The organism is Anaerobacillus sp. 63XJN7_4_ISO-PGPR-S23-413 (assembly GCF_056173725.1).
On record NZ_CM149688.1, the window covers coordinates 858,451 to 1,781,196 of the forward strand.

General features: G+C 40.2%; 977 protein-coding genes, 1 tRNA gene, 1 other RNA gene, 10 pseudogenes, 4 riboswitches and 3 other annotated features (2 of these 996 cut by a window edge). Of the genes and pseudogenes, 720 read left to right on the forward strand and 269 right to left on the reverse strand.

From position 1 onward, the window contains the following. Window positions 1–633 carry the 3' portion of a Type 1 glutamine amidotransferase-like domain-containing protein gene (locus AC0VYO_RS04705; protein ID WP_475368506.1) on the forward strand. Its footprint begins 66 nt before the window's first position, so only the last 633 of its 699 coding nucleotides appear in the window; the start codon falls outside the window, past its left edge; its stop codon occupies window positions 631–633. An 85-nt stretch (window positions 634–718) separates the two neighbouring features. On the opposite strand, the gene AC0VYO_RS04710 is transcribed toward AC0VYO_RS04705, so the two are convergent. Further along, a complete protein-coding gene (locus tag AC0VYO_RS04710) occupies window positions 719–1,540 on the reverse strand; it encodes an STAS domain-containing protein (protein WP_430243673.1) in 822 nt (273 codons plus the stop codon). A 145-nt stretch (window positions 1,541–1,685) separates the two neighbouring features. On the opposite strand from AC0VYO_RS04710, the gene AC0VYO_RS04715 reads away from it, so the two are divergent. Beyond that, entirely contained in the window at window positions 1,686–1,994 is a 309-nt protein-coding gene (locus AC0VYO_RS04715) for a winged helix-turn-helix transcriptional regulator (protein ID WP_475368507.1), read from the forward strand. A 41-nt stretch (window positions 1,995–2,035) separates the two neighbouring features. On the opposite strand, the gene AC0VYO_RS04720 is transcribed toward AC0VYO_RS04715, so the two are convergent. Further along, window positions 2,036–3,610: a peptide chain release factor 3 gene (locus AC0VYO_RS04720; protein WP_430243669.1), complete on the reverse strand. Its 1,575-nt coding sequence runs from the start codon at window positions 3,608–3,610 to the stop codon at window positions 2,036–2,038. 145 nt (window positions 3,611–3,755) lie between these two features. On the opposite strand from AC0VYO_RS04720, the gene AC0VYO_RS04725 reads away from it, so the two are divergent. Continuing rightward, window positions 3,756–4,178, forward strand: a complete 423-nt coding sequence (locus AC0VYO_RS04725) for a flavoprotein (protein WP_475368508.1) — start codon at window positions 3,756–3,758, stop codon at window positions 4,176–4,178. A gap of 217 nt (window positions 4,179–4,395) precedes the next feature. Then, window positions 4,396–5,601, forward strand: coding sequence for an MFS transporter (locus AC0VYO_RS04730; protein WP_430243666.1), 1,206 nt, complete (start codon window positions 4,396–4,398; stop codon window positions 5,599–5,601). Between the two features lie 180 nt (window positions 5,602–5,781). On the opposite strand, the gene AC0VYO_RS04735 is transcribed toward AC0VYO_RS04730, so the two are convergent. Further along, window positions 5,782–6,309 (reverse strand): DUF2202 domain-containing protein, encoded by a 528-nt coding sequence (locus AC0VYO_RS04735; protein WP_475368509.1) that lies wholly within the window; start codon window positions 6,307–6,309, stop codon window positions 5,782–5,784. A gap of 143 nt (window positions 6,310–6,452) precedes the next feature. On the opposite strand from AC0VYO_RS04735, the gene AC0VYO_RS04740 reads away from it, so the two are divergent. Beyond that, the gene (locus tag AC0VYO_RS04740) at window positions 6,453–7,118 is read left to right on the forward strand and encodes a type 1 glutamine amidotransferase domain-containing protein (protein WP_475368510.1); all 666 of its coding nucleotides are present in this window, start codon (window positions 6,453–6,455) and stop codon (window positions 7,116–7,118) included. A 76-nt stretch (window positions 7,119–7,194) separates the two neighbouring features. Here AC0VYO_RS04740 and AC0VYO_RS04745 read toward each other — a convergent pair whose 3' ends face one another. Further along, window positions 7,195–7,482 (reverse strand): hypothetical protein, encoded by a 288-nt coding sequence (locus tag AC0VYO_RS04745; RefSeq protein WP_194220463.1) that lies wholly within the window; start codon window positions 7,480–7,482, stop codon window positions 7,195–7,197. 142 nt (window positions 7,483–7,624) lie between these two features. Here AC0VYO_RS04745 and AC0VYO_RS04750 point away from each other — a divergent pair, with 142 nt between their 5' ends. Beyond that, the gene (locus AC0VYO_RS04750) at window positions 7,625–7,879 is read left to right on the forward strand and encodes a DUF6007 family protein (RefSeq protein ID WP_475366708.1); all 255 of its coding nucleotides are present in this window, start codon (window positions 7,625–7,627) and stop codon (window positions 7,877–7,879) included. A 44-nt stretch (window positions 7,880–7,923) separates the two neighbouring features. Here AC0VYO_RS04750 and AC0VYO_RS04755 read toward each other — a convergent pair whose 3' ends face one another. Next, window positions 7,924–8,394 carry a nucleoside deaminase gene (locus AC0VYO_RS04755; protein ID WP_430243655.1) on the reverse strand — a complete coding sequence of 157 codons (471 nt, stop codon included), beginning with the start codon at window positions 8,392–8,394 and terminating at the stop codon, window positions 7,924–7,926. Between the two features lie 173 nt (window positions 8,395–8,567). Between AC0VYO_RS04755 and AC0VYO_RS04760 the strand changes: the two genes are divergently transcribed. The 4 genes from AC0VYO_RS04760 to AC0VYO_RS04775 all read left to right on the forward strand — a co-directional run bounded on the left by AC0VYO_RS04760 (window position 8,568) and on the right by AC0VYO_RS04775 (window position 10,941). Continuing rightward, window positions 8,568–9,572, forward strand: a complete 1,005-nt coding sequence (locus tag AC0VYO_RS04760; protein WP_475366710.1) for an SDR family oxidoreductase — start codon at window positions 8,568–8,570, stop codon at window positions 9,570–9,572. Window positions 9,573–9,740: 168 nt separating this feature from the next. Then, window positions 9,741–10,073 (forward strand): potassium channel family protein, encoded by a 333-nt coding sequence (locus AC0VYO_RS04765; protein WP_194220467.1) that lies wholly within the window; start codon window positions 9,741–9,743, stop codon window positions 10,071–10,073. A 243-nt stretch (window positions 10,074–10,316) separates the two neighbouring features. Next, entirely contained in the window at window positions 10,317–10,586 is a 270-nt protein-coding gene (gene rpsN, locus AC0VYO_RS04770) for a 30S ribosomal protein S14 (RefSeq protein WP_404682878.1), read from the forward strand. A gap of 43 nt (window positions 10,587–10,629) precedes the next feature. Beyond that, a complete protein-coding gene (locus tag AC0VYO_RS04775) occupies window positions 10,630–10,941 on the forward strand; it encodes a hypothetical protein (RefSeq protein WP_475368511.1) in 312 nt (103 codons plus the stop codon). A 49-nt stretch (window positions 10,942–10,990) separates the two neighbouring features. On the opposite strand, the gene AC0VYO_RS04780 is transcribed toward AC0VYO_RS04775, so the two are convergent. Beyond that, complete coding sequence (locus AC0VYO_RS04780) at window positions 10,991–12,340, reverse strand: dipeptidase (RefSeq protein WP_475366711.1); 1,350 nt, start codon at window positions 12,338–12,340, stop codon at window positions 10,991–10,993. A gap of 399 nt (window positions 12,341–12,739) precedes the next feature. Here AC0VYO_RS04780 and AC0VYO_RS04785 point away from each other — a divergent pair, with 399 nt between their 5' ends. The 9 genes from AC0VYO_RS04785 to AC0VYO_RS04825 all read left to right on the forward strand — a co-directional run bounded on the left by AC0VYO_RS04785 (window position 12,740) and on the right by AC0VYO_RS04825 (window position 24,684). After that, window positions 12,740–14,050 carry a glycoside hydrolase family 68 protein gene (locus AC0VYO_RS04785; protein WP_430243647.1) on the forward strand — a complete coding sequence of 437 codons (1,311 nt, stop codon included), beginning with the start codon at window positions 12,740–12,742 and terminating at the stop codon, window positions 14,048–14,050. A gap of 34 nt (window positions 14,051–14,084) precedes the next feature. Next, a complete protein-coding gene (locus tag AC0VYO_RS04790; protein ID WP_475366712.1) occupies window positions 14,085–15,413 on the forward strand; it encodes a glycoside hydrolase family 68 protein in 1,329 nt (442 codons plus the stop codon). 97 nt (window positions 15,414–15,510) lie between these two features. Then, on the forward strand, window positions 15,511–17,091 hold the full coding sequence (locus AC0VYO_RS04795) for a glycoside hydrolase family 32 protein (protein WP_475368512.1): 1,581 nt from the start codon (window positions 15,511–15,513) through the stop codon (window positions 17,089–17,091). 225 nt (window positions 17,092–17,316) lie between these two features. Further along, window positions 17,317–19,353: a ferritin family protein gene (locus tag AC0VYO_RS04800; protein ID WP_475368513.1), complete on the forward strand. Its 2,037-nt coding sequence runs from the start codon at window positions 17,317–17,319 to the stop codon at window positions 19,351–19,353. A gap of 102 nt (window positions 19,354–19,455) precedes the next feature. Continuing rightward, the gene (locus AC0VYO_RS04805; protein ID WP_303530210.1) at window positions 19,456–20,328 is read left to right on the forward strand and encodes an SMP-30/gluconolactonase/LRE family protein; all 873 of its coding nucleotides are present in this window, start codon (window positions 19,456–19,458) and stop codon (window positions 20,326–20,328) included. A gap of 87 nt (window positions 20,329–20,415) precedes the next feature. After that, a complete protein-coding gene (locus AC0VYO_RS04810; RefSeq protein WP_475368514.1) occupies window positions 20,416–22,416 on the forward strand; it encodes a penicillin-binding transpeptidase domain-containing protein in 2,001 nt (666 codons plus the stop codon). Window positions 22,417–22,676: 260 nt separating this feature from the next. Then, on the forward strand, window positions 22,677–23,201 hold the full coding sequence (locus tag AC0VYO_RS04815) for a DinB family protein (protein ID WP_475366716.1): 525 nt from the start codon (window positions 22,677–22,679) through the stop codon (window positions 23,199–23,201). A gap of 30 nt (window positions 23,202–23,231) precedes the next feature. After that, on the forward strand, window positions 23,232–24,128 hold the full coding sequence (locus AC0VYO_RS04820; RefSeq protein ID WP_475369041.1) for an alpha/beta fold hydrolase: 897 nt from the start codon (window positions 23,232–23,234) through the stop codon (window positions 24,126–24,128). Window positions 24,129–24,132: 4 nt separating this feature from the next. Next, on the forward strand, window positions 24,133–24,684 hold the full coding sequence (locus AC0VYO_RS04825; RefSeq protein WP_475366718.1) for a GNAT family N-acetyltransferase: 552 nt from the start codon (window positions 24,133–24,135) through the stop codon (window positions 24,682–24,684). A gap of 45 nt (window positions 24,685–24,729) precedes the next feature. Here the strand turns inward: AC0VYO_RS04825 and AC0VYO_RS04830 are convergent, their stop codons facing one another. Continuing rightward, entirely contained in the window at window positions 24,730–24,888 is a 159-nt protein-coding gene (locus AC0VYO_RS04830; protein ID WP_404682866.1) for a Fur-regulated basic protein FbpA, read from the reverse strand. 142 nt (window positions 24,889–25,030) lie between these two features. On the opposite strand from AC0VYO_RS04830, the gene AC0VYO_RS04835 reads away from it, so the two are divergent. Both AC0VYO_RS04835 and AC0VYO_RS04840 read left to right on the forward strand, forming a co-directional pair. Continuing rightward, window positions 25,031–25,771, forward strand: a complete 741-nt coding sequence (locus tag AC0VYO_RS04835) for an alpha/beta hydrolase (RefSeq protein ID WP_475368515.1) — start codon at window positions 25,031–25,033, stop codon at window positions 25,769–25,771. A gap of 13 nt (window positions 25,772–25,784) precedes the next feature. Further along, window positions 25,785–26,282 carry an N-acetyltransferase family protein gene (locus tag AC0VYO_RS04840; RefSeq protein WP_475368516.1) on the forward strand — a complete coding sequence of 166 codons (498 nt, stop codon included), beginning with the start codon at window positions 25,785–25,787 and terminating at the stop codon, window positions 26,280–26,282. A 13-nt stretch (window positions 26,283–26,295) separates the two neighbouring features. On the opposite strand, the gene AC0VYO_RS04845 is transcribed toward AC0VYO_RS04840, so the two are convergent. Next, on the reverse strand, window positions 26,296–26,625 hold the full coding sequence (locus tag AC0VYO_RS04845; protein WP_430243632.1) for a YciI family protein: 330 nt from the start codon (window positions 26,623–26,625) through the stop codon (window positions 26,296–26,298). Window positions 26,626–27,006: 381 nt separating this feature from the next. Between AC0VYO_RS04845 and AC0VYO_RS04850 the strand changes: the two genes are divergently transcribed. Next, window positions 27,007–28,596, forward strand: a complete 1,590-nt coding sequence (locus AC0VYO_RS04850; RefSeq protein WP_475368517.1) for a solute:sodium symporter family transporter — start codon at window positions 27,007–27,009, stop codon at window positions 28,594–28,596. A 65-nt stretch (window positions 28,597–28,661) separates the two neighbouring features. Next, entirely contained in the window at window positions 28,662–28,913 is a 252-nt protein-coding gene (locus AC0VYO_RS04855; RefSeq protein ID WP_430243630.1) for a hypothetical protein, read from the forward strand. A 30-nt stretch (window positions 28,914–28,943) separates the two neighbouring features. Here the strand turns inward: AC0VYO_RS04855 and AC0VYO_RS04860 are convergent, their stop codons facing one another. Further along, window positions 28,944–29,816: a helix-turn-helix domain-containing protein gene (locus AC0VYO_RS04860; protein ID WP_475368518.1), complete on the reverse strand. Its 873-nt coding sequence runs from the start codon at window positions 29,814–29,816 to the stop codon at window positions 28,944–28,946. 230 nt (window positions 29,817–30,046) lie between these two features. On the opposite strand from AC0VYO_RS04860, the gene AC0VYO_RS04865 reads away from it, so the two are divergent. From AC0VYO_RS04865 to AC0VYO_RS04985, 25 genes are all read left to right on the forward strand, one after another. Further along, on the forward strand, window positions 30,047–32,302 hold the full coding sequence (locus tag AC0VYO_RS04865; protein ID WP_475368519.1) for an alpha-galactosidase: 2,256 nt from the start codon (window positions 30,047–30,049) through the stop codon (window positions 32,300–32,302). Next, window positions 32,299–33,465 carry a galactokinase gene (locus AC0VYO_RS04870; RefSeq protein WP_475368520.1) on the forward strand — a complete coding sequence of 389 codons (1,167 nt, stop codon included), beginning with the start codon at window positions 32,299–32,301 and terminating at the stop codon, window positions 33,463–33,465. Before AC0VYO_RS04865 ends, AC0VYO_RS04870 begins: the two co-directional genes overlap by 4 nt. Beyond that, the gene (gene galT / locus AC0VYO_RS04875; RefSeq protein ID WP_475368521.1) at window positions 33,462–34,994 is read left to right on the forward strand and encodes a UDP-glucose--hexose-1-phosphate uridylyltransferase; all 1,533 of its coding nucleotides are present in this window, start codon (window positions 33,462–33,464) and stop codon (window positions 34,992–34,994) included. Before AC0VYO_RS04870 ends, galT begins: the two co-directional genes overlap by 4 nt. A 172-nt stretch (window positions 34,995–35,166) precedes the next feature. After that, on the forward strand, window positions 35,167–36,576 hold the full coding sequence (locus AC0VYO_RS04880) for a sodium:solute symporter family protein (RefSeq protein WP_475368522.1): 1,410 nt from the start codon (window positions 35,167–35,169) through the stop codon (window positions 36,574–36,576). After that, window positions 36,576–38,261 (forward strand): sensor histidine kinase, encoded by a 1,686-nt coding sequence (locus tag AC0VYO_RS04885; protein ID WP_475368523.1) that lies wholly within the window; start codon window positions 36,576–36,578, stop codon window positions 38,259–38,261. The genes AC0VYO_RS04880 and AC0VYO_RS04885 overlap by 1 nt, the downstream gene beginning before the upstream one ends. Then, window positions 38,262–39,638 carry a sigma-54-dependent transcriptional regulator gene (locus tag AC0VYO_RS04890; RefSeq protein WP_475368524.1) on the forward strand — a complete coding sequence of 459 codons (1,377 nt, stop codon included), beginning with the start codon at window positions 38,262–38,264 and terminating at the stop codon, window positions 39,636–39,638. A 138-nt stretch (window positions 39,639–39,776) separates the two neighbouring features. Continuing rightward, complete coding sequence (locus tag AC0VYO_RS04895) at window positions 39,777–41,006, forward strand: NRAMP family divalent metal transporter (protein WP_430243618.1); 1,230 nt, start codon at window positions 39,777–39,779, stop codon at window positions 41,004–41,006. 18 nt (window positions 41,007–41,024) lie between these two features. Next, on the forward strand, window positions 41,025–41,771 hold the full coding sequence (gene pxpB / locus AC0VYO_RS04900) for a 5-oxoprolinase subunit PxpB (protein WP_430243616.1): 747 nt from the start codon (window positions 41,025–41,027) through the stop codon (window positions 41,769–41,771). Beyond that, a complete protein-coding gene (locus tag AC0VYO_RS04905) occupies window positions 41,758–42,531 on the forward strand; it encodes a LamB/YcsF family protein (RefSeq protein WP_475368525.1) in 774 nt (257 codons plus the stop codon). The genes pxpB and AC0VYO_RS04905 overlap by 14 nt, the downstream gene beginning before the upstream one ends. Beyond that, window positions 42,524–43,474 (forward strand): 5-oxoprolinase subunit C family protein, encoded by a 951-nt coding sequence (locus tag AC0VYO_RS04910; RefSeq protein ID WP_475368526.1) that lies wholly within the window; start codon window positions 42,524–42,526, stop codon window positions 43,472–43,474. Before AC0VYO_RS04905 ends, AC0VYO_RS04910 begins: the two co-directional genes overlap by 8 nt. Before the next feature lie 13 nt (window positions 43,475–43,487). Beyond that, complete coding sequence (accB, locus tag AC0VYO_RS04915) at window positions 43,488–43,961, forward strand: acetyl-CoA carboxylase biotin carboxyl carrier protein (RefSeq protein ID WP_430243610.1); 474 nt, start codon at window positions 43,488–43,490, stop codon at window positions 43,959–43,961. Between the two features lie 10 nt (window positions 43,962–43,971). Continuing rightward, window positions 43,972–45,318 (forward strand): acetyl-CoA carboxylase biotin carboxylase subunit, encoded by a 1,347-nt coding sequence (gene accC, locus AC0VYO_RS04920; RefSeq protein WP_475368527.1) that lies wholly within the window; start codon window positions 43,972–43,974, stop codon window positions 45,316–45,318. A gap of 13 nt (window positions 45,319–45,331) precedes the next feature. Then, window positions 45,332–46,087, forward strand: coding sequence for a putative hydro-lyase (locus AC0VYO_RS04925; protein WP_475368528.1), 756 nt, complete (start codon window positions 45,332–45,334; stop codon window positions 46,085–46,087). A 172-nt stretch (window positions 46,088–46,259) separates the two neighbouring features. Continuing rightward, window positions 46,260–46,454 carry a hypothetical protein gene (locus tag AC0VYO_RS04930; protein WP_475368529.1) on the forward strand — a complete coding sequence of 65 codons (195 nt, stop codon included), beginning with the start codon at window positions 46,260–46,262 and terminating at the stop codon, window positions 46,452–46,454. 180 nt (window positions 46,455–46,634) lie between these two features. After that, window positions 46,635–46,880: a hypothetical protein gene (locus AC0VYO_RS04935; RefSeq protein WP_475368530.1), complete on the forward strand. Its 246-nt coding sequence runs from the start codon at window positions 46,635–46,637 to the stop codon at window positions 46,878–46,880. A gap of 112 nt (window positions 46,881–46,992) precedes the next feature. Continuing rightward, window positions 46,993–47,373: a hypothetical protein gene (locus AC0VYO_RS04940; RefSeq protein WP_475368531.1), complete on the forward strand. Its 381-nt coding sequence runs from the start codon at window positions 46,993–46,995 to the stop codon at window positions 47,371–47,373. A gap of 38 nt (window positions 47,374–47,411) precedes the next feature. Beyond that, on the forward strand, window positions 47,412–47,906 hold the full coding sequence (locus AC0VYO_RS04945; protein ID WP_475368532.1) for a GNAT family N-acetyltransferase: 495 nt from the start codon (window positions 47,412–47,414) through the stop codon (window positions 47,904–47,906). 351 nt (window positions 47,907–48,257) lie between these two features. Continuing rightward, window positions 48,258–50,318 (forward strand): BglG family transcription antiterminator, encoded by a 2,061-nt coding sequence (locus AC0VYO_RS04950; protein ID WP_475368533.1) that lies wholly within the window; start codon window positions 48,258–48,260, stop codon window positions 50,316–50,318. Between the two features lie 35 nt (window positions 50,319–50,353). Then, window positions 50,354–50,845: a PTS sugar transporter subunit IIA gene (locus tag AC0VYO_RS04955; protein WP_475368534.1), complete on the forward strand. Its 492-nt coding sequence runs from the start codon at window positions 50,354–50,356 to the stop codon at window positions 50,843–50,845. After that, window positions 50,842–51,126, forward strand: a complete 285-nt coding sequence (locus AC0VYO_RS04960) for a PTS sugar transporter subunit IIB (protein ID WP_475368535.1) — start codon at window positions 50,842–50,844, stop codon at window positions 51,124–51,126. Before AC0VYO_RS04955 ends, AC0VYO_RS04960 begins: the two co-directional genes overlap by 4 nt. Before the next feature lie 65 nt (window positions 51,127–51,191). Continuing rightward, the gene (locus AC0VYO_RS04965; protein ID WP_303530168.1) at window positions 51,192–51,476 is read left to right on the forward strand and encodes a PTS sugar transporter subunit IIB; all 285 of its coding nucleotides are present in this window, start codon (window positions 51,192–51,194) and stop codon (window positions 51,474–51,476) included. A gap of 76 nt (window positions 51,477–51,552) precedes the next feature. Beyond that, complete coding sequence (locus tag AC0VYO_RS04970) at window positions 51,553–52,812, forward strand: galactitol-specific PTS transporter subunit IIC (RefSeq protein WP_303530167.1); 1,260 nt, start codon at window positions 51,553–51,555, stop codon at window positions 52,810–52,812. A 47-nt stretch (window positions 52,813–52,859) separates the two neighbouring features. Continuing rightward, window positions 52,860–53,891 carry a zinc-binding dehydrogenase gene (locus AC0VYO_RS04975; protein WP_475368536.1) on the forward strand — a complete coding sequence of 344 codons (1,032 nt, stop codon included), beginning with the start codon at window positions 52,860–52,862 and terminating at the stop codon, window positions 53,889–53,891. Between the two features lie 69 nt (window positions 53,892–53,960). Continuing rightward, window positions 53,961–54,110 carry a hypothetical protein gene (locus tag AC0VYO_RS04980; RefSeq protein WP_475368537.1) on the forward strand — a complete coding sequence of 50 codons (150 nt, stop codon included), beginning with the start codon at window positions 53,961–53,963 and terminating at the stop codon, window positions 54,108–54,110. Between the two features lie 40 nt (window positions 54,111–54,150). Beyond that, entirely contained in the window at window positions 54,151–55,209 is a 1,059-nt protein-coding gene (locus AC0VYO_RS04985; protein WP_475368538.1) for a galactitol-1-phosphate 5-dehydrogenase, read from the forward strand. A 223-nt stretch (window positions 55,210–55,432) separates the two neighbouring features. Here AC0VYO_RS04985 and dacB read toward each other — a convergent pair whose 3' ends face one another. Beyond that, on the reverse strand, window positions 55,433–56,920 hold the full coding sequence (gene dacB, locus AC0VYO_RS04990; RefSeq protein WP_475368539.1) for a D-alanyl-D-alanine carboxypeptidase/D-alanyl-D-alanine endopeptidase: 1,488 nt from the start codon (window positions 56,918–56,920) through the stop codon (window positions 55,433–55,435). 270 nt (window positions 56,921–57,190) lie between these two features. Continuing rightward, window positions 57,191–58,174, reverse strand: a complete 984-nt coding sequence (gene guaC, locus AC0VYO_RS04995) for a GMP reductase (RefSeq protein ID WP_430243601.1) — start codon at window positions 58,172–58,174, stop codon at window positions 57,191–57,193. A 249-nt stretch (window positions 58,175–58,423) separates the two neighbouring features. Between guaC and AC0VYO_RS05000 the strand changes: the two genes are divergently transcribed. The 9 genes from AC0VYO_RS05000 (at window position 58,424) to AC0VYO_RS05040 (ending at window position 64,426) form a co-directional block, all read left to right on the forward strand. Next, window positions 58,424–58,855 (forward strand): VOC family protein, encoded by a 432-nt coding sequence (locus AC0VYO_RS05000; RefSeq protein ID WP_475366738.1) that lies wholly within the window; start codon window positions 58,424–58,426, stop codon window positions 58,853–58,855. A gap of 209 nt (window positions 58,856–59,064) precedes the next feature. Then, window positions 59,065–59,463 (forward strand): VOC family protein, encoded by a 399-nt coding sequence (locus tag AC0VYO_RS05005; RefSeq protein WP_475366739.1) that lies wholly within the window; start codon window positions 59,065–59,067, stop codon window positions 59,461–59,463. A 128-nt stretch (window positions 59,464–59,591) separates the two neighbouring features. After that, window positions 59,592–60,164: a DUF4825 domain-containing protein gene (locus AC0VYO_RS05010; protein WP_475368540.1), complete on the forward strand. Its 573-nt coding sequence runs from the start codon at window positions 59,592–59,594 to the stop codon at window positions 60,162–60,164. Window positions 60,165–60,193: 29 nt separating this feature from the next. After that, a complete protein-coding gene (locus AC0VYO_RS05015) occupies window positions 60,194–60,379 on the forward strand; it encodes a hypothetical protein (RefSeq protein WP_475368541.1) in 186 nt (61 codons plus the stop codon). A gap of 22 nt (window positions 60,380–60,401) precedes the next feature. Continuing rightward, window positions 60,402–60,695, forward strand: coding sequence for a TIGR04104 family putative zinc finger protein (locus AC0VYO_RS05020; protein WP_430243594.1), 294 nt, complete (start codon window positions 60,402–60,404; stop codon window positions 60,693–60,695). Between the two features lie 251 nt (window positions 60,696–60,946). Next, complete coding sequence (locus AC0VYO_RS05025; RefSeq protein WP_475366330.1) at window positions 60,947–61,111, forward strand: hypothetical protein; 165 nt, start codon at window positions 60,947–60,949, stop codon at window positions 61,109–61,111. A gap of 382 nt (window positions 61,112–61,493) precedes the next feature. Then, window positions 61,494–62,069, forward strand: a complete 576-nt coding sequence (locus AC0VYO_RS05030) for a histidine phosphatase family protein (protein ID WP_303536498.1) — start codon at window positions 61,494–61,496, stop codon at window positions 62,067–62,069. 410 nt (window positions 62,070–62,479) lie between these two features. Further along, window positions 62,480–63,313: a DUF6843 domain-containing protein gene (locus AC0VYO_RS05035; RefSeq protein ID WP_475366334.1), complete on the forward strand. Its 834-nt coding sequence runs from the start codon at window positions 62,480–62,482 to the stop codon at window positions 63,311–63,313. Window positions 63,314–64,237: 924 nt separating this feature from the next. Then, entirely contained in the window at window positions 64,238–64,426 is a 189-nt protein-coding gene (locus tag AC0VYO_RS05040) for a hypothetical protein (RefSeq protein WP_475366749.1), read from the forward strand. Window positions 64,427–64,598: 172 nt separating this feature from the next. Here AC0VYO_RS05040 and AC0VYO_RS05045 read toward each other — a convergent pair whose 3' ends face one another. Together AC0VYO_RS05045 and AC0VYO_RS05050 are read right to left on the reverse strand one after the other, a co-directional pair. Then, window positions 64,599–65,198 carry an ATPase gene (locus AC0VYO_RS05045; RefSeq protein ID WP_430243582.1) on the reverse strand — a complete coding sequence of 200 codons (600 nt, stop codon included), beginning with the start codon at window positions 65,196–65,198 and terminating at the stop codon, window positions 64,599–64,601. Then, entirely contained in the window at window positions 65,195–65,398 is a 204-nt protein-coding gene (locus AC0VYO_RS05050) for a hypothetical protein (protein ID WP_475366750.1), read from the reverse strand. The genes AC0VYO_RS05045 and AC0VYO_RS05050 overlap by 4 nt, the downstream gene beginning before the upstream one ends. A gap of 1,421 nt (window positions 65,399–66,819) precedes the next feature. On the opposite strand from AC0VYO_RS05050, the gene AC0VYO_RS05055 reads away from it, so the two are divergent. The 5 genes from AC0VYO_RS05055 (at window position 66,820) to AC0VYO_RS05075 (ending at window position 69,812) form a co-directional block, all read left to right on the forward strand. Next, window positions 66,820–67,218, forward strand: coding sequence for a disulfide bond formation protein DsbD (locus AC0VYO_RS05055; RefSeq protein ID WP_430243580.1), 399 nt, complete (start codon window positions 66,820–66,822; stop codon window positions 67,216–67,218). 130 nt (window positions 67,219–67,348) lie between these two features. After that, complete coding sequence (locus AC0VYO_RS05060) at window positions 67,349–67,870, forward strand: DUF4269 domain-containing protein (protein WP_475368542.1); 522 nt, start codon at window positions 67,349–67,351, stop codon at window positions 67,868–67,870. Between the two features lie 104 nt (window positions 67,871–67,974). Then, window positions 67,975–68,175: a DUF3953 domain-containing protein gene (locus AC0VYO_RS05065; protein WP_475368543.1), complete on the forward strand. Its 201-nt coding sequence runs from the start codon at window positions 67,975–67,977 to the stop codon at window positions 68,173–68,175. A 328-nt stretch (window positions 68,176–68,503) separates the two neighbouring features. Beyond that, on the forward strand, window positions 68,504–69,421 hold the full coding sequence (locus AC0VYO_RS05070; protein ID WP_475366757.1) for a DMT family transporter: 918 nt from the start codon (window positions 68,504–68,506) through the stop codon (window positions 69,419–69,421). Window positions 69,422–69,677: 256 nt separating this feature from the next. Further along, window positions 69,678–69,812, forward strand: a complete 135-nt coding sequence (locus AC0VYO_RS05075) for a hypothetical protein (RefSeq protein WP_475369086.1) — start codon at window positions 69,678–69,680, stop codon at window positions 69,810–69,812. A 151-nt stretch (window positions 69,813–69,963) separates the two neighbouring features. Here AC0VYO_RS05075 and ald read toward each other — a convergent pair whose 3' ends face one another. Together ald and AC0VYO_RS05085 are read right to left on the reverse strand one after the other, a co-directional pair. Then, window positions 69,964–71,088 carry an alanine dehydrogenase gene (gene ald / locus AC0VYO_RS05080; protein ID WP_430243572.1) on the reverse strand — a complete coding sequence of 375 codons (1,125 nt, stop codon included), beginning with the start codon at window positions 71,086–71,088 and terminating at the stop codon, window positions 69,964–69,966. Between the two features lie 123 nt (window positions 71,089–71,211). Continuing rightward, window positions 71,212–72,444, reverse strand: coding sequence for a PucR family transcriptional regulator (locus AC0VYO_RS05085; RefSeq protein ID WP_475366758.1), 1,233 nt, complete (start codon window positions 72,442–72,444; stop codon window positions 71,212–71,214). A gap of 297 nt (window positions 72,445–72,741) precedes the next feature. On the opposite strand from AC0VYO_RS05085, the gene ppsA reads away from it, so the two are divergent. From ppsA to AC0VYO_RS05105, 4 genes are all read left to right on the forward strand, one after another. Then, complete coding sequence (ppsA, locus tag AC0VYO_RS05090; RefSeq protein ID WP_475366759.1) at window positions 72,742–75,108, forward strand: phosphoenolpyruvate synthase; 2,367 nt, start codon at window positions 72,742–72,744, stop codon at window positions 75,106–75,108. Between the two features lie 45 nt (window positions 75,109–75,153). Then, window positions 75,154–75,404 (forward strand) — a binding site (T-box leader). Between the two features lie 66 nt (window positions 75,405–75,470). Beyond that, entirely contained in the window at window positions 75,471–76,694 is a 1,224-nt protein-coding gene (locus AC0VYO_RS05095; protein WP_475368544.1) for an MFS transporter, read from the forward strand. Window positions 76,695–77,008: 314 nt separating this feature from the next. Beyond that, window positions 77,009–77,572: a copper resistance CopC family protein gene (locus tag AC0VYO_RS05100; protein WP_475368545.1), complete on the forward strand. Its 564-nt coding sequence runs from the start codon at window positions 77,009–77,011 to the stop codon at window positions 77,570–77,572. Window positions 77,573–77,575: 3 nt separating this feature from the next. Then, entirely contained in the window at window positions 77,576–78,679 is a 1,104-nt protein-coding gene (locus tag AC0VYO_RS05105; protein WP_475368546.1) for a copper resistance D family protein, read from the forward strand. Between the two features lie 169 nt (window positions 78,680–78,848). On the opposite strand, the gene AC0VYO_RS05110 is transcribed toward AC0VYO_RS05105, so the two are convergent. Together AC0VYO_RS05110 and AC0VYO_RS05115 are read right to left on the reverse strand one after the other, a co-directional pair. Continuing rightward, window positions 78,849–79,361: a DUF3189 family protein gene (locus AC0VYO_RS05110; protein WP_283152812.1), complete on the reverse strand. Its 513-nt coding sequence runs from the start codon at window positions 79,359–79,361 to the stop codon at window positions 78,849–78,851. A gap of 129 nt (window positions 79,362–79,490) precedes the next feature. Continuing rightward, window positions 79,491–80,948 (reverse strand): MDR family MFS transporter, encoded by a 1,458-nt coding sequence (locus tag AC0VYO_RS05115; protein ID WP_475368547.1) that lies wholly within the window; start codon window positions 80,946–80,948, stop codon window positions 79,491–79,493. Window positions 80,949–81,456: 508 nt separating this feature from the next. Here AC0VYO_RS05115 and AC0VYO_RS05120 point away from each other — a divergent pair. The 5 genes from AC0VYO_RS05120 (at window position 81,457) to AC0VYO_RS05140 (ending at window position 85,909) form a co-directional block, all read left to right on the forward strand. Continuing rightward, window positions 81,457–81,972 (forward strand): GrpB family protein, encoded by a 516-nt coding sequence (locus AC0VYO_RS05120; RefSeq protein ID WP_475368548.1) that lies wholly within the window; start codon window positions 81,457–81,459, stop codon window positions 81,970–81,972. Window positions 81,973–82,159: 187 nt separating this feature from the next. Next, window positions 82,160–83,110: an ABC transporter permease gene (locus AC0VYO_RS05125; RefSeq protein ID WP_430245675.1), complete on the forward strand. Its 951-nt coding sequence runs from the start codon at window positions 82,160–82,162 to the stop codon at window positions 83,108–83,110. Beyond that, window positions 83,103–84,050, forward strand: a complete 948-nt coding sequence (locus tag AC0VYO_RS05130) for an iron chelate uptake ABC transporter family permease subunit (protein WP_475368549.1) — start codon at window positions 83,103–83,105, stop codon at window positions 84,048–84,050. Before AC0VYO_RS05125 ends, AC0VYO_RS05130 begins: the two co-directional genes overlap by 8 nt. Next, window positions 84,047–84,805 (forward strand): iron ABC transporter ATP-binding protein, encoded by a 759-nt coding sequence (locus AC0VYO_RS05135; protein ID WP_475368550.1) that lies wholly within the window; start codon window positions 84,047–84,049, stop codon window positions 84,803–84,805. Before AC0VYO_RS05130 ends, AC0VYO_RS05135 begins: the two co-directional genes overlap by 4 nt. A 144-nt stretch (window positions 84,806–84,949) precedes the next feature. Beyond that, on the forward strand, window positions 84,950–85,909 hold the full coding sequence (locus tag AC0VYO_RS05140) for a siderophore ABC transporter substrate-binding protein (RefSeq protein ID WP_475368551.1): 960 nt from the start codon (window positions 84,950–84,952) through the stop codon (window positions 85,907–85,909). Between the two features lie 40 nt (window positions 85,910–85,949). Here AC0VYO_RS05140 and AC0VYO_RS05145 read toward each other — a convergent pair whose 3' ends face one another. Both AC0VYO_RS05145 and AC0VYO_RS05150 read right to left on the reverse strand, forming a co-directional pair. Then, complete coding sequence (locus tag AC0VYO_RS05145; protein ID WP_475368552.1) at window positions 85,950–87,458, reverse strand: PGAP1-like alpha/beta domain-containing protein; 1,509 nt, start codon at window positions 87,456–87,458, stop codon at window positions 85,950–85,952. 262 nt (window positions 87,459–87,720) lie between these two features. After that, on the reverse strand, window positions 87,721–89,532 hold the full coding sequence (locus tag AC0VYO_RS05150; protein WP_475368553.1) for an LTA synthase family protein: 1,812 nt from the start codon (window positions 89,530–89,532) through the stop codon (window positions 87,721–87,723). Between the two features lie 219 nt (window positions 89,533–89,751). On the opposite strand from AC0VYO_RS05150, the gene AC0VYO_RS05155 reads away from it, so the two are divergent. Beyond that, the gene (locus AC0VYO_RS05155) at window positions 89,752–90,198 is read left to right on the forward strand and encodes a DUF4385 domain-containing protein (protein WP_475368554.1); all 447 of its coding nucleotides are present in this window, start codon (window positions 89,752–89,754) and stop codon (window positions 90,196–90,198) included. A gap of 227 nt (window positions 90,199–90,425) precedes the next feature. On the opposite strand, the gene AC0VYO_RS05160 is transcribed toward AC0VYO_RS05155, so the two are convergent. Next, window positions 90,426–91,151 carry a Bax inhibitor-1/YccA family protein gene (locus AC0VYO_RS05160; RefSeq protein WP_475367459.1) on the reverse strand — a complete coding sequence of 242 codons (726 nt, stop codon included), beginning with the start codon at window positions 91,149–91,151 and terminating at the stop codon, window positions 90,426–90,428. Window positions 91,152–91,232: 81 nt separating this feature from the next. Next, window positions 91,233–91,679 (reverse strand): GNAT family N-acetyltransferase, encoded by a 447-nt coding sequence (locus tag AC0VYO_RS05165; RefSeq protein ID WP_475369042.1) that lies wholly within the window; start codon window positions 91,677–91,679, stop codon window positions 91,233–91,235. 203 nt (window positions 91,680–91,882) lie between these two features. Here AC0VYO_RS05165 and AC0VYO_RS05170 point away from each other — a divergent pair, with 203 nt between their 5' ends. Then, a complete protein-coding gene (locus AC0VYO_RS05170) occupies window positions 91,883–92,332 on the forward strand; it encodes a CBO0543 family protein (protein WP_475366770.1) in 450 nt (149 codons plus the stop codon). Between the two features lie 64 nt (window positions 92,333–92,396). On the opposite strand, the gene AC0VYO_RS05175 is transcribed toward AC0VYO_RS05170, so the two are convergent. Next, a complete protein-coding gene (locus AC0VYO_RS05175) occupies window positions 92,397–93,596 on the reverse strand; it encodes a cytochrome P450 family protein (RefSeq protein WP_475368555.1) in 1,200 nt (399 codons plus the stop codon). A gap of 480 nt (window positions 93,597–94,076) precedes the next feature. Here AC0VYO_RS05175 and AC0VYO_RS05180 point away from each other — a divergent pair, with 480 nt between their 5' ends. The 3 genes from AC0VYO_RS05180 to AC0VYO_RS05190 all read left to right on the forward strand — a co-directional run bounded on the left by AC0VYO_RS05180 (window position 94,077) and on the right by AC0VYO_RS05190 (window position 96,337). Continuing rightward, the gene (locus AC0VYO_RS05180; RefSeq protein WP_475366772.1) at window positions 94,077–94,277 is read left to right on the forward strand and encodes a hypothetical protein; all 201 of its coding nucleotides are present in this window, start codon (window positions 94,077–94,079) and stop codon (window positions 94,275–94,277) included. A 143-nt stretch (window positions 94,278–94,420) separates the two neighbouring features. Beyond that, window positions 94,421–94,942: a GNAT family N-acetyltransferase gene (locus tag AC0VYO_RS05185; RefSeq protein WP_430245693.1), complete on the forward strand. Its 522-nt coding sequence runs from the start codon at window positions 94,421–94,423 to the stop codon at window positions 94,940–94,942. A gap of 99 nt (window positions 94,943–95,041) precedes the next feature. Continuing rightward, entirely contained in the window at window positions 95,042–96,337 is a 1,296-nt protein-coding gene (locus AC0VYO_RS05190; RefSeq protein WP_475366773.1) for an ATP-binding protein, read from the forward strand. A gap of 21 nt (window positions 96,338–96,358) precedes the next feature. Here AC0VYO_RS05190 and AC0VYO_RS05195 read toward each other — a convergent pair whose 3' ends face one another. After that, entirely contained in the window at window positions 96,359–97,192 is an 834-nt protein-coding gene (locus AC0VYO_RS05195; protein WP_475368556.1) for a DUF2935 domain-containing protein, read from the reverse strand. 176 nt (window positions 97,193–97,368) lie between these two features. Here AC0VYO_RS05195 and AC0VYO_RS05200 point away from each other — a divergent pair, with 176 nt between their 5' ends. The 5 genes from AC0VYO_RS05200 to AC0VYO_RS05220 all read left to right on the forward strand — a co-directional run bounded on the left by AC0VYO_RS05200 (window position 97,369) and on the right by AC0VYO_RS05220 (window position 100,266). Then, on the forward strand, window positions 97,369–97,572 hold the full coding sequence (locus AC0VYO_RS05200) for a PspC domain-containing protein (protein ID WP_430245699.1): 204 nt from the start codon (window positions 97,369–97,371) through the stop codon (window positions 97,570–97,572). A 41-nt stretch (window positions 97,573–97,613) separates the two neighbouring features. Further along, window positions 97,614–97,820, forward strand: coding sequence for a hypothetical protein (locus tag AC0VYO_RS05205; protein WP_371018103.1), 207 nt, complete (start codon window positions 97,614–97,616; stop codon window positions 97,818–97,820). Between the two features lie 193 nt (window positions 97,821–98,013). After that, on the forward strand, window positions 98,014–98,862 hold the full coding sequence (locus AC0VYO_RS05210; RefSeq protein WP_475368557.1) for a MerR family transcriptional regulator: 849 nt from the start codon (window positions 98,014–98,016) through the stop codon (window positions 98,860–98,862). A gap of 129 nt (window positions 98,863–98,991) precedes the next feature. Further along, entirely contained in the window at window positions 98,992–99,699 is a 708-nt protein-coding gene (locus AC0VYO_RS05215; protein WP_430245703.1) for an MBL fold metallo-hydrolase, read from the forward strand. Continuing rightward, window positions 99,700–100,266 (forward strand): TetR/AcrR family transcriptional regulator, encoded by a 567-nt coding sequence (locus AC0VYO_RS05220; RefSeq protein WP_475368558.1) that lies wholly within the window; start codon window positions 99,700–99,702, stop codon window positions 100,264–100,266. A 64-nt stretch (window positions 100,267–100,330) separates the two neighbouring features. Here the strand turns inward: AC0VYO_RS05220 and AC0VYO_RS05225 are convergent, their stop codons facing one another. After that, window positions 100,331–101,170, reverse strand: a complete 840-nt coding sequence (locus tag AC0VYO_RS05225; RefSeq protein WP_475366778.1) for an STAS domain-containing protein — start codon at window positions 101,168–101,170, stop codon at window positions 100,331–100,333. A gap of 930 nt (window positions 101,171–102,100) precedes the next feature. Here AC0VYO_RS05225 and AC0VYO_RS05230 point away from each other — a divergent pair. Next, window positions 102,101–102,880, forward strand: coding sequence for an SDR family oxidoreductase (locus AC0VYO_RS05230; RefSeq protein ID WP_475368559.1), 780 nt, complete (start codon window positions 102,101–102,103; stop codon window positions 102,878–102,880). 52 nt (window positions 102,881–102,932) lie between these two features. Here AC0VYO_RS05230 and AC0VYO_RS05235 read toward each other — a convergent pair whose 3' ends face one another. Continuing rightward, the gene (locus AC0VYO_RS05235) at window positions 102,933–103,892 is read right to left on the reverse strand and encodes a sodium:calcium antiporter (protein WP_475368560.1); all 960 of its coding nucleotides are present in this window, start codon (window positions 103,890–103,892) and stop codon (window positions 102,933–102,935) included. A gap of 243 nt (window positions 103,893–104,135) precedes the next feature. On the opposite strand from AC0VYO_RS05235, the gene AC0VYO_RS05240 reads away from it, so the two are divergent. The 4 genes from AC0VYO_RS05240 to AC0VYO_RS05255 all read left to right on the forward strand — a co-directional run bounded on the left by AC0VYO_RS05240 (window position 104,136) and on the right by AC0VYO_RS05255 (window position 105,240). Next, window positions 104,136–104,423, forward strand: coding sequence for a DUF3784 domain-containing protein (locus AC0VYO_RS05240; protein ID WP_475368561.1), 288 nt, complete (start codon window positions 104,136–104,138; stop codon window positions 104,421–104,423). 108 nt (window positions 104,424–104,531) lie between these two features. Further along, complete coding sequence (locus AC0VYO_RS05245; protein WP_430245714.1) at window positions 104,532–104,810, forward strand: hypothetical protein; 279 nt, start codon at window positions 104,532–104,534, stop codon at window positions 104,808–104,810. Next, on the forward strand, window positions 104,807–104,998 hold the full coding sequence (locus AC0VYO_RS05250; RefSeq protein ID WP_475366780.1) for a hypothetical protein: 192 nt from the start codon (window positions 104,807–104,809) through the stop codon (window positions 104,996–104,998). The genes AC0VYO_RS05245 and AC0VYO_RS05250 overlap by 4 nt, the downstream gene beginning before the upstream one ends. After that, complete coding sequence (locus AC0VYO_RS05255; RefSeq protein ID WP_427392234.1) at window positions 104,995–105,240, forward strand: hypothetical protein; 246 nt, start codon at window positions 104,995–104,997, stop codon at window positions 105,238–105,240. Before AC0VYO_RS05250 ends, AC0VYO_RS05255 begins: the two co-directional genes overlap by 4 nt. A gap of 45 nt (window positions 105,241–105,285) precedes the next feature. Here AC0VYO_RS05255 and AC0VYO_RS05260 read toward each other — a convergent pair whose 3' ends face one another. Beyond that, complete coding sequence (locus AC0VYO_RS05260) at window positions 105,286–106,161, reverse strand: LysR family transcriptional regulator (protein WP_475366781.1); 876 nt, start codon at window positions 106,159–106,161, stop codon at window positions 105,286–105,288. A gap of 117 nt (window positions 106,162–106,278) precedes the next feature. Here AC0VYO_RS05260 and AC0VYO_RS05265 point away from each other — a divergent pair, with 117 nt between their 5' ends. Beyond that, a complete protein-coding gene (locus tag AC0VYO_RS05265) occupies window positions 106,279–106,812 on the forward strand; it encodes a flavodoxin family protein (protein ID WP_475366782.1) in 534 nt (177 codons plus the stop codon). A gap of 54 nt (window positions 106,813–106,866) precedes the next feature. Here the strand turns inward: AC0VYO_RS05265 and AC0VYO_RS05270 are convergent, their stop codons facing one another. Together AC0VYO_RS05270 and AC0VYO_RS05275 are read right to left on the reverse strand one after the other, a co-directional pair. Then, on the reverse strand, window positions 106,867–107,307 hold the full coding sequence (locus AC0VYO_RS05270; protein ID WP_475368562.1) for a hypothetical protein: 441 nt from the start codon (window positions 107,305–107,307) through the stop codon (window positions 106,867–106,869). Between the two features lie 134 nt (window positions 107,308–107,441). Continuing rightward, on the reverse strand, window positions 107,442–108,734 hold the full coding sequence (locus AC0VYO_RS05275) for an NCS2 family permease (RefSeq protein WP_430245720.1): 1,293 nt from the start codon (window positions 108,732–108,734) through the stop codon (window positions 107,442–107,444). A gap of 65 nt (window positions 108,735–108,799) precedes the next feature. Next, window positions 108,800–108,900, reverse strand: a riboswitch (purine riboswitch). Window positions 108,901–109,100: 200 nt separating this feature from the next. Here AC0VYO_RS05275 and AC0VYO_RS05280 point away from each other — a divergent pair. Continuing rightward, complete coding sequence (locus AC0VYO_RS05280; RefSeq protein ID WP_475368563.1) at window positions 109,101–109,271, forward strand: aspartyl-phosphate phosphatase Spo0E family protein; 171 nt, start codon at window positions 109,101–109,103, stop codon at window positions 109,269–109,271. A 64-nt stretch (window positions 109,272–109,335) separates the two neighbouring features. Here AC0VYO_RS05280 and glnA read toward each other — a convergent pair whose 3' ends face one another. After that, on the reverse strand, window positions 109,336–110,658 hold the full coding sequence (glnA, locus tag AC0VYO_RS05285; protein ID WP_430245722.1) for a type I glutamate--ammonia ligase: 1,323 nt from the start codon (window positions 110,656–110,658) through the stop codon (window positions 109,336–109,338). A gap of 335 nt (window positions 110,659–110,993) precedes the next feature. On the opposite strand from glnA, the gene AC0VYO_RS05290 reads away from it, so the two are divergent. The 9 genes from AC0VYO_RS05290 to AC0VYO_RS05330 all read left to right on the forward strand — a co-directional run bounded on the left by AC0VYO_RS05290 (window position 110,994) and on the right by AC0VYO_RS05330 (window position 119,365). Further along, a complete protein-coding gene (locus tag AC0VYO_RS05290; RefSeq protein ID WP_475368564.1) occupies window positions 110,994–111,956 on the forward strand; it encodes an iron-hydroxamate ABC transporter substrate-binding protein in 963 nt (320 codons plus the stop codon). 60 nt (window positions 111,957–112,016) lie between these two features. Continuing rightward, a complete protein-coding gene (locus AC0VYO_RS05295) occupies window positions 112,017–113,066 on the forward strand; it encodes a FecCD family ABC transporter permease (RefSeq protein WP_430245726.1) in 1,050 nt (349 codons plus the stop codon). After that, a complete protein-coding gene (locus AC0VYO_RS05300) occupies window positions 113,066–114,100 on the forward strand; it encodes a FecCD family ABC transporter permease (RefSeq protein WP_475366784.1) in 1,035 nt (344 codons plus the stop codon). The genes AC0VYO_RS05295 and AC0VYO_RS05300 overlap by 1 nt, the downstream gene beginning before the upstream one ends. A 12-nt stretch (window positions 114,101–114,112) precedes the next feature. Further along, the gene (locus tag AC0VYO_RS05305) at window positions 114,113–115,114 is read left to right on the forward strand and encodes an NAD(P)/FAD-dependent oxidoreductase (protein ID WP_475368565.1); all 1,002 of its coding nucleotides are present in this window, start codon (window positions 114,113–114,115) and stop codon (window positions 115,112–115,114) included. 15 nt (window positions 115,115–115,129) lie between these two features. Next, window positions 115,130–115,939, forward strand: a complete 810-nt coding sequence (locus AC0VYO_RS05310; RefSeq protein ID WP_430245729.1) for an ABC transporter ATP-binding protein — start codon at window positions 115,130–115,132, stop codon at window positions 115,937–115,939. A gap of 172 nt (window positions 115,940–116,111) precedes the next feature. Continuing rightward, complete coding sequence (locus tag AC0VYO_RS05315) at window positions 116,112–116,528, forward strand: GNAT family N-acetyltransferase (RefSeq protein ID WP_475369043.1); 417 nt, start codon at window positions 116,112–116,114, stop codon at window positions 116,526–116,528. 74 nt (window positions 116,529–116,602) lie between these two features. Beyond that, entirely contained in the window at window positions 116,603–117,568 is a 966-nt protein-coding gene (locus tag AC0VYO_RS05320) for an aldo/keto reductase (RefSeq protein ID WP_430245735.1), read from the forward strand. Between the two features lie 119 nt (window positions 117,569–117,687). Next, the gene (locus AC0VYO_RS05325) at window positions 117,688–118,185 is read left to right on the forward strand and encodes an SdpI family protein (protein WP_475366788.1); all 498 of its coding nucleotides are present in this window, start codon (window positions 117,688–117,690) and stop codon (window positions 118,183–118,185) included. Window positions 118,186–118,420: 235 nt separating this feature from the next. Further along, entirely contained in the window at window positions 118,421–119,365 is a 945-nt protein-coding gene (locus AC0VYO_RS05330) for a ribose-phosphate diphosphokinase (RefSeq protein WP_194220564.1), read from the forward strand. Window positions 119,366–119,556: 191 nt separating this feature from the next. Here the strand turns inward: AC0VYO_RS05330 and AC0VYO_RS05335 are convergent, their stop codons facing one another. Beyond that, complete coding sequence (locus AC0VYO_RS05335; protein ID WP_475366789.1) at window positions 119,557–120,207, reverse strand: class D sortase; 651 nt, start codon at window positions 120,205–120,207, stop codon at window positions 119,557–119,559. Window positions 120,208–120,268: 61 nt separating this feature from the next. Then, window positions 120,269–120,682, reverse strand: a complete 414-nt coding sequence (locus tag AC0VYO_RS05340; protein WP_303530082.1) for an excalibur calcium-binding domain-containing protein — start codon at window positions 120,680–120,682, stop codon at window positions 120,269–120,271. Window positions 120,683–120,951: 269 nt separating this feature from the next. Between AC0VYO_RS05340 and AC0VYO_RS05345 the strand changes: the two genes are divergently transcribed. Next, complete coding sequence (locus tag AC0VYO_RS05345; RefSeq protein WP_475368566.1) at window positions 120,952–121,500, forward strand: FixH family protein; 549 nt, start codon at window positions 120,952–120,954, stop codon at window positions 121,498–121,500. Window positions 121,501–121,586: 86 nt separating this feature from the next. Here AC0VYO_RS05345 and AC0VYO_RS05350 read toward each other — a convergent pair whose 3' ends face one another. Next, the gene (locus AC0VYO_RS05350; RefSeq protein ID WP_371018191.1) at window positions 121,587–122,345 is read right to left on the reverse strand and encodes a Cof-type HAD-IIB family hydrolase; all 759 of its coding nucleotides are present in this window, start codon (window positions 122,343–122,345) and stop codon (window positions 121,587–121,589) included. 365 nt (window positions 122,346–122,710) lie between these two features. Between AC0VYO_RS05350 and AC0VYO_RS05355 the strand changes: the two genes are divergently transcribed. The 11 genes from AC0VYO_RS05355 to AC0VYO_RS05405 all read left to right on the forward strand — a co-directional run bounded on the left by AC0VYO_RS05355 (window position 122,711) and on the right by AC0VYO_RS05405 (window position 133,567). Beyond that, on the forward strand, window positions 122,711–124,138 hold the full coding sequence (locus AC0VYO_RS05355; RefSeq protein ID WP_430244659.1) for a sodium/glutamate symporter: 1,428 nt from the start codon (window positions 122,711–122,713) through the stop codon (window positions 124,136–124,138). 213 nt (window positions 124,139–124,351) lie between these two features. Further along, entirely contained in the window at window positions 124,352–125,377 is a 1,026-nt protein-coding gene (locus tag AC0VYO_RS05360) for a pyridoxal-phosphate dependent enzyme (protein ID WP_475368567.1), read from the forward strand. Continuing rightward, the gene (locus AC0VYO_RS05365) at window positions 125,367–127,052 is read left to right on the forward strand and encodes a PucR family transcriptional regulator (RefSeq protein WP_475368568.1); all 1,686 of its coding nucleotides are present in this window, start codon (window positions 125,367–125,369) and stop codon (window positions 127,050–127,052) included. The genes AC0VYO_RS05360 and AC0VYO_RS05365 overlap by 11 nt, the downstream gene beginning before the upstream one ends. Further along, window positions 127,049–127,531, forward strand: coding sequence for a hypothetical protein (locus AC0VYO_RS05370; RefSeq protein WP_430244650.1), 483 nt, complete (start codon window positions 127,049–127,051; stop codon window positions 127,529–127,531). Before AC0VYO_RS05365 ends, AC0VYO_RS05370 begins: the two co-directional genes overlap by 4 nt. 49 nt (window positions 127,532–127,580) lie before the next feature. Next, window positions 127,581–127,946 (forward strand): nuclear transport factor 2 family protein, encoded by a 366-nt coding sequence (locus tag AC0VYO_RS05375; RefSeq protein ID WP_475366793.1) that lies wholly within the window; start codon window positions 127,581–127,583, stop codon window positions 127,944–127,946. A 198-nt stretch (window positions 127,947–128,144) separates the two neighbouring features. After that, window positions 128,145–129,347: a M24 family metallopeptidase gene (locus tag AC0VYO_RS05380; RefSeq protein WP_430244643.1), complete on the forward strand. Its 1,203-nt coding sequence runs from the start codon at window positions 128,145–128,147 to the stop codon at window positions 129,345–129,347. Between the two features lie 10 nt (window positions 129,348–129,357). Beyond that, window positions 129,358–130,329, forward strand: coding sequence for a cyclodeaminase (locus AC0VYO_RS05385; RefSeq protein ID WP_475366794.1), 972 nt, complete (start codon window positions 129,358–129,360; stop codon window positions 130,327–130,329). A 13-nt stretch (window positions 130,330–130,342) separates the two neighbouring features. Next, entirely contained in the window at window positions 130,343–131,545 is a 1,203-nt protein-coding gene (locus AC0VYO_RS05390) for a cystathionine gamma-synthase family protein (RefSeq protein WP_430244637.1), read from the forward strand. A 24-nt stretch (window positions 131,546–131,569) separates the two neighbouring features. Continuing rightward, window positions 131,570–132,763, forward strand: coding sequence for a M20 metallopeptidase family protein (locus AC0VYO_RS05395; protein WP_475368569.1), 1,194 nt, complete (start codon window positions 131,570–131,572; stop codon window positions 132,761–132,763). A 379-nt stretch (window positions 132,764–133,142) separates the two neighbouring features. Beyond that, complete coding sequence (locus AC0VYO_RS05400; RefSeq protein WP_427392031.1) at window positions 133,143–133,340, forward strand: IDEAL domain-containing protein; 198 nt, start codon at window positions 133,143–133,145, stop codon at window positions 133,338–133,340. Between the two features lie 71 nt (window positions 133,341–133,411). Continuing rightward, window positions 133,412–133,567 (forward strand): hypothetical protein, encoded by a 156-nt coding sequence (locus AC0VYO_RS05405; RefSeq protein WP_194220587.1) that lies wholly within the window; start codon window positions 133,412–133,414, stop codon window positions 133,565–133,567. A gap of 162 nt (window positions 133,568–133,729) precedes the next feature. On the opposite strand, the gene AC0VYO_RS05410 is transcribed toward AC0VYO_RS05405, so the two are convergent. Together AC0VYO_RS05410 and AC0VYO_RS05415 are read right to left on the reverse strand one after the other, a co-directional pair. Next, the gene (locus AC0VYO_RS05410) at window positions 133,730–134,407 is read right to left on the reverse strand and encodes a DUF4352 domain-containing protein (RefSeq protein ID WP_475366796.1); all 678 of its coding nucleotides are present in this window, start codon (window positions 134,405–134,407) and stop codon (window positions 133,730–133,732) included. 65 nt (window positions 134,408–134,472) lie between these two features. Next, complete coding sequence (locus AC0VYO_RS05415) at window positions 134,473–135,924, reverse strand: alkaline phosphatase (protein WP_475368570.1); 1,452 nt, start codon at window positions 135,922–135,924, stop codon at window positions 134,473–134,475. Between the two features lie 286 nt (window positions 135,925–136,210). On the opposite strand from AC0VYO_RS05415, the gene AC0VYO_RS05420 reads away from it, so the two are divergent. The 4 genes from AC0VYO_RS05420 to AC0VYO_RS05435 all read left to right on the forward strand — a co-directional run bounded on the left by AC0VYO_RS05420 (window position 136,211) and on the right by AC0VYO_RS05435 (window position 140,449). Then, window positions 136,211–137,107: an acetamidase/formamidase family protein gene (locus tag AC0VYO_RS05420; RefSeq protein ID WP_475366798.1), complete on the forward strand. Its 897-nt coding sequence runs from the start codon at window positions 136,211–136,213 to the stop codon at window positions 137,105–137,107. A 44-nt stretch (window positions 137,108–137,151) separates the two neighbouring features. Beyond that, on the forward strand, window positions 137,152–137,727 hold the full coding sequence (locus AC0VYO_RS05425) for a hypothetical protein (protein WP_475368571.1): 576 nt from the start codon (window positions 137,152–137,154) through the stop codon (window positions 137,725–137,727). Window positions 137,728–137,884: 157 nt separating this feature from the next. Then, window positions 137,885–138,868, forward strand: coding sequence for a Gfo/Idh/MocA family protein (locus tag AC0VYO_RS05430; protein WP_475368572.1), 984 nt, complete (start codon window positions 137,885–137,887; stop codon window positions 138,866–138,868). Window positions 138,869–139,069: 201 nt separating this feature from the next. Continuing rightward, window positions 139,070–140,449 (forward strand): Glu/Leu/Phe/Val family dehydrogenase, encoded by a 1,380-nt coding sequence (locus tag AC0VYO_RS05435; protein ID WP_475366801.1) that lies wholly within the window; start codon window positions 139,070–139,072, stop codon window positions 140,447–140,449. A gap of 59 nt (window positions 140,450–140,508) precedes the next feature. On the opposite strand, the gene AC0VYO_RS05440 is transcribed toward AC0VYO_RS05435, so the two are convergent. Next, a complete protein-coding gene (locus AC0VYO_RS05440) occupies window positions 140,509–141,915 on the reverse strand; it encodes an amino acid permease (protein WP_475368573.1) in 1,407 nt (468 codons plus the stop codon). Between the two features lie 146 nt (window positions 141,916–142,061). On the opposite strand from AC0VYO_RS05440, the gene AC0VYO_RS05445 reads away from it, so the two are divergent. Together AC0VYO_RS05445 and AC0VYO_RS05450 are read left to right on the forward strand one after the other, a co-directional pair. Continuing rightward, on the forward strand, window positions 142,062–143,102 hold the full coding sequence (locus tag AC0VYO_RS05445) for a zinc-binding dehydrogenase (RefSeq protein ID WP_475366803.1): 1,041 nt from the start codon (window positions 142,062–142,064) through the stop codon (window positions 143,100–143,102). A 184-nt stretch (window positions 143,103–143,286) separates the two neighbouring features. Beyond that, window positions 143,287–143,574, forward strand: a complete 288-nt coding sequence (locus tag AC0VYO_RS05450) for a DUF4306 domain-containing protein (protein WP_475368574.1) — start codon at window positions 143,287–143,289, stop codon at window positions 143,572–143,574. 58 nt (window positions 143,575–143,632) lie between these two features. Here the strand turns inward: AC0VYO_RS05450 and AC0VYO_RS05455 are convergent. Then, window positions 143,633–143,863: pseudogene (locus tag AC0VYO_RS05455) on the reverse strand (hypothetical protein); the annotation flags it as partial. 273 nt (window positions 143,864–144,136) lie between these two features. Between AC0VYO_RS05455 and AC0VYO_RS05460 the strand changes: the two are divergent. Continuing rightward, on the forward strand, window positions 144,137–145,426 hold the full coding sequence (locus AC0VYO_RS05460; protein ID WP_194220599.1) for a GntP family permease: 1,290 nt from the start codon (window positions 144,137–144,139) through the stop codon (window positions 145,424–145,426). 75 nt (window positions 145,427–145,501) lie between these two features. Here the strand turns inward: AC0VYO_RS05460 and AC0VYO_RS05465 are convergent, their stop codons facing one another. From AC0VYO_RS05465 to AC0VYO_RS05485, 5 genes and pseudogenes are all read right to left on the reverse strand, one after another. Then, window positions 145,502–146,278: a 3-hydroxybutyrate dehydrogenase gene (locus tag AC0VYO_RS05465; RefSeq protein ID WP_430244605.1), complete on the reverse strand. Its 777-nt coding sequence runs from the start codon at window positions 146,276–146,278 to the stop codon at window positions 145,502–145,504. A gap of 156 nt (window positions 146,279–146,434) precedes the next feature. Continuing rightward, window positions 146,435–147,964, reverse strand: a complete 1,530-nt coding sequence (locus AC0VYO_RS05470) for a BCCT family transporter (protein WP_475366806.1) — start codon at window positions 147,962–147,964, stop codon at window positions 146,435–146,437. 267 nt (window positions 147,965–148,231) lie between these two features. After that, window positions 148,232–148,660, reverse strand: coding sequence for a hypothetical protein (locus tag AC0VYO_RS05475; protein WP_430244599.1), 429 nt, complete (start codon window positions 148,658–148,660; stop codon window positions 148,232–148,234). Window positions 148,661–148,975: 315 nt separating this feature from the next. Beyond that, on the reverse strand, window positions 148,976–149,413 hold the full coding sequence (locus AC0VYO_RS05480; RefSeq protein WP_475369044.1) for an NUDIX hydrolase: 438 nt from the start codon (window positions 149,411–149,413) through the stop codon (window positions 148,976–148,978). Window positions 149,414–149,485: 72 nt separating this feature from the next. After that, window positions 149,486–149,716: pseudogene (locus AC0VYO_RS05485) on the reverse strand (NIPSNAP family protein); the annotation flags it as partial. A gap of 286 nt (window positions 149,717–150,002) precedes the next feature. Here AC0VYO_RS05485 and AC0VYO_RS05490 point away from each other — a divergent pair. The 3 genes from AC0VYO_RS05490 (at window position 150,003) to AC0VYO_RS05500 (ending at window position 152,529) form a co-directional block, all read left to right on the forward strand. Continuing rightward, window positions 150,003–150,914 carry an ABC transporter ATP-binding protein gene (locus AC0VYO_RS05490; RefSeq protein ID WP_475366808.1) on the forward strand — a complete coding sequence of 304 codons (912 nt, stop codon included), beginning with the start codon at window positions 150,003–150,005 and terminating at the stop codon, window positions 150,912–150,914. Between the two features lie 18 nt (window positions 150,915–150,932). Beyond that, the gene (locus tag AC0VYO_RS05495; RefSeq protein ID WP_430244593.1) at window positions 150,933–151,670 is read left to right on the forward strand and encodes an ABC transporter permease; all 738 of its coding nucleotides are present in this window, start codon (window positions 150,933–150,935) and stop codon (window positions 151,668–151,670) included. A 115-nt stretch (window positions 151,671–151,785) separates the two neighbouring features. After that, window positions 151,786–152,529, forward strand: a complete 744-nt coding sequence (locus AC0VYO_RS05500) for an SDR family NAD(P)-dependent oxidoreductase (RefSeq protein WP_430244590.1) — start codon at window positions 151,786–151,788, stop codon at window positions 152,527–152,529. A 34-nt stretch (window positions 152,530–152,563) separates the two neighbouring features. Here AC0VYO_RS05500 and AC0VYO_RS05505 read toward each other — a convergent pair whose 3' ends face one another. Then, on the reverse strand, window positions 152,564–152,959 hold the full coding sequence (locus tag AC0VYO_RS05505) for a MerR family transcriptional regulator (RefSeq protein WP_430244587.1): 396 nt from the start codon (window positions 152,957–152,959) through the stop codon (window positions 152,564–152,566). 111 nt (window positions 152,960–153,070) lie between these two features. Here AC0VYO_RS05505 and AC0VYO_RS05510 point away from each other — a divergent pair, with 111 nt between their 5' ends. After that, on the forward strand, window positions 153,071–153,808 hold the full coding sequence (locus AC0VYO_RS05510) for an SDR family oxidoreductase (protein ID WP_475366809.1): 738 nt from the start codon (window positions 153,071–153,073) through the stop codon (window positions 153,806–153,808). A 437-nt stretch (window positions 153,809–154,245) separates the two neighbouring features. Next, complete coding sequence (locus tag AC0VYO_RS05515; protein ID WP_475366810.1) at window positions 154,246–154,725, forward strand: site-2 protease family protein; 480 nt, start codon at window positions 154,246–154,248, stop codon at window positions 154,723–154,725. A gap of 59 nt (window positions 154,726–154,784) precedes the next feature. Here the strand turns inward: AC0VYO_RS05515 and AC0VYO_RS05520 are convergent, their stop codons facing one another. From AC0VYO_RS05520 to AC0VYO_RS05530, 3 genes are all read right to left on the reverse strand, one after another. Continuing rightward, complete coding sequence (locus AC0VYO_RS05520) at window positions 154,785–155,135, reverse strand: glyoxalase superfamily protein (protein WP_475368575.1); 351 nt, start codon at window positions 155,133–155,135, stop codon at window positions 154,785–154,787. Between the two features lie 270 nt (window positions 155,136–155,405). Beyond that, window positions 155,406–156,851, reverse strand: a complete 1,446-nt coding sequence (locus tag AC0VYO_RS05525) for an alanine/glycine:cation symporter family protein (RefSeq protein WP_475368576.1) — start codon at window positions 156,849–156,851, stop codon at window positions 155,406–155,408. A 253-nt stretch (window positions 156,852–157,104) separates the two neighbouring features. Next, the gene (locus tag AC0VYO_RS05530; RefSeq protein WP_475366812.1) at window positions 157,105–158,571 is read right to left on the reverse strand and encodes a flavin monoamine oxidase family protein; all 1,467 of its coding nucleotides are present in this window, start codon (window positions 158,569–158,571) and stop codon (window positions 157,105–157,107) included. A 215-nt stretch (window positions 158,572–158,786) separates the two neighbouring features. Between AC0VYO_RS05530 and AC0VYO_RS05535 the strand changes: the two genes are divergently transcribed. The 6 genes from AC0VYO_RS05535 to AC0VYO_RS05560 all read left to right on the forward strand — a co-directional run bounded on the left by AC0VYO_RS05535 (window position 158,787) and on the right by AC0VYO_RS05560 (window position 162,890). Continuing rightward, window positions 158,787–160,601 carry a sulfatase-like hydrolase/transferase gene (locus AC0VYO_RS05535; protein WP_475368577.1) on the forward strand — a complete coding sequence of 605 codons (1,815 nt, stop codon included), beginning with the start codon at window positions 158,787–158,789 and terminating at the stop codon, window positions 160,599–160,601. A gap of 206 nt (window positions 160,602–160,807) precedes the next feature. Then, window positions 160,808–161,647, forward strand: coding sequence for an aldo/keto reductase (locus AC0VYO_RS05540; protein ID WP_430244567.1), 840 nt, complete (start codon window positions 160,808–160,810; stop codon window positions 161,645–161,647). Between the two features lie 198 nt (window positions 161,648–161,845). Continuing rightward, the gene (locus AC0VYO_RS05545) at window positions 161,846–162,064 is read left to right on the forward strand and encodes a DUF1659 domain-containing protein (RefSeq protein ID WP_194220615.1); all 219 of its coding nucleotides are present in this window, start codon (window positions 161,846–161,848) and stop codon (window positions 162,062–162,064) included. A 38-nt stretch (window positions 162,065–162,102) separates the two neighbouring features. Further along, complete coding sequence (locus AC0VYO_RS05550; RefSeq protein WP_194220616.1) at window positions 162,103–162,321, forward strand: DUF2922 domain-containing protein; 219 nt, start codon at window positions 162,103–162,105, stop codon at window positions 162,319–162,321. 70 nt (window positions 162,322–162,391) lie between these two features. Next, a complete protein-coding gene (locus tag AC0VYO_RS05555; protein ID WP_226616646.1) occupies window positions 162,392–162,553 on the forward strand; it encodes a YvrJ family protein in 162 nt (53 codons plus the stop codon). 151 nt (window positions 162,554–162,704) lie between these two features. Further along, a complete protein-coding gene (locus AC0VYO_RS05560) occupies window positions 162,705–162,890 on the forward strand; it encodes a hypothetical protein (protein WP_475368578.1) in 186 nt (61 codons plus the stop codon). A gap of 856 nt (window positions 162,891–163,746) precedes the next feature. Here AC0VYO_RS05560 and AC0VYO_RS05565 read toward each other — a convergent pair. Next, window positions 163,747–163,902, reverse strand: a complete 156-nt coding sequence (locus AC0VYO_RS05565) for a hypothetical protein (RefSeq protein WP_475368579.1) — start codon at window positions 163,900–163,902, stop codon at window positions 163,747–163,749. Window positions 163,903–164,637: 735 nt separating this feature from the next. Between AC0VYO_RS05565 and AC0VYO_RS05570 the strand changes: the two genes are divergently transcribed. Then, window positions 164,638–165,549 carry a zinc-dependent metalloprotease gene (locus tag AC0VYO_RS05570; protein WP_430244563.1) on the forward strand — a complete coding sequence of 304 codons (912 nt, stop codon included), beginning with the start codon at window positions 164,638–164,640 and terminating at the stop codon, window positions 165,547–165,549. Window positions 165,550–165,659: 110 nt separating this feature from the next. On the opposite strand, the gene AC0VYO_RS05575 is transcribed toward AC0VYO_RS05570, so the two are convergent. Beyond that, entirely contained in the window at window positions 165,660–166,559 is a 900-nt protein-coding gene (locus AC0VYO_RS05575) for an ArsR/SmtB family transcription factor (protein ID WP_430244560.1), read from the reverse strand. Between the two features lie 147 nt (window positions 166,560–166,706). Between AC0VYO_RS05575 and AC0VYO_RS05580 the strand changes: the two genes are divergently transcribed. From AC0VYO_RS05580 to secD, 3 genes are all read left to right on the forward strand, one after another. Continuing rightward, a complete protein-coding gene (locus AC0VYO_RS05580) occupies window positions 166,707–167,633 on the forward strand; it encodes an alpha/beta hydrolase (RefSeq protein WP_475368580.1) in 927 nt (308 codons plus the stop codon). Window positions 167,634–167,752: 119 nt separating this feature from the next. Further along, the gene (locus AC0VYO_RS05585) at window positions 167,753–167,959 is read left to right on the forward strand and encodes a hypothetical protein (protein ID WP_194220621.1); all 207 of its coding nucleotides are present in this window, start codon (window positions 167,753–167,755) and stop codon (window positions 167,957–167,959) included. Between the two features lie 104 nt (window positions 167,960–168,063). Further along, window positions 168,064–169,320, forward strand: a complete 1,257-nt coding sequence (gene secD, locus AC0VYO_RS05590) for a protein translocase subunit SecD (RefSeq protein ID WP_475368581.1) — start codon at window positions 168,064–168,066, stop codon at window positions 169,318–169,320. A gap of 124 nt (window positions 169,321–169,444) precedes the next feature. Here secD and AC0VYO_RS05595 read toward each other — a convergent pair whose 3' ends face one another. Further along, a complete protein-coding gene (locus AC0VYO_RS05595) occupies window positions 169,445–169,810 on the reverse strand; it encodes a PepSY domain-containing protein (RefSeq protein WP_475368582.1) in 366 nt (121 codons plus the stop codon). A 182-nt stretch (window positions 169,811–169,992) separates the two neighbouring features. Here AC0VYO_RS05595 and AC0VYO_RS05600 point away from each other — a divergent pair, with 182 nt between their 5' ends. From AC0VYO_RS05600 to AC0VYO_RS05670, 15 genes are all read left to right on the forward strand, one after another. Then, window positions 169,993–170,682, forward strand: a complete 690-nt coding sequence (locus AC0VYO_RS05600; protein WP_475368583.1) for a response regulator transcription factor — start codon at window positions 169,993–169,995, stop codon at window positions 170,680–170,682. A gap of 22 nt (window positions 170,683–170,704) precedes the next feature. After that, window positions 170,705–172,069, forward strand: a complete 1,365-nt coding sequence (locus tag AC0VYO_RS05605) for a sensor histidine kinase (RefSeq protein ID WP_475368584.1) — start codon at window positions 170,705–170,707, stop codon at window positions 172,067–172,069. 528 nt (window positions 172,070–172,597) lie between these two features. Continuing rightward, entirely contained in the window at window positions 172,598–173,113 is a 516-nt protein-coding gene (locus AC0VYO_RS05610) for a DinB family protein (protein WP_430244550.1), read from the forward strand. Window positions 173,114–173,221: 108 nt separating this feature from the next. After that, window positions 173,222–173,446: a hypothetical protein gene (locus AC0VYO_RS05615; RefSeq protein WP_430244547.1), complete on the forward strand. Its 225-nt coding sequence runs from the start codon at window positions 173,222–173,224 to the stop codon at window positions 173,444–173,446. Between the two features lie 34 nt (window positions 173,447–173,480). Next, complete coding sequence (locus AC0VYO_RS05620) at window positions 173,481–173,648, forward strand: hypothetical protein (RefSeq protein WP_475366820.1); 168 nt, start codon at window positions 173,481–173,483, stop codon at window positions 173,646–173,648. 14 nt (window positions 173,649–173,662) lie between these two features. Next, the gene (locus AC0VYO_RS05625; RefSeq protein ID WP_475366821.1) at window positions 173,663–174,037 is read left to right on the forward strand and encodes a hypothetical protein; all 375 of its coding nucleotides are present in this window, start codon (window positions 173,663–173,665) and stop codon (window positions 174,035–174,037) included. Continuing rightward, entirely contained in the window at window positions 174,034–174,366 is a 333-nt protein-coding gene (locus AC0VYO_RS05630) for a hypothetical protein (protein WP_430244535.1), read from the forward strand. The genes AC0VYO_RS05625 and AC0VYO_RS05630 overlap by 4 nt, the downstream gene beginning before the upstream one ends. Before the next feature lie 39 nt (window positions 174,367–174,405). Further along, window positions 174,406–174,621, forward strand: coding sequence for a hypothetical protein (locus tag AC0VYO_RS05635; protein WP_475368585.1), 216 nt, complete (start codon window positions 174,406–174,408; stop codon window positions 174,619–174,621). Between the two features lie 23 nt (window positions 174,622–174,644). Next, window positions 174,645–174,818 carry a hypothetical protein gene (locus tag AC0VYO_RS05640; RefSeq protein ID WP_194220631.1) on the forward strand — a complete coding sequence of 58 codons (174 nt, stop codon included), beginning with the start codon at window positions 174,645–174,647 and terminating at the stop codon, window positions 174,816–174,818. Between the two features lie 21 nt (window positions 174,819–174,839). Then, window positions 174,840–175,130, forward strand: coding sequence for a hypothetical protein (locus tag AC0VYO_RS05645; protein WP_475368586.1), 291 nt, complete (start codon window positions 174,840–174,842; stop codon window positions 175,128–175,130). A gap of 141 nt (window positions 175,131–175,271) precedes the next feature. Further along, window positions 175,272–176,129, forward strand: coding sequence for an SDR family oxidoreductase (locus AC0VYO_RS05650; protein ID WP_475368587.1), 858 nt, complete (start codon window positions 175,272–175,274; stop codon window positions 176,127–176,129). A gap of 298 nt (window positions 176,130–176,427) precedes the next feature. Next, on the forward strand, window positions 176,428–178,137 hold the full coding sequence (locus tag AC0VYO_RS05655; RefSeq protein WP_475368588.1) for an ABC transporter ATP-binding protein: 1,710 nt from the start codon (window positions 176,428–176,430) through the stop codon (window positions 178,135–178,137). Between the two features lie 141 nt (window positions 178,138–178,278). After that, a complete protein-coding gene (locus tag AC0VYO_RS05660) occupies window positions 178,279–179,490 on the forward strand; it encodes a Bcr/CflA family efflux MFS transporter (RefSeq protein ID WP_475368589.1) in 1,212 nt (403 codons plus the stop codon). A gap of 89 nt (window positions 179,491–179,579) precedes the next feature. After that, window positions 179,580–180,059 carry an RrF2 family transcriptional regulator gene (locus AC0VYO_RS05665; protein ID WP_475366825.1) on the forward strand — a complete coding sequence of 160 codons (480 nt, stop codon included), beginning with the start codon at window positions 179,580–179,582 and terminating at the stop codon, window positions 180,057–180,059. Window positions 180,060–180,075: 16 nt separating this feature from the next. After that, window positions 180,076–180,462, forward strand: coding sequence for a nuclear transport factor 2 family protein (locus AC0VYO_RS05670; RefSeq protein ID WP_475366826.1), 387 nt, complete (start codon window positions 180,076–180,078; stop codon window positions 180,460–180,462). Between the two features lie 131 nt (window positions 180,463–180,593). On the opposite strand, the gene AC0VYO_RS05675 is transcribed toward AC0VYO_RS05670, so the two are convergent. Beyond that, window positions 180,594–181,832: an acyltransferase family protein gene (locus tag AC0VYO_RS05675; protein WP_475368590.1), complete on the reverse strand. Its 1,239-nt coding sequence runs from the start codon at window positions 181,830–181,832 to the stop codon at window positions 180,594–180,596. A gap of 171 nt (window positions 181,833–182,003) precedes the next feature. On the opposite strand from AC0VYO_RS05675, the gene AC0VYO_RS05680 reads away from it, so the two are divergent. After that, window positions 182,004–182,351 (forward strand): hypothetical protein, encoded by a 348-nt coding sequence (locus AC0VYO_RS05680; protein WP_475368591.1) that lies wholly within the window; start codon window positions 182,004–182,006, stop codon window positions 182,349–182,351. A 101-nt stretch (window positions 182,352–182,452) separates the two neighbouring features. On the opposite strand, the gene AC0VYO_RS05685 is transcribed toward AC0VYO_RS05680, so the two are convergent. Next, window positions 182,453–182,866 carry a carbonic anhydrase gene (locus AC0VYO_RS05685; RefSeq protein WP_475368592.1) on the reverse strand — a complete coding sequence of 138 codons (414 nt, stop codon included), beginning with the start codon at window positions 182,864–182,866 and terminating at the stop codon, window positions 182,453–182,455. A gap of 390 nt (window positions 182,867–183,256) precedes the next feature. On the opposite strand from AC0VYO_RS05685, the gene AC0VYO_RS05690 reads away from it, so the two are divergent. From AC0VYO_RS05690 to AC0VYO_RS05760, 15 genes are all read left to right on the forward strand, one after another. Then, window positions 183,257–186,448 (forward strand): DEAD/DEAH box helicase, encoded by a 3,192-nt coding sequence (locus AC0VYO_RS05690; RefSeq protein ID WP_475368593.1) that lies wholly within the window; start codon window positions 183,257–183,259, stop codon window positions 186,446–186,448. Between the two features lie 162 nt (window positions 186,449–186,610). Further along, window positions 186,611–187,462: a dimethylarginine dimethylaminohydrolase family protein gene (locus tag AC0VYO_RS05695; RefSeq protein ID WP_475368594.1), complete on the forward strand. Its 852-nt coding sequence runs from the start codon at window positions 186,611–186,613 to the stop codon at window positions 187,460–187,462. A gap of 60 nt (window positions 187,463–187,522) precedes the next feature. Continuing rightward, window positions 187,523–188,257, forward strand: coding sequence for a YqcI/YcgG family protein (locus AC0VYO_RS05700; protein ID WP_475368595.1), 735 nt, complete (start codon window positions 187,523–187,525; stop codon window positions 188,255–188,257). A gap of 242 nt (window positions 188,258–188,499) precedes the next feature. Beyond that, the gene (locus AC0VYO_RS05705; RefSeq protein WP_475368596.1) at window positions 188,500–188,667 is read left to right on the forward strand and encodes a hypothetical protein; all 168 of its coding nucleotides are present in this window, start codon (window positions 188,500–188,502) and stop codon (window positions 188,665–188,667) included. A 142-nt stretch (window positions 188,668–188,809) separates the two neighbouring features. Continuing rightward, on the forward strand, window positions 188,810–189,379 hold the full coding sequence (locus AC0VYO_RS05710; RefSeq protein ID WP_430244505.1) for a GNAT family N-acetyltransferase: 570 nt from the start codon (window positions 188,810–188,812) through the stop codon (window positions 189,377–189,379). An 89-nt stretch (window positions 189,380–189,468) separates the two neighbouring features. Continuing rightward, window positions 189,469–189,813 (forward strand): DUF4181 domain-containing protein, encoded by a 345-nt coding sequence (locus AC0VYO_RS05715; RefSeq protein WP_475369045.1) that lies wholly within the window; start codon window positions 189,469–189,471, stop codon window positions 189,811–189,813. 48 nt (window positions 189,814–189,861) lie between these two features. Further along, entirely contained in the window at window positions 189,862–190,272 is a 411-nt protein-coding gene (locus AC0VYO_RS05720) for a hypothetical protein (protein WP_430244502.1), read from the forward strand. 391 nt (window positions 190,273–190,663) lie between these two features. Then, window positions 190,664–190,852, forward strand: coding sequence for a hypothetical protein (locus AC0VYO_RS05725; RefSeq protein ID WP_430244500.1), 189 nt, complete (start codon window positions 190,664–190,666; stop codon window positions 190,850–190,852). A 79-nt stretch (window positions 190,853–190,931) separates the two neighbouring features. After that, complete coding sequence (locus AC0VYO_RS05730; RefSeq protein WP_475368597.1) at window positions 190,932–191,135, forward strand: hypothetical protein; 204 nt, start codon at window positions 190,932–190,934, stop codon at window positions 191,133–191,135. Window positions 191,136–191,437: 302 nt separating this feature from the next. Further along, on the forward strand, window positions 191,438–191,908 hold the full coding sequence (locus tag AC0VYO_RS05735) for a hypothetical protein (protein WP_430244496.1): 471 nt from the start codon (window positions 191,438–191,440) through the stop codon (window positions 191,906–191,908). 65 nt (window positions 191,909–191,973) lie between these two features. Then, on the forward strand, window positions 191,974–192,402 hold the full coding sequence (locus AC0VYO_RS05740; RefSeq protein ID WP_475368598.1) for an HIT family protein: 429 nt from the start codon (window positions 191,974–191,976) through the stop codon (window positions 192,400–192,402). A gap of 120 nt (window positions 192,403–192,522) precedes the next feature. Beyond that, entirely contained in the window at window positions 192,523–193,035 is a 513-nt protein-coding gene (locus AC0VYO_RS05745; protein ID WP_475368599.1) for a GNAT family N-acetyltransferase, read from the forward strand. A gap of 40 nt (window positions 193,036–193,075) precedes the next feature. After that, window positions 193,076–193,630: a hypothetical protein gene (locus tag AC0VYO_RS05750; protein WP_475368600.1), complete on the forward strand. Its 555-nt coding sequence runs from the start codon at window positions 193,076–193,078 to the stop codon at window positions 193,628–193,630. A gap of 113 nt (window positions 193,631–193,743) precedes the next feature. Further along, window positions 193,744–194,376 (forward strand): VC0807 family protein, encoded by a 633-nt coding sequence (locus AC0VYO_RS05755; protein ID WP_475368601.1) that lies wholly within the window; start codon window positions 193,744–193,746, stop codon window positions 194,374–194,376. Window positions 194,377–194,436: 60 nt separating this feature from the next. Continuing rightward, entirely contained in the window at window positions 194,437–194,985 is a 549-nt protein-coding gene (locus AC0VYO_RS05760) for a 2'-5' RNA ligase family protein (protein ID WP_475368602.1), read from the forward strand. A gap of 64 nt (window positions 194,986–195,049) precedes the next feature. Here AC0VYO_RS05760 and AC0VYO_RS05765 read toward each other — a convergent pair whose 3' ends face one another. Then, entirely contained in the window at window positions 195,050–196,123 is a 1,074-nt protein-coding gene (locus AC0VYO_RS05765) for an AbrB family transcriptional regulator (RefSeq protein WP_475368603.1), read from the reverse strand. 223 nt (window positions 196,124–196,346) lie between these two features. On the opposite strand from AC0VYO_RS05765, the gene AC0VYO_RS05770 reads away from it, so the two are divergent. Together AC0VYO_RS05770 and AC0VYO_RS05775 are read left to right on the forward strand one after the other, a co-directional pair. Further along, a complete protein-coding gene (locus AC0VYO_RS05770; RefSeq protein ID WP_475366844.1) occupies window positions 196,347–196,838 on the forward strand; it encodes a DUF2798 domain-containing protein in 492 nt (163 codons plus the stop codon). Window positions 196,839–197,155: 317 nt separating this feature from the next. Next, the gene (locus AC0VYO_RS05775) at window positions 197,156–197,980 is read left to right on the forward strand and encodes an STAS domain-containing protein (protein ID WP_475366845.1); all 825 of its coding nucleotides are present in this window, start codon (window positions 197,156–197,158) and stop codon (window positions 197,978–197,980) included. A 605-nt stretch (window positions 197,981–198,585) separates the two neighbouring features. Here the strand turns inward: AC0VYO_RS05775 and AC0VYO_RS05780 are convergent. The 3 genes from AC0VYO_RS05780 to AC0VYO_RS05790 all read right to left on the reverse strand — a co-directional run bounded on the left by AC0VYO_RS05780 (window position 198,586) and on the right by AC0VYO_RS05790 (window position 200,503). Further along, entirely contained in the window at window positions 198,586–199,428 is an 843-nt protein-coding gene (locus AC0VYO_RS05780; protein WP_475368604.1) for an aldo/keto reductase, read from the reverse strand. 207 nt (window positions 199,429–199,635) lie between these two features. Beyond that, the gene (gene sda / locus AC0VYO_RS05785; RefSeq protein WP_430244475.1) at window positions 199,636–199,803 is read right to left on the reverse strand and encodes a sporulation histidine kinase inhibitor Sda; all 168 of its coding nucleotides are present in this window, start codon (window positions 199,801–199,803) and stop codon (window positions 199,636–199,638) included. A 58-nt stretch (window positions 199,804–199,861) separates the two neighbouring features. Continuing rightward, on the reverse strand, window positions 199,862–200,503 hold the full coding sequence (locus AC0VYO_RS05790; RefSeq protein WP_430244473.1) for an HD-GYP domain-containing protein: 642 nt from the start codon (window positions 200,501–200,503) through the stop codon (window positions 199,862–199,864). 11 nt (window positions 200,504–200,514) lie between these two features. Beyond that, a riboswitch (cyclic di-GMP riboswitch) is annotated at window positions 200,515–200,598 on the reverse strand. Window positions 200,599–200,733: 135 nt separating this feature from the next. Between AC0VYO_RS05790 and AC0VYO_RS05795 the strand changes: the two genes are divergently transcribed. Further along, window positions 200,734–202,266: an FAD-dependent oxidoreductase gene (locus AC0VYO_RS05795; RefSeq protein ID WP_475368605.1), complete on the forward strand. Its 1,533-nt coding sequence runs from the start codon at window positions 200,734–200,736 to the stop codon at window positions 202,264–202,266. Between the two features lie 25 nt (window positions 202,267–202,291). Here AC0VYO_RS05795 and AC0VYO_RS05800 read toward each other — a convergent pair whose 3' ends face one another. Continuing rightward, window positions 202,292–202,855, reverse strand: a complete 564-nt coding sequence (locus AC0VYO_RS05800; RefSeq protein WP_475368606.1) for a CBO0543 family protein — start codon at window positions 202,853–202,855, stop codon at window positions 202,292–202,294. A gap of 213 nt (window positions 202,856–203,068) precedes the next feature. On the opposite strand from AC0VYO_RS05800, the gene AC0VYO_RS05805 reads away from it, so the two are divergent. Beyond that, complete coding sequence (locus AC0VYO_RS05805) at window positions 203,069–203,488, forward strand: VOC family protein (RefSeq protein ID WP_475368607.1); 420 nt, start codon at window positions 203,069–203,071, stop codon at window positions 203,486–203,488. Window positions 203,489–203,546: 58 nt separating this feature from the next. Here AC0VYO_RS05805 and AC0VYO_RS05810 read toward each other — a convergent pair whose 3' ends face one another. After that, on the reverse strand, window positions 203,547–204,077 hold the full coding sequence (locus AC0VYO_RS05810; RefSeq protein ID WP_427391942.1) for a YceI family protein: 531 nt from the start codon (window positions 204,075–204,077) through the stop codon (window positions 203,547–203,549). 276 nt (window positions 204,078–204,353) lie between these two features. Between AC0VYO_RS05810 and AC0VYO_RS05815 the strand changes: the two genes are divergently transcribed. The 6 genes from AC0VYO_RS05815 (at window position 204,354) to AC0VYO_RS05840 (ending at window position 209,878) form a co-directional block, all read left to right on the forward strand. Next, on the forward strand, window positions 204,354–204,947 hold the full coding sequence (locus AC0VYO_RS05815) for a superoxide dismutase family protein (RefSeq protein ID WP_475368608.1): 594 nt from the start codon (window positions 204,354–204,356) through the stop codon (window positions 204,945–204,947). Between the two features lie 489 nt (window positions 204,948–205,436). After that, window positions 205,437–206,090, forward strand: a complete 654-nt coding sequence (locus tag AC0VYO_RS05820; protein WP_475368609.1) for an ABC transporter permease — start codon at window positions 205,437–205,439, stop codon at window positions 206,088–206,090. 16 nt (window positions 206,091–206,106) lie between these two features. Beyond that, entirely contained in the window at window positions 206,107–207,099 is a 993-nt protein-coding gene (locus tag AC0VYO_RS05825; protein WP_475368610.1) for an ABC transporter ATP-binding protein, read from the forward strand. Window positions 207,100–207,103: 4 nt separating this feature from the next. Next, window positions 207,104–207,841 carry an ABC transporter permease gene (locus AC0VYO_RS05830; protein WP_430244460.1) on the forward strand — a complete coding sequence of 246 codons (738 nt, stop codon included), beginning with the start codon at window positions 207,104–207,106 and terminating at the stop codon, window positions 207,839–207,841. A 17-nt stretch (window positions 207,842–207,858) separates the two neighbouring features. Next, window positions 207,859–208,770: an ABC transporter substrate-binding protein gene (locus tag AC0VYO_RS05835; protein ID WP_430244458.1), complete on the forward strand. Its 912-nt coding sequence runs from the start codon at window positions 207,859–207,861 to the stop codon at window positions 208,768–208,770. 235 nt (window positions 208,771–209,005) lie between these two features. Next, window positions 209,006–209,878, forward strand: coding sequence for a DMT family transporter (locus tag AC0VYO_RS05840; RefSeq protein WP_475368611.1), 873 nt, complete (start codon window positions 209,006–209,008; stop codon window positions 209,876–209,878). A gap of 141 nt (window positions 209,879–210,019) precedes the next feature. On the opposite strand, the gene AC0VYO_RS05845 is transcribed toward AC0VYO_RS05840, so the two are convergent. Then, window positions 210,020–210,769 (reverse strand): SDR family NAD(P)-dependent oxidoreductase, encoded by a 750-nt coding sequence (locus tag AC0VYO_RS05845; protein ID WP_475366852.1) that lies wholly within the window; start codon window positions 210,767–210,769, stop codon window positions 210,020–210,022. A 114-nt stretch (window positions 210,770–210,883) separates the two neighbouring features. Next, window positions 210,884–211,462: a DNA-3-methyladenine glycosylase gene (locus AC0VYO_RS05850; protein WP_475368612.1), complete on the reverse strand. Its 579-nt coding sequence runs from the start codon at window positions 211,460–211,462 to the stop codon at window positions 210,884–210,886. Between the two features lie 206 nt (window positions 211,463–211,668). On the opposite strand from AC0VYO_RS05850, the gene AC0VYO_RS05855 reads away from it, so the two are divergent. Continuing rightward, entirely contained in the window at window positions 211,669–212,436 is a 768-nt protein-coding gene (locus AC0VYO_RS05855; RefSeq protein ID WP_475368613.1) for an SDR family NAD(P)-dependent oxidoreductase, read from the forward strand. Window positions 212,437–212,530: 94 nt separating this feature from the next. Here AC0VYO_RS05855 and AC0VYO_RS05860 read toward each other — a convergent pair whose 3' ends face one another. Next, the gene (locus tag AC0VYO_RS05860) at window positions 212,531–213,106 is read right to left on the reverse strand and encodes a DUF2087 domain-containing protein (RefSeq protein WP_475368614.1); all 576 of its coding nucleotides are present in this window, start codon (window positions 213,104–213,106) and stop codon (window positions 212,531–212,533) included. 529 nt (window positions 213,107–213,635) lie between these two features. On the opposite strand from AC0VYO_RS05860, the gene AC0VYO_RS05865 reads away from it, so the two are divergent. Next, complete coding sequence (locus AC0VYO_RS05865) at window positions 213,636–215,243, forward strand: M4 family metallopeptidase (protein ID WP_475366856.1); 1,608 nt, start codon at window positions 213,636–213,638, stop codon at window positions 215,241–215,243. A gap of 56 nt (window positions 215,244–215,299) precedes the next feature. Here the strand turns inward: AC0VYO_RS05865 and AC0VYO_RS05870 are convergent, their stop codons facing one another. After that, entirely contained in the window at window positions 215,300–216,094 is a 795-nt protein-coding gene (locus AC0VYO_RS05870; protein ID WP_475368615.1) for a hypothetical protein, read from the reverse strand. A 489-nt stretch (window positions 216,095–216,583) separates the two neighbouring features. Here AC0VYO_RS05870 and AC0VYO_RS05875 point away from each other — a divergent pair, with 489 nt between their 5' ends. From AC0VYO_RS05875 to AC0VYO_RS05905, 7 genes are all read left to right on the forward strand, one after another. Then, window positions 216,584–216,727, forward strand: a complete 144-nt coding sequence (locus AC0VYO_RS05875) for a DUF3953 domain-containing protein (RefSeq protein ID WP_475367464.1) — start codon at window positions 216,584–216,586, stop codon at window positions 216,725–216,727. 96 nt (window positions 216,728–216,823) lie between these two features. Then, window positions 216,824–217,201 (forward strand): iron chaperone, encoded by a 378-nt coding sequence (locus AC0VYO_RS05880; RefSeq protein ID WP_475366858.1) that lies wholly within the window; start codon window positions 216,824–216,826, stop codon window positions 217,199–217,201. 129 nt (window positions 217,202–217,330) lie between these two features. Continuing rightward, window positions 217,331–218,056: a tubby C-terminal domain-like protein gene (locus tag AC0VYO_RS05885; RefSeq protein WP_475366859.1), complete on the forward strand. Its 726-nt coding sequence runs from the start codon at window positions 217,331–217,333 to the stop codon at window positions 218,054–218,056. A gap of 34 nt (window positions 218,057–218,090) precedes the next feature. Next, a complete protein-coding gene (locus AC0VYO_RS05890) occupies window positions 218,091–218,351 on the forward strand; it encodes a hypothetical protein (protein ID WP_475366860.1) in 261 nt (86 codons plus the stop codon). 35 nt (window positions 218,352–218,386) lie between these two features. Next, window positions 218,387–218,656: a hypothetical protein gene (locus AC0VYO_RS05895; RefSeq protein ID WP_475367465.1), complete on the forward strand. Its 270-nt coding sequence runs from the start codon at window positions 218,387–218,389 to the stop codon at window positions 218,654–218,656. Window positions 218,657–218,803: 147 nt separating this feature from the next. Then, the gene (locus AC0VYO_RS05900; protein WP_475368616.1) at window positions 218,804–219,016 is read left to right on the forward strand and encodes a helix-turn-helix transcriptional regulator; all 213 of its coding nucleotides are present in this window, start codon (window positions 218,804–218,806) and stop codon (window positions 219,014–219,016) included. 5 nt (window positions 219,017–219,021) lie between these two features. Continuing rightward, window positions 219,022–219,348 carry a hypothetical protein gene (locus AC0VYO_RS05905; RefSeq protein ID WP_475368617.1) on the forward strand — a complete coding sequence of 109 codons (327 nt, stop codon included), beginning with the start codon at window positions 219,022–219,024 and terminating at the stop codon, window positions 219,346–219,348. Between the two features lie 453 nt (window positions 219,349–219,801). Here AC0VYO_RS05905 and AC0VYO_RS05910 read toward each other — a convergent pair whose 3' ends face one another. The 4 genes from AC0VYO_RS05910 to AC0VYO_RS05925 form a co-directional block, all read right to left on the reverse strand. Continuing rightward, entirely contained in the window at window positions 219,802–220,794 is a 993-nt protein-coding gene (locus tag AC0VYO_RS05910; RefSeq protein WP_475368618.1) for a Gfo/Idh/MocA family protein, read from the reverse strand. Window positions 220,795–220,892: 98 nt separating this feature from the next. Then, a complete protein-coding gene (locus AC0VYO_RS05915; protein ID WP_475368619.1) occupies window positions 220,893–222,428 on the reverse strand; it encodes a multicopper oxidase family protein in 1,536 nt (511 codons plus the stop codon). Window positions 222,429–222,582: 154 nt separating this feature from the next. Beyond that, a complete protein-coding gene (locus AC0VYO_RS05920; RefSeq protein WP_475368620.1) occupies window positions 222,583–223,143 on the reverse strand; it encodes a 2'-5' RNA ligase family protein in 561 nt (186 codons plus the stop codon). A 194-nt stretch (window positions 223,144–223,337) separates the two neighbouring features. After that, on the reverse strand, window positions 223,338–223,640 hold the full coding sequence (locus AC0VYO_RS05925; RefSeq protein ID WP_475366865.1) for a hypothetical protein: 303 nt from the start codon (window positions 223,638–223,640) through the stop codon (window positions 223,338–223,340). A gap of 178 nt (window positions 223,641–223,818) precedes the next feature. On the opposite strand from AC0VYO_RS05925, the gene AC0VYO_RS05930 reads away from it, so the two are divergent. After that, window positions 223,819–224,997, forward strand: coding sequence for a hypothetical protein (locus AC0VYO_RS05930; RefSeq protein ID WP_475368621.1), 1,179 nt, complete (start codon window positions 223,819–223,821; stop codon window positions 224,995–224,997). A 144-nt stretch (window positions 224,998–225,141) separates the two neighbouring features. On the opposite strand, the gene AC0VYO_RS05935 is transcribed toward AC0VYO_RS05930, so the two are convergent. After that, window positions 225,142–225,333 (reverse strand): hypothetical protein, encoded by a 192-nt coding sequence (locus tag AC0VYO_RS05935; RefSeq protein ID WP_475368622.1) that lies wholly within the window; start codon window positions 225,331–225,333, stop codon window positions 225,142–225,144. Window positions 225,334–225,686: 353 nt separating this feature from the next. Between AC0VYO_RS05935 and AC0VYO_RS05940 the strand changes: the two genes are divergently transcribed. The 13 genes and pseudogenes from AC0VYO_RS05940 to AC0VYO_RS06000 all read left to right on the forward strand — a co-directional run bounded on the left by AC0VYO_RS05940 (window position 225,687) and on the right by AC0VYO_RS06000 (window position 236,199). Further along, window positions 225,687–227,510 (forward strand): solute:sodium symporter family transporter, encoded by a 1,824-nt coding sequence (locus AC0VYO_RS05940; protein WP_475368623.1) that lies wholly within the window; start codon window positions 225,687–225,689, stop codon window positions 227,508–227,510. Between the two features lie 367 nt (window positions 227,511–227,877). After that, on the forward strand, window positions 227,878–228,435 hold the full coding sequence (locus AC0VYO_RS05945) for a hypothetical protein (RefSeq protein ID WP_475368624.1): 558 nt from the start codon (window positions 227,878–227,880) through the stop codon (window positions 228,433–228,435). Between the two features lie 240 nt (window positions 228,436–228,675). Further along, window positions 228,676–228,939 (forward strand): hypothetical protein, encoded by a 264-nt coding sequence (locus tag AC0VYO_RS05950; protein WP_430245144.1) that lies wholly within the window; start codon window positions 228,676–228,678, stop codon window positions 228,937–228,939. Window positions 228,940–229,138: 199 nt separating this feature from the next. Beyond that, window positions 229,139–229,264 (forward strand): DUF3953 domain-containing protein, encoded by a 126-nt coding sequence (locus tag AC0VYO_RS05955; protein WP_475367466.1) that lies wholly within the window; start codon window positions 229,139–229,141, stop codon window positions 229,262–229,264. Between the two features lie 729 nt (window positions 229,265–229,993). Then, entirely contained in the window at window positions 229,994–230,224 is a 231-nt protein-coding gene (locus AC0VYO_RS05960; protein WP_283152820.1) for a PF20097 family protein, read from the forward strand. A gap of 388 nt (window positions 230,225–230,612) precedes the next feature. Then, the gene (locus tag AC0VYO_RS05965; RefSeq protein ID WP_430245140.1) at window positions 230,613–230,957 is read left to right on the forward strand and encodes a hypothetical protein; all 345 of its coding nucleotides are present in this window, start codon (window positions 230,613–230,615) and stop codon (window positions 230,955–230,957) included. Window positions 230,958–231,405: 448 nt separating this feature from the next. Beyond that, window positions 231,406–231,711 carry a hypothetical protein gene (locus AC0VYO_RS05970; RefSeq protein WP_475368625.1) on the forward strand — a complete coding sequence of 102 codons (306 nt, stop codon included), beginning with the start codon at window positions 231,406–231,408 and terminating at the stop codon, window positions 231,709–231,711. 290 nt (window positions 231,712–232,001) lie between these two features. After that, window positions 232,002–233,125, forward strand: a pseudogene (locus AC0VYO_RS05975) (IS3 family transposase). 44 nt (window positions 233,126–233,169) lie between these two features. Then, on the forward strand, window positions 233,170–233,583 hold the full coding sequence (locus AC0VYO_RS05980) for a hypothetical protein (protein WP_475368626.1): 414 nt from the start codon (window positions 233,170–233,172) through the stop codon (window positions 233,581–233,583). 168 nt (window positions 233,584–233,751) lie between these two features. Continuing rightward, window positions 233,752–233,943 carry a hypothetical protein gene (locus AC0VYO_RS05985; RefSeq protein ID WP_475368627.1) on the forward strand — a complete coding sequence of 64 codons (192 nt, stop codon included), beginning with the start codon at window positions 233,752–233,754 and terminating at the stop codon, window positions 233,941–233,943. Between the two features lie 227 nt (window positions 233,944–234,170). Further along, window positions 234,171–234,842 carry a 5'-methylthioadenosine/S-adenosylhomocysteine nucleosidase family protein gene (locus tag AC0VYO_RS05990; RefSeq protein ID WP_475368628.1) on the forward strand — a complete coding sequence of 224 codons (672 nt, stop codon included), beginning with the start codon at window positions 234,171–234,173 and terminating at the stop codon, window positions 234,840–234,842. 552 nt (window positions 234,843–235,394) lie between these two features. Beyond that, window positions 235,395–235,574 carry a hypothetical protein gene (locus AC0VYO_RS05995; RefSeq protein ID WP_475368629.1) on the forward strand — a complete coding sequence of 60 codons (180 nt, stop codon included), beginning with the start codon at window positions 235,395–235,397 and terminating at the stop codon, window positions 235,572–235,574. A 370-nt stretch (window positions 235,575–235,944) separates the two neighbouring features. Next, window positions 235,945–236,199, forward strand: a complete 255-nt coding sequence (locus tag AC0VYO_RS06000) for a hypothetical protein (protein ID WP_475368630.1) — start codon at window positions 235,945–235,947, stop codon at window positions 236,197–236,199. 580 nt (window positions 236,200–236,779) lie between these two features. Here AC0VYO_RS06000 and AC0VYO_RS06005 read toward each other — a convergent pair. From AC0VYO_RS06005 to AC0VYO_RS06030, 6 genes are all read right to left on the reverse strand, one after another. Next, on the reverse strand, window positions 236,780–237,775 hold the full coding sequence (locus tag AC0VYO_RS06005; protein WP_475368631.1) for a hypothetical protein: 996 nt from the start codon (window positions 237,773–237,775) through the stop codon (window positions 236,780–236,782). Further along, window positions 237,772–238,722 (reverse strand): ABC transporter permease subunit, encoded by a 951-nt coding sequence (locus tag AC0VYO_RS06010; protein WP_475368632.1) that lies wholly within the window; start codon window positions 238,720–238,722, stop codon window positions 237,772–237,774. The genes AC0VYO_RS06005 and AC0VYO_RS06010 overlap by 4 nt, the downstream gene beginning before the upstream one ends. A gap of 13 nt (window positions 238,723–238,735) precedes the next feature. Then, a complete protein-coding gene (locus AC0VYO_RS06015; RefSeq protein ID WP_430245124.1) occupies window positions 238,736–239,302 on the reverse strand; it encodes a TlpA family protein disulfide reductase in 567 nt (188 codons plus the stop codon). A gap of 1 nt (window position 239,303) precedes the next feature. Next, entirely contained in the window at window positions 239,304–239,882 is a 579-nt protein-coding gene (locus AC0VYO_RS06020) for a MauE/DoxX family redox-associated membrane protein (protein WP_475368633.1), read from the reverse strand. 15 nt (window positions 239,883–239,897) lie between these two features. Then, entirely contained in the window at window positions 239,898–241,685 is a 1,788-nt protein-coding gene (locus AC0VYO_RS06025) for an ABC transporter ATP-binding protein (RefSeq protein ID WP_475368634.1), read from the reverse strand. A 225-nt stretch (window positions 241,686–241,910) separates the two neighbouring features. Continuing rightward, window positions 241,911–242,444, reverse strand: a complete 534-nt coding sequence (locus AC0VYO_RS06030) for a hypothetical protein (RefSeq protein ID WP_430245118.1) — start codon at window positions 242,442–242,444, stop codon at window positions 241,911–241,913. Between the two features lie 381 nt (window positions 242,445–242,825). On the opposite strand from AC0VYO_RS06030, the gene AC0VYO_RS06035 reads away from it, so the two are divergent. The 11 genes from AC0VYO_RS06035 (at window position 242,826) to AC0VYO_RS06085 (ending at window position 251,603) form a co-directional block, all read left to right on the forward strand. Beyond that, window positions 242,826–244,025, forward strand: coding sequence for an iron-containing alcohol dehydrogenase (locus tag AC0VYO_RS06035; protein WP_475368635.1), 1,200 nt, complete (start codon window positions 242,826–242,828; stop codon window positions 244,023–244,025). A gap of 24 nt (window positions 244,026–244,049) precedes the next feature. Then, a complete protein-coding gene (locus AC0VYO_RS06040) occupies window positions 244,050–245,507 on the forward strand; it encodes a CoA-acylating methylmalonate-semialdehyde dehydrogenase (protein ID WP_475366880.1) in 1,458 nt (485 codons plus the stop codon). A 164-nt stretch (window positions 245,508–245,671) separates the two neighbouring features. Next, window positions 245,672–245,827, forward strand: coding sequence for a hypothetical protein (locus AC0VYO_RS06045; protein ID WP_194220706.1), 156 nt, complete (start codon window positions 245,672–245,674; stop codon window positions 245,825–245,827). A gap of 42 nt (window positions 245,828–245,869) precedes the next feature. Then, window positions 245,870–246,181 (forward strand): hypothetical protein, encoded by a 312-nt coding sequence (locus tag AC0VYO_RS06050; protein ID WP_475366881.1) that lies wholly within the window; start codon window positions 245,870–245,872, stop codon window positions 246,179–246,181. Window positions 246,182–246,294: 113 nt separating this feature from the next. Beyond that, the gene (locus tag AC0VYO_RS06055) at window positions 246,295–246,462 is read left to right on the forward strand and encodes a hypothetical protein (RefSeq protein ID WP_283152685.1); all 168 of its coding nucleotides are present in this window, start codon (window positions 246,295–246,297) and stop codon (window positions 246,460–246,462) included. A gap of 217 nt (window positions 246,463–246,679) precedes the next feature. Next, on the forward strand, window positions 246,680–247,324 hold the full coding sequence (locus AC0VYO_RS06060) for a hypothetical protein (protein ID WP_475366882.1): 645 nt from the start codon (window positions 246,680–246,682) through the stop codon (window positions 247,322–247,324). A gap of 123 nt (window positions 247,325–247,447) precedes the next feature. Beyond that, entirely contained in the window at window positions 247,448–247,843 is a 396-nt protein-coding gene (locus tag AC0VYO_RS06065) for a VOC family protein (RefSeq protein ID WP_475368636.1), read from the forward strand. A 466-nt stretch (window positions 247,844–248,309) separates the two neighbouring features. After that, window positions 248,310–248,846, forward strand: coding sequence for a small multi-drug export protein (locus tag AC0VYO_RS06070; protein WP_475366883.1), 537 nt, complete (start codon window positions 248,310–248,312; stop codon window positions 248,844–248,846). A 239-nt stretch (window positions 248,847–249,085) separates the two neighbouring features. After that, entirely contained in the window at window positions 249,086–249,526 is a 441-nt protein-coding gene (locus AC0VYO_RS06075) for an NUDIX domain-containing protein (RefSeq protein WP_475368637.1), read from the forward strand. 421 nt (window positions 249,527–249,947) lie between these two features. Beyond that, window positions 249,948–250,457: an RNA polymerase sigma factor gene (locus AC0VYO_RS06080; RefSeq protein WP_475368638.1), complete on the forward strand. Its 510-nt coding sequence runs from the start codon at window positions 249,948–249,950 to the stop codon at window positions 250,455–250,457. Window positions 250,458–250,469: 12 nt separating this feature from the next. After that, window positions 250,470–251,603, forward strand: a complete 1,134-nt coding sequence (locus AC0VYO_RS06085; RefSeq protein ID WP_475368639.1) for a DUF4179 domain-containing protein — start codon at window positions 250,470–250,472, stop codon at window positions 251,601–251,603. Window positions 251,604–251,791: 188 nt separating this feature from the next. On the opposite strand, the gene AC0VYO_RS06090 is transcribed toward AC0VYO_RS06085, so the two are convergent. Beyond that, window positions 251,792–253,122 (reverse strand): IS3 family transposase gene (locus AC0VYO_RS06090; RefSeq protein ID WP_475368640.1). Its coding sequence is split into 2 segments (ribosomal slippage): window positions 251,792–252,711 and window positions 252,711–253,122, totalling 1,332 coding nucleotides; the frame shifts between segments, so codons are not numbered across the junction. A gap of 578 nt (window positions 253,123–253,700) precedes the next feature. Between AC0VYO_RS06090 and AC0VYO_RS06095 the strand changes: the two genes are divergently transcribed. The 5 genes from AC0VYO_RS06095 (at window position 253,701) to AC0VYO_RS06115 (ending at window position 256,194) form a co-directional block, all read left to right on the forward strand. Continuing rightward, the gene (locus tag AC0VYO_RS06095) at window positions 253,701–254,396 is read left to right on the forward strand and encodes a hypothetical protein (RefSeq protein ID WP_475366885.1); all 696 of its coding nucleotides are present in this window, start codon (window positions 253,701–253,703) and stop codon (window positions 254,394–254,396) included. 397 nt (window positions 254,397–254,793) lie between these two features. After that, a complete protein-coding gene (locus AC0VYO_RS06100) occupies window positions 254,794–255,036 on the forward strand; it encodes an aspartyl-phosphate phosphatase Spo0E family protein (RefSeq protein ID WP_194220715.1) in 243 nt (80 codons plus the stop codon). A gap of 189 nt (window positions 255,037–255,225) precedes the next feature. After that, the gene (locus tag AC0VYO_RS06105; protein WP_430245098.1) at window positions 255,226–255,558 is read left to right on the forward strand and encodes a hypothetical protein; all 333 of its coding nucleotides are present in this window, start codon (window positions 255,226–255,228) and stop codon (window positions 255,556–255,558) included. Window positions 255,559–255,620: 62 nt separating this feature from the next. Next, window positions 255,621–255,806: a hypothetical protein gene (locus AC0VYO_RS06110; protein ID WP_430245096.1), complete on the forward strand. Its 186-nt coding sequence runs from the start codon at window positions 255,621–255,623 to the stop codon at window positions 255,804–255,806. A gap of 82 nt (window positions 255,807–255,888) precedes the next feature. Then, window positions 255,889–256,194: a hypothetical protein gene (locus AC0VYO_RS06115; protein ID WP_475367469.1), complete on the forward strand. Its 306-nt coding sequence runs from the start codon at window positions 255,889–255,891 to the stop codon at window positions 256,192–256,194. A gap of 218 nt (window positions 256,195–256,412) precedes the next feature. Here AC0VYO_RS06115 and ltaE read toward each other — a convergent pair whose 3' ends face one another. The 3 genes from ltaE to AC0VYO_RS06130 all read right to left on the reverse strand — a co-directional run bounded on the left by ltaE (window position 256,413) and on the right by AC0VYO_RS06130 (window position 259,539). Then, window positions 256,413–257,435, reverse strand: a complete 1,023-nt coding sequence (gene ltaE / locus AC0VYO_RS06120; protein WP_475368641.1) for a low-specificity L-threonine aldolase — start codon at window positions 257,433–257,435, stop codon at window positions 256,413–256,415. Between the two features lie 109 nt (window positions 257,436–257,544). Then, window positions 257,545–258,726, reverse strand: coding sequence for a macrolide family glycosyltransferase (locus tag AC0VYO_RS06125; RefSeq protein WP_475366887.1), 1,182 nt, complete (start codon window positions 258,724–258,726; stop codon window positions 257,545–257,547). Window positions 258,727–258,945: 219 nt separating this feature from the next. Next, on the reverse strand, window positions 258,946–259,539 hold the full coding sequence (locus tag AC0VYO_RS06130) for a cupin domain-containing protein (RefSeq protein WP_475366888.1): 594 nt from the start codon (window positions 259,537–259,539) through the stop codon (window positions 258,946–258,948). A gap of 186 nt (window positions 259,540–259,725) precedes the next feature. Here AC0VYO_RS06130 and AC0VYO_RS06135 point away from each other — a divergent pair, with 186 nt between their 5' ends. The 13 genes from AC0VYO_RS06135 (at window position 259,726) to AC0VYO_RS06195 (ending at window position 275,617) form a co-directional block, all read left to right on the forward strand. Continuing rightward, window positions 259,726–260,817, forward strand: coding sequence for a YheC/YheD family endospore coat-associated protein (locus AC0VYO_RS06135; protein WP_475368642.1), 1,092 nt, complete (start codon window positions 259,726–259,728; stop codon window positions 260,815–260,817). A gap of 269 nt (window positions 260,818–261,086) precedes the next feature. Then, on the forward strand, window positions 261,087–261,485 hold the full coding sequence (locus AC0VYO_RS06140; protein WP_475366890.1) for a hypothetical protein: 399 nt from the start codon (window positions 261,087–261,089) through the stop codon (window positions 261,483–261,485). Between the two features lie 197 nt (window positions 261,486–261,682). After that, on the forward strand, window positions 261,683–261,820 hold the full coding sequence (locus AC0VYO_RS06145; RefSeq protein ID WP_475368643.1) for a hypothetical protein: 138 nt from the start codon (window positions 261,683–261,685) through the stop codon (window positions 261,818–261,820). Between the two features lie 88 nt (window positions 261,821–261,908). Beyond that, window positions 261,909–262,094 (forward strand): hypothetical protein, encoded by a 186-nt coding sequence (locus AC0VYO_RS06150; protein ID WP_475366891.1) that lies wholly within the window; start codon window positions 261,909–261,911, stop codon window positions 262,092–262,094. Between the two features lie 158 nt (window positions 262,095–262,252). Continuing rightward, complete coding sequence (locus tag AC0VYO_RS06155) at window positions 262,253–262,687, forward strand: hypothetical protein (protein WP_475368644.1); 435 nt, start codon at window positions 262,253–262,255, stop codon at window positions 262,685–262,687. A 682-nt stretch (window positions 262,688–263,369) separates the two neighbouring features. Beyond that, complete coding sequence (locus AC0VYO_RS06160; RefSeq protein ID WP_475368645.1) at window positions 263,370–264,242, forward strand: HAD family hydrolase; 873 nt, start codon at window positions 263,370–263,372, stop codon at window positions 264,240–264,242. Window positions 264,243–264,804: 562 nt separating this feature from the next. Further along, a complete protein-coding gene (locus AC0VYO_RS06165) occupies window positions 264,805–268,578 on the forward strand; it encodes a GH32 C-terminal domain-containing protein (protein ID WP_475368646.1) in 3,774 nt (1,257 codons plus the stop codon). A gap of 239 nt (window positions 268,579–268,817) precedes the next feature. Beyond that, on the forward strand, window positions 268,818–269,432 hold the full coding sequence (locus AC0VYO_RS06170; protein WP_475368647.1) for a YesL family protein: 615 nt from the start codon (window positions 268,818–268,820) through the stop codon (window positions 269,430–269,432). Window positions 269,433–269,477: 45 nt separating this feature from the next. Next, window positions 269,478–270,479: a LacI family DNA-binding transcriptional regulator gene (locus AC0VYO_RS06175; protein WP_475368648.1), complete on the forward strand. Its 1,002-nt coding sequence runs from the start codon at window positions 269,478–269,480 to the stop codon at window positions 270,477–270,479. 263 nt (window positions 270,480–270,742) lie between these two features. Next, a complete protein-coding gene (locus AC0VYO_RS06180) occupies window positions 270,743–271,627 on the forward strand; it encodes an ABC transporter permease (RefSeq protein WP_475367470.1) in 885 nt (294 codons plus the stop codon). A gap of 26 nt (window positions 271,628–271,653) precedes the next feature. Beyond that, complete coding sequence (locus AC0VYO_RS06185) at window positions 271,654–272,541, forward strand: carbohydrate ABC transporter permease (protein ID WP_475368649.1); 888 nt, start codon at window positions 271,654–271,656, stop codon at window positions 272,539–272,541. A 19-nt stretch (window positions 272,542–272,560) separates the two neighbouring features. Beyond that, the gene (locus tag AC0VYO_RS06190; protein WP_475368650.1) at window positions 272,561–274,165 is read left to right on the forward strand and encodes an extracellular solute-binding protein; all 1,605 of its coding nucleotides are present in this window, start codon (window positions 272,561–272,563) and stop codon (window positions 274,163–274,165) included. Beyond that, window positions 274,166–275,617 carry a glycoside hydrolase family 32 protein gene (locus tag AC0VYO_RS06195; RefSeq protein ID WP_475366899.1) on the forward strand — a complete coding sequence of 484 codons (1,452 nt, stop codon included), beginning with the start codon at window positions 274,166–274,168 and terminating at the stop codon, window positions 275,615–275,617. Window positions 275,618–275,859: 242 nt separating this feature from the next. On the opposite strand, the gene AC0VYO_RS06200 is transcribed toward AC0VYO_RS06195, so the two are convergent. Then, on the reverse strand, window positions 275,860–277,254 hold the full coding sequence (locus AC0VYO_RS06200) for a Mur ligase family protein (RefSeq protein WP_475366900.1): 1,395 nt from the start codon (window positions 277,252–277,254) through the stop codon (window positions 275,860–275,862). A 192-nt stretch (window positions 277,255–277,446) separates the two neighbouring features. On the opposite strand from AC0VYO_RS06200, the gene AC0VYO_RS06205 reads away from it, so the two are divergent. Further along, window positions 277,447–278,784 carry a YheC/YheD family endospore coat-associated protein gene (locus tag AC0VYO_RS06205; protein ID WP_475366901.1) on the forward strand — a complete coding sequence of 446 codons (1,338 nt, stop codon included), beginning with the start codon at window positions 277,447–277,449 and terminating at the stop codon, window positions 278,782–278,784. Between the two features lie 165 nt (window positions 278,785–278,949). Here the strand turns inward: AC0VYO_RS06205 and AC0VYO_RS06210 are convergent, their stop codons facing one another. After that, window positions 278,950–279,192, reverse strand: a complete 243-nt coding sequence (locus AC0VYO_RS06210; RefSeq protein ID WP_430245072.1) for a hypothetical protein — start codon at window positions 279,190–279,192, stop codon at window positions 278,950–278,952. A 342-nt stretch (window positions 279,193–279,534) separates the two neighbouring features. Between AC0VYO_RS06210 and AC0VYO_RS06215 the strand changes: the two genes are divergently transcribed. After that, window positions 279,535–279,990, forward strand: a complete 456-nt coding sequence (locus AC0VYO_RS06215) for a GNAT family N-acetyltransferase (protein ID WP_430245070.1) — start codon at window positions 279,535–279,537, stop codon at window positions 279,988–279,990. Window positions 279,991–280,121: 131 nt separating this feature from the next. Here AC0VYO_RS06215 and AC0VYO_RS06220 read toward each other — a convergent pair. Continuing rightward, a pseudogene (locus AC0VYO_RS06220) lies at window positions 280,122–280,244 on the reverse strand (transcriptional regulator); the annotation flags it as partial. A gap of 339 nt (window positions 280,245–280,583) precedes the next feature. Here AC0VYO_RS06220 and aspA point away from each other — a divergent pair. After that, window positions 280,584–282,014 carry an aspartate ammonia-lyase gene (aspA, locus tag AC0VYO_RS06225; protein WP_194220727.1) on the forward strand — a complete coding sequence of 477 codons (1,431 nt, stop codon included), beginning with the start codon at window positions 280,584–280,586 and terminating at the stop codon, window positions 282,012–282,014. A gap of 285 nt (window positions 282,015–282,299) precedes the next feature. Here the strand turns inward: aspA and AC0VYO_RS06230 are convergent, their stop codons facing one another. The 8 genes from AC0VYO_RS06230 to AC0VYO_RS06265 form a co-directional block, all read right to left on the reverse strand. Beyond that, the gene (locus AC0VYO_RS06230) at window positions 282,300–282,623 is read right to left on the reverse strand and encodes a DUF1433 domain-containing protein (protein ID WP_475368651.1); all 324 of its coding nucleotides are present in this window, start codon (window positions 282,621–282,623) and stop codon (window positions 282,300–282,302) included. A gap of 21 nt (window positions 282,624–282,644) precedes the next feature. Beyond that, window positions 282,645–282,968 carry a hypothetical protein gene (locus AC0VYO_RS06235; protein ID WP_475368652.1) on the reverse strand — a complete coding sequence of 108 codons (324 nt, stop codon included), beginning with the start codon at window positions 282,966–282,968 and terminating at the stop codon, window positions 282,645–282,647. 189 nt (window positions 282,969–283,157) lie between these two features. Next, entirely contained in the window at window positions 283,158–283,334 is a 177-nt protein-coding gene (locus tag AC0VYO_RS06240) for a hypothetical protein (protein ID WP_475368653.1), read from the reverse strand. A 48-nt stretch (window positions 283,335–283,382) separates the two neighbouring features. Continuing rightward, window positions 283,383–283,655: a hypothetical protein gene (locus tag AC0VYO_RS06245; RefSeq protein WP_475368654.1), complete on the reverse strand. Its 273-nt coding sequence runs from the start codon at window positions 283,653–283,655 to the stop codon at window positions 283,383–283,385. A gap of 112 nt (window positions 283,656–283,767) precedes the next feature. Beyond that, window positions 283,768–284,112: a DUF1433 domain-containing protein gene (locus tag AC0VYO_RS06250; RefSeq protein WP_475368655.1), complete on the reverse strand. Its 345-nt coding sequence runs from the start codon at window positions 284,110–284,112 to the stop codon at window positions 283,768–283,770. Between the two features lie 35 nt (window positions 284,113–284,147). Further along, window positions 284,148–284,486 (reverse strand): DUF1433 domain-containing protein, encoded by a 339-nt coding sequence (locus AC0VYO_RS06255; RefSeq protein ID WP_475366906.1) that lies wholly within the window; start codon window positions 284,484–284,486, stop codon window positions 284,148–284,150. Between the two features lie 207 nt (window positions 284,487–284,693). Continuing rightward, complete coding sequence (locus tag AC0VYO_RS06260) at window positions 284,694–285,038, reverse strand: DUF1433 domain-containing protein (RefSeq protein WP_475366907.1); 345 nt, start codon at window positions 285,036–285,038, stop codon at window positions 284,694–284,696. Between the two features lie 224 nt (window positions 285,039–285,262). Further along, the gene (locus tag AC0VYO_RS06265) at window positions 285,263–285,622 is read right to left on the reverse strand and encodes a DUF1433 domain-containing protein (protein WP_475368656.1); all 360 of its coding nucleotides are present in this window, start codon (window positions 285,620–285,622) and stop codon (window positions 285,263–285,265) included. A 196-nt stretch (window positions 285,623–285,818) separates the two neighbouring features. Here AC0VYO_RS06265 and AC0VYO_RS06270 point away from each other — a divergent pair, with 196 nt between their 5' ends. Next, window positions 285,819–285,995 carry a hypothetical protein gene (locus tag AC0VYO_RS06270; RefSeq protein WP_194220742.1) on the forward strand — a complete coding sequence of 59 codons (177 nt, stop codon included), beginning with the start codon at window positions 285,819–285,821 and terminating at the stop codon, window positions 285,993–285,995. A gap of 94 nt (window positions 285,996–286,089) precedes the next feature. Here AC0VYO_RS06270 and AC0VYO_RS06275 read toward each other — a convergent pair whose 3' ends face one another. The 3 genes from AC0VYO_RS06275 to AC0VYO_RS06285 form a co-directional block, all read right to left on the reverse strand. After that, window positions 286,090–286,242, reverse strand: coding sequence for a hypothetical protein (locus AC0VYO_RS06275; protein ID WP_475366909.1), 153 nt, complete (start codon window positions 286,240–286,242; stop codon window positions 286,090–286,092). Between the two features lie 246 nt (window positions 286,243–286,488). Next, window positions 286,489–286,812: a hypothetical protein gene (locus AC0VYO_RS06280; RefSeq protein ID WP_475366910.1), complete on the reverse strand. Its 324-nt coding sequence runs from the start codon at window positions 286,810–286,812 to the stop codon at window positions 286,489–286,491. Between the two features lie 178 nt (window positions 286,813–286,990). Next, window positions 286,991–287,335, reverse strand: coding sequence for a hypothetical protein (locus tag AC0VYO_RS06285; RefSeq protein WP_475366911.1), 345 nt, complete (start codon window positions 287,333–287,335; stop codon window positions 286,991–286,993). Window positions 287,336–287,478: 143 nt separating this feature from the next. Between AC0VYO_RS06285 and AC0VYO_RS06290 the strand changes: the two genes are divergently transcribed. From AC0VYO_RS06290 to AC0VYO_RS06330, 9 genes are all read left to right on the forward strand, one after another. After that, the gene (locus AC0VYO_RS06290) at window positions 287,479–288,000 is read left to right on the forward strand and encodes a DinB family protein (protein ID WP_475366912.1); all 522 of its coding nucleotides are present in this window, start codon (window positions 287,479–287,481) and stop codon (window positions 287,998–288,000) included. Between the two features lie 158 nt (window positions 288,001–288,158). Further along, the gene (gene sigY / locus AC0VYO_RS06295; RefSeq protein WP_475366913.1) at window positions 288,159–288,695 is read left to right on the forward strand and encodes an RNA polymerase sigma factor SigY; all 537 of its coding nucleotides are present in this window, start codon (window positions 288,159–288,161) and stop codon (window positions 288,693–288,695) included. After that, window positions 288,692–289,024: a YxlC family protein gene (locus AC0VYO_RS06300; RefSeq protein ID WP_475366914.1), complete on the forward strand. Its 333-nt coding sequence runs from the start codon at window positions 288,692–288,694 to the stop codon at window positions 289,022–289,024. Before sigY ends, AC0VYO_RS06300 begins: the two co-directional genes overlap by 4 nt. Next, on the forward strand, window positions 289,011–289,220 hold the full coding sequence (locus AC0VYO_RS06305; protein WP_159781743.1) for a transcriptional regulator: 210 nt from the start codon (window positions 289,011–289,013) through the stop codon (window positions 289,218–289,220). Before AC0VYO_RS06300 ends, AC0VYO_RS06305 begins: the two co-directional genes overlap by 14 nt. 4 nt (window positions 289,221–289,224) lie before the next feature. Beyond that, window positions 289,225–289,425: a PLD nuclease N-terminal domain-containing protein gene (locus AC0VYO_RS06310; RefSeq protein WP_194220751.1), complete on the forward strand. Its 201-nt coding sequence runs from the start codon at window positions 289,225–289,227 to the stop codon at window positions 289,423–289,425. Window positions 289,426–289,437: 12 nt separating this feature from the next. Continuing rightward, a complete protein-coding gene (locus AC0VYO_RS06315) occupies window positions 289,438–290,331 on the forward strand; it encodes an ABC transporter ATP-binding protein (RefSeq protein WP_475366915.1) in 894 nt (297 codons plus the stop codon). Further along, complete coding sequence (locus AC0VYO_RS06320; RefSeq protein ID WP_475366916.1) at window positions 290,328–291,104, forward strand: ABC transporter permease; 777 nt, start codon at window positions 290,328–290,330, stop codon at window positions 291,102–291,104. The genes AC0VYO_RS06315 and AC0VYO_RS06320 overlap by 4 nt, the downstream gene beginning before the upstream one ends. Window positions 291,105–291,203: 99 nt before the next feature. Continuing rightward, window positions 291,204–291,719 carry a CBO0543 family protein gene (locus AC0VYO_RS06325; RefSeq protein WP_475366917.1) on the forward strand — a complete coding sequence of 172 codons (516 nt, stop codon included), beginning with the start codon at window positions 291,204–291,206 and terminating at the stop codon, window positions 291,717–291,719. A 1,359-nt stretch (window positions 291,720–293,078) separates the two neighbouring features. Continuing rightward, a complete protein-coding gene (locus tag AC0VYO_RS06330; RefSeq protein WP_475368657.1) occupies window positions 293,079–295,238 on the forward strand; it encodes a hypothetical protein in 2,160 nt (719 codons plus the stop codon). 932 nt (window positions 295,239–296,170) lie between these two features. Here the strand turns inward: AC0VYO_RS06330 and AC0VYO_RS06335 are convergent. After that, window positions 296,171–296,476 (reverse strand): annotated as a pseudogene (locus tag AC0VYO_RS06335) (DDE-type integrase/transposase/recombinase); the annotation flags it as partial. 242 nt (window positions 296,477–296,718) lie between these two features. On the opposite strand from AC0VYO_RS06335, the pseudogene AC0VYO_RS06340 reads away from it, so the two are divergent. The 6 genes and pseudogenes from AC0VYO_RS06340 to AC0VYO_RS06365 all read left to right on the forward strand — a co-directional run. Further along, window positions 296,719–297,228, forward strand: a pseudogene (locus tag AC0VYO_RS06340) (Mu transposase domain-containing protein); the annotation flags it as partial. After that, the gene (gene istB, locus AC0VYO_RS06345) at window positions 297,225–297,980 is read left to right on the forward strand and encodes an IS21-like element helper ATPase IstB (RefSeq protein ID WP_206889188.1); all 756 of its coding nucleotides are present in this window, start codon (window positions 297,225–297,227) and stop codon (window positions 297,978–297,980) included. The pseudogene AC0VYO_RS06340 and the gene istB, both read left to right, overlap by 4 nt. 813 nt (window positions 297,981–298,793) lie before the next feature. Then, window positions 298,794–299,030, forward strand: a complete 237-nt coding sequence (locus tag AC0VYO_RS06350; RefSeq protein WP_475368658.1) for a hypothetical protein — start codon at window positions 298,794–298,796, stop codon at window positions 299,028–299,030. Between the two features lie 18 nt (window positions 299,031–299,048). After that, entirely contained in the window at window positions 299,049–300,839 is a 1,791-nt protein-coding gene (locus tag AC0VYO_RS06355; protein ID WP_475368659.1) for a hypothetical protein, read from the forward strand. Further along, entirely contained in the window at window positions 300,829–301,692 is an 864-nt protein-coding gene (locus tag AC0VYO_RS06360) for a hypothetical protein (protein WP_475368660.1), read from the forward strand. The genes AC0VYO_RS06355 and AC0VYO_RS06360 overlap by 11 nt, the downstream gene beginning before the upstream one ends. Window positions 301,693–301,708: 16 nt before the next feature. Beyond that, on the forward strand, window positions 301,709–302,467 hold the full coding sequence (locus tag AC0VYO_RS06365; protein WP_475368661.1) for a DUF6339 family protein: 759 nt from the start codon (window positions 301,709–301,711) through the stop codon (window positions 302,465–302,467). Window positions 302,468–302,531: 64 nt separating this feature from the next. Here AC0VYO_RS06365 and AC0VYO_RS06370 read toward each other — a convergent pair whose 3' ends face one another. Next, on the reverse strand, window positions 302,532–303,713 hold the full coding sequence (locus tag AC0VYO_RS06370) for a DNA cytosine methyltransferase (RefSeq protein WP_475368662.1): 1,182 nt from the start codon (window positions 303,711–303,713) through the stop codon (window positions 302,532–302,534). Window positions 303,714–304,012: 299 nt separating this feature from the next. On the opposite strand from AC0VYO_RS06370, the gene AC0VYO_RS06375 reads away from it, so the two are divergent. Beyond that, window positions 304,013–304,945, forward strand: a complete 933-nt coding sequence (locus AC0VYO_RS06375) for a restriction endonuclease PLD domain-containing protein (protein WP_475368663.1) — start codon at window positions 304,013–304,015, stop codon at window positions 304,943–304,945. Window positions 304,946–305,482: 537 nt separating this feature from the next. Here the strand turns inward: AC0VYO_RS06375 and AC0VYO_RS06380 are convergent. Continuing rightward, window positions 305,483–306,662, reverse strand: a pseudogene (locus AC0VYO_RS06380) (IS256 family transposase). Between the two features lie 323 nt (window positions 306,663–306,985). Here AC0VYO_RS06380 and AC0VYO_RS06385 point away from each other — a divergent pair. Together AC0VYO_RS06385 and AC0VYO_RS06390 are read left to right on the forward strand one after the other, a co-directional pair. Continuing rightward, window positions 306,986–308,266, forward strand: coding sequence for a restriction endonuclease (locus AC0VYO_RS06385; protein WP_475368664.1), 1,281 nt, complete (start codon window positions 306,986–306,988; stop codon window positions 308,264–308,266). Between the two features lie 396 nt (window positions 308,267–308,662). Next, window positions 308,663–309,046, forward strand: coding sequence for a hypothetical protein (locus tag AC0VYO_RS06390; protein WP_475368665.1), 384 nt, complete (start codon window positions 308,663–308,665; stop codon window positions 309,044–309,046). Between the two features lie 403 nt (window positions 309,047–309,449). On the opposite strand, the gene AC0VYO_RS06395 is transcribed toward AC0VYO_RS06390, so the two are convergent. After that, window positions 309,450–310,178, reverse strand: coding sequence for a DUF5655 domain-containing protein (locus tag AC0VYO_RS06395; RefSeq protein ID WP_475368666.1), 729 nt, complete (start codon window positions 310,176–310,178; stop codon window positions 309,450–309,452). Continuing rightward, complete coding sequence (locus AC0VYO_RS06400) at window positions 310,088–310,360, reverse strand: hypothetical protein (RefSeq protein WP_475368667.1); 273 nt, start codon at window positions 310,358–310,360, stop codon at window positions 310,088–310,090. Before AC0VYO_RS06400 ends, AC0VYO_RS06395 begins: the two co-directional genes overlap by 91 nt. Before the next feature lie 150 nt (window positions 310,361–310,510). On the opposite strand from AC0VYO_RS06400, the gene AC0VYO_RS06405 reads away from it, so the two are divergent. From AC0VYO_RS06405 to AC0VYO_RS06440, 8 genes are all read left to right on the forward strand, one after another. Beyond that, the gene (locus AC0VYO_RS06405; protein ID WP_475368668.1) at window positions 310,511–311,389 is read left to right on the forward strand and encodes a phosphorothioated DNA-binding restriction endonuclease; all 879 of its coding nucleotides are present in this window, start codon (window positions 310,511–310,513) and stop codon (window positions 311,387–311,389) included. A 150-nt stretch (window positions 311,390–311,539) separates the two neighbouring features. Further along, window positions 311,540–312,718: an IS256 family transposase gene (locus AC0VYO_RS06410; RefSeq protein WP_475368669.1), complete on the forward strand. Its 1,179-nt coding sequence runs from the start codon at window positions 311,540–311,542 to the stop codon at window positions 312,716–312,718. 225 nt (window positions 312,719–312,943) lie between these two features. Continuing rightward, complete coding sequence (locus AC0VYO_RS06415) at window positions 312,944–313,267, forward strand: nucleoside triphosphate pyrophosphohydrolase (RefSeq protein WP_475368670.1); 324 nt, start codon at window positions 312,944–312,946, stop codon at window positions 313,265–313,267. Between the two features lie 228 nt (window positions 313,268–313,495). Continuing rightward, on the forward strand, window positions 313,496–314,641 hold the full coding sequence (locus AC0VYO_RS06420) for a YHYH domain-containing protein (RefSeq protein ID WP_475368671.1): 1,146 nt from the start codon (window positions 313,496–313,498) through the stop codon (window positions 314,639–314,641). After that, complete coding sequence (locus tag AC0VYO_RS06425) at window positions 314,631–315,254, forward strand: hypothetical protein (RefSeq protein WP_475368672.1); 624 nt, start codon at window positions 314,631–314,633, stop codon at window positions 315,252–315,254. The genes AC0VYO_RS06420 and AC0VYO_RS06425 overlap by 11 nt, the downstream gene beginning before the upstream one ends. Window positions 315,255–315,451: 197 nt before the next feature. Next, a complete protein-coding gene (locus AC0VYO_RS06430) occupies window positions 315,452–316,237 on the forward strand; it encodes an NERD domain-containing protein (protein ID WP_475368673.1) in 786 nt (261 codons plus the stop codon). 194 nt (window positions 316,238–316,431) lie between these two features. Beyond that, window positions 316,432–317,355 carry a DNA/RNA non-specific endonuclease gene (locus AC0VYO_RS06435; protein ID WP_475368674.1) on the forward strand — a complete coding sequence of 308 codons (924 nt, stop codon included), beginning with the start codon at window positions 316,432–316,434 and terminating at the stop codon, window positions 317,353–317,355. Window positions 317,356–317,589: 234 nt separating this feature from the next. After that, window positions 317,590–318,186, forward strand: a complete 597-nt coding sequence (locus AC0VYO_RS06440; protein WP_475368675.1) for a flavin reductase family protein — start codon at window positions 317,590–317,592, stop codon at window positions 318,184–318,186. Window positions 318,187–318,300: 114 nt separating this feature from the next. On the opposite strand, the gene AC0VYO_RS06445 is transcribed toward AC0VYO_RS06440, so the two are convergent. Next, entirely contained in the window at window positions 318,301–319,737 is a 1,437-nt protein-coding gene (locus tag AC0VYO_RS06445; protein ID WP_475368676.1) for a glycoside hydrolase family 1 protein, read from the reverse strand. A 203-nt stretch (window positions 319,738–319,940) separates the two neighbouring features. Between AC0VYO_RS06445 and AC0VYO_RS06450 the strand changes: the two genes are divergently transcribed. The 8 genes from AC0VYO_RS06450 to AC0VYO_RS06485 all read left to right on the forward strand — a co-directional run bounded on the left by AC0VYO_RS06450 (window position 319,941) and on the right by AC0VYO_RS06485 (window position 326,116). Then, complete coding sequence (locus tag AC0VYO_RS06450; protein ID WP_475368677.1) at window positions 319,941–320,663, forward strand: MurR/RpiR family transcriptional regulator; 723 nt, start codon at window positions 319,941–319,943, stop codon at window positions 320,661–320,663. A 160-nt stretch (window positions 320,664–320,823) separates the two neighbouring features. Beyond that, window positions 320,824–321,225: a DUF6141 family protein gene (locus AC0VYO_RS06455; protein WP_475368678.1), complete on the forward strand. Its 402-nt coding sequence runs from the start codon at window positions 320,824–320,826 to the stop codon at window positions 321,223–321,225. 249 nt (window positions 321,226–321,474) lie between these two features. Next, entirely contained in the window at window positions 321,475–321,789 is a 315-nt protein-coding gene (locus tag AC0VYO_RS06460; protein ID WP_475368679.1) for a hypothetical protein, read from the forward strand. After that, window positions 321,786–323,489, forward strand: coding sequence for an HNH/ENDO VII family nuclease (locus AC0VYO_RS06465; protein ID WP_475368680.1), 1,704 nt, complete (start codon window positions 321,786–321,788; stop codon window positions 323,487–323,489). The genes AC0VYO_RS06460 and AC0VYO_RS06465 overlap by 4 nt, the downstream gene beginning before the upstream one ends. 13 nt (window positions 323,490–323,502) lie before the next feature. After that, entirely contained in the window at window positions 323,503–323,925 is a 423-nt protein-coding gene (locus tag AC0VYO_RS06470; RefSeq protein ID WP_475368681.1) for an SMI1/KNR4 family protein, read from the forward strand. 293 nt (window positions 323,926–324,218) lie between these two features. Continuing rightward, window positions 324,219–324,956, forward strand: a complete 738-nt coding sequence (locus tag AC0VYO_RS06475; RefSeq protein WP_475368682.1) for a globin family protein — start codon at window positions 324,219–324,221, stop codon at window positions 324,954–324,956. A 12-nt stretch (window positions 324,957–324,968) separates the two neighbouring features. Continuing rightward, entirely contained in the window at window positions 324,969–325,640 is a 672-nt protein-coding gene (locus AC0VYO_RS06480) for an HNH/ENDO VII family nuclease (RefSeq protein WP_475368683.1), read from the forward strand. A 2-nt stretch (window positions 325,641–325,642) separates the two neighbouring features. Beyond that, the gene (locus AC0VYO_RS06485; RefSeq protein ID WP_430244964.1) at window positions 325,643–326,116 is read left to right on the forward strand and encodes an SMI1/KNR4 family protein; all 474 of its coding nucleotides are present in this window, start codon (window positions 325,643–325,645) and stop codon (window positions 326,114–326,116) included. Window positions 326,117–326,338: 222 nt separating this feature from the next. Here AC0VYO_RS06485 and AC0VYO_RS06490 read toward each other — a convergent pair whose 3' ends face one another. Together AC0VYO_RS06490 and AC0VYO_RS06495 are read right to left on the reverse strand one after the other, a co-directional pair. After that, entirely contained in the window at window positions 326,339–326,422 is an 84-nt protein-coding gene (locus AC0VYO_RS06490; protein WP_194222236.1) for a YjcZ family sporulation protein, read from the reverse strand. A gap of 175 nt (window positions 326,423–326,597) precedes the next feature. Then, window positions 326,598–327,182 (reverse strand): helix-turn-helix domain-containing protein, encoded by a 585-nt coding sequence (locus AC0VYO_RS06495; protein WP_475368684.1) that lies wholly within the window; start codon window positions 327,180–327,182, stop codon window positions 326,598–326,600. Between the two features lie 487 nt (window positions 327,183–327,669). Between AC0VYO_RS06495 and AC0VYO_RS06500 the strand changes: the two genes are divergently transcribed. Both AC0VYO_RS06500 and AC0VYO_RS06505 read left to right on the forward strand, forming a co-directional pair. Then, window positions 327,670–328,302, forward strand: coding sequence for an HNH endonuclease family protein (locus AC0VYO_RS06500; RefSeq protein ID WP_194220786.1), 633 nt, complete (start codon window positions 327,670–327,672; stop codon window positions 328,300–328,302). Between the two features lie 53 nt (window positions 328,303–328,355). Beyond that, window positions 328,356–328,598, forward strand: coding sequence for a hypothetical protein (locus AC0VYO_RS06505; protein ID WP_371019008.1), 243 nt, complete (start codon window positions 328,356–328,358; stop codon window positions 328,596–328,598). 55 nt (window positions 328,599–328,653) lie between these two features. Here the strand turns inward: AC0VYO_RS06505 and AC0VYO_RS06510 are convergent, their stop codons facing one another. From AC0VYO_RS06510 to AC0VYO_RS06520, 3 genes are read right to left on the reverse strand one after another with little or no spacing between them, the layout of a single operon-like run. After that, window positions 328,654–330,216: a SagB family peptide dehydrogenase gene (locus AC0VYO_RS06510; protein WP_475368685.1), complete on the reverse strand. Its 1,563-nt coding sequence runs from the start codon at window positions 330,214–330,216 to the stop codon at window positions 328,654–328,656. 19 nt (window positions 330,217–330,235) lie between these two features. Continuing rightward, window positions 330,236–332,182: a TOMM precursor leader peptide-binding protein gene (locus tag AC0VYO_RS06515; RefSeq protein ID WP_475366937.1), complete on the reverse strand. Its 1,947-nt coding sequence runs from the start codon at window positions 332,180–332,182 to the stop codon at window positions 330,236–330,238. Further along, entirely contained in the window at window positions 332,172–334,103 is a 1,932-nt protein-coding gene (locus AC0VYO_RS06520) for a putative thiazole-containing bacteriocin maturation protein (RefSeq protein ID WP_475366938.1), read from the reverse strand. The genes AC0VYO_RS06515 and AC0VYO_RS06520 overlap by 11 nt, the downstream gene beginning before the upstream one ends. Window positions 334,104–334,511: 408 nt before the next feature. On the opposite strand from AC0VYO_RS06520, the gene AC0VYO_RS06525 reads away from it, so the two are divergent. The 5 genes from AC0VYO_RS06525 (at window position 334,512) to AC0VYO_RS06545 (ending at window position 337,616) form a co-directional block, all read left to right on the forward strand. Continuing rightward, window positions 334,512–334,751 carry a hypothetical protein gene (locus AC0VYO_RS06525; protein WP_475366939.1) on the forward strand — a complete coding sequence of 80 codons (240 nt, stop codon included), beginning with the start codon at window positions 334,512–334,514 and terminating at the stop codon, window positions 334,749–334,751. Between the two features lie 4 nt (window positions 334,752–334,755). After that, window positions 334,756–335,049 (forward strand): hypothetical protein, encoded by a 294-nt coding sequence (locus AC0VYO_RS06530; protein ID WP_475368686.1) that lies wholly within the window; start codon window positions 334,756–334,758, stop codon window positions 335,047–335,049. Window positions 335,050–335,459: 410 nt separating this feature from the next. After that, complete coding sequence (gene hmpA, locus AC0VYO_RS06535; protein WP_475366941.1) at window positions 335,460–336,680, forward strand: NO-inducible flavohemoprotein; 1,221 nt, start codon at window positions 335,460–335,462, stop codon at window positions 336,678–336,680. Window positions 336,681–336,749: 69 nt separating this feature from the next. Next, on the forward strand, window positions 336,750–336,908 hold the full coding sequence (locus tag AC0VYO_RS06540) for a hypothetical protein (RefSeq protein ID WP_194220805.1): 159 nt from the start codon (window positions 336,750–336,752) through the stop codon (window positions 336,906–336,908). A gap of 153 nt (window positions 336,909–337,061) precedes the next feature. Next, window positions 337,062–337,616, forward strand: coding sequence for a DUF488 domain-containing protein (locus AC0VYO_RS06545; protein WP_475366942.1), 555 nt, complete (start codon window positions 337,062–337,064; stop codon window positions 337,614–337,616). Between the two features lie 3 nt (window positions 337,617–337,619). Here AC0VYO_RS06545 and AC0VYO_RS06550 read toward each other — a convergent pair whose 3' ends face one another. After that, window positions 337,620–338,687 (reverse strand): hypothetical protein, encoded by a 1,068-nt coding sequence (locus tag AC0VYO_RS06550; protein ID WP_475368687.1) that lies wholly within the window; start codon window positions 338,685–338,687, stop codon window positions 337,620–337,622. A gap of 307 nt (window positions 338,688–338,994) precedes the next feature. Between AC0VYO_RS06550 and AC0VYO_RS06555 the strand changes: the two genes are divergently transcribed. The 4 genes from AC0VYO_RS06555 (at window position 338,995) to AC0VYO_RS06570 (ending at window position 341,368) form a co-directional block, all read left to right on the forward strand. Next, complete coding sequence (locus tag AC0VYO_RS06555) at window positions 338,995–339,462, forward strand: GNAT family N-acetyltransferase (RefSeq protein WP_475368688.1); 468 nt, start codon at window positions 338,995–338,997, stop codon at window positions 339,460–339,462. 121 nt (window positions 339,463–339,583) lie between these two features. After that, the gene (locus AC0VYO_RS06560; RefSeq protein ID WP_475368689.1) at window positions 339,584–339,931 is read left to right on the forward strand and encodes a hypothetical protein; all 348 of its coding nucleotides are present in this window, start codon (window positions 339,584–339,586) and stop codon (window positions 339,929–339,931) included. A gap of 55 nt (window positions 339,932–339,986) precedes the next feature. Next, a complete protein-coding gene (locus AC0VYO_RS06565; RefSeq protein WP_475368690.1) occupies window positions 339,987–340,610 on the forward strand; it encodes an HAD family hydrolase in 624 nt (207 codons plus the stop codon). A gap of 386 nt (window positions 340,611–340,996) precedes the next feature. Further along, window positions 340,997–341,368, forward strand: a complete 372-nt coding sequence (locus tag AC0VYO_RS06570) for a DUF948 domain-containing protein (RefSeq protein ID WP_475366947.1) — start codon at window positions 340,997–340,999, stop codon at window positions 341,366–341,368. Window positions 341,369–341,689: 321 nt separating this feature from the next. Here the strand turns inward: AC0VYO_RS06570 and AC0VYO_RS06575 are convergent, their stop codons facing one another. Next, window positions 341,690–342,007, reverse strand: coding sequence for a heterocycloanthracin/sonorensin family bacteriocin (locus AC0VYO_RS06575; RefSeq protein ID WP_475368691.1), 318 nt, complete (start codon window positions 342,005–342,007; stop codon window positions 341,690–341,692). Between the two features lie 408 nt (window positions 342,008–342,415). Here AC0VYO_RS06575 and AC0VYO_RS06580 point away from each other — a divergent pair, with 408 nt between their 5' ends. From AC0VYO_RS06580 to AC0VYO_RS06630, 11 genes are all read left to right on the forward strand, one after another. Further along, window positions 342,416–342,943, forward strand: coding sequence for a DUF6773 family protein (locus tag AC0VYO_RS06580; protein ID WP_430241170.1), 528 nt, complete (start codon window positions 342,416–342,418; stop codon window positions 342,941–342,943). Between the two features lie 6 nt (window positions 342,944–342,949). Then, entirely contained in the window at window positions 342,950–343,150 is a 201-nt protein-coding gene (locus AC0VYO_RS06585; protein WP_194220828.1) for a helix-turn-helix transcriptional regulator, read from the forward strand. 360 nt (window positions 343,151–343,510) lie between these two features. Next, a complete protein-coding gene (locus AC0VYO_RS06590; protein ID WP_475366949.1) occupies window positions 343,511–344,107 on the forward strand; it encodes a DJ-1/PfpI family protein in 597 nt (198 codons plus the stop codon). Window positions 344,108–344,156: 49 nt separating this feature from the next. Then, complete coding sequence (locus AC0VYO_RS06595) at window positions 344,157–344,612, forward strand: GNAT family N-acetyltransferase (protein WP_430241176.1); 456 nt, start codon at window positions 344,157–344,159, stop codon at window positions 344,610–344,612. Window positions 344,613–344,958: 346 nt separating this feature from the next. Then, window positions 344,959–346,311: a DUF2254 domain-containing protein gene (locus AC0VYO_RS06600; protein WP_475368692.1), complete on the forward strand. Its 1,353-nt coding sequence runs from the start codon at window positions 344,959–344,961 to the stop codon at window positions 346,309–346,311. Window positions 346,312–346,571: 260 nt separating this feature from the next. Then, the gene (locus tag AC0VYO_RS06605) at window positions 346,572–348,371 is read left to right on the forward strand and encodes a GAF domain-containing protein (protein ID WP_475368693.1); all 1,800 of its coding nucleotides are present in this window, start codon (window positions 346,572–346,574) and stop codon (window positions 348,369–348,371) included. Window positions 348,372–348,511: 140 nt separating this feature from the next. Beyond that, on the forward strand, window positions 348,512–349,804 hold the full coding sequence (locus tag AC0VYO_RS06610; protein ID WP_475368694.1) for an allantoate amidohydrolase: 1,293 nt from the start codon (window positions 348,512–348,514) through the stop codon (window positions 349,802–349,804). Window positions 349,805–349,816: 12 nt separating this feature from the next. Then, the gene (locus AC0VYO_RS06615; RefSeq protein WP_283152590.1) at window positions 349,817–350,845 is read left to right on the forward strand and encodes a TRAP transporter substrate-binding protein; all 1,029 of its coding nucleotides are present in this window, start codon (window positions 349,817–349,819) and stop codon (window positions 350,843–350,845) included. A gap of 55 nt (window positions 350,846–350,900) precedes the next feature. Next, a complete protein-coding gene (locus AC0VYO_RS06620) occupies window positions 350,901–351,437 on the forward strand; it encodes a TRAP transporter small permease (RefSeq protein ID WP_371018483.1) in 537 nt (178 codons plus the stop codon). Next, window positions 351,415–352,686 (forward strand): TRAP transporter large permease, encoded by a 1,272-nt coding sequence (locus AC0VYO_RS06625; protein ID WP_475368695.1) that lies wholly within the window; start codon window positions 351,415–351,417, stop codon window positions 352,684–352,686. Before AC0VYO_RS06620 ends, AC0VYO_RS06625 begins: the two co-directional genes overlap by 23 nt. A gap of 135 nt (window positions 352,687–352,821) precedes the next feature. Beyond that, on the forward strand, window positions 352,822–353,544 hold the full coding sequence (locus tag AC0VYO_RS06630) for a DUF421 domain-containing protein (RefSeq protein ID WP_475368696.1): 723 nt from the start codon (window positions 352,822–352,824) through the stop codon (window positions 353,542–353,544). A 77-nt stretch (window positions 353,545–353,621) separates the two neighbouring features. Here the strand turns inward: AC0VYO_RS06630 and AC0VYO_RS06635 are convergent, their stop codons facing one another. Continuing rightward, on the reverse strand, window positions 353,622–353,759 hold the full coding sequence (locus AC0VYO_RS06635; protein WP_475368697.1) for a hypothetical protein: 138 nt from the start codon (window positions 353,757–353,759) through the stop codon (window positions 353,622–353,624). Between the two features lie 177 nt (window positions 353,760–353,936). On the opposite strand from AC0VYO_RS06635, the gene AC0VYO_RS06640 reads away from it, so the two are divergent. From AC0VYO_RS06640 to kduD, 18 genes are all read left to right on the forward strand, one after another. Beyond that, window positions 353,937–354,674: a copper homeostasis protein CutC gene (locus tag AC0VYO_RS06640; RefSeq protein WP_475368698.1), complete on the forward strand. Its 738-nt coding sequence runs from the start codon at window positions 353,937–353,939 to the stop codon at window positions 354,672–354,674. Window positions 354,675–354,710: 36 nt separating this feature from the next. Beyond that, window positions 354,711–355,154 (forward strand): hypothetical protein, encoded by a 444-nt coding sequence (locus AC0VYO_RS06645; protein ID WP_475368699.1) that lies wholly within the window; start codon window positions 354,711–354,713, stop codon window positions 355,152–355,154. A gap of 31 nt (window positions 355,155–355,185) precedes the next feature. Continuing rightward, window positions 355,186–355,416 (forward strand): hypothetical protein, encoded by a 231-nt coding sequence (locus tag AC0VYO_RS06650; protein WP_475368700.1) that lies wholly within the window; start codon window positions 355,186–355,188, stop codon window positions 355,414–355,416. A 280-nt stretch (window positions 355,417–355,696) separates the two neighbouring features. Further along, a complete protein-coding gene (locus AC0VYO_RS06655) occupies window positions 355,697–356,989 on the forward strand; it encodes an ABC transporter substrate-binding protein (protein WP_475368701.1) in 1,293 nt (430 codons plus the stop codon). 83 nt (window positions 356,990–357,072) lie between these two features. Continuing rightward, window positions 357,073–358,011 (forward strand): carbohydrate ABC transporter permease, encoded by a 939-nt coding sequence (locus AC0VYO_RS06660; RefSeq protein ID WP_226612502.1) that lies wholly within the window; start codon window positions 357,073–357,075, stop codon window positions 358,009–358,011. Continuing rightward, window positions 358,011–358,853, forward strand: coding sequence for a carbohydrate ABC transporter permease (locus AC0VYO_RS06665; protein ID WP_475368702.1), 843 nt, complete (start codon window positions 358,011–358,013; stop codon window positions 358,851–358,853). The genes AC0VYO_RS06660 and AC0VYO_RS06665 overlap by 1 nt, the downstream gene beginning before the upstream one ends. A gap of 88 nt (window positions 358,854–358,941) precedes the next feature. Then, window positions 358,942–359,958, forward strand: a complete 1,017-nt coding sequence (locus tag AC0VYO_RS06670; protein ID WP_430241189.1) for a LacI family DNA-binding transcriptional regulator — start codon at window positions 358,942–358,944, stop codon at window positions 359,956–359,958. Window positions 359,959–359,994: 36 nt separating this feature from the next. After that, a complete protein-coding gene (locus tag AC0VYO_RS06675; RefSeq protein WP_475366956.1) occupies window positions 359,995–361,341 on the forward strand; it encodes a GH1 family beta-glucosidase in 1,347 nt (448 codons plus the stop codon). A gap of 135 nt (window positions 361,342–361,476) precedes the next feature. After that, window positions 361,477–362,271, forward strand: a complete 795-nt coding sequence (locus AC0VYO_RS06680; protein WP_475368703.1) for a hypothetical protein — start codon at window positions 361,477–361,479, stop codon at window positions 362,269–362,271. Between the two features lie 605 nt (window positions 362,272–362,876). Beyond that, the gene (locus AC0VYO_RS06685; protein WP_322098425.1) at window positions 362,877–363,926 is read left to right on the forward strand and encodes a TRAP transporter substrate-binding protein; all 1,050 of its coding nucleotides are present in this window, start codon (window positions 362,877–362,879) and stop codon (window positions 363,924–363,926) included. 96 nt (window positions 363,927–364,022) lie between these two features. Further along, window positions 364,023–364,562, forward strand: a complete 540-nt coding sequence (locus AC0VYO_RS06690) for a TRAP transporter small permease (protein ID WP_475368704.1) — start codon at window positions 364,023–364,025, stop codon at window positions 364,560–364,562. Continuing rightward, the gene (locus AC0VYO_RS06695) at window positions 364,559–365,839 is read left to right on the forward strand and encodes a TRAP transporter large permease (protein WP_475368705.1); all 1,281 of its coding nucleotides are present in this window, start codon (window positions 364,559–364,561) and stop codon (window positions 365,837–365,839) included. Before AC0VYO_RS06690 ends, AC0VYO_RS06695 begins: the two co-directional genes overlap by 4 nt. Window positions 365,840–365,938: 99 nt before the next feature. After that, complete coding sequence (locus tag AC0VYO_RS06700) at window positions 365,939–366,907, forward strand: sugar kinase (protein ID WP_475368706.1); 969 nt, start codon at window positions 365,939–365,941, stop codon at window positions 366,905–366,907. Window positions 366,908–366,924: 17 nt separating this feature from the next. Beyond that, window positions 366,925–367,581, forward strand: a complete 657-nt coding sequence (locus AC0VYO_RS06705; RefSeq protein WP_475368707.1) for a bifunctional 4-hydroxy-2-oxoglutarate aldolase/2-dehydro-3-deoxy-phosphogluconate aldolase — start codon at window positions 366,925–366,927, stop codon at window positions 367,579–367,581. Then, on the forward strand, window positions 367,578–368,726 hold the full coding sequence (gene dgoD, locus AC0VYO_RS06710; RefSeq protein WP_475368708.1) for a galactonate dehydratase: 1,149 nt from the start codon (window positions 367,578–367,580) through the stop codon (window positions 368,724–368,726). The genes AC0VYO_RS06705 and dgoD overlap by 4 nt, the downstream gene beginning before the upstream one ends. A gap of 6 nt (window positions 368,727–368,732) precedes the next feature. After that, window positions 368,733–369,629 carry an AEC family transporter gene (locus tag AC0VYO_RS06715; RefSeq protein ID WP_194220866.1) on the forward strand — a complete coding sequence of 299 codons (897 nt, stop codon included), beginning with the start codon at window positions 368,733–368,735 and terminating at the stop codon, window positions 369,627–369,629. 73 nt (window positions 369,630–369,702) lie between these two features. Further along, a complete protein-coding gene (locus AC0VYO_RS06720; protein ID WP_404682725.1) occupies window positions 369,703–369,969 on the forward strand; it encodes an HPr family phosphocarrier protein in 267 nt (88 codons plus the stop codon). A 94-nt stretch (window positions 369,970–370,063) separates the two neighbouring features. After that, window positions 370,064–370,825: a 2-dehydro-3-deoxy-D-gluconate 5-dehydrogenase KduD gene (kduD, locus tag AC0VYO_RS06725; protein WP_475368709.1), complete on the forward strand. Its 762-nt coding sequence runs from the start codon at window positions 370,064–370,066 to the stop codon at window positions 370,823–370,825. A gap of 141 nt (window positions 370,826–370,966) precedes the next feature. Here kduD and AC0VYO_RS06730 read toward each other — a convergent pair whose 3' ends face one another. After that, window positions 370,967–371,524 carry a GNAT family N-acetyltransferase gene (locus AC0VYO_RS06730; protein WP_475368710.1) on the reverse strand — a complete coding sequence of 186 codons (558 nt, stop codon included), beginning with the start codon at window positions 371,522–371,524 and terminating at the stop codon, window positions 370,967–370,969. A 201-nt stretch (window positions 371,525–371,725) separates the two neighbouring features. Between AC0VYO_RS06730 and AC0VYO_RS06735 the strand changes: the two genes are divergently transcribed. Both AC0VYO_RS06735 and AC0VYO_RS06740 read left to right on the forward strand, forming a co-directional pair. After that, a complete protein-coding gene (locus tag AC0VYO_RS06735) occupies window positions 371,726–372,502 on the forward strand; it encodes a DUF2628 domain-containing protein (protein ID WP_475368711.1) in 777 nt (258 codons plus the stop codon). Between the two features lie 127 nt (window positions 372,503–372,629). After that, window positions 372,630–372,902 (forward strand): hypothetical protein, encoded by a 273-nt coding sequence (locus AC0VYO_RS06740; protein WP_475368712.1) that lies wholly within the window; start codon window positions 372,630–372,632, stop codon window positions 372,900–372,902. 62 nt (window positions 372,903–372,964) lie between these two features. On the opposite strand, the gene AC0VYO_RS06745 is transcribed toward AC0VYO_RS06740, so the two are convergent. The 7 genes from AC0VYO_RS06745 to AC0VYO_RS06775 form a co-directional block, all read right to left on the reverse strand. Then, window positions 372,965–373,582, reverse strand: a complete 618-nt coding sequence (locus AC0VYO_RS06745) for a sterol desaturase family protein (protein WP_475368713.1) — start codon at window positions 373,580–373,582, stop codon at window positions 372,965–372,967. 1 nt (window position 373,583) lies between these two features. Beyond that, window positions 373,584–374,270, reverse strand: a complete 687-nt coding sequence (locus tag AC0VYO_RS06750; protein ID WP_475368714.1) for a GntR family transcriptional regulator — start codon at window positions 374,268–374,270, stop codon at window positions 373,584–373,586. Between the two features lie 193 nt (window positions 374,271–374,463). Beyond that, a complete protein-coding gene (locus AC0VYO_RS06755; protein ID WP_475368715.1) occupies window positions 374,464–375,273 on the reverse strand; it encodes a hypothetical protein in 810 nt (269 codons plus the stop codon). A gap of 428 nt (window positions 375,274–375,701) precedes the next feature. Next, window positions 375,702–376,046, reverse strand: a complete 345-nt coding sequence (locus tag AC0VYO_RS06760; RefSeq protein ID WP_283152571.1) for a hypothetical protein — start codon at window positions 376,044–376,046, stop codon at window positions 375,702–375,704. Between the two features lie 26 nt (window positions 376,047–376,072). Next, window positions 376,073–377,593: a T7SS effector LXG polymorphic toxin gene (locus tag AC0VYO_RS06765; protein ID WP_475368716.1), complete on the reverse strand. Its 1,521-nt coding sequence runs from the start codon at window positions 377,591–377,593 to the stop codon at window positions 376,073–376,075. 15 nt (window positions 377,594–377,608) lie between these two features. After that, entirely contained in the window at window positions 377,609–377,887 is a 279-nt protein-coding gene (locus tag AC0VYO_RS06770; protein WP_283152569.1) for a DUF5344 family protein, read from the reverse strand. Further along, window positions 377,884–378,252: a YwqH-like family protein gene (locus AC0VYO_RS06775; RefSeq protein WP_475368717.1), complete on the reverse strand. Its 369-nt coding sequence runs from the start codon at window positions 378,250–378,252 to the stop codon at window positions 377,884–377,886. The genes AC0VYO_RS06770 and AC0VYO_RS06775 overlap by 4 nt, the downstream gene beginning before the upstream one ends. Window positions 378,253–378,674: 422 nt before the next feature. On the opposite strand from AC0VYO_RS06775, the gene AC0VYO_RS06780 reads away from it, so the two are divergent. The 6 genes from AC0VYO_RS06780 (at window position 378,675) to AC0VYO_RS06805 (ending at window position 381,967) form a co-directional block, all read left to right on the forward strand. After that, window positions 378,675–378,941, forward strand: a complete 267-nt coding sequence (locus tag AC0VYO_RS06780; RefSeq protein ID WP_194220877.1) for a hypothetical protein — start codon at window positions 378,675–378,677, stop codon at window positions 378,939–378,941. Between the two features lie 421 nt (window positions 378,942–379,362). Beyond that, the gene (locus AC0VYO_RS06785) at window positions 379,363–379,890 is read left to right on the forward strand and encodes a competence protein ComK (RefSeq protein WP_475368718.1); all 528 of its coding nucleotides are present in this window, start codon (window positions 379,363–379,365) and stop codon (window positions 379,888–379,890) included. A 39-nt stretch (window positions 379,891–379,929) separates the two neighbouring features. Further along, complete coding sequence (locus AC0VYO_RS06790) at window positions 379,930–380,220, forward strand: hypothetical protein (RefSeq protein ID WP_475368719.1); 291 nt, start codon at window positions 379,930–379,932, stop codon at window positions 380,218–380,220. A 99-nt stretch (window positions 380,221–380,319) separates the two neighbouring features. After that, window positions 380,320–380,517 carry a hypothetical protein gene (locus AC0VYO_RS06795; RefSeq protein WP_430241217.1) on the forward strand — a complete coding sequence of 66 codons (198 nt, stop codon included), beginning with the start codon at window positions 380,320–380,322 and terminating at the stop codon, window positions 380,515–380,517. Window positions 380,518–380,773: 256 nt separating this feature from the next. Continuing rightward, entirely contained in the window at window positions 380,774–381,604 is an 831-nt protein-coding gene (locus tag AC0VYO_RS06800; protein ID WP_475368720.1) for a DUF2785 domain-containing protein, read from the forward strand. 174 nt (window positions 381,605–381,778) lie between these two features. Next, complete coding sequence (locus AC0VYO_RS06805; RefSeq protein WP_475368721.1) at window positions 381,779–381,967, forward strand: hypothetical protein; 189 nt, start codon at window positions 381,779–381,781, stop codon at window positions 381,965–381,967. 86 nt (window positions 381,968–382,053) lie between these two features. Here AC0VYO_RS06805 and AC0VYO_RS06810 read toward each other — a convergent pair. Next, a pseudogene (locus tag AC0VYO_RS06810) lies at window positions 382,054–384,530 on the reverse strand (heavy metal translocating P-type ATPase). A gap of 71 nt (window positions 384,531–384,601) precedes the next feature. Continuing rightward, a complete protein-coding gene (locus tag AC0VYO_RS06815) occupies window positions 384,602–384,922 on the reverse strand; it encodes an ArsR/SmtB family transcription factor (RefSeq protein WP_226612139.1) in 321 nt (106 codons plus the stop codon). A 248-nt stretch (window positions 384,923–385,170) separates the two neighbouring features. Here AC0VYO_RS06815 and AC0VYO_RS06820 point away from each other — a divergent pair, with 248 nt between their 5' ends. After that, window positions 385,171–386,253, forward strand: coding sequence for a hypothetical protein (locus AC0VYO_RS06820; protein WP_475368722.1), 1,083 nt, complete (start codon window positions 385,171–385,173; stop codon window positions 386,251–386,253). Between the two features lie 205 nt (window positions 386,254–386,458). Here the strand turns inward: AC0VYO_RS06820 and AC0VYO_RS06825 are convergent, their stop codons facing one another. Both AC0VYO_RS06825 and AC0VYO_RS06830 read right to left on the reverse strand, forming a co-directional pair. After that, window positions 386,459–386,992, reverse strand: coding sequence for a hypothetical protein (locus AC0VYO_RS06825; protein ID WP_475368723.1), 534 nt, complete (start codon window positions 386,990–386,992; stop codon window positions 386,459–386,461). 186 nt (window positions 386,993–387,178) lie between these two features. Then, window positions 387,179–387,529, reverse strand: coding sequence for a hypothetical protein (locus tag AC0VYO_RS06830; protein ID WP_430241231.1), 351 nt, complete (start codon window positions 387,527–387,529; stop codon window positions 387,179–387,181). A gap of 125 nt (window positions 387,530–387,654) precedes the next feature. Between AC0VYO_RS06830 and AC0VYO_RS06835 the strand changes: the two genes are divergently transcribed. The 5 genes from AC0VYO_RS06835 (at window position 387,655) to AC0VYO_RS06855 (ending at window position 389,574) form a co-directional block, all read left to right on the forward strand. Then, on the forward strand, window positions 387,655–388,044 hold the full coding sequence (locus AC0VYO_RS06835) for a GNAT family N-acetyltransferase (protein ID WP_475368724.1): 390 nt from the start codon (window positions 387,655–387,657) through the stop codon (window positions 388,042–388,044). A gap of 112 nt (window positions 388,045–388,156) precedes the next feature. After that, window positions 388,157–388,339, forward strand: a complete 183-nt coding sequence (locus AC0VYO_RS06840; RefSeq protein WP_194220888.1) for a hypothetical protein — start codon at window positions 388,157–388,159, stop codon at window positions 388,337–388,339. Between the two features lie 29 nt (window positions 388,340–388,368). Further along, the gene (locus tag AC0VYO_RS06845) at window positions 388,369–388,593 is read left to right on the forward strand and encodes a hypothetical protein (RefSeq protein ID WP_475366978.1); all 225 of its coding nucleotides are present in this window, start codon (window positions 388,369–388,371) and stop codon (window positions 388,591–388,593) included. Window positions 388,594–388,631: 38 nt separating this feature from the next. Next, window positions 388,632–388,985 (forward strand): SHOCT domain-containing protein, encoded by a 354-nt coding sequence (locus tag AC0VYO_RS06850; RefSeq protein ID WP_430241237.1) that lies wholly within the window; start codon window positions 388,632–388,634, stop codon window positions 388,983–388,985. A 67-nt stretch (window positions 388,986–389,052) separates the two neighbouring features. Continuing rightward, window positions 389,053–389,574, forward strand: a complete 522-nt coding sequence (locus AC0VYO_RS06855; RefSeq protein WP_430241239.1) for a GNAT family N-acetyltransferase — start codon at window positions 389,053–389,055, stop codon at window positions 389,572–389,574. A gap of 76 nt (window positions 389,575–389,650) precedes the next feature. On the opposite strand, the gene AC0VYO_RS06860 is transcribed toward AC0VYO_RS06855, so the two are convergent. Beyond that, window positions 389,651–389,947, reverse strand: coding sequence for a DMT family transporter (locus tag AC0VYO_RS06860; RefSeq protein WP_475366979.1), 297 nt, complete (start codon window positions 389,945–389,947; stop codon window positions 389,651–389,653). Beyond that, window positions 389,944–390,294, reverse strand: coding sequence for a DMT family transporter (locus AC0VYO_RS06865; RefSeq protein WP_475366980.1), 351 nt, complete (start codon window positions 390,292–390,294; stop codon window positions 389,944–389,946). Before AC0VYO_RS06865 ends, AC0VYO_RS06860 begins: the two co-directional genes overlap by 4 nt. A gap of 141 nt (window positions 390,295–390,435) precedes the next feature. On the opposite strand from AC0VYO_RS06865, the gene AC0VYO_RS06870 reads away from it, so the two are divergent. After that, complete coding sequence (locus AC0VYO_RS06870; protein ID WP_475368725.1) at window positions 390,436–391,266, forward strand: LysR family transcriptional regulator; 831 nt, start codon at window positions 390,436–390,438, stop codon at window positions 391,264–391,266. Here AC0VYO_RS06870 and AC0VYO_RS06875 read toward each other — a convergent pair. After that, window positions 391,263–393,428, reverse strand: a complete 2,166-nt coding sequence (locus AC0VYO_RS06875) for a PAS domain S-box protein (protein WP_475366982.1) — start codon at window positions 393,426–393,428, stop codon at window positions 391,263–391,265. The two genes, AC0VYO_RS06870 and AC0VYO_RS06875, sit on opposite strands and share 4 nt — an antisense overlap. Window positions 393,429–393,591: 163 nt before the next feature. Between AC0VYO_RS06875 and AC0VYO_RS06880 the strand changes: the two genes are divergently transcribed. From AC0VYO_RS06880 to AC0VYO_RS06895, 4 genes are all read left to right on the forward strand, one after another. Further along, window positions 393,592–393,966 carry a PadR family transcriptional regulator gene (locus AC0VYO_RS06880; RefSeq protein ID WP_475368726.1) on the forward strand — a complete coding sequence of 125 codons (375 nt, stop codon included), beginning with the start codon at window positions 393,592–393,594 and terminating at the stop codon, window positions 393,964–393,966. After that, window positions 393,953–394,906 carry a hypothetical protein gene (locus tag AC0VYO_RS06885; RefSeq protein ID WP_475366983.1) on the forward strand — a complete coding sequence of 318 codons (954 nt, stop codon included), beginning with the start codon at window positions 393,953–393,955 and terminating at the stop codon, window positions 394,904–394,906. Before AC0VYO_RS06880 ends, AC0VYO_RS06885 begins: the two co-directional genes overlap by 14 nt. Before the next feature lie 309 nt (window positions 394,907–395,215). Then, window positions 395,216–396,547: a GntP family permease gene (locus tag AC0VYO_RS06890; protein ID WP_194220898.1), complete on the forward strand. Its 1,332-nt coding sequence runs from the start codon at window positions 395,216–395,218 to the stop codon at window positions 396,545–396,547. 124 nt (window positions 396,548–396,671) lie between these two features. Beyond that, the gene (locus tag AC0VYO_RS06895) at window positions 396,672–397,214 is read left to right on the forward strand and encodes a CBO0543 family protein (protein WP_475366984.1); all 543 of its coding nucleotides are present in this window, start codon (window positions 396,672–396,674) and stop codon (window positions 397,212–397,214) included. Window positions 397,215–397,260: 46 nt separating this feature from the next. Here AC0VYO_RS06895 and AC0VYO_RS06900 read toward each other — a convergent pair whose 3' ends face one another. Further along, window positions 397,261–398,181: a cation diffusion facilitator family transporter gene (locus tag AC0VYO_RS06900; protein WP_475366985.1), complete on the reverse strand. Its 921-nt coding sequence runs from the start codon at window positions 398,179–398,181 to the stop codon at window positions 397,261–397,263. Between the two features lie 219 nt (window positions 398,182–398,400). On the opposite strand from AC0VYO_RS06900, the gene AC0VYO_RS06905 reads away from it, so the two are divergent. From AC0VYO_RS06905 to AC0VYO_RS06970, 14 genes are all read left to right on the forward strand, one after another. Then, the gene (locus AC0VYO_RS06905) at window positions 398,401–398,895 is read left to right on the forward strand and encodes a CBO0543 family protein (RefSeq protein WP_475366986.1); all 495 of its coding nucleotides are present in this window, start codon (window positions 398,401–398,403) and stop codon (window positions 398,893–398,895) included. 186 nt (window positions 398,896–399,081) lie between these two features. Next, window positions 399,082–399,729, forward strand: a complete 648-nt coding sequence (locus tag AC0VYO_RS06910; RefSeq protein ID WP_475368727.1) for a pentapeptide repeat-containing protein — start codon at window positions 399,082–399,084, stop codon at window positions 399,727–399,729. Between the two features lie 174 nt (window positions 399,730–399,903). Then, window positions 399,904–400,374: an N-acetyltransferase family protein gene (locus tag AC0VYO_RS06915; RefSeq protein WP_475366988.1), complete on the forward strand. Its 471-nt coding sequence runs from the start codon at window positions 399,904–399,906 to the stop codon at window positions 400,372–400,374. Window positions 400,375–400,741: 367 nt separating this feature from the next. Then, window positions 400,742–401,161 (forward strand): cytidine deaminase, encoded by a 420-nt coding sequence (locus AC0VYO_RS06920; RefSeq protein ID WP_475368728.1) that lies wholly within the window; start codon window positions 400,742–400,744, stop codon window positions 401,159–401,161. Window positions 401,162–401,339: 178 nt separating this feature from the next. Continuing rightward, a complete protein-coding gene (locus AC0VYO_RS06925) occupies window positions 401,340–401,537 on the forward strand; it encodes a DUF2197 domain-containing protein (RefSeq protein WP_475368729.1) in 198 nt (65 codons plus the stop codon). A gap of 24 nt (window positions 401,538–401,561) precedes the next feature. Beyond that, window positions 401,562–402,020 (forward strand): DUF4871 domain-containing protein, encoded by a 459-nt coding sequence (locus AC0VYO_RS06930; protein ID WP_475368730.1) that lies wholly within the window; start codon window positions 401,562–401,564, stop codon window positions 402,018–402,020. After that, window positions 402,021–402,617 carry a nucleotidyltransferase family protein gene (locus AC0VYO_RS06935; protein ID WP_475368731.1) on the forward strand — a complete coding sequence of 199 codons (597 nt, stop codon included), beginning with the start codon at window positions 402,021–402,023 and terminating at the stop codon, window positions 402,615–402,617. Window positions 402,618–402,683: 66 nt separating this feature from the next. Next, the gene (locus AC0VYO_RS06940) at window positions 402,684–402,893 is read left to right on the forward strand and encodes a hypothetical protein (protein ID WP_475368732.1); all 210 of its coding nucleotides are present in this window, start codon (window positions 402,684–402,686) and stop codon (window positions 402,891–402,893) included. Between the two features lie 88 nt (window positions 402,894–402,981). Further along, window positions 402,982–403,497, forward strand: a complete 516-nt coding sequence (locus AC0VYO_RS06945; protein WP_475368733.1) for a nucleoside/nucleotide kinase family protein — start codon at window positions 402,982–402,984, stop codon at window positions 403,495–403,497. After that, entirely contained in the window at window positions 403,494–403,814 is a 321-nt protein-coding gene (locus AC0VYO_RS06950; protein ID WP_475368734.1) for a hypothetical protein, read from the forward strand. Before AC0VYO_RS06945 ends, AC0VYO_RS06950 begins: the two co-directional genes overlap by 4 nt. Further along, a complete protein-coding gene (locus tag AC0VYO_RS06955) occupies window positions 403,811–403,936 on the forward strand; it encodes a hypothetical protein (protein WP_475368735.1) in 126 nt (41 codons plus the stop codon). The genes AC0VYO_RS06950 and AC0VYO_RS06955 overlap by 4 nt, the downstream gene beginning before the upstream one ends. Further along, entirely contained in the window at window positions 403,936–404,559 is a 624-nt protein-coding gene (locus AC0VYO_RS06960) for a hypothetical protein (protein ID WP_475368736.1), read from the forward strand. Before AC0VYO_RS06955 ends, AC0VYO_RS06960 begins: the two co-directional genes overlap by 1 nt. Before the next feature lie 415 nt (window positions 404,560–404,974). After that, window positions 404,975–405,304: a PadR family transcriptional regulator gene (locus AC0VYO_RS06965; RefSeq protein WP_430241274.1), complete on the forward strand. Its 330-nt coding sequence runs from the start codon at window positions 404,975–404,977 to the stop codon at window positions 405,302–405,304. Window positions 405,305–405,309: 5 nt separating this feature from the next. Further along, window positions 405,310–405,855 (forward strand): DUF2812 domain-containing protein, encoded by a 546-nt coding sequence (locus AC0VYO_RS06970; protein ID WP_475366995.1) that lies wholly within the window; start codon window positions 405,310–405,312, stop codon window positions 405,853–405,855. A 104-nt stretch (window positions 405,856–405,959) separates the two neighbouring features. Here AC0VYO_RS06970 and mprF read toward each other — a convergent pair whose 3' ends face one another. Both mprF and AC0VYO_RS06980 read right to left on the reverse strand, forming a co-directional pair. Beyond that, window positions 405,960–408,491, reverse strand: coding sequence for a bifunctional lysylphosphatidylglycerol flippase/synthetase MprF (mprF, locus tag AC0VYO_RS06975; RefSeq protein ID WP_475368737.1), 2,532 nt, complete (start codon window positions 408,489–408,491; stop codon window positions 405,960–405,962). Between the two features lie 197 nt (window positions 408,492–408,688). Beyond that, window positions 408,689–411,751 (reverse strand): efflux RND transporter permease subunit, encoded by a 3,063-nt coding sequence (locus AC0VYO_RS06980; protein ID WP_475368738.1) that lies wholly within the window; start codon window positions 411,749–411,751, stop codon window positions 408,689–408,691. A gap of 305 nt (window positions 411,752–412,056) precedes the next feature. On the opposite strand from AC0VYO_RS06980, the gene AC0VYO_RS06985 reads away from it, so the two are divergent. From AC0VYO_RS06985 to AC0VYO_RS07020, 8 genes are all read left to right on the forward strand, one after another. Continuing rightward, window positions 412,057–412,938, forward strand: coding sequence for a TetR/AcrR family transcriptional regulator (locus tag AC0VYO_RS06985; protein ID WP_475368739.1), 882 nt, complete (start codon window positions 412,057–412,059; stop codon window positions 412,936–412,938). 75 nt (window positions 412,939–413,013) lie between these two features. Continuing rightward, window positions 413,014–413,304, forward strand: coding sequence for a hypothetical protein (locus AC0VYO_RS06990; RefSeq protein WP_303529388.1), 291 nt, complete (start codon window positions 413,014–413,016; stop codon window positions 413,302–413,304). Window positions 413,305–413,511: 207 nt separating this feature from the next. Beyond that, window positions 413,512–415,302, forward strand: coding sequence for a M3 family oligoendopeptidase (locus AC0VYO_RS06995; protein WP_475368740.1), 1,791 nt, complete (start codon window positions 413,512–413,514; stop codon window positions 415,300–415,302). Window positions 415,303–415,637: 335 nt separating this feature from the next. Beyond that, window positions 415,638–416,450, forward strand: a complete 813-nt coding sequence (locus AC0VYO_RS07000) for an alpha/beta fold hydrolase (protein ID WP_283152530.1) — start codon at window positions 415,638–415,640, stop codon at window positions 416,448–416,450. Window positions 416,451–416,553: 103 nt separating this feature from the next. Further along, window positions 416,554–416,934, forward strand: a complete 381-nt coding sequence (locus tag AC0VYO_RS07005; RefSeq protein WP_475368741.1) for a hypothetical protein — start codon at window positions 416,554–416,556, stop codon at window positions 416,932–416,934. A gap of 636 nt (window positions 416,935–417,570) precedes the next feature. Beyond that, a complete protein-coding gene (locus tag AC0VYO_RS07010; protein WP_475369046.1) occupies window positions 417,571–419,967 on the forward strand; it encodes an immune inhibitor A domain-containing protein in 2,397 nt (798 codons plus the stop codon). 141 nt (window positions 419,968–420,108) lie between these two features. After that, entirely contained in the window at window positions 420,109–420,453 is a 345-nt protein-coding gene (locus tag AC0VYO_RS07015; protein ID WP_371018440.1) for a MerR family transcriptional regulator, read from the forward strand. Further along, on the forward strand, window positions 420,446–420,901 hold the full coding sequence (locus tag AC0VYO_RS07020) for an SRPBCC family protein (RefSeq protein ID WP_475368742.1): 456 nt from the start codon (window positions 420,446–420,448) through the stop codon (window positions 420,899–420,901). Before AC0VYO_RS07015 ends, AC0VYO_RS07020 begins: the two co-directional genes overlap by 8 nt. Before the next feature lie 180 nt (window positions 420,902–421,081). Here AC0VYO_RS07020 and AC0VYO_RS07025 read toward each other — a convergent pair whose 3' ends face one another. After that, window positions 421,082–421,987 carry a TetR/AcrR family transcriptional regulator gene (locus tag AC0VYO_RS07025; RefSeq protein ID WP_475368743.1) on the reverse strand — a complete coding sequence of 302 codons (906 nt, stop codon included), beginning with the start codon at window positions 421,985–421,987 and terminating at the stop codon, window positions 421,082–421,084. A gap of 209 nt (window positions 421,988–422,196) precedes the next feature. On the opposite strand from AC0VYO_RS07025, the gene AC0VYO_RS07030 reads away from it, so the two are divergent. Then, complete coding sequence (locus AC0VYO_RS07030) at window positions 422,197–423,705, forward strand: DHA2 family efflux MFS transporter permease subunit (protein ID WP_194220921.1); 1,509 nt, start codon at window positions 422,197–422,199, stop codon at window positions 423,703–423,705. Between the two features lie 119 nt (window positions 423,706–423,824). Here AC0VYO_RS07030 and AC0VYO_RS07035 read toward each other — a convergent pair whose 3' ends face one another. Next, window positions 423,825–425,399 carry an IS1182 family transposase gene (locus tag AC0VYO_RS07035; protein ID WP_475367971.1) on the reverse strand — a complete coding sequence of 525 codons (1,575 nt, stop codon included), beginning with the start codon at window positions 425,397–425,399 and terminating at the stop codon, window positions 423,825–423,827. A gap of 170 nt (window positions 425,400–425,569) precedes the next feature. Next, a complete protein-coding gene (locus AC0VYO_RS07040; RefSeq protein ID WP_475368744.1) occupies window positions 425,570–426,148 on the reverse strand; it encodes a CGNR zinc finger domain-containing protein in 579 nt (192 codons plus the stop codon). 112 nt (window positions 426,149–426,260) lie between these two features. Between AC0VYO_RS07040 and trxA the strand changes: the two genes are divergently transcribed. Then, complete coding sequence (gene trxA / locus AC0VYO_RS07045) at window positions 426,261–426,575, forward strand: thioredoxin (RefSeq protein WP_194220923.1); 315 nt, start codon at window positions 426,261–426,263, stop codon at window positions 426,573–426,575. 80 nt (window positions 426,576–426,655) lie between these two features. On the opposite strand, the gene AC0VYO_RS07050 is transcribed toward trxA, so the two are convergent. From AC0VYO_RS07050 to AC0VYO_RS07060, 3 genes are read right to left on the reverse strand one after another with little or no spacing between them, the layout of a single operon-like run. Then, window positions 426,656–427,801, reverse strand: a complete 1,146-nt coding sequence (locus AC0VYO_RS07050; RefSeq protein WP_475368745.1) for a Ger(x)C family spore germination protein — start codon at window positions 427,799–427,801, stop codon at window positions 426,656–426,658. Next, window positions 427,798–428,886: a GerAB/ArcD/ProY family transporter gene (locus tag AC0VYO_RS07055; protein ID WP_475368746.1), complete on the reverse strand. Its 1,089-nt coding sequence runs from the start codon at window positions 428,884–428,886 to the stop codon at window positions 427,798–427,800. The genes AC0VYO_RS07050 and AC0VYO_RS07055 overlap by 4 nt, the downstream gene beginning before the upstream one ends. Continuing rightward, a complete protein-coding gene (locus AC0VYO_RS07060; RefSeq protein ID WP_475368747.1) occupies window positions 428,876–430,282 on the reverse strand; it encodes a spore germination protein in 1,407 nt (468 codons plus the stop codon). The genes AC0VYO_RS07055 and AC0VYO_RS07060 overlap by 11 nt, the downstream gene beginning before the upstream one ends. A gap of 109 nt (window positions 430,283–430,391) precedes the next feature. Between AC0VYO_RS07060 and AC0VYO_RS07065 the strand changes: the two genes are divergently transcribed. The 3 genes from AC0VYO_RS07065 (at window position 430,392) to AC0VYO_RS07075 (ending at window position 432,977) form a co-directional block, all read left to right on the forward strand. Then, entirely contained in the window at window positions 430,392–431,744 is a 1,353-nt protein-coding gene (locus AC0VYO_RS07065) for an NAD(P)/FAD-dependent oxidoreductase (protein WP_475368748.1), read from the forward strand. A 41-nt stretch (window positions 431,745–431,785) separates the two neighbouring features. After that, the gene (locus AC0VYO_RS07070; protein ID WP_475368749.1) at window positions 431,786–432,103 is read left to right on the forward strand and encodes a Rieske 2Fe-2S domain-containing protein; all 318 of its coding nucleotides are present in this window, start codon (window positions 431,786–431,788) and stop codon (window positions 432,101–432,103) included. A 79-nt stretch (window positions 432,104–432,182) separates the two neighbouring features. Continuing rightward, the gene (locus tag AC0VYO_RS07075; protein ID WP_475368750.1) at window positions 432,183–432,977 is read left to right on the forward strand and encodes a uroporphyrinogen-III synthase; all 795 of its coding nucleotides are present in this window, start codon (window positions 432,183–432,185) and stop codon (window positions 432,975–432,977) included. Window positions 432,978–433,029: 52 nt separating this feature from the next. Here the strand turns inward: AC0VYO_RS07075 and AC0VYO_RS07080 are convergent, their stop codons facing one another. The 3 genes from AC0VYO_RS07080 to AC0VYO_RS07090 all read right to left on the reverse strand — a co-directional run bounded on the left by AC0VYO_RS07080 (window position 433,030) and on the right by AC0VYO_RS07090 (window position 434,517). Then, window positions 433,030–433,335 carry a DUF3243 domain-containing protein gene (locus AC0VYO_RS07080; protein ID WP_226612230.1) on the reverse strand — a complete coding sequence of 102 codons (306 nt, stop codon included), beginning with the start codon at window positions 433,333–433,335 and terminating at the stop codon, window positions 433,030–433,032. 381 nt (window positions 433,336–433,716) lie between these two features. Beyond that, window positions 433,717–433,923 (reverse strand): helix-turn-helix domain-containing protein, encoded by a 207-nt coding sequence (locus tag AC0VYO_RS07085; protein ID WP_194220932.1) that lies wholly within the window; start codon window positions 433,921–433,923, stop codon window positions 433,717–433,719. 21 nt (window positions 433,924–433,944) lie between these two features. Continuing rightward, the gene (locus AC0VYO_RS07090) at window positions 433,945–434,517 is read right to left on the reverse strand and encodes a hypothetical protein (protein ID WP_475367014.1); all 573 of its coding nucleotides are present in this window, start codon (window positions 434,515–434,517) and stop codon (window positions 433,945–433,947) included. A 209-nt stretch (window positions 434,518–434,726) separates the two neighbouring features. Here AC0VYO_RS07090 and AC0VYO_RS07095 point away from each other — a divergent pair, with 209 nt between their 5' ends. The 9 genes from AC0VYO_RS07095 to AC0VYO_RS07135 all read left to right on the forward strand — a co-directional run bounded on the left by AC0VYO_RS07095 (window position 434,727) and on the right by AC0VYO_RS07135 (window position 444,710). Further along, window positions 434,727–435,917, forward strand: a complete 1,191-nt coding sequence (locus AC0VYO_RS07095; protein ID WP_475367015.1) for a DUF418 domain-containing protein — start codon at window positions 434,727–434,729, stop codon at window positions 435,915–435,917. A 12-nt stretch (window positions 435,918–435,929) separates the two neighbouring features. After that, complete coding sequence (locus AC0VYO_RS07100) at window positions 435,930–436,427, forward strand: PH domain-containing protein (protein WP_475367016.1); 498 nt, start codon at window positions 435,930–435,932, stop codon at window positions 436,425–436,427. Continuing rightward, window positions 436,424–437,920 carry a PH domain-containing protein gene (locus AC0VYO_RS07105; RefSeq protein WP_475368751.1) on the forward strand — a complete coding sequence of 499 codons (1,497 nt, stop codon included), beginning with the start codon at window positions 436,424–436,426 and terminating at the stop codon, window positions 437,918–437,920. The genes AC0VYO_RS07100 and AC0VYO_RS07105 overlap by 4 nt, the downstream gene beginning before the upstream one ends. Window positions 437,921–438,135: 215 nt before the next feature. Further along, window positions 438,136–439,053 carry an aldo/keto reductase gene (locus tag AC0VYO_RS07110; protein ID WP_475368752.1) on the forward strand — a complete coding sequence of 306 codons (918 nt, stop codon included), beginning with the start codon at window positions 438,136–438,138 and terminating at the stop codon, window positions 439,051–439,053. Window positions 439,054–439,148: 95 nt separating this feature from the next. Next, a complete protein-coding gene (locus AC0VYO_RS07115) occupies window positions 439,149–439,616 on the forward strand; it encodes a DUF2691 family protein (RefSeq protein WP_475367019.1) in 468 nt (155 codons plus the stop codon). A gap of 249 nt (window positions 439,617–439,865) precedes the next feature. Then, window positions 439,866–441,221 (forward strand): arsenic transporter, encoded by a 1,356-nt coding sequence (locus AC0VYO_RS07120; RefSeq protein ID WP_475367020.1) that lies wholly within the window; start codon window positions 439,866–439,868, stop codon window positions 441,219–441,221. A 25-nt stretch (window positions 441,222–441,246) separates the two neighbouring features. Next, on the forward strand, window positions 441,247–441,909 hold the full coding sequence (locus tag AC0VYO_RS07125) for a DUF2642 domain-containing protein (protein WP_475367021.1): 663 nt from the start codon (window positions 441,247–441,249) through the stop codon (window positions 441,907–441,909). Window positions 441,910–442,118: 209 nt separating this feature from the next. Beyond that, on the forward strand, window positions 442,119–443,627 hold the full coding sequence (locus AC0VYO_RS07130) for a M1 family metallopeptidase (RefSeq protein ID WP_475368753.1): 1,509 nt from the start codon (window positions 442,119–442,121) through the stop codon (window positions 443,625–443,627). A gap of 141 nt (window positions 443,628–443,768) precedes the next feature. After that, window positions 443,769–444,710 carry an ornithine cyclodeaminase family protein gene (locus AC0VYO_RS07135; RefSeq protein WP_475368754.1) on the forward strand — a complete coding sequence of 314 codons (942 nt, stop codon included), beginning with the start codon at window positions 443,769–443,771 and terminating at the stop codon, window positions 444,708–444,710. A gap of 49 nt (window positions 444,711–444,759) precedes the next feature. On the opposite strand, the gene AC0VYO_RS07140 is transcribed toward AC0VYO_RS07135, so the two are convergent. Next, the gene (locus AC0VYO_RS07140; RefSeq protein ID WP_475368755.1) at window positions 444,760–445,101 is read right to left on the reverse strand and encodes a DUF192 domain-containing protein; all 342 of its coding nucleotides are present in this window, start codon (window positions 445,099–445,101) and stop codon (window positions 444,760–444,762) included. Between the two features lie 417 nt (window positions 445,102–445,518). Here AC0VYO_RS07140 and AC0VYO_RS07145 point away from each other — a divergent pair, with 417 nt between their 5' ends. The 15 genes from AC0VYO_RS07145 (at window position 445,519) to AC0VYO_RS07215 (ending at window position 460,137) form a co-directional block, all read left to right on the forward strand. Further along, a complete protein-coding gene (locus AC0VYO_RS07145; protein ID WP_194220944.1) occupies window positions 445,519–445,680 on the forward strand; it encodes a Flp family type IVb pilin in 162 nt (53 codons plus the stop codon). Between the two features lie 60 nt (window positions 445,681–445,740). Next, window positions 445,741–446,241: an A24 family peptidase gene (locus tag AC0VYO_RS07150; RefSeq protein WP_475367024.1), complete on the forward strand. Its 501-nt coding sequence runs from the start codon at window positions 445,741–445,743 to the stop codon at window positions 446,239–446,241. Beyond that, on the forward strand, window positions 446,238–446,612 hold the full coding sequence (locus AC0VYO_RS07155; RefSeq protein WP_194220946.1) for a TadE/TadG family type IV pilus assembly protein: 375 nt from the start codon (window positions 446,238–446,240) through the stop codon (window positions 446,610–446,612). The genes AC0VYO_RS07150 and AC0VYO_RS07155 overlap by 4 nt, the downstream gene beginning before the upstream one ends. Then, window positions 446,612–447,508, forward strand: a complete 897-nt coding sequence (locus AC0VYO_RS07160; protein WP_475367025.1) for a pilus assembly protein TadG-related protein — start codon at window positions 446,612–446,614, stop codon at window positions 447,506–447,508. Before AC0VYO_RS07155 ends, AC0VYO_RS07160 begins: the two co-directional genes overlap by 1 nt. Window positions 447,509–447,534: 26 nt before the next feature. Then, window positions 447,535–448,098 (forward strand): Flp pilus assembly protein CpaB, encoded by a 564-nt coding sequence (cpaB, locus tag AC0VYO_RS07165; protein WP_475368756.1) that lies wholly within the window; start codon window positions 447,535–447,537, stop codon window positions 448,096–448,098. Beyond that, window positions 448,095–449,276: a CpaE/TadZ family protein gene (locus tag AC0VYO_RS07170; protein ID WP_475368757.1), complete on the forward strand. Its 1,182-nt coding sequence runs from the start codon at window positions 448,095–448,097 to the stop codon at window positions 449,274–449,276. The genes cpaB and AC0VYO_RS07170 overlap by 4 nt, the downstream gene beginning before the upstream one ends. A gap of 13 nt (window positions 449,277–449,289) precedes the next feature. Continuing rightward, window positions 449,290–450,621, forward strand: a complete 1,332-nt coding sequence (locus tag AC0VYO_RS07175; protein ID WP_430241329.1) for a TadA family conjugal transfer-associated ATPase — start codon at window positions 449,290–449,292, stop codon at window positions 450,619–450,621. Between the two features lies 1 nt (window position 450,622). Next, entirely contained in the window at window positions 450,623–451,582 is a 960-nt protein-coding gene (locus AC0VYO_RS07180) for a type II secretion system F family protein (RefSeq protein ID WP_475367028.1), read from the forward strand. A 3-nt stretch (window positions 451,583–451,585) separates the two neighbouring features. Beyond that, entirely contained in the window at window positions 451,586–452,512 is a 927-nt protein-coding gene (locus AC0VYO_RS07185; RefSeq protein WP_430241332.1) for a type II secretion system F family protein, read from the forward strand. Window positions 452,513–452,692: 180 nt separating this feature from the next. Beyond that, window positions 452,693–453,547 carry an MBL fold metallo-hydrolase gene (locus AC0VYO_RS07190; protein WP_475367029.1) on the forward strand — a complete coding sequence of 285 codons (855 nt, stop codon included), beginning with the start codon at window positions 452,693–452,695 and terminating at the stop codon, window positions 453,545–453,547. A gap of 46 nt (window positions 453,548–453,593) precedes the next feature. Beyond that, on the forward strand, window positions 453,594–454,412 hold the full coding sequence (locus AC0VYO_RS07195; RefSeq protein WP_475367030.1) for an ABC transporter ATP-binding protein: 819 nt from the start codon (window positions 453,594–453,596) through the stop codon (window positions 454,410–454,412). A gap of 55 nt (window positions 454,413–454,467) precedes the next feature. Beyond that, entirely contained in the window at window positions 454,468–454,845 is a 378-nt protein-coding gene (locus tag AC0VYO_RS07200; protein ID WP_475367031.1) for a hypothetical protein, read from the forward strand. 159 nt (window positions 454,846–455,004) lie between these two features. Further along, window positions 455,005–455,116: riboswitch (SAM riboswitch) on the forward strand. A gap of 163 nt (window positions 455,117–455,279) precedes the next feature. Continuing rightward, window positions 455,280–457,103 (forward strand): assimilatory sulfite reductase (NADPH) flavoprotein subunit, encoded by a 1,824-nt coding sequence (locus tag AC0VYO_RS07205; RefSeq protein WP_475368758.1) that lies wholly within the window; start codon window positions 455,280–455,282, stop codon window positions 457,101–457,103. A gap of 24 nt (window positions 457,104–457,127) precedes the next feature. Further along, window positions 457,128–458,837, forward strand: coding sequence for an assimilatory sulfite reductase (NADPH) hemoprotein subunit (cysI, locus tag AC0VYO_RS07210; RefSeq protein WP_475368759.1), 1,710 nt, complete (start codon window positions 457,128–457,130; stop codon window positions 458,835–458,837). A gap of 85 nt (window positions 458,838–458,922) precedes the next feature. Further along, the gene (locus AC0VYO_RS07215; protein ID WP_475368760.1) at window positions 458,923–460,137 is read left to right on the forward strand and encodes a threonine synthase; all 1,215 of its coding nucleotides are present in this window, start codon (window positions 458,923–458,925) and stop codon (window positions 460,135–460,137) included. A gap of 63 nt (window positions 460,138–460,200) precedes the next feature. Here AC0VYO_RS07215 and AC0VYO_RS07220 read toward each other — a convergent pair whose 3' ends face one another. Further along, the gene (locus AC0VYO_RS07220) at window positions 460,201–460,758 is read right to left on the reverse strand and encodes an MEDS domain-containing protein (RefSeq protein ID WP_404682635.1); all 558 of its coding nucleotides are present in this window, start codon (window positions 460,756–460,758) and stop codon (window positions 460,201–460,203) included. Window positions 460,759–460,931: 173 nt separating this feature from the next. Continuing rightward, the gene (locus AC0VYO_RS07225) at window positions 460,932–461,411 is read right to left on the reverse strand and encodes a site-2 protease family protein (RefSeq protein ID WP_283152497.1); all 480 of its coding nucleotides are present in this window, start codon (window positions 461,409–461,411) and stop codon (window positions 460,932–460,934) included. A 269-nt stretch (window positions 461,412–461,680) separates the two neighbouring features. Between AC0VYO_RS07225 and AC0VYO_RS07230 the strand changes: the two genes are divergently transcribed. Further along, a complete protein-coding gene (locus AC0VYO_RS07230; RefSeq protein WP_475367035.1) occupies window positions 461,681–462,103 on the forward strand; it encodes a DUF1801 domain-containing protein in 423 nt (140 codons plus the stop codon). A gap of 141 nt (window positions 462,104–462,244) precedes the next feature. On the opposite strand, the gene AC0VYO_RS07235 is transcribed toward AC0VYO_RS07230, so the two are convergent. Beyond that, window positions 462,245–463,501 carry a hypothetical protein gene (locus AC0VYO_RS07235; protein WP_430241347.1) on the reverse strand — a complete coding sequence of 419 codons (1,257 nt, stop codon included), beginning with the start codon at window positions 463,499–463,501 and terminating at the stop codon, window positions 462,245–462,247. Window positions 463,502–463,821: 320 nt separating this feature from the next. On the opposite strand from AC0VYO_RS07235, the gene AC0VYO_RS07240 reads away from it, so the two are divergent. From AC0VYO_RS07240 to AC0VYO_RS07290, 11 genes are all read left to right on the forward strand, one after another. Beyond that, a complete protein-coding gene (locus AC0VYO_RS07240; RefSeq protein ID WP_475368761.1) occupies window positions 463,822–465,963 on the forward strand; it encodes a sensor histidine kinase in 2,142 nt (713 codons plus the stop codon). Between the two features lie 15 nt (window positions 465,964–465,978). Next, window positions 465,979–467,310 (forward strand): sigma-54-dependent transcriptional regulator, encoded by a 1,332-nt coding sequence (locus tag AC0VYO_RS07245; RefSeq protein ID WP_430241350.1) that lies wholly within the window; start codon window positions 465,979–465,981, stop codon window positions 467,308–467,310. Then, complete coding sequence (locus AC0VYO_RS07250) at window positions 467,307–468,236, forward strand: ABC transporter substrate-binding protein (RefSeq protein WP_475368762.1); 930 nt, start codon at window positions 467,307–467,309, stop codon at window positions 468,234–468,236. Before AC0VYO_RS07245 ends, AC0VYO_RS07250 begins: the two co-directional genes overlap by 4 nt. A 571-nt stretch (window positions 468,237–468,807) precedes the next feature. Continuing rightward, window positions 468,808–470,130, forward strand: a complete 1,323-nt coding sequence (locus AC0VYO_RS07255; RefSeq protein ID WP_475368763.1) for a lyase family protein — start codon at window positions 468,808–468,810, stop codon at window positions 470,128–470,130. Beyond that, entirely contained in the window at window positions 470,084–471,652 is a 1,569-nt protein-coding gene (locus tag AC0VYO_RS07260; protein ID WP_475368764.1) for an aldehyde dehydrogenase family protein, read from the forward strand. The genes AC0VYO_RS07255 and AC0VYO_RS07260 overlap by 47 nt, the downstream gene beginning before the upstream one ends. 18 nt (window positions 471,653–471,670) lie before the next feature. Continuing rightward, complete coding sequence (locus AC0VYO_RS07265) at window positions 471,671–472,825, forward strand: Zn-dependent alcohol dehydrogenase (RefSeq protein ID WP_475368765.1); 1,155 nt, start codon at window positions 471,671–471,673, stop codon at window positions 472,823–472,825. A gap of 135 nt (window positions 472,826–472,960) precedes the next feature. After that, window positions 472,961–474,529 (forward strand): BCCT family transporter, encoded by a 1,569-nt coding sequence (locus AC0VYO_RS07270; RefSeq protein WP_475368766.1) that lies wholly within the window; start codon window positions 472,961–472,963, stop codon window positions 474,527–474,529. Between the two features lie 103 nt (window positions 474,530–474,632). Further along, entirely contained in the window at window positions 474,633–474,860 is a 228-nt protein-coding gene (locus tag AC0VYO_RS07275; protein WP_430241361.1) for a hypothetical protein, read from the forward strand. Between the two features lie 161 nt (window positions 474,861–475,021). After that, the gene (locus tag AC0VYO_RS07280) at window positions 475,022–476,221 is read left to right on the forward strand and encodes an alanyl-tRNA editing protein (RefSeq protein ID WP_475368767.1); all 1,200 of its coding nucleotides are present in this window, start codon (window positions 475,022–475,024) and stop codon (window positions 476,219–476,221) included. 185 nt (window positions 476,222–476,406) lie between these two features. After that, a complete protein-coding gene (locus AC0VYO_RS07285; RefSeq protein ID WP_430241381.1) occupies window positions 476,407–476,733 on the forward strand; it encodes a PadR family transcriptional regulator in 327 nt (108 codons plus the stop codon). Between the two features lie 4 nt (window positions 476,734–476,737). Continuing rightward, window positions 476,738–477,484, forward strand: coding sequence for an HAAS domain-containing protein (locus AC0VYO_RS07290; RefSeq protein WP_475368768.1), 747 nt, complete (start codon window positions 476,738–476,740; stop codon window positions 477,482–477,484). Window positions 477,485–477,573: 89 nt separating this feature from the next. Here AC0VYO_RS07290 and AC0VYO_RS07295 read toward each other — a convergent pair whose 3' ends face one another. After that, complete coding sequence (locus AC0VYO_RS07295; protein WP_475368769.1) at window positions 477,574–478,563, reverse strand: DMT family transporter; 990 nt, start codon at window positions 478,561–478,563, stop codon at window positions 477,574–477,576. 165 nt (window positions 478,564–478,728) lie between these two features. On the opposite strand from AC0VYO_RS07295, the gene AC0VYO_RS07300 reads away from it, so the two are divergent. Continuing rightward, entirely contained in the window at window positions 478,729–479,256 is a 528-nt protein-coding gene (locus AC0VYO_RS07300) for a helix-turn-helix domain-containing protein (protein WP_475369047.1), read from the forward strand. A 38-nt stretch (window positions 479,257–479,294) separates the two neighbouring features. Here AC0VYO_RS07300 and AC0VYO_RS07305 read toward each other — a convergent pair whose 3' ends face one another. Next, window positions 479,295–480,746 carry a SulP family inorganic anion transporter gene (locus AC0VYO_RS07305; RefSeq protein WP_283152483.1) on the reverse strand — a complete coding sequence of 484 codons (1,452 nt, stop codon included), beginning with the start codon at window positions 480,744–480,746 and terminating at the stop codon, window positions 479,295–479,297. 356 nt (window positions 480,747–481,102) lie between these two features. Between AC0VYO_RS07305 and AC0VYO_RS07310 the strand changes: the two genes are divergently transcribed. Beyond that, window positions 481,103–481,300: a helix-turn-helix domain-containing protein gene (locus AC0VYO_RS07310; protein WP_098442909.1), complete on the forward strand. Its 198-nt coding sequence runs from the start codon at window positions 481,103–481,105 to the stop codon at window positions 481,298–481,300. Between the two features lie 66 nt (window positions 481,301–481,366). Here the strand turns inward: AC0VYO_RS07310 and AC0VYO_RS07315 are convergent, their stop codons facing one another. After that, the gene (locus AC0VYO_RS07315) at window positions 481,367–482,707 is read right to left on the reverse strand and encodes a sugar porter family MFS transporter (protein WP_475368770.1); all 1,341 of its coding nucleotides are present in this window, start codon (window positions 482,705–482,707) and stop codon (window positions 481,367–481,369) included. A 194-nt stretch (window positions 482,708–482,901) separates the two neighbouring features. Here AC0VYO_RS07315 and AC0VYO_RS07320 point away from each other — a divergent pair, with 194 nt between their 5' ends. From AC0VYO_RS07320 to AC0VYO_RS07330, 3 genes are all read left to right on the forward strand, one after another. Next, window positions 482,902–483,522, forward strand: coding sequence for a TetR/AcrR family transcriptional regulator (locus tag AC0VYO_RS07320; RefSeq protein ID WP_194220975.1), 621 nt, complete (start codon window positions 482,902–482,904; stop codon window positions 483,520–483,522). Window positions 483,523–483,566: 44 nt separating this feature from the next. Next, window positions 483,567–485,009, forward strand: a complete 1,443-nt coding sequence (locus AC0VYO_RS07325; protein WP_475368771.1) for a DHA2 family efflux MFS transporter permease subunit — start codon at window positions 483,567–483,569, stop codon at window positions 485,007–485,009. 196 nt (window positions 485,010–485,205) lie between these two features. Beyond that, the gene (locus tag AC0VYO_RS07330) at window positions 485,206–485,370 is read left to right on the forward strand and encodes a glycine zipper domain-containing protein (protein WP_430241371.1); all 165 of its coding nucleotides are present in this window, start codon (window positions 485,206–485,208) and stop codon (window positions 485,368–485,370) included. Between the two features lie 49 nt (window positions 485,371–485,419). On the opposite strand, the gene AC0VYO_RS07335 is transcribed toward AC0VYO_RS07330, so the two are convergent. Then, window positions 485,420–486,163, reverse strand: coding sequence for a MerR family transcriptional regulator (locus tag AC0VYO_RS07335; RefSeq protein WP_475367042.1), 744 nt, complete (start codon window positions 486,161–486,163; stop codon window positions 485,420–485,422). Window positions 486,164–486,426: 263 nt separating this feature from the next. Between AC0VYO_RS07335 and AC0VYO_RS07340 the strand changes: the two genes are divergently transcribed. The 4 genes from AC0VYO_RS07340 (at window position 486,427) to AC0VYO_RS07355 (ending at window position 489,668) form a co-directional block, all read left to right on the forward strand. Further along, window positions 486,427–487,332 (forward strand): alpha/beta fold hydrolase, encoded by a 906-nt coding sequence (locus tag AC0VYO_RS07340; RefSeq protein ID WP_475368772.1) that lies wholly within the window; start codon window positions 486,427–486,429, stop codon window positions 487,330–487,332. Window positions 487,333–487,366: 34 nt separating this feature from the next. Then, window positions 487,367–487,924, forward strand: a complete 558-nt coding sequence (locus AC0VYO_RS07345) for a maltose acetyltransferase domain-containing protein (RefSeq protein ID WP_475367044.1) — start codon at window positions 487,367–487,369, stop codon at window positions 487,922–487,924. A 310-nt stretch (window positions 487,925–488,234) separates the two neighbouring features. Then, complete coding sequence (locus AC0VYO_RS07350) at window positions 488,235–489,359, forward strand: histidine kinase N-terminal domain-containing protein (RefSeq protein ID WP_475368773.1); 1,125 nt, start codon at window positions 488,235–488,237, stop codon at window positions 489,357–489,359. A 78-nt stretch (window positions 489,360–489,437) separates the two neighbouring features. Continuing rightward, window positions 489,438–489,668: a hypothetical protein gene (locus tag AC0VYO_RS07355; RefSeq protein WP_475368774.1), complete on the forward strand. Its 231-nt coding sequence runs from the start codon at window positions 489,438–489,440 to the stop codon at window positions 489,666–489,668. Window positions 489,669–490,066: 398 nt separating this feature from the next. Here the strand turns inward: AC0VYO_RS07355 and AC0VYO_RS07360 are convergent, their stop codons facing one another. Further along, complete coding sequence (locus AC0VYO_RS07360; RefSeq protein ID WP_194220982.1) at window positions 490,067–490,243, reverse strand: hypothetical protein; 177 nt, start codon at window positions 490,241–490,243, stop codon at window positions 490,067–490,069. 381 nt (window positions 490,244–490,624) lie between these two features. Here AC0VYO_RS07360 and AC0VYO_RS07365 point away from each other — a divergent pair, with 381 nt between their 5' ends. The 4 genes from AC0VYO_RS07365 to asnB (AC0VYO_RS07380) all read left to right on the forward strand — a co-directional run bounded on the left by AC0VYO_RS07365 (window position 490,625) and on the right by asnB (AC0VYO_RS07380) (window position 494,965). After that, entirely contained in the window at window positions 490,625–491,107 is a 483-nt protein-coding gene (locus AC0VYO_RS07365) for a DinB family protein (RefSeq protein ID WP_475368775.1), read from the forward strand. Between the two features lie 165 nt (window positions 491,108–491,272). Beyond that, a complete protein-coding gene (locus AC0VYO_RS07370; protein ID WP_475368776.1) occupies window positions 491,273–491,878 on the forward strand; it encodes a peroxiredoxin in 606 nt (201 codons plus the stop codon). A 190-nt stretch (window positions 491,879–492,068) separates the two neighbouring features. Continuing rightward, entirely contained in the window at window positions 492,069–492,629 is a 561-nt protein-coding gene (locus tag AC0VYO_RS07375) for a class I SAM-dependent methyltransferase (protein ID WP_475367049.1), read from the forward strand. A 428-nt stretch (window positions 492,630–493,057) separates the two neighbouring features. Next, window positions 493,058–494,965: an asparagine synthase (glutamine-hydrolyzing) gene (gene asnB / locus AC0VYO_RS07380; RefSeq protein ID WP_475369048.1), complete on the forward strand. Its 1,908-nt coding sequence runs from the start codon at window positions 493,058–493,060 to the stop codon at window positions 494,963–494,965. 56 nt (window positions 494,966–495,021) lie between these two features. On the opposite strand, the gene AC0VYO_RS07385 is transcribed toward asnB (AC0VYO_RS07380), so the two are convergent. Continuing rightward, the gene (locus tag AC0VYO_RS07385; RefSeq protein WP_283152468.1) at window positions 495,022–496,407 is read right to left on the reverse strand and encodes a DUF2254 domain-containing protein; all 1,386 of its coding nucleotides are present in this window, start codon (window positions 496,405–496,407) and stop codon (window positions 495,022–495,024) included. 223 nt (window positions 496,408–496,630) lie between these two features. Here AC0VYO_RS07385 and AC0VYO_RS07390 point away from each other — a divergent pair, with 223 nt between their 5' ends. The 5 genes from AC0VYO_RS07390 (at window position 496,631) to ssrS (ending at window position 499,276) form a co-directional block, all read left to right on the forward strand. Beyond that, a complete protein-coding gene (locus tag AC0VYO_RS07390; RefSeq protein ID WP_475367050.1) occupies window positions 496,631–497,095 on the forward strand; it encodes a CBO0543 family protein in 465 nt (154 codons plus the stop codon). 69 nt (window positions 497,096–497,164) lie between these two features. Beyond that, window positions 497,165–497,503, forward strand: a complete 339-nt coding sequence (locus AC0VYO_RS07395; RefSeq protein WP_475368777.1) for a DUF3889 domain-containing protein — start codon at window positions 497,165–497,167, stop codon at window positions 497,501–497,503. A 131-nt stretch (window positions 497,504–497,634) separates the two neighbouring features. Then, window positions 497,635–497,934, forward strand: a complete 300-nt coding sequence (locus AC0VYO_RS07400; protein WP_475368778.1) for a hypothetical protein — start codon at window positions 497,635–497,637, stop codon at window positions 497,932–497,934. A gap of 129 nt (window positions 497,935–498,063) precedes the next feature. Then, window positions 498,064–498,978, forward strand: coding sequence for an AEC family transporter (locus AC0VYO_RS07405; RefSeq protein ID WP_430242398.1), 915 nt, complete (start codon window positions 498,064–498,066; stop codon window positions 498,976–498,978). Window positions 498,979–499,092: 114 nt separating this feature from the next. Next, a non-coding RNA gene (gene ssrS, locus AC0VYO_RS07410) (6S RNA) lies at window positions 499,093–499,276 on the forward strand. Between the two features lie 149 nt (window positions 499,277–499,425). Here the strand turns inward: ssrS and splB are convergent. Beyond that, entirely contained in the window at window positions 499,426–500,454 is a 1,029-nt protein-coding gene (splB, locus tag AC0VYO_RS07415) for a spore photoproduct lyase (RefSeq protein ID WP_475367054.1), read from the reverse strand. Between the two features lie 11 nt (window positions 500,455–500,465). Beyond that, the gene (locus AC0VYO_RS07420) at window positions 500,466–500,726 is read right to left on the reverse strand and encodes a transcriptional regulator SplA domain-containing protein (RefSeq protein ID WP_475368779.1); all 261 of its coding nucleotides are present in this window, start codon (window positions 500,724–500,726) and stop codon (window positions 500,466–500,468) included. A gap of 161 nt (window positions 500,727–500,887) precedes the next feature. Between AC0VYO_RS07420 and AC0VYO_RS07425 the strand changes: the two genes are divergently transcribed. Further along, window positions 500,888–501,073 (forward strand): hypothetical protein, encoded by a 186-nt coding sequence (locus tag AC0VYO_RS07425; RefSeq protein WP_475368780.1) that lies wholly within the window; start codon window positions 500,888–500,890, stop codon window positions 501,071–501,073. A gap of 89 nt (window positions 501,074–501,162) precedes the next feature. Here AC0VYO_RS07425 and AC0VYO_RS07430 read toward each other — a convergent pair whose 3' ends face one another. From AC0VYO_RS07430 to AC0VYO_RS07440, 3 genes are read right to left on the reverse strand one after another with little or no spacing between them, the layout of a single operon-like run. Continuing rightward, window positions 501,163–501,408, reverse strand: coding sequence for a hypothetical protein (locus AC0VYO_RS07430; protein WP_475368781.1), 246 nt, complete (start codon window positions 501,406–501,408; stop codon window positions 501,163–501,165). After that, window positions 501,401–502,594 carry a Ger(x)C family spore germination protein gene (locus AC0VYO_RS07435; RefSeq protein ID WP_475368782.1) on the reverse strand — a complete coding sequence of 398 codons (1,194 nt, stop codon included), beginning with the start codon at window positions 502,592–502,594 and terminating at the stop codon, window positions 501,401–501,403. The genes AC0VYO_RS07430 and AC0VYO_RS07435 overlap by 8 nt, the downstream gene beginning before the upstream one ends. Before the next feature lie 30 nt (window positions 502,595–502,624). After that, a complete protein-coding gene (locus AC0VYO_RS07440) occupies window positions 502,625–504,205 on the reverse strand; it encodes a spore germination protein (protein WP_475368783.1) in 1,581 nt (526 codons plus the stop codon). A 254-nt stretch (window positions 504,206–504,459) separates the two neighbouring features. Between AC0VYO_RS07440 and AC0VYO_RS07445 the strand changes: the two genes are divergently transcribed. The 9 genes from AC0VYO_RS07445 (at window position 504,460) to AC0VYO_RS07485 (ending at window position 512,110) form a co-directional block, all read left to right on the forward strand. Further along, window positions 504,460–504,951 carry a CBO0543 family protein gene (locus AC0VYO_RS07445; protein WP_475368784.1) on the forward strand — a complete coding sequence of 164 codons (492 nt, stop codon included), beginning with the start codon at window positions 504,460–504,462 and terminating at the stop codon, window positions 504,949–504,951. Between the two features lie 57 nt (window positions 504,952–505,008). Beyond that, window positions 505,009–506,094, forward strand: coding sequence for a GerAB/ArcD/ProY family transporter (locus tag AC0VYO_RS07450; RefSeq protein ID WP_475368785.1), 1,086 nt, complete (start codon window positions 505,009–505,011; stop codon window positions 506,092–506,094). Between the two features lie 394 nt (window positions 506,095–506,488). Then, on the forward strand, window positions 506,489–507,052 hold the full coding sequence (locus AC0VYO_RS07455) for an HD domain-containing protein (RefSeq protein WP_475368786.1): 564 nt from the start codon (window positions 506,489–506,491) through the stop codon (window positions 507,050–507,052). A gap of 26 nt (window positions 507,053–507,078) precedes the next feature. Further along, window positions 507,079–507,624: a phosphoglycerate mutase family protein gene (locus AC0VYO_RS07460; RefSeq protein WP_475368787.1), complete on the forward strand. Its 546-nt coding sequence runs from the start codon at window positions 507,079–507,081 to the stop codon at window positions 507,622–507,624. Window positions 507,625–508,024: 400 nt separating this feature from the next. After that, entirely contained in the window at window positions 508,025–508,270 is a 246-nt protein-coding gene (locus AC0VYO_RS07465) for a biotin/lipoyl attachment domain-containing protein (RefSeq protein WP_226612333.1), read from the forward strand. 265 nt (window positions 508,271–508,535) lie between these two features. Then, window positions 508,536–509,726: a dicarboxylate/amino acid:cation symporter gene (locus tag AC0VYO_RS07470; RefSeq protein WP_475367061.1), complete on the forward strand. Its 1,191-nt coding sequence runs from the start codon at window positions 508,536–508,538 to the stop codon at window positions 509,724–509,726. A 150-nt stretch (window positions 509,727–509,876) separates the two neighbouring features. Continuing rightward, on the forward strand, window positions 509,877–510,629 hold the full coding sequence (locus AC0VYO_RS07475; protein ID WP_475367062.1) for a class I SAM-dependent methyltransferase: 753 nt from the start codon (window positions 509,877–509,879) through the stop codon (window positions 510,627–510,629). Window positions 510,630–510,793: 164 nt separating this feature from the next. Beyond that, window positions 510,794–511,216: a hypothetical protein gene (locus AC0VYO_RS07480; RefSeq protein WP_475368788.1), complete on the forward strand. Its 423-nt coding sequence runs from the start codon at window positions 510,794–510,796 to the stop codon at window positions 511,214–511,216. Window positions 511,217–511,342: 126 nt separating this feature from the next. After that, complete coding sequence (locus AC0VYO_RS07485) at window positions 511,343–512,110, forward strand: TIM barrel protein (protein WP_430242380.1); 768 nt, start codon at window positions 511,343–511,345, stop codon at window positions 512,108–512,110. Window positions 512,111–512,175: 65 nt separating this feature from the next. On the opposite strand, the gene AC0VYO_RS07490 is transcribed toward AC0VYO_RS07485, so the two are convergent. After that, window positions 512,176–512,859, reverse strand: a complete 684-nt coding sequence (locus AC0VYO_RS07490; RefSeq protein ID WP_430242379.1) for a bacteriorhodopsin — start codon at window positions 512,857–512,859, stop codon at window positions 512,176–512,178. Between the two features lie 191 nt (window positions 512,860–513,050). Between AC0VYO_RS07490 and AC0VYO_RS07495 the strand changes: the two genes are divergently transcribed. Then, window positions 513,051–513,677 (forward strand): 3'-5' exonuclease, encoded by a 627-nt coding sequence (locus AC0VYO_RS07495; protein ID WP_475367065.1) that lies wholly within the window; start codon window positions 513,051–513,053, stop codon window positions 513,675–513,677. 47 nt (window positions 513,678–513,724) lie between these two features. Here the strand turns inward: AC0VYO_RS07495 and AC0VYO_RS07500 are convergent, their stop codons facing one another. Together AC0VYO_RS07500 and AC0VYO_RS07505 are read right to left on the reverse strand one after the other, a co-directional pair. Further along, window positions 513,725–514,354 (reverse strand): redox-sensing transcriptional repressor Rex, encoded by a 630-nt coding sequence (locus AC0VYO_RS07500; RefSeq protein WP_430242375.1) that lies wholly within the window; start codon window positions 514,352–514,354, stop codon window positions 513,725–513,727. Between the two features lie 168 nt (window positions 514,355–514,522). Further along, window positions 514,523–515,185, reverse strand: coding sequence for a peroxiredoxin (locus AC0VYO_RS07505; protein WP_475367066.1), 663 nt, complete (start codon window positions 515,183–515,185; stop codon window positions 514,523–514,525). 167 nt (window positions 515,186–515,352) lie between these two features. On the opposite strand from AC0VYO_RS07505, the gene AC0VYO_RS07510 reads away from it, so the two are divergent. The 3 genes from AC0VYO_RS07510 (at window position 515,353) to AC0VYO_RS07520 (ending at window position 516,916) form a co-directional block, all read left to right on the forward strand. After that, a complete protein-coding gene (locus AC0VYO_RS07510; protein ID WP_475367067.1) occupies window positions 515,353–516,204 on the forward strand; it encodes an MBL fold metallo-hydrolase in 852 nt (283 codons plus the stop codon). 68 nt (window positions 516,205–516,272) lie between these two features. After that, on the forward strand, window positions 516,273–516,527 hold the full coding sequence (locus AC0VYO_RS07515) for a hypothetical protein (RefSeq protein ID WP_430242369.1): 255 nt from the start codon (window positions 516,273–516,275) through the stop codon (window positions 516,525–516,527). A gap of 182 nt (window positions 516,528–516,709) precedes the next feature. Continuing rightward, a complete protein-coding gene (locus AC0VYO_RS07520; protein WP_194221010.1) occupies window positions 516,710–516,916 on the forward strand; it encodes a hypothetical protein in 207 nt (68 codons plus the stop codon). An 84-nt stretch (window positions 516,917–517,000) separates the two neighbouring features. Here the strand turns inward: AC0VYO_RS07520 and thiM are convergent, their stop codons facing one another. The 4 genes from thiM to AC0VYO_RS07540 form a co-directional block, all read right to left on the reverse strand. Then, the gene (gene thiM, locus AC0VYO_RS07525) at window positions 517,001–517,804 is read right to left on the reverse strand and encodes a hydroxyethylthiazole kinase (protein ID WP_475367069.1); all 804 of its coding nucleotides are present in this window, start codon (window positions 517,802–517,804) and stop codon (window positions 517,001–517,003) included. 106 nt (window positions 517,805–517,910) lie between these two features. Beyond that, window positions 517,911–518,153 carry a hypothetical protein gene (locus AC0VYO_RS07530; protein WP_475367070.1) on the reverse strand — a complete coding sequence of 81 codons (243 nt, stop codon included), beginning with the start codon at window positions 518,151–518,153 and terminating at the stop codon, window positions 517,911–517,913. Next, window positions 518,146–519,789 (reverse strand): ABC1 kinase family protein, encoded by a 1,644-nt coding sequence (locus AC0VYO_RS07535; protein ID WP_475367071.1) that lies wholly within the window; start codon window positions 519,787–519,789, stop codon window positions 518,146–518,148. Before AC0VYO_RS07535 ends, AC0VYO_RS07530 begins: the two co-directional genes overlap by 8 nt. Before the next feature lie 214 nt (window positions 519,790–520,003). Beyond that, a complete protein-coding gene (locus tag AC0VYO_RS07540; protein WP_475368789.1) occupies window positions 520,004–520,228 on the reverse strand; it encodes a hypothetical protein in 225 nt (74 codons plus the stop codon). Window positions 520,229–520,482: 254 nt separating this feature from the next. On the opposite strand from AC0VYO_RS07540, the gene AC0VYO_RS07545 reads away from it, so the two are divergent. The 4 genes from AC0VYO_RS07545 to AC0VYO_RS07560 all read left to right on the forward strand — a co-directional run bounded on the left by AC0VYO_RS07545 (window position 520,483) and on the right by AC0VYO_RS07560 (window position 524,401). Beyond that, on the forward strand, window positions 520,483–521,370 hold the full coding sequence (locus tag AC0VYO_RS07545; protein WP_475367072.1) for a diacylglycerol/lipid kinase family protein: 888 nt from the start codon (window positions 520,483–520,485) through the stop codon (window positions 521,368–521,370). A 138-nt stretch (window positions 521,371–521,508) separates the two neighbouring features. After that, window positions 521,509–522,453, forward strand: coding sequence for a nucleoside hydrolase (locus tag AC0VYO_RS07550; RefSeq protein ID WP_475367073.1), 945 nt, complete (start codon window positions 521,509–521,511; stop codon window positions 522,451–522,453). 226 nt (window positions 522,454–522,679) lie between these two features. After that, complete coding sequence (locus AC0VYO_RS07555; RefSeq protein ID WP_475367074.1) at window positions 522,680–523,288, forward strand: serine/threonine protein kinase; 609 nt, start codon at window positions 522,680–522,682, stop codon at window positions 523,286–523,288. Between the two features lie 9 nt (window positions 523,289–523,297). Beyond that, window positions 523,298–524,401: an AI-2E family transporter gene (locus AC0VYO_RS07560; protein ID WP_475367075.1), complete on the forward strand. Its 1,104-nt coding sequence runs from the start codon at window positions 523,298–523,300 to the stop codon at window positions 524,399–524,401. A gap of 43 nt (window positions 524,402–524,444) precedes the next feature. Here AC0VYO_RS07560 and AC0VYO_RS07565 read toward each other — a convergent pair whose 3' ends face one another. After that, window positions 524,445–525,239: a peptidoglycan-binding protein gene (locus tag AC0VYO_RS07565; RefSeq protein WP_430242351.1), complete on the reverse strand. Its 795-nt coding sequence runs from the start codon at window positions 525,237–525,239 to the stop codon at window positions 524,445–524,447. Window positions 525,240–525,491: 252 nt separating this feature from the next. Here AC0VYO_RS07565 and AC0VYO_RS07570 point away from each other — a divergent pair, with 252 nt between their 5' ends. The 4 genes from AC0VYO_RS07570 (at window position 525,492) to AC0VYO_RS07585 (ending at window position 527,923) form a co-directional block, all read left to right on the forward strand. Beyond that, window positions 525,492–525,755 carry a hypothetical protein gene (locus AC0VYO_RS07570; RefSeq protein ID WP_475367076.1) on the forward strand — a complete coding sequence of 88 codons (264 nt, stop codon included), beginning with the start codon at window positions 525,492–525,494 and terminating at the stop codon, window positions 525,753–525,755. Between the two features lie 111 nt (window positions 525,756–525,866). Then, window positions 525,867–526,529 carry a type 1 glutamine amidotransferase domain-containing protein gene (locus AC0VYO_RS07575; RefSeq protein WP_475367077.1) on the forward strand — a complete coding sequence of 221 codons (663 nt, stop codon included), beginning with the start codon at window positions 525,867–525,869 and terminating at the stop codon, window positions 526,527–526,529. 156 nt (window positions 526,530–526,685) lie between these two features. Continuing rightward, window positions 526,686–526,964: a hypothetical protein gene (locus AC0VYO_RS07580; protein ID WP_226612359.1), complete on the forward strand. Its 279-nt coding sequence runs from the start codon at window positions 526,686–526,688 to the stop codon at window positions 526,962–526,964. A gap of 89 nt (window positions 526,965–527,053) precedes the next feature. Then, window positions 527,054–527,923, forward strand: coding sequence for an aldo/keto reductase (locus AC0VYO_RS07585; protein ID WP_475367078.1), 870 nt, complete (start codon window positions 527,054–527,056; stop codon window positions 527,921–527,923). Between the two features lie 34 nt (window positions 527,924–527,957). Here the strand turns inward: AC0VYO_RS07585 and AC0VYO_RS07590 are convergent, their stop codons facing one another. Beyond that, entirely contained in the window at window positions 527,958–528,458 is a 501-nt protein-coding gene (locus AC0VYO_RS07590) for a cupin domain-containing protein (protein WP_475368790.1), read from the reverse strand. Between the two features lie 242 nt (window positions 528,459–528,700). On the opposite strand from AC0VYO_RS07590, the gene AC0VYO_RS07595 reads away from it, so the two are divergent. The 5 genes from AC0VYO_RS07595 (at window position 528,701) to AC0VYO_RS07615 (ending at window position 533,793) form a co-directional block, all read left to right on the forward strand. Beyond that, on the forward strand, window positions 528,701–529,198 hold the full coding sequence (locus AC0VYO_RS07595; protein ID WP_475367080.1) for a PTS sugar transporter subunit IIA: 498 nt from the start codon (window positions 528,701–528,703) through the stop codon (window positions 529,196–529,198). An 80-nt stretch (window positions 529,199–529,278) separates the two neighbouring features. Continuing rightward, window positions 529,279–530,682, forward strand: coding sequence for a PTS system trehalose-specific EIIBC component (gene treP, locus AC0VYO_RS07600; RefSeq protein ID WP_194221023.1), 1,404 nt, complete (start codon window positions 529,279–529,281; stop codon window positions 530,680–530,682). A gap of 92 nt (window positions 530,683–530,774) precedes the next feature. Then, entirely contained in the window at window positions 530,775–532,466 is a 1,692-nt protein-coding gene (treC, locus tag AC0VYO_RS07605; RefSeq protein WP_475368791.1) for an alpha,alpha-phosphotrehalase, read from the forward strand. Window positions 532,467–532,470: 4 nt separating this feature from the next. Then, window positions 532,471–533,190 (forward strand): trehalose operon repressor, encoded by a 720-nt coding sequence (gene treR / locus AC0VYO_RS07610; protein WP_303535999.1) that lies wholly within the window; start codon window positions 532,471–532,473, stop codon window positions 533,188–533,190. Between the two features lie 111 nt (window positions 533,191–533,301). Next, window positions 533,302–533,793 carry a GNAT family N-acetyltransferase gene (locus tag AC0VYO_RS07615; RefSeq protein ID WP_475368792.1) on the forward strand — a complete coding sequence of 164 codons (492 nt, stop codon included), beginning with the start codon at window positions 533,302–533,304 and terminating at the stop codon, window positions 533,791–533,793. Between the two features lie 33 nt (window positions 533,794–533,826). On the opposite strand, the gene AC0VYO_RS07620 is transcribed toward AC0VYO_RS07615, so the two are convergent. Continuing rightward, window positions 533,827–533,967, reverse strand: a complete 141-nt coding sequence (locus AC0VYO_RS07620; RefSeq protein ID WP_475368793.1) for a hypothetical protein — start codon at window positions 533,965–533,967, stop codon at window positions 533,827–533,829. A gap of 170 nt (window positions 533,968–534,137) precedes the next feature. Between AC0VYO_RS07620 and AC0VYO_RS07625 the strand changes: the two genes are divergently transcribed. Both AC0VYO_RS07625 and AC0VYO_RS07630 read left to right on the forward strand, forming a co-directional pair. Beyond that, window positions 534,138–535,232, forward strand: coding sequence for an NAD(P)H-dependent flavin oxidoreductase (locus AC0VYO_RS07625; protein ID WP_475368794.1), 1,095 nt, complete (start codon window positions 534,138–534,140; stop codon window positions 535,230–535,232). A 263-nt stretch (window positions 535,233–535,495) separates the two neighbouring features. After that, window positions 535,496–536,497: a zinc-dependent alcohol dehydrogenase family protein gene (locus tag AC0VYO_RS07630; protein ID WP_475368795.1), complete on the forward strand. Its 1,002-nt coding sequence runs from the start codon at window positions 535,496–535,498 to the stop codon at window positions 536,495–536,497. Window positions 536,498–536,628: 131 nt separating this feature from the next. Here AC0VYO_RS07630 and AC0VYO_RS07635 read toward each other — a convergent pair whose 3' ends face one another. Further along, window positions 536,629–537,480 carry a glycine betaine ABC transporter substrate-binding protein gene (locus AC0VYO_RS07635; RefSeq protein WP_475368796.1) on the reverse strand — a complete coding sequence of 284 codons (852 nt, stop codon included), beginning with the start codon at window positions 537,478–537,480 and terminating at the stop codon, window positions 536,629–536,631. Window positions 537,481–537,612: 132 nt separating this feature from the next. On the opposite strand from AC0VYO_RS07635, the gene AC0VYO_RS07640 reads away from it, so the two are divergent. Continuing rightward, the gene (locus tag AC0VYO_RS07640) at window positions 537,613–537,807 is read left to right on the forward strand and encodes a hypothetical protein (protein WP_194221031.1); all 195 of its coding nucleotides are present in this window, start codon (window positions 537,613–537,615) and stop codon (window positions 537,805–537,807) included. Between the two features lie 83 nt (window positions 537,808–537,890). Here the strand turns inward: AC0VYO_RS07640 and AC0VYO_RS07645 are convergent, their stop codons facing one another. Next, entirely contained in the window at window positions 537,891–538,529 is a 639-nt protein-coding gene (locus tag AC0VYO_RS07645) for a LysE family translocator (RefSeq protein WP_475367086.1), read from the reverse strand. Between the two features lie 338 nt (window positions 538,530–538,867). On the opposite strand from AC0VYO_RS07645, the gene AC0VYO_RS07650 reads away from it, so the two are divergent. From AC0VYO_RS07650 to AC0VYO_RS07715, 14 genes are all read left to right on the forward strand, one after another. Then, window positions 538,868–542,110: a DEAD/DEAH box helicase gene (locus AC0VYO_RS07650; RefSeq protein ID WP_475369049.1), complete on the forward strand. Its 3,243-nt coding sequence runs from the start codon at window positions 538,868–538,870 to the stop codon at window positions 542,108–542,110. Window positions 542,111–542,190: 80 nt separating this feature from the next. Further along, the gene (locus tag AC0VYO_RS07655) at window positions 542,191–542,478 is read left to right on the forward strand and encodes an HNH endonuclease (protein WP_430242314.1); all 288 of its coding nucleotides are present in this window, start codon (window positions 542,191–542,193) and stop codon (window positions 542,476–542,478) included. A 194-nt stretch (window positions 542,479–542,672) separates the two neighbouring features. Next, the gene (locus AC0VYO_RS07660; RefSeq protein ID WP_475367088.1) at window positions 542,673–544,244 is read left to right on the forward strand and encodes a glycine betaine uptake BCCT transporter; all 1,572 of its coding nucleotides are present in this window, start codon (window positions 542,673–542,675) and stop codon (window positions 544,242–544,244) included. Between the two features lie 215 nt (window positions 544,245–544,459). Next, window positions 544,460–545,284: an STAS domain-containing protein gene (locus tag AC0VYO_RS07665; RefSeq protein ID WP_475368797.1), complete on the forward strand. Its 825-nt coding sequence runs from the start codon at window positions 544,460–544,462 to the stop codon at window positions 545,282–545,284. 187 nt (window positions 545,285–545,471) lie between these two features. Further along, window positions 545,472–546,185, forward strand: a complete 714-nt coding sequence (locus AC0VYO_RS07670; protein WP_475369050.1) for an NAD-dependent deacylase — start codon at window positions 545,472–545,474, stop codon at window positions 546,183–546,185. Window positions 546,186–546,304: 119 nt separating this feature from the next. Beyond that, window positions 546,305–546,769 (forward strand): GNAT family N-acetyltransferase, encoded by a 465-nt coding sequence (locus tag AC0VYO_RS07675; RefSeq protein WP_430242308.1) that lies wholly within the window; start codon window positions 546,305–546,307, stop codon window positions 546,767–546,769. A gap of 47 nt (window positions 546,770–546,816) precedes the next feature. Further along, window positions 546,817–547,413, forward strand: a complete 597-nt coding sequence (locus tag AC0VYO_RS07680; RefSeq protein WP_430242306.1) for an LOG family protein — start codon at window positions 546,817–546,819, stop codon at window positions 547,411–547,413. A gap of 179 nt (window positions 547,414–547,592) precedes the next feature. After that, complete coding sequence (locus AC0VYO_RS07685; protein WP_475368798.1) at window positions 547,593–549,155, forward strand: fatty acid--CoA ligase; 1,563 nt, start codon at window positions 547,593–547,595, stop codon at window positions 549,153–549,155. Between the two features lie 249 nt (window positions 549,156–549,404). Beyond that, a complete protein-coding gene (locus AC0VYO_RS07690; protein ID WP_475367092.1) occupies window positions 549,405–550,649 on the forward strand; it encodes a DHH family phosphoesterase in 1,245 nt (414 codons plus the stop codon). Window positions 550,650–550,991: 342 nt separating this feature from the next. Next, entirely contained in the window at window positions 550,992–551,195 is a 204-nt protein-coding gene (locus AC0VYO_RS07695; RefSeq protein ID WP_430242300.1) for a hypothetical protein, read from the forward strand. A 240-nt stretch (window positions 551,196–551,435) separates the two neighbouring features. Further along, complete coding sequence (gene yknW / locus AC0VYO_RS07700; RefSeq protein WP_475367093.1) at window positions 551,436–552,116, forward strand: YknW family membrane protein; 681 nt, start codon at window positions 551,436–551,438, stop codon at window positions 552,114–552,116. Window positions 552,117–552,119: 3 nt separating this feature from the next. Continuing rightward, window positions 552,120–553,238: an efflux RND transporter periplasmic adaptor subunit gene (locus AC0VYO_RS07705; RefSeq protein WP_475368799.1), complete on the forward strand. Its 1,119-nt coding sequence runs from the start codon at window positions 552,120–552,122 to the stop codon at window positions 553,236–553,238. Further along, a complete protein-coding gene (locus AC0VYO_RS07710) occupies window positions 553,235–553,927 on the forward strand; it encodes an ABC transporter ATP-binding protein (RefSeq protein WP_430242295.1) in 693 nt (230 codons plus the stop codon). Before AC0VYO_RS07705 ends, AC0VYO_RS07710 begins: the two co-directional genes overlap by 4 nt. Beyond that, complete coding sequence (locus AC0VYO_RS07715) at window positions 553,924–555,111, forward strand: ABC transporter permease (RefSeq protein ID WP_475367095.1); 1,188 nt, start codon at window positions 553,924–553,926, stop codon at window positions 555,109–555,111. The genes AC0VYO_RS07710 and AC0VYO_RS07715 overlap by 4 nt, the downstream gene beginning before the upstream one ends. 38 nt (window positions 555,112–555,149) lie before the next feature. Here the strand turns inward: AC0VYO_RS07715 and recQ are convergent, their stop codons facing one another. Continuing rightward, entirely contained in the window at window positions 555,150–557,240 is a 2,091-nt protein-coding gene (recQ, locus tag AC0VYO_RS07720; RefSeq protein WP_430242289.1) for a DNA helicase RecQ, read from the reverse strand. Window positions 557,241–557,498: 258 nt separating this feature from the next. Between recQ and AC0VYO_RS07725 the strand changes: the two genes are divergently transcribed. The 3 genes from AC0VYO_RS07725 to AC0VYO_RS07735 all read left to right on the forward strand — a co-directional run bounded on the left by AC0VYO_RS07725 (window position 557,499) and on the right by AC0VYO_RS07735 (window position 558,773). Further along, on the forward strand, window positions 557,499–558,197 hold the full coding sequence (locus AC0VYO_RS07725) for a DUF421 domain-containing protein (RefSeq protein ID WP_475367096.1): 699 nt from the start codon (window positions 557,499–557,501) through the stop codon (window positions 558,195–558,197). 4 nt (window positions 558,198–558,201) lie between these two features. Further along, window positions 558,202–558,393, forward strand: coding sequence for a Fur-regulated basic protein FbpA (gene fbpA / locus AC0VYO_RS07730; RefSeq protein WP_475368800.1), 192 nt, complete (start codon window positions 558,202–558,204; stop codon window positions 558,391–558,393). A 257-nt stretch (window positions 558,394–558,650) separates the two neighbouring features. Continuing rightward, a complete protein-coding gene (locus AC0VYO_RS07735) occupies window positions 558,651–558,773 on the forward strand; it encodes a Spo0E family sporulation regulatory protein-aspartic acid phosphatase (protein WP_430242421.1) in 123 nt (40 codons plus the stop codon). On the opposite strand, the gene AC0VYO_RS07740 is transcribed toward AC0VYO_RS07735, so the two are convergent. Next, complete coding sequence (locus AC0VYO_RS07740; protein WP_194222344.1) at window positions 558,726–558,893, reverse strand: hypothetical protein; 168 nt, start codon at window positions 558,891–558,893, stop codon at window positions 558,726–558,728. The genes AC0VYO_RS07735 and AC0VYO_RS07740 overlap by 48 nt on opposite strands. A gap of 337 nt (window positions 558,894–559,230) precedes the next feature. Between AC0VYO_RS07740 and AC0VYO_RS07745 the strand changes: the two genes are divergently transcribed. Beyond that, entirely contained in the window at window positions 559,231–559,473 is a 243-nt protein-coding gene (locus AC0VYO_RS07745) for a type B 50S ribosomal protein L31 (RefSeq protein ID WP_048310190.1), read from the forward strand. A gap of 84 nt (window positions 559,474–559,557) precedes the next feature. Here the strand turns inward: AC0VYO_RS07745 and AC0VYO_RS07750 are convergent, their stop codons facing one another. Together AC0VYO_RS07750 and AC0VYO_RS07755 are read right to left on the reverse strand one after the other, a co-directional pair. Continuing rightward, the gene (locus tag AC0VYO_RS07750) at window positions 559,558–560,040 is read right to left on the reverse strand and encodes a sigma-70 family RNA polymerase sigma factor (RefSeq protein ID WP_475367098.1); all 483 of its coding nucleotides are present in this window, start codon (window positions 560,038–560,040) and stop codon (window positions 559,558–559,560) included. A 398-nt stretch (window positions 560,041–560,438) separates the two neighbouring features. Next, window positions 560,439–561,323 carry a TetR/AcrR family transcriptional regulator gene (locus tag AC0VYO_RS07755; protein ID WP_194221049.1) on the reverse strand — a complete coding sequence of 295 codons (885 nt, stop codon included), beginning with the start codon at window positions 561,321–561,323 and terminating at the stop codon, window positions 560,439–560,441. Between the two features lie 223 nt (window positions 561,324–561,546). Between AC0VYO_RS07755 and AC0VYO_RS07760 the strand changes: the two genes are divergently transcribed. Then, window positions 561,547–564,711 carry an efflux RND transporter permease subunit gene (locus AC0VYO_RS07760; protein ID WP_475367099.1) on the forward strand — a complete coding sequence of 1,055 codons (3,165 nt, stop codon included), beginning with the start codon at window positions 561,547–561,549 and terminating at the stop codon, window positions 564,709–564,711. Window positions 564,712–564,874: 163 nt separating this feature from the next. Beyond that, window positions 564,875–565,708: an STAS domain-containing protein gene (locus AC0VYO_RS07765; RefSeq protein ID WP_475368801.1), complete on the forward strand. Its 834-nt coding sequence runs from the start codon at window positions 564,875–564,877 to the stop codon at window positions 565,706–565,708. Here AC0VYO_RS07765 and AC0VYO_RS07770 read toward each other — a convergent pair. Both AC0VYO_RS07770 and AC0VYO_RS07775 read right to left on the reverse strand, forming a co-directional pair. Continuing rightward, a complete protein-coding gene (locus AC0VYO_RS07770) occupies window positions 565,703–566,038 on the reverse strand; it encodes a hypothetical protein (protein WP_475368802.1) in 336 nt (111 codons plus the stop codon). The genes AC0VYO_RS07765 and AC0VYO_RS07770 overlap by 6 nt on opposite strands. Window positions 566,039–566,337: 299 nt before the next feature. Further along, complete coding sequence (locus AC0VYO_RS07775) at window positions 566,338–567,006, reverse strand: haloacid dehalogenase type II (protein WP_475368803.1); 669 nt, start codon at window positions 567,004–567,006, stop codon at window positions 566,338–566,340. 167 nt (window positions 567,007–567,173) lie between these two features. Between AC0VYO_RS07775 and lepB the strand changes: the two genes are divergently transcribed. Both lepB and AC0VYO_RS07785 read left to right on the forward strand, forming a co-directional pair. Continuing rightward, the gene (lepB, locus tag AC0VYO_RS07780) at window positions 567,174–567,728 is read left to right on the forward strand and encodes a signal peptidase I (protein WP_404682535.1); all 555 of its coding nucleotides are present in this window, start codon (window positions 567,174–567,176) and stop codon (window positions 567,726–567,728) included. 308 nt (window positions 567,729–568,036) lie between these two features. Continuing rightward, the gene (locus tag AC0VYO_RS07785) at window positions 568,037–568,831 is read left to right on the forward strand and encodes a CAP domain-containing protein (RefSeq protein WP_475368804.1); all 795 of its coding nucleotides are present in this window, start codon (window positions 568,037–568,039) and stop codon (window positions 568,829–568,831) included. Window positions 568,832–568,864: 33 nt separating this feature from the next. On the opposite strand, the gene AC0VYO_RS07790 is transcribed toward AC0VYO_RS07785, so the two are convergent. From AC0VYO_RS07790 to AC0VYO_RS07805, 4 genes are all read right to left on the reverse strand, one after another. Continuing rightward, complete coding sequence (locus tag AC0VYO_RS07790; RefSeq protein WP_475368805.1) at window positions 568,865–569,539, reverse strand: DNA alkylation repair protein; 675 nt, start codon at window positions 569,537–569,539, stop codon at window positions 568,865–568,867. A gap of 313 nt (window positions 569,540–569,852) precedes the next feature. After that, window positions 569,853–570,698 carry an STAS domain-containing protein gene (locus AC0VYO_RS07795; protein WP_475368806.1) on the reverse strand — a complete coding sequence of 282 codons (846 nt, stop codon included), beginning with the start codon at window positions 570,696–570,698 and terminating at the stop codon, window positions 569,853–569,855. A gap of 208 nt (window positions 570,699–570,906) precedes the next feature. After that, window positions 570,907–571,935 carry an SEC-C metal-binding domain-containing protein gene (locus AC0VYO_RS07800; RefSeq protein WP_475368807.1) on the reverse strand — a complete coding sequence of 343 codons (1,029 nt, stop codon included), beginning with the start codon at window positions 571,933–571,935 and terminating at the stop codon, window positions 570,907–570,909. A gap of 130 nt (window positions 571,936–572,065) precedes the next feature. Further along, on the reverse strand, window positions 572,066–573,715 hold the full coding sequence (locus tag AC0VYO_RS07805) for a PAS domain S-box protein (protein WP_475368808.1): 1,650 nt from the start codon (window positions 573,713–573,715) through the stop codon (window positions 572,066–572,068). 259 nt (window positions 573,716–573,974) lie between these two features. Here AC0VYO_RS07805 and AC0VYO_RS07810 point away from each other — a divergent pair, with 259 nt between their 5' ends. Together AC0VYO_RS07810 and AC0VYO_RS07815 are read left to right on the forward strand one after the other, a co-directional pair. Continuing rightward, the gene (locus AC0VYO_RS07810) at window positions 573,975–575,009 is read left to right on the forward strand and encodes an LCP family protein (RefSeq protein ID WP_475368809.1); all 1,035 of its coding nucleotides are present in this window, start codon (window positions 573,975–573,977) and stop codon (window positions 575,007–575,009) included. A gap of 137 nt (window positions 575,010–575,146) precedes the next feature. Next, window positions 575,147–576,004 carry a YihY/virulence factor BrkB family protein gene (locus AC0VYO_RS07815; RefSeq protein WP_475368810.1) on the forward strand — a complete coding sequence of 286 codons (858 nt, stop codon included), beginning with the start codon at window positions 575,147–575,149 and terminating at the stop codon, window positions 576,002–576,004. Here the strand turns inward: AC0VYO_RS07815 and AC0VYO_RS07820 are convergent. The 5 genes from AC0VYO_RS07820 to AC0VYO_RS07840 form a co-directional block, all read right to left on the reverse strand. Further along, a complete protein-coding gene (locus tag AC0VYO_RS07820; protein WP_475367108.1) occupies window positions 576,001–576,801 on the reverse strand; it encodes a sensor histidine kinase in 801 nt (266 codons plus the stop codon). The genes AC0VYO_RS07815 and AC0VYO_RS07820 overlap by 4 nt on opposite strands. 167 nt (window positions 576,802–576,968) lie before the next feature. After that, window positions 576,969–577,175 carry a heavy-metal-associated domain-containing protein gene (locus tag AC0VYO_RS07825; RefSeq protein ID WP_194221061.1) on the reverse strand — a complete coding sequence of 69 codons (207 nt, stop codon included), beginning with the start codon at window positions 577,173–577,175 and terminating at the stop codon, window positions 576,969–576,971. Between the two features lie 60 nt (window positions 577,176–577,235). Continuing rightward, window positions 577,236–577,355: a DUF6254 family protein gene (locus AC0VYO_RS07830; RefSeq protein ID WP_226612411.1), complete on the reverse strand. Its 120-nt coding sequence runs from the start codon at window positions 577,353–577,355 to the stop codon at window positions 577,236–577,238. Window positions 577,356–577,413: 58 nt separating this feature from the next. Next, window positions 577,414–578,259, reverse strand: a complete 846-nt coding sequence (locus tag AC0VYO_RS07835; RefSeq protein ID WP_475368811.1) for a polysaccharide deacetylase family protein — start codon at window positions 578,257–578,259, stop codon at window positions 577,414–577,416. 100 nt (window positions 578,260–578,359) lie between these two features. Beyond that, window positions 578,360–579,634: an NCS2 family permease gene (locus AC0VYO_RS07840; protein ID WP_475368812.1), complete on the reverse strand. Its 1,275-nt coding sequence runs from the start codon at window positions 579,632–579,634 to the stop codon at window positions 578,360–578,362. A 185-nt stretch (window positions 579,635–579,819) separates the two neighbouring features. On the opposite strand from AC0VYO_RS07840, the gene AC0VYO_RS07845 reads away from it, so the two are divergent. Then, window positions 579,820–581,118, forward strand: a complete 1,299-nt coding sequence (locus tag AC0VYO_RS07845) for a purine/pyrimidine permease (RefSeq protein WP_475368813.1) — start codon at window positions 579,820–579,822, stop codon at window positions 581,116–581,118. Between the two features lie 64 nt (window positions 581,119–581,182). After that, window positions 581,183–581,617: a universal stress protein gene (locus AC0VYO_RS07850; protein WP_430242255.1), complete on the forward strand. Its 435-nt coding sequence runs from the start codon at window positions 581,183–581,185 to the stop codon at window positions 581,615–581,617. A 30-nt stretch (window positions 581,618–581,647) separates the two neighbouring features. Here the strand turns inward: AC0VYO_RS07850 and rpiA are convergent, their stop codons facing one another. Next, entirely contained in the window at window positions 581,648–582,313 is a 666-nt protein-coding gene (rpiA, locus tag AC0VYO_RS07855; RefSeq protein WP_430242253.1) for a ribose-5-phosphate isomerase RpiA, read from the reverse strand. A gap of 346 nt (window positions 582,314–582,659) precedes the next feature. Between rpiA and gndA the strand changes: the two genes are divergently transcribed. Continuing rightward, entirely contained in the window at window positions 582,660–584,072 is a 1,413-nt protein-coding gene (gene gndA / locus AC0VYO_RS07860; RefSeq protein WP_194221066.1) for an NADP-dependent phosphogluconate dehydrogenase, read from the forward strand. A gap of 57 nt (window positions 584,073–584,129) precedes the next feature. On the opposite strand, the gene AC0VYO_RS07865 is transcribed toward gndA, so the two are convergent. From AC0VYO_RS07865 to zwf, 3 genes are all read right to left on the reverse strand, one after another. Beyond that, entirely contained in the window at window positions 584,130–584,705 is a 576-nt protein-coding gene (locus tag AC0VYO_RS07865) for a hypothetical protein (protein ID WP_475367112.1), read from the reverse strand. A gap of 84 nt (window positions 584,706–584,789) precedes the next feature. After that, a complete protein-coding gene (locus tag AC0VYO_RS07870) occupies window positions 584,790–585,413 on the reverse strand; it encodes a cyclase family protein (protein WP_194221068.1) in 624 nt (207 codons plus the stop codon). A 174-nt stretch (window positions 585,414–585,587) separates the two neighbouring features. Beyond that, window positions 585,588–587,081, reverse strand: a complete 1,494-nt coding sequence (gene zwf / locus AC0VYO_RS07875) for a glucose-6-phosphate dehydrogenase (protein WP_194221069.1) — start codon at window positions 587,079–587,081, stop codon at window positions 585,588–585,590. A 395-nt stretch (window positions 587,082–587,476) separates the two neighbouring features. Here zwf and AC0VYO_RS07880 point away from each other — a divergent pair, with 395 nt between their 5' ends. The 6 genes from AC0VYO_RS07880 (at window position 587,477) to AC0VYO_RS07905 (ending at window position 593,510) form a co-directional block, all read left to right on the forward strand. Next, entirely contained in the window at window positions 587,477–588,091 is a 615-nt protein-coding gene (locus AC0VYO_RS07880; protein ID WP_475367113.1) for a hypothetical protein, read from the forward strand. Between the two features lie 121 nt (window positions 588,092–588,212). Next, a complete protein-coding gene (locus AC0VYO_RS07885; protein ID WP_475368814.1) occupies window positions 588,213–588,743 on the forward strand; it encodes a DUF420 domain-containing protein in 531 nt (176 codons plus the stop codon). A 228-nt stretch (window positions 588,744–588,971) separates the two neighbouring features. Then, entirely contained in the window at window positions 588,972–589,682 is a 711-nt protein-coding gene (deoD, locus tag AC0VYO_RS07890; protein WP_430242248.1) for a purine-nucleoside phosphorylase, read from the forward strand. Window positions 589,683–589,831: 149 nt separating this feature from the next. Continuing rightward, entirely contained in the window at window positions 589,832–591,304 is a 1,473-nt protein-coding gene (locus AC0VYO_RS07895; protein ID WP_475368815.1) for a spore germination protein, read from the forward strand. A 27-nt stretch (window positions 591,305–591,331) separates the two neighbouring features. Continuing rightward, window positions 591,332–592,420 (forward strand): GerAB/ArcD/ProY family transporter, encoded by a 1,089-nt coding sequence (locus AC0VYO_RS07900; RefSeq protein WP_475367116.1) that lies wholly within the window; start codon window positions 591,332–591,334, stop codon window positions 592,418–592,420. Further along, window positions 592,410–593,510, forward strand: coding sequence for a Ger(x)C family spore germination protein (locus tag AC0VYO_RS07905; protein ID WP_475368816.1), 1,101 nt, complete (start codon window positions 592,410–592,412; stop codon window positions 593,508–593,510). Before AC0VYO_RS07900 ends, AC0VYO_RS07905 begins: the two co-directional genes overlap by 11 nt. On the opposite strand, the gene AC0VYO_RS07910 is transcribed toward AC0VYO_RS07905, so the two are convergent. After that, window positions 593,511–594,128: an NAD(P)-dependent oxidoreductase gene (locus tag AC0VYO_RS07910; protein ID WP_475368817.1), complete on the reverse strand. Its 618-nt coding sequence runs from the start codon at window positions 594,126–594,128 to the stop codon at window positions 593,511–593,513. 262 nt (window positions 594,129–594,390) lie between these two features. On the opposite strand from AC0VYO_RS07910, the gene AC0VYO_RS07915 reads away from it, so the two are divergent. Together AC0VYO_RS07915 and AC0VYO_RS07920 are read left to right on the forward strand one after the other, a co-directional pair. Then, window positions 594,391–595,596, forward strand: coding sequence for a M20 family metallopeptidase (locus tag AC0VYO_RS07915; protein ID WP_430242240.1), 1,206 nt, complete (start codon window positions 594,391–594,393; stop codon window positions 595,594–595,596). A gap of 19 nt (window positions 595,597–595,615) precedes the next feature. Continuing rightward, window positions 595,616–597,463, forward strand: a complete 1,848-nt coding sequence (locus AC0VYO_RS07920; RefSeq protein WP_475368818.1) for a helix-turn-helix domain-containing protein — start codon at window positions 595,616–595,618, stop codon at window positions 597,461–597,463. Here the strand turns inward: AC0VYO_RS07920 and AC0VYO_RS07925 are convergent, their stop codons facing one another. Next, the gene (locus AC0VYO_RS07925; RefSeq protein ID WP_194221078.1) at window positions 597,464–597,748 is read right to left on the reverse strand and encodes a hypothetical protein; all 285 of its coding nucleotides are present in this window, start codon (window positions 597,746–597,748) and stop codon (window positions 597,464–597,466) included. Between the two features lie 244 nt (window positions 597,749–597,992). On the opposite strand from AC0VYO_RS07925, the gene AC0VYO_RS07930 reads away from it, so the two are divergent. After that, complete coding sequence (locus tag AC0VYO_RS07930) at window positions 597,993–599,810, forward strand: ATP-binding protein (RefSeq protein WP_475368819.1); 1,818 nt, start codon at window positions 597,993–597,995, stop codon at window positions 599,808–599,810. Between the two features lie 80 nt (window positions 599,811–599,890). Here the strand turns inward: AC0VYO_RS07930 and AC0VYO_RS07935 are convergent, their stop codons facing one another. Then, window positions 599,891–600,118, reverse strand: coding sequence for a helix-turn-helix domain-containing protein (locus AC0VYO_RS07935; RefSeq protein ID WP_475368820.1), 228 nt, complete (start codon window positions 600,116–600,118; stop codon window positions 599,891–599,893). Next, window positions 600,093–600,581: a universal stress protein gene (locus AC0VYO_RS07940; RefSeq protein ID WP_430242229.1), complete on the reverse strand. Its 489-nt coding sequence runs from the start codon at window positions 600,579–600,581 to the stop codon at window positions 600,093–600,095. The genes AC0VYO_RS07935 and AC0VYO_RS07940 overlap by 26 nt, the downstream gene beginning before the upstream one ends. A 395-nt stretch (window positions 600,582–600,976) precedes the next feature. Here AC0VYO_RS07940 and AC0VYO_RS07945 point away from each other — a divergent pair, with 395 nt between their 5' ends. The 11 genes from AC0VYO_RS07945 (at window position 600,977) to aceA (ending at window position 611,362) form a co-directional block, all read left to right on the forward strand. After that, complete coding sequence (locus AC0VYO_RS07945; protein WP_475368821.1) at window positions 600,977–601,906, forward strand: metal ABC transporter solute-binding protein, Zn/Mn family; 930 nt, start codon at window positions 600,977–600,979, stop codon at window positions 601,904–601,906. A 20-nt stretch (window positions 601,907–601,926) separates the two neighbouring features. Then, window positions 601,927–602,682 (forward strand): metal ABC transporter ATP-binding protein, encoded by a 756-nt coding sequence (locus tag AC0VYO_RS07950; RefSeq protein WP_430242224.1) that lies wholly within the window; start codon window positions 601,927–601,929, stop codon window positions 602,680–602,682. Between the two features lie 12 nt (window positions 602,683–602,694). Continuing rightward, entirely contained in the window at window positions 602,695–604,062 is a 1,368-nt protein-coding gene (locus tag AC0VYO_RS07955; protein WP_475368822.1) for a metal ABC transporter permease, read from the forward strand. Next, on the forward strand, window positions 604,059–604,943 hold the full coding sequence (locus AC0VYO_RS07960) for a metal ABC transporter permease (protein ID WP_475368823.1): 885 nt from the start codon (window positions 604,059–604,061) through the stop codon (window positions 604,941–604,943). Before AC0VYO_RS07955 ends, AC0VYO_RS07960 begins: the two co-directional genes overlap by 4 nt. A 388-nt stretch (window positions 604,944–605,331) precedes the next feature. Beyond that, entirely contained in the window at window positions 605,332–606,171 is an 840-nt protein-coding gene (locus AC0VYO_RS07965; RefSeq protein WP_475367124.1) for a DUF1206 domain-containing protein, read from the forward strand. Window positions 606,172–606,191: 20 nt separating this feature from the next. After that, a complete protein-coding gene (locus AC0VYO_RS07970) occupies window positions 606,192–606,521 on the forward strand; it encodes a thioredoxin family protein (protein ID WP_430242216.1) in 330 nt (109 codons plus the stop codon). A gap of 128 nt (window positions 606,522–606,649) precedes the next feature. Beyond that, window positions 606,650–608,038 carry a M48 family metallopeptidase gene (locus AC0VYO_RS07975; protein WP_475368824.1) on the forward strand — a complete coding sequence of 463 codons (1,389 nt, stop codon included), beginning with the start codon at window positions 606,650–606,652 and terminating at the stop codon, window positions 608,036–608,038. A 67-nt stretch (window positions 608,039–608,105) separates the two neighbouring features. Then, window positions 608,106–608,603 carry a DinB family protein gene (locus AC0VYO_RS07980; protein ID WP_475368825.1) on the forward strand — a complete coding sequence of 166 codons (498 nt, stop codon included), beginning with the start codon at window positions 608,106–608,108 and terminating at the stop codon, window positions 608,601–608,603. Window positions 608,604–608,826: 223 nt separating this feature from the next. After that, entirely contained in the window at window positions 608,827–608,976 is a 150-nt protein-coding gene (locus AC0VYO_RS07985) for a hypothetical protein (RefSeq protein WP_475368826.1), read from the forward strand. Beyond that, the gene (locus AC0VYO_RS07990) at window positions 608,966–610,036 is read left to right on the forward strand and encodes an aldolase/citrate lyase/malate synthase family protein (protein ID WP_475368827.1); all 1,071 of its coding nucleotides are present in this window, start codon (window positions 608,966–608,968) and stop codon (window positions 610,034–610,036) included. Before AC0VYO_RS07985 ends, AC0VYO_RS07990 begins: the two co-directional genes overlap by 11 nt. Window positions 610,037–610,081: 45 nt before the next feature. After that, window positions 610,082–611,362, forward strand: a complete 1,281-nt coding sequence (gene aceA / locus AC0VYO_RS07995; protein WP_475368828.1) for an isocitrate lyase — start codon at window positions 610,082–610,084, stop codon at window positions 611,360–611,362. A gap of 978 nt (window positions 611,363–612,340) precedes the next feature. Here aceA and AC0VYO_RS08000 read toward each other — a convergent pair. Together AC0VYO_RS08000 and AC0VYO_RS08005 are read right to left on the reverse strand one after the other, a co-directional pair. Next, the gene (locus tag AC0VYO_RS08000) at window positions 612,341–612,529 is read right to left on the reverse strand and encodes a hypothetical protein (RefSeq protein WP_475367130.1); all 189 of its coding nucleotides are present in this window, start codon (window positions 612,527–612,529) and stop codon (window positions 612,341–612,343) included. Between the two features lie 75 nt (window positions 612,530–612,604). Beyond that, window positions 612,605–613,078, reverse strand: coding sequence for a glycine/sarcosine/betaine reductase selenoprotein B family protein (locus tag AC0VYO_RS08005; RefSeq protein WP_194221092.1), 474 nt, complete (start codon window positions 613,076–613,078; stop codon window positions 612,605–612,607). A 176-nt stretch (window positions 613,079–613,254) separates the two neighbouring features. Here AC0VYO_RS08005 and AC0VYO_RS08010 point away from each other — a divergent pair, with 176 nt between their 5' ends. Together AC0VYO_RS08010 and AC0VYO_RS08015 are read left to right on the forward strand one after the other, a co-directional pair. Further along, a complete protein-coding gene (locus AC0VYO_RS08010; RefSeq protein ID WP_430242204.1) occupies window positions 613,255–613,458 on the forward strand; it encodes a YuzI family membrane protein in 204 nt (67 codons plus the stop codon). A gap of 110 nt (window positions 613,459–613,568) precedes the next feature. After that, complete coding sequence (locus tag AC0VYO_RS08015; RefSeq protein ID WP_475368829.1) at window positions 613,569–613,931, forward strand: hypothetical protein; 363 nt, start codon at window positions 613,569–613,571, stop codon at window positions 613,929–613,931. A gap of 69 nt (window positions 613,932–614,000) precedes the next feature. Here the strand turns inward: AC0VYO_RS08015 and AC0VYO_RS08020 are convergent, their stop codons facing one another. Beyond that, entirely contained in the window at window positions 614,001–614,792 is a 792-nt protein-coding gene (locus AC0VYO_RS08020) for a superoxide dismutase (protein ID WP_475367475.1), read from the reverse strand. A 180-nt stretch (window positions 614,793–614,972) separates the two neighbouring features. Between AC0VYO_RS08020 and AC0VYO_RS08025 the strand changes: the two genes are divergently transcribed. Both AC0VYO_RS08025 and adhP read left to right on the forward strand, forming a co-directional pair. Further along, a complete protein-coding gene (locus tag AC0VYO_RS08025; RefSeq protein ID WP_475367131.1) occupies window positions 614,973–617,660 on the forward strand; it encodes a transglycosylase domain-containing protein in 2,688 nt (895 codons plus the stop codon). Between the two features lie 107 nt (window positions 617,661–617,767). Beyond that, window positions 617,768–618,781 carry an alcohol dehydrogenase AdhP gene (adhP, locus tag AC0VYO_RS08030; protein WP_475367132.1) on the forward strand — a complete coding sequence of 338 codons (1,014 nt, stop codon included), beginning with the start codon at window positions 617,768–617,770 and terminating at the stop codon, window positions 618,779–618,781. A 26-nt stretch (window positions 618,782–618,807) separates the two neighbouring features. Here the strand turns inward: adhP and AC0VYO_RS08035 are convergent, their stop codons facing one another. The 6 genes from AC0VYO_RS08035 to AC0VYO_RS08060 form a co-directional block, all read right to left on the reverse strand. Continuing rightward, window positions 618,808–619,020, reverse strand: coding sequence for a spore germination protein GerPB (locus AC0VYO_RS08035; protein WP_194221097.1), 213 nt, complete (start codon window positions 619,018–619,020; stop codon window positions 618,808–618,810). A gap of 14 nt (window positions 619,021–619,034) precedes the next feature. Further along, window positions 619,035–619,250 carry a spore germination protein gene (locus AC0VYO_RS08040; RefSeq protein ID WP_194221098.1) on the reverse strand — a complete coding sequence of 72 codons (216 nt, stop codon included), beginning with the start codon at window positions 619,248–619,250 and terminating at the stop codon, window positions 619,035–619,037. Between the two features lie 62 nt (window positions 619,251–619,312). Next, window positions 619,313–619,702: a spore germination protein GerPE gene (locus tag AC0VYO_RS08045; protein ID WP_430242199.1), complete on the reverse strand. Its 390-nt coding sequence runs from the start codon at window positions 619,700–619,702 to the stop codon at window positions 619,313–619,315. Between the two features lie 12 nt (window positions 619,703–619,714). Continuing rightward, entirely contained in the window at window positions 619,715–619,894 is a 180-nt protein-coding gene (locus tag AC0VYO_RS08050) for a spore gernimation protein GerPD (protein ID WP_194221100.1), read from the reverse strand. Then, entirely contained in the window at window positions 619,891–620,499 is a 609-nt protein-coding gene (gerPC, locus tag AC0VYO_RS08055) for a spore germination protein GerPC (protein ID WP_430242197.1), read from the reverse strand. Before gerPC ends, AC0VYO_RS08050 begins: the two co-directional genes overlap by 4 nt. 161 nt (window positions 620,500–620,660) lie before the next feature. Beyond that, on the reverse strand, window positions 620,661–620,882 hold the full coding sequence (locus tag AC0VYO_RS08060; RefSeq protein ID WP_194221102.1) for a spore germination protein: 222 nt from the start codon (window positions 620,880–620,882) through the stop codon (window positions 620,661–620,663). A gap of 288 nt (window positions 620,883–621,170) precedes the next feature. Between AC0VYO_RS08060 and AC0VYO_RS08065 the strand changes: the two genes are divergently transcribed. From AC0VYO_RS08065 to AC0VYO_RS08150, 18 genes are all read left to right on the forward strand, one after another. Continuing rightward, window positions 621,171–621,836 carry a DUF4397 domain-containing protein gene (locus AC0VYO_RS08065; RefSeq protein ID WP_430242195.1) on the forward strand — a complete coding sequence of 222 codons (666 nt, stop codon included), beginning with the start codon at window positions 621,171–621,173 and terminating at the stop codon, window positions 621,834–621,836. A 127-nt stretch (window positions 621,837–621,963) separates the two neighbouring features. Then, a complete protein-coding gene (locus tag AC0VYO_RS08070) occupies window positions 621,964–622,203 on the forward strand; it encodes a hypothetical protein (protein ID WP_475368830.1) in 240 nt (79 codons plus the stop codon). Window positions 622,204–622,258: 55 nt separating this feature from the next. Next, window positions 622,259–622,465, forward strand: a complete 207-nt coding sequence (locus AC0VYO_RS08075; protein WP_475368831.1) for a DUF2188 domain-containing protein — start codon at window positions 622,259–622,261, stop codon at window positions 622,463–622,465. A gap of 85 nt (window positions 622,466–622,550) precedes the next feature. Next, the gene (locus tag AC0VYO_RS08080; RefSeq protein ID WP_430242190.1) at window positions 622,551–623,033 is read left to right on the forward strand and encodes a ribonuclease H-like YkuK family protein; all 483 of its coding nucleotides are present in this window, start codon (window positions 622,551–622,553) and stop codon (window positions 623,031–623,033) included. Between the two features lie 96 nt (window positions 623,034–623,129). Continuing rightward, a complete protein-coding gene (locus AC0VYO_RS08085) occupies window positions 623,130–623,951 on the forward strand; it encodes a DUF6612 family protein (RefSeq protein ID WP_475368832.1) in 822 nt (273 codons plus the stop codon). Window positions 623,952–624,103: 152 nt separating this feature from the next. Further along, a complete protein-coding gene (gene moaA, locus AC0VYO_RS08090) occupies window positions 624,104–625,123 on the forward strand; it encodes a GTP 3',8-cyclase MoaA (RefSeq protein WP_475367134.1) in 1,020 nt (339 codons plus the stop codon). 2 nt (window positions 625,124–625,125) lie between these two features. Next, window positions 625,126–625,920: a formate dehydrogenase accessory sulfurtransferase FdhD gene (gene fdhD, locus AC0VYO_RS08095; protein WP_475368833.1), complete on the forward strand. Its 795-nt coding sequence runs from the start codon at window positions 625,126–625,128 to the stop codon at window positions 625,918–625,920. Window positions 625,921–626,004: 84 nt separating this feature from the next. Beyond that, window positions 626,005–626,277: a hypothetical protein gene (locus AC0VYO_RS08100; protein ID WP_226612478.1), complete on the forward strand. Its 273-nt coding sequence runs from the start codon at window positions 626,005–626,007 to the stop codon at window positions 626,275–626,277. A 134-nt stretch (window positions 626,278–626,411) separates the two neighbouring features. After that, complete coding sequence (locus AC0VYO_RS08105; protein ID WP_430242181.1) at window positions 626,412–628,253, forward strand: LTA synthase family protein; 1,842 nt, start codon at window positions 626,412–626,414, stop codon at window positions 628,251–628,253. 71 nt (window positions 628,254–628,324) lie between these two features. Beyond that, window positions 628,325–628,579, forward strand: a complete 255-nt coding sequence (locus AC0VYO_RS08110; protein WP_194221112.1) for a hypothetical protein — start codon at window positions 628,325–628,327, stop codon at window positions 628,577–628,579. A gap of 175 nt (window positions 628,580–628,754) precedes the next feature. Further along, the gene (locus AC0VYO_RS08115; protein ID WP_475367136.1) at window positions 628,755–629,615 is read left to right on the forward strand and encodes a transporter substrate-binding domain-containing protein; all 861 of its coding nucleotides are present in this window, start codon (window positions 628,755–628,757) and stop codon (window positions 629,613–629,615) included. Window positions 629,616–629,631: 16 nt separating this feature from the next. Continuing rightward, window positions 629,632–630,309, forward strand: a complete 678-nt coding sequence (locus AC0VYO_RS08120) for an amino acid ABC transporter permease (RefSeq protein WP_430242177.1) — start codon at window positions 629,632–629,634, stop codon at window positions 630,307–630,309. Between the two features lie 217 nt (window positions 630,310–630,526). Next, window positions 630,527–631,249: a SurA N-terminal domain-containing protein gene (locus AC0VYO_RS08125; RefSeq protein WP_475367137.1), complete on the forward strand. Its 723-nt coding sequence runs from the start codon at window positions 630,527–630,529 to the stop codon at window positions 631,247–631,249. A 128-nt stretch (window positions 631,250–631,377) separates the two neighbouring features. Then, window positions 631,378–632,013: an HD domain-containing protein gene (locus AC0VYO_RS08130; protein WP_475367138.1), complete on the forward strand. Its 636-nt coding sequence runs from the start codon at window positions 631,378–631,380 to the stop codon at window positions 632,011–632,013. A gap of 19 nt (window positions 632,014–632,032) precedes the next feature. Then, the gene (locus AC0VYO_RS08135; protein ID WP_475368834.1) at window positions 632,033–632,503 is read left to right on the forward strand and encodes a GNAT family N-acetyltransferase; all 471 of its coding nucleotides are present in this window, start codon (window positions 632,033–632,035) and stop codon (window positions 632,501–632,503) included. 239 nt (window positions 632,504–632,742) lie between these two features. Next, on the forward strand, window positions 632,743–632,898 hold the full coding sequence (locus AC0VYO_RS08140; RefSeq protein WP_194221118.1) for an aspartyl-phosphate phosphatase Spo0E family protein: 156 nt from the start codon (window positions 632,743–632,745) through the stop codon (window positions 632,896–632,898). 52 nt (window positions 632,899–632,950) lie between these two features. Next, the gene (locus AC0VYO_RS08145; RefSeq protein WP_194221119.1) at window positions 632,951–633,190 is read left to right on the forward strand and encodes a hypothetical protein; all 240 of its coding nucleotides are present in this window, start codon (window positions 632,951–632,953) and stop codon (window positions 633,188–633,190) included. Between the two features lie 102 nt (window positions 633,191–633,292). Beyond that, a complete protein-coding gene (locus tag AC0VYO_RS08150) occupies window positions 633,293–633,433 on the forward strand; it encodes a hypothetical protein (protein ID WP_404682473.1) in 141 nt (46 codons plus the stop codon). 133 nt (window positions 633,434–633,566) lie between these two features. Here the strand turns inward: AC0VYO_RS08150 and AC0VYO_RS08155 are convergent, their stop codons facing one another. Both AC0VYO_RS08155 and AC0VYO_RS08160 read right to left on the reverse strand, forming a co-directional pair. Continuing rightward, window positions 633,567–634,325: a DUF3891 family protein gene (locus tag AC0VYO_RS08155; RefSeq protein ID WP_475368835.1), complete on the reverse strand. Its 759-nt coding sequence runs from the start codon at window positions 634,323–634,325 to the stop codon at window positions 633,567–633,569. Window positions 634,326–634,662: 337 nt separating this feature from the next. Then, entirely contained in the window at window positions 634,663–635,112 is a 450-nt protein-coding gene (locus AC0VYO_RS08160; protein WP_475368836.1) for a protease complex subunit PrcB family protein, read from the reverse strand. Between the two features lie 170 nt (window positions 635,113–635,282). On the opposite strand from AC0VYO_RS08160, the gene AC0VYO_RS08165 reads away from it, so the two are divergent. The 5 genes from AC0VYO_RS08165 to AC0VYO_RS08185 all read left to right on the forward strand — a co-directional run bounded on the left by AC0VYO_RS08165 (window position 635,283) and on the right by AC0VYO_RS08185 (window position 639,237). After that, window positions 635,283–635,501: a hypothetical protein gene (locus AC0VYO_RS08165; protein WP_430242166.1), complete on the forward strand. Its 219-nt coding sequence runs from the start codon at window positions 635,283–635,285 to the stop codon at window positions 635,499–635,501. A gap of 225 nt (window positions 635,502–635,726) precedes the next feature. Next, window positions 635,727–636,248, forward strand: a complete 522-nt coding sequence (locus AC0VYO_RS08170) for a hypothetical protein (RefSeq protein WP_475368837.1) — start codon at window positions 635,727–635,729, stop codon at window positions 636,246–636,248. A 124-nt stretch (window positions 636,249–636,372) separates the two neighbouring features. After that, window positions 636,373–637,773: a hypothetical protein gene (locus AC0VYO_RS08175; protein ID WP_475367142.1), complete on the forward strand. Its 1,401-nt coding sequence runs from the start codon at window positions 636,373–636,375 to the stop codon at window positions 637,771–637,773. Between the two features lie 280 nt (window positions 637,774–638,053). Further along, complete coding sequence (locus AC0VYO_RS08180) at window positions 638,054–638,509, forward strand: pyridoxamine 5'-phosphate oxidase family protein (RefSeq protein ID WP_430242162.1); 456 nt, start codon at window positions 638,054–638,056, stop codon at window positions 638,507–638,509. Between the two features lie 101 nt (window positions 638,510–638,610). Continuing rightward, window positions 638,611–639,237: a TVP38/TMEM64 family protein gene (locus tag AC0VYO_RS08185; protein WP_475368838.1), complete on the forward strand. Its 627-nt coding sequence runs from the start codon at window positions 638,611–638,613 to the stop codon at window positions 639,235–639,237. Between the two features lie 740 nt (window positions 639,238–639,977). Here the strand turns inward: AC0VYO_RS08185 and AC0VYO_RS08190 are convergent. The 4 genes from AC0VYO_RS08190 to AC0VYO_RS08205 form a co-directional block, all read right to left on the reverse strand. Further along, window positions 639,978–640,547, reverse strand: a complete 570-nt coding sequence (locus AC0VYO_RS08190) for a manganese catalase family protein (RefSeq protein ID WP_194221127.1) — start codon at window positions 640,545–640,547, stop codon at window positions 639,978–639,980. A gap of 20 nt (window positions 640,548–640,567) precedes the next feature. Beyond that, window positions 640,568–640,831, reverse strand: a complete 264-nt coding sequence (locus tag AC0VYO_RS08195; RefSeq protein WP_194221128.1) for a spore coat protein CotJB — start codon at window positions 640,829–640,831, stop codon at window positions 640,568–640,570. 3 nt (window positions 640,832–640,834) lie between these two features. Beyond that, window positions 640,835–641,050 (reverse strand): spore coat associated protein CotJA, encoded by a 216-nt coding sequence (locus tag AC0VYO_RS08200; protein WP_194221129.1) that lies wholly within the window; start codon window positions 641,048–641,050, stop codon window positions 640,835–640,837. A gap of 111 nt (window positions 641,051–641,161) precedes the next feature. After that, window positions 641,162–641,356: a hypothetical protein gene (locus tag AC0VYO_RS08205; protein ID WP_194221130.1), complete on the reverse strand. Its 195-nt coding sequence runs from the start codon at window positions 641,354–641,356 to the stop codon at window positions 641,162–641,164. Between the two features lie 189 nt (window positions 641,357–641,545). On the opposite strand from AC0VYO_RS08205, the gene addB reads away from it, so the two are divergent. The 8 genes from addB (at window position 641,546) to AC0VYO_RS08245 (ending at window position 657,881) form a co-directional block, all read left to right on the forward strand. Next, a complete protein-coding gene (addB, locus tag AC0VYO_RS08210) occupies window positions 641,546–645,046 on the forward strand; it encodes a helicase-exonuclease AddAB subunit AddB (RefSeq protein WP_475368839.1) in 3,501 nt (1,166 codons plus the stop codon). Then, window positions 645,030–648,752: a helicase-exonuclease AddAB subunit AddA gene (addA, locus tag AC0VYO_RS08215; protein ID WP_475368840.1), complete on the forward strand. Its 3,723-nt coding sequence runs from the start codon at window positions 645,030–645,032 to the stop codon at window positions 648,750–648,752. Before addB ends, addA begins: the two co-directional genes overlap by 17 nt. A 77-nt stretch (window positions 648,753–648,829) precedes the next feature. Next, complete coding sequence (locus tag AC0VYO_RS08220) at window positions 648,830–649,990, forward strand: exonuclease SbcCD subunit D (protein ID WP_475368841.1); 1,161 nt, start codon at window positions 648,830–648,832, stop codon at window positions 649,988–649,990. Window positions 649,991–650,004: 14 nt separating this feature from the next. Continuing rightward, window positions 650,005–653,355, forward strand: coding sequence for an AAA family ATPase (locus AC0VYO_RS08225; protein WP_475368842.1), 3,351 nt, complete (start codon window positions 650,005–650,007; stop codon window positions 653,353–653,355). 122 nt (window positions 653,356–653,477) lie between these two features. Then, entirely contained in the window at window positions 653,478–654,128 is a 651-nt protein-coding gene (locus AC0VYO_RS08230) for a hypothetical protein (RefSeq protein ID WP_430242151.1), read from the forward strand. A 23-nt stretch (window positions 654,129–654,151) separates the two neighbouring features. Continuing rightward, the gene (locus tag AC0VYO_RS08235; protein WP_430242149.1) at window positions 654,152–655,300 is read left to right on the forward strand and encodes an efflux RND transporter periplasmic adaptor subunit; all 1,149 of its coding nucleotides are present in this window, start codon (window positions 654,152–654,154) and stop codon (window positions 655,298–655,300) included. Between the two features lie 214 nt (window positions 655,301–655,514). After that, complete coding sequence (locus tag AC0VYO_RS08240) at window positions 655,515–656,387, forward strand: fumarylacetoacetate hydrolase family protein (protein WP_475368843.1); 873 nt, start codon at window positions 655,515–655,517, stop codon at window positions 656,385–656,387. A 69-nt stretch (window positions 656,388–656,456) separates the two neighbouring features. Continuing rightward, window positions 656,457–657,881, forward strand: a complete 1,425-nt coding sequence (locus tag AC0VYO_RS08245; RefSeq protein ID WP_475368844.1) for an NAD-dependent succinate-semialdehyde dehydrogenase — start codon at window positions 656,457–656,459, stop codon at window positions 657,879–657,881. Between the two features lie 46 nt (window positions 657,882–657,927). Here the strand turns inward: AC0VYO_RS08245 and AC0VYO_RS08250 are convergent, their stop codons facing one another. Next, the gene (locus AC0VYO_RS08250; RefSeq protein ID WP_226612546.1) at window positions 657,928–659,124 is read right to left on the reverse strand and encodes an ornithine--oxo-acid transaminase; all 1,197 of its coding nucleotides are present in this window, start codon (window positions 659,122–659,124) and stop codon (window positions 657,928–657,930) included. A 172-nt stretch (window positions 659,125–659,296) separates the two neighbouring features. Here AC0VYO_RS08250 and AC0VYO_RS08255 point away from each other — a divergent pair, with 172 nt between their 5' ends. The 5 genes from AC0VYO_RS08255 (at window position 659,297) to asnB (AC0VYO_RS08275) (ending at window position 667,112) form a co-directional block, all read left to right on the forward strand. Beyond that, window positions 659,297–659,647 (forward strand): DUF1516 family protein, encoded by a 351-nt coding sequence (locus AC0VYO_RS08255; protein ID WP_430242141.1) that lies wholly within the window; start codon window positions 659,297–659,299, stop codon window positions 659,645–659,647. 190 nt (window positions 659,648–659,837) lie between these two features. Beyond that, window positions 659,838–662,699: an EAL domain-containing protein gene (locus AC0VYO_RS08260; RefSeq protein WP_475368845.1), complete on the forward strand. Its 2,862-nt coding sequence runs from the start codon at window positions 659,838–659,840 to the stop codon at window positions 662,697–662,699. Between the two features lie 123 nt (window positions 662,700–662,822). Then, window positions 662,823–664,154, forward strand: coding sequence for an FAD-dependent oxidoreductase (locus AC0VYO_RS08265; RefSeq protein ID WP_475367153.1), 1,332 nt, complete (start codon window positions 662,823–662,825; stop codon window positions 664,152–664,154). Between the two features lie 16 nt (window positions 664,155–664,170). Beyond that, a complete protein-coding gene (locus AC0VYO_RS08270) occupies window positions 664,171–665,166 on the forward strand; it encodes a class I SAM-dependent methyltransferase (RefSeq protein WP_475367154.1) in 996 nt (331 codons plus the stop codon). Window positions 665,167–665,270: 104 nt separating this feature from the next. Beyond that, a complete protein-coding gene (gene asnB, locus AC0VYO_RS08275; protein WP_475368846.1) occupies window positions 665,271–667,112 on the forward strand; it encodes an asparagine synthase (glutamine-hydrolyzing) in 1,842 nt (613 codons plus the stop codon). A gap of 535 nt (window positions 667,113–667,647) precedes the next feature. Here asnB (AC0VYO_RS08275) and AC0VYO_RS08280 read toward each other — a convergent pair. The 3 genes from AC0VYO_RS08280 to AC0VYO_RS08290 all read right to left on the reverse strand — a co-directional run bounded on the left by AC0VYO_RS08280 (window position 667,648) and on the right by AC0VYO_RS08290 (window position 671,389). Beyond that, on the reverse strand, window positions 667,648–669,048 hold the full coding sequence (locus AC0VYO_RS08280; protein ID WP_475368847.1) for an ammonium transporter: 1,401 nt from the start codon (window positions 669,046–669,048) through the stop codon (window positions 667,648–667,650). 22 nt (window positions 669,049–669,070) lie between these two features. After that, window positions 669,071–669,412 (reverse strand): P-II family nitrogen regulator, encoded by a 342-nt coding sequence (locus AC0VYO_RS08285; RefSeq protein ID WP_194221146.1) that lies wholly within the window; start codon window positions 669,410–669,412, stop codon window positions 669,071–669,073. Between the two features lie 243 nt (window positions 669,413–669,655). Beyond that, on the reverse strand, window positions 669,656–671,389 hold the full coding sequence (locus AC0VYO_RS08290) for an alpha-glycosidase (protein WP_475368848.1): 1,734 nt from the start codon (window positions 671,387–671,389) through the stop codon (window positions 669,656–669,658). 295 nt (window positions 671,390–671,684) lie between these two features. On the opposite strand from AC0VYO_RS08290, the gene AC0VYO_RS08295 reads away from it, so the two are divergent. The 5 genes from AC0VYO_RS08295 to AC0VYO_RS08315 all read left to right on the forward strand — a co-directional run bounded on the left by AC0VYO_RS08295 (window position 671,685) and on the right by AC0VYO_RS08315 (window position 677,127). After that, window positions 671,685–672,968: an extracellular solute-binding protein gene (locus tag AC0VYO_RS08295; RefSeq protein WP_430246613.1), complete on the forward strand. Its 1,284-nt coding sequence runs from the start codon at window positions 671,685–671,687 to the stop codon at window positions 672,966–672,968. A 95-nt stretch (window positions 672,969–673,063) separates the two neighbouring features. Then, on the forward strand, window positions 673,064–674,347 hold the full coding sequence (locus AC0VYO_RS08300; RefSeq protein WP_194222272.1) for a carbohydrate ABC transporter permease: 1,284 nt from the start codon (window positions 673,064–673,066) through the stop codon (window positions 674,345–674,347). A 1-nt stretch (window position 674,348) separates the two neighbouring features. Next, window positions 674,349–675,191 carry a sugar ABC transporter permease gene (locus tag AC0VYO_RS08305; RefSeq protein WP_226612558.1) on the forward strand — a complete coding sequence of 281 codons (843 nt, stop codon included), beginning with the start codon at window positions 674,349–674,351 and terminating at the stop codon, window positions 675,189–675,191. Between the two features lie 228 nt (window positions 675,192–675,419). Further along, a complete protein-coding gene (locus AC0VYO_RS08310; protein ID WP_475367159.1) occupies window positions 675,420–676,460 on the forward strand; it encodes a LacI family DNA-binding transcriptional regulator in 1,041 nt (346 codons plus the stop codon). Window positions 676,461–676,599: 139 nt separating this feature from the next. Continuing rightward, the gene (locus AC0VYO_RS08315; protein ID WP_475367160.1) at window positions 676,600–677,127 is read left to right on the forward strand and encodes a BclA C-terminal domain-containing protein; all 528 of its coding nucleotides are present in this window, start codon (window positions 676,600–676,602) and stop codon (window positions 677,125–677,127) included. Between the two features lie 59 nt (window positions 677,128–677,186). Here the strand turns inward: AC0VYO_RS08315 and AC0VYO_RS08320 are convergent, their stop codons facing one another. The 3 genes and pseudogenes from AC0VYO_RS08320 to AC0VYO_RS08330 form a co-directional block, all read right to left on the reverse strand. Beyond that, window positions 677,187–678,188 (reverse strand): DUF11 domain-containing protein, encoded by a 1,002-nt coding sequence (locus AC0VYO_RS08320; protein WP_475369051.1) that lies wholly within the window; start codon window positions 678,186–678,188, stop codon window positions 677,187–677,189. Further along, window positions 678,183–678,605: pseudogene (locus AC0VYO_RS08325) on the reverse strand (hypothetical protein); the annotation flags it as partial. The gene AC0VYO_RS08320 and the pseudogene AC0VYO_RS08325, both read right to left, overlap by 6 nt. A gap of 163 nt (window positions 678,606–678,768) precedes the next feature. Beyond that, window positions 678,769–679,638, reverse strand: a complete 870-nt coding sequence (locus AC0VYO_RS08330; protein WP_475367162.1) for an SDR family oxidoreductase — start codon at window positions 679,636–679,638, stop codon at window positions 678,769–678,771. A 142-nt stretch (window positions 679,639–679,780) separates the two neighbouring features. On the opposite strand from AC0VYO_RS08330, the gene AC0VYO_RS08335 reads away from it, so the two are divergent. The 5 genes from AC0VYO_RS08335 to AC0VYO_RS08355 all read left to right on the forward strand — a co-directional run bounded on the left by AC0VYO_RS08335 (window position 679,781) and on the right by AC0VYO_RS08355 (window position 684,757). Continuing rightward, on the forward strand, window positions 679,781–680,944 hold the full coding sequence (locus AC0VYO_RS08335; RefSeq protein ID WP_475367163.1) for a histidine kinase N-terminal domain-containing protein: 1,164 nt from the start codon (window positions 679,781–679,783) through the stop codon (window positions 680,942–680,944). 39 nt (window positions 680,945–680,983) lie between these two features. Beyond that, window positions 680,984–681,086, forward strand: a riboswitch (TPP riboswitch). A 168-nt stretch (window positions 681,087–681,254) separates the two neighbouring features. Beyond that, window positions 681,255–681,947 (forward strand): thiaminase II, encoded by a 693-nt coding sequence (gene tenA, locus AC0VYO_RS08340; RefSeq protein ID WP_430246618.1) that lies wholly within the window; start codon window positions 681,255–681,257, stop codon window positions 681,945–681,947. Beyond that, window positions 681,944–682,522, forward strand: coding sequence for an ECF transporter S component (locus tag AC0VYO_RS08345; RefSeq protein WP_194221156.1), 579 nt, complete (start codon window positions 681,944–681,946; stop codon window positions 682,520–682,522). Before tenA ends, AC0VYO_RS08345 begins: the two co-directional genes overlap by 4 nt. Before the next feature lie 11 nt (window positions 682,523–682,533). Next, window positions 682,534–683,985 carry an ABC transporter ATP-binding protein gene (locus AC0VYO_RS08350; RefSeq protein WP_475368849.1) on the forward strand — a complete coding sequence of 484 codons (1,452 nt, stop codon included), beginning with the start codon at window positions 682,534–682,536 and terminating at the stop codon, window positions 683,983–683,985. Beyond that, window positions 683,963–684,757, forward strand: coding sequence for an energy-coupling factor transporter transmembrane component T family protein (locus AC0VYO_RS08355; RefSeq protein WP_430246621.1), 795 nt, complete (start codon window positions 683,963–683,965; stop codon window positions 684,755–684,757). Before AC0VYO_RS08350 ends, AC0VYO_RS08355 begins: the two co-directional genes overlap by 23 nt. 41 nt (window positions 684,758–684,798) lie before the next feature. Here the strand turns inward: AC0VYO_RS08355 and AC0VYO_RS08360 are convergent, their stop codons facing one another. Both AC0VYO_RS08360 and AC0VYO_RS08365 read right to left on the reverse strand, forming a co-directional pair. Continuing rightward, the gene (locus AC0VYO_RS08360) at window positions 684,799–684,930 is read right to left on the reverse strand and encodes a DUF3941 domain-containing protein (protein WP_226612574.1); all 132 of its coding nucleotides are present in this window, start codon (window positions 684,928–684,930) and stop codon (window positions 684,799–684,801) included. 80 nt (window positions 684,931–685,010) lie between these two features. Beyond that, a complete protein-coding gene (locus AC0VYO_RS08365; protein WP_430246622.1) occupies window positions 685,011–685,865 on the reverse strand; it encodes a DegV family protein in 855 nt (284 codons plus the stop codon). A 281-nt stretch (window positions 685,866–686,146) separates the two neighbouring features. Between AC0VYO_RS08365 and AC0VYO_RS08370 the strand changes: the two genes are divergently transcribed. Beyond that, window positions 686,147–686,995, forward strand: coding sequence for a YitT family protein (locus AC0VYO_RS08370; RefSeq protein ID WP_194221161.1), 849 nt, complete (start codon window positions 686,147–686,149; stop codon window positions 686,993–686,995). A gap of 383 nt (window positions 686,996–687,378) precedes the next feature. Here AC0VYO_RS08370 and AC0VYO_RS08375 read toward each other — a convergent pair whose 3' ends face one another. Together AC0VYO_RS08375 and AC0VYO_RS08380 are read right to left on the reverse strand one after the other, a co-directional pair. Further along, window positions 687,379–687,639, reverse strand: coding sequence for a NifU N-terminal domain-containing protein (locus AC0VYO_RS08375; protein ID WP_430246623.1), 261 nt, complete (start codon window positions 687,637–687,639; stop codon window positions 687,379–687,381). A gap of 67 nt (window positions 687,640–687,706) precedes the next feature. Further along, complete coding sequence (locus tag AC0VYO_RS08380) at window positions 687,707–688,165, reverse strand: N-acetyltransferase family protein (RefSeq protein ID WP_475368850.1); 459 nt, start codon at window positions 688,163–688,165, stop codon at window positions 687,707–687,709. A 150-nt stretch (window positions 688,166–688,315) separates the two neighbouring features. On the opposite strand from AC0VYO_RS08380, the gene AC0VYO_RS08385 reads away from it, so the two are divergent. Together AC0VYO_RS08385 and AC0VYO_RS08390 are read left to right on the forward strand one after the other, a co-directional pair. Then, on the forward strand, window positions 688,316–688,975 hold the full coding sequence (locus AC0VYO_RS08385) for a Dph6-related ATP pyrophosphatase (protein ID WP_475368851.1): 660 nt from the start codon (window positions 688,316–688,318) through the stop codon (window positions 688,973–688,975). A 27-nt stretch (window positions 688,976–689,002) separates the two neighbouring features. Beyond that, window positions 689,003–689,584, forward strand: a complete 582-nt coding sequence (locus AC0VYO_RS08390) for an SGNH/GDSL hydrolase family protein (RefSeq protein WP_194221165.1) — start codon at window positions 689,003–689,005, stop codon at window positions 689,582–689,584. A 78-nt stretch (window positions 689,585–689,662) separates the two neighbouring features. On the opposite strand, the gene AC0VYO_RS08395 is transcribed toward AC0VYO_RS08390, so the two are convergent. From AC0VYO_RS08395 to AC0VYO_RS08405, 3 genes are all read right to left on the reverse strand, one after another. After that, window positions 689,663–689,878 (reverse strand): DUF3813 domain-containing protein, encoded by a 216-nt coding sequence (locus tag AC0VYO_RS08395; RefSeq protein WP_194221166.1) that lies wholly within the window; start codon window positions 689,876–689,878, stop codon window positions 689,663–689,665. A 2-nt stretch (window positions 689,879–689,880) separates the two neighbouring features. After that, the gene (locus tag AC0VYO_RS08400; protein WP_194221167.1) at window positions 689,881–690,024 is read right to left on the reverse strand and encodes a hypothetical protein; all 144 of its coding nucleotides are present in this window, start codon (window positions 690,022–690,024) and stop codon (window positions 689,881–689,883) included. A gap of 91 nt (window positions 690,025–690,115) precedes the next feature. Then, window positions 690,116–690,955 carry a Cof-type HAD-IIB family hydrolase gene (locus AC0VYO_RS08405; protein ID WP_475367169.1) on the reverse strand — a complete coding sequence of 280 codons (840 nt, stop codon included), beginning with the start codon at window positions 690,953–690,955 and terminating at the stop codon, window positions 690,116–690,118. 182 nt (window positions 690,956–691,137) lie between these two features. Between AC0VYO_RS08405 and AC0VYO_RS08410 the strand changes: the two genes are divergently transcribed. The 3 genes from AC0VYO_RS08410 (at window position 691,138) to AC0VYO_RS08420 (ending at window position 692,754) form a co-directional block, all read left to right on the forward strand. Then, on the forward strand, window positions 691,138–691,455 hold the full coding sequence (locus tag AC0VYO_RS08410) for a hypothetical protein (RefSeq protein WP_475368852.1): 318 nt from the start codon (window positions 691,138–691,140) through the stop codon (window positions 691,453–691,455). Between the two features lie 129 nt (window positions 691,456–691,584). Then, entirely contained in the window at window positions 691,585–692,352 is a 768-nt protein-coding gene (locus tag AC0VYO_RS08415; protein ID WP_475368853.1) for a prolyl oligopeptidase family serine peptidase, read from the forward strand. Window positions 692,353–692,433: 81 nt separating this feature from the next. Further along, window positions 692,434–692,754 (forward strand): metal-sulfur cluster assembly factor, encoded by a 321-nt coding sequence (locus AC0VYO_RS08420; protein WP_194221171.1) that lies wholly within the window; start codon window positions 692,434–692,436, stop codon window positions 692,752–692,754. 95 nt (window positions 692,755–692,849) lie between these two features. Here the strand turns inward: AC0VYO_RS08420 and AC0VYO_RS08425 are convergent, their stop codons facing one another. After that, complete coding sequence (locus tag AC0VYO_RS08425; RefSeq protein WP_475368854.1) at window positions 692,850–694,523, reverse strand: LysM peptidoglycan-binding domain-containing protein; 1,674 nt, start codon at window positions 694,521–694,523, stop codon at window positions 692,850–692,852. 136 nt (window positions 694,524–694,659) lie between these two features. Between AC0VYO_RS08425 and AC0VYO_RS08430 the strand changes: the two genes are divergently transcribed. From AC0VYO_RS08430 to moaD, 4 genes are read left to right on the forward strand one after another with little or no spacing between them, the layout of a single operon-like run. Next, window positions 694,660–695,916 carry a molybdopterin molybdotransferase MoeA gene (locus tag AC0VYO_RS08430; RefSeq protein ID WP_475369052.1) on the forward strand — a complete coding sequence of 419 codons (1,257 nt, stop codon included), beginning with the start codon at window positions 694,660–694,662 and terminating at the stop codon, window positions 695,914–695,916. Beyond that, a complete protein-coding gene (gene mobB, locus AC0VYO_RS08435; protein ID WP_475368855.1) occupies window positions 695,916–696,416 on the forward strand; it encodes a molybdopterin-guanine dinucleotide biosynthesis protein B in 501 nt (166 codons plus the stop codon). Before AC0VYO_RS08430 ends, mobB begins: the two co-directional genes overlap by 1 nt. Window positions 696,417–696,418: 2 nt before the next feature. Next, window positions 696,419–696,859, forward strand: a complete 441-nt coding sequence (locus tag AC0VYO_RS08440; protein ID WP_430246926.1) for a molybdenum cofactor biosynthesis protein MoaE — start codon at window positions 696,419–696,421, stop codon at window positions 696,857–696,859. A 17-nt stretch (window positions 696,860–696,876) separates the two neighbouring features. Next, complete coding sequence (moaD, locus tag AC0VYO_RS08445) at window positions 696,877–697,110, forward strand: molybdopterin converting factor subunit 1 (RefSeq protein WP_226612591.1); 234 nt, start codon at window positions 696,877–696,879, stop codon at window positions 697,108–697,110. A gap of 879 nt (window positions 697,111–697,989) precedes the next feature. Here moaD and AC0VYO_RS08450 read toward each other — a convergent pair. Beyond that, complete coding sequence (locus AC0VYO_RS08450; protein WP_430242133.1) at window positions 697,990–698,679, reverse strand: Crp/Fnr family transcriptional regulator; 690 nt, start codon at window positions 698,677–698,679, stop codon at window positions 697,990–697,992. A gap of 121 nt (window positions 698,680–698,800) precedes the next feature. After that, complete coding sequence (locus AC0VYO_RS08455) at window positions 698,801–699,595, reverse strand: undecaprenyl-diphosphate phosphatase (protein ID WP_430242131.1); 795 nt, start codon at window positions 699,593–699,595, stop codon at window positions 698,801–698,803. 172 nt (window positions 699,596–699,767) lie between these two features. Between AC0VYO_RS08455 and AC0VYO_RS08460 the strand changes: the two genes are divergently transcribed. Continuing rightward, complete coding sequence (locus AC0VYO_RS08460; protein ID WP_194221177.1) at window positions 699,768–699,956, forward strand: YjzC family protein; 189 nt, start codon at window positions 699,768–699,770, stop codon at window positions 699,954–699,956. Between the two features lie 59 nt (window positions 699,957–700,015). On the opposite strand, the gene AC0VYO_RS08465 is transcribed toward AC0VYO_RS08460, so the two are convergent. Together AC0VYO_RS08465 and AC0VYO_RS08470 are read right to left on the reverse strand one after the other, a co-directional pair. Then, complete coding sequence (locus tag AC0VYO_RS08465) at window positions 700,016–700,195, reverse strand: YjzD family protein (protein WP_430242129.1); 180 nt, start codon at window positions 700,193–700,195, stop codon at window positions 700,016–700,018. A 75-nt stretch (window positions 700,196–700,270) separates the two neighbouring features. Next, the gene (locus AC0VYO_RS08470) at window positions 700,271–700,732 is read right to left on the reverse strand and encodes a TspO/MBR family protein (RefSeq protein WP_430242127.1); all 462 of its coding nucleotides are present in this window, start codon (window positions 700,730–700,732) and stop codon (window positions 700,271–700,273) included. 212 nt (window positions 700,733–700,944) lie between these two features. Here AC0VYO_RS08470 and AC0VYO_RS08475 point away from each other — a divergent pair, with 212 nt between their 5' ends. Further along, window positions 700,945–701,667 carry a hypothetical protein gene (locus AC0VYO_RS08475; RefSeq protein WP_430242124.1) on the forward strand — a complete coding sequence of 241 codons (723 nt, stop codon included), beginning with the start codon at window positions 700,945–700,947 and terminating at the stop codon, window positions 701,665–701,667. Window position 701,668: 1 nt separating this feature from the next. Here the strand turns inward: AC0VYO_RS08475 and AC0VYO_RS08480 are convergent, their stop codons facing one another. Further along, on the reverse strand, window positions 701,669–702,859 hold the full coding sequence (locus tag AC0VYO_RS08480; RefSeq protein ID WP_475368856.1) for an NAD(P)/FAD-dependent oxidoreductase: 1,191 nt from the start codon (window positions 702,857–702,859) through the stop codon (window positions 701,669–701,671). A 109-nt stretch (window positions 702,860–702,968) separates the two neighbouring features. On the opposite strand from AC0VYO_RS08480, the gene AC0VYO_RS08485 reads away from it, so the two are divergent. The 4 genes from AC0VYO_RS08485 to AC0VYO_RS08500 are packed head-to-tail and all read left to right on the forward strand — an operon-like array spanning window position 702,969 to window position 704,834. Continuing rightward, complete coding sequence (locus AC0VYO_RS08485; RefSeq protein WP_475368857.1) at window positions 702,969–703,886, forward strand: NAD-dependent epimerase/dehydratase family protein; 918 nt, start codon at window positions 702,969–702,971, stop codon at window positions 703,884–703,886. Between the two features lie 16 nt (window positions 703,887–703,902). Continuing rightward, window positions 703,903–704,457 carry a DinB family protein gene (locus AC0VYO_RS08490; RefSeq protein WP_283152356.1) on the forward strand — a complete coding sequence of 185 codons (555 nt, stop codon included), beginning with the start codon at window positions 703,903–703,905 and terminating at the stop codon, window positions 704,455–704,457. 44 nt (window positions 704,458–704,501) lie between these two features. Continuing rightward, on the forward strand, window positions 704,502–704,678 hold the full coding sequence (locus AC0VYO_RS08495) for a ComZ family protein (protein ID WP_194221184.1): 177 nt from the start codon (window positions 704,502–704,504) through the stop codon (window positions 704,676–704,678). Between the two features lie 12 nt (window positions 704,679–704,690). Continuing rightward, a complete protein-coding gene (locus AC0VYO_RS08500; protein ID WP_159782169.1) occupies window positions 704,691–704,834 on the forward strand; it encodes a hypothetical protein in 144 nt (47 codons plus the stop codon). 31 nt (window positions 704,835–704,865) lie between these two features. Here AC0VYO_RS08500 and AC0VYO_RS08505 read toward each other — a convergent pair whose 3' ends face one another. Beyond that, window positions 704,866–705,228, reverse strand: a complete 363-nt coding sequence (locus tag AC0VYO_RS08505; protein ID WP_475368858.1) for a YppG family protein — start codon at window positions 705,226–705,228, stop codon at window positions 704,866–704,868. A 178-nt stretch (window positions 705,229–705,406) separates the two neighbouring features. Here AC0VYO_RS08505 and AC0VYO_RS08510 point away from each other — a divergent pair, with 178 nt between their 5' ends. From AC0VYO_RS08510 to AC0VYO_RS08520, 3 genes are all read left to right on the forward strand, one after another. Further along, the gene (locus AC0VYO_RS08510) at window positions 705,407–706,345 is read left to right on the forward strand and encodes a beta-ketoacyl-ACP synthase III (protein WP_283152355.1); all 939 of its coding nucleotides are present in this window, start codon (window positions 705,407–705,409) and stop codon (window positions 706,343–706,345) included. Between the two features lie 31 nt (window positions 706,346–706,376). Next, window positions 706,377–707,615, forward strand: a complete 1,239-nt coding sequence (gene fabF / locus AC0VYO_RS08515) for a beta-ketoacyl-ACP synthase II (RefSeq protein ID WP_475367179.1) — start codon at window positions 706,377–706,379, stop codon at window positions 707,613–707,615. 977 nt (window positions 707,616–708,592) lie between these two features. Then, window positions 708,593–709,339 carry a YjbA family protein gene (locus AC0VYO_RS08520; protein ID WP_194221188.1) on the forward strand — a complete coding sequence of 249 codons (747 nt, stop codon included), beginning with the start codon at window positions 708,593–708,595 and terminating at the stop codon, window positions 709,337–709,339. A gap of 95 nt (window positions 709,340–709,434) precedes the next feature. On the opposite strand, the gene trpS is transcribed toward AC0VYO_RS08520, so the two are convergent. Further along, entirely contained in the window at window positions 709,435–710,424 is a 990-nt protein-coding gene (trpS, locus tag AC0VYO_RS08525; protein ID WP_475368859.1) for a tryptophan--tRNA ligase, read from the reverse strand. A 60-nt stretch (window positions 710,425–710,484) separates the two neighbouring features. Further along, window positions 710,485–710,711: a binding site (T-box leader), on the reverse strand. A gap of 53 nt (window positions 710,712–710,764) precedes the next feature. After that, complete coding sequence (locus AC0VYO_RS08530) at window positions 710,765–711,136, reverse strand: DUF3899 domain-containing protein (RefSeq protein WP_475368860.1); 372 nt, start codon at window positions 711,134–711,136, stop codon at window positions 710,765–710,767. 462 nt (window positions 711,137–711,598) lie between these two features. Here AC0VYO_RS08530 and AC0VYO_RS08535 point away from each other — a divergent pair, with 462 nt between their 5' ends. From AC0VYO_RS08535 to AC0VYO_RS08560, 6 genes are all read left to right on the forward strand, one after another. Further along, on the forward strand, window positions 711,599–713,284 hold the full coding sequence (locus AC0VYO_RS08535; protein WP_475368861.1) for a peptide ABC transporter substrate-binding protein: 1,686 nt from the start codon (window positions 711,599–711,601) through the stop codon (window positions 713,282–713,284). Between the two features lie 176 nt (window positions 713,285–713,460). Beyond that, window positions 713,461–714,390, forward strand: a complete 930-nt coding sequence (gene opp3b, locus AC0VYO_RS08540) for an oligopeptide ABC transporter permease (RefSeq protein ID WP_430242108.1) — start codon at window positions 713,461–713,463, stop codon at window positions 714,388–714,390. Between the two features lie 5 nt (window positions 714,391–714,395). Beyond that, window positions 714,396–715,418, forward strand: coding sequence for an oligopeptide ABC transporter permease (gene opp3C, locus AC0VYO_RS08545; protein WP_226613129.1), 1,023 nt, complete (start codon window positions 714,396–714,398; stop codon window positions 715,416–715,418). Between the two features lie 11 nt (window positions 715,419–715,429). Beyond that, a complete protein-coding gene (locus AC0VYO_RS08550) occupies window positions 715,430–716,500 on the forward strand; it encodes an ABC transporter ATP-binding protein (protein ID WP_194221193.1) in 1,071 nt (356 codons plus the stop codon). Beyond that, a complete protein-coding gene (locus AC0VYO_RS08555) occupies window positions 716,493–717,425 on the forward strand; it encodes an ABC transporter ATP-binding protein (RefSeq protein ID WP_226612610.1) in 933 nt (310 codons plus the stop codon). The genes AC0VYO_RS08550 and AC0VYO_RS08555 overlap by 8 nt, the downstream gene beginning before the upstream one ends. A gap of 306 nt (window positions 717,426–717,731) precedes the next feature. Continuing rightward, complete coding sequence (locus AC0VYO_RS08560; RefSeq protein ID WP_475368862.1) at window positions 717,732–718,130, forward strand: hypothetical protein; 399 nt, start codon at window positions 717,732–717,734, stop codon at window positions 718,128–718,130. Here the strand turns inward: AC0VYO_RS08560 and AC0VYO_RS08565 are convergent. Further along, window positions 718,127–718,663 carry an HD domain-containing protein gene (locus tag AC0VYO_RS08565; RefSeq protein WP_430242103.1) on the reverse strand — a complete coding sequence of 179 codons (537 nt, stop codon included), beginning with the start codon at window positions 718,661–718,663 and terminating at the stop codon, window positions 718,127–718,129. The two genes, AC0VYO_RS08560 and AC0VYO_RS08565, sit on opposite strands and share 4 nt — an antisense overlap. A 178-nt stretch (window positions 718,664–718,841) precedes the next feature. On the opposite strand from AC0VYO_RS08565, the gene AC0VYO_RS08570 reads away from it, so the two are divergent. Next, window positions 718,842–720,050, forward strand: a complete 1,209-nt coding sequence (locus tag AC0VYO_RS08570; RefSeq protein ID WP_430242101.1) for a putative glycoside hydrolase — start codon at window positions 718,842–718,844, stop codon at window positions 720,048–720,050. 83 nt (window positions 720,051–720,133) lie between these two features. On the opposite strand, the gene AC0VYO_RS08575 is transcribed toward AC0VYO_RS08570, so the two are convergent. Continuing rightward, on the reverse strand, window positions 720,134–720,313 hold the full coding sequence (locus AC0VYO_RS08575) for a hypothetical protein (RefSeq protein ID WP_226612615.1): 180 nt from the start codon (window positions 720,311–720,313) through the stop codon (window positions 720,134–720,136). Window positions 720,314–720,469: 156 nt separating this feature from the next. Between AC0VYO_RS08575 and AC0VYO_RS08580 the strand changes: the two genes are divergently transcribed. Next, window positions 720,470–721,033: a GNAT family N-acetyltransferase gene (locus AC0VYO_RS08580; RefSeq protein WP_194221199.1), complete on the forward strand. Its 564-nt coding sequence runs from the start codon at window positions 720,470–720,472 to the stop codon at window positions 721,031–721,033. 33 nt (window positions 721,034–721,066) lie between these two features. Continuing rightward, entirely contained in the window at window positions 721,067–721,195 is a 129-nt protein-coding gene (locus AC0VYO_RS08585; protein WP_255462008.1) for a hypothetical protein, read from the forward strand. A 49-nt stretch (window positions 721,196–721,244) separates the two neighbouring features. Here AC0VYO_RS08585 and AC0VYO_RS08590 read toward each other — a convergent pair whose 3' ends face one another. Together AC0VYO_RS08590 and AC0VYO_RS08595 are read right to left on the reverse strand one after the other, a co-directional pair. Continuing rightward, on the reverse strand, window positions 721,245–724,310 hold the full coding sequence (locus AC0VYO_RS08590) for an efflux RND transporter permease subunit (RefSeq protein ID WP_475368863.1): 3,066 nt from the start codon (window positions 724,308–724,310) through the stop codon (window positions 721,245–721,247). An 11-nt stretch (window positions 724,311–724,321) separates the two neighbouring features. Beyond that, entirely contained in the window at window positions 724,322–725,524 is a 1,203-nt protein-coding gene (locus tag AC0VYO_RS08595) for an efflux RND transporter periplasmic adaptor subunit (protein WP_475368864.1), read from the reverse strand. Window positions 725,525–725,811: 287 nt separating this feature from the next. On the opposite strand from AC0VYO_RS08595, the gene spxA reads away from it, so the two are divergent. Then, window positions 725,812–726,207 carry a transcriptional regulator SpxA gene (gene spxA / locus AC0VYO_RS08600; protein WP_098443134.1) on the forward strand — a complete coding sequence of 132 codons (396 nt, stop codon included), beginning with the start codon at window positions 725,812–725,814 and terminating at the stop codon, window positions 726,205–726,207. Between the two features lie 111 nt (window positions 726,208–726,318). Here spxA and AC0VYO_RS08605 read toward each other — a convergent pair whose 3' ends face one another. Then, window positions 726,319–726,978, reverse strand: coding sequence for a TerC family protein (locus AC0VYO_RS08605; RefSeq protein ID WP_475368865.1), 660 nt, complete (start codon window positions 726,976–726,978; stop codon window positions 726,319–726,321). A gap of 287 nt (window positions 726,979–727,265) precedes the next feature. Here AC0VYO_RS08605 and mecA point away from each other — a divergent pair, with 287 nt between their 5' ends. The 4 genes and pseudogenes from mecA to pepF all read left to right on the forward strand — a co-directional run bounded on the left by mecA (window position 727,266) and on the right by pepF (window position 731,223). Continuing rightward, on the forward strand, window positions 727,266–727,949 hold the full coding sequence (mecA, locus tag AC0VYO_RS08610; RefSeq protein WP_194222276.1) for an adaptor protein MecA: 684 nt from the start codon (window positions 727,266–727,268) through the stop codon (window positions 727,947–727,949). Between the two features lie 176 nt (window positions 727,950–728,125). Further along, window positions 728,126–728,305 (forward strand): annotated as a pseudogene (locus AC0VYO_RS08615) (competence protein CoiA family protein); the annotation flags it as partial. Between the two features lie 9 nt (window positions 728,306–728,314). Further along, the gene (locus AC0VYO_RS08620) at window positions 728,315–729,307 is read left to right on the forward strand and encodes a competence protein CoiA family protein (RefSeq protein WP_475369053.1); all 993 of its coding nucleotides are present in this window, start codon (window positions 728,315–728,317) and stop codon (window positions 729,305–729,307) included. Window positions 729,308–729,399: 92 nt separating this feature from the next. Continuing rightward, entirely contained in the window at window positions 729,400–731,223 is a 1,824-nt protein-coding gene (gene pepF, locus AC0VYO_RS08625; protein WP_430242092.1) for an oligoendopeptidase F, read from the forward strand. 54 nt (window positions 731,224–731,277) lie between these two features. On the opposite strand, the gene AC0VYO_RS08630 is transcribed toward pepF, so the two are convergent. The 4 genes from AC0VYO_RS08630 to AC0VYO_RS08645 form a co-directional block, all read right to left on the reverse strand. Next, window positions 731,278–731,457 (reverse strand): hypothetical protein, encoded by a 180-nt coding sequence (locus AC0VYO_RS08630; RefSeq protein ID WP_194221205.1) that lies wholly within the window; start codon window positions 731,455–731,457, stop codon window positions 731,278–731,280. A gap of 133 nt (window positions 731,458–731,590) precedes the next feature. Then, window positions 731,591–732,415, reverse strand: a complete 825-nt coding sequence (locus tag AC0VYO_RS08635; protein ID WP_475369054.1) for a ClpXP adapter SpxH family protein — start codon at window positions 732,413–732,415, stop codon at window positions 731,591–731,593. A 92-nt stretch (window positions 732,416–732,507) separates the two neighbouring features. Then, the gene (locus AC0VYO_RS08640; protein ID WP_475368866.1) at window positions 732,508–732,903 is read right to left on the reverse strand and encodes a globin domain-containing protein; all 396 of its coding nucleotides are present in this window, start codon (window positions 732,901–732,903) and stop codon (window positions 732,508–732,510) included. Between the two features lie 116 nt (window positions 732,904–733,019). Beyond that, the gene (locus AC0VYO_RS08645; RefSeq protein WP_475368867.1) at window positions 733,020–733,595 is read right to left on the reverse strand and encodes a CYTH domain-containing protein; all 576 of its coding nucleotides are present in this window, start codon (window positions 733,593–733,595) and stop codon (window positions 733,020–733,022) included. A gap of 140 nt (window positions 733,596–733,735) precedes the next feature. Between AC0VYO_RS08645 and AC0VYO_RS08650 the strand changes: the two genes are divergently transcribed. The 4 genes from AC0VYO_RS08650 to AC0VYO_RS08665 all read left to right on the forward strand — a co-directional run bounded on the left by AC0VYO_RS08650 (window position 733,736) and on the right by AC0VYO_RS08665 (window position 736,596). Then, window positions 733,736–734,116, forward strand: coding sequence for a UPF0738 family protein (locus tag AC0VYO_RS08650; RefSeq protein WP_475368868.1), 381 nt, complete (start codon window positions 733,736–733,738; stop codon window positions 734,114–734,116). A gap of 26 nt (window positions 734,117–734,142) precedes the next feature. Next, the gene (gene yjbM, locus AC0VYO_RS08655; protein WP_194221210.1) at window positions 734,143–734,778 is read left to right on the forward strand and encodes a GTP diphosphokinase; all 636 of its coding nucleotides are present in this window, start codon (window positions 734,143–734,145) and stop codon (window positions 734,776–734,778) included. Between the two features lie 26 nt (window positions 734,779–734,804). Then, window positions 734,805–735,605, forward strand: coding sequence for an NAD kinase (locus AC0VYO_RS08660; protein ID WP_194222277.1), 801 nt, complete (start codon window positions 734,805–734,807; stop codon window positions 735,603–735,605). A 115-nt stretch (window positions 735,606–735,720) separates the two neighbouring features. Further along, window positions 735,721–736,596 carry an RluA family pseudouridine synthase gene (locus tag AC0VYO_RS08665; protein WP_475368869.1) on the forward strand — a complete coding sequence of 292 codons (876 nt, stop codon included), beginning with the start codon at window positions 735,721–735,723 and terminating at the stop codon, window positions 736,594–736,596. Here the strand turns inward: AC0VYO_RS08665 and prpE are convergent. Both prpE and AC0VYO_RS08675 read right to left on the reverse strand, forming a co-directional pair. Further along, the gene (gene prpE, locus AC0VYO_RS08670) at window positions 736,580–737,314 is read right to left on the reverse strand and encodes a bis(5'-nucleosyl)-tetraphosphatase PrpE (RefSeq protein WP_475368870.1); all 735 of its coding nucleotides are present in this window, start codon (window positions 737,312–737,314) and stop codon (window positions 736,580–736,582) included. The genes AC0VYO_RS08665 and prpE overlap by 17 nt on opposite strands. 96 nt (window positions 737,315–737,410) lie before the next feature. Continuing rightward, window positions 737,411–738,595 carry an FtsW/RodA/SpoVE family cell cycle protein gene (locus AC0VYO_RS08675; RefSeq protein ID WP_283152336.1) on the reverse strand — a complete coding sequence of 395 codons (1,185 nt, stop codon included), beginning with the start codon at window positions 738,593–738,595 and terminating at the stop codon, window positions 737,411–737,413. Between the two features lie 272 nt (window positions 738,596–738,867). Between AC0VYO_RS08675 and mgtE the strand changes: the two genes are divergently transcribed. The 4 genes from mgtE to fabI all read left to right on the forward strand — a co-directional run bounded on the left by mgtE (window position 738,868) and on the right by fabI (window position 743,253). After that, a complete protein-coding gene (gene mgtE / locus AC0VYO_RS08680) occupies window positions 738,868–740,229 on the forward strand; it encodes a magnesium transporter (protein ID WP_226612629.1) in 1,362 nt (453 codons plus the stop codon). A gap of 39 nt (window positions 740,230–740,268) precedes the next feature. Next, window positions 740,269–742,116 (forward strand): monovalent cation:proton antiporter family protein, encoded by a 1,848-nt coding sequence (locus AC0VYO_RS08685; protein ID WP_194221214.1) that lies wholly within the window; start codon window positions 740,269–740,271, stop codon window positions 742,114–742,116. A gap of 100 nt (window positions 742,117–742,216) precedes the next feature. Then, window positions 742,217–742,414, forward strand: a complete 198-nt coding sequence (locus tag AC0VYO_RS08690) for a hypothetical protein (RefSeq protein ID WP_475369087.1) — start codon at window positions 742,217–742,219, stop codon at window positions 742,412–742,414. A 62-nt stretch (window positions 742,415–742,476) separates the two neighbouring features. Continuing rightward, the gene (gene fabI / locus AC0VYO_RS08695; protein ID WP_194221216.1) at window positions 742,477–743,253 is read left to right on the forward strand and encodes an enoyl-ACP reductase FabI; all 777 of its coding nucleotides are present in this window, start codon (window positions 742,477–742,479) and stop codon (window positions 743,251–743,253) included. Window positions 743,254–743,286: 33 nt separating this feature from the next. Here fabI and AC0VYO_RS08700 read toward each other — a convergent pair whose 3' ends face one another. After that, a complete protein-coding gene (locus tag AC0VYO_RS08700; RefSeq protein ID WP_430242082.1) occupies window positions 743,287–743,820 on the reverse strand; it encodes a hypothetical protein in 534 nt (177 codons plus the stop codon). Between the two features lie 246 nt (window positions 743,821–744,066). On the opposite strand from AC0VYO_RS08700, the gene AC0VYO_RS08705 reads away from it, so the two are divergent. Next, on the forward strand, window positions 744,067–744,288 hold the full coding sequence (locus AC0VYO_RS08705) for a hypothetical protein (RefSeq protein ID WP_303534855.1): 222 nt from the start codon (window positions 744,067–744,069) through the stop codon (window positions 744,286–744,288). A gap of 59 nt (window positions 744,289–744,347) precedes the next feature. Next, window positions 744,348–745,259, forward strand: a complete 912-nt coding sequence (locus tag AC0VYO_RS08710; RefSeq protein WP_475367193.1) for a glycosyltransferase — start codon at window positions 744,348–744,350, stop codon at window positions 745,257–745,259. Window positions 745,260–745,271: 12 nt separating this feature from the next. Here AC0VYO_RS08710 and AC0VYO_RS08715 read toward each other — a convergent pair whose 3' ends face one another. Further along, window positions 745,272–746,336, reverse strand: coding sequence for a glycosyltransferase family 4 protein (locus tag AC0VYO_RS08715; protein ID WP_430242076.1), 1,065 nt, complete (start codon window positions 746,334–746,336; stop codon window positions 745,272–745,274). A gap of 90 nt (window positions 746,337–746,426) precedes the next feature. Continuing rightward, window positions 746,427–746,843, reverse strand: coding sequence for a hypothetical protein (locus tag AC0VYO_RS08720; RefSeq protein WP_430242074.1), 417 nt, complete (start codon window positions 746,841–746,843; stop codon window positions 746,427–746,429). 193 nt (window positions 746,844–747,036) lie between these two features. Between AC0VYO_RS08720 and wecB the strand changes: the two genes are divergently transcribed. The 6 genes from wecB to AC0VYO_RS08750 are packed head-to-tail and all read left to right on the forward strand — an operon-like array spanning window position 747,037 to window position 752,558. Further along, window positions 747,037–748,131: a non-hydrolyzing UDP-N-acetylglucosamine 2-epimerase gene (gene wecB, locus AC0VYO_RS08725; RefSeq protein WP_475367194.1), complete on the forward strand. Its 1,095-nt coding sequence runs from the start codon at window positions 747,037–747,039 to the stop codon at window positions 748,129–748,131. Next, window positions 748,121–749,107 carry a polysaccharide biosynthesis protein gene (locus tag AC0VYO_RS08730; RefSeq protein WP_475367195.1) on the forward strand — a complete coding sequence of 329 codons (987 nt, stop codon included), beginning with the start codon at window positions 748,121–748,123 and terminating at the stop codon, window positions 749,105–749,107. The genes wecB and AC0VYO_RS08730 overlap by 11 nt, the downstream gene beginning before the upstream one ends. Beyond that, window positions 749,107–749,934 carry a dTDP-4-dehydrorhamnose reductase family protein gene (locus tag AC0VYO_RS08735; RefSeq protein ID WP_475368871.1) on the forward strand — a complete coding sequence of 276 codons (828 nt, stop codon included), beginning with the start codon at window positions 749,107–749,109 and terminating at the stop codon, window positions 749,932–749,934. The genes AC0VYO_RS08730 and AC0VYO_RS08735 overlap by 1 nt, the downstream gene beginning before the upstream one ends. After that, window positions 749,927–750,787, forward strand: coding sequence for an NAD-dependent epimerase/dehydratase family protein (locus tag AC0VYO_RS08740; protein ID WP_475368872.1), 861 nt, complete (start codon window positions 749,927–749,929; stop codon window positions 750,785–750,787). Before AC0VYO_RS08735 ends, AC0VYO_RS08740 begins: the two co-directional genes overlap by 8 nt. Before the next feature lie 17 nt (window positions 750,788–750,804). Continuing rightward, window positions 750,805–751,521 (forward strand): glycosyltransferase family 2 protein, encoded by a 717-nt coding sequence (locus tag AC0VYO_RS08745; protein ID WP_430242065.1) that lies wholly within the window; start codon window positions 750,805–750,807, stop codon window positions 751,519–751,521. Next, window positions 751,518–752,558: a glycosyltransferase family 4 protein gene (locus AC0VYO_RS08750; protein WP_475367198.1), complete on the forward strand. Its 1,041-nt coding sequence runs from the start codon at window positions 751,518–751,520 to the stop codon at window positions 752,556–752,558. Before AC0VYO_RS08745 ends, AC0VYO_RS08750 begins: the two co-directional genes overlap by 4 nt. 9 nt (window positions 752,559–752,567) lie before the next feature. On the opposite strand, the gene AC0VYO_RS08755 is transcribed toward AC0VYO_RS08750, so the two are convergent. Both AC0VYO_RS08755 and AC0VYO_RS08760 read right to left on the reverse strand, forming a co-directional pair. Next, window positions 752,568–752,699 (reverse strand): hypothetical protein, encoded by a 132-nt coding sequence (locus tag AC0VYO_RS08755; protein ID WP_475368873.1) that lies wholly within the window; start codon window positions 752,697–752,699, stop codon window positions 752,568–752,570. Window positions 752,700–752,773: 74 nt separating this feature from the next. Further along, on the reverse strand, window positions 752,774–753,592 hold the full coding sequence (locus AC0VYO_RS08760; RefSeq protein WP_475368874.1) for a hypothetical protein: 819 nt from the start codon (window positions 753,590–753,592) through the stop codon (window positions 752,774–752,776). A 105-nt stretch (window positions 753,593–753,697) separates the two neighbouring features. Here AC0VYO_RS08760 and AC0VYO_RS08765 point away from each other — a divergent pair, with 105 nt between their 5' ends. From AC0VYO_RS08765 to AC0VYO_RS08775, 3 genes are all read left to right on the forward strand, one after another. Next, on the forward strand, window positions 753,698–754,873 hold the full coding sequence (locus tag AC0VYO_RS08765) for a BMQ_0737 family morphogenetic spore coat protein (protein WP_430242058.1): 1,176 nt from the start codon (window positions 753,698–753,700) through the stop codon (window positions 754,871–754,873). A gap of 102 nt (window positions 754,874–754,975) precedes the next feature. After that, a complete protein-coding gene (locus AC0VYO_RS08770; RefSeq protein WP_475368875.1) occupies window positions 754,976–755,875 on the forward strand; it encodes a hypothetical protein in 900 nt (299 codons plus the stop codon). Between the two features lie 80 nt (window positions 755,876–755,955). Next, window positions 755,956–756,192 carry a hypothetical protein gene (locus tag AC0VYO_RS08775; protein WP_475368876.1) on the forward strand — a complete coding sequence of 79 codons (237 nt, stop codon included), beginning with the start codon at window positions 755,956–755,958 and terminating at the stop codon, window positions 756,190–756,192. A 23-nt stretch (window positions 756,193–756,215) separates the two neighbouring features. On the opposite strand, the gene AC0VYO_RS08780 is transcribed toward AC0VYO_RS08775, so the two are convergent. The 4 genes from AC0VYO_RS08780 to AC0VYO_RS08795 all read right to left on the reverse strand — a co-directional run bounded on the left by AC0VYO_RS08780 (window position 756,216) and on the right by AC0VYO_RS08795 (window position 758,827). Beyond that, window positions 756,216–756,896 (reverse strand): DUF421 domain-containing protein, encoded by a 681-nt coding sequence (locus AC0VYO_RS08780; protein WP_475368877.1) that lies wholly within the window; start codon window positions 756,894–756,896, stop codon window positions 756,216–756,218. A gap of 162 nt (window positions 756,897–757,058) precedes the next feature. Further along, window positions 757,059–757,481, reverse strand: a complete 423-nt coding sequence (locus tag AC0VYO_RS08785; RefSeq protein WP_475368878.1) for a GNAT family N-acetyltransferase — start codon at window positions 757,479–757,481, stop codon at window positions 757,059–757,061. Beyond that, on the reverse strand, window positions 757,481–757,996 hold the full coding sequence (locus AC0VYO_RS08790) for a YjcG family protein (protein WP_194221238.1): 516 nt from the start codon (window positions 757,994–757,996) through the stop codon (window positions 757,481–757,483). The genes AC0VYO_RS08785 and AC0VYO_RS08790 overlap by 1 nt, the downstream gene beginning before the upstream one ends. A 108-nt stretch (window positions 757,997–758,104) precedes the next feature. After that, window positions 758,105–758,827: an alpha/beta hydrolase gene (locus AC0VYO_RS08795; RefSeq protein ID WP_371017504.1), complete on the reverse strand. Its 723-nt coding sequence runs from the start codon at window positions 758,825–758,827 to the stop codon at window positions 758,105–758,107. A gap of 117 nt (window positions 758,828–758,944) precedes the next feature. Between AC0VYO_RS08795 and AC0VYO_RS08800 the strand changes: the two genes are divergently transcribed. Next, window positions 758,945–759,499 (forward strand): phosphatidylglycerophosphatase A family protein, encoded by a 555-nt coding sequence (locus tag AC0VYO_RS08800; RefSeq protein WP_194221240.1) that lies wholly within the window; start codon window positions 758,945–758,947, stop codon window positions 759,497–759,499. A 99-nt stretch (window positions 759,500–759,598) separates the two neighbouring features. Further along, a tRNA-Val gene (locus AC0VYO_RS08805) sits at window positions 759,599–759,674 on the forward strand. 96 nt (window positions 759,675–759,770) lie between these two features. Here the strand turns inward: AC0VYO_RS08805 and AC0VYO_RS08810 are convergent. Both AC0VYO_RS08810 and AC0VYO_RS08815 read right to left on the reverse strand, forming a co-directional pair. Then, window positions 759,771–760,064, reverse strand: coding sequence for a DUF3892 domain-containing protein (locus AC0VYO_RS08810; protein ID WP_430241993.1), 294 nt, complete (start codon window positions 760,062–760,064; stop codon window positions 759,771–759,773). A 15-nt stretch (window positions 760,065–760,079) separates the two neighbouring features. Next, a complete protein-coding gene (locus AC0VYO_RS08815; protein WP_475368879.1) occupies window positions 760,080–760,898 on the reverse strand; it encodes a hypothetical protein in 819 nt (272 codons plus the stop codon). A gap of 140 nt (window positions 760,899–761,038) precedes the next feature. Between AC0VYO_RS08815 and AC0VYO_RS08820 the strand changes: the two genes are divergently transcribed. From AC0VYO_RS08820 to AC0VYO_RS08830, 3 genes are all read left to right on the forward strand, one after another. Next, complete coding sequence (locus AC0VYO_RS08820) at window positions 761,039–761,857, forward strand: VanW family protein (protein WP_475368880.1); 819 nt, start codon at window positions 761,039–761,041, stop codon at window positions 761,855–761,857. Between the two features lie 133 nt (window positions 761,858–761,990). Continuing rightward, entirely contained in the window at window positions 761,991–763,871 is a 1,881-nt protein-coding gene (locus AC0VYO_RS08825; protein ID WP_430241987.1) for a PAS domain S-box protein, read from the forward strand. 1 nt (window position 763,872) lies between these two features. Next, window positions 763,873–764,244, forward strand: a complete 372-nt coding sequence (locus AC0VYO_RS08830) for a VOC family protein (RefSeq protein ID WP_430242411.1) — start codon at window positions 763,873–763,875, stop codon at window positions 764,242–764,244. Window positions 764,245–764,280: 36 nt separating this feature from the next. Here the strand turns inward: AC0VYO_RS08830 and AC0VYO_RS08835 are convergent, their stop codons facing one another. Next, window positions 764,281–764,430, reverse strand: coding sequence for a hypothetical protein (locus AC0VYO_RS08835; protein ID WP_226612666.1), 150 nt, complete (start codon window positions 764,428–764,430; stop codon window positions 764,281–764,283). 172 nt (window positions 764,431–764,602) lie between these two features. Between AC0VYO_RS08835 and AC0VYO_RS08840 the strand changes: the two genes are divergently transcribed. From AC0VYO_RS08840 to AC0VYO_RS08860, 5 genes are all read left to right on the forward strand, one after another. Continuing rightward, the gene (locus AC0VYO_RS08840) at window positions 764,603–764,761 is read left to right on the forward strand and encodes a hypothetical protein (RefSeq protein WP_430241985.1); all 159 of its coding nucleotides are present in this window, start codon (window positions 764,603–764,605) and stop codon (window positions 764,759–764,761) included. A gap of 131 nt (window positions 764,762–764,892) precedes the next feature. Continuing rightward, window positions 764,893–765,966: a magnesium/cobalt transporter CorA gene (gene corA, locus AC0VYO_RS08845; protein ID WP_226612668.1), complete on the forward strand. Its 1,074-nt coding sequence runs from the start codon at window positions 764,893–764,895 to the stop codon at window positions 765,964–765,966. An 11-nt stretch (window positions 765,967–765,977) separates the two neighbouring features. After that, complete coding sequence (locus AC0VYO_RS08850) at window positions 765,978–766,709, forward strand: SDR family NAD(P)-dependent oxidoreductase (RefSeq protein ID WP_475368881.1); 732 nt, start codon at window positions 765,978–765,980, stop codon at window positions 766,707–766,709. Between the two features lie 98 nt (window positions 766,710–766,807). Beyond that, complete coding sequence (cbpB, locus tag AC0VYO_RS08855) at window positions 766,808–767,263, forward strand: cyclic-di-AMP-binding protein CbpB (protein WP_430241979.1); 456 nt, start codon at window positions 766,808–766,810, stop codon at window positions 767,261–767,263. Window positions 767,264–767,314: 51 nt separating this feature from the next. Continuing rightward, on the forward strand, window positions 767,315–768,841 hold the full coding sequence (locus tag AC0VYO_RS08860) for an MDR family MFS transporter (RefSeq protein WP_475368882.1): 1,527 nt from the start codon (window positions 767,315–767,317) through the stop codon (window positions 768,839–768,841). Here the strand turns inward: AC0VYO_RS08860 and AC0VYO_RS08865 are convergent. Both AC0VYO_RS08865 and AC0VYO_RS08870 read right to left on the reverse strand, forming a co-directional pair. Beyond that, window positions 768,836–769,216, reverse strand: coding sequence for a VOC family protein (locus AC0VYO_RS08865; protein ID WP_475368883.1), 381 nt, complete (start codon window positions 769,214–769,216; stop codon window positions 768,836–768,838). The genes AC0VYO_RS08860 and AC0VYO_RS08865 overlap by 6 nt on opposite strands. An 11-nt stretch (window positions 769,217–769,227) precedes the next feature. Next, window positions 769,228–769,968, reverse strand: a complete 741-nt coding sequence (locus AC0VYO_RS08870; protein ID WP_475368884.1) for a sulfite exporter TauE/SafE family protein — start codon at window positions 769,966–769,968, stop codon at window positions 769,228–769,230. Between the two features lie 136 nt (window positions 769,969–770,104). Here AC0VYO_RS08870 and AC0VYO_RS08875 point away from each other — a divergent pair, with 136 nt between their 5' ends. The 4 genes from AC0VYO_RS08875 (at window position 770,105) to AC0VYO_RS08890 (ending at window position 773,298) form a co-directional block, all read left to right on the forward strand. Next, the gene (locus AC0VYO_RS08875; protein ID WP_430241969.1) at window positions 770,105–770,962 is read left to right on the forward strand and encodes a LysR family transcriptional regulator; all 858 of its coding nucleotides are present in this window, start codon (window positions 770,105–770,107) and stop codon (window positions 770,960–770,962) included. Window positions 770,963–771,058: 96 nt separating this feature from the next. Continuing rightward, the gene (dapD, locus tag AC0VYO_RS08880; RefSeq protein WP_194221255.1) at window positions 771,059–771,778 is read left to right on the forward strand and encodes a 2,3,4,5-tetrahydropyridine-2,6-dicarboxylate N-acetyltransferase; all 720 of its coding nucleotides are present in this window, start codon (window positions 771,059–771,061) and stop codon (window positions 771,776–771,778) included. 5 nt (window positions 771,779–771,783) lie between these two features. Then, window positions 771,784–772,899: an N-acetyldiaminopimelate deacetylase gene (locus AC0VYO_RS08885; protein ID WP_430241966.1), complete on the forward strand. Its 1,116-nt coding sequence runs from the start codon at window positions 771,784–771,786 to the stop codon at window positions 772,897–772,899. 156 nt (window positions 772,900–773,055) lie between these two features. After that, the gene (locus AC0VYO_RS08890; RefSeq protein WP_430241964.1) at window positions 773,056–773,298 is read left to right on the forward strand and encodes a YkuS family protein; all 243 of its coding nucleotides are present in this window, start codon (window positions 773,056–773,058) and stop codon (window positions 773,296–773,298) included. 37 nt (window positions 773,299–773,335) lie between these two features. On the opposite strand, the gene AC0VYO_RS08895 is transcribed toward AC0VYO_RS08890, so the two are convergent. After that, window positions 773,336–773,545 carry a ChaB family protein gene (locus AC0VYO_RS08895; RefSeq protein WP_194221258.1) on the reverse strand — a complete coding sequence of 70 codons (210 nt, stop codon included), beginning with the start codon at window positions 773,543–773,545 and terminating at the stop codon, window positions 773,336–773,338. Between the two features lie 63 nt (window positions 773,546–773,608). Continuing rightward, entirely contained in the window at window positions 773,609–774,406 is a 798-nt protein-coding gene (locus AC0VYO_RS08900; protein WP_370314489.1) for a mechanosensitive ion channel family protein, read from the reverse strand. 331 nt (window positions 774,407–774,737) lie between these two features. Here AC0VYO_RS08900 and AC0VYO_RS08905 point away from each other — a divergent pair, with 331 nt between their 5' ends. The 6 genes from AC0VYO_RS08905 (at window position 774,738) to AC0VYO_RS08930 (ending at window position 782,579) form a co-directional block, all read left to right on the forward strand. Beyond that, a complete protein-coding gene (locus tag AC0VYO_RS08905) occupies window positions 774,738–775,283 on the forward strand; it encodes a peroxiredoxin (RefSeq protein ID WP_098443217.1) in 546 nt (181 codons plus the stop codon). 294 nt (window positions 775,284–775,577) lie between these two features. Continuing rightward, entirely contained in the window at window positions 775,578–777,332 is a 1,755-nt protein-coding gene (locus AC0VYO_RS08910; protein WP_430241961.1) for an ABC transporter ATP-binding protein, read from the forward strand. 14 nt (window positions 777,333–777,346) lie between these two features. Then, window positions 777,347–779,149: an ABC transporter ATP-binding protein gene (locus AC0VYO_RS08915; RefSeq protein ID WP_430241959.1), complete on the forward strand. Its 1,803-nt coding sequence runs from the start codon at window positions 777,347–777,349 to the stop codon at window positions 779,147–779,149. Window positions 779,150–779,422: 273 nt separating this feature from the next. Continuing rightward, the gene (locus AC0VYO_RS08920; RefSeq protein WP_475368885.1) at window positions 779,423–780,757 is read left to right on the forward strand and encodes a cytochrome ubiquinol oxidase subunit I; all 1,335 of its coding nucleotides are present in this window, start codon (window positions 779,423–779,425) and stop codon (window positions 780,755–780,757) included. 26 nt (window positions 780,758–780,783) lie between these two features. Beyond that, the gene (locus AC0VYO_RS08925) at window positions 780,784–781,809 is read left to right on the forward strand and encodes a cytochrome d ubiquinol oxidase subunit II (RefSeq protein ID WP_194221262.1); all 1,026 of its coding nucleotides are present in this window, start codon (window positions 780,784–780,786) and stop codon (window positions 781,807–781,809) included. Window positions 781,810–781,913: 104 nt separating this feature from the next. Then, complete coding sequence (locus AC0VYO_RS08930; RefSeq protein WP_194221263.1) at window positions 781,914–782,579, forward strand: potassium channel family protein; 666 nt, start codon at window positions 781,914–781,916, stop codon at window positions 782,577–782,579. 51 nt (window positions 782,580–782,630) lie between these two features. Here the strand turns inward: AC0VYO_RS08930 and rnjA are convergent, their stop codons facing one another. After that, window positions 782,631–784,298: a ribonuclease J1 gene (gene rnjA, locus AC0VYO_RS08935; protein ID WP_194221264.1), complete on the reverse strand. Its 1,668-nt coding sequence runs from the start codon at window positions 784,296–784,298 to the stop codon at window positions 782,631–782,633. 3 nt (window positions 784,299–784,301) lie between these two features. Beyond that, window positions 784,302–784,511 (reverse strand): DNA-dependent RNA polymerase subunit epsilon, encoded by a 210-nt coding sequence (locus AC0VYO_RS08940; protein WP_194221265.1) that lies wholly within the window; start codon window positions 784,509–784,511, stop codon window positions 784,302–784,304. A gap of 430 nt (window positions 784,512–784,941) precedes the next feature. Here AC0VYO_RS08940 and AC0VYO_RS08945 point away from each other — a divergent pair, with 430 nt between their 5' ends. After that, entirely contained in the window at window positions 784,942–785,847 is a 906-nt protein-coding gene (locus AC0VYO_RS08945) for a DMT family transporter (RefSeq protein ID WP_475368886.1), read from the forward strand. Between the two features lie 57 nt (window positions 785,848–785,904). Continuing rightward, window positions 785,905–786,681, forward strand: a complete 777-nt coding sequence (locus AC0VYO_RS08950) for a Cof-type HAD-IIB family hydrolase (RefSeq protein WP_475367212.1) — start codon at window positions 785,905–785,907, stop codon at window positions 786,679–786,681. A gap of 48 nt (window positions 786,682–786,729) precedes the next feature. On the opposite strand, the gene def (AC0VYO_RS08955) is transcribed toward AC0VYO_RS08950, so the two are convergent. After that, a complete protein-coding gene (gene def, locus AC0VYO_RS08955; RefSeq protein WP_475368887.1) occupies window positions 786,730–787,272 on the reverse strand; it encodes a peptide deformylase in 543 nt (180 codons plus the stop codon). Window positions 787,273–787,692: 420 nt separating this feature from the next. Between def (AC0VYO_RS08955) and AC0VYO_RS08960 the strand changes: the two genes are divergently transcribed. The 6 genes from AC0VYO_RS08960 to AC0VYO_RS08985 all read left to right on the forward strand — a co-directional run bounded on the left by AC0VYO_RS08960 (window position 787,693) and on the right by AC0VYO_RS08985 (window position 794,310). Further along, a complete protein-coding gene (locus tag AC0VYO_RS08960) occupies window positions 787,693–788,364 on the forward strand; it encodes a YkyA family protein (RefSeq protein WP_475367213.1) in 672 nt (223 codons plus the stop codon). Window positions 788,365–788,901: 537 nt separating this feature from the next. Next, entirely contained in the window at window positions 788,902–789,984 is a 1,083-nt protein-coding gene (gene pdhA, locus AC0VYO_RS08965; RefSeq protein WP_194221270.1) for a pyruvate dehydrogenase (acetyl-transferring) E1 component subunit alpha, read from the forward strand. A 3-nt stretch (window positions 789,985–789,987) separates the two neighbouring features. Further along, window positions 789,988–790,965, forward strand: a complete 978-nt coding sequence (locus AC0VYO_RS08970; RefSeq protein ID WP_159782242.1) for an alpha-ketoacid dehydrogenase subunit beta — start codon at window positions 789,988–789,990, stop codon at window positions 790,963–790,965. A gap of 99 nt (window positions 790,966–791,064) precedes the next feature. Continuing rightward, window positions 791,065–792,378, forward strand: coding sequence for a dihydrolipoamide acetyltransferase family protein (locus AC0VYO_RS08975; RefSeq protein ID WP_475368888.1), 1,314 nt, complete (start codon window positions 791,065–791,067; stop codon window positions 792,376–792,378). 4 nt (window positions 792,379–792,382) lie between these two features. After that, a complete protein-coding gene (lpdA, locus tag AC0VYO_RS08980) occupies window positions 792,383–793,792 on the forward strand; it encodes a dihydrolipoyl dehydrogenase (protein ID WP_475368889.1) in 1,410 nt (469 codons plus the stop codon). Between the two features lie 284 nt (window positions 793,793–794,076). Further along, the gene (locus AC0VYO_RS08985; RefSeq protein WP_194221273.1) at window positions 794,077–794,310 is read left to right on the forward strand and encodes a hypothetical protein; all 234 of its coding nucleotides are present in this window, start codon (window positions 794,077–794,079) and stop codon (window positions 794,308–794,310) included. A gap of 121 nt (window positions 794,311–794,431) precedes the next feature. Here AC0VYO_RS08985 and AC0VYO_RS08990 read toward each other — a convergent pair whose 3' ends face one another. Further along, window positions 794,432–795,946, reverse strand: a complete 1,515-nt coding sequence (locus AC0VYO_RS08990; protein WP_430247067.1) for a glycine betaine uptake BCCT transporter — start codon at window positions 795,944–795,946, stop codon at window positions 794,432–794,434. 355 nt (window positions 795,947–796,301) lie between these two features. On the opposite strand from AC0VYO_RS08990, the gene AC0VYO_RS08995 reads away from it, so the two are divergent. Then, window positions 796,302–797,177 (forward strand): polysaccharide deacetylase family protein, encoded by an 876-nt coding sequence (locus AC0VYO_RS08995; RefSeq protein ID WP_283152304.1) that lies wholly within the window; start codon window positions 796,302–796,304, stop codon window positions 797,175–797,177. A gap of 16 nt (window positions 797,178–797,193) precedes the next feature. On the opposite strand, the gene AC0VYO_RS09000 is transcribed toward AC0VYO_RS08995, so the two are convergent. After that, on the reverse strand, window positions 797,194–797,574 hold the full coding sequence (locus AC0VYO_RS09000; RefSeq protein ID WP_194221276.1) for a DUF1885 family protein: 381 nt from the start codon (window positions 797,572–797,574) through the stop codon (window positions 797,194–797,196). A gap of 199 nt (window positions 797,575–797,773) precedes the next feature. Between AC0VYO_RS09000 and AC0VYO_RS09005 the strand changes: the two genes are divergently transcribed. Beyond that, a complete protein-coding gene (locus tag AC0VYO_RS09005) occupies window positions 797,774–797,887 on the forward strand; it encodes a GapA-binding peptide SR1P (RefSeq protein WP_098443236.1) in 114 nt (37 codons plus the stop codon). A 39-nt stretch (window positions 797,888–797,926) separates the two neighbouring features. On the opposite strand, the gene AC0VYO_RS09010 is transcribed toward AC0VYO_RS09005, so the two are convergent. Continuing rightward, entirely contained in the window at window positions 797,927–799,402 is a 1,476-nt protein-coding gene (locus tag AC0VYO_RS09010) for an aminotransferase class I/II-fold pyridoxal phosphate-dependent enzyme (protein WP_475367216.1), read from the reverse strand. 388 nt (window positions 799,403–799,790) lie between these two features. Between AC0VYO_RS09010 and AC0VYO_RS09015 the strand changes: the two genes are divergently transcribed. Together AC0VYO_RS09015 and AC0VYO_RS09020 are read left to right on the forward strand one after the other, a co-directional pair. Next, the gene (locus tag AC0VYO_RS09015) at window positions 799,791–800,744 is read left to right on the forward strand and encodes an NAD(P)H-dependent flavin oxidoreductase (protein ID WP_475367217.1); all 954 of its coding nucleotides are present in this window, start codon (window positions 799,791–799,793) and stop codon (window positions 800,742–800,744) included. Window positions 800,745–800,764: 20 nt separating this feature from the next. Beyond that, entirely contained in the window at window positions 800,765–801,037 is a 273-nt protein-coding gene (locus AC0VYO_RS09020) for a UPF0223 family protein (RefSeq protein ID WP_475367218.1), read from the forward strand. Window positions 801,038–801,060: 23 nt separating this feature from the next. Here AC0VYO_RS09020 and AC0VYO_RS09025 read toward each other — a convergent pair whose 3' ends face one another. Further along, window positions 801,061–801,690, reverse strand: coding sequence for a YktB family protein (locus tag AC0VYO_RS09025; RefSeq protein WP_475367219.1), 630 nt, complete (start codon window positions 801,688–801,690; stop codon window positions 801,061–801,063). A gap of 262 nt (window positions 801,691–801,952) precedes the next feature. On the opposite strand from AC0VYO_RS09025, the gene AC0VYO_RS09030 reads away from it, so the two are divergent. The 3 genes from AC0VYO_RS09030 to AC0VYO_RS09040 all read left to right on the forward strand — a co-directional run bounded on the left by AC0VYO_RS09030 (window position 801,953) and on the right by AC0VYO_RS09040 (window position 803,530). Continuing rightward, window positions 801,953–802,141: a hypothetical protein gene (locus tag AC0VYO_RS09030; RefSeq protein WP_194221280.1), complete on the forward strand. Its 189-nt coding sequence runs from the start codon at window positions 801,953–801,955 to the stop codon at window positions 802,139–802,141. Between the two features lie 91 nt (window positions 802,142–802,232). Further along, entirely contained in the window at window positions 802,233–803,075 is an 843-nt protein-coding gene (locus AC0VYO_RS09035; protein WP_430247074.1) for an inositol monophosphatase family protein, read from the forward strand. Continuing rightward, complete coding sequence (locus AC0VYO_RS09040; RefSeq protein ID WP_475367220.1) at window positions 803,072–803,530, forward strand: hypothetical protein; 459 nt, start codon at window positions 803,072–803,074, stop codon at window positions 803,528–803,530. Before AC0VYO_RS09035 ends, AC0VYO_RS09040 begins: the two co-directional genes overlap by 4 nt. A gap of 53 nt (window positions 803,531–803,583) precedes the next feature. Here AC0VYO_RS09040 and AC0VYO_RS09045 read toward each other — a convergent pair whose 3' ends face one another. After that, window positions 803,584–803,757, reverse strand: coding sequence for a DUF5325 family protein (locus AC0VYO_RS09045; RefSeq protein ID WP_194221283.1), 174 nt, complete (start codon window positions 803,755–803,757; stop codon window positions 803,584–803,586). 151 nt (window positions 803,758–803,908) lie between these two features. On the opposite strand from AC0VYO_RS09045, the gene typA reads away from it, so the two are divergent. The 3 genes from typA (at window position 803,909) to AC0VYO_RS09060 (ending at window position 806,596) form a co-directional block, all read left to right on the forward strand. Continuing rightward, on the forward strand, window positions 803,909–805,741 hold the full coding sequence (gene typA, locus AC0VYO_RS09050; protein WP_194221284.1) for a translational GTPase TypA: 1,833 nt from the start codon (window positions 803,909–803,911) through the stop codon (window positions 805,739–805,741). A 239-nt stretch (window positions 805,742–805,980) separates the two neighbouring features. Further along, a complete protein-coding gene (locus tag AC0VYO_RS09055; protein ID WP_194221285.1) occupies window positions 805,981–806,301 on the forward strand; it encodes a YlaH-like family protein in 321 nt (106 codons plus the stop codon). 22 nt (window positions 806,302–806,323) lie between these two features. Continuing rightward, entirely contained in the window at window positions 806,324–806,596 is a 273-nt protein-coding gene (locus AC0VYO_RS09060) for a hypothetical protein (RefSeq protein ID WP_430247077.1), read from the forward strand. 44 nt (window positions 806,597–806,640) lie between these two features. Here AC0VYO_RS09060 and AC0VYO_RS09065 read toward each other — a convergent pair whose 3' ends face one another. Together AC0VYO_RS09065 and AC0VYO_RS09070 are read right to left on the reverse strand one after the other, a co-directional pair. Further along, window positions 806,641–807,078, reverse strand: a complete 438-nt coding sequence (locus AC0VYO_RS09065; protein WP_430247078.1) for a hypothetical protein — start codon at window positions 807,076–807,078, stop codon at window positions 806,641–806,643. Next, window positions 807,068–807,268: a YlaI family protein gene (locus AC0VYO_RS09070; protein WP_194221287.1), complete on the reverse strand. Its 201-nt coding sequence runs from the start codon at window positions 807,266–807,268 to the stop codon at window positions 807,068–807,070. The genes AC0VYO_RS09065 and AC0VYO_RS09070 overlap by 11 nt, the downstream gene beginning before the upstream one ends. Before the next feature lie 100 nt (window positions 807,269–807,368). Here AC0VYO_RS09070 and AC0VYO_RS09075 point away from each other — a divergent pair, with 100 nt between their 5' ends. Continuing rightward, a complete protein-coding gene (locus tag AC0VYO_RS09075) occupies window positions 807,369–807,836 on the forward strand; it encodes a pyridoxamine 5'-phosphate oxidase family protein (protein ID WP_430247079.1) in 468 nt (155 codons plus the stop codon). A 56-nt stretch (window positions 807,837–807,892) separates the two neighbouring features. Here AC0VYO_RS09075 and AC0VYO_RS09080 read toward each other — a convergent pair whose 3' ends face one another. After that, window positions 807,893–808,483, reverse strand: a complete 591-nt coding sequence (locus tag AC0VYO_RS09080) for a YhcN/YlaJ family sporulation lipoprotein (RefSeq protein WP_430247080.1) — start codon at window positions 808,481–808,483, stop codon at window positions 807,893–807,895. Window positions 808,484–808,655: 172 nt separating this feature from the next. Between AC0VYO_RS09080 and AC0VYO_RS09085 the strand changes: the two genes are divergently transcribed. Beyond that, window positions 808,656–809,984: a PhoH family protein gene (locus tag AC0VYO_RS09085; RefSeq protein WP_430247081.1), complete on the forward strand. Its 1,329-nt coding sequence runs from the start codon at window positions 808,656–808,658 to the stop codon at window positions 809,982–809,984. Here the strand turns inward: AC0VYO_RS09085 and AC0VYO_RS09090 are convergent. Beyond that, a complete protein-coding gene (locus AC0VYO_RS09090) occupies window positions 809,981–810,475 on the reverse strand; it encodes a peptidyl-prolyl cis-trans isomerase (RefSeq protein WP_475367223.1) in 495 nt (164 codons plus the stop codon). The genes AC0VYO_RS09085 and AC0VYO_RS09090 overlap by 4 nt on opposite strands. 118 nt (window positions 810,476–810,593) lie before the next feature. On the opposite strand from AC0VYO_RS09090, the gene glsA reads away from it, so the two are divergent. The 5 genes from glsA (at window position 810,594) to pyc (ending at window position 817,540) form a co-directional block, all read left to right on the forward strand. After that, the gene (glsA, locus tag AC0VYO_RS09095; protein ID WP_430247083.1) at window positions 810,594–811,523 is read left to right on the forward strand and encodes a glutaminase A; all 930 of its coding nucleotides are present in this window, start codon (window positions 810,594–810,596) and stop codon (window positions 811,521–811,523) included. A 105-nt stretch (window positions 811,524–811,628) separates the two neighbouring features. Then, a complete protein-coding gene (locus AC0VYO_RS09100; RefSeq protein ID WP_098445722.1) occupies window positions 811,629–811,898 on the forward strand; it encodes an Fpa/YlaN family protein in 270 nt (89 codons plus the stop codon). 183 nt (window positions 811,899–812,081) lie between these two features. After that, a complete protein-coding gene (locus AC0VYO_RS09105) occupies window positions 812,082–812,516 on the forward strand; it encodes a site-2 protease family protein (protein WP_475368890.1) in 435 nt (144 codons plus the stop codon). Between the two features lie 405 nt (window positions 812,517–812,921). Next, window positions 812,922–814,082 carry a putative lipid II flippase FtsW gene (ftsW, locus tag AC0VYO_RS09110; RefSeq protein ID WP_430247085.1) on the forward strand — a complete coding sequence of 387 codons (1,161 nt, stop codon included), beginning with the start codon at window positions 812,922–812,924 and terminating at the stop codon, window positions 814,080–814,082. Between the two features lie 17 nt (window positions 814,083–814,099). Next, the gene (gene pyc / locus AC0VYO_RS09115; RefSeq protein WP_430247086.1) at window positions 814,100–817,540 is read left to right on the forward strand and encodes a pyruvate carboxylase; all 3,441 of its coding nucleotides are present in this window, start codon (window positions 814,100–814,102) and stop codon (window positions 817,538–817,540) included. 33 nt (window positions 817,541–817,573) lie between these two features. Here the strand turns inward: pyc and AC0VYO_RS09120 are convergent, their stop codons facing one another. Continuing rightward, window positions 817,574–818,467, reverse strand: a complete 894-nt coding sequence (locus tag AC0VYO_RS09120; protein ID WP_430247087.1) for a COX15/CtaA family protein — start codon at window positions 818,465–818,467, stop codon at window positions 817,574–817,576. A 386-nt stretch (window positions 818,468–818,853) separates the two neighbouring features. Here AC0VYO_RS09120 and cyoE point away from each other — a divergent pair, with 386 nt between their 5' ends. The 5 genes from cyoE (at window position 818,854) to AC0VYO_RS09145 (ending at window position 823,757) form a co-directional block, all read left to right on the forward strand. Beyond that, on the forward strand, window positions 818,854–819,795 hold the full coding sequence (gene cyoE / locus AC0VYO_RS09125) for a heme o synthase (RefSeq protein WP_194221298.1): 942 nt from the start codon (window positions 818,854–818,856) through the stop codon (window positions 819,793–819,795). A 108-nt stretch (window positions 819,796–819,903) separates the two neighbouring features. Then, window positions 819,904–820,929, forward strand: a complete 1,026-nt coding sequence (gene coxB / locus AC0VYO_RS09130; protein WP_194221299.1) for a cytochrome c oxidase subunit II — start codon at window positions 819,904–819,906, stop codon at window positions 820,927–820,929. Window positions 820,930–820,955: 26 nt separating this feature from the next. After that, window positions 820,956–822,794, forward strand: a complete 1,839-nt coding sequence (gene ctaD, locus AC0VYO_RS09135; protein ID WP_430247088.1) for a cytochrome c oxidase subunit I — start codon at window positions 820,956–820,958, stop codon at window positions 822,792–822,794. Next, window positions 822,791–823,408 carry a cytochrome c oxidase subunit 3 gene (locus AC0VYO_RS09140; protein WP_475368891.1) on the forward strand — a complete coding sequence of 206 codons (618 nt, stop codon included), beginning with the start codon at window positions 822,791–822,793 and terminating at the stop codon, window positions 823,406–823,408. The genes ctaD and AC0VYO_RS09140 overlap by 4 nt, the downstream gene beginning before the upstream one ends. A 4-nt stretch (window positions 823,409–823,412) precedes the next feature. Beyond that, entirely contained in the window at window positions 823,413–823,757 is a 345-nt protein-coding gene (locus tag AC0VYO_RS09145; protein WP_194221302.1) for a cytochrome C oxidase subunit IV family protein, read from the forward strand. A gap of 47 nt (window positions 823,758–823,804) precedes the next feature. Here the strand turns inward: AC0VYO_RS09145 and ytvI are convergent, their stop codons facing one another. Then, the gene (gene ytvI / locus AC0VYO_RS09150) at window positions 823,805–824,863 is read right to left on the reverse strand and encodes a sporulation integral membrane protein YtvI (protein WP_430247091.1); all 1,059 of its coding nucleotides are present in this window, start codon (window positions 824,861–824,863) and stop codon (window positions 823,805–823,807) included. 157 nt (window positions 824,864–825,020) lie between these two features. On the opposite strand from ytvI, the gene AC0VYO_RS09155 reads away from it, so the two are divergent. Further along, window positions 825,021–825,386: an Asp23/Gls24 family envelope stress response protein gene (locus tag AC0VYO_RS09155; protein WP_475368892.1), complete on the forward strand. Its 366-nt coding sequence runs from the start codon at window positions 825,021–825,023 to the stop codon at window positions 825,384–825,386. Between the two features lie 42 nt (window positions 825,387–825,428). Here AC0VYO_RS09155 and safA read toward each other — a convergent pair whose 3' ends face one another. Beyond that, complete coding sequence (gene safA / locus AC0VYO_RS09160) at window positions 825,429–826,058, reverse strand: SafA/ExsA family spore coat assembly protein (protein WP_475368893.1); 630 nt, start codon at window positions 826,056–826,058, stop codon at window positions 825,429–825,431. A gap of 218 nt (window positions 826,059–826,276) precedes the next feature. On the opposite strand from safA, the gene AC0VYO_RS09165 reads away from it, so the two are divergent. Both AC0VYO_RS09165 and AC0VYO_RS09170 read left to right on the forward strand, forming a co-directional pair. Further along, complete coding sequence (locus AC0VYO_RS09165) at window positions 826,277–827,008, forward strand: YugN family protein (protein ID WP_430247094.1); 732 nt, start codon at window positions 826,277–826,279, stop codon at window positions 827,006–827,008. 130 nt (window positions 827,009–827,138) lie between these two features. Next, window positions 827,139–828,221, forward strand: a complete 1,083-nt coding sequence (locus tag AC0VYO_RS09170; protein ID WP_475367227.1) for a CAP domain-containing protein — start codon at window positions 827,139–827,141, stop codon at window positions 828,219–828,221. On the opposite strand, the gene AC0VYO_RS09175 is transcribed toward AC0VYO_RS09170, so the two are convergent. Beyond that, window positions 828,208–828,702, reverse strand: coding sequence for a PaaI family thioesterase (locus AC0VYO_RS09175; protein WP_475368894.1), 495 nt, complete (start codon window positions 828,700–828,702; stop codon window positions 828,208–828,210). The two genes, AC0VYO_RS09170 and AC0VYO_RS09175, sit on opposite strands and share 14 nt — an antisense overlap. A 146-nt stretch (window positions 828,703–828,848) precedes the next feature. On the opposite strand from AC0VYO_RS09175, the gene ylbD reads away from it, so the two are divergent. The 3 genes from ylbD to AC0VYO_RS09190 all read left to right on the forward strand — a co-directional run bounded on the left by ylbD (window position 828,849) and on the right by AC0VYO_RS09190 (window position 829,984). Then, complete coding sequence (gene ylbD / locus AC0VYO_RS09180; protein ID WP_226612721.1) at window positions 828,849–829,238, forward strand: YlbD family protein; 390 nt, start codon at window positions 828,849–828,851, stop codon at window positions 829,236–829,238. Between the two features lie 11 nt (window positions 829,239–829,249). Further along, window positions 829,250–829,483, forward strand: coding sequence for a YlbE-like family protein (locus AC0VYO_RS09185; RefSeq protein WP_226612723.1), 234 nt, complete (start codon window positions 829,250–829,252; stop codon window positions 829,481–829,483). A 108-nt stretch (window positions 829,484–829,591) separates the two neighbouring features. Then, a complete protein-coding gene (locus tag AC0VYO_RS09190; protein ID WP_475368895.1) occupies window positions 829,592–829,984 on the forward strand; it encodes a hypothetical protein in 393 nt (130 codons plus the stop codon). Between the two features lie 23 nt (window positions 829,985–830,007). On the opposite strand, the gene AC0VYO_RS09195 is transcribed toward AC0VYO_RS09190, so the two are convergent. Beyond that, window positions 830,008–830,811, reverse strand: a complete 804-nt coding sequence (locus tag AC0VYO_RS09195) for an ATP-grasp domain-containing protein (RefSeq protein ID WP_430247098.1) — start codon at window positions 830,809–830,811, stop codon at window positions 830,008–830,010. Between the two features lie 297 nt (window positions 830,812–831,108). On the opposite strand from AC0VYO_RS09195, the gene AC0VYO_RS09200 reads away from it, so the two are divergent. After that, window positions 831,109–831,549 carry a YlbF/YmcA family competence regulator gene (locus tag AC0VYO_RS09200; RefSeq protein WP_475367230.1) on the forward strand — a complete coding sequence of 147 codons (441 nt, stop codon included), beginning with the start codon at window positions 831,109–831,111 and terminating at the stop codon, window positions 831,547–831,549. Between the two features lie 22 nt (window positions 831,550–831,571). Here the strand turns inward: AC0VYO_RS09200 and AC0VYO_RS09205 are convergent, their stop codons facing one another. Beyond that, window positions 831,572–831,892 carry a hypothetical protein gene (locus tag AC0VYO_RS09205; protein WP_475368896.1) on the reverse strand — a complete coding sequence of 107 codons (321 nt, stop codon included), beginning with the start codon at window positions 831,890–831,892 and terminating at the stop codon, window positions 831,572–831,574. A 115-nt stretch (window positions 831,893–832,007) separates the two neighbouring features. Between AC0VYO_RS09205 and AC0VYO_RS09210 the strand changes: the two genes are divergently transcribed. After that, window positions 832,008–832,283, forward strand: coding sequence for a YlbG family protein (locus AC0VYO_RS09210; protein ID WP_098443273.1), 276 nt, complete (start codon window positions 832,008–832,010; stop codon window positions 832,281–832,283). Between the two features lie 240 nt (window positions 832,284–832,523). After that, complete coding sequence (locus tag AC0VYO_RS09215; protein ID WP_430247099.1) at window positions 832,524–833,753, forward strand: MFS transporter; 1,230 nt, start codon at window positions 832,524–832,526, stop codon at window positions 833,751–833,753. A gap of 44 nt (window positions 833,754–833,797) precedes the next feature. Here the strand turns inward: AC0VYO_RS09215 and AC0VYO_RS09220 are convergent, their stop codons facing one another. Further along, entirely contained in the window at window positions 833,798–834,184 is a 387-nt protein-coding gene (locus AC0VYO_RS09220) for a DUF7147 family protein (protein ID WP_475367231.1), read from the reverse strand. Between the two features lie 114 nt (window positions 834,185–834,298). On the opposite strand from AC0VYO_RS09220, the gene AC0VYO_RS09225 reads away from it, so the two are divergent. From AC0VYO_RS09225 to coaD, 3 genes are all read left to right on the forward strand, one after another. Beyond that, the gene (locus AC0VYO_RS09225) at window positions 834,299–834,619 is read left to right on the forward strand and encodes a hypothetical protein (protein ID WP_430247101.1); all 321 of its coding nucleotides are present in this window, start codon (window positions 834,299–834,301) and stop codon (window positions 834,617–834,619) included. 293 nt (window positions 834,620–834,912) lie between these two features. Then, window positions 834,913–835,500, forward strand: a complete 588-nt coding sequence (rsmD, locus tag AC0VYO_RS09230; RefSeq protein ID WP_276511842.1) for a 16S rRNA (guanine(966)-N(2))-methyltransferase RsmD — start codon at window positions 834,913–834,915, stop codon at window positions 835,498–835,500. 2 nt (window positions 835,501–835,502) lie between these two features. Continuing rightward, window positions 835,503–835,997, forward strand: a complete 495-nt coding sequence (gene coaD, locus AC0VYO_RS09235; RefSeq protein ID WP_194221319.1) for a pantetheine-phosphate adenylyltransferase — start codon at window positions 835,503–835,505, stop codon at window positions 835,995–835,997. A 14-nt stretch (window positions 835,998–836,011) separates the two neighbouring features. Here the strand turns inward: coaD and ylbJ are convergent, their stop codons facing one another. Then, window positions 836,012–837,241 (reverse strand): sporulation integral membrane protein YlbJ, encoded by a 1,230-nt coding sequence (gene ylbJ / locus AC0VYO_RS09240; RefSeq protein ID WP_475368897.1) that lies wholly within the window; start codon window positions 837,239–837,241, stop codon window positions 836,012–836,014. Between the two features lie 137 nt (window positions 837,242–837,378). On the opposite strand from ylbJ, the gene AC0VYO_RS09245 reads away from it, so the two are divergent. Both AC0VYO_RS09245 and AC0VYO_RS09250 read left to right on the forward strand, forming a co-directional pair. Next, window positions 837,379–838,167, forward strand: coding sequence for a patatin-like phospholipase family protein (locus AC0VYO_RS09245; RefSeq protein WP_194221321.1), 789 nt, complete (start codon window positions 837,379–837,381; stop codon window positions 838,165–838,167). Further along, complete coding sequence (locus AC0VYO_RS09250) at window positions 838,164–839,192, forward strand: SepM family pheromone-processing serine protease (protein WP_475367233.1); 1,029 nt, start codon at window positions 838,164–838,166, stop codon at window positions 839,190–839,192. The genes AC0VYO_RS09245 and AC0VYO_RS09250 overlap by 4 nt, the downstream gene beginning before the upstream one ends. Before the next feature lie 56 nt (window positions 839,193–839,248). Here AC0VYO_RS09250 and AC0VYO_RS09255 read toward each other — a convergent pair whose 3' ends face one another. Continuing rightward, complete coding sequence (locus AC0VYO_RS09255; RefSeq protein ID WP_475367234.1) at window positions 839,249–840,466, reverse strand: nucleotidyltransferase; 1,218 nt, start codon at window positions 840,464–840,466, stop codon at window positions 839,249–839,251. Window positions 840,467–840,652: 186 nt separating this feature from the next. Between AC0VYO_RS09255 and AC0VYO_RS09260 the strand changes: the two genes are divergently transcribed. From AC0VYO_RS09260 to AC0VYO_RS09275, 4 genes are all read left to right on the forward strand, one after another. Then, on the forward strand, window positions 840,653–841,189 hold the full coding sequence (locus AC0VYO_RS09260) for a YceD family protein (protein WP_430247105.1): 537 nt from the start codon (window positions 840,653–840,655) through the stop codon (window positions 841,187–841,189). A 46-nt stretch (window positions 841,190–841,235) separates the two neighbouring features. Then, window positions 841,236–841,409 (forward strand): 50S ribosomal protein L32, encoded by a 174-nt coding sequence (rpmF, locus tag AC0VYO_RS09265; RefSeq protein WP_048309912.1) that lies wholly within the window; start codon window positions 841,236–841,238, stop codon window positions 841,407–841,409. Between the two features lie 134 nt (window positions 841,410–841,543). Continuing rightward, entirely contained in the window at window positions 841,544–842,314 is a 771-nt protein-coding gene (locus AC0VYO_RS09270; RefSeq protein WP_475367235.1) for an enoyl-CoA hydratase/isomerase family protein, read from the forward strand. A gap of 191 nt (window positions 842,315–842,505) precedes the next feature. Further along, window positions 842,506–843,069: an RsfA family transcriptional regulator gene (locus AC0VYO_RS09275; RefSeq protein WP_475367236.1), complete on the forward strand. Its 564-nt coding sequence runs from the start codon at window positions 842,506–842,508 to the stop codon at window positions 843,067–843,069. A gap of 29 nt (window positions 843,070–843,098) precedes the next feature. Here AC0VYO_RS09275 and AC0VYO_RS09280 read toward each other — a convergent pair whose 3' ends face one another. Beyond that, window positions 843,099–843,572 (reverse strand): N-acetyltransferase, encoded by a 474-nt coding sequence (locus tag AC0VYO_RS09280; RefSeq protein ID WP_475367237.1) that lies wholly within the window; start codon window positions 843,570–843,572, stop codon window positions 843,099–843,101. Window positions 843,573–843,802: 230 nt separating this feature from the next. On the opposite strand from AC0VYO_RS09280, the gene AC0VYO_RS09285 reads away from it, so the two are divergent. The 46 genes from AC0VYO_RS09285 (at window position 843,803) to AC0VYO_RS09510 (ending at window position 894,827) form a co-directional block, all read left to right on the forward strand. Beyond that, window positions 843,803–845,140, forward strand: a complete 1,338-nt coding sequence (locus AC0VYO_RS09285; protein ID WP_475367238.1) for an acetyl-CoA carboxylase biotin carboxylase subunit — start codon at window positions 843,803–843,805, stop codon at window positions 845,138–845,140. Window positions 845,141–845,164: 24 nt separating this feature from the next. Then, a complete protein-coding gene (locus AC0VYO_RS09290; RefSeq protein WP_475367239.1) occupies window positions 845,165–845,377 on the forward strand; it encodes a biotin/lipoyl-binding carrier protein in 213 nt (70 codons plus the stop codon). 53 nt (window positions 845,378–845,430) lie between these two features. After that, window positions 845,431–846,963, forward strand: coding sequence for an acyl-CoA carboxylase subunit beta (locus tag AC0VYO_RS09295; RefSeq protein WP_475367240.1), 1,533 nt, complete (start codon window positions 845,431–845,433; stop codon window positions 846,961–846,963). A 115-nt stretch (window positions 846,964–847,078) separates the two neighbouring features. Next, window positions 847,079–847,960 (forward strand): 2-dehydropantoate 2-reductase, encoded by an 882-nt coding sequence (locus tag AC0VYO_RS09300; protein ID WP_475367241.1) that lies wholly within the window; start codon window positions 847,079–847,081, stop codon window positions 847,958–847,960. Between the two features lie 18 nt (window positions 847,961–847,978). Beyond that, the gene (locus tag AC0VYO_RS09305) at window positions 847,979–848,362 is read left to right on the forward strand and encodes a DUF3397 domain-containing protein (RefSeq protein ID WP_194221332.1); all 384 of its coding nucleotides are present in this window, start codon (window positions 847,979–847,981) and stop codon (window positions 848,360–848,362) included. Window positions 848,363–848,464: 102 nt separating this feature from the next. Then, window positions 848,465–850,087, forward strand: a complete 1,623-nt coding sequence (gene bshC, locus AC0VYO_RS09310) for a bacillithiol biosynthesis cysteine-adding enzyme BshC (RefSeq protein WP_475368898.1) — start codon at window positions 848,465–848,467, stop codon at window positions 850,085–850,087. A 261-nt stretch (window positions 850,088–850,348) separates the two neighbouring features. Beyond that, complete coding sequence (gene mraZ, locus AC0VYO_RS09315) at window positions 850,349–850,780, forward strand: division/cell wall cluster transcriptional repressor MraZ (RefSeq protein ID WP_194222283.1); 432 nt, start codon at window positions 850,349–850,351, stop codon at window positions 850,778–850,780. Between the two features lie 34 nt (window positions 850,781–850,814). Then, window positions 850,815–851,744 carry a 16S rRNA (cytosine(1402)-N(4))-methyltransferase RsmH gene (rsmH, locus tag AC0VYO_RS09320; RefSeq protein WP_475368899.1) on the forward strand — a complete coding sequence of 310 codons (930 nt, stop codon included), beginning with the start codon at window positions 850,815–850,817 and terminating at the stop codon, window positions 851,742–851,744. 35 nt (window positions 851,745–851,779) lie between these two features. After that, window positions 851,780–852,148, forward strand: coding sequence for a cell division protein FtsL (gene ftsL, locus AC0VYO_RS09325; RefSeq protein WP_404682299.1), 369 nt, complete (start codon window positions 851,780–851,782; stop codon window positions 852,146–852,148). Window positions 852,149–852,168: 20 nt separating this feature from the next. After that, window positions 852,169–854,376: a penicillin-binding protein gene (locus tag AC0VYO_RS09330; protein WP_475368900.1), complete on the forward strand. Its 2,208-nt coding sequence runs from the start codon at window positions 852,169–852,171 to the stop codon at window positions 854,374–854,376. Window positions 854,377–854,438: 62 nt separating this feature from the next. Next, window positions 854,439–856,358, forward strand: a complete 1,920-nt coding sequence (locus AC0VYO_RS09335; RefSeq protein ID WP_475368901.1) for a stage V sporulation protein D — start codon at window positions 854,439–854,441, stop codon at window positions 856,356–856,358. Between the two features lie 97 nt (window positions 856,359–856,455). After that, window positions 856,456–857,919, forward strand: a complete 1,464-nt coding sequence (locus tag AC0VYO_RS09340; RefSeq protein ID WP_475368902.1) for a UDP-N-acetylmuramoyl-L-alanyl-D-glutamate--2,6-diaminopimelate ligase — start codon at window positions 856,456–856,458, stop codon at window positions 857,917–857,919. After that, window positions 857,916–859,274, forward strand: coding sequence for a UDP-N-acetylmuramoyl-tripeptide--D-alanyl-D-alanine ligase (locus AC0VYO_RS09345; RefSeq protein ID WP_475368903.1), 1,359 nt, complete (start codon window positions 857,916–857,918; stop codon window positions 859,272–859,274). The genes AC0VYO_RS09340 and AC0VYO_RS09345 overlap by 4 nt, the downstream gene beginning before the upstream one ends. 12 nt (window positions 859,275–859,286) lie before the next feature. After that, window positions 859,287–860,261, forward strand: a complete 975-nt coding sequence (gene mraY, locus AC0VYO_RS09350; protein ID WP_194221340.1) for a phospho-N-acetylmuramoyl-pentapeptide-transferase — start codon at window positions 859,287–859,289, stop codon at window positions 860,259–860,261. Next, a complete protein-coding gene (murD, locus tag AC0VYO_RS09355) occupies window positions 860,261–861,601 on the forward strand; it encodes a UDP-N-acetylmuramoyl-L-alanine--D-glutamate ligase (RefSeq protein ID WP_475368904.1) in 1,341 nt (446 codons plus the stop codon). The genes mraY and murD overlap by 1 nt, the downstream gene beginning before the upstream one ends. 67 nt (window positions 861,602–861,668) lie before the next feature. Beyond that, a complete protein-coding gene (gene spoVE, locus AC0VYO_RS09360; RefSeq protein ID WP_194221342.1) occupies window positions 861,669–862,769 on the forward strand; it encodes a stage V sporulation protein E in 1,101 nt (366 codons plus the stop codon). Window positions 862,770–863,145: 376 nt separating this feature from the next. Continuing rightward, window positions 863,146–863,928 carry a cell division protein FtsQ/DivIB gene (locus tag AC0VYO_RS09365; RefSeq protein WP_475368905.1) on the forward strand — a complete coding sequence of 261 codons (783 nt, stop codon included), beginning with the start codon at window positions 863,146–863,148 and terminating at the stop codon, window positions 863,926–863,928. A 479-nt stretch (window positions 863,929–864,407) separates the two neighbouring features. Beyond that, window positions 864,408–865,688 (forward strand): cell division protein FtsA, encoded by a 1,281-nt coding sequence (gene ftsA / locus AC0VYO_RS09370; RefSeq protein ID WP_194221344.1) that lies wholly within the window; start codon window positions 864,408–864,410, stop codon window positions 865,686–865,688. A 30-nt stretch (window positions 865,689–865,718) separates the two neighbouring features. Then, complete coding sequence (gene ftsZ / locus AC0VYO_RS09375) at window positions 865,719–866,861, forward strand: cell division protein FtsZ (RefSeq protein ID WP_194221345.1); 1,143 nt, start codon at window positions 865,719–865,721, stop codon at window positions 866,859–866,861. Between the two features lie 738 nt (window positions 866,862–867,599). Further along, entirely contained in the window at window positions 867,600–868,892 is a 1,293-nt protein-coding gene (locus tag AC0VYO_RS09380; protein ID WP_430242808.1) for a homoserine dehydrogenase, read from the forward strand. Continuing rightward, the gene (thrC, locus tag AC0VYO_RS09385) at window positions 868,892–869,947 is read left to right on the forward strand and encodes a threonine synthase (protein WP_430242805.1); all 1,056 of its coding nucleotides are present in this window, start codon (window positions 868,892–868,894) and stop codon (window positions 869,945–869,947) included. Before AC0VYO_RS09380 ends, thrC begins: the two co-directional genes overlap by 1 nt. Next, a complete protein-coding gene (gene thrB / locus AC0VYO_RS09390) occupies window positions 869,932–870,867 on the forward strand; it encodes a homoserine kinase (RefSeq protein WP_475368906.1) in 936 nt (311 codons plus the stop codon). The genes thrC and thrB overlap by 16 nt, the downstream gene beginning before the upstream one ends. A 175-nt stretch (window positions 870,868–871,042) precedes the next feature. Next, the gene (gene spoIIGA, locus AC0VYO_RS09395; protein WP_430242800.1) at window positions 871,043–871,960 is read left to right on the forward strand and encodes a sigma-E processing peptidase SpoIIGA; all 918 of its coding nucleotides are present in this window, start codon (window positions 871,043–871,045) and stop codon (window positions 871,958–871,960) included. 34 nt (window positions 871,961–871,994) lie between these two features. Next, window positions 871,995–872,714 (forward strand): RNA polymerase sporulation sigma factor SigE, encoded by a 720-nt coding sequence (gene sigE / locus AC0VYO_RS09400; RefSeq protein ID WP_194221350.1) that lies wholly within the window; start codon window positions 871,995–871,997, stop codon window positions 872,712–872,714. Window positions 872,715–872,797: 83 nt separating this feature from the next. After that, window positions 872,798–873,577: an RNA polymerase sporulation sigma factor SigG gene (gene sigG, locus AC0VYO_RS09405; protein ID WP_194221351.1), complete on the forward strand. Its 780-nt coding sequence runs from the start codon at window positions 872,798–872,800 to the stop codon at window positions 873,575–873,577. Between the two features lie 70 nt (window positions 873,578–873,647). Further along, window positions 873,648–873,917, forward strand: a complete 270-nt coding sequence (locus tag AC0VYO_RS09410; protein WP_098443312.1) for a YlmC/YmxH family sporulation protein — start codon at window positions 873,648–873,650, stop codon at window positions 873,915–873,917. Window positions 873,918–874,010: 93 nt separating this feature from the next. After that, on the forward strand, window positions 874,011–874,838 hold the full coding sequence (gene pgeF / locus AC0VYO_RS09415; protein WP_430242797.1) for a peptidoglycan editing factor PgeF: 828 nt from the start codon (window positions 874,011–874,013) through the stop codon (window positions 874,836–874,838). 7 nt (window positions 874,839–874,845) lie between these two features. Next, window positions 874,846–875,523, forward strand: a complete 678-nt coding sequence (locus tag AC0VYO_RS09420; protein WP_430242794.1) for a YggS family pyridoxal phosphate-dependent enzyme — start codon at window positions 874,846–874,848, stop codon at window positions 875,521–875,523. Window positions 875,524–875,550: 27 nt separating this feature from the next. Beyond that, on the forward strand, window positions 875,551–875,985 hold the full coding sequence (locus AC0VYO_RS09425) for a cell division protein SepF (RefSeq protein ID WP_194221354.1): 435 nt from the start codon (window positions 875,551–875,553) through the stop codon (window positions 875,983–875,985). A gap of 19 nt (window positions 875,986–876,004) precedes the next feature. Next, entirely contained in the window at window positions 876,005–876,268 is a 264-nt protein-coding gene (locus AC0VYO_RS09430) for a YggT family protein (RefSeq protein ID WP_194221355.1), read from the forward strand. Beyond that, window positions 876,268–877,041, forward strand: coding sequence for a YlmH family RNA-binding protein (locus AC0VYO_RS09435; RefSeq protein WP_475368907.1), 774 nt, complete (start codon window positions 876,268–876,270; stop codon window positions 877,039–877,041). Before AC0VYO_RS09430 ends, AC0VYO_RS09435 begins: the two co-directional genes overlap by 1 nt. Before the next feature lie 91 nt (window positions 877,042–877,132). Beyond that, window positions 877,133–877,645 (forward strand): DivIVA domain-containing protein, encoded by a 513-nt coding sequence (locus AC0VYO_RS09440; RefSeq protein ID WP_475367250.1) that lies wholly within the window; start codon window positions 877,133–877,135, stop codon window positions 877,643–877,645. 74 nt (window positions 877,646–877,719) lie between these two features. Further along, window positions 877,720–877,929 (forward strand) — a binding site (T-box leader). A 109-nt stretch (window positions 877,930–878,038) separates the two neighbouring features. Next, a complete protein-coding gene (gene ileS, locus AC0VYO_RS09445) occupies window positions 878,039–880,795 on the forward strand; it encodes an isoleucine--tRNA ligase (protein WP_303531210.1) in 2,757 nt (918 codons plus the stop codon). Window positions 880,796–880,929: 134 nt separating this feature from the next. Further along, entirely contained in the window at window positions 880,930–881,391 is a 462-nt protein-coding gene (lspA, locus tag AC0VYO_RS09450) for a signal peptidase II (protein ID WP_283152264.1), read from the forward strand. Beyond that, window positions 881,391–882,305, forward strand: a complete 915-nt coding sequence (locus AC0VYO_RS09455; RefSeq protein WP_194221360.1) for an RluA family pseudouridine synthase — start codon at window positions 881,391–881,393, stop codon at window positions 882,303–882,305. Before lspA ends, AC0VYO_RS09455 begins: the two co-directional genes overlap by 1 nt. 192 nt (window positions 882,306–882,497) lie before the next feature. After that, window positions 882,498–883,040 carry a bifunctional pyr operon transcriptional regulator/uracil phosphoribosyltransferase PyrR gene (pyrR, locus tag AC0VYO_RS09460; RefSeq protein ID WP_194221361.1) on the forward strand — a complete coding sequence of 181 codons (543 nt, stop codon included), beginning with the start codon at window positions 882,498–882,500 and terminating at the stop codon, window positions 883,038–883,040. 163 nt (window positions 883,041–883,203) lie between these two features. Further along, window positions 883,204–884,520 (forward strand): solute carrier family 23 protein, encoded by a 1,317-nt coding sequence (locus AC0VYO_RS09465; RefSeq protein WP_430242781.1) that lies wholly within the window; start codon window positions 883,204–883,206, stop codon window positions 884,518–884,520. A gap of 142 nt (window positions 884,521–884,662) precedes the next feature. Beyond that, window positions 884,663–885,559, forward strand: a complete 897-nt coding sequence (locus tag AC0VYO_RS09470; protein WP_475367252.1) for an aspartate carbamoyltransferase catalytic subunit — start codon at window positions 884,663–884,665, stop codon at window positions 885,557–885,559. Further along, window positions 885,559–886,839: a dihydroorotase gene (locus tag AC0VYO_RS09475; RefSeq protein ID WP_475368908.1), complete on the forward strand. Its 1,281-nt coding sequence runs from the start codon at window positions 885,559–885,561 to the stop codon at window positions 886,837–886,839. The genes AC0VYO_RS09470 and AC0VYO_RS09475 overlap by 1 nt, the downstream gene beginning before the upstream one ends. Further along, on the forward strand, window positions 886,839–887,927 hold the full coding sequence (locus AC0VYO_RS09480; RefSeq protein WP_475369055.1) for a carbamoyl phosphate synthase small subunit: 1,089 nt from the start codon (window positions 886,839–886,841) through the stop codon (window positions 887,925–887,927). Before AC0VYO_RS09475 ends, AC0VYO_RS09480 begins: the two co-directional genes overlap by 1 nt. Next, window positions 887,920–891,129, forward strand: a complete 3,210-nt coding sequence (gene carB, locus AC0VYO_RS09485) for a carbamoyl-phosphate synthase large subunit (RefSeq protein WP_475367254.1) — start codon at window positions 887,920–887,922, stop codon at window positions 891,127–891,129. Before AC0VYO_RS09480 ends, carB begins: the two co-directional genes overlap by 8 nt. After that, on the forward strand, window positions 891,126–891,893 hold the full coding sequence (locus AC0VYO_RS09490; RefSeq protein WP_475368909.1) for a dihydroorotate dehydrogenase electron transfer subunit: 768 nt from the start codon (window positions 891,126–891,128) through the stop codon (window positions 891,891–891,893). Before carB ends, AC0VYO_RS09490 begins: the two co-directional genes overlap by 4 nt. Then, window positions 891,890–892,831, forward strand: a complete 942-nt coding sequence (locus AC0VYO_RS09495; RefSeq protein WP_475368910.1) for a dihydroorotate dehydrogenase — start codon at window positions 891,890–891,892, stop codon at window positions 892,829–892,831. Before AC0VYO_RS09490 ends, AC0VYO_RS09495 begins: the two co-directional genes overlap by 4 nt. Beyond that, window positions 892,804–893,529: an orotidine-5'-phosphate decarboxylase gene (gene pyrF, locus AC0VYO_RS09500; RefSeq protein WP_283152256.1), complete on the forward strand. Its 726-nt coding sequence runs from the start codon at window positions 892,804–892,806 to the stop codon at window positions 893,527–893,529. The genes AC0VYO_RS09495 and pyrF overlap by 28 nt, the downstream gene beginning before the upstream one ends. Then, a complete protein-coding gene (pyrE, locus tag AC0VYO_RS09505; protein WP_475368911.1) occupies window positions 893,513–894,160 on the forward strand; it encodes an orotate phosphoribosyltransferase in 648 nt (215 codons plus the stop codon). Before pyrF ends, pyrE begins: the two co-directional genes overlap by 17 nt. A gap of 10 nt (window positions 894,161–894,170) precedes the next feature. Beyond that, on the forward strand, window positions 894,171–894,827 hold the full coding sequence (locus AC0VYO_RS09510; protein ID WP_475368912.1) for a class I SAM-dependent methyltransferase: 657 nt from the start codon (window positions 894,171–894,173) through the stop codon (window positions 894,825–894,827). A gap of 42 nt (window positions 894,828–894,869) precedes the next feature. Here the strand turns inward: AC0VYO_RS09510 and AC0VYO_RS09515 are convergent, their stop codons facing one another. After that, a complete protein-coding gene (locus tag AC0VYO_RS09515) occupies window positions 894,870–896,567 on the reverse strand; it encodes an Rqc2 family fibronectin-binding protein (RefSeq protein ID WP_430242760.1) in 1,698 nt (565 codons plus the stop codon). A gap of 115 nt (window positions 896,568–896,682) precedes the next feature. Here AC0VYO_RS09515 and AC0VYO_RS09520 point away from each other — a divergent pair, with 115 nt between their 5' ends. From AC0VYO_RS09520 to spoVM, 17 genes are all read left to right on the forward strand, one after another. Then, on the forward strand, window positions 896,683–899,367 hold the full coding sequence (locus AC0VYO_RS09520) for a calcium-translocating P-type ATPase, SERCA-type (protein ID WP_475368913.1): 2,685 nt from the start codon (window positions 896,683–896,685) through the stop codon (window positions 899,365–899,367). A 106-nt stretch (window positions 899,368–899,473) separates the two neighbouring features. Next, complete coding sequence (locus tag AC0VYO_RS09525; RefSeq protein WP_475367263.1) at window positions 899,474–900,349, forward strand: YicC/YloC family endoribonuclease; 876 nt, start codon at window positions 899,474–899,476, stop codon at window positions 900,347–900,349. Between the two features lie 69 nt (window positions 900,350–900,418). Continuing rightward, entirely contained in the window at window positions 900,419–900,679 is a 261-nt protein-coding gene (gene remA / locus AC0VYO_RS09530; RefSeq protein WP_159782328.1) for an extracellular matrix/biofilm regulator RemA, read from the forward strand. 22 nt (window positions 900,680–900,701) lie between these two features. Further along, a complete protein-coding gene (gmk, locus tag AC0VYO_RS09535) occupies window positions 900,702–901,313 on the forward strand; it encodes a guanylate kinase (protein WP_194221376.1) in 612 nt (203 codons plus the stop codon). 2 nt (window positions 901,314–901,315) lie between these two features. Beyond that, window positions 901,316–901,522, forward strand: coding sequence for a DNA-directed RNA polymerase subunit omega (gene rpoZ / locus AC0VYO_RS09540; RefSeq protein ID WP_202407214.1), 207 nt, complete (start codon window positions 901,316–901,318; stop codon window positions 901,520–901,522). Window positions 901,523–901,658: 136 nt separating this feature from the next. Beyond that, on the forward strand, window positions 901,659–902,867 hold the full coding sequence (gene coaBC / locus AC0VYO_RS09545; protein WP_475367264.1) for a bifunctional phosphopantothenoylcysteine decarboxylase/phosphopantothenate--cysteine ligase CoaBC: 1,209 nt from the start codon (window positions 901,659–901,661) through the stop codon (window positions 902,865–902,867). After that, window positions 902,864–905,266, forward strand: a complete 2,403-nt coding sequence (priA, locus tag AC0VYO_RS09550) for a primosomal protein N' (RefSeq protein WP_475367265.1) — start codon at window positions 902,864–902,866, stop codon at window positions 905,264–905,266. Before coaBC ends, priA begins: the two co-directional genes overlap by 4 nt. Before the next feature lie 21 nt (window positions 905,267–905,287). Then, window positions 905,288–905,764, forward strand: a complete 477-nt coding sequence (def, locus tag AC0VYO_RS09555; protein ID WP_226612799.1) for a peptide deformylase — start codon at window positions 905,288–905,290, stop codon at window positions 905,762–905,764. A gap of 2 nt (window positions 905,765–905,766) precedes the next feature. After that, window positions 905,767–906,705, forward strand: a complete 939-nt coding sequence (gene fmt, locus AC0VYO_RS09560) for a methionyl-tRNA formyltransferase (protein ID WP_475367266.1) — start codon at window positions 905,767–905,769, stop codon at window positions 906,703–906,705. Window position 906,706: 1 nt separating this feature from the next. Continuing rightward, complete coding sequence (rsmB, locus tag AC0VYO_RS09565) at window positions 906,707–908,041, forward strand: 16S rRNA (cytosine(967)-C(5))-methyltransferase RsmB (RefSeq protein ID WP_475367267.1); 1,335 nt, start codon at window positions 906,707–906,709, stop codon at window positions 908,039–908,041. A gap of 77 nt (window positions 908,042–908,118) precedes the next feature. Further along, window positions 908,119–908,877 (forward strand): Stp1/IreP family PP2C-type Ser/Thr phosphatase, encoded by a 759-nt coding sequence (locus tag AC0VYO_RS09570; RefSeq protein WP_430242744.1) that lies wholly within the window; start codon window positions 908,119–908,121, stop codon window positions 908,875–908,877. Then, window positions 908,871–910,949 (forward strand): Stk1 family PASTA domain-containing Ser/Thr kinase, encoded by a 2,079-nt coding sequence (gene pknB / locus AC0VYO_RS09575; RefSeq protein ID WP_475367268.1) that lies wholly within the window; start codon window positions 908,871–908,873, stop codon window positions 910,947–910,949. Before AC0VYO_RS09570 ends, pknB begins: the two co-directional genes overlap by 7 nt. A 10-nt stretch (window positions 910,950–910,959) precedes the next feature. Beyond that, the gene (gene rsgA, locus AC0VYO_RS09580) at window positions 910,960–911,847 is read left to right on the forward strand and encodes a ribosome small subunit-dependent GTPase A (RefSeq protein ID WP_430242739.1); all 888 of its coding nucleotides are present in this window, start codon (window positions 910,960–910,962) and stop codon (window positions 911,845–911,847) included. Between the two features lie 2 nt (window positions 911,848–911,849). After that, entirely contained in the window at window positions 911,850–912,497 is a 648-nt protein-coding gene (rpe, locus tag AC0VYO_RS09585; RefSeq protein ID WP_226612806.1) for a ribulose-phosphate 3-epimerase, read from the forward strand. Between the two features lie 74 nt (window positions 912,498–912,571). Further along, on the forward strand, window positions 912,572–913,123 hold the full coding sequence (thiT, locus tag AC0VYO_RS09590; protein ID WP_226612808.1) for an energy-coupled thiamine transporter ThiT: 552 nt from the start codon (window positions 912,572–912,574) through the stop codon (window positions 913,121–913,123). Continuing rightward, the gene (locus tag AC0VYO_RS09595) at window positions 913,120–913,776 is read left to right on the forward strand and encodes a thiamine diphosphokinase (RefSeq protein WP_430242733.1); all 657 of its coding nucleotides are present in this window, start codon (window positions 913,120–913,122) and stop codon (window positions 913,774–913,776) included. Before thiT ends, AC0VYO_RS09595 begins: the two co-directional genes overlap by 4 nt. A gap of 98 nt (window positions 913,777–913,874) precedes the next feature. Then, entirely contained in the window at window positions 913,875–913,958 is an 84-nt protein-coding gene (spoVM, locus tag AC0VYO_RS09600; RefSeq protein ID WP_048309835.1) for a stage V sporulation protein SpoVM, read from the forward strand. 47 nt (window positions 913,959–914,005) lie between these two features. Here the strand turns inward: spoVM and rpmB are convergent, their stop codons facing one another. Next, complete coding sequence (gene rpmB / locus AC0VYO_RS09605) at window positions 914,006–914,191, reverse strand: 50S ribosomal protein L28 (protein ID WP_098443343.1); 186 nt, start codon at window positions 914,189–914,191, stop codon at window positions 914,006–914,008. A 396-nt stretch (window positions 914,192–914,587) separates the two neighbouring features. On the opposite strand from rpmB, the gene AC0VYO_RS09610 reads away from it, so the two are divergent. The 8 genes from AC0VYO_RS09610 to fabD form a co-directional block, all read left to right on the forward strand. Next, window positions 914,588–914,953, forward strand: a complete 366-nt coding sequence (locus AC0VYO_RS09610) for an Asp23/Gls24 family envelope stress response protein (protein WP_194221387.1) — start codon at window positions 914,588–914,590, stop codon at window positions 914,951–914,953. 22 nt (window positions 914,954–914,975) lie between these two features. Further along, window positions 914,976–916,652, forward strand: a complete 1,677-nt coding sequence (locus AC0VYO_RS09615; protein ID WP_475367269.1) for a DAK2 domain-containing protein — start codon at window positions 914,976–914,978, stop codon at window positions 916,650–916,652. A gap of 107 nt (window positions 916,653–916,759) precedes the next feature. Continuing rightward, window positions 916,760–917,422, forward strand: coding sequence for an L-serine ammonia-lyase, iron-sulfur-dependent subunit beta (gene sdaAB / locus AC0VYO_RS09620; protein WP_194221389.1), 663 nt, complete (start codon window positions 916,760–916,762; stop codon window positions 917,420–917,422). A 20-nt stretch (window positions 917,423–917,442) separates the two neighbouring features. Next, entirely contained in the window at window positions 917,443–918,330 is an 888-nt protein-coding gene (gene sdaAA, locus AC0VYO_RS09625) for an L-serine ammonia-lyase, iron-sulfur-dependent, subunit alpha (protein ID WP_194221390.1), read from the forward strand. 10 nt (window positions 918,331–918,340) lie between these two features. Continuing rightward, entirely contained in the window at window positions 918,341–920,371 is a 2,031-nt protein-coding gene (recG, locus tag AC0VYO_RS09630; protein WP_475367270.1) for an ATP-dependent DNA helicase RecG, read from the forward strand. 122 nt (window positions 920,372–920,493) lie between these two features. Next, entirely contained in the window at window positions 920,494–921,051 is a 558-nt protein-coding gene (gene fapR / locus AC0VYO_RS09635) for a transcription factor FapR (protein WP_430242724.1), read from the forward strand. Between the two features lie 17 nt (window positions 921,052–921,068). Continuing rightward, a complete protein-coding gene (gene plsX, locus AC0VYO_RS09640; RefSeq protein WP_430242722.1) occupies window positions 921,069–922,064 on the forward strand; it encodes a phosphate acyltransferase PlsX in 996 nt (331 codons plus the stop codon). A gap of 2 nt (window positions 922,065–922,066) precedes the next feature. After that, window positions 922,067–922,746, forward strand: the 5' portion of a protein-coding gene (gene fabD, locus AC0VYO_RS09645) for an ACP S-malonyltransferase (RefSeq protein WP_430242719.1). 262 nt of this gene lie beyond the right edge of the window; the window shows 680 of its 942 coding nt (coding positions 1–680); its start codon is at window positions 922,067–922,069; its stop codon lies beyond the right edge, outside the window.

The window sequence follows — 922,746 nt, forward strand, 5'->3', positions numbered from 1 at the left end:
GCATACATTCTTAATCAAGCAAAGTGTACGAAACCTAAGATATGTTTTATACCAACAGCAAGCGGTGATGCGGAAGGATACATAGCGAAATTCTATGCCTTCTTTGAAAATCAGCTCTGTATTCCTTCTCATTTGTCTCTATTTAATCCGGGTGCAAATATTGAAAAATTTCTATTAAATCAAGACATAATATACGTTGGTGGTGGAAATACCAAAAACCTAATGGTGCTCTGGAAAGAATGGGGCTTAGATCATACATTGAAGAAAGCCTGGGAGGAAGGCGTCATTTTAGCTGGAATTAGTGCAGGGGCAATCTGTTGGTTTGAAGAAGGACTCACGGATTCTTATGGAGATAAGCTCGAGTCACTGAAGTGTCTTGGGTTTTTAAAGGGGAGTTGCTGTCCCCACTTTGATGGAGAAGAAGAACGAAAACCTGCCTATCATCAAATGATTAATAATGCGCAAATGCAACCAGGAATCGCCCTTGATGATGGAGTAGCCGCTCATTTTATTGACCAATCACTTAAAGTAGCTGTCAGTTCAAGAAAAGAAGCGAGTGCATATAAGGTTAATAAAAATGAGTCAACTGAAGAAAAGATTGAAACCATATACCTTGGTGCAGACGGACAATGATAAAACAAGGAAATGATTCTCAGAAAAGCCCCATCTCTTTGCGTGAGATGGGGCTTTTCTGAATTCTTTTTTTACAGTCGGGAGCTTAACCCTCCAACATTCCTAAAGACTTTAATGCACCTTCTAGGTTCTGCTTGATTGTAAGAGATTGCAAATCAAGTCCAAGTGATACTACACCTATAGCGACATCAGAACTTACACCTGTCACAATAATTTCAACACCCATCACTTCAAGAGAATCAACGATTTTAAAGAGATGCTGGGTCATCATCGTATCTAGTGTGGCTACGCCTGATAAATCAAGAATCAGAGAGCGGATTTTCTTCGCACTTGATTCCATTAACGTGCGTTCAAGAATGAGATTCGCGCGTTTTTCATCTATTTCACCAATGATCGGACAAATGGCTACTTTAGAAGAGATTTTAATGATTGGGACAGTTAGTGCATCGTCTTGAATATACTGTTTCTGAAGGCTACGAGTTTTCTTATCAAGGTAGCTTTCGGTAAAAAGGTTAATGGAATGATCAATCAAGGGATCTATTAATTTCGATATAGTAATAACGTCAGACACTGTTAAAGAAAATGTATGTTGGTGATCTTCCATATAAGTCAGTAACGACTTTTTCATCGCTGTAATGCTCATTAAGATCGTATCTAAATAAGCAGGGAAGTTTTCTTCCTCTTCAAATCTTTGGAGATCTTCAGAGGGATAAGAAATTTCTCCTGCTTCAATGGACTCACCTAGTGAAACTAGAATTTGTTCAGTGAAAGTATATGACTCACCTGGTAGGCTCTGTACTTGAGTGTTCATATCAATTAAATGTCTAGTGTTGGCTGTGATATCATCTATGTTTTGTAGAATAGATTGTCCTAGGCGATGGATAGAGTGAGAAAATTGTTCGGACATAGAAACTCCCTTCTAGCATTACGGTCTACTTGTGGTAAAATAAATTTAATATATGCTTATCTTACTACAATGCACTGTTTTGTGAAGAAGTATATTACTATATACCTGGAGGTGCAGCTTAAATTTGAACAGGTCTGTAGAAGATATGAAAACGACACTTGATGTTGTCTGTGGGAAGTGGAAAGCCGTTTTGCTGCTAGAATTAGTGGAGAAGCCTCTTAGATTTAGTGAGATCAAAAAGGTGATTCCGCGCATACCTCATCAAACGCTTATTAAACATTTGAAAGAGCTTGAAATGGATGGGCTACTTAATCGTAAAGAATCAAAAGATGTCCCTCCCAAGGTAGAGTACTCTTTGACATCATATGGGTATGAGCTTGAACCACTGCTTCACGAAATGGAGAAGTGGGGAAAGATTCATCGCACTCGTTCAGAAGAAACGATTGCAAACTAAAAGGAGCGTGCAGATGCACGCTCCTTTTTGGATATTATGGTTTATCTTGATTCTCTTAATGGAATATCGGGATTTTTATCCTGGAACCATCTTAGAGCAAAGTCGTTTTGGAACAGAAGAACCGGGCGCTTTAGCTGATCATAGACAAGCATATTACGAATGCTATCTACCTTGTCTTCCGGATTATCTGTTTCAATCCAACGTGCATGCTGGTGAGGCATTGTATCGAATTGAATATCAACATTGTACTCACCTTTCATGCGGTATTCAAAAATCTCAAATTGGAGACGTCCGACAACGCCAATAACAATTTCGTCCCAGTGTGCGGTCCGATAAACTTGAATGGCACCTTCTTCAGAAAGCTGTTGCACACCTTTGTAGAAGTGCTTTTGCTTCATCGCTTTTTGTGCCCGTACTTTCGCGAAATGCTCAGGTGGGAATGTTGGTAAAGCTCCGAACGAATAAACGTTTTTAGAGCCTACGAGCGTGTCGCCAATTTGATATGTTCCTGAATCATAAAGACCGACAATATCTCCAGGGTACGCTTTTTCAACATTACCTCGGGAGGAGGCAAAGAAAAGTTGGCCTTGAGAGAGCTTCAAACTTTTACCTGTGCGCTCAAGCCATGCTTCCATTCCTTTTTCAAAAGTACCCGATACAATTCGTAAAAACGCAACGCGGTCACGGTGAGCAGGGTTCATGTTCGCCTGGATTTTAAAGATAAAGCCTGAGAATGTTTCTTCATCGGGCTTTACTTCGCCTTCAGAGCTCTCGCGAGGAGCTGGGGAAGGAGCAAGATCAAGAAAGTGATTTAAGAATGTTGGAACACCGAAGCTTGAAATCGCACTTCCGAAGAAAACTGGTGTCTGCTTCCCTGATTGCAATGCTTCTTCACTATAAGTTGCACCTGCTTCATCAAGTAGCATGACGTCTTCTTGAAGTTGATTAACAAGATCTTCGCCAGCTTTTTCTTTAAGGACGGGATCATCTAAATCTGAGATTTGGATCGCCTGTTTATTGTCGCCTTCTGTATCGTAGAATTCAACGGCTTTCTGATGACGATCGTAAACGCCCTGGAACGATTGACCAATACCGATTGGCCAGTTCATAGGGTAAGATTCGATGCCAAGAACTTCTTCAATTTCTTCAAGTAGCTCTAAAGGCTCACGGCCCTGACGATCCATTTTGTTTATGAACGTGAAAATTGGAATACCATGCTCACTAACAACTTTAAAAAGTTTCTTTGTTTGAGACTCAACACCTTTTGCAGCATCGATAATCATTACAACGCTGTCAACGGCTAGAAGCGTACGATACGTATCTTCACTGAAGTCTTCGTGTCCTGGTGTATCCAGAATATTAATCGTGTGTCCCTTGTAGTTAAAGTTCATAACACTCGATGTAACAGATATACCACGCTGTTTCTCGATTTCCATCCAGTCAGACGTCGCGTACTTGGATGATTTTCGTGATTTAACTGTTCCTGTTGAACGGATCTGACCGCCAAGGAACAAAAGTTTTTCAGTCAAAGTCGTTTTACCAGCATCGGGGTGAGAGATGATCGCAAAGGTCCGTCTCTTCTTTATTTCTTCTTGTAATTCTTTATGGTTACTCATTATGTCAATTAGTCCTTTCAATATCACTTCTTATGTAATATAACATATTCTTACGGTTGTTCCTATTGCGTGAAGGGTACGAAAATAGTGAGAAAGGATTCGATGAAAATAGATCGAAATGAATAGCGAAAGGGGAATGAGCGATATGAGTGGATTTGAAGGATTTTTAGATGATTTCCTATCAAGCTGGCGGAACTCTTCGTTAGATGAAATAAAGTATAAAATAAGCGATACGTATGAGGCGAGAGAAATCTCAAGCCAATCTGAGCTATATGATTTTGGGTATGAGGAGTCGATTCAAGGCTGGGATCAAGCTTTTTCGGCTTTTCAAAAAGACAGAACGAAGTGGGTACTAAAGAAGCTCGCTGTCACTCCAATTCGACGAAATGAAATGCTTGCGATTATTTTTGCTTCTATTGAGGTAGATGGCAAACAAAGTGAAACTGGGAGTGTCTTTTTTGATACTTTTCGAAAAGGGGTACAAGGGAATTGGAAGCTTGTGAGAAGTTACATTGAAGCTGGGGTTCCGATTGAACACATCGCAGCGTTTCAGACGGAAGAAAAATAGTTAATACATTTGAAGCTCCTGATAAACGGATCCGTTTATCAGGAGCTTTTTTGTGTAGAGAGCTTGTTATGACTCATTAGGCACTTGCAGGTACCTATATTACACCAAAGTGCGTACTTACATAAAGACTTGGAAGGTTGCATAATCAGTTGTACAGCTGAGAGAAAAGACGTCTTTCTACTCGGCACTTAAAAAATTTCAAGGAGGAATTCGCTTTATGAGTTCTCAAACACATACAATGTCACACTCGAAAGAAAAATCTAGTGGTACTCTAGCCCTTTTAGCGCTCGCGATTAGTGCATTTGGAATTGGAACAACCGAATTTGTTCCTGTTGGCCTTCTTTCTTCTATTGCAGATGACTTATCGATTTCGATTACACTTGCTGGCTTATTGATTTCAGGTTACGCCATTGGAGTAGCAATTGGTGCTCCCGTTCTAACTGCTTTAACTGGAAAAATAAATCGGAAGACACTCCTCATGTCATTAATGGTCGTTTTTATCATTGGTAACCTTGTAGCGGGAATATCCACATCCTTCGGTTTACTACTCGTTGCACGGTTTATTACAGCATTTTCACACGGGATTTTCTTCTCAATCGGTTCAACGATTGCAGCAGATCTCGTTCCAGAAAATAAGCGGGCAAGTGCGATTGCCTTTATGTTTACAGGATTAACCGTTGCAACCGTAACCGGTGTTCCGCTTGGTACATTCATTGGCCAAGCGTTTGGGTGGAGAGCAACGTTCCTTGGTGTCGCTCTTCTTGGTGTGATTGGGATTATCGCAAGTGCGATTCTCGTACCGAAGGATTTAAAAGAAGCACCGCCAGCGAAATTTAGTGAACAGGTGAAGATCTTAACGAATGGAAAATTACTCTTAGCATTTGCGATTACAGCACTAGGTTACGGTGGTACGTTCGTTGCCTTTACGTATTTAGCTCCGCTACTTGAAGATGTAACAGGACTTAGCGCGAAATTTGTTAGTGTGATTTTACTAGTTTATGGTGTTGCCGTAGCGATTGGAAATGTCATTGGTGGGAAAGCGTCGGATAAGAACCCATTAAAAGCACTGTTTTGGATGTTCGTGATGCAAGCAATCATTCTCTTTATCATGACATTTGCCCTTCCATTTAAAGTGGCTGGAATAATTTCGATTTTCTTCATGGGTTTGTTTGCCTTTATGAATGTTCCTGGTTTGCAAGTACTTGTAGTGAATCTTGCTGAAAAATATGTACCATCTGCCGTTAACGTGGCATCCGCGCTTAATATCGCTGCGTTTAACGTTGGTATAGCGATTGGCTCATTTGTAGGTGGCATCATCGTTGATTCCATTGGTCTGATTCACACTCCGTGGATTGGCGGCATTATGGTTGTCGGAGCGGTTGCGCTTACGGGATGGCTACGAGCTATGGAGAGAAAAGCATAGGGGAATGATGTAGAAAGTTCTTTAGTATTCAAACCTATCTATTTAGCGTCTAAAAAATTTAAGTCAATCTTCATCCAATTTCCGCATTTCGTATTACATTAGTTTGCTAGTGAAGGAACAATTGAATGATTGCTGAACAAAGCGATCCCTACCACGAATATAGTGGTAGGGATCGTTTATTCATTCATACTGACTTAAGCCTTTTTTAAACGCAGCAAGATGATTTTTTGAGGCATCACCAAGCCTTGTCATAACGGTTTTGACATCCTGCGGCAGGTCGGGTAGATCCGCTAATTTCTCATACATGGCTATGTTGTCAACTTCTCCTTGAACGCCAGATTCGAACGCTTTTTTTAACGTTTTGGGGGTGGTTGTATACTGGCTAGCATTATTTTCGGGCGCGGTTATGTTATACCTTGTAAATAAGGGGAGAAGAGCTGTAATGTGCCTTTGCTCAGCCATTTTAATTTGAGAGAAAGGTCTTATGTCACCGAATTCTTTGATGATAGCATCATATCTTGCCTGTGCCAGATACTCATCCTGAATCGCATACGTTAAGGCTTCCTTCAATGTAATGGAAGAGTCTTGTAGTGCTCCTTTTGCACCGTAGTCTTCTGGAAGAGCTTCTGCATTCGCTTCAATAAGATTGAAGTTGAAGAAAATGAAGCTGATGATCGCAATAATCGCTACTTTTTTCAATTTGCTCACCTTGCCTTTTTGTTGATTAACCTTCCTACAAAAGAGGAGTTTTATGTAATTTTTAATTGGTGAAGTCATTTTGTTTGATTTCCCTTAAAGAACAGCATATGATCTTAACTGTAAAGTGTTAAATTACAGTAGGAGGAACAGTCGTGAGCAAACGTATATTAATGGTTGTTACAACCGCAGATACAATGAAAGAAGGACATAAGACAGGTCTCTGGTTATCAGAGTTTGGGGAAGCGTATATCGAATTTGAAAAGCTTGGCTATCAAATCACAGTAGCTAGTCCGCTAGGCGGAAAAGCGCCTGTTGATGATCGCAGTCTTGAAGGTGGAGAAACGCCTCAAGAAATTCTCGATACTGCCAAATACCTTGAAGATACAGTGAAGCTCGAGAAAATCATTGGCGCGTCTACTTTTGATGCGATCTTTATGCCTGGTGGGCACGGAACAATGTTTGACCTTCCGGAAAACGATAAGCTTCAGCACTTGATTCGTGAGTTCTATGAATCAAACAAAATTGTTGCTTCTGTCTGCCATGGTCCCGCTGGACTCGTTGGCGTAACTCTTTCAGATGGTAAGCCACTTGTTTCAGGTAAAACGATTACGGCGTTTACAGACGATGAAGAAAGAGAAACAACGCTTGATCAATTCATGCCTTTCTTACTGGAAACTCGTCTTCGCGAACTTGGTGCTGACTTTGTTACAGAAGATAACTGGTCAGATCACATGCAAATAGACGGTAATTTAATTACTGGTCAAAATCCGCAATCAACTACTAGTGTTGCGAAAGAAGTAGTCGAGAAACTTAGCTAATGATTAAGATCCCTAGGAGATAGATAATATAAACGAAAAGGACTCCGAGTTTCGGAGTCCTTTTCGTTTATATTTTTTACTCTTTATCTTTGTCTTTTTTCTTACCGAAAACCTTTTTAGTAGCACCTTTAAATACATTAGAGGCCGTATCAACTGACTTACCAACGACTTTGTTCCCTGTTTTACTCACATTTTTAACAAAGTCTGTTGAAGCGTCAGCGGCTTTCCCTACAAGACCGCCTTCTCCGCTAACTGACTTGACAATATCGTTCGCTGTGTCAGCGGATTTATTCACAAGATCACTTGCGGTTTTTGATGTCTTCTTCACAATATTATCTTCTTTCGTTGAATTTCTCTCAGACATCTCAATCCCCTCCTTCGCGAATTTTGATACAACACTATGCTATGAACGGAATGGTATAAATATGATTTTCAAGTAAAACGTCATTTGAATTTGGAATTTTCTCCACCTAACTGCGAAAAGAGGAGGTATTCGTTAGGAAGAAGTGGAAGAATTATTGAACGACCATTTCTATAAGGAAGTGAAAGGATATATGAATCATCAGTTGGATGTACGTGGGTTATTAAAGGGCATTGCCATATGGGAAGTAGTATTGTTTCTTCCGGCTATTTTGTTGTTTTCTTATCTGCCTGATGATCGACTGATCGACATCTTTATTAACGTATTTATTTTCTTTGGTTGTACAATTGGTCTGTTTACGATATCAAGGTATGTTCAGCGGTTTGTGAAGAGAGGATAATAAATTACTAAAAAGGAGGATGCGCATAGTGCACATCCTTCTTTTTAGTAGTCTATTCGATTCTTATGCTTTTCCCAGCTTTGAAAAGGTTCGTTCTTCTCATCCATTTCAATATGGTGAAACGGAATGGTTCTTTGTTCAGGTTTTTTCTCAATTTCGTTATAAATCACGGCATCATCAAAACCAGCGTCAGCAGCTTCATTTCTCGATGCAGCAAAATATACACGGTCTGGGCGAGACCAGTAGATTGCTCCAAGGCACATCGGGCAGGGCTCACAGCTTGCGTAAACAACACAGCCTTCAAGCTGATGCGTCCCGAGTTTTTGACAGGCGTTTCGTATTGCGACAACTTCTGCATGGGCAGTAGGATCATGATCCGTTGTCACTTGATTGAATCCTTCGCCTATAACAACGCCATTTTTGACGACGATTGCACCAAATGGCCCGCCGTTATGTTCAGTTACGCTTATAGATGCTAGCTGGATTGCATGTGTTAACCAATCTTTCTCCGTCATTTCATCACACTCCTGTACACTAATAATTAGACATATTCCACAGCATTCCCTATCTGATCAAATAAATTTCCATACAGGAGATTGGAATGTTAAGGCGAAGTGTTTTCTTAACGACTAAAGAGCGAGGGGGGAATTTTTGATTAATGTTATAACAAAATAAGGAGGGAATGAGAATGGAGCTATTAATCCTTGGTGGAACACGTTTTATTGGAAAATATGTAACAGAGAGAGCTTTAGAGAATGGACATACGGTTACGCTATTTAATAGAGGGACTAATAAGCAGCAATTTTCAGAGGTTGAAACGATTATCGGAGATCGTGATGGAGATTTATCCAGTCTAGCGGGAAGAAAGTGGGATGCCGTAATTGATACGTCAGGGTTTATTCCGAGAACAGTGAATAAATCGACGAAGCTTTTACAGGATAGGGTTAACCATTATACATATATATCGAGTGTTTCAGCTTATCAAGATTTCGGAGAAAAGCCATGTACAGAAAGTTCGCCTCTTCAGGAAATCTCAGATACGGAAGCGGAACGTATAACGGCAGGAACAGCTGGACCGATTTACAACGAGCATTATGGTGCACTAAAAGCGAAGTGTGAAGCTGTTGCAGAAAAGAATTTGAGTGGCCGGGTTCTTCATATTCGACCTGGACTCGTCGTAGGGCCGTATGATTATTCAGATCGCTTTACTTACTGGGTTAAGCGAATTCACGAGGGTGGTGAAGTTCTAGCGCCAGGAAACCCTGAGCGTCCGGTACAATTCATAGATGTGCGAGACCTTGCTGATTGGGTATTGCGAATGACGGAACAAAGGGTCGCGGGCGCGTACAATGTGACCGGGAGAGAAAGAATGAATACAATGGGGGAAGTGCTTGCGTCATGTAAAAAGGTGAGCGGAAGTAATGCGGTTTTTCGTTGGGTAAACGAAGAGTTTCTTCTTGAAAATGAAATAGCGCCGTGGACTGAATTACCGCTCTGGCTTCCTGAATCAATGAGCGCAGCTGAGACGAATATTGATCGGGCGCTTCGTGAGGGACTGAGCCTTCGTCCTCTTGAAGAAACGATTCACGATGTTTTAAACTGGCTACCCATTCGAAATGATGAGAACCCATTCAAAGCTGGACTTACAAGAGAGAAGGAGAAAGCCCTTTTACGTATGGCAGAATCACGATGAGTTTTCCCCTCCGAAAATGAGGCGATCTTAACCGAGTGAGTTAAAAGGACAGAGCCTGGCGGCGATCCGTCAGGTTTTTGTTGTTATGCTAGAATAATCTATTGGATGTAGTTGAACGATGTGAGGGAAGAATACTCGGTTTCATCAACGAAACAGAAGGAGGTCAAGATGATATCATTTCTTCTTACTTTAAAGAGGATGTTGTCAGCATTATGGAAAGCGATAAAGGATAAAGAATTTCAAGTTCTTTTCTTTCTTACAACGATTACACTCGTCTCAGGAACAATTTTCTATCACACTGTCGAAAGCTGGTCCGTGTTAGATTCGCTTTACTTTAGTGTTGTTACGCTAACAACTGTAGGGTTTGGGGATTTTAGTCCACAAACCGATTTTGGGAAAATTTTCACGATCATTTATTTATTCACAGGAGTTGGTCTAATTCTTGGATTTATTAATAAGCTTGCTTTACATATGGGAAGAAGTAAAAGGAAACAAGATTAATAGATAGTGATGATAAAGGGAGGGCTCAACTGGAAATGAAGTTGGGCTTTTTTTATCATTCATTAGGACGCACTCAATGCGGAGTTTGATTCCTTGCGTTATAACGAATACAAGCATATAATACAAAACGTAATGTTTACGATTTGTAAAAAGCGAGCTATTGGTATAGGTTGTGGATAATTGCTCTATGCACGGTGCCAAAACGAATAGCATAAATTAGAATAGATGAAGGGATGAATTAGGTTGGCTAAGAAATCGAAAGTAGTAAAAGAACAAAAGCGGCAGGAGCTCGTCATGAAGTATGCTGAGCTACGAAATGAATTGAAGGCAAAAGGAGATTTTGAAGCGTTACGAAAGCTCCCACGTGATTCATCACCAACACGCTTGAATAATCGGTGTGAAGTAACTGGTCGTCCGAAGGGGTATTTAAGGAAATTTAAAATGTCTAGAATTGCGTTTCGTGAATATGCTCATAAGGGGCAGATTCCTGGGGTGAAGAAGTCAAGCTGGTAAAAGGGTAGGGGAAGATATGGAGTGCAATGAACATTTGTTGAAGATGCTCGTTCGTGATATCGTGGCGAAGCTCCCTGAGAAGGAGAAAGCCCTCTATCAGTTCATCGATGAACTGGAAGTTAGGTTAATACAATCAGCGGCTACACCGGATCAATACCTTAACCTTCTGAAAAAGTATTCCCCATATCATGAAGCAGCTAATGAGTTTGGTATCTCAGCTTATAAGGCGAGAACAATGATGCATCGGATTGAATGGAAGATTGCCGCAAGATTGGATGAAAAGCTTCAGCGTATGAAATGGTTGGAGCAACCTTCAAGTGGAAAAAGAGTCATAAAAGGTTATCTTACGTTCTAAATGAAGAGAGGCAGCTCGCAATCGAGCCGCCTCTCTTTTTCATTAGGAACTACAGTGATTTGAAGTAGGTACAAACCGTTTCAATTCCTTTTGTGAAATTATCAATGTGAAAATGTTCATTTGGAGCATGCAAGTTTTCTGATGGTAAGCCGAAGCCCATAAGGACGACGGGTGCTTCGAGAACGCGAGCGAACACTTCTACGATTGGTATTGATCCCCCTTCTTTAGGGAAGAGAGCGCGCTCGCCGTATACTTCTTCATAAGCATCGGCCGCTTTTTGAATCATAGGATCATTCGAATCAAGCGAGACTGGGCGTGCTTGAATAAATTGATTAACGGTCATCGTAGTACCTGCAGGTTGATGCTCGAGCAGGTGTTTTTCAATTAATTCGTAGATGTGCTGAGGATCCTGCTTCCCAACGAGACGACAGCTAATTTTACCAGTTGCTTCTGATGGAACAATCGTCTTAATTCCATCACCCTGGTAGCCACCTGAAATGCCGTTCAATTCGAGCGTCGGACGAATGCCTGTCCGTTCCTTGAAGGAGAATCCTTTCTCACCAAATAAGGAAGTTAGTCCGAGCTCTTGCTTCATCGCTTCATCATCAGATGGAATACGAGCAATCTCTTCTCTTAATTCTTCTGTTAGTTCTGGTACCCCTTCGTAAAATCCTTCAACAGCAATGGATCCATCTTCGCTATGAAGACTATCGAGTAGCCGAACAAGGGAATGAACCGCGTTTGGAACGCCGCCACCATAAACTCCTGAATGCAAATCAGTATTCGCTGTTTTCACCTTCACCTCCATCGCAAGGGCGCCGCGTAGAGACGTACAAATGGCAGGTAATCCTTCTTTAATAAAAGAAGTATCTGAAATCACAACCGCGTCAGCAGCGAGCTTATCAGTGTTTTCTTCAATAAAAGGTCCAAGATGTGGACTTGCGATTTCTTCCTCACCTTCTATACAGAACTTCACATTGACGGGTAGCTTGCCATCTTCTTGCATCAGCAGTTCCATCGCTTTGATATGAATAAACAGCTGCCCTTTGTCATCCGTTGCACCGCGGGCATATATCTTATTATCACGAATAACGGGTTCAAATGGCGGTGTTTCCCAAAGTTCGAGTGGGTCAGCAGGCTGTACATCATAATGGCCATAGATAAGAATTGTCGGTTGATCTTCCGCATAAAGCCAGTCGGCGTAAACGATCGGATGGCCGTCTGTTTCGATGACTTCAATGTTTTCCATGCCAGCTTTTTCTAAAGAATTTGCGACCCACTCAGCCCCTTTTTGAACGTCTGACTCATGGGTGGGAACGGCTGAAATACTTTGGATTTTTAGAAATTCTTCTAGTTCGTTAAGAAACGCATTTTTATGTTGTTCGATGGCTTTTTGCATATAGGTTTTCCTCCTCTATTATGTTGTCCTTATTATAGTCGAGTGTGGCTTATTTTTACATTGAAGCGTATTATAATGATGGATAAAAAAGGTAAACTGATAACAGTGCTTTGAATTTAAGATTAAAATTATTACATTCACATTAATCAGTTGTCATATTGAGTGAGTCTAAATACCTCCATGTGGAATCGATTCCTGATACGAAAGAACTATTTATTTTTGGTTTGGAAACCTTTTCAATACACGATTGCAAACCGCTTTCTTTTCTGTGAGAGTAGGGTTTACGTATCAAAAGTTGTGTATGAAATGTGACTTTTCGAGCTTGTTGACGTGTTCACATATTTTCCATACAGTTATGGCGAACGAAACAATCAACTAAAATTTTGAGGAGTGTGGCAGATGGGGAACGTGAAAAAGTCTTCTGTTTTTAAGGGGATTGCACTATCGACAATTATGCTAGTAAGTGGATTTGCAGGTACACCATTAACAACGAATGCAGCTGAAAATGAAGCTGAAACAGCTGTATGGTCACGTCAAGATGCGCAGGATTATGACTTATCAAAAGATAACACTGCACCTAACATTGACAATGTAGATGAAGTCGCTCCAGACTATTGGGTTTGGGATACATGGCCGCTACGTAACCGTGATGGATCAATTGCTCAGATAAACGGTTACCAGGTTGTTTTTGCACTTACAGCATCTAGAGAATATACATGGGGTGGCCGACATGACGAAGCTCAAATTCGCTACTTCTACTCGAAGAACGGGAAAGATTGGAAGATGGGCGGACTTGCTTATGATTCAGAAGATGCACTAGGTGCTCGCCAATGGGCAGGATCAGCTATGATGGATGACGATGGAAAGGTACACCTTTTCTATACAGCAACTGGACGTAAAGGCGAAGAACAAACAACATTTGAACAGCGTCTTGCGAAAACTACGTTTGATATCGAAGCAGATAAGAAATCAAAATCTGTTGAACTAAGCAACTTTGGCGAACACGAAATTCTTGCTGAAGCAGACGGTGAGTACTATGAAACGCAAGAACAAAAAACTGGTAATATCATTTATTCATTCCGTGACCCATGGTTCTTCCAGGACCCTAAGACAGGAAAAGAATACTTAATCTTTGAAGGAAATACAGCTGGAGACGACAAGTCACTTGATCCAGAAAACATTGGCGATGCTGATTTCCGTTCTTCTCACGATGTACCAGCTGGCGCTGAAGATTACAACGGGAACGTTGGGATTGCTGAAGCACAGAATGAAGATCTAACAGACTTTGAATTGCTTCCACCACTACTTGAAGCAAACGGTGTTAACCAGCAGCTTGAACGTCCTCACCTTCTTGTTAAAGGCGGAGACTACTACCTCTTCACAATCACACATAAATTTACGTTTGCTCCTGGATTAACTGGTCCTGATGGTCTTTATGGCTTTACGAATGATTCTCTTCGAGGAGACTACGAGCCGCTTAACGGCAACGGTCTTGTTGTAGCAAACCCTGAAGATGATCCTTTCATGACATACTCTCATGCAGTTATGCCGAACGGTACAGTTATTAGCTTTGTAAATGAGTATCGTGATGAAAATGGTGAGCTTCAATATGGCGGTACATTTGCACCAACGCTTAAACTTTCGATCCATGGTAACGAAACAAAAGTAAACGGCGCACTTAAGCCAGGGCAAATCATGCCATCACACTAAAACTGGGAAACCAGACTAAAGGAGACTTACAAACATGAATAAGTTTTCAAAAACAGTAGCGACTTCCGTACTCGGATTCGCTACCCTGTTTTCAAGCTTTGCTCCGGCAACAGGCTTTGCGGCTGAGAGCGAAACGTCGAACTGGACAAGAGAAGATGCAGCAAAGATTGTGCAAAACAAGGATAATACAGCACCTGAAATTAATACAAAAGATCTTGAGCAGATTGCGCCAGATTATCATATCTGGGATACGTGGCCTCTTCGAAAAAAGGATGGCTCCATCGCAACTGTGAACGGATATAAAGTGATCTTCTCACTGACAGCACCAAGTGATGTATTGCCTGGTAAGCGTCATGATATCGCTGAAATCCGCTATTTCGTTTCAAAGAATGGTAAGGACTGGGAGCTTGGTGGAACTGTTTTCAATGAAGAACAGGCACTAGGTTCACGTCAATGGGCAGGTTCTGCCATGATTGAAGACGGCGAAATCAATTTCTTCTATACGGCAACTGGTCGTAAAGGCGAAGAGCAATTGACTTATGAACAGCGTCTTGTAAAAGCTTCTGCTGATGTGGATGCATCGAAAAAAGGAGTCGAATTTACAAACTGGTCTGATCATGAAGTGATTCTTGAGCCAGATGGCGAATACTACCAGACAATGGAACAAAGTAAGCAGGGCGACATCGCTTATGCATTCCGTGATCCATGGTTCTTCGAAGATCCTAAAACAGGCGAAGATTATATTTTGTTTGAAGGAAATTCCGGAGGCACGCCTGCAGAGCGCTCGGTTGAACAAGAACACATTGGTTCTGAAGACTTCGCTACTGTAGACGAAGTACCAGAAGTATCAAAGCTCTTTAACGGTAGCATTGGTATCGCAAAAGCAGAGAACGATGACTACACTGAGTTTGAAATCATGCCTCCGTTGATGGAAGCGAACAGCCTGAATCAGGAACTTGAGCGTCCGCATATCGTGACAAAAGGGAATAAATATTACCTTTTCACTGATACGCACAAGAACAAATTCGCTCCTGGAACGAATGGTCCAGATGGTCTCTATGGCTTCGTATCAAACTCTCTAACAGCGGACTATGAACCTCTTAACGGTAGTGGTCTTGTTGTAGCGAATCCAGAGAATGAACCATATCAAACGTACTCATGGATGGTAATGCCGAATGGCACAGTGGTTAGCTTTGCGAACTTCTATGACCTAAATGGCTTAACGATCGATGAACTTGGAGCGCAATCAGAGCAGTACCAATTTGACCACTTTGGTGGCACACTAGCACCATCTCTTAAACTTTCCATTCATAATGATGAAACGAAGATTGTGAAAGAAATGGATGCTGGCGTATTTAAATAATCTTTTATGGTAACTGTCGGGGGACACACTTCGGCAGTTACTTTTTTATTCAGAGATATCCTATTCGTAAACTCGATGGACAGGAGAGCTTGATACGATGAGAAAATGGTTGCTAGCTGTCGGAGCTATCTTAGTAATCGGCATAATTATACTCATAATGAGCTGGAATGAAAACAATGAATCTTCCAGGCAAGACGAAGTAAAAGAAGCGGGGATCCTAGAAGACTACAATCAATCGTATCGACCCCAATTTCACTATACGCCGATGCAAAACTGGATGAATGATCCAAATGGAATGGTCTTTTTTGAAGGACAATACAATTTATTTTATCAACATAATCCTTCTGGAAATGAATTTGGCAACATGGGCTGGGGCCATGCGGTTAGTGAGGACCTTTATAACTGGGAAGAGAAGCCAATGGCGCTAGAGGCGGATGATCAGGGAATGATTTTCTCGGGTGGTGCGGTCTATGACGAGAACAATACGAGCGGTCTTTTTAAAGAAGGAAAAGGGGGTCTCGTAGCGTTCTATACAATCGCTGGTGAAGAACAAACTCAGGCGCTTGCTTATAGTGAAGATGGTGGCGAAACATGGAAAAAGTACGGTGGTAACCCAATACTTCCGAATCCAGGAATCAAAGATTTTCGAGATCCAAAAGTGATCTGGCACGAGGAGTCTGAAAAGTGGATCATGCTTCTCGCTGCTGGAGATAAAGTTATCTTTTACGGTTCGGATAATTTGATCGATTGGCAGCAGCTTAGTGAATTTGGTGTCGATCAGGGAGCGCAGGGTGGCGTTTGGGAAACACCAGAGTTATTTAAACTACCTGTCGATGAGGATTCGGAGAATGAAAAATGGGTGCTACAGGTGGATATGAATCCAGGCAGCATCGCCGGCGGATCCGGTGGACAGTATTTTATCGGTGATTTTGATGGAGAGACGTTCACGAGAGAAGGCGCAAAAGAAGACATTAACTGGGTCGATTATGGCACTGATTTCTATGCGGCTCAAGCCTTCAGCAATCATGAAGGTAATCCGATTTGGATGGCGTGGATGAGCAATTGGAAGTATGCGACTGATTTGCCAACGGATCCGTGGAAAGGGGCGATGTCTTTACCACGTCAGGTTTCTTTGAAAGAAGTGAACGGAGAAACGCGTCTTATCCAAGAGCCTGCGGGTGAGATTGAGTCAAATCGTTCTAAGAAGTTAGTGGATTTATCGGATAAAGAAGTGGAAGGTCGAATGCCGCTTGATGATTTTAAAGCAGATACGTATGAGGTGATCGCTGAATTTGATTTAGACACGTCAGGTGAATTCGGCTTCCGCGTTCGAAAGGGAGATGAAGAGGAAACGATTGTAGGTTATGACTCCAAGAATAATCTCGCGTTTGTTGATCGGCAAAATAGTGGCGATACAGGATTTCATGAACAGTTTCCTGGTGTGTATCGAGCTCCGCTTGAACCAACGGAAGATGGCAAAGTGAAGCTCCATCTTTTTGTTGATCGCTCTTCCGTTGAATTGTTTGTGAACGATGGAAAGCGTGTTATGACAAATCGGATCTTCCCATCTGAGGAAAGTGATGGTTTTGAGATCTATGCGATGAATGGCAAAGTGACACTTGATTCTTTAGAAGTGTATAAGCTTGATTCTTCGTGGAAAACGGGTGGGGAAGAGTAAAGGTTACATGTTGAGAGCGGTCATCTGCGATAAAGATGACCGCTTTTTCGTATTGGAGACTTCTTGTTGAGAGGTGAATCTCGTTATTTCCGCGAATTCTGGAATATATCCGCGATATTTTATTTTATTCCGCGAAAAACGTGATTTTTCCGCGATATTCTTAATTATTCCGCGAAATGCTCGATAATCGAAAATAAATTGGTCCATAGAAGGGGTTTCCTTTTCTTGGATTGGGGTACAAATAGCTATCTTGTAAATAATGGGGGATGTATGGAAATGGAATCATCATTTTCAAATTCAGAACAGCAAAAGTTTGTCAGTACTCTTCAGTCATTCAAGGAAAACCGTCAGAATCCAGTTGTGTTAGAAGAACTATTATCAGACGCTGCCGTTCTCATTGACCAGAATAATCTCGAATCCCTTTATCAACTCGCTAGTGACTATGATAAGGCGGGCGTTTTTGAAGGTGGACCATGGGAAGAACCTCGTAAATTACAACCGCCTCTTGTAGGGGGATCTTTTAAAATAGACGGAAACTATTCGATTTTTGAAGTACTAAGTGAGCTTCGTATGCTTGCGATTGCGAAAGAGGAATATACTCATCCAGATGTTTCGAGCGAACAGGCTCGCACTTTTCTAAACAAAGTCATGGCGCTAAATCTCCAAATGATTTTCCCAGCTGAGACGGAGGAAGCAAGAATCAATCAAGGTCAAGAACAAAAGAGGGGCATGAACCTTTTTCAATTTTTAGCTGAAAAGATGTCGCTCGGATCGCTGTCGGCTACGTTTGTGGATGAAATTGATCGACTAACCGCACAGCGCCCGATCATGGTAAAGCGAATTAAAGAAATGATCGGTTACGCTGAAAATCTCTTGTCTTCAGAGGACTTAAGCACAGAAGGACGCGCGAGCATTCAGCGCTATCTCGATAGCGTGCATGCTCCGACGGAACTGAGTCAATCCTATCCGGACTTTATGGACTATCGCGATCAATTCAATGCGTTATCTGAAATGGAGAAAGAGTTAGAAGCGGAACGGTTCGCTGATGTCATGCGTGATACAGGTCTCGTTTCTCCCATTCACGCACAGCTTGCTCGTACCCTTGCTGAGGAGGACGCTTCTCATCTACTCGTCCTCACGCTTGGATTAACTGAAAAAGGTGAAGCTAATTTAAATGAGCATTTTTCTTTAGTAAAAGAGCTCATTTTACTATCCATCTATCCTGTCACAGCTCAGTCCCTCTATGGACTTGCGCGCATGCTTGAGCGTGGGGTTTTATCTTCTCCTCCGGTAATCCCAGGGCTTGAAAGGATCATTGAAATCGATATGCTAGCAGAAGTAGAAAAGGATTTAATGGCTTCACGGAATCATCCTGATGATGTGACGCCTGTAGGGATTTTACTTTCAGGTCTACTGAGTGTGCTAGGGCAACCGCTTGGCATTGGTCAGGGGATGAATCCTACATGTCAATCTGCGCGAGGAATCAGCCTTTGGTCACAGCATGACCCTGGATTCCTTCTAGAACTTGTCGCAAGAGCGTGTCGTGATGGTGAGGTTGATATTTCGTTTGAAGGGGCTGAAATCAATTCTTCTCTCATCTTAGGAGGTCTAGCTCCGGATCTTCACAAAGAACTTGATGCCGTTTCACTTATACTCGTTCCGCATCTTGATCGCGTTTACGATGAAATGATGAAGCGCAGTGCCCTTCGTGGGGAAGATGGTCATAAATTTGTGAATCCAGAATTTTACGGTCAGTGGATATCCAAAGAGTTTTCTTCTGTTATCAATCCAGTTACTGGTGGCGTGTCAGATTATGAGCAGTTTGCTCGGCTTTTTTACGCGACGCATCATCCAGACTACAACGCAGGACATCAGCTCATTTATCCAAACCCGGTCGGAATTTTCGTTACGACGGCTAATGCGGACTTACTCGGGTTGCATGCCATTTCGATTCAACGTATTGCTGCGGATTCATCCGGACAAATGAGAGTTTATTTCTATAATCCGAACAATGATAGCGGTCAAGATTGGGGGCAGGGCATTAAGTCAACGGTTCGGAATCACGGCGAAGAGGAAGGGGAAGCGAGCCTTCCATTTGATCAATTCCTTTCACGTGTTTATGCCTATCACTATAACCCAAACGAGATGGGCGATTTAGCGGTCGTTCCAGATGAATTGATTGATCGGGTGACAACTCTCGCAAAAGAAAGCTGGGGACAGAAATATCAGTGGGCAGATTTAACGAATCCGTTTTTAATTTAAAAGGTTGATGGGTTCCCTTCTTCTTCATAGAAGGTGGACCCTTTTCTTATTAAGGGGTAGAGTAGAGAGAATAGATGATTCACTAATTAGGAGGTACATAATATGGAAGCAAAACTAGTGATTGATGCACGCGCGATACTTGGAGAAGGTCCTTGCTGGGATGATCAAAGCCAGCTTCTCTATTGGGTGGATATTGAAGGGAAGAAGGTTCACGCCTACAATCCAATGACCGCAGGCAATATTGAGACGCAACAGGAGCAAATGGTTGGCACAATTGCTCCGCGAGAATCAGGCGGACTTGTGATGGCGATGGCCGGTGGCTTTTATGCGATGAACCTTTCTACGGAGAGCGTTGAAGCAATCACCGATCCAGAAAGTCATTTACCAGATAACCGATTTAATGATGGCAAGTGTGATCCTGCAGGCAGGTTTTGGGCAGGTACGATGCACTTAGAAGGGTTAAAAGGAGAAGGAGCGCTTTATTGCCTTGATGAAAACCTTGAGGTGACGAAGAAAGTTGATCATGTGAGTACATCAAATGGTTTGGCATGGTCACCTGATACGCGCTACATGTACTTTATTGATACCCCAACGAAAAAAGTTGTCCGCTATGATTATGATTTTTCTACAGGTGATATTCGTAATCCCGTTGAGGTGATCACCATTCCAGACGGAGAAGGCATGCCGGATGGGATGACGAGCGATGAAGAAGGGAATCTATGGATTGCCCACTGGGGTGGGTCCAAGGTAACGAGATGGAATCCTGATACCGGTGAGCGACTGCTAGAAGTAAGCGTCCCTGCACTGAATGTAACATCATGTGTATTTGGTGGAAAAGAGCGGAATGAGCTCTACATTACTACCGCTAGAACAAATACGAGTGAAGAAGAGCTAAAGCAGTTTCCGTATGCAGGCGGAGTGTTTCGAGTGAAAACAAATGTGATAGGCAGTCGAACCTACTCGTTTAAAGGTTAATCCTTTTCCCTTCCTTCTTGTTTAAAAGTCTTCTATAATAGTAGGAAAATAATAGAAAATGAATAAAAAAAGAAGGGGAGGCTGAGTGTGAAACTAAAATCACTCATCGCAATGGGGCTTTTTTTATTGCTGCTTGCGGGTTGTTCGGATCAACCATCAGCGGTTGATGCGTTCGATACATATGTTAAGGACTGGAATAAACAAGAATTTAGCAGCATGTATAAGAAGTTATCACCTGCTATGCAAAAGGAAATATCAGAAGAAGACTTTGTTGATCGCTACAAATCTATTTATGGCGATGTAGAAGTCGAGGATTTGAAAGTTACTTTTAAGAAACCGGAAGAAGAGCCTGAGCCAAATGATGAAGGAGAAGTGACGTTTCCTTTTTCAGTGTCGATGCAGACACTAGCTGGCGAAGTTTCGTTTGATAACGAAGCAACGCTAGTCCTGACTGAAGGAGACGACGCTGATTCTTACGGTGTGAACTGGAATCCTTCGTTTATTTTTAAAGAATTGAAGGAAGGTGATGAGGTCGCCATTCGTTCTTCAGTTCCGGTTCGTGGTGAATTGACCGATCGGAATGGAGAGGGCTTAGCGATCAATGGTACGGTTAAGCAAATTGGCGTTGTGCCGCAGGCCATTGAATCTGATCAAGAAAAGATTGTGAATGAGCTTAGTGATGCGTTGAAGGTGAGCGTAGCGGATATTGAGAAAGAGCTTAATCAGGGGTGGGTGCAGTCTGATCCAACACAATTCGTTCCGCTAAAAAGCGTGATGGAATCAGAGGAAGAGTTACTTGCTGAAGCAAGTGAGATTACAGGCGTTCAGATAAACAATACGACTGAAAGAATCTATCCTTTTGGTGAAAGTGCTGCACATTTAACAGGCTATATTCGTCAGATGCAGAAAGAAGATCTAGAGAAGTATGCAGGAAAAGGGTATTCCAGCTATGAAAGCATTGGAAAGGCTGGCCTCGAGCAAGTGTATGAAGACGAGCTTCATGGTGTAACGGGCTGGTCGATTGAAGTAAAGGGAGCGGATCCTGAGAAAGTGATTGCCAGTAAGGAAAAGGTTGATGGCGAGAACATTCAAGTTACGATCGATGGCACTGTCCAACAGAAGTTGTTTGAAGAGCTTGGAAAAGAACCGGGAACTGCGGTAGCGCTCCATCCAACAACAGGTGAGACGCTTGCATTAACAAGCTCCCCTGCCTATAATCCAAATGATTTTACACTTGGGTTTGACGAAGGCGAGTATGCGAAGTTAGCTGATAATAAGGATCTTCCTTTTTCAGCGAAGTTTAATAAAACGTATTCACCAGGCTCGACGATTAAGCCGCTTACTGCCTCGATCGCACTACGAGATGGGGATTTAGATCCGAATGCAGTTGAGAAAATTGATGGTTTGAAGTGGCAGCCAGACTCAAGCTGGGGTGGATATAAAGTGACGCGCGTGAAGCCTGCAGATCCGGAAGTAAACCTTGCAGAAGCGCTTATGCATTCGGACAATATTTATTTTGCACGTAAAGCGCTGGATCTTGGCGCAGATAAGTTCCAGAAAGGATTGGAGTCGTTCCAGGTTGGTCAGGAAGTTGAGCTTCCTTTCCCAACTGAAAACTCTTCGATCTCGAACGGTGGGCTCGATGATAATGACATTCTTTTAGCTGACTCTGCCTATGGACAGGGGGAGCTACAGATTTCTCCTTATCAGTTAGCGATGACCTATACGACGTTTGCGAATGATGGCGTGATGCTGAAACCGACGCTTCGAACGGGAGAAGACGAGTCAGCGGAGGAGTATGAAGTGATTTCTCCTGAAATCGCCTCGATTGTGAGCGATGATCTTGGGAAGGTGGTTTCTGATCCTGAGGGTACCGCTTATGATCCAGTGGTTAAAGGCATTTCGCTCGCTGGTAAGACAGGAACGGCTGAGTTAAAAGCGGCAGGCGAAGAAGAAGGCCCAGAAAATGGACTGTTTGTTGCGTATAATACGGACAAGAACGACTTACTTGTCGCGATGATGGTCGAAGGTGCCTCAAGTCACGATATTACAGGCAAAGTAAAAGACGTTTTCGCTGAAATGCAGTGATGTTGGATGGACTTTGGCTGGCTGATCGCCGTTTATTGGCCAAATTCCTGATATATTGGCTAAACTGAGATTTTATTGTCCAAAACGCGAATATATTGTCCAAAATCAACTTTTATTGGCCAAACATACTAAAGCCTCGATTCTCACACAGAATCGAGGTTTTTTTCTGGAAAAGTAAGGAATCTTAAAAGGAATTCTCGGCACTCTCATGGAAAGTAATAAGGATAAGCTAGATTCAATCGAAAGGGGGGTGTCGAACGATGCAGCATAATGATCTTTGTATGATAGATCGATTAGAAGGGTTCACGCCTGAGGTTAGTAGATTGGTTTCGATGATGAATTACGCTAGATATACGACGGAAGAGACGATAAAAGGATTAACTACCGAACAGCTCGATTTTCACCTTGATGAAAAGAGCAATTCAATCGGCATGCTGCTACAGCACATGGCTTCGGTTGAAAAGGCGTTTCAAATTATGACATTTCAAGAGCGAGAGTTAAATGACGAGGAATGGGAGGAGTTTGGGACAGGGATTGAGCTTGGAGAAAAGGCAAGATCAGTCATTCGAGGGCGCGATCTGGATGATTATTGGAGTGAGCTCAGTCTTGTGCGTGCTCATACGCTGGATCACCTGCGAAAGAAGGACGACAAATGGCTCGAAAAAGTCACACCGTTTGGTTGGGATGAAAAGGCTAACCATTATTTCAAATGGTTTCACGTGATGGAAGATGAAATTAGTCATCGCGGGCAAATACTCTTAATTAAAAGAAGAATAAAGAGTTAGAGGTGAAACAAAGTGCATAATGGAACACTGATGACAATACGAGACAAAGCATTATATGTAGAAGTGCATGGTTCAAAAAATAACCCGCCTCTTCTTTATCTACACGGAGGACCAGGAGAGAGCTGCTTTGATTTCTCTTACCATCAGACGGATCGACTGAAAGAGAATTTCAGAGTGATTGCGATTGATCAGCGTGGCGTTTGCCGTTCAGAAGCGGTGATTAATGATGAAGAATTTGGCTTGATGGATTTAATCGAAGACTGCGAAGCGATTAGGAAGCAATTTGAATTAGAATCGTGGTCAGTGCTCGGTCATTCGTTTGGTGGCTATCTTGGTGTCCTCTACGCCAGTCTTTATCCTGAATCAATTGATCATTTACTGCTTGAATGTCCGACGTTTGATTTTACGTTAACATCGAGAAGCTTGTTGAAAAAAACGAGTGCGCTCTTAGACAAATATGGGGAGCATCAGAAAGCAAAAGAGAGCTTAGAAATCGCCAAGGATTCTGATATTAAGAATCGAGAGCTTGCAGAGGTTTATGGAACATACAGTGATTACCTTGAAGAGAATCGAATGGAAATATACATTTACAATTCGAACGAGCCTACAGACTATAGCTATTATAGTGAGGCGAAATGGGATGAGCTTTATGATAAATCAGAAGTTCACTATAACCTGTTAAGAGAAGAAGGAGAAATCTTTCATTCACTCATTCCACATCTATCAAAGCTTACGATGCCAACTCTCTTATTAACAGGAGAGCACGATCCTGTGACATCTGAAGAACAGATCGACGCTTTCAAGAAGTATGTCGAAAATGGGGCAATCTATCATTTTGCAAACAGCGGCCATACTCCCCATGATGAGGAAGCCGATCACTTTGCTCACGTTATAACTCAATACATAGGTGATAAAAGAGGAGAATAGACACATGTTTACATATCAAATTAATGACGATCTTTACCTAAGAATGTATTCGCTAGAAGATGCAGAAGCACTTTATCATTTAATCGATGAATCAAGAGATTACTTGAAAGAATGGTTAGCGTGGGTTGATTACAATACAGATATTGAGGCTTCCCGAGAGTTTATTCAAAGTACGCTAAAAGGCGTTAGTGAAACAGGAGGATATCCGAAAACGCTCGGCATGTTTTATAAAGGTGAGCTTGCTGGAACGATTGGGTTTAATGAAGTGAATCGAACTCATCAGTACGCGACAATTGGATACTGGCTAAGCGAAAAGTTTCAGAAGAAAGGCATCGTAACGGAGGCGTGCCGTGGGATTATTAATCTAGGATTTAATGAAATCGGGCTCAATCGGATTGAGATTCGTGCGGCCTCAGGAAATAAGAAAAGCCAGGCGGTTCCAGAACGACTAGGTTTTACGAAAGAAGCGGTGGTACGGGAGGCGGAGCTCGTTAATGGACAATTCTATGATCACATTGTGTACGGAATGCTAGCGAGAGAGTGGTTAACAAAATAAAAAGAGGCATAAAAAAACTCCAGGGGAGAGAATCCTCTGGAGAAATTAAGGTAGATCAACTTTCCTCATTAAATACTCTAGTTCTTCCATTGTGCACTCATAGAGCTGTTTATCTTTTAATTTATAAATTCCACGGTCTAATAGACGTTGAATGAAGGACTGTTTTTGTTTAGGATCTTGCTCGGCAGTGCTTAGGTGTGACACGTTTCATTCCTCCTGTTAAGTATATCCAGGTAATATGTTCCACTTTGGGTCCATGCTCAAACCTTAATGAGCACATTTCTAAAAAAAGGATAAAGCGCTTTCGTGACGAATGCTAGATGATAACGATTAGGGGGGATACGATATGGCGAAATATGACGTACTACAAGGGGCAGAGCCTTTTTACTTTGAAGGGAATCACATTGGTGTACTTGTTCTCCACGGTTTTACAGGTTCGACGCAAAGCATGCGTTATCTTGGGGAGCAATTGGCTTCAGAAGGGTATACGGTTTGTGGTCCGAGGTTGAAAGGTCACGGTACTCACTATGAAGACATGGAGCAGAGTACATATGAAGAATGGATCCAGTCTGTTGAAGATGGTTATCAATGGTTAAACGAACGATGTGAGGAAATCTTTATTACAGGCCTGTCGATGGGCGGCACGCTAACGCTTTATTTAGCTGAAAAACATCCTGAAGTGAAAGGGATCATGCCGATTAATGCTGCGATCGATTTACCAGGTCTTGAACAAATGAGAGGAAAAACAGAGCCGCGTTTCCTTGATGCAATTGGATCAGATATTAAAGCGGAAGGTGTCGATGAGCTCGCATACGAGAAAACGCCTACGAAGTCGATTCAAGAGATTCTTGCTTTAACCGAGATTACACGAAAGAGGCTTGAAACAATATCGGCGCCGGCCTTAATTTTTAAATCACTAGAAGATCATGTCGTGCCGCCAGAGAATTCGACGATGATTTATAATGAAATAGCTTCATCGAGTAAAGAAGTAATCGAACTAAAAGATAGTTATCACGTAGCGACGCTCGATCATGATAAAGAGCTAATTGCAGAGAAGTGTAAAGCATTTGTGAAAGCTCTTCTATAAAGGAGGTTTTAAGATGGAAGTCAGACAGCTAACAGCGGATGACGCTGAAGCTTATTGGGAACTTCGGTTAGAAGCGTTAAAGAAAAATCCAGAAGCATTTGCCTCAAGCTATGAAGAGGCGATTCAAAAAGATGATCCGATTAAAAGTACAGCGAGAAACATGGAATCTGGTGCCACTTTTGGAGCTTTTGATCAAGAAAAACTAATTGGTGTGATCACTTTTGTCAGAGGCAGAGGCATCAAGGTTCGTCATAAAGCTGATTTATTTGCTGTTTACGTGACGCCAGAATATCGTGGCAAAGGGGCAGGGAGAGCACTTCTATCCCGCGTGATGGATTATGCGAAAAGTCAGGATGCTCTCATTAAATTAAGCGTTTCAGTTGTATCTACGAATGAACGGGCTAAACATCTGTACAAAAGCTATGGCTTTAAAACCGTTTACATTGAAGAGAAGGCCCTTTATGTTCAGGGAAGGTTTCTAAACGAAGAACATATGGTGCAATACTTTTAAGAACTAGCAGACGTCACGATGACGTCTGCTTTGTTGTGAAATCTTCATTATAAAGAGCAACGCTGTAGGGAAAGAGCTCAGCTGTCATCATTCCATCTCGAACAGCGGGATCACTTTTCATAAGCGCTTCTGCTTCTTTTTCAGAAGAAACCTGAATGACAACAATTCCAAAAGAAGAAGGGTCGTTGTTTAACGTTCTGCCAGCCATAATGAGCATATTATTCTTCAACAGCTGCTGAAGGGCATGGAAGTGCTCTGATACAATACTGTTCTCTTTGTCAGTCCAGTTGCTTTCTTCTAGTAGTTCGGGAATGAGCGTTAGCTTGTATAGAAATTGTTTCATTTGTAACCTCCATAACTGGCAAATCAGAGGCACAAGGCTCTTCTGATTAAAAAGTCACCATGTATAGTTTGTTTCTCCATTAAAGAAAGAAATCCTCTATTTTGGGGAAGGTTGTGCTCGCAATTACTAGAAATATGAACAGAAAAATAGCTAGAAACGCTTCATAGCTTAAATTTTTTAAGTCGAACCACTGTTTCCTCTTTCAGAGCAGTGGTTTTTTTGTGCTTCGGTAACGAAATAAAGCAAAAAAGTGCATAACTTTCTGTTTTTTTTACCGTTGAAACGCTTACAGAACACAGTATAGAATATTAAACAGACATTAAAACGCATACATAACTGTGCGGATTATTTTGATTCCGCTTACAAAAAGGAGAGGCAGCAATGAGTTTATTTACAGTCGGTTCATTTCTATTTTTTACTGGTATGGTAGCCGTGATCTCCTACCTAGTGACAAGAAAGGAAGATTTAGCAACACAGGATGGATATTTTCTAGGAGGAAGAAGTCTAGGCGCATGGGTCATTGCAGGTTCATTGATGCTGACGAATCTTTCAACTGAACAATTAATAGGTTTGAATGCTCAAGGGTATTCAGACACTATTGCGGTTATGGGGTGGGAAGTTGGTTCAGCAATCTCACTTGTGATCGTCGCTTTCTTCTTATTGCCACGGTATCTTAAAGGTGGTATTACGACGATTCCGGATTTCCTAGAGGAACGGTATGATTTTGGGACTAAGCAAATTGTTACCATTCTCTTTCTTTTTGGATATGTTTTCAATTTGCTCCCACCTATTCTTTATTCAGGGGCGGTGGCGCTAAATGGACTTTTCAATATTCCGGAAGTTTTAGGTCTTGGTCGAATGGCAAGTCTTTATGTAACCGTTTTTGCAATCGGAATTATTGGTGCGATTTATGCGATCTTCGGTGGTCTTAAAGCCGTTGCTGTATCAGATACGATTAATGGTATTGGTCTTTTAATCGGCGGGTTAATGATCCCGATTATCGGACTGTATGTGCTTGGAGATGGTTCGGTTCTTGGAGGATTTAGCACGATTGTTGAGGACTCTCCTGAGAAATTAAATTCGGTTGGTGATAAAAACAGTCCAGTTCCGTTTGGGACGATGTTTACGGGGATGCTTCTTGTTAATCTATTTTATTGGGGCACGGCTCAGCACATTATGCAGCGAGCGATTGCAGCTAAGAATTTGAAGGAAGGTCAAAAGGGCGTCTTGATTGCTGCTTTCTTAAAGCTACTTGGACCTGTGTTTCTTATTTTACCTGGAATTATTGCCTTTAATATGTTTGGACCGGGTCTTGAACCTACGGATGCATATCCAATGCTAGTGAATGAAGTATTACCAAAGCCGCTTGTTGGCTTCTTCGCAGCAGTGTTGTTCGGTGCAATTTTATCATCTTTTAACTCGGCTCTAAATTCATCGGTGACGCTCATTGCTCTTAACATTTATAAACCTTATTTTAATCCGAAAGCGCCGGACAATATAGTTGTACGAATAGGAAAATTCGTTGGAATTATTCTCGCTATTTTTGCAATGTGTATCGCTCCAATGATTGATAAAGTTCCTCAAGGATTCTTTCAATATTTACAAATCGTAAACGGTTTCTATAACGTGCCGATCTTTACGATTCTCATTGTTGGGTATTTAACGAAACGTGTCCCTTCGATCGCAGCGAAGGTTTCTCTGTTTGTTTTCATAGCGGTCTATGCGACAACTCAACTTATTTGGGATACAGGAATTCACTTCTTGCATATTCTTGGTATTTTGTTTGTGGCTTGTACGATTCTGATGCTCGTGATTGGAAAAATTGCGCCACGTGATAAGGACTTTGTACTTGAAGAGAATGCGCAGGTAGAAATGTCTCCATGGAAGCTTCTGTATCCTGTAGGTATTGCAGCGACAGTAGCGATGATTATTATTTATACGTTGCTTTCACCAATTGGCATCATTTCGTAATGTTCCATTGGATTTCCATTTGATATAATAGGAACAATGTCAAATGGAATGAAGGATGATGTGGGATGAGTAAGGCGAATGAGCCAATCGAATCGCTATATCACAGCGTTTACGAATCATTAGAAAAGCTACAAAAGGAAGTAACTGAGCAAGAAGAGAAGCTGGATCTTGTGGACCCAGCTGATATAGAGAAGCTTGATCGCACACAGTTTGCACTGCAATTGTCCAAGGATGTTCTTGAGAATTTCGTAGCTTCAGGGAAAAGCATGACCATTAATTATGACAAACGCTCGATTACAATTGAAGTAGCGAAATAGAACAGGACCGCGCTTAGGCGGTCCTGTTTTTCATTTCTGTAACGAGACATTTGTGTTCGTTCGGTATTTTCCTGGTGAAGTGCCTGTCACTTTTTTGAACACTTTATTAAAGTAATTGGCATTTTTGTATCCAATGAGAATAGCGATATCCTCTGAAGAATATTTGGTATTCAATAGGAGCTCTTTTGCTTTTTTAATGCGAATATCTGTTAAATACTGTATAGGCGTTTGGTTCGTATATTCCTTGAACTGCCTAGTGAAATGATAACGAGACATGCCGGATGAAGCCGCCATTTCATCTGGGCCTATTTCTTCATTATAATGATTCATTGCATACATCGAAGATTCCACGATTGCCTCAGGCCACTCAGACAGTCGCTTTTCTAGGTTTGAACAGTACGTATAAAGCATCATTGTGAATTGATAAGCCTTACCGGAAGCTTGATGAGCATTAGAAATCTGTCGGTTTGAAGCCATACTTAATAGATTAAGTAAGTAGTGAACCGGCTCCGAATTTGGTTGGAAATGGATAATGTGTCCAATTTGATTTTGAATTTCATCCCAATACTTTTTCACGACATCTCCGTAGAGTGTAAGGTATATAAACTCCCAGCGATTACTATCTTCAGGTAAATAGTAGCGGTAATCACCTGGAATATTTACGATAAATCCCTGACCAGGTGTTAATTCATGACTATGTCCATCAATGTCGATGCAGCCCTTACCAGAGATCGTATATTGAAATATGTATTTTCCTGTATCGCGTCGATTTGTCCCGTCCCAATCGTAGAGAGAAGTGGTTTGTTCATCCCATCCGAGTGACCAGATTTGGGCGATGTTCTGAAGTGTAGGATCTGAAAAACGATAGCCGTAAGATCCGTATTGTAATGATTTTTCTTCCATATGATCCCTCCTTAACAAGCAAAATAGTACTATTTATATAACGAGAACGTACAGGTGAATCATACTCTAAATAGCATTTTAGCTTATATAGGAAAATAAGTCTAAGCAATAAAAGGCATTATTTTTAAATTTATTTACCATTGATCAGATATAGGGATTTTTTTAAACTAGATGTGGATACGAAAACGAGGATGTGAAAACGTTTTCGATTAGAAGACGGAGGTACGTTTATGCCAGTAATGATTAATGATCAAACACTTCAGTTTCACTTACAAGGAAAAGAAGTCAGCTATGTATTTCATGTTATGAAAAATGGGCAGCTCGGACAGCTGTATTTTGGGAAAAAAATCCGAAATCGATCAGATTTCAGCCATTTATCTAAACGAGAATCTAGAGTGACATCCTCTTACATTTACGATGATGACTCAACCTTTTCACTAGATTTAATAAAACAGGAATATCCAGGGTATGGAACGTCAGACTATCGAGAGCCTGCTTTTCAAATCGAACATCCAGATGGAAGTCGCATTTCAGATTTCACCTATCAATCATATGAACTAGTAAAAGGAAAGCCTCGTTTATCAGGTTTGCCCGCTACATATGTTGAGGACGAAGAGGAGGCAGATACGTTAGTGATTCATTTGTACGATAAAGTGATGAATCTTTCTCTTTCGCTGATGTATTCTATTTACCATGGAAGAAATGTCATCACTCGCTCAGCGTTGTTTACAAATCATGGAGAAGAGCCTCACGTAATCAAACGAGCACATAGTGCCTCAGTTGATTTTCCAGATGCGGATTATGAAATGATTCAGCTATCAGGTTCGTGGTCGAGAGAGCGTCATATGTCCGAGCGGAAGCTTAGCCCTGGTATTCAAAGCATTCAAAGTACGCGTGGAACAAGCAGTGCACAGCACAATCCGTTTCTTGCATTAAAAAGACCAATGACAACGGAACATACTGGAGAAGTCTACGGATTTAGCTTCGTCTATAGTGGGAACTTCCAGGCGCAGGTCGAGGTAGATCATTACGAGACGGCAAGAATGACAATGGGGATTAATCCATTTGATTTCTCATGGACGTTAGGAAGTGGCACTAGTTTTCAAACACCTGAAGTGGTGATGGCTTATTCCAAACATGGGTTAAATGAACTTAGTCAAACCTATCATGATCTCTATCAATCTCGTCTTGCACGTGGGAAGTGGCGGGATGCGGAACGTCCTGTTTTACTAAACAATTGGGAAGCGACGTATTTCGATTTCGATGAGAATAAACTACTTAGCATTGCTGAAAAAGCGAAGGAAACAGGGGTCGAACTGTTTGTATTAGATGATGGATGGTTTGGTAAGCGAAATGACGATCGGACCTCTCTTGGTGATTGGTTTGTGGATTCTAAGAAGCTTCCTGAAGGATTATCAAATCTTGCTTCAAAGATGAATGATATGGGGCTACTGTTTGGACTCTGGTTTGAACCTGAAATGGTATCAAAAGAAAGTGAACTCTATCAGAAACATCCAGATTGGGTCATTCAAGTGCCGGGACGCATAAAGTCTATTGGGCGGCACCAGCTTGTACTTGATTTTGCGAATCAGGAAGTGGTGGATTACATCTATGAACAGATGGCTACGATTTTAAATGAAGCGAACATTGACTATGTGAAGTGGGATATGAATCGCTACATGACGGAGATCGGTTCGCTATCGCTTCTGAAAAATCAGCAGGCGGAAGTACCACACCGCTATATTTTAGGTGTTTATGAGCTGTATGAACGTTTAATCGAAGCTTTTCCACACGTCCTGTTTGAATCATGTGCAAGCGGAGGGGCAAGATTTGATCCCGGTATGCTTTATTACGCCCCACAGGCGTGGACGAGTGATGACACAGATGCAATGGAGCGACTTAGCATTCAATATGGAACATCGTTGGTTTATCCGCTGAGCAGTATGGGAGCGCATGTATCAGCTGTGCCGAATCATCAGGTGAAACGAATTACGTCGCTTGAGACAAGAGCGAATGTCGCTTACTTTGGCGCGTTTGGGTATGAGCTCGACGTGACGAAGATGAATAAAGATGAGTTGAATAAAATGAACGAGCAAATCCGCTGGTATAAAGAGAACCGCCAACTCCTTCAATACGGAACATTCTATCGATTAAAAAGTCCGTTTGAACAGAAAGGAAATGTCACAAGTTGGATGAGTGTATCAGGCGATCGAACGAAAGCTATCGTTGGTTATTATCAAGTACTTGCGGAGCCTAACCCGTCATTTAAACGTTTGTACTTAAAGGGGCTTGCTGCAGAGAAAGAATACGAAGTAAGCGGCTATGAAGGAACTTACTTTGGGGATGAATTAATGAGCGCTGGAATTCAATTATCAAGCGGTTATGATGGATCACAAACAGGTGGTTTGGAAGAATCAGGAGATTTTTCTTCTCACGTATTTGTATTAGTCGAGACGGATCAGAATAATAGAGGTGGAGAAGTATGAAGCAACTTGAACAGGAATTTATTAAACAATTCGGAGCGGAAGAAGAGCGGGCTCTCTTTTTTGCTCCTGGGAGAGTGAATTTAATTGGCGAGCATACGGATTATAACGGGGGACACGTCTTTCCATGTGCCTTAAGCGTTGGTACGTATGCCGTTGCAAGAAAACGTGAGGATCAGAAGGTCAGGTTTTATTCCATGAACTTTCCAAGTCATGGAATCATAGAATCTTCATTGGACTCGCTCGTTTATAACGACGAGGATGATTGGGCGAATTATCCGAAGGGAGTCATCGCTCTTTTTCAACAGGACTATTCGATTCCGCATGGCATCGATATTGCCTATTACGGCAATATTCCAAATGGAGCCGGTCTATCATCTTCTGCATCAATCGAGCTAGCCACGTCTGTCGTACTGAGGGATCTTTTTCATGTTCCAATTGAAATGGTTGAAATGGTAAAGCTTTCTCAAAAAGCAGAGAATGAGTTTGTTGGAGTCAATTGTGGAATTATGGATCAGTTTGCAATTGGTATGGGGAAAAAGGATCATGCAGTTCTTCTGAATTGTGACACGCTTACGTATAAGCACACCCCGATCCGTCTAGAAGATCATTCATTGGTTATTGCGAATACGAATAAGCGTAGAGGACTAGCCGATTCCAAATACAATGAACGCCGATTGCAGTGTGAACAGGCTCTCAAAGCTTTGCAAGAAGAGCTTGACGTTAACTCGCTAGGTGATGTGACAGAAGAGCAATTCGAAGCTTATAAGCACTTGATTCTAGATACTAAAACTCGTAAGCGTGCGCGTCATGCGGTTTATGAGAATCGTCGCACGATGAAAGCTGTTGATTTTCTGAACGAAGGCGATGTTGAGGCGTTTGGAAAGCTCATGAATGAATCGCATGTCTCATTACGTGATGATTACGAAGTAACAGGGAATGAATTAGATGCGATGGTGGAAGCTTCTTGGAAAGAAGGGGTCGTTGGGTCACGAATGACAGGCGCTGGTTTTGGAGGCTGTACGATCAGTATTGTGGAGAAGGAAAAGGTCGAGGCCTTCATTAAAAACGTTGGTGAAAGCTACAAACATCAAACGGATCTTGAAGGAGACTTCTATGTTGTTGAAATCGGTGACGGCGCTCACAAGGTGGTGGAAGGAATATGAGGCATCAAAAGAGACCGAATATTTATTTAGAGGTTGAGCGCCTTCTACAATACGGTTTGCAAAAACAGCTGATCGAAAGTATGGATGCCGATTACGCTCGAAACGCTCTTCTACACCTTTTTGAATTAAATGGAATTGAATCGTTTCCGCATCCACACGAAGAGCAGCTCGACACACCAACATCTATCCTTGAGAACATGCTTGATTATGCAGTGATGACAGGTTTAATAAAAGAAGACACCGTTACCGAGCGTGATCTGTTCGATCCTAAAATTATGAATACAATCGTTCCACGACCGTCAGAGACCATACGTCAGTTTTATGAAGATTACGGGTACAGTCCAATCAAAGCGACAGATACTTTCTATCAGCTTTCGAAGGATTCGCAATACATTCGAACGAACAGAATTGCGAAGAATGTGCATTGGTATAGTAAGACAGAGTATGGTGACCTTGAAATCACGATAAACTTATCAAAGCCTGAGAAAGATCCTAAAGCGATCGCAGCAGCAAAAGCCAATCCATCTTCAGCCTATCCGAAATGCTTGCTTTGCAAAGAAAATGTCGGGTATGCCGGAAGACTTGATCATCCAGCGCGCGATCAGCATCGAATCATTCCAGTGAACCTTGAGGGAGAAAATTGGTACATTCAGTATTCTCCTTACGTTTATTACAATGAGCATGCAATCATTTTATCTGAGTACCATCGTCCGATGACGATCTCTAAAGAAGGTTTTGATCGCTTGCTTCATTTTACTGAGCAGTTCCCTCATTACTTTATCGGTTCCAATGCGGACCTTCCGATTGTCGGTGGATCGATCTTAAGTCACGATCATTTCCAAGGAGGGCATCATGAATTCCCGATGGCGAAAGCGGAGATTCAGGAAAAAGTTCACATTAACGGCTATCGGGATGTGACGATCGGGATTGTAAACTGGCCGATGTCCGTGCTTCGCTTGCGAGGAAAGAATCGGAAGCGTCTAACGGAGCTTGCGAATACAATTCTAACGTCGTGGAGAGGATATACTGATCATGATGTCGCTTTAGTACATGAAACAGATGGAGAACCTCATAATACGATCACCCCAATCGCAAGAATGCGCGGAGATCAATTTGAGTTAGATCTTGTGTTACGAAATAATCGAACGAGCGCGAAACACCCAATGGGGATTTTTCATCCACATGAAGAAGTGCATCATATTAAGAAAGAAAACATTGGCTTGATTGAAGTCATGGGTCTTGCGGTTCTGCCCGGGCGTCTTATAGAAGAAATGGAAAAGCTCGCTTCTTATATAGAAGATCAACACCTTGATCGCGCATTACATGATGAAGTGGTAGCGAAGCATGTACCCTGGGCTAAAAAGGTGATGAAGAAACATGGATCTCTATCGAAGGATCAGTTACGTGACACGCTTAGACATGAAATTGGTTTAACCTTCTCGACTGTTCTAGAACATGCGGGAGTATTTAAACAAGATGAAGCAGGTCAGCAAGCGTTTAGACGTTTCATAAACCAGGTGACTAACTAAATAGATCAAAAAAGTCGTTACCAAAAGGTAGCGGCCTTTTTGTAGTTCGAACCCCATCATTCCTTCGTTTCTGGTGTCTCAACGTTATGTTGTATATAATGAAACCTGAAACGAATGAGCTATTTTACGCTAAGGCATCCATAGATTTACAACGTTTGAAGGGAGGAGCCAAATGGATGAATTACTTTATCTAGGTGTTTTCCTCATCTACACCATTGCTATTCTTATCTTTGGGAAACACGGTTTCGATAAAACGGATGAGCTGAAAGGGTATTTTCTAGCGGGAAGAAATCTGCCTTTGTTTCCGAGTATTGCGTCCTTTTGCGCGACATGGTTTAGTGCAGCATCGCTTCTTGGTCTACCAGGTTTGATTTATGAAGGGGGTATGTCCGTTATTTGGACAACGGCAATCGCCTGGTTGCTTGGATTAATCGGCTTGTTTTTTATTTCAACAAAACTCTATACATATAACGTTGTAACGGTTCCAGAGTTTTTCTTAGTACGTTATGATTCAAAGCTACTGCAAGTTTGGGTTGGAATTATTCTTAGTGTTAGTTATCTCTTATACGTTGTGATCCAAATCCGAGGGTTTGGTATTGTGGTTAGTCAAATGCTTGAAGTGCCTTATACGGTAAGTGTGTTTTTGATCTATATTTTTGTTCTGTACACGACGTTTGGTGGTCTTCATTCTGTTGCCCGTACGGATATTTTTCATTTCTGTTTAATACTGTTTGGAACGATGCTAGGAGCTCTATTTATTGTGGGTGAAATAGGAGGGCTATCTGAATTGATGACGGGCCTATCAGCGATTGCGGATCGAAGGGATGATTCTTATTTGGCTCTGTTTCCTGAGGGGGGCTTATCGTTCTGGGCGCTAGTGAGTGCGTTCTTATCACTCGGCATTGGTGTTGCGGCAAATCCTCAATACGCCGTGCGGATCCTTTCGTCTCGATCAAAAGAAGTGGCGTTAAAGATGGTCATCTCGAGTACGGTCTTTTTAGTTCTTATCTATTTTTCTATTTTTGTCATTGGGATAGGTTCAAGAGTATTGGATCCTAACGTCTCGTTTAGTAGTACAGATGAAATTTATCCTTTTATTATTACGTATTTACTCCAAACGCCTTTGAAGGGGATTTTGCTTATTAGCGTTGTCGCTGCTGCCATTTCTACGGCTAATTCTCAGCTTCTTATTATGGCGACGAGCTTTGTGTATGATATCACGCTTCCGATCCGCAGGAAAAAAGCGATTGATCTAAAGGTGATTTCATGGACGCGCTGGATGATTTTTATATTTGCGACGTTTTCGCTCATTATTGCATTCACTCCGCCGGAGGGAATCGTTCCATTTAGCGGACATATATGGGGGATCATTGCCGTTTCGTTGTTTTTCCCTTTATACGGGGGGCTGTACACGAAAGTGGCTAAACGAAATGCCCTTCGTTCATCTTTCGGAGGCTTAATCACCTATCTTATTGCCTTTCTTCTTATTCCGCAGGAGGTTCAGGCAACTTATCATCCCGTTCTACCGTCCCTTGCGATAGCAGGATTTTTCTTCTTTTGGAAAGGGGGGAGATCTTCCTAATGCGTCATTCTATTGAACGTAAAATATTAGTCCCTTTCTTAATTATCGTTCTGCTACCGATCTTTATCATTGGTGCTGTCTCGATGTGGTCGAGCTATCAGTCTGAGAAACAATTAAAACAGGCAACAGCTCAAGAGCAGTTGATTAGTCTTAATCGCTATGCGGATAAGCTCAATGAACGTGTTCAGAACGGAGATATGAGTGAAGAAGATGCGAAGTCATTGATCAAAATCATGATTAATGAAACGAAAGGTTTGTATGTAGAAGAAGAAGATGGCACCCTATCTTCAGAGGGGGAAGTCGTTCAACCGAATGAAATAGATTGGTACAACGGAGAAGCTAGGTCCAATTTATGGACAGAAAATACCGTGCTAACAGAGCAGCTAGAGCAGTGGAACTGGACACTTTATCATCCGCTGACATTCTCTTTCTATTCCGGATCACTCCCGAATATTCAAAAATATACGCTGTTAATTAGCATTTTTACAGGTGTCATTGCCGTTCAGTTTACAATTATTCTTTCGTATCACCTTTCAAAACCAATCAAAAACCTTGCTGCTTTTTGCAAAAGGATTGCTCTTGGTGAGAGAGAGGACGATCTTCATATGAAAGAGAATCGTAAAGATGAAATTGGCGTGCTTTCAACCTCTTTAAAAGAAATGGTGCAAACACTTGATGAAAGAAACGTCCAAATTGAGAAAATAAAGAAGTTGAATGAAACGATTTTGGATAGTGTTCACGTAGGCATCGTTCTTGTAATAGAAGGAGCTAGCTCTGTCTACAATGAAGCGGCTCAGACGATGATGAAGGAAGACCCTCTTTTAAGAGAGCGGTTTGAGAAATTAACGATTCACGAAACGAAAAAAAGAAGTGAAGAAATTTGGAATCATAAACGACATGAAGAGAAAGTGTTTTATGCGGTGAGTTATAAAGTCTTAAACACAACAGAAAAGCAGCGGTCCATTATTACGTTTGAAGACATTACACATAGAAGAAAATTAGAGCAGCGCGTGGAGCGAATGTCTCGCCTTGCTTCATTAGGTGAAATGGCGTCCGGAATTGCTCATGAAATTCGGAATCCACTAGCTGGCATTAAAACGACGACAGAGCTATTAACACGAAGACTTGAGTTGTCAGATAATCAGCTTGCGTTGACAGAGAACATGATGTTAGACATTGATCGTGTGAATAAAATCATCACCAATATTCTCCAATTCTCAAGACCAATGGATACGAATCCTTCTGTCATTCATGTAGATGATGTCTTTCATTCACTCGTCTTACTGATGAAGACAATGGCGAGCGAAAAGAATGTCGCGCTAGAGATTGAACGAAACGAAGATGAAATCATCGTAGACCGCGATCACCTTCGTCAAATTCTATTGAATTTAATTCTAAATGGGATCAACGCTATGCCTGATGGCGGCAAACTGATGCTTTCAAGTTACAAGAGCGGAGCGAATGTAACGATAACGGTGTCAGATAATGGCATAGGTATGGAAGATTCTGTGATGGAGAAGATCTTTGATCCATTCTTTACTACCCGTTCTGAAGGAACAGGGCTTGGTTTGTCGATCGTCCATCAGCTAGTCGTTCAGAATAACGGGGAAATGGATGTAAGAAGTACCCTTGGAAAAGGCACGACGTTCTTTATCACATTTCCAACGAGGAAGGGGGAAGTTTAGATGGCTGTGAAAGTAGGGATTATTGACGACGAAACAACGCTTCGTCTTACACTCCAGATGTTTCTTGAAGATGAAGGTTATGAAGTGCGAGTCGCCTCAACGCTTGAAGATGGCTGGAAGCTAGTGGATGAATTTAGTCCTCAAGTGCTGCTATTAGATATTCGCTTACCTGATGGGAATGGTCTTGATTCCCTGCACAAGTGGAAAGAGCATTACCCCGAAATGGCTGTGATGATGCTTACGGCGTATGGTGATGCAAAGACGGCCGTTCGTGCGATCAAAGAAGGAGCTTTTGATTATTTAACAAAGCCATTTGAGCTCGAAGAACTGAAAATCACCCTGGAAAAATGGATGAAGCAGCACCATCTTGAAAAAGAAGTAGAGCGATATAGAGAAGAGGAGAGAAGAACCAAGCTCGTTCGAATGATCGGCGAAAGTGACCAAATGAATGAGTTGAAAGACAAAATTTCTCTTATTGCAGAAAGCAATGATACGACCGTGCTCGTTAGAGGAGAGACTGGGACGGGCAAGGAGCTTGTGGCAAGGAGCATTCATCAACAAAGTCATCGTCATGAAGGACCGTTTGTTGCGGTGAACTGTGCGAGTATACCTTCAGATCTGATTGAAATGGAACTTTTCGGTCGGGAAAAAAATAGTGCACTTGATCAGACTCAACCGAAGATCGGGTTAATGGAATGGGCAGATGGGGGAACTCTATTTCTTGATGAAATCGGTGATTTATCACTCGATATTCAAGTGAAGCTTCTGCGCTTTTTGGAGGATAAGAAGATTAAGCGAATTGGAAGTGTACACGATATTGAAATGGATGTGCGTGTGATTGCTGCAACGAACCGTTCCCTTGAAAAGATGATACAGGAGAAGGAGTTCAGGTCAGATCTTTATTATCGATTGAACGTCGTACCGGTGAAGCTACCTCCCTTACGTGAACGTGAGAATGATATCGTCATGCTAACAGATTATTTCCTAAATGAATTTTGTCAGCAAATGAGGAAAGAAAAGCCAATGCTTCGAGCCGATGCGAAAAAGCGACTGTTGAACTATGATTGGCCGGGGAATGTTAGAGAGCTCAAAAACACGATCGAGCGCATTGCCATTTTACACCGAGAAGATGAGCTTGCCGCTCATCATTTTGATTTCTTAAACCCAGTTGAAGGACAAGTAGAAGGATCGAAATCAATTGAAGAGGTCGTCTTCGATAAGGAATTTTCATTAGAAGATCATATTGAATCAATCGAAAAGAAATATATTGAGAAAGCGATTCAAGATGCGAAGTGGAATATTACGCAGGCAAGTAAGCTACTAGGCATTAGTCGGTATGCCCTGCAGCGTCGAATTGATAAATACGATATAACATGAGCGAAATCGCCCGATATGGGCGGTTTTTTTGTGCGGAATCTTATAAAATTATCTGAAAATTACGTGATATCGTAGAGATAAGAGAAAAAACGCATCGATTCATGTAACGGATGAATCATATAAAAAAGGGGGAATTTGATGGCTTCGAAAAATAAAGACCCATTATCAATAGAGAATGGCCCAACGAAAAGTAAATGGGGTGTCATTCTTGGTGCTGCTTTCTTAATGGGCTCGTCAGCTATTGGACCAGGTTTTCTAACCCAGACGGCTGTCTTTACGGAACAGCTTCTTGCGAGTTTCGGGTTTGTTATTCTTATATCCATTATTCTAGACATTGGGGTTCAAGCAAATATTTGGAGAATCATCGCTGTTTCTAAGAAAAAAGGACAGGACATCGCAAATATGGTTGTTCCTGGACTTGGCTATTTCCTTGCCTTCGCCGTAGCGCTTGGTGGACTTGCCTTTAATATCGGTAACGTCGGTGGTGCTGGACTTGGAATGAATGTTCTATTTGGCATTGATCCACGTATCGGTGCAGCCATTACAGGTGTGATTACGATTGGGATTTTCCTATCGAAGGAAGCTGGCGTTGCGATGGATAAAATCGCACGAATCCTCGGTGGGCTTATGATTTTACTAACATTGTACGTAGCGTTCCAAAGTAATCCACCGGTCGGAGATGCGATTACACATACATTTGCGCCAGACAAAATTGATGTGTTTGCGATTATTACATTAGTCGGTGGAACAGTTGGCGGATACATTACGTTTGCAGGGGGACATCGCCTGCTTGATGCGGGGATTTCAGGTAAAGAAAACCTCCACCAGGTAACGAAAAGTTCCGTTTCAGGAATTTTAATTGCGTCGATCATGCGCGTCTTTCTATTTCTTGCGGTGTTAGGTGTTGTTGCAACAGGATTTAAACTAGATCCAGCCAACCCGCCTGCGTCTGTGTTCCAACAAGCAGCAGGGGCCATTGGTTATAAAATGTTTGGTATCGTTCTTTGGGCAGCAGGGATTACGTCAGTCGTTGGCGCGGCTTATACATCTGTATCGTTTCTAAGAACGCTATCGAAGAAAGTGGATCGTCATCATTCAGGAGTAACGATTGGATTTATTGCCGTATCGACGATCATTTTCACCTTCATCGGAAAGCCGGTTCTGTTACTGATCCTTGCTGGAGCTTTTAACGGATTGATTTTACCTGTTGCTCTTGGAACACTCCTTGTAGCTGCTTATAAGAAATCGATCGTAGGGGATTACAAACATCCGCTATGGCTAACGATCTTTGGTGGGTTCGTCTTTCTTATTACAGCCTACTTAGCCATCGTTACGCTTATTGATAAAGTGCCACAGCTTTTTTCTTAATTGTTAGGAGGAACATGTGTGAAACTTGATTATTTTCCGCTTGGTGATACGGGCATTCAGCTTGTATTTGGCACCGAGATATCAGAAGAAACGAATCAGAAAATAAGAATGTTTGCGGACGAACTTGCGCAGCACCCTATTAATGGAGTGGAAGAATGGGTGCCAGCTTATACAACGTTAACGATCTATTATCTTCCAAGCAAAATTTCTTACAGTACACTGAAAGAAAAGCTTGAGGAAATGAACGAACAACAACATGGAAGAGAAGCAGAATCTGCTTCTCTTGTTTATATCATCCCAACCTATTATGGGGATGAAGTAGGATCCGATTTAGAGTTTGTAGCGGAGCATAACGGATTAAGTAAAGAAGAAGTGATTTCAATTCACGCTGATAAAGATTACCTCATTTACATGATGGGCTTTGTCCCTGGATTTCCTTATCTAGGAGGAATGTCTGAAGAAATCGCAACGCCAAGACGTGAAAATCCACGTGCTGAAATAGAGCCTGGATCTGTTGGTATTGCTGGAGCTCAAACGGGCGTCTATCCGCTAGAATCACCAGGTGGCTGGCAGCTTATTGGACAAACGCCGGTTAAGCTGTATGACCCGACAAGTGAGTCACCGATCTTATTAGAATCAGGTCATTACTTACGTTTTGTTTCTGTTAGTAAAACAGAATTTCTAGAAATCAAAGAAGCGATTAAGCGTGGAGACTATGTTGTTGAAACCGAAGAGAAGAAGGTGGGATATCATGAAGTCAGTTGATTTAAATAGTGATTTAGGAGAAAGCTTTGGGGCGTACAAAATCGGTAATGATGAGAATGTTATTCCTTTTATTTCATCAGCCAATATCGCGTGCGGTTATCATGCGGGAGATCATAATGTCATGATGAAAACAGTCGAGTTAGCCAAGTCTCTAGGGGTATCCATTGGTGCACATCCGGGATTTCCTGATCTTGGAGGGTTTGGCAGGCGAGATATGAACATGTCACCTGATGAGGTATATAACCTCGTCGCATATCAAGTTGGTGCCATTCAGGGTGTTGCGAATGTCCATCAAACCACTGTTTATCATGTGAAGCCTCACGGTGCGCTTTATAACAAAGCATCGAAAGACTCTGCTGTTGCCAAAGCGATTGCAAACGCTATCTATGCCGTTAACCCGAACCTCGTTTTATACGGATTAGCAGGAAGCGAATTAGTGAAGGCAGGAAGAGCATGCGGGTTAACCGTTGCGGAAGAAGTTTTCGCTGATCGTACGTATCAACAAGATGGTACGTTGACTCCAAGAACGGAGCCGAATGCGATGATTCATGATGCGGACGAAGCTGTGGAACGAGTCATTCGCATGATAACGGAAGGGAAAGTAACCGCCGTCAATGGCAGCGATATTAGCATTCAAGCTGATACGATTTGCGTGCACGGAGATGAGCCTGAGGCGCTGCTTTTTGTTCAAAAATTGAGAGAACGTATCGAGGGAAATGGAATAGAGATCAAGCGTGTTGGAGTGAATGCCAGTGTCTAACTCACTATTTAAAGTAAAAAAATCAGGTCTTTTATCCACCATTCAGGACGAGGGGAGAAAAGGGTATCAGCAGTATGGCATTGTTGTATCAGGAGCCATGGATCCTTTTTCAATGAATATCGCTAATTTTCTTGTTGGTAACAAAGGGAATGAAGCGGTTCTTGAAGTAACAGTTATGGGACCTGTATTAGAAATATTAAATCAGGCTGTTATAGCGATCTGTGGCGGTAACCTTTCCCCAAAAGTGAACGGTGAAGAGGTTCAAATGTGGAAGAGCTTCGAAGTAAAAGAAGGAGATCGGCTTGAATTTGGGCAGCCGCTTTCAGGAGCAAGGTCATATATCAGCGTAGCAGGCGGCTACGATGTTCCATTCGTTATGGGCAGTAAATCAACCTACTTAAAAGCAGGGATTGGCGGTATTGAAGGACGAGCTCTTGAAAAAGGTGACGTGCTTTGTCGTGCGGAAGAAATCAAGGGAGTTAGCGGACGTGCCCTTCATCCTGAAGAAATTCCTGACTACCATAGAGAGCTCGATATACGCGTTGTCATGGGACCTCATGCTTTTACTGAAAAAGGGACCGATACCTTTCTATCTACCCCTTATGAAGTGACGCCGCAATCAGATCGAATGGGCTTTCGCTTGAAAGGTGAGAAAATCGAGCACGCGGGTTCAGCCGATATTATTTCTGAAGCCATTCCGCTTGGCGGGATTCAAGTGCCTGCTAGTGGCGATCCAATTATTCTTATGTCTGATCGTCAAACAACCGGCGGTTATACACGAATCGCCACTGTTATCTCAAGTGACATTCCATATCTTGCTCAAGCGATGCCAGGTAGCACGATTCGTTTTCGTGAAGTTACTGTAGAAGAAGCGCAAAAAGCTTATGAAGAGAATGATCGTTTTATGCGTACGTTAAGTAAAGTGTCTAATCCCCGTCGATAAAGGAGAATACAACATGTTAAGTTCAAAAGAAATTATTGAAATGATTAAATATGTGGATGGTTCAACTGTAGATGAGGTTCATTATGAGCATGATAGCTTCGTAGTAAAAGTGAAAAACCAGAATCCTTACGGAGAAGGGCAAGTTAAAAGAGAAGAGGAGTCTGCTCCTGTCACGCCGACGGCCGTAGAGGAGCGAGGTCAGGGTAATGTTATCCCGAGTCCAGACGAGGAAGAGATCTCAGAAAGCACTCATACTGTTACTTCACCAATGGTAGGGATGTTCTACTCCTCACCTTCACCTGATGAACCCGCCTTTATTCAAGTAGGGGATACTGTTCAGGAAGAAACCGTTGTTTGTGTACTAGAAGCGATGAAGATGTTCAATGACGTGCAAGCAGATGTGAATGGAGAAATCATCGAAATTCTTGTCGAGAATGGTGACCTTGTTGAATTTGGTCAACCGCTATTCTTAGTAAAGCCAGAATAGGAGGGATCAGATGGGTATTCAGAAAGTACTAATCGCAAATCGAGGCGAGATCGCTGTTCGCATTATTCGCGCCTGCCACGAGCTAAATCTTACTGCTGTAGCGGTATATTCAGATGCGGATCGGGACGCGCTTCATGTTCAATTAGCAGATGAGAGCTACTGTATTGGACCAACATCATCAAGTGAAAGCTACTTAAATGTTGGGAATATCATGACGGTTGCCGTAAATAGCGGCGTAGATGCTATTCATCCGGGATATGGTTTTCTTGCAGAAAATGCTAGTTTTGCAGAGATCTGCGAAGACTGTGACATTGCGTTTATTGGCCCTAGTAAAGAGGCCATCAATCGCATGGGAACGAAAGATGTTGCACGAGCAACGATGGAAGACGCGGGCGTTCCAGTTGTTCCTGGCTCGGACGGCATTATTGAAACGAAAGAAGAAGCGCTTGAGCTTGCGAATGAAATGGGCTACCCCATTATTATTAAAGCAACAGCAGGCGGTGGGGGCAAAGGAATTCGCGTCGTACATGAGGAAGAAGAACTGATTAAAGCGATTAACATGACGCAGCAGGAAGCAGAGAAAGCGTTTGGTAATCCGGGTGTCTATATTGAAAAGTTCATTGAGGATTTTCGCCATATCGAAATTCAAATTATCGCGGATTTGTATGGTAATGTGATTCATCTCGGTGAGCGAGACTGCTCGATTCAAAGACGTATGCAGAAGCTCGTTGAAGAAACGCCATCACCAGCTTTAGATCAATCGATTCGTGAAGCGATGGGAGATGCAGCTGTTCGGGCAGCTAAAGCTGTGAACTACGCTGGGGCAGGAACGGTCGAGTTTATTTATGACGTTAATGGAAACTACTATTTTATGGAGATGAACACTAGAATTCAAGTGGAGCATCCCGTAACAGAGATGGTCACTGGCGTTGATTTGATTAAAGAACAAATTAAAGTGGCCGATGGTGAAAGACTCTCCCTCACACAGGATGAAGTGAGTTTGGAGGGATGGTCAATCGAATGTCGTATCAATGCGGAAGATCCTAAGAACGGATTTATGCCATCACCTGGGAAAGTAGAAACGTATTTACCTCCAGGCGGTTTTGGCGTGAGAGTTGATTCAGCCGTTTATCCAGGTTACGTGATTCCACCGTTCTATGATTCGATGGTGGCGAAGCTTATTACATACGGTGCTACTCGTGAGGAAGCGATGCAGCGGATGAAGCGGGCACTCAGTGAATTTATGATCAAAGGTGTGAAAACAACGATTCCCTTTCATCAAAAATTACTAAGGCATGAGAAGTTCGTTGAAGGTGATTTTAATACAAAGTTTCTTGAGATTTATAAAGAGCTATAAAGGAGATGACGTGTTGGAAACCCCTCATACACAGCGACAGCAGTATCATGAGAATCTAGATAGTGGAACGACCTCAGGTAAATGTGATGGCTACTTACAGGCAAATATGATTACGCTTCCGGCTGAGTATGCGTTCGAGTTTCTTTTATTTTGTCAGCGCAACCCAAAGCCATGCCCTGTCGTGGATGTTCTTGAGGCAGGTCAGGTTACACCTCGTATTGCTGATGCCGACATTCGAACAGATCTGCCCAAGTATCGCATTTATAAAAATGGCGAGCTAGAAAGGGAAGTACTTGATTTAAAAGACGTCTGGCAAGATGATTTCGTTACATTTCTGTTAGGGTGTAGCTTTACGTTTGAGCGAGCGCTCGTTGAAAAAGGGATCAGCTTGTTGCATCAGGAAATGAACCGCGTTGTTCCGATGTATCAAACGACGATTCCTTGTGAAGACGCGGGTCGCTTCAATGGGGAGATGGTTGTAAGCATGAGAGCGATTAAGAAAGAAGAGCTCGATGAAACGATATGCATCACATCGAAGTTTCCGCTTGCGCACGGAGCGCCGATTCATGTGGGCCATCCATCAGAAATAGACATTGAAAACATAGAGAATCCGGATTACGGGGAATTTACCCCTTTTGACGAAGAAGAGCGAATCCCAGTTTTCTGGGCGTGTGGCGTTACACCTCAATATGTTGGGTTAAACGTGAAGCCTGAGATTATGATCACGCATGCGCCAGGACACATGCTCATTACCGATCAAAAAGAATAGTTGGCAGTATTTTGATGAAAAAAGTTCGGTTCGATAGCACAGTAAATAAGTTGTGCTAACGATCGAACTTTTTTAGATTGTCTTCGTTATGAGAGATTAGGTCATTTAGATCATATGATAAAATAAAAGAGATCGATTGAACGTTTCGCCAAAAGTGGGAGGGGTGTGAATCATGACAATTGTTAGCTTCTTACTTATTGGTTGGATCTTAAGCTGGTTTAAATTTGAACAGCTGTTTATTCAAGCTTTTCAAGAGCTTTTTAATAAAACGATTACGAAAGCAAGCTACTACTTTATTTTTTTCTGTATCGGATTGATCGGAGATATTGTGCTGGTATTGAATGGGAGTTTTCTTGAAATGATGTAGTTTTAGATAAAGGGGAAAGCACGAAATGGTGAGAAGATCAATTGGGAATATAGCTGGGTTATACAATCTATTAATAGCACTCGGAGCCATTTCGACAGGCGTTTATATGTTAGCTGGCATGGGCTTTTTTTTAGTTATCCACCGGAATGGCAGGGGATTCTTCCTTTTTAAAATTGAGGAGTGCTCGCCCTTATTACGATCGTATTGTTTGGGTATGGCAATGTTACGGCATCGATATCCAGCTTTACTAGGAAGCATAGTAAATCCGATCAATTCTCTCTTCTGATGGGATCAGCACTGTTTTTCTGTATCGTGTTGCAAGTGATTATGCTCGGGGAATGGTACTTAGCCTCCATTGAGCTATTGCTTCTAAATCTGATCGGAAAGATGCTAGGTTCTTTTGTCTTTCGATTTTCAAAAGAATAAATCTTAGTAAAAAGTCACTTCCAAAATAGGAATGGCTTTTTTTACTTTATAACATTACGAATGACAAAATAACGTAAAAGTGAAAAAATGGAAAGAGGAGGTGTTAACTATAATGACAAAAGCTAATCGGCTTTCTGTTGTGATGTTTTGTCTCATTTTGATCAGTATAGGGACAGTGATGATCTTTATTTATTGGCGAGATGGATACGCGTATTCAAGCGAAATGGTGCTCGGGTGTTTAGGTGTCTTTTTTCTTTCTATTTTGTACTTTGTAGTTTTAACTATTTGGAAAATGAGACTGCTAAACAAGTACGAATTAAAAGAGAGGGCAGGCACATTTCTCAAATGGTTTTCGGGTCTAAGCGTTATGAATCTATTGTTCTCATATTTTACTTCATCGGAGATAACCGGATATGAATTTTTCACCTCATTTGGACTAGCGATGGGCATCGCATTTAGTGATGTGATGTTTCTCAAAAAGAAATCTTATTAGATAAACATTGAAATTCATTTGAAAAAGGAGAATACATAATGAATGTTGCCCTTCGATTGGTTAATAAAGAAGATCTTCCGTTGATTCAAAAGTACATCTCCTCTAAAGCTATTGCTAGGATGACAAATGTTCCTGATCCCTACCCTCCGAATGGCGCAGAAGAGTGGTTTGCGATCGTATCAGAAGAACATAAAGCAGGAAAGCATTACCCATTCGCCATCGTCGTTGATGGTGAATTCGCTGGAAGTATTTCAGTCAGACGTGAAAGGGAGGGCGTCGGTGCGATCGATTATTGGGTGGCACCACCTTTTTGGAAGCGGGGCATTGGTACAAAAGCAGCTGAGCATGCAATTGAGTTTGGGAAAAAGGAACTTGGCTTGACGATGTTTGAAACGGTTTGTCTTGTTGAGAATAGAGGATCCGCTCGAGTGCTTGAAAAGGTTGGATTTCAGGAAGGGAAGGAATTTGAAATTCAAATTGGAGAAAAGCATGAGGGGGAAATGGCGAGGACGTACCACTTAATTTCATTATGATCTAGTATATAAATAGAGACAGTGTGATAATCTTATCAATTTTAGTAGGCTATGGAAGAAAACCTTAAATATAGGTCAAGGAACTCCTAGAGGAGTTCCTTTTTTTGCATTTATTTTGATTGTAAATAAAGAAAAACAAACGAACAATCCGACTAACAACTTAATAGCAGCACTTGGAAATAAATTATATAATTATCATTTATTATCAATTTATAGGATGTTATCAATGATCATAATATTACCGTTTTTAAATCACGACGTTGTACATAAACTGTCCGACAATTTGGGATGAAAGCGTAATCATTACGTGTGTGATGGGTGCTACAATAAATATTGAAAGGGGGGCTACAGTTGTCAAGTAGTGATAGAAGCAAGCTGATTTTGGAGGAATTAATTAGTAATCCAAGGATCACTAGTATGGCTTTAGAGAAGAAATATAACTTAACTCGTAGACAGCTTGGTTACAGCGTTAACAAAGTGAATGAATGGCTGATGACTAAGGACCTTCCGGTAATCGAACGAACAAGACAGGGGCACTTCATCATTGATCAAGAGGTTTTTACGACTCTTACCGGTGATGAGAAAGAACCTTCTATAACAACCGCAGTCCTACCAGAGAAGCAACGAGTGTATCTCATTATATTGATGCTGTTAAGTTACGAGGAAGAGCTTTCACTGAATCATTTTACAAGCGAACTAGCGGTAAGTAAGAATACGGTTTTAAGTGATATGAAGCAGGTTCAATCTTTTCTAGATGACTATCATTTGATTATTCGATATTCCAGGAAAAGCGGTTACGTGTTGGAAGGGAAAGAGTTTCAAATTCGTAAGCTACTCATTAATGTTACTTATATGTTGCTTCAATATCACGGGGGAACTGTGATTTTGAAGAATTTAGCTCAGATTGAAGAAAGTGAAGTAGATGAGTTTATGAAACGAATTGAGAAGATTGAGAGTACATTGAACTTGAAATTTACGGATGAAAAGATCGGTACGATGCCATATGTTTTCATTTTGATTCTAAAACGAATTCAACATGGTCGGATACTCCAATCATTTTCAATCAAATATGAAAATTTATCTAATACAAAGGAATATCAGGCTACAGAAGAAATATTCCGTCATTCCAATGATGAAATACCAGTGGAAGAAAGATTGTTTTGTACACTGCACTTATTAACATCGAATGTATATTGGTCTGAATATCTAACCGAAGCTGATACGATTCCAGACTTAGTACCTGCAATCGATACGATGCTCCAGCTTTTTGAGAAGAGTACTTGCATTTATTTTCAAAACAAGGAGCAATTGCTAAATAACTTATTACAGCATATTAAACCAGCCTATTATCGCATCAAATACCACCTTACTGACACCATAGAGGTTCATAAATCCTTGAGTAACGAATTCAAGGAATTACATCATTTGATAAAACGGTGTATTGGGCCACTCGAAAAATTAATAGGTAGTAAAGCCCCTGAGAATGAAACTGCGTATATCACAATGTTAATTGGCGGATGGATGAGAAAACAGGGCGATAGCATTGAGAAGAAAACAAAAGCAATTGTCGTATGTCCACAAGGTGTCTCTGTATCAGGACTTATGTTTAATGAGTTAAGAGAGTTATTTCCGGAATTTGTATTTCTTGATTCATTATCAGTACGAGGGTTTCAAGAGTACGATCTAGATTACGATGTTGTCTTCTCACCGACATTTCTTGAAACAGAAAAGAAGTTGTTTGTCTCAAAAGCTTTTCTAGGCCGCGATGAGAAATATCGTTTACGAAAGCAAGTCATGTTAGAACTATATGGTTACATTCCAAACGATATAAACGTGAACCATCTAATCGATATTATTAGAAATCATACGGTGATAAATAATGAAGAAGAGCTTACCCGAGATCTACAATCGTATATCAACCGCGAGGAAGAATCCTCAGTGAAACACACTGTGAAAAAGCTGGATAGTCATTTACATGAACTCATCCTCCCCGAGTATATTACAAAGAGAAAATCAGTTGGTTCATGGGAAGAAGCGATTCGAATTAGCTCAGAGCCTTTGATGCGGAAAGGTCATATTGAACCTAAATACGTAGAGGCGATGCTTCATCGGACAAGTGAGGATCCATATATCGTTATTGGCTCAAACGTTGCAATCCCCCATGCAGCTCCTGATGAAGGTGTGAACGAAGTTGGAATGAGTTTATTGAAATTAGAAAATGGAGTAGCTTTTACTTCGGAATACAAAATCAACCTGGTTGTTGTCATCGCAGCCGTAGACAAGCAGAAACATATCCATGCGTTGATGCAACTTATGAAGCTTGCTGGTTCTGAAGTTGATCGAAATCGAGTGATTCACTCTGATTCAGTTGAGGAGATTCATGAAATAATCAAAAGCTATTCTAAAGATTAGAACGTTGTATCTGAATAAGTTAATGAGGTGAAGAGATGAGTGAGTTATTTTTTGATGAATCTGTCATTCTTCTGGATCTAGAATGTTCAGCAAAAGAAGAAGTCCTAACCACAATGGGCCAGAACCTAGTGAACAAAAATCTCGTGAAGGAAAGCTTTATTGATGCCATTATCGCAAGAGAAATTGAATTTGCTACTGGATTACCAACAGCTGGTATATCAGTTGCGATTCCCCATACAGACGTCCATCACGTTAATCAAAAGACGATTAGTATGGGTGTATTGAATGAAACAGTAGATTTTGGAGTGATGGGGGATGACAGTGAAACCACTCCTGTGAAATTAGTATTCATGCTTGCAATGGATGAAACTCATTCACAACTTTCATTGTTGCAACAGTTAATGCAGGTATTTCAGAGTGAAGAGACGTTACAGTATCTGGTGACGGAGAAGGATAAGACAACAATTAAACAGATAATAAAAACGAAAATAGTATTTGAATCCCTTGTAGGAGATGAGAAAGAATGAAAAAGAAACAAGTGTTAGTAGCATGTGGAGCAGGTATTGCGACATCAACAATCGTGAATGGAGCTATTGAAGAAATGGCAAAAGAGCATCAGCTAAAAGTGGATCTTGTTCAGATCAAAATCACTGAAGTGGGTGGTTACGTAGACACGGCAGATTTGCTTGTCACAACTGCCATGACGAAGAAAGAATATTCGTTCCCAGTCATCAATGCACGTTCTTTTCTAACTGGAATCGGAACGGATGACACGAAACAGAAAATTCTTGAAGAGCTCAAAAAATAATTAGAAACAAATAGAGTTTGTTACTTAGGATTATTAATTTCTATTTTAAAGGGAGATGAGAAAGAATGAAAAAGAAACAAGTATTAGTAGCATGTGGAGCAGGTATTGCGACATCAACAATCGTGAATGGAGCTATTGAAGAAATGGCAAAAGAGCATCAGCTAAAAGTGGATCTTGTTCAGATCAAAATCACTGAAGTGGGTGGTTACGTAGATACGGCAGATTTGCTTGTGACAACGGCTATGACGAAGAAAGAATATCCGTTTCCAGTCATTAATGCCCGGTCATTCCTAACTGGAATCGGAACGGATGACACGAAACAGAAAATTCTTGAAGAGCTTAAGAGGTAGAGTGGAAGTAAAATGAATTCACTTCATTTATTAGAAGATAATTAGATTAGTTTCATAATGTTGGGAGGCAAATTTGATGGAAGGATTCGTCAATATCGTACAAGGCTTTTTAGATTTAGGTGCAACCGTTATCTTGCCAGTAGCTATCTTCTTACTAGGTTTATTATTCGGCCAGAAACCGGGTAAAGCGTTTCGGTCAGGCTTAACGATCGGTGTAGCTTTTGTTGGGATCTTTTTAGTAGTCGATTTGCTTGTGAATAATTTGGGACCTGCAGCGCAGGGGATGGTAGATCGATTAGGGGTCGAACTAAACGTGATTGATGTCGGTTGGCCAGCGTCCTCATCTATTGCCTGGGCATCAGGTGTTGCGGCATTTATTATCCCGCTCGGTTTACTGGTGAACGTGATCATGCTAGTGACGAAAACAACTAAGACGATGAATGTGGATATTTGGAACTTCTGGCACTATACCTTCATGGCTGCAATGGTATATGCCATCTCAGGTAGTATCATCCAAAGTCTACTTGCTGCAGTCATATTCCAAGTTATCGCACTTAAAGTTGCGGACTGGACAGCACCTATGGTTAGTGAATTCTTTGAACTACCAGGAGTGTCGATCGCGACAGGAAGTACAATTTCTTATGCACCAGGTATATTTTTAGTGAAACTATTACAAAGAACCCCAGTCGTGAAAAACTGGAATGCAGATCCGGATACGATCCAAAAACGCTTTGGTATTTTCGGAGAGTCAATCTTTATTGGACTTTTTCTAGGTGCCGTTATTGGTATTCTTGCAGGTTATAGCGTTGGTGATGTGATTGAAATCGGCATGGCAATGGCGGCCGTTATGGTCTTGATGCCTCGTATGGTAAAGATCTTAATGGAAGGACTAATGCCAGTTTCTGAATCCGCAAGAGAATGGTTATCGAAACGATTTGGTGACAGAGAAATACATATCGGTCTTGACGCTGCAGTAGCGCTAGGGCATCCAGCCGTTATTTCTACAGCTCTTATTCTAGTACCGGTTACTGTTGCTTTAGCTGTTATTCTCCCTGGTAACTCTCTATTACCTTTTGGGGACTTAGCTACGATTCCGTTCGTAGTGGCATTTATTGTCGGCGCTGCAAGAGGAAATATTGTTCATTCCGTTATCGTAGGTACGATTATGATCGGAATTTCGCTCTATATAGCAACAGACGTCGCTCCGATGTTTACCCAAATGGCGATCAATGCTGATTTTAATATGCCTGAAGGCTCTACCAAAATCTCTAGTATCGACCAGGGTGGTAACTTAGTCAACTGGCTTATCTATAAAGTGTTTAGCTTGTTTAATTAATTCTATGATCTCGAATTAAAATGCTAGATTGACCAGGAGGAATGTATATGAAAGCTCTAGTGAAAACAGCACCTGGATTTGGGAATTTAGACATTCAAGAAAAAGAAGAACCCGCTGTAGCGAAAGATTTAGTGAAAATTGAAGTGAAATACGCTGGAATCTGTGGATCAGATATTCACACTTATGAAGGGCATTATAAGGTTCGGTTCCCTGTTACGCTTGGACATGAGTTTTCTGGAGAAGTGATTGAAGTAGGACCAAATGTTACAGAATACAACGTTGGAGATCGAGTTACTTCCGAAACTACTTTTTATATTTGTGGTGAATGTGAGTATTGTAAGTCTGGTGACTATAACTTATGCAATTATCGTAAGGGGTTAGGAACCCAGCAAGATGGTGGGTTTGCTAACTATTTAATTGCACACAAAGATAGTGTCCATATTCTCCCTGATAATGTTGATTATAGGTCAGCAGCTATGACCGAACCCCTCGCATGTACGCATCATGCTGTGACAAAAACGAATATCATTAACGGGGATATAGTCGTTGTAATGGGGCCAGGACCGATTGGTTTGTTTACGGCCCAGGTGGCAAAAAGTAGAGGAGCAACCGTATTAATTACGGGCCTTACGAACGACAAAGTCCGTTTGGAGAAAGCGAAAGAACTAGGCATCGATTATGTAGTGAATATCCAAGAAGACAACATTCGAGAACTGGTTAATAGCCTTACAGATGGGTACGGTGCAGATGTCGTATTTGAATGTTCTGGAGCTGTTCCAGCAGCCAAACAGGGGTTGGATCTTTTGAGGAAGAAGGGACAATATGCACAAGTTGGTATTTTCGCTAACCCTGAAGTTCAATTTGATCTTGAAAAAATCATTCAAAAGGAAATTCGCGTGATCGGAAGTAGAAGCCAGAATTCAGCTGACTGGGAGCCGTCTCTAGAGTTAATTAATAACGGAAGCGTCAAAGCGAACTCTTTAGTCACACACGAATTTGATATTACTCAATGGGAAGAAGCTTATAAAGTGATTAAAAGTGGAGAAGCAATTAAAGTGTTATTGACTCCAGTCGGCTAATCATACAGAGGTAATAAACTGAAATTTTAGTTTATTGAGCGCGGGCTCACCAAGAAATGAGGGATAGGAATGACGGAAGCACTATTGGACTTTATGCTCGGACCATTTAGTATTGTCGGAGATTTCTACTTTGAACATCAAGTGACTTTTAATACAGTCATTGTTTGTTTGGCTTTCTATAAATTAAGCAGGCGAAGATCTAGAAATGAATCAGCATAAACGATTGATTAATAATAAAAAAATAGAGAGAAGGGTAAAGATGAAATCTCTCAACTTGTATAATGAGCAAGATATTCGATTTGAAAACCTGTCTGAACCGATCATCGAGAATGAAGAAGACGTTATTATTAAGGTGAAAGCAGTTGGTATATGTGGCTCGGACATTTCCAGGTATAGGAAACTAGGGCCGTATGTACCTGGTATGACTTTTGGTCATGAGTTTGCAGGAGAAGTTTCGAAGGTTGGCTCGGAGGTTAGTCACGTTCAACTAGGAGATCGAGTTGTCGGGTGTCCGACCTTCTATTGCGGAGAATGTGAAAACTGCCAAAAAGGTGATTTATCCCGATGCGCTAAGTTAACTGTGATTGGCGCACGCCATCCTGGTGCTTATGCGGAGTTCGTAAAATTACCTAAATCGCATGTTCTGTCTATACCAGATAACGTTGATTACGATACAGCAGCACTAGTTGAGCCTTCTTCGGTCGTAGCTCATGGTTTCTATCGTTCGAGTATCAAGCCTGGTGCTGATGTCGCTGTTATGGGATGCGGAAGTATTGGATTATTAGCTGTTCAATGGGCAAAAATCTTCGGTGCAAAAAAAGTCTATGCAATTGACATCGACATGGCTAAGCTCAAAATTGCAAAAGAATTAGGCGCAGATGTCGTTATTAATTCATTGGAAAAGCCTGCTCATGAACAGCTCATGGCATACACGAATGGTATTGGCGTTGATTTAGCTATCGAATCAGCAGGTTCTCCAGTTACCTCTTCTCAGGTATTTGCATTACCAAAAAAAGGTGGAGAAGTTGTGTTCATGGGTATTCCTTATGCAGATATCAAAATAGAGCGTTTTTATTTTGAAAAGATAGTTCGAAATGAATTAAGAGTTCTAGGATCCTGGAATGCTATTTCCTCACCATTCCCAGGAGAAGAATGGCGTTCTTCGATTCACTATATGAGTACGGGTGGAATTAATGTAAAACCAATGATTTCACACAGGTTAGCTCTTGAAGATGGCCCAGAAACCTTTGATAACATTATTAACAGAAAAGACGCCTATGTGAAGGTTCTCTTTTATCCTGACAAGGAAAGAAAATAATGAAGTCTATTTTCTAAAATAAAATGGATGACAATTCCCTCGAATGGATAGAGGGAATTGTCATCCATTTTTAATTTCGAACAATGCAATATGCAATGCTGAGTTATTTCAGATATTTTTAATGATTGGTATGTGGTTATCGATCATTCCATAAACCCTGGGGACATCATGTGTTTCAATTTTCTTTTTTGGCATTTCAAAACTGAACGCTTTCTAGTGAATCTTATTCTTTTCCTTCAGTAGAGTACTCTGCTAGCACTATAGCGATTTCGTCTTCAATGTCCTTGATGTCATCTTCTTCAACAAATTGATTCAGTAAAATGGAAAAGACGAGGCCGTTCCCTTGTTCCACATATCCTGAAAGGGAAGAGACGCCGGTTAAGGATCCGGTTTTGGCATGGACGATTTGTTCTGCAGCTGTGTCTCTCATGCGATATCGTAGCGTACCGCCCTCAGATCGATCTGAATCGCCTGCAATTGGAAGAGAACGATAAAAGGGGTCAAACCAGCTTTCGGTTTGGATGTTAAATAGAAATTTGGAAAGTTGATTTGGTTTAACTAATGTAACGTGAGAGATACCTGAACCGTCTCGCAGACGCATATCGTCGGTGTTAAGGCCTTGCTTTTGAAGAAAGTCTGTCACTACTTCCAATCCAGCTTCCCAACTGCCTTCATCTTTCTTCACTTTCCCCATCTCTTTCACTAATATTTCAGCATGACCGTTATTGCTTAGCTTCATAAATGGAATAAGAAGCTCCGATAATGACATGGATTTCTTTTCAATGAGAAGAGTCGCATCTTCAGGTGTTTTGCTTTGTTGGATGTCACCCTTGAATTTAATTCCAGCTTCTTTTAGTGATTGGTTCATTAAGCTCAGTGCATATTGCGGGGGATCCCATACCGCAATCCATTCACGCTTACGTGAGGCATCTTCAGAAATTTCACCTTCTACTAAAATTGTATTCGATCCATGTTCTCGTGAAATAGTTAATTCGGCATCATTGTCCGCTTTGACTGTTATGGCACGGTTTTCAACTGTTAGGACATCGGAAGAAGGTGAAAGTTGAACATCAGCTTGATCGCCAGGTTGTTTTCCTGGATAAACTTCAACAATGATCGTACCCGCGTCGTAATCTTCGTTTGGTGAAGCTGTTAATGCTGAAACTTTGGCTCCATAATAGTTGTCTTCATCCGACCAAACCAAGTCCTGTGAGAGAGCTTCTTCGTCATACCAGCTGTTATCGCCAATGAGATCGCCTTGTATCTTATGTACACCTTTTTCTTTTAAAGATTGTGCAAGTTCATCAAAGTCTTCTTTAAGAAGGGTAGGGTCTCCTTTTCCTTTTAGATAAATGTTTCCTTTAAGGTTATTTTTTTTGAGTTCTCCATCAGTGAGCAGTTCAGTGCTAAACCGGTAGTCTGGACCAAGTGTTTCAAGTGCAGCTCCGGCGGTGAATAATTTCATATTAGAGGCAGGAGTGAGCCGGGTTTCGCCATAGTTCTCATAGATTAACTCACCTGTATTAGCCGCTCGGACGCTTATCCCTGCGATTGCGCCATCTAGAAGTTTATTTGATAGGATATCATTTAACTGTGTTGAGAGAGTACTGTTTGTTTTGTCTGCACTTGCATCTTGATGAGAAGTGAGAGGGGGGAAGATAAGGAGGAATAGCAGCGATATGATTAAGCAACTTTTCAGTGTTTGTTTCAATTCATCATCTCCTCGTTGTTTAGTATGATCAAATATGGTTTCAACTAAAATACATTGTAGAAGGAACTCTACTTAATTTTGTTCACCTCCGTTTAATTAACTAAATGGTCGTTACAATTTAAACCTTTCGTGTAACACATTCAAATCCCCTTTCATTTCAACAAAGTTGAATCTTTTTACACATGCCCTAGCTGAGAAAAATAGTGAAATAAGCCTATAATCATGAAAACACAAAAAAGCAGTTGCATATTAGCAACTGCCCCCACTTCATTAATATACTTTATCTCCATTAAAAATGGAGTTCTTCACTACGACATAATCTACCGTACGAATTGATTCTAGCTTGTCTCCGCCTGAATAAGAAATCGCCGATTGAAGATCCTGCTCCATCTCTGTAAGCGTGTCTTGAAGATCTCCTTTATGCTCAACGAACATTTTCTTACCTTCAACGTTTTTCTTCTCGCCTTTTTGAAATTCAGAGGCAGAACCGAAGTATTCTTTGTATAGCTTGCCATCTCGTTCGAACGTTTCACCAGGTGATTCTTCGTGTCCTGCAAAGAGAGAACCGATCATCACCATCGAAGCACCAAAACGAACGGATTTAGCGATATCGCCATGCGTACGAATACCGCCATCTGCAATGATTGGTTTTGTTGCTGCTTTTGCACACCAGCGTAGAGCTGCGAGCTGCCAGCCACCAGTACCAAAGCCGGTTTTAATCTTCGTAATGCACACCTTACCAGGTCCGATGCCGACTTTCGTAGCGTCAGCACCTGCGTGCTCTAACTCTCTGACAGCTTCAGGCGTGCCAACATTTCCAGCAATCACAAAGCTTTCTGGGAGGTGCTTCTTAATATGACCGATCATTTCAATGACCGCATTTGAATGCCCGTGGGCGATATCAATCGTAATATAGTCAGGTGCTAGGCCCTGCTCTTTAAGCTGTTCAATAAACGTGTATTCTTCCTCTTTGACGCCCACGCTAATAGAGGTGATGAGCTCACGAGCGTTCATATCACGAATAAAAGCGATACGCTTTTCCGGTTCAAAACGGTGCATCACATAGAAATATCCTTTTTCAGCCAGAGTAACGGCAATTGTTTCATCAATAATCGTCTGCATGTTTGCAGGTACGACCGGTAATTTAAATGTATGCTTGCCAAGCTTAATGGAAGTATCACATTCTGATCGACTGTTTACGACACACTTAGCGGGAATTAGTTGAATATCTTCATAATCGAATACGTTTTCCATGAGATTCACTCCTAAAAACGAATAATACGTTTTAATTTAATTTAAATGTTCGTCCATTTGATAATTTACAGGAATTCATTGTAATTGTCAAAGATTTTCTTGAAATCCTTTACATATGAGGAGGAAAAGAAAGGGATTCGAACGAAGAATATGGAAAATTAGAAGAGGAATCAAAAGAAATACGTCTAGTGGAACAGTATAGTAAAAAGTGTTTTCTAGAAAGAGTGAGCATAAAAAGGAGTTGGTCTTATGATACGAGTTGGCAGTATTTTTATACCAGTCACGGATCTTGAAAAATCAGTGAAATGGTATGAAAAGCATCTAGGTATTCATAAAATTCAAGAGTGGGGAGAAGGATTGGCTGAAGGTGTCGGCTTCTATTTTCCAAATGATTCGACTCAGCTTGCGTTAGTGAAAGTGGAGAACGTTCAGCCAACTGAATTTCACATCAAAGCAGAACGTCGGAATAGCTATTTCAATTTTCTTGTTGATGATATTGAAGCTTTTTATGAGAAGCTCAATAAGAGCGGTGTTAAAACGAATGAGCTTGAACAATTCGGGGGCATGACATGTTTTGATTTCTTTGACCTCGATGATAATTCTTTTAGCGTAGTTAGTGAAGTGGTAGATTCCCCGTTTCATGCTGATCAAGTCAAAAAGATGCAGGGTATGAAACGATGAAGGAAAATGAAAAAAGTTGCCCTGAGTGTGGCGAAAAAGAAACGAGAACAGGAGAATTTACTGGGTACGGCTCATTATTTAAGAAAAAAGGATTTGCGAAAAGTTCTCCGGTTGATGCTTGTTTCTGTGTTAATTGCGGTACAATCCTTTCTCTTAAGGTGAGGAACCCAAAGAAGTTTATTTAGTAAAGCTTTTAAGGAGGAGTAAAGATGGCGACTGATTTGTGGATGAACCTTCCTGTGCAAAATGTAGAAAAGTCGAAAGCTTTTTTTACAAAGATCGGATTTGCTGCTCAGGCCATTGGAGAAGGTGTTCAAGTAGCGATCGGTGATCAAGGAACGAAGGTTATGCTGTTTCCTGCTTCAAAATTTGAAACGTTTACCCATCACAGAGTAGCGGATTCTATGAAAGCGACGGAAGTGCTTTTTTCAATTGGAGCGGAAGATCGAGAAGAAGTAGATGCAATGATAAAGAACGTGGAAAAGGCAGGGGGAGCAATCTATGCCAAACCCGGCTTAACAGATGGATGGCTCTATGGAGCAGGGTTCATTGATTTAGATGGTCATCGATGGAATGTGTTGTATATGGACATGGAGAAAATGCCGTAATCAAATGTGCGGGCTTTAAAGGTAACTCTCATCACAGTAGAGTTACCTTTTTGGTTAATTATTGAAACTTCCAAGTAGTTTCCATCGTAAATAAAGTAGGATAAAAGAATATCAGTAAGGAGAATAAGATGTACTTTAAACAGACGAAATGGTTGTCGATCATACTCGTTTTTCTGTTAGTGACTGGATGCTCCAGTGGAAATGCGTCGTCGGATAAACAGAGTGTGAAAACGATTGGTGGAATCGATCAGGTGGAATTGCTGAAATTTAGCGGGACATATGTTGGGGACAATTCAGCTGTTCTAGCCATTCTAGCGCAACTTCCGGGAAGCGGAACAGTTAATAAATTTGATTTATCTGATCAAAAGATAAGCGTGACATATGACGAGGAGCGAGCAAGTTCTGAATTAGACTTCAATTCTACCTGGTTTGATGGAGCAAACAGCGCTCAGAGGATTTTCCATTATAACGCGATTTACTTAACGATCTTAGTGCCGAACGCCAAAGAATATGAATTTCGAGTGCAAGATGAGAGCTTCCGTATAACGAGAGATGAAATGGTAGCCACATTAACGAGCAAATTTGGTGAATTTCCAAGCGAGGAGCAGCTTATGGAGGAAACATTCGCCGAGGAATATGTGAAAAAGCATGAAGAAGAATTAGAGAAAATGGCAAATAACTATGAGGACTATTTTAATTGATTAGTGATGTAAAAGTAGGTGTTAAATAAATGAAGAAAGTTCGTTACATCATGGTCCTTCCGCTAGCATTTATCCTATTGATAATTGGATTGGCGTCTTATAATAACAACCGAGCTATGGATATGGCGGTTGAAGGATGTAAAGAAGTAGGAGGAAAAGTCAATTTAGAAAAAGATCTTTTGGGCATAAATTGGCGTTTTTCTTGTGAGAAATAAAAGAAAGAAGGGAGAAGAGATCATGCCAACTTGTCAGACTTGTGGCTATACATGGAAATGGAAGGAAGCATTAAGATTAATTTATCGCGCAAAGGCCAGGTGTCCAAACTGTGACGCAAACCAATATCTATCTGCAAAATCGAGAAAACGATCGAGTTATACATCAATGCTAGTCGTTATTCCTCTTGCGATTACTTCAATTTATAGGCTTTCGTTATGGTTCTATTTGAGTTTTTCATTTGCTTTACTAGTACTCATTCTTCTTCTTTCTCCTTTGTATTACCAGTTAAGTAACGAAGAGGAACCACTTTGGTGAATGAGAGGAAGTCAATTGGATTTTCATCAGTTGATGATGCTGCTCACGAAGGTAGATGGAATGTAGTAGGTATAAAAAGGGCATTTAAGAGAGGGTACATATATTAATCAATAAAGGATTAGTTGGTTGTTGTAGTCTTCAAGATAAGGGCAGGTTTCTTGAAGACTTGAATTCGAGATAATAGAGGTTATTGGAACTAAAACCATACTTTTTCGTATAGGGAATTAGCTATATTTAGGAGGGATGGTTTCTTGGATCTTATTTTATTAGGAGTAGTGGCTGTTATTGGCGGAGTTGTTGCAGTTATAGGTACTTTAATCATTATAGGAAGAAGGTTAATACAACCGAATCAGGAATTAAAGGAAAAGGTTCAAAACCTTGAAAGCGAACTGAAAAACCTGAAAGATAAAGAGTAGTGTTCAGTATTCAATGTAATCGGAGCGATTACTGCACATTTATTGAAAGGATGTTGTGATATTTTCAAGTCAGAGCTTACTAACAAAGTAATAGACTTAGTAGTATGGATACTTCTTTATTGTTTTGTTATTAGTCAAGTGGATATATTTTTGAATTCATTTACAACTGGTTTATTTATTATCGCTACTGTAGTGGGGCTGTTTAAAGTAATACGTAATATAAGAGGAATAATAAAAGTAACTAGGAATAACAAAAGCAGAGTCAATAATAAATAAGAATTCATTTAAATCGATAATCTTTTATGCAGAATAATAGAAGATAACCAATCTTCTGCTATCTCGGAGCGATTAAAGAGTAAATAATAAGTTTAGGGAGGGAATTATGGAACTAATATTTGTACGACATGGTCAAGGACAGCATACACTAGATACACCTAATAGTTTACATATGAAAAATCCTTCTCTAACAAAAGAAGGAAAAGAGCAAGCATATTTATTAAGAGATACTTTTCATCTGAAAAGTGAAGACACGCTCATTATAAGTCCTACTCAAAGAACGCTAGAAACTGCTCAAATATGGATAGGAAGTGCGAAAGTTAAAGCAATTGTTAGTCCCCTGGTTTCTCCAAGAATGTTTCCACAAAAACAAGAATGGCGAACGCTTCCTTGTGACATAATGATGAAACGGGAAAACATTGAAAAGGTATTTCCTGAATTTAATTTAGATCACCAGGTTTCTGAAGAGCTTTGGAAAGATGGTATAAATGCTTTACCAGAGAAAGAGTTTCGGATTATTGGAGAAGAATTCTTGAGAGGGTGCAAGCAAGAAGAGAAAGGGAATATTTATGTCGTGTCACACGATGGAACGATCACATCCTATCGCCAGTTAATCTCAAAACGATTACTTACTAGAGATGACTTTCCCAAGGATGCTGGTTGGATAAGGATTCAGTATTAAACAAACTCGGAGCGATTTTTGAATAAGTGGGGAAACCAGTTTTGGACGGGTTTCCCTTTTTAGCTCCAGTATCAACAACCGCTAATGGACCGCAACCTTGCACCCTGTTTTCATATACAATAGTGAATATCAAAATGAGAAAACTTTTTAAACTTTCCAAAACTGATCGTTCCTGTAACTTTTTGTGACAGATTCTCTTAATCATTCCTTTGCTACGAAGCATTTCAGTCTTTTAATCGGATCAGACCTTTTTCTACAAGAGTATTAGAAATAACCCTATTTGTGATAAAATGCTAATGTGAATTAATTCACATTAGCATTTTATTAAATGGTTAACAAGGGAGGAGAAACCAATTAAAAATAAACTTCTGTCCGCTGTATTTACTACGTTATTTATGGGGTTATTGTGGATGCTAAGTGGGTTTATTGGTTCAAGTGAACCATTTGGGATTGATGATTTCATGTTTATAGTGGTCATTATGGCTTATACAGCCTTTGGTACTTTAATATTTGGAATTCCCGTATCTCTTTTATCTGATTGGGTTTCGAACAAATTATCATCCTATCGCTTTATCGTCGCTGCATTTATTCATCTTTCTTTAGCGGTTGCTACATATTTTGTAATTGAGGATTTATCAGTTGTTGCTGTTGGAGCTGCGGTCTTTTTCTTTACAGCGGAAGAATGGCAGAATCGCAAACTTAGAAAGTTTCAAACGAAATCTTTTATTAGCAACACCTTGTTCGTCCTAGTGTTGTTTGCAGGGGTATGGGGTTTTTATCAACTCGATTTAGAACAAAAGACTGATATGCAGTATCTCATTCCTAAGGGGTATGAAGGCGTTATTGTCGTCAAATATAACCAAGAAGAGGAACCTCGTCTGGTAAAAGAAAAGGGTAAAAAAGTAATTCAAGTCTCTAAAGAAGAATTAGAATATACAAGTGTAGAAGATCGTATAGAATACGGTGTAGCAAAGACATCTTCTGATGAGCCTAAAGGTATGATAAATGATGAGTTTTATTACGTTACTAGTGATGGCAAAAGAACAAGGATTGATGATTCTTGTATTTATCGGAGTCGCTCAGGTAGTATTCATTTTGATGGAAAAGAAGGTCAAAGCTATGAAGTTCATCACGTAACAAACACAAACTGTGGAGACCAATTTAGTATTACGGGTAACCCGCTCTATAGTGATCAAGAATATGAAGTCATCGAACATTTATTTTCCGATTTCTACAAGTATTAGCTTTTTCGTTTCGAAGCCCTAATCACTCCCAGTTCTCTCTCTTGAGTCTTGTGCGTAAGGTATGAATACTATAATCCCCATACAATAGCAGATATGAAAGACTTTTTAGCAAGTATAGACGCATCGCCAGCGTTTTTCCGGTCTTTATAACACATAACTAATATAACTGCTGCAGAGTAAAAACTCTCCATAAGATTTACGCATATTTAGAATAACAGTACTAGAGGGACAAAAGATTCTTGAAGATGTAACCAAAGATACGTAAGGATTCCACCGAATTTAATTAACGAAAAGAAACCATATATATTACGAATCCATAAAAAGGTTTAGAAATGCTATCTCTATATCAATTTTTGTGGTCATCCTGTTACCTTAATAATAACGACTAAAGAACTCTTGAGTGATCTTCAACAATCTCGGAGCGATTCCCACATAACAATAGAAATTTCACGAAGCTTCTTTGAAGGAGAATCGCGAAAGGAATAATGAACTAGATATGCTAAATTGATGGGAGTTGTGTTATGAAAAAGACGACGTTTTTCTTTCTGATCGTTATTGGAATTGCTATCTTCGTAACAACGTATTTTGCATCAGCGATAGTTGGTAGTTACATAATAAATGATCCACACATAGAAGATCATTTATTTTTCACCGAAGTTCCTTTAGACACCAGTAACATCTCAGATGTTGATAAGATTTTGTACTCTTTTAAGATTTCAGTGTACCCATATTTAAGCGCTTTCTCTCTGATCTTTCTAGTTTTCATTACAATTCATTTTATAAGAACCAAGAATAGAGAAAATATCTTACATTAATGAAATCATTGTTTCTTCTAGAAAATCGGAGCGATAGCTACACAGTGGTTATCGCTTAGCAATCTGGTGCAAGATTTGACGAAACGTTATTCTATTAAGGGGTGAGGTTATGGGGATTTGGTATTTCTTAATATTATTTGTAGGAATATTTTTAGTTGTTAAGGGGCTACTTGGGAATAAAAGAAATGGCTTGGTATTGATAGGGGTCATAAGTATTGCGTTCTCAATATTTATGTTTCAACCAGGAAGTGATGAAATCATTTCAGAACTACTTAATTTTTTTGGAATAGATATATGAGTAAGCTCATACTAGGTATTTTCACTAACGGTTGCTAAAGCAAAAGAAAGAACAGTAATCGAGTATTGGAAGTAAAATGACAATCTTCCACAAACTCGGAGCGATTGTTTAGTTTGTGTTCATTCCTTAGTTACATTAAAAAGCTTCTTCTATGAACCAATAGAAGAAGCTTTCACCTTAGAGTATTAAATTTCTGTTTTATAGGGTCTGCCCAGTCAGGTATCTCATCAGTTTCGAAGGTTAATTGGTTATTAGATATTTCTAAAATCAATTCTCCATCTGATTTGCTGTTATCGATAACGACGAGGTTGTTAATGAGTGACAAGTGTTGAAGCAGGTTTTCTTTGGAAGTGATATCTCTTTTCAGGATGTCCTTTGTTGGGATATGATGGCCACCATTCCTCACTCGTAATGCGACTCGCTCAATGTTTTGCGTGACGTGGCTTAATCCAACATAAAACATTGTAATTTCAAATCCTTTTTCCTTGGCTTTGGTCATTTGGTGAATCGCATTTTTTCCAGCGAGCGTCGTTTCAATTGAAAAACTCTTTTCTTCTTCAATGCACTCGTAAATCAGTCTTACGGCTGCTTTACCTGCTGCTAATTGTTTCGTCTCAGGTGATTGTGGATCCAATCTACGCGCAATGGAATCAGGATCAATATTAATGTCTATGCCTAACTTATCAATTAGAAGGTTACGTAGCGTGCTTTTTCCACTCCCATTGTTACCAGCAAAAACATACATCATGGGAGGGAGCTTTGGCTTTGTCATTCAATATCACCATTTGGTTTTTGGTCAAACTTTACAACGGTTCCATCAGGATACTCTTTCACAAGGCCATTTTCTGTATCATAAACGATATAGGTGTTATTTACCTTGGCATCAATTTTTGCACGATCACCAGTCATTTTTGCCCATTTACCTACCCAAGCAAACTTTCTTCCTTGTGATTCACTTTCACGTTCTAACACATAAACCACCACCTTTATTTTGTAATTTAATTATATCAGATGAAATGAATATTTTCATAAGGCTCCACAATAGCTGACTACTGAGGTGCCAGAAATGGAACGACAATCACTTGAGGAAGAAATGTCTTTGAAATAACAGTTATTAAACAATCTCGGAGCGAGATTCTTTAACAAAGAATTGGCTCTCTTTTTTTGTTTAGAGTATTTATATAGAAGGATCAGTTATCAAATAATAGACAGGTTGAAACAAAGTAGGACCTTCTTTCGTAAATGTATTGGAAACGAAATGAAAATATTGAAGTCTGTGTATCAAATCTTAGTGTGAAAAATAGAGGTGGTGAAAGTGTTAAGTTATTTTAAGTTCTTCTTATTCATGATTGTTGGCCTATCAATATGGAATGTGTTGTTCTTATCACATAAGCAGACAGTTGTAAGTATAATTGGCATCTCTTTTTTTGCAACATTTTTTAAATGGTTATATGAGTGGGCTTTTGAAAAATCTTAAAATCAAGATCTTTTTAATCATCATTTAGTGGAGCTTATGAAAATGGTTCGAGGTTTCAAAGAAGACTTATTTTAAGTACCGAAGATATCTTGAAGTCTAGTCTTCCATTTAATCGGAGCGATTCTGTAATATCATATCAGCGCAAATGTTAAATAATGATCTTGATTAATCGGGCGTAATTCCGTACTAAGGAATTACGTCTTTTTCTTTAAAGAAAAGGTTGAGTAAGTGAGTGGATTTTGAAATAATTGGAACAATGTTAATCTGGAAAGGGAGGTAATACCTTGGAAATAAGACTTGAGTCAATCGCTGGCGTGTTAAACGATTTGAATGGAACATTAAGTGTAACTAATATTTTGCTAGGAATAATAACGGTTATTCTTGCATCACAATTGGTTATCAATGTACGGAAAAATAGAAGAAGATAACCAAAGGATATGCTAGTGTTTATTATTTAATTGAGTATTCAGCTATATCGGAGCTTATCATTAATAAGATAGGCTTCTTTTAACTAGAATTAAAGATTGAGTCATGTGGATTCATTTGAAATAATTGGTATTATAAATTCGGCCATATTATTGAAGAAATTCACTTTACCATCGGTAGAATGGTTGCAATTAAAAGTGAAAATTTGTAATGGAGGTATCAAAAGTGAAAGTTGAAGTTCTTATATTTGTAATAAGCATACTGTTAATGCCTTATTTTTTGTTCGAACTCTTTAATGACATTAGTAATCAAGCAGGAATTATATCTTTAATTTCCTCAATTTTTATGTTGATATTGTTAATTTTCTCTGCAAGCCTTATCGTGAGGCATTGGAAAGAGGAAAAAAAGACGACAATGTAATTCTAAAGGAAAATAAAAAGTTATTAAGCTAACGGGGGCCTTTCTGAAAATTTTTTGGGGGAGTGTTTTAGTGAGTAAAAAAACCTTTAACATAATTGGGTGGATTCTGCTTTTGGCAATGGGTGCTTCGTGGATAGGGTTTGGCTATTCAAGTTGGTACTTATTATTAACGCCAATGGCGTATATTTCTTTTTCAGTTAATAATGGCAACATAAAAAAATTAGGAAAGATAAAACAAATGTCCTTATTACAAATAATTCTAAGCTTGTTTGCATTTATTGTGTCAGTGGTTATTGTATTTAGTCTTATCCAATTGGCTAATTACTTGATAAACGATATATTACACTTAACTGGAGGGGTAAGGACTCTCAGTGTGATTATTGCTGTGATTCTTTCATTATACCCTGTTAAGTTTACTTTTGGCAGTGTTGTTTATAAAGTAACAAGTAACTTTAATGCTACAAGATAAGGAGATGTTTGTGAGTCTTGAAGGACAGAGGCTACTCTGCAATCTCGGAGCAAATCTGGAATACATCATGTCATTCTCAAATTAGATAACCTTAAGTTGGAAGGTGGTACTCATTCAATTATTTGAAGCAATGAAATTTGGTAGTGATAAACAGAAAAAAGCTTATATAGCAATTGAAAAACTGGGTATTATGTATGAATTAAGAACCTACCATCCAGTCTTGTGCGGAACCATCCCAATTGGAATCGATGTAGAGGACTCTGATCTAGACATTATTATGGATGTAAATAAACTAGATGAATTCGAAAGTCAGCTAAAAACTCTTTATGGGAATAAAGAAAAATTCAAGGTGAAGCGAACAACCATTAGGTTTAAAGAGGTTGTAAAAGCGAATTTTGTTTTCAATAATTTTGAATTCGAGTTATTCGGGCAAAATGAGCCTGTACATAATCAGAACGCATATCTTCATATGATAATTGAATATAAGTTGATGCAAAAAATTCCTGAACTTAAATCCAAAGTGTTAGGACTCAGAAAACAAGGTCACAAAACTGAACCAGCATTTTGTGAGATCCTCGGAATTACTGAAGATCCATATTATGGTCTCATACGCTATGGAATTGAAGAGGGGATTATATCCAAAATGAATTGAATTACTTTATTCAATAAACTCGGAGTTATCTTTAAATAGGTATTTAGTTTGACTTTCTGAAGAAAAGGTCAGGGGGAATACTGGTGAAAATAATTAGAATAATTTTGGCGACTGTTTTAGTTGCCTTTTGTAGCTATGGCTTGGTAACTGGAACAACTGGAATCATGTTGCCTTATTTATTGCTATTAATGGGTGGAATGTTTCTTCTCATGGGAGTTATTGAATTTCAAAAACGAAAGCCAGTCGCATTCACATCATTTCTTGTTGCTGGATTTAGTTTTTTTGTTGGGATTTATACTATATAAGTAATCTAGCAAAAAACAGAGTGAGATTTTGTGGGAAATCTAACTGATTGCTTCGAAATCAAGTCTTCAAGTAAATCTGAGCTTATCTGTAATAGATAGGCTCCTTTTAACTGTAAATAAAGATTGAGATATGGGGAATTTTTTTGAAATGATTAGTATGGAAATTTGTGCGGCATTCTAGAAAACTTGGATTTGAGATAATTTGCGTAGATTTGTTTAATTGTTTGATGTCTGGACCTTAATTTATACTTACTTAAATCCAGATATGGTTTTGAAGGGGAATTAGTCCTGTGTTAGTATAAATGGATTATAGATAGGAGGGATGTTGATGGAAAGTAAATCGGCATGGCTACTGATTGCAATCGGAGCTTCACTATGGGGAGTAATAGGGATTTTCGTAACGTACCTTTATGAGATAGGATTTACGCCGCTTGAAGTCGTAGCAATGCGAGTGTTAACGGCTTCCATCTTCATGGTCCCTTATGTTTTTATAAAGAATCGTCATCTGTTCAAAATAAAGGTGGGGGACTCCGGGTATTTCATAGGTACCGGTATTATTAGTATTGTTCTTTTTAATTGGTGTTTGTTCAGTTCTATGAAAGAGTCTTCTATTTCGATTGCATTCATCTTACTTTATACAGCACCGGCGTTTGTTACGATTCTATCTCGAATTCTCTTCAAAGAATCACTGACCGCTCGCAAGGTCACTGCCCTAATGATTACGTTGATAGGGTGTTCCCTTGTAATTGGAATCTTTTCTAGCTCCACCGCATCCATTTCGCTATATGGATTAATCGTTGGACTAGGATCAGGATTTTTCTATGCCCTTTACAGCATATTCGGAAAAGCAGCACTTTCGAAATATGACTCACTAACCGTTACGGTGTACACGTTTCTTTTCGCTTCATTCGCAATTGTCCCTTTCAGTGGATTAGGTTCGAGAGTTTCTACTTTGACCGATCTAAAAGTGGTAGGACTCGTAATCGGACTTGGCTTTCTTTCTACGATGCTCCCATTCATTTTCTACACGAAAGGTCTTCAATATGTGGAATCAAGCCGTGCCTCGATTATAGCAACGATTGAGCCAGTCGTCGCGTCTGTCATCGGGTTCTTCATTTTCAACGAAACCTTATCGACGTGGCAATATATCGGAATGATCATGGTGATCAGCTCTGTGATCATCGTGCAGGAATCAAAGAACCAAAAAATAAATCGCCCACAGCAATATAACCGTATCGAAGCGTGATTCATTTGACGGTGCCTGTCACGACTCGTTACCAAATGCAGTAAAGCCTATTTGGTGCGTTAGTTGAAAATCTTGAGGATATCTCGAGATCAAGTCTTCAGTAATTTCGGAGCAAGTTTTTAAGAACTAGAAGTACATTTTTTGTGAAATAAGTGTTCAAAATAAAGATTACTGCTGTAAAATAAGGTGTATTATATTGTTGAATAGATTCTCTTGTAAGAGAAGAAAAGTGGTGAGCAAAGTGGGAAGATATCAATTGGATAACAAAAGTAAGGTAGCTGTGACAAAGTTTCATGAGAAACAGCCGTCTGCTAAATTTGATAAAAAGAGTCATCTTGAAAAAATACGTGCGGAGTATTTAAAAAAGAAGCAAAAACAGACAGATAAATAATGTTGTGGAAAACAGAGGGAGATTAAATTCGTCCTATGTTTTTCTTATGACAAGTTATATTTCGATATTTTTTGCAAAGTTGGAGCTTTAATTGAATGAAAAAAAGGGGAACTCCATTCTCATTGGAGTTCCCCTTTTACAATTTAACGGTTTAAGCATGCGTGCCAAGCAAAGCATCGTTTGCTGAAACATAGTCATAACCAAGGTCACGTGCAACGGCTTCGTAAGTAATCGCTCCGTTTGCTACGTTCAATCCTTTTTCAAGTGCCGGGTTGCTTTGGATCGCAGCCGTTACGCCTTTATTTGCGATTTGGATCGCGTAAGGAATCGTTACGTTTGTTAGTGCGATCGTTGATGTTCTTGGAACTGCACCAGGCATGTTCGCTACGGCATAATGAACAACGCCGTGCTTTTCGTAAGTTGGGTTATCGTGCGTAGTAATGTGATCAACTGTTTCAATGATTCCGCCCTGGTCAATCGCAACATCGACAAGAACAGATCCAGGTGTCATGCTTTTCACCATTTCTTCGGTTACAAGCTTCGGAGCTTTTGCTCCTGGAATGAGTACGGCTCCAACAACAAGGTCCGCTTCTTTAACAGCTTGTGCGATGTTGAGTGGATTAGACATAAGCGTATTAATCGCATTTCCGAAAATATCATCAAGCTGACGAAGGCGCTCAGCGCTTAAGTCAAGAATCGTCACATCTGCGCCAAGACCCATCGCGATTTTCGCTGCGTTTGTACCTACAACGCCACCGCCGATAATGGTTACCTTGCCACGCTTCACTCCTGGAACGCCGCCAAGCAAAATGCCTTTTCCGCCTTTAGGCTTTTCAAGAATTTGTGCACCGATTTGAGAAGCCATGCGTCCTGCCACTTCACTCATTGGTGTTAGAAGTGGTAATGTTCCACGATCGACAACTGTTTCGTACGCGATCGCTGTTACGCCGCTATCTTTAAGAGCTTTCGTTAGTTCAGGCTCAGCTGCTAAATGTAGATAAGTGAAGAGAATGAGTCCTTCACGGAAATAAGTATATTCAGAAGGAAGTGGTTCTTTTACTTTCATCACCATTTCTTGATTCCAAACAACGGCTACATCTGTCGCAATTGTGGCGCCAGCTTCTCGATAGTCGATATCCTCGAAACCGCTTCCAATTCCTGCTTCAGTTTCAACTGTTACGTGATGACCAGCCTTTGTTAGTGCGATGACGCCTGCTGGAGTAATCGCTACACGATTTTCATTATTTTTAATTTCCTTTGGAATACCAATATACATCATTTCATCCCCTTAGCCTTAATTAATGATCAATTACCTACGATTATAGACGCCCTATTTGGATTTCACATTGTGTAAATAAAAGAAAATAAAAGGGGGTGTTTGTGTAATTACACAAACACCCTATAATTTCATTTGTTCTATTTTTAAATCGAGATAGATTGTGACTTTTTGGTTAGCGTCTTTTAAATCAAGATTTGCTACATCAGTGATGCGTTTTAACCGATAGTTTAACGTATTCGTATGAACATGGAGAACCTGAGCCGCGGCCTTCACGTTGCTATCGTGCTGCAAATATACTTCTAGCGTTTCAAGTAGCTGTGTGTGATTAATGGCATCGTACTGCTTGAGCTTCTCAATATAATTGTTTTGATAATGCTTGCGCTCTTTATAGAGAAGATCAATAAATTGATAGATCCCAAGATTTTGATAGCTATAAATTGACATCACTTCACGCTTGAATCGTTCTTTAATGGATAACACATGAAGTGCTTCACGGTAGCTATCTTTAATCGAAAGAGGACTTTGGTAAAGCGTACCAGCTCCGCCTTTTAGTGTATCAACACCAAGGCGATTACTAATTTTCTCAACAAACACCTGTACAAATTCTGATAGCTGCTCGGCCGTGTTTTTTTGATCAGTTGGTCGAACGAGCAGAATGAGCTGATTCTGATCCAACGTACTATAGATTAATTCGATTTGGTGAGAAGCCTGAATGTAATAGTTCATATGGCGTTCGAGCGATTGTTGAATTTCATCATTAAACTCAAAGACTACGATCGCCATTTCACCCTTTATCTTAATTTGGTAGGTGGAGGCTTGATCTAGTATATTTGCTTCTTTCGTATAATGTCCCGTAAGCAGTTTCCAGAAAAACTCGCGATGACCTTCTTCTGAATGTCGCTTCTTTATTTCAAGTTTAAGAATTTGATTTTTAACGACTTTAGCCGCTTTTTTTAGAAGCGCTAATTCTTCTTGCTTTACTTCCCAATTAAGTTGAGCCCAAATAAAGCCGAGAAGCTCTTCGTTTTTTCGAACCGATATCGCCACTCTTTGTCCTAGCCCTACTTCTGGGATCGCCGGGATAATAACCGGATCATCACTCTCAAATAGCTGAGGGATAATGCCTTTTTTCCATAGGCTTTTGATCACATCTTCTGGAACTTTTCGTTTCATGATAGTAGCAATACGAGCAGGGTCCACATTTTCATCGTGTGAACTATACGCTAGAATGCGATGATCTGAATCTTCAATCGTGACGGGGCAGCCAAGGTTTTCTCGAATGCAGTCAGCTAAATCTTCTAACGAACGGAATGGCCCCTGAAAAGGGTTATGACGTTCTTGATCGGTATGCATTTTCTACCACTCCTTTCTTATGACTCGTAAACGATGTCCTTACATTCATTACTTCTGATTAAGAGTATACAAGAAAATGAACACCTTTGTGGGATTTCACAAAGAGAAGTTAAGAAATTGTTAGGATTCACAAAGGAAAGTGGGCACGTATCATGGCCGAGGTGAGAAAAAATGACGAAAATAATAACCTATCAACCTATAAGTTCATCATTATTAAACTTTTAAAATAAATGGTATGACATAATTAAATTAATGTGTTATTCTAATAATCGAATCTAGTAGGGAGGCGTTGGATAAATGGTGGAGCAAAGTGCGATTCGATGGTTTCATGAAATAAGAAAGGAAGATATTGCTCTTGTCGGTGGTAAGGGAGCAAATCTTGGAGAGCTTACGCAGAGTGGTGTACACGTACCGCCTGGTTTTTGTGTAACAGCTGAAGCGTATGCCACGTTTATCTCTGAACGAGAACTTGATCAGTCGATTCTTCAAAAAATGAAGACGCTTGATTATGAAAATAATGATCAGCTTAATGAGGTGAGTGCTGAGATCAGGGAATGGATCCTACAGACAGATATGCTTGAATCTCTTGAAGTAGAGATCCGAAATGCTTATGCAGCGTTTAGTGAGGATCTTAACGTAACGGACCCGTTCGTTGCCGTTCGAAGCTCGGCAACGGCTGAAGATCTTCCGGAAGCCTCTTTTGCAGGTCAGCAAGATACATATCTTGAGATTTCTGGGATTACAGCACTTCTTTATCACATCAAGAAATGCTGGGCGTCGCTCTGGACATCACGAGCTATTTACTATCGCGAAAAACAGCAGTTCAACCATTTCGATGTCTCTCTTTGTGCGGTCGTACAACTAATGGTGAATAGTGAAAAATCAGGTGTTATTTTTACAGCGAATCCAATTACGGGTGAACGAGAGCAGATGATGATTAATGCGAGCTGGGGACTTGGCGAAGCGGTTGTCTCAGGGATGGTTTCACCAGATGAGTACATCGTCGATAAGAGAACGTTTAAATTAATCGAAAAGCACGTAGCCGAAAAGAAAGTGCTTGTCGTAAAGAAAGCCAACGCAATCGGAACGGATACGGTTGCCGTGAAAGAATATTTAAGTGAGAAGCACGTCAATCAACAATGCTTAACGCAAGCTGAAATCGCTCAGCTTTCACGTGACGCTGTTCGAATTGAAGAACTTTATCAAACGCCTCAGGATATTGAGTGGGGCCTTGATTGCCAAACAAATGAACTTTACATTCTGCAAGCTCGTCCAATAACAACACTAAAAGAGGAGGAAACAAAAGTGGTTGAAAAGGTTGAAACGCCAAAGAAGATGCTCGTTCGAGGATTAGCTGCCTCACCTGGTTCTGCAAGCGGAAAGGTTCGTAAAATCAAAGATATTAGTGAAGTTTCTCTTGTAGAAGAAGGCGACATTCTAGTGACCATTATGACGAATCCAGATATGATTCCTGCTATGAAAAAAGCGGCAGCGCTCGTTACAGATGAAGGCGGACGGACGTGTCACGCCGCTATTGTTTCACGTGAATTCGGAATCCCGTGTATTGTTGGATCTTCGATTGCAACAGATGTGTTAATGGATGGAATGGAAGTAACGGTTGATGCGACGCGTGGAGTTGTATATGAAGGAATTCTAAATGACGCTGATCCAGCGAGTAAGAAAGAATCGGCTACTGAAGCGACGAACACCAACGAAGGGTTTAACGAAGCACTTCTTCATCAGCTTGCACCGATTACAGGAACAAAGATTTATATGAATCTCGGTGAGCCTGATCTAATCAATAAATACAAACACTTGCCGTTTGACGGCATTGGGTTAATGCGAACGGAATTTATTTTTTCAAATATCGGTATTCACCCGATGCATTTGCTTAAAACCGGACAAGAAGAGATGTTTATTGAAAAAATGAGCGAAGGAATCACGAAGGTGGCGCAGGATATTTACCCGAAGCCGATGGTTGTCCGTCTAAGCGACTTCCGCTCGAATGAATTTCGTGGCCTCATCGGGGGAGATGAAGTGGAACCAGTTGAAGCAAACCCGATGATCGGCTGGCGAGGTGTTTCACGCTATATTTCTCCTCAGTATGAAGAAGGATTCCGTTTGGAGTGTCGAGCGATTAAAAAAGTTCGTGATGAGTACGGCCTAATCAACGTTTGGACAATGCTTCCATTTGTTCGGACAACGTGGGAAGTGGAGAAAGTGAAGAAGATTATGGCAGAAGAAGGACTAGTTCAAAATCAGGAATTCAAGATTTGGATTATGGCGGAAGTGCCGTCTGTCATTTTTGAAGCGGAGGAATTCGCGCAGCTTGTGGATGGCTTCAGCATCGGAAGCAATGATTTAACACAGCTTATTCTTGGATCGGACCGTGACTCTGGCATTCTGAACAGCATGGGTTATTTCGATGAGAGAAATCCTTCCGTAAAACGAGCGATTAAACAGCTGATCCACGGAGCTCATAAGTATGGTAAAACCGTTTCTATTTGTGGACAGGGGCCGTCGACTTACCCTGAATTCACAGAGTTCCTCATTCAAGAAGGAATTGATAGCGTGAGCATTAATCCAGATACGGTGGCAGCGACAAGAAGATCAGTTGCGTCTGTTGAGCAGCGTATGATTTTAAATAAAATAAGAGGCTTGTAAATAAGCATTTACAAGGTGTAGCCGTACTGGTATTATATAACAAAATCAAGTGCGATGATGAGAAGAGTAGATGATGCGACCTTACACAGAGAGCTCCGGTAGCTGAAAAGGAGTGAAGGTAACATGATTGAACCAAACCTCTGAGCTGTACATCGGAACCGAACGTGGGGATGGTGTAACGGGAGCTCCCGTTAACGAGCTATGGTATAAGCAGCTTCTGCCGTACCTGATAAGAGTCATGTGGCGACACATGACTGAACCGGGGTGGCACCGCGATAAGCAATCTCGCCCCCGGGACTATACGTCCTGGGGGTGAGATTTTTTTATTGGTTAAAACTTATCGCGATTGGAGCTGACAAGTTATGAAGCGTCTTAGTACTATTCGGAAGAACGATCTATTGTTGCTTACAACAATGGGAGTGTCAAATATCGGAGGATGGGTGTACCATATTGCTCTCAATCTCATCATCTTAAATCAAACAGGGTCAGCTCTTGCTGTGACAGGGCTATACTTACTGAAGCCATTCGCAACTTTATTCACAAATCCATGGGCTGGAAGTCTAATTGATCGCGTGAACAAACGTTGGCTTATGATTGGGGTGAATGTCACTCAGGCATTAGTGATGCTTATTCTCCCGCTACTATCAAGCTTATGGATGATTTATGCTCTTGTATTTCTGATCAACATGGGTAGCTCGATTTTTCATCCAACATCAATGACTTACATGACGAAGCTTCTTCCTAAAGAAAGGCGAATCCATTTCAATTCTCTTCGAAGCCTGGTCGATTCAGGTGCATTTGTAATTGGGCCAGCGATTGCTGGTGTGCTATTTATTATCGGAACGCCAACCAATGCCATTTACCTTAATGCAGTTGCATTATTTCTTGCTGGCATGTTGTTTCTCTTGCTACCTGATATAGAAGCTGAAACTAGGATGAACATATCTGGTGTGATTTCATTTCAAATGATTAAAGAAGATTGGCGTGTTGTCTACATGTTTAGTCGAAGCGCTATTTTTGTGATTCTCATTTATTTTCTAGTGAGTGCGGTTGGCGTGATGAGTTGGGGAGTCGATTCACTTGAAGCGAGCTTCGCAACAGAAGTTCTTCATCTGACAAATACCGAATATGGTTTTCTCGTAAGTATCGCTGGAATCGGAGTTCTTTTGGGAGCCATTCTTAATACCGTTATTGCAGAAAAAAGAGATCCCCTGTCGTTAATAGGAGGCGGGGCCATTGTGCTTTCCATTGGGTATCTGATATTTGCTTTATCGTCATCCTTTCAGTTAGCTGCGATCGGTTGCTTTGTTCTTTCCTTTTCTCTTTCGTTCATGAATACTGGCTTTTACACTTTTTATCAAAACAATATTCCCGTTGATGTCATGGGGAGGATTGGCAGTTTGTTCAGCTGGCTTGAGGCGGTTTTTGTTATCGTCGTGATGATTGGCTGTGGCATCGCTGCAGAACTTATATCTATACGTTTTAGCGTTATAGTAGGTTCAAGTGTGATGCTAACCTTTGCATTACTTCTTTTAGGAGTTGTTTTGAATACGAGGTCGGTGAAAGTACACAGGATGGCTAAATAGTAGCCATCCTTTTCAATCAATTCAGGTGTTAAATAACGATCGAAAGGACAAAAGTCAAGGCAGAACACCTGTCTTGAATGAAAAGTAAATATTGCTTCTATTCTCACTGAGAAAGTTCATGGAATATCCAAAACTGTTTTTTTGTAAGCATTGTATTCACCTTTAGCGTTTCTCATAATGAAACTATACTGTTGAAGAATGTGATGAGTAGTGAAAGATTCACATATTTTATTCAGGTGTGTTTTCCGATTCCTTTTTCATATAGGAAACGGAGAATCATTCTGCCAGCAGAAATAACTAATGGAGGAACGATAATGAAAAAAATATTAGTTTTAACAATTGCGTGTTTACTCACATTTGGGAATATGACTTACGCCCATACTGGATTGGAAAGTTCTAACCCTGAAGATGGAAGTACAATTACAGAGGAGTTAGACATAGTAACCCTCACTTTCGAAACAGAAATTGAGGAAACAAGCTCTTTTGAATTACAAAATGCGAGTGGTGAAACCGTAGCAGTTGATAACATCACAGTTGAAAACAACACAATGACTGGAACTTTTGATCAGCCAATTGAAAACGGAGAATATGAAGTGCCATGGAAAATTATTGGAGTTGATGGTCATCCAATTGAAGGAACGTTTTCTTTTTCTGTAGACGCACCTGAATCGGAAGTGAAGGAAGATGAGTCATCATCTGAAGAAACAACGAAAGATTTAGAAACTGATGAGACGGAAGAACAAAGGAATAAAGAAGAAGAGACTAAGGCAGATACCGCTGAAGAAGAAAATTCTAGTGGTACAGTAATCGGCATCGTTATTGGTGTCCTGGTTGTTGTGCTTATTGGTAGCGTATTGTTAATGAGGAGGAAAAAATAATCAATGTTTTTCCTAACAGTAATCAGTGAAGCACTGCTTTATATTAGCTTTGCGTTACTGATTGCGGATTATCTTTTCTTATTTATTTCTCACGATAAAAAGCCGGTTATTCATGTTCCTAAAAAAATTCGCCTATTGGCTGCAGGAGGAATTGCGCTTTTTTCCTTCATGCCGATTTTGGATTTACTTCTTTATTTATATGATGACTATGGAATAGGGCAAGCTCTGTCGTCAGTATTATTCACATTTAAAGTAGGTCAGGCTTGGACTTTTACGGTTCTGCTGTCGATTATGTTAAGCTTATTTATTCTCTTCGTTGATGATGGGCAGGAGAAGAGATATCCATTCATTGGTATGGTTCTTCTTCTGTTTCTCATTCTAGCACTAGGGTGGGCGAGCCATTCAAGCTCTCTTCATCCAGTTAAAGGTTTCATTATTCACACGATACACTTTACGGCTGTTATTACCTGGGTAGGAGTACTTTTTGTCATAAGCTGGCTTTCAAAAAACGCGGCAAACTGGACGCAATTTCTGAGATGGTTTCATCCAACCGCTATTATCTGTTTCATAGTAGTAGGGATCACAGGGCTATTGTTAATGCAGTTCGTTATTCCATTACAAGATTATCCTGATGCATGGATGGTTTCTTACGGACAAAGCTTGTTAATCAAACACTTGCTCATTGTTCCACTACTCGGATACGCCTTTCTGAATGGTGTTATCATGAAGAAAAAGCTTAAAGAGAATAAATCGTTTGATCCAAGACCGTGGACAAAAGTAGAATCCGTTATGGTGTTACTGATTTTTGCCGCTACGGGTGCGATGAGCCACTCTTCACCTCCAAACAATCTGGCTTCTCTCATTCGTCTTGAAGGCGTATCACCGCTGTTTACGCTATTCACAAACGGATTAGTTCGACCTGGTGTCTCTATTGAATTAGTCGTTAACGTGAATACGCTATTGCTTGGCGCTTTAGCCGTAGTGTTTATAGTGGTGATGATTGCTGCATTTATGAAAAAGATGGCACCAATTTTTTCATTTCTAATGAGCGTGTTGTTTATCATATCAGCTTATTTAGCTTTGCTACAAAGCGTTCAAATGATGTAAATACGAACCCCCGAGAGCCTTGCTCTCGGGGGTTCGTATTTAATTTATCTATTAGCTATAATGGCTCTAGTTTTTAGATTTCCTTCTTTAACTACAACTTAGAAAACACCTAGACTGAAAAATGCGCGTTGATCCAAACGATGGTTCAACGGGCTACAAGTAAAACTATTTAAATCTTAAAATGCTGATTCTCGAGTAGGAGCACTTTTTCCGTCGTTTGGTGAGCTTGTTTTTTCGTATGCTCAACGAGATCATAAATGAGCGGACTGCACTTTTTAGCCCCTTTGATGAGAAGCGGTACTCCGAGAGTATCGATGCCAAGCCCTCGAGAAAGACCTCCTCCTATTGACATAACAAACGGGACGGTTGGTGACGTGTTTGAGAGGATAATCTGATCATCTACTTGAAAATGGTCAAATAGCATTAAAGTCATATCATATAAAGCGGGCACGATCAGTTTCGACGATTTTTTACCAATTGTGTAGACTTTATGGCCATCTGAATCCCGACCGTGGAAAAGGAGTCGTCCGGCGTCCTTTTTCGTTAATTTGTTAAAAAAGGGCACGGCAAGAACTTCTTCACTTGTTAAAGGAAGAGAAGAGGGCTTTAAAAGATGTAAATGAAAGGCAGCAGCTATTGATGTGGTGTGTGTCCCACCGTAGTCATGATAAATGTAAATCATATGCTCATCCCTGTAATTGAATTTACTAACAAGTATTACCTGATTAGCGGGAAACAATCCTGTGATCAACCTTTCAATTATAAAAACCGCTCAGTCAAATGACTGAACGGTTGAATGAAAAATGTTCGTTTAAGCATTAACAGACTTAGGCTGATTCCGGTTGTTTGCAACTGGAGCCTCATTCGATTGCTCGTATTCTTGTTGAGGCGCGGTCTTTTTCACAAAAAACGAAAGCACAAGCGCCACAATCGTGAGAGCAAGAATGACGAGAAATGCGATATTTACGCCATAAATATCTGGTCGTGAGATAGACGGCTGCTGCTGAGCCGTTTGAGCGGTCGTTGTCATGACCGTCACTAAAATCGCCGTTCCGACTGAAGCCGCAATCTGTCGCATTGTATTATTCATGGCAGCCCCATGTGGAATAAGGTGTTTCGGCATTTGATTCAATCCAGCCGTTGTGACCGGCATCATGACCATCGATAAACCAAACATACGAATCGCATACATTACTGTTAAGAACGTAATGGTTGTCGATGTATCGAGAAATGAGAAGCCGAGCGTTGCGCCAGTTACAATTGTTAAACCAACAATTGCAAGGAGACGCGCACCGATTTTATCAAAAATCCGTCCTGTAATCGGGGACATAAATGCTGTAATAACGGCCCCAGGAAGTAGGACAAGTCCGGACTCAAATGCGGTAAAGTCTCTCATGTTTTGCATATATAGTGGGATCAACGTTTCTGAACCAATTAATCCAAGAAACATCATCATCCCGATGATCGTCGTAATGGTGAAAATCTTATCTTTAAACACTCGAAACTCGAGCATCGGCTGTGAAAGACGTAGCTGTCTTAATATGAAAATCGTCAGCGTGACGACACCAACGATAAGAACGACGATCGTTCTCATGCTGCCCCAGCCTATGTTCCCTGCACTCGTGAACGCATAAAGCAATCCGCCGAAACCGATCGATGAAAGAATAATGGAGATCGGATCGACTTTTGGAAACGTGAGCTCTGTCACATTTTTCATAACGAAATAGGCAACTGCAATAATCATAATAGCGAGTGGCAGCATTGACCAAAAGAGTATGCGCCATGAATAGGCAGCTGTAATCCAACCGGACAACGCGGGACCGATGGCGGGTGCAAATGAAATCACGAGCCCGATGTAACCCATCGCAGCGCCGCGTTTGTTCACTGGAAAAATCATCAGAAAGACGGTTTGCATAAGGGGCATCATAACCCCAGCACCGGCGGATTGAATAACACGCCCAATTAACAACATGCCAAAGTTCGGCGCGAATCCGCCAATAACCGTTCCCACTGAGAAAATACTCATCGCGGAAATAAAAAGCTGTCTCGTTGTAAATCGTTCAAGAAGAAAAGCACTGATCGGGATCATGATTCCATTCACTAGCATAAAGACTGTCGTCAGCCATTGTGCTGTATTCGCGGTAATGTTCATTTCCTCCATGATCGGTGGAATCGCCGTAATCATAAGAGTTTGGTTTAAAATTGTAATAAACGCTCCAGCTAGCAGAAGCGTCGCAATTAACACTTTATTATAAGGTTTAGTGGTCACGATAGGACTCCTCTCGCAATTTCTTATCATCTTCATTAGTAGTAGTTAAGTAGTTTTTCCCTCAATCAATTATCAAATTATACTCTCATCATCGTCTCGTTACAAACGTCTTGATTGTAAAAATTTAATTAAGGAGGAGGGGTGGTTATTCCATATAATGGTATAATTAGGTGTAATGATTCTAGTTAGCGAATAAACTTGGATTTTGTCCAATATATTTCGATTTTGGCCAATAAAACCGCAATTTGGCCAATAAATCTTGAATTTAGCCAATAAACCTGTCGCGGGCAAGCTCTCGCATGTTTTTTGGAGGTTCCTCCCTCTCCGATCTAGAAGTCTACAGGAGTGGCTTATGCTTATGGAAGAGAGTTGCGGACCATCTTCCATGATTTCGAGCCCATTGAGATTAAGAGAGCGTATCCTTCTAGTGGAACTTTTAGCGTAGAAGGTCTGTGGGCAGCGTTATTTAGAATACGAGATTAAATTAAAACTAATTGAGGTGACCACAATGAGGAAAGTAGAAGTTCAGGAGTTTAATGAAATTTGGCGTGAGTTGTTTTTGTTAGAAGCTCAGAAGCTTGAACGCGTATATGGCGATAATATGATTGAGGTTCATCATATTGGCAGTACGGCAGTTGAAGGGTTGAAGGCGAAGCCAGTGATCGATATCATGCCAGTTGTAAAAGATCTTAGTCTAGTGGATCAAAAAAATGAGTATATGAAAGAAGTTGGATATGAAGCGCTAGGTGAAAATGGGCTGACTGGCCGCCGTTTCTTTCGGAAGGGTGGAGATCAGCGCTCTCATCATGTGCATCTATATGAATTAGGAAATCCGGACATTGATCGCCACCTGGCATTTCGAGACTACTTAATGGAACATCGGAGTGATCGCCTGAAATATGGACAGACAAAGGCTGAGCTAGCAATGCGTTATCCTGAGGATATGGAAGCTTATATCGATGGTAAGAATACACTTGTAAAAGATATAGAAGAGAAAGCACTCGATTGGTATGTATCAAAATAGATAGGTTATTGAAAGAAAGAGAGAAAGCGAGCTAGAAAATTGGCTGCTATTCTCTCTTTTTTATGTCTATTTATTTCTAATGAAAAGACAGAAATAGGTTGCATGACGAAGTGATAATGATTATCATTATAAATTAGGTGCGTGTGGTAAGAGCGATTTAACCAAATCTAGTAAAGGGAAGAGTGAGATGAAGAAGAGATACTTAATTAGTTTATTTATTTTATTATCCTTTGTATCCCTGTTTATTGGGGTGAAAAGCATGTCACCTCTCGAGGTGTTTAATTTTACGGATGAGCAGAGTCAGGTGTTCTGGATTAGTCGGGTTCCGCGTCTTGTTAGTATTATTATTGCCGGGGCAAGCATGAGTATTTGTGGACTTATTATGCAGCAGCTTAGTCGTAATAAGTTTGTCTCTCCAACAACGGCAGGTACGATGGATGCTGCTAGACTTGGGATTCTCGTTTCCCTTATCTTATTTTCCTCCGCTAGCTTAATGCAAAAAATGATGATTTCGTTTCTGTTCGCTTTAGCGGGTACGTTCCTTTTTATGAAGGTGCTCGATCGAGTGAAATATAAGGATGCGATCTTCATTCCACTAGTAGGGTTGATGTTTGGGAATGTTCTCGGGTCAATTACTACGTTTTTCGCGTATAAGTATGATTTAATGCAGAGCATCGGTTCATGGCTGCAGGGAGATTTCTCAGTCGTATTAAAAGGTCAGTATGAACTATTATACATAAGCGTTCCAGGACTTATCATCGCCTACATTTACGCCAATCGATTTACGATTGCTGGAATGGGTGAAGACTTCTCGGTTAATCTTGGCTTAAAGTATAAACAGATTGTTAACATCGGACTCGTTATCGTTGCTTTGGTGACAACCGTTGTCATGTTAACAGTAGGAGCCATTCCATTTCTCGGTTTGATTATCCCTAATATCGTCTCGATCATGATGGGGGATAATCTGAAAGCGAATCTGTTTCCAACTGCCATGATGGGCGCAGTATTTGTGTTAATCTGTGATATTCTTGGGCGATTGATTATTTATCCATATGAGATATCGATTGGTTTGATGGTTGGTGTAATCGGAAGTATTCTATTCATTTACTTGTTGTTAAGGAGAAGAGCTTATGTCTAAACGTATGAAAAACAGTCTCCTTTTTGTGCTCAGTCTCCTGCTCATTAGCGCGTTTCTATTGATCGACCTGGGAGGAAATGTAGGCTATATTTTGCCGAGGCGTGCAATCAAAATTGTGGCTATTATTGTAACAGGAAGTGCCATTGCATTCTCTACGGTTATCTTTCAAACAATCACAAATAATCGAATTCTAACACCTAGCATTATTGGGCTTGATTCTCTCTATATGCTCATTCAAACCGTCATTGTCTTCTTGTTTGGATCAATGAACATTTTAATCTTAAATAAAAATATTAATTTTCTTTTGTCAGTTGTCTTAATGATGGTGTTTGCAAGTCTATTATTTAAGCTCCTATTTCGAAAAGAAGGACAGAATATCTACTTCCTGCTTTTAATTGGATTAATCTTCGGTACCCTATTTGGAAGTCTCTCATCGTTCATGGAAATGTTGATCGATCCGAATGAATTTCAGGTTGTACAGGATCGGATGTTTGCGAGCTTCAATAATGTGAACACAGATGTCTTACTTGTATCGATTGCTGCTTTCGTCATTGTATTGGTTTATGCCTGGAAATACATAAAGTACTTGGACGTGCTATCACTAGGGCGTGATCATGCCGTGAATCTAGGCGTCGATTATGATCACATCGTGAAACGATTGTTAATTGTCATTTCGATTCTTGTATCGATTTCCACCGCACTAGTTGGCCCAATTACGTTTCTCGGACTACTCGTAGTCAATGTAGCACATGAGTTTCTTAAGACGTATCGACATAGCTATCTCATATCAGGATCAATTTTTATGAGCGTGATTGCTTTAGTCGGAGGCCAGCTTATCGTCGAACGCGTTTTTACGTTCTCAACATCGATCAGCGTCATTATTAATTTTATTGGCGGCGTGTACTTTATTTATCTTCTACTGAAGGAGAGAAAATCATGATAGAAATCAAAAATGTCTCAAAATCATATGGTAAGAAAAAAGTTGTTCAGAACGTCTCACTCACTGTTCAAAAAGGGACGATCACTTCCTTCATCGGTCCAAACGGAGCAGGAAAAAGTACGCTAATCTCAATGGTGAGTCGCTTGCTTTCATGTGATGAAGGAGAAGTTTACATCGATGGGAGTAACGTTACAAAAACGAAAAGCAATGAGCTTGCAAAGAAAATCTCGATATTGAAACAATCTAATGAGCTAAACATTCGGTTAAAAGTCCGTGAATTGGTTTCATTTGGTCGTTTTCCTTATTCACAGGGACGACTAACGAAAGAGGACTGGGCGTATGTAGATGAAGCGATTCGCTATATGGAGTTGGAAGAAATCCAAGATCAATTTATTGATCATTTAAGCGGTGGTCAGAAGCAGCGGGCTTTTATTGCCATGGTTATTGCACAGAATACGGAATACATCATTCTTGATGAGCCGTTAAATAATCTTGATATGAAGCATTCTGTTCAAATTATGAAGGTGTTAAGACGCCTGGCTGATGAATTGGGAAAAACCGTCTTAATTGTGATTCACGATATTAACTTTGCATCGGTTTACTCAGACCAAATCGTTGCGCTTAAAAATGGATCGCTAATAAGAGAAGGGCGAACCGAAGAGATGATTACCACAGAAGTACTGCAAGAAATTTATGATATGCATATTCCTATTGAACATTATGGTGATCACCGTATTGGAATTTATTTCTCATAAAATTCAAAATCTATATTGACAAATGATACTGATAATCATTATCATTAAGTTAAATGATTCTGGTCATTCTTTTTTATTGTAAATGATTGAGAATTGATATCAATTCTATCAACACTTCAAAAAAGAGATAAGGGGAGAAGAATAATGAGGAAATGGATTTTGATTTTAGCTCTATCAGCTCTAGCACTGATCGTATCTGCATGCGGTACGAATAATTCTGAAGCAACAGAAGCAAATGCAGAAGCGAAGGGATCATCAGAAACAGAAGAAGTAACCGTGAAGCACGACCTTGGAGAAACAACGGTTCAAAAAAATCCAGAGAATGTTGTTGTCTTTGATTTTGGTACACTAGATACTCTCGATAAACTGGGTGTAGAGGTAGCGGGTGTTCCACAAGCTAATATTCCATCTTACCTTTCAAAATATGAATCAGATACATACGAAAACGCTGGCGGTTTGAAGGAACCAGATTTTGAACAAATCGCAGAAATGAACCCAGGGTTAATTATCATTTCAGGCAGACAGTCGGATGCCTATGAAGAATTAAGTAAGATTGCACCAACGATTTATATGGGAGTCGATACAACAGACTATATCCCTTCATTCAAAAAGAATGTCACAACGCTTGGTGAGATTTTTGGGAAAGAAGTAGAAGCGGAAGAAGAATTAGCGAAAATCGATGAAGAAATTTCATCTGTTCAGGAGCTTACATCTTCTTTAGATGAGAAAGGATTAATAACACTCGTGACTGGTGGTAAGGTAAGTGCTTACGGAGCTGGGTCAAGGTTTGGACTCATTCATGATGTGTTAGGGTTACCTGAAGCGGATGGTGATCTTGAAGCATCGACGCATGGCCAAAGCATTTCATTTGAATATATCGCAGAAAAAAATCCAGCTTACCTCTTCGTTGTTGATCGTGACGCTGTTGTAGATGGAGCAGAAACATCGGCGAAAGAAGTAATAGAAAATGAACTTGTGAAAAATACAGACGCTTATAAAAATGATCACATTGTTTATTTAGATTCAAACTACTGGTACTTATCTGGTGGCGGACTGGAGTCAGTGACAGAAATGATTAGCGAGGTTAAAAAAGGAATCGAGTAACATGAAAGCCCCCTTCGAACGTTCGAAGGGGGTTTTTTGATTAAGGCTGATACACCTTACCATCCGCATCAATGTAAACCGTATGAAGAATGGTTCGCTCAAATGAAGCGCCTTTTTTAGTATCACCGTTCACATCAAGCATGATGTGATAAACGCCTTCACCAGCATTTTTAATAGGAAAGGACTTTTGAGCACTCAATTTTTCCTGTGACACTTTCTTTTGTTTCGTTTTTCCATTTTTACTATATTGAATCACAATATCTCCTTCGATTGAATCTTTCACTACATTGTTTTCGTCGATATTAAGCTTCACTACTTTTGCAGAGCTTTTCAGTTGGAGCTCTTGATTTAGTTCACTTTCATAAGCAACTTGCATCACGTAACTTTCTTTCTTTGATTGCTTTACTTTTAGTTTCCATGTGCCAGATTTAGGGAGGTCTACCTTCAGTTGGTGATGAAACGCTCCTTCAAACATCGCCTCATCTTGAGATGTTTCTGTCACCGCATACGTTTTCTGATCAGGCCCTTGAAGAGTGATCACCGAATCCTCGTTTTGACTCATCCAATCGAGCGTAATGCTTTTCGTATCTTCTTCTACATCAAACTTTTCCACTTGCGTTCCCTTAAATTCACCGCCCCGAATGAGGACATTAGCTTGATCAGAAGCAGCCGTTTCATTGATAGAAGTGCGCGGGGCAAAGGCAGGGATCGACTGTGTTAAGTAAGGTTCAAATAAGTTAAGCGTAGCGCTCCCAGTTCGAATGGACGAGTGATCCCAATTCCCGATGCGAATCTCATTTCCATAGGGAAGTCTCGAACTGTTCACCGTAACGGCGCCATCATTTGAGCCATATTGTCGTAAATACAAACCGCCCCAATAGAGCGCGCCACCGAAACTCCCCCAACTAGTGCCCCCAAACGTGTAGTAAGGTGTGGATGAAATGTTCGGTTTTGCATCAGTAACGGATCGGAAATAGCTCATATAGCCGGTCTGTAGTGAATAGGTGGCGTCATTTCGATTTCCGATAATTGCAGCTAACCACCCGGCCCAGCTGCTGTGGGCAAGATCAGCTAGCTGTGAACCTTTGTGTGGGGTGGAGAGCGTAATGACTTTATCAACATATTGCTGCGCATTTGCATGAACGATGGCAGCCTGTGCATCAACCCCACCTTTACTGTGGGTAACAAGAATCACTTTCTTCCCAAAGTACGCGTTGATCTCTGCTAGTTTGCTAGCAAGCAGCTGCCCGTTGTCCCACATGTTTTTCGTAGGGTATAAATCAATGAAAGCCGTTTGGTAGTTCTTGCTGTATGTAAGTTCATCCATATCGTTTTGATCAATCCAGGTGTTTGACGAGCTGTTCAATCCGTGTACAAATACGAGTGGAAGAGAGCCAGGCTTGACGGTCGTGGGTTCATCTCCAATGTACCATTCGCCGGGTGTACCAGTTGCATCACCTTTTCCTATAATGCCGGCTTGTGCGTCGTGAGCGAAAGGGGGAGCGAGCAAGAAGATCATCACCAATAGTGACACCAACCATTTCTTCATAAAACCCTCCTATTTGAAATGAGTCTTATACTACTTCAACTATAAGAATATTCAGTTTATTAAACAAGGAGCGTTTTCACTAACTTACTTAGTTGGAGTATAGGTCAATAGAACGGCAATCGCTGTTCATTCGACGAGTTTCTATGAAGTTCTTACAAGTGTTTCCTCTCTCATTGAAAAGCTGTGTCAAAGGTACTATAACAACGTTCCATAAAAAAACGATCCAGACCTTTAAGTGTCTGAACCGTCAATTCTTTCGTTTCTACTCATTATCTTTTTCAAGACCATTCTTTTCAATAATATTATCAGAAAGGCGGAGTTCCTCTGTTACCTTTTCAATTTGATCATCACATTTCCTAAGCGATACTTTTTCTTCCGTAGAAACGTTATAGCACGTTCCGTTTCCAGCATCTTTTGTTAAATCAGCTTCGTAATAATAATCACGATATCGGAAAGACCCATCTCGAAATGCAGTGAGGTTGGGCTGATCATCAAGAAGAGAATTTCCCATCATATACGGCATTTCCATATTTAACATGTCGACAATTGTTGGGGCGATATCGATTTGCCCGCCGTTTTCTTTGATCACCTGGCCACTACCTTCATTCGGTTTCTTAATGAAAAGGGGTACTTGACGATCGAGTTCAAAAGCGTCTACGGCGCTTTCAACATTGGCTTCCTTTCTCATCTCGCTGCCTTCGTTCGTCAGTCCGCTATCATGGTCACCATAGAAGATCACGAGGGAGTCTTCCCACATCCCTTTCTGCTTTAACTCATCAACCATTAACCCAACGGCCTGATCGACATAATAAACAGTTTGATAGTACCGTTTTAACATCGGATCCTCATATCCCGATAAATCCAACTCTCTTTCTTCTTCCGGAATTTCATATGGCGTGTGGCTCGTTAATGCCACCATGAACGCAAAGTATGGTTCTTTTAACGTTTCCATATGTTCAATAGAGGTGGTCAGAAAGTTTTTATCATTTAAAGCCATGCCGATTTTTTTCTGATTAGGGTAATCTTTGTTGCTGAAGAATTGATTAAATCCGATATTCTCATACACTTTGTCGCGATTCCAAAATCCTTTGTCATACGCATGCATAGCTGCTGTGTCATAGCCATTTTCTTTCAGTAGCTCCGGTAATGATCCAAATTCATTTTCTGGAAAACGTGTATAAACGGATCCCGACTTCAAGGGATAGAGGGACGTATTAGTTATAAATTCAGCATCAGAAGTCCTTCCTTCATGTGTTTGATGATAAAACGAAGAGAAGTACAGCGTTTCTTCTTTTAGCTGATTTAAGTTGGGGGTCAGTTCTTTCCCGTTGATTTTCTGCCCAATGAGCGATCCTTGAAACGATTCCAATTGAACCAAAAGGATATTAGGTTTCTTAACGGAACCATCTTTGTTTTCTGCAGCGTTTTTCTCTAACATTCTTTGTTGCGTTGCGGTTAGATCCTCTTCAGAGTTAAGCACCGCCATTACACCTCTCCAAAGATCAACACCGTGATAGCCCCAGAAACCAAGGTGATAGTAGTCCCGCATATCTGAGACGGATTGATTTGGCGACTGATCTTCTTTAACAGCGCTAAAAATTAACGGTGTCGCAAACAGAACGACTCCGATTAGAAATGTGGCACTTGCTGTTACTCTTCGTTTTTTCTTCGTTACTTCAAATGGTTTCTTTCTCGTGAAAAAGAGTACCAATAGAAAGATCACAACATCAGCGAAAAGGAAAAAGTCTTGAAAGCGAATCAGCGCCATAAAACCACCGCCGACATCACTCATTTGAAGCATTTGTGAAAAGAGTGAGACGGACAGCATATCTTCAAAGTATCGGTAGTACCAGAGATCGGATATAAGAAGAAGACTATGTAAAAACAGGAGCGTCAGCCATATCCAACGGCGTTTCTTCCATTGAATGAGAAGTGTCCAGCTAGATAAAAGTAACATGCCGGCAAGATTCATAAGGAGAAAATCCAATGGAAAAGCTGTATTTGTATAGAAGCTAAATAGTACAAATTTTAGAACGGCGAGAAATAAATAGAAAGCATAGCCGAAAAATATCATGGGATCCTCCTAACGTCTGTCATCATTGTCGACTAATCTTTACCCAAAAATGCATGAGGAGGAACGTTAGAATGTGCTATAAGTGTATTTTTTCCATCGAGTGTAAGGAGCATGCGTCTTTTGAGGAGATTTTGAATCTGAATGTAGAGCTTTAATATGCCCTGGCTTGTTTACCCTCTGCCTCATACTGGGAATACCCTTCAAAAAGGAGTGGTACCGATGGCATTTGACTATGATCTTGATTTTGACAATATTAATTTTCGAGAGCAGCCTGAAAAATACCGCGTTGGACGCGGTGAACAGGGGGTTCTGATGATAGAACCTTATAAAAGTGAGATCCTTCCACACTGGCGCTTTAAAACGCCTGATATTGCGAAGAAGTCTTCTGAAAAAATCTATCAAATGTTTCGAGACTACCAGGAAAATGATGATTTCGTAGGGATGGATATGGCGCGCAAATTTATTCAGATGGGCTATACAAGAGCTCGTCGCTATGCGAATTATAAAGGCGGCAAGAAATACGACAGCGACGGTGACGTGAACGAGCGAGATATAGACGACGAGAAAGCAGAATCAGCAAGGATTTTTGAAGAAAAGTGGAAAATCGTGCGTACAGATGAAGCTTATTTAGAGAAGAAGAAGGAACATCAGAAGAAGTACGGCTGATCCGCGCGATTGCAGTGGTTTCGCGGAATTAATTTAAATATCGCGGAAAAACCGGTGTAATTCGCGGAATTAATGAGAAAAGCGCGGAATAAATTTGATTTTCGCGGAAATCTCCACTTATAGGGGGCTTTATTATGATCTCACTACTTATTAAGTATTGATAGAGGTAATTGCTGAATGCAATGATAATAAGAAAGCCACGTCCTCAGGACGTGGCTTTTTGGTCGTTATCGTCTTAATTTCTGTAGTAAATGAAGAATCTCAATATATAACCATACGAGCGTAACCATTAGCCCGAATGCGCCATACCATTCCAGGTGCTTTGGTGCACCGCGGTTTGCGCCGTTTTCGATAAAATCAAAATCAAGTACGAGGTTGAGCGCAGCGATGGCAACAATGAATAAACTAATGCCAATTCCAACGACGCCGTTTGAGTGTAAATAAGGAACGTTGGCGTTTAAGAAGAGATTCAGTCCAAGGTCAATCATATATACAACAAAGATCGCGAGCGTTGCGGATACGATCATTAACCGGAAGTTCTTTGTAACCTTTATAATGCGAGCAGCATAAAGGAAAAGCAGAACGCCCATGACTGAGAAAGTTAAAGCTGCGGCTTGAATAACGATTCCGGGATATCTGGCTTCAAGAATCGCGGATAAACCACCAATCGCAAACCCTTCAAGCGTGGCGTAGATTGGACCAGTGATCGGTGCGGCACGATGAAAGAATGCTGTAATTAGTGCAAAGATCAGTCCACCGATCGCACCAATGACCATCATTGTATACACATCTTCTCCTTGAGCATAGCGGTACCAGGTATAGATGGATGAACCGAGTAAAAAGAGGAATAAGAAGAAAGTCTTCGCTACCGTTCCTCCAATTGTCATCGCTTCACCTTGATCACGTGTTTTGTTAAAGGTATTATTTTTTAAAACGGGATTTCCGCTTCGCATCATGTATACTTCATCCTTTTCGTAAGAGTAGATTCATTCTAATAGATATGTTCCCAATTTTAATTCTAATCTAACTTACGATTAAAGAGCTGAGAAAGTTTCAGGTAGTATTTTCCTCATGAGAATGTGAGGGATGCCATCTTCCATAAAAACATCTGACTTTGTTTCGTAACCAAGCTTATGATAAAAGCCCTCTGCCTGTACCTGGCCATGTAGCTTTACATTCGTAATGCTTTTCTTGATGGCAAGTTCTTCAAGTTTATGTAGGATTAAATTACCAATCCCAAGCTTGCGGTGTGACTGTAAAATACAAATACGTTCAAATTTCCCCACGCCGTCAACGATGCGCCATCTAGCCGTGCCCACTGCTTTTTCTTCATCAAGAACGAGAATATGTTCGGCTGTATCGAGTGAATCAAATTCGTCATACTCTTCATCCTCTGGCGTTCCTTGTTCGTCGATAAAAACTTCTTTACGTATCTTAAAGGCTTCCTTTAATGCTTCTTCTGTTTCTATTCTTACTGCAATCATTCGTTAATAGCCTCCTCATTCCAACCTATTGTATAGATTGAGTATAATCATTTTCTACGATATCTGTAAATGAAGACGATATGTTGATTTCTTGATTTTTGCTCAAACCGATCGATGATTTGAACCGGGTAGAGCAAACTATAAGAATATGTATAAATCTAAGCAGTTTCGTGCATTCCTTATATGAGGAGTGATCGAAAATGCTATTTAACATTGTTGCTGCGTTTGTAATTCCCTGGATCGCTGGAATTTATCTTGTGAGAAAAGATTTTACGCTTTTTCTTCTGATTGCCCCTTTTGCAGCCTTTGTAGCGATTATTTTTGATGTGCTTGGAATACATTTTGATTTCTGGCGCATTGACCCTGAATATGAAATGGAAACCATTGCAGCGATGCCGATGTATTTTGGTGTTTATCCGATTCTAGCAGGCTTTTTGTTTCTAACTATTAAACGAACTTCCTTTCATCCTCTCGTCATTATCCTACTTTTTTCTCTGATCACCACGATCATTGAGGGGATTGGCGTATGGATCAATCTCGTTCACTATTCTAATGGGTGGACGATCTACTGGACATATGTTTCATACTTGCTTGCCTATCTCGTATGCTATGGATACTTTTTATTATTAAAAAGGCACGTGCCGATATAATGAAACCAAAAGCCCTTCCTACAAAATAGGAGGGGTTTTTGATTTAAGCTAGAGGTTACAACAATTAGAGCTGAACTTTAAGTTCTTCTAGTCCACGTAATAAGAACATATTGCGCCATTTTGCATCCTCAGGCGCTCCTGCTAATTGAATCGAAGGGAAAGCAGAAAGTAATTTTTGATAAGCAATCTTTCCTTCTAACCTTGCTAGTGGAGCACCAAGGCAGAAGTGGATGCCATAGCCAAATGCAATGTGATGATTTGGTTTACGCGTAATATCAAACTTATTCGGATTGTCGAATTTCTTCTCATCGCGGTTAGCAGATGAGATGGAGGCGAGGATCATATCTCCTTTTTTTAATGGAACGCCTTTGAATTCAAAATCTTCTTCTGCCCAGCGAGCGGTCGAGAAATCGACGGGACTATAATAACGAAGCGCTTCTTCAATGGCGCTCTCTGTTAAAGAAAAGTCACTTTGCAACAGTTCAAGCTGATCTGGATGTTCGAAGAGAGCGAGCATCCCGTTGCCAATTAAGTTAACAGTCGTTTCATGACCGGCAATAATGAGTAGAAAAACCATTGAATAGAGCTCATCCGAACTTAACTTTTCTCCATCTTCTTCATGTTTAATAAGGTTTGAAATCAAGTCATCTTGTGGATCAGCTTTTCTTTTGTTAAAGAGAATTGTAAGATATTCGGTAAACTCCTGAACATCCTTCATGAATTCGCCTTCCATATTGTCGGAAGCGGAGACGATGGAGTTGGACCATTTTCTGAACTTATCTCGATCTTCTGTTGGTACACCAAGCAATTCAGAGATGACGATAATTGGTAGAGGAAAAGCAAAATCATCAATTAGGTCCACGATATCATTCTTTTGCTTCATTTCTTCAATTAATTGATCAGCAATGGCTTCTATACGGGGGGCTAGTTGTTTAATCGCTTTAGGGTTAAAACCAGGCTGAACAAGTTTACGTAACCGCGTGTGATCGGGTGGATCAACATCTAGCATCATATGATGAAAAATCTTCGTTTCCATTGGCTCGTCTTCCATACGAGCGCTTTTTGAGAAGAGTTTTGATTGGTCTTTAATAAAGGAAGGACGTTTTAGCAGCTCAAGAACATCATCATAAGATGTGACGATCCACGTATTGTTACCATTGGAGTTTCCAATGGACGTAATCGGCTCATTTTGGCGCAAGTTTTCGTAGAAAGCATATGCCCCTTTTTTAAAGTTGGATTGATAGACAGATTCAACGGATTGCATACAATGTTCCTCCTTTATTGTGTTAAACCATTAGACTGACTGGTCAGTCAATATGGTTAGTATAGATGAAAAACTAAGAATTCTCAATAAACAGTAAGAAGTGTCACACGATCCTCAGATTTCATAGAGAAGACGTTTTCATTATGGCGAATTAGGAACAAGTAGAACCAGGAACTGGTTGAGGGATAAAACCAGTCTTACAATTTACCTATATTGTGAAACAATGACCATTAGATTTGAATTGAGAACTATGGAAAAAGAAACATTTGTAGGATTGCTCATTTCCTTTCAAAATGAACCTATAAAAGGAAGTAAACCTAAAGAAAACCAATTATTATGTCGACTACAAAAGTTTCTAATCAAAAATTGTAAAAATTCAGTTTTTCTTATTGGAACAAAGGCGTAAGAGTGGTAGGTTAAAGGATAAGGGAGTGATGCTCCTCTCTTCTCTCATCCAAGAGAGGAAGTGGCCGAAGCTCGATGAGTCAACAGCTATTAAGCAAGTATACAAAGATTATGTATCAAGCAATGGTAGCCATTCAATTCATTAGGCAGCATCAGAAAAAGACATGTGACATAAGACAAATCTCCATATTAACCGGCTTTTCAGAAGAGGCCATATTGGAGGCGATGGAGTTTGGGGATCTTGATCAGCAAAATCGGCACGAGGAAGCTCTTTAACAAACGATCAGGATGAGGAAGAGAATGAGCGTCCTCCTATTATGGGAATGAATGTTTTATTTCATCACAGTATAAGATAATGATAAAAAGAGTTACAATCAAGTTTTGATTGTAACTTTTTTACTGCCATAGAGGTGAGTTATATGACAGCACAAGTTCTTTCCACGAATCGACTGATCTTAAGAAAAATGAGGGAGAAGGATGTTGATTACCTTTTAGAGATTTTTTCTGATAAGGAAGCAATGAGGTACTATCCTGCATGTAAAAGTAGAGAAGATACGATGAAATGGGTGGAATGGACGCTGCATCAATACAGTGTTTATGGTTTTGGCATGTGGATCGTTGAAGAGAAAAGAAGTGGTTGTTTTCTTGGGCAATGTGGGCTTGTACTTCAAAAAATGGACGGCTGTGTTGAAGTTGAGATCGGTTATCTTTTTGCTAGAAGGAATTGGGGAAATGGTTATGCAACGGAAGCCGCGATGGCTTGTAAGAAATATGGTTTTGAGCAAATAGGTCTTTCGAAGCTAATTTCATTAATTGATCCTGAGAACAAAGCTTCTATCAAAGTGGCGAAACGGATTGGGATGTCCTATGAGAAAACGATTCGTAAATGGGATAAAAAGCTTGATCTATATGCCTGTATTCCGAAAGTGGAAGAAAGGTGAGTCATCTATAACAAAGAAAATGCTTCATTATCAATAGAAAAGAATAAGATTACACATTTTGTAAAGAGGAATTAGAAGGAAAGATAAAGAATATTTACTATGACAACCTTACTAATCATTAGAAAAGTGGTGGCAATGACGATGATCCTAACTGCAAAGAGCTTCCTACTAAACTTATTACTCGTTTTTGCACCGTTAAGTATTATTCAGATTCTTTATCTACTGAAGCAAACTTCCTTTTTAAAACGATCATCAGGTTGGTTGCTTGCGATATTTCCCCTCCTTTCCGTTATTCTCTGTATGATGTATCCCATTGTGATTAACGAAAATTTTATATTAGATTTTAGAAGGATCCCTTTTATTCTTGGTGCTTTGTATGGCGGGAAATGGGTGTCGCTTATCTATTTATTCGTTTTATTAAGCTATCGTTTTATGCTTGGAGGTAGCGGTTTTTATCCTACATTGCTTTCATTTTCACTCGTTGCGATATTCACTTCACTAGTATCAAAACACTTTCTTAAATTGGACCTCAAATGGAAGTTAGCGGTTGCTGCTGGGTTAGATGCCTGTCTTGGGAGTATATCAACTGGAGTGTCGCTTGTTTTTTTTGAGTCGCAAATAAACATAGAAACTTGGATATTATTCAATTTCGTTAGTTTAACTGGTGTCGTTCTAGCAACGCTTATTTATGAAGTATTTATGAACCAATTTAAATTGCTTCATTCGGTAATGGAAAGCCAGAAGTTAGAGGTGGCGAGTCACCTTGCCGCAAGCATCTCACACGAAGTGCGCAACCCCTTAACCGTTAGTCGCGGTTTTCTCCAAATGATCAACAGTGACTTAGAAGATAAGAAAACGAAGGGGTACATGGAGCTTGCTATTGATGAGCTTGATCGAGCAACAGAAATTATTAATGATTATTTAACCTTCGCCAAACCTTTTCCAGAAAAGGTAGAGAAAATAAATGTAAAAAGTGAACTTGAGCAAAGCCTTAGCGTCATTCAGCCTCTTGCTACAATGTCGGATGTGACCATTAACTCAAAAATTGATATATCCCCCACTTATATTCAATCAGAAAAGCGTAAATTTCAGCAGTGTCTGCTAAATATTTTAAAAAATGCCATTGAAGCGATGCCGGATGGAGGAGAATTAACTGTTGATGCTTTACATAAAGGTTTTGAATTAAAAGTTAGCATATCTGACACTGGCATTGGTATGTCGGAAGAGCAGGTAGTAAGAATGGGGGAGCCTTTTTTCACTACTAAAGAAAAAGGGACAGGGTTAGGGATGATGGTCTCGCATAGCATTATGAAGGCCATGAACGGGGAGATCATTTATGAAAGCTCCCCTAATAAAGGGACAACCGTTATCCTTCTTTTTAAAATAGAAAAATGAAGGGGCATAATTGATGAGTCTTCATTCTTTTGGTGGCAAATAGGAAGGTTTCGTTAATGAACAAGAAGGCGCTGGAATCGATGGAGCATAGTGGCTAAGATGAGCTAGGAAATAACAGCTTTCAGGAAAATGATGTTCAAGAAATCGTAATGTCGTATTGTTTAGAACTTCATCGATTTTATAAAGAGACATCACTTCTTCAACAAGAGCGTTTAAATCTTGAATCGAATGAGCGACTTCATCTGCAAATCGTTGCTGAGCTCGAAAGCCAGTTGGTGTAAATCGAAGAAAACCGCGCATGGCTCTGTTTTTTGAGATATACACACGAAATTGGTTTTGAATAGTTTGGGCTTTCGTGATGAATTCGACTTCAATCGGATCGAGAATATCAATTAATAGCGAGGCGTGGCCAACTTGATCAGTTAACCATAAGTCCATTAAGTCGAGAAGAGAAAGAGGGGGCGGCACCTTTCCTTCGATGTAGAAAGTAAGCAGACGCAAATATTCTTCATTCTCATCTAGCGTTCCATTAAAGTAAGATGGACTTAGGTTAATGTTGATTTCGTTCCGAATTCTAAGCCGTTGTATCGTGCCTTCGAAATTGAAATAGGCCCTTGCCAGGTGATAAGCTTTACGTGAAAAGGAAATCATAGCGTCAGAGCTTGCAGGTTCGTCACGCTTAAGAGGTGTGAGTTGCTCGCGAAGCTCTTCGAAGGCCATAGCAAACTGATTCGCTTCATTCACAAATTTATGTTCCGACGGTGATAAGTAATCACGTACAAAGATCGCGTGATCAGCAAGAATTTCAATCCAGAAATGATGTTCTTGCCATGGAGTAAGTGGTGTCTGGACCAAGTGGGGTGCCTCCTTTGGGCGTAGTCTTTTAGTTTAAAGTATGAAGCATAGCTCAGGTTATACCAATGAACGCTCTTTCTGATTCATCATTTAACGAATGATTTTGTTGTAATTGAAACTAATTCGCTTTGAATACGTAAAGAATAGTAAGAAACAAAATGAATGGAGAGTGCCGTATGAAGAAAATCTACAAATCAACGACGAATAAAAAATTAGCGGGTGTTTTAGGCGGATTAAGTGAGGTTATGAATGTAGACGCTAATATATTAAGGATTGCTTACATCGCACTAACGCTCTTAACATCTGGAATCTTTGTACTAGTTTACTTTGGAGCTGCTCTTATGCTCCCTTCAGATCAGGATGTTAAGTTTAAAGATTAACAAGAAGGATGCTTACGTTAGTATTGCTGTTGGAGGTTTAAATGAAGAAAAACGGTTTTTATTACATCGTGGGGATGATTAGTTCTTTCTTGATATTCTGTTCTGGACTCTTTTCCTTGTTTGGATGGATCGACTTAGTCTCAATCTTTCTTTCTGTGATTTTTGCAGTGATGGGGTTCCTCGGGGTTCTTACAAATAGTATGCAGCTGAAGATGGCTTTGAAGGAAAGCTATACAAATCAGCAATAAGGAAAATTGGTTTTGTAATAACGATCATATTTCCTTCATTGTGTAAGATAAGAAAAAGGGCTTAGCGATTATGCTAAGCCTTTTTTAAGTTGAAGATTGCTTGTGAAATGAACATAATGAAGAGAATGAATGATAACTAATTCTGGTTCATTTAATTCATCACAACACGTTGACGATTAGGAGGGAATGGAGCATGGATCATAAGTTTACAATTGGCCAGATGTCAAAACTCCATGATATTCCTGTAAAAACACTTAGATATTACGATGAAATTGGGCTTTTCAAGCCATTTCAAGTCGATAATCAGACAGGTTATCGCTATTATTGTTTAGAACAATTTAAAAAATTGGACATGATTTGGTATTTGAAAAAGATGGGCATTCCGTTAAAAGAAATAAAGAAAAAAGTAGAGCATAGCACCGTTGATGAATTTATTGAAATACTATCTGAATATGAACGAATTAACGATGAGAAAATCAATGAATTAGTAAAGATGAAGAAGCATTTGAAAACGAAGATATTGGATTTAAAGCAATCGAGGGATATTCATTTCATTGGTGAACCGCAAATTCGTACACTCCCTCATCGCTATCTATTAGCCATTCAGGGGCAGTTCCATACGCTAGATGATATTGAAAGCGTGCTACGCGGTTTAAAGAAGGAAATTGATCATGTTACTCCGATTATGGTTGGGAAAGTAGGGTTTATTCTATCAGTGGATCATATGAAAACACGAGAAACGATGGAGTATGACGGATTGTTTATTTTAATTGAAGATGATAGTGAAATAGATCAACAAAAGATTATGACACTTGAAGAGGGGGAGTATGCGAGTGTTTATATGAGAGAAGGGAGAGAGAAAGATAATGCTTATTATCATACCCTATTGAACTTCGTATCTGAACAGGGTTATGAGCCAGATGGACCTTTTTTCATTCGACAAATTGTTGACTCGTTTATCTCACATAAAGAGAATGAACGTTTGCGAGAGATTCAAATAAAAGTACGAGCTGTAGGAGAGAAGAAGTCCTTCCTAAAATAGAAGACACCTCTTATTTTTTTCTTTTGTCCACCTATCCTTAATATATATGTTCGGAAAATATAGCTTGTATAACTAATGGTGTTAGTTATACTTAAACTAACACCATTAGTTTAAGGGGGAGAATAAGACATGAGAATAATAAAGGAACAAACCGTCTATCAGCTTTCTTTCATGGCCAATTGGTTCCCTGTTAATTGTTATTTCGTTGAAGAAGAGGAGAGCTTAACGTTAATCGATGCAGCCCTTTCTTTTAGTAAAAACGCTATTCTAAAGGCGGCCGCTCAAATTGGGAAGCCGATCAACCGCATCATTATTACACATGCACATACGGATCATATGGGAGCACTTGATGGGTTAAAGGCAAGTCTTCCTCATGCGGAAATTCTTCTTCCTCAAAGAGAGTTAAAATTGTTAAACGGTGATTCATCACTCGAGCCTGGTGAAGGAGATCTTCCAGTGAAGGGTGGCGTACCTAGAAACAGTAAGACGCAGCCAGATGTTCTTCTTAAAGAAGGAGATATGGTTGGCTCACTGATCGCGATTGAGGCTCCGGGACACACGCCTGGCATGATGGCTTTTATAGATAAACGAAATCAAATACTAATAGCCGCAGATGCGCTCCAAACGAAGGGAGGCATAGCGATAGCTGGTGATTTGCGCTGGCGGTTTCCATTTCCTGCTCTGGCTACGTGGGACAAGGAGCGTGCGATTGCCACAGTGGAAAAGCTAGCTTCGTTTAACCCATCCGTTATTGGTGTGGGGCATGGAGATTTTCTATATGAACCAGAAGCGTTGAAAAACGCTATCCTTCAAGCAAAAAAGCGGGTGAAGGGATAAGTGAAAATCACAAAGGATATCGTGATTCAAGAAGCACTCGCCATTGCAGAGCGAGAAAATTATTCAAAGGTAACGATGGCAACCATTGCCCGTCGTCTATCGATAAAACCTCCTTCACTTTATAACCATTTCGATGGCTTAGATGACATCAAAAATGGTATGGCTGTTTCAGCGTTGAACCAGTTCTTCAATTGGTTGTCAGAGAAGACTGAACACCAGACGGAAGGGAGAGAAACCATTCTAGCCTTAACAGAGGCGTACATAACCTTTGCACTTCAGCACCCAGGTTTGTATGAAGCTACGTTAATGGCGGCGAATCCTCTTCAGTCTGATGTCCAAGAAGCTGGAGAAGCGATTGTCACCTTAACGATGGAGGCGTTTGAGCCATATCACTTGTCAGAAATGGAAAGAATCCATATCGTCCGAGGGCTTCGGAGCTTTCTACATGGCATGGTTGATTTGTATCGTAAAGGCGGTTTTCAGCGACCCATTGCGTTGGAAGAATCTTACCGGATAATTGTTGAGACCTATTTGAGTGGATTAGTAAATCAGAGAACAATAGAATGAGAAAGCATCATAAAAGGAGAAGACCGTGAGGCGGCTTTCTCCTTTTTAGTATGATTTAATTGTTTTAAGAAGGTGTTGCCTCAGCTGAAATGGCCTGCGCCAGGTTTGAAGTGATGCGAATTTCACCGAAGTCGATGCCTAGTTGAACGGCTGTTTGAGCAATTTCGGGACGAATACCAGATAGTGTAGCAGTAACACCAATTAATTTAAGCCCAGTAATCAGCTGGAAAATTTGTTGAGCTACCCGTGTATCGACGAGATACACGCCAGATAAGTCTATGAAAAGGTGATCGACTCGTTTACTTGTACACCCTTCAAGCGTGTTCTCGAAAATGGCCGATGCTCGATCGGAGTCAATGTCACCGACTAGCGGCAGGAGAGCTTTTCCGTTAGGCAGGTCAATCAAGGGGGAGCTTAGTTCATTAATCGTTTGTTGTTGTTCTTCAATACGGGCGTTCAAATGATTTGATTTTTCTTCAACGACGCGGGTCATGAGCACATCAATGGCTTCAATCACAGCATACTTCCAGATATCAATACTTTTCTGTGAGACAAGATCTTCTGCTTCTTTTATATACAGATCAATGAAGTCCATATATTGCTCGCGTACGCGCAGAAATTCCCTCATAATCAGATGAGTGGGAGTGTTCAAATGTTCAGGATCACGTCCAATTTCTCGTACCCAGTCTTCGAATTCCTCAAAGAATTCGTCTTTCTTCATAATGAAGATTTTGCACAAATGTAGGTGGAATTCAAAATTCTGAGCTTTAAGTCCTTTAATGACTTCTGGATCAGTAGAAGAATAAACACCAGTTCCACTTTTATCAAGTGATGCATACCAATCTTCTGTTAATTGTTCTGCTTTATTTAATAAAAATTGATAAAGTTCTTTGTTTCTTTGCATGAATAAGTGCTCCTCTCGATCCTTTATAATTATTTCGATTATTTGGAAGGTAAAGTCGTTGTGCTCACTCTATCTGTAGCAAAATGAGAAATTTCCTTCTTTGTATTCATTATACCAAGCTTTCACCTAATCAACGATTGGATTTACTTATCTAGTTTAAACTATTTCTTAGATTGTCTCAGGAAATAGAAAGATACTCTCTTATAATAGAACATAAAAGGAGTACCTTTTGATGAAGCTCTGTTTTTATTTAATAGTAATTGTTGAATTATGAGACGCTAGAACGATGAGTATTGGTAAGCTTGAGGCAAAGTTTGGTTATGGCTATGGAGAGGTGTTTTTCATTACTAAGTAGTCTAGGCGAGGTCCAAATCTGAGTGAAAAGCTTCGTGATTATTTCTTCGTGATCAGATCGAGGAGTGTCACTATTGCATAGGATGCGAGAGACGTGGTGAATATATGTATCATACAATTCATTCAATGAACTTCTGTCTTTGGAAATAAGCTTTTGAATGAGTTGATTTTGGCTCTGCATGTTTTAGCTCCTTAAAATAATAGTCATAATTTTGTAATTCCACTGCAACAATTATTTCAAACTCTAAATTCTTGAATTCGAGATATATAATGTGCGATTTATGTTTAATAGAGAGTTTATTTTACGGAATTTTCTTGAAATGACTAACAACTATTTGATATAGTGAATGCGGAGATGTATGGAGAGGGGATCATGAACATGTGTGGACAAATCCTGTAATGGTTTAGATTTATTGATAATCCTATTTAAGTAGGGATAGGTATGTCAATGGAACCTATACAGGGGACACCGCGTTCATGATTGATAAATGATCAGGACAGGGCCTTAGGCTGCTGTCCTTTTTCGAATCATCTCCTTTCACATTGGTCAGGTGTTCCTCATAAGGAGGAAATTAAATGAATAACCAAAGGAATCGCATTGCCATTGTTACAGGCGTTAGCCGTCCGAACGGGATTGGTGCTAGCATATGTCGTGAGCTTGCTAGGAAGGGCCATGATATTTTCTTTACTCATTATTTGAAGTATGACGTTAGCACAGGTTATAAGGATGCTACCGAGACGTTCCCAGTCATCTTTAAAAAAGAGCTGCAGGAAATGGGCGTTATAGCTGAAGAAATGGAACTGGATTTAAGTGAGCCTAATGCATCAGAGGACCTTATAGCACAAGTGAAGAAAATGACCGGAGAGCTAGCGATTCTAGTGAACAATGCGACCCATTGTGTAGAAGTGGATCATGATGAATTATCAGCGGAAATCATTGATCAGCACTGTGCTGTTAACGTAAGAGGAACGTGCATGCTGGCTGTTACTTTTGCGAAGCAGTTAAAGAAGCAACAAGCGGAAGGCAGAATCATTAACTTTGTTTCTGGGCAGGACAAAAGCCCACAGCCTGGTAATCTTGCCTATATTACGACAAAAGGAGCGATCTCAGCTTTCACGACATCGCTCTCAACTGAGCTTGCTCCTTACAACATCACGGTTAATGCCATTGATCCTGGACCAACTGATTCAGGGTGGATGGATGATGAACTCCAAACTTTTCTAAAGCCGAAGTTTCCGACAGGACGTATCGGCACGCCTGATGATGCGGCGAGACTGGTTGGTTTTCTAGCGAGTCATGAAACAAGGTGGATTACAGGACAAATTATTCATTCAGATGGCGGCTTTCGAGACTAACGTTTTTGAGATTATCAAAAAGCGTGCTGACAACAAGTCAGCACGCTTTTCATTAGAACAATACATAGGATACAACAACATATAATAACGCCATTACAAGCGAAGGAGCAGCATAGCGCCACTGACTTCGGAGTGTTTGTGGACGTAGAAGCAAGTACATAATCACGATCGTCATTAACAAACCAAGTCCTGCAATGAAGATGTGAGACAGATCAACTGCAGCTAGAATCGGTCCTTTTCGATAGAGAACATCAGTTAGGGCTAATAGCTGAATGTTAAAGAGATTGCTTCCAAGAATCGAGCCAATCGCCATATTGTAGTTTGCTAGTTTGAAAGCAGCAAGCACTGTGACAAGTTCTGGTAAAGAGGTTGAAGCAGCAATGAGAAAGCTACCGACAAAGCTTGCATTCATACCCGTTGCCTCAGCTAGTCTGTCTCCAGCAATCGATAAAATACTTCCTGATACGAATACAATGAGTGCTGCGACGATAAAGCCAATGACGGCAGTGCGAAGAGAGTAATCTTTTGTAGGGACGTCATCTTGCTCCCCATCGTCGCTTGAAATGTATCTCATTGATAAGACATACAATAATACAATGACAATCATTTCAACCCCGACACCAAATATGGAAATCGTTCCTGGAATTAACAGAGAGACGATTAAAATGACGAGGAAAAGGAGACCGACGAGGGCAGATGGGACATTTGCCTTCGTGTTTACCTTCTGAAACAATCTTCGTGGTCTATAAATTAAGTCTACTACAGCTAAAATTAAAAGGTTAAAAACGTTACTTCCAAGCATGTTACCGACTGCGATATCAGGATTATCGATATACACAGCTGTTAAACTTGTTGTTAATTCTGGAAGTGACGTGGCTCCCGCAATTAAGAATGTCCCTACAACAGCTCCACTTAATGAAGACTTCTTACTAATAACATCACCGAACTGATTCAGGTAAATAGCGGCACCGACAACTACGGCAGCTGCAAGAAGAAAGATAAGAATGATCATGTGTAACTCCTCTCCGCCAGCGCATACAAAAAACCCTGGCACAACAAAATTGTACCAAGGTCTTGCGTACTAAATAGCTTAGCCCGATGAACCAGGTATCGTAATACCGTATTGATGATTCATCAGCCGTTACCGGTCGCTACTCCCCTTGTTACTTTAACTATAGCTCGGTTTAAATTTAAAGTCAACGAGAAGGATTGAACATTGTGTGAGTTTAATAGTAAAAGAAGGGAGGCAGTTTGGATGAATCTAAATTTGTTAGTGATTGGTATTTTAATTCTGATTGTTTCTTATTTGGTAGGCGTAATGAAACAAACGTGGTTATTAGCTGGATTTAATGAAAAAGCGATTCGTGATAAAGCTAGGTTAGGAAGGGTGGTTGGTGGGGGATTTTTACTCCCTTTAGGGGTGATACTTATTCTTCATAGTTTCATTGTTTATCCATATGATCAATGGGTTCTTGCCTTTGCTATGATTAGTTTATTACTGATCGTTTCTGTGTATATCAATCAAAAATTAGTTGAGAAATAGCGGTTAATAGAGAATGGAACTTCTCTCTTCTCCAAAAAATGAATGAAACTTCTTTCTCATCTCAGTCGTAAAAGAAGAAAGCGATTTATTGAGAGAGGAGGTAGAGAGATGATCGAAGTAATCGTAACGATTATTTTCTCAATCGTCTTTTTAATAGGGATCTATGTACAAGTAACGAGAAGAAAACGGATGGGTTTAACGGGCTTTAAATCAGCTATTTCCCCGAGTTGTTTCTTGATCAGTGCTGCGCTCAATCCTTTAGGCTACTGGTTTGGTTTCCTCGGATTATATAGTTTACTAGGATCAATGCTTTTTCTATTAATAGGAGCTTACTTTGTAAAAGAGATGCAGATGCCAAAAGCACATGAAAGAAGGGAGAACGTATGAAGGGGAAGGCTATACTATTTACAGCATTACTTATGTGCATTACGATGATGAGTTTGCTATCCATTTACTACATACATAAACCTTCCGATGGTATTGCCATTGAAGTAATGATCTCTATGGCTGTTGGTGGAACGTTCATACTACTACAGTGTAAGGGGAGAAGTCGTAGTGGGGAGGACAAAGAATGAAGTTGCTAAGAGTTTTCTTGTTGGTTGTTATCATTGGCGCTGCTAGCAGCATCGCTTGGCTCGGTTTTTCTGGTGGGAACGAAAACCTGTTTCGATTAGTCATCAGCATCACCGTATTCGCATCTCTTTGTTTCTTTTATATAGAAGAAACAAAGAAAAAGCAGCGAAGAGTGACGCTGATTTTCATAGGACTTAGTCTTTTTTCAGTAGTAGCTGGAATTGTTCAATTAATGAATAGCTAACAAGCGCAATAGGTCAACAGAGTCCCTAATGGATTCTGTTGTTGTCTACTTCTCCATCAGATCGATAAATTGTTGCAGCGGTGGTGAAATCCATTTTCGTTTTTTGTATACAATCTGCGTGTAGAGAGTGATGTCATTCGAATGAAATGGAAGCACGGCAACAAGCCCATTTTGAATTTCTCGTTCAACCGCTATTCTTGGTAGAAGCGCAATTCCGAGTTGATCCGCGACACATTGCTTAATGGCTTCAAGACTACTGAATGAAATGATCGACTTCGCTTGTACGTTTGCATCTTTTAGCCATTTTTCTAGAAGAACTCGATAGGCGCAGCCTTCTTCGGTCAGAATGAGCGTTTCCTCCTCTAATTTCTTTAAATCCAATTCATCAAGTTTTGTGAAGTGATGTTGGGGAGGGGCAATTATGACCATTTCTTCCTGACGAATGGGGATCGTTTTTAGATCAGGATGATGTTGTAATTGGTCTAACAAAATAGTGATATCGTACGTGCCATCTACTGTGCCACCAATTAAATTTTGACACTGACCCGATTCAAGTCGGATGCGTAATTCAGGATGCTTTTCTTTGAGCGCTTTAATATAAGGCGTAATATAATACGCCGCAAGTGTTTCGCCAGTTCCAATGCGAATGGTCCCTTTTAAATTGGCATCCGTTCGAAGATGAGCTTCTGCTTCATCTGCAAGCTTGATGATTTCCTTCACGTAATCATGAAGCTGTTCTCCTGATGGCGTTAATCTCATTTTCCTTCCAACACGCTCAAACAGTTTCACGTGATAAAAGTCTTCAAGCTTCTTGATTTGCGTCGTTACACTGGACTGAGCATAACCGAGTTCTTCTGCTGTTTGTGTGTAGCTTCCTGATCGAACGACTTCATTAAAAGTATAAAAGTAATTTAAATCCATCAGACCCTCCATTAATAATTTCGATAGTTAGTATCAATTATTATAGATAACGTTGATGTTTGTTGCAATGATATACTTCTAATGAATAGACGCTTCACTGTAAAAGGAGAGTGTAGTATGAAGATTTTGGCACTATTAGGGAGTACTCGTGAAAATGGTAACTCAGAGTACCTGACAAAAAGAATGCTCGAAGGTACGAACCATACGATCGTTTCTCTTGCAGATAAACACATCAATTCCATTGTCGATGAGAGACATTCAGAAGAAGGGTTCTCACCAGTAGAGGATGATTATGAGGAGTTGCTTGAACTAGTGTTAACGCATGATGTTCTCGTTTTCTCAACACCTCTATACTGGTATGGGATGAGCGGTCCAATGAAGAATTTCTTTGATCGCTGGTCGCAATATTTACGTGATGAACAATTAAATTTAAAAGAAGAGCTAACAAAGAAAAAAGCATATGTGATCGTAACAGGCGGAAGCAGTGCGAAAATGAAAGGACTTCCTCTTATTCAGCAATTTAGCTATATCTTTGAGTTCGTGAAAATGGAGTTCGTCGATTACGTCATCGGTAGCGGTGTGAAGCCGGGGGAAGTAAAGGAAGATCAGTTAGCGCTGGATAAGATAGCGAAGTGGAGAAGTGAGTTTTAGAGAAAGCACGGAAAAGGACGAGATCACTGAGATCTCGTCCTTTTCCGTGTTTTTTTATTGTCCGTTTTGAAACTGCTGATCGAGTTCCCTTAATTTATCGTACGACTCGACTAGGTCATCAGGAACCAATTTCCGCCCAAAATCCCAGGCATTTCGTTCGATTTCAGCAAGAAACTTTTGCTGCTCCTCTTCTTCCTCATACATTAAAATCCTGAGGTCATGTCTGTGCTTCTTAAAATCTAAGTAGTACCCGATCTCATGATATAAAAGGATTTTCGCGATATTTTCTTCGGTTTCTTTTAGTTTGAAATTTACTTTGGCTTGATAGCCGTTCAATTGTAAGTAGTTAAACTTAATTGTATTCGTCGATACGTTATAGCTCATAGGAGCGTTTAGCTCATTGTTAAATTCATAGTTGATTGGTAATTGGTGAAATGCCAATGTGTCTTTAACCAATTCTTCAATATCCCATATATATAGCATGTTTTTAATCACTACCTTTTTTGTAAAGCTTTTCTCGTTAATGCCTTATTTTAAACTATCCACCGCAATACTACCACTATTTTTTCAAGTTGAAACAGTGTGGATTAAAAAAAGGGACATTTCAGCTGAAATGTCCCTTTGTAACGTTATAGAAAGATAAAGTAAAGAATGAACAAAGCACCGAGTGTATACATGATCGGATGAACCTGCTTCCATTCTTTTTTCGCGATCATTGCAAATGGATAAAGAATGAAACCGAGGGCGATCCCTGTTGCCACGCTAAACGTGAGTGGCATCATGATGATGGTGACAAAAGCAGGGATCACTACTTCTAATCTGCTCCAATCAATTTGCTTCACTTCTGTTGCCATAAGGGCACCAACGATAATTAAGGCTGGGGCCGTTACTTCAGGTGTTATCACGCCAAGAATGGGTGAGAAGAAGAGAGCAATAAAGAAGCAAATCGATATTACGACAGATGTGAATCCAGTTCGGCCACCAACGGCAACGCCAGCAGATGATTCTACGAATGAGGCAGTCGTTGATGTACCGAAGATCGCTCCAACAACTCCAGATGTAGAATCAGCAAGTAGCGCGCGTCCCGCATTCGGAATTTCGTTGTTTTTCATAAGTCCGGCCTGACTTGCCACGGCGATAAGAGCACCCGCCGTGTCGAAGAAGGCAACGAATAAGAATGTGAAAATAACTGCTAGAATTTCAGGCGAGAAAATATCTCCTAAATGTTGAAAGACAACACCGAAAGTTGGTTCAAGGCTTGGCACCTGTCCAACAACCGAGCCTGGTACCTGCACAAGACCAATAATCATTCCAATAATCGTAGTGATGACAATTCCGTAAAAAATACCACCGCGAATGCCGCGTATTAACATCATTAAGGTAATAACAAACCCAAAAGCAGCTAAAGCCGTCGTAGGATTTGTAAGCTGTCCGATCGAAATAAACGTTTCTTCGTTTCCAACGACGATCCCTGCATTCTTAAGTCCAACAAAAGCGATAAAGAAACCAATTCCAGCTGCAATGGCGTGCTTTAAGTCTTTTGGTATGACGTTAATAATTTTCTCTCGTATTTTAAGTAAGCTAAGAATCATAAAGATAATCCCGGCTATAAAGACGCCTGTGAGTGCAATTTCCCAATCAATTCCCATCCCAATTACAACGGAGAAGGTGAAGAAAGAGTTTAATCCCATACTCGGAGCAATGCCGACAGGGAAGTTTGCGAGTAGGCCAATTAGTAAGGACCCGACGATTGCAGATAGAGCAGTTGCTGTGAAGAGTGCGCCTTTATCAATGCCTGCTTCACTAAGGATAATGGGGTTAACAACTAATATATATGCCATGGATAGAAACGTTGTAACCCCAGCTAACGTTTCTTTTCGGTAATTCGTTTCCCGCTCAGTGAACTGGAAGAAGTTTTTCATGATGGACCCTCCTGATCAATAAAAAAACTCTGGCCAGCAACCAGAGTCAAATCACAAGGAATATGAATGTATTCATTATTCCTTGTAGACAAGCCATTTTCGGTAGCTGGTAGAAACGTTCAGGCCGTATTCCTGAACTTATACAAGGTTTATTTAGATGAAATTTATAACGAGAATCATAACAATGAAAAAAAGGAGGGTCAATCATTTTAATGAATGTTCCAGTATTCAATGTTTTCACACTTGTATTACAAATGTGTTAATGATTAGCGAAATGTTAAAAATTATGTAATTTGTAAGAATATGAAACAGTCAAGCTTTTTTTGTGGTAATGTAATAAAAAGACAAATGATAAGGGAGAGCGCTATGTTGCTACAAAGCCTTGAAGATGAAATTCATACGCTGCGAATGGTGCTTTATGATCTAGGACAAGAATCTGACGATTATTCAAGTGGGAAAATACTTCTCTTAAGTAAACGATTAGATGAGAAAATAGTGAAGTATCAAAAGCTGAAAAAATACACACGCAACCATTAAGCTTACATCATATAACAAAAAACAAGCTACCTCATCGAGAGGTAGCTTGTTTTTTGTTTACTTATTACTTATTCATGTAGCGGTCAACTTCCCACTGACTTACGTTAAGGGAGTATTCGATCCACTCTTTTTGTTTCTCTTCAATATATACTTTTGAAGTATGATCTCCTAATGCTTCCATAACTACCTTATCTTCACGAAGTGACTTGATTGCTTCTTTCAAGTTAGTTGGAAGTGTTGGAACGTCATCTGTGCTTACTTCATACAGGTTACGCGTTTCTGGTGCGCCAGCATCAAGATCATGACGAATACCTTCAAGTCCAGCATGGATAACAGCAGCTAGCGTTAGGTAAGGGTTAGCTGTTGGATCTGGGTTACGAATTTCAAAACGAGTACCCATGCCACGAGTTGTTGGTACGCGAATCATACAGCTTCGGTTAGAGTGAGACCATGCCACACTTACTGGTGCTTCATAACCAGGAACGAGACGCTTGTATGAGTTAACGTTTGGGTTCGTAATGGCAGCAAGACCATTTGCATGTGAAAGAATACCAGCCATAAATTGCTTCATTGTTTTAGAAATGCCCTCTGGATCGTTCTCATCATAAAATGCGCTTTCGCCTTCAGTGAAGAGGGAAAGGTGACAGTGCATACCAGAGCCGTTCTCACCTGCGATTGGCTTCGGCATGAAAGTAGCATGATAATCGTGACTTGTCGCAACATCTTTTACAACGTTTTTGAACGTCTGGATGTTATCAGCTGCTTTAATGACGCTATCGAAACGGAAGTTGATTTCATGCTGTCCCTGAGCTACTTCGTGGTGGGAAGCTTCCATTTCAAATCCAAATTTCTTAAGTGTACGGACGATGTCACGACGTACCTGGTCACCTTTATCTTTTGGTGAAGCATCAAAATAACCTGCGCGGTCATTCATCTTACGAATTGGATAACCGTCTTTATCTAGCTTGAAAAGGAAAAATTCTGGTTCAGGGCCAACGTTTACTGTATAACCCATATCCTCAGCTTCCTTCATCGCTCTTTTCAAAATGTAGCGTGGGTCCCCTTCGAAAGGTTCGCCGTCTGGTGTATGAATATCACAGATAAAGCGAGCGATACAATCCTGATCAACAGCGTCCGGTAGGACTTTGAATGTTTCAAGGTCAGGGAAGAGATACATATCACTTTCCTGAATATCAGAAAAACCTGCAATGGAAGAGCTGTCAAACATTGCTTCATTATTCATAACGCTTTCCAGTTCTTCAATTGGAAGTTCAACGTTTTTTGTTTCACCAAGCATGTCCGTAAATTCAAGACGAATAAATTCGACTTTCTTTTCTTTTGCTTCCTTCATGATGTCCTGTTGAATACTATTCTTTGTTAGTGTCATGGATTAAATAACCTCACCTTTAATTTTTTTGTTAGTGTCCATTCTAATGATATTTACAGATAATTGTGTTTTTATGTAAGGATTCCTAACATAAAAGTTAAAACACAACAATTTATTTGAATATGTCAGTAATAATAACCTTAGATAAGAGGGGATAAACCACTTTTTTTCTCACAAAAATTTCATAAAGAGACAGAAAGCGTATACAAAACCTTCTATGAAGCCATTTTGAAGAATTAAAATTGTTCGTTGATATCTAGACACATCTATTGAGAAGTGTTATCATTCTAAATGATAATGAATCTCAATATCACCAAAGGGGAGAGATACATATAATGAAAGTTACAAAAAAGAGGGTTACTTTTATCTTGATGCTTGCGCTCGTTCTTATGTTAGCAGCGTGTGGGAACGAGAATGAGAAAAGCGAATCAAGTGAAGGTGAGAAAACCAATGAGATGAAAACTTTTACGTTGCCTGATGGGCAAGAATTTGATATTCCAGCTAATCCTGAACGAATTGTTGCAACCGATTACGTTGGCTATTTCCTGGCGCTTGGAATTACTCCAGTAGGAGCTCCAGATCAATTTGTTCTTGATAATCCTTATTTTACAGAAGAACAAATTGCGGATATTGAAGATATTGGTACGCCGCCATCTGTTGAGAAAGTAACGTCGCTTGACCCGGATTTAATCGTTGTGACGGACCAAGAACAATACGATCTCCTTTCTAAAATTGCCCCAACTGTCCTAGTTCCATTCGGAGCATATGATTCACTAGATGAAGAAGTAACGGCTATGGGAGAAATCGCTGGTAAAGAAGACGCAGCGAAAGAGTGGATTGAACAGTTTGATGAAAAGGCAGCCGCAGCGCGTGAAGAACTAGACGGTGTGATTGGGGAAGACGAGACGGTTGGCATATACGAAGTACAAACAAAAGATTTCTATGTTTTTGGAGATAACTTTGGTCGTGGTGGTCAGGTCATCTACGACGCTCTTGAGTTAAAAGCACCTGAGAAGATTCAAAAAGAAGTGATTGAAGGAGACAACTGGAAACAGATTTCACTAGAGGTATTGCCTGAATATGCAGCGGATCATATGTTTTATACCGAGTATGCCGCTGAGGATAATCAAGATGTACTAAAGGAAACGAAGGAAAGTGCTCTTTGGCAGAACCTCGATGCTGTGAAGAATGGTCATCTCTATGAAATGAACTTTGAAGAAATGTATTACTATGATCCAATTGCAGTAGAAGGTCAGCTAGACCAAATCGTGAAAACATTTAAAGAAAACAATGAATAATGAAGAAATCCTGGTGCCTGGCACCGGGGTTCTTTACTACATAAAGCAAGGAGTTATCACATGTCAAAGAAAGTTGAGCCGACTGCAAAAATAGAAGATCAGCTAGCTGTTCAGTCGCGACCTGTTACGGCTATGCTTATTTTAGTTGCTGGTAGTGCGGCCCTCATTCTGAGTCTTGGACTATCAATCGCGCTTGGAGCAGCGGATATAAAGTTAATGACAGTGTGGCAGGCGATTTTTCAATTTGATCCAACCTCAACAGAACATTCGATCATTCGGGAATTTCGAATGCCGCGTTCAGTTGCAGACATATTAATTGGAGCAAGTTTTGCCGTTGCTGGTGCTATCATGCAAGGGGTAACGCGAAATCCTCTTGCTGACTCAGGGTTACTTGGTTTAAATGCAGGAGCAACTTTAATGATTGCGCTTAGCTTTGCCTTTTTCCCGGGTTTATCTTATAACAATTTGATGCTGTTTTCCTTTATTGGTGCTGGTATTGGGGCTGGACTAGTGTTTGGTATCGGTTCCTTATCAAGAAATGGTCTCTCGCCTGTCCGGCTTGTGCTTGCAGGGGCTGCTGTGAGTGCTCTCTTTACTGCCGTGAGTGAAGGAGTCGCCATTCATTTTCAGCTATCACAGGACCTTGCCTTTTGGTTTGCCGGAGGAACAGCTGGTTTGAAGTGGCCACAAATTCAGATTCTATTGCCGTGGATCATTGTAGCCCTCATAGTGGCGCTGTTTCTTTCCAAATCGATTTCGTTACTTAGTCTTGGAGAAGATGTTGCTGTTGGTCTAGGGCAACGTACGAAATTAATAAAAGCGCTAGCAGCAGTTGTTGTACTAGTGTTAGCAGGTGCTGCCGTGTCAGCTGTTGGTCCAATAGGGTTCGTGGGCCTAGTAATACCACATATAGCAAGATTTCTTGTTGGTGTTGATTATCGCTGGATTGTCCCATGCTCAGCCGTTCTTGGAGGACTCTTGATGATTGTTGCCGATATGGGAGCAAGAATGGTTAATGCGCCATACGAAACGCCAATCGGAGCGATATTTGCTCTTATCGGTGTTCCTTTCTTCCTCTTTGTAGCGAGACGTGAAGGGAGGGAGTTATAGTGGATCTAGATTCTTTATTTGACGCACAGCGGAAACGGAATCGCCGCCGGTATTTCATTATGGCGACTTTTCTCTTATTGATCGTTATCACCTTTTTAATTAGCTTGAATACAGGATTAACGAAATTAAGTCCTCTTGAAGTATTGAACACGCTAGTTGGAAATGGAACAGAGCAACAATCGTTGATTCTATTTGAATTTCGCTTACCCAGAATTGTGATTGCTGTTCTCGTCGGTGCTGGTCTTGCCATTTCAGGCTGTATCCTCCAAGGCATCTCCCGAAACGCCCTTGCAGATCCGGGGATCCTTGGAATCAATAGCGGAGCAGCCTTAATGGTCGTGATTTTCATTTCTTTCTTCCCAAAAACAACGGATGCACCCATTCTACTCATGCCGTTTCTTGCATTAATTGGTGGATGTGCAACGGCCATCATCATTTATGCCCTTTCTTATAGTAAAAGAGAAGGATTGATGCCCCAGCGGTTAATTCTAAATGGAATTGCCATCGCCGCGGGTATTGGTGCCCTTATTACAATCTTAACGCTGCGAATGGATCCATTCGATTACCAATTCATTGCCATTTGGCTTGCCGGTAAGATCTGGGGAACGACGTGGGTTCATGTTCTAACGTTACTGCCGTGGATTATCGTTTTATTTACGTTCATATTCTATAAAGCGAGGACGCTAGATGGATTAACTTTTGGTGAGAAGCTTGCGACCGGAATGGGTGTGAAAGTAGAGAAAGAGCGTTTCTTGCTCCTAGGTGCTTCTGTTGCCCTTGCATCTGCTTGCGTGTCAGTTAGTGGCGGAATTGGTTTCGTTGGTCTTGTTGGCCCACATCTTGCTCGACAGTTAGTCGGCAATGATCACCGATTCCTATTGCCGTTGTCGGCTCTTGCTGGTGGACTTGTCCTTTTAGTAGCTGATACGATTGGTCGAACGATTCTCGCACCATCTGAGATTCATGCCGGTATTATGGTTGCGATTATAGGAGCTCCATACTTTTTATATTTACTTGCTAGAGCAAAAGCTTAGGAGGCGAACGATGTGAAGAATGAAATATATGACGTGACGATCATTGGCGGAGGACCTATTGGCTTATTTACAGCTTTTTATAGCGGTATGCGCGAGCTTAAGACGAAAGTCATTGAATACCTTCCGCAAGTTGGTGGGAAAGTGACCTACTTCTATCCAGAGAAAATTCTACGAGATATTGGAGCAATTCCTGGCGTCTCCGGAGCTGATTTGATTAAGCAGCTTGAAGAACAGGCGAGCATATTTGATCCAACAATGGTGTTTGGGGAACGAGTAGACGATCTTGAGCGAGCAGAGGACGGAACCTATATCTTAACGAGTCATAATGGAGAAAAGCATTACACACGGACCGTTATTTTAGCGATAGGACATGGGACGCTTGGAGTGAAAAAGCTTCCAGTTGATGGCGCGGAGCATTTTGAAGGGAAGAACCTTTATTATGCCGTGGATCGTGTGGAAAGCTTCAGAGGTAAGCACGTTCTGATTTCTGGAGGAGGCGATTCGGCGATCGACTGGGCGAATCGGCTTGAACCAATTGCAGATAAAGTAACGATTGTTCATCGCAGAGAGGCTTTTAGTGGTCACGAAAGTAGTATCACAGAGATGAACAACTCGGAAACGCACATCAAATGTTCGTGCTACGTATCTGACGTGATTGGTAAGGAGCGTATTGATCAGGTTGTTCTTACTCATGTCGACACAGGTGAAAAAGAAGTAGTTGAAATCGATGCCCTCCTTGTTAATCATGGATTTAATCTCGACTTAGGCGGCATTCAAAATTGGGGAATGACGATGAACGAAGGAAAAGTCGTTACGGATGCAAAAATGGAAACGAGTATACCAGGTGTTTTCGCAGTAGGAGATATCGTCACATATCCCCATCGTTTAACGCTCATAGCAGGCGGTCTTGCGGAAGGACCTAAGGCGTTAAATAGCGCGAAAGCCTTTCTTGATCCTGAGGCTGAAACGATGGCGATGTATTCTACACACCATAAAGATTTTGTAGAAGTATAAGCGGAGGGAGTGAGTGTGGTGATTCAAACAGAAGATCTTAAAATCGGTTATCAGGAAAACATCATTGTAGATCAGCTGAATTTATCCATACCTGAAGGAGAGATTACGGCTCTTGTTGGAGCGAATGGATCAGGAAAGTCGACCATTCTCAAAACGCTATCTCGATTAATGAAGCCAAAAAGTGGAACGGTTTACCTTGATGGACGTGCCATTCATGAGCAGAAAACGCGCGACCTTGCGAAGGAGTTAGCGATCCTTCCTCAAAACCCCACGGCACCAGAAGGGCTAACGGTTCTAGAACTTGTCACATACGGGCGCTTTCCACATCAGAAAGGACTAAAAGCTCTTACGATAGAAGATAAAGAAAAAATTGCCTGGGCGATCGAAATGACGGGCATCGGAGAGTTTGCCAACCGTCCGATTGACCAGCTTTCTGGTGGTCAGCGCCAGCGCGCCTGGATTGCGATGGCGCTCGCTCAGGATACGAAGATTCTTTTTCTAGATGAGCCAACCACTTTTCTCGATATGGCCCACCAGCTTGAAGTGCTTGAGCTTCTTCAAAAGTTAAATATTCAAGAAAACCGGACGATTGTCATGGTCGTTCATGATCTAAATCATGCCAGCCGCTACGCTGGTCATATGGTGGCGATCAAAAAAGGGAAAGTGAAGAAAACGGGCACTCCGCTTGAAGTGATGAAATCTGATGTATTAGAAGATGTGTTTGGTGTTCGAAGTGATATCATTTACGATCCTCGTTCTGGCCAACCGCTTTGTTTACCTTATGGATTATGTAACGAACTAAGTTATGCTGCTGTGAATGAATGAGCCTGTCCTATTATGGGGCAGGTTTTTTTGATGAGAGACGGAAGGTTATTCTGATAAGAAGGATCAGTTTCTTGTCTGGCGAATGCCTATAGTCATGGAGTTGGGCTGGGGAATACTTTGGTTTCATTATCCATTATTTTTATTCACCGGAGGGATATTCTTGATTAAAGAAATGAAAACGAAGGAACAGTGGCTTGATGTCTATCAGATTATGAAGGAGCTTAGGTCGCATTTGGATGAGAAAGAGTATCTCGCTTTAGTGGAAGAAGCTCAACGTAAGGATATGTACCGACTTTTCGCTCTTTACGAAGGAAAAGAAATCGTCGCGGTGACTGGATTCAAGCCGATGATTACACTTTACTACGGACGGTTTGTTTGGGTATGTGATCTTGTCACTAGTGAACAACATCGTTCGAAAGGGCACGGTGAAAAGCTGCTATCGTTTGTTGAAGAGTGGGCAATTGAAAGTGGGTATGGTGCAGTGGCTCTTTCTTCAGGCATTGCTAAAAAAGAGGCTCATCGCTTTTATCAAGAAAAGATGTCGTATGATCAGGTAAGCTATGTGTTTAAAAAGGTATTGAAGTCATAAACTCAGATCTTAGTAGATTTGTTTCACTGAATGCTATACTTGGTTATAAGACTAATGAAGGATGTGGCAAAGACGTGAGAAGACTAGGACAGACAAATTATGAGATTTCTCCGATCGGCCTCGGAACGTGGCAATTTAGTCAAGGGAGCGGCTTAATTGGAAGCTATTTCTCTACGATTTCTGAAGCCGATATGGACGCAATTGTGAAAATGAGCTTAGACGGCGGGATTAACTGGTTCGATACAGCGGAAGCTTACGGAAAGGGAAAGTCAGAAGAAGCCCTTGCTGGAGCGTTAAATCGTCTTGAAATAAAAGAAGAAGATGCGCTCATCGCGACTAAATGGTGGCCGCTTTTGCGTACAGCAGGATCGATTACAGGAACGATTCAAAAACGAAAAGACGCATTAAAGGGTCGGCGTATTGACCTTTATCAAGTGCACCAACCGTTTTCCTTCTCCTCGCCAGAAAAGGAGATGAATCAAATGGCCTCGCTCGTGAAAGAGGGTCATATTGGCGCTGTTGGTGTAAGTAACTTCAATCGCGATAAAATGGATCGTGCGATTCAAGAGTTGAACCGTCACGAAGCAAGCCTTGCTTCTAACCAGATGAAGTATAGCTTACTCGATAGAAGAATTGAGACAAACGGTGTACTCGATCTTGCGAAGCAGCACGGAGTAACAATCATTGCCTATTCTCCACTTGAACAGGGGATTTTAACTGGAAAATTCCATGATCATCCCGACTTAGCAGCAAACCTTTCTGGACCGAGAAAGCATATGTCTCAGTTCAAACCACAGGGATTAGCTAGAACGCTGCCACTTATTAATGTGTTAAAAGAGATTGGGAATGCTTATGGCGTGGGAGCAGGACAGGTGGCATTAAACTGGCTTGTTCATTTCCATGGAGACACGGTTGTAGCCATCCCAGGAGCTTCGAAATTAAAGCATGCAGAAGATAATGTGAAAGTGTTAGGATTTAAGCTGACACAAGACGAGATGAAGAAAATTGATGAAGAGTCAAGAAAAGTTGCGAAGATGTAATGGAAAGTATGTGTTCTAGCCCGCTCACTTTTATTTTGAGAGCGGGCTATATTTTTAGCATGCTTGTTCTGAAACTAGAGTTACCCTAGTAACGTAAGTAATGAAAAGGGGGGAGTTAAATGACTGATCGTCCGATAATTAAAATTGAAAAGTCGATACTTCAGAAACTGTTTGATATAGCTGGATTGGTTTTCTTATGTCTTTCTCTTGGTTATCTTTTGTTAAATTGGTCAGGTCTCCCATCAGAAGTTCCCATTCATTTTGATGTAGCGGGTCAAGCAGATCATTGGGGAAGTAAACTGGTGCTGTTCTTTCTACCTATTTTTGGCATTTTACTGTGGGGTGGATTATCTATGTTAGAGCGCTATCCGCACGTATTTAATTATGTAGTTCACATTACAAAAGGCAATGCTGAGCTACAGTATCGAACGGCAGTTGCTCTTATTCATTTTTTAAAGAACACAATCGCTCTCATGTTTTCAGTTATAACAATCGAAACCATATCAATGGCAAATGGTTCACAGGTTGGCTTAACACCATGGATTCTTCCTGTATTCCTCACGCTTATATTTGGCTCAATTATCATATGTATCATTCAATCAATTAGGTGGAGGTAAAGGGGAAAGTTCCCATCTGATTTGGAGTGAACGAAATGAAGCGTATACATATGAAGAAGAGCAATAATTATGTGGTTTATAATAGAAATTCCAAAAAAAATCTGCAGAAATTGAGCTTCCGTGTATGGTATAGTGGAGGAGAAGTTTAAACTAAATACATATGTAAATGCTTCATACACAGTTGTATTGTGAATGGAACATTCGTGGGATAAACGAAAGATAAAGGAGCTACGCTATGCTACGCCATGAAGAAGATGTGAAAGTGTTCGCTTTGAACTCAAATCCGGAGTTGGCTCAAGAAATTGTAGAGACACTTGGGGTTAAAGTTGGAAATTGTTCCGTTAAACGCTTTAGTGACGGTGAAATCCACATGAACGTTGAGGAAAGCATCCGTGGTTGCGATACATACCTTGTACAATCGATCGCAGGCTCAGGAAACGACTATTTGATGGAGCTCTTGATTATGATTGATGCATTAAAACGAGCATCAGCTAAAACCATTAATGTTGTGCTACCGTATTATGGATATGCAAGACAGGATCGAAAGACGGGACCAAGACAGCCGATCACAGCAAAATTGATTGCCAATATGCTAGAACGTTCGGGCGCAACGCGCGTGTTAACAATTGATTTGCATGCCAATCAAATTGAAGGATTTTTCAATATCCCAGTTGACCAAGTTTCTGGTATTCCAATCCTTGCTGAATATTTTGAGAACAAAAATTTAGAAAATGTTGTTGTTGTGGCACCCGACAATAGCAGTGCGCTTCGTGCACGTAAATTAGGGTCAATGCTAGACGCGCCAATCGCTTTGATTGATCGTCGCTCTTATGACACAGGAGAACCATCCACTGTGAATGTTATTGGTGATGTTCAAGGGAAAACAGCGATTATTATTGATGATATGATTGATACTGGTAGAAACGTTACGTTTACGTCACGCATTCTTGAAGAGAACGGTGTGAAAGACGTCTACGCGACATTTACCCACGCTGTTCTTTCTGGTCACGCAACGGAAGAAATTGCTGAATCGAACATTAAAGAAGTGGTTGTAACGAATACCATCTCTCTTCCAGATTCAGAAGATCTTGATAAAATTAAAGTCCTATCGATTGCTCCGCTACTTGCTGAAGCGATTCGAATCGTTCAGGAAAAGCTTTCGATTAGTCAAATACGCTAACATGATGAAGGGAACTGATGACTCAGTTCTCTTTTTTTATATGGAATTGTTAATGAATGTTGTTGATTGTGGTCATCAGAGAGCTGAAAGGCGAGTGAAACTATAATTTCACTCGAATGAGCCAAAATCGAGGTATCAACAATATAAGCTAACATAGCTATTTTGTTGCGGCATTTCGAATAAGGGGTAACTCAGGATTGCGAGTCACTCCCGTCATCGACTTGTATTAAACTTGCCTGAATGATGTAACGATCTGGTGCGGAGCCGAGGTAATCAAACGGATAGCACGTGGTGAGTGTGAGAGTGGGGGAATTCTTATCCACAATAACGCTACGATCATGCTCGTCTGTAATCCACGTTTTGCGGATTTGATATTCATATGTTGTATCGTCTAATGTGAGGTAAAGACGATCACCTTTTTTTAGTTGATCAAGGCCGTCAAAAACGGTATCGCGGTGTCCTGCAAGTGCAGTGTGGCCTGCTTGACTTGGTAAAGTTGTGAAATCTGTGTCATACATACCAACTCCCTGTTTCAACGTTTGTTCATCGGTTCCCCAATAGATCGGGTAGAGATATCCTAATTGAGGGATTGTTAATTCACCGATTTTTTCCCCTGTTTTCGCATGAAATGCTTCACTTGATGGTGTAGCATCACTTGTCTGAATCACTTCTCGATTAACTGTCTTTTGATAACCAGTTTCCTCCCAATTCCTTGAAATGGCCTGAGCTTTTTCAGGTTGAAAGGTTGTGACACTCTTCTGACTCCACCATTCATATCCGCTCCAGCCGGTTAAAATCAGACCGATTAAAATGAGTAGAATACTGAGCTTGTTTACCACCATTGATCACCTTCTTTAGAAATCGAGATAGGCGTTCGCCTATCTCGATGGGATGGTATGTGCATTAAGAGTGGACGCGTCTTTTTAATAGTAGAAGAGAGCCGAATGCTGCGATAGCAAGTCCAAGCAACATATAAACAGGATAGCTAGTTGCTGTATCGGCCATTTCAGCGCCTTCGCTGTCAGCTGCTTCTGAGCTTTCTTCACTAGTCATTTCTTCATCGGAAGATTCGCCGCCTGATGTTGCTTCTTCATCAGATGAAGTAGATCCACTATAGGAATGAGTTTCACAAGCTTCTCCATCATTGTCACGGTCAAGGCCGCTTGGGTCCGCATCAGGGTCATTGCTTTCATAATAATTTTGCGCTTCTTCTTGAGAAGAGAAGTCATCACAATTCTTATCATCCGCTGCATACCCTACGTTCGTAAATCCAAATACCAATAAGAAAGTTGCTAACAAAGAAACGAGTTTTTTCATCTTCTTCCTCCCCGGATTAAGTATTTTTTTGCCATCCCTTGTTATATGGTAACAGTTTCCAGTGGATAGTTCATGTAATATGTCAGAATAAATAGAATAAAGAGAATATTTTACTACGGTTAGAAAATGAGTTTCAATAATGAGGGAATACCTGGGGAATTTAATTCTTCCAGTGATTAAGTGATCTATGCTGATCTTTTTTCCGTTAGCTTTGTATAAAGAGAAACTTCTCTAGGCAGGGAAATTAGGCCGAAAAGGAGATGGATCGAGTGAAGAGACTATCACTTACTATAGGGATTACCTGTTTGTTAGCGCTAGGCGCATGTTCAGGAGCTGGGGATGAGGCTGGCGGAGGAAATGACGCCACTAATTCTAGTGAAGAGGCGAGCCAATCTAGTATGAACAGTGAAGAGGCTGGTAGTATGTCGAAGAATGAGGAGACTGAGTCTTCAGAAGAAGAACAAATGGATGAGTCTTCCTTTAAGGTTATGATCTCTGAAGAGAAGACAGATGAGCACGAAGGTCATGGTGCACACGTTAGCATCTCTCTTGAGAATGATGAGATGAATCCAGGTGTTCTGATGACAACAATTACTGAAGAGGAAGAGCTCCTTACAGAAGCTAATGTGCGTTTTGAATACTGGAAAGAAGGAGGGGAAAAGCATACCTACACAGAAACAGAAGAGAACGGTGAAGGTATGTATGAGGGGACATCAGAAATCTCCGATCCAGGAACGTACAAGCTGAAAGTTCATGTTGAGAAGGGGGAAGAGCTTCATACACATAAACCTTATGTGCTTGAAGTCACGGAGAAATAAGTGTGGAACGGAAAAGGCGCAGTGGAGAAAATCCACTGCGCTTTTTTCGACATTTATTGAGTTTATTCGGGCGGTGACAGGCACCATTATCCCTTCAATACTTGATCTATAGCGTAAGCAACGCCGTGCTCAGTATAGTCTTTAGTCACCCAGTTTGCGGCTTCTTTGACGCGGTCTTGAGCGTTACCCATTGCGACACCAAAGCCAGCTTCGCGTATCATCGCAATGTCATTCATGCTATCGCCAACGGCCATGACATTCTCCATTGAAAGGTCAAGCCAGTCGCAAACTTTCATGAGTGCTGCAGCTTTATTAACGCCAGATGGATTGATTTCAAGGTTTGTTGGGCTTGAATTCGTTACTTCAAACGCCTCATTCGCTGTGACTTCATCAGTAATGATTTTGCGAATATCATCGTCTTTAATATCAAAGCCAAATTTCAACCATGTGTAGTCATTGATTTCTCGGTCAAACGGCTTTTGTGTATTAAATACGCCTTCTGTTGTAGATGACCAGAAATACACATCATGCTTCACTTTTAGTTCCCACAAACGTTCAACAAGTTCATAATCCAGGTGAGAGCTATCAACTAGGTTTAGTTCTTTATCAAAAATCTGTCCGCCGTTTACTGTAACTAAGTAAGCGGAGTGTCCAAGTTGTTCTGCGATATCTCGGCAGAAAGGCAGTGAGCGTCCCGTGCTTAACACGACGTGAATGCCTTTCTCTTTCGCGCGCTGAACAGCCGCTTCATTTTCTTCTGACACGTCTCCGTCATGATTGACAAGAGTGCCATCCATATCTAATGCAATTAGTTTGATTTCTTTTTCCATCTCTACCACTCCTATTTTTCGCTATCTCTATTTTAATACACTTTTTTGTCGAACTGTAGTCGTGATCCCTAAGACCTGATATTGCATTTAACGATTATAACATGATTGTGCCTAAGAGGTTAGAAAGCAGGGATATTAAAGCTTTATCTCATTTGTTAGGAGGGTGCGTAGCCATAATCTCGTTTTTTAATCTGAAAATAGATGAAAAATTTTAAATTTTTACAACGTATTTCTACAAAAAAACCTATAACTAATTTCCAAAAATAAGTTTTATCGTTTCTTTTTCGAGGAACTGAAAAAGTGGACTGTTCGTATCACCAATTTGGTGAAGCAGCTGCCTCATTAGCTGAGGAATCATAAAAACCAAAGAGGTGAAAGAAATGAATCCTGAACAAATTGGATTCGCGTTGTTGTATATCGGTGTTTTTCTTCTAATAGGGAAGATCATTCGTTTGAAAGTAAAGGTCTTACAGAACTTATTCCTACCTTCCTCCATTATCGGTGGATTTATCGCATTGCTTCTCGGGCCACAAGTGCTTGGGAAAATTATGCTGAACTTCGTTTCTGAAGATCATTTTCTCGCAAATGGAATTATGACGGGCACAATTATAGAAGTATGGTCAGCATTACCAGGTTTAATGATTAATGTTGTCTTTGCATCACTATTTCTTGGAGCAACAATGCCAAAGCTCCGAGATATTTGGACATTCGGTGGTCCACAACTAGCATTCGGTTGGGCGATTGGCTGGGGACAATATGTGATCGGTTTACTCGTCGCCATTCTAATCTTAACCCCATTCTTCGATATACCGGCTATGGCTGGGGCGCTGATTGAAGTAGCGTTCGAAGGTGGTCACGGTACGGCTGCAGGTATGGCAAGTACATTTGAAGAGCTCGGATTTGAAGAAGCATTTGACCTCGCTATCGGTCTTGCGACGGTAGGTGTGCTTTCAGGTGTTATCTTCGGTATTATTCTAATTAACTGGGCCGTTCGTAGAGGTAAAACCAAAGTGATCAAAGACGTGAATGGCTTCTCTGATCTACGTAAGCAGGGCATTATGGAGTATCAAAATCGTGAACCAGCGGGTAAAATGACGACTCGCCCTGAATCAATTGAACCTCTATCGTTTCACTTATCAATTGTGATGCTTGCGATTCTGATCGGTTGGTTAATTCTTCAGGGGTTAATTGGTCTAGAAAGTATTACGATTACAAATTGGACAGGCTCAAGCTTCATGAAGTATATACCTCTATTCCCGATCGCGATGTTCGGTGGTATTATTCTTCAAGTCTTCTTCAGCAAGAAAGATAAATACAATCTTGTTGATCGTCGTATGATCAATCGTATTCAAGGACTTGCGCTTGATGTGTTAATCATCACAGCCATCGCAACAGTTTCCCTTGATGTCATTGGTGAGTATCTCGTGCCATTCTTAATATTGGCTGTAGCAGGAATTTCATGGAACTTATTTGGTTTCCTTACCCTTGCTCCAAAAATCATTCCAGACTACTGGTTTGAACGAGGTATCGGTGATTTCGGTCAATCAATGGGTGTTACAGCAACAGGATTGCTACTAATGCGCATCGTTGACCCTGATAATGAATCTCCAGCATTTGAAGCATTTGGTTACAAGCAGCTCGTCTATGAGCCGTTCCTTGGCGGTGGGCTAGTAACGGCGCTATCTGTACCATTCATCGTTCAATTTGGTGCGGTAGCTGGCCTGATTTTCTCGATCATTATGGTGATCGTAGGGATCTTATCAGGTATCTTCTATTTTGGTAAAGGAAAGCATATTAAGAATAAATAAAAGTAAGCGCCATTCCTATTTTTGGGAATGGCGTTTTTTTCGTGAGAAAAGTGAGGAACAGTTGGGATCGTGTGAACCTTATGAAACGATCTCCCTTTTGAGAAATGAAGTTCTAGTAAATTAGAAACTTTTCCCTAATTGCGATATAATTAACAGAATATATCGAATTTGCAACATATCATTTAAACTCTCCCAAAGGAGGCATCATTGCATATGGTCACTTCCCATAATCGCCTTCAACCAATAACCGTAACCCCACCTTCGCTCCAAGATATTTGGATCGCTAAGAAGCGCATTGCATCATTTATTAAAACAACCCCTCTCGTTCAATCAGAAAGACTTTCAAGTATAAGTGATACAGCGGCTTATCTTAAATTAGAGAACCTTCAGGAAACGGGTTCGTTTAAATTGCGGGGAGCAGCCAATAAGATTCTGAGTTTGTCAGAGGAAGAACGGAAGAAAGGTGTTACGACGTTCTCTACCGGTAATCACGGATTAGCGGTGGCTTATGTAGCAAGGCTGCTTGGAGTGAAGGCACATATTTGCATTTCGAATCGCGTTCCTATAAATAAAGTGAAGAAGCTTAGTGAGATGGGAGCGGAAGTTCGACAAGCTGGTCAAAATCAAGATGATGCTGAGGCGTTTAGCTATGAACTGCGAGATCGGGAAGGGATGACGGTTATTAAACCATTCGATGATCCTGAAGTCATCGCTGGACAAGGCACGATTGCACTTGAACTACTTGAAGAACTTCCGAACCTCGATACGTGCGTGATCCCTTTGTCAGGAGGAGGCCTTCTATCAGGAATTGCACTCGGATTGAAAGCGACGAATCCGAACATTCAGATAATCGGAGTTTCAATGAAGCGTGCAGCTGTGATGTACGAAAGTATTTGCGCGAATCGTCCCGTGATTATACCTGAAGAAAGAACGCTAGCTGATAGTTTACTAGGTGGGATAGGGACGGATAATCGATACACGTTCACGATGGTGAAGAATTACGTGGATGATATCGTGTTGCTTTCAGAAGAAGAGATTGCGCGTGGCATGTCCTTTCTATTCCGACACCATCAGATTGGAGTTGAAGGAGCTGCAGCAACAGCTGTTTCAGTCCTTTTACATAAAAAAACGAGAAAAATAGGGTTGAGAACAGCGGCGCTTGTAAGCGGGAGTAATGTGGATGTTGACCGTTTGCTTGAGATCATTTCCGCACACAAGGATGATGAAGATGGCTGTTAATCTTTGGGAAATCACAACGTTACCAATGCTTGCGGATGCAAGAGTCCTTTCTGGAAAGTCTCATCTCGAACAAAAACAAGTCGAGTGGGTCTCAGTAATTGAAACACCTGTTGAAAATTTTGTGCGTCAGCATGAGTTCGTTCTTTCCACTGGCGTGGGTCTTGGCAACGATTCAGATGCTTTGCTTCGTTTTGTCCAGGATGTTTATGAATCAGGCGCTTCAGCCCTTGCCCTTGCAACAGGTCGACATTTATATGATATTCCAAAACGAGTGATTTCCTTCGCAGAACAGAGGGGTTTTGTTCTTGTTGAAATGACCTGGGAAATTCGGTTTTCCGATGTGATTCATTCTTGTATGGAGAAAATTAATCACTATCAGCAGGAAGAGCTGAAGCGATCAGAAGAGGTACAGCAACGTCTCTTAGAAATGGTTCTTCAAGGCGGGAGCTTTTCAGATATAGCTCGTTATGTTCATAAACATCTCGGCTCTCCTGTCCTGATCACTGACCCTTTAGGAAGAGTGAAAGGCAAAGCAGGGTGTACCACTGAACATGTTATTCATTGGCAACGCCACTGTGAGTGCCATGTGACCGTTGTTCATGATGGAAATCTTCATCCTCTTCATAAAAAAATGGAGAAAATCGTCATTGGTGATACTCCTGGACTGTTGATGAGAATTCAGTCTGCAGGTAAGGAACAGGGTCAAATGGTGATATTTTCCGTTAATCATCAGAACAATTTGGATACGAATCTTCTTGAGCATGCCACAACTGCTGCGGCCCTTTCTTTTCTAAAAGATAGCGCGATTGAAGAGACGGAAATACGATTAAAGGATGATTTTATTCTTAGTTTAGCAAATGGAGAATTTGTATCGAAAGAGCGTCTTCTTTCAAGAGGAAAACTCCTCGGATATAACCTCACGCTACCCTATGTTTGTGTTGTAGGGGAACTTGATAATCTTGAGGAGCTATTCAGAAAAAATCAAGATGGATTTGCTTCTTACCAACACTGGTTTGAAAGTATGATCTATTATGTGAGCGAGGAAATTCTTCTTGCTGGAGAAACGATTCAGAAGAGAGTTCTGACAACCGTTCAAGAATCGAAGCTACTTATCTTTCTAGAAACGACCCCTGGAACGAATGAACTTGTGAATCAATACCTCGACTTATTGGAGAGGAGGTTGAGCCGATTGCTTCCGGGGGTCTTGCTTACTTGGGGGATCGGGCAGCATGGTGATGGCATGATTGTTTTCGAAGACAGCTACAGTAAAGCATGCGTAGCTCTAGAACTTGGAAGAAAACAAAAAGGCGCGGGCAGTCGAATTGATTATGAAGATACGAAAATCAATCGTTTGTTGCAACGTCTCTCGTATGATAAGGATGTGCAGGAGGTTACGATGTCAACGATCACCCCGCTCGTTGATTACGATGAGAAGCGAAAGATGGATCTTATCGGTACGTTCACTGCCTATCATTTAAATAATGGGAACGTAAGTCAAACCGCTCGAAAGCTCAATCTTCATAGGCAGTCTCTTCTGTATCGACTAAGAAAAATTGAATCGTTGACAAGGCTATCTTTAGTGAATCCTGATGACGTGTTTTTACTTGATTTAAGCATCAAAATTTGGTCGGTTGGGTTAAGAGATTCCGACGTTTTAAAGGAGGGACGCTTTTGACTTCAACGGAATTAAGTCATGATCATTTGAAGCTGAATGAATTAAGCTATATTAAGATAAATGCGCTTCTCCTACTAGCTATTCTTCCGTTATCAATTATTGGATACTTTCTAGCGGTATCGAACGAATCGTTGTTTTTTGTTTACGAATGGTCCCTTGTCGTCCTACTTTCTTGTACTTTCCTATTGTCGATTGTTACTGCATTGGTGTACAAAAGTTCCTTACTATGGCTATCATTCTCTTTTTTAGCTTTCATTCTTCAGTTTGCAGTGTTCTGTCTGTTTATAGGCCCTTATACATTTTATCCGCTGTTCTTTGCTTACTATGCAATGGCTACTATTTCGTTTATTGTTTCGATTATCACTTTTAAAAAAGGTCTACCTTATAGGTTTATTACGGTGATTTTCATGATTGTAACGGTCATTATGACATTTTATATGATTCTATTGCACAGTCTATGGGGAGTGAACTGGATTTAGGAGCTGTCTTATTTGAACATACTTTAAACGTAATGGAGGCGAATGAGTGATGGCGACTGCGAAAGGCAAATTACTTCAGGAGTTTAACGAAGCATTTATACGAGGGAATAAGGAAATTGTTTTAAATAGTGTGACAGATGATATTAAGTGGAATATGGTAGGCGAAGATGAAATTAGTGGAATAGATGCATTCGAGAGAGCGTTTCAGGAGATGCCTCGAGAAGGAAAGATTGAATTAACCATTAAGACGATTATTACGCATGGCATCACTGCCGCTGTCGAAGGAACAATTCATACAACGAATGACTTAGAAGAGAAGAAAGTCTATGCTTTCTGTGAAACCTATCGATTTAATAAGTTCAAGGATGGAAGAATTAAAGAAATAACAACTTATATTATTGAAGTAAAATCGTAATGTTCAGAAGGTGGTACCCGGGTGGGGGTACTGCCTTTTTTGTTTACAAGAGAACTCTCATGATTAAAATTGTCTAAACCGAAAAGGTAAACTTCATACAATTTAGCGGATGTCTTAAAAACCTCCTGTTAGGTATGATGAATGTAATTAATTAACTAAATATTCAGAAATAAAATAGCGGGAGGGGGAATGATCTCGATGCAATCATTTGAGATGAGTGAATTTCAGGAGCGGATTCAGCGCACGAAGAGACGGATGGAAGCGGAAGGGCTTGAAGTGTTGTTGATCACTGATCCAGCAAATATGAATTATCTCTCTGGTTATGACGGTTGGTCCTTCTATGTTGATCAGATGGTCGTTGTCATCATTGATGAAGAGCATCCGCTCTGGATCGGCAGAAAAATGGATGCGAATGGTGCGAAAGCGACGACGTGGCTCTATCGTGAGAACATCATTTCCTATACGGATGACTATGTTCATTCAGACGTCAAGCATCCAATGGATTTTGTAGCAGATATTCTGCGACAAATTGGTCAGGGAAATCGCGTCATTGGTGTGGAGATGGGGGCTTATTATTTCTCGGCCCTTGCGTTCGAACATCTAAAAAAAGGACTACCGAATGCGGTTTGGAAAAACGCGACGCTGCTCGTCAATCATGTGAGGATGATCAAGTCAGATCAGGAAATTGCGTATATTCGCAATGCGGCAAGACTTGTTGAAGGTGGCATGACAAAGGCGATTCAGTCCATTGCAGAAGGGGTTCGTGAATGTGATGTGGTTGGCGATATTTATCAAAGTTTGATTCGTGGTACGCCTGAGTTCGGCGGTGATTATCCTGCTATTGTGCCCATGCTCCCTTCTGGTGAAAACACATGTACACCGCATCTAACTTGGTCTGATAAAAAGTACCGAGATAAAGATCTCGTTATTATTGAGCTGGCTGGCTGTTATAAACGATACCACTGTCCAATGGCTCGAACGGTATCGATCGGTCCTCAGGAAGATCGAGTGAACGACATCGCAAGTGTTGTCGTTGAAGGATTGAATGAAGCTCTTGCATTTGCGAAGCCAGGCGTCACGTGCGAGGAATTGGAGGAAGTTTGGCGCAGAACAATTGCGAAGTACGGTGTTATCAAGGATTCGCGGATTGGGTATTCCATGGGGTTGAATTATCCGCCAGATTGGGGTGAACATACGGCGAGCATCAGACAGGGGGATCGAACAGTATTGAAGCCGAATATGGCTTTTCATATGATTCCAGGAATCTGGTATGACGATTTTGGTATTGAAATTAGTGAGTCTTTTTACGTCACTAATTCAGGCATTGAGGTGCTGGCAAACATGCCGCGAAAACTAATTACCGCAACAAATCTTTTTGCGATGGATAATGATGCGGTGTAGGAGTGATGTGATGATTCTTTTAACAGAGGAAGAGATTCGAAAGCATGTTGGTCTGAATGCGGAGACCATTCAAGTAGTGGAGGATGCGTTCACGAGTCTTGCTACAAAGCGAGTAGAGATGCCTCCGATTATGCGGATCGATATTCCTTCTTACAACGGAGAAGTTGATGTGAAATCAGCTTATGTGGAAGGACTAGATTATTTCGCGATCAAAGTATCAACGGGTTTTTTTGATAATGACAAACGAGGATTACCTAGTGGAAATGGTCTTATGATGCTTTTTGACTCACAAACAGGAAAGCCTGAGGCGCTCCTTCTCGATAATGGATATTTAACGGATATTCGAACTGCAGCCGCAGGGGCAGTGGCGGCGAAGCATCTTTCAAGAGAAGACGCACGAACGGCAGGAGTTATTGGATCAGGAAGTCAGGCGCGCTATCAGCTTGAGACGATTTCACGCGTACGTCCAATTGAAAGACTACTAGTGTATGGGCGGAAGGAAGAGAACGTTGCGCGCTATATGAAAGACATGGAGGCTGGGCTTGGGATAAAGGTTGAGGCAGCGAGCGCGGAAGACGTTGTACGGAATAGCGATATTGTGGTGACAACCACCCCTGCGACAACCCCGATTATCAAAGAGGAATGGCTGCACAGCGGCCTTCATATTACCGCGATGGGATCAGATGCCGAAGCGAAGCAGGAGCTTGAAGCGGGAGTTCTAGAAAGGGCGGACCTTCTTGTATGTGATGTGAAAAATCAGTCTCGTATACTAGGAGAAATTCACCATGCGGTTAATAAGGAACAAATGATGAAGAAGGCAATTGAAATTGGTGAGATTACGGCGGGGCGTATGAAAGGCAGAGTGACTAACGAGCAAGTAACGGTATGCGATTTAACTGGAACGGGTGTCCAGGACACAGCGATCGCTCTGTATACGTACAACTTGCTTAAGGAAAAGAAAGCATGGGCATCCATTCACTAGTTAGAAAAAGGAGATGATGAAGATGAAGAAAACAAACAATGGGACAAAAGCGGTATGGGCAGGGGAAAAGGATTATCTTGTACATGGGGCCACTCAGGTTCCGGTCGTTCTTAGTGTAGCTTATGGGTATGACGATATGGACGAATGGTATGAAGTTGCGGTTGGAAACAAGAAGGGACATATTTACGGACGAAATACGAATCCAACTGTTCAGGCTTTTGAAGACAAAGTGAAAGCTCTTGAAGGGGCTGAGTCAGCTACTAGTTTCTCGACGGGGATGGCCGCCATCAGCAACACTCTCTCGACTTTTCTTTTGCCTGGCGACCGTATCGTATCCATTAAGGATACATATGGAGGTACGAATAAAATCTTCACCGAGTTTCTGCCAAGGTTGAACATCGAAGTCGTGTTATGTGAAACAGGAGATCACGAGATGATTGAGGAGGAAGTAGCAAAGGGATGTAAGATTCTCTATCTCGAGACACCAACAAATCCAACGGTAAAAATTACGGACATCAAGCGCATGGCGAAAGCAGGTCACGATGTTGGTGCACTTGTCGTGGTAGATAATACGTTCGCTACGCCAATTAATCAAAATCCGCTCGAGCTCGGTGTTGATCTTGTGCTTCATAGCGCAACGAAGTTTCTCGGTGGCCATGCCGATGCACTTGGAGGCGTTATTTGTGGAAGAAAAGAACTGATCGAGAAAATCTACCACTACCGAGAAATCAATGGAGCGACAATGGATCCGATGGCCGCATATCTCCTTTTAAGAGGTATGAAAACATTGCATCTAAGGGTGAAGAAACAGTGTGAAAACGCGATGAAGGTTGCGAGATATCTCCAAACTCAGGAGCTTGTAGAAGCCGTTTTTTACCCGGGGCTTGAAACGCACCCAGGCCATGAGATTGCGAAGAAACAGATGAAGGATTTCGGAGGAATGTTCAGCTTCTCTGTGAAAGGCGGCGTTGAAACGATGCGTCAGTTACTTCCAAAATTAAAATATGCCAACCGAGCGGCGAATCTCGGGGCGGTGGAAACGACAGTAGGACCTTCTCGTACAACGAGCCATGTTGAATGTACGCCAGAAGAGCGGGCACTTATGGGCATTCCAGAAGGTCTCGTCAGATATTCAGCGGGAATTGAGGATGTTGAGGATTTGATTGCTGATCTTGAACAGGCGTTCCAATCCGTATCCAGCGAGGCGAAGGTGTAGACAGAAGGCAAAGGAGGGACGGTCATGGCGCCGAAGCATACGGAAATGGAGCGAGCGGAGGCGATGAAGGAGGAGTTAGTAAGGTTTCGGCGAACGCTTCATGCGCATCCTGAACTGAGCTTTCAAGAGAAGCAAACGGCTGAATTCGTTGCTACAACTTTACGGGAAATCGGTGTGCCTCACATTCACGCGTGTGGGGGGCATGGAGTAGTTGGAACAATTAGTGGAGGAACAGGACCAACCATTGCCATTAGAGCTGACATGGATGCCCTCCCTATTCACGAATCAGGTACTCACGCCTATTGTTCGAAGCACGATGGCGTGATGCACGCCTGTGGTCATGATGCTCACACGGCGATGTTACTTGGCGTTGCGAAGCTGCTAGTTGAGGATCTGCGTAATGGAAGTCTTCATGGTACGGTGAAGCTCATTTTCCAACCTGCTGAAGAAGCAACGGATGAGAGCGGCCTTTCAGGTGCTTCTTATATGATTTTGGATGGGGTGTTAGACGACGTGGAAGCAGCTGTTGCGCTTCATGTATGTCCATGGCAGCCGGTAGGTGTTATTCAAGTAAATGATGGAGATAGCATGGCGAATGTCGACATATTTGAAGGAGTGATAACTGGCTCAGGGGGGCACGGAGGGTATCCTCATTTGGGATCGGATCCGATCTGGATGTTATGTTCTGTGCTTCCAGCGCTCTATAGCATTGTGAATCGTCGCATTTCGCCCCTTGAGACAGCAGTGGCAAGCATTGGTGAGATTCACGCTGGCAGTGCTAGCAACGTTATTCCAGATGAAGTGAGGATAGTTGGAACATTTCGGTCTTATTCTTCAGAAGCGAGAGAGAAATTAACCATAGAGCTTGAAAAAGCATTTAAGATAGCGGAGGCACTTGGCGGGACATATGAGTTTCATGTTGAGCATGGCGAGCCTGCTCTCAGAAATTCACCGCGCGTGAATCGCATCATTGAAAAGGTTGTGACTGAGTTAGATCCAGAAATGGAAATTGCGCATGGACCATTTGGCCTGGGCGGTGAAGATTTTGCCTATATGGCAGAGCGAGTGCCGGCAGCGATGTTTTTCCTTGGTAGTGCAATAAGAGACGGGATTAGTAGGGAGCTTCATACACCTATATTTGATATTGATGAACGCTGTCTTCCGATTGGAACAGCGATTCTAACGAAAACAGCGCACGAAATGCTTCAATCAATCTAAACGGAGGTGTCACAAGTGGCGCATCGCATCGCCTTCATAGGCTTTGGGGGAGTTGGTCAGGGGCTCGCCGACATTATTTTGAATTAAGGTCGATTATCAGGGTTTTATAGTAGAGCGCTATTTATTTCCCTTAGAAGGCACCATAAGGAAAAGGAGCGCTCTCTGATCGAAACGACTTCTGCACAAATTGCTGCTTCCAAGCAGGAAGATGATCACTAAGACTTTCTAAGCTCTAGTCTAGTAAAATAGTACAAAATTCGACTTCATTTATTAGAATCTTCTAAACTATTGTTTAAATTTCGTAAAAATCGGTTAAACTGTAATTAATCGCATAGAAAACGTTAACACGTTTCTATAAATATGAATGGAGGATTGGATGATGGAGAATCGAAACGTCTACCAAAATCAGATTTCGGAAAAGAGACAGGAAATGGTCGAACAGCTCATCGCACACATCAATGCTTCCAGTATCGAACAAAAACAGGACATTCTAAAGAAAGAAATTGACCAGGCCCTTGATTCTCGTGACCGCGAGTCATTCATGCAGCTAACCGATCGCCTTAATTCACTCACATAATGAAAAAGTTGGTATATATTCCAAACCGCTTGCTTATAATCTAGTAATCAAACACTCTGGAGGAGATGTGGATGCTAGATTTGGCAGCGGTTTTTTATGTTGTGATGGACTGGATGACCGAAAACAAAGGGTACAAACTTCAATCAGTCTTTCTCTTCGGTGGGCTAGGTCTATCTTTTGTAACTTATTTCTTATGGTACTTAAAAAAGGGATATAAAACGGTATGAAGTAGGAAGATGAACTGAATCTGATAGGGAACTTAACAGCTTATTTCCGCGGAAATTGAAATAATTCCGCGATAATCGGTTTTTTTCCGCGAAAACATCACTTAATTCCGCGAAACGCTCTTTTTATCCGCGAAATATAAAAAGACACCCCGTAGGGCATCTTTAAAAAGGAATCGTGATCTCCTTACTATTCGTGATCGTTTCTTTCTGGTCATCGAATACGTTGCTCGTGTGAATCGTAAGCGACTGGAGATTCTCAACGTCAGTTTCGTTCAATACGAAACCGAGCTGACCGATCCGTTCTTCACCCGGAGCAAAATCTCCGTAAAGACTCTCCAAGTAAAAATCATCGTCGTATCCTTTTTTCTCTCCATCACTCGTTTCAAGTAAGGAAACAGGAGCGAAGTTAACCGTTTCATCCGATGTGTTTTTCATATTGACCCGAACCTTCACATAGTTGAATTTCTCTTCATTCGTAGAATATCCGTGGAAGAAATCAATCAAGTCAGGGGAGGGCTCGTATTTCATTACTTTAACATCTGAAATAGTTAACTCAACATCACCAATTTCTGTTTTCTCGTTATAATCAGAAACAGCTTTTAACTTAATGGAACCGTCTGCATCCTGGAATGTTTGACCAACTTCTGTTAGCGAGCTGTCATCAGGCGCCTGAGGGCTGTCGATTACAATAGTATTCTCTTTTTGTTCACTCTTCGTTTCAGACTTTTCGGTAGTTGTAGAATTCTCTGTTTGTGATTCCGCACCCTTTTCAGTATTGTTCGCTGCACACCCTCCGAGAAAAAGGGATGCTGATAAAAGCGCAACAAGTACATAATTCACTTGAACCAAACTCCTTCATCAGTAAGAAAAGTCCCGATGCATTTAAAGCAACGGGAGTTTCTTCCTTATTTGTCTTTCTTGTGGTGATCGTTGTCATGGTCACGATCGTCATCTTCATCATGATCGTCGTCTTTCTCGTGATCGCCTTTCTGTTTCGCATTTAGAAGATCCATCACCAATTGCCCTGTTTCACTATTGTCGTGAAGACCTGCGAACTTTTCAGATTGTGGACCGTAAGCATAGACGTTCACGTCAACACCAGTATGTCCGCCAGTTGTCCAGCCAGTACCTGAACGGAGATCAAAGATTTTTTCAATGGCATTGTCAATTTCTACAACGTCATTCGTTTCAGTGGCTTTTTTGACAGAAGTGATTTCTTCAGATGTTAAGTCAAGATCGATGTTTTCGGTAAGTGTTTTCTCAACATCAGCGCCATCAGCGATCTGTGCTGCCATGTAGTCAGGTGTCTTTTTCGCTGCTTTTAGTGGGGCAGGATCCCATTTGTATTCACCGTCACGTCCCATTGCGAAGCCACCAGTAGAGTGGTCAGCCGTTGTAACGACGAGCGTATGCTTGTCCTTTTTCGCAAATTCAATCGCTGCTGCGTAAGCTTTCTCGAAGTCTTCCATTTCACTCATCGCTGCCACAGCGTCGTTATCATGACCAGCCCAGTCAATTTGACTACCTTCTACCATAAGGAAGAAGCCATCCTTATCTTCACTTAAGCGGTTAAGCGCGGCATCAGTCATTTCTTCAAGAGATGGTGTATCTTCTGTACGGTCGATCGCTTTATCCATTCCTTTTGGAGCGAAAAGGCCAAGGATTTGTTCGTTATGATCTTGATTAAGCTCATCCTTCGATGTTACATAGCTGTAGCCATCTTCTTGAAATTCTTCTGTTAGGTTGCGATCTGAGCGCTCGAAGTAAGATGTTCCTCCGCCAAGTAGTACATCTACTTTATGCTCACCGTTAATCATCTCATCATAATAATCGTCAGCGATGTCGTTGTAGTTATTGCGATCTTCATCATGCGCACCGAACGATGCTGGCGTTGCATGGTTAATTTGAGAAGTAGAGACAAGACCAGTTGCTTTCTTATTTTCCTTAGCTTCTTCTAGAACGGTCTTTACTTCGTTTTTGTCCACGTCAACTGATATCGCGCCGTTATAAGTTTTTACCCCTGCAGCCATTGCCGTTCCTGCTGCAGCAGAGTCCGTTACGCTTTCTTCAGGATCCCATGAATACGTTTCTTGAGCGCCTACTAGATACTCATCAAAAGCTGTTTTTTCCATATAAGGTGTTGTTTTATCATCCATAAATGAGCGGTAAGCCGTTGTATAGCCCGGCCCCATACCGTCACCGATTAAGAAAATGACATTCTCGATTTCATTCTTATTTTTTTTGATGTTATCGGATTTCGCTTCTGTATCTGTAGATACACCAGCATATCCTGCAACGGCTAATGATGAAATCACAGCGAATGGAATGAGTTTCTTTTTAACATTTTTAGTAAACATGTGTAGGTTCCCCCTGAATCATTTTTTCTCACAGCCCATAGTCTACGTGATAGATTTGAAGTGAATGTTAATAGATTGTAAGGATGCTATTAAGAAAATCGGGATTAAATAACTAGTCGTAATAAGATAGTGACCTGCGAATGACCGAATAAACTTGCGGTTTCGAGACTATTTTCACAGAACTAGTTATTTGAAGAGTACTTAGGAGTTAAGCGAATAAAGTAGTCAAGGACGGTTTCAAACTGTTAAAATTATCTTAATAATGAAACAGTTGGAGGAATGCTAAATGGATTTACTTATGAACGATTCTGTTATTTATGATTTTAATAAGTCTCATAAGCCAGTAAAAGTTGTTCCATCAGGCGCGACGATAGAAATTGTAACGTATGACTGTTTTGAAAATCAGCTTCAAACCGAAGAAGATGAGATTAGCGGGATTGATTGGAACCGAGTGAATCCAGCGACTGGGCCAATCTATGTGAATGAAGCAAAACCTGGAGATGTGTTAAAAGTGACGATTGAAAAGCTCGAGATTGGAGATCAGGGTGTTATGGTCGTTGGACCGGAGCTTGGTATTATGGGGCACCGTTTGAAAGAGATGGAGTCTAAGATTATTCCTATTCAAGATGGCGTAGCCCACTTCAATGGCCTTATGATTCCGCTCAATCCGATGATCGGAGTGATTGGAGTTGCGCCTGAAGGAGAAGGCATTTCATGCGGCACCCCTGGGGCTCACGGTGGAAACATGGATAACAAGATGGTAACAGTAGGAGCCGTGCTGTATTTCCCAGTATTTGCGGAAGGAGCACTGTTTGGATTAGGTGATTTCCACGCGGCAATGGGGGATGGAGAAGTCAGTGTATCGGGCATTGAAGTGCCTGGAAGAGCGACCGTTAAGCTTGAAGTGTTAGAGGGAGAGCCACTGGTTCAACCAATGTTAGAAAACAAAGAGGTTGTGACACAGATTGCCTCGGCCGAAACGCTTGATGATGCCGTGAAGCTTGCGACAGAGCTAATGGTTGAGAGGGTTGCTGAAAAAACAGGCATGTCCATTGGGGAAGCAACAATGCTGATGAGTGCCGTTGGTCAAGTGGAAGTCTGTCAGGTAGTGGATCCATTAATGACAGCTAGGTTCGCTGTACCGAAATGGCTAGAGAAGCAGCTTGGGGTGCGCTTGATTTGATTCGACAGCATTCGAGGGGATTCGGGTGGTGCCTGTCACTCGTAATGTCACGTAAAATGAAGCTTGCGATCTTATCTCTCATTGGCGCTCTTGTGCTTTTCTTCGCTATCATCACCTGGTTTTACCCTTATTCTTCTCTTAGTTTGCATCGATCAATCTCCTACAGCCCGGATCCTTATCTTGTAGAAGATTATACCGAGAAGATGAATGGATTAAGCAAGAAGTATGCTGAAGGCTCAGGGGATGATCTAACAATGGATCGTCTTCAATATATTTTGCAGATGTATGACCAAGAATGGCTTTTAAGCGAGAAGGCGGTCGTCATGACGAAAGAGGATCTTGATAATATAGCATTTGATGTCAAGCAAGCTCGAAATGTATTAATCGAGTTGTCTTTTGAAGAGACGTATTCTGCTGATGTCGAGAAACAATTGCGTCTTTCCATTGAGAACTGTCTTGCGATTGAAGAAAGTGTAGAAGAGCTGAAAGATACGAATTTCTTAACTCGAGAATTGCTACAAATTCAATACGGTAATCTTCATGGTACGTTTGATAGTAGCTTGAGGACACTGGAAACGATGTATGATAGGTATGAAAGGGAAATAGAACAAAGCGAATAAACAAACGCAATGCTTATGCAGCATTGCGTTTGTTTGATTCATTTCCATTGAAACGATGCACGGACAGCGTTAAACTAAATCTAATTACATAATGTGACACATTTCGGCGTAAGGCGGGCGGTGCCTGTCACCTGTCGAACAAAATAGGAGGAATACGATGGTACGTTTTGGTGTGGTTGGCACGAATAAGATTACGGATAATTTTCTCGCGGGGGCAAATGAGCTTAGCGAATTTAAGCTAACGGCAGTTTACTCTAGAACAGAAGAGAAGGCGCAGGCGTTTGCTGAGAAGCATGGGGCAGAAGCGACGTTTACGAGTCTCGAGGAGATGGCTAACAGCGATGTGATCGACGCGGTCTATATCGCGAGTCCGAATTCGCTTCATGCAGAGCAGTCGGTTATTTTCATGAATGCTGGGAAGCACGTGCTTTGTGAGAAGCCGATGGCGTCAAATAAGCGCGAGGTTACACAGATGGTTGAGGCTGCTTCTCGGAACGGGGTTCTTCTAATGGAAGCAATGAAGTCCACTGTTATGCCAAATATGCAAATGGTGCGAAAGAACTTGCATAAGATTGGACAGGTACGCCGATTTGTGGCGAATTACGGTCAGTATTCATCTCGCTATGATGCTTATAAAGAAGGAACGGTGTTAAATGCTTTTAACCCGAAATTCTCCAATGGTTCACTGATGGATATCGGCGTGTATGGTGTGTACCCCATTGTCTCAATGTTAGGAATGCCACAGTCGATTAAAGCAGAAGGCGTTATGCTTGAGTCTGGTGTTGATGGAGAAGGTAGTATTTTGCTTAGTTATGAAGACAAAGAAGCGGTGATCATGTATTCCAAAATCACAGATTCTCATCTTCCATCCGAAATTCAAGGAGAGAATGGTAGCATTCTAATCGATAAAATAGGTTCACCTCTTGATGTGAAAATCCACTATCGAGATGGATCAATTGAAGATCTTACACAGACCCAGTCTCATACGATGATGTATGAAGCGAAGGAGTTTATTGAGCTCATTCAGTCTGGTCAACTGGAGTCTTCGATTAATTCACACGAAAATTCTCTTTGGTCAGTGGAAGTCATGGATGAAGCACGTAAGCAAATCGGCGTCGTCTTTCCGGCTGATCAACGTTAAAAGAATCAGATCTTTAAATTCCAAGCCTGGCATGAGCGTTTTCCGCCTCATGCCAGGCTTTTTTTTATCAAGCGTTGCTAGGTAGTACGGTGGATTTTTTGATTGTGTTAAAAAAATTAGTAAGCCTTTTCATCCAGCCCGTTTGAACTAGTTTCAAAAGGGTACGATATTAATAGACTAGAAAATAATGGAGGGATGAAATTGGCTAGTAAATATGGAGAAGTTGTTCAAGAATCATTAAATGCACTACTCGAAGATGAATCGTTTTTACCAAATTTCAAGGACGAAGATCGTGAGAATGCGTTCAAGTCGCTTGAATCGATTCTCTCTACACCGAACCAAATTCAAAAATCATTTCTTCGCGTTCCTCTTGAGAACGGCAAGATTTTACGAATTCCCGCTTTCCGCGTACAGCATAATAATGCTGTCGGCCCGTATAAAGGTGGTATTCGATTCCATGAAACAGTTGAAGAGGATGAAGTGATTAACCTCGCGACGCTGATGACGCTTAAGAATGCGCTTCACGATGTACCATTTGGTGGAGGAAAAGGCGGCGTAGTGATCAATCCTCGTGAATTCTCTGAAAAAGAATTACATACGATTTCGAAAACGTACGTTCAAAATTTTTGCGATATATTAGGTCCGGATAAAGATATCCCTGCGCCAGATGTGGGAACAGGTGAACGAGAAATGGACTGGATGATGGGCGAATACAAAAACATTCATCAAGGTCGTCCTTATCGCGGAAGCTTTACTGGAAAAAGTCAGGTGAACGGTGGGTCGCTTGGTCGAAGAGAAGCGACTGGAAAAGGGGTTTACTATACGCTTCGTTACATGCTTCATAATTTTGTGAAGGAGAATGAAGAGTGGTTTAAGAAAAATGAGAACCGATTTGCGAAGACGGCGCTTGAGCATTCGAAACGCCCTCTCACGATTGGTATTCAAGGGTTCGGTAACGTTGGGTCTGTTGCGGCACTTGAATCCTACAGCTGTAACTATTTAGATACTAAAGTTGTAGCGGTAAGTGATCGTAACGTTACGCTTTATAATGAAGATGGACTTGATGTGAAGGCGCTTATTGAGTTCACTTCTAATCATGATGGAGATTTGCCGACAACGGATGAAGCGTTGAGCCAAAATAATATTAAAGCTGACATTCAAGATCGGGAGGATGTGCTTTATCTTGATACAGATATTCTGATTTTAGCTGCACTTGAAGACCAAATCCATGAAGACAACGTCGATAAAGTGAAAGCGCGTATGATCGTAGAAGGAGCGAATGGTCCGATTACCCTTGGCGCCGACCGAAAGCTTAGTGAAGATGGTGTGCTCGTTATTCCAGATATCCTGGCGAATGCCGGCGGTGTTATCGTATCGTATTTTGAATGGCTACAAGGAAGAGAAACACAGTTCTACAGTGAGGAAGAAGTATTCTCGCTTCTCTTTAAGAAAATGAAGGAAACGATGGACGAAATTTATCCGCAGTTCTTTAGTGATCCATTTGCCCTTAGACAGAATTGTTATATTCACACCGTGATGAAGCTTTCGAATATTCTTTATCGTCATGGGAAGCTCTATTAATTTAGGAAGAGAGCCCTCTGTTATTTTCGACGGAGGGCTTTTTTTGTTTTGTGATGCCTTCATTCGCGAGTAGATCGTGTCTTCTTTCTCACAAAAAAATACGAAATGAAAATAATCGCCATTATCCCAATGCTAATAAATAGTCCAATCCGTTCACTTTCTTGAAAAGCAGCCCCTGCTATAACGATGAAAATGAGAACAATGCCGAGGACGGAGGTGAAGGGCGCTCCAATCATTTTAAAGTATCTTTTCTTCGTTGGTGTTTCAATGTAATGACGGCGGTTTTTGATTTGGGAAGAGAGGATGACCACCCAGTTTAGAATCAACATAATCCCTGCTGCTGTTGTTAAGTATTCATACACTTTATCGGGTAACACGTAAGATACGAAAATCATGATGCCGAGTGCGATAGCATTCAAGGCCAATGCCCGTGTGGCAACGCCCTTTTTCGTGTGTTGATCAAGTAATTTAGGAGCATCTCCAGCGTGACTAAGAGAGACAAGCACCTTCGTAATGGAAAATAAGGCTCCAACCATTGTGGAAAAAGCAGCGGTGATTAAAATGATCGTAAATATCGATCCGATAAAAGGAATTTGAAACTGCGAAAGGGCGGTGACGAATGGGCTTTCCTCTTCGCTAATCACCGTCCATGAAACCATATAGAGAATAAAGAAAATCGATAACAGATAGAGAACGGTCAAAATCACAACGGTAGCGAGTCCTGCTTTGGGTGTTTCATCTTTATGTTTAAGCTCACTCGACATTAACCCTACGACCGCAATCCCTCCAAACGAGAAGAGAACGAAGATCATCGCAGACCATGTACCCATTAAGCCGTTTGGAAAAAGGGAGATCATCTTCACTGTGTCGGTTTGAACAGAGGACGCTGGCGCAACTACATCAAATAAAAAGAGTAAGCTAAAGCCAATAAATCCGATGAGTGTGGCTAGTTTTACTACAGCAAACAGTGATTCTAGTGTACTGAAATTGTTCACCCCTAAGAGATTAATCCCTATCCCAAGTGCTGTATAGAGGATCATCAATAGCCAGAGCGGTGAAGAAGGGAACCAATACTGGGTGAAAAGCCCTAGCGCTGTAATTTCACTCGCCATAATGAGCAAGCCTGACACCCAGTACATCCATCCGCTCATGAATCCCATTGAATGACCGAAAGCCATTTGAGCATAATTTCTAAAAGAACCCGTCTCTTTGTCATGGACAGACATCTCAGCGAGTGCGCTAAACACGAGAAAGGCGATAACACCGGCAATTAAGTAGTCGATCAGAACAGAAGGACCTGCTCGTTCAATGGATAGACCGGTACCAAGAAAAAAACCAGCTCCGATAATAGAGCCTATTCCAATAAGCGTTAGTTGCCACCAGTGAAGCTGATGGTCATCGCCTTTGTTCGCTTTCTTTTCCTGAGCACGCTGAACGGTTTGCTGAACAATATGTTCATTTCTCATACGGACTACCTTCTTTCTCAATCAAATGAATCACCCTATTACTACTATCTTGAGAAAGAAACTGATAAAATATCCAACAAGACATAATGTGACAAATATCGGGTGGTGACAGGCACCGCCCTCTGCTGAATGGAGGAAATAAATGAATGAAAGCAGTTCAAGTAATGGGGTACGGTGATGTGGATCAACTAGAGGTGGTGGAGCAAGCGATACCTGAGCCAAAAGCGGATGAGGTGCTCGTTAAGGTGAAAGCATGCGCCATCAATAACACGGAAATTTGGATGAGAGAAGGAGCTTATGGAACAGGTAAGAAATCTGGATGGCGTCCAGAAGGAGTTCAGTTTCCAAGAACGCCAGGGTCTGATATTACCGGAACAATCATAAAAGCCGGCAATGAACATAACGAGAAGATGATCGGAAAAGATGTTGTGCTTTTTCCATTTACCTCTAGTGGAGAAGAAGGATTGGAGCATATTTCTGAAGATATGTCATTCATTGGCTCTGAATACGACGGTGGCTATGCTGAATACGTCGTTTGGCCGGCGGAATTATGCTTTGATATGCCTCTTCCAGACTTTACAGAAAGCGCTGTTTTCTCTGTAAGTGGAATGACGGCCTGGCACATGGTTGAACAAATTCAAGCCAAGCCAGGTGAAACGATCATGGTAACTGGGGCGAACGGTGGCGTTGGATCGCTCAATGTTCAAATCGCTTCTCGCGTATTCGGAGCTAAGGTGATTGCGATCGTTGGCGACCTTGCCCTAGAAGATCAGCTTAAAGAACTCGGTGCCACTCATGTGCTTTCCTATAAATCGAAGCAGCTCGCTGAAGAAATCATCGAAGCAAACGGTGGTCCGATTGATTCGGTATTAGACGTAGTAGGAGACGCTCTGTTTGCAACGTCGCTTCAAGTATTAAAGAAAGGCGGCAAGTTTTGTACATCAGGATCAGCTGGTGGCCAGAAGACAGAACTTGATTTTAGAACAATGTACTTAAAGCACATTACTCTTTACGGCTCTGTTCTTGGGAAGAGAGACGAATTCAAACGCATGCTTGAAGCGATAGCGGAAGGTAAAATCAAACCCGTTATAGATCGAACTTTTCCGTTAGAAAAGGCGAGAGATGCGCAGGTATATTTTAAAAAGGCGGGTAAATTAGGCAAGATTGTTCTACTTCCAGAAGAATAGAGCGTTTGAAACACCTATTTCCAATTTGGAAATAGGTGTTTTCTTGAATTGAAGGGAAACGCTTTGTACGAGCACACCAATTTCAGGAAAATACAGGAATATTCACCTTAGTCATCGAATAAATACAGTATAAAATCATAGAGGTGATGGTGTGAAAAAAAGGGGTTTCTTAAAACTTTACTCGATGCTTTGTCTCGTTACTGTCTTTGGGTATTCGTACTGGGCTACCTCCTGGACGGCAAGTCAATTATCGACTCTGTCAGATTGGAAAAGCCATCTCATTTTCACGCCAGGCACAGTCGTCGCTTCGAAAGATATTTATGAAATTGACATGTTTCTCTATGCTTTTAAAGTGGCTCCACTCATGACTGGGGTTTGTCTGCTGTCGTTCTGTTTGATCGTCGGCCTACTAGTTTACTTTGTGAAAAAGCAGCTTTCTTATGTAGAGAGAAAGAATATAGCGAGTTCATAACGGATGAATAGGTAAAAGCATGCCTGCGATGGGCATGCTTTTTGATTCGCCGAGTTCTCTAAACCCATCCCATTCCTCTTACTAATTGAGCAACAGCAAATGTAACGCCTAGCGCAATAACGGTTGGAATGATGAAGGCAACAAACGTCCATTTGTAGCTTTTTGTTTCTTTATAAATGTTAATCAACGTTGTGCCACATGGATAGTGAAGCAAGGAAAATAACATCATGTTAAGAGCCGTTAACCAAGTCCAGCCTTGATCAAGAAAAATGTTCTTTAAGTCGGCCAAATTATCAACTTCTAGCATCGATCCAGTGTCAATGGTTATTACTAAAGAAAGCGGGAATGTTTCGATATTTTTTACTTTTTTGAATTTCGTTGAATAGGAGATAAAAGTGATAAATAGCGTTTTACATTGAAAATTAACGGGTAACATCATTCGAGTGAATTCGAGTAAATGCGGGTGGTGACAGGCACGCGCAAGTCGGCTTATGTCGATTTAGATTTGCCTGGATTGGACATAGTAAAACAGACAGAAGATTTTTGAGGAGGCAAATCAGCTATGATTAGTATTCTTGTAGGGCTCGCTCTTTTGATGCTCTTAGCTTACCTCGGATGGTCGATTATTTGGATCGCCCCGTTGGTATCAGGTATTGTAGCAATTTTGAGCGGTATGAACATTCTCGAAGCCTACACTGGAACATACATGCAGGGCTTCGTTGATTTTGCGAAAGCATATTTCCCGATTTTCTTATTTGGTGCCATTTTTGGGAAATTAATGGAGGACACAGGAGCAGCACAGTCTGTTGCTTATAAAATTTCAAACTTGATTGGTGAGAAACGTGCGATTCTCGGTATGCTTATCTCAGCAGCCATTCTTACATACGGAGGCGTAAGTCTTTTCGTTGTTGTATTCGCCGTTTACCCACTAGCCGTAGCGATGTTCCGTCAGGCAAACGTCTCACGTAAATTACTTCCATCTACATTCGTTCTTGGGGCATTTACGTTTACGATGACAGCACTCCCAGGAACGCCGCAGATCCAAAACATTATCCCAATTAATACGTTCAAAACGTCTACAATGGCCGCGCCTATTCTTGGGATTGTAGCTGGCTTAATTATGGCAGTTGGCGGTTATTTCTATCTGAAGTTCCGCGAGAAACAACTCACGAAAAATGGTGAGGAATTTACAGAGCCTAAGGGCTCGAACGAAGTAAAAAGCATTAACGAAGATGAGCTTCCAAACTGGATTCTTTCCGTTATTCCGTTAATTGCTGTAGTTGTAACATTAAACGCTTTTGAAAACTTAAGTATTCTCGTTGCGTTAGGTATCGGAATTCTACTCATCATGCTCTTTAATATTAAAAATTACAAGCAATTTATAAAAGCGATCAACGGAGGCGCATCTGGTTCCGTTATGGCGACGATTAATACAAGTGCTGCTGTTGGTTTCGGCTCTGTCGTGACAGCATCACCTGGGTTTGAAGCAGTGAAAGACCTCATTTTCGCTATTCCGCTTAGTCCGTATTTCTCAGAGGCCTTTGCAGTACAGCTCCTGGCCATGATTACTGGATCAGCTTCTGGTGGTATGGGAATCGCACTTGAAGCCCTCGGGCCGGAATATTACGATATTGCGATTAATAACAATCTTAGCTTAGAAGCTTTCCACCGGATCACGGCAGTAGCTTCAGGAGCGTCGATTCTCCCGCATAACGGTGCACTGTTAACATTGTTCACTGTTACAGGACTAACGCATAAAGACTCTTACAAAGACGTATTTGTCGTTGGGTTGATCATCCCGATGATAGCGACCATTGCAATTATCTTCCTTGCAATGATGGGTGTTAACTAATTGTCTCAAATGTAAAAAGTGAAAACCCCCGGTTCTCCTTATCAAAAAAGGAAACCGGGGGTTTTTTGCGATATTTTATTGTGCTGTATATCCACCATCAATAACAGCTGCTTGACCTGTAATGCTCTTCGCTTTTTCACTCACTAGAAAAATCGAATAGTCGGCTACTTCTTGAACTTGAATTAACCGCTTCTGAGGGACGAGTGGATAAATCACTTGCTCAAGAGCTTTCTCTTTCTCGATGTTACGAGTTTTGGCAAGATCCTCAAGCTGATTCTGAACGAGTGGTGTATCAACGTACCCAGGACAGATCGCATTAACAGTAACCCCATAATCAGCGCCTTCAAGGGCTGCAACCTTCGTTAACCCTATCACGCCGTGCTTCGCGCTATTGTAGCCAGCTTTACCAGCAAAACCAATTAGCCCATTAATCGAAGCCATATTAAGAATGCGGCCATATCCCTGTTCCTTCATAATAGGGAAGGCATGCTTGATACCGTAAAAAGGTCCTTTGAGCATAATATCAAGAATTAAGCTATATTTCTCACTAGGGAATTCTTCGATAGGGGCAACATGCTGGATGCCAGCATTGTTCACGAGAATATCGATGCGACCAAACTTCTTAACTGTTTCATCAATCGCATTCTTCACATCTTCTTCCTTCGCAACGTTAGCTACGACACCTTCAACGGTAAACCCTTGAGACGTTAAACTTTCAACGGACTCTTTAAGCGTGTCCTCGTTAATATCATTTAACATCACTTTCGCTCCGGCCTTCGCAAACTCTGTTGCAATCTCTAGTCCAATACCTTGACCAGAACCAGTAATTAACGCACATTTACCTTCAAGCATAGTCATATCCTCCTTAAATATCATAACTCAGCTCTTAGGATACCCAATTTCACCGCATATATTTCGACTTTATTCGAGCTAAAGCGGGCGGTGACAGGCACCACAACACCAAAAAGGCGCACTATCGTAAGATAGTGCGCCTTCTAAATTCTTCTCTTATTTTATGATGTTCTGATCTCTCGCCATTTCTCTGGCTACTTTAGGAGCGAGCCAAACCATCGGCAGGAGAATGAGAGAGACGGGAACAGCTGTTACAACAATGAAATTCTGTAGCTGTGTAATACCGCTGTCTCCAGTAATGAGTAGGATAACGGCAACAGTTCCCATAAGAATAGCCCAGAATACGCGAAGCCATCTTTGTGGATCGCCTTCGCCTGTAACGGCCATCGCAATCGTATAAGACATAGAATCACTTGTTGTGACAACGAAAAGAATCGTTAGAATCAAGAACAGTGGTGAAACAATGCTTGCAAGTGGGAATTGTTCTGTAATGGCGAACATCGCCGCTGGGTTACCAGCAGCATTCAATGCTTCTGAAATGGAACCTGGGTTAGAAATTTCAAAGAAAATCCCTGATCCGCCAAGTACCGTGAACCAGAACGTTGAAATAACTGGTGCAAAAATAGAAACGGCAATAATGATGTCACGGATCGTACGTCCTCTTGAAATACGACTCACAAGAATGGCCATCATTGGACCGTATCCGATAAACCAGCCCCAGAAGAAGACTGTCCAGAATGAAAGCCAGCCAGTATCAGCACGGAATGTGCTCATTGTGACAAATTGATCGACATAAACACCAAATCCAGAGATAAAGTGGTTAAAGATAAAGCCACCAGGTCCGAAAATGACGATAAACACCATTAATCCAATAGCGAGTCGAACGTTAAAGCTACTTAAATATTGAATTCCTTTGTAAAGTCCAGTTACCGCTGAGATCGTGGAAACCACGACAACCGCTAAAATAATCGAGAACTGCGTGCTGAACTGATTCGGAATTCCGAAGATTTCTTGCAATCCATAGCTTGCTTGTAATCCCAAGAATCCAATTGGTCCAATCGTTCCTGCTGCAACTGCGATAACAGAAAACGCATCAATAAGCGTTCCAAACCAGCTGTGGCGAAGTCTTTCACCAAAAATAGGATAGAGAAGCGTACGTGGCTTCATCGGCATCCCTTTATGATAGTGACCATACATCATAACAACAGCACTGATCGTTCCAAGGATTGCCCATGCGAGAAAGCCCCAATGCATGAAGCTTTGTGCAAGTGCCGTATCAATCGCGCCCTGTGTACCTGCTTCAATGCCTTTCCCATCTTGAGAAGGGGGAACAGTTAAGAAGTGATACATCGGCTCAGCCGCTGCCCAGAACACACCGCCACCCGCAAGTAGCGTCGCCATAATAATGGATAACCATTTATAGAGGCTTAGTTCAGGCTTGTCCATACCGCCAAGTTTTATCTTTCCATATTTTGAGAAAGCCAATCCAATACCTACGAAGAACGTCGCTAGCATTAATACTTGCCAAAAACCTCCGAAAAATCTCGCAGACCAGGCAAAGCTTGAGCTAACAATGTTTTCTACCAATGAAATATCAAAAAGTGCAAGAATAACGAAGAGAATTAACACTCCACCGCTTATTCCAAAGACGGGCCAATCAATACGCCCATTTTCTTTATTGTTCATAGAAGACTCCTTTAATCGCTTTTTAAACACAATTACTTACTCTATCACTACCGTTAGTATGGTGTAAAGAGAGAAGTTTTAATCTGATTAGTTACTTTAATAATGTAAGGTGAATTTTCAGGTAATCGATTCCATTAACCCCCTTTTCTGTAAAATAAAATCGAATTCAGTCGAAATTGTGTTTTCAATTCATAAATACCCCATGGAAATAAAATAAAACCGGAAAGAAACAGCTATTTCTTCCGGTTTTACAACTCCTATTTTCAGTTATTTAGACCAATGACCATCCTTCAATCGATATCCGTAATTTTTCATTTTAAAATAGTAGACGCCGAGCACCACCACAAAGCTAAAGAAAAAGTTAATGAGCGTTATAATTAGAGCAGTGATGAGGCTATCATCATAGCGAACATAGTTTCCGACGAAAAAAAGAATAAAGAGAGGAATGCCGACAAACCATGGGTGTTTCTTCATATTGAATTTGCGATCAGTTGGTGTAAGAAAGTTTTCGTCAGATTGTTTAATGACTCGCCTTGATATGTAAGCGATAAGAATCAGTAGAGCGAGGGCAATGGGAAACCCAATGTTAAAACCCAAATAATAAAAGGCAAGAAATCCGCCACCGAAAAGAACCCCAAACAGTGAGAACATAACGAGAAACTCTTTAAAAGGTGATAACACTTTTTTCTTCAGCATTTTCAGCCCTCCAAATAGATTAATTTATGATCGTTAGTGACGTAACCATCTCCAAAGAAATATGCAGACGTTGAAAGTTAGAATACCAAGAAAAAGGGAGATGTTTTTTGAGGAGAAAATCGGTTCATTGTTCAAAACAGTCAAGATGGGAATGAAGAGCATCCCAATTAACAGCAATTCTAAAACTTTACGCCAAGAGGATTGCATCATCTATCATCCTTTTCATATGTAAATAAATACCTTTTAAAACGAGAAAGTAAACCAATTTTGCCCATATAAAAACCGCCTCTCGATTAAGTGGCGGTTTAGTGATTATTAAAAAGCGACACAAAAAGGATGCTGCGCTTCATTTAAACAGTATTCAATTCGCTGTCTAAAGTTTTTCCACGTTACCATTTCGAGCGCTGTAGAAATGGGAAAGAAGCCAACTTCAAGACTTTCGGGTGTTGTTGTGAGTTCGCCGCCAACAAACCTGGCTAAGAACATATTATTTGAGATCGAGGATTTCACATTTTGGAACACACCACAGAATTTAACGACTTCAATATCTGCGCCGGATTCTTCCTTCGCTTCTCGCACAGCCGCATCGATCAGGGATTCTCCTTCTTCAACCTGACCTCCAGGCATCTCCCATCCTCTACGCGGGCCTTTGATTAAAAGCATTTCATTCTCTTCATTTAAAATAACAGAAGCTGCGGACACGATATGTTTTGGCGGGTGATACGTATAAGGTTCAGCTGTTGAAGTTAGCATTTCCTCTCGGCTATTGAGGTAAAGTTCTCCTAATTCGGATCTTCGTTCTTGTGCTTTTGTATGTAAAGAGCTTTGTCTAATGCTACGTTCGATCTCCTCATAATGCTCGATGCTATCATACTGCCATGTGGCTGTAATTTCATTTTCGCTTTCATTAACCCATCGCCCAATGAGCTTTGCACCGTGCTTCAGTTGATTAGGGTAGAGGTAAGTATGAAAAAACTCATTGAACTCGTTAAGCTTTTCGGGTTGTATAGCATACGTTTTTCTTCTGTAAATCAATGGAATGACCCCTCGTTTCATATAAAATAGTTAATGTCATTATTTTACTGTTCACTATATTATTTCAAATAGTAGCTATTTTCGCAATATTAATAGAGGTTTCTTACTCCGCTCCGTAGTAGTAATGAAGATGTATAGCGATATCGAATGTAAGTGGAGGCTTTTATATATATATTAAGTAAAAGTTGATTCATTTTCTTGAGAAGCCTAAATGCTGTGAAAAGAAACTTTTCATCATTTCGATGCGTACTTGTAATTGGATAGAAGACAGTAGTCTTTATGATCTTTAGAGGAGGGAGTTTGGCGAATGATTGATGTGATAAACGTAAGTAAACAATACGGTCCCATTCGGGCGCTAGATGACATTAGTTTTAGCATAAAGGAAGGAACGTGCTTTGGTCTTGTTGGTCCCAATGGAGCTGGGAAATCCACGTTAATGAAAATACTTTCGGGCATTTTAATGCAGTTTGAAGGAGAAATGTCGGTGAATGACCATTATGTATCGAAAGACCGGCAGGCGATCAAGAAGGAAATCGGCTACGTGCCACAGGAAATTTGTTTAGAAGAAACCCTCACAGCAAGAGAAAATCTGAGTTTATTCGGTCATCTTTATGGGTTGAAAGGGAGAAATCTTCAGGCTCGGATCGATGAGGTGCTTGATCAGATTGGTTTGAAAGATCGGGGAAAAGATAAGGTGCTTACTTATTCTGGGGGAATGAAGCGCCGATTGAACATTGGATGTGCTTTGCTTCATAAACCGTCCATTGTGATTATGGATGAACCCACAGTCGGTATTGATCCTCAATCGAGAAATTCAATTTTTTCGATTATCCATCATTTAAAGTTAGAAGGAAGCACGATTATTTATTCGAGTCATTATATGGAAGAAGTGGAACAGCTGTGTGATAGCATCGGCTTAATCGATAAAGGTAAGCTGATGGAATACGGAGAACTGGCTGAATTACTTGAGAGACATAGTAAGCCTTCGCTATTCATTTCTGGAGAAGGCATTGCAGAAGAAAGCTTATCTCCTTTCGGACACCCTGAAAGAAAAGGAAATGGCTACTTATTAACATCAGAGAATCCACTTGCTACGCTTGAACAAGTTATTGGACGTTTTCGAGAAGAGGGGATTGAGCCTCGAAGATTGGAATTATATCAACCGAGATTAGAAGATATTTTCTTTCATTTAACAGGAACTCAGCTGCGTGATGTCTGAAGGAAAGGAGGAATGCTCATGTGGGCTATTGTTAGAACTGAACTAAAGAAGACAGTGCAGGATAAAGGGTTATGGTTTTGGACGTTTATCTTACCGATTGTGTTTATTGTGGCGTTTGTCGGCATCTTCTCTGGTAGCGGAAACTATAAAGAAGTGGTTACACAAATTATTCCAGGATATACGATCATGTTTGCTTTTTATATTATGATATCGATGGTCATCACTTTTGTTAAAGATAGGGAGAGGGGCATGGTTGCTCGAATTGCGAGTACGCCGATTTCGATCATCCATTATTTTATTGGAAAATGGATACCGTTCGTTATTATTGTCTTGATTCAGATTACGGTATTGTTCGGGTTTGGAATTCTTGTTTATGACCTTTCGTTAGGAGATCCGTTTGCCATCATTATTTTATCTCTCGCCCTTTCCTTCATCGTCACGTGTTGGGGAATGGCGATGGCCGTGCTAGTGAAAACGGAAAACATGGGGATTGCTCTCACGCAAATCATTGCACTCGGCGGAGCTTTGCTCGGAGGACTGTGGATGCCAGTTGAAACGATGCCAGAATTTATGCAGAACATCAGTAAAGGATTTCCCCAATACTGGGCGCTTGATGGGTATAAGGAAATCATTCTTCAGAACGGTGTAGTAAGCGATGTTTGGTTTAATCTGCTTATCCTGTTTCTAGCTGGTACCGTAGGCGCAGCTATCGCTTTCTCAGGCTATCCACGGTTTTTGAAAAATTCTCGAAGCTAACATAAAGCTATGGCGGGCGATTTTCGTTCTGTCGTAGCTTTTTCCATGTGCCTTTGTATGAATTGTAGAGTTATTTCGTGTAAACTTTAGTTAAAATGCTGAAGGAGAGAGAGAAATGCCAGAGTTGAACGGCGAAGTCATTTTAATTACAGGCGGTAATCGCGGGCAAGGAAAGGCCATTGCCGAGCATCTCGCTTCATTAGGAGCACGTGTTGTTATTGGAGCTCGTCAGTATGAAAGCGCAAAGGATGTGGCTAGTTCTATTGGGGAAAGCGCCTACCCTGTGCAATTAGATGTTACGAAGCAAGCGGATTGGGAAGCAGTGATGGATGAGATTGATGAGGAATTTGGGCGCTTAGACTCGCTCGTTAATAATGCCGGTATATTAAAAAGAAAACCATTTACCAACTTAACGATCGACGATTATCAGGAAATGGTTAACGTAAACCAGTTCGGAGTATTCCTTGGAATGCAGTCTGTCGTTCCTTTCATGGAAAAGCAGCAAAAAGGTTCAATCGTAAACAACGTTTCAATATCAGCTTTTGCTCCGATTGGGCAATCTACTGCCTATGCGGCCACAAAAGCAGCTGTTGTCGCTATGTCGAAAGCAGCGGCGATTGAGTTAGGCCCAAAAGGGATTCGGGTTAATATGATCCATCCCGGAGGCGTTGAGACGGAAATGGCTACCCAAGGGGAAGGGGTTCCTGATTTTTATCAGTCCATACCACTTGGTCGGATCGGTCAGCCGGTGGAAATTGCCAGAGCCGTCGCATTTTTTGCTTCGAACGAGAGCTCCTATTGTACAGGAACCGAAATGGTAATCGATGGGGGGATGACGCTCGGTTCTGCTGATGTATAAGGTTTTGTAGAGAGGGTTTTGATCCCTCTCTTTTTTAATGAATTTCACAGGCAATTGTCTGCAAATCCGTCGTAACATCGTCATATAGAGCGATTTTTTTTGAGATTCTTTTTAAATATTTTTGTTGCAGCTTCACTTCTTCTGCAACTTTTTGCTGATGATCGTGAAGAAGCTTTCTTCTTTCTTCTATCGTTTCCTCCCCTTGATGATAGAGATTTACATACCATTTAATTTCAGCGATAGACATATTCGTTGAGCGAAGAGCTAGGATAAAGTGAATCCATTCAAGGTTTTGATCATTGTATCTTCTTACACCTTTCTGATTTCGTTCAATGAAAGGTAAGATTTTTTCTTTTTCATAGTAGCGAAGGGCTGATGCGGTAATTCCGGTTTTCGATGTTATTTGCTTCATAGAGTAGTGATTATTCATTAGAACCTCCTGTCTCGAGCCAAATCATTTGTGTTAAACCGCACTTTAACCTATAGAGTGTGAAATATCAATTGTACTGATTGATGAATATAATGTATGGAGGTTCTACCAATGGCACAAGAGAAAGTTGTTATCATTACTGGAGCATCCAGTGGAATTGGTGAAGAAACGGCGAAGCTACTATCTGGAAAAGGTGCAAAGCTTGTTCTAGCTGCTCGTCGTGAAGAACGTTTGAAAGAGCTTAAGCAACAAATTGAAACGAGCGGTGGTGAAGCGATCTATCAGGTCACAGACGTGACGTCTTCTGAAGAGATGGAGTCATTAGCCAAATATGCGTATGATACATTTGGTAAGATTGATGTTATTGTGAATAACGCTGGTTTAATGCCACTCTCTCTCCTACACAAGAAAAAGTATGATGAGTGGGACAAAATGATTGATGTAAACATCAAGGGTGTACTTTACGGTATTGGGGCAGTTCTTCCTTATATGAGAGAGAAAAAGGAAGGGCATGTTATTAACATTTCATCCGTGGCTGGTCATGAGATTTCCCCAGGTAGCTCTGTATACAGTGCAACGAAATTTGCTGTAAGAGCCATTACGGAAGGGCTTAGAATGGAAGAATCCGTTGGAAATAACATTCGAGCAACGATTATTTCTCCAGGTGCAGTTAGCACTGAGCTAACTGAAACGATCACAGATGATGATGTGAAGTCCTCGATCGATGCAGTATATAGCGGTGCGATTAAAGCAGACAGCATTGCACGTACGATTGTGTTTGCAATTGAAGAGCCTGCTGAAGTAGCGATCAATGAAATCCTAGTTCGTCCTACTAATCAAGAGTGGTAAGGAAAGAAGGAGAAGCTGAATGTGGCTTCTCCTTTTTCCTTGCATTTTTTTAACTTGTGCCGTTACAATGGATAACTGAGACTGAAATAAAATGTTTGGTCTTTTAAAGCACGACTTTTACAGCAAACTCATCTCGGTGATGTGGTGCACAACTTGTATCTTCATACTCATGCTTAAATCACCAGGTTGAGCAATTTGATATACTGACAACCAAACTCAAAGAGAAACAAACATATATGTAAGGTAGCAATGATCTGGACAATTAGCATCAGACATAAGCCGAAAAGGAGAACGACTCCTTTTCGGCTTTTTTTATGCCTTAAAAACGAAGAGATGGTCAGTTTTGTGGAAGTCATTTTGAGCCAACATCATGTAAAAGCGTATTTGCAAGATTACTAAAATGGGCTAACATAGGCCGAAATTAATGGAGGTTATACATGTTTACGTTAAGCGACATCCCGATGTTTTTTGTGAATTTCTTTATTATTTTGCCAATCGTTACATTGGTCCACGAAGCTGGTCACGTACTAGTAGCGAGAATCTTTGGTGGGAGAATTAAATTTTGTATCGGAACTGGTAAGAAATTATTTGATATAGGGCCTCTAGAGGTCAGGAAGAAATATTTTATGGAAGGCTGGTGTCAATACGATAAGTTAACTTACAACCAAACATGGGCACACGTAGCCATTTATCTTGGTGGTAGCCTCTTTAACGTTTTACTCATACTGATTATTAATTATCTCATTCTCATAGAAGTGCTACCGAAAGCTCTCGTATTTAGACAGTTTGTTTACTTTTCTTTCTATTTTGTCTTTTTCTCTTTAATGCCTTATAAAAACGATGATGGAAAACCAAGTGATGGCATGGCGATCTACGATGTTATTCGCTATGGCAAAGCAGAAGACCCAATTGACTAACTAAAGGCGCGCCGACAGCGTTCGACAAGAAGCGGGAGGTGACAGGCACCCGCTCCGAGCTACTTCTCTTCATAGAACGTAATCCGGTTTAAGAAAGGGTCGGTGACGGTCATTTCGATTGTTTTCCAGGGAGTGTGTTTCATGCCAGGGTTGGCATAGGCGTATTCTTTTTGAGTAAGGGTGTGATGATAGTCTTCGACGTTGGTTAATTTCACCCTTATTGAACTTCCTGGAGAAGCATCTCCATGGTGTTCTGTAAGGTGAATAAGGGCGTTATGGAAGGAAACCTGAATGTATTCGGGCATATTATCTTCGTATCGATGCCTCCAATCAACGTTGAAGCCGAGGAAATCTCGATAAAAGTCAGTGGCCTTTTCAGTATCAAAGATTCGGAAAATCGGTGTAATCATAAGTAGAAAGAACCTGCCTTTCTTCGTAGTTTACAACATATTCCATTATCTAAATAAGGTTATCCACCAAAATAACTGAGTGGGATGTCTAACCTTATTCTTATCATATAACGAATGAGGAACTATAAAAAGGGGATGTCAAAAAAAGGGTGAAGAAGTTATGAAAGCCTCCCTGTTGGGCAATCTTCAAATTTCTAACGAAAAGATAGTGATGGGCGCATAAGTAAAGAGCCCGGCTGAGTGTATACACCGGACTCTGAAATGTCGCTATTAACCTACTGCTTCTTCTTTTTTAGATTCCTCTTCATCTTCTTCCTCATCTTCGATCCAAGCATCTGCATCCTTGATGCCAAGCTTAGTTGGGTTGAAGACTGGGTTTTTGCCTTGCTTGCGCTGATTTTCGTAGTCTTTCAATACTTTGAATGCAATCTTACCTAGTAACCCGATTGCAATTAAGTTAATGACTGTCATCAATGCCATGAATAAATCGGCCATTTTCCAAACAAGACTTAAGCTAGAAACGGAACCAATAAGCACAAATGCCATCGTTGCGAGACGGAAAATAAATAGCGCAGGCTTGCTTTCTTTAATAAACTCAATGTTAGTTTCACCATAGTAGTAAGAGCCGATGATTGAGCTGAAAGCAAATAGAAAGATAGCTACTGAAATAAAGATGCCTGACCAACCGCCAACGTGGCTGTTTAGTGAGTTCTGAAGCAATTCAATACCCGTTACATCACCCGTTTGGAAAACAGGGGCAAGTAAGATGATAAACGCTGTTGACGAACAAACTAAGATTGTATCGACAAATACACCTAATGATTGAATCAAACCTTGTTTAGCCGGGTGTGAAGTCGTTGACGTAGCCGCTGCGTTCGGGGCACTACCCATACCAGCTTCGTTCGAGAATAGTCCTCGTTTCACACCGTTCATAATGGCTGCACCAATGGCCCCACCTAAAGCTTGTTCAAATCCGAATGCACTCTTAACAATTAAAGCAATAACTGACGGTAATTCAGCTACATTCATAATGAGAACAATCATCGCAATAACAATGTAAAGAATCGCCATAACAGGAACAATCACACTAGATAAATTCGCGATGCGATGAACGCCGCCGAAGATCACAAGACCTGTAATCGCTGTAATGATTAATCCGATCACAAGACGATTAATACCAAAGGCATTCTCAAATGCTAGTGAGATTGTGTTACTTTGTACTGAATTGAAGATTAGTCCGAAAGTAATCGCGATTAGAACGGCAAAGATAATGCCAAGCCATCTTGCTTTAAGTCCCTTTTCAATATAGTAAGCTGGTCCACCGCGAAACGCGTTTTTCCCTTTCACTTTATATACCTGAGCGAGTGTGCTTTCAATAAAGGCAGTCGCCCCACCTAGAAGTGCCACAATCCACATCCAGAAAACAGCACCAGGACCACCGAGCGTAATGGCCACTGCCACACCTGCTAAGTTACCTGTTCCAATACGCGTTGCTGCACCGACGCAAAATGACTTAAAAGGGGAGATGTTTTTGGAGTCATCTTTGTAATCGGGTTTTTCTCCTAATACGCGGAACATTTCTCCGAAAAATCGAAATTGAACAAATCGTGAAGCAACTGTAAAATAAATTCCGATTCCTAGTAATCCTGCAATTAATACATAACTCCATAGAATGTTATTTGAAAAATCAATAATACCGGATAGAAATTCAGCCATAGTTGTGTCGCTCCTCTAGTTGTTTGTTATTTTCTGAAAATTCAAATCTATTTTTAATTATACAGTAAATCGACAAATTATCAATAAATTCCGACAAATTACAACATTTATACAATATGTAGTAATCGTTACCAGTAACTTGGCTTGAAGGGGAAGTCTCCTTATTTATTAGGTTTATTAAAAGTACACAAAAAAACCGTTAAGAAGCCACCTGACTTATTTAAGGTGGTTCTTAACGGATGATCCATTAGGCTTACTCATCCATGTTCACTTCATAAGCTGCCCGCAGGCCAGATTCGATGGCGCCTTCCATCCAACCGTGAAAAGAGGATGTGTGCTCTCCGGCAAAATGGAGCTTTCCCTCAGGCTGCTTAATAATGTCACCGAGGTTGTTTTCTTGACCGGGGGTAAAAAGGGTGAAGCACCCAGCAGAGTAAGGGTTTTGACTCCAATTAAAAGGAACGACTTTGATGAATTCTGTGTACACTTCGTCGCCGTATATTTTGGCGAGGTCCTTTAGCAAGATACGCGTCAGTTCTTCATGCGGTAAACTTCCCCACAGAACAGCATCTTCTCCCCAGGAATAGCTTGCTAATAAGACAGCAGGTCCTTTTGAACCAATCCCTTCACTCGGCACATAACTAAATCTTGTCGGTAAATCCGCTATAGCATTTCCAACGTTGTTTTTCTCCCAAAAGCGATGACGAAATTCAATTCCAATTTTCACTGCAGGAACATTGACGAGTTCACGTATAGCCTGCCATTTTTTAAAGGAGACGGAGTTGTAGGGAACAATGTCAATAAATTGAAGAACGGAAAAAGGAACGGTAACGATAGCGAGATCGCCTTTCACCCGGTACCGTTCATTCGTTTCTGGATTGAGTGTTGTAACAGTAACGCCTCGCTTTGATTGTTTGATCTTAATTACTTTTTGATTAAGGTAGATTTGATTTTGCAACTCGTTTGCGAATGAGTAAGGTAGGCGATCATTGCCACCATCAATTTGAAAGAACTGAATTTCTTTACTGAAAATCGGATAGATGATGTCCGTTAGAATATCTGTGAAAGAAAACTCTGGAAAGCCTTCAATCCCAAGCATCACACCAATGTAACGAATGGCGTTAAGTGATAATGGTTTACCTAGTGGATTGTACTGGAGAAATTCGCCCATTGAATATTCTCCGTATTCCGCTACGAGCTTTTCTTGCTCTTCAGGTGTACTTTGCTTGTAAAGGTCGATGAAGGGCTTTGTTGCTTCAAGAAACAGAGCAGCAGCTGTCTTTCCTTTCTCGCTTTCTTCTACAGGAAACCTGAGAATATCGGGATTTTTTTCGTATTCCGCTCGCGTTGTTAGCACATTGTTCATGAAAATTAAGTCTTCTGGTGTGGCATTAATAAATGAATGAGTAGGGAGCTGAAAACGTCGGATGTATTCATGTGCAAGAGCATGATTATCTGGAATTCTCATTGCACCGGCGTCCATGTATTGTCCCGGTGTAAAGGGTTCTCGTAATGTATAAACCCTTCCCCCAATGCGATCATTCCCTTCTAAAATGGTCACATGATGTCCTTGTCTCTGTAGCAATGAACCTGCGACTAATCCGGACAGTCCAGCTCCAATTATGATGACGTGTTTTGGACTGCTTTTTCCCGGTAGACCATGTTGAATGAGAGACAGCAAGTCTTCTGGGTAGCGTAATGAAGAGAACGGTTGATCCATACTTTAGCCAAGCCTCCTCTTGAATGCTATGAATCCCTCTAATATTTTCCTTTCTTAATGTATGTGATAGAAAAATAGGTTATGAAAAATAGGGCATTCGTTGAAAGAATTAGGTGGATTGCGGCAAGACTGATCACTAAGAAGCACCGTTTACTGGGCGCTTACATAGACTACGGAATAGAGCGTTAAGGGTTATTTGAAGGAGGAACGGAATTATGAGGAAAGATCATTCGAAGCCTCGCACCTCTCTTTTTACAAAACGGTGTAAAAAGCCGAATTTTCTTATATTAATGGTGGATGAGCAACGCTATCCCTCTATTTATGAAAATGAGGATATAAAGAAGTGGAGCAAGGAAAATCTGTTGGTGCAAGAGTTGCTGCGAGAAAATGGATTCGAATTTAAAAATCACTACGCTGGAAGTACGGCTTGTTCACCAAGTAGAACGACATTATATACAGGACAGTATCCTTCTCTTCACGGAGTCACGCAAACGAGTGGTGCAGCAAAGACGCCATTTGATCCAGATATGTTTTGGCTCGATCCCAATACTGTTCCAACAATGGGAGACTATTTGCGTAAAGCGGGATACCGTACGTACTGGAAAGGGAAATGGCATGCTTCTGAAGTGGATATTATTATTCCGGGGACAAACAATGCCCTACCAAGCTATACTTCTACGGGCGTGCCTGATAAAGAAAATGTTCAGGAGTACCTTGAAGCAAGTCGGTTAGATGGATTTGGCTTTAACGGATGGATTGGACCTGAACCACATGGTGCGAATCCTCGTAATTCCGGTTCATCGGCTGCCATCGGGGTCAGCGGACGAGACGTAGTGTATGCTGCTGAAGTGGTGGACTTAATTCAGTGCCTTGAGCAGGAAGAAAAAGAGGAAACGCCTCCGTGGATGATCATGAGCTCGTTCATTAATCCACATGATATTGCTCTCTTTGGCGTGATCGCTGAGCAACTTCCTCTTTATAACTTTGAAATCGATTCCTCTGTTCCGTTCATCCCTAAAGCTCCTACATCTTTAGAATCTCTTCACACAAAACCTCGTGCACAAAGGAGCTATCGCGACGTGTATCCTAAAGCCTTACAGCCTTTGATCGATACGCCTTTTTATAGAAAGCTCTATTATTCCCTACAGAAACAGGCAGATAACGAGATGATGAAAGTTTTTCAAGCGTTGAAAAAATCGATATTCTATGAAGATACGATTGTTCTTTTCCTTTCAGACCACGGCGATCTTCTTGGCGCGCACGGAGAACTTTATCAAAAATGGTATAACATGTATGAGGAATCGATTCATGTTCCACTGATTATTCATAGTCCGTCTCTTTTCTCAGGTAAAGAGAGCACAACGATGCTAACGAGTCACGTGGACGTTCTGCCAACTATGTTAGGGCTTGCGGGAATAGATGAGGAAGAGGTTCAAGAGATGCTAAGTCTTGATCATACAGAAGTTCATCCTCTTGTTGGAAGAGACCTCACCCCATTATTGTCAGGTAGGAAACGATTTTATCGTGCTAATGAACCACTATACTTTATGACGGATGACGACGTGACGAGGGGTCCGAATCAAGTGACCGTAACGGGTGAGCCTTATGAGTCCGTTATTCAACCGAATCATATTGAAGCCGTTATTACTACGCTTCCTACTGGAAGCGATAAAAAGAAAGAAATCTGGAAATATGGACGGTATTATGATAACCCGCAGTTTTGGAGTAACCCTGGAGTCTCGGACGTTACGGTCACTCAATCCGACCCTGTTCCACCAAATGCAGATGAACAGTTTTCGGAGTGCATCACGACAACGAAAACAACCCCGGTGCCAGATGAATTCGAATTGTATAACTTAACAGTGGACCCGCTTGAGGAGAAGAATCTCGCTCATCCTGACTTTGAAACACCGGAATCAAAAGAAGTACAGAAAATCTTAAATCTCGTATTAGAAGAACAATGTCGCCAAAAACGCCTCTCCCCGTCGAGTGGAGCAGTACCGGGGATGCCGCCATGTGAGTTCACTTAAGAAAGAGCTTTACTGTTGCTATGTACTAGAAAACAAAGGAGGAAGAGCAAATGCTCTTCCTCCTTCGACATGAAACGCCAAATAACGGGTGGTGACAGGCACCCTCCACTTCTATAATGCGTTTAACGTGATTTTCTCGATGAGAAGATTTAAAATTACATTTACGGGTAAACCAATGAATGGAGTATTGAAAGGAGTTATTTATAATGTCTGTTCAAACAAAAACACTAAACAACAATATTGAAATGCCGGAACTAGGTTACGGCGTATTTAGAGTAGAGGAAGGCCAAGAATTAGTCGAATCAGTGAAAACGGCTATTAAGAAAGGCTACCGCAGCATTGATACAGCAGCGATCTACGGCAACGAGGAAAGTGTAGGTCGCGGTGTGAATCAGGCGATTGAAGAAGGTCTCGTAACAAGAGATGAGCTCTTTATTACTTCGAAAGTATGGAACGACGGGCTATCTTACGATGAAACGATTCAAGCTTATGAAACAAGCCTATCTAAGCTAGGTCTTGAGTATTTAGATCTTTACCTCATTCACTGGCCAGGAGATAACAAATACCAGGAGCCTTGGAAAGCACTTGAGACGCTATACAAAGAAAAGCGTGTTCGTTCAATTGGTGTTAGTAACTTCCACGTGAATCATCTTGAAGATCTTCGTAAAAACTTCGAGATTACACCGGTGATTAACCAAATCGAATTCCACCCTCGTCTGACACAGCTAGAAGTCAGAACGTATTGCGAAGAGCACAACATTCAAGTGGAAGCATGGTCTCCGCTAATGGCTGGTGAGTTGTTAAACAATGAAACAATCTCAGGTATTGCTGAGAAGTACAACAAGTCTGTAGCGCAAGTCATTCTTCGCTGGGATCTGCAACATAACGTGATTACAATTCCAAAATCAATGAACGAGAAGCGCATCGAAGCGAACATCGATCTCTTTGATTTTGAACTCACTTCAGAGGAAATGAAGCAGCTTGATGCATTGAATGACAATGCTCGTAGCGGCCCACACCCTGATGAATTTGATTTTAAAATGTAATAGCGATGATAAAAGAAGGACCGCATTTTTGATGCGGTCCTTTTGTTTGGACGTATTCACAGATTCCTAATAGCATCTTTTAACGAAGCCGGTCCCATTGTGGGGTCGGCTTTTTCTCGTTCTAGAAAATTTTATTTCCTCCCAATGTCCCTTTTTCCACTTTCCAAACGATATATAAGGTGAAAGGAGGTGATCGACATGGCAACATCATCCCTCATGGATACGCAGCTTCGCATGGTTCTTGAAGTAGGCGTTGATGAAAACGGCAAATCCATTTTCCGCAGCAAGAATTTCAACAACGTGAAAACATCCGCTACGCCTGATGCGCTTTTTGCAGTCGCATTGGCACTAGCACCGCTTCAACAGCACAATTTGTTCGCGGTTGAGCGCAATGATTCATCTGATCTTCAATCGTAAGCCGTCACCAATAAAGGTAAGAAAGGAGGGAACCCCAAATGGCTAAAACACTAGAACTTCAATTCAACACGCGTGACAACAAACCGTTTTCCATCACTCTAAGTGATCCAGTCGAGCCCGTAAATCCAGCTGCAATCGCAGCGGCGATGGATACGCTTATTACGCAGAACTGTTTTACAACGAGCGGAGGCGATCTTGTTTCGAAAAAAGGCGCTCGCATCGTTGAACGTAATGAGAACGACATTATCATCGGTTAAGTAATTCAGAGGAAGGGCAATTGTCCTTCCTTTTTAGTAAGTCTATTAAACGAACGAGGAGGGGGAAGGAATGGAGTCCTGGATGTCTCTTATTAGCGATGTAGGCTTTCCCGTTGTGGTGACGCTTTATTTGCTGCACCGCATTGAACAGAAGCTCGATACACTCAACGATACGATTCTGCAGCTGCCAGATCACTTAAACGCTCGAAGTTCGAATCAACAGACAGGGTGATGTATTGCACAGGAGAGAAGGTGAATGCCTCTCTCCCATTTTTCCTATTACATAATGGCGCGACCCAACTCCATACAGAACAGCGGCTTCCCATTCTCTTTTTAAAATCCAGGGATGGTGAGGTTTCTTAAAGTGCGCCGCTGATCAGAACGTGGAACGCCTACCACACGTTCGAAAACAAAACTTGTCAGGTGAGCTGATGCCGATGCAGAAAATTCAGCGTTCTCAAAGATACACAGTTCCCGGTTTCTGTGGTGAGAAGCTATGGCGCGAACGGCCTTTAACGGTTCGGGTAGGTAACCAGGCGTACTACGGTACGGTAGCAGCGCGAAGATGACGCACATTGGGCTGGTTTAATGTGTAGAAAGCGCGCTGTTGAAGAAATTCAAGCGTTCAAATCGGGTGATACGGTGGAAACCTCAGAAGGTCTCAGTATACTTCAGTAGTAATGAGCGGCTACTTTTACAGCGCTGATGCTTCTTGTCGGCGCTGTAAAGGTAGTCATTCTCTGTCCAATGTTTCCTATCTGATCTAGTGCCTTCAGTGGTTGAAGAGCCTAAAAGATATGAAAGATAAATAGAGAAGAAAGGTGATAGGGAAGCAGGGGGAAGCGGATCAGAGTTTGACGTTAGGTGAAAAAAGAAAATGGCTACCTCTTATTTTGATAGCGGTGTATTAGTCGGTAATATTCATCAGCTGAAGTTCATTGCACTTATTTAGCATCAATTGGGAAGTATCATGGGCCAGGACGGGAATATCTTCATATAGATAGTGGGTTATGTACACATTGTGTTTATCATGGAGGTGTTTTCCGTAATTACCTATATTAATGAATGGTACATTTTAGAGTGTCTATATGTTTCATCTGTTTCGAGGGACGATTAAAATCTTACACTTGAGAGCAAAGGGATGGAAGAAGATTTTAGAGCAAACACATTATCAGTAATTCTAGTAGTTGTATCCAGGTTTTCCTGAATGACTTCTTACAAAAGTAGTTCTCGTTTGAGTATGATATTTACTTGAAAGTAGTTTGGAGGAAAGTTAGGAGGGGCAATGAAAATATGGATATAACCTTAAATAATGAAAGAAAGATCCCTTCTTTCGGAGGGATCTCTTTTCATTTCAGTACACTCGACAAAATCTATAACCATTCGAGTGGTTTTGGGTGGTGACAGGCACTATTCTCAAGGAGTTTAAATTGTTGTAATAATGGTTGCTGTAGCACCATCTTGTAATGCTTCTCCGCTACTATGTGTTACTCTTACTGATAAAAGATCACATTGATTAATTGATAAATTACCAATTGCGGTAGCACAGCAATTAGGTGTATTTGCATTATTTGGTCCCATAACTGTTGCGATTATTCCAGTAGGGGTAGAAGTGAATCCACAATCAGAACTTTTATAAATTTCAGCTGTTACACTTTCATTTGCAGTTAATATCTCATCACGAATACTAAAGACTAATCCAGTGATAAGACCGCTAAATGGAACGACTACAGTTGTTTCTTCAAAGTTAAGATCAGCTGTCCCAACTCCAATAAAGTGTCCGCTCGGTACTGTTTCTGCAGCTAAATAAATCGTGTTTAAGCTAGGCCCTGTAGGTCCAGGAGGTCCAGGAGGTCCAGGAGGCCCAGGAGGCCCAGGAGGACAGATGCATTTGCAACAGTGACACTTTCTACATTTACAATGTTTTTTATATGTTGAGCTCCCTATGCATTCATGATTACAAATAAGGGAACAACATTTCGGGCATCTTATGCTATCTATTTTTAATCACCTCTTTCATTCATAGATGAAATAGTATATGAGTTTTTAGAGGGAAATGATATAAAGACAAGCTAAATTGGGGGGAGTCATTCTAATTATTTTGCTTCATTTTCTGGAACTTGAGTGAACCTTTGAGATGAAAAAATGAATGATGATCCTCTTAATAAATGTCAGTGTTAAGTTTTTGTTAAGAAAAACCGTTCTTTTTTCCCCTGGAAAATATCGGTTGATTTCTATCTATTGGCCCCCGCGAAGTGTCGAACCCATGTGATAGATTAGGAGATGTGTTAAAAATACTTCTCAGGGGGAACACGTATGAAACGTAAAGGACTTGTAGCATTGACGCTTGCATTATCAATCGCTATCGTACCAGGATTCGGGGAAACAAGTGCAAAAACAGCAGAGCTAGATTCACAGGGGTCAGAGGTTACGATCGGTCATGAACTTCCCAAAGCCAAAACAAAAGGGAAAGAGAAGTTTGATCGTCCAGCTGAAGTGGAGAGTTCTTCAGTAGCGGATGTTTTGGATGAAAAAGGTAAGAAAATCGGAGAAAAGAAAATCAAGAAAAATGCGGATGAAAAAGCAGACAAACAAAACAAAAAGAATACTAAAAAACAGGTTAATGAAGAAGGCGAATTGTGTATTCTATTATGCGGTAACGGAGGATCAACTGGAGGTTCAGGCGGAACCACAACACCAACTGCAACTGGCGCTAGCGTAGTGACCGTATTGATTGCTGCGGATGAAGAGTATCGTGCTGCACATAGCGACTGGCAAACTCTCACGCAAAACATTGTTGAGAACGCGGATAATGGGTTTACACGTGATCATAACATTGATTTTGAGATCAAAGCTCTTGGTGAGTGGACTTCTGAAGGGGCAAATGCATCTGAAATTCTTCAGGACATGGACAAGGACTGGAATGGAAATGGATACGACTTTGTAGTGGGCTTCACGAGAGATGCTAATTTCAATTCAGGCGGTATTGCTTATGTTTATCCGAACTCTCCTTATGGTAGTGCAGTATCAGTTAACCTCGATCAGGGCGCAACGAATACATGGCACGCGGCTCAGCACGAATTCTCTCATAACTATGGACTAAGTCACGATGCTCAAGGCAGTGGGATTAAATGCATTATGAACTATGACTATTCTTATAGTGTTGATTATTGGGACGAAGATCATGATAAGTTAATAGAAGCACATAAAGGTTGGTATGGAAATTAATACATATCAGTAGCAATAGGTGAGAGCGCTCAAACGATTCGTTTGAGCGCTCTTTTCATTTAAAAGGCGTAGATTAGCCGAATTATCAGGTGGTCAGGTGGTGACAGGCACTATTTAAGAAACTGATCCACCTTCTTACGTAACTCTTCTGCGATTTCTATGTTTGTGCTGTAATAAAATGTGTTCCGCTTATCCCTGACGTGAATATTCAATAATCCAGCCCCTCTTAAAATGGAAAGATGATGATGGATATTCCCTTTCGCCATGCCAAATTCCGAAACGATATTGGTGAAAGTAGTGGGTTCGTGAGATAAAAATTTCATTATCTTTAATCGTTTTTCATCCCCGAGCGCTTTCGTTAAACGAAGAACTTCAGTTAGTTCATCTTTCGCATCTTTAATAGGATAAGTGATGTATAGCGTATCTTTCAAATGATCGATAAACGACATAGGTTGAAGGTGAATCGCAGGAATCAAACAAACGCTTTTCACACTAGGCGTTTCAATGATGTAACGACTAGCTTCCAAAATAACATCCTCTTGCGATTGATTCTTAAGCTTATGTTCCTTCTCTTTTGCGTCACGATTTAATCGATCAGAAATATCGCAATCTAGGAGTTGAAAATATTGCTCATTCCAGGCTTTTAACAACGTGAGTGATCGGTCTCTTTGTGATGCTAGATCAGAAGGAAGTGTTCGATCAACGTCTAATAAAGGAGCAATTCGTTCAAAGAGCTCACCGCCAGATAGATTCCCTAACCATTCAAAGAAGAGGTCGATTTTGTCTTTGTATCGTGATTGTTCAATTAATAAAACTAATAAGTCTTCAAAGAACATGTTCTCTTTTGAAGCAATCAAATAATGTAACTCAGGGGAAATGAACAATTCAATATCCTTAGGCCACTTTGCGCCAAGATCTAAATATTTCATTAACGTTTGCCTTTTATATAATGAAATGCTTAATAAGAGTTCATAAACAGGTGAAGAAAGTGTTCTAACTTGCAGTGTCATAGGTGCCCCTCCATATCTTTCTTTTTTTCATATCTTACCATACGATGTTCTTAATTAGAATAATCAAAATATTAATTATCTATTCATTGACTTAATATAGTAGTTCAATTAGTATTGAACTAATTAAGCTATTGGGAGGTATTTACAATGAGGTTTGCTGATCTACAAAATCGGGTGATAGAACTTGCTGATAGTAAAGAAAACGAAGAAGCTTTGCGTGTTATGGAAGAAGCGAAAGAAATGTTTCCTCATAAAAGAGATCGGTTGGGTCATTGGAAAGCGAATATTTATGTAATGGAAGGAAAGCACGAAGAAGGTGTTGCTGAACTAAAAGAAGTTCTCAAACATGGACTGTGGTGGAACCCAGAAATTCTAACATCTGATCAAGAGTTGAGCCCCTTGCAAACCCATCCAGAATTTCAGTCGATCGTAAGTCAATGTCATACAATCTTTGAAAACACAAAAGCATCTACACAAGCGGAGTTAACCATTCAGGGGCATTCTGAAGCGGATACGGTCATTTTCCCTTTGCACTGGAAAGGCTCTAATGCGAAAGACTTTTCGGAGCAGTGGTCTGATGAGAAACTCGTCACCAAGTACTTGATGGGATTTCCTCAATCTTCTCAACTTTTCAGCTACCAATGTTATTCATGGGATGATGAAGCGGTTGCTTATAATGATGTAAAAAAGACGTATTATGAATTTACTAAACGGGTTGATGTGTCAGATAAAAAACGAATACTAGCCGGTGCATCTCAAGGAGGAAGTATCGCAACTCAAATGAGCTTAAGTAATGATATGGAAGAATTTAATTTATTTATTGCTGTTGCACCAGCTTTCGATATCCATTCACTAAAAGAAATTTTGCAAAATCAGCTGAACCCTCATGCAAGAGGCTGCATCATTACAGGAGATCAAGATCCTTTCTATGAAAATGCATTGGAAGCTGCTCAACTTTTTGAAGCTTATCAGATCCCTTGCAAACTAATTGTAAATGAAGGCATCGGGCATGAATGGCCGAATGAATTTCCAAATGTGTTAGAAGAGGCGATTTGTTTTGTAACGAGGCAGTAAGGACGTTGCTCAAAAATGACTTATACAATTATTGTTTATATGGAAAATGAAACCAAATAAAAATGAGATCGTACAAGTAGTATAGAAAGTCATTGATCATCGAAAAAGGAGTGGGGGAAATGGAGTCTAGAAAACATCTATTATCGGAACCTTATTGGATGATAAATACACTGGGTCTCATGCTTTTTATACTTGTAGGTATGCTCTTAATTTTGAATGACAATCTCATTGCTTTCACGATCGTAGCAGTTTGCTATGGATTTGCTATGTTTATCGGTAACTCGTTGTATCGCTCATATCGAAAGCGAAAGCAAAATAATGCTTAAATGATTTTACGAGACTCATAGTGAAATTTCCATGAGCAGCTAGACAAGCCAGGGACAGGCATGGAATGAATTCTCTACTCTCACAAAAAGGTGTTTGTTACGTAATGAAAAAAAGCTGGATCATTTCCACTACGATCACCATCTCACTCATTTTTCTCTTAATGATTTCAACATCTGAAAATATTCTAGAAGAATTAAAGATCGGGCTAGATTTACAGGGCGGATTTGAGATCCTTTATGAAGTACAGGATCCTTACGAAGAAAAAAACATAGCAGAAGAAGAGCTTGTAAAACAAACAGCTGCTCTGATCAGTGATCGGATTGATTTGCTAGGTATTAGTGAACCGGTCATTACGATGGAAGATGAGGATCGTATTCGCATACAGGTTCCTGGCGTGAAGGATCAGGAGGAAGCGCGCGAGTTTATTTCCATTGGCGGGAATATTACGTTTCGGGATACGGATAACAATCTTGTCATTTCTTCCACTGATTTCAAATCTGTTGGAATAGAACATCCTTCTCAGGACCTTGCCCCCGTCGTCACCATCGAGTTCGGCGACTCCATTGATATGAGAAACGTGACTAAGACTTATGAAGATCAAAGTCTCGCTTTATGGCTTGATTACGTTGACGGAGATGCGTATATAAAAGAGAGAGCAAAGGAAGATTCAAAGATTCTTTTCGAAGGACATATAGATGAGACCTGGACAAAAAATTCCGGGATGGCGATTTCAGGTAAATTCACCCAAAAAGAAGCAGAACTCCTTTCCAAAGCGCTTAGCACTGGAGATCTCCCTGCTCCTTTGGAAGAGATTTCTTCCCAATCTGTTAGTGGTCAGCTTGGTGAACAGGCGTTGAAAAATACGATGGTAGCGGGAATCATAGCTATGACGCTTATCTTTTTATTTATGATTTGGCGCTATCGTTGGCTAGGCTTGCTCTCGATAGTTTGTATGATCAGCTATCTTTATCTAGCTATAGGGATTTTCGTTTTTCTTGAAGGCGTTCTAACATTAACAGGACTTGCCGCTTTCATTCTTGGTCTTGGTATGGCAATAGATGCGACGATCATTACGTTTGAACGTTTAAAAGAAATAGAGGATCGTCGTTTGTCATTTGAAGAGCGAGTGATGCAAGCATCGAATCGAACGTTTCTTACGATTGCGGATGCGCATCTTACAACATTAATTGCTGCGGCAGGACTTTTTGTATTCGGCGTAGGCAGTGTGAAAGGTTTTGCGACGATGCTATTGATTAGCATAGTTGCTGGATTTCTAACATGCTATGCGCTATTACGACTTCTGTTGTATATGATCGGGGAGACAAAGCTCGTGGAATGGAATCAGGAAAGAAAGTCTTAAATGAAGAAGTGCTGTACAATGTTGAAAATAGTCTTATGTTGTAAAGGAAAGCTTCCTATTTTTGCACGTTACAAAGCAAGCTCACCAAGAGGTTGATGTGCTTGCCATGTGACGTGTCTTTTTGTTACTTAGCAGACTCTTCCTTCTGCTCCTTATCATCGTCCTCCTCATCATCTTCAACTTGAATAATATCGCCATTCATCCCGTCAATCTCAACTTCTTTCTCGCCGGTATCGGTTTTGATGTCGAACTCATAAACGATCTTCCCGTCTTCTTTCTCGACTTCTTTCTCAATCACGTCTCCGGAAACCTCTTCCAATGCGATCTTTTCAGCTTCAGCTTCAGAAATTTTAGCTTCCTCAATTAGTTTGCTTTCGTTATTGCCCGAAGCTAGCACATTCTCTATACCGTCTGATCCTTGATAGAGAAGAGCTCCTCCAGCTATGCCTAATGCGGTTCCGCCGATAATAAGTGTTTTTTTCATATTCATTAGTTATCCTCCTTGAACTGTTTTTTCTACAATTCTTATAATACGGATCGAATCTAATAAAAAAAGGACAGCAGCATGAGAAGTGGATGAGCTTTTTCTCATGAAATTCTCATTTTCTATTTAATGTTTCTTACGTTAAGGGTAGTTACAATAGAGGAAGATGAAATAAGGGGTGAGGAGAAATGGAGAAAGAATCAATTCTTCTTGTAGAAGATGAAATAAATGTTATTCAGTTCATGAAGTTAGAGCTTGAGCATGAAGGGTACGACGTGACAACGGCGCGTGATGGAGAGGAAGCGATGGCTCGATTTCAAGAAAAAGAATGGAGCGTCATTTTATTAGATTGGATGATTCCGAAGCTTGATGGCCTTGAAGTATGTAGGCGGATACGTAAAACGAGTTCCGTTCCGATTATTATCCTTACTGCCAGAGATTATGTTGGGGATAAAATTCTCGGTCTTGATCGTGGGGCGGATGATTACATTACAAAGCCTTTTGAAATTGAAGAATTGCTTGCGCGCATTCGTGCCGTATTACGACGCGCTCAGTCTCAAAGTAAGCAACAGGATGAAGACAAGTTAACGATTGCGAATCTTGAAGTGAACGTAAAAAGTCGTCGCGTCGTGCGGGAAAACAATGAAATTGAACTCACTCAGCGAGAGTTTGATTTGCTTGTTTTTCTCATGAAACATGAAGGCAAGGCGCTCAGTCGCGAGTGGCTTCTCTCAGCGGTTTGGGGCTACGACTTTGTGGGAGAAACGAATGTGGTCGACGTCTACATTCGCTATCTTCGCAACAAGTTAGATCGAGACTACGAACCAATGCTTATTCATACGATAAGAGGTATTGGCTACATCCTTCGCTCTTCATAAGCGTTCAATTGGAGGGAATCGCATGAAGAAACAACGAAACCAATCGCTGCTTCATCAATTTACCTCATGGTACGTGTGGCAGTTTATTATCGCCCTAATCCTAATCGGCATTGTTGTCCTTGGGGCCATCGGCTTTTTCTTGATAGATCGAACACAGGATGATGTTGGAGCGATGGAAGAAAAATTGCTGATGATTGTACAGGAAGATGAAGTCCAGGAGTCACTTGATGAAGTGTTGTATCCGGATCATGCCGATTATTATGTTGAAATCCGTGAAGGTGGGAAACTTCTCGCACAATCGAGAGGAGACGATGAAACACTAGATACAAGTGATGAAGTAAGCCTGCCATTGTTTGATCAGTTTATATGGAATAAAGAGGAAGGGTTATTCTATCGAAGCGATGTATCTTTTACCGATGGCAACATCCATCTGAAAGTCCATATGGAAGATGAGTTTGAATTCATTCAGCTTATTTTCTTTATCCTTCTCTTCACGGGGATATTAAGCATTATAATTGGCTCCATTTTGATTTATCAATTTACAAAAAAGAAGCTGCGACCGCTTCTAAACATGACGGATGAAGTGAGTAAAATAGACGGTTCTTCAGATCTGCAGAAGCGGATTCTTGAACCTTCGAATCCTAAAGAGTTGAAGGAACTTGCCGGTACGTTCAATCAGCTACTTCAGGAGCTAGAAGAACAGTTTGAACGAGAGAAAAGCTTTGTTTCCAATGCTTCACATGAATTAAGAACCCCACTAACCGCATTTCGTGGTCATTTGAATTTAATTAAAAGGTGGGGGAAAGACGATCCAACTGTTTTGGAAAAGTCGATTCAAGCGTTAGATGATGAAAGTAACCGAATGAAGCATATTTTAGAACAAATGCTCACGATCGCTCGTAATGAACATTTAGAAAGTAGGATGGAGAACGTCAATCTTACTCATATCGTTGAGCATGTGATCAGTCAATTCGAAGGAAATAAGGAAATCCCTCTTATCGGAAATCTTGAAAAGAATGTCACTGTGTTAGGAGATGCTGAGCAGCTTCGGCAAATTGCGGTTATTTTAGTTGAAAACGCCATGAGGTATACGGAGGTAGGGACGATCACGGTTGACTTAACACATGATGATGGTGCTGTACTAAGCGTTTCCGATACTGGTATCGGCATTCCAAAAGAGGAACAGTCGAAAATCTTTTCACGCTTCTATCGCGTTGACAAAAACCGCTCACGTGAAACGGGAGGAACCGGACTAGGGCTTTCCATTGCAAAGGAGTTAGTGGAGAACCATCAAGGTAAGCTCCATGTAAAAAGTGAAGTCGATGTGGGAAGTACGTTTACAGTCTTATTGCCTCTGAAAAAAGTTTCTGCAAGCATCGCGGAATGAATCCTCTTAGGAGGGTTCTTTGTTATAGATTCTTAATGAGTAGAATTGCGCTAAAAATACGATGATTCCATTGAGTTTAATTGGGATCATCGCCGTGATCCTATCCGTCGGATTAATGTATCCTCTCTTTTCAATTAGTGAAGTATTCCTGTATGTGATTGCGATTGTGTTTCTATTCGTCGTGATAGGTGACATAAGGAAAGCATCGTCAAACGAAAAAGGATCACAGTTTCCACTAAAGTATATTTTGATCGGGATAGCCTTTTTACTAGTAAGCTTTCTCTCTTGATTTTGAGAGGAAGCTTTATTTCTATTTTTATAATGAAAAAAGATGAGATATTGCCCAACATGTAACTCCGTAATTAGTTCAAATGTCATGTGAATTTCTATGATTTGAGAGCAAATTCACTATAAAAGTATAGGTTTAGTTCACCGTTGAAAAGGAATAAAGAGTAGAAGATAGAAGCAATAGTTTGAGACGGTCGAGTGACGGACAGAAGTCACTTTAAGATAACAGGAGGAAATGCAATGAACGTACTAAAAGAGCAATATGATTTAGTTAAACACACGCGTAAAGTTCTCTTTCATTTCTGTGAGCAAATCAATCAGGAGGATTATTTAAAAGAAGTAGATGGATACGGATGGGGTTCGATTCGTAATTTACACGTTCATATCGCAGAGTGCTATGAAAGCTGGTTAGGTCGCTTTGCTTTGGAAATGCAAGAGCCAATCGTAGAAGTGAGCGATGTAACGGATGTAAATGAAATGAGAACCGTGTTTGAGCTTGTTGATCAGCTCGTCTATCGTTTTCTAGAAGAATACGACGAGCGATTTGATGAGAAAATAAGTCGCAAGGTATCATGGCAAGAAGAGGAAGAAGAGCTGTCTCCGCTATGGTTAATGACGCATACAATCACGCATGAGTTTCATCACAAAGGGCAGATCGTAACACTTGCTCGAGCTCTCGGTTACGAACCGACGGACACCGATCTCTTAACGCCATCTGACATCAACCGTTATTTGGACTATCCTGAGCAAGGATGATTTCTCATAAGGATAATAGAAGCGACGACTCGTAAAGGGCTATAGCCATTATGAGTCGTCGTTTTTTTATTTTTCTCAATGGAAATTACCTTAATAATGAGAAAATGAGTGAAACAGAATCATTGGAAAAATGGTAAAATTAAGGTGGGGATCGAGGGGGATGTTATGAAATTCATGTTGGCCGGCTTTTTAGGCTTATTCGGAATGATTTTACTTGGATTATCCTTTGAGAGTTTTGGCGAAGTGGGGAATATGTTACTCAAGTTTATTGCCATCATAAGTGTAGTGGCTAGTGTTCGTATTGCGATGAATAAAAAAAGTATGCGTAAGTAGCTATTTCATACTACTAGAGAGGCGGGGTTTTCCGATGGGAGATATTCTCTTTCAACTTGTAGCATTTCTTTTAATGTTTGGCGTTCTGGGTGGGATTGTCTTCATCGTTGTGAGTTTCAGAAAGAGAAACTCAAAGCTTGATCGATTAGAACATAAGGTTGATCAGCTGCTTGAGAAAGACAAATCTCAGTCTGATAGATAGAAAGGGAGAGGAGTATGGTTTGGGCAAAAGCGATAGAGGGTTTGTTCCTTTTTTCTATCACAACGTTATTGATCTATGATTATTTTCCAGATATGAGTTTACAAGAAACCTTTCCTTCATCCATTCTACTCCTGCTTATGTTTGGGACTGTTGTTGCATCGTTTCTTTTCAAACGCTTGAGAGAATATACAGTAAAAGAGTTATTTCAGTCTCAGCTGTTTATGATCGTCTATTTGCTGTTCCTGCTAGCTGTTTTGAAATTAGCCGGGGGTGAATCGACTTTAGGCATTTCATTTAGTAATCTCGGTGTTTGGGCTATCGTCATCATCTCACTTCTTCAGTTAGTCGTTCTGTGGAAGAAGTTAAAAAGGGAGAGAGAATTTCAGTGAGCCGAATAGCTCAATTAAAAGTATTTTCATTGTTGTTGGTGTTATATAGCGTGATGTGTCTCATTCTATGTCCGATCCTATTCTTTAACGGCATGTTTCTGATGAATGATGGGGTGGTTTATAGTAAAGGTGTGGAGAGTAGCCTGCTGGTAAAACTTTATCTTTTATTAATGCTACCGAACGCTGCGATCCTGTTGGTTATTCATAAACGTTATGGTAAGTCACAGCAAATCCGTGTCATGAATCTTGTTTTCTTCATAGTTGTAACCTTAACATTCGGCTACTTTTCATTAAACTTTCCGTTTGATTACATTCAGCAGTTTGATTAATAAGCAATCAGTATGAAAAAGATCAATAGGAGGAGATCGATGAAAAGAGTTCAGATCATCATTGCGATTCCTTCCTGCTTTTTTTTGTTATTCTCCCTTCTAACCAGCTATAAAGCGGGATTAATCATCGCGATGGCTGGTCTTTTTGTTGGGCTTATACTAAGGCAAGTTCGCCTGTGGAAATATCGAGCGATTCTCGACCATCCGAGTCGACGGTATAGTAGCGAGGAGAGCTTCGGTGATTCAGAAGAATAGAGCGTTCAGTTGGAGGTGTGAACATGAGTCAAGTGCAAGGAGTGATGTTGGGACTTGTCATAGGCATTGCGTTAGCGATTGGGTTTGCTCTTGGACAAGAGTGGACGGATAACACGGTTATCAGTATCGTCATCGCTTTAATCGCTGGACTCCTCGCTCGAGTAGTGGGGAAGAATTTGATCAAGAAAATGAAATAAGTGAACTTGGAGCGAAGGGAGATGGAAATGAAGGTAAATCATCAGGGGAAGAAACTCCGCAAAATAGTAATGGGACTCATTTATTCCGCTCTTTTCATTGGAGCTATTCAATTTTTGTTTGATTCCGATCCATTTAATGATTATATAGGCTGGGGTTTTTTACTAACGTTTTGGTTTATTCGATTGCTCCTTACTGGATTAAAAAACATAGCGGATGGTCAAAAAAATCTTGCGATGTTAAACATCGGATTGTCTCTTATTGCTGGTATCGCCGTCGCAGCCACATGGGTAACTTCTTTCTTCGGTATTTAGACTATAGCAACTATTGTCTAATCCATTTTTACTCTTTTTGATTTGGATTCGCTTACAAAAGTTTACACTTTTTCCTTCCGTGGTATTTCATTAAAACAGCATAAAAAACTCACTTAATGAAGAGAGAAGGAGAGAGATCACGTGAACAATCAAAATGGACAACCAAAACAAACGCAGCCTGAACAGCCTGGTATTGAATCTGAAATGACGCCAATGCCGGATCAACCCCATGATTACATAGGCAGTCACAAATTGGATCAAAAAGTAGCGCTCATTACTGGCGGTGACAGTGGAATCGGTCGCGCGGTTGCGATTGCTTATGCGAAAGAAGGCGCGAACGTTGCGATTAACTATCTTGAGAAGGAACAGAGCGATGCCGATGAGACGAAGAAGTTTGTTGAGAAGGAAGGCGTCAAATGTCTGTTGATTCCGGGGGATGTCTCGGAAGAAAAAGAATGCAAGGATTTAATCGATAAGACGCTCGATCACTTTGGTAAGCTTGATATTCTCGTCAATAACGCGGCGATTCAGTATCCAACGGAAAGCATTGAAGACATTTCCTATGAGCAGTGGGATCAAACGTTTAAAACAAATGTCTATTCTGTTTTTAACATGACGAAGTACGCAGTGCCACACTTGCAAAAAGGAAGCTCGATTATTAACACGACTTCCATTAATCCTTATACAGGAAATAAGGTGTTAATTGACTATACGTCAACAAAAGGTGCGATCGTGGCGTTCACGCGCAGTATGGCGGCGAGCCTTGTAGACAAAGGCATCCGTGTGAATATGGTGGCACCAGGGCCGATCTGGACACCGCTCATTCCATCTACATTTGACGAAGATTCCGTTGCAGAATTCGGAACGGATAATCCGATGGGACGCCCAGGTCAGCCGTCTGAACTGTTCGGTCCATACGTTTTACTAGCATCTGATGACGGTTCTTACATGACAGGCCAGTGCATTCACGTAAACGGTGGGGACTATATGTCCTCCTAATGCGTGTAGACGGCCCGGCGTTAGGCCGGAAGCTCCGTTTATTGGCCAAAAATGAAATATATTGGCCAAACTGAGATTATATTGGCCAAATTCGAGATATATTGGCTAAAATCACAATTTATTGGCCAAACCGCCTTAACCAAGAAAAGCCGCACACTCATGGATCAGCATTCATGAGTGTGCGGTTTTTTTAAGCGAAGAAAAGATTGTATTCAGTCTGTTAAAACTCTATAATTGATAATGGATCTCAATTGTGAAGAGTGTCATTGATTCGATCATGTTATAGGGAGGTTTTTCTTTGCTCAAACGCTTCTTTTCTTATTACCGGCCATACAAATGGCTATTTATTCTTGATTTCGTATCCGCCATCATCGTCGGAGTGTTGGAGCTTGCTTTTCCACTTGCGGTGAACCAGGTAATCGATCGGTTACTTCCTGAGGGGAATTGGGGCATCATTCTTCTCGCGTGTGCAGGATTGCTCCTCATTTACTTAATAAATACAGGCCTGCATTTTATCGTCACCTACTGGGGACATAAGCTGGGGATTAACATTGAAACAGATATGCGTCAGAAGCTGTTTACGCATATGCAAAAGCTATCATTTGGTTACTATGATAATAGTAAAACCGGTCACAGCATCTCAAGACTTACAAAAGATCTCGAAGAAATTGGCGAGGTAGCCCATCACGGCCCAGAGGATGTATTTGTGGCGCTTATGACGCTGCTTGGTTCATTTGGATTAATGCTGATGATTAATTGGAAGCTTGCTGTCCTTTCTTTCATTGTTATACCGCTGCTGATTATTCTCGCTATCTACTTTAATAAAAAGATGACGAAAACGTTCAGGCGCATGTTTCAAGATGTCGCTGAAATTAATTCCCGTGTAGAAGATAGCATCGGAGGGATTCGCGTCGTTCAGGCATTCGCGAATGAACACCATGAACAGGAGAAGTTCCGTCAAAACAATGAGAGTTACCGTTCAACTAAGCTTCAATCGTATAAAATCATGGCGCAGAACGTCATGTCGAACTATTTGTTAATGAGAGTCGTTACGCTATTTACGCTGCTGTTCGGTACCTTTTTCGTTATCTCAGGGGAGCTCACGTATGGTGAATTCGTTGCGTTTATTTTATTATCAAATATTCTCATCGGACCGATTCAGAAAATTAATGCCGTTATTGAAAGCTATCCGAAAGGGATCGCTGGGTTTAAGCGTTATACCGAAATCATTGATACTGATCCAGACATTCAGGATTCGGAAGATGCGATTGAAATGGCGCTTAGCGGAGAAATTCGCTATCAAGATGTCTCGTTTGGCTACGAGGGTTACGCGCCTGTATTAAATCAAATCAACTTATCTATACAGCCAGGTGAGACGGTTGCGTTTGTTGGCCCGTCTGGAGCTGGCAAAACAACATTATGTAGTTTATTGCCTCGCTTTTATGAAATACAGGGTGGTTCGATAACGATTAATGGGATCGATGTGAGAGAGTTGAAGCTTTCCTCTCTTCGAAGTCAGATTGGAATCGTGCAGCAGGATGTGTTCCTGTTCTCAGGAACGTTTCGCGAGAACATCGCTTATGGAAATCTTTTAGCTGGAGATGAAGAAATTCTAGAAGCAGCGCGGAAAGCAAAGCTAGATGAGTTTATATATAGTCAGCCAGACGGGTTGGATACGGTGATTGGTGAAAGAGGTGTGAAGCTTTCTGGTGGGCAGAAACAGAGGCTTGCGATCGCGCGTATGTTCTTGAAAAACCCACCGATTCTTATTTTAGATGAAGCGACGTCTGCCCTCGACACAGAAACGGAAGTAGCGATTCAAAAGTCACTGGAAGAACTAACGGAAGGGCGCACGACGCTTGTTATTGCCCATCGTCTTGCAACAATTAAGAATGCTGATCGGATTATGGTTGTGACGAAAGATGGGATTGCCGAGCAAGGAAACCATGCGGAGCTTATCGAATCAAGCGGTATATACAGCCGACTTCATAAAGCCCAGTTTGGATGATGAATGACACGATTCCTATGATACGTAGGAATCGTTTTTCTTTTCCAAATCGGGGTCTTATCAATTGTAATGAAAATGCTCGTTTGCTAAAATCTATTGGACGACTAACTGATGCATTGTGCAAGAAAGGTGTTAACATTCATGCTTCAAAACCCAACAGGAAAAGAACGGTTTGGTCTCGCGTTATTGCTTGGGATGCTCGGAATATTAGGTCCGCTTAATATTGATATGTACCTACCGAGTTTTCCAGGAATTGCGAGTGATTTAAATGCGAGCGCTTCGCTTGTTCAGCTTAGTTTAACGACCTGTCTGATCGGATTAGCGGTTGGACAAATTGTCGTTGGACCCTACAGTGATGGACAGGGGCGACGCAAGCCGTTGCTCATTTTTATTTTCTTATTTGCGGTCGCTTCGATTCTATGTGCCGTGGCACCGAACATCATAACACTAGTCATTGCCCGGTTTATTCAGGGCTTTACAGCTTCAGCGGGAGTTGTGCTCTCACGTGCTGTCGTTCGTGATGTTTTTAGCGGGAGAGAATTAACAAAATTCTTCGCTCTTCTTATGGTTATCAATGCGACAGCGCCAATGATCGCGCCCATTGCGGGAGGGGCGATTTTACTATTGCCGTTTGCGACTTGGAACACGATCTTCTATTTCCTTGGAATTCTTGGACTCATTATCGTGACGGTTATCGGTTTCCGACTACCAGAAACGTTACCGCCTGAGAAACGGCTGCCAAGCACGGTGAAGCAATCAGTGCGAACGATGGGAAGTCTGCTTAAGGACCGCTCCTTTATCGGATATGCGTTAACGATTGGATTTGTTCACGGTGGTAGCTTTGCATACGTATCTGGCACTCCATTCGTTTATCAAGGTATTTATAACGTTTCACCTCAAGCCTTCAGTATTCTGTTTGGAATTAACGGACTTGCGATTATTTCTGGGAGCTTCATGATTGGCAGGTTAAGTGCTTATTTTCATGAAAGAAGTCTTCTTCGTACGGCGGTTATTACAGCAGTCACGGCTACATCGTTTCTTCTTCTCATGACGATTATTGAAGGGCCACTCGCAACGCTCGTCATCCCGATCTTTATTTACATGACAGCTATGGGAATGGTACTTACAAGTACTTTCACGCTTGCGATGGAAAAGCAGGGCCACCGCGCCGGAAGTGCAAGTGCGGTATTAGGCATGCTGCCGCTGTTATTCGGTTCGATGGTGTCACCGCTTGTTGGAATTGATGAATCAACTGCGGTTCCAATGGGAGCGATTTTGTTCACAACGTCTTCAATTGGTGCGATCATCTTTTTTACACTTACGAAAAAAAATCAAGTTCAAGCGACTTCCTAATCGGAGTCGTTTTTTCTTGCTTTTTTATTGTGGAAATTATATAGTGTATAAAGTAGATAAAGATTATCCAGTTTAAGAGAGGTGTTTCTATGCAAATGAAAACAGGTGTGGAGCAGGGCGTTTATGCCATCCTCATGCTGACGTTTTTACCGGAGAAAGCAGTTCTACCTGGAGAGGTGATTAGCTCTCAACTTGGTGGGTCTCCCACTTACTTTCAGAAAATATTAAGGCATCTCGTTAATGCGGACTTGATTGCATCAGTGCCAGGTAAAAAGGGTGGTTTCAAGCTTAAACAAAAAGCGAGTGATATTCGAATCTATGATGTTTACCTTGCGATCGAAGGAAAGCAATCGCTGTATTCGTCGACGGGACTTTTTCAAGATTTGCTGAACATAAAGGAAAAAGAGGTTGATCTGCTATCGAATTTAATGGATGAAGCAGAAGGTTCCTGGCAGTCTATTTTAAAAAGGGAAACGATTGGGTCGCTTCATGAGGAAATCATGAAAAAGTGTCCCCCTGAAAGTCTTGAACAATTACGAGCTTCGATTTACGAGAAAATGGTTTTATAAACAAGGAGGAGCAATAATGGAAAATCTAAATAAATATTTTGATCTTTTTGATCAATCGAGAACGAGTGACAAAGCAATGGAAGAATTAAACGGACTTTTCTCAGATGATATGGTGTTCGTGTTAAATGGCCAAAAAAAAGAAGGGATTGAGAATTGGAAGCTCTTTATGGAGCGCGTGTTTAGAAATAATAGTGATATTAAACACATGTATGAGGGATGGAAAAAGGTCGAGGGAAGCGATTTGTATGAAACTCCATGGGCTGTTTGTGGCAAGCTCTCCACAGGAAAGGTTTACACTCAGACCGGGAAAGACATCGCGAAATTAAATGAAAACGGGCAGATCACGTATTTAGAGAATGTTCCCGATCAAAAAGATATGTTTCAATCGTATAAAGAGTTATAAAAGTGGAACATGCGTGTGACGCGGGTTTGGTTATATCTTGTCTAGTACTATGTGGGAGCAACCGTCGTTACACGTTCTATTCATTCCAAACGCATCGTTCACTAAAAAAGAGGTAAACCAGAGGGCTATTATCACCTCTCTGAATTTACCTCTTTTTTATTCATTTTAGTAGGGAGAGGCGTCTCCTCTTGTTGGGAATTCTTGTCTTCATTCTTCGAGTCATTCGCTGTCTTGTATCGCTGCTGCTGTCGGTATCCGTATGTTGAGGAAAGAACTACTTCTTCATCTTCAAGGGCGGATCCAAGTGCGCCGATAATAATCGAGATGCTCGTAGCTGTCCACGTAATGTAGAAATAATTATCGTATCCAACAGAACCTGATAATTGCGATTCCAGCAGTCCCATCGGAATAAGAGCTATGACCGCTACGGCGAACATAAAAAATAGAATAATATAATAGAAACTAACCGTCACAAGCAGTGTTAGGATCGTTGCTACATTATAGAGGTTTCGAAGATATTTCGCTCGATCCTGCCTAGGTTTTTCCCATAGATTATGAGCTAGGACAAGCCAGCCAACCATTAAGAACGAGGAGACAATCATAAGCATAAACATTCTCCATAAACCGTAACTGTTACTTAACTGCCAGAGGGTAGGAAACACGAGAGCATAGGATCCAGTCGCAAAAGCAAAAATAATCACCTTTTTAAAAGCGGGGAAGATCGCCCACGGTCGGTTTGCTCTTACCATTCCAGTTAAGATGCGAATGGCGCCACTTAACCGTGACTTTACGATATATCTCACATCAATAGATGTTTCTTCTCCAGGCCTTACACGTTTAATAGGAGAAAACCGTTCGAATCCCCCTTTTTTAAAGAGCCTCTTCGACCCTTTTTCCTTCAAGTATTCGTATTCTTCATTTTCTTTTGCTTGTAATCGTCTTTGCGCTTTTTCTCGATCTTCCTCTGGGCTACCATAGTACATTTCGTTGACTAATTGTAGAATAGATTGCCTGATTCTTTTTACCATAGGGGTTGATCCTAATCCTGGAAGACTGATAATGGCTACTTTTTTATTTGTAGAAGCTTCTGCCAAAATAGGTTTTCTATCTTGAAAGAATGGTAAGTCTGTTAAACAAACGATGTAGTCCCAATCTTCTTCTTCCTTTCTCTTATAACCTGCTTCTAGAACTTCTTCAGGTTTTTCAGTGACTCCTGTGAGAGGATCAACGGTTGAATCTACATGCCATTCACACTCATCTTCTACGTAATAGCGAAGGAGCTTAGGCAATTCGCTACTTAATTGTTTACTTAGCTTTTCTGGATATCCAGGTGGGGTAACTAATCCAACCGACATCTTAGCTTGACTCACTTTTTCTTCCTCCCACTCCAATTTTATGTAACTATCTAGAAGAATGAATTCCCTATTTTATCAGAGTAAAACTGTTTCTTAACTGAATGTCGAAAGTTTACCATTTATCATTGAAATGGTTCCTTATATTTGAAATGATAGTAGGGAATAAATGGAATGAGGAGTGTGCTTGTGAGTAGTACCGTCGATTCAATTGTTACACTAAGTCTGATATACGGCTTTCCTATGGTTGCGGTCATAATCAGGTATAAAAAGATGAATGCGGAAGAAAAAAGAGAAGTTCGCGAAAGTTTTGGCACACTAGAGTTTATATGCACTGGTGGCTTTCTCATAATTGGAGCGTTTCTATTATCAGTTGGCAATGTTTTTGAGTTTTTCATTGCAAAAGTAATGGGGCTCGTCTTTATTGTCCCTGGTGCGATCTTAATGACCATTAGCGTTTGGAAAAGAAGCAAAATGCGAAGTATCATCTTCCTTCTTTTCTTTAGTGTGATGATCTTTCTAGGAACGTGGTTTTAAAGTATTTGAAGCGAGAAACAATAAATGTTGGTGTTCTTAGTAAGGCAATTTGCTTCTACATACGTTGGGCCATCTCCTACAGCTGGAGACGGCCCTTTATTTTATTCACAAACAACCTCTACCCGGCCATACTCATCCACCCAGAGACCAATGACCCAAACTGGAAATCCCCATGATTTAACAACTTGGGTGGAAGCAGCGATATCTGCAAAGTGTTGGCGCTTGCTTACGGGATTGGCAGCACAGTCGCAATGACCAACGACCGCAATGACCTGAGAAGCATGAGCGGTAAGTGATATGAGCGTATTTTCTCTTATGCGCTCGATGTCACATCGTGGACCATGGGACAATACGCGGTCCATACCTGGCTCAGTAATGAGATCAACGTAATCGAGACAATATTGTGCTTTTAGCCACTGTGTGACAGGGATTTGTGTTCGTCCATCTATGCAGTTCAATGCCGTTCCGAATCGTTTCTCCATGTTACACCTGTCTTTCATGCGCAATTCTTTCATTGCCAAATTGTATTATTAAGGGCGGTGGAAGGTGCTCTGGCTGTGGTGAAAGCCATAGCCAGGATGGTAAGTTGTTTGCCCGTGATGGTAACCATAGCCAGGATAATAACTTCCGTGTCCGTGATGATAGCCGTAGCCGGGATTGTAACTGCCATGGCCATGATGATACCCGTAACCAGGATAGTAGCTTCCATGTCCGTGGTGATAATATGGTCGATACACGATCGTTTCCCCCTTAATTAGTTGTACGATAGTGTATGAGAACAAGAATATGATCGTATAGGCATTGGACCGTAAGTGCCTGTGACATATGCTAAAATGGAACTAGAAAACGAGTGGATAAGATAGAAGCGACCATCACGTTATTTATTTATGAAGGATCGGGATAACATGGATATTCAACTAAACAAAAATCGAATCAAAGAAATGTGTGGGGATCTCTCTTTCAAAAAAGGGGAGGCTTATTACCGTTCAAATAAAGTATCCTTTCAAAGTGATCAATCTGATCAATGTGAGGCCACCGTTCATGGAACAGAAGATTTTTTCGTATCGGTAATCAAGGATCAAAATGGCCAGCTTCAAACGGAATGCAGCTGCCCTTCCCTTGCAACTTTCCAAAAAGATTGTCAGCACATTGCGGCTGTCCTCATTGCGATCCAACAGCTTCAGCAAGAACAAGAGGAAAACAAGACTCATAATAGAGAGCTTACAGAAGACTTTATGACGCTGTTTACGAAGGATGGTTCTAAAAAGAGTGGCTATCAACGCTATTTTGAAAAAAGAAAGATGCTTGATGCGGTATTTACATGTAAACCTGTTTCGCTAAACGATCAGGCTATGCTTGGGATAGAAGTAGCGATTGAACAAACAAAAGTGCCTGGCATTCGCGACTTTCTTTCTCATGTGAAACAGGGGAAGCCTAGTGAAATCTCCGCGAACTTTACATATGATACAAATCTTCACTGTTTTTCAATTGAAGCAGATGCGATTCTTCATCACCTTATTCGAGTCGCTAGTGATGAGGAGGCCTTTCTAGAATCAGCGCCATACACATCCACCGATCACACGTCGAGAGAAACCTTGATCATCTCGCCATCTTCGTGGATCAGCCTGATCCCTTTGTTAACAAAGGCACCAGACGTTAAACTCCAACATAACGGTCATTCCTTTGAGCGTCTCAACGTGATCGACGGCTCACCACCGATCCGGTTTATCGTAGATGAGTCGGATGCGGACAGTTGCCAAGTCACGATTAAAGGACTCGAACGCATGACCATTTTGAATGCGTATCAATCGATGATCTATCATGGAACGGTCTTTCAATTAGAAGAGAGAGATTTTCATCGAATCGTTGAATTGAAGCAGATGCTCCCGTCACCCGGGACAAATTCTATTCCCATTCCTTACACACAGATTGATCATTTTCTTGAAAAAGTCGTGCCTGACTTGAAACGAATGGGAAATGTAGAACTTTCGAGAGCCTTCCGTGAAAAATTTATGAAAACACCGTTAAAGGCGAGACTTTACTTAGATCGCATTAGAAATCGTCTGCTAGCAGGGCTTGAATTTCAGTATGAAGAAGTAGTGATTCAGCCGTTAGAGAATCGCGATGTGCCGGGTTCAACGATCATTCGAGATGTTGAGAAGGAAGAAGAAATTCTTGCGATGATGGAAGAGAGCGGATTTTCCAAAACGGACGGTGGCTATTTGATGCAAAATGAAGAACTTGAGTATGCATTTCTCTACCATACCGTTCCAAAGCTTCAATCGCTGCTTCAGTTATATGCGACGACTGCTGTTCGGAATCGTCTCGTTCGCAAAAAAACATATCCTAAAATCAACGTAAAGGTGAAGAAGCGAGAACGAACAAACTGGTTAGAATTTAAATTTGAAATGGACGGCATATCTGACAATCAAATTCGAGAAATCCTAGCTGCATTAGAAGAAAAGCGGAAATACTATCGTCTTCGAAGTGGATCGCTCTTATCGCTTGAAACGAAGGAAATGGAAGACATTCATCATTTCTTAACGACCGTTCCTCCTCAAGAACAACTGGAGCCATATTTTTCCTTGCCCGTTACGAAAGGCGCAAATTTGATGGATGCGATTGAGCAGAAGAACATTTTTCAAGCAGACAAATCGTTTCGTGAATTTCTCGATTCCATGCGGCATCCGAATAAATTGGAATTTGAAGTACCGCCCCAATTAGAAGGGATTTTACGTGATTATCAAATTCAAGGATATGAATGGATGAAAACACTTGCGAGCTATGGATTTGGCGGCGTACTCGCAGATGATATGGGACTCGGAAAAACGCTGCAGAGCATCACCTTTATCGTATCTGAGCTTGCAGCCATTCGTGAACAGAAAAAGCCTGTTCTTATCGTCTGTCCATCATCCCTTACGTATAACTGGTACAATGAAATGAAAAAATTTGCTCCAGATCTTCAAACGCTGATCATTGATGGCAATCAATCAACACGTGACAAGCTTCAGCAAACGGTCGAAGGAATGGACGTTATCATCACGTCTTATCCGTTACTTCGTCGCGATGTGAAATGGTATGAAACGAAATCCTTCCACACCGTCTTTTTTGATGAAGCACAGGCTTTCAAAAACCCTTCAACTCAAACCGCCCGGGCGGTAAAGAAAATCAACGCCGATCATCGCTTTGGACTCACGGGTACGCCTGTTGAAAATGCGATTGAAGAGCTCTGGTCGATTTATCACGTTGTTTTCCCTGAGCTTTTCAAGGGGATTAAAGCTTACGGGAACTTAAAGAAAAAAACGATCGCGAGAAGAGTGCGACCGTTCTTACTTCGAAGAATGAAAGAGGATGTTTTAGCAGAGCTACCGGATAAGCTCGAATCTCTAGAGTTAACAGATTTATTACCAGAGCAAAAGAAGCTATACGCCGCTTTCCTTGCAAAGTTAAAAACCGATACGCTCAAACACCTTGATCGAGATACGATTAGTAAGAATCGCATCAAAATCTTAGCTGGCTTAACAAGACTGCGCCAAATTTGTTGTCACCCCGCCTTGTTCGTTGATGGGTATAAGGGCAGCTCAGCTAAATTCGAGCAGCTGCTTCAAGTTGTTGAAGAATCAAGGCGCTCTGGCCGGAGAATATTGATTTTCTCTCAGTTTACGAAAATGCTTCAAATCATTGGGAGGGAGCTAGCCGCTCGTGGACAAAGCTTTTTCTATCTTGATGGGGAGACGCCATCTATGGAAAGAGTGGAGAAGTGCAATCGGTTTAACAATGGCGAACGAGATGTCTTTTTGATTTCTTTAAAAGCAGGTGGCACAGGACTGAACCTAACTGGAGCAGATACGGTTGTGCTTTACGATCTTTGGTGGAATCCAGCCGTTGAAGAGCAAGCGGCAGATCGTACACACCGTATTGGTCAAGACAAAGTTGTCAACGTAATGAAGCTAGTAGCCCGCGGTACAATTGAAGAAAAAATGAACGACCTCCAGGAGAAAAAACGCGAGCTCATCGGGGAAATCATTGATTCAGACGAAAAGGCTAATACAAACTTAACGGAAGAAGATATACGAGAAATATTGATGGATGCATAAATAGAATAAAAGCAAAATACTAAACCCCTGCGCACAGCGCGGGGGTTTTTTTAGATGGGGATTTATATCTTCCAATTTAGCGTTCACTTATTTTGATTATCCAGGTTTTAGGTAGGTCGACAGAGGGAAGAAAGACGTAAATGCAAGATGGAGGTAAGAAACATGAGCGAAGTAGCGATCAAACAAAATATACAGTGCAACACTGAATATACGGATCTAAAAAAGGTGTTGGTCGTAAAACCATCCTTTATGAAAATAACTGAAATTATAAATGAAACGCAAAAGCATTATGAAAGAAGCAACATTAACATTCCTAAGGCACTAAAGCAGCACAGTGAATTTGTTGACGTTCTTAAAGAACATTCTGTTGACGTTCATGAACTTGAGGCTAATCCCGAGCTTCCTGAGCAAGTCTTTACTCGGGACATTGGGTTTACCATTGATCAAGAGCTATTCGTCGCTTCAATGAGTGAACAAGTTCGTCAGCAAGAAACAAATACATTAAAAACATGGCTGAAGGAAAGCTCGATTACTTATCAAGAAGGGTTGCCGCTCTCAATGGAAGGGGGCGATGTCGTTATTGATGGCTCGACCGTTTACGTTGGGAACAGTGGACGAACGTCTAACTTAGCCATTCAAGAACTACAAAAGCGCCTACCTGATTATCAAATTGAACCGCTAACGTTAAAGGATGATATTCTTCATCTAGATTGTGTGTTCAACATCATTAGTGAAAAGGTTGCGCTCGTCTATCCGCACGCTTTTACTAGTGAGGATTTAAAGAAGTTAAATGCTCGTTTTCATTTGATTTACGTGTCAAAAGAAGAACAGTTTTATTTGGGCCCAAATGTTCTTTCGATCGGTCAAGGTAAAGTCGTTAGCCTCTCGCAAAACAAACGTTTAAATCGCGTATTGGAGTCTGAAGGCTTTACCGTACTACCTGTAGACTTCTCTGAAATCATTAAATCGGGCGGTTCGTTTAGGTGCTGTACTCTTCCACTTCTACGAAGATAAGACCATGCCCAGTAGTGGAATGGTCTAAACGGTAATTTCTTATTAAAAGGAGAGAAACCAATGCTAAAGACAGAAAGTCGTTTCCTGTTAACGAAGGAAGATATTGAGAATCGAGAAGATCTTCCAGAATGGCTCTTAACAGAATATAAGACGTTCAGTGAGTTAGTCACAGATCCAACATTTCCTTGTTTTTTCGGTAGAACAGCTCAACTTAAAGGGGAGCTGCGCTATTCTTACATTGAACACGATGATTGGGCCAACTTGCCTGACGCGGTGGAAAGCTTTCTTAGCTTATTTCGTGAACCTACGAAAATAAGACATGGATTATTTATTTTTGTAGAGCCGGAAAGGGAAGAAAAGTCGATTGACTACTATCGTTCTTACTTCTGGGACATTCTACAGTATCTACATAACCAGGATCGTTTTCCATGGCCAAGTGAAGCACCAAAGGATCCAGAGCACTTTTTATGGGATTTTCACTTCGCGGGAGAGCCGATCTTTACTTTTGGAAACGCACCTGCCTATAAACAACGCAAAACGCGTAACCTTGGCAACAGCCTGATCTTAGGATTTCAGCCTAGAACGATTTTTCAAGGATTGGAAGGAACCGAAAAAGGCGGCATCATGTCGCGTGACAAAGTGCGTGCGCGTGTAGAGAAATGGGATAACCTTCCGAAGCATCCGGATATTAGCCACTTCGGAGATCCTAACCATAATGAATGGAAACAGTCGTTTATCGGGGATGACATAGAGCCAATCGTCGGAAAATGCCCTTTCCTTCATAAAAATAGTTAAGTTGAATTCTAGATGAATATGAAATAAGTAACCTTAACGACACATGAGCCGGCTCATGTGTCGTTTTATTAATAACCTATCATTCTTTTGGATTCCCACGTGGAATAATATGTTAAAATGAAACGTAATAAATCCAGCGGTATTAAGAAAAGAGATGTAAATAATGTAAGGGTTACCAAAGTGAATATAAAGCTCCTGGAAATGGATTGACTATTTTACGGATTCATTTGGGAGGTACTCAGATGGAGGGTCAAAAGAAAGAGAAGAAGAGTTTCTTTAAAATTCAGAATGAGTATAGACGAAAAATAAGGAAGAAACAGGAAGAACCTTCACCGGTAGCGGAAATGAAAAGCATCATACTAATCTTATTTACTTTGCTTTTTATGAAATTTTTATATTTATGGATGTAAGCAGAGTAATGAATCGAAACACAGCATTAAGATATGAATAGGTGTTCGATTGAATACGAAAATATGGATTTAATCAATGTTCTTTAAAAGAATGTGTTCCTGAAAAAATACGTTACATCGTCATAGAATGGGGGGCTAATTATTGAATTCTTTAAAAATACCACAGTTAGAAACGGAACGCTTGATTCTACGAAAAATCACCGAGGGTGATCTTCAAACTATTTATCAATACGGCTCCAATCCCAATGTATCACAGCATGTAAGCTGGGAAACGCATCAATCTATAGAGGATACGAAAGGCTTCGTTGAGATGATCCTTGAGGGTTATCGTCAAGAAACCAAAGCACTATGGGGCATGGAGCTAAAATCTTCTGGTCAGCTTGTCGGTACGATCGATTTTGTAACCATTGAGAGTAAACATCGAAAAGCAGAAATAGGCTATGTACTTGCTGAAGATTGTTGGGGTAAAGGATATATGACTGAAGCGGCTAAGCAAATCATAGCTTATGGATTTCATGTATTAGAATTAGAGCGAATTCAGGCCAGATGTTTTGTCGCGAACGAAGGATCGGCTAGAGTGATGGAAAAGGCGGGCATGACGTTTGAAGGCATTATGAGAAAAGCGATGTTTGCGAAGGGGAAGTTTCATGACTTAAAGATGTATTCGATTCTTTCGGATGAATTCAATCAAAGAGCAAAACGTCTCAAATAAATTCACTACAATAATTAATTTAATAGGCGAGGTGATTTCAGCTGAATGTCCCTACAATTGTAAGTCTTGTCATTCTATTTGCTGTATACATATGGGTTTGTGAGTATTATTTTAAAAGGCGCCTTGGTATTAAAGACCAAACGAAGTGGATGATGTCTAAGGATCGCAATAAAGTTGCCAAGGTCATTGATCTAGTATTAGTTGTTCTATTCATTTATTGTAATTTTGATTGGAATGTGGGACCTAATAGCGAAAACTATCCTGTTATGATGAAAATCAGCCCTATTTTTGCGTTGTTTTTTCTACACAATATGAATCAAGGAATCGAGGAACTTCTTAAAAATCGCTCTGGAAAATCGTATTACCATTATTGGTTAGGCTCTTTGATGAGCGTTCTATCTTTTTTGATTTTGTGTATAGATCAATATTCATAACCTATTCTCACTACATAATAAAATTAAATATGAAAAGTGGTGAACAAAGTGAAAGGCAAATGTCTCATTCTGTTAACAATTTTCTTGGCCTCTTGCTCTAATCCATCCTCATTATCAAATCTACCTGATGGGATTCTAGCTGGAACGAGCGAAAATTGGACTGTTCAATACGATCTCCGTGAAGAGAATGGAGAAGAGTTTAGAGGAATAATGCTAGAATATATTGGCGATGGTGAAATTCCTTCTACAAATATTACATATGCTTTTAGTGGTGAAACAGCTTACGATGTTGATTGGCAGAAAACCGGAGAAGTAGAAATGAATAACTCTAAGATCGAGATTGAAGATACATTAGGCTGTGCCTACCCCTGTGATGAGCTTCAGCTCGACAAGGGAATCCATACAGTCATCGAGTGGGACGGTCAAATGGAAGAGTTCGTTTTAAAAGGGAACAAGTAACGCCATTATAGAGACATGAAAAAAGGTTGAGCATTATACTCAGCCTTTTTGTTTACGGAAAAGCGAAACGATTCTAAGGTGAACTTCGTATAGTTAGTAAGGGAATACGGAACTTCTTTGTGAGAGGGAGAGGATGATAACAATCGAATTAAGAACAGGATCGCTAAAAGGATGTGAGAGTTGAATGGGGATGGGAGGTTTGTCCATTGCGGTAGTGGCGTTTCTATTCACCGTACTTGGCGCTTTAGTCGTCTTTTCTTTAATCAAATGGATTGTGAAAAAATAGTTGGCTCCATTCATGATCTTAGAGAATTCATTGAGCCAAACGTATGGAGTAGCGCTGATTGAGAAGTCGATCGGGAAGCAGCATTAACTGTATTGAGGTGATAACTTGAAGCGAATCTTCTTTTTTATCTTTGAAATTGCTGTGTTTGTTTTAATCCTCTGGTCAAATATTCAAGAAGGTATTAAGTTCGATGATTTTACTGGCGTCTTTGTAAATGTAGTTGGCATTGTAGGAGTATTTGTTTGTATAGGTGGGATTGTGAGTGAACTACGGAAAATAAGAACGAGCGAATGAAAGTATTCCTTCATTAATTTGTTAGTGCAATCATACATATCCAAACCATGTTTCAACTCTATCAAAAGGGGCGAATGGAATGATGTTTATAACGTTAACACGCTTAGGGAAAGTCAATTTTGCAGCAGGTGTTTTCTTTATCATCGCTGGGGTTATTTTGTTAGCAATAAAGCTAATTGAAGGCAGTGCGAAAGAGGACCAATCGATGATCGTAGCCTCCATATCTCTAGGACTAGCGCTGTTTTTCTTATCACTTCTTTCTAGAAAGAACCAACAGGAATAAACCGATAAGAGAGGGCTAGGGAAAAGTTGAAAGATAGTTATGAATTCTATGTTCATGTTTTGTTACTTTAAGATTTGAGGGTGATGTAGTGGAAACGTTTTTCCCGAAGGTCATCATAGTGATGACGGTTGCTGGATTTGCACTTTATTTCATAAATAAAGCCCTAAGAAAATGGCTTAAGGTTGAAAGGAAGTGTTTGGACTTAGCTGAATGATAGGTGAAGGAATGGTTTCTCTCAAATGAGTTAAAATCGAGAAACAACTCAGGGTGTGAATTTTCATAAGACGTAAGGGGGATGGCATATGACGAAACGTTTATTACTCTTCCTTCTGATTGCATTACTAACTGCTTGCAGTGGGGAGTTGAACGGTGAGGAAGCGCCTAAACCAAAAGTGGAAGTGTGGAATCTTGATAAACAAGCGAAAACTGAAATAGCGCACAGCGCAAAAACGGTGTGCTGGAATGACTGTGTCATGGTAACAAAAGCTAATAATGAATCACAGAAAAACCCCGAAATTGTCGATATCGGCAAGCAATCCATAGGCATCAGTTTTGACGAGATGGAGCCAGCGCCATCTACGATCAATCTCATAAATGAAACGACGGGCGAACATATTAAATTGGATTCAAATAATATTACCATTAGCCCTTCGACTAATGGTGAAACAGTCTATCGTCTTCATTTCTTCTGGAATGGGAAAGGCGGTAAGTCTTTAGGAGAATCAACTTATCGGTTTGGTGTAAAAACGAGTAATGATTACCAGGTGAAGTAAAGGTTGGCTAGTAAAAGAAATAAGGTATTGCAACAAATAAATGCGATTAAGCAAAGGGGAAGAGAATGTCTATGAAATCAGCATGCTTAGGCTGTCAATTGGCAAACAAAATCGAATCGGTACATGTTGTATACGAAGATGATGATGTTTGTTGCTTTTTAGATATTGAGCCGTTTAACGAAGGTCATACGTTAATTGTACCTAAGAAACACTTTTTAGATGTGGAAGAGTTAGACATGAAAACAGCCAATGCGATCATGGTTGCTTCTATGAAAATTTCCCGAGCAATCAAAGCACTTTACGCGCCTGATGGAATCACAGTTTGCCAAAATGGCGGGACTTTCAACGATTTGAGTCATTACCATATGCATGTGATCCCGAGATATGAAGGACAAGCTTTCTATCATGAAGAAGAGAGCGAGAATGTTAAGGAAAAAGCTAGCTTAGGAGTCACGAAAGAGAAGTTAATGAAACAAATGGAAATGATGTCGTAAAGTGAAAAGTTGGTTTTTCATTAGAAGAACTTAAATGGCACTCCTGTGAAATGATTGAATTTTATTGTTTGTTTTGAAATAATTGGAATTGTATATTAATGAAAAATATTGTTCAAACCATTGCTACGGATAGGAGGGAAATTCCTGAAAACAGAAAGATGTTATCTCCGCTTATTTTCGGAGAGAGATTATGAGTCTGTTAAACAGCTTTATGAGAATGAGGATGTGCGAAAATATTTAGGTGGAACAGTGGAGGAAGAGGGGTTTAAGCATCATTTCACACATATGCTTCACGCAAAGGTAGGCCGCTACTGGGCGATCTTTCTAAATGACAGTCATGCGTTTATCGGTTTTGCTTTTCTTGATTCTTATCATGATGGTGCTCGTACAGAGATCGGATATCAGTTTCTACCACAGTACTGGCGGAACGGTTATGCGAGCGAGGTCGTTACTCGTGTGATCAAGCATGGATTTAGTGAATGGCAGCTACAAGAAATCGTCGCTGAGACACAAACGCGAAATATGGCGTCATGTAAGCTTTTGCGAAAAGTGGGTATGACGTGTGAAGCCCAATTGAAGCGATTTGGTGAAGAACAATCGATGTTTAGACTCTTCAATCCCACCGCGAGCTAGATACATAGTTTGAAATCACCGCAATAGAGGAGCTTGCGAAATGAAATGGAGTAGAAAAATGGTTACACTGAGCGTGGTTACTTGTTTGATGCTAGCTGCGTGTGGAAATAATTCAGCCGGTGAGCAAGCCGAGTCGAATGGCTCGAATGAAATGGTTAATAGTTCGAGTGAAGAATCCGACACTTCGATGAATGAAGAAGCAAGCACCGAAACGAGCGATGAAGCTTCTACTGATGAAGAAGGAACGGAAGAAGGCGAAGCAACATCTGATGATCCGAGTGACGAGGGTACAGAAGAGAATACGAATGATCATACAGAAGGTGATTCTAAGGAGGAGACTTCAGAATCGAGCGAGGTCACTATTACTTCTGGTACTTCGGCTGTCGATTATTTGAAGCGTGAATTAGAAGCTGATGAAACACAAAACATTGATTTTGAAGATATCGTTTTTAGAGAGATGGGACCGATTCAAACAGATGATGGTGGATCTTATTATACTGTGCAACTTACTTCCAAATCCCTTAAGGAAAAGGGTGGTTCTGGAACGGTAGGGTTGTACAAAGTGTATGAAGATGGAACATATGAATTGAACTGATCAGTCGTTTGATTTCTAACACGATGAAATTTCTAAGGAAGAGCTTTTCCGGGACGAGGAGAAGCTCTTGTTTTATAATCACAAGCATTTGTACGGAGGAGGATGAACAGTTAGTGAATCGAAATATTCTCATATGGGATCTCATTTGCTACGTTGTATTTCCGATTGGCATTTGGCACCTGTCTCGAGACATCATTGGTGACTACTATGCTATGCTTATATCAACTATCCCTGGGTTGATATATAGTATCATCCGCTTTATTCTACTGAAGAAAATAAACTTTTTTGGGATTTTTCTCATTGTGACGTTAGCAACGAGTACGTTAGTTGACGTTCTTTCCGGGTCTGCCATTCAAATGCTTTGGAATCGTGTCATCTATTCTTATGCGATGGCACTGATTATGGTTGTAAGTATTGTGATTAATCGGCCGATCTATTTATTGTTTACAGTCGATATCATGGAGCTCCAGGGCAGGAGCCGTCGCATTCTAAAACAGGAGTTTTACCAGAAGAAAATCTTAACGATATTTAAGCTCATCACTTTTGGTTTTGCGTGTAAGGATATCATCGTAGCGTCGATTAATGTTTGGCTAATCTTGCAATATGGGGTAGATTCTTTTGATAAAGGTATTCTTCTGAAACAAATAGTCGGTTGGGGGATTACGCTTATCTCCGTCTACGGGTTTTTCCATATTGCCAAATTACTACAATACAAAAGCAACAAAGAATTGGAACAAACGTTATAGCAAAATTGTATGAGAGAAGGCTTCGTAACAAAGGGGTAAGAAGAGAAAGGCGGCTAAACAGTGTACTGGTTTATAGCATTATTTGATGAGAAGACGGAACAGCAGGTGAAAGACATATGGAATGACCTGAGTGAGCATTCCATTTCTTTCTACGCAGAGGAAGTGAAGGATGGTAGACCGCATATTACATTAGGAAGCTATGAAAGCTTAGATAAAAAGAAGTTCATAGACGAAGTGGATGATTATTATAATGAAAAAGGTGGTTTTGAGATTACGTTTAATACAATCGGATCTTTCCTAGATTATGGAGCGATCTTTCTAACGCCTACAGTGACGCAGGAATTGCTTACGTTTCATGCGGATCATTATCAAAACCTTGGCGAATTCAATGAAACAGCTAACTCTTTATATTTACCTGGAAAGTGGATTCCTCACTGTACGTTAGCTAATGATCTTTCTCATGAAGATTTAGCGAAGGTCTATCACTACTGTATTGAACGGAATGATACGATCTATGGCAGAATCGAAGAAGTGGCACTGATCGAATTGGTTGAGGAAGATGAGGACGGAATGAACGCGCCGATTATTTACTCAAAAAGGTTAAAATGATAGGCTTCTATGAAAATCATAAGAAAAAGCAGGTCACACTAAATTGATGTGCACCTGCTTTTTCTTATGTATTTTCTTGTCCGCTTATTTCATGACCTTGCTCTTTGGAAACCAGAAAAGGAACGAGCATTGGAATAATTAACACAAGCACGAGCAAGCGAATGACCTGCATGGCAGCGACGATGCTGGCATCTAAGTCAAGAGATGCTGCAACAGAAGACATTTGCGGTGCGCCAGCTGGAACGATCGCGAGTAGACTTGTAATGAAATCGAGCGGTGTCATGAGATAGAACACAAACGTTACGACAAATGTTAAGAAAAAGAATGAGAGAAGAATCCAAACACTTGTCCACCCAATTTCTTTGATCTCCTTTAAAGCTTTGCGATCAAATCGCACTCCGATGATGACGCCTAGCATCGCCATCCCCAAACCTACAAGGAGATTCGGCATGGTTGGAAGCTGTTGGATAAACGTGTGAAAGAGAAATCCAATAATAATCGCGTATAGAAAAGGGGCGATCGGAATGCGCCATTTCTTTGCGAGGAAAAGGGTGATTCCAATTAACAAAAGGTAGAAAAGAATAGCAAATCCCATCGGCATATTCACTTGAGAAGTGGCTTTCATCGCAGCGCCCTGTACTTCATCTGTTGATAGAAAGGAAGACATAAAACCAGCGACGAGCGGGATAGTTGAGACGAGCATCATGATGCGAACCGTTTGAAAGGCAGCAACCATACCTAGGTTCGCCTTGTATTCGCGGCTCAGAGCCATCATGACCGATGCACCGGCTGGTAAACAGCAGAATAGCGCTGTTTTTGAATCAAGATTTGAATAGTTATTTAGAATTTTTCCTAAAACCCAGCTTGCAATTAATAAGATGATCATTGAGACGGCTAGAGGGAGTAGGTAACTTGCGACCTCCTGAAACATTTTCGCTTTAATACTTAAGCTGATGCTGACACCGATCACGGCTAACGAGAGGTCAAACAATAAATTCGGATATGCCATATCATCAATCATAAGTCGATAGAAGGCTCCAACAAGCATTGCACCTAGTAACCATCCAGCTGGAATGTTGATAAGATCAAAGAGAAACCCAACAGTAAAAGCTATGAAGAGTAGTAGTCCTTTTTTCATTCAAACAGCACCTTCAAAAAACAATATCGTTGTATGTCGAGAAGACCAGATCGTAACAGTCTTTCTCTTGAATCGAGAACAGTGATTTTCAATAGTGTAGCATATCTCCACTATCATATTCATGCGATACGGTTCGCTTTAAATATTCACAAAATGTTCACTTACGAGCGCGAATTGAAATGACTATACTTGTCACTATGCTAGAAAGAAAGGATGAGTTGTTTTGCCAGAAACGAAAAAAGAAGGTTTTTATTTTGGATTAATGATGTGTTTTGGAATGGTATGTGTGATGACATTCTATAACTTATCTACGAATGGATTATTGAGAGAAATGGCTCTTATAGAATTGCTGATGAGTCTATTGCTTGGCTATATTATCGCTTTGTCATTTGAATTTATTGTGGTAGCTCCCATTGCGAAGAAAATTACGTTTCGTTTGCCTTTTAACAAATCTCATAAATGGAAGGTCATTTTAATTCTTTCAACTTGTATGGTTATCGGTATGGTATTCTTTATGTCTTTTTACGGATTAATAATGTCATATGCTAATATCGGATCTATGGAGCATTCCTTCCTAAGAGAGTATGTTTCGTTATTTATGAAGAATGTCATTGTAGCCTTCCCGTTACAGCTCCTTATTATGGGCCCACTCGTTCGGTGGTTGTTCGTGAAGTATGTAAAAACGAATAAACCAATGAGTGCTAGAGCGCAGTAATGGAATAAGTAGCGGTGAATTTGGTTTATTGGGGAAGTGAACAACTTCGTAAAGAAAAAAGGATGCGCTTCTGGAGTAACGGGTTATGTTTTAAGGTGAAAATCATCATTTATAAGCTATTTTAGAACAGAAAATAACTCTAATAAAAGTCTCACAATTATATCCTTAAAATAACTCTTGAAAAATCACCGTTAGGTGGTTTTTTGCGTCTAATAATGAATTAAGTACCTTAAAAAACCTAGGAGGATTTACTGCATAAAAGTATAGCTTGTTTTATAATAAAAGCAACTAGTTTATAACTATAGGAGGAGAGGCAATTGCAATCGATTACGTATGAAGATTCATTCCAATTCATCGAATTTTTCGAAGCAAACATCCAAGTCTTTACAGATACGCTACTAAAAGAAGCTGTCAACGTTAAAGATAAGATCTATGAAATACTAAGAGTAGGCAATATCGATCTTGTTACTAATGCTCAAACACTCGTAGTTTATATCATTGAAGAAAATGATCAGGACCTACATGCATTTGCGGAACAAGAAGGAATTGCCTGGGCAACACATTCCCTTGCTATCTCTTTTAAATTAGAGTGGGTACAAGCTATACGTCGAACACTGTGGATGTTTTTTCAAAAATATACCGAGGAAAGTAATGATAAGGGTTTTAATTTCTTTGAAATGGAAAAACAAATTAACAACCGAGTAGACTACTTTTTGAATTCCTTTTTCATAAGTTATACGAAATATAAAGATTCGCTTATAAAGGCTCAGAGAGAACTAGTTGAAAATCTTTCAGTACCAATTATTCCAATAAACCACTCGGTAAGCATTCTCCCTTTAATAGGAGCAATTGACGCTCAACGAACCGAAATACTTGAGGATAAGGTATTATCCGTAATAAGCGAAATGCGTATCCAAACTTTGATTATGGACTTGTCCGGAGTTGCAGAAATAAGGCGTGAAGAGGTTTACCGATTGATTCAAATCATTGATGGCGCCTCACTAATGGGGTGTAACACTGTCATAACCGGATTAAGGAAGGAAGTTGTAAGGAAAGTAACGGAGCTTGGCATTAAATTAGGTGAAGAAATCAAAACGTTAGGTACGTTACAGCAGGCATTAGGGAAATATTTTATTGCTTAATGATGCTTACCTGTGTTTATAGATACTATGATAATAAATTAAAAGACGGACCCAAAAGAACGATCCGCCAATTATATATCTAGTTATTCTGTTTTTTAAAGCAACCGTTCGTAATATAAAGTTAGCCAGACTTTTCTGGTTAACTTTTTTATATGTTCTTACTATAGCGGTGATGGGGGCTGAACGTTGCGCATCTGAGGCGCTATTCCCGTTAGGTAAACAGTTCACTCCCTACTTGTACATACATAAGGCTTAAAATCCAAGCTCCCTTTAACTAACCTTCGAGTTAATCGAAGAATAGAAGTTTCTCTCTTTTTACATTTCACCATATAATTTCCATATTATCCATTCATTATCTACCGAAATTGAAGTCGTTTTCAAGTACTAATTCTGAAGCGTACAATGGATGTCTAAATGATATTCTAAAAATGGTTGAAAGATACAACCAAAAGAGCAACACCATGGAAAAGTAAAGAGTCTGATTTAGCTATCAAATCAGACTCTAGAACAGTATATATTTGTATATTTGCAGCTCTAAACAGAACCTGTTATGGCTGCAGGGCATCCTATTCTAGTTGGTTAGTTGAATCGTTAGATGGAGAAATTTAAAATTCTTCATAAGTAGCTGGATCTTGATCATTCAATCGTCCATTTGGTTTCGTTAATTCAGCCATCATCGCCATTTCTGTTTCATTTAAAGAAAAGTCAAAAATAGAGAGGTTCTCAAGCTGACGTTCTGGAGAAGAAGATTTAGGAATCGGGATGGATCCTAATTGATAATGCCAGCGTAAAATCACCTGAGAGACTGATTTGTTATGTTGATTTGCAATATGACTGATCGTTTCATTTTCTAAAATGTCAGTCACTCGAGCTAGCGGACTCCAGGATTGTGTTTTGATGTTGTTTTGTTGATGAAATCTTCTCTGATCTTCCTGGTTGAAGAAGGGGTGTAGTTCGATTTGATTGATGCTTGGCTTTACGCCGGTTTCCTTTTCCAATTGCTCTAGATGCTCCGGAAGGAAATTACATACGCCAATCGAGCGAATGAGTCCCCATTTCTTAGCGTCAATTAAAGCTTGCCAAGCTTCTGTATAAAGACCTTGTTTAGGGTTCGGCCAGTGAATGAGGTACAAATCATAATAATCCAGGTTGGCTCTATATAACGACTCTTGAATGGCCGTAACAGCTTTCTTATATTCTTGATAGCGACCTGGTAATTTAGAAGTGACGCGCAGTTCATTTCTAGGAACTGTACTTCGACGAATGGCTTCGCCTACGGTTCCTTCGTTTTCGTAATTGTAAGCTGTATCGATGAGGCGATAGCCAACGTCAATCGCACTATTAATAGCGGTTGCCCCTTCATTTCCATTTAGCAAGTAAGTACCGAAACCGATAGCGGGTAGTGTAAGTCCATCATTCAACGTTAGTTCTGGGATTGATTCCTTCAACAAAGATCATTCCTTTCAATAATAATTAACTTTTTTATCTCACTTTAAATTTACCACTTCCTAAAAAATGCAAACATATGTAAGCGTATTAACAGTAAATTTATTTGTGAAGGGAGATGAAATCAATTAGAATTTATCAAAAAAAGCTTATTGGCCAGTTGTGACCAGATAAGCTTTTTTTATATAGCGTCATGAGAGGCTGTCTCATCAAGTGAAATTGGCGATTTGTTCGTAACACTCCGTACGTGTTTGGGGAGGATTGATGCCTCTTCGGATGATTTCGCTCGTTAACATTTCAATAAAAGCTTCATCTAATTGAAGAGTATACGCATCACAAAATGCAATTAGTAAATCCTTAGTTGATAAGAGTCGCAATCTATTCGCCCTCCCTGTTGTATTTGGTTTTGTTTAAACGGTTATTGAATAGCGCTGCTTAATTTTGACGTTTGGCATAATCAAAATAATGAAGCAGAACCTTTTTCCCTTTTAGCCGTTTTTCCAAATAAGAGATAAACAAGGAGGTAGTGGATGGCTCATAGAAGTTATTCCGATGAACGTTAATTTCATGAATGGCTGATTGGTCAGAACGTTTTGGACGATAAGCTCGATCAGACGTCATCGCAATGAAGCTATCGATGACTCGAAGAATCGAAACAGATCGAGGAATTTGCTCATATTGTAATTGATAAGGATAGCCAGTACCATCGCTATTCTCATGATGATTTAGTATAAGAGACGGCTCAATATCAATCTCTGGAAAATCATTAAGTAGCTCTATTCCAAACTCTGGATGCCGCTCGACATACTCTTTCTCATAAAGGGTTAGTGGGCTCTTTTTTTGAAGAATTTCTGTTGGGACAAGTAGTTTACCGATGTCATGTAGCAAAACAGACTCAAGAAAGCGCCGTTTCAACAGTGATCGGAAATTGTAATGCAAACAGAAATCAATGAAGTAGCTCGTAGTTTGTACTGAATGGAGAAAGCTATGAGGGTCGTGACGTCTTAGGAGTTCCATCATTCGCAGTGTGTGTGATGAAAATAAATTAGCGTGCCCGTACAATGTACACTTTTCCATGTTCATTCTCCTTTTTAAGGAGCCGGTTGCACTACTTGCTCCCTATCACTCAAGTGCCCAGGCTAGAATGATAGTTCATCGCATTCTCTTTTTTTGTGGTTCTCTTACTGAGGTATCTTGACATAAGGATATACTTATATAATAAATACCATAAAAAGGTGAATTTGTTAACTGTTTTCTTTGATTTTTCAGTTTTTTTATTTGGAATGCCAATGAAAGGAGATTGAGAAATGAGTTCTGACGTACTAATTGTTGGCGCAGGTCCTACGGGTCTTGTATTAGCACTCCACCTAGCGAAATATGGAGTTTCATTTCGGATCATCGAGAAAAATGAGGGACCCGGAGAAGCATCGCGTGCGCTAATTGTACACGCTAGAACCCTAGAATTTTATAACCAAATGGGCTTCGCGGAAGAAGTCATCCACCGGGGGATTAAAGTGAAGTCTATCCAATTTCGAGAAGGAATGAAAGCAAAAGCCAACATCAATTTTCACGATCTTGGAAAAGGATTAAGTCCTTTCCCATTTGCCCTAAGCTATCCGCAAGATGATCACGAGCAGCTGCTAATTAACAAATTAGCCGACGAAGGCGTTGAGGTAGAATGGAAGACAGAGTTGGTTTCATTTATGGATGAAGGGGACCATGTTCAAGCCGTTATTAAAAAAGATAATAAGGAAGAGCGGAGTGAGTTTTCATATATATGCGGGTGTGATGGAGCACACAGTACCGTTCGAAGAGAAGTTGCTTTTGATTTTCCAGGTGGAACGTATGAGGAACTGTTTTTTGTGGCAGATGTTAAAGCGAACACTGGCCAGTTATCTGAAAGTAGTTTAAATGTGTATTTAGATTCTGACACCTTTTACCTGTTCATGCCAGTTAGAAGCACGGGAATGGAGCGGATTATTGGAATAGTTCCTCGCCATTTAACCGATCAAAGCTCAGTTGCGTTCAAGGATTTCCAGTCGCTGATCGAGCAGAGAACAGGCATAACGATTCAGCATGTGAACTGGTTCCAAACGTACAAAGTTCATCATCGCGTTAGCAGTCATTTTAGAAAAGGACGTGCCTTTATTGCCGGAGATGCTGGGCACATTCATAGCCCGGCTGGCGGACAGGGCATGAACACCGGGATTGGGGACGCGGTGAACTTAGCGTGGAAGCTAGCCGCAGTGCTGCTTCAGAAAGCGGATGAAGCTATTCTTGATACGTTTGAAAAGGAGCGCATTGGCTTTGCGAGAACGCTAATCGATACAACAGATCGAGCATTTACTTCTATTATAGGCGATCACATGACGAGCAGATTACTGCGCAAAATCGTTATACCGAACGTGGCTCCATTTGCGCTTCGTTCCTTTTCAATTGCTCGAAAAGCAGCCTTTAGAAGGCTTTCTCAAATCAACATTCATTATCGCGAAAGTCATCTTAGTGATGGTACAGCGGGGGAAGTTCATGGTGGAGATCGCCTGCCATGGATTCAAACAAATTCATGCAATAATTATGGAGCGCTTAAGTCAATGGATTGGCAGCTTCACGTATATGGTCAGGCAAATGAAGCCGTTAAGGATTTTGCCAGGGTATCTGGATATGCTCTATATGAGTTTAGCTTTGAAAAAGCAATGACGAAAAAAGGATTGCAGGAAAATGCGCTGTACCTGATCCGTCCGGATGGTTATGTAGCCTTAGCGGATAGTGAACAGAAAGTGGAAAGATTGAAGCAGTACGTATCAAAATTCAATATTTTATCTTTATATAAGGAGACTTAAGTGCAAAGTTCAGTTATTTTTGTCCTTAAGTCTCCCTGCTTTGTTTAGACATTGTGATGAAAATATCGGTAATCACTTTTGCTACATATATAACGAATAAGTAAGCCCCTAATAAAACAAACCAATTCGTGTATAACTTAAAGAGGTCGAGCCAAATTAAAATCGGTTTGAAAATAAATGTGAATCCTAAAGCAGAAAGCGTGCCATATAACCAATAGTTTTTCTTATGTGATAAGCACCACTGATAAAGCAAAATAAAGTATACAGGGACAAGAGCCCCATCGATACTAATGCTTGCAGGTAATTGCGGAATCGCAATATAAGGGTAGTCCCACCAGGATTTACGAACACCTAATGCATCCACATAAGCAGCTATGACATGAACGGAATACCCAAAAAATCCGAGCAGAAAAATTTTGCGTCGATCGATTCGAAAATAAAGGATAATAAGCGGTACGAAGATGAACGCTAAAATAAGCCAGAACTGCCAGGTTGTATAGTCAGAATAACTTTGCCAATAATGATTCGCTTTCTCTTCAAGCTCTCTTCGCAACGATACAAGTTGATCAAACTGCTGTTGTCGATCCATGATGAACACCACCTTTATGGGGTAGTATTCATCGGACAAATAGTTGTTATTACGTTCTGTAGAAATTTTCTTAAAGGAAGGCTGTGTACGGTGAACGTGTTGATTCATTTTTCTTATGCGTCATAAAAACTTTTGGGAAATGGATAAGGAGTTTGAGGTTTCATAGCGAAATGAATAGAGGAGGTATTTCATTTTTCTAAGGAGTGTGATCGAATGGCTCAAACGGCGAAGCACGTGTTTGTGAATTTACCGGTCAAGGATCTCGATAAATCCATCGCTTTTTTCTCTGAAATTGGCTTTGAATTTAATCCACAGTTTACGGATGAGAATGCGACGTGCATGGTGATCAATGAAAATACATTTGTCATGTTACTTGTAGAGGAGTTCTTCAAGACATTCACGAAGAAGAATCTTACGAACGCCAGAGAATCAACGGAAGTCATTATGGCCCTTTCTGCAGAAAGCAATGATGAGGTGGATCAAATGGTGAATCGTGCGCTTGCAGCTGGAGGAAAAGCTTCGAATGATCCCATCGATCATGGATTTATGTATGCCTGGAGTTTTCAGGACATTGATGGGCACTTGTGGGAAGTGATGCATATGGATGAAAGTGCAATTGAGCAGGGAGAATAGCTTCATAAACCAAAACACCTCATCCGTTAGGGGATGAGGTGTTTCCGTATGCTTTCACTTATTCTGCAACGACAAACTCAAAGTTACCTTCGAATTTCACGTCTTTCCCAAGCAAGAACCCTCCTGTTTCCATCGCTGCATTATACGTCATGCCGTAAGCTTCACGATTCACCTTACCGGAAACGTCAAAACCAGCTACTGTGCTACCGTCAAGTGGGCTTTTTGATTTGCCATTGTATTCGACCGTGAACGTTTCTTCTTTCGTTACGCCTTTAATAGTAAAGTCGCCAGTAACGTCATACTCTCCATCATCTTTCTTTGCAATAGACTTACTTTGGAATACCATATTTGGGTATTGATCTGCTTCAAAGAAATCGCCAGAGCGAAGATGACCGTCACGATCTTCGTTACCTGTATCGATTGATTTTACAGAGATAGTGACTTTAATGTTTGCGGAAGTCAGGTTATCAAGATCGCCGTTGAAATCGACGTCAAAGTCAGTAAATTCACCTTTTGCTTTTGAAACCATCATATGCTTGATTTGAAAATCTAAACTGCTGTGAACCTTATCTAGTGTTAAAGTAGCCATTGAAAAATTCCTCCTCAGGATTGTTGCTTTTTAGTATAGATTAAAGATAACGTAAATTTATCTCGAAGTCAAGATACTTTAAGTTAAGATATTATAAATATTCTTTCAATATTTCGTGCAACTTTTTATCCACGTTTGAAACGTCTTGCCTCATACTAAAGCCTCTTTTTAGTCATAATCCGGTAGTTAATTGGAAGGAATTTGGATTTGTCGGGTTTACTGAATGGAAAGTGGTGTCATGATGGTAAGTATAAAGGGAGAAAAGGAGCTGTTTCGATGAAAAGATGGACGATTCTTTTACTAATGATGAGTGTACTACTTGTGTTAGCCGCCTGTGGAGGAGGTAACGAAGAAGGAACAACAGATAACGAACCTGAAACGACAACGGAAAATGCTGGTGAAAGCGAGCAGGAGCAAATGGATACGATCACTGTGACTATGAAGAATCAGGACGATGAAGAGATTGGGACGGCCGAGTTGATGGAACATGACGGCGCAACGATGATCAGTCTTGATGTTAGTGATTTACCAGAAGGAGAGCACGGTTTTCATATTCATGAGACTGGATCATGTGAAGCGCCAGATTTCAAATCGGCAGGCGGTCATTATAATCCCGGTGATATGGATCACGGTACGGAATCCGAAAATGGACCACACGCAGGAGATATGGAAAATATCCAAGTGGCCGAAGACGGAACACTACAAACCGATATTATGAATGATAAAGTAACCCTAAAAGCAGGAGAAGAAAATTCGCTGCTAAAAGAAGGCGGAACAGCCATCGTCATTCATGCCGGTGCAGATGATATGGAATCACAGCCATCAGGAGATGCCGGAGATCGAATTGCGTGCGGTGTGATAGGTGAATAAGTGAGAAAAGGTGAAAAAGGATTTCATGGGTTTTGAGCCGTGGATCCTTTTTTATGTATTTCAAGCTATGGAAAACAGAGGACAAGTAGGAGGAAGGGCGTTTGTGAGCCGCCCTTATTTGTTGTTTGGACAATAAAATCATATTATAGCCAATATACAGCGATAAGCATCGCAAAAGCCACTGATTCCGTGGTGGGAGAGCGCTACTTTATTAAAATGTAAGATTTTCATACATGAAAATTAAAAATTCGCAGAAAATTCAGGGTTAGTACTTTGATATTAGGGTATTAAGATAGAGTTAACTCGAAAACATTTGTTTTGCCTTCCAAAGGAAAGCTGAAATGAAACTTTCTCATTCGTATAAACAAATGTTTGTTAATACGAGTGAAAAGACAGTTGATCAAAGAGGGTGAAAGTTCGTTCGTAGGTTGGTAATTTGTACCTAATTTGATACAATGATGAAATTGAATGAAAAAGGAGGTTATCGTATTGGACAAGTGGATGAAATTTCTCGAGGTAAACGCTCCTCGTATTTTTGATTTAGCGATTGAGCACACGATACTCGTCGGCTTAGCGATCATTGTTGCACTTATCATTGGCGTCCCTCTAGGCATTTACTTAACAACAAATGATTATTTAGCTGAGACGATTCTGCAAATTGCTTCTGTCATGCTTACGATTCCGAGTATTGCTTTATTCGGTATTATGATTCCGGTCTTCTCGATCGTCAATCAGGGAATTGGTTTTGTTCCAGCTTTTGTAGCACTGGTTCTGTATTCGCAGCTCCCCATTATACGTAATACATATACCGCCATTCGTAACGTAAACCCTGAAATGCGAGATGCAGCAAAGGGTTTAGGGATGAAAACGAGTCAGCGACTGCTTCGCGTCGAAATTCCGAATGCGTTCCCCATCATAATGGCAGGTATTCGAACAGCCGTTGTACTTAACATCGGAATCGGTGTCATCGCTGCTTATATTGGTGCAGGAGGACTCGGTGTTCTTATCACTCAGGGCATTTCACGTGGGGACAATTACTTAATTATTAGTGGCTCAATTGCCGTTGCCATTCTTGCTATGATCGCAGATGGTATCTTGTTATGGATTCAAAAACGCTATACACCAAAAAGCATTGCGAATTAAGGAGTGAGGTGAAGAAATGATTACATTTGATCAAACAAACAAAACATTTGAAGGCGGCGTAACAGCTGTGAATGGTGTAGACTTCACCATTGAAAAAGGACAAATTGTGGTTTTATTAGGACCGTCAGGCTGTGGGAAAACAACCCTGCTTCGAATGGTGAATCGGTTGGAATCGATTTCAGATGGAAAGATCACTATTGATGGTGAAGATTCTATGTCTTTAGATCAAATTGCTCTTCGAAGAAAAATTGGCTACGTCATTCAAAGCAATGGTCTATTTCCGAATATGACGATTGAAGAAAACGTGATGATTGTTCCCGACCTTTTAGGTTGGAAAAAGAAAGAGAAGCGCAATCGTTTTAATAAATTGATGGAAATGATCGGATTAAGCGGTGAGAAATTTGGTAAACGTTATCCGCATGAGCTTTCTGGAGGACAGCAGCAGCGTATTGGTGTTATTCGCGCATTAGCAGCTGACCCGCCCGTTATGCTAATGGATGAGCCATTTGGCGCACTGGATCCGATTATTCGTGAGAAAATTCAAGATGAGTTTCTTCAAATTCAGCGTGAAGTAAAGAAAACAATTCTTTTCGTTAGTCATGACATTGACGAAGCGATTAAAATGGCAGACAAAATTGTTCTTTTGCGCGGTGGGGAAGTGATGCAATATGATACGCCATCTGAAATGCTTGTTCGTCCTAAGAATGAATTTGTTCGTGAATTCTTCGGGAAAGACCGTGCAATCAAGAGCTTAAGTCTTCATACCATTCAAGACATTCAAGAAATCATTGGTCTTGTTAATGAAGACGAAACGATTGAAGATACCATTACGATTAATGTTCACCACGATTTACGAAATACGTTATCCATGCTTCTAAATCAAGAAGCGGATCAAGTCATTGTAGTTGATGATGATGGTAACAAACTTGGCGCCATTACGATTGATCTCGTTCAAAAGTATCTTCATTTTGAAATTAAGGCAAAGCCTACCCTGGTGCAGAAGGGGTGATTTGATGAATAAGAAAAAAGTTATGAGCCGTATTGTAAGCTTTCTTGTCTACGGAATAGTGGCCGTGTTCTTTATTTGGGCCATCAGCAACAGCTATTTTGACTATATTTTCAGTCAAACTAGTACGTTTCTTCACTTATTGAAGCAGCATATGCAGCTTGTACTTGTTTCTTCTTTCTTAGCGGTCATCGTAGCGCTACCTGTTGGTATTCTTGTCACGCGTAAAAGCTTTCGAAGAGCCGAGTGGGTCGTTTCAAATACGGTCAACCTTGGTCAAACGATTCCAAGTCTTGCTGTTCTTGCTTTGATGATTAGTATTCTAGGTATCGGATTTAATACGGCAGTATTTGCCCTATTTATCTACTCGCTGTTACCGATGTATCGGAATACGGTTGCGGGAATTGATTCCATCGATGAGAATTTAATCGATGCAGCAAGAGGAATGGGCATGAAGCCAATCCAAATACTCTTTCGAATTGAATTACCGAATGCATCGTATTCGATTCTTGCAGGTATTCGTACAGCCGTCGTATTAAATATCGGAACGGCTGCACTTGCTTATGTTGTCGGCGGTGGCGGACTAGGCGTATGGATCTTTACCGGCATCCAGTTATTTGATAACGGTTATTTAATTTCTGGTGCTATTCCAGTAACCTTACTAGCTATTTTTGTAGACTATCTTCTTCGATTACTTGAACGAAAGATTGTACCAAAGGGATCTAGACCACCACAAGAAACGTAACGACAGGAGGTGTTTGTATGAAAAGAAAACTATTTCGTATTATCGGAATCATTTCCATCCTTTCCATGCTAGCCTCGTGCTCAAGCGTAGGGATTGGCGGGAAACAGATTTCGGTTGGTGGCAAGAACTTTACAGAGCAATACCTACTTTCCGAAATGACCGCTTTTCTTCTAAAGGAGGAAGGGTTTGACGTGAAGCAAATGAACAACCTGGGGAGTACCGTTGTTCGTAAAGCGCTCGAAAATAGTCAGGTTGATATGATGTGGGAGTATACCGGAACGGCACTCATTACATATATGGGCGAAGAGCCGATTGCTGATCCAGTGGAAGCATTTGAGAAGGTCAAAGAGTTAGATGCCAAGAATAATGATATCCATTGGATGAACATGTCTAATGTTAACAACACCTATGCTCTCGCTATGAAGAAAGAGCAGGCAGAAGAATTGGGGATTGAATCGATTAGTGATTTAGCGAAGTATGTGAATGAAAACCCAGGAGAGCTAACGATGGCCTCAGACGCAGAGTTTGCGAATCGACCTGATGGATTGCCTGGCGTAGAGAAAACATACGGGTTTGAATTTGATTCCAGTCAAATTAAACTAATGGATCTTGGTTTAACACAAAGGTCTTTAGACAATGGGCAGGTCGATGTCTCGGTCGCATTTGAAACAGATGCTACTATTGTCGAGTATGACCTTGTTACCCTGAAGGACGATAAAACCTTCTTCCCGCCATATAGAGCGGCGGTTAGTATCAATGAGGATGTATTCGAAAAGTATCCAGAAGTGGAAGAAATTACAGCGCGTTTAGGTGAAAAACTAAACAGTGATATTATGCGTGAGTTGAATTATAAAGTCGATATTGAAGGAAACAGCGTCTCTGTTGTTGCCCATGATTGGTTAGTAGAGAATGGTTTACTAGATGAATAATAGTAATAAAAGCTCATCCTGAAGAAAGAATCAGGATGAGCTTTTTTATGTATGATGGAGAATACGCTCAATTATTGGCGAATTCCTAAGTTATCGTATAATTATTAAACTATTATGACGTTGTAGTAAAAAGTATGGATTATGAACGGGTTTGCATGATTTTGGTTTTAGTGTTTAAGAGAGTGGGAATTTCCTCCAAACAGGTCATAAAGGCTTCATTTTAGGAGGGTATAAAATGCATTTATATAATATAGGCTATGTTATCATGGCAGCCGTTTTGTGGGGGATTTCCGGGGGATTAGCCGGGATATTAATGGATAAAGGTTGGGATCCGCTGGTGATCTCATTCTATAGAGGATCGATAGGGTTTGTTTGTATTTTTGTATGGCTACTTCTTCATCGAAAAGGAAATAAAATAAAGTATTCAACGAAGACGATGATGTGGTCAGTACTAGCAGGATTAGCGGTCGCTGGGAATTTCAGTTTTTACTTTCTTAGTATTTCGGAATCTGGTGTAGCGGTAGCGTCAACTTTGATGTACACGGCACCACTGTTCGTGCTGTTTAGTTCATTTCTTTTTCGAATAGAGACCGTCACCCCATTTAAGGTCATTGCAATGGTTATTGTGATGGGGGGAATCAGTTTATTAACAAACGTTTATGAAACGGGACTTGGCAGTTTAAATATTCTTGGAATTACAAGTGGACTATTATCAGGTCTTTCGTACGCTCTGTTTATTTTTGGTTTTAAGAACGCTTCTAAAGAAGGCCGCCCGCCTTTTGTCCTTAGTATGGCTTTTGCGACATTTACCATTGTTATGTTACTATTTATTGACCATAAGGAAGCGCTCGACGCCTTGTTTTCAGAGGATCTGATTTGGTTCATCACTCTCGGTATCATCGGCGCAGGTATTTCTTTCTACTTATATATAGAAGGTTTGAAGAAAACGTCAGCATCCGTTGCAGCGATCATCGCGATGGTCGAACCGGTTACGGCTTCCCTATTTGGATTAGTTATTTTGGGAGAGGTTTTGACTTTAACGCAAAGTATAGGGCTTGTGATCATTCTTATTACGATTACACTTTTGAGTCGAAAACAAAAAAGTTAATAAAGGATCAGTGGGAGTAATCTGGATAAACAGAATCTTGTTACTAAAAATGGCCGGCACATCAATCGTATGTGCCGGCCATTTTCTCTCTATATTCTACTTATGAAAATGGGTGTAGTTATTTATCATCTTAACTAACCCTTACTTAGTATTCGTAAACCCACCATCGATGCGAATGACTTCACCATTGATGTATTGCGCTTTTGAAGTTAAGAGGAACGTTACGAGCTCAGCTACTTCTTCAGGCGTACCGAGACGCTTCTGAGGAATGCCGGATTCCGCATTTTCTTTCATTTTAGGATTCGCTTCATAGAAGTCCTTCACCATTGGAGTTGCCGTTGGTCCCGGAGCGATTGCGTTTGCGCGTAATCCGTCCTTCGCATATTCAGCTACGATACTTTTCGTTAGTCCAATAATACCGTGCTTTGTGGCAGAGTACGTGACTACAGAATCTTGACCAATCACACCGGCACTTGAAGCTGTGTTCACAATAGAACCTCCACCATTTTTGATCATAACATCAGCTACGTAACGAACACCATATAAGGCGCCCATCAAGTTAATGTCTACGATTTTTTCAATTTCTTCTACTTTCGTATTTAAGTAATATTCACCGCTACCGGAGATGCCGGCGTTATTAAAGAAATAATCAATTGAGCCAAAGGCTTCAACAGTTTTGTCGACGTAATTCTTTACTTCATCTGCTTTGGATACATCAGCTTTTATGAAAAGCGCATCAACACCTGCTTTTTTCGCCAGGTCGACCGTTTCATTACCGCCTTCTTCGTTAATGTCTACTGCAACGATATTAATCCCTTCATCTGCTAAACGAACAGCAGCTGCTTGTCCTAATCCACTTCCTGCACCTGTAATAACTGCGACTTTACTCATGCATAAAACCTCCTGATTAGTTGATTGAAGATGATATCTTGTTGCTATAGTACTAGTATAGACCTTTAGATTTTGAAAATAAAAGAAAGCGACTTGAGGGAAGCATATTGCGAGCTACCTCGATACATACGGATTTCCAGTCACCCAGAATCTCCACGGATAGTCACGAGCTTCTCCTGAGTTATCAATTCCGATTCGTTTTCCTTCAGAGATGTGATCTGGTGTATAGCCATGTTGAATATATAGGGGAGGGCGCACTAAGGCGTGCCCATAATCGCTTGGATCAATCCCTAACGCTTTAGTTAATTTTCCGGGACCATCCGTCCATTCCTTTTGTTTTCGTCCAGGTCTTCGCTGCTCCATTAAGTCTAATCCTTTAACAGGTTCAACGGCACGAACGAGAATCGCTTCAGGGACATCGGTGTCAGCACTGACCACATTGAATAAACAGTGCGTGTGCATCACGTACGTATAAGCATTCCCTGCAGGCCCGAACATCACTTCAGTGCGTTTCGTTCGTTTGTTGTTGAAGCTATGGGCGGCTTGATCCTGTGCGCCCAAATATGCTTCTGTTTCCACAATATAACCGGAGGCAACTCCTTCATCCGTTTCCTTCACTAACTCGCATCCGAGGAGAGCCTTCGCTAGTTCTAATGTCGGTTTTTGGTAGAATTCTCTAGGTAAAATAGACATGTTCGTTTCCTTTCGTAAGTCGTTATAGTTGAAAGAGGGTCTTCTTTTTTTGTAAGCTCTACACATTAGTTTTCCACAAGCCTACGTTGGCTAAACGAAGAGCGGCGTATGGTTCGAATGGTTCATAAAGGATCATAGAAATACAAATTGTGAAACATTCAACATACTTATGAATTAAAGCTAGATTATAAAAGGAAGTGAAGATCATGGATTTATTTAAAAACACCGGGAAAGTTTCGATCGTAACTGGTGGCGGTAGCGGAATCGGTCGCCTTATGGCAGAAACGCTTGCAGAAAGCGGATCAAAAGTCGTTCTGCTTGGACGTTCACTAGAAAAGGTTGAAAATGCAGCTGCGGAAATCGCTGATCAAACTGGCGCAGAAGTTAAAGCCTATTCATGCGATGTGACAAGTAAGCAGGACATTGAGAAAGTAACCGCAGCAATCAATGAAGAGTATGGACAAATTGATATTCTCGTTAACAATGCAGGAACGAATGCACCTGGCACGATCGAAAATCTCGACGAAGATGGCTGGGATAAAGTGATGGATACTAATGTGAAGTCTGTCTTCTTTATGAGTCAGGCAGTTGTGCCATATATGAAGAAACAGGAATATGGTCGCATCATTAATACCGCTTCTGTTGCAGGAGATGTAAGTCTATTCTTCAGCTCAGTCTATGGGACAAGTAAAGCAGGCGTTATTCACTTAACGAAGCAATTAGCTAACGAATTAGCTGAAAACAACATTACCGTAAATGCGATCAGTCCATGGATGTTTAAGACGGATTTCATTAAAGATTCCTTAGAAGACCCAGTGTTTAAAGAGATGATTAATAAAAGAACGCCAATGAAACGAATTGGAGAGTTGGATGAACTGAAAACATCCGTTCTTTACTTCGCTTCTAAAGGATCAAGCTACATTACCGGACAAAATATTTTCGTTGATGGTGGCGTCACAAATTACGGATTGTAAAAAGAAAACGGATTTCCTCACTTATGAGGGAATCCGTTTTTTTAATGAATTATTCCTTAGTACCTTCAACAGAATTCAAATAATGGTCGTGCGATTAATCGATCGTCGCCCACATTTCTTCTGGATTTAGTTCGTAAATGTTATTTTCTCGGTACATAAAATGATTGATAATAAATTCTCGACGAATGGTTGCGAAGTCGGGATGGAACTTTTTGATATACTCATTTATTTCTTTCTCAGGGTACTTTTTCCCTTGTTCTAATCCGTTGATCAAGTGCTTAAGAATAATGATTTTTTTCTTTCGTTGAGAAGGGAGGTGCTTGAGCGTACCATCTGGTGCTAAGAAATTATTAATAACAGCTTGCGTTTTCACAGAATCGTCCTCCTTATCGTAGTCAGGCTGGTAAAGCATAGTGGGCAGGGCTTCTGAATAAGAGCGGAATTTCTTCTCATCTATGTAGTAATAGATGGTGTTTTTATCCTTACGTGGATAAACAATGCCGGTGTCTCTTAATTTCGTCATATGATGAGTGATCGTAGGTGCTTTTAATCCAAGTTTGCCAGCGATGGCTTGGCCGTGGAGAGGACCTTTAGCGAGCAACGAAAGAATGCGAATCCGAGTTGGATCCCCGAGTGTTTTATGGAAATTAACTAATCGGTTTAACTGCAATATACGACCCACCTTTCTATAAGTTAGATTATCATCTAATTAGATACTAATCTAACTAGAGTTGTTCGTCAACCAATGAACCGTTCACATATTGCCTGAACTGGTTTCCAATTCGTTACATAGAAACCTCTATATTGTCTTCTCTGAAATAATACTGAAATAATTATTATTGAAATGTATTTTGTATTATTTGTTGCGAGTTAAAAGGGGAAATACTTTTTAGATGGTAGGGTGCCAAGATTGTAGTACGAAATGACTGCCCTTTACACTCAATTATATCAAGTCATCAGACGATAGATGGTTAGATTTTCATGTGATTTCTATAAAAAGAATATTTTTCCAATCATTAAATGTTCTAGACCAAGCTTATCACGTAAAGCTCTAGAAAGTTATTGGGAAATGTTATGGCAACATAGTGAGTATATGGGCGTATCGTCTTACGGATTTCCCAATACAACCTCCAGAAATTCTATGATAGGCTACTAGTGTATTCAAAATTCAAAACATTCCGAGAAGGGGAGGAGATTTTTTGAAAAAGGGAATCGCCGTCGCACTTGCGACAGGACTTGCATTTGGGGGCGCACTACCAACCGCATCAGCCGCATCGCCAAAGGATTTGAATGTGGATCAGAAGCAGGCACTTGAAAAGATGGAGATTGTAAAGGAGAGCTGGGAAAAGGAACGGAAAGTGCCATCTTTCTTATCTGGTAAACTATCAGAACAAAAGGTTGCGAGTGAAGGAGATGTCCAGCAATATCTACAGGAAAATGAAGCCTTGTTCCAGGTGAATGAGAATGATCTTAAGCTGATCGATCAATCGAAAGATAAGCTAGGCATGACTCATTACACATATGTTCAAACGGTAAATGGAGTACCACTTGATGGAGCGACATTCATCGTACATACAGATAAAGATGGGGAAGTTGCAGCCGTGAACGGCAATTTGCATCCAGACGCTGTAAAGAAATTTGAAGGAAGTAAGAATGCGAAGGTATCTGAGGAAGAAGCGGTTAACACGGCATGGAACCATGTTGATGTACAACCTGAAACAAGTCTTCGTGATAATAAAAACATGACGGATAAGGGAGAAAAAGTCGTTTATAAGGACGGCGATCGCTATGTTCTTGCTTATAAAGTGCAGCTGAACTTTATTGATCCTTATCCTGCGAACTGGCAAATCTATGTGGATGCTCGCGATGGTTCCGTTGTAGAAGCGTATAATGCACTAGCTGACGGCGCCGAGACAGGAACAGGAACGGGCGTATTGGGTGATCAGAAAACGCTAAATACAGTATCACAAAATGGTAGCTATCTTCTTCGTGACGTGACAAAAGGTGGCCTCATAGAGACGTATAGTGCGAATAATGGATCAAGCCTTCCTGGCGCGATCGTAACAGATGATGACAATCAGTTTGTTTCTTCAGATCAAGCGGCAGCTGTTGATGCGCACTACAATGCAGGCGTTGTTTATGACTATTATGAGTCGACACATAATCGCGATAGCTTTGATGATAACGGTGCAACAATTCGTTCTACAGTTCACTATGGCTCAAACTATAACAACGCTTTCTGGGACGGAACGCAAATGGTTTATGGTGACGGCGATGGGACCACTTTTGCTCCATTATCAGCAGCGCTAGATGTTGTTGGTCATGAAATAACGCACGCGGTAACAGAACGCACAGCGGGACTACAGTATCGTAACCAATCAGGAGCACTGAACGAATCAATGTCAGATGTGTTCGGATATTTTATCGAGCCTGAAGATTATCTTATGGGGGAAGACGTCTATACGCCTGGTACACCTGGAGATGCGCTAAGAAGTCTATCGAATCCAGAAGCATACAACCAGCCGTCTCATATGGATGACTACGTTCAAACGTCTCAAGATAATGGTGGCGTTCATACGAACAGTGGTATTCCAAACAAAGCGGCATATTACACGATCGAAAGCATTGGGGATAGCAAAGCAGAGCAAATTTATTACCGTGCTCTCACCACATACCTCACTCCAACGAGTGACTTTAGTGACGCAAGATCGGCTTTCCTACAATCAGCAGGTGATTTATACGGCGCCGGATCTACTACGTACAATAGTGTCGCGTCAGCCTGGGATCAGGTAGGCGTTACTGAATAAAGATTTACGCAAAAAAAGGGCTCATGGCGAGCTCTTTTTTTGCGTGCAAGTGAAAGTTATTTCATAATGAGCTGCGTTTCAGCTTGTAGGTAACGATCAAATGAATCGGGTGTTTGATAAGGATCCCCGTTCACCAACTGATTGATATCAATGCTGAATTCATACGGGAATAAGCGTACGCTCCAATTCTCATCAGGGTGAATTTGATGACTATAACCCCCATTAACGTGAAGAGCATGTGTATTTAGTTCCTCGCTCTCTTGAATCACACCAGTAAGCGTTTGGATGATGCTACGAACCTTGTAGTCGCCCCAGTCATTTTTTAAGTTTTGACTTAGAACGACTCGTTCCGCTGGAGAAACATAAAAGGAATTTGCCTCTTCCGACGGGGTATTCGTATACTCGTAAGCGATCGTTCTAGTCTCCCCGGTTTCAATGTTCTCCGCAACGACAAGCTGCTTTCCGGTTAACGAGTTTGCCTCTATGTTGTAATCATCTCCAAGCTCAGGCAAAGCGAAGCTAATCACATCATGTAATCGCTTCTTGGGCACTTTCTTCCATTCCATCACAACATTTACGCGGTATTTTCCGTTTTCTAGTGCCTGTACATGTGTGGTCAAAAGCTTATGTGAGGTCTCAGCGCTATTCCATGTGGTTTTACTAGTTTGAGTGGATAATAGAAGGGTGTTTGTTTTCTCTCTATATTCTCTAGCATTGGATTGCCGGTTGTTTTCCGGTGAAGTTTTCGTTTTTTCAAGGGAGAATTCTTTGTTCACATTAGCGGCAAGCGTGTCTTCTATAGGAAAGAAGACGAATAAACATACTAAAAACAGGGATAATAACTTCTTCAAACAATCAACCTTTCATTTATTTCTTCATTAAGCTTAAAGGAAAATAAGAGAGGGTTCCAGGTCTAATCGAAAATATTTGTGCGATAGTGCTTTCATTAATTGTCTCGAATGAAAACTAATAATTGGCGAAAGATGGTATTATTTAGGTTGAGGGTTTTTATGATTAATATGGCAAACGGGAGGGGCCCATTTGAGGTATTTTATCGTGATACCACTAATCTTGTTAGGTAGTTTTTTGATAGGATTAAGAGTAAACGACTTCGGCAACATCGGTAATTTCCTCATGAATCTTATAGGGTTTGGCTTCGTGGGGTTAGGAGTTTTAATAAGCAGACGTAAGGGGTGGAAAGCTAGTTTATAAATGATAGAAGTACGTATGAAGAGGAGGTGGATGAGATATTAAAAAGAACTAGGATCGGTTTAGCGGTCGGAACGTTTTCTATAATTGTATATGCGAGTATTACGGAGGATTATGCGGCAATACCTTATATGCTGCTGTTTCTAGGCAGTCTTAAGTTGGTTATGGGGATAGAATGTTGTAAAAAAGAGGCTACGCCCTACTTAGGTTATTTCTTTTTCGTTACCGCACTCTTTAATTTTTATGTATCTATCAAGAGTTATCTAATAGGTTAGTGTTTTTAAGCGCTTTACGAAAGTGGAGGCACGGGAGCAATTCAATCTTTCTTGCTAGTGCGGTGACTTATTTTAAAAATAAGAAGGAGATGAACCATGCAATATGAAGCGAAAACACCAGAGGAATATTTCGAAAAGCTAGAGGATGATTGGAGGAAGGAAAAGCTCCTTACAGTACGACAGTATATACTCGAAAATGCTCCAGAGCTTGAAGAAGGCATTCAATATAAAATGCTTTGCTATAAGGGGAAATCGAGCGTGTTGTTTAATCTTAATGCTCAAAAGTCCTATGTAAGCCTTTATGTAGGAGATATTAAGAAAATTGATCGAGCAAGTGAATTATTGAATGGTTTGGATTGTGGGAAAGGATGTATCCGGATTAAAAAATCAATTGATTTACAGGAAAGCGGCGTGGAGGAATTTGTGAAAGAAGCGATTAATCAATGGCGAGCTGGTGAGGATCTTTCTTGTTAGAGGGTGGGGATAAGGGCTAGCCTGTGATAAGGTGTGAAACTTTCATTAAATCGATTCGTAAGTAGTAGTGTAACAAAAATGGAAATTTTGTTAATCATTGGATTGTGTTTGGCGAGAAAGGAGTTCATTTTGGGTAAACTACTTTTACTATTTGTTGTAGGGTTTATAGGGTTAGCTCTACGTTATTTGTTTCTAGGGAAATTCGAGATGAATCAGCTCTTGTTGCTAATGGTTTTTCCGGTGGCGGCTATATTGATTCTTTTTGTGATGAAGTGGCAGCATAAAAAGGATCTTGCTTTTCAGCCAGAAGCGGATGAAGAACGTATGGTGACACGCTTAGGAGATCGAGTCTCAGCAGCGCCGAAGCGAGTGTTTGACGGACAGGAACTTGTTGGAGAATACAAGCGATTTTATCACAAGCCGTGGAAGCGAGTTGTCGCAGATATTATGGACAGCCCAGGAAGATGGTTTCTTAATCTAGCGTTTTCGTCAGAAGATGGTCATCACATCGTTTTAAAAGGTAAAAATGAAAATAGCATTCGCGGAACAAATGAATGGCTGATTTTCTCCAATAACGATGAAGTAGGCAGCATTCAAATGGACTACTCAGTCAAAAATGTCGCCAAGTTAAAGGAAAGTCTCTATCTTAATTATTATGATCACACCTATCATTATCAGTCATTTGGAATTGGGTCTAAAACAGTGATTCGTAGAGATGACCATAAGATTGCTGAAGGGAAAAGAGCGGAATTAGGAAATTCGATTTACGAGTTAGATATGGTAGATACATATAAGGAAGAAGCTGACGTTTTATTTATGGGATTTGTGCTATTTAACTATCATTTTAGTCAGTGAGCTAGTTTTAAAAAGTGCTTTGGTGGTGAAGCTTGTGAACAATCATTTAGGATTGCTTTTTTATACTGCGATAGGATCTGTTGGCATGGCGTTTGTAGGATTAGGAATAATCAAGCTAGCCATCGTTTACGATGATCAACAAGGCTTCTGGATCGGTTTCTTAGGACTTTCGTGCTGTGCCATGTACTTTAGACATTTAGAAAGCCGGGTTGGTATTCATAGGAAATATCGCTGGTTAGGACACGGTTTATTTATCGTTGTGTTCAGTGTGCTATCAGTATGGTTGTATTTATAGCTGTTTGAAATGAGGAATGGGGGAATGTTGACGTGATGGAGATTGCACTTGTAGGCTTGTTAGCAGCTGTTTTTTATCTCGTTTTTCGAGTAAGTTCTCAAATGAATAGCCTTAGCGTACGAATGAAAAGTATGCACGATCACTTAAATCGTATGGCTCAGCATATGGATTTACCTGAACATCCGATTAATGATGAATTGCGAGAACTCATGAAGGAAGGAAAAACGGTAGAAGCCGTGAAAAAAGCGCGAGAAGTATTTGGGTTATCGCTGTTGGAAGCGAAGGAGTATGTGGACGGGGTTTGAAGTAAATTTAGGTTGTATTTTTATAGGCTAGTTTATCAATGAAACCAGAAAATGTGTCAAAAGTATTTGACACATTTTCTGGTTTTTATTAACATATAAGGTGTAAAAGGAATTTGACAGGATAGATAGAAGGGATAGAGATCAAAGGTGAAGAACAGCATTAAGATTTTAAGAGAAGGTAGTGGAATCTCACAAGGGAAGTTAGCGGAATTGTGTCAAGTCAGCAGACAGACGATCAATGCTATTGAAAACAATAAGTATGATCCAAGTTTAGAATTGGCATTTGCTATTGCTTTAGCTCTAGAAACAACAGTAGATTCACTCTTTAACTATCAAAAAACGCTAAAGAAAAGGGGATAAATGCAATGGATATCATTCTTGTTCTGATTATGGGATGTATCATGTCAGTGATCATTGTTTCAACGAAAAGAGTATCAGGTGATGAGACTGGCTTTTCAAAGGAAGATGAACGTCAAAAGAAAATATTAAGAGATGCCGCAATGTCGAGTTGGCAAGTTATTATGCTATATGCCTTGATTCGATTAACGAACTTGTTGCCATTCTTGGACGGTTTCACAGATCCTACGAAATTCCAATCTATTGCTTTCTTTTCGAATGGGGGAGATATCCTTCTAATTGCTGCCGTTGGATATGGTATGGGAGCGGTAACTTCGTATTTTCGTTATTCCTAAGTGATAAATCTAGATTGCTTTTAAAAGAAATAGAAAAAGGCATTCCTATATACAGTATTAAATGGAGTTGCTCACTTTTTAGAAATTAATTTTCTTTAAGATATAGTCGTTAATATTATATGAAAGCGAGAATGATTTTTTATGAGCTTATTTTTTGAAAAACGGAAGCCTTACAAAAGTGATATTGCCTTTATCTTACTAATGTTTTTGAATGTTATCGTCATGAGTCTAGATTATTTTGGGAACATTAGCTTTCCCTGGCTATACATGGTCATGATGGTATTAACCATTGCTCTGTTGATATTTGCTCTGGTTGAGAGAAAAAAGAGACGGGAATAAAGGTTCAGGTCAGAGAATTTGAAAGAATGGGTTGAAAAACCCCGTAACACGTTTATCTAGTTACGGGGTTTTATATGTTTATATCCTAAAGAAATGCAATGTTAGGAATTTAACTTACTTTAACGTCTTCAAAATCCGATCGATCAACGCCATCGTACGAATGTTATCTTTTCCATCTGAGCGGGGCGTCTCATTTGTTGTACAGCATGAGACGAAGTGTTGCATTTCACCGACAAAGCCGCGGAGATAGAGATCTCTCATAGAGCCTGACATCGTTGAGGCGGAAGGGCTGTAGACGGAATCGGATTCAGCCGGTGCTTTCCACGGGAGTTCGTTAAAGGGTTGAGATTTGTGCACGGTTAGGGTGTGAATCTCATCGGCTGAGGCGAACCCGTGATCAAACGTAACCGTCAGTTTCTCGCTTTCTCTAGACCAGGCTGTCATTCCGGTGAACGAAAGGGTGCCGACTGTTCCGCTTTCGAATTGAAGACTAATGCTTTGATTGACGTGTGAACTTGAGCTATTTTTAAATCCACTTACAGCTGCTGTTTCTCCAAATAGGTAGCGAACTAAATCAACGATGTGAATGGCAGCAAACTTTAGGAATTCTTCATCATTCTGGCAAAAGGGTGTTGTATCAACGGCGAATCGTGCTTCGAATGAACGAACTGATCCTAGTTCTTCACTTGTAATAAGCGAGTGAAGCTGCTCATAAATCGGCGCATAGCGCTTCATAAAGCCAACCATGAGCTTTACGCCAGCTTTCTCCGCAGCATCTGCCGCTAGTTCTGACTCTTCCGTTGTCATGCCGAGCGGCTTTTCGACATATACATTCTTTCCTGCTTGAATACAGTCCATAACAAGGGCTGCCTGGTCTGTTGGCTGTGCGACAACGATGACGCCGTCACATGATTCTTGTTCTAGCATTTTCTTGTGATTATCATACGGCGTTCCTTTGCTTCCAAAACGAAGGAGTGTTTGCTCTGAGCGTTCTAAGTTTCGTGTAGCAACAGCCGTAATCAATGCACCTGTTTCGACAAGAGCGGGATAAATGTTCGTCGTTGCATGAAAGCCTGCGCCAATCACGCAAATAGATGGGTTCGTCATATGTAGGCTCCTTTTATGTAAGCTATTATCGGTATAAGAATACCATTATGAGGTGGAGAAATACAAAGAGGGGGTCAGGTACGTACCTGACCCCCCTCTTATTTTTTGACCACTACATAAGGTCGCATCATTTCATAATCTTCATGCTCGAGAATATGACAGTGCCATACAAACAAACCTGCATAAGGTACGAACTTCATGATGATCCGAGTAATTTCTTTTGGGTTTGCTCGCACGGTATCTTTCCATCCCTGTTCATTGGGATCTGGCTTCATGCGTGGGCCGGTTGGTACGATTTTTCCTTGCTTTTCATACAGATTCTGATCATAAGGCTGCCGATCAAGAATTTGGAAGCGAACGAGGTGAAGATGAATCGGGTGAGTTGCGTGTGTGACATTGACTAAACTCCATATTTCTACATCACCTAACTGTGGTTTTTCACTGATTGGATCAGACCATAGCTGATTGTTTAATAGGTGAATCGATCGTTTGTATTGATCAGGTCTCATGTTAAGGAGAAGGTTTCGTTGGTTGTTTGATTGTTGTTCGTTTATGAGCTGGTACCGAGACAATGTCTGAGGAACTACGCTTTGATCGGGACGAGAGAGCTTCTTCTTCACACGGAACTGCATGATTACTCCCGTTGTTTTTGGATTCGGAGATTTCCCTTGAGGATAAGGGGATGCGGCATCGTTCATTAAGGTAATGGTTTCGCCTGCCGAGCGACTGAAATCAATAACGACGTCGACACGTTCAGCAGGAGCGATCAAAACGCGGGTGACAGGCACCGGCTTTCCTAGCAGCCCCTGATCTGTGCCGATTTGAACGATTGGGAGCTGTTTGGATAGGGAGAATCGATAGAATCTTGCGTTTGATCCATTTAGGATTCTAAATCTGTAATTCCTCGGCTCGACTTCCAGATAAGGCCATACCATCCCGTTAACAAGGTTGGCTTTACCGAAGAAATCTGGAAGGACCGATGGCGTAACGCCTTCGACAGGAGGGTCTGGCTCAGCAGGATAGTACAAAGAGCCATCACGATGGAAAGAACGATCTTGAAGAAGAAGTGGGATATCAAACTCACCTTCTGGTAGCCCGAGGGATCGCTCTTCTTCGTCATGAACGATATACATTCCAGCGAGACCCGCATAGATATTTAATCGGGTAATCCCCATCGCATGGTCGTGATACCAGAGGGTCGTAGCTGCTTGATGATTTGGATATTCATAAATGGGATCGGTGAAATAGGGTCCTCCCTGTTGAAATCCTCGAGTGAACCACGCCTCAGGATAACCATCGCTCGTATCAGGTGTTACCCCACCGTGAAGATGCACAACAGTACGAACGTCAGGAACGTTTGTGCCAGCCCCATGAACGGTGTGGTCAATTGGGAGAAAATGCTTTTCAGGTAGCTCGTTTTTCCAAAGAACACGAATCGGGTGATTTCGGTGAACTTGAAACGTAGGTCCAGGGTATTGCCCGTTATATCCCCAAACGCGTGTAGGTGGCAAATCGCGATGAAGCTTCTGAAAACTTTCCTTCATCGCCACTTCATAATAGGGAATCCCGTGATTTATCTTTACGGGTTGAATGATTGGCATGATAGGGAGGCGATCTACGAATTTTTCGAGCATCTGGACCACTCCTTTCGAAACGATGCATTTGTTCATCTTATGTTACAGAGAGAGGATCTTTCATTTCTTTTCCTCTTATTGAAGCTGAGAATCTTGTGAGATTAAAAAATAGAAGAACCCCTGCGTCTTGAAGAAACGGAGGGGTTTAGATAAGTTATAGATCTGCTCCTAGCGGAAGATCTACATAAGGTTCGTACCGCTTGCTGCTAGGCTTTAATTCATAAATTCGAATGGATTCTACTTTGAAGGTAGGATAGGGCGTGAGTTCCTGTTCTGCTAAAAGCTCCATATCCTTTAAATCAGATTTCGATATACCGTACTGTTCTTTGCCGAGAGTTAGATGCCCAACGTAGTCATCTAATTCAAAGTATTGCTTAATGAGCTCTTCGGGTGGAGAAATCGCCTTTACAATGGCTTCATGGAGCGAAAATAACGAATCGGAAATGACACTTAGATAGAGGATATTGTCACCGAAGTAGTGAGGTTCTGCTAATGCTACTGTGAACGGCTGTATCCTTTTACATACGTTCTCCACTTTTTTGATCCATTTCTTGTCGGGAGTTAGTCCGCCCTGTGCCTTCAGAGTAATATGTGGTTCTACTCCTAGGAAGTTGATCCATTTTCTTTGGAAATGTTCAACTTTGGCAAGATAGTCAGATGGTGGTGTGATACCGATAAAATATTGATTGGGCATGGGATTCAGTCCTTTTTGCACATTTCCTTTTATTGTATTTTATCACGAAGCATGCTTGGTTAGGATGTCCTTTTGTTAGAAAGAGAATAGATTTAAGGCGTGTCCGCATATGGAAGCTGTCCATAAACAAGCGTCTTCCCATCCGTAAAAGGGAAGACGCTTGTTTTGTTTAGTGATTTTTTATGAGTGACGCTTTTGGTTTATATTCAATCAGCTTATGCTAGCCGAAGACCCACATAGATAAAGTAAGCGATTACAGCGATGTTGAAAAATGTAAGCAGCAATCCGATCGTAGCCCATCCTTTTTTCTCATCGCTTGTTCGATAAACAACGAATGCCATTAATATCGAGAGCGCACACCCAACTAAAATAAAAATCATAATATATAGAGCGGCAGATTCGCCGGAGCTAGAAGATACCGGATCAATCAAAAACATGGCAAGCGTTGTAAGCGCGCTGATAAAGATGAAGAAAACCGTTCTCCAGGTTGTCATTTTAGAGCGATATGTCGTAAACATGTCGTACTCCTTTCTAGCCTGTTAAGTAGCTTACCCTCCATTATAGTGGAGTTAAAAGGAGATCACAAACCGCCATAGAGTGACGATTAGATGGAGTGGCCCGTTTCGACAATGTTCGAGTGAAAACGGGTGGTGACAGGCACCATCACTATGATACGGTTTAGATAGGAGGTGAAACATGGAAAATTTGATTTGGTTGTTATATTACGTTCTCATTCTAATAGTTCTCATTATTATTTTTCGGAAAGCGGCTGATTCTGAACACTATTTGTTCTTAAAGCTGATCGGCTATACGTTTCTTGGGGGATTTTCGTTGCAACTCAATGATTGGCGGCTTCCACTCGGCGCCCTCGTATACTTCTTGTTTTTCACTAAAACTAAAGTAAATGTGAAGGCTAAGAAGCGTGCTGTTTATGTAGGTTTATTTATCTTCGTAACCTCATCAATTGTTCCTTGGGTTCAAACGTTCTTGTATGAACAACCTCAGGAAGTCGCTCTTCTTCATACTAATTTCTATAGTGGCAGTTTAGCGGAAGAATGGAAGAACATACATAGTAAGCTCGGAGATGAAAATGATTCTTCAAAAGTAATCGATTTTAATATGGAAATCAGTGATGAAGGAACAATGAACGATTTCTATATGGTTGTAGAAGAGAACGCTTCTCCCGAGAAGGTTCACTACAATATTGAACTTGCAGCTAATGATAAGGAATTTATAGTAGAACGAACGAAGGTTGGAAGTGAGGGAATACATTTTGCGGGTCAAACGCTGACGGAAGCGGATTTTTTCTTGAAACAAATCGACCTTATAAAGAAGCCTATGCTTAAAGATAAGGATGTGGATGCTTACTTTTTAAGTGCGACCGGTCAACGAACAAATCACCCTCAGACGGATGACGAATCCTACAGAATTAGTACTGCCGGTAAGGAAAAGGTAGAAAGTAGTGAATTACCAGCTGATGCGCTTGTGGTCGATGTTTGTGATGCGGATTGCGATTATCGTGAGTACTTTCTTTTTGATCTCTTAGAGAAAAAGCCGCAAATCACGGAAGCTAATATCCTGGATATCGCTCAACAAAACTCTACCGAAGTAGAAAATTGGTTAGAGAGTCATACGGGGGATAACATTGGCTATGAGAAAGATGGAAAGTACATTCTAAAGAAGAATGGTGAAGAGAAGGTCGTTACTGAAGAGGAATACATAAGTGCATTTGAAGACATACCTCATACGAACATCGATCAAAATGATAATATGTGGGAAGTAACAGTGGAGAATCCATATGGAGAATCTCCCCATGAGATGAAGTTTTCTTTGAATGAAAAAAGTAGAATGGTAGAGTTGTTTTGGGCGAGATAATGGCTCACAAAAGGATGGCTTAATAAACAAACAGGCACAATCCAACTAAAAGGTTGGAAGTGCCTGTTTTTTGAAAATAGCGATTTATTATCATATACTAAGCACGTTTTTTTTCTTCACTTAACCTCACTATATTTCCACTATTCAACCCATGTTATCCCGCTGTTCATGATAATAACGCACGGCTTCTTTCAGCTTTTCATTTTCCTCTTTCAACTGATGAATCTCGCTTTTTTGCTCTTTAACACGTTCATGATAGATCCTCATCCCAAAGCATAGCATGATAAATGCGAAGTAGATCACAAATTCAAATGTGCTCATACCAGTAGCATACATGCACTCACCTCTTTTCGTAGTGATAGAGTAATTCTTGATAGGAATTTTCTATTTCTGTTGTAGATCGTAAAGGTATAGTATTTTGTTGTGTCAGTGTATAGGGAAAGGGGTAAATGCGCAACATTCACTTTTTTCTATTAATTATGTTAGAAAATCTTTTGATTTACTAGGAAGAACTATATGCTCTTTTTTATATGAGAGATTATCTTCCGAATTCCACTCCTTTTTTACTAACTTTCACCTGTTTTCTACCCCAAATTTCAAATAAATGTTTACTAATATAATAAAAAGGATATTCCATCTACTACAATCATACGAGAAAATTTTTTTCTTGGGGTAGAGGAGGAGTCAAGATGCAGTCACTATGGTTTACATTGCTTACGTGTATAGCATTCATGGTGCTTGTTGGATACATAGCTTATCGGAAAACAAGAGGAACAACGAATGGGTCAGAAGGTTATTTTCTGGCAGGAAGAGGATTGAGCGGTGGGTTTATTGCAGGATCGCTTTTGCTAACGAACCTTTCTGCTGAGCAGTTAGTTGGATTAAATGGTCAGGCGTTTCGGACGAATTTATCGAACATGGCCTGGGAAGTAACGGCAGGGGTAGCGGTTGTTCTCATGGGACTTTATTTGCTACCAAAATATTTGAACATGTCAATTACAACCCTTCCTGAATTTCTTAGTAAACGGTTTGATGAAGGGGTACGTCGCTATACTGTCGTTTTATTTATGGTTGGGTACGTACTCGTCACGATTCCTTCGATGCTCTACTCTGGGGCTCTAGCCGTTCTGAAATTGTTTGATGTACCATCGATTTTAGGCATTACATACACCCAGTCGATCTGGGTTGTAATTTGGGGGATCGGCATCATCGGTGCGGTGTATGCGATCTTCGGCGGGTTAAAAGCCGTTGCCGTTTCCGATACAATCAATGGAGTCGGTCTACTCATTATCGGAGCGCTTGTTCCGATTCTCGGACTTGTCGCACTTGGAGATGGCGCCTTTCTAAACGGTGTAAAAACCATCACAACGACAAATCCCGAAAAACTGAATGCGATTGGCGGAGCGGATGATTCGGTTCCATTCGGTACAATTTTCACCGGTCTGATTATCGCTAACATGTTTTACTGGGCAACAAATCAATACGTCATTCAGCGCACGCTCGGTGCACAGAACTTAAAGGAAGGCCAGAAAGGCGTTATTTTTTCCGGATTCTTTAAGCTTCTCATTCCGATTTTCATGATGATTCCGGGTGTTATCGCTTTTCACCTTTACGGTGGGAATCTTAAGTCCGTTGACCTGGCGTATCCTACGCTCGTAACCAATGTGCTGCCACCTTACTTATCTGGCTTTTTCTTAGCTGTATTGCTTGGGGCCGTCTTAAGTTCGTACAACTCCCTATTGAATAGTGCTTCAACGATGTTTGCACTTGATATTTATAAGCCTGCGTTTAAAAAGGATGCCTCAGACGAACAGCTGATTAAATCTAGTAAGTGGTTTGGCTCCATTATTGCACTCGTGACGTTTTTCGTGTCACCGATGTTGATGTACGCACCGAACGGACTATGGGACCTGATTCGAAAATTCACAGGCTTTTTCAACATCCCTATTGTGGCTGTTGTATTGATCGGAATTATCTCGAAGAAGGTGCCGGCATTAGCGGCGAAGGTAGCGATTGTTTTCCATGTGGTCGCTTACTACATGATGGTGTGGGGAACAGAACAGCTCTTTGGTCTTCCGCTCGACATTCACTTTATTCATATTTACGGTATTCTATTTGTCGCTGAAGTGGCGATCATGTTTGGGATTGCTTACGTTAAGCCACAGAAAAAAGCTTATGTTTTCCCGAAGGCTTCAAAGGTCAACATGACGCCTTGGAAATACAGCGCGCCAGCTGGTATTTTATTAATCGCAAGCATTTGCGAAACGTACATCCTTTTCTCACCAATTGGTGTAGCTTATGCAGATGGGGTGATCTCGCCTTCATTCCTACCAGCGACTGGAGCTCTTTCAGTTGTAACGCTTATTGCATTCGCTATTGCAACGAAGAGTTGGGAGCGTAAATACGGTCATGCTGTTCGAAGAGCGAAGGAAGCTGTGAAAGAAACAGGAAAAGAAGTAGGGGGCCAAAAGCAAAGTCCTCAGATGAACTATCTTTCTGAAAAAGATTTTTAATAAATGATGTCCATTGAATTAAAAAGGGGCTCGCTTCAACTTAGGTGATGAAGCGGGCTCCTTTTAATTTGCTTATATGGGAACATGACTAGAGACTGTTTTCCTTTCCTTAAACATCTTCTGAAGTTTGGTGAATAATGCTACTTTGAAGTGCTTCTTTAAAACTGGTGCATGAAAAGACCTGTGAGTTGTAACAGGGCTTATAAATTTGATAGATCTATTTTATGGTAAAATAAGGATGGGCGAATGGTGTGGAAGGTTCAGTCTTAGGGCAAGTTTCTTGAATAAGCGGGTTAGTTATAAAGGATATATATAGATGGATTGGGTTAATGTGTTATGAATTTGAAGAATGGGAGGGAGTTAAACAATGAAAACAATGAAGAAGTACTTTCTACCTTTTATAATGCTGGGAATCCTTCTAATAGCTGTCGGTTGCGCGAACTCCGAAGAAACGGGTAACAGTTCAGAGGGGAGTGAACCGAAAGTAGACAAATCAAAAGAAGCTCAGGAAAATATTAAAACAGTGTTGGAAAATATGTTTACTGGTCCAAATGAGGAACAGGAAAACATGTTAGAATCTAACGGAGAAATGGCTGAAAATCTCACTGACTATAGAGAAGAAAAATTCCAGCCATATGTGACTGATGATTTTTATGGGAACGACATAGTAAAACTTAGTGGAGGAGTAAGGTTCTTGCAAGCAGCTCATCCTAACTATATGTTAAAGGTTGAAGAAGTCGCACTTGAAGAAGATGATAAAGAGGGTGAATATGACTTCAAAATGAAGGTTACTTATACTAATAAAGAAAATGACGAAAGCAAAACGATGGATGTTGAGGGTATGGCTTCTACAAATGAAGAAGGAAAAGTAAAAGACATTCGATATATAAACGATGAAGAATTTAGAGATGCTTTGAGAGAGTAAAGTTAAGAACTCACGACTTTACATCAAACATAAGACAGAATTATTCAAGTAATTCGGAGCGTTAATCTAAAAGGATTACGCTCTATTTTGTTTTAGCTAGTAAAGAGTTAGTTTAAGGAGGGACATGGATTCTGAAGTTCTAAAAAAACGGGCAGTTAAATAAAATAAAAGGTTGTTAATATGAGCTCACAAAAAGAGCCGGTTCATTGAATTAATTTTGTCGATCAAGGGAGTGGAGATATGAAGATATTTGAAGCTACGTATGATGGCCATCGAATTCAGGTGGAAAATAAATGGAAAGGTGAAAAGTTATATGTAGATGGAGAATTACAGGATGAAAATATTGGGCTAGCTTTAAGAGCGACGTTAACTGGAGAATTAAAAGCTGATAATAATGAAGCTAAATGCATAAAAGTTACTCTCGGCGGTTTTTTAAGTATTCATTGTAAAATATTTGTTGATTATGTATTAGTTCGATCTTATCGAATTAAAAAAAGAATTTAAACATTCTTTGAGTGATATTGGACCACATTCTTTAGCTAAAGTGCACAAGATAAGAAAAAGAGATTTCGCTTATTCTTATCTAATCGATTAGAAAAGAGTTGAAACTTTTTTGAAATTGCTTAGGATTATATGCGCCTTAATAATAGGTGTACTAGGAGGATATGCCAAGGTTACAGGTAATCATAATTTACTACCTTATTTGTTTATATTTCTATTACTAATGATTTTAGCGACGGGAATAGATGAGCTTAAGAAAGGTAATAGACGTAGTTCATTTTTCTACTTTGTTGCTACATCGGCGATAATAATACTTTTACTTGCATAATAAGCAAATTTCGGACCGATAGCTGATGATTTGCTTCAGTATCTCAACAGGTAAAGCAGTGGTCGGGTTTAATCGTTGCCTTTGTTATGAGATTGTTTTAAATCTTAATGATAAAAGAAAAATAAGAAAGAATTTAGAATGAGCGAGAATGACGTATAGAATAAAAGGAATTGATTTCGCTTCTTTCAATATATTCGGAGCTTATCTATAACAAGATAAGCTCTTTTTAACTTGAATTAAAGATTGAGTTATCCGGTTTTGTTTGAAATAATTGGTATTATATAGGTGGATTGTGAGGTTTCATATGACTTTGTGTAAAAGGAGTTGGGGTTTAATGGAAGAAATGACTGGCAAAATATTATATTTAATAATAACTTGTGTTTTGTTATACGGATTCTTTAAGATCATTAGATTTATTTATAACAAATATATACCTTACAGTTTTGCAACAGATGCAATCGGAATAATAATATTTGTTATCTTTTGCATTCCTGCCTCACTAGTAATAAGCCATAAATTGTTAAATTCAGCAGGGAAATATTGATCATAATGAGAGTACTAGAAAGTGTGATGAACTTATATCTTCAGTTATTTCGGAGCTAATACTTTATAAAGTACTCGTCCTTATGACATAATCATCGGGCAAAATAAAAGTTAATTTAAAATTGAAGGTGCAGGCTAACCAGTTATTCCATTAAGAACGCTACGATGAAGGTGGTGTAATTAACAATGGACGATGTTGTAATGTGTCCTGAATGTGGTAACCAATTGAAGCAAGGATATATTTTCTCTCCTCGAAGAATTTGCTGGTCAGACTCACCTGATTCCATCTTTGCGGATTTTGGAAGTGAAATATTAATAGGTGATGCATGGTTAAAAGTCAAAAAAGTTCCAGCGTTAAGGTGTGAAGAGTGTAGTGTAGTTATTTTCAAACATGGTGAAAACAAAGATATAAAATAGCAGTAAAGTAATTTTGAATTGAGTTTATTGTTTGGTTAAATCGGAGCTTTTGCTGAAGATAAGGTAAGAGCTCTATACAGATAGTGCAGGGCGTGCGGTATTGATAGGAGGGATAATATGGGGATGGGCGGAATGAGCATAGCATTAATTTCTCTAGTTCCAATCATTCTAATAGTAGTTGTCATACTTCTTATAATGCGAAAAAGGAGATAACTCTTAGAAGGATTATTCCTTTAAATCGGAGCTTATCTGAAATAAGATAAGCTCTTTTATATATGAAGTAAAGATTGAATTCTATGTCCGGATTTGAATTAATTGGTATTAAGTTTTTGCACAGGATTGTGTGAAGTGCAAGCACTATTATTAATGTACTTAAGGTGGGTTCCAAGTGTTTAAAAGCAAGATAACTTTCATTATCGCAACTTTAGCTATTACTTTGATAGGTTGCTTTCAGGTTGAAGAAGCAACATTTATTGAAGGAGAGATAACTAAAATCAACAATGAAAGTGGGGAAATGGAGATCAAAGTCGAATCTTGGTCAACAATTAGTGATGCAGAATCATCTAGCACGCCATATATATTTGAAGAGATGCCAGATTCACATACTATAAGAGTATCCAATCCAGATCAATATGATGAAGGGAAAGAAGTACAGGTGAAAGTTATTAAAAATTATGAAGAGGACGTATGGGATTTAAATAGGTTGAAATTTGAAGTAGAAAAGGCAACTTAGAATATTATTCTATTGATTACATTATCTGAGAGTCCTGAAGAAATGTCGAATTTAAGTCTTCCGTATGAAGATAGGTGAAAACTACAGTAGGATTCGTTACCATCTTCCGTTATCTCGGAGCTTATCTTTAATAAGAAAGGCTCCTTTTTAATTTGAAGTAAAAGATCGAGTTATTCGGAGCGATTTTTGAATAACTTAAGGGGACATCACTTTGGATTGGAGTCCCCTTGTTAGCTATAAAATAGATTGCTTATAAATATAAGATGATGAATAAAGAGTTGTTTTGAAATAATTGGAAAGGGGGACGGATACAAGACTATAGTAGTGAAAGCAAAGAAAGAAGTACAGATGGTTAGAGAAGTGACTATTTGTTGAAGATGCTCTGAAGTAACACTGTTCAATTAATTAAAAATGTAATGGAAGGGATCAAATAGATGGAGGAACGAAAGTGGGACATCCAAGAAATAAAGCAGATAAAAAAGAAGCTGTTAATAATAAACAACCTTGTCATGCTTTTGCTTATCGTTTCGTTTGGCTTTTATATAGAGCTTGGGGGATCTTCTACATTCCTTATAGGTTTTTGCTGTGCAGTTTTATGGATTTTGGTAGTGAATGCTGTCTATACGATTTGGACCGGGAAGGTCATAGGTACAAAGACAATGCAAAAAGCTTTGAACTTCAAGATCTACCGTCATGGAAAGAGACAGTGGAAGATAAAAGCGATTATAGGATTAATCTTCTTATTCGCATTTAGTGCTGGTTCAACAATATTATTTTTCCAATTCGATTTAGAGGCTTTAAACATAGATTTTCCTCAAGATAGTATAAGTTTATTTGCCGTTTGGCTCTTTTTTAATATCGGGGAAATGAGAAGAATAAAAAAGCTAAACGAGAATTACGGGGGAAGTTTAAAGCGATTCGATTCATAATTGAAAGATATCCCGTATTATTTTGTTCTCTTATGTGAATCGGCTACACTCAGTTAGACAAATAAATTAAGGTCAGATAGACTTTATTAAAACTTTTATTAGAGGAGCGTCTATTATGACCAAACGAACACGCCGTACGTTTACTAAGGAATTTAAACAACAGATGGTTCAACTACATGAAAACGGTAAGCCAAGAAGTGAAATTATTAAAGAATATGAGTTGACGCCGTCTTCATTGGATCGGTGGATCAGTCAGTTTTCGAAAAGCGGTTCATTCAAGGAAAGCGATAATCGTTCTTCTGAAGAAACGGAGCTCATGAAGCTGCGAAAAGAAAACCAGCGTTTAGCGATGGAGAATGATATTTTAAAGCAAGCCGCGCTGATTATGGGACGAAAGTAAATGTGATTCACAATAATCGTCACAAATACTCTGTATCAGCAATGTGCGACGTCCTACAACTGCCTCGAAGTACCTTCTATTATGAAGCGAAAGTGTTAGAATCAAATGACGATGAACTGAAAGAGGTCATTCGAAAAATCTTTTACAAAAGCCGCCGAAACTATGGAACACGTAAAATCAAGATTGAACTCAAGAAACAAGATTGGATTGTTTCAAGGCGCCGGATTGGACGTATTATGAACGAATTGGGCCTTGTTTCAAAATATACAATCGCTCAATTCAAACCTACTAAAAGCTCGTGTAATGAGTCTGAGCAGGCAAATGAATTGAATCGAGAATTTCATCAAAACCAACAGTTGAAGGTCGTTGTCAGTGACTTGACTTATGTTCGTGTGGGTCAAAAATGGCACTACATCTGTGTCTTTGTCGATCTATTTAACTGCGAAATAATTGGCCACAGTGCAGGTCCACGAAAAGACGCCAGGCTTGTCTATCGTGCTTTCTCTTCCATTAAAGGAAACCTGCATGACATTGAGCTATTTCACACGGACCGTGGCAACGAGTTTAAGAATAAGTTAATCGACGAGGCCTTAGAAACCATCCAAATATAACGCTCCTTAAGCTTCAAAGGATCGCCTTATGATAATGCGGTCGCTGAGGCGATGTTTAAGGTCATTAAAACTGAATTTGTTTATCATGCCCACTTCGAAAACCAGGCACAGCTTGATATTGAACTTTTTGATTACGTGCACTGGTACAACCACATCAGAATCCACGGTACTTTGGACTATTTAAGTCCGATTGAACACAAGTCTAGGAACCTTAATATAGCTGTCTAGTTTAGTGTTGACATTCCAGGATGCAACAATTATACAAAGAGAGGATGGACAAACCTATTAAAAAAATTAGTATCATACTAGGTGCTGTCATTCTAATCGTCATATTGGCAAATATATCGAATATATTGGCTCATGCTAAATTATATTCATTCGAAAATAACAAGAAAGTTGAAACTGAGACAAAAGTTGTAACGTTCAATGAAATATTCGATATTTTGACTGAACAAAGAGAGTTGGAAGAAGAGTTAAAAACCTCTACAAAATATTCTTTAATCGGCGATGAGGTAAGAAAAGGTATTGATGAGGCATCAGATTACGAAAGGTATTTAGCGGAGAACAAGCAAATCAAGTCTATAAAAATTAAAATTCCTATAACTACATACAAAGACTATGATAAAACCATTGAATTTATTTCAGGTAAAGGTGAAATGTTAGAAATATTCAAGATCAATAAATGAAAAGATGTAGTTTAAAAGTATAATCCGAAAATCATATAAAAAGAAGACGTTGAACTTCGATAGTTTGAAACCTTGCTTCTTAAACAATCTCAGAGCGAATGTTGAATAAGGTGTCTTTGCAGCTATTTCATTATTTAAGAGCAACCCAGGAATAAAGGGAGGTTATCATTGAAAATGGAAGTTGCAAAAAAGAAGAAAAACCAAAAAATAGCTGGTGCAATACTATTGGTGATAGTAATAATTTTGTCCCCATTTTTGCATGATCATTTTAATCCATTAACTTTATTAATAACTACGATTATTATATATGCTATTGTCATGTTCATTGTTGGACTGTTATCAAAAGAAGAAAAGTCTTAACCTTAAGACAGAAGGATCGTTTTTTACCATCTTCCAGTATCTCGGAGCGATAGCTGCATAGCGTTTATTCCTTATTGTGCTAACGAAGCAGGTTAGGAACAAAGGTTACATAATTAATAACCTAGTGTTGATGAGCAAAGTAAAAAAGAATAGCAATAAAAATGAAATTCAGACCGTGTATATAGCCACCTAATAGTGAAAAATTATTTATGTAGGGTGATTAGTCGATGATAGGAATAAGCATAGCAACGAAGTGGGAGTACGAAGCAACTTTGGAATACTTCGGAATAAGAGATAACGAACGTTTCGGTTATCCATATGGGGAGTATTTCATGAGAACAATGAATGATACCGAACTTGTTTTTTATAGTACTGGTGTAAGAAAAGTAAATGGTGTTGGTGGTAATCAGTATATGATTTCTAAATTTAATTTAACTAAAGTAATCGTTGCTGGAACATGTGCAGGAATAGATGATCAGTTTCGTCATTTAGATATTTTTGTACCCGACAAAGCCGTTCAATATGATTGCACGGTAAAAGAAATTGAGCCTTTTATTAAACAATCCTTCATCGTTCATATTGATTTATCAAAATATGGAGATGATTTTTATAAAGGAACAATTGGCACCGCTGATAAAGCAGTCGTTATGTGGAAGGACTATCTAGAACTGAAAAAAAACGAAATAACCATAGCTGATACAGAAGCGGGAGCAATTGCTTATATTTGTAAGAAGAATGATGTTGAATGCATTATTATTAAAGGAATATCTGATTTTCCAACGGATGAAAGAAACGCTAGTAAATTCGAATCGAACATTGAACAAATGAACGTTTATTTAGAAAATACCCCGAAAGTTATGAACAAAATATTTGGCAAATATTTAAATAGATTTATTTAGAAAATGAAGGTTAATAGAAAGGTTATGTTTGTTGATTTAACGAATAGCCCATCAATCATTTTATATGGGAGGATTTTGTATTTACTAAGGTTACATAGAAAATATTGTACTGTTATTGAACGAAGGGGCAGGATAACTGAACAAAAGAAAAATAGGAGCTGAGATACTTGCCTTTACTATTTTTATTACTAGCTATACTAACATTGGGCTCATATGGAATTGTGATTTCTCCTATACTATTTCTATTGGCTATAGCTAGCTCTATTTATTATTCTAAGAAGGGAAAATATATTTTCGCTTCAGTCGTTACCTTTATTATTAGTGCATTCATTTTAATGACAATGTCAGTTATGGCACTCATTTTTATGTTTGATTAATATAGTCAATATATAAAGGTGAAATGTAAAAAAATCCTTAAAAATTTTGGAGCTTATCTGTATAAGGTAAGCTTCTATTATATTTAAGAAAATATTGAACTGCTTTAACTAATTTGAAATAATTGGTATTAGAAGTTGGGGGGATTTAGTTGATCATAGATTTAGGAGGACATATATGAGTTTGAAAACAAAGGTTTTCTTTCTAGTTTTTTTCCCGATATTACTCCTAACATTGAGTGTGTTGGAGTTTTCGGAAATCTTGAATCCGACAACAGGATTCATCGTAACTTTGCTATCTGCTCTTTCAGGTTTAGTTGTTAATCGATTTAAGAGAAATAAGAAAGATACCTACTAATTTGAAATGGCCGTATTTTAATTCGCCAAATGAGTACGGTTATGTAGGGAAATATAGTTGGCAATATGAGGATGAGCATGGATAATGGATTTAAAATTATGAAGCAATATTTGGAAAGAAAAAGGTGTGTCTTCTTATTAAAATAATTACCAATAGGACTTTGACCGTAACATTTATGTCCTTTGGTTTTTTTATAGGTTTTCTTTCATTTGGCTACAAAATGTTAATCATATCAGATATTCTGGTATCATTTACAACTTCTGAAGCCCTTTTTTCACAATTGTTATTCTCTTTTGCTACGTCATCTAGTAAATACCTTGTATAGTCGGATTTAAAAACATCCAAAAGATGTAGAAGGGGAGGCATCGATGTGAAAACGGCAGGAGAAATACTCCAATTCACCTTACTTTCATTAATTACAGGGCTAGTGTTAGAAACTATTTTTAACTTTTCCCTGTCTTTATTTTTAATGGCGGTTGGCGCTTCAATTGTCTACTTTTTGGTACGAGTTCAATTTAAGAAAAAGTATGGCACGCTTACTGGCCGTAACTTCACAGTCGTTATAGGAGTAGCTCTAGGGATTATCGTTTCCCTGAATGTGTTGATACCCATGTTTCAGAGTTAAATGAGAAAAATAGGAGTCAAAATTGTTTTTTGCTTATTCAAGTTATGTCGGAGCTTATCTGTAAGAAGGTTGCAGGATGATGTTATTAGGGTTTGGAGGTTCTTATTATCAATTCTATTAGAGAGATTTTTTCTTCTAAGTGGTTTGGTTATCCTTTAATTTTTGGGTTGCTTTTTGGGGCTTATGCTAAATATGGGGTAATTAAGATTGTTTTATCTACTATTCTCGCCGCATTATTCATTTCGTTGCTTGCTTACAATTATAAACACACCAGCTTATATAATTTAGTTGCTAAAAAAAGAAAAAATAAATCTGAGTAGTTCGTTGTAATAATGAGAATCCATCAAGGTATTTTCATTCTAAAATCTCGGAGCTTATCAATAATAAGATAAGCTCCTTATTTCATTTGGTTTTGTAAATGAAGCTCTTCTGAAGTTATGATGAGTGAGCATGATTGAATTTGTGATAGATGCTCTCAATACCTTCGCCTCCCTATCCGTCATTACAAAGAAAAACGAAATGAAAAAGAGCCATTCGTGACTGAATGACTTCTTATATAAGACTGGATTAGCTTTTGAATTCAAAACTCTCCGGTGGTATGGTCCTTTTTATCGTTGAAGTATGCAGCTTCCTTTTTCTTTCTTTTCAATTTGAGAGGCTTAGAAGCCGTTAAGTCATATACGATACAGTTCACTGCTAGAATGGTTAATGCAAAGGCGGTAACGGGCGCAAGAATCATCCATGGAAAAGAAGAGACGTATTGGAAATTTTGAGCGATCAGCCCTGCCCACTCATTTGACATCGAAAATGAGTCCGTGAAGGCTTTTCCAGTGTCCATATCATACTCAATGACTCTGACGTCTGTACCGCCTATGAATACTTTCAAAAGACCAAGATGGGCAAAGACAACAAGGACCTGTCCGACTTGTTGAACGAAAAGGAGTAGTAACTTAGGATTCAGGAAAGGTGCTAGATGGTTTTTGAAAATATGAAATTTACTTCCGCCCATAGTTCTGGCGCTTTCTATGAATTCCTTTTTAGATATGAGATCGAGTTCGTTTTGAATGTAAAGGGAAAGTACTGGTACACTGATGAAAATAAGCACGAGCATTGGGAAGACGACTTTCGTTACGGTATCATAGCTCCAGCTGAAGGTTAACACAACGGGAGCGATCAATATGTAGGTAAAAATCGTAACCGGCGCATAGTGAAGCGCATCTGCAAGCCCAGCTAACAGTTTTCGAAAAGCACTCGGTAACCTAAACAAAAGATATCCGCCTAAGAATGAGAATACCATTCGCCCAAAGGCAACGATGATGGATAGTCCAATGGTATACTTGGCCCCCTCGAGTAGCATGAGTAAGAAGTTATTTCCATCGAGATCACTCCCTAATGGAAACTGTAGGGAGGGCGGAAAAGGTGCTAAGGCAATGGCATTATGATTCTCATCATACAATACTTTTTCAGGTGGAGCCGGATCTGCAAACGTGGTGTATACGAAACTTCCTATAAGGAGGAATAAGATAAAGAGAGTGCCTCCTATTAACAACGGGCGTTGGATTAATTGTTTCTTCATATATTCTTCCCACCAATATTGAAGTAGTGTTCTAGCGTAACTTTTCCTGTTGTGAACATGATAAAAGAAGGGATAAATACCATAAACAGCCCCATGGTTAGTATTTCAGGATTCAGTACCCCATTCTCAAAAATAAAGGTCATAAACCCATTAATATTAAAGATAATCTCCAACATTAATAAGTTAGCGATTGCAAAAAGAAAGACACCCTTAAAATGGTTAAATAAGGTTAAAATGGAGTTCCTAAAAACGTGTAACACTAAAATTCTTGATCGCTTTAATCCCTTTCCTCGTGCTAGTTCTACGTACAGAAGCTTCTCCTCTTCTTCAAAGGACAACAACAAATACTTATATATGTATATACCAGGCAGTAGTGATAGAACTAGGACCGGAAGAACGATCGCGTTTTCATCGAAACCGCTGGAAATGTTAAAAAGGAGAAAGTTTGTTTTTTTATAGACCCAAATAATGCCTAGTTGTGCAACTAAAATCACGAAAATGTCCGGCAATGATTCAATAATAAAAAGAAAAGCCTTAGGAAGAGTTCTTTTATGAACTGGAAGTAACATTGTAAGGAATGTAAGAAGGATTCCTAAGATAAGAGCTAGGACGATAGAAATGAATAGGTAAAACATAGAAGTAAGGTAAACATCCATGAATTCCGGGAATAAAGGTAACTCTCTCCCCCGAACGTAGTACTCAATGGTATTGCCAGTTAGGATGACGTTTAAGAGATGAAGCATGTGATGAAAGTATGCATCAAAATTAAGTACGATGGTGTCATATAAAAACGAAGTATTGTTTAACGAATTGTTATCAATCATTTTGAGCACGTTTAGTTGCGATTTCATATTAAAAAACAAGTAAGGAAGTGAGCCAATTAGTAGGATGCCTATTGAAGTTAATAGAAATTGGAATGCAATCTGCAAGGTAAGTGACTTCTTCATCACGGCCCTCCTTTTACAATTGAGAAATCTTTGTTTCGCTAGAAGCAACAGTTTGTTTTGGAACTATACTTAATAAGTTCTCTAACTCATTCATATCCCCCTGTGCAGCGATATTTCCTTCATGATCGATTATGAAAATTGTAGGCACTTTTTTAATGTAATAGTTTTTAAAGAGTTCAGCCGAGCTTACATAATATGTATTCGGAATAGAAGGCACGGATCCCTTTTCTCTTCTATCATGAGTTATGACGAATATGTTTGTTTGGTAGGTGTCAGCTAGAAAGGGGACTTGACTTAATAAAGTCGAACAAGTACCACACGTCGTGCTGCTAAAGATCATAATTATATGTCTATTATTAAAATCAGCAAGCGAAATTTGTTGATTCTCTTCATCTTTCACCCGAAACAGTGGAGCTTTCTCCCCAACTTGTAACGTCTTTTCTTCTATAGTTGCGCCAACATTTCTAAATCGATTTAAAAACTGCGTAATTTGTTTTAGAAAATACAGTAATATCGCAAATTGCATCAAAAGAAAAAACCATAAGCCAATATGTGAAAGAAGCCCCCAATTCACTTCCATTTTATATCTCTCCTCTGTGTAATAACCGATTAAAATGGTGATTTATCTTCTTAACCTCTACTAGGACAAAGAACGTCGCGATTATGCCAAAAAAACAAAATGAAGCAATAAAGTAAAGTGGTGGATAGACTTCATTCAATGATGAAGTGGATGCATAATAATCAAGAATGCCAACTTTTGTTGAACTAAAGAACAACTTTACGGCCACCATTATAATGGATAGGTTTCTGAAAATAAGCTTCCATGAGATTGGCTTTTCGCCAACAATCCCTCCACAGCCACATGAAAGTGATGAGCGACCTCTCCTTAGATTGATTAGAATCGCAAGCGTATAGAGAACGATTAATCCAGTAAAGAAGATCAAACTGACCTTATAAAAGAGGCCAACTAATAGCAAGAGACCAACCATCATTTCAGCGATAGCATCGAATTTCGCTGCTGGTTTTGCATAGCGATCAGGTATAATCTGATAGTTTTGTATGCTTTGTTCATGGTTAGCGAGATCTCGCATTTTGGTATAAGCAGAGGTTACCGGAATAATCGCTATCCCTAACCTAAGAAAAAGTAACAGTATTTCCATAAGCATTCCTCCGAATTAGGCATACCATTGAGCTTGGCTTGTAAACATTTCATAATAATTTTTCCTACGTGCAAGTAATTCTTCATGATTCCCGACTTCAACCAATTCGCCATCTTTCATAACCAATATGCGATCAGCTAATCGAGCTGCGGCCATACGGTGCGAAATATAAATAGCCGTTTTATCTTGAGTGAGTTCTTTGAATTGATTAAAGATGTTTAGTTCTGTTAAAGGATCAAGTGAAGCAGTAGGTTCATCAAGGATAATGATATTGGCTTTACTAAACAGGGCTCTAGAAAGGGCAAGCTTTTGCCACTGTCCACCTGATAAATCTTCACCTTCACCTAAGAGTTTTCCTAACCGAGTATCAAATTGATTTGGAAACTGCTGGACCGTGTCTAGAAGGCCAGACTGTTTGGTTACTTTTCTCATTAAAACCGTATCTTCCATATTTTCAACATCACCAAGAGTAATATTATGCTTTATGGAAAAGGGTAGCTGCATAAAGTCTTGAAAAATCCCTGTCATACTTTTCTTTAGCGTAATAGGATCAAAATAGTTAATGTTAATGCCATCTACAAGGATTTCTCCATGACTTACTGGGTATAGTCCAAGAAGACATTTCACGAGGGTGGTTTTTCCGGATCCATTATCCCCTACAATGGCGATTTTTTCCCCGGGAGCAATTGAAAAAGAGATGTTATTTATGACCGTTTTTTTACTTTCCGGATAATGATAGCTTACATTATGAATCGTAATGCCTTTTTTAAGCTTTTCGGGAAAACTATGTATACGTTCATTGTTTTCAAAAGCAAATTTCTCATCTCTGAAATCTAAAAACTCAAACAGGTCTTCGATATAGAGGTTTTCTTCATAAATTTTAGCGAGATAAGAAGCCATCATATTTAAGGAAGCCTGCGCTCCTTTAATTGCTTGTCCAATGGAAACAAATTCACCTACACCTAAATTCTTTTTCTTTAGTAACCAAATCACAATGGCGGCCGAAAGACTATACAAAAGAGCTGTAAAAAGATCCAGCACCATTTGCACTTTCTTTTCTTTTTTTAGAAGTGCAAGAACTTCATTGCTATTACTTAAAAATAACTTTCCCCATCTTTCCAAGAAAAAGGGGCCTAAATGAAAAAGCCTTACTTCTTTAGCTGATTGTCGATTTTGAAGAAGGAAGTTGAAGTAATTGGATTCTCTAGCTTTTTGTGTTTGATGCTTTAATAAGAAGAACTTCTCGTTGCCAAAGCGCGACTGCAACAATAATATAGGCACTGCAGAAATTGCGCTCAATATCGCTAATCCCCAATGGAATGACAGCAAGAAGGATAAATAAGAAATTAAGCTTATGGAGAACTGCCCCAAGTCTAAAATGTTCTTTACAGGGGACATAAGCTTACTACCATAGTTTCCACTAATCCGTTCCTGGTGGTTATAAAATTCAGGTATTTCATAATAGCTAAGTGGTACTGATGCTGCTTTTTCTGACACAAGTTTTCCAACACTGTAATCTAATTTCACTTCAATTTGTTCATCAAAAATATCGGATATGTGCTTGAGTGTAGAGGAGAGACCTACTAGAAATAATTCTAGGGTGAGAAATAAAAACGCACGCTGATAATTAGGTTCTTCAGCACTAATAATGAGTACAACTGCATTTACTAATTCTTTAGTTACCCACAGAGTAGCTAGGGGGAAAAGACCAGTCACCACTCTAATGAAGATAGAAGCTAAAAACCACAGTGGACTAATATTCCAAACGAATTGAAAACTCTTCCTTAAATAATGAATATTCATATCTTTACCGCCAAATTAGTTTAAGACCAGGAATAATCCTGGTCTATGTATTTTCTTCATTAGCAAGAACAAGAATTATAGATCGTTTTACACTTTTGTCCAGTTATACTGTCATAATAAGATGTTTGCCATACGCGATTTCCGTTAGAATCACAAGTAGATCCACAAGAAGAGCGACTAACTTTAGAGTCACAAGGGTAACCCGCAGGTTTTACTCCAAATAGTTTATTCAACATTTCCTTCACCTCCCTTCAATATGAAGTTGTATTGATGAAATACCCCTCTATACCAACCATGCTCTCCTAACACCGTTCCATTTTGATCAACTAATAGCAGAGTGGGAAAGTCATGTATTTCAAGTTTGGTTATTGTCTCTTGCTCAACCTGAAGCTGTGTTACGTCATGTTGATAAAGGCTGTACTTTTCGCTATGCGCATTCCCTTCGGCTTTGCTATCGATTGAAATGACATTGAATATTGGAAGTTGATAAGACTGGTTTTCAAGAATAAGCTCTTCTAACTCTGTTAAACAAAAGCTACATGTTTGATTAACAATGATGACAATTGAAAATGGGGAGGAGAGCAAATGAGCGTCAACTAATATATTTCCAACGTTTTTGCCTATGATCGGATGTTTTATAATCATTTCTTTTTGTTGGTCACCAGAAGGAAGAAAGTGAAGCTCAGTATTTAATTGCTTTTTCAGTTTTAGAAATACGAGAAACATACTGATCCAGATTGCGGGTGCTAGTATATACAAATTTGTGTGCTCCTCTAAATAACATTTCTCTGTTTTGCTTTTATTTAAAATTATCACAATTTTAGAAAATATTGTATTGGGAAATATGTCCAAGAATCTTGACTTTAAATCGGGTTTTTTCACTGTTGTTTCCTAATATTCATTTAATGAGTCTTTTTACTTTGTATTAGGTCCCATTTCCAATACTAAAACGTGTTTCTATCAAAAGCGGAATTTGTATTTCACCTGGCATAACGAAACAAACGATGAAATTCTCACCGATGAGTAGGAATGAGCTCCTCTTATCAAGAAAGTAGTGTAAAGAGACAAGTCAATATTGAAAACATCGCAGATAACAGCACGTTCTTCATACTTAAGGAACTTAAGAAAAGGAGAGATATGGTGGAACAGTTTGCGGTTTTTCGTACACCTCAAACGATTCTCTATGGAAGAGATTCGTTTAAACAAATTGGCGCAGAAGCAGCTCGTCGCGGTCAGAAAGCCCTTATTGTTAGTGATCAGGTGATGATGAATCTCGGTTATGTCACGGATTGTCAGGATTATTTGAAGCAGGTGGGAGTGGAAAGTGAGATCTACACGGGTGTTGCGTCTGAACCAACGGACGATTATGTGTCTGAAGCGCTTGTGCTTTTCCGAAACACGAACTGTGAGATCGTTATTTCATTAGGTGGGGGAAGTTGTATCGATACGGCGAAAGCCATCGCCGTTCTTGCGACGAATGGAGGATACATAGGTGACTATCGCGCGAACAGAACGATGGCAGAGAAGGCGCCGATTCCGCATCTCGCTATTCCAACAACAGCGGGAACTGGCTCAGAAGCAACGGACGTGACCGTTATTACGAATACAACGACTGATGTGAAAATGATGATCAAACAGCCCGCCTTCATGCCGGCAGTTGCGATTGTGGATCCGTATCTCTCGCGCTCATCGCCACAGCAAGTAACCGCGGCGACAGGGATTGACGCCCTCAGTCATGCGGTGGAAGCGTATCTCTCAAAGCAAGCTCATCCGATGACAGATACGCTTGCTTTATCTGCGATTGGACACATTATCGGTCATATTAAAAGCGCTTACAATGATGAAGAGAATCTCGATGCACGAGAAGCGATGAGTTTAGGTGCTCTTCAGGCGGGTATGGCTTTTACAAATGCTTCCGTCTGTCTTGTGCACGGCATGTCGCGTCCAATCGGTGCTCTTTTTCACGTGCCGCATGGATATTCAAACGCGATGCTGCTTCCAGCTGTACTCGAATACAGTAAGGATTCTTGCATCGATCGACTCGCTGATCTCGGGAGACTGTTTCAGACAGAAGAAAGCGAGGCGCTCTCAAATGAAGAAGCGGCTGATGTGGCGGTTTCTTCTATCAAAAGTCTTTGTGCCTCATTAAATATCCCGAACTTAAAATCCTGGGGAATTGATGAGACGGCGTTCAAGCAGGTTATTAGCAAAATGGCAGCAGACGCATTAGACAGCGGGAGCCCAGCGCATCATCCTTGCTTGCCTACACAGGCGGAATTAGAAGAACTTTATGAGATTTGCTATGACTATGAATTTATAAGTGAAGAAAAGGTTCGCTAACACAACTGGAAGGGGAATGAAAACATGGCTACGACGGCAACGAACGTGCTACAAAACTATATTAATGGTAAATGGGTCGATGCGAATACCGATCAATTTCAAGCTGTTCCAAATCCGGCAACAGGGGAGGAGCTTGCTCAGGTTCCGATTTCAACGAAAGCAGATCTTGATGAAGCAGTGAAAGTAGCGAAGGCTACCTTCAAAACCTGGAGTAAAACGCCCGTTCCGAAACGCGCGCGCATTCTATTTAAATACCAGCAGCTGCTCGTCGACAATTGGGACGAGCTTGCGAGATTGCTAACAAAAGAGAATGGTAAAAGTTTTAAAGAAGCACAGGGTGAAGTGCAGCGCGGGATCGAATGCGTTGAGTTTGCAGCCGGGGCGCCATCGTTAATGATGGGCAAGCAGCTTCCGGATATCGCAACGAATCTCGAATCAGGCATGTATCGCTATCCTGTTGGTGTTGTAGGCGGCATTACGCCATTTAACTTCCCGATGATGGTGCCGTGCTGGATGTTTCCACTTGCAATCGCGATGGGGAATACGTTCGTCCTTAAACCTTCTGAGCGGACGCCGCTACTCGCAAACCGCTTAGCAGAGCTCTTTAAAGAAGCGGGCTTACCGGATGGCGTTCTGAATATTGTTCACGGAGCACATGACGTTGTGAATGGGCTTCTAGAGCACAAAGATGTGCCTGCGATTTCCTTCGTCGGCTCACAGCCCGTCGCCGAATATGTCTACAAAACAGGTGCTGCGAACGGCAAACGCGTTCAGGCACTTGCCGGTGCGAAGAACCATTCCATCGTAATGGCTGACGCTGATCTTGACGCTGCGGTTAAAGAAATCATCGCTGCTTCATACGGTTCTGCAGGCGAACGATGCATGGCTTGCTCCGTTGTTGTGGCGGTAGATGATGTTGTGGAGCCATTGCTTCAAAAGTTAAACGAAAAAGCCGATGAAATAAAAATCGGCAACGGCCTTGATGAAGACGTATTCTTAGGACCGGTTATCCGTAAAGAACATAAAGAAAGAACGGAAAGCTATATCCGTAAAGGTAAGGAGGAAGGTGCTACGCTCATTCGCGACGGCCGAAACGACGAAGCATACAACGATGAAGGCTACTTTATCGGACCAACGATTTTTGATCACGTAAACTCCTCTATGCAAATCTGGAAGGACGAGATCTTCGCGCCAGTGCTATCAATTGTGCGAGTGAAAAATCTAGAAGAAGCGATCGAGCTCACGAATGAATCCGACTTCGGAAACGGGGCTTGCCTATTTACTAAGGATGGAAGCAACGTTCGATATTTCAGAGAAAACATCGAAGTTGGCATGCTAGGCGTAAATATTGGCGTACCAGCCCCGATGGCTTTCTTCCCGTTCTCAGGTTGGAAGAATTCCTTCTATGGCGATCTTCATGCGAACGGATCAGACGGAGTGGAATTTTATACGAGAAGAAAGATGTTAACGGCCAGGTGGTAAGCAACAAGAATTAAAATAACACAAAAGGAGCAGAGAGGAGAACCTGTCTGCTCCTTTTGTATTATGGGAAGAAGGAATAATGTGGTAAGGGTGAAACATTTGATGCGTTTCATTCGTATAACTAATTAAGATAACAAAAGGGATAAATGTTCAAGGAGTGCGCTATGCAAACACTATTTCATTCAGTTAAGAATTTGTTTCTAGACTTATTTGCCATGGGAAAGGGATTAGTCTATGGTTTTCTATTGGTTGGATTGCTTACTTTCATTGGTGGAGCGCTACTATACGGCTTTTTGTTCTTACGTCATTTGTTTGTTTAATATTTTTGGATATTAACTTAATGAGAAGAAGGGGAGATATGTGTGAAAAAGGTCATTTTAAGGTCAGTGATTGCATCGCTTGTGATCGGTATACTCGTATGGGCTGCAAGTGTATTCATTTCTTTTTCATTTAGTGAATGGAGCTTCTTTATTGCTCTAGGGCTTACCATTGTGCTTTACTTCTTTAACAGTAGCGGAGGATTTTTATCAAAAGGGGCTACTGCTGAGGCAAGCGAGGCAGGGTGGAAAGTTCAAGAAGATAATGAACTGAAAGTAAATGTAGGTGCTGTTTTTTATGGTTCAGTGCTATTTACGATTTTTAGTCTTGTCTTAACCATTACCACATATTATTAAGGGGATTTTAGTAAAGAGGAGCTCTTATAGAATACAGACTTGCAGCTCCGATCGAAACAAATATATGATTGTGTAGCATATGCAAACACTAATCACATTAGGGGGATGAAAAATTGGGTTTATTCTTTTATCTTACGATCGTCGTTGGTTTATCGCTCATCTATTATGGCTATGTTAAGAAAACAGAAAAAGATATAAAAATGAAAGAGCTAGAGCTTGAAGCTAAGAAGATTGAGTTGGAAATAAAGAAGTTAGAACATCATAAGGACAGTACTGAATGAAAAGAAAAGTAATCGCTTTGGTTTTGAGCGATTATTTTTTTATGAGATGAAATAATATGGGGGCACACCAAAAAGGTGATGAGTCGATTCGTTGCATCATTAAATTATAAGAAGCTATACTCTTCTCTCCTCCTAAGTGGGGGTCTTTCGTAAAGGAGAATTGTGGTTTTAGAAAGGGCAAATCAATAGGTTGAAATAGAAAGACGGAGGAACAAAGATGAAACGATTTATCACTTTACTAGGAGTATTTCTGCTTCTAGCAGCATGTACGAATGAAGGCAGCAATGAAGGAAAGCAGGAGGAGAAAGGTTCTACTCAAGAGACTTCTGCAAGTTCCTTACACATTAAGCCTGCCAAACTATCAAAACGTGAGCAAAGCATCGTGAATCAAATGGGAGTCGATTTCAAAACCTTTTATACGGTGGATGGGACCGTAGGAGAAGGAGAAGCGCTCGTGACTTCGATCGTTGTATACAAAGACGGAGAAGATGGAAAAGAAGAGTTTGTTACCTGGGGTGGAAATTATGAACAAGAGCGTTTCAATAAAGCTCTTCACTCATTCCAACTTCAAATGGAAGAAAAAGTAGCTTACTTTACAATGGGATCACCGGATGGATACAGCAAAGGATCGACCAATATGCCTAAAGAGCTGGGCGCATTTATCTTTGAACAGATAGAAGAAGAAGTCACGATCACAAAAGGAGAAACGGTGTATTTGGCATACTTAATTGGATCAAGTGAGAACCAAATGTCGTCAGTGAACGATAGCGATGTCAAAACTTTGCCTGAATCGGTAAAAATGGCGGAATATGCGATTGTAGCTCAATTGGAATGGAAAGACAATTTGGAGAAGAATGAGTAATTGAACCAAAAGTCGTAAAGGAGTATGACATGATGACTCGAATATAGATACGTGAAGGATACATAAGAACAGATTTCATAACCGAATGTCCTTCTCAAATCTTGCTGAAATTAGGAGGGAATTATGGGACGAGTTGTTCATTTTGAAATTCATGTAGATGACATGGAACGGGCTAAGAAGTTCTACGGGAACGTATTTGATTGGAAGTTTGAAGACTGGAGTGAATATGCCGGCATGCCTTATCTTGGCGTGGTGACTGGTGATGCAAAAGAGCCAGGAATCGATGGAGCGTTGATGAAACGGCAAGGTCCACCTCCAGAAGGTAACGCTGCAATCAATGGGTATGCTTGTACAATGGGCGTGGAAGATTTGGATGCTACTGAATCGAAAGTTCTTGCTAATGGTGGCAAAACAGCGATGGGCAAATACGCATTGCCTGGAATGGCGTGGCAGGCCTATTACCTTGACACGGAAGGAAATATCTTTGGTCTTCATCAACCGGATGAGAATGCAAAATAATTTAATATAAACAGTTGAGAGAGCCCTTTTTAAAGGGTTCTTTTTTAAATGCTAATTGATGGAGAGTTTTGAACGGATGAAATAGTGAAGCTTGGACGATTTATTTTGGACTGTTGAAAAGTTTTCCATATTTATCAAAATTAAAGATTGAGTTATTCAGATGAATTTGAAATAATTGGTATTGGGTAATTGGCGAATAATTGTGAATTATTGATTTCTAGTTAACGATTAAATAGCATTTTCGAGATGAAAGAAGAAGGAGAGGAGGTGACGGTACTTAGTCCGTGAAAGGTCTTCAAGATTGGATAGGTGGCGAAGGTAATATGGCTGTTCCTATTAGGTAAGTGCTCTTCATACTTGAGGATACGATTGGGTCCTTACGAATAGTTTAGGTATAGGGATAATTGTTCGTGGAATGCTTGGCTACTTAGTGAGAAATGACTTATTTTAGAGGGGAATGGAGACGATGTTTTTATCGTATTTTTTAGTGTTTCTTTTGGCAGCGATTCCGTTATTTGAACTTGTTGCTGTAATCCCACTAGCGATCATCGGTGGGCTGTCGCCAGTACTAACAGGCATACTTGCTTTTTTAGGAAATGCTTTGACAGTTGTTTTGTTAATTGTATTTGTAGATAAATTTAAAGTATGGCGGAAGAAGCGAAAACAAAAGCGTACGAAGGATGTGGTTCAGGAGGAGGGCGAGACGACAGAAGCACATGTCGAGGAAATGCAAGAGTCGAAGAAGGAGAAACGTGCAAGAGTTCTTTTTGATAAGTATGGTTTGCCAGGCTTAACAATCATCGGTCCCTTTTTCGTCGGCTCACATATTTCAGCGTTTATGGGAATGAGTTTCGGTTCAAAAAGAAAGCTGGTCACCAGCTGGATGATGACGAGTTTAGTACTTTGGACTGTGATTATGGCTGTAGCATCAAGCTATGGAGTTGGATTTTTTGTACATGACGTGGAAGATGATGGTGTTTTAGTTCGTCTATTCACTAACTAGCATGATCATGTGAAAATACCTTTAACTTTATCGTTATGTGTTGTAAAGTAAATATGAACTGGAAAATTGTAGCTAGGGTTCCACTATCGAGATAGGCTAGTGACCGAGGGCTACATCTTTTACATAAGTAAAAGGCACCTATTGACATAAAAGGTCCGAGGGGAAAGGTTCAGCGTATTTGTACTGCGCTGAAATCTTTCTCTTCGGGCCTTTTTAATTATTTAAAGGAGGTATTCTATATGTCGACAATCGAAGAACTAAAAGCTGGTGTTGCTGTGATTATTCTAAATGAAGAAAACGAGGTTTTATTACAAAAAAGAACCGATGTGGGGCAATGGGGGATTCCATCTGGTCATATCGAAATAGGGGAGACAGTCTCCGAAGCAGCCATCAGAGAAGTGAAAGAAGAAACAAATTTGGATATAACGATTACCAGGATCATCGGTGTTTACTCTGATCCTACTTCACAGGTTTTTCATTATCCAAATGGGAAAGTCGTTCATTTTATTACAACATGCTTCCTTGCTGAAGTGACAGGTGGAGAACTTCGATGCAACTCTGCCGAATCACTTGATGTTCAATTTTTTGGACAGTCACGTTTACCACAGAACTTATTAACCATGCACCCTCGATGGCTGACGGATGCACTTGAGAAAAGAGATCTTGCATTTATTCGTTAAATGAAGATGCCGTCATCTCTTTCTGTGTGTCGGCATTTGTCAGCTGTTCTGATTACAAGTTAAGTAGTCTTAGCTTTGACAAAGTGGGATGGAAGGAGGGAAAAGCGTGAAAAATCAACAAGCTTTAATCTGGGTAATAATAGCGATCTTATTAGTATTGGTTTGGGTTTTCTTGAGGTAATACATAGATGAGTGGAATGGTGTGACTACGGGAGGGTATATCGAAATTAGTTTTTCGAGAAAAAGGCTGTTCATTTATAATGAAGCAGACCGCTTATTCATGTAATTAATTATTGAACAATAAAAAATCTTTAGGAACTTCGTATTTATGAAGTTCCATTTTTTGTTTAATGATTTTTTTGGACAATCACCAATAAAACTTGATGCTGAATCGTCTACTTAGTGTGAAGGGAGGAGGCAAATGAATGAAATGAGTATGCAACAATCAGAAAAGCCTATTGAAAGAATTGATGAGTTTAAGCAATTATTCAATGATCATAAGAAAAATGTATTTGCTATGGCATTATCGATATTAAGAGATTTCGAATTGGCTGAAGATGTTCTACAGGAAGTATTTATCAAACTCTATCAGCATTTAGAACATCATGAAGTTTCAAATGTGAAGGCCTGGTTAATTCGTGTTTCTAGAAATACGGCTATGGATCTCTACCGAAAAAAGAAACGAGAACTAACGGGTTTTGATAAAGAGTATTTTGAACGAGTGCCTTATTTTTCAGAGGACCCATTAGATCGAATTGTATTAGCGAAATACTTAGAGGTACTCAATAGCGAAGAGAGACAGATTGTTATTATGAAGGATATCTCTGGATTAAAGCATAGGGAGATCGCGAAAGTGTTAGAGCTTCCTCTGGGTACAGTAGTTTGGAAGTATAGTCTGGCATTAAAGCGGATGAAAAAAGACTTAGAGTAAGGAGGGATTTTCATGAAGGAAGACCAAATTAAAAAACATTTGAATAATGCAATTGAAACTCACATTCCAGATGTCTGGAACGATTTGGAGCAAAAAATACATAAGAAAGAAAATTTGCAAACCCTAAAAGAGCCCATTCCAGTCAATAAAGTCAAAGAAAATAGAAAAAGGACATTATCTAAAAGATTATCAATAGCTGCGGCTTTATGTTTAATTGTTTTTTCTACTTTGACGTTTACACCAGCTTTAGCTGCTATTCAAGATGTTTATGAAAAACTATTTTCAAGTAAACAAATTGATGATATTGGGGTTAGAAATGCAATCGATTTGGGTTATGGCAAATCGATTGATCAAACCTACTATGATAAACAACATGATATAAAAGTGCGATTTGAGAAAATAATGACGGATGACAAAGAAACAAAACTTTTACTCATTTATCAAAGTGAAACGACCAATTTAGAGAACTATTATATAGACTTATTTGAAGGCTATAGTTCAATTAACGTAAAGGTGAATGGCGAGAAAAAAAATAACCTGGCTACTGTTGGTTGGGGTAGCAGATATTATGAAGAAAATGAAAATAAAGTAGTCGAAGCATTATCTTTTGAATCAATAAAACCCTATGAGGGAATGGACATTCATTTAGAAATCGAGAATTTAACTATACATGATGAAAGTTCGTCCAAAGAGGTAGAAGCAATTTGGCCACTTGACTTTAAACTTGATGCATCTGCAGTATCAGACAGGGAAAAAGTGAAAATAGATAAAGAATTCACTTTTGAAGATGTCACCTATCGCATTAAGCGTGTGGAATTTTCGGCACTTGAAACGAGAGTGGTTGTTACTGGACCTGACACGAAAATATTGACTGACGAAACGGGAATGCGATATGAAGTTCTTAGTGAGTTAGAGCAACAATTTTTAAATGCAAGAAAAATAGATGATGAAGAAGGTTATATTGTAAATGAGAAAAAATCGGGAGTGTTTATAAGATCAGCTGGTAAAAGGGTTGACCCGATCTTCAGTAAAGGCGAGGTACAGGGTGAAGATGATGAATATATTATGATTTTTGCTCCAGTTGAGGATCGTAAGGACAGTATTCTTGAAGTTGGTGAGGATATTAAAATTCCTCTAACTAAATAAGGAGTTATGACCTTTAATAGCATCATTCCAGTTGAAAGCAGTTCGATGTTTGTTTAGATATCCAGGTTGGAAGAAGAGTTAGTTATTTGATGAATTTGCTTATAGATGTAATACACATCCTTACTTACTATTTTAGGAGCCTATCTGTTATAAACTGTACCCTTTGTAAAGGACACTTTAAAAAAGGGTTAGGCTGACCTAAGGAGATGATTCCTGTATTCAACAGGGGTCATCTTCTTTAGGTTCCATTGATATCGGTAGTAATTATAGTAAGTCATGTAGCTTTTAACTTCTCGTTTTAATTCTTCAAGAGATACACAATGTTTAATAGAGGTTTCGCCTTTAAAGTGACCAAAGAAAGACTCTTGAGGCGCATTGTCCCAACAGTTTCCTCGTCTTGACATTGATTGACTTAACCTATATTTCTTCACTAGCCTTTGAAAGATTGGGCTCGTATAATGGAAGCCCTGATCTGAGTGAATAAACGCATCCTTTGCTAACTTAACTTTTCTGTTGTTTTTTAGTTTGACTAGGGTATCTGTGGCGAGATCTAATGTAATTTGATCCGATACATTGTAGGCAAGGATTTCGTTTGTTGATCCATCTTTTATGGTAGAGAGATACGCTTTTTTACCTTTGCCATAAAACAAATAAGTGATATCAGTAAGTAACACTTTTCCAGGGATATTCTGTTTGAATTGTCTGTTTAATAAGTTGGGTGAAACAGCGTGCTCACTTGTTGCTTTAGCCATTCTTCTATAGGGGTTTGCTCTTCTGAGTGGGCATATAATGTCATACTTCTTCATGATCCTTCGTATGCGTTTTAGATTGTATACAGTTTGAAATTGACCCTTTAGTGTCATTTTAATCTGGCGAGCGCCTTTCTTCCGTCTTTTAAATTGATACGCTTTTAAGATTAAATCTCTGACAACTTCGTCTTGTTTATCACGTTGTTCTCTTCGCACCTGAGCTTTCTCGGAGAAATAATGATAATAACCGGATCGAGAAATCCCACACAAAGTACACAAATAACTCACCATGTTCTTTAGCTTGAATTTTTTTATCACAGATTTAATAAGAAGATATTTCTGTTGCGCAGTTAGTCCTCGTCCTTTTTCCCCCTCTCCATCATTTCGAGCTTTTTTAGTAACTCATTTTCTGCTTTTAATAGGTTATTCTGAGCCTCCAAACGTTTATATTTCTCTTCTAATGTAAGTTCACGATCCATTGACCTTCCTGAATTCACTTTACGATTATCGCGAAGACCATCAAGCCCCTTTTCCTTATAAGCAGCTCGCCATCTATCCGCAGAGGATTTCATCCGTCTAGCACCTAATACCTCACTATCAAAACCACACTCTTCAAAAATTTGTCTTGGGAATTTTCCGTTCTCATCCTCGGTTATAAAGAGGCGTTTAAATTCGTCTGTATAGGTTATTCCGTTCTTACTTACGGCTTTCACATACTTATTAGTAGATAATTGTTTCACTTCTTGTTTAGAAAATAACTTTTTCCCCATCGTAAACCAGTCCCTACTTGTTTTCTTTCTTCCAGTATACAAAAAAGCACCCTATAGAGAGACCTTTTTTCAAAGTGTCTAATCTATAGGGTACAGTTTATTAAAGGTAGGCTCCTTTTTTTGCATGGAAATATAGATTAAAAAAATGATTTGAATCAACGACAATTAAGAATTAAGGAAGTGTATTTATGAATTGAAAGAAGCTTGGAAGGGTGATTTAGAAATATGACAGGAAACCATCATTGAGGAGAATGAAAACAGAAGAACTTTAGTACTTACTATTCATAAGTATGTTTCTTGTACACTGAAGGGCAATAGTCTCCTTTCGTTGATTAAAAGTAAGTTCCTCAGAATAAGGTTTGAACTAAATGAAATTGATACTTGAGTTAATGAGAATAATCTGAAATAATGGATGATAGTGTGGAAATTAATTGTAAATTTAGGGAATTTTTATGGGGAGAAAATTTGCAGAGGCATTTGGTACAGGCACTTAGATGATCGTGATGTTGATCGAATGAGATGATTTCATTTTTTATTACTAATCGTTAGACAAGATAATAAATAAAAGGAATGATCGAATGAAGAAACAGGTAAAGCTTTTTTATTGTCATATGTCCTTATTATTGTTTATTCTATTACTTGCAGGGTGTTCAGATAATACGAATGCCAAATTAAATGCAAATGCTGCTGAGAATGACGCTTCTTTATCAACGGAAGAAGCGACTGAAGTGGAAGAGGGTAATCAAGTAAACGAAGATGCATCTTCATCAACGTCAGAAGACACTTCTCAGGAAGATGATAAAGAAACCTCTTCTGAAGAACCAAAAAGCGGTGAGTCAAATTTCGCAGATGAAAATGAAGAAAATCATGCGTTAGATGATTACTCCTCCAAGGAAATTGAATACGCTCGTGTCTGGTCACAGCTAGGACCGAATCAAGAAGTAGATGAATTAAATGTTCAACTTATATCCGCTGGTTCCCCTCTTGATCCTGATGATGAGAACAGTCTCACTTATCCAGAAGATGTTGTTCAATTACGTGGTTCCCGTATCGTAGATGGCATCGTTACGTATAGTGGTAACGGAGATGGCACGATTAATGTATATAACGTTCCTTTGCGCTGGTATGGTGGCTTTCCTCCTCCTGAAGATATAGATAAAGAAGAAATTCAGAAGGAAATGGAAGATATCATTACCAATACAAAGCTTGTAAACGTGGATACAGGAGATAATGAAGAAATCATAGAGATTATCAACAAAATGAATAGTCAGTAATCTGAGTAGCGGATTTATGTTAATCAGTGTTTCGTTTTAGAAGGCATAATGTGCCCACACTATGTTGGATATGAAAATAAGATTAAGACAATTCTCTATCCCCAACAGGTTAAAATTTGAAGACAATTGAAGCCATGATGCCATAATCGTTATAAAGTATGGTAAGTTAGCTATTGGAGTTAGCACAAATATTTCTTTCGCAATATTTCTTTTTTTATATTTTCTTTTTGCAAAATATAGTAAACTATTACATGAATTACTATATTATCGTACTAATTTAATAGCGTTATATACATGTTGATTAATGAACTTGTAGGAATGAAAATCTTTATATTTTATATTTTGAGCACTATTATTTGGCCCATTCCTTAGAATCCATATATAGCACGCTGTTTATATGTACTTCTGGTTCTCCAACATTAATTTAGGAAGGGAAGCGTTTAAATCGCCAATCAAATGCTATAATCGTGCAGATCTTCTTGATCTGATCGATGAAAAAAAATCTCTTTTATCTTTAAAGGTGTTAGCTCATGGCTTTACACATAAACAGACATTAATGGCTAGCCAGGAGCTTGATCGACTACTTAATCGCTACCAATTTGGAGAGTATAAAGAAAGTCAGCCAACATACTCAAATTAAATACAAACTGTTATTTTAGGAAAGCAAAAGCTAGCCGCTATAAATGTGTAATATGTAAATTTGAGATAGATTAGTTTTGTTCATGATTGTTAAGCGAACAAAGCATAATTCTATCTCATTTTTTTTAGGAGACGGCTTATTGAAGAGATTAGTTATAAGAGTCTATTTTAAATAGAAGAGGTGGTAAAAATGTTAAACGAATGGGCTATTTCTATATTTGTTAGCTTTATTCTATTTTTAATTATTGGCTGGTTTACTGGAGATAAAGAGTATGGAAGTGGTTCAAAAACCAATGATGAACGCTCTCGATTCATTAAACAAAAAGCGATTGTAGGAAGTTGGATTTTCTTACTAACCGTCTTTGTGATAAATGTGGTCTTAAGCTTTTTCGACTTAAGAACAGGACCTCTAGAAAACGCTCCATTTAATCATCCAGAGTTATTCTATTTACTTCTTTTGGTGGGTAGCTATTTTGTATGTTATTGGATGTATAGTAAGCGAATCAGTGGGAAACGAGAGTAATAGAGACGAGGGGGGTTACGAAAGTTGATTAACTTCTATCAAGAGGAGGAGGGAGATTCTCTATGAACAACGAAAACGAAAATAAACCATTCAATGATGCTATAGCTCATAAACAAAACATTGAAGGTTATCCAAAATCAAGAGGTGGAAAACTGCCCTTACCTATTAAGGTAATCGGATATTTTCTGTTTGGGAGTTTGATTATCATGCTATTGATTGGATTGGTTGGGAATTTCCTATTCGATTAAAAGAGGTGGAGCATTTTTGTTATAAAAGATCCATAAGTAGATATTGAGTGGCAGGTATGATCTTGGGGGAGGAGATTTGATTATGTGGATAGCTGAGACAATAGCACCTCTTGTCTTAATGGGCATAGTAGTTGTCTTTGTGATTGAAAGCCTAAAGTATAAATCTAATAAAGGCAATCTGGGGAAGAAAAATTCAAAAGCTGCTCAACTTTTATTAGATAGTCTCATCCCAATCGGAATGCTTTTGGGGGCTGGTATTGGTGTAGTGGTTGGTATGTATTTCTCGTTCTCATTACTATCTTCCGTTAATTTAGGTGCGGCACTAGGTTATTTAGTTGGATATTTTGTTTATGAAATTTATAGCAAGGAAGGAAATAAATATCCATAAGTAGCTAATAATATCTTGCGAAGGTTCATTCGTAAGGGTTATTTTAAGTAGGGATAGTTTCAGATTCTATCTCTTACCTATGTATCTTATTTCGGTTAAACTTTTCATCGCATTACATGTGAAAAATTGATTTATCAACATAAAAGACCCACAAAATGAATGATGATTTTGTGGGTCTTTTTTCAATCTATAAACATGTGAAATGAATAAATTGGAATTTAACTTACAACTTTTCGGACAGCCGTTAATGCAGCATCAATGTCTTTCTTCGTAATCCCATTATTCGTTACAAATCGAATCACGTTCAGACCAAACGCACCCGCTAAAACGCCTTGTTCTTTTAAACGGTGGATAAAGTCTTCTGTCGTTTTCTTCGTATTCGTAATATCAATTAAGAGTATGTTTGTATCCACTTGATTGACAAGGTTAACCCCTTCAATATTCTGAAGACCATCAGCAAGATACTTCGCGTTCTCGTGATCCATCTCAAGATGCTTCACGTTTTCTTCGAGAGCAATAATGCCCGGTGCAGCGAGAACACCTGCTTGTCTTAAACCACCGCCAAGGCGCTTACGCCATTTTCGAGCTTTCTCGATAAACTCAGAAGTACCGGCAATAATGGAACCAACTGGTGCGCCGAGTCCTTTTGATAAGCAAAACTGAACAGAATCCGTATACTTCGCGAATTCTTTTACGGGAATTTGAGCTGCTACAGAAGCATTGAATAATCGTGCCCCATCTAAGTGAACAGGGATCTGATGTTTCCTTGATAGTTGATAGATTTGTTCCATATTGTCAAGAGGAACAATTGCGCCGCCTGCTTTGTTGTGGGTGTTTTCGATGCAGATTAATCCTGTTTCCGGCTGATGAATATCTTCGCCTCGGATAGCTGCTTCAACATCGCCTGGATTCATCGCACCGCGGTTCCCATCGATCGTCTTAATTTGTACACCAGCAAAGGCGGACAGTGCTGCCGCTTCATATAGGAATAAGTGCGCCTGAGATTCCATGATCACTTCTTGACCAGGCTGACAGTGGACTAAGCCAGCAATTTGATTTCCTTGCGTGCCGCTCGTGACAAATAAAGCCGCTTCTTTTCCTAGCGTTTCTGCAGCGATTTGTTCGAGCCTGTTAACCGTAGGATCTTCTCCATACACATCATCGCCTACTTCAGCTTCGTACATCGCTTTTCTCATTTGTTCATTTGGTTTCGTTACCGTATCACTGCGCAAATCGATCACGATTCGTCCTCCCCGTCTTCATTAAGTAATAGTCTACTAGTATCCATCAAAAGTATACGGTTATTTCATAAGTGAATCAACTTCGTAACGGGGAGGCTTTATGATCCTGTTATCTCGACGCAAGGTGGCGATCGATGATTTCTAATGCTTCATTAGGTCCGCCACAGGCTTGAAAGCTCTCTTTGATCTTTCGGATGCCTAGCTGATAGTTCGCGTTATGAATGACTTGATTCACTGCATGCTGTAGCGATTCGATTGTTACGTTCGGTGGGAAAATAGGATATCCGGCTTGTAGTTCTGCGAGGCGTGCAGCGACCAAAGGCTGGTCCTTATCATGAGGGAGCACCACCATCGGAACTTCAAAGTAAATCGCTTCATTAGTGCTGTTCATTCCTCCGTGGGTAAGGAACACGTTCGTATGCTGCAACACATCTAGCTGAGGAACATATTTTCGAATAATGAAGTGATCGGGAGCTTCTTTTATTTTAGTGAAATCAGCACTTGATCCTGCTGAAATGACAACTTTCCCTGGAAAATCTGTAAAGGCGTCGATGCACATATTAAAGAAACTCTCAACATGATCGAGCACTGTGCCCATAGAAATAAAAAGAACCTGCTCGTTTTCAAGCTGGTCAAGTGGGAAGTCAGTCGCGTCTTTTCGTTCCGGGAAGCTAGGACCAATAAAATGATACCCTTCACCAAATTCACTTAAATGAGGTTGGAAATACTCGCTTGAATAAACCATCGTTTGCTCGCCTTGATTTTGCATAAATTGCAACATGGTTTTAGGAGCGACGCCAAACGCTTGCTTCATCTTAGCTAATAAAGCTTTCCCTTTTTCATCGAGTTCAAATGACACCGACGCGTCTGGGTGAAGGGGGAGGTTTTTCTTATAATCATCTGGGATTAAAAAGGATGATGAAGAAGAGAAGCCTGGTACTTGTAAATACTCTTTTACTAATTCACCAGGACCAAAGGCATCGTAATAAACAAAATCAATCGCTACTTCTTTCGCTAACTCTTTTGTAAGCGAGAGGATATCTAAAGATGAGCGTATAAAGAAATGTAGAAAGTTATTGATTCCTTCTGAACTACCATGATTGATGTGTAAACCATCTAATCGATCCTCATGAAGAATCACATTGGCTCCTACGCCTTCTAGGCGGTCTTTGAATTTTTCAGTTGAAATATAATAGACGCTGTCTCCCCGATCTCCAAAAGCTTTTGCCATGCCTAAGCTTGGGTTAACATGTCCTTCACCTGGGATATTAAGCATTAGAATGTTTGCCATAAGTCGTCACCTCTTAAGTCTTTTTATCGTTACATAATAAAGGATAATTGTTTTCCAGTAAGGATGAAACCAAATTCCTTTGGTTGCTCTCTTCCATATTCGAACGAATTTAAAACTTCATTCCACCCATATCCTCCCAAAGTAATAGCATCAAAAATAACCTTAGGTAATCCTACCTAAGGTTTCGTTAAGGGAACCTATTACAAAGGTCTGTCTCGTTTATATTCGCCTGCGACGTTTGCGTGATAAAGGGGGTGGCGGTCCGATAACGACAGGACTTTTCCCTTCAATTGGATCTAGCGCTTTTTCCATTGTTTTCGGGTCTATGCGATACGCTTCTTCATAAACCTTCAGAGGGGTTTTCGTCAGCATGCTAGAGCCATCTTGCGTTTGGAAGCGGTCGTTGTTAAAGAATAATAACAGCAAGGTCTCGTCCGAATCTGCCTTAATCCAGTGCCAATAGCCCATTGGAATAAAGACCGTTTCACCAGCTTTTCGTAGCTGATACGTTAATAATTGATCATTGTTCGGGTTGAGGATGCCGACGGTTGCGGATCCAGAAGCGAGGTATACCAATTCCCATGAGTTTGTATGCCAGTGCGGCTCGCGTACAGATCCTTTCGACATTCTTAATTCGGCAAGTGAGCCGCCGATCATCGCTGGCATTTGCGCTGAGGATAAGAGATAGATAAGGTTTTCAGGATCTTTCTTAAATGCAACGTTATCCTTTATATCATAAAAAAGGTTCGGATTTCCTTTTCGTCCTACTAAGTTTCGGTTATCCGTAATATAGCCAGATACTGGAGTTGTCATATATTCTCCTCATTTCTTTCTCAATTCAATACTATTCTATGAAAAAGGGATAAGCCCGGTGTAGGTGCCTGTCCACTGACCATGAAATAGGGCCGAGAAGCGCCTATCTTATCAGATGAAATGCACTCGACCAGGCACAATACGGACCCTATTCACAATAGATTAAAGCGAAGGGGGCAGATCGTTGTGAGCGATCACTATTTAGGTATTATCCTTCCAAAATCAACGTATGAGGCAATGCCTGAACTACGAGGTGGCACGCGCAGCATGTTTATGATTTGGGAGAAGTCAGCAAGAGAACTTGGCATGATCCCTTGTTATTTTCGATTCTTTGATCTAAAGCCAGGCGTCGCGACGGTGAAAGCCTATGTGTATGAACAGGAAACGTTTGTCGTGAAAGAAGTTCCAGCGCCGAAAGTCATTTATACACGCGTGCTCGATTACTTGCCAGCTTACCGTTCGCATATCAAATCTTTAATGAAGGAGGGCCGCGTCGTTTACAATGTGCCGAATTATGATGTGGAGAAGCATAAAGTTCACGAAGTCCTGATCAAGCATGACAATCTTCGAGACCACTTGCCTGAGACGGAGCTCTTTACGATCAACAACTTAAATAAAATGGCTGCACGCTACAAGCAATTCATTCTCAAGAAAAGCTATGGCGAATTCGGCATTGGCGCGATGAAAGTTGAGCGGGTTAAGAAAGGATGGCGCCTCTTTTATAAAACAAAAGAAGGCGAGCTCAAACAAGTTGATTTCAAAAAGACGCTGCCTGCGGTGCTCGTTAACCGACTCCGTACGCATACGTACATGATTCAGGAGATGATTCCGCTAGCTGACTTTAAAGGCCATCCGTTTGATTTGCGCGTCGCGGTTCAAAAGAATCGAAACGGGAATTGGCAGGTGTCAGGCGTGATGTGCAAGGTGGCGAATGGGGGAGACTTTCTAACGAATGGAGCACAAGGGGGAACGACGTACACGTTTGAAGCTGTTGCGCCTCATTCCCATCCAGGAATTTCGTACGAAGCGCTCCTACAAAGCATTGAACAGCTAGGACTTCAAACCGCCCGCGTACTCGATCACCATTTTCCGAAGCTAGCCGATCTTGGATTCGATATCGGCATCACAAAAGCGGGTAAGCCTTATTTTATTGAATGTAACTTTATCTCAGACTATGTGAGCGGATTGTTTGAGGATGGAGAGCTCCTTCACGATAAGTGGGAAGCGGTCTTCAGAACGCCGATCGAGTATGGGAGATATCTAATGGATCGGATTTAAGTCGCGCAGTAATCATAAGGGGTCCTGTTATCTATCACGAATAATGAATATGTACTAGAACAGAGGGAGGAATTGTACATCGATTCTTCCCTCTTTGTTTGTAGAAGTGGGGTTTAACGAAAACGGAATGTTGAAATTAACAGGGGTGAGATGGTGTAATATGTAAAAAAGAACTGAAATCATATGCCCAGTTTGCTCGTTATGAATAGTTCGATTAAGAGGACATACGATATCCCTAAGACAACTTCTTTGCGAAGGTGGGATTTAAAATGAAAAAAGCAATGATAGTTCTGCTTCTACTGGGGAGTGTTTTTTCCGTTTTCTATTTCTTTGCTATAGAGAACAATAATGATAAGCCGTTGGGTGCCAGGAGCACTCCACCAACGGATCTTGAACTAATGGATATTACAAAGAAAATAACGGAAACTAATTTTACTAGTAAGGTTGTAAATGAGTTAGAGAATCAAGGTTACCAAGCAGAGGGAAAAATACATTATTCAATATACGACACAAAGAAAAAAGATCTTATATTTGTCATTTCAAATAGTGAATATAAAGGGAAAAAGACGGAACAGGAAGTAAACGCAATTATTGATAAGGTTTCAAAATCAAGTGAGCTAGGTTCATTTAATGTCATCTTTCAAAAAGAAGAAAAAGCTGTAGATTAACCTTTCAAGCATAGCCGATTCCATATTTCATTAAAGAGCCGAGGAGCTTATCTGTCATAAGATAGGCTCCTTTTAGTGTGAAATAAAGGATTGAGTTGTTCATAACAATTTGAAATAATTGGTATTGGAGATGTAGGGAAGAGATTACTTAGAAAAAGGGGAGTAAGGTGCTTGCAAAAATATTAGCGTCAATCATGATGTTAATTAGCGTAGTTTATATTGCGTTTTTAGTAAAAAATCTTATCGTGACATTATCTTTATTGATTTTATCAGGTATGTCTATTTTTTATTTGTTTTATGAAAAGAATGAGAAGGAAGACCAGGATAATTTATGACAATAATTATCTGTTCAACAATCTCTGAGCGGTTGCTAAATAGTTTAACTTTGTGAATGAGAAAATAATTTATTTAGGAGGAATCACATTGTTTAATAGAACATTTGTTGCATTGATAGGTAGTTTTCTTGTTTTGGCTGTTGGATTGTTTAGATTAATGACGGAATCGTTATCCACCACACCTCTGTTTATAGCTTATGTATTTATTATTACTGGGCTAATTGGTGTTGTTGCTAATGGAATAAGGTTAGGTAAAACGAACAGCGGTCGGTAGTGGTTTTTCATAGTTTGAAAATCCTGCCTAATACCCATTCACATCATTTATACAAAAAATAAAGATTGAGTTGCTCGTATTAATTTGAAATAATTGGTATTAAGTAGAGAGGCACTATTGTTAAAGAGACGAAAATGAGAGGGGAGAAGTGACAAGATATGAAAAAAACGGTTCTTACATTATCCTCTGTTATTGTCGTGTTAGGAATTGTCATCCTAGCTAATTGGCCGACAATAATAGCTCACCTCGAAAAATACTCTTTTGATCGTAACAAGGAAGTTACCACAGAAATCAAAGTTTTGACTGCGGATGAGCTATTCGATCTAGAACATCAACAGAGGAAATCAACCCAAAAATTAGAGTCTTCTACAAAATATCCACTAGTGGGTAAAGAGTCAAGACACGGTGTAGATGAATTGGATAACACTTATTACTTCTTAATAAATCAACCAGAAATAAAGTCTATAAAAATTGAACTACCAATAACAAGGTACAAAGATGAAAATAAAACAATCGAATTCATATCTGGCAAAGGAAATATTTTGAAAGTATTAGAAAATGGAGAATGGAAGGATTTTAATAATATTCAATGAAAGTTAATGCAGGTTATTATCCCAGGAGTATCGTAACTGTTAAGTACATATTCGAAAGGAAGTGAATTACTTGGCTCTCTGGAAAGAATATTTCATTACACTTATTGAAATCATTAGCTTTTTAATTGTGGGCTTTCTCTTAACTGAGCTTGTTTTTAGTAACTTCTATGAAAGTGTAGATTCAGTGTGGATCAGCATTTCCTTTATACTTTTTTCTTTATACACGTTGTTTAAAGTATATGTCCTTTCTAAAAAAAGTCTATTGTTGAATGATCGCGTTACTTCTCTTACTTTTTGGGGGATATTCATATGGTCAGTGTATTCTGTGAGTTCTCCTTTTGTATAATAACTAAACAATCGAGGAGCTTATCTGTAACAAGATAAGCTCCTTTTATAATGAAAGAACGAAGTAGGTTATTGATGCCAATTTAAACTAATTGGTATCAATAACTTGAACAAGGTAATTAAAGAGGAGTAACATGTTATTTGCTGATAATGATTAAATGGGAAATACAATGGTACAATCACTATGAGTTACGAATAGATTCATAGATCCAGAAACTTTATAAACCGTTAGAGACGAAAATATTGTCGTTAAGAGTGAAGTGAGAGATCAGGTGTAAAAGAATACGCCGTTTAAATTTAAAAATAGAAGATTTATAACGAAAGAAGGAGAGTCACAATGCTAACGAACCCAAAAGCTATTTTCTTAGATATGGATGGTACGATCTTGAATCACTATAACAAGGTGAGTGAATATACGAAGCAAGTGATTGATGAGTTACGAGAGAATGGCATATACGTCTTTATCGCAACAGGCAGAGCTTCGGATGAGATTAATGAGCTTGTCCCTGAAGGGTTTCAAGTGGATGGCATTATCTCTTCAAATGGGATGGCAGGGTATGTTGAAGGTAAGGCCATATTTGAACATTCACTCGAGCTTGACTTAGTTGAAAAGATTATTGAAAAAGCGCGTGAGCAGAAAATTTATTATGAGCTCTTTCCATACGGAGGAGATCGCATTGCTTTAGAACAAGATCGTCACTATATGGAAGCAGAAATTAAAGATCCGCAGCCAGAAGGCGTCGGGCTGAATGAATGGCTTTCGCGTCAAGAAGCGATCAAAGAAGCGATCAACTGGAAAGCTCAAATTGAAGGAAATAAGTTTTCCAAATTCTATTTCTTCGCTCGAACGAAAGAACATATCAATCAATGGAAAGATGAGCTAGAAAATATCAAGCAGGACATTGATTTTACAACGTCAATCTCTTCAGCGCATAACGTCGAAGTAATGGTAGCCAATGTAAACAAAGCGACTGGCATTAAAGAAATGCTCCAGCATTTTGATTTGTCAGGTGTAGAGACGCTTGCCATAGGCGATAGTAACAACGACTTACCGATGTTCCAATTTGCCGATTATGCTGTAGCTATGAAAAATGCATCCGACCAAATTAAAGAAATTGTCGACGATGTGACGGAATTTACGTGTGATGATGACGGTGTTTATCATTATTTGAAGTCGATTGTCGTGCGAGATTCTATTCGAAATACATGATTATTGATAAAAAACTCGGTTAAATTCGAGAGAAGGCTAATGAGATTTCTTTATTCACTAAAGAGAAACGATTCTGCAACATCATAATAGCCTAGTTATACAACAATAATCTTCAACAATCGGACGCAATTCCTCATGTAGGAATTGCGTTTTTTATTTCCAAAAAAGATTGAGGATATGATTGAATTTCGAAATGGTTCTAAACAAGAAAATGTAGGTCATACCGTTTAAATAAGGATCGAGTCGATAGCTTAAATAACATTTCGCTAGGTGTAATAACTGTTATTCTTGCGTCGTTAATGCTTAATATCTTTCATTCAATTTAGTATTGCCTCAGTTATTTATACGGTAAGGAAGGTGTCTTCTTCTATCAAAATAAAAGTTATGTCAACCGGTTGACACCTGAAAGCGCTTACGATATATTGTTCTGTAATAAAAGGATTTTTTAATCTGTTTGGCGTTGTAGATGTTTCGTATGAGAGTCAACAAGTTGGAATAAAGAAGGTGATTTAAGGTAAAGCAAGATGGTTAACCCCATTAAATATAGTGAGGAGTTATGCTTTTGAATCGTTTAATGAATAATGATGAGATTGTTCGCAAATTTCTTATATTTACTGCATTCGGGTTAATGATAATGTTATTGATCTGCAATAAGGTAACGGCAGAAGTGCAAGCAGAGCGTACAAAGGAAAATGAGGAGGTTTCAGCAATTAAAGCATCAACAAATTTAACGGATTGGGTCTTTCATGGTGAAGGTACACTTGAAGATACAGTACAAGGGTTAAAGCTTACTTCGGGAGCAAATGAGAATGTAATGGCGATTTCAAACGTTCAATCAGAAAATTTTATATACCAATCTGATATACAGATAGTAGATCAATCAGCAGATGCTACGTTGATATTTCGATCTAGTGAAGATGGCTGGGATTCCTATATGGTTCAAATAGTGCCGGATGCAGGACTGATTCGTCTACGTGATGCTCGGGACGAAAGTAGGTTAATAGAGGAATTTGACGTTAACATTCAAGAAGGTGAAATCTATCATTTAAAGGTGAAAGTAGTAGAAGACAATATTAAAGTATATTGGGAAGATCTATATACGCCAGTGATAGATTCGAATGTATCGCTTCATCATCATGGATACCTGGGGCTGAATGTTTGGAATGGGTCTGCACTATTTCAAAACGTGAAAGTGAGTGAACTTGCAACGAATTTGGGTCAGTCTCTAGTGGAAGAAGGAGATTGGGAACCAAACATTAAAGGATTAAAAGGAATAGCGCGAGAGAATGAAATAGTTAAGAAAATATATGACACACAGGCCAACAACTTCGTGTTAGAAGGTAATGTCTCCGTTGATGAAAAACAAATGGAGGCAGGTTTTACATTTCGCATGAATGAGGCTGGAACAGAGGGCTATCGAGCTTTGCTTAAGAAGCAAGGGGATGAAGTTGCAGTACAATTACAAAAAGCAGATGGTACGGTACTCGGGGAATCTAGTCGAAGTTTCAAGTCACAAACCAATACTAAACACCACTTGGAAATCATAGTGAATGACGAACAAATCACAATCTATCTAGATGGCTACGCAGATCCCGCAATTGAATTAACAGATAGTAGTTATACTAGTGGTTTAGCAGGATTGATAGTTTTAAGAGGTGCAGCTTATTTTCAAGATGTTTACTTAGTTTCTTCAGATAGTTATTATAAAGAAAATTATAGACCTGCTTATCATTATACACCAGCTCGAGAATCGGCAAGTGATCCAAATGGGCTAGTCTATTTTGAAGGTGAATATCATCTGTTTCATCAGAACGGTGGACAATGGGCACATGCAGTTAGTGAAGATTTAGTTAATTGGAAGCATCTACCTATAGCTTTGCCATGGAATGATTATGGTCATGTATGGTCAGGATCTGCTGTGGCAGATTTAAATAATGATTCCGGCCTATTTTCAGATACTGGGGGTAAAGGACTGGTAGCATATTATACTTCTTTTAATCCAGATGCCGATAATGGCAATCAACGAATTGGCCTTGCGTATAGTACGGATCGAGGTCGTACGTGGGAATATTCAGAAGAACATCCGATCGTTATAGAGAATCCTGGAAGTAATGGAGAAAATCCAGGCGGTTGGGATTTTCGTGATCCCAAAGTGGTGCGTGATGAAGCGAATGACCGCTGGGTGATGGTTGTTTCGGGAGGAGATCATATTAGATTTTTCACTTCCCACGATCTTATTAACTGGGAACATACTCAGAACTTCGGCTATGGTGACTACATTCGTGGAGGGGTATGGGAATGTCCGGATTTGTTTCAGCTTGAAGTCGACAATACAGGAGAGAAGAAGTGGGTCCTCATGCTTAGTACAGGAGCCAATCCGAATACAGAGGGATCAGATGCAGAGTATTTTATTGGAGACCTAACACCTGACGGCAAATTCATCAATGACAATCAACCTGGAGAGGTATTGAAAACAGATTATGGGAAGGAATTTTATGCCTCTATGTCGTTTGCAAATATGCCGGATAACCGTCGTGTTACGATGGCATGGATGACGAATTGGGACTATCCATTTGCCTTCCCGACAGAAGGATGGAATGGTCAACTAACGATTCCAAGAGAACTACGACTCACCTTAACAGATAAAGGCATTAGACTAGCTCAATCACCGATTAAAGAATTAGAAACGATTCAAACAACCGTTTTTGAAACAGAGAATAAGCTTGTATCTCCAAAGAATGACAGCAATTTATTAAACAAAGTAAACGAAGCTTCCTATCAATTAGAAGCGGAAATTGAAATTCCTGCTGGTAGTGATGTGACAGAGTTTGGTTTTCACGTTCGTGAAGGTTCTGAACAAAAAACTGTTGTTGGATATAATAATGCGGAACAGAAATTATTTGTGGATCGTTCCGAGTCAGGCAGGACGGATTTTTCGAATGAATTTACTACAACCCATACGACAGGATTACAAGCGAAAAATCAGCGAATTAAATTAAATATACTAGTGGATAACGGGTCTATTGAGGTTTTTGCTAATGATGGGGAGACAGTTTTTTCAGATCTCATTTTTCCGGATGCAACGAGCAGGGGAGTTAGCTTTTATACTGAAGGTGATCAAGTTCAAATTATTTCCTTGAAAGTACACTCTTTAGAGGATATTTGGGATCGGGAAATGGAAGATGGACCCCAAATTGTACTTGATAAACGTGAAAAAGAAATGAATATTGGGGATAAGCTAGCTGTTAATGCGGCAACTAAAGGTATTAACGGGAATGGAACGAAAAAACTTAAATGGAAAACGTCTGATTCCGATATTGTGAGTCTTCGCTCTTCTACTAATAACACTGCCTTAATTGAAGCTGCAAGCGCTGGAAAAGCGACGATTACAGTTTCTACGCCAAATAACAAGGTGTCTGAGAGTTTTGAAGTGAATGTATTTGAGGGGGATTTTAATACTAATCTTACTGGTTGGAAGTCAGATGTTGATACCGTCAAATGGGTTGCAACTGAAGAAGGAATTCGGGGATTACATACCGGTGATTCCAATTATATAGCTGAGAATACTGGGGGCGACTTTGTTTATGAAGCAGAAATGACACTTCATGAATCGGGAGGTGCCGGTGCTATTCTTTTTCGTGCCAGTGAAGATGGTAGAAGTGGTTATTATTTTAATTTAGATCCTAATATGAACGCTTTCCGTCTTTTTTATAAAATAAATGGAAGCTTTGAAGAGCGTATGGTAATCAGTAAGGTTCCAACATTTATTCAGCCAGGGAAGACCTATAATGTGAGAATATCAGCTACTGGTCCCCGTATTCAAATTGATGTAGATGGAGAAAAGATAATGGATATAAGAGATGGAACCTTTGCAGAGGGACATTTTGGTTTAAATGTATTCGGAGGCAGAGCGGTCTTTCAAAATGTAAAGGTTAGTAACGTTTCTGAAGCTGCTTTACGTAAAACGACCTTTATCAATCAAAGAACAGGTCAATCTCTTTATGCAGCTTCTTCTCAAAATGGGGTGCCTGTCACTGCTAATGAAGAGCCTACGACCTGGACACTTATACCAACTGGTGATGAGCATGACTCTTATTCCATACGAGCGGAAGCTAGCAAAGCAATTGATTTTGATTCGGTACAGAAGAAAATTCAATTATACGACTACCTTGGTTATGATAATCAGAGATGGATCATTCAAGAGAATGACAATCAAACCGTCACCATCTTATCTGTGTTCAATGATGAGGCAATGACTATATCAGAGGATGGGAATATCATGCTTCAACCATATGATCCAGAGAATACACGCCAACAGTGGGTTACATCGAATTAAGAATACTAGAATCTTAATTTTGTTCTCTCTCCTAGTTTCTAACGGGTGTGCTGTGGATTATTAAATGAAAGAGGAAGTTGAGAGTGACTTCCTTCTTTCTCAATTGGTTAATTGCGTTTGGGTTCAGTCAATTAATAACAAACTAATGATAAAGTATTGTGAAAGATTTATTTGGATGAAATTTCGTCTGCCCTTTCGTTTTCACTAAAGATTTATCAAATCAGTGGAGGGTTATGATCATGGTAATGTCACGCTGGTATTTAAGACTTGGCACCTGGGCGTTTAATCTGTTTTTGTTGAATTTATTATGGTTTTTTTTCACATGTACTGGCTTGATCGTACTGGGGATATTTCCAGCTACTGCGGCTCTATTTGCTGTTCTTCGGCGCACTATTATAGAAGATAATGACCTTCCAGTATTGAAGCTTTTTGTAAGGAATTTTAGAACGGAATTTATAAAGGCTAATCTTTTGGGGTATCTTTATGTTTTATTTGGATTGGTGTTGTACATGTATTTTCAAGTTGTTCAGCTTATCTCCTCCAATCAATTGCAAAGCATTATGGTTAATATAACGGTTGTTATCAGCGTCTTGTATTTCATTACGTCTTTGTATGTCTTTCCGTTATTTGTCCATTTTGACCAAAAGAGTTTTCAGTACTTGAAAAATGCTTTAATATTAGCGGTAGGTAGGCCGGTACGAACGATAATGATGCTCCTAGGACTACTGTTATTAACGTATATATGTTTCCGTATAACAGTACTCATTCCTGTAATAGGCATTAGTTTGTCTTGCTATGTTATTATGTGGACCGCTTTGAAATCGCTACCAAAGGAAACGAAAACCCTAGAATAGACAAAGGGTTGATTTCTCAAATAGTTAAGTAATTAGTGAATTGATATGGAAAAAGTTGCGAGGAGATGGATGATGAAAAGGGTAAAGTTAGATGATGTTGCAAAAGCAGCAGGAGTAACGCGCACAACAGTTTCTAGAGTGATTAATAATCGCGGATATATAAGTGAGCGTACGAGAAAAAAAGTAAAAGAAGCGATGGAAGAATTAAATTATTATCCGAACGATCTGGCGCGGTCTCTTTATAAAAAAAAGACGCGCTTTATAGGATTAATCGTACCTACTATAAGCAATCCGTTCTTTGGAGAGCTGACTTTTAATGTTGAAAATATGTTGGCGGATTTAGGCTATAAGGTTATTTTGTGTAACAGTCTGGATAATCAAGAAAAAGAAGAGTCTTATTCAGATATGTTGATTCGCCATCAGGTCGATGGAATAATAGTTTGTTCCCATAACAGGGGAATTAGTACCTATCAACGTCAAAACATCCCGGTTGTAGCCGTTGATAGGTATTTATCAACAACAGTTCCTGTGATATCTTCAGATAATTACCAGGGAGGGAAAATGGCTGTCGAGCATTTGATAGAAAAAGGTTGTAAGAATATTGTACATATCAATGGTCCGGCTCAGTTAGAGACCCCTACACAGTTAAGAAGAAAAGCTTACGAGGATATTATAACAAACCCAATTACTTATGAAATTCAAGATGTATTTGATGTACAGCAAACGATAGAGCTAATACGAAAGATCTTTGCCGAAGTTCCGCAAGTGGATGGCATTTTTGCAAGTGATGATATGATTGGTGTTTCTTGTTTAAATGTTGCTAGAGAGATGGGGATTGAGGTTCCAGATCAATTGAAAATTGTCGGCTATGACGGGACAAAAACACTAATGAATATTCAACCCAACTTAACAACCATCAGGCAACCTATTGAAAGTTTGGCTAAGAGTACAGTGAACACCCTTCTGAAATTAGTTGACGACCCGGAAGCAACAGTTGATTTAGAAACGGTACTACCGGTCCAATTACTGAAAAACAGAACAACTTAAATTTTTGAATCGCTACTACTTTTTTATGTCAACCGGTTGATATTTGTAAGCGGTTGCTATATGATATGAACAAATAATGTAAATTTTTAAAAAAGGGGGTTACATCATCACAATATGTCAACCGGTTGACTTAAATCACATTCTGATTTGAAGGGGGAGTTTTTTTGGAGAATAAAAACATTTTATCTAACACCTTGCCAAAAACGAGTCAAGCAATAAAGCGTAAAGAGAAGTCACAAACAAAACGTCAACATAAAAAAAATATGCGCACCAATTATATCCTCTATCTATTTCTGCTTCCCGCTATCATCCTGACACTTGTCTTCCATTATGTGCCCATGTATGGAACCGTTATTGCATTTAAGGACTTCAGTCCGACAAAAGGAATTTGGGGAAGTGATTGGGTCGGGCTAGAGCACTTCACTAACTTTCTACAGTCGCCCAATTTTCTGAGTATCTTGATGAATACAATAAAGCTCAGTTCTTTCGATTTGATCATTGGCTTTCCTATTCCGGTCATTCTGGCCCTCATGTTAAATCAGTTAAAACGGGCTCAGGTCAAGAAGAACGTCCAATTAATTCTTTATGCACCGCATTTTATTTCAGTAGTAGTAATCTCCGGAATGTTGTTTATTTTCCTTTCTCCCACAGGGCCGATAAACAGTATAATGACACTTTTCACTAATGAACCATATTCATTTATGTCTGATCCAGATGCATTCCGATCCATTTATATTTTCTCGGGCGTATGGCAGAGCGCTGGATTTGCATCGATTATCTATGTGGCAGCACTGTCGAATGTTGATCCTCAGCTCCATGACGCTGCTACGATTGATGGAGCATCTTTGCTCCAAAGAATAAGACATATTGATCTTCCTACACTGAAGCCAGTTATGGCCGTATTGTTCATATTGGCTGCGGGTGGAATTATGGCTATTGGATTTGAAAAAGCCTATTTATTGCAAACAAGTATGAACTTGCCAGCTTCAGAGATTATACCAACCTACGTTTATAAACGCGGATTACAGGCTGGAGATTATTCATTTGCAACAGCCGTAGGATTATTCAATGCCGTTATCAATGTATTCTTACTGTTCTTTGTGAATTATGTCGTCAAGAAACTTAATGATGGTGAAGGTCTTGTGTAAAAAGCGATAGAGGGAGTGGGAAGAAAATGAACAATATAATTAACAATTCACGGAAAGACCGATATCTACTCATTATCAACAAGATTCTTTTGTCAGTTATTGTTTTAATCGTGTTAGTACCTCTTTTGTATGTGCTGCTGGGTTCTTTTCTCCAGCCGAGTATCTTGTTAACTAAAGGGTTCTCACTGAATCCCGATCATTGGACAATTGATGGCTATTCACAAATTTTTGCCGATGGGACGATTATGAGGGGATTCTTTAATTCCATATTATACGCTACTACATTTACGTTTATATCTGTACTAGTTGCAGTGCTTGCAGGATATTCCTTATCCGTTGACAATCTGGCTTGGAAAAAGAGCATCATGTTTTTCTTCTTACTTACCATGTTTTTCAGTGGTGGGTTGATTCCTACATACTTGGTGGTTCGAGGTCTTGGATTGTTAGATACGATTTGGGCAGTTATTCTACCTGGCTCCGTCTCTGTCTGGAATATCATTTTGGCAAGAACTTACTTTAAAGGGCTTCCAAAAGAATTAAAAGAAGCGGCCAGGATTGACGGTGCCTCCGACTTTATGATTTTCGTAAAGATTATTATTCCATTATCTAAGCCGATTATATTTGTGCTGGCACTATACGCTTTCATTGGACAGTGGAATGCTTACTTTGAGGCCATGATTTATTTGGATGATCAGACTAAATACCCGCTACAGCTCATTTTGCGTTCTATACTAATACAAAATGAAGTCCAACCTGGGATGATCTCAGATCAATTGGCTATGGCTGAAATGCAAAGGTTATCAGAAATGATTAAATACTCATCCATTGTGCTAGCTAGTTTACCTTTACTAGTTATGTATCCATTTTTTCAGAAGTACTTCGAAAAGGGTGTTATGGTAGGCTCATTAAAATAATGAAAAGAGGAGAAATGTTATGAAAAAGGTAAAGAACGCGTTGTTTGGAGTGGTGTTAGGGTCGTTGCTACTATCAGGATGCTCAAATGAACAAAGTGCTGCTAAGGATTACGAGCTATCAGATATTACCTTCCCAGTTGAAGAGGATGTCACGCTTAAGTTTATGACTGGAAGCTCTCCGATGGCTCCGGAAGATCCAAATGATAAATTAATAAGTCAACGTTTGGAAGAAGAAACAGGTGTGCATATTGAGTGGGATAGTTATTCAGGAGAAGCGTTTGTTGAGAAGAGAAATTTAGCAATGTCAAGCGGTGACTTTCCAGATGCGATTATGAACTCTGGATATAGTGACTATGAATTATTAAACCTTGCAGATGATGAAGCGATCATTCCTGTAGAAGATTTAATTGAGGATTATATGCCAAATTTACAAAAGGTGTTTGAACAGGCACCAGAATATAAGGAAATGGTAACTGCACCAGATGGTCATATCTATTCTTTTCCATGGATTGAGGAGTTAGGTACTGGTAAAGAAAAGATTCAGGCAGTAGAGGGCACAGGTTGGATTAATGTGAAATGGCTGGATGAATTAGGACTGGAGATGCCTCAAACGACGAAGGAATTAGAAGAAGTACTCAAGGCGTTTCGAGATCAAGATCCTGCGGGTGAAGGACAAACGATTCCTATGTCCTTTATTTTAAACGGGGGACAAGAGGACCCTGCCTTCTTATTCGGCTCGTTTGGTGAAGGGGACAACTGGAATCATACGGTCGTTTCAAATGATAAAGAAGTCGTATTCACGCCAACTACAGATGGTTATAAAGAGGCGATTAACTATTTACATGGTCTTTATCAGGAAGATTTAATTGACGTGGAAGCGTTTGAACAAGATTGGAACAATTATGTTGCCAAGGGTGGTAACGAACGCTACGGTGTATATTTCACATGGGATAAGAATAACATCTCAGGTGAAAATTATGAGTTGTTGCCTGCTTTGGAAGGACCGGATGGTCAAAAAAATGTAGCCGTAAGCAACTCGCTTGGTTTTGATCGATCAAGAATGATCATCACGAGTTCTAATCAGAATCTGGAGTTAACAGCAAAATGGATTGATCAGATGTATGCTCCACTTCAGTCCGTTCAAAATAATTGGGGCACATATGGAGATGAAGAGAAACAAAATATCTTCGAATATGATGAAAACGAGGAGATGTTAAAACATTTAGAACTAGAAGGAACAGCTCCAGTTGAATTACGGGAACAATCAGCGCTTGGTGGTCCGTTAGCTATACTGAATAGCTACTTTGGCGAAATTACAACAATGCCAGGTGATGCTGCCTGGAGAATGGATTTACTTCATGAGAAGCTAGTCCCTTACATGAACGCAGATTATACGTACCCGAATGTATTTCTTGAACTAGAAGAACTCGAAACAATTTCTGAAATTGAGGCAGATTTATTTCCTTATGTGGAAAGAAAGCGCTCAGAATGGATTGTCAACGGTACAGTGGATGAAGAATGGGAAGCTAGCTTGGAAGAATTGGAGCGTTTAGGCTTAACGGAATGGATGGAAATTAAGCAAAATGCATTTAACAAATATATGGAAGCACAGGAGGACAAGTAATTGAAAACGCAAGACTTGCTAACATATAGACCTTACTTACATTTTGCTCCTAAAAAATATTGGTTGAATGATCCCAATGGCATGGTTTACTTTAAAGGCGAATATCATCTGTTTTTTCAGCACAATCCCAAAGACAATATACATGGCCCTATGCACTGGGGCCATGCAGTAAGTAAAGATATGATCACTTGGGAACAACTGGGTATTGCTTTATACCCTGATGAACTTGGAACGATATTTTCTGGGAGTGTCGTGGTGGATTGGAACAACACATCTGGATTCTTTCCGAATGAACCTGGTTTAGTGGCGATATTTACCCACCATTTACATGAAGAAGGGAAGATGCCTGTTCAAAGGCAAAGTCTTGCATTTAGCCATGACGACGGGAGAACCTGGACAAAATATAAGCATAATCCAGTCCTTGTTGACGATGCAAAAGTAGACTTTAGAGATCCAAAAGTTATATGGCATAACAATACAAGTCGATGGGTGATGGTTGTAGCAACCGGTCAAACGATATCAATTTATTCATCTATTAATCTAATAGACTGGGAATTTGAGAGTGAATTTGGAGAATCGGTAGGGTCTCATGAAGGAGTATGGGAATGTCCTGATTTGTTCGAGCTACCGGTCACTGGAAGTAACAAATCCGAATGGGTGTTGCTAGTTAGCATTGGGGATAATCCGGAATTTGAGAATGGTTCGCGTACTCAATATTTTGTTGGCTCCTTTGATGGCCAAAACTTTTTAAACCATCATGAAGATATTAAGTGGTTAGACGCAGGAAAAGATAATTATGCCGGGGTAAGCTTTTCTGATATTCCTGAGAAGGACGGGAGGAGGATTTACCTTGCATGGATGAGTAATTGGCGCTATGCAAATGAAGTTCCTACCTATGGTTGGAGAAGCCAAATGACGTTACCGCGCGTTCTTCAACTCCATCAAGAGCAGGAAAGCTATACAATTATTCAAACCCCTGTGCAAGAGCTAGATTCTTATTTTACTGAATCCAAAACCCTAAGTAATGTGGGTGTCTCAGCTGATTCACCGCTAAAGCTTAAGTTGGATGAACCGTATTTCAAAATGAACTTTGTTATTGAGAGTATGGATGCTGAAACTTATAAGGTTATGTTACATCACTCTGCTGAACATTTTACCTCCATTCACATCGACACGAAAAAGGGAGAATTGTCACTGGACAGGAGTGCATCAGGGGAAGTGGATTTTTCTAGAAATTTCACTCATGTTCAAACAGTAAAAATCGATTGTACAGAGGAGATGAAACTTACGGCAGTGGCTGATGCTTCTTCCATAGAGTTATTCATCAATGATGGAAAATACGCATTAACCAGTTTGGTCTATCCTGACAAAATATGCTCAGAGCTTTCTGTATCTAGTGTAGGAGGGGAAATTAACATAGCTAAATGCACTCTTTCAGTGCCAAGTAAGTAGGTTTCTCTTCAAGATAAAGTTTGACGTAAATGAAGAATAGATAGAATTTACCGCCAACTAGAATGAAGCAAAGATCAACTAAACAAAAGCCTTATCTCAATTATAGAGCAATTGAGATGAGGCTTGTTTTTTTGCATAGCCTTGTATCAAAACCAATCATAGTGGAATTTCAGTACATATTGCTTTACGTTTTCAGTTGAAAAATACGGTTTTACGATAGAGAACGGAACTCATTATGCTTGTTAATTTCTTTTCGATTTCACTACAAGTGATTGTAGCGTATCGCTAAACGATCTTCGCATCGATGTTTTTAAAAGAATCGACGTTTGAGGGGAGGCGAACTGATCTAAGAGCGTGAGCAGCTGCGATTGCGTTGTCACGTTATGAATGGCTGACGGATTCATGCCTAACTTAGCGGCTTCGCTACAAATCGGATAGGCGTTTTTCCCGACGGCGATTAGCACATCCACGTCTTTCTTCGCGACAAGCGCACCGACTTTGCGATGCTCCTGCTCGGCGTAGTGACCGAGCTCTTCCATTTCACCGAGGACGGCAACTGTTTTTCTTCCCTGAGCGGTTTCAATAAGAACTTCCAATGCCGCTTCGATAGAAGTTGGATTTGTATTCCACGTGTCATCAATAAGCAGGCTGCCCTTTTTTCCTTCATAGAATTGCAAATGACTTTTGACATGGTGAAAGGACTTCAAGCGACGAATGGCATCTGGAATCTTTACGCCAACGAGGGAGGAAGCGGCGATCGCTGCGAGCGCATTGAAGACGTTATGCGTACCGTATCCTGGTACAAAACAAGAAAATTCACCTTCACGACAAACAAGGATAAAATCCATGCCGTTCTTCTGAAGATTGAACCGAATGCTGTGTGCTCGGAAATGAGCTGATGAATCCTGTCCATAGTAAAGAACCTTACCGGTAAACTCGCTTAGATCAAGGTTTCGAATCGTTTCATCGTCCCGATTTAATAGAATCGTCCCGTTCTTTCCAACGGCTTTTAACATCTTCGCTTTTTCCGCGATATACGCATCCTGACTTAGAAATCCCTCGATGTGATCCGTACCAATGGCTGTGATAATACCGATCTGTGGCCGGAAATAATGAGCGGAATAAAGAAGCTGATTAGACCCAGAGACTCCCATCTCAAACACAGCACTGTCTGTTGCATCATCAATTTCTAGTAAATAATCGAGGTTTCTCGCCAGTCCATTATGACTTAACTTCGTACTAACAACGCGATCTCTTTCCTTCAAAATCCACGTGATCATTTCCTTCGTCGTTGTTTTACCGCAGGTGCCTGTCACCCCAATGACAGGTAGCTGAAATAAGCCTCTGTAAAACGAAATAAAGCGATAATACGCTTTTCTAACGTCTTCTACATAAATGACCGTTACGTCTTCTTTCACATTTTTAAGAGCTTTCGGGTTAGAGGTGACAACCATGATATTTTTCGCTTTATCTGGTAAAGGCATGGACGACTTTCGTTTAAGCATAAAAACTAACGACTGATCTGTAATAAGGTGCTCTCCATATTTTGCGGCGTTTTTCACTGTTTTTGCGGTGCTTCCAGATAGAACCGTTCCTTCTAGAACAGGAAGGAGCCGTGGCAGTGGAAGATGCTTCATATTAACCACACTTTCGCTTTAGACTTACTCCTATCTTATTCCAGACAAGGGGGAGGTGTACGGGCATATCTCTCCTGTCATTCTACCAATCTTTTAGGAGCACATTCCTATTTACTTCCAAATGCATATACTACCTTCGTAGTCAGTCGGAAGAGAATGATATGTTTTATGCAATGGAGCGGAGGGAGTAGGATGTTAGGCGTCAAACCGTACCTTCAGAAAAATGATCGGTTGATTGTATCGAACAAAACTCACATTAGTCGCGAGGTACAATCGGAAAAGACTTATCGTATTCAATTTGGCATCAAATACTGGAACGTCACTGTATATCATTCAGATTATGCGAAAGAAGATGAACTCCATCTCTCAACGAATGTAATTGAAGAGCTCGACCTCCCATTATCGTGTCATTATGATGTTATCGTGCAAGGTGACACGATCATTATCGGTCCATTTATTGGGATTCTTTGCGAATTAACAAACAAAAAGCTAGTCGAACTAGTATCCACATACAAAAGCTTCGTCAAAGGCTACCGCGCGATCGGCGGCGCGGTGATAGTCTTCTCTATCGAAGGGATTCAGAAAGAAAAGCGAATGATCAACGGCTTTCTTTATCATCCCGTGAAAAAAGTCTGGGAAGTTATAAAGCTCCCTTATCCTGCCGTCGTGATGTCCATTGCCGAGCCAAGCTTAACGTCCTCCTGGGAGAAGTTTCACGAGTGCATGACCGATTTTGAACTTCGTTTAGGAGGAAGAGTGTTTAACTATCCCCATTTCTCAAAATGGGAAATGTATCAAATGTTGCGTCCTGAATTTAAAGAATATCTGCCGGAAACCGTGCTGTACGAGGATGTGCAGAGCGTCCGCGACATGCTGCGTAGACATGATAGCATCTATATCAAGCCATTAAACGGCCGATTAGGGAAAAGCATATTGAATGTGAAGAAGGAGAAACATCACATTATCGTGAAATACGATGAGAACCGAAGAAGACGCGAAGAACGTTTCGAGAGTAAAGAGGAGAGCGATGTCTTTTTCCGGAAGCATCTTGAGACAAATAGCTTTCTTATTCAGCAAACGATCCCACTCAAAACATATGAACAAAGAGTTATCGATTTTCGCGTGATGACTTCAAAGAATCATAAAGGAATGTGGGAAACAATCGGGATCTATTCACGCTATGGCGCAAAAGGGCAAATCGTCAGCAACATTACGGCCGGCGGTCATACCGAAATAGCGAGGGCAACGTTAAAAAACGTCTGGAAGCTACAGGACAAAGAAATTCAAAGGGTAGAAGAAGAAATGAAACGCGTCGTGTTAAACTCGATTCAGAAAATCGAAGAACAGGGCTACCATCTAGCCAATATCGGCGTTGATATCGGATTAGACGACAACTGTCAGATCTCAATCATTGAAATCAATCATCAAAATCCCGATCCGTATATTGCGATGATGGCGAAGGATCGACTGGCGTTCTATACGAGCCGGTATCAGAATATGAGATATGCACGGTATTTGGGTGGGTTTTAGGTGGGGGATAATTTATGTAGAGAAAACTTCAGTTGGTGTGGGTTTTATAGGTGAATAATTAGAAATAAGCTAGCTATCCTTTTAAATCTTCTTACAAAAAGCTAATCGAGATTAGCACATAAGAAAAGGATAGCTATATTACTCTAATGACATTCTTCAGACGCTTCATTGATTGAACCTTTCAGCAAATTCAACTATCGGATCGACGCGGAAACAAAGCGGCTTCATCTCTTTAAACGAACACATCACTTGATCGGATGATTCATCAAAGAAGACGATCGCATAATCATCATCACTTTCCGAGAAAACACGCTGCCCATAAGGTAGCGAATCATCATGTTGAAGTGTAATATCCTCTATATCAAATGTTGAATAAATCCATTCTTGTACTCGCTCACGAGCTTCCATGTTTTAACCTCCTTTAGTAATCACTACTCCTATTGTTACCCGGATTAAATGATGATTAAGCCATTTTTATGTTATTTTAAGTAACAGAGACCTTTTTTAGATGGGTGAAAATGGCACGTAATAGGCGGCGAAATAACGGTTGAAATCGGACGGAATGAGGTTTTAGATCCTAGAGGAAGAGCATTTAGCGAGATTAGTATTAGTGAATGTTAGAATGATTCTAGTTAGCTAATAAAAAGTGATTTTAGCCAATATATTTCGTTTTTAGCCAATAAAATGATAAATTAGCCAATATATTGGTATTTCGGCCAATAAACAGCCGTTTACCGGAGGAGAGACGTTATGAAATTTCATTTTGTTCCAATCTCATTCGAATCTGCACAGGAGATTGATGATTGGCACTATGAGGGAAAGTTTGCTGACCTTTATATGACCCCTTACTTTATATCTGGTGAGAAAAATGGTGTTTTCACAGGTCCTGGGGGCTGCGATGGATTTGTCGCTATGCATGAAGGGACTGTTTCAGGTTTATTTGAGTTTACGATCGTCGATGGAGGATTGGAGATCGGACTTGCTTTAGCTCCTGATTTAATTGGAAAGGGAATAGGTCCCGATTTCGTTAAACAGGGCATTGCTTTCGGTTTAGAGCAATATGAAGGCGTGAACGATTTTATCCAGTTAGAAGTGGCTGCCGCAAACAAACCGGCCATGCGCGTGTATGAAAAGGTAGGGTTTGTGAAGACAAACCAGTCCGCAGATCAGGTTGAAATGAGGCTTCCCGTAAAGCAGAAGCTTTAATACTGGTATTAAAAAAACTATGGTCTATCAGTACATAATCGCCTCTCACTGTTTGGCCCCATTCAAGCATTATTGAATGGGGCCATTCGTTGTGTTTCGGAAAATGGGGAGAGGGATTGTCTCTTCGATTTGAGCGATAGAACCGATGGAATGCGGTATCCTGATTCATAACCAGCGTAGTTAGCTAGGCTAAGGTGGTCGGCCGTTGCTTGTATGGACCAATTCCGTAGTTCCGTTAAATGTTTTAGCCTCATATAAAACGCGAGCTATAGAAACTTTTTACATAGATTAGCTTAACCAAATAAAAGCTTCTATAAAAAGGTACGCCTATTAAGTACAAAAGCCTTGAACTATTTCATGAAGTAATTATAATGGGGAATGTTGATATGCGTTACACGAACTATTTCAAGTGATGGAAATGTAACTTATGAATAGATACTAGGGGGGACCATTCCCTCGCTAGAAGCAGAGAATGGGTAAATTTCAGGCATATCTGTAGAGAAATTGGTGCAGTTTGTGAAACCACCTTTTGCCGGAATTTTAACACGACAGTTCGATAGATTAGAAGACGAAGCAGAAGAAGGAGAATCATCATGCCGACAACTATGACCAACACAAGAACCGAATCCGATTTCTTGGGAGAAAAGGAAGTTCCGATTGATGCTTATTATGGCATTCAAACGCTACGCGCCGTGGAGAACTTTCCGATCACGGGCTATCGCATCCATGAAGAATTGATCAAAGGGTTCGCCATGGTGAAGAAAGCGGCGGCGCTCGCCAACATGGAAGTGAAGCATCTGTATGCTGGAATCGGAAACGCAATCGTTGAAGCAGCGGATGAATTGATGGAAGGAAAGATGCATGATCACATCATCGTCGACCCGATCCAGGGAGGCGCTGGTACTTCCATTAACATGAACGTAAACGAGGTTATCGCGAACCGCGCGATTGAATTGTTAGGCGAAGAAAAAGGGAACTATATTGCTTGTAGCCCGAACACCCATGTGAATATGTCACAGTCAACAAACGACTCGTTTCCAACAGCGATTCATCTATCCGTCTTAAATATGATGGAGCAGTTGCTAAGCACAATGGAAGACATGCATGCTGCTTTCGAACAAAAAGCAGAAGAGTTTAACCACATTATTAAAATGGGACGCACCCATCTTCAGGATGCCGTGCCGATTCGACTTGGTCAGGAGTTTCAAGCTTACAGTCGCGTGATTGCGCGCGATATGAAACGGATCAAACAATCTCGTCAGCATTTGTATGAATTGAACATGGGCGCAACGGCAGTAGGAACGGGACTGAATGCCGATCCGCGCTATATTGAGTTCGTCGTCAAAGAACTAGCGGAAATTAGCGGTTTACCACTCGTAGGAGCGGAAGATATGGTCGACGCCACGCAAAATACCGACGCCTACACCGAAGTTTCTGGCGTGTTAAAAGTGTGTATGATGAACATGTCAAAAATCGCAAATGACCTAAGGCTAATGGCATCCGGACCACGAGCGGGATTAGGCGAAATCAGCTTGCCAGCAAGACAGCCCGGATCTTCGATTATGCCTGGTAAAGTGAATCCCGTCTTACCCGAAGTTATTAACCAGGTCGCTTTCCAGGTAATCGGAAACGACAACACGATCTGCCTCGCTTCAGAAGCAGGGCAGCTCGAATTAAACGTCATGGAACCCGTGCTCGTCTTCAATTTGCTTCAATCACTCAGCATCATGAAGAACACGTTCCGCACGTTCACAGACAACTGCCTTAAAGGCATCGAAGCAAACGAAGACCGACTCAATGAGTACGTCGAAAAAAGCGTCGGCGTCCTAACCGCCGTAAACCCGCACATCGGCTATGAAGTAGCCGCACGAATCGCCAGAGAAGCAATCCTAAGCGGCGCCTCGATCCGAGAGCTTTGCTTGAAGTACGATGTGCTCACAGAAGAAGAACTAAACTTAATCTTAGATCCGTACGAAATGACCCATCCAGGAATCGCTGGTGTGTCGTTGTTTGATCGAGAGTAAGCCGAACGGTGTTTGAAAGATAGATCGAGAATAGGGAAAAGTCGTACTTTGCGCTCGCGCGAGGTGCGGCTTTTTTGTAGTGGTGATGGAGGGCGGGATGTCGAGAGCTTGTGGGTGGGAAGGTAGTTAGGTTGGGGGGCGGTGGTTAGAATGATTCTAGTTGGCTAATAAAATGGGGTTTTGGCCAATATATTTTGGTTTTTGCTAAAAAAATGGGGATTGGCCAATATAATCGGATTTTAGTCAATAAAGAGCGGTTCTCTCCTATCACGAGGGTATTCTTGCTCAGTAATCGCACGTTTCAACCAGGCACGCCTTCTTAATTTCGGGAAACCCTTCACCTAACCCGATACTTCCTACTGAAAAATCGTTTTCGATCCCAGCGGAAAACTCAGCTTCTCCGCCATTTATCGTACCATCCACGTTCAATCCGCCCATTTCACTTTGATAAACATTAGTGAATTCAACTGACTTGATATCCTCGTAATTGTTCATAAGGAAGCTTTCAACAGATTTTTTAGCTTTTGTTTTTGTTCCATCATCATAATCGTCACTACAACCTGCTACAAGGAGAAGGAGTGTGCCAAGAAAAATGATTCGTTTTTTCACAGAGTCACCTCAGATCCATATTTAGTATTCACAAACTCTTTCTTCACACCCTTTTTTCCGAGGTGGGAAATTTTTGCTTCGAATGGCTAACCCGGCGACTGTAAAATCGTCTTCGAGGTTGATGGTGAAATCCTCCCCCTGATTCACCGTACCATCAATCGCCATGCCGCCCATTTCTGTTTGATAGGGGGCGTCTAATGTCATTTCTTCTATTAAAAAGTTGTTCACCATATAGCTTTCCGTTACTTCGGTTGCTTTCTGGATGGTCTCCTCATCATACGTTTCTGCCTGGCATCCGCTAAGAAGGATCACCAAAGCGAGAAAAGCACCTCTATAGGACTTCATTCCATTTCCCCTCCTATCGAGTCAGTGTTCATATGTACATGTGCGCTCCATACAGTCCTCTTTTCGATCCGGAAATGTCTCGCTTATCCCAATACTCCCAACCGAAAAATCATTTTCAATTCCCGCAAAAAAAGTGTCCTCACCGTTATTCACTGATCCCTCTACCGTCATGCCGCCCATTTCATTTTGTTAGACGGTTGTGATTGTAACGGATTGGGTCTCTTTAAAGTTGCTCTTGATGTAATTTTGTGTGGAAGCCTCCGCTTTAGCGATGGTTTCTTCATCATACGTTTCTTGGGAAGATCCCCAACTACACCCACCGAGAACAATTAAAATAAGAAGCACCATAAAAAGTCGTTTTAACAAAAAATCACCTCGCGATCAGGAAAGAGAAGACGCGCTTTTTTCGTCACGTTAATAGTCACAAATGTTCTCCAGACACGCTTCTTTCTTCTCGGGAAAATTCTCACTCTGGATCGACATAACTGAAATCGTCAAATCATTATTTAACATCACTGAAAAAGCCTCTCCATTTGCTTTACCCTCAAGCTTAAAACTTCCCATCTCTCCCTGATAGGGATCCTTCAGCGTGATCTGTTCAATGCTCTCATAATTATTTTCTATATAGCTTGTCGCGCTCGCTTTCGCTTCTTTGATCGTTTCCTCGTCATATTCCTCTCTTTGCATCAGACTACATCCCGTAAGTAAAAGAAATGTTAATGCCAAAAGAGAAAGGGGCCATTTCATAAAATCACTTCCTTAGAAAGATACAATCTATCATTTGAGACTAGATATTAACCTATTCTTCCAGCTGTCCATAGTCACACGAGTGCTCCAGGCACGCTTCTTTCCGCTCGGGAAATCCCTCGCCCTTCCCGATCCCTCCGACCGTGTAATCTTCATTTACCCCAATATTAAATGTGGCCTCCCCATTGACCGTTCCGTTTATCATTAAACCTTCCATCGGATCACTCGTATCCTCGCTGAACGTCATTATTTCTACGTCCTCATAATTATGACGGAAATAGCTTTCTACGCTCTCTCTTGCTTTTTCAATCGTTTGTTTATCAACCGTTTCTGATGAAGATATGGCATTACATCCTAATAAAAAGATTAAAAGGAAGATGCCAATAGTACGTTTCAAAAAAACACCTCCCTGTTAAAGAATATAATGACAACTTAGTCATCACAAACTTTCTCCTTACACGCTGGTTTCTCTACAGGGAAACCCGTTCCTTCGCTGATCGCGATCACCTTTAACGAGTTGTCCATATCCATTGAGAACACATCCTCACCATTTACTTTTCCTCGAATCACAAGCCCACCCATAGGGCTACTATGATCGTCACTAAAAGTGACCTCATCAACGTTATCATAATTTGCTCTTAAAAAATGTTCCGCTTCTTTCTCTGCTTGTAAAATGAATTCTTCCGAATACTCATTACTACCAGTAGAGAACAGACTACACCCGCTAAGGAAAAGGGCGAGCATGATAAAAATTGGTACTTTCCATTGCATGATGATCACCTTTCGTGAACGGAGGTTAGAAGTTGCCCTACCACTGTTAGAATCATTCTAGTTAGCCAATAAAATGAGAATTTGGCCAATATATCGCGAGTTTGGCCAATAAAATAGCAGAATGGCCAATATAATTGGATTTTAGCCAAAAAAGAGGGCGACACTCGGTATAAGAGGGGGGATTAATAACGAGGCCACCATGTTCAGTTAGTAATCACACGTTTTTTCGATACATTCCTGCTTACGGTCAGGGAATTCTTCTCCTTTTCCGATGCTTCCAACTGAAAAGTCATTTTCGACTTCGACATCGATCGAAAAGGTTGCTTTGTCATTCCCATTTACAATGCCAGAGATCATCATGCCGCCCATCGGACTAGTTGTGTCCTTATCAAACTCGATCTGATCAATATCTCTATAATTGTGAATTAAGTAGCTTTCAGCTGTAGCTCTTGCTTTTGAGATCGTTTCATCATCGTACGCTCTTGATGAGTTCTGGCTACAGCCGAAGAGCAGGATAAGGCATACAACAAATAGAAGGGGCCTTCTATTCAAAACGAATCTATCCTTTCTTTACAAGTTTCTAACAAACTTTCTTTTTACATTCGTCTTTTAATTCTAGAAAAAACGCATCATGAGAGAAACCAACGACATTGTAATCATCTTCCTAATTTAAATTTAAGGTGAAGTGTTTATCGTCATTAACTTGACCACTAATGAACACAGTTCCCATTGGTGAAAATTGATGCGAGCTGATTTGTACATGATTAAAGGTTCGGTCACTCACAAATCTGCTCTTTACACGCTTCTTTCATATCAGGGAAATCCTCTCCTGGAGCTAAATGCCCAATTGAAAAATCACTTCGAACCCCAGCTGTAAATTCAGCCTCCCCGTCATTAATCGTTCCCTCAATCGTTAAACCACCCATTTCACTTTCATAGGAACTGGTTATCTCAACGGATCCGATATCTTCATAGTTATGAGCAATAAAACGTTCAACCGATTTCTTTGCCTTATCGATTGTTTCCTTATCATAGTCGTTTCCCTGTGAGAAAAAACCGCAAGCCCCTAATAGAATGGAGAGGGTGAAGAATAAAAATAATCGTTTATAAAAGGGAACCACCTCGTTTTGATTCACGTTGTTAATAGATTGGTAGTGATGAAAAACGCTGAATCTAATTATACCAAATAAAGGTAGAGGATGAAGAGAGCGTTAATTTGCTAGTTTCATTACGATTGAAAAGCATGTTTCGTATATGAGGGTAAGTGGTAGTTAAAATAGAAAGTTACAATATTTGGATGGTGTGAGAATAGGAGATTTGAAGGGGGTATACATGTCTTTTGGTAAAAGGTTCCATATTACATGGTTGATTGTAATGGTATTAATGAGTATTGAGTATGTATTTTTGCCTGATCATGTCATTATAAAGGGTCTTGCACTAGGTTTAACAACCATGACAGTTGCTACCGTATTGAACAAACTGTATCCTGCAAAAGAAAAAACGAAATAATCGTACATCCATAACCAGGTAAGATCATTTTTCACAGCTAAACGAATCATAACCATACACAACTCGAGTTGCGTATGGTTATGAGGTGTCTTATTTACGAACCATAAATCTGTTCTTTACAAGCTTCTTTCATCTCTGGAAACCCTTCCCCTAATCCTAAACTTCCAACAGTAAAATCATTATCGATTCCAGCTGAGAACCTAGCTTCACCACCATTGACCGTTCCATCTACATTTAGTCCACCCATTTCGCTTTGATAAACTTTAGTGACCTCAACGGATTCAATCTCTTCATAATTATTCGTGATAAATTTCTCAATAGAAGCCTTTGCTTTTTCCTGTGTTTCGTCGTCATAATCCTCGCTCTGCGTATGGAAGCTACAAGCAGCTAACAGGAGAAGAACGACAAGGGGAAACGTTTTTAATGTAGAAATAGAACCATCTCCTAACCTTTAGCGCGAATATGGAGCAAGCGCATTGAATGTGAGAAACAATTAATCGTCACATAATCTCTCCAAACATTCTTCTTTCTTTTCAGGAAACTGTTCACTTTGAATCGCTACCCCAGCTACCATCAGATCAGTGTCCAGGCTTACAGAAAAAGCTTCACCGTTTGCTTTACCATCCACGGTCATAATCCCCATTTCTGCTTCATAGGGCTCGGTTACTGTAAGGGTTTCGATGTTAGCGTAATTGTTTTCTATGTAACTCGTCACGTTTGCTTGTGCTTCTCTCACTGTTGTTTCGCTGTATTCTTTCGTACTACAACCAACTAATAAAATGAGCGATACAATGGTGTAAATACGGATGAATTTCATTTGAGCATCACCTCGAGATGAATCATTTTATGTATAAATTTCAATCGGCTAGCTTTATGCATTTTCTCGTTTAGTCTAAACAGTATAAAAGGGAAGAAAGTAGCCCACATACTGCAAAAAGAAAACCTGCTTGCACAGACAAAATCTGTGGCAACAAGCTGAGAGAGCACTATCTTTATTACTTACTTATTTCATAGTCACAAGATTGCTCTTTACATTCTTCTTTAGGCTCTGGAAAGCCTTCCCCCATGCCAATGCTTCCGACTGTAAAATCATCATTCACTCCGATATTAAATGTCGCTTTTTTATTAACGGTGCCTTCAAGAACAAGTCTACCCATCGGTGCAGAAGGAGACTCTTGGAACTCTACGCTTTCGACTTTTTGATAATTATTTATAATGTAACTTTCTACGCTGGCTTTCGCCTTTACGATTGTTTCTTCGCTGTAGTTTTCGCTGTTAGAGTTCACACAGCCTCCTAGCACTACTAGTGATAGGAGTAGAAAGAAATGAATTCGTTTCATTTTCATCAATCCTTTGTAGCTAAATTGAACATGAATTTATTATACCAAATAGAGTAAAAATAGAACCTTATCAAATTTGACTTAAACCGGATAGTGACAGGCACTCGCGAACTAAAAAGTAAGAAAAGAAGGGGGATTATCACATGAATTTTAATCTGGCTGAAGCGATAGAAATACTTGAACGAACGCCACGGTCTTTGGAAGGTTTACTCACTGGATTATCAAACAGTTGGTTAACGACGAATGAAGGAGATGGAACGTGGACTGTCTCTGAAGTGATCGATCACTTGATCGAGAGTGAGAGAACGAACTGGATTCCAAGGGTAGAAACGATACTAAACGGTGGGCAGAATACTTTTCCGCCGTTTGACCGGTACGCTCATCTTACAAATACCACTGAAACCCCCATCGAAAAGAAACTAGATGAATTTAAAGAAGCTCGCTTCAATAGCTTATCGCGGTTAAAGCAGATTGTGGACTCCGAAGCTCAGCTTGAATTAACGGGCATTCACCCCGCATTTGGTGAAGTAAAGCTAAATGAATTGCTAGCTACATGGGTCGTACACGATTTCACTCATGTTTCCCAAATCGTAAGAGTGATGTCAGAGAGGTATAGAAAAGATGTTGGGCCATGGGAAGAGTATTTAGGGGTTTTAAAGTGTTGAATAAAGAAAGAGAGGAAAAGCTAACTTCTGAAAGACGGAGGTTAGCTTTTTATGTATCATTTGTGGAAAGAGTATTGATCAAGCTAAATAAATTTAATTCAAATGAACGATCTCTATGAGGTCAGCGTCATATAGGTGCAGGTAAAGGAGAGGGTTGTATGGAACGCGAGGAGGAGATTCAATTAATTCAGCAGGCACAAGCTGGAAACGATGATGCGTTCACTCAGCTTTTTCAGTGCTATTATGCTTTCCTCTATAAGTATCTTTTAAAGCTAACCTTAAATGAAGAGAACAGCGTGGATCTTGCTCAGGAAACCATGATGAAGTGTTACGTCAAACTTTCTTCTTATAAAGGAGAAGGGAAGTTCTCGACGTGGATGATTTCGATCGCTTCTAGGCTGTACATTGACATGCTTCGGAAAGAAAAACGAGAAAAGAAATGGGTGGATGAAGAGAAGCGTACCTTATCGCGAAAGTTAGCGTGGGACTCGAGTACAAAGGGGATGAATTGGAGCGACCTTTTCACAGATTTTAATACGTTAGACTCCACGCTCAGAGTTCCGATCTTGTTACGGCATTATTATGGCTACTCGTATGATGAAATTGGGAAAATGCTCGGGATACGCTCAGGAACAGTGAAATCCAGGGTGCACACAGGTTTACGGAAGTTACGAAAGGAGTTGGATACGCCGTGAATGACAAGGAAGAAGAAAAGATCGTTCAACACCTCAAGCAGGATTGGCAGCATATAGATGATCTTGGAAAAGAATCACTTTCTCATCTTGATATGGAGAAACAACTAGTACTGTTTCAACAAAAAAAGAAAAAAGCGTTTTACATTGAAAGTGCGCTCTTCTTGTTAACAGCAGTCGTGATTTTGACCGTGGTTATCGTAAGTCTTTTTGAAGCTCCACTTTTCTTTCTATACTTCCAGATCGTTGCAACTCTGATTGCTCCTTTTGCTGTCTATTTCACTTATAAGAAAGTGAATAAGAAAGGAATGTTTGATTATGACAAATCTTGAGCTCTACGTCTTTGTTCCGATTCTTATTCTCTTGTTACTCACGCAAAGCATGCTTCTCTTTGTAGATGCAAAGAAAAAAGGGAGTTACCCGTGGCTATGGGGGATCTGGGGATTGATTCAATTACCGATGCCGACCTTATTTTACTTGCTGTTCGTCGTATGGCCATATAAACGAAGGTTAAAGGGGAAGAGGTGAAAAAATGGACATCTTGAACGACATAAATTGGGCGTTAGTGGCGCCATTGTTGATCTTGCAGGCGATCTTAACCATTTCAGCGCTTGTTAGTTGTATCAAACAGAAAGAAACAAACGGACCGAAATGGATGTGGATCCTTCTTATTCTCTTTGTGAATCTCTTTGGGGCAATCCTTTACTTTGTGATCGGACGTAAAAACAGTTAGGTGGTGAAAATCATGCTTGTTAACATCGACAATCTATCGAAACAGTTTAAAGGTAAAAAAGCTGTCTCGAATCTCTCCTTCACCATTCAGGAGGGAAGCTGCATGGCTCTATTAGGTCCTAATGGAGCGGGTAAAACAACGACGCTGCAAATGTTAGCTCGAATGCTCACACCTGACTCAGGATCCATTCAATTTAACGGATATCAGAATAAAGACTACCGGCCATTGATTGGCTTCTTGCCTCAGCATCCGTCCTTTTTTAATTGGATGACAGCCAAAGAATTTCTTGCTTTCGCCGGTAAGCTATCATCGATACCAAAGGTAGAGCTTCATGATCGCGTAGAGGAGGTGCTAGCGTTCGTTAGCTTAGAAGAGGCCACGTTTAAAAAAATCGGTGGCTTTTCTGGGGGAATGAAACAGCGCCTCGGATTAGCGCAGGCCTTGCTTCACAAACCGAAGCTTCTCATTCTAGACGAACCGGTTTCTGCGCTCGACCCAAAAGGAAGACGAGACTTTTTACAACTGATCGAAGTACTGAAACAGAACATGACGATTCTATTTTCGACTCATATCTTGCACGATGCAGAGCAAATTTGTGATGAAGTTCTTATTCTGCAAGATGGCTGTTTAAAGTGGAAAGGGTCATTACCTTCATTGCGTAAAGAATTTGATTTATTGCCAATTAAAGTACAAACCGAAGAACCGATGAACGGCATCATCGAACAGCTTGAGATTATCGAAGCTTATGAATATATTGATCTTAAAACCGTAAAGGTGAGACTTCCTGCGCATGTTCACCCAAATGAGCTGTTACAGGAGCTCATTAACCGGAATAGAGCAGTAACTCACTTTGAAATGATGCATGATTCATTAGAAGATGCTTATATGAAGGTTGTGAGACAATGAACCGGTTTCTAACGCTATTACACAAAGAAATTCTCGAGCTAATGCGGAATGGCAAATGGATCTGGCTTCCGGTCGTACTGATGATCATCGGCATCTCGCAACCTCTGACAAGTTATTATATGCCACAAATTCTTGATATGGCCGGTAATCTACCAGAAGGAGCTAGTATCACGATCCCGATCCCTACGGGTGAAGAAGTATTGAGCGGCGCCCTCTCTCAATATGGCACGATCGGTACCCTGCTGTTCGTTCTCGCAACCATGAATGTGATCGCTCAGGAACGACAAAACGGTTCCATTACGCTCGTTATGGTGAGACCCGTTAACGAGTGGCAATACTTAGGCAGTAAGACTGTGGCCCAGCTTGCTCTCTTGCTCTTATCACTTCTATTAAGCTACTGTCTCACATGGTATTATACGAATTTATTATTTACTTCAGTAGACTGGAAGCTAATGATGAGTAGCCTCGTCATTTACTCCTTTTGGGTTCTCTTTGTCGTCTCTGTTACCATTTTTGTCGGAACAATCCTCCAGCACAATGGCGGAATAGCCGGCGTTAGCATTCTCTTCCTCTCGCTGCTCAGTCTGCTAACGTCACTACTTCCGAAATTCATGGAATGGAGTCCAGGAAATATACGAGGAGAAGCGATGAAGGTTTTAGTCGAGCAACAATGGACCCAATCAACATGGGTCGTCATCGGTAGCACGACGACCTTATCGCTCTTATTGTTTATTGCAGGTGTTACGGTGCTGAAGAAGTATAGGCATTATTAATAGCGGGTGACAGGCACCCGCGAATTCCCTACGACTAACGTATAAAAGATCCAAGCGGCGTCAATAATGAAACGACTTAATACGATTGAGGTGGGTTTTATGTATTTATTATTCGTGATGGTCGTTTGGATCTTTTTTGCTTATAAATTTATCGACTGGTCACAGTGGAGGAAGCAGTATGCTACCATTCTCTTTTTCATAGTGGTGAATCTTACATATAATTTCCTCTATTTCAATCACACACTGTGGGCGTTCAGAGGGGTTACAGCCGAATGGATCAATCATTCGATCATTAACATGGCCTTCACTTTCTTTATCTGTCCCGTCGGTCTCATCATCTACCTGCAACGCTTTCCGAAGAAAAGGATCAATCAATTCAGTTACATCGCTATATGGGCTGGATTCTACACAGTGCTTGAGACGATCTTCGCCTATAAAGGATTGTACGTCTATGATAACGGTTGGAACGGGTGGTTAAACATTCCCTTAAATATCATCCTGTTCTTGATGATTTATATTCATTATCGAAGTCCGGTGAAAGCACTCATCATCTCCATTCCTCTCGCCATCCTTTTCTATTTATTCTTCCCCGTCCCATTGGACAGTCTAAAATAATAAAGGAGTGGAGCAGTCATTATGATGATTCGTGATGTTCTATCAGTACCCGTCTTTTTGATATTGGCGATGATAGCGTATGGTGCCATGTGGATTTATTTGCGCAGGAAGAAAGTGAATAAGGATGAAGAATGAAGAGGAATTAACCTTTTGCGGGATGTCGAGAAAGGTTCGATGTCCTGTTTCGTTTTGATTGATCTCATTTTGTTCGTAATTTAACCAGAGAGTATTAAGTAATTTTACTGTGGATGGGAGAGCGAAAGAGGTTTTGGATGTTATGTTCTAAAAGTTGTCTTCCTAGATTGCTTACAGAGGAGCTAGTGAGAATGATTCACCAAGAACGGTCCCATCCATTCCAAAATTCCAAACATGAAAAAACAAAAATAATCTTAGATCGATGAGGTGTTTTTAATTCACCGATCGATCTATGGTTTTTAGAACACTATACGGTTGCCTCTAGCTCTTATCTTTGTTTTCGATTTCTTCTTGATAAAGTAGGCAGTGGCCCGATGACGACCGACCCTCTTCCTTGGATCGGCTCTAACGCTTCCTCCATTTTTTATACCTATTCTTTTAGCTAACCCTCTAACCTTGTCCAACACTTTTCCACCCTACAAAAATTTCTACTACTCTATTAAAAAAATAATAAATTAATACAATAAATCCATAATAAGTGTAGTTCAAAATTCCTGTAAATGAAAAGGATTTATTCGCAAATTTCTGTTTCCTACACCTATTACACTATAAATAAAGAAGACTCTTGCCATGATTACATCTATATCAATTGATTAAGGCTTATTTTAGTTTGTGATTACTTTATTTCAATATGGTATACGCTGTTCCATCTAAGAGGGAGGAATGATTAAAGTGAGCAAAAAGGGATCAGATGAATGTAAAACTTCTTGATTTAGAGCAGCTCGTTGATATGATAGTTTATTAGTATAAAAAATGCCAAATGAAACAAGGGCATTGCTACCATTGCAAAATATGAAGGTGTTTGAATGAAGTTTAATCACTTGAGTGATTTTGAGTAGAACTTTATCTGAAGGCAAATAAAATTTAATATCCTTCACCTTAAAGATGTCTTATATGCAAAATGACAATAAAGTAATTTTTCTTTGAAACTTCAGATATAACAACGTTTCATTGGGAGTTGAGTAAATATTTTTCCTGTATAGGAGCAATAAAAAATAAAGTTGTGGACAAGTAATATGTAAAATAGATTGAAATATTAAAGGATATAGAATTCCTGTTACTAACCATTTTTATTAAACCCATTTAAATTAAAGGAAAAAATTGAAAAAAAATGAAAAATAAAATAGAATTGTAGTATATAAATTGGTTGTATGGGGGGCTAATATGTACACACAAGAGCAAAGAGATGGATTTATTAAAGTATATGAAACACTAAGGTTATATAAAAGAATTACACCTAAGAAACTAAATGGCGAAGAGTCTATAAATAAGCAAAATGTCGTTAAAGATTTGTATGTAGACCTATTGCCTAACAATGGTATAATAAGAAAATTATTATCTGATGAAACATTTATATTGTTAGGTAGGAAGGGGACAGGAAAATCAACACTATTTGCTAGGGCACAATATGATATTATCTCACAAAGAAAGAATCTTTCAGCATATGTCAACGCAAAATCGGTAGTAGACGATATGAAGTTTCAAAACAGTAGCCTTAATGTACCCGATTTAGAAGGTGTGTTGGACTCTGAACAACTAGAGAGACTATTATTAATTAAGAAGTTTTTAAACGACCTCTTTGATAGTATAGTAGTTGAATTAAAGAGAGAAGAACAAAGACTTTTTGAAAGACTTACAAATAGATTTAGAGATAATCGAATAGATGCCTTGATAAAAAGTATAAAGGATAAGATTGATAATCCAGATATCCTTAATATCAATAGTACGGTCTCAAGACAAACTAGAGAAACTCAATCAACTAATAGAGCTAGTACAGCAGAAGCGGGAATAACGGGTAATGCTAACGCAAATGGTATAAAGGAAGCGTTAGGTAAAATATACTCAAAGGTAGGGTATAAGAAAGAACAGGCAAAAGGTTTAGAAAATGAATCGCTTAATATTTTTGCAAGGCTATTCAACATTGGAGATATTATTACTAATATGAAAAAGTTATTGCAGATAACAGGCAGGAACAAGCTATTTATCTTTATTGATGATTTTTCTGAACTTACTGAAGGAGATATGGAACTCTTCTATCAAACATTATTAAACCCTATATACAATTCTGCAAGAGAGGATATTGTCTTAAAAATAGCAGCTTATCCTGGAAGAATAACTTATGGTGAATTTGAAGCTGGTAAGTATGATTCGATACAAATTGATGCCTTTGAATTATACGGGCAGAATATTGTTGAACTTGAAAGAAAATCTAGCGATTTTATTGAAAGACTATTAGAAAATAGAATAAGTTATTTCTGTAAAACATCACCTGATTTATTTTTTGATACTAAAGAACAAACCTTGGAAGAATATTTTCTGTTATTATTTGAAACATCCATGAATATACCAAGGACATTGGGCCATGTACTAAGTCATTGTTATGATAATGTTGTCTCATATGATAAGAAAATCACTAGGTCAGACATTCTTGATGCTGTCGAGATGGTATATAAGAAAATAACAAAGACCTATTTTGATAAAGAACATATGAGTCGTGGTGCTTATAAAGAGAAATTGGACATATTTACTCAACATAATTTAATTGAAGCTATATGTGATAAAGCATTGCAATTGAAGGTAGAGCTACCAAAGACTAATAATCAACATTTTAATGAATTAGAGTATGCTCATACAAGTCATTTTCAAATAAAACCAGAACTAACACCTTTTTTAAAGTCTTTAGAATTTAATGGGCTAGTACATAAGGTTAGTACGATTGCTCCGAAATCTACTAAAGGTAAGAAGGCTAATATAGACGTTTTTATTTATGCTTTTGATTATGGCCTATGCCAATTCAAAAAGATTTTATATGGAAGACCAGAGCGAAATTCAAAGTATTCTAAGTACTACCAACAAAGAAGGTTTGAGTTGAGTGAAACAATAATAGATACACTTTCAAGTAATAAAAAAATTGTTTGTAAAAACATTGAATGTGGGGCTCAATATGATATAAGTGAGTTACCTACAATTGAACAATTTGATATGATGTGTCGAACTTGTTTTCAGAAAACATGCGAAGTAGACTATGATGAAAGCATCATTGAATTGGTAAAGGAAAATTTAGATAAAGCTCAGTTTTATAAAGAGGAATTGGATATATTACAGGTTATTGAAATGTATTCTAATATGAAAACTGATATTAAAGCCTATCCGCTTGAAATTGGAAGTGAGTTAGATATATCTTATCAATTGGTTTCAAAAACAGCTAAGGACCTAATTGAAGCTGAGTTATTAATTAGAAAAGAAGATGAGGAAAATAGGAATAGGCCATATTATGAATTAACTGAAAAGGGAAAAAAGACTCTAACAAATATATTAGATTAACGATAAAGAGGGTCTAATGGGTTCTCTTTTCTTTTTAAATAATTAATACCTATATCTAATTTTACTTTGTGCTTGGAGTATTGTGTTCCCTAAGGTTATGAATGGAACAATCCTTTAGGAATAACTCCAAAGCCTCTTCAAAATTCAAAGGCTTCTTGATGTCCATACCCCTGCTTAACTCTTGCTTAGTGAGTTGATTTCACCGTCTCTTTTTTCATTGATATTTCTCTTTTACACACGATTTTCACTTAAAATCGTTTGTAAGGACAAATAAAAAACGGTCTGACTATTAAGTCAAACCGTTAATTACGATACCGGTGGCCGGGGGCGAACCGGCACTCCCGAAGATATGCCATGTAATGTAAAAGTTTATTATGCTACTTCTATATAAAAATAAAGTGGGAAATCATACAGTCGAGGTATACGGTGAACTTAACCTGGAGAAGTTAGTGAAGAGACTTTTAGAAGGTCCATATATAACTAATTCCAAATGAAGAGAAGGACTGACCATGCAAATAAAAGGTCAGTCCTTCAACATTCTTTCATACAAAATGAATAAAGCAATTTGTTTGAAAATGGTACAACAATTCTGAATTTATAATACAGAAACTTCGTTATAGGCAAATATTTTTCAACGATTTCTGAGATTACTTGTAATCGGTAATCCATTTCTTTTATATATTCTTCTAAGGCTTCATAATTCTCTCATGTAACCTCTTCAAAGCCTTCAAAACTGATCATATCTTTTTTAATTTCTAATAATTGATTTTCAAAAACTTGGAGGTTTCCTACAAGATTATTTTCCGAATCTATAGTTTTAGTAAGTCTTTCACCATAGACTTTTTCTAGTCTCTGAATATTGTAATTAGTTTTTTTGCTGATATAATCTATTACCTTCAACAAATTCTGCTTCGTTTTTTCTTTACTTGGGTGTTGAATTCTTCCGACTTTAGCGAGGAGTGGAAGGATTCGATGACGGCATTATCAAAGCAATTTCCCTTTCGGGACATGCTTGTGTTAATGCCTTTTTCTATAGCTAATGCTTGAAAAGCATAAGACGTATACTGAGAGCCTTGATCACTATGTAAAACGACGCCATGAGTCTCTCTTCCTCTACAAGCAGCTTCAAGTGTATCAAGTACAAGTCGAACCTCCTGTGTTTCGCTTATCTTATAGGCAATAACCTCGTTATTGTACAAGTCCATTATCATTGATAGGTATAGCGTTTTCTCACCGTATGAATATTGCATAATAAATGAGCCACTTATGCGCAAAATTAAACCACCAATTGCGGAAGATTGAGCCACCGTATGCGTAATATAGAGCCAAAAACATATTTTCACGATAAATACCTCCGGTATACTTAAGTAACATGCTTAAAAAGCATGACACTTGTGTAGAAGGAGGATTTTTTTATGGTTAATTATCGGAAGATTCTGGGGATGGAGTTCGATGGTATAAGCCAGAGGACGATCAGTTCTATTCCGTCCCTTATGAATACGTCCGCGAGGATGTCGATGTCCGAATCACTGCGGATGTAATTGAATTGTACTTTAAAGATGTGCGGATTGCATCCCATCCACGTAAACAAAAAACAGAAGATTCATATGCCACAAATCCGGATCACATGCCAGACCACCATCGGCTTTATCTCGATCACAATCCAGAAAACAACCGGAAATGGGCAAGGACTGTCGGACCGAATACGGAACGACTAGTTGAACATATCTTGAAAACAAATGTCGAAAAGAAAGCTTTGAATATATTGAACGGGTTGAGAAGTACAGCCTCTAAAAGAACGGAATCTGAGCTTGAGGAAGCGACCAAGACCTTACTGGAGATATCCTCCCATCCCACTGTTGCCGTTCTTAAAAGTATCTTGGAGAGGCAGAAGAAAAAGCAAGTGAACAAACAGCTAGTTGGAGAACCGCAAACAGAGGACTATGGTTTTACCAGAGGCGCTACCTATTTTGGGAGGGATAAAAAATGATTAACCAAGAAACCTTACGAAAGTTAATGGACATGAAGATGAGTGGAATGGCGGAGTTATATCAACTACAGAATGAAAATAAAGACTTCCAAGGCATGGATTTTGATGATCGTTTTAACCTATTGGTGGATACAGAATATGATCGCAGAAGATCGAATAAGCTGGACCGATTGATTAAACAAGCCACATTTGATGACTCGAGCGCAGCCGTTGAACTGATCGAATATCACGCTGACCGTAAGTTGGATAAGCAGTTAATTTTAGAGCTGGCGTCCGGCACCTATCTTCAGAAGCATCATAATATTATCCTTATGGGCGCTTCAGGCAATGGAAAGACATGGATATCAAATGCTTTCGGCATTCAGGCCTGCCGGCAGTTCTACAAGGTGAAATATATCCGATTGCCCGAATTATTGGATGAACTCGCAGTTGCCAAACATGAGGCAGATGGAAGTTTTCGCAAACTGATTAAAAAGTACAGATCGATTGATTTATTGATATTGGATGAATGGCTCCTGAGTGAGCTGTCTCAAGATCAAGTGCTCCACGTTTTAGAAATTATCGACGCGAGGCTCAAGCGGACTTCTACCATCTTTTGTTCCCAGTTCTCACCCGAAGGGTGGCATTCCAAACTCGGACAAGCCCAGGTAGCTGATGCGATTCTTGACCGGATTGTACATGACTCTTATAAAATAATAATTGATGGCCACATATCAATGCGTGAAAGGCATAGTTTAGTCGCTCCTCGTTGACCATATTAAAGAAGAGAGTCACTAGTGAAATTTACCCGGTGGCTCTCTTCTATGCATTCACTGGCTCCATTCTCCGCAATTGATGGCTCAAAACTTCGCACAAGTGGCTTTTTCGTTCCGCAATACTCACCGTACATTAAATTCGTAATATCATGGATTGTCAACACTAAACTAGACAGCTATTTTAAGGTTCCTAGACTTGTATTCAATTGGACTTAAATAGCCCAAACTCCCTTGGATTCAGATGTGGTGGTTGTACCAGTGCACGTAATCAAGAAGTTCAATATCCAGTTGTACCTGCCTTTCAAGATAGACCATGATCTACAAATTCAAATTTAGTATCCTTAACGCTTTAGCGACAGTATTATCATAAGGTGAACCTTTAAAGTTTGAGGCGCGTTTGATCTGGAAGGTTTCTAACGCCTCATCAAATAATTTTAATTACATAGAAAAAGTATTTTTTACTGGAGAATGAGAATAAAAGCGGCAAACTTTAATTAAAGTTTGCCGCTTTTATTTTGATCTATGCAAATTTAGACTATGAATTAACGAGAAATGAAACAAGGTTTGAAAAAATGACCTTATTTAAATTACCTATCTGGAATTTTTTGGTAGTTGATCGAGAAAAGAGTTTATAAGGTAAATAATATTTGTATTAAAGTTATATATATAATATATATTAATTTTTTTAGATATATTTTCGAAAATAATGATTTATAACAATTTAATTTGACTACATTTTAATAATGTAGTAAATTATAAGTAGATAATATTATTTTAAAAGACGTTTGAAGTACAAGGAGGTAAATTGAATTGGAAAGTAAACAAGATAAATTTGAACGTCTAGCAGAGCATAGAGTTACTGAAGTGATAAAGAAAATGCGTCTTATAGGTAACTTATCTAATCGTAGAAACTATGATTACCAAAAAGCTCATGTAGATGAAATTGTTAGTACATTGGAAAATGAACTTAAAGATTTAAAGAAAAGATTTCAAGAAGAAAGTAGAGAAGACATAAACACTTTTACTTTTACAAAGAAAAGTAAATAAGATGGAGGTAATATTATTATGGCTTTTTGGGATTTTCCTTTAAACGCTGGTAGTGGACAATCAGAAGGTTTAAATATACATGGTATAGATTTCTTCAGAGCAGATCCTTTTAAACACCTGGCGCGTGAGAGTATTCAAAATTCTCTAGATGCAAAAAACAAAAATATTGAAGGTCCGGTTTTAGTGAAATTTGACCATTATCGCATAGCTTCTTCAAGTCTACCTGGTAAAGATGCACTTGAAAGTAGTTTTGAATTATGCTCCAGAGATACAGAGCTCTCAATTAAAGATAAAAAGTTTTTTGAAAATGGTATAAAAGTTTTACGTGCGGATAAAATTGATTTACTTAAGATAAGTGATTATCATACAACAGGTTTGAGAGGAGTACATAACAATAAAAAAGAGTGGAAACGTTTAATTACTAAAGGTGGTGACAGTAATAAAGCTGCTGGTGCCGGAGGTTCGTATGGTATAGGGAAAAATGCTCCATTTGCTTGTTCTCTTCTTAACACTGTTTATTATTCTACATTTAATGTTGAAGGAGAACGGGGTTTTCAAGGAGTTTCCAAGCTCGCTTCTCATATAGTAGAAGGTCAAGAAACCAGAGGAACAGGGTATTTTCGTGAAAAAGATTTTTCTCCTGTTACTGATTACAGTAAAATTGAACCTGTTTTCACTCGTGATAAATATGGTACAGATGTTCATATTGCTGGCCTTAAAACTCCTTTTGATTGGAAAGATAAAGTAATTAAGGCAGTGTTAGATAATTTTTTTGTAGCGATTCATGAAGGGAAATTAACAGTCGAAGTTGATAAGCAAATTTTGAACAAGAATAACCTTGAGCAACTGATTGAAGAATATATAGATGAAGATAAGAATCTATTAACGAATGAGTTTTATAATTCTTTAAGTACCAAACCTATTATTCTTCCTTTTGAAGACCTAGGTTATCTTGAGTTATATATTCACGAAGCTCCTAACTATAGTAGAAGAGTTGCTATGGTACGTGAAACAGGTATGAAAATTTTTCATCTAGATCGTTTTCCTACTGGGTTTTATTTTTCAGGAGTTATGATTGCTAGAGGAAAAGATCTAAATGAACTTCTTCGTCAAACTGAACCGCCTACTCATGATGATTGGCAAGCTGGCATACATGAAGACACTGAATTCGCTAAATCTAAATTAAAAGAATTAAATAAGGCAATACGAAGTAAAGTGAAGGAATTAAGCCGAGTAGATGAACAAGAGAGTGTTGACTTGCAAGGGTTAACTAACTTCCTTCCCGATTTAACAGAAGAAGGAAATCCTTTTGGTGAAACTGATCAAAATTCGGATGGAAATACTGATCTACCTAGAGATATGAAGTTAAAAGTAAGAAGAGGAAAAAACAGGCTGATAGGTTCTGTTAATTCACCGGGAAAGAGAAAGAAAAGGAAAAATAATTCGAAAAGTCCAAGCACTACTGGTAAAAAAGGTAATGCCAAAAATCCTAAGCCTGAAGTCAAAGTTCCCTTAAAGATTAGTAGGATTCGATCAAGGGCTACTATAGAGAACGGGACTTATAAAGTTTCTGTTTTTCCAGAGAGTAAAGGAACTGGCTATATCCAAGTTAAGGTGGTAGGTGAAGATGCAAAAGCTTACAACGAGCCTTTCGATAATGTTGTAGAACAGGATTCAGGAATAGTATTGCCGTTTAATAATGATAAGATTGGTCCTTTGAATTTTGAGGAAGGTATTCCTAAATCCCTATTAATCACTTTGCAAAATAATATGCGTTGTTCATTGGAGGTATCGGTTCATGAAAATTAAACCAAGGCATTTCCCTCATCCTGTTCTCTCTTTCTTCTCAGATGATTTTAAAGAGAGTACTTTTGACGCAAACGTTGAACCAGTAATTAGTGAAAAATCCTTTGATTTTATTGTGGATTTTAATTTGAATAATCCAGAAATTAGAAAACTTATTGCAGAAGAGAAAGCAAAGTATATGGTCCATATAGAATGTGTAAAAACTTGGGTGCGTCAAGCTGAGAAAACGTCAAATTCGTCATTAACAGTTACTATTCCGGCCAAAAAGCTGCATGATCGTGCGGATTTATGCTTTTTCATAGTCGCAAATCAGGATATTTCTAGATATAGTAATGATTATTTTCATCATGATTTTGATGGTGAATATTTTGATATCAAAAAAGGAGATATACTTGCTATCGGCCCTGATATTACGGTTAACTTAGAAAAAAAACCACTTGAAAAAATTAGCTCAATTTTCCAACTGGATAAGGATCCCACGTATAAAGATGGAGATATGTCAGTAAATGTAGAACATGAAAAGATTATAGTTTCATTATCTCCAGTTACTCATTCCAAATACCAGCAACTAATAAAAGATCCAAATTTAATACCTATTTTCCATTCTATGATAGCCGTACCTGCACTTGTCTATGCTATTTGCTATATTAAAGAGGCCCTTGAATGTGGGAGAGATCTTGAGGAGTTAACTAGTTATTCTTGGTACAAATCTATAAGCAGACGATTAGAAGAAATGAACATTGAAATTGAAAACGTTGGCAGTCTAGAAGATCCAGTTAATCTAGCAGTGAAACTCGTTAACAAACCTATGGTTAAATCAATTAAGGCCATTGAAAAATATACTGAAAATCATTAAGTAGGGGGCGAATTGTATGACTAAGCTACTCAATTCCGACTTTCTTTCGGAATTAAAAACGAGAATACCTCAGAACTTGGACTACTATCAAAAAGATGACATATGGTTAGATTCATACTTTAAGTCGTTAAGCACCTTAGATAAGGATTTTTTATTAAAACCGGTAGAATTGGTGGTTCAAGATTCTAATAACGATAAATTAGACTTTGAAAATATAAAACTCTTTTACGGAGCATTAAAGGATATTAGTTTGTCGATAGCTGCTGATGAGAGAGTATGGGCTTATATGACGCATATAACTTATTGGGATTATATGAAGAAACGTTGGCCTATAGAGAATGTGAGTGATAAACATTCAAAAGAGAATTTTATTAAAACTCACTACTTTTATGGGGAAAAGCCTAGGAATAGAAATGGCCTTGCGCGACTTTGGTGGATAGGCCATGTTACGTATGATGAAAAATTATGCGATAAATTTGAACTTACAGAATTTATGGTTAAGAATCAAGATCAAGATTTAACAAGAATGATAATGGAGACTGCAACAATTGCTAGAAATCGTACAGCTGTGAAGGTAATATTAAAAGTAATAAGAAAACTTCAGAATGAAGAACCACATTTTAGTGTAAGAAACTTTATAAGAGATGCCGCTAAATATATTAACCTTACAGGAAGTGTCACCTTATGGGATTCATTAGATTTTAATGAAGTAGAAGACTTAGTGAGTTTAATGAGTGAACAATGGGTCAAAAAACAAACGATAACAGTAAGTTGATAAGTAAAAGTGGTTCTCCTTTTAGGAGAACCACTTTTACTTTTGAAATATCTACTGAGCTAACTTATTTTTGATATTTAAAATTAAATGCTCCCTGTTTTTCATCTAAAGAAATATCATTATAGGTGATTATTTGCTTATCTCTAAGATTTTCTAATTGTAATTTAGGAGCAGGCATAACATATTCATATTCAATCCCCGCAAAAGATTTAAGAATAGCTTCAAATATTATTTTTGCTCCTTTTGGAGGCACCGCCATACCAATTTGCTTTCGGACCGCCTCTCTATTTCCCACAAATTCAAAGTTATCAGGGAACGTTTGTAATCGTGCTCTTTCACGATTAGTTAGCGCTCTTAGTTCATCCCAATGGTACATATGAGTACCTCCTCCACCGCTACCTGTTACTGTATAGGCTGGTTTGGTAGGGTCTAGACGCTTGTATATAGAACTTAATCTGGCACCCTTTACTTTTAGCTGCAAATGTTCTGGGATACCAGGGTACCATGCATTACTACCCGGTGGAATATAGCTAAGCATTTCCTGAACTCTTGCCGTGTGTCTTGGAAGTTCATTATTTGGTGCGTCTTCTGGAATTGGTGGATTTTCAATTGCTTCACTTGAAGTTATATATTCAGTAGATGATAGAGTCGTAGGTGCAGGTACTCTAAATTCGATTCCCTCATCAGATAAATCGTTTCTTATTCCTACAATAATAATACGTTGGCGTGCTTGTGGTACACCATATTCATGAAATTTATAAAGATGAGGCGTTAATTTATAACCGCAAGATTCTAATTCTGTTAAAATTTGTATAAAAGCTTGTCCCTCATTCGCGCTTTGTAATCCACCTACATTTTCAGCTACAAAAAATTTAGGCTGATATTCTTTTAATACTTTCACTCCGTAAGAGTATAAAGGTCCATACTCTCCATCTAATCCCTGTTTTTCACCTACTTGGCTGTAATCGTTACATGGAAAACCAAAAGCAAAACAATCAATATCACCTAGAATTGATTTATCTCCAATAGGAAAATCTTCTACAGGTGTACAGTAAACAGAAGGGTCCTCAGGATCTTCACAAATGTTTAATCTATATGTTGCACATGCAGTTGCATCATAGTCGTTTGACCATAGGTGATTTGTTCCCCACTCTTCTCCTGTTTCAGGATGTATAACTTTCGCCTCTTTAGCCGCTAAACTTAATCCGCCCGGCCCATTAAAAAGTTCTCCTTTATTAAAAATCATAAAAAAATCGCTCCTTTACAGTATGGACTCAAATCGAAAATATGTTCTTGCATACTGCTATGCTAAATATTGTACACTGTTATTCACGAGAATGCAGCCCATATGCTTAATAAGTTTTTATTTTCCTTTAGCAATATAAAATTAAATATATGAGTTTTTCCTTTTTTAAAATTTAATAAAAGAAAAAATAAAGAAAACCAATTAATTATCTTTTATTTTGGTAAATTATGAAAAAAAAGAGGAAAATCAACAATAGGTATAGTAAAATATTAACAAGTAATTATTTTGAGGTGAATTTAATGTCGGTAATTTCTAAAGATTTTCTAACAACATTGATTCGAGGTCCATATCAAGAAGGGAGGAGAAAGTTAAGGGTATTAACTGCGTATTCTTCACCTTCTTTTATTCTTAACCTGCTACAATCATTTCAGGAGTTACACCTTGAAGTTACCATTGGAATGGCGAACCATGGTTCAATTAGGATTTGGGACCACGAACAATATAGAAGAATGGTGGAAGAGATAGGGAGGTTATCAGTTAACTACTATTATGGGGAAATGCCCATTCATTCCAAGGTTTATCTTTGGGAAGGAGATTTAATATTGACCGAATTTGCTTTTATTGGGTCTGGAAATCTAACGCGTAATGGTTTTAGTAAAAATCAAGAAGTATTTTCAACAGTGTGTCCAAATGATGTTACTGGATTATTTCCAAATGATGATATTATATCTTGTAATAATGAGAATGTTGAACATTATATTAGATTATCTTTTAATAATGGCAACCATGATATGGACATTTCAGCCGTTAATCGTTTGGTAATGAATGAACCTTATGTTGATTTATTACTTACTGAAATAAATAACCCACGTCAGGTGCATTCTAAAAGTGGACTTAATTGGGGACATAGAGAAGGGCGGAATAAAAATCAAGCATACATACCAGTTTCTCAAAAAGTTCACACAACCAATAGAGGTTTTTTTCCAAATAGAAGTGAACTTTTTACAATAATTACAGATGATGGAGAGTCATTTGCATGTGTAATGGCTCAAGATAATTCTAAAGCTATTGAATCAAGTTATGATAATAGTATTATAGGAAGATATTTTAGAAAAAGACTGGGTTTATCTGATGGAGCATTTGTCACTGTTGATCATTTAGATAGGTATGGAAGAAACTTCGTTAGATTATATAAGATAAATGATGAAACCTATTATTTGGATTTTAGTTAAGAGATGATTTAGATGCTAGGGAATAAATAAAGAATAGATTTAATAATAAATTTTACTGATTTTATAGAGTAATTCGGTATCCCGGCTTTATAGGAATAAGGTTTAAAATTTTGTTTTCTCCTCATCATCTAAGCGTTTATTTAATATAATTTGTTGAAATGGTGATAATTTTGTGTGAACACTTGGAAAAGATGAAGACTGGTTATGGGTATCTGTTTTTAATTGAAAATGAATTGCGTAATAGTATTAGCTATTTTCTATCGTCTAACAAATGTTGCAGTAGCTATGATCTAATAAGAAGAAATAGATATAATACTATTACATCCAAAAAGATAGATGACCTATATTTCCATGAAGTAGTAAGTTATATAAGAGTAATAAATAATATTAATAATTCTTATAGTGAAGGAACTTTAACGAAGGGTAGTGTCAATAAGTTTGTGTAATTCAAAAGATAGGGATATCCTCTAGCCTTCATTGAGATGGGGAGTTCTGGCAGGGCCCCTCGGGGCCCTGCCAGAAAAGTCATTTTTGACCCTATTCCTCCTTGGCTCCATAACGCTCCAGAAACATGGCCTGTAACGTAGGGTAGGCGCTGCTAAAACCTCTTAGTTTTCGCTCGCTCCAGCGCTGATTGTAGTCCTTGGATTGGAGATAGACGATTTTTTCGGCTGCCTTTTCACCTGGAAGACTATTCATCGTTTTGGTACGCTTTTTGATCTCTTTAATTGTTCGTTCGATGATATTCGTCGTATAAATCATCGGACGAATGGAAGAAGGATAGCTCAGAAAGGTTAAGAGAACGCTTAGATCCTGTTCCCAGGATTTCACGACTTTCGGATATTTCTTCTGCCAGTTTTCCTTGAATGCTTCAAACCTTTCTCTGGCTTCTTCATGGGTATTGGCTTGATATATAGGTTTGAGATCTTCTGCGACAGAGGATTGATCTTTCTTTCGCACAGCGTTTAAAGCGTTGCGTACTTTATGGACGACGCAGACGCTGCACGTCGGCTTTTGGATAGACAGATTTCATGGCTTCTTCCAGACCAGGAAGCCCGTCAAAAACACCAAGAAGCACTTCTTCGACACCTCGGTCGTATAAGTCTAAGAGAATTTCTTTCCAGCCCAAAGCACTTTCTTGACCGCCTACATAAAAGCCCAGAATTTCTCTGTGACCGTCTTCCGTCACACCAACGACAAGGTAGACGACTTCATTGGCGACATCCTCTCGACGCAACTTCAAATAGGTGCCATCCAGATATAAGACGGAGTATCGTTTTTGAAGAGGGCGTCTCTGCCATGTTTCAATATCTTCAGCCACGACATCGGTGATATGGCTGATGGTAGACGCCGAGTAGGAATGGCCCAGGATGCGCTCAAGAAAATGGCCGATTTCTCGTGTGCTTATGCCTTTCTGATACATCGTGATAATCGTTTCACCAAGCCATTGTTCGCGCCGTTGATAGGGCGAGAACACTTCTGTTTGAAATTCATTGTCTCGGTCACGTGGCACCTGAAGATCATCTAAACGACCATATTTCGTATCGAGCTGACGGGCATACGTGCCATTTTTATAGTTTTTCAATTCAGGATGTTCGTCTTCAAAGAAACGATTCATTTCTTCTTTCATGATCGTTTCTAATTTTTCTTTTACAAACTCTCGTACCATGGAATCTAATTGATTTTCTAGTGAATTCTGTCCTATACTAGTAGACATAGGTAGGGCATCTCCTCTCGAGTTGATTTGGTCGTTGACTTTGAGGATACCCTACCTCTTTTTATGTCTCAAATGCTTTACACAAACTATCGTACGTCATCTAACGAAGCTCTCAAATATCAATTTAATTAGAAATAAAATTGCCCATTGTAAAACTATCACCAATTCAGAGCTGAAATTATTAGAGAATATTTACAGTGAAATTAATATAAAAAATGAGTGAATCAAAAAGAGACTAATATCGAAATTATTATAAATATTACTTTATGCAAAATACACGATTAATTATTATTTTCCTTTTAGGAAGCAAAAGGAGCTACGTGTTGTATATTGGCAAAATTTTCGCATACAGACGACCTTATAATAACTTGAAACCTACTATTGATGGTCTTGCTAATTACTTTTATGAAACTTATAAACCTGGAACTAATCTACCTTTATTAGACGCAGGTATAAATAAAATAGCTGATGTGGAAAGTATAAATGAAATTAGGACTCCGGCAATATTAATATCAAGCAGTCCTCATAAAAGTGGTTCATTAGAGACTCCATGGCAAGATTATTTTGATCCTGATAATGGCCATATCAGGTATTACGGTGATAATAAAACAATAGGAAAGGATCCTGCTTTATCATTAGGTAACAAAAGATTACTCAAAGCATTCTCCTTCCACCAGTCACCATATATGTCTATTAGAAAAGCTGCACCTCCTATATTATTCTTTGAGAGAGTTTCTTATAATGGAAAAATAAAAGGAAATGTAAAATTTCAGGGTTTTGGAATTGTTGAGAGAGTTGAACGAGTAACACAGTTCGATATTAAATATAATAACTATTTTTCTAACTATGTGTTTGATTTCACAGTTTTTAAGATGGATGCTGAAGGAGAATTATTCGATTGGAGATGGATAAATGATCGAAGAGATGTTGATGTTGTAAATACACTAGAAAACGCTCCTCAATCTTGGGTAAAATGGGTTAAAGAAGGTAAAGCCTCTTTGCCAAAATTGAAAAGAAAGGTTTCTTCATTATCCATTAAAAAAGCAATAGAGCAAAAACCAGAACCAGGATCTAAAAAGGCTAAAATCCTTAAAGAAATTTATAGTTATTATGAAGGAAGAAAATCCAATTTTGAGGCTTTAGCAGCTATTATAGCAGAAAGAGTACTAAATGATTCTAGTAACTCTTATAAGCATGGTTGGATCACGCCATCTTCATCAGACGGAGGGGCTGACTTTATAGGGCGATTGGATATTGGAACTGGGTTTGCAATGGTAAAACTAGTTGTATTGGGGCAAGCAAAGTGTGAGAAAATAGATTCACCAACCAATGGAAATCATATTGCTAGAACTGTGTCTAGACTTAGAAGAGGATGGATAGGTATTTATGTTACTACTAGTTATTTTTCTGAAGCAGTTCAAAGGGAAGTAGTTGATGATGCCTATCCGATAGTACTTATTCATGGGCTTAGGATAGTTGAGGAAGTTTTAAAAATGATGCACGAAAGTGGAAATAGTAAAGTCAGTGATTTTTTAGATAGTATCGACAGCGATTTTTCTGAAAATACCGTATCTCGTAGACCTGAAGAAGTAATTTTCATATAAATAAATTCATTTAATAATGATGCGATTATGATAAATTCCAAAATGGGAAAAGCTAGTCAGAGACCGAATCCCTAGGATCTTCAAAGCTACAAAGACAACGAGGTTCGTTATAGAGGAATGAAAAAGATTTGTAAGTATCGGTTGTACTGACATTTTGAAAGGAAATCAACTTGATGGCTAGTGATTTAAACAAATACTATTTTTGTGAATTTCTTATAGAAAATTAAATGGAATAAAAACTGAAAATTCAGGTATAGATAAATTTATTTAGATTAAGAGGAAGGGTTTCTTCTCTTCTAAATGATGTGGTTTGATAGTTCTGAGAGGAAAATATTATAAAAAGAAGGCCTATAACTTATTTCATACAATACAAAAAATTAGAATAGGAGTGTAATAATGTCTAGAACTGGTAAGTATTTTGATGTGACGTTAAAGTCAGCACATTTAAATTGGGGAACAGAAGGTGATTCAAGATCTTCTAGAGCTAGAAACGAATATGAAGTTTATTTACCAATTAGCATGAATAATGCGAGGGAATTTGGGATTAAAGCTGGAGAAGTGTTCACTTGTATTTCTGATGATGGATTTTTTGAAGGATTTTTAAAAGCAAGTGGCTCGCAAGGACCAACCAAAGAATTCGGGAAAAATTTTCATAAAGAAGGAGACCTGAGGTCTTTGGGATATTGGTTGAAGGATAGATGTCACGCAAAAGTTGGTGATCAAGTAAGGATCGAGTTTACTTCTGAAGATTCAATAATATTAGTTTATAGATGTATTTAAAAACAGTACAAATAAATACGTTTTCTTTTGTTCGTTTTCTTTTTCAACTTCTTCGAAAAAGAAAAGTTTAGAAACAGCGATAACAATCGTTAATATAAATAACACGAGTAGATTTGTATAAATCAAAGAATCATTATGGATGTACAAGTGATCAAATCCATCATAATCATCTAGTTCAACTCATAATGAACGGTTCTATATATGTTCAAATGGATAAGTTGTATCATCTAAAGCCAACTATTTCTTGAATATAGAGGGAATTATTCAATTGTCTTATAAGGTAAAAGAGTTAAAAGAGAAATACATAACCTTATATTTGCATGGTGGATTTATGATCGGGTGATGTGCAAGACTCATCATGTGGGTGAAAGTAGAGCACTCGTTAGAAGAGTGCTCTTTATTTTTAGCTAACATCATAGCTCATATGAATGTATCGTTTCGCTTTCTCAAAATCTTCATCGTTGTAAATGGTTAGTTCCAGGTCACCGGTGCCGTAGTGACCGATGTTGCGAACATCTCTACTAAACTGATCTTCTAATGTGATTGTATCTGGATCAATTTTCAGAAAGAGCACGATCTTGCCGTTTTGAGGATGTACTTCCAGACAAACGAAATTTTTGATTCGCTTAAATGCTATGTAATATTTCAATGTCTTCATCTGAACGTCATCGCCTAAAGCCATCATATAGGACTTAATCGCTTCAAACCGATCCTGAAGCTCAGTTGTCGATTGTCCGAGATAATCACTGACCGTTTTGTATGCGATTTGCTTGGTACCGTTTGTTGAGGTTGATAGCTCTGTGGTTTGAGCTGTTGTTGCATTAACAAGGTCTAACAAGATAAAACCGTCATGATAGTGCTTGTATTGGTAAAGCTCTATGTTTCGGTTGATTTGTTGAACGGCATGTTCATCGTACTTCGTGAAGCCGCCTGCAATACAGAGAAGACGTGGACTACTCCAATCAATTGCATCAGCTAAAGTATTTCCATACCTCCGCATGACCATTAATTCAAACTCCGCTTTGTGATCTAGCAGCCAGTCTAAATAAAACACCCCCTGGTTAATGACATTCTCATTAATTGATCGTTTGTATTCAATAATAACGGGTGCGTTGTTTTCATCGATACCCAATGTGTCAATTCTGCCAGCATGCTTTTCCCAGTTGTATACTCGGATGCAAGAAAGCGTACACCTAAGAACGTTTCTAGATGTTGCTCCATAATTTCTTGTAACGATTTTTCCACAGAAACCGACTGCCCTTCTAGTTCAGTAACGGATTCAGTGCCCAACTTAAATAATTTAATGTCTCCCAACGTTTTCACCTCCACTGTTATTATAGCATTCCAAATCCCCCAGAACTTCCCATAGTCATTTGTTTATCTTAACTTATCAATGAAAGGTGATATAATTTTAGTAATGGTAGATTCATCCATAATTATCTTACATAACTAGGAGTTTTTCCAATGAACGAGCATACTTTGAAAGAAACAATAAAAACATTAAGCATCTGGAAAAAAGGCAATCAGCGTGCCCCACACAAACCTCTTCTTTTGCTTTATACACTTGCCAGGTTGCAAAGTGATCAGTCACAGTACATTCCATATAAAGAAGTGAAAGAAAAATTAACGAGTCTATTAATCGAGTTTGGCCCTAGGCGAAAATCTTATCATCCAGAAGAGCCTTTTGTAAGGTTAAAACATGATGGAATATGGGAGTTACGAACAACTCTGGAGCTCGATACTCGAAATCCAAACAATCGATTATTATTAGATCATCATGTAAGTGGTGGATTTACTACTGAAGTCTACTATTTGTTAAAAGATAACCATCAGCTTTTATGTGAGATAGCAGATATACTACTTCGGAATCACTTTCCAGAAACGTTGCATGAGGATATTCTGGCTAATGTTGGACTGGACCTAGAGTATAAAGGCAAACGTTCAAGAGATCCTTACTTCCGAGATAAAATACTTAAAGCCTATGAATATAGCTGTGCGGTTTGTGGGTTTAATGTGAGACTTGGAGACAAGCTTGTAGGAGTGGAAGCAGCGCATATTAAATGGCATCAAGCGGGTGGACCGGATGTTGAAAACAATGGGATAGCACTATGCTCTATGCATCATAAATTGTTTGATAGAGGGCTCTTTACATTGTCAGAGGAAAATACGTTTCTCGTAGCTGAGCAGGCACATGGGACAAGCGGTTTTCAAGAATGGCTGCTGCAATTTCATGGAAGGGATATTCGACGTCCCATTCATCCGAATTACTTGCCGGAGGATCGTTTTTTGAACTGGCATGTGAGAGAAGTGTTTAAGGGACCAGAGAGATATTATATTGGGTAAGTACACTTTTATTTTACTTGCTAAAATATCAATGTAGGAGTCTTGTCTCGATGACGTACGATAGTTTGTGTAAAGCATTTGAGACATAAAAAGAGGTAGGGTATCCTCAAAGTCAACGACCAAATCAACTCGAGAGGAGATGCCCTACCTATGTCTACTAGTATAGGACAGAATTCACTAGAAAATCAATTAGATTCCATGGTACGAGAGTTTGTAAAAGAAAAATTAGAAACGATCATGAAAGAAGAAATGAATCGTTTCTTTGAAGACGAACATCCTGAATTGAAAAACTATAAAAATGGCACGTATGCCCGTCAGCTCGATACGAAATATGGTCGTTTAGATGATCTTCAGGTGCCACGTGACCGAGACAATGAATTTCAAACAGAAGTGTTCTCGCCCTATCAACGGCGCGAACAATGGCTTGGTGAAACGATTATCACGATGTATCAGAAAGGCATAAGCACACGAGAAATCGGCCATTTTCTTGAGCGCATCCTGGGCCATTCCTACTCGGCGTCTACCATCAGCCATATCACCGATGTCGTGGCTGAAGATATTGAAACATGGCAGAGACGCCCTCTTCAAAAACGATACTCCGTCTTATATCTGGATGGCACCTATTTGAAGTTGCGTCGAGAGGATGTCGCCAATGAAGTCGTCTACCTTGTCGTTGGTGTGACGGAAGACGGTCACAGAGAAATTCTGGGCTTTTATGTAGGCGGTCAAGAAAGTGCTTTGGGCTGGAAAGAAATTCTCTTAGACTTATACGACCGAGGTGTCGAAGAAGTGCTTCTTGGTGTTTTTGACGGGCTTCCTGGTCTGGAAGAAGCCATGAAATCTGTCTATCCAAAAGCCGACGTGCAGCGCTGCGTCGTCCATAAAGTACGCAACGCTTTAAACGCTGTGCGAAAGAAAGATCAATCCTCTGTCGCAGAAGATCTCAAACCTATATATCAAGCCAATACCCATGAAGAAGCCAGAGAAAGGTTTGAAGCATTCAAGGAAAACTGGCAGAAGAAATATCCGAAAGTCGTGAAATCCTGGGAACAGGATCTAAGCGTTCTCTTAACCTTTCTGAGCTATCCTTCTTCCATTCGTCCGATGATTTATACGACGAATATCATCGAACGAACAATTAAAGAGATCAAAAAGCGTACCAAAACGATGAATAGTCTTCCAGGTGAAAAGGCAGCCGAAAAAATCGTCTATCTCCAATCCAAGGACTACAATCAGCGCTGGAGCGAGCGAAAACTAAGAGGTTTTAGCAGCGCCTACCCTACGTTACAGGCCATGTTTCTGGAACGTTATGGAGCCAAGGAGGAATAGGGTCAAAAATGACTTTTCTGGCAGGGCCCCGAGGGGCCCTGCCAGAACTCCCCATCTCAATGAAGGCTAGAGGATATCCCTATCTTTTGAATTACACAAACTTATTGACACTACCCTTGTCTCTGAGTAGTTATTTTTTTAATAGGATAATCTAGCAATTCCTTTCCAATTTAGACTTTCTTATATTATGATTAAATTAACTGACAATTCAAAGGGGAGAAGGGAATGCCTACCTATAACAAGCTAGTGAGAGATCGTATTCCAGAAATCATTCGTGCAAATGGAAATAAGTGCAATACCCAATTCCTAGAGGAAGCTGAGTATAAAAAAGAACTGCAGCTAAAATTAAAAGAAGAACTACAGGAGTATCTTGAAGCTCAGGAAGATAGTCATGCGGTTGAAGAACTGGCGGATGTGCTTGAGTTGATCTATTCATTAGTTGAGGTGCATCATTCTTCCATTGAAGAATTGGAAGAAGTCCGTAGGGAGAAGAGAGAAATTCGTGGTGGGTTTGAAGAGCGGGTTTATTTAATTGATGTAGAGGATTAGAGTGGCTTTTGAGTATCTGTTGCATAAGTACTTTGAGGGAAGGCGAGATGATGTCTCGTCTTTTTTGTTTTGTTCTGACTAATTGAAGTTAAATGTGGTATTGCCTAAATCCGTATAAACAAATCATTATCCAAAAAATCTCATAATTACAACAATATGATAAGTGTTGTAATTATGTGGTAAAGGTTGTTTAATAGATATAGATTTTCATAAGGGGGAAATTTCATAATGAAAACGAATTGGATTGGGCTTGGTCTAGTCATTCTATTGATACTCACTCAGCCTATATCTGCATTTGCACATTCGGGGAGAACTGATTCAAGTGGAGGGCATAACTGTTCTCAAAAATCAATCGACAAAGGTTTGTGTACAGGCTATCACAATCATAATAGTGGAAATAGCGGTTCCAGCAGTTCTTCAAGTAATTCTTCAAGTAGTTCGTCAAGTAACTCATCAAGTGGATCTTCAACAAGTTCCCAGTCTTCAAACTCATCAAACTCATCGACTGGAAACTCATCAAATTCTAGTAGTTCATCTCAATCAGAGAAGCCAGCTCCAAAACCAGAGCCGAAAATAGATGAAAAACAAGTTAAAGCAGATGAGTACACGTCTGTAGCAAAAAGCCTAGTAAAAGAAGAAAAGTATGAAGAAGCATTACAGGAAATTGAAAAGGTTTACGACCTTGATAAGGATACAGCAGCTATCGATTCATTTGTTGCAACAACGGTTAGTAGTATGTATTCTAACGCTGAAAATGCTTTAAAAGATAAAGATTATAACGAGGCTAAAAAAGAAGCAAATAAGATTCTGGAATATGATCGGGTAAGCGAAAAAATGGTTAACGAAACAGAAGAATTACTATCAAAGATAGAATCAGAAGAGGAATATGAAGAAGCAATTGAGAGAGCGCAAAATAAAATAGATGAAAAAGCATTCAGAGAAGTTTTTGTAAGTTTAGAAGAAGCTGAAGAAATCAAGGAATCGGATGAGACGGAAAAAATAAGAGAACAAACGATCCAGAAGCTAGAAAAAGATGCAAAGGAACTCTACAGCAACGCAAAGCTAAAACAGGCAAAAACACAGTATAACCTTTTACTTGAAGTAAATAAAAAAGATGTTTACCAAGACATGATTATTGAAATAGAGGGAGAGGAACGTCTTGTGGATACATATGGATTAGATGTTCCTGATAAACAAGGAGATTCTATTTCTTTATATGATCATTTGCAAATAGAGGGAAATGAAACTCCTTATCAAGAGAACGTCGTCGATAAGCTAGAAAGTCTTGTGGGGAATGCGAAGAATAACGTTATCTTTATATTTGAAAAGTCGATAACAGAGCTATTTAATGGTGGTGAAAAGGATGCGGCATAAATCAGAACAACAAGGAAATAGACGTTTTTATCAAAAAGCCTGGTTTATGTGGGTTTTTCTTATCATTTTTCCTCCGGTAGGGATCTTCTTATTATGGAAGCATAAAATTTTCAAAAAATCGACACGATTTGTTTTGACAGCAGTGGGTGTTCTTTATTTTGCTTCATCATTTTTTCTTTTAGCAAATTCAACTATTCCATTGTTTTATAACCACGAAGAATTTGTGGAAGCCTATCAAGCGGAGGCTAAGGAAGTTAATGTTCCTTTTGAACTTAAGCAAGAAGAAGAAACGGATCATTCCATTACATCCAAACTTAGCGAAGATCTTACAATCATAGAAAATAAAGATGACGCAGGACAAATACATGAAGTCGTTTTAGTAGGGCAGGGCGAAGGATCTGATATTGTTTTAGCAATGGGCGTTACCATCGGACTAGCAAATCAAGATCAGTCTATCGATGAAGTAAAAGAAGTAATGAATGAATTAAAATTATTTGATGAAAGTTATGATTTTGAAAACAATGAAACAACTGTTGAGCGTGATACAATTCGATATAACATGAAGTACAAGCAATCAGAAGGATTGTTATTGACAGTATCAAAAGTGAATTAAATTATTGAAGTGTTCTTTTGGGAATTTAAACCCTTGAATGGAATAGCCATTCGAGGGCTTTTTTAGTGAAAAAGATAATCATAATGATTAATGTTAAAAATTGATAATAATTAGCTATTAAGCTCTAAACTTTGCTCCTATCCAAGCCGATGGAAATAAATGTAGGTTATTAATATAGGTAGATAGGAGTAAACAACATGTCATTCATCTTTACTTTATTATTTATGGGCGGTCTTATATTTCTTTTCCGTAAATTCATTCTTAATGGAAATTTCACAGTATCGAAAGGACAGGCAGGCGAGAATCTTGTTCGCCGGTATATTGAAAAACTGGCCGAGTATGAAGGGTATCAGATTTCCGCGATTCATGATTTATACATACCAAAGGGTGACGGCACGACAAGTCAGATTGATCATGTAATGGTGACGGATAAGGGGATCTTTGTGATTGAAACGAAGAACTATGAAGGCTGGATTTTTGGAAGTGAGAAGGCGCGTTACTGGACGCAAACGATCTATAAGCATAAGCAGAGATTTCAAAATCCTCTTCATCAAAACTACGGTCATATTGAGTCGCTTAAAACTTTTTTGGGAGAGAAGTTTGCCGAAATCCCTTATTACTCTGTCGTGATTTTTACAAACCGTTCTGAGCTGAAGCTTAAGGGACCTTTCCAAAATAGTGATGTGATTCATCCTGAGTATTTGAAAAAGGTTGTCGATCAATACCCAGGTGATGTCCTTCCGTTGTTTTCACAACAGGAAATACGTGTGAAGCTTAAGGTGCTTGAAAAGCGGGATAAGGATAATATTAAGGAAGTGAAGCGGGCGCACATTGATGGGATCCGCAGGCAGAAAGAGATCAACCAGACGAAGGTGAATGCTAATATTTGCCCGAAGTGTGGCGGAAAGCTGGTGCAGCGAACGGGGAAGAAGGGCGAGTTTCTCGGGTGCTCTAGTTTTCCGAAGTGTCGGTTTGTTGCGTGAGGGATGAATCGTGAGAAGTGGATTTTAGATACTTTATCTTTGGCTATGTTAAATGACTCTGTTGATAAATGTGGTAAAATTAAACTATTAAAGTAATGGATAATAAAAGTGATAGAAGAAATGTGGATCCACTTTTACTCTTTCTTTTGATTTTTTAACATTACGAAATTTCCCTATTATAGGAGCGTTCTAATATGAAAACGAAAATGAACTATTTCTTCTTACTCTTAACGATCATTTTTATAGTTGGTTGTACCAACTTAGAAGATGCAGAAACAAATACACAAGAAGTAAGTACAGTTGAAACAAATGAAAATAGTGAAAAAGAAGAAACGAACACTACGGTTGTTGATGAACCAGTAGAAGAGGAAACACCAGACCCAACAGATGATGAACAGTTCGCAGGATACGAACTTATTCAAGTTGATGGCGGTGATTTGTCTGGACATCGAGAACCTAACGTCGTTGTTGATATTGGGTACGGTGACCGTGAATATTGGGCATTTACGAATGAATACGGACAACTCGTACGCGTCGTTGCTGACGAAATCATTCTACAAGATGATCGTAACGAACCTGTATTATCGTCTGGACGGTACTATTCTGATGAGGCAAAGGTTCCGGGCGTCGAGAGTGATGTTTTAGACGAAGGACATATTATTGCTGATTCTCTCGGAGGGGTATCGAATGCTTATAACATTACCCCACAAGAGAGTACACTCAACCGACATGGTGATCAAGCTTATATGGAAGACGCGATCCGTAGCGCAGGTGAAGCTACTGATTTCGAAGCCATTATCACCTATTCGGATACGGAAAAGCAGATACCTTCAAGTTATGAGTACACGTATACGTTGAACGGAAATGAGATCGTTGATACATTTGATAATGTGAACCCTGATGAAGTTAACGCATCGCTCGGTTTAACTGAGAGGGAGCCTGACGATTCAACTCCTTCAGACACAGAGGGTGATATTTCTAGTATTGATACAAACGGGAATGGACAAGTGACGATTAAAGAAGCAGAGGCAGCGGGTTATAGTATGCCGATCATGAGTGATCATTGGTTATATCCTTATATGCGTGATAATGATAATGACGGTATGGTAGGTGAATAAGAGTCTAGAAAAAATATAGAAGGTGACACGTAAAGGGTAGATTGGTAATCTAAATGGATAAGCATTCTCTTGATCCAGGACATTCTATAAGGCAGACCCCCGTTCTACCATTTTGTTTCAGGGTAGATTATTCCAGAAAATATACACTTAGCTGTTTTTTTATGTCTTGTTACGACTAACTTTTGAATTCAGAAATAGGTATTTGAAACAAAAGTACATAGAGGAGTGAAACCAATGGATTTAACCCCCTCTGACCTAAAAACAAAAGACATCTACAAACTACTAACCGGCTCCGTTGTTCCAAGGCCGATCGCCTGGGTTTCAACCGTGTCTGAAGACGGCGTTCATAACTTAGCACCATTTAGTTTCTTTACCGTTGCTTCCACAAAACCTGCCATTCTCGCAATCTCTATCGGTCAGGGATCAGGTGAGCGTGAGGGTATGGAGAAGGATACGCTCGCAAATATCCGGACTCAAAAAGAGTTTGTCATCAATGTGGTGTCGAGCTCTCTTGGAAACGAAATGCAAAAAAGTGCAGAGAACGTGCCTGCGGAAGTCGATGAATTTGAGCATGCTGGTTTAACACCGATCGATAGTAAGACGGTGCAACCGAAGCGGGTGAAAGAAGCGGCGATTCATATGGAATGCAAGCTCCATCAAATTATTCCGCTTGGATCGAATGCCCTTGTTCTTGGGGAAATGACGCACTATCATATACAAGATGATACGTATTTAGGTGACTATAAAGTCGATCTCGAAAAGCTTTCACCACTCGGACGGCTTGCTGGGAACTATAGTGAGAGTAAGGAGTTTTTTACGTTACCAAAGTAAGATGAAAAGAAGACTAGTCTAATGTGAAAATGCAAAAAAGTAGCTTGGGGTGATCTGTCCTCCAAGCTACTTTTTTGATTGGTTACAGGTATTTAAGTAATATCTCAAATGAATTTATAAGTTTTCCCCATTCGTTCCAATCACATCTTTATACCAGAAGAAAGATTCCTTCCTTTTTCGCTCTAACGTTCCGCTTCCATCATCCTGCTTATCTACATAAATAAAGCCATATCGTTTCGAGAATTCACCTGATGATGCACTCACAAGGTCAATGCAGCCCCAGCTTGTGTAGCCGATCACGTCAGCACCGTCTTCGATCGCTTCACCGATCGCTTTGATGTGATTACGGAGGTAATCGATGCGATACGTATCCTGAATGGATCCGTCTTCTTCTACTTTGTCATAGGCGCCTAAGCCATTTTCCACAACGAAAAGGGGAACCTGGTAGCGGTCGTATAGCTGGTTTAAGCCAATGCGCAATCCTTCAGGATCGATTTCCCAGCCCCAGTCGCTTGCCTGTAAGAAAGGATTTTTGATACCGCCGATCAGGTTACCTTGGGAAGCTTCTAGATCGGATTTATCTCTTTTCTCTGTTCGAGACATGTAGTAGCTTAAGCCGATATAATCGACCGTGCCTTCTTTTAGAAGTTCCAGGTCACCTTCTTGAATGTCTAACTCAATGTTGTGCTCGTCGAAATAGCGCTTGATAAAGGCTGGGTATTCGCCTCTTACTTGCACATCGGCACAGAAGTAGTTAAAGAGACGCTCTTCTTGAAGGGCGTACATCACATTTTTCGGATCAGAGTCGTACGAATAAACGGGTGCGTATAAGATCATACAGCCAATTTTCGCCTCAGGAATGATTTCGTGGCAGACTTTGACAGCGATGCTGCTTGCAACGAATTGATGATGAAATGCCTGGAACGTTGGTTGGTATTTGTCTTCTTCTTGTTGGATCGCGAACCCGAGACCCTGGATTGGCATAATAAAGCCGCTATTGATTTCGTTGAATGTCATCCAGTGCTTTACTTTGTTTTTGTAACGGTTAAAAATCGACGTGACATAGCGTTCAAAGAATGTGATCACTTCACGACTTCTCCAGCCGCCATACTCCTTCACAAGATTAAGCGGCATTTCATAATGAGAGATGGTCACAACGGGTTCGATGCCGTGCTTGTGTAGTTCATCAAACACGCGCTCATAGAACGCTAAGCCTTCTTCATTCGGTTCGATTTCATTGCCATTTGGAAAAATACGTGTCCACGCAATCGACATGCGGAAGACTTTGAAGCCCATTTCGGCAAAGAGAGCGATGTCCTCTTTGTAGCGATGATAGAAATCAATCGCTTCATGATTAGGATAGTTATATTTCTCGCGATCAATTTGAAAATCAAAGCCGGGGGATTGGAGAATGTTCAGTCGTTCCTTTCCGCCTGGTAGCACATCCGCAATGTTCAGCCCTTTATTTCCTTCATAAAAGCCACCTTCAATTTGATTCGCAGCCGTAGCGCCGCCCCATAAGAACCCTTCTGGGAAGTGATATGTTTTCATTTAGTTTACCCTCCATTTAATAGTAAGTTCATCATAGCGAGATCAAGGAGAAGAGTAAATGAAGAGAGCGGTTCTAGTTGGTAATACCGAGAAAAGGCATATGTGACATAGAAGTAACGCTGTGTAACAACAAGGTGGCGGTGTTATAATAGAAGGAGAGATATGAGTAGCATTTTAGTTCTTACATAAAAGGAGAATACGGCATGTTTTCAACTAACATGATAGCGTCATTCAATGAGTTAGAAACGTCCCTCTACAACTACATCTCTCAGAACAGTGAGAAAGTCGCTTATATGCGCATTCGTGAATTAGCCGATGAAACGCACGTCTCCACAGCGACGATCTTGCGCTTTTGTAAAAAGGTTGACTGTGAGGGGTTTTCTGAGTTCAAGGTAAAGCTTAAGATGCATTTGAAAGATAACAAGAAAACGGTCATTAACCCTCCCGAGCATTCGGTCGCGGAGTTTTTTGAACGCACGTTAAACGGTGATCTTGAAGAGAAAATGAAGAAGGCGGCAAAACTAATTGCGGAGACAGATAACGTGATTTTTATCGGAATTGGAAGCTCAGGCATTCTCGCTGAATATGGCGCGAGATATTTTTCAAGCTTAGGGAAGTTCTCGATGTATATTAAAGATCCTCACTTTCCGATGCACTCCAAGCTTCAAAACAATAGCGTCACGATTGCGCTGTCGGTATCAGGCGAGAACAACTTTACCGTGACGCACTTGAATCAGCTGAAGCAAGAGGGAAGTCACATTATTAGCATTACGAACACAAAATTCTCGACCGTCGCCAAAATTTCCGATCTTAACATTCCTTACTATATAACAGAAGAATTTCATGAAAAAGCGAATATCACGTCGCAAGTGCCAGTTGTGTATATTTTGGAATCGATTGCGCGCGAGATTTATAAGCTGAACTAAGAAAAAGAGAAGCGATTGTTTTTAGAAGGAGGGCGTGATGAAAACCAATCAGCAAATCATCCACTATAAAGAAGTCCAGCGGCCGAATCAGATCTGGATATGGGCGGTTGTACTAGGCATCGCGATCCTAATGTAGATTGGCTTTTTCCGTCAGGTGGTGATGGGCATTCCGTTTGGGAGTAATCCGGGGTCTGACATGCAGCTCACCATTTTTTGGGTTCTCTTTGGCATGGCTTTTCCCATTGTCATGCTTGGGTGGCTGCGACTGATTACTGAGGTGAGAGCCGATGGAGTTTATGTGCGATTTGTCCCATTTCATCTATCAACTCGTGTCTTCTTGTTTCAGGATATAAAGAGCTACGAAAGTTTGGAATATCGTCCTATTAAAAGGTTTGGCGGATGGGGGATACGGAGGAATTTCAGCAAGGAGAAAGCCTATTCGATCAGTGGAAAGCATGGTGTACTAATAGATGTGAAGGGTGAGAAAATTATGATCGGATCACGGGAGCCGGAGCGGTTGGTGGATGTGATGGATCGGGTGAGTGGAGAACGGAATGAATAGATACAGTTGTGAAAAGCATACGAGATTCGCAGAAATAGTCCTTTTCTCTCATGAGAAAAGGACTATTTTCGTTGAATGCGTCGAAAGACATAGAAAAGGAGGGGAAGAGAGGGTATTCTAGGTTTAGAAATTAATGGAAGATATGAGAGCGATCATTTCCTGCTCGACAATACAGCGGCTATACCTAACTAGACGTACACATAGACTTCATTTGTGGTGAAACGAGGTTTGGTCGAAAAGGAGGTTGCGGTGCTAAACGAACTAGAAGAATTTAAACGTTATTTAGAGCGTATGAAGTATCGAGCAGAAGCCGAGACGTTGGAAGCGTATCTAGGAAAGGTAAGGGAAGCTAGATTTGATATCGATGATAGTAAACGAGTCTTTGATCACCATCATTCGGCTTACTCGTCGAATTGGGTTGGAGAGGCACGTGAAGCTTATGAATCGCTTATTGGAGAACTCGAACAAGCCTCTCAAAGTGTGTATGCGGTTCATGAGGAACTGACCTCTGCGATTAACGAAGAAATCGACCGACTTCTTCAGAATGCGGAGGGCTTGAAGTGACGAGAATAGCAATTAAACCAGAACAATTAGACCAGCTAGCAAGCGGCATCCAGGATGCCGAGCGAAAAGCAGATGAAGCGATTAGCGATTTTAAATGGAACTATCAATCTCTTCTAATGAACATCACGGGCGCGAACACCGGTAAAATTGATGCCCTTCAAGCGGAGTTGCAATATGAAATGCGCAAATACCGGGACAAGCTCCATGACCTACAGGCGGCAGTGAAACTAACAGAAAGAAAACTGATGGATGAAGATCGATCGCTTTCTGCTAAGTTCGGCCTTATGGCATTAAAATTCAGTGGTTTAAACAAGCTGTTTCAGAATTATGATCCTATCACGGGAGAAGCATTAAGCTGGAGTGAACGTCTTTTTGGAAAAAATCCACTGAATGCTTCATACGGTGGTGCATTTGGAGAAGTGTTTCCAGATATGCAATATGCCTTAAACCCACAGGTGATTCAGAGTAGGATGAAGCAAACGTATGAAAGTGTCGTCCTCGATCCTTTATCGAAAACGACGGCTTATCTAGACGATGTTCGCCAGGATGTGTCTCATAGTGTGGTCAGGTACTCAAGCTATGTGGATCGCTGGTGGGGTGAGACGCGGCAGAAGGTTGATGAAGCGCGGAATACGGCACGGAGCTTTTTGGGTGATGTGGTAAAAGGTGTGCAGGTTGGAAGCGGGAATGCCGTGGAAGATATGATTGAGGGATTTAAGGATCTTAACGCATTAGGTGAAAAAGCATTCGGACCGAACCTTGCTGTATATCGTGATAAAGAAGATCTCCCTGAATTACTATTTAAAAGCTTAGAAACGATAAACTTCTATAAGAACATCTTTGGTGATCCAAAAGGCAACGTTCAAAAGGTGTTGGATGTACCGAAATACATGTGGCAAGGATTTAAAGAAGCCTGGGATCGAGACTTTGTGAACGGCGACGCCGAAAGCCGAACGGCATTCATTACTTACGGTCTAACATCATTAGGAATTGGAGGCATAGGAGATAAAGGTCTCGGCAAAATCGGAACAACAGCAAAAACAATTGAAGACGTTGCGGATGCCGCGAAGAATGTTAAAGTTGAAGGGAAGGGTGCTCAACCGGCGTTAGCTGGAGCGGGTGCAGGGGGAGCTTCTAGAGGTGGCGCTCCTTATAATGTGTGGAATGATCCGGTTTCTCGGATTAAGACTGAGATTGATCGGGTTTATGGTGGGAAGGGTAGTAATAAAAGTTACACTAAGAAATCCACTAAAAAATCAAGTTTGAGTGGGAGAGAAGTAGAGCTTGATTGGTTAGGTGAAAAATATAAAGCAATAGAGGTTGAAGGCACTGTTAAAGTAAGCGGTAAAGAAATGGATATTTCTAGACGGGTTTATCAAATAAACGATATCGATTGGAATTACACTCCTAGTCACCCACTAGCTAAGGGTCTTTCAAATAGGGAATTGATCGCTAAAGGTCGGTCACCATATGTTATTGATAAAAACGGATTAGAGGTTCAAATTGAACTTCATCATTTAATTCAAAAGGAATCTGGAAATATGGTAGAGATAGTTGCAACAACTCATGATGATTATAAGAAAATATTACATGGCTTAATAAAAAACGGGGATAGCTTTAGGAATGATGAAGTTCTAGATAAACAATTCAATAATTTCAGAAAAAAATACTGGAAATGGCGTGCAAATAATTTAGATTGAGGGGAATATGCTTATGAATAATAACATTCTAAATATGATAAATGAATATATTGAAGCTGGAGACTTTAGTGGAGAAGTATCTGATGAGATTTTAACAAAAACAGAGAATACATTGAAAGTAATGTTCCCGATGGACTATAAAGAGTTTATCAAGAGATTTGGTTCTGGAGGAATTTGTGGGGTTGACATTCTAGGTGTTGAAAGAGAAGATTACGCATCGGTGGTTGAATATACAATTCGATATAGAAAATTAGGTTTACCAAGTAACTACATTGTTATAGAGGATGTCGATGAGTTTTTATATTGTTTAAACACAGTCGAAGAATATTATGTTATACGATGGGATGATATAAGTAAAAAAGAAATTAAAAGATATAAATCGTTTACTGACTATTTAGATGATAGTTTCCAAGAGGCGATTGATAATGTAGATTAAGATTTTGTGGGCAATCGCATAGCATTGTGGGGCTGGTATTCATGATGCGCTTTTAGAAAAAGGTGATAGGGAGAAATCTAGCCGTGGGGACAGGTACCTCGTCCCACTAAAGAGAGAGGTAGTGTGAAAAAACCGCCCTATGTTGTTTTTTTCGCTCCATCATTGGGGGTACGTTTCTCATGATACAAAATTCGAAATAAAATGAAAGGGAGCATTAATTAGTGGGATAATTAATGCTCCCCTTTTTTTATGGGATTAACTCAACAGAACCGTCCCGATAATTACAATATGAAATGCGCAAATACCGGGACAAGCTCCATGACCTGCAGGCGGCAGTGAAATTAACCGAGAGAAAAATGACGGAAGAAGATCACTCGCTTTCTGCGAAGTTCGGTCTTATGGCATTAAAATTCAGTAGCTTAAACAGGTTGTTCCAGGATTATGATCCTGTTACGGGTGAAGCGTTAAGCTGGAGTGAACGTCTTTTTGGGAAAAATCCACTAACGGCTTCATACAGTGGTGCATTTGGAGAGATGTTTCCAGACCTGCAACATGCCCTGAATCCACAGGTCATCCTGAGTAGGATGAAACAGACGTATGAAAGTGTCGTGCTTGATCCTTTATCAAAAACGACGGCTTATCTAGACGATGTGCGCCGGGATGTGTCGCACAGTGTAGTTAGGTACTCAAGCTATGTGGATCGCTGGTGGGGAGAGACGCAGCAGAAGGTTGATGAAGCGCGGAATACGGCACGGAGCTTTTTAGGTGATGTGGTAAAGGGTGTGCAGGTTGGAAGCGGGAATGCCGTAGAGGATGCGATTGATGGGTTTAAGGAGCTTAACGCGTTAGCTGAAAAAGCATTTGGACCGAACCTTGCTGTGTATCGCGATGAAGAAGATCTCCCTGAATTACTATTTAAAAGCTTAGAAACGATAAACTTCTATAAGAACATTTTTGATGATCCAAAAGGCAATGTCCAGAAGGTGTTGGATGTACCAAAATACATGTGGCAAGGGTTTAAGGAAGCCTAGGATCGAGACTTTGTGAACGGCGATGCCGAAAGTCGAACGGCATTCATTACTTACGGTCTAACATCATTAGGAATTGGAGCCATAGGAGATAAAGGTCTCGGCAAAATCGGAACAACCGCAAAAACGATTGAGGATGTTGCGGATGCCGCGAAGAATGTTAAAGTTGAAGGGAAGGGTGCTCAACCGGCGTTAGCTGGAGCGGGTGCAGGGGGAGCTTCGGTTTCTAAAAGTGGCGCACCTTATAATGTGTGGAATGATCCGGTTTCTCGGATTAAGACTGAGATTGATCGGGTTTATGGTGGGAAGGGTACTAGTAGGAAATTCAGTGGGTATAATTATTGGGATAAGACTATTGAATTTAATCATATAAAAGTTTATCAAAGAGACGATATTATTAATCCTAATAAAAAAGATGCGCGAGGAAGAACAAATCTCGATAGGATGAAAAAAGGTTTAGCTCCACTTGGCCCTGATGGAAAATCAATAAATCTTCATCACACTACTCAGCGAAATGAAAGTTCTATAGCAGAGGTTACATCAACCTTTCATAAAGAAAATAGTCTCGTAATTCATATCAATCCAAATAAAATCCCTTCTGGTATTAATAGGAAAGAATTTAACAAATGGCGAAGTGAATATTGGAAAAATAGATACAATGACTATATATTTGGGAGTGAATCATAAAGATGAGTATTGATCATTATCATAAAGCAAAAAAATATATTTTAAATGAAGAGGATACAGCCGACTTTGTTGGAGGTCGTTCAAATGAATTAATACAGTTAGCGGAGCAAGAGTTAGGCTTTAAGTTTACCGGCGCATATCTTGACTTTTTAAAAACATTTGGAGCTGGTAATTTTGGTTCTCAAGAGATCTATGGAATAATTGACCGAGATTTTGAAAATTCTGCGGTTCCGGATGCAATATGGTATACATTAACAGAACGCAAGAATATATATCTTCCTAATCACCTTTTAGTTATTTACGATAGTGGATTCGGTGAACTATACTGTTTGGATTTTAATCAACTGGATGATACGGGAGAACCACAAATAGTTTCTTTTGATACGGGTGTAGAAATAGAGAATCAAATTTATGAGTTAATTGCGAACGACTTTGGAGATTTTCTACTTGATTTAGTGATGGAAGAAATGGAGTAATTATGTTGCATTAAGAATTATCGCTTTAGCCTCGTGGGAACGGTTCTCATGATGCAATAAATTGAGCATCTAAGCATCGCGGGGATGGTTCTCATAATGCAATATTTCGAAAAACGTTAAAAGAAGCATTCATTATTCCAATAATGAATGCTTCTTTTATTTATGAGGTGGAATCACCAGAACCGTCCCGGCGATTCCGGCGATTCCCCTTCATTGGTATTATCAGTTTACAAAAGCAACGCCGACGATGATCAATAGAACGAACAAGACAACAATTAGGGCGAAGCTGTTATTGTATCCAGACATAGTTATCACTCCTGTGATTTTCAAGTTAAGAGGTAATGGATCACTCTCATTAATAGAATATGCAATCGTTTGAAAGGAGTGAAGACAAGTAGTGAAAATAGTCTTTAGTGGTTTAATGTATCGGGGGTCAGGTACGTACCTGACCCCCTCTTTAGTTCCGGTTCACAAAAAAAGCTCATATCAGCTGATAATACAATCCGAATTTCGTATCATACCACAGTAATTTGCCATGCTTGCTTTTAGGAAGGCGTGCTTGTAAATTCCATTCCGGATATTGCTTCATAATTCGAACTTGATCTCCGGTTGCAAAAGCAATAAAGGAGATATAGTGATCTTTAGACATCGGATGTTCGCTAGAAATATACCATTCATTGTCAATATTCATGATGGTAAGTTGGTTTTCAGTTGTTGCTTTCTTTGCTTCTAATCGATCTAATTTTCTTCCGCAGCAAGATATGGAAATATCTCCAGTTGCTAAAGCGATATTTTGACATAATTCACATACAAAGTAATTTGATTTTTTCATATTTCCTCCTACAAAATCATTTGACGCTAAATCACCATCTAAGATACTTTCAATGTTAACTCCTAACAGTTCAGATAACTGTGGTAATAGCGAAATATCTGGATAGCCATAACCTCGCTCCCACTTTGAAACGGTTCGATCAGAAATGTTTATTAGATCGGCTAATTGCTTCTGAGTAAGGCGTTTTTCCTTCCTCAAACTATAAATTAGTTCTCCCACTTTACTATTGTTCATCGTATTCTCCTCCTACTACGTTTCTATCTTATAAGCTAATAAGCTCAGTAACAACAAACGTTCCGTAGAGTTTTTTTATTAAGAAACATGGTGACGATTCGAGATTGAAAAAGGTCTGATTTGGTCTTAATAGTTTAGGTCATTTTATCGTGGGTGATTCGCACTGATTTTTTCATATCATCCAAAGGTCACGCTTTTTATGAAGCTTGTAAAAATTGTTGGGAACATCTACTTAAAAATGAGAGAACGCTCACTAGCTCATATGAACCAACTTTGATTATATGTCTTTGAACGGTAGAACATTGTTTGAAAATTATGCTAGATTTAAGTCGCGCTGATACATAAAAGAAACATACTGCTTGATAAAAGAGGTTACTACGCTTTGTTATGTCTCAGTTCTCTTTTTGACTTAAAAGACTATTAATATCTCTTACGCCTGAACGAAGGCGTTAGGACATAAATAATCAAAAAAGTAGGAGGCATTACTATGTTAAAGAAATCGATTTTAGTTGTTTTTACGTTGGTTCTGTTGTTTAGTGGATATCAATTTGGTCTTCCGTCCGCTCTTGCGATCCCTCCTGGAACACCGTCAAAGTCTGCCGCTCAATCTCAATTGGATTCCTTGACTGTACAGTCTGAAGATTCTATGTCCGGATACTCACGTGATAAATTCTCACACTGGATTGGACAGGGGAATGGCTGTGACACGCGTCAATTGGTGCTGCAGAGGGATGCTGATTATTACAGCGGTGACTGTCCTGTAACGTCTGGTAAATGGTACAGCTACTTTGATGGCGTGCAAGTGTATGACCCGTCTGATTTAGATATCGACCATATGGTTCCGTTGGCAGAGGCGTGGCGTTCAGGAGCAAGTAGTTGGAGCACACAAAAGCGAGAGGATTACGCGAATGACCTTGATGGTCCGCATCTTATTGCAGTAACGGCAAGCAGCAACCGCTCCAAGGGTGATCAGGATCCGTCTACTTGGAAGCCAACGCGTTACAGTGCTCACTGCGGGTATGCAAAGTGGTGGATCAATACGAAGTATGACTATGATTTAAGCCTTCAGTCTTCAGAGAAATCGGCTCTTCAAAGCATGCTGAATACGTGTAGTTATTAATTCGGGTTAGTTGATAGTTTGATCGTTTCGACAAGCTGAGGAGGTGCGCTCAAATGAAACAAAAGTCTTCCATTTTCACTGCAACTCATGGTGTTATGACCGAAGAAGTAGGTGTGATTAGCGGGGAGCTTGAACTGGTGACTTCCTGTGATGAGAAAGGCGATCTCACGCTTCGCATCACGTATGTAGGAGCAGAGGAGTGGTACACGCTCCCTGGGAAAGAATACCGCTTACACGATGTGCGTGACCATGAAGTCATTCACCGTTTGCTCGTATCGGTGCTTGAGCGCTCTTAAAATTCGACAAGTGACAGGCACCAAAAGGGGTCAGGTGCGTACCTGACCCCTTCTCCTAACTATGCATCCCCCCAACCAACCAACTTTTAGCACGATGAAACCCTACAGGAATTTGAATAATTGTCGTTTTCTGTGCAGCTTCCAGTTCATAAATGTCATCACAACCATTGATATCAAAACCAAGCAGGGGATGACCGTTCATGCCAAGTGCGCTGGCCGTTAATAATAGTTGCTGAAGAAGCATCCCAGCTTCCATATGTTGAATGCGATAGCCTCTGTAGCCAAGTTCTGCTTTGTGATACGTGCAATCTCCGACTAAATGCAGGCAGATCGGAACTTGATGCAGATTAACGTTGTGAAGGGACATTCCAGCTTGGAGGTCTAAACGAAAGTCACCCTCTTTAATGGTTAAAAGGGAATGTGAAGTAGGGTCATACCGATAAGCCCCGTTCGGAATGCCATCTACTTGATAAAAGCACCCGTAAAGAGAGACGCGTGACAATTGGTTTTCTTCCTTATCTAAATCGTTAGCGTACCGGTAGGAATCGGTGCTTTCCTTCAGAAGGGAAGCGAGCTGAATCTGATCGATTCTTTGTCCGTTAAAATCCATTTCTGGTGAATAGCGATTCTGACAAACGTGAGCTAAATTTTTGGTTCTCTCTCTTGCTTTAGGCAAAGCAACCTTTGGCTTTTTTTCCAGTTTTTCTTCGCTTTTCTTAAGACCTCGGATTAACTCGGTTGTTTCAAGCAGCGTAGCATGATGAACCTGTGCGATTTCAGGAAACGGTAAGACGTTTTGAGAACGTTGGTAATGCGTTGTTTTGATTTTAGGAATTTCTTTAACCAACTCTGCTGCTGAACATTCTCCAGGCGCATCTTCATGCACGATATTATGCTTTGATAGCGGAATGACCGCGTAAGTACTTTCCTCCAGTTCTTCTAGCCCCAGTAAGTGATTGATCGCTGAATCTAGAAATTGAAAATGAACCTTCGGATAGAAGCGAAAACATTTACTAACCTCCAATAGCTGACCAATAAGTGCCCCCGCATCCAATCCTTGAAGACGATAGGAAAAGTTGTTGTATTTAAAAAAGTTCTTCCAAAACATCGTCGTGATGATGACGGCCCCAAAACAGCTCGAAAGGTTAGAGCTACTTCCTAGTGCGCTGTTTAAGTAAGAATCAAAATAACCTTTACGTAACAAAAGAAGACGATGATGGGCAACATCATAATGGTAAATCCCATTCGGTAGTTCATCTAGTTTAAGATATAGATACAGTTCACTTGGATATAAGCCGCCTCCTGATGGGGGGAAGCGGCGGAATGATTGCATCGTTTCCGTTGATTCGCCACCCTCGTCAGATGGAAAAGCTGTCTGACTAATCTGAGACAGCCCATAAACATACCAGAGAAAATAACCGATTGTTTTCAGATCGGGCGTTGGGTGAAACGATGATTCTTGAATAGCGAATGGAACATCATGAGCAAGAGCGTATTCCGGCAAATGACGATAAATCTTAAATGGAAGGGGAGCATCGTCCCAATTCACTTCCCAGTTCGGTGGCGTCACTAGGTCATTTCGGAAATGCAGTTGATGTAGGAACAAATCAAGATTCATCACTAACCTCCTTGCCACGTTAAGGGAACGGATGCGGATAAGGGTTAAGCTCCTCAACTGTTAGTTCGCGATCAACATATCCGAGTTCTTTTGGAACTTTTAATACTCTGCTTAAGCCTGTGATGCGTCTCAGGTGATGGCCAAAAGTCATCGGCAGCATGCCTGGAATGATGACCTTTGCGCAGTGAAGTCCGTTCCGATGAATTTCAGGTGTAGTTTGATCAACGACGATGACATCCAAGTCCAAACGGCGAAAGGTTTGTAACATCGTATTTAGATCATCCGTGAGGTCGGCATGATGTTTTGCCGGTTGAAAAGCTTCTTGGAATGTTTGCATAGGTCGATTCTGATTTAGTAAAAAGTGAAGGCGTTCTTCCGCTTCAGGAAGTCCGTATACCATGCCGTGATCATCCATTTTCTTCACGAGAGAAGAGTCGTGATACATGGCTAGAAATTCATCTTTCTTGTTTTTAAAATCTTTATTTAACGGTGGGATCAGTCCAACACTCTCAAAGATTGCACTTTTTACAGCTCTCACAGGGTCGAGATGTGCGCCAGCCGCACACATCAGATTTAAGCGATCGGTATGAGAAGTGCGGTTCTTCGTAATCGTTAAGATGCAGGGGATGTTGTGTTCCATCGTTGCATTGTATAAATAAAGATCATAGCCTAGTACTTCTCGCATGCGGTCGATCATCAAATCGAGCTCTTCGTCATTTGATGAGACTGGATCAATCCGAGGAAGAGAGAGCTTTGCATACCATGTTAATAGAAAAGAGTCGCGTTCAAGCACTTCCATCATGCCGTAGAAAATCGCTTCTTCAAGACTTCCTCCGATCGCACAGCCATTAGACGTTTCAAACACAAACCCGTCGCCGCAGCCCATGCTGTAATAAGCGAGCCGCTCTGGCACGAGAATCGGCTTTTTTTCAATAAGAGAGTAGCCCCACACCCAGTTCATTTTTCGATCAGGATGAAATGGAGCGAATGGATAGCCTTGCTCTGCATACTGTTCATCGGCATGAACGCCGAGCTTAAGAGGGTTCAAGGCTCGATCCAGATTGCGATAGGAATCGTGAACAACGGTTCTTTTACCTTTTGGATCAATGCCACAAGACCGCTCCAACCCTTCCAATATCGCTGTCATTTCACTCATCGCATACGAATTTGTTCTTCCTGCAGAGCCTTCATTTCCATTAAACAGAGGAAGGTTAACGATCGCATCAGCATACGGTGTTTCAAAATCGATCATAAGACGATTTAATAGACCTGTTCGTGGATCGAGATAATCTCTTGAAAGTACGTTGCTTAAGTCGTCCATCGAACGACATCGATAGCTATCTTCACTAATTTTCAAACTTGGTTTAAGCGTAATCACCGCATCCGTTTCGGAGTCTTCGGGCAAATGACTGCAAACGGAACAATAGGCGTCTGGTAAGATACGATGGCGAGAGCTCTCAAGGGAACCTAAATTGGTAAATTGAATCACCCTTTCTAATTGAGGAGACTTAAGATGTACCACATTGTGCACTTCATTTTTGATTAGTTGAGCCATTTGAAGAAGTCCCGTTTGAGAGAGCCATTCATCACGAATATCGCCATCGGCCTTGCTTAAAACCTGTTGAATTTTCCATAGATCTTCCCGGTCGTTCGCTGCCATCATCTTTCTTGTATCCGCACATTGTGAACAGCCTTCACGACCGGGGCGAACGAGCGGACCAACGACACCTTCACCAAATGATAAGAAGCCCCGTAGCCAATCGATACCGTGCTCCCGCGCCACTTCCTCCGCAAGTTTATGGATCGATGGATTCCAATAGTCATGGATGACGAGCAACAATGTCGTATTCTTAGGAATCGCCTTCTCTAAGTCTGGAAGGAGAGTGAGGTGATGGAAGGGAGCCAGTTCTTTCGCTACGCGTTGTTGTAACATGCCATTTCCTACTAGTGTAATATTAGCGCTCACGTCGTCTCCCCCTTCCTAACAACACACCGTAGACATCTAGATATCCATCTTTTTCAAAGGTTTCGAGATTTATTTTTACAATGGAAAGCTCCTTTTTTTGTTGTTCGAAAAGGTCCACCACGGAACGAAGAATGTTAGCCTGGTCGTTCGTGTCATAGGCAGGAATATCAATGGATTGAACTGCTTTTTCTTCAAACTGAATCGTTGAAAAAGACGGAGCTGCCGAAGTTGATTTGTTTTGTGCCTCTTTAACTGCCTGAAGAAGCGCGCCGCGCAAAGCCAGCGTGAGAGTAAATCCGATAGTTCCGTACCAGCGGTTATCTTCCGCTTCCCTCCATACGACAGGAAGTCCGTACACATCTTTCCCTAAGCCTAGCTCCGGCACTTTCTTCATGGTCGATAAAACTTTCAAATAGTAGTTACAGAGATTGTCTTCAACTTGATCGAAGGAAAGTTTGGATATGTTTGCAGTGCACTGATCCGCTTTCTCATTCCACTCCTCTTCAAGTGTTTTTTGCAGAGCCCGGCTAACTCCTTCAATGAACGTTTCTCCAGCTCCAATATGAAGGTCGGTTTGTATATAAGGACAATTCTCCAATTGAGAGGGAAGTGATGAGATGATCTTCTCCTTTAAAGGAAGTACGTACTGCTCAATTCCGGTCAAACCAGCTTCTCGCCTCGCTTCTTCGTGGGTTAAAGCGGCAATTAGGATACTCGGATGTCGTAAAGAAGGGTCATCTGGTTGTATGTTAACCGTTTGAATTTCACATTGAGCTAAAGGTAATTGATTCAGCTCGCCTTCTTCCCACTTATGGAAAATACCTAACTCGCTTGAGGTTAACTGACTGAAATAGTAGAGAAGTTCGTTTTGAGCTTTTTTTCCATCATTTGTCCTTATCTTTTCTAATACGTTTTCTACCCTTATAACGTCGAGCTTTGCTGATACGAGCGGATGAGGTTGATACGGATGCCATTTGCCTTCAAGTGTCTCGAGGTTAAGGAGATACATTTGGTTGTGCGACAGCACAGGGATGCCCGTGCTCTTTTTAAATAATTCAAATACGATCACATTCGCTAGCATTGCACCTGCTGGGGAAGAGAGTGAGCTCGTTTGTTCGTTCCGGTTCATGCTTCGCCATGCAGATTCCCAGCAGCCGGAATCGGGGCTTACAAGTGGGCCAGCCACACCAACCTTTCTAGGGCAGAGTGCTGGGATGAATAGTTTTCTTTTTTCTTGGCAGGCATGAAGGATGGTTCGTAGTTCTTTGACATTTCCTTCTTGTGATACGTATAAAATCGCATCGAATGGCTCGACCAGGGCATCCCATGAGAGCGGATCATTATCCTTTGTTAATGTGAGTTCAATAGAAACTTCAGGGTCTGTTTGTCTCGCAGCCGCCTCTAATTCCCTTATTCTTTGTTGACTGGTGTTCGTGTTTGTTAGTAACGTATGGAACCGGGGCAAGCCGGATGTAAGTAAAGATGACACTAATCCAATTAACATGGATTCTTCTCCGATAGCTAAAACGTTTTGCTCTCGGTATCGTTGAAACCGGTAAGCTCCTGAATCACAGAAACTTTCGATGTATTCAATCTGTGCAGCGAATTTCTCCACCACATGTGGTTTCAACTGATGGGAGCGGTCTTTACTAATGTCATGAAGAAACCCATTCGTAAAGAGGGAATCGGTAATCTCGTAAACACGATTACGATAGGGATCTGGTAATCCATCTGTTAAGCAAGCTAGCGAATATTCCCCGTTATACATTGGAATAAGCTTTTCTATCCATTGATGAATCGTGCTACCTTCCATACGAAACGAACCTGAATTGTTTCTAAAATAAACGCTCCCGTTCGGCTCTGGCATGAAGAAAGTGCCCTTCTTTAGCTTTAAACGCATAGAAGGATGAATATTCATCATCAGACACCTCCTGATTCACTGATCTGACTTCATACTAGGAGTCTATGTTCGTTGCTTTGTCTCATATGTGTGGACAAAATCGCGACACCACGGCTGACGAATTTCAAATGAGTTTACTGACACAAAGTAAGGATAGTTTAAGTAGGATAAGGGGTTGGATATTTATGTTAAAGTTGAGATGGAAAGTGAAAAAGTTATTTCTGAAAAGGGCAGCAATTTTCAACAATTTGCTAAGAGATAATAGACAATTTGAAACGAATGTTCATGCCTATTTTATGAAGAATGAGAGGCCATACGCATGGACTATTTGAGGGGATTCTGTCTCCTATAGGCAATGGCATTCAAAACAACTCCTTCAATAATGCGATAACCGAAAATGAAACCGAAGAATGAAGGGAGTCTTTAATAATGAAGAAAAAGAAGAAACTCATCCATTCCGAATGGAGATGGAGTGTGCTGGCTTTGGCGGTTTTCATCGGAGGGAGCTTTGGAAGTCAACTCGTCTTTCTGCCTGATGTTCCCTATTTACCTCCTATCTATGGGGCTTTAACCGGTTCTTTATTACTAGTTATCGCGAATGTGATTTACGTTCTTTATAAGAGAAAGAAAAATACCAGGGCGGGGGATGAGAAACAAAACCACATGTAAGTTTGTGGCAGATGAACGAGAAGAGTTCGTGAACGCGACTAATCGTGCAGTGGAACTTGATGATCAAAAAGTGATTAAAACACCTCCAGTCTTGACTTACGATCTTATTACGGATGAAAACACTTACCAAACATTTCATTTATGGATGACTGAAACCGGAGAAGGATTCATTCAAAGTCTTTTGTTGGAAGATCGTTTCACTTACCGATTGGAGGAAGGAGCGGTAACCGATTTAACCACCTTTTTGAACAACGAAGGAAATGTTGATCTTAGTACTCATATTGAGTTTGAACAATAAAGAACTTAGAGACATTCCTCTCTAACAAAGCATTTCTCCGAGATGGAGAAGTGCTTTTTTAATGAAGGTAAAGGTTGAGAAGAGGGAGAGTTCGAAACGTCCTTTGGTCTATAAACTAGCGAACAGGATGCTTAATGAGCTATCTACAGAACCCAATAGAAATATAAGTCTTCCCTCTTCTGAAATGTGTCCATTTACTTAAAACCTTCCTATGCGCATTGATTTTAATATAGATGTCTATTACCATAAAGATGTATTCAAAATACTTCTTTAAAAACCGGTTCATACACCTGTTCTTTTATCCGGCATCTACTATCACGGTTCATTAAGTGATCGATTGATTGAAAAAGCAAGAGAGGTGTATAAGGACTAGAAACATTGCCAACATTAGATCAGAAAGGGGTTATGACATGTTAAACGAAAATACAATTAAGATCGTCAAATCAACTGCTCCGGTATTGCAGGAGCATAGCCAGGAGATCGGGGAAAGATTCTATGAATTGTTATTCTCGCGCGTACCAGATCTATATAATATGTTTAACCAAACGAATCAAAAATTAGGTACTCAACAAGGAGCACTTGCGTACGGCGTTTATTTAGCTGGAGCCAATATTGATAATCTAGAAGAAATCGAGTCAATGGTAGAGAGAGTGACTGAAAAACACCGGGCTCTAGGTGTTCAGCCTGAACAATACCCAATTGTAGGGAAAACGTTACTTGAAGCAGTTAAAGATGTTCTGGGCGATACGGCAACAGACGAGATTATCGATGCCTGGGGAGAAGCTTACACAGCTATTGCAGATATTTTCATTAAAACAGAAGCTAAGCTCTACGAACAAACAGATCAGAAACAGGGTGGATGGATCGGAAATCGTTCTTTCTATGTCGATCGTAAGGTGAAAGAAAGCGATGTTATTACTTCATTTTATTTAAAACCAGAGGACGGTGGTCCTATTGCGTCTTATAAACCTGGCCAGTATCTCACGTTAGAAGCCAATATAGAGGGTGAACAATATTCTCATATGAGGCATTATAGTTTGTCAGATGCTCCTAATAAAGATTATTACCGAATTAGCGTTAAACGTGAGGATGCCGTAGACGATGCACCAGCCGGAATAGTATCAAACTATCTTCATCATGATATTTCTGAAGGTCACACACTATCTATTGCAGCACCAGCAGGGGATTTCACCTACACAACTGACGACCAACCGATTGTGTTGATTAGTGGAGGTGTAGGAATTACACCGATGTTGAGCATGCTGAATAGCCTGGTTGAGAACGGTTCGAATCGTGAAATCACGTTCATTCATGCTGCTCAAAATAGCAATGTACATGCAATAGGGGAGCACGTAGAGAAGTTAGCGAAAGAAAATTCAAACGTTTCTTATTATGTGTGTTATTCTGATCCAACTGAACAGGATCGCGCTGAGCTTCGCTTTGATAAAGAAGGGTTGATTGATTTAGATTGGCTTCAATCGGTCTTATCTAATCATCAAAAAGACTTTTACTTTTGTGGTCCCCTTCCCTTCTTGAAATCTGTAAATGAATCGCTTAAAGAATGGGGAGTACCAGCAGAGAGACGTCACTATGAGTTGTTCAGTCCTGTTAGTACAATTGAGGAAGAATAGCTCCCTACTAAAAGTGATAGATAAGCCGATCTAATGTGGCGCATAGATACGTTGAAGGGAGAGGTATTTATGGAAACGAAAGAAAATGAAAAAGTCCTCCGCTTGCAAACGGTGCTTGAAGAAGCTTTAAAACCGATTACTACAAAATTGGAAACGTTAGAAAGAGATGTAGCATCGGTACAAAAAGCACAAGAAGAATTAAAAAAGATGGTGCAAAAAGAAAAATAAGCTATTACTCCAAACGTAGATACGATAGTTATTCTCGATATAAATAGATAAATAGTGCCTGACTCCCTATGGGTGACAGGCACTATTTATCTATTTGAATAAAGGTGAAGAGAAAGAGTTTTTAACATGAAGTTGGAGAAAGGAGGACAGTTCGTGAAAATCTATACGATTGGACATTCCAATCATTCCAAGGAATATTTTCTGGACATGTTGCGAGAAGCTGACATTTCCTACGTGGCGGACATCCGAGCTTTCCCCGGAAGCCGGAAGCACCCGCAATATAAGAGCGAAAATATGAAGGAATGGCTTCGGGAAGCAAAGATAGAATACGCACACTTTCCTCTTCTCGGTGGGAGACGACGTCAGTCTAGCTCTGTTGGGGCTGAGTTGAATGAAGGGTGGAAAAACCCTTCATTTCACAATTACGCTGATTTTACGTTGACGAACGAATTTATTGAAGGAGTAAAGAAACTTAAGACGCAGGCGAAGAAAATGAACGTGGCCTACATGTGTTCTGAACGTCATCCCGCCAGATGTCACCGTTTGCTCATCAGTAATTGGTTACAGGCAAACAATTGGGAAGTTCTCCACATCATCGACGATTCTAAAAAAACAATAAAGCTCGTTAAGCATGAGCTTGGAAAGTGGGGGGCCATGCCAATAATTGAAAAGGATGGCACCGTCGTGTATCCAAATTTATATGAATAAAGGTTACTCCTGTAATGTAGTAGGCTCCTTTTCTCTCAGTGAAAGGGAGCCTATCCATAAGATGACCTCTAGACAAAGAAGAAGGATAACAACCCAACTCCATAAGAATATAAAATGGTGTTGAAACTGATCGATTAAAGCGATCGAACTTTGTCGCTCGGGCAATGCTATTGAAAAAGCGTAAAACATCCCAAACGTAAAGTTCCTCGACCACTGACTCACATCATACGTGAATAATCCCTTTCTCCAACCGAATGCTTGAACTCTCTTGACTGCTCTTATGATTTCGATCGTTTCAACGCTAAGCAAGATAAGAAGAACCGCTATCCACATAAAGAGAAGGCTAGTTGCCGACAAAGCCTGAGTGGACACGAGTGCTAATCCAGTAATCGATAATGCCCCGTGAAGAATGCAGTTTGTATTCTTCCAATCGTCTTTCAACGACCAGTTTCTTCCGCGCAAATAACGTAAGCTTAAACACCAAATTCCACATAGATAGAAAAGCCCACCTAAAATCACACCAAATAATAGAACCTCAAGAGGTAAGGAAAACATCTTCGCCCATGTAACGACAAGGGCTTGAGTCGTCACAGTTGATAGCAAAATAATTCCATGTATAGAAGAGGTGGATTGTTCTTTCAATAGAGAATAAAAATGAATAAGGCTACCGCCTAAGAACAGGAAGCTTAGAAATGTATTTAAAATGACAAGTATTTGAATGACGTAAAATGATTCAGGAAAATACTTTAACGTTACCTGACAAAGAACAAATATCCCCGCAACCCACGTCCCCATCATAAAAAAACGAACGGGATGGTGGAGGACTGTTTCCCTCCATTCTCTACGAGAAAACTGTAGCACTAATGAAGATAATAAGCCCACACTAATTAGCCAAACGCCAATGAGTAACATCCCACCAAAATTCCGTGCAATGAGAGGGAAAGCCTCGACGTCTGCATAGAGGAAAATCCCAAGTGCCATTAGTATCCCGCCCGATGCCGGATGAATTTCTCTTCTCTTTATGTTTGCTTTCATAAAAATCACTCGTTTCTTATTGGTCACGAGTTCCATGATATAGCTTATTGGCATATTCCAAAAGGATTTTTTCTGAGGTTTTTAACTCGGATCGAGTTGATTTCAAAAAGCTATCAAAGGTGAAAGCGATCTGAATAAGAGATTTTTTTTTATGAAAATAGAGATTGAGTAAATGACTATAATTTGAAATAATTGGTATTGAGGTTAGGGATGATGTTAGCTCATATGACAATTTCTTGGGTAAAGGATAAGGATATTACTACCCAAGATACGATTGAATTTTTGATTTATGGAATCATTCCGGATTTATTCTTTTGATATCGAAAGAAAGAGGTGAATCCAGGTGTTAAATTATAAAACCATAAATATAGCTAAACATCGTAAAGAAGTCATAACGTTTCGTAAGGATTCCTTTCTAGTGAGTTTTGGAGATTTAACAAACTTTGGAGATGAAAATAAATACTTAAATTGGTTAGAAAATAAGGTGAATGAATTTCCAGGCGGTTTCGTTATGGTAGAAAAAGATGCTGAAATCATCGGACAGCTAGAATTAACTGTAAAGGAATATGAAGGTAGGAAAATTGGCTATGTGAATTTATACTATTTAGTCCCAGAAAGCCGAGGGAGCGGTATAGGCAAAGAGTTACACAAATACGCTTCCAATTATTTTGCGAATCAAAATCTTAAAGAATTTCACTTGAGAGTATCACCGTCAAATCCATCTGCATTAAGGTTTTACCATAAACTTGGTATGGAAGAGATGGGTTTAGAGTTGGATGGAACAGTGATAAGAATGAGAGGGTTTATCTAAACGGCTAGTTAAAGAATAGAGAAGCGCTTGCTGATTAAAAGGTAAGCGCTAAACGTACGTTTAGAGCAAATTGGTTGAATAAATCATCAATAAGGGATTGATTATTATCGGGTTTTCACTAGTGTTTTTAATGGTTTTAGGAACTATTGCCATTTTGACGTTTATCGTTACTCCAATTAGAGCTGCTAGAAAAAATGAAAAAGGAAAACCACCTCGAAAAATCTCTTATGTTATCGTAGGTTTGTTGGTTTTACACTGGGGGTTTTTCTTATCAAATGGTTACGCATTATTACCTGTGAATATAGCAGATGCCCTATTTATGCCTGCATGGGTAGTGCTATGTGTCGCAGGGTTAATAATAGCGAACTATGAGTTTAAAAATAACAAAGTTTTTTCAATTTCAGTGGCTGGTTTTACAGCAATCAGCTTAGTATTTAGCATCTTCATTAATGGCATAACGAATATGTAAGGAATTCATTCCACTGAAATAGAAATTTTTAATTTTTCGAGAGGTGAATCTAAATATGGATAGTATTATTTTTGATTTAGACGGAACGATTTGGGATCCGATTGATACTGTACTTGATGCGTGGAATGGCTGCATCGGGAGGCATAGTCAAATTAACAGAGAACTAACCCGAACTGATTTTGAAGGAACTTTGGGGCTACAAGTGCACGAAATTAGTGAAAAATTGTTTCCACATTTGGCAAAGGAAGTGCGTGACCAAGTGATGCAAGAGTGTTTAAATACCGAGGAGCATTACTTAAAGAAACAAGGGGGCCAACTTTTCCATAAGGTAGAGGATGTCCTTAGTTTACTTTCAAAGAAATACAAACTATATATCGTTAGCAACTGCCAGGATGGATACATCGAATCGTTTTATGAGTTTCATAACTTAAGCGAGTATTTTTCGGACTTTGAGAATCCAGGGAGAACCGGGCTATCTAAAGGGGAAAATATTAACTTGATTATCGAAAGGAACAACCTAACTAATCCTATATACATAGGCGATACAGAAGGTGATTTAAAGGCATCAAGATATGCTGGGATACCTTTTGTTTATGCAAAGTATGGGTTTGGAGAGGTAAGTGAATATGATGAGGTTATAGATAGGTTTGAAGAGTTGGTGGAATTATATGGATCTTAAAGGGGCCTTATGAGGAATAGCCTTGTAATTCTCGGGAGCTAAGTTTAATGATACTCTCCGGAACATCAAGTATAGCGATGGAGAAAATACGCAAAGTTAATAGTTCAATCAGAAAAACGTACTTTCAAAAATGCGTCTTCTTGAGGAAAGTTGCTTGTATTTTAGTCTAGATCGCTCATCTTGATTAAGAAATATCGTGTTCTACAGTTTAAACGGTAGGCACTGCATTTAAGAGACTGCTAATCCTTTAGAACTCTCCAGCTATGGCGACTGGTACCCTCTAAAATCAGGTCATTTTGAACAATCCTACATTGATAAATTTCATCTGTTTCCAATAAAGGAATGTCCTAACCCCCACCTTCATAGACTTAGAGAAAAGAAGGGAGGTGGTCTCAATAATTGAGTGGAGTGTTACCCTTGTAGCCATCGCGTTTATTGTTCTTGTCGTCTATTTGGTGTTAACATTACGAAAAGTTATGACAACATTGGCAGAAACAAAGGAGACGTTGTCTGGCGTCCGTAATTCAGTAAACGGCATTTCAGATGAAGCAGAGGAACTGATTCATAAAGCCAATGAAATTTCGGTTGATGTAAAAGGGAAAATGGAAGCCGTTGACCCCTTAATCGAGTCCGCTCATGATGTGGGCGATATGATACACGATGTAACAAGCTCAATAAAAAGAACGGCACTGCAGAAGAACCGTAAGAAAACCATCCATACACAGGAAAGTAAGCCAGTGCACATTAAATTGAAATAAGGAGAAAGAGACTGGGAATAGGTAGTGACCCCTGAAAGTTAATTAAAACTAACTTGCGGGGTGCACTACCAAACCGGTCTCTTTTTAAATTTATGAGCTTCCGAGGCTAGGATTTATCTATATTGTATAGAGACTTTTAGGCTGTTCACTATATCATTAGTCCTGTACAACGGTCATGCAGCTTTAATGAAATGAAAAAGAGCTTGGAAGCATTGTGCCTCTAAGCTCTTTTCTGTGGGGTTTTAGCTTATGATGTAATTCGTTTATCAAAAGCGTGATTAAAATCAATCCAATTTCATTTTATGTTAGGAATTGATCCGATCAGCGTCCACCACAACGACCACCGCCTCCACCGCAACGACCGCCACCTCCACATCTTGCGGCACAACCGCCGCATCCAGCGCATCGAGCACAACGCGCGCCGCATCCGGCACACCCCGCACATCCAGCACAACCCGCGCATCCAGCGCAGCCTACACAACCTGCGCATCGGAAGCAGCCATAGCAAACAAACCCGATTAAGCGGGAATCATTTGGATCAACATTTGTATGATAGTTGACTTGCTCACATGGTACTAAATTTTGGGCATGGTATTCTCCGACATCTAAGTGTTGAAGATCATTTTGAAATTGATTCATTTATGTCACCTCCACCGACGTTCTTTTCTAATGGTTTGAATATCCTAGTCGATTATCTAGTGAAACACTTTCTCCAACAAAATATGTAGAGTGACTGGGTAATGTTCCTAATTAAGGAGCGGAATACATCGGTACAAACTAGTTGGAGAAGGGACATTTATGAATAATCGCATCGTGTCAACGGTTCGCAGGATGCCTAACAGTCAGATCAAGTCACTCATTTATTAAATCTCTCAAGAATGCTCAACCAGGACCTCATGGTTAAATCCCCCCTTTTAATTTGTGGTAAAACCCTTGAAAGAAAATTAAATACGTCTAAATGAACAATATATATTGCAAAACGACATTAATAATATATAATGGAAAAAGAAGGATAAATTAAATTTATAAAAGGGAGGAAGGGTAATAATGGGATTTGGATTTAAGGGGAAGCAGAAAGACGAACGGCTGACGACTCTTCAAAATAAGATTTACCGGGAAATGTATATTCTCATTGTGGTGATTTGTGCCTTATCAGTTTTGTATAAACAGTTTCTGGTTGAGGACGGAATACAGCATGTATGGACGGAGATTATTATTTTTAGTGCCAGTTCTGGGTATTATCTTATACGATCAACGATCCTTGGAATTTTTTCAGATGAGGTAGAGATGCACGATCGATCGAGGAAGGTGAGCTTTAGTAAACGGAATTTCTTGATCAGTCTTCTCTTGGGAGTGGGGTTTTCTCTTTTCCTTGCGGTTAGAAACTCTTTGAAGTATGGAGAAGGTGCTGAGGAAACATTTTATTTTTTTCTCAGTATTTTATTAGGGTGCTTAATGATTTACATTCCTGTCTTATTTGTCATAATGGTGGTACCCTATGCGGTAGCGAAGTATAAAAGTGATAAGATAAATGAGCAGGAATTAGAAGAGTTGGATGATGAAGATGTGCGGTGATCAGTTGTGAAAAATGTGAGATTAAAAATGGCAAGAGTGGAGCATGATCTCTCCCAGCAGGAGCTTGCCAAAAAGGTTGGCGTGTCGAGACAGACGATTGGGCTCATTGAGCTCGGAAAATATAACCCGACGCTGCAGTTGTGCTTGTCTATTTGTTGGGCGTTAAATAAATCGCTTGATGAGCTGTTTTGGATGGATCCTGAATAGAAGAGAAGCTACGTTGTTCTACGAGTTGTAGAGTGACGTAGCTTTTTTAGTCTTATTTTGTTTTCTTACCGAAATTTTGGGCAAGCGAAATAATGCCTACAAGATAACAAGGAAAACTGACGAGTATTGCCTCAAACCATGAATTTCCGATTGTACGGTATAAGAGAATGACGAAGATTGCAGCGATAAAGTAAGTAGGTATGAATTTTTTTGATAAAAGTAATTCACTCAGAATGAAACAACTCCTCTTAATCGGAACTATTTTTTCCGTATCCGGTTATTTTATCAGAAATGCCACCTCATAATATAGTAAAGTTAATCTATCGAAAAGGAAATCGATTAATCATGGAGGTCAAGTAAATGCGGCAGCGTCTTGTTGGTATTTTACTGTTTAATGAGGTGGAAGTCTTGGATTTTGCGGGTCCCTTTGAAGTGTTTTCGGTTACAACTTTACTAGAGTCGAACGTAAAGCCTTTTGTGGTTAAAACAATCTCGGAAAATGGGGAAATGGTTACGGCGCGTAATGGGTTGAAGCTGCAACCAGATTATAGTTTCGACGACCACCCTTCGTTTGATATCGTCATTATTCCAGGTGGGTATGGCGCTGAACAGATTGAAATCAACAATCCTCGGATAATTGCATGGATTCAAGATCAGAACTCAAAAGTGGAGTTGATGACATCGGTTTGTACGGGAGCTTTGCTGCTGGCGAAAGCAGGTGTGCTTGATGGAAGAAAAGCGACAACTCATTGGATGGATCTTGATCGATTAGAAGAGGAATTTCCAGAGGTCTCCGTTCAACGGAATGTCAAATTCGTCGATGAAGGTTCGATTTTAACATCAGGGGGCATTTCTGCAGGCATCAATTTGTCGTTCCATATGATCGCTAGGCTACTTGGTAAGGAAGTCGCGTTAAAGACAGCGAAACAAATGGAATATGATATTACGATCGAGTGATTTGTTAATCATGAAAAGCGAGCAATGTACCGATAAAGGAGTGAATTCAGTGGAGATTATAGTAGATGATTTAAGAGGACCTGAAGTGGCTAAATTATTGAATGACCATATCCAAAGTATGCAAAAGCATTCTCCACCGGAGAGTAAGCATGCGCTGGATCTAGAGGGGTTACGGAAGCCTGAGATTACGTTTTGGAGTGCTTGGGAAGCGGGTGACTTAATTGGATGTGTAGCGCTTCAAAGATTGAACAGCCTCCACGCTGAGATTAAGTCCATGAAAACAGCTTCTGCTCATCTAAGAAAGGGTGTCGCAAAAAGACTTCTTCAACACGTTATTGATGAAGCGAAAGCGCGTGGATACGAACGGTTGAGTCTTGAAACAGGTTCAATGGAAGTCTTTCAGCCGGCCAGGCGTTTGTATGCAAGCTTCGGATTTCACGAGTGTCAGCCGTTTGCGGGGTATAGGGAAGATCCGAATAGTGTGTTTATGAGTTTGGAGATGTAAGATTGTTTTCTATGATGTGTCATTTAGAGAGAAGTAAAAGGAGTGCTAATGGTTCAGTCAATTAGCACTTCTTTTCGTTGTAGGGTGGCATCTTGTATTAATTCAGAGTAATTTTCCTTTTTAGGAAATACGAAAAAGCGTTCATCGATAAGATAATCGTATAAAACAGGGTAGCCTGTATGGGCCGCTGGAGTTTTTTTTATGTTTTTATGCTCCTCTTGATGGAAACAATAAAATCCAGGTTAGTTTACTCCTGACAAGGGTAGTTAGTAGAAGTGATATAAACTCTTAAGAACAGAATGGTGATTAAATGGGGTTCTTTTACTATATAAAGAAATATTTAAAGATGTCGAGACGTCAGCGGAAAAGTGAATTGAATTCAACCATTTGGTTTATGCCATTTTGGTATATTGTTGGAGCTGTAGGTTTATCTATTTTTACCTATTATCTCGACTATGTTGTGGATGTTAGCTTGTATCTGCCAGTTGGAATTGGCTTTAGTGGTCAGACGCTACAGGTTCTATTGAGTGCACTTGTAGGAGGGGTGCTGACCTTAAGTGCCTTTACACTTAACTCCTTACTTGTTGCCCTGACGACGTTTAGTGGGCAGTTTTCTTCTAAAATGCTTGTCAACTTCGTTAGTGACCGAGCGACGCAGCATGTACTCGGTATTTTTAACGGAAGTTTTATTTACGTCCTCTTAAACTTCTTATACGTGACGCACGGAGAAGAGGAGTATGTAGTTGCGACACCTGTTTTATCCATTCTGACAGCTATTACAGCCGCCATAACGTTTATTTATTTCATCAACCATACTGCTACGTGGATGCAAGTTCATAATATCAGTTTCAATATGAATGCTAAGTCAAAATTAGTGCAGGCTTCTCTTGAAGAAGAATTAAAGCCTTATCACCTTCAGAAGGAAGTACAGAAGGAAGACATTCTTTCAGATTCTGATGGAAAAATTATCAAAACCAATCAATCTGGTTATCTTCAAGTCGCTGACTTTTCAAGGTTGATTAAACAAGCGAATAGAGACGACGTTCTCCTCAGGTTCGATGTTAGAATTGGAGAATTCGTCATAGCAGGCACACCACTGCTTACTTATTGGGAACATGGACAAGTGATGAATCCAGACCGCTACTTGAAATCCATTGAAATCGGGGTCAAACAAACAGAGATTCAAGATCTGGAATATGGTCTTATTAAGCTTGCCGAATTAGCTATTAAGGCTTTGGGTCACAATGATCCGCTTACGGTGACGAATACCATTCATCAGATTGCTGATCTGTTGAATAGTATTGGCAAATCAAAGAATTTCTCTCCCTACCTTTTTGATCAGGAAAAGAAGCTACGAATTATCTTAAATCAAAAAGATTTTAGTTATTACCTTCACAAGGGATTTGCTTCCATTCGAGAATATGCCAATCAAAACACAACAATTATAACGGCGCTTTTAACGATGATTGCCCAGCTAAGTAAAACAATGGATGAGGAAGCACACAAAGATCTATGGGAATTTGCCCGCCAGACGATTTTAGGGTTTGATAACTACAGCCTGTACGAAAATGATTGTCTGCACATTTTAGAGCCTTTATCCGTACTTGCTAAAAAGACGGGTAATGAGAAGGATTATCTGTTCCTACTTGAATACATGCTGGAGCGGGTTAGTTCGAAGAGTGCTTCTAAGATGCCTTAAGCTTTTATGAAAAGGAACGACCACGTTAAATATAGTTTAGTGATCGAGGAGCTTTAATAAAATAATCATAAGAATAGAGCTTAGAACGGCATTTTCGCCTCTAAGCTCTATTTGTTGTGTTTTCCAATCCCAGATGAGATGAAAGATCACGTCTGGGATTTTGTCAAAAAAACTCGATTTTTCTTTATTTTTTGATTCTTTTTATCATTCTCTTATGATAATCTACTAGTTATAGTTTTATTTGGAAGGCGGTTGAAGGGATGAATACAGAGAAAAAATTAATGAGTTTAATTAACTCGATGCAAGTGTTAAGTTCCACACTCGATCTTGATGAGGTACTTCATCAGTTAATTAATGAAGTGCTTAGTGTGATTGAAGGGGCGAATGCGAGTATTCTTTTTTTATATGATGAAAATTTAAATAAGCTGTATGCCAAAACCGCTGTTGGATTTGATATGAACCATATGAGTGCCGTTAAGCTTTCTCCAGGTGAGGGAATGAGTGGGCAAACGTTTCTCTCTGGTAAAGGGAGGATTTTCTCAAGACGGGAAGACACGCAGCAGGGGATGAGTAATATTACTCCTGAAACGAAAGAGATTTATGCGAAGTCTCTTGGAGAATTGGCCTATCCAACGAGTACGCTATGTGTTCCATTGATTTCAAAAGGGAAGTGCATAGGGGTTTTGACAGTTGACATCTTTGGTAAAAACGTAGTGTTCAATAATGATGATTTAAAGCTGCTTGAAACGTTCGCTACACAGGCTTCTATTGCGGTTGAAAATGCGATGCTGTTTTCTCAAAATGAACGCTCCACGAAGATTCACGAGGAGTTATCGAAAGTCTCTCTTTCGCAAGGTGGATTAACTGAAATTACTGAAACGCTCGGGCACTTAGTGAAGAAAGATGTGGCTATTTATAATGAATTCTTTGATGTTCTTGGTGCTTGTTCCCATAAATGCGAAGAGATCGCAAAGCAGATGATTACTCATGGTGAATCTTACTTACATGATGCGATGGCTCGAGTAGGTTTCTCCTTCTATCCCGTTCATTCTCTTGAAGATATTAAAGGGATTTATTGTTTCCCGATTCGCACAGATACGTTTGTGATTGGTTTACTAACTGTATTTATGCGAGAAGAAATCGTCCTTGATCCTCTTGACCGAGTTGCGATTGAACAGGCGAATACGATCTTCGCTCTTGAGATGAGTCGACAGGAGCGAATCTTATTTAATGACTTCACTTACTCAGGATATATCCTCGATCAACTACTTAATCATTCAGCTGAGAAGCTACCATACAAAAAGCTAGCAAAGCTTAATATAAACGAGAGCCACAACCAATTCATTGTGGCAACGATATCGATTAATGATTCCAGCTTATCTCTAAACGTTGCCAGTCAAAGGAAGCAACAGCTCTATCGGCTCATCTATCGTTCTCTTTCTCGCTTCGAATATAAAACGCTCGTGTTAGATAAGAACACGGAAATGACATTACTGTTTATTTTGCCTGAACATGCGACTGAAAAAGAGGGACTGGATCGTTTAAAAGAATTGTTTGCAAGTTTAAATGAAGCATCCACCAAAACCCTTTCTCTGTCGTTGCGAGCTGGTTTAGGACGTGTGACAGGTGAACTTCATGGTGTGAAAACTTCTTATCGTGACGCGAGGCGATGTGTTCAATATATGCAAACGGCGACGAGTCAGAAAGAAATTCTTTCCTATGATGAGCTTGGTCCGTATCGTTTGATCATGCGAACAGATAAAGATGAATTAGAAGATTACGTTTATGACATTCTCGGCCCCATCATAAATTATGATCAAAAAAACCAAACTGAACTATTTAAGACGTTAAAAGTTTTTCTAGAATGTAACCAAAATATGACAAGCAGTGCAAGTCAGTTATATGTGCATACCAATACAATCAAATATCGGCTGAATACAATGAAAGAAATTTTAGCAGTTACTTCATTAGAAGGGCGGATGCTCTTTGATCTTCAGCTTGGGATCTACATTTGTGAATACTTAGGTATTTGTGGGAATCCAACAAACAGTGAAGAATAGTTTTGTCGGTGAACTATATTTTTAAATTTACAGAATTATTTTATAATTAGTACTATTAAATTGGTTTTCATCACTTTGCTTTATTAAAGCGAGAGTAAGAAGAAAGGGGCGTGACAATGAAATTCATACCTCATCACTCGATGAATCTCGAACAAGAACTCCTTGAAACTTTTGAACACTCAAATTGGGATTCTGGTGTAGACGGTAGAAGGCTTGCATCAAGATTTAGCGCCATCTCACAAATTGGAAGAACGGAAGAGGGTGGATCAAGAAGAATCGGATTTACTAAAGAAGAGCAATTTGCTAAGAAAGTTGTGGCAGGGTGGATGGAAGAAGCGGGGCTAGAGGTGACGGTGGATGGAGCGGGAAACGTGTTTGGGAAGTTTGAAGGAACAGAGTCCGCTGCTATTATCCAATCAGGCTCTCACGTAGATACGGTACCAAATGGTGGTCATTTTGACGGTGTGCTAGGTGTTCTTGCGGCGATTGAGGTCGCACAAGCTTGGAAGGATACAGGATATCGTCCGAAACATACCTTTGAAGTAGCTGTTTTCTCTGATGAGGAAGGGGCACGTTTTCATAGTGGAGTGACAGGCAGCCGAGCCATGGCTGGAGAATTGAATCGAGACGTGCAGAGAGCATTAGAAGATGAGCACGGTCGTTCCTTTGAAAATGTGTTAGAAGATAATAACTTATCCCTTAATGGTTCAATAGAGGCAAAGCGTGACCTAACAGCGTTTAAAGCGTTTGTCGAAGTACATATTGAACAAGGGAAACAACTTGAAAAGAATAATCTTCCATACGGTATTGTAAGTGGCATTGCGGGTCCATGCTGGTTGGAGGTTACGTTCAAAGGGGAAGCCGGTCATGCCGGAAATACACCGATGTATGATCGAAGCGATGCGTTAGTAGCAGCCTCTTCCTTTGTTGCAAAGGTTTCAACTCTACCGAAACAAGTGAGTGAGACGGCTGTAGCGACGGTAGGGAAAATGATGGTGTCGCCTGGGGGAGTTAACGTGATTCCTGGGAAAGTGACGGTAACCGTTGATATTCGTGATATTGATGAGGCACAGCGAGACGAGCTTGTGACTCTGGTCCAACGAACGGCTGAACAAGTTGCAAACGCTCATCAAACAGAGTTAGAGATTATGGAATCGATTCGCGTTAAGCCTGTACCTGTTGATCCTGAGTTATATCAATTAGCAGGTAAAGCGATGGAAATGGCGTCTGGACTCGATCCTTTTTACCTTGCAAGCGGTGCTGGGCATGATGCCATGATTATTGGTAAGCATGTGCCGATGATGATGTTCTTTACAAGAAGTCGAAAAGGGGTAAGTCATAGTCCGTTAGAATGGTCGTCTTTAGAAGATTGCGTTGAAACGATTCATGCTTTAAAGATTTTCATTGAAGAGTTGGATCAGAATGAATCATAGGGGGAAGGTACGATGAAAATGAAGAAAATACTCGGAACGGGACTATTAGCGATTGTTCTAGCTACAACTGCTGCATGTGGAAATGGAGAAGAAGCTTCAGGCGGTAGTGAAAAGACGTATGAATGGAAGATTGGCTGGAATTCAGGAGAAGATGAGACCGCTCGCGGGGAAGCGGCGAAGGCTTTTCGTGACTATGTGGAAGAAGAGTCCGATGGTCGAATTAGTATCGAGTTCTTCCCAAATGAAACATATGGGACAGCACAGGAAATGATTGAAGCAGTTCAGGTTGGGGCCCTTGATATGCAAATCGCAGGAGCGAATATGATGGCGAACATAGTACCTGAATATGCGACGCTATCTCTTCCTTTTCTTACAGAAGGTAGCGAAGAAGCTTATGCGGTGTTAGATGGTGAAATAGGTGATGATTTAAAATCCCTGGGAGAAGAACATAGCTTCAAAGTTTTAAATGACGTAGATTTAGGATTTGCACAAATTACGAACAATGTACGTCCTATTGAAACGCCTGAAGATCTGAAGGGGATTAAGATGCGTGCACCTAACGATGTTAGCTTAATTGAAACGTTTAAAGCATTCGGTAGCTCCGTTTCCACCATGGCGTACACGGAAATTTACAATGGTTTATCTCAAGGTGTAATTGATGGACAGTTCAACCCTCTTCTCCACATTTTCGACCAAAATATGGACGAGGTACAAGACTACCTGGCGATTACAAACCACACGTATTACTACGCCTATTTTATTATGAACAAAGGAACGTTTGATGGGCTTGATCCTGAACTTCAAGAGATTGTGATGGAAGGGTCTGAGAAAGCGCGAGATGCTTCGCGAGAATTCACTCAAGAAAATGATGAGAAATATTTAGAGGAAGCCGAATCGGCGTTTGAAGAAATCACATATCCTGAATTGGAGCCTTTCCAGAAAGCCGTTGAACCTGTTTATACGGAAATGGAAGATGTAATGGGTGAAAAAATCATTACAGATATGCAAACCTTCGTTGAAGAGTATCGTGCAGAACAATAAGATTTCTGGATGAGGCCTGAAGCAGGCCTCTTCTTTTTTCAAAAGGGGGATTCACATGTTAAAGGAAAAGCAAAATCTGTTTTCTGGCATCATCTCTGCAATTACAAAAACAATTGATCTTGTCTCAGGCCTGATGATGGTTTTGCTTACGCTCGTTGTATTTGGAGAAGTCCTTAGTCGTTATGTGTTTAATTTTCCACTTGTCTTCACGACTGAGCTTACGAGCTTATTGTTTCCATGGCTTATTTTTCTTGGAGCGGTTACCGTGACGAGAAACGAAGATCACCTAGCGATAACAGTATTGCGCGATAAAATGCCGATATTGGGTCAAAAAATCGCTTATGTGTTAGCGAGGTTAGTCATGCTCTATTTTTCTTTCTATATGGTGATTTCAAGCTATGGCATTTCGAGAACGGTGGCAGGACAGCCTCTACCGATTTTACGTATCTCAAAGGGATGGCTATATGCTTCGGTCACAGTATCATTCATTCTTATTATCGTCATTCTAATTTATCAAATCGGACTTGTGTTAACAAACAAAGTTAGCGTGACGAAAGAGGAGGTGCCACATGATTTGGATTATGATCTTTAGTTTCTTTATACTTCTCCTCTTCGGTGTGCCAATCGCATTTTCCATGGGCGCTTCTGCCCTACTGTACATAATGGTTGCGGGGATACCAATTGAAATGTTTGCTCAGCGTTTCTTCTCAAATACGCAGTCCTTCGCTTTTCTTGCGATCCCGTTCTTTATTCTCGCTGGAAACCTAATGATTCATGGAAATATTGCTCAGCGTATTATCAACGTTGCCAACTCAATGGTACGTCAGCTTCCGGGTGGCCTTGCCTGTGTCTCGGTCGTAACGAGTATGGGGATGGCGGGTGTCTCAGGCTCTTCCGTAGCAGATGCTGCTTCAACGGGGAGCGTGCTTATTCCTGAAATGAAACGGAAAGGCTATACACCAGCCTTCGCAGCGGCGATCAACGCTTCAAGCTCAGTTGTCGGGATTATCATTCCACCAAGTAGTACGATGATTATTATCGCATGGCTCGCAGATCAATCGGTCGGAAAAATGTTCCTTGCAGGCGTCATTCCAGGCATCTTAATTGGACTTATTTATCTTGTTACGACCGTTGTGATCTCCGTTAAACGTGGATATCCTCGTGAAGACAAGCCTACGTTAAAAGAGTTTTTCCATAGCATTAGAATAGCGTCGTGGGCACTTCTTCTTCCGGTCTTCTTGATTGGTGCGATTATTTTTGGGATTGCTACTGCAACAGAAGCCGCAGCTCTTGCTGTCGTATATGCATTTCTTATTGGACTCTTTATTTACCGAAGCTTAACGCTGAAAAATATCATTGCGTCTATCAAGGATACGGTTTACGGGACGAGCGTCGTCATGATTACCGTCTGTGCCTCTATGATTTTCACATGGGTACTCATCTCAGAAGGAATTCCGAAACTAATTGCTAATGCGCTCCTTGGCTTTGGTCTCCCGGATTGGGCGCTTCTTCTTGTGCTAGTGGCGATCATGTTAGTAGCCGGAATGGTAATGGAGCTTGTGCCAAACCTATTTCTATTCATTCCAATTTTCTTCCCAATTGCGACAGATATAGGAATGGATCCGATTCAATTCTCGATCGTTATGCTTGTTTCACTAGCACTTGGTTTGTTTACGCCACCTGTTGGATCAACCTTATTTATCTCTTGTTACCTTGCGAAGGTTGGTATTGAAAAAACGATAAAAGACATCCTGCCGTTTTTCTTCGCAGGCATTGTGATTGTATTGCTTGTTACCTATATTCCATCTCTAACGCTTTGGTTGCCTGAGCTGTTTGAGTAAAGGAAATTGTTGGATACAAATGAGAAAAGGACTTATCCGTAGAAACGGGTAAGTCCTTTCTCATTTATTTTGAAAGTACTGGCTTCCCAACTTTCTGGCCATACTGAGGCTATTCGTTAAAAAGAGGTGGGTCTTATGGATATATTCATGGATGCCTTGAAGGTCATCTTCCGGATAGTAACGATTCTTCCGTTCATGCTCGCCATCGGACTCTATATGGGGAAGCGGTCTATTGGAGAACTACCTGTATTTGATTTTCTAGTCGTTCTTGTATTTGGCGCTGTGGTAGGAGCGGATATCGCTGATCCTGAGATTGATCATATTCACACGGTTATTGCGATGATTGCGATCGGATTGCTACAGAAGTTAATTTCAAGGATAAAGATAAAGCATCAGAAGTTAGGAAAGCTTCTTACGTTCGAGCCTACTGTTGTGATGTACAATGGAGTATTCCTTAAAGACAACATGAAGCAGATTCAATATTCGATTGATAATGTCCTTCAGATGCTTCGAGAAAAGGACGTTTTCCATACAGAAGATGTCGAGCTTGCCATTGTGGAGGCTAATGGAAGACTTAGTGTGAAACTATATCCAAGTAAAGAGAGCGTTGTTCGTGAAGATATGGCGATCGATAAGCAGGCGAATGATTTTGAGATTCCTGTTATTTTGGATGGGCGAGTACAGAAGGATATCTTGCAGCACTTAGGTCATACGGAAGCGTGGTTAATGGATCAGCTTGAAAAAAGAGGGGAGCCTGCTGCATCTTCGTTATTTTACGCCGGAGTTAATGCAAAGCATGAGTTAGTTATTTCTAGGAAGGATCAAGCGTCAAGTAATGTTCCGCCTTTTAGGCACTGAGCAAAGGGAGCGGCGACCATTCCAAGAGGTTTGGATAGAAGCTGCATAAAGAAACTCAGGCGTTGGCCTGAGTTTCTTTATGATTTCCGCTTTGATTTGGTTTCTAATGGACGACCTGCTTGTTCACCTTGAGAAGGAGCCAGATCGGCTTCATTCGTGTACGATTTCTTACTAGCAAAAGGCTGATTAGCATATTGTTTCTTGTTAAGTTTCATTTGAATCACCCCTGATTGTTAGAGTGTCTAATAGGAGCGAAACTATACATAGAGCTTAATCGACAAGTAATGACAGGAATCGGGAGGTGACAGGCACTCGCGACCTCGCGAATTCACCAAAACCCCGTGCATCCTTAAATGGAAAAAGCTATGATGATAGTGGAACATTTAAACTCAGTGAGAACGATACAAAAACATCGAGTGAATCAGATAGGAGATGGAGAAATGATCGAAGTGATCGTACAAAACAGAGAAGAAGCAATCGAGGCAGAAGCCTTTGGAGCAGGTCGAGTAGAACTTGTAACAGGGATTGAAGCTGGAGGTTTAACACCGAGTTATGGAACGATAAAATCGGTATTAAACAGTGTTACGATTCCCGTTCAGGTGATGATTCGTCCAAACGGATATAGCCACTGCTACAGCGATGAGGAGAAAGAGGTTATTCTTGAAGATATCCGCATCTTAAGTGAACTCGGAGGCAAGAGGATTGTTATCGGAGGAATTACGAAGGATCATACAATTGACGAAGAGTTACTTGAAACAATCATTCAGCAGCAGCCGGATATCGACATCACCTTTCATCGAGCGTTCGAAGAACTCTCTTCTCAAAAACAAGGGTTTAAAACCCTTGCTCAATACCGAAATGTGAAGCGAATTCTTACATCCGGTGCCAATCAGGAAGGGCAAGAACGGATCACTCAGCTTCAAGAGCTTGTGCGCTACTCGGAAGAAAGCGGTCTAACGATCATGCCAGGATCAGGACTGTCACTCGCAAATATCGAAGACATCCATCAAGCCGTACTGGCAGAAGAATATCATTTTGGCAAAGCCGTAAGAGTAGAGGATGACTTTTCAAACCACTTCAGCAAGGAAGCGATCAGGTCGATTGCTCACGTGTTAGAGCGGACTAGGTAAAGTTTACAATAAAGAAGCAAAAAGGGGTTCATACATATGCTTTTCAGCAAATTCAAAACAGCCCTGGTGACCGCCCTAATCACGTGGGTATTCGGCATTGTATTAACAACGGTAGGGGGTCTTATCTATCTAATGAGCGGGGGAGAAGGAGATATTTCTGTCGCTATTGGTAGTGCTTTTTTAATGATTATTTATCTGCTACCGTTCCTATTAGTAGTAGGAATTGCGATTTCAATCGCCTCTGATGAGCTCACACGCGAAAGTAATCGCCGGAAGCGATATGCCTATTTTGTCCACGTCGGACTCGGAATGATGTTATTCTCGTTTATCTTTCCGATTACAAAAGTAGTAACGGACTTCGGTTATTTCATTAGTACGAGTCCCTGGCTGTTTATCGTGATTTTTACCGCTTCAGTCTTTTGGAAATTTGATGAAAAGGCAAAGGGAAAGTTAGCGCGTACTTCTTTCCAGGTTTCGTAAACTCAATACAACATGTCAAGGTGATGAGCAAATGGATGACGCAAAACGGAAAGAGAAAGAAAAATGGAATGTGACGGTGCTTGTGGTTTTAGTCTTCCTATCATTCCTTTTTCAAGTCTCAATCGTATATGGCTTCTTAGGCTATACTATCTATTTGTTTATCAGCTACTTTTTCTTTTATAAACCAATACGAATGTGGGATGTTGTTTTTTATTTAGGTATGGTTATTGCTTTATTTATTGCACTTAAATTAACCACTTAGCGCTACCAATGTAAACAGCGACCCTCTCTCTAAAACAACTGTAGCAAAGGGATTTATCGTTCCAATCAGGATTCCGCCATCGATGCTTTTAGTTTCAATATTCTAAAAACATTTAAGAAACCGGTTTACAAATTTTTAGAATAATGTTGCTTTTCTAACGATATAATCTTATAATCAGTTTATGAAAACGCTTTACTTTGATGTGAATCGTTCATTTTTTTATTCATTTAGGAAACCGGTTTCCAAGCGTTTTTAAAAATCGCATGAGGGGGAAGTAACGGTGAAAAACAAAAGCAAAAAGAAGTGGTTGGGGTTAGGACTGGCGTCGCTGCTTGTATTTTCTTTAGCAGCTTGTAATGGAAATGACAGTACGTCTGGCGATGGCGGTGATGAAGAGGTTACGTTGAATTTCTGGGCATTTGGTGCAACGAATTATGAAGAGCTTGCGAAGGAATACGAAAAGGAACATCCGAACGTGACGATTAAAGTGAGATCTGCAGAATCAGCCGAGCATCATGATGCGCTTTTTACAGCTTTGTCTGCTGGTAGTGGGGCACCTGATATTGCGGCTTTGGAAGTGGATCAACTGGATCGATTCAAAGAAGCGCAGGGACGTTTTGAGAATTTATATGATCTTGGTGCGAAGGATGTGCAGGATCAATACTTAGATTGGAAATGGGAAGCTGGCGCAAATCAAGAAGGCGATTTCCTAATTGGTCTACCGACGGATATTGGCCCGAAGGCACTGTATTACCGCACGGATCTCTTTGAAGAAGCTGGACTTCCAACAGAGCCAGCGGAAGTAGAATCTCTTATTAATTCCCCTGAAGCGTTTAAAGAAGCGGGAATGAAGCTGAAGGAAGAAACAGGAAAACCATTCGTGGATAGTATCGAAATGGCTTATCGCGCTTATTTAGATGCTTCTGAAAAAACATACTTAAATCCTGACGGTGAACTATTGCTAGGTGAAGAAGGAAACGACGTGAAGAAGGCATATGACTATGCTGTTGAGTTAGATGAAGCAGGCATTGTTGGCAAGCTTGAAATGTGGACACCTGAATGGGCGAACGGCGTAAACAAAGGTGAATTCGCAGCAGAGCTTGGAGCAGGATGGTTGAAGGGATGGATGGAAGGAAATGCCCCTGACGCGGTAGGAAAATGGCGCGTGGCAACACTTCCAACTGAATTCGCAGCGAACTGGGGAGGCTCTTATATTTCCATTCCAAGTGAAACCGATCATCCACAGGAAGCATATGACTTTGTCGAGTGGCTTGTATCCCCTGATAATCAGCTGAAATCATTCCAGAGCAAAGGCTTATTCCCTTCCGCTACTTCTGTCTATGACATGGAAGAGTTCAAAACGAACGAAGATGAGTTCTTTGGTGGGCAAGTAACATCAACTGTTTTTGCTGAAGCGGCACAGGATATTGATGGCGCTGTCTTCAAAGGCGTGAAATACTTCCCTGTTCATCAAGAAGTATTAAATGCGCTTCATAACGTTCAAGAAGGTGGCGATCCTGAGAAAGAATGGAAAGCTGCGATTAAGCGTGCTGAGGAATTAATAGACCGATAGAAGCAGTATTTGTGATGGGATATGGTGGGTAAACCCACCGTATCCTACTTAATCACCGGAAGTGGGGAGAAAGCGTGATTTCAATGAGTGGACAGGAAAGAGGGGTTAAGAAGAAACGATATCGATCTGAAAAGAAAAAGGATATGATTTCAGGCTATTTGTACGTAGCGCCTTTTTTCATTATTTTTGGAGTGATTGGTCTTTATCCCGCTATATTCAGCGTTTATCTTGCGTTTCAGAAATGGAACGGATTAAGTCCAATGAGCTTTGTTGGGCTCGATAATTTTCGGATCGTTTTAGAGGATCCTCTTTTTTGGAAGTCAGTATACAATACGATCATCATGGGATTAATGGGCACGGCGCCACAAATAGTCGTCGGCATTGTGTTGGCGTTTCTATTAAATCTTACATTCCTTCGATTTAAAAATTTCTTTCGAATTACGATCTTTATGCCGTATATCACCTCGATGGTGGCGGTTGCCCTTATATTCAGTGTGTTATTTAGTAATCACGAGTCATCACTCGCCAACTACATGCTAGGCGTCTTCGGATTTGATCCGGTGAATTGGTCCACATCTGAATGGGGAACGAAAATCGCGATTTCCATTATGGTGTTCTGGCGCTGGGTTGGGTACAATACGATCATTTACTTAGCGGGGATCCAAAGCATCTCAAATGATTTATATGAAGCCGCAACGATTGATGGCGCGAATAAGTTTCAGCAGCTTCTCTATATTACGATGCCTTTGCTGAAACCGTTTATCATCTTAACGGTGTTCTTCTCAACAGTTGGGGCACTACAGCTCTTCTCTGAGCCGACGATTTTCTTAGGCGCTGGGGCATTTACACGAGACGAAGCACTAACGGTCGTTATGTACTTGTACCGAGATGCCTTTAAGCTTCAATCCTTTGGTACGGCCTCTGCGACAGCGATTATCCTGCTTGTGATCATTCTTTTCTTTGCAACAATCAATACGCTCATCACATCAGGCAATGGCCGTAAGAAGAAGGGGGTAAGGTAATGGCGAATCGAAAGGAACGAAAAAAAGTCTCTTTCAGTAAAGTGCTCATCTATCTGTTTCTAGGACTCGCTTCACTCTTATCCTTGTTCCCGTTCTACTGGATGTTTGTGATGGCGACGCGTCCGAGTGCAGCTTATAATTCAATCCCGCCTACGATCACGCCAGGCGGCATGCTAGTCGAGAACTTCCAGAAAGTCCTGAATCAAATTGATTTCTTTCAAGCGATGTGGAACTCCTTTCTCATTTGTTCCATCGTTACGCTTGTTGTGCTGTTTATTAGCTCGCTAGCAGGATTTGCGTTCGCAAAATTTAAATTCCCGGGCAAGAACGGATTATTTATCGCAATTTTATTAACGATGATCATTCCCCCACAATTGGGATTGATTCCACAGTATTTTCTCGTATCGAAAGCTGGCCTTCTCGATACGCTTGCTGGGGTTATGGTTGTGTTCTTCCTTAATCCGCTCGGCATCTTCCTCATGAGACAATATGTGAGCGAATCGGTACCCGATGAGCTGATTGAGGCAGCGAAGCTCGATGGCTGTTCGAACTTTAAAATTTATCGAAGCATCGTTGTCCCGATTATTCTTCCGGCTTTTGCAACGCTTGGCATCATTGTGTTTACAGCGGTGTGGGGAGAATTCTTATGGCAATTTACTGTCTTAAGGGACCCGGAGAATTATACAATCCAGGTTGGATTAGCTTCCTTAAGTAACACGTTTAATATTGATTTCGGAATGATCCTCTCAGGCGTGTTCTGGGCAACGATTCCATTGCTCATTATTTTCTTACTGTTTAATCGCCTATTTATTTCGAGTATTACAGAAGGATCAGTAAAATAGAGGCTCAGCCGATATAGAAATTGCTTCACATAGCGTTTCTTAGTAAGCTATCAGTATAAATTCTATTATGATGTCAGAAGGGATAGCGATGAGCCTAACGATTAAAGATATTGCACAAATGGCAGGAGTATCAAGAGCGACCGTTTCGAAAATTATTAACAATTACGGTGGCATTAGTGAAGGAACGAAGAAAAAGGTTCTTAAAGTAATCGAAGAAACAGGCTTTCAGCCAAGCTTTTCAGCTAAGGCGCTAGCGACAAAAAAATCGAATCTCATTGGCCTGATCTATGCTGGCCGAGTGAACGTTGATTTTACACATCCTTTCTTTATGGAAGTTGTAACCGCATTTAAGAAAACAGTCGGGTTACTAGGATATGACATCTTGATGTTCTCGAATGAACAGTTTTATCAGGACAATGGAAGCTACCTTGCAAGGTGCAGGCATTTTCATGTGGATGGCTGTTTGATCATCACAGGTGAGGAAATTGAGGATGCCATTTATGAGCTAGTGGAAAGCGACATCCCGTGTATGGGCATCGATCTAGAACTCAATGGCCCAAGCTCAAGCTATGTGATGACAGACAACATTAACTTGTCTACGAAAGTGATTCAGCATCTGTATCTTAATTCGGTAAAAGATATTGCTTTCATCGGTGGGGGATCAGATTCTGCGATTTCTAACTTGCGAGAAAAAGGATTCCTACAATCGATGAATCAATTTGGTCTAGAAGTGAGAAAAGAGTGGATTCAGTACGGTGATTTTCATGAAGAGAGCGGTTATGCAGCAATGAATCGCATTCTCCAAGGAGAGGCTAGACCTGAGGCGGTATTTGCGGCTTCCGACATGATGGCCTTTGGTGCGCTAAGAGCAATTAAAGAAGCTGGACTCTCGGTTCCTGAGGATATCCGACTAGTTGGATGTGATGATATCGATGCCTGCCGCTACAGTGCTCCGCAGCTCACGACTGTAAGGCAGAATAAAGAGCTGCTCGGTAAGCTTGCTGCTCATATGCTTCATGATTTAACAAATGGTAAAACAGAATTGAAACCCGTTTTTATTGATTCAGAATTGATCGTGAGAGAATCTTGTGGAAGTAAAGTATAACGAAACAGTTACTGACGTGATAATGGAGGGAAGACAATGGCAATTATACAATTTCCAAATGATATGAAGTGGGGCGCGGCAACCGCAGCCTATCAAATCGAAGGGGCCGTAGATGAAGGTGGACGTGGCCAATCGATTTGGGACACCTTTTCGCATACGCCTGGAAATGTGAAGAACGGAGATAATGGAGATGTCGCTTGTGATAGCTATCACCGTTATGAAGAAGATATTGCATTGATGAAGGAGCTAGGCATTGAAATGTATCGCTTCTCCGTCTCCTGGCCGCGTATTTTTCCGAATGGCACAGGGAAGGTCAATGAAGAAGGTCTTCAGTATTACCATCGTTTTGTTGACGCCCTACTCGATCATGGCATTGAACCTATGTGTACACTTTATCACTGGGATTTGCCGCAGGTCCTTCAGGACAAGGGTGGATGGGCAAGCAGAGAAACGACGGATGCGTTTGCTGATTATGCCGAGCTTATGTTTAACGAATTTAATGGGAAAATAAAGCACTGGATTACGATCAATGAACCATGGTGCGTGTCTTTCCTATCAAACTTCATCGGCGTTCACGCACCAGGCAATCAGGATCTCCAGCTTGCGACTACTATTTCACATCATCTTCTATTAGCGCACGGCAAAGCGGTTACGAGATTCAGAGAGTTAGAAATGGAAGGTAACATCGGGTATGCCCCAAACCTCGAATGGAATGAGCCTTTTAGTAATAAGCAGGAGGACATTGACGCCTGCAATCGTGGGATGGGCTGGTTTATCGAATGGTTCTTTGATCCAGTCTTTAAAGGACGGTACCCGGAATTTATGCTGAATTGGTTTGAGAAAAAAGGCGTTTCCCTTACGCTTGAAGATGGCGACCTTGACGTTATTAGTCAGCCTATCGACTTTGTTGGGATCAATTACTACACAGGCAGCGTCGGAAGGTATAAAGAAAACGAGGATTTATTTGATTTAGAGAAAATCGATATCGGCTATAATAAAACGGATATTGGCTGGAACGTATACGGAGAAGGATTCTATAAGGTCCTTAGCAAATTAAAGGATCAATATGGTGATGTCCCGATCTACATTACCGAAAACGGTGCCTGCTATAACGACGGCGTTGAAGATGGTCAGGTTAAAGATGAGCGTCGGATACAGTATTTAAAGCAGCATCTTACTTCGTTAAGTCGAAGTATAGAAGCAGGCGTGAACATTAAAGGCTACTTAACATGGTCTTTGCTTGATAACTTCGAGTGGGCAGAAGGCTATGATAAACGCTTCGGACTCGTCCACGTTAATTTCCGTACGCTAGAAAGAACGAAGAAGGATAGCTATTATTGGTACAAGCAGACGATCGATAATGGTTGGTTTGATATGGAGTAGGATTGTTCCCCTCACCGTGTGGCGGTGGGGGATTTTGATTTACCGTAGAGTCTCATACTCTATATTAGTCGAATGATGGAAAAAAAGAGGAGGACCCTTAAGAGAAATCGAAATAGCAAGACGGAGGGATTGTATATGAACTATGCCGTATCGGTAACAGATACAACAAAAACAAATGAGATTGAAAAGAGCGGACTACAGCTATTAGCATTTCTTGATACATATGAGAGTGCGCTGCAAGAAATTACGACCGTTGAGGAGCCGCCAAGAGGGATTGTTTTCCACGATTTAGAATCAGCCACAAAGCTGTATTCGACGATTCCATTGCCCGCCTACACTTCGAGAGACTTGATCCACTTAACCCCATTACGAGACACGTGGAAGGATATTTATCTATCCACGGTAAAAGATGTGAAAGAGGCAGCGGATTATTATGAAAACCTTGAAATGGTCGATGTAGCAGAGCTTGTTGCCCATGAATTCACGCACCACGCTGACTTCTTCCATTCAGAATTCGATGATTGGGAAGAAGAGAATGCGAATGATATGTGGTTCGAAGAAGGGATTTGCTTCTACTTACCTCGAAAACTCTTAATGTCAGAAGAGCGATTTGAAAAACTGATGAAGGTGGAGCGATTGTTAATTGACGCTCATAAAGAAAAGTATGGGGAATACACGCTAGACGCATTTGGAGAAGCGGGATATCGAGGTGGAGACGACTTTTCTTATTCGGCTGCGTTTTATGATTATTGGAGAAGTACGAATACAGTTGCTGAGCTAATTGATAGCTACTGCGAAGGCAATGTACGTGAGCTTATTCGCTTGTATCGCAAGTGGGTAGAAGGCGGAGAAAAAGGCCGCCTTCAGGATTACTTTATTAATAGGTTTGGACTTTCGGATGAAGTGGCAAGAGTGCTTTGGTTGAGGTGAAGTAGAGTAGTAGTTTGGTTCGACATATTATGACGTAAAGCGGGTGGTGCCTGGCACCATCCGCTTTATGTCTTTGAAAATAAATTTCACTATATTTCTGATAATTAAAGAGGTTACTTAGAACATAAAAATATTTTATTCCCCTAAAAAAGTAGTGGAGACGGTGAAATCGCTATGAATTAATACCTCTCTTAATCCCCGTAGAACAACGACCTTTCCACTAATTCAAAAGTATTTTCATGATTGCGAGAATAATATTTCTAATAATTTTATTTTTGAATAAATATTTTTTCTTAAAACTGTTGTATTAAAAATATATTCATGTATAATCAGATTTACAGAATAAATATTTCACTAAAGAGTCCTTACAGGGGGGATTGAAAGGGAGTCTGGTTCAGCAAAGCGTTAAAATCGCTGTTTTTTTTACTAGGTGTATGAAAGCGGTTACTGAGGTTTGCTGGATTGATTGAAACTTGTCACTTGTCGCAGGGGTCTTATGAAATTGAGAGTTGGGAAAAGAATGCTCTCGCTGTTTTCACTCGGTCTACTTTTAAGTTAGCGACCGAGAAATGAAAAAATAAACTACATAAAGGGGAATGAGTATTTTGAAAAAATTAGCAATGGTACTATCTACTATTCTATTAATTGCCATGCTTGCAGCTTGTGGAAATAGTGGGGAAAAAGCAAGTAGTAATGGCGGAGATGAAAGCGCTTCAAATGGTGGGGAGTCGAAGGTAATTAAAGCAGGTATTGGACTAAATGATCAGCATCCACAGTACAAAGGGTTGTTGAAGTTTAAGGAAATCGTTGAAGAAAAAACAGACGGCGCGATTACAGTTGAAACTTACCACAGTGGTCAGCTAGGCGATGACCGTTCGATGACAGAAGCACTTCAGCTTGGTACTCAGGAAGTAACTGTTCCATCAACAGCACCACTTGCAAACTTTGTTCCAGAATTTAGCGTATTCGATATTCCGTTCCTTTTCCCGAATGAAGAAGTAGCAGATACAGTACTTGATGGGGAAGTTGGTCAGGAACTACTTCAAAAGCTAGAAAGCCAGAATCTTGTTGGATTATCTTACTGGGAGAATGGTTTCCGTGACCTAACAAACAGTAAGCGTGCAGTTGCTACAATGGAAGATTTCGACGGTCTTAAGATCCGTACGATGGAAAATGATCTTCACCTTGACGCTTTTAAAGCACTTGGAGCAAACCCGACACCGATGGCATTTACTGAGCTTTTCACTGCATTGCAACAAGGTACAGTTGATGGTCAGGAAAATCCTTACGCTACAATCTACCTTCAAAAGTTCTATGAAGTACAAAACCATGTTTCAAACACGCACCACATTTACAGCCCGTTCGTATTCTTGATGAGCAAGTCATTCTACGACGGTTTGACAGAAGATCAGCAGAAGATCATGAAAGAAGCTGCGGTTGAAGCTGGTAAGTATGAGCGTAAATTGAACCGTGAAGCAAATGATAAATATCTTCAATCTCTTCAAGATGAAGGCATGGAATATACAGAAATTACACCTGAAGCACGTGAAGAAATGGTGAAAGCTGTAGCACCAGTTATTGATGAATATAAAGGCCAAATTGGTGAAGAAACAGTTGATAAAGTTTACAAAGCAATCGAAGAAGCACAAAAGTAAGTCAATATTGTCAGAGTATACGTTGTCGAGTAACGACGACGTATACTCTTTCTATCTAATTCATTCGTTAAATTGAGAATCTGTTGAGGTGAAAGTATGAATATCATTCGAGCTATAGATCGTAGACTGGAAGAATTCCTGCTCGTAGTCTTTTCAACGTTGATGGTGAGTGTTATTTTCCTGCAAGTTGTGATGCGGGTCACTGGAAACTCCCTATCATGGTCAGAAGAGCTCGGGCGATACAGCTTTATTTGGTTAGTGTACATAGGAATTAGCTACGGTGTGAAGAAGCAGCGACATATTAAAGTGGAAGTCATGCTTCTCTTACTGAAGGAAAAAGGAAAGTTAATCGTCGCAATGATTGCGAATATTTTATTCTTCGTTTTTTGTCTTTACGTCGTTTTCTATGGCTACGATATCGCCAGCCAATTGTTAAGCTTTGGGCAGAAGTCGCCAGCCTTACATATTCCGATGGGGGCCGTATATATGGCAACGCCGATAGGTTTTGGGTTATCTGCCATTCGATTATTACAAAATCTCTATGTTCAGTTCAAAATGCTAACAGGTAAGCAGGAGCTTCAAGTTGAGGACGAGCGTGAACGCATGATGAAACAGGAAGGAGACGATGAGTCATGACAACATTGATACTATTTGGTTCATTTGCCCTTCTCCTGTTCTTAAGTGTACCGATTGGAATTGCGCTTGGCCTTTCAACACTCGTTACAATTTTGTATACAGGAGCTATCCCGATTCCTTTCTTAATGAAGGAACTCGTTACATCCGTTGATTCATTCCCATTAATGGCTGTGCCATTCTTCATCTTAGCAGGTGAAATTATGGGGAAAGGCGGAATCTCGGAGCGACTCTTTAACTTCGCGAATGCGCTTGTAGGAAACAAAACGGGTGGATTTGCGATGGCGACGATCGTAACGTGTATGTTCTTCGCTGCCATTTCTGGTTCAGGTCCCGCAACGGTTGCGGCGATCGGTGGAATTATGATTCCAGCGATGGTGAAGCAGGGATATGATAAGAAATTTGCGACTGCAACAGTTGCAGCTGCTGGTTCGATTGGGGTTATTATTCCTCCAAGTATTCCGATGGTTATCTATGGTGTCGTAGGTGGCGCTTCTATTGGTGACATGTTTATTGCAGGGATTATTCCAGGACTACTAGTTGGGCTTTCACTAATGATTTGGGCATATGTGTATTCGAAAAAACATAATTACCGTGGCTCGGAGCAAAAGACAACGCTAGCAAACGTGTGGAAAACTTTTTGGGAAGCGAAATGGGCTCTTGTGATTCCAGTCATTATTCTTGGTGGGATCTACGGTGGTATCTTTACTCCGACAGAAGCCGCTGTTATCGCAGTTGTGTACGGCATTATTGCAGGATTGTTCTTATACCGCGAGTTAGCATTTAAAGACTTGCCGAAGTTATTAGCAGACGCTTCCTTAACAACGGCAACAGTTCTTATTATCGTAGGATCTGCAACAGCTTTCGGACGTTTGCTAACGATTGAGCAAATTCCAACGCAAGTGGCAAACTTCTTACTCTCCATCTCTGATAGCGAGATCGTTATTATTCTATTAATTACCGTTCTCCTTCTATTAGTAGGTTGTTTCATGGATACGTTAGCAGCAATCATTATTTTAACGCCGATTCTACTCCCAATTGCCGTTAATATCGGGTTCGATCCGATTCACTTCGGTATCATCATGGTTGTTAACTTAGCAATTGGATTTATCACGCCTCCTCTAGGTGTGAACCTTTTCGTTGGTTCAGGTATTTCCGGGCTATCCATTGAACAGTTATCAAAGGCCATTATTCCATATTTCTTCGCGATGGTATTCTCGCTCTTAATGATTACCTTTATACCGGAATTGTCTCTATGGCTGATTAGTTTTGGAGAGTAGCGAGGCATAGTTCTCATTTATTTCATAAATCCCTTGCTTTCATGCAAGGGGTTTTTGTTACATAGTAAAGTCGAAAATAGGAAAAGAGTGGTGATCCCCTTGAAGTCACTGGATGTTGTGACGTTAGGTGAAACAATGGTGTTATTTAGTACGAGAGATCAGGTATCTCTTGAGTATGCTCATCACGTGACGAAGCAAATCGCTGGGGCAGAATCCAATGTCGCGATCGGTTTGTCACGTTTGGGTGTGAAAACGGGATGGATTAGCAAGCTTGGAGAAGACCCTTTTGGTCGCTATGTTCATAAAATCATTCGTGGTGAAGGAGTGGACACGAGTGAGGTTCTGTTTACAGATGAAGCGAATACCTCCGTCTTTTTTAAAGAAAAGGTGTCTGCAGAGAATGTGAATGTGTATTACTATCGGAAAGATTCGGCGGCAAGTCTGCTCAAGAAATCTGATTTGAACGAAGACTACCTGTCATCCGCACGATTTTTACATGTGACAGGCATTACTCCGGCTCTCAGTGAGTCGTGTAAAGAAGCTGTTCTACATGCAATCCGTCTCGCGAGATCAAATGGGTTAACGGTTGTGTTTGATCCGAATATTCGCTATAAGCTTTGGAAAGATCAGGAGGAAGCTCGTAACGTTCTCCTTGAAATCGCTTCTCTATCAGACTATATCCTGCCAGGGGTTGATGAGGCGCACTTTCTAACGGGTGAGCATGACTACAACAAGGCCGCAAATGCTCTATTAACGCGAGATGATCAAACGGTTATTATGAAACTTGGAGCAGAGGGCGCTTATTATTCTTCCAAACACGAATCGGGTGAAGTGTCAGGTTATCCGGTTAAGCGTGTTGTGGATCCAGTTGGAGCTGGTGATGGCTTCGCTGCAGGTGTGATTAGTAGTTTAGTAGAAGGGTGCACAATTCCAGAAGCTGTGGAACGCGGCAATGCGGTTGGCTCATTCGTCGTTCAAATGAACGGTGATGTGGAAGGGCTTCCAACTATGAAGCAACTTGAACAATTTATGACTTCGGGAAAACGTCACGCCGACGTTGAACGGTAGGAAAGGTGGCATGTAAATTGGAAAAAGCGAAGAAGCTGATGCAAATTCAATCTTCAGGGGTCGTTGCGGTAATTAGAAGGCAGCGTCCGGAAGATGTTTTACCTCTGGCTGAAGCCCTCGTTAAGGGTGGAGTAACAACACTTGAGGTCACAGTGGATAGTGAACAGTCGTACCAATTAATTGGAGAGGTGAAAAAACGTCTAGGATCAACAGCTCTCGTAGGAGCGGGGACCGTACTTGATGCAGAAACGGCCCGTACCGCTATTCAGGCGGGAGCCGATTTTATTTTCTCACCAACATATAACGCTAGTCTAATTGAAATGGCAAAACGATACGGAGTCATCTCCATTCCTGGTGTTCTAACGCCGAGTGAAATGGTGGAAGCTTATCAAGCAGGAGCTGATATTGTCAAAGTATTTCCGGCTTCCGCTTTTGGTCCATCTTATATTAAGGATCTACAGGGGCCACTTGGACACATCCCGATGATTCCGACGGGCGGGGTCAATGTTGAAAATATCGGAACTTATATAGCGAATGGAGCAATAGCGACAGGCGTTGGTGGATCACTAGTGAATCAATCGTTCATCGACAATCAGGATTTTGGAAGCATTACAACTCTTGCTGAACAATTTGCGGAAGCTGTTAAAGAAGCTAGAACGGAGAGTGAATCATGAAAATTATGAGTATCGAAACATATGTCGTGCCCCCGAGATGGCTGTTTCTAAAGATCACGACAGACGAAGGCATTGTTGGATGGGGAGAACCTGTGATTGAAGGACGCGCGGCCACGGTTGAAGCTGCCGTTCATGAGCTGAAGGATTATCTGATTGGAAAAGACCCGCTTCCTATCGAAGATCATTGGAATGTGATGTATCGTTCTGGTTTTTACCGAGGTGGACCGATTCATATGAGTGCGATCGCTGGGATAGATCAAGCGCTCTGGGACATTAAGGGGAAATTCTACAATGCGCCGATTTCGGAGCTAATGGGCGGCAAGTGTCGCGATTCGATCGACGTGTATTCCTGGATAGGAGGAGACCGTCCTTCAGACGTAGGCCGTGCAGCGCAAGAAGCTGCAGAGAAAGGGTTTCGCGCGATTAAGATGAACGGTACCGAAGAATTGCAGTACATTGATTCTTATAAAAAGGTTGATGAAACGCTTGAGAGAGTGGATGCGGTACGTAAAGCTGTTGGAAAAGATGTAGGAATCGGCATTGATTTCCACGGTCGTGTACATAAGCCGATGGCAAAGATTCTCGCGAAGGAGCTTGAAGCGTATCGCCCGATGTTTATCGAGGAACCTGTTTTACCAGAAAATAATGAGGCTCTGAAGGAAATCGCTTCCCACACGTCGATTCCGATTGCGACGGGAGAGCGGATGTATTCACGCTGGGATTTCAAAAAAGTACTTGCTGACGGGTATGTTGATATTATTCAGCCGGATTTATCTCATGCTGGCGGAATTACGGAGTGTAAGAAGATCGCAACGATGGCGGAGGCTTATGATGTAGGACTCGCACCACACTGTCCGCTTGGACCGATTGCGTTAGCATCTTGCTTGCAAGTCGATGCCACGTGTCACAACGCGTTTATTCAAGAGCAGAGCCTTGGCATTCATTACAACCAGGGAAGTGATTTGCTCGATTATATTACGGATTCGTCTGTTTTTTCTTACGAGAATGGCAAGGTTTCGATGCTGACTGGACCTGGTCTTGGCATTGAAATTAATGAAGAGAAAGTCGTTGAGATGGCTCGAGTTGGTCATCGCTGGCGCAATCCTGTCTGGAGGCATTCAGATGGTAGCGTTGCCGAGTGGTAAGCAGAGATGACGGTATTTATTCAGGTTGTATTGCCTGTCCTACTTGTGTTTGGTGCAGGTTATTTACTTCAAAAATTAGCTAAATTAGATCTTAAATCTGTTTCGACAGTAGCGCTCTACATCATGCTTCCGTGTCTTGTGTTTAAGACGTTCTATAACGCAGACTTAAACGGTGAATACGTCATGATGCTCGTATTTTCTGCCCTTCTTCTTGTGAGTATTTTAGTCATTAATAAAGTGGTGGCCAAAGTAAAAGGCTATGATGCATCAATGGAGAGCGGCTTAATTTTATCAACGGCATTTATGAACTCGGGTAATTACGGCGCACCGATTATTCTTTTTGCTTTCGGTGAAGCAGGGTTTGTCTATTCCGTATCCTTTCTCGTTCTGCAAGCGATCATTATGAATTTCTTTGGCGTGTACTATGCGGCGAGAGGAAAATCAGGGCTCCGTATGGCGATTGTCTCTGTGCTGAAGATGCCACCGACCTATGCGGTGATTGTGGCACTAATTATGAACCTTGGTTCTATAAAAATGCCTGGGAATCTTATGTCGAGCGTAGATCTACTTGCAAATGCCTCCATTCCAATGGTTATGGTCGTTCTAGGTATGCAGCTTGCGGGTATTTCTATCAAGAATATGGATTGGTCGAAAGCTTCCTATGCTTCCGTCGTGCGATTGATTGCATCACCAGCCATCGCATTTGTGTTAACACTCCTTTTACCAATGAGTGATTTAATGGCGAGCGTGCTCATTGTCTCTGCTGCTATGCCATCTGCTGCAACGACAACCATTTATGCTGTGCAGTTTGATTCAAAACCAGAGCTAGTATCAAGTATTACCTTAATGACAACGTTGCTTAGTGTGATCACGATTCCGCTTCTATTGATGATGTATATCTAGCGAAGCGATCTGTTATTTGAAAAGAAGATGCAGCATGTTTTGCTGACATCATAAATGAAAGGGTGAAGAAATAATGGAGAATAAAGTAGAAAAGAAAATTCCTGTTTATATGACAGAATCTCAAACGATCATCGAATTGAGCCAAATTATTCAGCAATACGACGCAGAAATTATTCTTAAGAAGAATGTGAATGGAAGCATAATTGAAGCGAACTTAAAGAGCTTTCTAGGATTAATCAATCTTCGTTTACATGACGGCGATGAAATCGTCGTGGAATGTGTGGGAGAAGATGCGAAGGAAGCGCTTAGTGAAGTGGAAGTGTTTTTGAGTAAGGGATGATGAGGACGGATGGGGGACAGGTGCGTACCTGTCCCCCGTTCCGTTCCTGCGTTACCACGTTATGACATTAAATACAAAAAGGAGCGATCAGATCATGGGAATGAATTTATTTGATTTAAGTGGCAAGGTGGCAGCTATTTCAGGGGCTACAAGAGGAATCGGTAAATCAATGGCACTTGCTTTGGCGGAAGCAGGAGCGGATATTGCTCTCCTTCAGCGCAATACAGAACAAACGGATGTAAAAGAAGAGATTGAGAAACTGGGAAGAACTTGCGCAATCATTCCGTGTGATTTAGAAAAAACAGACGAAGTAAAGGCAGCCATACCAACCGTAGTCTCTCGGTTTGGAACAATTGATATTCTTGTGAATAATGCAGGGATACAGCGCAGATCACCTTCTGTTGATTTCTCTGAAACCGATTGGGACGAAGTTCTGGATATTAACTTAAAAACGGTATGGCTATTATGTCAGGAAGCTGGCCGTCACATGCTTCCAAAAGGACAGGGGAAAATTATTAATGTTGCTTCGTTACTTTCGTTCCAAGGTGGCATTAACGTTCCAGCTTATGCCGCTGCAAAAGGTGGCGTAGCGCAATTAACAAAAGCACTATCGAATGAATGGGCCAAGCATCATGTGAATGTAAATGCCATCGTCCCAGGATATATTGCAACAGATATGAACACCGCGATACTTGAAGACGAGAAGCGGAACGCTCAAATTCTTGACCGCATCCCAGCGGATCGTTGGGGCAACCCTGATGATTTCAAGGGAACTGCTGTGTATTTATCCTCATCTGCCTCTAACTATGTTCACGGCCATCTTGTAGCAGTTGATGGTGGATGGCTTGGACGATAATCGAATAGTGAATTGAGAGGGAGAGGCATACGATCTTATCTCACATGAATAAGAAAGCGGCTGACAAATATTTTGTCAGCCGCTTTTCATTTAAACGACAAATAGTGACATAAAGCGGGTGGTGACAGGCACCTTACAACCTTACAACTTCTTCCACTCCGACCTTAACATCGCATACTGATATTCATCTACCCACTGCCCTTTGGACATAAAGTTCTGTAGTAAATGGCCTTCTCGTCTCATATTCAATCTTTCCAACAAGGCGATCGATTTATGGTTGCGAACATCAGAAAATGCGATCACTTTGTGTTTCCCTAACGTCTCGAAAATATAGCGGAATAACGCTTCGACAGCTTCAGTAGCATACCCTTTCCCCTGAAAACCCTGGGAAATAGTGAACCCAACTTCAACGATCCGTGGTTCATCTAATAGCGTGTGCAGTGCACAATCTCCAATCAACTGATTTGTATCTGCTAAAGCAATAGCAAATTGAAACCAGCTACCAGGTTGATTTGGCTCTTGAGTAAGCTGACTCTTAACGAATACTTCAGCATCTTCATACTGATAATTATCCCAGGACTGGTACTTAGCAACCTCTGGGTGTGAGCGATACGAGTAGAACGGTGGAATATCTGACATTTGAAATCGTCGTAAAGTCAGGCGAGGAGACTTAACGAAAATTTGGCTAGCTTTTATCATTGTTCTTACCTCCGGAAATCAATGGCGTTTACATTTGTGTTCTCCCACTGAATTATCTCAAAAATCATGAGTGTTTACTATGTTTTGTAAAAAGAGGGGATTTGCATAGCAATGAATGCTTCTTTTTCCCAAAAAAGGTTGCCTCGCCCCAAATGGTCACGTATCCTTAAAAAGCATGAAAATAGGAATTGGGGGAGTACGATGAGTTGGTTCAATCGAAATAAGAATGACATTAAGTGGACAGAGCTTGATGAAGAAACACGTGAAGAGATGCTGGCATTTACGGGTAAAAGGGATAAAGTTTATAAAAAGAAGTGGGAAAAGTTATCGACTAAGAAGTCACCTATTTCGTGGAACTGGGCATCATTTTTCTTAAGCTTGTTTTGGTTTACATACCGTAAAATGAACGTATTTGCATACTTGTTCCTCGGTATTATCGTCATAGTGGACGTTTTATCGATTGTATTTTTTAAGAAAGCATTACCAGGTTCAACGATAGCGCCTGCTTATATTGTTTTGGCTCTGTTTGGAAATAAGCTCTATTTTGATTTTGCGTTAAGCAAAGTAAAGAAGCTGAAAGACCTTTATCCCGATCGTGATGAGCGTCTTGCCGTGATTAAAAAGCGTGGAGGCGTGAGCTGGTTATATGCGCTTCTATTTGTGGTCGTCATGATGATCTACGGTTTTGGAAGTGCGGCTCTAGAAGAGGAAGTTTACTATTCCTACATGGAACCTAAATTCACAGAAGCTGCTGAATTACAGGATTCAGGTAAATTAGATGAAGCGATGGGCATTTACAATGACATCGAAAATGACAACATACCTGTGCCATCCATTCACTTTAACAAAGCGCTTATATATGAAGAGCAAGGAGAATTTGAAAAAGCGTTAATTGAGATGAATACATACATTGGATTAGAGCCTGAGGATGGGGAAGCAATGGAAATTAAAGAAGAGATTGAGGCGAATATGAAATAGAGGGAAGAGAGATGGGGTCAGGTGCGTACCTGACCCCCTTCGCGTACATTTGTCTTTTTCATTTACATATTTCTCCTCTTTTAATCAATAATAAGAAAAAAACCGGATGATTAAAGGAGTGGGTATTATGGATGAAATAAACCAGCAAGTGTTACGAGAAGCCCATCAGGCATGCGGAGATATTGAAACCATTCGTCAGCAGTTGATAGATGCGAGGCAACGAGGAGAACTGGCGTTAGCGCAACGATTTGAAGAAGAATTAATTCGAGCAGAGCAAGTCGCCAGAGAGTGCCAGCGGAAGCTTCAACAAACTACAGCAGGAAGTCTTGAGGGGGAGCAAATTCTCCAGCAGATCACTCATGACTTAACGACGTGTGGTCAAACATTGCGTCAACAATAAGAATGAATAATCCATAGAAAAAGGGGCTGACATGAGAATGTCAGTCCCTTTTTGAGATTTTGCTACGGACGCTGCTCTAAATCCTTCGCCGTCTGACTCATTTGTACATCCTTTTCATTTTTTAATGTGCCAAACAGTACATCAACGAACGGAGTAGAAACACCGTACCAATAATTTTCGTTTTTATAATGATGCAAAATGTGCGTTTTCTTGATCCACTGCCCAAACCTTGTTTTGGGCTTAAACGGTCGATGGGCAATGTAATGTTTCCATTCGTAGACGAAGAACATAGCGAGCAATCCTGTGCTAAAGGAAAGTGAGAGCAGTAGAGATCCAGACAGGACATAGAAGATCAAACAAAGGAGCAGCAAATTCGGAAAGCTATACCAGATCGGTAGAAATAATAATTTGAGATCATTCGGCATTTTGTGATGGTCGTAGTGCAACCGTTTAATAAGCTTAAGAAGTAATGGATTGTTAGGTGTTTTAATGTGAAACAAAAAGCGGTGTGTGAGGTATTCACTAAACATATAGGTGACAATCCCAATGATTATAAACACTGGGACAAGGTGAGAGAGGGTCATTGTCAGTAAGAAGCCAAGAACGATGAGAAATAGGATAAACATGATCAAGATATCAAGGTGGAAGAAAAAATCACGATACAATCCTTTTGCTTTCAAGTTATATGCCCCCGTTCATTTTCGTTTTCCAGAGTTCCAGGCTCGTAGACATCATCTCTTTCGTCAGAGACTCTGCGTGATCAAGATCTCCTTTTAACGTAGCTTCGAGAAACTGCTCATAATAGTGCTTTGATGCTTGACGATGAGAAGGGTCTAGAAAGTACTTTTCAGCCATTTTGCCATAGATGTCTTGAAAACTATTAAGGATTAGAAGAAAGATGGGATTATGTGAGAGCTCAGCAATGTTTTTCTGTAGACTCCAATCAAAATTAGCGTATGATTTCGGATCGTCTGTTAGCTCTTCAAGTGGGATGAAAAGCGAAATGATTTGGAGTCTGTGATGAAGAAGAGCATCCCGGACATAAGCAGGTGTTAACGTAATACGTAGCTCGAGCATGTAAACGATAAACTCATCAGGTATATCTTCGTGGTGCTGGAGGATGTTCACGATCGTCATTAAATTGCCATGCTTCCAGTAATCATTTACAATCGCTGGCGCACCTTTACGAATCGTTATCCATCCATCACGCTCTAGTCTCTGTAAGGCTTCACGAATGGTAGGGCGACCTACTTGATAGTGGGTAGCGAGTTCTCGTTCAGGAGGGAGCGGATCGTTAGTCGCCCATTCTTGTTCTAAAATAGAGTGTATGAGCTGTTTAGTGATTTTTTCGGACGATCGTTCTTTCATTGAGTGTGATCACCTCGATTCTGGTAAGACCAGAGTTTTTGTTGGTAATACCATTATAATATAAGGGAAAGGGAATATGTGGGTTTTTGTTTGAAAATTCTGTTTTGTAATTAATGATAGAATACAAAAAAACTCTACAAATGAAATTTTTGTAGAGTTTATCAAAAGAGGTATTCGATAGAAAGGGAAGTTGTCAACTATTTTCCATTTGATAAGAGGCATACGCCCCTATATCCTTGAGAGTGTTTTCCCACTGTTCTTGATCAGCCAAATAAATATAAACGGGTTTCTTAGGGTCTTCTGTATATTCACTAATCCAAACGCCTTTTGATGAAGGGAGGAAGAAAATGATATTTTCTAGATAAATTTCTTCTTCAGGTGTCACGATGTTAAAGTTGGAGATGTTGAATAGAGTCCAGTCGAATTGTTTAAGGTCCTCTGTGAAACAGTTAAAACTAGTTTCTTCTGATGGTGTGAATTTAGATTTCTTTCTTACTTTATCTATTTTGTTAGGATTACTTAACAGATCAAATGATCGATCGCTAAGAGAAAACGGCTCTACTTTTTCATAGTTTTCGAATGTAATGCCGTAAAATGCTTTCATATGATCTGAAATCTCTTCGGAAGAGATCAGAGAAAACTCATGAATGATATCCCGATCAATAATATGGGAGAGCCATTCGTCTCCTTCATAATGATGGAGCATTAAAACAGCTTTTTGTGGAGCGTTTGAACAACGAATCATCCGTTTAGAAGCGACGTACTTCGTAAGAAAATCAGTTGTTTCTTTCGTAAGAGGATTTTCTCCTTTTGCCTCTCGTTCTTCATCCCACATTTGCTTTAAAATTAGTTGTTTACTAGTTGCTTCTAAAATAGCAATCCATTCTTTTTCAGACTTTTCACCGATTGCCGACTCCGCTATTCCTTTAGCAACACTTTGATGGCCAATCGCACTAACCATAAGGGCTAGCTCTTCTGTTGTGCAGGTTAGTAGGTGGTTCATTTATATACCTCCAATTTTTCATAAAAAGATGGCTTTTAAAGATCGGTAGATAACTTGATACACAATGATAGATAATATGATTTGAATTATCAAAGCTGACAATAGGTAGATTTTTCTTAGGAACCAATTATATTTTGCGGATTTTGAATACCAATAATAACCAGAACCGATCGTTATTTTCATAGAAAAATTCATTGCTTTATGAATTATATTACTAGGGTTTTGGACAAGGGTAGATAAGTAAAAATTCACCATAGTTCTTTCGAGTAATAGAATAGTGACCCCATACATAACTTGTATCCCTAATATATAGAATAATAAAATTCTGATAATTTCTATAAACTCATTCATTGTAAATCCCATTTTTTGCTCCATTTTTATTAATCAAATGATCAAGCTGTAACATATTAAACTGAATCTGCTTAGTGTTATAAGAATACTGCTTTCATCGATCTATATATAATTTGATAAATAACAATAGATAAAACCCCTTGAACAAAGAGTGCAATTGCAAAGAAGGTTTTTCTTAAAAACCAATTGTAATGTGCTACTTTTTTGTAAATAAAATAAGCAGAACCTGTTACTGACATGGATATAATATTTAATGTTTTCTCTAGAAAATTACTTGATTTTCTGTCTATATCAAAAACATATGTATTAATCATTATTCTTTCAAGTAAAAGAACACCCAGTCCAAACATAAATTGTATCCCTAATAGGTACAAGATTAATATTCTCGCTATTTCAATAAATTCTCTGATGGTAAATCCCAAAACGTTCACCTTCTTAAATATGTTTATTAATTAAACCAACTTGTAACAGATTTTCCAACTTTGTTTATCATACCATCAACACTTTCTCCTATCTCTTCTCCTAAATCTTTTATTTTATCACCATATTTCGAACTAACAATACCACCTACTAATCCGCCAATTGCACCTCCAACCACAATACCAACTGGTCCTCCAACGCTTCCAATAGTTGCACCGACCTTAGTGCCAACACCAATAGCAACAAAATCAGTGCCAAATCCGAAAAATGCTCTTCCAGCCTTTTCTGCAACACTCTTATTTGCATTTTCAGGAGCAGAAAATTCACCTAAATTAGATACTACAGAAATTCCTAAACCTACAATTGAAATCCCTTTAGCAGCTCCACTAAAGCCTTTTGCACTTGCAGTGTTTGCTAAAATATCTTTAGTCCCGGTTTTCATTCGATCTACGGTTCCTTTTAATAAATCTGACCCACTTAATTTATTAAAATTCTTAGGAAAGCCTGCAACATGCTTATAAAGGTGTGCTGGACTATCATATGAAGATACAAATTTATGCATCGGTTTCATGAATGGATTTGTAGGAGAAGAGGCTCTTGAAAAATCTAAGATTTTTTTTGCAAGAGGTGAACTATGGCCTCCTCTACTTGTCCAAGAGGGATCTGTTTTTACACTGAATTCATAGTTTCCTTTTATTCTATTCCAAATAGTTGGTTTGCTACCGAAATAATGAATATCTAATTTTCTTGATACTAAAAGTGTTGTTGCAGATGCTAAAGTTTGATAACCGACTAACAAGTTATCTCCAAAGCTCATTTGCTTATTGATGTAATCAAATGGAGACGTAAACATATTACCATAGCTTGCTAACTTTTGATTTGTTAGTTGGGATTGGAGACTATTGTAGCTTGATAAGTTATCTAACTGTTTGTCAGAATAACTATTGATGTTTATACTCCCGCCATTAAACATCTCCCGAACGTCTTCAATAAATGCTTTAATAGTATGCAAATCTTTCTCAACATTGTCTAATGCTTTCGTTTGAGCTTGATCGAATTTCATTAAATCTTCAACGGTTTGATCAGATTCTTTTAATGCTTTTAGGTATGTACTATGGAAACGATCATCATCTAACTTTGGAGCATAAATAATATCGCTTACGCCGCCAATAATTGCGTTTGTTTCAGTAACTAGTTGTGATGTATTGTTATTCGCTTTGTTCAATCCGTTGGTTAAATCATTTTCGATGAAGTCTTGTCTTATGAAACCTTTTTCGGAAGACTCAAGAGTCAGTTCAGCATCTTTTATTTGCGTAAGGGCATTTGAGTAACTCTCTAGAGCATAGGAAAAGGCTTCAAGAAGTAAAAAGTGGAAGTCTTGATAAAAAGAACGGACTGATTCACCACCCTTACCACCAAACGCATCATCTAAGTTAGCGAACTCTTTTATATTATCCATTAGACTTTGAAGTTGATCATTTTGAGTTGATAATGCTTTTTCTAAATGATTGATATCAGATTGAAAAGACTCAGCATCTAAGACTTTCATAAACTCATATGCCTCCTATCGCAATTTAATGGACGAAGATAGTTGTTGATCAGTATTTTCCATATCTGATAGAGCTTTGCGGACAGATTCATTATTTGCCACAAGAACTTCTTTGTAAGAGTTACCTATTTCAGTTAGGAGCTGGTTCAGTTGATTCATTCGATCAACAACGTCTAATCTATTTTCTGTTGCAAGGTTATGTGGTACTTCTGTTTTAAGGGAATGCAGTGTTTTTTCAATTCTTGAAATGGATTGTTCTACTTCACCATATTTGATTCGTATCTCTTTACTCATTGAACGGATGTCCTTTCTTTTTCTTCGTTTTTAAGCCGTAGTTTTTCGTGGGAAATACTTGATTCTACCATTCCTATTTCTATACGCAGTCTCGTTATTTTGTCTTCTAATGTTGATAGGACTGAATTAAGTTGAGAAATCGATATATCGTTATAAGCTTCTTTCTTGTCTTCACGGATATTCTTAAAAGAATCTGCTAACGTACCGTGCCAGGTGGAAGGGGTCAATTCAGGATCGTCAACCAGGTGTCGATTATGTATAAATTCATCCTGTATACTATCAAGCTTTCTAGTACATGTTTCCAATCGGGCTAACTGTTCCCTTTTTTCAGTTAGGTCTGATTGCAATTGAAATAAATAGGACATTTGCGCTATCCCCTTTGTATGGTTGATAAGAAAAATCATACTCAAGCAGTAGTATATGGTACCAAATGGAAGGGTTCTGGTAAATAGGTTGTTCTACCTGTTCGTGAGACTGACGTACGGGGTACTTGTACCTATACCCTGTTTTCACTTCTATTTAACCATATTTTTGTAAAAAATGGTAATAGTGTTACTAGGTGGTTTTTTATAGCTTCATAGAGTTTACGTAGCCTTCACTAACAGGTTTGATTATGAAAAGGAGTTAGATGTTAAATGGTTAGGGTGTTCGTTTATCGGGAAAGTACGGAGTAGACTCTGTTAAAGAATGTTCATACTTTTGCCATAACAAAAACGAGATTGGCGCTGTTATACTTAGGATAGAAGTCATGAATCAGTTCACCTAGAAAAGGAAAGAAGGAAAAATGATGAGCACAGAATCTGAATCTAAACTATTGTTTTCATTGAGCATTGTGCAGTTTATCCTATCTGCGTTAATACTTTTACTTCCGATTATGTATCTGATTACTCCTGAAGAGGAGAATTTACTATTATACGGCATTATGGGATTTGGCGTAATTAATTTACTTGCTGGTATTTCGAAACGTATCAAAGGGGAGCACCGTTCTGGTATGTTTTACTCCATCGCGGGAGTTGTCCTGTTTGCGATTGGTGTAAGCATGTTGATGTTTTAATAGATTCTTATAGTAGACAGACCTATTCTCATGTGAGAGTAGGTCTGTTTTTGTATGGAGTAGGGAGAACGTTTGGCTGCATCTCTTCATTAAGCGTAGGTGATTCGACAGGAAGTTACATAAAGCGGGTGGTGACAGGCACTCGTGGGTCTTATCTACTAAAAAAAGTATTTGAATATTTCGGAATATTATCTATAATCAAGGTGAAGGGTGGAAATATTTACAAGGGTATACAAGGGCGATTTGAAGTCATGTATTTCTTGCTTTTGAGGAGGTGATGAGAAAAGTGAATGGATACATAAAAGCCCCAGAATGTTTTGTCTTGGTGGACACATTCTGGGGCAGTTGTTGGCGTGCAAACCAACATTGATTTTAGTATACCCTGTATTCAAGCAGAGGGGAACCGTAATGGTGAATGCGAATGAATCTTATACCCGATTTAAAGGGACGGAAGGGAAAAGTAGGCATGGTCAATAACGAAGTAGAAATCTTAAATGACTATGAAATTAGTAAAACGACCAGGGCGATTGTAGTGGCGAAAGAGGTTGGGTTTAGTTCGAGAATTTATGATCGATGCGGTATCTTTTTATCAACAACATCTCCAGTAGATTTAATTAGGCAGGCTTGTCTTGAAGCTGGGGTTACGTATGAAGGGCGAAGAAAGGCGGTTATCTATCATTTGAAGTACGAACAGCAGACGCCCATCATCGTTTCCAATTGGAATGCGATTTCGGTTTTTCCAACAGAGTCACCTGAAAGCATCGATTGCTGCTGGGTATTTTACCAGCATGTTAGAGATGTGTATGCGATCACGAAGAGTACTACAATGATTTTGTTTCAGGATGGTTTTGAGCTCCTGGTTCCTGTCTCAAAGGGCAGACTACAAAAGCAAATGGAGCGAATGGGGCGCTGGATTAGTCATTATTCGAATAATCCGGTTTATTGTTGAGAGCGTTGGAGGGGTCAGGCACGTGCCTGCCCCCTTCCAGTGAAAAAGGTCGCAGTGGATGGTTTTGATCAGGATGGTTTGCTTGATGTGTTTCCTGGAGGAGGTTGTGGTCCTTTATGGATCGCAGTGATGAGAGTTAATCAGGAACGTCTTGGTGAGGGAATAAAGAAAATGGTGAGAACGAAGCGTTGGAAGTATTTCTTCAAAGGTATTCCTGAGGAAGAGTATGAAAAAGTGGAGGATGTCCTTCACTTTGACCCGAAAGAGGCAGTTCTTCAATCAGGGAATCTATCAGAAGTGAGAGCTTTTCTGCAGAAAAAAATGAGATAGAAGTACGTACCAACCACATTACCAATTACTTGAAGGATTGAAACAAGTAAAACGAGAAGTAGTTAGTGTGATAGATCATGGTGTTGGAGGTGGAGGTAGATGGAAGATACAGTGTTCTGGATTATGATCGGCGGTGGTTTACTGTCCCTCATTGCCTGGGGATGGTATTATGGGTCACTCGGAAAACGAATTGCGAAGGAAGAAGAAAAGGCAGGACGAGATCTCACGTATGAAATCAATCCGTTTACGGGGAGTTCGCACGGTGTTGATTCGAAGAAGAAGCAGGATTGTAAATAAGGTGATACTCTGCTAAGTGCTTGGAGATTTTGGTTTGGTGATCAGTTTGTTCTTGATCCTCACTTATATTGAATTCCTGAAAAAGAAGGCGGGATTAAGTAGGAAATACAGATGGACGAGAGCGATGGGATCGATGATGTTTTTTACTTGTCTCACCATCTATTCGTATCTGAAATAGGCAGAAGGAGTGAAAAAGCTGCGTTGTAGCGCAGCTTTTTTCTGTCGATTATTTTCATGTGGAAAGGGTGAACGAATAGTGGATTTGAAGCTAGCATTGGAAAAATTGAATTTGAACGATAGGCAAGGAGATCTTGATCACCTTATTAATAATATGCTTCAGCAAATCGGTAGTACAGATCCTGTTTTAAGAGATGAACTCATTTATACGACGTTTGGCAAACTGGTTATGATGGATTTCTTAAATGAAGAACAATTGACTCATCTATTGAACGTTTGTCTTGATCAAGATCACCTTTTTTATGAAATGGGAGAGCGAGAGACAGACTCGGTTTTCACACGTTCTTTCTCGGCTTTGGTGGTTGCACTTGTAGTCGAAAAAGATCGCTCAAATCGTTTCCTTAAGAAAGAACAAATCGAAGCTTCGATAGAAGGAATTATACGTTATTTACAAGCAGAGCAGGATACGCGCGGGTTTGTAGCGTTAAAGGGGTGGGCGCATAGTATTGCTCACGGAGCAGATGCTCTTGCGGAATTAATCAGACATCCGTTTTTTGATAGGGAGAAAACGGTTGAATGTCTTGATGCGATTCAAGAGTGCCTTTTCAAAGAAGGTACATATGTGGACGATGAGGACGAACGGCTTTTGTTTGCGATCGAAGCGCTTTTGGAGAAGGGAATGAAGGAGGAGTGGCTGAGTAATTGGGTGACGTCACTTAGTGACAATCTTGAATCCCTTTTTGAAGTGGAAAGGTATAGTGTGGCATTCTTTCATAAGAAGGGGAACGTCTTAAGTTTCCTGAAAAGCTGTTATTTTAGGCTGTTGATCAGGGATACGTGTTCTGATGCGAGGAGTGTAATTGAAGACGTCGTGGAGAAATGGACGAGGAAGATTTATTTAGGAGATTGAGCGTGGTACATAAGAAGCGGTGTTACAACGATCTAAGCGTTATGGAATAAACCCTTAGAAAGGAGTAGTCTCAGTACCAAAATTATTACCAGGAAAGCTAGTCTTGTTTGTACTAGGAGTATTTGTTGTTCAGATCATAGTTTTTGTATGAATCAACACTTGGGAGGTAAAAGAATGATGGGAATCGTATTAACGATAGTACTGTTTATTGTCAGTCTGTTTATTCTATATGTCGTCATCGAATCAGCCGTTAGAAGAGGGATTAATAGTTCCGTTATTGGGAAGTATCTTGAGGAAAACCATGGAATGAAAGAAGAGCATAAACCTTCTTTTTTAGATCATGATCTGGATAGTGATGAGTGAGCGTTCGTTCAGAAAGTTGAAGTCAGCAAGCAATAACACACAGGAAAAGGAGGTGTTTCTCTCGATGAGAAACACCTCCTTTCTACTTAATGCTTAAATTTCAATAATCTGAGTGCATTTAAAATAACGATTAAGGCTGCGCCGGTATCGCTTAATACAGCGATCCAAAGTGTGAGCCAGCCCGGGAAGATGAGGGCAAGCGCGATCACTTTAATAATGATTGAGAACCAGATGTTTTGTTTAATAATTCTTAATGCTTTTTGGCTTAACTTCATTGTATGTGGAAGTTGATCAAGATTATCGGCCATAAGAATAATATCGGCTGTCTCCATCGCTGTGTCAGTTCCAGCGCCACCCATCGCAATACCTAGGTCGGCAGTTGCGAGTGCAGGAGCGTCATTGATGCCATCTCCAACCATGGCTACTTTGTACCCTTCCTGTTGTAGCTTCTTAATGGCGTCTACTTTATCTTCAGGAAATAGCTCCGCAAAATAACGATTCACATTTGCTTCTGAAGCAATCGTTTTGGCCGTTCCTTCATTATCTCCAGTTAGCATGACCGTTTGTTTGATGCCGCTTTGTTGTAATGCGTGTAAAGCCACGGCAGATGTATTTCGGATTGTATCAGAGACGGCAATCGTCCCAAGAATTCCTTGCTGTGTTCCGATAATGACGACGGTTTTACCGTTACGCTGCATTTCTTGTACATCTTTTTCTATATCTGTTAAGGGAATAGACAGTTCATCGAATAATTTTGGATTCCCGGCGTAATAGATCGTGCCATTGATTGTGGCTTGAACGCCTTTACCAACGATGTTTCGAAACAGCTCACCATGCTGTGGTTGGATGCCTTTATTGTTTGCATAGTTTACAATCGATTTTGCAATCGGGTGAGTGGAATGGTTTTCTAATGTTAAGGCGATGGATAGTAATTCTTGTTCTGATCCGTTTGACGCCTTAATGTCGGAGACTTTCGGCTTACCTTCTGTTAATGTTCCTGTTTTATCAAATGCAATAGCGGTGATCGCACCTGCTTTTTCTAAAAATGTACCGCCTTTAATTAATACGCCATTCTTAGCAGCATTTCCAATTGCTGACACGATCGCAACAGGTGTTGAAATAACGAGTGCACATGGACAAGCGATAACTAGTAATTCAAGCCCTCGATAAAACCATTCTCCCCAAGTTCCGATGTTGAGTATTGGTGGTAAAACCATAACGGCTAAGGCGAGCACGAACACGATCGGTGTATAAATTGCTGCGAATTTATCGATGAAGGCTTCCGTTGGCGCTTTCTGTTCCTGTGCTTCTTCAACGAGATGAATAATTTTGGCGATCGTCGTATCGTCAGCTAACTTCGTAACTTTAATCTCAAGAGAGCCGTGTTCATTAATGGATCCAGCATAGACGGTATCGCCGATTCCCTTATCAACAGGAATTGATTCACCTGTAATCGGAGCCTGGTTAACGCTCGATTCTCCTTGAATGATTTCCCCATCCAATGGGAGTTTATCACCGGGTTTAACGACGATAGTTTCACCGATAGTAATATGCTCTACAGGTTTCTTCACCATTTCTGAACCAGCTTTAACCCAGGCTTCTGGAGGAGCTAGATCCATCAGGTTATGAATCGAATTTCTCGTTTGTTCGATGGATTTTGTTTGTAGGTAGTTTCCGATAGCAAACAGCCAAACCACGACAGCCCCTTCAAGCCATTCACCGATTAACGCAGCGCCAATCGCAGCGGCAGACATAAGAACGTTCATGTCGAGTGAACGACTTTTGATTGCATAGAAGGCACTTCTAACAGGTTTAATACCACTGATCACAATCGCAATGGCGTATAGAATGGTTGAAACGATTGAAGGGATGATCGTAAAAGAACTTATGAGACCTAGCGCTATTAAACTACCAGAAACGATCACTGAAGCATTTTCATTATTCTTCTTAGTATGTGTTGATTTTATAGTATCTGGAACCGCCTTGAATCCAATTTTGGAAACTTCTTTCATAATGCTTTCCTCTTGAGTAGAAGCGTCAATTTTCATTTTCCCTGTGGAAAAATTAACGCTCACATCTTTAACGGTCGGCAAGGTGTTAAGGTGATTTTCGATACTTTTGGCACAGCTGCCGCAGTCCATTCCTTCAATATGAAATGTTCTATAATCCTTTTTCTGATTGATCGGTTCAACGGAATATCCAAGTTTTTTGATCTCTGCCTCAACCGGAGTAATGGCATCTACAGAACTTGCGGCTACTTGCAGTTTTGCTGTACTGTAATTGACCTTTACTTCAGTCAGGTTCTTTAATTTACTTAACGCTTTTTCAATGGTTTTCGCACAGGCGGGGCAATCCATTCCATGAACTTGATAAGTCTTTTTCTCCTCAGAAGTATCGGTGGAATAAGCGTCTGTTTTCTCTAGCTGTTGTTGTTCGCTACTGCAACAGCTTGTTTTTTTGAGTTGGTGTCTTCAGTTACATCAGCGTTACTACTGCAACACTGATCCGCTTCTTGCTTGTATTCATTCTGTTGAGAAGAACTGCAGCAGCTTGCTTTTTCGATAGAAGAATCGCTGCTACATGTGTTTTTTTCCTTATTATCGTTACAACATTTATCCGCCAAAGAAAGTCCTCCTAATCAACGTGACGTTCACAGCAAGCTACATCATTTTCAACATCATCTAGTATGAGATCGAACATAGTAAGTAGATCTCGAATTTGTTGGTTTCTTAAACTGTAGTAGCAATACTTTCCTTCATTTCGACCTACTATAATCCCGCAACCTTTCAAACAAGCAAGATGCTGTGAAATGTTTGACTGGTTTCCATTTACTTCTTGAACAATCTCAGAAACGGTTTTTTCAACATCCTTTATGCTTTCAAGAATTTGAATTCGTGTTTTATTAGAAAACCCGTGAATAAGCTTAACTTTCATATCAATATTAACGGTTTGCATATGTGCCCTCCTGACATATTAGTATAAACGAATATGTATGTTCTCTATCATATTAGCAATCTCTAATATGTGTGTCAAACTAGTGTGAATTTTTTCGAAGTTAGACAGTGAAGGTGCAATAGGTGATGTCTATATGAAATAAGAGATTGAGTTATTTGTATGATTTTGGAATAATTGAAAATGGAAGTCATTGCGAGGTAAAATGACATTTCATAAAAAGAAGATAGTGTGAAGGAGTCATATGACCGATGAGGTTGCTTACATCAAAAAGGGTGGCAGAGTTTGAACTTATTCAACAGGCTTTAATCAATGAAGGCTTACCAAAGTTGTCAGATGACGCAAGAATCAAGAGGTTAGGAGAAGGTGCGTATTTGCTGGAGCGGGAGGGGCTTGTTCTTCGCATACCTAAGAAAATAGCTTACGAGCGAGAGGTGATTTTCAATCGTAAGGAGTTAATAGCGGAGTATGCTGCAACAAAAGTTTTTTATGAGCATGCTAATAAAGCTAAGAATGGCATTTGCCCTAACTATTTTAAGTACAGCGTCAATGAAGAATTAACGTACACGCTTGAAACTTACGTAGGACAATCAATTGATCTTAACACCCAGACGATAGAAGATGGGAAAAGGTATGGAAGAGAGCTAGGAGAGTTCTATCTTGCTCTTGAATCATTCACACCACCATTTAACGGAATCGGATATTTGCATCTTGACGAAAAAGAAGAATTAACAGGCGCATATGATCTAACTGTAAGTGAGTTTCTACTTGAAGAAACAGAAGAGTATCGCGAAGAGTTACATACGCTGCTTGCAAGTCCATACAATTTTGATAAAGAGAAAGTAAAGGGAACCGGGGAAGCGCTTATTTCTACTCGCTCGATTGACTGCGAGTCAATTATTTTCACAAATCAAGATGCTTCACCAGAGAATCTCATTTTCACGAAAAGTGGCGTTAAAATGATCGATCCTTATCCTCTTCTAGCTACTGGAACGTCGCTTGCTGCTAATTATGTTTTCAACTATGAGACGTTATTTCCTACGTTTTATAACACAAAAAGGTATCGGAAAGGGAATTACCATCAACATGTTTCAAAGCTAAAAGCGAATGCAGAAGGGTTTAGGGAAGGGTATATCAGTCACTTGGAGCAGAAGCATGAAGCACTACATGTTGAGGTGTTTTTAAAACTTCTAACGATGACGCATGATCATCTTCTTTTGCTGCAGAAAGAATCTCTCACACGTGAAGAAGTAATCCGTTATGGGACGAAGGGGCAAGTGGAGGAGCGTTTCTTGCTTTATTTGAAGGAGCTTGAGAAATATCCGTACTTATAGGTGAATGATTAAAAGAGGCCGGACGATTCATCTGATGAATCGTCCGGCCTCTTTGATGGAATGGTTATTTCGATCTCTCTTCGTTCTCATCCATCTCCCATGAATATCCCGATTTTCCCATATAGTAGAGAAAACCAGCAGACGATAAGATCGTTAGAATCGCAATGATTAGTCCGATGAAGAGCCCTCCTTTGAATAATGGTCCTTAATTTCTTTGTGCAATAATCGAGTTTGCGATTTCTACCATGTCTTCCTTCGTGAATGGAGGTTCTTCTCCTGATGGCGTGAATCCAATCACTTTGTATAGAGCATTTTCGTTTTTACTTAGCCACGTAATCGTTAAGAGGTGACCCTCTTCAGCTTCGGTGTATGCGCCACTTACATCTTGATCAAGTTCCTCGTTCGTTTCCCCAATAGAGGCATCGATTCCCTTTTGATCCTTGATCATAACGTTTAGGTGTTTATCATCTTCTCCATAATAAAAATCCATTCCATATGGCTCTAATTCCGTTTCGGCTACAGCTTCCACATCATTTACTTCTAATGGGATTTTCTCCATATTAGGTACGGTAATTTCGCTTCTAAAATCTTCAGGAAGTTTCTCCACTTCAGTCTTAACCTCAGGGTAATTCTCTTGAAGGGAGTCTAGATGATTTTCAGTAGACCCTTCTTCCTGTCCACCGCAGGCTGCGAGGATAAGTATTAATCCGAATAGAACTGATGCTAATTTCAATTTCATATGTATCCCTCCTATTCTGTACTACGAAATACGCTAGGAAAAGTTTCGGATTAATGCCATTTGTTAGGTTTAATGGTATTAAATTGGGATTTTTATAAATAGAAGAAAAGATCTCTTCACTACAAAAACCTCGCTCATCTTTTCATGATAGCGAGGTTTTTTAGTTCACATTAATCTATTATTCTTTTAAGCCAATAAACGCTCATAAATAACTTCTTTCGTCTCTAAATCAATAGCATCTACTTTGATTTTCACTACCTGGTTATCATCATTTTTCTTAGCGCCCCAGAGACGTATGTAGTTATTACTATTATGATCCAGGAAATTCACCTGAACGGTTCTAACATCCCCGATTTCTACTTGTTTGTCCTCAATCCAACACTCTTGAAAGACCATTGTTTCTTGGGGTTGGCTTAATAGGTAGTCATGCATGAACTTTTCAAACTCAGGAAAATTCATCTTTTGATCTTCAATACAAACCTTGTTAAATTCATCGCGATCCGTAATATGGTAATTTGCTTTTGATTCGTTATTCATTGTATTTCCTCCTCGTAAACACGGTTGATAGATAGTTATTTCCCCGAAAAAGATCTAGGTAAAACATCGAGAAAAAGGAAAGGTACTGATCGGTTGGGAAGAGAAGATTACTTCCGGTTTTGCGAATGTCAACCAGCGAAGCATATGTACAGTTATGTTCATTAGCCGGTTGGAATAATATGAATTTTTCTGTGGCGGAAAAGGAGGTTCATCAATCTATTTATGCAACGGCGGTATCTTATGGAGAGGAAGTTATTGGCATGGCTCGTATCGTTGGTGATGGAGTGATGTATTTTTATATTCAGGATTTCGTCGTTCACCCTCTGCATCAGGGGAAGGGAGTAGGGAAAATGTTAATGAACCAGCTTTTCTCCTATTTGAAGGAACATGCTCCTACGCAAGCCTTCATCGGTCTTTTTGCAACAGAGGAGGGAAGTCACTTATATAAGCAGTTTGGCTTTGAACAACCGGGTGATATGAATGGAATGTTTCGCTTAACCCCTATTGAATCATAATGCACCTAGACGGTGGCGGTGTCTTCGATAAGAGGATATCGTCACTTTTTAATGGTAATATTTGAAACTTTATAGGGGTTCCACACGTAATTAAACAAAAGGGGGAATGGAAATGACAGCATTTATTGTAATATTACTCGTTATTGCATTTATCGCATCTGGCTTTTCAAAATCGTCGTCAACGCGACGTTCTCCAGGTGGAACGGATCATTCAAGCTATTATAGTGGTGGGCATCAAAGCTCAGGATGCGATAGCTTCGGTGGAGATGGTGGGGGATGCGGTGGTGGTGAGTAATCAGGAAGCTTAGTTGTTGAGGTGAGAGAATGTTGAAAGGAATTAAACGTATATTGGCGCTCATAACGCTAGCTTTAGCGGTAGCTGCTTTCGTGAAGGGTAATGTTGCAATGCTTGCCCCTATGCTCCTTTCTCTGGGTCTTTTTATGGCTGTTTTAGGGATTGAAGAGCGTGGAGAAAGGCGAAGAAAGAAAGCTGGAGTGATTTTTTTAGTGTCAGCTCTGATCATTCTGACTTCTGTTTATATCTTTTAAGGATGTGTGAAAAGGTCATTTCAAAAGGAGGGATTGTCATGAGTTCTCATTTTCGTGTAAAGCCTAGTAAAGTTAGTTCCATGATCGGAATGATTGCTGGCTTTATTTTTGTAATTATCGGTATTGCATTTGTTTCGCAAATAGGCGCATTCGGTATTGTTTGGACTGTGTTTGCGATCCTTATCACGGGATACCATGCCCTGAATGTTTTTAGTAAAAATGGCGTTTCAACGTATCAAGCTGATGTTGATCGTGACGATGATAAGGGTGCGGCTTCCGATCAAGACTACGAGTCGAAAATACGTCAACTTCATCGTTTGAAGGAAGATCACATCATTACGGACGAAGAGTACCAAAAAAAGAAAGCAGAACTCTTGAATCGTAAGTGGTAGAATAAGAGTAGCGAATTAAATACATAAGAGACATGAAGGTTGCTTGCCATGTTGAAAGGAGCACCATGTGAAGACAGAGATCATAAAGTTAACGAAACCAACTGCTCAATTTGTTGAAGTCCTGAATCGGTGGGAAAATGATCGAGAATTGATTCCGCTGATTCGCCCGAATAAAAGCAGGGAGGAATTAGAGCGGCGCGAGACGATCACTCTTGAGGGAGTGAGGGAGCGTCTTACGTACCAGCAGATATTCCAGATCTTTGTGAATCACGAGATGATCGGAGAAATGAATTACATGGTGGATCCTCCACACCTTTTGAAGCAAGAACCAGGAACGGCATGGATTGGAATTACGATTGGCGAACCTGAAGGTAGAGGCAAAGGAATTGGATATGAAGCAATCCAACATTTAGAAGAGCAAATTTACCAGCAGGGTTTTAATCGGATTGAACTAGGCGTGTTTGAGTTTAATACGAATGCGCAAAAGCTCTACCGAAAGCTTGGATACGAAGAGATTGGCAGGTTAGAAGATTTCACCTACTGGCAAGGAAAAATGTGGTCAGATATTCGAATGGAAAAGTACTTATAAGAAAGCGCCGATCAATTAGTGGTCGGCGCATTTTTTGATTACGGTGGGCCCAGGTACGTATCTAACCCCGTTCTAATTATAATATAACCACACCAATGATGATAAACGCTATAGAAAGAAATTTCCTTCTTGTAGCTTTTTCGTTGAATAAGATGAGACCGGCAATGGTTGTGCCGGCGATAGAGCCGCCGGACCAGATCGCGTAGGCTAGTCCGATTTCAATAGATTGCACAGAAAGGGTGAGAAAGTAGATGCATAGCCCGAATAAAACAAATGAGGCGATGCCTGGAATTTTACGGGTGAATCCAGCTGATAGCTTTACGGCAATACTGCCTATAATGGAAAAGGCGAGAGCTAAAATTAAAAAAATCATATCGTTTCCTCCCCTTTTTCTCTATAGCGAGACTTTGTATTTAAGCCAACGATGCCAATCAGAATGAGGAAAATAGCGAGAAATTTTGAGAATGACGTAGACTCTTGAAAGAGGAGGATTCCAGCTACGGCTATAATCACCGTACCGCCCCCAGACCAAAGTGCGTTAATGATGCCCAATTCGTGATCTTTCGTTAGAAAAATATAAAAGAGGATCGCGATAGCATAACTCAAGATCACTATTAAGCTTGGTCCCCACTGGGTAAATCCATTACTGTATTTCATGAATGTCGCCCCGATCACTTCAAATACAATAGCGATACTGAGCCAGATATAAGCGCTTTTCATTGTTATCCCCCAGTTCTTGATCATATTCTAATTCTAGAATAACGTGTGATCGAGGAGAGTGGGTAATATCAATAAATGATGGATCTATAACTTCAGGTTATAATATAGGGGAGAATCATATGAAAGAGGAGAGTGTTTATCTTGCTTCCGAAGTTAGCGTACTTTATTAAAATTGCTGACGAGAGAAGTTTCACTCGCGCAGCAAAAGCTTTATTTGTTTCCCAGCCGGCTCTCAGTAAACAGATGAAGAAGCTTGAAGAGGAGCTTGGTTTTTCTCTTTTTAACCGATCAATTAAAGGAGTAGAGCTGACTACTAAAGGTCAAGCTTTTTACGAAGATATTAAACCGCTGTTTACGCAGATTAATCAGACGGTCGATCGCTATAAGAAATTTGATCAGATACGATTTGGCTCGACACCGATCTTAAGCACCTATTTTTTGCCTGGATACTACGAGCAGCTTCAGTATTCGAATGTTCATGTTACGGCTATTCGAGAAGATAGTTTGGATTTGGTGCCGCTGTTAAAATCTCATGAAATTGATGCGGCGATTGTTCAGAATACCTCAGCGATTGAAGGGATGTATTCAACATTTTTATTTTCTGAACCTTTTGTTGCGGCTGTACCGGTTTCTCTTTCATTAGCGAATAAGAAAGAAGTGACCCTAGAAGAATGTTTCCGGTATACGCAAATCATCCCTCCTACCGGCTATCTTTCTGAGCAAGTAAGAGGGCTATTACATGACCATTCATTTGAGGGAGACGTGCTAGAAACGCACTATCTCGGGATGGGGGGACTTGTCTCGCTTGGAATTGGGATTGCCTATCTTCCGAAAATGATGGGAGAGGCGATTGAACAGAAAGGAGTTGTTTTTCTGCCTATAAAAGGAGAGGCGCTTAGTAGAGATATGCATCTTCATACGAACAGCCCGGCTCTTCTTTCTCTTTTATCAACATCATTTGAACGGCGTTAACGTTCGAGTGGCAATGAAATGGTAACAACGGTTCCTTCGCCAACAGAACTATCAAACAGAATGGCCCCCTTGTGTTCGTGAATGATTTTATAACAGACGACTAGTCCAAGGCCAGTACCAGTATCTTTATTCGAAAAGAATGGCTCACCAAGTCGGTCTAATCGTTCTTTCGGAATGCCTACGCCTTTATCAGCAATTTTGATGATCAGGTGCGTATCGGAGTTGCACGTCGTGATAGAGAGTTGCCCTCCATCTGGCATCGATTCAATACCGTTTTTGATAATGTTCATAAGGACCTGGGTCATTTGATTTTTCTCACAGCGCATCATGAGGGATGGCATATGGAAAGTCGTCTTCACATCGACATTGTTTAATAAAAGCTCTGGCTCCATGAGTGAGACGACGTTACGGGTTAGCGTCATAATATCAGTTTGTTGGTACGTAACGGCCTGTGGTCGCGCGAGTGATAGGAATTCATTGATGATTGATTCAATCCGATCCATTTCAGATAACATCAGCTGCAATATATCATTATGGATCCGATCTTTGTACAGCTGAATAAATCCTTTTACCGATGTTAATGGATTGCGAACTTCATGAGCGACAGCTGCTGCTAGCTGTCCGATTGCAGAGAGCTTTTCTGAACGAAGGAGAAGCTCTTCTGTTCTCTTACGATCGCGTATATCTCTTGTAATAGCGGACATTGCCATGATGTTCCCCTCATGGTCTTTAATCGGTGAATAGGTAATGCTTACGTCGATTAGCGTTCCATCCTTTTTCTTCCTTACCGTTTCGAAATCCACAACACCGTCACCGTCAGTAACAGCTTCTATGATCTGATCAGCCTCTTCTTTATTGTCATCAGGGTAGATGTCATAAAGATGACTTGTCATGTTCTCATCTTTATAGCCGTAAAGTCGCTGGAAAGCGGGATTTACTTTAATGATTTCTTTATCAAGGTTACTAACCGATATAGCATCAGCATTATTTGTGAAAATGGAGGCAATAAGCTCCTGTGTTTCAACAAGTTCCTTTTCCACCTCTCTGCGTGCTGAAATATCCCTTCCAATAGCGATTAGATATTTCCGATCACCATCAGCGTTGTACGTTGGGGCTTTAATAATTTCAAATGTGCCTGTCTCTCCATTAGCTAGTTCAAGCTCATATTCGTATTCCACCTTTTTTTCTTCTTCCCAGGCAATCCAATCTGTTTTTGCATTGTTCTTAAGTAGATGGTGAGCATCAACGCTTCTGCATTTTAACTCATCACACGTTTTTCCTTTGTATGCTCCCTCTTCGATCCCAAATATTAATTTCGCATACGCATTCATTTCAAGAATTCTTCCTTGTTTATCTTTAAAGATAATGAATTCAGGTATGGAGTCAATGAGCGAGCGCAATTGTTCTGCTTGATCAATTGTATCGAACTGAGCATTTTTGAACTCAGTGATATCTTTTACGATTTTATAAGCACCGCGGAAGTGTCCATTTGTATGAATGGGAATGGTTTTGATCATAAGGTGAACCTTATTGCGGTAAATGTCATACGCCTCAATTTCGTAAGAGCGTTGATCTCCATATAAGGCTAATTCGAAATGTCTACCGATCTTAGAAATCGCTTCCTCATTTACCACATGTGTAGGTGCTTTGATCAAGTCTTCCAATGAATAGCCAAGCATTCTGTGAAGGGCTTGATTGATTAGGGTTAGCTTTAAGTGTTGATCAACAAAAGCAATCCCATCAGGGTTTTCATCAATTAATGAGTGAAACCGCTGTTCAAGCTCTTCGGTAGGAATGCTTTCATTGTTATCTGAAGGTTCACCGGTAACTTCCTTGTAGAGAGCCTCTTTATCCTCAACAATGACAAGGGTCACATGGTTCGAATCTATTGGAGAGAAACGAATCGCTTCTTTCGTAAAAGGTAGAGGGAGTTCAATAAATTTTCCCGGCTCCATTGTAAAAGCTCGATCGAGGTGTGCTTGGATTTGGTTCTGTTCGATTGATAAAATACTTTCAATGCACTGTATGGATTCTGCTTTTTCATAAGAGGAGAATCTTGAAATCGCATACTCATTACGATGGACGATGCCCCCGTTTCGATCAAGAACCACGAGGGGCAGAGGAATGGCATCGTAATGGGCGTAATAGGAAGCAGTATTCATAAATGTAACCCTCCAGATCTCGTAAACTATTTTACTATTATAACAAATGAAAAGGGGAGGGGGGTCAGGTACGTACCTGACCCACTCTCCTTTTTTAAAATGTTATCAAATCCACATTGCTGTTTATCACATAACACTGTATGATACATAGTATATATAGTGTATGACACACAGTAAGAAGGTTGGTGAGGGTGTGACGTTATTAAATTCATTCATAACGGAGCTCAGAAGAGGCACGTTAACGCTTGCGGTCCTAAGTCAATTAAGAACTCCTCAATATGGCTATTCTCTCGTTCAATCGCTTGACAAATCAGGCATATCCATTGAACAGAGCACGCTGTACCCTCTGCTTCGGAGGTTAGAGAAGCAGGAGATGGTGACGAGCAGTTGGGATACAACGGAAAGCAGACCGCGTAAGTATTATGTATTAAGTGAGTATGGAAGAGAAATTTTCGAACAGCTGAAACTAGAGTGGGAGAAAACATCGAGCGAATTAGCTACCTTGTTGAAGGGGGAGGACGAACGTGAATCTGATTGAGGTTTACATTGGTGAAGTGACGAGACGACTTCCTGAATCCATTCGGGAGGACATTGCGCTTGAATTAAGATCAACGATCGGGGATATGCTGCCGGATGATCCTTCAGAAGAAGAAGTGAAGAGCGCCCTTAATGAACTTGGGAGCCCGGTACAAATGGCGAATGGATTTCGGGATTGGCCAATGCATCTCATTGGCCCTCAATATTTTGAACTTTACATGAAGATTATCAAGATGGTGTTACCTATTTCGCTCGTTGTCACATTTATCGGGTTTATGACGATTAATGTGATCGACTACAATGGCACAAGGTCACTTGGAGACGTCTTTTTTAATCTGATGGGTGATGCTATTGGAGGCTTATGGAATACCGCAATTCAAACACTGTTTTGGATCACCCTCATTTTTGTGATTTTGGAACGGACCGATATAAATATAAACCGAGCGCTAAAAGGATGGTCAGCGGATGAATTAGAGAAGGTAACCTCTGTGCCCAAAAAGAAGAAAGTTGCGAAATCGGAGCTATTCGCAGACCTTCTCTTTGCGGCAGTTTGGGCAACGCTTTATTTTAACGCAGACAACTTACTTGGCATCATTCGAAACGGTAAGGTGGATGTGCCTTTCTTTAATAATGATGTGCTTTTATCTTACTGGCCACTTGTAAGTCTGACTCTTCTAACGACGGTGTTGCTAGCTTTATATAAAGTGATTGTTGGCTATTGGACGAAGCGTTTAGCGATGGCTAATGCTATTCATCATGCCTTTGCGACGACAGTAATTGTGATTATGTTATTAAATGATCAGCTGATTCATCCAGATCTAACGAACCTATTGTCTCTTTCAGAAACGTATCAAAATATGATTCTTGCAGCAATTGGGCTATTCTTTATTCTGAGTGCCGGCATGGATATTGTAAAAGGATTTTGGAAAGCGAACTTGTAAGTTTAGTGCTTTTTTTCTTGGAATATTTAAAAATAGTGCTAGAAATGCAAGGGTTTAATTAACTGAAAAAAATAAATTTTAATAGAATCGCAGAAATTGCGATTCTTTTTTTCGTGATGTAAACCCTTTATTATCAAGGGTTTTTAGGGATTTTCTATCAAATAGAACCGTCTGTTTCATAATTAACAGAAAAATTTTTTAAACGTTTCCATTGATTTATGAAATAATAATTCCTATAATGAAGAAAGTTGGAAGGGTTTTCAATCGAATTAATGTAAACCCTTTATTTTAGAAGAGGTGGGAGTTATCATGGAAATCTACTTATTAGCAATAACACTCATATCAATTGCAATCGTAATTGTAGGAGTTTCTGTATTTCAGTGGCATGCTTTCATTGGTTTAACTGTAGCGGCTTTATTCCTGGCAGTCATGTCGGGCATGGAATGGGTCGATATTATAGGTTCATATGAAGCGGGTGTTGGTGGCGTACTTGGTCACTTAGTTGGTATTCTAGCACTTGGTACGATTCTAGGAAAACTGCTGTCTGAATCCGGTGCAGGGTTGCAGATTGCGAATTTCTTTATTCGCGTCTTTGGAGAGAAAAAGTTGCCATGGGCGATGTTCTTCTCAGGATTTATTATCGGAATTCCAGTATTCTTTGAAGTTGGTATTTTAATTCTATTACCACTCGTTATTTCGATTCAAAAGGCAACGAAGAAAAACATTTTATTGATTGCGCTACCAGCTGTAGCAGGTTTGTCGATTGTGCACGGATTGATTCCGCCGCATCCGGGTGCCGTTGCTGCGATTGGTATTTATGAAGCGGATCTTGGTAAAGTTCTATTGTATTCACTAGTTATAGCGCTTCCAGCTGGTATTCTTGGTGGTCCGGTATTTGCCAAATGGATTAACAAGCGCGTAGTTCCTGTAGGTGAGCCTGATTTGATCAAAGTGGAAGATCAGCAGGATCCATCTAAACTACCTGGTACAGGCATTTCATTTACAACAATCATTATGCCGGTGTTTTTACTTGTTCTAGGTACGTTCGCTCCGTTCCTACCGTTACCAGGTAGTGCGGAAGGGATTTTAGAATTTATCGGTAGCCCACTTGTGGCACTGTTATTATCTTGTTTCTTTGCATTCTATTTCCTTGGATTCCGTCAGGGATTAGACAAAAAACAAATTAAGAAATACGTAGAAGAATGTATTCTACCTGTTGGATCAATCATCTTGATCATCGGTGCAGGTGGTGGCTTTAAACAGATTTTGATCGATAGCGGAATTGGAACGATTATCGGGAATCTTTCTCAAGATCTTTCGTTATCACCACTCGTTCTTGCCTTTATGATTGCAGGTCTTATTCGAATTGCTACAGGTTCCGCAACTGTTGCTTTAACAACAGCAGCTGGAATTGTGTCACCGATCATCGCAACGATGTCAGGTGTGAATCTAGAATTGCTCGTTATTGTTACAGGTGCAGGTTCACTTATGTTCTCACATGTAAACGATGCTGGTTTCTGGATGGTTAAAGAATATCTAGGCTTAACCGTTAAAGAAACGTTTAAAACGTGGACTGTGTTGGAAACCGTTCTTTCCTTTGCAGCATTTGGCGGAGCATTAATTCTGAACATGTTTGTATAAAAGCGAGAGGGGGTCAGGCACGTGCCTGACCCCCTCTTTTTTTCATTCCAGCATAAAACGCTCCTATTTAGGAAATGTTAACCATATCAAATACGATAGGGTACATGATGGGATGTTGAATGAAGTGAAGAATAAGATGATTGAACTTCATACTTCAATCGAAAAATTAAACGATGGATATAGCACCCTTTGGAAAGAAGAAATGTTTCTTGCCTGGCAATGGTGGTTGAACGTTTTACTTCTTGTAGGACCGTGGGTTATTTGGCTGATTCTACGAAAAAAGGAATGCACGAACCGTTTATTATTAGCAGGATTATTCGTTTATGTGATTACATCAACGCTGGATTCGATGGGCGTTGCTTATGGTCTATGGTTTTATTTGTATACACCGCTACCGTACATACATACGTTTTTTATGCCATGGGATTTAAGTTCTTTCCCAGTTATGGTAATGTTGCTTATTCAATACAAACCAAACTTCAGTCCACTATTGAAGGCGGTGTTCTTTTCGCTAATTTGTGCGTTTGTATTCGAGCCGTTATTTATTAAATTAGACGTATATGTTCCTCTTAAATGGGAGTTATATTATGGGGTGCCAGTCTACATTATCATTTATCTTATTGCCCACCGTGTTAGTAGGAGAGGTAATTTCCACGAGTTAGAATAGAAAAGGGGGAGCAGGTACGAACCTGCTCCCCCTTTTTTGGATTCTATTACTCGTTACAGTTATTTTCTCGGTCTTTTATTTCTGATGTTTCACATTCGATTTGAATGGTAGTGTGCGAGAGGTCAAATTGATCATGTAGTTTTTGCCCAGCGATCTTAAGCATTTGATCTCGATTTACCCCCTGGTTAACCACAAGGTGACAGGTGAAAGATGGAAAGTCGGAGGTAATGTTCCAAATATGCAAATCGTGAATAGAATTCACCCCATCGATTTCAACTAGCGCTTTTTTCACTTTTTGAAGATCGATATTAGAAGGGGTTCCTTCCATTAATACGTGGAAAGAGTCCTTCGTGACTCGGATCCCGCTAATTAAAACGAGTATAGCGACAATCGCACTCGCAATTGGATCGGCGTAATTCCAGCCTATGAACATGATGAGCAATGCGGCAATGATTGCGCCGATTGATCCAAGTAAATCACCTAATACATGGAGAAAAGCACTTCGTAAATTGAGATTCTCAGAAGTGTCTCCTTTCATAAGGATCCAAGCTACGAGAATATTGACGATCAGGCCAATAGTAGCGATGACCAGCATACCTGTGCTTGCTACATCCGGTGGATCGATAAAACGATTAATGGATTCCCATAAGATATAGAATGAAATCGCAATAAGCGCAATCCCGTTTAAGAACGCCGCAAGAATCTCAAATCGCTTATACCCATATGTTTTCTCAGTATCAGATTTCTTCTCACCGAGTTTAAAGGCAAGTAAGCTCATACCTAAAGCGACGGCATCGCTAAGCATGTGACCGGCATCAGATAAGAGTGCGAGACTGTTGGTTATAATTCCTCCAACAACCTCTAGGATCATAAAAGTGGCGATAAGTATAAAACTAATGAGTAGTGCTTTTTTGTTTGCTGAATGAGTGTGTCCGTGATCATGAGAATGATTATGATTATGCCCCATCGTAATGCCTCCAGTCGATTAACAATAAAACGTTATACATGAGTATATGTTCATATACTGATTATACCACTAATGCAAGTTGTTTTAAACGTCTTTTGAAGGGGTCAGGCTCGGGCCTGACCCCTTCAAAAGACAACTGTATCTATAAGGCGGATTTTCGCTCAATTAGTATGTATCAAAAGACCAAACTTGGGGACTTTAATGTGATAGAGGAGCGTGATGAAGGTGTCAAAGGACAAGGGTATTCTTTATTTGATTTGGATAGTGACTGCAGCACTTCTATATAAATATATCCCGAGAAATAAAATTCGACACGGTCTTGTAGCCATGTTTTTTAAGCAGTTTGTTACATGGTTTTTCGGTTTGCTTGTTGTTGAGAAAGGACTTATTCAATATCCTGTTCGACTTTTTAAGAAATCAAACCGTACAAGCTTCACATTCGAGTATTTTGTTTATCCCGCGTTTTGTGCCATCTTCAATTTGAATTATCCGGAAAATAGAAATAAATTCACTCAGCTTCTTTACTATGTTTTTCATGTTGGAGTCATTACGATAGGAGAAGTGATCGCGGAAAAATATACGAATCTAATAAAGTATGTTAAATGGAAGTGGTACTGGAGTTTTATTACGCTTTCGCTGACGAATTTTAGTTCACGCATGTTTTATCGCTGGTTTTACAAAGATGAGCTTAAGACAAAGGAATCAAATGAATAAGTCATTCTCAGCTTCCTCATTCTGGAGGCTTTTCTTGTGCAAACAGAGAGAGGGAGTAATTAATATTCATGCTGAGAAAGCAAGGCAAAGTTTGTACATACTTCTTTCCAAAAAGACAGGCTTATATTTACTGTCACTCATATGATATCTTTCTTATGACCAAACTGAAGTAAGAAGGGTGTTACGATGAGCAAAAACATAAAACTAGAACGTCCAAAAATTCCGGCTATCCTTGAAGAAGGTCATTTTCATGCGATTTATAATGATGAAGACTTAACGCTAATGAATTGCGAGATTATAGGTGAAGCGGTGGACGACGTTGAGCTTGACCGTGTGATCTTATCGAAAGTGGTGTTTAGAAACGTTACATTTACAAACGCCACGTTTCCTCAAATTGATATGATTGATGTTATATTCGATAATTGTAACCTTTCCAATGTGAACTTCACTGAAGGCATCATTCATCGCGTGAAGTTCACGGACTGCAAGTTAATGGGTGCTGATTTCTCGGAAGCAAACCTTGGAAACGTTATGTTTGAGAATTGTATGGCAAATTTCAGTAGCTATGTGGATACCAGGCTGAAACAAGTGAAATTTGAAGATACGTCTTTGCAAAGCGCGAACTATCATAGCTGTCAGTTTACAAAGACAATTTTCAACAGGTGTGACGCAAACGATGTTAATTTCGTACAAACGCTCTTAAAGGGTGTCGATCTTAGCACATGTACATTTGAACGCCTTCATGTTGATTTGGAAAGCCTAGATGGATGTGAAGTTTCACAGGATCAGGCGATTGGGTTTGCGAAGTTGTTAGGATTGAAGGTAGTTGAATAGCGGGAGGGGGACAGGCACGTGCCTGTCCCTCGCTGCGTTACTTCATAAAAGAAGTGATTGAGGAATGGGCGGATATTTGAAATAATTGTTAGTGGATATAACCTGCGATAGAATATTGGGATTTACATAAAGAAATAAGTGGTTTTAGACAAGCTGCTAAGATTGGAGGGTTTTATGAACATTCGCCATGTGAAGCAATCAGATTACTATATGATTTCTCCACTGATCAATGAATGGTGGAGTGGAGGACAAATGATCGACAAGCTTCCTAAAATGTTCTTTGATCATTTTACGAATACGAGCTTTATTGCAGAAGAGAACGGTGAGATTGCCGGGTTTCTAATTGGTTTTCTTTCACAAACTCATTTAGAAGAAGGGTATATTCACATTGCTGGTGTTCACCCTTCTTATCGAGGTGGTCACATTGGACGTCAACTTTATGAGTCGTTCTTTCAAACAATGAAAGTTTATGGCAGAAGCTTAGTGAGGTGCGTCACCTCGCCGGATAATAAGAATTCGATTGCCTACCACTTTAGAATGGGTTTTGAGATTGAAGGAGGAAACCGCGTCGTGAATGGAATTGCGGTTCACTCAAATTATGACGGACCAGGGCGTGAGCGGGTTGTGTTTGTGAAGCGCGTATAAATGTCCGTGGCGGGGGTCAGGTGCGGACCTGACCCCCGCGCTTTTTTTACAGGCAATTGAAACTAATTCTCGTTCGTTTCGTATGTAGTAATACGCAGAAAAATTAATCAGTCTATATTCTCTAATAGATTTACTCTGAAAAATACGTAAGGCATTGGAGGAGGATTTATGGCAGAGGGGATGTTTTTGCTTATGATTGTGTTCATTACGGTTTTTATTATTGGAAAAAAGAAGAAAAAATAATTTGTAGGTTTGATTCTTTTCTTAAGGGAGTGTTTGCTAAGTTTATCGCAAACGCTCCTTTTATCCATTAGGTCATTTACATAGCACAAAAGTGAAACTTTATTCTGAGGAAGGGTTGAATTTAATGAAAATAGAAAGCAAATTGTATGAGGAAGCAGTGAGTTTAATAGAGTCTCGTTACCCGTCTGGTTGGGGAGGGGCTGCGGCGATGTATACAAGTGAAGGTTCTATTCTAACGAGCGTTTCTCCAGAGAACATAAATGCTTCTACAGAGCTTTGTATTGAAACGGGGGCTATCCTAGAAGCCCATAAATTAAATATAGAAATCACGCATTCCATTTGCGTCGTACGTGAAGATGAAAATGCTCAATATGTGATTTTAACCCCGTGTGGCATTTGTCAGGAACGACTCTTTTATTGGGGATCACATGTGAAAGCAGCTGTGTTCACAAAAGACGGAACGCTTACCTTTAAAACATTGAAAGAGATCCAACCTTATCACTGGTATGAAGCATATGAGGGAGAGTCATTAGATAAGAAGTAGATGGGCGTTAATCTCAGGAATCAGTTCCATGTCCAGGAGCTAAAAGCAAAGTGTTTATTCGTATAGGGTTAATCAGGTGGTTGAAGGAAGAGACAATTTCAGGTTTCTATAGAAGGGATTTATTCCCTTTTATAGAAATGTATTTGTGATAAGTAAATCCTGGAAATGAGGGATGGCGATGATTGAGACGCTCTGCTTTTTCTGTAAAAAGAAATTTCATATTAAGCCTTCTGATTCACAGTTTCGGAAATTGAAGCAGAACCCTGGTGCGAGCTATGTGTGTAAGGCGTGTAACCAATCGATGCAGCGAGAAGCACAGCAAAGCACGGGAATTCATCCAGACCAAATTGATCAGTATGATAAATTATTCCGTTAAAATGACCGGAGGGAGTGAAGACGTATGAAAAGATGGCTTGCATTCTTGCCCGTTCTTCTCATTCTACTCACTAGCTGCAATGGAGATGGTCAGGCTGTGACGAAACCGGTTGTTCAAAAAGAAAATCAAGCAGAAGTAAGTAACACTTTCACATCAGGCTCTTATAAGATGATTGGTGAAGAAGAGCGGATCGGCTTTATATATGATGATGCGTCAGCATTCAAAGCTGGTGAACCTAATAAGTACATGTGGCACTTGTGGGGAGATGAAGACGAACTAAATGGTTCTCTTAAAGTAATCGGAACCCATCAGGAGACAAATGAGGAGATCGTGGTTTTTGAATCAGATGAGTTGGCGGGTCCGCATAACGGAGCGGATGCTCACGTCCCTTCAACGATGCAACTTCCTTCAACAGGTGTTTGGGAGCTAGATGCTTATGTTGGGGAAGAATTTTTTGGAACCATTGTAGTGGAGGTCATGTAATTGCCTTACTTTAATCAAGAAATAGGTGTACAAAAAGAAGCGTTAGAACACATTCTTTATCAGAATCCAGCCATTGAAAAGGCTCTCGGTGTACTAAGGGAAGAGTTCGATCATGCATACATCGGAGCAGGGTGTATTGTGCAAACGGTTTGGAATGACTTAACGAATCGGCCGTTGGATTACGGCATCCATGACCTCGATGTTGTGTATTACGATGATCAGGATTTGAGCTTAGAAAAAGAGGTCGAGATAGAAGAGCATCTTCGGAAGTTGCTTTCCGACATTCCTTATAAAATTGACGCCAAAAACGAAGCGCGCGTTCATCTCTGGTATGAAGAGAAATTTGGTCAGCGTATCGCCCCTTATTCTTCAGTAGAAGATGCTATCAATAGCTGGCCTACTACTGCAACATCAATCGGTGTCAAAGTAGGAGAGGATGGTGCGTTTCAGGTATATGCGCCATACGGATTAAGTGATTTGTTTGGGTTAATTGTGCGTGCAAACAAGTTGTTAATTACCCGCGATGTCTATGAAGCGAAAGTGGAAAAATGGACGCGGAAATGGCCAGAGCTTGAGGTGATCGCTTGGGACAAGTGATGAAGGTGCAAAAAGGAGTACTCTAACAATTTATAGTGGTCTCTTATCTACTGTTTGGAGGCAATAATGGAAGCGAAAAAGTTCTTATCTTTACTAGGGTGGGTGATGCTTGGATCGTGGCTTATTCATTTTTTTATTTACTATTTAATCGATTTAGATCGAGAAATCTATTCTGTAGAAAAGATCGTCTCAGGGATTGTGTTTATTCTTATCGCAGTACCAATCTATTTTACTGGTGTTCACCTGTATTATAAATTTAGCGAGGAGCGTTCATAAGATGAAAAGGGCTTGGAGGAGATCGAGCTTACATAAAATAGGAATTATAAAAGGAAACCGATGTGGTATGACGCATTTTGATTTAGAAATGATACTACCAAAAACCCCACTAAAGGAACCCTTTCTACTTGGGATCGATGGGTTAAGTCGGTCAGGTAAAACCACGTTCGTCTCCGAGTTAGAGCACTTACTTGAAATGTCAGGGTATCGCTCTGTTACATTTCATATAGATGATTACATAGAGCCAGAGCAAAAGCGGTATAACACAGGCCACGAAGAGTGGTACGAATACTATTTTTTGCAGTGGGACGTCGCTAAGCTAAAACAGCAACTTTTTGACAGCATAATGGAACGAATACCGCCCGAAAATTTGAAGGTAGATTTGGTGTTAATCGAAGGGGTTTTTCTGCAAAGAGACGAATGGCGTTCTGCGTTCGATTGCGTGCTTTTCTTACAATGTGAAAGAGATGTGCGGTTTGGACGAGAGAAAGAAGAGACTCAGAGAAATCTAAAGAAATTTGAAGAGCGATATTGGAAAGCAGAAAAGTATTATATGGATACCGTTAAGCCTTTGGAGAGAGCGGATTTTGTGATTGAGTCATGATCGTTCAAGAAAGGAATAAACGGATTAGCATTCCTTCAGTAGGCTTATTCTTGCAATTGTTCCTTGTTTTATTTGTCACTGCGCTAAACGGTTTACGAACTTCACTGATGAATCATTTTTCAATTTACCCAGTTGCCCTTATGGAGCTAACGATTGGCGTCATCAGCTTATGTTTTGGTGTCTACGGGCTCATTCAATCAAAGTATTCCACTCTTTCGTGGATCGTTGTCATGATCGGTGCAATATCGTGCTTTCTATTTGTTTTTGTGTATCTACTTCCAGAGGCAGGTACTCCGCCTCTCATCGGTTGGTTATGAGGTCATTTGAATCCAACGAGCGAATGTTCGTAGCGCCTAAAAAGATAGCTGATTATGACATGGAATGGAACGATGTGTATCAAGAAATAGTAGAGGCTGCATTAAAATTGGAGGAAAACTAGTGAAAATGAAAGTTCTGGCTCCTTTCATTCTATTAGGAACGTTACTGTTATCAAGCTGTGCGAATAATGAGAATAAAACGGCTGAGATTAAACCGATGCCTGATTCGGATTATGTAAAAACATTCGAAGAGTTGAACCTTGGTAACCTATTCGATTTTGAATTCGAATTAGAGAACGCGGATAAACGCTGGGTAAGGCTTTGGGTTGAGCGGTATCAAGATGGGGAGAAGGATCGTGAACCTATCACGGAACTTATTTACGGTGAGAGTCCGATTCCTGATGAAACGTCCAAAGGGCATTTAGGGTTTGGGATCATTCAATCTAATGAAGGTGAACCGTCTTATTTTCTTTATGCACCAGGCGTTAGCTCAGCTCCGAATAAAAGCGTTGAAAAAACGAAGTCAGAAACATCAATGTCTACATTTGACTATGCGTTTCCAGATGAAAAGGTGGATTTACTATTGAACGAAGAAAAAGTGCTTGCAGCGTATCGGAGCACTTCATCGAATCAAATGAGAACCTATGATTTAGGAAACAAGGATGATGTTAAGAAAATGATTCAAGAGGATACGGAGGTTTTGTTGTTAAAAATCTTGATTGAAGAAAGTGATGAGGATAACTAATGGTTTTTGTTGTGTCGGTTTAATAGTCATAGGATTTTAGTATGCTGAAACTATAAAGAGAATTTAACGAAATAGAGGCGTTTTTGTGGGAAATGTATTCTTTTTTGGAGGACTAGGATTAATATTTATAGTTGCTATGTTTCTTATAACATGGGGCGTCACTGCTCTATATAAATTAATGGCAAAGTAAAGAATGAAATTCCGTCTATCATTATGAGGGAAATTTAATAATAAAGTGAAGAACAGAGCTTGGAATGGCTTTTACGCCTCCAAGCTCTATTTTTATGTGATTTTACGTTTTCACCTCTGAAAAAAAATGAATGTATTTTCCAATTAGTGGTTGCTTTATATATCATTACCTGATATATTACATTTATTGATATATCATTAAACGATATATGATTGGAGGAAGCTAATGCCAAGAAATGATTCTCTTGAAGTGGGAGAGCTAACAGATACATCTTATTACATTCTCCTATCACTGATGGAGCCTAAACACGGATATTTAATTATGAAAACAATTGAGGAAATGACAGACCACGCGGTTGTGGTCGGACCGGCGTCTATGTATACCACGATCAAAAAGCTACTTGGGGCAGAACTGATTGAGCTGCATGATAAGAGTGATAAGAAAAAGGTGTATGTAACGACAGAAAAAGGTGTTCAGCTAGTAAAAAAAGAAATCGAACGAAAACGCCAAATGATTCAGCACGGGGAAGAAATCCTCGCAAATAAAGGAGAGTGAGTATATTGGGGAAAAAGAAATATGTGATGAGCAGCGGTTTAGCTTTTTTTGAAGAGAAAGAGATGGAGCGGCTCGGTAAGTTTGCGCAAAAAGGATGGTTTTTAGAGAAGTTTGCGTTCTCAGGTTTTAAGTTACAAAAAGGAGAACCACAGGACGTGATTTATTCACTAGACTATCAATCGGAAGCAGATGAGGAGTATTTTAGTTACTTTGAAGAAGCGGGATGGAAGCATGTTTGTACTGGAGCGGGTGAAATGCACATCTTTTCGGCCGCACCAGGCACTACCCCAATCTATTCAGACCAGGCTTCCGTCAAGGAGAAATATAAAAGGGAAAGCCAATCAATGAAAAAGGTCGCCCTGCCAGCATTTCTAATAGCTGTTATGCTAGTCGTGTTGCTGTTTAGTAGTGAGAATGGATTTCTCCCTACTGTTGTTGGGGATATAAGTGAATATGCAAGTTACGCGGTTTATATTGTGTTGATCTTCACAGGAATGCCCTATCTTTCGTATCAATATAAGTTGAGGAAGTTGGAGAAGCGTAATGTTTAATAGGGGACAGATGCAAATAAAGTAATAGAACTGTCCGTGGTGATGGGACGATTGTTTGTAATGGGGGTCAGGTACGCACCTGACCCCCATTACGTTTTTTACACTCATTTTCTCTTCCTCCCAATCAACAGCGACACTTGCGCCATTGTAAAAGGCAGGGATGATTTCTTTCGATAGGCAAGGTACTTGCGTTCCCAGGTGTGGGCGTATTTCCCTTTGAACTTTCGTAGGCCCTGGAAATGATAGAAGATATGCCCATGAAGAAAGATTTGGGCGGCGATTCGCTCACTTAGGAAAGAGAACTTCGACTGACCCACATTCGAAAGTGGAGCCATTCCTAGATTAAAGCGCTCGTAGCCTTCTGACTTCGCCCATTCAAATAAAGAGAGAAACATGACGTCCATTGTGCCTGAAGGGGCATCGTGTAGAAAACGCATTAAATCAACAGATACCGTTTTGTTGTTATCGTAGACAGGCATAAGACTAGTAAAAGCAATGATCCTATCGTTTTCTTTCATAACAGCGATCTCTGATTTGTTTAGATAATCCACATGATAGAATCCGAGCGAAAATCCTTTCTCATTTCTTCCCTGTAGCCATTCATCAGATACGTCTTTTAGCTTCTGCAAAAGATCTTCACTGTGCGGTGGCTTTACTATTTCAACTTGAAAATTCTCTCGTTCGAATTTATTTTTAACAGCACGCAATGCTTTCATTCTCTTTCCAGATAGCGTGAACTGATCTAAATCTACGAATGCTTCTTCACCGAGCTTAAAGAAACCAAAGCCTTTTTCATGGAGAATGGGAAGCAGGCTGTTACTAACTTCATAGAACACTGGGGTATAGCCCTGGATGTCTGCCAGGTGCTGAAACTCTTCGATAGCTTCAGGAAATGCTTCTTTCTGTCCGATCGGATCGCCGAGAACGACGAGCTTATCCGAAGATTTTTGGAAGCAGATTAAAACCGTTCTATTGGAGTTCCAAAAGATTGATTTATCGTGCAGGAAAATTAAATGAGCTAACGTATTTCCACCATAAGTTACAAGGTGCTCTTGTATTTCATTATCATGTTCAGGTGATGATTCCTTGATTGGGTTTCTCGGTTTAATCACGGCGGTTCCTATCACAAAAACAATCAGCGCAATCATTAAACCAATTAATGCACTATAAAACAGCGTGTGGTAATCTGTAATAACATATGGCAAGACTTGTGGTGGAATAACGCCGTTTGATGAAGGCAAGCTTAAATATCCAATTAACACATACATCGACGTGATGAATAGGATCACTAGCCCATCAATAATGGTTTTGCTCCACGTTAATACATAGCTCTCGCGATAGAAGCGCGTTCTCGACATATAGAGAATGAAGGCAACGAGTAAGAGAAAGATTGCTTCCTCATAATCGATCCCTTTAGAGAAGGTAAAGGCAGCTGCTGCGAAAAGGACGACGATGGTGAGATAATATGCTCTTTTCACCTTGTACTCAATTCCTCTTGATAACCCGAGTAAAGCAAAGCCAGCTCCAACGGAAAGCTGATGAGAAAGGTTAACAAGAAACGGTAGAGAATGCATTTCTTCTAGAATTTTTAACCGATCGATTATACCAGGTAAGGCTGCAGACAATAGTAAAATTAAGCCCGAAATAAACACGAGCAGCGTAAGCATCACATGACTTAGCCTTTGAATAAGGGCAAGTGGGAGGCTATCCCAGTTTGCATTCCATTTCTCCCAATAGTCTCTTACAAAAAGAATCGCAGCGAGTAAGAATGGAAAGATAAAGTATCCAACTCGATAGAGAATGAGTAGAAAAAGGACTTTCTCATCTTGGACACTAACAAGCTGGGTTCCCCAAATGAAGATCAAATCGAACGAACCGAGTCCGCCCGGGATCATGCTCACAATCCCAACGCATGAAGCGACAACAAAGATGGGGAATAACTCGTGAAAAGAAATGCTCAGTTCAAGTATGTTTGCTAGTAACCAGACGGCAAGGAACGCAAATGTCCACTCAAGGAGAGAGACAGCGATGAGCTGGAATTTCGTTCGTGAACCAAAGAACCGAGGAGAGCTTTTATCACGATGACGAACGAATTGAAAAAGCAGTACAGGCAGATACAGTCCAACCGCTATAACAACGACATAAAGCCATAGGAACTTTTCCATAAGAAGATTATCTCTATAAGCAACAAGAATTGTGAGTGCAAGGAAAGATAACCCAGTCAAATAAAAATACGAAATGTTTCCAATGGACTTAGATAGTTTCTGTTTATCTACCTCATAAGTTTGATAAAAATATTTTCTAAGCATTCCGCTAATAATTCCACCAGATCCGATCAGGTTAGAGAAAGCATTGACGATAAACGATTGCTTCAACAGCTGCTTTTTCGGAAATGATTTTTGAAGTGATTTTAAAAGCAATGAGTCGTATAAGAACATCGGGCTAACGGCTCCCATAGAAATTAATAAAACGAGAATAAGTTTGCCGATGTTAAACTGATTAACTTCATTTCGGAGAAGCTCCGGGTTGATGCTAGACATGAAAGGAAGGCTTTCAATCACTGCTAGCACAAAAAGAAAAAGAGGTAAGATGAATTTCAAATAGTGAAATAAATACTTGTAAATAGTTGTTTTCATAGTTCACTCCTTTATCTTGATTTTACATGAATCTTAGAAAGTTCACTCAATAAATTTGAAAAAGGTGAAAATTTTTGCCTTTGGGAAGAAAATCATAAACCATCCCCGTTTAAAATATGTATCGAAAAGTGTAGTATAGCAGAACGATTCACTCACAAAAAAAAACGTTCAGAGGATTTCCTCTGAACGTTTTTTACTTACATTTCTTCTTGTGTTTTTTTCTTGCCTCTAAATCGATACAAAACAAGGTAAAGCATCGGAACCATAATCAGCGTTAAGACAGCTGAGAAAAGGATACCTGATATGATCGTAACGGCAAGCGGTGTAAAGAGCGCATCGCCACTTACGGCAACTGGGATAAGGGCAACGATTGATGTAATCGCGGTAAGGAGAATGGGGCGTAAGCGAACACGACCGGACTCAATAACTGCGTCTTCTACATCCATGCCTTTTTTCAGTGCTTGTTCGATAAATTCAATTAACACGACCGAGTTTCTCACTACGATACCGGTGAGTGATACCATTCCCATCACACCAAGGAAACTGATTGGCGTTTGGGTAACGAATAGTCCAAGAATCGCACCCGCAATCGCAAGGTATACGGCAACAAGGACAAGGAACGGTAGTGAAAGTGAATTAAATTGCAGGGCAATCAATAGGTACACTAGGAAGAGTACGATGATGAAGAGTACGGTAATTTCAGCAAAGAAATCACTTTGAGCTTCATTTTCACCGCCAAGTGTAATGCTGTAATCAGCGTCATCTAGCTGATCGCGCTGATCTTCCACAATCTTAGTTACGTTAGCTTCGTAATTCTCCTCGTCTTTAGGGAAGGCACGAAGCGTAATCGAGCGTTCACCATCAATGTGAGGAATCTTTTGAATTTGTTCACTTTGTTCTGTTGTCACAAGCTCATCTAATGAGATGAGTTCAGGTGGTCCACCTGTTGATGCGGCTGGAAGCTCAAGGCTTGAAAGATCGACTTCATCTTCGCTACCTTCTAGCACGATATTCATATCACGCTTTACAACGCCATTATCAAATGCTTTTAGTGGAATACCAGCCGTTGCAAGTCGAATTTGCTGGCTGATCTGATTGACCGTAATGCCATTTTCTTCGAGTGCATCGCGATCTGGTACATATTCGAGCGAAGGTTCAAAGTCACCTACGTTATCAACGACAAGGTCTGTTTCAAGTCCTTCGATCTCTTTTGTTAGCTCATCTCTAAGGTCGATAAGCTTATCGATTTCTGGTCCAGAGACGGTAACGGTCACAGGTGCTCCTGCAGGAGGTCCCTGCTGGATCGTTTCCATAAAAATCTCAGCATCCGGGTACTCATTTCTGAGCTTATCTGTCCAGTCGTCAATGAGTCCTTGCGTTGTCTGGTTTTCTCGATCGACTCTGGCAACGATTTGGCCAGTATTTTCACCAGTGCTCGTTAGCGAGCTGTTGAAGAGACCAGGAGTACCTGTGCCTGTGAAGACGCTTGTTTCATATACGCCGTCATCTGTTTTCAGTTTTTCTTCGATTTCTTGAAGCGTATCGTGTGTGTCTTCGATCGGCGTACCAATTGGTAGCGTGATGTCGACCGTTACTTCTTCCTTATCAGCAGCCGGGAAGAACTCAAACGGTGTTAAGACGACTAATCCGAAGATCGCTGTCGTGAGCACAAGACCAAGAATAGAAACAAGAATTGGTTTTTTTGAAAATTTCTTTAGAAGCTTGTCGGCATAAACATCGGCAAGCTTATTTAACGGTTTGCCAAGAAGTCCTGGTGCATCTGACATTGGCTTCTTCGATCGACGGCTTAAGAAGTAGCGCAAAATCGGTACGAAAATGAGTGCCACTAATGTTGATGCAATAATCGTTGTAATGAGCACTGTTGGCAACGCGCGTATAAATGCCCCGTTACCACCTGAAAGGAAAATTAGTGGCAAGAATGTAAAGACGATCGCTAGAGAGGAGGTCACGATGGACACCCAAATCTCTTTCACGCCATTAACGGCTCCCATTAAACCTTTATCGCCGAGCTTATATCTTCGTTGTATGTTGTCGTTTATGACGATCGAGTCATCAACAATAATCCCGAGTGCGATGATTAACCCAATGACGGAGATCTGGTTTAGATCCACATCAGCAAAAGGTAGTGGAATAAAGCCCATTAGAACGGAAATCGGAACAGCAAGTGCTACGACGAGCGCACCCGATCCAGATAGTCCAAGAGATGTTGCCACAATAACGGCAAGCACAGAAATCGCTAGGGATAGGAATAGGCCATCAAAAATGTCCGTAACGATTGAAGCTTGAGAGTAATAAGACTCTAGCTCTACGTTTGAAGGCAGGCCTCCTGAAAGCTCATCCACTTTATCACTCACACGCTCATCGACAGTTGGGATATCTTCTCCGGACTTTACGTAAGCGGTGAAGGAAACAGATGGCTGTCCTTCAAAAGTGATAATATCTTCAACGTCTTTTGGACTAACTTCAACGCTTGCAATGTCTTTTAAGTAAACCGCGTCTCCATCAGGGCTTTTACCTACAAATAACTCTTCCATTTCATCGAGTGAATCGTAGTTTTCAACAGAAAGCTGAACAACTTCCTCATCCATTTTCTGTTTTCCTAAAGGCGTTGGATAGTATTCATTATTAATGGCACTTTGAACGTCGGTAACGTTCAAGCCGGAATCTTTTAATTCCTCTTGTTTTAATTCAATTAAAATTTGTTCTTCAGGCAGTCCTTTGATTGTAACGCCAGAAACGCCTGATAATTCTTCGACTTCCTCTTTCCATCGATTTAATTCTTCTTTAAGAGAGAGGAGGTTGTCGCGGTTATCGCTTGTAAGATGGTAGGAAACAATCGGCATTTTTGCCGTTGATTCATTTACATCTGGTTCGAAAGCTTCGTCAGGAAAAGAAGTCGAGGCATCGGAAACGGCCTGGCGTACGTCACCAAACACTTCCTTCTTACTTTCTCCTTCCGCTACTTCGATCACTATGTTCGAAAAGCCTGCTGCTGAAGAAGATGTCACTTCAGCGATGCCATCGATCGAACTGAGCGATGACTCGATTGGGTTCGTAATTGATCGTTCAACTGTGTCCACCGTTGCACCAGGATAAACGGTGCTAATCGTTCCGATATTTACTGTTGTTTCCGGAATTTCACGCTGTGGAAGTTGAATGAATGTAAACACTCCAACGATGACAAATAATAAAATAAATATCATAAAGAGCTTGGACCGTTGTAAAATCCATTTCAACATATGAGAGCCTCCTCTGTTCGTTTTCGACTGTTCGGTCAATCTGATGTCATTTATACCCCATATTTGTTGAAATATAAAGTTTTAATGTGCTTGACTCAATAGTCATTTTTACTGAGATTAGCTAGGAAGTCAAGAAACGAGTGTGCTAAAAAACAAATTCGAAAGGGTGAAGGTTAGTCAGGTATGATTAAGTAAACTTCTTGTTTTAATCGAGATATGCAGTTTAAGCTCGAGGGCATATTGTGACTATCATTCCACTCATCAAGTAGTGTATTCTGATGGAAGAAGACATCGAGGTGAACGATATGGATAAACGAAAAGCAATATTAGAAGCGGCCGTTGAATTGATCGCAGAGAAAGGGTACACGCATACATCGATGCAGCAGATCGCTGATAGCGTAGGAGTATCAAAAGGTTCGCTTTACTCATTTTTTCCATCAAAGGAAGATTTGATTATTTCGATTTATGAACACTATCAACAGCTCGTTTTTGAACGTGCTTTTGTTGTGGGATTAGACGGTAATCTACCACCTTATGAGCGGTTTGCAAAACAATTCCAGGTGCAATTCGAAGGGATATTGGAATATAAATCTTATATGAAAATGCATATGCGCGGGGAATCCGCTCAAAGCAGTGAAAAGCTTGAAGGAATGGGCCATCGCATGAGAGGGAGACTCTTTAGCTGGCTAGAACGAAATTTGATTGATTTATATGGGGAGAAGATTGCCCCATATAAATGGGATTTGATGTGGATGACGCAATCCATTTATACCTCCTACACAGGTCTTATGATTTCTTCTGAGAGCCTGCTTTCTCCAGAAAAGCTTGGAAAGCACATCGTTAGGCAGATTGATATTCTAGCATCGGATTTTCTAGCAGGAAGTAGCACGCCTCTTCTAGATGATGAAATGATGCGTCCTTTTTCCGTAGGGATGGATCGAGAAGGGGCTTTTACATCGTTTGAGAAAAGAGAGAGTGCCTGGAAGGCGCTCTATAATAATATCCATGAATTAAAGGAGCCTCAATACTATCTAGAGGTAACGGATCGCATATCGGAAGAATCTAGAAAGTCAAAGCCTGATGAGATTGTGATGAGAGGGCTGTTTCAATTACTGAAAGAAGAAGATTTGCTGAAAGGAAATGCGCAAGCACTAGAAACACAAATCCTTCCGGCGACAGAACATTAGGATGGTTATTTTCCAATTTTTTCGGGTAAATAGGGTGTAGAGAGAGATGGTTATCACCAAAGGAGAGAGAGACAAATGTCAGAGAAACCTTCATCAATCAATGGAAGCAGTACCTTTATTGCAATTGTTTCCATTGTAGCGGGCTGTCTTGCTGCTATCATTGCAGGAAGCTTCCTATCCGGAGCTATTGAACTAGCAACAATTGAAATCTTCCCTATATTCTTCCCAATCATTATTTGCGCTGTCGGCATTTTTCTAGGAGTGGTTGCTTTTCGCATTTCAAAAAGAAGACTTGCAGTAATGGGGATTGCCTTAAATGCTGTTGTTCTTTTATTACCATTAGGCTTTTTAGTCGTGAAGTTATAGAGGAATGAAGAAAGCAGTTTAGATTATGAGTTTCTAGCTTTAATCACATGAGAAAAAAGATAACAATGAGCGCTGAATAGTATTTCAATTCAGCGCTCATTTTTTATTCTATATTCAGGATTCGGAAGGGTTTTTTAATTATTCTGAATAAAATATGGATAATTATGTTAACGTTAGGGGGTGCTATAAAAACTGGGAGGGATGTTAGTGAGAAATACACAAACAAAGCAGTGGGATTTAGACAGCGTTTATCCAGGAGATAAAGTAATTTCATTAAAAGAACAGGTCTCTACTATCATTTTACATATTGATCAAGTGCAAACAGATTTGGAAAATCAAACTCATCCTCAAGAAATACTTGAAATGGTTAAGGCGATAGAACTTGTTCAAACCATCAACACAAACGTTTTTGAAATGGATGAGTATATTATTTGTAAATTTTCAGTCGCCGTTCATGATCCAGAGCTACAAACGCTTAATGAACTAAGCACTCGGATGAAGTCACGGATGGAGACGCTATTGCTTACTTTTCGTCACTATCTCGCAGCTATTTCAGATGATCAGTGGCATGCATTGCTCAAAAGTCCAGAAGTTCAAGGAATTGAAACGTTCTTAACGATTCAACGCCAAAAGGTTAAAGACCAGTTAAGCCCAGATCTGGAGAAAGTCATTCACTCTCTTTCAGTAAATGGTTTTGATGGATGGGAAGACCATTATGAACAGGAATTTGCTCAACTTACAGTGCCTGTGAGTAATGAAATGGGGATAGAAAACATATCTTTTGATTCGGCATTTATGCGTGCGATGCTCTCAAGTGACCGAAAGATTAGGGAGGAAATTGCTTCATCAATGACAAACGTTTGTCGTAAAAACGAAATACGTTTTGCTTCAATATTTAATCACCTTGCAGGTTATCGGAACGAGCTTTACCGTTTAAGGGGGTGGTCAAACCCTATGAAGGAAATGTATGAACAAAACCGAATCAGTGAAGCTTCAGTTAATAGCATGATGCAAGCACTCCATAAAAGCAAAACCTTGCTACATCAATTTTTAGACCGGAAAGCGCAGTTAAATCAACTAGAGAAGTTGAGTTGGTTTGATATTTACTCTCCAACGTTTACTTCTAAGGAAACTGTTACATATGACCAGGCAACAGAAATCGTCATAAGTCAGTTTTATCGATTTAGTGAAAAGATGGGCAAATTCGCTGAACGAGCTTTTGAAGAAGGATGGATTGATGGAGAACTCTCTGATTCTAAGCGACATGGAGCATTCTGCGCATCGTTGCCAAATTCGAAGGAAAGTCGAGTACTCCTATCTTTCACAGGAAACTATCAGGATGTCGTTACTCTTGCTCATGAGTTAGGGCATGCTTATCATAATTTTCACCTTCATGAAGAACCAGGATTTGCTCATCAAACCGGAACGGGATTAGCAGAGACAGCATCGACTTTCGCAGAGAATCTAGTACTTGATGCCGCAATCGAATTAGCGGATTCAGAAGAAGATAAATTATCCTTGCTAGAGTTGAAAATTATTAATGGATTAAAGTACATTGCTTATATTCCCGCTAAATTCGAGTTTGAACAGCAGTTTTACGAAAAGCGTAAATCCCAGATGCTTTCAGCAACGGAATTGACTGATTTGATGGAGAAAAGTGAAAGAGACTGGTTTCAGGATTCATTAGAAGAGGTGAACACCCATAACTGGATGACGATTCCGCATTTCTTTAATACAGAAAAAGCTTTTTTTAATCTGCCGTATACAATTGGCTATTTGTTCAGTAATGGTGTTTATTCGCTTTATTTGCTAGATAAAGAAACGCTTCCTGAACGATATAGTCAACTACTCAGCTCTTCAGGCAATAAAACAATGGAAGAATTAGGCGCTGAGTTCCTAGATCAAAATTTAACCGAACCATTTTTCTGGGAGACATCGATCAAGCCTTTAGAGAAAGCCATTTCAATTTATCTCGAGAAAACCAAGGCTTATTTGTAAGCAAGAGTCGTTTAGTGATATGCCGTTTCATTTCTTGATTGTTTAAAATACTATTTTTAATAGATGAAAAGCTAGGTCAATCTGATCTGGCTTTTTGGTTATGCTTCGTTATAGAAAGGTGGTTCTTTGTTTGATTTCGCTCTAGGAGACTAGTAGGCTCTTGTTATTAGTTAAACGATTATTGTTCGTCATTACCGTTGGCTCGTTTTGTTAGCGTAATGTTCCCATCAACGATTTTCTTCTTTCAATCTCCTCCCATTCACGGTTATACTAATGCAAGAGTATTGGATCAACTATGGGACGCAACATCCCTTATACAGAGAGGATTTAACAGCATGCTTGATTATAAGCTTTACAAAAGTAAGAAGGCGAACTGCAGTGAAACGATCGTGTTGATTCACGGTCTTGGTGGGAACTATGGGATCTTCTGTAACCAGATCTCCACATATAAAAAAGAGTATGATGTGCTTGCTATCAACCTACCGGGGCATGGAAAATCACCGAGTACTGACAGTTATAACATGCCTTTCAATAGAGAATTAGTCGCAGACGAAGTGATTCTGCTTCTAGATGAGTTAAAGATTTCTAAAGCACATTTAGTAGGTATTTCACTAGGCTCTGTTGCCGTGCATCATTTGCTTCAACGAGTTCCGGAACGCGTTCAGAGTGCTGTACTAGGAGGCGCGATCACACGATATTCTCCTCTAGCTACCTTCATGCTTCGCGCTGGAAATGCAGTGAAAGCGTTTGTACCATATATGTGGTTGTATAAAATGTTTGCTTATATTATGATGCCTAAAGCAAATCACGCTAGCTCTAGAAAGCTATTTATCAGAGAAGCTCTTAAAATGAATCGAAGAGACTTTCTAGCTTGGTATGCGTTAACACCTCAAGTAAATGCAGCATATGCGAACGTTCAACAATATAGCCAAAACATCCCGAAGCTCTACATTTCTGGGGAACAGGATCATCTCTTTTTGGATCCTTTATTAGAAGATACGAAAAGCGATGAACAGGCACAGCATTTGATCTTAGAGCAATGCGGTCATGTTTGTAACGTGGAAAAACCAAGGGAGTTTAACGATGCTTCGCTTGCATTTTTTAATCAGCATAGCTCAACCCAGTCTTCCATATCATCCGCTTTATAAAGGCTTTGAGTGCCTGTCACTAAGCGAATTTAGACCTATTTGTAACCTTTTCACCGTTTAACTCGTTTAGATAGAAAAGGCTGAGCGAATGGAGGGCTTAATGGTGAAGATCAAGCTTCTACCGATTATATTGGGAACCTTATTATTCGTTGGGTTAGCCGGCTGTGGAAATAATGAAGCTCAAACCGTAAACACATCAAAGAATGACGTGGGGGAAGAGACGACAGCTCCCGCTACATCAGAAGGTAACTTCTCTCAAGAAGCAAGAATGATGGCGAATGATGAGAAACTTATTGAAATGCTAAAGTCTACAGGAGTGATCAAGGAAAATGCGACGCCAAGTGAAATACAGAAGGCGTTAGAAGAGTACTTGAAGGAGAAAGCAGAAGGGATAGACCAGGGCGCAAAATCAAGTGAGAAATATATCGAGGATTTGAAGAAACAAATTCAACAAGACTTAGAAAAAGAAGGTTCGAAAGAGTAATCTTAGACGAGAGCTTTGGTTCTAACAGTTCAGAAAAGGAGTGCATTGAATGGCCTCCTTTTTTGAACTTTTTTTGTTCATTTTAAGAAGTAAAGAACATGGAGCTTGGAACGAAAAGTTAACTGGTAAATATATGATATTATGAAAGTAGTATAGTACTAGATGGGAGTGAGTGAAGTTGAATAAACCTGTAGTCATTTGCCTTCTCTTTTTAGCGCACTGCTTTTAAATTTTCAAGACAGCGCATTAAGTATAATGATCTATAATTGGTTGCTAACGCTACTGCTGATGTTCTACATATATACGATTCAAGGTGAGGAAATAGATGGATATGAATCAGTCACATTATAGCAAAAGCCCTGCAAACGGATTCTCTTATTTTTAGGGCTTTTGCTATTTTTTACTCAATTTAACGTGTTGAAGCGTTATTGTAAAAAAACAAAATAGTGATGAGCAAATGGTGCTTTTGATCTGATTTATTAGTGTGAAAAATAGCTCACTACTTGAAAAAATAGTCATAAAAAGGAGGGTTTTAGGAAATATTGAGACTTTTGTATCATTCAAATTTTTCTGAAAAAGGATTATAGTATGATTATTGTAAAACTATTGTAAAAAACATTTTTTAGGGGGAATGAGATTTTGAAGGGGAAAAATGTACTGTCAATGGCGATGATTGCTGCGCTAACGCTAAGTGCTTTCACAGCACCTGGAGCGAGTAGTCAAGCTAGTGTAGACTCGCCGCAAGTGAAGCAAGAAGTGAAGGAAGAAGTTGTACATAAGCAAGGTCCGTTTGATCTAGCGATTGCAAATGAAGAAAAGCTAATTGAGATGCTGAAAGAGAGTGGGAAAATCTCTAAAAATGCATCTGCCAAAGAAGCAGAACAAGCATTGGATGTGTTTTTGAAAGAAAAGTCTGAGTCGCTTATGGAAAAAGACACGACCGGGGAATTAGAAGATGAAAAGCTTGAAGTTGAAGCTGACATTAAAGAAAAGTTAAAGAATGATAACAAAGGTAAGGGAAATGACAACGGGAAAAAAGGCGGCAAGAAACTTGATAAAGTCGTTGAAGAAGACTACCACGGTGATGTTCGTTCTGATAACGTCCTAGTCCTTTTAGTCGAATTCCCTGATTTTCCACACAACAGTATTAAGCCAGATGAATCTGATATGTATTATGAAGATTACGTGAAGGAACACTATCAAGATATGATTTTCGGTGAAGATGGGTATGAAGGTCCGAATGGTGAAGATCTTATCTCTATGAAACAATATTATGAAGAACAATCAAATGGCGCTTACACGGTAGATGGCGCTGTTGCTGGATGGTATATGGCATCCAAAAATGCAGCTGAATACGGTGGTAACTATCCTACTGAAGATGATAGCGACAAGAATGCGCGTGGTCTTGTGAAAGAAGCTCTGAATGCAGCGGCTGCTGATCCTTCTGTCAATCTAGCAGAATATGATCAAGAAGATCGCTATGATCTTGACGGTGACGGTAATTTCCGTGAGCCAGATGGTCTTGTTGATCACTTGATGGTAGTTCACTCAGCAGTTGGAGAAGAAGCTGGTGGCGGACAATTAGGATCTGATGCGATCTGGTCTCACCGTTGGAATCTTGGTAGTATTTTCCCAATCGAAGGATCACCAGAACCAGAGGAGGATTACTTTGGTGCAGGTTCCATGTATGCATATGACTATACTATTGAACCAGCTGATGGAGCAGCAGGAGTGTTCGCTCATGAATATGGTCACGATTTAGGTTTACCGGATGAGTACGATACACAATATTCTGGGGCTGGTGAAGCAGTATCTTACTGGTCAATCATGGCGAGCGGAAGCTGGGCTGGTGCACTTCCTGGAACAGAACCTACTGGTTTCAGCGCATGGTCTAAAGAATTTCTTCAGGCTGCTCAAGGTGGAAATTGGTTGAAGTATGATGAAGTTGATTTAGATGAGATTGACAAAAAAGGTTTGGAAGTTTATTTGGATCAAGCGAACACGAAAGGGACAAACCTTGACGCGCTTCGTATCAACCTTCCAGACAAAGAAACAGAAATTAATACGCCATTTAGCGGCGAATTCGAGTATTTCAGTGGGAGTGACAATGATTTAGATAATTCCGCTGTGATGAATGTCGATCTTTCAAATGCGTCATCAGCCGAATTGACGTTTAAGACATGGTATGACATTGAAGAGGACTGGGATTATGGTTCGATTCAAGTAAGTGAAGATGGTGAGAACTGGACAGCGATCCGGGGAAATATCACGACAGAAACTAATCCTTATGATAATAATCCTGGACACGGCATTACCGGTCTATCTAATGGTTGGATTGATGCTACATTTGATTTGAGCGCTTATGCAGGAAAAGATGTACAAGTGAAAATGAACTACTGGACAGATGGAGCTGCAATTAATCCTGGCTTCTATGTTGATGATATTCGTGTAACAGCGGATGGGAACGAGCTTCTCTTTGACGATGCAGAAGGCGAGCCTAAAGTGGAGTTAGATGGTTTCACAAAGGATAAAGGAGTGAAGGTTTCAGAACACTACTACCTTCTTGAATGGAGAAATCATCAAGGTGTCGATGAAGGACTTGATCACATTCGTCGTGGTGCTAGCTTGATGTCTTATGATCCTGGTTTAGTTGTTTGGTACGTGGATAACAAGTATTCTGATAACTGGACAGGCGTTCACCCTGGCGAAGGGTTCCTTGGGGTTGTGGATGCGGATCAGCACGAATTGTTCTGGAGTGACGGAACGGTGGCCCAAACACGTTACCAAATTCATGATGCTGCATTCAGCCTTCGTAAAGATGAGAAGATGTTCATTGACTACAGCGAGCTTCTTGGTCGCACAATGACAGATAAGAAAAATCAATTTGTGAAAGAATTCAACGATAAGAAAAGTTATTTGAATGAAGCCATCCCTGATGCAGGACGTAATGTACCCCAATATGGCTTGAAATTCAAAGTAACAGGTGAAGCAACGGATCGTTCAGTTGGACGTGTGTTGATCACAAAAAAATAAGAAGTGAGGGGACGCTTAGAGATAAGCGTTCTTTTTTTTCGTTAAGTAGAAGGGGATATCTCTAACACTGGCCAAAATAATTGTTGTAGTGTACTTGACTAGGTGGTGTACCCCGCAGTTTAAGATTAAGGGGGAGGAGACATGTATAAAATAAGTGAGTTTGCCCAGTTAACAGGGTTAAGTAAAGAAACGCTTCGCTATTATGCAGAAGTTAAGCTATTAGAGCCTGCCTATATTGATCCGAACAGCCGTTACAAATACTACGATGATGGCAGTTATTTTCTAGCGCTATTATTAGCAAAGCTAAGGCGGTTTGGATTTACCATTCAGGAAATGAAGTCTGTGATGGAAGATGAGTCATTCGCTCATTTAGAAGATCTTTTGAGTCAAAAGAAATTGCGTATAGAAGAACAAATCAACGATTTGCAACTTCAACTTAACGACATTGATGAGTTTCTTAAATCAGGGAGGGAAAAGAATGATTAGCTGGAAAGATGAGAAAAAAATTCATGCGCCAATTGAAACGGTTTGGGATCTATTTAGAGACAAGAATATTCAAACGATCATGCCAAAGGTTGAAGAGCATGTATTAATAGAAATGGAAGAGCATCAAGTCGGAGCGAAGCATCATCAAACGTATCGTGAAGGAAAAAGACTTGAAACTTACATGGTTGAGACGATCGCCTACGAGGATCGAGAAGAGTATAAAGAGAAACGGATTAAGTTTGTATTGGGAAAAGCGTTTGAAATATCGCTTGGTTTTATACTAGAAAAAGTGAGTGACAGTGAAACTAAATTCATTTACGAAGGTCATAATAAAGGAGTGAATTTTGTGGGGCGCGCCATGCTTAAGCTAAGCCGGCAGAAGGATCAAATGAATGTTGTTCAAGAGTTTATGGACCGGGTGGAAAGTGAAGCGATCGAGCGGAAGTAGATCGAGATTTGATCTGTACAGCATTTATTGTATTCGCATAGATATTCAAGTGGATGCCTATGTGAAAGAAGAGATCAGAAGTAGCTTAACGTTTGGCCTTCTTTACGTCGTATAAAAGTCAGTTAGTAGTATAGCCGCCAAGGCAAACTGGGCGGCTTTTTTCAATGGTGTTGGTGCTCATTATGTGTTTGAACGTTCGCAAGCTTCAGCCACTCTCACAAAATACCCTTTTACTAATTCATCGAGCGCAGCAACGGATTTTTGGTCAAGCGTTTGATCGTCCCTCAATGAACAAAGAACGCTTTCAATGAGAAATTCTCGTGACTTCTTAGAATGAAGAAACTCATCCTGGATAAAATCTAGAAGTTCTATTGATTTTGTGTGTTTCTCGTTCAAACCCTTCTTCAGGGTTGCGATTGTTTGATGAAGTTTTTCTTTAAAGGTTTCATCGGATTGTGTCGCATTTGGTAGCCATGTACTCATCTGCTCGGGTTTGTTCAGCTGTACTCCTGCCGCAGCGGCATCGTTAACGATGTTCACGATACGTTGGACGCTATAGTGTACAACGGGGGAAATGTCTACGCTCGGACCGTTTGCAATCGAATAGTACTTGACATTGTGATGAAGTACGCCCAGAAACATGATCGCCCCATCAAGTAGATATGGTCGCTTATCCTCGCCGAATAGCTCAAGAAAACGAGTGAATACCCACTGAATCATTCTCTTTTGTCCTTCTTTAAGGAAATCCTTCAAATCCTCATCATTCGAGACAAACACTTCTTCAAAAAGTGTAATCAGCTTGTTTTTCTTATTCGTATTCATTTGTAGTTCAATTTGTTTAATAAAGATAGTAAGGTCAGCACGATCCTGGCCGATCATCAATTCATCCCGGCTTGTTTCCATTGAGCCATAAAGGGCTTTGAAAAGAGCAATTAATAACTCATTTTTCGATGAGAAGTAATTGTAGAACGTGCCTTTTGAAATGCCGCTATATTCGAGTATGTCTTGAATGGATGTTGCCTGAAAGCCTCTTTCAATAAAAAGCTGATGCGCCATCTTAATAACGTGCTGTTTGCGATCGTTCATTCTATCACCTTTTACTTCGTTATATTTACATGAAATTTATTGTTGTACTGCCGGTATAAAATTGATCATACCTTATTTCTTGATTAGAAACAAATCCTTTCAAATCAGGAAGAAATAATGATTGCAAAAGTTGAACTCATGGTATATGATATTAGAGATTTGAACCGATGGTATAAATAATTGAACTAAAGGTATATGGGGGAATGATGATGAGTCAATCAGTGAAAGAGACGCCAAAACCAAAGTACGGCATTCTTGCGATTCTGATTGTTGGTGCTTTTATTGCGTTTTTAAATAATACATTGCTTAATATTGCGTTGCCATCGATTATGGCAGATTTACAAATTGAAACGGCTACGGTTCAGTGGCTTACAACAGGATTTATGCTTGTGAACGGTATTATGATTCCGGCAACGGCATTTCTTATTGAAAAATATTCCGTGCGTCGCTTATTTCTTGTTGCGATTGGATTATTTACAATTGGTACAGTTGTTGCGGGGATGGCGGAGATCTTCCCGGTTCTACTTGGAGGAAGAATGCTTCAAGCTTCAGGTTCAGCGATTATGATGCCGCTCTTGATGAATGTCATGCTCGTTAGCTTTCCAATTGAAAAAAGAGGGGCGGCAATGGGCGTTTTCGGTTTAATTCTCATGGCGGCGCCAGCAATTGGTCCGACGCTCTCTGGTTGGATTATTGAAAACTACGATTGGAGAATGCTTTTCCATTTCGTGACGCCAATTGCTATTACGATTTTCCTACTTGGTTTCTTCTTGTTGAAAGATAAAAAGGAAAAGGTAAACATTCGTCTCGATCTCTTTTCACTGATCTTATCAAGTATTGGTTTTGGAGGTATTCTTTACGGCTTTAGTTCTGCAGGGAATAAAGGTTGGGATAGCCCACAAGTTTACTTAACGATTGGAATTGGGGTTATTTCTCTGACGACGTTTATTATTAGACAGTCGAAACAAGAACGACCAATGTTGAATTTTTCGATTTTCAAATATCCAATGTTCGCTCTTTCATCTTCCATTACAATGGTTTTAAATATGGCGATGTTTTCAGGAATGCTGTTGCTCCCGATTTACGTGCAAACCATTCGAGGCATTTCACCACTTGATGCAGGATTGATGATGCTTCCGGGTGCACTTGTGATGGCATTTATGTCTCCGATTACAGGTCGCTTATTTGATAAAATTGGCGGACGCATTTTGGCGACAACAGGTCTAGCTATTACAGTTGTCACAACATACCTGTTTAGTACATTGTCTATGGATACGACGTATAACTACATTATGATTCTTCATGCTGTGCGCATGTTCGGAATGTCAATGGTTATGATGCCTGTATCAACGAATGGATTAAATCAGCTACCAGCTCGTTTTTATCCGCACGGTACAGCGATGAACAATACGTTGAATCAGGTAGCGGGCGCCATTGGTACAGCGCTTCTCGTTACGATTATGTCTAACCGAACAGAATCCGCTGCGGCTGATCTTGCGAGGGAAGCAGCGACGAGCGGAGCGGTAGATCCTACGATGCAGCAACAAATTGCCATGCAGGCGATGCTTGAAGGGATTAACTTTGCCTTCTTTGTTGCTACATTTATTGCAGGTCTTGCGTTTGTGCTCTCATTCTTCATTAAGCGCGCTGGCCGTGAAGAAGTGAAGCAGCCGATAGTGCCAGAATCCAAGCCAGTTGAGCTTGTGACAAATTCATAATAGATAAGCTACAAAAAAGAGGCTGGGACATAACTAGCTTGAAATAATGAAAAAAGGTTCCGTTCAGCGTTTTTGATGAACGGAACCTTTTTTGTTTGGTTATTCCTAAGATTATTGGATCACTCTGCACTCATGGCGGTGTACTTTCTCAAGTTCACCGCCATGAGCGCAAAGCCCATTTCATTTTTGACCTTCTCTTTGCCCCTTACGGACATCCGAGTGAAACCCAAAATAGCCTTCAGAAATCCAAAAACTGGCTCTACATCGATTTTCCGTTGACCGTAGATTTCACCTGTTTTTTCGTCCGAAAGCAGCTCTTTAACCTTATTCTTTTGTTGTTCCCACTTGGTATTGTAATAGACTCTCCGATTCGTGCCATCTTTGGTCTTTGTACATTGTTTACGTAAGGGACAACCGGTACAATCTTCGCATTCATAAACTTTAAATTCTCGTTTGAAGCCACTCCGGTCAGTGCGATGAGAGACGTAACGGAACGGCAACAATTTCCCATTTGGGCATGTGAATAAATCTTCTTCTTCATTGTAGTCCCAGTTGGATACGCGAAACGTATCCTTCGTAAAGCTCTTCTTTTTCTCTTTGCGATAGGTATTGTACGTGATGAGAGGGATTCGCTTGCGATTCTCCAGGACATCGATGTAGTTTTCTTCGCTTCCATAACCGGCATCCGCGACGATGTAAGGTGGGAGTTTAAAGAAATCATTCTCCACACGATCTAGAAAGGGACGAAATGTGCGTGTATCCGTTGGATTCGGGAAGATATCATAAGCGAGCGTATATTGTCCCTCCGTCGCAATCTGGAGATTGTAACCGGCTTTGAGTTGCCCATTTTTCATATAGTCATCTTTCATGCGCATGAACGTGGCATCATGATCGGTTTTGGAATAACTGTTCCGTTCTTTGAAGATAGCCATATCGTTTTCGTATTTTGTTTTGCGCAATACGAAATCCTTCATTTGTTTAAGGAACTGCTTCGGTCCTTTTCGCTCTGAACGAAGCTTTTTTCGTTCGGTTACATCGGCACTGGTTTCAATCTTCTCATTGTATTCTCCGACTTTTTCTTCTAGCTTTTCTTCTATTTTAGAAAGTTCTTTAATGGAAAGTTGTTCTGGACTTTCCCGTTCGATTTCGGGGATCACTTCTTTTTCAATCAACTCATCGTACATCGCATTCGACTTTTCAATCAGACTCTCGCTGTACCTTTCAACAGCCTTGCGCCACACAAATGTAAACTTATTGGCATTCGCTTCAATCTTCGTACCATCAATAAAGATCGCTTCATCATCAATGAGGTCTTTTTGAACGAGCTGACAACGAAACTGTACGAAGCCCTGACGAAGAAGTTCTTTGACTTCTGGGTGGACACGGAACCGATTGATTGTGCGATAGCTGGGTTCATACCCTTGCGCTAACCACATCATCCGTACACTATCCTTGAGGAGACCTTCAATCTTTCTTCCTGAAAAAGCCGATTGGGTGTACGCACATAAAATAACTTTCATCATCATACGTGGGTGATAAGCAGGGCATCCCGTATCACGTAGGAACGCAGAAAAAGCTTCATCCGGAATCTGTTCGACCAACTCATGGACGGCATAGGCGATATCATTTTCTTGTAATTTCATTTCTAAATCTAAGGGCAAAATCACTTGATTCATGTTATAATCTTTAAACATAAGGGCACCTCCGATGGTTATTGTGTGGTAACTATAATTTTATCAGAGGTTGTCCTTATTTTATTGTTAAATTAAGATGAAAATATAGAAAGAGTGGCCCTGCGAACAAATTCTTTGTCCGCAGGGCCACTCTTATTTTAATTTACTGGGTTTTGTCCCAGCCTCTTTTTTTATTCGTTAGAAGAAGCTGTTTTCGTTTTATTATGATAATGCTTTTTGGCTTTTGTCCGATTTCCGCAAACCTCCATCGAGCACCATTTGCGCTTTCCCTTCTTGTTGACGAATAAGGCCAGGCAATTTTCACTTTCGCATGCTTTTACTTTATCCAATACACCACTCGCTTCATGATCAAGCATCTGATAGGCAATGAGTGAGAGTAAACCTTTCGTTCCACCCTCAATAGGGAGCGGGGTAAGGGACTTTTCATCGATCGTAAAAGAAAGTGGGGTCGCTTTTGTCACATTACTTAGCAATTCGAAAAAATCGACTTGAGAAAGGTTTGAAGCGAAGTATTCACGACATTGATTCCGAAAGTGTTGAATGTCATTTGTATAAATAGGATCCTTCTTAATGAATTCTACTTGTTTCTTGTTTAACAACCCCTTGTTTTCCATTAATGTGATCCACTGAACGACGTTCTCTTCCGTTAATAGCAGATCGATAGGGTTTTGATTTTGTATTTTTAATGTGTTCATTAAGTTAATAAATAGGAAATTAGAAAAATGGGAAAAACTCGTTTCGAGTATCATGTTGAAACACACCTTTTGCTTTATCGTTGACATCGATTATAACATAATGTAGTATTCTAACCACTAAATTAGTTTTTAGTAGTTATAAAAATAAGGTAAGAGGAGAGATATAATGGCAGTACAAAAAGTAACGGACCAAAACTTCGAAGAAGAAACAAATCAAGGACTCGTTCTAGCAGATCTAGGAGCGCCCTGGTGTGGCCCATGTAAAATGATCGCGCCAGTGTTGGATGAACTAGATGAGGAACTAGGCGAGCAATTAAAAATTGTCCAACTTGATGTGGATTCAAATCCAGAAACAGCAAGAAAGTACGACGTGATGAGCATTCCAACATTGCTTTTCTTTAAAGATGGCGAACTTGTTGAGAATGCGGTTGGATTTCGAACAAAAGAAGAATTAGCAGGTATTGCTAAAAATCACGGCTAACTTTCCAATAAATAAAGCAGCGCTTCTTATGAAGAGCGCTGCTTTATTTATTGATTACGTATGAAGTTGATTGGCTCTCATTAATTAATATCCTGAGTCCCATAACCTGTTATGGTGAGATTCACGTCTACATTAACAGTAAGGGAAGGGAAAATGCTTTCCCAATTTTTCTCGTGTTCCTTCCAGTACCTAGGTTGTTTGATTTTTACCCATGTGCCAATTTCCAGAAAATCGAGTTGCTGTTCTTTCTGTGCGATGGAAAGAACGCGTTCAATATCTTTCTTGACGACTTGTTGTCCCTTTTCTTGGAGTGGCGTTTCCCATCCTTCTTTGAAAACGTCGCGTTCTATATCCCAGTCCTCCGCAAGTCGCAAAGAACTTTCTACAATAAGGTCGACGGTTAGCTTTCCGTTTTCTACATTTGGCTTAACGGTTGTGTTCGATTTCATTATTTCTAGGACAACTTGATCTTCTCTGGACTCTCCCGCTTCAATGGTTACGAGCCCACCCTGAACTTCATCTGTCACCCATTTGAATCCTCCAACTTCTTCTGGTGAAAGCCAGCCAACTAATTTTTCTTTTTTATTTGATATAATTCCGCCCCCAAGCAACCGCAGTCTATTTTCGTGAATTCCTACTTCAGGAATGACGAAGCTTGCATCTTCTGTAATCCTATTGGAGGCTTCTCCGAATTTAAGATTATCCAATACATAAAGACTCCGCTCTTTGTTTTGAGTGAGCTCCTTCAACTGCACAGCAGGAAACATTTCTTTTGTTGGTTCGACATTTAGTATCGAAGCGGCAGGCTCCCTTGAAATAAATAAGGAAACGGTTCTCCTAAATTCATGATCACGCAAAAAGAAGCTGATTAGTTGCTTGATCGGTTCTTTTCGTAGAAGCTCTTCTGAGAGAACCATGGATTTGAGGTGGGTATAGTTAGGTGGCCGATCAGTTTCAAGTGAATTTTCTCGAATCACTTCAAAGAAATTATTCCCATTTAAAGTAATGTTCTGATAGGGCTGCTCTCCAGTCGTCCCAGTCTCTGTTCCCTGGATGTTATTTGGAACGACGTATTGGTTTGTTAAGGCAAACACTTCCTCTTTGTCTTCATGATAATCAAGTCCAATCCCCATGATCATGCCGAGATCTTCAATTTCGTTACTATCCCAGCACGCCGTTAGCAAGATGAGTGGAAGAACAGCTAGAAATAAGGAAATTCTCTTCATTGAGCAGTCCCCTTTCCAAGCGAGAGCGCTAGAAGCAATAGGGGGAGCGCGATGAGAGCGGTGTAGGATAAATAATTCACGTATGTCCCGTATGAAAATAGTTCAGTAATGCCTGATGGTAATAACGAGAGCATCAGAATGATGAACCCAATAATCATAGTCATAGGGAGAGTGTTTTTTACCTGAAACGTTTTCCTCATGCCAAGCACTGCCGAATAGTAATAGGCGGCTAAAGTCGTGAAGATCGTAATGATCCATCCGAATAGGAAGAGAAGTTCGAATCGCTCAAAGAAGAATCCCTGAAATTCGATTGCTTTTGCCATTTCAATTGTTGGAAATGTAATCACCTTCAGTTCCTCGATACTAAGGACACCGATGTTCAGAATGAAGAAGAGGACATAAATCACACAAACACTCCCAATGCTGATGCTGAAAATGGTGAGCATTGGTTTCCATTTCGTAAACGCAAATTTACCTGACAACACCATGATCAGCTCATATCCTACAAATGAAAAAAAGGTTGTGTGAGCTCCTTTTAATATTTCGATTCCATCAAAATAGAAGATGGGGCGTAAGTGGGTTGGTTCAATATTTTTGATACTAAGAAGAGTTAAGACAAAAAACATAAATAAGATGATTGGAAAGTACAGTTGAAAAAATAGCATGATATTGGAAAGTCCGCTTGATACAAGATACATACACGAAACGACAAGTACGAGTAAGACAACAAACTTGGGCGTTTTATCAAGCAGGTAGTAATTCACAATCTCGGCCATTGTCCGAATGATGTAGGATGAGATCGCAATCATATAGGCAACAAAAATGAGGTTAATCCCTTTGCCGATCCATTTTCCAGTTAGTTCAGTTCCTATATCAAAGACTGTTTTCATAGGGAAACGCTTAATGAGCATAAATAGAAAAATCGCATTTATAAATGCAATGCCGGCTCCTAAAATAACGCTCATCCACATGTTAGATTGACCGACGACTGCTGCGGTTTGTCTTGGCAACGTGACAATTCCGACACCGACGATCGTTGATATAATGAAAATGATGATTGGAAGGGAGGTATGGTTATTTTTCATGTAGTTTCCTATCCTTCTTTCCCACACGATAATAAAGACGTACAAACGAATCTTTCCAGCTTTTCAGCTGAATCGGCGCAAATGGCTCCATGTATGGCGTTCCGAAACTTCTAAGTTTAATTAAATGAGTTGTTACGATGAAAATGGCGATTAGCAAACCGTATACACCTAGTATGGCTGCAGAGAACAGGAAGAAAAAACGAATGGTTCTTAACGCCAGGCTGAGCTGGTAATTCGGAATCGCAAATGAACAGATCGCTGTGAATGAAATGACCATCACCATCATTGGACTAACGATACCTGAGCTGACCGCCGTTTCACCGATAACAATAGCACCTACAATACTAACGGTAGATCCGATTGGTTTTGGTAACCTTACTCCTGCTTCCCGTAAAATCTCGATCGTAAGCTCCATAATAAAAGCTTCAATTACCGATGGGAAAGGTACACCTTCTCTTGTTTTAGATAAAGAAACGGCCAGGCTAGTGGGAATAAGCCCGTGGTGAAACGAGACTAAAGCAATGTAAGTTGCAGGCAATAGTACAGAAATAAGTGCAGTAAAATAGCTTAATAATCGAATTAATGAAGCGGGAATCCATTTAAAGTAGTAGTCGTCAGGTGTTTGAAGAAGCATGTTAAGCGTTGTTGGGGCAATCAGGACAGTGGGAGAGCCGTCTGTCATAATTGCGACACGCCCTTCAAGTAAGGCGTTTGCTACCTTCGTTGGATGCTGTGTTGATGTTAATTCGGGAAAGACTGACAGCGGATTTCGCTCAAGGAGCTGTTCAAGTATCCCTGCATCAGTTATATAATCTGCATTAATTTCGTTTATTCGTTCTCTGGTTTCTTCAATTAATTTTCGATCTGTTTTTCCTTGCAAATAAGTTAAAGAGATGTATTTCACAACGTCTTTTCCAATCAGATGTTGTTCAAATAAAAGATCGCTTGTTTTTAAGTGAGCACGTAATAATGCTTTGTTATCTTGCAGGCATTCTATAAAACCATCCCGTGGACCGCTAATCGTCGGTTCATTGACCGGTTCATCAGGTGAGCGCTTCACAGAATAGGTCGTTTTCACAGCGTAAACAGTGTCAATGTCTTCCTCACGAGCAATAATAACGGTGCATCCATCCATGAGGTGCCTTGAAATGAGGCTATTATCTTCAATGTTGTTAATCGCAGCCATAGGAATAAGATCAGGAAGATCAGCTGCGCTAATCTTTGTTTGATCGTCTGAAATGGTAAGAAGTGGACTAATGATCGTCTTTTGAATCACCACTCGATCAGAAATATCGTCAAGATACACAAGTGTCAGTGTGAGCCCATCGAGTTTAACGGTTTTTAGCTTGAGGTCTTCGGTGTTATGAAACTCCTGTTTTATTTGATCCTCAATCAATGAGGAGGATCGTGGAAAACGCCTTCTTTTCATATCAACATCACTCCGAAAGTTATCTTCCTTTATCATTAACGGAATTGGAGAAACTATCCGTTCTTTCCATCATGTATTGAAAACTCTGTTAGGATATATGACCAATTTGTTATTTTCAATTTTCAAACATGGTACGATTTTGCATATTGATACAGCTTTGAAAGAAGGGGATAGTGTGAAGAAACGACTTGTCGTAATCGGAAACGGCCTTGCTGGAATTCAATTTCTTGAACGCTTGCTATCGAGAAAACCGTCAAGTTTTGAAGTAACCGTCATTGGAAAGGAGCCTGCTTATAAGCGATATCTTTTATCGCGCGTTCTACAGAAGGAAATACCCTTTGAAGACGTCAAATTGGAGGATGATGGTTGGTATCTAAAGCGTGGGGTACGTTTGTTAAAGAATGAAACCGTTGTGACAGTTGATCCCCTCGTACGGCATGTGAAAACCGATCGAGGTCGAAAAATGACTTATGATCTTCTCGTATTTGCAACAGGTAGTCATCCGCATCTCCTTCCCGTCAAAGGAGCAGGGAAGGAGGGCGTGATGACCTTTCGAACGATTGAAGACTGTATGACATTAATGAACGCTCCAAATCATTACCAAAAAGCAGCGGTCATTGGAGCGGGTATCCTTGGGTTAGAAACGGCGATGGGACTCGTTCAGCGCGGAATAAAAACAACCGTAGTGCATCATCAGCCGAATGTGATGAACAGACAGCTAGACCGGCTTGCGTCTGAAATGCTTCAGGAAGATTTAGAACGTATGGGTATCCAATTTTCATTAAGTAAGCGAGCGAAGGAGTTCATTGGAACTTCGCATGTAGAAGGGATTCACTTCTCCGATGGAACGAGTCTGCCAGCTGATCTTGTCCTCATGTCTGTTGGAGTAAAATCAAATATTGAACTTGCTAAGAAAAGTGGGCTAGATGTTCACCGTGGTATTCTTGTGGATGATTATCTTCAAACGAGTGATCCATCGATTTATGCTATTGGAGAGTGTGCAGAACATCGTGATATGACATACGGTCTCACTGAACCGATTATTGAGCAAGCTGAATATCTTGCAAGAACGCTCGCAGGATATCCAGAGCCGTACACAGGCTCAATCATGTCTACAACCTTAAACATTGAAAGCGTAAAAGTGTTCTCAACAGGGCATGTTCTTGAAACAGAGGAGACAAGAACTTTTCAATGGATTGACCCGATTCGACACATTTACAAAAAAATTGTGACCTTACATGGACGAGTGATTGGAGCGATTCTTTATGGTGATACTTCAGAGGCAGCTTTAATAGCAAAGCTTGTGAATAGCCATGCTCCCGTTTCTGAAATTCCAACCAATCAGCTATTTCCAGAACCAAAAATAACGCGCAATACGTTAGCCCTTGTCCCTAAAGATGGGAGATCATCTAAAACGGCGCAAAGCTAATGATGCATGTGTAAAAAACATTGATTGGGAGGATGTTTCTGATGCCGGTTCATGCCGTAAAGATCCACGTGGGAAGAACGCGTGATTTTACCCCTAATTCTAGTCGAGCGATTGATTTACTCCAGCTTTCGATCGCCGTTATTTGCTTGTCGGATGGCACGTTCCATGCTATTCACAATCGTTGTCCATATGGTGGAACGGTTGTGAGTGGGAAGATCAGCGATCATTCTATAATATGTACAAACCACGACTGCCGCATTGATGTTAGGACAGGTAAACTCCTTTCCCCGCATATTGGCGAGGTAGAGACATTTCCGATTGAAATAGAAGATGGTTTGATCTACGTTACGCTTGAGTGATTTGTAGTTGATCATCTCATTGAGGTGCTGTACGCTCTATTTACGTATAAGTGAAGGAGATGGTACAGTCGTGGGCTTAATGAACAAAACCATAGCGGTTACCGGCGGACGAAAAGGGGAAGAAATGCGTGCACTTATCGAAAAACAGGGTGGAAAAGCGCTCATTCGACCTGCACAAGGGACTGTTTTTACGAATGAAGAGCATGTCGTTCATTCTTTACGAGAAATAATTGAAAACCCTCCAGATATGTTGATTTATACGACTGGTATGGGAGAAAAAAGAATGGCTGAGCTTGCGGAATTAGCTGGGCTAGAAAAAGAATACGATCATTTGCTTCGCTCGATTCCAATAGCAGTTCGAGGTACGAAAACGCTCCAGCATTTTAAACAAAAGGGCATTACGCCACAAACGGTGGCGGATCGCGGGACGATGAATCAATTGGAGAATGCCTTAACGATTGAGAATCAATCGGTTGTTCTCCAAATGCATGGTGAAAATGTGCCAGGGTTTATTGAGTCGCTTGAAGCTGCGAACAATACGGTTACGACAATTTATCCATACGAGCATACACCTCCAGAGCAAGCGGTGCTTCAGCAGTTAATTGAGGAGATAGAAAATGGACAGCTTGATGCGGTGGCGTTCACAAGCGCCATCCAGGTACGGTACTTTTTTGAATATGTTGATAGGGTTAAGAAAAGAGAAAGGATCCTAACTTCTTTAACAGAAACGATTCTTCCTGTAGCTGTTGGAGAAGTAACAGAAGAGCATCTAAAAGCTCAAGGAATCGAGCATGTTCTCACACCAACTACACCACGTATGGGCGCGATGGTGATGGAAATGGCTAAGTATTATAGAAATCTAGCATCATCATAAAAAACGCCGCCATCCTCTAAGTAAGGGTGGCGGCGTTTTGCAATTTAGTCATTTAGTTCGTTTGATCTGCTAGCTTAACGAGAACGTGTGCCATATGCTTACGTTCTTCTTCGTTTGCTACGTTCCAAAGCTCGTTGAGTACTTTTTGTTCACGGTTACGCGGATCTTCATGCTTGGCAAGATAATCTCCAACGCGCTTAGCACCTTTTGAGAGTCCTTCTTCGCCAAGACCGAGCTTCTCACCTTTGTTTACTTGATCTCCAAGATAGTCTTTAAACGATTGGAAGTTCTGCATGATGTCTTCTTTCTTATCCTCACTCATGTTAGCTACTGCTTGTTTTGGATCTTTCTCTGCCATTTTCATTCATCTCCTTTTTGTTAAGTACATAGGGTATGTAACCGGAATTGAGAGGTAATAAACTCATTAAATGGCTTGTGAGCACATTGGATGTGCTGACATGTTTTTAGTGCATATCCAGAGAACTGTCAAGCTGAAGGTTGAAAGAAAAAGGCTATGTAAATGAACGTTGTTGATTTTTGGCTCATTTACGCTCTGTGATGACCAATCACTTCGAGCAAATTCATTTGCTCAGGCGATTGGTCATCACAGAGCGACCTTTCAGCAGAGCTGAAAGGCGAGTGAGATAAAGACTTCACTCGAATGAGCCAAAAATCGAGAATCCACAGCATAAGCGAACAAAGCTAAGAAAAAAGAAGAGTGGTATTCACTCTTCATTCATCATTCATCGTCTATATATTCCAGTAAATCTCCAGGTTGGCAATCCAGAGCCTGACATAGCGCATCTAAAGTCGTAAACCGAATGGCTTTTCCCTTTTCATTTTTTAGAACCGACAAATTCGCTGGTGTAATCCCAACAAGTTCAGACAATCGGTTCAGCGACATTTTCCGCTCTGCCATCATGACATCTAGTTTTATTCGAATCATCGTAAATCGCCTGCTTTATTGTTAGATTGTTTGTTTATTTTCTTCCACTGCGCTAACTGCAAATTTAAGAGCAGAAGCGATGAGAAGGAGAACGACGCCGCCTATGATGGTGTCGAGATAGGCACCAGTAGAAAGACTAATTTGAGCGTTGGTAATTTTCAGTAGATCGAGAACTTTTAAAGCTAACTGTTCTTCAGTATAAGTTGATAAGGTCCCCAAGAATAAGATTGTATATCCCAATTTTGATATAAGAGAGACATTCTCGTATAGAAAGAGATTTTCTTTGTAAATATTCATTAATAGTTTTTGAAGAAACCATAGAAATAGCAACAGTAAGCTACAAAAAGCGGTTGTTGAAACAAACGATAAAATTAAGAAAGAAGTATTGTTAAACAACTCTGGTTGCTTATTAAAGGAAAGATCAAAGTAAGTAAATATAGGTTCGTATAAACCGAATGATTTTTCAAAACTACTTCCAGAAAACCAAATTCTTGTTATATGTTCCGTTGTTGTAAAAATAGACAACAAAGCAATGATGTAAAACAAGATCAAACAAATCCTAGATAATAGTTTGAAACCGTATTTCCATTTCATAGTAAAACTCCTTTGTAAGTTATTCCAGTTATCCTATCTTGATCTTACTACAAAAACACTTCCATTTCGATAGTTTTTTATCGAAAAACAATAAAAATATATTGAAAATAGGTATTTTACCTGATATCTTTGATTTAGGGAATATAAGGAATATCATTTAAAACATGGAAGTGGAAGTATGTGAGTTTCTAATTTAGGAGGTAAACAATGTGACAAATGTAAAAAGAAATAGACTTGTGGATGCATTAAGAGGATGGAGTCTTTTCGGGATATTGTTAGCGAATCTGTTAATCTTTCAATATGGGATATTTGGAAAAGAGGAGATCTCGTTTTTTAATCTGTCATCAGTAGATTATGGTGGGTATGTTGCCCTTAAAGTCCTTGTAGAAAATTCATTTATGCCGATCTTTACATTTCTATTTGGGTATTCTTTGATATTGATGAGAGATCGTTTGAGGCAAAGAGAGCGACGAGTAAAATGGCATTTATTTCGGAGGTTTTTGGTTTTAATTGGTTTGGGTGTGCTACATAGTACTTTTCTATGGGAAGGCGATATTCTTTTTCTTTATGGAATGATGGGAATGCTGCTTCTTTTCTTTGTTAATCGAAAGCGGAAAACGATTCTTGTCTGGTGTGTAATACTATTCTCAATCGTAACGTTTGTTAGTTATTTAGGGGGCGGGGAGGAAGTGCCTCTAATGAGTGAAGCGAAGATGACTGCTTATATGAACGATATGGTGAACATTTATAGCAGTGGAAACTATCAAGAGATCAAGAATCATCGGCTCAACGTTGATCCAATGGAGTTAAGCGTAGGGGAAGAAATTGCGATGGTTTTCTTCGTTCCATTTCTCCTTCTTCCTATGATGCTCCTCGGAATGTATGCGGGACATGTTCGTTGGCTCGATTCAAGTAAGATGAAACGGTTTTGGTACGTGTCAGTTCTTTTTATTCCGCTTGGTCTGCTCTTAAAAGTCTCTTTTTATTTATCGAAGGAGATTAGCGGGGTTCCGGATATGAGTTTAATCGGAGGAAGTGTGCTTGCAATTGGATACATCGGTTTATTTGGGTACATATACAGCCGTTCTCAAGGAAGTGAATGGATGAGGGGATTTGAGAGCCTTGGGAAGCTATCTCTGTCCAATTACATCTTACAAACGATAATTTGCACAACGATTTTTTATGGCTATGGGATTGGTTTATTTGGAAAGATGGGCGTGGTGTTTTCAATATTATTCGGAATCATTCTATTTATCTTCCAAGTCATAGGAAGTACGTTTTACTTGAAACGCTTTAACCAGGGAACGCTCGAGAAAGTGATGCGTTTGTTTGTTTATTTGGAGAATCCTTTTCGAAGGAACCAAAAGCGTCCGATGAATGATGAAATCAAAGTAAGTTAGAGGAGTGTCAGTATGTCGACAGAAATTAGCAATCCAAACCGCCAATTAGCGAAGGAGGTTGTGCGCGTATGGACGATAAATGCAATCATTGGAAATAGTATTGGTATTCTCGTCTTGGGTATTCTTTTTTATCTTGATGATCGGTTCACCTGGTGGGGATGGGTAAGGTGGCTTTTAATGATCGCGTTGATTATTACGATAGTCATGACGATGTGGGATGTTTTTATTCATCCTAAGTTGAAATATAAGTACTGGCGATATGAAATAGATGAAGAGTACTTGAAGCTTAGACATGGGGCAAACAATGAAGAGCATCAGCTTGTGCCAATGAGCAAAATTCAAGCGGTTGCCACTAGTCAAGGTCCCCTATTAAGGAGATATCAGTTATATGCGCTATCGATTGAGACGATGGGTTCATCACATATGATTCCAGCGTTACCTAAAGAAGAAGCCTTTCAATTGCGGAATGAAATTGCCCGATACGCGAAGGTGAAGGAGGAGGGGGAATGAGAACTTTGCAAAGGTATTCCCCATGGCTACTCTTATTTGATACGTGGAAACTTGGAAAGAGCGCTATTTTCTTTCTAGTCTATTTCTTTCTGATCAAAGGTGGTTCAGATTCCTTTTTCTTTGAATACGGACGCCCCGCGGTCCTTATTCTACTTGGATTATCGCTCATTCGGATTGCGCTGAAATGGTTAACGAAAAAATATCGTCTTGATGACGCATTCCATCTTCACGAGGGGATCTTTACGAAATCAAAACGAACGATTCCGTTCTCGAAAATTGAAAACGTAAACGAGCACACGTCCTTCTTTCATCGCTTAACTGGGACCACCTCCTTGACCTTTGAAACGGGTATGAGGGGAGATGAGGCAGCGGTAGAATTTGATGTTGTTTCACGAAACCATGCTGAGGAGTTGAAACGGTATGTTTCACTCCAATCAGTAGAAGACTCTGAAGCAGGACCAATGATTGAAACAGTATCGGAAGGAAAGGAAGACAAACAGCAACCAGATCGGATTGTTCATTTTCGAGCTCAAAAAAAAGATTTGGTTAAAGCTTCGTTTACATCTTTAAGTTTTCTTTTCCTTATACCTGTTGTTGGAGGGTTTTATTCTAAACTTGACGATATTTTCGGTGTAGAAAAGGATGCGGAAGGTTTGATTGGCTTTCTTCTTCAGTCAGGTTGGGTGATCGGCATAATCGTCATCGCCGCTGTGATCATATCCATTGGCTTTGGGCTATCCCGTACGTTTTTAAGGTACGGTGGGTTTGAGATTTCATCAGATAACAAGCAGATCTACATTCAAAAAGGAGTTCTTGACGCTACGAAATTTTCTATTTCAAAACACCGTGTACAAGCGATTGAAATCAATCAAACATTTCTCAAGCGTTTGTTTGGACTTGCGGAGGTGAAGTTAACGAGCGTTGGTGAATCGCGAGCGGATGAGGAGAAGCTTGAAAGCAACTCACTCTATCCCTTTCTACCAGTTCAACAAGCATATGAGATGGTCGAAGAAATTTTACCAATGTATCAGGTAACTGAAAAAATGGATCGATTGCCGCCTTCTTCGCTCTGGATTCGCGAACTGCGACCAAGTTTTCTGTGGATGATTGGAACGGGATTATTGTGGTACTTTAAGCCTGATGTTCTGAATGTCCCCTGGTGGATTTTCTCAGTATTGCTTCTTATGATCGTCAGTCTTATGAGGTACTTTGATTATCGCAATACGAAATATACTTTAAACGCTTCATTCGCTCAATTCAAAACGGGAGGGTTGTCCACTTCTTTATTTGTATCAAAAAGAAGTAAAGTGATTGAAGTTAATGTAACACGAGGCTTTATTCAGAAAATAGCTGGACTTGCATCAGTTGGGATGATTAACCGATCAAAGCCTGTTCATCATTCGGGAATTGATGATGTGCCGCTTGAAATAGCCGGTTCTTTTTATAAATGGTATCTAGCTAGAAGAGATGAAATAGATTTGGTTAACAAATAGAGGGGAGAAACAATGGGTGGATTTCAGTAGTTATCTAGTTCCTATTGAGGTAAACGTTGATTCAAATTACTACTTCTTCAAAGTGGGAGAAAAATGGGTACATGGGTACAAAATATATTTATAACATTGAAAGCGCTATAACAAAAAGTCTAAATATTACCTTTTCCTTTACCTGAATGATAGGATAGCAGTATCAATTAAACGAGGTGATTGCTTTGAAAAAGATTAAACTAGGTACGAGTGATTTAGAAGTTGGCGAGATTTCACTAGGTTGTATGCGCATGAACGAACTTAGTGAGAAGGATGCAGCTTACGTGATTGAGAATGCGATGGATCATGGAGTGGATCTGTTTGATCATGCTGACATTTACGGTGGCGGGAAATCGGAGGAAGTATTCGCAAATGCGATCTCTGCAAACGATGATCTTCGTGAGAGAATGAAGATCCAAACGAAGTGCGGTATTCGTAAAGGCTTTTTTGATTTTTCGAAAGATCATATTCTTGAATCGGTTGATGGAAGCCTAAGTCGACTAAAGTCTGACTACGTTGATACGTTGCTTCTTCATCGCCCGGATGCCCTATTTGAGCCTGAGGAAGTAGCTGAGGCCTTCTCTCGTTTGAAAGAAAGCGGAAAGGTGCGTCACTTCGGCGTAAGTAATCAAAATCCGATGCAAATGGAACTGCTGAAAAAGTATTTGAAGGATGACTTAATCATCAATCAGCTTCAATTGAGTATCGTACATACGCCAATGATTGATGCTGGATTTAATGTGAACATGCAGAATGATCCAGCGGTCGTTCGCGACAGCAACATTCTCGAGTACTGTCGTTTGAACGATGTTACGATTCAAGCGTGGTCTCCATTCCAGCACGGCATGATTGAAGGGCCATTTGTCGGAAACGACGCATTTCCAGAAGTAAATGCAAAGCTTCAGGAACTTGCTGAGAAATACAATGTGACTGATTCAACGATTGCGATCGCATGGATTTTACGTCACCCTGCTAACATTCAGCCTGTTGTAGGCACGATGAATACAGAACGATTAAAAGATATTTCAAGAGCTTCTGATATGGAGCTTACGAGAGAAGAGTGGTATGAGCTTTATCGTGCAGCTGGAAATAAGCTTCCGTAAGATAAAATGATTGTTAGTTTTAGAGCGTAATTCTGATGAAAAGGAATTGCGCTTTTTTAGATTTTCTATGTTACTTAACAGAAAGAGGAGAGTTAATGATCAGGGGAATTACTTTTGAGGTGCCAAATAAACGGGGTTACACTCTGAGGGATATATTGGCCCCAATCGATGTGTCAGCTTTTAATTGGCTGATCGAGAATGAAGAGGCTTACTATGTAGTTGATGATGAGTTAGGTGAGCCGCTGTTTAATCATAGAATCTTGCATTTGGAAGGTCAGCTTCTTCAAAAGAAAATAGAAGAACAGATGTCCTATGTGATTTTTGCTGCTCTAAAAGCTTTTCCGAAAGGTTCGGTACCTAAGGAATTAGAGACGTATAACGATTTTAAGGAAAGCGATTGCGAGCTTGTTCTACTTATCGTTGATGGCACTTTTGTTACCGTATATTGTAAAGATAACGTACTAAGTGAAACGTTATTCTATCATGCTAAAAGAAAGGGATACCTGGACGTAGCCTATATAACTGATGAAAATGATGAGAGAACAGGACTTTCTGTATGGTAAGAACGAAAGCGTAGTACAAAATAACGATAAACAAGCTAGAATTCCTTTAGTAAAAGGCGTTCTGGCTTGTTTTTTATATGGAGTTTTATTTATGGACGAGTATCTCGACCGGACATTTGCCATGGAGAGCCAAAGGTACATTTTAGGGTTTTAGCTTCAAAAACCTATCCCTTTTGACGCGAAATGAATATAACTATACAAGGTGGGACATGCAAAAGCTTTTTACTAGATTAAGAAAGGCGGCTAGATATGTCATTAGGCATAGGAATACCCATATTTGTGTTCGTCGTAACAATGATGGTCATATTTTGGAGACCGGGTGGGATAAATGAAGCGTGGCCAGCCTCGATCGGAGCCCTCATCATCTTAGTAACTGGAACTGTGTCCCAGGGAGATATAGCAGATATCCTTAGTAAAATAAGTGGCGCATCCATTACGATTATGGCGACGATTGTCATGGCTGTTATATTAGAAAGCTTTGGTTTCTTTCACTGGGCAGCTGCAAGACTAGCTGTACTATCGAAGGGATCGGGCTATCGTTTATATTGGTACATTCAGTTACTCTGTTTCTTAATGACCCTTCTTTTCAATAACGATGGGAGCATCTTAATTACAACTCCAATCTTAATATTGCTACTGAAAAACCTTCGTTTAAAGCCACATCAAATGATTCCTTATTTGTTAAGTGGTGCACTCATCGCGACAGCTTCCAGTGCTCCGATCGGTGTGAGTAACATTGTTAATTTGATCGCTTTAGAAATTGTCCATATGACGCTTTATATGCATACGGCCATGATGTTTGTGCCTGCAACATTAGGATTGATCTTTATGTCATCATTTATGTTTTTCGTCCTGAAAAAGAAGCTTCCTAAAGAACTTCCGGGCGCGGCTTATGACATTGAAGAGATGTTCTTTTCGAAGCATTTTCATCCGTTAAAAGGGAAGATTTCCGTAGAAACGAAAAAGAAACGCACGCAGTTTATGATCAAGCTTCTCCTATTTGTTTTCATTATGCGCTGCCTTCTCTTTGTTGCTTCTTACTTCGCGATCCCAATTGCGTTCGTCGCGGTTCTTGGATCAGTCGTATTACTAGTGTGGAGGTGGTATGCACTCGGCACAAATCCGATTGACATTATTAAAAAGACCCCGTGGCACATCTTAATCTTTGCTTTCTCCATGTACGTGATTATCTACGGACTTCATAATGCAGGGTTTACCGCGCTACTTGTGGACATGTTAAATCCGATCGTTAATCAAGGATTGTTAGCAGCGAGTTTCATTATGGGAGGGTTGGTCTCCGTTCTTTCCAACCTTTTTAATAACCACCCGGCTCTTATGGTTGGAACAATTGCGTTAACGGAAATGGGGTTAGACCCGATCACATTAAAAACAATTTACCTAGCCAATATTATCGGAAGCGACATGGGGTCATTGCTATTGCCAATCGGAACGCTTGCATCCTTGATTTGGATGCATATTTTGAGACAGTATCATATCAAAGTGACGTGGAAAGATTACATGAGCGTATCTTTTATCGTCATCCCTCTAACGACTGTTTTTACACTGTTTCTACTATTCTATTGGGTGCAGCTGATATTTGGGTAAGAATCTTGGAGAGGAGCCTGTTTGAATGGATCGACTAGTTAATTTATTAGGAAAACATGTGGAAGTGAAAATTTCTGGAGGCACAACGTTTATCGGCATTCTAACCGATATTGGACCAGACATTCTCGTCCTTTTCAACGGGGAAAATTATCTCTACTTACCGCTGCTGCATGTTCACAAAATATATCGCTATACGAAATCAGATGTGATCGAAAGTCCAAGTACATCTTCGCTATCTGATGACATCGATTCGATTTCGTATCGGAAAATACTCATGAATGCGAAAGGGATTTTTACTGAAATTTATGCGACAGGAAACTTATCTTTCCATGGATATATTACGAACGTCTTGAGTAATTACATCTCATTTTATTCCCCAGTTTATAAAACAATGTATCTTCCATTAAGTCATATAAAGTGGATAACCCCATACAGTCAAAACAATACACCCTATACTCTTTCAAACGAAAAACTACCTGTTAATCCATCCAAAATCCCATTGCTTCGATCGTTTGAAGAACAGCTAAAGAAAGAAGAAGGGAAGCTCGTTGTGTTTGATGGTGGGAGTGACCCGAATAAAATTGGCTTATTAACAAAAGTAGAAAATAATTTCGTTGAGTTGGCTAATGCCAGTGGAGAGACTGTTTATTTAAGATTAAACCATATTAAATCTGTGCAATTGCCTTAAGGGGGTCAGGTTCGTACCTGGCCCCTTTTGTTCGTTTAGAAGACAAACTTCCTATGATGGATGGTCTAGTATGAGGGGAATGAATAGGAATTCCCCTTTATTACCTACGAAATAACTAGATAATTTTTCCATAAATGAGTCGTTCGTTTCAAGGTAACCACTCTATAAATCCAGAAATCCTTAAGTGAAATGACTAAGGAGGGATTTGTGTGAAGGGAAAGCGATTGATGAAGCAGCTTCTGCAGGGGGTTGCTGCAGGTAGTTTATTAATGGGGCTTGCGCTACCGGCAAGTGCAGCTGAGCCTGATACGAAGGAATTAATGCTTGATGGGAAGGGGGCTTACGTTCCTACTGATTCGCCTAGCGTTCAATTACCGAAGCAGCCGTTTCAGCTTCAAAAACCATCGAAGCAAGAAGGCGTACTTGGCCCAACAAAGCCTTCGTATGTGATGGATGTGGATTATAATGCCAGGACGCACAAAGTAAAAGGAACGCTTGAAGTAACGTTCAAAAACAACATCAAAAACAATTTAAGTGAGTTATACTTCAACCTATGGGGAAATGCGGAAACATTTGAAGAGAATGGCGGAAGTATGGATGTTTCCAAAATCAAAGTAAACGGTAAGAAAGCAACGTTTGAGGTAAACGAAACGGCACTACATATTCAAGACCTTTCGCTACCAAAAAATAAAAAATCAACCGTTACGATGAACTTCCAAGTGAGTTTACCAGAACAGCAGGATCGCTTTGGCTGGTATGGCGATACCGTTTCAATGGGGAACTGGTTCCCGATCTTAAGCGTTTACGATGATGAAGGCTGGAATGTCGATCCGTATTATCCGTACGGTGAAGCGTTCTATTCTCTCTCTGGAAAGTATGATGTCACCGTAACGACTGATAAGGAACAAGTTATCGCGGCAACAGGAGAAGAAGTTGGAAAGCCTGTTATTAAAGGAGATCAGGCGACGCATCGCTATAAGGCAAAGGATGTTCGCGACTTTGCGATGGAAATGAATCCGAATTATCGTGTCATTTCTTCGAAAGTAAATGGCATAAAAGTGAATGTCTATTATTCTAGTGAACACGCGAAGTATGCTGCGTCCCTACTCGAGTCTGGTGTTGATAGCCTCGCACTATTCAGTGAGAAATTCGGTAAATATCCGTGGCCAGAGCTTGATATCGTGACGATGGAAGGCTGGTTTGGTGGCATGGAGTACCCTCAGCTCGTGATGATTAGTCTTGCAGGAGATCGGCCGCTTGATTGGGCGAAGTCAGTGAATGCTCATGAAATTGGACATCAGTGGTTCTACGGAATTATCGGAAACAACGAATATGATGAGCCGTGGCTAGACGAATCATTCGCAAGCTTTGCGGCGGCACTTTATGATGGCGATCTAGATGAGCTAGATGTCGCTCCTCATCCGGATCAAGATTATCACCTATCCAGTCAGATCGCAGACTTCACTGCCCGTGCTGATGAAGGAGGGATCAGCGCTTATTATTATATGATCTATAACTATGGATCAAGTACGATCAACGACCTTCGTCAGGAGCTAGGAGATGAGACTTTCTATGACGCAATGCAGCGTTATTTTAAGCAACAGAAATTCGGCATTTCGACTACTAGAGACTTTATTTCTTCAATGGAAAAATCAACGGATCGGGATTTGATGCCGTTCTTCCGAGATCATCGGGTGTATTTATCCGATCAGGAATAAAGTAGATAAGGAAAACCCTCCCATCAACATGGGAGGGTTTTTGCTTTTAGCTGACTCAAGCTTTGTACTAGAATGAATCTGTACGCTTAAAAACTATTGTTGCTGATTGTGAGCTTAGTTTCATCAATAAAGGAGGAGCAAATGAACATCATTTCAGGGCAAGAAATCGAACAAAACCTATCTATGCAAGAAGTAATCGAATCAATTGAAACGTATTACTTAACAGAAGAAGATCAAAAGGAGAAGACACCAGAGCGAATGCATGTAGAAGATGGCGACAATACGTTTCTACTTATGCCCTCATTCTACGGGGACTACCAGGCTACAAAACTAGCGGGCGTTGCTCCTGACAATTGGAAGCATGGGAAAGAAACCATTCACGGAATGATGATCTTAAATGATCGCAAGACCCTTGCGCCATTGATGTATTGTGATTTTATGAAAATCACAGCTCTTCGCACAGGAGCATTAGGTGGGCTTGGAATGAAATACTTATCAAGACCAGACGCGACATCACTGGGCATCATTGGCCTCGGTACGCAAGGATGGAGTCATCTTCAAGCGGCCGTGGCGGTTCGACCGATTGAGAAGGTGTACGTGGCAAATCGAAGCAAAGAAAAAGTAGCGTCGTTTATAGAAAAAGCTAAAGAAGCGTATCCTCACTTAATGGTAGAAGAGGTTCAGATTGAAACGTTAGTCAAACAGTCAGACATTGTCGTCACAACGACAACATCAACGAAGCCTGTGCTACCTGATCTTGAAGCTTCAGAGTGGAATGGTAAATTGGTAGTGGCAGTTGGATCCTTTAAACCAGCGATGCAGGAGCTTCCGGATTCATTTCTCAGGTCTGCTGACGCTCTGTATGTTGATACGCGAAGAGGCTTTCATGAATCCGGCGATTTAATCCGTGCGCGGGAACTCGGCAGGCAGGAGTCTGTTTCTCTGGCGTTAGAAGAGATCATTCAACAGAATCATCGACCAGACAATCTGAATGAAAAAGGATTACTCTTTAAAACAGTGGGCATCGCGATTTTTGATTTGATCGTGACGAAGGCGCTTTATGAAAAGATGAATGCAAAGTGAAGATGAGAGCGACAGTGCCTGGAAGGGTACTGTCGCTTTTTAAATAGATTTAAAGTTTCAGAAATTCACCAGACTTAATCGCATGTTCTTCAATCGATCCCTTCGGTAATTCAAGAGTGGTCTTTGCCCCTTTAACCGGTGCTATAAAACCCCAGGGTTTAAGACTTTGAACAACCTTTACAACCTTGTTCTCTTCGTTTAAAAAGACAACATCGATCGAAAAGAACATAAAACACATGTGAATGGAATTGCAAGGCGTGATCAGAAGCGCCTCGTGTTGAAGAGGCGTTTTTCGAAACATGAGTCCTTTTAGTCTTTTTATAAAAGTATCAGCCTTCAGCACTCTCAGTGGAAGTGTTCGATATAGTGTACCTTTATTACTCTCCAACATGACTATTCTCCTAAATTATGACGTTATCTATACTATAATAGATGTCTATTTAATACTCAATAACGAATATATTACTATAAAAATTGTAAAAACAAGAAAAAATCTAAAAAAGGACTTTACAAATTCTCTATAACGAACTATTATGTAATTAAGGTTGTTCGATAAAAAGAACAAGTTAATAATTAATAGACACTATAGTGAACAAAATCTTACCTTAGATAATGTTCGCCGTTTTGAAAGGGGGAACCAGAGGATGAAAAGAGTCAGCTGCTTTCTTAGAGCAAGAGGAGGTTAACTGAAGTCACTTCGCGATCATCTATTGTAACTGGTTTCTACTACTAAACAGTTTCTTGAATGCAGGTATTTATGATTTCTTAAATATAACGACTAAAACAAAACTCTAAGGGGGAAATAAGAATGTTGAAGAAAATGGGACAATTCGTAAGAGAAGAAGAAGGACAAGGTATGGCGGAGTATGGATTGATTTTGGCTGGGGTAGCGGTTGTGGCTATTGTTGGGATTAAAGCGTTAGGTATTAAGATTGATGAAGTGATAGACACTGTAACTGGAAAGTTATAAGTAAAATCATGGCCCCACTTACCCAAGTGGGGCCAAATTTAAAAGCAAAGAGGGACTGCGATGCTATACAGTATCCTGGGCATTGTTTTACTCATTTCATTTATAACGGATGTGCGCAAACGACGCATTTTAAATATCGTTACATTCCCTGCAATGGGAATTGGTTTATTTTACTACACGTTAACTCTTGGTTGGAAAGGTTTTCTATTTAGTGGTGCTGGACTTCTTGTCGGATTCGCACTTCTTCTGATTCCATATTTGTTAGGGGGAATGGGGGCGGGAGATGTGAAGTTGCTTGCGGCGATTGGCGCCTTAACGGGCACTTCGTTTGTTCTTCACTCTTTTTTTTATACAGCATTAATTGGTGGAGTAATTGGTCTTATTTTAATTATGAAAAGAATGGAGTTTTGGAAGTTCATCAAATCTCCAACCTATACGCTATATTCTTTGATGAATCTGAAAGGTTATAAATTTAATAAAGAAAGCAATCTAACCTATCCTTACGGCGTAGCCATTACGTTCGGAACCTTGTGTGCTGCTTTTTTAGGAGGGATGACATGAGGTCTGAAAAAGGTCAATCAATGGTAGAGTTTGCGCTTGTCCTTCCAGTTCTTGTAATGCTTTTGTTTGGCATTATCGATTTTGGTCGTATTTTTCATACGTATCTTGCGATTGACCATGCAAGTAGAGAAGCGGCAAGGACGGCAAGCATCGGAGAGAACGATGCGACGATCGTCTCTACGGCAGTTTCGAGCGCCTCCAGTATACACCTCACTTCTGGTCAGGTAGCGGTTTCACCAGGTGGTGCGAAATCTTCAGGAAGTGATGTGACTGTTACGATCACCTATCCGGTTCGTTTTCTTACACCAGTTGTTTCAAGCGTAACCGGACCGATTACCTTATCCAGTTCAACTGTTATGAGGGTTGAGTGATGAAAAAGACTCGCTTCTTTTTCACGAATGAAAGAGGGAATGTGGCCGTTATGCTAGCGCTGAGTTTAACCGTTTTACTTGGCGTAACCGCTATGGTCATCGATGTTGGGCGACTATATCACGAGAAAAGAATTCTTCAAAACGCGATGGATGCAGCGGCACTTTCCGGGGCTCAAGGATTGTTAACGAGTGAGGTAAGTGCTGCTTCTATTGCAAAGGAACTTGCTAGTAAAAATACATTTCCAGTCGACGATGGTGATCTAACGATTACAAGTCAGTCGATCAAAGTATCAAAACAGTCGATTGTTCCGATGACGTTTGCACGTGTATTTGGGATCCAAGAAGCTTCAGTCAAAGCTTCAGCCAAAGCTGAGGTCGGTTTGTTGAAGTCTGCTAAGCGCGTTACACCTATTGCGATCGAACATACCGCTATTCCGAATGAGACAGAGTTAAAATGCGAAAATACTGGAAAGCATCACGGGAACTGTGGGTACCTTGATATCAACAGTAATGGGGCAAGCGGTTTAGCTGAGAATATCATCAACGGTGTAGAGCTTGAAGTTGGGACGAATGTCCAAACAGAACCCGGGCAAAAATGGGGGCCAGTCAAGAACGCGATTGAAACACTCATTAGTAAGGATGCTGGAAAAACAAAATGTCAGGCAGCGGCCACAGCAGATTATTCCTGTGCGCGTATCGTTATCATTCCGCTTATTGATTCATGGGATGGCGTGAATGGAAAGTCGACGGTTAAGGTTGTCGGATTAGCAGCTTACTGGATTGACCGATTAAATGAACCGAAGCGAATTGTTGGCAAATTTAAAAAGGTTGTTACTACTGGAGAAATAGGCGGCTCTGGGCCGGGTAATTTATATGGCGTGAAGCTGGTTGAATAGGTTGAAGAGAAGTGAGGGAGAAGGGTATGAAAACAAAAAGAATTTGGATGTGGTCCATCGTATTTGGAGCATTCGCAACAATCATTGTGTATGTTGCCCTATTCACGAATCTAACTACAGACGCAGAAACTGAGGTTAAGAAAGTAGAGGAACCTGAGGTTGCGGCAGAGACGACGATTTCGAAGCGAGAAATACCGAATTCAATGGTTGAAGTGAGCGAGGGACATCGCGCGATCTCGCTAAATGTTGAATTAGCGAGCGGAGTTTCAGGTTATGTACAGCCGGATGACTTCGTTGATGTCATTGCTTATGAAACAAAGATTGATGAAGAAAAGAAGGAACTTAAATCTGCGGTCCTTATACTGCAAAGTGTAAAAGTACTAACGTCAGGTAAGGCGCCTGACACCATGGAAGAAGCTCTCCATTATGAAACAGTCACTCTTGAAGTCACACCTGAGCAAGGAGTGAGCTTAAGTCTAGCCGCTAAGGATAAGGACGGATTTTACCTCATGTTACGGAATGGTGAAGATGATGGAACAGTGAAAGAAGGACTAAAAGAAACAAGACAGGTTTATAAGGAGAATGAATGACAATGGACCTAAACTGGTATTTTTACTCTGACACAAATGCGCGTGCAGATGAATTAGAAGCGCTACTTATGAAGAAGAGTCATACTTTAAAAAGCTTTCAACTGTTAGAGGATCTTTTTCATCAGCTTGAGCGAATGCCTCATTCTATTCTTTTTCTTAAAGCTAATACGACTTACAACGTATATGATCTTTGTCAGGAAATTTCAGTTAAATTCCCTTCCACCTATTTGATTATTATCGTACCTGAAAATATGGAAAATACTAAAAAAGCGATGCGAGTTGGAGCTTCAAATATGCTAACGTATTCTTCTGATTCAGAAGAGGTCAATGAAGTGATCATCCAAGCACAAACATTTGTGAAACAACGTGCTGACCAGAAAGGAAACACTCATCCTCATCTCCAAAAGAAAAATAGTCGAGTGATGTCAATATGTAGTTCTAAGGGTGGGGTTGGTAAAACCACATTATCTGTCAATCTAGCAAATGCTTTTGTGAAAGACGGAAAGAGCGTAGTGATTTTAGATGCGAATTTTCAGTTTGGAGATGTTTCGATGTACGTGGACTTGAAGCCGAAAAGGTCGGTTTATGAATGGGTAAAGGAGGGGGTTGAGCGAGAACGCTATGGAATTGAAAATTATTTAACGCATCATTCAAGTGGTGTTGCCATTCTTTCCACACCTCCTAGACCGGAATTTTTTGAGATCATAACCGAGGAGCATCTGGAGCTTGCCGTTAGTGAACTACGTAAAAGCTATGACGTTATTCTGATTGATACCCCTACGTACATTTCCGAGATTCATCTCAAAAGTCTTATGCTGTGTGATGATATTCTCTTAGTCACAACGGGCGATTTACCAGTACTAAGAAATACGAAACTTTACTTGGATATGCTGGAATCCCTACAACTAAATGAGAAGGTTAAGATTATTTTAAATAGAGACTCCAAGCACCGCGTCATAGAAGCGAAGCGAATGGAAAGCATTCTTCAAGAGCCAGTCTATGTTTCGTTGCCAGACCAAGGAGTACACATAGCTACAACGATTAATGAAGGTCTTCCACTAGTGATGAAAAATGGGCGGAATGCTTTTTCTAAAGGTATGTTCATCCTTGCGCTTCAATTAATACCTGTTAGTAGTGAAGTAGAGAAAAAGCCAAAACGATTCGCTCTGAGTCGATGAAGGGGGAATTTCGTTGTCACTTTTCAAACGATATGCTGAAGAAGAGTCATCAATAGTTGAAGAACGAAAAGAAGTGCCGATCGTGAATACGGTTGAATACAAGCAAGTAGAAACGAAATTGCAAGCTTTTTTGCTAGATGAACTAAAAAAGCACCAGTTTCAAGCTGAAGAAGAATCGAAGAAAATTCGAGAGTGGGGGAAGCTCTTTTTAGATAACGAAGCTGAAAGGCTTACCTTTGAAGAAAAGAAACGAATACTTGAATCAGTAGAGCACGAATTGCTCGGGTATGGGCCGATTACGCCTTTATTGGAAGATGACACTGTTTCAGAAGTGATGGTGAACGGGGCGGAGGCCATTTATTATGAACAGTATGGAAAATTGAAGAAAAGCTTTCTAACTTTTCGCGATGATGATCATTTAAGTCGTGTGATCGAACGAATTGTTTCTCCTCTCGGAAGAAGAATCGATGAAAGCTCTCCGATGGTAGATGCGCGACTTCCTGATGGATCACGTGTAAATGCCGTTATTCCACCCCTTTCCTTGACAGGGCCGTCCCTTACGATAAGAAAATTCTCTGCTACGCCTCTTCAAATGCACGATCTCATAAATTATCAGACTCTAAGTGAAGACATGGCGGAGTTTCTAGAAATTTGTGTTCAATCGAGATTAAATGTTTTTATTAGCGGGGGAACCGGCTCGGGAAAGACATCAACACTTAATGTGCTTTCTTCCTTTATCCCGAATGATGAGCGAATTGTAACGATTGAAGATGCAGCGGAGTTGAACTTATCTCAGGAGCACATTGTTTCATTAGAATCGCGGCCTCCTAATATTGAAGGCAAGGGGGAGATTTCGATTCGAGAGCTTGTCCGGAATGCGCTGAGAATGCGACCTGATCGAATTGTTGTTGGTGAGGTCCGTGGGGCGGAGGCGCTTGATATGCTTCAGGCGATGAATACAGGGCATGACGGCAGTCTTAGTACAGGACATGCCAATTCACCAAGAGATATGTTGTCACGACTTGAAACAATGGTGCTGATGGCTGGGTTTGATTTACCTTTACGAGCCATTCGAGAGCAAATTGCTAATGCACTGGATCTTATTGTTCAACAGGCTAGAATGAAGGATGGATCGAGGAAGATCACCCGTATTACCGAGGTGATTGGTATGGAAGAAAACATCATTGTTCTTCAAGATTTGTTTGTTTATAAGGAAACGGGACGAAACAGCGATGGTAGCGTAGAAGGGCATTTTGAAACAACCGGGGTAAGACCGAATGTATCAGAACTTCTTGAACAAAATGGCTACAAGATTTCATCATCTTGGTTTAAAGAGGTGTGGTGAAATGAATGATTGGGTTCTCCTTGTAGTGATTTTTGTTTCAGTGACCTTACTCTTTTATTTGATTTCCAAAGGGGTTATGAGAAAGAAAAAAACCAATGAGCGTATTAAGAGGTTTATCCCACAGGCCGTCGCTGTCACTGAGGTTAAGGAAAAGCAAAAGAATGAAACATTTAGAAAATGGATTGGTTCATTTGCAAAAGCATTTTCTGGCATACAGTTTAGCCAAAAAACAAAGAAATCTCTTGAACAATCGGGAAGTTCATTAAAAGCAGAAGAGTTCTTTGTTATTCGCATTTTAAGTGCGATGGCAGTGGCTGGATTGCTCTATGTCCTTGGTGTACCATGGTTTGTTAGCATTCTATCGCTTTTGATCGGTTTTATTATTCCTGGTATCTATATCACGATTAAAGCAAAGAAGAGAATCAAGCTACTATCCTATCAGCTTGTTGAGGCGCTTGGTACGATGTCCAACTCGATGAGGGCAGGGTTTAGTTTCGTGCAGACGATGCAACTCATTGGGAAGGAAATGCCAGATCCGATTGGTCCAGAATTTGATCGTACTGTTCGTGAAATTGGAATGGGTATACCTATGGAAACCGTGTTTCAAAGCCTGTTAGAACGTTTACCAAATAAAGAGCTTGAAGTTGTTATACAAGCTATTCTCGCACAACGTAAAAGTGGTGGGAACCTGGCGCAGCTTATGGATACGATGGAAGATACTATTCGAGGGAGGATCCGGATTCTCGAAGAACTAAAGACGCTGACGGCACAAGGAAAGTTATCATCCTGGATCATTACTGCTCTCCCTCTTGTGATGGGAATCTACCTCTATTTTGTAAGTCCTGAATACCTTGAACCAATGCTTACCTATCCATTGGGCTGGTTTCTTCTAGTAACAGGGGCGATTTCACTATTCATCGGATGGTTTTTAATTCAAAAGATTGTTCGGATTGAGGTGTAACCAATGATTGCTATTCTGTTTATGCTTTGTACGATGGTTTGTTTCGTATTGTTTATTGCTGCCCTTCTTAAAACCGTTTATCGAAAAGAACTTGCTCTTGAATCTCGCGTTGAGCACTATTTTGGCAAGGAAGAAAAAATTCAACGTAAAACCGAAAAAAGAGAAAGTGGATCTTACCATCCACTACTTCGTAAATATTGGGGAATGGGTATTGAACAGGTGAGTAAAACATTTGCAAGAAAGGATCGAAAGAAGTTAGATATGCTCCTCCATGAGGCTGGATATGGAAACCGTTCGGCAGTTGAATTCCGACTTATTCAACTTCTTCTCAGCATCGGTGGAGGGTTCTTAACTTACTTGCTTATGGTGCCTGTGACGGATGGAAATGCTTCTATGACACTTGTATTAGCACTTGGGGTTGTTTTCTTATTTTATCGATATCCTTTGTTTTACCTAGCGAAGAAAAAAACGCAGCGCGTTAAAATAATCGATATGGAAATGTCCGATTTCTTTGATATGGTAAGTCTACTTCTTGAAGCAGGCGTAGGACTTGAAGGGGCGATCAAAAATGTATGTGCAAGAAAGTCTGGCCCACTTGCGGATGAGTTTAGTCAGGCATTAGATGAGATGAAGCGAGGGAAATCGCGACGAGAAGCATTTTATAATCTGAAAAAACGTGTTCCTTCAGATTATTTTCAAAGTGTGATGATGTCGATTATTCAAGCCGATCATCTTGGAATCGGAATGTCAAAAGTTATTAAAAATATTACGGCACGCATTCGTGAACAGAGACGTGAACGAGCACGCGAGCAAGCGATGAAAGCTCCAGTGAAAATGCTCATACCTATGGTTCTCTTTATTTTTCCACCTCTCTTTATCATTATCCTTGGACCGATGGTAGTGAAGATCGTCGTGGATGGCTTTGGTTAAGAGAAGACGAACACCTCCATTTCTACTGCAATGCAAAAAAATCACCTTTCCTAAACGACGCTTCCATTTGGAGGTGTCTATTTTTTGTATGTAGTAGAAAAAATACGAATACAAAACTTCAAAATGATAAAATGGAAATAAGAAATTTCATCGAGGTTTGTATTTTAAGGAGGACAATAAATGCAACAGATTAAACAAATTGGCAATCGCTTTTACTATCAAACACCAGTTTCCGAAACGGACCGACCGATTCTAGGAATGGTGATTGGAGATAGAAAGTCTCTGATGATCGATGCTGGGAATTCAGAGGACCATGCTCGTTATTTTCTAAAAGAACTATCGGAAAAAGGATTCAAGGAACCGGACATGGTCGCGCTCACTCATTGGCATTGGGATCATATCTTTGGACTATCGGCGCTTAGAGATGCTGTCTCCTTATCCTCGCATCAGACGAAAGAGGAAATTAGTAAGCTTATTCCATTAGGATGGTCTGATGATGAGTTGGATGAGCGGGTGAAAGAAGGCACTGAAATTGAATTTTGTGCAAATGCGATCAAGAAGGAATTTGTGGATTCTCGAGACATTACGATTACGCTACCAGATGTAACGTTTGGTGAGAAAATGGAGATTGATCTTGGTGGTGTCACGTGTATTCTTCAGCCTGTTGGGGGCGATCACGCGGCTGATTCGGTTGTGATTTATATGAAGGAAGAGAAAATCCTTTTTCTTGGAGACTGCTTTTATCCTGATATTTTTTCAGAAAAAGTCAACTACACTGTTAACATAACAAATCGACTGCTTGATCAGTTAGAAAGCTTTGAGGCAGAATGGTTCATCTTATCACACGGGGAGGCAATCTCTAAGGAGGATTTTAAGAACGAAGTGAACCTTTTACGTGCTGTTGCTTCTATTACTGAGGAGTGCAATGGTGATGTTACACGTATGCAAAAGTTGTATGAGCATAACGTTGGCAGAGACTCACGCGAAGAGGAGCTTGAAGTGATTCAAGAATTTGCTAACGGGTATACGATGTAAAAAGCGCTAGTTGGAATGACTTTCTTCAAAGAACGGAGTGGGGTGTATGGCAATCATTCATGTGGAAAATGCTTATTACACACGTGAGAAACAGATGATTTTATCCGATATTTCTTTTTCCGTAGAGAAAGGCCAGCATCAGGCCATTATCGGATTAAATGGATCAGGTAAAACGACACTACTTCAGTTAATTCACGGCTCTATCTGGCCACTGCTTCGCTATGATCCCGTCGTTGAAGTATTGGGGTATCGTCTTGGAAAAACTGATTTGAGTGAACTTAGAAAATCTATTGGCTGGGTGAGCAACGCTTTCACTGAGCGTATCTCTCCGATGCAGGAAGTGACAGATGTTGTGATTAGCGGGAAGTTTGCCTCAGCTGGACTTTATGAGCAGGTGACGGAACAGGAAGAATCGCAAGCGATGAAGATGATGCAGGAATGGGGGATTGCTCATTTACGCGGTAAACCTTTTCGAATTTGCTCTCAAGGTGAGAAGCAGAAAGTCCTGATAGCGAGAGCTTTGATGTCTTCGCCAAAGCTTCTTATTCTAGATGAACCGTGCAACGGACTTGATCTGTATTCACGCGAACAGTTATTAGCTCAGGTTGAACGCCTTGGAAAAGAGGAAGAGGGTCCAACCATATTGTATATCACTCATCATATTGAGGAGATTTGTCCCGTATTCACTCACGCTATGATTATGGAAAATGGTCGAATTGCAGTGAATGGCAAGAAGAAAGATGTGTTAACAGCTGAACATCTTAGTAAAAGTATGGGCGTCCCTTTAGAAGTGACGTGGAACAGAGAGCGACCTTGGGTTCAGGTGATTTCAAATGAGATGAAGCCAGCTTATCCATCTGCATAAGGACCGTGTATCTCAAAAATGGCCAAATTCGTTCATCGTCAAAAGGAGGTATGTATTGAAGGATTTTGCTTCGCTAACCCATAAAGAAATTGCGATTCGATATACGGTATTGACGCTGTTTCTATCGTCTACCATTTTTATAGTGGATTACGACCTTCCACTCTGGGCGTATGTCATATGCATGCTTCTATCGATATTTGGTATTGCGGTGAACTTGTTGAAATGGAAACGTGGGAAAAAAGTTAACGTCACATTTAAAGATCATGTCATTCGCTCCTGCGTTTTTTCTTTCATAGCTTTTCTCTTGTTGGTGCTGCCTTTTGACTACTCCAGTTGGTTGATGATTCTTATGATTCTATCTCTTGTCATGGCGAATACGATTGATTTCATGCGCATTCGGAATAGGATACAAGAGGGACAACGGCAGGGATAAAAGACCTGAATCATTTGGATTATTTTTCATGAAGATTGCTGGTGTTAGCAGCATTTAGTTAATTGAATGATGATAATTTTCTAATAATATATTGACTTTTATTCGATCACGAGATAACATTTGAACCAATCATTGTCATATACAATTTGATAGCAACATTTCTTATCAAGAGAGGTGGAGGGACTGGCCCTATGAAGCTTCGGCAACCGATGAGATGATCCTTCATCTCATACTGTGCCAAATCCAGCAGGTTTATCCTGAAAGATAAGAAGACTGGCTTCGTACTTACAAACCTTTCTTCTTATGTTTTGAGAAGAGAGGTTTTTTGTGTTGAATGGGTTAGGGGGAATGCAGACGAATTTATTTGCTATTAATTCCGAGTAAACTACTTTCATTACATTGAATTAAATTTGAGTATTGTGAGGTGGATTGTATTGCAGTTACAGGTTGTGAATAGCCCTTTTGACAAAGAACAATCGGAGCTTTTAAATCGTCTCTTACCAACATTAAATCAGACGCAGAAAATATGGCTGAGCGGATACCTTTCCGTACCAGGTAGCTCTGAAGCTGCGGCAGCTACTGAGACGGTTGCTCAAGGTGTTTCTGCTTCAGAAGCATTCTCTAAACAAGAAGCAAAAACACGTGAGCTTACGATTCTCTATGGCTCACATACTGGCAATTGTCAGTCACTAGCGGAATCTTTCTTTGAGCGATTGGAAAACGAGAAATACAACGTTACCCTTTCATCGCTTGATGATTTTAAGCCAAAGTCGCTTAAAAAAGTAGAAGATTTATTATTGATTACAAGCACCCACGGAGATGGCGATCCTCCTGATAATGCGTTAAGCTTCCATGACTTTGTTCAAAGTAAGAGAGCCCCTGAATTAGATGGTCTCAGATTCTCAGTCTTATCACTTGGTGATAGCTCCTATGAATTTTTCTGCCAAACCGGGAAAGATTTTGACAAGCGCTTTGAAGAATTAGGTGCAACAAGGCTCTATCCTCGTGTAGATTGTGATCTTGATTTCGAAGAGCCGGCAGAAGAGTGGTTCGAAGGCGTGACGGGAGTATTGAAAGAAGATCAGTCTACGAGAGAATCGACTTCTGAAACAAAACCTGATGAGTCGAATCAGACGTATTCCAGAACGAATCCATTCAAAGCCGAAATTCTTGAGAATGTTAATTTGAATGGACGTGGATCGAATAAAGAAACACGGCACATTGAGCTTGATCTTGAAGGATCGAACCTTGATTATGAGCCGGGTGATAGCCTTGGTATTTACCCGGAGAATGATACTGCTCTTGTCCGTCAGCTAATCGATGAACTGAACTGGAAGCGAGAAGAACAGGTTATGGTGAACAAAAAGGGTGACGTTCAGCCACTTGAAGAAGCTTTAACGAAAACATATGAGATTACGAGTCTCACAAAGCCATTGCTCAAGAAGATTGCAGAGCTGACATCAAGTTTTGAGCTTAAGCGCATGGTTGAAGCGGAAGGCGAAGAACTAAGAACATACCTTTACGGTAGAGATTTAATTGATTTGGTGAAGGACTACGGACCGTGGACCGTCTCGGCACAGGAGTTCGTAAACGTTCTGCGCAAAATTCCGGTTCGTCTTTATTCGATCGCAAGCAGTTCAAACGCAAATCCAGATGAAGTTCATCTCACAATTGGGGCACTAAGGTATGATGCACATGGTCGAGCTCGTACGGGCGTATGCTCTGGCCAATGCGCAGAGCGCTCACAAGCGGGGGATACACTCCCAATATTTGTGCAGCGAAATCAAAACTTTAGACTTCCGGATCATCCTGACACCCCTATCATTATGATAGGCGCAGGTACTGGCGTAGCGCCGTACCGGGCATTCTTACAAGAGCGAGAAGAAAGTGGCGCAAGTGGAGAAACGTGGCTATTCTTTGGTGAACAGCATTTTGTCACAGACTTTCTTTATCAAGTCGAATGGCAGAAGTGGTTGAAAGATGGGGTGCTTTCTCGTATGGACGTGGCGTTTTCTCGTGATTCAGAAGAGAAAGTGTATGTTCAGCACCGCATGCTCGAGCGAAGTAAAGAACTATACGAGTGGCTGCAAGAGGGTGCGCACGTCTACGTATGTGGAGATGAAAAGTATATGGCAAAAGACGTTCACGTGGCACTCGTTAACATCTTAGAGCAACAGGGGAATTTCAGTGAGTCAGAAGCAGAAGCTTATCTTGCAGATCTACGTAACGCGAAACGCTACCAGCGCGATGTGTACTAAGCGCATCAGGGAAGGAGATTGATCATGTCGAAAAAGACGGTAACAGAAGACGGCAAACCGAGTGAAATGGAGAAAATCAAAGACGAAAGTGATTACTTACGCGGATCGCTTGTGAAAAGCTTTGCGGATCCCATCACCGCTTCCATCCCAGACGCAGATACAAAACTATTAAAATTTCATGGGAGCTATATGCAAGATGATCGCGATATTCGTCAGGAGCGAAAACAGCAGAAGCTTGAACCAGCTTATCAGTTTATGGTTCGAGTGCGACTACCTGGTGGAGTAGCTAACCCAGAGCAATGGCTAGTAATGGATGATCTTGCGAATCAATACGGAAATGGGACGTTAAAGCTAACGACGCGCCAAACGTTCCAAATGCATGGGATCTTAAAGTGGAATATGAAAAAAAGCATTCAGGCAATGGACCAGGTTCTGATGGATTCTCTTGCGGCATGCGGTGACGTGAATCGGAATGTGATGTGTAATGCCAATCCCTATCAATCTGATATTCATGCCGAGGTGCATGGATGGGCACGGAAGTTAAGCGATGATCTCTTACCGAGAACGAGAGCGTACCATGAAATCTGGTTAGATGAAGAAAAAGTGCTTGATCGAAAAGAAGAGGAAATTGAGCCGATGTATGGCCCACATTACTTGCCAAGAAAGTTTAAGATTGGGGTCGCTGTCCCTCCATCAAACGATGTGGATATTTTCTCACAAGATCTTGGCTTTATTGCGATTCTTGAAGATGGCAAGCTACAAGGATTTAATGTCGCGGTAGGCGGCGGCATGGGTATGACGCATGGAGACACAAGTACGTATCCTCAGCTATCCCGAATGATTGGATTTTGTACACCCGAAAAGATTGTTGATGTTGCTGAGAAAATCATTACAATTCAGCGGGATTATGGCAATCGGTCAGAGCGGAAGAACGCTCGTTTCAAATATACGATCGATCGAAGAGGACTCGACTGGGTTCGGAACGAATTGAATAATAGACTGGGCTATGAACTAGAAGAAGCTCGTTCTTATCACTTCGATCATAATGGTGATCGCTATGGATGGGTGAAGGGTGACGGCAAATGGCATTTAACGCTCTTTATCCAAAATGGTCGTATTGTGGATTTAGAAGATTATCAGATTATGACAGGGCTTCGTGAAATTGCAAAGGTTCACGAAGGAGATTTCAGACTAACGCCGAACCAGAATCTCATTATAGCGAATGTAGCAGAAGAAAAGAAAGCAGAGATTGATGAGCTTGTGGCAACATACGGTCTTACAGATGGGAAACAAAATTCAGCACTGCGCCGTAATTCGATGGCCTGCGTGGCGTTCCCAACATGCGGTCTAGCGATGGCAGAAGCAGAGCGTTATCTACCTTCTCTCATTGATAAGATTGAAGAGATTGTAGATGAAGCGGGACTGAGAGAAGAAGAAATCGTAATCCGCATGTCGGGCTGTCCAAATAGCTGCTCACGTCCGACGCTTGGTGAGATTGCCTTTATTGGGAAAGCGCCTGGTAAGTACAATATGTACATGGGAGCAGGGTTTGTTGGGGATCGGTTAAGCAAGCTTTATAAAGAAAACATTGGCGAAGAAGAAATCCTTGCTTCACTAAAACCGATTCTATTTAACTATGCGAAAGAAAAAGAGGTAGATGAGCATTTCGGTGATTATGTGATTCGAGCAGGATATGTTGAAGAAGTGCGATCAGGACTTGATTTTCATAGCTAGTTATATCGAAATGAAGCCCGAAGTTCATCAGCGTGTGAACTTTGGGTTTCAACACGTCTTTTACTAAATTGTCGGAGGTGCTTCAATGCCATATAGTATGGTTTGTCATTTATCATGTCCAAAGTGCAACGAGACATATGATTCAGATACGATTCAACAGCTTTGTGTTTGTGGTTCACCACTTCTTGTCGAATATGATCTTGATGAGGTGAAAAAGCGTCTTACAAAGGAAATGATTGCCGGACGAGAACAGTCGCTCTGGCGCTATCATGAATTACTTCCGGTTAAAGAAGAAAAGAATAAAGTTAGTTTTGAAGAAGGGATGACCCCTTTCCTGCCACTACCATCCCTTGGTCAGAAAATGAATCTCTCAAACTTATACATAAAAGACGAGGGAATGGTGCCGACGGGTTCATTTAAAGCTCGGGGAGCGGCAGTCGGCATTTCGAAGGCAAAGGAGCTTGGCGTTCAGAACCTTGCGATGCCGACAAATGGAAATGCTGGAGCTGCCTGGTCACTTTATGCAGCAAAGGCTGGGTTGGACGCTCATATCGTTATGCCTGTTGACGCACCTGAGATTACGAGAAAAGAAGTGATCATTTCTGGTGCTCATCTTTATCTAGTCAACGGGTTAATAAGTGACGCTGGTAAAATAGTTGGTGATCTCGTGAAAGAGCAAGGATTTTATGATGCATCTACCCTAAAAGAGCCCTATCGCATTGAAGGTAAAAAAACGATGGGGTATGAAATAGCGGAACAGCTGAATTGGGAGCTTCCTGATGTGATTCTTTATCCAACAGGCGGTGGCGTTGGTCTTATTGGAATCTATAAAGCGTTTCTTGAGCTTAAGAAGCTTGGATGGATTAAGGATCAAAAGCTTCCAAGATTAGTTGCTGTGCAATCGGAGGGGTGTGCCCCTATTGTGAAGGCATTCGAAGAAGGAAAAACTGAGTCTGAGTTCTGGGAAAATTCAACGACGCATGCGTTTGGTATCAATGTACCTAAAGCGATCGGAGACTTTCTTGTATTGGATGCGATTTATCAAACAGACGGGTGTGCCGTTGCTGTTTCTGAAGAAGATATTCGAATCTCCCAGCGAGAAGTTGCTGCGTTAGAAGGGCAATTTATTTGTCCCGAAGGAGCGAGTACATTCGCTGCTGCGGAAAGATTAAGGGAACGAAATTGGATCAAAGAAGATGAACAGGTTATTTGTTTAAATACGGGCCTTGGTATTAAATATCCAGATGCTTTTGAAGTAAATGTGAAAACAATGGAGACGAATGAAAGAATCAACGTCTAATATCTTAGCCATACCAAAGGTAATGCACCACTCTGAGATTTTCTTAGAGGGGTGCATTTCTATTTAAGCTAAATATTGTTTTGAAGTGAAAAATTCTTCTTCCATTAACACGTAAGGGTGAGTTTCCATCAAAATGTTAATGAGGTAATCAGGCATTCTTTCTCCATCGTATGCACAAATAAGAGGGAAGGAAAGATCGTTAACTGCTTCGTCTACAATTTTTTCGAAGTCTTCTATAAGGTGAAGAGGGTCTTCCATCGAGGCCCATTCCACATGTGCCCATGAGCGGAAGGAGAGATTAGATTCCACATAAGGTTGAACGGTCTTTTTGAAATATTCATGAATAGCAGGAGGATGATAACTGCCGCTAGAAAAGTAAAAGTCGAAGCTGTTCACTCTGTGGACAAACTTCATTTCGTTAGCCGTTAACCTTGAGGTTAATTCTTTCTCAATCATCGGATACAGGCGATCATTTTCGATTAAGATGACGTAATCTCCGTTCGCGACTCCTTTTTCAGTATAACTAACGACTTGTTCGAGGTAATTCTTCATCCCATGGTAGGCATAAAGCACATGAACACTTTTTTGCTCCTCGAACAGCTGATTCATCTTGCTAGTCAAGTGATCACCCCTTCGTTTTCTTCTACTTTTATTTTACTACAATTCTTCGAAGAGATACATGGCGGTATGAGTAGGCATGAGGTTTTTATTTCGGTAAAGGTGAGAATGATGGTGCGATATGAAAAAAAGCCAGATTCTGTGTGAGAACAGAATTTGGCTTTTATCCTTTACGTTTAATCAATTGGATCGACGGATTTTCCGTATCGAAGAACATCGAATACGGCCATCCCATCACTAGGTCTGCCATTGTCATTACGGAAGGGCATAAGTGAGAAGAAAATAAAGTAGATAGAGAAATATGTGAACTGATAGAAAAACAGCGTTACAGGTATTGTGTTTGAGGTAATCAAGTAGTTAATGATTAAAATCACAATGAGATTAAATAGACTGCCACCTAAATAGATCGCAACGTGTGCCCACGTTTTGTTGTAGGTTAATTCTTCGTATTGGCACCAGCCTTCCATGAAATACTTTCTTCTAATTTCCAGCGGTCCTATATGAAAGAGCGTGCGTCCTGTACCGATGCAAAATTTCACTTTGCCTCCAAATAGCCGCGCTATGAGCACGTGACCCGCTTCATGGACAAGAGTGACAATTGGTAGAATAATGAAGAAATTCACAAAGAACATGGGAATATCATTTAAAGTAAACATGGTTATACCTCCGAGATGTAAGTATCAACTAAAGTTTGGTATGACTATAAAAAGGAACGTTCCCGATTTACTCGTTTCCTAACTGATTTTCGATAAGAAACATGAAACGGTAATAAAAGAAATGCTTTTGATACATCTTTACTTGTAAGGGCATAGCAGTAATAAGCTTTCGAAATTTGCGATTGTTGAACTAAGGAAAATAAAAAGGAATTAACGAAAGGGCGGAGTAAATAGTAAGTGAAAGGTGAAGAAATAAAGGGGGTATTTTGATGTATGAACTGAAAACGAAAGAAACGGATAACAGTGTGATTGAATTCATCGAAAGCGTTGATCATCCAAAGAAGCGGGAGGATGGCTATCGTTTGTTAGATCTTTTTACTGAAACGACAGGGTATGAAGCGAAAATGTGGGGACCAAGTATTATTGGGTTCGGAAGTTATCATTATAAATACGCTACGGGACATGAGGGGGATGCACCGCTCGTTGGATTTTCTCCTAGGAAGGCTAAGATTAGTTTGTATCTCGCTCAAGGAGAACCAGAGCGCGAGGATGCTTTAGCTCGATTAGGAAAACATACAACAGGGAAGGCCTGTGTTTATGTAAATAAGCTTGCGGACATTGATCTTGAAGTACTTAAAGAGCTAATATGTCAATCAGTCGAATATTTGAAAAAGCTGTACCCAGAAAAATAAGGTAGATATTGCATAGTAAGGCGGAAACATAATAATTTATATTGCTAGAGAGAATGGTACGATGAGCCAATTGGTGAAATATCAACATAAGGGTCAGGCGCAGATGTGCCTGACCCTTATGTTGGTTTCAAAACCTTTAGATTATTGTGCTTGCACGGTTTCAAGCGCTACTGCTTTAATGTCACCTTCTTTTGATTCTGAGACGAAAGAAAGTCTGTTTTCACCAGTATGATACACGTGCAAATATTCGTTATCCAGTTCATTAAAGACGACCTCATCAGGTTCTCCAAATTGACAAACGACATCTGTGTAAGGGATAGCGGGTCCTTCTGATAACGCGTTATAACGTAAATGACTTACCGTTTCGTTTGCAGTTAAGTAAGCGTACTTTTCATCATAGAATCCAGGTGTTCCTTCATAGAACGTTTCATCATAAGTCATCTCTGGCTTTATTTTCTTTAAGGCTTCTTCAGACATTCCAATAAAAATGGAGGCATCCTTCAGGTGACCTTGCTCTGCAAAATTCAGTAATTCTGAATGGAACGGAGCTTTTTCACAGGAAGTAGGGGTATTCTCGGCTGATGTTAATGGTTTTTCATCTGTCATCGTATAATCACCATTAAACCCAACAGCTGCGTCATGATAACTAAGACAGGCTTCTTCAATAAATGTAATGACGTCATTCGTTCGAATAAACGTACCGGAACAAGACGGATCTTCCGTATCCTCAAACGTTGCTTCATCACCGTTTATTGTAGCTGTACCATTCAATTTCCCAACATCCGATCCACTACTTACGTCGATCGTAAACTGAAAGGATTCCTTCGTCACGTTTGATATGCTTAAATTCCCCTGATCGAACGCAGGATCAATATAAAGTGCTTCTTTCCATTCAGAAGAACTTTCTTCGTTCGCTGCTTCATCTTTCGGATTGGATTCCAGTTCAATTCGAGTGTATACGCCTGTAAAAGAAGCGCTATTCTCATTCATTGATTCACACGCTTCACTCGTATCGATGGCTAATCGGTCCTCCTTCCAACCAAACGAGGCTTTGCAAGCATCGTTATCAGGGTGTGTGAAATGAGCCATTTCTCCGTCGACTTCAGCAGTTCCTGAAAGCTCTCCAACATTTTGACCATCATAGGATTGAAGCATAAACGTAAATGAAGTAGAAGCTGAATCTGTTATATCGAGACCCCCATGGATTTCTCCATCTTTCTCCCACTTGTACGTGCCATCTTGAAAAAGAATGTCTTTTTGTACGGTTTCCTCTGCAGACTTGTCCACCGTTTCTTTCTCCGCTTCTACCTTTTCCGATGAGTCAGAAGTAGTTAAGAAGTTACATGACGTGACGATGAGTAATAAGATAAACACCAATACGTGACGAAGCGTTTTCATAAGATTCCTCCCTACTGAAGTAAGTTGATGCCATCATTATACATAACGTTCCGTAAAAGAATGGGATAATGGTGTCGAGCCGGGAAAAAATTCCTTGTCTAGTTTAAGCGAATTCTTTTGTAATTTAGTTGACCATTTCCGGGGAAATGAATGGAAGAAGTCGAATGCAACATTACTTTTCGTTCCGATGGGGAAGAATGTGTTGAAAATAGGGAGCAAGGTATAATATCTAAATATTCTATTGCCAATTGAGCGAGTGGACGATTATGATGAATTTAAATGAGACAAGTTCGTCATGTCATAACAACTGGTGGGATGGAATGAAAACCTTAACAAAACAGCTCATTCGTTTATTTGAATCAGTTCATGGAAGTATTTTAAGAAAATCTGTCATGATTTTTGTTTTCATTCTAGTTATTCCAACGTTAATGATCTATCAGCTGATCATCAACTATGCGGAAGAGATGATTGAGCAGGACATTATTAGTGAAAATGTCGCGAACACGGAAAGTATCGTGAAGCGCGTAAATAATGAAATTTCCAGTGTTGTTTTACAGCTGCATTTAATGGCAGGAAATGGAGAAGAAAACGAAATTAACGCGGAACGTATGTATGAGCGATCCAGACAGGCGATTGCCCAGAGCTCTATTATTCGGTCTATCTATTATCTAGATGACACTAGTAACGTCATATTTGAATCTCCTTTTGCCCCTGAGCTTGAAGGTGTCTCCTATCACTATCCAGAGTTTGATCGAATTCAATGGACGCACAATTATGCTGTTTCTAGTGTTATTCAAAATTTTAGCGGTGAGGATATTGTTTCGGTGGGGATTCCAGTCTTTGACGAAAAAAATGATTTTCAAGGTGCTTTAATTGCAGAATTTAGTCAGGATTATTTATCTGAAATCGTCAGAAGTATCAGCATGAGTGAAGGACATTTTGGGATGATGGTTGATCCAGAAGGAATTGTCGTGGCTTCTACTAATGAACAATCAATCGGAACAGCTATTTCAAGTGATTTGCCTTCTGAGCAAATATTTGAGGAAGTTTCAGGGGTTGCACGTTCATCTTATGAAGGGGATCAGAGCATCATCGCTTATCAAACACTGCGTGATGAATGGGGTCTCGTTTACGGAGTGTCAGAAGATATTGCCTTTGCCCCCGTTCGAAAACTATCGCTAGTGCTTACGTTATCTTTTCTCGGGATTCTCATTCTTTCTTTCTTTTTCATCGTTGCCGGTATTCGAAATATTGTTTATCCCATTATTCGATTAACAGATTATGCAAAGGATTATAGGAAGAAGGTTTTTTATCAGGAGCATGATCCATCTCAAAGTGTCCGAAAAGATGAAGTGGGAGAATTGACTCGAACGATCATTTCCGTCGGCAATAGTAATTATGAGAAGCAGCATCAGCTAGAAGAAAGTGAACGCTACTTAAATGACATGATTGAAGGAATCCCTTATGGCATGATTACGATTAATGATCACGCGATCGTAACGCATGTGAACAAACGATTCGAAAACCTTATTGGGTTTAGTAGAAATGATCTCGTCGGAAAGTCATTATCAGAACTTCCAATTAAAAGTACAGATGAAGACTTTATGTTGTTAAAAGCCTTAATCTCTGAGGAACCTAGCATCGAATGTGAAAGCTACATTATCGATGCAAAGGGAAGGCGTCACATTGTGAATATCGCTACGTCTCGTTTCTACAATGCTCAGAATGAAATTATTGGCAGCATTGCTGTGCTACAGGATATTTCACAAATGAAGATGCTAGAGTCACGGTTGAAACAAAATGATAAGCTTGCATTGATAGGGCAAATTACCACGGGTATTGCTCATGAAATCAAAAACCCGCTTGCGATTTTAACAGGATCTTCTGAGATGTTAAGAGAAGAAGTGGAGGAAGCCAATAGTTCAGAAGAGATTCTTGAATTATCGCGTGATATTGATCAAGTCGTGAAACGAATGAAGACGATTGTGAATAATTTCTTGAATTTTGCAAAAGTGAACAAAGCCGATGCTCGACCAATTCAGTTGAAGAAAGTGACTGATGAAGTCCTACATCTAGTGAGATTTAAGCTAAAAGAATTAAATATAGAGGTCGTAAAGCACTATGAGACAAGCGGAGACCTCGTCGGTTTCTATGATGAGTTAATTCAAGCCTTTTTAAATATCATTCTTAATGCAACAGACGCAATGAAAGAGGAAGGAACATTAACCGTTACGATTGAAGAGGACGAGAAATATGTTCATGTCGCTATCGGAGACACAGGAACGGGCATTATGACGAGTAATCTTGAATGGCTTTTTGATCCATTCTTTTCGACTAAGGAAGAAGGGAATGGACTTGGATTAACAATCGCGAGAGATATCATTAAAGAAAATAATGGCGACCTTACGGTTGAGAGCGTAGAGGGTGAGGGGACAACAATTCATTGTTGGTTCCACCGATAGAAAAGGGGTGGCGTTATGGAGAGAACCGTTTTGATCGTAGATGATGAGATGCAGCTTGCGAAGCTAATCGGCAGGAAATTAACGAAGGCAGGCCTATCGTCAGTTTTGGCTCATACGGGAAGTACTGCTATCGACTTATTTAAAAGAAAAGAAATGGCAGTCGTGATTCTGGATTATATGCTACCAGATATGACGGGTCTTCAAGTATTGGAAGAAATGAAAAGGCTGAAGCCAGATGTGCCGGTCATTATGATGACGGCTTATGGAAATGTCGAGAGTGCTGTCGGGGCAATGAAACTGGGCGCCGTCGATTATTTGAACAAACCGATGGAGCTCGAAGAAGTAAAAGAGTTGGTTATGAAACAACTCGATACAAAGGTAGAGGCTCCGCCAAAAGAAAACGATCCATTTGTATTTCAAAGTCCTGAGATGAAGCGTGTGATGGCATTTCTAGGTCAGGTGAAGGATACGGATGCAAGTATATTAGTGCTAGGTGAGAGTGGCGTTGGCAAAACGGCTCTTGCTCATTGGATTCATTCAAATAGTTATCGTGGGGCGGGCCCAATGCTATCGATTAACTGTGCGGCTATACCTGAGCACCTTCTTGAAAGTGAGTTGTTTGGCTATCAGAAGGGAGCATTTACGGGAGCTGCAACAACGAAAATCGGAAAATTTGCTGCTGCAGATAAAGGGACGATTTTTCTAGATGAGATTGGAGAGATTTCACCTTCCATGCAAGCGAAGCTTCTTCATGTCATTGAAGATAAAAAGGTGATGCAGCTAGGTAGCAATGAATATCGCACAGTAGATGTACGAATCATTACAGCGACGAATAAGGATTTAAAAAAATCCGTTGCGGAAGGTACGTTTCGTGAGGATCTTTACTATCGTCTAAATTTAATCGAAATTGAGATCCCTCCCCTACGTGAAAGGATGGAAGATATCCCCCTTTTCATTCAATCACAAATGAAGAAATTAAATGGAAAGTATAAGAAACAAATTTATATAGCAGAGGAAAGCATCAACCTTCTCCTCCGTCATACGTGGCCAGGTAACATTCGCGAGCTACTCAATATGCTTGAACGCATTCATATCGTAAAACGAGAAGGAACAATTATGCCAGAAGACCTTGCGCATGCATCTCTTATGTCGATACCAAAAGATGAACCAGTAGGATCACAGGACTTCAGTGGAAGTCTTTCCGAGGTGCTAGAAGATATAGAGGAAAAGATGATTCGACAAGCGCTTGGAGAAACAAATGGCAACCAGACGAAAGCAGCAGACCGACTTGGAATTGCCAGGCATACGTTAATTTACAAAATGAAAAAAATCGGCATCAGTCTATGAGAAGGTTTCTTCTAATCGTTGGATGCCTTACTTTCCTTATTTCTTGTCAGTCAAAAGAAGAAATAAAGCAGGAAGATGCGAAAGTGAACGCTCATCTGACTATTAAACTTGGATCCAAAGCATTTACCGAACAATACCTTTTAATGAAAATGACTGCCCTTCTTTTAATGGAAGAAGGATTTGATATTGAAGAAATGCGCTTTCTTGATAGTCCTTCCATTCGTGATGCATTTGAAAACAAAGTAATTGATTTGTATTGGGAATACACGAACACTGCTAAAACGATTTATCATAAAAGTGGTCCAGGTTATGATTCGCTCGAAGCTTATGAATCTGTTAAAAAAGAAGATGAAAAAAGCGACATTATTTGGTTAGAGAAAAGTGATTTTAATAGTTCATGGGGGCTCATCATGAAAGAGTCCTTTGCTAAGCAGCATCAACTTGATTCGGTCAGTGATCTTGTCACGTATATGAGCAATCAGGAACACCCATCATTAAAAATGGCGACAAATGACGAATATTTAATAAGAGAAGACGGTCTCAGTCATTTAGAAGACGTGTATCAATTTTCGGTGAACAAAGATCAGCTTCTTGCGGTTGATTCAGAATTGCTGAGTCTCGCTGTAAAAGAGTCTCGAGTACAGGTAGCTGTTGGAATGATCACAGATAGTCGCATTGAAGACTACCACCTCGTTGTATTAGAAGATAATCGCAAAGCGTTTCCACCATATGATGCTGCTCCAGTCGTGCAACGGAAAATGATTGAGCAATATCCAGAGATTCAAGAGCCACTTGAAAAGCTTTCTGCTTCCATTACAAACGAAGAAATGATTAGTCTAAACTATCGAGTGGACGTTTTGCACCAGGATATAGGAAAAGTCGCGAAGGCTTTTCTACAAGACCAAGGGTTGTTAAGAGTGGACTAGAGGGTAGAGCTTCCAGTGGCTCTTTCATCATCAAAAGACAGCATCCTCCTTCTCTGATGGAAGGCTTACTTTGTGGTAAGCTGTTGTTAGATGTTGATTATGATAGAAAGGTAGTTGAGTGATTCTGGACTTTATATCAAATAATATTGTGTTGCTTGGCATCGCCTGTATTATTATTGCGCTGCTATTAGCGAAATTCACAAAGAAGAAGTAAGGCGCTGTTCAATGGAACAGTGCTTTTTTTGTGTGAAAATGCGACACTGTAGGAATTTTCTACAGTTAAAGTGTAGAATTTTTCTACACTTTTAGTAATTGTGGGGAACAATTCGCACTGTTATAAGGATTTAAAAGTTGGCACAATACTTGCATTATATAACAGTGAGAAATTCAAGTTAGATTCAAGGAGGATTTAATGTACTTTTAAACTTATTGTTCGCGTGAGTGTGAATGTTCTTAACGTATAGCAAAATGAAAACGCTTTAATTGATTTAGCATAAACATTATTTGTTTCTATCGCATTCAGTCAGTCTCGGGTAGATCCAACCGCCTATTCGTGAAAGAGGGTTTTCAGATGAGATATGAGCAAGATGAGTTTGGCACTGTCAAGATTCCAAGCGATGCTCTCTATGGGATCCAGACAGTTAGGAGTACTGCAAATCTAAGCTATTCAGAAAAAAAGCTTACAGATTATCCTGATTATGTGAAGGCACTAAGCATTGTAAAAAAGGCTGCTGCGCTTGCAAATGGTGAGGCGGGAGTACTACCGAAGCGAATTCAGGATGCCATTGTTACAGCATGTGATGAGCTTATTAGCGGAAAGCACGTAGAACATTTTCCAGTTGATCCTTATCACGGAGGAGGTGGTATTGGATCGAACATGAACGTGAATGAAGTTGTATCGAATCGAGCGAATCAAATTCTTGGATACGAGATTGGTAGCTACGAAGAAGTGCAACCCAATGATCATGTGAACGCTTCCCAATCCACTTCGGACGTTTGTCATACGGCGATTCGTCTTACGATTGCAAGGCAACTGGAGAAGCTCCTTGCTGTTGTGAGATCGTTGCAACAAAGCATAAGAGAAAAAGCGAATGAGTGGTCGGATGTAATGACCATTTCGCGCACCTGTTTACAGGATGGAATGAGGGTACCGCTCGGAGATTCGATGTCAGGTGTTGTGGCGTTACTTGATCGCCGCATGGAGTCACTACAAAAAGCTACAGAACAAATGGACCGCATTAATCTAGGAGGAACGGTTATCGGTTCTGGGATTGGAGCGTCTGAGGGATACCGGAAAAACATTTTGCATTATTTAAGGGAAACGACGAGTCGGAACGTAATGTATCGTGACAATTTATTTGATGCAGCTCAGCATCTTGATGACCTTGGAGATGTATCAAACGAGCTGAGGCAGCTGGCTAGTGGTTTGATTAAATTCGGAAAAGATCTACGCATTCGCGCTTCTGGTCCTGAAACAGGTTTTGGAGAACTATCGCTACCGGCAGTACAGGCGGGCTCATCGTTCTTCCCTGGGAAAGTAAATCCAGTAATACCTGAAACGCTCATTCAATGTTGTTTCAAGGTACTTGGGTGTGATCGTACTGTCCAGGCAGCACTAGAGCATGGAGAGCTTGATCTTAACGTGTTCGAAGGCGTAGCCGGGATGGCGATAATAGATGCGATCCAAATGTTGACAAATGTGCTGCCAGTTTTCGAAGAACGTTGTGTAAAAGGAATAAAAGTGAATGAAGCAACGTGCAGAGATTATGCAAACACCACAATTCCGCTAGTTGTTGATTTAAAAGAACGCTTTGGTTATGAAGCTGTCTCAAACGCAATGAAAACAGATGGTAAAGATGGGTTACTTCAACTACAAGCAAATGGGGGATATTGATATGAAAAACATTCAAACGAAATTTGAAGGCATTAAGCAGCCAAAGTTAGAGTGGGCGAGTCAATGGCTCGAGAAACCAAAAAAGCTTTATATAAATGGACAGTGGGTGGAAAGCAGTAGCGGAGAAACGATTGAATCCATTAATCCTGCGACTGGAAAACGAACTGGTTCAATCCATAGCGCCAAAAAAGAAGACGTCGATCAAGCAGTTTCGGCAGCTAGAGAGGCGTTCGATCATGGCACATGGAAAGAAACAACGCGAAAAGAAAGAGCAAGGATTCTACGCGAGATTAGTGCCCTTATTATTGAACACCAGGATGAGTTAGCAACGCTTGAGTCTCTAGATAATGGAAAGCTTTATACGGAAGCTTATAACGATGATGTTCAAGAAGCATCAGATCTCTTCCAATATTACGCGGGATGGACGGATAAGTATTATGGAGAAAACAATCCGGTGGAAGGGAATTTCTTAAGCTATACAACGCGAGATCCGATCGGCGTTTGTGGTCAAATTGTTCCATTTAATTTTCCAATTGGTATGGCTGTATGGAAGCTATCGCCAGCGCTTGCGATGGGGAATACGGTTGTTTTGAAGCCTTCTAGTACGACATCTTACTCAGCGATTCGTCTCGTTGAAATCATTCATGAAGCGAAGCTATTACCGCCAGGCGTTCTAAATCTAATTCTTGGTAAAGGCTCGATTGGATCTTACATTAGCACGCACATGGATGTTGATAAAATTTCCTTTACAGGAAGCACGGAAGTTGGGAAAAAGCTCGTTCATGACTCAGCGGATTCGAACTTGAAGCCAGTCACACTGGAGCTAGGAGGTAAGTCACCAAATATTATTTTTGCAGACGCACCAAATCTTGAAGGGGCGATTGAACGTTCATTCTATGGGTTGTTTACCCATAAAGGCGAGAAGTGTTCTGCACCAACACGACTTTTTGTGGAGCGCCCAGTTTATGATGAGGTAGTTGAAAAAATCGGTGAATATGCAAGCGTATACAAGTGTGGTGATCCATTTGATCCTGAAAGTGACCAGGGACCACAGGTTTCAGAGGCTCATATGAACAGTATTCTTCATTACATTGAAAGTGGAAAACAAGAAGGGGCACGGCTTGTCGCCGGAGGAGAGCGTGATATTGAGGGTGAGAAAGCGAATGGATTTTATATTAAGCCAACTATTTTCGCTGACGTGACAAACGGTATGACGATAGCACAGGAAGAGATATTTGGACCTGTCCTTTGCATCCTGCCATTCGATTCGGAAGAAGAGGTTATTCGAATGGCGAATGATACGATTTATGGTCTTGCTGCTGGTCTATGGACGAATGATGTCTCTCGAGCGCATCGCGTAGCGAAAAAGCTTGAAGCTGGTATGGTATTCGTAAACAAATATGGCTGCTACGACTTTGCTAGTCCATTTGGAGGCTGGAAACAAAGTGGTTGGGGCAAAGAATATGCCGTGCACTCGCTTCAATCGTATACAAAAACAAAAGCAATCTGGGTTGCTTACTAAAAGAGCGGAGGAAAGAGTATGAAAATGAAAGCGGCTGTAATGACGGGTCTAGGTGCACCACTTGAAATTCAAGAAGTGGAGTTAGCTTCACCGAAAGCAAATGAAGTCCTTGTAAAAATTGCGGCGACTGGGGTCTGTCATAGTGACCTCAACGCCGTACAAGATCCATCGACCCCGTTCCCAACCATTCTTGGTCATGAAGGCGCTGGTACAGTTGTTGAGGTAGGTCCTAACGTCAAGACGGTTAAACCTGGTGACAAAGTAGCGCTAAGCTGGGTTCCCTACTGCGGGACGTGTGAGTTTTGTGTCACTGGTGCTATTCATCTTTGTGAGTCAGCCTTTGGCCCAATGTTTAACGGTACGCTTCTCGATGGAACTTCTCGACTTAGTAAGGATGGTCTTCCGCTTTTTCATAATTCTCTTCTTTCGACATTTGCTGAATATGCCGTCGTTCCTGATATGTCTTGTGTGAAATTACCAGATGCGATGCCGCTCGCTCAAGCATCGCTGATCGGATGTGGCGTTGCCACTGGCTATGGCGCAGCGGTCAATGCCGCTAAAGCAACTCCCGGTTCAACCGTTGCTGTGTTTGGCATCGGAGGTGTAGGGGTGAATGCGATTCAAGGTGCGAGAATCGCCGGTGCTTCGAAAATCATTGCCTGTGATATGAAGCCAGCGAACCTTGAAATCGCGAAGCAATTTGGGGCTACACATACTGTGAACGTGAGCGAGGGGGATGCACCTGAAATGATTCGTGCGATAACGAACGGATTTGGTGTTCATTATGCGATCGACTGCTCAGGACATACAGCTGCTACCGCTAACGCCTGGAATGCAACTCGTAAAGGTGGAACGATTGTAGTTGTTGGTGCCTTTCATCCTGAAATGTCACTTAGTCTGCCTGCGGGTGGTTTTCACCGAGTTGGAAAAGTGATCAAAGGAAGCTTCTACGGAGATACCCAGCCATATCGTGATTTTCCTAAAATTGCTGAGCTTTACCTCGATGGTAAGTTTATGCTTGATGAACTTGTGATTAATCGCGTTTCCTTGGATGAAATCAACCAGGCCTTTGACTCATTTCATGATTGCAACTGCGTGAATGTAGGTCGATCTGTGATTGATTTTCAAAGAGAACCGGTGATCAATGCAGAACGATATACAGAATTGATTTAAGGTGTAAAAGGCCGTTCGATTACAATGCGGACTCGTCCAAAGAGAAATATCAAAAAAAGGTGGATGCAGTCAAGAAACAACAGTTTTACTTGCGGTAACGGTTAATTGAATAATCTCATGGGAGGGGTTCATGTTATGAAAAGTTTTAAGCATCCGGTTTTTTGGCCACCGTTTCTTCTATTACTTGCAGCTGCCATTGTTAGTTTTACAAATAAAGAGGCCTTTATTTCGACGGCCACTAATATGAACAACTGGGTGATTGCCAATCTTGGCTGGCTATTTAGTATCGCAGGGTTATTAATGGTCGTAGCCTGTGTTGCTGTATACTTCTCACCACTAGGAAATATCCGAATTGGCGGAGACAAAGCGAAGCCGATGTTGAAACCAATGACTTGGTTTGCCATCACCTTAACGACTACGATTGCGGCAGGTCTGACGTTTTGGGGAATTGTTGAGCCACTATACCATGTATCGGCACCTCCAGAATCGCTTGGCATTGATCCGAATAGTCCAGAAGCAGCCATCTTCTCACTTTCTACAATGTACTTGCATTGGACGATTACACCATATGCGATTTACTGCTTACCAGCGATCGTCTTTGCATTTGCTTATTATAATATGAAAAAGCCTTTTAGCTTAAGTTCAACATTAGCTCCCCTATTCGGTAATCGCATTTCGGGTAAATGGGCGAATGTGATTGATGCTCTTTGCCTTTACACTCTTGCTCTTGGGATGGCGGCATCGATGGGAACGAGCTTATTAAACCTTGGCGGTGGCGTTAACTACATTAGTGGAATTGCGAGTTCGCCAACCTTATGGGCTGCGATTGCCATTGCTTTAATGGTAACGTTTATAATTTCAGCGTCTACAGGTTTAATGAAAGGGATTCGAGTTCTTTCCAATATCAATATGAGACTTTTTATAGGTATTATCATCTTTATGTTTATCGTGGGACCAACTTCTTACTTATTAAATTTAGGAACAGAATCAGCGGGGAATTATTTTACGAATTTCTTTAACAAAAGTCTTTTCACGGGTGCATCTGCTGGCGATCCATGGCCACAATCGTGGACGACGTTCTACTGGGCAAGCTGGTTCTCGTGGGCAGCGATTACGGCTTTATTCCTTGGAAGAATTTCATTTGGCTACAAAGTGAAACACATGATTATCGTCAATTTTGTTCTACCGGCATTTTTCGGAGGATTATGGATGACGATCTTTAGTGGAACAGCAATTAACATGGAGATGACGGGTGCTGGACTTGCTAATATCATGAATACAGTAGGTGCAGAGGCTGCTCTCTATGCGGTATTTGATGCTCTACCACTTGCTGCAATTGTGATTCCGATTTATGTGTTTATCGTCTTTATATCCTTTGTTACTGCAGCTGATTCAAACCTTGCAGCCATGGGTGGTATTTCTTCAACAGGAATTACACCTAGTAGTCCTGAACCAAGCGTGCTCATAAAAGTTGTTTGGGGGATCACAGTAACGCTAGTAGCGTGGATTATGATCAGCTATGCGAATATTGATGGAATTAAAATGTTAGCCAATCTCGGTGGAGTTCCGGCCCTATTCTTATCCCTATTCGTTCTCGGTTCTCTTATGAAAATCATTCGTAATCCTAAGAAATTCGAGAAGTTTGATGAGTCAGAAGAAGTTGGAGGATTAGAAGAACAAAAGCCAAAAGATAAAGCTGTATAAACGTAAAGAACAGACAAACCGTCTGTTCTTTTTTACTTGAATGGAATACCGCGTGAATGAATCGTGCTAAACTAGTAGTATAAGAAGAGAGGAGTGAAGGCAAGTGGGGAAATGTACAATCGATCACTCGTACGGAGACGTTATGACAAAGCTTGAGACCCAGTCACCTTATATGCCAGATGAACTTGTGCAGGATACATATCGCTTCTTACAACAAACAATTACACAAGAAACATTGAACGAACTGTTTCACCTGTTGAAGAAATATGATCTCGCTTCGGAGGAAGTGCGCCAAGAACGGAATGCCGGGCTTCAAAAACTGATGAGGTAAACGGTTCAAACTTATATTCGATTTTTCTACGAAAATTTCATTCATTCCGCGCTATTTCAAATAACTTTTTTAACGAGATTGATACAGCGGCTCTCAAATTTGATAAATGATAAGCTAATCAATAGTAACTTATTTACTAGTACAGAAAGAAGTGAAATGCAATGACGACTAAATTATTCTATCAAGACCCATACATAACAACCTTTACCGCTGAAAAGTGGGAACAGTTCACAGATGATGCGAATCGCTCTTACGTTGTTCTAGATCAAACGGCTTTTTATCCAACTGGTGGAGGTCAGCCATATGATAGTGGAACGATTAATGGTGTACAGGTTCTTGATGTAGAAGAGGTAGATGGAGAAGTCCGTCACTATGTTGACGGCAAGCTTCATGAGGCAGAACATATTCACGGAGATATCAACTGGCCTCGCAGGTTTGATCACATGCAACAGCATGCAGGGCAGCACATCCTTTCGTCAGCTTTTGAAGACCAACTTGGATATAGCACGGTGAGCTTTCATCTAGGTCAGGAAGTTTGTACGATCGACCTTAACGTTGCCACTCTTGATGATGATGAAGTTAGAACAGCTGAAAAATTTGCGAATAACGTTGTTCAGCAGAACTTGCCGATTGAAACGAAGTGGGTAAGCGAAGAGGAGCTGGCGAATTATACCCTTCGAAAGCAGCTAGCCGTCTCGGAAGACATCCGTCTTGTAATGATTCCAGACGTAGACTATAGCGGATGCGGAGGAACACACCCTTCTTCTACAGGCCAGGTTCAGGCGGTATCTATTTTGAAAATAGAAAAGCAAAAAAAACAAACGCGCGTCCACTTTGTCTGTGGCGAGCGAGTAACTGATGAACTTCGGAAGAAACAGGGTATCATCCTTGGACTCACGAACGCTCTTAGCGTTCCTCAATCAGATTTAGTAGAAGCGGCAGAACGAGTGCTCCTTCAGTCGAAAGAATATGAAAAAACGATTGAAGAGCTAAATGAAAAACTACTTTCTTATGAAGCAAAGGAATTACTTCATGGTGCTGATACCATTCATGACCAAAAAGTCGTGCAGATGATTTCCAAACAACATGGAATGAAAGAACTGCAAAAGCTAGCGAAGATGGTGCTGAAAGAAGATCCACATGTGATCGTCTTTTTCATAAGTGAGGCAGAAGATAAGCTGCAAATTGTTTGTGGAAGAGGAGAAGCTTTATCTTATGATATGAACCTTTCTTTAAAAGAAGTTCTTCCATTCATTAATGGAAAAGGTGGAGGAAAGAAAGACTTTGCGCAAGGCGGGGGAGAACCGGTTCGTTCTGCAGAAGAGGTTTTGATTGAACTTGTGAAAGTTACGCTACATTAAAAAACGAGCGCCCCTAAGCATTACTGGGGCGTTTTTTTCTTTTTTGGTAAAAATATGAATATAACTCTTGTCATACAAGATAGCTTAGCATATACTACGTATATACCTTGCTTTGCAAGATAGCTGGGTGATTTCTATAACTCTTGTATAACAAGAGTTATAGATTGGAAAGATTGGTGAAGCACATGCAAACAACTCAAATGTTAAAAGGAATCATTGATGGCTGTATTTTATCGATTATTAGTGAAGGAGAAGTATACGGATATGAGCTTGCCTCAAAGCTTGATCATTATGGCTTTGAAGCATTTAGTGAAGGGACAATTTACCCTATCCTTATCCGTTTACAGAAAGATCAGCTCATACAGTCAACGTTAAAGAAATCAACAGCAGGACCGAAACGAAAGTACTACGCGTTAACGAAAAAGGGAGAAGAAGAATTGAAAAGTTTTCAGAAACGGTGGATTCATTTAAGCACAACGGTCAATCAGATTTTAAACAAGGAGAGTGAATGAGGAGATGACGAAAGAAAGCGAGAAATTTATTCAAGATATGCGTGTTTATCTGATTACGAAAGGAGTAGATGAAGAGGAAATCGATCGCTTCTTAATGGAAGCAGAAGATCACTTGATGGAGGGGGAACGCGACGGAAAGACAGCGAAAGATATCTTTGGAAAGGATCCGAAAGCTTACGCAAAAGAATTGATTGATTCGATGGATCAGTCGCCACAGGATAATCGGAAATTAATTGCGCGTATGATTGCAGGAGTTTTTGGTATCTTTTTAGTATCACAGTTTATAGATGGGAATACATCATTTTCACTAATTGAAATCATCGGTTATCCTATTTCAACGATTGTATGGTTGGTTGCTCTTATATGGGCCCTTCGGATGAGTTCTTTCCATACAGGTGTAAAGAGCTTTCTGATTGTTTATGGCATCGTTATGGTCCCGATGATTTTCACCGTAGGGGTTACGGTTCTTCACATAGAATTTGGGAGAGACGTATTGTTTCTCAGTCAACCAGTTGCTTTAACTGTAGGCGGTATCATTATAATTGGTCTAATTGCTAATTTTAATTCTCTTATTGGTTTGTTATCGAGTCTTGTCTTAATGCTGATTCTTTTTGGAGTTCAGCTGCTGTTTAGTTTGCTTCATTTGGAAGGTTTTGCATGGGAAATGGGCGCTTATGTAATTAGCGTCGTTGGGCTTATCGTGATGATGAGTCTTCGGAAGCAATTACCTAAGACGATCATAAAGGGATAGAGAGTTTGAAGAGAAAAAGTACATGACACTTCATAAAATGACCAATCATTAGGAAATGACTGGTCATTTTATTTTAGTAGGAAGCTTTTCTAAACCGTTTTCGGTTGATCTACTTGTCGATGATCGGGAGTGCTGGATACGTTCAGCTTTTTAACATTAAAGCTATGAAGAACGATGCCGACAATAATGAGAGCAATGCCGCCCCATGCGATGTAAGTAGGAAGTGGGCTCGATAGAAGCAGTCCCTCTCCTGCAATCACAAACAATACCTGAGTTGACTGAGTCGCTTCAACAGAGGCAAGCTTTCCCTGGTGAAGTCTCACGCGGTCTGTTGCGATAAAAAATAATGTTGTGGCAATAACGCCTGAACAGGTGGCAACGATCAGCGATTGAGTGAGCTGTTCTCCTGAAGGAAGGCCAACCTTATTCCAGGCGATAACACTTAAAATAATCCAGAACGGAGTGCTCCCAAGCGTCATGCCTAACACTCGTTGAAAGGTATCGAGTCGTCCATCACAAAGCTCCATCATCTTTCGGTTTCCGAGTGGATAAGCAATTGCCGCAAAAAGGACAGGAAGAACGCCAACCATCACTTCGTTTACAGTCATTTCATTTGCTTTTTGCCACTGAATTAACATGACACCAGCAAGAATCACGATGGAAATAAGGAGGGCTTTTTTTTGAATGCGGTGCCGTTTTTTTATCGATCCACTAGACGTTTGAACGGTTGAGTAAAAAAGAGGAGCTACGAGAATTCCCCCTACGATCGTCATTTGCCACGTTCCTGCCACTAGCCACCCTGCGCCATAAGCGGCAGCATAGGTTAAAGGGGCATAAAATAAAACGAATCCAACAAAACTCCAGAGTAACCACTGAAAAGGGTTCCTTCGCATTTCAATAAAAACTTGTTTCATATTCCGTCTAACGAGTACAATTAATAGAAGAAAAGGAATCATGAAAAGGAAGCGGAGGGAGGAGCTCCACATCCAGCTTCCTCCGGCTAACTCCATTGAACGATTCAAAATAAATGTAACTGCAAAAAACATTGAGGCGAGAATACCGATCGCAATTTCCCTCATATTACTTAAACACGCCCTTTGTTAAGTATAGTATATTATGTTTTGTGTATATTATAATATACTATAGGGTGTGGTGGAAATATACAAGAGAAAGATAATGGAGAGGATTTATTAGTGGATGAAAAAAAGATAACAGCTGCAGAAAAGCTTGCTCAGCAGGTTGGTATGACGTTAAGAGCCATTCGAAAAAAACGTGAGATAAGCTTGCAGGATCTAGCAACGTTAACAGACGTGAGTAAGCTTACGTTAGGTAAAATTGAGAGAGGAGAGGCGAATCCTTCTTTAACGGTGATATGGAAAATAGCGAATGGTCTTTCCATCCCGATCTCAAGTCTACTAGCAGAAAAGGAAGAAGTCGTCATTTCAAGGAAAAATGAGGGCAATAAAGTATTGAGTTCAAATGAAGCTTTAACGTTAGAACCCATGTTTACAGATAGTGGCTATGGCTCTCTTGAAACGCACCGTGCTTTTTTAGAACCTATGGGAGAGTATTACGCAGATGCTCATCAAGAAGGGGTCATTGAGTATGTAACAGTGATGGAAGGAAAGGCAACTGTACAAGTTCAGGAACAAACGTATGAATTAAATACGTATGATTCGATTAAGTTTAGAGCGGATCAGAAGCATGGTTACTTAAATCTTCACAGCGAAGGTGCTGTCTTACATTTCGTTATGATCTATACAAACGCATAACATAGAAAAAAGCCACAGCAGTGGCTTTTTTCTTGCGCTTATTTATTATAAACAGCTAAGCGGTCGATAAGCTGTGAACTTTCCTGGTTAACACCAGTCACTTTCACATCGATCTCGTTTTGTCTGAATTTCATGATGGCTTTATCAACGGCGCCAACACCTGAGTCATCCCAAACGTGAGCATCTGATAAATCAATCTCGACCGTTTTAATACCTTCTTCTTTATAATTAAAGCTATTCACAAAGTCAGTAACAGATGCAAAGAACAGCTGACCATGAATGTGGTAAATCTTTTTCTCCGCGTATTCGTCGATCTTTTCTTCAACGCGTACTTTTGAAATCTTAGAAGCGAAGAATAAAGCACTTAGAATAACACCGGCAAGTACACCTTTTGATAAATCATGCGTTGTGACAACAGTAATGACGGTAACGACCATCACGGCTGCGTCAGATCGCGGCATTTTATGAAGATTTTTAATGGATGACCAATCGAATGTTCCAATGGATACCATAATCATAACGCCAACTAGAGCTGCCATAGGTATTTTAACGAGTAAATCGTTTAATACTAAGATCAGAATCATTAAGAAAACGCCGGCAACGAAAGTGGATAAGCGTCCACGTCCACCTGATTTCACGTTAATAACGGATTGTCCAATCATCGCACAACCAGCCATTCCTCCGAAAAATCCGGCTACAACGTTCGCCATGCCCTGACCTTTTGCTTCTTTATTCTTATTGCTATCTGTATCTGTTAAATCATCAACGATTTGTGCTGTTAAGAATGTCTCAAGTAAACCAACAACTGCTAGAGCCATTGAATATGGGAAAATAATCGCTAATGTTTCAAAGTTCAATGGAATACTTGGAATTAGAAATAATGGTAATGCTTGCGTTAATTCACCCATATCCCCAACCGTTCGAACGCCACTACTAGTTGTAATCGCAACAATTGTAATCACAACGATCGCAATGAGTGGTGATGGAACAGCTTTCGTGAATCGTGGAACGATATAAATAATTGCAAGAGCACCTGCTACCATCAAGTACATTGGCCATGATTCACCAACGAAATGCGGCAGTTGAGAAGTGAAAATCAAAATCGCAAGTGAGTTCACAAACCCAATCATAACGGAGCGTGGTACGAACTTCATAAAGCGAGCAAGCTTAAACACGCCAAGGAAGAATTGAATAACCCCTGTTAAGATCGTTGCTGCAAGTAAATATTGTAGTCCATGATCCGCTACAAGCGTCACCATTAGAAGCGCCATGGCTCCTGTTGCTGCAGAAATCATTCCTGGTCTACCACCAACAAATGAAATTACTACGGCGATACAAAAGCTCGCATATAATCCAACCATCGGATCTACGCCTGCGATAATGGAAAAGGCAATCGCTTCTGGTATTAAGGCAAGTGCGACAACGATTCCGGCGAGGGTATCGTTTTTCACATTGCCAAACCAATCTTGTTTAATAGAAGATAAGTTCAATGTTGCACCTCTTTCTAAATCTAGTATTGTGATGACTCCTAACTCTCATAGAAGTCGGGTCCGTTTACAACAAGATGAAGTTTAGCATAGAATCTATGAAAATGGAAATGAGGATGTAAGCGAAAATCATACGGTAAAAACTTTAATTTACTCTTATTTACTCTCGAATACGCGTGCGTTTAATTTTGATAATTTAATAGTAGAACACTAAAAGCGGATGATTCATTCATCTTTTGATCTAATTTAACCTAATTTGATATAACCTGTTATAATGAGTTATCGTATTAATAGAGTTTGGGTCCATAAGTGGAAGAACTTTGTTAGAATAGGGTGATAGATTGATAAGGAGCGATAACATGAGTCAGGATAATGAGCATCATGATATTATGACGATCTCTCAAGTGGCGAAATATTTTCAAATTAGTGAGATGACCACATATAAATTAGTTCAGGATGGCAAAATCCCGGCGTTTAAGATTGGCAGTCACTGGCGTATTCAAAAATCTGATCTTACCGAATTAATTAAAAAGCTTAAGAATGGTGAGCGGATATAACGGAGACGTTGCTCAAAAAGAAGACCCGCTGATCCAATGTGGATGAGCGGGTTCTGTATGCTTGTATTACGTTGAAGCTTTTCCTCGGAGGTCATTTTCAATATCTTCAAGGCTTCTTCCTTTTGTTTCTGGTACATATTTCATGACAAAGAAGAAGGCAAAGACACCGATAATGGCAAAGATTACGAATACCCATGCTGTTCCGAGCGCTGAGAGTAGAACAGGAAAGAATAAGGAAACAACTAAATTCGATGCTGATAGAAGAAGTGTTGTAAATCCAGTCGCTGCACCACGGGCTTTATTAGGGAAAAGTTCCGGTAGCATAACCCAAACAACTGGGCCCCAAGTGGCGGAGAAAAAGATGATAAAGAGCCCAAGAAAGATGACGGTTAGCCAGGCAATTGTCGTTGTAAGTTCTGCTGTAAAGAGAATCGTTGCAAGAATAATTAAGCTTAACGACATCCCGATATTTCCTAGTAGCAACAGTTTTTTTCGACCTAGCTTATCAATCGTAGCGATCGCTACAAGCGTCATCAACACATTCATGATTCCTATTCCAAGCGTTCCGAGAATAGAAGCTGAATCTCCAAGACCAGCTTTAGTGAAAATGGTTGGTGCGTAGTAGATCACCGCATTAATACCAATAAGCTGCTGGAAGATGGCGATACCGCTTCCGACAAGAAGCATTGGACGTATCCATTTGGATTTAAGTACATCCCACGTGCTTTCCTCAGTTTCCTCAATTTTTTTCATTTGCTTCATTTCTTCATCTATTTCACTTTGTTCTCGCGTTAATGCCATCACTTTTCTGGCCTCTTCTTCACGGTTGCGCTTAATGAGCCAGCGCGGACTTTCAGGCATAAAGAGAACACCGATCATTAATACGAGCGCTGGAACGGAAGCAAGACCAAGCATCCAACGCCATCCCTCAATTGGTGCAAATGCATAGTTAATGAGGTAAGCGAGCACAATTCCAATCGTGATCATTAACTGATTAAGCGATGCTAGTGCGCCCCTTGACCTTGTTGGAGCCATTTCTGATAAGTAGACTGGTACAATCGCTGTCGAACCACCAACAGCAAGTCCAAGTATGATGCGGCCTATAATGAGAACGGCTGCGTTAGGAGAAAGAGCTAAGACGAGTGAACCAATCAGGTAAATGAGTGCGATTGCAAAAACGACGCGCCTCCGTCCAAATCTATCAGATACATACCCACTCATTCCGGCACCTACAATAGCCCCGCCTAATAATGAACTAACGACAACCCCTTGTAGAAAATCGGATAGGGGAATATCATGTTCAATAAATAATAAGGCACCGGAAATAACTCCTGTGTCATATCCGTACAGTAAGCCTCCGAGAGCCCCGAAGAAGAAAATCCATCCCTTGCTAATGTTTCTGTTCATCACAGTAACCACCTTTGCATAACATTATTCCTAAAAAATAGTTTCCACTCTTTTTTTGAAAGCAAACATTATCATTTAATAGAGTGTGCTGCTTATTTATGGAGTTCACTTTTCTTGACATGTGACACTGTGTCACATATAGTAGGTTTGGCGATATGACACGGTGTCATAATTTTAGTGGTAGGTGATTCAATGTGCCAAAAGCAACCTTTTTTAATTTGAAAGAAGAGAAAAAGCAAATACTAATTGATGCAGCAAAAAAAGAGTTTTCTAGAGTATCGCTCTATGATGCATCGATTTCAAATATCTTGAAAACCGCAGGTATACCAAGAGGGAGCTTTTATCAATATTTTGAGGATAAAGAAGATGCTTTCTTTTATTTATTAAATGAACATGCAAGAGAACGTCATGAACATTTAATTGCCAATCTAAAGAAGTTTGAAGGAGATCTCTTCAAAGCAATTAGTGAGATCTTTAGATCTACATTAGAGCATTCAGAGGATACTGGTCAGAGGGACTTTATTCGAAATGTACTGCTTAATATGAACTATAAGATTGAGAATACGTTCTCGCAGTATTTAACCGAGGATGTAACAAACCATCGCTATGATGACATTTATGACCTCGTTGATCATGAGAACTTAAATGTTTCAAGTAGGAAAGAGGTGTTTCATATTATGCAGATTTTAACAGCCGTTACGTTTCATAATTTGATTCACAGTATCTCTAATAACTTATCGATTCCAGATGCGATGGCAAAATACCAGACTGAGCTTAGACTTCTTCAATCCGGTCTACTTCGAACACCTTCCTGAAGGACATCGGGAAAATAGAGAATCATTGAGAAAGAAGGGAGAACATGAACGACACTAAACAATCATCAGAAGGAATCGGTTCTTTTAATAAAGTACCGCTCTTAATCGTGCTATTGTCAGGTGCATTTGCAGCGATTCTAAATCAAACGCTGCTTGCGACGGCATTGCCACATATCATGGTCGATCTAGACTTGGAGGCAAGTACAGCCCAGTGGTTAACCTCGATTTTCATGCTAGTTAATGGCGTGATGATTCCAATTACAGCTTTTCTAATAGGTAAATTCACAACAAGAACACTATTCTTAACCGCGATGGGGCTATTTGCGGTTGGTACAGCTATTTGCGCCGTTGCCCCGAACTTTCCACTCTTGATGGTAGGGCGTATCATCCAGGCATCTGGAGCCGGGATTATCATTCCGCTTATGCAAACGATCCTCTTTTTAATTTTCCCTGTTGAAAAAAGGGGTACAGCGATGGGGATGTTTGGGCTTGTGATTTCCTTTGCACCAGCGATTGGGCCGACTTTATCAGGCTGGCTTGTGGAGCAATACCCGTGGAGAAGTTTGTTTTATGTGATCCTGCCGATCGTGATTATTGACTTCTTTATTGCGTATTTGATTTTGAAAAACGTGACAGAGCAAACGAATCCGAAGCTAGATATTCTATCGATCGTTCTTTCATCGTTAGGTTTCGGTGGATTATTGTATGGGTTCAGTAGTGCTGGTACAAACGGATGGGGAAGTGAACAGGTGATTATCGCCATGCTCATCGGTAGTGTGACATTGTGCTGGTTCATCTTACGTCAGTTAAAACTCAAGCAGCCTGTGCTTCAATTTAGAGTGTTTCAATATAAGCTATTCACATTAACAACTGTGCTTGGGATGGTTGTCTTTATTGCCATGATCGGTGCTGCAACTGTTCTGCCGCTTCTTATGCAGAATATGCTTGGATTCACCGCATTTGAATCAGGATTAATGCTATTGCCAGGGGCTCTGATTATGGGCTTTATGAACCCGATTACTGGTAGGATATTCGATAAATTTGGAGCAAAGTGGCTTGCGATCATTGGTTTGATTATCGTAACGGTGACGACATTTATGTTCACAAATTTAACACCAGAAACGACGTTCGCTTATTTAGCTATTGTGAATGCGATCAGAATGTTTGGGGTAGCGATGGTGATGATGCCAGTTACAACGGCAGGATTAAATCAGCTTCCTGCTCACCTCATTCCACACGGCACAGCAATGAACAATACAATGCGTCAAGTGTCCGGTGCTGTTGGGACCGCGCTACTCGTAACCGTGATGTCTCAGGCGGCTCAGCCGTCACGCGGAGTTGAAGGTCTTGTTCATGGCGTTAACGTTTCCTTTATCGTAGCGGGTATTTCAGCTATTATTGGACTTGTTTTAGCTTTGTTTATTCGAAAACCGAAAGCTACTAAAGAAGATTCAGTTCAGAAAAGCAAAGTGGCTACTGAAAATTAAAGCAAATAGCTAGCGAATTAAATTATGCAAACATTATTCTAAGAAATGAGAAAGGCCCTCTAGAAGAAACTCTTCCTAATATAAATAGGAAGAGTTTCTTTTGTGAGAGGAAACCGTCTGGCTGTCCCGAAAGATGTAACCTTTTTCCCGCTCATTCGTAAAGAGTAAGACAATCCCTTAATAAGGAGAGATATTTGTGAGTAAACCAAAAAGTGAAAGCAGGATGGGTTTAGGCGTTGGTCTTGGAATAGCCATTGGAGCAGGAGTAGGTGTCGCCTTGGATAATATTCCACTTGGACTTGGTGTTGGAATCGCCCTTGGGGTTGGGTTTGGTTCTACTAAAGGAAAAAAGAATGATTAAGAAAAGAGCTCAACTTCTTAAGAGGTTGAGCTCACCTGTTTGGTGATTTCTACTTGTGTTGATCAGCATACACTTTCATGGCATCTCGCATAAAAAGCGCGAGACCTTCTCCATATTGATCAATATTTTTCGTGAAGCGCTCATCGTCTACATACATTTGACCAAGTCCTTCAAACGCTTCAAGCGTATAACGGTATCCGAAATTTCCATTGAGAAATTCATACCAATCGTGAATCGCTTTCTGCGCTTCATCTGCTTCCGGTGAACCCTTTCTAAGATCAGCCAGTCTTTTATAAATGGAATCAAATGAGTGACCGAGCGCATTTTTTTCGTCCTTTGATAAGCTGTTGATCTTTTGTTTAGAACGATTGATGGCTTCATCTCCATAACGCTCGCGTGCCTCTTGTTCATATGGGTTCTGGCTAAAATCGAATCCAGCAAATCTCTCTTGATCTGTCATTGATCTTTCTCCTTTCACATTTTGGATCGTTTTATCAATCATGGTGATCATCTTATCCAGACGTTGTTTTTTTTCATGCAGAATTTCTTTTTGATAGTTGAGCGCTTCCATTCGATCAAAATCAGGTTCCTCTAGAATGGTTTTAATTTTCTTCAGCGAGAAATCAAGTGCTCTAAAAAAGAGAATTTGCTGAAGCTTCTCAAGATCGTCCTTCGAATAAAGACGGTAACCAGCTTCTGTAGTAGCTGGTGTTAAAAGTCCGATTTCATCGTAGTAATGAAGGGTTCGAACGCTGACTCCAGTTAATTCCGCTACTTCTTTTACTCGTTTCATCTGCTAAATGTCCCCCTTTCAAATTTAACTTTAGTGGATAACGCAACGTAAGGGTCAAGAGGTAAGAAGAATTCATTTATGATCTTTTCAATTTCAGTGTTTTCCTTCTATTCTGAGCGTTCTTTTTAATTTCATCAAATTCCTAACTAAAAATGTTATTATTTAGGGGAGATAGCAAGCTTTACTGTAGGGAAAGAAAATAATTGTTAGTGCTGTTCACCTTCTCATCCATTTTGCGATAGGACAACCACAAGGAGGGGCTTATGCAGGAGAAGTCGATGGTTTTAAGTGATGGAAGAAAACTTGGCTATTGGAAGTATGGCGATCCTACTGGTATACCGATTATGCTTTTTCATGGAACACCAGGGTCACGCATCTGGTTTTTAGAAGATGATGAACTGGCCAAAGCGATGGGGATTTACTTAATTTCAACAGATCGACCGGGTTATGGGCTCTCCACTTTTCAAAAAAATAGAACGATCCTTGATTGGGCTGTGGATGTAGAGGAGCTCGCTACGCATATTGGTTTAAGGCATTTCTCTGTCTTGGGTGTTTCTGGAGGAGGTCCATTCGCTGCGGCATGCGCTTATGCATTGCCTGAACGAATCCAAAATACAGCTCTTGTTTCTTCAGCTACGCCATTTAAAAAAGGTAGAGCCCCAAAGGAAATGGCGAAAGAAAATCGGATTGCCTTTTTTTTATCAAAGTATTTTCCTTGGCTCATTAAGAAAGCGAATTTAGCTCAAAAGAAAATGCTTGAAAGTCATCCACATAAGTATCGAAATGCTATGTTAGCTGGGAATCATCGTCATCTTTCTGAGTGGGACCGTGCCTTTTTGAGAGAAGAGGCTCTTGTGGAAACAGGACTATATCACGCGAAGGAAGCTTATAGACAGGGTGTAGAAGGAGTCATCTATGAAACGAATCTCTTATCGAAAGATTGGGGATTTGAGATTAGCGAGATTAAAGGGCCGTTAAGATTTTGGCACGGAGAGAAAGATACGTTATCACCTGTAAATGAAGTTCGTAAACTAGCGAAACGAGGACCTTTAATAGAGGTGACCCTCATTCCGAACGGAGGTCATTTTCTCACAGAGAATGAAGATTTATGGGCGGATATGTTATTTTATTTAAAAAATTGGACTGTGAACACAACGGTTTTATCGTGAATAACCATTCTTAGAGGAGATAGGAGCGAGTTATATGAGGTCAGAAAAAGAAAAAATGATCAGGGGAGAATATTATCGACCAGAGGATGAGCAATTGCAGAAAGATCGTCTTCATGCACGCAAAATAACTAGGTTATTCAATCAAACAATTGAGACAGATATAGAAGATAGAACGCGGTTATTGAAGGGGTTCTTTGGTTCTACGAAAGAAAATCTCTATATTGAACCGACTTTTAAGTGTGATTATGGTTACAACATTCACGTAGGAGAGAACTTTTTTGCGAATTTCGACTGCGTGTTTCTCGATATTTGTGAAATACGCTTTGGTGACAATTGCATGCTAGCACCAGGTGTCCATATATATGCAGCAACACATCCGCTTGATCCGACGGAACGCAATTCGGGTCAAGAATATGGAAAGCCGGTTTTCATTGGAGACAACGTATGGATTGGTGGAGGCGCCATCATTAATCCGGGCGTTACAATCGGAAACAATGCTGTTATTGCTTCAGGTGCTGTAGTTGTGAAAGATGTGCCGGAGAATGTCGTGGTTGGTGGGAATCCAGCGAGGGTAATCAAAGAAATCGAATAGGTAAGAGTATCAGTAAAGCGCTTTATTTTGCATGTGAGAGTTGTAAGACAATCACCAATACTACATGCATTGAATACCTTTTAACGACTTGTTTTACGACAGTTGTAGAGATATTCACTTTTGGCTTATATCGTTCGAATTACTTTTATAGGAAAGAAGAAGAGAGATTTTCTTTCATTGATTGACGATCTTTATCCACCAATAATAGATTATCTCTCTACAATGCATCTATAAAATACCCTCTATTTACTGTTATACTTGAAAATATAACCATGAATCACCGACTAAGGCAGGAAGGGGTGAAGGAAGTATGGCTGTTCGAGAGCAACTACTAGACTATCTCGATCATAATCTTGAAAGCTATCTTATCAAATGGAAAGAAAAAATACGGATTTCTAAGACAGACATACACCGAGATAAAGTGGAAGCAAATGGTATTCTCATGTATCGTCTTGTTCAACAAAATATAAAAGAGCCAATTGCTCATGAGAAGATTGTGACACTTGCGCACAAAGTAGCGGTTGAGCGAGCAGAAGCGAATGTAAACATAGGAGATTTTATTTATAACGTGAATGCTGGAAGAAGCGTTCTCATGAAGCATATAACGTATTCTAAAGTGAATGTGAATGATCTTCAGAACACTCTTGACTCCATAAATGATTTATTTGATCTGTTTTCTTATCATGCCGTAACCGAATATACAAAGCTGAAGGAAAATGAATTGCAGGAAAAGATTTCTTTTATAGATGAAACCCATCAGGAGAAGCTTTCCATCCTGGGCCAGATGTCTTCTAGTTTCGTTCATGAGTTCAGGAATCCCCTTACAGCCATTATAGGATTTGTGAAGCTTCTACAAAGAGAGTATCCCGATATGAAATATGTTGAAGTGATCGATCATGAGCTGCAACAGCTAAACTTTCGCATTGCTCAATTTCTGCATGTCTCCAAAAAGGAGATTGATAGCGGACAGGAAGAGTGGCTGGAGGTTAAGGGTCTGTTTGACTCGATTATTGCCTTCATTTATCCGAGTATTATTGATATTGATGTGCGAATTGTTAATGAATTTCCAGCGAATCTTTCTGTATATGGACAGCAAGATAAACTACGACAAGTATTCTTGAATATTCTTATGAACTCGTTAGATGCTCTTAAAGCTGAAGGTTCTCCTCGCCTAATACGGATCACGGGAGAACAAGCAGAAGGAATGTTAACCATTCGCATCACAAATAATGGACCAAAAATTTCAGACAAAACCCTGGATCGCATTTTTGAACCCTTTTATACGACAAAAGAACTTGGCACGGGCATCGGATTGTATGTGTGTCAAAAGATCATCCAGAATCACCACGGGGAAATTAACTGTCATTCTAGTGAAGAAGAAACGACATTCACGATTCGCTTACCGTTTGTTGAGAAAAAGGATGCGATAAAGTAATCCCATAAAAATTGCTTTCTGATCAAGAAGCCTACTATAATGTGGGCAAGCAACATCTTGATGTAAGGAGTGAGAAGAATGATTACTAAAAACGCGGGAACGCTGAGTAAAGCCTATTTTAAATCTTATATGGAGCTCGTGATGAGTGCGAGAGAATGTTCATTGGAAGAAGCGAAAGGTTATGCGTTTGAGCAGCTTTTTCAAAATAATGAACAGGCAAATGGGCCTGAAACATACGAGAAGTTTAAAAGGGCTTATGCAGAGCTGTTGGATAAAGTGTCTGCTGAGGAAACTGATACATTAAAATGAAAATGGATTGGGATTAAATAGAGGCTTAGTGAAGTCTCTTTTTTATTCCCTTTATTAATGATAGGGGGCATAGAATTGTTTGGATGGGAATACGTTCCTGATTGGTTCCCCTGGTTTGCGGGCGTTGTGGTCTTGCTGTTTGTTTTATTAAGTGAATGGTGGATTAGAAGATAATATAAGAAAGGACAGGGGAGATTGAACTGCCCCTGTTCTTTCGGTGTTGTTTCATTAGGCTCCAGCGCTTGTCGGACCTACCGGGCGCTTGCGCTTTTCTGATCTAGCTCCAGCGCCCAGGTCCTCGAGTCGCTTCGCCTTTTACTCTGAACACAAAGGGCGTGTTCAAATTAAAAGGCTCCAGCGCTTGTCGGACCTAACCGGGCGCTGGAGCTTTTCTTTTATTAAAGCATTTTATATTCTTCGTGTCTTACGACGATTCGTTTTGATTCGTCTTCTGAGTATTCTTCCCATTCGGCTACAATCGTATTGTTTAGTAAGCTAACGACTTTAGCTTTTCGGTTATCGATTTCGACTAGACTTCCGATTTCAGGGAGAATGATTTCCTGTTCTTCCTCCATGTAAATCCCTCTTTTCCATTTAAACTGATTTATATAATAACATAATTCATATAGGATGCCTAACGATCTGAAAAAATCAATTGTATTTTTGTTGAAAAACCACTTTGGGGTTGATAAGCCTCGATAAATACAAGAAATATCGAGCTTAATCGCCAAGTTTCGCGAAATCCTCCGTTACAGCTAACATAGCTAAGAGGAAAGAAGGTTTTGTGTTTTAGCATATGAAGAGATGTATTAGCATAGAGTGATGTATAGCCTATTCTCTCCCCCCTCTTTGTGAGGGGTATTTTTGTTTTCTGAACGTTTCTCACTTTATTTGCTCAAGAATGAGGTGTAAAATGAATGAAGTAAAGAATGAATACATATTCAGGAGGTTATTTGATGTTTCGATCACTTGAAGATTTTGTACGAACATGGGAACGTGAGACGACTCAAACAGTTAAACTAATGGATCATCTAACAGATGAATCTCTTTCACAGCAAGTAGCGCCAGATCATTTTACACTTGAAAAGCTAGGTGTTCACTTGTCACAAGCGATTACTTATATGATGTCGAGTGCTGGGCTCGATCTTCAACCGATGAAGGAACGTGAATCCTTTAAGGCAGAAGAAATCTCAGCTTTGTATAAAAAAACTGCTGAAGAGTTCGTGAGCACTCTTCAGGAGCAGTGGAATGATGAGAAGCTAACAGAAACAACCACATTCTTTGGCAGTGAGACAACTTACGGAACGATTCTTCTTCTCTTGCTCCAACATCAGACGCATCATCGAGGACAAATGACAGTGCTTATGCGCCAGGCTGGTCTTACTGTACCTGGAATGGTCGGACCATCTCGTGAAGAATGGGCAGCAATGAAAGGGTAAACCTTTAAATGAAAGAGACTTTCTTTAGTAAAAAGAAAGTCTCTTTTTCTATGATATAAAACGCTTTAAGTGAACGGTTATGATCGTTAGGGATTAGAGGAATAAAAGAAACAGACAAATGGACAGCCTCTTGTACATATACTGCCTGTGAAAAGAGGTGGGGACGTGGAGCATGAAGAGCAGCAATTTTATCAACGACTAAACTGCGCACAAACAACAGACAAGGCGCCATTATTTCGTGCTGAGGCCTTTGATCCGATTCAAAAAGAAATAAAGAGAATCAGCTTAGAGGATTACCGGGAGAAATGGGTCATTCTTTTTTTCTATTCTAGCGACTTTACGTTTGTCTGACCGACAGAATTAGCAGCGGTCGCTGCTATTTATCCTGAGCTTCAGGCTATGAATACGGTAGTCTTAGGAATTAGTACAGATAGCGTTTACGCACATAAGGTTTTCACCGAAGTATCCCCGGCTGCATCGAAAGTGAATTATTTGCTTGTGAGTGATCGAAATCATAAAATCAGTCGAGATTACCGTGTATTAAATGAAAATGCGGGTGCTACCTATCGAGGAACGATTATTATTAACCCAAAAGGTGTGATCGTCTCAAAAATGGTTTATCCTGTTGAGGTAGGTAGAAATGCATATGAGATTCTAAGACTAATTCAGGCACTTCAATATAATGAGAAGACAGGAAAAAGCGTTCAAGCCAATTGGGTACCTGGTCAGCAAGGGATCAATCTGAACGCAACTTATATAGGAAGAGTATAGAGCTACGGTTTACCGTAGTTTATTTTTTCGCGGTTTTCCCATCTAACTATTGAATTCTTGGTATCATCATAAATAGAGTTCCTTTTAAGGGTAGGAATGGTCATAACTATGGGACTTTTGATCAAGGAAGGCAGGATGATTCATTATTAATCCAACCAAACAATCAAAGATATTCGACAAGCACGCAAAGATGTATGAGAAAAGAAGAAAGAAAACAACCATAGATACAAAATTTCGAAAGAAACTTTTAGCTAAAGCGAGTGGTGATGTTTTGGAATTATCGGTGGGAACAGGAACGAATTTCCCACTATACCCTAACATTCATTCACTAACAGCAGTTGATTTTAGTGAAGAGATGGTTCGCTATGCAAGAGAGGCTGCAAAAGAAACGCAGTATCCCTGTACGATCGTCGAGGAAGATGTAGAAATGGTTGATTTCAAAGAAAATACCTTTGATACGGTCGTCTCTACCTTATCTATGTGCTCCTATCCTCATCCCAACGTTGTATTGGAGCAAATGGCGAAGTGGTGTAAACCAGGTGGACAATTATTACTGTTTGAACACGGAATAAGTTCGAATCGCATAGTTTCACATCTTCAAAGGAAGTTTGATCCAATAGTATCAGAAAAAATCGGATGTCACCTTGATCGGAATATAGTCCAACTTGTAGAAAATTCTAGTCTTCGTGTGACAGCAGTGGAAAGCCATTTATTGGGTATATTTCATCTCGTTTTTGCAACAATAGAATGATAAGTAAACCTCTCTCTGAGCTACATAATGAGAGAGGTTTTTTTCTATAGATTTTATTCAATTCCTCTAATTTTGTCGAAAGTTGACTTCTTTTTGGGTTAACGTTCGAATTGGAAGAGGAGTGTGATTTAATAGAAGGGATCACTTCCAATTAATTTCCTAGATAAGACGAATGACTTCTTTCCACTAATTGATAACAACCTACTTCTCCTACTGCCTCTCGAATAAAGAAAGTTACCGCATTTATAAATCAGATGAAACATTTAACAAGTTGAAATCGTTTAATAGATTGATTCTTTTTGAATAAATTGACATATACTGTCATAAAAACAGTCGATCTAACGAATTTTTATAACGATAAGGTTACGGTTAGATTACAACAATGTTACAATGGAAGTGTTAATTCAAACGAAAGTGTGGCTACAACTATGTGTGGTTTTGTTGGAGTGTTACGTACAGAACCAGGAAAATCGGACCGTTACGATCATTCGGATTTTGTGAAAAGGAATCAAATTATTACACACAGAGGACCAGATGACGAAGGTTATTATACAGATGAATCGATTTCTCTTGGTTTTAGAAGGCTTAGTATTATTGACCTTGAAAGTGGGCATCAGCCTTATCATTACGAAAATAAGCGATATTGGATGGTTTTCAATGGGGAAGTTTATAATTATGTAGAACTTCGTGAACAGTTGAAGAGAGAAGGTTACACGTTTGACACGGAATCGGATACAGAAGTGGTTCTTACGTTATTTGTACATAAAGGGGAGAAGGCGTTCGCTGACTTAAGAGGAATGTTTTCGATTCTTATTTGGGACAAGCTAGAAAAGAAATTAGTGGGCGCACGCGATCCTTTTGGAATTAAACCCCTTTACTATATGCAGAATGATGAGGAGCTGATTTTTGCTTCTGAGAAAAAAAGTATTACAATGATAGAAGAATTCGAAGCCGTGAATCCTTCTGCTCTTCAACATTATTTAAGTTTTCAATATGTACCAGAACCGCTAACGATGACGGAAGGAATAAAGAAGCTTGAGCCTGGTCATTATTTTGTTAAAAAGCATCATGAGCCCATGGTGATGAGACGCTATTTCCATGCGACATTTAAACCGATCACGACAGAACGAAATTGGGTGAAGGACATTCAGAATGTTCTTTATGATTCCGTTAATGTTCACATGCGAAGTGATGTCCCAGTTGGCTCGTTTTTGTCTGGGGGGATAGATTCTTCCATTATCGTTTCGATGGCCAAGAAATTTAATCCTCAAATTAAAACATTTTCTGTTGGCTTTGAACGAGACGGATATTCAGAAGTTGATGTTGCCAAAGAAACAGCTGATAAGCTGGACGTTCCAAATTATTCTTACATGATTTCTGCAAAAGAGTATGTTCAAAAGTTACCAAAAATCATGTGGCATATGGATGATCCACTTGCTGATCCAGCTTGTGTTCCGCTTTATTTTGTTGCAAGAGAAGCACGGAAGCATGTAACGGTTGTCCTCTCAGGTGAAGGGGCAGACGAGCTCTTTGGTGGATACAACATATACCGCGAGCCCGATGCGCTCCGTCTTTTCAAGCCTATGCCGGTAATGATGAAAAAAATGGTAAATCGCGTTGCTCAAGTTTTTCCTGAAGGAATGCGAGGAAAGAGCTTTCTTGAGCGTGGATCCACACCGCTCTCAGAGAGATATATTGGAAATGCGAAGATGTTCGAAGAAAGTGAAAAGAAAGAGCTTTTAACGACTTATTATCAAAACGAGCATTATCAAAAGATCACAAAACCGTTCTATAAGAATGTGAAGAAAGATAATCTAGTGAATCAAATGCAATATGTTGATATTCAAACGTGGTTACGAGGAGACATTCTTTTAAAAGCGGATAAGATGACAATGGCAAATGCGTTAGAACTTCGTGTGCCGTTTCTTGATAAAGAAGTGTTCCGAGTAGCACGTGAAATTCCAGTTTGTGAAAAAATTGCAGATGGCACAACAAAATCAATTCTTCGTAAGGCGGCACGAGGTGTTGTGCCAGACCATGTTCTTGACCGAAAAAAACTTGGTTTTCCTGTGCCGATACGTCATTGGCTAAGGCAAGAATTGTACGAATGGGCGAAGCAGCTTATTCATGTGAGTGAAACAGATTATTTGATTGATAAATCACTTGTGATGAGACTTCTTGAAGCGCATAAAGCTGGAAAAGGTGATTACGCAAGGAAAATTTGGACCGTGCTAATCTTTATGCTCTGGCACCAAATATTTGTTGAAGGCGTGTATTCCTTTGAAGAGCTTCAGCAGGAAGATGAAATTGTAAGCAAAGTAGCAACATATCGCTAAATAAAAAAGGTGACCTCTGGAGGTCACCTTTTTTATATGAATTTTGGTTTGTATCCTTACGAGTGCCGTTGTTCAATTTGGATTAAACGTTTCTCAATGGGCTTGTAATCTTCCTGATGCCCTGTAAATACAGCGAGATCATAGAGACGCTGCAGGAGATAATCTCGATCAAGATCATAGATGAATTCTTTTGGAATGTGATCCATTGAATTTTTGGCGAAGTTCCATACAACATCCAGTTTGTCCTTACTAATGGATTGTGAAACCATGCTAAGTGCTGAAATGATTTCCGTAATGATTGGATAGTTATCACCGGCGTAGTGTCTTAAGTACCCAAATCCTCGATATAGGTAATAACTGAAATCTTCAGCATCCATCACAACTCTTACTTGTTTTTCATGATCGGCAAGGTACGGCGTGAAGGTAATGTCTCGTTCCACTTCAAGAAGGAGGTCAGCCATTTGATGAATAATGGTGATTGAAGTTTGGGGGTCATCGTTACCGAGTGATTTCACACCAATTTCTGATAGCTTGGTCATCCCCATCTTTAGGTCCTGAATCTCTGTTTCTTTATAACCTAATTCAATAAAGCTGCAATATTTTTCTGGGTTAACTCGTTCAGCCCCGGCACCCCAATATGAGAAGAAGCGGTTACCTTCTAGAACATAATCTCCTACTTTGTTATGGAGTTTAATAATGACTTGGTCTTTCCGAGCTTCGTCAATCATCGTTTTGAAATCAATGAGCTGAATATAGCCAGATTTAGGAGCTGTAATAAGCGTTTCGGTCTCCCGTTCTTTTTCCATTAAATCTCCTGGTTCTTCAGCACGGAATTGTTCGAGATCGTTTCGAAGCGTTTCTCTTACAATGGAAATGGATTCTTCCTTCATGTTTGTAGCTATATTGTGTACTTGCATCCAACTCGTAGCGTGGTTAATAAAGAAAATAAATGTCACAACGGTTATAAATGCGAGTAGTACGGTCATGCCGGGTATGGCTACAAAATATTCGTCTTCTTTGCTCGTAATAAATAAGAAAATGACGAGAACATAAACAAAGCTACCGTGGAATATTCCAATGAAGTGCTGTGTCGTTCGGTCAGCAACGAAGTTAAGAAGCATTCTAGGTGAGAATTGCCCGCTGAACGTTGTGAGAACAACGAGTAACGAGTTGAGTGTAAAGGCGCTAAGAGTTAAAATACCGCCTATGAGGGCACTAATTAGCAATCGTGTTGGCTGAGCTGTTGTGCGAAACATCTCAGGCGCATATCTAGATAGTTCAAAAACTAAATCAAAATAAAGTGTGACAGCTACAAATACAAAGGCTCCTAAAATGTATAAGCCAGGCATATACCAAAGCGTGGCCTGAAGTTCATGCTTTCGAATGCGTTTAGACATTTCGAAATATTTTCGTAGCTGCCATGGTAATAATTTTTTTATCATGGCAAGGGGCTCCCTTCAATTTCATCACTAACACTTTAGGATTCCCCTAAGAGTGCGGCGTTAAACCGTGTGAGCAGGAATTCCTTTCTTTTTTTTATATCTGGTTCAAAGGATGGGTATGATGTTCCAAGGGATAAACCTTGTCCCTCGTTCAACTGTGAATATGAAGATGGGATAGAGGAGATAGTAATAGAATAGAGGATTAAATTGAAGGTGATGAATCATGATATCAGAAGTATCAATACTGTGGATTTTAATTGGTATTGGTGTTCTTTTGTTTGCTTACAGTCTTAGAAAGCCGCCAATAAAGGAATGGCTTCTCTTCTTTTTGTTAACTGGCTATTTGTCATCGATTATTGGTGTCATTGTGGTTGAAGAGAATTTGCTTTCCTATCCAGTGAACTTGTTTAATACGCATTTCGATTCCAGTTTTACATATGAATATATCTTATTTCCTGTATTAGGCGTTTACTATTATCAGAGTACTTATCGATCTGGATGGATCGGTTTTATCATGAAGGCTGCTGTTTATTCTTCTATTATTACCATTGTGGAATACTTTTTAGAAAGATACACCAACCTTATACACTATATAAGCTGGACTTGGATGTATACATTTATCAGTACAATCTTTGTGTTAGTGCTCATCCGTATGATTGTCAAGTTCCTGCCACCCGTTAAAAATTAGCGAAGGGATTTAACTGGTATGTGCATGATTAGAAGGAAAGGAATGAATACTATCTTCAGAGTAAACTGAATGGAGGTAGTTACTTTGTTAAATAAACTGATTGCCGTCTTAGGAATAACTTTCATACTCTTTGTTCCGATCGCACAAGTTGGAGCTGAACCACCTTCTTATGCGAAGTGGGGGAAAACAGCGATTCAAGAGACGAGTCAAAGGTATCCCGATCAACAAATTACAGACTACAGATATGATGGGAAGGTTTTTATATCCGATGTTCGAGAGCAATACGATTTTGAATTTAAGTTAAAGGAAAATGGACATTCAAGGGAAATTAGAGTCTATGTCCTCGTTAACCCTAAGAAGGACCAGTTAATCGATGTGAAATATGATGAGATTGAAGAATTTCAATAATCGTAATGAAAAGGTCAGCCATACCGGCTGGCTTTTTGTTGTGTTTTTAGGAAAAAAGGAATTTAGCGAGTTAAATCGAATGATATATGAATACAGAGAGGGTTATTTATTGAGAAGAGGAGAGGAAGACCATGAACATTATTAAGCGTAAAACAGATGTTGAGACGTTGTTGAAGAATTTTGAGCAAATTGCTGAATTTGACCAAATAGGTCAAAAACATTACTTCGTTTTTGACGATACAGAAAAAGAAGGACAGTGTACGGTCATGAAATATCAAGGTGCTTCATTTTCCGTGCATTGCAAAGGAGCCTCTTATTGTGATGATCAGGAAAAGTATTTAGATGATCGTGCACTAATAGGTTTCTTATGGAAGCGACGTAAGGCCGTTAACATGATTCTTCGAGAAGCACTTAAGGAAAAGGTTTCTTAACAACCGCAGCTTCAATCGTGTGGAATCATCTAGGAACTCTTTCGAATAAGCATCCGTCCTGAAGAAATGCTCTCTTTCATGTAAACTGTATACGTAGATAAAATGCAGTACTGAATTGAGGGACTCTTTGTGATTGGTGTATTTATTGAAATTATTGTACCCGTGTTCATTCTCATTGGCATCGGTGTTTTACTGCATCGTATTTTTCAATTTGATTTGTACACACTTGCGAAAGTAAATATTTATTTCATTGTGCCAGGCTTTATTTTCTTGAAACTGTATGAAACAGCTTTTTCGCTATCGTTGTTTTTATCGGTGCTTACTTTTTTTAGTTTGTTAATTGTGATTTTATATGTTGTTTCTTATTTAATTAGCCGTTTATTCGGCTATAGTAGAAGTGTACGCGCATCGTTTACAAACAGCATCTTATTCTACAATTCAGGAAACTATGGCGTACCGGTAAATGATCTTGTCTTTAAGCATGATCCGTTTGCTATGTCGATTCAAGTTATCATCTTAACGTTTCAAAACATTCTCACGTTCTCGTGGGGAATCTTTTCTTTAAAGACGGTAGAAGGAAATAAATTAAATGCGCTTCTTGGGTATTTTAAAATGCCTGTTTTATATGCGATGGTTCTTGGAGTCGGATTTAATTTACTCCATGTAGAACTGCCTGAATTTGTATTAATTCCTGCAGGGTACATTGGTGATTCGATGGTGGCAATCGCTTTGTTAACGTTAGGAGCTCAGGTGGCCCAGCTTCGGTTCGCTAAAAATTTATCTGTTGTTTATGTAAGCTTAATGCTACGTCTGTTGCTTGGACCTGCCATTGCACTGGGGATTATTTTTGTACTAGGTATTGACGGGATTACGGCCCAAGCGTTATTGATATCATCAGCCATGCCGACAGCCGTCAACAGTGCTATTATTGCTCAAGAATATGAAAATGAGCCGGAACTCTCTGCACAGATTGTACTTGCTTCAACCGTTCTCAGCATGATCACAGTCACGGCTGTAATTTCATTAAGTCGCTGGTTGTTTTAGATGGACTGGTACTCTTTTGTCCTACTATTTAAAGGGAGAAAGTGTACGGAACTGGAAATCGCAACCATTGATTTTTAGTAAACGAAGGTGTAGAGTATAGTCATAAGCAATACCCATTTCCTGCAACGCACGTTAACAACGGTTGTCTCAAACCGATGCTAGTTTTCCGGGAACTCTAAATCCAGTTGCTAATAACAAGCCGGCCTTCTGAGCGGGACGTTAAAGGTAGCTGTGCGGGTACCCACCTGCTTTTACGCGGGCTTTGAGACACTTATAGTGACGACGAAGCGGGGTTGGGTTTAAATTTGCTTATTTTTTCTTTTTAAATTAAATGGTGCTGTACATATAAAAGGCATGGAAGCGACTTCGCTTCCATGCCTTTTTTGAGTATTGGTGTTTCGACATCGTTCGAGTTAAAACGGGCGGTGCCTGTCACCGCCTAAGACCTTACGTGAAATACTCTAGCTTTGCATTTGGAAAGAACTTATCTATATAGCTTCCGAATGTGTCTTTCATGTCCTGCTGCTGATCCTTCTGATAAACGTACTTTCCAATACCATATTTCCCCCATTTATAAAGGCGATCTTCTTCTTCCATTTCAAGCTTAGACATTGGGTAATTTTTTTGAATAACGCGCTTAGCTGGTTTTGTGAATCGATGCTGGATGAGTTCAAATGTTAAGTCTTTCGTTGCGCTCTTAGGAAGTTTGGCTTCTAACTTCTCAAATAGAGTCAGATAGCCCTGCTTCCAATCATCGTACAAATAGATAGGCGCGATGATGAAGCCCAGTGGGTAGCCTGCTTCAGCGACTTTAGCGGCTGCTTCGATGCGCTCATCAAGTCTGGAAGTTCCGGGTTCTAGAAATTTAATAACGTAATCCGCATTCATACTGAAGCGGAACCTTGTTCTTCCCTGATGATTCGCATCTAGTAGATGATCCACATGTGCAAATTTCGTCACAAATCGAAGACGTCCATGATCAGATTTTCCAAAGTATTCAATCGCACGTTTCAATGTATGCGTTAAGTGGTCAATGCCAACGATGTCCGATGTACAGGATGCTTCAAATCGGGTAGGTTCAGGTGCTCGTTCTTGCATGTACTTTTCTGCAGCATCAAAAATATCATCTGTATTTACATACGTGCGTATGTAGGGTTTGCTGCCCATCGTTGTTTGGAGATAGCAATAATGACAGTGCCCCATACAACCAGTTGCAAAAGGGATCGCATATTCCGCGGAAGGTTTAGACGTATCAAATTTCAACGTTTTCCTTACCCCAACGACGAGAGTAGATTTAGCGACTCGATATTGCTGGAAGTGATTATCCCCAGGAAGGTTTCGTACTTGATTGTGTGATGTTGTTTCCCTAATCTCAATATCCATTTTAGAGAACTTCTCGTGTAGTTCCCGTCCAAGTGGATATTCTAACGCTCGTGGTTCCATGTAGACGAGCTGTGGTACAAAGGGTTTGACCAATGGAAGCCCTCCTATTCTATGGATCCAAAGTATGTGGCATAGGCCTGTTCAGCTTCTGCTTCTGAATGATAGATCGCCATATCAGAATCAAGCGGGTAGTATGTTTCATACAAAAATAAGGCAAGCTTACCAGGTTCATCAGGATCGTTCACAACGGCTGCTTCCTGAATGTTAGCCACGCTGTACGTATGAGGATTGCGGTACATCACATAGACAACATCACCTGCTTGGTAGTCTTGTCCTGACTCGTAATTGGAATCGTGCAAGTCCATTCTTTATCACTCCTTCAAGTTCTTCTTCCTCATTGTTCCACAAGAGTGACATTTCCTTTCTGGTAAATAAAGCCTATTTTAGTCATGAAGTCTAAAACGAGCGCATACGATGTTCTGTTGACTTGAAAGTAAGGGAGGTGCGTGAAGGCATGATGAAATACTTGAGGAAACTATTGCCTTCACTAAGTTTTAGTGACAGAGTATTTGCTCGTTTGAAGCTATATCGAAAAATGAGAGGTGGGGTATGGTACAAAGTTTCTGATCGTGTCGCTCCGAAGAAAAGCACATGGATGAGAAAATTAGAAAATCCAGAAGCGTATTATGTATGGAAAAGAGAAGGACATTAGAGCTATTACAAAGACGCCGAATTCAACGGCGTCTTTGCTTATATACGACACAATATGACAATTAACGGGTGGTGACAGGCACCACCTGCCTATTGCAACCATCCATACAATACGTTACTCAATGGTTCGAGTATGAAATTCACGATCGTAAGCGGGGTTGGGATATGGATGTGAAGTTTATTTAGAACTAAGAAAGTAAAACTGATACATAGAAGGATGCTATATACCCAAAGGTCTTTCAATTGCTTTTTCTTTCGTAATTTGGCTGCTTCCATAACGGTAACTAGAATCGAGGCTACACCGACAGCGATAATAAACCACATCGTTTTACTCACCATCCTTTCTTTGAACAGAATCGGTGATGTTTCCGGTACGTTGAATGGTGGCGTGGATGGTGTAATCCACTTCGACGTTTTTAAATTCCTCATTCCAATGATTTTTCAACATTCGCCACTGATCTGGATGTTCGCGATGAATGAGGGCACCAAAACCTAAGATGTCACTGTTGAATTTATCTTGACTTGCAGAAACAGCTGACTCCATTTTAGATTGAATGTCTTTTTCGACCATTGCTTCAAACTTTCTTATTGTCTGTGGATTGGTAATATCAATGTCGCATTCCACATCTCCTACGTTTCCATCTACACGCACGATTGCATCGATATGAGGAGTGTTATTCTCTAAGCTTGCTTTTAATGATGTTTTTGTTCTAATGACTTCAATACCTGTACTACTGTTGGAACAAGGAACATTGACAATGGTACTCGTGACATTGTCTGTAAAATAATTAAACCCTTTACTTTCATCCTCATTAAACCAGCCGATTAATTTATCATTTTTAAAAACACCAATATGATCAATTTGAACAGTTGTAGGAGGCTCTGTTTTTTCAAGACTTCTACTATCTTTTCCTAGATCAGGATTACCTTTAATAAAAATCCCAGTAAGGACGGCTTCATTCCCATCGGTAGAAAGTTTATACATAAGTTCGTCTAATTTAACGGTATGAGTTGGCGCCCAGTTTCTTTCAGACATATAAAAGGAGGAAACGATCTTATTGGACGAAATTTTATCCATAGGCGTTAGAATATTTAGGAGTTGATCAGCGAGCGTGTCTTTTGCGATAACAAGAAGGAAGTCCGTTCTCATCTCGTGGTCTCTCGAAAGAAAATCAAGAGGCTGGACAATGCCACTTTTCGCTGCTTCTTCCCCAAACACCACGATTTGAACATGAGAAAAATAAACCTTTCGAGGTGCTTGTACGGTTAATCTCCGAAAAGCTTCAAATAGCGTTTCTCCAGAAGAACGATATGTTGTCGTAGCCGTCCGATTTGTTGGGCTATCTGAGGCGATTTCTCCTGGATTAATGATTTGAACGGTCAGCAAGTAACCCTCATCGCTTTTGTCAATTCCGATGGCTGTAGCAATCGCTATTTCGTTAAGCTCTTTACTACTCCAACAGCTTGTTAACAGAAATAAACATGTTAACAAAGTCGCAAGTCGATATACGTAAGCTGTCATGTCCATGATCACCTTCTCATTATCCTAAAATTAATCTGATTCTGGTTTTGGTGGAGGAGTGATATTTCTTGTTTCATCGCCTTTGCTAATGAAGGAAGGGCGTGTTCGTAGTTTCCATAGCGGCGCACGTAGAATACTATCTTTTTGGTCTTTCGGGATAATAGGCGCCATAGGAGACATATATGGCACGCCAAATGAGCGCAAACTGCATAAGTGAAGGACCATTGCGATAATACCGATGATGATCCCAAATAAACCAAATGTAGCTGCAAGCAACATGAACGGAAAGCGAAGCACTCGAAGAGAAATGGCTAAGTTAAATGAAGGCATAACAAAGCTACTAATAGCTGTGATTGAGACGACGATTACCATTGCAGAAGAAACGATACCTGCTTCAACTGCAGCTTGTCCAAGAACTAGTGCGCCAACAATAGATATAGCAGAGCCAACTGCGCGAGGCATACGAATACCTGCTTCACGTAACACCTCAAAGGTAAGTTCCATTAACAAAGCTTCTATGAGTGCTGGAAAAGGCGTCCCTTCTCGCTGTGCCGCTAAGCTAATGAGAAGGGAGGTAGGAAGCATCTCTTGATGAAAGGTTGTTACAGCAATATAAGCTGAAGGTGTTAACAAAGCAAGGAAAAAGGAGATATATCGCAATAGACGAACCATTACGCTAATATCAAAACGTTGATAGTAATCTTCACTTGATTGAAAGAATTGAACAAATAAAGTTGGAACAAGAAGGACAAATGGTGTTCCGTCAACTATTATGGCCACTCTGCCTTCTAATATGCCAGCTGCAATCGTATCAGGTCGTTCAGAGTTGAAAATCGTTGGGAAGGGAGTGTAGGTATTATCCTGAATATATTCCTCAATATAGGCACTTTCCAAAATGCTATCAGTATCAATTTTCGTTAACCGTTCGCGCACTTCTTTCAAGATACTTTCATCAACAACGCCTTTTAAATAAACGAGGGCAACATCTGTTTTGGTCTTATGGCCGATGGGGTTCGTTTCGATCCAAAGAGAGGGATCTTTGATTTTTCGTCTAAGCAGCGCGGTGTTCGTTCGAATTGTTTCCGTAAAACCATCTTTCGGCCCTCTAATGACAGTTTGGGAAGTGGGTTCATTAACGTCGCGATCCTTCCAGTTTCTTGAACCAATAGCAAATCCTTTAGACTCACCTTGAATAAGTATGATTGTATCTCCAGAAAGGAGATGATCATATAAGGGTTGAAAACGATGAATCTCTGTTAATTCACAGGCAGCAAGAGAGAAATGCTTTAGGATCTCATAAAAGCTAGCATGTTGTATGACGTTCATCGCTATATCCGTTTTTCGAATATCGAGCATCAATGGATCAATGACGCTTTCCTGGACCATTACTTTGTCTGCAAGTCCATCAATAAAAATGACAGCGATAAGTTTTGTCTCATCTGTACCAGAATGAATCTCTCTAATCGTTAAATCAGAACTTTCTCCTAGCATTTTCTTTATGTTCACTATGTTTTTTTGAAGATCCAGGCTAATGTCTTTAGAAGTACTATCGGTGGAAGAGTCCTTTTCATTACGTTTTTTGGTTTCCCTTAATCGCCTTATGCGTTTCATCACAAATCTCCCACATTATTTTCTTCATAAGTAGGTTTTCACATCGAATGGTTTTTATCCACCTCAACGTCATAAATCGATATGGGCATAAAACTGAGCGAAAATTCCCCTATTATGCATAAACGGCTCCGAAAGATGCATACTACTTTTGTATAAATATGTAAAAATGTTTTTGCTATGGTAAGTAGCGTATCTTTATCCAAAATAAACATGATGATACGAAACACATACCGTTATGAATTAGGAGAATAACAATGAACATTGTCCTCATTATCACGCTACTGTTTTTTGTTTTTTGGAAAGGCGATTGGAGAAATTGGGAAAAATACTATCCTAGTATGCTTTATATTGCTTTAGCAGCAACCGTTTATGAAACGATATCGTATGAAGAATTTCATCTTTGGGAGTTTAAAAAAGACATTTTCTTTAGTAAATTTAATGTTCATTTACTACATAACCTCGTTGTTAATCCTTTAGTTGTTCTACTTTATCTGTCTAATTATCCAATGCGAAAAAGAAGGTTTCTATACAATGTGAAATGGATTTCAGGATTTTGGCTTGTGGAATGTATAGCTTCTAAAGCTGAGATGATTACTTATCACAATGGATGGAACCTGGCATGGTCACTATTATTTATTATTGTGATGTTTCCGATGGTGCACCTTCATCACCGGAACAAAACGATTGCACTTCCATTATCGATAGGCATCTCGATGCTTCTATTAGTCATTTTTCATTATGTTTAGTCGATAAGAGAGAAGTAAAACAATAAGGTTCCAGCTATCAAAAGGAGCGTCTGAGCGATGGCAAAGGAAATCATTAATACGCGTCAATTCTCATGGTTAGTTGCCTTATACATAATTGGAAGCTCCATCTTAATTATTCCTGCGGGTCTAGCTGCTGTAGCAAAACAAGATGCGTGGATTTCAGCGATCGTTTCAATTGGAGTCGGAACAATGCTCGTTGTTTTTTATGGGTATTTTATGAAGAAATTTCCTGATATGACGATTGTGGAAGCGAGTGAGAAAGTACTCGGCAAATGGATTGGTCAGATTGCATCGCTTTTATTTTTCACCTTTCTCTTTCTTCTTGCAGCTCTTGTCCTCAGAAATATTGGAGACTTTTTAACGACCCAAATCTTGATTGAAACGCCGCTATATATTATTTTCACCATCTTTATGATCGTCGTTATTATGGGCGCAAGTCTGGGGATAGAAACCATTGCAAGAGCATGTGAAATCTTTTTCCCTTGGATTTTCTGTCTGCTCATTTTGCTAACCGTTCTCCTAGTGCCTGAAATGCAGTTTGAAGCGATTAAACCGATAATGGAAAACGGTGTTAAGCCAATTATCAAGGCTTCTATTCCCTTTATTGGTTTGCCATTTCTCGAATTAGTTGCCTTTCTGATGATCTATCGACACGTAGACAAACATAATAAATTGAGCATTTCATTCTTAAAAGGAACTGCGATGGGTAGCGTCGTTTTGTTTGTTATTATTTGTGCCACAATCCTTGTATTAGGAGCGGATTTCACAGCAAGATATACGTATCCTACGTATATTCTTGCAAAGAAAATTAGCATCGGGAAAATCGTCGAACGAATTGAAGTCATCGTGGCGATTGTTTGGATGCTTTCTATTTATTTTAAGTTAGTTCTTTTGTTCTACACCTCAGCACGTTCGTTAACGCATATCTTTCGCGTTCAAAACTATCGACTGCTGTTATTTCCTCTTGGAATAGGGAGCTTGGTTTTAGCACAAATTAGTTATCCTGACATTATTTATATGCAGGATTTTGTATCGAAAACATGGACCCTTTATGCATCGATCTATGGAGTTGGATTCCCCATGTTATTAATTCTAGTTGCAAAAGGTAGAAAGTTGATTTAATAGAACGAATTGGAGAAGAGCGTGCTAGCCTTAGTGTAGGTTTACCGTTGGTTCTTTACCATCTCCGTCCTAAAAGAGATAAGACCTATATACTCTCTGCAGGTGGTACCTTTAGGTATCGCCTGTTCTCTTTTTTACTATGGAGAAAAAGGTAATGATAATGGAATAATATGGTTGGTGATTAGCGAACAACTCATAATTAAATGTTGGTAAAGTTAAATGTTTGTATCTAAGAGTCATCTTACGACTATTTTTGAATGGAAAATCGACTTTTAAGGGGACGAAAGAGAGATTAGTTACATATAAAGAACAATAAGCAATGCTACAATCACGATTTTTCGCACTTACTGACTCAAGGATGTCACAGCATCTTGGAAGAAGGAGGATATCATTCATGGATGCTTATCAAATGATTACGTTCATTAAGGAACTTGAAAGATTAAAGGATACGACAAGAACTGCCTACATGAGAAGCGGTCGACGAGAGAGCGTGGCCGAACATTCCTGGAGGCTCGCAATGTTTGCTTTTGCTTTAAGCGATCAGTTTCCAGAGCTTGATACAAAACGAGTACTGATTATGTGCCTTGTTCACGATCTTGGAGAAGCATATGACGGGGATATCTCTGCTACGGTTCAAGTCGATCAAAAGGAGAAAGTACTAAAGGAAGAAGAGGCCGTTCAGCGTCTCACATCATCTCTTAGTGATAAGGGGAAAAATGACATTCTTACAATTTGTCAGGAGTATAATAGAGGCTCAACGAAAGAAGCTAAGTTTGTAAAAGCACTCGATAAAATGGAGACGATTATACAACATACCCAGGGCACGAATCCCCCTGGTTTTGACTATGAATTTAACCTTACTTATGGGAAAGAGTATGTGAAGGATCACGGTATAATGAAATCCATACGTGAAGAAATTGATAAAGCAACGATAATGAAAATGAATGAGGAAGCATGAGCTAATAAAGGTAGGGATGGGATTAGGTGAAAATAAGTTTAATACGACATGGAAAATCGGCCTGCGATTTTTCGAACCGGTTAACTAGTGAGGCTTATTGCCAATGGGTTAGTCAATATAATAGAGAAGGCATATGTGATGAAGCTCCGAAACATGTTCAAGCTATTTTACAACAAGCACCGTTAGTATTAACGAGTGACTTGCCGAGGTCTCTAGAATCAGCGCAGCAGGCAAGTACGATTCAAAGCGATCCCATCTTCCGAGAACTGGAACTCCCCTTTTACAACATACGCTTCCTAAAGATCAAACCTCAAATGTGGACAGTCTTTTATCGGTTTCTTTGGTTTATTGGTTTATCAAACCAAGCAGAAATTCGAAAGGAAGCGAGAAAGCGTGCCAAGTTAGCCGCTGATGTTTTAGAGGAATGTGCAATGGCAAAGGAATCTCTCGTTTTAGTTGGGCATGGCTTTTTCAATCGCTTTATTGGACGGGAGTTAGAGAAGCGAAGCTGGAAGTTACAGGGAGATAAAGCCTCAGCCAATTGGGCTTGTGTTACGTATTGGAAAGAATAGAACGAATCATTTCACTTTTTATTTTTTGCTCGGATTTTACTATGTTGAAATATTTTCAGCAATGTTGTGTGCTTCAATAAACACTGTGTAGCTAATATAATATGCGAGGTTATAAGATTACTAGTTACATGAAGTGATGAATCAAATAATAATTCGCAAGAAAGAGACGCTATCTTAGCAAAATGTAATTGGTCAATTATTAAATTAAATCTGCTAGTTTATAAAGGGTTTTCATAAAATAGAGGGGTTGTCAAAAAGAAAAAAGCAGGTAAAATGGACGCAAGGTTAAAGAAAACATTCGTTTTGCATCATAGAAAAGCATGCGAAACATATCATGGAAGTATAGAAAACAAACTGTTCCATACAGGAACTATTACAAGCTGGAAAGGGGAAAGAAACCATGAATCGTTCAGTGGTCTGTCCATGTGAGGGAGTTATCGAGAAAGTATTCGTCAAACATGCATCTCGAGTATATGAGTGGGAGCCAATGTTTGTCATTCGCAATGGACAGGGCAATACCGAGAAAATTACGCTTGGAGTAAGCGGGGAAATTTCTGAACTTCATGTGAAGGAGAATGATCGCGTAACTGGCGGTTACATTCTTGCCTCAATGAAAGAAGATGATTTTGTAACAGGAAGCGACTGATGCTCGCTCATAGCTGAGCACTGTGCTTGATGATCATAGAAGGAGCGAGATCTGACGCAAGCATGTTACGGTTTACCGTAGCGCTTGCGTCTTTCGTTTTTTTGATCCGATATGAGAATAATATCCAACTTATCCATATAATACTTTGTTGATCAAACTTTCTTATTTGTTTCTAACGAATATGTCTTGCAGGATGACTCTTTTTTTAGTAAAGTACACATATATTACACCCGAGATGGACAAATGTTTTTGTATGGAGGACACTATGAAGAAAATTGGACTGTTGCCACGTATTCTTATTGCCATTGCCCTTGGAATTGTTATTGGAGCTTATTTCCCTGAATGGACCGTACGATTATTTGCTACATTCAATGGGATTTTTGGAAACTTTCTAGGTTTCGCGATTCCTCTCATTATTATTGGATTTATTGCACCGGGAATTGGTGAAATTGGGAAGGGTGCAGGGAAGTTAATTGGGGTTACAACGTCAGTTGCGTACCTTTCTACGTTTCTAGCTGGTTTGCTAGCTTTCTTTGCTGCACGAAATTTATATCCTTTATTCCTTGAAACCGGGGGAGCCGCTTCAGAGATGGCGAATCCTGAAGAATCGTTATTAAAGCCTTTCTTCGAGGTTGAGATTCCTCCTATGATGGGCGTTATGACGGCACTCGTTCTAGCGTTTACACTTGGACTTGGCATGGCTGCGATGAAGGGGAATATGCTAAAAGGGGTTATGATTGAGTTTAGAACAATCGTTGAGAAAGTGATTAGCTACGTCATTATTCCATTACTACCGCTTCATATTCTTGGCATTTTCGCAAACATGACAAGTGCTGGACAAGTCCAAACAATCTTAAGTGTTTTTGCCAAAGTGTTCGTCATGATTATTCTTCTTCATATGACAATGCTTTTGATTCAATATAGCATTACTGGTGCAGCGACATCTCGTAATCCTTTTAAGCTTCTGAAAGGAATGATGCCAGCGTATTTTACAGCGCTCGGTACTCAGTCTTCAGCGTCTACTATTCCAGTCACGCTAAGACAAACGAAAAGGAATGGTGTACGAGAGAAAATTGCTGATTTCAGCGTTCCGCTCCTTGCGACTATTCACCTTTCCGGAAGCACGATTACGATTGTCTCGTGTGCGATGGCGGTTATGCTTTTGAATGGACAGGAGCCTACATTCGCTGCGATCATTCCATTCATCCTTATGCTTGGGGTTACCATGATTGCGGCGCCTGGTGTACCAGGTGGTGCTGTTATGGCGGCGATCGGACTGTTAGAAACAATGCTTGGATTCGATTCAACGATGATCTCACTAATGATCGCTTTATACCTTGCACAAGATAGCTTTGGTACAGCTTGTAACGTAACAGGTGATGGGGCTTTGTCAGGCCTTGTGGATCGATTAACATCGAAGAAAGCAACTTTGAAAGACACTGCAAAAGCAGGATAACATTTAGGACAGGCAGATGCCTGTCCTTTTTGATGTTCTCTCGCAATCTATTTCGTTCATAATAAGCCACCATTGCTGTAAGGTTTGTTTGAGAAAAAGGATTCTCCTATTATCCTCTCGAAATGAAAGTAGTTGGAGGAGGAGAGGAATATGAAATATACGATTTTGGAACAAAACAAAGGAAGTTGGAATAAAGTTGCTCATCATTTTAACGGGGTAGATGCGTTACCTGCGTATGGCCCTTTTGCTCAAACGGAGAACGAGCTCCAGCTATTTGATCAGCTTGAGAAAAGTAAAGTACTTGAGGTTGGGTATGGTAGTGGGCATTCATTACGGTATATGGCGAATAATGGAGCAGAAGAACTGTGGGGCGTCGATTTATCTGAAGAACAAAAACATAAGGCTGAGGAAACGTTATCAGGTTTATCCCCCAATCTTTTTTGTGCGCCAATGGAAGAAGAGATTGGCCTTCCTAAAAACTATTTTGATCATGTATTTTCTATTTATGCGATTGGATGGACAACAGATCTAAGGAAAACTTTCGCATTGATTTACTCTTACTTAAAAGAGGGAGGAAGCTTTGTTTTTAGCTGGGATCATCCTTTATATGTTCATTTGAAAAGTAAAGAAGGAGCAGTGACACTTAACGGTTCTTATCAAAATGAAGGCCTTCATACATTTGAAGACTTCAAAGGTGAAGGCGTCACCATGACGATCCATAAACGGAAAATGTCCACTTACATAAATGAATTAATCCAGGCGGGGTTTACGATAAAAACGGTGATTGAAAGTGATGTTTCTTCTTCTATGTCTGAGGAAGACATAACTGTTTCAGATCGATATTATTCTTTGTACAAAGCAAAGAAATTTCCAACTACGATGATTATTAAAGCGGTTAAATAAGTTAGTAAGCTCTGGATTTTGAGGGAGATATTATAGTTTTTCTATCGAATGATATGGAACTTATTGTAAGCTGATCCGTACTTTAAGAGAAGCGTTTCTTTCGAAGCAGAAGCCACTATCTCTTAGAGGGTGTGATTAATCTGGTTGTAAAATTCTTTTTTTGCATGGGCTTTTTAATAGTAGCTGTTTCAGTAGCAGGAGCGTTAAGTAAGATTTCTGCGTTCATTGAAAAACATTTGTTAAGTAAACTTGGCTCTTTTAACCGGTATGGGTTGCTTCTCGTTGTTACGCTACTGTTTGAGAGTGGATTAGTGGCCGCCATATCGGTCATGAGCGGCTGGAATTTCATCGATTCATGGTTCGTAGGAAGTATTTTGCTTATAGCTATTATTTGGCTACCCGCTTATTTTAGACCCTTTCAAGAAAACGCAAGTCGCACTGTTGGAAAGTTTCATAGTGGTTTTGAATCAGGTGCGGTTGCCATACATAGGGGAGGATCACGTCATCCCTTTTTTGTTGAAACACTTCTTTTTACGACGGTTGGACTCTTTGTTTCTTTCGGATATTATTTTCCATATTTCATTTAACGAAACGAGCACTCTTTGAAAGCAGATAAGTAGAGATGATTACCTTAATAAGTGTAGGAAACACCTATAAAAAAGGTGCTTAAGAAGTGAAATGGACCGTCATAACAAATAATAGGAGCTGAGTGATTGTTGAAATATTCTCTTTGTATCGGTGCTTACCCTGGTAAAGATGTGATTACTCATTTGGAGAAAGTGAAAGAACACGGCTTTCATGGACTCGAATATTATGATTGGACAGAGCTCGATCTAAAAGAAGTGGCTAAAGCACAACGTCGTATTGGGGTAGGAATTACAGCAACATGTACAAGGTCTTTCAATCTAGTTAATCCTGAAATGAGTGAGCTTTTTCTTAGTGGACTAACTGAAACAATTGAAGCATGCAAAAGGCTTGGAACAACTTCAATAATTACACAAACGGGGAACGTTATGATCGATGCGCCAATTAAGATGCAACAAGATGCCATGATTGATACTCTTAAGCGGAGTGCAGCGCTATGTGAAGAGTCTGGAATGGTGCTTGAAGTAGAACCTTTAAATGGCCTTGTTGATCACGAAGGGCACTTTCTTCAATATTCAGATCAGGCGGTCTCGATCATCGATCAAGTTGATAGTCCTCATGTAAAGCTTCTTTTCGACGTTTATCATCAGCAAATTACGGAAGGGAATGTGATTCGAAACGCGACGAACTATCGGAATCGTATCCATCACTATCATATCGCTGATAACCCTGGGCGAAATCAGCCAGGGACAGGTGAGTTAAATTATACGAACATCTTAAAAGCAATTAAAGAGACAGGGTTTGATGGTTTTGTTGGATTGGAATGCGGCTACACGATAGAAACGGATCGAGCTTTAGCGGAATTTAGAGAGACCATTTTAGAGCACGTTGAATAGTGGTTAGAAATCATAAAGAGCTACAAAAACCAGTGTTCCACTGGGAGTTGTAGCTCTTTATGGTATTATCCATTTAGTTTTCGTAATCCGTGAAGGTCGAGTAGACCAAATCCTACTTTCGAGAATATCGGAAGAACGATAAAGGCTAGAGTATCAATAATGCCTGCAGTTACGCCAACTCCTGATGACCCGAAAAACCATGCGGTAGGGTAAAGAACCCAAAAAGATGTTAAGTAAATCGCTACTCGCTTATAATGCTTTGCAAGTTGCTCGTTTGAACCATCCGCTATTTTCTTGAGCGGTCCCCATATAATGACTAATATGATGACGAGAGCAACTAGTCCCATTGTGTACCAAACATATTTTAGTGATTCAGATGAAAAATCTGCAATGAGACCAGTTAAAATCATGAATACATCAGCTGCAATCAAAGAAGCGATGAGTGTGCGATTGATTTTACTTTGGTAGAACATAGCAGTTAAGGCAAGTGATAGTAGTAAGAGAGGAGTCGAGACGACCCAATCTAAATAGCGTGCAAAATAAATCGTTTTTTCCGGTCTTTCTAATATTCCTTGCCCTAAAGCAATCGATAAATAAGCGACCCCAGACCATCCTGTGATTAGAATGGCAACAACATATTCATACAAGGGAACGCCTTTTGGGTTTCGACTTAGGAGATAAAAATAAATGGCGCTTGAGATCATGACGATAAAATAAAAAATGTGTAGCGAAATATCAATTGAATTCATGGTTTCACCTCTATATTCTTAACGTGATATCCATTATTGGCTTTGGGAAAGAATTTATTCATTATTAATAGAGTAATTATGGAATTTTGTTACTAAATACAAAGACTAGTTATATTGAAACAATCAAATAGGTAGACGGATTAAGGAGAACATTTTAAGATGGAAGTATTGAGTGATAAAGGAGTTACGATATGAATTTCGTTGCACTAGATTTTGAAACGGCTAATTCGCAAAGAGGAAGCGTTTGTTCCATTGGTCTCGTAGAATACGAGAATGGGGAGCTTATTCGAGAGTACTATCGATTGGTGAGACCAAAACAAAATTATTTTGCAGGCATTAACATTAGCATTCATGGGATTACAGAAGAGGACGTAGCCGACGCGCCTGAGTTCGACGTTCTATGGAAAGAGGAAATTCGTGAGTTAGTAGAGGGGAAATTCCTTATCGCGCATAACGCTCAATTTGATATGAGCGTCTTACGCGCTGTTCTCGATCAATATAGCCTACCTTACCCGATACTTGCTTATAACTGTACGGTGAATTTATCGAAAAAAACGTGGACATTACCCCGATATAAATTAAATGTTGTGTCTGATTACCTTGGGATCGATCTTGATCATCACCACGCGCTGGATGATGCACGTGCTTCGGCTCTCATTTTCTTGAAAGCGGCAGAGACATTAAATGCAAGCGATGTAAATGAACTCGTGGAGAGAACAGGTACGGCAAACGGTGTGTTGTTCGATAATGGGTATGAACCAGCAAAGTTAAATAAAAAACGAGTGACAAAGAAAACCCCATCACCAAAAATTCGCTAACGAATTTGGTGATGGGGTTTTCTAACCTATTTTACTTCTGCAATCGTTTAGAAGAAGTGAATGAGGAAGGATAATGTATCAAGCTCTCTCGCCAAATCAATTTGCTGTAGGTGAACGTTGGCGGGAAGTTGCAAGTAGGCCGAAGAAAAATTCATTATCCCAATAATTCCTGTCTCAGATAGTTTTTCAGAAATTAACTGTGCTGAAGCGGCAGGAATAGCGAGAATAGCAACGGTGACGGTGGGGGTTAAGCGGTCATACATTTCATCGATATGATAGACCGGAACACCAGCAATCGTTTTGCCTACTATTTTTGGGTTATTATCAAACGCCATTTTGATTTTAGGAGTCGACTTTCGTAAATGGTTATAGTGAAGAAGTGCTGTCCCAAGGCGACCGGCGCCAATTAGCGCAGCTTCAGGTTCAGTCTTCTCGTTCACGATCAGGTGAAGGTGGTTGACTAACTTTTTCACTTCATATCCAGCCCCTTTTCGTCCTGGGGCTTTTATCTTAGAAAAATCTCTCCTTACAAGGTCTGATTTATAATTAAGTGCATTTCCAATCTCTACAGATGAAATCGATTTTTGTCCCGATTTCTTAACGCTTTTTAAGTAAGAGAGGTAGAGTGGGAGCCGCTTAATGGTTGCATTTGGAAGCTTATTCTCTTCCTTTTTCATAACATTACCTCCGTCAAACTAATACGCTTTCCCTTCTATTATAATCGTAATCTAGCAAAGTGCAATTTGGAAAATAATCCAAAAGAACTAGAGGGGATAACGTACAATAAAAAAGTTAAGTTATTTCCCCAAAAAAAATCGGCCAATCAGGCCGATTTGATAGCAGCTTTATTCATTAAGTTCTTTTTTACATAAATACCAGTCGATGCATTCGAGATCATCGTCATTTTCACGTTGCTTCATTGCTTCCTGTGTCTTAGGAGGAGAAACGAGCACTTTATCTCCTGGTTCCCAGTTTGCAGGAGTTGGTGAACCGTGATCATCGGTTGTTTTCAAAGCTTTAACCAATCGCATGATTTCATTCATATTCCGTCCAGTAGTAAGAGGATAATAGATAACAGCTCGAACAACCTGCTTATCATCTACCACGAATACGGCTCGACTCGTTTCAGTTTGACTTTCATCAGGCATAATCATGCCGTATCGTGTCGCTACGTTGCGATCAAGATCCGCTATCACGGGGAACTCAATTTCGGTGTCAAAGTTTTTCTCGATGTTACGCACCCATGCAAGATGAGAGGAAACGCTATCTACACTGAGTCCAATTAGCTCAACGTCAAGTTTACGCAACTCAGGATAAATTTCCTGAAAAGCGACAAACTCTGTTGTGCATACAGGTGTAAAATCTGCAGGATGGGAAAATAGGACAAACCATTTACCTTTATAATCATCTAATGAAATCTGTCCGTGAGTTGTGTTTGCAGTAAAATCGGGGGCAGGTGAACCGATCCTTGGAAGCTGGTATGTGACTTCAGTTTGTTGTTCTGACATCTCAAAACATCCTCCTTCAATTTGAATCTATGAATGGTGTTCCCTTCTCATTTTGAAATAAACAGTCGATTTTGTGACAATTGTTAAAATTAGTCTTTTTCTTATAGAAAGGAAAAGATAGAATGAGAGAAGTAAATGATTCCAAATTATGAGAGGGGAATAAGGAGATGCAAATCGAATTTCTTGGCACTGGTGGCGCTATGGCGATCCCGCGCCCACTCTGTCAATGTGACGTATGCAAGGAAGCAAGAGAAAAGGGACTTCCTTACAGTAGATCTGGTCCAAGCGTGTTTATTCATGGGCCCAATGTTTTGATTGATACACCTGAAGATAGTTATATGCAGTTAAATCGATCACGTATTTCAAACATTGATGGCGTTTTTTATTCCCATTGGCACCCCGACCATGTGATGGGGAGACGAGTACTCGAATCAGTGAATGCCGATTGGATCAATCATCCTGCAAAAGGAACAACGACGGACGTTTATCTTCCAGAACAAGTAGCCATCGATTTTCAGACAAGATTAGGTACAGCTGAGCATCTAACTTTCTTTGAAAGTCAGAAGTACATATCGCTTCATGAACTGAGTGATGGAGAAAAGGTGAGTCTTAATGGGATAACGATTACACCGTTTCGGCTTTCGGAGGACTATGTTTATGCCTTTTTGTTTGAGGGGGAGGGCAAACGTATTCTCATTGCGCCTGACGAGTTATTTGGTTGGGAGCCACCGGAGCTTGGGGAATTGGATCTTGCGGTGCTGCCTACAGGTGTATGCGAATTTCATCCGATTACTGGGGAGCGCCAAATAAACGCTGAGCACCCTGTACTCAAAGAAGAAGCAACGTTTCGTCAGACGCTTGAAATCATTGAGAAGCTTCAAGTGAAAGAAGTCTTCCTAACACATATCGAAGAACCCGATCAATTAAGCTTTGATGATCTAAAACAAGTGGAGAGCACCATTCTACAAAACAAGAAGATATCCTTTGCATTCGATACGTTAATCGTTGATCTCACGTAAACACCATAGATGTCCAGTTTAGAATGAAAGACAAAAGGGAAACAGTTTTCTAGAAATGAGGTGAGCGTATGGAAATGTCATTTGGCTTTATTGTAAATGTGGTTATCGCCATTTTCTTATTTATAGATGCTAAAAAACAAGATAAGAGTTCCTTCTTTTGGGCCATTATCGGTTTGATATTTGGACCAATCGTACTTGGGATTTATTTCATTCAAACAGGTAGAAAAGGAATCGGTTGGCTTATCGTTGTTCTTGCGGTGATCTGGTATATTATCGCCATCGTCTTTGGCATCCTGGCCGGAATTATTGGCCTCTTGTTTTAGTACGAACCTGAAGCCTTTGCTTCAGGTTTTTACATGAATTGGGATATTCTTTGAAAGTAATAATAGAAAAACGAGTGAGATATGTCTTAAACAATAGAGCACTTTCGGTGGATGGGCGTCATGGTGTAGAGAAGAAAGTGTAGTACACATTCACCTATCAGTAAGTTCTCGAGGGGGAAGTAATGGATGAGGAAGCAAAAGTGATCGATTGGATCACTTCCGAAGTCGAAACAGAATCATGCACCATGCAGGATTATCCAGTGTATCATTGGGGTAAACGAGTCATCGATCGAAGCGGAGATTATCTCATTGTTTACTTCCATCCGTTGCTTGAAAAAGTAGTCTATACATTCAAAGGCGTGGAGGATTGCTTTTTTATTGCTCATTGATAGGAGTATGTTTTTTGATGAAGAAGAGGTTGATTCCTTGAACGAAAAGGGGAGCGCGAATGTTGATTCGCGCTCCCCTTTTCGTTAGTTCGGCATGAGTTGAATGCTTTCTTCAATTTCTTTTGATGAGAGCAGAGAGAGTTGGTTAAGTAATTCAATTTGAAAATCTCCAGGCCTGTTTCCAACGAGATGAGCGGCTTTTTCACTAGCCACTCCATAGAAAGCAAGAACGCCATAGGCTGCGAGCATAGGGTCTGGTTCAACGGCTGCAAATGCCCCAAGCAGAGAGGAGAGAAGACATCCAGTGCCGGTTACTTTCGTTAAAATGGGATGACCATTTCCTAGTCTTATTGAAGTGTTGCCGTCTGAAATGGTATCAATTTCCCCAGTTACAATCACAACACAGCCAAACATCTTGGCAGCTTTTCTAGCAAGAGCTTCGCGATTTCCGTCCCCTTCGATGGAATCAACGCCTTTAATTGACCATGTTTTTCCTGCAACATTAGCGATTTCTGCGGCATTTCCTCGCAAATATTGAACGTCGACTTCTTTTAAAATGCGGCGAGCAGTTGACGTTCGATAAGGAGTAGCACCGGCTCCAACTGGGTCGAGTATAACAGGGGTGTTCAATTCATTTGCTGCTTTTCCTGCGAGTAGCATCGCTTCAACGGTTTCCTTTGTAAGTGTTCCAATATTTAAGACGACAGCTCCAGCAATTCTCGCCATATCTGCCGCTTCCTCTCGTGCATACGCCATTACAGGGCTAGCTCCTGCGGCAAGTAAACCATTTGCAGTATAGTTCGTAACAACTGTATTCGTTATATTGTGAACGAGAGGAGAAGTCTCTCTTACTTTTGTAATTAGTTCTGCTGCGTGTTGCTTATCCATGGCGCACACCCTTTCTTGTGAATCAATGATAAGTGGTTTCATTTCCTCATTGTACCAATAAGAGGAAGAAGTGAAAATAAAAAAGAGGGGAATGCTCCCTCATCTTCTATGGTTTTGAATACCGATTCCAGAAGCGCAGAATCCATGAAAATGGAAAAGGCAATCGATAGCCTGCTCTTTCAAGTTGTTTAAGAAGGTTAATAAAGGCACCGCCAACGCGTCGTTTTTGCTTGAGCTCTTCTTCATTTCCTTTCACTGTAATACGATACCCATCTTGAAGACCTTCCACTTTCACTTCAGAGCGTCCGAGCTTTTCTGTTGTTTCCTTCATTACTTTTTCATCATTCATTTTTACTGCTCCTTTTTTTCCATAGTCGCTTCTCGAAGGTGCCTGCAAGAAGTATGACGAGTAAACTGATTCCTCCAGTAATCATAGTAGGGAGGAGTAACGATTGAATTTCAAAGGCTTCACTAATAAAGAATCCGATTAGACTGAGGCAAAAAAGGATAAATCCATAATGCTTATTCCACAACATGTTTTTTGCTTTAACTTCTCGTTGCTTCATCGATTCTTCCCATTTTCGATGTTGGTTGAACTCATCAGACAATCGGTCAAGAGGGTTTTCAATGGAAGTTATTCTCGCATAAAGTTGTTTCAAAATTTTCTTAGGATCATAGCGCTTATCAGTTGATTCTTCCCGGTTGATCCATTCCTGCACAATCGGCTTTCCTTCTTCAATTAAATCAATCTCTGGGTCCAATGTGTACAGAATACCTACAATTGTTGATATCGCTCTTCCTAGAAAAGCGAATTCACTAGGGAGTTGAATGGGCTGTTTATTCACAAGGATTTGCACTTCTGTCAGCACTTGATCTGCCGTATCTTCATCCATCATCGTTAAATCTTGTTCGACAAATAACGTGACAAGTGTCTGGATAGCTTTCTCAATCTGACGCTTGTCTGAATTAGGAAGAAGAAACCGAAGTTCTTCAAGGGCATCCGTGACATCACGATACTGACTTAGTACGATTCCAGTAATCAGCTTGCGAATCGATAGAGCATCTCTTGCTTCAATATGACCAACCATTCCAAAATCGATAAAAACAACTGTGCTATCTTCTTGGATTAGAATATTCCCTGAATGTGGGTCGGCATGAAATTGTCCCTCTTGAAGAAGCTGTTCAAGGTAGCCCTTCAAAAGTTTACGTGCGAGCTCTTGTCGGTTTATGTCCTTTTCTTCAATGTAAGAAAGATTCGTAATCCGCGCGCCTTCCATCCACTCCATGACAAGGACTTTTTTCGTTGACCATTCAGATACGTAATTCGGTACGCGATAACCTGGGCTGTCTTTGTAACGTTCCTGGAAGTGTAGTCCGTTTTTTAGTTCCTTTTTAAAATCGAGTTCATCTTCAATCACGCTTCGAACTTCATCATAAAGTCTACTAAGATCGAGCTGTTTTCCATAAGAAGTGAATGTATCCATTAACCAAAAGACAATTCGGAGCGCTTGAAAGTCAGCTCGTATGATTTTACGGATATTTGGACGACGGATTTTGATAGCAACATCTTCACCTGATTTTAACGTTGCTCTGTATACCTGACCAATAGAGGCAGAAGCAACTGGTCGTTCAGAAAGCTGCTCAATGACATCTTCGTAATCAGATGACCATTCTTCTTCAAGAGTCTTTTTTGCTTTCTCCCAAGAGAAAGAAGGGACGCGGTCAACAAGATCTTCAATTTCTTCAAGAAAAACTCTTGGAAGAATATCAGCTCTTGTAGAGAGGAACTGTCCGAGTTTCACAAGTAATCCTTCAAGACGAATCGCTTTTTCCTTATATTCTCTCGCTTGTTTCTTTAACAGCTTCTGCCAGCGTTCCTGGTCCCATGAATGCTTGCTTTTTCTTCTGAAATGCTCGAGTTGAATGAAGAACTTAACCGACATCCAAACGATCACAATGATCCGATACAGCGAATGATATTTCATATGCGACTCCTACTCCTGAATAAATGGCGTTTAGTGTTTAACATAGCCTATTTTCGTTCATTAGAAACAATTATTACAGCTAAAGAACACATTGAAAATCCCTATCTCTACAAGAGACAGGGATGAGGATTATCTTTCCTATTGCTTCAAAAGATGTTACCTATTAATAAACCTTATTAAATAACTTTGTTAGCTCATTCGAGTGAAATCTTCATTATTTTCGTCTCTTACTGAGCCACTTTTGAATAAGAAAAGCTATGACGGCTGAAACCGCCATGATAATGATCGTCACAAGAAAAGAATTCTCTGCGCTCGTATAGTTTCCAAAACTTGTATAGGAGGGGGATTCGACTAACATTGTTAATATGATCCCCGATAGAAGTTGGAGAAAAAAGAATAATAAAATAAAACTACTTGCAAAATACATATAATTCCTCACTTGAAAAGTTCCTTTCCGTGCTCTAAACAGCATCTTTAATCAAGTTTCTCTTTACATGAGTTCGAATACCCCATTCTATTATAGGGGAGAGGAAATGTTTGTCATATGGTTTTATGAAAAATCTTATATAACGACTAATCTGAGAAGGATTTGTATGCATCCACCAATTTGATGAAATCCTACTGTTTCAAGGCTTAGAAAGAAGGGAACGAACTAAATAGATTTATTATTTCTGTTTTAGGGAGGACGTTGCTGTGAAGCGAGCCATGTTGATTATTAATCCATCTTCAGGGAAAGAAAAAGCGATGAAATATGAAGATGAGGCTGTAGCCATTTTAGAACAAAACCATGTAGACGTGACGGTGAAGTACACCGAAAAAGAGGGAGATGCTGTTCGTTTTGCAAGAGCTGCTTGTGAGAATCACTTTAATACAGTTGTTGCAATGGGAGGAGATGGAACGATTAATGAGGCGGTGAATGGTTTAGCGCGTGAAACAGAACGCCCTGATTTTGGTTTCGTGCCCCTTGGAACAGTGAATGACTTTGCAAGAGCACTCAACATACCGATGCAACCTAAGAAAGCGCTAGAGGTTCTATCTGAGCAGCATACAAAACCGGTTGATATTGGACGTATAAACGATCAATACTTTATGAATGTACTTGCTGTTGGCGCTATTGCAGAAGCTGTATATGACGTTTCAGCTGAGCAAAAATCCAAATTTGGTCCACTGGCTTATTTAATTGAAGGTGGAAAAGCTTTAAAGGATAAAACACCATTCGACTTGAACATTACATACGATGGTAAGCAATGGGATGGGAAAGCTTATTTAATGCTAATTGCGTTAACAAACTCAGTTGGAGGGATACAGTCATTCGCTCAGCATGCAGAGGTGAACGATGGCTACTTTCATGTCTTTATATTAAGAGAGTTTTCTCTACCAAAAGTGTTTAAAATCATACCAGATCTCTTCATTGGAAAGTTGCAAAATAATGCTCAAGTAGAGTATTTTCCAGCCTCGAAATTAAAAGTGGAATCGGGTCATGAACTTGTTGTAAATATCGATGGCGATGAAGGCATTCACCTTCCGTTCGAAGCAGAAGTGATGCATAACGAATTAAATATTTTTGTACCAAAAGAGTAGGGAAACCTACTCTTCTTTAGAGCTTATTAATATGAAAAATCTTTTCCTCCTAATATTCACCTATCAAATTGCCTTGCTTCTTAATTTACAGCGATGTGAATATGTTAGTTATGATAAGTATGGGGATGAGGTGAAGGAATGGGGCAAAAGGTCTTGTTTTTTGGAGATGTAGGAATCGATGACACGGTCGCGCTTTTATTTGCTTATTTATCAGAAGGTGTGGATGTTATTGGTATTGTAGCTTGCTACGGAAACGTATCAAAAAAACAAACGACCCGTAACGTTCGCTACTTACTTGAAGAAGTTGGCCGAACGGATATCCCTGTAATGGGTGGGGCAGAAAAGCCTATGACTGGAGAGGTGCCGATTTATTATCCTAATGTACATGGACCGGAAGGATTAGGTCCTATTACGCCACCGCCAAATGAAGCTGCCCCTTTAGAGAATTTCTTTCAAGTGATTTCAATAATTGAAGAGTATGACGACCTTGTGATTGTAAATGTTGGGAGGATGACTTCTCTTGCGACGCTCTTCCTCTTGTATCCAGATACGATGAAAGGAATTAAATCATTTTATATAATGGGCGGTGCATTTAACGTACCAGGAAACGTGACCCCGAGTGCAGAAGCTAATTTTTATGCAGATCCAGTTGCGGCAAATATTGTGATGAAATATGCTGAGCATGTTTTTTTATTTCCACTAAATGTGACGGAGCATGCGATTGTAACGCCGGGAATGGTTAATTATGTTCATGCAAAAGGGAAGGCGCCTCTTATTAAGCCACTTTTAGATTACTATTATGAGGAATTTTATAAGAAAATGGTTCCAGACATTGAAGGTAGTCCTGTTCACGATGCGCTTACGTTAATGGGGGTTGAAAAGAAGGACATTTGCACATTCTACCGCACTCGCGTAGCAGTAGAAATTACCGGAGAAGCCCGGGGCCTTAGTATTGGTGATTTTAGGAAATCCTTTGAACAAGATGAATTTGATGGAAGACCCATTCATTCAGTCGCAATATCAATGAACTATTTTGCTTTCTACCAATTATTTATGAGTACGATGACCGGAGAAACTTTCTAGAGATCTGAAACATTTCCTTGTGTTCTTTCGTAAATGGTGTAGGATAGTCTTAAAAATGAGATTTCTCTCAAACAAAGATTATACCTCTTGTGTACCTAAGCTATTATATATACTTGGTTTCTATTGCGATCCAGGCGGTTCACCCTTATACCATGCCATCTGTTGCGAATAGGTGTAAAGATAGAGATCGCGTAACAAATGCGAGAAATGAAGAGGGTGTTGTCATTTGAATGACATTGGAAGAATGGTTCAGCAAATTGAGATATCTGGAACAGAGGTTCTTCGAAAACCAGAAGAGCTGAAGCTAATCGGTAGAGGTAGAAGTGCAGTCGTATTTAGAATACCTAATGAACAAAAGGTTCTTAAGGTTTTCTATCCTGACTGTGCTCATCTTGCTATGCAGGAAGCTTCGATTTATCAAGTACTTCAAGAAAATAACCACTTTCCTTTTTATTATGAGGGAGGAGAGGGGTATGTGGTTTTAGAATACTTGGACGGCATTACATTCTACGAGTGCTTAAGACGAGGGATTATCATCACTGATGATATGCTACTGCAGGTGGATGTGGCGCTCCAGTATGCCCGTTCTAAAGGGTTGAATCCTTCCGATACACATCTCCAAAATGTGATGCTTCTCTCGAATGGAGAAGTTCGCGTCATCGATGTTGTTCGCTTCCGTCAATCAAAGGAGTGTACGCACTGGGATGACTTAAAGATGGCCTATGATCGCTACTACCGACGTCGCTTCTTTCCGAAGAAATACCCCGTTTGGTTTATCGAGATGATCATTCGTCTCTACCGTAAAGGCTTCATCAAAATGAATGAAAGGAAGTGATGATCGATCATGCAGCAATCACGATTGTTTCGATTCTTTATTTGGCTCCTCCTTATTTTTACAGTGATTTGGGTAGGGAGTAAAATCGAATTTATTTTTCGTCCACTTGTGATACTTGTAACAACTTTAGCATTCCCAATCATCGCTGCAGGGGTGTTTTATTATATTCTTAGACCTGTTATCGCCCTTTTAGAAAAGTGGAAAATTCCTAGACCGCTTGGTATTCTCCTTGTCTATCTTGCCCTTGCTGGTGGTGTGACTGGTTTAGTTCTGAGCATTGGTCCTGTTCTAGTTGATCAATTTAATAGTCTTGTCCAAGGTGCACCGACCCTTATCAATGATCTACAAAAGGCGACCAATGAATGGCAAAGCAACCCATACATAGCGAGAATTCTTCAAAGTGAAATGGTTGATATCCAGGAGTTAACGGATCGTATATCTGGTTCTATCGGAGAAATTAGCTCCTCTTTCGGAAACTACATTTTCTCCATATTAAATGTTGTGACGAATGTATTAGTAGGAATTGTGCTTCTTCCTTTTATTCTGTTTTTTATGTTGAAAGACGGGAAGAAATTGATGCCTTCTTTACTTAGCGTTGTGCCTCGAGCTCATCGAAAAGAAGGGGCGAAAATACTAGAAGACATGGATGATGCGTTAAGTGGCTTTATTCAAGGCCAGCTGATTGTAAGTATCTTTATTGGAACCTTTGTTTACATTTGGTACGTTATTATTGATCTTGATTATGCCTTAATTCTAGCGCTCATTGCCCTGTTCCTTAATGTTGTACCGTTTATCGGTCCTATCATTGGGACGGCACCTGGGGTTATTGTAGGATTAATTCAATCACCGCTTACTGCTCTATGGGTTGTTCTTGGTGTGATCGTAATTCAACAAATAGAAAGTAACCTTGTTTCACCTCTTGTGATGGGAAGAAAACTTGATATCCATCCACTAACGATTATTTTATTACTATTGGTTGCCAGCAGTCTCGCTGGATTCCTAGGACTCATTCTTGCGATTCCAACTTATGCGGTGTTAAAAGTAATCTTTACACATACGTATCGATTAATTAAACTGCAGCAGCGGGGAAAGCATGCAACGAATAAATCATAAAGAAAGAACAGGCACTCCAAATATGGAATGCCTGTTCTTTTTCTTATTCAATGACGCGTATTTTAACATCTTTTCGTCCCCAATTGAGGGCGGCTTGCTGACTTGGAATAAACACATCAATACGATTGTGATTAATATCGCCACCAATGTCTGCAGCAATGGCAGTACCATATCCTTCAACTTCCACAATGGAGCCAAGTGGAATCATATCCGGATCAACGGCGATCACTTTGGCGTCCGGGTATTTGTCTAAATTGATTCCCATCTTAGTCACACCGGAACATCCGGTGCAATCGGCTGTATATGCGGTGCTTTCTGCCGTGAATTCTTTCCCTGCAGCTGAACCTGGTGCAGCCATTTGATCTAACGCTCTACGTGTGGATGGCCCTGCAATCCCATCAGCTGAAAGGCCATTGTCTCGTTGGAATTCCTCTACAATTGTAGCTGTACCTGAACCATAAATCCCATCTGCATCGCTCTCATATCCCGCTTGATTAAGCTGGCTTTGTATATGTATGACTTGTTTTCCAATGTCTCCACGTCTTAGGACTTGAAGGGCCTGTTTTGTTTCTGGTCCTGCAATCCCATCTACTTGGAGATTGCGATTCATCTGAAAATTCTTCACGGCTTTTTCAGTGATCTCTCCGTAATAGCCTGTTGCAGTGTGGTAGGGGAATAGCCCTTTCGTCATAAGATAGTCTTGCAGTTCCTTAACTTCTCCACCTGAGTCGCCTTGTTGGTTGACAGAATCAAATGCTGCAGAAGCAAATGAAGGCGTGGCTACAAAAATGATGCTAGAAATAAGTAGCGCTGCTACGAGTTTCATTTTGTGTTTCATCTTTATTCCTCCTTGAATGATTGTCCTCTACAAGAGACAGCATTCGGAGGAAAAGGAGTCTATTCGACGATTTTGATCAAATACCCGACGATATGATTAGAAAAAGACCAAATTATGGAGCAGAAAGAGTGAAGAAAAGAAGGATGCTGTTTGAAAAGCCCTCGTCAAATTGATCGTTGACTCTTCATCAATAGAGATGGAAAATAGAATAGTTAGTGAAATCGGTTCTTTCAGAAAGGAGATACATTTCTAGTGAAAGCTCTTGAAAGAAAATGGATTCATCTTATCAATATTATTCTTGGAGTCATTATTGTTCCATACTCTATTTTAGAACTCCTCGGTGTTTTAAAGTTAGTTGAAAATAATAACTATCTGTTCGTTCCAATCGGATTATTTGTTCTTTGGATCGTTCTTTATATCCTCCAAATTAAGAAGAAAAACACTCTTCTTGTTATGAGTGCCATCTTTCTCAATGTGTTCTATTTGTTTTTCATTATCCCTCAATTGTTATATTAGAAAATTTTCTGGATTCTTCAAACCCATGAATACTTTTCTGAACATCGGGTATTGTACTAAAGTGGTCATAAAGACTAACAAGTACTTAGAAGATAAAGGAGAGGAATTCATATGACTAAAGTATTAATGGTCGTAACAAATCATACAGAAATCGATTCAGATCACAAAACAGGACTATGGCTTGAGGAGTTCGCTGTCCCTTATAACATCTTCAAGGAAAAAGGGTATGACATCAAAGTCACTTCCATTCAAGGTGGCGAAGTAGAGCTTGATCCAAATAGTATCCCAGAAGAAGATCCGAAAGAATGGGAAGACGCTCAAAACCAACTGAAAAATACAACTAAGGTAACAAAAGAAGATGCAAATAACTTTGACGTTGTCTTTCTACCGGGCGGTCACGGAACGATGTTTGACTTCCCTGATAGCGAAGTTCTTCAACATATCCTTCAGGAACAAGCTGAAGCAGATAAAATTATCGGATCCGTTTGCCACGGTCCAGCAGGACTTGTGAACGTAACTTATAAAGACGGTACACCTCTTGTAAAAGGGAAGAAAGTAAGTGCCTTTACTGATTCTGAAGAGCGAGAAATGGGGCTTGTTGAACAAATGCCATTCTTGCTTGAAACCAAATTACGTGAAAAAGGTGCTAACTTTGAGTTAGGCGAGAACTGGTCAGTTTATACCGTTCGTGACGGTAATTTAATTACAGGACAAAATCCACAATCAAGTGAAAGTGCTGCAAATAAAATTATTGAAGCGATTGAAGGCAAATAAAGAAAAGATAAAATGATTGAGCTTAATGCTTATCATTAACTGATACGAAAGAAGGGGGCGGACCAGTAAAGGTCTGCTCTTTTTCTTTATTACCCTTTCTCTTAAAGAGGAACTGAGTGATAATATGTAGAATGATAGAAGAATAGGATGATGAACTTGAAATTTATTTTATCTCACCCATTTATCAAGGTAATTCGAAAAATGGAACGTACGGAACAGAAAACGCTAGAGCAGGAGCACGATTTAGAACTATATGAAGATCGGATAGTTGTTGGACATAAACATTTTGCGATCAAAGATGTCTTTGATATGTCCTATCGATTTCAATCGACGCTTTATGGTTTTTTATATCTTCATACAAATAGTGGTGTTGAATCATTTATTATCAAAAAGGATCCCACTGTTTTTATTAATGAATATCGCAAGCTTGTGTAAGGAATAGCGTAGCGTCTTAAGAAATAGTGTAGAGAAGGAAGTCAGATTTCTTTAGAGATAAAGGTGATTGAAGAAGGAGGCGAAATAAGATGGGGATTGAGAAAACGGTTGTTCTATCAAACGGTGTTAAAATGCCTTATCTTGGTTTTGGTGCTTTTAAACTAAAAGGGGAAGATGCCTACAGCGCTGTTAAAGTTGCCATTGAAACCGGGTACCGCGGCATTGATACAGCTTCCTATTATGAGAATGAAGAAGCAGTAGGTCGTGCGATTAAGGATTCAGGAATTCCACGCGAAGAGCTGTTTATTACTTCTAAAGTTTGGAACGATGAACAGGGCTATAATGCAACGCTTGCTGCTTTTGAAAGATCGTTGGAACGATTGAGCACTGATTATCTTGATTTGTATTTAATTCACTGGCCAGTTCCTCACTTATTTCTTGAAACATGGCAAGCGCTAGAGAAGCTCTATCATGAAGGAAAGGTATGTGCTATTGGTGTTAGTAACTTTGAGACGCACCATCTAGAAGCCATTTCTCGTATCTCAACCGTCAAACCTGTTCTCAATCAAATTGAGTTACACCCTGAGTTAATACAGGGTGAACTAAGAGATTACTGTCGATCAAAAGGAATTCAGGTCCAGGCATGGTCACCGTTAAAACGAGGTCAGGTGTTAAAGAATCCGGTGATTCAAGCAGTTAGCGAACGTTATGGTAAAACACCTGCACAAATAGTTCTTAGATGGTGTCTTCAGCATCAGATTTTGTTGAATGTGAAGTCCTCCCATAGCGAGCGGATTAAAGAGAATGCAGCTATTTTTGATTTTAATTTAACTGATGAAGAGATGCTTTCCATCGATTCTCTTCATTCTGACAGCCGTATAGCGCATCATCCTGATAACCTGGACTTTTACGAAAGAACGGTGCCAGGTTTTAAGAAATCTGAATATACTTCTTCCTAAAAAAGACGCCTATAAAGGCGTCTTTTGCTATGTTCTAGCGGCCCCAAACGTCAAGTAGTGGTCCATTAACACCAAAAATTGGATCCGTTGCAGGTAATGGAACGTTCTCAATGTTATCGATGGCTTCTTTTCGTTCATCGGCTTTTCCTGTTCTAAGATCGTGGGGCATACCGTTTGGATAAGCCCCTACTACGCGGAAATCGGTCGAGGATGCTTCTTTTTTATGTCCCACACCAGCTGGAATGACTACGACATCTCCTACTGTGACTTCAACTGTCTTTCCGTTTTCTCCTCCAAATGTGATGGAAGCTGATCCTTCGATCACCCCAAGTACTTCGTGGCTGTTACTGTGATAATGATGGTAAGAAAACACGCCATTCTCCCACGCATTAGTCCAATTGTTTTCTTTGAAAATCTTCATACAATTACCGGGATGATCTAGCGCTCCTGGATAGAGAATAAGCGGATGGAACGGGTTGTTTGGAATGTTACCATCATCTTCAAACGTTATCGTTTTTATTTGGTGCTTTTCCATATGATCACTCCTTAGTCCTTTTGTATACGTTTTCGAGAAATTTGAAACATGTATCAGCGTTTAGGATATGACAATCAGGGAAATTATTTATCGAATCACATCTTCCCCCCTTAGAAATGTGATTTAAAAGTTGAGTATTATAGTTGACTAACTTGTCTATACAAGATAAACTGCATGTGTAAGCTAAACTTGTATAGACAAGATAGAATATAAATGAAAGCGGTTGAAAGGGGAATGTTCTTATGTTGAAAAAACTATTTGGTAAAAAAGAAAAGCCTTCAGAAGAGGTTATTTTCGCTCCTTTAAACGGAGATGTTGTTGAACTTGAAAAAGTTCCAGATCCAACATTTTCACAAAAAATGATGGGAGACGGTGTTGCGATTGAGCCAAAAGACGGAAAAGTCGTTTCACCAGTCAACGGGAAAGTAATCCAGTTCTTCCATACGAAGCATGCAGTTGGAATTGAATCTGAATCAGGTCTTGAAATTTTAATCCACGTTGGTTTAGAAACAGTTAACATGGGTGGAGAAGGATTTGAAGGTCACGTAAAAGAAGGCGACAAGGTAAAAGTTGGCGATCCTCTCATCACAGTTGATCTTGATCTTGTTAAGGAGAAAGCAGCGAGTACGATCACTCCTGTGATTATTACAAATGCTGATGTTCTTGAAAATGTTGAGAAGAAATATACAGTCGGCGCATCAAATGAGACTGAAATTATGACAACCAAAGTAAAAGGATAAAGTTATGAAGTTCCTAAGAGAGTGCGCTATACATCAACTCTCTTAGGATCTATCTAATTATTTCTAAGGGGGAAGAAAACATGGCGATTAATCGAGAGTCTGTCGAACAGATCCTGGAAGCCATAGGCGGTAAGGAAAATATTTCGACCGCAACACATTGTGTAACCCGTCTGCGTCTTGTTTTGCATGATGAAAGTAAAGTAGATACAAAAGCACTTGAAGAGAATGAGCTTGTCAAAGGTTCTTTTTCGGCGAATGGGCAGTTTCAGGTAGTTATCGGTCAAGGAACCGTTGATAAAGTATTTAAGATCTTTGCTGAGATGGCAGATATTGAAAGCGCGTCCAAACAGGACGTGAAAGATGCGGCTGCAAGTAAACAAAATATCCTCCAGCGCGGTGTGAAAACACTTGCTGATATTTTTATACCGATTTTACCTGCAATCGTAACAGCTGGTTTGCTTCTTGGGATTAATAATATTCTCACAGCACCGGATATCTTCTTTAGTGATCCACTTGTAGAGGTGTATCCACAGTGGGCAGATTTAGCGAGTATTATTAACCTGATTGCTAACACAGCCTTCGTCTTTTTACCTGGCTTAATTGGTTGGTCAGCAGCGAAGCAATTTGGCGGAAGTCCATTGCTCGGTATTGTACTAGGTCTTATTCTTGTTCACCCTGATCTCCTCAATGCATGGGCATATGGAGAAGCCGACGATATTCCAACATGGAATTTGTTTGGACTTGAAATAGAGAAGATTGGGTATCAAGGGCAAGTCTTGCCTGTTCTTGTGTCAGCTTATATATTAGCCAAAATTGAAACGTTTCTTAACAAGCGGATTCCAGATTCCATTCAAATGCTCATAGTGGCTCCTGTTGCCCTTCTTGTAACTGGATTCCTAGCGTTTACTCTTATTGGACCGGTGACATTCTGGATTGCGAATCTCTTAACGGATGGTTTTATTGGATTATTTGATTTTGCACCAGCTATTGGTGGATTAGTGTATGGGGCTTTATATGCGCCACTCGTTATCACGGGAATGCACCATACGTTCCTTGCTGTAGATTTGCAGTTAATCGGCAGTACGGGAAGCACATTCTTATGGCCGATGCTAGCACTTTCCAACATCGCCCAGGGTGCAGCGGCACTTGCGATGATGCTGATTACACGTAATGAGAAAACGAAAGGACTTGCAGGTACTTCGGCTGTCTCTGCTTTCCTTGGCGTCACTGAACCTGCGCTATTCGGTGTGAATTTACGCTTTAAGTTCCCGTTCTTTGCAGCAATTATTGGTTCAGCTGTGGCTGGTCTTGTTATTACGGTTAGTGGTGTTGAAGCGACATCGATCGGTGTAGGTGGTATACCAGGCTTCCTTTCAATCTTTAAAGAATACTGGGGTGCTTTCTTTATGGGGATGGCCATCGCACTCGTCGTACCATTTGTTTTAACATTCTTGTATGGGAAAGTTAGAAAAGTAAGCGAGTAAATAAAAAGGAGCGATATCATCAGGCACTTAAGCTGCTCCGATGGTATCGCCTTTGTTTGTTTTTTCAAGTATACAATTAGGAGTTGATTGATATGCAACAACCATGGTGGAAGAAGTCAGTCGTTTATCAAATTTATCCGAAAAGCTTTAACGATACGACTGGTAACGGTACGGGGGATATTCAAGGCATTATTGAAAAGCTGGATTATTTAAGTGAACTTGGAGTGGATGTCGTTTGGCTAACACCAATCTATGATTCACCTCAGAATGACAATGGATATGATATTCGAGACTACTTTAGTATTTATGAAGAGTATGGAACAATGGAGGATTTCGATCGTCTTCTTCAAGAAGCCCATTCAAAAGACATTAAGATCATTATGGATATCGTTGTGAATCATACGTCTACCGAGCATCAGTGGTTCGTCGAGTCTCGTAAATCAAAGGATAATCCTTATCGAGACTATTACATCTGGAAAGATGGCGTAAATGGAGCAGAACCAACAAACTGGCAGTCAAAATTCGGTGGTAATGCGTGGCAGTTTGATAAAGAAACCGGTCAATATTACTTACATCTTTTTGATGTCACACAGGCTGATCTTAACTGGGAGAATGAAAAAGTAAGAGATGAAGTGTATGATATGATGACATTCTGGTTTGAAAAAGGGGTCGATGGTTTTCGTCTCGATGTGATTAACCTTATTTCGAAAGATCAGAATTTCCCAAATGATGATGGTTCTGTAGCTCCTGGAGACGGACGTAAATTCTATACAGATGGTCCAAAAGTGCATGAGTATATGAACGAAATGAATCGCAATGTGTTTATGAAATATAACAGCATGACGGTTGGAGAGATGTCTTCCACAACGATTGACAACTGCATTAAATACTCTAATCCTAAGCGAAATGAATTGAGCATGACATTCAATTTCCATCATTTAAAAGTCGATTATCCTAATGGCGAAAAGTGGTCTGTAGCCGATTTTGATTTCCTAAAGCTAAAAGAGATTCTATCAACATGGCAGGCGGAAATGTATGAAGGTGGAGGCTGGAATGCCCTCTTCTGGTGTAACCATGACCAGCCCCGAATCGTATCACGCTACGGGAATGACGGGGAGTACAGACGTGAGTCAGCCAAAATGCTAGCGACAACAATGCACCTGATGCAAGGTACTCCGTATATTTATCAGGGAGAAGAAATTGGGATGACGAATCCAAAGTTTGATGCGATCTCATCTTATCGCGATGTAGAGTCGTTGAATATTTACTCCATTCTTAAAGAGGAAAAAGGGTATAGTGAAGAGGAAGTACTCGAGATTTTGCGTCATAAATCAAGAGATAACTCAAGAACGCCTGTTCAATGGAATTCAGAAGCTAACGCTGGGTTTACAACAGGGGAACCATGGATACCCGTTGCGAAAAACTATGAAGACATTAACGTCGAAGATACACTTAATGAGAGTCATTCAGTATTTGAACATTATCAGAAGCTAATCGCACTTAGAAAAAATATGGATTTGATCACATACGGTGACTATGAGCTTCTTTTAGCTGAACACCCACAGCTTTTCGCTTATGTAAGGAACGGTGAAAATGAAAAGCTTCTTGTGATCAATAATTTCTATGAAAGTGAAGTAACGTTTGAACTTCCGGAAGATGTGGAAGTAAATGGTTATCATGCAGAGGTTCTATTATCGAATTATGAAGACACCCCTAACACTTTCAAGAAAGTGTCATTGCGACCATATGAGTCGATTGCTTATCATCTAACTAAGGCAAGGTGAGTCTATGAAGCAAACCAAGTACCAGCAAATATATAATGATCTCTCTCTGAATATACAAAATGGTACCTATCAACCGAATACTAAATTACCTTCAGAACACGAGTTAGCGGAAGCGTACGGAACATCGCGAGAGACGATTCGTAAAGCTCTTAATTTGCTTTCTCAAAATGGTTTGATTCAGAAAATTAAAGCGCGAGGATCTGTCGTTCTCGACCTTAACCGTTATGAATTTCCGGTTTCTGGTCTTGTGAGCTTTAAGGAAATCTCTCAAAAAATGAATCGCTCTTCTCGTACTATCGTTCATGATCTAGAAAAAAAACTTCCGTCGAAATGGGTTAGTGAGCAGTTGGAGCTAAAAGACAATGCACAAGTATGGCATGTTGTAAGAGCTCGTGAAATAGATGGAGAGAAAATTATACTTGATCGCGATTATTTTCCAGTAGAATTTGTTCCAGAGCTCACAAAAACAATTTGTGAGAATTCGATCTATGATTATTTAGAGAATGACCTTGGCCTTGTCGTAAGCTATGCTAAAAAGGAAATTGTAGTGGAAGAGGCGGATGAAGAGGATCGTCTCTACCTGGATTTGCATGATTACAATCATGTTGTCGTGGTTCGAAACTACGTTTATCTAAATGACACCACATTAATTGAGTATACTGAATCAAGGCACCGGCTTGATAAATTTAGATTTGTTGATTTTGCTAGACGTGAAAAGCAATGAAAGAAGCGCTCCTATAATTAGGAGCGCTTCTTTATCTTACTGTCATATTGAATTCTCTTAGTTGACGAGTAATAATGAACAAAAGAGTTAGGTTGGAGAGGAGTCTTTCATGTGAGGGTTAAAGAAGAAAACATCTATCTTGTGAAAGCTGAAAAAGATCATATTAGTGCATTGAAATCATTCACTCTAGATGAAAGGCAGCTCGCTTTCACGTCGATGCCAGTCCCTGCAAATGAGAAATGCCAGATCGATCATGATCGCTTTCCTGTGGTTATTATGGAAAAGGATCAGCCAGTTGGCTTTTTCGTTCTAGATCGTGGGGATGATACCTTCTCGTATTCAGATAATACTAAGGCCGTTCTGTTAAGAGCGTATTCAATCAATCGACCTGAGCAAGGAAGAGGGATTGCGAAAGCCTCTTTACAGCTGCTAGAACAGTTTGTAAAAAGGCATTTCCCTAATTGTCATGAAATCGTTCTTGGGGTTAATGAAGACAATGAAGCAGCTAAGAAGATTTATTTAGGAGCGGGGTTTATTCATACTAATAAGAAAAAGAACGGGCGCTCAGGGCCTCAGGCTATTCTAAAATATCCAGTTATATAGCTTCGTTCTTTGCAACTAAAAAGCCAGGAGAATTTACTCCTGGCTTTTAATACACGCTTTTTGTAGGCTATATTCTATTAAGAATGCTTGGAATTCTTCTTTAGTGACATAAGCTTCCATTGCTTCTTCCACGACAACATGCCATTCTTCAGGCAAATAAGCGTTTTCTTTCAAGACTCATTCCCCCCTGCGACAATAATGTTAACCATTTATGTATATTTGGTTAACATTATCATAGCGGTAGATCAATCGAATTGCAATATAAATTCCTCAGCGTAATTTGAAGGAGTCATTCTTTTTATAAAGAAGTATTTTAAAGGGCAAAGGAAGAGATAGAAAGGAAGATGGTAGTCTTGTGGAATGAAACTCTCGTAACTTCCATATTAAACATCGAATATCCGATCGTACAGGCGGGAATGGCCGGAGGGGTGACAACACCTCAATTAGTTGCTTCTGTATCGAATACGGAAGGCTTAGGCAGCTTAGGGGCTGGGTACATGACACCTGATCAAATGAGGGTCGCGATAAAAGACATTAAACAGTTCACGTCAAGGGCTTTTGCTGTTAACTTGTTTATTCCTGAGGAGGATCACTCCTCCAATGAAGTGGTGGAGCAGACGAAGCAGGTGCTTCAGCGCTATGCTACAAAACTTGGTATAGAAGACTATAGTTATAAAGAGAAGACTTTTTCGGTTTTAAAAAAAGAATACAAAGAAAAGCTTAAGATTTTAATAGAGGAAGATGTACCTGTATGTAGCTTTACTTTTGGAATTCCTTCAAAAGAGGATGTCCAGCAACTAAAGCGTAAAGGAATTATCCTTATCGGAACGGCAACGACGGTAAATGAAGCCATTATCAATGAAGAAAGCGGAATGGATCTTGTGGTGATGCAAGGGGCAGAAGCGGGTGGACATCGCGGCACTTTTGAAAGTGAAGTTGATTCTTCACTTGTCGGTATTTCCTCTCTTATCCCACAAACGGTTGATGTCATAAATATTCCTGTTATAGCGGCTGGTGGAATCATGGATGGACGAGGAATTCTCAGTATGCTTGTTCTGGGAGCTGGAGCTGTTCAGATGGGAACAGCATTTGTGACGTGTCAAGAAAGTGGGGGTCACCCTCTTCACAAACAAGCGATATTAACGAGCACGGAAGAACAAACAATGATCACACCCGTATTTAGTGGGAAGTCTGCTCGTGGTATAAAAAATGATTTTATGACCGAAATGACTGAATCTAACTTACCCATGTTTCCTGGTTACCCAGTGTTAAACACTTTAACAAAAGAGATTCGTAAACAAGCAGCTGAGCAAAATCATCCTGAATGGATGTCATTGTGGTCGGGGCAAAACCCACGGTTGAGTACTTCGAAATCCGCGGAGGAAATAATTCGAGATAGCGTCTCAGAGGTAAATAACATCATCAATAGGATTTCGTAATCAAGATACATCCAGCTTACTAACCATATCCAAATGAACGTGAAGAAGCCCTTCTCAAACTAGTGAGAAGGGCCACTTCAATGACTTGCATTGATAGGCCGGTCATCTGACAGCACCTTTTATTATGAAAAGATAATGACCGGCTGTATAATGAGTTTGGTCATAAATTCTGAATGAAATACCTGTTTGTTTAGAAAGATATCGGGGAAACGCAGAAGAATGAACAAGGTAATTTGAATTAGAACCAGGAAGGGTGTTTAGTCATGAAAGCAGTTGTGATTAACGAATTTGGAGCACCATCAAATTTTCGTATAGAAGAGCTCTCATCAAGAGAATTAAAAGCTGGTGAAGTGAGAATTAACGTGAAAGCAACAAGCGTTAATCCAGTGGATATGAAAATACGATCTGGTCAAGCAGAAGCGTTTGCTCCAGCATTTCCAGCCGTTCTACATGGAGATGTAGCTGGCATTGTGGAGGAAGCATATGAAGGAAGCGTGTTTAAAAAAGGTGACGAAGTATTTGCTTGTGCAGGCGGAGTAAAAGGCCTCGACGGAGCACTGCGTGAACAAATGATTGTTGATCAAAAGCTTGTAGCTAAGAAACCAGCGCGTTTATCTATGAAAGAAGCTGCCGCATTGCCGCTCATCTCTATCACGGCGTGGGAAGCGCTCATTGATCGAATCAATGTAAAGCCAGGACAAAATGTTCTTATTCACGGTGCGACAGGCGGCGTTGGGCACATCGCTATTCAGATTGCTAAATCACTAGGTGCCATCGTCTATACGACAGCTTCAACGAATGAGAAAATGAAGCTGGGTCAAGAACTCGGTGCTGATTACGCGATCAATTATAAAGAAACGTCTGTCGAAGAATATGTTAATCACTATACAGATGGAAAAGGTTTCGATGCTGTTTTTGATACAGTAGGCGGAGATAACATGGAAAAGTCATTTCAAGCAGTGAAAAATGGCGGCGACGTTGCCTGTATTGTTGGCAGTGGTGAACACGATATGACACAACTTTATGTGAAAAGTGCTTCGTACCATGGTGTTTTAATGCTCGTTCCGATGTTAACGAATGAAGGAAGAGAGCATCACGGAGACATTCTAAACCGCGTTGCGCATATGGTAGATCACGGCATATTAAAGCCGGTTTTGGATGAACAAAGCTTTACTTTTACTACGATCGGTGACGCTCATGCACGACTTGAATCAGGAAAGACGATTGGCAAAGTTGTTGCAGAAAATGATTTGACACATTCTTAAATATAATGTCAAATCACGAAAAGGAACCCATTCGGGTTCCTTTTCATATTGGTTAGTCAAACAAATGAACTAAAAAATAAAGCCATTCATGAGAGCTAATAGATAAAGAATTCGAAGATGAGTTCAGGCCGTTATTCAGTCCATTGAGAGACAAGCTCTTCGTTCTCTTCAACCCACCGCTTTGCGCCTGTTTCGGTGTCGTCAGCATTCTTAATCGTTGCCATTAGACTACCGAGTGAATCATCATCCATCTTCCAATTGTTCATCCACTTAACGATTTCAGGGTGATCGTCACTGAAATCTGTTCTTGTCATAAAGTAAATATCGTCCGCTTCACCATAAACATTTTTGGGATCTTCCAGGTACTTTAAGTCATATTCTGCAAAAGCCCAGTGAGGATTCCACAGCGTGACAATAATAGGTTCTTCGTCTTCATAAGCTTTCTTAAGCTCACTCATCATCGCTGGACCAGAGCTATCGACAAGGTCATAATTTAATTCATATTCATCAACAGCCGTTCTGCTCATTTCCATCAAGCTAGCGCCCGGATCAATTCCAACAATTTGCTCTAATCCAAGTTCGCTTTTTTTGTCGTTCAGTTCTTCTATACTATTGATATCCATATACGAAGGGACAACGAGGCCAAGACCAGTACCCTCATACCATGTTTCTTGCATCTCAACATCTTCTTTGTACTCTTCATATAGTGGCTTATCAGTCGTAGGTAGCCAAACCTCTGCTGCTACATCAAGGTCGCCCTGTGAAATACCAGCCCAAACTGGTGACTTTTCCATTGATTTTAGTTCAATGTCGTATCCTTTTTCTTCAAGTATCACTTTCCACATATTTGAAACGGCGATATTTTCAGCCCAGTTGTTTAATCCAAACGTAACCGTTCCTTTCGACTCTTCACTTTCTCCAGATCCACAAGCTGCTAGAATTGAAAGTGCTGCAATGACTAGGACTAAGATTCCTCTCCTCATAGATACTCTCCTTTTTCTTTCTTATTTTTTGTGCGAAAACGCACATGTTTTCTATCATAACAAATGTGTCACACTTTTGCAGGTTTATTACAGAAAGGAGACAGTGTATGATGAAGGTAGGGAGGGATGGGGATGATCACAATTGCAACAACGCTTATTGTTATTTTTCTTGTTATTATTTTAATTGGTACGCTAATGGTTGCCGGAAAAAGTGATCCTGGGTATGGGAAGAAAGCGAAGAATACAACGGTTACCATTTCCGCTATTTATCTTCTTGTAAGCGTTCTCGCTATAGCAGGCATTGCAGCTTATGTTTATTTTACGTAAACGCATCATTGTAACGAGAATGCTTCTTCAAAAACATTCGTAGTCAAAATGAAGACGTAATAGGATTGGCTGCATAGCCAATCCTATTTTGAAGCAACGAAAATCATTTCAGCTGCAAGGTAGCCGAACCGTAAACCAAAAAATAATAATACGAGACTGGCGGTTACACTAATCGCGCGGAGCGTTCGAGGTTTCATTAGTGATTTTCCGAAGTGGACGGTCATACAAAGATTGACATTCCAAAGGCCGATCCCAATGAAAACGAGTGCAGATAAGAAAAAGGCCTGCCATTTGTCTGGTTGTTGCAGTGAAACGCTAAGCACTGATCCGTAAATACCGAGCCAGAAAAGAAGGTTCATTGGATTAAATGCAGCGATCATAAAACCGGTTGCGTAGGAATGAAATAAACCCGTTCTTTCTTTGTCCTCGTCTTCATCAAGACTTACTTGAGATCGAAAGCCTTGAATCCCTGAAATCGTTAAGATAATGGCTCCGAGAATCATTAAACTAATTTGGACAATAGTCAGCTTAACAAAAGTTGCAATACCGAAGTACATCAAATACATGAGTACAAGGTCTGCACTCATTCCACCTGCTCCTACGAAGAGAGAAGACCAGAACCCTTTATGAATTCCTCGCTTCATGATTTCAATGTTTATTGGACCGAGCGGAGCAGCAATTGATAAGCCCAAGATAATGTGAGCAATAGCAATTTCTAGCATGGCGAGCAATCTCCTTTTATCTATGTATTCTGATTCAGGATAAATACTTTTGAGCAGGCTGTTGGAGTGGATAGATAGTTGATTTATTCGAATGAAGTGAAGGGTTCACTCGAATGAGCCAAACATCTAGAGATCATTAATCGTAACGAATGTAACCTTGAAATAAGGAATTCCTCTTTCTTTAATACATGTCCAAACGGCCTAAATTAGAAGTCTCATTTTGAATTCAGGGAAAAATATGCTATTATGCTCTTTTGGGTCGCGCAATATTTTGAAGAAGATGTGGAAAATTGTATAATGAAGGTTACTACTACCATTGGAATTGATGTGATGTGGATATGAAGCATTTTTCTATGTTTACTAAAAGTGAAATAAAAGAACGTTTTCCAGTGAGCTTCTATCAAAGAGGTCTCACCTATTTTCAGAATGGGCGCGTATCTGAGCTTACATATGATAAAGAAGATCAGTCTTATCGAGCTTATGTAAACGGAAATTCTGAATATGGCGTGTTAATTGAGCTACTTGGTGATAACTGGTTTGGGTCTTGTGAGTGTCAAGCATTTGAAACATATGGCACTTGTAAGCATCTTGCTGCTGTGCTTATTGCAATCAGCGAGAAGGGGCCGGAAGAAAGTGAAAAGGAAAAACCATCACAGGTACCTCAATCACCACGAAGCTACAGTGAAACAAATCAGCTCATTCAAGTATTAAGTGATTATCAACCCGAAGCGAATCGCTCAAGATTGAGATCGGATCAGTTGAAGATTGAGTTTACATTGAAAGCGAGCTCTTACCCAACGCTTCGTAAATCTCAAGGGGATTCTCCGTGGACACTTGAACTTAAAGTGGGGATAAACCGTTTATATGTCGTGAAAGATATTCGCGCATTTCTAGATGCGGTTCTTGATGAGCAATCTTATTTGTTTACGAAAAAGTTCAGTTATGAACCAGATGAACATACGTTTCATGAACTCGATGAGCCTTTTATTCAACTTCTACTCGCAATAAGAAGGAATGAGAAGGTTTATTTGGATTTACCTGATAACTGGGGGCGTTTTACTGAAAACCGTGAATTGATTTTACCCCCACTGACAGCGAACGAGTTTCTTTCAGAGTTTTTAAAGCAAAATCGATTGATTCGGTTTGAATACAATCGGACGCTTTATGAAGAGACCGAGCTTTTTGATGGTGGGTTACCATTTTCGTTTGAAATTGAACAGCGGGATGATGATTACGTACTACAGTTAAATGGGTTTCAAAGTGCCGCTTATTTTCCTACTTATGGATGGTTATTTCATGATGAGAAGCTTTACAAACTGTCGAAAAAACAGCAGTCCTTATTAAGGGATCTGTCTCATTTTCGAAGTGCGGCTAGAAAAAGTGACTTATCCATTTCTCAAACACAGATTGAACCATTCCTTTCTCAGGTCGTTCCAGGTCTCAAAAAGCTTGGGGATGTAACGATCTCTGAACAGATCAATGAAAAAATCATTAACCCTGATTTGCGTGCGAGAGTCTATGTAAATGCAGAAGGACAGCGACTTCTAGTTAACGTTGAATATGAATATGGCGAAGATGTGATCAATCCTTTTAAAGATGATTCCCGGATCGTAAATGACCAGGGAGGCATTGTCTTAAGAGACAGTGAAAAGGAACAAACGATTATGTCTCTTATTGAACAAGCATCACTAAAATTCAACGGTAAAGAGCTATATGCAGAAGATGAAGCGGTGATATTTGACTTTCTTTACTGGACGATCCCAGAACTAAATGACCTTGCTGATGTGTTTCTAACAGAATCTGCACGGGGTTGGTTATTGGATGAATCATCGGCTCCAGTAACATCAGTAGATATGGATCATAGTGGAAATTGGCTTGATGTAAGCTTTGACATGAAGGGATTGGATGAAGAAGAAATCTCTCATATTCTTAAAGCCGTGATCGAAAAAGATCGCTATTATCGCCTTGCGAATGGTGCCTTCGTTTCAATTGAAAATGAAGATTTTCAACATGTTAGTCAGCTATTCGACGACCTGAATATAAAAGAAAAAGATATCGAAAGAGGAGAGCTTCATCTGCCACTCTATAGAGGACTCCAGCTCGACGAAAGAATGAGCGGTGGAAAGCACGCTTCACGTTATAGCAAGGCTTTCCGAGACCTTATCTCTCGTTTAAAGCACCCAGAAGACCTTCAGTTTGATCTTCCTACAGGGCTAGAAGCTGATCTTCGCTCGTACCAAATGACGGGCTATCAATGGCTAAAAGCACTTGCCCATTATCAGTTGGGTGGGATTCTTGCAGATGACATGGGACTAGGTAAGACATTGCAAAGCATTGCCTACTTGCTGTCTGAGAAAAAAGATAATCCAGAAGCGATGGCGCTAGTTGTCGCACCAGCATCACTTATTTATAACTGGAAAAAGGAGTTTGAGAAATTTGCTCCTGGACTTCAGATTGAAGTGAATACTGGTACGCCAAATGAGCGGAAAGAGCTTCTAAGTCAAGGGCTTCAGCCAGATGTTTGGATAACTTCATATCCGACGCTCAGGCAGGATATTGCCCATTATGAAACCATTCAATTTGATTCCGTTATTCTTGATGAGGCTCAGGCAATTAAGAATCCTGCCACAAAGACCTCACAAGCTGTGAGACAGTTAAGTGCTAAGAAGCGGTTTGCACTCAGCGGAACTCCAATTGAGAATTCACTTGATGAACTATGGGCACTTTTTCACTCGATTATGCCTGGATTCTTCCCGGATCAATCCACGTTCAGAAATTTACCACATGAGCGAATTTCGAGAATGGTCAAGCCATTTATTCTAAGACGTGTGAAGAAGGATGTACTTAAAGAGCTTCCTGATAAGATTGAGACGGTTCAAGTATCAGAGCTAACAAAACAGCAAAAAGAACTGTACATTGGCTACTTGCACCGTATTCAGCAGGAAACTAAAGAAAGCCTTGCTGGAGATGGTTTCCAAAAAAATCGCATGAAAATACTGGCTGGCCTTACTCGTTTAAGGCAGCTATGCTGCCATCCGTCTTTATTCGTTGAAAATTACCAGGGTCAATCGGGTAAACTTGAGCAGCTTTTAGATATTGTTACGACATCAATCGAAAACAAGAAACGTCTCCTGATCTTTTCGCAATTCTCGAGCATGTTAAAGATCATTCATCAAAAGCTAACGGATTTAGGCTATTCCGCTTTCTATTTGGATGGTCAGACGCCTTCGAAAGATCGAGTTGAAATGACCGAGCGATTCAATGATGGTGAGAATGAAATTTTTCTTATCTCATTGAAAGCAGGAGGAACAGGTTTAAATTTAACTGGCGCCGATACGGTTATTTTGTATGATCTGTGGTGGAATCCAGCTGTTGAGGAACAGGCTGCGGGACGAGCTCACCGAATCGGACAGAAAAAAGTTGTTCAAGTTATGAGGTTAATTACCCAGGGTACCATTGAAGAGAAAATTTATGAGCTTCAGCAAAAGAAAAAAGAACTCATAGAGAAAGTTATCCAACCTGGAGAAACGATGATCTCTAGTCTATCTGAAGATGAAATAAAAGATATTCTGAGCATCTAATCGCTAGAACTTAAGGCATTTATGTAGTTTGAATAGCTCTTATCAAAGTAACAAACAATACCTTACAGAGGGGTGTTTAGATGGAGGTGTGTGAATTATGTGGAAGAACGGTTACCAAATGCACGCTTCACCATTTAACCCCTAAAGAAGAAGGCGGTTCTTTCAAACCAACCGCCTGGCTATGTGTGCCTTGTCATAAGCAAATCCATGCTCTTTATACGAACAAGGAGCTTGCTATTAGGCTCAATACCATTCCACAGCTCAAAGAAGACGATCGAATTCGTCGTTATTTGAAGTGGATAAAAAAACAGCCAGGAACGAAGAGTGTTAAAACGAAGAAGGCAAACAGTCGAAAGCAGAAAAAATAAATTTTCAAGTCGGTTTTTTATTTAAAATCCTTATAAAATGCAACGTTAATTGAAAAATCTCGAAAATGAGTTAGTTTAGATTCAAAATTCGGTGTTTCGACATTTTTTATAGTGGTATATGTAGATATAGGTAAAAAGGTACTAATTCTTAAGCTATAGGAAAAAGAAAATTATTTTAAGTAGAGGTGAAGTGTATGAGAGGAAAAGTATCCTCCGTGTTTTGGAGCACGCTCATTATAAGTTTATTAATGGTTGCTTGGGGAGCGATCTCTCCAGACACATTACAGTCGTTGACGGCGAGTGCCCAAACATTTATTTCGAATAAGTTTGGGTGGTATTATCTAATTCTTGTAACACTGTTAGTTATTTTTTGTGTGTTTATTATTTTCACACCGTACGGGAAAATTAAGCTAGGAAAGCCCGACGAGAAGCCTGAATTTACAAGGTTAAGCTGGTTTGCCATGCTATTTAGTGCTGGTATGGGTATTGGACTGGTTTTCTGGGGTACAGCGGAACCGATGTCCCATTACGCTGTTAATGCGCCTACGGCAGAAACTGGTTCACCCGCTGCCATTAAGGAAGCTTTGCAGTATTCATTTTTCCACTGGGGTATTCATGCCTGGGCAATTTATGCCATTGTGGCGTTAGTTCTTGCATACTTTAAATTTAGACATGATCGTCCCGGCTTAATTAGTGCGACTTTATATCCAATTTTTGGTGAGCGCGTGAATGGTCTTTTTGGTAAAGTTATTGATACGCTAGCGGTTTTTGCAACAATCGTTGGTGTTGCGACAACATTAGGATTTGGTGCCGTTCAAATTAACGGTGGTTTATCGTTCCTAACAGATGTACCAAATAGCTTTAGTACACAGCTGATTATTATCGGCGTCGTTACGGTACTATTCATGATTTCAGCCTGGTCAGGGATCGGAAAAGGAATCAAATACTTAAGTAATGCGAATATAGGATTAGCAGGAGTTCTTTTCCTAGCGATGTTCATTCTAGGACCTACTGTTTATATTCTGAATATGTTTACAGATACAATCGGTTCTTATCTAACCAATTTAATGGCAATGAGCTTCCGTATTGCGCCATTAAATCCAGAGAACCGTGAATGGATTAATAACTGGACAATTTTCTATTGGGCCTGGTGGATTTCATGGTCACCATTCGTAGGGATCTTTATAGCCCGCGTATCAAGAGGAAGAACGATCCGAGAATTTCTCGTAACTGTACTTCTTGTTCCTTCGATTGTTGGCTTCCTATGGTTCTCAACATTTGGGATTTCGGGTATCAACATTCAACAGCAGGGAATTGCTGATATTGCGTCTCTAGCAACAGAGGAATCTCTCTTCGGTATGTTCCAGAATTACCCTCTAGGGCTTATTTTATCAATTATAGCGATAACCCTAATCGGTACATTCTTTATTACTTCAGCTGACTCCGCAACGTTTGTTCTTGGAATGCAAACAACTTACGGTTCCTTAAATCCTGGTACAAGCGTGAAGCTAACGTGGGGGGTTACACAATCAGCTATGGCTGCGGTACTTCTATACACTGGTGGATTACAGGCGTTGCAGAATGTATTGATTCTCGCAGCATTGCCGTTCTCCATTATTATGATATTAATGACCGTGTCCTTCTATAAAGCTTTAAAGAAAGAGAAATATTTAGTGGCGAAAGATCCAAAGCCTAAAAAAGAAAAACGAAAAGAAAAAAAAGCAGGTTCTGAACCTACAGATTCAACTGCACCTGCTACAAAATAGAGATTTGAGGCGATAAGGATTTCCTTATCGTCTTTTTTCTTTTTTGCATATACTAATTTGACTCATTGAATTGATTAACATAAACCGTAAAGAATTCAATATGTCACTATCCTCATTCATTAACTCAGGTGTCGGTCGCTCAATCTTTACTTTTACCCTCCGCCGTTATAAAATGATTTAGCATATAGGATATTATGGATAAGTGGGGATGAAAGATGACGGTAAGGTTGCAATCCACAAGTGAAAAAATCCTCGATCGTAAAGAGGAAATTGCACATTTAATTACAGTAGAGCAAAATAAAAAATTCCCAGATCAATTGGAGAGTCTATCTAATGAACTGCTCCCAATGCGTATTGAATTGGTCACCGTCTATGCTAAAGCGTTAGCGCTTGATGACGTTGAGAGTGAGCAGAAGATTAAAGAGTGGGGTATTGAGACTGGGGAAGAGTGTGCAAGAATCGGAACAACGCTTGATGCGATGTTAAGTGAGGTGCCTCATTATCGCAATTTTATAGGTGAAGTATTGAAGGAATATGCGATTGAGCAAGGCATGGGCATTGAAGAGCTTTATGAAATGATTTCAAAGCTAGATTATACAATGAATTTGGTCGTTTATTACTTTAGTATTCCTTATGTTGACTATCAAACAAATTTACTTGAGCAGTCTCGTAAAGAGATTCTTGAATTGTCAGCACCAGTCGTGCCTATTATGGATGGCGTTGCCGTTCTACCTTTGATTGGAACGATTGATACATACCGGGCGAAGTTAATCATGGAGGAATCTCTTCATCAATCCGTGAATCTCAATCTTAATTATTTTGTAATCGATCTCTCAGGGGTTCCCATCGTTGATACATTTGTCATTCAACAGCTCTTTCAAATTATTGAAGCTCTTAAGCTTGTTGGAGTGGAAGCGAGAATTAGTGGAATCAAACCAGAAATAGCCTTATCAGTCGTAAAGCTAGAAACAAATTTTGGTCAGGCCAACACATACTCAACATTAAAGCGAGCACTAGCCGATTTAGTGAATATGTCTTAAGTGAAACTGCCCTCACATTATGTGAAGGGCAGTTTTTATCAAGGTTGATAACCCCACTCATCCATATTAAATTGTAAAAAAAGATAAAACGACCTTACGATTAGATAACAAAAAACGGGACAAGTGGTTTAGAAAGCGGAAAATATGTGAATGGTTAACTATTGGATAAATGAAAGCTGGTGATTCTATGCTTACGGAACTATTTAATAAATCCAAACATACTGTTGTTTTAACAGGGGCAGGGATGAGTACAGAAAGCGGTTTGCCTGACTTTCGATCTGCACTCGATGGAATGTGGAATGAGGTAGACCCGCTTCAATTTGCAAGCAGAGATGCGATGAAATACGAACGAGATTTATTTGTTCGATTCTATAAGCAACGAATACAAAAGCTAAACGAAGCTTCTCCTCATAGTGGTTACTATCATCTTGCTGATTGGGAACGAAGCGGAAAGCTTGGTTGTATTCTGACTCAAAACGTTGATGGGTTTCATCAGTTGGCCGGTAGTCAAAACGTTGCGGAAATGCATGGCTCATTGCGATCGATTTATTGTGATGAATGTGGAGAAAAAGCTTCAAGTGAAAGATACATGAATGATGATTTTGTCTGCCACTGCGGGGGATTGAACAGACCTGGCATTGTATTATTTGGTGAACCACTTCCAATGAACGCGATTCATCAGGCGAAAGTGGAAGCGAAGAAGGCTGATCTATTTATCGTTCTAGGATCTTCACTAGAAGTATCACCCGCGAACGTATTCCCGATGGAAGCGAAACGTAACGGTGCTAAGTTAGTTATTGTTAATCAGGAGGAAACAGGGTATGACAGCGCAGCTGACCTTGTTATTCATGATAAAATAGGCAAGGTTCTAAATGATCTTGCAGAAGCTAAAGCACAATAGAACATGGAAACATAAAAAAATGCCGATGGATATCGGTGTTTTTTTATGGTCGAATTTACACTATTTTTCAAACATATTTAATAGTAAGATAAAAAGAGATAGAAAGGAGATGTCGGTGTTTGATAGTATTACAACCAATGAATGATTATGATTATAAACAATTTCTTGAAGTTTCGATTGATAGTTATGCAGCAGAAAAAGCTTCGGCAGGAAACTGGAAAGAAGAAGAAGCGTATGAAAAGTCTAAGCAGGAATTTGAACGATTATTGCCTAAAGGAAGGCATACCGAAGATCATTTCCTGTATACCATTGTAAATGCAGCTATAGAGGAAAAGGTAGGAATCTTATGGGTAAAGGAGGATAACGAAGCAAAGGAAGCATTTATCTATGAGTTTGCAGTAAATGAAGATAAACAAGGTAGAGGCTTTGGAACTGAAGCCATAAAGGCACTGGAAGTATTGTTAATGGAAAAAGACATTGAAGGACTTTCGCTTCATGTTTTTGGTCATAATACAAAAGCAATTCGCCTTTATGAGCGATTAGGATTTAAAACAACTAATATTAATATGAAGAAAAGCTTATAACTAAATTCTTATTTGTCTAATTGAAATGATGGGGGGAGGGTCTAAAATTGAATGAACTGAAACGGATGACTGTTTTTTGTGGATCTAGTGAGAATGTTGATAACCACTATTTTGAAGCCGTTGAGCAGCTTGGCAAGGAGCTTGCAGAGAAGGATATTGAAGTGGTTTACGGTGGGGGAAATGTCGGGCTAATGGGGGCGCTAGCAAGATCGGTTTTAAAAGCTGGAGGCAAAGTGACAGGGATCATTCCTCGTAAAATATATGATAATGTGACTCACATAGAGCTATCGAACTTAGTTATAGTCGATACAATGCATGAACGTAAAGCCAAGATGTATGAGTTAGGAGATGCTTTCATAGCGTTACCTGGTGGAATTGGAACCCTTGAAGAATTAACGGAGATATTCACCTGGTATCAGCTTGAATATCATAATAAACCGATTGGACTCCTGAATACAAAAGGCTATTATGAACGCTTTTATCTCATGCTTGAGCACATGGTAGAGGAAGGCTTTCTTCATAAGCAATATATGGAGCCGTTGCTTACAGAAGAAAACCCTGAGAAACTTGTTGCGATGATAAGTCGACATTCGGTTCCTATGATGAATAAATGGAAGCAGGATGATATAAGTGATCGCATTTAAATACCGGACATTCCGGTATTTTTTTGTGCTTTCCTATACTTAAAAGTATGATTGTTTATTCAATAAACACGCCTGAATTAATTAAGTATTCAGACGAAAAAGAAGGGATTATCTCTGTGAAAATGGAACTATACATACGCAAACCAAATATAAGAGAAGAAAGATGTGGAGGTTTCTAAATGTATATAACCATCGGTTCTTTATTCCTTCAAACGGTAAAAAAGTATGGTAAGAAAGAAGCGCTAGTTGATGTAGATCGAAATATAAGATGGACGTATAAGGAATGGAATAGTGAAGTGAATCGCCTCGCTAATGCTTTATTAGATGCAGGAGTTAAAAAGGGAGATCGGGTATCGACCTTTTTATTTAACACTGTGGAATTAGCTACGCTTTATTTTGCTAGTGCGAAAATAGGAGCTGTCATTAATCCAATTAATTTTAGATTGAAATCTAATGAGATCGCTTACATTATTGAAGATGCGAAGCCAACAATATTCCTATTTGAACGTGCTCTCGAACCGATTGTTTCAGAGATACAGTCTCAGTATCCGAATGTTTCTTTCTGGTCAATCGATGATCATGAACCCTCATACGCCGAGAGCTACGAGAAACATGTTCGTCTTTCGCATGATCAAGAGCCAGTAGCTGAAGTAGATGAGAACGATACGTATGCGATTATGTATACGAGTGGAACGACTGGTAGACCTAAAGGTGTCATGCATCGCCATCGTAATATGTTAGAGCAAAGCATCTTATGTGGAGCCTCTTTAAAGCTTACACAAGCCGACCGGGGACTTGTGGCAGCGCCAATGTTCCACTGTGCAGAATTGCACTGTAACTTTTTACCGAGAGTACACTTTGGTGCAGCAAATGTTATTGTTCATCACTTCGAACCGAAGAAAGTACTTGAAGTCATTCAAAACGAGAAAATTTCAGTTTTCTTTGCGGCTCCAACGATGTGGAATATGATTCTTCAAGAAGATTACGGTAAATATGATCGAAGTAGTTTAAGGGTAGGGCTTTATGGTGCTGCCCCAATGGCGCCTTCTCTTGTCGTTTCGGTAAAAGAAAAGCTTGGTATTCATTTAATTCAAGCTTACGGGATGACTGAAATGGGCCCAGCTGTAACATTTCTTGATGAGCACGAACAGTTAACAAAAGTAGGTTCTGCAGGAAGAGCAGCCTTAAACCATGAAGTAAGGGTTGTTCGTCCAAATGAACGAGGTCCTTCAGAACCTGATGACGTGCTTCCTCCTGGAGAAGTAGGTGAAATTATTGTAAAAGGACCATGTATGATGATGGGATATTTTAATCGCCCTGATGCATCGAATGAAGCGATGTATAAAGGGTGGTATCATTCAGGAGATCTCGGCTATATGGATGAAGATAGCTACCTTTACGTTTCGGATCGGGTGGATGATATGATTATTTCCGGTGGGGAAAACGTCTATCCGAGAGAGGTGGAAGATGTTCTCCATGGTCATGAAGGAGTTTTAGATGTGGCGGTACTAGGGCAGCCAGATGAGAAGTGGGGAGAGATCGTCACTGCTATTATTGTGAAGAAAGCGGAAGGGTTAACAGAGGCAGAACTCGATCGTTATTGTAAAGAAAGTCCAAACCTTGCTGACTATAAGCGCCCTCGGAAATATTTATTCTTAGAAGAACTTCCGCGAAATGCTAGCGGCAAAATACAAAAGTTCCGCTTGCGAGAAAAGTATCAAGTTAAAACAAATGAATCCTAAACGCTAAAACTAGCTAAGAACGGGGATGCTATTAAAGCAATATTAGATAATAGTGTTAATCCTTCGATAAATGACTCATTCACGTGTAAATGGATTTTGTTCTTTTATATTGGACAGGGATTGCGAAAGACCTGTATAATTGAAAAATTGTAGGAAGGAAGCGGGCATTCGCTCGCTTTTTTCAATGATTCGTATATTCATGAATTTTGAAATGGCGTACATACTAACATCGAATAGGAGGAGTTGCTCATGATTAAATTATTTACGGATAGTGATCTTGATGGAACGGCCTGTGCTCTTATTGCCGAGTTGGCATTTGAGAATGAAGCTGAGATCACACATTGTACATATCGTAATTTAGATGACAGGGTAGAATCATTTCTTCTACAAAACAGCGGAGATCCGGTGTTCATTACTGATTTATCTGTGAATGAGCATGTTGAAAAACATTTGGAGGAGCGTTATCAAAAAGGAAGTCATGTCCAAATGATCGATCATCATGCTACAGCGATGCATTTTAACGATTACGAATGGGGTTTTGTTGATCCAGGTGAAGATAAAAAAACGTGTGCCGCAACACTTTTTTATCAGTTTCTGTTGGAGAAAGAGAAAATTGAGCGCTTGGAATCGTTAGAACAGTTTCTTGAGCTTGTACGAAAGTACGATACTTGGGAATGGGAAGAGGATAATGAGGTCGATGCGAAACGATTGAATGATCTATTTTCTATTATGGGAAGAGAAACATTTAAATCCGAGATGCTGAGGCGTTTAACGCGAGATCCCGATTCCTTTGCTTTCAATGAATCAGAAGAAATGATTCTTGATCTAGAGGAGCGGAAAATCGAGCGTTACATTCATCAGAAAAATCGTCAGCTCGTTCAAATGGAAGTGGATGAATACTGTATCGGTCTTGTTCATGCTGAATCGTATCATTCAGAACTTGGTAATGAGTTAAATAAGCGAAATCCACATCTTGATTTCATTACGATCATCAATGATGGAAGCCGACGACTTGGTTTTCGAACGATTCATGATGAAGCAGATGTCTCTGAATTTGCTTCACGTTATGGAGGCGGAGGCCACCCTAAAGCTTCAGGTTGTGAAATGAATGAAGACACGTTTGGTATTTTTGTAGCGCCATCATTCGCTCTTAAGCCACTTCGTAAAGATCCTGAACGGAATAAGCTCAATGAGCGAAACAGTGAAAGTGGCTCTTTCTATGAGAATCATGAAGGGAAAATCATCTACATTCGTCCTAGTCGAAATGATCAGTGGGAAATCATGTGCCGCGGCGAGGTTGAAAAGAACGACTTCGAACACTTTGAGGATGCAGAACGATACGTCAAACGCTCTTATCATGCGTGGCTCCGTTCTGATAAGGAAGTCGTGGAAGACTTTGTCCGTATTCTTCCTCTTACAAAGAAACAAATCATCGATCGCTATCACTATATGATCAAGTCAATGCTTCATCAAGAAGAAGACGCTCTTAGCTGAGCGTCTTTTTCATATAGAATTCACATCGATTTTTCATCATTTTGTTTTCTTATTTCGTTAAAATAAAAGGATAGAAAGAGGCACAGTCGTTTTGTGTCTATGAGGTAATCCTGAATGAAAAAAGCTAGCTTCCTATTTGTTTTCTTCCTATTATTTTATTTGTATGGTAGCATGCGAAACCACGAAGCCATTTTTGAAGACGACGAGGGAGAGAACTCTTGGCGCTGATCAGTGCACAAAATCTGTTTCTTTTCTTTGATCCCGGGGTATAGAAGGTTACATGCCCATGGCACTCAACCATAGCGTTGCGAGCATGCATAATGGGTGTGAAAGGAGAAATCAGTGAAGCGAATGATCTTTAACAATCGCTATTCGCAAGTCCTTTACCAGACACAGAAAGCCAGGGAACGATGCTTAAAGTTTGAGAAGAAACCGTACATTAGGACGATCGCGACCGCTACTGGATTCTCAGAAGAAGAGATCTTAGAATCTCTCGAATTTGGTGATGTCGATTACATCATGAAGCTGCGTTTGCACTATAGCTAGACGTAACGTTGTGCGTTGTAGAGCCATTAGGGCATGTAACTCTTAGGTGAACTTTGTTCATAAAGAGAGCGGCTATCAGTGTAGCTGGAGGCTGATTATTTCAAAATGAAATAATCAGCTTTTTTTGTGTTTTTAACGTGACGCCTTTTAGAAAAAATAACTATTTTTCAAAAATAATGGAACCTTTTTCTGTTAGAGTCGTAGAAAGAGATGACATTATTTTGAAAGGTTGTGTACATAATGAACGAAGATTATGAAGAAAAAGGAAATGTAGCAAAGCCATCACTACTTGGAATGATTTGGAGTCCTGGAGAACAGTTAAGCCATATCCGACAAGCTCCTAAAGTATGGTTGCCCTTACTCGTTGTTACGGTATTATCACTGATCGGCGGGTGGTTGATGATACTTGGGCCAGGATTCGAAGAGCAGTTCGCTACAGGGGATTTACAGGGAGAAAATGTTGACGGTCTTATTTTATTTACTAAAATCATTACAATCGTGTCGGTTGGCGTTGGTCCGGTATTATCCATCCTCGTTGGTAGCTTTATTCTTTGGTTGATTAATAAAGCAACAAGCTCAGAAGCTACGTTCAAACAATTCTTCTCGATGAATACGTATATTGGGTTTATTGGAGCAATAGGTGCTGTTCTTAATGGACTTATTATTGCTATTGTCGGAGGCACAGTTGATAAGCTCTACACAAGTCTTGGTAGTTTAGTAAGTGGAGATGGATTTCTAGGTGGATTTCTGAATGGTATTGAGATCTTTGGAATCTGGACGATTATACTGACGGCTCTAGGTCTTCGCATTACTGCTAAATGGCCCAAAGGACTCGTATGGACAATCGCTATTATCCTTTTTGTTTTTACAATTGGCGGCGCCGTAATCACTGGTGTAACGAATAATATGTCAGGAATATAAGCAATGAAAAAGAAGATTTGGATTGCAATCGCTGTTGTTTTAGTCATTGTTATTGTAGTAGGTGTGAACATTTATCGGACTTATGCGGATAGCACGGCTACTGTTGAAGCTGAAAAAGCTATAAAGGAAGAAATAAATTCCACAGTTATGACTCCTGGAACGTTAGCAATGGCTGATGAAAGCACCCTTTATCAGGATCCTGCTAAGGGTGAAGTGAAGGAGGTTCTTGTTAAAGAAGGAGACTCCGTAAAAAAAGGAGATTCAGTACTTACATACGAGAATCAGGATTTAGAAATGGAGAAAGAGCAGAACGATATTAACATCGAGTCGCTATATCTACGAATCAATTCACTTGATAAACAAGAAAAGCGTTTAAACGAGAAAAAAAGCGACTTAGCTGATAAAGCTGGAGAAGAAGCAGCAGAAACGATGGAAGCAGAGCTTGATCAAGTGAAAATGGATAAGCGGATGGCGAATCTTGACTTACGTCAGGCATTATTGCAGCAAGATCGTTTGAAGCAGAAAATAAGCGAACTTGAAGTAACAAGTGACATTAGCGGTGTTTTGTTAGAAGCCAATGATGCAAACGCACCGCAGTCGACTCAAATGGAAAAGCCTCTTTTGCGAATTGGAAGCATGGAAAACCTTATCGTCGAAGGAACGCTTTCTGAATACGATACGTTGAACATTGAATCAGGTCAAAAAGTTACGATTACAACAGATGTGCTACCTGACGAAAAATGGGAAGCGGAAGTAATGGATGTAGGCTATTTACCGGAAGCATCGGGTGCTGAATCAAACGCTTCTGCTGTTCAATATCCGGTTACGGTTACATTAAAGAAGCCAGAAGAGTTGAATTTAAACCCAGGGTTCCAGATGATTCTTGAAATTGAAACGGAATCGCATGAAGCATTAACACTTCCATTTGAAGCGGTTCAGCAAGATGGGGAAGAATCATTTGTCTTTATTGTGGAGAAAGGCAAAGCTGTGAAACGCGAAATTGAAACAGGTTCTTCTACAACGAAGCGGATTGAAATTACGAAAGGGATCTCGACGGAAGAACAAGTTATCATCAATCCGCCGGATAAGCTTAAAGACAATATGGAAGTGACCGTAAAATGATCCAACTTGATGAGATTACAAAAAGCTATACCCTTGGTAAGGAATCGGTCAATGTTCTTAGAGGAATTAGTTTGGAAATTAATAGTGGTGAATTTGTTGCCATTATGGGCCCGTCTGGATCAGGTAAATCAACCTTAATGAATATAATTGGTTGCCTTGATCGCCCAACAACTGGATCTTATTTCTTAAATGAAGAAGATGTGTCGAAACATAAAGATCAGGAGCTAGCGAAAGTTCGAAATCAATCCATTGGTTTCGTGTTTCAACAGTTTCAATTATTACCAAGACTAACAGCGCTCAAAAATGTGGAACTTCCTATGGTTTATGCTGGTGCTTCGAAAAAAGAACGAGAAGAGCGCGCTAGAGATGCTTTGACGAAGGTCGGACTACAGGATCGAGTCGAACACCTTCCAAATGAACTCTCAGGCGGCCAGAAACAGCGTGTCGCTATTGCAAGAGCACTTGTGAATGATCCGTCTCTTATTCTTGCTGATGAGCCTACAGGAGCCCTTGATACGACTACTAGCGTTGCGATCATGGATTTGTTCGTTCAGCTTAATAAAGAAGGAACGACGATTGTTGTCGTCACACATGAACCAGAAGTAGCCGAGTATGCAAACCGTGTGATCTACGTGCGGGACGGTTTGCTAGGGCAGAATCCTCTTGCGAACAGGGGGCATACAACGTGAGTCTTTGGGAAAATATCAAAATGGCTTTGACGTCAGTCAAAGCCCATAAGATGCGTTCCATCTTAACGATGCTTGGCATTATCATCGGAGTTGCTGCCGTGATTGTCGTTGTTGCTATTGGGCAGGGCGGAGAGGCGATGCTTAAGTCTCAAATAGCCGGTGATGGAAACACGATTGAAGTATTTTACCAGCCTTCTGAAGAAGAAATGCAGCAGGGGAAATGGGAAGATAATCCCTTTACACAGGAGGATATCCGTCAGTTAGAGGGAGTGGAAAAGGTCTCGAATGTTGTGGCCTCTTCCTCTGAATTTTCTACCGCTCGACTTCGAGAAGAAGAAGCCGAAACTTCAATTACAGGTATCAATGAAGCTTATTTAGATGTGAACCAACTAAAAGTAGAAGAAGGACGTTCTTTTACAAGTGCTGATTTTCTCGGTGGTCGAAGAGTAGCCGTTGTAAGTGCAGCGATGCAGGAAGAATTATTCGAAGGTAAATCACCAATTGGAAAAATCATTCGAATTGGTGTTCAGCCTGTTGAAGTGATTGGGGTGCTTGAGAAACCAACAGGGCTTTTTGCGTTCGGTTCAGTAGAAACGTACATTCCTTGGACGGCAATGCGAAATATGCTCGGAACGAGTAACTACAGTCAGGTGACACTTCAAGTCGAGAACGCTGATGATATTCAACCGATTGGAGACCGTGCAACGTTATTATTAAATCAGCTACACGATACAGATGATTCTTATCAAGTTATTAATATGGAAGAAATTGCGCAAGGAATTGGGCAGGTAACGACCATTATGACAACCATAATTGGAAGTATTGCTGGAATTTCGCTTCTTGTAGGTGGCATTGGTGTGATGAACATTATGCTCGTTTCTGTAACGGAGCGAACGCGTGAGATTGGAATTCGCAAGTCTTTAGGAGCGACAAGGCAACAAATCTTGCTTCAGTTCCTCGTCGAATCCATTATTTTAACGTTAATTGGAGGAATCATTGGTATATTGCTAGGATCTGGTACAGCTTATCTTGTCTCCTTTTTTGCAGACTGGCCATCGTTAATCTCATGGCAGGTCGTTTTAGGAGCCGTCGTCTTTTCCATGTTTATTGGGATTGTATTTGGTTTATTACCAGCGAACAAAGCCTCAAGATTAGACCCAATTGATTCCCTTCGTTATGAATAATAAGAAAGAGGATGAGCCGGCTCATCCTCTTTTTTGCGTTAACTATTCGAAGTTTGACGATGTTTTGTTAAAGCGACCTTAATTTGAAAGTAAGTAAACGATTCGGGTAGTGCTTCTTTAATTGGCTTTAGTTTATCAAACCCTACATCTGCCGCTTTCTCAAGAATCTGATGCTCTGTTTCCTGATCGATGAGACGGCTTGTATCTTCAAGTAAACCTTCTTCCATTGCCTTTAGTAGATGACTCTCGACGGTGGTTGGACTTAACGAACGCGCTGCTGAGATGTTTGGAATGTCTTTACCTTCATCAAATAATTTTAATGAGGCTTTATGACTCGCATCCTCTGAAGACGTAGGTTTCGCTGATTTTGCCGATGAGAGTAGCTCTAGAAAGACTTCGCCATATTTATCAAACTTCATATCCCCGACGCCCTTGATCTCAAGCATTTCTTCACGTGTGGAAGGGATTTTGGCGCTCATTTCTCGCAAGGTACTATCGGCAAACACTACGTATGGTGGCACGTTGTCACGGTCGGCAATTTGCTTTCGTAGCGTCCGCAGCTGAGTAAAGAGCTGATCATCCTCTTCAATCGCTACTGGTTTACGAGCTACTTTCTTATAAATGTTTTCCTGGCCTTTTAACACAGGTAATGTTTTCTCCTGTAGAACGAGGGTGGGGTACTTACTATCAGTTAAAAGAATATATTGTTCGGCTGTTAGAAAATCAATCATATCCACAATATCCTGCTGAGTGAGATGTTTTAATAAACCAAAAGTTGAAACGCTGTCGAGTCGAAGTTCGTTCAAGCGTTTTGATTTTGATCCTTTCAGAACCTGTGCAATGATTGTTTTCCCAAATCGTTCATTCACTCGTTTAATCGTTGAAAAAATCATTTGGGCTTCACGGGTAATGTCAACCGCTTCTCTGTCATCAACACAATTGCTACATTTACCACATTGATAGCCTGGCCGCTCATCTCCAAAATAGTGAAGAATGGTTCCTTGGAGGCATTTTTCAGTATGACAATAATCTACCATCGCTTTTAATTTGGCGAGATCAGCGGATTTACGTTCAGGTTCATGTTGGTTCTGATCAATGAGAAACTTCTGCACATGAATATCACCAGGAGAAAAGAGAACAAAGCAATCACTTTCTTCTCCATCACGCCCAGCTCGCCCTGCTTCCTGGTAGTAAGATTCCATGTTCTTTGGAAGGTTGTGATGAATCACAAACCGAACATTCGATTTATCAATCCCCATCCCAAAAGCATTAGTTGCGACCATAACGGAAATGTTATCGAATAGAAATTCCTCTTGCGCTGTTTTGCGCTGCTTTTCTGTCATACCAGCGTGGTACTTGCCAACTTTGATGCCCTGTTTGTGTAAGGAAGCGTAAAGCTGATCTGCTTCCTTTCTAGTGGCGGTATAGATAATACCGGATTCAGAAGCGTTTTGGCTAAGGTATTTATCGATAAATGATTTTTTCTTCTCTCCTTTAATAACAGAGAAGTGCAAGTTTTCCCTGGCAAATCCGGAGATAAAGGTTTGCTCTGGGGTTATGTTTAAGATTCGCTGAATATCCTGAATAACTTCAGGTGTTGCCGTAGCTGTTAAAGCAACGACGGGAGGCTGCACTTCAAAGTGATGAAGCATCTGGCTAATCTTCATATAACTAGGTCTGAAATCATGCCCCCACTGGGAAATACAATGGGCCTCATCGACGGCAATTAGCGAAATCTTAGTCCGCTTAAGCAACCGCTGAAACGTTGGTGCTTCTAAGCGTTCTGGAGCGACGTACAGTAACTTTATTTCTCCACTTTCAGCTTCAGCCATACGGTCTCTAATTTCAGTCTCTGTAAGTGAGCTATTAATATAGGCAGCTTCTATACCGTATCCGGCAAGCGCATCAACCTGATCTTTCATTAGTGAAATTAGCGGTGAAATGACGATCGTTAATCCATCTGATAGAAGAGCAGGAATTTGGTAACAAATTGATTTACCTCCACCAGTAGGCATAATGCCAAGCGTATTATAGTTAGATAGAACACTTGAAATGATCTGTTCCTGTCCACCTCGAAATTGATCATACCCAAAATGATGTTTAAGTTGTTCTCGTGCTTGTTGGAGCATCGTATCTTCCTTTCTGGTTCGTCAGAAGTTCGTTTGCTTTTCTCATCTTACCGTACCCGTTGAATTGTGTATAGACAACCTCCGTGATTCTTTAAAAATGGAAATGATCACTGCAAAGGTTAACGAACAAGATTACTAAAAGCAGTCATTAATCATTCTTTCAGTATTAATATAGGATAAATGTTTAGGAAATGGGCAAAATGGTAGAATGTGCAAATAAAAAGTGGTTTTTAAGCGTAATCAAAGGGGAACATGAGTATGGTGGACTGGTTTGAAGTTATACTAAGATCTTTGTTTATTCTTATCGGACTATTTTTCATCACAAAGCTTCTAGGGAAAAAGCAATTATCTAAACTTTCCTATTTTGAATATATTGTTGGCATCATTATTGGTGACATTGCCGGTAGTTTATCAATGGACATCGAGGTAAGCGTTATTCACGGTATAACGAGTCTGTTAATATGGACGCTTGTTTCTGTGTTACTCAGCTATTTATCGATGAAAAATAAAAAAGTAAGAGATTTCGTGGAAGGAAAAGCACGAATTTTTATAAAAGATGGCAAGATCCTTGAGGACAACTTAAAGAAAGAGCGTTTTACAATTGATGAACTGCTAGAAATGCTCCGCAAAAAAAGCGTCTTTTCTGTAAATGAGGTAGAGTTTGCACTATTTGAAGCGGATGGAGAGCTCAGCGTTTTACTAAAGCGAGATTATCGGATGATACGACCATCAGAACTGTGGCTTCATCTTCCCGAAGAGAAAGAGCCTAAAACCGTAATTATGGATGGAGAAATCATTAAAGGAATGCTCATTGAAGTAGGGAAGAGCGAAGAGTGGCTGAGAAGCTACCTAATAGACAAGCAGGTGGTAGTAGAAGATGTTTTTCTTGCGCAGCTTCACTCTGATGGAAAGCTAACGCTTGATTACTATGAAGATGGTATTTCGGAAGTTGAATAGCACAATGGAGGATGTTATGGAAAAAGAAGGATCGTTCCGATCAAAAGAAGAGCTTATCGTGCTTCTTCTAGATCGTGGAATATATAAAGTGAAGCACAAGCAATTATACGAGTGCTCCCAAACAGAATTGTACTACTACTATCTTTCTATAACGAGAGATAAATTACAACGATTAACTACAAAGGTTAGTTCGTAACAGCTTCTATTTAGAAGCTGTTATTTTTATGAATGAATGGTCTTATAATAAGAATTTGTTCGAATAGTGTAAAGAACATTTTAATAAAGAAATAGAGTCATTTTGTCTAGTTTTGGCGAAAGCCTTCACAAGTCATAAAATAATTTGGATAATAGAGCTTGTACTTAAACCGATAGGAGGGGTGACGAACTTTGTTATATGTTAAACAGGACGCAAAAGAAGAATTGCTTCACTGGATAAAGCGTAAGCAAGAGGAAATGATTGAGATTGGTACATCTAAAGGAATTTCACATAAAGAAACTTTACAGTGTAGTCAGGAGTTGGATGATTTACTAACTTCGTATCAACGTTTGGCCTCCGTCAACCAACTTAGAAGTTAACCTTTGGATCGAGTGAAAAATGGCTTCCTTAACGACTGGTGGATAATCGTTTTGGAACTCACGAATACAATCACGAATTTGTTGAATTAGTATAATCTCCTCACGAACTGCATCGTTCATTTCAACATCCTCCTCGAGATTCAGTTTATACACCAATCATGACAAAGTAGATGCTAAATCGTCAATCCTTTTTACTTAAAATCGTTCAAATGTTCTTATAAAATTCATTATTTTCTGTTAAATTAAGTCTTTTGTACTATATGGCTTGTATGACCTACATAATGTTCTTTAATTTTCTTAAAAAAATTTCATACAATGTTTGAACAAATGGCTCAAAAATTATATACTAGAAAGGACGGGTTTTGGTGCCCATTATTATGTGGCCCCAAACCTCTGTTTATTTCTATAACATTCATTTAACGTAAATGATGATTTGATTGATAAAGGAGGTCTAGCAATGAAGGAAGGAATCCATCCAAAATACCAGCAAGTTGTATTTTTAGACGTTAGTACTGGTTTTAAGTTTCTAACTGGTTCTACTATGGGATCTAACGAAACGATTGAGTGGGAAGACGGTAGCGAATATCCACTAATCAAAGTTGATATTAGTTCTGAATCTCACCCATTCTACACTGGTCAGCAGCGCTTTAACGATGCTGGTGGTCGTGTTGAAAAGTTCAAAAAGAAATACAACCGCTAATAAAAGTAGAAAACACTCTGAGGAGTGTTTTCTTTTTTTGACTAAAAATATACGATGAAAGTGATCGGAGCATTTATAAAACTTTCAAAACGATAAAAGCTGTTTTCGTAACTTTGATAATGCGCTTTTTCTCCAGGATTTCACTGCTTCAATGCTCACTCCTTCAACCCCAGCTAATGTCTTAAGGGATTCCCCGCCCAAAACGACCATGTTCACCCATTTACTCTGCTTTTCTGTAAGATTACTTAAGTCTAGTTCAGGTAATAGAGTTTGTTGATGAACTGGTAGCCTTTCTTCATATTCACTCCAATCTGAGTGAAGAGCGAGCTGTTTAGACAATCGTATTTCTTGGCGACATTCATCAATTAGCTTTCCACGGACTTTCATGTAGGCGTAAGATGAAAAACTTCCTTTCCCATGTTGATAGCTTTCAGCACATTCCCATAGGGCGATCATGCCTACCTGTTCATATCTCATATAATGGTTTGTAAGATGAAGCTTTTTAATCTGACTTTTGATGAGTGGCATGTATTGTTCAACCAAATCTTCAAATACGCTATCTTCCAATGAAATTTTCTCCTGAAATCAGGTGCACCTTACTTTTATTCCGCCGGTAAATCAGACGATACGTGAATAAGAGAGAAGAGTCATATGAGCAAACTTAGAGTTTTGTCTAGGAGAATCGGTATGTACATCACGTCATGCTTGTGAGAATGGGGAGTACAGCTATACTCATAATTACCTAACAGGGAATCTTTCCTTTTTCATATTCGGTATACCAAAATCTTAAAGAAACATAAAAAAACGATCTAAGATTAGATCGTTTTCGGAGGAGAGGACTTATGCTTTTCGATAGCAAAGCTGGGCGTTAATGCCTTTTAATTGAAGTTCGCGGACAATACGTCTTAACTCTTCTTTTGTTAGGAGCGGCTCTTTCACAATCTTCCACCTCCACTAATTTGGGATTACTGATCGAGTTCCAGTGCGTCAATAAGTGCAGTCTTATATAAGTCAAGTTCGGAGAATCCTTCAAACTGATGTAGCATTCCTTTAAAGATAAAGCGACGCGGGTTTGGATCACTTACTTCCTTCTTCAGAAATTGAATGGTTTCAAGCAGCTCTTTACGCTGGTTTTCTTGAATGTTCATTCGATTAATCAACGTAGCCATTTCATTCAATATATGAGAAGGGGATTTTCGCTCGCACCCATCTGAATGACTCATGTTCTGGAAGATTGCAGAGGCATGATCCAATGAGAGGAAGGGGGCAGTGTTATTTTCTAACATACCGCTTACCATGTCATTCAAGCGACTTAATATAAAGCGTGGAAGATACTCCAGGTCTAAGTCAGCATTCTGTAAGACAATTAGCTTAATATAGGAGGAGTACATACCATCTAGGAGCAAAACACAGTCCGGGAGAATCGGAGTAATCCGATCGCCATATAAGTCTTGAATGCTACTCGCTAACGTTTCAAGGGACTCCATTCTTATCTTAAGAATTAAATCGTCTATTTCTTTGTTCATCGAAATAGCTTGTTCCCTGAATTGCATAATAATAAACTCTTTATGATGCAAAATTTCTTGTGCCTGAACGTAAAGCAGCTTCTCAAGCCGTTCTTCAGGGGTGAAGGAATCTAATTTCGCTTCTGATATTTTCTTTTTTAATTTCTCATAATAATAAGCGAAAATGGAATAAAGCACATCATCTTTAGATTGGAAGTGGAGATAGACGGCTCCTTTAGAAATTCCACTTTCATTAGCGATTTCCTGTATAGACGTGGAATGGAATCCTTTTTTGGCAAAAAGCTGCATCGCCGTTTCAAGGATTACTTTCTTTTTTTCATTCATCTTACACCTCTGTTCGCCAGTAATTTTACTGACCGGGTTTTGATGACCGATTGGTCACATCTATTATATCATGTTCAAGGTTTTTTTCCTAATCTCATTTTTTACGTATATTTTACAGTGATTTGTAAACAAAATAACTTGAATTATAACGTTTAATTAAGTATAGTTATTGTGTAATGACCGGTCAGTCATAGCAGAAGTAGAAAAAAGGAGTGGAAGCTGCTTGAGAAAGCTGATTCAATTTTCATTAAATAATAAGTTTGCAGTTTGGTTATTAACGATTATCATAACCGCTGCCGGATTATACTCAGGGTTTAATATGAAGATGGAGACTATTCCAAATATTAATACCCCGCTCGTGTCCGTGACGACAGTGTATCCTGGTGCAACACCAGAAGAAGTGTCTGATAAAGTATCAGAACCAATTGAAAACAAAGTGGAAAGTCTCCCAGGAGTGAAGGTCGTTAGTTCATCTTCATTTGAAAATGCTTCGAATGTGCAAATTGAATATAATTTCAGTAAAAACATGGATGAAGCTGAAGATGAAGTAAGGGAAACCATTCAGTCACTTTCATTACCTGAAGAAACGCAAGACCCAGACGTGTCACGACTAAGTTTTAATGCTTTCCCAGTCATGTCACTAAGCGTTTCAGAGAAAGATCGTTCACTTACAGAATTAACCCAGCGTGTAGAAGATGATGTACTTCCAGCTGTTGAAGGCGTGGAAGGCGTTTCTTCTGTATCGATTGCTGGGCAGGAAGTCGAAGAAGTATCCTTCTCATTTAAAGATGAGAAAATGGAAGAGTACGGTTTAGACGAAGAGACTGTTAAGAATCTCATTAAAGGTTCTGCTGTTAACATTCCTCTTGGGCTATATAACTTTGACGATAATCAAAAAGCCGTTGTTGTAGACGGTAATGTATCGTCATTAGAAGATTTAAAAGAACTTGAAATTCCAGTCATTCCATCACAGCAGGGTCAGGGAGCTCAAGCAGGCTCAGCTCCTCAAGCACCTTCATCAACTGATGGTGCACAAGCCCCGTCCGCTTCTGCTGAAGGAGCTAGCGAAGCTCAAGCACCACCGAAAGTTCCAACCGTTCAGCTTCAGGACATTGCAGACATTGAATTAGTTGGGGAAGCGGAATCAATTTCACGTACGAACGGTCAAGAATCGATTGGTATCCAAGTTACAAAGAGCGCAGATGCTAACACTGTTGATGTTGTAAATGGTGTGAAAGATAAAATTGCATCACTTGAGGATTCGAATAGCGACATTAGTATTGTGACGATATTCGACCAAGGAGAACCTATCGAAGAATCTGTTAGTACAATGTTGAATAAAGCGATTATTGGAGCGATTTTCGCAGTACTAATCATCCTATTGTTCTTGCGTAACATTCGCTCAACTTTAATCTCAGTTATTTCAATACCGCTGAGTTTGTTAATCGCATTGTTAGTTTTAAATCAATTAGATATTACACTGAACATTATGACGCTTGGTGCGATGACGGTTGCGATCGGTCGTGTTGTCGATGATTCCATTGTTGTCATAGAGAATATCTATCGACGTATGGCCATTGAAGGCGAGAAGCTACGAGGGAAAGAACTCATTACAGAAGCTACGAAGGAAATGTTCGTTCCAATCATGTCTTCTACCATTGTAACCATTGCCGTATTTCTACCACTTGGCCTAGTACAGGGGCCAGTAGGTGAACTATTCTTACCGTTTGCACTAACGATGGTATTCGCTCTACTAGCATCATTGCTTGTTGCGATTACCATTGTGCCAGCGATGGCTCACTCTCTCTTTAAAAAAGGGCTTGTGAAAAAAGAAGGAAAACCTTCTCATAAAGAAGAAGGCAATAGTCGTCTTGCGAACGGTTATAAGAAGATGCTGAATTGGGTACTCAATCATAAGCTGATTACATTTGGAGCAAGTCTACTTGTATTAGTAGGAAGTCTTTTCCTCGCACCGATTGTTGGCGTAAGCTTCTTACCTTCCGATCAAGAGAAAATGATTGTAGCGACCTATAATCCAGAGCCTGGTGAAACGACTGAGAATATCAATGATCTCGCTCTTGAAGCGGAAGATTATTTCCTTGATAAGGAAGATGTTGATACAATTCAGTTCTCAGTTGGTGGAGAAAATCCAATGAATCCAGGTGCAAGTAACCAGGTTCTCTTCTTCGTAAGTTATGATGAAGAAGCAGAAGGATTTGAAGAAGAACGCAAAAACGTTCTTGAAGATTTGAAACAAATGACTGAAAAAGGTGAATGGGGCTATCAGGACATCTCTGCTTCTGGTGGAAGTAACCAGATCACATTAGTTGTGAATGGAGAAACAATGGATGACCTTGGTCCAGTTGTTGAAGATGTAACGGCCGTTCTAGAGAAAGAAAAAGATCTAACAAATATTAGTTCTAGTATTTCTGAATCCTACGATCAGTTTACGATTGTAGCAAATCAAGAAAAACTAAGTGAGCTAGGGCTATCAGCTGGTCAAATAGGAATGGAGCTTCGAAACACAGGGGAAGCACCAGTTCTTACAACTATTGAAAAAGATGGAGAAGAAATAAATGTCGTTCTTGAAGTGAGTGAGAAGACATATAAAGATCAAGAAGATTTAGAAGGTACAACGATTACGTCACCACTTGGTATGGATGTACCTCTAAGTGAGATTTCAACGATTGAAGAAGGGGAGTCTTCTAACACAATCACTCGTCGCGATGGCAAAGTGTATGCTAACGTGACAGCGGAAGTACTTGATGACAATGTTGGTCAAGTTTCTGCAGATGTGCAAGAAGCCATTGATAACATGGACTTACCGGACTCTTCAGAAGTAAGTCTCGGCGGAGTAACTCAGGATATTAATGAGTCCTTTACTCAGCTCGGTTTAGCAATGCTTGCTGCTATTGCGATTGTGTACCTGGTTCTTGTTATTACCTTCGGAGGTGGTCTTGCACCACTTGCGATCTTGTTCTCACTTCCGTTTACCGTGATTGGTGGACTAGTCGGACTATTGATTGCTGGAGAAACAATTAGTATTTCTTCCCTAATTGGAATGCTCATGTTAATCGGTATTGTTGTAACAAATGCGATTGTACTGATTGACCGCGTGATTCATAAGGAAAAAGAAGGATATACAACAAGGGAAGCGCTACTTGAAGCTGGTGGTACGCGACTTCGACCGATTCTAATGACTGCACTTGCGACAATTGGCGCATTAGCACCACTTGCATTCGGTTTAGAAGGCGGAGCGCTCATCTCTAAAGGACTTGGGGTCACTGTTATTGGTGGTTTAACAAGTTCAACTCTTCTTACGCTAATTATTGTGCCTGTTGTGTACGAATTCTTCATGAAGTTTAGAAGGAAACCCAAAAGCGAATAGAGAATAAAAGATGGAGGCCGGTGGGGCCTCCATTTTTTGTGCTTTGAATGGGTAAATAAACATACGAATCGCACTGTTTTACTAAATAATTTGTCAGATGTGTACAAAATGGTATTTTCGGGAAACAATGAACTATTAATGAGTAAATAGGAGAGACATAACAATGGAAAAAGTGGAAGTAATGTATGTCGAATATTTTCATGAGCGTCTAGAAGAGATCGGAGACAAATGGACGAAGCGCCTACAACTTTTGGTTGATGAGAGAGAAGCAACCGATACGGCAGTTCTTAAATTACCGGAATTAAAAAACGAAATTCAGTTATTCTGTTCGGATTTTGTAAAACAAATGATTTTTCTTGAATCAAATAGCAGGGATGTTCTAGGGTGGGCTGAAAGAATGGTAGGGATTTTTTCGAATCACACCTTTTCTCTACAGCAGTCAGTGGCAAGCTTAACCTATCTCAGACAAATTCTTTGGGACGTGATGGTAGAGTTTAGTGCACAAGAAGATCAGCTGATTGAAGCAAGTCGATTAGCTGAGTGGGGTAGTTACATGAACAAGTCGTTTGATTTGCTTCTTCATAAGGTGACTGTCTATACCAATCAATTAAATGAAGAACAGATTGCAGCTCAGCAAACGAAGATTACCGAACTAAGCGTGCCAATCATTCCGATTTCAAAAGAAATTGGCGTTCTCCCTCTGATTGGAACGATTGACACATACCGTGCATCTCTTATTCAGCGCAAAGGGATTGAACGTAGTGCTGATCTACAGCTATCTTATCTTGTGATCGATTTATCAGGTGTACCAATTATGGATACGATGGTAGCAAATGAGATCTTTCAGCTCATCAACATGCTTGAACTCTCAGGTATTGAATCGATTTTAACGGGTATTCGGCCTGAAATTGCGCAAACAGCTGTTCAGCTTGGAATTGATTTTAATAATGTGCATACTTATGCTCACCTGCATCAAGCTTTGAGTGCTATTCTATAGCATGCAGGTGAGGTGATCATTAAGCAATTGATAATTGCCATGCTTCAACAAAAAGAGAGCTATGATGTATTTGCTATTACGCTTAAGGATGCTAATGTTATAAAAAAATTGCTTTGAAAGCTCGCGATAAGGTAATTTTCTCGACTTAAAAATACTGCTTACAAGATCTTCCGTTGAAGCTAGTTTAAAGGCTATTTCTCTACACAAGTCTCGAGTCGCATGCTCTGCCGGCGTACTAGCCGGCAGTTTTTTAAGTGAAATACGAAATAATCGTAGCTGTTCCTGATAGCGAATGATTTCCTTCTGAATTGAATAATTTACATTAATCATAGTCCAAGCACCTGGCTTCTTTCTCTCAAATTTTAGTAAATGAACGCTTTGATGTGTAGATTATACGGCTAAGCATTGTGCTGGTCAATGGGCCTATTTTGGTGAATGGGTGATTTGGCAGTGGGTCTAAAGTATTGTTCGTGTTGAAGAACGCTCTTGTAATCTCTGATACAAGCATGGATAACAATATCAATACGAAAACCTGAACTTTCGTTCAGGTTTTCGGAAGTATATTTAATTCTTTTATTTTAAGGCAAGGGGCGAAACGTGAAGAAATCCATATGATCTCGAATGAAGTGCTACGACCAGTTCGCTATACCACTTAATTCATGGTAGATACTATCTGGTTGAAGGTTTAGCTTTTCAACAGGGTTTTCGTTACGATTAATCCAGGCTGTATGAAAACCGAAGTTCTTGGCACCAGATATATCCCATCCATTTGAAGACATGAACAGAACTTCTTCTCGCTTAAGCTCAAGGAAGTCAAGTGCATGAGTATAAGCAGCAGGTGATGGTTTGAATTGTTTAATGTCATCTGCGCTTATAATGTAATCCAGGTGTTCAGATAGAGGAGATTGCTTTACGAGCGGATCGAGCATATCGTGTGAACCATTTGAAAAAATAGCAAGCGTCATACCTTGTGCTTTTAATTCTTGAAGTACCTTTGGAACCTCTTCATACACATCTAGTTGCTGATAAGCTTCGAGAAGAATTTCCTCATTCTCATGACTTAATTCTGTCTCTGCTTCTTCTACAGCATAGCGAAGGGCATCTCGAGTAACCTCCGAAAAAGGTCGGTAGTTTCCCATCATTTGTCTGAGATAGCTATATTCAAGCTGTTTTTTTCTCCAACTTTGACTAATTTGATCTCCTTTACTAGGAAACAGCTCTTCACACTTTTTAGATACTGAATAAACATCAAACAACGTACCATATGCATCAAATACGAAAGCCTTTATATTTTTCATAAGAATCCTCCTTTAAGGATGTAACTTGATTAAGTGTTCCACAAAAAGAAGGGAAGATAAAACTTTTTGCTCAAAATAGGCTGAAAGACAGTGGTATTCATATGGAACTTTATAGGAAAATTATGCTAGACTTAATATAGAATCTTGATTGAATGCTGGAGGGCGAAATGAAAACAGAAATAGAAGCAAATTGGCTAAAAGATTGGGGTGCACCTCTCCTTTTTGCTATTATCCTGGCATTTGTGATTAAAATGTTTATCATCGCTCCATACATTGTAGAAGGAGCTTCAATGGATCCAACCCTACATGATGGAGATCGTCTGCTCGTTAACAAATTCATCTCCTATGTGCAGGAAGAGCCAGCAAGAGGAGACATTATTATTATTAAGGATGAAGATGCAGAGAAGCATTATGTGAAACGAGTAATTGGATTACCTGGAGACATTATCGAAATGAGTCAGGATAACCTTTATGTAAACGACAAACAGCTTAAAGAACCTTACTTAGACGGAAATCGTGCTGATGCAGAAACAATGGGAATGAGATTAACCGAAGATTTTGGTCCGATCGAAGTACCCGAAGGTCAGCTTTTTGTGATGGGTGATAATCGTTTGAGAAGTATGGATAGCCGAAATGGTCTTGGGAAAATTGAGTTGGAAGAAGTCGTTGGAAAAGCAGAAGTGGTGTGGTTTCCCTTTAAAGAAGTGAGGTCAACAAATTGAAGTAAACAAGAAGGGCGTAATCGCTCTTCTTGTTTTTGTTACGCTTTTGAAACAGTTGAAATGAAACGTTAACAGTAAGTAGCCTCCTAATATATGGATTTTTTACCAAACTTAAAGTTTCAAGTATATTAAGAGATTCTGCTCATAACCGTTGATATAAAAGGGTTATTATGAATAATTAACTTGATTTATACGAAAAATCACCTGGTATGAATTACTAGCATAGGAAGTTATTATGGTCTTTTAGACTAGCAATCTTATGATATTCTCAGTGTGTAAGAAATTTCACCAATCAGGGAGGAATCACATTGAAAAAGTCAATTATTCTAGGTGTCACAGCGGCAGCAGCCCTGCTGGCAGCAAACCCATCAAATAGTTCTGCTAATACAGGCGACCAACACGCTGTCAAAGCAGAAGTTAATGCGCAAACATTCCAGGTCAACAATATAAATGAGTTGCAGTCTATTCTGGATCGTTTCGAAAAACAATATAATATTTCTATTAAAGATTCTATTAATCTAGATCAGATTTTCCAACAGCAAGGTAATACTGAACAGCCAGCACAAGAAGAGCAGGCTGAGAAATCTGAAACTCCTTCTGAAGAGCCAGCTAAAGAACAAGCCGAAGCTCAAGAAGCTACACCTTCTGAAGCACAGCCAGAAGAAGCGCCTGCACCAGAGACAGAGCAGGCAGAACCAGCTAAAGAAACTAATGAAGACACAGGATTATCAGAATTTGAACAACAGGTTGTTAATCTTACAAATGCAGAGCGTGAAAAAGCTGGATTGCCTGCACTTGAAGTAGATACTGAACTTAGTAAAGTAGCACAAGCAAAGTCTGAAGATATGAGAGATAATAACTACTTTGCTCACAATAGCCCAACATATGGCTCACCATTCGATATGATGAACCAGTTTGGCGTAGATTATCAATCAGCTGGAGAAAACATTGCTAAAGGACAACAAACACCAGAAGAAGTTGTGAACGCTTGGATGAACAGTGAAGGACACCGTAAGAACATTATGAACGGTAGCTTCACACATATTGGTGTTGGTTATGTAGAAGAAGGAAATATTTGGACACAACAGTTTATTGGTAAGTAATAATAGATTGATAACCCATCTCTAGTAGATGGGTTATTTTTTTTGCTTGTTAATAAACTTACTAGCTTCACGTTTGCTAAGAGGGGGTAAAGTATAATTCTCTAAGAAGTTTTTCACGATTTCAGAATCTATTTTGGAATATTCTCTGAGCGACCAGCCGATCGCTTTTTGGATGAAAAATTCATTTGAATCTTTGAGTAGTAGGATGTATCTTTTGAGTCGATCGAAATCTGTGGAATCTTTATAAGAAAGTTGAAAAAGAAGCGCACTACGGTTTAGCCATAAGTTTGGACTGTTCACCCATTCCTCTATTATCGGTGCAATTTGATCAGGATATTGTTGAAAGTAAATACCTGCACTATGGACAGCAAGTCCATCTACAGTATCCCACCAGGATTTTGTGATAATAAGTTGCTCAATAAGATCGATATAGTCTTTGGGAAAACGTTTGACTCGGTCAAGAAGATCGAGGGCGGCATTCTGATACTCTCGTTCTGGTAATGCCCATAGCTTTTCAAGAAGTTCTTTAAGGGTATCGAGATCTGGTTTTCCATGCATTTTAAGCGCATTAATAACAGCTTTCCTTCTTTCTGGTGTCTTAATGCCGAGAAAAGGAAATTGATTTCGCATATACTTTTCCATTTTTTTAGATTGCTCTGGATTTTGGAGCGGTTCAAGCTCTTTTTGAATAATGGATACAGTTAACATGTTTCTTACCTCCTTCCTACATTTTACAAAATATTTGGTTTTTATTGGAATGATGATAATATACTTTAATAAAGTTTTTTCTGCAAATAGAAGAAGGCGCGTCTTTTGACGCGCCTTCTTCTTTACTAAAATAAGGAGGTTTCCCGGGGGAGGGAAGGGATGCATTAATTTACTATACGTTGGAACCAGAGAAGCTTTCCGGGTTGGGAGAAAGCTTCTCTGGAATGACTAAAGTATAGCAGGCTTTCATGAAAATATGAGGATTATGGGATGTTTTTGATAAGAATGACAGATTTGTGAACAGCGTAATGAACTAAACAGAAGGATTAGGAAGAACGGCTAATTCAGTAAGTGCATTGTGAAGACTGGATTTGATGGTTAGTTTGTGTAAATCAATTCCTAACTGTACAGCTGAAATCGATATCGAAGGACTTATGCCGGTCAGTGTCACCTGAACTCCCATAAGGCTTAGCGCTTCTGTTATGTCAAACAAGTGTTTTGCGACCATCGTGTCCATTGTCACAACTCCTGACAAGTCAATGATCATATGGTCGAGTTCAAGTTTACGAGATTGATCAAGCGTTTTCTCCATGATTAGTGTTGCGCGATACGTATCAATATTACCAACAAGTGGAAGAATAGCGAGATTTTGAATAATAGGAATGATCGGTGTAGAAAGTTCTTCCAGAGTCGAGTTATATTTAGTTTCAAGCTGCTGATTACTAGTGATATAAGAACTCCCATAGCTATACACAAACTGGTCAAGAAGAGGATCTATCCTACTTGGTAATTGAATGACATCCCGTGGTTTCATATTTAAATTTTCAACGATTGGTTCGATTGCCTCCCATATCGCTTCTCGAATGAGAGGTACAGTCACAATTAGAGAAATGATCATTTCATTTTCGTCTTGAACGAGTTCGCCAGATTCTTCTCCAAATTCTTCGATTGCTGCAAATGCGTTCACAGTGTCTTTTTGAAGACTTTTACCAATCAATTTTATAAGATAGGTCGTGTTTTTTATGGAAAGTTTCGGTTCATTATTAAAATCTGCGTCATCAAGGTCCTGGCGCTGACGTTCATATGTACTTTGTGCAATCTCCAAGGCTTGTTCAAGTATATAAGTTCCTACTTTTTGAGTAGATGTTTGATCGGTCACTTCAGTTCCCCCTTTTTCGTGTTAGCCATGTTCGTTTCTATTGTTGATTCTACCTTTTGCTCGAAGCGATTGGTTATCACAGAGCATTAAGCATTTGAAAACAACAATGGTCCTTAACATAACCCTTTTATTATATCTTATATGTAAATCGAAATTAATGAAAAAGCTGGCTTAAGGTTAAACCAGCTTAAATGTGTGATCATTAATTTTAGTTCATGACAGGGATAAAGCGTTCGTGGAAGGCTTTATATTTACTAGAAATACTAGAAGCAGATGTTCCATATTTTTTCGCAAGAGCACTCTGGCTGATTGAAGTGTCATAAACTTTGGCAGCAAGATATTCAAGAGATGCTGCAAAGATAGAAGCTTTTCTAACAATAGGCTTTTCATCATCAGCATATTTCTTCCAAAAACGAAGGATTTCTTGAAGTTGTTCCTGAGAGTACTCATCACTAACCTGCTCCATAAAGAGTGAAGCTACTTCTGCATCTTCTTTTCTAGACCAAATCATTTCAATCGATTCGTTTGATTCTTCTGAACCGTTGCCGTGCTTCACAATTTGACTAAGTACTTCTGGGAAATCACGTTGCATCATGGAACGAACATTGTAGTTCGCTTCTTCTGATGAAAGTTTCTTTTCCACCATTTCCATAGCATCTGGTGCGATTTTAAGAAGTTCAATAAATGGCATGGCACCATTTTTGACAGGGAGAAGAATGCCTGCTAGACTTTCTCCGCTAGTAAGGATCACTTCTTCATGTAAAAGGATACTGATCGGTTGGTTTGACCCGAGTTCTTTTACGACCGCTGTGTGACCTGATGCTTCTTCCACTGTATAAATAGACATGTATGCATCGCGCCAGTCGTTCACAGTTTCTTTAACTTTCTCAGTAGAAAAGGTGTGCGAATAAAGTTGAAGATATTCTCTAATAATGGTTTTGTTCCACTGGTTAAGAGATTGATGGAAAATGGCCCACGGGAAAATACCGTGCATATAAGCTTCCTCAAGGTTTTTGGGGATTTCAAAACGGTTGAATAAATCATTTGCTAGAGAGACCATTTTTTGATCATGTTCACTCATAGCATACTCTACAAGCTGTGCTTGAATTGTATATAGTTCTTGTGTATAGAGCTGTTCTTCTAATTGATCCTGTGCACTTTCAGATGTCATACAGCATTTTTTATATTTTTTGCCGCTGCCACAAGGACAGGGATCATTTCTTTTTGTTTTTTGCAATGTTGCTTCCTCCTTCAGGTCAAGCTTATTCGAGAATAAGAGACGAATGATATTTTAGCATAGAAATGGCTAGAAGCACAAAAAATGGACAAAATCCGAGCGGAAATGACTATTTTTTTATTCATTCCTATCATGTCTCACGTTCAATCGGAAAGCAAACGGTCACAGTGGTTCCAATTCCGACAGTACTATTAAAATCGATTTTTCCTTGATGATTCTCAATAATTTTAAAACTAGATAGCAGACCTAGACCAGTGCCTTCTTCTTTTGTTGTGTAGAAAGGTTCTCCAAGTGTTTTTAGTTTGTGTTCTGGGATACCAACACCTTCATCGACGATGATCACGTTAATGCTATTGTCTTTTACTACAGTTTTTAATCGTAATACGCCGCCATCAGGCATCGCTTCCATCGCATTTTTGATTAAATTAATAAAAACTTGCTTCAGCTGATTCTCTTCTCCATATAGAGATTCGTGACGTTCGGTGAAGTCTGTTATAAAAGAAATGTTGTACAGAGATGCCTGTGTACTTAAAAGCTGCATGACATATGAAAGCAATGCATTTACATTAAAAAATGTAAAATGCTCAGCCTGAGGCTTGGCAAGGACTAGCAAATCTTTAATAATCGAATCCATCCGGTCAATTTCAGATAGCATAATGGAAAGGAACGGCGTCTTATCTGCAAAATCATTATCACTAGTTAGAAGCTGAATGAATCCTTTGACAGATGTTAAAGGATTTCGTATTTCATGAGCTACGCTAGCGGCAAGTTGGCCAACAGCAGATAGTTTTTCTGTTTTTAGCAGAGCATCTTCTGTCTTCTTTTTGTCTGTTATATCCATAAACGCAGCCATGATCCCATTGATCTGACCATTTTCATCTTGGATAGGCGCTGTAAACAAAGCTGTAAAGACGACTGATCCATCCTTACGCATCCGTTTGACTTCTTTATTTACGATATGTCCATATTCAATAATTTCAGGAATCGTAATATCCTTTTCCTCTACTGGAACAATGGGGCTTTTCTTGCCGATCACTTCTTCGCTTTTCCATCCAAATATTTTTTCGGCAGCTGGATTCCACAGTCGAATGTTTGACTCCATGTCGAGGGCAAGAGTGGCGATAGGAGAAGCGCTAATGATCGCTTGTATGAGTTGTTTCGCTTCCCAAAGTTCTTTCACAGCTTTTTTTCGTTCTGTGATGTCTCGAGTTTGGATGATCGTGGTGGATTTGTGATTGAATATAATTGGAATCAGCGTTGATTCGACATCTATGACTTCGTTATTTGAACGCAACAATTGGTATTCAATTGTTTCAGAAGACGGTTCCTCTTGAGCGTGTATTTTACTTAGTAGGCCTTTGAACCTCTCAGTATCTTCCGAGTTAGCGATAAGTGATTGACGATTAACATAGAGGTCTTGAATCGAGTCAACGCCTACCATTTGGAGTCCAGTATGGTTTGTATAGGTGATTTCATCCTTTTCCATAAGACAAATGGCATAAGGAGAAGATTCAACAAGCCTCCGATATCGTTCTTCACTTTCAAGAAGCTGATTTTCCATAACTTCATTTTTATAGAGAAGGTGTTTCAATAGGAAATAAAGAAACAAACAAGTTAGTAAAATAAAAAACCAGCCTTTATATAGCCCAATTTGCTTATTTGCTAAGAAGTCGGAAGAGAAGTGATACAGAATTGTATCAGAAAGCAATATCCAAACTGAGCCGAATAGAAAATAGCTTCCTATAATGATCCAGGGGATTGATTCGGTTTTAATATGCACTAGAGTTTGTCCTTTCTCTATAGCTTCTTATTGTATTCTACATATATCTTAAGATTATTACAAAGTACTCCCAACTAGTTGGTAAAATATTTAGGTAGAAAGTCGTAATAAAGAGTGATACATTTATAGTTAGGATTATTTCAGAATAAACCTTTTACAATGGAATCGGTCAGCGAAAGACCGACGATCATTCGGTTTATGATACGAATGATCTAGGCATGTAGTAAAAGAAGATTTATATTGAAGGAGATAATTTTCTATGAATGATGAACATATGGAACCTCGAAGTCGATATAAGCCTAAGAAAAAACGACGTGGATTAAGAATAACGCTATTCATTCTATTATTTATTATAGTCGGTTTTGGTGGGTATGCGGGATACCTTTATTATAAAGTTTCCAGCGTTTCAGACCAATCAGTGATGCAGCCAGAACGTGGAAACCAGTCAGATCTTAGAAATGGCGCGGTTGATATGGGGAAAGATCATTTTTCTGTGTTATTACTCGGTGTTGATGATGAAGAGGATACATCGAATGGCCGCAGTGATTCGATGATGGTAGCCACATTTAATCAAGATAATAAATCAATGAAGCTTCTTAGTATTCCTCGTGACTCGTATGTTAACATTCCTGGAAGAGGAATGGACAAGATCACTCACGCTCATGCTTATGGTGGAATTGATTTGACCATTGATACAGTGGAAGGTTTGTTAGGAATTCCAATTGATGAAGTTGTCAGAGTTAATTTTGATGCTTTCAAAACAGTGATTGATGAAATGGGCGGAATCAAAGTTAACATTGATTCGCAGCTTATCGCAGATCAACTATACAAGGAATCTAAAGGGAAAATTGATTTAGAAGTAGGAGAGCAGACGCTAAATGGGAAAGAGGCCCTTGCTTTTGCAAGAACCCGTAAGGCTGATTCAGATTTGAAGCGTGGTCAGCGCCAAATGGAAGTGATTACTGCAGCCATTGATAAAGTCAGTTCACTTTCTTCTATTCCGAAGTATGGGGACTTAGTAGATCGTATCGGTGAGAACTTAACGATGAGTTTTACCTTTAACGAAGCTCTGGGACTTTATCCATTTATTTCGAAAATCGATTCAATTGAAAAACTACAGTTAACAGGTACTGATTTTCAACCGGCTGGGACTTATTATTTCAAACTCGATGATCAGTCGCTAGCGACGGCGAAAACGGAGCTTAAAACCCATTTGAACCTGGAAGATCAAATTGAAGATCCCAATGGGAATATGAATGCTATAGAAGAAGAGCAGGATTCAACAACGCCTTAAATGGAATGCTCGAAATTAAATTAAGAGTAAAAATAAGGTCTAAAGGGAGCAGACAACGTGTCTGCTTCCTTTTTATGTTAATGATTACAGTTAGTCATAATAGGGAATGGAAGGGAAGAACTGTAGAAAGGGGACTAATGAAGATGTCAGGGATTGCATTCGTTAAAAAATTAGGTAAAGAAATAGGAGAAGATCGCGTAACAAGTCTTGCAGCAGAATTAGCATACTACTTTATGCTCTCGATTTTTCCTTTACTTATTTTAATTCTTTCAATTCTTCCATACTTATCGATTGACAAACAGGAAGCAGTGGATTTTCTTACAAAATATGCTCCGGGAGAAACCGGAAGTATACTTCAGGATAACGTTCTATCAATCATAAGTGAGCCGCAGGGAGGGCTCTTAACGATTGGTTTACTTGGGACTCTCTGGTCTGCATCGAACGGTATGATGGCTCTGATGCGGGCTCTTAACCTTGCATATGACGTTGAAGAAACGAGATCTTTTATTAAAGCTAGGTTGCTTTCAATTTGCCTAACAGTTGGACTTATACTTGTCTTTATTGTCACACTTGTTCTACCTGTTTTCGGTGACGTCATTATAGATGCTGTTACTTCGACACTTAATCTTCCGAGCTCGACTGAGTTTCTTTTCCGTATTTTACGTTGGGTTATTGCTGTAGGAATAATGGCGTGTATTCTGGCAGCTCTTTATCGATTTGCTCCTAATAAGCATTTTCCATTTAAAGAGGTTATTATTGGAGCGATCGTTGCCACGATTGGCTGGCAAGTGATTTCTCTTGCTTTCGCTTTTTACGTAAGTAATTTCGGTAACTATTCAGCAACTTACGGTAGTCTTGGTGGTGTTATCATCTTAATGCTCTGGTTCTATTTAACGGGCATCATTCTTCTCGTAGGCGGTGAGGTTAACGCGCTTCTCCATAAGAACAGAAGGAGAGCAACGACTTCAGTAGAAAGCGAACAAATCGGATTTTAGTGAGTCAGTGGTAATTGAATAGTGAAAGTTGTTCCATACGATGGGGCACTACTTACCTTAATCGTTCCCTTATGATTTTGAATAATTTGTTTACAGAGGAATAGGCCAAGTCCTGTTCCTTTTTCTTTTGTTGTATAAAAAGGTTGGAAGACCTTTTGTTGAGTGGACGTATCCATGCCAGCTCCGTTATCACTAATTTTGATCGTAACGGAGTGAAGACGCTTTGCAATTGATAATGAAATTTTTCCGCTTTCTTTATTACTACTACGAATGGATTCCATACTATTCTTGATCATATTTAAGAACACTTGCTTAAATTGTCCTGAATCGATCGTCACTTCGAGTGGTTCTGTAAAGTGATTTAGATTCGTAGTAATATCACATCTGTTCAAAGTCGCCTGGCTATGGAAAAGAAGAATAATATTTTTTAGGAAAGGAACAACATCAATACGCTCTTTAATATGTTCTATAGGACGTGCAGCTTGAAGAAATTCTTCAATCAATGTATTGGTTCGATGGATTTCTGATAATAGTAAATCAGCTATGTCGTTTTTGTGTAGTTTATCTAAATCGGGTTTAATGAGCTGGAGGAAACCTTTCATGATGGTAAGAGGATTTTTGATTTCATGTGCTACACCTGCTACAAGATAATGAACGGTGCTGAGTGTTTTATTTTCATAAGCTAAAGCTTCAAGCTTCTCGATTAACTCGTTGTATTCCTCTAATGAGCAAGGTGATGGATAATGTTCTGGCATTAGAGGGAGTTTTTTTTCGACTTTCAGGTTAGTGTGATCCACTCACGCCACCCCTTTCCTTAACTTTTCATTAGCGCATAGTTATACCTTACCACCATGAAAATGCGAAGATTGAAAGTTCATAGGAAAGAATTCGAGTTTTTTTGTTGATCTATGTAGAATATCGTCACTAAAAAAAGAGCCTGCAAGTTGCACAGACTCTAACGAAGCTACGAAGGCTGATAGCCAGCGTCTTCAATTGTTTGCATGATTGCCGATGGATCAACGGCATCTTCATCATATACAATGGTCACTGTTTCTTCATTCAGATCGGCGAGAGCTCGATCGATACCGTTTAAAGAGAGAAGCGCAGATTCAATGCGTTGAATGCAGTCTTCACCTTTCATGCCGGATACAGATACCGTCATTTCATTCATAAAACAAACTCCTTTCTTACTCTACTTGCCTTTACCCATATTAGAAGGAGTTTAATCGAACTAAGGTTTATTCGGTGTTTCGTTAGCAAGCTGTTCAAGCGACTTAATCTTGCCGTGTGGGTTTTGCGCTTCTTTTCTTTTTCGAAATTGCCTTTCACGCTGGCCTTTTGATTGACTCATGTGTTGTCACCCCTTATTAGTTGTTCATTCATAAGGTGACCATTCAGAACAATTGTAGTCACTGCAAATTCTGGTTGTGAAGTTGAACAAAGGTAAAACCTTTCTCTTGGAGAATAGGAACGGATAGTTTCACGCCTTCTGACGTTCCACTTTTTGGTTGATTCATATGTAACAAAGCGATATCGCCAGGTTTGGCCGTCATAAGAGCGTTTTTCACTTGTCCGCTTGTAAAAGTCGCACCAGCATCTCCAAGAATGGTATAGTTTACAATTTGTATACCAAGATCCTTAGCGATTTGAACTGCCACTTCATCGTAATAGGCCGTTCCTGACCGAAACATAGTTGATTTCGATCCTGTAAGTTGTTCGATTTTCTTCTGGTTTTCTTTGACTTCCGCAATCACTTCTTTGACTGAACCCGTTCCTGAAATACCCCACGCGGAATTACCGTTTACAGATAGAGGTTGATGATGGGTGCCATGATTTTCAATCTGAAATAGCGGATCAGTAGCGAGCTGCTGAAATAGTTTGGTGTTTTCTTCAATCCATCTGCTATTAATGAAAAGGGTTGAAGGGACCTGCTCTTCTTTTAAAAATCTGATAAGTTCACGGTCGACGTTATTGCCATGTGGTCCACCACATGCATCGAAGGTAAGAGCGATTTCTTTTTCTGATGTTTCAAAGTGCGTTTGGACCCCTGTGACGCGTTCCCCCCATTCATTTGGCTTAAGCGTTTCGTATTTTGAACGAATTAGTTCGGTTGGCACTTCACGATGCATATAGGGAATAGGTCTTTTAATGAAGGATGCTTCAGAAAAGGAGTGTTGGGCTTCTCGTTGCTGACAAGCAGAGATAAGAAGAATGGATAGTATAAGAAAAGCTGTTTTCATATTCGTCAATTTCATCACCTTTTCAAGCTTATCACACAATATTTGGATGTAGTGATGGATATTAAAAAAACCTCCCAACAAGGGAGGTTTCATTCATACTTTTATAACGTTAATCTTAGATCGTATGCAAAAAGAAGTTAATGAAAAATAAACTCGCGATAATATACATTGGAACAGGAACTTCTTTTGCTTTTCCTAAAGCAATTTTAAGAAAAGGATAGGCAATAAAGCCAAATGCAATACCGTCTACAATACTATACGTGAGTGGAATCATCACTATGATTAAGAACGCCGGAAACCCTTCAGAGAAATCTTGTAACGAGATGTTCTGAATGGATGTGATCATCAGTCCGCCTATAATAATAAGAACTGGGGCGATCGCAGAATCAGGAATCATCTTGAAGACAGGTATGAAAAAGAGAGACGTTAAGAACAATAATCCTGTTGTGATGGACGTTAAACCAGTACGACCTCCTGCAGAAATACCTGAGGCGCTCTCGACAGTTGAAACGGTAGGACTTGTGCCGAAAAGTCCAGACGAGATAGCTGAAATGGCATTTGCTTTGTAAGATTTATCGAATTTCGATTGATCTGGAAGTAAGCCGTGAAGCAAGCCCATATTCTCAAAAACAAGAATCATCGCCATTGAAAAGGTTGCGATCCAGAAAGGGAGCATAAGAATATCATCGAATGACATCGCTCCAAAGACAGCTCCGTATGAGGAAAAAGAGAAACTTTCCTGTTTTCCGGTTGAAATTAAGCCAAGTGACCAGGCAAGTGCTGTCCCGAGAAGCATGCTAATTAAGAAATGACCTTTTACATTTCGAATAAACAGAATAGCTGCTATTGCAAGCGTTACAAGAGTTGCCATAACATGAGCAGATCCAAGGTTTCCAAGTTCTACAAAAGTCGAATCGCTAGAAACGACAATGCCACCTTTTTGTAATCCGATAAATGTTAAGAACAAACCTATTCCGACAGTAATGGCTTCTTTTAATGATCTTGGGATTGACTTCGACAGGACACCTGAAAGTGGTGTGAATGCCGTGATGGCAAAGAGAATCCCTGCAACAAAGACGGAAGCAAGCGCCACCTCCCAACTTAATCCCATTGATTCAACCATTGTATACGTAAAGAACGCATTGACACCCATTCCTGGTACGAGGATAATCGGTGCATTTGCATAAAAACCAATTAACAGGCAGCCGAACACTGACGTCAGGACTGTTGCAATCATTCCTGCTTCGAAAGGAATTCCTGCATCAGCAAGGATTGACGCGTTAACCGCTGCAATATAAACAATCGTAAAAAATGATGTAATGCCTGCAAGAATTTCTTTCTTCAGTGAAGTATCGTGAGCCTGAAAATCAAAATTAATTTTCGTTTTCACTTTATTCCCTTCTTACTTGTGTTTCCCTCTCCCACCCGTGTATTTGATTAAATCAAATCACCAATAAAATAGTATAACAGAGCCTTGATCTTTTTTATAGTGGAAAAATACGTAATGACCTCATTCAGTCACTTTGATAAAATAAGTGGGGTATATAATTTGTTATAAGGAAAGAAGGCTTTTACATGCGTAATACATTATCTGCTCTTCAATGGGCCGTTTTTATGATTGCAGGGTCAATCGTTGCTCCGGTTGCTATCGCTAGCTTGTTCCATATGGATCCTCCCATGGCAGCAGGCTTCGTACAAAGAACGATGTTTGTGCTTGGCGTAGCCGGAATACTTCAAGTAACGTTCGGTCATCGCTTACCTATTAATGAAGGTCCTGCCGGGTTATGGTGGGGAGTATTTGTGCTTTATGCAGGATTAAGCTCTACCCTTTTCGGATCTGATATAGAGACGCTACAAGCACTTGAGCTAGCAATGATTGCAAGCGGAGTGATCTTCATTCTTCTTAGTGCGTTTGGATTAGTAGAAAAGTTATCTCGTCTCTTTACACCGGTCGTGACAGGAATTTATCTCTTGCTTCTTGTTGCTCAACTTAGCGGATCGTTTCTAAATGGAATGATGGGTGTGGGTTATTTAAAAGAAGGCATTGATCTTAGAATTGCTGGACTATCGCTTTTACTTGTATTTATCTCGATTTGGTTTTCACGTTCTATGCCTGCTATGATTCAACAATACAGTATTCTCATTATCCTAATTATAGGGTGGATCATTTTTGCGGTGCTTGGACTAGCCAAACCGATCGTTGTTCCTGAGGGAGGAATGATTGAGCTCCCTGAGGTACTTGCATTTGGGTATCCTACATGGGATTCCGGCATGATAATCACAGCTTTTCTAGTCACGCTGCTTCTTCTCACCAACATGATTGCAAGTATTCGCGTAGTCGAAGAGGTGTTGAGTAAGTTGGCAAATACAAAGCCAATGGGACGCTATAGACAAGCAGGTTTTGTTTCAGGTATAAATCAATTACTTGGAGGCGTTTTTTCTGCGGTGGGAAGCGTGCCGATCTCAGGTGCCGCTGGATTTATATTAACAACAGGATTAAAGCAGAGACTTCCTTTTGTACTTGGAAGTGGATTTATTATTATCATTAGTTTGTTTCCAGCTTTAATGGGCTTCTTTGCAGCGCTACCGGAACCGGTTGGGTATGCTGTTATCTTTATTGTATTTGTGAATATGGTTGGAATTGCTTTCAATGAGTTTAAGAAAGATCAGTCAGAGGGAAAACCATTTATAATAGGGATTTCCTTTATGGTTGGTATTGGAACTATGTTTATTCCGCCCGAAGCCTTTCAGCAAGCACCTCCAATTGCGGCGTCTATTCTAAACAATGGACTTATTCTCGGTTCCATTACTGCGATTTTGACAGAGCAAATTCTCTACAAAAAACACCGTAAGGAAACATCTCTTCGTGATTAATGTCACAGGACTAGTTCTTTTCTTATGTTAAAATGAAAGTAGAACAGGGGAGGAGAATGTTGCAATGAAAAAATACAATAAAATTCTTGTAGCCTTTGATGGATCTGACCTGAGTGTTAAAGCATTAAATGAAGCGATCGCTATGGCAAAAGAAAATGACTCTCTTGAAATTGACGTTGTCACAGCATTAAATCCTACAGCGCAAATTAGCTCTGCTGTTGTTTACGCGAGTATCTTAAATGAACTCAGAAAAGAAGCGGTGGATATGCTGAAGGGGATTAGCGAAAAGTTAGACGTTCAGCTACCAAATCATAAAGTGAAGACAATGGTTCTTGAAGGGAACCCTGGAAATGAAATTGTGAAATATGCAGATGAGCATCATCGTGACCTTATTATTATGGGGAGTAGGGGGCTGAACGGATTACGTGAGTGGTTCCTCGGAAGCGTGAGTCATACGGTCCTTCAGCGTTCTCATTGTCCCGTATTAATCATTAAATAACTCAAAACCCGGCATTTCTGCCGGGTTTTATTATTTCTCCACATATGTAATTGTGTTTTCCTGACCAATAATTGCTTTAGCAGCATAGCCAATAAAAAGCCCGTTGTCTACAACACCTGGAACCTGATTAAGATTGTCGTGCAAAGTAGAGGGGTAATTAATTTCTCCGAACTGACAATCGACGATGTAGTTGCCATTATCCGTGACGTAAAATGAACCTTCTTTTTTTCGTATGGCCGTTTGACATCCAAATTTCTTTAAAGCGTTAATGGTTTTTAAATATCCAAAAGGAACGATTTCTACTGGAAGAGGAAATGTCCCAAGCTTTTTCACAAATTTATTAGAGTCAGCAACAACGATCATATGTGTCGAATGATAAGCGATAATTTTTTCGCGAAGTAAGGCACCGCCCCCTCCTTTTATAAGGGTTAAATCTTCTGTTAATTCATCTGCCCCATCAATCGTTAAATCAATGGAGGACACTTCTTCAAGGGATAGAAGGGGAATGCCGTTTTCACGAGCGAGTATTTCAGTATTAGTCGATGTTGCTACTCCCTTAATATCCAATCCCTCTTTAACCATTCGCGCGATTTTGAGGATTGTCCAATAGACAGTACTGCCTGTGCCAAGCCCAACAATCATGCCATTCTGAACATAGTTAGCGGCTTCTTCGCCTGCGCGTTGTTTTTCGTTCAAAATTCAACCACTCCTTTTCTATCTATGCTAACCCATTAATTATAATCGTAATGTACCCCGTTTCCCAATAATGAATTTTGTAAGCGCATACTTCATTGGTGTGATAAGGATCTCTTGAATATGCCATTTTCTATCATGATATTTATAGGTTATTTATACCATGTTGTTTAGTTACTAATCTTTGCACGGTTAGCAGGAAAGACGTATAATGCATACTGTCAGACTGTTCGCGTGACTAGCTTGATAGCAGGTGAACATACTATTTCAATAGGGTGATTCACTTGTAACAAAATGGTTTGCGATAGGTGAGTTAACGAAAAATAGGAAATGAGCTGGAGGGAATAAGATGTCAAAACAACAAATTGGTGTTATTGGATTGGCGGTCATGGGGAAGAACCTCGCGATGAACATCGAAAGTCGCGGCTATTCTGTTTCTGTGTATAACCGATCTGAAGAAAAAACAAAGGAAATGATGTCAGAAGTTGAAGGACGAAATTTTCAGGATACATACAGCATTGAAGAGTTCGTTCAATCTCTAGAAACACCTAGAAAAATTTTGCTAATGGTGAAAGCTGGCATGCCGACGGATGCGACGATTGACCAGCTGCTTCCACATCTTGATAAAGATGATATCATCATTGATGGCGGGAATGCGTTCTTTAAAGACACGCAAAAGCGTAGCGAAGATTTGAAAGAAAAAGGTATTCGATTTATTGGTACTGGTGTTTCTGGTGGAGAAGAAGGCGCACTTAATGGTCCTTCTATTATGCCTGGTGGACAACCGGATGCGTTTAGTGAAGTTGAAGATATCTTTAAGGCGATCGCTGCAAACGTAGATGGCGATCCTTGTACAACATATATCGGTCCAGATGGAGCAGGTCACTATGTGAAAATGGTGCATAACGGCATCGAGTATGGTGACATGCAGCTAATCGGTGAAGCTTATTACATGATGAAGAACGTGCTTGGTCTTTCTACTGATGAGCTTCACGAAGTATTTAAAGAATGGAATAAAGGTGAGCTTGATAGCTACCTTATCGAAATTACAGCTGATATCTTTACGAAGAAAGACCCTGAAACAGGCAAAGCGCTTGTAGATGTCATTCTTGATACAGCTGGACAAAAAGGTACAGGTAAATGGACAAGTCAAAGTGCTCTTGATCTTGGTGTACCACTTTCAATCATTACGGAATCTGTTTTCTCCCGCTTTATTTCTGCAATGAAAGAAGAGCGTGTGAAAGCAAGCAAGCTTCTTGCTGGCCCTAATGTACCAGCGTTTGATGGTAATAAAGAAGAACTAATTGAGAAGATCCGTAAAGCTCTTTACTTGAGTAAGATTTGTTCTTACGCACAAGGCTTCGCACAAATGCGTTCTGCTTCAGATGAGTATGATTGGAATCTAGATTATGGTTCAATCGCTATGATCTTCCGCGGTGGTTGCATAATCCGCGCTGGTTTCCTTCAAAACATTAAAGAAGCCTATGACCGTGAGCCTAGCTTAACGAACCTTCTTCTTGATCCATACTTCAAGGAAATCGTTGAATCTTATCAGGGTGCTGCTCGTGATATCGTTTCACTTGCTGTACAGCGTGGAATTCCTGTTCCTGGGCTTGCAAGCGCGATTGCTTACTATGACAGCTATCGTAGCGAAACTCTTCCAGCAAACCTTCTACAGGCGCAGAGAGACTACTTCGGCGCTCACACGTATCAGCGTATTGATCGCGAAGGTGTGTTCCACACAGAATGGCTTGAAGACTAAAAGTTAAACAAAAACCGCTAATCACTTCCTTAAGGGAGGGTTAGCGGTTTTTTACTTTCAGTTTTTAAATTTATACACCATCTTTTTACCAACTTGAATGAATCGCAATAGACCGCCAATGAGTATGAGTAAAAAACTAGCATAAATGAATGACCATTTGATTGAGGTGAAGAACGGTGCAGCCCATGAAATGAATGGGAACGTAGTTGGATAAAAATACATCACAGCAGATGTTGAAATGTTTTCTAAGTAATCAAATAGAACACCGAAAGAGGGGAGTAAGTTTAGAAGTAGCCAATTTTCGTTGGAAATAGTTCGAAAGAGAACAGTAATCGATGTGGTTAAAAAGAACCAGTAAACGAGTGGCCAAATAATATCAAAGCTGAAACGCTCTTTAATATAATAGCTTCTCCCGCTTTCTCCATATTGCTCTGCAACGCTATAAAGCTTTTCAGGAGTATAAAAGAAAGAGCCATCAGGAGAATCACTTGTCCTAGTGACTTCATACGATCTTTCCGATACTTCAGGAAGAATAAATGCGAGGAATAAGGCGAAAATGACTACAGAGAGAAACCAAATACTTGGAGTCAATCGAGAACTTAACTTTCTAGAAAGATAAAGTAGGGACTTCATGAAAACCCTCCATATTATCAGTATGGGTATATCAATCATAGAAGGTAGTAAGAAAGCCAGGGATTCACCCTGGCTTTCTTTGTACTATGCTTCTTTTAATCCTTCAAACAATAAAACGCGAGCAGGTGATGCATCTGTTCCCTGAAGTTTTAAAGGTGCGGCAACCATGAAGTATTCTCCAGCCGCCACGTCTTTTAGGCGTAAGCCTTCCATGATGATAACATCCTTTTCGAATAAAGAGCGGTGTGTAGGGTGTTCAGGCTGGCTGCGTTCAATACCAAGACCATCTACGCCAACTCCGCGGATGTTTCGCTCTGCAAGGTAGCGTGCAGCGTCTTCACCAACGAAAACGAAGTCAAAGTTAAATTCCTCTTCGAAAGAGTTTTGTGATTTGAAAAGGATAAAGTCTCCTTCTTGGATGTCTTCAGCTTCAATATCTTTATCAGATATCGCACCTTTTACATTGGTGACGTCGATTACTTTGGCTTTTCCAACAAGATCTTCTTGATTAATTGATTCAATCGTTGCGCCATCATTCATCATATGAAGCGGAGCATCTACGTGAGTGCCCGTATGTACATCAAGAGATAGACGAGACTCTGTTACATGGCCATTCGTCGTCGTGTTGATTTCAGGCTGTTTTTCTTCCTTGTTCTTATAAACGGCCATTCCATTAAAGATAGGTGCACTTACATCATACATTTTCATTAAGAAACACTTCCTTTCAAATAGTAGTGTATATGATAAAGAAAGATACGTGAAGCACGTATCTTTCTTTTGTCATTTTGAATCAATTACGACGAATCGCAGAAACTACGATGTTTGTCGAATAGGAACACAAAGCACGTGTTCAATTTATAGAGTTCCAGTGTCTCGATTACTTTACTCTTTCGGTAGGGGCCACCAGTGTAAGTTATCATTTTCAAGAAGTTTATCTGCTGCTTTAGGTCCCATAGATCCAGCCGGGTAGTTCGGGAAGTCTTGTTCTTTCTCGTTAGCCCATGTCACGGAAATAGGGTCAATGAACTGCCATGAGAGAGCTACTTCATCCCAGCGAGCAAAGTTTGTTGCATCCCCACGCATCACGTCATGAAGCAAGCGTTCATATGCTTCAGGGGAGTTCATGTTGTTTTCTTGATCGTTATTGAAATTCAACTGGATCGGTGTTGTTTTACGCATATCGCCTGTATCTTTGGCATTCAAGTGAAGCGTAATGCCTTCTTCAGGTTGAATGTGAATGACCAGGATATTCGGTCCGAGCTTGCCACTTTCATTCTTATAAAGGTTCATTGGCAAGTCTTTGAACTCAATCAGAATTTTAGTAGATTTATTTGTCATTCGTTTACCAGTGCGAATATAGAATGGAACACCAGCCCAGCGGAAATTATCAATCATTAGCTTCGCTGCAACGAATGTTTCTGTATTTGATTCTTCATCCACATTATCTTCTTCACGGTAGCCTGGTAATGTCTCTCCATCTACTTCGCCTTGTTTGTATTGACCGCGAACGAAGTAGTCATTTACTTCTTCCGGTTTAACTGCACGAAGCGCGCGAAGCACTTTAACCTTCTCACCGCGAATCTCTTCTGTTGAGAGGCTAACAGGTGGTTCCATCGCTAGAAGTGAAACCATCTGTAGGACATGGTTTTGGACCATATCACGTAGAGCGCCAGATTTTTCATAGTATCCACCACGTGTTTCGACACCAACCGTTTCACTAGAAGTAATCTGGATATTTGAAATGTGGCGACTGTTCCAGAGTGGTTCAAACATTGAGTTGGCGAAGCGAATCGCTTCGATATTCTGCACCATTTCTTTTCCAAGATAGTGATCGATACGATAAACTTCATCTTCAGAGAACACTTGGCGAATTTCATCATTCAGCTTTTGAGCTGATGGGAAATTGTGGCCAAAAGGTTTTTCGATAACGAGGCGATTAAAGCCGTCACCATCTGTTAAACCTTCAGAGTCTAGATTTAATGCAATTGTTCCAAAGAATTCTGGAGCCATCGCCATATAAAAAATGCGATTTCCTGGAATATTAAATTTCTCATCAAGCGATTGTGTTAATTCATTTAATTCCTGGTAAGATTCTTTCTTCGTAACATCAAATGGTTGATAGAAGAAGTGACTGCTAAATTCTTCATGCTTGTCATCTTTATCCATGCATGCTGTATGTATAACAGAGTCATGAACATTTGAACGGAATTCTTCATTAGTAAGTTGTCTTCTTGCTACTCCAACAACAGCGAAATCCTCTGCAAGTACTCCCTTGCAATAGAGGTTATAGAGTGATGGAAATAGCTTGCGTTTGGCAAGATCTCCTGTTGCACCGAAAATCACGATAACAGAAGCCTGTTTTGATGGTTGATTCATCTTTGTGACCTCACTTTTTGATTATTGCTGTTCCAGAGGGAACTTATGGAAGGAACAGTGAATTCCTTAATTCATCAGTAAAGACTGTTAATGATAAAACGTCTGCTGAAATTCTATCGATCCCGTAATAGAAGATATTACCGGGTTCCCAAGTAAAAATTTTATAGCTTTTTCGCGTTAAAATCAAATTGTGTGATTGAAGTTACAGTAGGATTTTGAAAAATAAATATAATGGTATATGGCTGTAAGCGATACCAAGCTGATTCCTTTGCGGAAAGGTGTGTGCAAGGATTTTGAAGGGAAGATTCGTAAATTTTTTTGAAATAGAATGAATGGATTCAATTACGGCGAATATAGTAGGTAAGTGATTGAGAAGAAAAGGGAGGATGAGTACAATGCTTAAAAAACTGGTCATCTTCTTCCTGCTTATTGCTTTCAGTATTTCATGTTCAACTGTTGAGGAGAAGTCTCAAGATTCAGGAGAAGTGGAAGCAGAGCGCACAGAATCTGTTCAAAGTATCGTAATGAAGCAAGGGTATAACGTGTTAAATGCGATTAAATCGAAAGATGGCAAAGAGCTTTCTAAATTTGTTCACCCAAAAAAAGGTGTGCTATTTTCTCCCTATGGAACGATAGAAGTAAAACGAGCTCAAGTGTTTATGCCAGCTCAACTAAAAGAGTTCTTTAAGAACTCTAAGCAGCTTGAATGGGGAACAGAAGCAGGAAGAGGCGATCCCATTCGTTTATCGCCTGAGGAATATTTTAATGCATATGTATACGATGTAGAATTTAGCGAGACGGAAATCGTTACGTTTGATGGCATTCATCGGGAAACAAATAGCATACAGAATATTAAGGATGTGTTTCCGGAAAGTCACTATGTAGAATTTTTTGTGCCCGGATCGGAAGAATTCGAAGGAATGGATTGGAAAAGTCTTAAATTGGTATTCTCTGAATATAACGGACAATTCTATTTAATTGGAATTATTCATGATCAATGGACACCTTAATGTGAACAAATCGTGTCACGAATTTGAAATTTACGTGTGAGATGTACCTCATTGGTTGCTCAATCCGAGAAACTTTCTTATCCTTAAAAGGTAGATTATTGTGATAAGGAGAAGAAATCTAATGAATGAAGTTAAACAACGGAATTATACACCATGGATTGTCGGGCTATCAATTGCAGTGAATGTGCTCGTTGTTGTCCTTTTTTTCCTACCTGAGTATAGTGGTGACGTAGGATTTGATATTACGCTGCTCCCTTTGCTAAATGCTGTTTTTAATAGCTTTACATTTGTTTTCTTAGTAGCAGCGCTCATTTTTATTATGCAAAAGAATATTAAAATGCATAAGCGGTTTATTTTTGCTGCTTTTACAACAACGGCACTCTTTCTCGTTTCATATGTGACGTATCATGGGCTTTCTGAATCCACTTCGTTTGGAGGAGAAGGCATCATCGTTCCCATTTACTTCTTTATTTTAATTACGCACATTATTTTAGCTGCCGCTATTGTTCCTCTGGCTTTAATTACGGTTACGAGAGGATTAAACATGCAAGTGGCTAAACACCGTAAAATCGCTAGGTGGACGATGCCGATCTGGCTGTATGTTAGTATTACAGGTGTTGTCGTTTACTTGATGATCTCACCATATTATTAAGGCCTTATATAAAAAGTCTGAAGCGTCCGCTTCGGGCTTTTTTTATGACTAAGTTAATGAGTGGGGGAAAGATTAACAACAGTATAAATAGCATTTAGTAAGCTCGCTAACCTCCTGTATAGTGTGTTTTAAGGAAGGATAGGCTACTATTATATGATTGCGTGTGGCATAAGAGCGGATCTTATGCTACTTTTGTTAGTGTACGTATTATATCAAGGAGGTACGACTATGAGTGTTCATATTGGTGCAAAACAAGGGGATATTGCGGAAACGATTCTACTACCAGGAGATCCGCTTCGTGCTAAGTATATCGCAGAGACATTCCTAGAAGATGTCGTTTGCTACAACGAAGTAAGAGGTATGCTTGGATATACAGGTACATATAAAGGCGAACGAATTTCTGTTCAAGGAACTGGAATGGGTGTTCCATCTATTTCGATTTATGTGAACGAATTGATTCAGAGCTATGGTGTTAAGAATCTTATTCGTGTTGGAACATGTGGAGCATTAAAGAAGGAAGTGCAAGTAAGAGATGTTATTCTTGCGATGAGCGCGACATCGGATTCAGGTGTGAATCGCCTTCAGTTTAACGGTATGGATTTTGCTCCTACAGCTGATTTTAATCTTTTGAAAAACGCTTACGACGCTGCAGCTGAAAAGGAAATGAGCGTTCATGTAGGGAATGTGTTTACAAGTGATTCCTTCTACCGTGACAATCCGGAAATCTTCCAGCAGCTTGCTGACTACCAGGTACTTGGTGTAGAAATGGAAACTTCTGCTCTCTATACAATTGCTGCGAAGTTCGGCGTGAATGCCTTAACGGTGTTAACCGTTAGCGACCATATCGTAACGGGGGAAGAAACGACCTCTGAAGAACGACAAACAACCTTTAAAGAGATGATGATTATTGCCCTTGAAGCGGCATTAAAACAAAAATAAAACGAGAAGAAGACGGCTAATAAAAAGCTCGTCTTCTTTTTTTGTTTTCATTTAGCATTAATTGCTTTTGTGACTCATTTATCCCAAGAAATGCATATTTCATACGTTATCTCCAAAAGCTAGAACTAACGTATGAGGGGGGATTTACAATGGTTAGAAGGAGAACAATCAAACGACTTCATAAATTGAAAGAAATGGATCAGCAATCGGATAACCAACAAAACAACAAAACCACCCTTCAAGTGCTTATTTTAGATAACTTCAGCGATTGTGATGACCTTGTTCATCGAACTTTCCCGGAGCTAAGCATTTCAATTATTTATTTCCTGCATTTAGTTAACGATCAACTGCTGAAGATGGAGTTGCTTGAACCCCTTTACCATGCTTCTGAAGAAGCTTCCCTACCTTTCCTTAGAAGATCGAACTTTCACAAATCAGATGATGAGAAGAAGCTAATTGATGGCATTTTAAAGGGAGAGGCTGTTGTTTTTCATAAAGAACAAGCTTATTTAATTAATATTTCTGGACCAAAGCAGCGTGAAATTCAGCCTTCCGAAACGGAAACAACGATTACAGGACCACATGAAGGATTTGTGGAGAGCAGTGAAATCAATCTCTCTATGATCCGAAGACGTGTGAGAAGTTCACACTTAAAGATTAATGAAATTCCAGTAGGTGAAGTGGCAAAAGGAAGCGTCTATGTTCTTCATATTAAAGGAATTGCAAATGATGAAATCGTTCAAGATTTGACTAATAGGATTGAAAAAATTGAAATTGATGCCGTTTATGATTCACATATTCTTACTCAATTAATTGAGGATCAGCCTAATGCGCTTTTTCCGCAATTTATGTTAAGAGAAAGGCCGGATGCGATTGCAGCAGCACTTGTAGAAGGAAAAGTCGTCATTGTTATGGACGGTAGTCCTGCAGTGATTATTACCCCTTCAAGCTTCTTTGACTTCTTTCAAACGGGTGATGACTATTACCAAAGGTGGATTACTGGAACGGCCACAAGACTACTGCGCTTTGGTGCATTCATGATTACGATTGGATTTACCGCCCTATACGTTGCCGTCACATCCTTTCATTATGAAATGATTCCACAGTCACTTCTAACAACTCTTGCCGGTTCAAGAAGCAAAGTACCATTTGATCCTTTATATGAAGCGTTAATTATGGAAGTTACTCTGGAATTTTTACGTGAAGCAGGTGCTCGCCTGCCTACAAAAGTAGGACAAACGATCGGTATTGTAGGCGGTATTGTCATAGGGCAAGCGGCTGTTCAGGCTGGTATTACAAGCAACGTTCTCATTATTGTGGTGGCAAGCTCTGCCATTGCTTCTTTTGTAGTTCCAAGTTATGTAATGAGTGCAAGTATCCGTCTAACGCGGTTCGGTTTAATTCTACTCGCAGGATTACTTGGCAATCTCGGAATCGTGATTGGATTGACGATTCTTGTGATTCATTTAAGTAGCTTAACGAGCGTTGGAGCACCATATTTAGCACCCTTATCCCCATTTTTCAAGAAAGACTGGGGCGACTTCTTATTAAGGGCTCCTTACTCATTAATGAAAACGAGACCAGCTATACCGAGAAGTTCAAATAAGAAAAAAGTGAAGTAAGTAGCTGATAGAAATTGAGGGATATTAATGTCGGAAAAAATAGCGCCATTCCACCTCGCCATCCTGATTTATATGATTCAATCAGGTGTAACGCTATATAAATTACCTCGAATGCTCGCGGTGAGTTTCGGAACAAACGGCTGGGTTATGATTCTCATTATTTCCCTCATTGCTGGATTAAACATCTTTCTCGTTTCTCTTGTGAATCGTTTTCGGAGGGGAGAGAATGTATTTGAAATTATGGAAGGGCTTGTTCCGCAAAAGGTTCTTGCCCCTTTTTATGTCATATTAGCGCTTATATGGTCAATTCTCCCTCTTCTTGTAGGAAAAGACTACATGCTCATCACGCAAGTCCTTGCTTTTCAAAATACCAGTTTGCTGTTGCTGTATAGTATCATCTTGCTCCTCGCCTTATATCTTGTCGTTAAAGACATTTATACGATTACGAAAACAACAACCGTTTTCTTTTTTTTGACGATTTGGATGACGTTCATGCTTATTTATCATATTCCTTATTCTTCTTTGATGCGCTTAACACCATTTATCTTTAAAGATGGGAGTAATCCTATTCAAGGACTGATCGAGGTCTATACTGCCTTCTTAGGCTTTGAAATTGTGCTCTTTCTCTTTCCTTATATTGATCAAACAAAGCCTAAATGGTTTCGAAGTGTTTATGTTGGACATGTAATTACAACAGTTGTCTATGGGCTTACATGTTTCGTTTCATTTATGTATTTTTCATTTGATCAGCTTAAATTAACTAGTTTTCCAGTGCTGAATTTGATTGCTTATATTGAAATCGAGCTTATTGAGAGGATTGAAAGTCTTGTTTTCAATTTGTTCTTAATGAAAATTCTTATAACCGTCGTTATGTATTTATGGGCAGCGAAGCTCCTGCTCAATAGAGCAATACCTGCTATTAATGAAAAGTGGTGTGTATTCATTCTCATCTTTGTGGCCTATTTGATCACGTTAAAGGTGGATGTAGCATACGAGCTAGCGCCCTGGCTATTAATTTTTGGATTAGCAGCTGCAGGGATTGCATTTGGGCTTCCTATACTATTGCTCGTAACGCTTTGGATCAGAAGTATAAGGAGGAAACGACATGCGGAATAACAAAAAGCTATGTATTGTTATCTTAGCCGTGATCGTTCTGACAAGTTGTAATGACAAGAAAGTAATTGAAGACCTGGCGATTATTAGTATGATTGGTTTTGATCGAATAGAAGGGGAGGAAGGAAAGTTAAAAGTAACGGCTTCATTCCCCGATTTATCAAGTGAGACATCCCAGCAGGACGAAATCATTGATACGGTAGCCAATTCAAAAAAAGAAGCTGAAGATCTTCTCTCATCCAAAACGAGGCAACAGGTTGTCAATGGACAAATTCATTCAATCATAATAGGAAGAACACTTGCTGAAGAAGGGGTCAGTCGTGTCATTACATCGATGGAACGAGATCAGGAAATTGGTTCACAAGTGAAGCTTGTCATGGCGTTTGGAGAAGGGGAAGAGATCATTAAGACAGATGTCGAACCGGATGTAGGTAGCTATGTTGACAAAATGTTAAAAACGGAAACGGATAAATTTACGATTCCAGAGATGGACATCTTTCATTTTTCAAGAGATTACTTTGATGACGGCATTGATCCGGTGGCCCCTCTTTTTAGCAGAGTAGATGATGATTTAGTATTAATGGGAACTGCTCTTTTTCGAGAAGATAAGTATGTAGCCCATTTGGATTTACTTCAGTCAAAGGTTTTATTGTTTCTTCTTGGGAAAGTAAAAAGAGGGGAATTAACGATTAAAATTCCGGATGGTGATAACATCCGCAACCTACATTTTGATTATATTAAGAGTAATAGGAAAATTAAGGTTGTTAAAAGTAATGGTAAGGTGGATCACATTCTAATAAATGTGAAGATGCGTGGCTCAGTCATTGAGGATACAGGAGCAAAAGAAATTTCAAGTACTAACGAAACTAAGAAAATTGAAAAGGTAATTGCGGAACATATTGAACGTGACGCGGAGGGGATTCTTAAAGTGTTAAAGGAAAATCAAACGGATAGTCTTGGACTAGGGCAATATGTAAGGCATTCACTATCATATCAAGAATGGAAAAACCTAGATAAACATGAATACCTTGAAACAATACCTGTATCAGTAAACGTTGATGTGACGATAAAAGATACAGGCATGTCTCAGTAATTAGTAAGCAATCCCCACACGTTTACAGGAGTGATTGCGATCGAAGAGTTCCTTGTATACAAAAGCAGCCGTGTCTGCGGTTGATATTTCACGACCACCATCAGGAAGATATTCTTCTTCCACGCGATATTCTCCTTTTGCCGGGCCATCTGGCAAATAAGTAGGACAGATGATTGACCAGTCCAGATCGCTAGCAGAGAGCATTTCATAAACAGAAAGATGTTCCCTTGCTGCTCGCGTTGTCTTTCGTTTAGATTCAGAGGATTCAAAACGATAGAGAGTTGGTTCGACTCGGCTATTAAGTATGCCAGCTGTTCCTACGGTGATAATCCGATTAATCTGTTGTTTTTTCATCACCCGTATTAAAATCGGGGTGCTTTCTGATAACGTTGTTGTTTTATCAGTACCAAGTGCACTAACGATCACATCAACGCCCTTGGCGGCTTTTTCAACGACGTCTTCATTGAGAACATCCCCTTCGACAATCGTAAGGTTACTATTTGTAGGGAGCTTCTCAGGTGATCGTGTTAAAACAGTCACCTGATGCCGATCGGAGAGAGCTAATGTAAGAATGTTGCTTCCGACTCGTCCTGTTGCCCCTAAAATCAATATATTCATCTTGACTCTCCCTTCTAATACTATTCATTTTAAAAAAGGAATGGCTCTATTGCAACTAACGATATTCATGGAATGACATTACTCCGCACTGGTATTTTGGGTGATTTAATGAGAATACAGCGCTTACATTGAAGAATCCTTTATATTTCACAATAGATTTCTGATTTCTACTTATAAAGTTCAGAATTTTTGTTAAAATATTCGTAACGTAATAAGAGAGTGAAGTTTATTTTGTTTTAGATAGAGGAGAGGGGAATGAAACATGAGAAAAGCGCTTTTTGAGAGATTAGAAGATTTAGTACCACAAATGATTGACCTAAGAAGAGATCTTCATCAGAATCCTGAATTGTCATTCCATGAAGTTCGAACACCTAAACTAATTGCAGATTTCTACGAGGAACTTGGCATGGACGTTAAAATAAATGTCGGTGGCAGAGGAGTAGTGGCTTCTTTAGAAGGTGCAATGCCAGGAAAGACAGTGGGCTTACGTGCTGATTTTGATGCCCTTCCAATCAATGATGAAAAAGAAGTACCCTACAAATCCACTGTTCCAGGTGTGATGCATGCGTGCGGTCATGATGGTCATACATCAACGCTTCTCCACTTAGCAAAAGCACTACATGAGCAAAAAGATCAATTAGCAGGTCGCGTCGTCTTTATTCATCAATTCGCTGAAGAGATTACACCTGGTGGAGCAAAGCCAATGATTGAAGACGGGTGCCTAGAGGGAGTGGATGTTCTTTTTGGAACACACCTTTGGTCTGGATTCCCAACAGGAACAATTGCGTATAAACCAGGACGCATTATGGCTGCTGCCGACTCTTTTGAAATTGTGATCAAAGGGAGAGGTGGTCATGGGGGTATCCCACATGAGGCGCTTGATTCAATTGTGATCGCCAGTCAGTTGGTTGGTAATCTCCAACAAATTGTCAGCCGGTTTATCAATCCTTCAAGTACAGCAGTCATCTCTATCGGTTCATTTCACGCAGGTTCCGCTTTCAATGTTATTTCAGAAACGGCAACATTGAAAGGGACGGTTAGAACCTTTGATCGAGACGTTCGCGAGAAGATCATCGGGTATATGGAACAAATGATTAAAGGCACGTGTGAGAGTAGCGGGGCAGACTATACATTTAGTTATGACAGAGGGTATCCTCCTGTAGTTAACCATGAAAAAGAAACGATGATGTTGAAGGAAGCTGCAGAAAGAGTAGCTGAGGTGAAAAATGTTGTAGAAACAGAAGCCTTAATGATCGGAGAAGATGTCGCTTATTATCTAGAAGAGGTTCCCGGAACATTCTTCTTAACCGGGGCAGGTAATGCTGAGAGTAAATCGACGTATCCTCATCATCATCCAATGTTCGATATCGATGAGAACGCTATGTTGATTGCTGCCAAAACGCTTGGGGAAGCAACGTTAGCTTATCTTGAGCAACATCGTTATGAGACGGAAGAGGTTAACACTTAAAATAAAAGGAGTGAAATGGATGGCGAGGGGTTTACTTGAGAATGAGGCAGAACTTAGCAAAAGGCAGTTGCATTTACTTATGCAAGTTTCAACAATCTTTAACTCATCACTAGATTTCTATTCTGTCATTCAGTCTGTTATAGAAGAAGCCGTCTCAGCCATTGATGCAGCTGATGGTGGTGTGCTTTTTCTATATGATAAAGAACAAAAAGGTTTAAAAGTGGCTGGGTCGACAGGGTTTCGAAAGAAGACGGTCAATGAAGTCATGCTCCGTTCAGGTGAGTCGATGACAGGTCTTGCATTTGAGAAAGAAACCACTTTGCACTTCAAAACAAGTGATGAAGTCGAAAAAGCTATGGGAACGATGTCTCATCAAAATGCTAGCCTATATTACCAATCTGCACAAGAGCTACCGCTGAGTACGATTTGTATCCCGATTAAAAAAGAAGGTACTTGTACAGGGGTCATAGTGCTCGACCAGTTTAATGGGGGAAAAGGATTTACAGAAGATGATATCCGACTTGTGGAAGCTATTTCTTCACAGGCGGCCATTGCACTAATGAACGCGAATTTGTATCAAAACAAAGAAGCTTCTTTACAGAAGTTAAAGCAATTTAATCAAACAGTGATTCATCAAAACGAAAGTCTATCGATCTCAGTAGATACACACCAGGCCCTGTCGGACATAGGGATGAATGAAGACTCGTTTAAAGAAATTTGCACGTATCTCACAAAGTCTATTGGAAAGAGCGTAGCCATCTATGATCCATTTGGAGAGGTGAAGGCTTCCAGTCAGATTGAATGGAATGCAGAAAAAAGTTTACAAAGCATTATTCTTAATCATTTAAGTACCATTCAAAATGAGACAAATGAGTTAGAAGTTGTGCAAACTGACGAAGATTCTTTACTTTTTCCTCTTGGCCGATTGTCATTTCCACTCGGTTATCTCGCTATTCTTTCTGAAAAGCTCCCACTTACAAGGTTTGAGCAGTCAGCCGTTTTTCACGCATGTACAGTTGCGGGTCTTCAGCTAATGAAAAAGGAATCGGAGCATAAAGAACAACAGCGTTTAACTGGAGAATTACTCATCCATCTTCTATCGCCACAAGAGGATGAAGCGGATTTAAGTTACCTTGCTGGGCGTTTGAAGACAGGATTAAATGGTTATTTCACAATCGCTTTAATCGATGTACCTCAGGAGTTTGAACAAGGACGCGAGGAATGGCTTAGAAGATGTATTCATGCTTCTATTAAACATTTACTGGAGAAAAATCATCAAAAAACTGTGCGTGTTACAGAGTGGGGCCGTCAAATTGTCTTGCTGTTCCATCAAGATGATGAGAAAGGCATCGAATCATCCATTTTCACTGTTAATCAGTTCATCCAAGAATTTAATGAGTTGATCGCTTCTGTCACAACTGAAAAAATTTGTAGAATCGGAATTGGAAAACCAGTTAGAGGAATCCGTGCCATTGATCACTCTTTTCAAGAAGCGAAGAAGACGATTAAATTTCTAAAGCGATTTACATTCGCGGGTTATTCATCATGGTATGGAGAAATCGGGGCGCTTCGACTCCTGTTAAACAATAAAGAAGAAGATCTAGCAAGCTATGCGCTTGAGTATCTCTCTCCGTTGCTAGCTTATGAAAAACGCCGCAAAGGAGAGCTCTTTCAAACTTTATTTGTTTACTTATCGACCGGACAAGATTTAAAAAACGCTTCTGAACAGCTCCATGTTCATGTTAATACGATGAATTATCGAATTCAACGCATACAAGAAATACTAACGATTAATTTTAATGATCCTTCTGATCTTATGAATATCCAAGTTGCCTGTAATATTTATCGTTATTTATTTGAAGCCTAGTTATTCATCGTCTGGCTGAAGATAGGGGCGAAGTTTTCGTACGTATCGTCGAATGTCGAATAAGAGTTTGGTTTGTAATTTCTTTTCTTCTTCGAAATTTTGGATATGAGAGATGGATGGGAAAGATCCGTGTTCATTGAAACGAACGGGAATCAGTCCTGTTTTTAACAGTTCACCACTTTCTCGATTGATAAATTCCACTTCGACGTTCGCTTCAAGCGTGTTAGGTATATGATGGTCTTGTAGTCGCTTAACTTCCTGTACTTTAAATAATATTTGCGGCATGTGAGATCCTCCTTCCTTTTCCCCATACCCTTTTTTGAAATGAATTAGCCATAAGATATGTTTGTAACAGCCTGCCCTTTCATGCAGGCTGTTTTTATGTGGAAACTTTCTTGAGCAGATTAAATGATAGGGAAATGAGATGGGAAAATTGTATCATCTAAGAAAATGTGGAAGGAATTTGAAGATGAATGTCTAATGACTACTAATAGTGAAAGGAATTACTTGCACTTGAACTGATTTTGTTATGGAAAACGGAGTGGAGCGTATCATGGAAGACCTCATCTATGAATTTCATTTTTTTCTTATTTTGATTTCGATTTTAATGGTAGTTAGCTATACTTATACAGCTTTTGATTTTCATGAGAAGGCTTACAATATGACGCATTCATATCGACAGCTATGGATATTTGGCAGTGCATTAGCAATGGGAGCAGGGATTTGGATTCTACAGTATCTTGTACTGTTAGGGATTTCAACAGCCGACTCAACCTTTTACAATCCATGGTTTGTTATCATTACTTTAGTTATTCCTATTGTTGGATCACTCCTGTCATTCAACATCATTTCATCAAAAAGACAATTGAAACAGTTGGTAGTGGCAAGTTTCTCTCTCACCATTGTTTTGGTCTTTTTGCAATTGCTAACATCTGTCTATTTATTAGGAGAGATTTATCATTTGACAGATTGGTGGAAAATTGTCATTCCAGGTTTGATCGCCTTCATTTCGACAGTTTGTAGTTTTTGGTTAGTTTATGGTGTATCAAATGAAAAACGGAACTCCTGGGGGAAATTATCAGGGGCAATTGTATTTGGTTTAGGTACTCTCGCCGTTCATTATTTTACGATGATTTCCTCGGCTTCAAATTCAAATTTTAAAATAGAAAGCTACAGTGAAAATACGGTGTTGCAGTATCTTGTTTTGATTGGCATATTCATTATTTCTGTTTTAATCTTAATTAGTGTGATTCGAGGTCAAAAGGTAGAAGAACAGGCCACACAACTTCAAGAGAGCGAGCGGAAATACCTCTCACTCGTTGAAAATAGTCCCGATGGTATCATGGTACTAGATATCAGTGGTCAAATACTAAATATGAACCCCGCTTTAGAAAAAATGAGTGGCTACTCATCGAATAGCACAAGTAATAAAACGAGTTTTCAATTCGTGGATCAGCGTTACTTAAAGCAGACGTTAAATTGTTTTGAAAGAACGAAAGAAGGTATTCCGCAAAAGTGTGAATCTGCCATTGTTCATCGAGAAGGTCACTCGGTTCATGTGAAGTTAATTTCCATTCCTCATATGGTTCATGGAAAAGTACAGGGTGTTATTGTCATAGTGGAAGATATTACAGAATTTAAAGAAACGGAAGCACTGCTAAGACGCTCAGAGAAATTAACAGCGGTAGGAGAGCTCGCTGCAGGAGTTGCACATGAAATAAGAAATCCACTTACTTCTTTAAAAGGCTTTGCAACATTAGTCTATAGCTCTTCTGAAGACGATAAATCAAAAGAGTTTCTTCAAATCATGTTATCGGAAATTGATCGCATTAATTTCATAGTGAGTGAATTTATGCTCCTTGCAAAACCTCAAGAGAAAGAGTTTGGAGAAAGTGATCTTATTTCATTGCTTCAGCACGTAGTCGCCCTTCTTAAATCCCAGGCAATCCTGAAAAACATTGTTATTCGAACACAGTATGAGTGTGATCACTTTCCTATTTTAGGTGAAGAAAATCAGCTAAAGCAAGTGTTTGTCAATGTTGTGAAAAACGCTATTGAAGCGATGCCTGATGGTGGCACTATCTTTGTAAAGGTAAAAGAAAATGAGAAAAAAGAAGCGGTTATAACGTTTGTAGATCAGGGTGTAGGTATCCCAGAGCACCAATTGCCAAGGATCGGCGAACCATTTTATACGTTGAAGGAGAATGGGACTGGACTGGGACTAATGGTTAGTTTTAGCATTATTGATAACCATAACGGGAGAATGCGCTTAACAAGTGTTGAAGGAGAAGGAACTACCGTCGAAGTGATCCTACCAGTTTATGAAAATAAGCTGGTGAATGTTTGAAGAAATAGAGTTAGTACAAATGAAAAAACGCTAGCAACTTGCTAGCGTTTTTTCTCGTTTTTTAATAAATAGCTATCCTTTCATGTATCGGCTTTTTCTAACTGCTCAATTGTTTCCTTTTCAAGAAATTCAGAGGCTGGAATATCTAATGCTGTTGATATTCTTAGGAGTGTTTGAACGTCTGGCTGATAATGATTTTCTTCTATTTTCTGCATAAGCCCCGCCCCAATCCGTACTTTCACCGCTAACTCAGAAATGGATAAATTGGCTGCCAAACGGTGCTTACGTATTTTGTCTGCTGTGTTCATCTTTCTCAACCTCCTCAGAAAGTACTTTGCTGCCTCTTACAACAAATACATCACATGTGGCGTGACGAGTAATATGTTCAGAAACGCTGCCCATAAGCAATCTTTCTACGCGATTCATCCCTGTTGCTCCGCAAACAATTAAATCTATCTTATTTTGTGGAGCGATCTTTCTTGCAATTTTTGCTTTCGGGGATCCATATTCAATAACTGTATCAACATTCGAAATTCCTGCCATTCGTGCTTTTTCTTCGTACTCCTTTAATAGACGCTTTCCAAAGTCTTCTGCTCGTTCCGTTGCGATATCGTAAAGTTCAAAAGTTGAGAAATTTCTCGTATCAATGACATGAGCAATCAGTAGGGAAGCCTGGTCTTGAATCGAAAGTTCTACAGCTTTGGAAAAAGCAATCTCGGCTGAATCAGAACCGTCAACAGCAACAAGTATGTTTGAATGCTTTGTGCTCATTCTAATACCCTCCCAATAAAAACTTTATTTCTTAGCTTTATTGTATAGCGTCTCATTTGTCATTACTGTGAGATATATCACTATTATGATGAAAATATTCTATATCAAGGAAAAACTGCATAAACTTAAGTTGACAAAAATGCATTCATGCGATAGTTTTGTGCTAAGGAAACATTTGTGGTTAGAGGAATATTGACTAGCTGATATGAGATGTTAAAAAATTTTTGTTTACAATTTGCCTTAGGGAAAGAAATGTTTATCTGGTAAAAAACAAAGACGTTAAGCAAATGTTTTTCGTTAAATTGAAATGGATAAGCACCTTACAGAAACAACGCCCATACGTTAGGTAAAGGGAAATGGTGCCGGTATAAATAGAAAAAGAGAGGTTGGTAAATGTGAAAAAGTGGTTAGGATTTGTTTTCGGTGCAGGATTATTTTTGATCGTGATGTCGGGGTGCAGTAGTACTGAGACAACCAAAGACGGTGAAGGAAAAATTAACGTGACGACAACAATCGGGCAAATTGGAGACATTGTAGAAAACATTGGTAAGGACCATGTGGAAGTCGATTCCTTAATGGGTCCAGGTATTGATCCTCACTTATATAAGGCCTCACAAGGAGACATTAATAAGCTATCGAATGCAGATGTCATTTTCTATAATGGTCTTCATCTAGAAGGGAAAATGGGCGAGATATTTGCGAAAATGAAGGGAGAAAAACCAACCTATCCTGTTGCAGAAGCTATTCCTGAAGAGAAGCTATTAATCACTCAGGGAAGTTCAAAAGCCGTTGATCCTCATGTGTGGTTTGATATTGATTTATGGAAATATGCTGTGCTAGAAATTCGCGACGGATTAATTGAATATGATCCCGAACACAAGGAAGATTATGAGAAAAATGCAGAGGAATATTTAGAAGAGCTAACTAAGCTACAAGAAGAAGCACAATCAAAATTGAATGAAATCCCAGAAGAGAGTCGTGTTCTTGTTACGGCCCACGATGCATTTCAATACTTCGGTCAGGCATATGGCATGGAAGTGAAGGGGCTGCAAGGATTAAGTACAGATTCAGAATATGGGCTTAGGGATGTTCAAAATCTTGTGAATGTATTAGCAGATCAAAATATTAAGGCTGTATTTATTGAAAGCAGTATCTCAGAACGTTCGATTAATGCAGTCGTTGAAGGAGCAAGAAAAAAAGGTCATGAGGTTGAAATAGGTGGCGAATTGTTCTCAGATGCGATGGGTGAGAAGGGTTCACCTGAGGGGACGTATATAGGTATGTATCAACATAACATTGATACGATTGTGGAAGCGTTGAAATAGGATAAGAAGGAGGTAGGGATATGAATCCAATTAATGTATCAAATTTAACGGTAGCCTATGACCGTAAGCCTGTACTTCAGGAAGTAACGGTTGAAATGCCAGAAGGAAAGTTAATAGGCGTTGTTGGTCCAAATGGTGCTGGTAAATCAACGTTAATCAAAGCTATTTTAGGGTTAATTCCAACAGCCTCGGGATCTGTAGAAATTTACGGAAAATCATATCGTACTCAGCGAAAACTAGTTGGATATGTACCACAGCGAGGATCAGTGGATTGGGATTTTCCTACGAATGCTCTTGATGTCGTACTGATGGGAAGATACGGGCACATCGGCTGGTTTAAGCGGCCTGGTAAGAAGGATACTGCTATTGCTATGCAGGCGCTTGATAAAGTGGGCATGAAAGAATATGCAAATAGGCAGATCAGTCAACTATCAGGTGGTCAACAACAGAGAGTGTTTCTTGCAAGAGCCTTAGCACAGGATGCAACAGTTTATTTCATGGATGAACCATTTGTTGGCGTTGATGCTGCTACTGAAAAAGCGATTATCTCACTTTTAAATGAGCTGAAGGCACAAGGGAAGACCGTCCTTGTTGTTCACCATGATTTGCAGACAGTGAAGGAGTATTTTGATTGGACCCTTTTGTTAAATAAAAGAAAAATTGCGCTCGGTCCTACAGATGAAGTATTTACAATTGAAAACTTACAAAAAACATATGGTGGAAGACTATCATTTCTTGATTCTGAGGTCAGCACACCATTTGTAGTTCAACCTTAAGGAGGGAGAATAATGTTAAATGAGCTCCTCCTAACGCTACAGGATGCAAATACACAGTGGGTGCTATTTGGTACAATTCTTCTTGGAGTAGCAAGTGGTGTCCTCGGTAGTTTTGCCCTTCTTAGGAAACAAAGCTTAATCGGTGATGCTATGGCGCATGCAGCACTTCCTGGGATTTGCATTGCATTTCTACTTTATGGAACAAAATCGATTGGCTGGTTTTTAGTAGGTGCTGCGATATCTGGCTTACTTGCAACCTACTTTATTCAAGCTATTATTAACCATTCACGTATTAAAGAAGACACCGCGATTGGATTAGTACTCTCAGTGTTTTTTGGGTTTGGAATTGTCTTATTAACTAAAATCGCTCAATCTGAAAATGGTAACCAGAGTGGTCTTGATGACTTTATATTCGGTCAGGCAGCATCGCTTGTAGGAAATGATGTTCGAGTTATTTCGGGAATTGCAATCGTGCTTCTCGTGATCACCTGGCTACTTTTTAAAGAATTGAAGCTATTTACCTTCGACCGCCAATTCGCAAAAGGAATTGGATTACCTACAGGGTTTCTTAATGCCTTATTGATGACACTAATCGTCAGTGCAGTTGTGATAGGTTTACAAGCAGTGGGAGTTATTCTAATGGCCGCTATGCTCATTACTCCTGCAATATCTGCAAGGTATTGGACCGATCGACTTGATCGGATGGTTATAGTAGCGGGAACAATTGGTGCTTTATCAGGAATTCTTGGCACGATATTAAGTTCTATGGCAAACCGACTTCCGACAGGACCCGTCATCGTCATTGCAGCAACGGTTATTTTCTTAATTTCTCTCGTTTTTGCTCCAAACAGAGGGCTTTTATCGAAAGGTTTAAAATTGTATCGCGTTCGTAAAAGTGTTGCTAAGGAAACCGTTTTTCAAACGATGTATGATCTTTCTGAAGAAGTTAGCTTATCCACTACGAATTTTGCGTTCACTATAGCTCAGCTTGAAGAAAGAAGAAAAATGCCACGTCGCAAACTAGAGTCGATTCTACATCAGCTTCAAAAAGAAGGATACGTCTTCCAGCCAGTGATCGGCAAATGGCGCCTTACTGAGTTAGGTGCTTATAAGGCGCATGAAATTACAAAGAACAATCGACTATTCGAGATTTACACTATGTATGAAATGAAATTTGCTCATCTTCAATCAAAAACAAACGATGAGTGGCATTATAAAGAGCTTCCTCCAACAGCCGTAGAAGATCTTACTCGATTAATGGATGTTCATGAACGGGCGCTTAAGTTAAACCCGGCTCATTTTGCTAGAGGAGAAAAGTATCATGTCAAAGCACCTTCTCAAAGCACAAAAAAGCGTAAGAAGGAGGTGAATTCCTCATGAGTTATGGAGCATGGATTATGCTTACAGGTTCTTTAGTGGGAGTATCGTGTGGGATCATCGGGTGTTTTTTAATATTACGTAAAATGGCGATGCTTGCTGATGCGATTAGTCATACCGTTTTGCTAGGTATTGTATTGGCATACCTCGTAAGTCATTCACTAGAAGGGATCTATATGCTGGTTGGTGCAGGGATCATAGGTCTATTGACTGCTTTTTTAGTGCAGGTCCTTCATTCAAGCGGTGTGCAATCTGATGCCGCTATCGGTGTAGTGTTTACTTCCCTATTCGCATTCGGAGTTATTCTGCTGTCAGCTTTTGCTAGTAAAGTACACCTTGATGTTAACCACGCCCTTATGGGAGAGATTACCTTTATTCCGTGGAATACGTTAACAATAGGTGGAGTGGACCTTGGACCTTCTGCGGTCTGGATGCTTGGAAGTGTTCTGGTGATTAATCTTATTTTGATCCTCACGTTTTATAAAGAGATTAAGATTAGCTCGTTTGATCCTGCAATGGCTACGGCTATTGGTATTCCAGTTATGTTCATCCATTACCTACTTATGTCGATGGTTTCAATAACGACGGTTGCTTCTTTTGATAGTGTTGGGGCTATTCTCGTCGTAGCCATGCTTATTGTACCGGGAGCTACAGCATATTTATTAACAGATAAATTACTTGTTATGTTAATCATCAGTGCAGGTGTTGGCGTAGTTGCAGCGATCGGTGGTTATTATTCCGCGCTCGCTTGGAATATTTCGATCTCAGGTTCTATGGCATCGATTGCTGGAATGATATTTGCGATCACATTTATCCTTTCACCGAGACACGGTTTATTATCTAAAGTCATAGCAAGGAAAGGAATTATCGCAGATCAGTCTTAATCATTTAACGCGATGAATCGCAAAAGAAATGATTCAAAACTATATGAAAATTATGTGATCTGTAGTATAGTAAAGAAATGCGATAGCTTGTGTCCACAAGACTATCTCCTCAATTAGTAGCCCTGTAAGCGAATGCTGGATTCGCTTACAGGGCTTTTTTTAATTGAGTGGATTTTTTCTGTCATCATCTTGATTTCTAGAATAATGATACATTCGAGGGAATGCTTCCTCAAACGTAAAGTAAGGATTTAACGGATTCACGAAGTGTACGAAATTCAACTTTCCTATAAATGGATAAGCAGAATCGTAATCTTTTAGGTTGAAAGTAAGCATTAGTGGGAATAGAAAGAATGGATAAATGATATGAAAGATTGGAAGGAGATTAACAATGGACACTGGTACTGCGGCGAAACACAAAGCAAAACAAGCATCAAATGATGTGAAACCATGGATAAGAGGATTAGCAAGAATGGGGTATGCAGCCAAAGGAGTTGTTTACTTAATCATTGGGATCTTAGCTCTCCAGGCAGCATTTGGGCCAGGAGGTAAAACGACTGATTCAAAAGGTGCTTTCGCTACTATTGCAGGAAAGCCATTTGGTGAAGCACTTCTATGGGTTCTCATAGTTGGGTTAATCGGTTATTCCGTATGGAAAGGTATCCAGGGAATTAAGGATCCAGATCATTATGGTAACGATACAAAAGGCATATTAATTCGAATTGGATTTGTTGGCGCTGGTATTATTCATTTATTTCTTGCTTATAATGCGGTTTCTATTATTACAAGAGCGGGAAGTTCATCTTCTGGCAGTAAACAATCAATGTCTGCTAAACTATTAGGACAGCCGTTTGGTCAATGGATAATTGGATTTATTGGATTATGCTTAATTGGTTTTGGTATTTATCAGGTTATTCGTGGGTACAAGAAATCCTTTATGAAACAGCTTAAGCAGTATGAAATGCACGATCAAGAAGAATGGTGGGGCAAACGTGCTGGACAAATCGGACTTGCAGCACGAGGTGTTGTCTTCACGATGATGGGCGTATTCTTTATTCAGACAGCGATTACTGCTAATCCAGATAAAACGAAGGGGCTCGATGGAGCGCTTTCAGAATTAGCTAAACAGCCATATGGTGCTATCTTGCTTGGACTAGTTGCCATTGGATTTATCGCTTACGGCATTTTTATGTTTGTAAAAGGGAAGAATAGAAGAATGCAAATTTCTTAATTTATGGAGTATTGAAGAAGGTGAATCAACTGAATCAGACGACACTTGAAGAAGCAAGAAATGGAATTAAACAGAATCGTATGTACTTTTTGTACTTGTATGGAACAAATTGCTCTGTATGCCATGCTCTTTTGCCTCAAGTTGAGGAAGTATTAGAGGATTTTCCACAAATTATACGAGAGAAGTTAAATGTTCATGAAATTCCAGAAGCAGCAGGCGCCTTTTCTGTTTTCACCATCCCCGTACTTTTGTTATATGTGGAAGGAAAGGAAAGCATTAGAGAAGCGCGATTCGTTAATATTGACTCCCTTCGTTCATCGATCAATCGAATTGTTACGATGTTAGATTAGCCTAAAAACACTCATTAAGAGTGTTTTTTTGTTTTATCTTTATTATGAGTTGAAAACCATATACAGGAGAATGGAAAATTCAGTATACTGAACATAATCCAATGTGAAAGGAAATATGTGAAGTACGAATGAATGACTCGAAGCAGTTAACAACCACTTCAGAAACATCTCTATTTATTGTTCTCCTTGTCTTTAGCATACTTACTTATGTAGTTCTGTTTTTCTCAGTAATTGGAATGGCGATTATTGGCGTTTTATGGTTTATATCTTTTTTTAGTCACGGCTTGTTTATAGGAAACATTCGTAGTAATGGCGTTAAAATAACGGGATACCAGTATTCACATATCGATCAGAGAGTACGTGATTTATGTGAACGAATGGAGATCGAGAACGTTCCAGACGTCTATGTCATTGAGTCGGCAGGCATGCTGAATGCATTTGCAACAAGGTTACTAGGTAGGAACATGGTCATTCTTTATTCTGATATTTTTGAGTTAATTGAAGAAAACGCTGAAGAAGAAGTTACGTTTATTATTGCTCATGAACTCGCCCACATTAAACGAAATCACATTTTAAAACAACTTCTGCTTTTACCTGGAAATGTGATTCCGTTTCTTGGATCTGCTTATTCTAGAGCGTGTGAATATACGTGTGACCGAATGGGAGCTTACTACATAAATAGTGGCGAGAGGGCAGCAAATGGTTTAATTATTCTTGCCGTTGGAAAACGGCTATACCAGAGTGTGAACAAAGACGCTTATATAACACAGCTTCAATCTGAGAAGAGTTTTTTTGTTTGGTTAAGCGAATGGCTTTCAACTCATCCCCCTTTACCGAAAAGAATTGCTGCTGTAGAGTCGTTTATGGAACTGAGGAAAAAGACTCCATTTCCTGCTCCTCGTAAGAAATTAGTAATCCTTTCACTAATTATGCTTATGCTCTTTATCGGTGGAATAGGAACAGCCGTAATGGCAGTAGAAGTTGTTATTCCTTCGATCTCATCAGCATTCGAAGATGAGTTTGCGTTATTTGACGAGGCTACTGGCGTGACACCTCTTATGGAAGCCATAATTAATGAAGATGATCTCGCCTTTCAGTCTCTTATAGATAAGGCTGATCTTGAAGCAACTGACTCAGATGGCTGGAATGCTTTACATTATGCAGCTGAGCATTCAGAAAATGATAAGATGTTTCAAGCGCTCCTTGATCGTGAAATGAATCCAAATGCCGTTGATTTATATGGGACAAGTGCCTTAATGATTTCGGTTCAAAATGGCTATGTTTCTAAAGTGAATCGTCTATTAAAGGCAGGTGCTGATCCAAACATGGCGGACATTGATGGCTGGACGCCTCTTATTTATGCTGCTTATATGGAACCTTATAATCGGAATGAAATGTATAATCTACTCCTCGCAGCTGGGGCAAATCCCGCTATGCAAGATGAAGAGGGGTATACTGCAATTGACTATGCACGAGATGCGGGAAATGAAGAAGATATAAAAATTTTGTCTCAATAATGATAGATTCATAGGAAATTTAGTTTTGTGGCACGAATGATTATTAATAATGAAAGGTGGAGATTGAATGAAAGATGCTCAATTACTAAAACAATTTACTTTTTGGCGATATCGAACACTCCAGGCGCTTGATGCTGTTACAGAGGAGCAAGCAGATGTTCTTCCTGAGGGTTTTACGAACACAGTGCGATGGAATTTAGGCCATGTACTTGTCACTGCAGAATTTGTTTTAGATCGTTTTACAGTGATGGAGAAGAGCCTTCCAATAAACTATTCCGCATTATTTAAAGCTGGTACAAGACCTGGTGATTGGACGGAAGAGCCGCCGTCACTTACTGAGATAAAGCATTACTTAATCGAGCAGAATAAAAGAATAAGTGAGTTAGAAGGAGAACTGAGCGAGTCCCTTCAAAGTGAATTTTCTATTGGTTCCTACCTTACACTTGAAACAGTAGGAGAACTTATTCTGTTTTTAATGAATCATGAAAATCTTCATTTAGGGACAATTAGTGGGATTAAACGTGCTCAGGGTATGAAAGAACTGTGGAAAAAACAAACTGTATGAGTACAGCTTAAAACACGTGCAAAAGCACGTGTTTTTTGTATTTTTTATAACTTACTACAAGAAATATAGAATATATAACCTGTGATTTGTGCAATTCACAGGTTTTTTTAATTTTCTAAAAAAAGGTTGAACCTTTTTGGAAAGTTGTTATATAATACTAACAAATAAAATAAATTGTATTATAACAGATGGAGGGAAGCAAAAATGGATTGTTATACGTGCTATGGAAATGGTGAATTGGAATGTCCGCATTGTCATGGAAAAGAAAGAAAAAATGAAGGGTGTCACCACTGTGAAGGTGAAGGATGTGTGGGATGTCATCGCTGCAACAGTAGCGGCAGACTTGAATAGGAGGGGATGTTGTGCTGGATGAAACTTTAGAAAGCGCTTACGATCAAAAAAACCATTTACTAACTCTTGAAGCGATGGTGTTTCTAGAAAATCTTCAACGTCATTCACAGTCAATACAGCAATTAATGCAAGCAGAATTAAACAGAGAAGATTTCTTTGAACAAAAAATTCTCTTACCTGAAACGAAATCAATCCGTGAAGCGAATTGGGAAGTTAAACCAGTTCGGAAAGATTTACAAGATCGAAGAGTCATCGTGAAACAATCCATTATCGACATTGTAAATGGTGCTTCAACAATTAATGCTGGGGCAAATGTACTTATTGCAGACTTTTCGGATGAAGCAATGTCTTATGATCAGCGTATGGGAGCAGCGCAAAATCTAAAAGGACTTATTCAGCAAGAACGAGTTAAAGAGAATGTATATCCTACGGCCTTCATGATCGCAGTAAACAGTAGAAAGAATGAAGATAACTATAGTGGTATAGAAATTCCAGCTAACCTTATTGATTTTGGACTTTATGTTTTTCATAATACGACTGAATTATTGAAGCATGGTTCTGCTCCATATGTTTGTTTGAAAGGAATTTCTTCTTATCGAGAAGCTAGCTATTGGAATAACATTTTTTCTTTCACAGAAAAGGAAATGAATCTCTTTCAAGGAACGATCAAGGCCACTGTCACAATTGATCAAAACAATATGAACCAGACTGAGGAAATACTTTATGAATTACGTGATCATTGCGCGGGTCTTCATTTTGAATCTGAAGGTGTTGAGAGCATAAACGATTTAACGCGGTTTGTGATTAGCGTAGGACATAAGCGAAAGACACATGTCATTGTGGAAGAAAAGATGATGAAAAATAAAGATCGCGATGATGAGAGAAATGTGAATGGGGAAATGTTTGGACGGGGGACACGGGAAGTAATTGAAGGGTTTGATGGAAAGTGCATCACAGATACTAATCTGATTCCAATGATGAAGGCGATTTGGAATCACTATATGCCTGAACCGAATCAGATTTGGAAAATGAGGCATGAGTACTCGGCATTTGATAGCTTGAATCATTCGAAAGTGATCTAAGAAAGAAGCATGACCAAATACCAACATATCCAGGGGGAAATAATGATGACAAAGCAAACAGCAGAAACACTTCAAGAAAACTGGAACCAGGACCGTTTTAAAGGAATTGAACGCCCATATTCACCTGAAGAAGTTTTGAAATTACAAGGATCCGTTCAAATCGAGTATACTCTTGCGAAAAGAGGTGCTGAACGACTCTGGAAACTTGTGAATGAAGAGAACTTCGTCAATGCGCTAGGTGCCCTTACTGGTAACCAGGCTGTTCAACAGGTGAAAGCTGGCTTAAAAGCCATTTACTTAAGCGGATGGCAAGTAGCCGCAGATGCAAATATGTCGGGGCAGATGTATCCAGACCAAAGCTTATACCCTGTAAATAGTGTTCCACAAGTCGTAAAGCGAATTAATCAAGCTCTTCAAAGGGCGGATCAAATTGAACATTCGGAAGGAATTCATGAACGTGATTGGTTCGTTCCAATTGTTGCTGATGCAGAAGCAGGTTTTGGTGGTGCGCTGAATGTGTTCGAACTTATGAAATCAATGATTGAATCAGGTGCAGCAGCAGTACATTTTGAAGATCAACTCTCATCAGAGAAAAAGTGCGGGCACCTTGGAGGTAAAGTTCTTCTGCCAACACAGCAAGCTGTTAAAAATTTAATTTCTGCACGCCTCGCAGCAGACGTTATGGGAGTGCCAACGTTAATCATTGCGCGAACAGACGCTAACGCTGCGAATTTAATTACGAGTGATGTTGATAAATACGATGGTGAGTTTTTAACAGGGGAACGCACTCCTGAAGGCTTTTTCTATACGAAACCAGGTCTTGATCAGGCGATTGCAAGAGGCCTTGCTTATGCACCATACGCTGACCTTATCTGGTGCGAAACGTCTGAACCTAATTTAGAGGAAGCTCAGAAATTCGCAAATGCCATTCATGAACGTTTTCCTGGAAAATTACTAGCTTACAACTGTTCGCCTTCATTTAATTGGAAAAAGAAACTCGATGATGAAACGATCGCTAAATTCCAGCGTGAATTAGGTAAGATGGGCTATAAGTTCCAATTTGTTACGCTTGCTGGTTTCCATGCTCTTAACCACAGTATGTTTGAACTTGCAAGAGACTACAAAGATAATGGAATGGCTGCCTATTCAAGACTTCAGCAAGCTGAATTTGCTAGTGAGGCAGATGGTTACTCTGCGACAAGACACCAGCGTGAAGTTGGAACGGGTTACTTTGACGCTGTGTCTCAGGTCATTACAGGAGGAACTTCGTCAACGACTGCTTTAAAGGGTTCCACGGAGGAAGAGCAGTTTACTTCAACGAAATAAGAGAAAAAACCGGCTGAATTCAGCCGGTTTTTTGTGTGGGATTCGTTTAAATAGTGGAAGTGGGTCAGAAAAGCTGCTAGACATCGGTAGTATTAGAGTGAAAGGCACTTATTTCCGCGATAATTCATTGAATTCCGCGAAAAGTGATCACAATTCCGCGATAATCCAAATATATCCGCGGAAATAGGATTAATTCCGCGAAATCGGTTTTTTAGATCAGGCTGCAGCGCCTGCCGGGTCTAATCGGAGGCTTCCGTTTTTCGATGTCTAGCTGCAGCCTCCAGACCCTCGGTCACTTCACCTTTTCATCCGAACACAAAGACCGTGTTCATATGAAAAGGTTCCAGTGCCTGCCGGGTCTAAACGGAGGCTTCCGTTTTTCATGTCCAGCTGCGCGGGCCAAATCCTCCGGCTGTTTCGCCCTTTCGATTGAGACAAAAAGCGTCTCATTCGAAAGGGCTCCAACATACTGCGGATTTAGGCGGGCCCGCTCCGCTTTTCATGTCTAGCTGCGACTCGCAGAAACTGCGATATTTCGCTCTTGAACCAGAACACAAAGGGCGTGTTCTAGTTCAAGAGCTCCAATATCTTCGTTTCTAACCGCTCGTCTCCGCTTTTCGATGTCTAGCTGCAGCCTCCAGACCCTCGGTCACTTCACCTTTTCATCCGAACACAAAGACCGTGTTCATATGAAAAGGTTCCAGTGCCTGCCGGGTCTAATCGGAGGCTTCCGCTTTTCGTGTCTAGCTGCAGTGGCCAGGGTCTCGATCGCTTCACCCTACAAAATGAACACAAAGACCGTGTTCTTTTTGTAGGGCTCCAGCGCTTTTCGACCCTAACCGGCCACTTCCGCTTTTCGTGTCTAGCTGCAGTGGCCAGCCTCTCGATCGCTTCACCCTCTAAAATGAACACAAAGAGCGTGTTCTTTTTAGAGGGCTCCAGCGCTTGTCGAGGCTAATCGGAGGCTTCCGCTTTTCATTATTTATACTTAATTCCTGATTCTTCTACTATTCCGCCTTCATTGGCTTCGACTAGGAGGTCGAGGGCTTTGTTGAGAACTTGTTTGTGCTGTTCTCTGTTGTTTGGTTGTCCTAGTGCGCTGCCCATTGGAAAACGGTTGTAGAGGGAGCGTGGAATGTTAACGTATTCGCTTATTTCTTTAGACATTGTCAAGGAAACTGTTGGGATTCCGTGTTCTTCTAATATGCGTGCGATCAGACCGACCGACTGTTGACAGACTGGTCAGGAAGGCACCAACAAAGCGAAGTCTACGTTTTCCTTCAATAACTTCTGAGCCACCTCTTGTGCTGTAACCGTTTTGAGTGGGTGAGGTGTAGGGATATATCCCATAAAGCCATAGTGATTTTCAGCGAGTTCTCCAATTCTTCCTTCTTCTTGAAGTTCTTTCATTGTATCAAGAGGGAATTGGATGTTGGCATCCTGTATCACTTTTGAGTGATCATAGTGCTCGTGAGCAAATGATACATTATTGAGATCTGTATTTACGGGAATTTCTCTGTAAGAAGGATCACCCAAACCAAAGTTATCATTAAATGGTTGTTGCCCTTTTACATATACACCACCAGTAGCAATAATAGCGCCTTTCGCTTTGCTAAGGTCTTTAGTGAATGGTGTGAATGGGGTCGACTCGTTCTTTTCAAACTTAAAAGAAGGGACCCAATTTTGTTGCACCGCCTGTTCGACCTTTTCAATCATGCTAACTCCTCCTTCTCATTAAAATTATGTTGCCTTTTTGTTTTAGCATGTATACAAAAAAAACAAAAGTAAAACGTCTTGGACAGCATAATTTCCTCAAGTATGAAATACGATGGTTAGTAAATGAAGGAGGAGGGACAGGCCGATATGAATCAGAGAAGAAATGCCTATAAACAATGATTATTCGATTCTTCACTTTTCTAATCGGGTTTGGTCTGTCGGTTGCAGGTGGTGTTACGTTAATTCTAGAGCTCAATCTGATTATTATTGGTCATAGTCTTCTTGACTATTTTGCGTATATATCGCAGACCCCAGAGCTGTATCTATTTGCTTCTGGCGTTTTTGTTGTATGGGTAAGCGTATATTGGCCTAGAGCATAGGCAGTAAGAATTATGATTTCTCCGCTAATGTCCCTTCCCGATTGAGAAACTCCTCATACCCTATAATGTAGGCAACTATCATGATGGCCAAAAGGAAAGGGAGGAGACACATGAACCATTATCTCCCCATTCAGGGGGATTTTTATAGTGCTTATCCTGACACAAGGAATTATTATGGACTGAGACAGTATGACTACCAGCGGCCGTATCCGTTTATTGGAGGTTTTGCAGGTGGGCTTGCCGGAGGTCTTGCCGGAGGATTATTAGGAGTTTTATTAATACCGGGTATATATGGTGGATATCCTCGTCCACGACCCGGATATCCCTGTCCTGGTCCGGGATATTGCCCTCCAGGTTATGGACAGCCGGGATACGGAGCTCCAGGGTATGGCCCACCAGGATATGGCCCACCAGGATATGGCCCTCCGGGTTATCCTGGCGGACGACCGCCATATGGACCATATAGAGAATAGGATTAAAAGCAAAGGGAGAACCCTTTGCTTTTTTTCTTTATTTTAGCTTATAGTATTGTTTTTTCTTTTTTAGAAGGAATTCCACTTTACATTTTGAGCTTTACGAAATCGTTTGTTAACTTCCTTCCAATTAACGACATTCCACCAGTTTTCGATGTAGTTTTTTCGGTTGTTTTCATATTGTAAATAATAAGCGTGTTCCCAAACATCAAGAGCTAGAAGAGGGATGACATCCCACTGGCTTAAGTTTTGGTGTTTTTCAGCTTGAAGAATTTCAAGTCTTCTTGATACAGGTGACCAGACAAGAATGGCCCAACCTGACCCTTCTACTTTAGCAGCAGCATTTGTGAATTGTTGCTTGAATTGGTTGTATGATCCAAAGCTCTTTTGAATCTCAGGTAAAATTTCTCCCTCTGGCTTCCCACCGTCTGGGCTCATGATTTTCCAAAATAAAGTATGAAGATAATGCCCAGCTCCATTGAAAGCTAATTCACGTTCCCAATGTTTTATGAGAGCATAGTTATCCTGTTGTCTTGCTTTCTGTAATTCAAGTTCTGCTTTGTTTAACCCATCTACATAGCTTTGGTGGTGAAGGTCATGATGCAGCCTCATGATTCTTTCACTAATGTAAGGCTCGAGTGCATTGTATTTGTATGGCAGAGAAGGTAAGGTATGTCCTCCTATAGGAACGGATGAATCTTGTAAGTTACGCCACTGCTTGTATAACGAATTGGCCATCTTATATAGGTCTTCTTCATTTGACCCATTCACATCGACATTTTCCTGAACCGCCGCTAACCATTCTTCAGTTTGAATAAGTAGAGAAGAGTTTACTCGTTCATGGAGGTTACCTTCTAAAATGTGATTTCGGAATTGGGAGCCCCACTCAAGCAGTTTTACTGACAATCCACTCACTCCTTTCTAGACGTTATTACTATATGAATCTTGTTAACAAATTGTTTCAATCTCTTAATAAATGTTTTTAATATGAAACATTTGGGTAACACCTCTCTATGGAGTTTGACGCTAAGGGGGATCATAATGGGGAAAAATATCAATGAAGAACAACATACAGGTAAGCAAGAAGGTCGAAAAAAAGGGAAACGTTTTGCTAGGAATGTCCTTTTAATAGGTGCTTTCTTGATGGTTTTTGTATTAACGTTTGGGGGTTATCAAACTTACGCCTATATTAATGAAGCACCAAAGCTTGAAGAAAATAAACTAAGTTTACCGCAATCATCTACTTTATATGATGCAGAAGGAAATAAAATTACAGACATCGTAGGCGAAGAGCATCGAAATATCGTTTCATTTGATGAAATCCCTGAACATGTTGTAAATGCCTTCATTGCAGTTGAGGATGTAAGATACTGGGAACATAATGGAGTGGATTTAAAAAGAATCGGCGGAGCTGTCGTCGCCAATATTCAAGATGGGTTTGGAGCAGAAGGTGCGAGCACGATTACGCAACAAGTTGTTAAGAACATGCTTTTAGAGCCTGATAAGACAGTGAAACGCAAAGTTCAGGAAGCTTACCTTGCGATGGAATTAGAGAAACAGTATTCCAAAGAAGAGATTCTTGAGATGTATTTAAATAAAATCTATTTTGGACAAGGGGCATATGGAATCGCAACAGCTGCGAATACCTACTTCAATAAGTCACTTGAAGAGTTATCAACAGAGGAAGCTGCATTATTAGCAGGTTTGCCTCAGCGGCCATCAGGATACGATCCATACAAACATCCGGACATTGCAAGCGATAGAAGAGCTACTGTCCTAAGTTTAATGGAGCAGCATGGATTTATCTCTGAACAAGAACGGAAAGAAGCAGCTTCTGTTCCTGTAGAAGATTCAATTGTGGATCAACAAAGTCAGTCGACAACCAACGATGCTTTTATCGATCAGGTCATTGATGATCTTGAGAAAGCTGGCATTCCTGAAAACGCCCTTTATTCAGGGGGATTAGAAATTTATACGACGCTTGATCAGAATGCTCAGCAGATTGTAGATGAAGCACTTACCACAAATAAAGTTGTTGAATACCCAGATGAGCAGTTTAGAGCAGGGGTTTCCCTAATTGACACTCAGTCCGGTGCGATTAAGGCTATTGGTGGAAATCGTCAAACGGGTGAAGATGATGTGCAAAAAGGATTTAATTATGCCACTCAATTAGAACGGTCCCCAGGCTCCACGATCAAGCCAATTCTTGATTATGCTCCTGGAATTGAAAATCTAAAATGGTCAACGAATCAACAGTTTATTGATGAAGAACTTGAGTTAAACGGTAAAGAATTTAGTAACTGGAACGACGAGTTTCAGGGCAGTGTTTCTATACGAGAAGCACTTCAGTGGTCTTATAATATTCCTGCTATTAAAGCATTTATGGAAGTGGGGGGCGAAGAAGCTCAAGCATTTGCGAAAAAACTTGGCATTTCAATTGATGAAACGTATCCTGCCTATGCTATCGGTGGTTTTGCTGGAGGAATTTCTCCTCTACAACTATCAGGCGCATATGCCGCATTTGGTTCAGGCGGAACTTTCCATGAGCCCTATAGTGTTGAAAAAGTAGTATACCCGAATGGTAAGGAGCACCAGCTATCTTCTAAATCTGAAAAAGCGATGAGTGAAGGAACTGCCTACATGATTACAGACATGCTCCGGACGGTCGTGGAAGAAGGAACTGGCATGCAGGCGAAAATTAAAGGTTTGGACGTAGCCGGTAAGACGGGCACGACAAGTCTTGATGATGGTATTAACGGTGATGGTGTATCAGACGCCTGGTTTTCTGGATACACGTCTAACTATACTGCTTCCATTTGGACTGGATATGATAAAACGACTCAAAATTCCTTTATTCATAAAGAAGACGATGATATTGCGAAGTTGCTTTTCCGTCACATCATGAGTGAAGTATCGAAGGATAAAGAAACCGCCTCATTTGAAAAGCCGGATTCAGTTGAAGAGATTGAAATTGATAAGACAACAGGCTTACGTGCAAATAAGGCAACACCTTCGTCTAGTATAATTAAAGAGCTTTACTTTAAAGGAGAAGAGCCGAAAAAAGCACCACTTCCAAAACCAAAAAAGAAAACTTCATCAAATGAAAAAGATGAGAAAGACGATACATCTACAGAATCTACTAAGAAGAATTCCAATAATTCCAATGATAAAAAGAAGTCAGAGGATAAAGTAGAGAAAAAGCAGAAGGATGAGTCCATAAAAGAGGAACCAAAGGCTAAGCCGGAAGAAAAGAAAGAACCAAAAGAGCCTCAAGAACCGGAAAGATCAGACGAACAAGAACAACAAGAACCTACTGATCAGTCCGAAGAAAATGAAGAGCCTGTAACGGATGACTCTGCTAATACTAAAGCTGACAGTTCAGAAGACGGCGAAGATGATGCTAATGCTAACACTGGTAATGAAGAGAATACCAATAATGATGGCGGTAATGAAGGAACCCCAAGTAATACGGGTGACGCAGAAGAGGGAGGTAATCAAGAAGGTTCAAATAATGACCCTCCCGCTGATGGAAATGATGAGGGCACGAGTGAAGAAACAAATGAAAACTCTGCAAATGATAGTGAAAATAGCGAGGTAAGTGATTCGGAAGAAAACACTAGTGACACATCGGACACTTCTGATCAAAGTGGAAGTCAAACTTCTGAAGAGAAAGAAACTTCATCAGCTGATGCGAATCAATCGAAGGAAAAAGAAACAACAGAAAAGTAGAAAATACTGCAAATATCCTGAAACTGTGACCAATTTAACAGTTTATAGAATGAACCTCCATTATGATGAAGAAGGAAATGAAAATTCATCATATGGAGGTTTTCATTATGAAAGCAGCAATTGTACATGCCTTTAGAGAGCCACTTTCAGTAAAGGAAGTAGAAAAGCCTGTTATTGGACACGGAGAAATATTAGTACGCATCAAAGCATGTGGTGTATGTCATACCGATTTACATGCCGCCCATGGTGATTGGCCAGTTAAACCAAAACTTCCGCTGATCCCTGGTCACGAAGGAGCTGGTATTATTGAGGCAGTAGGGGAAGGCGTTACGCACTTGAAGATAGGAGATCGAGTGGGTGTCCCATGGCTCTATTCCGCTTGTGGTCACTGTGAATACTGCCTAACGGGACGTGAAACACTTTGTAAAGAACAGCAGAATGCGGGCTATTCAGTTGATGGAGGATATGCTCAATATTGTAAAGCCGATGCAGATTATGCTGTCAAAATTCCTGATCGTCTTAGTTTTGAAGAAGTAGCTCCTATTTTCTGCGCCGGCGTTACCACTTACAAAGCTTTAAAGGTAACTGAGGCTAAGCCTGGTGAGTGGGTGGCTATTTATGGTATCGGAGGATTAGGGCATGTCGCCGTTCAATATGCGAAAGCAATGGGGCTTCACGTTATAGCAGTTGATACGCACAGTGAAAAATTAATACTTGCAAAAGAACTAGGTGCAGATCTTATTGTTAATCCAGTTGAAGAGAATTCTTCTGAATTTATCCAAAGAGAGGTTGGTGGAGCGCACGCTTCCGTTTGTACAGCTGTTTCTAAGCCTGCTTTTAGTGAAGCTTATGCGGCAGTTAGACGAGGAGGCTCCGTAGTTGCTGTTGGACTACCACCTGAAGAAATGCCGATACCGATTTTTGATACAGTATTAAATGGCATTAAGGTCATTGGATCGATCGTGGGCACGCGAAAAGATTTAATGGAAGCTTTGCAATTTGCAGCTGAAGGTAAAGTAAAAACAATTATTGAGACTCGCCCACTAGAAGAGATTAACGAAGTTTTTGAGAGTCTAGAAAATGGCGATATTAATGGAAGAGTTGTGATCACGTTCGACTGAAAAAAAAACCGCCGTCGGCGGTTTTTTTATGTTGGGGGAGCAAGAGGGACAAATGGTGTTAATTCAGAAGTTTGGGCTGTAGATAGTTCAGGAGCAGGTTCAGTGTATCCACCTGTATTATAGAGATTTGATAGTGGTTTTATAATACCAGCGCTCCCAATTTGCAGGACTGAGGAATTCGAAATTCCTTCGACTCTAAGCTGATGAATAACGATGTTTTGGTTCACAAAGAAATTCACGAATCTTCAGCTCCCTAATTGTTTGCGGTAATGTTTTCATCCGCAACATCCGGGTCTAGTGAATTCGTTAAACTAAATCCGTTGTTCACGACATGAAAATCCCCTGTATTAAATGCACCTGAACCAGCGTATGTTTTTGAAGTTGATTTTGGTGTTGTGTTAAAACTATCCCCGAAGTTTACTACTCCACCCGCGCTATTTATCTTAACTGGTCCTACGATTGAAGGCATTGTTGAACACCCTTTGAGTTGTTATAAAGTATAGTATGTGATCAATAAAGGATCCGTTCAATTTATTCTTCATCATCGTAAGGATTAGACAAATATTCGCGATTATGTTTCACCCTTGCCTCCGTCTTAATCTGTCTTGTAGAACCAACTTGTAAAACGGAGGAAGCAGCGATCCCAATGACGCGAATGCTCCCAACTTTAATAATGGGGTTTTCGTGAATAGTGCATTGCTCGATGTTCTCAGTAAGCAGCGGGAGAGGTAGTAGTTGGGAAAACATCGGATATTCTGATAAATCTTCTACTTCATTCCCATTAAAAATAGGAAATTCACGCTGTAAAGCATAAATTTTAGTCTCGGGAGTCACTTGATTGCTGTCACCAATTTGCACAACTGCTGAACTATCCACTGACGAAACAAGGATCCAATTGACGAGGGAGGATCGACTATTCATAGGAAATTCCCCTTATGATGACGCTAATGGAACAAATGGAGCTGAGATAATTAACGATTCCGGCGGTGTGTCGAAAATAGATGAGCAGACGATAGATTCTGTGTCTCCTACAAGAAACACAGAAGAACTTGCTACAGCTGTAATATTAATATGCCCTACTGAAAGTCCTCGATTTATGACGGTATATTTCATTTGGAATCAGTCCTTCCAGGTAAGTTTTTTAGAAAAGCCTCCATGCCATTAGTAATGTCTCGCTTTAATTTGTTCGTTACTTCTTCGACTAGTTGCTCTGTGCTTGACTCAGGCGAACGGTTGGATTGTTGATTAACATAATAGTTAATGCGCTGATCTAGCTGTTTTTGAATATCATTTAGGATGAAGTGACGGTAAGGATCATCAAGAGGATACTGATATTTTTTCTCTAACTCCCCTAGATGTTGGATAGCTCCTTTTTTCATGTAGGAATGAATGTTTTGCTGAATGGATTGAATGGCTTCCGGAGGTATGTTGCTTGGGTTCATTCCATTTCCCCCGTTTACTGTAAAGTCATCCAGAACATCAGCTCCTCCGTTTGGAGTTAAGCCAATATTTAACGTTCCATCAAGCCTTTCAATTTTTAATTGATCAAATTTATATTCGATTTTCTCAATGTTGGTTTTAGGAGCTTTCGATAACTCATGGCAGCTATTTCTTAAATCATCCACCATATCTTCAAGCATTTTGATTCGATTGTTTTGTTGTTCAATGTTTTGTTGCATCCGTTGCAAGATCGCATAGAAATTATCGGTTGGATACATTGACAATCAACTCCCGTATCAAAATGTTTATTCCACCAATAAAGGGTCACTCCCCAAATCTTAGGTAATCCAACCAGGTATCACTCAATATCTTTATGGTCCGATGGATAGAAGACTTTACACTATCGTATGTTCGATAGCAAAATTAGGTGAATGCCCTGCTAAATATTCGCAACAACATTTTGGTCAGCAATATCACTATCGTTAACGGTAGTGACGCTGTAATTACTATTTACGTTTAAGCCATCGCCTGTATTAAACGAACCGCCGCCCGCAAAGGTGCGTATTGCACTTGTTGGAGACACAATAAATACATCGCCGACGTGGAAAACACCGCTGCTTCCAATGGAATTGACTTTAATAGCTCCAACGATTGCCGGCATTTTTTCACATCCTTATTAATGGATTTCACTTATTACTGTATGCGGAACAATAGCGTATGTTCAAAGCTTCTAGCTTTGGTCTATTTACCGCATACTTCGCCTGCATCGTAGCAAACTTAAAAGCTCTAAATTATAAAAATACTTCTGCATCTAAACTATTATTCAGTAACAAAACCACCTATAAGAATTTTTTAATAAGTCATATGACGTTGGATCAGCAAATGAATAATTTATATCTTTCAGTAAAAAATAGGCAGGTTAACAAATGAATAGAAGGGAGTTTTTATAATGAAATGGATGTTGAATTTACTATTCATGCTAGCGCTTTTTGTCGTGCTTTCTCCTGAGGGTTTTGCAGCTGAGAAAAGTGATGCCAATGTGCGTGTTATTCATGCTTCACCAGATGCGCCGTCTGTCGATATTTATGTAGATGGTCAACCTGCTTTTGAAAAGGTTTCGTTTAAAGATGTGACAGATTATGCTGCTTTAACACCTGGTGAGAAGACGATTCAAATTTTTGCCTCTTCTGCTAACGGGGAAGGTAAACCGGCCCTTGAACAAAAATTAACTGTGGAATCAGGAAAAAACTATTCCGTACTTGCGATCGGTAAACTTGAGAACCTTGCCCTTAAAGTATTAGAAGATCAAAAAGGTTCAGGAGAAAAATCGGGATTGAGAGCTGTACATGCTTCACCGAACGCTCCAGCTGTTGATATTGGGGTGAAGGATGGAGATGCTCTTATTAAGAATCTCGCTTTTACCCAAAACTCTGAATATCAAATGGTCGATCCCGGGACATACAATTTAGAAGTTCGAGCCGCAGGATCTGATAAGGCTGTTCTTGATCTTCCTAACTTACCTGTTGAAGCAGGTGTGAACTACACAGCTATCGCCATTGGCTTATTGGATGGAGACCCCCCATTAAATGTTATTCTTCTAAAAGATGGGAAATAATAAGAAGACCGCAGCTTAGCTGCGGTTGTTTTTGTCTGGAGAGGTTCTGTTCGTTTATTGCATTATTTTCTAATACAATGGGGTCCAACAAGTCCATCTATACTGAAAAGAAAGGAAACGTGATCGAATGCATTCAAAACATACAGTGCGCTACATTTGCGAGCGTTATATAAGTGGGAATAGTTATTATTATAAACAGGAATTAATTACGCATGATACGTGGCAAAATCCTGCTTCAATTCAATGGTCTGCTAAAAGACCAATTTCAAGTAATACATTTTATCAGAAAGAAAAAGAAGGCTATAAGACAATTACTAAGCTACATGACAAAAAACCAGCGAAGGTTCTCCAGTTTTCTAGAACATAGTAAGGTTTATTCTACATCTTAGGAAGGAATGAGAGATAGCAAGGAGGAATAAAGGATGAAAACCATTTATCATGTACAGAGCGGAAAAACCGGTTCATGGGAGATCAAGAAAGAGGGGGCAGAACAAGCAACCAAAACTTTTGAAACAAAAGCAGAAGCGTATCAGTATGGAAGGTCATTATGTGATGAGAATCGTCCATCTGAATTGATTATTCATCAGAAGAACGGGCAAATCGAAGACCATAGCCTATACAATCGTTAGTAATTTCTGTTCTCTTCGTACATATTTTTCAGCTTATGAATAAACATAGTACTAACTACTATCCTAATGAAAGAAGGGAACCTTCATGGATTTTATTAGTCCAACAGCTGGAAAAGTAACGGTTGAACAGCTTACTCAACTCATTGAAAGCTATACGAAAGAAGATCCTAAAGGAACATATCGCATTGTGATTGGAACAGATTCGCAGACAAGCCGGAAAGCGACACAGTTTGTGACAGCCCTCATTATCCATCGCGTCGGCAAAGGAGCACGCATTTTCTATCGAAAAGTAAAACACAAGCCGATTCATGAGCTCAGGCATCGCATTTATAAAGAAACCCAAATGAGTCTTGAGCTCATGGAATCGTTAAAGGATGAAGGATTTTCAACGCTATTAGAAACCTGGCCGATTGAGATTCATCTCGATGTTGGAAAGCAAGGGGAAACGCGTAAAATCATACAGGAAGTTGTAGGTTGGGTAACTTCTGTTGGCTATATTGCTAGAATCAAGCCCGACTCATATGGGGCAAGCAGCGTTGCAGATCGCTATACAAAATCAATTAGTTAAACTGGCGGAATATACCAGTTTTATTTTTCTTTTATGAAACTTCACTCTCGCTCATTCGTATTATTAGTAGAATGAATACTATGGAGGAGTGGTGAGATGAAGTTACGAATGATCACGATTCTTAGTGCACTGATGCTTATTCTTGCAGCGTGTAGTGGTACAACAGAATCCGGAGGCAAAGTAAGCGTTGATAAAGGAATTGACGCTCAGGAAGTATTTGAGAAGTCAATTGCGGCTCAAGAAGAGATTAAGAATTTCCATATGAATGCGGATATGACGCAAAGTATTGGTTCAGGTGAAGAAGAGATGGATATTAATAGCGTGATTGACGCTGATATGGTGATGGATCCTATTGCTTTTCATCAAATGATCGATATGACAGCAAATGGTGAAACAATGCAAATGGAATCATACTTTACTGAAGAAGGTTTCTTTATGAAGCAGGGTGAGCAATGGATGAAATTCCCTGATGAAATGACAGATACGCTTCTTTCTCTTCAGGAAACTCAAGCTGATCCAGCTGAACAAATGGAAATGCTCAAAGAATATGTCGATGAATTTACTTTATCAGAAGAAGATGATACTTATGTGATGACATTGAAAGCTTCGGGTGAGAAATTTCAAGGTTTGATGGAGAAAACAGCTGAAGACATGGGCTCACAAAATCAAATGATGGAAGATGCCATGGATCAAATGAAAGTGAACAATGTGGAATACACATACGCGATCGATAAGGAAAGCTATCTCCCTGTTCAAATGGACATGAAGATGGACAGTGAAATGAGCATGGAAGGCGAAACAATTTCCACCATTATGGAGATGAACTCCACTTATGACAAGTACAATGAAATTGAAGAAGTGAAGGTTCCTGAGGAAGTTATTTCACAAGCAAAAGAAATGCCAGGTATGGAACAATAATAATAAGGAGTGCTGCTGAAAAAGCGGCGCTCTTTTATTATGAATATAGAATTTTTAAAAACTACTTATGAATCGGATAAGTTATAACTGGAAAAAAGTACCCTGAAGCGTTACGATTAGCACATGACAACTGTTTGAAAGGAGCGAGGTTCATGTCAACTGAAACATTATTATACGATCAACTGAAACGTCCTTTAAGAGATCTTCGTATATCGGTAACGGACCGTTGTAATTTCCGCTGTCGTTACTGTATGCCTGAAGAAACGTTCGGTCCAGATTATGAATTTCTTCCTAAAACGAGCCTTCTCCAATTTGAGGAGATTACTCGTCTCGCTCGGTTATTTGTTGAGATGGGGGTTGAGAAGATTCGTCTGACTGGCGGAGAACCGCTACTTAGAAGGGATCTCGATGTCCTTATTGGTATGCTATCACAAATTAAAGGTCTTGATGATATAGCTTTAACAACGAATGCTTCTTTATTAAAAAAGAGCGCATTAAAATTAAAGCAGGCAGGTCTCACTAGGGTGAATGTTAGTCTTGATGCCATTCATGATGAAACGTTTGGCAAAATGAATGGGAGAGGAACTAAGATAAAACCTGTTCTCGAAGGCATTCAGGCTGCAGCCGATGCAGGACTTCAAGTTAAAATTAATATGGTCGTTCAAAAGGGAGTTAACGATCACGAGATCGTTCCAATGGCTTCGTATTTTAAAAATAGCGGGCACATCGTTCGCTTTATTGAGTATATGGATGTAGGAAATTCAAATGGATGGAAGTTTGATCATGTGATGAATAAGAAAGATATTATTGATCAAATAGCAGAGACTTTTCCTCTTAAATCTGTTGATGCTGCATACTTTGGCGAAGTAGCAAGCCGCTATCAATATGAAGATGGATCTGGTGAAATTGGTGTCATTTCATCTGTCAGTGATTCGTTTTGTTCTAGCTGTACAAGAGCGCGCCTTTCAGCTGATGGAGCTCTTTACACTTGCTTGTTTGCTTCGAAAGGAATGAGCTTACGAAATCCGCTTCGTAATGGAGCGACAGATGACGAATTACGGACGATGCTAACAAATCTCTGGAACGGTCGACATGATCGCTATTCAGATGAGCGAACAGAGGAAAGTGTTTTAAATAGAGACAAGATTGAAATGTCATTTATAGGTGGATAATCATGGAGAAACAATTCAAACATACGACTGAACGCAAAATCACACGGTATGAAGGTGGGAAATTTAAAGAGAAGGAAGACGTGATTGCTCTTGAGAAACCAATCACGATTCGAATTAATCATACTGAATTCGCAACGCTTGTTTGTACACCTGATCATTTAGAAGATATGGTCATTGGATTTCTCGCTTCAGAAGGGGTGATTCGATCTTATCACGATGTGGAAGAAATGCTTTTTAATGATGGACAAGGGATTGTAAATGTAAAAGCTGCTGTTCAAGGTTCATTAACGTCTGATACATATACAAAGCGCGTCATTAGCTCATGCTGTGGAAAAAGTAGACATTTTTATTTAAAAAGTGATTCAAAAACGGCTCGGACGATTATGAAGGCACCTAAATTAACGGCTTCCGTTTGTCTTGCTAATATGAGAACGTTGCAAGAGCAGTCAGCTACGTTTAAATCGACTGGTGGTGTTCATAACGCGGCCATTTTCAAAAATGGGGAAATGGTGGCTTCACGTACTGACATTGGAAGACATAATGCTCTTGATAAGCTATATGGTTACGTACTCCGTCATCATCTTCATCCTTCTGATCTTAGCGTTGCGTTTAGCGGGAGAATTTCATCAGAAGTTGTTATTAAGCTATCCAAGATGGGTATTGGTGTACTGCTCTCAAAATCGGCTCCCACCGAGCTTGCCATTCAATTAGCGGATGATCTTAACATTACAACAGTAGGGTTTATTCGCCATGAAGGCTTCAATGTTTATACAAAACCAGAACGGATTCTGAATTAGAACACCTCTAGATTAGAGGTGTTTTTTTTGATGAAGTCGTTCATACTACTGAACAAATAAGCATTTTGGAAAGGCGGATATGCAATGGGTTGGACGATAGCTGTGATATTCTGGATTGCTGGTGTTGTATTGGTAGGAAGCCCCAAGTATTTGTTTCATCGTCTTGAGGCTATGAAATCGGATACGGCGGGTCATGCAAGGGCATCTGAAGCAACAGATAAAGAAGAAAGTATTTTCTTTTTTATTGAAACGAAAGCTCTTGATTCAATACCGTGGTGGGTTGTAACGATTTCTTGTGTCACAATTGGACTTTTTCTTATTGCGTTTGGAGTAATCGCCCTTGTTTTTTCCTATTAAAATGAAACTTTCTTGATTATTCATTCGTCTTTAGAGAGGAGGGATTTGCCGGTAGTTTGGTTATCCCCCTTTGGTGGTAAATAAAGAAAGAAAGAGTTCATTTATGTTAGGGAGATATAAGGGGTGTGTGACAGATGGAAGCAGAGAGAAGAAAAGTAAAGTCAGTGTGGCATTTTTATTTATTATTAGTAGGATTACTTGTTCTAAAAACGTACCTTGTTTATCGATTTGAATTTTCGTTTTCGTTGAGCGGAATTGGCGAAGAAATGTTTCTTTTCATTAATTCAATAGGGTCAATCGTATTACTGCTAGGTATAGGTCTTTTTAGGAAGCAGTCAAAACCAGGCCTAATACTAGCAGTTTATTTTATTTTATCAGCTCTACTTTATTGTAATATTTTATATTATCGTTTCTACATAGACTTTGTTACCGTTCCTGTTCTTTTTCAATTCGGTAATGTTGGAGGGCTAGGTCAAAGTACAGTTGAGCTGTTGAATTTATATGATCCGCTCATCGTGTTCGACTCCATCATCTTATTTTGGATCCTAAAACGAAATCATTTACATAAGATCCCTTTATCAGAGAAACTACGAAAAAGAACGGCGCTTACTGGTGTCGCCGTATTAGTAGGAACAGCTGGACTGGCGTTGATTATGCATCCATTACTATTTGAAAAATCATATGATCGAGAGTTATTTGTTAAGTCACTAGGTGCCTACACATACCATATTTATGATATAGGCTATAACTCGTTTACATCCATTAATAGTGCGTTTGCGGATGATACCGAACTATCAGAAATCGAAAGTTATGTTGAGAAAAAGGAATTGAAATCTTCCTCCTATGAAGGGATCGCAAAAGGGAAAAATTTGATCATTATTTCTTTGGAATCTACGCAAGCATTTATGCTTGATGAAAGTATCGATGGGGAAGAAGCAACACCTTATCTAAATAAGTTGAAGGAAGAAAGCTTTTTCTTTCCCAATTTCTATCACCAGACAGCACAGGGGAAAACGTCTGATGCTGAATTTATGATTGATAACAGTTTGTATCCACTTTCCGGTGGGTCTGTGTTCGTAAGAAAGCCACAGAATGAGTTTTTCTCACTTCCTGAGGCATTAAATGACGAGGGGTATACGACAACTTCTTTTCATGGAAATGATCGAGAATTTTGGAATCGGTCAGAAATGTATGAAACGCTTGGTTACGATCGTTTTTATTCAAAAAAGGATTTTGAAGTGAGTGACGATAATTCCATTAACTACGGTTTGAAGGATATCCCATTCTTCAAGCAATCAATTCCTTACTTAAAAGAACTGGATCAGCCATATTCGGCAAAATTTCTTACGCTGACAAATCATTTTCCTTACTTATTAGAAGAAAAGGATACAATGATTTCACTGCCGGAGACGCCGGAAGAAGTAGTAAACCGATATTATGCAACGGTTCGCTATGAGGATGAAGCGATAAAGACTTTCTTTGAAGAAATGAAAGCTGCCGGTTTATATGAAGACTCCATTTTTGTTCTTTATGGTGATCATTATGGGTTATCTGAAACTTATGATAAAGCTCTTGGCGACTATCTAGGTGAAGAAATAGGTCCTGTTGAACATGTCGATCTACAAAAAGTGCCTCTCATCATTCACGTCCCAGGTGAAGAAGGAAAGGTGATTGATACAGTTGGAGGACAAGTTGATTTAAAGCCGACAATATTAGAGCTGTTAGGCGTAGAAGAAAGCACAAGTTTGAATTTTGGCACAAGCCTATTCTCGAAAAAACGAGAAGACCTCGTTATTTTCAGGGATGGAAGTTTTGTGACAGAGAATCTTATCTATACTAAAAATACGTGTTATAACAAAGAAACAAGTTCAAAAACCAATCGAAACAAATGTGCTCGCTATTTTGGTCAGGTTCAAGATGAATTAGATTATTCTGATCAAGTGATCTATGGCGATTTACTCCGTTTCATTGAATAGCTTTGGTGTTCATTCTGAGTCGTTCATGGTACGCTTAAATAGGATTAATGACTGTAAAGGGATGAGTATACATGGATTTGCAGAGGTTACAAATTCTAACTGAAGTAGTGAGAGAGTACAAAACAGCTATTCACATGGATCAAAATAAAGATGAGGTAGGTAGAGAAGTTCTCGATATTGTGATGAATTCTCAGGATCTCGTTTTATATGGACATGTAAAAAGAGCTAAAGATGTTGATAAATTTCCTGGTGAAGCTTTGAAGCACCTCGATCAGGCTACAAAATATCTTCATGAAAAAATAGATGAACAGTTGAAACACTCTTGAACCTAAGGGTGTTTTCTTTACGATTGACATTGTTTTTATCGTAACATAGCGATCAAAACATTGATTGAAAAATGGAAATAGTTTGTGTATAAAAGAATGTGTTGTAATTGTTGCAATACACTGTCATATAGTGATATGTTTTTACTGTTTACTAGATTAAAGGAGAGTGAAATGAATGACTAATTTCGTTAAGCGACTGGCTCCTGTATTTTTAATGGGGCTAGTTGTTTTTGTGATAAGTGCTTGTTCGAACGGTGGAAACGAATCGAATGAAGCATCTGAAGATAAACCGACTGCCTGGGAAGAGATTCAAGAAGAAGGAAAGATTACGGTAGCTACGTCTGGGACGCTCTATCCAACTTCTTATTATGAAGAAGGTTCTGACGAAGTGACGGGGTACGAAGTTGAAGTTGTAAAAGAGATGGCGAAACGCCTTGATCTTGAAGTTGAATTTGAAGAAATGGGCTTTGATGGCATGTTAACAAGCATCAACTCAGGGAAAGTAGATCTTGCTGCAAACGACATAACATCAACGGAAGAGCGAGAAGAAAAATTCGCTTTTTCTGAACCAGTTAAATACTCTTACGGAACTGCGATCGTAAGAAAAGATGATTTATCTGGAATTGACTCACTAGATGATCTTGAGGGGAAAAAAGCCGCTGGTGCTTCAACAACGGTTTATATGAAGGTAGCTCGTGAGCACGGTGCTGAAGAAGTAACTTACGATAATGCGACAAATGAACAGTATTTACGTGATGTATCAACAGGGAGAACGGATATTATCCTGAATGATTATTACTTACAGAAGCTCGCTCTTGCTGCCTTTCCAGATTTAAATATTACAATCCATCCAGATATCGAATATTATCCAAATGACCAGTCGATCGTTATGAAAAAAGATAGCGGAGAACTTGAAACAAAAGTGAATGAAACCATTAAAGAGATGAAGGAAGACGGGACGCTCAAAGAGCTTTCAGAGAAATTCTTTGATGGAGCTAACGTATCAGTTAAGCCAGATATTGATTTTGAAGAATAAGTGGGAGTTGTAACAAGTGGGGGAAATACATTGGGAATATCTATTTGATGCGGGTCTTGCGTTAAAGTCGTTTCCCTATGTCATTCAAGGACTTGGATTAACGTTATTGATCGCGTTTGTTGGAATGATTATCGGGCTGGTGATGGGGTTATTTCTTGCTCTTGGAAGAATGTCAAAATGGAGAGCCCTCAGGTGGCCAGCTCGACTTTACATTTCGTTTATGAGAGGTACACCGATTCTTGTTTTTCTTTATATTCTTTATTTCGGGTTACCTGTCGTTGGCATTGAGTTTTCAGCTTTAACATCAGCATTGATTGGTTTTAGCTTAAATAGCGCCGCCTATATTGCTGAAATACAGCGATCTGCGCTGTCATCTGTTGAAAAAGGGCAGTGGGAGGCATCGACCGCGCTCGGTATGCCTTATTGGACAACAATGAGGGAAGTCGTATTGCCGCAGGCAACGCGAATAGCGATTCCGCCATTATCGAATGTGATGCTTGATCTAATCAAGGCATCATCTTTAGCGGCGGTCATTACAGTTCCAGAATTACTCCATCATGCGAAAATAGTTGGAGGCCGAGAGTTCGACTTTATGACGATGTACATATTAGTTGCGCTAATTTATTGGGCTGTTTGTGTATGTGTGTCTTTCATACAAGAGCGATTAGAAAAACGATATCACTATTTACACTAACCCTAGATGATTTTCTAGGGTTTTTTCTTTTGCCTTATTTTTTACTAAAGGTATCTTTGCTATTATTGTTGATTATTCGAACTGTGGCTTTACTATAGTCAGTCTTGAAAAAACAAAAATATCCCATATTTATTATGAAGTATTTTTAAGAATGTTATAATAAGTCCTATAATCAACATAGACGTTTCGTCACATTTGAAGGGAGTTCATCATCTGCATGAAAAAATATCTTAGCTTATTAATGCTTATTGGGGTTCTTTTGCTCGCTGCTTGTAACAATAATAGTGAAGCGAAAAAAGAAGAAAAGCCTTCAGAAGAATCAGCAACAATGGATCAAACACAGGAAGAACTAGAAGCAATGAAGGTAAAAGAAGATAAGGTTGTTGCTACTGTAAATGGAGAAGATATTAAGGGAAAAGATTATAATTCGATGCTAGTTCAAACTCAGCTGCGCTATACGATGAGCGGTGAAGATCCATCGGATACGGAAGTGGCGAAGTCAATTGAAGAAGAAGTTATGGATAATTTAATCGGACAGGAACTTCTGCTTCAGAAAGCAAAAGAAGAAGGTTTCTCTGCATCAGATAAAGAAGTTGAAACTGAACTTGAGCAAATAAAGGCTCAATTTGATGGTGAGGATGAGCTGAAGAAAGCGCTAGAAGGTCAAGGCATGACGCTGGCTCAGCTTGAAAGTCAATATTCTGATATTGTCGTTGTAGATAAATTTGTTAAAGAGAAAATTGAAACACCCGAAGTGACCGAAGAAGAGATGAAAGCATTTTATAATGATCAGTTCTCAAAAGATGCTGAGAATCCACCATCTTATGAAGAAATGAAGGATCGTATAAAAGACTATTTAATCGAAACCAAAACGCAAGAGAAAGTTCAGCAAATGAAAGAAGATTTACTAAAGAAAGCAGAAGTCGAAGAGAAGTTATAGGTCAGCACATAGCTGGCCTTTTTTTGTGAGGGTTAAGTTATAGCTACTAGTATCAATTTTTCGATTTATAACCGAGAGGAGATTTCGAGTAGGCATAACCCAACTATTAGAGAAGGAGACATATTACCGTGGAAACTATTTTGAATGAACTTAGAACGTACGTTAGACGAAAATTAGAAAGAGAAGGTAGCGGTCACGACTGGCATCATATTGATCGGGTTGTCAAACAAGCAAAAAGAATAGCAGATGAAGAGAGTGCTAACACATTTATTTGTGAAGTAGCAGCACTCGTTCATGATTTAGCAGATGATAAAGTAGCTTCCTCAGAGCAGGATGGAATAAGAGAGGTAGAAGCGCTGCTCTATCAATTAAAGGCCGCGGATCGAGAACACGTAATGGAAATTATTACGACTATTTCTTATAAAGGAGGGAATCGTCCACCAGTTAAGAGTCTCGAAGCACAAGTTGTGCAAGATGCGGACAGATTAGATGCGATAGGGGCGATTGGCATCGCACGAACGTTTGTGTACGCCGGCTCCAAAGCAGAAGTGATTTATGACCCTTCTATTGAACCAAGAACAAATATGACAATGGATGCCTATCGAAATGAACAGTCTACCGCTATTAATCATTTTTATGAAAAACTTTTGAAATTAAAAGATCTTATGAATACCGAGACGGGAAAAAGTCTTGCAGAAGAACGGCATGAATTTATACAATCATTTTTATCACAATTTCATGGAGAGTGGGAAGGGAATCGATAAGGTTATGAGAATTCACCCTATGACTTTAGAAAAGGCACGCGAAATTCAAACGTGGACATATGATGAACCTTATTCTTTGTATAGTTTTAAAGGCGATCAAGAAGAATTATTAGAGTTTATGAACGGGGCCTATTTTTATGTGATCGATGACAAAAGAAATTTGATTGGGTACTTTTGCTATGGAGAATCGGCGCAAGTACCAGCTGGTCACCAAGTTGACGCCTACGAGGAGAATTATATCGATATTGGTTTGGGACTACATCCAAATAAGGCGGGCAAAGGAACAGGATTGGCATTTTTGAAGGTAGGACTTGCTTATGCAATTGAATACAATGGGTTCTTAGGTCTCAGACTGACTGTAGCATCGTTTAATAGGAGAGCGATCAAGGTGTATGAGAGAGCGGGATTCACATTTGAAAAATCATTTACGAACGGCTCGACGAATTTTAATATCATGATAAGAAGAAATGGGAGTAGCACTCATCTATAAATGCAAACGATGGATTAAACAATTGAAAAAGGGGAATAAGAGAACTATATAAGTAACCTTATACAGGAGGATAGTTTCATACAGAGAGCTATTTCTTTACACAATTAATCGAGTTTAGCAAAAGATTTTGTCTTATTCCTACTAATTCTGACATAGCATAGGAAGTTTGGTCGAATACGTTTTGATTCCTTCTAGAAATGGGCATAATGGTAATGTATTGGCATGAGGAGGAATGAGACATGTATGATGCAATTGAAAAAAAACGCAAAGAAATGTTTGAAGTTGCGGGACGATATGGATTTGCATCAGAGAGAACCATTCGCTGTAGTCAGGAGCTTGACCGATTATTAAATGCCCTAATGCAAATGAACCATCAAAATGAGGAAGTTTTGTGAAACTAACATCTGCTATTTTCTTCCTGTGTGGTAAAGTAAAGGAGGAAACCTTATGAAGTTCGATCTCAAATCAATTCTCACAAAAGAGTTGTTTGATTGGATAGAAGATCATCCTAAGAGGAACCAATTAATTGAATCAATTCAGGGAGAGATCTTTCAATCAGTGGTTCATTTCCGCGAATGGAACGACTCCAATTATAATGGGAACGAAGATTGGCTACTTTTTGCACTGCGTAACGAAGAAACATGGCGAAACGAAGTAGACCCACTTGACCAGTGTGAAAGCCGTTAGTTAAACGGCTTTTTTGTTGTGGTTAAACCTTTACTTTAAGTAAGTAAGCGCTTACAATAATAGAAAGAATAGTTAGAATAATCGAATAAGGGTGTGTTGAGAATGAGAAGCGAGACGAGTTATCGAATGCTTGCCTTTGAAAAATTCAACGCTGAAAAGAATTGGTCAGAAAACAATCGCCTTTTTAATTATTCCATTGCCGGTCTGGGAACTATTTTCTATTTTGTAACGTTACTTTTCTAACGCCTTTCTTAGGAGAGGGGACTTTGTATACTCACACAGGAACTTCCTAAATGATTAGGAAGTTCCTATTTAAGTTGACGTGATGAATCTGGCTTTCGTTCAGAGGCAAATATCTCACTGTCTATTGTCAGCATTAGCTACTAAAGTGAAATCTACGATATTCAACTGGAGTGGATTGATAAGCTTTTGAAATTCCTTCAGTTTCGATCAGTTTTTTTGGAACACGCTTAAGCTGCACTTGAAAGACGTGATCTTCATGAAATAGAGGATGAGATATTTGTATCGTATCAGTAGATTTCCAGCTTGTCTGTATTGAATCCTGTTCCTCCAGAAAATAAAAGGATTGAGGGAATCCATTCCGATACCAGGAGAGCTCTTCCTCTTTTTGGACACCCGGTTCTTGAAAACATGCATAGAGCGACAGGTCGTCACAAAATTGAAGAAGCTGATAGTGAAATATTAGAAGATCATCAGGTATATCAATTGATTCCTTGAGCTGATCCTGTCTATTCTCTTCTTCTGCGTAAAAACGGATCGCACGTTCAGACTCGGCACCATTAAAGAAAGAGCGATAGTGTTTGCTACAAAGAAAAGCCCCGTAAGTTGTTTTTTCATTCACTTCCTCGATCCCTTTCTTATAGAATTCTAGCTTAGTAGCTAGAGGAAAGTCTAAGAAGGAGTAGGGTGCTTCGCGTCGATCATTCCAAAATGGAACTTCATCAAGTGGAATCCATCCACGATCATGATGTTTTATCGCATATAAAACATCTTCCTGATAGAGATTACCTGGCCAAAAAGACTTCCGCAACGCTTCTGCAAACTGCCCTGAAAGCAAAGCGTGATCATGCTGTGTAATCATGACAAAATAATCATTATCTTCATAAACAATCATATCCTCAGTCCTTTCAATAAAAGCGTAATTCCCCGTTAATGGGCGACAATCACTGGAGTCTCTCAAATGAACACGCGATTTGTGTTCAGCATGAGAGATGAAGTGATCGAGGCCACGGGGAATGGAGCTGGATAAATAAAAGCGTAATTCCCCTGTTAATGGGCGACAATCACTGGAGTCTCTCAAATGAACACGCTATTTGTGTTCAGCATGAGAGATGAAGTGATCGAGGCCATGGGGAATGGAGCTGGATAGATAAAAGCGAAATTCCTCCGTTAATGGCTCATTACGAATGTTGTAAGCGTTGTGATTTTGTGTGTAACAAAAAAGCGAATCCTTAATTAGGAACGCTTTTTTGAATTTCTTTAAAATTAACACGAGTATTCGTCATCTCGATTTTTGAGATCACAATTGGTTTTGTAATGGCTTGTGTAACCATATCATCCTTTTTCGGATCAGTATAGAAATACGAGACAACAATTTCGTTGCCTTCTTTAATGATACTGTCGATTGAGACTGAATAACCACCTGTTGGCATCTCACCACGAGTAATAATAATATAGAGATCGTCATTTGATGGAATTGTAAAAGTGGATTTTTCTAACCATTTTTGTTGAACGGTTGTCTGAACATCTTTAGGAGCATTCTGCATTTCGACTGTTTCAAAAGCGATGTTTTCCTGCATTTGTTCTCCTCCGTTCGATTCGTTAGAGGTTTGAGATGAATTATTACCGCACCCCGCCAAGATAACGAACATCATTGAAATAACTAGTAATAATGAACGCAATGTCCTACTCCTTCCTCTATATAGAATCTTTCATTTTAGTAAAGCTGAAACTATCTTAAGTTTAGCGAATTTCATTACGCTTGGAAAGAGTCGGGTGTGAAAACGATTATAATTTCTGTTAATAGGGTAATAAAAATGTGAGACGTTGACGTATTGAAAGGAGACAAATCATGCAGAATGAAATTTTAAGCTTTTTAAGAAATGTTGAGGAACCGGTGAGTACTAGAGAAATAATGGAGTACTTATCAGGAAAAGGGTACAATCCTGATGAAGAAGAACTCGTTCGCATCATTAAACAAATGCCACAAGGGTCAGTTCAACAGGAATATGATGCCTCCGTTATTGATCCATCACCATCGGTCTTGTACAAAGCAGGACCTAATGCATAAGGCCTTATTTGCGGAATTGATCAACTAAATACAAACCAGCAATCAGTAAGAAAACAATTCCAGTTCCATAAAGTACATCTATAATCAAATCCATCTAATGACATCCTTTCTCTGGATCTTTATTTTAGTGTATCAAAACTTCTTATTCATTAAATTTTTTTTGCTATGTTCGGATAAGGAAATGATATACTAGGAGCATTGAGATATGCGTGGAAGGATGTCGTTATGAAGAAATGGAAGTTAGATAGTTCTAAGCTAATTATATTGTTTTTTATTGTTTTTATTATTGTAGGCGCTGTCAATGTACTGTTTAGTGATCGGAAAATGAATACTAGTGAATACTTGCTTAGTGAAAATCAAAGAGACGTGGTATCAAGGTCGGAGACGCAGCCAAAAATGCCCATAGGCGCTCTTGTGAATAGTAAACTAGCAGAAGATCACAGTATTACCCTTACTGCCAAGATAAAGTATGAAGGGGACGAGAATACTCAGGTTGAGGTAGTAAAAGACAGGCTATTGGATTACCAAATTACTGAACAAAATACAGACGAAGTTGTTATTCCATATAATTCTTTAGTACCTTCAGTCGAAAAGAATGTGTCTAATGATGAAATTATCGAAGGGGATTCACTTGCTACAGAACCTCTAGATCCAGGTGCATATCAGATTGAAGTTAAAGTACCTATTGTGATGAATAATAAAGAAGAGAGTTTCTTGTTTCGAATTCCAGTTGAAATAGCACCATAAACTTCCTTAGAGGAAGTTTTTTTGGTTTATTCTTTAAAAAGGATGCTGAGATAGGACTGTTGTTTAAATCATAAGTTCAAAACTGATAGAATAGAGGTATGACGATCAGAAGTGAGGGATCTATGTGAGGAAATTAAATTTATATAAAATTATTGGAATTTTCTTATCTTTCGTCCTGTTCCTTGTTATTTTCAATCAGATTAAGAATGGGGAGCCTAATTTTAAAGTGGATGAGTCTCTTTTTGAAGTATACGAATCTACTAGTAGTTGGGAAGAAGCAATGGAAAACAGTGTTCCGCAGACTCGACTAGCAAGAGAGTTAGGAGTATTGGGTGGTGAGGAGCGCCGTATCCCCCTTCTTTCAGCCGAGAGAGATTTAATTATCCATGATGTAATGGTTCTAAATTACGGAGCCGTTTATCTTACTTATTCCTTTTCGTTGAAGGAAAGTGATCAACCATATAATTTACCAAGATTACATATCGGGTCAGTTAGCTTTACAGGAATCGAAGGATCAAACGAATCATATTTAGTTAATCAGCAGAACATTTCTAAGGAGCAAAATGGCAAGCCTCATGTTGTGAATCACCGTATCTATCAGGCTGATATTTTAATACCGAATCATGAGGCCGGTGGGACTATAAATGAGTTCAATCGTTTTTCATCAGCAAATTCCGTCCTTATTAAAGATGCGTATGTTCAAGGAAATGATGAGAAGGTGAACTTGGAAAATCAGGAGCTGTCTTTAGAAAGTGATTATGCTTCAAATGTATATGCTGAAACGGATTTGAACAAAAGTGTAAAAATAAAGGATGGAGAGCTTACATTTTCTCATTTTGAAGCAGGTCTTAACATGAATAAACTCTATATTGAAGGTGAGTACGATCCGCAAACAAAGTTTGTAATCACCAATACAAGCGGAGAAAACCCGTACTCCATTGAGTATGATGTAAGGGAAGACAAGGATGGAAGTTATCTTCCTTTAGAACCTTTTCAGGCAATACAGAAACAGTTCTCATATCGATTAAATGAAGTGATTCTTAATAAAGACGGATCAGTTAGTAAAACAATCGCGCAATCTGACTTGGAAGCGATGGAAAAGGGAGAAAAGGTAACCATTGGAGAGTACAGCGGAATCTCTTATTCTGTTCATTTAAAGGATGATGGTCAGCAACTTGTGATTTCATTTGATGCTCAAGAAGAAATAAGTTCGCAATTTTTTAATCAATTTGATATTGAAAGCCGAAAGACTTATGAAGAGCGATTTGATGTTGCCTCAGAAGAGGAGCGACAGCTTATTGAATCCCGCAAGCCTATTCTTTTAGAATTAAAAGATGATAAGAAGAGTTCTATTCTTATTTATCAAACAAGACCTATCGGGGAGCCGAACAGTATACAGGTTGATCTTGATCATGAGCATTTCACATCAGGTCTCCCAGTTTCTATGACGCTTTCAAATTTACCTGAATTTCAGTCGATTAACCTTGATATAAGTGGTTCACTTAAAATGAATGAAAAAAAATAATTTATTTTCAAATTTGTAGTTTGGTTTTTTGACATTCGGGAATATTCTTTATCAAACCCCCTAAGTAGTTTGAAAGTGATTTTCCCCCTGTTAGCCGTGCTCACGTGAGTACGGCTTTTTTTTATATGTTAGCTTATATTAATCATCAATGAGTTTCATTAATATAGTCTTCTTTATACAATAAATTCGGTTTGAAATGGTGAAGCGTTTCCATTAAGAGGGATTCGTGGTAATCTTTTAGGAAAGCAATAGATCAAAGAAATTGAAAGGATGAGACATTTTGGCGAAGAAGGGGAATATGACAGAGCTAACAGAAGATCTTGTAACCTTTTTAGAAGGAGAAAAGCTTGTAATGCTTGCAACGATTGATCATGAAAGCCATACACCCAATGTATCAGCGATATCATGGGTGAAAAGCCTAGATAAAAATAATATTCGCTTTTCTGTGACTTCTAACTCAAAAACAATTCAAAATGTCAAACAGCATTCTAATGTTGTCTTTACAATAATCGGATTGGAAACGGTATATTCCATTCACGGAAAAGCATCTATCCTAGAGGAAGCGATGCAAGGAGTGTCGCTGAAGCTTGCTAAGATTAATGTGGAAGTTACTCAAGTCGCAGAAAGCATGTTCTGGGGTGCGAAAATAACGGCAGAACCACAATATGAAAAAACATATAATCAAAAGAAAGCGGAAGCTCTTGATGAAGAAGTGTACGAAGCGTTGTTAAAATAGACGAGACTTTCTTATCATAATTTTTTGTGATTTAATATAAGAAATAAGCATTATGTGCTTTCGCAATGACGTATGCATCAGGAAACGAGGTTGATTCCCATATGGAATGGGAAATGATTAAAGACTTTTTGAATGAAGAAACAATCAGAGAGTGGCTAGGTCAGTATCGTGCACTTGGTCCTTTGCCTGGAATTTTGCTACCAATGCTTGAGGCTGTGATTCCCATATTGCCCCTTTTTCTTTTTGTAGCAGGAAACGCGGCTGCGTATGGATTCTGGTATGGCTCTTTACTTTCATGGCTTGGTGCATCTCTTGGCGCTTTGATCGTTTTTATAGTGGTCAGAAAGCTTGCTAGACAGCGCTTCATGCGAGTGATTACAAAACATGCCAAAATCGAAAAAACACTTCGCTGGATCGAGCGGCATGGATTTGGGATGGTATTTCTTCTGCTTTGTTTTCCATTTACGCCATCAGCTTTAATCAATGTCGTTGCGGGTCTGTCAAATATGAGCATTAGAAGCTTTGTACTCGCCGTTTTACTAGGGAAAATGGTGATGATATCGATCGTGTCTTTTATTGGACATGATGTCTTCGCCCTGATCCATCGTCCTTTGGAGATGGTGCTGATTCTCACTGCCATAGTTGTATTATGGGGAGCAGGCAAACTAATTGAAGTCAAATTGAATCAACGCCCGAGAAAACATCGTACTGAAGATCATGTGAGATAAAGGAAAAGCCATGCCCGAAAGGGGATGGCTTTTGCGTGTTATTGTTTATTTGGATTTAAGCTTTTAGTGCCTGTGTAGGGTAAACGGGCGCATCCGCTTTTCATGTCTAGCTGCCGTGTCTAACCGCCCACTTCCGCATTTCGTGTCTAGCTGCAGCGCCCAGCCTCTCGATCGCTTCACCCTCTAAAATGAACACAAAGAGCGTGTTCTTTTTAGAGGGCTCCAGCGCTTGTCGAGGCTATACGGGCGCTTCCGCATTTCATGTCTAGCTGCAGTGGCCAGGGCCTCGATCGCTTCACCCTGTAAAATGAACACAAAGACCGTGTTCTTTTTACAGGGCTCCAGCGCTTGTCGACCCTTAACGGCCACTTCCGCATTTCATGTCTAGCTGCAGTGGGCAGACACTCGGTCACTTCACCCTATAACTCGAACACAAAGACCGTGTTCAATTTATAGGGTTCCAGTGCCTGCCGTGTCTAACCGCCCACTTCCGCATTTCGTGTCTAGCTGCAGTGGGCAGACACTTGGTCACTTCACCCTATAACTCGAACACAAAGACCGTGTTCAATTTATAGGGTTCCAGTGCCTGCCGTGTCTAACCGCCCACATCCGCATTTCGTGTCTAGCTGCAGCGCCCAGCCTCTCGATCGCTTCACCCTCTAAAATGAACACAAAGAGCGTGTTCTTTTTAGAGGGCTCCAGCGCTTGTCGAGGCTATACGGGCGCTTCCGCATTTCGTTTTAAAATATCCTTTTCTTATCTCTTTCTTCTTTAAGTATTTCAACGGCTTCTCTGAAGCGTTGGGAGTGGATGATTTCTCGTTCTCTTAGGAAGGCGAGGGAGTCGTTTAGGTCTGGGTCGTCTGAGAGATCGATGATCCATTGGTAGGTGGCCCTTGCTTTTTCTTCTGCGGCGATGTCTTCGTATAGGTCGGCGATTGGATCGCCTTTGGCGGCGATGTAGCTTGCTGTCCATGGGACGCCAGCGGCATTGGAGTAGTATAGGGCACTGTCATGATTAGCATAGTGGGCGCCGAGTCCAGCTTCTTTCATTTGATCTGCTGTTGCGTCTTTTGTGAGTTTATAGATCATTGTAGCGATCATTTCGAGATGAGCAAATTCTTCTGTGCCGATATCGGTTAATAACCCGACGACCTTATCTGGAATGGTATACCGTTGATTCAAATAACGGAGGGCTGCTGCTAGTTCACCATCAGCACCGCCATATTGCTCAATCAAAAATTTGGCAAGCATGGGGTTACATGTACTGACTTTAACGGGATATTGCAATTTCTTTTCATATAGCCACATTGAGGTTCACCCTTTCCAGACTAGACTTGCCATGGCCACGGTGCGTCGCCCCAATTCCATGGGTAGTTTGAATAGCTGTTGCCGTATTGCTGAAGGGGACCATATTCCTTTTCATAGCGTTTCTTAAGATGCTTACTTCTTTTGGCATATTCATTGAATTGTTGAATGGCTTCGTAGTCATCCGGGTGTGTATCAAGGTAAAGAGTCAGTTCAACGAGAACGAAATCAGTGGCCTGCAGTTCCTCTAACAGCTCATAGTAGGCTTTCGGTAGCTGTTTAGACATGTTTTACTCCCCCTGCTTTGAAGGATAAGGATAGGGATCATAGAAGGCTTTCCAGAGAGTACCTCGAGAGAGAGCTTCACGTGCGGAATATTGCTCCAGTCCTGGGGGCTGAAATCCCATATAAAGATTAGGAGGAGTGGAGTAAGACTTCACTCGAATAGGAGGACATGGATCAAATGGACTAACATAAGGCTCGTAATACTTTCTGTGGGTATACATCGTTGACCTCCTTCTATACAAATCTCTACTCTTTAGATGTATGAAGTTATGAAAGAAACATGATTTCTAAATAAAGAAGCACCCCCTAAAGTGGGAGTGCTCCTCATCTTTTTACATTTTATTAACCGTATTGTTCCACGTAGCAAGCATATTCTTTAGGTCATGAAGATCTGATTTAAATGGATAGTTCGATGCAACACTTCTTTTTTGACCTTCGTCGAGCTTTTCGTAGCTATGCACAAATTCGGTCATGTCTCTTGTTAGTCTATTTAGCTCCCACTTAAATGTTTCGAATTCTTTTTCCATTGTCAAAACTCCTTTGTAAATATGTTCTTATATTTGATATACCCTGACGGACCATTCTAAAAACCATCGAGTGTTATAATTTACAAATAATGTCGCTTTAGATGCGAACGTATTTTCTTGTCTTGCTATCCAATTGAAGAAAAACATGAGATAATAGACAAAGAATATACGGTGTAGGAGGTAGAATACATGGCGGTACAGTTTGTGATTGGTCGGTCTGGAAGTGGAAAAACAGAGCATTGCTTATCTGAAATGCAGCAAGAATTGATCGATCGCCCGCTTGGTGAAGATATGATCTATCTTGTACCAGAGCAAATGACTTTTCAATCAGAATATGAACTAGTACATAATAGAGGGTTAAAAGGAATGATTCGTGCTCAGGTTTTTAGTTTTACAAGACTGGCATGGAAAGTTCTTCAAGAAACGGGAGGGATGGCCCGCCCACACTTAACAAGCGTAGGAACAAGTATGATGTTACGTCATATCATCGAAGAGAATAAACAGAAGCTAAGAATTTATCAGCGTTCTTCTGAAAAAACAGGGTATGTGGAACATCTGAATGACATGGTAACAGAGTTTAAACGGTATTGTCTTGAACCGGAAGATATAAAACGTTTTGCGGATGATCTTTATGATGAAGATGAGCGAAGCTTACTTCGAGATAAGCTCTATGATCTTCACCTTGTTTATGATGCTTTTCAGAAGGAAATGCTCGGGTTTTATCTTGATTCGGAAGACTATTTGGCATTGCTTGCTGAGAAAATCGAAGCGTCAAGCTACCTAGAGGGTGCCTCTATCTGGATTGATGGTTTTCATAGTTTTACACCTCAAGAGCTTCTTGTGCTTCAGGCTTTAATAAAAAAAGGAACAAACCTTACAGTTACCATCACGATGGATCCCGAGATGAATCCTTCAAGTATTCATGAACTGGATCTCTTTCATGAGCCAGCGAAAACATATCAAACTCTTCAAGGACTTGCGCATGAAGAGGGGGCTGCTATTAAGGAACCGATAATTCTAGCTGATCAAAAGCGCTATAACAATAGTGAACTTGCTCATTTAGAAGCCAACTATGGTGAACGACCACCAGTTCTTTATAATGGAAGTCTTCAGCATATTCAAGTGCATCATGCGGTGAATATCCGTTCCGAAGTTGAAGCGGCAGCGCGTGAAACGCTTAGATTAGTACGCGATGAGGGCTATCGATATAGAGACATTTCAGTCATGGTACGTAACATGGCTTCTTATTATGAACTTGTCGAAACGATCTATGCCGATCACGGTATTCCTATTTTTTCTGACCAAAAGAGAACGATGCTGCATCACCCGCTAATTGAATTAATAAGGTCCAGTCTAGATATAATTCAATATAACTGGCGCTATGAATCTGTGTTTCGCTGTGTCAAAACAGAATTGCTTTTTCCTGACGATACAGAAGAAAGTATCGAAACCATTCGCGAGCGCATGGATGAACTCGAAAATTATGTAATTGCTAAAGGCATTAAGGGCTATCGCTGGAAAACGGATGAGCGCTTTAAAGCAAATATCTACCGACAGCTTGAAGATGATGAAACGGTCACCTCAGATGACCTCGAAAAAATGGAAGATCGATTAAATGAAACGAAAGAATGGATTGTTACACCGCTCGAGAAGTTTGAAAGAAAAATGACGAAAGCAAAAACCGTTCGCGAAATGTGTGAAATTCTTTATTATCTTCTAGAGAATAGTCATGCTGCAGAAAAAATAGATCGATTGAAGGTACAAGCAGAAGAAGCAGGTCAGCTTTCGAAAGCACGGGAGCATGATCAAGTTTGGGATGCTGTTATGGCACTGCTTGATGAAACGGTTGAATTGATTGGTGATCAAAAACTTTCGATAGAACAATTTACGAAACTTCTTGAAGCTGGAATGGAAAACATGAAATTTGCCCTCGTACCTGCTTCACTTGATCAAGTTGTGATCGGTAGCATTGATCGAACGAGATTTACTGATGTGAAGTGTGGTTTTTTGCTAGGTGTCAATGAAGGAGTTTTACCATCAAGAATACAGGAAGATGGGCTTTTGAACGAACAGGATCGAGAAAAGCTAGAGGAACAGGGGATCCAGCTGGCACCTGGATTAAAGCGACGTCTTTTAGACGAAGAATTTTTAATTTACCATTCCTTGTCAACGCCATCTGATGCCCTGTGGGTAAGTTGTCCTCTTGCAGATGAAGAAGGAAAGGGATTGCAGCCTTCTATTGTGATGAATCGATTGAAAGAGATGTTTCCTGAACTTAACATTGGTTTGAAATTTGCTGAACCAGGTGAAGAATTGAAAGAAGAACTATCGTTTATAACGAACCCGGCGAAGACAATTGGTAGATTAACAGGTCAGCTTCGTCAATGGCATCGAGGCTATCCAATTGATCCGATCTGGTGGGATGCCTATAATTGGTTCGTTACAGCGTCTTCACAAGAGAATCGAGTTCGATTGATTGAAAGTCTTTTTTATCGTAACAAAGCAGATCGTCTGACAGAGGACACGAGTAGAAAACTGTATGGTTCAAAGATTCAAACAAGTGTTTCTAGAATGGAAAGATATAAATCCTGTGCCTTTTCGCAATTTGCTTCTCATGGTTTACGGTTGAAAGAACGGTCAACATTTAAGCTTGAAGCTCCAGACATTGGCCAGTTATTCCACGCTGCGCTAAATATGATGGCTGAAACAATTAAGCAGCGTCATTGGGATTGGGCCAAGCTTTCATCGAATCAATATTATGAACTATCAGGTCAAATCGTAGAGCAACTTGCACCGAAATTGCAAAATGAAATTCTATTAAGTTCAAATCGCTATCACTATATAATGAGAAAACTTTCTCAGGTAGTAGGTCGAGCCTCTTCCGTTCTCGGTCAACAAGCGAAGAAAAGCGGTTTTCAGCCAGCGGGGCTCGAACTAGGATTTGGCCCAAACCAGGATTTGCCACCAATCGAGTTTACGCTTAAGAATGGGGTGGAAATCCAGTTGATCGGACGAGTGGACCGCGTTGATCAGGCGCTAAATGGAGAGGAGCTTCTGCTCAGAATTATTGACTACAAATCAAGTGGAACTTCTCTTGATCTCTCAGAAGTTTACTTTGGCTTAGCGCTTCAGATGCTAACGTATCTGGATGTTGTGATTACAAACGCAAACATTTGGCTCGGTCGTGATGCAACTGCAGCTGGAATGCTGTACTTCCATGTTCATAATCCAATGTTGCAGGCATCAGCGCCAGGACAAGCTGCTCTTCAACAGGAACTTTTCAAAAAGTTTAAGATGAAGGGTCTTCTTCTAGCTGACAAAGATGTCGTAAGCTTGATGGATCAGGACATTGAGAAGAAAAAATCTGACATTATTCCAGCCGCCTTAAAGAAAGACGGTACTTTTTATAAAAATTCTTCTGTTTTATCTTCCAATGATTTTCAGGCGCTCAGGTCATTCACACGGCAAACCATCCAAACGATTGGAACAGAAATATCAGACGGACGTATCGATATCGATCCTTACAAGATGAAGGATCGCATCCCATGCACATTCTGTTCCTATCGCTCATTTTGTCAATTTGATCAGGCGATGGAGGATAATGACTATCGACCGATTACTGTTCAGGATGATGAAACAATACTGAGACGGATGAGAGAGGAGGCGAACGGGAATGACGATAATGAATAAACCCGAAGGCTCGAAATGGACAGACGAACAATGGGAAGCTATTGCTGCTCGTGATCAAGACGTTCTCGTAGCAGCTGCAGCTGGGTCGGGGAAAACGGCTGTTTTAGTTGAACGAATTATTAGGCGTCTTGCTGATGAGAATGATCCTGCTGAAGTTGATCGAATTCTTGTCGTAACGTTTACAAATGCTGCAGCGGCTGAAATGAGACATCGAATCGGGGAGGCTCTTGAAGAAAAGTTAAAAGAAGACCCATCTTCCCTTTATTTAAGAAGACAGCTTTCGATGTTGAATCGCGCTTCTATTTCAACGCTTCATTCTTTTTGTATGGAAGTGCTTCGACGCTATTATTACGAAATTGATCTTGATCCAGCCTTTAGAGTAGCGGATCAAACCGAAGCGGCATTGCTTCGTGAAGAAGCAATGGAAGAACTTTTCGAAGAGCATTATAGCAAGAAAGAGAATGAGGCTTTTTATGACCTTGTTGATCGCTACAGTAGTGATCGTAGTGATGTGGATCTTCAGCTTCTTGTAGAAAGACTCTATCATTTCTCTTCTAGTCACCCATGGCCAGAGCAATGGTTGCAAGAGAGTGTCGCCGTATATGAAGAAGCGAGTGAAAAAGCGTTTGATGAATTGGTCTGGGTAGAGGAAATAAAAAAAGATGTCATTCTTCAGCTTGAAGGTATGCGTGAAATGCAGGAGAAGGCCATTTCTCTTTCTAATGCACCAGGCGGGCCAGAGCCATACCTTGAGATGTTAGAAATGGAACGTGAAATGACGGAAAGGCTTCTATCAGCTTCCGCTCAAACGTGGCAGGAGCTCAAAAATGAGTTTGAACAAATAACGTTTGGTCGCTTAAAGCCTTGTAAAGGGGATCAATATGATCCTGAAATGATTGATACAGTAAAGGGCCTTCGTGATCGTGTCAAAAAGACCATCCAAAGTTTAAAAGAAGAGCTATTCCAAAGAAACCCTGAGGAATATGTAGAAGACATCGTTCAACTTGCTCCTGTACTAGGAACGTTATCTTCTCTTGTAAATGAATTTAGATACAAGTATACGGAGCTAAAAAAAGAAAAAGGGCTTGTGGATTACAGTGACCTTGAGCATTATTGTCTTTCTATTTTGTTAGATGATCGTTCTACTCCCGAGCACCCGGTCCCATCGAGTGCTGCTCGTGAATATCAAACACAATTTGCTGAAGTATTGATCGATGAATACCAGGATACGAACTCTGTTCAGGAAACCATCCTGAATGCCATTAGCAGAACTTCTGACTTAGGTGGGAACCGCTTCATGGTAGGGGACGTGAAGCAAAGTATTTACCGTTTTAGACTAGCAGAACCTGGGTTGTTCCTCTCTAAGTATAAGACGTTTGGTCGATCGTCTGACGAGCCATCGAAACGAATTGATCTTGCGCGCAATTTTCGTAGTCGAGAAGAAGTGTTGAATAGTACGAATTTTATCTTCAAACAAATTATGGACGAGCGTGTTGGAGAGATAGAGTACGATGAAGCAGCTGAGCTCATTCCTGGCGCAGAATACCCTAAGTCTGAAACGGTTGTTCCGGAAGTTCATATTATTGATAAGAGCGCTCAGAAAGACGAAGACGAAGAAGAAACTGAAAAGGTTCAGCTTGAGGCTCGGCTTATTGCCTCTAATATTAAAGATATGATGGGGAAGAGTGAAAGCGAACGAACAAAAGTGTACGACCGGAAAGAAGATCGTATGAGACCAATACAGTATAGGGATATGGTGATTTTAATGCGTGCAACAGCAAGCTGGGCACCTGTGATCATGGAAGAATTAAAGCAAGCTGGCATCCCATCTTATTCAGACCTTGCAACAGGATATTTTGAAGCAACAGAAGTCGCGATTATGATGAGTCTTCTTAATGTTATCGATAATCCTTATCAGGATATTCCGCTTGCCTCCGTGCTCCGTTCACCCATTATCGGGTTAACAGAGGAAGAGCTTTCCCTTATTCGTATCAATGAGAAACATTCAAGTTATTATCTTGCCTTACGATCTTACTGTGAGACTGAGTCGAACAAGCTATCGGAGACATTATCGAAGTTCATCACAAACTTGAACAGGTGGCGAGAAGCGGCAAGGCAGTCTTCTTTAAGTGAGTTAATTTGGCAGCTTTATCGAGAAACGAACTATTATGAATTTGTTGGTGGAATGCCTGCCGGCTTGCAGCGACAGGCGAATTTACGAGCGCTGTATGATCGGGCAAGACAATACGAAGCGACTTCGTTTCGTGGCCTATTTCGCTTTCTGCGTTTTATTGACAGAATGAAAGAGCGTGGGAGTGATCTCGGAACTGCGCGCGCTCTTGGAGAACAAGAGGACGTTGTCCGAGTGATGACCATTCACAAAAGCAAAGGACTTGAATTTCCTGTCGTCTTTATTGCAGGAATTGCAAAGCAATTTAATATGAGAGATATGGCCAATCAAATGCTGATGCATAAAGAATTTGGTCTTGCTACAAAATTCATTGATCCAGTTCAGAGGATTAGTTATCCGACATTGCCTTACTTTACACTGCAAAAGCGGATGAAGCTTGAGCTACTTGCTGAAGAAATGCGAGTTCTTTATGTTGCGTTAACGAGAGCGAAAGAGAAATTAATTTTAGTTGGAACGGTAAATGATTGGGAGAAAGAACGATTGTCATGGGCAGGAGCAGCTGGAGATGAGTGGCTGCTATCGGATTACGAACGATCGAAAGGGAAGACCTATCTGAGCTGGATTGGACCCGCTATTATGAGACATAAAGATCTCGCTTCTATATCTGAAGGAATGGCGAATTTTTCAAAACATGATGAGGTATTTCAACATCCGGCACGGTGGTTACTCACTCTTCATAACGCTTCGTCCTTCGCTGAGATTGAAGCAGAAGATGTTCATAAACATCGGGAATATGAAATGTTACTACAGAAGAAAGAGCCTATTCCTGAAGTTAGCTCCTATAAAGATGAGGTGAACCACCGTCTTGATTGGACTTATCCTCATCAAGCAGCGTCTGAAACAAGGTCGAAACAATCCGTTACAGAAGTGAAGCGCCAACGTGAGATCTTTCAAGATGAACGAAGTGATGACAAGCTAGTCAAAGGATTTAGCCAATCACTGAAAGAGCGACCTCGCTTTCTTCAAAGTAAGCAGTTAACGCCTGCTGAGCGGGGAACGGCGATGCACATTGTCATGCAGCACCTTGATTTGCAAAAGTGGCATGATCGTGAAGACATTAACGAGTTAGTCGCCAAACTTGAGCATAAGGAATTGTTAACGACTGAACAGGGACGAGCCATTGATGTCGAGCAAATTCATCAATTAATGGATTCAGAGCTCGGGCAGAAAATGAGAAATGCAGCTGAAATATATAAAGAGGTTCCTTTCAGCCTTGGAGTAGATTCAAAATGGATCTATCCTGAATTTGAAGGAGAACAAGAGACGGTAGTTCTCCAGGGTGTGATTGATTGTATTCTTCGCGATCAAAACGGTGAATTAGTGCTAATCGATTACAAAACAGACGTGATAGCGAATCGTTTTACTTCTGATGAACACGCAATGGAGACAATGAAGCGGCGCTATACAACACAGCTACAATTATATGAAAAAGCCATTAATGAGATCTGGAAGGTGCCTTGTAAGGAGAAAATATTATTCTTCTTTGACGGGGGTCGATCTCTCTTAATCGATTAACAAGTAGCCGGGCTTATGTCCGGCTGTCTTCGTTTCGATGGAGTCAGAATATGAATCGAAATAAAGGAGTGATTAATATGAGGTTACTTCATACTGCAGACTGGCACCTGGGGAAAACATTAGAAGGAAGAAGCCGTCTACCAGAACAAAAGGAATTTCTTGAAGAATTAATGGTGATTGCTGATGAAGAAAACGTAGACGCTATTTTAATGGCTGGAGACGTTTTTGATACCGTCAATCCACCTGCAGCAGCTGAAACGCTTTTTTATGATGCAGCAGTAAAATTAACTAGTCGTGGCGAACGCCCTCTAATCATCATTTCAGGAAATCATGATAATCCTGAACGGTTGTCGGCATCACGCCCACTTGCACATACAAATGGTATAACGATTATTGGGTTTCCCACAATTGATCCGATAGAAGTAACGGTTCGAAATGGACAAAAGCTCTCTATCGCTGCACTTCCTTATCCATCGGAATCTAGACTGAATGAATGTTTAACAGCGAGTCAGGAAGAAGAGGCTCTTCAGCTAGCCTATGATGATCGGGTGAAAAAGTTATTTAGTGATTTGACAGAAGCGGGGTCAGAGGAGGCCGTTCATATTGCTATGAGTCACATTTATGTAGCCGGAAGCAGAGAGAGTGATTCTGAACGACCGATACAAGTAGGAGGCGCTTATACGGTATCAGCGAATTCCCTTCCTGAACAGGCTCAGTATGTCGCGCTCGGGCACTTACACCGTCCTCAAACGATTACGAGAGCTTCAGCACTTGCACGCTATTCCGGCTCCCCACTTGCTTACAGCTTCTCAGAAGCCAATCAATCCAAGTCAGTTACAATCGTTGATGTGGAGCCAGAGGGTCTTGCTCATATAAATGAAATTCCTATACAATCAGGCAAGCCACTCGTTCGATGGATCGCTGATCAAGGGATTGAGCAAGTATATACGTGGCTAGAAGAAGGAAAAGATGCTGATGCGTGGATTGATCTCGAAATCCATTTAAATGATACGCTATCTATAGAAGAAATTCATCGACTCCGCAGTCAGCATGATGGATTTATCCATATTAGACCTGTCTTTGCAAAAAAGGATCAGCAAAAAGAAGTGTCTAATGCTAATCTTCCGATAGAAGAGCTTTTCAAACGATTCTATGAAAGACAAACAGATGGAGCTGAACCAGAAGAAGATCTTGTCCAGCTTTTTCTAGAGCTAACACAGTCAGATGATGAGGAGTAAGGGGGACTGAAGACATGAGACCGATACACCTGTCCGTTTCAGGACTACATAGTTTTCGAGAGAAACAAGAAATTGATTTTGAATCACTTTGTCAGGGAGGAATTTTTGGGATATTTGGTCCTACTGGCAGTGGGAAATCTTCTTTGCTTGATGCTATGACTCTTGCCCTTTATGGGAAAGTTGAACGAGCAACGAATAATACCCAGGGCATTATGAATCATGCAGAAGACACGTTGTATGTTTCGTTTACATTCGCCCTTGGAAACAAATTGCGCTATCGGGTGGAGCGAAGTTATAAACGTTCTGGAGATGTTTCCATTCGTTCGGCCAATTCAAGATTAATAGAACTTGGTGAAGAAAATACGGTTCTGGCGGATAAAGACCGTGATGTTTCACAGCAGATTCAAGAAATTCTAGGGCTTACGATTGATGATTTCACGCGTGCTGTTGTATTGCCGCAGGGTAAATTTGCAGAATTCCTTTCTTTAAAAGGCACTGAGAGAAGACAAATGTTACAACGTTTGTTCCAGCTTGAGAAATACGGTGATCAATTTAATCGTCGATTAAGAGCAAGAGTGGATGAGAAAAAATATAAGTTGAATGAAATTACGGCTGAACAAACGGGACTAGGTGAAGCTTCTAAAGAATCTCTTAAAGAGGCAAAGGAAGCTTTCTTTGAGGCTGAAAAAGCTGCTCAGAAAGCAAAGGACGATCTTCTTGCAGCTGAGAAACAAAAAGAAAATGTCACAGAGATTTGGAACCTTCAAAACCAGCTTGATGAACTTCGCAGTAGGAAAAAGGCGATAGCTGAACAAAGAGCTGAGATCGAAACGCTTGAAATAAAGATCAATGAAGCAAATGCGGCGGGGCATATAAAGCCTTATTTAGATGCGGTTGAATCAACAGAAAAAGAAGTACAAGAAGCAAAGAATCGTTATGAAGAAACAAAGCGCCGACTAGAAGAAGCTTCAAAGCTGTATCAAGAAAGAAAGAGTGAGCATAAAAGCAAGCAACAAAATCGGCAAGAGCAGGAGCCTCTATTATTAAAAAAACTGAATGAATTTGAGCGTGGATTAGAGCTTGAAAAAGAAATATCTCAACTGAAAACTAAGCGTGCTGGTGTCGAAAATCAATCAGTCACGCTAGAAAAAGAGTCAAAGGTAAAAGCGGAAGAGACGAAAAAAGCACAAGAGGATTTAAAGAAAGCGCGCACGCTTCAATCTGACCTTAATAAAGATTTGACAAGTCGGCAGGTCGCCCCTGAAGAACGTAAGCGAATTCTAAGAGCTCAGAGCTTGAAGCAGGAGTTCCAATCTCTACAAAAGCAGCTAGATGAAGCACATCGTGAAGAAGAAAAACAAGTGAATGCTCAAAAGCAACTTCAGCCTCTATATGATGACGCGATGCAAAACTTGAAGGTGTTAAAGGAGAGTTATGCAGGTTATTATAACTTGGTTCTTTCAACATATCATGCCATATCATCTCATAAGCTTACGCTTGAGAATCACATCCGTAACGTTCAGGATGAAATCGATCAAACGAGTCAAAGACTTGAACAAAATCGCACACACGTCATTGCAATACGTCTTGCGAGAGAACTAGAAGAAGGGCAGGCATGCCCTGTTTGCGGTGCGAAAGAACACGTTCAGCTTGCAGAAGGTAATGATAACACTCCTGATTTGAAGGAAGATCTAAAGGAAAAAGAACAAAGGCGTGAACGGTTAAAAGATCAACTTCAACATGCTAAACAGCTTCAATATCAGCTAGAGCAAACGTCTGACCTGATGTCAGATCAGGACGAGCAACTAGTTAAGGCGCAAGATATAAGCGATGTCGATCGTAACCTTACAGAAGCTGCTGTTATAACAGAAATGAAATCGCTCGCTCAGGATGTTCGAGAAATAGAAGAAAAAGTTAAAAATGCTCGAAAGAATCTTCAGGAGCAGCAGTCAAAAGCGACCGAATATGCTTATCGTCTAGAACAAGTTCAGAAAGATCTAGAAGGTAGAAAAGAAAAGCGGATTAATTTAAGTAAAGAAACAGAAGAAATAACGAAAACCATTCAAGAGGAATTGTCTCTTTCTGTTCATGAGATTGAAGCAGAAATGAAAAAAATTGAAGAGATGGATAAAGAAGCAACCACCATAAGGGAGCGTCTCGAAAAAAGCGTTCCTTATATTGAGAAAAAAGAACAACATCTTTTAGAGCTTCAGGAACAGGTGCAACAACATACTGTGCGTAGAGCTGAATTAACAAGCTCATTACAACAGCTTAAAGAACAAATCAATAAGATGATAGCTGATCACATTAGTATCGTAGGTAACACAACAGCAGAAGAAGGTTACAAAGCAACGAATGAGCAATTACAAGTCCTTCGAAAAGAAGAAAAAACGGCACATGAGCGATTGCAGCTAGCGGAGGAAAGCTATCAGCAAAATGAACGACGTTCCGCTGCCGATCAAAATTACAATGACGATGCTCAGCTACGTTTGAAAAAATCACTTGAAACATATCAAGCAGTTGAAAAAGACTCTATTTTTGAGAACCGTATGCAGGTTAGAGATGCTGAAGTAGATAAAGAACAGAAACAGAAATGGGAAGAGCAAGTACAAGCCTATCGAAAAGAACGAGATCAAACGGAGCATTCGATGGTAGAGCTTGAGAAGAAGCTTTCGGGGAGAGCAATCACTGAAGGAGAGTATCATGAAACGATTGAGAGAGCAGAAAGTGCAAAAGTTAATCGAGAGGAAGCCTTATCACATTATGCAGCATGCCGACATCATGTAGAAGATATAACAAAAAGGCATCAACGCTATAAGGTGCTTGAAGGGGACCGTCAGTCTTTGAGTGAGGAGCTTGAAAAGCTTAATAAGCTTCAAACCGTTTTCCGGGGAAATAGTTTTGTGGAATTTATTGCTTCTGAACAGCTAGAGCAAGTTAGTTTTGACGCGTCACAGAAGTTAGGCGATCTAACCTCTCAGCGATACGCTATTGAAGTAGACTCAGGAGGAGGATTTTTAATTCGGGACGATGCAAACGGAGGAGTAAAGCGACCAGTCTCAACATTATCAGGAGGAGAAACCTTCCTTACATCGCTTGCTCTTGCCCTTGCACTGTCAGGACAAATTCAATTGAGGGGTGCTCATCCGCTCCAGTTTTTCTTCCTTGATGAAGGATTTGGTACCCTAGATGAATCACTTCTAGATACCGTTATTACAGCACTTGAAAAGCTACAAAATGAGAGCTTATCTGTCGGTGTCATTAGTCACGTGCCAGAGCTTCGCGCAAGACTGCCTCGAAAAGTCATTGTGACCCCATCAGAACCATCGGGGCGTGGAAGTCGTATTGAAATGGAGACACTCTAGACATAGGAAACATATCCAAATGGGTATGTTTTCTTTTTTTTCTTGAAAGATACTGTCAAAATACGAGAGTTTATGTAAAAATATGAATAGTAGTTGAGGTAATTTACATAGGAGGAACATGGATGTCGCATTCTATGAGACTAGTTTTAGGAAGCTTTAAACCTTTTTCACACTTTCGTCCGCTTCAATCAGCCTACAGATTAAAAGGATCCTGGTGGCGCATATTCTTATTAACGATCGCAGCCTTTTTAGTAGTTGGAATAACATCGTTTATGAACATCAAATACGCTGGGGAGATGCCTGAATATGCTGGCATTGCAGCAGATGATCGATTGCTTTTCGTTCTAAGTGAAGTGATTACAGATGGTTTACTTGGACTCATCACGTTTGTTCTCCTTGTTTTAGGAGGAGCATTATTATATTGGCCATTCTTTCAGGAAGTTGGATTTAAAAGACTTGCTTACATACATAGCTATGTCGTGTTTATTTTGTTAATCGGTATGGTGCTTCAATTGCCGTTTATTCCATTTCTCCATGAGCCTTCACTCGTATCTCCTTACAGTTTAGGTGTCTACGTAGACTTGATAACAAATAGCCCATTCTGGCTTTATTTTAGCTACAGTCTTTCCATATTTTTAGCATGGGGAACTTTTGTTCAGTACGCTGCGCTTAAGCAAAGTACAACTCATGCGAAAAGATACGTTATCTTTTGGACAATCGGCTTAAATCTAGTCATCGTTGCAATCATCGCTTATATGAGAACGGCATTTTAATGAAAAAGTTGGAGGGTCCATCTGTGAATCGTAAGTCACTTTTGATTAGCATTAGTGTAACTCTTGTTGTCCTTCTTTTCATTACTGTTAACACATTGATTATCCAGAGTGTGATCGCAGGTGAGAAGAAGCTGGAGACGGTTACTGTAAAGGGGAAAACTTATCAAGAACTTGCTTCTTTCAAAGGAGTTCTTATTCCAGAATTAGAAGAGTCATATTATTATCAAGCCTCACGCGGTAACATAGCAGATGTGCTTGTAGGTGGAGGCGATCTTGTTTCAACTGGTACAGCCCTTTTTGAATATGAAGAAGAGATCACTGTGAATACTTCAGATTTAAAGGCGCAATTAAATAAAGCTGAAACAGCCGTTTCTGTGCTCGATGATCAGCTCAGCGACGTGACTATGCAGTCGTCACGTATTGATTCTAATGAAGATCTTGAGGATGAGCAGAAACTACAACTGCAACTAGATGTGGAAGAGCAAATGCGAGAAACAGAATATAAGAAAAGACTTGCTGAGCTTGATGTAAAAGAGTTAGAACGTCAAATTGCTGAGGCAGATACAGAACAAGTAGATCTTAAGGTGGAGTCGACACTGGACGGTACAGTTGAAGAAGTGAATCGTACTCCTGAAGACGGTGAGCCGGTTGTCAAGGTGTTATCTAATAAGATCACTGTTCAAGGTTCCGTCAATGAATTAGATTACCCAACTCTTGCTGTCGATCAGGAAGTGCTGATTCGGGCGAGTGCTTATCCTGGTCAACCAGTCACAGGAAGAGTGACAATCTTAGAGGATCGTCCATATGAGGTAGATGAAGAGACGGGACTGAGCTTGTATCATTTTAATGTCATGATTGATGAGGAAACAGAGATGAAGTCGGGTACACACGTAACCATTGATGTTCCTCTTCATCAAAATAAAAATGCTCCATCTGTCCCTGAGGAAAGCATTATAATAAAAGATTCTACTAGTTATGTTGTCGTGTTTGAAGAAGAACAACTTTACTTAAGAGAAGTAGAACAAGGACGAGAAGAAAATGGAAGAGTAGAAATCCTATCAGGTCTCGAAGTTAAGGAAAAAGTCTTAACTGAGCCAAGAGAGGCTTTTACTGAACTGCTTTCAGAGAAAAAGGAAAAAGAACAGAGTCAAGAAACAGAAAGCAAAGGATAAAACGAGAGGACCTGTAGAGATACAGGTCTTTTTTATTGTTAGAGAAATTCTTATTCGCTCAAAGTTTGATTATCGCAATATTCATGAAAATGAATAGTGTTTCATGTCATAATAGGAGTATTAAAGTAGTGGATGTTCCTCTTAATATGTAACGAGCTTAAAGATAATTGAATGGCTTCCCTTATAGGGGACAAGAAAAGGAGAGAGTGTTGAGATGAAGTTTGTTTCTTTTAGAAACCACGGTGTGTGTTCTTTCGGTATATGGAAAGCAGATAATCGAATTGTTAATTTAAGCGCTTATTATCAAGATCAAGGAAACCACATCTCTGATTTACGATCATTTATTCAATCAGGAAATTTCGATTTAGCTGAACTGATGGAAGTACCGTCTCAGTATGGAGTAGATGTTGAAGATGTTCAGTTAGAAGCACCCATTCCGAGGCCATCTAAAAATGTGTTCTGTGTAGGGAAAAACTATCGCGATCATGCTATTGAAATGGGAAGTGAAAAGGATATACCAGCGCATCCTATGATTTTCACAAAAGCTCCAACGACAGTTAGCGCTCCAAATAGCGTCTTAGCATTTGAAAATGAGCTATGTAATGCACTCGACTATGAAGGTGAGCTGGCGGTTGTTATTGGCAAGCAGGGAAAAGGTATCAAAAGCGATGAGGCCATGAACTATGTTTTTGGATATACGATCATCAATGATATTACAGAGCGCGACATTCAAAAAAAGCATGGACAATTTTTTGTTGGGAAAAGCCTTGATGCATCATGTCCAATGGGGCCAGTTATTTTACATACATCTGCTGTACTAGATCCGCATCAACTGCCTATTAAGACAATGGTAAACGGAGAGCTAAGACAGAGCGGAAATACGTCTGACTTTATCTTCAATATTCCAGAGCTTATTCACGTTCTTTCTAAGGGGATGACGTTGGAGGCAGGAGACATTATTGCAACAGGAACTCCGGCAGGTGTAGGAAAAGGATTTAAGCCTCCCAAATTTCTTCGTGATGGTGATGTGGTCGAGATTCAAATTGAAGGAATTGGTACTTTACGTAATGAAATAAGAAAGAGATAACGTTCTCGTGTTTAATTCTTGCTAAAAAAAGGAATTGTTATCCAGTAAATCTACTAGGAGGGTAAGCGTATGGAAAAGTTTCATTACATTAATGGTGAATGGACAGGTCAGGATCTTGAAAAGCTTGAAGTGAACAACCCAGCAACTGGTGAACTCGTCGGTACTGTACCGGTTGGGGGGAAGTCGGAAACGAAGAAGGCAATTGACGCTGCGCATCAGGCTTTCCCCGCATGGTCAAGCCTCACCGCATATGAGCGGTCGTCATACTTAAAGAAACTCCATAGTTTGATGATGGAACACGAAGATGAACTAGCTGAGCTCATGACGCTTGAAATGGGAAAACCTCTTCACGAATCAAAAGGAGAAGTGGCTTATTCTGCCTCATTTGTGGAATGGTTTGCTGAAGAAGGAAAACGCGTTTATGGTCGTACCATCCCGCCTCATAAAGAAGAGCGAATGATGGAAGTTCGCAAACAGCCAGTAGGAGTTGTTGGTGCCATTACGCCATGGAATTTCCCGGCTGCCATGATCGCAAGAAAGCTTGCTCCTGCTCTTGCTGCAGGGTGTACCTTTGTTGTTAAGCCACCTTCTGCAACGCCACTAACAGCAGTGCGTTTAGTGGAACTTTGTGAAGAGGCAGGTATCCCTAAAGGTGTTGTAAATCTCGTCACTGGGAAATCATCAGAAGTTGCAGGCGAGCTAATGAGTAACCCACACGTTCGGAAAATAACGTTCACAGGTTCAACAGAAGTTGGTAAGAAACTAATGGAACAGGCTGCCGAAACAGTGAAAAACATTTCTCTTGAGCTTGGTGGACATGCACCAATTATCGTTCTTGATGATGCAGACATCGACAAAGCCGTTGACGGCGTCGTTGCTTCTAAGTTTAGAAATGGCGGTCAAACGTGCATATGCGGTAATCGTGTCTATGTACAAGAGAAGATTTATGATGAGTTCATTTCTAAATTCGCTGCTAAGACGAAAGAACTTAAGGTTGGAAATGGATTAGAAAAAGGGACTGACATTGGGCCGATGATTGACAAAGATGGCTATGATAAAGTAGAAAAGCACGTTCAAAATGCGCTTAGTCAGGGAGCTGAATGCGTTGTTGGAGGAGAAGGATATGAAGAGAATGGATCCTACTTCTACCGTCCAACGGTTTTAAAGGATGTAACACCTGGCATGTTAATAATGAATGAAGAAACGTTTGGACCAGTTGCTCCAATCCAAAAGGTTAAAACAGATGATGAAGCGATTAAGTTTGCAAACCAAACGCCATTCGGGCTTGCTGCTTACGTATTTAGTGAAAGCGTTCGAAGGGGAAATCACGTTGTAAATGGCCTGGACTATGGGATTGTAGGCTGGAATGATGGTGTCCCTTCAGCTGCTCAGGCGCCGTTCGGCGGTATGAAGCAAAGTGGTATTGGTCGAGAAGGTGGTCACGAAGGACTTGAAGCTTATTTAGAAACAAAATACGTTTCGATCGGATTATAGAAAATAAGAAAACCTCGCTATAGTTAGCGAGGTTTTCTTTATTTTCTTATTGTACAGATAAAACATCTGTAATTTGTTCAATGGCCCAGTTTAAATCATCTTCACTGATAATAAGAGGAGGCGCAAAACGAATGACCGTTTCGTGAGTCTCTTTACATAGTAATCCTTTTTCTTTCAGCTTCTCGCAATACGGACGAGCAGCTTCATGAAGCTCAACACCTATGAAAAGACCGCGACCACGAACTTCTTTAATCATTGGATTCTTGATTTCTTTTAATTTATTTTGAAAGTAGTTTCCTAGTTCAAGAGAGCGATCTGCAAGCTTCTCATCCTCAAGAACTTCTAAAGATGCCACCGAGACTGCACATGCTAGAGGGTTTCCTCCAAATGTTGAACCGTGAGATCCTGGGGTAAATACGCCAAGAACTTCTTCATTAGCGGCAACACAAGAGATCGGGAATACACCTCCACCTAGTGCTTTTCCAAGAATGTACATATCAGGCTCTACATTATCCCAATCGCAAGCAAATCGTTTACCAGAGCGGCAAAGCCCTGCTTGGATTTCATCAGCTACGAAAAGCACGCGCTGCTCCTTACAATACTCATAAGCCTCTTTAAGAAAACCTTCTGGAGGGATATTGATCCCAGCTTCACCTTGAATTGGCTCAAATAAAAAGCCTGCTGTATTTGGCGTAATGGCTTTTTTTAATGCATCAAGATCACCATAAGGAATGAGTTTAATGCCTGGAAGCATTGGTCCAAATCCTCTTTGGTATTCTTGTTCAGATGAGAGGGAGACAGCTGTCATTGTACGACCGTGAAAGTTACCCTCACAGGCAATGATTTCTGCTTTATCTTTCTCAACACCCTTCACTTCATAAGCCCAGCGGCGCATCGCTTTAACAGCTGTTTCAACTGCCTCTGCACCTGTGTTCATTGGAAGAATCATATCTTTGTTTGTAAATTCAGAAACTTTTCGATAAAAAGGTCCGAGTTGATCATTGTGAAATGCACGAGAAGTTAATGTGACACGATCTGCCTGGTCCTTTAGAGCTTGAATAATCTTAGGGTGTCTGTGCCCCTGGTTGACAGCTGAATAAGCACTTAGCATATCCATGTAACGATTTCCTTCGGGATCTTTCACCCAAACACCCTCTGCTTCTGCAATAACTATAGGCAGTGGATGATAATTGTGTGCGCCGTATTGCTCCGTCATTTGAATAATATCCTGTGTTTGTACCATGTTACGGTTCACTCCCATCTTTTAGTTGAAGCTTCTTTTATAGTATAACAATGAAATCGTTTACTTCCTATCATTTGAAAGAAATTGGGAGGAATGTTTCATTAACTTCTCTTATAACCTTTCATGATATGATAGAGAAGAATCTTTACATAGAAAGAGGGAGAGATCGTTTATGCTGCACGCCCATTATTCTGCTTGGGGATTAACTTTGATTCTTTTTCTTGTTAGCTATTTTTTAATGAGAGCTGGGAAAGGGAAATCGCTAGAAATGATCCATACGGTTCTTCGAATATTTTATATTCTCACTGTCATTTCAGGAATGTTTCTTGTAATAGGTTATGAGTTTTGGGGGCCTTCTATTGTGAAAGGGGTCGTCGCCCTTTGGCTTATTTTCTCGATGGAAATGATACTAGTAAGAGGAAAAAAGGAGAAAAAAATTTGGCCGTTTTGGATTCAGTTTATGTTCGCTTTTCTTCTTGTCATCTTTTATGGGTATTCTATACTGCATCTTTATCAGCTATAAGTCCTAAAAATCACCTTTGATAAGGTGATTTTTTTGAATTAAACGTTTGGTTTATAGATGCCGATATAAGAAGTAGGGTAGATTGGCATATTTCTGGGATAAGTGTATTCGCGCTTTCTACTTTTTGATATCATATACATAAATATAAAAGTTTCGAATTAAAGGGATTAAAGGATGAGGTGTGTATAGCTTGAGGACATTTTCAGTCATGGTTTATCATGATCAAGATTTGCTGGAGTGCATTAATAATCAACCGGAACTGTTTCAGGCACATGCCGTACTCATTCAACTATTTTCTTTGTCAGGTGACAGCAAGCGGGCTAAAGCAGTCGCGCAACAAACATTGACATTCCTTCCTCACGCCGTTCTTATAGGGGCCACAGCAAGTGGCGCTTATTATCAAAAGGACTACGTGAAAGAAGGGATACTCGTTTCCTTTACGACTTTTCAACACGCCGAGATTAAGCTGTTTGATTTGGAAGAGAATGCTTCCACCCTTATGAATGAGAGGACTACACATGATGAACTTGTCATTCTTTTTAATAGTAATGTGGAAGATCGTACTTTGTTTGAAGATATGAAACCGAACCGATTGATCGGAGGTAGAGCCCATACTATTAATGAGGATTCCTTTGTGATCAAAGGTAATCAACTGCTAACGACAGGCGTCGCTGCAGCTAAAATTATCGGAAGTGAGCTTGAAGTTAAGATTTTCGAAGAAACGTTCTGGAAACCAGCCGGACGAACGTATGAGGTGACAAAAGCGCTCGGGACGCGTATTTTTGAAATTGAAGGCCTGACGCCAGTGCAGTTTTATGAGAAGTATTTAGGATATGATGTTGCGAATAAACTCCCGCAATCAGCAGCTCACGTCCCGTTACTTCAGCGGGATAATGGGAATGTGAAGCCGATTACCATTATGGAGAAACATCGAGATGGATCGGTTACGTCGAATCATGTACTAACAAAGGGGTCGAAGCTACAGTTCTCATATGGAGACGCCGCACAAATTCAAACGTCCTATGAGCGCATTGACCAAATGGCTAGTGATTCTTGGAGCCAAAGTCTATTTACTTATTCATCTGCTTCGCTTCGTGCTCTATTTTCAAACGGCATTATTACTTATTTAGAGAATCTTGAAAAGGGATGTGATCTCACATCTGTTTTCCTTGCAACGGAATATTATTCAGATAGCCAAGAAGTACAAATTGGAAATAACAGCATGGTTTTTGCGCATTTCAATGAAAAAAATGCTCGAATGAAAGCCAACGGGCATCAACCATTACACAATCAGGAGATGAAGGACTTGGATGGTTTAATGGCATTATCACATTTAATTAAAGCTTCAACAGAGGAATTAGAGACGTTAAATTTAAACTTACAGCAATCAGAACAGCGCTTTAAATCTCTGTTTGAACAAAATCCGAATCTTGTTTACTCTGTGGATGTATACGGTAAAATTACGAGCGTAAACCCTGCATTAAAATCATTGTTAGGTTACTCGTCTGAAGAAGTTATGAGTAAGCATTCTCTTCAGTTTGTTTCATCAGAGGATGCAGAAATGACTAGGAAGAAATTCTATCAAACGTTTCAGGGGGTAGCTCAAACATATGATGCTCACCTTGTACACAAGTCTGGAATGAGCGTTCTCTTTACAATTACCAATATCCCAATCATTGTTAATGGCGAAATTACCGGGGCGTATGGAATAGCCAAAAGCATCATGAATCAACGGAAAGCGGAGGAGAAAATCGCTCATCTCGCTTATTATGATGTGTTAACCGAGCTTCCTAATCGTTTGTTATTTGAGAACTTACTAAATGAATCAATTAAGAATCCCGATGAGAAGCTAGCTGTCATGTTCATTGATTTAGATCGGTTTAAATTGATTAATGATAGTTTGGGCCACCAAAGAGGGGATCAGATCCTCAAACAAGTGACAACTCGAATCAAGGAAGCTATAAAGGATGATGCTGTCCTTGCTAGATTTGGTGGTGATGAATTTACTGTTCTCTTACCTGGACTGAAGTGCGAAAAAGATGCCCTTATGCTTGCGAGACGCGTCATTGAACATTTGAAGCAGCCTATCGTCTTTGACGAGGTTGAGTACTTTATGACAGTAGGCATCGGTATCAGTCTTTTCCCTCATGATGGATTAGAACTTGATACTGTTATGAAAAATGCTTATATCGCATTAGATCGCGCCAAGCAACAAGGTGCTAATTATATTGAATTCTATACCGATGAAATGACCGATCAGGCTTTTGAGAGATTAGAGCTTGAAAGTTATTTGCGTCGAGCCCTTGAGAAAGAAGAACTGACTCTTTTCTATCAGCCACAAGTTAATCTAGATGAACAGAAAATTTATGCTTGTGAAGCGTTGATTAGGTGGAATCATCCGAAATTGGGACTAGTGTCTCCAGCGCAGTTTATACCGCTTGCAGAAGAAACGGGACTAATCGAAGAAATTGGTATTTGGGTATTGAACGAAGCATGCATGCAAACGAGCAAATGGCAAGAGCTTGGATATGATGACTTGTCGATTAGTGTGAACGTGTCTGGAAGACAGTTTCAAAGTGAGAAATTCGTTGATTCCGTTAGAGAAGCATTAGTGGCTTCTGGTCTCGATCCTCAATCTCTACACCTTGAAGTAACGGAGAGCACAACGCTCGTCAATACGGATTATAGTATTTCGATGCTAAATGAATTAAGAGAAATGGGTATTAAAGTGTCCATTGATGATTTTGGAACTGGTTATTCTTCGCTTAGTTATCTGAAGGATTTCCCATTAGATATTTTGAAAATCGATCAGTCCTTTATTCGAAACCTTCAGGAAAACAACGCAGATGCAGCGATTGTTAAAGCGGTCATTACGATGTGCGAAGGTTTGAATTTATCAATTGTTGCGGAAGGAATTGAGACGAAAGAACAGGGTGATATTATTAGAAGCTTCGGGTGTAACTTTGCGCAAGGATTTTTCTATAGTAAACCATTGAATAAGGATCGTTTCGAGAAACTGCTTCTATCAAAGCAATTTCCTTTGGCAACCTAACGAAGATCGACCCAATGTGGTCGATCTTTTTTATTTTGCAGAGCGTCCTGCCTCCAATGTGCTCCAGCTGTTTCAACCGATAGTTGGAAGGGAATAGGACCATAGCAAAGAGGTGATAAAGAGATGGATTACGACGTCATGATTATTGGAGGAGGCATATCGGGCCTCACACTTGCTGTCAAATTAGGACAAAGTAATGTGAAAACGCTATTAATTGAAAAAGATAAAAGAAGCGGGTTGATTTATAAAGGTGAACTTCTTCAGCCAAAAAGTCTTCAAGTCCTTGACCGAATTAATGTTTTAGATGTAGTAAAAGAAAATGGTTTTCACTTACCTTCGATTGAATTCCATGAGTATAACCAAAAAGACGATGGCACGATGGAGCACCTTAGTTCAAATGAATTTCGCTACGATGTGATTCCATCTCTCTATAATACATCGCTTATGATTCCACATGAGAGGCTAAAAGAGCTTCTTTTCGAAGAGGCTTCAAAATATGAATCTGTTGATTATATACAGCCTGCTAAATTTACGGGCTTTACTGAAGATGAGCCTGAGAATAAGAAAGCGATCATTCAAACTAAAGAAGGAGAACGTGAAATTCACGCAGGTTTTTATGTTGGTGCTGAAGGAAGAGCTTCTCCAACAAGAACAGCTATGGAAGTGGAGATGAAGAATACAAAATATAATCATCATTTCTTGACGGTATCGTTTCCCCGACCAGAGACACTAAATCAGTCAACTATCATCACAACTCAAAATAAATTTGTCGGATTATTCCCACTTCCGAACAATGAAGTAAGAAGTGTACTGTTGATTAAGCCGGGAGAGTTCAAATCGATGCGTGAAGAAGGATTAGAGTCCTTTTACCGTGCTTATTGTGAGCTAATGCCGGAGCTTGAGGGCTATGTTCATCAAATTGATACGTGGAAAAAGATTCAACTCATGATTCCTGTTAGGCACAATGTCTCCAATTACGTCAAAAATAATTTGATCTTAACAGGGGATGCCGCTCATAGCGTACATCCTATGGCAGGGGAAGGAATGAACCTGGCAATTCAAGATTCTGATGTATTGGGAGAACTTCTTTGCTGGATGTATAAAACGAATCAGACGGAATGGAAGCAGCTTAAGTGGTATGAGAAAGTGAGAAAACCGCGAGCGGAATATGTGTCTACGCTTAGTCATCAAGCTGCACTGCTCTACTCTTTTCCTTATCGTCCGTGGCAGAGACTTCGAATTAAAGGGGTCAATCAAACAGAGCATTCACCTCTTCTGCACTATAAACAGATGTTAAATACGTCGGGACTTGGCATTTGGAAGTTTAACCTGTTGGATCGATTGAAGCAAGCAGGAGTAATTCCAGCTGCAATAGGGAATGGGAAATTAAGTAAGCATCCAAATGAGAAAGTAATGTTCACGAAAGAGGATGATTATCCGTGGTATTGCAAATGAGACGGGAGGAAACGAGATGAAGGAAATAAAGAAAATCTGGCGTGCTAGAAAGTGGATGAAAAGCAATGAACCTTTTTTATACGCCTGGCATGCCCATGTAGGCTATGTACATGACTTATTTGATGAGTTCGAATTAGGAACAACCGTCTCTGCTGTTGCAACCAAACGAGACATGAATGAACTGCTATTAACAAGATGGGCTGAAGTGGGGGTGGCAATTGGTCACCTAAAAAAAGAGAAGGATGGAAAGGTTCGTTCTAAGAAACATATGGTTGAATCGATCTCAAAAAGCAGTGAGCACTCTGTTGGTATCTTACTAAAAGAAATGATGGAGTTACATATTCCGATCTTGCTGTCCTACCCTGATTTATTAAGCAAAGATCAACCCGCACGATATGAGGACGAAGACTATGGTGGAACGGTTGCAGCAACATCAAGCTTTATTGAACGTTTTGCTTTTCCGAAGATTTATCAAGCGATTAAGACGACGAATGCACAATCCGTTATTGATTTTGGGGCAGGTTACGCAGGGTATTTATCGCGTATTGGAGCAAAGCTAGAGGACATGAAGCTTGTTGGAATTGAAAAAAATCGATCCGTCTGTTTAGATGCAGAAGCTAATATCCATTTTCCGCTAAAATCACCGCTACACCTTTATCCTGATGATATGATGACATGGAAATGGGATGGTGCCCCCTTTGATATGGCGATGATGAATAATTTACTTTATTATTTTGCTCCAGAAGATCGATTGAAACTGTTCCAAAAGGCAAATGAGGTAACAGGTGAAGGTGGTCAGCTGATTATCATCACTCCTATGCATGAATCAAAACACGGGCAGGCTTTCTCGGCTGCGTTTAACAGCTTCATGAGTGCTCATGATAACCTTTATCCATTGCCAAGTCGTGATGAAATGGACGACTTAGCAACAAAAACAGGATTTAAGCTTAAACAAATAAAACCAGTTGTAAAAGAAGGCGCATGGTACTTTTTGCGTTTTCAGAAAGTGTGAGACCTATCAAAAGGTCTCTTTTTTCGTTCCCTGAAAGACATTTTGCACAAAAATTGGGCGTATGCATAATGTGAACAGAGAGGAATGAGAGGAGGGAGATCTTTTTGTGTGGGATAACAGGATGGGTGGATTGGAAGCAGAATCTGACAGGAGAAGAGAACGTTCTTAGGCGAATGGCGAATACGCTATCACGACGGGGTCCAGATGCTTCAAACAGCTGGGTTAGCTCGCATTGTGGATTTGGGCATACTCGTTTGATTGTCGTTGACCCAGCTGGTGGAAGTCAGCCAATGACTAGAACACACAGCGACAAGAAATATACGATTTGTTATAACGGTGAGCTATATAATACGGAGGATTTGCGTAAAGTTCTCCTTGCAAAGGGTTATACATTTCAATCTCATTCGGATACAGAAGTTCTTTTAACGTGCTATGTTGAATGGGGAGAGCAATGCGTTGATCATTTGAATGGTATTTTTGCCTTTGGCATTTGGGATGGAGAGAAATTATTCCTTGCAAGAGACCGCCTTGGTGTTAAGCCGTTATTCTATCGACAAAGTGGCAGCTCGCTTCAATTCGGCTCAGAACTTAAAGCCATTCTTGCTCATCCCGATGTGAAGACGGAGGTCGATCGAGCGGGGCTTCAAGAAATTTTTGGTTTAGGTCCTTCGAGAACACCAGGACATGGGGTTTTTCGAGGGATAAATGAACTGCGACCTGGATTTGCGATGAAGTTTGAGCAGAGTGGTCTTCGTAAATGGCGCTATTGGAATGTCAAAAGTAGTGAACATACTGATGATCTTGATACAACTGTAGGTAAAGTAGGGGACCTTTTAAAAGATTCCATTAAACGACAGCTTGTTGCCGATGTACCAGTTTGTACGTTTTTGTCTGGTGGAGTTGATTCAAGTGCCATTACGTCCGTTGCTCAAACGGCATTCCTTGATGACAATAAGGGCACATTACGGTCTTTTTCGGTTGATTATGTGGATAATGATAAATACTTCAAGAGTAGTGAATTTCAGCCAAATTCAGATGCTCCGTGGATCAAAAAAGTTTCAGCAGAGCTTGCAACTGATCATACGAACTGTGTGATTGATACACCTCAGCTTGTGCATCATTTAAAGGAAGCGATTGAATGTCGAGACCTGCCTGGTATGGCGGATGTAGACTCTTCATTATTGTGGTTTTCAAAGGAAATTAAGAAACATGCGACTGTTGCTCTTTCTGGTGAATGTGCAGATGAAATATTTGGTGGGTATCCATGGTTTCATAAGCCGGAGCTTTTAGATCAGGAGCAGTTTCCGTGGATGAGATCGACACTTGAAAGACAGGCGATGTTAAAAGAAGATGTTCGTAATAAATTGAAGCTAGAAGATTACGTCACGGAAAGATATCGTGAGTCAATTAAGGAAACGCCAGTACTTGATGGTGAGAGTGAGATTGAAGCAAAAAGAAGAGCTCTCTTTTACTTGAATTTAAATTGGTTTATGACAACACTTCTTGAACGAAAAGACCGTATGAGCATGGGAGCTAGTCTAGAAGTAAGGGTGCCATTTTCTGATCACCGCATTATCGAATATGTGTGGAATGTCCCGTGGGATATGAAAATGCTTGATGGTCGAGAGAAGGGACTTTTGCGAAAAGCGATGACAGGAACGCTTTCACATGATGTTCTTTATCGAAAAAAGAGTCCATATCCAAAAACCTATAATCCTGCTTATACGAAAGCCGTTTCTTCATGGCTTCAAGATACGCTCGATAACAAGCAGTCGCCGCTTCTTGAATTGATCGATAGAAAAGTTGTGCAAAATATCATAGATTCAGAAGGAAAGGCGTTTAAAGTACCCTGGTTCGGTCAGCTTATGGCAGGACCTCAATTGATTGCACACCTTGCTCAAATTAATTATTGGATGGAGCATCATAACGTAAATTTAGTCGACTAAAAAAAGGATCGAAGCTGATGGCTTCGATCCTTTTCTTTAAAAGATTGTATTATTGCTCGTTCCGACTTTAGTGGGCAGACACTCGGTCACTTCACCTTTTCATCCGAACACAAAGACCGTGTTCAAATGAAAAGGCTCCAGTGCCTGCCGTGTCTAACCGCCCACTTCCGCTTTTCGTGTCTAGCTGCGACTCGCAGAAACTGCGATATTTCACTCTTTCACCAGAACACAAAGGGCGTGTTCTAGTTCAAGAGATCCAATATCTCCGTTTCTAAACGCTCGTCTCCGCTTTTCGTGTCTAGCTGCAGTGGGCAGGGTCTCGATCGCTTCACCCCATAAAATGAACACAAAAACCGTGTTCTTTTTATGGGCCTCCAGCGCTTGTCGACCCTAACCGCCCACTTCCGCTTTTCGTGTCTAGCTGCGACTCGCAGAAACTGCGATATTTCACTCTTTCAATAGAACACAAAGGGCGTGTTCTAGTTCAAGAGCTCCAATATCTCCGTTTCTAAACGCTCGTCTCCGCTTTTCGTGTCTAAACGCTCCCTTCTGCTTTTCTTTTTTCAACTGGTGGCTGTTCGAGTCCGTTGAGGCGTTCGACTAGGCCGTGGCCGAATGGTGTTCCGGCAGAAGGGCTTTCATTGTTGTTGAGAAGGCCTCCTCTAAGCTCGTAAGCTGTTGAGCCGTGCTCTGCGAAATCAAGTCCCTGAATTTCTTCTTCACGAGAAACGCGAATGGAAGAGAAGCGAGTATAGATGAATAAGAAAATACCTACTGTGCCAATCGTCCACGCCATAACTGCAAGAATTCCGATTGCTTGAACGAGGATTAGGGATGCACCGCCTCCGTAGAATAAACCACCATCGATTGCGAAAAGTCCAACGGCTAGCGTGCCCCACGCCCCACACACTCCGTGAACAGCAATTGCTCCAACTGGGTCATCCAATTTTACGCGTCGGTCAATCAGTTGAACGGCTTCAATCAAGATAACTCCAGCGATAAGACCGATGAACATAGCGCCAATTGGAGATACGCTTGCTGTTCCAGCTGTAATTCCGACAAGTCCAGCTAATGCGCCGTTTAGAGTTAAAGAAGCATCAATTTGCTTATAGCGAATATAAGAATAAAGGGCACTTCCGATGACACCACTTGAAGCAGAAAGAAGTGTTGTCGCTACGATTGTAGGGATAAGTGCGTCGCTTGCTGACAGTGTACTACCTGCATTGAATCCAAACCAGCCGAACCAAAGAATGAATACCCCTAGTGCGCCAAGTGGAATGTTATGACCTTGAATAACGTTCACTTTTCCATTTGAGTATTTACCAAGACGTCCTCCAAGAAAGGCGACTGCTACTACCGCACCAAGTGCACCTGTCATATGAACAACCGTTGAGCCAGCGAAGTCAACAAACCCTAGTTCTGAAAGCCATCCGCCACCCCAAATCCAGTGACCAACAACAGGATAAACAAATCCAATCATCGCAACCGTTACAGCAATATAGCTAATTAATTTCATTCTCTCAGCTACTGCACCAGAAATGATTGTCGCACAAGTTGCCGCAAAGACGGCCTGGAAAACAAAGAAGCCGATGTTTTCAGATTGTCCTAGAAGAAGGAAACCATCACTACCAATAAAACCGCCTGCTGAAGAACCGAACATCAATCCGTAACCAATTATAAAGTAAAGCACTGCACCAATTGACATTGTTAGGAGATTCTTCATTAAAATATTTAAGGCGTTTTTAGAACGGGTAAATCCAGTTTCAACCATTGCAAATCCAGCGTGCATGAAGAATACTAGAAAAGCAGCAATCACAATCCATACGGTATCCATTGAAGCACTCAAGGCGGTTACAGCAGAGGTATCGCCTGCTGCGAAGACATGTCCTCCTGAGAGAAGAAAGAGAAGCGCGAACAAACCAGTGATTTTTTTCATAGCTTTTATCATCCTTTTTGATTTATTTAAATGCAGTTAGTCCGTGTTCACCAGATCGTATACGAATAACATCTTCGACAGGATAGACGAAGATTTTGCCGTCGCCAACTTCCCCGGTTGCACATATATCGCGAATATGCTTAACAACATGATCAAGCAGGTCATCATCAAAAACGAGCTCTACTTTAATTTTTGCCTGAAGCGACACTTCAAAATGACTTCCTCTGAAGACACCAGTTTGTTTTTTCTGTAATCCACATCCAGCTACTTCAGATACTGTCATGCCTGTGATACCTTCATCTCTTAACCGATCTCTTAGATCCTGAAATGCCTCGGGACGAATAATGGCTTCTACTTTTTTCATGTAAGACCCTCCATGTCAGTTTTTCTAACATTGCCTTTTTTCTATATCCTAATATTATGCGGTGAAAACGAGAAATTCAAGGTTATTTTTTGAAAATTTAAAATAGTATGTCATAAAATCTCACCTTAGCACATTTAAATAATCAGAATATTCCAAGTGGGGTAAGGGTGGTTGCGCTTTCAGTTAATTTCGAATTCTGAGGCATAAAAAGAAGCTCCTGGATGATGACCAGGAGCTTCTTGCTCATGAAATGTCTAAAATAGTGAAGCCAAATGGTTCAAGATGAAGTAGGCTAGAGTCGTGCTGACTCCCTAAAAGAGTTTTTGTGTTCAAATAATTGAGTGAGAGATCAGTAGTTATGGCCTTTTCTGAGTTGTTTAATAGAAAGAGGAGCGTTTCATTATTCGTTTTCCTCTTATATTGAATAAGTGATTCATCTGTATACACCACTTCGAAAGTTCCATCGTTCCGAAACGCAGGGTGTTGATTGCGAAGGGCGATTAATTCTTTTAAGAACTGAAATAGTTCAGTGTCCTGGTCTTTTTCATCCCAAATCATACATTCTCGACAATCGGGATCAGCGCCACCTTTCATCCCAATTTCGTCACCATAATAAATACAAGGTGTTCCTGGGAAGGAGAATTGAAGGATATACATGAGCTTCACGACCTCCTTTTTCCCGTTTGCCAGTGTGAGGAGTCGCGGTGTATCGTGACTTCCTAATAAATTAAAGGCGACTTCATTCACATTTGCAGGATAAGAGTGAAGGAGTGCGGATAGTCGGTTCCCCATTGTTTCGGCAGAGATTCTTCCATTTGCATAATGATCAAGTAGGGCAGCAGTTAAAGGGTAATTCATTACAGCATCAAACTGATCGCCCTGTAACCACGGCATCGAGTCGTGCCAGATTTCACCAAGAATATAAAGCTCAGGCTTAATACGCTTAACCTCTCTTCTAAATTCACGCCAGAAGCGGTGATCAATTTCATTTGCAACATCAAGTCGCCACCCGTCAATATCAAATTCTTCTACCCAGTAGCGACCAACTTGTAGTAAATACTCTCTCACTTCTGGGTTCTCAGTATTAAGCTTAGGCATTGTCGCTTCAAAGGCGAAAGTATCATAGGAGGGAAGAGGTTTTGTTTCAATTGGATAGGATCGAACGTGAAACCAGTCTCGATAGCGTGATGCTTCTCCGTTGTTTAATAAGTCCTGAAAAGGTTCGAAGTAATAACCGCTATGATTGAAAACAGCATCAAGCATAACTTTAATGCCTCTTTCATGACAGGCTTTGACGAGCTCTTTAAACATTTCTTTATCGCCAAATTGTGGATCAATCTCCATGTAATCGATTGTGTCGTATTTATGGTTTGAGGCCGCTTTAAAAATAGGTGTGAAGTAAATTCCATTAATTCCAAGTTCCGCTAAGTGATCAAGATGATTTATTACCCCCTGAAAGTCTCCGCCGAAAAAGTTGTTGCGCTCCGGAGGATATTCTCCCCATGGAAGCGTACCTTTTGGATCTAAGGAAGTATCCCCGTTAGCAAATCGTTCGGGAAAGATCTGATACCATACTGTGTCTTTCACCCATTCAGGAGCTGTAAAGATATCAGCTTCATTTAGGAAAGGAAAACTATAATAGTCGTTGGTATCTGATGGCTGTTCCGTATAGAAGCCTTTTTCAGTATGATAATACGCTTCATTTTTATCTTCTAGAAAAAAGCCATATCTCAATCTACGATAAGGAGGTTGGATCGCTATACTCCAATAATCGAATAGAGAGTCAGAGCCAGTTACTTTCATTGTTTTAGAAGTGAACTGCCATTTGTTGTCTTTCCAATCATACGGATCTCCATAAATAAGGGAGATGGATGTCACATCATCTTTCTTTGTTCGAATCATCAGGTGTAGTGTTTTCTTATCATATGCGTAAGCATAGTTGTTCTTTGGGCGGTGATAAATGGCTTCTTTAAACATAAATAGATACCTCCGTGTGCAATCGCTTGCATTTTAATAAAAGAAAACTCATTTCAAGCACTAATCGAAATGGAACGTTGCTTCTATATAAATGTAGAAGATCAAAGTACGATAGTCAAATGTAAAAAACAAGGAGAAATTCTGTTTCGAAAAAATTTTGAAAAAACTTTGTGCAAACGGTTGCGAAAATTTTATAGCCATGTATAATAAGTTATAGAAAGACAGTGCAATCGTTTTCACTGAGTTGTATGAAAGCGCTTGTACTCCTATCGTAAAATTAAGAGGGGGTTAACACATGAAACGCTTTTTCGCTTTGTTTCTTACACTAGTTCTTGCAATCGGCGTTCTTGCAGCATGCGGACCGCAAAACAATGAAAACGCTTCTAGTAACAACGGAGGCAGTGATTCTGAGGGAGAAGATGCAAATAAACCTGAGAAGCTAGTTGTTTGGGAAGATACAGATAAAGGGATTGCACTTGAACCGGCTATTGCTAGCTTCGAGGAAGAGTACGGCATTAAAGTTGAATTTAAAGAACTAGGTATGGCTGACGAAATTAGAGAGCAAATTCGTCTTGATGGTCCAGCAGGTACTGGTCCTGACGTTATTACACTTCCACATGATCAAATTGGACAGGCAGCGGTTGAAGGACTTATTTCCCCAATCGAAGTTGAACAGTCTGTGATTGATACATTTACAGAATCTTCTATTCAAGCTGAAAACTTTGACGGTAACCTTTATGGACTACCAAAAGCAACGGAAACACCTGTCTTCATTTACAACAAAGATCTAATGGAAAAAGCTCCGGAATCAATGGATGAAGTCTATGATTTTGCAAAAGACTTCACGAAAGACAAGCAGTATGGCTTCCTTGCGCTATGGGATAACTTCTATTTTGCAAACGCTGTCCTTTCAGGATATGGCGGCTATGTGTTTGATCGCACTGATGAGGGATTAAACCCAGATGACATCGGTCTTAATAATGATGGTGCTATTGAAGGAACGGAATATATTCAGAAATGGTATCAGGAAGATCTTTTCCCTAAAGGCCTAATTGGTGAAAACGGTGGATCTACAATGGATGGTCTATTTAATGAAGGGAAAGCAGCTTCCGTTATGAACGGACCATGGTCTTTCCAGGGTTATAAAGATGCTGGAATTGACATTGGTGTTGCGCCAATGCCTACACTTCCAAACGGAGAGAATTTCAAAACATTTATCGGTGTTAAAGGCTGGCACGTAAGTAATTTCTCTGAGAACAAAGAATGGGCTACGAAGCTCGTTGAATGGTTAACAAATGAGGAGAATGCAAAGATTCGTTACGAAAAAACAGCAGAAATTCCTCCTGTTAAATCACTAATTGAAGATCCAGTTATTGCTGATAATGAAGGTGCAAGTGCCGTAGCACTTCAATCTCAATATGGCGTTCCGATGCCTAACATTCCAGAAATGGCTGAAGTATGGGAGCCAGCAGCGTCTGCTCTACAATTAGTAGCAACAGATAAGCAAGAACCAAAAGCAGCCCTTGATGAGGCTACGAAAACAATTAAGTCTCAAATCGAGCAGAATCACAGCAACTAAAGTTTTGAAAATTTAAAGCGGTACTCCGGAAACGGGGTACTGCTTCTCACTTTAAAGCTAGAAAAGTGGGGAGAAGAAAGGGGATTGCCATCACGATGGAGGCAACTGAGCGTCAAACAAAGCATCGAAAAACAGCACTTGCTTTATCACTAATACCTGGATTCGGTCAGTTTTATAACAAGCAGATCCTCAAAGGACTTATGTTCTTCATCTTAACGGTTTCATTTGCCGTTGCTTTTGCTGACTTAATCAACATTGGATTATGGGGGATCGTTACCCTGGGGGAAAAGCTACCACGAGATCACTCCATCTTCTTGTTAACACAGGGAATTATCGCTGTCCTTGTTATCCTGATTGGATTGGTTATTTATTTCTTAAACCTAAGGGATGCATATTTGAATGGAAGAAATCGTGATCTAGGCATTCCCTTAAATTCTGTTAGAGAGCAATACCGTAATGTTTCTGAACAAGGGTTTCCTTACTTAATGCTATCACCAGGATTTTTCTTATTAATCTTTGTTGTTATTTTCCCGATCTTGTTTGTTATTTTACTTTCGTTTACAAACTACGATCTCTACCATTCTCCACCAGCTAACTTAGTAGATTGGATTGGGATTCAAAACTATATTGATATATTTAAGCTAGACATCTGGCGCGATACTTTCATTGATGTATTCTCATGGACAATCGTATGGACATTTGTTGCAACAACAGGACAAATTGCCATTGGTATTTTTCTAGCCGTTTTGATGAACCAGAAAGACCTTAAATTTAAAGGCATCTTTAGAACAATCTTTATCTTGCCTTGGGCCGTACCAGCTTTCGTATCAATCCTTGTGTTTGCGGGGATGTTTAATGAGACGTTTGGTGCGATAAATAACGACATCTTAGCAGCGTTCGGTATCGATGCGATACCATGGCTTACAGAGCCATTTTGGACAAAAGTTGCTTTAATTCTTATACAGTTCTGGCTTGGATTCCCGTTTATTTTCGCTATGGTAACGGGTGTGCTTCAATCGATTCCAGATGAATTATATGAAGCTGCCACAGTAGATGGTGCGAATATCTGGCAGAAGTTTAGAGGAATCACGCTTCCAATGGTTCTTTTTGCAATCGCGCCAATTTTAATCACACAATATACATTTAACTTTAATAACTTTAACGTTATTTACCTGTTTAACGGTGGTGGTCCTGCCGTATCAGGTCAAACAGCAGGCTCTACTGACATTTTGATTTCGTGGATCTATAAGCTCACGTTTACGTCTGCGCAATATGGCAAAGCTGCTGCTATTACCATGATTCTATCAGCCATTGTTATAGGTGTAGCACTATGGCAGTTTAGAAGAACGAAATCATTCCAAGAAGAGGATATGATGTAATATGAGTCCAAAAATGCAGAATACCTTACGTTTAACACTGTCCTACATTGCCATCGCTATTGCTTGTGTCATCATCTTGTATCCAGTTCTATGGATTGTGGGGTCTTCCTTTAATCCCGGTGACAGTCTATCTGGATCATCCATTATCCCGAAGGATGCAACATTGGAGCATTACAAATCGTTATTTAATACGGCTGAAAGTGATTACTTGCTTTGGTATTGGAACACATTGAAGATTTGTATCATCACAATGATTCTAGCCGTAGCGATGATCTCCTGTATGGCTTATGCCTTCTCACGCTACCGTTTCGTCGGTCGTAAAAATGGATTAATGACTTTCTTAATTCTTCAAATGATCCCGAACTTTGCAGCACTTATTGCGATCTATGTATTAGCTTATACAACGGGTTTGTTAGATACGCACTTTGCGCTGATTCTCGTTTATACAGGTGGTTTACTGCCAATGAATACCTGGCTTGCTAAAGGATACTTTGATACAATTCCAAAAGAGCTTGATGAGTCAGCTCGAATCGATGGAGCGGGTCACTTTCGTATCTTCTGGCAAATCATATTACCACTTGCAAAACCGATTCTTGCTGTTGTAGCATTATTTAGTTTCATTACACCGTTTACGGATTTTATTCTTGCTCAAGTTATTCTTCGTAGTGAGGATAAATATACGTTAGCGGTTGGTCTTTACAAAATGATTTCTGATCAGTTCGGTAATGAGTTTACAACGTTCGCTGCAGGATCAGTATTGATTGCGATCCCAATTTCAATTTTATTCTTATCGCTGCAACGTTACTTTATATCTGGACTTACTGCTGGTGGAACGAAAGGATAGAGCAAGACGTGAGAAAGAAGAGGAAGAGGAGAGCTACTCTTGCAGCTTCTTTCTCTTTTTTTATCCTAATTCTTCGTTTAGAGAACTTTAATAGGTAGGATTGTTTCTCTATAGTAGATGTCATTTTCAATAGAAATCGTTTACAATGAATCATTAGATAGTTAAGATAGATCAATTACTTATCATATGAAATGAACAAGCGAAAGCTTTGTATAGGAGGAAATCCCAATGGCAGTAACGATTAAAGATGTAGCGAAGCTTGCCAATGTTGCGCCATCAACGGTATCACGTGTGATCGCAAATAATCCACGAATTAGTGAGCAAACGAAACGTCGTGTAAGAGAGGCGATGGAAGAGCTTGGCTACCATCCTAACTATAATGCAAGAAGTCTAGCGAACCGGAGTACACAAACGATTGGCCTTGTCATGCCGAGTTCAGCAGATAAAGTATTACAGAACCCATTCTTTCCAGAAGTTCTTCGCGGTATTAGTACGAAGGCTCATGAAAAAGAATATACCTTATATATGTCCACTGGGGCAACAGAAGAAGAAATGCTAGAAGGCGTAATGGGGATGGTTCACGGGCGTAGAGTGGACGGTATAGTAATGCTTTATTCAAGAATCGACGATAAAATCATGACGTTTTTACAGGAACAAAATTTTCCGTTTACCGTTATTGGGAAGCCGCTAGTGAATCCAGATTCAATCACTCATGTCGATAATGATAACTATAGCGCGGCAAAAGATGTAACCGAGCATTTTATCGGCAAAGGTCATGAACGGATCGCATTTGTTGGAGGGAATTTAGATCTAGTCGTTACCGTGGAGCGGTTACACGGTTATGAAAAAGCCCTACAGGAAGCGGAAATCCCACTCCAAGACGATTATGTTGTTCATGTGGAGTTTCTAAAAGAAGGCGGACAGGAAGCGGTAATGGCATTATTTTCGTTAGAAAATCCTCCAACCGCGCTTGTTGTTGCAGATGATCTTATGGCCCTTGGTATCATGAGCAAGCTTGATGAGATGGGTCTTTCTGTTCCTGAAGATGTTTCCGTCATTAGTTTCAATAATGTGATGCTCGCTGAATATGCCAGTCCGCCGCTTACTTCTGTTGATATTAATATTTTCCAACTAGGTTATCAGGCAGTGAACTGTTTGCTAGAGAAAATTAGTGATCCTGAGTCAGGAAACAAACGTGTTTGTGTACCACACAAGGTTGTAGAGCGCTGGACAGTGAGAACGATTAATCAGAATGAGAGTATGAAATAGCCACGAAGGTGGCTATTTATTTTGGGGAATTTTAATAAAATACATATAAACTTTGAACAAGCCGTCATCAGCCGTTCCAAATCCATCAAGGATCGCGTTTACTATAGTAAATACAAATTCTCCAAAGTAGGTGATTTTCATGAGTTGTTCAGGTTGTGGAGGTTGTGGGAGCTGTTCTGGAGGAGCATTTGGTAGACAAGGTGCACAGGGAATCCCTGGTCCACCAGGGCCGCAGGGGCCTGAGGGACCAGAAGGACCGTCAGTCACAGGCACTTCGGGTTTTGCGGCAAATACAGGTGGTGCAATCATCAACGTTATTCTAGGTGGAACGAACATCCCCCTTCCAAATGGACAAAGTTTGCCTGCTACAATCACAGTAAATGGTCCGAACACCATTTTTACCGTACAAGAAGCAGGAAGGTACTACATTTCTTATCAAATTAATAAAACCGCTTCTCTAATCGTTAGTTCAAGATTATTAATTAATGGAGCTTCCCTCCCCCAATCGGTCATATCCCCTCTTGTTTCTTTAAATAAATATAGCGCTGAAGTAATAACAGCTTTAAACGCTGGTGATACGATCTCACTTCAACTGTTTGGTTTGGTTGCAGCAGTTGTGTTGACGTCGGGTGTGGGAGCGTCATTAACGATTATTAGAGTCGAATAACTAGTTTATATAAAATGAAAGATCGCGTGCAAAATTAGCACACGATCTTTTTTTACTAATTAACATACAGTAGATATGGCCTGGTTACTAGTAGCGATTTTACCACAGCTAAACTCGACTTCGGCTACATTAAGAACAAAACAGTTACACCGTTTCACAACAATCTGGAAGAAAATTGTAACGGTATCACCGACATCAATATCATCGAGGTCAATACCATATTGGGGATTACTACCCGGATATTGTACACTATCAATATACAAACTATTCTCAATAAATTGGGTGCAAGCTGGAAGGTAATCAGTAAAGATTACGTTAATAGCGGGAACAACGCCGTTGTTTGTAATGGTGATCGTATACGAAAGCACGTCACGATAGGTGGAAAATGGCTTATCAACGGTTTTCACGATATCTAAAATGGCATCACCTTCGTCAATTTGGACGCCAAGTGCATTTGGCATATAAGCATCGCCTGACGACGTGAAGCGGAAAACAGCCGTGGATTGGTTGTTCGGTAATAGGCCAGCCCCACTGACGTTTGTAATATCCCATCCCTGTCTTCCAGCAACAATATTCGTTAATGTAAAAGGATCCTGGTTCCGGTTACCAAATGTTCCACTCGTATCAAGATTTCCGGAATCATCATTAATTTGAGAGCCAAAAAAGTTTCCTAGTGGGTTATTTGGTCCTGAGAGAAGGGTTAATGTACCTGCATCAGGCCCAAAAAGAGCTTGATCCCCTCCTATATTCGCGTCACCTTCTTGAGCTGAGATGAGTAAACGGGCATCTACAGTACCTGAAGGAGGAGTCATAAAACCTGAAATGGCTATATCAATTGTGGGGTTTAAAGGATTAATGACGATACCCTGGGCGCCGACAAATAAATTCAGAGATCGGTTTGGTAATGTACTATTCGCATAAACAACGGCGAGTGTCCATCCTGCATGGTTCGTATCAGCTGTGGAAGCTTGAAGAGGATCGACTAGTCCTGGTACGCCGCCTACGGTGTATGTACCAGCGCCAGCTGCTTGAACGATTGATGTAACATCATTGGAGCGCATGTAAAATCCTCGAGTATTTCCTCCGATGGTAAATGTTGGCTCATTACTAGTAGTTGGGTCGGGACTAATTGTGAAATCAGTCCCGCTTGGGTTCGTGAACGTAACAGAATTATCAATATCAGATGTAATGTCTTCGTTTACTGAAAGATAATTTCCTCCCCAGATTAATTCAGCATATAAAACGGAGCTTCCAGCTGGTAATACTAGATTAGCCTCTGAGTTATTTAAAGTATAATCCAGAGTGGTTCCTGGTGGAAAAGTTGGCACTTGAAGTGATGTATCGGTTGTAATAAATGCTCCGATACTTCCTTGAGTTCCAGCCTGGTTAGCATTTAGTAACTGACTTAATCCTAAAGTGTTTCCTGTAAATGTCATGGCTCCACACGTTCGGGTGGAGTATCGATTGGTAAAAGCCATAATGACAACCCCTATTGAACATACGTGTTCAAATATAGTCTAAAACTGTATTCACTATACTATATGAATACAGTAAAAAGACGTATAAACTCTTGTCCAATAGAGTCTTAAAAATCATTTTTTTATAGAGTGAATAATATAAAAAAACCTCCCAAAGGAGGTTTTAAGATGTTAAAAACTGTCCACCATTTATATGAATCGTTTGACCTGTCATATAAGAAGATCCATCAGAACCAAGAAGGACGTAAGCCGCAGCTAATTCTTCTGGCTGACCCGGTCTTCCCATTGGTGTATTCGTTCCAAAGTTTTTCACTTTTTCTGCTGAGAAGGTGGAAGGGATAAGCGGTGTCCAAATAGGACCAGGTGCAACGCTGTTGACACGAATACCTTTTCCAACGAGCGACTTTGCGAGACTCCTTGTGAACGTTGTGATTGCACCTTTTGTACTAGAGTAATCGATCAGCTGATCATTGCCTTCATATGCGGTTACAGAGGATGTGTTAATGATTGCACTTCCTTTTTTAAGATGGGGAAGAGCGGCTTTCGTCAGGTGAAACATGGCAAAAACGTTGGTTCGGAATGTTTTTTCGAGCTGTTCTGCACTAATTTCTTCTATTCCCTGTTGGGGGTGCTGTTCTGCTGCATTATTAATTAAAATATCGAGCTGTCCGAAATGATCAATCACCTGTTTAATCACATCGTAAGCAAAGCTTTCACTCCCAATGTCTCCCGGCAACAATAAACATTCGCTTCCGATCTCTTCGATTTTTTGTTGCGTATGTTGCGCATCTTCATGTTCGTCAAGATAAACAATGGCGATTTTTGCTCCTTCTTTTGCATAAGCAATCGCAACGGCTTCGCCTATCCCACTATCTCCTCCAGTGATGAGAGCGACTTTATTCGTTAATTTTCCTGATCCTTTATAATCCCGGTCATCCATTATGGGCTTTGGATCCATTTCTTGCTGAGATCCTGGCTGATGATTTTGATGTTGTGCTGGTTGTCCATCCGTCTGTCTAAAATCTGGTCGCATGGGATAACTCCTTTCAAATTATATATGTAAGGAATTGCCAATCGGGAGAATTTCTAAACCTAAGTCTGAGAATATAATGATGACATTTGCATTACATGATAAAATGAAACAAACCTATAATGTAGTTTGTGAGGCGAGAGGTATGAATTTTGATTTAAGAGAATCTGAATTTGAAGAACGGTTTGCGTCGTTTTTGGAACAAAGTCAGCCCAAAATTGTAGAAAAGTGGCTGCTTGGCGCAAAAATTTCTCAAGAGGATCCTTATTATGAAGAAATCATTAAGAATGGGAAACGAACGGTTGAACTTATCTCTCGTTATATTCGCCTTCAGGATGAAAGTTGGATTATGACATTAACTAAGAAAATTGCCAATGAGCGAATTGAAGCAAATGTTAATATCGGAGAGTTTATTGCGAATATTAATTTTGGGAGATCGGTTGTGATCTCTGTCTTAAACGAATCATCATTTGATAGAGACGAACTTTCGAAAGGTCTTCAAATCATTAATAATTATTTTAATGCCTATTCGTATCATTCAGTAACGGAATACACGAAGGTGAAAGATAATATCATTCATGATAAAAATAAGTTTATACAGGAAATGCATAGTGATCGTTTAACCATTCTTGGTCAGCTAGGTGCGAGCTTTGCTCATGAATTTCGCAATCCTCTTACCTCCATTAAAGGATTTTTGAAATTATTAGAAGATGATAGTGATGCTAATAATTCGATCGAGAAACACTATTTCGAAATCCTCAATAGCGAAATGAAAAGTCTAGAAGAGAAGGTAAGTCAATTTCTTTTCTTATCAAAAATGCGTGGGAGCGACGATCGTCCTCTATCATTAAATTTAAGTGGATTATTAAGATATACCATTGAAATTCTTTATCCAAGACTACTAGAATCAAATATAGAAGTGGAAACAGCCATTACTCCAGACATTCCACTGTTCGGTGTAGAAGAACAAATTAAACAAGTCATTCTTAATATTATGATTAACTCGATTGAAGAGTTAAATGAAAATAAAATCGATCATCGAAAAATTGAGCTGAGAGCAAAAGAAAACCATGGACGGATTACGATTGAAATTTCCAATAATGGCCGGCAAATTTCATCGCATCTTGTTGAAAGTATCTTTCAACCGTTCATTAGTACAAAAAAACTCGGAACAGGTCTTGGATTGTCTGTTTGCAAGCAAATTATTGAAAAGCACGAAGGTGTTATTTCAGTGCGATCAAATCCAGAACAAACAACTTTTGTAATTGAACTTCCAGTAATGGTTGACAAAGGTGTGAAAGAAGAGTAGCTTAATAGTTATCAAACTAACATTCAAAAAAGCTTTTTATATATCCACTAGGGGAGTCATTTATATGACTGAGACAGGATGTCCTGGACCCTTTGAACCTGATCTGGTTAGCGCCAGCGGAGGAAAGTGGAGACGGATGCCACCGCAGCCGCTCCATTTTTGGAGCGGCTTTTATACGTTTTGATTTCCTAAACGTGTAGAAGTAAGGAATGCTTACAAGTATTTCTAAATCTCCAAAAATGACGGAACAACGGCATTCAAGCTCCTTTCCTCTTCATCAGTTGGATGAAAAGCGGAGAGGAGTTTTTTTATGTCATTTACTGAACAGTTAAGAGAGGAAGCAGCACCAATTTTTGGAGCGATCTTTAATCATCCATTTGTGAGAGGAATTGCGGAGGGAAAGTTAGAGAAGGAACAGCTTGTTCACTATGTAAAGCAGGACTTTGAATATTTGAATACATTTGTTCGAATCTATGGCATTGCGCTATCAAAATGTGAAAACCGAGAAGAGATGGCACTTTTCACTGAACAAATATCATTTGTACTCCATAGTGAGGTTCATCCTCATAATAATTTGTGTCGAGCTGCAGGCGTCACTTATGAAGAGCTGCAAGGCTATCCCCTCGCCCCGACGGCACATCATTATACGAGGCATATGCTTGACGCTGCTCATTCAGGTACGCTCGGAGAAATCGTTGCAGCCCTTCTGCCATGCCCATGGACATACCTGGAGATTGGTCAGCGTTTAATGGAAGAGGTTAATCCTAAAGAAGATCATCCTTTTTATGATTGGATTACGTTTTACGGAGAGAAGTCAATGGAACCTGTGACGGATCAACTAAGAAAAATCCTCGATCAGTGGGCTGAGACGGCACCTGAAAGAGAATTGAAGCGAATCAAGGACTATTTCATTCTTAGCTGTCAGTTGGAATATGGTTTCTGGGAAATGGCTTATCAAGTAGAAGAGTGGCCTGTCTCCCTCCAAAAAGGTGAGCGCGTATGAAACGACTAAAACTATCGGACATTTTGATTACGATCGTGATTGCCCTTGTTTTTGGGATTATTTATAAACTGTGGGGACCGGTCTATAACATCTTTAAACCATTTGGTCTCCATATTGGTGATGTGATTTACGGGATGTGGTTTATTGCGGGTACAGTAGCAGTGCTTCTTCTTCGTAAGCCCGGTGTGGCACTACTTGCAGAAACGGCTGCAGCTTCTGGTGAATTTCTTGTTGGTTCTGAATATGGATTGTCCGTTCTTCTATATGGAATTGTTCAAGGATTAGGAACGGAATTAATGTTTGCTTTATTTGGCTATAAACGATACACCGCATTTGTTGCGGCGCTTGGAGGGATTGCTGCTGCAGTAGGCTCCATTGTCATGGATGCTGCCTATGGGTATGTGATGGACCTTGCTCTATGGAATTTACTTCTTCTCATTGGTGCTAGGTTAATAGGTGGTTTCCTGTTAGCTGGACTACTTGCTTATTTCCTTGTAGAAGCTCTAGAGAAAACGGGTGTTACTAGCTTAGTTAGACCAGCAAGTGATGAGGATTATAAGGCGTTAGATCAGTAAGGAGTGGTTATATGAAAGTAGGTGTATCAAACCTTCGTGTAAAATATGCGGGAGCGGACACACTGCTATTTAATCGGTTATCTCTTGAGATTGCAGAAGGGGAAAAGGTCTTATTTCTTGGTCCGAGCGGTTGTGGTAAATCAACTCTTCTTCAGATATTATCTGGTTTAATTCCAAATGCCGTTCCAGTGCCTATGAAGGCAGATGCCAAAAGTATACCAGCATCTTCAGGCGTTGTATTTCAAGATCCTGATTCTCAGTTTTGCATGCCATATGTGGATGAAGAGATGGCATTCGTATTGGAAAATCGTGCTGTCCCGCAACCTGAAATGGAAGGGTTAATTCGTCATTATCTTGAAAAGGTAGGTCTTTCCTTTAAGGATCCGCATATTGAGATTAGTTCACTTTCACAAGGGATGAAACAGCGACTAGCCATTGCCTCCATGCTTGCACTTGAGCCAGATGTAATCTTTTTGGATGAACCGACCGCGTTACTTGATCCTGCAGGTACCTCTGACGTATGGAAAACAATTAAACAACTTAATGCTACACAAACAATGATTATCGTTGAGCATAAGATTGATGAAGTAATTGATTTTGTTGATCGCATCGTCCTTTTTGATTCAGAGGGAAGGATTATTGCAGATGCTGACCCACAAAGTGTCTTCTCCTTTTATAAACATAAGATGAAGGAATATGGGATCTGGTATCCGGGCGTATGGGAAGAACATACAAATAAAAAAAAACTTCCTGCACCGTATGTTAAAGGGGAAGAAATTCTTGAGATTAAACAGTTAAAAGGGTATCGAGGCAAAATCCCAAAAATTGAAGTGCATAATGGGTCAGCTCATGAAGGAGAATGGATTGTGGTTACCGGAAAGAATGGAGCAGGTAAAAGCTCCTTTCTTTTAAGTTTAATGAACGTGATGAAAACGACTGGTAAAAAGAGAGTAAAGAATCAGGAATTAAAATCGATCAAAGCTTCCCGTGAGCAGCTAGCTTTTGTTTTTCAAAATCCAGAATTTCAATTTGTCACGAATTCTGTCTATGATGAACTTGCTTATTCCCTTGAAATGATGGAAGACGCGGAAGTAGATCAAAAAGTAGGGCAGTGGCTTGAAGCATATGATCTTAAGCAAGTGCGAACTCTTCATCCGTACCAGCTTTCTACGGGTCAAAAAAGAAGGTTAAGCGTAGGAACGGCCATGTTTGGTTCTCAACCGATTCTTTTGTTAGACGAACCAACATTTGGTCAAGATGCAAGTAATACGTTTAAGTTGCTAGCTTTATTTGAACAGTTAAGGTCAGATGGAATGCTCATTATTATGGTGACGCATGATGAGAAGATTGTTCAAAATTATGGGACGAGAGAGTGGATCATTGAAGAGGGTAAGCTAACTGCTGATCGAGAGCTTCTGAGAAGGGAAGAGAGGGAGCATCATGCAGTGGACTCTACAGTATAAAGAAACATGGCTTCATCGTTTAAATCCTGCTTTCAAATTGGTGTTCATTTTAGCATTATTTATCCTTCTATTATTCGTTCACAATCCAAATTTGATTAGCAATGTAACAGTGGTTCCATTAATTCTCGTCTTGTTCGCCACAGGACATCGGAAAAGGATACTAGCGATTTTAATGATTCCATTTTTGTTGTTATTTTTCTCAAGTGCTTCTAGTATGATGTTCTTTGGTCAAGGGACGACGACTTGGTGGAAGTGGGGAATCGTTCATATTACAGAAGAGAGCTTCTTTCGAGGTCTTCACATCGGGTTTCGAGCTTTAAATTTCGCCTTGCTCGGACTTCTATTCGCTTTGACAACGAGGCCAGTATTTCTCTTCTATTCCCTCGTTCAACAGCTTAAAGTACCGCCTCGGTTTGCCTATAGCTTTATGGCTGCTGTTCGTATTCTTCCTGTTATGATGGAGGAATTCCAACAGCTAAGAGCCGCATTACGTATTAGAGGTATAAAAAAGAAAAAAGGGTTCGCTCGAATCATGCAGTCTGTGACACTTTATGCTGTGCCATTGCTTTCTCAAAGTATTCGTAGAGCTCATCGCATTGCAGTTGCCATGGAAGCGAAGCAGTTTAATAATAAGGAACGAACTTATTATTATAAACAGACCTTCTCTAGAGTTGATGCATATTTTATACTCTACATTATGGTAGGTTTTTCGCTTGCATTTTGGGTAGGCACAACATTTCCTTACTTTAATATAACCGATGTTAGAAATTAAGAAACCGGCTGTTTAGCCGGTTTCTTTTCAATGCTTGATCTCTACAAGTGGTCAGTATCCTTAGAATACTGGTGTTTCCCGCCTTCACGGTTTTCTTCTTTTAACTTGTTTTTCAACATTCGTTTAGCATTATGATCAACTGCTTTTTTATTATTATCTTTTGTTGATGACACGTTATGTCCTCCCTTGGTGTCAGGATTGCCATGCACAATAATAGAGTACGCGATTATGCGACATCCTATGTAAAAGGAAGTTATTTATTTAAGAAAAACAAAGCAAGTGTTCCTGGTCCTGAGTGAGACCCAATCGTAGCGCCTACTTCATGAATGACAAAGTGCTCACTCCCATATGTCTCTTGAATCGCACTTTTTAATTTTTCAGCGCTTTCCAGGTCATCTCCATGTGAAATGCCGATTAATTGGGACTGAAGATTAACGCCGCGTTCCTGCATGATCTCAACCATACGCTTGGTGACTTTGTTTTTTCCACGAATTTTTTCAATCGGAACAAGTTTCCCGTCTTCAACGTGGAGCACTGGTTTGATTTTTAACATTCCACCAAAGAAGGCCGAGGCTTTACTGACGCGACCGCCACGCTGAAGGAACTCCAGGTCGTCTACTGTGAAAATGTGTTCCATGTGCGTTAAGTACTTGCTGTTTAAGCTTTCTAATATTCGCTCAAATCCTTCACCTTTTTCAGCAAGCTCAGCAGCGTGGATCGCCATGAGTCCGTAGCCGAGAGAAGCGGCTTTAGAATCAATGACCTCCATTTGTACGTCAGGGTATTCTTCCTGTACTTCATTTTTAATGATGGCAGCTGATTGGTATGTACCTGAAATACCAGATGATAGTGCAATATAAATAAAAGGCTGACCCATTTTAGCGTATTTCGCAAATGTCTCTCGTATCCGTGCTGGAGGAATTTGCGACGTTTTGGCCATTGTACCTTCTCGCAAGGTCTTATATAACTCTTTTGCTTGGATCTCTTCACGATCATAATACTCCTGATCTCCGATAATGACCATTAGTGGCATGATGTCGATGTCGTGCTTTCGTACGAGATCCTCTGGCAAATCCGAGGCGCTATCTGTAATGATTTTAACTGTCATGGACGATCGTCCCTTCTTCATTTTTAAGTCAGTATGTAAATGAATGTTTGTTATAATCAAGTTTATCCCATTAGCAAAGAGGAAATCAATCCTATTGATGGGGTTGAATAGAAAACAGTTGACGTAGATTAGATAGTTTGATTAGATATACATGGCTTAGTAGATGTGGCTTTACCTAATCGTCACTTATAAAGATCGGATCCTGAGAGTGAATATTGTCAATTGGATCAGTCTCTACTTATATTCTGCAAACGAGATAAATCTCTGTTTCAAAAAAGAAGGTGTTCTTATTGGAAGAAGTAAAAAAAATTATTGTGATTCTCTTAGGTGCGATCCTTGGTGCAGTTTCTCTGAACTTATTTCTTATCCCTGCCAATGTATATGCTAGTGGTTTTACTGGTATCGCACAGCTGATTTCTAGCGTACTAAGTGATTATACGCCAATTTCAATCTCAACGGGTATTTTACTTATGTTACTAAATATCCCTGTAGCTATACTGGGATGGAAGAAAGTTGGTAAATCTTTTACATTGTATAGTATTATCAGTGTTGGAGCTACTACCTTTTTCCTTGAAATCATTCCAGTCCAGGCTCTTTCAGAAGATATCCTGCTAAATGCAGTGTTTGGCGGAGTCATTGCAGCAATTGGTATCGGCTTTACATTAAAATGGGGGGCTTCCACCGGAGGAATGGACATCGTAGCCATGATTCTATCCCGCATGAAAGACCGTCCAATCGGTACGTATTTCTTCAGCATGAACGCGTTGATTATCCTCACTGCAGGGATGCTTTATGGCTGGGAAAAAGCTCTTTATACGCTCGTTACCTTATACGTATCATCTCGAGTAATCGACGTCATTCATACACGTCACGAAAAACTAACAGCAATGATCGTAACTTCCAAAGGAAATGAAATGCAAAAAGCTATTCATGACCGACTTGTTAGAGGAATCACAAAGCTCCCTGCAAAAGGTGCCTACAGAGGAGAAGACAAAGAAATGCTCATGATCGTCGTCACACGCTATGAACTATACGACCTCGAGCACATCATCCAAGACATCGACCCAACCGCCTTCACCAACATAGTCAACACCACAGGCATCTTCGGATTCTTTAGAACGGATGGTTAAGAAAAGCGGAAGTGAGCGTTTAGGGACGACAAGCGCTGGAGGCCCTTCATTTGAACACGGTTTTTGTGTTCGGATGAAGGGCTGAAGCGATCGAGTCCCTGCTCACTGCAGCTAGACAAGAAAAGCGGAGCGGGCGTTTAGAAACGGAGATATTGGAGCTCTTGAACTAGAACACGTCCTTTGTGTTCTGGTGAAAGAGCGAAATATCGCAGTTTCTGCGAGTCGCAGCTAGACAAGAAAAGCGGAAGTGCCCGATTAGCCTCGGCAAGCACTGGAGCCTTTTTATTTTAATACGCCCTTTGTGTTCTACTGAAAAAATGAAACATCTCGCCTACTACTTAACAACACAAAAAAAGTTCCTCGGATATCCGAGGAACTTTTTTCTATGCGTTATTAGAGATTGTTTCTTTTACTTCTGGAAGTAATGTATCCCAATCTGCCTCTGGCATCTTATTAATTGTAATAAAATCCTGGTATCCAAACACATTATCAACACCTTCTAATTTTAGAAGTGCAGCAGCCATTTGGTGATCGGGATTGTCATTCTTCTTGAAAGAATGGCTTGAAGTTCCTTCGAAAAGCTGTTGGTCTGCCGTAATTTTAATAGCATTTGGGTTTGGTGTACGATCTACGCGTAATTCCATTTTATAAACGCCTCCTTTCTCTACCATCTCTTAGTGTATCAGAAACAACTCTTGCAGCAAATAATCTTTAAGAAGAGAAGGTAAACCCGTATCTTTTTGAAATAATGTCATGGAAACCGAGAGAATTGTAAAGGTGTTTTGTAACAGCGTTATGAATTCCTGTCTCAAGTTCTATGCCCTTAATCCCTTCATTCTCAGCCCAATAAATGACATGAAGGAGTAATTTCCTACCAATACCTCTATTTCGTGCATCTGGATCAACAAATAATTCATTTAACCAAATATATGGACCACCACTAGAGAGGCTGACGCCGATATTAAAAAACGCGACGCCAAGGACTTCGTCATCAGACTCTGCGACAACGATTCGTGATGCTGTCTGTTCATCAAGAGCAAGCTTTACTCCTTTAACGAGTTTATCGTAGCTTCCATCTTGCTCAGAACGAGTAATTTGCTTCATTAATAACTTTGAAACCTTTTCAATCATGTCTTCATCTGTCTGGCTGGATAATTGATACACATTCATTACCGTTCCACCTCCGTCATACTGTTTCGACTTCAAACACTTCAATCCCTTTTTAAGGAGGTTTGAATAAAGTTTTTAATTAATTTCAAGATATTTGAAACATTCAGCCTTTTCTATTCGTCTATATAGAGTAAGAAAGGAGCTAATACATTGAATTTAATTTTTTCATGGAGCTCTGGGAAGGACAGCGCCATAGCTTTATTCGATTGTTTAAAGCAATCACATCTTCAAGTGAAAGGATTATGGACAACCATCAACGAAACAAATGGTGCCATTCCTTTTCATGGCGTACATACAGCGTTGCTTGAAAAGCAGGTAGCTGCTATTGGTCTGCCTCTAACGATAACCAATTTACCAGATAACTGTACGAATAAGCAATACGAGAAGCTTGTTAGCAATCAATATAAGGTGTTTAAAGAAGCAGAAATAGAAGGGGTCGTATTCGCTGATTTATTTCTAGATGATATTCGTCATTATCGGGAAACGCTTTTACAGGAATGCAAACTGAAGGGCATATACCCATTGTGGCAACATTCCACTCTACATACGGCAAAAAGATTCATCGCGACAGGTTTTAAAGCAGTGATTACAACAGTTGATCAGTCAAAAATATCTCCTGATTGGGTAGGGAAACCATTTGATGATAACTTTCTTCAATCCCTTCCAAATGACGTGGATCCGTGCGGTGAAAATGGAGAATTTCATACGTTTGTATGGAACGGCCCAATTTTTGAAAAAGAAGTGATAGTTGAAATTAAAGAGATAGTAGAGCAAGGCAATTTTCGAACAGCCATTTTGAAGAACTGGTAACAACGGAACGAAAGGGGGAGGAAAGATATGCCTGTACTTGTTTGTTTTGGCGACTGCCTGACAGCGAGGGAAGTAGATGATAAAGGGAACGAACGTCTTACATCAAGGATAAGAGGGGCTCTTGATGAATGGATCGTGATTAATGCAGGTTCAACCCCAACTTCTAGAGAAGGGGTATCGCGTTTTCAGTCTGATGTTCTCAGCTACAAACCGGATTATGTAACCATTTTCTTTGGAACGCAAGAAGCTTGTTTAGGACAAAGTTCAGATTTGAGTGAGTTTGAAAGAAATATTGAGTACATGGTTAATAATCTCCCTTCAGAACGGGTTATTCTTATTTCACCATCACCAGTGATGAATGAAGGAAATGTCTCAATGACGAATCAAAAAATAGAGGGTTATGCTGATCGAATTAAACATTTAGCAAATAAGCTTGGAACAAGACATATTGATCTCTGGCAATTGATTCGAGAAAATAAGAAAAGTAAAATGCTTTATGAAAAAGACGGTCTCCAGCTAAATGCAAAAGGATATAAGCTGATAACGAAAGAAGTACTGAATTCGCTTGGCAGGCGAACAAAATTTAAACCGGTCATAAAACTTTTTTAAATGTATAATAACGTTAGATGAATGCATTTCCACGAAGAAGAAACCCGTCGCACATGACGGGTTTCTTCTTCGTGGAAACTAAAAGGGTTTATTGGATGATTCATGGCTAAGTTCTTGTATAACTGCCTGGTAAGATGTGAGCTGTTCTTTTTCTGCGCTTGTAGATTGGTGAAAAGCTGCAGAAAGATTATTTTGGGCCACATCGATTTGGTTTTGCAACTCTGGATGACCTGCAGCCATTTGCTCCGCTTTTGCAACGGCTTCTCGAGCAAGCTGAAAATGACGATTACCCATCGTTATTCACCACCTGACAAATTTTCTTGTTGTTGTTTCTTACGTTGTTCATTGCTTAAGCTTGTCAGGTCGTGTTGGTCCATGTTTTGGACAACTCGATCCGCACCTTCTTTTACCATTCTCTTTGTTTTACTATTCTTTGCCATGATTAATCCCTCCCTTTCTTTTATAGGATGAGTTCATCGATCAGTAATTATTCGATCTTCATCCTGATTTCATTAAACAAAAAAAGACAGCTTAGGATAGCTGTCTTTTATCAGGTAGGATAATGTTTAGCCTTTCTTCAAGGAAGGAAGCAACACCATCTTCTTCATTAGTCATCGTGATTTCGTTAGATATGTTTTTTAATTCAGTAATCGCATTGCCCATCGCCACGCCAGTTCCAGCATATTCGATCATTTCAAGATCGTTATCTTCATCCCCGAAGGCAATGATTCTTTCTTGAGGGACATTGAAATGTTCGGCTAACCGTTTAAGCCCTACTGATTTGTTTAATCCTGCTCGAACAATCTCAATAATGTTTAGAGGAGCAGCCCAAACGCGATGCTCGATCATCTCTGCGTGATGCTCTTTTAACATTGAGCGAAGATCAGCGAGCTGCTGTTCATGTGGATGAATGAGAAGAGATGTAGGATCATCTTTAAGGTTTTTGTGAATCTCACCTGTATAGATAGAGGATTCGTTCATAATCATATTTTGCATAATCAGCTCATCATGCTGATGCAAATAAACATCATCCAACACTTCGGCCATGATGTTTTTTACGTTAATTTCACTACAAGAAGAGACGATCGATCTAGCCGTATTTAATTCCATTGGTGAATGATACGTCCCGAAAGAACGATCAAGAGGGTGATGAACAAAAGCTCCATTGAAATTAACAATTGGAGAATCAAGCGCCAATTCATTGTAATAGCGCACGCTTGCTCGATAAGGCCTTCCTGTTGCGATGGCAACATGGTGTCCCTGTCTTCTAGCTTCGGCAATAACGGATTTAGTGCGTTCAGAAATATTCTTTTCGCTGTTTAACAACGTGCCATCAAGATCAATTGCGATTAGATGCGGTTTAGTTGTCATAGAAGCTCCTTTGAAAAGTGTCATTTGGTGTTTACATACTAATTGTACATGGCAACCATATATGTGTCTATTTAGGAATATTAAAATTTTGACAAGAATGTTAAAAGGATATGATAGCCGTTTGAGGAATTGTTAAGAAGGGTACACTTTAACTATCATTCCATTGGAGGTGGCAGTCGATTATGACTAAGAAACAGACATTGCTAATATCAAGTATTGCGGCAGGGACAATCGGCATTTCATCCTATTTACTTAAGGATGAAGAGAAGAGAACGAAATTAAAATCAAAAGCTAACGGTTTTCGTAAGCAAGTGACTAAGAAGTTTAACGATACCTTACCAATTGAGAAGGCGGGTAATCCAACAACACCGGATCAGTCAGATGATAGTGGAGATAGCAAGATGGTGTATGAGGGATCACAGTTTCCAACTCAATACTACAATAAGCTTGAAAATATGAAATCAGTAGAAAAAAGTCACGAAGAGCAAATTAAAAATTAACAAACAGAACATGCAAGCGACTGCTTGCATGTTTTTTATGTTTCCTAGGCTCTTCTTAAATTTCTCAATCAACTATATGAGTGGTACGATAGAGGAGAATAATGGTTGCTAAAGGAAAGGAGCAAGATGATGATAACAATTGTTAATGAATACATAGAGAATATACCTGTCTTACACATAGTGGACGCTAACCTTGCTGAAGATAAGTTGCCATTAGTTATGTTCCAACATGGATTTACTAGTGCAAAAGAACATAATCTTCACATCGCTTATCTTCTAGCAGGCGAAGGATATCGCGTTCTTCTGCCTGATGCTGTGCATCATGGTGAACGTGAAGATGACCTATCAGGGAAAAAGAGGCAATATGTGTTTTGGGAAATTGTGATACAAAGCTTAACCGAACTTGATCAACTAAGGCAGCATTTTGTGGATCGGAACCTCGTTCAAGAAGACCGAATCGGTATGTCTGGTACATCCATGGGCGGAATCCTTACATTTGGTGCCCTTACACAGTATCCGTGGATTAAAGCCGCCGTCTCTTTAATGGGCTCACCTTCTTATTTTAAATTAGCGAATGCACAAATACGTTATTTAAAGGAAGAAGGGTTTAGTCTCCCTATCTCTGAAGAAGAGATGATAACACAAATTGAAGGATTACAGTCCTATGATCTTTCTCTTCAAGAAGATAAACTTGATGGTCGTCCACTAATGATGTGGCATAGTACAGTCGATAAAGTTGTTCCTTATACCCTTACCTACGATTTCTATAACCAGATTAAACCGCTCTATGAAGGGGCAGAAGACCGCCTGAAGTTTATTAAAGATGAGACTTCTGGTCATAAAGTTTCACGTGAAGCTGTCCTTGCTTTAGTGGATTGGTTTAAAACTCATTTATAGAATTAAGGCTTTTCGGTTTAAGTTAAACCTCAATTTGTTATAATGAAGGTTGGAAGTACATGTATGAAAGGAGAGAATGCTATGTCTGAACAAACAGATCAAGAAATGAGAGATAAATTATTTGAAGCTCTTGAGAATGTTATTGACCCTGAGCTTGGGATAGACATCGTGAATCTTGGCCTCGTATACGAAGCCGATCTAAATGATGAAGGTGTTGCACAAGTCGTTATGACATTAACAGCAATGGGTTGCCCATTAGCTGGTACAATTGTTAACGATGTAAAGCGCGCGCTATCTGACGTGGAAGAAGTGAACGATGCGGATGTTAACATCGTTTGGAACCCACCATGGTCAAAAGATAACATGTCACGCTATGCAAAAATTGCGTTAGGCATTAGATAATGAAAGTAGGAAAGGAAGAGGGGGCTCCTCTTCCTTTTTTTAATTTTGGGTATGAGTAATCGCTAAAGTAAGCGAGGATGAGAGAATGACGTTTTCTATTCCGTTCGTTCCACAATGATCTTGTTATTAATCATATTCCAAATAGCAGGGTCTTCCATACCCAATCTCCATAGCGCTACGCCCTGGACACCAAGTTCATTAGCTAAGCGGATTTTTGCTTCAATGCTTTGTTCATTTTCAAACCAAACTTCGTGCTGATTTCCTTCTTCATCTTTATATCTGAAAAATGGCGTTTGACGCTCTTCGTCAAATTGAACTTCTGCATTGTGTTTCTTTTTCAATTTCATTGCCATGTCATAAGTGACATAAGTGCTTTTATCCGTATCAAGATTGAAATCAAACCCAAATACAGAGATAGCGGATACTAATTTCTCAGGGGGGATTCTCGTTTTAGCATAAGTCATTACTTTTTTCATCCACCCGGCCGTTACTGCAGGACCAGCTGGACTGCCAGGCCAGCCAAATTCGTTATAGAGCATCACGATAAATTGATCAACAGCTTTACCAATTTCAGCATAGTTAAATGGGTCTGAAAATGGATTCACTAATTCATCTGATGCTCTCGATGGAACGCTTGCTGAAAAGAAATATCCTTTCTTATGAAGCTCTTCCCCGATCGTCTGATAGAGAAGCGTCAGTTTATCCGCATCTTCGATATAAACATCCTCTATGTCGATGTCAACTCCATCAAAATTATACTTCTCAATTAATTTAACTAAGTTTAAAGCAAATCCGCGACGATTTTCTTCACTTGAAACGAGTGTTTGAACAACCTTTTTACTCGGTTCGGTATCGCCTTTTTTGTATAGCAGATTATGAACAACCGGCATAATTTTGATGTTTTGATCATGAGCCAGTTGAACGAGTTTCTCGATCTCTCTATCGCTAAACTTCCCAAACTTCTCAATCGTTGTTGGATTTGACTCGCTAATTCGAAACAGAAATAAAGCAAGTTGAGATAGGGCAGAACGGTTTGACACGAACGACTTATACGAAGAAGGAAGGGATGGACCTTCTTCAAGCGTATAGTATCCGATAATTCTTGATACTGGCAACTCATCACCATATGCATTAAAGGTAACGAGACTATCGGAGATCCATCCGTTCGTGCCATCATATAGCTGCACTTTGTACCAGTTACCTTGAATGCCTTCGACAGCGAGCTTAGCCCCCGTTCTCATCTGAGCAATGATGTTATACCCTTTACCAGGACCAGTTCTGACATTCGCCCGATCTGCCTTTACGACAACTTCTGTATATACTGGAATTTTAAGCGTTTGGCCAATGGAAAGGTCATCTGTCGTTAAGTCGTTTAATACTTTGATACTCTTCGGTGTTGTATTGTTGTTCACTGCAATTTGATAAAGGCTATCTCCAGCTTTTACTGTATAGTTGATTCGCATTGAGCGGTTTGCCGGAATATCAAGGTGCTGACCAACGTAGATGAGGTTAGATGGCAGTTGATTTAATTCTTTTACTTCTTCAACAGGAATTTGAAAGCGATCGGATATGCTTAACAATGTATCTCCGGGTTGAACTGTGTAAGATGGATAATCAGTTGCAGAAGGAATCCGTAGCATTTGACCTACATAGATAATATTTGAGTTCAGCTGATTGATTTGTTTGAGTTCATTGACAGATTGGTTATGAGAATCCGCAATTCTAAGCAGTGTATCGCCTGGCTTTACCCGATATTGATTTTGAGGCATGATCATCACTCCTTTCCATATAAGATGCATCACTAACAATCTATTCAGTGCAGTGTCTATTCATTCGAATTTTACTTCTAGAGTCTTGATCTTTGTTACAATGAAGAGGAAAATCATAACAGATGGAGATGAGATGATGGTAGAGAGAAGGAAGCCAATCACTGTAGAAGAAGCTGTTCAAAAAGTGATGAACCTCTCTTATGAAGGGGAAATCGAAACGGTTCCGCTAGAAGAAAGCGACGGACGTCATCTCGGTGTTGCTTTGAAAGCCGATCATGATGTTCCACCGTTTGATCGTTCCCCATATGATGGGTTCGCTATAAGAGCAGAAGATACATACGAAGCAGGAAGAGACAACCCAATTCAATTAAAAGTAATTGAAGAAATAGGAGCAGGAACGGTTGCATCAAAAGTTCCAGAAAGAAATGAAGCGATCCGGATTATGACAGGAGCAGCAATACCAGAAGGAACGAATGCTGTGATCATGCTTGAGCTTGTTCAAGAAGTGGAGGAGGATGGTCAGTCATTTATCCAGTTGAAACGAAAAGTAGCGAAAGGCGACAACCTTTCCTTACAAGGAGAAGATACAAAAGCAGGTACAGTATTGATTGAGAAAGGTTCACGGATTACACCTGGAGTGAAAGCGCTTCTTGCCACATTTGGCTATGCGAATGTGCCCGTTGCTCGTAAACCACAAGTTGGGATATACGCTACTGGTACAGAGCTATTGAACCCTGAAGAAGCTCTTCAACCAGGAAAAATTCGTAATAGCAACTCCCCAATGATTGAAGGTCAAGTTAAAGCCGCTGGAGGCGTACCGCTTTATTTTGGAAAGCTCGATGATGACTTTGAGACGTGTTTTACTTCTGTAAAAGAAGCGTTAAGTAAAGTCGATTTTCTCATTACAACAGGAGGCGTTTCTGTAGGGGATTATGATTATCTTCCTGCTATTTATGAAAAATTAGGGGCAACCGTCTTATTTAATAAAGTAGGCATGAGACCAGGAAGTGTAACGACTGTAGCAGAATGGAATGGTAAACTCTTGTTCGGTCTTTCTGGTAATCCTTCCGCTTGTTTTGTAGGATTTGAATTATTCGCAAGACCAATCATCAAGCGTGCCCTTTTCTCGGAATTCCCTTATCGTATGAGAAGTAAAGGAACGTTACTAACTGATTTTCCTAAACCGAATCCGTTTACCAGGTTTGTACGAAGTAAGACAGAGGAAAGGGAAGGGCGTATTTATGTGAAGCCAACGGGTCTTGATAAATCCGGAAGCGTGACGTCACTTGCTGAAGCCAATGCTTTCACGGTACTACCCGGTGGAACGCGAGGATTTAAAGCGGGTGATATCGTTGATCTCCTTCTTTTACGCGAGGAAGGATCTGAGTCCTAATGAGAATACCAATCTTACAAGTAATCGGTTATCAAAATAGCGGAAAAACGCTTTTTGCGGAGAAATTTATAGAAATGGCTACCTCAGCTGGTAAGAAGGTTGGCGTTATTAAGCATCACGGACATGGTGCTCCTGACGTCTGTGATCAGAATAAAGACACGGGGCGTCATCGCGAGGCTGGTGCTACAGTGACCGGAGTTAGCGGTGGCGGAATGGTATCCGTTCAAGTAGCGCAAGAAAATGAGTGGGATCTTAATCAGTTAATACGATTATATGAAATGTTTGATGTTGACCTTATTCTTATAGAAGGCTATAAAGAGGAAAGCTATCCTAAGGTTGCTATTATAAGAGATGCTGAAGATCTTGATCTTTTAGAAAAAAGCCATATTATTGGAACAATTGTAAAAGAGCAGCTCGATGTGGTTGTGAAGAATAGCTATCAATATGATGAAATGGATCGTTGTATAAATGATGTATTGAAGGGTTTAAGGAGAGATTGAAAATGGAATATTACTTAATTACTTCTGAAGAAATAGATGTAAATAAGGTGATTAGTAGTGTAATCCGTCCTGAGGCTGGGGCGATCAACACGTTTATTGGAACAGTAAGAGAATTTACTGGTGAGAAGCAAACGGTCTCGCTACAGTATGAAGCTTATCCTTCTATGGCAGAAAAACAGTTGAAACGAATCGGTGTAGAAATTCGTGAGAAGTGGCCAACAGTCCAAACTTCTATTGTGCATCGAATCGGTAAATTAGCAATTAGTGACATTGCCGTTGTGATTGCTGTCGCTTCCCCACATCGCGCTGAAAGTTATGAAGCCAGTCGCTATGCGATTGAGCGTATAAAGGAAATCGTGCCAATTTGGAAAAAAGAGTACTGGACCGACGGGGAAGAGTGGATTGGTGATCAGCTTGAAAAGACCTCATACAAAAATAAATGACCAAAGGAGGAAAAGAAATGATTACTGTTCTTTTCTTTGCCAAACAGCAGGAGCAAATCGGGAAGGAAAAGCTAGAACGATCGGAATCACAGCTTGTTGTTTCTGAGCTGAAACAAATTCTGATGAACGATTATCCAGATCTTTCTCTTGATCATACGATGACGGCGATTAATGAAGAATACGCGGCAGAAGATCAGGTTGTAAACGATCAGGACGTTGTTGCGTTTATTCCTCCGGTTAGTGGAGGGTGAGTGAAGAACACCCGACTGGGTGTTTTTTTATTTTGAGATTTTATTGGTGAGAGGGGATGTGACAGCTGGGAAGGTGATGTTTTGGGCTTTTAGATGAACACAAAAAGCGTGTTCTAGTTCAAGAGCTCCAATATCTCCGTTTCTAAACGCTCGTCTTCGCTTTTCATGTCTAGCTACGACTCGCAGAAACTGCGATATTTCACTCTTTCACCAGAACACAAAGGGCGTGTTCTAGTTCAAGAGCTCCAATATCTCCGTTTCTAAACGCTCGTCTCCGCTTTTCATGTCTAGCTGCGCGGGCCAAATCCTCCGGCTGTTTCGCCCAATCGAATGAGACAAAAAGCGTCTCAATCTCATGGGCTCCAACATCCTGCGGATTTAGGCAGGCCTGCTCCGCTTTTCATGTCTAGCTGCAGTGGGCAGACACTCGGTCACTTCACCTTTTCATCCGAACACAAAGACAGTGTTCAAATGAAAAGGCTCCAGTGCCTGCCGTGTCTTAACGCCCACTTCCGCTTTTCGTGTCTAGCTGCAGCGCCCAGACACTCGGTCACTTCACCCTATAACTCGAACACAAAAACCGTGTTCAATTTATAGGGCTCCAGTGCCTGCCGTGTCTAAACGGGCGCTTCCGCTTTTCGTGTCTAGCTACGACTCGCAGAAACTGCGATATTTCACTCTTTCACCAGAACACAAAGGGCGTGTTCTAGTTCAAGAGCTCCAATATCTCCGTTTCTAAACGCTCGTCTCCGCTTTTCGAAGATCCAGCTGCAGCGCCCAGACACTCGGTCACTTCGCCCTATAACTCGAACACAAAAACCGTGTTCAATTTATAGGGCTCCAGTGCCTGCCGTGTCTAAACGGGCGCTTTCGCTTTTCTTATAACCTACATATCGTTATTGGGCAGTCTTCGCAGTGGATGGCGCAGCGGAGGAATTCTAGGTTGTGGATGGTGATTTTGCTGTGGGTGACGGAGACGATGTCGGCTTTTTTGAGTTCACTTAGGATGCGGTTGACGCTTTCTCTTGTTAGGCCGCAGAAGTTGCCTAGCTCCTGATTTGTGAGAGGGAGGTCGATGAGTATGTCATCTTTTTGTTGAACGCCATATGTATTGGATAGTCGAATGAGAGTGGAGTAGAGTGCTCCTTTTTTTCCGTGTAGGAGTAGATCTCGGAATTTTGATTGGTTTTTCCTGAAGTTTTCTCCCATGAATTTCATGAATTCTGTGGCGAGCAGGGCGTTTGTTGTTAGAGTCTTTTCAAGGTGAGCTTGTTTCACAAAGGTTGCTTGTACGTCATCTACAGCCCATGCGTTGGAGGAGAAGTTTAATTGGCCAGTGTAGAGCGCAAGTTCGCCAATAAGATCACCTGGTTGACAGATTTGTAGCGTTAATTCTCTACCTTCAGATGTGAGCTTATTTAAACGTACGTTTCCAGATCTTATAAGAAGAAGACGGTCCGCTTTCATTCCATCCATATAAAGGGGCTCGTCTTTTTGAAACGAAATGGATTCGCCTTCTTCAGCAATCCACTTTTTTAGTGGGTCTGATGTAATCGTATCTTCTTTCATTTTCATCCTCCTTTGATCATTTTTTTCTATTATCCCATGTAATCCTTTCTTATCACAACCAACATTTCCTTTTATCCGAAGGGAATTTGTTAGGGCAAATAAAAAAACCGGCGATAGCCGGTTAGAAAATAAGGACAAGTGCGCCCACGATAAAGCAATAGATAGAGAAATAAATTAAGTTTCCTCGCGCCATAATATTCATAAACCATTTCAATGAATAGTAAGAAGCTGTAAGAGATAGAAGGAAGGCGACGATATATGGTATAAGCATGTCACCAAATTGGAGATCCCCAATGCTAAGGATCATTGAACCTACGCTTACAGGTATGAATAATAGGAACGAAAACCTTAGAGCTGTTTCTTGTTTCATTCCAAGTCCCATGGCCGCTACGATTGTTGCACCAGAGCGACTAATACCAGGGATTAAAGCGACAGCTTGTGCCAAACCTACAATAAGGGCATCTTTGATACTAAGTCCAGCTTCGCCTTTGGAGCCACGAAGGTTACGAATGAGCCAAAGTGCGATACCTGTAATAATGAGAGTAGCTCCAACAACTTTAATGCCCTTCAGTTCTTCTCCAATAAAGTCATCGAACAAAATACCAAGAACAGCGGCAGGAATAGTTGCAACAACAAGATAGACGATAAACATAAATTCGCTTTTTGACTCTTCTTCCCGAGAGACAACGTATCGTATTCCATGAGAAGTGAGGCGAATAAGGTCATTGCGATAAATAAGAAGAACCGCAAGTAAGGAGGCAAAATTCATTAAGATTTCAAAACTAAGTCCTTCAATGTCTAAATTAAAAAATTTTTGCGCTATGACAAGGTGTCCACTTGATGAGATTGGAATGGGTTCAGTGAAGCCTTGAAGTAAACCAAGAAATGCATACTTAAGTAGTTCCAACAGTTCCATGAGTAATGTTCCTCCAGTAATGGTTACAAGATAAATTGACACATGTAACCATTAAACACCAGTCCTTCCATTTTTGTAAAGGGAATTTTGTATGTCAGGTTACATAAAACATTATTCGATGATGAATGCTGATAAAGGGGGCAAAAGTTGATGAGTGGAAGGAGGCAGTAATATGGGCGGAGAAAATCGTCAGTTTACACCTGGACAAAAAGCGCCGAACAATGGTGTATATATTGAAATCGGAGAGACAGGTGGTATGGTGAAAGATCCACAACAAATTGAACTTCGTGCAGGTGAAGCGTTCCCTGAATGTTCAAATCAAAATCGAAAGTGGTCAAGGGAACCGAAGCCTCATCATTAATAAGAATCGGGCATAGGTACAGGCAATAAAAAAACAAGCGCCGTAAATGGCGCTTGTTTCTATTGTTCGGCTGGATCGGAAATTAAACCTTCTCCAAGAAGCGTTGCCGCAACAGCTAGGATAACTCCAAATAGTGATGCGGGGCCAAACTCGTAATGACCACCTTGCATAGAAGCAAGTACGTAGAATATCATATTGCTAAGTAGAACTCCCCAGATAATTGCCCAAAGATAACGCAATAAATTCACCTCATTTGTAAACGTATTCTATCGATTATCATACCACAAAATATTTAAGTGCAACATCTATCAATTTTAATTCATGTAATAAAATAGCCATGATAAATAGGTAGCAAACGCCGTCCAAAGAAAATAAGGAAGTAATAGCCAACCTGCTAACTGATTTTGTCTACCTGCAAGAAAAATAAGAATCAATGAAGTGATTGCAATAAAGAGGGCGTCCATGAACGTTGCAAACAGAGCATGCTGATCAAATTGCAAATAACTAAATGCTTGATTCAGTATGTAGTTTATCCCGAGTAGTGAGAGGTACTCACTATTATGACGACCGAAGCTACGCTTTTGGTAGACAATGGCGGTTGATAAAGCGATTAACCCAAACAGAAATGCCCAAATGGTCCCTATAACGGAACCGTTTGGTGTCCAATCAGGTTTAGCAAGCGACGTATACCAATCAGCATCATAGGGGAATAGAAATCCAGAAATACTAAATAGAAGGTAAACAATAATAAATACGAGTACAGTTGTTTTTTTCATTTTTCTCACCACCTTCTTTCCCATACCCAATCATATCCAATTTCATGCAAGGACATATATAGAAACAATAGTGCATATCATGACTAAGGGCGCTTTCTAATGACGTGGGATGAAGAAGATATGAAATTCCCTCAAAATAGGCACTTCACCCTTTCTTCCATATGTAACTTGCATAGGTTATACAGAAAGTGATAAAAGGGCGAGGGGAGAGTATGTGTATTCGTAAACGAGCCTATCAATTAGACGGGGAGTGGACGATCGTTCTTGTCCCTGAACGGCCTAACGGGTTTGGCATATTTATTATAGGTGGCTTAACACATTTCGTTGATGCTGATACAAGTTTCTGGTTGCAGAATCATACGCGTGAAGGGATGATTGCCGATTTTCTAGAGGCTGGTTATACAGTCTATACAAGCAATCTATATGGAAGGCACTGGGGATCACCAAAAGCAGCGAAATTAACTGAACGAATTTATCATCTTGTTCACAAACAGGAAATTCTGAATCCGAGGATACATGTTGTTGCGGAAGGTATGGGAGTGTTAGCAGCAAATGCTTTTTTAAACAATCGTCATACCTTAGTTAGATCAGCGGCATTATTAAACCCTTGTTTTGATTTGAAGCGTCTTGTCAGACAAGAACAAGTGAACCGTCTTTTCTATAAACGGTTACTACGAGAGATGGCACAAGCTTATGAAATTGAGAATGACGAGGTTTTAACGAGAATTGACAACAAAGAAACGGAAGCGTGTCCTTGTCCGGTTAAGATTTGGCACCATTCCATGAAAAGTCCCTATTCGTTAGAACAAATTAGAGAATACGAGCGTCTTCAACAGGAGTTAGGATACTCCATTGACCTTGCTCTGTTGAGTGATAGTTATCAATTCCTTGGTAAGAAGATGATTCGTTTTTTTCAACAGCATGAGGAACTATGATTTACGATCGATTCAATCGTGTTATTTCCATGGCTGGATGATGATCATACAAAATAAGATCTTTTAGTATTTCGGCACCAAGCATGCTATAAACCGTCCCGTTTCCACCATATCCTAACATGAAATAGACACCCTCGTACTTTGGGTGTTTTCCTATGTAAGGTAGCCCATCTTTTGTGGAACCAAATATGGCGCTCCATTCATATGCGATTGACGTTTGGATAGAAGGAAACATTTCATGCAGTTTAGCTAGCAATAGCTGTCCTTGTTGTTCGAGTTTTTCTTCTTTTTTGAGATTAGAATCAAGTCCACCAATGAGGATGCGATGATCAGCAGTCGTCCTTAAATAGTAATAAGGACGATCGGTTTCCCAGATAAGGGCTTGATTGTGCCAACCAGGAAACTTCGGTATGGGTTCAGTCGCAATGGTATAGGTGCGCTCGAGTAGTGCGCCTTTTGTTTTGGCAAACTCCTGCGTACCATAACCCGTTGCGTAAATCACATGTTTTGCCCGAATTTCTCCTTTTTCAGTCTCGAAGATTAAATCATTTTTATTAAATTGATGAGAGAGGATCTCGGTATGCTCAAACACTCTTAATCCTAGTTCTCTGGCGCCACTTGTAAGGGCAAGTGCGAATTTATACGGATTTACTTCCGCTTCACCTTTCGTATAGATCCCTGCAGGAGCTGTGAAGGAGAAGAGACTTTCGATGGCGTGACGATCAATATAATCTGCTTCAAACCCATGATGTGTTAAAGCTTCGTATTCTTTCTTGAGTTTCTTTACATGATGATCGTTGCTTGCGAAGTAAAGGCTTTCTGCTCGTTTAAATTCAGCTGATTCACTTAAAGAGCCTGCAACCTTTTCTAGTTCGTCTATTGCCTTTAAGCAAAGTTTATAAAAATAAACAGCCTTCTCTTTCCCGAATCGATCGATCAAATCTACAAGCATAGCATCATTAGAAAATTGAAGAAGGCCAGTATTCGCCGAAGTACTTCCAGAGCCGATCGTATCTTTTTCTATTAAAACAGTGTCAACATGATAGTCAGCAAGCGTCTTTGCCAGAATACTTCCCGACATACCACCGCCAATGATTAGGACATCACAGTTGATGGATGAAGTGAGTTCAGGAAATGTAGGGGGCTCTGCTACAGTTGTTGGCCAGAATAAATTTCCGTGGTGAAGCTGCATGAAAGTATCCTCCTTAAAGGGTTTGGTAACTTAAGTTAGACAAATGATATCCTTCTTAGAATGGTCAGATGGGATGAAAAGTATTCGATCTAAACAGAGGTGAAAACTAGTGAAGAAAGCATTTATAACAGGGGCATTGGGATTCATTGGCTTTCATTTAACAGAATTTCTACTAGGCAAAGGGATTGAAGTAGTAGCAATTGATAATAAATTAAATACCCTAAGAAATGCTGAATATGAAATGAAGGAAATGATGTTACTTCGAAACGCTAATTACAAACAAATCAACAGCTCTTTAAGTGAAGCTTCTCTTACCCAGATTTCCAAAGAATGTGACACGATTTTTCATCTTAGTCATCCAGGGTTTGAACATGTTCGCGGCTCTAAGATGATCGAGGAAGGATTACAGAACACAAGCAAGGTCTTACAAGCATCCAATGGAAAAGTACTCGTCTACTTATCGAGCACGGAAGTTTTCGGAACACGTTACGGACAAATTACAGAAAAAACACCTCTTCACCCTACAACAATGTCGGGCAAGTTAAACGCTGGAGATGAACAAGTTTTATTGAAGTCTGATCAACGAGATTGTGTTGTAAAAGTACTTCGAGCCCCGCTTGTTTATGGACCTTGGCAACCTACTCAGTATGTTTATCAACATTACTTTCTAACTAAAAAGCTACCGTCATCGTATGAAAATGAGGGGAAGAAATTTCATCATGATGCGGTTTATGTAAGAGATGTGTGTTGGGCTTTGTATCAAGCAGGATGTCGAATCGATCAATCAGAATCGTTCAATCTAACAAGTGGAAGAGAAGGAGAATGGCAAACCGGAGTCGAATGGTGTATAGAAGATCCAAAGGAAATGCGTTATCAGAGTAATTTGAAGTGCAGGGTTTCTAGCAAAGAATGTGCCAATAAGCTTGGGTTTAAGAATTTGACACCTATTGATGAAGGATTGCATCTGCAACGATTGCATACGGAGAAAATGATGGCGATTGATCCTTCGATTTATTTGACTGATTGAGAAGGGAAGATGATGAATGATCGAAAAGACGCTTGGTAATTATGATGTCCACGATTCCTCTCATGGGCTTCAAGCTTTAAAAGAAACGAGAGAAAAACTCCTTTCGATGGTAAGTGACATTGAATTTCAGGAACTTCACTATGGGTATTCAAGTTTTCCTACAGTTGGAGCTTATATACTACACATTGCACAAATTGAGCTTTGGTGGGTGAAAAATGCCCTTATGGGAGAAAGCGTGACAGAGGATGAAAAAGAGCGATATTACTTTCAAGAGGAGCAAGTGATCTCTAGTCCTGATGATAAAGATCTTTCCTGGTTTTTAGCTCGCCTTGCAGAGGCGCGCGACTTGATAAAATCTTATTTCAATCATCTATCTGATGTAGAGTATCGAAAACCAGGACCTGAAGTTACGATTAATGGAGAGGTGCACCGTTACTCTCCTGAATGGATCATAAGCCATTTAATCGACCATGAAGCTTACCATAGAGGACAGGCTGCGATGGTATTAAAGATGGTTTCTGGACAGCGGGAAGATTGGGAGCATTTCAATACACCGTATTTGTCGTTATAATAGAAGGGAGCCGTACTGGCGAAAGTAAATTAGGAGTGAATGAAATGGATCAAAACATGAAGTTTATGCAAATTGCAATGAAGTATTTACCTGAAGCGAAGCAGTCGCTTGGAGAACAAGAAATCGAATTAGATCTTGAAAAGATGCAGCCATTGCTTCAGCTCTTTCTTAAGGCTATGGAAGATGCTTATGAGCTCGGGAAGCAGGATGCACAGGAGTAAGGAGAGAGTACTATGGGCCGTAAAGCTTTCTGGATCTGGTTTGTCCCACTAGGTGGTTTGTTAATAGGAATATTGATTGGTAGTTTTAGCTTAATGGTCATATCCGGAATTTTACTATTTATAAGTGCAGGAAGCATGTTGTTTCTTTCTAAATGAATAGAAGAGACGTGGAAACACGTCTTTTCTATTATTTAACGAATAAATTTAGCAATGAGCCCATTTGCTTCACCATCGGCGTAATTTGTTGAACGGTATTCATCATTTTAGGAAAATCATACTGCCCATTTTGCTTTTTAAATTGATTCATAAATGGCTGTCCGCCCTGGTATCCTTGCTGAGGATAGTATGGATGATAGGCTTGCTGGTAGTAAGGGTATGGATAGTAGGGCTGTGGCTGTTGGATAGGTTGCTGAATAGGCTGCTGATAATGCTGTGACTGATAGGGGTCATATGACTGATATGACGGATAAGGTGTGAAAGGCTGTTGCTGATAGTGATGATATCCAGGCTGTTGGTGAAAATAAGGCTGTTGTTGATTATACGGATACATCTATCTATCCCCCTTCGTTCAAGTTTACTTATGTTTAGTTTATGAATGTCACGCAAGAATGGTGAGTGCCACCAAGAAGCAGTTAGGTAGACAAACGCACACTTATGAATTAAAATTAGTACCAGCTACTAAAGATTGGTTTTAAGTTAGAAAATATCCTATAAAGGGGAAATTCATGATGAACGCTGGTTTAGTAGGTGTAGGACATTATGTACCTGAACGTGTATTAACCAACCAAGATTTAGAGAAAATGGTTGATACATCTGACGAATGGATCCGCACTAGAACAGGAATAGAAGAAAGAAGAATTGCAGACGATGATATGAATACATCTGATATGGCTTATTTAGCTTCAAAAAAGGCCCTTGAAGATGCTAATATAAAAGCGGAAGACTTGGATCTTATTCTAGTTGCCACAGTTACTCCGGATTATCCATTCCCATCAGTAGGCTGTTTGCTTCAAGATAAACTTGGTGCAACGAATGCAGCAGCGATGGATTTAAGTGCGGCTTGTGCTGGATTTATGTATGGCATGATTACAGCTGGTCAGTACATTAATAATGATACTTATAAAAACATCCTAGTAGTTGGTGTAGAGAAACTTTCGAAAATTACTGACTGGGAAGATCGCAACACAGCCGTGCTATTTGGAGATGGAGCAGGTGCAGCAGTAATTGCGCCAGTTACAGAAGGAAGAGGTATTCTCTCATTTGAACTAGGTTCAGATGGAGCTGGAGCTAAACATCTTTATCAAGAGCCGAATGGCTTTATGGCTATGAATGGTAGAGAAGTATTTAAGTTTGCCGTTAGACAAATGGGGCAATCAGCGATTAACGTAATCGATAAAGCTGGTTTAACGAAAGAAGATGTGGATTTCCTTATTCCTCACCAAGCAAATATTCGCATCATGGAAGCGTCAAGACAGAGACTTGAACTTCCGATTGAGAAAATGGCGACAACTGTTAAGAAATACGGTAATACGTCTTCATCCACGATTCCAATCGCACTTTCAGAGGCGATGGAGGAAGGCCGCGTTAAGGAAGACGATGTGGTTATTCTTGTTGGCTTTGGTGGCGGTTTAACATGGGGAGCAGTTGCCCTAAAATTAGGACGTTAATGAGTAGTAGAGAAAAAGGAGCGCTGGTAAAATGAAAAGAAGAGTAGTTATTACTGGGTTGGGAACTGTTTCTCCACTCGGAAATTCGGTAGATGAAACGTGGACAAATATAGTTAACGGTGTTTCTGGGATTAATCCACTAACACGATTAGATAAAGATCAATTTGCAGCAAAAGTATCAGGTGAAGCTCTAGAATTTGATCCTGAAAATTTCATGGATCGTAAAGATGTTCGAAAAATGGACCGTTTCACTCAATTTGCCGTTGCAGCTTCTCAAATGGCAGTTGAAGATGCTGGATTGAAAATTACTGATGAGAATGCTGAAAGAGTCGGTGTTTGGATCGGTTCTGGTATTGGTGGTATGGAAACTTATGAATCACAATTCCGCACATTTATGGACAAAGGCGCTCGTCGTGTAAGTCCATTCTTCGTGCCAATGATGATTCCTGATATGGCTTCTGGCCAGGTTTCGATCATGCTTGGTGCAAAAGGAATTAACTCATGTACAGTGACAGCATGTGCTTCAGGAACAAACTCCATTGGTGATTCTTTCAAGGTGATTCAGCGTGGAGATGCTGATGTTATGATTACTGGTGGTTCAGAAGCACCTATCACAAGCATGAGCGTAGCTGGATTTGGCTCAATGAAGGCTTTATCTACTAATCCAGATCCTGCATCAGCAAGTCGTCCATTTGATGCGAATCGTGATGGGTTTGTTATTGGTGAGGGTGCAGGAATCCTTGTCATTGAAAGTCTTGAATCTGCTGAAAAACGCGGCGCTAAAATTTATGGAGAAATTGTAGGGTACGGTTCAACAGGTGATGCATATCACGTTACGCAACCGGCTCCTGAAGGGGAAGGCGGCGCACGTGCAATGCAACAGGCAATCGATGATGCTGGCCTTACTCCTGCTGACATTGGGTACATCAATGCCCATGGGACAAGCACGGATTATAATGATAGGTATGAAACAGCAGGGATTAAGTCGGTCTTTGGAGAGCATGCTTATAAGCTTGCGGTTAGTTCAACAAAGTCAATGACTGGTCATTTGCTTGGCGCTGCAGGCGCGGTTGAAGGGATTTTCTGTGCGAAGGTGTTAGAAGAAGGAATTCTCCCACCTACAATCAATTATGAAACGGCTGATCCAAACTGTGATCTCGATTATGTACCAAACCAAGCACGTAAGGCTGAAGTGAATGCTGTCATGAACAATTCACTTGGTTTTGGTGGTCATAATGCGACATTGGTGTTTAAGAAATTTGTAAAGTAGATAGGTTGTAGCCCCCTGGGAGATTTCCCAGGGGGTTTTTGTGTTTAGGTGGAGTGGGCAGGGTCTTGGCCACTTCACCTTTTAATTCGTACACGAAGGGCGTGTTCTTTTGATAAGGGTCAAGTGCCTGCCGTGTCTAACCGCCCACTTCCGCTTTTCGTGTCTAGCTACGACTCGCAGAAACTGCGATATTTCACTCTTTCACCAGAACACAAAGGGCGTGTTCTAGTTCAAGAGCTCCAATATCTCCGTTTCTAAACGCTCGTCTCCGCTTTTCGTGTCTAGCTGCAGTGGGCAGGGTCTCGATCGCTTCACCCCATAAAATGAACACAAAAACCGTGTTCTTTTTATGGGCCTCCAGCGCTTGTCGCCCCTAAACGCCCACTTCCGCTTTTCATGTGTCTAGCTGCGCGGGCCAAATCCTCCGGCTGTTTCGCCCAATCGAATGAGACAAAAAGCGTCTCAGTCTCATGGGCTCCAACATCCTGCGGATTTAAGCAGGCCCGCTTCGCTTTTCAGTCTAGCTGCGACTCGCAGAAACTGCGATATTTCACTCTTTCACCAGAACACAAAAAGCGTGTTCTAGTTCAAGAGTTCCAATATCTCCGTTTCTAAACACTCGTCTCCGCTTTTCGTGTCTAGCTGCAGTGGGCAGGGTCTCGATCGCTTCACCCCATAAAATGAACACAAGAACCGTGTTCTTTTTATGGGCCTCCAGCGCTTGTCGCCCCTAAACGCCCACTTCCGCTTTTCGTGTCTAGCTGCAGCCTCCAGACCCTCGGTCACTTCACCTTTTCATCCGAACACAAAGACCGTGTTCAAATGAAAAGGCTCCAGTGCCTGCCGGGTCTAAACGGAGGCTTCCGCTTTTCAGTGTTCTATTAATCTTTTCTTAATAATATACTTATCATGGAATAATTTGACTTGGTCCTGACTATACTGTTTTTACAAACAGTAGCGAAGTGAGGGGTAGCCAGATGTTGTATTTGCGAGATGTTTGGGTGAATTGGTTTGAAGGTGAAGAGAATGGGTACAATGTTTGCAATTTTCATGAATGGCGAAAAGATGATTTTATTGAGTTGCTGGATCAGGTGCCTGTTATTAAGGTGGAGTCACTCCTGTATCATTACATTGAAAATGATTTGACGGAGCTTCCGGAGAGTTTACTTAGTGATGTTTTTCAACAGAGCTATATACGTAAAAATAATGAACGATCACCTTTAGAGTATTGCTTCTTGGCTACGGACGGCAGAGGGGTTATTGTCATTGATACATTAGGGTATAAGATTCCCATTCGCAAAAGTCGAGTGATACCTAGACAAGAAAAAGCAGTTTATGAAATGGTGGCAGATGTTGAAGCTATCAGTTATCCGTTTGAATCAGATCAACCTTTGAAAGAACATCATATTCTTTCTCCAGGACCAGACATTATGATGGGACTTACTAGAAAAGAAAGACAGTTGAAACAGCTTTTGTTTATGGCGCTAGACCAACTGTATTCGAGTGGTAACTCGGCTGAAATACGCTATTGGTTCACAGAATGTCAGCCGAAACAGTATGTGCAAATCCAAAGTATGGAAATGGACGAGGCATGGGAAGGTCTATATAGAGAAGTGAAGGCAGGTTGGTCAGCTAAGCATGAGCAAATCTGTGAGCGAATCATCAAAGGGCAGCCGTATTTTGAAAAAATATGGGAACTTGAAAAAGGAACACACGTGAATTAACGAAAAGGCTTAGATCTATCGTCTCTCAATTAATGACTATTATTGATTTGGATAAAGCAAAAGGAAGGTTGCCCAGTGCAACCTTCCTTTTTTCTTTATCTTCTTTTTCTTTCAAGCCCCATAGCACGTTCTGCTTTTGTAAGCATTTTAGATGCTTTACGGTTCGCTTTCTCCGCCCCAAGATCAAGGATGTCATCTAGTTCAGATGAAGAAATGAGATCATTATAGCGATCCTGAATAGGTTTTAACATATTAGCGATTACTTCACCAAGCTCCGCCTTAAAGTCACCATATCCTCGACCTTCATATAGAGATTCAATTTCTTCAACGCTTTTACCTGAGCAAAGAGAGTAAATCGTAAGCAGGTTAGAGATCGCTGGTTTGTTTTCTTTGTCGTAACGGACAACTCCATCTGAATCAGTAACCGCACGTTTCACTTTTTTAATAATAGTAGATGGCTCATCAAGCATTGAAATAAACGCATTTTGATTGGAGTCAGACTTACTCATTTTTTTAGAAGGATCTTGTAGTGACATGATTCGTGCCCCGACCTTAGGAATGCGCGCATCAGGCATAACGAAAATGTCATTAAATTTACGGTTAAAACGCTCAGCAAGATTACGAGTTAACTCAATGTGCTGTTTCTGGTCATCTCCCACAGGGACAATCTCTGTACCGTAAAGAAGAATATCAGCAGCCATAAGTGGGGGATACGTAAGCAAACCTGCGCTTACAGCTTCTTTTCCAGTTGATTTATCCTTAAATTGGGTCATGCGTTCTAATTCACCTATATAAGAAACGCATTGTAACATCCATGCCAGCTGAGCATGAGCTGGTACCTCAGATTGAATGAAAAGTGTTGATTTTTCAGGATCAATTCCTGAAGCAAGGTATAATGCAGCAAGACTCCTTGAATTCTGTTTTAAAGCCTGTTTTTCTTGAGGTACTGTAATTGCGTGCTGGTTTACAACGCAGAAATAACATTCATTCTCATCCTGAAGATCAGTAAAATGCTTCATTGCTCCAAGATAGTTCCCTATTGTTAATGTTCCACTCGGTTGAATACCCGAAAAAATAACGCTCATTGTGTGTTGCTCCTCTCAATTTCTATAAAAGCATACAAAAAGGCCCATTCATCCCTTAATGCTAGGGACGAATGGACCGTGGTGCCACCCTGCTTATCCAGTAAGTCTGGATCACTTATGGTATTAAATACCGCTAGTGATAACGTGAATGCTCACGCCAATGCCTACTAAAGTCTTCAGCAAAGGGGCTCAGAAGTCCATTCCAAAAAGTGTGATACCTATTTCCACCAACCATAGGCTCTCTATAAATCACATCAGTTTGTACTACTCTTCATCTTAGCCATTCTGTATCCTTCTTCTTTAACTAGTATAGCGCAACTAAATCATCGCATGCAACAAGTTAGCTACTTACAAGAATGATGGAAATGATAATAGTGAGTATGACACAAAACCCGCCTGCCATTAAGAGTGGATAAGTGATTGGGTTATCATAATCAAGCCTGTAATGGATTTCGGAAGTATCCTCCTCAATCATTTGTCGCTTAGCCGTATTTCTAAAATACCGCTTAAATGAATAGACAATCCCGTCAAAAAACCCCGTTTGAACAACGTGAAGAGCAGCACCAATAAGTACCATAGCAAGTGCAATCATAAAGAGAATATCTGATATGGATTGGATGCCAAGGCCTCCGTCAGAAGTAAATGAGATGATCATTGACGCGGTAATCGCAAGCACGATTAAGATACCTGATTTTAAAGTAAGTGATTTCATAATAGCCCCCATTTTCTTTCTACTATCAAGTATAAAAAAATAAATAGTCTAGAACAATATAAACGAGGTAGAAATGTGTAACGGTTTAACACATCGTGTACATTTCAGAATATTTCGCGATATGAATACAGTATACACCAAAGTATACTATATACTTTTAGGTAAGGGGGGCTAAGTAGATTTTCATACATTTCACTGTAAAATATCAAATGTTACCCAGAAACCAGAGAATTTATACCAGGACTAAAGAACTATTTTTTGTTATGCAAACGTAATTGTGGCGCGGTTTTTGTAAATGAGTGTAAAAATAACGTATGCAAAATAATTAGAAAACTTGTATAATACGAGTTGTGGGCGAAACGAATCAGATTATTCTCGAGTGAATAGTTAGATAATTTGATGAATTCCGTCATGCGGATCACTAGCTTTTATAGCTACATATTTTAAGGGAGGTCACACAGCATGAAGAAATCAAGATGGACTCTTGTCCTATCTCTTGTGCTTGTATTGAGCGTATTCCTGTCGGCTTGCGGCGGCGGCTCAAACAACGGGGGGAACAGTGGTGGAGAAGGCGACGGAGAAGGCGGTTCTGCTGAACAAGTACTTAACTTAGTAGAAACAGCTGAAATTCCTTCAATGGATACTACACAAGCTACTGATAACACATCTTTTAAAGCAATGAACCAGGTTTTCGAAGGACTATATCGTCTTGACGAAAATAACGAGCCTACACTTGGTATGGCTGCTGAAGAACCAACAGAAGAAGAAAAAGACGGTGAAACTGTTTATACATTTACAATTCGTGACGATGCTAAATGGTCTGACGGATCAGATGTAGTAGCAGATGACTTCATCTATGCATGGCATAAAGCGCTAAACCCAGATACAATTTCTCCTTACGCTTCTATGTTTGGTACTGCTGGAATCAAAAACGGTAATGCAATCATTACTGAAGGCGATCCACTTTACGGTAAAGTAGAAGAGCTTGGAGCTAAAGCAGTAGATGAGAAAACACTAGAGATTACTGTTGAAAACCAAGTGCCTTATTTTAAAGCACTACTTACTTTTGCGACATTCTATCCACAGCCTAAAGCATTTGCTGAAGAGCAGGGTGAAAAATTCGCACTAGAATCTGATACAATGCTTTACAATGGACCATTCGTATTTGCTGAGTGGAACCACGGTGAAGGCTGGACTTACGAAAAGAACGCTGAATATTGGGATGCTGAAACTGTAAGTCTTGAAAAGATTACGACTAAAGTAGTGCAAGATACAGCTACTACTGTAAACCTTTATGAAACTGGTAAGATTGATCGCGCTGGTCTTTCTGCAGATTTCGTAGATCAATTCAAAGATAATGAAGAATTTTCTACACTAGTAGATCCAACAATGTACTTCATGCGTATGAACCAAGAAAATGAAGCACTAGCTAACAAAGATATTCGTAAAGCATTGTACCTTGCATATGACCGTGAAGGACTTGTAAATGTACTTCTTAATAACGGATCAATTGCTGCAAAGTATTTCGTACCTAAAGACTTTGTAAAAGGTCCTGAAGGTGATGACTTCCGTGAATTTGCTCCAGACGGCTTCTATGCTGACCAAGGAGAAGATGAAGCGAAAGAAGCTTGGGAAGCTGGACTTAAAGCACTTGGTACAGACTCTGTAGAACTAGAATTCCTAACTACTGATAACGAGCTTGCTGCTAAAATCGCAGAATATGCAAAAGATCAGTTTGAAACAAAGCTTGATGGTCTTACATTAACAATCAACAAACAGCCTTGGAAGCAGTTCCTTGAGCTTGAAGATTCTGGCGACTTTGATATCTCAACTGGCGGTTGGGGACCTGACTATCCAGATCCAATGACGTTCCTTTATATGTTTGAAACTGACGGCGCTTATAACCGCATGGGCTACTCTAGCGAGAAGTATGACGAGCTAGTTTCAGGAGCTAAGAAAGAAACAGATGAAGCGAAGCGTTGGAAAATGATGCAAGACGCTGAGAAAGTTCTAATGGAAGAGGATATTGCGATTATCCCAACTTACCAAAAAGGTAACGCAATTCTACAAAAAGATTACGTTAAAAACTTCTATGTACACTCATTTGGAGCTGATTCTTCATATAAGTGGGTTAAGATTGAAAAGTAATTTTGGATTTTCAGGAGAGTATATGTCATCCTGACATATACTCTCTTTTTTACCTGTAATAAGAAATATGTCGAAACGATAGCTAGAAGTGAAATAGATAGAAAATTTTTTCTAGTGAAATTCCATTTTTCGACTTATACTATATAAGCAGGTATCTTTTGAGGAGGTTGGTTGTAGTGGGACGTTATATTGGCGGAAGGATCATTTCAATGTTGATTACCTTCCTAATTATTGCTTCGCTAACATTTTTTCTAATGAAGCTTCTCCCTGGTACACCGTTTAATAACCAGGATAAGCTTACAGAAACACAAATTGTGCAGTTGAACGATAAATATGGTTTAAACGATCCAGTTCCTGTACAGTACTTTAATTATATGAAAAACTTATTATCAGGTGATCTCGGTGTTTCCTTCCAGCAGGATGGCCGTGAAGTGTCAACAATTATCGGTGAACGTATTGGACCTTCAGCTTATTTAGGACTTCAATCACTAGTAGTTGGAACTATCATTGGTCTTTTTCTTGGAATTATTGCAGCATTAAGACACAATTCGTTCTTAGATTATGGAACGATGGTTATCGCAGTTCTTGGTATTTCAATTCCGAACTTCGTTATCGCTGGCCTTATGCAATACTGGTTGGGTGTTAAGTGGCAGTTGTTACCAGTAGCTTACTGGGATGGCTTTGCTTATACAATCATGCCAACCATTGCAATTGCTTCGATTGTTGTCGCAACAATAGCTCGTTTTATGAGAACAGAAATGCTAGAAGTTCTCGGTCAGGACTATATTACAACAGCGAAAGCAAAAGGCTTAAGTAGCACAGCGGTTGTTATTAGACATACAATCCGTAATGCTTCTATACCTATCATTACTATTATGGGACCACTGGTTGTAGGTCTAATGACAGGTACTCTAGTAATTGAGCAAATCTTTGTCATACCAGGACTTGGTGAGAAATTTGTTAACTCGATTTTAACAAACGATTTCCCAATTATTATGGGTACAACGCTTTTCTTTAGTTTGCTATTTATAGTTGTGATTTTAATAGTAGACATTATGTATGGGATTATTGATCCACGAATTCGTCTAGCGGGAGGTAAGAGTTAATGAGTATGAAACAAGAAAAGCTACATGATATCTCAGACGACATGTTTCAACCCGCTAAAATTGATTCTTCTGAAAACGAACAAATAGCACGTGAAAGTACAGGATTTTGGAAAGATGCGTGGAGAAGATTAAAAAAGAATCCAGGGGCTATTACCGGACTAGTTATCATTATTGCCATTATTTTATTGGCGATTTTCGGACCTGGAATGAATGAACACTCATATTCGCAGCAAGAATTAACGAGAGCGAAGCTTCCTGCTAAAGTTCCAGTCCTTGAAAATATTGATTTTCTAGGAGTTAACGGAGTTGATATTCGCGGAACTGATCAGTATGAAGCTAAAGGCTATGAAGACGAATACTTCTGGTTCGGTACGGATGAATTCGGCCGAGATCAGTGGACACGAGTATGGCAGGGGACGCGAATTTCGCTATTCATCGCTGCAGCAGCAGCCTTTATTGATTTTGTAATTGGTGTCGCATATGGTGGTATTTCTGCCTATTATGGTGGGCGAGTTGATAACATTCTTCAGCGTATTATTGAAGTTTTAGTAGGTATTCCAAATCTAATATTAATTATTCTATTTATTTTAATATTTGAGCCTGGAATATTCTCAATTATTCTCGCACTTTCGGTAACAGGGTGGATAGGAATGTCGCGTATTGTTCGAGGACAGGTTTTAAAACTTAAAACTCAAGAGTTTGTTCTCGCTTCTCGTACTTTAGGAGCTACAAGTGGACGAGTAATTGGGAAACATTTAATTCCAAACGTACTCGGACAAATTATTATTACAACAATGTTTACAATTCCAAGTGCGATTTTCTTCGAGGCATTCCTAAGCTTTATCGGCCTTGGACTACGACCTCCTGAAGCTTCACTTGGTTCCATCATTAACAATGGATTTAAGAGTCTACAAATTTATCCGCATCTTGTGCTATGGCCATCAATTATCATTTCATTGATTATGATTGCCTTTAACCTTCTTGGTGACGGCCTTCGAGATGCATTTGATCCAAAGCTACGTAAATAGGGGGGATTAGAATGGAAAAGATTCTAGAAGTGAATGATTTGCACGTCTCCTTTGATACGTTTGCTGGAGAAGTACAAGCCGTTCGTGGAGTAAACTTCCATTTAAATAAAGGTGAAACATTAGCAATTGTAGGAGAGTCTGGATCAGGGAAATCTGTAACATCGAAAGCCGTTATGCGCTTGATTCCAAATCCTCCTGGACGTATTAAAGAAGGTGAGATTAAGTTCGGTGATCGTGATCTTGCTCAACTGTCCGAAAAGGAAATGCAAAAAATTCGTGGGTCTGAAATCTCAATGATTTTCCAAGATCCAATGACTTCACTTAACCCGACCATGACTATTGGGAAGCAAATCATGGAAGGTCTAGTGAAGCACCAAAATATGAGTAAATCAGAAGCGAAGGAACGTGCGATTGAGCTTTTGAAACTTGTTGGTATTCCGAATGCAGAGGGAAGAGTAAATGAATTCCCACACCAATTTTCAGGTGGTATGAGACAGCGTGTGGTTATTGCCATTGCTCTTGCATGTAACCCTCGTGTTCTTATTGCAGATGAGCCGACAACAGCTCTAGATGTTACAATCCAGGCTCAGATTCTTGAGCTACTAAATGATCTTCAAGAAAAAATGGGCACGTCGATTATCTTTATTACTCACGACCTTGGGGTTGTAGCTAATATCGCAGATCGCGTAGCGGTTATGTATGCAGGTAAAATTGTTGAAACTGGAACTGTAGATGAAATTTTCTACAACCCTCAGCATCCTTACACATGGGGACTTCTTGGTTCAATGCCAAGTCTAGACTCAACGGATGAAGAGCTTATTGCTATTCCAGGATCACCGCCAGATTTACTTGATCCACCTAAAGGTGACGCATTTGCTCCGCGTAATCCATACGCAATGAAGATTGATACAGAAATGGAGCCACCGTTGTTTAAGATCTCAGATACGCATTATGCAGCAACGTGGCTATTGCACGAGAAAGCACCTAAAGTAGAACCGCCTGCAGCAATTAAAAAACGTATGCAGGGAATGGCTCCAAGTGAGCCGATCATTGGCGCGAAAGATGGTGGTAAGAATGTCTAGTCAAGAAAAACTCCTAGAAATTAAAAATTTAAAGCAGCATTTTAAAGTAGGTAAAAGCACAGTAAAAGCTGTTGATGGCTTAACATTTGATATTTATAAAGGTGAGACGTTCGGTCTAGTTGGAGAGTCTGGTTGTGGGAAATCCACAACTGGACGTACCATTATTCGCCTATACGATGCAACTGACGGTGAAGTTCGATTTAATGGAGAAGATGTCCATGGAAAAAAATCTGCGAAAGAACTTAAGAAATTTAATCAAAAAATGCAGATGATCTTCCAGGATCCATACGCTTCTTTAAATCCGAGAATGACCGTTTCTGATATTATTGCTGAAGGCATTGATATTCACGGTCTTGCAACGTCTAAGAAAGCTCGTATGGACAAAGTGGTTGAACTTCTTGAAACAGTAGGATTGAACAAAGAACATGCGAACCGCTACCCTCACGAATTTAGTGGTGGGCAAAGACAGCGTATCGGAATCGCTCGTGCTCTTGCGGTTGATCCAGAATTTATTATTGCGGATGAGCCTATTTCTGCTCTAGACGTTTCGATTCAAGCACAGGTTGTTAACTTGATGAAGAAACTTCAAAGAGAAAAAGGCTTAACGTATTTGTTTATTGCGCATGACCTTTCTATGGTGAAATACATTAGTGATCGTATTGGTGTTATGTATCGTGGCCAAATCGTTGAGCTTGCTGAAAGTGAAGAGCTTTATCGAAACCCACTACATCCTTATACGCAGTCTCTTCTTTCTGCGATTCCACTTCCGGATCCGGAATATGAGCGTTCTAGAAAACGTAAAGTTTATGATCCTGATAAGCACCTTCCTGAAAATGGAGAAGAACGAGTTCTTCGTGAAGTTGTGGAGGGACACTGGATCGCTTGTACTGAAGAAGAGTACCAAAAGTACCAAGTAACAGTTTAAAAGGTAAGGACCTCATTTCAACTGAAATGAGGTCCTTTTTTAGTGCTTTTTATGACGAAATTTTATGACTAGATAACCTATGTAGAGTAGAATTGGGACATTCAGAAATCCTTTTACATAAAGGGATAAGTCAACTGGAAGCGAATAGTCTACTAAAATAAGTCCGCACAGAATAAAAGTAGAAATAAGTAAACTAAGTTTTAATTTGTTCATAAACTCTCCTTTCAGAAAAGCTGTAGTTACTTTGTTCGTTTTACTGAGATACCTTTTGTGAAATCATACAAAGCAAAATAGAGGAGGATCCATATGATTTTTTACACTTACAATTGCGAATTTGATGAAGAAACGCTAGATTCGATTAGATCAGAAAATATGGCAAGGTTACAGTTACAACCTTCTTCTCATTCTATCGTATACTTATTTGAAGAAAAAGAACAAACCGTAGGATATGTTTGGATTGAAACATTTGAAGAGTACGTTGAGGCTGTGGAATTTTTTTATAAAGGCAATGAAAAGAAGAGGTGGGGTTTGTACGAATTTATCGTTCAATTGGCTTATAAGCAGAGAAAGCAGAGGATTATTATGAGTGTTCCTAATAGTGAGTATGGAATGACTTTTGTAAAGAAGTGGGAAGGGGAGATAAGGGAAAGGGATGGAAAGGATTTACACATTGAGATCCCTTTCCTGAGCTATAGTGGATCTTAAACACTTTGCTGCCACTCATTTTGATTGTTCAAGCTTTGTTCAATCAATTGATCGAGTGCAGCGAGCTCATTTCTCGCTTCTTCTTCAGAGATGACTTTATAATGGTGGTTACCACCAGGTTCTTCGTCCGCTTCATCAGCCATTGCAACTACTTCTTGAAGGGCGTTACGGTTTACCGTTCCCATGAAGTAGGAATCCGTGTGGAATAGGATTGCGACGGCAATTTCCTTTGCTGAAACTGGATTTTCACCAAGTCGTATCAGCATTTTGTGAGCGCGTTCAGCCCCTTTGATTGCATGAATGTCATTCTGTTTATATAAGTTATAATCCCATTTTCCATTTCGGTACCATGTATAGTGACCAATATCATGAAGTAATGCTGCTTTTGCAGCAAGATCAGGATTGACATCGTGTTCACTTGCGAAATGATAAGCGTGTTTGGCCACAGTAATCGCATGAGCCAATCCAGCGCGTTTTAAATACTTTCGTGCAAATGGTAGTTGATAAATATCAGTTAGTGTTACGTTTCTCATGGTTATGGCCTCCTCACCAATCTAAATTTATTTTTCTAAATATCATACCATTTGATAAAAAATAAAGCAATTTATATTGTTCACGAAAAAGACATGAGAAATTTTACTGGAAGTTCTTTCAAAGAGCGTATATTCATCTTATAATAGAGGAGGCAAACTAATAAAGGGGAGAGAAGCTGTGCGTATTTTTAATGTGGGGTTGAAAGGCCTGCTCGCGTCAGTTTTGCTTTTTTCTGTTTTCGGGCAATCGGTACAAGCAGATGAAGCATTATCAGCGACAAATCTTAAAGGGATTGAGACAGAAAAAAAGGAACTAACGTTACCAGATCGACTACCAAGATTCGTTTATGATTCTGGTCTAGATTTCGAATATCCCGATGCAGTTCGAGGTATTTATGTAACAGGGAATTCAGCAGGTGGAAGTCGATTCAGTAAGCTCACAGAATTTGTGAACTCTACAGATTTAAATGCAATGGTCATCGATCTTAAAGATGATTTTGGAAATCTTACATATGAACCAAAGAAGGATTCTCCATTAGCAGAGTATGAGATTGGCAAACCTTATATGAAAGATCCTCGCAAGGTTTTAGAAGAGATGGAGAAAAACGAGATCTATCCAATTGCGAGAGTAGTTGTATTTAAGGATACAGTGCTTGCAGAAGCAAGACCAGAGCTTTCATATAAAGAAGGTGGTTCGGTTTGGAAAAATGGACGTGGAGAAGCATTTGTTAACCCATTTAAGGAAGAGGTATGGGATTACAATGTTGAAATTGCAATTGAAGCAGCTAAAATGGGCTTCAAAGAAATTCAATTTGATTACGTCCGTTTCCCAGAAGGGTTTGAAACACGTGAAGACACATTAGAATATTCGATGGGCAAATATGCTGATATGGATATGGATAATGTTCAAAAACGTGTGCAGGCTGTAACAGACTTTGTAGCATATGCGAATTCGAAGCTTGAGCAGTATGATGTTGATGTATCGGTTGATATTTTTGGTTACTCAGCAACGATTCCTGAAGCGCCTGGTATCGGGCAGAATTTCTCTAAAATTTCTAGTAACGTTGATGTTATTTCATCTATGATTTATCCAAGTCACTGGGGATCCTATTTTGGAATTTCAAAGCCTGATTTGGAACCGTATAACTTAATAAATGAGTATGCAAAAGTAGAGAATGAAGTATTAGGCAAATTGGATGATGCTCCTACAAGTCGTCCATGGATTCAGGATTTCACTGCAAGTTATCTTGGTAGTGGGAATTACTTGAATTACGGAAAGGCGGAAGTAGAAGCCCAAATTAAAGCCTTGAAAGACAATGGTATTAATGAATATCTACTTTGGGACGCAAGCAATAGTTATACAAAGAATGTCGACTATACACCGTGATACGTAAAGAAAAGGATTGCCTCTGAAGGCAATCCATTTTCTCTATATACGATTCCCTTCCCGCTAACGCTCAATGCGCTGGTTTAGAATGAATCTTTCGTTAATTTCCTCCAGTTTTTCTGACTATCCTCTAAAGGGTGTTGGAAGGAGGTTTTTTCTTTAGAAAAAATGAAGCGTCCTGAAGCATTTAAGAAGATAGCAATAAATGCTGTGAAGCTAATGAGTAGAATAGCGAGCATGATAAACTCAGCAAAAAAGTTCATTTCATTCCTCCTTAGCATGTTTGATATTAGTGTACAGTATGTTTACATAACTGAGAAGAGGGGAAAATAACTACTGCCTTATCTAGCTTAGCACTATTTTACTGGATAAATGTGTTATACTATTAGTGACGAATTAATTTAAAAGGGAGTAGATCAATGAACTGGTATGAGAAGCTGAAGCAATATTTCCCCATTGAAGAGATGAAATCAAAAGAGCATATGGACTTACTGCTTGAAGAAAAAGGTGACATTTACAATAAGGACGAGGGACCGCACCATGTTCTAATGTATGCCGATCTTCCTGATTTCATATTCGTGGATTATATTTTCGTTTCCAAGGATGCCAGAGGTCAGGGGCTAGGAAAGAAATTAATTGAAGAACTTAAAGGAAAGAATAAGCCAATTATCCTCGAGGTAGAGCCTGTTGATTACGATGAAACGGATACTGAAAAAAGACAGCGCTTTTATTTGAGAGAAGGATTTAAACACGCGAAGTCAATTGGCTACCGAAGAAGATCTCTTGCTACAAACGAGATTAATGAAATGGAAATTCTTTTCTGGTCTCCAAACGAAGCTGGTGAGAAAGAAATTTACGAAGCGATGAAGCATACGTATCAGGAGATTCATACTTACAAAGATATGCAGTTGTATGGTGAGTCTTATCAGCCTGTCGAAGAAGTGCTGAGTCTTAAAGAAGATAAGGAACTCATTGAAGAGTAAGAGTATTGTTTTCGATCAGGAGGGAACCTTCTTATGAAGAATCGTGAGAAGAAAAAGCAAAAGAAGCGCGAATGGTTGAAGGATTTATTGAAACGACGATGGAAAACCTGGAAACCGCAGTCTTCGAAAGAGCCCGCCTCAAATACGAGAACATCTGCATAAAAAATGTAACAAAAAACCGAAAGCCTTAAAACTGGCTTTCGGTTTTTTTCTATTCATTTGTTTCTAATTTTTTATCCAATCGTTTCTGACGACGTAGATCAATCAAGTAATAAACAACAGGAATAAATACTAATGTTATAAACGTTGCTACACTCAATCCGAATACGATGACGATGGCCATCGGTTGCTGAATTTCTGTACCTTCACCAAACCCGAATGATAAAGGAACTAGACCTAGAATCGTCGTTAAAGCTGTCATTAAAATCGGTCTTAAGCGAATGGGGCCTGCTTCTAAAATCGCTTCACGAGTTCCCATCCCTGTTTCACGAAGCTTATTAATATAATCAACGAGTACAATCGCATTATTGACCACGATCCCCGTTAAAATAAGCATACCAACGAGTGAACCAACTCCAAGAGGCTGGAAGGAGATAAGGAGGCCGAAAATAATCCCAATAGCTGTGAGTGGAACAGAAAACATAATGATAAACGGATAGAGAAATGATTCAAACTGTCCTGCCATAACCATATAAACAAGAACAATGGCAAGAGCAAGAGCACCGGACAATTTAAAGAAAGCATCATTCATTTGTTCATCTTGTCCACCAAAAGTGATTTTATATGAATTACCAGGGAGCGGAACGTCTTTGACTAGTTTTTCGCGAATTTCATCTGTAACCGTTCCAAGATCTCGACCCAATAGACTCGCCGTTATTTCCACTTGTCTTAATCGATCCGAACGTGTAATTTCCGATGGACCAAGCCCCCGTTTAATTTCGGCAACAGCAGAAAGGGGGATTTTTTCCCCAGTTTGAGTCTCGATTAATAGGCTAGATAGAGAATCAAGGGAATCTGTATATTTATCTTCAACTGCTAAGCGAATATCTAATTGATTGCCATCTCTTGCAAGATTGCTTGCTACAAGTCCTTTTGTGGCATTAGAAATCGTTGTTGAAATTTGTGAGCTACCTATTCCATAGCTCGCAGCCTTCTCACGATCGATTAGAATTTGAACTTCTGGATTATTGGATTCGATACTCGAAGTTGGTTCTCTTACCCCATCGACTTCTGATAAGCTCTCCATCACATCATCCGAAAGTTCTTTCAAAACATCAAGCTCAGGTCCGATGATGTTAATTGAAATAGGATCAGCGCTAAATCCAGAATCACTGGCAGATACAGAAATATCGGCGTTCGGTATACCTTTAAGCTTCTTTCGGATATCTTCGGCAACTTCTAAGTCAGATTGATCTCGCTCATTGATTGGAACGAGCAGAACGCTGTAGCTAGCCCGGTTCGTTTGACTGCCAGCTCCAACACTAAAGTTGTCAGTTCCTCCAGCTGTTAAATAGGATAGATCAACTTCAGGAATCGACTTTAAGACGTTATCAATTTCCTCTGTGACGGTTTCAGTGGCGTCAAGAGAGCTTCCTGCAGGAAGATTCGCTGATATATTCACAAAGCTCTGATCCTGTGCAGGAAGGAATTCTGTCCCAATAAAAGGCGTTCCAGCTGCTGAAATAGCAAGGAGCAGAACGGTAAAGCCGATTGTTTTTTTAGGATGAGAAAGTGTTTTATCTAATACTCGACGATACCAATTATTAACCCGATCAAATTTAAGTTGAAAAATCGATTTCGATTCGTTTCGGTTCATCAGAAGAGATGATAACAATGGCACAATAATAAGTGCTGTAAATAGTGACGCTAATAGTGAGAAGGTAACAGCAAGCGCTAATGGTTTAAAGAGCTGGGCAGCGAGCCCAGTAACAAACACAATTGGTAAGAAAACGACAACTGTAGTGAGTGTAGATGCAATGATTGCACTACCAACTTCTTTCGTACCATCTACTGCCGCTTCTTTAAGTGATTTACCTTCCTGCCTTAGTCGGTAAATGTTTTCTAGAATAACAATAGAGTTGTCTACCATCATTCCAACTCCGAGCGCGAGGCCGCCTAGTGTTAGGAGGTTGATGGTTTGACCTGAGAAATACATTAAAATAAATGCACCTACGATAGAAATAGGTATGGATAAACCAATAATTAACGTGCTGCGAATATTGCGTAAGAACAGATATAGAACGGCAGCAGCTAAAAGACTTCCAATAATAATATTCCATACAACAGCACGGATTGACTGATTAATAAATTTCGCCTGGTCGAATACGGTTTTAATTTCCATGCTTTCTGGTAGGGAAGGCTGAATTTCTTCAAGCTTCTCATTAATTTGCTTCACTACTTGAACGGTGTTTGCTCCAGATTGCTTTTGGATTGAAAAACCAATCGCCGGCTCACCATTTAAGAAACTTTCTTGAACGGCAGGTTTCATCATTTCTTCGATTTCAACGAGCTGATTAAGCTTGACGGTACCATTTTGTGTTGGAACGGATAAGTTTTTCAAATCATCAACGGATTTAAACTCTCCTGTTACGCGAAGAGGCAGGTTTTTATTCTCTGTTTCAATAGATCCGCTTGGTAAATTAAGATTTTCTGATCCAATGAGCTGCTGTAAGTTTGTAAGGGTGACGCCATATTGACTTAATTTATCTGGATCAGCAGTTAATCTAATTTCCTTCTCTAACTGACCTTCAATCGTAACAGCTGCAACCCCTGGTACTGAATCAAGTGAAGGTTTAATTTGATCTTCAATTACTTTCTTTACTGCAGTAAGATCTTCCTCCGATCCAGCCACTCCAAGTTGCATGATAGGAATATCACTTGGATTAAAACGCAATACTTTAGGAATTGGTACTTCAGAAGGTAGAGAGTCTCTAACTGCATCAATTTGTTCCCTCATATTTAACGTGGCAAAATCCATATCTGTTCCCCATTCGAATGAAACGAGGATCAGTGCACCACCATTTTGTGAGACGGACGATATACTTTCGACATTCGGTAGGGTACCCATCACGTTCTCAAGAGGGGAGGCTAGTAAGTTCTCAACTTCTTCAGGACCAGCACCATCATATGTAACCGTTACGGCTGCAACAGGGAAAGTAAGATCGGGAAACAGATCAACTGGCATGTTACGTAGTGATACTGTTCCGATAATGAGGATGAAAATAATCACCATCCCCATAGCAATTGGACGAAAGACGGAAAGCTTAGCAATATTCATGTGTGTTCAACTCACTTCTGTACCTGGATTTCAGATGCTTCGTTTAGACGATCTTTACCTTTAGTGATGACTTTATCACCTTTTGAGAGACCTTTCGTAATTTGGATGCTTTCATCAGTCTCTGCTCCTAGCTCGACGTTAACTTGTTTCACTTTCTTTCCTTGTGGTGCGTAAACATACGTTTCATCATCACCATAGATAATTGAATCCTTAGGGACAGTTACAGCGTTCTCTATGACGTCTGTTTGTATGGTCGCAGTTGCTTTCATACCACCTTTAATTTTTAAATCTTTGTTTTCAATTGGAATCTCAATTAGAAATGAACCCGTTTGTTCATTTGCTGTAGGTGGGATCGCTTTTAATTTCCCATCAAAAGATCCATCGACACCGTCAAAAGTGATCTTCACTTCCTGATCTTTTTGTAACTGTGTAATTTGAAAGCTATTTACTTGAAAGGCAGCGTTAATCGGATTTAAATTCACGACGACCGCAAGCGGGGTGCTTGGCACGGCTGCAGCATTTTCTTCAGCATTGATTTGAGAAACGATCCCATTTATAGGTGATTCAATGGTAGTTGCATTTAGGACGTCCCTTGCCTGGTTAAGGCTTGCTTTCGTTTCGGACAACTGTGTTTCAAGCTGTGTCACATTACCTGCTGACATTGAAGGAACCTGGGCTGCAGCTTGGGATAATTGTGCCTGCTTTATGGTTACTTCAAGACTTTCCTTTAAAACATCAGCAGCTGTCACTTCTTCTGAATCAAGTTCATTAAGTAGCTGCTTAGATCGTTCGAGTGAAGCATTTAATTCATCTTGAAGATTTTTTAACTCTTGAGCACTTTTTTCTGCTTGTCCAGACAATTCTTGAGCCTGGCTAACGGCTTTTTCAAGCTCATTGACCGCATTCGTTAGCTGGTTGACATTTTCTCTCGCTGTAGAATCATCGAGAGAAGCAATGAGATCTCCTTTTTCCACAGAGCTTCCAACAGTCACGTTTATTTCTTTTACCTCGAGTGGGGAAGGGGCAGCGAGCGGGATCGTCACTCCAGGAGTAGCTTGTCCGGCTAATTCAAGTTCATTCGAAATGTTTTTTTGTTGAGCAGTAGCGACTTCAACTGGAATCGGTTCATTTGAAGTTTGTTCATTTGTAATTTCCTGTGTTGTACAAGCGCTTGCAAAGACGAGCATACTTACAAGAAACAGAGCCTTTTTCATATTATTCACCTCAGAATTAGTGTATCTCTTACGAATCGTATCATGTGAAGGAAACTTTTTTTAGATAAAAATCAAACTTTTTTAAACAATAAAGGTTTGGGAGAGTGAAGAAGGGGTATATAGGAGTTAGACTTAACATAAATCATTTGTATAGTTATTGTATAGCTTTTATGTAATTTTTGTCATCCTCTATTTATTTGATAAGAATTGTAGTATAATACAAATTGTGAAAAGATAATTTTTCTAATGTAGATTTGACGTTTACTTATAGAAAGGAGCAATTCCTTATGGTAACACTCTATACATCACCAAGCTGCACATCTTGTCGAAAAGCGAAGGCGTGGTTGCAGGAGCACGATATTCCGTTTACAGAACGTAACATTTTTTCTGAACCTCTTACTATTGAAGAAGTGAAAGAAATTCTACGTATGACTGAAGACGGAACAGATGAAATTATATCAACTCGCTCAAAAACTTTCCAGGAATTGAACTTAAATCTTGATACGGTTTCTTTACAGGAATTGTTTGAGCTAATTAGCGAGCATCCAGGATTGCTTCGCCGTCCAATCATTTTGGATGAAAAAAGACTACAGGTTGGCTATAACGAAGATGAAATTCGTCGTTTCCTACCTCGCAAGGTTCGTACTTTTCAACTTCAAGAGGCACAGCGTCTCGTTAATTAATTAGCTTATAATAATGTTGCTCGGTTTCAATTCATTCGAGTTAAAGGTTCATTAACATAGCTACCTAATAAAAACTTCTACAGAGATCCTGTAGAAGTTTTTTTGTAGCTCTTAATAAATGTAAAGAATGTTTCCTTTCACCTTCTTTACTAACCATCCTCCAACAATCACAACGAGAAGAAAAATAATCTCGGTGGCCACTTCCATGGAAGGGTATGTATAAAAGAAGGTTTTTAATTCTGCTGCGCTTGTTAACATCCTTGCAGAAGTAAACGCTAAAATGCCGGCGCCAATATAAATTAATACAGGAAAATGATCAAGGGCATGCATGATCATTCTACTCCCCCATACGATAATAGGGATAGAGATGAATAATCCAAAAACGACAAGCGGCAGTTTCCCCTCGGATGCACCAGCGATCGCTAGTACATTATCGAGCCCCATAATGAGATCTGCTATGACGATGGTTCGAATGGCTCCCCAAAACGAAAAGGTGGATTGGACCGATTCATTACTTTCGCTATCGATTACCAATTTGAAGGCAATGTAGAGAAGAAAGAGGCTACCAACAATTAATAAGAAAGGGAGCATCAATAAATAGACAGCGACAATGGTTAGTGCTATTCTAAGTCCAACAGCAATGGCTGTTCCCATCATGATGGCTTTGTTGCGATGAGAATCGGGGAGATTACGACACGCGAGGGCGATTACAACTGCGTTGTCACCACCTAGGACGATATCAATACCGATAATAAACAGAATCTGTGTCATGGTTTCTAAGGTAAGCAAGGAATCCACTCCCGAATAGCGAATTTTTAATCATATGACAGGAGCACTTTAGGGCAAGCTATACACATAAATAAATATATCGTGTATATGGTTTAATATGAGTGAAAAAATCAAACGATTTTTTATTTCCATTCTTTGATGGTTTATCATAGAATGGTATTACAAGAGAAAAAGTGGTTAAACTCAAGCCACTTAAGGGAAAGAGAAAATTAGGAGTATCCCAGAGGGAATAGCCTTCCGGTTAACTAAACAGGAGGGAGAGAGTGCACATGGAAATCGAACGCGTCAATGCGAATACTTTAAAATTCTTTATTACGTATAGAGATATTGAAAATAGAGGGTTCGATCGAGAAGAAATTTGGTACGACAGAGAAAGAGGAGAAGAATTGTTCTGGGAAATGATGGACGAAGCGCATCAAAGGGAACAGTTTTCACTTGAGGGTCCACTCTGGATACAAGTTCAAGCACTTGAAAAGGGTCTTGAAATCATTGTGACACGTGCACAAATGTCAAACGACGGGTCCAAACTTGAACTACCGATGTCAGAGGATAAGCAGCTTGATCTTCCGCTCGATGAAAATATGGATAAAATTCTTGATGATAAATTTGCGCTTCAGAATAATTTAGATCCAGAAGACGAGCCTGAACCGTTAGAAGGTGAAGAGCTTTCCTTTATGATCGGATTTAGAGACTTTGAAGATGTGATTTCATTGTCACACGGATTTGATTCAACTGGAGTTGAAAATGGATTGTATCATTATGAGGACCGTTATTATCTCCATGTTGTCTTCGACGAAACATTGATAGAAGAAGATCAGGACAACCGATTGAGTCAGCTGTTAGAATACGGATATGAAACAGACCTGACCATTCACCGCATTCATGAATACGGTAAGGAGATTCTCTCTGAGCAGGCTCTTGAACAACTCCGCGGACACTTCCCACTCTTATAAGGTGAGGCCGATTTCTATGGAAATCGGCTTTTTTTTATTTCTCCATTTCTTTAAGGGGACGAATCATCCTTTGTGGTTAAACCGGTTATCTTATTCAAATAAATATAGAAAGTGTAGAGGGATGTTTCTCTAGGAAGAGAATTATTGTTAGGAACGAATAAAAGAGAGGTGTTGTGATGTTAACTGCTTCAACTATAAATGGATCATTACTCAATCTTGCCGACCGTTGCTTCAGCCTTGATGAGCTACGGAAATTAAGGCGTTCCACACCCTATTATTGTCCTGGGTGCCGTGAGCGGGTTGTGATGAAGCTAGGTGAAAAAAAGATATGGCATTTTGCCCATCAAGGGTCCCCGCCTTGTGAAATGGAATGGGAACGGGAATCTAATTATCACTTAACCGGTAAACAACAGCTTTATAATTGGCTAAGAGAAGATCATCAGGATGTGCAATTAGAACATGTGTTAATTGCCTCTAATCAGCGCCCCGATTTATTTCTCCCCTCATCTCGTACGGCGGTTGAATTTCAATGTGCCTCAATAGAAGCGAGACTGCTTACGAAACGATCACATGATTATAACGCTACAAACATTCATGTGACGTGGATTCTTGGAGCAAAGCGTCTCAAGCGAATATATTCCCTCATCCACACCCTTTCAGCTATGGACTGGGCAGCAGCATCTCACCATAGAGGTTCCCCTTCCATTTACTATTATTGCCCAGAAGAACGTACCTTCGCGAATCTAACCGTCCACTATAGCTTAACCCCTACAAAATTCATCTGTACAACCACTTATCACAGCGCTTTAACTACTTCTTATTTCGATTTATTTAAGTCTCATTCTCCTTTTACTATTCATGAATCCGTGCCCATATGGTTTAAGCAAAAACAAATTTGGCGTCAAAATCCCCATGGTGAAAAATCATTCATTTATTACTTCTTGCGTAAACGACTCTATCTTAGCGGAAAGTCTATTCGATTTTTCCCTTCCGAAGCTGGAATTCCATCTTCGCAAAACTACTGGATTGAAACCTCCTCTTATTTATGGCAAACGTGGATTATTATTTGCTTTCTTTCTTTAATCCCTCAAAATAAATCATTCTCTATGCAGTCATTAATAAATGCCTTCCAACAAGTAATCGATGCTACTCTTATTAAAGTAAGATATAGTCCGCACATGGTTCAGGGGGAAGGGGTATCAGCGGCACTAAAAGGGTATGTTGATCAATTAATTCGGTTAAAAGTTTTGAAAGAATGGGATAATGAACGATATGAAAAGCTTTATCAACCTGAGGTTCATCAGCAAGTTGAGCAATGCACTAAAAAAGATCATAAAATTCTCGGGAAACTTGTGTGAAACTGCAACGTTTGTCGAGCGAAATTGTAAGCATCCTAAGAGGAATATGGTACGATAATGTATGTGAGGTAATTATTTGATGGAGGTGTCTAATGATGGAAGAGAAAAAAGTAAACGCTCTACCTAAACGAGACGAAATTCCAGTAGAAGATACTTGGGATCTTGAAGCCATTTACGAAAACGATCAAAAATGGGATGAGGAATTTAAAGAAATAAAAGCACTTCTCCCGGAGATGGAAGAATACAAAGGGAAGTTAGCCGATTCTGCAGATACGCTTTATGCGGCCCTTCAAAAACAAGATGAAATTACAATTAAGCTTGGCAAGCTGTATACATATGCCCATATGCGCTATGATCAAGATACGACAAACTCGCATTACCAGGGTCTTAATGATCGTGCAGCTAATCTTGCGACGCAGGTGAGTAGTGAGCTCGCTTTTGTTGTACCAGAAATTCTAAGCGTACCCGAAGAAACCATCAAGCAGTATTTGAACGAAAAGAAAGAACTGAAACTTTATGAGCAAGCATTAGACGAAATCAATCGAGAGCGTCCGCACGTTTTATCTAAGGAAGAAGAAGCCATTCTGGCTGGTGTTAGCGACGTAACGAATAGTTCAAGCAACACGTTTGGTATGTTAAATAATGCAGATATGAAGTTTCCAACGATTAAGGATGAGAATGGGGACGAAGTGGAAGTTACACACGGACGCTACATTCGTTTTCTTGAGAGTAGCGACCGACGTGTAAGAAAAGATGCGTTCAAGGCAGTCTATGAAACGTATGGGAAATTCAAGAATACTTTCGCTTCGACACTAAGTGGAACAGTTAAGAAAGACAATTATTATGCTAGCGTGCGTAATTATGATTCGGCAAGACAAGCTGCACTTGATAGTAATAACATTCCAGAAGACGTCTATGACAACCTTGTGGAAACAGTGCACAATCGCCTTGATCTATTGCATCGCTATGTAAACCTTCGAAAGAAAGCACTTGGTCTTGATGACATTCATATGTATGATCTCTATACACCACTTGTACCAGAAGTGAAGATGGAGGTTTCATATAAAGAAGCGAAAGATTATATTCTCAAAGGATTAGCTCCGCTCGGAGAAGAGTACAAAGAGATCTTAGAGGAAGGCTTCTCAAACCGATGGGTAGATGTGCAAGAAAACGTAGGTAAAAGAAGTGGGGCATACTCTTCAGGTACGTATGGAACACGTCCATATATTCTAATGAACTGGCAAGATAACGTGAATAATTTATTTACGCTCGCTCACGAGTTCGGCCATTCGGTTCATAGTTATTACACAAGAGAAAACCAACCTTATCCTTACGCAAATTATTCCATTTTTGTAGCTGAAGTTGCTTCAACAACAAATGAATCATTACTCAATCATTATTTGCTCGAAAACACTTCAGACAAAAAGGAAAAGCTTTATTTATTAAACCACTATCTAGAAGGATTCAGAGGAACCGTATTTAGACAAACGATGTTTGCTGAGTTTGAGCATGCGATTCACAAAAGAGCGCAAGATGGTGAGCCGTTGACACCAGATCTTCTTTCCTCGATCTACTATGATCTTAACAAAACGTATTTTGGTGACGATCTTGTGATCGATGATGAAATTGCACTTGAGTGGGCGCGTATTCCTCATTTTTATTACAATTACTATGTATTCCAATATGCGACTGGATTTAGCGCAGCTGCATCCCTCTCAAATCAAATTCTTGAAGAAGGCGATGAAGCCGTCTCAAGATACATTGATTTCTTAAAAGCAGGAAGCTCAGATTATCCGATTGAGGTCTTGAAAAAGGCCGGAGTAGATATGACTTCTTCTAAACCAATCAGTGACGCACTAGATGTATTTGAATCCATTCTTAACGAAATGGAGAATCTGTTATTCGAAGACGAATAGGTTGCATAAACTAAGCCGCTAAAAAGCCTTCTCTACTACTAGAGAAGGCTTTTTTTAGCGGTTAAATCCTTTGAATTGGTTTCTGGAATTGTACATGCTAACGGTAAAAAGAATAGAAAGAAACAAAAGAGCTCCACCAATAGGTACAGGAATAAATCTTAATAATCCCATGATAAACATGACAAAGCTAACGATGATGAGTGCCGCACCTAGTAAGATGAAAAAACGCGTCATGAATTTCCCTCCTCGTATTATAGTTATGAGAAATGATGAAGCATATACTTACTTGGAAGGGGAGAGGTAAATGAATGGTAAGAACAAAAAAGGAATGAACCATGCTGGTTCATTCCTTTTTTGAAGCCCGATCTCAATTTTTTACAGTGCGCCAGAAACATCCATGTTTCGCGGGCACTTTCTCTACCTTTTGCTTCAAGGCGAGCTTCTTCATAGCGGCATCTGCCTCGTCGCAACTCATGTCGTAAACGACCGCCACTTCTTTTGTTGCGACAAAGTGATAGCGGTCCATGAATTCATCTAGCGACGGAAGAGGCTCTGGCGTTGGTGTTGTTTTAAGCATTTCTGTCAGAATTCTAACATACACATCATATTCATAAAGTCCTGTAATTTTAAGACCTTCTTCTTCAATATTTTCATTGAAGAAAACAAGGGTAGGAAGCTCATTTACTTCCATTTCTGAAGAGATCTTTAAGTCACATTGAAATGCTTTTACAGCAGCTTGTGAGTGAAGATCTTTCTGGAATTCTTCTACATCAAGTCCGGTTTCTTTTGCTGCTTGAACTAGATTTTCTTCTTTTGTCATGTTTTGCTTTTGTATAAAAAGAAGTTCTCTCATTTTCCTTAGGAAACGAAATCCTGGAAGCTTTCCCTGAAGCTCTGCAGCCTTGATAGCAATTGATGCGATATAAGGGGTATCCATAGGGTCCTCATACCACAAATCACCGTCACAGGACATCCCAGAGCGACTGGCTGTACGTTCCCAACGCTCAGCGACATCAGCGTGTGTTGTGATGCCTTCATTTTTTCGTTTAAACGAGTTAAATGATTTTATATTACCGCCAACTAGATGTCTAATGCGGAAGGTATGTCCATATTCTAGGTGTAATTTCTTAATGATCGGTTCGAGACCCCAGCAGTCAGGACAAAGCGGATCAATAAATGAATAGATCTCGATAGGTTTACCTTTTTGAGATGTAGTCGTGCAAGCTGTATCGGATTGTCCATTTGGATTGTAAGAATCGCAATAGGAACCAGTAGCATTCGGTGTCAATTCGATTCTCCTTTCTCTTCCTGATCACCCGAGTTAACCATATGATGAGCAGTGAACGTTAACCTTGTTAGGAGATGTTCTCGTAAATCTTCGTCTAGTTCAACCTCATCCATTGCTAACTCCATGCAAGAAAGCCATGCTGTCGCACGTTTGGGTGTTATCTCGAATGGGAGATGCCTCGCTCTTAACATAGGGTGCCCATGTTCTTCGGAATATAGAGGCGGCCCTCCGAGAAATTGAGTTAGGAATTGAGTTTGTTTTCTAGCTGTTTCAGTTAAATCATCTGGAAAGATAGGTTTTAATTCGGGATGCTGTGAAACCCGACTATAAAAAGCAGTCACTAGCCGTTCAAGCTGCGCACCGCCGATATGATCATACATGTTTTGTTTCATATTCATTTTCCCCTTTGGAAGGTAGAACTTAATTACAATTTCATTTTAGCAACCTCCCTACGTAACAGCAAATAATCCGATTTGAAATCATTGCCAAACAAAAAGAACAGGACCGTTTAGGCCTGTTCTTGGGATGCTAGGAAGAATCGAAGAATCTTATTATTTGTCTTTCTCTTTGGAATTTGATGCTGATGAAGAAGGGACGTGAAGGCACGCTCTCCTGTCGTGAAATCAGAGACTTCAAACTCAAGTTCGAAATCTTCTCTCCCTAGGTATTCACTATGGTCGAGGACGAGCAGTCCGTGAGTCGTTTGGTATTCAGCTCTATGTGTCGTTAATCGTCCTAAGTGGTGGAGCGGAGATAGAATTCCTAGTTCGTTTAGCTGCGATGCTACTTCTCCATCAGGAAGTGTGCCGTCCTTCTTGATCTCTTCAAAGGTTTCTTGCGATACGGCTTGATGTGTCTCAAGCAGTCCTTCCTCGGCAGGCTGCTTTAATGTTAATACGAATTTGTCATTCTTGTTTCTAATGCGTAACGCAGCTCCTTTTTCACGAATCATAAAATTCTTTGTATCAAAATAATCATTCGTTTGTGTTTTAATGTTCTCTTCTAATTTATAGTAATCAAGTAAAGAGGCATACTCTTCTTTTGTGAGCATATTTTTAAATTCGATTTCTACTTCCTGTGCCATAAGTGAACCCTCCATTTAGATGAATATAAAAGAATTATGGCATATGTCTTTATTCAGAACAACAACGGTGAAATCTCCCACTGCATTGTGATAAACTATTAGTTGATACATACTTGGAAATAACGAAAGGAGAGGTATTTGTGCCAGAACAATACTACATCATTACAGGGGAATTATCAGATCACACACTTACCTTTGGTCTGAATGAAAAAGTGGACCTTACTTCCTATACAGCTACTGGAAATATGTTAGTGGATTCCGACTCCTTGTCATTTGTGTATTTACTCGATGGGGGAGAAGGGTATACATATATTCGTTTCCAAGAGGAAGTATGGCCAATGTTAGCAAACGTGCTCAATCAGGACGTGAACGTGGTTGTTACTTCCGAGGATGACACATCTATAGAACTTACTGATCTAAAAGAGGAACTTTCCTATCTTGTTGAGAATATTAAAGATAATTCGAATTATGGAGAAGTGATGAATCAAGCTGTTGAGAAAGTATTCCTAACAGCGTCATAATAGATATCGTCGTTGGTGGTGGTTGGATGAAAAATTGGGAAGAATTTTTAGCACCGTATAAACAAGCAGTAAATGAATTGAAAGTGAAATTGAAAGGCATTCGAGAGCAATTTGAAAAGGCGGATGATCATTCACCTGTTGAATTTGTTACTGGGAGAGTAAAGCCGATTTCAAGTATTCTTGATAAAGCCAAAACGAAACACATACCGCTCAATAGACTGCAGGAAGAAATGCATGATATTGCAGGTGTTCGTGTGATGTGTCAGTTCGTAGAAGATATTAATAAAGTCATTCATCACCTTCGTGGTAGAAAAGATTTTGATATCGTTGAGGAACGAGATTATGTGACGAATCAGAAAGTAAGCGGCTATCGATCATACCATGTGGTCGTTCAGTATCCAGTTCAAACGATTCAAGGAGAACAAATGCTGCTCGTTGAAATACAAATTCGAACACTTGCTATGAATTTCTGGGCGACAATTGAGCATTCTTTGAATTATAAATACAATAAGAAAATACCTGATGATGTCAAAAAGCGTCTCCAACGAGCCGCTGAAGCAGCTTCCAAACTTGATGATGAAATGTCTGAAATTCGCGGTGAGATTAAGGAAGCTCAGAAAATCTTTATGCAAAAGAAAGAAAATGAACAAAAAGAAAGCTGAAAACTAAACTAGACGAGGTGCCTAAATTGAAATTTGCGGTAAAGTCAAAAGGGGATCAAACCTCCAATCAACTTCAGCAGCGCATCAAAAATTATTTACGTGATTTCGATCTGGACTATGATGAAGCAGAACCGGATATTGTCATTTCGGTTGGCGGTGATGGGACACTACTACACGCTTTTCATCATTATCAAGATCGCCTGGATCAAACAGCCTTTGTAGGTGTTCATACTGGACACTTAGGTTTCTATGCGGACTGGACCCCTGAAGAAGTCGAAAAGCTCGTCATCCATATTGCAAGGACTCCTTTTCAAATTGTAGAATATCCATTGCTTGAAGTAACGGTTCGCTATTTAAATAGTTCCAAAGAGAACCGCTATCTTGCGCTAAATGAATGTACAGTCAAAAGTGTAGAGGGATCTTTAGTGATGAATGTTGAAATAAAAGGTGATCTGTTTGAAACGTTTAGAGGAGACGGTCTCTGTATTTCAACGCCATCTGGTAGTACAGCCTATAATAAAGCGTTGGGCGGGGCGATCATTCATCCTGCACTTCCTTCCATTCAACTTTCAGAAATGGCATCTATCAACAATCGCGTCTTTCGTACTGTAGGATCTCCACTTGTGCTTCCGCAGCATCATACGTGTCTTCTGCGACCGGTGAACGATGCTGACTTTCAAATTACGATTGACCATCTGTTCTTATTGCAACAAGATGTAAAGTCCATTCAATATCGAGTAGCAGAAGAGAAGGTAAGATTCGCGCGTTTTAGACCGTTTCCTTTCTGGAAAAGAGTAAAGGAATCATTTGTCGATGAAGTATATTAAAGCGAGGCAGTACTGTTCATGAGTTGAACGGTGCTGTTTTTTTCGCTCTATTACAAAAGAATGCCTATCATGAAAAATTTTATAATACACGAGGTGAGTTTGCTTGAGCGTTAGAATGACGTGGAACGTAGAAGAGAAGGATGAAGGGATGCTGCTAAGGGAATTCCTTCTTACGGAAAAGAATTTATCAAGAAGTATGTTAACAGATATTAAATTCAATGGAGGAAAACTTACGGTTAATAACATCAATCAAACCGTTAGAGCTGTCTTAAGGAAAGACGATACGGTGGAAGTCTTATTTCCAAAAGAAACTGTGAGCGAAACGATGGTAGCTAAAGAGATGGAACTTCGTATTTGTTATGAGGATGAGCACTTTTTACTTATCAATAAGCCAGCAAGCCTACCGACGATTCCATCTCGTCATTCAAAAGAATCACTCGCAGAGGGTGTTCTCTACTATTATCATACGCATAAGCTAGATCGAACGATCCACGCTGTTAATCGTTTGGATCGAGATACATCTGGACTCGTTTTATTTGCGAAGCACCGCTATGCACATGACCTTCTTTCAAGACAGCAGAAAAACAAAGAGATGAAACGACAATACGTTGCACTTGTTCATGGAGAAGTTAAAGGAGAAGGTGAAATCGATGCGCCAATAGGGAGGAAAGAGGGGAGTATCATTGAAAGGGCCGTTCGTCCTGATGGACAACACGCATTAACGAGTTACCGCACAATAAATCATTATAAAGGATTCTCCCTTCTTGAATTATCGCTAAAAACGGGGAGAACCCATCAAATTAGAGTTCATATGTCTTATCTTGGTCATCCGCTCTTAGGGGATGATCTCTATGGTGGAACGCATGCATTAATAAATAGACAAGCGTTACATAGTGCGAAGCTTGAGTTCTATCATCCTTTCCTAGAAAAAAAACTCCGGTTTGTTTCAGAGCTTGAAGAGGATATGTTATGTCTCATTCGAAAGAAGTGAATTTCTCAGGAGCATAAGGCATTGATGATTGAACAGAAGTTGTTTTCAATTCCGGATAGCTAAGCGAAGTCAGTTTGCCTCCAAACACGCATCCTGTGTCAATGTTTATTGTATGATTCACCCATCTTGGTTCTTTCACTGGAGTGTGCCCATAAACAATAAGAGATTCTCCGTTATAATGCTTAGCCCAGTCTCTTCGAATAGGCATGCCGTTCGGATGAGACTCTCCTGAAATGTCGCCGTAGAGGACAAATGTTTTTACTTTTTTCCCAACTTGTCCGATATAATGTTCAGGTATTCCCGCATGTGCAGCAATTATTTCCCCGTCATCGAGGGATAAATAGAGTGGTGCATGTTCATAAAGAGAGATGAATTTCCTTTTCACAGCCTCTTTTTCATCATTTGGGAGAGCATTTAGTTCAGCAACTGTTGTCTCCAGTCCATGTGTTTGCTGAACGTTTCGGCCGATAAAATACCGATAAAGCTTATTACAATGGTTCCCAGGGCAATAGTAAGCCTGTCCGGTGCTAACGAGTTGTGAGACTACGTCAATCACAGCAAGAGATTCTTTTCCACGATCGGTGATATCACCAGGAAAGACGAGTTTTCTGCTGTCAGGATGGACGGGAATTCCACTTTCCCATGAATATCCGATTCGTTTGGTTAGTTCTTTCAGTTCTTTATAACATCCGTGTATATCGCTGATAATGTCTAACAATTGGCACCCTCCTATCTCATCTCTTTATCATTACCCTATTGGACGAGTATGTATCAAGGTTAAAGGCCAAATAAAAAAACCTGCCATATTGGCAGGTTATTCAAACATATACGTTTTCGTTCGAGATCGGACGTTTAATACGAGCCCGACTGCAATCATGTAGGTTAAAAGTGCACTTCCTCCATAGCTTACGAATGGTAATGGAATACCAGTTATCGGCAATATTCGAATAGTCATTCCAATGTTTTGGAATACCTGGAATGTTAGCATCCCGATAACGCCTGCGCACAAATAGCTTCCGAAGGACTCATTGCTTTCAAGGGCTGTATGAATCATTCGGTAAATTAGCATGAAGAAAATGGAGATCGTAATACTTGCTCCGATGAATCCGAATTCTTCTCCAATCACAGCAAAAATAAAGTCAGTGTGCGCTTCAGGGAAGTAAACAGTACCGTCAGCGTATCCTTTCCCTTCTAATTTACCAGAGCCGATGGCAAGGATCGCTTTCGTCGCTTGATAGCCTGCATCTGTATACTCTTCAGGAGCAAGCCAGCCATAGAAGCGAGCGAGCTGGTATTCATCAAGTAAGTAGGCTTTAAAGAAGGCCGGAAACTTAAAGAAAATAAAGACAAGAGCAGATATTCCTGCAACCCCTAGTAAACTTAAAAGAGAGAGAAGTCGCCAGCGTACGCCTGATACTAATGTAATACTAACAACAATAGCGGTAAAAACCATCGCTGTTCCGAGGTCAGGCTGGGCCATAACAATAAGAAGAGGAGCAGCTGCCACACCGAAAATTTTGGCTAATAACAAAAGGTCTGTTTGAATGGTTTTTGTTGGGTTTTTTTCATGATGATTCACCGCTGTAGAAGCGATCGTAATAATTAAGAAAATTTTCATAAACTCTGATGGCTGTACACTTCCTAAACCAGGAAGCACAAACCAGCTTTTTGCCCCATTTCGAATCGGAGCAATTTGATAACTTCCAATATACTCAGGACTAACCGCAAGCAAGATTAGAAGAAGAATTCCAAATCCATAGAGATACCAGGATAATTGTTTAAAGCGATCAAAATCAATGACCAGTGTGAGCGAGAGGACAAACGCACCAACGAAATACCACGTTAGCTGTCTTCCTGCGAAGTTGAAGTTTTTTAATTCTCCAGGTAGTGACGCCTGGGCACTATAAATAGCGACAGTACTAATGCACATCAGGAGAAAGACAAAGAATAAAAGTGTGAAATCTATTTGTTGCCATGGTGTTTGATTGTCATTGTTCATGATATAATCCTTTCTAAAGAAAAGCGTTCCTTCTTTTAATCACAATTCCTATCTTATCTGAAATCCTTCCATTTGCAAATCGGTTCCTGTATTTATTTTTGACAAAATAACTACACACCGACTAAGATAGGAAGGTAATTTTACTTTATGACACTGATAAGTAGAAAAAACGTTCATCCTTAGAAAAGCTTATCGGAAATAAACGATAAATGATATAGCCATATTTGAGTATTTACGCACTTTGTTACTAAAACATCAAGGAGGTGTGCAGAGTGGCTTACCAGGAGCAAGAAACGCAAGCTTTGTACGAAGCACTTATTCATCATTTAGAACAAGAAAGAATCGATGCCTTTCGAGAATTGTTTCTAGATATTCACCCTTATGAACAGTCTCAATTCTTCTTAACCGTATCAGAACAAATCAGGCTGCTTGTGTACACCTATTTATCACCAAGAGAAATGGCCGAAATCTTTCAGAATTTTGATATTGAAGAGCAAGAAGAATACATTTCGGAGATGGAGCCAGCTTATGCAGCTAAAATGCTTGCAGAAATGTATGCCGATGACGCAGTAGACGTATTAAATGAACTAAATCCTGAACAGATTGCAAGTTACTTAACCATTATGGATGATGATGCAGCTGACGAAATTAAAGAACTTCTTCATTATGAAGAAAAAACAGCTGGTAGTATCATGACAACAGAATTTGTATCGATTCGAGCACACCAAACGGTGAAGCGAGCGATGCAAATACTGAGACGTGAAGCACCTGAAGCAGAGACGATCTACTATATATTCGTATTAGATGAACAGAAAAGGCTCGTCGGGGTTATTTCTCTTAGAGATTTAATTATTGCAGAAGAAGATACGTTAATAGAAGAGATTATGAATGAGCGGGTTGTTTCCATTTCGGTCGGTGAAGATCAGGAGGAAGCCGCTAGAATTATGAGAGATTATGACTTTCTAGCACTTCCGGTTCTCGACTTCCAAAACCATTTGCTCGGTATTATCACACACGATGATATTGTTGACGTTATTGAGGAAGAAGCTTCAGAGGACTATTCAAAGCTTGCGGCTATTTCAGATGACGGTTCGTTTGATCGTAATCCATTCTCATCAGCGAAAAAAAGGTTGCCATGGCTTATTATTCTCCTGTTTCTTGGAATGATGACAGCAAGCTTAATTGGACAGTTTGAGGTAACCCTTGATAAAGTCCCATTGCTAGCGGTATTTATTCCACTTATTGCAGGAATGGCAGGTAACACAGGAACACAAGCGCTTGCTGTTGTTGTAAGAGGTCTTGCTACTGGAGATTTTGAAGAGAATAGTAAGTGGGCGTTAATAGTAAGAGAAGCAGGAACTGGACTAATTACCGGTGCAACGTCAGGTATTCTCGTCACCATTATTATTTTCTTGTGGAAAGGAACCTTTTTACTTGGCTTATTAGTTGGTTTTTCGTTATTATTTACGTTGATTGTTGCCACTCTTGCTGGTGCGCTAGTCCCACTCTTAATGCACAAACTTAACATAGACCCTGCGGTTGCTTCAGGGCCGTTCATTACAACTATTAATGATATTATCAGTATACTTATTTATTTTGGAATGGCGACTGCATTTATGAGTCAATTAGTCTAAAGATTAATTGACAATGCAGACGTTTGAAGGAGGAAAGAAATGGAACACGGTGCATCCGTATCATCACTTGTTATCGTAGTCGTAATCGCATTTTTAATACCGTTTATCTTACACCGCTTCAGACTGAACTTTTTGCCAGTCGTAGTTGCCGAGATTATCGCCGGAATTTTCATTGGACAAAGTGGATTTAACCTTGTTCAAGGAGATACTTGGCTTGATACGCTATCAACTCTTGGTTTTATCTTCTTGATGTTCCTAAGTGGTCTTGAGATCGATTTCTCGGTTTTTGCGAGTAAAAAGAAAAAAGTAAAGCTACCAAGCGGTAAACTCGAACCGAATCGTGTTCTCGTCTCGTTTATCGTCTTTATTTTTGTATTTCTTGTATCGTACCTATTGTCTCTTCTATTCGTTGTACTTGGGTATACGGATAATGCCTTCTTTATGACGTTAATCATTTCAACCATATCGCTTGGTGTAGTGGTTCCTACGTTAAAAGACGCAAACATAATGAAGAGTAGTATCGGTCAAACGATTCTATTAATCGCCGTTATAGCTGACTTGGCTACAATGATTTTACTGGCGATCTTTGTTTCCCTGAATTCAGGGGGAGAAGGGAACATGTGGCTGCTTCTCATACTCTTTGGAGCAGGAATTTTGCTTTATTTCCTTGGGGCTTACTTCCGACATCTTTCCTTTATCGAGACGATGTCCAAGGGGACCATTCAAATTGGTACGAGAGCCGTCTTTACGTTAATTATTGTATTAGTCGGTATCTCTGAAACGGTTGGAGCGGAAAATATCTTAGGTGCCTTTCTTGCCGGTGCACTCGTTTCCTTGCTCTCACCAAATACGGAACTCGTGCAAAAGCTCGATTCATTTGGATATGGCTTTCTCATTCCTATTTTCTTCGTAATGGTTGGGGTAGAGCTAGATATCTGGTCACTTTTCCAGGATCCTAAAGTGTTAATTCTTATTCCATTACTGTTGATTGCGCTCTTTGCTTCAAAATTAGTGCCCGTTGTTGTATTGAAAAAATGGTATGATACGAAAACGGTTCTCGGTTCTGGCATGTTGCTAACATCAACGCTTTCTCTCGTTATTGCAGCAGCTGAAATCGGAGAACGAATTGATATCATTGATGATCAGCTGTCATCTGCTTTAATCTTAGTGGCGATTATGAGCTGTATTCTAGCACCAATTCTTTTCAAGAAACTAATGCCGAAGCCAGAAGAAAGCTCTCATGCGAAGAAGCTGGCGATCATCGGAGCAAACCAAATCACTTTGCCTATCTCGCTGGAACTTAATCCTGCTAATTATGAAACATCGATTTATCATACGAAGCAGGAGAAAGTGGACTCTGAGAAACAAAGCAGTCATTTTAAAGTAATTGAGCTTTCGGATTATAGCATTGATACACTAAAGAAAAGCTCTGTCTTCGATGCCGATATCCTCCTCATTTCTTCTGGAGATGATGAAACGAACTCGGATATTGCGGTATTCGCGAAAGAATATGGAACAGATCGCGTCATTGCTCGAATTGAATTAACAGAAATAGCCGATCAGCTAAGAGAGCTTAATATTGATGTATTCTCTGTTTTCTTCTCAACAAAAGCCTTGTTAAAAGCGCTCATCGAGTCTCCTGGAGTCGTTAATATCTTCACTCGTGAAGAAAATGCGCTATATCAAATTAACATGAACAATGTGGAATACAACGGTGTGCCACTGCGTAGCTTCCCATATCTCGGTGATACGATCATAGTACGTATTTTCCGAGGTAAGGATTCGATTGTCCCTCATGGTGACACTGAGCTCCGAATTGGTGATCGCTTAATTGTGACAGGAAGTAGCGATAGTGTAGAAGAAGTTCGAACGTTGCTAAGTTATTAATTTTCAGCCCCTTCTCTTAGAGAGAGGGGGTTTTTTACGTTTATATGAAGGGAGCATAAATGCGACGAACAAGGTGATACTTTTTACCATACGGTTATGAATGGAGGGTGAAGGTAAATGGATGTTGAAAGTCCGAAAGTGGTTTGTCCTGTATGTAAAGGAAGTTGTGATATGGAAGAATCTCTTACAGCTCAGTCAAATCAAAACGTCATATTTGAGTGTCCAATATGCGGTTATGAGAGACGAAATATTCAAACAAGTAAAGGTTGAAGAAATCCACATGGTGCATGTTCACTAAAGCATGTTATACTTAGGACGTGGTGCTAATAACTAATAATAAATTCGAGGAGGAGCATGGATATGAACCTGTCTCTTGAGAACCGTACATATGTTGTCATGGGCGTTGCAAACAAACGAAGCATTGCCTGGGGAATTGCGCAGGCGCTAAGCAGTGCCGGTGCTAGATTGATTTTTACTTACGCAGGTGAGCGTCTTGAGAAGAATGTTCGCGACCTTGCTGGAACGCTAGATCGTGATGATTCTATTATTTTACCGTGTGATATTACGAATGATGAAGAAATCGAAGCGACATTCGCTCAGATTAAAGAAGAAGTTGGTGTTATTCACGGACTTGCTCACTGTATCGCCTTCGCGAAAACAGAAGAATTAAAGGGCGAGTATCTTGAAACGACGCGCGAAGGTTTCTTGCTAGCGCATAACATTAGCTCATATTCACTCACAGCTGTTTCAAAAGCAGCTCGTCCACTTATGACTGAAGGAGGAAGCATCCTTACGATGACTTACCTTGGTGGCGAACGTGTTGTGAACAACTACAACGTCATGGGCGTAGCAAAAGCCTCGCTTGACGCAAGTGTGAAATACCTTGCGAACGACCTTGGAAAAGACAACATCCGTGTAAACGCGATTTCGGCTGGGCCAATCCGTACACTTGCTGCAAAAGGAATTAATGATTTCAACTCTGTAATTAAAGAGATTGAAGAGAAATCTCCGATGCGTCGTACTGTAACGAAAGAAGACGTCGGAAACACAGCGCTATTCTTAATGAGTGATCTTTCTGGTGGAATTACTGGTGAGATGATTCATGTGGATAGTGGATATAATATTATCGCGACATGATTGAAAAAACCACGACATTTGTCGTGGTTTTTTTTATGCTTGATCAGCGATTGAGATGCCACTTAATGAATTTGTATCAACAATATAAACCTGTGGAGATACGTCATTACAAGATTCATAAGTGAATTTTGCACAGTTAGTTTTATGATTATAGCTAACGAGTGTAAAAGGTGTTGGCCCTTTTATTCCTGTTTCAAGCATAACAAACCCTGCTGTACCTTTCATTTGAAGATAAACCTGTGGTCTTCTAGGAAGTAGCAATTCATGATGGTGGTGCGCTAGTTCTTTCAAGAGAGAAGAGATGCAATCGTGTTCTTTCTTATCATGCTTTTCCTCACACTTTGAATGGTGTTCCTCTTTTTCACACTTGCAATTACAGTGTACTTCTAATTTCCATTCTCCATCATGCTTCGTCCATTTTGAATGATGGTCGTCCTTATCGCATTTGCATTTACGCTGCTTATCTTCGTCTTTCTTATCGCACTTTGAATCATGCTTACGATCCCACTTAGAATCGTAATATTTTTTACTCTTTGGACAGAATTCATCTGAGAATAAAGTACTCAATTAATCGACATCCTTTCTAAACATATTTACCCGATACTGAAAAGGTCAGGTCTACTATAATGTATTAAAGAAGGTACAAGTTGCACCGGATATTCAACCATTTATTAGAAATTAGGTGCAACGCTAGATAGAATTCGTCCAATTTTCTTTAGATTGAGCATATTGTCCATACAAGCTTGTATTGCTTTCATATGATTAATAGAACGGGAGTGGTACTACCGAAATAATAAAAAAAGGATGGATGATATGTTACGACTTAAAGGACTTTTGTGCCAGATGAAGGCAAGCAATACTACAATTGACTACGTTTATACATTTAACACTCAAGAAGAATTAGGGGATCCTTATCTTAGTGGGGTTACAGTACAAGAAGTAGGGCATGACTTCGTTATTTTTAATCAAGTGGGATCAGGCGGATTTGGAACACTTGTAATGCCAATTGATAAAATAGTATGTATCGAATACTAATAGGTATTTAAAAAAGGTTTCAGATTTTGAAACCTTTTTTTGAATAGGAGTGGAACTAGTTGAAGAGAATATCGATTCTTTTTATAACAAATGATGTTTCACATTATATAGAAAAAAGTACTTCGTATTTAATTGCAGAATTACAAAAACAATCTGCTCTCACGATTTGGCATAGTCATGGCGACATTCAATCGATTCTTTCCATGTTAAGAGTGAAGCCAGATTTTATTTTAATGAATGATTTTCATCCTACTTATGGCCGTTACATTACAGGATTAGAGAATACCGATATTCCGATCGGTATCATGATGCATGATTTGCATTACAAAGTTGCCTCACGTAAAAGAATGATGAAACGTGTTCAACCATCAGTTATCTTTACTCATTACCGAGACGCATTCATGGAATCATTTCAAGAGTTTCAAAGCGAAATGGTTTGGTTTCCACACCATGTACCAGAGGTTATTTATCATGACTATCAACTTAACAAAGATATTAATATTTTGATGATGGGATCGATGATATCGAAGCTATACCCATTTCGAAATCAAATGTACGACCACTTAAATAAAAAGAAGGGGTTTAAGTACCATTCTCATCCTGGCTATGACAAGGAGATCGATTCTGGAGTAGTAGGAGAAGTATATGCCCGCGAATTAAACCGTGCTAAACTGTTTCTGACTTGCAATTCCATTTATCACTATCCATTACTTAAATATGTTGAAACGCTCGCTTGCAATACGCTACTTCTTGCTCCAGTAACTAAAGAACTAGAAGATTTAGGATTCAAGAATGAAGAAACCTTTGTGGCAATTGATAACAGCAATTTCTCTGAGAAAGTAAATTATTATTTAGTGAACGAGACAGAAAGACGGCACATCTCTCAGAAAGGCTTTGAAATGGTGAGAGAACGGCACCTAACCTCGATAAGGGTCGAAGAAATGATTAAGCACATTCATAACGTTATATGAATGTGCTATTTTTTATGAGTTTTTCATCATATCAATAAATCGAGAAGCGTATTTTTTTGGATCCAAGTTGTAAGCGATGTGATTCTTAGCTTGAAGTATAAGGGCGTTTCTTAACGTTTTATTTGTCAAAAGGTCTATACCTTCATTGACAGCATCACTCATATCGGAGAGGTCAATAAGTTTACCTGATTGATTATGAAGGACAAAGCTTCTTACACCATCTGAATCTGTCGTTACGACTGGACAGTGACAACTGATCGCTTCAACTAATGCATAACCAAAGCCTTCCACTAACGAAGTAGAGCATAAAAATCCACCTGAATCACCGATCATGGAAAAATACTTGGCCATTTCTACATTAGGCACATTGGAGTAACAAGTGATAATTTCATTCAGTCCAAGTTCACAGCATAAAGTCTCAAATGCTTCCTTTTCGCTCGTAAACGCCAATGTAGGATCATGAAACATCCATATAACTAAATTAGGTTGTCGTTTTCGTAGTTCAAAAACGTATTCCAGGAAACCACGCCAATTTTTATTGGACTCCAACCGACCCACCCATCCGATAATGGGAGCAGAAGAAATCGATGGCGAGTTAATATATTTAAACCGATCTGTATCAAAACAATTATGGAAAGAATAAACAGGGAAATTCGGAATATATTTTTCCACTAATGAAGCAAGGTGAGGCGTGCGAGGATAAAAAATTGCATCAGCATAGGTCGTCACATGACGATGGGCTCGCTGCATCCACCATTCAGCTTCTGGCATGGTTCCGAGGCCCTGTATTTCATAAATCAACTTCCCCTCATATCCGAGAGTTCGAATACGCTTAAGAAATAAATGATCGGAGCATACCATAATGAGCGTATAATTATTTTTTTCGATTAATGCTTGGATCTCTTGATCATTATTCGTCACATAAACAGGTATATCACGAATATTGGCATAGCCGCTTCCTTGTTGCATATACAGAAGTTCGCATGAGACGCCTGCCTCTTTAAGGGCAAGACATCTTTCTCGATTTAATGTTTCAACACCACCACTCGGTAAATAATAGACAAAAAGAACTTTCATCGTTAGCCTCCCATCCTGCTTTTATTACATTATGCATGAAGGAAAAAATATCGAATAAAAAACGAGACCAATTTCGGTCTCGTTTTCTCATTACCCAAACGAAATTCCAGTAAGGGTTATGGGTCCAACTGCATTGGCGCTATCAAGAATAATAAGGCTTTGATCTAACTCTGCTCGTAGAGAGTAGTCATAATAACCGCCTGGGGGATTATTGTCGACAGCAGTGAAAGATATTGTTTGATAATCTGCTACGCTCACATCAATAGAAACACGTGTACTGAAAATAACCATAGAGTTTCTGTAGATTGTAACAAGTATTGTTGGATTTAAAGCAGTCGCTCTAACCCCGATAGTCGCATTAAGTTCAACTTCGCTTACTTGATTGGGAACGTATAGTCCGAAACTAGCTAGCGTTACACGAGAAGGAGAGCGTGGAATGTTTCGAACAATTGAATTGCTAAAAGCTGTTGGAACGCTTTTGTTATAATCAAAAATTTGCTTAGGCATAAGTGACCTCCTCCCTTATCAGGATAGCTTATCCTATGCGGACTAACGAGGGAGGGAATAGACAGGCCTCCCCCTTTTAGAAAAAAAGGGCATTATAAAGTAGTTTTTCAAAATTAGGAGATTGTCCATTGCGGGTTACCGTTTCATACATAAGTTAATTAGTGTAAAAAAAGTGTAAGAAATGAGGGCCGACATGAAGGTTGCGACAATACTGGGCACACGACCAGAAATTATTAGATTAAGTTTGATCATCGATAAACTCGATCAATTAGCTGATGAACACATCCTCATCCATACAGGACAGAATTCAGCACCTTCTCTCCGAGATGTGTTTTTTAAAGAAATGGGCATTCGATCACCAGATTACATGCTTTCAAATACAGCTTCTTCATTAGGAGAGCAGCTATCTTTCATGTTCATGAAGGTAGAGCAAATTCTCCTCACACATCAACCAGATCGTATTTTAATTCTGGGAGACACGAATTCAGCTTTATGTGCTGTGCTGGCGGAGCGTTTAAACATTCCTGTCACACATATGGAAGCTGGAAATCGCTGTTTTGATCTTGAAGTACCTGAAGAGAAAAATCGTAAAGTGATCGATGCTGTATCTAGCTATAATTTGCCCTACACTCCTCAAAGTAGAGAAAATCTATTAAGAGAAGGGTTTCCATCAAACAGAATTTACGTTACTGGTAATCCTATTCTTGAGGTACTAACGCACTACGAATCATCGATTCAACAAAGTGACATTTTACGTTCGCTGAAGCTAGAAGAAAAAGACTATTTTCTAGTGACGATTCATCGAGCTGAGAATGTAGATCATCCGAAGAAATTGAAAGAAATTTTCGATGGGTTAACCCTCATTGCGATGGAATATAAGAAGAGAATTATTTGCAGTATTCATCCAAGAACCAAATCAAAGTTAACGGCAGAATATGCTGATAGCTTGGACTCGCTTATTGAACTGCACGAGCCGTTTGGATTTATTGACTTTGTGAGACTTGAGAAGTCAGCGTTCTGCGTTCTAACAGATAGCGGAACAGTGCAAGAGGAATGTTGTTTGTTCCGGGTACCAGCTGTTACAGTTCGATCCACAACTGAACGTCCTGAGACGATCGCATGTGGAAGCAATATGATCTCAGGCATTGATGCTGCGAGTATAAAACGAGCTGTTGACGTAATGCTTTATCATCAACCAAATTGGATGATTCCAACTGGTTATGAGGATTTAAATGTATCAGACCGAGTAGTGAAATTTATTTTAGGAGGAATACAAATTGTTCCGTGATCAAACGATACTGGTAACAGGAGGAACTGGATCCTGGGGCCATGAGTTAATAAAACAGCTGTTGCAAAAATCGCCAAAAGAAATTCGTGTTTTATCGAGAAATGAAACGAGCCAGGTTGAAATGAAGAGGGAATTTCATCAAGACCCACGACTAACATTTCTAATCGGAGATATTAAAGAAAGAGAAGGTTTATTAGAAGCTGGAAAGGGCGTTGATTATTTATTCCATCTTGCTGCATTGAAGCACGTGCCTGTCTGTGAAGACCAACCGATTGAGGCTTTAAATACAAATGTTATCGGCACACAAAATGTGATTAAAACGGCGATCGAGAATAATGTGAAGAAAGTTGTTTACATTTCGACAGACAAAGCTGCAAATCCATCTAATTTCTACGGGTTTTCAAAGGCAATGGGTGAGCGGTTGATCATTCATGCGAACACGCTCAAGTCGAATACTACCTTTGTATGCGTGAGAGGTGGAAACGTCCTTGGAACAAACGGAAGCGTCATTCATGTTTTTAAAAATCAAATTCAAAACAAAGCTGAAATCGGCATTACTCATCCAGAAATGACGCGTTTTTTCTTAACGATTGAAGACGCCATTAAACTACTATTCAAAGCCACGTATGAAAGTAGAGGCGGCGAGATTTTTGTTATGAAGATGCCAACTTGTAAAATCATAGATCTTGCGGAAGTTCTCATCGAGGCATCGGGCGTCCAGAACGTAAAAATACGTGAACAGGGGATAAGACCAGGAGAGAAGCTTCATGAAATACTTTTCTCGGAATATGAAAGTCAATCAACAGTGTACTACGACAAAGAGTACTTCGTTATTTTGCCTGCAATCAAAATTACTGGTCTGAATGAGAGATATGCGAACTTTCAACCTGTTACTCTAAAAAACTATAACTCTGGTGAAGATGTTATGACGAAAGCAGAAATCAAAGCCATGCTCATTAAAGGTGGGTTCATCTAATGAAGCTGCTAGTACTTGGAGGAAAAGGAATGGCAGGTCATGTTCTGACTGCCTATTTCCAAAAAAAGTATAAAGACGTTTATTTCACTTCAAGAGATGCTAGTGATCCGCACGGGTATGTGTTAGATGTTCTTGATACCGTGCAATTAGAGTCGGTCATCGATGAGGTCCAGCCGGATGTTGTGATAAATGCGATTGGCGTGTTGAATGATGCTGCAGAACAAAATGAGCAACTTGCTTTTCAGGTTAATGCATTACTGCCACATCAACTTGTGAAATTAATGAACCGTAGAAAAGGTAAAGTTGTTCATATAAGTTCAGATTGTGTCTTTAAAGGAGATAAAGGCAACTATACAGAATCAGATCAGCCTGATGGAATCACGGTTTATGCCAAATCGAAGGCGCTCGGAGAAGTAACGGAATTCCCTCATTTGACAGTCCGAACTTCCATTGTAGGACCTGAACTAAAGGGAAATGGGATTGGTCTCTTACAATGGTTTCTCAAACAGAAAGGTGAAATAAAAGGGTTTGATCAGGCGTTCTGGAATGGGGTTACGACATTAGAGCTTGCGAAAGCGATCGACTCTTTAATCCAACAAGAAACGACAGGGCTATACCATCTGCATGCACCTGAGACAGTTTCGAAATTTGAGCTACTTACTCTTTTTAAAGAAGTATTTCAAAAGGAAGATGTAACAATTGTCCCTTCTAGCGAATTAAAGTTAGATCGAACGATTGTTCATACTCGTACTGATGCTTTTTACGACGTACAACCTTACCGAGCTATGCTTCAGGAGTTAAAAGCATGGATGAAGGATTATGCCTAAACAAACGGTTCTTGTTACAGGGGCAACTGGTTTTACAGGGGCTCATGCCATTAAGAAATTAAAGCAGGATTATCATGTTATTGGAATATCCCGCAGTGCAAATCCTAACATGTTTCGTGTAGATCTTAGCGATCAGTATGCTGTAAATGAAATGATGGCCAAAACAATGCCCGATATGATTCTTCACTTAGCAGGACAAAACCATGTACAACAGTCCTGGGAAGAACCAGTCTCTACTTTTGAAACGAACGTGCTCGCTACGCTTTATCTTTTGGAGGCAGCTAGAAAACACGTGCCAAACTGTCGAATTGTCGTTGTTGGATCTGCCCTTCAAGCAGAAAAAGCGTATCCTCACCCATATAGTTTTAGTAAATCACTCCAGGCCAACTTAGCGAAAGCCTGGGGAGATTTATATGGAATGCAAATAATTTTAGCTGTTCCATGTAACTTAATCGGTCCCGGTCCATCTACTGGTGTTTGTTCAGCGATTGCAAGACAGCTAATTAACGAAGAGAATCGGGATAAAGATAAAGAAATACAATTATCTAATGCCTTTGCTACGCGAGATTACCTTGATGTGAGAGACGCAGTGAGAGCATATCAAGTGCTTCTAGAGTATGGTGAAGTAGGCATAGCTTACGAGATTGGAAGTGGGTGTTATCGAACCCTTGAAGAAGTTATCGCTGAATTTCAAAAGCTAATACCATACCCTATAAACGCCTCATATCTAGAACGCAAGAAGGAACAGGCATCATTGAACTCATCTAACAAGATGAACAAACTTGGTTGGAAGCCAACTATCTCATTTGAGAAATCTCTTAGGGATATGATGGAGTATGTCAAAAAATCTTAAAAGAAAAGAGGGAGAGTATGAAGAAAGTATCAATCATTATCCCCTTTTATAACTGTGAATATATTGATGCAGCGATTGAAAGTGCGTTGGCCCAGACGTATAAGAACATTGAAGTGATCGTGATTAATGATGGTTCAACGCTCTATACAGAGAAAATTAAACCTTACTACGGACGAATTCGCTATATTGAACAGGGAAATAAAGGGACAGCAGGGGCGTTAAATACGGGAATTGCTAATGCAACAGGTGATTATTTTACATGGCTCAGTGCTGACGATTTCTATTTACCACATAAAGTAGAACGGCAAGTAAATGATTTAGAAGCATCCGATCGCGTGATAGGTTATTCATCCTATGTTTTGATGAATGAATATGGAGAAGTAACAAGCGGATCAGTGGGGGTTTCTTTCCGGGATCGATTTGCATTTTTGCATCATTTAAGAAAAGGTTGTGCCATTAACGGCTGTACAGTTATGGTCCAAATGGATGTGTTGCGAAAGTTAAATGGATTTGATGAAACATTACGTTTTACACATGACTATGATTTATGGGCCCGTATTGCAAAGGATCATGCCTTTTCTTATATAGACGAATGTCTTGTTCAATACCGGGTGCATAGTGAGATGGGAACACAACGACACAGTGAAGCCATTCGAACAGAACTTCGTCATGTGAAAAAGAAAGTTAGAATGCTCCTTCAAGAAGCGTATCTGAAAGAGCGTATGCAATTATGAAATTCACCTTCCCAATCATTACTCTATGTAAAGGCGGCGCACAAAGAATGCTGGCTGAAATGACGAATGGTCTCGTAGACCGTGGCCATGAAGTCATCATTCTGATGCCAAAAACCGGTGTGATTGAATATCCAATAAAATCAACTGTCAAACGAACGACAGAGCTATACGGGATACCAGAATCTTCTTATCCGAAAGCAGATGTTATTGTATCGAACTATTATACGCTTATTGAGGACGCCGAAAACGCTAGTAGGAACAAGAAAGGTATTCACATAAGAATAAGTCTGTGTTATGAACCAACCTTTTTACCTGAACAAGAATTATCCTTCCCAAGTTATCATGTAACGCCAAACCTCATTGTATTATCGAAATGGCAGCAAGACCTGATTCGATTAAATCATGGCATTACTGGCTCAATCGTACCTGTAGGAATTAGTGACCAATTTTATAATATGGGTACACGGTTATTAAATAAAGTCCCTAATCTTACAGCGATACTAAGAAGGCCAGAGGGAGGTCATTCCTGGCATCGTGAGCAAAATTACCTGTTAGAGCAACTGGCTATTGTTCAAAAGTCATACCCTAATGCCAAATACACATTAATTAGTCCACCTAATGAGTTGGCTGCTTCTAAAGCGCTTCAAATGATTAAAGCATCAGGGAAGTATCGCTATCTCACACCGGCTGATGATCGAGAGTTGGCTTATCATTACAATGAAGCAGACATATTTGTCAATTCTTCTACTTATGATACGGCTTCACTTCCTGGACTTGAAGCCATGAAGTGTGGAGCTGCACTCGTCACAACGTATAACGGAGGTAATTTAGATTATTGCAAACACGGCGTGAATTCCCTGCTTTCTTACCGCTATGAAAATCGACTAGCAGAAGACGTTATGACACTACTAAGCCAACCAAATCTAAGAAAAGAGATCGCATTAAATGGAGAGAAAGAAACAGAGAAATGGACGTGGAAGCGAAGCGTCGACGCCTTTTTGAATGCTGTTCACTCCATAATAAAAACGACCGGATAATCCGGTCGTTTACTGTGTATTTGGCTTCCAAGTCGTTTTACCACATGTGTTGCATCCTTTTATTTGAGTGGGCCGCGACTTCCTTGTTCTTCTTGTACGTTTCACTTTTTTATATAATTCTTGAATATCTGCTTTCTTCATCTTTCTCCTCCTGACAGGCTTTTCTATACCTTTGTACATCTTATTCTGTTAGGAAGAGTAAGGTGTGAAGTTGATTACTTCTTCTGATGAAATGGGTTAATGACTGATGTGTTCCGCTGTTTATGATTAAACTTAAATGGATCAAAAGGAGATGGTTCAAAAAGTGTACTAGACTGAGAAAAAGGGTTGATTGGCTGATGATTTTGATTTGGTGAAGTCGTTTGTGGCTCTGTTTTTTGTTGAGGAACGATCGCATCAGGAACATCGGGCCACTCAGACAGAGGGTGATCCGTTTTTTGATGTGATGCAAGCGTTGGATTCACTTCTTCTAAAACGTTTGTAACTAATCTTTCATACATACCGATTGAAATGTGATGTACCGGCTTGAAATAGGGTTTCATAAAATATTGAATGATCATATAGGAAATCCATTCAATTGCAGTATAATGATCATCTTCTTTAATAAAGCAAGTCATTGTGGATCCATTGAAAGGAAGCCAGGCATTTTTGTGAATTCTTTTTTGTAAATCAAGGCTCTTATAGTCGAGTGCTTTCGGGCGTACTTTTTTGTTCCCGATCAAAATGGATAGGGGAGAAGCGAGGTGTGAGGCTACATCCATTGTGATCGATAGGTCACTGTTTTCTTCCATATGTGTAGCATCGATTCCCGTATGCCTTACTAACTCCATAAGGGAATAAGCATAGTGGCTCCACTCGGAAGTGAGATGCAGCTTCTTCCCTTCTAAAGGCATCGTAAGAACATTGTCGTTCATCTGCAGCCCCCAGTATGGAAGAAGTAATAATAGCGCATTTAATTCTTCGCTTGAGAGCTTACAAATCACTTTATCTTTCCAGATGAGATTTATCAAAAAATCTTCTCCTTTCTTCTCCATGAGAAACGCATATGAAATTTGGGCAGCTCCTTCTGTTGCATTTCTGTGCTAATTCCATAGTATGTAGTGAATCAACCTATCATGTGAAAGAAAGGAAGGAACGATATGGGTCACAAACAACATAAGCAACGCACCGTTCCTACAGCTACAAATAGCCTACAGGATGAGTGCATTCGCGTTCAAAAAGTATACGATTGGGTAACCGATCAGCTTTCTGTAAAGAAGAAAATCAAATTTACAGATCATGAGCTTAAAAAGATCGAATGTGCTATGGAAGATCCAAGCCGCCGTCCCCTTCGTATTGTATGTAAAACACCAGAAGCACCTCCTTTGTTCCCACTCTCAGGCAGCGAGCATACAGAAGATGACTTTTTCTGTGAACAAATTGGAGAAAAACGGGATGTTAGCGTAGCAATCCCTGGTGGGGGATTTGCAGATGCTCAACTCGTTGACCTTTTATTTACAACTGATGTAAAGGTGAAGGTTGTCGACCGACATGGCGATTTAGTAACAGAGGTCGATTGCAACGCATCTGTTCTTGAATCATTTGTGCTATGCTTCCCGAATGGAACAGATCTCTTCTGTCGAATCACTAAAATTGTATGCCGCATTCCTTCAGGAACTGTATTATTAAACTGTCCTGCACCATCTTCATTTGATCTAGAAGTTATTTTCTGTGTAGACATTCAAGTAGAAGCTGAAGTGAAACTAGAGGTTCTTGCGAAGTTCTGTTCACCTCGTGATAATGATCTAATTGCACCTGACTTGATCGATGAGTGTCCTCCAATTGAATTCCCGGAACAGTGTCCAGACATCTTCCCTCGTCCAAATTGTGATTGCTCACTAAGTGGGGAAGCGAGTGGAGAAATAGACTGTGATGATGATTCTGGTAAAGCAACACTGCTTGTAAACATTTGTGATAATTGTAGTCTTACTGGAAGCTCTATGAAACTTAATTTCCATGACACAGACTCAAGCGATGGAAAGAACGATTTTACATTCACTGCAACGAGCTTCGATCAAGATACTCTTAAGTGCGAAGAATGTGGAGATGGTTTGAAGTTCATCGTTGAAGGTAGCGGTGTAACGGATCGCGGTCGTACGTTTGACTTTAAACTTGCTGTAGTTGACGCAGACGACGATCAGTGGTTTGAAGTGCATTTATTAAACCGTAGAGGAAAAGTTGTCTTTAATACAGGAACTGTGGAAGTTGAAGAAGGCGATCTTACCGTTGATGATTGCATCACATTTGATGATATTAAATACAAGAAACAGTCATAAATCAGTAGTGCAGGAGATCATATCCTGCACTTTTTTGTTATGAAAAGAGACCTATCACTCATACATATAGAATGTAGCGCTGGTAAGAGAGGGGGAGGTTCCATGCAGGGTGAAAAATTGAGTTATTCTCGTCTCATTTCACGTACGAAATATTTTCAAGAAAAATCGCTGGAACTTGAGAAAGAACTTATTTTTGCGAACGATCAATTAGCTTCGCTTGAGAAGCAAATCGAGTTAAGTAAGGAGCAGGAGAAAACGATTGCTCATTTGCAGGAAGAGTTAAATTTATTAGAAAAAGAGCTTGAAAACCAGGCAAAAGAGCATGTGCTGATTAAGGAAGAAGTAGAAGAGAAGAAAAGTGTTGCGCAAGATGATGTAAGGATACAAGGATATGAAAACCTTCTTGCAGAGATGCAAATAGAAATCAATGAAAAAGACAAGCGGCTTCAGCATTATCAAGGAAAAGTGAAAAACCTTGAGAAGCGGGCGCAGTATCAAAAGAACGAAGAAGTATCAGAGTCAGTCAAGGAAACAGATGAAATAGCTGCGACTTACGCTGTGAGCTACTTCAATACTTCTATAATTATTAGCGATAAGCAGACGGTTATGATTCGTGGCGATTTACAAATTGAAAATTGTGGAACAACGAAATTGCGTAGTCCTCTTGTTTGCTTTCGCTTTTTGCCGAGAGAGGCCGCTACCTTAAAAGGGCGTATTTATTCCATTGATGATGTGGAGACAAAAGGCGTTGATGCAAGCGATCGAATTCAGTGGGTATTTCCTGATCATGATTGGTTAGAGAAATCAAAAGAGAAGGGAGAAATTTGGATTTCTCCGTTACACCCAGTGATATTGAAACCTGGAGATAAGATCGGGATCGAAAGTTTTCAAATCCCAATTAAATCTGAATTTAAAGAGCCTGTTATTATTGAAGGATTTGTTTATTTTCAAAAAGAGAATTATAAAATAAAAGTTTCAAATCAAATAGCCTTGAGCTACTAATATAGATGGCGCCCATACCCACTATCCTCCTCCTGCATAGGATAATGTGAAGTAAGAGGATAAGAGGGGGAGGATTTAGAATGTCTGAGAAGAAGAGAAAACCGCAAGTCATTCATGTAGACCGTGTTATCATTAAAGCGAATGAAGTAATTATAAAAGAAGAGCGAGATGATCATGAGTATAAGACAGATGATAACCGCAGTAGCCGTCGTGATCCGTGGGGGTTTTTCTCGTCAAACGAAACAGGTGGAGAAAACGAAAGTAAGAAAGAAGAAAGAGCTACCGACGATGATGATAAGGGATTTACTTGGTTTTAAGAGCAGCTTTTTCTGCTCTTTTTTTATGTCTTTACTTTTTGTAGGAAAATCCCCTCATCTTTCTTCCATTCTAAAAGCAATACTTCATGGTAGTGATCTATGTGTTGCTCTTTCAATGTTTGTTGAAGCCAACCCTCATTAAGACCAGCTTCCTGCAAATTTCCCCAATCCACTTTTCCATCAGAGATAATGGAGTAAGCAAGATAGCCTCGTTCCGATTTGAGATTAAAATCCTGCTTCGTGGGCTCTTGATAGTCTGATTTCTTTAAAACACTAATACTTCCATTTGTTTCAAGAATAGCAAATTCAACCTCTTTCATCGAGAAAACATCTTTTTGTCGCAATAAATTTTGCAATTGATTAATATCAAGCTTGTTCTTCTTTAATTGCACACGGTTAATCTGGCCGTTATGAATGACGATCGATGGACTTCCTTCGAGGAAAGAACGCGTCCCGCGAAATTTTTGAGTAACCCATTCGACAACGTAGATCAATATGCCCCATAAAAAAACGGAATACATTATTGAAAATATATTTACATGCTTATCATATATCGCATTTCCCACAAGCTCTCCAAGGACTAGAGAAGAAATAAAATCAAAAGGGGTTATTTGTGTAATTTGAGTTTTTCCGAGTGCTTTCGTTAAAATCAATAATGCAAGAAAGCCGACAAGTAGCTCCAGCGTAATTGATCCAACATTCAAAGGATCACCTTCTCCATATTGTTTTCCTTTCTTAGGATGTACGAAAAAGGAAAAAATAAATTGAAAATGGAAGGTAAAATTTATTTTGCACTTTAATAACTATTGCATGGTTGGTTTAGAGGAGTAAGATGACAATAAAAAAGACACTGGTAAGAACCAGTGTCAAAAGTTTTTTGTCATTGTAACGTGTGGAATACCAGCATCCATAAATTCTTCTGAAACCGTATTGTATCCAAGTCTTTCATAAAAACCTACAGCTGTTAATTGTGCGTTAAGCTTCATTCCCTTAAGATTCATCCCACTTGCATGTTTCTCAATTGCTTGCATAAGTTGTAGACCAATTCCCGTTTTTCGGTATTCGAGAAGTACGCATATACGCTCCACTTTAGCCAATTGATCTTTCATACGATAACGGCCAGCAGCTACAGGGGAATTCTGGTCATATGCCACAAAGTGAGTAGCTTCCACTTCAAACTCGTCTATTTCTAGTTCAGCGGGAACGTTTTGTTCTTCAACAAAAACCTCATACCTTACTTTAAAGGCATCGTCTCTTTCTTTATCAGTTTCCACAACACGAACTACCATTAGCGAACTTTGCCAAGATGGAACGTTTCATAAACGGTCCACATACCATTTTCTAATTGATAAAGAAGCTGGAAGCGATCGATCGTTTCTTCGTGATTAACATCTTTCATCTGCAAGCTACCATATACATCAGAATGTTCATCATCCGAAAGGTTCTGTGCGATCGTAATGTGAGGCACAAAGTTGTAGTCACGTTCCGAAAGTGCCTCTTCAGGATTTAGCTTTCTATGCAAATCATCAAGAACTTCATTGTCTTTTACTTTAAAATAAATCACGTTGTTAACAGGATTAAAAGATCCTACTTTATAAACATGCATTGAAAAAGGTTTAGACTCATCAGAGATTTTGTGTAGCACAGGTGTTAATTTCTGAATTTCTTCTTCCGTTGCATCAAAGCCCTCGCGTAAAGTCAAATGTGGTGGAATGAGCGCATAGTGCGGATCATAACGTTTTCGAAAGGAGTTAGCAACGTCTGCTAGTTTTTTCGATGGGAAAATTGCAATGCCGTATTTCATATTCCATTCCCTCCTGGTTAATATACTCGATTGCCATTAATGACAAGTCATATAATGTTCCATTTATAATTATACCAAAAATTCAAAAATAAGAAACGATTGACTCACTTAGAGTTTAAACATGTGTAAAAGAGAGCGTTTCATATCCGGTTGCCAGTTCTTCCAAAGGTGACCGCCTTCGAATTCATCATAGAAATAATCAAAATCTTTTTCCTTTATAATTTTATTTAATTTACGGTTCGGATTAATAAAATTTTTGGTTTTCCCATCTGTTGTAGGTACTTCTGTTTCTTCTGTTCCGATAATATGGTATAGAGATAGCAACTCAGGCTCAGCAAAGTCCTCTACCTTATTCATGATTGCCTCATCTACATATGGTGAATGAAGGATAGCCCTACCAAACGTTCTTGGATAGTCAAGAGAAGCGCGCAAAGCGACTGTAGCTGCTAAAGAGTCCCCAATTAATCCTCTTCCATAACCAAGATGGTAGGTAGCATACTGTTCATCTAAATAAGGAACAAGTTCATTCGCAAGAAAACGAAGATAATCATCTGACTGCTCTCCGTCTGGATGATATTTTCTCCAGCGATCTTCCACACTTTTATAGGGAATCCCTACAATAATGAGCTCTTCTATTTCGTCATCTTCAATTAGTTCATCGGCTGTGCGGCCAAGTCTTCCTAATTTAAAGTAATCGCTCCCATCATTAGCGATAAGAAAAGAGTATTTGTATAGTGGTGAATAATTATATGGTAAATAAACTTGGAAAGGAATTTCTTCTTTTAAATAGTGACTGTAGATGCTTTCATCTTTGTATGTACCTCGATTCATTGCAGTGCCTCCTGTAAAATTGTTGAAATAGTTTGATTGTTTGACAATGTAAAAAACATTAGTGATATAATGATTCTAACACATAATTATTTATCGTTTACAGAGAGGGGTCTTATTATGAAGAAGCGCATCCATAGTAGAGAAACAGAAGCAGCAGCAAAAGCCCTAATAAAAGAACGTGGCGTTACAATCGAGGATATTGCAGAAATTGTTTACGAAATGCAATCCCCTTATGTAGATGATCTTTCCATGGAGGACTGTGTCGAAAGTGTTGAGGCTGTTCTCACAAAACGAGAAATCCAGCATGCGGTTCTTGTTGGAATTGAACTAGATAAGCTAGCGGAACAAGGGAAGCTTTCTGAACCACTTCAATCCATTGTTGAGACGGATGAAGGGTTATTTGGTGTTGATGAAACAATCGCACTTGGTGCTGTATTCGGCTACGGTAGTATAGCTGTTACGACATTCGGTCACCTTGATAAACAAAAATTTGGTATCATCGAAAAGCTTGATACAAAAGTAGGGGAAAGTGTTCATACCTTCCTTGATGATCTCATCGCAAGCATTGCGGCAAATGCATCTAGTCGCCTAGCGCATCGTCTGCGTGATCGAGAGGAATCCCTTGATAAAGAAGAGCGTGAAAAGCGAGATAAAGAAGAACGAATCGGATAAATGAAAGGGCATCGTTTCGGTGCCCTTTTTTCTAATATTTTCCCATGAAAGGATTGACAGTTCTTTAGAACTTCATGTATATTTATAAATGTCTTAATTGATCCGTTAGCTCAGTTGGGAGAGCGCTACCTTGACAGGGTAGAGGTCGTTGGTTCGAGCCCAATACGGATCACCATACATAATACATTCCAAGCGGCACCTCAACTTCATTGAGGTGCCGCTTTTTTTGCATTGGTTCAAGAAGTAAACGGAGGAGTGAGATCGGACATCCTTAAAATTCTGGTAAATGATCGAAATTATTTTCTTTCGTACCATCAGGCTCACTTCGAATAATTTCTCTACCATACTTTTGAAATACATCTACCCCCGAAAGTTGACCATTCTTTGCAGCGTCTAAAGCCTGGACATAATCTAGCTCTTCTCCCGTGTTTGTTTTAAAAGCAATTAAATCTCCATCCTCATTTTTGCGGACGGCCGTAATATGGGTGGAATTTGCCTCTGGTGGAGTATGATATGCCTCACTATTTTTAACATACTCTTCATAAGCTTGTTCAAAACGATCCATTTATGTCACTCCTTGTTAGTCTTTTGAAATTTCGAGTAATTTTGGTATTTCGAGTTGCCATTTGTTTGTGATCGGATCTTGTCGTGCAGCGAAATCAATCGTTGTTGTAATAACACCAGCATCTTTTATATAAATTTCGACTCTGGTTTTGACTTGTTGTTCAGCTTGATCTGTTTTGATCACTTTCCATTTCGTAAACGACAAGCGAGAGAGGTCGATTAATTCGTTCTCAGATAAAGGTGTAGAAACAATTCTTCTTAATAAAGAAGCATCTGTGTTATTGATCGCTAGCATGAGAACATCAACGAGCTGTTCAGGGGTCCGCTTCATTAAATAGCGATCTAACTGTCCTCCTGCTTTTAGAATCATTAAGTGATGCGCGGGATCTGGTGTAGGGGTGCGATGAGTCGTGCTATTTAAGAAGTGAAGGCAAAAGTGTCCGTTAAATCCATTATCTAATGCGCCAGCTCCATGAGGCATTCCATTCATGGAAGCAGCAATCATTTTCCCTTCGTATAGCACAATGACAGCCCTTCGTTTCCAACTCCATTCTTGATAAATCGCTTTTAAAACCTTTGTGTCCTTACTCGTTAACGGTTGTATATCTGCGTGCTTACTACCAGCTCTCCGTTGAACTTGAAATGAAGTCCCACTTTCAATATCAATCATTGTAAAAATCGATTTCCGAGGGAGGAGCTCATTTGCTTTTTCCCATGGCAGAAGTTTGATTTCACTATCGATAGGGAGAAGGTGATCAAAAGGTTCGGCAGCTATAGCGCGTGTAGGAATGACTAGCGTACATAATAAAATGATACAAGTAAATAAACGCTTCATTAGCTCCCCCCTTGTGTATAGTCATCATAGTTATTTTGCTCAAGCGATTCTGATGTATGCTATTTTATTAATCCCTAAAATGAAGCATACTACGATCGAGTTCAGAAGGGGGAATGGTAAAGGTGCACTTATTTCTATCTTTGGCCATAGCGTTTTCAGCGCTTTCAAACCATCACATAACGATTCACCACAAAGGAGCACAAACTTATCAGATTAAGAAAGAAGAGTTGTTTTCAAAAGACCTTGGTTATCCCTTTTATGAAGCTGATCGGGTGGAGGAATTAATGGATGAGGTAGATGTAGCTATCTCAAAGTTTCCAGTAAATGCCTACATTGATAATCAAGGAGCTATTGTCGATGGAGTCAATGGATACAAGTTACATCGAGGCGCTTTTCGAGAGAATTTGCTTCATAGTCTATACCGCAATAGTTCAACTTGGATTCAACCAGATCTCACCATTCTTTACCCAAAAGTAAACGCAGAGCTTTTATCATCCATTAGAAAAAAACAAGTGGGAGGGTTTGTTACTTATTTTAGGAAAGGGAATCTGGAGCGAACGAAGAATATTATGTTAGCGGCTGAGGCGATTAACAATACTGTAATATTCCCAGGAGAAACGTTTTCTTTCAATCGAACAGTTGGGAAAAGAACAAAAGAGAAAGGCTATTTACCAGCTCCAGTCATTGTAAGAGGAGAGTTATCTGAAGGAATTGGTGGTGGCATTTGTCAAGTCTCATCTACTCTTTTTAATGCAGTAGATCAGGCTGGTGTCCATATTTTAGAACGTTATTCCCATAGTAGAAGTGTTCCATATGTGAAGCCTGGTAGAGATGCTACGGTTAGCTGGTACGGACCAGATTTTTCCTTTCGAAATGATTTTAATCAGCCGATTCTAATAAGAGCAAAAGCGATCGAAGGGTCAGTAGTCATTCATGTTTATTCATCTGAAGATATGTAAATGGCTCAGTTGTATTCGATAAAGGAAAAGGATATTAAATCATACAGTAAAATGATGACTCTAGGAGTTAAATACTATGTTCAACGCCCCGAGATGGTATAATGAGACTATTACACATAAAGGGAGACCGCGTATGGAATATAAAAAACCAAATCAGCAAACATTTTCCATGCTTGAAGACGGCTCTGAACTGGAAAAAAATGATCTTCAGCTCGAATTGATTGAAAAAAGTCGAAAGCTTGATCATATTTTTAATCATTCTAGAGATGGCATGACGCTTTCAGATCAAGAGGGAAACTTGATTGAAATCAACCAGGCATGCTGTGATATTTTTGAAATTGATATGGAATCGATTCAATCTATGAAGCTTGGACATCATGTTGCACCTCAGGGGCTTGAAACATTGGAAAAAATGAGAAAGAATTTGATTGACAAGGGATATGTAGTGGAGAAGCTTCCTGTTCTCCTTGAGAATGGCAAACGGAAATCCGTTGAATTATCGATAACGTATAAAGCCTATCGAGATTATAATTTATCAATAATTCGCGATGTTACCGAAGAACAGGTATTGTTTGACCAGTTGATGGAAAGCAAAGATAAATTCACGAACATTTTTGAAAATGCGTTAGATGGTATTTTAATTTGGGACAAAGATCGGATGATCGTAGACGCGAATCCTGCTGCTTGTCAGATCTTTAAGGTAAGCTTAAATGATTTGAAAACGTATAATTTGTTTGATTTTCTTGAAGGCGTGGATATTAAGGCGGGAAAATCGTTTCAAATAATGTTAGAAGAACAAGGTGAAATTCGAGGCGATCTTCAATTCACAATGCTCGGTGGAGAAAAGAAACAGCTTGAGTTTACAACGAAGAAAAGCGGATATGGAGATTTGTACTTAACCATATACCGTGATATTACAGAGAGAAAACAAATGTTCTCAGAACTAAAGCGAAGTGAAGAGCGGTTTCGTCAATTGTTCGAAAGAGCTTTAGATGGTATGGCTATCCTAAATGAAAAAGGAATCATTGTAAAAGTTAATGGGGCATTTTGTGAACTATTTCAATTACAAGAGAACGAGGTCGTTGATAAGCATTATTCTTCATTAGAAAAAGAATGTGATATTACTTGGGACCATCCTGCTGAATTAGGGAGAAGCGGCGAAGGAAAAAGAATGAACGATCAAACAGGTGTCGTTCAAACATTTAGTTTTACACTAAGCTACCACATCTATCCTGAGCATCATCTTGTCATTATTCGAGATGTGACACAGATTAAGAATGCGGAAGAACATCTACGTAAGACGGAAACAAGCCATGTTCTTGGTGATCTTGCGGCAGGGGTAGCCCATGAAATTAGAAACCCGTTATCAACAGTGAAAGGTTTTCTTCAAATGCTGGATGGAAATGAAGCGGTTAATCAAGAACTTCTTAAAGTAGTTGGGGGTGAAATGGAACAGCTAGAGGAGACGATAAATGAATTTCTTCTTCTATCAAAAAGAGAGTTTGTCTCGTACGAAACGGTTCACATGAATCATCTAATGAGAGATTTAATTGAGCGCCTATCGAAAAAGGCTGCTGAGTGTAGTATTGATATAATTGAAGTTTATAGTCATACGGATATTCAGTGCGTTTGTATCAGTTCACACATTAAGCAGGTCATTATGAACATTATGAATAATGGTATTGAAGCCATGCCGCATGGCGGTCAACTTAGAATCAGTCTTTTGGAAAATAGAGAAAAAGAAGTGATTGTGGAAGTAGAAGATCAAGGCGAGGGAATACCCAAGCATCTGATTAATCGACTGGGTGAACCTTACTACCAAACTTCTGAAAAAGGAACTGGTCTAGGATTAATGGTAAGCTATAAAGTGATTAAGGAACACGGTGGTTGCATTGATGTTACTAGCCAAGAGGGCAAAGGAACTGTTTTTCGAATTAGTTTACCTTCAAGTCAAAAGTTAGGTAGTAATCAAGAGAATCAAGAAGTAAAGAGCGGGAGGGACAAAATTGATTGAAGTGCAGCAAATTCATCATGTTAGTTTGGCGGTAACAGACCTTGAACGGGCAAAAAAGTTTTATAAAGATATATTATGCTTGAAAGAAATGAAGCGCCCCAATTTTGATTTTCCAGGCGCCTGGTTTCAAATCGGTCAACAACAGCTTCATTTAATTGTGTATCCTGATGCTAATACGCTTCGCGGTTCAACCTCATTATCATCCAGGGAAGGGCATTTCGCTTTTCGTGTTACTAGTTATGATAATACGTTGAAGTGGCTGCGTGAAAAAAAGATAGAGGTTTATGAGAATCCAACGAGTAAAAGTGGTTTTGCCCAAATTTTTGTTTCTGATCCTGATGGCAATCTGATTGAATTGAATACAGAACAATAACAAAAGGACGCCTTCCAATTAGAAGGCGTCCTTTTGTTATTGTTTCGATGAGAATTCGTTGTGTTCTCTTTGTGGATTGGCGCTTTTTTGTGCTTCTTTCACAACTTTTTTGGCTTTCTCGGCACGGCGCTGATCTTCTTTAGCCTTTTCTTCAATTTGTTTAATATCTTTTCGAGAGTGATCCATGATAATGCTCCTCCTTATACTCTGCTTTTTGATAATAAGTGCTTGTTTGATGAAAAAGATGTTTTTCGTAACATAACCTAGTTAGAAAAAAGAATCAAGTATTATCTGTTTATTCTAACATTTTAGTGCATTTACCATCATAAAATGGAAAGAACCGTTTAGGGGGGATTTGATGGTAGCTGTACTATTATCATTAGCCGCTTTATTTCTTGGACTTGCTTTATTTATGATAGTTGTGTGGAATGCTATTAAGACAGATTCCTCTAAGTCTGATCTTGAAATGTTCTGGAAAAAGTATGAAGAGATCATTCGTAAAGAAGATGTGCTTTAGCCCTTTTTAATGGGCTTTTTTTTATGCTGAATTATTGTTGGACATGCGTCTAAACAGGAGAATTGAAAAGATTTTCGTGTTTTCAATACATTAATTTAGGGTATTTTAGAAGAGAATTGAGGTGGAATCAAATGGGGATTCGTACAAAACTTAGAAGAAATCGAACTCAAAAAAAAGGAATGCCCCCAGGCTCGCTTGTTTATATAGGAGATGAGCAAACGGAGGAAGTCACTGTTTCAGCTATCGCATTTGACTCTCATGGAATGGAAGAGTTTGAAGATGTTTCGATAGATAAAATAAAGACATTGATTGACTCTGATCAAGTAGCTTGGATTAATGTAAATGGAGTACATAATGTTCAGTTGGTAGATCAGATTAGTAAAAAATTAGGACTTCATCCTTTAACGACAGAGGATATTTTAAATACGGATCATCGACCGAAAATAGACTTTTTTGAAGATCACTTACTTTCGATTGTAAAGATGCTTGATTTATCACCTGAAAGTACTGATCTTGACATCGAACAGGTGAGTTTTATATTAATGGAGAACACAGTCGTCACTTTTCAGGAAAAGCGCGGTGACTTATTTGATCCAGTTCGTTTACAACTTCAGGAAAGCAAAGGGAGAATTCGAAAGAGTGGGGCGGATTTTCTTTACTATTCCCTACTTGATGTAATCTTTGATCAATACTTGATCATTATGGATGAAATGGATGATCGTATAGCTGAGTTAGAAGGAATGATTATGGAAGATCCTGATAATCATTCATTACAAGATATTAATCAATATAAGAATACAATTCTGCAGCTTAAGAAAACGGTTTGGCCAGTTAGAGAAGTCGTGAACAAATTAATTAATCGGAAAGTCCCTTATATAAAAGAGGACATTTCCTTTTATTTGCAGGATATTCACGATCATATTGTCCAAGCAAATGATATGGTGGAGACTTCTCGAGGCCAACTTTACGGTTTACTGGATGTGTACTATTCCAGCTTAAGTATGAAAATGAACGAGATTATGAAAGTACTAACGATTGTTTCAACAATCTTTATTCCGTTAACATTCATAGCAGGAATTTATGGCATGAATTTCAAAAACATGCCGGAGCTAAGCTGGGAATGGAGTTATCCAGCCGTATGGATTGTCATGATTATCATAACTGGTTTAATGCTCGTTTATTTCAAACGTAAAAACTGGTTTTAGGAGGTTATTTGATGCAAAAAGTCGTTGTAGTAACAGGTGCTGGACATGGAATCGGTAGGGGAGTTGCGATTGCTTATGCCGATAAAGGCTATCGCGTTGTTCTTGCCGATGTGAATGAAGAAGGTTGCAAAGAAACAGCAGAATTAATGCATGGAGGTTATGGTGACATTATCTTAACAGATGTAAGTAAACCAGAATCCATTAAACAGCTTTTTCATAAAGTTGAAGAGAAGTATGGGCAACTAGATATCTTAATCAATAATGCTGGCCTAACAGCATTTAAACATATGGATGAACTAGGTGTAGAAGAGTGGGATAACGTCATCAACACCAATTTACGAAGCGTATTCCTTGGGTCTCGTGCCGCTGCTCATCTTATGAGAAGAAATAACGGTGGCTCAATCGTTAACATTGCATCAACGAGAGCGACGATGTCAGAACCGAACAGTGAAGCATATGCTGCTACTAAGGGAGGAATCGTAGCGCTTTCTCATGCGCTAGCAGTGTCCCTTGCAGATGATCATATTACTGTCAATTCAATTAGCCCGGGTTGGATTGAAGTAGAAGACTATGATGCCTTACGTGACGTGGATCATGAGCAGCATCTATCCAAAAGAGTTGGAAAGCCATCAGATATTGGACGTGCCTGTCTCTTCCTAACGAATGAAGAAAATGATTTTGTCACAGGTGAGAATTTAGTCGTTGATGGAGGTATGACTCGTAAAATGATTTATGAACATTAATCAATAGTTAACGGACAATCCCCATTCATGTTACTATAATAACAGACCTTCATTAGAGAAAAATTACAGGGCGAATCATGCTTGAGGGGACGTTTTAAATGGCAAAACATATGGAATTACCTAATTTGTATGAAACAGGAATTCAAGATCTTGTGATTTCAGCAGAAAAAGTAGCACATGTTCAGCTGACGAATCCTTTGGAGCACGCGATGCTTATTTTGATTAAATCAGGCTATTCGTCTATCCCGGTATTAGATACTGAATACCGTCTAAAGGGATTAATTAGTCAGCCGCTCATCCTTGATTCAATTCTAGGCATCGAACGAATTGAATTTGAGAAATTAAGTGAATTAGTTGTTGAAGAAGTTATGAATACAGAAATACCTTGTATTAATGAAAAGGACGGTTTTTTCAAAGGGTTAAAGCTAGCAATTGATCATCCTTTCCTTTGTGTAGTCGATGATGAGAATATCTTTAAAGGCATTCTAACAAGAAGAGCGCTACTTAAGTTTGTTAATCGTTATTTGCATGAGTCATCAGTTAGACAGTCTTAAGCATTTATCCCGGTACTATTACCGGGATTTTTACATATGGGGATGAATAAAATGAAATCGCTAACAAATCAAATCACATCAAGTATCCAAAACAAGGAAACCAATCGACCATTCGTACTTGGAGCCATTATTATTGGAATGTTCATGGCAGCGATCGAAGGAACAATCGTTTCAACAGCGATGCCTGGTATTGTGAGCGATCTTGGTGGATTCTCGACGTTTAGCTGGGTTTTCTCAGCCTATTTATTAATGTCTGCAATTACGGTCCTTATCTTTGGTAAACTTTCAGATCTCTTTGGTAGGAAACCGATCTATTCGATCGGTATTGTCATTTTTTTAATAGGATCTTTATTATGTGGATTTGCGGAGTCGATGGAAGCGCTTATCCTTTTCAGGCTTATTCAAGGAATTGGAGCAGGGGCCGTACAACCAATAGCACTTACAATTGTGGGTGATATGTATTCGATGGAGGAGCGGGCAAAGATTCAAGGGTATCTTGCTAGCGTGTGGGGAATATCGGCTATCGCAGGCCCGGCTCTAGGCGGTATTTTTGTTCAGTACATTGATTGGTCATGGGTTTTCTGGATGAACATTCCTCTCGGAGTTCTATCGTTAGTTGGCGTTGTTCTCTTGCTTCATGAATCGATTGATAAAGAACGGAAATCGATTGATTACTCTGGTGCCATCCTTTTGCTTGTATCGATCAGTGCATTGATGGTCGTCTTGATTGAAGGAGGCGTTCACTGGAAGTGGACTTCCTTACCTATCCTCACCCTTCTAAGTACATCATTCGTAGCTATGGCGATCTTTTTTAGAGTCGAACTTAAAGCGAAAGAGCCGCTAATGCCTCTTGGTATATGGCGCGATCCGGTTATCGCCATATCGAATTCAGTAACGTTTACGACGGGCATGATTTTGATTGGTGTTTCTAGTTTTCTTCCGACATTTGTTCAGGGAGTAATGGAGAAATCTCCTATTGTAGCAGGATTTACGCTTACGACGATGTCGATAGGATGGCCAATTGCGTCTACTATAGCAGGGAAACTCGTCATAAAAATCGGATTTAGGATTACATCAGTCGTTGGAGGAATTTCACTTATTAGCGGTTCGGTGATCTATCTGTTGATGACGCCAGCATTAGGACCAATTTTTGCAGGTTTTGGTTCATTTCTTATCGGTGTTGGCATGGGGTTAACGTCTACAACATTTATTGTAGCCATCCAAAGCTCAGTTTCTTGGAAACAGCGAGGAATTGCGACAGCTTCAAATATGTTCATGCGAACGCTTGGAAGTGCAGTCGGTGCTGCGCTACTTGGCGGTATTTTAAACAGCCGCCTTCAACAATATTTAACGAACCGCTCTTCGGGAGAAGATGTGAACCTTAATACAGCCAATCAATTACTTGATGAAACTAAGCGTAACAGCCTTGATCCAGCTGTGCTTGATTTGTTGCAGAACGGACTCACAACCTCTTTAAAATGGGTGTATGGAGGAGTTGCAGTCATGGCACTCTTAAGCTTTCTGCTAGTACTCTTTATTCCAAAGCCTGATAAGAAACAAAACCCGGCTCGCTCATAAGCCGGGTTTTCCTATACGTGAAATGAATTCAATTCGGTTTTGAAAGGGATCATAAAAGCTAAAACGCTGATATCCTTCGATTGGTTTTTCTTTTTGTATTGGGATGTGGTGTTTTTCTAAATGTGCCTTTGCTTCTAGCAGATTATGAATTTCAAAGGCAGGATGTCTTTTCCCTGGCACAATAGTACTTTCGGTCCCAACATGTAATTCAATGTCTGCTGCTCTTAACCAGAAGCCTCCGTTTTTTCTTAAAACAGCTGGTTTTTCGATTTCTTCAAAGCCAAGTATCCCTATATAGAAATTCCTCGCAAGTTCCTCCTGGTCGTTTGGTATACAAATTTGAAGGTGGTGGAGACGAATATAATCGATAACCATGTTAATCACTCCTAAAATTGTGTTTTAAATAAGCTGTAGCATACTTGTAGAATCAACAAAATGGTCATGGAGCGAAGCAACCAGTTTATTTGCACAAGAGAAAGTTTATTGGCCATTCGAACAGAAATTTGTGCTCCAGTGATAGAGCCAGCCGCAAGTGGGACCGCGATCGCCATGTTAAGGTGACCACTAAGTGAATAGACCATGACAGCCCCTGTACAACTTAAGAAGGTATTAAATCGTGTTAGACCTATTGAAGCAAGGTAGGAGATGCCGCTGTGACGAAATAAGTGCATTTGAAGAGTCGCCTGTCCAGGGCCGAACGTACCATCATACCATCCTATTAGACCAACGAACGGGAGTGCTTTGGTAGGAACGTTATGTGATAAATGAATTGATTCCTTCTTTTTCATAAATGATAAAGTTAAGGCAACAAGAAGCATTCCTCCGGCGAATAGTTGCAGCGCCTGTTGGGATAGTGACGAGGCAAACAATCCACCGAGGACCCCACCAGTTAAAGCGATAGGTCCTGTTTTCAGTGCTTCTTTCATGGAGAGTTCCTTCCTCTTTAATAAAACGAAAAAGCTAGAAAATGAACTAAGCATATTTGAAAACTTATTTGCTGAAATAATTGAATGAATGGGAAGACCGAGTAACATCATCGAGGGAAAGTTAATAAGTCCTCCGCTGCCAGACAAGGTTCCAACAAACGTGGCAATAAGACCAATGCCAAATAAGAAAAGCCATTCCATATGATCATCTCCATCGAAAATATCTCATGTCATAGTATAGTCTTCTTTAATCCATAATGAAATTAGATTATAATGATGAATTACAATAAGATTTACTTATGAGTAAATGGAGATTTATAAGAAAGGGGGCCTTTTAATGAGCTCAGAATATCAGGTTCTTTCGATCTTAGCGGAGGAAGCGAATATGCGAAGAGCGGCTGAGCGACTTTACGTATCTCAGCCGGCGTTAAGTCAACGCCTTCAATCGATTGAAAAGGCATGGGGGATACCGATTTTTCTTCGTTCGCAAAAAGGATTAACGATTACGCCCGCGGGTGAACGGATTATCGCTTTTGCTAATGATACGATTCGGAGAGAAGAAAAAGTATTTGAAGCATTGACAGCGCTAAGCTCGGAAGTGCATGGAACGCTGAAACTAGCGGTAGCATCTATCATCGGACAGTACTGGCTTCCAGCGGTGCTAAAGAAATTTGTTGAGCACTATCCCAGTGTCAAAATATCGCTAGTTACAGGATGGAGTAGTGACATATTACGGTACTTGTACGAAGATGATATTCATATTGGAATTATTCGAGGAAAGCCCGATTGGAGAGGGAGAAGTCAGTATTTGATTTCAGATGAGCTCTATTTGGTCGATACGTCCATTAAATCAATGGAAGAATTGCGAGAAACAGAAAAACCATTTATTCAATTTAAAAGTGACTCTACTTATTTTCAAGAAATACAGGAGTGGTGGCAAACCCAATCATTTGCGCCTCCAAAGAAAACAATTGTCGTTGATCAAATCGAAACGTGTAAACAAATGGCGTTAAATGGGATTGGCTACGCTATCTTACCTTCCATCAGCATTACAGAGAATGATAAAGAATATTTTCGGATTCCACTTAAAGATGGTGAAGGATTGCCATTAAAGCGTGATACCTGGTTATTAACAAATGATACCGCGATGCAATTGAAGCAGGTTCAGAAGTTTGTAGAATTATTAAGTGAATAGCCTGTAAGATTAGACTTCACGTGATCGATCATGTACGATAAAATGAGTAACATGCTGTGCTTGTATAAGCATGATGAACAAAGGAGGAAATACACCATGAAAATGATGGATGCAAACGAAATTATTAGCTTTATTCAAAACAGTGAGAAATCTACTCCTGTGAAAGTACATATTAAGGGGAACCTTGAGGGAATCGACTTTGGTAGCAACACGAAGTCATTCATTACAGGGAACACTGGTGTTCTTTTTGGTGAGTGGAAAGACATTAAGAAAGCACTTGAGTCTGAAGCTTCCAATATTGAAGATTATGTAGTAGAAAATGATCGTCGTAATTCAGCTATTCCAATGCTTGATCTTAAAGGAATTCAAGCGCGAATCGAGCCAGGTGCTGTTATTCGTGATCAAGTTGAAATTGGCAATAATGCTGTTATTATGATGGGTGCGATGATCAATATCGGATCTGTTGTAGGTGAAGGAACTATGATCGACATGAACGTAGTTCTTGGTGGACGTGCAACTGTCGGTAAGAACTGTCATATTGGGGCAGGTTCTGTTCTTGCAGGCGTTATTGAGCCACCTTCTGCTAGCCCGGTTGTCATCGAAGACGACGTTGTGATTGGTGCGAACGCAGTCGTTCTAGAAGGCGTTAAAGTAGGAAAAGGATCTGTTGTAGCCGCTGGTGCTATTGTGACTGAAGATGTTCCTGAGTACACACTAGTTGCAGGAACTCCGGCACGCGTTCTTAAGAAAATTGATGACCAAACTCGCTCGAAAACAGAAATCAAAAAAGAGCTTCGTCAGCTTCAAAACGATTAATTTTAATGGACATCAAAACCGTACGAAGAGACCTGCATCGCATTCCTGAAATTGGCTTTCAGGAAGTGAAAACGCATCGTTATCTTCTTCAGTTTATAGAAAAACTCCCACAGGACCGTCTCCAGGTGAAAACCTGGAGAACGGGTATCCTTGTATTTGTAAATGGAGAAAGTCCTTCAAAAACGATCGGATATCGGACAGATATCGATGGGTTACCAATCAAAGAAGAGACCGGGTATGATTTTCAGTCTGAGCATGAAGGGTTCATGCATGCTTGTGGACATGATCTTCATATGACGATTGCTCTTTCCGTTCTTGAGTACTATTCAACTCATTCCGTAAAAGACAATTTGCTGTTTGTCTTCCAACCTGCAGAAGAAGGTCCTGGCGGAGCTTTGCCAATGCTTGAAAGTGATGAGTTTAAAGCATGGAAGCCGGATCAAATGATTGCGTTGCATATTGCACCTGAGTACCCTGTAGGCACGATTGCCACACGCCCAGGATTGCTCTTTGCCAATACTTCTGAGTTATTCATTGATTTAGAAGGAAAGGGGGGTCATGCAGCGTATCCACACCATACACGTGATATGGTTGTTGCCGCTAGCCATCTCGTTACTCAGTTCCAATCTATTGTAGCGAGAAATGTAGATCCTCTTGACTCAGCTGTGGTAACAGTAGGGAAAATTGACGGAGGCACGAAGCAAAACATCATTGCAGAAAAGGCAAGGTTAGAAGGTACAATCCGTACTCTATCTGCTGATTCTATGTCCCAAGTCAAGCACCGTATTGAAGCTATCGTAAAAGGCATCGAGGCATCATTTGAATGTGTTGCTTCTATTGATTATGGCTCTAATTATTACCAGGTGACGAACAATGCCGAGCTGGTACAATCTTTTATGGAAGAAACGAGAAAGCTTCAAGATGTCAACGTAGTGGAATGTCGAGAAGCGATGACTGGTGAGGATTTTGGGTATTTTCTAAAGGAGATTCCTGGATTTATGTTCTGGCTAGGAGTGAATTCTCCAGCCGGTCTGCATACATCTACACTCAAACCTGATGAGTCTGCGATTGAAACGGCGTATCTTGCGTTAACTTCTTATTTAAATAAGGTTGCAAACTAAGAAACTGATAACCCCCAGGCTAATGCCTGGGGGTTATTGTTTTATAGATTGACATAATAACTGAGTTTTTCTCTGATGAATGCTATACGTATAATTCATAAAACGTTGGTCAAAATAATAGAGTTAGAAATTACATATTCATAAGGAGCGAGGGAAATGAAACGAATTGCTGTAGAAGATACGCTATCTGATGTAGCTCAAGCTTTGCAAGCGAAAGGGTATGAGGTTGTATCCTTTAAACAAGAAAGTGATGCAAATGGTTGTGACTGTTGTGTTGTGTCTGGTCAAGATCAAAATGTGATGGGCATGCAAAATGCAAGCACGAACGGGGCAGTTATTAACGCAGATGGCATGACAGCTGATCAAGTATGTCAGCAGGTGGACAGTCGTTATCAATGAAAAAATGAACCTCTACCTAGGTAGAGGTTCATTTTCTTTAGCTATTGTTATTCTTTTTGACCCAATTTCCATTATCATTCTTTTCGTATTTTTCCTCCACAGCACTCCATGCTACTTTAAAAGCTGTTTTCTCAGAATCATATTGATCAGATGCGGAGTTGAACGCTTCTTTAAAGATATCCTGTGCGTGCGAAGGCAAGTTGTCTTTCACTTGATCTGGCAACTCGCTTTTAGAATTGTAAGGCAATATGATCACACTCCTTTGAAAGATCTGTGATATCTTTACCCAATGAAAGGAAGGGGCAAACGCTTATTGTTCTTTCTTTTCAATGAATACTTGATGAGGGAATGGGATTTCAATGCCATTTGCATCAAGAGCTTCTTTAATTTCTTTCCGTAGCTGACGCTCAACGCCCCATTGTTCCATGTTCTGAGTGCGGCATAGAACGCGAAGAACAACATCTGAAGAACCAAGACCTTGAACACCTAGAACATCTGGTCCTTCTACGACAGCTTCGTTTGTAGCCGCAACGTTGTCACACACTTTCTGAATCACACGGATCGCTTCATCAATATTGTCATCATAAGAAATACCAATATCTACAAGAGCGCGCATATTACCACGTGAATGGTTGCTTAATGAGCTAATTTCGCGGTTTGGTACATAGTTCAATGTCCCATCAAACGACCGAATGTGGGTTGTGCGAAGCCCGACTTCTTCTACGATTCCTCCAAAGCCGCCAGCAGTTACGTAATCGCCAACGTCCATTTGTTTCTCTAGAAGGATAAAGAAGCCTGTCACCACATCACTTACGAGACCTTGGGCTCCAAAGCCGACAGCGAGGCCAATAATACCTGCACCAGCGATTAGCGCTTTAATATCAAAGCCAAAGGTTTCAAAGATGATCGCAACAACCATGAAGAGTAGAATATACGTATAAATACTTTTTGATAAATTTTTTAAAGTATTTGCTCTCCCTGGACTCATGTTCTGCTTCTCTGATACTTGAGTAAAGGTTCTTTCGATGAAACGATTTCCGATCGCTTTTACAATTGCATAAATGATTAGGATAGCAATTAACTTCAGGATAATTAAGCCAGTATCCATTAAGAAACCTTCCCAATTAATGTTGTCAACAAAGTTCAATAGACTTCCTCCTTTAATTCTCACTACATTATGTAGGATTAGCACTCGGTCAAATTATAGCGAAAATTGTCATGATAATTCAAGTGAAGTGTTAAGACGAGACGAATGAAATGATTTTCGCTATACTAAAGTTACCCTGTTTAGTGAGGGGTAAACGTGGGTACGATAGTGGAGGAAGGTCATTAACCCACATTAAATTAATTATTATTTAACATTGACTAAAAATAACTCGTGTACTATAATGTCATTTGTGGGCGAAAGCCGCAGGATATTTTCTAGGAGGGATTTACACATGGTAGAACGCATGGTAGGAAAACAAGCACCTCGCTTCGAAATGGAAGCAGTTATGACAAACAAAGAATTTGGCAAAGTAAGCCTTGAAGAAAATATGAAGAACGATAAATGGACAGTCCTTTTCTTTTATCCAATGGACTTCACATTCGTATGCCCAACTGAAATTACAGCACTAAGCGATCGTTTCGAAGAATTCGACGATCTTGATGCAGAAGTAATCGGAGTATCTACTGATACAATCCATACACACCTTGCATGGATTAACACAGACCGCAACGACAATGGTCTTGGTGATCTTAACTATGCACTTGCTGCAGATACAAACCATAAAGTTTCTAAAGAATACGGCGTATTTATTGAAGATGAAGGTGTTGCACTTCGCGGCCTATTCATCATCAATCCTGAAGGCGAACTTCAATACTCTGTTGTTAACCACAACAACATTGGCCGTGACGTAGACGAAACACTACGTGTACTTCAAGCACTACAAACTGGTGGACTTTGCCCGGCTAACTGGAAGCCAGGTCAAGAAACACTTAAATAAGATAGAAAACAACCTACCCCAGAGAGCATTGCTCTCTGGGGTTTTTGTATGACTTATAATAGCTAATCACTCGAATGTTACCTTCGAATTTAAGTTGTCTGCTTGAAAAAAATTGCTGCAAGAACTGTTCAGCTGGATGATTGTAAATATCTTCTCGATCTAAGGAGCATTCCCCTATTTAAATAATTCCGAATTTTAGGCCTAATAGGTGGTTATTTATTTCGAATTCCGATATATTATGTATATTGTCACTATTTTTTTAATGACTATTTACTGGCTGAAGGTGGTGTTGGAATGGAAACGTTTAAAAGATTGAAAGATTTTTATTGGCCATACAAAAAGCTTTTTCTATGGTCCGTATTTTCCCTTATTTTTGTCACGGGTATCACAGTCCTTTATCCTATGCTTCTTCAATTTACAATTGATGATGTCATTCTAAAGCAAGAATACAAATGGGTACCATATCTTGCATTTGGTTTCATAGGAATCATGATCGTAAAAGGGACTGCTACGTTTTTCCAACAATATCTAGGGGACTTGTTTGGAGTAACAGCAGTGTATCGACTTCGAGAGGAGCTTTACAAAAAACTTCAATATTTACCTTTTCGTTATTATGATAACGCGAAAACTGGGGATTTAATGTCACGCTTAACGGCTGACGTAGAAGGGTTCCGGTTTTTCTTATCATTTGGATTCGCACAAGTGATCAACTTTGTTCTTATCGTAAGCTTTAGTTTAATCGTGATGTTTGGATACTCTATTCCGCTTGCGTTAGTTACGCTTGGAATGCTCCCATTTCTCGCGATTGTGGTTTATCGATTCGATAAGAGAGTTCACCCAGCGTTTAGAGGAATTCGTAAATCAATGGCGCGGTTGAATACGAAAGTACAAGAGAATATTAGTGGCATTAATACGGTAAAGTCATTATCAAGAGAAGATTTTGAAATCAATAAGTTTGTTGACAGCAATACGGACTATCGTGATAACTACTTAACAACATCATACATTTGGGCTAAATTTTTCCCGCTCATGGAGTTTATCGGGAATTTATGCGTTGTTTTCTTGCTTTCATATGGGGGATATCTTGTGTTTCAAAACCAGCTTAAACCTGGTGAGTTAGTGGCTTTCTTTAGTCTTGTTTGGTATATTATCTGGCCAATCATGAACCTTGGATTCGTCATCAATACGTTTTCTCAATCCAAAGCATCAGGAGAACGTTTACTTGAGATTCTAGATGAGCCTGAAGATATTTATGATCGAGATGGTGCGTTGGATGTTGAACGTCTTGAAGGGAACGTGTCATTTGAGAATGTCACACACAAATATGCTTCTGATGATGACGAAGCACTTAAGAATATTTCGTTTAATGCTCCAAAAGGCACAACGATTGGCTTACTTGGGGCTACGGGAGCAGGTAAAACAACGATTACCCAATTGATTGCAAGATTTTATGAACCTAACGAAGGCGAAGTAGTAATCGATGGACGGAATATTAAAGAGTATACAGTGAAATCGCTTCGGAAAAATATTGGTGTGGTCCTTCAGGAGACGTTTTTGTTCTCGTCTACAATACGAGATAATATTGCTTATGGTGATCCCGATATCTCTTTTGAAGCCATACAGGATGCGGCAAAAAGAGCGCAGGCGCATGATTTCATCATGGAAATGAAAGAGGGATATGATACGGTACTAGGCGAACGTGGAATGGGGCTATCTGGTGGCCAAAAGCAGCGTATTGCTATTGCTCGTGCCATCCTAACAGATCCTAGTATTCTCATCCTTGACGATGCTACAAGCGCAGTTGATATGCAAACGGAAGTGAAAATCCAAAAAGCATTTGAAGAGGTTATGAAAGGAAGAACAACGTTCATTATTGCACATAGAATTTCTTCTTTGAAACATGCAGATGAAATAATCGTGTTAAATGAAGGTGAGGTTGTAGAACGAGGAAAACATCAAGAGCTCATTGATCAAAACGGCTACTACCGAAATATTTATGATATACAATATCAAGATCGTAAAGAGATCATGGCCAGACAAACTGGTTGAAATGGGGTGAAGGATTGAAACAAAATCGTAGAGAAAGGTTCCATTACTCTCAAGATACGGCAATTGAAAAACAATTCAATTGGAAACAAATGTCGCGCTTGCTTGAATACATGGAGCCTTACAAGAAGAGTTTGTTGCCAAAAGCAATCATTTCAATGTTATTAGCAACGGCTGTTAGATTGATCGTACCGATTTTTATTGGGGTATTACTATTTGACCATGCGATCAAAAATCGTGATCAAACATTGCTTATTCAATTAATTATTGGCATAGCTGGATTGTATTTGATTTCTTGGATTGCCAACTCATATCGAATAAAATGGACGAATGAGCTTGGACAATACATTATTTACGACATTAGACAAGGGTTGTTTAAACATATTCAGCGCTTGTCGCATGGATTTTTTGATAAACGATCGGCAGGTTCTATTCTTGTCAGGGTAATTAATGATGTGAACTCCATGCAGGAGTTATTTACGAATGGGGTTATTAATCTCCTCATGGATATTGTTCTATTGTTAGGAATCATTGTCATCATGTTTGTCTTAAGTCCTCAGTTAACACTAGCTATTATGATTATTTTACCGCTCATGTTTCTCATTTCTACGAGCTTGCGAAAACGTATTCGTCGTTCCTGGCAACAAGTTCGTATTAAGCAAGCCAAGCTGAATTCCCATTTGAATGAAAGTATTCAAGGAATTCGAGTGACTCAATCGTATACGCAGGAAAAAGGAAATATGGAATTTTTTCAGGGCGTTAATCATGAAAACTATGCTAGTTGGAAAGACGCGACTCAAAAGAGTGCGATTTTCAGACCTTTTGTTGAAATGTCCAATGCCATTGGTACAGCAATATTAATTTGGTTCGGGGTTTATCTTATTCAAAATGGGATGGACTACGGAGTATTTGTTACATTTGCTTTCTACTTAGGGATGTTCTGGGAACCAATCTCTCGACTTGGTCAAGTGTATAATCAGCTTCTCGTTGCGATGGCTTCGTCTGAGAGAATCTTCGAATTTCTTGATGAACAGCCGAATGTACCAGAAAAGGAAAATGCGAAAGAGCTTAAGGAAATGAAAGGCGAAATCACATTTGAAAATGTTGAATTCTCATATGATGAAAGCCGCAAAGCTCTGCATGAAATGAGCTTAACAATGAAAGCTGGTGACACCGTTGCGCTTGTGGGTCATACTGGATCAGGGAAGTCAACAATCGCTAATCTGATAAGCCGTTTCTATGATCCTACAAGTGGAACAGTTCGGATTGATGGAACGGACCTTAAAGACGTTAAACTCGATAGCTTACGTGAGAAAGTCAGCGTCGTTTTGCAAGATACGTTCATTTTTTCAGGTACAATTATTGAAAACATTCGATTTGGACGTCCGGACGCTAGCGATGAAGAAGTGAAGGAAGCAGCTAAAGCAGTAGGAGCTGATCCTTTTATTCAGCGCTTGAGTGATGGCTATGAAACAGAGGTAGAAGAAAGAGGTAACGTCCTATCAGTAGGTGAAAGACAACTATTATCGTTTGCGAGAGCACTTCTTGCGGACCCTCGAATATTGATTTTAGATGAGGCAACTGCAAGTATAGATACAGAGACAGAGCTGAAAATACAGAAGGCACTAAATGTTGTTTTGGAAGGCAGGACGGCAATCATGATCGCTCACAGGCTTTCAACGATTCGTGAGGCAGATAATATTATTGTTCTCGACCACGGACGCATATTAGAACAAGGAAATCATACTGAGCTTATGCGAAAAGGTGGAACGTATTATGAGCTTGTTAAATCACAATTCAATATGATGGACGCTGTATAGAAAGAAGCCAAGTAGGCTTCTTTTTTTGTCCATTAATATGAATCAGACATTTCAATGGAGGTAAAACGAAAAAAATACAGAAGTTAATCTAAATGTGAACAGAATATTAACAAGAAAAAAAGTTTCGGAATTATACAGTTTGTGATACTTGTCACAATCTCGCGAATGAGCCATAATAAAAGTGTAATTCAGAGGTACAATCGTTTCTATTGTGAATGATAAGGGAAGTTGAGTAACAGATGATAAGAAATTGGTACAAAGGGGATGAACAATTTGGAACTAGATTCAGCGACTCTAAGTCGTCTATTAACAAGTCTAACGTTAGGTTTTCATATTATTTTTGCTACGTTAGGTGTTGGTGTCCCATTATTAATTAGCCTTGCTGAATGGATAGGGATTAAACGGAACGATCCTTATTACACATTGCTAGCGCGCCGCTGGGCTAGAGGATTCGTTGTTACCGTTGCTGTTGGTGTTGTAACTGGTACAGCAATAGGGCTCCAACTATCACTTTTATGGCCGAATTTCATGCAGTTAGCAGGGCAGGTCATTAGTTTACCGTTATTCCTTGAAACGTTCGCTTTCTTCTTTGAAGCAATTTTTCTTGGAATTTATCTTTATACGTGGGATCGATTCAAAAAACCGATCTATCACTGGTTTATATCAATTCCGGTTGTAATTGGCTCTACACTGTCTGCTTTCTTTATTTCCACTGTAAATGCTTTTATGAACTCTCCGCAGGGGTTTGATATAGTTGATGGTGTATTAACAAATATTGAACCACTCGCAGCGATGTTCAACCCAGCAACACCAACGAAAGTAGGCCACGTGGTCATGTCGGCATACCTTACTTCTGCTATTGTACTAGCTGCCATAACGGCATTTAAAATGCTTAAGGGTAAGCGTAGTACTTATTATAGGAAAGCTCTAAAGCTTACAATGACCGCAGGATTTATCTTTGCGGTTGGGACGGCCGTGATTGGTGACTTTTCTGGTAAATTTTTAGCTGAATATCAACCAAGTAAGCTTGCAGCCGCAGAATGGCACTTTGAAACATCTGAAAATGCAGATCTTGTCGTGGGCGGATTTCTCGATAAAGAAACGGATGAAGTCAAATATGGGTTAGTATTACCAAACTTTTTAAGTATCCTTGCTCATGGTAATCCAAATGCGGAAGTAATGGGACTTGATCAAGTACCTGAAGATGAAGTGCCACCGCTATTTATTCATTACCTTTTTGACGGGATGGTCGGAATCGGAATGTTTCTCGCTGCTTTAACCTTTTTCTACGTGATTGCGCTAAGATTAAAACGATTTAACACGGAAAACAAATGGTTTTTACGGTTAATTGTTTTGGCGGGACCACTCTCAGTCCTTGCGATTGAATTTGGATGGATTTTCTCAGAAGTAGGCCGCCAGCCATGGATCTTATGGGATATTCTCAGAACAGGACAAGCTGCAACAACTGCGGATAGCGTCGGATGGATGTTTATCTTATTCCTTCTTCTTTACATTGTTCTTGGAACGCTTACTGTTACTGTTCTTAAGAAAATGTTCAATACTAATCCAGCTGAGAATGAACTTGAGGAAATCGCTAAATTGAAATAATTGCTTCGATTGAGAGGGGTGAAAATATGGACATTCAATTAGTAGGAATAACGGTACTATGGGTTTTTCTATATGGGTATTTGATCACAGCCTCGATAGATTTCGGGGCAGGATTCTTTGCCTATTATGGAGAACTCTCAGGAAAAGATCATATTATTAATAAAATTATTAGTCGTTATTTATCCCCGGTGTGGGAAGTGACGAATGTGTTCTTTGTTTTCTTTTTTGTTGGCCTAGTAGGCTTTTTCCCTGATACTGCCTATTATTATGGAACAGCTTTGCTTGTTCCAGGTAGTATCGCGATCATACTACTTGCCATTCGAGGCTCATTCTATGCCTTTGGAAATTACGGCGCAAAGAAAAGCAGAGTCTATACTTTTTTATATGGAGTGACAGGATTACTAATTCCAGCTTCTCTGTCCACAGCGTTAACTTTATCAGAAGGTGGATTTATTGAAGAGGTGAACGGTGAAGTTAAGTTTTTGGCAGGGGAATTATTTTCAAGCTTTTACTCCTGGTCAGTCGTGCTCTTAGCGATCGTATCGGTTCTATTTATTAGCGCCGCCTTTCTAACTTATTATGCTAGTCGAGCGAATGATCAACCTGCGCTTGAGCTTTTAAGAAAATATGCACTGTTCTGGAGCGCTCCAACCATTTTATCTAGTATACTTGTGTTCGTAGCTCTTCAGCAGCATAATCCAGTTCACTTTGAGCGAATTCTTGATTATGCCTGGTTCTTTATCGCATCTCTTTTTTGTTTCCTTGTTGCAACATATCTCATTTTCAATCGGAAAAGATATGGTACGGCTTTTATCTTTGTTATGTTGCAATTTTTCTTCGCGTTCTTTGGATACGGTATATCACATCTACCGTGGATTTTGTATGACTATATTACAATCTATTCAGGATATACGAATGAAACGACGGGGATCTACCTAGTCTTCGCTTTTATTGCAGGACTCTTTCTCCTAGTTCCTTCTTTAATATTGCTGATGAGACTCTTTTTATTTGATGCAGAGTATGTCAAAGGGAATAAGAATAATAAGTCTTAGAGAGAATATTGACACTGATGATAAGAGTGGTAGGATAGTATTGATAGTGCGTCAGCATATTTGCTGGCGCGCGTTTCTTTCTGAATGAGTAGGAGGAGTGTGCGTTGAAAAAGCAGTTTGCCGTAATTGGACTCGGCCGTTTTGGAGGAAGCATTTGTAAGTCACTAAGTCAGCAGGGGATGGAAGTCCTCGCAATTGATATGGATGAAGATAAAGTGAATGAATTTTCTTCAGTGGCTACACATGCTGTGATCGCAGATTCAACAGATGAGAGTGTTCTAAAGAACCTCGGTATTCGAAACTTTGATCACGTTATCGTAGCGATCGGGGATAACATTCAATCAAGTATTTTAACAACTTTAATTCTAAAAGAGCTTGGCGTTAGCAAAATTACGGTTAAAGCACAAAATGATTATCACGAGAAGGTTTTGAATAAGATCGGTGCTGATAAGATTGTCCACCCGGAACGTGATATGGGTGTCCGAATTGCACACAGTATGGTCTCAAATAGCGTTTTAGACTATTTAGAGCTATCTGATGAACACAGCATTGTTGAGCTTATTGCTAACTCTAGAATGGATAATAAGACGATTATTGAACTTGATATTCGAGCGAAGTATGGTGCCAATATTGTCGCCATTAAAAAAGGTGATGAGATTATTGTATCTCCTCAAGCTGATCAGAAGATCTCCAAAGGAGACATTCTTATTGTAATAGGATCAGATCAGGACATTAATCGCCTTGAACGCCAAATTTTGAACCGAGATTAGTGAATAACAAAAAAGAGCCTGTCGCTTTTCGCGACAGGCTCTTTTGTATAATTAAATTTCCATAATGATCGGAAGGATCATAGGGCGACGTTTCGTTTTCTCGTATAGGAATGGTGCAAGAGTATCTGTAATTTCATTTTTAATTTCAGACCACTGACTTGTACGCTTTTCCATGACACCATTAAGATGTTTCGATAATAGCTCTTGAGCATCATTAATCAAATCACCAGATTCTCTCATATAAACAAATCCTCGTGAAATGATATCTGGACCTGAAAGAATCTTAAACTCTTTCATGTTAATGGAGACAACGACAATAACTAGACCCTCTTCAGAGAGAATTTTACGGTCTCTAAGAACAATGTTTCCAATATCCCCGATCCCTTTACCATCTACATAAACAGATCCAGATGGAATCTTACCGCTAATCGAAGCTTCATTCTCACTTAGAGCAAGTACTTCTCCATTATCCATAATAAAGGAATGGTCTTGTGGAATTCCGCAATCCTGAGCAAGCTTCGTATGCATCTTCAGCATGCGATATTCACCGTGAATTGGCATAAAGAATTTTGGCTTAATGAGACGAAGCATAAGCTTCTGCTCATCTTGACCACCGTGACCAGATGTATGAATGTCACTTAGTTTATGATGAATCACGTCAGCGCCTGCACGAGAAAGCTGGTTAATGATTCTTGATACACTTACCTGGTTACCAGGGATAGGTGAAGAAGAGAAGACAACTGTATCTCCAGGAATGATTTGAATTTGACGATGCGTTGCATTCGCAATTCGAGATAGAGCAGCCATTGGCTCACCCTGACTTCCTGTACAAAGAATTGTTACTTTGTTCTCAGGTAGTCGATTAATTTGATTGGCATCAATGAACGTATCTTTAGGCGCATTAATATAGCCAAGTTCCTGTCCAATTGTAATGTTGGACTCCATACTACGACCAAATACAGCTACTTTACGTCCATTTTCGACAGCTGCTTCAACCACTTGCTGTAGACGGTGAATATTGGATGCAAATGTTGCGAAAATAACGCGTCCGTCTACTTTTCTAAAGATATCTTGAATGGTTTCACCAACGCGACGCTCGGACATTGTGAATCCAGGTACTTCACTGTTTGTACTGTCAGAAAGAAGGGCTAGAACGCCTTCTTTACCAATCTCAGCCATCTTTGTTAAGTTAGCTGGTTCACCGACTGGTGTGAAATCAAACTTAAAGTCTCCTGTATGAACAATATTACCTGGAGGTGTCTTAACAACAACCCCAAAGGAATCCGGAATACTGTGTGTTGTTCTAAAGAACATAACAGAAGTCTTTCTAAATTTAATAATATCTTCTTCTGTAATTTCATTTAGGGATGCTCCACGTAGAAGGCCATGCTCTTCAAGCTTATTTCTAATAAATCCTAAAGCGAGCTTTCCTCCATAAATAGGAACATTAATTTCACGAAGTAAGTAGGGGATGCCGCCTATATGATCTTCGTGACCGTGCGTAATAAAAAGACCTTTAATCTTATCCTGGTTTTTTACGAGATAAGAATAATCAGGAATAACGTAGTCAATTCCTAATAATTCTTCCTCAGGGAACTTAATTCCCGCATCAACAAGAATAATTTCGTCTTGAAACTGAATACCGTACATGTTTTTACCGATTTCTCCGAGTCCACCTAAAGCGAAAACGGCGGTTTGATGATTTTTAACAAATTTCATAGTCTATACATTCTCCAATTCAAAGTGCTCTGATTTTTGCTCAAACTCTAAGAAGTCATCTTCCACGGTTTGAATAAATTCGATATTGATATCGCGTTCCTTAAGCTTGTAGCGAACTTCCCGTTCAGAAGTAGCCTCTACGTAAAGGCTCATTGTTCGCTCTCTTACAGGAACCTCCTTTTTAGTGCCTTGATAAAATACCTTATAAATCATTCTAAATCTCTCCTTAACTCAGACAATTTGTGTGCATCTTCGTTTATTATATAGGAAATTGGTTTCTTTTTCATGTTTCTAACCACATTTCCATAAGAAATAGGAGAATTTGCATGAATTTATGTGCAAATTAGGTTAATCAATGGAATATTTCGGTTGTGGAAATAGCACATTTCTCCAGGTTTTAATCAGTTTACGTTTCATTTTACGATACATTATGCTCATCCTTCCTTTTTTTGATAACTAAGCCTAGTATTTATCAACGATGGTTGAATTAATTTGGGAAAAGGTGGATGTCATAACCGAAGACACTTGGTGCCATTTAATGTAACATAAGATAGTGGTATAGCATAAGGGATGATTAGCTTTACGTAAAGCTATAAATACATAGGGCTATTTATACAGGAGTACACATACAAAGGAGGTACCAATGAGACTTTATGCCGCACTTATTTCACTTAGCTTAATATGGGGCATGTCATTCATGTTCATAAAATTAATAGTACCTTTTGTAGGGCCATGGGGAGTAGTGTTTTTTAGATGTTTGCTAGGCGCACTGGCTTTATTCATGTACTTACTGATTAGAAGACGTCTTAAACAAGTGAGGAAGGACCTACCCTGGGGAAGCCTTATCACCATTGGGATAATGAATGCGCTCATTCCTTGGGGAATGATTGCATTAAGCGAAGAGCGAATTACAAGCAGTCTCGCTGCTACACTTAATGCAACGACACCCCTTTTTACAAGCGTGATTGGTGCGCTTTTCTTCGGAAGAATTCTATATCAAAAGCAATGGTCGGGAATCATCGTAGGGTTTATTGGAATTCTCTTTCTCATTGACCTGGATGTTCAAGAATTAGTTCAGGGAGATGTATGGGGGATCTTACCTATGCTCATTGCAACAGGGTGCTATGGCTTTGCTTCTCAATACACGAAAAAGAATTTGAAAGATGTGCCTGTTGATGTTTTGTCATTTATAACCCTTACGATTGGCGCAGTGGGCGGGGGATTATTAATGGTCCTGTTTGGAGATGGGGGCATCGAGTTTACCTTCCTGCTTCAACGTGATATTCTAATATCGCTTATTGGACTAGGTGTGTTTGGCTCAGGTCTCGCTTATTTACTTTTCTATTATATGATTCAGAAGGGGAGTGCAGAGTTTGCCACTCTTGTGACATATCTTGTACCAGTGACAGCTTTGATTTGGGGTAGTGTTTATTTAAATGAAGTGATTACGTTCCCTATGATTATCGGACTGCTTTGTATTTTTACTGGCGTCTACATGTCGGGTAGGAAAGCAAATCGCGAGGTAAAGTCTATAAACAAGTCAGCTTGATTACCTGTATAGTTTGGCTAGTGTTTATAGAAAAATTAGTGAAGATAGGTGAAAATAATGCACAATGAGAAAATTGTATTTTTTGATATCGATGGGACCCTTCTTGATCATAATAAACAAATCCCATCTTCAACACGAGAGTCATTAAAAGCTTTAACGGAAAAAGGTGTCCATGTAGCGATTGCTACCGGAAGAGCTCCTTTTATGTTTGCAGATTTAAGAGAGGACCTTGGGATAGATACGTTTATTAGTTTTAATGGTCAGTATGTGAAACATCAAGAAAAGGTTGTTTTAACGAACCCTCTTAGTCGTGACGAAATCACTGTACTTGAAGAAGAAGCAAGGAAAAATGGTCATCCAATGGTCTTTCTCGATCATGAAGCAATGATGAGTAATCACGATGAGCACCCACATATTATAAAGAGTATGGATGATCTTAAGATGCACTATCCTGGATATGATCCTTCTTATTATCATTCAAGAGATATTTACCAGGCGCTATTGTTCTGCGAGAGTAAAGAAGAGGATGGATATCGCGATGCATATGGTAACCTCGATTTTATCCGCTGGCATGATTATTCAATGGATGTGATCCCTCCTGGTGGTTCAAAGGCAAGAGGAATTGAAGCTATGATCGACCATCTCGGTTTTAAACGTGAAAATACGTATGCTTTTGGAGATGCGTTGAACGATTTAGAAATGTTGAGATTTGCAGGAACGGGTATAGCGATGGGAAATGGATATGATGAAGTAAAGGCAGTGGCTGATATAGTGACTGACCCAGTTGACCAAAACGGTATTCAAAAAGGTCTTAAAAAAGTTGGACTACTATAATAGAAAAGGATCGCAATAATTGCGATCCTTTTTTTAATGCTTCTTAAATTAGTTTCCTAATGGAGAAAGTTCACTTGCCTCTTCATTATTAATTCGATCATAAAACATAACCCCATTAAGGTGGTCAATTTCATGTTGGACAACAATGGCAGGTAGCCCTTTCAATCTTAGCTTAAGAGGATTTCCTTCAGCGTCCACACCTTTTACGGTAATGCGTGCATACCGCGGTACTGCACCAGGTACTTCACGATCCACAGATAAGCACCCTTCGCCACCATCTAAATAGGTTTTTTCAACTGAATGGCTTAAGATTTTAGGATTCATAATTCCATAGCTGTATAAAGTGCCTCTGTGATCAGACACATGGACAGCAATCATTCGTTTACTAATGCCAATTTGTGGTGCTGCAATACCAATACCTGAGCGCAGTTCATATTCAAGTGCAGTTTCAGGATCCTGACTATTCTTAAGAAACTCAAGCATTTCTCTTAAAGTTTGTTTATCGTGTTCTGATGCAGGAAGATCAACCTCTTTCGCTTCTTTCTCAAGAACTGGATCTCCTTCTCTGCGAATATCTTTCATAGTTAACATATCATCATTCACTCCTATTCAAAAACGGTCATTCTAATATTAAGTATATTCAACTTTATGGAGGGAATAAAGAAATTGCTCTGACTCAAGCAAACTTTTTTGAAAAGTGGTTTTCCTTATTTCATCACCATTAAAATCTTACAATAGTGATAGTTTAGCACAACCCAACATAACTGAAAATCCTTTTAAATTGCATGTCTTACTAACCTTATATAATAAAGATGATGAGCTTAAAAGGAAAGTATAGATGAGCAAGGCTCTAAAATAAAAGTCTAGAACGATTAGTCTATGAATGGGAATGCAATCTGATTATTTTGGGGGGTTATAAAAATGGAGTATTCTATTGAGAACTGTCTTGTGGTATAGTAATCAGTGATGTAAAATCAATTGGTATGAATTGGATATGTGGGGGGACTTTTTTTGCTACGTAAATATCGTTTGGGAATTATTTCTCTTTTTTTCTGTTTTCTTTTAATTGGTTTAGCGGGTTGTCAATTCGGTGGTAGTACAGAAGAAAAAATGTATGATCATTTAGAAGAAGCGGTCGCACTTGAAGATCAGTTTCGGGAACAACAAGAACCGTTAGCTAAAGCAGAAAAAAAGGAACAAGAAATTTATGATGACATTGTTGCACTAAGTATGGATGAGTTCGATGAAGTCGAAAAGCTTTCAAAGCAAGCAGAAGAAAATACGGATAAAAGACTTGAGTACTTAAAAAAGGAAAAAGAAAGTATAGATGAAGCTTACAAAGAATTTGAAGAAATTAAAGATCTAACAGAAGATCTTGAAGATGATGCTGCTAAAAAGGACGCTAAGGCTCTTATTGAGACGATGGATAAGCGATATGAAGCTTATGAAAAGCTCAATAAAGAATATGAAGAAGCAGTGAAACAAGACAAGAAGCTCTACAGTTCACTTCAAGATAAAGAACTTACATTAGAACAGCTTCAGGAACAAATTAAGGTTGTAAATGATCAGTACAGTAAAGTGTCTGAGCATAAGGAAAAGTTCAATAAATATACAACTGAGTTTAATGAAGCGAAAAAAGCGTTTTATCAATCAGCAGAATTAGACGTAAACTATTCAGAATAACCAAAGAACCGCTCAAGTTGAGCGGTTCTTTTTAGATCGTTTTCTTCCATTTTAGCCCGATTTTGATAAAGCGGGTGATAGTCCACCACCAAAGAAAAAAGGTAAAGTGTTAACAAAATGAACGACTTCAAATATGGTGTTCCTAATTATTTACACTAGTACAGTGTGGGATTATGTAATGTAACAGTTTGGTTTTCATCTTTTAACACGCAATAATTAAATCAATTAATTGACTTGAAACTTACTGTATTGTAAACTTAAAAACGAACTTACTCATGAAGAGAAGCACTTCCTTAATCTTACTGATACAGACTATTATTCGCAGTAATACATAGCGCTAGGGATTATTTCTTCAGGATTAAGGGTATGACATTGAGTGTTGTCTTAAGTAATCCAATTTAATGAATGCTATTTGTCATTTAATAACGTTGAAATGGACATGCTAGTTATGTCTGTAAACTGAACGACCCACTCACAATTGCACTATTGCAATTCAATAATCTATCTCTTTATGAATGAAAGGATGAGGTGAAAGGTATGGGAACAAAAACCATCGAAAACATCGAAGGCCAATTCGAAATGTTCCAGATTCTAAATGAAAATGGCGAAATCGTGAACAAAGAAGCAATGCCTGAACTATCAGATGAGCAGCTTCAAGAACTAATGCGCCGCATGGTGTACACACGTATTCTTGATCAGCGTTCAATTTCTTTGAACCGTCAAGGACGTCTTGGCTTCTACGCACCAACTGCAGGACAGGAAGCTTCACAACTAGGAAGTCAGTTTGCACTTGATAAAGAGGACTGGATTCTTCCAGGTTACCGTGATGTTCCACAGATCATCTGGCACGGTCTTCCATTATATAAAGCATTCTTATTCTCTCGTGGTCACTTTGTAGGGAACCAGGCTGATGGCCTGAACGTGTTGAGCCCACAAATCATCATCGGTGCTCAAATTACACAAACTGCTGGTGTTGCACTTGGACTTAAGAAAAAAGGCAAGAAAAACGTAGCGATCACTTACACTGGTGACGGTGGTGCTTCACAAGGTGACTTCTATGAAGGAATGAACTTTGCAGGTGCATATGCTGCTCCAGCTATCTTTGTTGTGCAAAACAACCGCTTTGCAATCTCTGTTCCAGTTGAAAAGCAATCTGCAGCGAAAACAATCGCTCAAAAAGCAGTTGCAGCTGGTATCCAGGGTGTTCAAGTAGACGGTATGGACGTTCTTGCTGTTTATAAAGCAGTTACTGACGCTCGTGAGCGCGCAATTAATGGCGAAGGTCCAACTCTAATCGAGACAATGACTTACCGCTATGGTCCACATACAATGGCTGGTGACGATCCAACTCGTTACCGTTCTGAAGATCTAGATAGCGAGTGGGAAAAGAAAGATCCAATCGTTCGTTTCCGCAAGTATCTTGAGAGCAAAAACCTTTGGTCTGAAGAAAAAGAAAACGAAGTAGTCGATAAAGCGAAGGAAGAAATCAAAGCTGCTATTAAAAAAGCAGATGGCACTCCTAAGCAAAAAGTAACGGATCTTATTTCTAACATGTACGAAGAGCTTCCACAGAACCTTCGTGAACAATACGAACAATATAGTGCAAAGGAGTCGAAGTAAGCTATGGCGCAAATGACAATGATTCAAGCAATCACTGATGCGATGCGTACGGAGTTGAAAAATGACGAGAACGTACTCGTATTCGGTGAGGACGTAGGTCAAAACGGCGGCGTTTTCCGTGCGACAGAAGGACTTCAAAAGGAATTTGGCGAAGATCGCGTATTCGATACTCCGCTTGCTGAATCAGGTATCGGTGGTATGTCTATCGGACTTGCACTTACTGGATTCCGTCCAGTCCCAGAAGTTCAGTTCTTTGGATTTGTATACGAAGTAATGGATGCTATTTCCGGTCAAATGGCTCGTCTTCGTTATCGTTCAGGCGGCTCTTTCCACGCGCCGATTACTGTTCGCTCACCATTTGGTGGCGGCGTTAAAACACCAGAACTTCACGCGGATAGCCTTGAAGGTCTAATGGCGCAACAGCCAGGACTAAAAGTCGTTATCCCTTCAAACCCTTATGATGCAAAAGGACTTCTTATCTCTGCGATTCGTGATAACGATCCAGTTATTTTCCTTGAGCACATGAAGCTTTATCGTTCTTTCCGTCAGGAAGTTCCTGAAGAAGAATATACAATTGAAATTGGTAAAGCTGAAGTAAAACGTGAAGGTACTGACATCACAATCGTAACTTACGGTGCGATGGTTCAGGCTTCTCTTAAAGCTGCTGAAGAGCTTGAAAAGAACGACATTAGTGCAGAAGTAATCGACCTTCGTACGGTTAGCCCGCTCGATATCGATACAATTATTGCCTCTGTTGAAAAAACAAACCGTGCAATTGTTGTTCAAGAAGCTCAAAAGCAAGCAGGAATTGCAGCTAACGTTGTAGCAGAAATCAACGACCGCGCAATCCTAAGCCTTGAAGCACCAGTTCTTCGCGTAGCTGCACCTGATACTGTATTCGCATTCTCAGCTGCTGAAGATGTATGGCTTCCTGATCACACTGATATCATCGAAAAAGCTACACAAGTAGTTAATTTCTAATTAACATTTTATAAAAAAACATGAAGTGAAGCCGCACTATGCGCTTCGCTTCAGATCTTATATGAGCAAAATTTTTCTACAATTAGGAGGCGAAGTCCCGTGGCATTTCAATTTAAGATGCCGGATATCGGTGAAGGTATCCATGAAGGCGAAATCGTAAAATGGTTTGTTAAATCCGGAGATGAAGTAAAAGAAGACGATATTCTTGCAGAAGTACAAAACGACAAAGCTGTTGTTGAAATCCCTTCTCCAGTAGACGGAACAGTTAAAGAAGTTCACGCTGAAGAAGGTGCAACTGTTATTGTTGGAGATGTAGTCATCACTTTCGACGCAGAAGGTTATGAAGATGCAGAAGAAGAACCAACAGCTGAACAGCCACAAGCTGAAGAAGAAGCTCCTAAAGCAGAAGCTAAATCAGAAGCGAAAGAAGACAGCGCTGGATCAAAACCACTTCCTGAAGATGACGAAGAAACAGATCCTACTAAGCGAGTTATCGCTATGCCAGCAGTACGTAAGTATGCTCGTGAAAACGGCGTAAGTATCTCGAAAGTATCTGGTTCTGGTAAGAATGGTCGCGTTGTGAAAGAAGATATCGACACTCACTTGAATGGTGGAGGCGAAGCAGCTTCTGAAGCTCCAGCAGCGACAGAAGAAAAAGCTGAAGCGAAGCAAGAAGCTTCTACTACATCAGCACAGCCACAAGCATCTGCACAACCAGAAACTCGTGAGAAGATGAAAGGTATGCGTAAAGCAATTGCAAAAGCAATGGTTAACTCGAAGCATACTGCTCCACACGTAACTCACATGGATGAAATTGTTGTAACAGATCTTGTTGCTCACCGTAAGAAGTTCAAACAATATGCTGCAGACAAAGATGTGAAGCTAACTTACCTTCCATACGTTGTAAAAGCACTTGTTTCTGCACTTCGCGAATTCCCAATGTTGAATGCATCTATTGATGATTCTACTGACGAAATCGTACACAAGCATTACTACAACATCGGTATCGCTGCTAACACTGACGCTGGACTAGTTGTTCCAGTTGTGAAAGAAGCAGACCGTAAGCCACTTCTTAATGTTTCATCTGAAATTAATGAGTTGGCTAAAAAAGCTCGCGATGGTAAACTATCAGGGGACGATATGAAAGGTAGCACATGTACTATTTCTAACCTGGGTTCTGCTGGTGGTCAATGGTTTACACCAATCATCAATAACCCGGATGCTGCTATTCTTGGTATTGGTCGTATTGAGGAGAAGCCAGTTGTTATCGACGGAGAAATCGTTGCTGCACCTGTTCTTGCTCTATCGATCAGCTACGACCACAGACTTATTGATGGCGTAACAGCACAACTTGCTCTTAACCACATCAAGCGTCTGTTGAACGATCCACAACTCTTAATGATGGAGGCGTAATAATATGGTAGTAGGAGATTTTCCAATCGAATTAGACACACTTATAGTAGGAGCTGGACCAGGTGGATATGTTGCTGCAATCCGTGCAGCACAGCTTGGTCAGAAAGTTGCCATTGCTGACAAAGGAACTCTAGGCGGAGTTTGCTTAAACGTCGGCTGTATTCCTTCAAAAGCAATGATTAATGCATCTCATAAATATGAGTCAGCAAAGCATTCCGATGATATCGGAATCACTGCTGAGAACGTGAGCGTTGACATGAAGAAAGTTCAGGAGTGGAAGTCTTCTGTTGTTGACAAGCTTACTGGCGGCGTAGCAGGACTTATGAAATCTAATAAAGTTGAAGTTGTTAGCGGTGAAGTTTATTTCGTCGATAAGAACACAGTTCGTATCATGGACGAAAAGAACTCTCAAACGTATACATTCAACAACTGCATCATCGCAACAGGATCTCGCCCAATCGAACTTCCAAGCTTCAAATGGAGCAAGCGCGTTATTTCTTCAACTGGTGCACTTGCACTTGACGAAGTTCCTAAGAAAATGGTTGTTATCGGCGGAGGATACATCGGAATCGAACTTGGTACTGTGTACGCAAACTTCGGTACTGAAGTAACAATCCTTGAAGGTACGAAGCAAATTCTACCTGGATTCGAAAAACAAATGAGCTCTCTTGTTTCTCGTCGTCTTAAGAAGAAAGGTAATGTAGAAATCATTACTCAAGCTCTTGCACAAGGCGTTGAAGAAACAGAAGACGGCGTAACAGTAACAGCAGAAATCAAAGGTGAAACGCAGACGTTTGACGCTGATTATGTACTAGTTACAGTTGGTCGTAAGCCTAATACAAATGAAATCGGTCTTGAAGAACTTGGCGTTGAAATGACGGACAAAGGTCTTGTGAAGATTGACAAGCAGTGTCGTACAAACTTCGATAACATCTATGCTATTGGTGATATCGTAGAAGGTCCTGCACTTGCTCATAAAGCTTCTTACGAAGGTAAAGTAGCTGCAGAAGCGATCAGTGGTGAAAACTCTGTGATTGACTATCTTGCAATCCCAGCGGTTGTTTTCTCTGACCCAGAACTCGCTTCAGTTGGTTACACTGAACAAGAAGCAAAAGATCAAGGATTCGATGTGAAAGCATCTAAATTCCCATTCGGTGCTAATGGCCGTGCATTGTCTCTTAACGACAGTGAAGGATTTATGAAGCTTATCACTCGTAAAGAAGATGGCCTAGTGATCGGCGCTCAAATTGCTGGTCCTAACGCTTCTGATATGATTGCTGAGCTTGGTCTTGCAATCGAAGCTGGTATGACAGCTGAAGACATTGCGCTTACAATTCATGCTCACCCAACACTTGGAGAAATTACTATGGAAGCTGCTGAAGTAGCTCTAGGTACTCCAATTCACATTGGTTAATAATTAATTGAAAAACTCCAGAGACTCTTGTCTCTGGAGTTTTTATATGGAGAATGAGCAGTCCCGCTCATGATAATTTTATGATTCATTTAAGTGGATTCAATTGCTTTTATTAGTTAATAGAGGTTGGAAATGGACCACATTCATAAATATAAACGAATGGATTAGGTATGTTCAGTTTTCTTTCTTTATTGGAAACTAAATATAGAAATGAAGCGATTAGGAGATTTACTTGCACATACATTTGAGAATAGGACACTTGTATTATGCGGAGGTGCTGTTCTATGTATGGAAAAGTTATTTGCATTCAGCTTTTGATCTGGTTTGGTTTTTTTCAACTTATTTATTATTCTCCTCGAGATCATATTGGATTTAAGATTTTATTATTTTTAGTTTTTCTTTATCTTATTTGTACGATTTCTGTTCAAATGGTTAGAAGAGGAAGAGAGCTTATCTATTTGATTTCTTTTTCTTCTACTCTGGCATTCATCATTATCTATCTATACCATTTAATTTGATGGACGTAACTATTTAAAAATTAAGCTGACTAATGAATGTTATCGATAACCTTCATTAATATAATAGATAGAAGGTAAATGAAAAAGCGTCCTACCAAGAGGGTAGGACGCTTTTAGTGTTTTATGATTTTGGATCATCTTTCTTAGGTGGTCTAGGAGGTATTTTCTCTTGTTTAAAGGCTTTAACGAGAGAAATGATCATTCCTATTATAATAATAGCAAACGGGAATGCAGCGATGATAGAAGCCGTTTGAAGAGCTCCTAATCCTCCAGACCAAAGCAGAACTGCAGCAGCAGATGATTGAATCACACCCCAAGTTAATTTCACTTTGGTGGAAGGATTCATGCTTCCGTTCGTCGTTTGCATTCCAAGGACGAATGTTGCTGAGTCAGCTGAAGTAATAAAGAATGTGCTGATTAATAAAATGGCAATAATCGACATGGCTGTTCCAAGTGGATATTGCTCAAGTACAGCGAATAGCGCAACTTCCATACCCTGGTTATTGATAATGTCGTAAATACCTGTTCCTGCCATATCAAGTGAAATAGCTGACCCTCCAAATACGGAGAACCATAATCCACCAAAGATTGTCGGAACTAAAAGGACACCAAGAACAAATTCTCTGATCGTTCGACCTTTTGATACTCGAGCAATAAATGTTCCAACGAATGGCGCCCAGGCAATCCACCATGCCCAATAGAAGATTGTCCAGCTCTGGATCCAAGACGACCCTTCAAAAGGTCTCATACGGAGACTCATACTTGGTAGGTTTTGAATATAAGATCCAAGTGTAGATGTGAAGAGGTCCATAATAAAGTTTGTAGGTCCTGCGAATAACAGGAAGAACATGAGCAAGATCGCTAGGACAATGTTTGTATTACTTAAGTACTTAATCCCTCTTGAAATCCCCGTTGAAGCAGAGATCATATAGAGGACAGTTACAATAAGAATAATGATTAACTGTGTTGTAAACGAATTTTCAATGCCAGTTAAATAGGAAATTCCTCCGCCTATTTGAGAAGCACCAAAGCCAAGGGACGTCGCGACACCAAATACAGTCGCAATGACAGCAATAACGTCGATTAGTTTACCAATTGGTCCATTTACACGTTCTCCAAGAATCGGATAGAAAATCGCGCTGATTAAGCCTGGCGCACCTTTTCTAAATTTAAAGAAGGCAAGTGCGAGAGCAACGACTGTGTAAATTCCCCACGGGTGAAGTCCCCAGTGGAAGAAGCTGTATTGAAAGGCTAGTCGCGCTGCTTCATCTGACTGACTAGCTGCCCCAGCTGGAGGATCATAGTAGTGGAACATCGGCTCTGCTACACCCCAGAATACAAGTCCAATTCCCATTCCGGCTGAGAAAAGCATAGCAAACCATGTAATTAGGTTATATTCAGGTACATCGGTTTCTTTACCAAGTCGAAGTCTTCCATACTTCGAAAAGATAAGATAAATCGCAAAGATAAGAAAGCCTGACGCTGCTAATAAATAAAACCATCCAAACTTCACTTGAAGAAAGCTTTGAAGTGAGCTTGTAGTCGAATCTAATGACTCAGGAGAAATCGTACCCCAAGAAATAAAGATTAGAGACAGAAGTACAGAGATAACAAAGACTGCTGTAAGCTTATTCAAATTTCATCATCACCTTTCTAAAATAATTCCAAAAAATAGCACTGTCATCTGAAAGCACTTTTATACACAGGAAATAAAATGTATGTGTACTCAATGTTACCTGTCGATACCAAAACTATGCAGGTAAGCGCCCTATTCCCTTTTATTAACAGGCTTCAGGACAAGTCAAGCAAAAGACACGTTGTCTAGTATATTTGTTGTTTTAAACGTTGTAAAGGGAAAAACCATGTCAGAAAGGAAGTCGGAATAGTTGAAAAATAGATGGGTAGATAGTTGGTTATTTGTGACAATTTCCTCTTTATACTGTTCATGAATTCGTATATGATGAAATGAGACTAGATAAGGGGAGAGAGAAATGACAAACACATTGAAATGGATGACATTAGCGCTTTTGCTTTTTGTAGCAGCGTGTTCAACAAATGCTGGTTCACAAGAAAATTCAGAAGCATCAACGAATGAAGCAAACAATAGTGAAGCTTCAAATGAACAAGAAACAAACGAAGAAACAAATAAGGAAGAAACAGATTCAGACGCGACAAGTAATGCTGAATCAGAGGATCAGAAAGAAGAAGAAGCTACTGCAGAAGAAGTAGAGCCTGAATATCGACTTAACGAAGCTTTTTGGGGCTTTGAACCGATAAATGATGCTCCTGCTGAAGCGGTTCTACTTACAATTGACGATGCTCCAGATACGAATGCCGTAGAAATGGCAAAAACATTAAAAGAACTAGATGCTCCTGCCATTTTCTTTATTAATGGTCATTTTATTGATACAGATGAAGAAAAAGCAAGGTTAAAAGAAATTTATGATATGGGCTTTGAAATAGGAAACCATACGATGACGCACGCTGATCTCAAAACATTATCAGAAGAAGAGCAAAAAGAAGAGATATTGAAGGTAAATGAAATGATCGAAGAAGTAATTGGAGAAAAGCCGAAGTTCTTTAGAGCACCATTTGGATCTAATACTGACTTTTCGAAGTCATTAGCCGAAGAAGAAGGCATGCTCGTGATGAATTGGACATATGGGTATGACTGGGTAAAGGAATATCAAAGTGAAGCTGCAATCAAAGACATTATGGTAAATTCACCGCTACTTCAAAATGGGGCAAACTTACTTATGCATGACCGTGATTGGACAGCTGCTGCATTAGGAGATATTGTGAAAGGATTAAGAGATAAAGATTATAACTTAATTGATCCTGAAGAAATTGAACCTTTACAAAAATAAACAGCCATTTGGCTGTTTATTTTTTTGCGTAATACATTGTTCTACCGTTGAAGAGAGTAAGATCGGCCTGTAATTTATTTGCAAGAAATTTACATAATTCATTCGCTTTCGCTTTATCACCGTGAGTGGATTGATCTGGTAGAACAATCTGAAGTTTGCTGTCTACTAAACCGATGATAATCATCCGATAATCACTATGTTTTCCTTTTAAATAAAACCAAATGTCTCCATCCACTTGTTCAATCAAAGTGTAGGGGAAAGCAGACTCACTATAGGACCAAGAAAGTTGCTCTCCAGTTTTGGATGTTATGTCCATGTAGTAGGAAAGTAAGCTTTTAATATGATCAAGTGATAGTTCATCTTCCGTTTTTGGTTTTAAGTAAGCACTTTGAGGCATGATCATTCCTCCCATCGTCATATAATAAAGTGTACAGTGTAAATTGTATTCTGACAATTGGTCGTTCATCCACACATATTAGACACAAAAAGAATATAATGTGATATACAATATAGTGTTGACAAATCAATTGTGACACACTATTATGAAGTTAAGCGAAACGGAAGCGTTTTCAAAACTAACTTAAGGGGTGTTGAGAATGGGTATTATCATTTGCCAAACTTGCGAAAAAACAATTGATCACGTACATGAAGAGAAGGTAAGTACACTTTATAGCAGATGCCCGGAATGCAATAAAAAAGATAAAAAATAACGTATATAGCAAAGAAAGAGGCGGCCAATTGGCCGCCTCTTATTTAATGGCTTTATATTCTTTAATGACCCGAATGTGAACTAATTCGTCGTCTTCAGGCCCCTGAACCGGTAATCCAGCTTCAATGTTTTCTTCGATATATGTTAAGTTTTCTTCTGTAATGATTTCACCTGGGATGAAGATTGGAATTCCAGGTGGATAAACCATCACAAATTCTGCAATGACCCGACCAGCCGATTCTTTAAATGGAATCACCTCTGTTTCAGAATAAAAAGCATCTCGAGGTGAAACAGCTAGAATCGGGATATCTGGAGCGTGAACATCAAACTTTTTAGTGATTGAACCTTCTGTCTCTTTGAAGGCTTCTACCATGTCTTTTAGAGCATGAACAAGAGCGCTGGTTGTTTCCTCGGTATCGCCAGGAGTTACAATACATAATAAGTTATACAAATCAGAAAGCTCTACTTCAAGGTTCGCTTCTTTTCGAAGCCAAACTTCAGCTTCATAGCCAGTAATTCCAAGGTCATGAACAGAAATGATTAATTTCGTTGGATCATAATCGTAAGTAGCGTTCGTTCCAAGGATTTCTTGCCCGACACAATATAGAGGAGAAATATCATTTATTTGCTTTCGAGCTTCTTCTGCAAGTTGTATGGAGCGTTCAATTAAATCATAACCATCCATGACCAATCTTTTTCTTGCAACGTCAAGAGAAGCAAGAAGGATATACGAAGTGGAGGTAGTTGTTAGCATGCTAATAATGGTTTGGACGCGTTTTGCAGAAACAAGCCCTTCTTTTACATTAAGGACGGAACTTTGTGTCATTGATCCCCCTAATTTATGCACACTTGTAGCTGCCATATCTGCACCGGCTTGCATGGCTGAAACGGGCAGTCGCTCGTGAAAGTGAATGTGAACACCGTGAGCTTCATCAACTAATACAGGTACGTCATACTCATGAGAAATCGTAACGATCTCTTCAAGATTAGCAGATATACCAAAATAGGTGGGGTTAATGACAAGGACACCTTTTGCGTCAGGGTGCTGTTCTAATGCTTTCTTAACGGCTATAGGAGTAATGCCGTGTGAGATGCCAAGCTTAGGGTCAATTTCTGGATGAATAAATACAGGTGTTGCGCCGGAGAAAATGATTGCAGACATAACAGACTTATGAACATTTCTCGGGACAATAATTTTATCACCTGGTGAACATACAGTCATGACCATTGTCATGATTGCACCGCTTGTACCTTGAATAGAGAAAAAGGTTGCGTCAGCGCCAAAAGCTTCAGCAGCTAGATCCTGTGCTTGCTTAATCATACCGTGTGGATGATGGAGGTCATCAAGTGGTTGAATGTTAATTAAATCAATTGACAGGGCGTTTTCGCCTATGAAAGAACGAAATTCAGGATCTATGCCAGAGCCTTTTTTGTGGCCGGGTATATGAAATTGAATAGGGTTTTTGTTAGCGTGGTTTACTAAACCAGTGAACAATGGTGTTTCGTGTTGTTGCAAATCCAGCACCTCTTTATTTATACTTTGGTTAAATGAATAACGTTGTAGATCGTCTGCTCTTTTATATCGAATGAGCCGAAAATCTTGAAATCAGTAATATAGCTTATACGTTACTAGATAAAGCCTTCCACAGTAGTTTGTGGAAAGCGGGTTTGGTCTAAGTGAACTTTTTGTATAGCCAGATATGACGCTTAAAAGAAGAACATTAGTTATAGGACTTCTTTCTTCCTTAAACAAACTGAGTATAATCACATGAGGGATAATTTGCAAGTTTTATTTTAAACCCATGCTTATCGATCAACTATATAAGGAAGCATCGTTCCTAGAAGAGAAAAGAGGAGATCACTTCTAACTCTCGAAATGGGTTACCATAAGGAGAGGATTCATTATGAAGTGGAATACGCGAATTACTCAGTTATTAGGTATTGAAAGACCAATCGTTCAAGGGGGTCTCGCCTATCTTGCATATCACGAGTTAGCTGCTGCTGTTAGCAACGCAGGAGGATTAGGGCAGCTCACAGCTATGTCTATGGAGTCAGCAACACAGCTTAAAGAAGAAATCGCCCTTACTAAAAGTCTCACCGATCAGCCATTTGGAGTGAACTTTGCGATTGGTCAACATGGAAGACCCTTTGAGGATATGCTTGAAGCAGCCATTGAAGAAGGAGTGGAGATCATTTCGGTTACCGGTGGAAACCCTAAGCCGGTATTTGATATGGTAAAAGGAACGAATGTGAAAGTTGTTGTTTTGACTGCTAGTAAAAGACAAGCAGTAAAAGCAGAAGAGTTAGGAGCTACTGCCGTAATGGTTGTCGGGCAAGAAGGTGGAGGACATCTTGGAAAGGATGATATTGGTACGATGGTACTCGTTCCTCAAGTAGTTGATGCTGTGTCTATTCCGGTTATTGCTTCAGGGGGAATAGGTGATGGAAGAGCGCTAATGGCTTCTCTCGCACTTGGCGCTGAGGGAATTGAAATGGGTACACGATTTATTGCTACAAAAGAATGTACCCATGCTCATGATGTTTACAAGCGTCGTTTGCTTCAAGGGTCTGAAACGGATACTATGATTATTAAGCGTAGTATTGGAGCACCTGCAAGAGTTATTAGGAATGTGTTTGCTCAAGAGATTTTACAAATTGAAGCAAATCAGGGAGGATATGATCTTCTTAAAGAATACATAAGCGGTAAAGCAAACAGGAAATTTATATATGATGGAAAAGAAGAAGAAGGCTTTGCTTGGGCAGGTCAGGTTATGGGAGCGATCAATGATGTTCCTTCAGTAGCGGAGTTATTTGATCGTATGGATAAAGAAGCAAACGAAATTCGATTAAAATGGTAAAGTGAGAAAGGAGATTGAAAATGGAAGTACAATACCCTATTTCAATTGATTGGAGTAAAGAAGAAGTCATCAAAGTTGTAAACTTTTTCCAATTAGTTGAGCAAACATATGACAGAGGGGTGCATAAGGGCGAATTGATTAGTAGCTATCATGCATTTAAAGATGTCGTTCCCTCTAAATCAGAGGAAAAGCAAATCTTTAGACAGTTTGATAAAGAGACAGGATTTTCAACTTATCATGTTGTAAAAGAAGCAAGAGAAACAGAACGCGATAAAGTAAAAATGAATAAATAAAAACCAGGGGAGAATCCCCTGGTTTATTTTGTGGCTTGAAGTGAAAGTTGATAGATAGGCATTAAGGTCTCAAAAGTTTGTTTAACCTCTTTAATAAATTTCTCTCCATCATTCAATAACGGATCGTCACTGGCAAAATGACGGCCAACTAGAAATTCGCCCTTTTTTACATCTCTAAAGCGGGTAAGTACTTTATCGAGATCACTATCCTTGATGGGGTGGCTTGCCTTTTTCTTAGTGTGGTCAGTAGAGATCCAATATGAAGTTGGAATATCTTTCTTTAGTTCATTTAAGTGATCTAAAAATAAGGAAGCCATTTGTGGCTTTCCTGGAAGCTCGTAAATGTATGCAAGCCATACAAAGACATGATCATCAAAAAGGCCGATTTGAAAGTGAGGGTGCATTTTGTACCCGCGTTTGTTATGCGAAAACGCCATCCATGTATCAACGGGAGGATTCTTCGTTCGTCTTGCATGACGAGCAATGTGAAGGTGCATCTCATTTCCAGCAAGAATCTCGAGATCGCTTTTAATTTCCTCGCTAATGGCAGCGAATTTTGGTTGAATCCGCTCTTGTATGGCTTCCATTCGAGCCTCAAGTCCATCAATTTCGAATGATTGAAAATCAGTTTGAGTAAATCCTTTAAAAGACATATTATCCTCCAATACGACAAAAAATTTATATTCTTATAGTAACATAGACCGAACATTTGCATATAAAATGACGATTGGTGTGTCATGTTAGGTTTGAAATGTGCGAAAAAGAGGAAAAATAGAAACAAATAAAGAGGTTGCATAGTCGACAGGTAAAGCATAAGATATATTAATCAAAGCAGAAATATCAGAATATTCCGTCTTATAGCCGGATCTGATGACTATGACTGCTTAATCGAATTTGAGAGGGGTGTAGGTTACCATGAAACAAGTGATTCAGTCATTGCAAAGAAACGAGGCAGAGAAGCGGATCCCGGTGCTGAGAATGGAAATTGACTATGAGCTGGCAACACTACACGATGCAATGACGGCTAGTGATCAGGATGAAATGAAGAGATGTAAAGTGAAGCTAGAGGAGCTTCGAAAAGAAATGGTCAGATTAGAAGCTTAATGAAGCGAACCTTGCAAAAAGGTTCGTTTTTTCTTCTTTTCCTGTCATAATAAGAGGTAGAAAGAAAATTAAGGCAAAAGGAGATCGAACCATGACACAGCACACAAACTGGGACAATGTATATGAAGATGCAATCAGATGGATACGAGAAGCGGGTCAAGAGATCATGGCTTCCTTCACAACTTCCTTTAAGATTGATACTAAAAGCAATCCAAACGATCTCGTAACGGACATTGATAAACAAACGGAGAAGTTTTTTATTGAAAAAATTAAGGAAGGTTATCCAAGTCATCGAATCATGGGCGAAGAAGGTTTTGGTGATAATATAGAACAGTTGAACGGCGTAATTTGGTTTTTAGATCCTATTGATGGAACGATGAATTTCGTTCATCAACAAACTAATTTCGCTATATCGATCGGAATATACGAAGATGGAGTAGGGAAACTGGCGTTTATTTATGATGTTACGAAGGACGAACTGTATCATTGTAAAAAAGGTTCAGGAGTTTATTTAAACGATGAGAAAATCAAACCATTGAAAACGACTAACCTTTCAGAGTCACTTCTAGCTATAAACGCGACCTGGGTAACAGAAAATCATCGAATAGATCCTCGCACGTTCTCACCACTTCTAAAAAAAATCCGGGGAACACGTTCTTATGGTAGTGCAGCTATTGAATTGGCGTACGTAGCCGCCGGTCGACTTGATGGGTATGTTTCCCTGCGACTTGCTCCGTGGGATTTTGCTGCTGGTAAAATGTTAATCGAGGAAGGCGGAGGGATATGTACAACAGTTGATAACAAAGAGATTGATTTACTTGATAAGAATACAATTTTTGCTGGTACTGAATTATTCCATACTGAGGTTCAAAAAGAATACATTCAGCCTGCGCTTGATCAAAATTATTACTTAAGAACCCCTTCTTCAAGATGAGATTGTTAGCAGCTCCTGAATCTCAAGAAAATATTGCTGAACTTCTTTTTGACTGGACGCAAGAAGACGAAACATGGCTTCTTACAGAATTTGGTCGAATCCCATTATTCGAAGATATGATTTCATACATACAAACATATGAAGGAATGGGCTGCGAGTTTAATGTATGGTTCTACGGCGATCTACCGGTAGCGATTACGGCCGTTCTTGACGATGCACCGTCTAATCAAAAACCATGGTTAGGGACAATTGTCGTTCATCCTATGAAGCGAAAGTCGGGTATTGGTTGTAGCGTTATTCGCACCTTATTAGGTAAAAAAAACGATGTTGTTTTTTCAGGTATTCCTTATGACCTGAACGAATGGAGTCTTTTTTTAGGTAAGTGTGGATTCGAGCAATACGGAATTGAAGAAGAGGGGAAAAAATATTTGATTTTGGTCCACCCAAATGGGTGAAAGGTAAATAGATAAAAGAGCTGTTCTACTTGAACAGCTCTTTTCATGTGATCTTATAGTTCTGCTTTACGTTTAATACGAAAGCCCATTCCCATAAAGAAACCTACTCCGATAAATGAAAGAAGCCCGCCGATCCAGCTTTGTTCAGCTATAGATACGCCGATTGCACACATGCTTGCAACCGCTAGAATGGCCATTAAGAGTAAAAGGAAATTATGCTTGTTCATGTAGAAAGCCCCCTTTATAGTACTAGTGTACAATAACCATGTTGCTGGTGAAAGAAGAGAAATTTCGCGTATAGCGATATCTGTGTTATAATGGTCTAGTTATTGAGTTTATCGTCAGAAATAAGGCGAGAATACGAGGAGAGAATAATTAATGGCAATAAGAGAAGATATTCGTAACATCGCAATCATTGCCCACGTTGACCACGGCAAAACGACGTTGGTAGACCAAATGCTACACCAGTCTGGAACGTTTCGTGATAACGAGCAAGTAAGCGAACGTGCGATGGATTCGAACGACCTTGAGAGAGAACGCGGGATTACAATCCTTGCTAAAAATACGGCAATTAACTATGAAGACAAACGAATCAACATCATGGATACACCTGGACATGCCGACTTCGGTGGTGAAGTTGAACGTATCATGAAAATGGTAGATGGCGTTCTTCTAGTTGTTGACGCTTATGAAGGCTGTATGCCACAGACACGTTTCGTGCTTAAGAAGGCTCTTGAGCAGAAGCTTACACCAATTGTCGTTCTTAACAAAATTGACCGTCCTGCAGCACGTCCTGAAGAAGTTGTGGATGAAGTCGTTGATTTATTTATTGATCTTGGCGCGGACGAAGATCAGCTAGACTTCCCAGTAGTTTATGCTTCAGCAATCAACGGTACAGCTAGTCTTGATCCTGAAGTACAGGATGACGATATGAAAGTTCTTATGAACACAATTATTGATAACATTCCTGCACCTCTAGATAACAGTGACGAGCCTCTTCAATTCCAGATTACACTTCTTGATTACAACGACTATCTTGGAAGAATTGGAATTGGTCGTGTGTTCAGAGGAACAATGAAGGTTGGCCAACAGGTAGCCCTGATGAAGGTCGATGGAACAGTGAAGCAATTCAGAGTGACTAAGCTCTTTGGTTTCATTGGATTGAAGCGTACTGAGATCGAAGAAGCGAAAGCTGGCGACCTTGTAGCGGTTTCTGGTATGGAAGAAATCAACGTAGGTGAAACAGTTTGTCCTTACGATCATCAGGAAGCACTTCCTATTCTTCGTATTGATGAGCCTACTCTTCAGATGACGTTCCTTGTAAACAATAGTCCTTTTGCTGGTAAAGAAGGTAAATACATTACAAGTCGTAAAATTGAAGAGCGTCTTAGAGCTCAGCTTGAAACTGACGTAAGTCTTCGCGTTGAGAATACAGATTCTCCAGATGCATGGGTTGTCTCAGGACGTGGTGAGCTTCACCTTTCAATCCTGATTGAAAACATGCGTCGTGAAGGATATGAGCTTCAAGTTTCAAAACCTGAAGTTATCGTACGTGAAGTAGACGGCGTTGCAAGTGAGCCTGTTGAACGCGTTCAAATTGACGTACCTGAAGACTACACTGGTTCTGTAATGGAATCACTTGGTGAGCGTAAAGGTGAAATGGTCAACATGGTAAACAACGGTTCAGGCCAAGTTCGCCTTGAATTCATGGTTCCTGCTCGTGGTTTGATTGGTTACTCAACTGAGTTCCTAACACAAACACGCGGATATGGTATTATTAACCATACATTTGAAACGTATATGCCTCTTATTAGCGGGCGTGTAGGTGGACGTCGTGCTGGTGTACTTGTTTCAATGGAAAAAGGAAAAGCATCAGAATACGGTATTATGGGTGTTGAAGACCGCGGTACAATTTTCGTAGCTCCAGGTACTGAAGTTTACGAAGGAATGATCGTTGGGGAACACACTCGTGAGAATGATATCACGGTTAACATCGTTAAAGTGAAGCAGATGACGAATATGCGTTCTGCCAACAAAGACCAAACGGTTTCTATGAAGAAGCCTCGCGTTCTAACTCTTGAAGAAGCGCTTGAGTATTTGAACGATGATGAGTATTGCGAAGTAACACCGGATTCAATCCGTCTTCGTAAGAAAATCCTTGATAAGAACGAACGTGAAAAGAACGCTAAAAAGAAAAAAACAGCCCAATAAGGGTGTCTAATGCGATTCAAAAGGGGCATCCCTTTTGGATCGTTTTTTTATTGTTTAGCTATGTTCCCAGTTATGTATGGGGTTTTTAAAGAGCTATGTTAGGCTTTACTGTTGATTCTCGATTTTCGGCTCAATTGAGTGAAACCTTTAGTAACATAGCTTTTTTTAAAAAGAGAGAAGAAATCGTTTACTTTTATTTATGGTTTGTTTTATTATGCTTTTATACCGGGGGTGAATAAATGAATACGGAACCTACCATTGCATCGGAAGATTTATCATTTTTCGCTAAGTTGGTCGGCATTGAAGACAATATGACCCTGGGGTTTTATTTGCTATATGCGATCATCGTTATCCTTTGTATTGTTGTCTATCGTCTTGGCTTTGCCAAAAAACTTCCTCTACTAAAAAATGTCATCGTATACGCTGTTCTTGTTATTGGATGTTTTCCGCTAACCTTTTTTGGAATCGGTTTGCCGGTTGCTGAAGGATTAGTAGCTTCTGCTGTCGTATTAATTATTTATAAGGTGCGACTCAATCAAGCGAAGAAAAAAGAAGCGTAATGTCATAAGGTGGAGGGACACTTTGAATCTTCAGGATACGATGTATAATTGGCTTAGTATTAAAGTTGTCGCTGATCATCGTAAGGATGATCAGGCAGCGCAAGATACGTGCAGTTTTTTTATGGACATCTTAACAGAAGATCATAATGTTGCGGACTTATCTGTGGAAGTGACTGAGGAATACTACGTCGTTAATTATGTGAAGGATGGGGAAAGCGATTCGAAGAAATTTCCATCTGAATTAATTGAAGCGCTGTTATCCTCGATTGAAAATGAACCAAAGTATAACCAATGAACGAGAAAAAGACGTGCTGAAAGCACGTCTTTCTTAACACAAGGCTATTTCTCATTAAGGGCATAAACACCAAACAAGATCGCTGCATAGATTAAGTGCCCTATTGTCCAGTATCCAATCGCAACGAGGTCAAAGAGATCCGGAGTGGGCTTGATAGCAAGGTATGTTAAAGGAAAATAGAGAAAAACGGTTGGTAGAGTTAATACGTAAGCAAAGATCGCCTGATATACTTTCTTATTAGAGAAAAATCTTGAGCTCCCTAAACTGAAAACAACACCGATGATAAGGGAGATAATAAGATGAAAAACAAATTCAATAAGTTCTGGCCAGTTTATGCTCCCAATAATCGGTATGAAATCAATGTTTAGAAGGAGCGTATAAACGAGTTTGCCAGTAGTGAATTGAATAACCTTTAATATTAGTCCGAGGGCAATCCCAGAAATCGTTCCAGCCAGTAGACCAAGCTTTATTTTACCACTCATCGTTCGATTCATCCTGGTGGAATAATTTAAATTCCCCCGTATCTTTACGTTCTTTTGTTCGCGTCTCAATACGTTCATTACATGTGTCACACATATAGGTATGGATCGGTCTGTTGCGTAGTTTTTTAGCAAGCGGACTCCCGCTATCGATTTTTTCGATTTTATCACATAATACACATTTTACTCGCATCTTTTACACCTCTCATTCCATGTTGCTAGTATAGCATGAATAACGGTATCCTTTGCAGTATAATGCGTTAGATAACAGGTAATAAAATGGAGGGAATATCATGCCAAATAAAGTCGACCAAACTTTAACGAATGATCTTTTAACGTTACTTAAGAGAGAACAATATGCGCTCCTTTCAACGATTGATTATGAAACAACAGGACCAAATATTAGTGCTATCTCCTGGTTATACGCTGTCAATCGTGAAACTATCGTATTCGCTGTGGATCAGAAATCGAGAATTGTGACAAATATTCAGACCAATGATCATGTTTCGATTACGCTAATTGGAAATGAAAGTACCTATGCGATTACCGGTAGAGCTTCATTAGCGGAGGAGAGGATGCAGGACGTTCCGCTGAAGCTTACGATGTTTAAGCTTCAGATTAAAGAAGTGCGAGATGTGATGTTTTATGGTGCGAAAATGTCTGTTGAACCTGTCTATGAAAAAACGTATGATCCTGAAGCAGCTGCAAAATTAGATCGCTCCGTCATGGCTCAACTAAAAAAATCCACCGAAACAAATTAACCGACCCGTTGGGGGCGGTTAGTTTGTTTTATTAGATATCAGTAATAGCCGAAGAATTATTTATCTAAGTCTTGTTTCTCCTGCTGCTGTTTCAATTGTTTTTCTTCTTTTGCGGGTATTTGCTTATCATTTGAGCGAATGGGATCAGGTTCAGATTTGTTCGTTTTACTAGGCACTTCAGGCATTAGCCTTCCGACAATATCAGCAAGCTCTTCCATTACGCCTCCGATTGGATGCCCTCGTTTAATTTCAGTTGCCATTTGCTTCAATCGATAAGTAGTGTCGGCATCAGCTGTAATCACTGCATTAGCTCCATATGGATCCTTTTGAAGTGCTTCAGCTACTGTATATTTGATGGAGCTAACACGAGAACGATCGAGCTTTTGGTTTACATCAATACCGACTACTGCGTATTTTCCAGTAACAATAGCTGTAGCATCATTCACATCAGGTACTTGTTTAGCGATTGTAACAAGATTCTCAGCAATATCTGTAGCTGATAAGTTTTTATTCTCTGGTGTTTTTACGGACTGTTTGACATATTGAACTCGCTCCGTTTTTTCCTTATTTGTAGCAACAGGATCATCATTTGCCTGACAAGCAGTAAGTAGACAAATCACGATGAGACTCCATCGAATCTTAATCATTTCGATTACCTCCGTAATAAGCGATTTATAATAAATCCCTACAGTTTGTTAATTATTTTCTGAATAACCGTCTAACTTTATACACTAGTTCATAGATTATAGAAAACGTAGATAGTCCCAACTGTTTTTCGTACCTGTTAGAGCAACTTAAATTTGGTCAGGAGGCGAAGTGTTGGATAAGGTTTACGTCCTAGATACTAACGTGTTACTCCAAGATCCAAATGCGATTTATTCGTTTGAGACGAATGAAATTGTCATTCCAGCTGTGGTGTTAGAAGAAGTGGATTCAAAGAAAAGGTATATGGATGAAATAGGCAGGAACGCAAGGCAAGTATCACGCATGATTGATGGTTTTCGAGAACGCGGAAAGCTTCATGAGTCGATTCCTCTTGAAAACGGCGGGACGCTTCGAATTGAACTGAACCATCGATCTTTTCAATACTTACAGGATAAATTTGTTGAGAAAACAAACGATAACAGAATTCTGGCGGTCGCATTGAATTTGTTTTTAGAAGAAGGGAAATTAAAGTCTGGTCGAACAGTGATTCTTGTTAGTAAAGATGCTTTGGTTCGTGTTAAAGCGGATGCAATGGGCATACAAGCTGAGGATTTTTTAAGCGACAGAGTTGTTGAATTTAATCAGATTTATACAGGATATGAAGAAAGGTATGTTGATTCAGAAGTACTCAATCAGTTTTTTGAGAAGCATTATATTGACGTCAAAATGTTAAAAGGAAGACCGCTTTATCCCAATCAATACATCATCTTAAAAGACCCGGTTCAAGCCTCGTCATCCGGAATTGGCAAAGTAGATAAGAACTGTAAAAAAGTTGAAAAGACAGCGATGGAAACGGAATATATGTGGGGAATAGGTCCGAGGAATGTACAGCAAAGAATGGCGCTAGATTTGCTTGTTCGTAGCGACATCCCACTTGTAACACTTGTAGGTAAAGCAGGAACAGGAAAAACACTTTTAGCGATGGCGGCTGGATTAATGCAAACAGAAGATTTAAATCGCTACAAAAAACTTTTTATTGCGAGGCCGATTGTTCCAGTTGGAAAAGATATTGGATTTCTACCAGGGGAGAAAGAAGAAAAGTTACGTCCGTGGATGCAGCCTATATTTGATAATCTAGAATACCTGTTTAATGTTAAAAAGACGGGGGAGCTTGAAAAGATCCTCTCGGGAATCGGTTCCATTCAAGTAGAAGCATTAACGTACATTCGTGGAAGAAGTTTACCTGATCAATATATTATAATAGATGAAGCACAAAATTTAACCAAGCATGAAGTGAAAACGATCTTAACAAGGGTTGGTGAGGGAAGTAAAATTGTTCTCCTCGGTGATCCACAGCAAATTGACCATCCTTATCTTGATGAATACACGAATGGACTAACTTATGTCGTCGAAAAATTTAAAGACCAGCCGCTTAGCGGACATGTTAAGCTCGAGAAAGGTGAACGTTCTCTGCTTGCCCGCATTGCAGCTGATCTACTCTAGATGACAGTTATACCTGTAACGTATTTAAATGGTTCCGAAGCGTTCGAGCCATTCCCGAAATAGAAATGGGTAGGGCCATCTTCTCTGAGCGGTTTTCCATCTTGGGAAAAGCGAAGAAAGCCGTTCATGGCTTCATCCATTGTCATACTCTGCTTAGAGCCATCTTTAAAATCTAGCTGAACCTTCTCGCTATCGTTAGTAGGATCAGCATTAGATAAAAATGGTTTGAGTGGGATAACGAAACTTCCTGTTAGAATGCGTTCTTTCTCAAACCTTTTGATACTTTTGTTAACAGGAGGTTTAATTCCTGTAAGTTCTCTTTCAAAGCGTTCAGCCTGAGTACGGATGTAATCGTTCTCATTCTTTTCGCTTGAACCATCAAATTTCAAAAATTCCTCTAATTCAATCTTACGATCATCAAATATCCATACGCTTGCGTCTAAAGTAATGGAATAATTGACTTTCCCCTTAATAGGTAGAATCGTCTCCATCTTGTACACCCCACAATCAAAATCTTTTGCAAACCAAGTATACCGGTTATGCTTGCATTTGTCACATTTGGGGAACAGTATGGTGAGAGTCAATTTGTTCCGAGCGGGAGGATTTAAGATGAGATGTCGTACAGAAGAAGAATTAGTGGAACTAGTTAGGAAAAGCAAGCCATTTACGAAAGATGGAAAAGTGGCAGATTATATTCCAGCCCTTGCAAAATCCGATCCAGATAAGCTAGCAATTGCAATCTACTCCAAGGAAGACGGATGTTTATCAGCCGGAGATGTAGGCGAAACGTTTACCCTTCAAAGTATCTCTAAAGTTCTAACACTAGCCTTAGCAATCATGGACTCAGGAGAGGAGCATGTTTTCTCAAGGGTAGGAATGGAGCCTACGGGAGATCCATTTAATTCAATTGCCAAACTTGAGACGATGGTACCCTCAAAACCACTCAATCCAATGATTAATGCGGGTGCTTTAGTTGTTACAAATATGATTCATGGTAGTTCAGTAGAGGAAAAAGTTGGACGCATATTGCAATTAATTCATGACATGACGAATAACACTAGCATTGGAATTAATACTGAAGTAGCTGATTCGGAATATGAATCGGCGAATTTAAACCGAGCATTAAGTTATTTCATGAAGCAGCACGGCATTATTGATGATAATGTTGAAATGCTTCTTGAAGCTTATACAAAACAGTGTGCAATCGAAGTAAACTGTAAAGATCTTGCTAGAATAGGGATGGTTCTAGCCAATGAAGGAAAAGACCCTGAAACGGAAAGAAGGATTATTCCAAGATATATAGCGAGAATCGTGAAAACGTTTATGGTTACATGCGGCATGTACAATGCATCTGGTGAGTTTGCGATTAACGTGGCCATCCCTGCAAAAAGTGGTGTCTCAGGTGGGATTTTAAGTCTTGTTCCAAATGAAATGGGAATTGGTGTTTATAGTCCACCACTTGATGCAAAAGGAAATAGTATCGCTGGAAACAAACTTCTTGAGAATCTTTCTTCACAATATGGACTAAGTATTTTCTAAACACATCCGCGTTTACCCTGCTTTTTCTTGCAATTTTGTTGCATTCCTTTTATGATAATAGAAGGAATGGGAAAGGGAACGGAGGGATCAGATTTGTCAACTGGTATGGCAACAGGACATCGTGAAAAAGCATACGAGCTGTTAAAAGCCGATGCGCATAAGATCCTAAAACTTATCGAAGTTCAAATGGAGAATTTGACGATGCCTCAGTGTCCTCTGTATGAAGAGGTTCTTGATACGCAGATGTTTGGTTTATCTCGCGAAATTGACTTCGCGGTTCGTCTTGGATTAGTAAATGAAGAGGATGGCAAAGAATTGCTTGAATCACTTGAGCGTCAGCTTTCGGCTCTTCATGAAGCTAGTATGAGGAAATAATGAAAGCTCAAACTATCAATGATAGTTTGAGCTTTTTGTTTATTTTCAGTTTTCCTTTACATACAATATATTTTTGACTCATTCACTTTGCAGTTCCGCATTAAGTGATAGTAGCAAGTAGAAAATATGATAGAATACGAATAGGCCGTAAAAGAATTCAGAAGATTTTAGGAGTAGATATGAATGTATGATTTGCTCATGGTGATCCTTGTTATATCTCCCATCAGTTTATTACTTCATGAGGCGGGCCACACAGTGGCAGCCAATATTTTTACGAAAGCTGGTGTGAAACTACACCTGGGCATAGGTCCAAGAATCTTTACATGGAGACACCCGAGAGGAGAAGTAGCTGTTAACGCTATTTATTTCGCTGGAGGAATGACCATCAGCTCACAACCTGATAAAGCCTATGGGAAACTCGCCATTGCCATAGCTGGTCCACTCATGAATCTTATCGTCGCCGCACTCGCTCTCATTCTGCCATTCCACCCATCCATCATAGCCTGGGTTCTTTTCTTTAACCTCTGGCTAGGAATAACCAATCTGATCCCATTCAAAATTCTCGGGAAAGAATCAGACGGATGGACCATATTAAAAGTCCTTCTCAAAAAAACTTAATTTCAAAAGGACAGCAGGTTTCACCCAATTCCCATCGAAACCTATACATACTTCGAAAAGCGGAGCGGGCCCGTCTAAATCCGCAGGATGTTGGAGGCCATGAGAGTGAGACGCTTTATGTCTCATTCGAATGGGTGAAACAGCCGGAGGATTTGGCCCGCACAGCTGGACACCGAAAAGCGGAGACGAGCGTTTAGAAACGGAGATATTGGAGCTCTTGAACTAGAACACAAGATGCGTGTTCTGATTGAAAGTTAAACGATCTGGGGTCTGGCTACGGGAATCCTTCAACACCACCAATACTTTTTAGTTTCCAAAAGGCGAATAAATCAACAAGTGATTATGAAGTTAACAGTGAGCTGATGCAAACTTCTTAATAGAAAATAAATAGGTAGGATGACGTTTATGATTAAAAAATTATTTAAGCATTATGATTACTCTCTAATCATTAGTGTATTACTTTTGTGCGGGTTTGGGCTCGTTATGGTTTACAGTGCAAGTATGGTATGGGCTGTGATGCGACATGAAGCAAACAGTGCTTACTTCTTCAACAGACAAATCATCTGGTTAGCGGTATCACTCGTTATGTTCCTACTGGCGATGGTCTTTCCATATAAGGCTTATAGGAAATTTATCGTTCCTATACTAGGACTCTCTGTTTTGTCACTACTGCTCGTGAAATTGATCGGATCCACGACGAACAATGCACAAAGTTGGATTGAAATCGGCTCGTTTAGTTTTCAGCCTTCTGAATTCGTCAAACTAGGGTTAATCATTTACCTTGCGGCTATTTACTCCAAAAAACAAGCCTATATTTCTAACTTTGTAAGAGGGGCAATGCCTCCTTTAATGGTCATTGGATTGATTTTTGCGTTAGTTGCTTCACAGCCAGATCTTGGGACGGCAATGATTATCGCATTAACTTCAGGTATTGTCATTGTTTGTTCTGGAATGAAGTGGAGACACATTTTAGGGCTTATCGTCATTGGCGGGATTGTCTTCGCTCTTGCGTGGATGACGCTCTCACCTGAACAGGCATCAAGATTTACTGGAGCTTATGATCCATTTTCGGACCCAGAAGACAGTGGTTTCCATTTAATTAATTCTTATATCGCTATAGCATCAGGTGGAATTACGGGCCAGGGGTTTGGCCAGAGTATTCAAAAATACGGTTTTTTACCTGAACCACATACAGATTTCATTATGGCCATTGTGGCTGAAGAGTTAGGGTTACTCGGTGTTGTATTTGTAGTAGGTTTGTTAGGTTATATCGTATTTAAAGGTTTTGTTATAGGTATTCGCTGTAAGGATACATTTGGTAGCTTACTAGCTATAGGCATTGCTGGTATGATTGGTGTACAAACAGTCGTCAATCTTGGTGCTATAACAGGCTGGTTACCAGTAACAGGTGTCCCACTTCCGTTTATCAGTTACGGTGGATCTTCATTAATTTTGCTGATGATATCAATGGGGATACTAGTGAACGTTTCTGCTTTTGTGAATATAAGGAAAGAGCAGAAAGAAGGTTACGTTAAAAAAGATAATACGATTCAAATGGAGCTTTAGTTTAAGGAGGAAATTATATGCCAGCTATTTCAAAAATTTTAGTTGCTAACCGTGGTGAAATCGCCATTCGAATTTTCCGTGCTTGTACCGAACTGAATATTCGAACCGTAGCTATTTATTCTAAAGAAGATAGTGGATCGTACCATCGTTATAAAGCAGATGAAGCTTACCTTGTCGGAGAGGATAAAAAGCCGATTGATGCCTATTTAGATATTGAGGGGATTATCGAGATAGCGAAGGCGAACGACATTGATGCTATTCACCCTGGTTACGGCTTCCTTTCTGAGAATCTTCAGTTTGCTAAACGTTGTCAGGAGGAAGGTCTTATTTTCATAGGACCTGAACTTGACCATTTACGAATGTTCGGAGATAAGGTAGAGGCTAGAAAACAAGCCATATTAGCAGGGCTTCCAGTCATTCCAGGAACGGATGGCCCTGTAGAAGGACTTGATGAGGTTAAGGCGTTTGCAGATGAGAATGGGTACCCTCTTATGATTAAAGCTGCCCTAGGAGGCGGCGGAAGAGGCATGCGAATCGTCCGAAGTGAAGAATCTTTGGCGGAGGCTTATGATCGTGCTAAATCTGAAGCAAAAGCAGCCTTTGGGCGCGATGAAATTTATGTGGAGAAATTTGTAGAAAATCCGAAGCATATCGAAGTTCAAATTCTTGGAGATAAGCATGGTAATACGATTCACCTCTATGAGAGAGACTGCTCGGTGCAGCGTCGTCACCAGAAAGTTGTCGAGGTAGCACCAAGTGTTTCACTGACACAGGAGTCTAGACGAGACATTTGTGAAGCTGCAGTGAAATTGATGGAAAACGTACAGTATGTCAATGCAGGTACTGTTGAATTTCTTGTTAACCAAGAGGGAGAGTTCTATTTTATTGAAGTAAACCCTCGAGTTCAGGTAGAACATACCATTACAGAAATGATCACGGGAATTGATATTGTTCAATCTCAAATTATGATTGCTGAGGGTGAACACATTCATGGTGATCGACTCGGTATACCGAAACAAGATGACATTGACTGTCACGGGTACGCTATTCAATGTCGTGTAACGACGGAAGATCCTGAAAATAATTTTATGCCTGATACAGGGAAGCTAATGGCGTACAGATCAGGTGGCGGATTCGGCGTTCGTCTTGACGCAGGGAATGCTTATCAAGGTGCTGTCATTACTCCTTATTACGATTCACTTCTTGTGAAGCTATCGACATGGGCACTTAATTTTGACCAAGCCTCATCTAAAATGGTCAGAAACTTAAAAGAATTCCGTATTAGAGGAATTAAAACGAATATTGCTTTCCTTGAAAATGTAATGAAACACGAGAACTTCCGATCAGGCGAATATAATACATCTTTCATCGATTCATCACCAGAGCTATTTGTGTTTCCAAAGCGAAAAGATCGTGGAACAAAAATGCTTTCATACATCGGGAACATTACAGTTAACGGTTTCCCGGGTCTTGATATAAAGAAAAAACCTGCGTTTACGAAACGGAGAGTACCGCATTTAAAATACAGTGAGCCTATACCAAAAGGAACGAAACAAATTCTTGATGAACAAGGTGCAGATGGTCTTGTTAAATGGGTGAAAGAACAGAAGAAAACGTTACTTACCGACACGACATTCCGTGACGGTCATCAATCTCTTCTTGCGACAAGAATGAGAACGACTGATTTATTGCATATTGCAGAGCCGACTGCCCGCATGCTACCCGAACTGTTCTCAATGGAAATGTGGGGCGGGGCTACCTTCGATGTCTCATTACGATACTTAAAAGAAGATCCGTGGGATCGCTTAATTAAGCTTAGAGAGCAAGTGCCAAATGTGATGTTCCAGATGTTGTTACGAGCATCAAACGGAGTAGGATATAAGAATTATCCAGATAATCTCATTCGAGAATTTGTTCAAAAGTCTGCTGACGCAGGAATTGATGTATTTAGGATATTTGATAGTTTGAACTGGGTGGACGGCATGACAAAAGCGATTGAAGCGGTTCGTCAAACAGGAAAAATTGCTGAGGCATCAATTTGCTACACAGGTGACATCTCAAATCCGGATAAGTCGAAGTATAACCTTGAATATTATCAACAGCTCGCAAAAGAACTTGAAGACGCCGGTGCTCATATTTTAGGAATTAAGGATATGGCAGGGTTACTCAAGCCTCAAGCGGCATATAAACTTATTTCAACGTTAAAAGAAACTGTCTCTATACCTATTCATCTTCATACGCACGATACGAGCGGTAACGGGATCTATACATACGCGAAAGCCATTGAGGCTGGTGTAGATATCGTAGACGTAGCCGTAAGTTCCATGGCTGGCTTAACATCTCAGCCAAGTGCCAATTCTTTGTATTATGCAATGGATGGTTCAGAGCGACAGCCGGATATTAGTATTAAAGCGTTAGAAGAATTGTCTCATTACTGGGAAGATACACGTAAATACTATAGTGGATTTGAAAGTGGTATGACCGCTCCACACACGGAAGTATATGAGCACGAAATGCCTGGTGGCCAATATAGCAATCTTCAACAGCAGGCAAAAGGCGTCGGTCTTGGAGAGCGCTGGGATGATGTGAAACGCATGTATCGAAGAGTTAATGAAATGTTTGGAGACATTGTAAAAGTTACGCCTTCTTCTAAAGTTGTAGGCGATATGGCTCTTTATATGGTTCAAAATAATTTAACCGAAGATGATGTGTATGAGCGTGGAGAATCTCTAGATTTTCCTGATTCAGTTGTAGAACTCTTCCAGGGATACCTTGGCCAGCCGTATCAGGGCTTTCCTAAAGAACTTCAGCAAATTATTCTTAAAGGTAGAGAGCCGATTACTTCAAGACCTGGAGAGTTTCTAGAACCTGTTAACTTTACGGACTTAAAGGAAACTCTTTATCACAAATTGAATCGTCAAGTAACTAGCCATGATCTGATCTCTTATGCTCTTTACCCGAAAGTCTATCTAGAGTATGCAGAGGTTCAAGAGATGTTTGGGGATGTATCCGTTCTAGATACACCAACCTTCCTTTATGGCATGCGACTTGGAGAAGAAGTTGAGGTCGAGATCGAACAGGGGAAAACGCTTATCGTCAAGCTTGTCTCGGTTGGAGAGCCTAATCTAGAAGGCAAGCGCACCCTTTACTTCGAATTAAATGGTCAGCCGCGTGAAGTTGTGATTAAAGACGAAAATATCAAAACGGCAATTGCGGCTAAACCAAAAGCGGATCGCACTAATCCAAATCATATTGGAGCAACGATGCCGGGAACTGTCATTAAAGTTCTAGTTGAAAAAGGAGAAAGAGTAAACAAAGGTGATCACCTCATGATCACAGAAGCGATGAAAATGGAGACAACCGTCCAGGCACCTCGTAGTGGCACAGTGGAACATATTCATGTGGCTAATGGAGAGGGAATTGAATCGGGAGACTTATTGCTAGAAATGAATGAATAAGAAAAAAGCTGCGCAATTTTGCGCAGCTTTTTTCTATTGCCTGCCACTTCGAAGTGAAAGCATAACAAGGTAGAGAAGAACTGTAAATAAACCAGATATAAAGAGTCCGTGGAAAAGCGCGAGAAACAAATTCAGGTTTGAAACGACTACTAGAATACCGCTCAACGCCTGTAAACAAATGAAAACAAAAGCTAAAATAATACCAGTTCGCATCGTTCCTTTGTTTTTAAACTCTCGTAATCCTATGATGAGAATGTAGAGTAACCATACAAAGATGAGTACGGCTGCCGTTCGGTGTAACATCTGAATCCCCTGTGGTCCAGAGAAAGCGAACAGCTGACCATCGCTACAAAATGGAACTTTGTCACAGGCCATACTGGCGCCTGTATGGCGTACGAGGGCTCCTGTATAAACGACTATATATGAATAGATTGTAATCGCGTATAAATGAAAACGAATACGTTTAGGAACATGAGGCGTTCTTTTATTCCCAGACGCTTCAAAAACGAGTATAGTTAGCAAAACAACACTCGCAAAACTAGCAAGTGAGAAACCAAAATGAGAAGCAAGAATAATATCTGATTGGCCCCATACTACAGCGGCAGCGCCTAACAAACCTTGAAACACGATTAAGAAGACAGAAGCAATCGCTAAAAATTTTGTTTCTCGAATGTGTCCGATTTTTCGCCAAGCCCATATGGCAAGAATAATCACGAGCAGACCGAGGGCTGCTGAAACAATCCGATGACTGACTTCGATGATCGTTTCTATCTCTGGTGCTTCAGGTAGAACCTTTCCATAGCATAAAGGCCAGGAGTTCCCACAGCCATCACCCGACCCTGTTTTCGTTACAACTGCACCCATTAAGAGTACGAGAAGCATTCCAAGTGACGTAATAATCCCGAATAATTTCAACAATTTATTCACAAATAACACCTTCTTATCTAATTGTGTGTAAATCATAGTACAATGAATGTGTGAAGAGGCAAGCACATCTTTGCACGAATGAAAGGATGAGCTCCCATTATGAAACGACGTATACAAAACAATTAGATTCGTTTATAATGGATAAGGATTGCGGATACTGCTTCCTTTCACAAAACCAACATTATCTTACCATAGCTGTTAGCGAGTTTTAATAGCAAGATGTGAAGATTGAATTACATTTTGTTTAACAGCATGTGAGTAACCTGGAGGGGTAGACGTGATACAACATAATGATCAGGGCTTACACAGTCTTCTAATAAGATTGTCTAACATGAACGATAGAATGACTGATTTACTTCAGTCAAATGAAAAAGGAGGTGTGTAGATTGAGTAAAGCTAGAACTGCATACGAAGCATCTAATCGCGTTATGGAGCCAGGCCCGCTATCAGAAGCAAATCCATCTGGTACGTGGAAAGATTTTCTGACACTTACGAAATTAGGCATTGTATTTGATAATTTAATTACAGCTTTTACTGGCTTATGGGTGGCATCAGTTGCTGCAGGATTTGATCTATTCGCTAATCCAATGGTACTCATTCTAACGATGTTGGGAACAGCTTTTGTTGTTGCCGGGGGAACATCTTTGAATAACTACATTGACCGTGATATTGATCAAGTGATGGCGAGAACGAATACGCGTCCCTCAGTTACAGGTAAAATTCCTGCTAACCAGGTATTATTTGTAGGTCTTGGCTTAGCCATTGTAGGTACGATAATGCTATTGATTGTTGAGCCAATGGCTGCTTTATTGGGTCTTTTAGGACTTGTTATATACGTTGTGTTATATACAATGTGGACAAAGCGTACAACTTCTTTAAATACAGTAGTCGGGTCATTTTCAGGTGCACTTCCGCCGCTTATTGGCTGGGCTGCAATTGATCCTAACTTAAGCCCTGTAGCATGGGGAATGTTTTTAATCATGTTTATCTGGCAGCCTCCACACTTCTTAGCACTCGCTATGAAGCGTGTAGATGATTATCGTGATGCTGGAATTCCAATGCTACCTGTTGTAGCAGGTTTTCCAATGACGAAGCGCCAAATCGTTTTATATACGGCTGCTTTAGTACCAGTGTCACTATTGCTATACAGCTTTGGACCAGTGTACATCACTGTCGCAGCAATCCTTGGTTTTGGATGGCTAGCGATAGGAATTGCAGGATTTTTCATGAAGGACGATATTAAGTGGGCGAGAATTATGTTTGTTTATTCGCTTAACTATATAACAATCCTGTTTATTGTTATGATTGCAGTAAATATTAATCCTTAAAAGGATGATTAATGTATGGTCAGACAAGGTGGGTAGGATGCCCTCCTTGTCTTCCTATAACTCAATTTTGAGTAAAAGCTACTAAAGAAAGTGAGGTTTAAGGTGCAAATGAAACGTTGGAAAAATGTTTGGCGTTTTTTACCACTGCTATCGGTAATTGCGTTAGCGCTTACGGGTTGCGGTAACGAACAACTAACAGCTATGCTCCCTAAGGGAGAAGGGGCTGAAATGCAATTTAATCTCATGATGTTAAGCCTTTACATCATGATCGGGGTTTTCGTTGTAGTAGCACTCATTTATACAGTTGTGCTTGTTCGTTTTAGACGACGTGGTGAAAGCGACAATGAAATTCCAGAACAAACGGAAGGTAATGTCGTTCTTGAGATTCTATGGACTGTAGTTCCTATTATCCTTCTTTTGATCCTTGCCGTTCCGACAGTAATGACTACGTTTGCATTAGATGAGGGCACTGAAAAAGTACCTGAAGGTGCAACCGTTGTCAAAGTAACAGCTCATCAGTATTGGTGGGAATTTGAGTATCCTGATCTTGAAGTGAAGACTTCTCAAGATTTACACATTCCAACAGGAGAAAGAGTTTATTTTGAACTCGTTTCTAAAGATGTCACACACTCTTTTTGGGTTCCGACTCTAGGTGGAAAAATGGATACGAATACAGCTACAGAGAATAAAATGTGGCTAAATGCTCAGGAACCAGGTACATATTATGGGAAGTGTGCTGAGCTGTGTGGACCATCACACGCTTTGATGGACTTTAAAGTAATTGCTCAAGAAAAAGAAGATTTTGAAGCATGGGCAGAAAACATGAAAGAAGCTGGTTCACAGGCAGCTTCTGATCAAGCAGCTCAAGGGGAAGAAATCTTCGCAAACAGCTGTATTGGCTGTCACGCCGTCGGCAGTGAAGGCGGTAACACAGGTCCGAACTTAACAAACTTTGGTGACCGCGAGAAAGTAGCGGGCGTTCTCGAGCATACAGATGAGAACATTAAGGGCTGGATTAGCGATCCATCGGAATACAAACCTGGTAATAACATGCCTGCGTTTGGAGATCAGCTAAAAGATGAAGAGCTTGATGCTTTAGTTGTTTACTTGCAAGGACTAAAAGTTGAAGAATAGTCATCGGAAATAAGGAGGTTTAATACGTGTCAGCACATGCTTATAAAAAGAAAAATCCTGTATGGGATTGGCTTACTACCGTTGACCATAAGAAGATCGGGATTCTCTATCTCGCTTCCGGTGCTTTCTTCTTTCTACTCGGTGGTTTAGAAGCAATCTTACTGCGGGTGCAGTTGCTTTATCCAGAATTTGATTTTGTGGGAGCTGAAACATTTAACCAGCTGCTTACGATGCACGGGACGACAATGATCTTCCTGGCAGCCATGCCGCTCATATTTGGGTTTATGAATGCGATCATTCCGCTTCAAATTGGAGCGCGAGACGTAGCGTTTCCATTCGTTAACTCATTAGGCTTTTGGCTATTTACAGCGGGTGGTATCCTACTGAACCTTGGTTGGTTCATGGGTGGAGCACCGGATGCTGGTTGGACCGGTTATGCACCACTATCAACAACAAGTCCAGGGAACGGAGTCGATTTTTACGTTCTAGGGCTTCAGATCTCAGGTATCGGAACGTTAATCGGGGGAATTAACTTCCTAGTTACCATCATAAACATGCGGGCACCGGGTATGACATTTATGCGTATGCCGTTGTTCACATGGTCTAGTTTTATTACTTCTGGTCTTATTCTTTTTGCCTTCCCTGCTCTAACAATTGGTCTAGCGCTACTCATGTTTGACCGTTTGTTCGGATCGCAGTTCTTCGCAGCTGAAGCGGGAGGTAACCCGATTATTTATGAACATCTATTCTGGATCTTCGGGCACCCGGAAGTTTACATTCTAGTTCTACCTGCATTTGGTATGTTCTCTGAAATCATTGCAACATTCGCAAGAAAGCGTCTGTTTGGTTATTCAGCAATGGTTTTCGCAACAGCTCTTATTGGTTTCTTAGGCTTTATGGTATGGGTTCACCATATGTTTACAGTGGGACTAGGACCAATTGCCAACTCTATTTTTGCTGTTGCAACAATGTTAATCGCAGTTCCGACTGGGGTTAAGATCTTTAACTGGCTCTTTACAATGTGGGGAGGAAAAGTGAGCTTCCCAACCGCAAACTTATTTGCAGTAGGATTTATTCCTTCTTTCGTACTTGGTGGTATGACAGGGGTAATGCTAAGCGTTCCACCTGCTGACTATCAGTACCACGATAGCTACTTCGTTGTAGCTCACTTCCACTATGTAATTGTTGGTGGGGTAGTGTTCGGTCTATTTGCCGGTATGTACTACTGGTGGCCGAAGATTTTTGGAACAGTATTGAACGAATTTCTCGGAAAGCTTCATTTCTGGTTATTCTTTATCGGTTTCCATTTAACGTTCTTCCCGATGCACTTCCTCGGACTTATGGGAATGCCGCGTCGAGTTTATACGTATCTTTCTGGTCAAAGTCTTGATGAAGCGAACTTCGCAGCAACGATGGGTGCTTTCTTAATGGGACTTGCAACAATCATTATGGTTTGGAACATTATCCAAACTTCTGTTAAAGGTAAAAAAGCTGGAAATGACCCTTGGGACGGTCGTACGCTTGAATGGGCGATTTCATCACCAGCTCCAGAATATAACTTTGCACAAACACCGCTAATACGTGGTCTTGATGCATGGTGGTTAGAAAAACGAGCAGGTAATAAAGCTATGGTTGCCGCGGAACCTTTAGATGATATCCATATGCCGGATTCTTCTATTCTTCCACTTGTTCTTTCTCTTGGGTTGTTTATTGCGGCTCTTGCAGCGATCTATTCAAACTGGATAATTGCAATAGGTGGACTTGTGATCACGGCATTAGCGATGATCCTTCGCTCTGTCATTGATTATCACGGATACCATATCCATAAGGAAGATCTGCCTGATGAAGGGAGGGAAGGCAAATGAAATCGAACGAAGCAATGACTAAGTTGCCTGCCAATCCAGAACGGGCTACGTTAGATGGTAAAAATAAATTTCTTGGTTTCTGGTTCTTCCTTGGAGGCGAAACCGTGCTTTTCGCCTCGCTTTTTGGGGTATACTTAGGACTAAGGAATGCAACAAACGGTGGCGTTACATCGAATGAACTGTTTGAATTTCCACTTGTTTTTATTGCGACAATGCTTTTATTATCAAGTAGTTTAACATCGGTGTTTGCTACGATGGCACTTAAAACAAATCATTTTAAGCGTATGATTGGCTGGTTTGTGGTGACTGGACTTCTAGGTCTTGCTTTCCTAGGTCTTGAAATTTATGAATTTAATCACTATGTACATGAATACGGTCATACGATTAAAAGCAGTGCATGGGGATCTGCTTTCTACACGCTTGTAGGTACTCACGGAGCTCACGTATTAGTGGGGATTTCCTGGATTACGATTCTTATTATTCGTAATCTAAGAAGAGGAATGGACCTGTATACAGCACCGAAGTTTTATCTCTTTGCTCTTTACTGGCACTTTATTGATGTTGTATGGATCTTCATCTTTACAGTGGTTTACCTAATGGGAAAGGTGGGTTAATTTTATGGCACATCATGAAGGTCACGATACTCTGTCAGAGCACGATCAAAGTCATCTCGACATTCATCACGAGATTGCTCATGAGAAGGAATTTAAGCAACAACTTGTTTCCTTTGCCATGATGATTTTCCTGACGATGATTGCGTTCGTAGCAGTAGCTAGCGATGCGATATCTGATGCTTTTACAGTTGTTTTTATCATGATCCTAGCTGGTATCCAACTCGTATTTCAGCTATACATGTTCATGCATTTAAGCCACAAAGGGCATCAGTATCCTGCATGGGGAATATTCTTTGGAGTATTCGTAGCTGGCACGTGTGTTGTCGCCCTAATGGGTATGATTTGGTAAAATGATCCAAAAGAAGCTGTTTCCATATGGAAACAGCTTCTTTTTCGTTAAACTTTGAAATTAATTTTAATTAGCCCGGCTTCTCTTGCAGAGTTAAAGGCAATGAGAAGGATTGGCCCGATGATGAAGCCCATAATACCGAGGAGTTTCAAACCAATGTACATGGATATTAACGTAGACAACGGAGATAGTCCGATATGTCGTCCCATTACTTTTGGTTCTACTGTTCGACGAATGACTAGAAGCACAACCGCTAGAATCGCCATTTGACTTCCAGTGGCTATATCGCCAGTTATTAAATAATAAATCGCCCAGGGTCCGAGTATAACGATCGAACCAATAATCGGTATAAAATCAATGACCCAAATGATAAACGCCATTAGAAGGGCAACCTTCGGCGTAATGAATAAGAGTCCAATTAAACTAACAAAGAAAATGATGATGCTGACAAGAAACTGAGCTTTAAAAAAACCAAAAATGACGTAGGAAAGGCGCCCGGTCATGAATTGCACTTTTTCTGCCGTTTGTTGTGATAAGTAAGAATAAGATTGCTTCTTCAGTCTCGGAAGATCCATCAAGAATAAGAAGAGGGCAATTAAGTATACAACAATGCTAACTAAATAATTTGGAATTCCTGTGACAATGATGGTAATGATTTTTAAGTAATCAATGCTACTGATGGTATCCTTTGTATTTTCAAGAAATCGATCAACCTGATTGGTGAATTCTTGAACAAATTCAGGAGGAAAACTTTTGGATACGGCCTCCATGTTGGATTCCATACTATCCCACATCTGGGTGATGTTTTGTATGTACAGAGGGGAGTTCTCGACTAGCACTATTCCTTCAGTAATCACTTTTGTAATAAGGAAGTAGCCTAGTAATGAAATGAAAATAACAAATAATGTAAAGACAATAATCACTGGAAAGTACCGTTTTATTTTCGTATTCTTTTGAATCAGTTTAACAGCTGGATCAAGAGCTAGAGCACTGAAAAACGCGAGAATAAGCGGAATGGAGACGGGTAAGATCCAGAAAGCAAGCACTGCTAAAATCGCAATGACAAGTAAAATTAATATAAATCGCTTTGTGAGGAACTTTGGCAATCTTGTTCTCCTTTCTAAGTCAAACCATCTTCTTATATTATAGTACGGACGATTACGCTTTACCAGTAGAGAGAAATGAATTATTAGACGAATATTTCATTTTCAGCTATTCATATAATATTAAGAGTGTATGCAAGAGGGGGGAGGAAGGATCATCATGAGAAAATCATTCCATCAAGGAAGCCTAACCATCTCAGAGAGCGTCATTGACTTTATGTTAGAAGTAGCGATTAATGAAACGCCGGGCGTGAAATTTATTCAAGCACCTGTTAAAAAGACATTGAGAAAGATGGTTGGGAAAGGGAAGAAGTCCTCTTTTCAATTTGATAGTTACCAGGAAGACGCGGGTTTATCACTTAAAGTAGAAGTGGCAATTGGTTTTGGAGAAATCATTCCCTATACATGCTTTGTTCTTCAAGAGAGAATTAAAAGTGATATAGAAAAAATGACGGGGTTACACGTGGAAGAAGTGAATGTGCTTGTATCAGCCTTATCTATTACAGACGAGGACCTTAAAGAATAAATCCATATAGAAAAGCCTCTCTAGACAAAGAGGCTTTTCTGATTACTTTGAGATGAACATTTGTGTCCAGTAATGACCGTATGAACCACCTGAGATGTATCCGACGCCAATCTGTGTATAACCAGAATTTAAAATGTTTTTTCGGTGTCCTTCGCTATTCATCCACGCTTGAACGACTTCTTCAGGTGTTGCTTGTCCAGCGGCAATGTTTTCTCCGGCACTTCGATAGGAAACGCCAAAATTCTCTAGCATAGAGAAGGGAGAACCGTACGTAGGCGACTGATGAGAAAAATAATTTTTATTTCTCATATCTGCTGATTTGTATCTGGCTACTCTAGCCACTTCCCAATTCCACGTTAGTGGCGACAATCCATTTTTCGCACGCTCTGCATTTGTTAAATCCATCACTTGTTGTCCAACGTCTTTAGACTTTCGAATCGATGGATTTGCTGTAGGTACGTTGACACGATCGCCCGGATAAATAAGATCTGGATTATCGAATTGAGGATTTGCACTGATTATCTCAGTAAGTCCGATTTTATAGCGTTTGGAAATTTTCCACAGCGTGTCACCAGATTTTACTGTGTATGTACTCTGTGCATGTGCATAAGTTGGTGCTAATAGTGAAGTTATGAGAAGAAATACCATTAATAAAGATACTGATTTTCTCATGAAATCATCTCCTTTCTAGCGTAGTTTCACCAGAAGCGACCGATTTCACTCAGATTATTATTATTTGTTTTGATTTCATGTAATTTCTTTTCGATTGGACAGGATAATAATGTATGGATTATCCATGTGAAAACGAAGTAAACATTGCAACCACACTGCCCCTTATACTATTATTAAAGAGTGGACATGTTGTGAATTACAAAGGAGGCAAACGAATTATGAAATTTGACAAGACTGGTCTGGAATCTACGATCGTTCAATTTTCCATTCTAGATCATATTATGCATGAAAACGGTTTAGTTCTTGCTGGTCAATGGGATTATGAACGAGTTACATACGATTATAAATTTGAGGATATGACAAATGGTGACGTTTACTATCTTCGAGTTCCTGGTGTAGCTATCGAGGGAATGGTTGAATCTTCTTATGCCGTGATCAAGCTTGGTAAGCCTTACTTAGGAAAGCACTATTATCCTCACGGCGTGGAGTATGACGAAGAATTTCCTGATACGATTATTAACACATGTAACAAAAAGCTTGAAACCCTTCGTGATCAGCTAGGATCGGCACTTCAACGAAGCATGGTATCTGTTGGAGATATTGCTAAATATGTTACTCCGAGTAAGCCTTCTGATAGCGTTGCCGAAGCGGCTGCGACTATGAAGAATGAAAATGTCACGATTGTTCCCGTTTGTGATGGTGAAAATCTGGTTGGAATTGTGACAGATCGAGCAATTGCGGTTGGTGGTTTTGCTGATAATCAAGCCGGCATGACTAAAGTTGAGGAACTCCTCGAAAAGCCATCTATGACTTTGGCGCCAGATATGAAGCCTGAGCAGGCTGCTGAGTTAATGAATGAATCCCGTCTAACAGAGGTTATTGTAGTCGACGGAGAGCGTTTTGTCGGAATCGTATCTTACTTCCATCTAAAAGAAAAAATAAACGCTTAAATGAGAAGAGCCAGGTGCTCTTCTTTTTTTACTTTTAAGGTGATTAATCTAAGCGCCATAGAGGCTAACCGTTGCGGTGTACAACAGAGATAAGGCATAATAGATACAATGAAATGGAGGCGAACGAATCATGAAAAATATACTTCGCTTCACTTTGCTGATTGTTGTCATCGTGATCGGGATAGATGTTTATGACAAAATTGAGTGGAGTCATTTAGGACAGGAAGTTGAACGTATCATTAATGAAGAAAAGTTTGTTCTTGAAGAAACTACGGAAAAGTCTCCAACTCAACAAGACGAAGTGAAAAAAGATGAGCCGTTGCCAGAGCTTAAAGGACTGGAGAAATGGGTAGGAGAAGGACAAGAAACGATTGAATCTAATTTGGGGAAACCAGACAGAGTGGATCCCTCACCGTTTGGGTATGACTGGTGGATTTATGAGCAGTCCCATTCTGCTTATTTACAGGTTGGTATTGAAAATGAACAGGTAGTGACGATTTTCTTTATGGGGAATGTTGACGCTGGTGAACGATACCCAATGGGTGAGAAAGCGGCTGATATATTTAAAGAAGAGAAGCCTCTAAATGAAATCCCTGTTAAGGTAGATCAATATGATTATCGGTTTCAGCTTACTGAAGAAGAAAAACAGCTTAAGCCTTTAATTAAAATACATGAGGATTTATACGCGCAGTATTATTTTGATAAGTTTAACGGTAGTTTACGTGCTGTTAGGATTGCAGAGCCGAGTGTACTAGTAAAGCAAAGACCTTATGCGGTTTCTTATCGTGGCGAACTGCTTGAAACGGAGTCGCTATCACAGGGTGAATGGGATCAAGTCGAAGATGCAATGGAAAAACAAATTTTTTCGATGACAAACGTGTTGAGAAATTTATCTGACAAGCAATCGTTAAGCTATAATAATGAAGTTTCAGAAGTTGCCTTTGGACATAGCAAGGATATGGGAGAAAATGATTACTTTTCTCATACTTCACCATCGGAAGGGGAGCTTTCCGATCGCTTAAAGAAGGGCGACGTTCTCTATAGCTATGCCGGAGAGAACATCGCTGCAAGATATCCAGATGCTGGAGCGGCGATGATTGGCTGGTTAAACAGTAAAGGTCATCGTGAAGCTCTATTGAATGAAGACTTCACTGAAATTGGTGTAGGGGTTTATCGTGAATATTACACACAGAATTTCATTAAACCTTTCTAGGAATAACCATGAAGTTTCCGGTAGCAGTAGCGATTAATTTCAGATCATCACGGTAGACGTTTGCTTTCACAACCCATCTTACGTCACCTTTAAACACTACATGAGATTGGCACCTTAACTCATGACCATCCCCTTTTGCCAGAAAGTGAATGTTCATTTCAGAAGTCACTGCTGTTTTGTCAGAAGGGAGCGATTGGTGAACAAGTGAGCCCATTGCAATATCAATTAATGAAGCGGTTATTCCACCATGAACGATATGCAATGGGTTATGAACAAGTTCTTGATTCGGAATAATACTTTCATAAGTGTCTTCATCAAGTTTTTTACTCCTAATCCCCATGAACCCAGCTAGATAGGTTTTATAATGATCTTGCTGTTTTTTTAGCACACCCTCAAGCAGGAAGCGTAGGGAGTGTTTTTCTTGCTCATTTGCTTCATCTAAAATTTGTGAAATTAACGTATGTATTGATTCGTTCTCCATATAATCTACCTTCCTTTTCCAGTGTGCGATTATTTTTAGTTTACCAGTAATGGTCGAATACACCAATAAATAGGCGCACAATTGTTAAAAGTCTAATTATGATGTAGTAAGACCATTTTGGTTGTATGGAAATGGAGGTGGCGAATTTGCCTGAAGCAAAAGAAAAAGGAACTCAAAAGGTTCAGGAATTTAAGACATTCGTCAAAGCTCATCCTCATGTGCTAAAAAAAGTGAAGCGAAAGGAAAAAACGCTTCAAGAGCTATTTGAGGAATGGATGCTTTTTGGTGAAGACGATGCTAGCTGGTATGAAGAAGAAATGGATGAAAATCAGGAAGAAGTTACAGAAGAGAAAAGCATTGGTGGCATGTTATCAGCATTAAAACAAATGAATTTTGAAGAAGTTCAAAAAGGGATCGAACAATTTAGTGGAGCTGTTTATTCTATTCAAGAAGTTTTATCACAATTTCGTTCGAAACCAAAACCACAATCTCCGTATTCTCAATCACACTCCCCGTTTCCCTTTCGACATGACTAGGAGGAGATCACATGCGTGAAGAAGTACAGGAGTTTCTCGCTAACCGGCAGGATCTGGTGCTATTTCTACGTAATCAGCCTAGCTGGTATCGGCGTTTAAGTAGAGAACCGTTCGCACTGAAAGAATTTGAAGAAGCCTCTAAAACATTTTATGGTCAGACGTTCCCACAACGGGTTGATCGCTTTCAAAATCAATTAAATATGGTGAATATGATGCTAGCGTTAGTGACCCAATTAAAAAATTAGGGTCTTTTTTTATGGTTGCGTAGGCTGGTTTTCTCAATTGATTTAATCATATCTTCTTATTTTTTATTATTCTTAGGGCACACTTATGTTAAAGGGGTGTGATTGAAGATGTTGTTGAAGCGTGGTAAAAGACAGCTAATGATCATTGTGTTGATGATTGGCTGTTGTGTTCCGGTAGTTGGATTTAGTCAAGCTTTACAGGATAACGTCGCAGCTAAAGAAAACACTGAGCCTGTTGTCGTTAATCACAGAGTGAAAGATCATAACGTCTTTATTGAATGCTTAATTCCTAATTTTTCATTTGATAAAGAGAATACAGAAAAAGAGTACCATGGACATCTTAATGTATATCTTGACGGTGTGAAGCATCAAACTGTAGAAAGTGCAGCTTTTGTTATTCGTAATTTACCGGAAGGCAAGCATACGATTCGTTTAGATATTATGAGAGAAGATGGAGGAAGGTATTTATCCTTGAAAGAAATGAAAGTGGAAATAAAATAAGCCTCTTTTCAGGAGGCTTTTGCTTAGGAGATTTGTTTGAAAGGTGTTGTCGGCGGTACGATAGGTGGAAACTGCTCCTGTAAATAATTAAATATCACGTTCTCTACATGGATACCCTGTTGAACAAGCGCCTGGTTTCCAAACAAACAATTGAATTCAAGAAAGTAGTACTTTCCGTTTGCATACACAACGTCAAATCCTGCGTGGTTGATTCCGAGAGCTTTGGCTGTTCGATCAACGAGCTCGAGTGCTTCGTCAGGAATTTGGTGGAAAGACAGCTTTCCTCCCTGAGCGACGTTATTAAGGAATGACTCTCCTCCAACACGCCAATAGGCCGATACAACTGTATTACCTACATAAACAACTCGGAGGTCTTTTTCTATTGGTAAATATTCTTGTACATAGAGAACGTCGTTACGCTCTGCATAAGTTAGAAATTCTTCTTCAGAACGGATAAGGAACACGCCATTTCCCATAGAACTGCGTACTTCCTTTGCAACGAAAGGGAAGGGGAATGTATTTAAAATACGTTCAATTGTGTCTTTAGAGCGACCTGCAATTTCGGTGTAAGGCATTAGATCTGGTGAAAGTGACCAGAAGGCTCTTGTCATTTCCACTTTATCAAATCCAAGTTGAATAGATTGGATGGATGGAAAGATTTTTTTATTTAGACCATAAACAAGAGAGTTCACTTGCCACTTTTCTGGAAATAATAGCACATCAGCTTTTCTAATTTCATCAATTTCTTTAAACATATGATCGGGTTTAACATAAGTAATACCTGACATGCCTAGCGTACGAAACGGATTGAACGTAATAAGTTTCACAGTTTTCTTTTTCTTCCTCTCTAAAATAACCATGCTAGCTTATTGTTGAACTCTCGATTATTAGCATTTTGGAGTGCGAATGAATTTGCTCGAAACGTTAAAAAAGGCATAGATACGCCAATAACGAAGGGATCCACAATCTAACATAGCTAATACGAAAACATATAAATCCAGAAAATTATAGAGCTTACACCAAAAAAAGTCAATAACCAAATCGTGGATATTCACTTTACTAATATAGTAGAGGACTGGTCAGGAGGTTCCATGAAGTGGTAAGATAAGTGTGGAGGTGTATGTATGATTGCTACTCTAGATAGTGTAATGATTTTAGACCAGGCCGAAGAGCTTGGATTTTTGATAAAAGATTCAGAAGTTGCTCATGATTATCATGAGGCAAAGAAGCAATTATCAAAGAATAGGGAAGCGCAGCGTTTGATTAAGCGTTTCACAGAAATGAAGGAACTTTATGACGAGGTTCAACGTTTCGGGCGTTATCATCCGGATTTTATGACGATTACTGTAAAAGTACGTGAAGCGAAGAGAGACATGGATCTTCACGAAGCGGTAGCGGCATTTAAGCAAGCGGAAACGGAGCTCGAAGGCCTTCTAGTAGAGGTTTGCTCTCTATTAGCTGGTGAAGTGTCTCCTTCAATTAAAGTTCCATCTGGAAATCCTTTCTTTGATAATCAATCATGTGGGGGAGGCTGTGGCTCAGGCGGCAGCTGTGGATGTGGATAACCAGAGCTTTTGCTCTGGTTTTTCAATTTCGGTAACGAATACAGTCAGGACATAAGTTTCCGCAGCAAAACATCTTTTCTTGTGGTACGAGAAAGCGGACTCGATAAACAAGAAGATTTTTTTCTTCTCGAACGAAGGAATATTCCATTCTCAATTGCTTCCCTCTCATGCATTTTGCCGCCTCTAATTTAATCAAGGTTTCAATCTCAGCTTTTATGCTATCCGAATTTACTGTAAGATAAAGAAAGGGAATACCTGTGATAGTTTTTTTTGAAACAGACTTCACGGTATTTGACGTGGCTAGTTGATTTAGAAATGGACTCCAAATTTCATCAAGGTTCATTGAAGAACATCCTTTCATAAACGCAGTCTACTGTTATCCTAACTGAATCATAATAAAATGACCATCACTCTGTTCATCGAACGAGTAGATTTCATAAGTAAAGGGGAAGCGCGTCATGTTTGTAGAACGAGTTGGCCTGGCAGTCTATATTCAGTCATTGAAGCATGCCAAGCAGTTAAGAAGGTTTGGAAATGTTCACTACGTTTCCTCAAAACAAAAGTATGTCGTGATTTATATTAATCTCGATCAATTGGAAACAACGAAAGAGCGCTTGAACTCTCTCCATTTTGTGAAGCGAGTGGAGCCATCCAAACGTCCAGAAGTGCAGACGGAATATCAAAATGCAAAGCCTGATAAAGCAAAACAATATGATTACAAGATGGGACTTTAAAAAGCCAATCCTAAAGGATGGCTTTTTTATTTTGGCTCATCACAGCGCGACCTTTCACTTGGAAGAGTCAAAAACCAAGCAACGGCACATAAGCCTTAAGAAATCTCTGTTGTTCATCCTGCGCTTTATGGAAAACCTCTTCTTTACCGTAACCTTATCCTATTGAAGAAAATCTAGCTTTAATGGTTGATTATTTCGAAGTCCGAAAGATATAATGGTCGGATTAAAGGAAGTGACAAAATGGATAATTGGAAACGTAATGTCTGGATTTTGTTTGCTAGTCAATTTTTAGTTCTTGGTGCTATGACTATGATTATGCCGTTTCTACCTTTGTACGTTCAGGAACTTGGTGTAGAAGGAGAAAGTCAAATTAGTCTTTGGTCAGGTGTTATTTTTGGTGCGAATTTTTTAACTGCCTTTTTATTTTCACCATTCTGGGGACGTATGGCAGATCGACATGGACGGAAGCTTATGCTACTTCGTTCAGGCTTCGGTATGGCTATCGTGATTATTTTAACCGGATTTGCCACAGGTCCCTGGTCTTTACTTGGCTTACGTTTGTTAAATGGAGTTGTTTCAGGATTTATACCTGCCGCTATTGCACTAGTAGCGACAAACACACCGAAGGAACACGTCGGATACGCGCTCGGCACTTTAAATTCTGGAGCTGTAGCTGGTGCTATTTGTGGTCCGTTATTTGGTGGATTAATGGCTGAAACGCTAGGATTTCGAATGATCTTTAATATTACGGGTGTTGTGATTTTACTGGCGGCATTCGTTGTGTTGTTTCTTGTTAAAGAAGAGACAAAACCAGAACCATCAGCAAAAAAGGAAAAAAGCAATGCGATTAAAGATTTCAAGAAAGTAACTGTTCATTCACCGATGTTATCGTTAATGTTAGTAGGTTTTCTCGTGCAGTTCGCGCTTCTTGGAATGAATCCACTTATTCCACTCTTTGTACAACAGCTTACTTCAGGGGGAAATGTGGCTTTATTTGCAGGGATCGCTGCTTCTGTTATGGGTATTGCCAATATGTTAGCTTCTCCTAAACTCGGAAAAGTGGGAGATCGAAAGGGTTCACACCATGTTCTTTATTATTCATTAATAGGAGCGGCGATTTTCTCTATTCCGCAGGCGTTTGTTCAGGAGCTGTGGCAATTAATAGCTCTGCGCTTTTTGTTAGGGTTGTGTATTGGAGGATTGCTACCTTCCGTAAATTCACTAGTGAAAACACTGTCACCTGCCGGAATGGAAAGTAGAACGTATAGCTTTTCTAATAGTGCCGTCTATTTGGGTAATTTACTTGGACCAGTAACTGGCGGAGCGATTGTAGCGGTTGTTGGGACAAGAGGTCTCTTTTTATTTGCAGGTATTATATTATTGATAAGTGTAGCCTATGTGAAAAGAAGAGTACTTCCAATTCTTGATCGGAAACGAGCGGTATATGAATCCAAAGAAATAACATCTTAACGTACAAAAGCAGGGGTCGTTGGCCCCTGCTTTTGTTAATGAAATTATTGAAGTGGGGGAATCAGGTTATTTAAACGAAGAATACCGATGATGTAATTAAAGTATAGATCCTTCTCATTAAACTCACTTGAAGGCTTAATTTCCAATGGTATGATCGAAACGTCCAATTCCTTGCTTAGGTCTTCGAAGAGCTTTAAACGTTGCACAGAAGGCTCTTTAGAAGGGATTCCTTCTAAAGATATGTACAATGGCTGAAGGTTACCTTCTCCGGCAGGTTTTAAAACGACGACAGGCGATACGACTTGGCGGTCATTTTTGAGTGTTTTTAGTAATAACAAACGGTGAACACGATGGGAATTAGTTCTTGCAAGTTCAACTAATTCATAAATATCAGAATAGCCTTCTCCTAGTTCAATAAAGCGTTGAATCATAATGTTGTTCTCCTTTCAGTCACTTCAGAAATCCATTCATAATGTAGCATGAATTCATTATGATGGAAAGGATAAAGCGTTTGCATTAGAATGATAAGAAAGGAGGTTAACTCTATGGTCTCGATTCTGCTTCTAGTTAGTTTAGTAGGGGGATTGCTCTATTTATACTGGAAAGGACGAAATGCTAAAGAGGAAACCATCGATAAAAAATTGATTCAAGGGCTTATTATTGCGGATATTTTAGCAGCTCTAGTTTTACACGGTGTTATTACAGCTGCAGAGGCTGAAATGCTTTCTAATCAATCACTATCTGACGTTGAAGATTATTTGTTTAGTCACACTAGCATTAATGAAGGAACTTTTGGAGATTGGATTCAGCATGATTGGGATGGCATTCAGGCGATCGACATGCCACTTGATTTAGATCCTGGATAAGAAAGATCTTTCTTCTTAGTTGATCGAGCAAAAGAGAGTAAATATTACTTCATAAAAAAACCCGCAGGAAATCCTGCGGGTGCCTTAAGCTGTGAAGCCAAGGCAAATGGGAGAGGAGAAACCGGAGGAAGAACTTATGGGGAAACGTAAGTCTTTCTCCGCGGTTGGCAGCACCATTTCGTATGAACGATGCTACTACGTTTAGTATCACCATCACCTTTTCGTTTATACATTGATTTTAGCTTTCCCTTTTTTTGTGGTAGGATAAGTAGGAATATGGAAAGGATAAGGTTGTGAGAGAGATGCGTATTATTGCAGGAGATTGTAAAGGAAGGCATATTAAACCTGTTCCAGGAACCTCTACAAGACCAACGACAGATAAAGTAAGAGAGTCGATTTTTAATATGATTGGCCCTTTTTTTGATGGCGGAATGGCGCTTGATTTATATGGAGGCAGTGGGGCGCTAGGAATTGAAGCGTTAAGCCGTGGGATTGAGAAATGTGTGTTTGTTGATCGCGAGAATAAAGCGATTGAAACGATCAAGTGGAACCTAGAACAAACGAAGTTTACGGAATCCGCGGAAGTTTTTCGAAATGATTCAAAGCGAGCGTTAAAAGCGCTTCAAAAACGAGAAGTAGCTTTTTCACTTGTTCTTTTGGATCCTCCTTATCATAAAGAGCAAATTCTTCACGATCTTGAAAAGTTGACAGCGTATGATTTGTTAGAGGAAAATGCAACAATCGTTGTCGAGCACAAGAAAGAAGTGACATTACCAGAAGAATTTGCGGGTTTACGGATGATTCGTGAGGAAACGTATAGTGGTAAAACGACGATTTCAATTTATACATATGAACAGTCGGGTGTTGAGAAGGAGGAATAGTCATGGGAAAAATTGCAGTGTGTCCAGGCAGTTTTGACCCGGTGACATTTGGTCATCTGGATATTATTAAACGAGGCGCAAGAGTTTTTGACAACATTAAGATTGTTGTTCTAAATAATCAAAGCAAATCAACGCTGTTCTCAGTCGAAGAACGGGTCGAGCTATTGAAAGAAGCGACGAAAGACATTCCAAATGTAACAGTAGATTCGCATAACGGGCTATTAATTGAATATGCGAAACGCGTAGGAGCATCAACGATTTTACGCGGGCTGCGTGCCGTTTCAGATTTTGAATATGAAATGAAAATTGCTTCAATCAATCGCAAGCTTGAAGATGAAATTGAAACTTTCTTTATGATGACAAACAATCAATATTCATTCTTAAGCTCAAGTATAGTGAAAGAGATAGCAAAATACCACGCCCCTGTATCAGACCTTGTTCCTGAGATTGTTGAAAATGCCCTGAGAGAAAAGTATGGAGAATCCCCGTTAGGCTAACGGGGGTCTTTTTTCTACTTAAACTCCTTTCGCTTCGTTTGGTTAAATTGCTGTGTGAATGACACGATGAACGTTAGTAGGAAGAATAGTGTAATCCAGGGACCTGTTTGCTCAAGAAATGAGTAAACTGATTCAATAATGGACGGTGTATCTTCTCGATTCAAAACAGGAAGCGATCCATTTCCAGAAGATAAGTAGTTTAAATAGAGTGGTTTCCAGATGACGAGCGTTAGGAAAGCCGCAAAGAAGCCATGAAGTAATCTGGCGAAAAAAAAGGGCTTAAATCGAATATCGGTATCTGCCAAAATACTTGCAACCTGTGCTTGTACGGAAAGACCGTTAAAAGCAAGAATGAAGCTCGTAATCATAGCCTGCGCAACTAAAGTAGCTGAACTTTCACTTGCGAGCTGGCTACCTAGTGTGATTTCAAACATTCCGGAAAGCAGAGGAACATCAAGCTCTGGTGGAAGCTGAAGGAGAATCAGGATAGACCTAAGTGCTCCAGCAAGTAATGGTGCAAGACCAATGACGGAAAGCAGTTCATTTAATACTGAGAATAGAATGATAAACCCACCAACCATTAATAATGTTTTGATAGAAGAATGAACAGCGTCACCCATCATTTTACCGAATGGACGCTTGTCATTCATTCGTGTGTCATGAAGTGCAGAGAAAGCTAAACTAAGTCTCGACTGATGTGATCGTATGGTAACAGTTGGATGGTGATCTTCCGGGTGATGAAAACGCATGACTAGTCCAACCATGATATTCCCGCCATAGTGAGCTGCAGCAAGAATAACGCCAAGTGCAGGATTATGGAAAAATCCAACCCCAACTGCAGCAAAGATAAAGAGCGGATTCGAACAGTTCGTAAATGAAACGAGCCGCTCGCCTTCGATGGCTGTAATGTCATTGTTTTGGCGAAGGTGTGCTGTGTATTTCGCTCCTGCAGGAAATCCTGAGGCAACTCCCATAGCAAAAACAAAGGCACCTGATCCTGGTACACGAAATAGTGGTCGCATCAAAGGTTCTAATAGAATCCCTATAAATCGCACAACCCCAATACCAATCAACAGTTCAGAAATAATAAAAAAGGGTAATAAAGAGGGGAATACAATATTCCACCACATTAATAATCCACTTTTGGAGGCTTCTAGAGTGTGTTCTGGAAATAAAATAACGGCGAGAGCAACGATCGTAACTGACGTTGCAAGCAATAATGTTTTCACTACTTGAACGTTCACAAGTACATTCCTCCCACTATTTGATCGTCTTAAGTTAATTCAATTATTCATCAAACCTGTCCGATAATTAAAATATACGTATGTGAGGCACAATTAGACCATATGATTAAGCAGGTATAGACAGGGAGGCGTTCTCAATGAACCGTCCTAAAATCGGATTAGCTCTCGGTTCCGGAGGAGCGAGGGGATTCGCTCATTTAGGGGTGCTAAAAGTACTTATTCAAGAAAAAATACCAATTGATTACATTGCAGGAAGCAGCATGGGCTCTTTAGTAGGGGCAATTTATGGATCGGGACACGATGTCAATACAATGGAGAAAATGGCATCGCTTTTTCGACGAAAATATTATTTGGATTTCACCGTACCAAAGATGGGGTTTATTGCCGGTAATAAAGTGAAGAGTTTAATTGAAACACTAACGCAGGGAAAGCAAATTGAGGATATGCATCCTCCACTTGCGATTGTGGCGACGGATATTATTAAAGGAGAGAAAGTAGTCTTTCGTTCTGGTCCTGTTGCACAAGCTGTTAGAGCCAGCATCGCTATTCCGGGAATTCTTGTCCCTGAAAAAATAGGTGATAGGCTTCTTGTTGATGGTGGTGTGATTGATCGTGTTCCCGTATCTGTAGCAAGAGAAATGGGGGCAGATCTTGTGATTGCTGTTGATGTTTCAAACGTAAAGAAAGAGCCTGATGTTACTTCAATTATTGACGTGATTATGCAAAGTATTGATATTATGCAAAATGAAATGGTAAGGCTTCATGAAATTAATGCAGATGTCATGATTAAACCTGGCCTAGAATCATTTCAATCAAGAGCATTTACGAATGTGATGGATATTATTAAAATCGGAGAGGAAGAAGCCTACCGCCACCTTGATCAAATTCATCAGGCGGTGGAGGTGTGGAAGGAGAAAAATAAATGAACCGAGGCACAAAGAAATTCACCTATGTGTGGGCGATTATCATTGTATTGGTTGCTGCCGTTACATTCATTGACCTCCCATATTATGTAACGACACCCGGAGAAGCAAGAGTGTTAGATGAAGTAATCAATGTTGAAGGTGGCTCACAAGATGGTGGAGAGTTTATGCTCACGACAGTCCGAGTCGGAGAAGCAAACTTAGTTCAGTATATATGGGCGCAATTTAATGAGTATCATGAATTGATCGCAGAAGATTTAATTAAACGTGAAGGTGAATCGGACGATGAGTATCACCAAAGACAGCTTGATGTGATGGCTAATTCACAAACGAGTGCCACAATCGTTGCTTATGAAGCCGCAAAGAAAGAGATAAAAATCACAAAAAATGGTGTCCTAGTAACCGGTATAATAGAAGGCATGCCGGCAGATGGGAAATTAGAACTTGGTGATTTGATTGTTGAGGTTGAAGGGAAAAGGATTGAGGAAACGGAACAGCTACTTGATGAACTAGGATCCTATGAGGAGTCAGATACGGTTAATATGACGATCAAAAGAGGCGATCAAGAAAAGCAGATAGAGCTAGGTTTCTCGAAATTCCCTGAATCATATGGAACAGAAGATGATAAAGTTGGCGTTGGTATCACTGGTCCAGTAACAGCAACGTCAATTGAAACAGATCCCTCTATTAATATCAATACAGATGAAATTGGCGGACCATCAGCCGGGCTAATGTTCACGTTAGAAATTTACAATCAGTTAACCAAAGAAGATTGGACAAAAGGGTACGACATTGCCGGAACAGGTACGATTAATGAAAGTGGAGAGGTTGGACCTATCGGCGGGATTAAACAAAAAATCGTTGCAGCTGATGGATCTGGAGCAGAAATATTCTTCGCCCCAGTGGCTCACTCCAACTACGATGATGCCATGGAAGCGGCAGAAGATATCGATACAGATATGAAAATTGTCCCAGTCGAAACATTCCAGGATGCTATTGACTACTTAAAGCAATTAGACGTGAAGTAAAACGTGATCGTTGGATACTTATTAAAATCACCCTGCCATAATAGCAGGGTGATTTTTTAATCGATCATAATTGGTACAGATTTATGCTCTTTTTGTAAAAAAGCTTCTTGATGGAAACCTGAATAGCCAAGCGCATAAACTTGACTAGCGCGCCTCTCCACTGTAAGAAAAGGATGATCAAACTGGTTGATGTTTGATACAAGAGGAACGGGAAGAGAGTTTTTCCTTTCATTAAGGAATGCTCTTCCTGCTTTCGTCATGCCAAGAATTCGAACGTAAGGAGCATCCTTGTTCTCCAAAGCAGGCAACATTTCATTTTTACTTGTGTGTGTTAGAATATGGAGCGCTAAGCGTTGGATTCTCGTCCATGTATACCGCTTCGTTTTCACGAGTTCCATGAAGGATTGAAACGTTTGGGCTTGCTTCGCCATTGTAGCTAGACGATTCTCAAGTCCTTCCTCCGCTTCATAAATGGAGGAAAGGTGAACGTTACTAGAAGTAAGCAGCTTATAGCGAAGCAGATGATAAAGGTTATGCCATCCCTGAAAAGAATCATATGTCCGTTGATAGTTTGTTAATTCAAAATAAGTTGGTTCTGGCACGTAAGCCTGAATTTGATCAAGAGAACTGCCTTTAAATAATTCTCGTCGAATGCCAGTCGCACTTGCTATTCTTTTATCAACGAAGTCTTGATCATGGTAGCCTGCTTTTGTACGAAGAATCGTTAATGGTTCGATGAGGGCATTCTGTGCCTGTATGGCTTTCACATAATGGTAGCCTAATATATTGTTGGGCTGTGATAGGTCAAGAACGTGAGCGTGTCCTTCAAGGCTTTCAAAAGCTAGTGAAGAAGCTTTCGGATAGCTATTACCTTGTCCCATATAATATTTAATGCGTTCGTTGTAGTCTTTCTCGTGCATTTCGATAAACGATGCAGTCTCTTGAAACTCTTCGATGTCTCCAGATTCACTTCCGAAACAAACGTAATCGACTCCGAGTGAATTTAAGATTGAGATAGCACCTTTCGCAAAAATTTCCGCTTTTTGGGTAGCATATACGTAAGGTAATTCTACTACAAGATCAATTCCGTTTTTTAAGGCCATTTGTGTTCGTGTCCATTTATCAACGAGTGCTGGTTCTCCTCGCTGAAGAAAAGATCCGCTCATGACTGCAACGATTACATCAGCGTTGGCCGCTTTTTTTGTTTCATTTAAATGATGCAAATGTCCATTGTGAAAAGGGTTATATTCCACAATAACTCCAGCAGATGTCATTCGGCTGCTCCTCTCTGTCCGTTGTATAAGGGACGTACATTTTTATTAGTTGAATTCAAGGTTTTTCCTCTGGTATGATAAACATTATACCAAGATTAACGATGAAACAACTGGTGTAAAGAAAAAATATTGACATTTACGTATTTTGTAGCTATAATACTTTTGTTGCCTTGAGGTGATATACAGATGAAATGGTCAATTGAACAATTGAAGTCCTTTAAACTAAAAGGCCTTACAATTGACGAAGAAGTAAATGTAGAGGAACTGAAGGAACGTAATCCAGATATTCGTGAGATTACACCAGTTCATGTTACCGGAGAAACATCGTTTCATGGTAATAAGGTTACCTTTCATCTAACAGTGAAAGGCAAAATGGTTCTTCCATGTGCCAATACACTAGAGGATGTTGATTTTCCGTTCGTAATTCGCCCAATGGAGACATTTGTGCTTGAAGCAAACACAAATGGCGTTGATTTTGAGGTGGAAGATGAAGAAATTCATCAAGTTTCGGGAAATACGGTTGACTTAGTTCCGTATATTAAGGAAAATATACTTTTGGAGATTCCGATTCGAGTTGTGAAATACAGCTCTGAATCTGATGAAATGCCAAAAAAATCCGGAAATGGATGGGAAGTCATTACGAAAGAACAACCGAAAGAAAAGGTTGATCCTCGTATGGCCGGTTTAGCTGATTTTTTCAACAAGGAAAATGAAGATAACTAAGCCTGACTTCCGTAAGATCAGTTAACTTTTTAAGGAGGTGGAAACAATGGCAGTACCAGCTAGAAGAACTTCTAAAACGCGTAAAAATAAGCGTCGTACTCATTATAAATTAGAAGTACCAGGAATGGTAAAATGCCCTAATTGCGGCGAATTCAAACTTTCTCACCGTGTTTGTAAAGAGTGTGGAAATTACAAAGGTGAAAACGTAGTAAGCAAGTAATCTTGCGAAGCAGAGAGAGAAATCTCTCTGCTTTTTTTTACGCTTTAATTATTCGATTATTTAAAAATATTTAACTACGAATAGTAAAAAGAATGAGCGCTCAATAATTTGAACTATATAAGGTGGGATGATGGATGACGAGTGTGAGAGTGGAGAGTCGTAACGAAGCAGCAATTCTTACGATTAATCGCCCCGAGCAAAGAAATGCGATTAATTACGAGGTGATGGATCAATTAATGGGGGCAATTGATAAGGCGGAATCAGATCCAAATGTAAAATACCTCGTTGTAACCGGAAGCGGAGATAAGGTATTTTGTAGCGGTGGCGATGTAAAGGCTTTCAAGGGACTTTACACAGAAGAGCAGGCGTATACGATGCTTCGGAAAATGGGTGATGTGCTAGACCGCTTGTTTTTCTGCAAGAAACCAACGTTGGCACTACTGAATGGCCATGCTGTTGGAGGTGGGCTTGAACTTGCTATTGCGTGTGACTTTCGGATAGCGAAAAAGAATATTCAAGTAGGTTTCATCCAGGGATCGATCGGGCTAACGACAGGCTGGGGCGGATCCACGTATGCTCTAACAAGAATGAATCATGGGGAAGCGATGAAAATGCTCATGAGTGCTGATCGCTATTCTGATCAAGAAGCCCTTGCAAATGGATGTCTTACATATGTAACCCCACACGCTTCTTTTCAAGACGATGCTTATCAATACATAGAAAATCTGTTAAAGCGTTCTCCTTTGATCCTCTCTACTTATAAGTCTTATTGGTTAACTAGTCTAGATCAAAATCTGATTCGAGATAGAGTTGAGAAAGAAATAAGAAGCTGTGCGATTCTATGGGCGACCGAAGAGCACCATCAAGCTGTGGCAACATTCTTGAATAAAAGTGGTAGTCGTTAACTCCGTAGTATCCTATGCCTTAAAGTTAACACAATTAGCTATCATAGCTCTTTTTATAGACGTTTTAGCGATTAAATTAATCTGAAATTGACCAAATAGATAAGAAAATAGATTCTTTCATGAATAGAAGAGTCTACTACCTCTAGTAAATGCATAAGATGACTGTAAAACGGTTATTGGGGGGATTGCGCTTGGTACCAATTCGCCAGGATGCATGGTCAAAAGACGAAGATGTGTTGTTAGCCGAAGTCGTTTTACGTCATATAAGAGAATTCAGCACACAACTAGCTGCATTTGAGGAAGTAGGGAGAACACTTTCTCGAACGCCGGCTGCGTGCGGTTTCCGATGGAATTCCTTGATTCGAAAACAGTACGAAGCAGCGATAACTTTAGCGAAGAAACAGCGTAAGGAACAGAAAAAGAACCAATCACAGTCGAAACGTGAATCGGTAGAAGAGGATCGAAGCATTGATTTAATTGACGAAGCGATCAGTTTATTAATCACATCCAAAACGCACCTTGCCGAATCAAATCAACATGAAGCTTCGTTACAAGAAGCTATGGCCGAAAACCTGCAACTCAAACAGCATCTTCATCAACTAGAGAAAGAATATATGTCAGTACAGGAAGATTACCAATCTTTATTAGAGATCATGGAAAAAGCGAGAAAAATGGTTATTTTCCAAGAAGAAGATCAAGGGAATTTACGATTTCAGATGGATGCAAATGGGAATTTAGAGAAAATAAAGAAATAGGAGCAGCCAGGGCTGCTCCTATTTCTTTATTATTCTTGTTCGGAAACGCCATCTGGGTACCAAACATACGGATTTTCGCCTCGATCACGATCAGGTTGATACGTAACGGCTTCAAACCCCATTTTCTCCCAAAATTCACCTGAACCTTGTCTCGCATTTGTTTTCACTGGAACATTAAATGTTTTTGCGAAATTAACAAGAGTCGAACCATAATCTCGATTATGATACTGCGGAAGCACTTCAAGCTTCCAAAGTTCCAGGTAATCCTGTGGTGGATCGAAGTAACGATCATACTTTCCATCGATTCGATAAAGGCTCATTCTAGCTACTAGTTTGTCAGCGTAGTAGATACCATAGAATGGCGATTCACTATCGTTTTCGATGATATTATCCTGAAGATCCTCCATCATGGAAAGTTCCTGAATGCCGAACTCTTTAAATTTCTTAAACTCCTCAAGAGTTTTGTAATTGATTACAAGTGGACGAACTGTTAAGTCTACCATAGCGGCCCCCTCCGTCAAATGTGCTTATTTAATCTCTAGGATGAATAGAAGTATAAACTCCTTCTCATTTATATTATAACCGAAAACACGAAACTTTTCCTCATTTCAAAAAACAAAGTATAAAAGGAATAATTTGAATATTTATTGAAACGTGAAGCGGAATTAATGATATGATAAATGTAAGGGTTTTCAAAAACCTGGTTCATGATTGTAATGAGAGGGGCGATAGTTTGAAAAAAATCCTAATTGCAAACCGTGGCGAAATTGCTGAACGAATCATTCGAACATGCAGCAGACTAGGAATAGAGACGGTTGCTGTTTATTCTAGCGCTGACAAAGATCTTCCATACGTAAACCAAGCAACAACGGCTCATCACATTGGAGATCCACCAGCAGCTAAATCCTACTTAAATCAGGATGAAATTCTTCGAATCGCGCAAGAAGAGAAGGTGGATGCTGTCCATCCCGGATATGGCTTCTTGTCTGAGAACGCCTCTTTTGTAAGAAAGATTGAAGAGAGAGGGATAACCTTTATCGGACCATCTGCTGATGTGGTTGAGGCAATGGGTGATAAAATCACCGCGAGAAAAACAATGCAAGAAGCAGGGGTACCGGTCGTTCCGGGCAGTGGTGAAATTGAGGATGTGACAGAAGCGATCGCATTTGCAAATGAAATCAACTATCCGATCATGTTAAAAGCAGCTGCAGGCGGAGGCGGGATTGGCATGCAGCGCTGTGAAAATGATCAAGAGTTAGAAAAAGCATTCGTATCAAGTCAGAACCGTGCTAAAGCCTATTTTGGCAATGGAGCGATGTTCGTCGAAAAATTCATTGACGATGCGCGCCATATCGAAGTGCAAATTGTAGGAGATGATCATGGCAATATCGTCCATCTGTTCGAACGAGATTGCTCGATACAGAGGCGTAATCAGAAGGTGCTTGAAGAAACGCCATCACCTTTTTTGTCTGAAAAGACTCGTGTTCAAATAGGAGAAGCTGCTTTATTAGCTGCTAAGCATGTTCATTATACAAATGCTGGGACAGTAGAATTTGTGATGGATCAGAATGAAAACTTTTATTTTCTAGAAATGAACACCAGGTTACAAGTAGAGCATCCGATCACGGAAGAAACTGTTGGAGTAGATTTAGTTGAATGGCAGCTCCTTGTTGCACAAGGTAAAGACTTACCTTTGAAGCAAGAAGATATTGTGCCAACTGGTCATAGTATTGAATTTAGGCTATATGCAGAAGACCCAACATCGTTTATGCCATCACCTGGCAAAATTGAAACGCTAATGTTTCCTGAAATAGAAGGGGTTCGGATTGATGCAGGCTACGAAAGTGGTTCAAGCGTTTCCCCGTTCTATGATCCGATGATTGCCAAAATTATTGTGTCAGGCGCTACTCGTAAAGAAGCGATCGACAAAGGAGAGGCTTTCTTTAAGGAATTCTCATTAACTGGGATCAAGCATAATGGTCCGTTGTTTACCCAATTACTAGGTGAGCGTCATTTTCAAGAGGGGAATTATTCGACGTCTTATTTAGCTCGTCATCTTATTAAAAAATAATCAATTAGAAAAGGAATGATGAAAATGCAAGAAATAAAAGCATCAATGGCTGGAACGGTATTAAACGTAATGGTAGGAGAAGGAGATTCAATTACAGCAGGACAGGAGCTTGTGATGCTTGAATCGATGAAGATGGAAATTCCAATTGAAGGTGTAGAGGAAGGAACGGTCACAGAGGTGAAAGTAAGCGTTGGTGATTTTGTTAACGAAGGTGATGTTCTCGTTATCGTTAAGTAAGGAAGCTAGCTGAACGAGCGCTCGATCTAATCAAAAACAAAGGAGGATTCAAAATGAATCATCTTGAAGAACTTTTAGCCACTAAAGCTACAGAAGTAGAAGGTGGTGGATCTGACAAATACCATCAAAAGCTAAAGCAATCGAATAAGCTTTTTGTGCGTGACAGACTTAAGCTTCTATTTGATAGCGGTGAATACACAGAAGATGGTAAATTCGCGAACAATTATGCAAAAGATCTTCCTGCAGATGGGGTTGTCACCGCGATTGGCAAAGTGAACGGAAAAAAGGTTTGTGTGATGGCCAATGATTCTACGGTTAAGGCAGGATCTTGGGGTGCGAGAACGGTTGAGAAGATTATTCGCATTCAAGAAACAGCAATGAGCTTGAAGGTACCTCTTTTGTATTTGGTCGATTCAGCCGGAGCTAGAATTACAGATCAGCTTGAAATGTTTCCAAATCGACGTGGGGCTGGAAGGATTTTTCATAATCAAGTGAAAATGTCTGGAATGGTACCACAAGTTTGCTTGCTGTTTGGACCTTCAGCTGCCGGCGGCGCATACATACCAGCTTTCTGTGATATTGTCATTATGGTCGATAAAAACGCGTCAATGTATCTTGGTTCACCTAGGATGGCTGAAAAAGTAATAGGGGAAAAAGTAACGTTAGAACAAATGGGTGGTGCACGAATGCACTGCAGTACAAGCGGGTGCGGTGACGTTCTTGCTGCAAACGAGGAGGAAGCGATTGAACTTGGAAGGAACTACCTTAGTTATTTTCCGGGGAATTTCCATAAGCGCACACCTCATCTAGAAGGTAAGCTACCTTCGCTTGAAAAGTCAATCAGTGATATCGTACCTGAAAATCAAAATGCGCCGTTTAACATGTATGACTTAATTGAGGCACTCGTGGATAGTGAAAGCTTTTTTGAAATGAAGAAGCTCTTTGCGCCAGAGTTGATTACTGGTTTTGCTAGAATAGATGGACGAGTAGTTGGATTGATTGCCAATCAACCAAAGGTTAAAGGCGGCGTTCTTTTCGTTGATTCTGCAGATAAGGGTGCGAAATTTATTCAGCTCTGCGATGCCTATCATATTCCTCTCGTGTTTCTTGCGGACGTTCCTGGATTTATGATTGGAACGAAAGTTGAAAGTGCTGGGATTATTCGCCACGGCGCTAAATTGATTGCGGCAATGAGCTCGGCTACGGTACCAAAGATCTCGGTAGTCGTGAGGAAAGCTTATGGAGCGGGGTTGTATGCGATGGCAGGCCCTGCATTTGAACCTGATTGCTGCATAGCTCTTCCGACTGCACAAATTGCCGTAATGGGACCTGAAGCTGCAGTCAATGCTGTTTATGCTAATAAGATAAATGCGATTGAGGATCCTAAGGAACGTATGGAATACGTCAAAGAGAAGCATCAGGAGTATAAAGAACACATTGATATTTACAAACTTGCTTCTGAATTGATTGTGGATGACATAGTTCCCGGAAGTGAGCTGCGTGAAGTTTTAGTGGATCGATTAAGCTACTATGAATCAAAAGAAGTGGCAGCGCCAGATAAGAAACACCCTGTTTATCCTGTATAAAAGTCGTAAAATCCCTTAACTTAACTGTTAAGGGATTTTTTACTCATCATTGACGAGAACCTGTGCTAAACTTTAAGAAGAATATCATGTGTTAGACAAGAGGGTGACGTGAAAGTTGAATATTACGGTTATCGGAGCTGGATCAATCGGTTTACTGTTAGCATCAAAGTTTGCGATGGAAGAGCACGTCGTTACAGTCGTATGTCATCGAAATGAACAAGCTGATCTGCTCAATCGAGGGATTACATACAAACAAGGAGAAAATATACGCGTAGCGCATGTTCGATCCACGCATTTTCTGGCGGGGGGCGAAACGGATTTACTCGTTGTTGCAGTTAAATCTAATCAAGTTCCCTCTGTTATAAAGATGATTCAAAAGGTATACCGGGATAACCATTTACCTGATATCCTTTTTGTACAAAACGGCATGGGGCACCTTTCTCATTTATCATTACTACAGCATAATATTCTAGTTGGAGTTATTGAGCATGGCGCAAAGAAGGTAGATGAGAGAACGGTCGAACACACAGGAAGCGGCGTTATAAGAGTGAGTGCATTTAGTGGCCTGCCTAATCCGCTTGCAAACCTCTCAACCAGGGATTTTCCGATTTATTATGAAAGTGACTGGTACCAGATGCTTGCAAAAAAACTTATTGTGAACTGTGCGATTAATCCTCTCAGCGGAATTTATCACGTAACAAATGGAGAGCTGCTCCAAAATCCAAGGTTTTATAGTGTGATGCGAGAATTAGTTAAGGAGACCTGTCGCGTACTTCAATTAGAGTATGAAGATGCTTGGAATGATACACAGCTTATATGCAGGCGAACGAGCTCGAATACGTCATCTATGCTTGCAGACTTAAAGGCGGGAAGAGTGACAGAGATCGATGCGATCACAGGCTTTATTCTTAAAGAAGCTGAATTAAATGGCCAATACGTTCCTTATTCTAGGTTTGTCTACGACAGTGTGAAGGGTCTTGAGATGTTAAATAGATAGAGAAAGGAGTCTCATGAAATGGAAAACCTCTTATCATGGATTGTAGCAACGGCCGTAACGATTCCGCTGCTTGCCTGGTACCTGGTCTATATTATTACGGTAAAAACGACGCGGAAGAAAAAGTTCTCCTTTCGTCTTGCGGTAGATGTTTCAACGATCTTTTTTATCTTAAGCGTTCACTTTATTCTCGTTGAATTACTTGGTCAATCATTTCTTTGGGTCATTTTACTAATGATTATTGGGGCGGCTGGTGCATTTACCGTGCTTCATTGGAAAATGAAAGATGATGTCGAGATTCACAAAGTGATAAAAGGTGCGTGGCGTTTTAATTTTCTATTGTTTTCTACAGGGTATATTGTTTTAGTGCTTATTGGGTTAGTTCACCGAATTCTATCGGTCTAACTTATAAGCTTTTTTTTTGGTAGCAATGAGGAAGTTTGATATACTAACAAAGGATTAAATAGGCGGAGTTCCGCATTTGTGTCAAGAAAGGAAGAAATATAAATGAAACTCAAAGAAACATTCCTTCCAGGATCAAATGTCATTGCGACAGATTACATTGCTGAGAAAAAAGGAATCTCAGCTTTTTTTGACTATACATATCAGCATGATTCCTCATATGAAAAGCGATACGAAGAGTTAATGGAACGTCATCAAGATCGTGCGAATTTAACGGAACACTTGATGGAGTTTAATGAGCAATTTGAAGCAGAAGGACCGGCGCTTGCAAATATCGAGCGTTTACAACAGCCAGAAGCGGTAACTGTTGTTGCAGGGCAACAGGCTGGGGTGTTAACTGGTCCCCTTTATACGATCAATAAAGCGATATCGGTCATTAAATTAGCAGCAGAGAAAGAACGAAAGCTAGGTGTACCTGTTATACCTATCTTTTGGGTAGCTGGAGAAGATCATGATTATCATGAAGTCAATCATATTTATTCGTATGATGAAGGGCGAGAGCGCAAAGAGGCAGTGCCTCAAAAGCAAATGACAAAGCAGGCATTGTCTGATATATCGCTTGATCATGATGCGATTAACTCTTGGACGCGTGACATGCTCAAACGATTTGGCGAAACCTCTTATACGAAACAGATTCAAGGGTTTCTAGAACGTGTAACTGAGAAATCTAATACGTACGTTGATCATTTTTGTTACATCATGACAAAGCTTTTTTCAAAGCATGGACTTGTGCTCGTAGATTCAGGTAACCGAGATTTTCGCCGTCTACAGACTGACGCGTTTAAACAAATGATTCATCAAAATGAAACAATCAATGAAGGTGTTTTAACCCAGGCGGCTCATCTTCGTGAAGAGAATTATCCAATTGGTGTCGATCTTGATGACCTACAAGCAAATTTATTCGTAAAGGTAAACGGCGAACGGATATTACTAGAACGAATAAACGGAAGATTTGAGGGGAAAACCGCTTCCGTTTCCTACTCAAAAGAAGAGCTGCTTGAATTAGCGGAACATCAGCCGGAAGATTTAAGTAACAATGTTGTGACGCGACCGATCATGCAAGATTTAATGTTTCCTGTGCTAGGTTTTGTGGCTGGACCAGGTGAACTTGCTTACTGGGCTTTACTGAAGCCAGCCTTTCATACTTTCGGAATAAAAATGCCTGTCATCGTGCCGCGACTGACATTTACGTTTGTAGAGCGACATATTCAAAAGTATGTCGATGATCTCTCTTTATCAGATGATGAAATCCTAAAGTCAGGGATTGATCACTCGAAAGAATCCTACGTGCGTCATTTAGATGATGTAGGGATCGGGGCTGCATTTAAAGATGCTAAGTTGAAAGTGGACGACATTCATCAAAATCTTCGCGAATTAACAGAATCCGTTGATCATGGACTTAATCGCTTTGCTGAAAAAAATGGCCAATTTCTTCAAAGACAGCTTGATCTTCTTCAGCAAAAACTTTATCAATCACTCGAGTATCAGCATGAAAATACGCTGGATAAATTCGATGAAGTAGGCTTTGCGTTAAAACCTAACGGGGCGCCTCAAGAGCGGAAGTGGAACGCAGTCTATTATTTAAATTGGCATGGTTTGGATTTTGTGGATCAAGTGATGGAACTTGAGCTTCCGTTTAATGATAAGCATAAGGTGATTTATCTTTAAGGGATAGAAGGAAAGCTGCCGGAGGATTCTGGCAGCTTTTTTGATTTGGCCAATATAACCTCTGTATGGCATGATTTCAAGCGGGTGACAGGCACCCGCGGAATGGCGAGTACCCTTTTTGTTTGAAAACCAAATATTTTTAAATAAAAATCCCGCTGAACAGCAGGATTTTTGTTTTGTGGTACGAATTATTTTTTTAGTGGTGAAAAGTGGGGAGTTGTGGTAACTTAGAGGTAGAAAGTGGGAGAGGTGGAGGAAGCCATGTTTATGGGGGAATATCAGCATACTGTTGATGAAAAAGGCAGAATGATCATTCCCGCTAAGTTTCGTGAAGAACTTGGTGAAACCTTCGTCCTCACTCGCGGGTTAGATAAATGCATCTTCGGCTACCCAATGACAGAATGGGAAGTTCTTGAAGAGAAGATGAAGACACTCCCTTTTACAAAGAAAGATGCTCGTGCTTTTACCCGATTCTTTTTCTCAGGTGCAACTGAATGCCAACTGGATAAACAGGGCAGGGTAAATATTGCCGGAACATTACGCCAGTATGCAGGGCTTGAGAAAGAATGCGTTGTGATTGGTGTTTCAAATCGATTAGAAATTTGGGACAAAGCCGTTTGGGAAGAGTACTTCAATGCATCAGAAGAGTCTTTCTCTGAAATCGCGGAAAGTATGATGGATTTCGATTTGTAGAAGGTCAATATGGAATGAAGGTTAAGGTGTAGCTATGTTTGAACACATTACAGTATTAAAAGAAGAAGCAGTGAACGCACTAAATATTAAAGAAGATGGCATTTATGTTGACTGTACGCTTGGCGGCGGCGGTCATTCAAAAGCAATCCTGGATAAGCTTACCACAGGACACCTCTATGCTTTTGATCAGGATCAATGGGCAATAGATAACGCCAAAACAACACTTGCAGGCTATGAGGACAAGCTGACAGTTATTGAACGAAACTTTAGCTTCATCAAAGAAGCCCTCTCTGAACTTGGTGTTGATGGCGTTGATGGCATTTTATTCGACCTTGGTGTTTCCTCTCCGCAGCTTGATAAAGGTGAGCGGGGGTTTAGTTATCAGCATGATGCTCAGCTCGATATGAGAATGGACCAATCTTCCAGTTTATCGGCGTATGAAGTGGTGAATGAATGGCAGTATGAGCGCCTCGTCTCGATTTTTTTCAAATTTGGTGAAGAAAAGTTTTCAAAACAAATCGCTCGCAAAATTGAAAAAGCAAGAGACTTAAAACCGATTGAAACCACATTTGAACTCGTTGATATTATTAAGGACGCTATTCCAGCACCTGCGAGAAGGAAGGGAGGGCATCCCGCCAAAAGAATTTTTCAGGCTATTCGAATAGCAGTGAATGATGAGCTTAAAGTATTTGAAGAGGCTCTTAAAGATGGGATGTCTATTTTGAACTCTGGTGGCAGAATGAGTGTGATCACGTTCCATTCTCTTGAAGATCGTATTTGCAAAACGACTATGAAGGAAGCGGCTTCTGGTCCAGAACTTCCGCCTGGAATGCCGATTATTCCAGATGCCTACCAGCCTGATATCAAGCTTGTAACAAGAAAGCCGATTCTTCCGTCAGAAGAAGAACAAGAAGCAAACAGACGCGCACGATCCGCAAAGCTTCGTGTAGCAGAGAAAGTGTAAAGATAAAAATATAAAGAGGTGCAAGGGGGAAAATGATGAGTAACCTGGCGTATAAGTATCAGCAGCAGCAAACGCAAAAAAAACAAGTTGAAACAAAACAGCAAGCTGTCCATGTGGAACGTGGACGAATCACTAAAGGAGAGAAGTTGCTCTGGATGATGCTTGTACTAACGTTCGTGGCGGCGTCGATCTTTATGGTTTCTAACTACGCTAAGATTTATAATTTGAATACTGGACTGCAGCAAGCGGAAGCAGACCAACGTGCTCAAGTGAAACAGAATGAAGAGCTTCAGGTTAAAGTGACAGAATTAAGTGCGCCTGGTCGAATTGTGAACATTGCCGAAGAAAAATTAGGCATGGAACTGAATGATCAAAATGTAGAAGTGATCAACAAAGGATCATAATTTCGGAGGTTTGCACTGTCATGAAAGAAACAAACAAGAACTCACATATTAATGTTGGAGCAGCGATTTTAATGTCACTATTTGTCCTGCTCTTTTTTGCTTTTATTGGACGGTTTTTCTACATCGAGTGGACACAGGCGGTATCAGGTTCAGACGGTGAAAAAGTGGACTTAATGGAGCTTGGAAAAGATAAGTGGACTAGAAGCAAAATCCTCGAAGCGGATCGCGGTACGATCTTTGACCGAACAGGTGAGAATGCTCTAGCTACCGATATTCCTTCCTTTACGCTAAGAGCGATTTTGGATAAAGAATATGAGGACCATGTAGAAGACATCGATAAAACAGCTGCTGCGCTTGCACCTATTATCGAGATGGAAGAATCTGATGTAAAAGAAATTTTATCAAGAGACGATCCTTTTCAAGTAGAATTTGGTGCATCGGGTAAAGATTTAAGCTTAACTCAAAAAGAAAAAATAGAAGAAATGGATTTACCAGGAGTTGGATTCATCCCAACGAAAACAAGACTCTATCCGAACGAAGAGTTTGCTTCACATCTTCTTGGTTTTACAAATGAAAACGAAGATGGCGTGCAGGAAGGTCTACTAGGATTAGAAAAGAAATTGAATAAATATCTCGTGCCGCAGGAAGGGAAAGAAACGTATCAAAGTGATCGTGAAGGATTCAGACTTCCTTATGGTAACGAGAATATCACCCCTTCCAAAAGTGGAAACGATGTTTATTTAACAATTGATCAAAAAATCCAAGTGTTAATGGAAAATGCTTTGAACGAGGCACAGGAGAAATTCAACCCTGAACGAATGACGGCGATTGTTGCAGATCCAGATACAGGTAAAATCCTAGCGATGGGCAATCGTCCAACGTTTGATCCAAACTTAAGAAACGTTTCTAATTACACGAATATGGCTCTTACGGCATTTGAGCCAGGTTCGACTATGAAAATTTTCACTGTGGCATCAGCCATTGAAGAAGGTGTATACAATGGAGACGAGCTCTTCCAGTCAGGTCAATATTCAGTGCCTGGTGGTCGAGTGAGTGATCATAATGGTGGTGAAGGATGGGGTGCAATTAGTTTTGATGAAGGTATTCGACAATCCTCTAACGTTGCAGCTTCTATCCTTGTTAAAGAAAAGCTAGGCTATGAGAAGTATAAGGGTTACTTAACTAAATTCGGATTGGATTCGAAAACAGGTATTGATCTCCCGGGGGAGTCTTCTTCAAGAATTACTTATGGCGGAGAGCTTGAACGAATTACGACTGGATTTGGACAAGGATCTACGATAACGCCAATCCAGCAAGTACAAGCTATAACTGCAATAGCTAACGGCGGTAAGATGATGAAGCCATATGTCATAGAAAAAATAGTTGATCCTGAATCAAACGAAGTGAAGCTGAATCACGAACCTGAAGTAGCTGGAGAACCTATTTCTAAAGACACTGCTAAACAAACGCGAGATCTTTTACGTACGGTAGTGACGGATGGCACAGGTACCCCATATAACATTGAAGGTTACGAGATTGCTGGTAAAACCGGTACAGCTCAAATTTCACAAGGTTCAAAGGGCTATATGAGTGGATATGGAAATAACATCTTTTCGTTTATAGGTATGGCACCTGCAGATGATCCGGAATTAGTAGTCTATGTTGCTGTTGACCGCCCACAGCTTGAATATCCTGAACTTGGAAGTGACCCTGTTTCTCTTATCTTTAACACGGTTATGAAAAATAGTCTTCAATATTTAAATATTGATCCGATGGAAAAGAAAGAAGAAACGTCCGAAGAAAGCTCAAAGAAAGAGAGCGGTCAGGTATTAACAGAAGTGACGGGCATGAATGCAGACGAAGCGAAGAAAGAACTTGAAGCGAAAGGCTTATCGGTTACAGTACTTGGTGATGGAGGGGTCACAGGTCAATCTCCTCATGCAGGTACGAAAATACTCGATAATGAACGAATTATTTTGCGGGCAGAAGGTAGTGCGAAAATGCCTGATATTACTGGGTGGTCTCTAGCTGACGTTATGAAGTTAGTCGAGCTAATGGACCTTAAACCGAACGTCATGGGAGCTGGATATGTTACGAAGCAAGGGATTAACAAAGGAAGTAATATCAAAAAAGACGATTATCTAGTCGTTGAGCTGAAGTCTCCTTCTTCTGAAGAAGAACCAGAACAAACGGAAGCTGAGGAAGATGCGGAGCCAATTACAGACTAGCAGGTCTATCTAAACCGTGTTGAACATATAGTGGAACGAGCATAATCAGGGAGGATGAGTTTATGCGCGTTTCCACTGTTACTGTTCGAAGGAGACTTGTGATGGCGCTTGTCATCGGTCTATTTGTATTTGCGGTTGTCGTCGTGAGGCTTGGTTATGTGCAGCTTGTGATGGGAAATTGGCTAAGCGAGAAAGCGAAAGATTCTTGGAGTCGAAATATTCCGTTTGAACCGAGTCGAGGCGAAATCTTGGATCGTAACGGAGTGCCTCTTGCAACGAATATTAGTGCCCCTTCTGTATTAATCGTTCCAAGACAGCTTCAAAATCCTGCGGCTACTGCTGAAGCTCTTGCTGCTTCCCTTAATACGAGTAAAGAAAAGGTTTATGAAACGATCACCCAGAATCAATCAATGGTTTGGATTCGTCCTGAAGGTAAGAAAATGTCGAATGAAAAGGCAAATGAAATTCGGAAATTGAATCTTTCAGGTGTTTACATTGCTGAAGATAACAAACGTCACTATCCAAACGGCGACTTTCTAGCTCACGTGCTAGGGTTCAGTGGTATTGATAATCAAGGTTTGACAGGTATTGAGCTCTATTATGATGAAGAGTTAAGCGGTGAAAAAGGACAGGTTGAGTATTATGCAGATGCGAAAGGTAAGCGGATGCCTTCTCTTGCAGATGATTATACAGAACCTGTAGATGGGCTCGATCTACGTTTAACAATTGATTCAAAAATCCAGACAATTATGGAACGAGAGTTGGATATTGCGGAAGCTACCTACCATCCGGATGGAGCGGCAGCCATTGCAATGGATCCCAATACAGGTGAGATTCTCGGGATGACTTCAAGGCCGGATTTTAATCCAGAAGAATTTCAGCAAGTCTCTCCTGACGTCTGGAATCAAAATAAGCCTGTATGGAGTACGTATGAACCAGGATCAACATTTAAGATTATTACGCTAGCTGCTGCTCTTGAGGAAGGTGAAGTTGATCTTGAGAAAGATCATTTTCACGACCCTGGAAGCATTGAAGTGGCTGGAACAAAATTAAGATGTTGGAAAGCTGGAGGTCATGGAAGCCAAACGTTTTTAGAAGGTGTGCAAAATTCCTGTAACCCTGGTTTCGTTCTTCTCGGGGAACGTCTGGGCAAAGAAAAGCTCTTTTCATATATTGATAAATTCGGCTTCGGTGACAAAACCGGCATTGACCTACAAGGTGAAGCAAGTGGAATATTATTTGATGTTGATAATGTCGGTCCACTAGAGCTTGCAACAACCGCCTTCGGTCAGGGTGTATCCGTTACGCCTATTCAGCAGGTGACAGCTGTCTCGGCTGCTGTGAACGGAGGGACCCTCTATGAACCATACATTGCAAAAGAGTGGCTAGATCCTGAGACGGGAGCAGTTGTGAGTAAAAACTCGCCAACTGCGAAAAGACAAGTTATTTCAAAAGAAACCTCCGAGGAAGTAAGGCATGCGCTTGAAACGGTCGTGGCGCTTGGAACTGGAAAAAACGCTTATGTAGATGGCTATAGGGTAGGCGGAAAGACAGGAACGGCTCAAAAAGCGAAAGACGGCGCTTATTTAAAAAATAATCATATCGTCTCTTTTATTGGTTTTGCTCCGGCGGATGATCCTCAAATTGTTGTCTATGTGGCGATTGATAATCCGAAAGATACGCTCCAATTTGGTGGAATCGTAGCCGCTCCAATTGTAGGTAATATTATCCAGGATAGTTTGACGGTTATGGGTGTGGAAAAAAGGGAAGACCAAATTGAGAAAGAAAAGACATGGCAGGATGAAGAGATGACTGAAATGCCGGATTTAGTAGGTTTATCTACTGAAGATATTCATAAAGCAATGTATAATTTGAAAATTGATTCAAGTGGTGAAGGGGATATCGTTGTGGCTCAGGCCCCTGAACCTGGAGTGAAATTACCGGCTGGGTCAGAAATTCGACTTTATATGGGTGACAAATAAGCGACCGGTGAGTACAATAAGTAGTGAACAAGCCAAGGCGTATGCTCTTGGCTTGTTTTCTGAAAATATGTCAGCGAACTAGAAAGGTTTGAAAGAGATGAAATTACAAGAACTTCTCCATGCATTACTTACATATAAGCAAGTAGGAAAAGGGAACCCGGAAATAGTAACGATTGAAAGTGATAGTCGAGCTGTTGAAGCTAATAGTTTATTCGTTTGTATCCCTGGTTACACAGTGGATGGCCATGATTTTGCTGAGCAGGCTGTACAACAGGGAGCAGTTGCACTTATATCTGAAAAGGAGCTAGACGTTTCTGTTCCAGTTATTATTGTTAGAGATGCTCATCGTGCGCTTGCAGAGCTAGCTAATTATTTCTATCATAATCCAACCAAATCATTTTCTTTAATTGGTGTAACGGGAACGAATGGCAAAACGACCGTTTCTCATTTAATTGAGCAGATTCATCGTAATGAACAGCAAACGACAGGATTAATCGGCACTATTAATATGAAAATAGCAGATGAAGAATTCGAGACGAAAAACACCACACCTGAACCATTGCTACTTCAAAAGCAATTTGCCAAAATGCAGGAAAGCAATGTTCAAACGGCTGTTATGGAAGTTTCTTCTCACGCGTTAACATTAGGTCGCGTTAGAGGCTGTGATTATGATGTAGCGGTCTTTACGAATTTAACTCAAGATCATCTTGATTATCATGGAACAATGGAGGAATATCGTCAGGCAAAAGGTCTTCTTTTTTCACAGTTAGGTAATACATATGATACAGGGAGAAAAAAGGTAGCCGTTTTAAATGCCGATGATCAAGCGAGTGAGCAATATGAACAAATGACTTCAGCGCACATTTTTAAATATGGAATTGATAATAACGCTGATATTATGGCTAACAGCATCTCGTTTTCCGCTAACGGGACAAGTTTTCACCTCGTTACTCCTGAAGAAGAACGAGATGTGAAACTGATGTTAACAGGCAAATTCAGCGTCTACAATGCACTTGCAGCTATTGCAGCTTGTCTTTCTAATGGGTTATCACTTGATCGTATTCTAGAGAGTCTTGAACAAATTGCAGGTGTTCCGGGACGGTTCGAACTTGTTGATGAAGGACAGGAATTTCCCGTTATCGTTGACTATGCGCATACACCGGATAGCCTTGAGAATGTGCTGTTAACGGTTAAAGAGATGTCAATAGGGAATGTATTTGCTGTCGTTGGCTGCGGGGGAGATCGTGATCGTACGAAACGACCCCTCATGGCGAAGATCGCAACAGAATTAGCAGATACAGCGGTTCTTACTTCAGATAATCCGAGGAGTGAAGATCCTGAACAGATATTAGATGATATGGTGGAAGGTGTAAGTGGACATTATATCCGCATTACAGATCGAGCAGCAGCTATTCATCATGCTGTTACTCACGCTGTGGAAGGAGACGTTGTCCTTATTGCAGGTAAAGGACATGAAACTTATCAAATTATCGGCGATCAAGTGCTCGATTTTGATGATCGACAAATAGCACGTCAGGCAATAAAGGAGCGGAAGAGATGAACTTTTCATCTAAATTACTAAACAATATTAGTCAGGGACCAGTTGAACATGAACTGGTCTTTGAAGGTGTGGCGACGGATACGAGGAAAGACTGTACGAATAAATTATTTATTCCGATCGTTGGCGAAGTATTCGATGGTCATCGTTTCATTGATGCAGCCATTGCAAATGGGGCAACTGGAACGCTTTGGGATAAAAGTAAGCCATTTCCTCAAGATCTTGTTGGGAAGATAAATGTTTACGAAGTTGACGACACAACCGTTGGATTTCAGGAGCTTGCGAAGCAAGTTCTTAGAGAACAAAATCCATATGTTATCGGTGTAACCGGCAGTAATGGGAAAACAACAGTGAAAGATATGCTTGAAGCGGTTCTCAGTCCTAAATATAAAACGTATAAAACACAGGGCAACTTGAATAATCATTGGGGACTCCCGATGACAGTTCTTGCTATGCCTGAAGAAACAGATGTATTGATCCTTGAAATGGGGATGAGCGGAGCAGGTGAGATTTCCCTTCTTACCCAGATCGCTACACCGGATGTGGCGATCATTACGAACATTGGAGAGTCTCATTTACTTCAACTTGGCAGTCGAGAAAATATCGCCAAAGCGAAAATGGAAATAGCAGAGGGACTTAAGTCAAATGGTCATCTCGTGATTGATGGAGATGAGCCTCTTCTTGCTCCACTTCAGAAGAACGCGATTTCTTGCGGATACGATGAAACAAATGATCTTCAAGTTGATCAAGTAGTAAAGCTGGATAATGGGTATTCGTTTACGTTACTAAATGAAAAAGAGCCGTTCGAAATTGCATTATTAGGTAAACATAATATTAAGAACGCGCTCTACAGCATTGCTGCAGGAAGAAAACTTGGAATGACAGATGACCAAATTCGAAAAGCACTATCTTCCTTAACCCTTACTGGGATGAGACTTGAGAAGTTTAGGAGTTCAACCGGTGCATTAATTATTAATGATGCCTATAATGCCAGCCCAACATCCATGAAAGCTGCGGTTGAAACCCTTGCAGAATTGGAAGGATTTCATAAGAAAATCGCCATTCTTGGTGATATGTATGAGTTAGGTGATCGAGAAGAATCTCTCCACCGTAACATAGCAACGGCGATTCAACCGTCTATTACGGAAGTGATTACAGTTGGAGAAAAAGCAAAGTGGATTTATGATGGGATCGTGGAAGATGAAGCACAGCAAGTGCCTGCTGTTTCCTTTGACAATAAAGAAGATGCCGCATCATATCTATCGGGCCAACTTGATGATAAAACAGCCGTTTTGTTAAAAGCTTCAAGAGGGCTAGGGCTCGAAACCATCGTAAAGGCATTAGAGAATGAATCTTAAGGAGGCAGTACAGTGATTGAAAGATTATTAATTTTTAGCTTATTAACATCATTTATTATTGCGGTGCTAGTATCGCCCGTATTTATTCCATATTTAAGAAGGCTTAAATTTGGACAGAGCATCAGAGAAGAAGGACCTAAGTCACACCAAAAGAAATCTGGCACTCCGACAATGGGCGGACTGATCATTATTCTGTCTATTATTCTCGGGACTATTATTATCGCTCTTAAATATGATGAAATTTCAACCCAAATTTGGCTGCTTTTATTTGTAACAGTTGGATATGGACTGATTGGCTTTTTGGATGATTTTATTAAAGTCGTGAAAAAGCGTAACCTTGGATTAACATCAAAACAAAAACTATTAGGTCAGCTCCTAATTGCGATCCTTGTTTATTTTGGATTAAGAACCGTTGGATTTGATACAGCGATTCATGTTCCAGGGACAGAGTGGAGCTTTGACATTGGCATTGGATATGTCATCTTACTTTTTGTCATGCTAGTTGGCGCGTCAAACGCTGTCAATCTGACAGATGGACTGGACGGGCTTGTAGCAGGAACGTCGGCTATTGCCTTCGGTGCATTTGCCATTCTTGCGGCGTCAGTATACATGTATGATGTGGCTATTTTCTCCGTCAGTGTCGTTGGCGCAGTACTAGGATTTCTTGTTTTTAATGCTCACCCTGCGAAAGTATTTATGGGTGATACTGGATCACTTGCGCTTGGGGGAGCTCTTGCAGCTGTTGCCATTATGACGAAGCTTGAGCTTCTTCTCGTCATTATTGGTGGGGTGTTTGTCATTGAAACCCTATCCGTTATTATTCAGGTAACTTCATTTAAAACGACAGGTAAACGTGTGTTTAAGATGAGTCCTCTTCATCACCACTATGAGCTTTCTGGTTGGACGGAATGGCGTGTTGTCGCTACATTTTGGACAGTTGGTTTACTATGTGCAACGTTTGGAATCTATCTTGAGGTGTGGATGTAATGAAAAAAGTAAATTATGAAAATAAGTCTGTTCTTGTTTTAGGAATAGCGAAAAGTGGATTTGCGGCAGCGAAGCTCCTACGATCTCTTGGCGCTAACGTAAAGGTGAATGATCGCGAAGAAGTGAAAAACAATCCTAAAGCAATGGAACTTCAAGAATTAGGGTTCACCGTTGTAGGCGGTGGGCATCCTCTTGAACTTCTAGATGGCGTCGATTTAATTGTGAAGAATCCCGGGATTCCTTATGAAAATCCACTTTTAGCAGAAGCTCAAAAGAGAGAGATTCCAATTGTGACAGAAGTTGAAATCGCAGGTGAAATATCAGAAGCTCCGTTTGTTGCCATAACAGGTTCGAACGGGAAAACAACGACAACTACTCTGATTGGACAATTATTAAGAGATACAGAGTCTAATCCGATTGTGGCAGGCAATATTGGAACAGTTGTATGTGAGGTAGCTGCGGAAGCTACACCTAATCAAACGCTTGTGACAGAACTCTCTAGTTTTCAGCTTCAAGGAACAATGAACTTCCATCCTCATATTTCAGTACTTCTAAATATTTATGAGGCACACCTTGATTATCATGGAACTAAAGAGGCTTATGCCGCAGCTAAGGCTCGTTTGTTCCAAAATCAAACCGAGGAAGATTTTGCTGTTTATAATGCTGACGATGAACTTGTCACTGGTTTTGCTGAGGATTCTAATGCTTCACTCGTTCCTTTTTCAGCCACAAAAAAACTAGATTCAGGCGTATGTATTGATGAAGAGTGGATCGTGTTTAAAGAGGAAAAAGTGATTAAGATTGAAGATCTATCAATGAAGCAGAACGTGGAAAATACGCTTGCTGCTATAGCTGTAGCGAAGTTGTCAGGTGTTTCAAATGAAAAGATCCATCAAGAACTAACAAACTTTCACGGTGTGAAACATCGTCTACAGTTCGTAGGAGAAGTTAACGAACGAAAATTTTACAATGATTCTAAAGCAACGAATTCAATTGCTACTAAAAAAGCGCTTGATTCCTTCAAAAAGCCCGTGATTCTTCTCGCTGGAGGTCTTGATCGTGGGAACGGGTTTGACGATTTAATTCCGTATTTCCAAACAAAAGTGAAGCACTTAATTACGTTTGGTCAGACTGCCTCTAAATTAGAAAAAACAGCTTCATCAGCAGGACTGGATTCTGTGACAGTTGTCGATAATGTAGAGGAAGCTGTTACAACAGCTTATAATCTTTCCGAAGCGGAGGATGTCGTTCTTCTATCACCAGCTTGTGCAAGCTGGGATCAATTCAAAACGTTTGAAGAACGTGGAGACATCTTTATTGAGGCAATGCATAGACTCTAATGAGAGGTTGTCTTGCTTATCCGGTGAGTTCGGTTAGGTAAAATCGACAAAACGGAGTGTGGGTCTATTGCCGAAAACAAAATCAACGCCAGACCTGGTCTTTTTAACTGCAACACTAGTGCTGTTAGCAATTGGATTAATCATGGTTTACAGTGCCAGCGCTGTATGGGCCTCTTATAAATTTGACGATGCATTTTTCTTTGCAAAAAGACAGCTTCTTTTTGCGGGGGTAGGTGTTGTGGCCATGTTCTTCGTGATGAACGTTGAGTATTGGACATGGCGCACCTGGTCAAAAGTAGGCGTGCTCATCTGCTTCATTCTACTTGTTCTAGTCCTGATCCCAGGAGTTGGACTTGTTCGAGGGGGAGCGAGAAGCTGGCTTGGTGTTGGTGCGTTTTCAATCCAACCATCTGAATTTACAAAACTTGCAATGATTGCTTTTCTTGCTAAATATTTATCCGAAAATCAAAAACGCATTACGTCATTCAAAAAAGGACTAGTGCCGTCGCTTGGTATTGTGTTCATAGCTTTCGGTATGATTATGCTCCAACCGGATCTTGGAACTGGAGCGGTTATGGTTGGTACGTGCGTTGTAATGATTTTTATCTCGGGGGCAAGAATAGCCCACTTTGTTTGGCTTGGTATGCTTGGTTTAGCCGGCTTTGCCGTCCTGATTTTATCAGCGCCCTATCGGATTGCGCGAATCACCTCCTACCTTGATCCGTGGAGTGACCCACTCGGTAGTGGTTTTCAAATCATTCAATCGCTGTATGCCATTGGCCCGGGTGGCCTGATGGGGCTTGGGCTCGGCCAAAGTAGACAGAAATTTTATTATTTACCTGAACCGCAAACAGACTTTATCTTTGCAATTTTATCTGAAGAACTCGGATTTATCGGTGGAAGCTTTGTGATTCTATTATTTTCGCTTCTTCTGTGGCGAGGGATTCGAATTGCACTAAGAGCGCCTGATTTGTTTGGTAGTCTTCTTGCTGTTGGTATCATCGGCATGCTTGCGATTCAAGTAATGATCAATATTGGCGTTGTAACTGGCCTAATGCCTGTAACCGGGATTACCCTTCCTTTCCTTAGCTACGGGGGCTCTTCCTTAACGCTCATGCTTGTAGCAATGGGAGTGTTACTCAATATCAGTCGATACGCAAAATTTTAAGCAGATTATGAAAGAGCGCTCACTAGTGAGCGCTCTTTTTCTATTATTTTCATGATTGATTCAAATTACGAGGGAACCCTTTTCATTTACCTATTTATTATATCGCTTTGTTAGCTTATACTAGTGATTCTTAAGTATTGGCTCATTCTATTTGTCAGCACAGAGCTGAAATAAACAATGTAAAGTAATATAGCTTATTATTAAGAACAATTCTCTGGGATGAATTTCCTTCTAGAGGCTAATAACACCTTAACTTATGCTATAATGATTGAAATGAGGACAAACAGCTGGGTCATGCCGTTCGGTTGCCATGATAAGCGTTAGTAACATCGTAAGTATAGACAGAAGTTCATTTACCGGAGACGGAGGCAAGACAATGGAAGATCGCAAAGTTGTAACAATTGAAGATCGGATTCCCACGTTGAAAGCACAGCGTAAGCAGCGCGCTAACAGAAGATTAATCGTCTATTTATCAATCTTCTTCTTTCTCATTTTGCTGATCATTTACTTCCAATCTTCCTTAAGTCACATTCGGAACGTTGAGGTTTCTGGCAATAATTATGTTTCAGAAAAAGAAATTATTAAGTTAAGTGAGCTTAATAATAGCGTGAGTTTTTGGAATTTAAATGCTAAAAATGTAGAAGAAAAGGTAGAAAAATCAAAAGAAATTAAAGAAGTAACTGTGACTAGACAGTTTCCTGCAACTGCTAAAGTGGATATTGTGGAGAATGCTCGAGTCGCGTATTTAAAAAAGGGAAGTGAATATTTCCCGATTTTGCAATCAGGTGCTATTCTTGATGCACTCCCTAAAGGTGAAACGCCAGTGAGCGCTCCTATTTTGATGCAATGGAACGAAAGTACAGAGCTATCAGAAATGGCAGGCGAGCTCAGGAAAGTAGAATTAAGTATTATTAATCGTATTTCTGAGATTCATTATACGCCGAATGGGGATAAAGCTTTTAACTTAACTCTCTATATGACAGACGGATATGAAGTGAAAACAAGCATTAGCGATTTTTCTGAGAAGGTGAATAGCTACCCGTTAATAGTTGAGAAGCTTAAAGATAAAGCCAAAGGTATTCTTTATCTAAATGAAGGTAGTTGGCTTGAGCCTTATGAGGACGTTTCAACTGAAGAAGAGGAAAAGAAAGAGTCTTGACGATAAAATGCATAGATAATCCCTGTTCTAATGGACAGGGAATGCTCTTTGTTCACGAAGGTTTATGAGCAGGGCAATTTATGTTTAATAACTCATTTTCATGTAAAAATGAAAGAAAACAGCAAAATTCTTTCCAATCACGAAAACAGTGACTTTTCTACTGCTTTCACATGGTGTAGACTAATACTTATGCACTGCTTTGTACATCTCTTCATTAAAAAAGAAATGAACCGAAGAGAGTAGGGGAGTGTTACCCAAAAAAATAAGAGGAAATCTCGTATAAAAGAAGGGAAATAAACGGATTTGTGGAATAGAGTCCTTATATCACATTCTTCCCGGGACTTCATGAAGCGAGCCTTGAGGAAGTTTAATTCAAGAGATTATTGTGTATATAAAGGTGTTGGACATTTTTTCAACCCTATTATAGAGAAACTATTAATACCTGAACATGGTAGCATTTTGAAGGAGGTGCCAGGAGAATGAACAGCAATGAGATTTATGTGAGTCTAGACATCGGTACATCCAATGTGAAAGTAATCATTGGCCAGATGACGAACGATTCTTTAAATATTCTTGGAGTCGGCAGCGCGCCTTCTGATGGAATTCGTAAGGGATCGATTGTGGATATAGATGAAACTGTTCGTTCAATTAAGCAGGCAGTAGAAAACGCAGAAAGAATGGTAGGTTTATCGGTTCGTTCTGTGATTGTGGGGATTAACGGCAATCACGTACAGTTACAACCCTGTCATGGGGTAGTGGCTGTATCGAGTGAGGATCGTGAAATTCATGATGAAGATATTGCTAGAGTAATTGACGCAGCACAGGTTGTTTCTATCCCTCCTGAGCGAGAAATTATTGATGTGATTCCAGGACAGTTCGTAGTTGATGGACTGGACGGCATTACAGATCCACGTGGAATGATTGGTGTTCGCCTTGAAATGGAAGGAACAATCATTACAGGTTCAAAAACAGTATTACATAATTTACTAAGATGCGTTGAAAAAGCGGGTCTTGAAATTGCTGATATTTGTCTACAACCGCTAGCGTGTGGGTCAATGGCTTTATCAAAAGATGAGCGTAATTTAGGTGTAGCACTAGTTAACATGGGCGCTGGATCTACTACGATTTCTATCTTTGAAGAAGGCTCACTGAAAGCCACTTCTGTACTTCAAATCGGTGGCGATCACGTAACCAAAGATATTTCGATTGGTCTTAGAACAACGACTGAAGAAGCTGAGCGAATTAAGATTAAGCACGGCAATGCTTTCGTTGATCTTGCTTCAGAAGAGGAAGCTTTCACAGTATCGACAATAGGAAGTTCGGCTGAACAAGAATTTAATCAGTACGAATTGGCTCATATTATAGAACCTCGGATCGAAGAGATGTTAGAATTGATAGAAGACGAAATTAAGCGAATGGGAATTCGTGAATTGCCGGGCGGATTTGTTCTAACCGGTGGTATGGTCGGAATGGACGGAGTTCTTGAACTTGCTCGTGAAATTCTGCAGCACAATGTACGTGTTGCGGTCCCTGACTATATCGGCGTACGCGAACCGCAATACACAACTGGCATTGGTCTTATCCAGTTCACGTATAAAAACGTGAAGATTCAGGGGAAAGAAGTGGCAGCATCACTCAACCCTGAAGAAGAAGTGAAGCCCAAGCGTAGAACAAAAGCCGAACCTCAACCAGGTGAGAAATCTTCTTCACCAGGTATGAAAGAGAAAGTGAAGAATTTCTTTAATCTATTTGTTGAATAAAGGGCTATTACAAGATTAGGAGGACCTGAGATGTTAGAGTTTGATATGAATATGGAACAATTAGCACAGATAAAAGTAATCGGTGTCGGCGGAGGCGGAAGCAACGCTGTCAATCGTATGATCGAGAATGGTGTCCAAGGTGTTGAATTTATTGCTGTTAACACGGATGCACAGGCATTGAACCTTGCTAAAGCAGAAGTTAAAATGCAAATTGGTGGTAAATTAACAAGAGGTCTTGGTGCAGGAGCTAATCCGGAAATCGGAAAGAAAGCTGCTGAAGAAAGCAAAGAACAGATTCAGGAAGCGCTTAGCGGTGCTGATATGGTATTCGTTACCGCAGGAATGGGTGGCGGAACTGGAACAGGTGCTGCACCTGTCATTGCTGAAATTGCCAAAGAACTTGGTGCACTAACAGTAGGAGTTGTCACACGTCCATTTACCTTTGAAGGTAAGAAGCGTTCGACACAAGCCGTTACTGGGATTGCTATGCTTAAGGAAAAAGTCGATACGTTAATTGTTATCCCGAACGATCGTCTACTAGAAATCGTTGATAAAAACACTCCAATGCTTGAAGCGTTCCGTGAAGCGGATAACGTTCTTCGTCAAGGTGTTCAAGGGATATCAGATCTTATTGCAGTACCGGGTCTTATTAACCTTGACTTCGCAGATGTTAAAACCATTATGACTGAACGTGGTTCTGCATTAATGGGAATTGGTATTGCGACAGGGGAAAATCGCGCTTCTGAGGCTGCCAAAAAAGCTATTTCCAGTCCACTCCTAGAGACATCTATTGATGGTGCAAAAGGTGTGCTTATGAACATTACGGGCGGATCTAATTTGAGCCTGTACGAAGTAAATGAAGCAGCTGACATTGTTTCATCAGCTTCTGATGAGAATGTGAACATGATTTTCGGTTCTGTAATTAACGAAGATTTAAAGGACGAAATTCTTGTTACAGTGATCGCTACTGGCTTTGACGAGAACGAAAATAAGAAGAAGACGGTTCCACGTCCTTCTGCACAATCGAAGCAAAGCGCTCCGATACAACAGCAGAAGCATGAAGAGGAAGAAGTTCAGCCGGAGCCATCTAAATTCGGTACAAGAACGGAAGAGTCTAACGATACGCTAGATATCCCTACGTTCCTTCGTAACCGCAAACGTAATAGAAGATAACTCAGAAAACCAGCTCTTTTTAGAGCTGGTTTTTTTATTTGAGAAATTTCAGTTAGTCGTTTATTTAATCTCTTCATTTCTTCTCTCTCCAGCGCTTGTCGAACCTGGTCACTTCCGCTTTTTGTGTAATCCAGCTCCAGTGGTCAGGTCCTCGAGGCGCTTCACCGTTCGCTTAGAACACAAAGGGCGTGTTCCAATCGAAAGGCTCCAGCGCTTGTCGGAGCTAGTCGACCACTTCCGCTTTTTATAATCCAGCTCCAGTGGTCAGGTCCTCGAGGCGCTTCACCGTTCGCTTAGAACACAAAGGGCGTGTTCCAATCGAAAGTTTCCAGCGCTTGTCGGACCTAGTCGACCACTTCCGCTTTTTGTGTAATCCAGCTCCAGTGGTCAGGTCCTCGAGGCGCTTCACCGTTCGCTTAGAACACAAAGGGCGTGTTCCAATCGAAAGTTTCCAGCGCTTGTCGGACCTAGTCGACCACTTTCGCTTTTTGTGTAATCCAGCTCCAGTGGTCAGGTCCTCGAGCCGCTTCACCGTTCGCTTAGAACACAAAGGGCGTGTTCCAAACGAAAGGTTCCAGCGCTTGTCGGACCTAGTCGACCACTTCCGCTTTTTATGTTAATATAAATAAAATTTATTTATTTCTGAAAACGGTGTTGTGTTCGTGGGCAATCACACGTATAATGTCCATTATATAAAAACAAGTGTCCTCACCAGAAGGACAAAGGAGTGGAGAGTATATGAAGGATTGCGTATCTGTAGGATTGTTAGGACTTGGCACAGTAGGTAGTGGTGTTGTACATATGATTGATTCCCACCAGAAAGAGTTACAGCAGCGAGTGGGTTGTCAGGTGAAAGTGGCAAAGGTGCTTGTAAGAGATATGGATAAAGAAAGAAGCGTTGATCTAGATTCAAGCGTTCTTACTCAAGATCCTGAAGATGTTATCAATAATCCAGAGGTCGATGTTGTGATTGAAGTAATTGGTGGGATTGATCAGGCGAAAGAGTTCATTCTTGCTTCACTTAAGAATCATAAGCATGTTGTAACAGCGAATAAAGACCTGATGGCGATCCATGGAAGAGAACTACTAACTGCTGCAGTTGATCATGAAAGTGATCTTTTCTATGAAGCTAGTGTAGCAGGAGGCATTCCTATTCTTAGAAGTTTAGTAGAGGGATTATCTTCTGACCGCATCACTAAGTTAATGGGAATTGTGAATGGAACAACAAACTACATTTTAACTAAAATGACAAAAAACAATGTCCCATATGAAAGTGTCTTAAAAGAAGCTCAGGACCTTGGATTTGCAGAGTCGGATCCTACTGCTGATGTAGAAGGGTTAGATGCTGCTAGAAAAATGGTGATTCTTGGGACGCTTGGCTTCTCCATGAAGGTTGGATTAGATGATGTAAAAGTAGAAGGCATCACACGTGTTGATGAAGAAGATATCGCTTATAGTAAGAAGCTAGGTTACACAATTAAATTATTAGGCATTGCGAGCTCAACAGACGGATCTATTGAACTTTCGGTTCAGCCAACATTGCTTCCTTCAAGACATCCATTAGCGTCCGTTAACGATGAATATAACGCGGTGTATGTCTATGGTGAAGCGGTAGGAGAAACAATGTTCTATGGCCCTGGTGCTGGTCAATTACCGACTGCCACTGCGGTTGTATCCGATCTCGTAGCTGTTATTAAAAATATGCGGTTAGGTGTGAATGGAAAAAGCGTTATTCTTCCACAGCATGAGCGTAAGTTAACAAGCGATGAGCAAATTAAAAGCAAACATTTTATCAGATTAATTGTAAAAGACGAACCGGGTGCATTTTCAAAAATTTCTCATCTATTCCAAGATCGTGGATTAAGTTTAGAGAAATTGATTCAAGAGCCAGTTGTGAATAATGGTACGGCAGAGCTTGTCATCATTACACATGAAACGAATCAACGAGCATTTGAAGAAGTTCATAATCGTTTAAGAGACTTGGATGTAGTCGTAGAAGTGAAGAGTCGTTACCGAGTGGAGGGAATGTAATGAGCTGGAATGGTTTGATTAAGCAATATAAAGAATATTTACCTCTAACAGAGGAGACACCTCAGCTCACGCTAAATGAGGGGAATACACCGCTGCTAAAGCTTGAGCAACTTTCAAACGAACTAGGTATTTCCCTTTATGTGAAAATTGAAGGAGCAAATCCGACTGGTTCATTTAAAGATCGCGGCATGGTAATGGCTGTAGCTAAGGCGAAGGAAGAAGGCAGTGACGCTATTATATGTGCTTCTACAGGCAACACAGCAGCTGCGGCCGCAGCTTATGGGGCAAGAGCAGGGTTACGCTGCATTATCGTTATACCTAAGGGGAAAGTAGCACTAGGTAAGCTTGCCCAAGCCATGATTTATGGAGCAGAAATTTTTGAGATCGATGGGAATTTTGATGAGGCGCTCAGAATGGTGCGCGATATTGCGGAGACTGAGCCTATTGCTCTTGTTAACTCTGTTAATCCTTACCGATTAGAAGGTCAAAAGACAGCGGCTTTTGAAGTATGTGATCAGCTTGGGGAAGCGCCAGATGTGCTTGCGATTCCAGTTGGGAATGCTGGGAACATTTCTGCATATTGGAAAGGGTTTAAAGAATATGTCTCAGAAGATAGTCGACCGCAAATGCGTGGATTTGAGGCTGAGGGGTCCGCTGCGATCGTTCAAAAGAAAATCATTCCAAATCCAGAGACAATCGCTACAGCCATTCGTATAGGGAATCCAGCGAGTTGGCATCTTGCAGAAGAAGCTGTGATTGAATCGAAAGGTAAAATCGATAGCGTAACAGATGATGAAATTTTGCATGCGTATCAAGAGCTTGCCAAAAAAGAAGGCGTTTTTGCTGAACCAGCTTCGTGTGCTTCGGTAGCTGGAGTAATGAAGCAGGTTGCCTCAGGAGAGATTAAGAAGGGATCAAAGGTTGTTGCCGTATTAACGGGGAATGGATTGAAAGATCCTTCCACTGCAATGGACCTTGTTGTTGCAAAACCACGTGTTGTTGCAGCAGATAAAACACAGTTTCTTGAGGAGCTCAAGGGATGTGTGAGCCAGTGAATAGAGAAGAAGGCCTTTACTTGAAAGTTCCAGGTAGTACTTCAAATCTTGGACCAGGATTTGATTCAGTAGGTCTTGCAATCAATCGCTATTTGCACGTAAAATTAGAACCCTCTTCAGAATGGTCCTTTCATTACGTTGACTTTGATGATGTATTTCCAGCAGGTAAAGATAATATGATTTATCAAACAATCGAGCAAATCGAAAAGAAGTATGGGAATGGAAAGAAACCTTCTCCTTATACTGTGACAATGACGAGTGAACTTCCTTTAGAGAGGGGACTTGGGAGCAGCGCTGCAGCCATTGTCGCTGCTGTCGAAATCGCGGACTTTACAATGGGTCTTCATCTAACGATTGAAGAAAAAGTACAGATTGCTACAACATTTGAAGGCCATGCTGATAATGTTGCCGCGTCCCTTTATGGAGGACTAGTTATTGCAACTGGAGAGGAAGGTATAGGAACGATTTCACATCAAGTAACTGATTTAGAGATGATCGCACTAATTCCACATCGTAAATTGAAAACAACGGATTCTCGATCAGTGTTGCCCGATATGCTCCCTTTTCAAGAAGCTGTAGAGGCAAGCAATATCGCAAATGTTTTTGTAGGCGCTGCTCTTCAAAATGATTGGAAATTGGCGGGTAAGCTAATGGAGCGTGATCTTTTTCATCAACCTTATCGAAAACATCTAGTGCCAGACTTAGAAAAGGTTCGTGCGATTGCTATGGATAATGGAGCGTATGGAGCTGCTTTAAGCGGTGCTGGTCCAACATTAATTGTCTTTCATGCCAAAGCATCGTCGAATGAACTTCGCTTAGCGCTAGAAAAAGCTTTTCCTGAGTATTGTTGTGAATTGCTTATACCTGCGTCAACAGGGATAGAAATAACGTACGGAGCTTATCAAAATCAATCCATTTAATTGAGAAGTCGTCCTCTAGAAGGGCGGCTTTTTTTATGTTTTTGGACGGATGATCGCCTGACAAAACTAGTGATAATTATCCAAAATAACCTCGCTCTAACCGGCACAATCTGACAGTTTTATAAAGAAACTTAGTCTATACTTAGTATCAAAATCGCAAGGGGGGAGGCGTTCGGTGGCAGTATACCTTGATGTGATCTGGTTGCTAAATTTTTGTTTCGATTACATGCTACTTGCGCTAACTGGGATACTGCTGAAGAAACAAGTGAAAAAGAGACGGCTTGTTACTGGTGCATTAATCGCTTCGTGTTATGTGCTTTTTCTTTTTGTTCCTGCCCTAACATTTATGGTAAACCCATTCATGAAGCTGCTCTACTCCTTACTTATTGTTGTGGTAACGTTTGGCTTTACAAGGTTTCGTAGCTTTTTTCAATGTTGGCTTCTCTTCTATTTTGTCACGTTTATGATTGGCGGAGGAATGATGGGGGCGCATTATTTCTTTCAAAAAGATATGACAGTGTATAACGGAGCGGTCGCTACACAAAGTACTGGATTTGGGGACCCCATTAGCTGGCTTTTTGTGATAGTTGGTTTCCCTATTGTTTGGTTTTTTTCAAAAAGAAGAGTGGATCATCTTGAGACAACACGAATTCATTTTGATCAACTAGCAGAAGTTAGTATCCGAATTGATGATGTGACAATTTCAGCTAAAGCACTTGTCGATAGCGGCAACCAGCTACAAGACCCTTTAAGCGGCTCACCTGTTATGATCCTCGATATGACGGTGCATGAAGCGAACTTTCCACCATCGTTTATTCAGAAAGCCAAAAACATCACAGAATTCCAGGAAGAAGGAGAGGAGGATCGTTGGGAACATCGGTTACGTATTGTTCCGTTTCGGGCAGTCGGACAAGATCATCAATTCTTGTGTGCTGTAAAGCCGGATGAAGTATTGATCTCGATGGAGGGGCGTTCATTAACTGTCAAAAAAGTACTTGTTGGATTAAGCTTTCATACGATTTCAGGAGAAAAAGATTATACGTGTATCCTTCATCCGAAAATGCTGACAGGACATAAGGCGACTGCGTCATAGAAGAGAAAACAAGACGACCAAGGAGGAGTTCGAGATGGGGAAAATGAAAATTAAGTTAGTTCTATGGTGGCAGCGGATCCTAATGAAGCTTGGTATTAAACCTGATGAGATCTATTACATAGGAGGGAGCGAAGCATTACCTCCTCCTCTATCGAAAGATGAAGAGGCCCATTTATTAATTCAATTACCTAAGGGAGATAAAGCAGCAAGGTCGATTTTAATTGAGCGTAATCTTCGCCTGGTCGTTTATATTGCACGGAAATTTGAGAATACGGGGATCAACATTGAAGATTTAATTAGTATTGGTACGATTGGTCTCATCAAAGCAGTAAACACATTTAATCCTGAGAAAAAAATCAAGCTTGCAACCTATGCATCAAGGTGTATAGAGAATGAAATATTAATGTTCCTTCGACGGAATAATAAAATACGCTCAGAAGTTTCATTTGATGAGCCGCTTAATGTGGACTGGGATGGGAATGAGCTCCTTTTGTCTGATGTACTAGGGACAGATGAAGATATCATTACGCGCGGGATAGAAGCTCGCGTCGATCGTAGATTACTTGTGAAGGCATTAGAAACACTTAATCCAAGAGAAAAACAAATTATGGAGCTAAGGTTTGGTCTTGCTGGAGAAGAAGAGAAAACGCAAAAAGATGTTGCCGATTTACTTGGCATTTCTCAATCATATATTTCAAGGCTCGAAAAGCGCATCATTAAACGACTTCGAAAAGAGTTCAATAAAATGGTCTGAGCTTCTTAGCATAATAGATGCATAAAATTCCCACTCGCGGAGATACTTTACTTTGACAGCATCTCCGATGAGGAGGGAATGAGTTGACACGAAACAAAGTCGAGATTTGTGGAGTAGATACATCCAAACTTCCAGTACTTAAAAATGAAAAAATGAGAGTACTCTTTAAGCAGATGCAGGAAGGGGATATTTCGGCACGTGAAGAACTAGTGAATGGTAATTTAAGACTTGTTCTAAGCGTGATCCAGCGATTTAATAATCGAGGAGAATACGTGGATGATCTATTTCAGGTGGGCTGCATTGGCCTGATGAAATCCATAGATAACTTTGATTTAGGGCAAAACGTGAAATTCTCTACTTATGCAGTGCCGATGATCATCGGTGAAATCAGAAGATATCTCCGTGACAATAATCCGATCAGAGTGTCACGATCTTTAAGAGATATCGCTTATAAGTCTCTCCAGATTAGAGATAAATTAATGACGAAGAATTCCAAAGAACCAAATCCGACTGAAATTGCCAAAGAGCTTGGGGTGACGAAGGAAGAAGTAGTCTTTGCACTTGATGCGATTCAGGATCCTGTTTCATTATTTGAACCTATTTATAATGATGGAGGCGACCCCATTTTCGTTATGGATCAAATCAGTGATGATAAACAGAAAGACATCCAGTGGCTTGAAGATATTGCTTTAAAGGAAGCCATGACAAGATTAAATCAGCGAGAGAACATGATCTTACAAATGAGATTCTTCCAGGGTAAAACGCAAATGGAAGTAGCAGATGAGATTGGAATTTCGCAGGCACAGGTGTCCCGACTCGAGAAAGCGGCGATACACCAAATGAATAAAAATATCCAAAGTTAGAACGAGACCTGGGAAACAGGTCTTTTCTTTTGCCTTCTTTTCATATAATGAGATGAAAGGTGGGTGCGCGATGATAAAAATATCAGAATTTCAGGTGAAAGATGTTGTGAATGTCTCGAATGGACGTAAGCTTGGTCACATCGCTGATCTGGAAATTAATTTAACGACAGGAAAAATAGAAGCGATTGTGATTCCAGGGGCAGGTAAAATGATGGGATTGTTTGCGCGAGAAAGTGATGTCGTTATTCCATGGCGCAACATAGTGAAAATTGGGTCAGATGTCATTCTAGTAAGACATCATGATACAGCTGATGGCGAATCGTTTCAGAAAGAATCATAAGGAAAGAAAGATCTAACAATCTATATCCCTTAGGCACAACATATTATGATAAAATAAGGTATAAACTGTATCATGGTATAAAGGGGTGCAACTGTGGAAAAAGAACCATTTCAACCATCAACACATAAAACATCACTGGCACTGAAATTTCCAGATCAAGCTGAACGGAACGATAACCTGATAGCAGGTTTTTCAACCCGTAGAAACGGAGTTAGCCAGACTCCGTTTTCTAGCTTGAATCTTGGATTCCACGTACCAGATCGAGCGAGAGATGTACTAATAAATCGCGAAACCCTTGCCTATGATATCGGACAATCCCTTGATCGATGGATCGTTGGTGAGCAAATTCATGGCGCCGACATTGCGAATGTAACAGCAGCGGATAAGGGACGAGGAGCAACGAATCATCAAGATGCCGTTCCGAAAGTGGACGGGCTATATACAGATGATCCCGAAGTTCTTCTAACCGCTCTTTATGCCGATTGCGTACCGCTCTATTTCTATGCGCCATCAGCTAAAAGAGTGGGGATTGCCCACGCAGGCTGGAAAGGAACAACGAAGAATATTGCAGGAGAGATGATTCGTGCGTGGAACAATGATGGAATCCAAACCGACGATATTTATGCTGCAGTCGGCCCTTCAATAGGGAAATGTTGCTACGAGGTTGATGATGGCGTTATCGAACACATTAAAGCGCTAGTAGGAGATCAGGATCTGTTTTTTGATGAAAAAGCAACAGGGAAATACCAGCTTGATTTAAAAGCCGTGAATCGCGAGCTCCTCCTTCGGTCAGGGATTAAGGCGAGTCAACTATCAGTTAGTGACTATTGTACAAGCTGTAGCAATCTGTTTTTCTCTCACCGAAATGAAAATGGAAAAACAGGAAGAATGATGGCATACATAGGACTCGGGGAGGTATAGCGTTATCGTGAATGTAAGAGAAAGTCTAGAAACAATCAAAGGAAAAATTAACGCAGCAGCAGAACGGTCATGTCGTGATCCTCAGCATATTCATGTTGTAGCGGTGACGAAATATGTTAGCGTCGAACGTACAAAAGAAGCATTAGAAGCTGGCGTTACTCACTTCGGTGAAAGTCGTGATGAGGGGCTATTGAAGAAAGTAGAAGCTATTGGCACATTGCCTTCGTGGCACTTTATTGGCACACTACAATCTCGTAAAGTAAAAGACATTCTTCCATTTGTAAATTATATTCACTCCCTCGATCGTATATCTCTAGCTAAAGAAATACAAAAGAGAGCTGATGGTGAAGTAAACTGTTTTGTGCAAGTTAACGTGTCTGGTGAAGAATCTAAGCATGGATTATCGCCAGGTGAGACGCTACCTTTTATTGAGTCACTTAATGAATTCTCATCTATTAAAGTCGTAGGATTAATGGCTATGGCTCCGCATACAGATAATACAAATGAAATTCGAGATGTTTTCAAGAAACTTCGTGAGCTTGGAGAACGTGTCCAAAGCCTTTCACTCCCACATGCTCCATGCAATGAGCTTTCAATGGGGATGTCAAATGATTATGAAATTGCTGTTGAAGAGGGCGCGACATATGTTCGCATTGGATCGTCACTTGTCGGAAATGAAAAATAAAATAAGCTCTCCAGGAGGTGCAGGGAATTGGGTATCAAAACGAAATTCAAGCAGTTCTTTGAACTTGATGATGAAACGATAGAGTTGGATGAGCAGCAGGAGCAAGATTCATATATGGAAGAAGAAGAGCCTGAAGTAACTCGAGCGAATCGTAAGCAGTCTAAACAAAATGTGGTAAGTCTTCAAAGCGTTCATAAGAACTCAAGAGTTGTGCTAGTTGAACCAAGAGTGTATGCTGAAGCTCAGGATATCGCTGATCACGTGAAAAATCGGAAGTCTGTTGTGATGAATCTTCAACGTATTCCACAAGATCAGGCGAGACGCATTGTCGATTTTCTAAGTGGAACAGTCTACGCTGTTGGTGGCGATATTCAGAAACTCGGTCCGGATACGTTTATATGTACACCGGACAATGTTGAAATTTCAGGTAACATTACAGATGAAATTTACGAAGACCAGTAATTAAGAAAGGGTGAAAAGTTTGAACATAGTTTCAATCTTACTTTCAGCAGTACAAATTTATACGTGGATCCTCATCATTTACATCTTTATGTCATGGATTCCAAATGCAAGAGAATCTTCTATTGGACGAATGATTGCTTCTATAGCAGAACCATATCTAGCTCCGTTTCGTAAGATTATTCCTCCAATCGGTGGAATGCTTGATATTTCTCCGATCGTAGCCATTTTCGCACTTCAGTTTGTGCAATATGGAATTATTGCGGTCTTTAGATTCATAGGCTAATGTCTATTTACGAACACTATCGTCCAGAAGAAAGAACATTTGTCGATCGCGTTTTACAATGGCAGGATGAGGTTCAAGAAAGGTATGCTCCCAGGTTAACCGATTTTCTTGATCCAAGAGAACAGGATATGGTGAGGCAAATCATTGGAAATCACTCTGACGTGGGCGTGTTTTTTTCGGGTGGAGTTGAAGGGTCTGAGCGTCAGAGGGCTCTTCTTGTTCCTCCTTACTTTGAACCAACAACGGAAGATTTCGAGATAATCGCTTTTGAAATTACATATCCAGCCAAATTCGTATCACTTACTCATCCAGATTTGCTTGGGGCAATGATGGGTCTTGGAATTAAGCGTGAGAAGTTTGGAGATATCCTTGTGCAGGATAGTGCTGCGCATTTAATCGTAGCGAAGGAAATTGCTGATTTCGTGAAAATGAATTTAACACATGCAGGGAAAGCGTCCATATCTCCTAACGAAATTCCATTAACGAGCGTAAGCGTCGAAGAAGCTTCCTGGCAGGAGCAGTCAGGCACAGTAACAAGCCTTCGTTTGGATACGGTACTTGCTGAAGTATACAATCTATCACGAGGTAAGGTTGCTCCGATGATTGAACATGATCGAGCGAAATTAAATTGGAAGATCGTCAGTCAACCTTCTGCTGAAGTGAAAGAGGGAGACTATTTATCGTTACGAGGTTCAGGTAGAAGTAAGATTATTTCTGTTGATGGCAAAACAAAGCGGGATAAATGGCGAATTACGTATCAAATTCGTAAATAGTTTGTCATAAATAGAAGGAATATCCAAATGATTGTCGAAATACGAGTAAGCCGGGTATATGAAAAAAGAGAGTAAATCGGAGGTGGCTGAATTGCCTTTAACACCATTAGATATTCATAACAAAGAATTTACACGCGGATTCCGCGGTTATGATGAAGATGAGGTCAATGAGTTTCTTGATCAGGTAATCAAAGATTATGAAACGGTAATCAGAGAAAAGAAAGAATTGAATGAGAGAGTGAAGCTTCTAGAAGAACGACTTGGGCACTTCTCAAACCTTGAAGAAACGTTAAATAAGTCGATCCTAGTAGCACAAGAGTCAGCGGAAGAAGTGAGACAAAACGCTAAGAAAGAATCCCAGCTCATCGTAAAAGAAGCTGAGAAAAATGCCGACCGCATTATTAATGATTCGCTTGCTAAAGCGCGTAAAATCTCCATGGATAATGAAGAGCTGAAAAAACAAGCAGCGGTTTATCGCACGCGTTTTCGTATGCTAGTTGAAGCCCAGCTAGAGATGCTAAATAATGAAGACTGGGATGGCTTAGTGGCTCGATTTGATGAGGAAGAAGATCAGCAACAGGAGCAAATCGAAGAAAAAGCATAAAGCACTCATTTATTTTTTGTCATTTCCTTGACTTCTTATTTTTATTTACACTATACTTCTATTAATAGCAATAACGATCGACGAAGATGGGAAGAGTATCTGATTCTTACTTAACAAAGCGAGCCGGGAATGGTGTGAGCCGGTGTTAAGCAATCAGAGAAGATCGCCCCTGAGTCCCGTGCTGAACGATAAGTAAGCCTCGGCGAATCATTCACGTTACGAATGCAAAGTGAGCGCAAAGCTTAATTTGGGTGGTACCACGGGAAAACCTTCTCGTCCCTTTTCGGGGACGAGAAGGTTTTTTTATTTTGTAGCACACTTTGAAGAAACAACTCCCGAGTGGCTGAAGATCGTTACGGTTGTTGCTCGTTATAAGTTGAAGGAGGAAACCTCATGAGCTATAAAGAAACGCTCTTAATGCCAAAAACAAAATTTCCGATGAGAGGAAATTTACCGAATAAAGAGCCCGACATGCAAAAAGAATGGGCAAACATTAATCTCTATGAAAAAGTACAGGAAAGAACGAAGGACCGCCCCCTATTCGTCCTACATGATGGCCCTCCATATGCCAATGGTGACATCCATATGGGTCATGCAGAGAACAAAGTTTTAAAAGATATCATCGTTCGATATAAATCAATGAACGGTTTTAATGCTCCATATGTTCCTGGTTGGGATACGCACGGACTTCCAATCGAGCAGGCGTTAACGAAAAAAGGCGTCGATCGTAAGAAGTTAACGGTTGCTGAATTTAGAAAGAAATGTGAAGAATACGCATTAAAACAAGTTGATCGTCAGCGTGAACAATTCAAGCGACTTGGAGTTCGTGCTGATTGGGATAATCCATATATTACGCTTGATAAAGGCTATGAAGCACAGCAAATTAAAGTGTTCGGAGAAATGGCAAAACGCGGTTATATTTATAAAGATAAAAAAACCGTTTATTGGTCTCCGACATCTGAATCAGCATTAGCAGAAGCTGAGATCGAGTATCAAGATAAGCGCTCTGCATCGATTTACGTTGCGTTTGATGTAAAAGATGGAAAAGGTGTTCTTGATGGCGATGAGAAATTTATCATCTGGACAACAACACCGTGGACAATTCCTTCAAACCTTGCCATTGCGTTGAATGAGAAGTTTGAATACAGCGTCATTGAAGCGGATGGTACGAAATATGTTGTAGCAACAGAGCTTGTTGATCAATTAAAAGAAGAATTTGAGTGGAACAACGTAAGTGAAGTGAAGCGCGTAAAAGGTAGCGAACTTGAATACGTGACGGCTCAGCATCCAATCTACGATCGTGAATCTCTTGTGATCCTTGGTGACCACGTAACGCTTGACGCAGGTACAGGTTGCGTTCATACAGCCCCGGGACACGGTGAAGATGACTATATGATCGGAAGAAAGTATAAGCTAGACATCCTTTGCCCTGTAGATGAGAAAGGTGTTTTCACTGACGAAGCTCCTGGCTTTGAAGGTATGTTCTATGACAAAGCAAATAAACCAATTACTGAAAAACTTGAAGAAGTTGGCGCGCTAGTGAAGCTTACATTCTTCACTCACTCTTACCCACACGATTGGCGTACGAAGAAACCAATCATTTTCCGTGCAACAGAGCAGTGGTTTGCGTCGATCAAAGAGTTCCGCCCTGAACTTCTTCAAGCTGTAGCAGATGTGAAATGGTTCCCATCATGGGGTGAAATTCGCCTTCATAATATGGTGAAGGATCGTGAAGATTGGTGTATTTCTCGTCAACGTGCATGGGGCGTTCCAATCCCAGTGTTCTATGGCGAAAATAATGAGCCAATCATTACAGATGAGACAATTGCTCATGTATCAGAATTGTTCCGTAAGCATGGATCAAACATTTGGTTTGAGTGGGATGCAAAAGAACTTCTACCTGAAGGATTTACTTCAGAGCATAGTCCAAACGGTGAATTCCGCAAAGAAATGGATATCATGGATGTTTGGTTTGACTCAGGTTCTTCTCACCAAGCTGTTCTGGAAGAAAGAAGCGACCTTGCAAGACCTGCTGATTTGTATCTAGAAGGTTCTGATCAGTACCGTGGCTGGTTTAACTCGTCCCTTTCAACAGCTGTAGCCGTAACAGGGAAAGCACCTTATAAAGCGGTTCTCAGTCATGGATTTATTCTTGACGGTGAAGGAAAGAAAATGAGTAAGTCACTTGGAAATACAATGGTACCGAATGATGTTATGAAACAATTGGGTGCGGATATTCTTCGTCTATGGGTATCATCGGCGGATTATCAAGCTGACGTTCGCGTATCGAATGATATTTTAAAACAAGTAGCTGAAGTGTACCGAAAGATTCGCAACACGTTCCGCTTTATGCTTGGGAACCTTGAAGGATTTGACCCAACAGAGCATCAAGTGGCGTATAAGGATTTAGGTGAACTTGATCAGTATATGCTTGTGAAGCTAAATAATCTCGTATCGAAAGTGAAAAAAGCTTATGATGAGTATCAGTTCTTAACGGTTTATAATACGATCCATAACTTCTTTACAATTGAAATGAGCTCGTTCTATCTCGATATCGCGAAAGACACGCTTTATATTGAACATGCAGATCACCCGAACCGTCGTGCGATCCAAACGGTTCTTTATCAGACAGCTGTTGCGCTTACGAAACTTCTTTCGCCTATCATTCCGCACACTGCTGAAGAAGTATGGCAGTTTGTCCCTGGTGAGAAGGAAGAGTATGTACAGCTTTCCGATATGCCAGAAGTGAAGAATTTTGAAGGTACAGCTGATCTTGAAGAAAAATGGGATCATGTGATGGAGCTTCGTGACGAAGTTCTAAAAGCACTAGAAGAAGCGCGTAACGAGAAGAAAATTGGTAAATCGTTAACCGCTCAGCTTCATATTTATGCTGATAATGGTACGAAGGATTTGCTTGAAGGCGTAGCAAATCTTGAGAAGCTCTTTATCGTATCAGGTGCTACAGTGGCCGGTACGAAGGCTGAAGCACCAGCAGAAGCGAAAGTATATGAAGAACTAGCGATCTCCGTTTCACCTGCTGAGGGAGAAACGTGTGAGCGCTGCTGGCAAGTGAAAAAAGACGTTGGCGCTAATAGCGAATACCCAACTCTTTGCGCTAGCTGTGCTGAAACAGTTAAAAATCATTACTAATTAATGAAATATATCGAAAAGACGCTTTGCGATGCGAAGCGTCTTTTCTTTGTTGTTAGCTCAGTTTCGATTGTCTGCTGAAGCAAGCTGTGCTAAACTTTCATAGGAAGTAACATTTGATCGGAGGAGCGCTCGTGTGGAAATATCTCATAGCCATAGGCATCATTGTTCTAGATCAGTGGACGAAATGGCTTGTTGTGAAGTACATGGAATATGGTGAAAACATTACATTAATCAATGATTTTCTTTATCTAACTTCTCATCGAAACCGGGGCGCCGCCTTCGGAATCCTTCAAGGACAGATGATTTTCTTTTATATCATTACCATTTTCGTCATTGGAGCGGTTATTTATTATATGAGACAATATAAACATAGCCGTTTCGTTAGCGTCACCCTAGCACTCATACTTGGTGGTGCAATAGGGAACTTTATAGATCGAGTCCTTCGTGGAGAAGTAGTAGATTTTGTGAACACATTTATCTTCTCTTATGATTTTCCGATCTTTAACGTTGCCGATGCCTCCCTTGTTGTAGGTGTTATTCTTATCTTTATCGGAACCATTTTTGAAAGTAAGCAGGCTAAAGGGGAAAACTAATGGAAAAATTCACATTTAAAGTAGCAGAAGAAGAGAAAGGTGAGCGAATCGATAAGCTCATTACTTCTTATGAAAATGACTGGTCGCGTAGCCAGGTTCAAGCTTGGATTAAAGATAAAAATATTCAAGTGAACGGCGAAGACGTGAAAGGCAATTATAAAGCAACAGCAGGCGATGAGATCGAAGTAACCGTTCCTGAGCCTGAAGAATTAGAAATTGTAGCAGAAAATCTGAACCTTGAGATTGTTTACGAGGATGCGGATGTTCTTGTCGTGAACAAACCACGAGGAATGGTTGTTCACCCAGCTCCAGGACATGCTAGCGGAACGCTTGTTAATGGGTTAATGTATCAAGTTAACGATCTAAGCGGTATTAACGGTGTTGTCCGTCCTGGTATCGTCCATCGGATTGATAAAGATACTTCAGGATTATTAATGGTCGCAAAGAACGACAAAGCCCATGAATCACTTGTAAAGCAGCTTCAAGCTAAAACCGTTAACCGACGTTATACTGCCATCGTTCATGGCAACATCCAGCATGACGTGGGGACAATTGATGCACCAATCGGGCGAGATAAGCAAGATCGTCAGAAGATGACGGTAACGGATGAAAATAGCCGAGATGCGGTTACGCATTTTCATGTTCTAGAACGTTATAAGCAGTTTACTTATGTTGAGTGTAAGCTTGAAACTGGTCGTACGCATCAAATTCGAGTTCATATGAAATATATCGATCATCCCGTTGCAGGTGATCCTAAATATGGCCCAAGAAGAAAGTCGCTTCCGATTGATGGTCAGGCTCTTCATGCCGGTGTTCTAGGCTTCAGTCACCCTGTAACAGAAGAGTGGCTTGAATTCTCTGCTCCTATTCCAGAGGATATTGAACGTTTATTAAAGCGACTTAGACAAGATTAAGGTTGACTTAAGAAGAGATCTTTGCGATACTCTTTATAGACAATAGCATACCCTTTAAAGACAGTCCCGTGAGGCTGCAAAGGAAAAACGGCTATGTACGATCGGTACATTTGTATGCCCAAAACCCTTTTGCCCTCATGGCAAAAGGGTTTTTTAATGCCACAGACCGATAAAGAGAGAGGGGCGATCATCATGGAAAACAAACGCATTTTGCTCGATGATCAAGCGATTCGAAGAGCGCTTACGCGAATTGCACATGAAATCCTAGAGCGTAATAAAGGCATTGATAATACAATGCTTGTTGGGATTAAAACAAGAGGCATTTATTTAGCTGAGAGATTAGCTGAACGAATCGAACAAATTGAAGGATCAGCGATTTCAGTAGGAGAAGTTGATATCACCATGTATCGCGATGACCTTACTCACAAAAACGAAGATCAGGATCCCCTAATAAAAGGCACAAGCATTTCAAAGGATGTAACAGATCAAAAAGTGATACTTATTGACGATGTCCTTTATACAGGCAGAACCGTTCGTGCTGCAATGGATGCCTTAATGGATCTTGGACGTCCATCACAAATTCAACTGGCGGTGCTAGTTGATCGTGGACACAGAGAATTACCAATTCGTCCCGATTATGTAGGGAAGAACGTACCAACAGCAAAAGAAGAAATCATTGAAGTTGCTCTTACAGAAGTAGATGACTTTGACCAAGTTAGCTTATCACAATCATAAATCGTGCTCCCTTTAAATCCGTCCAGAGAGACGGCCAAGGGAGGAGACGCGTTCCGTTTAAGGACACGCGTGTACCTCCTTGCGGCCATGCAAGGAGTTTTTTTATACCTTAGGGTTAAGAAAAACGATGGCCGGGACACGCACAACCAAGGAGGAATACATCATGAAAAAAGTATTAGGAATTCGAGAGGTACCCAAACCTTCAAGCTGGCTCACATTAAGCTTACAGCATTTATTCGCCATGTTTGGCGCAACGATATTAGTTCCATTTCTCGTCGGACTTGATCCGGCGGTCGCCCTTGTCTCAAGTGGACTTGGGACGCTAGCTTATCTTGCCATAACGAAAGGTCGCATCCCAGCATACCTGGGGTCGTCATTCGCCTTTATTGCACCAATCATTTCAGCCGTCTCTTTACACGGACCTGAGGGAGCCATGATCGGAAGCTTTTTTGCCGGGATTGTCTACGGTCTTGTCGCAATTGGGATTCGAGCGCTTGGGTTAAACTGGCTGTTAAAACTTCTTCCACCGATCGTAGTTGGCCCCGTGATCATGGTCATCGGACTAGGTCTTGCAGGAACGGCGATTGACATGGCGATGAATAACCCTGCTACGGAAGCCTATAGCGGCACGCACTTTACTGTCGCGCTTGTTACGCTAGGGATTACCATTCTCGCTTCCATGTTTTTAAGAGGATTTTTCAGCCTGATTCCGATTTTAATCGGCATTGTATCTGGATACACATTTGCTTACTTCATGGGTATTGTTGACCTTACTCCAATTAAAGAAGCTTCATTCTTTCAAATGCCGGATTTCATCATCCCGTTTGCGGATTACAACCCGGTTGATGTCTTCTCATGGGAAATCTTATTCATCATGGTACCAATTGCAGTTGTCACGATTGCAGAGCACATTGGCGATCAGATGGTTTTAAGTAAAGTTGCCGGCAAGAATTTCTTGAAAACTCCAGGTCTCCATCGTTCCATTCTTGGAGACGGAGTAGCCACAATGATCGCATCTTGCCTTGGTGGACCGCCGAATACGACATATGGGGAAAACATCGGTGTGCTTGCGATAACACGAGTATTCAGCGTATTCGTCATCGGAGGGGCTGCTGTCCTTGCCCTTATGTTCGGCTTCATTGGAAAAGTAACAGCTCTTATCTCAACGATTCCAACAGCTGTCATGGGCGGCGTGTCGATCCTTCTCTTCGGAATTATTGCATCATCTGGCTTGCGCATGCTGATTGATAACAAAATTGATCTTGGTGAAAAGCGCAACTTGATTATCTCCTCCGTAATCCTAGTCATCGGTGTAGGTGGGGCATTCATCCAGGTTAGTGACAACTTGCAAATTGCAGGAATGGCGCTTGCGACCGTCATTGGTATTACGCTGAACCTCATTTTGCCTGGCGGAAGCTCACAGCAATCGGTTGAGAAAATGTTTGAAGAAGATCTTGAAAATAACGAACCAGCTGCATAGCATCATCCTTTAAAAAGGTACAGAGAGACCTAAAAGGGTGGGAAAGAGATGCGTTTACTTAAACGCGTCTATCCTTCTGCACCCTGACAACCCTCAGGGTGCTTTTTTTCGAGAAAAATATTAACGAAACGGAGTGAGTGATGTGAAGCATTTACTTGATATGACCTCTCTTACATTAGATGAAATTCATGAAATTTTACTGCAGGCTGAACGTTTTAGAAATGGAAAAAGTATTCAAAGACAGGAGCCAGTGTTTATAGCGAATCTTTTCTTCGAACCGTCAACCCGAACAAGGTTTAGCTTCGAGGTAGCAGAGAAGCGACTCGGATATGAGGTGTTGAATTTTGAAACGTCATCATCAAGCGTTCAAAAAGGGGAGACGCTATACGACACCATTAAAACCCTTGAATCTATAGGGGCAAGTGCTGTAGTCGTAAGGCACAAAGATGAGAAGTATTTCGAACCGCTACTTGAGAAAACGTCCATGTCCATCATTAATGCAGGCGATGGATGCGGGCATCACCCAACCCAATCGCTGCTAGATCTCCTCACGATTCGTCAAGAGTTCAAGCGATTTGAAGGTCTTAACGTTGTGATCGCTGGTGATATAAAGCACAGCAGGGTAGCACGGTCAAATGCGAACGTATTAAGTAGGCTTGGCGCAAAAGTGAGTTTTTCGGGCCCACGTGAATGGCAAGATGAAACAATGAATGAATACCCATACGTCACAATGGATGAAGCGGTTGAACAGGCGGATGTCCTCATGCTACTCCGCATTCAAAATGAACGCCATGCAAGAAGAAGCGATACTGATTCCTACCTTCAGTCATTCGGCCTAACTGTAGAGCGAGAAAGACGTATGAAGAAACACAGCATTATCATGCATCCTGCGCCGGTCAATCGAGGCGTTGAAATTGAGACATCATTAGTGGAATGTGAACGCTCAAGAATTTTTAAGCAAATGGAAAACGGTGTTTATGTACGAATGGCCTGCTTGAACTTGGTCCTACAACCTACTAAGAAAGGAATGGTCGTGTAATGCTAATCCAAAACGCGAAACTACTTAATGAATCTGGAGAATTGATGGAGCGCGATGTTCTTATCAATCAAGAAGGTGAAATTGAAACAATCGCACAGAGCATTGAAAAGGGGGAGTACGAAACCTTTGATGCGAAAGGGAACCTCCTAGTTCCAGGGCTCGTTGATCTGCACGTGCACTTAAGAGAACCGGGAGGAGAGCATAAAGAAACGATTGAAACAGGTACTAAAGCAGCGGCGAAAGGCGGATTTACAACAATCGCAGCGATGCCGAATACAAGACCTGTCCCAGACAATGAAGAAACGATGCAAACGTTAATGAATCGAATCAAAGAAACGGCAAGTGTTCGCGTCCTACCATACGGAGCGATTACAACGAGACAGCTAGGTCAAGAGCTTACGAATTTTGAAGGGTTGAAAACAAACGGTGCGTTTGCTTTAACAGATGATGGCGTTGGTGTTCAAGATGCTGGAATGATGCTAGAAGCGATGAAGCGCGCGGCAGCTAGTAACCTAGCAATTGTTGCCCACTGTGAAGAAAATACGTTGATCAACGGAGGAAGCGTTCATGAAGGTCATTTCTCAAAAGAGAATGGACTAAATGGTATTCCATCGGTTTGTGAAGCGGTACATATTGCAAGAGACGTTCTGCTCGCTGAAGCAGCAGGCGTTCATTATCATGTTTGCCACATTAGTACGAAGGAGTCCGTTCGTACCGTACGCGATGCGAAGAGGGCTGGCATTAACGTAACAGCTGAAGTAACACCACATCATCTCCTTTTGTCAGAAGATGATATACCGGGACTTGATACGCATTACAAAATGAACCCACCTCTTCGATCAAAAGAAGATCGAGAAGCCCTTATTGAAGGCCTGCTCGACGGTACAATTGACTTTATTGCAACGGATCATGCCCCTCATTCAGAAGGTGAAAAAGCACAGTCAATGGAAAAAGCGCCATTCGGCATAGTAGGACTGGAAACGGCTTTTCCGCTGTTATACACCCATTTTGTTGAGAAAGGGACCTTCACACTTAAGCAACTTGTGGATTGGTTAACGGTGAAACCTGCCCGTGCATTTGGACTTGAATACGGCACTCTAGAAATAGGCGCACTTGCAGATATGACAATCATCGATTTAACAGAGCAAATGGACATTAATCCAGAGTCATTTGTTTCGAAAGGAAAGAATACCCCATTTAATGGATGGACTTGTAAAGGATGGCCAACGGCAACAGTTGTAAATGGCAAAATCGTGTTTGAAAAGGGGAGCGATCAATGATGAAAAGACAGCTGATATTAGAAGATGGATCCGTTTTTGTAGGGAAAGCATTCGGTAGTGACATTGAGAAAAGTGGTGAGGTTGTTTTCAACACAGGCATGACGGGCTATCAGGAAATTTTGTCCGATCCATCCTATTGTGCTCAAATCGTAACGCTCACGTACCCGCTAATTGGAAACTATGGCATTAACCGCGATGATTTCGAATCGATTAATCCTTCTGTACACGGTCTTATTGTGAAAGAAGCAACAGAAGTACCGAGCTACTGGAGAAATGAAATGACGCTTGATGAATTGCTTCGTGTGAAAGGCATTCCTGGACTTGAAGGAATTGACACAAGGAAGCTGACAAAGCTGATTCGCTCGAATGGAACGTTAAAAGGAAAAATGTGTAGCATGGATGTTGATCCAGAGAAGATTGCGCGTGATCTAAGAGATACGCCATTGAAAAGGGACCAGGTACAGCAGGTATCCATTAAAGCACCTTATGCAAGTCCAGGTCGTGGATTCCGCATCGTTCTTGTCGATTTTGGAATGAAGCACGGCATTTTAAGAGAACTAACAAAACGGAAATGTGATGTTGTTGTTGTCCCATACAATACGTCGGCAGAAGAAATTCTGCGCCTAAACCCTGATGGCGTAATGCTAAGTAATGGCCCTGGCGATCCAAAAGATGTTAATGAAGCAGTGGACATGATTAACGGCATTCTTGGTAAAATTCCGCTCTTTGGCATTTGCCTAGGTCACCAACTATTTGCCCTTGCTTGCGGAGCGGATTCAGAGAAAATGAAATTTGGTCATAGAGGATCCAATCACCCCGTAATGGATTTAACAACAAAACGCGTCGCGATTACTTCGCAAAATCATGGCTATACGATTGCGGCTGAAACGTTAGAGAATACGGACCTTGAAGTCACACATGTTGCCGTAAACGATGGTTCCATTGAAGGCGTCAAGCATAAGAATGAACCAGCTTTTAGTGTGCAATACCATCCAGAAGCATCACCTGGACCAGAAGATTCCAATGAACTTTTTGACGACTTTATCTCGATGATTACAACATTCAAGGGGGAAAAATCATATGCCTAAACGTACAGATATTAAGAAAATCCTTGTGATCGGATCTGGACCAATTGTCATCGGGCAAGCAGCAGAATTTGACTACGCAGGAACGCAGGCGTGTCAGGCGTTAAAAGAAGAGGGCTATGAAGTTATTCTAGTAAACTCAAATCCTGCAACAATTATGACGGATACCACAATCGCGGACGAAGTATACATCGAGCCACTAACGCTTGATTTTGTTAGCCGTATTATTCGAAAAGAACGACCAGATGCTCTTCTTGCAACACTTGGAGGGCAAACTGGACTGAATATGGCAATGGAATTATCAGAAGCGGGCGTTTTAAAAGACTATGAAGTAGAACTCTTGGGTACGAAACTTGATGCGATTCAGCAGGCAGAGGATCGTGATTTGTTTCGTACGCTCATGAATGAGTTAAACGAGCCAGTACCGGAAAGTGATATTATTCATAATCTCGAAGAAGCTTATCGATTTGTGAAGAGAATTGGATACCCGGTTATCGTACGTCCTGCCTATACGCTCGGTGGTACAGGCGGTGGAATCGTAAACAACGATGAAGAATTAGAAGAAATTGTTTCAAGTGGTCTAAAATACAGCCCGGTTACGCAGTGTCTTCTCGAAAAAAGTATTGCTGGGTTTAAAGAAGTCGAGTATGAAGTGATGCGAGATGGTCAAGATCAAGCGATCGTTGTATGTAACATGGAGAACATCGATCCTGTTGGAATCCATACAGGTGACTCCATCGTCGTAGCGCCGAGTCAGACCCTTTCTGACCGAGACTATCAAATGCTACGTAACGTAGCGCTAAAAGTCATTCGCGCACTAAAAATTGAGGGTGGCTGTAACATTCAGCTTGCGCTTGACCCATACAGCTTCCAATATTACATCATAGAAGTAAATCCCAGAGTTAGTCGTTCCTCCGCTCTTGCATCTAAAGCAACTGGCTATCCAATTGCCAAGCTTGCAGCGAAAATCGCGGTGGGGCTCTCTCTTTCGGAAATGAAAAACCCTGTTACAGGCAAAACATATGCAAGCTTCGAACCAGCTTTAGACTATGTTGTATCCAAGATTCCAAGATGGCCATTTGATAAATTCGAAAGTGCGAATCGTAAGCTAGGAACGCAAATGAAGGCAACAGGTGAAGTGATGGCAATTGGTCGTACGCTTGAAGAATCACTACTAAAAGCGGTTCGCTCTCTGGAATCGAACGTTAGTCATCTTACTATTCCTGAACTAGCTGACCTTGATGAAGAAACGATGGAGAAAAGAATTCGCTTTGCGGATGATGAGCGCATCTTCGTTGTTGCAGAAGCATTCAGAAGAGGAAAAACGATAAAAGAAATTCATGATTGGAGCAAAATTGATCATTATTTCCTCGTCAAAATGCAAGGGATCATTGAGCTTGAAAACAAGTTGAAAGAGAACAAAGGAAATCTCGATCTTTTGCTTGAAGCAAAGCAAAAAGGCTTCTCAGATCACATCATTGCAGCACTATGGGATCAAACGGAGCTTGAAATCTATGAACTACGAACGCGAGAAGCCATCCGTCCCGTTTACAAAATGGTTGATACGTGTGCGGGCGAATTTGAATCTGAAACGCCTTATTACTACTCCACTTATGAAGATGAGAATGAATCACTTGAAACACCAAAAGAGAGTGTGCTCGTCCTAGGTTCGGGGCCAATTCGAATCGGCCAGGGGATTGAATTTGATTACGCAACGGTGCACAGTGTTTGGGCCATTCGTGAAGCGGGTTATGAAGCCATTATCATTAATAATAACCCGGAGACTGTATCTACTGATTTCAGCATCTCAGATAAGCTTTATTTTGAACCATTAACTGTTGAAGACGTGATGCATGTGATTGATCTTGAGAAGCCTAAAGGCGTAGTCGTTCAGTTCGGAGGTCAGACGGCTATAAATCTAGCAGACGAACTATCAGCTCGAGGCGTGAAAATCCTTGGAACATCTTTAGAAGATATGGATCGAGCGGAGAATCGCGATAAATTCGAAATGGCTATGGCAGAGCTGAACATACCTCAACCAGAAGGGAAGACAGCTACTTCCGTTGATCAAGCAGTGGCCATTGCTGAGCGAATTGGTTATCCTGTCCTCGTTCGCCCATCCTATGTACTCGGCGGAAGAGCAATGGAAATTGTGTATAAGGAAAGCGAACTGCTTCATTACATGGAAAATGCCGTTAAGGTTAATCCGCAGCACCCAGTCTTAATCGATCGGTATTTGATGGGGAAAGAAATTGAAGTTGATGCGATCTCTGACGGAGAAACCGTATTTATTCCAGGTATTATGGAACACATCGAGCGTGCTGGGATTCACTCTGGGGATTCGATTGCAGTATACCCTCCGCAGAGCTTATCTAGTGAAGTGAAACAAACGCTCATTGATCAGACAATCGCTCTTGCGAGAGGTTTGAAGATCAAAGGTCTCCTTAATATCCAATATGTTATTCAAAATGAACAGGTGTATGTACTTGAAGTAAATCCCCGCTCAAGTCGGACGGTACCATTCTTAAGTAAAATTACTGGGGTACCAATGGCGAATCTAGCAACAAAAGTGATTCTAGGAGCATCGCTTGAATCACTTGGTTACGAAACAGGGTATGGAACAGAGCGAGACGATGTATATGTAAAAGTGCCGGTCTTCTCGTTTGCTAAACTGCGCCGCGTTGATATTACGCTCGGGCCTGAAATGAAATCAACAGGCGAAGTGATGGGTCGCGATTACACACTGGAGAAAGCTCTATATAAAGGGCTAGTTGCTTCCGGTATGAAGATTCCAACTCACGGCTCAGTGTTATTCACAATCGCGGACAAAGATAAAGAAGAAGCGATCGATCTTGTGAAGCGTTTCAATGCGATCGGCTATCACATTCTTGCGACAGAAGGAACAGCTCACATCATACGTGATCTTGGGATCCCAGTGACAGTCGTCAATAAAATTGGGGCAGAAAAGCCGAATTTACTACACGTCATTCGTGAAGGTCAGGCACAATTTGTTATTAATACGCTCACTAGAGGAAAGCAGCCGGCTCGTGACGGCTTCCGCATTCGAAGAGAGTCAGTTGAAAACGGAGTTGTGTGCTTTACATCTCTTGATACAGCAAGAGCTCTGCTTCGCGTTATTGAAACAATGACCTTTACAAGCACAAGCATGCCGAAGTTTCACGAAAAAGAAGTGGTTCGTTCATGAGGCAGTTAAAAACAGAGCTCGTGTCTCAAAAAGAAATTGCAGCTTCGATTTATGAAGCAGTTGTTTTCCATAAGGAAATTGATGAAAGCTTCCAACCTGGACAATTTGTTCATGTAAAAGCTGGCTTCGGGTCAGATCCACTTCTCAGAAGGCCGATTAGCATTTGTCATATTGATCCTAAAAGGCATGAGTTGACGATGATCTATCGTGCAGAAGGAAAAGGAACGAAAGTTTTATCTGAAATGGTGCCGGGTGTTGAAGTTGACCTCCTCGGCCCGCTCGGTAAAGGGTTTCCGGTTGAGAAAACAATGGAGGGAGATACGGCTTTGCTTGTAGGAGGCGGTATCGGCGTGCCTCCCCTTTATTATCTTTCGCAGGAATTAACGAAGCGCGGTGTCAATGTGAAGCACATAAATGGCTTTCAAACGAGTTCAGTTGTTTTTTATGAAGAGAAGTTTAAAACGTTAGGTCCTGTCACGATTACAACAGCGGATGGAACTCATGGGGAAGCAGGGTTTGTAACAAATCAGCTTGATATGGAAGCAGATTATCTCTTTGCCTGTGGGCCATCTCCAATGTTAAAAGCGCTAGAAAACTATCGCGCGAAAAAGGGTGTGTACCTCTCCCTTGAACAGCGAATGGGCTGTGGAATTGGTGCCTGTCTTGCATGCGTTTGTCATGTACAGGGGGATGAAACAGGCTTTGCTTATCGAAAAGTATGTAGCGACGGTCCGGTATTTCAAGCAGGGGAGGTTGTCCTATGAGCCGATTAGGAATTCAGCTGCCAGGCCTTGACTTAAAGAATCCGATTATGCCAGCTTCTGGGTGCTTTGGATTTGGTAGAGAATACAGTCAATTCTATAAACTGGATCAGCTTGGAGCCATTATGGTAAAAGCGACCACCAATGAGCCTAGATTCGGAAACCCTACACCTCGTGTAGCAGAAACGACGTCAGGCATGTTAAACGCTATTGGTCTCCAGAACCCGGGCCTTGAGCGTGTCATGGCAGAAGAATTACCATGGTTATCACAATTTGATGTGCCAATTATTGCGAATGTCGCAGGATCTACAATTGAAGATTATGTGGCCGTAGCTAAACGAATTTCTAAAGCACCGAACGTTCACGCGCTAGAGTTAAACATTTCTTGCCCCAATGTGAAGGAAGGCGGACTTGCATTTGGAACGGTACCAGAAACAGCATATGACGTAACCAAAGCTGTAAAAGACGTATCGTCAGTTCCTGTTTACGTCAAGCTCTCACCGAACGTGACAGATATTGTACAAATGGCAAAAGTAGTTGAACGTGCTGGAGCGGATGGGTTGACGATGATCAACACGCTTCTCGGAATGCGAATTGACTTGAAAACCGGTAAGTCAATCCTTGCGAATGGGGCTGGTGGCTTATCTGGTCCTGCTATTAAGCCTGTTGCCATTCGTATGATTCATCAAGTAAGTCAACAGGTGAATATCCCGATTATCGGAATGGGCGGGGTCCAGACGCCTGAAGATGTGATGGAATATTTTCTTGCTGGAGCGAGCGCTGTGGCGGTTGGAACAGCAAACTTCGTTGACCCATTCACATGCCCTAACATTATTGACTCTTTACCACCATTGCTGGATGAGTTAGGTGTTCACCATATTTCAGAGCTTACGGGAAGGAGTTGGAAAACGGAATGGAATCTTCAATCATCCTCGCATTAGATTTTTCTAGAAAAGATGAGCTAGATGATTTCCTTGCGCTATTTGAGCAGGAAAAGCTTTTCGTTAAAGTTGGTATGGAAGCTTACTATCAACATGGACCTAAGCTAGTAGATGAATTAAAACAGCATGGTCATGATGTTTTTCTTGATTTGAAACTTCATGATATTCCAAATACCGTCCAAAAGGCGATGAAAGGATTAGCCGGTCTTGGTGTTGATTTGATCAATGTTCATGCTAGTGGGGGATCGCGTATGATGAAGGCGGCAATAGAAGGGCTTGAATCAGGTACGAGCTCAGGGCAAAAGCGCCCGCTTTGCATCGGCGTTACGCAATTAACAAGTACGTCAGAAGAGATGCTTCGAAAAGAATTGCAAATCACTGGAAATATGAAGAATAGCGTTGTTTCTCTCGCCAATCTTGCAAGAGAAAGTGGGCTTGATGGTGTTGTGAGCTCAGCTCTCGAGGTTCCGATGATAAAAGAAGCTTGTGGCGATCGTTTTCTAACTGTAACTCCTGGAATTAGACTCGAAGGGGATATGGCTGGTGATCAAAACCGCGTCTGCTCACCAAAGAAGGCACGGTCTCTAGGAAGTGATTTCATTGTCGTAGGACGCAGCGTAACTGGAGCGAAGAATCCATTAGCGGCATATGACATACTAAAATCTGAATGGAGGAATTCATATGAAATCAATCGCTAAAGCCTTATTGGAAATTGAGGCAGTGAGTCTACAGCCGAATAATCCTTTTACGTGGTCCTCAGGCTTATTGTCACCAATTTACTGTGATAACCGTTTAACACTTTCATATCCAAAGGTAAGAAAAGAAATTGCCCAGGGGCTTGCTACTATGGTGAAGGAAAAATACCCTGATGCAGAAGTGATTGCTGGAACAGCAACAGCTGGGATTCCTCATGCTGCGTGGGTAAGCGACGTATTAGATTTACCAATGGTTTACGTTCGGGGAAGCGCAAAGGGGCATGGAAAAGGGAATGTTATTGAAGGAAAAGTAGATGAAGGCCAAAAAGTTGTGGTAATTGAAGATTTGGTTTCAACTGGTGGCAGTGCCATTGATGCTGTGAAGCAATTACAATCTTCCGGAGCGAATGTTCTTGGTGTGGCCGCGATCTTTACATATGGGATGAAAAAAGGGGCAGAGCAGTTCGCTGCTGAAGGAATTGCCTGGGATACCCTTACCAATTTCGATGAATTGTTAACAAGCGCCGTTGAAACAGGTATGATTGAGGAAAGAGAGGTTCAATCACTGCTTCACTGGCGCGACAATCCATCTTCAACAGAATGGTTGGAGCAGTTGAAAGATCTCTCCGTTTAGGAGGGGTAAGATGAGAAAAATGCAAGGAGAAGAGTTCGATTCGCTCGTATCCTTTTTTGATGATATGGCTCGAACAAAATGGCTTGGAGCTGTTCACGATGAATTAAAACAAGCTTCAGGATCATGGGAAGGGAAGTCCGTTCTAGATGTAGGGTGTGGAACAGGAAGACTCCTTCTTCGTGGCGTCGAGGAAGCGAGTATGCTGACAGGTGTTGATTTATCATCGGAAATGGTGAAGGCAAGCAAACAGAATTTCTTCTTTTTAAATCGAGCGAATAAAAGTCACTTTTCAGAAGATGACGCATGCAATCTTTCGTTTGACGATGACACGTTTGATTTGTCTCTATCAACGTGCGTTATGTTCCTTTTACCAGAGCCAGAAGCAGGTATGAAAGAAATGATGCGGGTTACAAAAGAAAGCGGTAGGATTGTTATGTTAAATCCATCTCTTCAAATGAACCAAATGGCTGCATTCGAGTATGCAAAAAAGCATGGAATGAGCGGTTTTGAACAAACATCACTGTTAAAGTGGTCGAACGTTTCAACGAAAAGACATCGCTATACACCAGAACAACTAAGCGAGAAGCTGAAAGGACTTGGTGCGAAGGAAACGAAGCATGTAGAAGTGCTTGATGGGCTAGCGATTATTACGGTTGCAAAATTATAATAAAAAGGTTCCCGCTCGTTATATGAGCGGGAACCTTTTTTGTTACTTCTTCATCCTAAATATCAAATCCTGATCTGGTGTTACATAAAGAGTGTTTTGTTGATCATACGTCACAAACCCTGGCTTGGCGCCATTTGGTTTTTTGACATGACGTACTTCGGTATAATCAACCGGCACTGAACCAGATTCGCGTGCTTTACTGAAATAGGCGGCAAGGTTGGCGGCTTCAAGGAGCGTTTCCTCCGTGTATTCTTTACTTCGAATCACCACGTGAGATCCCGGAATATCCTTCGTATGAAGCCACGTTTCTCCTCGAGCAGCAAGCTTATTCGTTAAATACTCATTTTGCTTGTTGTTCTTCCCAACGAGTATTTCCGTACCATCTGACGAGACGTAAGCGTCAAGCTGAGGTTTCGTTGGTTTGGATTTCTTCTTTTTACGACGTTTCTTAATGTATCCTTCTTCTTCAAGCTCTTCACGTATCTCCTCTATGTCACGTGGGGAGGCCGAGGTTAATTGTTGAATCAGCTGTTCCAGATACGCAATTTCTTGATGGGCCATGCTGATTTGTTCTTCAAGAACAGATATCGAATTCTTCGCTTTGCTGTATCTTTTGAAATAGGCTTGAGCGTTTTCAGATGGCGTTTTCTGAGGATTCAACTCAATGAGAACTGTTCCACCATCTTCATCATAATAATTGATCACTTCTACCTTTTTATCCCCGCGCTTCACCATATGCATGTTTGCTGTCAACAGTTCGCCAAGTAGTTGATACGTATCGGCTTCCTGTGCCTGCTGAATCGTACGAGTGATCTTTTGAATTTTCTTCTCGTTTTTCTTTAATTCATTTGAAAGAAAACGCTCTAGATCATTCGACTGCTGCTTTACGCGATCTCTGTCAGCTTTTCCATAGTAGAAGCGGTCGAGCAGTTCGCTAGCAGATTCAAATTCTCTTTTTTCTCCTGATAAGTGAGACAGCTCAACAACAGAGAAGAATTCTTTCGCTTCTGTTACCATTTGTGGCTTGTAGTGATGCTGCTCTAGCTCTTGGAAGACATCAAAGAAAGCTTCCGGTAGAGTTGTACGGTTAGCTAGTCCTGCCCTGTGAATCACTTCTTTTGCGATCAGTGGTGAAAGTCCACCGAAAGCTTGAACGAGCTGCTGGCTTAGTTTACCTGCATTGAAATCAATTTGTCTTAGAAAATCGTCTCTCGTTAAGCCGAACGGAGAAATTTTGTTCTGTGCAGGAGGTGCAATATAATCCTGCCCTGGAAGAACCGTTCGGTGTCTGTTTACAGACGGTGAAAGATGCTTAATGCTATCTAAAATCATATTTGATTCGTTAAGTAAAATAACGTTACTATGACGCCCCATAATTTCAGCTACTAACGTTCTTGTTGTTAAGTCACCAAGATCATTACGTGCTTTAAATGTGACGTGAATGATGCGTTCATTTTCGATTTGTTTAATCTCTTCTACAATACTACCTTCTAAGTGCTTACGAAGAAGCATGCAGAACATTGGAGGCTCCTTTGGATTTGCATAGGATTCCTGTGTTGTTTGAATTCTTGCATAAGATGGATTCGCCGATAATAACAGCTGATGATTTTTACCACCTGAACGAATAACAAGTAATAAATCAGTTGCATAAGGCTGATAGATCTTCGTAACTCGTCCACCTTTTAACAATTCATTTGTTTCGTGTGCAACGGCTCTCATTACCATACCGTCAAAAGACATATTGTTCACCTACATTCCTATCAATAGACATTATTCTTAGTATAGCATTTTTTTGAGCTTGTCTGAATATAGATGAATTATTAGGGAGATTACGTGCAGGATCGGGGTGGGGAAAATGAACTGGTATAACATGACAAAAGCGGAAGTGAAAGAGGAATTAGAGACAAGCGATGAAGGGATTAGCTCAAAAGAAGCGGTGCAAAGAAGAAAGACATTTGGATTAAATCAGCTCGATGAAGTAGAAAGGCCATCAATGATTTTAATCTTCTTAGCCCAATTTAAAGATTTTATGGTCGTTGTGCTTCTTGCAGCTACGTTGATTTCCGGTTTACTTGGAGAGTATCTCGATGCCATTGCTATTATCCTAATCATTTTAATGAATGGGATACTCGGCTTTGTTCAAGAGCGAAAGGCAGAGAAGTCTCTCCAAGCATTAAAACAGTTGTCATCTCCAAAGATGAGGGTCCTTCGTGATGGAGAATGGACAACAATTCAAGCTTCAGAAGTTGTTATCGGAGATATGGTACGAATGGAAAGTGGAGATCGAATTGGAGCAGATGTGCGATTCTTTTCTTGTCAGGGCTTGCTTATTGAAGAATCCGCCTTGACGGGGGAGTCATTGCCAGTGAACAAGCATCCAGAGCCGATCCCGGATGAACATCCAGGGCTAGGGGATCAGCACAATATGGGATTCATGGGCACGCTCGTTACAAAGGGAAAAGGGATTGGCATTGTAACAGCAACAGGAATGAAGACCGAAATGGGAAAGATCGCTCACTTAATTCAATCAGCGGATACGATGGAAACGCCTCTTCAACATCGACTCGAACAGCTGGGTAAAATTTTAATCGCAGCAGCGCTTATGCTTACAGCGTTAGTCGTGGTCCTTGGGATCATTCAAGGACGCGATGTGTATAGCATGTTTTTAGCTGGTGTATCGCTTGCTGTGGCAGCAATTCCTGAGGGATTGCCAGCGATTGTGACCATTGCGCTTGCGATCGGCATGCAGAGAATGAGTAAACGGAAAGCGATTGTTCGTAAACTACCGTCTGTTGAAACACTTGGATGTGCGACAGTCATTTGTTCTGATAAGACAGGAACACTTACACAAAATAAAATGATGGTTACAAAACTGTGGGCTGGAGGGGAAACGTGGGATGTGACCGGATCGGGTTATTCTCCTTACGGTGACTTTTTTAAAGGAAATACGCGTGTTTACTCAGATGATGAGCGGTCTTTAAAGCAACTTCTGACGTTTGGTCTTCTCTGTAGTAATGCAAGAGTGATAGAGAAAAAGGGTGAATATGTACTTGATGGAGACCCAACTGAAGGAGCGCTTGTTGCTGCTGCGATGAAGGCTGGGTTAACAGAGGATGTAAGAGAAGAAGAGTTTACCATCATTCAAGAGTTTCTATTTGATTCTAATCGGAAAATGATGAGTATGATTGTGGAAGATTCTTCTGGTAAACGCTATGTTATTGCCAAAGGGGCACCAGATATTGTTTTAAAGCAATGTGAATCAGTTCTATGGAGTGAGAAGAAAGCGCCATTACGCAAAAGCTATGAGAAACAAATTCAAGAGCAGCTTGATACGTTTGGTAGTTTAGCTCTAAGAACGATTGCAGTTGCTTTTAAACCGATACAAAATGAAGAGAATATGCTACATAGCGTTCAGGCTGAATCTCGTTTAACATTTGTCGGTTTAGAAGGTATGATTGATCCTCCACGGGAAGAAGTAAAGCAAGCTGTTGCAGATTGTAAAACAGCAGGCATCAAAACGATCATGATCACAGGGGACCATGTGACAACCGCAAAAGCGATTGCTCTTAACCTGGGGATTCTACCAGAGCGTGGCAAAGTAATGGAAGGAAGTAAGCTATCGACATTGACAGTAGAAGAACTCGAAAATCAAGTTGAAGACATCTATGTTTTTGCTCGTGTGTCGCCTGAACATAAATTAAAGATTGTAAAAGCCCTCCAAAATAAAGGGCATGTTGTCGCAATGACAGGGGATGGAGTAAATGATGCTCCGGCTATTAAGGCATCTAATATCGGCATTGCAATGGGACAAACAGGAACGGATGTTGCAAAAGAATCGTCATCGCTCATTTTAAGTGATGATAATTTTGCTACGATACGAGACGCAGTTGAAGAAGGAAGAAACATATACGAGAATATTAGAAAATTCATTCGCTATTTATTAGCATCTAATGTAGGCGAAATTCTCGTCATGCTATTTGCTATCTTGCTCATGCTGCCGCTTCCTCTCGTACCCATTCAAATACTATGGGTGAACCTCGTCACAGACGGGTTGCCAGCAATGGCTCTTGGACTTGATCCTGCAGAGGGTAACGTCATGAAGCGAGACCCACGCAAGCCGAAAGAAGGCGTATTTGCAAGGGGGTTAGGTTGGAAAATCATTTCTAGAGGGATTATGATCGGAGCATGTACATTAGCAGCGTTTATGATCTGTTACAATGAAAATCCAAATGACCTCGTTCAAGCGCAAACTGTAGCTTTTTCAACGCTCGTTCTTGCGCAATTAATCCATGTTTTTGACTGTCGAAGCGAACGGTCGATTTTTCACCGAAATCCATTTGAGAATAAAGCGTTGGTTCTTGCTGTCCTATCTTCCGTTGGCTTGCTTCTGGCAGTAATCTACTATGAACCATTACAACCGATTTTCCATACAACTTATTTATCAATGAGAGAATGGATGTTAATATTAGTCTTCTCAAGCATTCCAACATTTCTTCTGGCTGGAACAACACTCTTTAGAAGAAAACATAGCAGAGGGTAGCCCCCTCTGTTTTTCTGTTGTAGCACGTATAGTCGAGAGAGATATCCCTTTGTTTCGGTTTGATGAAGTGGTACAATTGGTTAGAATAGCTAATGGATGTGATAATATGGTTAAGAGCATGACCGGGTTTGGCAGAGCGTCAAATGTATATGAGGGTGTTCAAGTAACAATCGAAATGAAGTCTGTGAATCACCGCTACTTTGATGGAACATTTCGCATGCCAAAAGCAGTCTTTCATCTAGAGGGTAGGATGAAGCAGGCGATTCAGAGCTATGTCAGTCGTGGCAAAATCGAACTTTATTTAACCATCGATGGAGCTGATTTCCAATCATCTAATGTTCAAGTAGATTGGCACTTGCTAGATCAATACATAACGATTTTGAAACAAGCTACAGAACGCTATCATTTGAAAGAAGATTTGTCAGCTTCTACCATGATGAATCTGAATGTTTTTCAAGTGAATGAAAAGGAGCATAACATCGATCAGCTTGAGGAATCGATTTTTTATACGCTAAATCAAGCTATTCATAAGCTCGTTGAGATGCGTCAGATCGAAGGAAAGGCACTTGATCAAGATATACGCCAAAAACTTGCGAACATGAATGATCAAATGACTTCTATTTCACACCTTTCTCATGAAGTAACAACAGTTTTTAAGAACAGGATCCGCACAAAGCTTGAAAGTTTTAAAGAATTAGATGAAGTGGATGAAGCCCGGATATTATCTGAAGTAGCTTTTCTTGCAGATAAAGCGAGTATAGATGAAGAAATCATCAGGCTCCGTAGTCATCTGGCCCAATTCCATGATATTCTTAGTAGTGATGGTGTCGTTGGAAGGAAACTTGATTTCTTAGTACAGGAAATCAATAGGGAGCTGAATACGATCGGTTCCAAGTCTCAACACCATAAGATCAGCCAGCATATTGTTGATCTTAAGAGCGAAGTGGAAAAGGTTCGTGAACAGGTTCAAAATATTGAATAGCCTGAACGCTTTGTTTAAAATCACCTTACTGGTGTAAAAATAGAATCGTGATTCCTGGGAGGAACGACCATGAGTATTAAATTAATCAATATCGGATTCGGAAACATTGTGAATGCGAATCGAATTGTCTCAATTGTTAGTCCAGAATCGGCACCAATCAAACGAATCATTACTGTTGCAAGGGACCGCAATATGCTTGTGGATGCAACATACGGACGAAGAACACGAGCTGTTATTATCTCTGATAGCGACCATGTTATTCTTTCGGCAGTCCAGCCTGAAACAGTAGCTCAGCGTCTAGTAAACAAAGACGAGCTTTCAGACGAGTAGCATCAATTAAGTGGAGGTAAGTATGGAAAAAGAACGTGGATTGTTAATTGTTCTATCAGGCCCATCTGGTGTCGGAAAAGGAACAGTCAGAAAAGCATTCATGCAAAATGCGGCTGAAGTACAGTATTCGATTTCTGTTACAACCCGTAAACCGCGTGAAGGTGAAGTGAACGGCGTCGATTATTTCTTTAAATCTCATGAAGAATTTGAAGAGATGATCGAAAATAATAAGCTACTCGAATATGCCCATTACGTTGGCAATTATTACGGTACGCCTGTTGACTATGTGGAAGAGACATTGCAGTCAGGTAGAGATGTGCTACTTGAAATTGAAGTTCAGGGAGCAAAGCAAGTACGAAAGCATTTTCCTGAAGGAGCTTTCATTTTCTTAATGCCTCCTAGTTTGACAGAACTTAGAAATCGCATCGTAAACCGCGGTACGGAATCAAATGATTTAATTGATAACCGTATGGGCGTAGCGAAAGAGGAAATCGAATTGATTGATGAATACGATTATATCGTTGAAAATGATCAAGTTGAATTAGCTTGCGAGCGAATTCGTGCTATTATTACAGCAGAGCACCTTAGACGTGATCGTCTTGCACATAAATATAAGAATGTAACGGAGGTTTAATTATGATTTTATACCCATCGATTGACTCACTAATGGATCGCATTGATTCAAAGTACACACTTGCAACACTTTCAGCTAAGCGTGCACGCACGATTCAACAAACTGGTAATGTTTATGTTGATCGTCCAAAGTCCGTTAAGGCTGTTGGCAAAGCGCTTGAAGAAGTGCTTGATGGCAAACTACTTGCTGATGGAATGATAGAAGACTGATTAAGAAGTAACAACCTATGAGAATAGGTTGTTATTTTTTTCTTGATTCTATAGAGAGAATTCCATTACGATCGCTATAATTATCAAGGTTGCGATATTTATATTATGTTAACTAATAAGATGGAAGGTGAATCTGGTGAGTTTCAAAGGGAAGAAAATTTTGCTTTGTGTGAGCGGTGGAATTGCGGTGTTTAAAGCAGCGGCACTTACGAGCAAGCTGTATCAAACAGGCGCAGAAGTAAAAGTGTTAATGACAGATTCAGCGACTGAATTCGTAACGCCGTTAACATTCCAAACGTTATCACGAAATGATGTGTATCGAGATACGTTCGAAGAAAAAGATCCAGCTTCAGTTGCTCATATTGATCTGGCAGATTGGGCCGATCTCGTCTTGATTGCCCCTGCAACAGCGAACATGATTGGTAAGCTAGCTAATGGAATTGCAGATGACATGATGTCCACCACATTACTTGCTACAGAGGCACCTATCTTTGTAGCCCCTGCCATGAACGTTCATATGTACGATCATCCAGCGGTGAAAAAGAATATGGATGTACTTCGCTCCTTCAACTGTCATTTTCTTGAGCCAGGAGAAGGTTTACTCGCGTGCGGTTACGTTGGCAAAGGTCGGATGGCGGAACCAGAAGACATTCTCTCAACGCTCGAAACATATTTTCAAGAGGATGTAGGGGACTTGTCTGGAAAGAAAGTTATCGTTACAGCAGGCCCAACTCGTGAAGCGGTTGACCCCGTTCGTTACTTTACAAATTATTCATCCGGGAAAATGGGCTTTGCTCTAGCCGAGCAGGCCGCGAAACGTGGCGCAGATGTCACGCTTGTAGCAGGTCCTGTTACGTTAACGACTCCTGAACGAGTTGAACGTATAGATGTGATAACAGCTGAAGAAATGTACCAATCTGTCCTGTCAGCTTCTGCGGATGCTAATGTGATCATTAAGGCAGCTGCAGTTGCTGATTACCGTCCTTCTATGGTCTCTACTGAGAAAATGAAGAAGTCAGATGATGATATGGTCATTGAAATGGAGCGAACAAAAGATATTTTATGGACCCTTGGACAGCAGAAAAAGGATCAAATACTCGTCGGCTTTGCTGCTGAGTCAGAGCGGTTAGATGAATATGCTCTAAAGAAGCTAGAAAAGAAAAACCTTGATCTTATCTGCGCGAATAACATTAAAGCGGTGGGAGCAGGTTTTGACAAAGATACAAACGTGATGACGCTCCTTAGAAAAGATGGTGAGCGAGTAGATCTTCCATTACAGTCAAAACATGAAGCGGCAAATCGTATATTGGATGAAGTGATACGTCTGGACGTGACACATTCATGATCGCTAAAGTTATCGTTGACGTACCAGCAAATCAAACTGATCGCATGTTTGATTATGCTATTCCTGAAGAATGGGAGGAAATGATCGAGCCTGGAATGAGGGTTGTCGTTCCTTTTGGACCAAGAAAAATTCAGGGGTTCGTTATCTCTGTCGTAAGTGAATCAGAACATGCAAAATTGAAGGAAATAAGTGAAGTGAAAGATGTTACACCAGTGTTGACAAAAGAATTACTTGATCTTGGATTCTGGCTAACTGAAAAAGCACTTTGCTATGCCGTATCGGCTCTTCAAGTTATGTTACCTGCAGCGATGAAAGCGAATGTAACGAAATCAGTTGTGCTCGGAAGCCGTTCGAATGAAGCGGCACCATGGCATCGTATGCTCACTTCTTCAAACGTTGTGAAGTGGGAAGACTTTCTTTCCCACTTTAGCCATAAGGAGTTAAATCGAGCTATCAAAAATGATGAGCTCGAAGTACGATATGATGTGAAAGAGAAAACGGCACCGAAAACAATCCTTTCTGTTTCCGCGGCTCTTAGTGAGGCTCAACTTCAAAGCGAAAAAGAACAAATGGGTAACCGTGCGTTGAAACAGCAGGAAATTATTCAGCACTTTATTCAATATGAAGGCGCGGTTTCTTATAAAGAGCTCATGGATATGCTCGATACTACCCGGTCTACAATCAAATCGCTTGTATCAAAAGGGATATTAAAGGAAGAAGAAGTGGAGCTTTATCGTGATCCTTATAAGGGTCGAGAGTTTACACCTTCAACTGCTCTGGAGCTAACTGATCTCCAAGAACAAGCGATTACGCCAATTCTTCATAGCATTGAAAATCGTCATCACGAGACGTTTCTCATTCATGGCGTAACAGGGAGCGGGAAAACAGAGATCTATTTGCAATCGATTCATCGTGTGCTCGAACAAGGTAAAGAGGCAATTGTCCTCGTCCCTGAAATCTCATTAACACCACAAATGGTGACCAGATTCAAAAGTCGATTCGGTTCAGAAGTCGCTGTTTTACATAGCGGTCTTTCTCGAGGAGAAAAGTACGATGAATGGCGTAAGATTCATCGGAAAGAAGTGAAAGTAGTTGTTGGAGCACGTTCGGCGGTTTTTGCGCCTTTTACGAATCTTGGCATCATTATTATTGATGAGGAGCATGAGAGTAGCTACAAACAGGAAGAAAACCCAAGGTATCATGCGAGAGATGTAGCTATTAAGCGCGGAGACCACTACGCGTGTCCCGTCGTACTAGGCAGTGCTACACCGTCACTCGAATCTTATGCAAGAGCGTCCAAAGGTGTCTATACTCTCCTTGAATTATTAGAAAGGGTAAACAAGCAGGCAATGCCTGCTGTGTCTATTGTCGATATGAGAGAAGAATTGCGAGCCGGCAACAGGTCGATGTTTTCGAATGATCTTTATGACAAATTGAAAGACCGCCTGGAAAAAAAGGAGCAAACGGTTCTCTTTTTAAATCGAAGAGGATATTCAACATTCATCATGTGTCGGGACTGTGGGTATGTGGCGGAATGTCCTCATTGCGATATTAGCTTAACGTATCACAAAATCAATGGAACAATGCGATGCCACTATTGTGGCCATGAAGAACCCTTTCCAAGCCGCTGTCCTGAATGTGAAAGCGAGCATATTCGCTTCTTTGGGACAGGCACTCAGCGAGTGGAAGAAGAACTAACGAAAATTCTTCCGGAAGCTCGGGTAGTTAGAATGGACGTTGATACGACAAGGAGAAAAGGAGCGCATGAGAAGCTCCTGAACCAATTTGGAGAAGGAAAAGCCGATATTCTACTTGGTACTCAAATGATCGCAAAAGGTCTTGATTTTCCGAACGTAACGCTCGTTGGTGTTTTAGCGGGTGATGCAATGCTCCATCTACCTGATTTTCGTGCTTCTGAGAAAACGTTCCAACTTCTCACGCAAGTTAGTGGTCGTGCCGGGCGTCACTTGCTTCCGGGAGAGGTAATCGTTCAATCATACACGCCCGAACATTACAGTATTGAAATGGCAGCTGATCATGACTACCAGTCGTTTTATAAGCGTGAGATGCTAACAAGAAAACAATTTGGCTATCCGCCGTTTTACTTTCTTGCCATGGTGAACGTCTCACACGAAGAGCTAACGAAAACGGTTGATGTGACTGAGAAAATTGCGGGCTATTTAAAGGATCATTTATCCAAAGCTAGTGTGGTTCTCGGTCCTGTTGCTTCACCTATCCCGCGGATCAAAGATAGATATCGTTATCAATGCATGATAAAATACAAAACTGAACCGAACTTACATCATCATTTAAAAGAAATCCAAAAGCACTTTTCGAAGGAAATTAGCCGCGGAGGACTGCAGCTGTCCATTGATACCCAGCCTTATATGATGATGTAGAATGTGAAAGGGAGTATATGAGTGGCTATTAGAGATATTGTATTGCACCCGAATGAGGTGCTTGAAGTGGAATGCGCGCCTGTCGAGCATTTCGATAAAGAATTGCATCAGTTGCTTGATGATATGTTTGAGACAATGTATCAAGCAGATGGAGTGGGTCTAGCTGCTCCGCAAATTGGCATTAAACAGCAAGTCGCAGTTGTTGATACGAGAGAAGAAGAAGCATTAGAATTAATCAATCCTAAGGTCGTGAAGGCTTCTGGTAAAGAGGTGGATCTTGAAGGTTGTTTAAGTTTTCCTGGACTGTTTGGAGAAGTAGAACGCCCGTATACGATCACACTAAAAGCCCAAAATCGTTTTGGACGTGAATTCAAACTGAAAGCAGAGGGGTTCTTTGCGAGAGCGATTCAGCATGAAATCGACCATCTTCATGGCGTGCTCTTTACTGAGAAAGTTATTCGGTATGTCGATCCTGAACAGGAAGGAGAGAGTGAGTAACGATGACGAAAATTGTATTTATGGGTACACCGGATTTTTCAGTTCCTGTCCTTGATATGCTTGTAGAGGAAGGTTATAGCATTGTTGGCGTAGTGACACAACCAGATCGTCCAAAAGGCAGAAAAAGAGTGCTTACACCTCCTCCTGTTAAGGTGGCTGCAGAAAAGCATGGACTTCCGGTGTTACAACCTGAGAAAGTGAAAGACCCTGCACAGCTTCAGCCTATTCTAGAATTAGAACCTGATTTGATTGTAACGGCTGCATTTGGACAAATTCTACCAAAACAGCTGCTTGATGCTCCGAAGTACGGTTGTATTAATGTTCATGCGTCATTGCTACCTGAGCTTCGCGGAGGCGCACCGATTCATTACTCCATCCTTCAGGGGAAAAAAGAAACAGGCATTACGATCATGTATATGGTTGAGAAATTGGACGCAGGCGATATCCTAACACAGTCCGTTGTCCCTATTGAAGAACGTGACAATACTGGAACACTTCATGATAAATTAAGTGCTTCAGGCTCTGAGCTTTTGAAAGAAACGTTGCCACAGCTTCTAAACGGTGAATTAACTCCTGTAAAGCAAAACGATGAAGAGGCTACTTTTGCCCCTAACATTAAACGAGAGCAGGAGAAGATCGACTGGACGAAGACTGGTGAAGAAATTTATAACCAGGTACGTGGATTGCATCCATGGCCAGTCGCGTTTACAGAGTATGATGGAAAAGTGATGAAGATTTGGTGGGCTGAGAAAGTAGAGAGTGCTGAGAAGGCAGATCCAGGTTCTGTTTTATATACGGATGCAGATGGTCCGGTCGTAGCAACAGGCAACTCAACAGCAATCAAGTTAACGGAGATTCAACCATCAGGCAAAAAACGTATGACATCCGCACAGTATTTACAAGCAAGAACATTCGAGAAAAATGAGAGATTTGGTGAATAGTATGACAAATGTAAGAGAAGCAGCACTTGATGTAATTGAAAAGATTAACAAAAACCAGGCATACAGCAATTTATTGCTGAATGAAACGATTAAGAAGCATAAGCTAAGCCGGAAAGATACAGGCTTATTAACAGAAATCGTATACGGTACGATCCAGCGAAAGAATACACTGGATTTCTACTTAGATGATTTTCTAACAAATCGTAAGAGAATCCAGACGTGGGTCATTTCTCTCTTGCAACTTTCTCTTTATCAAATGGTTTATCTTGATCGTGTACCAGATCGCGCCATCATCCATGAGGCAGTTGAAATAGCAAAAAAACGTGGACACAAAGGTATTAGTGGAATGGTGAATGGGGTACTTCGCAATACCCAAAGAAAAGGACTGAAGAATCCTGAAGATATTGAAGATGTTGCGGAACGCATTTCCATTGCGAAAAGTCATCCGCTATGGCTCGTCAAACGCTGGATTGATCAGCTTGGTGTTGAATCGACAGAGGCGATGTGTGAAGAAAATCTCCTTTCTCCATATGTGACAGCGCGTGTGAATATGGTACGAACTTCTGTTGATCAAGTTATCGAAGACTTGAAAAAAGAGGGTGTGGAAGCTGTAGAAGGTAGTCTTTCAGTAGATGCCATCAAGGTGATCCAGGGGAAAGTGCTTGATACTGAAGTGTATAAGCGCGGTGATTTAACCATTCAAGATGAAAGTTCGATGCTTGTTGCAAGAGCGCTTGGAATTGAGCCAGGTCAAAAAGTCCTCGACGCATGTGCGGCACCAGGTGGTAAATCTACTCATATTGCAGAAAGATTAAATGGATCAGGACATGTGAATTCGCTTGATTTGCATCCTCATAAAGTTAAATTAATTAAAAAACAGGCACAGCGTCTTAATCTCCGCGCTATTGAAGCAGAAGCCCTCGACAGTAGAAACGTTGCAGATCGCTTCAAGGCAAAGTCATTTGATCGTATTCTTGTTGATGCGCCGTGCACAGGCTTCGGAGTGCTAAGAAGAAAACCAGACATTAAGTGGTCAAAGAAAGAAGATGACATTGAGCGGATTACAAGTGTTCAGAAAGGCATCCTTGCCTCTCAAGCTTCTCTTTTAAAACCAGGTGGAAAATTGGTTTACAGTACGTGTACAATAGAAAGTGTAGAAAACCAGGAAGTGGTAAAACAGTTCCTTGAAGAGCATCCTGATTTTTCACTAGATGAATCATTCTCAAACCGCTTACCAGAAAAAGTAAGAACATATTGTGAAGATGGACAGCTACAGCTACTACCACAGTATTTTGGTACGGATGGATTTTATATCGCGTGTTTAGTTAAAAAATAATGCTGAGTGCTGGTGAATCGTCTTGTAATAGGCGATTCTTCCCGCATTCTTGTGATAAGAGGAGACGGGGTAATCACATGCAAGCAATAGCATTAACTGATCAAGGACAAGTAAGGGCATACAATGAAGATAGCACGAAGGTTGTGCACAATAGTCTAAATGAGTATCTTGTAATTGTTGCAGATGGGATGGGCGGTCATCAGGCAGGTGACGTTGCCAGTGCTCTAGCAGTTGAATCGATGGAGATGAGTTGGGAAGAAGAGAAAGCTGGATTTCGCCCGGGAAGAGCGGAAGCATGGCTATTACATACCATTCGTAAAGCGAATGAAACAATCCTAGCTTTTTCTAAAGAAAAACCTGAATATTCCGGAATGGGAACGACTCTTGTAGCAGCTGTGTGTACGAATGAGTTTATTACAATTGGTCATGTAGGCGATAGCCGCGCATATTTATTCGGCGATCGTGTTCTTGATCAAAAAACAAGTGATCATTCACTTGTGAATGAACTCGTAAAAAGTGGTCAGCTCTCAGAAGAAGAAGCAGAAGATCATCCTCGTAAAAATGTACTATTACGTGCGATTGGAACAGATGAAAACGTTAAGGTAGATGTGCATACCTTTGAATGGGATGAGAATCAATCAGCCCTTTTTTGCTCAGATGGTTTAACGAACAAAGTTTCTGATCGTGAATTAGAGGAAGTTATGAACTCTGACCGATCTCTTCATGAGAAGGGAACAGAACTCATTCGCTTAGCAAATGAAGCAGGCGGAGAAGATAATATCACAGTTGCGATTATTGAGAATTCCTCTAATTCTGGAAGTGAAGGCTCATGCTAGGAAAGCACATAAATGGACGTTACAAACTGCTTGAAGTCATTGGTGACGGCGGAATGGCAATCGTCTATCGAGCTTTAGATTTAATTTTGGATCGTACAGTTGCTGTCAAGCTGCTTCGGCCCGAATTTTCTCAAGATGATGATTTTATAAAGCGATTTCGAAGAGAAGCAGAATCTGCAACGAGTCTAGCTCATCCTAATATCGTTTCCATCTATGATGTAGGGGAGGAAGAAGACTTCTACTATATCGTCATGGAATATGTACCGGGAACAACGCTTAAGCAAAAAATTCGCAACCGTGGAGCACTGCCGATTGAGGAAGCCATTGATATTATGAAGCAAATGACGTCCGCAATTGAGCATGCACATGAGAATCACATCATCCATCGAGATATCAAACCTCATAATATTCTAATAAACGACTACGGAGAAGCAAAAGTAACGGATTTTGGAATTGCGATGGCCGTGACATCTGCAACAATCACGCATACTAACTCCGTTCTTGGTTCTGTGCATTACTTCTCACCTGAGCAGGCGCGTGGCGCTGTAGCAAATGAACGGTCAGATATTTATTCTCTTGGTGTCGTTCTTTATGAAATGGTCACGGGTGTTCTTCCCTTTTCGGGTGATTCCCCCGTATCTGTTGCCCTAAAGCACTTACAAGATCGTTTTCCTAAACCAAGCCTAATTAACACTTCTCTTCCGAAAAACGTGGAACATATTATTATGAAAGCTATGGCAAAAGATCCTGTTCAACGCTACCAAAACGCTGAAGAGCTTTATGAAGCGCTTGAGATGTCGCTAAGTCCAACTAAAATTTACGATAAAGCACCTGAGCAGGATGATGCAGATGCTACAAAAGTGTTGGCACCAGTTACTCCTGGCCGCCTTGGTGACAAAATGCAGGAGACAAGGCCTCAAGAACCTGTACAAAAGACAGAGTCTGATGATCCGCCACCTAAAAAGAAGAAGAAGGCCGGTAAGATTGCTGTTATTGTTTTAGTGATTCTCCTCCTCTTAGGTGGTGCAGCCGCGCTTGCATTTACTTTTATCCCTGATCTCTTCTCAGTAAGTGATGTGGAAGTTCCTGACGTATCTGGAATGACTTATGAAGAAGCAAGATCTGCCCTAATCGAACAAAAGCTGGATGTAAAAAAAGAAGAGCAATTTAGCGAAGACGTAGAGGAAGACGATGTTATTAAACAGGATCCTACATCAGGTACGATGGTGAAGGAAGATAGCGCCGTTACTTTATATGTCAGTGAAGGTGCTGAAAAAACAGAGCTTGATGATTTTATCGGTAGATCAAAAGATGAGGTTGAACCGTTATTGAAAGAGCAAGGCTTTAAAGGTGTGAAGTATGAAGGTGAATACCGAGATGACCCTGAAGGTGAGATCTATGATCAAAATCCTGAGGCTGGGAAGCTGGTGTTACCAACAGAAGATCGAATTATCATATGGTATAGTTTAGGGCCCGAACCATTTCCATTAGAGGATTTAAAGGAAAAGACAAAAGCAGAAGTGGAAAGCTATGCAGATGATAAAAAGCTAAATCTCTCTTATAATGACCCTGAATTTAGTGAACTTGTTGAAGAAGGTAAAGTCGTCTCTCATTCACCAGGCACTGCTGCGGAAGTGAAAGCTGGAGATGAGATTACAATTACTTTATCAAAAGGTCCAGAACCAGAACCTGAGCCAGAACCCGAACCAGAACCCGAGCCTGATCCAGAACCGGAACCAGAGCCTGATCCAGAACCGGAACCAGAGCCAGAGCCGGAGCCGGAACCGGAACCTTCGCCGGAAGATGAGGCAATCGTTGTTCCAAATTCGTTTAAAATCGATGTGAAAAAGGGAGAAGAGCATTTAATTGAGATTCTCTACAAGGATTCAACGACAGAAGGAGAAGAAATCTCTGAAACGATCACAGAAACGAAAGAGATTAAGTTTGATTTAACCATTTACCCCGGTGAGGAAGCATCATATAAAACATATGTCGATGGGAAAGAAAAAAAGGGAAATTCAAAGACCATTACGTATGACGAAGCGAAACAAAAATATGGAAAAAATGAGTAAGGAGTCCTACATGGCAGATGGAAGAATAATTAAAGCGCTTAGTGGCTTTTATTACGTGCAGGATGAAGAGAATAAGGAAATTTATCAGTGCAGAGGAAGAGGGAATTTTCGGAAGCGAAAAATCACGCCACTTGTTGGTGATTTTGTAAGGTATGAAGCCGAGAACAAAACGGATGGCTATGTATTGGAAATAAAGGAGAGAGAAAACGAATTGGTTCGACCTCCTATTGCTAATGTTGATCAGGCATTTCTTGTTTTCTCAGCAACACAACCTACGTTTAACACACAGCTTCTTGATAAATTTCTTGTGCACATTGAAGCTAGTGATATTCAGCCGATCATCTGTATTACTAAGATTGATTTGGTTGCAGAGGTGGAAGAAAGTGAGATCATGGCCTATGCTGATGATTATCGTGAGATTGGGTATGACGTCATCGTTTCTTCTGCTCAAAGCCTTTCAGGCGTTTCAGAAATCGAGCCTTATTTCCAAGAAAAGGTAACGGTGTTTGCAGGACAGTCAGGAGTAGGGAAGTCTTCCTTATTAAACGCTATTAATCCTGACCTTGAACTAGATACAAGCGATATATCGACTCACCTTGGTCGAGGAAAACATACGACGCGACATGTAGAACTTATTCCTTTCGGCTCAGGCCTTGTTGCAGATACTCCTGGATTTAGCTCATTGGATTTTAGAGGAATTGAAGCCGATGATCTTTGGCTCTACTTCCCTGAGATCAGAATGAAAAGCAGTGAGTGTAAATTTCGCGCTTGCACCCACCAATCAGAGCCGGGGTGTGCAGTAAAAGTAGCCGTCGAAAAAGAAGAAATTCAAGCGTATCGCTATGACCATTATTCTTCTTTCTTCCAGGAAATTAAGGACCAAAAACGGAGGTATTAATTATGATAAAAATCGCCCCTTCTATTTTGGCATCAGACTTTGCCAGATTAGGTGAAGAAGTAAAAGACGTAGAAGCAGCTGGTGCTGACTATATTCACGTAGATGTGATGGACGGTCATTTTGTTCCGAACATTACGATTGGTGCACCAATCGTACGAGCTCTTCGTCCAGTGACATCACTACCGCTTGATGTTCATCTTATGATAGAAAATCCTGACCAATATATCGAAGAGTTTGCTGAAGCTGGAGCGGATATTTTGACCGTTCATGCAGAGGCTTGTCCGCATCTCCACCGCACTATTCAGCTCATTAAAAGTAAAGGTGTGAAGGCGGGTGTTGTTATTAATCCTGCGACGCCTGTTGATTCCATTAAGCACGTGATTGAGGATGTAGATCTAGTCCTATTAATGACGGTCAATCCAGGCTTTGGAGGTCAAGCTTTTATTGAGAGAGTTCTTGCGAAGATTACGGAAACGAAGCAGCTAGCAGATTCTCTTGGTGTAGCTCCAGAAATCGAAGTAGACGGTGGTGTGAACGCGGAGACGGCTCGTGCATGTATTGAAGCGGGTGCCACTGTTCTCGTAGCAGGTTCAGCCATTTATAATCAATCTGATCGGAAAGCAGCCATTGATCAGATACGTCAATCATAAAACAGCGGGGCTTCTCCCGCTGTTTTTTAATAAGACTTTATACAAAAGTTTAGGTTATGGAGGAATTATGATTCATGAAGAAAGATAATCGACTTCTTTTGCTTGTAGAAATAGCTTTAATGGCTGCGGTTGGAGTGATTTTAGATTTATTATCACTCAGGCTCTGGCCAAATGGCGGCTCTGTGTCGCTAGCTATGGTACCTATTTTTCTAATTGCTTATCGAAGAGGACTTGGTGCCGGTTTAACGACAGGGCTTTTAGTTGGTATTTTACAACCTCTAATCGTGCCGCCTTTTTATGTGCATCCTATTCAATTTCTACTAGATTATCCAATTGCATTTATGGTTGTCGGTATGGCGGGGATTTTTAGTGTTAAAGTTGACGAGCCGAAACGGAAGCGAATCACAATGATCATTCTTGGCTGTTTAACCGGATCATTACTTCGACTTGTGAGTCATTTTATATCTGGTGTGATCTGGTTCGGCGAAATGGCACCAGAAGGTACCCCTGTGGCCTTATACTCCTTTCTTTATAATGCATCTTATTTGTTACCAACTGCCGCTGTATCAATTGTCGTCTTGGCTCTGCTCTCACATCAAGCACCTAAGCTGGTGCATGAGCAATGAGGAAGCCTATTTATATTGTTGCGGGAGGACCGGAAGAAGACCTTCCAACCCATCTTCTGACTGAAAGAAATGTAAGGTGGATTGGGGTCGACCGAGGCGTCTATACGCTTCTGAAAAATAACATTATTCCTGAACATGGATTTGGGGATTTTGACTCGGTAACCAATGAAGAAAGAGAATGGATGGAGTCACACGATTTAGCGTTTACCGTCTATCCTTCTGAAAAGGACCACACAGATTTAGAAATCGCTCTTGATTGGGCCATCGATGAAGGTCCTGAAGAGGTTACAATGTTTGGGGTAACAGGTGGCAGGCTTGATCATAGCTGGATGAACGTTCAGATGTTAATTAAGGGCGTGAAGTCAGACGTGAAGCTTGCCATTGAGGATAAATTAAATCGAATGGAAATGAAAGAGCCAGGCACATATACTGTCCAAAAGGATCATCGTTTTCCCTATATGTCTTTTCTCTCCTTTACTCCTGAAGTCAAAGGCTTAACGCTAATTGGATATCGTTATCCCCTTACGAATAGACATATTTCATGGGGGTCAAGTTTATGTATTAGCAATGAACTGATCGAGGAAAATGGGTCTTATTCATTTAATCAGGGCATACTATTGGTGGTAAGAAGTTCGGACGCCGAGCAGGTTTAGGTACTATTTTAATTTCGGCGAATATAATAGTAATGCATCTTATATTCTCATATTGTTCATCCTGGGGTCCATCTTTGACTTTCTGAGGAGGGGGAAATATGAAGTTCTATACGATTAAATTACCAAAGTTTCTCGGTGGTTTTGTGAGAGCAGTGCTAGGGTCTTTCAAAAAAAATGAATAGTTTAGAAACAAAAAAAAGCACCCGTTTGGGTGCTTTTTTGCATGTTACTATGCGCGTTCGATTTTGCCTGATTTAAGAGCACGAGCAGATACATAAACTTTCTTAGGTTTACCATCTACCATGATGCGTACCTTTTGAAGGTTAGCACCAAATTTACGTTTAGTTGTATTCAACGCGTGAGAACGTTTGTTACCAAACGAAGTTTTGCGTCCAGTGATTGCACATTTAGCCATTGTTTCTACCTCCTTACTGTCCTACATTGCACAAGAAGTGCAGGATAAATCCTCCACTATAGTATCATGTAGGTGTAGTGAATGCAAGATGTTTAACACGTCTTATCAAGAAAAAAACTTAACAGTAAAAGCTTATCATATTAGAGGTTTTATACGATGAACTTTTATTATGACTAATAGTGTAGTAAAATAACGGTAGCTGTGCATAGGATTTATTTTATTTATTATTTTGGCTATGTAAGCTTATAGTGTTGAATTCTCGATTTTGGCTCATTTGCGTGAAACACTCATTTTACTCATCGTTCAGTAACTCAGCCATTATTTTATGAACAGAATCTATACGAGGATAGAAGTAGTCAAAAGATCAGTACCCAAATCGCTAAGGGAGGAAATATAATGGCAATTGAAATGAAAACCCAATACGGACAGATTGATATTTCGACGGAAGTAGTCGCTGCGATTGCAGGTGGCGCTGCGATTGATTGTTATGGTATCGTTGGAATGGCTTCACAAAAGCAATTGAAAGATGGTATTACAGAACTATTGGGAAAAGATAACTTTAGCAGAGGGATTGTCGTTCGCAAAGAAGAAGACGACGACCTTAACATTGACATGTATATTATCGTGAGCTATGGTACTAAAATTTCTGAAGTAGCCCACAATGTGCAAACAAAAGTGAAATATCAACTTGATCAAATGCTTGGGCTATCAATTGATTCAGTAAACATATACGTCCAAGGGGTTAGAGTAACGAACCCTTAAACGGAGTTAGGAGGAAAAGTCTGTGACGATTCAAAAGATTGATGGGAAGCGTTTTGCGCAAATGGTCCTTGAAGGAGCAAACAACCTTTCAAAGAATGCCAAGATGGTAGATGCGCTTAATGTTTTTCCAGTGCCGGATGGAGATACTGGTACAAACATGAACTTAACAATTACGTCTGGAGCAGCTGAAGTAAGATCGAGCAGCTCAGATAAAGTAGGAGATGTCGCATCTCTTTTTGCAAGAGGATTATTAATGGGCGCACGGGGAAACTCTGGCGTAATTCTTTCTCAGCTATTTCGAGGATTTTCGAAATCGATCGAAGGAAAGTCTGAGATCACAAGTGTTGAACTAGCCGCTGCTCTTGAAAACGGGGTGGATTCTGCCTATAAAGCCGTTATGAAACCAGTGGAAGGTACAATTCTTACAGTAGCTAAAGACGCTGCTCGAAAAGCAGTGAAGTCTTCAAAGAAAATATCAGACGTGGTTGAATTAATGCAGGTAGTAGTTAAAGAGGGGAAAGAATCCCTCAATCGTACTCCTGATCTTCTTCCAGTTCTGAAAGAAGTCGGTGTCGTTGACTCAGGTGGCCAGGGACTTTTACTTATTTATGAAGGGTTTCTAGCGGTTCTAGAAGGAAAAGAAACGCCCGATTCATCCGTTGATCAAGAGAAAATGGACGAACTCGTTAGAGCTGAGCACCACAAAAGTGCGCAGGGTCATATGAAAACGGAAGACATTGAATTTGGTTACTGTACAGAGTTCATGGTTCAATTCGAAAATGAGAAGCTTGCGAAATCGCCATATGATGAGGAAGCATTCCGAAACGAACTCGATAAACATGGGGATTCGCTTTTGGTTGTATCTGACGAAGATCTCGTTAAAGTACATATGCATACAGAGTACCCGGGAAATATTATGACGTATGCACAGAATTACGGGAGCTTAATTAAAATTAAGATTGAGAATATGCGTGAGCAGCATTCTACAATCTTAAAAGAAGAACGCCCCGAGCCTGTTAAGCAGGAGAAGCCGGCTGAACGAAAAAAATACGGAATTATTACGGTTTCCATGGGAGACGGGATCGCTACTTTGTTTGAAAGCTTAGGTGCGAACTATGTGATTCCAGGTGGCCAGACGATGAACCCAAGTACTGAAGATATCATTAAAGCGATTGAAGAAGTTTATGCTGAGAATATTATTATCTTACCGAATAATAGTAATATTGTGATGACTGCACAGCAGGCAGCTTCAGTTGTAGATGAGAATGTCATCGTGATTCCTTCTAAAACAGTTCCTCAGGGTATTTCTAGTCTTCTTGGCTTCAATCCATCGGTTGATCCTGAAGCTAATGCGGAAACAATGAAAGAAAGCCTGTCAGCTGTTAAGTCAGGACAAGTTACGTTTGCGGTTAGAGATACTAAGATTGATGGTATCGATATTACGAAGGATGATTTCATGGGAATCGCAGATGGCAAAATTATTGTTTCTGAAAAGGAACGTCTTGAAGTCGCGAAGTCGCTTCTGTCTTCTATGATTACCGAAGATGATGAAATCGTTACGATCATATATGGTGAAGATACAGATCAAGAAGAAGCTGAAAGTATTGTTGCTTATATTGAAGAGCAGTTTGATGAAGTAGAAGTAGAACTTCACGAAGGTAAACAGCCGATATATAGCTATATCATGGCAGTGGAATAAATGTTTCATATTTGCAGAAAAAGAAACGTGGCTTGAGCCAGGTTTTCTTTTTCTGTAAAGAACATCTTTTGTGAGATAAAGTGTATATGGTGAAAGGTGGCATCAATGTGAAGTTTCGCAGTGTTTTTGACATTATTGGTCCTGTTATGATTGGTCCTTCAAGCTCCCATACGGCTGGAGCAGCAAGAATTGGTCGAGTTGCTAGACATTTGTTTGGTCGTGAGCCAAAGACGATTACAATTTCTCTTTATGGTTCATTTGCAAGAACGTACAAAGGACACGGTACGGATGTTGCCCTAGTCGGTGGCGTGCTTGATTTTGATACTTACGATGAGCGAATAGTGAATGCGCTTACAATTGCAAAAGAGAAGAAAATCAAAGTTCGTTTTACTGAAGAGGATGCCTTAACAGATCACCCTAATACTGCTCGAATTCATCTCACTGATGAGAAGGGTGAACTTGAGCTTGTCGGGATCTCGATAGGTGGAGGTAAAATTGAAGTCATTGAGTTAAATGGGTTTGCGCTCGGTCTTTCAGGGAACAGTCCAGCTATTCTTGTAGTCCATAATGATCGTTTCGGTGCCATTGCAGGTGTATCTAATACGTTAGCAAAGCATGAAATTAATATCGGTCATATGAACGTTTCACGAAAAGAAAAGGGCAAGGAAGCATTGATGACGATTGAAGTGGATCAAAATATCCCTCAAGTTGTATTAGATGAGGTTGAGTTGTTACCGAATATTATTCAAGTCGCAAAAATTAGCGATTAAGATATAGAGGAGGAATGGGTATGTTTCGTAACGTAGCAGAACTAGTAGAATTAGCGCAATCGAAAAATAAACCAATTTCTGAAATTATGATTGAACAGGAAATGGACTTCAGAGGAAATACCCGAGAAGAAGTTTATGCTCAAATGAAAAATAACCTTGTTGTTATGGAGCAAGCGGTTGAACGGGGAATTAATGAGGATGTTCGCTCTCATTCAGGATTAACTGGCGGAGATGCAGTGCTGCTTCAAAATTATATGAAGACAGGGAATTCACTATCCGGACAAACAATGCTTGATGCGGTAAGTAAAGCGATCGCTACGAATGAAGTGAATGCAGCGATGGGAACCATTTGTGCGACGCCAACAGCAGGGTCTGCAGGAGTGGTACCTGGGACACTCTTCGCAATTCGGGAGAAAGTGAATCCTACAGAAGAGCAGATGGTGAGATACCTCTTTACTTCAGGAGCATTTGGGTTTGTTGTAGCTAATAATGCTTCCATTTCAGGTGCTGCAGGTGGCTGTCAGGCTGAAGTAGGATCAGCAACTGGGATGGCTGCGGCAGCGATTGTAGAATTAATGGGTGGTACTCCTGAACAATCTTCTCATGCGTTTGCGATTGCACTTAAGAACATGCTTGGTCTTGTATGTGACCCTGTAGCTGGACTTGTCGAGGTTCCTTGCGTTAAGCGAAATGCCATGGGCGCTTCCAACGCACTAGTTGCAGCAGATATGTCTCTTGCGGGCATTACAAGTCGCATTCCTTGTGATGAAGTGATTGATGCAATGTACAAAATTGGGCAATCTATGCCTTCTACTCTTCGAGAAACGGCTCAAGGAGGACTTGCAGCAACGCCAACTGGCCGAGAGTTAGAAGCGAAAATATTTGGAGTATCCCTTGATAGGAAATGAGTGAAGATCAATGGACGATCGGATTACACAGATAAAAGGAATTGGTGATGAGAAAGCAGCGTCTCTTTCATCAATCGGTATAAACAGAATACAAGATTTAATTGAATATTTTCCATTTCGCTATGAAGATTATGAGTTGAAAGATCTCGCTGATGTGAAACATGAAGAGCGAGCTACACTTGAAGGGAAAGTTCATAGTGAACCGGTAGTTCGCTTTTATGGAAAGAAAAAATCACGATTGTCCGTAAGGCTGTTAGTAGGGAAATTCCTCATAACAGCCGTTTTTTTTAATCGTGCTTTTCTAAAAAAGCAGTTTACGTTAGGACAGATTGTTACCGTTACTGGCAAATGGGATCAACATAAAATGACGCTTTCAGCAAATGAAATCACGTTCTCCAGTCATAACCCAGACGGTACAATTGAGCCGATCTATCCTGTAGGTGGAGACGTGACGGTGAAGGCAATGAAGCGATATATCCAGCTTGCTTTGAATCAGTTTGGAGAACAAATTGAAGAAAACCTTCCACCTCAAATGCTTGAAAGGTATAAGTTGATGCCAAGGAAGGATGCCATCTTAATGATGCATTCGCCTCCTTCTCATGAAGGACTTAAGCAAGCGAGACGTCGTTTTGTTTATGAAGAACTACTCCAATTTCAGTTAAAAATGCAGATTTTCCGAAAAAGGGAACGTGAAAGCACTGAAGGAGCTTCTCAAGTTTTTGAAAAAGAAAAATTAGAGGAGTTTGTTCAAAGCCTTCCTTTTCCATTAACAGGCGCACAAAATCGCGTAGTAGGAGAGATATTGAAGGATATGGAAAGCTCCTATCGCATGAATCGCCTGCTCCAAGGTGATGTAGGTTCTGGTAAAACTGTAGTAGCGGCTATTGGCTTATATGCATCTTACTTAGCTGGTCACCAGGGGGCGTTAATGGTTCCGACGGAAATTCTAGCAGAACAGCATTACGAATCATTTCAGGATCTCCTAGGTAACAGACTAAAGGTGGAACTATTAACTGGGTCTGTGAAAGGTAAGAAGCGTAGAGAGATACTTGAACGACTCGCGGTTGGAGAAGTGGATCTATTAATTGGGACACATGCGTTAATACAAGATGAAGTGGTATTTCAAAATCTTGGCCTGGTTATTACGGATGAACAGCATCGGTTTGGAGTAGGACAGCGCAGAGTGCTAAGAGAAAAGGGATTAAGTCCGGATGTTCTTTATATGACGGCAACACCTATCCCAAGGACGCTTGCTATTTCGGTATTTGGTGATATGGATGTTTCGACGATAGATGAAATGCCTGCAGGGCGTAAACCAATTGAGACATATTGGGCAAAGCCAGGAATGCTACCGCGTGTAATCGATTTTGTGAAAAAAGAATTAGATCAAGGCAGACAGGGCTATGTGATCTGCCCGCTTATTGAAGAATCAGAGAAGTTGGATGTACAAAATGCGATTGATGTTCATTTTCAAATGCAAACAGCATTGCCTGACTATCAAGTAGGTTTAATGCATGGACGTCTAAGCTCAGATGAAAAGGAAGCCGTAATGGAGGAATTCAGTACGAATGACGTCCAGCTTCTTGTATCTACAACGGTTGTTGAGGTTGGGGTAAACGTCCCAAATGCGACAATTATGGTAATCTATGATGCAGAACGATTTGGCCTTGCTCAACTTCATCAACTGAGAGGTCGAGTAGGTCGTGGAAGTGAGCAATCTTATTGCATATTACTAGCAGATCCGAAATCTGAAGTAGGCAAAGAGCGAATGCAAATTATGACAGAATCGAATGATGGCTTTGTTCTTTCTCAGCGTGATTTAGAACTTCGAGGACCTGGAGACTTTTTTGGACGTAAACAAAGTGGTTTGCCTGAATTTAAAGTAGCCGACCTGGTGCATGATTATCGCGTGCTAGAAGTAGCTCGAAATGATGCAGCTGCTCTCGTAGAGTCCACCGCATTTTGGGAAGATGGGACATACCGCAGTTTACGAGACTATCTGACAGAGCAGGGCGTTTTAAGTGGAGAAAAATTGGATTAGCTTGCATAATCAACATGCTCGGTATATACTACCTTTTAGGACCTAGTCATAAGACTGAGATAAAGAGGATCAACTTGATCCTCTTTATCCGTTTATTAATGCTAGATAGGCGGCGGTAGTATATGAAGAGGAGTAAGAAAGATCGGCAAAGTCAGCTAAAGGATACGATTGAGAGCACTCCCTTTATCACAGATGAGGAGCTTGCTGATAAATTTAATGTAAGCATTCAAACCATCAGACTAGATCGTCTTGAGCTCTCCATTCCAGAATTAAGAGAGCGAATTAAGTATGTAGCACAACAGCAGCTTGATGAGGTGAAAGCACTTCCGATTGATGAAGTAATCGGTCAGGTGGTCGATTTACAGCTTGATGAAAGTGCGATTTCCATATTGGACATTCGCCCTGAACACGTTTTTTCAAGAAACAAAATCGCAAGAGGACATCACCTTTTTGCGCAGGCGAATTCACTTGCTGTTGCTATAATTGATGATGAGCTTGCACTGACAGCAAAAGCAAATATTCGCTTTTCAAGTCAGGTGAATGAAGGAGAGCGAGTTGTTGCGAAAGCTGTAGTGACAGATCAACGGAAAGACCGGACAACGGTTGAAGTGAATAGCTTCGTCCAGAATGAGAATGTCTTTTCTGGTGAATTTGTCATGTATCGCTCGACTAAATCCTGAAGGGAAGTTGTTTGAAAATGAGACTTGCAATTGACGCAATGGGTGGAGACAACGCACCTGATGCCATTATAGATGGTGTATATGAAGCGATTGAGGCATTCAATGATTTGTCAGTAACGATTGTGGGTGATGAAACTAAAATCAACCCGCTATTAAAAGGAAATAAGGATCGAATAACGGTATTACATACGGAAGAATACATCTCATCAGACGATCAACCAGTAAAAGCTGTTCGACGAAAGAAAAACGCTTCGATGGTTTTAGCCGTGAACGAAGTAAAGGAAGGTCGGGCAGATGCCGCTATATCAGCTGGTAATACTGGTGCGTTAATGGCAGCAGGATTGCTCTACGTTGGCCGTATTAAGGGGATTGATCGTCCAGGATTAGCTCCTACGCTCCCAACAATTGACGAAGCTGGTTTTGTGCTACTTGATGTTGGCGCCAATATGGATGCGAAACCAGAACACCTTCTCCAATATGCTCATATGGGCTCGGTTTATGCAGAGAAAGTGCGAGGTATCGAGAACCCTCGCATAGGTCTTTTGAACATTGGAACAGAAGAAGGTAAAGGGAATGAGCTAAGCAAACAGGCGTTTTCCCTGCTTCAAGAAAGTGGATTGAACTTTGTTGGAAACGTAGAGTCAAGGGACATTCTTGGTAATGAAGCGGATGTTGTCGTCTGTGATGGGTTCTCAGGGAATCTAGTATTAAAGACGATTGAAGGAACGGCTCTCACAATGTTTAAGATGCTAAAAGAAGAGCTTACAAGCTCATTTACAAGTAAATTAGCAGCGGGAGTATTAAAACCGAAGCTGAAGAATTTAAGCACGAAGCTAGATTATTCAGAGTACGGTGGCGCAGGCTTATTTGGTCTGAACGCTCCTGTGATTAAAGCGCATGGATCTTCTAATGGAAGAGCTGTTTTCAGTGCGATTAAGCAAGCTAGAACGATGGTCACTGGAAATGTTGTGACCGCCATTCAATCATCTCTTGTTAAAGAGGAAGGAGAGTAATTATGGGTAAAACAGCCTTTTTATTCCCGGGCCAAGGTTCACAGGCAGTCGGGATGGGACAGGATTTTATGGAAGCTTATTCTGTATCAAAAGATGTATTTACAGAAGCGGATCATCGCTTAAACTTTGAATTAACTAAATTGATTATGAACGGTCCAATTGAGACGCTAACGAGAACGGAAAATGCACAGCCCGCTCTTGTGACAACGAGCGTAGCAGTTCTTGAAGCTCTTCGCGAAAAAGGTATTACAGCTGATTATACGGCTGGTCATAGTCTTGGGGAATATTCTGCCCTCGTCGCTTCAGGTGCTCTATCCTTTTCCGATGCCGTTTTTGCGGTTAGAAACCGGGGGCTTTATATGGAAGAAGCAGTTCCTTCAGGTGAAGGTGCAATGGCAGCGATTATGGGAATGGAGCGAGAAGAGTTACAACAAGTAGTTGACGAGGTATCGGCTTCTACTGATACTGTGCAGCTTGCAAACCTAAATAGTCCTGGACAAATTGTCATTTCAGGCGCAAAAGCGGGTGTTGAGAAAGCTTCAGAAGTAGCAAAAGAGAAGGGCGCTAGGCGCGTGATTCCACTTCAAGTAAGTGGGCCGTTCCACTCTAGTCTTATGAAGCCTGCTGCCGATCAGCTATCTGGCATACTTGAAACAATTGATATAAAGAATGCATCGATTCC

Bases quoted from the DNA above. Each gene is read 5' to 3' on its own strand.
- AC0VYO_RS07635 (WP_475368796.1), bottom strand. From the start codon at position 537,480: ATGAGGAGAGGAATCTTAGTCCTAGTCATTGCAGCACTTTCAATTCTA.
- AC0VYO_RS07900 (WP_475367116.1), top strand. From the start codon at position 591,332: ATGTCGGAAAAAATAGCGCCATTCCACCTCGCCATCCTGATTTATATG.
- AC0VYO_RS05035 (WP_475366334.1), top strand. From the start codon at position 62,480: ATGCTAAGTGGGTTTATTGGTTCAAGTGAACCATTTGGGATTGATGAT.
- AC0VYO_RS07315 (WP_475368770.1), bottom strand. From the start codon at position 482,707: ATGAACAGAAACATTAGCAAGGGATGGATTTTCTTCTTCGGGGCTCTC.
- pknB (WP_475367268.1), top strand. From the start codon at position 908,871: ATGCTAGGAAAGCACATAAATGGACGTTACAAACTGCTTGAAGTCATT.
- AC0VYO_RS04760 (WP_475366710.1), top strand. From the start codon at position 8,568: ATGGAGCTATTAATCCTTGGTGGAACACGTTTTATTGGAAAATATGTA.
- AC0VYO_RS07940 (WP_430242229.1), bottom strand. From the start codon at position 600,581: ATGAGCACAAAGCATTCAAACATACTTGTTGCTGTTGACGGTTCTGAT.
- AC0VYO_RS08330 (WP_475367162.1), bottom strand. From the start codon at position 679,638: ATGCGACCAGATTTTAGACAGACGGATGGACAACCAGCACAACATCAA.
- AC0VYO_RS06205 (WP_475366901.1), top strand. From the start codon at position 277,447: ATGTTAGGCGTCAAACCGTACCTTCAGAAAAATGATCGGTTGATTGTA.
- AC0VYO_RS09295 (WP_475367240.1), top strand. From the start codon at position 845,431: ATGAATCATCTTGAAGAACTTTTAGCCACTAAAGCTACAGAAGTAGAA.
- AC0VYO_RS06330 (WP_475368657.1), top strand. From the start codon at position 293,079: ATGTACACACAAGAGCAAAGAGATGGATTTATTAAAGTATATGAAACA.
- AC0VYO_RS09525 (WP_475367263.1), top strand. From the start codon at position 899,474: ATGGTTAAGAGCATGACCGGGTTTGGCAGAGCGTCAAATGTATATGAG.
- AC0VYO_RS07195 (WP_475367030.1), top strand. From the start codon at position 453,594: ATGGCAATCATTCATGTGGAAAATGCTTATTACACACGTGAGAAACAG.
- AC0VYO_RS07550 (WP_475367073.1), top strand. From the start codon at position 521,509: ATGGGGCAAAAGGTCTTGTTTTTTGGAGATGTAGGAATCGATGACACG.
- AC0VYO_RS08140 (WP_194221118.1), top strand. From the start codon at position 632,743: ATGTATGATGCAATTGAAAAAAAACGCAAAGAAATGTTTGAAGTTGCG.
- AC0VYO_RS05020 (WP_430243594.1), top strand. From the start codon at position 60,402: ATGCCAACTTGTCAGACTTGTGGCTATACATGGAAATGGAAGGAAGCA.
- rpe (WP_226612806.1), top strand. From the start codon at position 911,850: ATGATAAAAATCGCCCCTTCTATTTTGGCATCAGACTTTGCCAGATTA.
- tenA (WP_430246618.1), top strand. From the start codon at position 681,255: ATGTCATTTACTGAACAGTTAAGAGAGGAAGCAGCACCAATTTTTGGA.
- AC0VYO_RS08100 (WP_226612478.1), top strand. From the start codon at position 626,005: ATGGGTTGGACGATAGCTGTGATATTCTGGATTGCTGGTGTTGTATTG.
- AC0VYO_RS07240 (WP_475368761.1), top strand. From the start codon at position 463,822: ATGAAAACCTTAACAAAACAGCTCATTCGTTTATTTGAATCAGTTCAT.
- AC0VYO_RS05460 (WP_194220599.1), top strand. From the start codon at position 144,137: ATGATTAGTATTCTTGTAGGGCTCGCTCTTTTGATGCTCTTAGCTTAC.
- rpmB (WP_098443343.1), bottom strand. From the start codon at position 914,191: ATGGCTAAATGTGCAATCACTGGACGCAAAACTTCGTTTGGTAACAAA.
- istB (WP_206889188.1), top strand. From the start codon at position 297,225: ATGATTAACCAAGAAACCTTACGAAAGTTAATGGACATGAAGATGAGT.
- AC0VYO_RS04975 (WP_475368536.1), top strand. From the start codon at position 52,860: ATGAAAGCTCTAGTGAAAACAGCACCTGGATTTGGGAATTTAGACATT.
- AC0VYO_RS06510 (WP_475368685.1), bottom strand. From the start codon at position 330,216: ATGAATCTTGATTTGTTCCTACATCAACTGCATTTCCGAAATGACCTA.
- AC0VYO_RS06215 (WP_430245070.1), top strand. From the start codon at position 279,535: ATGAAATTTCATTTTGTTCCAATCTCATTCGAATCTGCACAGGAGATT.
- AC0VYO_RS05925 (WP_475366865.1), bottom strand. From the start codon at position 223,640: ATGTTTACGACATATCGCTCTAAAATGACAACCTGGAGAACGGTTTTC.
- AC0VYO_RS09490 (WP_475368909.1), top strand. From the start codon at position 891,126: ATGAGGCAGTTAAAAACAGAGCTCGTGTCTCAAAAAGAAATTGCAGCT.
- AC0VYO_RS09570 (WP_430242744.1), top strand. From the start codon at position 908,119: ATGCAAGCAATAGCATTAACTGATCAAGGACAAGTAAGGGCATACAAT.
- AC0VYO_RS09020 (WP_475367218.1), top strand. From the start codon at position 800,765: ATGGAAGTACAATACCCTATTTCAATTGATTGGAGTAAAGAAGAAGTC.
- AC0VYO_RS09380 (WP_430242808.1), top strand. From the start codon at position 867,600: ATGAAGGATTGCGTATCTGTAGGATTGTTAGGACTTGGCACAGTAGGT.
- AC0VYO_RS07645 (WP_475367086.1), bottom strand. From the start codon at position 538,529: ATGCTAGAAATTGCTATTGCTCACATTATCTTGGGCTTATCAATTGCT.
- AC0VYO_RS05620 (WP_475366820.1), top strand. From the start codon at position 173,481: ATGGGAGATATTCTCTTTCAACTTGTAGCATTTCTTTTAATGTTTGGC.
- moaD (WP_226612591.1), top strand. From the start codon at position 696,877: ATGATTACTGTTCTTTTCTTTGCCAAACAGCAGGAGCAAATCGGGAAG.
- AC0VYO_RS06275 (WP_475366909.1), bottom strand. From the start codon at position 286,242: ATGGGTGGACTAAATGTAGATGGAACGGTCAATGGTGGTGAAGCTAGG.
- AC0VYO_RS06675 (WP_475366956.1), top strand. From the start codon at position 359,995: ATGGCAATTATACAATTTCCAAATGATATGAAGTGGGGCGCGGCAACC.
- AC0VYO_RS07150 (WP_475367024.1), top strand. From the start codon at position 445,741: ATGCTATACAGTATCCTGGGCATTGTTTTACTCATTTCATTTATAACG.
- AC0VYO_RS06690 (WP_475368704.1), top strand. From the start codon at position 364,023: ATGAATATCATTCGAGCTATAGATCGTAGACTGGAAGAATTCCTGCTC.
- AC0VYO_RS07985 (WP_475368826.1), top strand. From the start codon at position 608,827: ATGGAAATGGTGAATTGGAATGTCCGCATTGTCATGGAAAAGAAAGAA.
- AC0VYO_RS08860 (WP_475368882.1), top strand. From the start codon at position 767,315: ATGAAATCGCTAACAAATCAAATCACATCAAGTATCCAAAACAAGGAA.
- AC0VYO_RS06755 (WP_475368715.1), bottom strand. From the start codon at position 375,273: ATGAACCACCTACTAACCTGCACAACAGAAGAGCTAGCCCTTATGGTT.
- AC0VYO_RS07295 (WP_475368769.1), bottom strand. From the start codon at position 478,563: ATGAGGGAAATTGCGATCGGTATTCTCGCCTCAATGTTTTTTGCAGTT.
- AC0VYO_RS09220 (WP_475367231.1), bottom strand. From the start codon at position 834,184: ATGATTCAACGCTTTATTGAACTAGGAGAAGGCTATTCTGATATTTAT.
- AC0VYO_RS05905 (WP_475368617.1), top strand. From the start codon at position 219,022: ATGGATATCATTCTTGTTCTGATTATGGGATGTATCATGTCAGTGATC.
- dgoD (WP_475368708.1), top strand. From the start codon at position 367,578: ATGAAAATTATGAGTATCGAAACATATGTCGTGCCCCCGAGATGGCTG.
- AC0VYO_RS07235 (WP_430241347.1), bottom strand. From the start codon at position 463,501: ATGAAAACGCTTCGTCACGTATTGGTGTTTATCTTATTACTCATCGTC.
- AC0VYO_RS05480 (WP_475369044.1), bottom strand. From the start codon at position 149,413: ATGCTAACTTCAACAGCTGAACCTTATACGTATCACCCGCCAAAACAT.
- AC0VYO_RS07850 (WP_430242255.1), top strand. From the start codon at position 581,183: ATGAAAAAATACAATAAAATTCTTGTAGCCTTTGATGGATCTGACCTG.
- AC0VYO_RS05335 (WP_475366789.1), bottom strand. From the start codon at position 120,207: ATGGTGGTAAACAAGCTCAGTATTCTACTCATTTTAATCGGTCTGATT.
- AC0VYO_RS04885 (WP_475368523.1), top strand. From the start codon at position 36,576: ATGCGTCATTCTATTGAACGTAAAATATTAGTCCCTTTCTTAATTATC.
- AC0VYO_RS07770 (WP_475368802.1), bottom strand. From the start codon at position 566,038: ATGATTAATGTAAATTATTCAATTCAGAAGGAAATCATTCGCTATCAG.
- AC0VYO_RS08190 (WP_194221127.1), bottom strand. From the start codon at position 640,547: ATGTGGCTATATGAAAAGAAATTGCAATATCCCGTTAAAGTCAGTACA.
- AC0VYO_RS05145 (WP_475368552.1), bottom strand. From the start codon at position 87,458: ATGAAGAAATGGTTGGTGTCACTATTGGTGATGATCTTCTTGCTCGCT.
- moaA (WP_475367134.1), top strand. From the start codon at position 624,104: ATGTCAACTGAAACATTATTATACGATCAACTGAAACGTCCTTTAAGA.
- AC0VYO_RS08735 (WP_475368871.1), top strand. From the start codon at position 749,107: ATGAAGCTGCTAGTACTTGGAGGAAAAGGAATGGCAGGTCATGTTCTG.
- AC0VYO_RS05840 (WP_475368611.1), top strand. From the start codon at position 209,006: ATGCATTTATATAATATAGGCTATGTTATCATGGCAGCCGTTTTGTGG.
- AC0VYO_RS05365 (WP_475368568.1), top strand. From the start codon at position 125,367: ATGGCTGTTAATCTTTGGGAAATCACAACGTTACCAATGCTTGCGGAT.
- AC0VYO_RS09070 (WP_194221287.1), bottom strand. From the start codon at position 807,268: ATGCGAGTAAAATGTGTATTATGTGATAAAATCGAAAAAATCGATAGC.
- AC0VYO_RS06500 (WP_194220786.1), top strand. From the start codon at position 327,670: ATGTTAAAGAAATCGATTTTAGTTGTTTTTACGTTGGTTCTGTTGTTT.
- AC0VYO_RS08520 (WP_194221188.1), top strand. From the start codon at position 708,593: ATGTTGTATTTGCGAGATGTTTGGGTGAATTGGTTTGAAGGTGAAGAG.
- AC0VYO_RS06180 (WP_475367470.1), top strand. From the start codon at position 270,743: ATGCGCACCAATTATATCCTCTATCTATTTCTGCTTCCCGCTATCATC.
- AC0VYO_RS05210 (WP_475368557.1), top strand. From the start codon at position 98,014: ATGGATCATAAGTTTACAATTGGCCAGATGTCAAAACTCCATGATATT.
- AC0VYO_RS09410 (WP_098443312.1), top strand. From the start codon at position 873,648: ATGATAAAAATATCAGAATTTCAGGTGAAAGATGTTGTGAATGTCTCG.
- yknW (WP_475367093.1), top strand. From the start codon at position 551,436: ATGAACGAAGATTATGAAGAAAAAGGAAATGTAGCAAAGCCATCACTA.
- AC0VYO_RS08580 (WP_194221199.1), top strand. From the start codon at position 720,470: ATGAACTGGTATGAGAAGCTGAAGCAATATTTCCCCATTGAAGAGATG.
- AC0VYO_RS06485 (WP_430244964.1), top strand. From the start codon at position 325,643: ATGAGTATTGATCATTATCATAAAGCAAAAAAATATATTTTAAATGAA.
- AC0VYO_RS06795 (WP_430241217.1), top strand. From the start codon at position 380,320: ATGGAAGATACAGTGTTCTGGATTATGATCGGCGGTGGTTTACTGTCC.
- AC0VYO_RS05355 (WP_430244659.1), top strand. From the start codon at position 122,711: ATGAATCCTGAACAAATTGGATTCGCGTTGTTGTATATCGGTGTTTTT.
- AC0VYO_RS05360 (WP_475368567.1), top strand. From the start codon at position 124,352: ATGGTCACTTCCCATAATCGCCTTCAACCAATAACCGTAACCCCACCT.
- AC0VYO_RS04775 (WP_475368511.1), top strand. From the start codon at position 10,630: ATGCTCGTTCGTGATATCGTGGCGAAGCTCCCTGAGAAGGAGAAAGCC.
- AC0VYO_RS06495 (WP_475368684.1), bottom strand. From the start codon at position 327,182: ATGAACAATAGTAAAGTGGGAGAACTAATTTATAGTTTGAGGAAGGAA.
- lpdA (WP_475368889.1), top strand. From the start codon at position 792,383: ATGGTAGTAGGAGATTTTCCAATCGAATTAGACACACTTATAGTAGGA.
- AC0VYO_RS05535 (WP_475368577.1), top strand. From the start codon at position 158,787: ATGAGGAAAGATCATTCGAAGCCTCGCACCTCTCTTTTTACAAAACGG.
- AC0VYO_RS05850 (WP_475368612.1), bottom strand. From the start codon at position 211,462: ATGTCTATTTTACCTAGAGAATTCTACCAAAAACCGACATTAGAACTA.
- AC0VYO_RS08010 (WP_430242204.1), top strand. From the start codon at position 613,255: ATGATTATTCGATTCTTCACTTTTCTAATCGGGTTTGGTCTGTCGGTT.
- AC0VYO_RS05575 (WP_430244560.1), bottom strand. From the start codon at position 166,559: ATGACACTGCAAGTTAGAACACTTTCTTCACCTGTTTATGAACTCTTA.
- AC0VYO_RS05805 (WP_475368607.1), top strand. From the start codon at position 203,069: ATGGCTCAAACGGCGAAGCACGTGTTTGTGAATTTACCGGTCAAGGAT.
- AC0VYO_RS07865 (WP_475367112.1), bottom strand. From the start codon at position 584,705: ATGAAGTCCCTACTTTATCTTTCTAGAAAGTTAAGTTCTCGATTGACT.
- AC0VYO_RS08105 (WP_430242181.1), top strand. From the start codon at position 626,412: ATGGAAGCAGAGAGAAGAAAAGTAAAGTCAGTGTGGCATTTTTATTTA.
- AC0VYO_RS07085 (WP_194220932.1), bottom strand. From the start codon at position 433,923: ATGATTCGAATAAAACTAGATGTCATGATGGCAGAGCGGAAAATGTCG.
- fmt (WP_475367266.1), top strand. From the start codon at position 905,767: ATGACGAAAATTGTATTTATGGGTACACCGGATTTTTCAGTTCCTGTC.
- AC0VYO_RS05935 (WP_475368622.1), bottom strand. From the start codon at position 225,333: ATGTATGCTACTGGTATGAGCACATTTGAATTTGTGATCTACTTCGCA.
- AC0VYO_RS05500 (WP_430244590.1), top strand. From the start codon at position 151,786: ATGCCAGAGTTGAACGGCGAAGTCATTTTAATTACAGGCGGTAATCGC.
- AC0VYO_RS06020 (WP_475368633.1), bottom strand. From the start codon at position 239,882: ATGGAAATACTGTTACTTTTTCTTAGGTTAGGGATAGCGATTATTCCG.
- rpoZ (WP_202407214.1), top strand. From the start codon at position 901,316: ATGATTTTATACCCATCGATTGACTCACTAATGGATCGCATTGATTCA.
- AC0VYO_RS06890 (WP_194220898.1), top strand. From the start codon at position 395,216: ATGGAAATCTACTTATTAGCAATAACACTCATATCAATTGCAATCGTA.
- AC0VYO_RS08755 (WP_475368873.1), bottom strand. From the start codon at position 752,699: ATGAAGAAAGCAGATATTCAAGAATTATATAAAAAAGTGAAACGTACA.
- AC0VYO_RS04785 (WP_430243647.1), top strand. From the start codon at position 12,740: ATGGGGAACGTGAAAAAGTCTTCTGTTTTTAAGGGGATTGCACTATCG.
- AC0VYO_RS05895 (WP_475367465.1), top strand. From the start codon at position 218,387: ATGGAGATTGCACTTGTAGGCTTGTTAGCAGCTGTTTTTTATCTCGTT.
- AC0VYO_RS06210 (WP_430245072.1), bottom strand. From the start codon at position 279,192: ATGGAAGCTCGTGAGCGAGTACAAGAATGGATTTATTCAACATTTGAT.
- AC0VYO_RS06245 (WP_475368654.1), bottom strand. From the start codon at position 283,655: ATGCAAAGAGAGGAATATGACGAGGAAACGATCAAAGAAGCGAAAGCG.
- AC0VYO_RS07255 (WP_475368763.1), top strand. From the start codon at position 468,808: ATGAGATATGAGCAAGATGAGTTTGGCACTGTCAAGATTCCAAGCGAT.
- AC0VYO_RS08230 (WP_430242151.1), top strand. From the start codon at position 653,478: ATGTCGCATTCTATGAGACTAGTTTTAGGAAGCTTTAAACCTTTTTCA.
- pepF (WP_430242092.1), top strand. From the start codon at position 729,400: ATGATGGAAGAGAAAAAAGTAAACGCTCTACCTAAACGAGACGAAATT.
- AC0VYO_RS06835 (WP_475368724.1), top strand. From the start codon at position 387,655: ATGTCAACCAGCGAAGCATATGTACAGTTATGTTCATTAGCCGGTTGG.
- AC0VYO_RS07385 (WP_283152468.1), bottom strand. From the start codon at position 496,407: ATGATAAAAAAATTATTACCATGGCAGCTACGAAAATATTTCGAAATG.
- AC0VYO_RS06040 (WP_475366880.1), top strand. From the start codon at position 244,050: ATGGCTACGACGGCAACGAACGTGCTACAAAACTATATTAATGGTAAA.
- kduD (WP_475368709.1), top strand. From the start codon at position 370,064: ATGGGAATGAATTTATTTGATTTAAGTGGCAAGGTGGCAGCTATTTCA.
- AC0VYO_RS06635 (WP_475368697.1), bottom strand. From the start codon at position 353,759: ATGAAACTTAACAAGAAACAATATGCTAATCAGCCTTTTGCTAGTAAG.
- AC0VYO_RS07270 (WP_475368766.1), top strand. From the start codon at position 472,961: ATGAAAAGTTTTAAGCATCCGGTTTTTTGGCCACCGTTTCTTCTATTA.
- AC0VYO_RS08775 (WP_475368876.1), top strand. From the start codon at position 755,956: ATGTCTGAGAAGAAGAGAAAACCGCAAGTCATTCATGTAGACCGTGTT.
- AC0VYO_RS04955 (WP_475368534.1), top strand. From the start codon at position 50,354: ATGAGTGAGTTATTTTTTGATGAATCTGTCATTCTTCTGGATCTAGAA.
- AC0VYO_RS09055 (WP_194221285.1), top strand. From the start codon at position 805,981: ATGAATACGGAACCTACCATTGCATCGGAAGATTTATCATTTTTCGCT.
- ftsA (WP_194221344.1), top strand. From the start codon at position 864,408: ATGAACAGCAATGAGATTTATGTGAGTCTAGACATCGGTACATCCAAT.
- AC0VYO_RS07500 (WP_430242375.1), bottom strand. From the start codon at position 514,354: ATGAAAAAGGAAGAGAATAAGCTTCCAAATGCAACCATTAAGCGGCTC.
- AC0VYO_RS06965 (WP_430241274.1), top strand. From the start codon at position 404,975: ATGCCAAGAAATGATTCTCTTGAAGTGGGAGAGCTAACAGATACATCT.
- AC0VYO_RS06390 (WP_475368665.1), top strand. From the start codon at position 308,663: ATGTCTAGAACTGGTAAGTATTTTGATGTGACGTTAAAGTCAGCACAT.
- AC0VYO_RS07495 (WP_475367065.1), top strand. From the start codon at position 513,051: ATGAATTTCGTTGCACTAGATTTTGAAACGGCTAATTCGCAAAGAGGA.
- AC0VYO_RS05730 (WP_475368597.1), top strand. From the start codon at position 190,932: ATGATGTTTATAACGTTAACACGCTTAGGGAAAGTCAATTTTGCAGCA.
- AC0VYO_RS06355 (WP_475368659.1), top strand. From the start codon at position 299,049: ATGGCTTTTTGGGATTTTCCTTTAAACGCTGGTAGTGGACAATCAGAA.
- AC0VYO_RS05990 (WP_475368628.1), top strand. From the start codon at position 234,171: ATGATAGGAATAAGCATAGCAACGAAGTGGGAGTACGAAGCAACTTTG.
- AC0VYO_RS08840 (WP_430241985.1), top strand. From the start codon at position 764,603: ATGGTAGCTGTACTATTATCATTAGCCGCTTTATTTCTTGGACTTGCT.
- AC0VYO_RS05235 (WP_475368560.1), bottom strand. From the start codon at position 103,892: ATGATCATTCTTATCTTTCTTCTTGCAGCTGCCGTAGTTGTCGGTGCC.
- AC0VYO_RS04895 (WP_430243618.1), top strand. From the start codon at position 39,777: ATGGCTTCGAAAAATAAAGACCCATTATCAATAGAGAATGGCCCAACG.
- AC0VYO_RS09045 (WP_194221283.1), bottom strand. From the start codon at position 803,757: ATGAACAAGCATAATTTCCTTTTACTCTTAATGGCCATTCTAGCGGTT.
- AC0VYO_RS07630 (WP_475368795.1), top strand. From the start codon at position 535,496: ATGAAAGCAGTTGTGATTAACGAATTTGGAGCACCATCAAATTTTCGT.
- AC0VYO_RS08060 (WP_194221102.1), bottom strand. From the start codon at position 620,882: ATGCCGGCAATCGTTGGAGCTATTAAAGTCAATTCCATTGGAAGCAGC.
- lepB (WP_404682535.1), top strand. From the start codon at position 567,174: ATGAAAACAGAAATAGAAGCAAATTGGCTAAAAGATTGGGGTGCACCT.
- AC0VYO_RS05810 (WP_427391942.1), bottom strand. From the start codon at position 204,077: ATGGCTACTTTAACACTAGATAAGGTTCACAGCAGTTTAGATTTTCAA.
- AC0VYO_RS06410 (WP_475368669.1), top strand. From the start codon at position 311,540: ATGTCTACTAGTATAGGACAGAATTCACTAGAAAATCAATTAGATTCC.
- AC0VYO_RS06235 (WP_475368652.1), bottom strand. From the start codon at position 282,968: ATGAAGTCCTATAGAGGTGCTTTTCTCGCTTTGGTGATCCTTCTTAGC.
- AC0VYO_RS09200 (WP_475367230.1), top strand. From the start codon at position 831,109: ATGATTGCTACTCTAGATAGTGTAATGATTTTAGACCAGGCCGAAGAG.
- pyc (WP_430247086.1), top strand. From the start codon at position 814,100: ATGCCAGCTATTTCAAAAATTTTAGTTGCTAACCGTGGTGAAATCGCC.
- AC0VYO_RS08225 (WP_475368842.1), top strand. From the start codon at position 650,005: ATGAGACCGATACACCTGTCCGTTTCAGGACTACATAGTTTTCGAGAG.
- AC0VYO_RS07755 (WP_194221049.1), bottom strand. From the start codon at position 561,323: ATGAATGAAAAAAAGAAAGTAATCCTTGAAACGGCGATGCAGCTTTTT.
- thiM (WP_475367069.1), bottom strand. From the start codon at position 517,804: ATGGATAAGCAACACGCAGCAGAACTAATTACAAAAGTAAGAGAGACT.
- AC0VYO_RS07905 (WP_475368816.1), top strand. From the start codon at position 592,410: ATGCGGAATAACAAAAAGCTATGTATTGTTATCTTAGCCGTGATCGTT.
- AC0VYO_RS07870 (WP_194221068.1), bottom strand. From the start codon at position 585,413: ATGAAAATGTATGATGTAAGTGCACCTATCTTTAATGGAATGGCCGTT.
- AC0VYO_RS04890 (WP_475368524.1), top strand. From the start codon at position 38,262: ATGGCTGTGAAAGTAGGGATTATTGACGACGAAACAACGCTTCGTCTT.
- AC0VYO_RS07225 (WP_283152497.1), bottom strand. From the start codon at position 461,411: ATGTTTACTTTAAATGATATTCCCATGTTCTTTGTGAATTTCTTCATT.
- AC0VYO_RS05295 (WP_430245726.1), top strand. From the start codon at position 112,017: ATGTCAAAGAAAGTTGAGCCGACTGCAAAAATAGAAGATCAGCTAGCT.
- AC0VYO_RS05150 (WP_475368553.1), bottom strand. From the start codon at position 89,532: ATGATATTTTTCGGCTATGCTTTCTATTTATTTCTCGCCGTTCTAAAA.
- AC0VYO_RS09205 (WP_475368896.1), bottom strand. From the start codon at position 831,892: ATGAACCTTGATGAAATTTGGAGTCCATTTCTAAATCAACTAGCCACG.
- gndA (WP_194221066.1), top strand. From the start codon at position 582,660: ATGTCAAAACAACAAATTGGTGTTATTGGATTGGCGGTCATGGGGAAG.
- rpmF (WP_048309912.1), top strand. From the start codon at position 841,236: ATGGCAGTACCAGCTAGAAGAACTTCTAAAACGCGTAAAAATAAGCGT.
- AC0VYO_RS04755 (WP_430243655.1), bottom strand. From the start codon at position 8,394: ATGACGGAGAAAGATTGGTTAACACATGCAATCCAGCTAGCATCTATA.
- AC0VYO_RS08590 (WP_475368863.1), bottom strand. From the start codon at position 724,310: ATGAATATTGCTAAGCTTTCCGTCTTTCGTCCAATTGCTATGGGGATG.
- AC0VYO_RS05800 (WP_475368606.1), bottom strand. From the start codon at position 202,855: ATGGATCGACAACAGCAGTTTGATCAACTTGTATCGTTGCGAAGAGAG.
- AC0VYO_RS07775 (WP_475368803.1), bottom strand. From the start codon at position 567,006: ATGAAAAATATAAAGGCTTTCGTATTTGATGCATATGGTACGTTGTTT.
- AC0VYO_RS07355 (WP_475368774.1), top strand. From the start codon at position 489,438: ATGATTACTAAAAACGCGGGAACGCTGAGTAAAGCCTATTTTAAATCT.
- AC0VYO_RS07400 (WP_475368778.1), top strand. From the start codon at position 497,635: ATGAACATTATTAAGCGTAAAACAGATGTTGAGACGTTGTTGAAGAAT.
- AC0VYO_RS05595 (WP_475368582.1), bottom strand. From the start codon at position 169,810: ATGAATATGAAAAAAACACTTATTATCGGCGGAACCGCATTAGGCATA.
- AC0VYO_RS05100 (WP_475368545.1), top strand. From the start codon at position 77,009: ATGAAAAAAATATTAGTTTTAACAATTGCGTGTTTACTCACATTTGGG.
- AC0VYO_RS08280 (WP_475368847.1), bottom strand. From the start codon at position 669,048: ATGAAAAAAATCACTGGTTTGTTCGCGCTTCTCTTTCTTCTCTCAGGA.
- AC0VYO_RS09330 (WP_475368900.1), top strand. From the start codon at position 852,169: ATGAAAGAAACAAACAAGAACTCACATATTAATGTTGGAGCAGCGATT.
- AC0VYO_RS06980 (WP_475368738.1), bottom strand. From the start codon at position 411,751: ATGTTGAAATGGATTTTACAACGGTCCAAGCTCTTTATGATATTTATT.
- AC0VYO_RS08770 (WP_475368875.1), top strand. From the start codon at position 754,976: ATGCAGGGTGAAAAATTGAGTTATTCTCGTCTCATTTCACGTACGAAA.
- AC0VYO_RS07125 (WP_475367021.1), top strand. From the start codon at position 441,247: ATGGATCGACTAGTTAATTTATTAGGAAAACATGTGGAAGTGAAAATT.
- AC0VYO_RS07450 (WP_475368785.1), top strand. From the start codon at position 505,009: ATGGCAAAGGAAATCATTAATACGCGTCAATTCTCATGGTTAGTTGCC.
- AC0VYO_RS09065 (WP_430247078.1), bottom strand. From the start codon at position 807,078: ATGAGTGGTAAAATAAAGCTTGGTCTACTGGCTGGAACGATTTCTGGG.
- AC0VYO_RS06850 (WP_430241237.1), top strand. From the start codon at position 388,632: ATGAGTTCTCATTTTCGTGTAAAGCCTAGTAAAGTTAGTTCCATGATC.
- AC0VYO_RS05030 (WP_303536498.1), top strand. From the start codon at position 61,494: ATGGAACTAATATTTGTACGACATGGTCAAGGACAGCATACACTAGAT.
- AC0VYO_RS06365 (WP_475368661.1), top strand. From the start codon at position 301,709: ATGACTAAGCTACTCAATTCCGACTTTCTTTCGGAATTAAAAACGAGA.
- AC0VYO_RS06360 (WP_475368660.1), top strand. From the start codon at position 300,829: ATGAAAATTAAACCAAGGCATTTCCCTCATCCTGTTCTCTCTTTCTTC.
- AC0VYO_RS07055 (WP_475368746.1), bottom strand. From the start codon at position 428,886: ATGAAAAATAACCATACCTCCCTTCCAATCATCATTTTCATTATATCA.
- AC0VYO_RS06730 (WP_475368710.1), bottom strand. From the start codon at position 371,524: ATGATAAAAGCTAGCCAAATTTTCGTTAAGTCTCCTCGCCTGACTTTA.
- AC0VYO_RS07895 (WP_475368815.1), top strand. From the start codon at position 589,832: ATGGTTAGAAGGAGAACAATCAAACGACTTCATAAATTGAAAGAAATG.
- typA (WP_194221284.1), top strand. From the start codon at position 803,909: ATGGCAATAAGAGAAGATATTCGTAACATCGCAATCATTGCCCACGTT.
- AC0VYO_RS07625 (WP_475368794.1), top strand. From the start codon at position 534,138: ATGGTAGTCTTGTGGAATGAAACTCTCGTAACTTCCATATTAAACATC.
- AC0VYO_RS05385 (WP_475366794.1), top strand. From the start codon at position 129,358: ATGATTCTTTTAACAGAGGAAGAGATTCGAAAGCATGTTGGTCTGAAT.
- AC0VYO_RS08595 (WP_475368864.1), bottom strand. From the start codon at position 725,524: ATGAAAAAGGCTCTGTTTCTTGTAAGTATGCTCGTCTTTGCAAGCGCT.
- AC0VYO_RS09175 (WP_475368894.1), bottom strand. From the start codon at position 828,702: ATGGAGAACGAATCAATACATACGTTAATTTCACAAATTTTAGATGAA.
- AC0VYO_RS07390 (WP_475367050.1), top strand. From the start codon at position 496,631: ATGATATCAGAAGTATCAATACTGTGGATTTTAATTGGTATTGGTGTT.
- AC0VYO_RS08440 (WP_430246926.1), top strand. From the start codon at position 696,419: ATGGAATATTACTTAATTACTTCTGAAGAAATAGATGTAAATAAGGTG.
- AC0VYO_RS06170 (WP_475368647.1), top strand. From the start codon at position 268,818: ATGGTAATGTCACGCTGGTATTTAAGACTTGGCACCTGGGCGTTTAAT.
- AC0VYO_RS09520 (WP_475368913.1), top strand. From the start codon at position 896,683: ATGAACTGGTATAACATGACAAAAGCGGAAGTGAAAGAGGAATTAGAG.
- treP (WP_194221023.1), top strand. From the start codon at position 529,279: ATGGCGATTAATCGAGAGTCTGTCGAACAGATCCTGGAAGCCATAGGC.
- AC0VYO_RS04835 (WP_475368515.1), top strand. From the start codon at position 25,031: ATGGCGAAATATGACGTACTACAAGGGGCAGAGCCTTTTTACTTTGAA.
- AC0VYO_RS05265 (WP_475366782.1), top strand. From the start codon at position 106,279: ATGAAGATTTTGGCACTATTAGGGAGTACTCGTGAAAATGGTAACTCA.
- AC0VYO_RS08080 (WP_430242190.1), top strand. From the start codon at position 622,551: ATGGATTTTATTAGTCCAACAGCTGGAAAAGTAACGGTTGAACAGCTT.
- AC0VYO_RS07160 (WP_475367025.1), top strand. From the start codon at position 446,612: ATGAAAAAGACTCGCTTCTTTTTCACGAATGAAAGAGGGAATGTGGCC.
- guaC (WP_430243601.1), bottom strand. From the start codon at position 58,174: ATGGAAAACGTATTCGATTATGAAGATATTCAACTAATTCCCGCTAAG.
- AC0VYO_RS08945 (WP_475368886.1), top strand. From the start codon at position 784,942: ATGAGACTTTATGCCGCACTTATTTCACTTAGCTTAATATGGGGCATG.
- AC0VYO_RS04790 (WP_475366712.1), top strand. From the start codon at position 14,085: ATGAATAAGTTTTCAAAAACAGTAGCGACTTCCGTACTCGGATTCGCT.
- AC0VYO_RS05125 (WP_430245675.1), top strand. From the start codon at position 82,160: ATGAAGAAGAGATACTTAATTAGTTTATTTATTTTATTATCCTTTGTA.
- AC0VYO_RS05185 (WP_430245693.1), top strand. From the start codon at position 94,421: ATGACAGCACAAGTTCTTTCCACGAATCGACTGATCTTAAGAAAAATG.
- AC0VYO_RS05765 (WP_475368603.1), bottom strand. From the start codon at position 196,123: ATGAAAAAAGGACTACTACTCTTCATAGCTTTTACTGTTGGGTTTCTC.
- cysI (WP_475368759.1), top strand. From the start codon at position 457,128: ATGTCGAAAAAGACGGTAACAGAAGACGGCAAACCGAGTGAAATGGAG.
- AC0VYO_RS09335 (WP_475368901.1), top strand. From the start codon at position 854,439: ATGCGCGTTTCCACTGTTACTGTTCGAAGGAGACTTGTGATGGCGCTT.
- AC0VYO_RS08715 (WP_430242076.1), bottom strand. From the start codon at position 746,336: ATGAAAGTTCTTTTTGTCTATTATTTACCGAGTGGTGGTGTTGAAACA.
- AC0VYO_RS09185 (WP_226612723.1), top strand. From the start codon at position 829,250: ATGCGTGAAGAAGTACAGGAGTTTCTCGCTAACCGGCAGGATCTGGTG.
- AC0VYO_RS09105 (WP_475368890.1), top strand. From the start codon at position 812,082: ATGTATGATTTGCTCATGGTGATCCTTGTTATATCTCCCATCAGTTTA.
- AC0VYO_RS06550 (WP_475368687.1), bottom strand. From the start codon at position 338,687: ATGGAACTCGTGACCAATAAGAAACGAGTGATTTTTATGAAAGCAAAC.
- AC0VYO_RS06305 (WP_159781743.1), top strand. From the start codon at position 289,011: ATGACAAATCTTGAGCTCTACGTCTTTGTTCCGATTCTTATTCTCTTG.
- AC0VYO_RS09455 (WP_194221360.1), top strand. From the start codon at position 881,391: ATGGAAAAATTCACATTTAAAGTAGCAGAAGAAGAGAAAGGTGAGCGA.
- AC0VYO_RS06820 (WP_475368722.1), top strand. From the start codon at position 385,171: ATGAGGTTGCTTACATCAAAAAGGGTGGCAGAGTTTGAACTTATTCAA.
- AC0VYO_RS05665 (WP_475366825.1), top strand. From the start codon at position 179,580: ATGCAAATGAAAACAGGTGTGGAGCAGGGCGTTTATGCCATCCTCATG.
- AC0VYO_RS05170 (WP_475366770.1), top strand. From the start codon at position 91,883: ATGCTATTTAACATTGTTGCTGCGTTTGTAATTCCCTGGATCGCTGGA.
- AC0VYO_RS06130 (WP_475366888.1), bottom strand. From the start codon at position 259,539: ATGACAACTCCAGTATCTGGCTATATTACGGATAACCGAAACTTAGTA.
- AC0VYO_RS05315 (WP_475369043.1), top strand. From the start codon at position 116,112: ATGAAAACGAAGGAACAGTGGCTTGATGTCTATCAGATTATGAAGGAG.
- AC0VYO_RS05580 (WP_475368580.1), top strand. From the start codon at position 166,707: ATGAGGTTTGCTGATCTACAAAATCGGGTGATAGAACTTGCTGATAGT.
- AC0VYO_RS06310 (WP_194220751.1), top strand. From the start codon at position 289,225: ATGGACATCTTGAACGACATAAATTGGGCGTTAGTGGCGCCATTGTTG.
- AC0VYO_RS05160 (WP_475367459.1), bottom strand. From the start codon at position 91,151: ATGCGAAGCGGAAATCCCGTTTTAAAAAATAATACCTTTAACAAAACA.
- AC0VYO_RS09595 (WP_430242733.1), top strand. From the start codon at position 913,120: ATGAGGAAGCCTATTTATATTGTTGCGGGAGGACCGGAAGAAGACCTT.
- AC0VYO_RS07880 (WP_475367113.1), top strand. From the start codon at position 587,477: ATGCTTAAAAAACTGGTCATCTTCTTCCTGCTTATTGCTTTCAGTATT.
- AC0VYO_RS08310 (WP_475367159.1), top strand. From the start codon at position 675,420: ATGGCAGTAACGATTAAAGATGTAGCGAAGCTTGCCAATGTTGCGCCA.
- AC0VYO_RS04865 (WP_475368519.1), top strand. From the start codon at position 30,047: ATGCCAGTAATGATTAATGATCAAACACTTCAGTTTCACTTACAAGGA.
- AC0VYO_RS05995 (WP_475368629.1), top strand. From the start codon at position 235,395: ATGAGTTTGAAAACAAAGGTTTTCTTTCTAGTTTTTTTCCCGATATTA.
- AC0VYO_RS07685 (WP_475368798.1), top strand. From the start codon at position 547,593: ATGTATATAACCATCGGTTCTTTATTCCTTCAAACGGTAAAAAAGTAT.
- gmk (WP_194221376.1), top strand. From the start codon at position 900,702: ATGGAAAAAGAACGTGGATTGTTAATTGTTCTATCAGGCCCATCTGGT.
- AC0VYO_RS08785 (WP_475368878.1), bottom strand. From the start codon at position 757,481: ATGGTAGTTCGTGTTGTGGAAACTGATAAAGAAAGAGACGATGCCTTT.
- AC0VYO_RS04820 (WP_475369041.1), top strand. From the start codon at position 23,232: ATGACAATACGAGACAAAGCATTATATGTAGAAGTGCATGGTTCAAAA.
- AC0VYO_RS05280 (WP_475368563.1), top strand. From the start codon at position 109,101: ATGTTGCTACAAAGCCTTGAAGATGAAATTCATACGCTGCGAATGGTG.
- AC0VYO_RS05175 (WP_475368555.1), bottom strand. From the start codon at position 93,596: ATGCAATCCGTTGAATCTGTCTATCAATCCAACTTTAAAAAAGGGGCA.
- AC0VYO_RS05425 (WP_475368571.1), top strand. From the start codon at position 137,152: ATGTCACGTAAAATGAAGCTTGCGATCTTATCTCTCATTGGCGCTCTT.
- AC0VYO_RS06280 (WP_475366910.1), bottom strand. From the start codon at position 286,812: ATGAAATTCATCCGTATTTACACCATTGTATCGCTCATTTTATTAGTT.
- AC0VYO_RS05415 (WP_475368570.1), bottom strand. From the start codon at position 135,924: ATGTTTACTAAAAATGTTAAAAAGAAACTCATTCCATTCGCTGTGATT.
- AC0VYO_RS05140 (WP_475368551.1), top strand. From the start codon at position 84,950: ATGAGGAAATGGATTTTGATTTTAGCTCTATCAGCTCTAGCACTGATC.
- AC0VYO_RS08575 (WP_226612615.1), bottom strand. From the start codon at position 720,313: ATGAACTTTTTTGCTGAGTTTATCATGCTCGCTATTCTACTCATTAGC.
- AC0VYO_RS07835 (WP_475368811.1), bottom strand. From the start codon at position 578,259: ATGAAATTGACGAATATGAAAACAGCTTTTCTTATACTATCCATTCTT.
- AC0VYO_RS04905 (WP_475368525.1), top strand. From the start codon at position 41,758: ATGAAGTCAGTTGATTTAAATAGTGATTTAGGAGAAAGCTTTGGGGCG.
- fdhD (WP_475368833.1), top strand. From the start codon at position 625,126: ATGGAGAAACAATTCAAACATACGACTGAACGCAAAATCACACGGTAT.
- AC0VYO_RS05340 (WP_303530082.1), bottom strand. From the start codon at position 120,682: ATGAAAAAACTCGTTTCTTTGTTAGCAACTTTCTTATTGGTATTTGGA.
- AC0VYO_RS07980 (WP_475368825.1), top strand. From the start codon at position 608,106: ATGAAAGATGCTCAATTACTAAAACAATTTACTTTTTGGCGATATCGA.
- AC0VYO_RS06025 (WP_475368634.1), bottom strand. From the start codon at position 241,685: ATGAATATTCATTATTTAAGGAAGAGTTTTCAATTCGTTTGGAATATT.
- AC0VYO_RS07090 (WP_475367014.1), bottom strand. From the start codon at position 434,517: ATGAAATGGAAATACGGTTTCAAACTATTATCTAGGATTTGTTTGATC.
- AC0VYO_RS07470 (WP_475367061.1), top strand. From the start codon at position 508,536: ATGAAGAAAATTGGACTGTTGCCACGTATTCTTATTGCCATTGCCCTT.
- AC0VYO_RS06990 (WP_303529388.1), top strand. From the start codon at position 413,014: ATGTCAGAGAAACCTTCATCAATCAATGGAAGCAGTACCTTTATTGCA.
- AC0VYO_RS07955 (WP_475368822.1), top strand. From the start codon at position 602,695: ATGTTAAATGAGCTCCTCCTAACGCTACAGGATGCAAATACACAGTGG.
- trxA (WP_194220923.1), top strand. From the start codon at position 426,261: ATGGCAGTACAAAAAGTAACGGACCAAAACTTCGAAGAAGAAACAAAT.
- AC0VYO_RS06735 (WP_475368711.1), top strand. From the start codon at position 371,726: ATGAGTTGGTTCAATCGAAATAAGAATGACATTAAGTGGACAGAGCTT.
- AC0VYO_RS06100 (WP_194220715.1), top strand. From the start codon at position 254,794: ATGTACTTCTGGTTCTCCAACATTAATTTAGGAAGGGAAGCGTTTAAA.
- AC0VYO_RS07245 (WP_430241350.1), top strand. From the start codon at position 465,979: ATGGAGAGAACCGTTTTGATCGTAGATGATGAGATGCAGCTTGCGAAG.
- AC0VYO_RS09025 (WP_475367219.1), bottom strand. From the start codon at position 801,690: ATGTCTTTTAAAGGATTTACTCAAACTGATTTTCAATCATTCGAAATT.
- AC0VYO_RS06320 (WP_475366916.1), top strand. From the start codon at position 290,328: ATGAACCGGTTTCTAACGCTATTACACAAAGAAATTCTCGAGCTAATG.
- AC0VYO_RS05950 (WP_430245144.1), top strand. From the start codon at position 228,676: ATGAAGATATTTGAAGCTACGTATGATGGCCATCGAATTCAGGTGGAA.
- AC0VYO_RS06715 (WP_194220866.1), top strand. From the start codon at position 368,733: ATGACGGTATTTATTCAGGTTGTATTGCCTGTCCTACTTGTGTTTGGT.
- AC0VYO_RS06665 (WP_475368702.1), top strand. From the start codon at position 358,011: ATGGCGAATCGAAAGGAACGAAAAAAAGTCTCTTTCAGTAAAGTGCTC.
- AC0VYO_RS06905 (WP_475366986.1), top strand. From the start codon at position 398,401: ATGAAGGTGTCAAAGGACAAGGGTATTCTTTATTTGATTTGGATAGTG.
- AC0VYO_RS05375 (WP_475366793.1), top strand. From the start codon at position 127,581: ATGGCGACTGCGAAAGGCAAATTACTTCAGGAGTTTAACGAAGCATTT.
- AC0VYO_RS08240 (WP_475368843.1), top strand. From the start codon at position 655,515: ATGAAGTTTGTTTCTTTTAGAAACCACGGTGTGTGTTCTTTCGGTATA.
- AC0VYO_RS08150 (WP_404682473.1), top strand. From the start codon at position 633,293: ATGAGAAGCGAGACGAGTTATCGAATGCTTGCCTTTGAAAAATTCAAC.
- corA (WP_226612668.1), top strand. From the start codon at position 764,893: ATGGGGATTCGTACAAAACTTAGAAGAAATCGAACTCAAAAAAAAGGA.
- AC0VYO_RS07445 (WP_475368784.1), top strand. From the start codon at position 504,460: ATGAACATTGTCCTCATTATCACGCTACTGTTTTTTGTTTTTTGGAAA.
- AC0VYO_RS08075 (WP_475368831.1), top strand. From the start codon at position 622,259: ATGAAAACCATTTATCATGTACAGAGCGGAAAAACCGGTTCATGGGAG.
- AC0VYO_RS09305 (WP_194221332.1), top strand. From the start codon at position 847,979: ATGGAAAACCTCTTATCATGGATTGTAGCAACGGCCGTAACGATTCCG.
- AC0VYO_RS08690 (WP_475369087.1), top strand. From the start codon at position 742,217: ATGGAGGGTGAAGGTAAATGGATGTTGAAAGTCCGAAAGTGGTTTGTC.
- galT (WP_475368521.1), top strand. From the start codon at position 33,462: ATGAGGCATCAAAAGAGACCGAATATTTATTTAGAGGTTGAGCGCCTT.
- AC0VYO_RS07595 (WP_475367080.1), top strand. From the start codon at position 528,701: ATGTTGAAAAAACTATTTGGTAAAAAAGAAAAGCCTTCAGAAGAGGTT.
- AC0VYO_RS08910 (WP_430241961.1), top strand. From the start codon at position 775,578: ATGGAAACGTTTAAAAGATTGAAAGATTTTTATTGGCCATACAAAAAG.
- AC0VYO_RS04965 (WP_303530168.1), top strand. From the start codon at position 51,192: ATGAAAAAGAAACAAGTATTAGTAGCATGTGGAGCAGGTATTGCGACA.
- AC0VYO_RS07265 (WP_475368765.1), top strand. From the start codon at position 471,671: ATGAAAATGAAAGCGGCTGTAATGACGGGTCTAGGTGCACCACTTGAA.
- asnB (WP_475369048.1), top strand. From the start codon at position 493,058: ATGTGTGGTTTTGTTGGAGTGTTACGTACAGAACCAGGAAAATCGGAC.
- AC0VYO_RS06950 (WP_475368734.1), top strand. From the start codon at position 403,494: ATGATCGTTCAAGAAAGGAATAAACGGATTAGCATTCCTTCAGTAGGC.
- ftsW (WP_430247085.1), top strand. From the start codon at position 812,922: ATGATTAAAAAATTATTTAAGCATTATGATTACTCTCTAATCATTAGT.
- dapD (WP_194221255.1), top strand. From the start codon at position 771,059: ATGAAAATGATGGATGCAAACGAAATTATTAGCTTTATTCAAAACAGT.
- AC0VYO_RS06140 (WP_475366890.1), top strand. From the start codon at position 261,087: ATGAAAAAAGCAATGATAGTTCTGCTTCTACTGGGGAGTGTTTTTTCC.
- AC0VYO_RS08245 (WP_475368844.1), top strand. From the start codon at position 656,457: ATGGAAAAGTTTCATTACATTAATGGTGAATGGACAGGTCAGGATCTT.
- AC0VYO_RS06955 (WP_475368735.1), top strand. From the start codon at position 403,811: ATGAGGTCATTTGAATCCAACGAGCGAATGTTCGTAGCGCCTAAAAAG.
- AC0VYO_RS08815 (WP_475368879.1), bottom strand. From the start codon at position 760,898: ATGAAGCGTTTATTTACTTGTATCATTTTATTATGTACGCTAGTCATT.
- AC0VYO_RS08510 (WP_283152355.1), top strand. From the start codon at position 705,407: ATGAACGCTGGTTTAGTAGGTGTAGGACATTATGTACCTGAACGTGTA.
- AC0VYO_RS06415 (WP_475368670.1), top strand. From the start codon at position 312,944: ATGCCTACCTATAACAAGCTAGTGAGAGATCGTATTCCAGAAATCATT.
- AC0VYO_RS06825 (WP_475368723.1), bottom strand. From the start codon at position 386,992: ATGAAATTGAAATTAGCATCAGTTCTATTCGGATTAATACTTATCCTC.
- AC0VYO_RS04805 (WP_303530210.1), top strand. From the start codon at position 19,456: ATGGAAGCAAAACTAGTGATTGATGCACGCGCGATACTTGGAGAAGGT.
- AC0VYO_RS08005 (WP_194221092.1), bottom strand. From the start codon at position 613,078: ATGATTGAAAAGGTCGAACAGGCGGTGCAACAAAATTGGGTCCCTTCT.
- AC0VYO_RS07335 (WP_475367042.1), bottom strand. From the start codon at position 486,163: ATGAAACGAGTAAAAGAAGTAGCGGAATTAACTGGAGTCAGCGTTCGA.
- mobB (WP_475368855.1), top strand. From the start codon at position 695,916: ATGAGAATACCAATCTTACAAGTAATCGGTTATCAAAATAGCGGAAAA.
- adhP (WP_475367132.1), top strand. From the start codon at position 617,768: ATGAAAGCAGCAATTGTACATGCCTTTAGAGAGCCACTTTCAGTAAAG.
- AC0VYO_RS05660 (WP_475368589.1), top strand. From the start codon at position 178,279: ATGCTTCAAAACCCAACAGGAAAAGAACGGTTTGGTCTCGCGTTATTG.
- AC0VYO_RS06930 (WP_475368730.1), top strand. From the start codon at position 401,562: ATGAAAAGATGGCTTGCATTCTTGCCCGTTCTTCTCATTCTACTCACT.
- AC0VYO_RS09465 (WP_430242781.1), top strand. From the start codon at position 883,204: ATGAAAAAAGTATTAGGAATTCGAGAGGTACCCAAACCTTCAAGCTGG.
- AC0VYO_RS09515 (WP_430242760.1), bottom strand. From the start codon at position 896,567: ATGTCTTTTGACGGTATGGTAATGAGAGCCGTTGCACACGAAACAAAT.
- AC0VYO_RS07285 (WP_430241381.1), top strand. From the start codon at position 476,407: ATGCAAACAACTCAAATGTTAAAAGGAATCATTGATGGCTGTATTTTA.
- AC0VYO_RS07745 (WP_048310190.1), top strand. From the start codon at position 559,231: ATGAAGGAAGGAATCCATCCAAAATACCAGCAAGTTGTATTTTTAGAC.
- AC0VYO_RS07075 (WP_475368750.1), top strand. From the start codon at position 432,183: ATGAACAAAACCATAGCGGTTACCGGCGGACGAAAAGGGGAAGAAATG.
- AC0VYO_RS08995 (WP_283152304.1), top strand. From the start codon at position 796,302: ATGACAAACACATTGAAATGGATGACATTAGCGCTTTTGCTTTTTGTA.
- AC0VYO_RS05060 (WP_475368542.1), top strand. From the start codon at position 67,349: ATGAAATTTGGTAGTGATAAACAGAAAAAAGCTTATATAGCAATTGAA.
- AC0VYO_RS07510 (WP_475367067.1), top strand. From the start codon at position 515,353: ATGCAAATCGAATTTCTTGGCACTGGTGGCGCTATGGCGATCCCGCGC.
- AC0VYO_RS06470 (WP_475368681.1), top strand. From the start codon at position 323,503: ATGAATAATAACATTCTAAATATGATAAATGAATATATTGAAGCTGGA.
- wecB (WP_475367194.1), top strand. From the start codon at position 747,037: ATGAAGGTTGCGACAATACTGGGCACACGACCAGAAATTATTAGATTA.
- AC0VYO_RS05690 (WP_475368593.1), top strand. From the start codon at position 183,257: ATGGATATTCAACTAAACAAAAATCGAATCAAAGAAATGTGTGGGGAT.
- AC0VYO_RS09475 (WP_475368908.1), top strand. From the start codon at position 885,559: ATGCTAATCCAAAACGCGAAACTACTTAATGAATCTGGAGAATTGATG.
- AC0VYO_RS04795 (WP_475368512.1), top strand. From the start codon at position 15,511: ATGAGAAAATGGTTGCTAGCTGTCGGAGCTATCTTAGTAATCGGCATA.
- cbpB (WP_430241979.1), top strand. From the start codon at position 766,808: ATGGCAAAACATATGGAATTACCTAATTTGTATGAAACAGGAATTCAA.
- AC0VYO_RS06650 (WP_475368700.1), top strand. From the start codon at position 355,186: ATGGATGACGCAAAACGGAAAGAGAAAGAAAAATGGAATGTGACGGTG.
- AC0VYO_RS08835 (WP_226612666.1), bottom strand. From the start codon at position 764,430: ATGGATCACTCTCGAAAAGATATTAAACAAATTGAAGAAAAGGCTAAA.
- bshC (WP_475368898.1), top strand. From the start codon at position 848,465: ATGAAACTCAAAGAAACATTCCTTCCAGGATCAAATGTCATTGCGACA.
- AC0VYO_RS05225 (WP_475366778.1), bottom strand. From the start codon at position 101,170: ATGCAAAGAAACAAAGAACTTTATCAATTTTTATTAAATAAAGCAGAA.
- AC0VYO_RS06875 (WP_475366982.1), bottom strand. From the start codon at position 393,428: ATGAATACTGCTTCCTATTACGCCCATTACGATGCCATTCCTCTGCCC.
- sdaAA (WP_194221390.1), top strand. From the start codon at position 917,443: ATGTTTCGTAACGTAGCAGAACTAGTAGAATTAGCGCAATCGAAAAAT.
- AC0VYO_RS04825 (WP_475366718.1), top strand. From the start codon at position 24,133: ATGTTTACATATCAAATTAATGACGATCTTTACCTAAGAATGTATTCG.
- AC0VYO_RS05610 (WP_430244550.1), top strand. From the start codon at position 172,598: ATGAACGTACTAAAAGAGCAATATGATTTAGTTAAACACACGCGTAAA.
- AC0VYO_RS07885 (WP_475368814.1), top strand. From the start codon at position 588,213: ATGAATGAAGTTAAACAACGGAATTATACACCATGGATTGTCGGGCTA.
- AC0VYO_RS08480 (WP_475368856.1), bottom strand. From the start codon at position 702,859: ATGCAGCTTCACCACGGAAATTTATTCTGGCCAACAACTGTAGCAGAG.
- AC0VYO_RS09365 (WP_475368905.1), top strand. From the start codon at position 863,146: ATGGAAGATCGCAAAGTTGTAACAATTGAAGATCGGATTCCCACGTTG.
- AC0VYO_RS08195 (WP_194221128.1), bottom strand. From the start codon at position 640,831: ATGTCTAAACAGCTACCGAAAGCCTACTATGAGCTGTTAGAGGAACTG.
- AC0VYO_RS08165 (WP_430242166.1), top strand. From the start codon at position 635,283: ATGCAGAATGAAATTTTAAGCTTTTTAAGAAATGTTGAGGAACCGGTG.
- AC0VYO_RS08760 (WP_475368874.1), bottom strand. From the start codon at position 753,592: ATGGAGAAGAAAGGAGAAGATTTTTTGATAAATCTCATCTGGAAAGAT.
- AC0VYO_RS05915 (WP_475368619.1), bottom strand. From the start codon at position 222,428: ATGCTCGAAAAATTCGTAGATCGCCTCCCTATCATGCCAATCATTCAA.
- AC0VYO_RS07515 (WP_430242369.1), top strand. From the start codon at position 516,273: ATGGAAATGTCATTTGGCTTTATTGTAAATGTGGTTATCGCCATTTTC.
- AC0VYO_RS07050 (WP_475368745.1), bottom strand. From the start codon at position 427,801: ATGAAGAGAATTTCCTTATTTCTAGCTGTTCTTCCACTCATCTTGCTA.
- pyrR (WP_194221361.1), top strand. From the start codon at position 882,498: ATGGAAAACAAACGCATTTTGCTCGATGATCAAGCGATTCGAAGAGCG.
- AC0VYO_RS05405 (WP_194220587.1), top strand. From the start codon at position 133,412: ATGCTAGATTTGGCAGCGGTTTTTTATGTTGTGATGGACTGGATGACC.
- AC0VYO_RS08745 (WP_430242065.1), top strand. From the start codon at position 750,805: ATGAAGAAAGTATCAATCATTATCCCCTTTTATAACTGTGAATATATT.
- AC0VYO_RS07115 (WP_475367019.1), top strand. From the start codon at position 439,149: ATGATCAGGGGAATTACTTTTGAGGTGCCAAATAAACGGGGTTACACT.
- AC0VYO_RS07950 (WP_430242224.1), top strand. From the start codon at position 601,927: ATGAATCCAATTAATGTATCAAATTTAACGGTAGCCTATGACCGTAAG.
- AC0VYO_RS08875 (WP_430241969.1), top strand. From the start codon at position 770,105: ATGAGCTCAGAATATCAGGTTCTTTCGATCTTAGCGGAGGAAGCGAAT.
- AC0VYO_RS05015 (WP_475368541.1), top strand. From the start codon at position 60,194: ATGAAGAAAGTTCGTTACATCATGGTCCTTCCGCTAGCATTTATCCTA.
- AC0VYO_RS07705 (WP_475368799.1), top strand. From the start codon at position 552,120: ATGAAAAAGAAGATTTGGATTGCAATCGCTGTTGTTTTAGTCATTGTT.
- AC0VYO_RS07575 (WP_475367077.1), top strand. From the start codon at position 525,867: ATGACTAAAGTATTAATGGTCGTAACAAATCATACAGAAATCGATTCA.
- AC0VYO_RS06845 (WP_475366978.1), top strand. From the start codon at position 388,369: ATGTTGAAAGGAATTAAACGTATATTGGCGCTCATAACGCTAGCTTTA.
- AC0VYO_RS05215 (WP_430245703.1), top strand. From the start codon at position 98,992: ATGAGAATAATAAAGGAACAAACCGTCTATCAGCTTTCTTTCATGGCC.
- treC (WP_475368791.1), top strand. From the start codon at position 530,775: ATGCAACAACCATGGTGGAAGAAGTCAGTCGTTTATCAAATTTATCCG.
- AC0VYO_RS07340 (WP_475368772.1), top strand. From the start codon at position 486,427: ATGCAGGAGAAGTCGATGGTTTTAAGTGATGGAAGAAAACTTGGCTAT.
- AC0VYO_RS09210 (WP_098443273.1), top strand. From the start codon at position 832,008: ATGTTTGTAGAACGAGTTGGCCTGGCAGTCTATATTCAGTCATTGAAG.
- glsA (WP_430247083.1), top strand. From the start codon at position 810,594: ATGAGATGTCGTACAGAAGAAGAATTAGTGGAACTAGTTAGGAAAAGC.
- AC0VYO_RS08720 (WP_430242074.1), bottom strand. From the start codon at position 746,843: ATGCCTAAGCAAATTTTTGATTATAACAAAAGCGTTCCAACAGCTTTT.
- AC0VYO_RS06925 (WP_475368729.1), top strand. From the start codon at position 401,340: ATGATTGAGACGCTCTGCTTTTTCTGTAAAAAGAAATTTCATATTAAG.
- AC0VYO_RS07975 (WP_475368824.1), top strand. From the start codon at position 606,650: ATGAATGACTCGAAGCAGTTAACAACCACTTCAGAAACATCTCTATTT.
- AC0VYO_RS08025 (WP_475367131.1), top strand. From the start codon at position 614,973: ATGGGGAAAAATATCAATGAAGAACAACATACAGGTAAGCAAGAAGGT.
- AC0VYO_RS05505 (WP_430244587.1), bottom strand. From the start codon at position 152,959: ATGAATAATCACTACTCTATGAAGCAAATAACATCGAAAACCGGAATT.
- AC0VYO_RS06110 (WP_430245096.1), top strand. From the start codon at position 255,621: ATGAACAACGAAAACGAAAATAAACCATTCAATGATGCTATAGCTCAT.
- AC0VYO_RS06270 (WP_194220742.1), top strand. From the start codon at position 285,819: ATGTCTTTTGGTAAAAGGTTCCATATTACATGGTTGATTGTAATGGTA.
- AC0VYO_RS06680 (WP_475368703.1), top strand. From the start codon at position 361,477: ATGAACTATGCCGTATCGGTAACAGATACAACAAAAACAAATGAGATT.
- AC0VYO_RS07925 (WP_194221078.1), bottom strand. From the start codon at position 597,748: ATGCCGCAAATATTATTTAAAGTACAGGAAGTTAAGCGACTACAAGAC.
- AC0VYO_RS08390 (WP_194221165.1), top strand. From the start codon at position 689,003: ATGCCTGTACTTGTTTGTTTTGGCGACTGCCTGACAGCGAGGGAAGTA.
- AC0VYO_RS04930 (WP_475368529.1), top strand. From the start codon at position 46,260: ATGACAATTGTTAGCTTCTTACTTATTGGTTGGATCTTAAGCTGGTTT.
- AC0VYO_RS08825 (WP_430241987.1), top strand. From the start codon at position 761,991: ATGGAATATAAAAAACCAAATCAGCAAACATTTTCCATGCTTGAAGAC.
- AC0VYO_RS06540 (WP_194220805.1), top strand. From the start codon at position 336,750: ATGGAAACGAAAGAAAATGAAAAAGTCCTCCGCTTGCAAACGGTGCTT.
- AC0VYO_RS08765 (WP_430242058.1), top strand. From the start codon at position 753,698: ATGGGTCACAAACAACATAAGCAACGCACCGTTCCTACAGCTACAAAT.
- AC0VYO_RS08460 (WP_194221177.1), top strand. From the start codon at position 699,768: ATGGGCGGAGAAAATCGTCAGTTTACACCTGGACAAAAAGCGCCGAAC.
- AC0VYO_RS05330 (WP_194220564.1), top strand. From the start codon at position 118,421: ATGCTACGCCATGAAGAAGATGTGAAAGTGTTCGCTTTGAACTCAAAT.
- AC0VYO_RS07325 (WP_475368771.1), top strand. From the start codon at position 483,567: ATGAACGACACTAAACAATCATCAGAAGGAATCGGTTCTTTTAATAAA.
- AC0VYO_RS06155 (WP_475368644.1), top strand. From the start codon at position 262,253: ATGAAAAAAACGGTTCTTACATTATCCTCTGTTATTGTCGTGTTAGGA.
- AC0VYO_RS07105 (WP_475368751.1), top strand. From the start codon at position 436,424: ATGAGAACTTTGCAAAGGTATTCCCCATGGCTACTCTTATTTGATACG.
- AC0VYO_RS06440 (WP_475368675.1), top strand. From the start codon at position 317,590: ATGGATTTAACCCCCTCTGACCTAAAAACAAAAGACATCTACAAACTA.
- AC0VYO_RS06505 (WP_371019008.1), top strand. From the start codon at position 328,356: ATGAAACAAAAGTCTTCCATTTTCACTGCAACTCATGGTGTTATGACC.
- AC0VYO_RS07170 (WP_475368757.1), top strand. From the start codon at position 448,095: ATGACAATGGACCTAAACTGGTATTTTTACTCTGACACAAATGCGCGT.
- AC0VYO_RS07070 (WP_475368749.1), top strand. From the start codon at position 431,786: ATGCCGGTTCATGCCGTAAAGATCCACGTGGGAAGAACGCGTGATTTT.
- AC0VYO_RS06580 (WP_430241170.1), top strand. From the start codon at position 342,416: ATGGGATTTGGATTTAAGGGGAAGCAGAAAGACGAACGGCTGACGACT.
- AC0VYO_RS08640 (WP_475368866.1), bottom strand. From the start codon at position 732,903: ATGAAACAAAACATGTATGATCATATCGGCGGTGCGCAGCTTGAACGG.
- trpS (WP_475368859.1), bottom strand. From the start codon at position 710,424: ATGAGCGTTATTTTTTCGGGTATTCAACCGAGTGGAACATTAACAATA.
- AC0VYO_RS08270 (WP_475367154.1), top strand. From the start codon at position 664,171: ATGAAGGAAATAAAGAAAATCTGGCGTGCTAGAAAGTGGATGAAAAGC.
- fbpA (WP_475368800.1), top strand. From the start codon at position 558,202: ATGGAGGATGTTATGGAAAAAGAAGGATCGTTCCGATCAAAAGAAGAG.
- AC0VYO_RS06860 (WP_475366979.1), bottom strand. From the start codon at position 389,947: ATGATTTTTTTAATTTTAGCTCTCGCCTTTTCCATTATAGGCAGTATT.
- AC0VYO_RS05495 (WP_430244593.1), top strand. From the start codon at position 150,933: ATGTGGGCTATTGTTAGAACTGAACTAAAGAAGACAGTGCAGGATAAA.
- AC0VYO_RS06940 (WP_475368732.1), top strand. From the start codon at position 402,684: ATGGAAGCGAAAAAGTTCTTATCTTTACTAGGGTGGGTGATGCTTGGA.
- AC0VYO_RS08925 (WP_194221262.1), top strand. From the start codon at position 780,784: ATGGACATTCAATTAGTAGGAATAACGGTACTATGGGTTTTTCTATAT.
- AC0VYO_RS08045 (WP_430242199.1), bottom strand. From the start codon at position 619,702: ATGAATAGTCGATCCTCCCTCGTCAATTGGATCCTTGTTTCGTCAGTG.
- AC0VYO_RS05475 (WP_430244599.1), bottom strand. From the start codon at position 148,660: ATGCTGAAGAAAAAAGTGTTATCACCTTTTAAAGAGTTTCTCGTTATG.
- AC0VYO_RS08490 (WP_283152356.1), top strand. From the start codon at position 703,903: ATGATCGAAAAGACGCTTGGTAATTATGATGTCCACGATTCCTCTCAT.
- AC0VYO_RS05465 (WP_430244605.1), bottom strand. From the start codon at position 146,278: ATGCTTGAAGGTAAATGTGCGTTAATTACTGGTTCTGGTCAAGGTATT.
- AC0VYO_RS06475 (WP_475368682.1), top strand. From the start codon at position 324,219: ATGCGCAAATACCGGGACAAGCTCCATGACCTGCAGGCGGCAGTGAAA.
- AC0VYO_RS05325 (WP_475366788.1), top strand. From the start codon at position 117,688: ATGACTGATCGTCCGATAATTAAAATTGAAAAGTCGATACTTCAGAAA.
- AC0VYO_RS08220 (WP_475368841.1), top strand. From the start codon at position 648,830: ATGAGGTTACTTCATACTGCAGACTGGCACCTGGGGAAAACATTAGAA.
- AC0VYO_RS08015 (WP_475368829.1), top strand. From the start codon at position 613,569: ATGAACCATTATCTCCCCATTCAGGGGGATTTTTATAGTGCTTATCCT.
- AC0VYO_RS07100 (WP_475367016.1), top strand. From the start codon at position 435,930: ATGTCGACAGAAATTAGCAATCCAAACCGCCAATTAGCGAAGGAGGTT.
- AC0VYO_RS08475 (WP_430242124.1), top strand. From the start codon at position 700,945: ATGTGTATTCGTAAACGAGCCTATCAATTAGACGGGGAGTGGACGATC.
- AC0VYO_RS09165 (WP_430247094.1), top strand. From the start codon at position 826,277: ATGAAATTTGACAAGACTGGTCTGGAATCTACGATCGTTCAATTTTCC.
- AC0VYO_RS08885 (WP_430241966.1), top strand. From the start codon at position 771,784: ATGGACATCAAAACCGTACGAAGAGACCTGCATCGCATTCCTGAAATT.
- AC0VYO_RS06375 (WP_475368663.1), top strand. From the start codon at position 304,013: ATGTCGGTAATTTCTAAAGATTTTCTAACAACATTGATTCGAGGTCCA.
- AC0VYO_RS06750 (WP_475368714.1), bottom strand. From the start codon at position 374,270: ATGAAAGAACGATCGTCCGAAAAAATCACTAAACAGCTCATACACTCT.
- AC0VYO_RS05825 (WP_475368610.1), top strand. From the start codon at position 206,107: ATGATTACATTTGATCAAACAAACAAAACATTTGAAGGCGGCGTAACA.
- AC0VYO_RS07670 (WP_475369050.1), top strand. From the start codon at position 545,472: ATGCTTACGGAACTATTTAATAAATCCAAACATACTGTTGTTTTAACA.
- AC0VYO_RS07375 (WP_475367049.1), top strand. From the start codon at position 492,069: ATGTATGAGAAAAGAAGAAAGAAAACAACCATAGATACAAAATTTCGA.
- AC0VYO_RS09000 (WP_194221276.1), bottom strand. From the start codon at position 797,574: ATGCCTCAAAGTGCTTACTTAAAACCAAAAACGGAAGATGAACTATCA.
- AC0VYO_RS09155 (WP_475368892.1), top strand. From the start codon at position 825,021: ATGAGAAAATCATTCCATCAAGGAAGCCTAACCATCTCAGAGAGCGTC.
- AC0VYO_RS07740 (WP_194222344.1), bottom strand. From the start codon at position 558,893: ATGAACGATGCAGTTCGTGAGGAGATTATACTAATTCAACAAATTCGT.
- AC0VYO_RS08870 (WP_475368884.1), bottom strand. From the start codon at position 769,968: ATGGAATGGCTTTTCTTATTTGGCATTGGTCTTATTGCCACGTTTGTT.
- AC0VYO_RS06915 (WP_475366988.1), top strand. From the start codon at position 399,904: ATGAACATTCGCCATGTGAAGCAATCAGATTACTATATGATTTCTCCA.
- AC0VYO_RS06290 (WP_475366912.1), top strand. From the start codon at position 287,479: ATGAATTTTAATCTGGCTGAAGCGATAGAAATACTTGAACGAACGCCA.
- AC0VYO_RS09190 (WP_475368895.1), top strand. From the start codon at position 829,592: ATGTTGTTGAAGCGTGGTAAAAGACAGCTAATGATCATTGTGTTGATG.
- AC0VYO_RS06145 (WP_475368643.1), top strand. From the start codon at position 261,683: ATGTTAATTAGCGTAGTTTATATTGCGTTTTTAGTAAAAAATCTTATC.
- AC0VYO_RS06645 (WP_475368699.1), top strand. From the start codon at position 354,711: ATGCTTTTCAGCAAATTCAAAACAGCCCTGGTGACCGCCCTAATCACG.
- AC0VYO_RS08050 (WP_194221100.1), bottom strand. From the start codon at position 619,894: ATGAAATATACCGTCATAAATCGAGGACTTTCAGTAGGGCATATTAAT.
- AC0VYO_RS08750 (WP_475367198.1), top strand. From the start codon at position 751,518: ATGAAATTCACCTTCCCAATCATTACTCTATGTAAAGGCGGCGCACAA.
- AC0VYO_RS07455 (WP_475368786.1), top strand. From the start codon at position 506,489: ATGGATGCTTATCAAATGATTACGTTCATTAAGGAACTTGAAAGATTA.
- AC0VYO_RS05045 (WP_430243582.1), bottom strand. From the start codon at position 65,198: ATGACAAAGCCAAAGCTCCCTCCCATGATGTATGTTTTTGCTGGTAAC.
- AC0VYO_RS07530 (WP_475367070.1), bottom strand. From the start codon at position 518,153: ATGAATGATGAAAAAGTAATGAAGGAAACAACAGAAAAGCTCGGACGC.
- AC0VYO_RS08295 (WP_430246613.1), top strand. From the start codon at position 671,685: ATGAAACGCTTTTTCGCTTTGTTTCTTACACTAGTTCTTGCAATCGGC.
- AC0VYO_RS07520 (WP_194221010.1), top strand. From the start codon at position 516,710: ATGGATGAGGAAGCAAAAGTGATCGATTGGATCACTTCCGAAGTCGAA.
- AC0VYO_RS07490 (WP_430242379.1), bottom strand. From the start codon at position 512,859: ATGAATTCAATTGATATTTCGCTACACATTTTTTATTTTATCGTCATG.
- AC0VYO_RS09245 (WP_194221321.1), top strand. From the start codon at position 837,379: ATGAACCGTCCTAAAATCGGATTAGCTCTCGGTTCCGGAGGAGCGAGG.
- AC0VYO_RS06015 (WP_430245124.1), bottom strand. From the start codon at position 239,302: ATGGAAGTGAATTGGGGGCTTCTTTCACATATTGGCTTATGGTTTTTT.
- fapR (WP_430242724.1), top strand. From the start codon at position 920,494: ATGAAGAGGAGTAAGAAAGATCGGCAAAGTCAGCTAAAGGATACGATT.
- AC0VYO_RS07790 (WP_475368805.1), bottom strand. From the start codon at position 569,539: ATGTTAACTGTATCCATTATTCAAAAAGAGCTTGAACCGCTCCAAAAT.
- AC0VYO_RS06095 (WP_475366885.1), top strand. From the start codon at position 253,701: ATGAAGAAACAGGTAAAGCTTTTTTATTGTCATATGTCCTTATTATTG.
- AC0VYO_RS07650 (WP_475369049.1), top strand. From the start codon at position 538,868: ATGAAGCATTTTTCTATGTTTACTAAAAGTGAAATAAAAGAACGTTTT.
- AC0VYO_RS08265 (WP_475367153.1), top strand. From the start codon at position 662,823: ATGGATTACGACGTCATGATTATTGGAGGAGGCATATCGGGCCTCACA.
- AC0VYO_RS05540 (WP_430244567.1), top strand. From the start codon at position 160,808: ATGTCTGTTCAAACAAAAACACTAAACAACAATATTGAAATGCCGGAA.
- AC0VYO_RS04880 (WP_475368522.1), top strand. From the start codon at position 35,167: ATGGATGAATTACTTTATCTAGGTGTTTTCCTCATCTACACCATTGCT.
- AC0VYO_RS06805 (WP_475368721.1), top strand. From the start codon at position 381,779: ATGATGGGAATCGTATTAACGATAGTACTGTTTATTGTCAGTCTGTTT.
- AC0VYO_RS09100 (WP_098445722.1), top strand. From the start codon at position 811,629: ATGGCAACAGGACATCGTGAAAAAGCATACGAGCTGTTAAAAGCCGAT.
- AC0VYO_RS04970 (WP_303530167.1), top strand. From the start codon at position 51,553: ATGGAAGGATTCGTCAATATCGTACAAGGCTTTTTAGATTTAGGTGCA.
- AC0VYO_RS06420 (WP_475368671.1), top strand. From the start codon at position 313,496: ATGAAAACGAATTGGATTGGGCTTGGTCTAGTCATTCTATTGATACTC.
- AC0VYO_RS07660 (WP_475367088.1), top strand. From the start codon at position 542,673: ATGAGAGGAAAAGTATCCTCCGTGTTTTGGAGCACGCTCATTATAAGT.
- AC0VYO_RS05005 (WP_475366739.1), top strand. From the start codon at position 59,065: ATGGCGACTGATTTGTGGATGAACCTTCCTGTGCAAAATGTAGAAAAG.
- AC0VYO_RS06045 (WP_194220706.1), top strand. From the start codon at position 245,672: ATGCAAACACTATTTCATTCAGTTAAGAATTTGTTTCTAGACTTATTT.
- AC0VYO_RS06740 (WP_475368712.1), top strand. From the start codon at position 372,630: ATGGATGAAATAAACCAGCAAGTGTTACGAGAAGCCCATCAGGCATGC.
- accB (WP_430243610.1), top strand. From the start codon at position 43,488: ATGTTAAGTTCAAAAGAAATTATTGAAATGATTAAATATGTGGATGGT.
- aspA (WP_194220727.1), top strand. From the start codon at position 280,584: ATGCCGACAACTATGACCAACACAAGAACCGAATCCGATTTCTTGGGA.
- AC0VYO_RS07360 (WP_194220982.1), bottom strand. From the start codon at position 490,243: ATGGAGGAAGAACAGGAAATCATTCTCCCTGAAATCGGAAGTCTAGTC.
- AC0VYO_RS05640 (WP_194220631.1), top strand. From the start codon at position 174,645: ATGAGTCAAGTGCAAGGAGTGATGTTGGGACTTGTCATAGGCATTGCG.
- AC0VYO_RS04710 (WP_430243673.1), bottom strand. From the start codon at position 1,540: ATGTCCGAACAATTTTCTCACTCTATCCATCGCCTAGGACAATCTATT.
- AC0VYO_RS08740 (WP_475368872.1), top strand. From the start codon at position 749,927: ATGCCTAAACAAACGGTTCTTGTTACAGGGGCAACTGGTTTTACAGGG.
- AC0VYO_RS06670 (WP_430241189.1), top strand. From the start codon at position 358,942: ATGAGCCTAACGATTAAAGATATTGCACAAATGGCAGGAGTATCAAGA.
- AC0VYO_RS08585 (WP_255462008.1), top strand. From the start codon at position 721,067: ATGAAGAATCGTGAGAAGAAAAAGCAAAAGAAGCGCGAATGGTTGAAG.
- AC0VYO_RS06610 (WP_475368694.1), top strand. From the start codon at position 348,512: ATGAATCTCGAACAAGAACTCCTTGAAACTTTTGAACACTCAAATTGG.
- AC0VYO_RS06660 (WP_226612502.1), top strand. From the start codon at position 357,073: ATGAGTGGACAGGAAAGAGGGGTTAAGAAGAAACGATATCGATCTGAA.
- AC0VYO_RS05700 (WP_475368595.1), top strand. From the start codon at position 187,523: ATGCTAAAGACAGAAAGTCGTTTCCTGTTAACGAAGGAAGATATTGAG.
- AC0VYO_RS08345 (WP_194221156.1), top strand. From the start codon at position 681,944: ATGAAACGACTAAAACTATCGGACATTTTGATTACGATCGTGATTGCC.
- AC0VYO_RS07280 (WP_475368767.1), top strand. From the start codon at position 475,022: ATGACGACTAAATTATTCTATCAAGACCCATACATAACAACCTTTACC.
- AC0VYO_RS05685 (WP_475368592.1), bottom strand. From the start codon at position 182,866: ATGAAAGAATTGCGCATGAAAGACAGGTGTAACATGGAGAAACGATTC.
- yjbM (WP_194221210.1), top strand. From the start codon at position 734,143: ATGAAAAATTGGGAAGAATTTTTAGCACCGTATAAACAAGCAGTAAAT.
- AC0VYO_RS05275 (WP_430245720.1), bottom strand. From the start codon at position 108,734: ATGAAAAACTTCTTCCAGTTCACTGAGCGGGAAACGAATTACCGAAAA.
- AC0VYO_RS09170 (WP_475367227.1), top strand. From the start codon at position 827,139: ATGAAAAATATACTTCGCTTCACTTTGCTGATTGTTGTCATCGTGATC.
- priA (WP_475367265.1), top strand. From the start codon at position 902,864: ATGATCGCTAAAGTTATCGTTGACGTACCAGCAAATCAAACTGATCGC.
- AC0VYO_RS07145 (WP_194220944.1), top strand. From the start codon at position 445,519: ATGTTGAAGAAAATGGGACAATTCGTAAGAGAAGAAGAAGGACAAGGT.
- AC0VYO_RS07310 (WP_098442909.1), top strand. From the start codon at position 481,103: ATGAGTCAGGATAATGAGCATCATGATATTATGACGATCTCTCAAGTG.
- AC0VYO_RS08305 (WP_226612558.1), top strand. From the start codon at position 674,349: ATGAGTCCAAAAATGCAGAATACCTTACGTTTAACACTGTCCTACATT.
- AC0VYO_RS07190 (WP_475367029.1), top strand. From the start codon at position 452,693: ATGCAACAGATTAAACAAATTGGCAATCGCTTTTACTATCAAACACCA.
- AC0VYO_RS05565 (WP_475368579.1), bottom strand. From the start codon at position 163,902: ATGGGACCAAATAATGCAAATACACCTAATTGCTGTGCTACCGCAATT.
- AC0VYO_RS04860 (WP_475368518.1), bottom strand. From the start codon at position 29,816: ATGGAAGAAAAATCATTACAATACGGATCTTACGGCTATCGTTTTTCA.
- AC0VYO_RS08630 (WP_194221205.1), bottom strand. From the start codon at position 731,457: ATGACGCGTTTTTTCATCTTACTAGGTGCGGCACTCATCATCGTTAGC.
- AC0VYO_RS06600 (WP_475368692.1), top strand. From the start codon at position 344,959: ATGTCGAGACGTCAGCGGAAAAGTGAATTGAATTCAACCATTTGGTTT.
- AC0VYO_RS07040 (WP_475368744.1), bottom strand. From the start codon at position 426,148: ATGATACTCGAAACGAGTTTTTCCCATTTTTCTAATTTCCTATTTATT.
- AC0VYO_RS06785 (WP_475368718.1), top strand. From the start codon at position 379,363: ATGAATCTTATACCCGATTTAAAGGGACGGAAGGGAAAAGTAGGCATG.
- AC0VYO_RS07585 (WP_475367078.1), top strand. From the start codon at position 527,054: ATGGGGATTGAGAAAACGGTTGTTCTATCAAACGGTGTTAAAATGCCT.
- AC0VYO_RS05605 (WP_475368584.1), top strand. From the start codon at position 170,705: ATGAAGAAACAACGAAACCAATCGCTGCTTCATCAATTTACCTCATGG.
- AC0VYO_RS08790 (WP_194221238.1), bottom strand. From the start codon at position 757,996: ATGAAATACGGCATTGCAATTTTCCCATCGAAAAAACTAGCAGACGTT.
- AC0VYO_RS07690 (WP_475367092.1), top strand. From the start codon at position 549,405: ATGATTAAATTATTTACGGATAGTGATCTTGATGGAACGGCCTGTGCT.
- AC0VYO_RS08890 (WP_430241964.1), top strand. From the start codon at position 773,056: ATGAAACGAATTGCTGTAGAAGATACGCTATCTGATGTAGCTCAAGCT.
- rsgA (WP_430242739.1), top strand. From the start codon at position 910,960: ATGGCAGATGGAAGAATAATTAAAGCGCTTAGTGGCTTTTATTACGTG.
- AC0VYO_RS07920 (WP_475368818.1), top strand. From the start codon at position 595,616: ATGGCGAGGGGTTTACTTGAGAATGAGGCAGAACTTAGCAAAAGGCAG.
- AC0VYO_RS07025 (WP_475368743.1), bottom strand. From the start codon at position 421,987: ATGAACGATCGCAAACAGCACGTTATTAAGATGGCGCATCAGCTTTTT.
- AC0VYO_RS08470 (WP_430242127.1), bottom strand. From the start codon at position 700,732: ATGAAAAAAACAACTGTACTCGTATTTATTATTGTTTACCTTCTATTT.
- AC0VYO_RS09005 (WP_098443236.1), top strand. From the start codon at position 797,774: ATGGGTATTATCATTTGCCAAACTTGCGAAAAAACAATTGATCACGTA.
- AC0VYO_RS08040 (WP_194221098.1), bottom strand. From the start codon at position 619,250: ATGCCTTCAATCGTAGGACCAGTTAAGATAAATAGCGCGGGTGGAGTA.
- AC0VYO_RS04985 (WP_475368538.1), top strand. From the start codon at position 54,151: ATGAAATCTCTCAACTTGTATAATGAGCAAGATATTCGATTTGAAAAC.
- sigY (WP_475366913.1), top strand. From the start codon at position 288,159: ATGGAACGCGAGGAGGAGATTCAATTAATTCAGCAGGCACAAGCTGGA.
- AC0VYO_RS05040 (WP_475366749.1), top strand. From the start codon at position 64,238: ATGGGGATTTGGTATTTCTTAATATTATTTGTAGGAATATTTTTAGTT.
- AC0VYO_RS08900 (WP_370314489.1), bottom strand. From the start codon at position 774,406: ATGGATACTGGCTTAATTATCCTGAAGTTAATTGCTATCCTAATCATT.
- AC0VYO_RS08905 (WP_098443217.1), top strand. From the start codon at position 774,738: ATGGTAGAACGCATGGTAGGAAAACAAGCACCTCGCTTCGAAATGGAA.
- AC0VYO_RS06285 (WP_475366911.1), bottom strand. From the start codon at position 287,335: ATGAAACGAATTCATTTCTTTCTACTCCTATCACTAGTAGTGCTAGGA.
- AC0VYO_RS07395 (WP_475368777.1), top strand. From the start codon at position 497,165: ATGGAGGTAGTTACTTTGTTAAATAAACTGATTGCCGTCTTAGGAATA.
- AC0VYO_RS08375 (WP_430246623.1), bottom strand. From the start codon at position 687,639: ATGGAATTACGCGTAGATCGTACACCAAACCCAAATGCTATTAAAATT.
- AC0VYO_RS06200 (WP_475366900.1), bottom strand. From the start codon at position 277,254: ATGAAGCATCTTCCACTGCCACGGCTCCTTCCTGTTCTAGAAGGAACG.
- AC0VYO_RS07480 (WP_475368788.1), top strand. From the start codon at position 510,794: ATGGGCTTTTTAATAGTAGCTGTTTCAGTAGCAGGAGCGTTAAGTAAG.
- AC0VYO_RS06605 (WP_475368693.1), top strand. From the start codon at position 346,572: ATGAATACAGAGAAAAAATTAATGAGTTTAATTAACTCGATGCAAGTG.
- AC0VYO_RS06840 (WP_194220888.1), top strand. From the start codon at position 388,157: ATGACAGCATTTATTGTAATATTACTCGTTATTGCATTTATCGCATCT.
- carB (WP_475367254.1), top strand. From the start codon at position 887,920: ATGCCTAAACGTACAGATATTAAGAAAATCCTTGTGATCGGATCTGGA.
- AC0VYO_RS05120 (WP_475368548.1), top strand. From the start codon at position 81,457: ATGAGGAAAGTAGAAGTTCAGGAGTTTAATGAAATTTGGCGTGAGTTG.
- AC0VYO_RS05290 (WP_475368564.1), top strand. From the start codon at position 110,994: ATGAAAGTTACAAAAAAGAGGGTTACTTTTATCTTGATGCTTGCGCTC.
- AC0VYO_RS05250 (WP_475366780.1), top strand. From the start codon at position 104,807: ATGAAGGGGAAGGCTATACTATTTACAGCATTACTTATGTGCATTACG.
- AC0VYO_RS08395 (WP_194221166.1), bottom strand. From the start codon at position 689,878: ATGGGTAATCGTCATTTTCAGCTTGCTCGAGAAGCCGTTGCAAAAGCG.
- AC0VYO_RS06175 (WP_475368648.1), top strand. From the start codon at position 269,478: ATGGAAAAAGTTGCGAGGAGATGGATGATGAAAAGGGTAAAGTTAGAT.
- AC0VYO_RS05980 (WP_475368626.1), top strand. From the start codon at position 233,170: ATGGACAAACCTATTAAAAAAATTAGTATCATACTAGGTGCTGTCATT.
- AC0VYO_RS07440 (WP_475368783.1), bottom strand. From the start codon at position 504,205: ATGAAACGCATAAGGCGATTAAGGGAAACCAAAAAACGTAATGAAAAG.
- AC0VYO_RS06185 (WP_475368649.1), top strand. From the start codon at position 271,654: ATGAACAATATAATTAACAATTCACGGAAAGACCGATATCTACTCATT.
- AC0VYO_RS05695 (WP_475368594.1), top strand. From the start codon at position 186,611: ATGAGCGAAGTAGCGATCAAACAAAATATACAGTGCAACACTGAATAT.
- AC0VYO_RS05430 (WP_475368572.1), top strand. From the start codon at position 137,885: ATGGTACGTTTTGGTGTGGTTGGCACGAATAAGATTACGGATAATTTT.
- rnjA (WP_194221264.1), bottom strand. From the start codon at position 784,298: ATGAAATTTGTTAAAAATCATCAAACCGCCGTTTTCGCTTTAGGTGGA.
- AC0VYO_RS05545 (WP_194220615.1), top strand. From the start codon at position 161,846: ATGGCAACATCATCCCTCATGGATACGCAGCTTCGCATGGTTCTTGAA.
- AC0VYO_RS06125 (WP_475366887.1), bottom strand. From the start codon at position 258,726: ATGGCAAACATTCTAATGCTTAATATCCCAGGTGAAGGACATGTTAAC.
- AC0VYO_RS08125 (WP_475367137.1), top strand. From the start codon at position 630,527: ATGAAAAAATATCTTAGCTTATTAATGCTTATTGGGGTTCTTTTGCTC.
- AC0VYO_RS09140 (WP_475368891.1), top strand. From the start codon at position 822,791: ATGAAATCGAACGAAGCAATGACTAAGTTGCCTGCCAATCCAGAACGG.
- fabF (WP_475367179.1), top strand. From the start codon at position 706,377: ATGAAAAGAAGAGTAGTTATTACTGGGTTGGGAACTGTTTCTCCACTC.
- AC0VYO_RS07810 (WP_475368809.1), top strand. From the start codon at position 573,975: ATGAATGATGAACATATGGAACCTCGAAGTCGATATAAGCCTAAGAAA.
- AC0VYO_RS06405 (WP_475368668.1), top strand. From the start codon at position 310,511: ATGAACGAGCATACTTTGAAAGAAACAATAAAAACATTAAGCATCTGG.
- AC0VYO_RS06455 (WP_475368678.1), top strand. From the start codon at position 320,824: ATGGGCATTCCGTTTGGGAGTAATCCGGGGTCTGACATGCAGCTCACC.
- AC0VYO_RS05960 (WP_283152820.1), top strand. From the start codon at position 229,994: ATGGACGATGTTGTAATGTGTCCTGAATGTGGTAACCAATTGAAGCAA.
- ald (WP_430243572.1), bottom strand. From the start codon at position 71,088: ATGTATATTGGTATTCCAAAGGAAATTAAAAATAATGAAAATCGTGTA.
- AC0VYO_RS06865 (WP_475366980.1), bottom strand. From the start codon at position 390,294: ATGAAAAGCGCTTATATCTGGCTCAGTATCGCTATTGTATTTGAAGTG.
- AC0VYO_RS05260 (WP_475366781.1), bottom strand. From the start codon at position 106,161: ATGGATTTAAATTACTTTTATACTTTTAATGAAGTCGTTCGATCAGGA.
- pyrF (WP_283152256.1), top strand. From the start codon at position 892,804: ATGGAATCTTCAATCATCCTCGCATTAGATTTTTCTAGAAAAGATGAG.
- thiT (WP_226612808.1), top strand. From the start codon at position 912,572: ATGAAGAAAGATAATCGACTTCTTTTGCTTGTAGAAATAGCTTTAATG.
- AC0VYO_RS08455 (WP_430242131.1), bottom strand. From the start codon at position 699,595: ATGGAACTGTTGGAACTACTTAAGTATGCATTTCTTGGTTTACTTCAA.
- AC0VYO_RS05105 (WP_475368546.1), top strand. From the start codon at position 77,576: ATGTTTTTCCTAACAGTAATCAGTGAAGCACTGCTTTATATTAGCTTT.
- AC0VYO_RS05205 (WP_371018103.1), top strand. From the start codon at position 97,614: ATGAAGAAAAACGGTTTTTATTACATCGTGGGGATGATTAGTTCTTTC.
- AC0VYO_RS08250 (WP_226612546.1), bottom strand. From the start codon at position 659,124: ATGGTACAAACACAGGATATTATTCAAATGACGGAGCAATACGGCGCA.
- AC0VYO_RS09090 (WP_475367223.1), bottom strand. From the start codon at position 810,475: ATGGAGACGATTCTACCTATTAAGGGGAAAGTCAATTATTCCATTACT.
- AC0VYO_RS05440 (WP_475368573.1), bottom strand. From the start codon at position 141,915: ATGAGAAATGAACATATTGTTCAGCAAACCGTTCAGCGTGCTCAGGAA.
- cpaB (WP_475368756.1), top strand. From the start codon at position 447,535: ATGAAAACAAAAAGAATTTGGATGTGGTCCATCGTATTTGGAGCATTC.
- AC0VYO_RS07435 (WP_475368782.1), bottom strand. From the start codon at position 502,594: ATGACAGCTTACGTATATCGACTTGCGACTTTGTTAACATGTTTATTT.
- AC0VYO_RS07590 (WP_475368790.1), bottom strand. From the start codon at position 528,458: ATGGAAAAGCACCAAATAAAAACGATAACGTTTGAAGATGATGGTAAC.
- AC0VYO_RS05815 (WP_475368608.1), top strand. From the start codon at position 204,354: ATGAAAAGATGGACGATTCTTTTACTAATGATGAGTGTACTACTTGTG.
- AC0VYO_RS06315 (WP_475366915.1), top strand. From the start codon at position 289,438: ATGCTTGTTAACATCGACAATCTATCGAAACAGTTTAAAGGTAAAAAA.
- AC0VYO_RS07910 (WP_475368817.1), bottom strand. From the start codon at position 594,128: ATGAATATATTGATTTTAGGGGCAACAGGACGAGTCGGAAGCAACATT.
- AC0VYO_RS08555 (WP_226612610.1), top strand. From the start codon at position 716,493: ATGTCTAGTCAAGAAAAACTCCTAGAAATTAAAAATTTAAAGCAGCAT.
- pyrE (WP_475368911.1), top strand. From the start codon at position 893,513: ATGAAATCAATCGCTAAAGCCTTATTGGAAATTGAGGCAGTGAGTCTA.
- AC0VYO_RS07365 (WP_475368775.1), top strand. From the start codon at position 490,625: ATGTTTCGATCACTTGAAGATTTTGTACGAACATGGGAACGTGAGACG.
- AC0VYO_RS05635 (WP_475368585.1), top strand. From the start codon at position 174,406: ATGAAAAGAGTTCAGATCATCATTGCGATTCCTTCCTGCTTTTTTTTG.
- AC0VYO_RS07655 (WP_430242314.1), top strand. From the start codon at position 542,191: ATGGAGGTGTGTGAATTATGTGGAAGAACGGTTACCAAATGCACGCTT.
- AC0VYO_RS05855 (WP_475368613.1), top strand. From the start codon at position 211,669: ATGGATTTATTTAAAAACACCGGGAAAGTTTCGATCGTAACTGGTGGC.
- aceA (WP_475368828.1), top strand. From the start codon at position 610,082: ATGACAAAGCAAACAGCAGAAACACTTCAAGAAAACTGGAACCAGGAC.
- opp3C (WP_226613129.1), top strand. From the start codon at position 714,396: ATGAAACAAGAAAAGCTACATGATATCTCAGACGACATGTTTCAACCC.
- AC0VYO_RS07535 (WP_475367071.1), bottom strand. From the start codon at position 519,789: ATGAAATATCATTCGCTGTATCGGATCATTGTGATCGTTTGGATGTCG.
- AC0VYO_RS05795 (WP_475368605.1), top strand. From the start codon at position 200,734: ATGAGTTCTGACGTACTAATTGTTGGCGCAGGTCCTACGGGTCTTGTA.
- AC0VYO_RS04940 (WP_475368531.1), top strand. From the start codon at position 46,993: ATGACAAAAGCTAATCGGCTTTCTGTTGTGATGTTTTGTCTCATTTTG.
- AC0VYO_RS08620 (WP_475369053.1), top strand. From the start codon at position 728,315: ATGGAATGGGAACGGGAATCTAATTATCACTTAACCGGTAAACAACAG.
- AC0VYO_RS06900 (WP_475366985.1), bottom strand. From the start codon at position 398,181: ATGGGGCATAATCATAATCATTCTCATGATCACGGACACACTCATTCA.
- AC0VYO_RS06765 (WP_475368716.1), bottom strand. From the start codon at position 377,593: ATGAAAGTCTTAGATGCTGAGTCTTTTCAATCTGATATCAATCATTTA.
- AC0VYO_RS05190 (WP_475366773.1), top strand. From the start codon at position 95,042: ATGACAACCTTACTAATCATTAGAAAAGTGGTGGCAATGACGATGATC.
- AC0VYO_RS06425 (WP_475368672.1), top strand. From the start codon at position 314,631: ATGCGGCATAAATCAGAACAACAAGGAAATAGACGTTTTTATCAAAAA.
- AC0VYO_RS04855 (WP_430243630.1), top strand. From the start codon at position 28,662: ATGAGTAAGGCGAATGAGCCAATCGAATCGCTATATCACAGCGTTTAC.
- AC0VYO_RS08560 (WP_475368862.1), top strand. From the start codon at position 717,732: ATGATTTTTTACACTTACAATTGCGAATTTGATGAAGAAACGCTAGAT.
- AC0VYO_RS06490 (WP_194222236.1), bottom strand. From the start codon at position 326,422: ATGTCTGGATACAATAACAGCTTCGCCCTAATTGTTGTCTTGTTCGTT.
- AC0VYO_RS06780 (WP_194220877.1), top strand. From the start codon at position 378,675: ATGAGCACAGAATCTGAATCTAAACTATTGTTTTCATTGAGCATTGTG.
- AC0VYO_RS08000 (WP_475367130.1), bottom strand. From the start codon at position 612,529: ATGTCTAAAGAAATAAGCGAATACGTTAACATTCCACGCTCCCTCTAC.
- AC0VYO_RS05180 (WP_475366772.1), top strand. From the start codon at position 94,077: ATGAGTCAACAGCTATTAAGCAAGTATACAAAGATTATGTATCAAGCA.
- AC0VYO_RS09250 (WP_475367233.1), top strand. From the start codon at position 838,164: ATGAACCGAGGCACAAAGAAATTCACCTATGTGTGGGCGATTATCATT.
- AC0VYO_RS05550 (WP_194220616.1), top strand. From the start codon at position 162,103: ATGGCTAAAACACTAGAACTTCAATTCAACACGCGTGACAACAAACCG.
- AC0VYO_RS08500 (WP_159782169.1), top strand. From the start codon at position 704,691: ATGGGCCGTAAAGCTTTCTGGATCTGGTTTGTCCCACTAGGTGGTTTG.
- AC0VYO_RS08315 (WP_475367160.1), top strand. From the start codon at position 676,600: ATGAGTTGTTCAGGTTGTGGAGGTTGTGGGAGCTGTTCTGGAGGAGCA.
- AC0VYO_RS08685 (WP_194221214.1), top strand. From the start codon at position 740,269: ATGGAACACGGTGCATCCGTATCATCACTTGTTATCGTAGTCGTAATC.
- AC0VYO_RS04945 (WP_475368532.1), top strand. From the start codon at position 47,412: ATGAATGTTGCCCTTCGATTGGTTAATAAAGAAGATCTTCCGTTGATT.
- AC0VYO_RS09215 (WP_430247099.1), top strand. From the start codon at position 832,524: ATGGATAATTGGAAACGTAATGTCTGGATTTTGTTTGCTAGTCAATTT.
- AC0VYO_RS08425 (WP_475368854.1), bottom strand. From the start codon at position 694,523: ATGCCTCAAAATCAATATCGGGTAAAGCCAGGCGATACACTGCTTAGA.
- AC0VYO_RS06115 (WP_475367469.1), top strand. From the start codon at position 255,889: ATGTGGATAGCTGAGACAATAGCACCTCTTGTCTTAATGGGCATAGTA.
- AC0VYO_RS05135 (WP_475368550.1), top strand. From the start codon at position 84,047: ATGATAGAAATCAAAAATGTCTCAAAATCATATGGTAAGAAAAAAGTT.
- AC0VYO_RS05095 (WP_475368544.1), top strand. From the start codon at position 75,471: ATGAAGCGTCTTAGTACTATTCGGAAGAACGATCTATTGTTGCTTACA.
- AC0VYO_RS07250 (WP_475368762.1), top strand. From the start codon at position 467,307: ATGAGAAGGTTTCTTCTAATCGTTGGATGCCTTACTTTCCTTATTTCT.
- AC0VYO_RS05155 (WP_475368554.1), top strand. From the start codon at position 89,752: ATGGCATTTGACTATGATCTTGATTTTGACAATATTAATTTTCGAGAG.
- AC0VYO_RS08355 (WP_430246621.1), top strand. From the start codon at position 683,963: ATGCAGTGGACTCTACAGTATAAAGAAACATGGCTTCATCGTTTAAAT.
- AC0VYO_RS06575 (WP_475368691.1), bottom strand. From the start codon at position 342,007: ATGAATCAATTTCAAAATGATCTTCAACACTTAGATGTCGGAGAATAC.
- spxA (WP_098443134.1), top strand. From the start codon at position 725,812: ATGGTAACACTCTATACATCACCAAGCTGCACATCTTGTCGAAAAGCG.
- AC0VYO_RS05010 (WP_475368540.1), top strand. From the start codon at position 59,592: ATGTACTTTAAACAGACGAAATGGTTGTCGATCATACTCGTTTTTCTG.
- AC0VYO_RS06370 (WP_475368662.1), bottom strand. From the start codon at position 303,713: ATGATTTTTAATAAAGGAGAACTTTTTAATGGGCCGGGCGGATTAAGT.
- AC0VYO_RS06325 (WP_475366917.1), top strand. From the start codon at position 291,204: ATGTATTTATTATTCGTGATGGTCGTTTGGATCTTTTTTGCTTATAAA.
- AC0VYO_RS05450 (WP_475368574.1), top strand. From the start codon at position 143,287: ATGCTTTGTCTCGTTACTGTCTTTGGGTATTCGTACTGGGCTACCTCC.
- AC0VYO_RS08940 (WP_194221265.1), bottom strand. From the start codon at position 784,511: ATGATTTATAAGGTATTTTATCAAGGCACTAAAAAGGAGGTTCCTGTA.
- AC0VYO_RS09610 (WP_194221387.1), top strand. From the start codon at position 914,588: ATGGCAATTGAAATGAAAACCCAATACGGACAGATTGATATTTCGACG.
- AC0VYO_RS06190 (WP_475368650.1), top strand. From the start codon at position 272,561: ATGAAAAAGGTAAAGAACGCGTTGTTTGGAGTGGTGTTAGGGTCGTTG.
- AC0VYO_RS07215 (WP_475368760.1), top strand. From the start codon at position 458,923: ATGCCATATAGTATGGTTTGTCATTTATCATGTCCAAAGTGCAACGAG.
- AC0VYO_RS08320 (WP_475369051.1), bottom strand. From the start codon at position 678,188: ATGCGCTCCAATGATGTTACATCAATCGTTCAAGCAGCTGGCGCTGGT.
- AC0VYO_RS05875 (WP_475367464.1), top strand. From the start codon at position 216,584: ATGCTGCTGTTTCTAGGCAGTCTTAAGTTGGTTATGGGGATAGAATGT.
- AC0VYO_RS05790 (WP_430244473.1), bottom strand. From the start codon at position 200,503: ATGGAAAAGTGTACATTGTACGGGCACGCTAATTTATTTTCATCACAC.
- AC0VYO_RS08185 (WP_475368838.1), top strand. From the start codon at position 638,611: ATGGAATGGGAAATGATTAAAGACTTTTTGAATGAAGAAACAATCAGA.
- AC0VYO_RS06065 (WP_475368636.1), top strand. From the start codon at position 247,448: ATGGGACGAGTTGTTCATTTTGAAATTCATGTAGATGACATGGAACGG.
- AC0VYO_RS08450 (WP_430242133.1), bottom strand. From the start codon at position 698,679: ATGAAAGAAGATACGATTACATCAGACCCACTAAAAAAGTGGATTGCT.
- AC0VYO_RS07560 (WP_475367075.1), top strand. From the start codon at position 523,298: ATGCAGCAATCACGATTGTTTCGATTCTTTATTTGGCTCCTCCTTATT.
- AC0VYO_RS06880 (WP_475368726.1), top strand. From the start codon at position 393,592: ATGACACACAGTAAGAAGGTTGGTGAGGGTGTGACGTTATTAAATTCA.
- AC0VYO_RS09280 (WP_475367237.1), bottom strand. From the start codon at position 843,572: ATGGTAGACTTAACAGTTCGTCCACTTGTAATCAATTACAAAACTCTT.
- fabI (WP_194221216.1), top strand. From the start codon at position 742,477: ATGAACCTGTCTCTTGAGAACCGTACATATGTTGTCATGGGCGTTGCA.
- ppsA (WP_475366759.1), top strand. From the start codon at position 72,742: ATGGTGGAGCAAAGTGCGATTCGATGGTTTCATGAAATAAGAAAGGAA.
- AC0VYO_RS08110 (WP_194221112.1), top strand. From the start codon at position 628,325: ATGGATTTGCAGAGGTTACAAATTCTAACTGAAGTAGTGAGAGAGTAC.
- AC0VYO_RS07080 (WP_226612230.1), bottom strand. From the start codon at position 433,335: ATGGCAGAGAAAGATCCAAAACAAGCAGTAGCTAACATGAGTGAGGAT.
- AC0VYO_RS07140 (WP_475368755.1), bottom strand. From the start codon at position 445,101: ATGTTGGAGAGTAATAAAGGTACACTATATCGAACACTTCCACTGAGA.
- AC0VYO_RS07185 (WP_430241332.1), top strand. From the start codon at position 451,586: ATGATTGCTATTCTGTTTATGCTTTGTACGATGGTTTGTTTCGTATTG.
- AC0VYO_RS08365 (WP_430246622.1), bottom strand. From the start codon at position 685,865: ATGACAGTTAAAATCATTACAGATAGCGCCTCGGATTTGCCAGAGGAT.
- AC0VYO_RS05395 (WP_475368569.1), top strand. From the start codon at position 131,570: ATGGCGCCGAAGCATACGGAAATGGAGCGAGCGGAGGCGATGAAGGAG.
- AC0VYO_RS05830 (WP_430244460.1), top strand. From the start codon at position 207,104: ATGAATAAGAAAAAAGTTATGAGCCGTATTGTAAGCTTTCTTGTCTAC.
- AC0VYO_RS06695 (WP_475368705.1), top strand. From the start codon at position 364,559: ATGACAACATTGATACTATTTGGTTCATTTGCCCTTCTCCTGTTCTTA.
- AC0VYO_RS05445 (WP_475366803.1), top strand. From the start codon at position 142,062: ATGAAAGCAGTTCAAGTAATGGGGTACGGTGATGTGGATCAACTAGAG.
- AC0VYO_RS05070 (WP_475366757.1), top strand. From the start codon at position 68,504: ATGGAAAGTAAATCGGCATGGCTACTGATTGCAATCGGAGCTTCACTA.
- AC0VYO_RS08535 (WP_475368861.1), top strand. From the start codon at position 711,599: ATGAAGAAATCAAGATGGACTCTTGTCCTATCTCTTGTGCTTGTATTG.
- AC0VYO_RS04850 (WP_475368517.1), top strand. From the start codon at position 27,007: ATGAGTTTATTTACAGTCGGTTCATTTCTATTTTTTACTGGTATGGTA.
- AC0VYO_RS06005 (WP_475368631.1), bottom strand. From the start codon at position 237,775: ATGAAGAAACAATTAATCCAACGCCCGTTGTTAATAGGAGGCACTCTC.
- AC0VYO_RS07035 (WP_475367971.1), bottom strand. From the start codon at position 425,399: ATGTTTAAAGATTATAACATGAATCAAGTGATTTTGCCCTTAGATTTA.
- AC0VYO_RS07230 (WP_475367035.1), top strand. From the start codon at position 461,681: ATGTATGAACTGAAAACGAAAGAAACGGATAACAGTGTGATTGAATTC.
- AC0VYO_RS08420 (WP_194221171.1), top strand. From the start codon at position 692,434: ATGTCTGAACAAACAGATCAAGAAATGAGAGATAAATTATTTGAAGCT.
- AC0VYO_RS07640 (WP_194221031.1), top strand. From the start codon at position 537,613: ATGATCACAATTGCAACAACGCTTATTGTTATTTTTCTTGTTATTATT.
- AC0VYO_RS04815 (WP_475366716.1), top strand. From the start codon at position 22,677: ATGCAGCATAATGATCTTTGTATGATAGATCGATTAGAAGGGTTCACG.
- def (WP_475368887.1), bottom strand. From the start codon at position 787,272: ATGTTAACTATGAAAGATATTCGCAGAGAAGGAGATCCAGTTCTTGAG.
- recQ (WP_430242289.1), bottom strand. From the start codon at position 557,240: ATGCTCCAACAAGCACGAGAACAACTTAAACATCATTTTGGGTATGAT.
- AC0VYO_RS06630 (WP_475368696.1), top strand. From the start codon at position 352,822: ATGGATATATTCATGGATGCCTTGAAGGTCATCTTCCGGATAGTAACG.
- AC0VYO_RS08850 (WP_475368881.1), top strand. From the start codon at position 765,978: ATGCAAAAAGTCGTTGTAGTAACAGGTGCTGGACATGGAATCGGTAGG.
- AC0VYO_RS09270 (WP_475367235.1), top strand. From the start codon at position 841,544: ATGACGAGTGTGAGAGTGGAGAGTCGTAACGAAGCAGCAATTCTTACG.
- rsmH (WP_475368899.1), top strand. From the start codon at position 850,815: ATGTTTGAACACATTACAGTATTAAAAGAAGAAGCAGTGAACGCACTA.
- AC0VYO_RS07345 (WP_475367044.1), top strand. From the start codon at position 487,367: ATGAGGTCAGAAAAAGAAAAAATGATCAGGGGAGAATATTATCGACCA.
- AC0VYO_RS05245 (WP_430245714.1), top strand. From the start codon at position 104,532: ATGATCGAAGTAATCGTAACGATTATTTTCTCAATCGTCTTTTTAATA.
- AC0VYO_RS07000 (WP_283152530.1), top strand. From the start codon at position 415,638: ATGCTTGATTATAAGCTTTACAAAAGTAAGAAGGCGAACTGCAGTGAA.
- AC0VYO_RS08155 (WP_475368835.1), bottom strand. From the start codon at position 634,325: ATGATTGTTTATGAAGATAATGATTATTTTGTCATGATTACACAGCAT.
- AC0VYO_RS07290 (WP_475368768.1), top strand. From the start codon at position 476,738: ATGACGAAAGAAAGCGAGAAATTTATTCAAGATATGCGTGTTTATCTG.
- AC0VYO_RS08410 (WP_475368852.1), top strand. From the start codon at position 691,138: ATGACTAAGAAACAGACATTGCTAATATCAAGTATTGCGGCAGGGACA.
- coxB (WP_194221299.1), top strand. From the start codon at position 819,904: ATGAAACGTTGGAAAAATGTTTGGCGTTTTTTACCACTGCTATCGGTA.
- AC0VYO_RS08145 (WP_194221119.1), top strand. From the start codon at position 632,951: ATGAAGTTCGATCTCAAATCAATTCTCACAAAAGAGTTGTTTGATTGG.
- spoVM (WP_048309835.1), top strand. From the start codon at position 913,875: ATGAAGTTCTATACGATTAAATTACCAAAGTTTCTCGGTGGTTTTGTG.
- AC0VYO_RS09080 (WP_430247080.1), bottom strand. From the start codon at position 808,483: ATGATTAAGATTCGATGGAGTCTCATCGTGATTTGTCTACTTACTGCT.
- AC0VYO_RS06435 (WP_475368674.1), top strand. From the start codon at position 316,432: ATGAAAACGAAAATGAACTATTTCTTCTTACTCTTAACGATCATTTTT.
- AC0VYO_RS04980 (WP_475368537.1), top strand. From the start codon at position 53,961: ATGACGGAAGCACTATTGGACTTTATGCTCGGACCATTTAGTATTGTC.
- AC0VYO_RS06720 (WP_404682725.1), top strand. From the start codon at position 369,703: ATGGAGAATAAAGTAGAAAAGAAAATTCCTGTTTATATGACAGAATCT.
- AC0VYO_RS09290 (WP_475367239.1), top strand. From the start codon at position 845,165: ATGCAAGAAATAAAAGCATCAATGGCTGGAACGGTATTAAACGTAATG.
- AC0VYO_RS08865 (WP_475368883.1), bottom strand. From the start codon at position 769,216: ATGGTTATCGATTATATTCGTCTCCACCACCTTCAAATTTGTATACCA.
- AC0VYO_RS08800 (WP_194221240.1), top strand. From the start codon at position 758,945: ATGAAGAAGCGCATCCATAGTAGAGAAACAGAAGCAGCAGCAAAAGCC.
- AC0VYO_RS05735 (WP_430244496.1), top strand. From the start codon at position 191,438: ATGACGAAACGTTTATTACTCTTCCTTCTGATTGCATTACTAACTGCT.
- AC0VYO_RS05420 (WP_475366798.1), top strand. From the start codon at position 136,211: ATGGATTTACTTATGAACGATTCTGTTATTTATGATTTTAATAAGTCT.
- AC0VYO_RS06920 (WP_475368728.1), top strand. From the start codon at position 400,742: ATGAAAATAGAAAGCAAATTGTATGAGGAAGCAGTGAGTTTAATAGAG.
- AC0VYO_RS08380 (WP_475368850.1), bottom strand. From the start codon at position 688,165: ATGAATGTGTATCAATTATCCAGCCAGACAGATGAAGACATGATTGAA.
- AC0VYO_RS07965 (WP_475367124.1), top strand. From the start codon at position 605,332: ATGGACACTGGTACTGCGGCGAAACACAAAGCAAAACAAGCATCAAAT.
- AC0VYO_RS08675 (WP_283152336.1), bottom strand. From the start codon at position 738,595: ATGAACAATGACAATCAAACACCATGGCAACAAATAGATTTCACACTT.
- AC0VYO_RS07350 (WP_475368773.1), top strand. From the start codon at position 488,235: ATGGCTGTTCGAGAGCAACTACTAGACTATCTCGATCATAATCTTGAA.
- AC0VYO_RS05600 (WP_475368583.1), top strand. From the start codon at position 169,993: ATGGAGAAAGAATCAATTCTTCTTGTAGAAGATGAAATAAATGTTATT.
- AC0VYO_RS06080 (WP_475368638.1), top strand. From the start codon at position 249,948: ATGAATGAAATGAGTATGCAACAATCAGAAAAGCCTATTGAAAGAATT.
- thrC (WP_430242805.1), top strand. From the start codon at position 868,892: ATGAGCTGGAATGGTTTGATTAAGCAATATAAAGAATATTTACCTCTA.
- AC0VYO_RS05230 (WP_475368559.1), top strand. From the start codon at position 102,101: ATGAATAACCAAAGGAATCGCATTGCCATTGTTACAGGCGTTAGCCGT.
- AC0VYO_RS09035 (WP_430247074.1), top strand. From the start codon at position 802,233: ATGACACAGCACACAAACTGGGACAATGTATATGAAGATGCAATCAGA.
- AC0VYO_RS05585 (WP_194220621.1), top strand. From the start codon at position 167,753: ATGGAGTCTAGAAAACATCTATTATCGGAACCTTATTGGATGATAAAT.
- AC0VYO_RS05000 (WP_475366738.1), top strand. From the start codon at position 58,424: ATGATACGAGTTGGCAGTATTTTTATACCAGTCACGGATCTTGAAAAA.
- AC0VYO_RS05110 (WP_283152812.1), bottom strand. From the start codon at position 79,361: ATGATTTACATTTATCATGACTACGGTGGGACACACACCACATCAATA.
- AC0VYO_RS06060 (WP_475366882.1), top strand. From the start codon at position 246,680: ATGAAACGATTTATCACTTTACTAGGAGTATTTCTGCTTCTAGCAGCA.
- AC0VYO_RS06430 (WP_475368673.1), top strand. From the start codon at position 315,452: ATGTCATTCATCTTTACTTTATTATTTATGGGCGGTCTTATATTTCTT.
- AC0VYO_RS06520 (WP_475366938.1), bottom strand. From the start codon at position 334,103: ATGATGAATATTCATCCTTCTATGCGTTTAAAGCTAAAGAAGGGCACT.
- AC0VYO_RS07960 (WP_475368823.1), top strand. From the start codon at position 604,059: ATGAGTTATGGAGCATGGATTATGCTTACAGGTTCTTTAGTGGGAGTA.
- AC0VYO_RS05940 (WP_475368623.1), top strand. From the start codon at position 225,687: ATGCAGTCACTATGGTTTACATTGCTTACGTGTATAGCATTCATGGTG.
- AC0VYO_RS07475 (WP_475367062.1), top strand. From the start codon at position 509,877: ATGAAATATACGATTTTGGAACAAAACAAAGGAAGTTGGAATAAAGTT.
- AC0VYO_RS05705 (WP_475368596.1), top strand. From the start codon at position 188,500: ATGGAGGGTCAAAAGAAAGAGAAGAAGAGTTTCTTTAAAATTCAGAAT.
- AC0VYO_RS07710 (WP_430242295.1), top strand. From the start codon at position 553,235: ATGATCCAACTTGATGAGATTACAAAAAGCTATACCCTTGGTAAGGAA.
- AC0VYO_RS07505 (WP_475367066.1), bottom strand. From the start codon at position 515,185: ATGTCAGAACAACAAACTGAAGTCACATACCAGCTTCCAAGGATCGGT.
- AC0VYO_RS08550 (WP_194221193.1), top strand. From the start codon at position 715,430: ATGGAAAAGATTCTAGAAGTGAATGATTTGCACGTCTCCTTTGATACG.
- AC0VYO_RS09255 (WP_475367234.1), bottom strand. From the start codon at position 840,466: ATGACATCTGCTGGAGTTATTGTGGAATATAACCCTTTTCACAATGGA.
- AC0VYO_RS09510 (WP_475368912.1), top strand. From the start codon at position 894,171: ATGAGAAAAATGCAAGGAGAAGAGTTCGATTCGCTCGTATCCTTTTTT.
- AC0VYO_RS05880 (WP_475366858.1), top strand. From the start codon at position 216,824: ATGCAATATGAAGCGAAAACACCAGAGGAATATTTCGAAAAGCTAGAG.
- AC0VYO_RS07725 (WP_475367096.1), top strand. From the start codon at position 557,499: ATGGTGGACTGGTTTGAAGTTATACTAAGATCTTTGTTTATTCTTATC.
- AC0VYO_RS07030 (WP_194220921.1), top strand. From the start codon at position 422,197: ATGAGTCAATCAGTGAAAGAGACGCCAAAACCAAAGTACGGCATTCTT.
- AC0VYO_RS07565 (WP_430242351.1), bottom strand. From the start codon at position 525,239: ATGAAACACAAAATGAAACTCGTAGCAGCGCTACTTATTTCTAGCATC.
- AC0VYO_RS05740 (WP_475368598.1), top strand. From the start codon at position 191,974: ATGTCTATGAAATCAGCATGCTTAGGCTGTCAATTGGCAAACAAAATC.
- AC0VYO_RS07260 (WP_475368764.1), top strand. From the start codon at position 470,084: ATGGTAAAGATGGGTTACTTCAACTACAAGCAAATGGGGGATATTGAT.
- AC0VYO_RS05200 (WP_430245699.1), top strand. From the start codon at position 97,369: ATGAAGAAAATCTACAAATCAACGACGAATAAAAAATTAGCGGGTGTT.
- AC0VYO_RS09075 (WP_430247079.1), top strand. From the start codon at position 807,369: ATGCCAAATAAAGTCGACCAAACTTTAACGAATGATCTTTTAACGTTA.
- AC0VYO_RS09015 (WP_475367217.1), top strand. From the start codon at position 799,791: ATGAAGTGGAATACGCGAATTACTCAGTTATTAGGTATTGAAAGACCA.
- AC0VYO_RS08335 (WP_475367163.1), top strand. From the start codon at position 679,781: ATGAATTTTGATTTAAGAGAATCTGAATTTGAAGAACGGTTTGCGTCG.
- AC0VYO_RS05645 (WP_475368586.1), top strand. From the start codon at position 174,840: ATGGAAATGAAGGTAAATCATCAGGGGAAGAAACTCCGCAAAATAGTA.
- AC0VYO_RS08255 (WP_430242141.1), top strand. From the start codon at position 659,297: ATGCTGCACGCCCATTATTCTGCTTGGGGATTAACTTTGATTCTTTTT.
- AC0VYO_RS08115 (WP_475367136.1), top strand. From the start codon at position 628,755: ATGACTAATTTCGTTAAGCGACTGGCTCCTGTATTTTTAATGGGGCTA.
- glnA (WP_430245722.1), bottom strand. From the start codon at position 110,658: ATGACACTAACAAAGAATAGTATTCAACAGGACATCATGAAGGAAGCA.
- AC0VYO_RS09040 (WP_475367220.1), top strand. From the start codon at position 803,072: ATGAGATTGTTAGCAGCTCCTGAATCTCAAGAAAATATTGCTGAACTT.
- AC0VYO_RS07180 (WP_475367028.1), top strand. From the start codon at position 450,623: ATGAATGATTGGGTTCTCCTTGTAGTGATTTTTGTTTCAGTGACCTTA.
- plsX (WP_430242722.1), top strand. From the start codon at position 921,069: ATGAGACTTGCAATTGACGCAATGGGTGGAGACAACGCACCTGATGCC.
- AC0VYO_RS07135 (WP_475368754.1), top strand. From the start codon at position 443,769: ATGAACATCATTTCAGGGCAAGAAATCGAACAAAACCTATCTATGCAA.
- thrB (WP_475368906.1), top strand. From the start codon at position 869,932: ATGTGTGAGCCAGTGAATAGAGAAGAAGGCCTTTACTTGAAAGTTCCA.
- AC0VYO_RS04715 (WP_475368507.1), top strand. From the start codon at position 1,686: ATGAAAACGACACTTGATGTTGTCTGTGGGAAGTGGAAAGCCGTTTTG.
- AC0VYO_RS09435 (WP_475368907.1), top strand. From the start codon at position 876,268: ATGTCTATTTACGAACACTATCGTCCAGAAGAAAGAACATTTGTCGAT.
- AC0VYO_RS08810 (WP_430241993.1), bottom strand. From the start codon at position 760,064: ATGGATCGTTTTGAACAAGCTTATGAAGAGTATGTTAAAAATAGTGAG.
- accC (WP_475368527.1), top strand. From the start codon at position 43,972: ATGGGTATTCAGAAAGTACTAATCGCAAATCGAGGCGAGATCGCTGTT.
- AC0VYO_RS04845 (WP_430243632.1), bottom strand. From the start codon at position 26,625: ATGAAACAATTTCTATACAAGCTAACGCTCATTCCCGAACTACTAGAA.
- AC0VYO_RS04725 (WP_475368508.1), top strand. From the start codon at position 3,756: ATGAGTGGATTTGAAGGATTTTTAGATGATTTCCTATCAAGCTGGCGG.
- AC0VYO_RS06565 (WP_475368690.1), top strand. From the start codon at position 339,987: ATGGATAGTATTATTTTTGATTTAGACGGAACGATTTGGGATCCGATT.
- treR (WP_303535999.1), top strand. From the start codon at position 532,471: ATGAAGCAAACCAAGTACCAGCAAATATATAATGATCTCTCTCTGAAT.
- AC0VYO_RS07845 (WP_475368813.1), top strand. From the start codon at position 579,820: ATGCGTAATACATTATCTGCTCTTCAATGGGCCGTTTTTATGATTGCA.
- AC0VYO_RS05470 (WP_475366806.1), bottom strand. From the start codon at position 147,964: ATGAACAATAAAGAAAATGGGCGTATTGATTGGCCCGTCTTTGGAATA.
- AC0VYO_RS08985 (WP_194221273.1), top strand. From the start codon at position 794,077: ATGTATGGAAAAGTTATTTGCATTCAGCTTTTGATCTGGTTTGGTTTT.
- ftsL (WP_404682299.1), top strand. From the start codon at position 851,780: ATGAGTAACCTGGCGTATAAGTATCAGCAGCAGCAAACGCAAAAAAAA.
- ftsZ (WP_194221345.1), top strand. From the start codon at position 865,719: ATGTTAGAGTTTGATATGAATATGGAACAATTAGCACAGATAAAAGTA.
- AC0VYO_RS08200 (WP_194221129.1), bottom strand. From the start codon at position 641,050: ATGTATACCCACAGAAAGTATTACGAGCCTTATGTTAGTCCATTTGAT.
- AC0VYO_RS05510 (WP_475366809.1), top strand. From the start codon at position 153,071: ATGGCACAAGAGAAAGTTGTTATCATTACTGGAGCATCCAGTGGAATT.
- AC0VYO_RS05570 (WP_430244563.1), top strand. From the start codon at position 164,638: ATGAAACGTAAAGGACTTGTAGCATTGACGCTTGCATTATCAATCGCT.
- AC0VYO_RS07420 (WP_475368779.1), bottom strand. From the start codon at position 500,726: ATGGACTTGCACGATTCCAATTACGAGTCAGGACAAGACTACCAAGCA.
- AC0VYO_RS07815 (WP_475368810.1), top strand. From the start codon at position 575,147: ATGAAGATGTCAGGGATTGCATTCGTTAAAAAATTAGGTAAAGAAATA.
- AC0VYO_RS07020 (WP_475368742.1), top strand. From the start codon at position 420,446: ATGATTAGCTGGAAAGATGAGAAAAAAATTCATGCGCCAATTGAAACG.
- remA (WP_159782328.1), top strand. From the start codon at position 900,419: ATGAGTATTAAATTAATCAATATCGGATTCGGAAACATTGTGAATGCG.
- AC0VYO_RS08085 (WP_475368832.1), top strand. From the start codon at position 623,130: ATGAAGTTACGAATGATCACGATTCTTAGTGCACTGATGCTTATTCTT.
- AC0VYO_RS09225 (WP_430247101.1), top strand. From the start codon at position 834,299: ATGGTCTCGATTCTGCTTCTAGTTAGTTTAGTAGGGGGATTGCTCTAT.
- AC0VYO_RS05555 (WP_226616646.1), top strand. From the start codon at position 162,392: ATGGAGTCCTGGATGTCTCTTATTAGCGATGTAGGCTTTCCCGTTGTG.
- AC0VYO_RS09345 (WP_475368903.1), top strand. From the start codon at position 857,916: ATGAACTTTTCATCTAAATTACTAAACAATATTAGTCAGGGACCAGTT.
- AC0VYO_RS06615 (WP_283152590.1), top strand. From the start codon at position 349,817: ATGAAAATGAAGAAAATACTCGGAACGGGACTATTAGCGATTGTTCTA.
- hmpA (WP_475366941.1), top strand. From the start codon at position 335,460: ATGTTAAACGAAAATACAATTAAGATCGTCAAATCAACTGCTCCGGTA.
- AC0VYO_RS08530 (WP_475368860.1), bottom strand. From the start codon at position 711,136: ATGAAATCACTTACTTTAAAATCAGGTATCTTAATCGTGCTTGCGATT.
- AC0VYO_RS08950 (WP_475367212.1), top strand. From the start codon at position 785,905: ATGCACAATGAGAAAATTGTATTTTTTGATATCGATGGGACCCTTCTT.
- AC0VYO_RS06105 (WP_430245098.1), top strand. From the start codon at position 255,226: ATGTTAAACGAATGGGCTATTTCTATATTTGTTAGCTTTATTCTATTT.
- AC0VYO_RS07930 (WP_475368819.1), top strand. From the start codon at position 597,993: ATGGAAAACGGAGTGGAGCGTATCATGGAAGACCTCATCTATGAATTT.
- AC0VYO_RS08605 (WP_475368865.1), bottom strand. From the start codon at position 726,978: ATGACACAGATTCTGTTTATTATCGGTATTGATATCGTCCTAGGTGGT.
- AC0VYO_RS09260 (WP_430247105.1), top strand. From the start codon at position 840,653: ATGAAATGGTCAATTGAACAATTGAAGTCCTTTAAACTAAAAGGCCTT.
- AC0VYO_RS06910 (WP_475368727.1), top strand. From the start codon at position 399,082: ATGAGCAAAAACATAAAACTAGAACGTCCAAAAATTCCGGCTATCCTT.
- AC0VYO_RS05400 (WP_427392031.1), top strand. From the start codon at position 133,143: ATGGAGAATCGAAACGTCTACCAAAATCAGATTTCGGAAAAGAGACAG.
- AC0VYO_RS05390 (WP_430244637.1), top strand. From the start codon at position 130,343: ATGATGAAGATGAAGAAAACAAACAATGGGACAAAAGCGGTATGGGCA.
- AC0VYO_RS06830 (WP_430241231.1), bottom strand. From the start codon at position 387,529: ATGAATAACGAATCAAAAGCAAATTACCATATTACGGATCGCGATGAA.
- AC0VYO_RS05910 (WP_475368618.1), bottom strand. From the start codon at position 220,794: ATGACGAACCCATCTATTTGCGTGATTGGCGCAGGCTTTCATGCAACG.
- AC0VYO_RS07825 (WP_194221061.1), bottom strand. From the start codon at position 577,175: ATGAATGAAATGACGGTATCTGTATCCGGCATGAAAGGTGAAGACTGC.
- AC0VYO_RS07735 (WP_430242421.1), top strand. From the start codon at position 558,651: ATGATTGAGATTGGTACATCTAAAGGAATTTCACATAAAGAAACTTTA.
- AC0VYO_RS05490 (WP_475366808.1), top strand. From the start codon at position 150,003: ATGATTGATGTGATAAACGTAAGTAAACAATACGGTCCCATTCGGGCG.
- AC0VYO_RS08645 (WP_475368867.1), bottom strand. From the start codon at position 733,595: ATGGCACAGGAAGTAGAAATCGAATTTAAAAATATGCTCACAAAAGAA.
- AC0VYO_RS05085 (WP_475366758.1), bottom strand. From the start codon at position 72,444: ATGCATACCGATCAAGAACGTCATAACCCTTTTCAGGGGCCATTCCGT.
- ileS (WP_303531210.1), top strand. From the start codon at position 878,039: ATGAGCTATAAAGAAACGCTCTTAATGCCAAAAACAAAATTTCCGATG.
- AC0VYO_RS06255 (WP_475366906.1), bottom strand. From the start codon at position 284,486: ATGCAATGGAAAGTACCAATTTTTATCATGCTCGCCCTTTTCCTTAGC.
- AC0VYO_RS05530 (WP_475366812.1), bottom strand. From the start codon at position 158,571: ATGGATCAACCGTTCTCTTCATTACGCTACCCAGAAGACTTGCTGTCT.
- AC0VYO_RS05670 (WP_475366826.1), top strand. From the start codon at position 180,076: ATGGAAAATCTAAATAAATATTTTGATCTTTTTGATCAATCGAGAACG.
- AC0VYO_RS08405 (WP_475367169.1), bottom strand. From the start codon at position 690,955: ATGACAACTAAACCGCATCTAATCGCAATTGATCTTGATGGCACGTTG.
- zwf (WP_194221069.1), bottom strand. From the start codon at position 587,081: ATGAATCAACCATCAAAACAGGCTTCTGTTATCGTGATTTTCGGTGCA.
- gerPC (WP_430242197.1), bottom strand. From the start codon at position 620,499: ATGTATCCAACCGATAATTTCTATGCGATCTTGCAACGGATGCAACAA.
- AC0VYO_RS05525 (WP_475368576.1), bottom strand. From the start codon at position 156,851: ATGGCTGAATTTCTATCCGGTATTATTGATTTTTCAAATAACATTCTA.
- AC0VYO_RS05380 (WP_430244643.1), top strand. From the start codon at position 128,145: ATGCAATCATTTGAGATGAGTGAATTTCAGGAGCGGATTCAGCGCACG.
- AC0VYO_RS08065 (WP_430242195.1), top strand. From the start codon at position 621,171: ATGAAATGGATGTTGAATTTACTATTCATGCTAGCGCTTTTTGTCGTG.
- AC0VYO_RS08705 (WP_303534855.1), top strand. From the start codon at position 744,067: ATGTTACGACTTAAAGGACTTTTGTGCCAGATGAAGGCAAGCAATACT.
- pdhA (WP_194221270.1), top strand. From the start codon at position 788,902: ATGGGAACAAAAACCATCGAAAACATCGAAGGCCAATTCGAAATGTTC.
- AC0VYO_RS09495 (WP_475368910.1), top strand. From the start codon at position 891,890: ATGAGCCGATTAGGAATTCAGCTGCCAGGCCTTGACTTAAAGAATCCG.
- AC0VYO_RS04960 (WP_475368535.1), top strand. From the start codon at position 50,842: ATGAAAAAGAAACAAGTGTTAGTAGCATGTGGAGCAGGTATTGCGACA.
- AC0VYO_RS08290 (WP_475368848.1), bottom strand. From the start codon at position 671,389: ATGTTTAAAGAAGCCATTTATCACCGCCCAAAGAACAACTATGCTTAC.
- AC0VYO_RS05255 (WP_427392234.1), top strand. From the start codon at position 104,995: ATGAAGTTGCTAAGAGTTTTCTTGTTGGTTGTTATCATTGGCGCTGCT.
- AC0VYO_RS04730 (WP_430243666.1), top strand. From the start codon at position 4,396: ATGAGTTCTCAAACACATACAATGTCACACTCGAAAGAAAAATCTAGT.
- sigE (WP_194221350.1), top strand. From the start codon at position 871,995: ATGGGGAAAATGAAAATTAAGTTAGTTCTATGGTGGCAGCGGATCCTA.
- mprF (WP_475368737.1), bottom strand. From the start codon at position 408,491: ATGAAAACAACTATTTACAAGTATTTATTTCACTATTTGAAATTCATC.
- AC0VYO_RS06075 (WP_475368637.1), top strand. From the start codon at position 249,086: ATGTCGACAATCGAAGAACTAAAAGCTGGTGTTGCTGTGATTATTCTA.
- AC0VYO_RS08970 (WP_159782242.1), top strand. From the start codon at position 789,988: ATGGCGCAAATGACAATGATTCAAGCAATCACTGATGCGATGCGTACG.
- AC0VYO_RS09145 (WP_194221302.1), top strand. From the start codon at position 823,413: ATGGCACATCATGAAGGTCACGATACTCTGTCAGAGCACGATCAAAGT.
- AC0VYO_RS05130 (WP_475368549.1), top strand. From the start codon at position 83,103: ATGTCTAAACGTATGAAAAACAGTCTCCTTTTTGTGCTCAGTCTCCTG.
- AC0VYO_RS06945 (WP_475368733.1), top strand. From the start codon at position 402,982: ATGATACTACCAAAAACCCCACTAAAGGAACCCTTTCTACTTGGGATC.
- AC0VYO_RS08665 (WP_475368869.1), top strand. From the start codon at position 735,721: ATGACGTGGAACGTAGAAGAGAAGGATGAAGGGATGCTGCTAAGGGAA.
- AC0VYO_RS08350 (WP_475368849.1), top strand. From the start codon at position 682,534: ATGAAAGTAGGTGTATCAAACCTTCGTGTAAAATATGCGGGAGCGGAC.
- AC0VYO_RS06450 (WP_475368677.1), top strand. From the start codon at position 319,941: ATGTTTTCAACTAACATGATAGCGTCATTCAATGAGTTAGAAACGTCC.
- AC0VYO_RS04840 (WP_475368516.1), top strand. From the start codon at position 25,785: ATGGAAGTCAGACAGCTAACAGCGGATGACGCTGAAGCTTATTGGGAA.
- AC0VYO_RS09340 (WP_475368902.1), top strand. From the start codon at position 856,456: ATGAAATTACAAGAACTTCTCCATGCATTACTTACATATAAGCAAGTA.
- AC0VYO_RS04765 (WP_194220467.1), top strand. From the start codon at position 9,741: ATGATATCATTTCTTCTTACTTTAAAGAGGATGTTGTCAGCATTATGG.
- AC0VYO_RS04745 (WP_194220463.1), bottom strand. From the start codon at position 7,482: ATGTCTGAGAGAAATTCAACGAAAGAAGATAATATTGTGAAGAAGACA.
- AC0VYO_RS06525 (WP_475366939.1), top strand. From the start codon at position 334,512: ATGAAGAAAAAGAAGAAACTCATCCATTCCGAATGGAGATGGAGTGTG.
- AC0VYO_RS08400 (WP_194221167.1), bottom strand. From the start codon at position 690,024: ATGGCAAAGAATAGTAAAACAAAGAGAATGGTAAAAGAAGGTGCGGAT.
- AC0VYO_RS08415 (WP_475368853.1), top strand. From the start codon at position 691,585: ATGATAACAATTGTTAATGAATACATAGAGAATATACCTGTCTTACAC.
- AC0VYO_RS06160 (WP_475368645.1), top strand. From the start codon at position 263,370: ATGCTAACGAACCCAAAAGCTATTTTCTTAGATATGGATGGTACGATC.
- AC0VYO_RS08285 (WP_194221146.1), bottom strand. From the start codon at position 669,412: ATGAAAAAAGTAGAAGCCATTATTCGTCCCGAGGCATTTCAGGATCTA.
- AC0VYO_RS05240 (WP_475368561.1), top strand. From the start codon at position 104,136: ATGAATCTAAATTTGTTAGTGATTGGTATTTTAATTCTGATTGTTTCT.
- AC0VYO_RS08070 (WP_475368830.1), top strand. From the start codon at position 621,964: ATGCATTCAAAACATACAGTGCGCTACATTTGCGAGCGTTATATAAGT.
- AC0VYO_RS08205 (WP_194221130.1), bottom strand. From the start codon at position 641,356: ATGGAAAAAGAATTCGAAACATTTAAGTGGGAGCTAAATAGACTAACA.
- AC0VYO_RS06620 (WP_371018483.1), top strand. From the start codon at position 350,901: ATGTTAAAGGAAAAGCAAAATCTGTTTTCTGGCATCATCTCTGCAATT.
- AC0VYO_RS06590 (WP_475366949.1), top strand. From the start codon at position 343,511: ATGCGGCAGCGTCTTGTTGGTATTTTACTGTTTAATGAGGTGGAAGTC.
- rsmB (WP_475367267.1), top strand. From the start codon at position 906,707: ATGACAAATGTAAGAGAAGCAGCACTTGATGTAATTGAAAAGATTAAC.
- AC0VYO_RS06010 (WP_475368632.1), bottom strand. From the start codon at position 238,722: ATGAAGAAGTCACTTACCTTGCAGATTGCATTCCAATTTCTATTAACT.
- AC0VYO_RS05945 (WP_475368624.1), top strand. From the start codon at position 227,878: ATGAAAACAATGAAGAAGTACTTTCTACCTTTTATAATGCTGGGAATC.
- AC0VYO_RS08300 (WP_194222272.1), top strand. From the start codon at position 673,064: ATGGAGGCAACTGAGCGTCAAACAAAGCATCGAAAAACAGCACTTGCT.
- AC0VYO_RS07155 (WP_194220946.1), top strand. From the start codon at position 446,238: ATGAGGTCTGAAAAAGGTCAATCAATGGTAGAGTTTGCGCTTGTCCTT.
- AC0VYO_RS08430 (WP_475369052.1), top strand. From the start codon at position 694,660: ATGGTAGAGAGAAGGAAGCCAATCACTGTAGAAGAAGCTGTTCAAAAA.
- AC0VYO_RS06625 (WP_475368695.1), top strand. From the start codon at position 351,415: ATGATTTGGATTATGATCTTTAGTTTCTTTATACTTCTCCTCTTCGGT.
- AC0VYO_RS07465 (WP_226612333.1), top strand. From the start codon at position 508,025: ATGAATCGTTCAGTGGTCTGTCCATGTGAGGGAGTTATCGAGAAAGTA.
- mraZ (WP_194222283.1), top strand. From the start codon at position 850,349: ATGTTTATGGGGGAATATCAGCATACTGTTGATGAAAAAGGCAGAATG.
- AC0VYO_RS06775 (WP_475368717.1), bottom strand. From the start codon at position 378,252: ATGTCCTATTTATTTCAATTGCAATCAGACCTAACTGAAAAAAGGGAA.
- AC0VYO_RS04870 (WP_475368520.1), top strand. From the start codon at position 32,299: ATGAAGCAACTTGAACAGGAATTTATTAAACAATTCGGAGCGGAAGAA.
- AC0VYO_RS08565 (WP_430242103.1), bottom strand. From the start codon at position 718,663: ATGAGAAACGTAACACTAACTGATATTTATCAACTACCATTTGCACGA.
- AC0VYO_RS06770 (WP_283152569.1), bottom strand. From the start codon at position 377,887: ATGAGTAAAGAGATACGAATCAAATATGGTGAAGTAGAACAATCCATT.
- AC0VYO_RS08170 (WP_475368837.1), top strand. From the start codon at position 635,727: ATGAAGAAATGGAAGTTAGATAGTTCTAAGCTAATTATATTGTTTTTT.
- AC0VYO_RS05520 (WP_475368575.1), bottom strand. From the start codon at position 155,135: ATGATTACACCGATTTTCCGAATCTTTGATACTGAAAAGGCCACTGAC.
- AC0VYO_RS07015 (WP_371018440.1), top strand. From the start codon at position 420,109: ATGTATAAAATAAGTGAGTTTGCCCAGTTAACAGGGTTAAGTAAAGAA.
- addA (WP_475368840.1), top strand. From the start codon at position 645,030: ATGACGATAATGAATAAACCCGAAGGCTCGAAATGGACAGACGAACAA.
- AC0VYO_RS05625 (WP_475366821.1), top strand. From the start codon at position 173,663: ATGGTTTGGGCAAAAGCGATAGAGGGTTTGTTCCTTTTTTCTATCACA.
- AC0VYO_RS05515 (WP_475366810.1), top strand. From the start codon at position 154,246: ATGTTTACGTTAAGCGACATCCCGATGTTTTTTGTGAATTTCTTTATT.
- recG (WP_475367270.1), top strand. From the start codon at position 918,341: ATGGACGATCGGATTACACAGATAAAAGGAATTGGTGATGAGAAAGCA.
- AC0VYO_RS07300 (WP_475369047.1), top strand. From the start codon at position 478,729: ATGACGTTAAGAGCCATTCGAAAAAAACGTGAGATAAGCTTGCAGGAT.
- AC0VYO_RS08495 (WP_194221184.1), top strand. From the start codon at position 704,502: ATGGATCAAAACATGAAGTTTATGCAAATTGCAATGAAGTATTTACCT.
- AC0VYO_RS05750 (WP_475368600.1), top strand. From the start codon at position 193,076: ATGAAATGGAGTAGAAAAATGGTTACACTGAGCGTGGTTACTTGTTTG.
- AC0VYO_RS09480 (WP_475369055.1), top strand. From the start codon at position 886,839: ATGAAAAGACAGCTGATATTAGAAGATGGATCCGTTTTTGTAGGGAAA.
- AC0VYO_RS05845 (WP_475366852.1), bottom strand. From the start codon at position 210,769: ATGAGTAAAGTCGCAGTTATTACAGGTGCAGGAAGTGGATTAGGACAA.
- AC0VYO_RS09030 (WP_194221280.1), top strand. From the start codon at position 801,953: ATGAAACAAGTGATTCAGTCATTGCAAAGAAACGAGGCAGAGAAGCGG.
- AC0VYO_RS08505 (WP_475368858.1), bottom strand. From the start codon at position 705,228: ATGTATCCGTATAATCAACAACAGCCTTATTTTCACCAACAGCCTGGA.
- AC0VYO_RS06085 (WP_475368639.1), top strand. From the start codon at position 250,470: ATGAAGGAAGACCAAATTAAAAAACATTTGAATAATGCAATTGAAACT.
- safA (WP_475368893.1), bottom strand. From the start codon at position 826,058: ATGAGAAAATCAGTATCTTTATTAATGGTATTTCTTCTCATAACTTCA.
- AC0VYO_RS05930 (WP_475368621.1), top strand. From the start codon at position 223,819: ATGGAAAATTTGATTTGGTTGTTATATTACGTTCTCATTCTAATAGTT.
- AC0VYO_RS08135 (WP_475368834.1), top strand. From the start codon at position 632,033: ATGACTTTAGAAAAGGCACGCGAAATTCAAACGTGGACATATGATGAA.
- AC0VYO_RS08795 (WP_371017504.1), bottom strand. From the start codon at position 758,827: ATGAATCGAGGTACATACAAAGATGAAAGCATCTACAGTCACTATTTA.
- AC0VYO_RS04720 (WP_430243669.1), bottom strand. From the start codon at position 3,610: ATGAGTAACCATAAAGAATTACAAGAAGAAATAAAGAAGAGACGGACC.
- addB (WP_475368839.1), top strand. From the start codon at position 641,546: ATGGCGGTACAGTTTGTGATTGGTCGGTCTGGAAGTGGAAAAACAGAG.
- AC0VYO_RS06985 (WP_475368739.1), top strand. From the start codon at position 412,057: ATGGATAAACGAAAAGCAATATTAGAAGCGGCCGTTGAATTGATCGCA.
- AC0VYO_RS05835 (WP_430244458.1), top strand. From the start codon at position 207,859: ATGAAAAGAAAACTATTTCGTATTATCGGAATCATTTCCATCCTTTCC.
- AC0VYO_RS07915 (WP_430242240.1), top strand. From the start codon at position 594,391: ATGAGAAAAGCGCTTTTTGAGAGATTAGAAGATTTAGTACCACAAATG.
- murD (WP_475368904.1), top strand. From the start codon at position 860,261: ATGAAAAAAGTAAATTATGAAAATAAGTCTGTTCTTGTTTTAGGAATA.
- AC0VYO_RS07935 (WP_475368820.1), bottom strand. From the start codon at position 600,118: ATGAACACAGCAGACAAAATACGTAAGCACCGTTTGGCAGCCAATTTA.
- AC0VYO_RS06445 (WP_475368676.1), bottom strand. From the start codon at position 319,737: ATGAAAACATATCACTTCCCAGAAGGGTTCTTATGGGGCGGCGCTACG.
- AC0VYO_RS07830 (WP_226612411.1), bottom strand. From the start codon at position 577,355: ATGAGTCAATCAAAAGGCCAGCGTGAAAGGCAATTTCGAAAAAGAAAA.
- AC0VYO_RS07120 (WP_475367020.1), top strand. From the start codon at position 439,866: ATGTCATTAGGCATAGGAATACCCATATTTGTGTTCGTCGTAACAATG.
- deoD (WP_430242248.1), top strand. From the start codon at position 588,972: ATGAGTGTTCATATTGGTGCAAAACAAGGGGATATTGCGGAAACGATT.
- AC0VYO_RS06070 (WP_475366883.1), top strand. From the start codon at position 248,310: ATGTTTTTATCGTATTTTTTAGTGTTTCTTTTGGCAGCGATTCCGTTA.
- coaD (WP_194221319.1), top strand. From the start codon at position 835,503: ATGGGAAAAATTGCAGTGTGTCCAGGCAGTTTTGACCCGGTGACATTT.
- mecA (WP_194222276.1), top strand. From the start codon at position 727,266: ATGGAAATCGAACGCGTCAATGCGAATACTTTAAAATTCTTTATTACG.
- secD (WP_475368581.1), top strand. From the start codon at position 168,064: ATGAAAAAAAGCTGGATCATTTCCACTACGATCACCATCTCACTCATT.
- AC0VYO_RS04780 (WP_475366711.1), bottom strand. From the start codon at position 12,340: ATGCAAAAAGCCATCGAACAACATAAAAATGCGTTTCTTAACGAACTA.
- AC0VYO_RS07765 (WP_475368801.1), top strand. From the start codon at position 564,875: ATGGAAAAAGTGGAAGTAATGTATGTCGAATATTTTCATGAGCGTCTA.
- AC0VYO_RS06815 (WP_226612139.1), bottom strand. From the start codon at position 384,922: ATGCAAACCGTTAATATTGATATGAAAGTTAAGCTTATTCACGGGTTT.
- AC0VYO_RS07665 (WP_475368797.1), top strand. From the start codon at position 544,460: ATGACGGTAAGGTTGCAATCCACAAGTGAAAAAATCCTCGATCGTAAA.